Origin of the sequence: Pseudofrankia sp. DC12 (genome assembly GCF_000966285.1) — a bacterium.
GTDB lineage: Bacteria > Actinomycetota > Actinomycetes > Frankiales > Frankiaceae > Pseudofrankia.
In genome coordinates this window covers 5,774,703-6,697,448 of record NZ_KQ031391.1, presented here as the reverse complement: position 1 = coordinate 6,697,448, position 922,746 = coordinate 5,774,703, and the positions used below count along the sequence as shown (strand labels likewise).

General features: G+C 72.5%; 768 protein-coding genes, 5 tRNA genes, 1 other RNA gene, 21 pseudogenes and 1 CRISPR repeat array (2 of these 796 running past the window's edge). Of the genes and pseudogenes, 374 read left to right on the top strand and 421 right to left on the bottom strand.

What is annotated here, in order from left to right:
* The 3 genes in view from FRADC12_RS35250 to FRADC12_RS27070 are tightly spaced (at most 55 nt apart) and all read left to right on the top strand, a layout consistent with a single transcriptional unit that may run on beyond the window.
* Positions 1 to 393, top strand: the 3' portion of a protein-coding gene (locus tag FRADC12_RS35250; protein ID WP_502685292.1) for an ATP-binding cassette domain-containing protein. It extends 246 nt beyond the left edge of the window; the window shows 393 of its 639 coding nt (coding positions 247-639); its start codon lies off the left edge, out of view; its stop codon occupies positions 391 to 393.
* On the top strand, positions 387 to 797 hold the full coding sequence (locus FRADC12_RS35245) for a hypothetical protein (protein WP_502685291.1): 411 nt from the start codon (positions 387 to 389) through the stop codon (positions 795 to 797). Before FRADC12_RS35250 ends, FRADC12_RS35245 begins: the two co-directional genes overlap by 7 nt.
* Positions 798 to 852: 55 nt before the next feature.
* A complete protein-coding gene (locus FRADC12_RS27070; protein ID WP_232304077.1) occupies positions 853 to 1,164 on the top strand; it encodes an ABC transporter permease in 312 nt (103 codons plus the stop codon).
* Between the two features lie 37 nt (positions 1,165 to 1,201).
* Here FRADC12_RS27070 and FRADC12_RS30660 read toward each other — a convergent pair whose 3' ends face one another.
* Positions 1,202 to 1,909: a tyrosine-type recombinase/integrase gene (locus tag FRADC12_RS30660; protein WP_198153059.1), complete on the bottom strand. Its 708-nt coding sequence runs from the start codon at positions 1,907 to 1,909 to the stop codon at positions 1,202 to 1,204.
* Between the two features lie 390 nt (positions 1,910 to 2,299).
* On the opposite strand from FRADC12_RS30660, the gene FRADC12_RS27060 reads away from it, so the two are divergent.
* Entirely contained in the window at positions 2,300 to 5,368 is a 3,069-nt protein-coding gene (locus tag FRADC12_RS27060) for a Tn3 family transposase (protein ID WP_045878733.1), read from the top strand.
* 308 nt (positions 5,369 to 5,676) lie between these two features.
* Here the strand turns inward: FRADC12_RS27060 and FRADC12_RS27055 are convergent, their stop codons facing one another.
* Positions 5,677 to 6,090, bottom strand: a complete 414-nt coding sequence (locus FRADC12_RS27055; RefSeq protein WP_157489074.1) for a hypothetical protein — start codon at positions 6,088 to 6,090, stop codon at positions 5,677 to 5,679.
* A gap of 125 nt (positions 6,091 to 6,215) precedes the next feature.
* Here FRADC12_RS27055 and FRADC12_RS27050 point away from each other — a divergent pair, with 125 nt between their 5' ends.
* From FRADC12_RS27050 to FRADC12_RS27040, 3 genes are all read left to right on the top strand, one after another.
* A complete protein-coding gene (locus FRADC12_RS27050) occupies positions 6,216 to 6,800 on the top strand; it encodes a hypothetical protein (RefSeq protein ID WP_157489073.1) in 585 nt (194 codons plus the stop codon).
* Positions 6,801 to 6,941: 141 nt separating this feature from the next.
* Positions 6,942 to 8,258: an IS701 family transposase gene (locus FRADC12_RS27045; protein WP_045878730.1), complete on the top strand. Its 1,317-nt coding sequence runs from the start codon at positions 6,942 to 6,944 to the stop codon at positions 8,256 to 8,258.
* A gap of 194 nt (positions 8,259 to 8,452) precedes the next feature.
* A complete protein-coding gene (locus tag FRADC12_RS27040) occupies positions 8,453 to 9,028 on the top strand; it encodes a hypothetical protein (RefSeq protein ID WP_045878729.1) in 576 nt (191 codons plus the stop codon).
* A gap of 351 nt (positions 9,029 to 9,379) precedes the next feature.
* On the opposite strand, the gene FRADC12_RS31845 is transcribed toward FRADC12_RS27040, so the two are convergent.
* Positions 9,380 to 10,171 carry a hypothetical protein gene (locus FRADC12_RS31845; RefSeq protein ID WP_157489070.1) on the bottom strand — a complete coding sequence of 264 codons (792 nt, stop codon included), beginning with the start codon at positions 10,169 to 10,171 and terminating at the stop codon, positions 9,380 to 9,382.
* A gap of 437 nt (positions 10,172 to 10,608) precedes the next feature.
* Between FRADC12_RS31845 and FRADC12_RS27035 the strand changes: the two genes are divergently transcribed.
* Entirely contained in the window at positions 10,609 to 11,496 is an 888-nt protein-coding gene (locus tag FRADC12_RS27035; protein WP_232304076.1) for a tyrosine-type recombinase/integrase, read from the top strand.
* A gap of 216 nt (positions 11,497 to 11,712) precedes the next feature.
* Here FRADC12_RS27035 and FRADC12_RS27030 read toward each other — a convergent pair whose 3' ends face one another.
* From FRADC12_RS27030 to FRADC12_RS27020, 3 genes are read right to left on the bottom strand one after another with little or no spacing between them, the layout of a single operon-like run.
* Positions 11,713 to 13,362 carry a hypothetical protein gene (locus tag FRADC12_RS27030; protein ID WP_045878727.1) on the bottom strand — a complete coding sequence of 550 codons (1,650 nt, stop codon included), beginning with the start codon at positions 13,360 to 13,362 and terminating at the stop codon, positions 11,713 to 11,715.
* Complete coding sequence (locus tag FRADC12_RS27025) at positions 13,362 to 14,798, bottom strand: hypothetical protein (RefSeq protein ID WP_045878726.1); 1,437 nt, start codon at positions 14,796 to 14,798, stop codon at positions 13,362 to 13,364. Before FRADC12_RS27025 ends, FRADC12_RS27030 begins: the two co-directional genes overlap by 1 nt.
* Before the next feature lie 12 nt (positions 14,799 to 14,810).
* Entirely contained in the window at positions 14,811 to 17,942 is a 3,132-nt protein-coding gene (locus FRADC12_RS27020; protein ID WP_045878725.1) for a hypothetical protein, read from the bottom strand.
* A gap of 647 nt (positions 17,943 to 18,589) precedes the next feature.
* On the opposite strand from FRADC12_RS27020, the gene FRADC12_RS27015 reads away from it, so the two are divergent.
* Entirely contained in the window at positions 18,590 to 19,144 is a 555-nt protein-coding gene (locus tag FRADC12_RS27015) for a hypothetical protein (RefSeq protein ID WP_157489069.1), read from the top strand.
* Between the two features lie 4 nt (positions 19,145 to 19,148).
* On the opposite strand, the gene FRADC12_RS27010 is transcribed toward FRADC12_RS27015, so the two are convergent.
* The 10 genes from FRADC12_RS27010 to FRADC12_RS26965 all read right to left on the bottom strand — a co-directional run bounded on the left by FRADC12_RS27010 (position 19,149) and on the right by FRADC12_RS26965 (position 35,276).
* Positions 19,149 to 19,934, bottom strand: a complete 786-nt coding sequence (locus FRADC12_RS27010) for a hypothetical protein (RefSeq protein WP_045878723.1) — start codon at positions 19,932 to 19,934, stop codon at positions 19,149 to 19,151.
* Between the two features lie 417 nt (positions 19,935 to 20,351).
* Positions 20,352 to 23,378 carry a Tn3 family transposase gene (locus FRADC12_RS27005; protein ID WP_045878722.1) on the bottom strand — a complete coding sequence of 1,009 codons (3,027 nt, stop codon included), beginning with the start codon at positions 23,376 to 23,378 and terminating at the stop codon, positions 20,352 to 20,354.
* A 132-nt stretch (positions 23,379 to 23,510) separates the two neighbouring features.
* On the bottom strand, positions 23,511 to 26,402 hold the full coding sequence (locus FRADC12_RS27000; protein ID WP_052711211.1) for a DEAD/DEAH box helicase: 2,892 nt from the start codon (positions 26,400 to 26,402) through the stop codon (positions 23,511 to 23,513).
* 256 nt (positions 26,403 to 26,658) lie between these two features.
* The gene (gene tatC, locus FRADC12_RS26995) at positions 26,659 to 27,681 is read right to left on the bottom strand and encodes a twin-arginine translocase subunit TatC (RefSeq protein WP_045878721.1); all 1,023 of its coding nucleotides are present in this window, start codon (positions 27,679 to 27,681) and stop codon (positions 26,659 to 26,661) included.
* Between the two features lie 261 nt (positions 27,682 to 27,942).
* Entirely contained in the window at positions 27,943 to 28,194 is a 252-nt protein-coding gene (gene tatA, locus FRADC12_RS26990) for a Sec-independent protein translocase subunit TatA (protein WP_045878720.1), read from the bottom strand.
* 180 nt (positions 28,195 to 28,374) lie between these two features.
* Positions 28,375 to 28,590 (bottom strand): hypothetical protein, encoded by a 216-nt coding sequence (locus FRADC12_RS26985; RefSeq protein ID WP_045878719.1) that lies wholly within the window; start codon positions 28,588 to 28,590, stop codon positions 28,375 to 28,377.
* Between the two features lie 6 nt (positions 28,591 to 28,596).
* The gene (locus tag FRADC12_RS34625) at positions 28,597 to 30,732 is read right to left on the bottom strand and encodes a helix-turn-helix transcriptional regulator (RefSeq protein WP_349305917.1); all 2,136 of its coding nucleotides are present in this window, start codon (positions 30,730 to 30,732) and stop codon (positions 28,597 to 28,599) included.
* A gap of 542 nt (positions 30,733 to 31,274) precedes the next feature.
* Positions 31,275 to 31,934 (bottom strand): FKBP-type peptidyl-prolyl cis-trans isomerase, encoded by a 660-nt coding sequence (locus tag FRADC12_RS26975; RefSeq protein WP_052711210.1) that lies wholly within the window; start codon positions 31,932 to 31,934, stop codon positions 31,275 to 31,277.
* 547 nt (positions 31,935 to 32,481) lie between these two features.
* Entirely contained in the window at positions 32,482 to 33,840 is a 1,359-nt protein-coding gene (gene pafA, locus FRADC12_RS26970; RefSeq protein ID WP_045878717.1) for a Pup--protein ligase, read from the bottom strand.
* Positions 33,841 to 33,956: 116 nt separating this feature from the next.
* Positions 33,957 to 35,276 (bottom strand): hypothetical protein, encoded by a 1,320-nt coding sequence (locus tag FRADC12_RS26965; RefSeq protein WP_045878716.1) that lies wholly within the window; start codon positions 35,274 to 35,276, stop codon positions 33,957 to 33,959.
* 259 nt (positions 35,277 to 35,535) lie between these two features.
* Between FRADC12_RS26965 and FRADC12_RS26960 the strand changes: the two genes are divergently transcribed.
* A complete protein-coding gene (locus tag FRADC12_RS26960) occupies positions 35,536 to 36,270 on the top strand; it encodes a dienelactone hydrolase family protein (RefSeq protein WP_052711209.1) in 735 nt (244 codons plus the stop codon).
* Positions 36,271 to 36,438: 168 nt separating this feature from the next.
* Here the strand turns inward: FRADC12_RS26960 and prcA are convergent, their stop codons facing one another.
* The 6 genes from prcA to arc form a co-directional block, all read right to left on the bottom strand.
* On the bottom strand, positions 36,439 to 37,179 hold the full coding sequence (gene prcA / locus FRADC12_RS26955; RefSeq protein ID WP_045878714.1) for a proteasome subunit alpha: 741 nt from the start codon (positions 37,177 to 37,179) through the stop codon (positions 36,439 to 36,441).
* 1 nt (position 37,180) lies between these two features.
* Positions 37,181 to 38,005, bottom strand: coding sequence for a proteasome subunit beta (gene prcB, locus FRADC12_RS26950; RefSeq protein WP_198153058.1), 825 nt, complete (start codon positions 38,003 to 38,005; stop codon positions 37,181 to 37,183).
* A complete protein-coding gene (locus FRADC12_RS26945; RefSeq protein ID WP_045878712.1) occupies positions 37,957 to 38,925 on the bottom strand; it encodes an endonuclease VII domain-containing protein in 969 nt (322 codons plus the stop codon). Before FRADC12_RS26945 ends, prcB begins: the two co-directional genes overlap by 49 nt.
* 93 nt (positions 38,926 to 39,018) lie before the next feature.
* Positions 39,019 to 39,234, bottom strand: coding sequence for a ubiquitin-like protein Pup (locus tag FRADC12_RS26940; RefSeq protein WP_045878711.1), 216 nt, complete (start codon positions 39,232 to 39,234; stop codon positions 39,019 to 39,021).
* Between the two features lie 580 nt (positions 39,235 to 39,814).
* Positions 39,815 to 41,332, bottom strand: coding sequence for a depupylase/deamidase Dop (gene dop, locus FRADC12_RS26935; RefSeq protein WP_349305915.1), 1,518 nt, complete (start codon positions 41,330 to 41,332; stop codon positions 39,815 to 39,817).
* A gap of 156 nt (positions 41,333 to 41,488) precedes the next feature.
* Positions 41,489 to 43,294, bottom strand: a complete 1,806-nt coding sequence (gene arc / locus FRADC12_RS26930; RefSeq protein ID WP_045878709.1) for a proteasome ATPase — start codon at positions 43,292 to 43,294, stop codon at positions 41,489 to 41,491.
* A 120-nt stretch (positions 43,295 to 43,414) separates the two neighbouring features.
* On the opposite strand from arc, the gene FRADC12_RS33960 reads away from it, so the two are divergent.
* Positions 43,415 to 43,735: a ferredoxin gene (locus FRADC12_RS33960; RefSeq protein WP_045878708.1), complete on the top strand. Its 321-nt coding sequence runs from the start codon at positions 43,415 to 43,417 to the stop codon at positions 43,733 to 43,735.
* Between the two features lie 96 nt (positions 43,736 to 43,831).
* Here the strand turns inward: FRADC12_RS33960 and FRADC12_RS26920 are convergent, their stop codons facing one another.
* Positions 43,832 to 44,914 carry a tRNA (adenine-N1)-methyltransferase gene (locus FRADC12_RS26920; RefSeq protein WP_084011218.1) on the bottom strand — a complete coding sequence of 361 codons (1,083 nt, stop codon included), beginning with the start codon at positions 44,912 to 44,914 and terminating at the stop codon, positions 43,832 to 43,834.
* Between the two features lie 223 nt (positions 44,915 to 45,137).
* Positions 45,138 to 46,295, bottom strand: a complete 1,158-nt coding sequence (locus tag FRADC12_RS26915; RefSeq protein WP_045878707.1) for a site-2 protease family protein — start codon at positions 46,293 to 46,295, stop codon at positions 45,138 to 45,140.
* A gap of 113 nt (positions 46,296 to 46,408) precedes the next feature.
* Here FRADC12_RS26915 and FRADC12_RS26910 point away from each other — a divergent pair, with 113 nt between their 5' ends.
* From FRADC12_RS26910 to FRADC12_RS26900, 3 genes are all read left to right on the top strand, one after another.
* The gene (locus FRADC12_RS26910; RefSeq protein ID WP_232304074.1) at positions 46,409 to 47,521 is read left to right on the top strand and encodes a RecB family exonuclease; all 1,113 of its coding nucleotides are present in this window, start codon (positions 46,409 to 46,411) and stop codon (positions 47,519 to 47,521) included.
* 523 nt (positions 47,522 to 48,044) lie between these two features.
* Positions 48,045 to 49,775 carry an ATP-binding cassette domain-containing protein gene (locus FRADC12_RS33635; protein ID WP_232304073.1) on the top strand — a complete coding sequence of 577 codons (1,731 nt, stop codon included), beginning with the start codon at positions 48,045 to 48,047 and terminating at the stop codon, positions 49,773 to 49,775.
* Between the two features lie 3 nt (positions 49,776 to 49,778).
* A complete protein-coding gene (locus tag FRADC12_RS26900) occupies positions 49,779 to 52,328 on the top strand; it encodes an ABC transporter permease (RefSeq protein ID WP_045878706.1) in 2,550 nt (849 codons plus the stop codon).
* A 328-nt stretch (positions 52,329 to 52,656) separates the two neighbouring features.
* On the opposite strand, the gene FRADC12_RS26895 is transcribed toward FRADC12_RS26900, so the two are convergent.
* Positions 52,657 to 53,508, bottom strand: a complete 852-nt coding sequence (locus FRADC12_RS26895) for a PAC2 family protein (protein WP_045878705.1) — start codon at positions 53,506 to 53,508, stop codon at positions 52,657 to 52,659.
* A 366-nt stretch (positions 53,509 to 53,874) separates the two neighbouring features.
* Between FRADC12_RS26895 and FRADC12_RS26890 the strand changes: the two genes are divergently transcribed.
* Entirely contained in the window at positions 53,875 to 54,672 is a 798-nt protein-coding gene (locus FRADC12_RS26890) for an HAD family hydrolase (RefSeq protein WP_084011216.1), read from the top strand.
* A gap of 170 nt (positions 54,673 to 54,842) precedes the next feature.
* On the opposite strand, the gene FRADC12_RS26885 is transcribed toward FRADC12_RS26890, so the two are convergent.
* Together FRADC12_RS26885 and mshC are read right to left on the bottom strand one after the other, a co-directional pair.
* A complete protein-coding gene (locus FRADC12_RS26885; protein WP_045878704.1) occupies positions 54,843 to 55,835 on the bottom strand; it encodes a hypothetical protein in 993 nt (330 codons plus the stop codon).
* Positions 55,836 to 55,837: 2 nt separating this feature from the next.
* Positions 55,838 to 57,118: a cysteine--1-D-myo-inosityl 2-amino-2-deoxy-alpha-D-glucopyranoside ligase gene (gene mshC, locus FRADC12_RS26880; protein WP_045880300.1), complete on the bottom strand. Its 1,281-nt coding sequence runs from the start codon at positions 57,116 to 57,118 to the stop codon at positions 55,838 to 55,840.
* A 210-nt stretch (positions 57,119 to 57,328) separates the two neighbouring features.
* On the opposite strand from mshC, the gene FRADC12_RS26875 reads away from it, so the two are divergent.
* The 4 genes from FRADC12_RS26875 (at position 57,329) to FRADC12_RS26860 (ending at position 63,412) form a co-directional block, all read left to right on the top strand.
* Complete coding sequence (locus tag FRADC12_RS26875; protein ID WP_045878703.1) at positions 57,329 to 58,081, top strand: MSMEG_4193 family putative phosphomutase; 753 nt, start codon at positions 57,329 to 57,331, stop codon at positions 58,079 to 58,081.
* 167 nt (positions 58,082 to 58,248) lie between these two features.
* Complete coding sequence (locus tag FRADC12_RS26870) at positions 58,249 to 59,109, top strand: SCO1664 family protein (protein ID WP_502685290.1); 861 nt, start codon at positions 58,249 to 58,251, stop codon at positions 59,107 to 59,109.
* A gap of 104 nt (positions 59,110 to 59,213) precedes the next feature.
* Entirely contained in the window at positions 59,214 to 61,376 is a 2,163-nt protein-coding gene (locus tag FRADC12_RS26865; protein WP_045878702.1) for an AAA family ATPase, read from the top strand.
* A gap of 92 nt (positions 61,377 to 61,468) precedes the next feature.
* Positions 61,469 to 63,412: a glycosyltransferase family 39 protein gene (locus FRADC12_RS26860; protein ID WP_232304072.1), complete on the top strand. Its 1,944-nt coding sequence runs from the start codon at positions 61,469 to 61,471 to the stop codon at positions 63,410 to 63,412.
* A 258-nt stretch (positions 63,413 to 63,670) separates the two neighbouring features.
* Here FRADC12_RS26860 and FRADC12_RS26855 read toward each other — a convergent pair whose 3' ends face one another.
* Complete coding sequence (locus FRADC12_RS26855) at positions 63,671 to 65,290, bottom strand: glycosyltransferase (protein WP_232304071.1); 1,620 nt, start codon at positions 65,288 to 65,290, stop codon at positions 63,671 to 63,673.
* A 600-nt stretch (positions 65,291 to 65,890) separates the two neighbouring features.
* On the opposite strand from FRADC12_RS26855, the gene FRADC12_RS26850 reads away from it, so the two are divergent.
* From FRADC12_RS26850 to FRADC12_RS26840, 3 genes are all read left to right on the top strand, one after another.
* Positions 65,891 to 67,714, top strand: a complete 1,824-nt coding sequence (locus FRADC12_RS26850; RefSeq protein ID WP_045880298.1) for a glycosyltransferase family 39 protein — start codon at positions 65,891 to 65,893, stop codon at positions 67,712 to 67,714.
* Positions 67,714 to 68,964, top strand: coding sequence for a putative hexosyltransferase (locus FRADC12_RS26845; RefSeq protein ID WP_045878699.1), 1,251 nt, complete (start codon positions 67,714 to 67,716; stop codon positions 68,962 to 68,964). The genes FRADC12_RS26850 and FRADC12_RS26845 overlap by 1 nt, the downstream gene beginning before the upstream one ends.
* A 315-nt stretch (positions 68,965 to 69,279) precedes the next feature.
* Positions 69,280 to 69,474: a DUF5703 family protein gene (locus FRADC12_RS26840; RefSeq protein WP_084011429.1), complete on the top strand. Its 195-nt coding sequence runs from the start codon at positions 69,280 to 69,282 to the stop codon at positions 69,472 to 69,474.
* An 84-nt stretch (positions 69,475 to 69,558) separates the two neighbouring features.
* On the opposite strand, the gene FRADC12_RS26835 is transcribed toward FRADC12_RS26840, so the two are convergent.
* Entirely contained in the window at positions 69,559 to 69,852 is a 294-nt protein-coding gene (locus tag FRADC12_RS26835) for a helix-turn-helix domain-containing protein (protein WP_045878697.1), read from the bottom strand.
* A gap of 306 nt (positions 69,853 to 70,158) precedes the next feature.
* On the opposite strand from FRADC12_RS26835, the gene FRADC12_RS26830 reads away from it, so the two are divergent.
* Both FRADC12_RS26830 and FRADC12_RS33630 read left to right on the top strand, forming a co-directional pair.
* Positions 70,159 to 70,599 carry a CBS domain-containing protein gene (locus FRADC12_RS26830; RefSeq protein ID WP_045878696.1) on the top strand — a complete coding sequence of 147 codons (441 nt, stop codon included), beginning with the start codon at positions 70,159 to 70,161 and terminating at the stop codon, positions 70,597 to 70,599.
* Positions 70,600 to 70,815: 216 nt separating this feature from the next.
* Positions 70,816 to 71,766: a phosphoribosyltransferase family protein gene (locus FRADC12_RS33630; protein WP_232304070.1), complete on the top strand. Its 951-nt coding sequence runs from the start codon at positions 70,816 to 70,818 to the stop codon at positions 71,764 to 71,766.
* A 34-nt stretch (positions 71,767 to 71,800) separates the two neighbouring features.
* Here FRADC12_RS33630 and FRADC12_RS26820 read toward each other — a convergent pair whose 3' ends face one another.
* On the bottom strand, positions 71,801 to 72,760 hold the full coding sequence (locus FRADC12_RS26820) for a zinc-binding dehydrogenase (protein WP_045878695.1): 960 nt from the start codon (positions 72,758 to 72,760) through the stop codon (positions 71,801 to 71,803).
* A gap of 177 nt (positions 72,761 to 72,937) precedes the next feature.
* Here FRADC12_RS26820 and FRADC12_RS26815 point away from each other — a divergent pair, with 177 nt between their 5' ends.
* The 5 genes from FRADC12_RS26815 (at position 72,938) to FRADC12_RS26795 (ending at position 79,716) form a co-directional block, all read left to right on the top strand.
* Positions 72,938 to 73,318, top strand: coding sequence for a TfoX/Sxy family protein (locus tag FRADC12_RS26815; protein WP_045878694.1), 381 nt, complete (start codon positions 72,938 to 72,940; stop codon positions 73,316 to 73,318).
* A gap of 277 nt (positions 73,319 to 73,595) precedes the next feature.
* Entirely contained in the window at positions 73,596 to 74,858 is a 1,263-nt protein-coding gene (locus FRADC12_RS26810) for a septum formation family protein (RefSeq protein WP_045878693.1), read from the top strand.
* Between the two features lie 78 nt (positions 74,859 to 74,936).
* Complete coding sequence (locus FRADC12_RS26805; protein ID WP_084011215.1) at positions 74,937 to 75,941, top strand: septum formation family protein; 1,005 nt, start codon at positions 74,937 to 74,939, stop codon at positions 75,939 to 75,941.
* Positions 75,942 to 76,094: 153 nt separating this feature from the next.
* Complete coding sequence (locus tag FRADC12_RS26800) at positions 76,095 to 77,567, top strand: amidase (protein ID WP_045878692.1); 1,473 nt, start codon at positions 76,095 to 76,097, stop codon at positions 77,565 to 77,567.
* Positions 77,568 to 77,919: 352 nt separating this feature from the next.
* Positions 77,920 to 79,716 carry an ABC transporter ATP-binding protein gene (locus FRADC12_RS26795; RefSeq protein ID WP_045878691.1) on the top strand — a complete coding sequence of 599 codons (1,797 nt, stop codon included), beginning with the start codon at positions 77,920 to 77,922 and terminating at the stop codon, positions 79,714 to 79,716.
* Between the two features lie 114 nt (positions 79,717 to 79,830).
* On the opposite strand, the gene FRADC12_RS26790 is transcribed toward FRADC12_RS26795, so the two are convergent.
* Together FRADC12_RS26790 and FRADC12_RS26785 are read right to left on the bottom strand one after the other, a co-directional pair.
* A complete protein-coding gene (locus FRADC12_RS26790) occupies positions 79,831 to 80,640 on the bottom strand; it encodes an MBL fold metallo-hydrolase (protein WP_084011214.1) in 810 nt (269 codons plus the stop codon).
* Positions 80,640 to 81,725 carry an S-(hydroxymethyl)mycothiol dehydrogenase gene (locus tag FRADC12_RS26785; RefSeq protein WP_045878690.1) on the bottom strand — a complete coding sequence of 362 codons (1,086 nt, stop codon included), beginning with the start codon at positions 81,723 to 81,725 and terminating at the stop codon, positions 80,640 to 80,642. Before FRADC12_RS26785 ends, FRADC12_RS26790 begins: the two co-directional genes overlap by 1 nt.
* 384 nt (positions 81,726 to 82,109) lie before the next feature.
* On the opposite strand from FRADC12_RS26785, the gene FRADC12_RS35240 reads away from it, so the two are divergent.
* On the top strand, positions 82,110 to 82,271 hold the full coding sequence (locus FRADC12_RS35240; protein ID WP_232304219.1) for a hypothetical protein: 162 nt from the start codon (positions 82,110 to 82,112) through the stop codon (positions 82,269 to 82,271).
* Positions 82,268 to 82,342: pseudogene (locus tag FRADC12_RS35235) on the top strand (TauD/TfdA family dioxygenase); the annotation flags it as partial. The gene FRADC12_RS35240 and the pseudogene FRADC12_RS35235, both read left to right, overlap by 4 nt.
* A gap of 130 nt (positions 82,343 to 82,472) precedes the next feature.
* Here the strand turns inward: FRADC12_RS35235 and FRADC12_RS26780 are convergent.
* Positions 82,473 to 83,261 carry a YqjF family protein gene (locus FRADC12_RS26780; protein ID WP_084011428.1) on the bottom strand — a complete coding sequence of 263 codons (789 nt, stop codon included), beginning with the start codon at positions 83,259 to 83,261 and terminating at the stop codon, positions 82,473 to 82,475.
* 57 nt (positions 83,262 to 83,318) lie between these two features.
* On the opposite strand from FRADC12_RS26780, the gene FRADC12_RS35230 reads away from it, so the two are divergent.
* The 6 genes from FRADC12_RS35230 (at position 83,319) to FRADC12_RS26750 (ending at position 89,928) form a co-directional block, all read left to right on the top strand.
* Positions 83,319 to 84,092 carry an ATP-binding cassette domain-containing protein gene (locus tag FRADC12_RS35230; protein WP_045878689.1) on the top strand — a complete coding sequence of 258 codons (774 nt, stop codon included), beginning with the start codon at positions 83,319 to 83,321 and terminating at the stop codon, positions 84,090 to 84,092.
* A gap of 892 nt (positions 84,093 to 84,984) precedes the next feature.
* Positions 84,985 to 86,235, top strand: coding sequence for a hypothetical protein (locus FRADC12_RS28870; protein WP_157489067.1), 1,251 nt, complete (start codon positions 84,985 to 84,987; stop codon positions 86,233 to 86,235).
* A 249-nt stretch (positions 86,236 to 86,484) separates the two neighbouring features.
* Entirely contained in the window at positions 86,485 to 86,973 is a 489-nt protein-coding gene (locus FRADC12_RS26765; RefSeq protein WP_232304069.1) for a hypothetical protein, read from the top strand.
* A 119-nt stretch (positions 86,974 to 87,092) separates the two neighbouring features.
* Positions 87,093 to 87,569: an ATP-binding cassette domain-containing protein gene (locus tag FRADC12_RS35225; protein ID WP_084011427.1), complete on the top strand. Its 477-nt coding sequence runs from the start codon at positions 87,093 to 87,095 to the stop codon at positions 87,567 to 87,569.
* A gap of 68 nt (positions 87,570 to 87,637) precedes the next feature.
* Positions 87,638 to 88,882 carry an IS110 family RNA-guided transposase gene (locus tag FRADC12_RS26755; RefSeq protein ID WP_052711206.1) on the top strand — a complete coding sequence of 415 codons (1,245 nt, stop codon included), beginning with the start codon at positions 87,638 to 87,640 and terminating at the stop codon, positions 88,880 to 88,882.
* A 242-nt stretch (positions 88,883 to 89,124) separates the two neighbouring features.
* Entirely contained in the window at positions 89,125 to 89,928 is an 804-nt protein-coding gene (locus FRADC12_RS26750; RefSeq protein WP_232304068.1) for an ABC transporter ATP-binding protein, read from the top strand.
* A gap of 32 nt (positions 89,929 to 89,960) precedes the next feature.
* On the opposite strand, the gene FRADC12_RS26745 is transcribed toward FRADC12_RS26750, so the two are convergent.
* Positions 89,961 to 91,760, bottom strand: a complete 1,800-nt coding sequence (locus FRADC12_RS26745; RefSeq protein ID WP_045878686.1) for a CehA/McbA family metallohydrolase — start codon at positions 91,758 to 91,760, stop codon at positions 89,961 to 89,963.
* A 636-nt stretch (positions 91,761 to 92,396) separates the two neighbouring features.
* On the opposite strand from FRADC12_RS26745, the gene FRADC12_RS28865 reads away from it, so the two are divergent.
* From FRADC12_RS28865 to FRADC12_RS26730, 3 genes are read left to right on the top strand one after another with little or no spacing between them, the layout of a single operon-like run.
* A complete protein-coding gene (locus FRADC12_RS28865) occupies positions 92,397 to 94,352 on the top strand; it encodes an MGDG synthase family glycosyltransferase (protein WP_052711205.1) in 1,956 nt (651 codons plus the stop codon).
* Positions 94,349 to 95,146, top strand: a complete 798-nt coding sequence (locus FRADC12_RS26735; RefSeq protein WP_232304067.1) for a polysaccharide deacetylase family protein — start codon at positions 94,349 to 94,351, stop codon at positions 95,144 to 95,146. The genes FRADC12_RS28865 and FRADC12_RS26735 overlap by 4 nt, the downstream gene beginning before the upstream one ends.
* On the top strand, positions 95,143 to 96,102 hold the full coding sequence (locus FRADC12_RS26730) for a DMT family transporter (RefSeq protein ID WP_052711204.1): 960 nt from the start codon (positions 95,143 to 95,145) through the stop codon (positions 96,100 to 96,102). The genes FRADC12_RS26735 and FRADC12_RS26730 overlap by 4 nt, the downstream gene beginning before the upstream one ends.
* Here FRADC12_RS26730 and FRADC12_RS33605 read toward each other — a convergent pair.
* From FRADC12_RS33605 to FRADC12_RS26710, 6 genes and pseudogenes are all read right to left on the bottom strand, one after another.
* A pseudogene (locus FRADC12_RS33605) lies at positions 96,037 to 96,391 on the bottom strand (thiolase C-terminal domain-containing protein); the annotation flags it as partial. The gene FRADC12_RS26730 and the pseudogene FRADC12_RS33605 sit on opposite strands and share 66 nt — an antisense overlap.
* Before the next feature lie 273 nt (positions 96,392 to 96,664).
* Entirely contained in the window at positions 96,665 to 97,570 is a 906-nt protein-coding gene (locus FRADC12_RS26725; protein WP_232304066.1) for an alpha/beta hydrolase fold domain-containing protein, read from the bottom strand.
* A gap of 25 nt (positions 97,571 to 97,595) precedes the next feature.
* Positions 97,596 to 97,742, bottom strand: a complete 147-nt coding sequence (locus tag FRADC12_RS30625; protein WP_013424930.1) for a DUF1059 domain-containing protein — start codon at positions 97,740 to 97,742, stop codon at positions 97,596 to 97,598.
* 178 nt (positions 97,743 to 97,920) lie between these two features.
* Positions 97,921 to 98,415, bottom strand: coding sequence for a GNAT family N-acetyltransferase (locus FRADC12_RS34615; protein ID WP_349305913.1), 495 nt, complete (start codon positions 98,413 to 98,415; stop codon positions 97,921 to 97,923).
* A 580-nt stretch (positions 98,416 to 98,995) separates the two neighbouring features.
* Positions 98,996 to 99,979, bottom strand: coding sequence for a PaaI family thioesterase (locus tag FRADC12_RS26715; protein WP_045880287.1), 984 nt, complete (start codon positions 99,977 to 99,979; stop codon positions 98,996 to 98,998).
* A 208-nt stretch (positions 99,980 to 100,187) separates the two neighbouring features.
* Positions 100,188 to 101,165 (bottom strand): DUF5995 family protein, encoded by a 978-nt coding sequence (locus tag FRADC12_RS26710; RefSeq protein WP_232304065.1) that lies wholly within the window; start codon positions 101,163 to 101,165, stop codon positions 100,188 to 100,190.
* Positions 101,166 to 101,706: 541 nt separating this feature from the next.
* Here FRADC12_RS26710 and FRADC12_RS26705 point away from each other — a divergent pair.
* The 4 genes from FRADC12_RS26705 to FRADC12_RS26690 all read left to right on the top strand — a co-directional run bounded on the left by FRADC12_RS26705 (position 101,707) and on the right by FRADC12_RS26690 (position 107,676).
* Positions 101,707 to 104,040: a PAS domain S-box protein gene (locus FRADC12_RS26705; protein WP_232304203.1), complete on the top strand. Its 2,334-nt coding sequence runs from the start codon at positions 101,707 to 101,709 to the stop codon at positions 104,038 to 104,040.
* A 122-nt stretch (positions 104,041 to 104,162) separates the two neighbouring features.
* Positions 104,163 to 105,173, top strand: coding sequence for an alpha/beta hydrolase (locus FRADC12_RS26700; protein WP_045880284.1), 1,011 nt, complete (start codon positions 104,163 to 104,165; stop codon positions 105,171 to 105,173).
* Positions 105,174 to 105,491: 318 nt separating this feature from the next.
* Positions 105,492 to 106,121, top strand: a complete 630-nt coding sequence (locus FRADC12_RS26695) for a PadR family transcriptional regulator (protein ID WP_045878684.1) — start codon at positions 105,492 to 105,494, stop codon at positions 106,119 to 106,121.
* A 292-nt stretch (positions 106,122 to 106,413) separates the two neighbouring features.
* Positions 106,414 to 107,676 (top strand): FAD-dependent monooxygenase, encoded by a 1,263-nt coding sequence (locus FRADC12_RS26690; protein WP_045878683.1) that lies wholly within the window; start codon positions 106,414 to 106,416, stop codon positions 107,674 to 107,676.
* A 78-nt stretch (positions 107,677 to 107,754) separates the two neighbouring features.
* Here the strand turns inward: FRADC12_RS26690 and FRADC12_RS26685 are convergent, their stop codons facing one another.
* A complete protein-coding gene (locus tag FRADC12_RS26685; RefSeq protein ID WP_045880283.1) occupies positions 107,755 to 108,852 on the bottom strand; it encodes a MarR family winged helix-turn-helix transcriptional regulator in 1,098 nt (365 codons plus the stop codon).
* 370 nt (positions 108,853 to 109,222) lie between these two features.
* Between FRADC12_RS26685 and FRADC12_RS26680 the strand changes: the two genes are divergently transcribed.
* Together FRADC12_RS26680 and FRADC12_RS26675 are read left to right on the top strand one after the other, a co-directional pair.
* On the top strand, positions 109,223 to 110,179 hold the full coding sequence (locus FRADC12_RS26680) for a daunorubicin resistance protein DrrA family ABC transporter ATP-binding protein (RefSeq protein WP_045878682.1): 957 nt from the start codon (positions 109,223 to 109,225) through the stop codon (positions 110,177 to 110,179).
* Between the two features lie 227 nt (positions 110,180 to 110,406).
* Positions 110,407 to 111,171, top strand: a complete 765-nt coding sequence (locus FRADC12_RS26675) for an ABC transporter permease (RefSeq protein ID WP_045878681.1) — start codon at positions 110,407 to 110,409, stop codon at positions 111,169 to 111,171.
* 33 nt (positions 111,172 to 111,204) lie between these two features.
* On the opposite strand, the gene FRADC12_RS26670 is transcribed toward FRADC12_RS26675, so the two are convergent.
* Positions 111,205 to 112,608, bottom strand: coding sequence for an FAD-binding oxidoreductase (locus tag FRADC12_RS26670; protein WP_157489064.1), 1,404 nt, complete (start codon positions 112,606 to 112,608; stop codon positions 111,205 to 111,207).
* An 811-nt stretch (positions 112,609 to 113,419) separates the two neighbouring features.
* On the opposite strand from FRADC12_RS26670, the gene FRADC12_RS26665 reads away from it, so the two are divergent.
* Positions 113,420 to 114,517 (top strand): aromatic ring-hydroxylating oxygenase subunit alpha, encoded by a 1,098-nt coding sequence (locus FRADC12_RS26665; RefSeq protein ID WP_232304064.1) that lies wholly within the window; start codon positions 113,420 to 113,422, stop codon positions 114,515 to 114,517.
* A gap of 145 nt (positions 114,518 to 114,662) precedes the next feature.
* Here the strand turns inward: FRADC12_RS26665 and FRADC12_RS26660 are convergent, their stop codons facing one another.
* Both FRADC12_RS26660 and FRADC12_RS26655 read right to left on the bottom strand, forming a co-directional pair.
* Positions 114,663 to 116,360: a thiamine pyrophosphate-dependent enzyme gene (locus tag FRADC12_RS26660; protein ID WP_045878680.1), complete on the bottom strand. Its 1,698-nt coding sequence runs from the start codon at positions 116,358 to 116,360 to the stop codon at positions 114,663 to 114,665.
* Positions 116,361 to 116,450: 90 nt separating this feature from the next.
* On the bottom strand, positions 116,451 to 116,768 hold the full coding sequence (locus FRADC12_RS26655; RefSeq protein WP_198153057.1) for a PASTA domain-containing protein: 318 nt from the start codon (positions 116,766 to 116,768) through the stop codon (positions 116,451 to 116,453).
* Between the two features lie 445 nt (positions 116,769 to 117,213).
* Here FRADC12_RS26655 and FRADC12_RS26650 point away from each other — a divergent pair, with 445 nt between their 5' ends.
* The 6 genes from FRADC12_RS26650 (at position 117,214) to FRADC12_RS26625 (ending at position 126,742) form a co-directional block, all read left to right on the top strand.
* Positions 117,214 to 118,782 (top strand): APC family permease, encoded by a 1,569-nt coding sequence (locus FRADC12_RS26650; RefSeq protein ID WP_232304063.1) that lies wholly within the window; start codon positions 117,214 to 117,216, stop codon positions 118,780 to 118,782.
* A gap of 46 nt (positions 118,783 to 118,828) precedes the next feature.
* Positions 118,829 to 119,701, top strand: coding sequence for an urea amidolyase associated protein UAAP1 (locus FRADC12_RS26645; protein WP_045878677.1), 873 nt, complete (start codon positions 118,829 to 118,831; stop codon positions 119,699 to 119,701).
* Positions 119,702 to 119,703: 2 nt separating this feature from the next.
* Positions 119,704 to 120,471, top strand: a complete 768-nt coding sequence (locus FRADC12_RS26640) for an urea amidolyase associated protein UAAP2 (RefSeq protein ID WP_232304062.1) — start codon at positions 119,704 to 119,706, stop codon at positions 120,469 to 120,471.
* Positions 120,468 to 124,145, top strand: coding sequence for an ATP-binding protein (locus FRADC12_RS26635; protein WP_045878676.1), 3,678 nt, complete (start codon positions 120,468 to 120,470; stop codon positions 124,143 to 124,145). The genes FRADC12_RS26640 and FRADC12_RS26635 overlap by 4 nt, the downstream gene beginning before the upstream one ends.
* Before the next feature lie 135 nt (positions 124,146 to 124,280).
* Complete coding sequence (locus tag FRADC12_RS26630; RefSeq protein ID WP_232304061.1) at positions 124,281 to 126,035, top strand: allophanate hydrolase; 1,755 nt, start codon at positions 124,281 to 124,283, stop codon at positions 126,033 to 126,035.
* A 17-nt stretch (positions 126,036 to 126,052) separates the two neighbouring features.
* Positions 126,053 to 126,742: a TetR/AcrR family transcriptional regulator gene (locus FRADC12_RS26625; RefSeq protein ID WP_232304060.1), complete on the top strand. Its 690-nt coding sequence runs from the start codon at positions 126,053 to 126,055 to the stop codon at positions 126,740 to 126,742.
* A 155-nt stretch (positions 126,743 to 126,897) separates the two neighbouring features.
* Here FRADC12_RS26625 and ltrA (FRADC12_RS26620) read toward each other — a convergent pair whose 3' ends face one another.
* Positions 126,898 to 128,166 (bottom strand): group II intron reverse transcriptase/maturase, encoded by a 1,269-nt coding sequence (gene ltrA, locus FRADC12_RS26620; protein ID WP_232303511.1) that lies wholly within the window; start codon positions 128,164 to 128,166, stop codon positions 126,898 to 126,900.
* A gap of 917 nt (positions 128,167 to 129,083) precedes the next feature.
* Positions 129,084 to 130,367 carry a benzoate/H(+) symporter BenE family transporter gene (locus tag FRADC12_RS26615; RefSeq protein ID WP_045878673.1) on the bottom strand — a complete coding sequence of 428 codons (1,284 nt, stop codon included), beginning with the start codon at positions 130,365 to 130,367 and terminating at the stop codon, positions 129,084 to 129,086.
* A 55-nt stretch (positions 130,368 to 130,422) separates the two neighbouring features.
* Between FRADC12_RS26615 and FRADC12_RS26610 the strand changes: the two genes are divergently transcribed.
* On the top strand, positions 130,423 to 130,959 hold the full coding sequence (locus FRADC12_RS26610) for a helix-turn-helix domain-containing protein (RefSeq protein ID WP_045880279.1): 537 nt from the start codon (positions 130,423 to 130,425) through the stop codon (positions 130,957 to 130,959).
* A gap of 110 nt (positions 130,960 to 131,069) precedes the next feature.
* The gene (locus tag FRADC12_RS26605; protein ID WP_045878672.1) at positions 131,070 to 131,594 is read left to right on the top strand and encodes a DUF3291 domain-containing protein; all 525 of its coding nucleotides are present in this window, start codon (positions 131,070 to 131,072) and stop codon (positions 131,592 to 131,594) included.
* A gap of 46 nt (positions 131,595 to 131,640) precedes the next feature.
* On the opposite strand, the gene FRADC12_RS26600 is transcribed toward FRADC12_RS26605, so the two are convergent.
* The 3 genes from FRADC12_RS26600 to FRADC12_RS26590 all read right to left on the bottom strand — a co-directional run bounded on the left by FRADC12_RS26600 (position 131,641) and on the right by FRADC12_RS26590 (position 135,170).
* A complete protein-coding gene (locus FRADC12_RS26600; protein WP_157489062.1) occupies positions 131,641 to 132,852 on the bottom strand; it encodes an acyl-CoA dehydrogenase family protein in 1,212 nt (403 codons plus the stop codon).
* On the bottom strand, positions 132,849 to 133,883 hold the full coding sequence (locus FRADC12_RS26595; protein ID WP_045878670.1) for a phosphotransferase family protein: 1,035 nt from the start codon (positions 133,881 to 133,883) through the stop codon (positions 132,849 to 132,851). Before FRADC12_RS26595 ends, FRADC12_RS26600 begins: the two co-directional genes overlap by 4 nt.
* Positions 133,884 to 134,189: 306 nt before the next feature.
* Positions 134,190 to 135,170, bottom strand: coding sequence for an LLM class flavin-dependent oxidoreductase (locus FRADC12_RS26590; RefSeq protein WP_045878669.1), 981 nt, complete (start codon positions 135,168 to 135,170; stop codon positions 134,190 to 134,192).
* Between the two features lie 187 nt (positions 135,171 to 135,357).
* On the opposite strand from FRADC12_RS26590, the gene FRADC12_RS26585 reads away from it, so the two are divergent.
* The 5 genes from FRADC12_RS26585 (at position 135,358) to FRADC12_RS26560 (ending at position 139,514) form a co-directional block, all read left to right on the top strand.
* Positions 135,358 to 135,786, top strand: coding sequence for an EthD domain-containing protein (locus FRADC12_RS26585; protein ID WP_198153056.1), 429 nt, complete (start codon positions 135,358 to 135,360; stop codon positions 135,784 to 135,786).
* A gap of 22 nt (positions 135,787 to 135,808) precedes the next feature.
* Complete coding sequence (locus FRADC12_RS26580; protein WP_045878667.1) at positions 135,809 to 136,171, top strand: hypothetical protein; 363 nt, start codon at positions 135,809 to 135,811, stop codon at positions 136,169 to 136,171.
* 52 nt (positions 136,172 to 136,223) lie between these two features.
* Positions 136,224 to 137,561, top strand: a complete 1,338-nt coding sequence (locus tag FRADC12_RS26575; RefSeq protein WP_052711202.1) for an MFS transporter — start codon at positions 136,224 to 136,226, stop codon at positions 137,559 to 137,561.
* A 209-nt stretch (positions 137,562 to 137,770) separates the two neighbouring features.
* On the top strand, positions 137,771 to 138,793 hold the full coding sequence (locus tag FRADC12_RS26565) for a GlxA family transcriptional regulator (protein ID WP_045878665.1): 1,023 nt from the start codon (positions 137,771 to 137,773) through the stop codon (positions 138,791 to 138,793).
* Positions 138,794 to 138,869: 76 nt separating this feature from the next.
* Positions 138,870 to 139,514: a DJ-1/PfpI family protein gene (locus tag FRADC12_RS26560; protein ID WP_045878664.1), complete on the top strand. Its 645-nt coding sequence runs from the start codon at positions 138,870 to 138,872 to the stop codon at positions 139,512 to 139,514.
* A gap of 9 nt (positions 139,515 to 139,523) precedes the next feature.
* Here the strand turns inward: FRADC12_RS26560 and FRADC12_RS26555 are convergent, their stop codons facing one another.
* Positions 139,524 to 141,158, bottom strand: a complete 1,635-nt coding sequence (locus tag FRADC12_RS26555) for a GGDEF domain-containing protein (protein WP_045878663.1) — start codon at positions 141,156 to 141,158, stop codon at positions 139,524 to 139,526.
* 145 nt (positions 141,159 to 141,303) lie between these two features.
* Between FRADC12_RS26555 and FRADC12_RS26550 the strand changes: the two genes are divergently transcribed.
* Both FRADC12_RS26550 and FRADC12_RS26545 read left to right on the top strand, forming a co-directional pair.
* On the top strand, positions 141,304 to 141,942 hold the full coding sequence (locus FRADC12_RS26550) for a pyridoxamine 5'-phosphate oxidase family protein (RefSeq protein ID WP_045878662.1): 639 nt from the start codon (positions 141,304 to 141,306) through the stop codon (positions 141,940 to 141,942).
* Between the two features lie 179 nt (positions 141,943 to 142,121).
* A complete protein-coding gene (locus tag FRADC12_RS26545; protein WP_045878661.1) occupies positions 142,122 to 142,736 on the top strand; it encodes a hypothetical protein in 615 nt (204 codons plus the stop codon).
* A gap of 159 nt (positions 142,737 to 142,895) precedes the next feature.
* Here FRADC12_RS26545 and FRADC12_RS26540 read toward each other — a convergent pair whose 3' ends face one another.
* From FRADC12_RS26540 to FRADC12_RS26530, 3 genes are all read right to left on the bottom strand, one after another.
* The gene (locus tag FRADC12_RS26540; RefSeq protein WP_045878660.1) at positions 142,896 to 143,663 is read right to left on the bottom strand and encodes a Clp protease N-terminal domain-containing protein; all 768 of its coding nucleotides are present in this window, start codon (positions 143,661 to 143,663) and stop codon (positions 142,896 to 142,898) included.
* 170 nt (positions 143,664 to 143,833) lie between these two features.
* Positions 143,834 to 145,555 (bottom strand): MFS transporter, encoded by a 1,722-nt coding sequence (locus FRADC12_RS26535; protein WP_045878659.1) that lies wholly within the window; start codon positions 145,553 to 145,555, stop codon positions 143,834 to 143,836.
* A 253-nt stretch (positions 145,556 to 145,808) separates the two neighbouring features.
* The gene (locus tag FRADC12_RS26530; protein ID WP_157489061.1) at positions 145,809 to 146,792 is read right to left on the bottom strand and encodes an LLM class F420-dependent oxidoreductase; all 984 of its coding nucleotides are present in this window, start codon (positions 146,790 to 146,792) and stop codon (positions 145,809 to 145,811) included.
* A 793-nt stretch (positions 146,793 to 147,585) separates the two neighbouring features.
* On the opposite strand from FRADC12_RS26530, the gene FRADC12_RS26525 reads away from it, so the two are divergent.
* On the top strand, positions 147,586 to 149,055 hold the full coding sequence (locus FRADC12_RS26525; protein ID WP_045878657.1) for an aldehyde dehydrogenase: 1,470 nt from the start codon (positions 147,586 to 147,588) through the stop codon (positions 149,053 to 149,055).
* 584 nt (positions 149,056 to 149,639) lie between these two features.
* Here FRADC12_RS26525 and FRADC12_RS26520 read toward each other — a convergent pair.
* From FRADC12_RS26520 to FRADC12_RS26490, 7 genes are all read right to left on the bottom strand, one after another.
* Positions 149,640 to 151,196 (bottom strand): hydrogenase large subunit, encoded by a 1,557-nt coding sequence (locus FRADC12_RS26520; protein ID WP_084011209.1) that lies wholly within the window; start codon positions 151,194 to 151,196, stop codon positions 149,640 to 149,642.
* Between the two features lie 93 nt (positions 151,197 to 151,289).
* A complete protein-coding gene (locus FRADC12_RS26515) occupies positions 151,290 to 152,807 on the bottom strand; it encodes a proton-conducting transporter transmembrane domain-containing protein (protein WP_198153055.1) in 1,518 nt (505 codons plus the stop codon).
* Positions 152,804 to 153,583: a hypothetical protein gene (locus tag FRADC12_RS26510; RefSeq protein WP_045878656.1), complete on the bottom strand. Its 780-nt coding sequence runs from the start codon at positions 153,581 to 153,583 to the stop codon at positions 152,804 to 152,806. Before FRADC12_RS26510 ends, FRADC12_RS26515 begins: the two co-directional genes overlap by 4 nt.
* A 12-nt stretch (positions 153,584 to 153,595) precedes the next feature.
* On the bottom strand, positions 153,596 to 154,558 hold the full coding sequence (locus FRADC12_RS26505) for a respiratory chain complex I subunit 1 family protein (protein WP_045878655.1): 963 nt from the start codon (positions 154,556 to 154,558) through the stop codon (positions 153,596 to 153,598).
* Positions 154,555 to 156,564, bottom strand: a complete 2,010-nt coding sequence (locus FRADC12_RS26500) for a proton-conducting transporter transmembrane domain-containing protein (RefSeq protein ID WP_198153054.1) — start codon at positions 156,562 to 156,564, stop codon at positions 154,555 to 154,557. Before FRADC12_RS26500 ends, FRADC12_RS26505 begins: the two co-directional genes overlap by 4 nt.
* Complete coding sequence (locus FRADC12_RS26495) at positions 156,561 to 157,037, bottom strand: NADH-quinone oxidoreductase subunit B family protein (protein ID WP_045878654.1); 477 nt, start codon at positions 157,035 to 157,037, stop codon at positions 156,561 to 156,563. Before FRADC12_RS26495 ends, FRADC12_RS26500 begins: the two co-directional genes overlap by 4 nt.
* 70 nt (positions 157,038 to 157,107) lie before the next feature.
* On the bottom strand, positions 157,108 to 157,440 hold the full coding sequence (locus tag FRADC12_RS26490; RefSeq protein WP_045878653.1) for an ArsR/SmtB family transcription factor: 333 nt from the start codon (positions 157,438 to 157,440) through the stop codon (positions 157,108 to 157,110).
* Positions 157,441 to 157,581: 141 nt separating this feature from the next.
* Between FRADC12_RS26490 and FRADC12_RS26485 the strand changes: the two genes are divergently transcribed.
* Positions 157,582 to 159,396: a phosphoenolpyruvate carboxykinase (GTP) gene (locus FRADC12_RS26485; protein ID WP_045878652.1), complete on the top strand. Its 1,815-nt coding sequence runs from the start codon at positions 157,582 to 157,584 to the stop codon at positions 159,394 to 159,396.
* Between the two features lie 313 nt (positions 159,397 to 159,709).
* Here FRADC12_RS26485 and FRADC12_RS26480 read toward each other — a convergent pair whose 3' ends face one another.
* Entirely contained in the window at positions 159,710 to 161,050 is a 1,341-nt protein-coding gene (locus tag FRADC12_RS26480; protein WP_045878651.1) for a PucR family transcriptional regulator, read from the bottom strand.
* A 282-nt stretch (positions 161,051 to 161,332) separates the two neighbouring features.
* Between FRADC12_RS26480 and FRADC12_RS26475 the strand changes: the two genes are divergently transcribed.
* From FRADC12_RS26475 to FRADC12_RS26465, 3 genes and pseudogenes are all read left to right on the top strand, one after another.
* Positions 161,333 to 162,400: a TerC family protein gene (locus tag FRADC12_RS26475; RefSeq protein WP_045878650.1), complete on the top strand. Its 1,068-nt coding sequence runs from the start codon at positions 161,333 to 161,335 to the stop codon at positions 162,398 to 162,400.
* Positions 162,401 to 162,654: 254 nt separating this feature from the next.
* Positions 162,655 to 163,071, top strand: coding sequence for an organic hydroperoxide resistance protein (locus tag FRADC12_RS26470; RefSeq protein ID WP_045878649.1), 417 nt, complete (start codon positions 162,655 to 162,657; stop codon positions 163,069 to 163,071).
* Between the two features lie 287 nt (positions 163,072 to 163,358).
* Positions 163,359 to 163,808 (top strand): annotated as a pseudogene (locus tag FRADC12_RS26465) (cytochrome P450); the annotation flags it as partial.
* A 78-nt stretch (positions 163,809 to 163,886) separates the two neighbouring features.
* Here FRADC12_RS26465 and FRADC12_RS26460 read toward each other — a convergent pair.
* From FRADC12_RS26460 to FRADC12_RS26440, 5 genes are all read right to left on the bottom strand, one after another.
* Positions 163,887 to 165,005 (bottom strand): phosphotransferase, encoded by a 1,119-nt coding sequence (locus FRADC12_RS26460; RefSeq protein WP_349305912.1) that lies wholly within the window; start codon positions 165,003 to 165,005, stop codon positions 163,887 to 163,889.
* A 67-nt stretch (positions 165,006 to 165,072) separates the two neighbouring features.
* Complete coding sequence (locus tag FRADC12_RS26455; RefSeq protein WP_045878647.1) at positions 165,073 to 166,158, bottom strand: TIGR03857 family LLM class F420-dependent oxidoreductase; 1,086 nt, start codon at positions 166,156 to 166,158, stop codon at positions 165,073 to 165,075.
* A gap of 16 nt (positions 166,159 to 166,174) precedes the next feature.
* Positions 166,175 to 166,873 (bottom strand): hotdog fold domain-containing protein, encoded by a 699-nt coding sequence (locus FRADC12_RS26450; RefSeq protein WP_045878646.1) that lies wholly within the window; start codon positions 166,871 to 166,873, stop codon positions 166,175 to 166,177.
* Positions 166,874 to 167,069: 196 nt separating this feature from the next.
* Complete coding sequence (locus FRADC12_RS26445; protein ID WP_045878645.1) at positions 167,070 to 167,831, bottom strand: SDR family oxidoreductase; 762 nt, start codon at positions 167,829 to 167,831, stop codon at positions 167,070 to 167,072.
* 230 nt (positions 167,832 to 168,061) lie between these two features.
* The gene (locus tag FRADC12_RS26440) at positions 168,062 to 168,919 is read right to left on the bottom strand and encodes a PaaI family thioesterase (RefSeq protein ID WP_052711201.1); all 858 of its coding nucleotides are present in this window, start codon (positions 168,917 to 168,919) and stop codon (positions 168,062 to 168,064) included.
* A 153-nt stretch (positions 168,920 to 169,072) separates the two neighbouring features.
* Here FRADC12_RS26440 and FRADC12_RS26435 point away from each other — a divergent pair, with 153 nt between their 5' ends.
* On the top strand, positions 169,073 to 169,708 hold the full coding sequence (locus FRADC12_RS26435) for a superoxide dismutase family protein (protein WP_045878644.1): 636 nt from the start codon (positions 169,073 to 169,075) through the stop codon (positions 169,706 to 169,708).
* A 124-nt stretch (positions 169,709 to 169,832) separates the two neighbouring features.
* Positions 169,833 to 170,555, top strand: a complete 723-nt coding sequence (locus FRADC12_RS26430) for an HAD family hydrolase (protein ID WP_045878643.1) — start codon at positions 169,833 to 169,835, stop codon at positions 170,553 to 170,555.
* Between the two features lie 55 nt (positions 170,556 to 170,610).
* On the opposite strand, the gene FRADC12_RS26425 is transcribed toward FRADC12_RS26430, so the two are convergent.
* Positions 170,611 to 171,156 (bottom strand): dihydrofolate reductase family protein, encoded by a 546-nt coding sequence (locus FRADC12_RS26425; protein ID WP_045878642.1) that lies wholly within the window; start codon positions 171,154 to 171,156, stop codon positions 170,611 to 170,613.
* Positions 171,157 to 171,479: 323 nt separating this feature from the next.
* On the opposite strand from FRADC12_RS26425, the gene FRADC12_RS26420 reads away from it, so the two are divergent.
* Positions 171,480 to 172,682, top strand: a complete 1,203-nt coding sequence (locus FRADC12_RS26420; protein ID WP_045878641.1) for an amidohydrolase family protein — start codon at positions 171,480 to 171,482, stop codon at positions 172,680 to 172,682.
* A 507-nt stretch (positions 172,683 to 173,189) separates the two neighbouring features.
* Positions 173,190 to 174,440, top strand: coding sequence for an ABC transporter substrate-binding protein (locus FRADC12_RS26415; protein ID WP_045880272.1), 1,251 nt, complete (start codon positions 173,190 to 173,192; stop codon positions 174,438 to 174,440).
* A gap of 48 nt (positions 174,441 to 174,488) precedes the next feature.
* Here FRADC12_RS26415 and FRADC12_RS26410 read toward each other — a convergent pair whose 3' ends face one another.
* The gene (locus FRADC12_RS26410; protein WP_045878640.1) at positions 174,489 to 174,965 is read right to left on the bottom strand and encodes a MarR family winged helix-turn-helix transcriptional regulator; all 477 of its coding nucleotides are present in this window, start codon (positions 174,963 to 174,965) and stop codon (positions 174,489 to 174,491) included.
* A 146-nt stretch (positions 174,966 to 175,111) separates the two neighbouring features.
* On the opposite strand from FRADC12_RS26410, the gene FRADC12_RS35220 reads away from it, so the two are divergent.
* Positions 175,112 to 175,444, top strand: coding sequence for a hypothetical protein (locus FRADC12_RS35220; RefSeq protein ID WP_045878639.1), 333 nt, complete (start codon positions 175,112 to 175,114; stop codon positions 175,442 to 175,444).
* A 63-nt stretch (positions 175,445 to 175,507) separates the two neighbouring features.
* Here the strand turns inward: FRADC12_RS35220 and FRADC12_RS26400 are convergent, their stop codons facing one another.
* The 3 genes from FRADC12_RS26400 to FRADC12_RS26390 form a co-directional block, all read right to left on the bottom strand.
* Positions 175,508 to 176,740, bottom strand: a complete 1,233-nt coding sequence (locus tag FRADC12_RS26400; RefSeq protein ID WP_045878638.1) for a type III polyketide synthase — start codon at positions 176,738 to 176,740, stop codon at positions 175,508 to 175,510.
* A gap of 688 nt (positions 176,741 to 177,428) precedes the next feature.
* Positions 177,429 to 178,718 carry an LmeA family phospholipid-binding protein gene (locus FRADC12_RS26395; protein ID WP_045878637.1) on the bottom strand — a complete coding sequence of 430 codons (1,290 nt, stop codon included), beginning with the start codon at positions 178,716 to 178,718 and terminating at the stop codon, positions 177,429 to 177,431.
* A gap of 804 nt (positions 178,719 to 179,522) precedes the next feature.
* Positions 179,523 to 179,972 (bottom strand): peroxiredoxin, encoded by a 450-nt coding sequence (locus FRADC12_RS26390; RefSeq protein ID WP_084011208.1) that lies wholly within the window; start codon positions 179,970 to 179,972, stop codon positions 179,523 to 179,525.
* 142 nt (positions 179,973 to 180,114) lie between these two features.
* Here FRADC12_RS26390 and FRADC12_RS26385 point away from each other — a divergent pair, with 142 nt between their 5' ends.
* Complete coding sequence (locus FRADC12_RS26385; RefSeq protein WP_232304059.1) at positions 180,115 to 181,038, top strand: VWA domain-containing protein; 924 nt, start codon at positions 180,115 to 180,117, stop codon at positions 181,036 to 181,038.
* A gap of 407 nt (positions 181,039 to 181,445) precedes the next feature.
* Here FRADC12_RS26385 and FRADC12_RS26380 read toward each other — a convergent pair whose 3' ends face one another.
* Positions 181,446 to 181,667, bottom strand: coding sequence for a hypothetical protein (locus tag FRADC12_RS26380; protein ID WP_041259508.1), 222 nt, complete (start codon positions 181,665 to 181,667; stop codon positions 181,446 to 181,448).
* Positions 181,668 to 182,095: 428 nt separating this feature from the next.
* On the opposite strand from FRADC12_RS26380, the gene FRADC12_RS26375 reads away from it, so the two are divergent.
* From FRADC12_RS26375 to FRADC12_RS26365, 3 genes are read left to right on the top strand one after another with little or no spacing between them, the layout of a single operon-like run.
* Positions 182,096 to 182,911: a class I SAM-dependent methyltransferase gene (locus FRADC12_RS26375; RefSeq protein ID WP_084011206.1), complete on the top strand. Its 816-nt coding sequence runs from the start codon at positions 182,096 to 182,098 to the stop codon at positions 182,909 to 182,911.
* A 16-nt stretch (positions 182,912 to 182,927) separates the two neighbouring features.
* Positions 182,928 to 184,160 carry an acyl-CoA dehydrogenase family protein gene (locus FRADC12_RS26370; protein WP_045878636.1) on the top strand — a complete coding sequence of 411 codons (1,233 nt, stop codon included), beginning with the start codon at positions 182,928 to 182,930 and terminating at the stop codon, positions 184,158 to 184,160.
* Positions 184,154 to 185,254, top strand: a complete 1,101-nt coding sequence (locus FRADC12_RS26365) for a type III polyketide synthase (protein WP_232304058.1) — start codon at positions 184,154 to 184,156, stop codon at positions 185,252 to 185,254. Before FRADC12_RS26370 ends, FRADC12_RS26365 begins: the two co-directional genes overlap by 7 nt.
* Before the next feature lie 25 nt (positions 185,255 to 185,279).
* Here FRADC12_RS26365 and FRADC12_RS26360 read toward each other — a convergent pair whose 3' ends face one another.
* From FRADC12_RS26360 to FRADC12_RS26350, 3 genes are read right to left on the bottom strand one after another with little or no spacing between them, the layout of a single operon-like run.
* Entirely contained in the window at positions 185,280 to 187,580 is a 2,301-nt protein-coding gene (locus FRADC12_RS26360) for an FtsX-like permease family protein (RefSeq protein ID WP_045878635.1), read from the bottom strand.
* Positions 187,577 to 188,263 carry an ABC transporter ATP-binding protein gene (locus FRADC12_RS26355; RefSeq protein WP_045878634.1) on the bottom strand — a complete coding sequence of 229 codons (687 nt, stop codon included), beginning with the start codon at positions 188,261 to 188,263 and terminating at the stop codon, positions 187,577 to 187,579. The genes FRADC12_RS26360 and FRADC12_RS26355 overlap by 4 nt, the downstream gene beginning before the upstream one ends.
* Complete coding sequence (locus FRADC12_RS26350; protein WP_045878633.1) at positions 188,260 to 188,784, bottom strand: PadR family transcriptional regulator; 525 nt, start codon at positions 188,782 to 188,784, stop codon at positions 188,260 to 188,262. Before FRADC12_RS26350 ends, FRADC12_RS26355 begins: the two co-directional genes overlap by 4 nt.
* A 245-nt stretch (positions 188,785 to 189,029) precedes the next feature.
* Here FRADC12_RS26350 and FRADC12_RS26345 point away from each other — a divergent pair, with 245 nt between their 5' ends.
* Entirely contained in the window at positions 189,030 to 189,830 is an 801-nt protein-coding gene (locus FRADC12_RS26345; protein ID WP_045878632.1) for a hypothetical protein, read from the top strand.
* 29 nt (positions 189,831 to 189,859) lie between these two features.
* On the opposite strand, the pseudogene FRADC12_RS26340 reads toward FRADC12_RS26345, so the two are convergent.
* Positions 189,860 to 190,219, bottom strand: a pseudogene (locus FRADC12_RS26340) (cytochrome c biogenesis protein DipZ); the annotation flags it as partial.
* 600 nt (positions 190,220 to 190,819) lie between these two features.
* Between FRADC12_RS26340 and FRADC12_RS26335 the strand changes: the two are divergent.
* Together FRADC12_RS26335 and FRADC12_RS26330 are read left to right on the top strand one after the other, a co-directional pair.
* Positions 190,820 to 191,113 (top strand): DUF1540 domain-containing protein, encoded by a 294-nt coding sequence (locus FRADC12_RS26335; RefSeq protein WP_045878630.1) that lies wholly within the window; start codon positions 190,820 to 190,822, stop codon positions 191,111 to 191,113.
* 444 nt (positions 191,114 to 191,557) lie between these two features.
* Positions 191,558 to 192,022 (top strand): hypothetical protein, encoded by a 465-nt coding sequence (locus FRADC12_RS26330; RefSeq protein ID WP_045878629.1) that lies wholly within the window; start codon positions 191,558 to 191,560, stop codon positions 192,020 to 192,022.
* A 77-nt stretch (positions 192,023 to 192,099) separates the two neighbouring features.
* On the opposite strand, the gene FRADC12_RS26325 is transcribed toward FRADC12_RS26330, so the two are convergent.
* Complete coding sequence (locus FRADC12_RS26325; protein ID WP_045878628.1) at positions 192,100 to 192,780, bottom strand: maltokinase N-terminal cap-like domain-containing protein; 681 nt, start codon at positions 192,778 to 192,780, stop codon at positions 192,100 to 192,102.
* 95 nt (positions 192,781 to 192,875) lie between these two features.
* Complete coding sequence (locus tag FRADC12_RS26320; RefSeq protein ID WP_045878627.1) at positions 192,876 to 193,775, bottom strand: SDR family oxidoreductase; 900 nt, start codon at positions 193,773 to 193,775, stop codon at positions 192,876 to 192,878.
* Between the two features lie 84 nt (positions 193,776 to 193,859).
* On the opposite strand from FRADC12_RS26320, the gene FRADC12_RS26315 reads away from it, so the two are divergent.
* Positions 193,860 to 194,417: a TetR family transcriptional regulator gene (locus tag FRADC12_RS26315; RefSeq protein WP_045878626.1), complete on the top strand. Its 558-nt coding sequence runs from the start codon at positions 193,860 to 193,862 to the stop codon at positions 194,415 to 194,417.
* Positions 194,418 to 194,552: 135 nt separating this feature from the next.
* On the opposite strand, the gene FRADC12_RS26310 is transcribed toward FRADC12_RS26315, so the two are convergent.
* The 5 genes from FRADC12_RS26310 to FRADC12_RS26290 all read right to left on the bottom strand — a co-directional run bounded on the left by FRADC12_RS26310 (position 194,553) and on the right by FRADC12_RS26290 (position 202,483).
* Entirely contained in the window at positions 194,553 to 197,021 is a 2,469-nt protein-coding gene (locus FRADC12_RS26310) for an FtsX-like permease family protein (RefSeq protein WP_045878625.1), read from the bottom strand.
* Positions 197,018 to 197,788, bottom strand: coding sequence for an ABC transporter ATP-binding protein (locus tag FRADC12_RS26305; RefSeq protein WP_198153052.1), 771 nt, complete (start codon positions 197,786 to 197,788; stop codon positions 197,018 to 197,020). Before FRADC12_RS26305 ends, FRADC12_RS26310 begins: the two co-directional genes overlap by 4 nt.
* Positions 197,785 to 198,363, bottom strand: coding sequence for a PadR family transcriptional regulator (locus FRADC12_RS26300; protein WP_045878623.1), 579 nt, complete (start codon positions 198,361 to 198,363; stop codon positions 197,785 to 197,787). The genes FRADC12_RS26305 and FRADC12_RS26300 overlap by 4 nt, the downstream gene beginning before the upstream one ends.
* 84 nt (positions 198,364 to 198,447) lie before the next feature.
* Entirely contained in the window at positions 198,448 to 199,299 is an 852-nt protein-coding gene (locus tag FRADC12_RS26295; RefSeq protein WP_045878622.1) for an SWIM zinc finger family protein, read from the bottom strand.
* Positions 199,292 to 202,483: a DEAD/DEAH box helicase gene (locus FRADC12_RS26290; RefSeq protein WP_045880267.1), complete on the bottom strand. Its 3,192-nt coding sequence runs from the start codon at positions 202,481 to 202,483 to the stop codon at positions 199,292 to 199,294. Before FRADC12_RS26290 ends, FRADC12_RS26295 begins: the two co-directional genes overlap by 8 nt.
* Before the next feature lie 177 nt (positions 202,484 to 202,660).
* On the opposite strand from FRADC12_RS26290, the gene FRADC12_RS26285 reads away from it, so the two are divergent.
* The 5 genes and pseudogenes from FRADC12_RS26285 to FRADC12_RS26270 all read left to right on the top strand — a co-directional run bounded on the left by FRADC12_RS26285 (position 202,661) and on the right by FRADC12_RS26270 (position 207,098).
* Positions 202,661 to 203,191 carry a pyridoxamine 5'-phosphate oxidase family protein gene (locus FRADC12_RS26285; protein WP_045878621.1) on the top strand — a complete coding sequence of 177 codons (531 nt, stop codon included), beginning with the start codon at positions 202,661 to 202,663 and terminating at the stop codon, positions 203,189 to 203,191.
* A gap of 444 nt (positions 203,192 to 203,635) precedes the next feature.
* Complete coding sequence (locus tag FRADC12_RS28860; protein WP_052711200.1) at positions 203,636 to 204,289, top strand: alpha/beta fold hydrolase; 654 nt, start codon at positions 203,636 to 203,638, stop codon at positions 204,287 to 204,289.
* A gap of 459 nt (positions 204,290 to 204,748) precedes the next feature.
* Positions 204,749 to 205,228 (top strand): annotated as a pseudogene (locus FRADC12_RS31835) (thiolase C-terminal domain-containing protein); the annotation flags it as partial.
* A gap of 49 nt (positions 205,229 to 205,277) precedes the next feature.
* Positions 205,278 to 206,093 (top strand): SDR family NAD(P)-dependent oxidoreductase, encoded by an 816-nt coding sequence (locus FRADC12_RS26275; RefSeq protein WP_045878620.1) that lies wholly within the window; start codon positions 205,278 to 205,280, stop codon positions 206,091 to 206,093.
* 153 nt (positions 206,094 to 206,246) lie between these two features.
* Complete coding sequence (locus FRADC12_RS26270) at positions 206,247 to 207,098, top strand: mycofactocin-coupled SDR family oxidoreductase (RefSeq protein WP_045878619.1); 852 nt, start codon at positions 206,247 to 206,249, stop codon at positions 207,096 to 207,098.
* A 72-nt stretch (positions 207,099 to 207,170) separates the two neighbouring features.
* Here FRADC12_RS26270 and FRADC12_RS26265 read toward each other — a convergent pair whose 3' ends face one another.
* Positions 207,171 to 207,689, bottom strand: a complete 519-nt coding sequence (locus FRADC12_RS26265; RefSeq protein WP_045878618.1) for a cupin domain-containing protein — start codon at positions 207,687 to 207,689, stop codon at positions 207,171 to 207,173.
* A gap of 208 nt (positions 207,690 to 207,897) precedes the next feature.
* Here FRADC12_RS26265 and FRADC12_RS26260 point away from each other — a divergent pair, with 208 nt between their 5' ends.
* From FRADC12_RS26260 to FRADC12_RS26230, 6 genes are all read left to right on the top strand, one after another.
* Positions 207,898 to 208,692 (top strand): SDR family oxidoreductase, encoded by a 795-nt coding sequence (locus FRADC12_RS26260; RefSeq protein ID WP_084011204.1) that lies wholly within the window; start codon positions 207,898 to 207,900, stop codon positions 208,690 to 208,692.
* A gap of 680 nt (positions 208,693 to 209,372) precedes the next feature.
* A complete protein-coding gene (gene gatA, locus FRADC12_RS26255; protein ID WP_045878617.1) occupies positions 209,373 to 210,803 on the top strand; it encodes an Asp-tRNA(Asn)/Glu-tRNA(Gln) amidotransferase subunit GatA in 1,431 nt (476 codons plus the stop codon).
* Positions 210,804 to 210,826: 23 nt separating this feature from the next.
* Positions 210,827 to 211,834: an asparaginase gene (locus FRADC12_RS26250; RefSeq protein ID WP_045878616.1), complete on the top strand. Its 1,008-nt coding sequence runs from the start codon at positions 210,827 to 210,829 to the stop codon at positions 211,832 to 211,834.
* Between the two features lie 175 nt (positions 211,835 to 212,009).
* Positions 212,010 to 212,261: a hypothetical protein gene (locus FRADC12_RS26245; protein WP_232304057.1), complete on the top strand. Its 252-nt coding sequence runs from the start codon at positions 212,010 to 212,012 to the stop codon at positions 212,259 to 212,261.
* Between the two features lie 792 nt (positions 212,262 to 213,053).
* Positions 213,054 to 213,254, top strand: a complete 201-nt coding sequence (locus FRADC12_RS34100) for a hypothetical protein (RefSeq protein WP_045878614.1) — start codon at positions 213,054 to 213,056, stop codon at positions 213,252 to 213,254.
* Between the two features lie 46 nt (positions 213,255 to 213,300).
* Positions 213,301 to 213,915 carry a nucleoside deaminase gene (locus tag FRADC12_RS26230; protein ID WP_045878613.1) on the top strand — a complete coding sequence of 205 codons (615 nt, stop codon included), beginning with the start codon at positions 213,301 to 213,303 and terminating at the stop codon, positions 213,913 to 213,915.
* Between the two features lie 62 nt (positions 213,916 to 213,977).
* Here FRADC12_RS26230 and FRADC12_RS26225 read toward each other — a convergent pair whose 3' ends face one another.
* From FRADC12_RS26225 to FRADC12_RS26195, 7 genes are all read right to left on the bottom strand, one after another.
* Positions 213,978 to 214,538, bottom strand: a complete 561-nt coding sequence (locus FRADC12_RS26225) for a hypothetical protein (RefSeq protein ID WP_157489060.1) — start codon at positions 214,536 to 214,538, stop codon at positions 213,978 to 213,980.
* Positions 214,539 to 214,636: 98 nt separating this feature from the next.
* The gene (locus tag FRADC12_RS26220) at positions 214,637 to 215,491 is read right to left on the bottom strand and encodes a glycosyltransferase (RefSeq protein ID WP_045878611.1); all 855 of its coding nucleotides are present in this window, start codon (positions 215,489 to 215,491) and stop codon (positions 214,637 to 214,639) included.
* A 135-nt stretch (positions 215,492 to 215,626) separates the two neighbouring features.
* The gene (locus tag FRADC12_RS26215; protein ID WP_045878610.1) at positions 215,627 to 216,502 is read right to left on the bottom strand and encodes a CbtA family protein; all 876 of its coding nucleotides are present in this window, start codon (positions 216,500 to 216,502) and stop codon (positions 215,627 to 215,629) included.
* Positions 216,503 to 216,517: 15 nt separating this feature from the next.
* Positions 216,518 to 216,736 (bottom strand): CbtB domain-containing protein, encoded by a 219-nt coding sequence (locus FRADC12_RS26210; protein WP_084011423.1) that lies wholly within the window; start codon positions 216,734 to 216,736, stop codon positions 216,518 to 216,520.
* A gap of 272 nt (positions 216,737 to 217,008) precedes the next feature.
* Positions 217,009 to 217,608, bottom strand: a complete 600-nt coding sequence (locus tag FRADC12_RS26205; RefSeq protein ID WP_045878608.1) for a hypothetical protein — start codon at positions 217,606 to 217,608, stop codon at positions 217,009 to 217,011.
* A 109-nt stretch (positions 217,609 to 217,717) separates the two neighbouring features.
* Entirely contained in the window at positions 217,718 to 219,094 is a 1,377-nt protein-coding gene (locus FRADC12_RS26200; RefSeq protein ID WP_045878607.1) for an NADP-dependent succinic semialdehyde dehydrogenase, read from the bottom strand.
* 312 nt (positions 219,095 to 219,406) lie between these two features.
* On the bottom strand, positions 219,407 to 220,354 hold the full coding sequence (locus FRADC12_RS26195) for an expansin EXLX1 family cellulose-binding protein (RefSeq protein WP_045878606.1): 948 nt from the start codon (positions 220,352 to 220,354) through the stop codon (positions 219,407 to 219,409).
* 484 nt (positions 220,355 to 220,838) lie between these two features.
* Here FRADC12_RS26195 and FRADC12_RS33600 point away from each other — a divergent pair, with 484 nt between their 5' ends.
* From FRADC12_RS33600 to FRADC12_RS26180, 4 genes are read left to right on the top strand one after another with little or no spacing between them, the layout of a single operon-like run.
* Positions 220,839 to 221,348, top strand: coding sequence for an ABC transporter substrate-binding protein (locus FRADC12_RS33600; protein WP_052711199.1), 510 nt, complete (start codon positions 220,839 to 220,841; stop codon positions 221,346 to 221,348).
* Positions 221,345 to 221,665, top strand: coding sequence for a type 1 periplasmic-binding domain-containing protein (locus FRADC12_RS33595; RefSeq protein ID WP_052711198.1), 321 nt, complete (start codon positions 221,345 to 221,347; stop codon positions 221,663 to 221,665). The genes FRADC12_RS33600 and FRADC12_RS33595 overlap by 4 nt, the downstream gene beginning before the upstream one ends.
* Positions 221,666 to 221,725: 60 nt before the next feature.
* Positions 221,726 to 222,727, top strand: a complete 1,002-nt coding sequence (locus FRADC12_RS26185) for a patatin-like phospholipase family protein (protein WP_045878605.1) — start codon at positions 221,726 to 221,728, stop codon at positions 222,725 to 222,727.
* Entirely contained in the window at positions 222,724 to 223,752 is a 1,029-nt protein-coding gene (locus FRADC12_RS26180) for a 1-acyl-sn-glycerol-3-phosphate acyltransferase (RefSeq protein WP_045878604.1), read from the top strand. The genes FRADC12_RS26185 and FRADC12_RS26180 overlap by 4 nt, the downstream gene beginning before the upstream one ends.
* 12 nt (positions 223,753 to 223,764) lie before the next feature.
* Here FRADC12_RS26180 and FRADC12_RS26175 read toward each other — a convergent pair whose 3' ends face one another.
* The gene (locus FRADC12_RS26175; RefSeq protein WP_045878603.1) at positions 223,765 to 224,172 is read right to left on the bottom strand and encodes a VOC family protein; all 408 of its coding nucleotides are present in this window, start codon (positions 224,170 to 224,172) and stop codon (positions 223,765 to 223,767) included.
* A 97-nt stretch (positions 224,173 to 224,269) separates the two neighbouring features.
* On the opposite strand from FRADC12_RS26175, the gene FRADC12_RS26170 reads away from it, so the two are divergent.
* The 3 genes from FRADC12_RS26170 (at position 224,270) to FRADC12_RS26160 (ending at position 228,212) form a co-directional block, all read left to right on the top strand.
* Positions 224,270 to 224,623, top strand: a complete 354-nt coding sequence (locus tag FRADC12_RS26170; protein ID WP_045878602.1) for a hypothetical protein — start codon at positions 224,270 to 224,272, stop codon at positions 224,621 to 224,623.
* Positions 224,624 to 225,015: 392 nt separating this feature from the next.
* Positions 225,016 to 227,790, top strand: a complete 2,775-nt coding sequence (locus FRADC12_RS26165; RefSeq protein WP_045880263.1) for a SpoIIE family protein phosphatase — start codon at positions 225,016 to 225,018, stop codon at positions 227,788 to 227,790.
* 95 nt (positions 227,791 to 227,885) lie between these two features.
* A complete protein-coding gene (locus tag FRADC12_RS26160; RefSeq protein WP_045878601.1) occupies positions 227,886 to 228,212 on the top strand; it encodes a hypothetical protein in 327 nt (108 codons plus the stop codon).
* A 226-nt stretch (positions 228,213 to 228,438) separates the two neighbouring features.
* Here FRADC12_RS26160 and FRADC12_RS26155 read toward each other — a convergent pair whose 3' ends face one another.
* Both FRADC12_RS26155 and FRADC12_RS26150 read right to left on the bottom strand, forming a co-directional pair.
* The gene (locus FRADC12_RS26155) at positions 228,439 to 230,097 is read right to left on the bottom strand and encodes a permease family protein (protein ID WP_045878600.1); all 1,659 of its coding nucleotides are present in this window, start codon (positions 230,095 to 230,097) and stop codon (positions 228,439 to 228,441) included.
* Positions 230,098 to 230,309: 212 nt separating this feature from the next.
* Positions 230,310 to 231,011 carry a cysteine hydrolase family protein gene (locus tag FRADC12_RS26150; protein WP_045878599.1) on the bottom strand — a complete coding sequence of 234 codons (702 nt, stop codon included), beginning with the start codon at positions 231,009 to 231,011 and terminating at the stop codon, positions 230,310 to 230,312.
* 625 nt (positions 231,012 to 231,636) lie between these two features.
* Here FRADC12_RS26150 and FRADC12_RS28845 point away from each other — a divergent pair.
* The 3 genes from FRADC12_RS28845 (at position 231,637) to FRADC12_RS28835 (ending at position 233,356) form a co-directional block, all read left to right on the top strand.
* Positions 231,637 to 232,113: a GyrI-like domain-containing protein gene (locus FRADC12_RS28845; protein ID WP_084011201.1), complete on the top strand. Its 477-nt coding sequence runs from the start codon at positions 231,637 to 231,639 to the stop codon at positions 232,111 to 232,113.
* Between the two features lie 627 nt (positions 232,114 to 232,740).
* Positions 232,741 to 232,986 carry a nitronate monooxygenase gene (locus FRADC12_RS28840; RefSeq protein ID WP_052711196.1) on the top strand — a complete coding sequence of 82 codons (246 nt, stop codon included), beginning with the start codon at positions 232,741 to 232,743 and terminating at the stop codon, positions 232,984 to 232,986.
* Between the two features lie 37 nt (positions 232,987 to 233,023).
* Positions 233,024 to 233,356, top strand: a complete 333-nt coding sequence (locus FRADC12_RS28835) for a hypothetical protein (protein ID WP_052711195.1) — start codon at positions 233,024 to 233,026, stop codon at positions 233,354 to 233,356.
* Between the two features lie 82 nt (positions 233,357 to 233,438).
* Here the strand turns inward: FRADC12_RS28835 and FRADC12_RS26135 are convergent, their stop codons facing one another.
* Positions 233,439 to 234,347 (bottom strand): alpha/beta hydrolase, encoded by a 909-nt coding sequence (locus tag FRADC12_RS26135; RefSeq protein WP_052711194.1) that lies wholly within the window; start codon positions 234,345 to 234,347, stop codon positions 233,439 to 233,441.
* Positions 234,348 to 234,464: 117 nt separating this feature from the next.
* Positions 234,465 to 235,211 (bottom strand): class I SAM-dependent methyltransferase, encoded by a 747-nt coding sequence (locus tag FRADC12_RS26130; protein WP_157489059.1) that lies wholly within the window; start codon positions 235,209 to 235,211, stop codon positions 234,465 to 234,467.
* A gap of 204 nt (positions 235,212 to 235,415) precedes the next feature.
* Here FRADC12_RS26130 and FRADC12_RS26125 point away from each other — a divergent pair, with 204 nt between their 5' ends.
* From FRADC12_RS26125 to FRADC12_RS26110, 4 genes are all read left to right on the top strand, one after another.
* The gene (locus FRADC12_RS26125; protein WP_045875091.1) at positions 235,416 to 236,414 is read left to right on the top strand and encodes an IS30 family transposase; all 999 of its coding nucleotides are present in this window, start codon (positions 235,416 to 235,418) and stop codon (positions 236,412 to 236,414) included.
* Positions 236,415 to 236,633: 219 nt separating this feature from the next.
* Positions 236,634 to 237,989: a tetratricopeptide repeat protein gene (locus FRADC12_RS26120; protein ID WP_045878596.1), complete on the top strand. Its 1,356-nt coding sequence runs from the start codon at positions 236,634 to 236,636 to the stop codon at positions 237,987 to 237,989.
* Between the two features lie 74 nt (positions 237,990 to 238,063).
* Entirely contained in the window at positions 238,064 to 238,636 is a 573-nt protein-coding gene (locus FRADC12_RS26115) for a hypothetical protein (RefSeq protein ID WP_045878595.1), read from the top strand.
* Positions 238,637 to 238,798: 162 nt separating this feature from the next.
* Positions 238,799 to 238,883: transfer RNA gene (locus FRADC12_RS26110), tRNA-Leu, on the top strand.
* Here FRADC12_RS26110 and FRADC12_RS30595 read toward each other — a convergent pair.
* Positions 238,865 to 240,424 (bottom strand): recombinase family protein, encoded by a 1,560-nt coding sequence (locus FRADC12_RS30595; protein ID WP_084011422.1) that lies wholly within the window; start codon positions 240,422 to 240,424, stop codon positions 238,865 to 238,867. The two genes, FRADC12_RS26110 and FRADC12_RS30595, sit on opposite strands and share 19 nt — an antisense overlap.
* A 382-nt stretch (positions 240,425 to 240,806) precedes the next feature.
* On the opposite strand from FRADC12_RS30595, the gene FRADC12_RS26095 reads away from it, so the two are divergent.
* The 8 genes from FRADC12_RS26095 to FRADC12_RS26060 all read left to right on the top strand — a co-directional run bounded on the left by FRADC12_RS26095 (position 240,807) and on the right by FRADC12_RS26060 (position 250,446).
* A complete protein-coding gene (locus tag FRADC12_RS26095; RefSeq protein WP_045878592.1) occupies positions 240,807 to 241,682 on the top strand; it encodes an RNA polymerase sigma factor in 876 nt (291 codons plus the stop codon).
* Positions 241,682 to 243,709, top strand: a complete 2,028-nt coding sequence (locus tag FRADC12_RS26090; protein WP_084011200.1) for a type IV secretory system conjugative DNA transfer family protein — start codon at positions 241,682 to 241,684, stop codon at positions 243,707 to 243,709. The genes FRADC12_RS26095 and FRADC12_RS26090 overlap by 1 nt, the downstream gene beginning before the upstream one ends.
* A complete protein-coding gene (locus FRADC12_RS26085) occupies positions 243,706 to 245,565 on the top strand; it encodes a hypothetical protein (RefSeq protein ID WP_045878591.1) in 1,860 nt (619 codons plus the stop codon). The genes FRADC12_RS26090 and FRADC12_RS26085 overlap by 4 nt, the downstream gene beginning before the upstream one ends.
* Positions 245,566 to 245,644: 79 nt before the next feature.
* Positions 245,645 to 246,802 (top strand): hypothetical protein, encoded by a 1,158-nt coding sequence (locus tag FRADC12_RS26080; RefSeq protein WP_157489057.1) that lies wholly within the window; start codon positions 245,645 to 245,647, stop codon positions 246,800 to 246,802.
* A gap of 95 nt (positions 246,803 to 246,897) precedes the next feature.
* Complete coding sequence (locus tag FRADC12_RS26075; RefSeq protein ID WP_157489056.1) at positions 246,898 to 247,656, top strand: hypothetical protein; 759 nt, start codon at positions 246,898 to 246,900, stop codon at positions 247,654 to 247,656.
* A complete protein-coding gene (locus tag FRADC12_RS26070) occupies positions 247,631 to 247,870 on the top strand; it encodes a hypothetical protein (RefSeq protein WP_045878589.1) in 240 nt (79 codons plus the stop codon). Before FRADC12_RS26075 ends, FRADC12_RS26070 begins: the two co-directional genes overlap by 26 nt.
* A gap of 8 nt (positions 247,871 to 247,878) precedes the next feature.
* Complete coding sequence (locus FRADC12_RS28830; protein WP_052711192.1) at positions 247,879 to 249,654, top strand: hypothetical protein; 1,776 nt, start codon at positions 247,879 to 247,881, stop codon at positions 249,652 to 249,654.
* Between the two features lie 144 nt (positions 249,655 to 249,798).
* Entirely contained in the window at positions 249,799 to 250,446 is a 648-nt protein-coding gene (locus FRADC12_RS26060; protein ID WP_045878588.1) for a hypothetical protein, read from the top strand.
* Between the two features lies 1 nt (position 250,447).
* Here the strand turns inward: FRADC12_RS26060 and FRADC12_RS26055 are convergent, their stop codons facing one another.
* The 7 genes from FRADC12_RS26055 to FRADC12_RS26030 form a co-directional block, all read right to left on the bottom strand.
* Complete coding sequence (locus FRADC12_RS26055) at positions 250,448 to 251,620, bottom strand: ISAs1 family transposase (protein WP_045878587.1); 1,173 nt, start codon at positions 251,618 to 251,620, stop codon at positions 250,448 to 250,450.
* 386 nt (positions 251,621 to 252,006) lie between these two features.
* Positions 252,007 to 253,689, bottom strand: a complete 1,683-nt coding sequence (locus tag FRADC12_RS26050) for a hypothetical protein (RefSeq protein WP_045878586.1) — start codon at positions 253,687 to 253,689, stop codon at positions 252,007 to 252,009.
* Positions 253,682 to 254,149 carry a hypothetical protein gene (locus tag FRADC12_RS26045; RefSeq protein ID WP_045878585.1) on the bottom strand — a complete coding sequence of 156 codons (468 nt, stop codon included), beginning with the start codon at positions 254,147 to 254,149 and terminating at the stop codon, positions 253,682 to 253,684. Before FRADC12_RS26045 ends, FRADC12_RS26050 begins: the two co-directional genes overlap by 8 nt.
* A gap of 242 nt (positions 254,150 to 254,391) precedes the next feature.
* A complete protein-coding gene (locus tag FRADC12_RS26040) occupies positions 254,392 to 256,086 on the bottom strand; it encodes a hypothetical protein (protein WP_045878584.1) in 1,695 nt (564 codons plus the stop codon).
* A complete protein-coding gene (locus FRADC12_RS26035; protein WP_157489055.1) occupies positions 256,086 to 256,391 on the bottom strand; it encodes a hypothetical protein in 306 nt (101 codons plus the stop codon). Before FRADC12_RS26035 ends, FRADC12_RS26040 begins: the two co-directional genes overlap by 1 nt.
* Positions 256,392 to 256,914: 523 nt before the next feature.
* A CRISPR array of direct repeats spans positions 256,915 to 258,040; the repeat unit is 28 nt; unit sequence GTCGTCCCCGCCCGCGCGGGGATCTTCC.
* A 45-nt stretch (positions 258,041 to 258,085) separates the two neighbouring features.
* Entirely contained in the window at positions 258,086 to 258,529 is a 444-nt protein-coding gene (locus tag FRADC12_RS31825; RefSeq protein WP_198153049.1) for a hypothetical protein, read from the bottom strand.
* A 22-nt stretch (positions 258,530 to 258,551) separates the two neighbouring features.
* On the bottom strand, positions 258,552 to 268,190 hold the full coding sequence (locus tag FRADC12_RS26030) for a DNRLRE domain-containing protein (RefSeq protein WP_198153048.1): 9,639 nt from the start codon (positions 268,188 to 268,190) through the stop codon (positions 258,552 to 258,554).
* 279 nt (positions 268,191 to 268,469) lie between these two features.
* On the opposite strand from FRADC12_RS26030, the gene FRADC12_RS31820 reads away from it, so the two are divergent.
* A complete protein-coding gene (locus tag FRADC12_RS31820) occupies positions 268,470 to 269,105 on the top strand; it encodes a chymotrypsin family serine protease (protein ID WP_157489053.1) in 636 nt (211 codons plus the stop codon).
* A gap of 1,095 nt (positions 269,106 to 270,200) precedes the next feature.
* On the opposite strand, the gene FRADC12_RS32575 is transcribed toward FRADC12_RS31820, so the two are convergent.
* Positions 270,201 to 270,404 carry a hypothetical protein gene (locus FRADC12_RS32575; RefSeq protein WP_198153183.1) on the bottom strand — a complete coding sequence of 68 codons (204 nt, stop codon included), beginning with the start codon at positions 270,402 to 270,404 and terminating at the stop codon, positions 270,201 to 270,203.
* Here FRADC12_RS32575 and FRADC12_RS26025 point away from each other — a divergent pair.
* Positions 270,376 to 271,443 (top strand): integrase core domain-containing protein, encoded by a 1,068-nt coding sequence (locus FRADC12_RS26025; protein WP_045878582.1) that lies wholly within the window; start codon positions 270,376 to 270,378, stop codon positions 271,441 to 271,443. The two genes, FRADC12_RS32575 and FRADC12_RS26025, sit on opposite strands and share 29 nt — an antisense overlap.
* 356 nt (positions 271,444 to 271,799) lie before the next feature.
* Here the strand turns inward: FRADC12_RS26025 and FRADC12_RS28820 are convergent, their stop codons facing one another.
* Positions 271,800 to 272,192, bottom strand: a complete 393-nt coding sequence (locus tag FRADC12_RS28820; protein WP_052711190.1) for a hypothetical protein — start codon at positions 272,190 to 272,192, stop codon at positions 271,800 to 271,802.
* 1,083 nt (positions 272,193 to 273,275) lie between these two features.
* Positions 273,276 to 274,592 (bottom strand): IS701 family transposase, encoded by a 1,317-nt coding sequence (locus tag FRADC12_RS26015; protein ID WP_045877864.1) that lies wholly within the window; start codon positions 274,590 to 274,592, stop codon positions 273,276 to 273,278.
* A gap of 365 nt (positions 274,593 to 274,957) precedes the next feature.
* On the opposite strand from FRADC12_RS26015, the gene FRADC12_RS33590 reads away from it, so the two are divergent.
* The 4 genes from FRADC12_RS33590 to FRADC12_RS33955 all read left to right on the top strand — a co-directional run bounded on the left by FRADC12_RS33590 (position 274,958) and on the right by FRADC12_RS33955 (position 277,575).
* Positions 274,958 to 275,899 (top strand): helix-turn-helix domain-containing protein, encoded by a 942-nt coding sequence (locus tag FRADC12_RS33590; RefSeq protein ID WP_084011199.1) that lies wholly within the window; start codon positions 274,958 to 274,960, stop codon positions 275,897 to 275,899.
* Positions 275,900 to 275,920: 21 nt separating this feature from the next.
* Positions 275,921 to 276,340, top strand: coding sequence for a hypothetical protein (locus FRADC12_RS26005; protein ID WP_045878580.1), 420 nt, complete (start codon positions 275,921 to 275,923; stop codon positions 276,338 to 276,340).
* 1 nt (position 276,341) lies between these two features.
* On the top strand, positions 276,342 to 276,929 hold the full coding sequence (locus FRADC12_RS26000; RefSeq protein WP_045878579.1) for a DUF6036 family nucleotidyltransferase: 588 nt from the start codon (positions 276,342 to 276,344) through the stop codon (positions 276,927 to 276,929).
* A 514-nt stretch (positions 276,930 to 277,443) separates the two neighbouring features.
* The gene (locus tag FRADC12_RS33955) at positions 277,444 to 277,575 is read left to right on the top strand and encodes a hypothetical protein (protein WP_255355228.1); all 132 of its coding nucleotides are present in this window, start codon (positions 277,444 to 277,446) and stop codon (positions 277,573 to 277,575) included.
* A gap of 3 nt (positions 277,576 to 277,578) precedes the next feature.
* Here the strand turns inward: FRADC12_RS33955 and FRADC12_RS35215 are convergent, their stop codons facing one another.
* From FRADC12_RS35215 to FRADC12_RS25950, 11 genes are all read right to left on the bottom strand, one after another.
* Positions 277,579 to 278,040: an integrase core domain-containing protein gene (locus FRADC12_RS35215; RefSeq protein ID WP_052711189.1), complete on the bottom strand. Its 462-nt coding sequence runs from the start codon at positions 278,038 to 278,040 to the stop codon at positions 277,579 to 277,581.
* Entirely contained in the window at positions 278,031 to 278,279 is a 249-nt protein-coding gene (locus FRADC12_RS31810; RefSeq protein WP_052711188.1) for a hypothetical protein, read from the bottom strand. Before FRADC12_RS31810 ends, FRADC12_RS35215 begins: the two co-directional genes overlap by 10 nt.
* 158 nt (positions 278,280 to 278,437) lie before the next feature.
* On the bottom strand, positions 278,438 to 279,907 hold the full coding sequence (locus tag FRADC12_RS25990) for an IS110 family RNA-guided transposase (RefSeq protein WP_045878578.1): 1,470 nt from the start codon (positions 279,905 to 279,907) through the stop codon (positions 278,438 to 278,440).
* Between the two features lie 169 nt (positions 279,908 to 280,076).
* On the bottom strand, positions 280,077 to 280,583 hold the full coding sequence (locus tag FRADC12_RS25985) for a class I SAM-dependent methyltransferase (protein WP_084011197.1): 507 nt from the start codon (positions 280,581 to 280,583) through the stop codon (positions 280,077 to 280,079).
* Positions 280,584 to 280,906: 323 nt separating this feature from the next.
* A complete protein-coding gene (locus tag FRADC12_RS25980) occupies positions 280,907 to 281,206 on the bottom strand; it encodes a hypothetical protein (RefSeq protein ID WP_045878577.1) in 300 nt (99 codons plus the stop codon).
* The gene (gene lanL / locus FRADC12_RS25975; RefSeq protein ID WP_084011196.1) at positions 281,203 to 283,959 is read right to left on the bottom strand and encodes a class IV lanthionine synthetase LanL; all 2,757 of its coding nucleotides are present in this window, start codon (positions 283,957 to 283,959) and stop codon (positions 281,203 to 281,205) included. Before lanL ends, FRADC12_RS25980 begins: the two co-directional genes overlap by 4 nt.
* A gap of 67 nt (positions 283,960 to 284,026) precedes the next feature.
* Positions 284,027 to 284,743 carry an IclR family transcriptional regulator gene (locus FRADC12_RS25970; RefSeq protein ID WP_084011195.1) on the bottom strand — a complete coding sequence of 239 codons (717 nt, stop codon included), beginning with the start codon at positions 284,741 to 284,743 and terminating at the stop codon, positions 284,027 to 284,029.
* A gap of 471 nt (positions 284,744 to 285,214) precedes the next feature.
* On the bottom strand, positions 285,215 to 286,159 hold the full coding sequence (locus FRADC12_RS25965; RefSeq protein ID WP_084011194.1) for an aldo/keto reductase: 945 nt from the start codon (positions 286,157 to 286,159) through the stop codon (positions 285,215 to 285,217).
* A gap of 16 nt (positions 286,160 to 286,175) precedes the next feature.
* A complete protein-coding gene (locus FRADC12_RS25960; RefSeq protein WP_084011193.1) occupies positions 286,176 to 288,083 on the bottom strand; it encodes a RiPP maturation radical SAM C-methyltransferase in 1,908 nt (635 codons plus the stop codon).
* Positions 288,083 to 289,282, bottom strand: coding sequence for an aKG-HExxH-type peptide beta-hydroxylase (locus FRADC12_RS25955; protein WP_045878574.1), 1,200 nt, complete (start codon positions 289,280 to 289,282; stop codon positions 288,083 to 288,085). Before FRADC12_RS25955 ends, FRADC12_RS25960 begins: the two co-directional genes overlap by 1 nt.
* An 81-nt stretch (positions 289,283 to 289,363) precedes the next feature.
* Complete coding sequence (locus FRADC12_RS25950) at positions 289,364 to 290,362, bottom strand: IS30 family transposase (RefSeq protein WP_045875474.1); 999 nt, start codon at positions 290,360 to 290,362, stop codon at positions 289,364 to 289,366.
* 365 nt (positions 290,363 to 290,727) lie between these two features.
* Between FRADC12_RS25950 and FRADC12_RS25945 the strand changes: the two genes are divergently transcribed.
* A complete protein-coding gene (locus FRADC12_RS25945) occupies positions 290,728 to 292,044 on the top strand; it encodes an IS701 family transposase (protein ID WP_045877864.1) in 1,317 nt (438 codons plus the stop codon).
* Positions 292,045 to 293,487: 1,443 nt separating this feature from the next.
* On the opposite strand, the gene FRADC12_RS30590 is transcribed toward FRADC12_RS25945, so the two are convergent.
* Genes FRADC12_RS30590 through FRADC12_RS25940 form a run of 3 tightly spaced genes read right to left on the bottom strand, consistent with a single transcriptional unit; the run spans position 293,488 to position 295,351 of the window.
* A complete protein-coding gene (locus FRADC12_RS30590) occupies positions 293,488 to 293,973 on the bottom strand; it encodes an SMI1/KNR4 family protein (RefSeq protein ID WP_084011050.1) in 486 nt (161 codons plus the stop codon).
* On the bottom strand, positions 293,973 to 294,164 hold the full coding sequence (locus tag FRADC12_RS34595; RefSeq protein WP_084011383.1) for an HNH endonuclease: 192 nt from the start codon (positions 294,162 to 294,164) through the stop codon (positions 293,973 to 293,975). Before FRADC12_RS34595 ends, FRADC12_RS30590 begins: the two co-directional genes overlap by 1 nt.
* Before the next feature lie 8 nt (positions 294,165 to 294,172).
* The gene (locus FRADC12_RS25940; protein WP_045878573.1) at positions 294,173 to 295,351 is read right to left on the bottom strand and encodes an ISAs1 family transposase; all 1,179 of its coding nucleotides are present in this window, start codon (positions 295,349 to 295,351) and stop codon (positions 294,173 to 294,175) included.
* A 375-nt stretch (positions 295,352 to 295,726) separates the two neighbouring features.
* Between FRADC12_RS25940 and FRADC12_RS32560 the strand changes: the two genes are divergently transcribed.
* Positions 295,727 to 296,122, top strand: a complete 396-nt coding sequence (locus FRADC12_RS32560; protein WP_052711186.1) for a hypothetical protein — start codon at positions 295,727 to 295,729, stop codon at positions 296,120 to 296,122.
* A gap of 147 nt (positions 296,123 to 296,269) precedes the next feature.
* Here the strand turns inward: FRADC12_RS32560 and FRADC12_RS25930 are convergent, their stop codons facing one another.
* The 3 genes and pseudogenes from FRADC12_RS25930 to FRADC12_RS33580 all read right to left on the bottom strand — a co-directional run bounded on the left by FRADC12_RS25930 (position 296,270) and on the right by FRADC12_RS33580 (position 298,264).
* Positions 296,270 to 297,802 (bottom strand): ATP-binding protein, encoded by a 1,533-nt coding sequence (locus FRADC12_RS25930; protein WP_232304056.1) that lies wholly within the window; start codon positions 297,800 to 297,802, stop codon positions 296,270 to 296,272.
* A gap of 114 nt (positions 297,803 to 297,916) precedes the next feature.
* A pseudogene (locus FRADC12_RS35210) lies at positions 297,917 to 298,072 on the bottom strand (hypothetical protein); the annotation flags it as partial.
* A 12-nt stretch (positions 298,073 to 298,084) separates the two neighbouring features.
* Positions 298,085 to 298,264 carry a hypothetical protein gene (locus tag FRADC12_RS33580; protein ID WP_232304055.1) on the bottom strand — a complete coding sequence of 60 codons (180 nt, stop codon included), beginning with the start codon at positions 298,262 to 298,264 and terminating at the stop codon, positions 298,085 to 298,087.
* A gap of 422 nt (positions 298,265 to 298,686) precedes the next feature.
* Here FRADC12_RS33580 and FRADC12_RS25925 point away from each other — a divergent pair, with 422 nt between their 5' ends.
* A complete protein-coding gene (locus tag FRADC12_RS25925; RefSeq protein ID WP_157489049.1) occupies positions 298,687 to 300,417 on the top strand; it encodes a hypothetical protein in 1,731 nt (576 codons plus the stop codon).
* Here FRADC12_RS25925 and FRADC12_RS25920 read toward each other — a convergent pair.
* The 6 genes from FRADC12_RS25920 to FRADC12_RS25900 form a co-directional block, all read right to left on the bottom strand.
* Complete coding sequence (locus FRADC12_RS25920; protein ID WP_157489048.1) at positions 300,380 to 300,745, bottom strand: hypothetical protein; 366 nt, start codon at positions 300,743 to 300,745, stop codon at positions 300,380 to 300,382. The two genes, FRADC12_RS25925 and FRADC12_RS25920, sit on opposite strands and share 38 nt — an antisense overlap.
* 591 nt (positions 300,746 to 301,336) lie before the next feature.
* The gene (locus FRADC12_RS30570; protein ID WP_084011421.1) at positions 301,337 to 302,098 is read right to left on the bottom strand and encodes an endonuclease V; all 762 of its coding nucleotides are present in this window, start codon (positions 302,096 to 302,098) and stop codon (positions 301,337 to 301,339) included.
* The gene (locus FRADC12_RS31805; protein ID WP_157489047.1) at positions 302,043 to 302,456 is read right to left on the bottom strand and encodes a toxin-antitoxin system YwqK family antitoxin; all 414 of its coding nucleotides are present in this window, start codon (positions 302,454 to 302,456) and stop codon (positions 302,043 to 302,045) included. The genes FRADC12_RS30570 and FRADC12_RS31805 overlap by 56 nt, the downstream gene beginning before the upstream one ends.
* A complete protein-coding gene (locus FRADC12_RS35205; RefSeq protein WP_502685324.1) occupies positions 302,453 to 304,087 on the bottom strand; it encodes an RHS repeat-associated core domain-containing protein in 1,635 nt (544 codons plus the stop codon). The genes FRADC12_RS31805 and FRADC12_RS35205 overlap by 4 nt, the downstream gene beginning before the upstream one ends.
* 477 nt (positions 304,088 to 304,564) lie before the next feature.
* Positions 304,565 to 304,891 (bottom strand): integrase core domain-containing protein, encoded by a 327-nt coding sequence (locus FRADC12_RS25905; protein WP_157489045.1) that lies wholly within the window; start codon positions 304,889 to 304,891, stop codon positions 304,565 to 304,567.
* Positions 304,892 to 305,018: 127 nt separating this feature from the next.
* Positions 305,019 to 305,852 (bottom strand): HARBI1 family protein, encoded by an 834-nt coding sequence (locus FRADC12_RS25900; RefSeq protein ID WP_045875985.1) that lies wholly within the window; start codon positions 305,850 to 305,852, stop codon positions 305,019 to 305,021.
* 303 nt (positions 305,853 to 306,155) lie between these two features.
* Here FRADC12_RS25900 and FRADC12_RS25895 point away from each other — a divergent pair.
* Positions 306,156 to 306,941: pseudogene (locus tag FRADC12_RS25895) on the top strand (IS66 family transposase); the annotation flags it as partial.
* Positions 306,942 to 307,108: 167 nt separating this feature from the next.
* Here FRADC12_RS25895 and FRADC12_RS31800 read toward each other — a convergent pair.
* From FRADC12_RS31800 to FRADC12_RS25885, 4 genes are all read right to left on the bottom strand, one after another.
* Positions 307,109 to 307,483: a hypothetical protein gene (locus FRADC12_RS31800; RefSeq protein ID WP_157489044.1), complete on the bottom strand. Its 375-nt coding sequence runs from the start codon at positions 307,481 to 307,483 to the stop codon at positions 307,109 to 307,111.
* Positions 307,484 to 307,566: 83 nt separating this feature from the next.
* Positions 307,567 to 308,568 carry a polymorphic toxin-type HINT domain-containing protein gene (locus FRADC12_RS25890; protein WP_045878568.1) on the bottom strand — a complete coding sequence of 334 codons (1,002 nt, stop codon included), beginning with the start codon at positions 308,566 to 308,568 and terminating at the stop codon, positions 307,567 to 307,569.
* A gap of 854 nt (positions 308,569 to 309,422) precedes the next feature.
* Positions 309,423 to 309,923, bottom strand: a complete 501-nt coding sequence (locus FRADC12_RS34590; RefSeq protein ID WP_084011192.1) for a hypothetical protein — start codon at positions 309,921 to 309,923, stop codon at positions 309,423 to 309,425.
* Positions 309,847 to 314,778, bottom strand: a complete 4,932-nt coding sequence (locus FRADC12_RS25885; protein WP_052711183.1) for a polymorphic toxin-type HINT domain-containing protein — start codon at positions 314,776 to 314,778, stop codon at positions 309,847 to 309,849. Before FRADC12_RS25885 ends, FRADC12_RS34590 begins: the two co-directional genes overlap by 77 nt.
* A gap of 568 nt (positions 314,779 to 315,346) precedes the next feature.
* Between FRADC12_RS25885 and FRADC12_RS25880 the strand changes: the two genes are divergently transcribed.
* Together FRADC12_RS25880 and FRADC12_RS25875 are read left to right on the top strand one after the other, a co-directional pair.
* Positions 315,347 to 316,795 carry a cytochrome ubiquinol oxidase subunit I gene (locus FRADC12_RS25880; protein ID WP_084011191.1) on the top strand — a complete coding sequence of 483 codons (1,449 nt, stop codon included), beginning with the start codon at positions 315,347 to 315,349 and terminating at the stop codon, positions 316,793 to 316,795.
* A pseudogene (locus tag FRADC12_RS25875) lies at positions 316,792 to 317,775 on the top strand (cytochrome d ubiquinol oxidase subunit II); the annotation flags it as partial. The gene FRADC12_RS25880 and the pseudogene FRADC12_RS25875, both read left to right, overlap by 4 nt.
* Before the next feature lie 335 nt (positions 317,776 to 318,110).
* On the opposite strand, the gene FRADC12_RS34095 reads toward FRADC12_RS25875, so the two are convergent.
* Together FRADC12_RS34095 and FRADC12_RS25865 are read right to left on the bottom strand one after the other, a co-directional pair.
* Entirely contained in the window at positions 318,111 to 318,686 is a 576-nt protein-coding gene (locus FRADC12_RS34095) for a YdeI/OmpD-associated family protein (protein ID WP_045878567.1), read from the bottom strand.
* 59 nt (positions 318,687 to 318,745) lie between these two features.
* Positions 318,746 to 319,351: an HAD family hydrolase gene (locus FRADC12_RS25865; RefSeq protein ID WP_198153045.1), complete on the bottom strand. Its 606-nt coding sequence runs from the start codon at positions 319,349 to 319,351 to the stop codon at positions 318,746 to 318,748.
* Positions 319,352 to 319,727: 376 nt separating this feature from the next.
* Here FRADC12_RS25865 and FRADC12_RS25860 point away from each other — a divergent pair, with 376 nt between their 5' ends.
* From FRADC12_RS25860 to FRADC12_RS30555, 4 genes and pseudogenes are all read left to right on the top strand, one after another.
* Positions 319,728 to 320,255: an Hsp20/alpha crystallin family protein gene (locus tag FRADC12_RS25860; protein WP_232304054.1), complete on the top strand. Its 528-nt coding sequence runs from the start codon at positions 319,728 to 319,730 to the stop codon at positions 320,253 to 320,255.
* A gap of 49 nt (positions 320,256 to 320,304) precedes the next feature.
* Positions 320,305 to 320,577 (top strand): annotated as a pseudogene (locus FRADC12_RS35200) (CBS domain-containing protein); the annotation flags it as partial.
* A gap of 63 nt (positions 320,578 to 320,640) precedes the next feature.
* Positions 320,641 to 321,123: a DUF1918 domain-containing protein gene (locus tag FRADC12_RS35195; RefSeq protein WP_502685323.1), complete on the top strand. Its 483-nt coding sequence runs from the start codon at positions 320,641 to 320,643 to the stop codon at positions 321,121 to 321,123.
* Positions 321,124 to 321,211: 88 nt separating this feature from the next.
* The gene (locus FRADC12_RS30555; protein WP_198153044.1) at positions 321,212 to 321,538 is read left to right on the top strand and encodes a PEP/pyruvate-binding domain-containing protein; all 327 of its coding nucleotides are present in this window, start codon (positions 321,212 to 321,214) and stop codon (positions 321,536 to 321,538) included.
* A gap of 131 nt (positions 321,539 to 321,669) precedes the next feature.
* Here FRADC12_RS30555 and FRADC12_RS31790 read toward each other — a convergent pair whose 3' ends face one another.
* Complete coding sequence (locus FRADC12_RS31790) at positions 321,670 to 321,834, bottom strand: hypothetical protein (protein WP_157489042.1); 165 nt, start codon at positions 321,832 to 321,834, stop codon at positions 321,670 to 321,672.
* 389 nt (positions 321,835 to 322,223) lie between these two features.
* On the opposite strand from FRADC12_RS31790, the gene FRADC12_RS33950 reads away from it, so the two are divergent.
* From FRADC12_RS33950 to FRADC12_RS25835, 3 genes are all read left to right on the top strand, one after another.
* A complete protein-coding gene (locus FRADC12_RS33950) occupies positions 322,224 to 322,601 on the top strand; it encodes a helicase associated domain-containing protein (RefSeq protein ID WP_349305909.1) in 378 nt (125 codons plus the stop codon).
* Complete coding sequence (locus FRADC12_RS25840) at positions 322,598 to 325,006, top strand: phosphoketolase family protein (protein ID WP_045880246.1); 2,409 nt, start codon at positions 322,598 to 322,600, stop codon at positions 325,004 to 325,006. The genes FRADC12_RS33950 and FRADC12_RS25840 overlap by 4 nt, the downstream gene beginning before the upstream one ends.
* A 170-nt stretch (positions 325,007 to 325,176) precedes the next feature.
* Complete coding sequence (locus FRADC12_RS25835) at positions 325,177 to 325,371, top strand: DUF2188 domain-containing protein (RefSeq protein WP_045878562.1); 195 nt, start codon at positions 325,177 to 325,179, stop codon at positions 325,369 to 325,371.
* Positions 325,372 to 325,666: 295 nt separating this feature from the next.
* On the opposite strand, the gene FRADC12_RS25830 is transcribed toward FRADC12_RS25835, so the two are convergent.
* Complete coding sequence (locus FRADC12_RS25830) at positions 325,667 to 326,641, bottom strand: universal stress protein (protein ID WP_045878561.1); 975 nt, start codon at positions 326,639 to 326,641, stop codon at positions 325,667 to 325,669.
* A 408-nt stretch (positions 326,642 to 327,049) separates the two neighbouring features.
* Here FRADC12_RS25830 and FRADC12_RS25825 point away from each other — a divergent pair, with 408 nt between their 5' ends.
* The 3 genes from FRADC12_RS25825 to FRADC12_RS25815 all read left to right on the top strand — a co-directional run bounded on the left by FRADC12_RS25825 (position 327,050) and on the right by FRADC12_RS25815 (position 330,492).
* A complete protein-coding gene (locus FRADC12_RS25825; protein ID WP_052711182.1) occupies positions 327,050 to 327,718 on the top strand; it encodes a CBS domain-containing protein in 669 nt (222 codons plus the stop codon).
* Positions 327,719 to 327,800: 82 nt separating this feature from the next.
* Positions 327,801 to 329,045, top strand: a complete 1,245-nt coding sequence (locus FRADC12_RS25820; protein WP_045880244.1) for an EAL domain-containing protein — start codon at positions 327,801 to 327,803, stop codon at positions 329,043 to 329,045.
* 70 nt (positions 329,046 to 329,115) lie between these two features.
* On the top strand, positions 329,116 to 330,492 hold the full coding sequence (locus FRADC12_RS25815; protein ID WP_198153043.1) for a PP2C family protein-serine/threonine phosphatase: 1,377 nt from the start codon (positions 329,116 to 329,118) through the stop codon (positions 330,490 to 330,492).
* 70 nt (positions 330,493 to 330,562) lie between these two features.
* Here the strand turns inward: FRADC12_RS25815 and FRADC12_RS32555 are convergent, their stop codons facing one another.
* Positions 330,563 to 330,808: a cation transporting ATPase C-terminal domain-containing protein gene (locus tag FRADC12_RS32555; RefSeq protein ID WP_045878559.1), complete on the bottom strand. Its 246-nt coding sequence runs from the start codon at positions 330,806 to 330,808 to the stop codon at positions 330,563 to 330,565.
* A gap of 675 nt (positions 330,809 to 331,483) precedes the next feature.
* On the opposite strand from FRADC12_RS32555, the gene FRADC12_RS25800 reads away from it, so the two are divergent.
* Together FRADC12_RS25800 and FRADC12_RS25795 are read left to right on the top strand one after the other, a co-directional pair.
* Positions 331,484 to 332,521, top strand: a complete 1,038-nt coding sequence (locus tag FRADC12_RS25800) for an Acg family FMN-binding oxidoreductase (protein ID WP_045878557.1) — start codon at positions 331,484 to 331,486, stop codon at positions 332,519 to 332,521.
* A 743-nt stretch (positions 332,522 to 333,264) separates the two neighbouring features.
* On the top strand, positions 333,265 to 334,143 hold the full coding sequence (locus FRADC12_RS25795) for a universal stress protein (protein ID WP_045878556.1): 879 nt from the start codon (positions 333,265 to 333,267) through the stop codon (positions 334,141 to 334,143).
* Positions 334,144 to 334,240: 97 nt separating this feature from the next.
* On the opposite strand, the gene FRADC12_RS31785 is transcribed toward FRADC12_RS25795, so the two are convergent.
* From FRADC12_RS31785 to FRADC12_RS25765, 5 genes are all read right to left on the bottom strand, one after another.
* Positions 334,241 to 334,570 carry a hypothetical protein gene (locus FRADC12_RS31785; protein ID WP_157489038.1) on the bottom strand — a complete coding sequence of 110 codons (330 nt, stop codon included), beginning with the start codon at positions 334,568 to 334,570 and terminating at the stop codon, positions 334,241 to 334,243.
* A 440-nt stretch (positions 334,571 to 335,010) separates the two neighbouring features.
* Positions 335,011 to 338,889: a thiol reductant ABC exporter subunit CydD gene (gene cydD, locus FRADC12_RS25780; RefSeq protein WP_052711180.1), complete on the bottom strand. Its 3,879-nt coding sequence runs from the start codon at positions 338,887 to 338,889 to the stop codon at positions 335,011 to 335,013.
* A complete protein-coding gene (gene cydB, locus FRADC12_RS25775; RefSeq protein ID WP_232304052.1) occupies positions 338,886 to 340,124 on the bottom strand; it encodes a cytochrome d ubiquinol oxidase subunit II in 1,239 nt (412 codons plus the stop codon). The genes cydD and cydB overlap by 4 nt, the downstream gene beginning before the upstream one ends.
* 31 nt (positions 340,125 to 340,155) lie before the next feature.
* A complete protein-coding gene (locus tag FRADC12_RS25770) occupies positions 340,156 to 341,709 on the bottom strand; it encodes a cytochrome ubiquinol oxidase subunit I (protein ID WP_045878554.1) in 1,554 nt (517 codons plus the stop codon).
* A 344-nt stretch (positions 341,710 to 342,053) separates the two neighbouring features.
* Positions 342,054 to 342,392 (bottom strand): 2-oxoacid:acceptor oxidoreductase family protein, encoded by a 339-nt coding sequence (locus tag FRADC12_RS25765; protein WP_052711179.1) that lies wholly within the window; start codon positions 342,390 to 342,392, stop codon positions 342,054 to 342,056.
* 251 nt (positions 342,393 to 342,643) lie between these two features.
* On the opposite strand from FRADC12_RS25765, the gene FRADC12_RS25760 reads away from it, so the two are divergent.
* The 3 genes from FRADC12_RS25760 (at position 342,644) to FRADC12_RS25750 (ending at position 344,670) form a co-directional block, all read left to right on the top strand.
* The gene (locus tag FRADC12_RS25760; RefSeq protein ID WP_052711178.1) at positions 342,644 to 343,051 is read left to right on the top strand and encodes a RidA family protein; all 408 of its coding nucleotides are present in this window, start codon (positions 342,644 to 342,646) and stop codon (positions 343,049 to 343,051) included.
* Positions 343,052 to 343,186: 135 nt separating this feature from the next.
* On the top strand, positions 343,187 to 343,630 hold the full coding sequence (locus FRADC12_RS25755) for a VOC family protein (RefSeq protein ID WP_045878553.1): 444 nt from the start codon (positions 343,187 to 343,189) through the stop codon (positions 343,628 to 343,630).
* Between the two features lie 311 nt (positions 343,631 to 343,941).
* Positions 343,942 to 344,670 (top strand): carbonic anhydrase, encoded by a 729-nt coding sequence (locus tag FRADC12_RS25750; protein ID WP_283215134.1) that lies wholly within the window; start codon positions 343,942 to 343,944, stop codon positions 344,668 to 344,670.
* Between the two features lie 61 nt (positions 344,671 to 344,731).
* Here the strand turns inward: FRADC12_RS25750 and FRADC12_RS25745 are convergent, their stop codons facing one another.
* Positions 344,732 to 345,103 carry an ABC transporter ATP-binding protein/permease gene (locus tag FRADC12_RS25745; RefSeq protein ID WP_045878552.1) on the bottom strand — a complete coding sequence of 124 codons (372 nt, stop codon included), beginning with the start codon at positions 345,101 to 345,103 and terminating at the stop codon, positions 344,732 to 344,734.
* 113 nt (positions 345,104 to 345,216) lie between these two features.
* Positions 345,217 to 346,446 carry an aminoglycoside phosphotransferase family protein gene (locus FRADC12_RS25740; protein WP_232304050.1) on the bottom strand — a complete coding sequence of 410 codons (1,230 nt, stop codon included), beginning with the start codon at positions 346,444 to 346,446 and terminating at the stop codon, positions 345,217 to 345,219.
* 561 nt (positions 346,447 to 347,007) lie between these two features.
* On the opposite strand from FRADC12_RS25740, the gene FRADC12_RS25735 reads away from it, so the two are divergent.
* On the top strand, positions 347,008 to 348,573 hold the full coding sequence (locus FRADC12_RS25735; RefSeq protein ID WP_232304049.1) for a N,N-dimethylformamidase beta subunit family domain-containing protein: 1,566 nt from the start codon (positions 347,008 to 347,010) through the stop codon (positions 348,571 to 348,573).
* Positions 348,574 to 348,649: 76 nt separating this feature from the next.
* Here the strand turns inward: FRADC12_RS25735 and FRADC12_RS28800 are convergent, their stop codons facing one another.
* From FRADC12_RS28800 to FRADC12_RS25720, 3 genes are all read right to left on the bottom strand, one after another.
* A complete protein-coding gene (locus FRADC12_RS28800; protein WP_052711176.1) occupies positions 348,650 to 349,789 on the bottom strand; it encodes an alpha/beta hydrolase in 1,140 nt (379 codons plus the stop codon).
* 237 nt (positions 349,790 to 350,026) lie between these two features.
* The gene (locus FRADC12_RS25725) at positions 350,027 to 350,344 is read right to left on the bottom strand and encodes a hypothetical protein (RefSeq protein ID WP_052711175.1); all 318 of its coding nucleotides are present in this window, start codon (positions 350,342 to 350,344) and stop codon (positions 350,027 to 350,029) included.
* Positions 350,345 to 350,438: 94 nt separating this feature from the next.
* Positions 350,439 to 351,017 carry an ATP-binding protein gene (locus tag FRADC12_RS25720; protein WP_052711174.1) on the bottom strand — a complete coding sequence of 193 codons (579 nt, stop codon included), beginning with the start codon at positions 351,015 to 351,017 and terminating at the stop codon, positions 350,439 to 350,441.
* A 168-nt stretch (positions 351,018 to 351,185) separates the two neighbouring features.
* Here FRADC12_RS25720 and FRADC12_RS25715 point away from each other — a divergent pair, with 168 nt between their 5' ends.
* Both FRADC12_RS25715 and FRADC12_RS30540 read left to right on the top strand, forming a co-directional pair.
* Complete coding sequence (locus FRADC12_RS25715) at positions 351,186 to 352,046, top strand: helix-turn-helix domain-containing protein (protein ID WP_045878551.1); 861 nt, start codon at positions 351,186 to 351,188, stop codon at positions 352,044 to 352,046.
* 37 nt (positions 352,047 to 352,083) lie between these two features.
* Positions 352,084 to 352,281 (top strand): DUF397 domain-containing protein, encoded by a 198-nt coding sequence (locus FRADC12_RS30540; protein ID WP_084011184.1) that lies wholly within the window; start codon positions 352,084 to 352,086, stop codon positions 352,279 to 352,281.
* Between the two features lie 85 nt (positions 352,282 to 352,366).
* Here the strand turns inward: FRADC12_RS30540 and FRADC12_RS25710 are convergent, their stop codons facing one another.
* From FRADC12_RS25710 to kdpF, 4 genes are read right to left on the bottom strand one after another with little or no spacing between them, the layout of a single operon-like run.
* Positions 352,367 to 353,263 (bottom strand): potassium-transporting ATPase subunit C, encoded by an 897-nt coding sequence (locus FRADC12_RS25710; protein WP_045877279.1) that lies wholly within the window; start codon positions 353,261 to 353,263, stop codon positions 352,367 to 352,369.
* A gap of 1 nt (position 353,264) precedes the next feature.
* Positions 353,265 to 355,421: a potassium-transporting ATPase subunit KdpB gene (gene kdpB, locus FRADC12_RS25705; protein ID WP_045877278.1), complete on the bottom strand. Its 2,157-nt coding sequence runs from the start codon at positions 355,419 to 355,421 to the stop codon at positions 353,265 to 353,267.
* The gene (kdpA, locus tag FRADC12_RS25700; RefSeq protein ID WP_045877277.1) at positions 355,421 to 357,082 is read right to left on the bottom strand and encodes a potassium-transporting ATPase subunit KdpA; all 1,662 of its coding nucleotides are present in this window, start codon (positions 357,080 to 357,082) and stop codon (positions 355,421 to 355,423) included. Before kdpA ends, kdpB begins: the two co-directional genes overlap by 1 nt.
* On the bottom strand, positions 357,083 to 357,172 hold the full coding sequence (gene kdpF, locus FRADC12_RS30535; protein ID WP_084010854.1) for a K(+)-transporting ATPase subunit F: 90 nt from the start codon (positions 357,170 to 357,172) through the stop codon (positions 357,083 to 357,085).
* A gap of 455 nt (positions 357,173 to 357,627) precedes the next feature.
* Here kdpF and FRADC12_RS25695 point away from each other — a divergent pair, with 455 nt between their 5' ends.
* The 3 genes from FRADC12_RS25695 (at position 357,628) to FRADC12_RS25685 (ending at position 358,816) form a co-directional block, all read left to right on the top strand.
* Positions 357,628 to 357,915, top strand: coding sequence for a DUF1330 domain-containing protein (locus FRADC12_RS25695; protein ID WP_045878550.1), 288 nt, complete (start codon positions 357,628 to 357,630; stop codon positions 357,913 to 357,915).
* Positions 357,916 to 358,005: 90 nt separating this feature from the next.
* Positions 358,006 to 358,320, top strand: coding sequence for an ArsR/SmtB family transcription factor (locus tag FRADC12_RS25690; RefSeq protein WP_198153042.1), 315 nt, complete (start codon positions 358,006 to 358,008; stop codon positions 358,318 to 358,320).
* Complete coding sequence (locus FRADC12_RS25685) at positions 358,310 to 358,816, top strand: SRPBCC family protein (RefSeq protein WP_045878548.1); 507 nt, start codon at positions 358,310 to 358,312, stop codon at positions 358,814 to 358,816. The genes FRADC12_RS25690 and FRADC12_RS25685 overlap by 11 nt, the downstream gene beginning before the upstream one ends.
* A 69-nt stretch (positions 358,817 to 358,885) precedes the next feature.
* Here the strand turns inward: FRADC12_RS25685 and FRADC12_RS25680 are convergent, their stop codons facing one another.
* The 4 genes from FRADC12_RS25680 to FRADC12_RS25665 all read right to left on the bottom strand — a co-directional run bounded on the left by FRADC12_RS25680 (position 358,886) and on the right by FRADC12_RS25665 (position 361,547).
* Positions 358,886 to 359,608 (bottom strand): NUDIX hydrolase, encoded by a 723-nt coding sequence (locus FRADC12_RS25680; protein ID WP_045878547.1) that lies wholly within the window; start codon positions 359,606 to 359,608, stop codon positions 358,886 to 358,888.
* Between the two features lie 40 nt (positions 359,609 to 359,648).
* Positions 359,649 to 359,936: a hypothetical protein gene (locus FRADC12_RS33565; protein ID WP_045878546.1), complete on the bottom strand. Its 288-nt coding sequence runs from the start codon at positions 359,934 to 359,936 to the stop codon at positions 359,649 to 359,651.
* Between the two features lie 445 nt (positions 359,937 to 360,381).
* Positions 360,382 to 360,741: a rhodanese-like domain-containing protein gene (locus FRADC12_RS25670; protein WP_045880233.1), complete on the bottom strand. Its 360-nt coding sequence runs from the start codon at positions 360,739 to 360,741 to the stop codon at positions 360,382 to 360,384.
* Positions 360,742 to 360,839: 98 nt separating this feature from the next.
* The gene (locus tag FRADC12_RS25665) at positions 360,840 to 361,547 is read right to left on the bottom strand and encodes a cysteine dioxygenase (RefSeq protein ID WP_052711315.1); all 708 of its coding nucleotides are present in this window, start codon (positions 361,545 to 361,547) and stop codon (positions 360,840 to 360,842) included.
* A 665-nt stretch (positions 361,548 to 362,212) separates the two neighbouring features.
* Here FRADC12_RS25665 and FRADC12_RS25660 point away from each other — a divergent pair.
* From FRADC12_RS25660 to FRADC12_RS32545, 4 genes are all read left to right on the top strand, one after another.
* Positions 362,213 to 363,373, top strand: coding sequence for a sulfotransferase family protein (locus FRADC12_RS25660; protein ID WP_045878545.1), 1,161 nt, complete (start codon positions 362,213 to 362,215; stop codon positions 363,371 to 363,373).
* Between the two features lie 128 nt (positions 363,374 to 363,501).
* A complete protein-coding gene (locus tag FRADC12_RS25655) occupies positions 363,502 to 364,530 on the top strand; it encodes a DUF7064 domain-containing protein (RefSeq protein ID WP_232304200.1) in 1,029 nt (342 codons plus the stop codon).
* 126 nt (positions 364,531 to 364,656) lie between these two features.
* A complete protein-coding gene (locus FRADC12_RS32550) occupies positions 364,657 to 365,115 on the top strand; it encodes an alkaline phosphatase family protein (RefSeq protein WP_045878544.1) in 459 nt (152 codons plus the stop codon).
* Positions 365,116 to 365,282: 167 nt separating this feature from the next.
* Complete coding sequence (locus FRADC12_RS32545) at positions 365,283 to 365,747, top strand: phospholipase domain-containing protein (RefSeq protein WP_045878543.1); 465 nt, start codon at positions 365,283 to 365,285, stop codon at positions 365,745 to 365,747.
* Between the two features lie 85 nt (positions 365,748 to 365,832).
* Here FRADC12_RS32545 and FRADC12_RS25640 read toward each other — a convergent pair whose 3' ends face one another.
* The 4 genes from FRADC12_RS25640 to FRADC12_RS25625 form a co-directional block, all read right to left on the bottom strand.
* The gene (locus FRADC12_RS25640) at positions 365,833 to 366,162 is read right to left on the bottom strand and encodes a transglycosylase family protein (RefSeq protein ID WP_045878542.1); all 330 of its coding nucleotides are present in this window, start codon (positions 366,160 to 366,162) and stop codon (positions 365,833 to 365,835) included.
* Between the two features lie 216 nt (positions 366,163 to 366,378).
* Positions 366,379 to 366,861, bottom strand: a complete 483-nt coding sequence (locus FRADC12_RS25635; protein WP_045878541.1) for a transglycosylase SLT domain-containing protein — start codon at positions 366,859 to 366,861, stop codon at positions 366,379 to 366,381.
* Positions 366,862 to 367,738: 877 nt separating this feature from the next.
* Positions 367,739 to 368,212, bottom strand: coding sequence for a transglycosylase SLT domain-containing protein (locus FRADC12_RS25630; RefSeq protein ID WP_232304048.1), 474 nt, complete (start codon positions 368,210 to 368,212; stop codon positions 367,739 to 367,741).
* Between the two features lie 409 nt (positions 368,213 to 368,621).
* On the bottom strand, positions 368,622 to 369,593 hold the full coding sequence (locus FRADC12_RS25625; protein ID WP_084011183.1) for a helix-turn-helix transcriptional regulator: 972 nt from the start codon (positions 369,591 to 369,593) through the stop codon (positions 368,622 to 368,624).
* 17 nt (positions 369,594 to 369,610) lie between these two features.
* Here FRADC12_RS25625 and FRADC12_RS28795 point away from each other — a divergent pair, with 17 nt between their 5' ends.
* Together FRADC12_RS28795 and FRADC12_RS25615 are read left to right on the top strand one after the other, a co-directional pair.
* Positions 369,611 to 370,276 (top strand): transposase, encoded by a 666-nt coding sequence (locus FRADC12_RS28795; RefSeq protein ID WP_084011182.1) that lies wholly within the window; start codon positions 369,611 to 369,613, stop codon positions 370,274 to 370,276.
* 423 nt (positions 370,277 to 370,699) lie between these two features.
* Positions 370,700 to 372,250: an MFS transporter gene (locus tag FRADC12_RS25615; protein WP_045878539.1), complete on the top strand. Its 1,551-nt coding sequence runs from the start codon at positions 370,700 to 370,702 to the stop codon at positions 372,248 to 372,250.
* 271 nt (positions 372,251 to 372,521) lie between these two features.
* Here the strand turns inward: FRADC12_RS25615 and FRADC12_RS35190 are convergent.
* From FRADC12_RS35190 to FRADC12_RS25595, 5 genes and pseudogenes are all read right to left on the bottom strand, one after another.
* Positions 372,522 to 372,842 (bottom strand): annotated as a pseudogene (locus FRADC12_RS35190) (6-phosphogluconolactonase); the annotation flags it as partial.
* Between the two features lie 119 nt (positions 372,843 to 372,961).
* Complete coding sequence (locus tag FRADC12_RS35185) at positions 372,962 to 373,141, bottom strand: hypothetical protein (RefSeq protein ID WP_232304047.1); 180 nt, start codon at positions 373,139 to 373,141, stop codon at positions 372,962 to 372,964.
* The gene (locus FRADC12_RS25605; protein ID WP_045878538.1) at positions 373,141 to 374,277 is read right to left on the bottom strand and encodes an N-acetylglucosamine-6-phosphate deacetylase; all 1,137 of its coding nucleotides are present in this window, start codon (positions 374,275 to 374,277) and stop codon (positions 373,141 to 373,143) included. The genes FRADC12_RS35185 and FRADC12_RS25605 overlap by 1 nt, the downstream gene beginning before the upstream one ends.
* A 13-nt stretch (positions 374,278 to 374,290) precedes the next feature.
* On the bottom strand, positions 374,291 to 375,208 hold the full coding sequence (locus FRADC12_RS25600) for an ROK family protein (RefSeq protein WP_232304046.1): 918 nt from the start codon (positions 375,206 to 375,208) through the stop codon (positions 374,291 to 374,293).
* Positions 375,209 to 375,225: 17 nt separating this feature from the next.
* Positions 375,226 to 375,579, bottom strand: coding sequence for a hypothetical protein (locus FRADC12_RS25595; RefSeq protein ID WP_198153040.1), 354 nt, complete (start codon positions 375,577 to 375,579; stop codon positions 375,226 to 375,228).
* Positions 375,580 to 375,877: 298 nt separating this feature from the next.
* Between FRADC12_RS25595 and FRADC12_RS28790 the strand changes: the two genes are divergently transcribed.
* Positions 375,878 to 376,777: a hypothetical protein gene (locus FRADC12_RS28790; protein WP_052711171.1), complete on the top strand. Its 900-nt coding sequence runs from the start codon at positions 375,878 to 375,880 to the stop codon at positions 376,775 to 376,777.
* A 120-nt stretch (positions 376,778 to 376,897) separates the two neighbouring features.
* Positions 376,898 to 379,780, top strand: a complete 2,883-nt coding sequence (locus tag FRADC12_RS25585; RefSeq protein ID WP_045878535.1) for an FAD-binding and (Fe-S)-binding domain-containing protein — start codon at positions 376,898 to 376,900, stop codon at positions 379,778 to 379,780.
* A 576-nt stretch (positions 379,781 to 380,356) separates the two neighbouring features.
* Here the strand turns inward: FRADC12_RS25585 and FRADC12_RS25575 are convergent.
* Positions 380,357 to 381,310 (bottom strand): 2OG-Fe(II) oxygenase family protein, encoded by a 954-nt coding sequence (locus FRADC12_RS25575; protein ID WP_045878533.1) that lies wholly within the window; start codon positions 381,308 to 381,310, stop codon positions 380,357 to 380,359.
* A 527-nt stretch (positions 381,311 to 381,837) separates the two neighbouring features.
* Between FRADC12_RS25575 and FRADC12_RS33945 the strand changes: the two genes are divergently transcribed.
* On the top strand, positions 381,838 to 381,960 hold the full coding sequence (locus FRADC12_RS33945) for a hypothetical protein (protein WP_255355227.1): 123 nt from the start codon (positions 381,838 to 381,840) through the stop codon (positions 381,958 to 381,960).
* Positions 381,961 to 382,177: 217 nt separating this feature from the next.
* Positions 382,178 to 382,342 carry a hypothetical protein gene (locus tag FRADC12_RS25565; RefSeq protein WP_232304045.1) on the top strand — a complete coding sequence of 55 codons (165 nt, stop codon included), beginning with the start codon at positions 382,178 to 382,180 and terminating at the stop codon, positions 382,340 to 382,342.
* Here the strand turns inward: FRADC12_RS25565 and FRADC12_RS25560 are convergent, their stop codons facing one another.
* Complete coding sequence (locus tag FRADC12_RS25560) at positions 382,343 to 382,891, bottom strand: P-loop NTPase family protein (RefSeq protein WP_232304044.1); 549 nt, start codon at positions 382,889 to 382,891, stop codon at positions 382,343 to 382,345.
* A gap of 280 nt (positions 382,892 to 383,171) precedes the next feature.
* Positions 383,172 to 386,882: a methionine synthase gene (gene metH, locus FRADC12_RS25555; protein WP_198153039.1), complete on the bottom strand. Its 3,711-nt coding sequence runs from the start codon at positions 386,880 to 386,882 to the stop codon at positions 383,172 to 383,174.
* A gap of 451 nt (positions 386,883 to 387,333) precedes the next feature.
* Here metH and FRADC12_RS25550 point away from each other — a divergent pair, with 451 nt between their 5' ends.
* Complete coding sequence (locus tag FRADC12_RS25550) at positions 387,334 to 388,386, top strand: phosphatase PAP2 family protein (protein WP_052711170.1); 1,053 nt, start codon at positions 387,334 to 387,336, stop codon at positions 388,384 to 388,386.
* A gap of 286 nt (positions 388,387 to 388,672) precedes the next feature.
* Here the strand turns inward: FRADC12_RS25550 and FRADC12_RS34575 are convergent.
* Positions 388,673 to 390,037: pseudogene (locus FRADC12_RS34575) on the bottom strand (AAA family ATPase); the annotation flags it as partial.
* A gap of 326 nt (positions 390,038 to 390,363) precedes the next feature.
* Here FRADC12_RS34575 and FRADC12_RS25540 point away from each other — a divergent pair.
* Both FRADC12_RS25540 and FRADC12_RS33540 read left to right on the top strand, forming a co-directional pair.
* Positions 390,364 to 391,191 (top strand): alpha-ketoglutarate-dependent dioxygenase AlkB, encoded by an 828-nt coding sequence (locus FRADC12_RS25540; protein WP_045878531.1) that lies wholly within the window; start codon positions 390,364 to 390,366, stop codon positions 391,189 to 391,191.
* A gap of 436 nt (positions 391,192 to 391,627) precedes the next feature.
* Positions 391,628 to 391,792 (top strand): hypothetical protein, encoded by a 165-nt coding sequence (locus tag FRADC12_RS33540; RefSeq protein ID WP_232304199.1) that lies wholly within the window; start codon positions 391,628 to 391,630, stop codon positions 391,790 to 391,792.
* Positions 391,793 to 391,854: 62 nt separating this feature from the next.
* Here the strand turns inward: FRADC12_RS33540 and FRADC12_RS25535 are convergent, their stop codons facing one another.
* The 6 genes from FRADC12_RS25535 to FRADC12_RS25515 form a co-directional block, all read right to left on the bottom strand.
* The gene (locus FRADC12_RS25535; RefSeq protein ID WP_157489036.1) at positions 391,855 to 392,856 is read right to left on the bottom strand and encodes a recombinase family protein; all 1,002 of its coding nucleotides are present in this window, start codon (positions 392,854 to 392,856) and stop codon (positions 391,855 to 391,857) included.
* Positions 392,856 to 393,359, bottom strand: a complete 504-nt coding sequence (locus tag FRADC12_RS25530) for a hypothetical protein (RefSeq protein ID WP_045878529.1) — start codon at positions 393,357 to 393,359, stop codon at positions 392,856 to 392,858. Before FRADC12_RS25530 ends, FRADC12_RS25535 begins: the two co-directional genes overlap by 1 nt.
* A 469-nt stretch (positions 393,360 to 393,828) precedes the next feature.
* Positions 393,829 to 394,584: an ABC transporter permease gene (locus tag FRADC12_RS25525; protein WP_232304043.1), complete on the bottom strand. Its 756-nt coding sequence runs from the start codon at positions 394,582 to 394,584 to the stop codon at positions 393,829 to 393,831.
* The gene (locus FRADC12_RS33535) at positions 394,581 to 394,913 is read right to left on the bottom strand and encodes a hypothetical protein (protein ID WP_052711166.1); all 333 of its coding nucleotides are present in this window, start codon (positions 394,911 to 394,913) and stop codon (positions 394,581 to 394,583) included. The genes FRADC12_RS25525 and FRADC12_RS33535 overlap by 4 nt, the downstream gene beginning before the upstream one ends.
* A gap of 259 nt (positions 394,914 to 395,172) precedes the next feature.
* A complete protein-coding gene (locus tag FRADC12_RS28775; protein WP_052711165.1) occupies positions 395,173 to 397,632 on the bottom strand; it encodes a protein kinase domain-containing protein in 2,460 nt (819 codons plus the stop codon).
* 636 nt (positions 397,633 to 398,268) lie between these two features.
* Entirely contained in the window at positions 398,269 to 399,933 is a 1,665-nt protein-coding gene (locus FRADC12_RS25515; protein ID WP_045878528.1) for an NYN domain-containing protein, read from the bottom strand.
* A gap of 674 nt (positions 399,934 to 400,607) precedes the next feature.
* Here FRADC12_RS25515 and FRADC12_RS25510 point away from each other — a divergent pair.
* Entirely contained in the window at positions 400,608 to 400,916 is a 309-nt protein-coding gene (locus tag FRADC12_RS25510) for a hypothetical protein (RefSeq protein WP_045878527.1), read from the top strand.
* 104 nt (positions 400,917 to 401,020) lie between these two features.
* Here the strand turns inward: FRADC12_RS25510 and FRADC12_RS25505 are convergent, their stop codons facing one another.
* The 5 genes from FRADC12_RS25505 to FRADC12_RS25485 all read right to left on the bottom strand — a co-directional run bounded on the left by FRADC12_RS25505 (position 401,021) and on the right by FRADC12_RS25485 (position 406,923).
* Positions 401,021 to 402,427 (bottom strand): AAA domain-containing protein, encoded by a 1,407-nt coding sequence (locus FRADC12_RS25505; RefSeq protein WP_232304042.1) that lies wholly within the window; start codon positions 402,425 to 402,427, stop codon positions 401,021 to 401,023.
* A 144-nt stretch (positions 402,428 to 402,571) separates the two neighbouring features.
* Positions 402,572 to 404,203, bottom strand: coding sequence for a serine/threonine-protein kinase (locus FRADC12_RS25500; protein WP_045878526.1), 1,632 nt, complete (start codon positions 404,201 to 404,203; stop codon positions 402,572 to 402,574).
* Positions 404,200 to 405,654, bottom strand: a complete 1,455-nt coding sequence (locus tag FRADC12_RS25495) for a hypothetical protein (protein ID WP_232304041.1) — start codon at positions 405,652 to 405,654, stop codon at positions 404,200 to 404,202. The genes FRADC12_RS25500 and FRADC12_RS25495 overlap by 4 nt, the downstream gene beginning before the upstream one ends.
* Complete coding sequence (locus tag FRADC12_RS30510; protein ID WP_232304040.1) at positions 405,648 to 406,103, bottom strand: MFS transporter; 456 nt, start codon at positions 406,101 to 406,103, stop codon at positions 405,648 to 405,650. Before FRADC12_RS30510 ends, FRADC12_RS25495 begins: the two co-directional genes overlap by 7 nt.
* A gap of 142 nt (positions 406,104 to 406,245) precedes the next feature.
* Positions 406,246 to 406,923, bottom strand: a complete 678-nt coding sequence (locus FRADC12_RS25485; protein ID WP_045878523.1) for a uracil-DNA glycosylase — start codon at positions 406,921 to 406,923, stop codon at positions 406,246 to 406,248.
* A 205-nt stretch (positions 406,924 to 407,128) separates the two neighbouring features.
* On the opposite strand from FRADC12_RS25485, the gene FRADC12_RS33530 reads away from it, so the two are divergent.
* Both FRADC12_RS33530 and FRADC12_RS33525 read left to right on the top strand, forming a co-directional pair.
* On the top strand, positions 407,129 to 407,485 hold the full coding sequence (locus FRADC12_RS33530; protein ID WP_052711164.1) for a type 1 periplasmic-binding domain-containing protein: 357 nt from the start codon (positions 407,129 to 407,131) through the stop codon (positions 407,483 to 407,485).
* Positions 407,486 to 407,522: 37 nt separating this feature from the next.
* Complete coding sequence (locus FRADC12_RS33525; RefSeq protein WP_052711163.1) at positions 407,523 to 407,855, top strand: hypothetical protein; 333 nt, start codon at positions 407,523 to 407,525, stop codon at positions 407,853 to 407,855.
* A 76-nt stretch (positions 407,856 to 407,931) separates the two neighbouring features.
* Here the strand turns inward: FRADC12_RS33525 and FRADC12_RS28760 are convergent, their stop codons facing one another.
* Positions 407,932 to 408,693 (bottom strand): DUF4232 domain-containing protein, encoded by a 762-nt coding sequence (locus tag FRADC12_RS28760; RefSeq protein WP_084011181.1) that lies wholly within the window; start codon positions 408,691 to 408,693, stop codon positions 407,932 to 407,934.
* A gap of 223 nt (positions 408,694 to 408,916) precedes the next feature.
* On the opposite strand from FRADC12_RS28760, the gene FRADC12_RS25470 reads away from it, so the two are divergent.
* Together FRADC12_RS25470 and FRADC12_RS25465 are read left to right on the top strand one after the other, a co-directional pair.
* Positions 408,917 to 410,584, top strand: a complete 1,668-nt coding sequence (locus FRADC12_RS25470) for an ABC-F family ATP-binding cassette domain-containing protein (protein WP_045878522.1) — start codon at positions 408,917 to 408,919, stop codon at positions 410,582 to 410,584.
* A 394-nt stretch (positions 410,585 to 410,978) separates the two neighbouring features.
* Complete coding sequence (locus FRADC12_RS25465; protein WP_045878521.1) at positions 410,979 to 411,872, top strand: hypothetical protein; 894 nt, start codon at positions 410,979 to 410,981, stop codon at positions 411,870 to 411,872.
* 155 nt (positions 411,873 to 412,027) lie between these two features.
* Here the strand turns inward: FRADC12_RS25465 and FRADC12_RS25460 are convergent, their stop codons facing one another.
* A complete protein-coding gene (locus tag FRADC12_RS25460) occupies positions 412,028 to 412,621 on the bottom strand; it encodes a MarR family winged helix-turn-helix transcriptional regulator (RefSeq protein ID WP_045878520.1) in 594 nt (197 codons plus the stop codon).
* Between the two features lie 155 nt (positions 412,622 to 412,776).
* Between FRADC12_RS25460 and FRADC12_RS25455 the strand changes: the two genes are divergently transcribed.
* The 3 genes from FRADC12_RS25455 to FRADC12_RS28755 all read left to right on the top strand — a co-directional run bounded on the left by FRADC12_RS25455 (position 412,777) and on the right by FRADC12_RS28755 (position 416,641).
* On the top strand, positions 412,777 to 413,412 hold the full coding sequence (locus FRADC12_RS25455; RefSeq protein WP_045878519.1) for an FMN-dependent NADH-azoreductase: 636 nt from the start codon (positions 412,777 to 412,779) through the stop codon (positions 413,410 to 413,412).
* 406 nt (positions 413,413 to 413,818) lie between these two features.
* Positions 413,819 to 414,454, top strand: coding sequence for a response regulator (locus FRADC12_RS25450; RefSeq protein ID WP_045878518.1), 636 nt, complete (start codon positions 413,819 to 413,821; stop codon positions 414,452 to 414,454).
* Positions 414,455 to 414,568: 114 nt separating this feature from the next.
* Entirely contained in the window at positions 414,569 to 416,641 is a 2,073-nt protein-coding gene (locus FRADC12_RS28755; protein ID WP_052711161.1) for a serine/threonine-protein kinase, read from the top strand.
* 506 nt (positions 416,642 to 417,147) lie between these two features.
* On the opposite strand, the gene FRADC12_RS25440 is transcribed toward FRADC12_RS28755, so the two are convergent.
* Both FRADC12_RS25440 and FRADC12_RS25435 read right to left on the bottom strand, forming a co-directional pair.
* Positions 417,148 to 417,789, bottom strand: coding sequence for a 3-oxoacid CoA-transferase subunit B (locus FRADC12_RS25440; protein ID WP_045878517.1), 642 nt, complete (start codon positions 417,787 to 417,789; stop codon positions 417,148 to 417,150).
* On the bottom strand, positions 417,786 to 418,532 hold the full coding sequence (locus FRADC12_RS25435; RefSeq protein ID WP_045878516.1) for a CoA transferase subunit A: 747 nt from the start codon (positions 418,530 to 418,532) through the stop codon (positions 417,786 to 417,788). The genes FRADC12_RS25440 and FRADC12_RS25435 overlap by 4 nt, the downstream gene beginning before the upstream one ends.
* 530 nt (positions 418,533 to 419,062) lie before the next feature.
* Here FRADC12_RS25435 and FRADC12_RS25430 point away from each other — a divergent pair.
* The 4 genes from FRADC12_RS25430 (at position 419,063) to FRADC12_RS25415 (ending at position 421,308) form a co-directional block, all read left to right on the top strand.
* On the top strand, positions 419,063 to 419,461 hold the full coding sequence (locus FRADC12_RS25430) for an ArsR/SmtB family transcription factor (protein ID WP_045880220.1): 399 nt from the start codon (positions 419,063 to 419,065) through the stop codon (positions 419,459 to 419,461).
* Positions 419,461 to 419,943, top strand: a complete 483-nt coding sequence (locus FRADC12_RS25425) for an SRPBCC family protein (RefSeq protein ID WP_045878515.1) — start codon at positions 419,461 to 419,463, stop codon at positions 419,941 to 419,943. Before FRADC12_RS25430 ends, FRADC12_RS25425 begins: the two co-directional genes overlap by 1 nt.
* A 1-nt stretch (position 419,944) precedes the next feature.
* Complete coding sequence (locus tag FRADC12_RS25420) at positions 419,945 to 420,604, top strand: TIGR03086 family metal-binding protein (RefSeq protein WP_084011180.1); 660 nt, start codon at positions 419,945 to 419,947, stop codon at positions 420,602 to 420,604.
* A 74-nt stretch (positions 420,605 to 420,678) separates the two neighbouring features.
* Positions 420,679 to 421,308: a LysE family translocator gene (locus tag FRADC12_RS25415; protein ID WP_045878514.1), complete on the top strand. Its 630-nt coding sequence runs from the start codon at positions 420,679 to 420,681 to the stop codon at positions 421,306 to 421,308.
* Here the strand turns inward: FRADC12_RS25415 and FRADC12_RS25410 are convergent.
* On the bottom strand, positions 421,256 to 422,263 hold the full coding sequence (locus tag FRADC12_RS25410) for a hypothetical protein (RefSeq protein WP_045878513.1): 1,008 nt from the start codon (positions 422,261 to 422,263) through the stop codon (positions 421,256 to 421,258). The two genes, FRADC12_RS25415 and FRADC12_RS25410, sit on opposite strands and share 53 nt — an antisense overlap.
* Before the next feature lie 261 nt (positions 422,264 to 422,524).
* On the opposite strand from FRADC12_RS25410, the gene FRADC12_RS25405 reads away from it, so the two are divergent.
* Positions 422,525 to 423,040 (top strand): GNAT family N-acetyltransferase, encoded by a 516-nt coding sequence (locus tag FRADC12_RS25405; RefSeq protein ID WP_045878512.1) that lies wholly within the window; start codon positions 422,525 to 422,527, stop codon positions 423,038 to 423,040.
* Positions 423,041 to 423,058: 18 nt separating this feature from the next.
* Here FRADC12_RS25405 and FRADC12_RS31775 read toward each other — a convergent pair whose 3' ends face one another.
* From FRADC12_RS31775 to FRADC12_RS25395, 3 genes are read right to left on the bottom strand one after another with little or no spacing between them, the layout of a single operon-like run.
* The gene (locus tag FRADC12_RS31775; RefSeq protein ID WP_198153038.1) at positions 423,059 to 423,457 is read right to left on the bottom strand and encodes a hypothetical protein; all 399 of its coding nucleotides are present in this window, start codon (positions 423,455 to 423,457) and stop codon (positions 423,059 to 423,061) included.
* Between the two features lie 59 nt (positions 423,458 to 423,516).
* A complete protein-coding gene (locus tag FRADC12_RS31770) occupies positions 423,517 to 423,891 on the bottom strand; it encodes a hypothetical protein (protein ID WP_157489034.1) in 375 nt (124 codons plus the stop codon).
* 14 nt (positions 423,892 to 423,905) lie between these two features.
* Positions 423,906 to 424,268: a hypothetical protein gene (locus FRADC12_RS25395; RefSeq protein ID WP_157489033.1), complete on the bottom strand. Its 363-nt coding sequence runs from the start codon at positions 424,266 to 424,268 to the stop codon at positions 423,906 to 423,908.
* A 348-nt stretch (positions 424,269 to 424,616) separates the two neighbouring features.
* On the opposite strand from FRADC12_RS25395, the gene FRADC12_RS25390 reads away from it, so the two are divergent.
* Both FRADC12_RS25390 and FRADC12_RS25385 read left to right on the top strand, forming a co-directional pair.
* The gene (locus FRADC12_RS25390; protein WP_045878509.1) at positions 424,617 to 425,657 is read left to right on the top strand and encodes an LLM class F420-dependent oxidoreductase; all 1,041 of its coding nucleotides are present in this window, start codon (positions 424,617 to 424,619) and stop codon (positions 425,655 to 425,657) included.
* A 239-nt stretch (positions 425,658 to 425,896) separates the two neighbouring features.
* Positions 425,897 to 426,346 carry a nitroreductase/quinone reductase family protein gene (locus FRADC12_RS25385; protein ID WP_052711160.1) on the top strand — a complete coding sequence of 150 codons (450 nt, stop codon included), beginning with the start codon at positions 425,897 to 425,899 and terminating at the stop codon, positions 426,344 to 426,346.
* Between the two features lie 349 nt (positions 426,347 to 426,695).
* Here FRADC12_RS25385 and ltrA (FRADC12_RS25380) read toward each other — a convergent pair whose 3' ends face one another.
* Positions 426,696 to 427,964 carry a group II intron reverse transcriptase/maturase gene (gene ltrA / locus FRADC12_RS25380; protein ID WP_232303511.1) on the bottom strand — a complete coding sequence of 423 codons (1,269 nt, stop codon included), beginning with the start codon at positions 427,962 to 427,964 and terminating at the stop codon, positions 426,696 to 426,698.
* A 750-nt stretch (positions 427,965 to 428,714) separates the two neighbouring features.
* On the opposite strand from ltrA (FRADC12_RS25380), the gene FRADC12_RS25375 reads away from it, so the two are divergent.
* From FRADC12_RS25375 to FRADC12_RS25365, 3 genes are read left to right on the top strand one after another with little or no spacing between them, the layout of a single operon-like run.
* Complete coding sequence (locus FRADC12_RS25375) at positions 428,715 to 429,773, top strand: isopenicillin N synthase family dioxygenase (RefSeq protein ID WP_045878508.1); 1,059 nt, start codon at positions 428,715 to 428,717, stop codon at positions 429,771 to 429,773.
* Positions 429,766 to 430,641: a 2-oxoglutarate and iron-dependent oxygenase domain-containing protein gene (locus FRADC12_RS34090; RefSeq protein ID WP_045878507.1), complete on the top strand. Its 876-nt coding sequence runs from the start codon at positions 429,766 to 429,768 to the stop codon at positions 430,639 to 430,641. Before FRADC12_RS25375 ends, FRADC12_RS34090 begins: the two co-directional genes overlap by 8 nt.
* Positions 430,635 to 431,156: a hypothetical protein gene (locus FRADC12_RS25365; protein ID WP_045880217.1), complete on the top strand. Its 522-nt coding sequence runs from the start codon at positions 430,635 to 430,637 to the stop codon at positions 431,154 to 431,156. The genes FRADC12_RS34090 and FRADC12_RS25365 overlap by 7 nt, the downstream gene beginning before the upstream one ends.
* 230 nt (positions 431,157 to 431,386) lie before the next feature.
* On the opposite strand, the gene FRADC12_RS25360 is transcribed toward FRADC12_RS25365, so the two are convergent.
* Together FRADC12_RS25360 and FRADC12_RS25355 are read right to left on the bottom strand one after the other, a co-directional pair.
* Positions 431,387 to 431,686, bottom strand: a complete 300-nt coding sequence (locus FRADC12_RS25360; protein WP_084011420.1) for a DUF1876 domain-containing protein — start codon at positions 431,684 to 431,686, stop codon at positions 431,387 to 431,389.
* A gap of 107 nt (positions 431,687 to 431,793) precedes the next feature.
* Positions 431,794 to 432,957 carry a sigma-70 family RNA polymerase sigma factor gene (locus FRADC12_RS25355; RefSeq protein ID WP_198153037.1) on the bottom strand — a complete coding sequence of 388 codons (1,164 nt, stop codon included), beginning with the start codon at positions 432,955 to 432,957 and terminating at the stop codon, positions 431,794 to 431,796.
* A gap of 124 nt (positions 432,958 to 433,081) precedes the next feature.
* Between FRADC12_RS25355 and FRADC12_RS28750 the strand changes: the two genes are divergently transcribed.
* The 5 genes from FRADC12_RS28750 (at position 433,082) to FRADC12_RS25330 (ending at position 438,401) form a co-directional block, all read left to right on the top strand.
* On the top strand, positions 433,082 to 433,987 hold the full coding sequence (locus FRADC12_RS28750; protein WP_232304038.1) for a Rieske 2Fe-2S domain-containing protein: 906 nt from the start codon (positions 433,082 to 433,084) through the stop codon (positions 433,985 to 433,987).
* Positions 433,984 to 434,196, top strand: a complete 213-nt coding sequence (locus FRADC12_RS33515; protein WP_045878506.1) for a hypothetical protein — start codon at positions 433,984 to 433,986, stop codon at positions 434,194 to 434,196. Before FRADC12_RS28750 ends, FRADC12_RS33515 begins: the two co-directional genes overlap by 4 nt.
* A 108-nt stretch (positions 434,197 to 434,304) precedes the next feature.
* On the top strand, positions 434,305 to 435,363 hold the full coding sequence (locus tag FRADC12_RS25340) for a cation diffusion facilitator family transporter (protein WP_045878505.1): 1,059 nt from the start codon (positions 434,305 to 434,307) through the stop codon (positions 435,361 to 435,363).
* A gap of 45 nt (positions 435,364 to 435,408) precedes the next feature.
* Positions 435,409 to 437,211, top strand: a complete 1,803-nt coding sequence (locus tag FRADC12_RS25335; RefSeq protein WP_045878504.1) for a transposase — start codon at positions 435,409 to 435,411, stop codon at positions 437,209 to 437,211.
* Positions 437,212 to 437,234: 23 nt separating this feature from the next.
* The gene (locus tag FRADC12_RS25330; protein WP_045878503.1) at positions 437,235 to 438,401 is read left to right on the top strand and encodes a Fic family protein; all 1,167 of its coding nucleotides are present in this window, start codon (positions 437,235 to 437,237) and stop codon (positions 438,399 to 438,401) included.
* 218 nt (positions 438,402 to 438,619) lie between these two features.
* Here the strand turns inward: FRADC12_RS25330 and FRADC12_RS25325 are convergent, their stop codons facing one another.
* Entirely contained in the window at positions 438,620 to 439,936 is a 1,317-nt protein-coding gene (locus FRADC12_RS25325) for an IS701 family transposase (RefSeq protein ID WP_045877864.1), read from the bottom strand.
* Between the two features lie 385 nt (positions 439,937 to 440,321).
* Here FRADC12_RS25325 and FRADC12_RS25320 point away from each other — a divergent pair, with 385 nt between their 5' ends.
* The 5 genes and pseudogenes from FRADC12_RS25320 (at position 440,322) to FRADC12_RS25305 (ending at position 445,227) form a co-directional block, all read left to right on the top strand.
* Positions 440,322 to 441,557: a tyrosine-type recombinase/integrase gene (locus tag FRADC12_RS25320; RefSeq protein ID WP_052711159.1), complete on the top strand. Its 1,236-nt coding sequence runs from the start codon at positions 440,322 to 440,324 to the stop codon at positions 441,555 to 441,557.
* A gap of 132 nt (positions 441,558 to 441,689) precedes the next feature.
* On the top strand, positions 441,690 to 442,436 hold the full coding sequence (locus FRADC12_RS25315) for a site-specific integrase (RefSeq protein ID WP_232304037.1): 747 nt from the start codon (positions 441,690 to 441,692) through the stop codon (positions 442,434 to 442,436).
* A gap of 45 nt (positions 442,437 to 442,481) precedes the next feature.
* Positions 442,482 to 442,781: pseudogene (locus FRADC12_RS33510) on the top strand (tyrosine-type recombinase/integrase); the annotation flags it as partial.
* Complete coding sequence (locus FRADC12_RS25310) at positions 442,778 to 443,158, top strand: helix-turn-helix domain-containing protein (RefSeq protein WP_232304035.1); 381 nt, start codon at positions 442,778 to 442,780, stop codon at positions 443,156 to 443,158. The pseudogene FRADC12_RS33510 and the gene FRADC12_RS25310, both read left to right, overlap by 4 nt.
* Complete coding sequence (locus FRADC12_RS25305) at positions 443,155 to 445,227, top strand: site-specific integrase (RefSeq protein WP_045878502.1); 2,073 nt, start codon at positions 443,155 to 443,157, stop codon at positions 445,225 to 445,227. The genes FRADC12_RS25310 and FRADC12_RS25305 overlap by 4 nt, the downstream gene beginning before the upstream one ends.
* Positions 445,228 to 445,513: 286 nt before the next feature.
* Here the strand turns inward: FRADC12_RS25305 and rnpB are convergent.
* The 6 genes from rnpB to FRADC12_RS25280 form a co-directional block, all read right to left on the bottom strand.
* Positions 445,514 to 445,934, bottom strand: an RNA gene (rnpB, locus tag FRADC12_RS28885) — RNase P RNA component class A.
* Between the two features lie 148 nt (positions 445,935 to 446,082).
* Positions 446,083 to 447,015 carry a hypothetical protein gene (locus tag FRADC12_RS25300; protein WP_052711158.1) on the bottom strand — a complete coding sequence of 311 codons (933 nt, stop codon included), beginning with the start codon at positions 447,013 to 447,015 and terminating at the stop codon, positions 446,083 to 446,085.
* 581 nt (positions 447,016 to 447,596) lie between these two features.
* Positions 447,597 to 448,994, bottom strand: coding sequence for a dihydrolipoamide acetyltransferase family protein (locus FRADC12_RS25295; protein ID WP_045878501.1), 1,398 nt, complete (start codon positions 448,992 to 448,994; stop codon positions 447,597 to 447,599).
* Between the two features lie 154 nt (positions 448,995 to 449,148).
* Entirely contained in the window at positions 449,149 to 450,288 is a 1,140-nt protein-coding gene (locus FRADC12_RS25290; protein ID WP_232304034.1) for an alpha-ketoacid dehydrogenase subunit beta, read from the bottom strand.
* Positions 450,285 to 451,607 (bottom strand): thiamine pyrophosphate-dependent enzyme, encoded by a 1,323-nt coding sequence (locus tag FRADC12_RS25285; RefSeq protein WP_045878500.1) that lies wholly within the window; start codon positions 451,605 to 451,607, stop codon positions 450,285 to 450,287. Before FRADC12_RS25285 ends, FRADC12_RS25290 begins: the two co-directional genes overlap by 4 nt.
* Before the next feature lie 905 nt (positions 451,608 to 452,512).
* On the bottom strand, positions 452,513 to 452,782 hold the full coding sequence (locus FRADC12_RS25280; RefSeq protein ID WP_045878499.1) for a hypothetical protein: 270 nt from the start codon (positions 452,780 to 452,782) through the stop codon (positions 452,513 to 452,515).
* A gap of 716 nt (positions 452,783 to 453,498) precedes the next feature.
* Here FRADC12_RS25280 and FRADC12_RS25270 point away from each other — a divergent pair.
* Positions 453,499 to 454,488 carry a hypothetical protein gene (locus tag FRADC12_RS25270; protein ID WP_198153036.1) on the top strand — a complete coding sequence of 330 codons (990 nt, stop codon included), beginning with the start codon at positions 453,499 to 453,501 and terminating at the stop codon, positions 454,486 to 454,488.
* Positions 454,489 to 454,516: 28 nt separating this feature from the next.
* On the opposite strand, the gene FRADC12_RS25265 is transcribed toward FRADC12_RS25270, so the two are convergent.
* From FRADC12_RS25265 to FRADC12_RS25245, 5 genes are all read right to left on the bottom strand, one after another.
* A complete protein-coding gene (locus tag FRADC12_RS25265) occupies positions 454,517 to 455,392 on the bottom strand; it encodes a fumarylacetoacetate hydrolase family protein (RefSeq protein ID WP_045878496.1) in 876 nt (291 codons plus the stop codon).
* Between the two features lie 71 nt (positions 455,393 to 455,463).
* Complete coding sequence (locus FRADC12_RS25260) at positions 455,464 to 456,000, bottom strand: hypothetical protein (RefSeq protein ID WP_084011177.1); 537 nt, start codon at positions 455,998 to 456,000, stop codon at positions 455,464 to 455,466.
* A 104-nt stretch (positions 456,001 to 456,104) separates the two neighbouring features.
* The gene (locus FRADC12_RS25255; RefSeq protein ID WP_045878495.1) at positions 456,105 to 456,458 is read right to left on the bottom strand and encodes a hypothetical protein; all 354 of its coding nucleotides are present in this window, start codon (positions 456,456 to 456,458) and stop codon (positions 456,105 to 456,107) included.
* 180 nt (positions 456,459 to 456,638) lie between these two features.
* Positions 456,639 to 457,214 carry a GNAT family N-acetyltransferase gene (locus tag FRADC12_RS25250; protein WP_232304033.1) on the bottom strand — a complete coding sequence of 192 codons (576 nt, stop codon included), beginning with the start codon at positions 457,212 to 457,214 and terminating at the stop codon, positions 456,639 to 456,641.
* 41 nt (positions 457,215 to 457,255) lie between these two features.
* On the bottom strand, positions 457,256 to 458,257 hold the full coding sequence (locus tag FRADC12_RS25245) for a Sir2 family NAD-dependent protein deacetylase (RefSeq protein ID WP_084011176.1): 1,002 nt from the start codon (positions 458,255 to 458,257) through the stop codon (positions 457,256 to 457,258).
* A 261-nt stretch (positions 458,258 to 458,518) separates the two neighbouring features.
* Between FRADC12_RS25245 and FRADC12_RS25240 the strand changes: the two genes are divergently transcribed.
* Positions 458,519 to 461,278, top strand: coding sequence for a cation-translocating P-type ATPase (locus tag FRADC12_RS25240; RefSeq protein WP_045878493.1), 2,760 nt, complete (start codon positions 458,519 to 458,521; stop codon positions 461,276 to 461,278).
* Positions 461,279 to 461,575: 297 nt separating this feature from the next.
* Here FRADC12_RS25240 and FRADC12_RS25235 read toward each other — a convergent pair whose 3' ends face one another.
* Both FRADC12_RS25235 and FRADC12_RS25230 read right to left on the bottom strand, forming a co-directional pair.
* On the bottom strand, positions 461,576 to 462,172 hold the full coding sequence (locus FRADC12_RS25235; protein WP_052711157.1) for an AAA family ATPase: 597 nt from the start codon (positions 462,170 to 462,172) through the stop codon (positions 461,576 to 461,578).
* Between the two features lie 215 nt (positions 462,173 to 462,387).
* Entirely contained in the window at positions 462,388 to 462,975 is a 588-nt protein-coding gene (locus FRADC12_RS25230; RefSeq protein WP_052711156.1) for an AAA family ATPase, read from the bottom strand.
* A gap of 322 nt (positions 462,976 to 463,297) precedes the next feature.
* Between FRADC12_RS25230 and FRADC12_RS25225 the strand changes: the two genes are divergently transcribed.
* The 14 genes and pseudogenes from FRADC12_RS25225 (at position 463,298) to FRADC12_RS25165 (ending at position 474,999) form a co-directional block, all read left to right on the top strand.
* Positions 463,298 to 463,510 (top strand): hypothetical protein, encoded by a 213-nt coding sequence (locus FRADC12_RS25225; protein WP_052711155.1) that lies wholly within the window; start codon positions 463,298 to 463,300, stop codon positions 463,508 to 463,510.
* Between the two features lie 277 nt (positions 463,511 to 463,787).
* The gene (locus FRADC12_RS25220; RefSeq protein WP_232304197.1) at positions 463,788 to 464,873 is read left to right on the top strand and encodes an NADH-quinone oxidoreductase subunit B family protein; all 1,086 of its coding nucleotides are present in this window, start codon (positions 463,788 to 463,790) and stop codon (positions 464,871 to 464,873) included.
* Positions 464,870 to 466,659: pseudogene (locus FRADC12_RS25215) on the top strand (nickel-dependent hydrogenase large subunit). The gene FRADC12_RS25220 and the pseudogene FRADC12_RS25215 overlap by 4 nt, the downstream one beginning before the upstream one ends.
* 29 nt (positions 466,660 to 466,688) lie before the next feature.
* Positions 466,689 to 467,111: a NifU-related iron-sulfur-binding protein gene (locus FRADC12_RS28745; RefSeq protein ID WP_157489032.1), complete on the top strand. Its 423-nt coding sequence runs from the start codon at positions 466,689 to 466,691 to the stop codon at positions 467,109 to 467,111.
* Positions 467,108 to 467,923, top strand: coding sequence for a DUF5947 family protein (locus FRADC12_RS25205; protein ID WP_157489031.1), 816 nt, complete (start codon positions 467,108 to 467,110; stop codon positions 467,921 to 467,923). Before FRADC12_RS28745 ends, FRADC12_RS25205 begins: the two co-directional genes overlap by 4 nt.
* Position 467,924: 1 nt before the next feature.
* Positions 467,925 to 468,620: a DUF6084 family protein gene (locus tag FRADC12_RS25200; RefSeq protein WP_045878491.1), complete on the top strand. Its 696-nt coding sequence runs from the start codon at positions 467,925 to 467,927 to the stop codon at positions 468,618 to 468,620.
* A complete protein-coding gene (locus FRADC12_RS25195; RefSeq protein WP_045878490.1) occupies positions 468,617 to 470,200 on the top strand; it encodes a hypothetical protein in 1,584 nt (527 codons plus the stop codon). The genes FRADC12_RS25200 and FRADC12_RS25195 overlap by 4 nt, the downstream gene beginning before the upstream one ends.
* The gene (locus FRADC12_RS25190) at positions 470,197 to 470,868 is read left to right on the top strand and encodes a hydrogenase maturation protease (RefSeq protein ID WP_052711153.1); all 672 of its coding nucleotides are present in this window, start codon (positions 470,197 to 470,199) and stop codon (positions 470,866 to 470,868) included. Before FRADC12_RS25195 ends, FRADC12_RS25190 begins: the two co-directional genes overlap by 4 nt.
* On the top strand, positions 470,868 to 470,972 hold the full coding sequence (locus tag FRADC12_RS35180; RefSeq protein ID WP_502685289.1) for a DUF6893 family small protein: 105 nt from the start codon (positions 470,868 to 470,870) through the stop codon (positions 470,970 to 470,972). Before FRADC12_RS25190 ends, FRADC12_RS35180 begins: the two co-directional genes overlap by 1 nt.
* Before the next feature lie 14 nt (positions 470,973 to 470,986).
* Positions 470,987 to 471,259, top strand: a complete 273-nt coding sequence (locus FRADC12_RS25185; protein WP_045878489.1) for a HypC/HybG/HupF family hydrogenase formation chaperone — start codon at positions 470,987 to 470,989, stop codon at positions 471,257 to 471,259.
* Between the two features lie 69 nt (positions 471,260 to 471,328).
* Positions 471,329 to 472,471: a hydrogenase formation protein HypD gene (gene hypD, locus FRADC12_RS25180; RefSeq protein ID WP_045878488.1), complete on the top strand. Its 1,143-nt coding sequence runs from the start codon at positions 471,329 to 471,331 to the stop codon at positions 472,469 to 472,471.
* Positions 472,468 to 473,694 carry a HypE family hydrogenase expression/formation protein gene (locus tag FRADC12_RS25175; RefSeq protein WP_045878487.1) on the top strand — a complete coding sequence of 409 codons (1,227 nt, stop codon included), beginning with the start codon at positions 472,468 to 472,470 and terminating at the stop codon, positions 473,692 to 473,694. Before hypD ends, FRADC12_RS25175 begins: the two co-directional genes overlap by 4 nt.
* Before the next feature lie 125 nt (positions 473,695 to 473,819).
* Complete coding sequence (locus tag FRADC12_RS25170) at positions 473,820 to 474,218, top strand: hydrogenase maturation nickel metallochaperone HypA/HybF (protein ID WP_045878486.1); 399 nt, start codon at positions 473,820 to 473,822, stop codon at positions 474,216 to 474,218.
* A 220-nt stretch (positions 474,219 to 474,438) separates the two neighbouring features.
* Positions 474,439 to 474,999 carry a dihydrofolate reductase family protein gene (locus FRADC12_RS25165; protein ID WP_045878485.1) on the top strand — a complete coding sequence of 187 codons (561 nt, stop codon included), beginning with the start codon at positions 474,439 to 474,441 and terminating at the stop codon, positions 474,997 to 474,999.
* Positions 475,000 to 475,718: 719 nt separating this feature from the next.
* Here FRADC12_RS25165 and hypF read toward each other — a convergent pair.
* Together hypF and FRADC12_RS33500 are read right to left on the bottom strand one after the other, a co-directional pair.
* Entirely contained in the window at positions 475,719 to 478,067 is a 2,349-nt protein-coding gene (gene hypF, locus FRADC12_RS25160; RefSeq protein WP_232304196.1) for a carbamoyltransferase HypF, read from the bottom strand.
* Positions 478,060 to 478,212 (bottom strand): hypothetical protein, encoded by a 153-nt coding sequence (locus FRADC12_RS33500; protein WP_232304030.1) that lies wholly within the window; start codon positions 478,210 to 478,212, stop codon positions 478,060 to 478,062. Before FRADC12_RS33500 ends, hypF begins: the two co-directional genes overlap by 8 nt.
* Before the next feature lie 308 nt (positions 478,213 to 478,520).
* On the opposite strand from FRADC12_RS33500, the gene FRADC12_RS25155 reads away from it, so the two are divergent.
* Together FRADC12_RS25155 and FRADC12_RS25150 are read left to right on the top strand one after the other, a co-directional pair.
* Positions 478,521 to 479,297 carry a pirin family protein gene (locus tag FRADC12_RS25155; protein WP_045878484.1) on the top strand — a complete coding sequence of 259 codons (777 nt, stop codon included), beginning with the start codon at positions 478,521 to 478,523 and terminating at the stop codon, positions 479,295 to 479,297.
* A gap of 117 nt (positions 479,298 to 479,414) precedes the next feature.
* Positions 479,415 to 480,083 (top strand): TetR/AcrR family transcriptional regulator, encoded by a 669-nt coding sequence (locus FRADC12_RS25150; protein WP_045878483.1) that lies wholly within the window; start codon positions 479,415 to 479,417, stop codon positions 480,081 to 480,083.
* A gap of 44 nt (positions 480,084 to 480,127) precedes the next feature.
* On the opposite strand, the gene FRADC12_RS25145 is transcribed toward FRADC12_RS25150, so the two are convergent.
* Positions 480,128 to 481,099, bottom strand: a complete 972-nt coding sequence (locus FRADC12_RS25145) for a WYL domain-containing protein (protein ID WP_045880201.1) — start codon at positions 481,097 to 481,099, stop codon at positions 480,128 to 480,130.
* 368 nt (positions 481,100 to 481,467) lie between these two features.
* Here FRADC12_RS25145 and FRADC12_RS25140 point away from each other — a divergent pair, with 368 nt between their 5' ends.
* Entirely contained in the window at positions 481,468 to 482,664 is a 1,197-nt protein-coding gene (locus tag FRADC12_RS25140) for a serine/threonine-protein kinase (RefSeq protein ID WP_045878482.1), read from the top strand.
* Positions 482,665 to 483,018: 354 nt separating this feature from the next.
* Here the strand turns inward: FRADC12_RS25140 and FRADC12_RS25135 are convergent, their stop codons facing one another.
* Entirely contained in the window at positions 483,019 to 483,915 is an 897-nt protein-coding gene (locus tag FRADC12_RS25135) for an undecaprenyl-diphosphate phosphatase (RefSeq protein ID WP_045878481.1), read from the bottom strand.
* A 484-nt stretch (positions 483,916 to 484,399) separates the two neighbouring features.
* Between FRADC12_RS25135 and FRADC12_RS25130 the strand changes: the two genes are divergently transcribed.
* Positions 484,400 to 484,990: a MarR family winged helix-turn-helix transcriptional regulator gene (locus FRADC12_RS25130; RefSeq protein WP_052711151.1), complete on the top strand. Its 591-nt coding sequence runs from the start codon at positions 484,400 to 484,402 to the stop codon at positions 484,988 to 484,990.
* A 14-nt stretch (positions 484,991 to 485,004) separates the two neighbouring features.
* Here FRADC12_RS25130 and FRADC12_RS25125 read toward each other — a convergent pair whose 3' ends face one another.
* A complete protein-coding gene (locus FRADC12_RS25125) occupies positions 485,005 to 485,241 on the bottom strand; it encodes a hotdog family protein (RefSeq protein ID WP_045878480.1) in 237 nt (78 codons plus the stop codon).
* Positions 485,242 to 485,723: 482 nt separating this feature from the next.
* Between FRADC12_RS25125 and FRADC12_RS25120 the strand changes: the two genes are divergently transcribed.
* On the top strand, positions 485,724 to 486,659 hold the full coding sequence (locus FRADC12_RS25120; RefSeq protein ID WP_045878479.1) for a hypothetical protein: 936 nt from the start codon (positions 485,724 to 485,726) through the stop codon (positions 486,657 to 486,659).
* A gap of 51 nt (positions 486,660 to 486,710) precedes the next feature.
* Here the strand turns inward: FRADC12_RS25120 and FRADC12_RS25115 are convergent, their stop codons facing one another.
* Positions 486,711 to 487,505: a DUF732 domain-containing protein gene (locus FRADC12_RS25115; RefSeq protein ID WP_045878478.1), complete on the bottom strand. Its 795-nt coding sequence runs from the start codon at positions 487,503 to 487,505 to the stop codon at positions 486,711 to 486,713.
* Between the two features lie 324 nt (positions 487,506 to 487,829).
* Here FRADC12_RS25115 and FRADC12_RS25110 point away from each other — a divergent pair, with 324 nt between their 5' ends.
* The 4 genes from FRADC12_RS25110 (at position 487,830) to FRADC12_RS31765 (ending at position 493,391) form a co-directional block, all read left to right on the top strand.
* On the top strand, positions 487,830 to 489,008 hold the full coding sequence (locus FRADC12_RS25110) for a Kelch repeat-containing protein (protein ID WP_045878477.1): 1,179 nt from the start codon (positions 487,830 to 487,832) through the stop codon (positions 489,006 to 489,008).
* Between the two features lie 425 nt (positions 489,009 to 489,433).
* Positions 489,434 to 490,369: a TetR/AcrR family transcriptional regulator gene (locus tag FRADC12_RS25105; protein WP_084011175.1), complete on the top strand. Its 936-nt coding sequence runs from the start codon at positions 489,434 to 489,436 to the stop codon at positions 490,367 to 490,369.
* 258 nt (positions 490,370 to 490,627) lie between these two features.
* Positions 490,628 to 492,970: a squalene--hopene cyclase gene (shc, locus tag FRADC12_RS25100; RefSeq protein WP_232304029.1), complete on the top strand. Its 2,343-nt coding sequence runs from the start codon at positions 490,628 to 490,630 to the stop codon at positions 492,968 to 492,970.
* Between the two features lie 265 nt (positions 492,971 to 493,235).
* Positions 493,236 to 493,391 (top strand): hypothetical protein, encoded by a 156-nt coding sequence (locus FRADC12_RS31765; RefSeq protein WP_157489028.1) that lies wholly within the window; start codon positions 493,236 to 493,238, stop codon positions 493,389 to 493,391.
* A gap of 78 nt (positions 493,392 to 493,469) precedes the next feature.
* On the opposite strand, the gene FRADC12_RS25090 is transcribed toward FRADC12_RS31765, so the two are convergent.
* Together FRADC12_RS25090 and FRADC12_RS28740 are read right to left on the bottom strand one after the other, a co-directional pair.
* Positions 493,470 to 494,297, bottom strand: coding sequence for an alpha/beta fold hydrolase (locus FRADC12_RS25090; RefSeq protein ID WP_232304028.1), 828 nt, complete (start codon positions 494,295 to 494,297; stop codon positions 493,470 to 493,472).
* A gap of 259 nt (positions 494,298 to 494,556) precedes the next feature.
* Entirely contained in the window at positions 494,557 to 495,594 is a 1,038-nt protein-coding gene (locus FRADC12_RS28740) for a general stress protein (RefSeq protein ID WP_052711150.1), read from the bottom strand.
* Between the two features lie 459 nt (positions 495,595 to 496,053).
* On the opposite strand from FRADC12_RS28740, the gene FRADC12_RS25080 reads away from it, so the two are divergent.
* The gene (locus FRADC12_RS25080; protein WP_157489027.1) at positions 496,054 to 497,163 is read left to right on the top strand and encodes an ADP-ribosylglycohydrolase family protein; all 1,110 of its coding nucleotides are present in this window, start codon (positions 496,054 to 496,056) and stop codon (positions 497,161 to 497,163) included.
* Between the two features lie 61 nt (positions 497,164 to 497,224).
* On the opposite strand, the gene FRADC12_RS25075 is transcribed toward FRADC12_RS25080, so the two are convergent.
* Positions 497,225 to 497,383 carry a hypothetical protein gene (locus tag FRADC12_RS25075; protein ID WP_198153035.1) on the bottom strand — a complete coding sequence of 53 codons (159 nt, stop codon included), beginning with the start codon at positions 497,381 to 497,383 and terminating at the stop codon, positions 497,225 to 497,227.
* A 349-nt stretch (positions 497,384 to 497,732) separates the two neighbouring features.
* Between FRADC12_RS25075 and FRADC12_RS25070 the strand changes: the two genes are divergently transcribed.
* Positions 497,733 to 498,389: a Clp protease N-terminal domain-containing protein gene (locus FRADC12_RS25070; RefSeq protein WP_045878473.1), complete on the top strand. Its 657-nt coding sequence runs from the start codon at positions 497,733 to 497,735 to the stop codon at positions 498,387 to 498,389.
* A gap of 716 nt (positions 498,390 to 499,105) precedes the next feature.
* Positions 499,106 to 500,506 carry a hypothetical protein gene (locus tag FRADC12_RS25065; RefSeq protein WP_045878472.1) on the top strand — a complete coding sequence of 467 codons (1,401 nt, stop codon included), beginning with the start codon at positions 499,106 to 499,108 and terminating at the stop codon, positions 500,504 to 500,506.
* A 255-nt stretch (positions 500,507 to 500,761) separates the two neighbouring features.
* On the opposite strand, the gene FRADC12_RS25060 is transcribed toward FRADC12_RS25065, so the two are convergent.
* Positions 500,762 to 501,919 carry an MGH1-like glycoside hydrolase domain-containing protein gene (locus FRADC12_RS25060; protein WP_045878471.1) on the bottom strand — a complete coding sequence of 386 codons (1,158 nt, stop codon included), beginning with the start codon at positions 501,917 to 501,919 and terminating at the stop codon, positions 500,762 to 500,764.
* A 138-nt stretch (positions 501,920 to 502,057) separates the two neighbouring features.
* On the opposite strand from FRADC12_RS25060, the gene FRADC12_RS25055 reads away from it, so the two are divergent.
* Entirely contained in the window at positions 502,058 to 502,900 is an 843-nt protein-coding gene (locus tag FRADC12_RS25055; RefSeq protein ID WP_045880195.1) for a TIGR03620 family F420-dependent LLM class oxidoreductase, read from the top strand.
* A 23-nt stretch (positions 502,901 to 502,923) separates the two neighbouring features.
* On the opposite strand, the gene FRADC12_RS25050 is transcribed toward FRADC12_RS25055, so the two are convergent.
* Positions 502,924 to 503,661, bottom strand: coding sequence for an ABC transporter permease (locus tag FRADC12_RS25050; RefSeq protein WP_045878470.1), 738 nt, complete (start codon positions 503,659 to 503,661; stop codon positions 502,924 to 502,926).
* Positions 503,662 to 503,806: 145 nt separating this feature from the next.
* Positions 503,807 to 504,262 (bottom strand): tellurite resistance TerB family protein, encoded by a 456-nt coding sequence (locus FRADC12_RS25045; protein ID WP_045878469.1) that lies wholly within the window; start codon positions 504,260 to 504,262, stop codon positions 503,807 to 503,809.
* A gap of 491 nt (positions 504,263 to 504,753) precedes the next feature.
* Here FRADC12_RS25045 and FRADC12_RS25040 point away from each other — a divergent pair, with 491 nt between their 5' ends.
* Both FRADC12_RS25040 and FRADC12_RS25035 read left to right on the top strand, forming a co-directional pair.
* Positions 504,754 to 505,941, top strand: a complete 1,188-nt coding sequence (locus tag FRADC12_RS25040) for an amidohydrolase family protein (protein WP_045878468.1) — start codon at positions 504,754 to 504,756, stop codon at positions 505,939 to 505,941.
* Positions 505,942 to 506,061: 120 nt separating this feature from the next.
* Positions 506,062 to 506,373 (top strand): antibiotic biosynthesis monooxygenase family protein, encoded by a 312-nt coding sequence (locus FRADC12_RS25035; protein ID WP_045878467.1) that lies wholly within the window; start codon positions 506,062 to 506,064, stop codon positions 506,371 to 506,373.
* A 13-nt stretch (positions 506,374 to 506,386) separates the two neighbouring features.
* On the opposite strand, the gene FRADC12_RS35175 is transcribed toward FRADC12_RS25035, so the two are convergent.
* The gene (locus tag FRADC12_RS35175) at positions 506,387 to 506,521 is read right to left on the bottom strand and encodes a hypothetical protein (RefSeq protein WP_255355261.1); all 135 of its coding nucleotides are present in this window, start codon (positions 506,519 to 506,521) and stop codon (positions 506,387 to 506,389) included.
* 953 nt (positions 506,522 to 507,474) lie between these two features.
* Between FRADC12_RS35175 and FRADC12_RS25025 the strand changes: the two genes are divergently transcribed.
* Positions 507,475 to 507,966, top strand: a complete 492-nt coding sequence (locus tag FRADC12_RS25025; RefSeq protein ID WP_045878466.1) for a DUF1003 domain-containing protein — start codon at positions 507,475 to 507,477, stop codon at positions 507,964 to 507,966.
* 419 nt (positions 507,967 to 508,385) lie between these two features.
* Positions 508,386 to 508,946, top strand: coding sequence for a cysteine hydrolase family protein (locus FRADC12_RS25020; RefSeq protein ID WP_045878465.1), 561 nt, complete (start codon positions 508,386 to 508,388; stop codon positions 508,944 to 508,946).
* A 202-nt stretch (positions 508,947 to 509,148) separates the two neighbouring features.
* Here the strand turns inward: FRADC12_RS25020 and FRADC12_RS31760 are convergent, their stop codons facing one another.
* Complete coding sequence (locus FRADC12_RS31760; RefSeq protein WP_157489026.1) at positions 509,149 to 509,298, bottom strand: hypothetical protein; 150 nt, start codon at positions 509,296 to 509,298, stop codon at positions 509,149 to 509,151.
* A 64-nt stretch (positions 509,299 to 509,362) separates the two neighbouring features.
* Between FRADC12_RS31760 and FRADC12_RS25010 the strand changes: the two genes are divergently transcribed.
* Positions 509,363 to 510,235 (top strand): SDR family NAD(P)-dependent oxidoreductase, encoded by an 873-nt coding sequence (locus FRADC12_RS25010; RefSeq protein WP_045878463.1) that lies wholly within the window; start codon positions 509,363 to 509,365, stop codon positions 510,233 to 510,235.
* On the opposite strand, the gene FRADC12_RS25005 is transcribed toward FRADC12_RS25010, so the two are convergent.
* The gene (locus FRADC12_RS25005) at positions 510,232 to 510,624 is read right to left on the bottom strand and encodes a hypothetical protein (protein WP_045878462.1); all 393 of its coding nucleotides are present in this window, start codon (positions 510,622 to 510,624) and stop codon (positions 510,232 to 510,234) included. The two genes, FRADC12_RS25010 and FRADC12_RS25005, sit on opposite strands and share 4 nt — an antisense overlap.
* Complete coding sequence (locus FRADC12_RS25000; RefSeq protein ID WP_045878461.1) at positions 510,621 to 510,836, bottom strand: hypothetical protein; 216 nt, start codon at positions 510,834 to 510,836, stop codon at positions 510,621 to 510,623. Before FRADC12_RS25000 ends, FRADC12_RS25005 begins: the two co-directional genes overlap by 4 nt.
* On the opposite strand from FRADC12_RS25000, the pseudogene FRADC12_RS35170 reads away from it, so the two are divergent.
* A pseudogene (locus tag FRADC12_RS35170) lies at positions 510,829 to 511,113 on the top strand (hypothetical protein); the annotation flags it as partial. The gene FRADC12_RS25000 and the pseudogene FRADC12_RS35170 overlap by 8 nt on opposite strands.
* On the opposite strand, the gene FRADC12_RS35165 reads toward FRADC12_RS35170, so the two are convergent.
* Positions 511,025 to 511,666 carry an FAD-dependent oxidoreductase gene (locus tag FRADC12_RS35165; RefSeq protein ID WP_502685322.1) on the bottom strand — a complete coding sequence of 214 codons (642 nt, stop codon included), beginning with the start codon at positions 511,664 to 511,666 and terminating at the stop codon, positions 511,025 to 511,027. The pseudogene FRADC12_RS35170 and the gene FRADC12_RS35165 overlap by 89 nt on opposite strands.
* 541 nt (positions 511,667 to 512,207) lie before the next feature.
* Between FRADC12_RS35165 and FRADC12_RS24990 the strand changes: the two genes are divergently transcribed.
* Positions 512,208 to 512,741 (top strand): PaaI family thioesterase, encoded by a 534-nt coding sequence (locus FRADC12_RS24990; protein ID WP_045878460.1) that lies wholly within the window; start codon positions 512,208 to 512,210, stop codon positions 512,739 to 512,741.
* Between the two features lie 142 nt (positions 512,742 to 512,883).
* Here the strand turns inward: FRADC12_RS24990 and FRADC12_RS24985 are convergent, their stop codons facing one another.
* The 18 genes from FRADC12_RS24985 to FRADC12_RS24905 all read right to left on the bottom strand — a co-directional run bounded on the left by FRADC12_RS24985 (position 512,884) and on the right by FRADC12_RS24905 (position 531,682).
* Entirely contained in the window at positions 512,884 to 513,771 is an 888-nt protein-coding gene (locus tag FRADC12_RS24985) for an SDR family NAD(P)-dependent oxidoreductase (protein WP_052711148.1), read from the bottom strand.
* 4 nt (positions 513,772 to 513,775) lie between these two features.
* The gene (locus FRADC12_RS24980) at positions 513,776 to 514,672 is read right to left on the bottom strand and encodes an acyl-ACP desaturase (protein ID WP_045878459.1); all 897 of its coding nucleotides are present in this window, start codon (positions 514,670 to 514,672) and stop codon (positions 513,776 to 513,778) included.
* A 93-nt stretch (positions 514,673 to 514,765) separates the two neighbouring features.
* On the bottom strand, positions 514,766 to 515,674 hold the full coding sequence (locus FRADC12_RS24975; RefSeq protein ID WP_045878458.1) for an SAM-dependent methyltransferase: 909 nt from the start codon (positions 515,672 to 515,674) through the stop codon (positions 514,766 to 514,768).
* The gene (locus tag FRADC12_RS24970; protein WP_045878457.1) at positions 515,671 to 515,934 is read right to left on the bottom strand and encodes an acyl carrier protein; all 264 of its coding nucleotides are present in this window, start codon (positions 515,932 to 515,934) and stop codon (positions 515,671 to 515,673) included. The genes FRADC12_RS24975 and FRADC12_RS24970 overlap by 4 nt, the downstream gene beginning before the upstream one ends.
* Positions 515,918 to 516,607, bottom strand: coding sequence for a PaaI family thioesterase (locus FRADC12_RS24965; protein WP_045878456.1), 690 nt, complete (start codon positions 516,605 to 516,607; stop codon positions 515,918 to 515,920). The genes FRADC12_RS24970 and FRADC12_RS24965 overlap by 17 nt, the downstream gene beginning before the upstream one ends.
* Positions 516,604 to 517,392 carry a ferritin-like domain-containing protein gene (locus FRADC12_RS24960; RefSeq protein ID WP_045878455.1) on the bottom strand — a complete coding sequence of 263 codons (789 nt, stop codon included), beginning with the start codon at positions 517,390 to 517,392 and terminating at the stop codon, positions 516,604 to 516,606. The genes FRADC12_RS24965 and FRADC12_RS24960 overlap by 4 nt, the downstream gene beginning before the upstream one ends.
* A gap of 102 nt (positions 517,393 to 517,494) precedes the next feature.
* Positions 517,495 to 519,183 (bottom strand): AMP-binding protein, encoded by a 1,689-nt coding sequence (locus tag FRADC12_RS24955; RefSeq protein WP_045878454.1) that lies wholly within the window; start codon positions 519,181 to 519,183, stop codon positions 517,495 to 517,497.
* Positions 519,184 to 520,437, bottom strand: a complete 1,254-nt coding sequence (locus FRADC12_RS24950) for a cytochrome P450 (protein ID WP_045878453.1) — start codon at positions 520,435 to 520,437, stop codon at positions 519,184 to 519,186. It abuts the gene before it with no gap.
* Positions 520,438 to 520,474: 37 nt separating this feature from the next.
* Complete coding sequence (locus tag FRADC12_RS24945; protein WP_084011173.1) at positions 520,475 to 521,746, bottom strand: cytochrome P450; 1,272 nt, start codon at positions 521,744 to 521,746, stop codon at positions 520,475 to 520,477.
* A 586-nt stretch (positions 521,747 to 522,332) separates the two neighbouring features.
* The gene (locus tag FRADC12_RS24940; RefSeq protein ID WP_084011172.1) at positions 522,333 to 523,703 is read right to left on the bottom strand and encodes an ABC transporter ATP-binding protein; all 1,371 of its coding nucleotides are present in this window, start codon (positions 523,701 to 523,703) and stop codon (positions 522,333 to 522,335) included.
* Positions 523,700 to 524,605: a carbohydrate ABC transporter permease gene (locus FRADC12_RS24935; RefSeq protein ID WP_232304026.1), complete on the bottom strand. Its 906-nt coding sequence runs from the start codon at positions 524,603 to 524,605 to the stop codon at positions 523,700 to 523,702. The genes FRADC12_RS24940 and FRADC12_RS24935 overlap by 4 nt, the downstream gene beginning before the upstream one ends.
* A gap of 4 nt (positions 524,606 to 524,609) precedes the next feature.
* A complete protein-coding gene (locus tag FRADC12_RS24930) occupies positions 524,610 to 525,548 on the bottom strand; it encodes a carbohydrate ABC transporter permease (RefSeq protein WP_052711147.1) in 939 nt (312 codons plus the stop codon).
* 4 nt (positions 525,549 to 525,552) lie between these two features.
* Complete coding sequence (locus FRADC12_RS24925; protein WP_045878451.1) at positions 525,553 to 526,929, bottom strand: ABC transporter substrate-binding protein; 1,377 nt, start codon at positions 526,927 to 526,929, stop codon at positions 525,553 to 525,555.
* A complete protein-coding gene (locus FRADC12_RS24920) occupies positions 526,929 to 527,765 on the bottom strand; it encodes an MBL fold metallo-hydrolase (RefSeq protein WP_045878450.1) in 837 nt (278 codons plus the stop codon). The genes FRADC12_RS24925 and FRADC12_RS24920 overlap by 1 nt, the downstream gene beginning before the upstream one ends.
* A gap of 295 nt (positions 527,766 to 528,060) precedes the next feature.
* Positions 528,061 to 529,065, bottom strand: coding sequence for a LysR family transcriptional regulator (locus tag FRADC12_RS24915; RefSeq protein WP_084011171.1), 1,005 nt, complete (start codon positions 529,063 to 529,065; stop codon positions 528,061 to 528,063).
* A gap of 110 nt (positions 529,066 to 529,175) precedes the next feature.
* Positions 529,176 to 530,081: an MFS transporter gene (locus tag FRADC12_RS28735; protein ID WP_157489025.1), complete on the bottom strand. Its 906-nt coding sequence runs from the start codon at positions 530,079 to 530,081 to the stop codon at positions 529,176 to 529,178.
* Complete coding sequence (locus tag FRADC12_RS28730) at positions 530,078 to 530,638, bottom strand: MFS transporter (RefSeq protein ID WP_052711145.1); 561 nt, start codon at positions 530,636 to 530,638, stop codon at positions 530,078 to 530,080. Before FRADC12_RS28730 ends, FRADC12_RS28735 begins: the two co-directional genes overlap by 4 nt.
* A gap of 222 nt (positions 530,639 to 530,860) precedes the next feature.
* A complete protein-coding gene (locus tag FRADC12_RS24905; RefSeq protein WP_232304025.1) occupies positions 530,861 to 531,682 on the bottom strand; it encodes an amidohydrolase family protein in 822 nt (273 codons plus the stop codon).
* A gap of 266 nt (positions 531,683 to 531,948) precedes the next feature.
* Here FRADC12_RS24905 and FRADC12_RS31750 point away from each other — a divergent pair, with 266 nt between their 5' ends.
* A complete protein-coding gene (locus tag FRADC12_RS31750) occupies positions 531,949 to 532,155 on the top strand; it encodes a hypothetical protein (RefSeq protein WP_045878448.1) in 207 nt (68 codons plus the stop codon).
* Positions 532,156 to 532,301: 146 nt separating this feature from the next.
* Here the strand turns inward: FRADC12_RS31750 and FRADC12_RS35160 are convergent, their stop codons facing one another.
* Positions 532,302 to 532,520: a hypothetical protein gene (locus tag FRADC12_RS35160; protein WP_232304024.1), complete on the bottom strand. Its 219-nt coding sequence runs from the start codon at positions 532,518 to 532,520 to the stop codon at positions 532,302 to 532,304.
* Complete coding sequence (locus FRADC12_RS35155) at positions 532,510 to 532,989, bottom strand: LLM class flavin-dependent oxidoreductase (protein WP_232304023.1); 480 nt, start codon at positions 532,987 to 532,989, stop codon at positions 532,510 to 532,512. The genes FRADC12_RS35160 and FRADC12_RS35155 overlap by 11 nt, the downstream gene beginning before the upstream one ends.
* Positions 532,990 to 533,138: 149 nt before the next feature.
* Here FRADC12_RS35155 and FRADC12_RS30470 point away from each other — a divergent pair, with 149 nt between their 5' ends.
* On the top strand, positions 533,139 to 533,642 hold the full coding sequence (locus FRADC12_RS30470; protein ID WP_502685287.1) for a VOC family protein: 504 nt from the start codon (positions 533,139 to 533,141) through the stop codon (positions 533,640 to 533,642).
* A 162-nt stretch (positions 533,643 to 533,804) separates the two neighbouring features.
* Here the strand turns inward: FRADC12_RS30470 and FRADC12_RS24885 are convergent, their stop codons facing one another.
* The 7 genes from FRADC12_RS24885 to FRADC12_RS24855 all read right to left on the bottom strand — a co-directional run bounded on the left by FRADC12_RS24885 (position 533,805) and on the right by FRADC12_RS24855 (position 540,051).
* Positions 533,805 to 534,563: a class I SAM-dependent methyltransferase gene (locus FRADC12_RS24885; RefSeq protein ID WP_045878446.1), complete on the bottom strand. Its 759-nt coding sequence runs from the start codon at positions 534,561 to 534,563 to the stop codon at positions 533,805 to 533,807.
* Between the two features lie 134 nt (positions 534,564 to 534,697).
* Positions 534,698 to 536,137, bottom strand: a complete 1,440-nt coding sequence (locus tag FRADC12_RS24880; protein ID WP_502685286.1) for an HNH endonuclease signature motif containing protein — start codon at positions 536,135 to 536,137, stop codon at positions 534,698 to 534,700.
* Between the two features lie 839 nt (positions 536,138 to 536,976).
* Complete coding sequence (locus FRADC12_RS24875) at positions 536,977 to 537,342, bottom strand: helix-turn-helix domain-containing protein (RefSeq protein WP_232304021.1); 366 nt, start codon at positions 537,340 to 537,342, stop codon at positions 536,977 to 536,979.
* Between the two features lie 79 nt (positions 537,343 to 537,421).
* The gene (locus FRADC12_RS24870) at positions 537,422 to 538,135 is read right to left on the bottom strand and encodes a M24 family metallopeptidase (RefSeq protein WP_045878445.1); all 714 of its coding nucleotides are present in this window, start codon (positions 538,133 to 538,135) and stop codon (positions 537,422 to 537,424) included.
* Between the two features lie 54 nt (positions 538,136 to 538,189).
* Positions 538,190 to 539,146 carry an NAD(+)/NADH kinase gene (locus FRADC12_RS24865; protein ID WP_232304020.1) on the bottom strand — a complete coding sequence of 319 codons (957 nt, stop codon included), beginning with the start codon at positions 539,144 to 539,146 and terminating at the stop codon, positions 538,190 to 538,192.
* 50 nt (positions 539,147 to 539,196) lie between these two features.
* Positions 539,197 to 539,772, bottom strand: a complete 576-nt coding sequence (locus FRADC12_RS24860; protein WP_045878443.1) for a DUF302 domain-containing protein — start codon at positions 539,770 to 539,772, stop codon at positions 539,197 to 539,199.
* Between the two features lie 54 nt (positions 539,773 to 539,826).
* Positions 539,827 to 540,051: a hypothetical protein gene (locus FRADC12_RS24855; protein ID WP_198153033.1), complete on the bottom strand. Its 225-nt coding sequence runs from the start codon at positions 540,049 to 540,051 to the stop codon at positions 539,827 to 539,829.
* Positions 540,052 to 540,329: 278 nt separating this feature from the next.
* On the opposite strand from FRADC12_RS24855, the gene FRADC12_RS24850 reads away from it, so the two are divergent.
* The 3 genes from FRADC12_RS24850 (at position 540,330) to FRADC12_RS24840 (ending at position 544,309) form a co-directional block, all read left to right on the top strand.
* Positions 540,330 to 540,683 carry a helix-turn-helix domain-containing protein gene (locus FRADC12_RS24850; RefSeq protein WP_045878441.1) on the top strand — a complete coding sequence of 118 codons (354 nt, stop codon included), beginning with the start codon at positions 540,330 to 540,332 and terminating at the stop codon, positions 540,681 to 540,683.
* A gap of 69 nt (positions 540,684 to 540,752) precedes the next feature.
* Complete coding sequence (locus FRADC12_RS24845) at positions 540,753 to 543,341, top strand: alpha/beta fold hydrolase (protein WP_045878440.1); 2,589 nt, start codon at positions 540,753 to 540,755, stop codon at positions 543,339 to 543,341.
* Complete coding sequence (locus FRADC12_RS24840) at positions 543,338 to 544,309, top strand: ABC transporter permease (protein ID WP_084011168.1); 972 nt, start codon at positions 543,338 to 543,340, stop codon at positions 544,307 to 544,309. The genes FRADC12_RS24845 and FRADC12_RS24840 overlap by 4 nt, the downstream gene beginning before the upstream one ends.
* A 10-nt stretch (positions 544,310 to 544,319) precedes the next feature.
* Here the strand turns inward: FRADC12_RS24840 and FRADC12_RS24835 are convergent, their stop codons facing one another.
* A complete protein-coding gene (locus FRADC12_RS24835; RefSeq protein WP_157489023.1) occupies positions 544,320 to 544,598 on the bottom strand; it encodes a hypothetical protein in 279 nt (92 codons plus the stop codon).
* Here FRADC12_RS24835 and FRADC12_RS35150 point away from each other — a divergent pair.
* From FRADC12_RS35150 to FRADC12_RS24820, 3 genes are all read left to right on the top strand, one after another.
* Complete coding sequence (locus FRADC12_RS35150; RefSeq protein WP_232304019.1) at positions 544,579 to 545,112, top strand: hypothetical protein; 534 nt, start codon at positions 544,579 to 544,581, stop codon at positions 545,110 to 545,112. The two genes, FRADC12_RS24835 and FRADC12_RS35150, sit on opposite strands and share 20 nt — an antisense overlap.
* A 5-nt stretch (positions 545,113 to 545,117) precedes the next feature.
* Positions 545,118 to 545,345 (top strand): hypothetical protein, encoded by a 228-nt coding sequence (locus FRADC12_RS24825; protein ID WP_232304018.1) that lies wholly within the window; start codon positions 545,118 to 545,120, stop codon positions 545,343 to 545,345.
* Between the two features lie 97 nt (positions 545,346 to 545,442).
* On the top strand, positions 545,443 to 546,114 hold the full coding sequence (locus FRADC12_RS24820; RefSeq protein WP_045878439.1) for a DUF6629 family protein: 672 nt from the start codon (positions 545,443 to 545,445) through the stop codon (positions 546,112 to 546,114).
* A gap of 7 nt (positions 546,115 to 546,121) precedes the next feature.
* Here FRADC12_RS24820 and FRADC12_RS24815 read toward each other — a convergent pair whose 3' ends face one another.
* The 3 genes from FRADC12_RS24815 to rhaI are packed head-to-tail and all read right to left on the bottom strand — an operon-like array spanning position 546,122 to position 550,877.
* On the bottom strand, positions 546,122 to 547,615 hold the full coding sequence (locus FRADC12_RS24815) for a rhamnulokinase (RefSeq protein ID WP_045878438.1): 1,494 nt from the start codon (positions 547,613 to 547,615) through the stop codon (positions 546,122 to 546,124).
* A gap of 47 nt (positions 547,616 to 547,662) precedes the next feature.
* A complete protein-coding gene (locus FRADC12_RS24810) occupies positions 547,663 to 549,714 on the bottom strand; it encodes a bifunctional rhamnulose-1-phosphate aldolase/short-chain dehydrogenase (RefSeq protein WP_045880182.1) in 2,052 nt (683 codons plus the stop codon).
* Positions 549,711 to 550,877: an L-rhamnose isomerase gene (rhaI, locus tag FRADC12_RS24805; RefSeq protein ID WP_045878437.1), complete on the bottom strand. Its 1,167-nt coding sequence runs from the start codon at positions 550,875 to 550,877 to the stop codon at positions 549,711 to 549,713. The genes FRADC12_RS24810 and rhaI overlap by 4 nt, the downstream gene beginning before the upstream one ends.
* Before the next feature lie 491 nt (positions 550,878 to 551,368).
* On the opposite strand from rhaI, the gene FRADC12_RS24800 reads away from it, so the two are divergent.
* From FRADC12_RS24800 to FRADC12_RS24785, 4 genes are read left to right on the top strand one after another with little or no spacing between them, the layout of a single operon-like run.
* Positions 551,369 to 552,379, top strand: a complete 1,011-nt coding sequence (locus tag FRADC12_RS24800) for a LacI family DNA-binding transcriptional regulator (protein WP_045878436.1) — start codon at positions 551,369 to 551,371, stop codon at positions 552,377 to 552,379.
* A gap of 45 nt (positions 552,380 to 552,424) precedes the next feature.
* Positions 552,425 to 553,198 (top strand): (Fe-S)-binding protein, encoded by a 774-nt coding sequence (locus FRADC12_RS24795; protein ID WP_045878435.1) that lies wholly within the window; start codon positions 552,425 to 552,427, stop codon positions 553,196 to 553,198.
* On the top strand, positions 553,195 to 554,652 hold the full coding sequence (locus FRADC12_RS24790; protein WP_045878434.1) for a lactate utilization protein B: 1,458 nt from the start codon (positions 553,195 to 553,197) through the stop codon (positions 554,650 to 554,652). The genes FRADC12_RS24795 and FRADC12_RS24790 overlap by 4 nt, the downstream gene beginning before the upstream one ends.
* Complete coding sequence (locus FRADC12_RS24785) at positions 554,649 to 555,302, top strand: LutC/YkgG family protein (RefSeq protein ID WP_045878433.1); 654 nt, start codon at positions 554,649 to 554,651, stop codon at positions 555,300 to 555,302. The genes FRADC12_RS24790 and FRADC12_RS24785 overlap by 4 nt, the downstream gene beginning before the upstream one ends.
* Positions 555,303 to 555,505: 203 nt before the next feature.
* Here the strand turns inward: FRADC12_RS24785 and FRADC12_RS24780 are convergent, their stop codons facing one another.
* Positions 555,506 to 555,850: an FtsX-like permease family protein gene (locus FRADC12_RS24780; RefSeq protein ID WP_045878432.1), complete on the bottom strand. Its 345-nt coding sequence runs from the start codon at positions 555,848 to 555,850 to the stop codon at positions 555,506 to 555,508.
* A gap of 442 nt (positions 555,851 to 556,292) precedes the next feature.
* Here FRADC12_RS24780 and FRADC12_RS24770 point away from each other — a divergent pair, with 442 nt between their 5' ends.
* Entirely contained in the window at positions 556,293 to 557,360 is a 1,068-nt protein-coding gene (locus tag FRADC12_RS24770) for a YeiH family protein (RefSeq protein ID WP_045878430.1), read from the top strand.
* A 14-nt stretch (positions 557,361 to 557,374) separates the two neighbouring features.
* Positions 557,375 to 558,298 carry a LysR family transcriptional regulator gene (locus FRADC12_RS24765; RefSeq protein ID WP_045878429.1) on the top strand — a complete coding sequence of 308 codons (924 nt, stop codon included), beginning with the start codon at positions 557,375 to 557,377 and terminating at the stop codon, positions 558,296 to 558,298.
* 127 nt (positions 558,299 to 558,425) lie between these two features.
* Here the strand turns inward: FRADC12_RS24765 and FRADC12_RS34085 are convergent, their stop codons facing one another.
* From FRADC12_RS34085 to FRADC12_RS24745, 4 genes are all read right to left on the bottom strand, one after another.
* Complete coding sequence (locus FRADC12_RS34085) at positions 558,426 to 559,001, bottom strand: YdeI/OmpD-associated family protein (protein ID WP_198153032.1); 576 nt, start codon at positions 558,999 to 559,001, stop codon at positions 558,426 to 558,428.
* 288 nt (positions 559,002 to 559,289) lie between these two features.
* Positions 559,290 to 560,042, bottom strand: a complete 753-nt coding sequence (locus tag FRADC12_RS24755; protein ID WP_045878428.1) for a helix-turn-helix domain-containing protein — start codon at positions 560,040 to 560,042, stop codon at positions 559,290 to 559,292.
* Between the two features lie 48 nt (positions 560,043 to 560,090).
* Positions 560,091 to 560,393 (bottom strand): putative quinol monooxygenase, encoded by a 303-nt coding sequence (locus tag FRADC12_RS24750; RefSeq protein WP_045878427.1) that lies wholly within the window; start codon positions 560,391 to 560,393, stop codon positions 560,091 to 560,093.
* A 127-nt stretch (positions 560,394 to 560,520) separates the two neighbouring features.
* Positions 560,521 to 562,044, bottom strand: a complete 1,524-nt coding sequence (locus tag FRADC12_RS24745; RefSeq protein WP_157489021.1) for a hypothetical protein — start codon at positions 562,042 to 562,044, stop codon at positions 560,521 to 560,523.
* Between the two features lie 319 nt (positions 562,045 to 562,363).
* On the opposite strand from FRADC12_RS24745, the gene FRADC12_RS24740 reads away from it, so the two are divergent.
* The gene (locus tag FRADC12_RS24740) at positions 562,364 to 564,334 is read left to right on the top strand and encodes an FUSC family protein (RefSeq protein ID WP_045878425.1); all 1,971 of its coding nucleotides are present in this window, start codon (positions 562,364 to 562,366) and stop codon (positions 564,332 to 564,334) included.
* 3 nt (positions 564,335 to 564,337) lie between these two features.
* Here the strand turns inward: FRADC12_RS24740 and FRADC12_RS30460 are convergent, their stop codons facing one another.
* Entirely contained in the window at positions 564,338 to 564,499 is a 162-nt protein-coding gene (locus FRADC12_RS30460) for an SDR family oxidoreductase (RefSeq protein ID WP_502685285.1), read from the bottom strand.
* Between the two features lie 145 nt (positions 564,500 to 564,644).
* On the opposite strand from FRADC12_RS30460, the gene FRADC12_RS24735 reads away from it, so the two are divergent.
* From FRADC12_RS24735 to FRADC12_RS24720, 4 genes are all read left to right on the top strand, one after another.
* Entirely contained in the window at positions 564,645 to 566,138 is a 1,494-nt protein-coding gene (locus tag FRADC12_RS24735) for a class I adenylate-forming enzyme family protein (protein WP_045878424.1), read from the top strand.
* A 219-nt stretch (positions 566,139 to 566,357) separates the two neighbouring features.
* The gene (locus FRADC12_RS24730; protein WP_198153031.1) at positions 566,358 to 567,608 is read left to right on the top strand and encodes an AAA family ATPase; all 1,251 of its coding nucleotides are present in this window, start codon (positions 566,358 to 566,360) and stop codon (positions 567,606 to 567,608) included.
* Entirely contained in the window at positions 567,605 to 568,213 is a 609-nt protein-coding gene (locus FRADC12_RS24725; protein WP_045878422.1) for a DUF4276 family protein, read from the top strand. Before FRADC12_RS24730 ends, FRADC12_RS24725 begins: the two co-directional genes overlap by 4 nt.
* A 107-nt stretch (positions 568,214 to 568,320) precedes the next feature.
* Positions 568,321 to 569,409 (top strand): phosphotransferase, encoded by a 1,089-nt coding sequence (locus FRADC12_RS24720; RefSeq protein ID WP_052711143.1) that lies wholly within the window; start codon positions 568,321 to 568,323, stop codon positions 569,407 to 569,409.
* 252 nt (positions 569,410 to 569,661) lie between these two features.
* Here FRADC12_RS24720 and FRADC12_RS30455 read toward each other — a convergent pair.
* Positions 569,662 to 569,988 (bottom strand): annotated as a pseudogene (locus tag FRADC12_RS30455) (CoA transferase); the annotation flags it as partial.
* Between the two features lie 404 nt (positions 569,989 to 570,392).
* On the opposite strand from FRADC12_RS30455, the gene FRADC12_RS28725 reads away from it, so the two are divergent.
* Entirely contained in the window at positions 570,393 to 572,432 is a 2,040-nt protein-coding gene (locus FRADC12_RS28725; protein WP_052711142.1) for a protein kinase domain-containing protein, read from the top strand.
* Between the two features lie 71 nt (positions 572,433 to 572,503).
* Here FRADC12_RS28725 and chrA (FRADC12_RS24705) read toward each other — a convergent pair whose 3' ends face one another.
* From chrA (FRADC12_RS24705) to FRADC12_RS24695, 3 genes are read right to left on the bottom strand one after another with little or no spacing between them, the layout of a single operon-like run.
* Positions 572,504 to 573,985, bottom strand: coding sequence for a chromate efflux transporter (chrA, locus tag FRADC12_RS24705; protein ID WP_198153030.1), 1,482 nt, complete (start codon positions 573,983 to 573,985; stop codon positions 572,504 to 572,506).
* Positions 573,986 to 574,008: 23 nt separating this feature from the next.
* Positions 574,009 to 574,440, bottom strand: a complete 432-nt coding sequence (locus FRADC12_RS24700; protein ID WP_045878420.1) for a chromate resistance protein ChrB domain-containing protein — start codon at positions 574,438 to 574,440, stop codon at positions 574,009 to 574,011.
* Positions 574,437 to 574,970: a Chromate resistance protein ChrB gene (locus tag FRADC12_RS24695; protein WP_045878419.1), complete on the bottom strand. Its 534-nt coding sequence runs from the start codon at positions 574,968 to 574,970 to the stop codon at positions 574,437 to 574,439. Before FRADC12_RS24695 ends, FRADC12_RS24700 begins: the two co-directional genes overlap by 4 nt.
* Before the next feature lie 369 nt (positions 574,971 to 575,339).
* Here FRADC12_RS24695 and FRADC12_RS24690 point away from each other — a divergent pair, with 369 nt between their 5' ends.
* Positions 575,340 to 576,623 (top strand): PP2C family protein-serine/threonine phosphatase, encoded by a 1,284-nt coding sequence (locus FRADC12_RS24690; RefSeq protein WP_084011165.1) that lies wholly within the window; start codon positions 575,340 to 575,342, stop codon positions 576,621 to 576,623.
* A gap of 1,249 nt (positions 576,624 to 577,872) precedes the next feature.
* Here FRADC12_RS24690 and FRADC12_RS24685 read toward each other — a convergent pair.
* From FRADC12_RS24685 to FRADC12_RS24665, 6 genes are all read right to left on the bottom strand, one after another.
* Positions 577,873 to 578,307 carry a hypothetical protein gene (locus tag FRADC12_RS24685; protein ID WP_157489019.1) on the bottom strand — a complete coding sequence of 145 codons (435 nt, stop codon included), beginning with the start codon at positions 578,305 to 578,307 and terminating at the stop codon, positions 577,873 to 577,875.
* 315 nt (positions 578,308 to 578,622) lie between these two features.
* Positions 578,623 to 579,909 (bottom strand): IS4 family transposase, encoded by a 1,287-nt coding sequence (locus FRADC12_RS24680; RefSeq protein ID WP_045878417.1) that lies wholly within the window; start codon positions 579,907 to 579,909, stop codon positions 578,623 to 578,625.
* A 942-nt stretch (positions 579,910 to 580,851) separates the two neighbouring features.
* Entirely contained in the window at positions 580,852 to 581,283 is a 432-nt protein-coding gene (locus FRADC12_RS24675; RefSeq protein ID WP_084011164.1) for a DUF4304 domain-containing protein, read from the bottom strand.
* A 28-nt stretch (positions 581,284 to 581,311) separates the two neighbouring features.
* Positions 581,312 to 581,605 (bottom strand): hypothetical protein, encoded by a 294-nt coding sequence (locus FRADC12_RS24670; protein ID WP_045878415.1) that lies wholly within the window; start codon positions 581,603 to 581,605, stop codon positions 581,312 to 581,314.
* 514 nt (positions 581,606 to 582,119) lie between these two features.
* A complete protein-coding gene (locus FRADC12_RS31735; protein ID WP_157489016.1) occupies positions 582,120 to 582,419 on the bottom strand; it encodes a hypothetical protein in 300 nt (99 codons plus the stop codon).
* Complete coding sequence (locus tag FRADC12_RS24665; RefSeq protein ID WP_232304016.1) at positions 582,416 to 589,216, bottom strand: DNRLRE domain-containing protein; 6,801 nt, start codon at positions 589,214 to 589,216, stop codon at positions 582,416 to 582,418. The genes FRADC12_RS31735 and FRADC12_RS24665 overlap by 4 nt, the downstream gene beginning before the upstream one ends.
* A gap of 629 nt (positions 589,217 to 589,845) precedes the next feature.
* On the opposite strand from FRADC12_RS24665, the gene FRADC12_RS30450 reads away from it, so the two are divergent.
* From FRADC12_RS30450 to FRADC12_RS24645, 4 genes are all read left to right on the top strand, one after another.
* Positions 589,846 to 590,304 carry a transposase gene (locus FRADC12_RS30450; RefSeq protein ID WP_084011162.1) on the top strand — a complete coding sequence of 153 codons (459 nt, stop codon included), beginning with the start codon at positions 589,846 to 589,848 and terminating at the stop codon, positions 590,302 to 590,304.
* A gap of 64 nt (positions 590,305 to 590,368) precedes the next feature.
* The gene (locus FRADC12_RS28720) at positions 590,369 to 591,814 is read left to right on the top strand and encodes a lytic transglycosylase domain-containing protein (RefSeq protein WP_232304015.1); all 1,446 of its coding nucleotides are present in this window, start codon (positions 590,369 to 590,371) and stop codon (positions 591,812 to 591,814) included.
* Between the two features lie 14 nt (positions 591,815 to 591,828).
* Positions 591,829 to 592,953: a hypothetical protein gene (locus tag FRADC12_RS24650; protein ID WP_157489015.1), complete on the top strand. Its 1,125-nt coding sequence runs from the start codon at positions 591,829 to 591,831 to the stop codon at positions 592,951 to 592,953.
* 332 nt (positions 592,954 to 593,285) lie between these two features.
* On the top strand, positions 593,286 to 594,878 hold the full coding sequence (locus FRADC12_RS24645) for an APC family permease (protein WP_045878413.1): 1,593 nt from the start codon (positions 593,286 to 593,288) through the stop codon (positions 594,876 to 594,878).
* A gap of 273 nt (positions 594,879 to 595,151) precedes the next feature.
* Here FRADC12_RS24645 and FRADC12_RS24640 read toward each other — a convergent pair whose 3' ends face one another.
* Both FRADC12_RS24640 and FRADC12_RS24635 read right to left on the bottom strand, forming a co-directional pair.
* Positions 595,152 to 596,834 carry a CocE/NonD family hydrolase gene (locus tag FRADC12_RS24640; RefSeq protein ID WP_045878412.1) on the bottom strand — a complete coding sequence of 561 codons (1,683 nt, stop codon included), beginning with the start codon at positions 596,832 to 596,834 and terminating at the stop codon, positions 595,152 to 595,154.
* A gap of 300 nt (positions 596,835 to 597,134) precedes the next feature.
* Positions 597,135 to 597,518, bottom strand: a complete 384-nt coding sequence (locus FRADC12_RS24635; protein ID WP_045878411.1) for an SHOCT domain-containing protein — start codon at positions 597,516 to 597,518, stop codon at positions 597,135 to 597,137.
* Positions 597,519 to 597,756: 238 nt separating this feature from the next.
* Between FRADC12_RS24635 and FRADC12_RS24630 the strand changes: the two genes are divergently transcribed.
* Entirely contained in the window at positions 597,757 to 599,910 is a 2,154-nt protein-coding gene (locus FRADC12_RS24630; protein ID WP_198153028.1) for an FUSC family protein, read from the top strand.
* A gap of 6 nt (positions 599,911 to 599,916) precedes the next feature.
* Here the strand turns inward: FRADC12_RS24630 and FRADC12_RS24625 are convergent, their stop codons facing one another.
* The 4 genes from FRADC12_RS24625 to FRADC12_RS24610 all read right to left on the bottom strand — a co-directional run bounded on the left by FRADC12_RS24625 (position 599,917) and on the right by FRADC12_RS24610 (position 602,884).
* The gene (locus FRADC12_RS24625) at positions 599,917 to 601,011 is read right to left on the bottom strand and encodes an AI-2E family transporter (protein WP_045878409.1); all 1,095 of its coding nucleotides are present in this window, start codon (positions 601,009 to 601,011) and stop codon (positions 599,917 to 599,919) included.
* A gap of 43 nt (positions 601,012 to 601,054) precedes the next feature.
* Positions 601,055 to 601,252 (bottom strand): hypothetical protein, encoded by a 198-nt coding sequence (locus FRADC12_RS24620; RefSeq protein WP_045878408.1) that lies wholly within the window; start codon positions 601,250 to 601,252, stop codon positions 601,055 to 601,057.
* Between the two features lie 172 nt (positions 601,253 to 601,424).
* Positions 601,425 to 601,676, bottom strand: coding sequence for a serine/threonine protein kinase (locus tag FRADC12_RS24615; protein ID WP_232304014.1), 252 nt, complete (start codon positions 601,674 to 601,676; stop codon positions 601,425 to 601,427).
* Positions 601,677 to 602,224: 548 nt separating this feature from the next.
* Positions 602,225 to 602,884, bottom strand: coding sequence for a DJ-1/PfpI family protein (locus FRADC12_RS24610; protein ID WP_084011160.1), 660 nt, complete (start codon positions 602,882 to 602,884; stop codon positions 602,225 to 602,227).
* Positions 602,885 to 602,923: 39 nt separating this feature from the next.
* Between FRADC12_RS24610 and FRADC12_RS33470 the strand changes: the two genes are divergently transcribed.
* From FRADC12_RS33470 to chrA (FRADC12_RS24570), 9 genes are all read left to right on the top strand, one after another.
* Positions 602,924 to 603,292: a hypothetical protein gene (locus FRADC12_RS33470; protein ID WP_084011159.1), complete on the top strand. Its 369-nt coding sequence runs from the start codon at positions 602,924 to 602,926 to the stop codon at positions 603,290 to 603,292.
* Complete coding sequence (locus tag FRADC12_RS24605; RefSeq protein WP_045878407.1) at positions 603,289 to 604,245, top strand: ABC transporter ATP-binding protein; 957 nt, start codon at positions 603,289 to 603,291, stop codon at positions 604,243 to 604,245. The genes FRADC12_RS33470 and FRADC12_RS24605 overlap by 4 nt, the downstream gene beginning before the upstream one ends.
* The gene (locus FRADC12_RS24600) at positions 604,242 to 605,033 is read left to right on the top strand and encodes an ABC transporter permease (protein ID WP_045878406.1); all 792 of its coding nucleotides are present in this window, start codon (positions 604,242 to 604,244) and stop codon (positions 605,031 to 605,033) included. Before FRADC12_RS24605 ends, FRADC12_RS24600 begins: the two co-directional genes overlap by 4 nt.
* Before the next feature lie 12 nt (positions 605,034 to 605,045).
* A complete protein-coding gene (locus FRADC12_RS24595) occupies positions 605,046 to 605,831 on the top strand; it encodes a MerR family transcriptional regulator (protein ID WP_045878405.1) in 786 nt (261 codons plus the stop codon).
* Between the two features lie 354 nt (positions 605,832 to 606,185).
* Complete coding sequence (locus FRADC12_RS24590; RefSeq protein ID WP_045878404.1) at positions 606,186 to 607,025, top strand: SAM-dependent methyltransferase; 840 nt, start codon at positions 606,186 to 606,188, stop codon at positions 607,023 to 607,025.
* 72 nt (positions 607,026 to 607,097) lie between these two features.
* Positions 607,098 to 608,114, top strand: coding sequence for an alpha/beta fold hydrolase (locus FRADC12_RS24585; RefSeq protein WP_045878403.1), 1,017 nt, complete (start codon positions 607,098 to 607,100; stop codon positions 608,112 to 608,114).
* Between the two features lie 203 nt (positions 608,115 to 608,317).
* Positions 608,318 to 609,370 (top strand): LLM class flavin-dependent oxidoreductase, encoded by a 1,053-nt coding sequence (locus FRADC12_RS24580; RefSeq protein WP_045878402.1) that lies wholly within the window; start codon positions 608,318 to 608,320, stop codon positions 609,368 to 609,370.
* Positions 609,370 to 609,984, top strand: a complete 615-nt coding sequence (locus tag FRADC12_RS24575) for a class I SAM-dependent methyltransferase (protein WP_045878401.1) — start codon at positions 609,370 to 609,372, stop codon at positions 609,982 to 609,984. The genes FRADC12_RS24580 and FRADC12_RS24575 overlap by 1 nt, the downstream gene beginning before the upstream one ends.
* Before the next feature lie 114 nt (positions 609,985 to 610,098).
* Positions 610,099 to 611,280 (top strand): chromate efflux transporter, encoded by a 1,182-nt coding sequence (gene chrA / locus FRADC12_RS24570; RefSeq protein WP_045878400.1) that lies wholly within the window; start codon positions 610,099 to 610,101, stop codon positions 611,278 to 611,280.
* A gap of 296 nt (positions 611,281 to 611,576) precedes the next feature.
* On the opposite strand, the gene thiC is transcribed toward chrA (FRADC12_RS24570), so the two are convergent.
* Positions 611,577 to 613,406: a phosphomethylpyrimidine synthase ThiC gene (thiC, locus tag FRADC12_RS24565; protein WP_045878399.1), complete on the bottom strand. Its 1,830-nt coding sequence runs from the start codon at positions 613,404 to 613,406 to the stop codon at positions 611,577 to 611,579.
* 471 nt (positions 613,407 to 613,877) lie between these two features.
* On the opposite strand from thiC, the gene FRADC12_RS24560 reads away from it, so the two are divergent.
* The 3 genes from FRADC12_RS24560 (at position 613,878) to FRADC12_RS31725 (ending at position 617,550) form a co-directional block, all read left to right on the top strand.
* Positions 613,878 to 616,409 (top strand): hypothetical protein, encoded by a 2,532-nt coding sequence (locus tag FRADC12_RS24560; protein ID WP_232304012.1) that lies wholly within the window; start codon positions 613,878 to 613,880, stop codon positions 616,407 to 616,409.
* A gap of 30 nt (positions 616,410 to 616,439) precedes the next feature.
* Positions 616,440 to 617,264, top strand: a complete 825-nt coding sequence (locus FRADC12_RS24555) for a hypothetical protein (RefSeq protein WP_045878398.1) — start codon at positions 616,440 to 616,442, stop codon at positions 617,262 to 617,264.
* Between the two features lie 118 nt (positions 617,265 to 617,382).
* Entirely contained in the window at positions 617,383 to 617,550 is a 168-nt protein-coding gene (locus FRADC12_RS31725; protein WP_157489014.1) for a hypothetical protein, read from the top strand.
* A gap of 7 nt (positions 617,551 to 617,557) precedes the next feature.
* On the opposite strand, the gene FRADC12_RS24545 is transcribed toward FRADC12_RS31725, so the two are convergent.
* A complete protein-coding gene (locus tag FRADC12_RS24545; RefSeq protein ID WP_045878397.1) occupies positions 617,558 to 619,129 on the bottom strand; it encodes an MFS transporter in 1,572 nt (523 codons plus the stop codon).
* A gap of 140 nt (positions 619,130 to 619,269) precedes the next feature.
* Here FRADC12_RS24545 and FRADC12_RS24540 point away from each other — a divergent pair, with 140 nt between their 5' ends.
* The 4 genes and pseudogenes from FRADC12_RS24540 (at position 619,270) to araB (ending at position 623,298) form a co-directional block, all read left to right on the top strand.
* A complete protein-coding gene (locus FRADC12_RS24540; protein ID WP_045878396.1) occupies positions 619,270 to 619,857 on the top strand; it encodes a TetR/AcrR family transcriptional regulator in 588 nt (195 codons plus the stop codon).
* A gap of 292 nt (positions 619,858 to 620,149) precedes the next feature.
* Positions 620,150 to 621,013, top strand: a complete 864-nt coding sequence (locus FRADC12_RS24535) for a LacI family DNA-binding transcriptional regulator (protein ID WP_232304011.1) — start codon at positions 620,150 to 620,152, stop codon at positions 621,011 to 621,013.
* Positions 620,988 to 621,765, top strand: a pseudogene (locus tag FRADC12_RS35145) (L-arabinose isomerase family protein). Before FRADC12_RS24535 ends, FRADC12_RS35145 begins: the two are co-directional and overlap by 26 nt.
* A gap of 33 nt (positions 621,766 to 621,798) precedes the next feature.
* Positions 621,799 to 623,298, top strand: a complete 1,500-nt coding sequence (araB, locus tag FRADC12_RS24525) for a ribulokinase (RefSeq protein WP_255355258.1) — start codon at positions 621,799 to 621,801, stop codon at positions 623,296 to 623,298.
* A 1-nt stretch (position 623,299) separates the two neighbouring features.
* Here the strand turns inward: araB and FRADC12_RS24520 are convergent, their stop codons facing one another.
* Together FRADC12_RS24520 and FRADC12_RS24515 are read right to left on the bottom strand one after the other, a co-directional pair.
* Positions 623,300 to 623,764 (bottom strand): peroxiredoxin, encoded by a 465-nt coding sequence (locus tag FRADC12_RS24520; RefSeq protein WP_052711139.1) that lies wholly within the window; start codon positions 623,762 to 623,764, stop codon positions 623,300 to 623,302.
* 101 nt (positions 623,765 to 623,865) lie between these two features.
* Positions 623,866 to 624,696, bottom strand: a complete 831-nt coding sequence (locus FRADC12_RS24515) for a helix-turn-helix domain-containing protein (protein ID WP_045878395.1) — start codon at positions 624,694 to 624,696, stop codon at positions 623,866 to 623,868.
* 77 nt (positions 624,697 to 624,773) lie between these two features.
* Between FRADC12_RS24515 and FRADC12_RS24510 the strand changes: the two genes are divergently transcribed.
* Positions 624,774 to 625,508 carry a dienelactone hydrolase family protein gene (locus FRADC12_RS24510; protein WP_045878394.1) on the top strand — a complete coding sequence of 245 codons (735 nt, stop codon included), beginning with the start codon at positions 624,774 to 624,776 and terminating at the stop codon, positions 625,506 to 625,508.
* Positions 625,509 to 625,523: 15 nt separating this feature from the next.
* Here the strand turns inward: FRADC12_RS24510 and FRADC12_RS24505 are convergent, their stop codons facing one another.
* Positions 625,524 to 626,273 (bottom strand): hypothetical protein, encoded by a 750-nt coding sequence (locus tag FRADC12_RS24505; RefSeq protein WP_045878393.1) that lies wholly within the window; start codon positions 626,271 to 626,273, stop codon positions 625,524 to 625,526.
* 375 nt (positions 626,274 to 626,648) lie between these two features.
* Between FRADC12_RS24505 and FRADC12_RS24500 the strand changes: the two genes are divergently transcribed.
* The gene (locus FRADC12_RS24500; RefSeq protein WP_045878392.1) at positions 626,649 to 627,278 is read left to right on the top strand and encodes a prolyl oligopeptidase family protein; all 630 of its coding nucleotides are present in this window, start codon (positions 626,649 to 626,651) and stop codon (positions 627,276 to 627,278) included.
* Between the two features lie 514 nt (positions 627,279 to 627,792).
* Here the strand turns inward: FRADC12_RS24500 and FRADC12_RS24495 are convergent.
* A complete protein-coding gene (locus FRADC12_RS24495; protein ID WP_045878391.1) occupies positions 627,793 to 628,017 on the bottom strand; it encodes a hypothetical protein in 225 nt (74 codons plus the stop codon).
* Between the two features lie 226 nt (positions 628,018 to 628,243).
* On the opposite strand from FRADC12_RS24495, the gene FRADC12_RS24490 reads away from it, so the two are divergent.
* The 3 genes from FRADC12_RS24490 (at position 628,244) to FRADC12_RS24480 (ending at position 631,593) form a co-directional block, all read left to right on the top strand.
* Positions 628,244 to 629,161, top strand: a complete 918-nt coding sequence (locus FRADC12_RS24490; RefSeq protein WP_198153027.1) for an amidohydrolase family protein — start codon at positions 628,244 to 628,246, stop codon at positions 629,159 to 629,161.
* Between the two features lie 78 nt (positions 629,162 to 629,239).
* Positions 629,240 to 630,367 carry an acyl-CoA dehydrogenase family protein gene (locus FRADC12_RS24485; RefSeq protein WP_045878390.1) on the top strand — a complete coding sequence of 376 codons (1,128 nt, stop codon included), beginning with the start codon at positions 629,240 to 629,242 and terminating at the stop codon, positions 630,365 to 630,367.
* A 32-nt stretch (positions 630,368 to 630,399) separates the two neighbouring features.
* Positions 630,400 to 631,593: an acyl-CoA dehydrogenase family protein gene (locus FRADC12_RS24480; RefSeq protein WP_045878389.1), complete on the top strand. Its 1,194-nt coding sequence runs from the start codon at positions 630,400 to 630,402 to the stop codon at positions 631,591 to 631,593.
* A 172-nt stretch (positions 631,594 to 631,765) separates the two neighbouring features.
* Here FRADC12_RS24480 and FRADC12_RS24475 read toward each other — a convergent pair whose 3' ends face one another.
* The 5 genes from FRADC12_RS24475 to FRADC12_RS24460 form a co-directional block, all read right to left on the bottom strand.
* Complete coding sequence (locus FRADC12_RS24475; RefSeq protein WP_045880166.1) at positions 631,766 to 632,950, bottom strand: amidohydrolase family protein; 1,185 nt, start codon at positions 632,948 to 632,950, stop codon at positions 631,766 to 631,768.
* A gap of 258 nt (positions 632,951 to 633,208) precedes the next feature.
* On the bottom strand, positions 633,209 to 634,219 hold the full coding sequence (locus FRADC12_RS24470; protein ID WP_157489013.1) for an LLM class F420-dependent oxidoreductase: 1,011 nt from the start codon (positions 634,217 to 634,219) through the stop codon (positions 633,209 to 633,211).
* Positions 634,220 to 634,238: 19 nt separating this feature from the next.
* Positions 634,239 to 634,610, bottom strand: a complete 372-nt coding sequence (locus FRADC12_RS24465) for a nuclear transport factor 2 family protein (protein ID WP_255355257.1) — start codon at positions 634,608 to 634,610, stop codon at positions 634,239 to 634,241.
* Positions 634,611 to 634,630: 20 nt separating this feature from the next.
* Positions 634,631 to 634,798 (bottom strand): nuclear transport factor 2 family protein, encoded by a 168-nt coding sequence (locus FRADC12_RS35140; protein ID WP_255355226.1) that lies wholly within the window; start codon positions 634,796 to 634,798, stop codon positions 634,631 to 634,633.
* A 37-nt stretch (positions 634,799 to 634,835) separates the two neighbouring features.
* On the bottom strand, positions 634,836 to 636,062 hold the full coding sequence (locus FRADC12_RS24460) for a cytochrome P450 (RefSeq protein ID WP_045878388.1): 1,227 nt from the start codon (positions 636,060 to 636,062) through the stop codon (positions 634,836 to 634,838).
* 644 nt (positions 636,063 to 636,706) lie between these two features.
* Here FRADC12_RS24460 and FRADC12_RS24450 point away from each other — a divergent pair.
* The 3 genes and pseudogenes from FRADC12_RS24450 (at position 636,707) to FRADC12_RS24440 (ending at position 639,978) form a co-directional block, all read left to right on the top strand.
* Complete coding sequence (locus FRADC12_RS24450; protein WP_045878386.1) at positions 636,707 to 638,275, top strand: acyl-CoA synthetase; 1,569 nt, start codon at positions 636,707 to 636,709, stop codon at positions 638,273 to 638,275.
* 79 nt (positions 638,276 to 638,354) lie between these two features.
* Positions 638,355 to 639,000, top strand: a pseudogene (locus FRADC12_RS24445) (TetR/AcrR family transcriptional regulator).
* Positions 639,001 to 639,042: 42 nt separating this feature from the next.
* Positions 639,043 to 639,978, top strand: a complete 936-nt coding sequence (locus tag FRADC12_RS24440; protein ID WP_052711137.1) for an enoyl-CoA hydratase-related protein — start codon at positions 639,043 to 639,045, stop codon at positions 639,976 to 639,978.
* Positions 639,979 to 640,071: 93 nt separating this feature from the next.
* Here FRADC12_RS24440 and FRADC12_RS24435 read toward each other — a convergent pair whose 3' ends face one another.
* The gene (locus tag FRADC12_RS24435; protein ID WP_045878385.1) at positions 640,072 to 641,319 is read right to left on the bottom strand and encodes an ABC transporter substrate-binding protein; all 1,248 of its coding nucleotides are present in this window, start codon (positions 641,317 to 641,319) and stop codon (positions 640,072 to 640,074) included.
* Positions 641,320 to 641,999: 680 nt separating this feature from the next.
* Complete coding sequence (locus FRADC12_RS24430) at positions 642,000 to 643,574, bottom strand: DHA2 family efflux MFS transporter permease subunit (RefSeq protein ID WP_045878384.1); 1,575 nt, start codon at positions 643,572 to 643,574, stop codon at positions 642,000 to 642,002.
* Positions 643,575 to 643,820: 246 nt separating this feature from the next.
* On the opposite strand from FRADC12_RS24430, the gene FRADC12_RS24425 reads away from it, so the two are divergent.
* Both FRADC12_RS24425 and FRADC12_RS24420 read left to right on the top strand, forming a co-directional pair.
* Positions 643,821 to 644,393, top strand: coding sequence for a MarR family winged helix-turn-helix transcriptional regulator (locus FRADC12_RS24425; RefSeq protein ID WP_084011155.1), 573 nt, complete (start codon positions 643,821 to 643,823; stop codon positions 644,391 to 644,393).
* A 97-nt stretch (positions 644,394 to 644,490) separates the two neighbouring features.
* The gene (locus tag FRADC12_RS24420; protein WP_045878383.1) at positions 644,491 to 644,760 is read left to right on the top strand and encodes a hypothetical protein; all 270 of its coding nucleotides are present in this window, start codon (positions 644,491 to 644,493) and stop codon (positions 644,758 to 644,760) included.
* Between the two features lie 85 nt (positions 644,761 to 644,845).
* Here FRADC12_RS24420 and FRADC12_RS24415 read toward each other — a convergent pair whose 3' ends face one another.
* On the bottom strand, positions 644,846 to 645,652 hold the full coding sequence (locus tag FRADC12_RS24415; RefSeq protein WP_232304009.1) for an NUDIX hydrolase: 807 nt from the start codon (positions 645,650 to 645,652) through the stop codon (positions 644,846 to 644,848).
* 229 nt (positions 645,653 to 645,881) lie between these two features.
* On the opposite strand from FRADC12_RS24415, the gene FRADC12_RS24410 reads away from it, so the two are divergent.
* The 3 genes from FRADC12_RS24410 (at position 645,882) to FRADC12_RS24400 (ending at position 648,369) form a co-directional block, all read left to right on the top strand.
* Entirely contained in the window at positions 645,882 to 646,640 is a 759-nt protein-coding gene (locus FRADC12_RS24410; RefSeq protein WP_045878382.1) for a class I SAM-dependent methyltransferase, read from the top strand.
* 39 nt (positions 646,641 to 646,679) lie between these two features.
* Positions 646,680 to 647,216 (top strand): flavoprotein, encoded by a 537-nt coding sequence (locus tag FRADC12_RS24405; RefSeq protein ID WP_052711136.1) that lies wholly within the window; start codon positions 646,680 to 646,682, stop codon positions 647,214 to 647,216.
* Positions 647,217 to 647,364: 148 nt separating this feature from the next.
* Positions 647,365 to 648,369: an aldo/keto reductase gene (locus tag FRADC12_RS24400; RefSeq protein WP_045878380.1), complete on the top strand. Its 1,005-nt coding sequence runs from the start codon at positions 647,365 to 647,367 to the stop codon at positions 648,367 to 648,369.
* 45 nt (positions 648,370 to 648,414) lie between these two features.
* On the opposite strand, the gene FRADC12_RS24395 is transcribed toward FRADC12_RS24400, so the two are convergent.
* The 4 genes from FRADC12_RS24395 to FRADC12_RS24380 form a co-directional block, all read right to left on the bottom strand.
* Positions 648,415 to 648,951: a YbaK/EbsC family protein gene (locus tag FRADC12_RS24395; RefSeq protein WP_045878379.1), complete on the bottom strand. Its 537-nt coding sequence runs from the start codon at positions 648,949 to 648,951 to the stop codon at positions 648,415 to 648,417.
* Between the two features lie 54 nt (positions 648,952 to 649,005).
* Entirely contained in the window at positions 649,006 to 649,584 is a 579-nt protein-coding gene (locus FRADC12_RS24390; RefSeq protein ID WP_084011154.1) for a DUF421 domain-containing protein, read from the bottom strand.
* A 134-nt stretch (positions 649,585 to 649,718) separates the two neighbouring features.
* Entirely contained in the window at positions 649,719 to 649,907 is a 189-nt protein-coding gene (locus FRADC12_RS24385) for a ferredoxin (protein WP_045880161.1), read from the bottom strand.
* Positions 649,908 to 649,923: 16 nt separating this feature from the next.
* Positions 649,924 to 650,328, bottom strand: a complete 405-nt coding sequence (locus FRADC12_RS24380) for a cytochrome P450 (RefSeq protein WP_052711135.1) — start codon at positions 650,326 to 650,328, stop codon at positions 649,924 to 649,926.
* A gap of 33 nt (positions 650,329 to 650,361) precedes the next feature.
* On the opposite strand from FRADC12_RS24380, the gene FRADC12_RS35135 reads away from it, so the two are divergent.
* Both FRADC12_RS35135 and FRADC12_RS35130 read left to right on the top strand, forming a co-directional pair.
* Complete coding sequence (locus FRADC12_RS35135; protein ID WP_255355225.1) at positions 650,362 to 650,790, top strand: enoyl-CoA hydratase-related protein; 429 nt, start codon at positions 650,362 to 650,364, stop codon at positions 650,788 to 650,790.
* Positions 650,772 to 651,140, top strand: coding sequence for an enoyl-CoA hydratase-related protein (locus tag FRADC12_RS35130; RefSeq protein WP_255355224.1), 369 nt, complete (start codon positions 650,772 to 650,774; stop codon positions 651,138 to 651,140). The genes FRADC12_RS35135 and FRADC12_RS35130 overlap by 19 nt, the downstream gene beginning before the upstream one ends.
* A gap of 28 nt (positions 651,141 to 651,168) precedes the next feature.
* On the opposite strand, the gene FRADC12_RS24370 is transcribed toward FRADC12_RS35130, so the two are convergent.
* The 5 genes from FRADC12_RS24370 to FRADC12_RS24350 form a co-directional block, all read right to left on the bottom strand.
* Entirely contained in the window at positions 651,169 to 652,050 is an 882-nt protein-coding gene (locus FRADC12_RS24370) for a polysaccharide deacetylase family protein (protein ID WP_084011152.1), read from the bottom strand.
* A 133-nt stretch (positions 652,051 to 652,183) separates the two neighbouring features.
* Positions 652,184 to 653,149 (bottom strand): isopenicillin N synthase family dioxygenase, encoded by a 966-nt coding sequence (locus FRADC12_RS24365; RefSeq protein WP_045878377.1) that lies wholly within the window; start codon positions 653,147 to 653,149, stop codon positions 652,184 to 652,186.
* 621 nt (positions 653,150 to 653,770) lie between these two features.
* Positions 653,771 to 654,031, bottom strand: a complete 261-nt coding sequence (locus FRADC12_RS24360) for a hypothetical protein (RefSeq protein ID WP_232304008.1) — start codon at positions 654,029 to 654,031, stop codon at positions 653,771 to 653,773.
* A gap of 572 nt (positions 654,032 to 654,603) precedes the next feature.
* Positions 654,604 to 655,695 (bottom strand): P1 family peptidase, encoded by a 1,092-nt coding sequence (locus FRADC12_RS24355; RefSeq protein WP_052711134.1) that lies wholly within the window; start codon positions 655,693 to 655,695, stop codon positions 654,604 to 654,606.
* Between the two features lie 126 nt (positions 655,696 to 655,821).
* Positions 655,822 to 656,058, bottom strand: a complete 237-nt coding sequence (locus FRADC12_RS24350; protein WP_232304007.1) for a regulator — start codon at positions 656,056 to 656,058, stop codon at positions 655,822 to 655,824.
* Between the two features lie 166 nt (positions 656,059 to 656,224).
* Between FRADC12_RS24350 and FRADC12_RS24345 the strand changes: the two are divergent.
* Positions 656,225 to 656,922 (top strand): annotated as a pseudogene (locus tag FRADC12_RS24345) (thiolase family protein); the annotation flags it as partial.
* 75 nt (positions 656,923 to 656,997) lie between these two features.
* Here the strand turns inward: FRADC12_RS24345 and FRADC12_RS24340 are convergent.
* Positions 656,998 to 657,690 carry a DUF1918 domain-containing protein gene (locus FRADC12_RS24340; RefSeq protein WP_045878375.1) on the bottom strand — a complete coding sequence of 231 codons (693 nt, stop codon included), beginning with the start codon at positions 657,688 to 657,690 and terminating at the stop codon, positions 656,998 to 657,000.
* 455 nt (positions 657,691 to 658,145) lie between these two features.
* Between FRADC12_RS24340 and FRADC12_RS24335 the strand changes: the two genes are divergently transcribed.
* Positions 658,146 to 658,592, top strand: coding sequence for an SsgA family sporulation/cell division regulator (locus FRADC12_RS24335; RefSeq protein ID WP_052711133.1), 447 nt, complete (start codon positions 658,146 to 658,148; stop codon positions 658,590 to 658,592).
* A gap of 712 nt (positions 658,593 to 659,304) precedes the next feature.
* Positions 659,305 to 659,970, top strand: a complete 666-nt coding sequence (locus FRADC12_RS24330; protein WP_045878374.1) for an SAM-dependent methyltransferase — start codon at positions 659,305 to 659,307, stop codon at positions 659,968 to 659,970.
* Between the two features lie 66 nt (positions 659,971 to 660,036).
* Here the strand turns inward: FRADC12_RS24330 and FRADC12_RS24325 are convergent, their stop codons facing one another.
* The gene (locus FRADC12_RS24325) at positions 660,037 to 660,807 is read right to left on the bottom strand and encodes an SDR family NAD(P)-dependent oxidoreductase (protein WP_045878373.1); all 771 of its coding nucleotides are present in this window, start codon (positions 660,805 to 660,807) and stop codon (positions 660,037 to 660,039) included.
* A 128-nt stretch (positions 660,808 to 660,935) separates the two neighbouring features.
* Entirely contained in the window at positions 660,936 to 661,856 is a 921-nt protein-coding gene (locus tag FRADC12_RS24320) for an SDR family NAD(P)-dependent oxidoreductase (protein WP_045878372.1), read from the bottom strand.
* Between the two features lie 602 nt (positions 661,857 to 662,458).
* Here FRADC12_RS24320 and FRADC12_RS24315 point away from each other — a divergent pair.
* From FRADC12_RS24315 to FRADC12_RS24280, 8 genes are all read left to right on the top strand, one after another.
* Entirely contained in the window at positions 662,459 to 663,514 is a 1,056-nt protein-coding gene (locus tag FRADC12_RS24315) for a type III polyketide synthase (RefSeq protein WP_283215132.1), read from the top strand.
* Complete coding sequence (locus FRADC12_RS24310; RefSeq protein ID WP_045878370.1) at positions 663,514 to 664,725, top strand: cytochrome P450; 1,212 nt, start codon at positions 663,514 to 663,516, stop codon at positions 664,723 to 664,725. Before FRADC12_RS24315 ends, FRADC12_RS24310 begins: the two co-directional genes overlap by 1 nt.
* Positions 664,726 to 665,184: 459 nt before the next feature.
* A complete protein-coding gene (locus FRADC12_RS24300) occupies positions 665,185 to 665,868 on the top strand; it encodes an SLATT domain-containing protein (protein ID WP_157489012.1) in 684 nt (227 codons plus the stop codon).
* Positions 665,869 to 666,090: 222 nt separating this feature from the next.
* Positions 666,091 to 666,900 (top strand): ABC transporter substrate-binding protein, encoded by an 810-nt coding sequence (locus FRADC12_RS24295; RefSeq protein ID WP_232304006.1) that lies wholly within the window; start codon positions 666,091 to 666,093, stop codon positions 666,898 to 666,900.
* 4 nt (positions 666,901 to 666,904) lie between these two features.
* Positions 666,905 to 667,132, top strand: coding sequence for a hypothetical protein (locus tag FRADC12_RS33455; protein WP_052711131.1), 228 nt, complete (start codon positions 666,905 to 666,907; stop codon positions 667,130 to 667,132).
* A gap of 139 nt (positions 667,133 to 667,271) precedes the next feature.
* A complete protein-coding gene (locus FRADC12_RS32535) occupies positions 667,272 to 667,712 on the top strand; it encodes a M48 family metalloprotease (RefSeq protein ID WP_198153026.1) in 441 nt (146 codons plus the stop codon).
* A 74-nt stretch (positions 667,713 to 667,786) separates the two neighbouring features.
* Complete coding sequence (locus FRADC12_RS24285; protein ID WP_045878366.1) at positions 667,787 to 668,155, top strand: YciI family protein; 369 nt, start codon at positions 667,787 to 667,789, stop codon at positions 668,153 to 668,155.
* Positions 668,156 to 668,158: 3 nt separating this feature from the next.
* The gene (locus FRADC12_RS24280) at positions 668,159 to 669,451 is read left to right on the top strand and encodes an RNA polymerase sigma factor (RefSeq protein ID WP_045878365.1); all 1,293 of its coding nucleotides are present in this window, start codon (positions 668,159 to 668,161) and stop codon (positions 669,449 to 669,451) included.
* On the opposite strand, the gene FRADC12_RS24275 is transcribed toward FRADC12_RS24280, so the two are convergent.
* Together FRADC12_RS24275 and FRADC12_RS24270 are read right to left on the bottom strand one after the other, a co-directional pair.
* The gene (locus tag FRADC12_RS24275; RefSeq protein WP_157489011.1) at positions 669,448 to 671,445 is read right to left on the bottom strand and encodes a hypothetical protein; all 1,998 of its coding nucleotides are present in this window, start codon (positions 671,443 to 671,445) and stop codon (positions 669,448 to 669,450) included. The genes FRADC12_RS24280 and FRADC12_RS24275 overlap by 4 nt on opposite strands.
* A 168-nt stretch (positions 671,446 to 671,613) precedes the next feature.
* Positions 671,614 to 672,366, bottom strand: a complete 753-nt coding sequence (locus FRADC12_RS24270; protein ID WP_045878363.1) for an FkbM family methyltransferase — start codon at positions 672,364 to 672,366, stop codon at positions 671,614 to 671,616.
* A gap of 212 nt (positions 672,367 to 672,578) precedes the next feature.
* Here FRADC12_RS24270 and FRADC12_RS24265 point away from each other — a divergent pair, with 212 nt between their 5' ends.
* A complete protein-coding gene (locus FRADC12_RS24265) occupies positions 672,579 to 673,469 on the top strand; it encodes a LysR family transcriptional regulator (RefSeq protein WP_052711129.1) in 891 nt (296 codons plus the stop codon).
* Positions 673,470 to 673,525: 56 nt separating this feature from the next.
* Here the strand turns inward: FRADC12_RS24265 and FRADC12_RS32530 are convergent, their stop codons facing one another.
* The 3 genes from FRADC12_RS32530 to FRADC12_RS24255 form a co-directional block, all read right to left on the bottom strand.
* The gene (locus FRADC12_RS32530; protein ID WP_198153025.1) at positions 673,526 to 673,696 is read right to left on the bottom strand and encodes a hypothetical protein; all 171 of its coding nucleotides are present in this window, start codon (positions 673,694 to 673,696) and stop codon (positions 673,526 to 673,528) included.
* A gap of 252 nt (positions 673,697 to 673,948) precedes the next feature.
* Complete coding sequence (locus FRADC12_RS24260; RefSeq protein WP_045878361.1) at positions 673,949 to 674,335, bottom strand: VOC family protein; 387 nt, start codon at positions 674,333 to 674,335, stop codon at positions 673,949 to 673,951.
* 148 nt (positions 674,336 to 674,483) lie between these two features.
* Positions 674,484 to 675,884 (bottom strand): aspartate aminotransferase family protein, encoded by a 1,401-nt coding sequence (locus FRADC12_RS24255; protein WP_045878360.1) that lies wholly within the window; start codon positions 675,882 to 675,884, stop codon positions 674,484 to 674,486.
* 398 nt (positions 675,885 to 676,282) lie between these two features.
* Here FRADC12_RS24255 and ald point away from each other — a divergent pair, with 398 nt between their 5' ends.
* The 6 genes from ald (at position 676,283) to FRADC12_RS24225 (ending at position 683,619) form a co-directional block, all read left to right on the top strand.
* Complete coding sequence (gene ald / locus FRADC12_RS24250) at positions 676,283 to 677,422, top strand: alanine dehydrogenase (RefSeq protein WP_045878359.1); 1,140 nt, start codon at positions 676,283 to 676,285, stop codon at positions 677,420 to 677,422.
* Positions 677,423 to 677,515: 93 nt separating this feature from the next.
* The gene (locus tag FRADC12_RS24245; RefSeq protein ID WP_045878358.1) at positions 677,516 to 677,863 is read left to right on the top strand and encodes a hypothetical protein; all 348 of its coding nucleotides are present in this window, start codon (positions 677,516 to 677,518) and stop codon (positions 677,861 to 677,863) included.
* Positions 677,864 to 678,443: 580 nt separating this feature from the next.
* Positions 678,444 to 678,680, top strand: coding sequence for a cholesterol oxidase substrate-binding domain-containing protein (locus FRADC12_RS33450; protein WP_045878357.1), 237 nt, complete (start codon positions 678,444 to 678,446; stop codon positions 678,678 to 678,680).
* 156 nt (positions 678,681 to 678,836) lie between these two features.
* Positions 678,837 to 680,096 carry a DUF445 domain-containing protein gene (locus FRADC12_RS24235; RefSeq protein WP_045878356.1) on the top strand — a complete coding sequence of 420 codons (1,260 nt, stop codon included), beginning with the start codon at positions 678,837 to 678,839 and terminating at the stop codon, positions 680,094 to 680,096.
* A gap of 110 nt (positions 680,097 to 680,206) precedes the next feature.
* Positions 680,207 to 681,631, top strand: coding sequence for a glycosyltransferase 87 family protein (locus tag FRADC12_RS24230; RefSeq protein WP_052711128.1), 1,425 nt, complete (start codon positions 680,207 to 680,209; stop codon positions 681,629 to 681,631).
* A 686-nt stretch (positions 681,632 to 682,317) separates the two neighbouring features.
* Positions 682,318 to 683,619: a DEAD/DEAH box helicase gene (locus FRADC12_RS24225; protein WP_045878355.1), complete on the top strand. Its 1,302-nt coding sequence runs from the start codon at positions 682,318 to 682,320 to the stop codon at positions 683,617 to 683,619.
* 181 nt (positions 683,620 to 683,800) lie between these two features.
* Here FRADC12_RS24225 and dnaE read toward each other — a convergent pair whose 3' ends face one another.
* Both dnaE and FRADC12_RS24215 read right to left on the bottom strand, forming a co-directional pair.
* Positions 683,801 to 687,337, bottom strand: coding sequence for a DNA polymerase III subunit alpha (gene dnaE, locus FRADC12_RS24220; RefSeq protein ID WP_045878354.1), 3,537 nt, complete (start codon positions 687,335 to 687,337; stop codon positions 683,801 to 683,803).
* A 384-nt stretch (positions 687,338 to 687,721) separates the two neighbouring features.
* The gene (locus tag FRADC12_RS24215) at positions 687,722 to 688,711 is read right to left on the bottom strand and encodes an alpha/beta fold hydrolase (RefSeq protein ID WP_045878353.1); all 990 of its coding nucleotides are present in this window, start codon (positions 688,709 to 688,711) and stop codon (positions 687,722 to 687,724) included.
* Positions 688,712 to 688,932: 221 nt separating this feature from the next.
* Between FRADC12_RS24215 and FRADC12_RS32520 the strand changes: the two genes are divergently transcribed.
* The 4 genes from FRADC12_RS32520 to ypfJ all read left to right on the top strand — a co-directional run bounded on the left by FRADC12_RS32520 (position 688,933) and on the right by ypfJ (position 690,738).
* Positions 688,933 to 689,106, top strand: a complete 174-nt coding sequence (locus tag FRADC12_RS32520; protein WP_013423598.1) for a hypothetical protein — start codon at positions 688,933 to 688,935, stop codon at positions 689,104 to 689,106.
* 215 nt (positions 689,107 to 689,321) lie between these two features.
* The gene (locus FRADC12_RS24210) at positions 689,322 to 689,507 is read left to right on the top strand and encodes a hypothetical protein (RefSeq protein ID WP_045878352.1); all 186 of its coding nucleotides are present in this window, start codon (positions 689,322 to 689,324) and stop codon (positions 689,505 to 689,507) included.
* The gene (locus FRADC12_RS24205) at positions 689,504 to 689,722 is read left to right on the top strand and encodes a hypothetical protein (RefSeq protein ID WP_045878351.1); all 219 of its coding nucleotides are present in this window, start codon (positions 689,504 to 689,506) and stop codon (positions 689,720 to 689,722) included. The genes FRADC12_RS24210 and FRADC12_RS24205 overlap by 4 nt, the downstream gene beginning before the upstream one ends.
* A gap of 122 nt (positions 689,723 to 689,844) precedes the next feature.
* Positions 689,845 to 690,738 carry a KPN_02809 family neutral zinc metallopeptidase gene (gene ypfJ / locus FRADC12_RS24200; protein WP_045878350.1) on the top strand — a complete coding sequence of 298 codons (894 nt, stop codon included), beginning with the start codon at positions 689,845 to 689,847 and terminating at the stop codon, positions 690,736 to 690,738.
* A gap of 79 nt (positions 690,739 to 690,817) precedes the next feature.
* On the opposite strand, the gene ftsH is transcribed toward ypfJ, so the two are convergent.
* Positions 690,818 to 692,788 carry an ATP-dependent zinc metalloprotease FtsH gene (ftsH, locus tag FRADC12_RS24195; RefSeq protein WP_045878349.1) on the bottom strand — a complete coding sequence of 657 codons (1,971 nt, stop codon included), beginning with the start codon at positions 692,786 to 692,788 and terminating at the stop codon, positions 690,818 to 690,820.
* Between the two features lie 227 nt (positions 692,789 to 693,015).
* Here ftsH and FRADC12_RS24190 point away from each other — a divergent pair, with 227 nt between their 5' ends.
* The gene (locus FRADC12_RS24190; RefSeq protein ID WP_045880154.1) at positions 693,016 to 693,483 is read left to right on the top strand and encodes a Dps family protein; all 468 of its coding nucleotides are present in this window, start codon (positions 693,016 to 693,018) and stop codon (positions 693,481 to 693,483) included.
* Between the two features lie 91 nt (positions 693,484 to 693,574).
* Here FRADC12_RS24190 and FRADC12_RS24185 read toward each other — a convergent pair whose 3' ends face one another.
* The 4 genes from FRADC12_RS24185 to FRADC12_RS24170 form a co-directional block, all read right to left on the bottom strand.
* Positions 693,575 to 695,134, bottom strand: a complete 1,560-nt coding sequence (locus FRADC12_RS24185) for an aldehyde dehydrogenase family protein (protein ID WP_045878348.1) — start codon at positions 695,132 to 695,134, stop codon at positions 693,575 to 693,577.
* Positions 695,131 to 696,666: an L-lysine 6-transaminase gene (gene lat / locus FRADC12_RS24180; protein ID WP_232304005.1), complete on the bottom strand. Its 1,536-nt coding sequence runs from the start codon at positions 696,664 to 696,666 to the stop codon at positions 695,131 to 695,133. Before lat ends, FRADC12_RS24185 begins: the two co-directional genes overlap by 4 nt.
* Positions 696,667 to 696,899: 233 nt before the next feature.
* The gene (locus tag FRADC12_RS32515) at positions 696,900 to 698,789 is read right to left on the bottom strand and encodes a serine/threonine-protein kinase (RefSeq protein WP_052711127.1); all 1,890 of its coding nucleotides are present in this window, start codon (positions 698,787 to 698,789) and stop codon (positions 696,900 to 696,902) included.
* Between the two features lie 172 nt (positions 698,790 to 698,961).
* Positions 698,962 to 700,722, bottom strand: coding sequence for a protein kinase domain-containing protein (locus tag FRADC12_RS24170; protein ID WP_045878346.1), 1,761 nt, complete (start codon positions 700,720 to 700,722; stop codon positions 698,962 to 698,964).
* A 541-nt stretch (positions 700,723 to 701,263) separates the two neighbouring features.
* Between FRADC12_RS24170 and FRADC12_RS33445 the strand changes: the two genes are divergently transcribed.
* The 6 genes from FRADC12_RS33445 (at position 701,264) to FRADC12_RS24140 (ending at position 713,952) form a co-directional block, all read left to right on the top strand.
* Positions 701,264 to 705,607 (top strand): helicase HerA domain-containing protein, encoded by a 4,344-nt coding sequence (locus tag FRADC12_RS33445; protein ID WP_052711126.1) that lies wholly within the window; start codon positions 701,264 to 701,266, stop codon positions 705,605 to 705,607.
* Between the two features lie 287 nt (positions 705,608 to 705,894).
* Positions 705,895 to 707,061, top strand: a complete 1,167-nt coding sequence (locus FRADC12_RS24160; protein WP_045878345.1) for a DUF559 domain-containing protein — start codon at positions 705,895 to 705,897, stop codon at positions 707,059 to 707,061.
* A gap of 22 nt (positions 707,062 to 707,083) precedes the next feature.
* Positions 707,084 to 707,740, top strand: a complete 657-nt coding sequence (locus FRADC12_RS24155) for a hypothetical protein (protein WP_045878344.1) — start codon at positions 707,084 to 707,086, stop codon at positions 707,738 to 707,740.
* A complete protein-coding gene (locus FRADC12_RS24150; RefSeq protein ID WP_045878343.1) occupies positions 707,740 to 710,949 on the top strand; it encodes a helicase HerA domain-containing protein in 3,210 nt (1,069 codons plus the stop codon). Before FRADC12_RS24155 ends, FRADC12_RS24150 begins: the two co-directional genes overlap by 1 nt.
* A gap of 158 nt (positions 710,950 to 711,107) precedes the next feature.
* The gene (locus FRADC12_RS24145; protein ID WP_045878342.1) at positions 711,108 to 712,655 is read left to right on the top strand and encodes an MFS transporter; all 1,548 of its coding nucleotides are present in this window, start codon (positions 711,108 to 711,110) and stop codon (positions 712,653 to 712,655) included.
* Positions 712,656 to 712,713: 58 nt separating this feature from the next.
* Positions 712,714 to 713,952: a CoA transferase gene (locus FRADC12_RS24140; protein ID WP_045878341.1), complete on the top strand. Its 1,239-nt coding sequence runs from the start codon at positions 712,714 to 712,716 to the stop codon at positions 713,950 to 713,952.
* An 85-nt stretch (positions 713,953 to 714,037) separates the two neighbouring features.
* Here the strand turns inward: FRADC12_RS24140 and FRADC12_RS24135 are convergent, their stop codons facing one another.
* Complete coding sequence (locus tag FRADC12_RS24135; protein WP_045878340.1) at positions 714,038 to 714,592, bottom strand: GNAT family N-acetyltransferase; 555 nt, start codon at positions 714,590 to 714,592, stop codon at positions 714,038 to 714,040.
* A 49-nt stretch (positions 714,593 to 714,641) separates the two neighbouring features.
* Between FRADC12_RS24135 and FRADC12_RS24130 the strand changes: the two genes are divergently transcribed.
* The 5 genes from FRADC12_RS24130 to FRADC12_RS35120 all read left to right on the top strand — a co-directional run bounded on the left by FRADC12_RS24130 (position 714,642) and on the right by FRADC12_RS35120 (position 718,566).
* Complete coding sequence (locus FRADC12_RS24130; RefSeq protein WP_045878339.1) at positions 714,642 to 715,286, top strand: helix-turn-helix domain-containing protein; 645 nt, start codon at positions 714,642 to 714,644, stop codon at positions 715,284 to 715,286.
* Between the two features lie 49 nt (positions 715,287 to 715,335).
* Positions 715,336 to 716,232 (top strand): SCO6745 family protein, encoded by an 897-nt coding sequence (locus tag FRADC12_RS24125; protein ID WP_045878338.1) that lies wholly within the window; start codon positions 715,336 to 715,338, stop codon positions 716,230 to 716,232.
* A gap of 35 nt (positions 716,233 to 716,267) precedes the next feature.
* Positions 716,268 to 717,203: an NAD(P)-dependent oxidoreductase gene (locus tag FRADC12_RS24120; RefSeq protein ID WP_045880151.1), complete on the top strand. Its 936-nt coding sequence runs from the start codon at positions 716,268 to 716,270 to the stop codon at positions 717,201 to 717,203.
* A 243-nt stretch (positions 717,204 to 717,446) separates the two neighbouring features.
* Positions 717,447 to 717,713: a group II intron maturase-specific domain-containing protein gene (locus tag FRADC12_RS35125; protein ID WP_084011416.1), complete on the top strand. Its 267-nt coding sequence runs from the start codon at positions 717,447 to 717,449 to the stop codon at positions 717,711 to 717,713.
* Between the two features lie 142 nt (positions 717,714 to 717,855).
* Positions 717,856 to 718,566, top strand: coding sequence for an IS30 family transposase (locus FRADC12_RS35120; protein WP_157489009.1), 711 nt, complete (start codon positions 717,856 to 717,858; stop codon positions 718,564 to 718,566).
* Between the two features lie 108 nt (positions 718,567 to 718,674).
* Here FRADC12_RS35120 and FRADC12_RS24105 read toward each other — a convergent pair whose 3' ends face one another.
* The 7 genes and pseudogenes from FRADC12_RS24105 to FRADC12_RS24080 all read right to left on the bottom strand — a co-directional run bounded on the left by FRADC12_RS24105 (position 718,675) and on the right by FRADC12_RS24080 (position 721,945).
* On the bottom strand, positions 718,675 to 719,076 hold the full coding sequence (locus tag FRADC12_RS24105) for a type II toxin-antitoxin system VapC family toxin (protein WP_045878335.1): 402 nt from the start codon (positions 719,074 to 719,076) through the stop codon (positions 718,675 to 718,677).
* On the bottom strand, positions 719,073 to 719,318 hold the full coding sequence (locus FRADC12_RS24100; protein ID WP_045878334.1) for a hypothetical protein: 246 nt from the start codon (positions 719,316 to 719,318) through the stop codon (positions 719,073 to 719,075). Before FRADC12_RS24100 ends, FRADC12_RS24105 begins: the two co-directional genes overlap by 4 nt.
* A 266-nt stretch (positions 719,319 to 719,584) precedes the next feature.
* Positions 719,585 to 719,869, bottom strand: coding sequence for a flavodoxin (locus FRADC12_RS24095; RefSeq protein WP_349305903.1), 285 nt, complete (start codon positions 719,867 to 719,869; stop codon positions 719,585 to 719,587).
* Positions 719,866 to 720,102 (bottom strand): annotated as a pseudogene (locus FRADC12_RS24090) (flavodoxin); the annotation flags it as partial. The pseudogene FRADC12_RS24090 and the gene FRADC12_RS24095, both read right to left, overlap by 4 nt.
* 28 nt (positions 720,103 to 720,130) lie before the next feature.
* Positions 720,131 to 720,262, bottom strand: a pseudogene (locus FRADC12_RS34520) (winged helix-turn-helix transcriptional regulator); the annotation flags it as partial.
* Positions 720,263 to 720,354: 92 nt separating this feature from the next.
* Positions 720,355 to 721,350 (bottom strand): Rpn family recombination-promoting nuclease/putative transposase, encoded by a 996-nt coding sequence (locus tag FRADC12_RS24085; protein ID WP_157489008.1) that lies wholly within the window; start codon positions 721,348 to 721,350, stop codon positions 720,355 to 720,357.
* A gap of 280 nt (positions 721,351 to 721,630) precedes the next feature.
* Complete coding sequence (locus FRADC12_RS24080) at positions 721,631 to 721,945, bottom strand: hypothetical protein (RefSeq protein ID WP_157489007.1); 315 nt, start codon at positions 721,943 to 721,945, stop codon at positions 721,631 to 721,633.
* Between the two features lies 1 nt (position 721,946).
* Between FRADC12_RS24080 and FRADC12_RS24075 the strand changes: the two genes are divergently transcribed.
* The 4 genes from FRADC12_RS24075 (at position 721,947) to FRADC12_RS24065 (ending at position 723,554) form a co-directional block, all read left to right on the top strand.
* On the top strand, positions 721,947 to 722,237 hold the full coding sequence (locus tag FRADC12_RS24075; RefSeq protein ID WP_232304003.1) for an MTH938/NDUFAF3 family protein: 291 nt from the start codon (positions 721,947 to 721,949) through the stop codon (positions 722,235 to 722,237).
* Positions 722,238 to 722,493: 256 nt separating this feature from the next.
* Complete coding sequence (locus FRADC12_RS31695) at positions 722,494 to 722,652, top strand: hypothetical protein (protein WP_157489006.1); 159 nt, start codon at positions 722,494 to 722,496, stop codon at positions 722,650 to 722,652.
* An 82-nt stretch (positions 722,653 to 722,734) separates the two neighbouring features.
* The gene (locus tag FRADC12_RS24070) at positions 722,735 to 723,124 is read left to right on the top strand and encodes a DUF433 domain-containing protein (protein WP_157489005.1); all 390 of its coding nucleotides are present in this window, start codon (positions 722,735 to 722,737) and stop codon (positions 723,122 to 723,124) included.
* Positions 723,099 to 723,554 (top strand): PIN-like domain-containing protein, encoded by a 456-nt coding sequence (locus FRADC12_RS24065; protein WP_045880146.1) that lies wholly within the window; start codon positions 723,099 to 723,101, stop codon positions 723,552 to 723,554. Before FRADC12_RS24070 ends, FRADC12_RS24065 begins: the two co-directional genes overlap by 26 nt.
* Before the next feature lie 74 nt (positions 723,555 to 723,628).
* Here FRADC12_RS24065 and FRADC12_RS24060 read toward each other — a convergent pair whose 3' ends face one another.
* From FRADC12_RS24060 to FRADC12_RS24035, 6 genes are all read right to left on the bottom strand, one after another.
* Positions 723,629 to 724,093: a flavodoxin family protein gene (locus tag FRADC12_RS24060; protein WP_045878331.1), complete on the bottom strand. Its 465-nt coding sequence runs from the start codon at positions 724,091 to 724,093 to the stop codon at positions 723,629 to 723,631.
* A 223-nt stretch (positions 724,094 to 724,316) separates the two neighbouring features.
* A complete protein-coding gene (locus FRADC12_RS24055) occupies positions 724,317 to 724,787 on the bottom strand; it encodes a calcium-binding protein (RefSeq protein ID WP_045878330.1) in 471 nt (156 codons plus the stop codon).
* A 185-nt stretch (positions 724,788 to 724,972) separates the two neighbouring features.
* Complete coding sequence (locus FRADC12_RS24050) at positions 724,973 to 726,043, bottom strand: phosphatidylethanolamine N-methyltransferase family domain-containing protein (protein WP_045878329.1); 1,071 nt, start codon at positions 726,041 to 726,043, stop codon at positions 724,973 to 724,975.
* The gene (locus FRADC12_RS24045; RefSeq protein ID WP_045878328.1) at positions 726,040 to 726,834 is read right to left on the bottom strand and encodes an SDR family NAD(P)-dependent oxidoreductase; all 795 of its coding nucleotides are present in this window, start codon (positions 726,832 to 726,834) and stop codon (positions 726,040 to 726,042) included. Before FRADC12_RS24045 ends, FRADC12_RS24050 begins: the two co-directional genes overlap by 4 nt.
* A 454-nt stretch (positions 726,835 to 727,288) precedes the next feature.
* Positions 727,289 to 729,688: an ABC transporter permease gene (locus tag FRADC12_RS24040; protein WP_045878327.1), complete on the bottom strand. Its 2,400-nt coding sequence runs from the start codon at positions 729,686 to 729,688 to the stop codon at positions 727,289 to 727,291.
* Positions 729,685 to 730,362, bottom strand: coding sequence for an ABC transporter ATP-binding protein (locus FRADC12_RS24035; RefSeq protein WP_045878326.1), 678 nt, complete (start codon positions 730,360 to 730,362; stop codon positions 729,685 to 729,687). Before FRADC12_RS24035 ends, FRADC12_RS24040 begins: the two co-directional genes overlap by 4 nt.
* Before the next feature lie 217 nt (positions 730,363 to 730,579).
* Here FRADC12_RS24035 and FRADC12_RS24030 point away from each other — a divergent pair, with 217 nt between their 5' ends.
* A complete protein-coding gene (locus tag FRADC12_RS24030; protein WP_232304002.1) occupies positions 730,580 to 732,028 on the top strand; it encodes a sensor histidine kinase in 1,449 nt (482 codons plus the stop codon).
* Positions 732,025 to 732,717, top strand: coding sequence for a response regulator (locus tag FRADC12_RS24025; RefSeq protein WP_084011146.1), 693 nt, complete (start codon positions 732,025 to 732,027; stop codon positions 732,715 to 732,717). The genes FRADC12_RS24030 and FRADC12_RS24025 overlap by 4 nt, the downstream gene beginning before the upstream one ends.
* 18 nt (positions 732,718 to 732,735) lie before the next feature.
* Here the strand turns inward: FRADC12_RS24025 and FRADC12_RS24020 are convergent, their stop codons facing one another.
* From FRADC12_RS24020 to ileS, 9 genes are all read right to left on the bottom strand, one after another.
* Complete coding sequence (locus tag FRADC12_RS24020) at positions 732,736 to 733,062, bottom strand: DMT family transporter (RefSeq protein ID WP_045878325.1); 327 nt, start codon at positions 733,060 to 733,062, stop codon at positions 732,736 to 732,738.
* Between the two features lie 105 nt (positions 733,063 to 733,167).
* The gene (locus FRADC12_RS24015) at positions 733,168 to 734,292 is read right to left on the bottom strand and encodes an AIM24 family protein (protein ID WP_045878324.1); all 1,125 of its coding nucleotides are present in this window, start codon (positions 734,290 to 734,292) and stop codon (positions 733,168 to 733,170) included.
* 126 nt (positions 734,293 to 734,418) lie between these two features.
* Complete coding sequence (locus FRADC12_RS24010) at positions 734,419 to 735,111, bottom strand: AIM24 family protein (RefSeq protein WP_045878323.1); 693 nt, start codon at positions 735,109 to 735,111, stop codon at positions 734,419 to 734,421.
* A 12-nt stretch (positions 735,112 to 735,123) separates the two neighbouring features.
* Positions 735,124 to 736,545, bottom strand: a complete 1,422-nt coding sequence (locus FRADC12_RS24005; RefSeq protein WP_045878322.1) for a TerD family protein — start codon at positions 736,543 to 736,545, stop codon at positions 735,124 to 735,126.
* Positions 736,546 to 736,876: 331 nt separating this feature from the next.
* Positions 736,877 to 737,710: a hypothetical protein gene (locus FRADC12_RS24000; RefSeq protein WP_045880143.1), complete on the bottom strand. Its 834-nt coding sequence runs from the start codon at positions 737,708 to 737,710 to the stop codon at positions 736,877 to 736,879.
* Entirely contained in the window at positions 737,707 to 738,585 is an 879-nt protein-coding gene (locus tag FRADC12_RS23995) for an ABC transporter permease (RefSeq protein WP_045878321.1), read from the bottom strand. The genes FRADC12_RS24000 and FRADC12_RS23995 overlap by 4 nt, the downstream gene beginning before the upstream one ends.
* A 37-nt stretch (positions 738,586 to 738,622) precedes the next feature.
* The gene (locus FRADC12_RS23990; RefSeq protein WP_045878320.1) at positions 738,623 to 739,576 is read right to left on the bottom strand and encodes an ABC transporter ATP-binding protein; all 954 of its coding nucleotides are present in this window, start codon (positions 739,574 to 739,576) and stop codon (positions 738,623 to 738,625) included.
* Positions 739,577 to 739,783: 207 nt separating this feature from the next.
* The gene (locus FRADC12_RS23985; RefSeq protein ID WP_045878319.1) at positions 739,784 to 740,428 is read right to left on the bottom strand and encodes a DUF6308 family protein; all 645 of its coding nucleotides are present in this window, start codon (positions 740,426 to 740,428) and stop codon (positions 739,784 to 739,786) included.
* Positions 740,429 to 741,250: 822 nt separating this feature from the next.
* On the bottom strand, positions 741,251 to 744,511 hold the full coding sequence (gene ileS, locus FRADC12_RS23975) for an isoleucine--tRNA ligase (RefSeq protein WP_045878318.1): 3,261 nt from the start codon (positions 744,509 to 744,511) through the stop codon (positions 741,251 to 741,253).
* A gap of 1,040 nt (positions 744,512 to 745,551) precedes the next feature.
* On the opposite strand from ileS, the gene lspA reads away from it, so the two are divergent.
* Genes lspA through FRADC12_RS23955 form a run of 3 tightly spaced genes read left to right on the top strand, consistent with a single transcriptional unit; the run spans position 745,552 to position 748,369 of the window.
* Positions 745,552 to 746,337: a signal peptidase II gene (lspA, locus tag FRADC12_RS23965; protein WP_232304001.1), complete on the top strand. Its 786-nt coding sequence runs from the start codon at positions 745,552 to 745,554 to the stop codon at positions 746,335 to 746,337.
* Complete coding sequence (locus FRADC12_RS23960) at positions 746,334 to 747,311, top strand: RluA family pseudouridine synthase (protein WP_045878315.1); 978 nt, start codon at positions 746,334 to 746,336, stop codon at positions 747,309 to 747,311. The genes lspA and FRADC12_RS23960 overlap by 4 nt, the downstream gene beginning before the upstream one ends.
* Positions 747,308 to 748,369 carry a hypothetical protein gene (locus FRADC12_RS23955; protein WP_052711121.1) on the top strand — a complete coding sequence of 354 codons (1,062 nt, stop codon included), beginning with the start codon at positions 747,308 to 747,310 and terminating at the stop codon, positions 748,367 to 748,369. Before FRADC12_RS23960 ends, FRADC12_RS23955 begins: the two co-directional genes overlap by 4 nt.
* A gap of 213 nt (positions 748,370 to 748,582) precedes the next feature.
* Here FRADC12_RS23955 and FRADC12_RS32500 read toward each other — a convergent pair whose 3' ends face one another.
* The 7 genes from FRADC12_RS32500 to ftsZ all read right to left on the bottom strand — a co-directional run bounded on the left by FRADC12_RS32500 (position 748,583) and on the right by ftsZ (position 753,890).
* Positions 748,583 to 748,759, bottom strand: coding sequence for a hypothetical protein (locus FRADC12_RS32500; RefSeq protein WP_198153024.1), 177 nt, complete (start codon positions 748,757 to 748,759; stop codon positions 748,583 to 748,585).
* 151 nt (positions 748,760 to 748,910) lie between these two features.
* The gene (locus FRADC12_RS23950) at positions 748,911 to 749,849 is read right to left on the bottom strand and encodes a DivIVA domain-containing protein (RefSeq protein ID WP_045878314.1); all 939 of its coding nucleotides are present in this window, start codon (positions 749,847 to 749,849) and stop codon (positions 748,911 to 748,913) included.
* Positions 749,850 to 749,942: 93 nt separating this feature from the next.
* On the bottom strand, positions 749,943 to 750,218 hold the full coding sequence (locus FRADC12_RS23945) for a YggT family protein (protein ID WP_502685321.1): 276 nt from the start codon (positions 750,216 to 750,218) through the stop codon (positions 749,943 to 749,945).
* Between the two features lie 61 nt (positions 750,219 to 750,279).
* Entirely contained in the window at positions 750,280 to 750,819 is a 540-nt protein-coding gene (locus tag FRADC12_RS23940) for a cell division protein SepF (protein WP_045878312.1), read from the bottom strand.
* A 9-nt stretch (positions 750,820 to 750,828) separates the two neighbouring features.
* Positions 750,829 to 751,665 (bottom strand): YggS family pyridoxal phosphate enzyme, encoded by an 837-nt coding sequence (locus FRADC12_RS23935; RefSeq protein ID WP_045878311.1) that lies wholly within the window; start codon positions 751,663 to 751,665, stop codon positions 750,829 to 750,831.
* Positions 751,666 to 751,769: 104 nt separating this feature from the next.
* Positions 751,770 to 752,510 carry a peptidoglycan editing factor PgeF gene (gene pgeF / locus FRADC12_RS23930; RefSeq protein ID WP_045878310.1) on the bottom strand — a complete coding sequence of 247 codons (741 nt, stop codon included), beginning with the start codon at positions 752,508 to 752,510 and terminating at the stop codon, positions 751,770 to 751,772.
* A 3-nt stretch (positions 752,511 to 752,513) separates the two neighbouring features.
* On the bottom strand, positions 752,514 to 753,890 hold the full coding sequence (gene ftsZ, locus FRADC12_RS23925; protein WP_045878309.1) for a cell division protein FtsZ: 1,377 nt from the start codon (positions 753,888 to 753,890) through the stop codon (positions 752,514 to 752,516).
* 431 nt (positions 753,891 to 754,321) lie between these two features.
* On the opposite strand from ftsZ, the gene FRADC12_RS23920 reads away from it, so the two are divergent.
* On the top strand, positions 754,322 to 755,983 hold the full coding sequence (locus FRADC12_RS23920) for a UDP-N-acetylmuramate--L-alanine ligase (protein ID WP_232304000.1): 1,662 nt from the start codon (positions 754,322 to 754,324) through the stop codon (positions 755,981 to 755,983).
* Positions 755,984 to 756,119: 136 nt separating this feature from the next.
* Here FRADC12_RS23920 and murG read toward each other — a convergent pair whose 3' ends face one another.
* From murG to mraZ, 10 genes and pseudogenes are all read right to left on the bottom strand, one after another.
* Positions 756,120 to 757,250, bottom strand: coding sequence for an undecaprenyldiphospho-muramoylpentapeptide beta-N-acetylglucosaminyltransferase (gene murG, locus FRADC12_RS23915; protein ID WP_045878307.1), 1,131 nt, complete (start codon positions 757,248 to 757,250; stop codon positions 756,120 to 756,122).
* Between the two features lie 74 nt (positions 757,251 to 757,324).
* Positions 757,325 to 759,541 carry a putative lipid II flippase FtsW gene (gene ftsW / locus FRADC12_RS34510; protein WP_349305901.1) on the bottom strand — a complete coding sequence of 739 codons (2,217 nt, stop codon included), beginning with the start codon at positions 759,539 to 759,541 and terminating at the stop codon, positions 757,325 to 757,327.
* A 7-nt stretch (positions 759,542 to 759,548) separates the two neighbouring features.
* Entirely contained in the window at positions 759,549 to 761,042 is a 1,494-nt protein-coding gene (murD, locus tag FRADC12_RS23905; protein WP_052711120.1) for a UDP-N-acetylmuramoyl-L-alanine--D-glutamate ligase, read from the bottom strand.
* Complete coding sequence (gene mraY / locus FRADC12_RS23900) at positions 761,039 to 762,112, bottom strand: phospho-N-acetylmuramoyl-pentapeptide-transferase (protein ID WP_045878306.1); 1,074 nt, start codon at positions 762,110 to 762,112, stop codon at positions 761,039 to 761,041. Before mraY ends, murD begins: the two co-directional genes overlap by 4 nt.
* Positions 762,113 to 762,203: 91 nt before the next feature.
* Positions 762,204 to 763,685, bottom strand: coding sequence for a UDP-N-acetylmuramoyl-tripeptide--D-alanyl-D-alanine ligase (locus FRADC12_RS23895; RefSeq protein ID WP_045878305.1), 1,482 nt, complete (start codon positions 763,683 to 763,685; stop codon positions 762,204 to 762,206).
* Positions 763,682 to 765,250, bottom strand: a complete 1,569-nt coding sequence (locus FRADC12_RS23890; RefSeq protein WP_045878304.1) for a UDP-N-acetylmuramoyl-L-alanyl-D-glutamate--2,6-diaminopimelate ligase — start codon at positions 765,248 to 765,250, stop codon at positions 763,682 to 763,684. The genes FRADC12_RS23895 and FRADC12_RS23890 overlap by 4 nt, the downstream gene beginning before the upstream one ends.
* A gap of 245 nt (positions 765,251 to 765,495) precedes the next feature.
* A complete protein-coding gene (locus FRADC12_RS23885) occupies positions 765,496 to 767,595 on the bottom strand; it encodes a peptidoglycan D,D-transpeptidase FtsI family protein (RefSeq protein ID WP_045878303.1) in 2,100 nt (699 codons plus the stop codon).
* Positions 767,592 to 768,419: a cell division protein FtsL gene (gene ftsL, locus FRADC12_RS28695; RefSeq protein WP_052711119.1), complete on the bottom strand. Its 828-nt coding sequence runs from the start codon at positions 768,417 to 768,419 to the stop codon at positions 767,592 to 767,594. The genes FRADC12_RS23885 and ftsL overlap by 4 nt, the downstream gene beginning before the upstream one ends.
* 311 nt (positions 768,420 to 768,730) lie before the next feature.
* A pseudogene (rsmH, locus tag FRADC12_RS23875) lies at positions 768,731 to 769,672 on the bottom strand (16S rRNA (cytosine(1402)-N(4))-methyltransferase RsmH); the annotation flags it as partial.
* Between the two features lie 404 nt (positions 769,673 to 770,076).
* Positions 770,077 to 770,508 carry a division/cell wall cluster transcriptional repressor MraZ gene (gene mraZ / locus FRADC12_RS23870; RefSeq protein ID WP_045878302.1) on the bottom strand — a complete coding sequence of 144 codons (432 nt, stop codon included), beginning with the start codon at positions 770,506 to 770,508 and terminating at the stop codon, positions 770,077 to 770,079.
* A 632-nt stretch (positions 770,509 to 771,140) separates the two neighbouring features.
* Here mraZ and FRADC12_RS23865 point away from each other — a divergent pair.
* The 4 genes from FRADC12_RS23865 to FRADC12_RS23850 all read left to right on the top strand — a co-directional run bounded on the left by FRADC12_RS23865 (position 771,141) and on the right by FRADC12_RS23850 (position 777,741).
* Positions 771,141 to 772,175 carry an AAA family ATPase gene (locus tag FRADC12_RS23865; RefSeq protein WP_045878301.1) on the top strand — a complete coding sequence of 345 codons (1,035 nt, stop codon included), beginning with the start codon at positions 771,141 to 771,143 and terminating at the stop codon, positions 772,173 to 772,175.
* Positions 772,176 to 772,185: 10 nt separating this feature from the next.
* Entirely contained in the window at positions 772,186 to 773,526 is a 1,341-nt protein-coding gene (locus tag FRADC12_RS23860; protein ID WP_045878300.1) for a DUF58 domain-containing protein, read from the top strand.
* Complete coding sequence (locus tag FRADC12_RS23855) at positions 773,523 to 777,023, top strand: transglutaminase TgpA family protein (RefSeq protein ID WP_045878299.1); 3,501 nt, start codon at positions 773,523 to 773,525, stop codon at positions 777,021 to 777,023. Before FRADC12_RS23860 ends, FRADC12_RS23855 begins: the two co-directional genes overlap by 4 nt.
* A 325-nt stretch (positions 777,024 to 777,348) precedes the next feature.
* Positions 777,349 to 777,741, top strand: a complete 393-nt coding sequence (locus FRADC12_RS23850; protein ID WP_045878298.1) for an SCO2097 family morphological protein — start codon at positions 777,349 to 777,351, stop codon at positions 777,739 to 777,741.
* Between the two features lie 82 nt (positions 777,742 to 777,823).
* On the opposite strand, the gene dinB is transcribed toward FRADC12_RS23850, so the two are convergent.
* The 6 genes from dinB to FRADC12_RS23815 all read right to left on the bottom strand — a co-directional run bounded on the left by dinB (position 777,824) and on the right by FRADC12_RS23815 (position 787,601).
* Positions 777,824 to 779,008 (bottom strand): DNA polymerase IV, encoded by a 1,185-nt coding sequence (gene dinB, locus FRADC12_RS23845; protein WP_045880136.1) that lies wholly within the window; start codon positions 779,006 to 779,008, stop codon positions 777,824 to 777,826.
* Positions 779,009 to 779,052: 44 nt separating this feature from the next.
* Positions 779,053 to 779,922, bottom strand: coding sequence for a methyltransferase domain-containing protein (locus FRADC12_RS23840; RefSeq protein WP_084011144.1), 870 nt, complete (start codon positions 779,920 to 779,922; stop codon positions 779,053 to 779,055).
* A 372-nt stretch (positions 779,923 to 780,294) separates the two neighbouring features.
* Positions 780,295 to 784,170: an error-prone DNA polymerase gene (locus FRADC12_RS23830; RefSeq protein ID WP_045878296.1), complete on the bottom strand. Its 3,876-nt coding sequence runs from the start codon at positions 784,168 to 784,170 to the stop codon at positions 780,295 to 780,297.
* A 277-nt stretch (positions 784,171 to 784,447) separates the two neighbouring features.
* Positions 784,448 to 786,046, bottom strand: a complete 1,599-nt coding sequence (locus FRADC12_RS23825) for a DNA polymerase Y family protein (protein ID WP_045878295.1) — start codon at positions 786,044 to 786,046, stop codon at positions 784,448 to 784,450.
* Between the two features lie 2 nt (positions 786,047 to 786,048).
* Positions 786,049 to 787,002 carry a DnaE2-dependent mutagenesis accessory factor ImuA' gene (gene imuA', locus FRADC12_RS23820; protein ID WP_084011143.1) on the bottom strand — a complete coding sequence of 318 codons (954 nt, stop codon included), beginning with the start codon at positions 787,000 to 787,002 and terminating at the stop codon, positions 786,049 to 786,051.
* 2 nt (positions 787,003 to 787,004) lie between these two features.
* Complete coding sequence (locus FRADC12_RS23815; RefSeq protein WP_502685283.1) at positions 787,005 to 787,601, bottom strand: SAV_6107 family HEPN domain-containing protein; 597 nt, start codon at positions 787,599 to 787,601, stop codon at positions 787,005 to 787,007.
* Positions 787,602 to 787,753: 152 nt separating this feature from the next.
* Here FRADC12_RS23815 and FRADC12_RS32495 point away from each other — a divergent pair, with 152 nt between their 5' ends.
* The 5 genes from FRADC12_RS32495 to FRADC12_RS33435 all read left to right on the top strand — a co-directional run bounded on the left by FRADC12_RS32495 (position 787,754) and on the right by FRADC12_RS33435 (position 793,570).
* Positions 787,754 to 788,833 carry a hypothetical protein gene (locus FRADC12_RS32495; RefSeq protein ID WP_052711118.1) on the top strand — a complete coding sequence of 360 codons (1,080 nt, stop codon included), beginning with the start codon at positions 787,754 to 787,756 and terminating at the stop codon, positions 788,831 to 788,833.
* A 106-nt stretch (positions 788,834 to 788,939) separates the two neighbouring features.
* Complete coding sequence (locus FRADC12_RS23805) at positions 788,940 to 789,563, top strand: GNAT family N-acetyltransferase (protein WP_045878294.1); 624 nt, start codon at positions 788,940 to 788,942, stop codon at positions 789,561 to 789,563.
* 11 nt (positions 789,564 to 789,574) lie between these two features.
* On the top strand, positions 789,575 to 790,729 hold the full coding sequence (locus FRADC12_RS23800; RefSeq protein ID WP_045878293.1) for a carotenoid biosynthesis protein: 1,155 nt from the start codon (positions 789,575 to 789,577) through the stop codon (positions 790,727 to 790,729).
* A 41-nt stretch (positions 790,730 to 790,770) separates the two neighbouring features.
* The gene (locus FRADC12_RS23795) at positions 790,771 to 791,880 is read left to right on the top strand and encodes a glycosyltransferase family 2 protein (protein WP_045880131.1); all 1,110 of its coding nucleotides are present in this window, start codon (positions 790,771 to 790,773) and stop codon (positions 791,878 to 791,880) included.
* Positions 791,881 to 791,929: 49 nt separating this feature from the next.
* Positions 791,930 to 793,570 carry a phytoene desaturase family protein gene (locus tag FRADC12_RS33435; RefSeq protein ID WP_045878292.1) on the top strand — a complete coding sequence of 547 codons (1,641 nt, stop codon included), beginning with the start codon at positions 791,930 to 791,932 and terminating at the stop codon, positions 793,568 to 793,570.
* Between the two features lie 21 nt (positions 793,571 to 793,591).
* Here the strand turns inward: FRADC12_RS33435 and FRADC12_RS23785 are convergent, their stop codons facing one another.
* Positions 793,592 to 794,275 carry a CDP-alcohol phosphatidyltransferase family protein gene (locus FRADC12_RS23785; RefSeq protein ID WP_052711117.1) on the bottom strand — a complete coding sequence of 228 codons (684 nt, stop codon included), beginning with the start codon at positions 794,273 to 794,275 and terminating at the stop codon, positions 793,592 to 793,594.
* Between the two features lie 26 nt (positions 794,276 to 794,301).
* On the opposite strand from FRADC12_RS23785, the gene FRADC12_RS23780 reads away from it, so the two are divergent.
* Positions 794,302 to 794,550, top strand: a complete 249-nt coding sequence (locus tag FRADC12_RS23780; protein WP_198153022.1) for a hypothetical protein — start codon at positions 794,302 to 794,304, stop codon at positions 794,548 to 794,550.
* Positions 794,551 to 794,690: 140 nt separating this feature from the next.
* Here FRADC12_RS23780 and metF read toward each other — a convergent pair whose 3' ends face one another.
* Together metF and FRADC12_RS23770 are read right to left on the bottom strand one after the other, a co-directional pair.
* Positions 794,691 to 795,623 (bottom strand): methylenetetrahydrofolate reductase [NAD(P)H], encoded by a 933-nt coding sequence (gene metF, locus FRADC12_RS23775; RefSeq protein WP_045878291.1) that lies wholly within the window; start codon positions 795,621 to 795,623, stop codon positions 794,691 to 794,693.
* A gap of 29 nt (positions 795,624 to 795,652) precedes the next feature.
* Positions 795,653 to 796,357 carry a hypothetical protein gene (locus FRADC12_RS23770; protein ID WP_045878290.1) on the bottom strand — a complete coding sequence of 235 codons (705 nt, stop codon included), beginning with the start codon at positions 796,355 to 796,357 and terminating at the stop codon, positions 795,653 to 795,655.
* A gap of 110 nt (positions 796,358 to 796,467) precedes the next feature.
* Here FRADC12_RS23770 and crtI point away from each other — a divergent pair, with 110 nt between their 5' ends.
* The 7 genes from crtI to FRADC12_RS23735 all read left to right on the top strand — a co-directional run bounded on the left by crtI (position 796,468) and on the right by FRADC12_RS23735 (position 805,248).
* Complete coding sequence (gene crtI / locus FRADC12_RS23765) at positions 796,468 to 798,036, top strand: phytoene desaturase family protein (RefSeq protein ID WP_045878289.1); 1,569 nt, start codon at positions 796,468 to 796,470, stop codon at positions 798,034 to 798,036.
* 91 nt (positions 798,037 to 798,127) lie between these two features.
* A complete protein-coding gene (locus tag FRADC12_RS23760) occupies positions 798,128 to 799,225 on the top strand; it encodes an AAA family ATPase (RefSeq protein WP_045878288.1) in 1,098 nt (365 codons plus the stop codon).
* On the top strand, positions 799,222 to 800,358 hold the full coding sequence (locus tag FRADC12_RS23755) for a DUF58 domain-containing protein (RefSeq protein ID WP_232303998.1): 1,137 nt from the start codon (positions 799,222 to 799,224) through the stop codon (positions 800,356 to 800,358). Before FRADC12_RS23760 ends, FRADC12_RS23755 begins: the two co-directional genes overlap by 4 nt.
* Positions 800,355 to 801,314: a VWA domain-containing protein gene (locus FRADC12_RS23750; protein WP_045878287.1), complete on the top strand. Its 960-nt coding sequence runs from the start codon at positions 800,355 to 800,357 to the stop codon at positions 801,312 to 801,314. The genes FRADC12_RS23755 and FRADC12_RS23750 overlap by 4 nt, the downstream gene beginning before the upstream one ends.
* Positions 801,315 to 801,367: 53 nt before the next feature.
* Positions 801,368 to 802,486 carry a phytoene/squalene synthase family protein gene (locus tag FRADC12_RS23745; RefSeq protein ID WP_084011142.1) on the top strand — a complete coding sequence of 373 codons (1,119 nt, stop codon included), beginning with the start codon at positions 801,368 to 801,370 and terminating at the stop codon, positions 802,484 to 802,486.
* Between the two features lie 290 nt (positions 802,487 to 802,776).
* Positions 802,777 to 804,039, top strand: a complete 1,263-nt coding sequence (gene serS, locus FRADC12_RS23740) for a serine--tRNA ligase (protein ID WP_045878286.1) — start codon at positions 802,777 to 802,779, stop codon at positions 804,037 to 804,039.
* 255 nt (positions 804,040 to 804,294) lie between these two features.
* The gene (locus tag FRADC12_RS23735; protein WP_045880126.1) at positions 804,295 to 805,248 is read left to right on the top strand and encodes a peptidylprolyl isomerase; all 954 of its coding nucleotides are present in this window, start codon (positions 804,295 to 804,297) and stop codon (positions 805,246 to 805,248) included.
* A gap of 108 nt (positions 805,249 to 805,356) precedes the next feature.
* On the opposite strand, the gene FRADC12_RS23730 is transcribed toward FRADC12_RS23735, so the two are convergent.
* Positions 805,357 to 807,171 (bottom strand): DEAD/DEAH box helicase, encoded by a 1,815-nt coding sequence (locus FRADC12_RS23730; protein ID WP_502685282.1) that lies wholly within the window; start codon positions 807,169 to 807,171, stop codon positions 805,357 to 805,359.
* Positions 807,172 to 807,718: 547 nt separating this feature from the next.
* Here FRADC12_RS23730 and FRADC12_RS23725 point away from each other — a divergent pair.
* Positions 807,719 to 809,362 (top strand): helix-turn-helix transcriptional regulator, encoded by a 1,644-nt coding sequence (locus tag FRADC12_RS23725; protein ID WP_045880124.1) that lies wholly within the window; start codon positions 807,719 to 807,721, stop codon positions 809,360 to 809,362.
* A 285-nt stretch (positions 809,363 to 809,647) separates the two neighbouring features.
* Here FRADC12_RS23725 and FRADC12_RS23720 read toward each other — a convergent pair whose 3' ends face one another.
* The 16 genes from FRADC12_RS23720 to pgsA all read right to left on the bottom strand — a co-directional run bounded on the left by FRADC12_RS23720 (position 809,648) and on the right by pgsA (position 829,009).
* Positions 809,648 to 812,347 (bottom strand): RelA/SpoT family protein, encoded by a 2,700-nt coding sequence (locus FRADC12_RS23720; protein ID WP_045878285.1) that lies wholly within the window; start codon positions 812,345 to 812,347, stop codon positions 809,648 to 809,650.
* An 88-nt stretch (positions 812,348 to 812,435) separates the two neighbouring features.
* Entirely contained in the window at positions 812,436 to 815,129 is a 2,694-nt protein-coding gene (locus FRADC12_RS23715; RefSeq protein ID WP_045878284.1) for a RelA/SpoT family protein, read from the bottom strand.
* A 297-nt stretch (positions 815,130 to 815,426) separates the two neighbouring features.
* Positions 815,427 to 815,987, bottom strand: coding sequence for an adenine phosphoribosyltransferase (locus tag FRADC12_RS23705; RefSeq protein ID WP_045878282.1), 561 nt, complete (start codon positions 815,985 to 815,987; stop codon positions 815,427 to 815,429).
* A 9-nt stretch (positions 815,988 to 815,996) separates the two neighbouring features.
* On the bottom strand, positions 815,997 to 817,211 hold the full coding sequence (secF, locus tag FRADC12_RS23700; RefSeq protein WP_045878281.1) for a protein translocase subunit SecF: 1,215 nt from the start codon (positions 817,209 to 817,211) through the stop codon (positions 815,997 to 815,999).
* Between the two features lie 3 nt (positions 817,212 to 817,214).
* Positions 817,215 to 819,110 carry a protein translocase subunit SecD gene (gene secD / locus FRADC12_RS23695; RefSeq protein WP_198153021.1) on the bottom strand — a complete coding sequence of 632 codons (1,896 nt, stop codon included), beginning with the start codon at positions 819,108 to 819,110 and terminating at the stop codon, positions 817,215 to 817,217.
* Positions 819,111 to 819,313: 203 nt separating this feature from the next.
* The gene (yajC, locus tag FRADC12_RS23690; RefSeq protein ID WP_045878280.1) at positions 819,314 to 819,787 is read right to left on the bottom strand and encodes a preprotein translocase subunit YajC; all 474 of its coding nucleotides are present in this window, start codon (positions 819,785 to 819,787) and stop codon (positions 819,314 to 819,316) included.
* Positions 819,788 to 820,101: 314 nt separating this feature from the next.
* Positions 820,102 to 821,190, bottom strand: coding sequence for a Holliday junction branch migration DNA helicase RuvB (gene ruvB / locus FRADC12_RS23685; RefSeq protein WP_045878279.1), 1,089 nt, complete (start codon positions 821,188 to 821,190; stop codon positions 820,102 to 820,104).
* Between the two features lie 42 nt (positions 821,191 to 821,232).
* On the bottom strand, positions 821,233 to 821,850 hold the full coding sequence (ruvA, locus tag FRADC12_RS23680; RefSeq protein ID WP_045878278.1) for a Holliday junction branch migration protein RuvA: 618 nt from the start codon (positions 821,848 to 821,850) through the stop codon (positions 821,233 to 821,235).
* Positions 821,847 to 822,371 carry a crossover junction endodeoxyribonuclease RuvC gene (gene ruvC, locus FRADC12_RS23675; protein WP_045878277.1) on the bottom strand — a complete coding sequence of 175 codons (525 nt, stop codon included), beginning with the start codon at positions 822,369 to 822,371 and terminating at the stop codon, positions 821,847 to 821,849. Before ruvC ends, ruvA begins: the two co-directional genes overlap by 4 nt.
* Positions 822,372 to 822,621: 250 nt before the next feature.
* Complete coding sequence (locus FRADC12_RS23670) at positions 822,622 to 823,377, bottom strand: YebC/PmpR family DNA-binding transcriptional regulator (protein ID WP_045878276.1); 756 nt, start codon at positions 823,375 to 823,377, stop codon at positions 822,622 to 822,624.
* 193 nt (positions 823,378 to 823,570) lie between these two features.
* Positions 823,571 to 824,173 (bottom strand): pyridoxal 5'-phosphate synthase glutaminase subunit PdxT, encoded by a 603-nt coding sequence (gene pdxT, locus FRADC12_RS23665; RefSeq protein WP_045878275.1) that lies wholly within the window; start codon positions 824,171 to 824,173, stop codon positions 823,571 to 823,573.
* Positions 824,174 to 824,219: 46 nt separating this feature from the next.
* Positions 824,220 to 825,179 (bottom strand): pyridoxal 5'-phosphate synthase lyase subunit PdxS, encoded by a 960-nt coding sequence (pdxS, locus tag FRADC12_RS23660; RefSeq protein ID WP_045878274.1) that lies wholly within the window; start codon positions 825,177 to 825,179, stop codon positions 824,220 to 824,222.
* A 242-nt stretch (positions 825,180 to 825,421) separates the two neighbouring features.
* Positions 825,422 to 826,045: a hypothetical protein gene (locus FRADC12_RS23655; RefSeq protein WP_045878273.1), complete on the bottom strand. Its 624-nt coding sequence runs from the start codon at positions 826,043 to 826,045 to the stop codon at positions 825,422 to 825,424.
* Positions 826,046 to 826,226: 181 nt separating this feature from the next.
* Positions 826,227 to 827,369: a glycosyltransferase family 4 protein gene (locus tag FRADC12_RS23650; protein ID WP_045878272.1), complete on the bottom strand. Its 1,143-nt coding sequence runs from the start codon at positions 827,367 to 827,369 to the stop codon at positions 826,227 to 826,229.
* Positions 827,366 to 828,262 (bottom strand): phosphatidylinositol mannoside acyltransferase, encoded by an 897-nt coding sequence (locus FRADC12_RS23645; protein ID WP_045878271.1) that lies wholly within the window; start codon positions 828,260 to 828,262, stop codon positions 827,366 to 827,368. The genes FRADC12_RS23650 and FRADC12_RS23645 overlap by 4 nt, the downstream gene beginning before the upstream one ends.
* A gap of 21 nt (positions 828,263 to 828,283) precedes the next feature.
* Positions 828,284 to 829,009, bottom strand: a complete 726-nt coding sequence (gene pgsA, locus FRADC12_RS23640) for a phosphatidylinositol phosphate synthase (protein ID WP_045878270.1) — start codon at positions 829,007 to 829,009, stop codon at positions 828,284 to 828,286.
* Positions 829,010 to 829,374: 365 nt separating this feature from the next.
* Between pgsA and FRADC12_RS23635 the strand changes: the two genes are divergently transcribed.
* Positions 829,375 to 831,489 carry an elongation factor G-like protein EF-G2 gene (locus FRADC12_RS23635; protein ID WP_045878269.1) on the top strand — a complete coding sequence of 705 codons (2,115 nt, stop codon included), beginning with the start codon at positions 829,375 to 829,377 and terminating at the stop codon, positions 831,487 to 831,489.
* Positions 831,490 to 831,537: 48 nt separating this feature from the next.
* On the opposite strand, the gene FRADC12_RS23630 is transcribed toward FRADC12_RS23635, so the two are convergent.
* Together FRADC12_RS23630 and FRADC12_RS23625 are read right to left on the bottom strand one after the other, a co-directional pair.
* Positions 831,538 to 832,050, bottom strand: a complete 513-nt coding sequence (locus FRADC12_RS23630; RefSeq protein ID WP_084011413.1) for an HIT family protein — start codon at positions 832,048 to 832,050, stop codon at positions 831,538 to 831,540.
* Positions 832,051 to 832,953: 903 nt separating this feature from the next.
* Positions 832,954 to 833,025 (bottom strand) — tRNA-Val (locus FRADC12_RS23625).
* 530 nt (positions 833,026 to 833,555) lie between these two features.
* On the opposite strand from FRADC12_RS23625, the gene FRADC12_RS23620 reads away from it, so the two are divergent.
* Positions 833,556 to 833,987: an SsgA family sporulation/cell division regulator gene (locus FRADC12_RS23620; RefSeq protein ID WP_007520135.1), complete on the top strand. Its 432-nt coding sequence runs from the start codon at positions 833,556 to 833,558 to the stop codon at positions 833,985 to 833,987.
* 134 nt (positions 833,988 to 834,121) lie between these two features.
* Here FRADC12_RS23620 and FRADC12_RS23615 read toward each other — a convergent pair whose 3' ends face one another.
* From FRADC12_RS23615 to FRADC12_RS23590, 6 genes are all read right to left on the bottom strand, one after another.
* Positions 834,122 to 834,859, bottom strand: a complete 738-nt coding sequence (locus FRADC12_RS23615) for a GNAT family N-acetyltransferase (RefSeq protein WP_045880122.1) — start codon at positions 834,857 to 834,859, stop codon at positions 834,122 to 834,124.
* Positions 834,860 to 835,356: 497 nt separating this feature from the next.
* Positions 835,357 to 835,428 (bottom strand) — tRNA-Val (locus FRADC12_RS23610).
* 41 nt (positions 835,429 to 835,469) lie between these two features.
* A tRNA-Cys gene (locus FRADC12_RS23605) sits at positions 835,470 to 835,541 on the bottom strand.
* Between the two features lie 46 nt (positions 835,542 to 835,587).
* A tRNA-Gly gene (locus FRADC12_RS23600) sits at positions 835,588 to 835,660 on the bottom strand.
* 522 nt (positions 835,661 to 836,182) lie between these two features.
* Complete coding sequence (locus FRADC12_RS23595; RefSeq protein WP_045878267.1) at positions 836,183 to 837,082, bottom strand: N-acetylmuramoyl-L-alanine amidase; 900 nt, start codon at positions 837,080 to 837,082, stop codon at positions 836,183 to 836,185.
* Between the two features lie 51 nt (positions 837,083 to 837,133).
* Positions 837,134 to 837,943: a DUF3097 domain-containing protein gene (locus FRADC12_RS23590; protein ID WP_045878266.1), complete on the bottom strand. Its 810-nt coding sequence runs from the start codon at positions 837,941 to 837,943 to the stop codon at positions 837,134 to 837,136.
* 187 nt (positions 837,944 to 838,130) lie between these two features.
* On the opposite strand from FRADC12_RS23590, the gene FRADC12_RS23585 reads away from it, so the two are divergent.
* Complete coding sequence (locus FRADC12_RS23585) at positions 838,131 to 838,754, top strand: isochorismatase family protein (RefSeq protein ID WP_045878265.1); 624 nt, start codon at positions 838,131 to 838,133, stop codon at positions 838,752 to 838,754.
* Between the two features lie 267 nt (positions 838,755 to 839,021).
* Here FRADC12_RS23585 and FRADC12_RS23580 read toward each other — a convergent pair whose 3' ends face one another.
* Both FRADC12_RS23580 and FRADC12_RS23575 read right to left on the bottom strand, forming a co-directional pair.
* Positions 839,022 to 839,315 carry a DUF4193 domain-containing protein gene (locus FRADC12_RS23580; RefSeq protein ID WP_013423471.1) on the bottom strand — a complete coding sequence of 98 codons (294 nt, stop codon included), beginning with the start codon at positions 839,313 to 839,315 and terminating at the stop codon, positions 839,022 to 839,024.
* A gap of 959 nt (positions 839,316 to 840,274) precedes the next feature.
* Positions 840,275 to 840,805, bottom strand: coding sequence for a DUF3145 domain-containing protein (locus FRADC12_RS23575; protein ID WP_045880121.1), 531 nt, complete (start codon positions 840,803 to 840,805; stop codon positions 840,275 to 840,277).
* 352 nt (positions 840,806 to 841,157) lie between these two features.
* Between FRADC12_RS23575 and glgX the strand changes: the two genes are divergently transcribed.
* From glgX to treZ, 3 genes are all read left to right on the top strand, one after another.
* On the top strand, positions 841,158 to 843,341 hold the full coding sequence (gene glgX, locus FRADC12_RS23570) for a glycogen debranching protein GlgX (RefSeq protein ID WP_045878264.1): 2,184 nt from the start codon (positions 841,158 to 841,160) through the stop codon (positions 843,339 to 843,341).
* Between the two features lie 35 nt (positions 843,342 to 843,376).
* Positions 843,377 to 845,923 (top strand): malto-oligosyltrehalose synthase, encoded by a 2,547-nt coding sequence (treY, locus tag FRADC12_RS23565; protein WP_045880120.1) that lies wholly within the window; start codon positions 843,377 to 843,379, stop codon positions 845,921 to 845,923.
* A gap of 456 nt (positions 845,924 to 846,379) precedes the next feature.
* Positions 846,380 to 848,230: a malto-oligosyltrehalose trehalohydrolase gene (gene treZ, locus FRADC12_RS23560; RefSeq protein ID WP_045878263.1), complete on the top strand. Its 1,851-nt coding sequence runs from the start codon at positions 846,380 to 846,382 to the stop codon at positions 848,228 to 848,230.
* Positions 848,231 to 848,591: 361 nt separating this feature from the next.
* Here the strand turns inward: treZ and FRADC12_RS23555 are convergent, their stop codons facing one another.
* From FRADC12_RS23555 to FRADC12_RS23545, 3 genes are all read right to left on the bottom strand, one after another.
* A complete protein-coding gene (locus FRADC12_RS23555; protein WP_045878262.1) occupies positions 848,592 to 849,107 on the bottom strand; it encodes a DUF2231 domain-containing protein in 516 nt (171 codons plus the stop codon).
* A gap of 216 nt (positions 849,108 to 849,323) precedes the next feature.
* Complete coding sequence (locus FRADC12_RS23550) at positions 849,324 to 850,301, bottom strand: SPFH domain-containing protein (protein WP_045878261.1); 978 nt, start codon at positions 850,299 to 850,301, stop codon at positions 849,324 to 849,326.
* Positions 850,298 to 850,765, bottom strand: coding sequence for an NfeD family protein (locus FRADC12_RS23545; protein WP_045878260.1), 468 nt, complete (start codon positions 850,763 to 850,765; stop codon positions 850,298 to 850,300). The genes FRADC12_RS23550 and FRADC12_RS23545 overlap by 4 nt, the downstream gene beginning before the upstream one ends.
* A gap of 230 nt (positions 850,766 to 850,995) precedes the next feature.
* Between FRADC12_RS23545 and FRADC12_RS23540 the strand changes: the two genes are divergently transcribed.
* The 5 genes from FRADC12_RS23540 to FRADC12_RS23520 all read left to right on the top strand — a co-directional run bounded on the left by FRADC12_RS23540 (position 850,996) and on the right by FRADC12_RS23520 (position 856,631).
* Positions 850,996 to 851,865 carry a prephenate dehydratase gene (locus FRADC12_RS23540; protein WP_045880119.1) on the top strand — a complete coding sequence of 290 codons (870 nt, stop codon included), beginning with the start codon at positions 850,996 to 850,998 and terminating at the stop codon, positions 851,863 to 851,865.
* A 77-nt stretch (positions 851,866 to 851,942) separates the two neighbouring features.
* On the top strand, positions 851,943 to 852,695 hold the full coding sequence (locus FRADC12_RS23535; protein WP_045878259.1) for a pyrimidine reductase family protein: 753 nt from the start codon (positions 851,943 to 851,945) through the stop codon (positions 852,693 to 852,695).
* A gap of 125 nt (positions 852,696 to 852,820) precedes the next feature.
* Positions 852,821 to 853,207 carry a hypothetical protein gene (locus FRADC12_RS23530; RefSeq protein WP_045878258.1) on the top strand — a complete coding sequence of 129 codons (387 nt, stop codon included), beginning with the start codon at positions 852,821 to 852,823 and terminating at the stop codon, positions 853,205 to 853,207.
* Between the two features lie 4 nt (positions 853,208 to 853,211).
* Positions 853,212 to 855,518, top strand: a complete 2,307-nt coding sequence (locus FRADC12_RS23525) for a hypothetical protein (protein WP_157489003.1) — start codon at positions 853,212 to 853,214, stop codon at positions 855,516 to 855,518.
* Between the two features lie 30 nt (positions 855,519 to 855,548).
* Positions 855,549 to 856,631 (top strand): ATP-dependent DNA ligase, encoded by a 1,083-nt coding sequence (locus tag FRADC12_RS23520; protein WP_045878256.1) that lies wholly within the window; start codon positions 855,549 to 855,551, stop codon positions 856,629 to 856,631.
* 51 nt (positions 856,632 to 856,682) lie between these two features.
* Here FRADC12_RS23520 and FRADC12_RS23515 read toward each other — a convergent pair whose 3' ends face one another.
* Complete coding sequence (locus FRADC12_RS23515; RefSeq protein WP_157489002.1) at positions 856,683 to 857,846, bottom strand: bifunctional sulfate adenylyltransferase/adenylylsulfate kinase; 1,164 nt, start codon at positions 857,844 to 857,846, stop codon at positions 856,683 to 856,685.
* 263 nt (positions 857,847 to 858,109) lie between these two features.
* Here FRADC12_RS23515 and FRADC12_RS23510 point away from each other — a divergent pair, with 263 nt between their 5' ends.
* Complete coding sequence (locus tag FRADC12_RS23510) at positions 858,110 to 858,883, top strand: 3'(2'),5'-bisphosphate nucleotidase CysQ (protein WP_045878255.1); 774 nt, start codon at positions 858,110 to 858,112, stop codon at positions 858,881 to 858,883.
* A 90-nt stretch (positions 858,884 to 858,973) separates the two neighbouring features.
* Here the strand turns inward: FRADC12_RS23510 and FRADC12_RS23505 are convergent, their stop codons facing one another.
* Positions 858,974 to 859,612 (bottom strand): TetR/AcrR family transcriptional regulator, encoded by a 639-nt coding sequence (locus tag FRADC12_RS23505; RefSeq protein WP_045878254.1) that lies wholly within the window; start codon positions 859,610 to 859,612, stop codon positions 858,974 to 858,976.
* 106 nt (positions 859,613 to 859,718) lie between these two features.
* On the opposite strand from FRADC12_RS23505, the gene FRADC12_RS23500 reads away from it, so the two are divergent.
* Both FRADC12_RS23500 and FRADC12_RS23495 read left to right on the top strand, forming a co-directional pair.
* Entirely contained in the window at positions 859,719 to 860,021 is a 303-nt protein-coding gene (locus FRADC12_RS23500; protein ID WP_045878253.1) for a hypothetical protein, read from the top strand.
* Positions 860,022 to 860,092: 71 nt separating this feature from the next.
* The gene (locus tag FRADC12_RS23495) at positions 860,093 to 861,646 is read left to right on the top strand and encodes an ATP-binding protein (protein WP_052711114.1); all 1,554 of its coding nucleotides are present in this window, start codon (positions 860,093 to 860,095) and stop codon (positions 861,644 to 861,646) included.
* Here FRADC12_RS23495 and FRADC12_RS23490 read toward each other — a convergent pair.
* From FRADC12_RS23490 to hemE, 4 genes are all read right to left on the bottom strand, one after another.
* Positions 861,643 to 863,196: a sugar transferase gene (locus FRADC12_RS23490; protein WP_198153020.1), complete on the bottom strand. Its 1,554-nt coding sequence runs from the start codon at positions 863,194 to 863,196 to the stop codon at positions 861,643 to 861,645. The two genes, FRADC12_RS23495 and FRADC12_RS23490, sit on opposite strands and share 4 nt — an antisense overlap.
* A 995-nt stretch (positions 863,197 to 864,191) precedes the next feature.
* Complete coding sequence (gene hemQ / locus FRADC12_RS23480; RefSeq protein ID WP_045878251.1) at positions 864,192 to 864,929, bottom strand: hydrogen peroxide-dependent heme synthase; 738 nt, start codon at positions 864,927 to 864,929, stop codon at positions 864,192 to 864,194.
* A gap of 73 nt (positions 864,930 to 865,002) precedes the next feature.
* Positions 865,003 to 866,436: a protoporphyrinogen oxidase gene (hemG, locus tag FRADC12_RS23475; protein ID WP_045878250.1), complete on the bottom strand. Its 1,434-nt coding sequence runs from the start codon at positions 866,434 to 866,436 to the stop codon at positions 865,003 to 865,005.
* A gap of 91 nt (positions 866,437 to 866,527) precedes the next feature.
* Positions 866,528 to 867,829 carry a uroporphyrinogen decarboxylase gene (hemE, locus tag FRADC12_RS23470; protein ID WP_502685320.1) on the bottom strand — a complete coding sequence of 434 codons (1,302 nt, stop codon included), beginning with the start codon at positions 867,827 to 867,829 and terminating at the stop codon, positions 866,528 to 866,530.
* Between the two features lie 1,067 nt (positions 867,830 to 868,896).
* Here hemE and FRADC12_RS23460 point away from each other — a divergent pair.
* The 6 genes from FRADC12_RS23460 to FRADC12_RS23435 all read left to right on the top strand — a co-directional run bounded on the left by FRADC12_RS23460 (position 868,897) and on the right by FRADC12_RS23435 (position 879,052).
* Positions 868,897 to 869,595 carry a DUF3000 domain-containing protein gene (locus FRADC12_RS23460; protein WP_232303995.1) on the top strand — a complete coding sequence of 233 codons (699 nt, stop codon included), beginning with the start codon at positions 868,897 to 868,899 and terminating at the stop codon, positions 869,593 to 869,595.
* Positions 869,596 to 869,890: 295 nt separating this feature from the next.
* On the top strand, positions 869,891 to 871,291 hold the full coding sequence (locus tag FRADC12_RS23455) for a ribonuclease D (protein WP_084011139.1): 1,401 nt from the start codon (positions 869,891 to 869,893) through the stop codon (positions 871,289 to 871,291).
* 205 nt (positions 871,292 to 871,496) lie between these two features.
* Complete coding sequence (locus FRADC12_RS23450; RefSeq protein WP_198153019.1) at positions 871,497 to 872,489, top strand: S1C family serine protease; 993 nt, start codon at positions 871,497 to 871,499, stop codon at positions 872,487 to 872,489.
* Between the two features lie 546 nt (positions 872,490 to 873,035).
* Positions 873,036 to 874,238, top strand: coding sequence for a thiolase family protein (locus tag FRADC12_RS23445; protein ID WP_045878247.1), 1,203 nt, complete (start codon positions 873,036 to 873,038; stop codon positions 874,236 to 874,238).
* A gap of 188 nt (positions 874,239 to 874,426) precedes the next feature.
* Positions 874,427 to 876,589 (top strand): 3-hydroxyacyl-CoA dehydrogenase NAD-binding domain-containing protein, encoded by a 2,163-nt coding sequence (locus tag FRADC12_RS23440; RefSeq protein WP_045878246.1) that lies wholly within the window; start codon positions 874,427 to 874,429, stop codon positions 876,587 to 876,589.
* A 363-nt stretch (positions 876,590 to 876,952) separates the two neighbouring features.
* Positions 876,953 to 879,052 (top strand): phosphatidylglycerol lysyltransferase domain-containing protein, encoded by a 2,100-nt coding sequence (locus tag FRADC12_RS23435; RefSeq protein ID WP_084011411.1) that lies wholly within the window; start codon positions 876,953 to 876,955, stop codon positions 879,050 to 879,052.
* A gap of 26 nt (positions 879,053 to 879,078) precedes the next feature.
* Here FRADC12_RS23435 and FRADC12_RS23430 read toward each other — a convergent pair whose 3' ends face one another.
* The 4 genes from FRADC12_RS23430 to FRADC12_RS23415 all read right to left on the bottom strand — a co-directional run bounded on the left by FRADC12_RS23430 (position 879,079) and on the right by FRADC12_RS23415 (position 886,286).
* Entirely contained in the window at positions 879,079 to 880,230 is a 1,152-nt protein-coding gene (locus tag FRADC12_RS23430; protein WP_502685281.1) for a lysylphosphatidylglycerol synthase transmembrane domain-containing protein, read from the bottom strand.
* Between the two features lie 95 nt (positions 880,231 to 880,325).
* Positions 880,326 to 882,314 carry a 1-deoxy-D-xylulose-5-phosphate synthase gene (dxs, locus tag FRADC12_RS23425; protein ID WP_045880111.1) on the bottom strand — a complete coding sequence of 663 codons (1,989 nt, stop codon included), beginning with the start codon at positions 882,312 to 882,314 and terminating at the stop codon, positions 880,326 to 880,328.
* Positions 882,315 to 882,587: 273 nt separating this feature from the next.
* Entirely contained in the window at positions 882,588 to 884,114 is a 1,527-nt protein-coding gene (locus tag FRADC12_RS23420; RefSeq protein WP_084011138.1) for a TRAM domain-containing protein, read from the bottom strand.
* Between the two features lie 6 nt (positions 884,115 to 884,120).
* Positions 884,121 to 886,286 carry an amino acid permease gene (locus tag FRADC12_RS23415; protein WP_045878245.1) on the bottom strand — a complete coding sequence of 722 codons (2,166 nt, stop codon included), beginning with the start codon at positions 886,284 to 886,286 and terminating at the stop codon, positions 884,121 to 884,123.
* 155 nt (positions 886,287 to 886,441) lie between these two features.
* Here FRADC12_RS23415 and FRADC12_RS23410 point away from each other — a divergent pair, with 155 nt between their 5' ends.
* Entirely contained in the window at positions 886,442 to 887,107 is a 666-nt protein-coding gene (locus FRADC12_RS23410; RefSeq protein ID WP_045878244.1) for a potassium channel family protein, read from the top strand.
* 76 nt (positions 887,108 to 887,183) lie between these two features.
* The gene (locus FRADC12_RS23405; RefSeq protein ID WP_045878243.1) at positions 887,184 to 887,885 is read left to right on the top strand and encodes a potassium channel family protein; all 702 of its coding nucleotides are present in this window, start codon (positions 887,184 to 887,186) and stop codon (positions 887,883 to 887,885) included.
* A gap of 37 nt (positions 887,886 to 887,922) precedes the next feature.
* Here the strand turns inward: FRADC12_RS23405 and FRADC12_RS23400 are convergent, their stop codons facing one another.
* From FRADC12_RS23400 to FRADC12_RS23390, 3 genes are all read right to left on the bottom strand, one after another.
* Complete coding sequence (locus FRADC12_RS23400; protein ID WP_349305950.1) at positions 887,923 to 888,513, bottom strand: DUF3159 domain-containing protein; 591 nt, start codon at positions 888,511 to 888,513, stop codon at positions 887,923 to 887,925.
* Between the two features lie 369 nt (positions 888,514 to 888,882).
* Entirely contained in the window at positions 888,883 to 889,263 is a 381-nt protein-coding gene (locus FRADC12_RS23395) for an OB-fold nucleic acid binding domain-containing protein (protein WP_045880109.1), read from the bottom strand.
* A gap of 241 nt (positions 889,264 to 889,504) precedes the next feature.
* Positions 889,505 to 889,807: a DUF4235 domain-containing protein gene (locus tag FRADC12_RS23390; RefSeq protein ID WP_045878241.1), complete on the bottom strand. Its 303-nt coding sequence runs from the start codon at positions 889,805 to 889,807 to the stop codon at positions 889,505 to 889,507.
* A 312-nt stretch (positions 889,808 to 890,119) separates the two neighbouring features.
* Here FRADC12_RS23390 and dut point away from each other — a divergent pair, with 312 nt between their 5' ends.
* A complete protein-coding gene (gene dut, locus FRADC12_RS23385) occupies positions 890,120 to 890,641 on the top strand; it encodes a dUTP diphosphatase (RefSeq protein WP_045878240.1) in 522 nt (173 codons plus the stop codon).
* Positions 890,642 to 890,798: 157 nt separating this feature from the next.
* A complete protein-coding gene (locus tag FRADC12_RS23380) occupies positions 890,799 to 891,527 on the top strand; it encodes a DUF3710 domain-containing protein (protein WP_045878239.1) in 729 nt (242 codons plus the stop codon).
* Positions 891,528 to 891,702: 175 nt separating this feature from the next.
* Here FRADC12_RS23380 and FRADC12_RS23375 read toward each other — a convergent pair whose 3' ends face one another.
* From FRADC12_RS23375 to FRADC12_RS23325, 11 genes are all read right to left on the bottom strand, one after another.
* The gene (locus FRADC12_RS23375; protein ID WP_045878238.1) at positions 891,703 to 892,224 is read right to left on the bottom strand and encodes a gamma carbonic anhydrase family protein; all 522 of its coding nucleotides are present in this window, start codon (positions 892,222 to 892,224) and stop codon (positions 891,703 to 891,705) included.
* Positions 892,225 to 892,569: 345 nt separating this feature from the next.
* Positions 892,570 to 895,245, bottom strand: a complete 2,676-nt coding sequence (valS, locus tag FRADC12_RS23370) for a valine--tRNA ligase (protein ID WP_045878237.1) — start codon at positions 895,243 to 895,245, stop codon at positions 892,570 to 892,572.
* 310 nt (positions 895,246 to 895,555) lie between these two features.
* A complete protein-coding gene (locus FRADC12_RS23365; RefSeq protein ID WP_045878236.1) occupies positions 895,556 to 896,362 on the bottom strand; it encodes an inositol monophosphatase family protein in 807 nt (268 codons plus the stop codon).
* Positions 896,363 to 896,528: 166 nt separating this feature from the next.
* A complete protein-coding gene (locus tag FRADC12_RS23360; protein ID WP_045878235.1) occupies positions 896,529 to 896,906 on the bottom strand; it encodes a type II toxin-antitoxin system death-on-curing family toxin in 378 nt (125 codons plus the stop codon).
* A 15-nt stretch (positions 896,907 to 896,921) separates the two neighbouring features.
* The gene (locus FRADC12_RS23355) at positions 896,922 to 897,119 is read right to left on the bottom strand and encodes a ribbon-helix-helix protein, CopG family (RefSeq protein ID WP_045880108.1); all 198 of its coding nucleotides are present in this window, start codon (positions 897,117 to 897,119) and stop codon (positions 896,922 to 896,924) included.
* Positions 897,120 to 897,299: 180 nt separating this feature from the next.
* Entirely contained in the window at positions 897,300 to 900,092 is a 2,793-nt protein-coding gene (locus tag FRADC12_RS23350; RefSeq protein ID WP_045878234.1) for an aconitate hydratase, read from the bottom strand.
* Positions 900,093 to 900,394: 302 nt separating this feature from the next.
* Positions 900,395 to 901,225 (bottom strand): glycosyltransferase family protein, encoded by an 831-nt coding sequence (locus FRADC12_RS23345; protein ID WP_232303994.1) that lies wholly within the window; start codon positions 901,223 to 901,225, stop codon positions 900,395 to 900,397.
* 59 nt (positions 901,226 to 901,284) lie between these two features.
* Positions 901,285 to 902,613, bottom strand: a complete 1,329-nt coding sequence (locus tag FRADC12_RS23340; protein WP_045878232.1) for a nucleotide sugar dehydrogenase — start codon at positions 902,611 to 902,613, stop codon at positions 901,285 to 901,287.
* 54 nt (positions 902,614 to 902,667) lie between these two features.
* Complete coding sequence (locus FRADC12_RS23335) at positions 902,668 to 903,666, bottom strand: NAD-dependent epimerase/dehydratase family protein (protein WP_045878231.1); 999 nt, start codon at positions 903,664 to 903,666, stop codon at positions 902,668 to 902,670.
* A 20-nt stretch (positions 903,667 to 903,686) separates the two neighbouring features.
* Positions 903,687 to 904,958 (bottom strand): DegT/DnrJ/EryC1/StrS family aminotransferase, encoded by a 1,272-nt coding sequence (locus FRADC12_RS23330; RefSeq protein WP_084011137.1) that lies wholly within the window; start codon positions 904,956 to 904,958, stop codon positions 903,687 to 903,689.
* A complete protein-coding gene (locus tag FRADC12_RS23325; protein ID WP_084011136.1) occupies positions 904,955 to 905,797 on the bottom strand; it encodes a sugar transferase in 843 nt (280 codons plus the stop codon). The genes FRADC12_RS23330 and FRADC12_RS23325 overlap by 4 nt, the downstream gene beginning before the upstream one ends.
* A gap of 985 nt (positions 905,798 to 906,782) precedes the next feature.
* On the opposite strand from FRADC12_RS23325, the gene FRADC12_RS23320 reads away from it, so the two are divergent.
* A complete protein-coding gene (locus FRADC12_RS23320; protein ID WP_052711112.1) occupies positions 906,783 to 907,676 on the top strand; it encodes an ISAs1 family transposase in 894 nt (297 codons plus the stop codon).
* Positions 907,677 to 907,862: 186 nt separating this feature from the next.
* On the opposite strand, the gene FRADC12_RS31685 is transcribed toward FRADC12_RS23320, so the two are convergent.
* A complete protein-coding gene (locus FRADC12_RS31685) occupies positions 907,863 to 908,021 on the bottom strand; it encodes an IS1634 family transposase N-terminal domain-related protein (protein WP_157489000.1) in 159 nt (52 codons plus the stop codon).
* Between the two features lie 341 nt (positions 908,022 to 908,362).
* Between FRADC12_RS31685 and FRADC12_RS30375 the strand changes: the two genes are divergently transcribed.
* Positions 908,363 to 909,243 (top strand): IS5 family transposase gene (locus tag FRADC12_RS30375; protein WP_198153017.1). Its coding sequence is split into 2 segments (ribosomal slippage): positions 908,363 to 908,710 and positions 908,713 to 909,243, totalling 879 coding nucleotides; the frame shifts between segments, so codons are not numbered across the junction.
* Between the two features lie 544 nt (positions 909,244 to 909,787).
* On the opposite strand, the gene FRADC12_RS31680 is transcribed toward FRADC12_RS30375, so the two are convergent.
* Entirely contained in the window at positions 909,788 to 911,086 is a 1,299-nt protein-coding gene (locus tag FRADC12_RS31680) for a hypothetical protein (RefSeq protein WP_157488999.1), read from the bottom strand.
* Positions 911,087 to 911,281: 195 nt separating this feature from the next.
* A complete protein-coding gene (locus FRADC12_RS23305; RefSeq protein WP_157488998.1) occupies positions 911,282 to 912,748 on the bottom strand; it encodes a lipopolysaccharide biosynthesis protein in 1,467 nt (488 codons plus the stop codon).
* A 166-nt stretch (positions 912,749 to 912,914) separates the two neighbouring features.
* On the opposite strand from FRADC12_RS23305, the gene FRADC12_RS30370 reads away from it, so the two are divergent.
* The 3 genes from FRADC12_RS30370 to FRADC12_RS23290 all read left to right on the top strand — a co-directional run bounded on the left by FRADC12_RS30370 (position 912,915) and on the right by FRADC12_RS23290 (position 916,490).
* The gene (locus FRADC12_RS30370; RefSeq protein WP_084011135.1) at positions 912,915 to 913,616 is read left to right on the top strand and encodes a methyltransferase domain-containing protein; all 702 of its coding nucleotides are present in this window, start codon (positions 912,915 to 912,917) and stop codon (positions 913,614 to 913,616) included.
* 568 nt (positions 913,617 to 914,184) lie between these two features.
* A complete protein-coding gene (locus FRADC12_RS23295) occupies positions 914,185 to 915,003 on the top strand; it encodes a glycosyltransferase family 4 protein (RefSeq protein ID WP_232303993.1) in 819 nt (272 codons plus the stop codon).
* Positions 915,004 to 915,308: 305 nt separating this feature from the next.
* Positions 915,309 to 916,490: a glycosyltransferase family 4 protein gene (locus FRADC12_RS23290; protein WP_052711111.1), complete on the top strand. Its 1,182-nt coding sequence runs from the start codon at positions 915,309 to 915,311 to the stop codon at positions 916,488 to 916,490.
* A gap of 56 nt (positions 916,491 to 916,546) precedes the next feature.
* Here the strand turns inward: FRADC12_RS23290 and FRADC12_RS23285 are convergent, their stop codons facing one another.
* A complete protein-coding gene (locus FRADC12_RS23285; RefSeq protein WP_045878226.1) occupies positions 916,547 to 917,206 on the bottom strand; it encodes a NeuD/PglB/VioB family sugar acetyltransferase in 660 nt (219 codons plus the stop codon).
* Between the two features lie 265 nt (positions 917,207 to 917,471).
* Between FRADC12_RS23285 and FRADC12_RS23280 the strand changes: the two genes are divergently transcribed.
* The 3 genes from FRADC12_RS23280 to FRADC12_RS23265 form a co-directional block, all read left to right on the top strand.
* The gene (locus FRADC12_RS23280) at positions 917,472 to 918,605 is read left to right on the top strand and encodes an MraY family glycosyltransferase (RefSeq protein ID WP_045878225.1); all 1,134 of its coding nucleotides are present in this window, start codon (positions 917,472 to 917,474) and stop codon (positions 918,603 to 918,605) included.
* Positions 918,606 to 918,751: 146 nt separating this feature from the next.
* On the top strand, positions 918,752 to 920,842 hold the full coding sequence (locus tag FRADC12_RS30365; protein WP_157488996.1) for an FkbM family methyltransferase: 2,091 nt from the start codon (positions 918,752 to 918,754) through the stop codon (positions 920,840 to 920,842).
* Between the two features lie 52 nt (positions 920,843 to 920,894).
* Positions 920,895 to 922,746 carry the 5' portion of a heparinase II/III family protein gene (locus tag FRADC12_RS23265; RefSeq protein WP_045878223.1) on the top strand. 185 nt of this gene lie beyond the right edge of the window, so the window shows 1,852 of its 2,037 coding nt (coding positions 1-1,852); the start codon lies at positions 920,895 to 920,897; the stop codon falls past the right edge of the window.

The window sequence follows — 922,746 nt, the reverse complement described above, 5'->3', positions numbered from 1 at the left end:
GTCGCGGGCCGCGACGTGCGTCGCGAGGCCCGCCGGGTCCGCGAGGTCATCTCGCTGACGGGCCAGCACGCCGCCGTCGACGAGCTGCTCACCGGGGTGGAGAACCTGCGGCTGGCCGCGCGGCTGGCCGCGCGGCTGTTCCGCCTGCCTCGGGCCGACGCCCGCCGCCGGGTCGACGCGCTGGTCGAGGCGTTCGGCCTCGCCGGCTTCGGCGGGCGGCTGGTGCGGACCTGCTCCGGCGGGCAGCGCCGCCGCCTGGACCTGGCCGTGGGCCTGGTCGCCGACCCGCGGTCATCTTCCTCGACGAGCCGACGACCGGGCTCGACCCGCGCAGCCGCCAGGGCGTCTGGGACGTCGTCACCCAGCTCGCCGACGGCGGGGCGACGGTGCTGACCACCCAGTACCTCGACGAGGCCGACGAGCTCGCGGACCGGATCTCGGTGCTGGACGGCGGCCGGATCGTCGCCGAGGGCAGCGCCGCCGACCTGAAGTCCAGCCTCGGTACCGAACGCGCCGAGCCGACCTTCCCCGACGACGACACCTACGCCCGGGCCCTCGCTTGCCTGCACAGTCTGCTGCCCGCCGGCCCTGCCCACGGACCCACGGCGGTCGCCGGGCTCGACGTGGACCGGCCCGCCCGCCGCGTCGGTGTCCCGACCGACGGCAGCGCCAACGCGCTGCGCCGGCTGCTCACCGGCCTCGCCGACGCCGGAGTCGAGGCCGCCCGCGTCGAGCTGCGCACCCCGGCCCTCGACGACGTCTTCCTCACCCTCACCAGCGGAAAGGACCTGTCATGACGACCGCGGCCCCCTCCCCGCCGCCATCGGCGTCCTGGCGTTCTACGTGGTGGCGATGACCTGGCTGTCGGTCACGCACGGCCTGCTCGCCGGCGGGCCCGAGGCGGCGAACGGCATGACGTTCCTTATCCTGTTCCTGCCGTACGTGAGCAGCGGGTTCGTGCCGACGAGCACGATGCCCGGCCCGTTGCGGGCGTTCGCCGACCACCAGCCGCTCACCCCGGTCATCAACACCGTCCGCGGCCTGCTCGTGCGCGGCCACGCCGCCCACGGCACGGCGGCCGTCGCGCTCGTCTGGTGCACCGGCATCCTGGTGGCCAGCTACGCCGCCGCCACGGCGCTGTTCCGCCGCCGCACGGCCCGCTAGGGGGGCCGCCGAGATACGGCAGAAAGGGGCAACGGGCTCAGCGGCGGCGGGCTGCTGGATCGCGGCCGGCCTGCCAGCGGGCCAGGGCCTCCGGTGACACCCGGGCGTAGCGGGCCAGCGAGGCGACCGAGGTGTGCCCGGAGTAGGACAGCAGCGTCGAGGTGTTCGCGCCGTCCTCGGCGGCGTGCGTGAGCGCCGAGTGGCGCAGCTGGTGCAGCGTCGCCCCGCCGGCCGCCGCGGTGAACAGCTCCGCCGCGCGGCGGTAGGACAGCCGGGCCCGGCCGCTGATCGGGTCGAGGTCGGCCGGCGGGAGCGCGAGGCGGGCGCGCCGGACCGGCCCGGCCGGCCGTCCCTTGAGCAGCCGTGGCAGCAGGCAGACGGTGCCGGTCCGCCAGACGATGATGTCGACGGCGTTGCCCTTGCGGCGGACCTTGGCGCACCGGTTGCGCAGGTCGAGCTCGTCGACATCGAGGGCCAGGACCTCGGAGGCGCGGGCGGTCTCGTACAACATCCGCCACAGCACTCGCTCCCGCAGACCGATGTCCTCCCGGCCGAGCAGTTCCTCGACGGTCGCGCGCGACAGCGCCCGGGTCCGGTCGGGTGCGCGACCGCGGCGGCGGATCGCCCGGGTCGGGTCGCCGACGATCCAGCCCTGGTCGCGCCAGTAGCCCGCCGCCGAGCGCAGCGCGTCCAGGTTGCGGTTGAACGTCGCTGGCGCCGCCGGCCCCCACCGCTCGACAACCACCCCGCCACCGCGCTCGCCGTGGCCGGCTCGTCGAGCACCGCGACAAGCACCTCCGATCCGAGGTGCTCGCGAAGCTGGCGCAATGTCGACGCGTAGACCCGCCGGGTCCCCGCCGTCTCCGGATGATCCAACGTGGCCAGGAACGCCGCGACCGCCTCGGCGACGGTCGGCGCCGCCGAACTCCGCGCCTCCGCCCGCACCACGCCCATGGCAGCCCCCTCCGCCTCTATCGCAGAAAAGCACCAAGAGTCGCCCCGATCCGGGGGACGGCCGGAATACGCCAGAAACCTGCCGCCGCCAGTGACCGCCGGTCAGAGGCCGCGCGCCGGGTGATCGTTGCCGGTGGCTAAGGTGCCGACGTCTCGGTCCTGATCGTGCTGGGGTGTCGGGTTGGCGTCGATTGATCGGACCGCGTATCCGCGGTTCAAGCGGGTGGTGTCGGCGCGGGAGCTAGCGGAGGCGTTCACGCCCGCCGCGGACGAGGTCGGGTGGGCTCGGTCGAAGACCGCTACCGAGCAGCACTTCCTGGCGCTGGTGGTGCTGCTGAAGTGCTACCAGCGGCTGGGGTACTTCCCGAAGCTGGCCGACGTGCCGGCGGCGGTGGTCGACTACGTGCGCAGCAAGCTGGAGCTGGCCGAGGCCGTGGAGGCCGTGCACGAGTCGGACCGGACGCTGTGGCGGCACCGGGACTTCGTGCGCACGCGGATGGGCGTGAAGTACACGCCGGCCAAGGTGCGGGCGGTGGCCGAGGCAGCGATCCGCAAGGCGGTGCAGTCCAAGGACAACCCGGCAGATCTGATCAACGTGGCGTTGGACGAGCTGGTGCGGCAGAGCTGCGAGCTGCCCGGCTACACGACGCTGGACGCGATGTCCGCCTTGATCCGCACCGAGGTCAACGGCGGCACGTTCACCGCGGTGGCGGCCCGGCCGGACCGGATGCAGCGGGCACGGTTGGAGCGGCTGCTGTGGGTCGACCCGGCGACCCGGCGCAGCGAGTTGGACCGGTTGAAGGACTCGGCGCAGGCGGCAACGCTGGGCAAGCTCAAGGACCGCCTGGTGTATCTGGCCAGGTTGGACGCGCTGGGGCCGACTGGAGAGTGGCTGGAGGGCATCCCGCCGGGCAAGATCGCACACTTCGCCGGCGAGGCGCGGGTGACCGACGCCGCGGACATGCGCAAGGTGCTCAACGAGGACAAGCGACTGACGCTGCTGATCAGCCTCGTGCACGAGTGCCGCACGGCGGCGCGGGACGAGGTGGTGACCATGTTCTGCAAGCGCATGGCCGCCCTGCACAAAAAGGGCCGGGAGCGGCTGGAGGAGATCCAGGCGGCCAACCGCGCGGAGGCCGAGCGGCTGATCGGCGTGATCGGCGAGGTGTTGGCCGCGGCCCGCGAGGCCACCACGCCCGCCGACCCCGCCACCGGGGAGGTGCCCGGCGCTGGGGTCGAGGAACGGGCGGGCCGGCTGGTGCTCAAGGCGCTGGAGGACGCCGGCGGGATCGACGAGCTGGCCACCGCGGCCGAGGCGGTGTCGGCGTATCACGGCAACAACTACCTGCCGCTGTTGGAGCGGTTCTACCGCTCGCACCGGCCGGTGCTGTTCACCCTGGTCGACGCAATCGAGCTGGAGGCGACCAGCGCGGACGGATCGGTGTTGGACGCGGTGGAGTTCATCCGCGCCAACCGGGACCGGCGCAGCGACTGGATACCGGAGACGACCACAGTCGAGGAGGACGGCCAGTCCACCACGGTCAGCGTGAAGGTGGACGCTTTCGCCAGCGATGCGTGGAAGAAGGTGCTTCGGGAGCGGCAGCGGCCGGGGATGCTGGCTCGTCGGCACCTGGAGGTCTGCGTGTTCTCCTACCTGGCCGCTGAGCTGCGGTCCGGGGACGTCGCGGTGGTGGGCTCGGACTCCTACGCCAACCTGCACGCCCAGCTCATGACCTGGGACGAGTGCCGGCCGCTGGCCGCGGACTTCTGCGCCCAGGCCGGTATCCCGGCTGAGGCGGCCGAGCTGGTGGCGTACTACCGGGACGAGCTGGTGCGCACCGCGTCGCAGGTCGACGCCGGGTATCCGGCGAACACCGATCTGGTGCTGGACGGTGACAGGCCGGTGCTCAAGCGCCGCAAGGGGGCCGACCGGCGGCCCTCGGCGATCGTCTTGGAGACGGCGATTCACCAGCGACTCCCGGAACGCAGCCTGCTGGACATCCTCACCCGTACGGCCTATCTGACCGGCTGGCACCGGCACTTCGGGCCGGCGTCGGGGTCGGACCCGAAGATCCGCGACACCCTGGGCCGTTACGTCACCACGACCTATGCGTACGGCACCAACCTCGGCGCCGCCGAGGTCGCCCGGCACACGCGCGGGAAGGTGTCCGCGCACGAGATCTACACCGCCGGCAACAAGCACTCCGACCCCGGCAAGGTGTACCGGGGCTCCACAGATGTGATCAACGAGTTCGCCAAGCTGGACGTGGCCGGGATCTGGGGCGACGGCCAGGTGGTCGCGGTCGACGGGTCGCAGGTGGACACCTGGGAGAACAACCTGCTGGCCGAGTCGCACATCCGCTACGGCGGCTACGGCGGGATCGCGATGCGGCACGTGGCCGACTCCTACATCGCGCTGTTCTCCCACTTCATCCCGTGCGGGGTGTGGGAGGCGATCTACATCATCGAGGGCCTGCTGCGCAACGAGTCCGACGTTCAACCGGACACCGTCCACGCCGACACCCAGGGCCAGTCGCTGCCGGTGTTCGGCCTGTCCGCTTTGTTGGGGTTCGAGCTGCTGCCACGCATCCGCAACTGGCACGACCTGATCTTCTACCGGCCCGACGGTCGGACCCGCTACCAGCACATCGACACGCTGTTCGGCGACAACGCCATCGACTGGGACCTGATCGCCAAGCACTGGACCGACCTGCTGCGCACCGCGATCTCCATCCGCGAGGGCCGGGTGTCCTCGGTGACCCTGCTGCGCCGGCTCGGGAACCACTCGCGCAAGAACCGCCTGTACCGGGCGTTCCGGGAGCTGGGCCGGGTGATCCGCACGATCACCTTGCTGCGCTACCTGTCCGAGCCGGAGTTACGGGAGCAGATCACCGCGATCACCAACAAGGCCGAGGCGTTCCACGGCTACTCGGACTGGCTGATGGTCGGCGGGAAACTGATCGGCCACAACGACCCCGAACACCAGGAACTGGTGGTCAAGTTCAACGAGCTGATGGCCAACTGCGCGATCTACTCCACAGCGCTCGACATCACCGACGCCGCGAACGCCCTGGCCGCCGAGGGCCACCCGGTCGACCACGACGACCTGGCCACCATCACCCCCTACATCACCCACACCATCCGCCGCCTCGGAGACCTGGTGCTCGACCTCGACCCGCCCGACACGGTGCCGACCACCCGGCTGGACCTCGAACCTCGCGCCCTGTTCCCGAGCGGACCGGCCGCCTGACGGGGACTCTGACCAGCCGTCTCGGAAACCAGGGTTCTGCGACCGCCGGTCGACGGGCTTCCAGTAGGAGCGGAAACAGTGAACCGAGGTTGGTGTCACATTCGTTGACAGCCCTGGTGTCGGCTGGTCGGGCTGGCCGGGTGAGTTCTGAGCTCAGCCCTGCCTGATAAGCAGGTCAATCGGCCGTCGGGTGGTGTAGGTGTGGGGCGACCGGACTCGTCCCGGTTCCGCGGGTGCCGCGGCGACGTCTGTGGACGTCGCCGCGGCACCCGTTCCCGGGACGACGCGATCTAGGAGGGCTGGCGAGGTCAGTCCTGCCCCAGAGTCACGGACCACTCGGCGCGAGCTTTCACCTTCACCCGCTTCACGAACCATTGGATGAACCGGCCCCATGCCCGCCGCGCGAACGCGGCCACCTCCATCACCACTAGGGCGCTCGCAGCCATGATCGCCGAGGTGAGCGCGGCCTCCAGCGTTACGTGCCAGGGCTGGAGCTGCTCGACCCGCATCGCCCAATGCACGATCACGATCACGATCGTCTTCGTGCCGAACGGCCGGATCTTCTCCGGAGACAAGGGGGCGCCGACGGCATACGGCGGCCACATCCAAGGGGGGAGATCGACATCCTCGTTACTCTCTGTGTGTCCCGATACTGACGCCGCGATCCGCTCGCGCAACTTGCCGGGCCAATCGTTCAGGCCTGCTCTATCGAGCCACACCACTCGGGCATCCGGCGATCTTCTCGGCGACTCCCGGTCCGCGCCGGTAACCGGGGACCCCGGGGCCTAGACTGCCCTCCAGTCGGCCGGATGTTTCCGGACGATTCCGGACGACGACGAGGTGCACCGTGAGCAACTCCAGCCAGGAAGCAGGCGAGGACCCGGTGGCCAAGCTGGCCTCGCGACTTCGCGAACTCCAAGTCCATGCAGGCAAGCCATCGGTAGCCCGACTGGTGGTATTGACCGGCAAGCAGGGCCCGAAGTGGGGGATGCCGCGATCGACCATCCAGGACAAGCTCGCGGGCACGACCGCTCCGACAAATAGGCAGGTCCTAGCGCTGGTCAGGGCATGCGTCGCCTACGCGGTCGAAGAGGAAATCGCCCTCTCAACTGAGGACACGAACGAGGAGGAGTGGTTGAGGGCATGGGCTGAGATGCAGAAGGCACGCCAGACCCCGCGGCGGCAGCTTTACGGCGCCGCCCGGGCCGCCGCCGCGCTTTCCGCAGATGGCGGTACCAGCCGCGAGCCAGAGGCGGCACCCCAGCCAGTCCCTGCGGACGATGAGGCAGCCAGGCAGGCAGGCCACCTGATCCATGCACTTGCCAATTTCCACTCGAACCCGGAAGGGGTCTATTACATCGGCCAGACTCTGCTCGAGTTTCGCACTTTTCATGATCGGTTTTGTGGGTCGTCAAGGAGGTTGATGATTTGACTGGTTCAGTGTGGGCATGTTCGCCGGCTGTTTCCGCGCGTGGCTTCACGCGGAGTGTTGATGAGGGGAAGGTCCAGCTCACGGGGCTGGTGGCGGGAGCATCGGCGTTTCCACACCAACACTCCGAAGAGTGGGTCGCCGATGCTCCCGCACGTCACGATACCGCCGTCGTTCGCCGTCCTGCTGGAGTACTTCCGGCCGTGTTTCACCGCGCCGAGCTTCGCCACGTTCCGGATGCTGGCGACCGGGCTGGTCGCCGCGCCCGGGCGGCGCACCGTCGTCGGGATGCTCGTCGGCGCCGGCCGCCATCGGGACACCCCGCACCACCGGGCCCACTACTTCTTCGCGAAGGCCGCCTGGACGCTCGACGAGGTCGGCGACACGCTGGCCCGTCTCGTCGTCGGTCTGCTCACCGGCCCCGGGCCGATAACCGTCGTCGTCGATGACACCCTTTTCCACCGCGCCGGGCGGAAGGTCTTCGCCGCGGGCTGGTTCCACGACGGCGCCGCGAAGGGCGAGACGCCGGTCGGCTTCGGCAACAACTGGGTCATCGTCGGTGTCGTCCTGCGCGGCACGGTCTTCGCGCGGCCGATCTGCCTGCCGGTCTACGCGTGCCTGGTTGTCAAGGGCACCATGTCCGGCTCCCGGCTGTGGCTCGCCGCCCGCGCCGCGGCCCGGCTCGCCCGCCTGTTCCCGGACCGCCAGGTCCACGTCGTGGCGGACTCCGCCTACGCCGGCGGCGAGCTGAAGTCCCTGCCACGCAACGTGACCTGGACGACTCGACCGCGTGCCGACGCCGCCCTGTTCGCGCCGGCCCCGCCGCGCACCGGCCGCCGAGGCCGCCCCCGCGTCAAGGGCGACCGGCTCGCCACGATCACCCAGCTCGCCGCCACCGCCGACTTCCGCCCGACCACCGTCACCCGCTACGGCCGCGTCCACACCGTCGACGTCGCGGTGACCGTCTGCCTGTGGTACTCGGTGTTCGGCCCCCGCCTCGTCCAGCTCGTGCTCGTCCGCGAACCCGGCCGCCCGCTGCTCGCCCTGATCAGCACGGACCTGTTCAGCCGCCCCGCCACGATCGCCGAGCGGTACGCCGCCCGCTGGGCGGTCGAGGTCGCGATCGCCGACGCCAAGCAGCTCTTCGGCGTCGGACAGACCCACACCCGCACCGCGCAGGCCGTGCGGCACGCGGTCCCGTTCGCCCTGCTCGCCCAGACCCTCACCCTGACCTGGTACCTCACCGCCGGCCACCACGACTCCGACGTCGCCGACGCCACCGCCCGCGCACCCTGGTACACGACCAAGACGACCGTCTCGACCGCCGACGCCCTCGGCAAGCTACGCCGCGTCCTGATCACCGCGCGTTTTCGCCCAGCTGACCCCGTCACGCCCACCGCCGCGGAAATCCACACCCTCCACCTGGCCTGGGACACCACCGAGCACGGCCTCGCGGCCTGAACCCGCCCCACCAGCCACCCAGACCGGCCCCTGACCGGCCCACAGCCCCCGGAACAGCCCAAAACAGGCACCGACCCGAGGCGACAAACCACCCCAAACACCCGCACCACACAAACAGCTCACCACGATCGAATAGAAACCTCATCACGCGAAGACAAACCAACATTCCCGATCAAGAAGAACGCGAAAGTCGAGTGGTGGCCTGCGAAGTATTCCTTGACGACCACGGCATCGCGGACTCGCAGGCCAGGGCGCTGATCGATGCGATCAGCGGCGAACTTGACAACGATGAGCGCCGAAGCGAGGGCATGTTCGATGCAGTGATATCTGATCGCAAGGTACGGCAATTGATACAGAGGTTACGCGATGCCCGCCGTAGCATCGGAAGCACGGATTCACAGATGACAAACCGTTTGGGCTGGGACACCGCGGATGATCCCTCCCACTCTGCTCAGCAGCGCGAAGAACACCAGGCAGACCCATCGATGATCAACCAGCAGACCAAGGCTTGGTTGAGAGAACTCGACCCCGACTCGGCTTTGGACCGGCTACACAGCGTGGATAGCGACCTAGGCAGCCAGTGGCTGACCGTCATGTCTCCTCACATGGCAGGTGCTGTCTTGGCCATGTCCGGCTCGGGATGGGCAGCTGCTCGACTCGCTAAGATGCCAGCCAGTGTCGCAGAGGGCATACTCAACGCGATGAATCGGCATGAGGCGGATGAGGTGCGCGCCGAACTGAGGTCAAAGAACACTACGGAACGCCCGTAGTGGCATCGATGGCGGCGTGGTGCCGCGTGCGGCGGTAGGCTTTGTCGCCCAGGTCAAGGTGTGCCCTGCCAGGCGAGGGGGGTCCGTGAGGGAACTCCCAACAACTCGCGGCCAGATGCGCGCTTCATCGGTCCGGAGGGACGCCGCGATGGCGTCAGCAGACTGCGGTGAGGTGTCGGCAGACGTCGTCTTTGGTGGTAGCCGCCGGGCGCGCCAGCGCGCCCGGCGTTGGTCCAGAACTGGGGGGTCAGAGTCGTGGAAGTGGCCGCTAATTGGGCGTGGGGAGAGGTGGTTCGGCGCTCGCAGCGCGGCGACTCGGCGGAGGCTAGGCCACAGCACATACCGGAAGAATCAGTGTGAAGCGCAGTGGTTAACGCAGTGTCCCACACAATTCGATGAGCCGTGGCCGCGGCAGTGGTTAGTGCAATGAGAGCCCGAACAGTGATTATTGCAGTGGCTCTTGCAATGACCCTTACAGTGCATTGAGCAGTGACTTATACATTTCCCTTTTGCGTGTACACCCGGCTTGCCGCACAGCTCGGGAGGAGTGAATTCCCAGAACGTTTCCGTAAGTTCTTCGGCAATGCTGTCGGCGTCTACTGGACGTACCACGAGTTCGCGCCGTTCGAGATCGGTCGTCTCGACAAGGATCTCGTTATCCCTCAGGGTAAGCTGACGATGGACCTTTAGTCCCACACCGAAGAGATCGCCGACACCCAGTCGCGCGGATTGTTCGGCGAACTCGAAGAGAAATTCCCCGCTTTCGTCGATGCTGAAATCGTCGCTCCACTGCTCCGCAGGAAGGAACTCCAACGGGTAAAAATTCCAAGATCCCTCTCCGATGGCGACCGGGCGCCAAAGGTACGGGGCGAGATCCGGACGGTAGCGCTCGGGACGAGTTACGGCGCTGTTGTCGGAGACGCGCCGAACCAGCACCTCTCCGTCATCAATGTTGAAATGTTTATGCAAGAGATTGGCGCCTAGCACCCCAAATAGCTCGTGCCGGACGAAGATGTCACCGAGAGGGCATAGCTTTTCTCGACTTCGATTTAGTCCGCGCTTTGCTACATAGAATTCATTTAGCCGGTCAAACACATTTGGGTCATAGGGCGCCGCCGAGGCGACACCCTCTACGACTGGCATATTTCGTATCCTTTGGGTGTCATGCGGGTGCTCATGTCGACTTGGGGCACTGATTCTCGCGCCCCTGGTGGCGTCAGGGCGAGCGCCACCAGGGGATGTCCTGCTTCCAGGGCGGGCGGTCAGGTCCGCCCCGCCGGACGGGACTCACACTGATGTGAGGACACAGTTCGCTGAGCTCGCGCCCCACTCGAGACGCCTATCCGTTCCCCCTCGTCACAGGATCATCTGGCATCCGGCGTCGTCATGCCGGTACTTCTTAAGCCTTCACTAGGGAGCTATCGCGGAGAGGAACAGATTTTCTGCGGTAACAGCCTCGGCGACCTGCGCGGACGCGAGGGCTGGACGGGGCCGACTCCTGGTGCTTTTCTGCGATAGAGGCGGAGGGGGCTGCCATGGGTGCGGTGCGGGCGTTGGCGCGGCGTTCGGAGGCGCCGACTGTGACCGAGGCGGTCGCCGCCTTCCTGTCCACGTTGGACCATCCGGAGACGGCGGGGACTCGGCGGGTCTACGCATCGACGTTGCGCCAGCTTCGCGAGCACCTCGGATCGGAGGTGCTTGTCGCGGTGCTCGACGAGCCGGCCGCGGCGAGCACGCTGGCCGGCTGGTTTGCCGGGCGGTGGGGGCCGGCGGCGCCGGCGACGTTCAACCGCAACCTGGACGCGCTGCGCTCGGCGGCGGGCTACTGGCGCGACCAGGGCTGGATCGTCGGCGACCCGACCCGGGCGATCCGCCGCCGCGGCCGCGCGCCCGATCGGACCCGGGCGCTGTCGCGGGCGGTCGTCGAGGAGCTGCTCGGCCGGGGCGACATCGGGCTGCGGGAGCGGGTGCTGTGGCGGATGTTGTACGAGACCGCCGCCCGCGCCTCCGAGGTCCTGGCCCTCGACGTCGACGAGCTCGACCTGCGTAACCGGTGCGCCAAGGTCCGCCGCAAGGGCAACGCCGTCGACGTCATCGTCTGGCGGACCGGCTCTGCACGGCTGCTGCCGCGGCTGTTGAAGGGGCGGACGGCGGGGCCGGTGTTCGTCACCGACCGGCGCGCTCGCCTCGCGCTCCCGCCGGCCGACCTCGACCCGGGCAGCGGCCGTGCCCGGCTGTCTTACCGCCGGGCGGCCGAGCTGTTCACCGCGGCGACGGGCGGAGCGACGCTGCACCAGCTGCGCCACTCGGCGCTCACCCACGCCGCCGAGGACGGCGCGAACACCTCGACCTTGCTTTCCTACTCCGGGCACACCTCGGTCGCCTCTCTGGCGCGCTACGCCCGGGTGTCCCCGGAGGCGCTGGCCCGTTGGCAGGCCGGCCGGGATCCTGCGGCCCGACGCCGCTGAGCCCGTTGCCCCTTTCTGCCTACCAGTGCAGTCCCCCAAGGACGGCGGCTGGCCAGCATCTCAACGGCACCGCGGCAGGTTTCTGGCGTATTCCGGTCCCACCCCCATCCAGCCCTCGCGTCCGCGCAGGTCGCCGAGGCCGTTACCGCGGAAAACCCGCTGCTTGCTGCGGTTAAACTTTGGCGCTTTCGTTGATCGCGGAGTCGCCCTGAGACGTCAGCCCGGCGGGATCTTGCCTGCGGCCTCAAGGAAGAAGCGCACGAAGGCGCGCAGGTCCGCCGGGTCGACGCCCATCGGCAGGAACTGGATCTCCCGGTCGGAGATCGCCTCCGCGAGCCTTGCCGGATCCGTCGTCGCGGCAGCCCTCGCGGAGCCGGCGGCCTTGGCCCCACCCTTGAGGAACGTCTGCTCGTCCGCGACCCCAAGCGTCGTCGTCACGATCGTCGAACGGCGCGGGATAATGCCCTTCTCGATGTCGTAGACCTTGCCGTCCACGAGCAGCTTCCCCAGCTGTACACGCAGCTCGTCGGAGTCCAGCTGCGCGAGCACGTCCAGGGAGGCGGCGTCGCCCGCCTTGAACTGGCCTGTGAACGACAGGGCGACCTTGCCGCGGGCCTCGTCGACCAGCATGATCGCGTCGTCGTAGAACTGGTGGAACCCCTTGCCGTCCGCGCGCAGCGCGCGGACGGGTGTGCGGGCGACGAAGACCCGCCACCCCCTGCCAGCCGCGCTGTCCGCGAACTCTGCGGCGCGCCGCAGCTCGGCCTCGAAGGTCCGCCGGTACGCGCCCTTAACGCCGACGATCTCCCCGAGCCTGCCGACGACCGAGTTGATGCGTCCGCCGGCCGCGTCCGCCAGCGCCTCCTCGGTCAGGCCGACGCCGGTCATCGGCCGCAGGCGGGCGGCCGCTGTGCCGAGCTTCTCGAGATCCTCCGGCGTCAGCCAGGAGTGCAGCCGGGCGTACACCGGCAGCAGTGGGTGGCCCGCCGGGAGGTCGTCCAACGCGGTCCAGAACGCGTGCGCGGCGGCCTTGCCCTCGGCCGACGTTGCCTGCCGCTCGAACGAGCGGGCGACTGTGGCGACCGCTCTCCGGCACCGGTCGGCGGCCTTCCAGTCGAGGTCCGCGGCCCCGCGGTGCTTGCTGATCGCGTCCCGCAGGGCCAGGGCCGTCTGCTGGATGACGGACGTCTCCTCATGCAGGCAGGCCTGCTGGAACGTGCGGAGCGCGTGCGCTACCTCGCCGGAGGAGGCCGCCAGGTCGTCCAGCAGGTCGAACGCGGTCTTGCGCCCCGCGCCGCCAGCAGCCGCCCGCGCCACCACCGCCGGCTTCACCGCCTTCGCGGGCTTCACCGTCTTTGTTCCGAACTTCGGCGCCGTCTTGCCCCGTCTGGCCGCCACGCGGGATATCGGGTAGTCCTCGTCGAGCTGCTCACGCACGGCGGCCAGCAGGTTCTTCTTCGACGTCGCCGCCGGCACGTCCCCGACCGTGTCACGCAGCAGCCGCGCGGCGCGGGCGTACTGCTCGTCCGTCATCGCGGCGAGCGCCGTCTCGACATCACGACGCGCGGCCCGCACGGCCGCGCGCTTCGGGTCGACGGACGGCAGGGCGTGCGCGATCCGGGCGCGCAGGTCGAGGAACACCAGCGCGGCGTTGAACTCCGGATAGGCGTGGGTCAGCGCGGACGCCGGCTGCACGCCGATGAGCACGACGGCGCGGCTGCTCGTGGGCCCGATCCGCCCGAGGACCCCCTCGACGAACCGCTTCGTCAGGCCGGCCTCGCCCTCGGCCGTCGCGCCTTTTGCCGCGACGGCCTTGAACGTCGATGTGCTCCGCTTGGCGGACCCGCCCGCCGGCTTGAACCCCATCAGGGCACCAGCCCCGCGGCAAGCGGGGCGAGGACACTCACCGACGTCGCGATCTTCCCCGCTGGCAGGGCGCCGGCGACCTCGCCCGCGCACTGCAGGGCGAGCCGCAGCACCGACGGCGCCACACCCAGCGAGTCCGCCGGGTTCAGCGCGCAGAGGTAGGCCGCCCGGTCGCGCAGGAACTGCACGACCGCCTCGGCGATGCCCTTGACCGCCAGGAGCACGTCGGCGACCACGGCGAGCGGCGGGGCGACCAGGTGCAGCGCCAGCATCGCGCCCATGGTCCCGACGCACTCGCCAAACGTCGATGCCAGGCTCGGGTCGACGGCCGCGTAGACGTCCTGCACCGCCTGAGAGACCAGGCTCGGTCCCGGGCCGGCCAGGTCGGCGGCGGCGTCGGCCATGATCTGGGGGAAGCCCCAGGGCCCGAACGCCGGATCGAACAGGCTCGCCAGGCCACCCTTCAGGCCACGTTGCCGCAGCCGCTCGGCCGCCCCCGCGGACGGCCCGTCCGGATGGCGGACGTCCCAGCTCGCGATGACCAGGGCGTCGACCCCCGGCCGCATGGCGCGCTGCGCGTTCCACGTCGTCGCGAACGCGGCCGTGAGCGCGGCCAGCAGTTCGTCGTCTGTCGGCGGGTCCTTGCGGCCCGGTTTCAGGCTCTCCGGCAGCTCGAGGCGGAACAGCACCGGATGCCGCGCCGCCAGCTGTCCCCGCAGCGCGGCGAGCTTGACGGCCTTTGCGGCCGCAGCGCGCGCGCTGGCCAGCCCGCTGATGGCCAGGATCGCCAGGCTGGCGGTCGCCGCGAGCGCCGTCGCCAGCGCCGCCTCCGCGTCCTCGCCGGCCGCTGTCCGCTCCGCGGTGGTGAGTTCGTGTGCCTTGGCGCGGAGGTCGGCCACCGGGTCGGTGTCCGGGTTCGCCTTACCAGTGCCGGGCCGCAGCCGCGTGGTGCTCGGGAACTCCAGCGTGTCACCGGCAAACACAGCGTCGTCGAAGCCGGTCAGGTACCGGCCGGCCTCCCGCCGGATCTGCTCGGCGGACCGATCAAGGCGCTGCTTCGCGAGGTGGCGGCCCACCTGCTCGGCCTGCGCGAGCTGGTCCGCCACCAGCGGGGACAGACGGCCTGCCGCCGCCCGCCACGCCTCGAGCGCCGACCGCGACTGTTCCAGCGCTGCCGTCGTCGACACCGCGGCCCGCGCGAGCGCAGCCGCGTCCGGTGGCTCGTCCATGCGCGCCCGGAGTTTATTGATCCTGGTCAGCGCCGGCCCGTAGCGGTCGTCGATGTCCCCCCGCAGCGTCTCCTCCTTCTCCGCGACCAAGGGCCAGCCGCCGAGCAGGTGCGTGGCGCGCAGGACCATGTCCATTGCCGCCGGGTCGTCCACCGGGAGCGTCAGCAGCTGGTCGCCGGGCAGGGTGATCGTGACTGCCTTCGCCATGCCGCGGTCCCGTCAGGACTCGGGTGCGCCGGCCTGGCCGACGGTAACGTGCAGATGCGGCACCGTGTCCGGGTCTGGGTCGGACGTGTCGTTGTTCTGCAGCAGCCTCGCCCGGCGGTCGGCCTCCAGCTCGGCGATGCGTGCCCTGGCTACCGCCTCGCGGCTCGCCGCCTCGCGCAGGGCCTCGACGTGCTCCTCGCAGCCGGAGCACTCGCCGAGCCAGGACTCCACGCTGACCCCGGGGGTTGGCAGGATCACTTGGTCGGTGGCTATTTTCTCGCCGGCCGCCGACGCGTCGGTGGCGGCCTTCTCAAGCTCGTTGGCGAGGTTTGTGATGACCTTCATCAGTGTCGTCTCGGCCAGCGGTGACAGCGGGATCGCGAGGTTCGGGCCGTCGGAGGCGACCACATGCGGCTCGAACATGCCGACGCGCAGTTGCGGCGCGGCGTCCATCAGCCGCTGCAGCTGCTCGCTCGGCGGCAGCGCCTGGAAGAGCACATACCGGTAGTAGTCACGGTGCTGGTTCAAGTGCGCGCGCAGCGCCTCGGAGCGTTCCATCGCGGCGCCGACCATCTCCGCGCCGAACTTCATCTCCAGGCGGTCGGCGAGCGTCGTAGCGGCCTGTTCCTGGTTCGCCTGGGCCGCGACGGCCGCGGCGGCCTGCACGCCGGCGCCCTCAAACTCCTTGCTCTCCCACGCCTGGAACGCGGTGCGCAGCTGCGCCAGCCCACCCGGGATGCCTCCGTCGTCCGGGTCGTACAGGCCGGCGCCCTTGGCCTTCGGATACCAGAACAGGCCCCAGTCCGCGGGGGCATACCTCGGCATGCTCTTGATGCGGCCGGACAGGCCGGCGTCCTCCTTCTCCTGGTCGCCCAGGGTGCCCAGCGCGTCGAGCGCCGGGACGCTGCCCGCCGGCGGGACGGCGGCCAGCAACGCCCTCGCGAGGTCGGGGCTCGGGGCCTGTGTCGAGATCCGGTCCAGCTCGGCGATGAGCCCGTTGCCGAACTTCGTCGCCACCAACCGGCGCCACAGCCACCGCTGCGCCCCCGCGACCTCGGACGCGAGCGGCGTCCGATGGGCGGCGATCGAGGTGAGCGCCGGGCCCACATCCGCGCCGACGAACAACGCCGCGCGGCGCCTGAGCTCGCCGACGATGGCGATCAGCGGCGCGAGCTGCGGGTTGGCCTGCTTCTGCGGCTCATTCGCGGGCGGAACGGTCCGCTCCCGGTCCAGGTCCTTCTCCTGCTTGGACAGCACGCTCAGGCGGCGCAGCTCCTGCTCCGCCCGGGCGTAGGCCTCCAGGAACCGGCACGCCTCGAAGCCATCGGCGAGCGCGGGGTCGAGCAGGTAGGCACGCAGGGTCGCCTCGTTCACCCGCACCGTGAGGCTGTCGAAGTCGCGGATCGTCACCGGGTTCGCGACCAGCACGACGATCCGGACGCCGGCCTTGAGGAACCGGACGTCCACGTCGTAGTGCGCCAGCACCTCGTGGAAGTTCATCGTCAGCGTGTGGCACTCGTTCGGGTTGCGCAGGTGCCGCACGACCTGCGTCCGCGACTCCGTCTCGACACTCTCGGTGATGGTCGTGATCCGGCGGGACCGGACGCGGGTGGAGGCGCGGGTCGTCGACTCCCGGACGTGCTGGGTGGACGTGCGGCAGACGTTCGCGAGGCTCTGCGTGTTCGACACCTGGCCGCCGGCCTCCACGTGGATCGAGGCGATTCCCGGCGAGTACGACGCGTCCAGTGAGCCGTGGGCCTGCGCGTTGAACTCGTTGCTGCTCGTAACCTCATGGAACACGTCCTCCGTGTCCCGCGTCGTCGAGGTGAAGTCGAAGGTCTGCTCCACCTCGGTCTCCGCCGACTGCTGCAGCGCCTTCGAGCGCCGCTCCCAGCTGGACACGGTGATCGTGGTCTCCTCGCCCGGCGCGAGGGCGAGGGTGGACAGCAGGTTGCCCCGGCTGAAGCCCTTGAGCGTCCACGTCTGCTGCCAGGGCAGCAGTACCGCGACCGGGAGCCCCTCGTCCGCCAGGTGGATCGCGCCATCCTCGTTCTTCTCCCGGGTCCCGGGCCCGGCCGAGCCGCCGCCAGACGAACCGCCGCTTTGGCCGAACGGGTAGTCGTGCAGCTCACGCCACAGGTCCCGGAGCGTGTACGTGACGTCGAAGGGCGGTGGACCCAGCGGTCCCGGCCGAGGAGTCGCCTTGCCCAGCATCAGATAGCCCGACGGCAGCTCGGCGCCACGGTTGGGGTGAACGAGGCTGATCTCGCGCCCGCCGGCGAACGCGGTGATCTCGTTGCCCAGCCGCAGCTCGCGGACCTGGCCGGCGTCCAGGCTGACCACGACGGAGCCGCCTGTCCGGGCCGGGATGACCGGGTAGGCGAGGAACTCAGCCAGGTCGTCGATGACGAGCCGGTCCGCCGCGGGCCCTCCCTCCAGGGACTGCCCAGGCGCCTCGACGCGGAGCAGGCCGGCGGGACGCCCCTCGACTGTCGCCGCGGCGGTCAGCCGGCCGGTGGTCAGTAACGACCGCACCCCGCGCTCGTCCAACTCGACCAGGCCCTCCCCTGTGGAGATGGCCCGGCCGCTGAGCCAGCTGTCCAGGTCGCCGTCGCTCATCACGACCGTGGTGACCTTCGGCTTGAGACGCAGCACGCTCGCGTTGCCGTCACGCCCCCGCCCGACGGCCAAGACGGAGCCGCCCTCGCGAAGCCGGTTGGCCGCGGTGAGGCCGAGCTCCACGTCCCACACCCGCCCGTCGGCCGTCACCGTCTTGGAGGCGAACAGACCGTCGAGGTCAGTCACCTGGACCGACACCGCAGGCTTCCCGCCGATCGCCTGGTCGAGGTCGACGTCGGCGTCGATGAGATGCAGGCCGAGGGCAGCGACGCCGCCGTCACCTCTGACGGGCAGAGCGTGCTCGGTCGCGACCGTCCCGGCATTGCCGTCGGCGGGTCTTTCGACGATGTCTCCGTCGGACGTGAGCACGATCGGCGTCGTCCGCCGTCTCCCGTCGATGACCCGCTCGTCATAGAGACGGATGAACTGGCCGAACCGGAAGTCGCGGATCACGCCCCACGCGGGCAGTTTCTGCTGGCAGTCCGGCGACTCCAGCACAGGCTCGACCGACTCGTTGGCGCCCATCGCCCCCCATTTCCGACAGCGACGGCGGGACGCCACCCGCACGCACGTGCGGGGCGGGTGTCTTCGCCATCTGCCACGAAGGCGCACACATAGAGACTTTCGGTGATCTTTTCGCGGGCGACGAAGTCTGTCAATCATCGACCGTGGAGTACGCGGCACGGCGGCGCGCACCCGGGCGACCCCCACGGGTCCTCCCGGTGCCAGCGCACCCGACGGCCAGATGCGTCGACGAGGTGAAGTCGATGTGTAAAGTCGGCCCGGTCCAGCGTCGGGCCGAGCGCCCTGACCACCCCGGCCTCCTACCGGGTCGACGTTCCGCGTGGGTGAACACTGAAGTTCCCGAGCAGGAGCGCCGCATTCCGCCAGGTGGCGCAGGAATTGGCTGGCCCGCTCCGAGGCGGTAGCCCCGCGGTCGAAGATCTTAGGTGCGGGTCAGCTGGCGGGCGGTCCGGCACGTCGCGGTGAGGCTGCCCGACGACGAGGCACCGTGAGCGCGGACGGGTCCTCCGACCTGTCCGCGCGAGAACGACCCCCCCCGTTTCGCAATCTCCTACGCAGAGCCACCGCGAACGCCACACTAGGTCGCGACGGGTTCGCAACTGCGTGGGGGGCGTCGAATGCGAGGCGGGCGCTACCGATGGGTACTGTTGCTGTCGGCGATGATAATGATGCTCGCAGGGGTGGGGCTCGGGGCGTGCGGCGCCGACTCGGACAGTGGCGCCGATCTGGGAGCCAGAGAGGACCTGGGCGGCGGGGCTGACCTTCCCGAGTCCTTCCCGACGATATCCCCATCACCGGACGCCCAGGCCGCTGGCTACCTGCGTGCGCACCTTCCGGACAGCGTCCAATGCTCGGATAAGGCGCACCTGGACGGCGAGCATGCGTCGATATCATGTCGCGCGTCAACGAACCCGAATATCACGGTCACGTACACGCTGTACAAATTCCTGGATGACCTCAGTTGGTCCTTCCATGTCATAGCGGGCGATGAGCCGTGCTGGCCAGACGAGACGCAGACAAACACCGAACAGGCCTACACCGTCAACGGTGAGTACGTTGGCGAGGCCGGCTGCACCAAGGAGCCGGGGCGGACGATCATTTACTGGACCGATGAGAACCTACTTATCCTCGCTAGCGCTGAGAGCAACGGCGAGTATGGCGAGCTCTGGGATTTCTGGCAGGACGCCGGTCCTGTAGCGTAGCCGGTCATCCCAGGCCGATCTTGATACCGATGTCGCCTGTGTCGGTGACTATGAACACCTGGTCCTCGCCACGGCGCCAACCATCCGGAACGAGGAAGTAGCGTCCCCCGGAGCGTATGAGAAGGCGCAGGCCAGAGTACGAGTAGTGGTAGGCCGCCTCTTGCCTCGGATCCTCCTGGACCGTGACGCCAGGCCCGTCGAGGTCCAGCCGGGTCGCGCTTCCGACCGTGACAGCAGGAAGGTGCTGCAGATTCCGGGCCAGATCGCGGCCGGCTTCCAACCCGACCATCTGGGAGTATCCCGCGATTGTCCAGAACGATGTCAGCGTGAGAACGGCGACCACCAGGAGGCGCAATGCGCCACGTGGCTTCCCGTCGTCGGCCGCAGGCGACCGCCGTTCCCGGAGCCAGATCCCGTAGGCAAGCAGTATCGACCCGCACAGTGCGAGCAGCGGAACCATCGGCCAGTTGGTTCGGTAGTGGTACCAGTCGAAGAATCCGAGCGCGGCGGCGGCGAGCGCCAGCCCGCCAGCCACGACCACGCCAATCCAGACCGCGGGGTGAGACTGCCGGTCCCGGATCTGCCACCGATGCAGGGAGATGGCGGCGAACGCGACCGCGAGCGCCGTCAGCAGCGGTCGAAACGTCGCATTGGCACTGCGAAGGACGTAATCACGGAACGACAGGTCGAGCAGGTCCTGGCCGATCCCGAAGTAGCCGAAGGTAGTCGACGATCGGGACCAGCCGAAGTAGAAGAGGATCGCGCCGAACACCGTGCTGAGGGCGGCCAAGGTCGCGGCTGTCTCAACAGCCTCGGAAATCGAGCGTGGCTCCCGGGCCGGATCGCGACCCGACCCGGCCGCATCCGCGCCTCCGTCGCCGTCCGGGCCAGCCCCGTCCGAGGGAGCGCCCTCTGAAACGCCGTCGTCCGGGTTGGCGTCAGCGGGGCCGTGCGGAGCTCCGGGGGGGTCAGGCTCGGGTTCCGGACTCTCGTCTGGCACGCTCATGTACCCCCCGTGGCCACGCGGCGGAAAGCATCCGCGTCATGTCTGGATAGCGCGATTCCTCCGCCCTGTCCACATCCGCGACACCGCGGCCTCGCGCATCGCAGCGGCCGGCGTGACCGACCGGGCCCTCCGTTCCCAGCGCCCGCGCCTCGGCGGGTCATCGTCAGGATGGCTAATCCGGTGTTCCGTTCACGCCGTCGTTCAGCCGGCCAGGGTGATGTCGAGCCGGGTGACGGTCTGCTCGGGTGGGGTGGTGTCGAGCACCCATTCGCCGAAGCGGCGGACGTTCTCGCGGATGTAGGGGCTGATGGTGGCCAGGTCGTCGGGGTCGACCACCTGGCCGTCGGCGACGAGCTGGTTGACGGCCTCGGTGATGTCGAGGGCGTTGTGGTAGATCACGCAGTTCGCGACGAGCTCGTTGAACTTGATGATCTTTTCGTGGTGGTCGGGGTCGTTGTGGCCGAGGAGGTCCCCGCCGAACATCAGCCAGTCGGCGAAGCCGTGGAAGGCCTCGACCTTGTTCGTCATCGCGGTGATGCTCTCTCGCAGCGCGGGCTCGGACAGGTAGCGCAGCAGGACCAGGGTGCGTACGGCGCGGCCGAGTTCGCGGAACGCCCGGTAGAGCCGGTTCTTACGGGAGTCGTGGCCCAGGCGGCGCAGCAGGGTGACCGAGGACAGCGCGCCTTCCCGGATGGAGATCGCGGTGCGGATCAGGTCCGGCCAGTGGGCCTCGATGAGCGTCCAGTCGATGCTCTGCTCGGCGAACAGCGCGTCGATGTGGGAGTAGCGCGCCGCCGGTTCGGGCCGGTAGAAGATCAGGTCCTTCCAGTTGCGGATCCGCGGCAGCAGCTCGATGCCCAGCAAGGTGGCCAGGCCGAACACCGGCAACGACTGGCCTTGCGTGTCCGCGTGCACCACATCCGGCGCGACCTCGGAGGGGTTCGTGAGCAGCCCGTCGATGATGTAGACGGCCTCCCACACCCCGCACGGGATGAACCGGCTGAACAGCGCGATGTAGGTGTCGGAGATGTGCCGGAACGCGATCCCGCCGTATCCGCCGTAGCGGACTGAGGTCTCGGCGAGCAGGTTGTTCTCCCAGGTGTCGATCTGGGAGCCGTCCGTGCCGGCGGTGCGCCCGTCGCCGTAGGCGCGGGACAGGTCCAGCTGGATGTAGGCGTTGGTCACATCCGCCGAGGACAGGTCGAGCTTGCCCGCGGTGACGTGCTTGTTCGCCGCAGTCGACAGCTCGTGCGCGGAGACCTGTCCGCGCATGTGCCGGGCGACCTGCGCCGGCCCCAGGTTCGCCCCGTAAGTGAACGTCATCAGCGCGTACCGGGCCAGCGGGTCGGTGAGCTTCGGGTCCGAGCCGGACGCCGGGCCGAAGTGGCGGTGCCAGCCGAGCAGGTGCGCGGTGCGGGTCAGGATGTCCAGCAACGCCCGCTGCGGCAGCCGCGCGTGGATCTCCTCCTCCAGCGCACGGGCCGAGGGGCGGCGATCGCGGCCGCGCCGGGCCTTGAGCATCGGCACGCCGCTGGCCGCGTCAATGACCAGGTCGGCATTCGCCGGATAGCCCGCGTCCACCGCCCCGGCTACCCGGGCGAGCTCCCCGCGCATCCAGGCGACGAACTCGCCGGCGGTGGCGGGGATCCCGGCCTGGGCGCAGTAGCCGGCGACCAGCGGCTCGCAGTCCGCCCAGGACAGCAGCTGGACGTGCAGGTTCGCGTACGAGTCCGACCCGGCCACCGCGATGTCCCCCGACCGCAGCTCCGCGGCGAGGTAGGTGAACACGCACACCTCGAAGTGCCGCCGGGCCAGCCGACCGGGATACCGCCGGTCGCGCAGGACCTTCTGCCACATCTCCCCGGCGAACGACAGATCCACCACCACCCCGTCGGCATGATCGGGAATGAACTCGCCCCGGGCATGCCGATGGGCCTTGAGGAAGGCGACCGCGTCGGCGACCGTCCGGTCGGTGCTCGTCGGCTCGAGCACCACGGCGTCGAGCAGGGTAAACAGCGCCGGCCGGTGCGAGCGGTAGAACCGCTCGACCAGCGGGGCGTAGTTGTTGCCGTGATGCGCCGAGACCGCCTCATGCGCCCCGGACAGCGCGGCCACCCCACCGGCCTCCGCCAACGTTTTGAGCACCAGCCGGCCGGCGCGTTCGGACACGTCTCCGATCGGATCGGCCGCCTCCGCCGCCTGCTCGTTCTCGGAGGCGCCCAGCGCGTCACGGACGACCGCCAGGACGTCCCCGAACACCCCCAGCAGCCGCTCGGAGTCCGCCCGGCCCTGCTCGCGTAGCGCCTCCAGATGGTCCCGGGCCTTCTTGTGCAGCGCGGAGATCCGCTTGCAGAACATCTCCACCGCGTCATCCCGGGCGCAGATCCGCGCGGTGTGCAGCAGGCAGATCAGCAACGCCAGCCGCTTGTCCTCTCCGGCATCACGCATCTCCGCCGCGTCCAGCACATCCGCCTCCCCGGCGAAGTGGCTGATCTTCGCCGGGGTCACCCCGGTCAGCCACTCCTGCGTCGGACCGAGGCTGTCCAGCCAGCCCAGATGCTCCAGCCACTTCCGCAGCTTGCTGATCGTCGCCCGGCCCGGTGGCTGTTTGATCCGGTCGAAGGCGCTGCGCCGCGCAACCGGATCCACCACCAGCAAACCCAGCAACCGCCCTCGGGCAGCCGCGTCGAGCCGGGCGACCACCATCGCGAACAGTGCGTTGTTCACCTCGGCGCGGATCGTCCCGGCCATCTGGTCCAACGTCGTGTAGCCAGGCAGTTCGCAGCGCGCCTTCACCAGCTGTTCCAACGCCGCGTTGATCAGATCGGCCGGGTTGTCCTTGCCCTGGGCCGCCTCCCGCAACGCCGCCTCGGCGATCTCGCGGACCTTTGCCGGCTCGTAGACCACTCCCAGCCGGTCCCGGACCAGGCCGCGGTGCCGCTTCGCGGTGCGCGGCGCATCATGCTCGGCGGCCACCGACTCGTCCAGCTCCAGCTGGCCGCGCACATACCCGACGACATCCGCCGGGACGGCGGCCAGGCTCGGGAAGTAGCCCAGCCGCTGGTAGCACTTCAACAACACCAGCAACGCGAGGCGATGCCGGTCGGTCGCGGTCCGCTCGACCGCCCACCCGACCTCGGCCGAGGTCACCGTGAACGCGTCGTGCAACTCCCGCGACGAGATCGTCCGCTTGAACCGCGGATACGCCGTCCGCTCGATCGATGCCACCGGCCCACCCCGTACCGCACCCCGACAGTGATCGGCAGGCTACCGAGCAACCCGCTGCCGCCCCGCTACCGGCTACAGCCGCCCGTTGCCCCTTTCTGCCGTATCTCGGCGGCCCCCCCGCTAGGCCCGCGCTCAGTCCATCGAGTAGGCGACGACGCCGCGGCGGACCGCGTCCATCGCCTCGCGGGCGGTGCCGCGCAGCCGCGAGCCCGGGGCGGCGACCTCGGCGAGCTGGTCGAGCAGGTCCAGCAGCTGGCGCATCCACCGGACGAAGTCACCGGCGGTGAGCTCGGTGGCGTCCTCGCCGAGGATCCGCTCCAGCGACCGACCGTTCGCCCATCCGTACGCGGCGGTGACGAAGCCGAGCTCCGGTGGCCGCACGAAGCCGAGCCCGTGGCGGTCCTCCAGGGCCGACAGGGTCAGGTAGGCGCGCTGGGCCGCCGTCAGCGCCGTGCGCAGCGCCTCGTCGCCGGGCAGCGCCGGCGGCGCCGAGTCGTCGCCGCGCGGCTCGAACACCAGCGCGGAGACGGCCGCGGCCAGCGCCGGCGGGCCGAGCGGCTCCCAGACCTCCTCGTCGACGCACACCGCGACGAGGAGGTCCTGCTCGGTGTAGATGCGGGCCAGCCGGCGGCCCTTCGCGGTGACCGCGTCGCCGTCGAGGTAGTCCAGCTCGGTGAGCACCCCGCGGACCCGGTCGAACGTGCGGGCCACGGTGTTCGTCCGGCTCTCGACCTTGCGGGTCAGCTGCTCGGTCTCCCGGCGCAGCCGGGCCACCCGCTCAGCCTTGCGCAGATGCTCCTCGCGGCGCGGGCAGTCGTGCACCGGGTGGGCACGCAACGAGCGGCGCAGCCGGGCGAGCTCCACGTCGTCGGCCGCGGCCGACCGGGCCCGGTCGCGTCTGCCTGGCTCGGCGCGCAGCTCCGCCGCGTGCAGGGCCGACGCCAGGTCACGCCGGGAGCGGGCGTCGCGGGGGTTGAACGTCCGCGGCACCCGGACCCGGCCGAGCGGCTCCACCGCGACCGGGAAGTCGATCAGCGACAGCCGCTTGACCTGATGGTCCGCGGTCAGCACCACGGGGCGCGGCTCGTCGCGGCCCCGCGGGTCGAGGTCCACGTCGAGCACCACGGCCAGGCCCATCCGCCGCCCGGCCGGGACCCGCACGACGTCGCCGGTGCGCAGCCGGGCCAGCGACGCCGCCGCCTCGGAGCGGGTCTGGGCCGCGCCCTCGCGGGACAGCCGCTTCTCCCGGTCCCGGATCTGGCGGCGCAGCTGGTCGTACTCGAGCGCCGAGCCGCGGTCACACTCGGCCTCGGCGGTCAGCTCGTCGAGCGCCGTCTGGTTGCGCCGCACCTGCCGGGCGAGCCCCACGACGTTGCGGTCCGCCTGGAACTGGGCGAACGACGACTCCAGGACCGTGCGGGCCCGCTCGCCGCCGAGCCGGCCGACCAGGTTGACGGCCATGTTGTAGGACGGCCGGAACGACGACCGCAGCGGGTAGGTCCGGGCCGACGCGAGGCCGGCGACGGCCAGCGGGTCCAGGCCCGGCTGCCAGATGACGACCGCGTGGCCCTCGATGTCGATGCCGCGCCGGCCCGCGCGCCCGGTCAGCTGGGTGTACTCGCCTGGGGTGATGTCGGCCCGCTCGACGCCGTTGAACTTCGACAGCCGCTCCAGCACGACGGTGCGGGCCGGCATGTTGATCCCGAGCGCGAGCGTCTCCGTGGCGAACACGGCCCGGACCAGGCCGCGGACGAACAGCTCCTCGACGACCTCCTTGAACGCGGGCAGCATCCCGGCGTGGTGCGCGGCGATGCCCCGCTCAAGCCCGTCGAGCCACTCCCAGTAGCCCAGCACCCGCAGGTCGGCGTCGGGCAGCTCGGCGGTCCTGGCCCGCACGTGCGCGCGGATCTCCAGGGCCTGCTGCGACGTCGTCAGCCGCAGCCCAGCGGCGACGCAGGCCGCGACCGCCGCGTCGCAGCCGGCCCGGCTGAACACGAAGGTGATCGCGGGGAGCAGGCCCTCACGGTCGAGGCGTTCGATGACCTGCGGCCGGCTCGGCACCCACATCCGCCGGGGCCGGCCACCGGGCCGCCCGCCCGGCCGGCGCGGGCCCGACCAGTCACCGCCGGAGCTCTCCAGCCGGGCGAGGCGGACCAGCTCCGGGTTGACCGGGCGGCCGCCGGCGGACGCCGGGCCGGCCGGCTGCGCCACGCCGTCCTCGACGAACAGGTCGTAGAGCGTCCGGTCGGCCAGGACGTGCTGCCACAGCGGCACCGGACGGTCCTCGGAGACGATCACCCGGGTGTGGCCGCGGACCGTGACCAGCCACTGGGCGAACTCCTCGGCGTTGCTCACCGTCGCCGAGAGCGACACCACCTGCACGTGGGCCGGCAGGTGGATGATCACTTCTTCCCAGACGGCGCCGCGCTGCCGGTCGGCCAGGTAGTGCACCTCGTCCATGACGACGTAGGCGAGGCCGTCGAGGCGACGGCTGTGCTCCGGGGTGGCGTAGAGCATGTTGCGCAGCACCTCGGTGGTCATCACAACCACCGGGGCGTCACCGTTGCGGGACGTGTCGCCGGTCAGCAGGCCGACGTTCGCCGCGCCGTGGGCGGCGACCAGGTCGGCGTACTTCTGGTTCGAAAGCGCCTTGATCGGCGTCGTGTAGAAGCAGCGCCGCCCGGCCCGCAGCGCGAGGAACGCGGCGAACTCCCCGACGATCGTCTTGCCGGCCCCGGTCGGCGCCGCGACCAGCACGCTCGCGCCGCCCGCGAGCGCCTCGCACGCCCCGACCTGGAACGGGTCCATCCCGAAGCCGTACCGGCCGGCGAACGCACCGAGTGCCTCGGCCAAGCCCTCGACGACCAGGCCGGCCGGGCCCTCGTCCTCCTCGGCCTCGGCGAGCCCGGCGAGGCCGTCGGCGCCGTCGCCGGCCCCGCCCGCCGCTGCGAGCGTGTTCGAGAAGGCGAACTCGTCGGGATCGCTCAGCTCGTCCGCGGCCGGGTCACGGTCGGGCGCCGTCATCTGTCAACCTCGTTCGTAGGCCGCGGGCCGGACGGAGCCCGGCGTCAGGGGATGCTGCGAGCCGAGCCGAGCCGGGCCGGCTCGCCGTCCGTCGCCAGGCCACCGGCGGCCCGCCGCGCCGGCGGCCGCCGTCAGGGGTCCCGCCGGGGCTGGCTTGCCCGGACAGTCACACGTTCAGGTTACGGCGCTGGTCCGACAGGCCGCCGGGCTCACCGCGCCGCCCCCACCGAGCCCGCGGCGCCGGGCGGCCACCCGCTCAGGTGATGTCCGCGGACGACCCGCCCGCATCGTCGCCGGGCTGTGCCTGGGCCATCGCGGCGAGCTTGGCGCGGGCCTTGCGGCCGGCCCGGTCATCCTGCTGGGCGCGGGCCGCGAGCGCCGCCCGGCGGGCCGTCTCGCCGGAGTCGTCGAAGTCCAGCGGTGAGGCCTCGTCGTCGGCGAGCTCCGCGTAGGCGGACCCGTCACCGCGGTTCTTCTTGCGCCGGTCGTTCAGCCAGCCGACGAAAAGCGCCACCTCGTACAGGACGATCATCGGCAGGCCGAGGGCGAGCATCGTGAACGGGTCCTGGCTGGGCGTTACGATCGCCGCGAACAGGAACGTCAGGAAGATCTCCGAGCGCCGCCACGCCCGCAGCTTCGCCGTCGGGACGACCCCGGCGAGGTTGAGCAGACAGACCAGCAGCGGTATCTCGAACGACGCGCCGAAGATCAGCACCATCGCGATGACGTAGCTGAGGTACTTGTTCGCGTCCAGAACGGAGACGATCCCGTCACCGCTGAAGCCGAGCAGCAGGTTCAGCCCGGTCCGCAGGGTGATGTAGGCGAAGCAGGCGCCGACCGCGAAGAGCCCCAGCGACAGCGCGACGAACGTCAGCGACCAGCGGCGCTCGTGCCGGTGCAGGCCCGGCGTGATGAACGACCACAGCTGGTAGAGCCAGACCGGCGACGACGCGATCGCGCCGGCGATCGCGGAGATCTTCAGCCGGATCATGAACGGGTCCAGAATGCCGAACACGTACAGCTGGCAGGTCTGGCCCTGGAAGCTCGCGCGTTTGTGCGCCGGCAGCGAGCAGTACGGGTGCATCAGGAAGTTCAGGATGTGCTGCTCGAAGAAGAAGCACACGACCGTCGCGAGGACAAACGCGATGAGTGCCTTCGCGACCCGGTTACGCAGCTCCCGCAGATGCTCGGTGAGCGGCATCCTGCTGTCTTCCACCGTGCGGGTGCGCCGGTGGTTGACGTTGTCGGCGACCCGCCGCGGCGTGGGAATGCGTGGCACGGGGCTAAGGCTCCTGCTCAAGTCGTTACGGCTGATCGTGCGGGAAAGGCGCTTGCGCGCCTCCGGACGATCAGCCGGGTCGGGCGCTGAGCGCCCTGCCCGGCGATGTATCGGACACGGCGCAGAAGGACTGGGCTGGCCCCGTCCAGAGTCGGGAGCTCGGCTGGGTCGCGTCACCCGGCTCGGTTACGTTCACGAATCCGGCGCTCGACCTGGCTGGGGTGCGTTCGGTCGCTCGACCTGGCTGGGGTGCGTGCGGGGCTAGAGGGTCTTCTCGGTGGTCGCGGAGGCGACGCCGTTGGCGGTCTGGGCCGGGGGCGCGGGGGCGATCGCCGGGGGGGCCGCGGCGGGAGCCAGGGACGCCTCGTCGTCGCGCAGGCCCTTGGTCTCGGACTTGAGGATCCGCAGCGAGCGTCCGACGGAACGGGCCGCCTCCGGCAGCTTCTTCGACCCGAACAGCACCAGCACGACGACCGCGATGATGATCAGCTCTGGCGTACCCAGGTTCGGCATGGAAGACGTCCTCCGGTGGTCGATGACCGGTACCACGACCGGTACGAGCCTGATGCTACGTCGCGAGCATAGGTCGGAACAGACGTCCGCCATGTATCCCGCAGATGACGTAAGCACGCGCCATCGGATCCCACCAGGCGAATTCACCGCCGGGCACCGGCACCCAGCCGGGCGATCAGCTCAGTCCGCGCGGTCGGAGAGGCGCGCCATGACCTCGGCGGAGTCGAGGCGTGCCGACAGCGCGGCCGTCTGGGCGGACAGGCCGGAGACCCGCTCGGAAAGCTCCTTCGCGGTCGCCCGCACGGTGCGGGCCTTGCGCCACAGCCCGGCCGCCAGCGCCGCGAACAGCACCAGCGTCACGATGATCACGGCCGCGTCGACCAGTCCCCAGTGCATGGCAGCTCACCCTACCGGCGGGACCGCGGCGTCGTAGCCAGCCAGTGCCTTGCCCGCCGCGGCGTGGATGTCGGTGACCAGCGTCGCCGGGCCGACCACCCGGGCGTCGCCGCCGAGGCCCAGCAGCAGCCGGCGCAGCCACGCCGTCCCCGCCGCGTACAGCGTCACCCGCAGCCCACCGCCGGGCAGCTCCTCGGCGGTCTCGACCGGGTAGTGGTCGGCGGCCCAGCGGGCGGACGCGGTGAGATCGACGATCGCGAGCAGGTCACCGGGACCGGGGGTGAACACCCCGGAGCTGACGTCGCGGACCGCCGCGCTCGGCGGTGGTGCCGCCGCCACGGCGAGCACGGTGACCCCCGCGGCGCCGCCGACGATCGAGTCGAGCCGGAACATCCGCGTCGCCTCGGCCCGGTGGCACCAGCCTTCCAAATACCAGTGGCCGTCCAGCGACAGCAGCCGCATCGGGTCGACGTCGCGTTCGGTGAGCTCGTCGCGCGACCAGACCAGGTAGCGCAGATGGACCCGCCGCCGCTCCCGCAGGGCCCGCTGCAACACGGTCAGGACCTCGTTCGGCGGGTCGAGCTGCACGCCCACGCGGTCCGCCGGGCGGCTGCCGATCGCCCGCTCGATCCGGGTCACCGCCTGCTCCAGCGCCTCCCGGCCGGCGAGACCCGGCAGGTCGGCGAGCGCCCGCGCGGCGACGACCAGCGCCGTCGCCTCGTCCACGGTCAGCCGCAGCGGCCGGTCGAGGGTCTGCGGGTCGACGACGGTGATCTGCCCGCCCTCGTAGCTGATGTCGATCAGGTCGCCGGGAGCACCGCCGGGCAGGCCACACAGGAACAGCAGCTCCAGGTCGTCACGCAGCTGCCGAGGGGTGATCCCGAACGCGGCGGCCGCCGCGTCGACGGACACCCCCGGCCGGGTGCGCAGCCAGGGGACCAGGGCCAGCAACCGGGACAGCCGGTCGTCGGACGGCGAGTCCTGGCGGGCCCGGTCCGGCCCGGTCCCGTCCGCGCGGCGGCGCCCAGCGCCGGCGACCGCAGCGGCCTGCTCCAGCGGGGCGTCGGCGGGCAGGCCGCCTACCGCCGCGTCACCCGCGGCGGGACCGTCTCTGGCGACGGCGGCGAGCCGGCGGACGACCTCCGCGCGCAGGTCGGGCGGGTCGAGCACGACGACGTCGGCGCCGTAGCCGGCGACCCAGCGGGCCATCCGCTCCGCGTCGACGAACCCGATCCGCAGCACGTCCATGTCGGAGCCGGCCCCGGGCGCGCCGCCACCCGCGGCCGAACCGCCGGACGAGGTCCCGCCGCCGGCGTCAGCCGGGACAGGCCGGCCCCGGCGGCGCAGCGCGTGGCCCGCGCCGACCCGGACCGCCAGCGTCGCCGTGCGCGCCCGCTCCGGGCTCGACGACGTCGACATCGTGACCATCGAGCGCAGATCCACACCGGCGGGCACCGTCACGGCGCCCGCCGGGCCGACGGGCCGCACCGGCCCGGCGACCCGCGACAGCCGGAACACCCGCGGCGCGCCCCGGCGGCGGTCATGCCCGGCGAGATACCAGCGGCCCCGCCACGACAGCACACCCCACGGCTCGACGAACCGCTCCGCCGCCTCCGGCTCACCTGGCTTGCGGTACGGGAAACGGATCGCGCGGCGTTCCTGCAGCGCAGCCAGGCACGGCTCGAACGCGGGCTCGGCCGCGTCGACCCGGGGCTCCAGCCCGTCCAGGCCGAACAGTTCGGCCGGCCCGGGCCCGGCGGTCGTCCCGTCGCCCGCTGCACGGGTCCCCAGGCCCGGGCTGGTGGCGACGCCGCCCGCGGCGAGCTTGCGCAACGCACTCGCCGCCGGCGCCGCGAGCGACGCCGCCGACCACAACCGGGCCGCCAGCGCCAGCGCGGCCGCCTCGTCCGGGCTCAGCCGGATCTCCGGCAGCGCGTAGTCGTCGCGGCGGATGCGATAGCCGACCTCGTCGCCGTACCCGTCCTGGCCGGTCTCGAGCGGGATGCCCAGGTCACGCAGGTACTGCTTGTCGCGTTCGAACATCCGCCGGAATGCCTCGTGGGCGTCGTCGTCGTGCCCCGGCTCGTAGCCGTCGACCATGTCCCCGATCTCGGACACGGTGAGGAAGCGCGATGTCGCCATCAGGCACATCGTCAGATTGAGCAGCCGCTCCAGCCGTCGCCGGGACACACCCAGTGAGGGTATCTGTTAGGCGGCAGAAGGGCGCTGGCGCGCCCGCTGCCGCCTAACTGGGCCGGGCCTGGCGGCCCGGCCCGCACGCTGGACCGAGGTCGACGCGGATACCGGGGGCCAGCCCCGGTCCAGGGTCAGGACCGTGGCTGGGTTCCGTACGCCGCCCAACCGGCCCGGGCCTGGCGGCCCGGCCCGCACGCTGGACCGAGGCGCAGGGAGAGACAGGGCATCAGCGCCGGTCCAGGGTCAGGGGCGTGGCCGCGATCCGCTGACGCCCCTGTGGGGCGGTCAACGTCCGCATTCGGCGCCACCCAGAAGGGCCAGCCCCAGGGGGCCGGCCCGACGCTGGATCGAGGGGGGCGCGGATAACCGGGGTAAGTGCCGATCCACGGTCAGGAGCCTGGCGGAGGGTGCCGCACACCGGCTGTGGACTGACGACAAACGGCGCCTACGCGCCAGCTGAGGCCCAACCAGCAATGGGGTCTGGCGGGTTAGCCGTTTGCCGCGCCGGTGGCGGTCGCGCCGGTGGTGGGGGCGTTCGTCGCGGCGGTGACGTCGAGCAGGTCGACGACGAAGACGATCGTGTCGTCGGCCTTGATCGCGCCCTGGCCGCCCCGCGGGCCGTAGCCCAGCGCCGGCGGGATGACGATCAGTCGGCGGCCGCCGACCCGCATGCCCGTGACCGCGTCGCTGACGCTGCCCGCGATGCCCTGGGCGAACCCGGGGATCACCTGGTCGAGGGGGAACGTCGCCGGCTCGCCGCTGTCCCAGGACGCGTCGAACTGCTTGCCGTCGTTCCAGAGCACCCCGACGTAGTTGACCGTCACGGTGGCCGACGAGGCCGCCGGGGCGCCCGTGCCGGCCACCAGGTCCTTCACGACGAGCTTCGTCGGCGGCAGGCCCTTGCCCGCGCCCACGGCCGGCTTGACGGTCAGGATCGTCGGGTTGCCCACCACTGGCAGCACGGTCGCCGGCACGACGGCCACCGTCGGGGCCGGTACCGGCGCTGCGGCCGTGCCGTCAGGAGCGGTGGTCGAACTGCATCCCGCGACCGCCGCGACGGCCAGCACCGCGGTCGCCGCCGACGCGGCGACGGCCGTCCGCGTGCGCGCGCCACCTCCGCCGGAGCGCACGGACGCGGGCGAGAACACGGGGCGAAGACTCCTGGGCACGGGCGTCCTTCACGGGGAGATCGGCGGGGGGAACGGCTGTGGTCCCTACCGGGTCGGCGAATGGATCCGGCAGGTCCGGGGCGCTGTGACGATCAGCACGCATCCTCGCAGAACGAGCCGCCACCGAGACCACCGGCGGCACCGCCCTCGGCCACCCTCGGACAACTCTTCCCCGCCTCCCCCACAAGCCCGCACCCGCCCACCCGGGCCCCCGCGCCAGCCGGCCGCCACCTGGTCGCCGTGGTGGCCCGCTGGCGGTCGTGATCCCATCCCGTTGATGACCATCGGAGGGCCGGAACAACGATCAGGCCGCCGCCAGCACACCGGAAGACGGCCACTCGGCGCCCGTCAGACGTGGGCGCGGAGCGCACCCGAGACCCGTACACCTGCCGCGGCTACAATCCCTACCCTCGACCGCGGTCAACCACCGTCATCCGCACCTGTCCGGATCCAGCGTTGGACGGGCGCTCCGCGCCCGTCCAACGCTGTCCGAGGAGGGCGCTCCACGCCCTTTCCCCGGACCTCGTCACATGGAAGCGATCAGCTTGTCGACGCGGTCGTCGACGGAGCGGAACGGGTCCTTGCACAGCACGGTGCGCTGCGCCTGGTCGTTGAGCTTCAGATGCACCCAGTCGACAGTGAAGTCGCGGCGCTTCTCCTGCGCCCGCTTGATGAACTCGCCGCGCAGCCGGGCCCGCGTCGTCTGCGGCGGCTTCGACTTCGCCTCGAAGATGTCCAGGTCACGGGTCACCCGCTCGACCAGGCCGGCCTTCTCCATCCGGTAGTAAAGGCCCCGGTCGCGGTGGATGTCGTGGTACTTCAGGTCCAGCTCGGCGATCCGCGGCGACGCGAGCGACTCGTTGTGCCGGGCCCGGAACCGCTCGATGAGGACGTACTTCGTCACCCAGTCGATCTCGCGGGCGACCAGCTCCAGGTCCTCGGTCTCGATCGCCAGCAGGGTCCGGCCCCACAGGTCGAGCACCCGCTTCGTGACCGCGTCACCGCCCCGGCGGTCGACGAACTCGACGGCCTTCGAGTAGTACTCCCGCTGGATGTCCAGCGCCGAGACCTCCCGGCCGTTCGCGAGGCGGATCTTGCGCTGGCAGGTCATGTCGTGGGAGACCTCGCGGATCGCCCGGATCGGGTTCTCCAGCGTCATGTCCCGCAGCACGACCCCGGCCTCGATCATCCGCAGCACCAGGTCCGTGGAGCCGAGCTTGAGCAGCATCGTCGTCTCGGACATGTTCGAGTCGCCCACGATGACGTGCAGCCGGCGGAACCGCTCGGCGTCCGCGTGCGGCTCGTCGCGGGTGTTGATGATCGGCCGGGACCTGGTCGTCGCGCTCGACACGGACTCCCAGATGTGCTCGGCCCGCTGCGAGATGCAGTACACCGCCCCGCGCGGGGTCTGCAGGACCTTTCCCGCGCCGCACAGGATCTGGCGGCTGACCAGGAACGGCACCAGCACGTCGGCCAGCCGGGAGAACTCGCCGTGCCGGCCGACGAGGTAGTTCTCGTGGCAGCCGTAGCTGTTCCCGGCCGAGTCGGTGTTGTTCTTGAACAGGTGGATGTCGCCGGCGATGCCCTCCTCGCGCAGCCGCCGCTCGGCCTCCACCAGCAGGCCTTCGAGGATGCGCTCGCCGGCCTTGTCGTGGGTGACCAGGTCGGGCACCGAGTCGCATTCCGGGGTGGCGTACTCGGGATGGCTGCCCACGTCGAGGTAGAGACGGGCCCCGTTCTTCAGGAACACGTTGGAGCTGCGGCCCCACGACACGACGCGGCGGAACAGGTACCGCGCCACCTCGTCCGGGCTCAGCCGCCGCTGGCCGCGGAACACGCAGGTGACGCCGTACTCGTTCTCGAGCCCGAAGATGCGGCGATCCACTCCTTGACCCTATGCGCGTCGGCGCTCTCACGCGGCCGGACGCACGCGCCGCCCCGGGTAATTCGCCGCCGGCAGCCCATCGGGGTCACCGACGGCCAGAAGCAGGGCCAATCCGGTTACACCCGGCGACCATCCGGCTGGAACCGGGCCGGAGCCTCCGTCCCTGTCGGCAGTCCAGGGGTGGAGCCGGGGGCTGGCGGGAACGCGGGCTCGACCGGGAGCGGGATACCCGGGAAGCCGGCCGAGGTGGTCGGCGCGTCGCTCGGGGCAACCTCCCGGCGGCCGGCCCGCGACCACGGGCGCCCCTGCCAGCCCCGGGTGTCACCGACCATGATCAGCGCCACGCCGAGCGCCGCCCACACGGTCAGCACCGCGGCCGCGTCCCCGCCGCCGGAGCCGCGGAAGTAGGCCGCCGCCCGCAGCAGCGTCACCCCGGCCCCCGGCGGGGCGAGCTGGCCGAGGGTGCCCCACGGCGGCGGCATCAGCTCGGGCGCCGACGACCACGCCGACAACGCCGCCGCCACCACGAAGAACACGAACCCGCCGGTCAGGCCGGCCGTTCCGGCCCGGGCCCCCAGACCCAGCACCGTGCCCGCGACCGCCACCCCCAGCAGGGTCAGCACCCCCATCGCCGCCCAGTAGGACCCGGGCAAGACGACCAGGACGTAGCGCAGCGCCGCCGCGCCGGCCGCGCCGGCGGTCAGCGCCAGCCCGGCGAGCCCCGCCAGCCGCGTGCCCCGGCGCACCGTGGTCCGGGACAGCAGCACGCCGCCCACCGCCACCACCAGGACCAGCGGCAGGTACCCCGCCGACAGCCCGCCCCCCACGTGGTCGGCGGTCGCGTTGGGCACCACGTCGACCACCGGGATGTCCGCCGTCGGCATCACCTGCGCGATGCCGCGCTGCATCGCCTCCGACACCGCCGGGCTCGCCGCCGACGCCACGTGCAGCGACAGCCCGCTCGGCCCGATCACGAACGCCGCGTAGGCCTCACGGGCCCGCAGCGCCCGGTCGGCCGCGTCACCGTCAGCGACCACCCGGACCCGCAAGGTGCCCGGTTCTGTCGTCGTCAGCTGCTCGGCCAGCGCCCGCGCCGGGCCGGCCGGTCCCGCCGCCAGCACCGGCAGGCCGTACGGCCGCAGGCTGGTCACGGTCCACCCGTACAGGCAGGTCAGCACCCCCACCAGCAGTGCCACCCCCACGACGACCACCAGCAGCCGGCGGGTCTCCCCCGACGGCCCGCGCCACCCGCCGGTGATCACGTCCGCGTTCTCCGCCTTTCCGCGGGCCGCCACCGGCGCGGACCGCGGACCGGTGATCCGGATCCGCGGGCCCGTGCCCCGGCCGACCGCACGATGGCGCGCCCCGCCGCTCCCTGACGCCGACGCGTCCCCGTCCTCGCCGCCGTCGGAGACACGCCGCTCGCTCGTCAGCACCGGTGCTCCCGCTCCGCGGTGCGCGACCGCCGCACCCAGGCGCCCGCCGCCACCACTATCCGTGACCGTCCGGGCCGATCCTGTGGCAGCCGGCCGGCGGCTGCACGCCTCGCTCGGCGTGTCGTCGACAACCCGCGGCGCAGTCCCGGCAGAGGCCCGGATAGCGAGCGAGCCGCGCGTAGGACGCCGACGCGGGCCTTCGCCGGGCAGCCCGGACGACCGGCGACACCGCGACGGCGGGACGGCGAGGATGGGGGGCATGTCCCGAGCCCCCACCCCAGCCGTCGACATCACCGCGGCGGACGGCACGCCGCTCATGGTCTGCCCACCCGCCGGCGAGCGCCACGGCGGCGTCATCGTGATCCAGGACGCCCGCGGGGTCACCCCGTACCTGCGCTCGGTATGCGAGCGGCTGGCCGCCGAGGGCTGGCTCGCCGTCGCGCCGCAGCTCTACCACCGGCAGGGCTTCGCCGAGACCTCGCGGGACGGCGGCTGGGCGAGCGCGGCGACCGACATGCTCAGCCTCGACGGCATCGAGATCGGTGCCGACGTCGACTCCGCGCGCGGCTACCTCGCGACCAGCGGCGTCGAGGCGGCCAACACCGCGATCATCGGCTTCTGCATGGGCGGCACGGTCGCGCTCGCCAGCGCCGCGCGCGCCTCACTCGCCGCGGCCGTGTCGTTCTACGGGGGCGCCGTCAGCACGCCGTACTGGACGGGCATCGCGCCCCTCGTCGAGCTGGCACCCGGGCTGCGGGGTCCGTGGCTCGGGCTCTACGGCGAGCGGGACGCGCTGATCACCCCAGCCGAGATCAGCGCCCTGCGCGCCGCGGCTGCCACCTCCGCCGGCCCGACCGAGCTGATCTCCTACCCCGACGCCGGCCACGCCTTCCACAGTGACGACCGGCCGGCCGTCTACCGCCCCAAGGCCGCCGCCGACGCCTGGTCTCGCGCCCTCACGTTCCTCCGCGAGCACGCCGCCGCCAAATCTTGATCAACTCGACCGATCCGGATCGTCAACACCGTAGACAACAGCCCTAGGCCGGGCCGGCCGTGGGTTGACGCCGCGTTCGGTCCTCCGGCGGTAGACCTGCGACCGCCGGAGGACCGAACGCGGCGATCACCGTGCCCACCGGGTGGGCACGGTGATCACCGGGGAACGCTACGAGCTCGCCGCCGTCTCGGACAGCAGGCCTTCCAGCTGCGCGCCGGTCACACGCTTGAACAACCGGCGCGGCCGGGTCCGGTCCAGAACCGCCACCTCCAGGTTCCCCGCCGACAGCACCCGCTCACCGTTCGCCGCCGCCGCACCCGGAGCGCCGGGCGGCGTACCCGCACCCAACGCCCGCACCGCCACCCGCAACGCCTGAGCCAGCGGCTCCCCCGCCGTGTGGTGCTCCCGCAGCGACGTGTTCACCTGCTCGGACTGGCCGCCGATCGCGACGAAACCCCGCTCGTCCGCGATCGAGCCGTCGTAGGTCAGCCGGTAGATCTGGTCCGACTCCGGGGTCTGCCCGACCTCGGCGACCACGATCTCCACCTCGTACGGCTTGATCGAATCGGTGAAGATCGCTCCGAGGGTCTGCGCGTAGGCGTTCGCCAGCGCCCGCCCCGTCACGTCCCGCCGGGCGTAGGTGTAGCCCTTCATGTCCGTCAGCCGGATGCCCGCCGTGCGCAGGTTCTCGAACTCGTTGTACTTCCCGACCGCGGCGAACGCGATCCGGTCGTACACCTCGCTGATCTTGTGCAGCGTCGCGGACGGGTTCTCGGCCACGAACAGGATGCCGTCCGTATAGGTCACGATCACGACGCTGCGGCCCCGCGCGATGCCCTTGCGGGCGTACTCCGATTTGTCCCGGACCCACTGCTCCGGACTTGCGTAGCCGCCGAACGGCATGGTCACGTCAGCCTCCTGGGTTCGTCAGACGGTCGGCGACAAGGGCGTCCACCACGGCCCCCACCTCGTCGTCCGAATACCGCCGGAACCCGTCGGCGGTGACGGCCGCGACGACCGGGAAGATCCGGCGAGCCATGTCCGGGCCACCGGTCGCCGAGTCGTCATCGGCCGCATCGTAGAGCGCGTCCAGGCTGATCCGGACGGCGCGTTCCTCGGACTGGTCCGCCCGCCAGGTCTTCTTCAACGCGCTGTTGGCGAAAAGCGAGCCCGAGCCGATCGCGTGGAAGCCGTGCTCCTCCGACCGGGCCGCCGCGATGTCGTACGAGAAGATCCGCCCTACGCCCCGGTCGGTGTCGTAGCCGGCGAACAACGGGACGACCGCCAGGCCCTGCAGCGCCATCGGCAGGTTGCCCTTGACCATGAAGCCGAGCCGGTTCGCCTTCGCGTCCAGCGAGAGGGTGTCACCCTCGATCTTCTCGTAGTGCTCCAGCTCGACCTGGAACAGCTTGATCAGGTCGGCACCGACGCCCGCGGTGCCGGCATAGCCCACCGCCGAGTACTCGTCGGCGTGGTGGACCTTCTCCACGTCCCTGGTCGCGATCAGGTTGCCCTGCGTCGCCCGGCGGTCACCGGCCATGATCACGCCGCCGGGGAAGGTCACCGCCACGATCGTGGTCCCGTGCGCCACCTCGATCGCTGGGCCGGGCAGCTGCTCGCGGTTACCCGGCAGCAGCTCCGGCGCCGCGGCCGACAGGAACTCGGTGAACGACGACGTTCCCGGCCTCATGAACACAGACGGTAGACGTCCGGCCACGCTAGATGGATCTGGCACGCATCCCCCTTCAGGTCCCTCAACGTCAGGTAGGTCATTGCGCTGTACAGCCGGCCCAGGTCGTCCCCGAAGTTCCCGAGCCCGGTGTTGCAGCCGAAGCACAAGATGCCACGAACCTCGCCAGTCCAGTGGTCATGGTCGACGTGTTCGGCCGGATCGGTCCGGCAGATCACACACCGCCCGCGCTGCGCCGCCACCATCGCGGCAAGCTCCTGCTCGGTCAGGCCGTACTTGTTCTCGACGTGACGCAGGGCGGCAGGGCTTCGGCTCGTGACCGACTGCCCCAGATCGCCATCCGGCGGCGCGGTCATCCGGATCGCCATCACCTCGGGCGCCCGGAGCCAGCCGACCAGGTAACACATCGCGTCATGGATGCGGCCCACGTCGTCCTTCAGGTTGCCAAGGCCGACGTTGCAGGTGAAGCAGAGGACCCCGCGGACCTCACCGGTCGCGTGGTCATGGTCCACGTGTGCAGCGGGCTTCTCTTTGCAGATCGCGCAGCGACCGCCCTGCTCTTCGAGCATGGCGTCGACCTGCTCGGCAGTCAGCCCGTAGCGCGTCAGGAATCGGAGGTTCCGCACTGTGCCGTACAACCGCTCGGCACTCGCGACTGTCCTGATGCTGTTGCACGGCCTGCAGTACGTGTGAAGACCGTCCGAAGCCCGGCTCTTCGCGGCGAACTCTGCCACCGGCTTGCGCTCGCCGCAGTCAGGACACGTCCGATGCCCGTCGGACTCCAACGGACGGGTCCGCCGGTTGTCTCGCAGGTCACCTCCCCTCCGTCTCCGGTAGCGCTCGCGGCCGCGGCGGCGGTAGCACTCGATGCAGTAGTTGTGGCGCCCGTCCACCATCTGCGGGTGCGGGTGGAACTGGTCCAGCGGCTTCGCGACGCCGCAGTCCCGGCAGGTCTTCTCGGTCATGGGGACTGTCTACACCGACACCCCTGGCACTCGCGACGACCAGCCTTACCTCGCCGTTTGACGAAACGCCTTCACCTCTAGCACGATAAAAGGTTACTCTCCGCCCTTTTGTATATAGCCCTTGACGAACTCCTCGGCGTTTTCCTCGAGAACGTCGTCGATCTCGTCGAGAAGTGAGTCGACGTCCTCGGAGAGCTTCTCGTGGCGCTCCTTGAGGTCGGAGCTGCTGCTCTCCTCGACCTCGGCCTCGTCGGTCTCGTTGTCGCGGCGGCTGCCGTGGGTCTGGCCACCGCTGTCCCTGCTTGGCATGTGCCCTCCTGTCGTCGCGGGCGGCGTCGCTGGACCCCGCCCGGCCAGGCAACCGCCACGCCGGGTGCGGGCCGAGAAGCCGTGGAACACGGCCCCTCTGGCCTGCGCCTCAGGACGCTGCCTTTGATCACACTATCCCGGCCCACCGACGGCTTCCGGCAGTTCGGGAGAGCATTACTCCACCACGACTCCATCACGAACGCCCGGCCACGTCGCCCCGTCCGCCCTCAGCGGAACGCGGATCACCAGGCCTATGCCCCCACGTCCGGCACACAGCCGCTTGGGTCTCGGGCTGAGCGCCTCCGGCCGGCTGAGCCGGTTTCGGACCTTCTTCGTCCTAGGTCGCACTCTGGTCGGCGGCGCGGTCCACCGTCCGGGCGGACACCTGGATCCGCAGCACGCGAGCACTCCTCGCATCGCGACCGGCCGCCGCACCCAAACCTTCCAACGCAACCAGAAGCCCGGCCACAAACGCGACCGACCCCCGGAAATCCACGCCCACCCGATACAGCGCAGGGAGGGCGCTCAGCGCCCGAGGCTGGTGGCCAGAGGCGCGGAGCGCCGTCTCTGGCCACCAGCCCTATTTGCCAGACAGGGCGTCGACGAGCTCGGCGGCGGTGCGGCACCGGTCGAGCAGGGTGCCGACGTGGCTCTTGGTGCCGCGCAGTGGTTCGAGGGTCGGGACGCGCTGCAGGGAGTCGCGGCCGATGTCGAAGATGACCGAGTCCCAGCTCGCGGCGGCGACCTGCTGCGGGTACTGGGCGAGGCAGCGGCCGCGGAAGTAGGCCCGGGTGTCCTCGGGTGGCTCGGTCATCGCCCGGGTGACGTCGTCCTCGGTGACGAGCCGCTCCATCCGGCCGCGGGCGACGAGCCGGTTGTAGAGCCCCTTGTCGGGACGGACGTCGTGGTACTGCAGGTCGACGAGCTGCAGCCGCGGGTCATTCCAGGGCAGGTTGTCCCGGGTGCGGTAGCCCTCGGCGATGGAGAGCTTGGCGACCCAGTCGAGCTCGCGGGCGAGGCTCATCGGGTCCTGCTCGAGCCGGGTGAGGACGGACTCCCAGCGGGCGAGGATATCGGTGGTCTGGGCGTCGGCGTCGGCGCCGAACCTGTCCTCGACGTACTTGCGGGCCTGCTCCAGGTACTCCATCTGCAGCTGGACGGCCGTCATCTTGCGCCCGTCACGCAGGGTGACCTGGTGGCGAAGCGTCGGGTCGTGCGAGACGGCGCGCAGTGAGGCCACGGGCATGTCGACCGACAGGTCGACGGTGAACCAGCTGTCCTCGATCATCGACAGGACCAGCGCGGTGGTGCCGACCTTCAGGTAGGTGGCGATCTCGCTCATGTTGGCGTCGCCGATGATGACGTGCAGCCGGCGGTACTTCTCGGGGTCGGCGTGCGGCTCGTCGCGGGTGTTGATGATCGGCCGCTTGAGCGTGGTCTCCAGGCCGACCTCGACCTCGAAGAAGTCGGCGCGCTGGGAGATCTGGTAGCCGGCGGTGCGCCCGTCGACGCCGACGCCGACGCGGCCGGCACCGCAGTAGACCTGGCGGGTCACGAAGAACGGGGTGAGGTGGCGGACGATCTCCCCGAAGGGGGTCGAGCGGGCCATCAGGTAGTTCTCGTGGCAGCCGTACGAGACGCCCTTGTTGTCGGTGTTGTTCTTGTACAGGTTCACCGGATGGGTGCCGGGGACCTGCAGGGCGCGCCGCGCGGCCTCGGCCATGACCCGCTCGCCGGACTTGTCCCACAGCACGACGTCGCGCGGGTTGGTGACCTCGGGGGCCGAGTACTCGGGGTGCGCGTGGTCGACGTAGAACCGGGCGCCGTTGGTCAGGATGACGTTCGCGAGGCCCAGGTCGTCCTCGTTCGCGGGGGCGCCGGGGTCGACGATGGGTTCCCGGGGCGTCTCGAAGCCACGGGCGTCGCGCAGCGGCGACTCCTCCTCGAAGTCCCATCTGGCCCGGCTGCCGCCGCTGGCCGTGCGGTTGGCGTAGGAGTTCACCACCAGCGACGAGGCCAGCATCTGGTTGGTGTTGGGCTGGCCAGGCACCGAGACCCCGTACTCGGTCTCGACTCCCATGATCCGGCGAACGCTCACTCCCTCAGCGTAGGCGGTCGGCGCCCTGTTGGTCGGCCGGACGGGTGCTCATTTTCTGGTTCGCTCCGTCCGGCGCCGCGTCCGGACGGAGCGAACCAGAAATACAGCGAAGCCGGCCTCCTCGGAGGGAGACCGGCTTCGTGGTGTGCTGACCGGTTACAGGTACTGGCCGGTGTTCGCAATGGTGTCGATGGAGCGGCCGGCCTCGGTGCCCTTGGTGCCGGTGACGAGCGTGCGGATGTAGACGATCCGTTCGCCCTTCTTGCCGGAGATGCGGGCCCAGTCGTCCGGGTTGGTCGTGTTCGGGAGGTCCTCGTTCTCCTTGAACTCGTCCATGCAGGCCTGCATGAGATGTTGCATCCGGATGCCCTTGGCGCCGCCCTCGATGAACTCCTTGACGGCCATCTTCTTGGCCCGCGCCACGATGTTCTCGATCATGGCGCCGGAGTTGAAGTCCTTGAAGTACAGGACTTCCTTGTCACCGTTGGCGTAGGTGACCTCGAGGAAGCGGTTGTCCTCGCTCTCCGAGTACATCCGCTCGACGGTCCGCTGGATCATCGCCTGGACGGTGGCCTCGCGGTTCCCGCCGTTCTCGGTGAGGTCGTCCGGGTGCAGCGGGAGCTCGGCGAGGACGTACTTGGCAAAGATGTCCTTCGCCGCCTCGGCATCGGGCCGCTCGACCTTGATCTTCACGTCGAGCCTGCCGGGTCGCAGGATCGCCGGGTCGATCATGTCCTCGCGGTTCGAGGCGCCGATGACGATGACGTTCTCCAGGAGCTCCACGCCGTCGATCTCCGCGAGCAGCTGCGGGACGATCGTGTTCTCGACGTCGGAGGACACGCCCGAGCCGCGGGTGCGGAAGATCGAGTCCATCTCGTCGAAGAACACGATGACTGGCATGCCCTCGGACGCCTTCTCGCGCGCCCGCTGGAAGACCAGCCGGATCTGCCGCTCGGTCTCGCCGACGTACTTGTTGAGCAGCTCGGGGCCCTTGATGTTGAGGAAGAACGCCCGGCCGGTGCCGCCGCCCTGCAACGCCTCGACCTTCTTGGCGAGCGAGTTGGCGACTGCCTTGGCGATGAGCGTCTTGCCGCAGCCGGGCGGGCCGTAGAGCAGCACGCCCTTCGGGGGCTTGAGCTGGTGCTCGACGAAGAGGTCCTTGTGCAGGAACGGCAGCTCGACGGCGTCTCTGATCATTTCGATCTGGCCCTTGAGACCGCCGATCTGCTCGTACCCGATGTCGGGCACCTCTTCGAGGACGAGCTCCTCGACCTCGGACTTGGGGATCCGCTCGAACGCGTAGCCGGACCGCGGCTCGATGAGCAGCGAGTCGCCTGCGCGCACCGGACCGTCGAGCAGCGGCTGGGCCAGCATGACCACGCGCTCCTCGTCGGTGTGCCCGATGACGAGGGCCCGGTCGCCGCTCTCGAGAACCTCCTTGAGCAGCACGATCTCGCCGTGCCGCTCGTAGGCGCGTATCTCGACGACGTTGAGGGCCTCGTTGAGCATGACCTCCTGGCCTGGCCGCAGCCCGTCGACCTCGACGTTCGGCGACACGGTCACCCGGAGCTTCCGGCCCTGGGTGAACACGTCGACCGTGCCGTCGTCGTACGGGTGCAGGAAGATCCCGTACCCGCTCGGCGGCTGGGCCAGCCGGTCGACCTCCTCCTTGAGCGTGACGATCTGGTCACGCGCCTCGCGGAGGGTGGCTACCAGCTTCTCGTTGTGCGCCGAGGCGCTCGCCAGGTCGGACTGGAGCTCAGCCAGCCGCTCCTCGAGCACCCGAGCCTGTCGGGGCGACTCGGACAGCCGCCGTCGCAACATGGCCACTTCCTCCTCGAGGAAGGCGACCTGCGTCGTGAGTTCGTGGACTTCTTTCTGGTACGCCGACGTTCGCGCCGTTTCGGCGTCACCAGGACCCGTGCTCCCATCGGAGCCAGAGCCCGAACGGGGACCGGACACCGCGCCTCCACCTCCCCCGTGCTGACCGGGACGCACCCAACACTACCGTTGTGACCGCTGCTTTCAGGCAAGGTCCGCAAGGACGGCCGGGCTTGGCCGTAAACAGCGGGTTACGGTGCCATGGTGACAGACGATCGGAGCGGCGTGGCAACTCCTGCGAACTCCAGTGTTTCGAGTGGACTTCGGGTCCGGGTCGACCAGGCGGCCTGCACCGGCGACGGTCTGTGTGTGACGCGGGCGCCATCTGTGTTCGAGCACGACATCGACGGCCTGGCCTACGTGAAGACGGACTCCGGCGAGCTGCTGACGCAGCCGGGCGCCCGGGTCGTCGTGCCGCTGCCGCTGCTCGACGCGGTGATCGACGCCGCCGACGAGTGCCCGGGCGACTGCATCTACGTGGAGCGCCCGGATGGCACCCTGGAGGCCGGCCCCGGGTCGTGACCCGCCAGCCGACCGGCCCCAGCCCGGCGCCGTCCGTCCCGGGCCAGTTGCCCGGGGCAGGGGGCGTCCGCCTGTCGGGGTGGCCGGCATGAGTCTCTACTCTGCCGTGGCAGGTGTTCCGCCGCCATCCGACGGCCCGGGGCCCGGCTGGTCGACAGCGGGGGCCGGGGCGGCATCGGCGACGGCGACCGCCGCCGGGTCAGGCGCGGGACCATCAACCGCGGAGACGTCGGCGGTCGGCGTGTCGGCGCCGGCCTCGCCGTGGGCGCCCTTGGCGGGGCGCCGGCGCCGGGGAGGCGCGGTGACGCCGTCGGCGAGCCGGCGGGCGGTGACGAGGAACCCGGTGTGGCCGACCATCCGGTGCTCGGGCCGGACCGCCAGGCCGTCGAGGTGCCAGTCGCGCAGCATCGTCTCGAAGGCGTGTGGCTCGGCGAACGCGCCGTGCTCGCGCAGCGCCTCACAGGTCCGCGACAGCTGGGTCGCGGTGGCGACGTAGGCGCACAGCACGCCGCCGGGGACCAGCGCCGCCGCCGCCGTGGGCAGCACCTCCCACGGGGCGAGCATGTCGAGCACGACCCGGTCCATGTCGGTCTCGGCCGCCTCGGCGAGGTCGCCGACGTGCAGCCTGTGCGCGGGATGCGGGGCGCCGAAGAACGCCTCGATGTTGCGCTGGGCGACAGCGGCGAAGTCGGCCCGGCGTTCGTAGGAGACCAGCAGGCCGCGCTCGCCGACGGCGCGCAGCAGCGAGCAGGCGAGCGCCCCGGAGCCGACACCGGCCTCCAGTACGCGGGCGCCGGGGAAGACGTCGGCGTAGCCGACGATCATCGCCGCGTCCTTGGGGTAGACGACGGCGGCGCCGCGCGGCATCGCCAGGACGAAGTCGGCGAGCAGCGGGCGCAGCGCGAGGTACGGCGTCTTCCCGGTGGAGGTGACGACGATGCCCTCGGGCTGGCCGATGAGCTCGTCGTGGGCGAGCGCGCCGCGGTGGGTGTGGAACTGCTTGCCAGGCTCCAGCAGGACGGTGTGCTTGCGGCCCTTGGGGTCGGTGAGCTGCACGCGGTCCCCCTTGGCGAACGGCCCCCGCCGCCGCGCCGCCTCCCCCGTCGCGGGCGGGGTGGCGAACGCGGCCTCCGCCTCCGGGTGCTCGTCGAGGGCGCGGTCGGTCTCGTCGGGGGTCACGCTTTCCGGGGTCCTTCCAGGCAGGTGGGAGTCCCGGTGGCCGCCGGCCGGTGCGGGACAAGGGCGAACGGTCGCGACAGTTCGGGCGTCCGCCGTCCCGGCAGGTTACCGGCTCGCGACGCCCCGGCGTCGCCGCGGGCCGGCCCGCGGGCGAGCCGCGGCGGGACGTCGAGGCGGGGCCCGACAGTCCTCGGCCTGGCGCCGCGGCCGGCGGGCGGCGCTGCTACTTGCGGGCCATCCGCGCCGCGGCGTTGCGGTTGAGGCGCGCGACGAGGTCGACCAGGACGAGCACCCCGACGGGACGGCCGTCCTGGACGACGAGGTACTCGGGAGCCTGGTGGCGCCGGACGTGGTCGAGCAGCTCCTCGCCGGCCAGGTCGGCGTCGAGGATCATCGTGGGTTCGATGGTCCGGCTGACGTCGGCGATCCCGACCCAGGGCCGGCGGTGCTCGGGCAGCGCGTCGACGGATGCCCCATTCATGATCATCCGTGGGCTGCCGCTGGCGTCGACGACCGCGATGGCGGTCGCGCCGGCCTGCTGGGCGGCCCGCAGCGCCTCGGCGAGCGGTACCGAGCTCTCCGCCGGCAGCGTCTTGCGGATCAGCCGGCCGGCCCGCAGCTCCGGCAGCTTCTCCCGCAGGTCGGCCGCGCGCAGCGACTGGTAGGCGCCGAAGCCGACGAACCCGGCCAGCGCCAGCATGTAGAGGTTGCTGAAGCTGTTGGCCGGCCGCAAGACCGTGTAGGCGACGATCGCGGCGGCGACGACGAAGCCACCGTAGGCGCCGGCCCGCAGCCCGCGCAGGCGGTTGCGGGTCAGCCCCCAGACGGCGGCGGCGAGCACCCCGCCACCGTCCAGCGGCAGGCCGGGCGCGAGATTGAGCACGAACAGGGCGAGGTTCAGCCAGCCGAGGTCCCACAGCACGGCGCCGAGCGAGGTGTGCGTCGAGACGCCCTGCAGGACGGCGAAGCACAGCCCACCGAGCAGCCCGTTGACGAGCGGCCCCGAGAAGGAGACGACGAACTGCCGGCTCGCGGTCTGCGGCTCCTTCTCGTGCTCGGTGAAACCGGCGAAGCCGTGCACGGTGACCGCGCGGACCCGCAGCCCGAACCGCTCGGCCGTCACCGCGTGCCCGATCTCGTGCAGGACGATCGAGCCGATGTACCCGACCGCGGTGATCACCGCGAGCAGCAGGATGTGGGAGTCGCTGGCCTCGGGCAGCCGGCTTCGCTGCCAGTTCTGGGCCAGCGAGGCAATCAGGACGCCGAAGACGAGGGCGAGCGGCGAGAGGTAGATCGGGACGCCGCGGACCCGCCCGATGCGCAGCCCCGGCGGACGAGCCGCCGGTGTGTTCGGGCCCGATGGGTCCGACTGGTCAACCATGACCTCGATGCTACGGACAGTTTCGAATGCGGTCCCATCGCTCCGGCGGATCCTTAGCATCCGCTCAGGCCCCGGGGCACCGATTGTCGTACCCGGCCCCTAGGGTCCGTGTCATGACGACCACAGCCACTGGCCTCGCAGTTGAGGCCAGCACGGCCGTTGAGGCCAGCACGGCCGTTGAGGCCAGCACCGCGCCTGAGGCCGGCGCCGGGTCCGGGGCCAGCACCGCCGTCGAGGCCAGCGCGGGCCCGGGGTCGCCGGCCGAGGCCCGGCCGCGGTCCGGTGAAACCGGCCACGGAACCTCGCCCGCGGGCGAGGTTCCCGGCGGTGGCGCCTCCGCCGTCGTGGGTGACGCGGCGGCGGGCCAGCGGTACGTCGGGTCGCTGTCGCCGTCCCGGGCGGCCGACTTCGTCAGCTGCCCGCTGAAGTACCGGTTCCGGGTGGTGGACCGGCTGCCGGAGCCGCCGAGCCCGGCCGCGGCCCGGGGGACGATGGTGCACGCGGTGCTGGAGCGGCTGTTCGACCTGCCGCCGGCCAGCCGGACGCCGGCGGCCGCGGCGGAGCTGCTCCCGGCGGCCTGGGCGGGCCTGCTGGCCCGCGAGCCCGAGCTGGCCGGGATGTTCGCCGACGGCGAAGCGCTGCAGGAGTGGCTGGCCTCAGCCCGGGAGCTGCTGGCCGGCTACTTCGCGTTGGAGGACCCGCGCCGGCTGGCGCCGGCGGCCCGGGAGCTCTACGTCGAGCATGTGCTCGCCTCGGGGCTGCGGCTGCGGGGCTATGTCGACCGGCTGGACGAGGCGACGACGCCGGACGGCCTGGCGCTGCGGGTCGTCGACTACAAGACGGGGCGCTCCCCCGGTCCGGCGTTCGAGGGGACCGCGCTGTTCCAGATGCGCTTCTACGCGCTGCTGCTGTGGCGGATCCGGGGCGTCGTACCACGCGAGCTGCGGCTGTACTACCTCGGGGACCGGACCTGGCTGCGGGTCACTCCCGACGAGTCGGACCTGCTGGCGACCGAGCGGCGGGTCCAGGCGCTGTGGGCCGCGATCGACCGGGCGCACCGCACCGGAGACTGGCGGGCGACCCCGAGCAAGCTGTGCGGCTGGTGCGACCACCAGTCGCGCTGCCCGGCGTTCGGCGGCACGCCGCCGCCGCTGCCGACCCCGGCGGGGGCGGCCGGCCCGCTCATCGACGACGCCGACCCGGCCGTCTGCGAGGCCGCCGGCTGACGGCAGGGCGACGAGGATTCGCACAGCGCCTGGCGAGTTGCTCCTTTGGTTCGGTCAGGCACGATACGTAGGTGTCGCACGCCCTTGACCTGGTGGTCAGAACTGTCCGGTGATCGGCAGTGACCCACGGCTACCACGGTGCTGTCAGTTTCGCAGCCGTCACTGGCGTTGCGCCGGTCCGTGCTGGATCATGCGGATTGCCGCGTACCGGGTCCGCGCGCCCGGGGCACGAGGATGCCGCGGCCCGGCCAGAGCCGTGGGGCCGCGTCCCGGCCGGAGGGCGGCCCGCGGACCGGCGGGCGCCGGCCGCCGCGGCGCTGACCGGCCAGGCGGGTGCGGGGCTTTCGGCGGAATCGGGCACGATGCGTAGATATGGCAACGTCCCGTCGCACCGGCGCAGGCCGCCCACGGTGACCGTCCGGGTGGCGGGGGGCGGCATCCGCGGCATCCGCATGCCAACCAAATGGGAGAGCAGCGCGTCCGACAGCCTGGCGGTTCTCGAGTCGGTGGGAAGGGAAGGCCCATGAGCCCCATGCGCGGACAAGCCGCCGACGACCGGGGCGACCCCCGCTCGGGTATGTCCGGCCTCGCCGCGCGGGCCGAGCGGGTCACCAAGGTGTACGGCGCCGGGGACACCGAGGTCGCGGCGCTGCGCGGCATCGACCTGGACTTCCCGCGGGGGCGGTTCACCGCGATCATGGGCCCGTCCGGGTCGGGCAAGTCGACGCTGATGCACTGCCTGGCCGGGCTGGACACCATCTCCGGCGGCCGGGTGCTCATCGGTGACGTGGACCTCTCGCGGCTGTCCGACCGGCAGCTCACCCAGCTGCGCCGCGACCGGATCGGCTTCATCTTCCAGCAGTACAACCTGCTGCCGACGCTGACCGCCGCGGAGAACATCACGCTGCCGCTGGACATCGCCGGGCGGCGGGCGGACAAGAAGTGGATGAAGGTCGTCGTCGACGCGGTCGGCCTCGCGCCGCGGCTGAACCACCGGCCGACGGAGCTGTCGGGCGGCCAGCAGCAGCGGGTCGCCTGCGCCCGGGCGCTGATCACCCGGCCGGACATCATCTTCGGCGACGAGCCGACCGGCAACCTGGACAGCACGTCGGGCGCCGAGGTGCTGTCGTTCCTGCAGGACTCGGTCCGCGAGCTCGGCCAGACGGTTGTCATGGTCACCCACGACGCGAAGGCCGCCTCCTACGCCGACGAGGTGATCTTCCTGGCGGACGGGCGGATCGTCGACACGATGCTGCGCCCGACGGCGGACGCGGTGCTCGACCGGATGAAGAACCTGGACCGGCCGGCCGGTGGCCGCGGCGCCAGGCGGCCCACCTCACCGCCGCCGCGGGGCTCCGAGCGTGACCAGGGCCGGGACCGCGCCGGCTGGGACGACGAGGACGGCGCCCGGCGCCGGGTGCCGACCGGGCCGGGCGGGCGGCGCGCGACCGGCCCGGGCGCGGCTCGGGTACCGACGGGCGGCCAGCCCGCGCGCCGGCGCCCCACGGGCGGCGAGCCGGCCGGTGGCCGGGGCGCCTACCGACCCGACGGCGACCTCGCCGCCGGTGGCCGGGGCACGCCGGCCCGGCGCGACACCGGCGGCACGCGCGGCCAGCGTCCGGCGCCGGGCCGCGGGTTCCCGGCGGACGAGACCAGCGAGCTCCCGCCGGGCCGCCGCGACACCGGCGGCTACCCGCCGCGGCGCGAAACCGGCGGGGCGGAACCGCGCCGGGGCGCCACCGGCGGCGCGGCGGCCCGGCGCGGTACCACGGGCGGTACGGCGGCGCGGCGCGCCCAGCCCACGGCCACGCCGGTCGCTCCCTACCCTTCGGCCCAGGACACCGGTGAGTACCCGGCCGGCGCCGACGGCTACCCGCCCGCGCGCGACGACGCCGGCGGCCGGCGCGGCGGCTACCCACGCGGCGCCGACGGCTACGGCCCGGCCGGCGACGGCCGCTACGCCGACGACGGCTACGGCCCCGAAGGCGGGTACGCCGAGGGCGGCTACGCCGACGAGCCCGCCGCTGGGGGCTACCCGACCGGTGGCTACGGCGGCGAGCCGGACCGGTACGGCCCGGCGGTCGAGGTCACCGGTGGCTACGACCACCCGAACGGCTACCACCAGCCCGGCGGCTACGACACCCCGAACGGCCGGGGCGGCCCGCGGCGGGGCCGCGAGGACGCCGGGTGGCGCGACGACGAGCCCGACGGCGACTATGAGGCCGGCGGCTACCCGACCGGCCGCTGGAGGTAGGCGATGCTGCGCGCCACGCTGCGCAGCCTGTTCGCGCGCAAGCTGCGGCTGCTGCTGTCCGCGCTGGCCGTCGTGCTGGGCGTCAGCTTCGTCGCCGGCACGCTGGTCCTCACGGACACTCTCAACGCCACGTTCAACTCGTCGTTCGCCGACCAGACCAAGAACGTCGCCGTCGCCGTCCGCGGGGTCAACCACGTCGCGACCGGCGACACGGCGGAACGGGCGCTGCTACCGGCGTCGTTGGAGACCGATCTGAAGACGAAGGTCGCTGGCGTCGCCGACGCCGTCGGCCAGGTCAGGGGGCCCGCCAGGCTGGTCGGCCCGAGCGGTGACGTGATCAAGAACGGCACGGCGTCCGCGGACGGGATCAACTGGACCGGTGACCGGCCGACCTCGGTGGAGCGGATCGCCACCGGCCGGGCGCCGAAGGCGACCGACGAGATCGCCGTCGACAAGGGCACCGCCGACCGGGAGCGGCTGCGGATCGGCGACCACCTCCTGGTGCTGGCGACGGCGGGGAAGCTGAACCCGAACGAGCGGTTCACTCTGGTCGGCACCTTTCGCATCGGTGGGCAGGACAGCCCTGCCGGCGCGATGGTCACTGCGTTCTGGACGCCCGACGCGCAGCGGCTGATGACGCTGCCGAACACGTTCACCGCGATCTACCTCGCGGCGAAGCCGGGGGTGACCGAGCAGGAGCTGGCCGCACAGGTCACGGCTTCGGGGGCGCTGCCGAAGGGCTACGAGGCGGTCACCGGCACGCAGCTCGCTTCGGAGCACGCCGACACGGTGAAGCAGGGGCTGTCGTTCCTGTCGACCATGTTGCTGATCTTCGCGGGGATCTCACTGTTCGTCGGCGCGTTCATCATCTTCAACACCTTCACGATGCTGGTCGCCCAGCGGGTCCGGGAGCTGGCGCTGCTGCGGGCGCTCGGCGCGAGCCGCCGCCAGGTGCGGGTGTCGGTGCAGGTCGAGGCCGCGTTGGTGGGGGTCGTCGGCTCGACGATCGGCCTGGTCGCCGGGGTGTCGCTCGCGCACCTGCTGCACGCGGCGATGGCGGCGTTCGGCATCCTGCTGCCGCCGGGCGGGACGGTGTTCCGGGCCCGCACGGCGGTCGTCGCCTACGCCGTCGGGGTGCTGGTCACGTCGGCGGCGGCCGTCGTCCCGGCGTACAAGGCGGCGACAGTGCCGCCGATCGCGGCGCTGCGGGACACGTACACGATCCCGGCCCGGTCGCTGCGCACCCGGGCCGCCGCGGGGACGGCGGGCGCCGCGCTGGGCGCGGCCATGGTCGTCTACGGCCTGTCAAGGTCGGGCGGGGCCGGTCTGGTCGGCGCCGGCGCGGCGGCGATCTTCCTGGGGGTCGCGGCGCTCTCGCCGGTGCTGGCCCGGCCGGCGACCCGGCTGATCGGGGCGGCGCTGCCGGGGCTGTTCGGGGTGCCCGGCCGGATCGGCCTGCAGAACGCGATGCGCAACCCGCGCCGCACCTCGGCGACCGCGTCCGCGCTGATGATCGGCCTGGCACTGGTCAGCGCCTTCGCGATCTTCGGCCAGTCGATCAAGGAATCGGTGCACGACACCGTCTCGGGCAGCCTGCGGGCCGACTACTTCATCACTTCCACAGACCCCAACGGTTTCAGTGACTCGGTCGCCCAGACGGTCGCCGGCGTGAACGGGGTCGCGAAGAGCGGGGTCGTGCCGATCCACGGCGGCCAGGTCTCGATCGAGGGGCTCAAAGGCCAGGCGGACGTACTGGCCGCGGACCCGGTGGCCGTCACGTCGGTGTTCGCGCTGAAGACGACCGCCGGGCAGGTCACCGTCGGCGAGGGACAGATCGCGATGGACGCCACCGAGGCGAGCAGCCTGCATCTGAGCGTCGGCCAGCCAGTGCACGTCACGTTCGGGACGACGGGAGCGACGACGCTGACCCTCGCGGGCACCTTCACCGGCAGCACGCTGGTGAAGTACCTGGTGTCGACCACGGAGTGGGCCAAGCACACCTCGAACACCGCGGACTCGATGGTGCTCGTCAAACGGATGCCCGGAGCCGACCCGGCGGCGGTCTTCGCGGCACTGCAGAAGGTGGTCAAGCCGTTCCACCTGACACTGACCGACCAGAGCGGGTTCGTCGCCGAGCAGGAGAAGACCGTCGACCAGCTCATCGGCCTGGTCTACGTGCTGCTGGCCCTGGCCGTGGTGATCGCGCTGTTCGGCATCGTGAACACGCTGGCCCTCTCGGTGATCGAGCGGACCAGGGAGATCGGGCTGCTGCGCGCGGTCGGGCTGCGCCGCGGCCAGATGTGGCTGGTCATCGTGCTGGAGTCGGTGGTGATCGCGCTGTTCGGGGCGACGCTCGGCGTCGGCGTCGGCAGCTTCCTCGGCTGGGCCCTCGTCTCCGCGCTGAAGAGCCAGGGCATCACGACGTTCGCCTACCCGGTGACGACAATCGTCGGCGTCCTGATCCTCGGCGGCGTCCTGGGCGTCATCGCCGCGCTCGCTCCCGCTCTGCGGGCCGCCCGGATGAACGTCCTACGCGCCATCTCCACCGCTTGAGGCCGTCGGCCGGAACGGGCGCGAAGCGCCCGCCGACCGACGGCCGGCCGGGCGCTGAGCGCCCGCCAAACGCCTGATGCCCGTCAGCCGGGAAACCCGAGGGGCCGCGCTGTCCGGGGGCCGGCACCTTGGCCGGGTGGCGGAGCATCGGCGACCGGTTCCGGCTACGCGAGACGCGAGACGCGAGACGCGACCAAGCTACCGGCCCTGGATCGGGCCGGCCCAAATCCTTCACGCCGGCCCCGCTACAGCGTGAGCGAGGGCGCCCAGCGCCCGAAGCAGGCAAGTCGGCCGCAGGGCGCTCAGCGCCCGGTTCCGGCCGACTGCCTTAGCTGCCGGCGGAGCCTCGGCGGCGCAGGTAGCGCTCGAACTCGCGGGCGATCGCGTCGCCGGAGGCCTCGGGCAGCGCGGTCTCCGGCTCGCGGGACTCCAGCGAGCGGACGTACTCGGCAACCTCGCTGTCGCCGGCGGCCAGCTCGTCGACCTGCCGCTCCCACTGGCGGGCGCGCTCGGGCAGGTCCCCGAGCGGGATCTCCAGGTCGAGCAGGTCCTCGACCCGGCGCAGCAACGCGAGCGTCGCCTTCGGGCACGGCGGGTTCGCCACGTAGTGCGGGACGGCCGCCCAGAAGGACACGCTCGCGAGCTCCGCGCGGGCGCAGGCGTCCGAGAACACGCCGACGATGCCAGTTGGGCCTTCGTACCGGGACGCCTCCAGGCCGAGGCGGGCCGCGGTCGCCGGGTCGCCGGCGGTGCCGCTGATCGGCACCGGCCGGGTGTGCGGCGAGTCCGCCAGCAGCGCCCCGAGGGTGACGACCATGTCGGCACCGAGCGCGTGCACCGCCTCGATCAGCTCGTCGGTGAAGCCGCGCCACCGCATGTTCGGCTCCAGGCCGCGGATGAGCACCAGGTCGGTGTCCGACTTCGGCGGGCGGGCGACCGACAGCCGCGTCGTCGGCCACGAGATCTTCCGGGCCACGCCCTCGACGCCACTCACCGTCGGGCGGTTGACCTGGAAGTCGTAGTAGTCGTCCGGGTCGATGGCGCCGATCACCCGGGCGCCGTAGATCGTCTCCAGATGCTCCACCGCCGCGGAGCTTGCGTCGGCCGCGTCGTTCCACCCCTCAAAGGCGGCGACCACGACCGGCGACCGGAGCTGCCCGACCCCGGAGAACTCGATCACCTACCACCTCCCGCCGCCGGCCGGCGGCTCTCGTGACAGAGCCACCGTACGTCTTCCCGGCTGTTCTGCCCGAGGAGAGGCCAGTATCCCCCGGGATCGGACGAATGCGCCCACTGGCGGGCGTTTCTGGCCCGGGCGCGTCGCAGCCGAGCGGGCGCCCCGGTCAAGTCTGCCGCGCCGGCTCCGGTCACGCCGCGCTGACAGACCGGTATGGCTGGCTCGTCCTGGACACGCGCCCGAAAGGCCCGATATGTCCACTCTTCAAGCCGCGGTCCGCGGGCCCGCGCCGGGGTGAGGCCGGTCATAGGGCGGCGGCAGGTGCCGTCGATAGGCTCGCGGGGTGCGCCTCACCCTGGTCGACGCCCTGTGACCGCTGCCGGGACGGCGGCCCGCCCGGCCGCCGTGCTGCTGGACATGGACGGCCTGCTGGTCGACACCGAGCACCTGTGGACGATCTCCGAGGTGGAGCTGGCCGCGCAATATGGCCGGGAGTTCACGCCGCGGATGAAGCAGGCGATGGTCGGCCACGGCGTCGACACCGCGGTGCCGATGATGCTGTCGATGCTGGGCGTCGACGCGGACCCCGCCGAGGCGGCCCGGTTCCTGCTGGAGCGCACCGTCGAGCTGTTCCGCACCCCCGGCCTGGTCGAGCGCCGGCCCGGGGCGCCCGAGCTGCTGGCCCGGCTGTCGGCGGCGGGCCTGGCGACCGCGCTGGTGTCGTCGTCGTTCCGGTCGCTGATGGACCCGGTGCTCGACAACCTCGGCCGGGAGTTCTTCACCGTCACCGTGGCCGGCGACGAGGTCGCCCGGCGCAAGCCGTACCCGGACCCGTACCTGGTCGCCACCGCCGCGCTCGACGTCGACCCGGTCCGCTGCGTGGTGCTGGAGGACAGCACGACGGGGGCGCTCGCCGGCCTGCGGGCCGGCTGCGTGACGGTCCTGGTGCCGTCGATGCCGGACCTGCCGACCCTCGCCGAGGTCGCCGCCAGCACAGAGGCCGCGCTCGGTACGGGGACGGTCCCGGCCGGATCCGCGCCGGAGGCCCGGCTGGGGCCCGGGTCCGCCGACACCGCCGAGCTCGCCGGGCGCCTGCTGCGCACCGAGACGCTGCACGACGTGACGCTGGACTTCCTCGCCGCACTGGTGCCCGCCGCCGCGAGCTAGAGGCGTCATAGCCAGGGCCTGTTCTTCGCCTTGGCCCGTTCACACCGTCCGGCGGTTGCGAGACGGCTGCGAAGACGGCCCAGGAGCGCCGAAACAGCGAGGTGGCTCGGCGAAGCCGGGGCGGTCGGACGGGAGCCGACCTGGCCGGCGCCAGCTGGCGGTGGCGACGGCTAAGGGGCGGGCTCGACGTCGGCGACGATCTCGACGTCGATGATCTCCTGGTCCGCCTCGCGCGACGGGCCTGCCGGTGGGCTGACCGGCGGCGCCTCGACCGGGTACAGCTCACCGTCCAGGACATCGGCGCCGGCCGGGAACGCGCCGTGTGGCGCGCGCCGCCGGCCGCCGGCTCCGGGCTGAGGGCTGCCGCCCGCCGCGGCGGCTCGTGTGGCCCCGGCGGCGGCCGGACGGGAGGGCGCGTCTTGAGGCGGCGGGGCGGCGGGCTCGGGACCGGCGGCCGCCTGCCGGTGGGCGTACGAACCGGTGGTGGCACGCGACCCGGCGGCCCGCGGGTCCGCGACGCGCGGGTCCGCGACGCGCGGGTCCGCGGGTCGCGCATCCGCAGCTCGCGGGTCGGCCCCGGTGCTGGCCAGCTGGGCGACTGTGCGCTCGAAGTCGCCGGAGCCGACCATGCCGCGCAGCCGCAGCAGCGCGCCGAGCAGCTCACCCTGCTGGCGGCGCACCGCCTCCAGCGACGCCGTCGCCTCGGCGATCTTCGCCTCGAGGTCCTCGTGCCGCTCCTCGGCCAGCCGGCGGGCCTCGGCGGCGGCCTCGGCGAGCAGCTTGTCGGCCTGCTTGCGGGCCTCCTGGACGATCGGGTGCGTCGCGCCGGCGTCGCGGACCGCGTCGTAGAGGGTCTGCTCGGCGGCCAGCCGGGCGCCCCCGACGATCTCGTCGCCCATCTGCTGGGCGATCGCGAGCATCCGGCCGATCCGGACTCCGGCCTGCGCCGGGTCGGTCAGCACGTCGGCGGAGCGCCGGTCCCGCTCGTGGCGCAGCGCCGCCTCCGCCGCGGCGACCCGCGCGGTCAGGTCCGCGCAGTAGCGCCACAGCGCCTTGACGTACCCGTCGACCTGCGCGGGGTCGTAGCCGCGCGCGACCAGGTCGAATTCGGCGCGCGGCGCGGCCGGCCCGTCCCCGGGCGGGTCGCGGTGACCCTGCGCCATCGTCAGCTCCCGTTCGTGTCTACTTTTCCAAGGTCTACACCGAGCAGCGCGTCGACGAGCAGCCGGGTCATTCCTGGCGCGGCCGTGTCGGCGTCGTCGGCGCCGTCAAGTGCCGTGGTGGCCCAGCGGTCGACGGCGGCGAGCGCCGTCGGCGTGTCCAGGTCGGTGGCCACCGCGGCCCGCACGTCGGCGAGCAGCCTGCCCGCGTCCGGGCCGGCTGGCCGGGCGACGGCGGCGCGCCAGCGGCCCAGCCGGGACTCGGCGGCGGCCAGCTCGGCCGGCGTCCACTCCCAGTCGTCCCGGTGGGAATGGGCCAGCAGCGCCAGCCGGATCGCCGCCGGCGCGACGCCTCGGCCGCGCAGCCGGGAGACGAACTCCAGGTTGCCGCGCGACTTCGACATCTTGTGCCCGTCGAGGCCGACCATGCCGGTATGGACGTACCGGCGGGCGAAAGGGTTGTGGCCGGTGGCGACCTCGGCGTGCGCCGAGGAGCACTCGTGGTGCGGGAACACCAGGTCCCCGCCGCCGCCCTGGACGTCGATGACGTCGCCCAGGTAGCGCCGGGCGATCGCCGCGCACTCGATGTGCCAGCCGGGCCGGCCCGGGCCGAACGGCGACGGCCAGCTGGGCTCACCGGGCCGCTCGGCCCGCCACAGCAGCGGGTCGAGCGGGTCCTTCTTGCCGCGCCGGTCCGGGTCACCGCCGCGCTCGGCGGACAGCGCCCGCATCGCGGCCGCGTCCAGGCCCGAGACGTAGCCGAACCGGGGAGCGGCGGCCACGGAGAAGTAGACGTCGCCGTCGAGGGCGTAGGTCGCGCCGGCCGAGACGAGCTCGGCGGCCATCTCGACGATCAGCGGGATGGCCTCGACGACGCCGACGTAGTGGTCTGGTGGCAGCACCCGCAGCGCGGCCATGTCGGCGCGGAACAGGTCGGTCTCCCGCTCGGCGACGTCGGTCCAGTCGAGGCCGTCGCGGGCGGCCCGCTCCAGCAGCGGGTCGTCGACGTCGGTGACGTTCTCGACGAACCGGACCCGGTAGCCTGCGTCGCGCAGCGCCCGGTTCAGCAGGTCGTAGGTGACGTAGGTGAACGCGTGGCCCAGGTGGGTCGCGTCGTACGGGGTGATGCCGCACACGTACAGCGACACCGACGGCCCGGCGGGGCCCTCCGCGGCGGGCAGCTCCGGCCCGACCGGCTCCAGCCGGCCCGCCGAGGTGTCGAACAGGCGCGGCCGCTGACCCCGTCCGGGGAGGGTCGGAAGGGGACAGGCTGGCCAGGACCGCATGTCAGCCAGCGTAACCGGGGCCGGGAGCTGGCCGGGGCACTCCGGGCAGGCCGCGATCAAGCCGGCGCGCCGGCGGATTTCGGCCCGGGCCGAGGCCGTGTGCCTGGCCGGGCCGAGGGGCACCGCGCGACCGCCCCGGCCGGCGGGGCCGGTCGGTACGGTGAGGTCCCCGGACGGCCCGCGGCCGGGGGCGGACTCGGGAGGCACGCGGTGACGACAGTGCTGCTGGTACGGCATGGGCTCACCGCGCTGACGGGCAAGCTGCTGCTCGGCTGGACCCCCGGGGTCGGGCTGGACGAGCGCGGCCTGGCACAGGCCAGGGCGGTCGCCGGCCGGCTGGCGAAGGTGCCGCTGGACGCCGTCGTGTCCAGCCCGCTGGACCGCTGCGCGCAGACCGCCGCCGAGATCGCCGCCGTGGGCCCGGGCGGGGCGGCGCGCCCCGCCGTCGAGCTGGACGACCGGATCGGCGAGTGCCACTACGGCGACTGGACCGGCCAGGAGCTGGCGGTGCTGGCGAAGGACCCGCTGTGGAAGGTCGTCCAGGCCCATCCGAGCGCGGTGACGTTCCCCGGCCCGCGGGGCGAGGCGCTGCGCGACACCCAGGCCCGCGGGGTCGCCGCCGTCCGCGACTGGAACGCCCGGCTCGGGCCGGACGCCACCTGGCTGCTGTGCTCGCACGGCGACGTCATCCGGGCGATCGTCACCGACGCGCTCGGCATGCACCTGGACATGTACCACCGGGTCAACGTCGACCCCTGCTCGCTGACGGTGATCCGCTACACCGAGACCCGGCCGTTCGTGCTGCGGGTCAACGACCTCGGTGGCACCGTCGACGACCTGCTCCCGAAGCCCAAGGAGGCGGTCGCGCCGGAGGCCGCGGACGAGGCGAGCACCGGGGCGGCTGACGGCGCGGCGAGCGACTCGGTCGTCGGTGGCGGCGCGGGTGTCTTCAGCCCGGCCTGACGCCGTGACCCGCGGCGGCGCCCTCGCCCCGGGCAGCCGATGCGGGGACGGTCTTCCCGTTCGGCCCGATGCCGCCGGGGCGGTCCCGACGGCCGGGCCGGCGGGCGCGCGGAGTGCGTCTCGTCACAGCTGTGAAGATCCCCAGGCAAGGGCGGGAAACTAGGCCGGTGGACCCAGCAGTGAGTGGCCCCGCCTCCGCGGCCCGCGGTGGCGGCGCCGGCCGCGCTCCTGACGAGACCGCCTCGGACCCGGTCCTGCCGGTAGCGCGAGGCGGATCGGCCGGCCGGTCCTGCCTCGAGCCGAGCGACGCCGGCGGCCTGGACGCGGCCGGCGCTCTCGCCCTGCTGGCGACCGGGGAGATCTCGGTCGAGGGCCGCCTGGTCGAGGCGAGCAACGCCACCCTGTTCTGCGCGATCAGCGGCGGCGGCGTCGAGGCCCGCTGCGTGTACAAGCCGGTGCGCGGCGAGCGGCCGCTGTGGGACTTCCCCGACGGGACGCTCGCCGCCCGGGAGGTCGCCGCCTACGCGCTGTCCGAGCAGCTCCGCGCCGGCCTGGTCCCCCCGACGGTGCTGCGCGACGGGCCGTTCGGCACCGGCATGGCCCAGCTGTGGATCGACGTCGACGAGACGGTCGACGTCGTGCGGATGGTGCAGAGCGGTGACCGGCGGCTGCGCCGGATCGCGCTGTTCGACGCGGTCATCAACAACGCCGACCGCAAGGGCTGCCACCTGCTGCCAGCCCCATCCGGCCGGGTCTACGCGATCGACCATGGGGTGAGCTTCCACGGCGAGGACAAGCTGCGGACCGTGCTGTGGAACTGGCGGGGCAAGCGGTTCGACGGGGCCGAGCGGGCGCTGCTCGACGAGCTGGCGGCCGCGCTGGCCGGCCCGTTCGGCGAGCGGCTCGACGACCTGCTCACCCGCGCCGAGGTCGCTGCCCTGACCGCCCGGATCGACCGGCTGCGCGCCGACGGCCGTTTCCCGCAGCCGTCCGACGACTGGCCGCCGATTCCCTGGCCCCCGTTCTAGCCGTCCCGTCACGCGGTCACCCGGCCCCGCTGGTCCGCACGGGCGGGCCCGGACGCGGTCGTGGCGCGGATCGGCGCACAGTGCCGCTGGTTACGCTTCGGGCTATGCCGGAGGCGTCCTCACCTGTCCCAGACCCGCTGTTCGCCGCGTTCTGCGCGGCGGGGCTGTGGCCGGGGCTCGGGCGGACCAGCGCCGAGCGGCTGCCGGCGGCGGGGATTCACTCCCCCGCCGAGGTGGACCTCGCCCGGCTGTCCGCCGTCGAGGGCATGACGGGGCCGCGGGCGCGCCGGCTGCTGGACTCCTTCCGCGCGTCGACGGGCCGCTACGAGGTCGCCGGCCTGCTCGCCGCGGCCAGCCTGCCGGTGCGGCTGGCCCGGGGGGTCAGCGACGAGCTCGGCACCGCGGCGGCCGACGAGCTGCGCGCCGACCCGTGGGCGCTGCTCGCCGGCGGCGAGGCGGACCTCACGCACGCGGACCGGCTGGCCCGTTCGATGGGCCTGGGCCGCGACGACCCGCGGCGCGGGCCCGGGGTGCTGGTCCACCTGCTGACCCAGGCCGCGTCGCGCGCCGGGGACACGGCTGGTCCGGTCGAGGCGCTGCTGACCGGCGCCGCCCGCGAGGGGGTGCCCGACCCCGGGGCGGCGCTGGAGAGCGCGGTCGACGACGGACGGCTGCTGCCCGTCGGCGACCGGGTCGGGCTGGAGCGCTACGCGATGGCCGAGCAGGCGGTCGCCGACGGCGTGGAGCGGCTGCTGGCCACCGCCGAGCCGATGCGCCCCGGCGAGCCACGGCGCCGCCGAGCCAGGTCCGCCGGGGTGGCCGCGCTGGCGCCCGACGACGCGGCGGCCGACGACGACGAGGGCCACCAGACCGCCGAGCTCGACTTCGGCCTCGGCGACGACCCGCGGGACGAGTTCCCCGACGCCGACGAGAGCGTCGACGACGGCCCGGCGGCGCTGGTCGACCCACCGCCCGCGGCGGGCACCGACGCCGGGGTGGACGCCGCCCTCGCGGGGCTCGACGAGGTGCAGCTGGCGGCGGCGCGGCTCGCGCTGGAGTCCGGGGTCAGCGTGCTGACCGGCGGGCCCGGGACCGGGAAGAGCCGCACCGTCGCGGCCGTCGTCCGGCTCGCCCAGGCGGCCGGTGCCGAGGTCGCGCTGGCCGCGCCCACCGGCCGCGCGGCCAAGCGGCTGGAGGAGCTGTGCGACGCCCCGGCGAGCACGCTGCACCGGCTGCTGGGCGCCCAGGGCAGGGGCGGCGGGTTCGCCCGCGGCGAGCACCACCGGCTCGACGCCGAGCTGGTCGTCGTCGACGAGGCGTCGATGGTCGACGCGGAGCTCGCCGCGGCGCTGATCGAGGCGCTCGCCGACGGCACCCACCTGCTGGTCGTCGGGGACCCGGCGCAGCTGCCGAGCATCGGGCCCGGCCAGCTGCTCGCCGACCTGATCGAGTCCGGCGTCGTGCCGGTCACCGAGCTCGGCCGGCTCTACCGGCAGTCGGCCGGCGGGGCGATCGCGCAGCTCGCGACGGCGGTCCGCGGCGGTGAGCTGCCCCCGCCGGCCGGCGGCTCCGACCGCGAGGTGGTGGTCGTCGCCGCCCGGTCCGCCGGGGAGGCCGCGCACCGGGTCGTGCAGCTGGTCACCGACTCCATTCCCCGGGTGCTGGGGATCGTGCCCGCCGACGTGCAGGTCGTCACCCCGGTGCACGCCGGCCCGGCGGGCACGGTGGCGCTCAACGCCGCCCTGAAGGACCGGCTCAACCCGGGCCCGGGAGCGGTCAGCGGGTTCGACGTCGGCGACCGGGTCGTGGCGACCGCGAACCATCTCGACGTCGGGTTCGCCAACGGGGAGATCGGGGTCGTCACGAAGCTGGCGGACCGCGGCGGTTTGCTCGTGACGTTCCCGGGAGGGACGCTGGAGGTGCCGGTGACCGCGCTCGGGGACCTGCGCCACGGCTGGGCCGTCACGGTGCACCGGGCGCAGGGCAGCGAGTGGCCGGCGGTCATCGCCGTTTTCCCACCGGAGGCCGGCCGGATGCTCAACCGGCCGCTGGTCTACACCGCGATCACCCGCGCCCGCGGCCACCTTTCGGTCGTGTGCGTGAACGGCCCCGCGCTGCGCCAGGCGGTGCGCTCCGCCGGGGGCCGCCGGCGGGTGACGTTGCTCGCGCCCCTGCTGGCCGGCGCCGAGCTCGGCGAGCCCGACGACGTCGACGACGAGCTGGACGCGCCGCCGGCCGCCCGGCGCGAGACCGAGCCCGTCGGGTGAGCGGCGACGCGGAGGCCGCGTCCCGGCCAACCGGACGCGGGCAGGGATGGCGGGAACGCTGGGGCCGGCGCGGCCTGGGTAGCGTGCCTGGGGTGACCATCGACCCTTCCACCACCCCGGCCCTGTTCCCGTCGGGTGACGAGCCGGCCGCCGACCCGGACGCGAAGCGCGCGGCGACGGCCACCGTGCCCCGCCAGGCGGCCCCCGTCGACCCGGACCCGGCCACCGCGCCGGCGCCGGTCGCGACGACGCCCGGCGGCCTCGACACCGGCGGCCTCGCCCGCCTCGAGCCGCTGGGGGCCGGCCCAGCCACCGCCGGCCCGGCCGCCGCCCGGCCGGCCACCGGGGATCTGGACCACGAGACGGGTGACGCGACTGGGCCCGGACGCGCGGCCGCTCACGGCGGCCGCAGGTGGCCGCCGGCGGTCCCCCGCGCGCTGACGCCGGTGGAGCGGCTCGTCCGGCGGGCCGCGGCCAGCCCGCTGGCCGCGCGGGCCTGGCGGCGCGCGCCGGTCGTGCTCGTCGCCGCCGTGGTCGTCGTGGGCGGGGTGCTGCGGTTCGCGACCCCGAGCCACCTGTGGCTCGACGAGGCGCTGACCGTCGAGATCGCCCGGCGGCCCGTCGGCGGCCTGCTCGCCGCGTTGCGCCACGACGGGTCACCACCGCTGTATTACCTGCTGCTGCACGTCTGGATCAAGATCTTCGGTGACGGCGACGTCGCGGTGCGGGCGCTGTCCGGGGTGCTGTCGCTGGCGACGCTGCCGCTCGCCTGGGCGGCGGGCGTGCGCGCGGGCGCGCTGGCGACCGCGCACGGCAACGGCGACGCCGGGACGCCGCGGCGGGTCGCCCGGGCCACGCTGCTGCTGTTCGCCAGCTCCCCGTACGCGATCCGGTACGGCAGCGAGACCCGGATGTACTCGATGGTCGTGCTGCTGGCGCTGGCGTTCGGGCTGGCGGTGGTGCGGGCGCTGGAGCAGTCGTCCGTGCGCCGGCTCGCCCTGGTGGCGCTGGCGACCACGGCGCTCGTCTACACCCACTACTGGACGTTCCTGCTGGTCTTCACCGTCGCCGCGTTCCTGCTGCTGCAGTCGAGGCGCCGCGCGGTCTACCGGCGCCCGACGCTGCGGGCGTTCGCCGCGATGGCCGCCTCCGCGGTGCTGTTCGCGCCGTGGATGCCGTCGTTCCTGTTCCAGATGCTGCACACCGGCACCCCGTGGGCGCCGCGGGTGCAGGCCCAGGTGCTGCTGGACACGGTGTTCGACTGGGCCGGGCCGCAGTCGACGGGGGCGCTGCTCGGGCTGATCCTGCTCGGCGGGGCGCTGCTGGGCCTGACCGCGCGGCCCAACGGCCGGGAGCTGGCGGTCAAGATCTCCGGGCGGATGCCGGGCCGTTACCTCGCGGCCGTCTGGCTGGTGCCGCTGACGCTGGCCTGGTTCGTGAACATGTTCGGCGGCAGCGCCTACACCGAGCGCTACACCGGCATCTCACTGCCGGCCTGCCTGATGCTGGCCGCGCTCGGCCTGTCGTTGCTGACGTCGCGGCGCTGGCGCAGCGGGGTGCTGGTCGTGGCGTCGCTGTCGGGGCTGATCGGCGGGTTCCAGCTGTCCCGGGTGGAGCGGACGCAGGCCGGCGAGATCGCCGCGGCGATCGCCGCCCAGGCCCGGCCGGGTGACGTCGTCGCGTTCTGCCCGGACCAGCTCGGGCCGGCCGTCTACCGGGCGCTGAACCGGCTCGGCGAGGACGACCTGCGGGAGTACTCCTACGCCGACTCGACCGGCCCGGCGCTGGTCGACTGGGTCGACTACGCCGCCCGGATGCAGCGCGCCAACGGCGCCGACTTCGCCCGCCAGATGAACACCGTCGCCGGCCCCGACCACGCGATCTTCCTGGTGAAGGCCGACGGCTACCGGTTCCTGGAGCAGTCCTGCAGCCTGATCTCCGAGCAGCTCGGCGTCGTCCGCGACGGCAGCCCCGTGGTGAGCAAGCTGCCCCTCTTCGAGGGCGCCGGCCTGGAACGCTTCTCCACCCTGCGTTGACCCCGAGGGCTGGTTGGCCCGAACGGGCGCTGAGCGCCCGCGGGCCAACCAGCCGGTTCGGGCGCTGAGCGCCCTCACCAACCTGGATCTGGGGCGATGGCGACCTACGAGGCAACACCCATCCAGCGTCAGGACCTCTGGCCACCACCCACCGCACCCAGATCGGCAGGCACCCGGGCAGCCGTGGTGGTCACCAAGTGCGCCGTGACCGCCACCATGATGTACGAGTGAGCGGCTCCCGCGCTGCGGGGGCTGCGCCTACGCCGTGGTTGCCGGGTCGCCCGTGGCCTGGTGCGGGAGTGGGCTGGGGATCGCGGCCGGGTCGGGCGCCGGGCGCAGCGTCGTCGCGACGGCGAGGACGAGCAGGGCCATCGGCAGCGTGTAGTGGTTGAAGAACGACTGCTTGTTCAGCTCGACCATCGTCAGCAGCACCAGCGCGCCGCCGGCCGCGAAGCCGGTGGCGTCGCCGCGGGCCCGCCAGGCCAGCAGATAGGCGGCCGCGAGGGCCACGGCGGTCACCCCGAAGCCGACGTGGACGCCGAAGTGGGCGGCCCAGCCCGGCACCGACAGCGAGTGGTCGAGCACCGGGTAGTCGAGGTTCGCGCGGACGGCGTCGTGGAAGAACGCGCGTGGGTCGTCGAGCACCCACGGCGCGACGATCGCGCCGCCCAGGGCACAGGCGGCGGCCGCCCGACGTGGCCCGAACGCCGGCCACGCCGCGGCCACCGGGACGAGCAGGGCGACGTGCTGCTTGGTCGCCAGCGCGACCGCGAACGCGACGACAGGGACGGCTCCCCGGCCGGCGCAGGCCGCCCACACCATCACCGCGAGGCAGCCGACCAGCAGCGGCTCCGTCCACGACTGCTCCAGCGCGTAGCAGTACGACGGGAAGACCAGCACGAGCAGCGGCAACACCGGCATCCAGGGCGCCGCCGCGGCTCGGGGCGCGAGCGCCCGGACCGCGCAGACGGCGACGACCAGCGCCGCCAGCAGGCCGTAGCGGACGTCACCGAACAGCAGCCGGAACGGCGCCAGGAGGATCGAGGTGGCCGGGAGGTACGGGTAGACGTCGGTCAGCCCGCCGTGCAGGTCACCGGGCCGGCCGGTGGCCCACACCTGGTGGTACATGTTCACGCCGTCGCCGAGGCCGGCGGAGGACTCCTGCAGCAGGTGGAAGACGTCGATCTGTGGGTCGGGAGCGGCGAGCACCGTCGCGACCCCGGCGCCGGTCGCCAGCAGCAGCACGGCGAGGAATGCCCGTCGGCCGCGCAGCGCCGCCGACACGCACGCCGCCGCCCGGCTGGCCGGGCGGCTGGGGCCGGCCAGCGCCGCGAGCACCCCGGCGGCCGCGAGCAGGCCGGCCGTGATCTGCAGCCACTTGGCGACGCCGACGAAGGCGCCCGAGCCGTAGTAGTGCGGATGGCGCAGCGGCGGGCCGAGGCCGATCAGCAGGGCCAGCGCGACCCAGGTGACCCGCCACGACAGCCATCGTGTCGGGCGGCCGATGCGCCGGGCGGCCAGCCGCACCGGCCGGCCGAGAAAGCTCGCCGCCGAGCCGTTGCCGGCGAGCATCGCCACGGTGACCGCGACGAGGGCCCAGCCGGCGAGAACCGCGGCCATCGCGTAGCCGCCGTACCGGCCGTCCTTCGCCGCGATCCCGACCGACAGCGCGGACCAGCCGGCCAGCAGCCCGGCGACCCGCGCGGCCACCGTCCCGGACGGCTCCGCGGCCGGTGGCGCCGCCGCGGCCGCGGCCGGCTGCGCCGCCAGCGTCCCCGGCTCCGTCGCCAGTCGCGCCCCTGGCACGGCCGGATCGGCCCCGAGGATGGCGGCCGCACCGAGGGTGACGACGCGCGCATCGGGGACAGGAGTGGCCATGACGGCACCATGCCAGACCCGGGCGGAACCGGCCGCGACCGGGCGTCCCGCCACACCGCCGCCGCATCCGGCCCCCGGTCTGGCTGCCGCCCGTGGCGTCGACGGACCCACCTGACGCTACGGGCCGATCACGACTGGTACGGAAGGGCTGCGCGCCGGCCCGGCGAGGCAGGGGCCGGCCGTGTCGGGTTGGCGACGCATGCGAGACTGGGCGCGCACACCGGCCTTCGACCGGTCGCGCCAACGCGCCCTGCCCTCGGAACCGACGGCGTAGGACGTGGCGGCGCTTCGGGGGGACGCGGGCCGCTGTGGGACGCCGTCGGCACCAGCGAACTGGCGGGACCAGTGACTCGGCAGGACCAGCGGCGCGGCCCGACGGGTGACGCCACCAGCGGCACCCGGACCGCCGGCCAGGCCGGTGGTGCGGCCGGCAGTACCGGCGCCACCCGCGCCAACGGTGGGATCGAGCACTCCGGTGCCGCCGGGCGGCCGCCGGAGGTGGCCGCGGCAAGCATCGCCGCGGCGGCCACGGCCGGTGGCGGCGAGCAGGAGCGTCGGGTGGCGCACGCCCCCGACGGACAGGGACGGAGAGGACAGACCGTGACGGACGTCGCGGTCCGGCCGGCGGAGCGCATCCCCGAGCCGGTCGACACGCCGGACAGGCGCCCCACCCGGGCGGACCGGATCTTCCAGGCCGTGATGCTCGTCATCCTGGCCGCCGCCGTGCTCGTGCGGTTCTCCGCCGGCCAGGACCTGTGGCTCGACGAGGCGCAGAGCGTCGCGATCGCGAAGCTGCCGCTGACCGGCCACGGGCCGACGATGTTCACCGGCCTGCGCGAGGACGGCTCCCCGCCGCTCTACTACCTGTTCCTGCATTTCTGGGTCGGCGCGTTCGGCACCGGCAACGTGGCGGTGCGGACGCTGTCCGCGCTGTTCAACCTGGCCGCCGCCGGGCCGCTCTACCTGCTCGGCCGCCGCCTCGTCGGGACCAGGGCGGCGCAGGTCTCGGTCGTGCTGTACATCACCTCGCCGTTCGCGCTGCGGTTCGCGACCGAGACCCGGATGTACAGCCTGATCGTGCTGCTGACCACGCTGGGCGGCCTGGCCGTCGAGCGGGCGCTGCGCAGGCCGTCGGTGCTCTCCGCCGTGTACGTCTCCCTGTGCGCCGGCGGCCTGGCGCTGACCCACTACTGGTGCCTGTACCTGCTGCTCACGGTCGGCGGCTGGCTGGTCCTGCTGTGGTGGCGCCCGCCGTTCCTGTTCCGCGCCGACCGGGCCAACGCGGCGCGCGCCGCCGCGGGCGGGCCGGGCGTCGACGAGGCGACCGCGGACGCCGTCGCCGACGCGCTGGAGCTCACCGGGCTGCCCACCGACCCGAACCTCCTCGTCGCCGTCGGCCCGCCCGACGCGGGGGCCCGCGCCGCGCGGCACTCGGCGCTCGCCGGCGCCGCCCGCGACGCCGCCGCCGGCCGCCGGCCGCGGTTCCCGGCCGGCGGCCGCCGTGGCGCGTTCACCGCGCTCGCCGGCATCGTCGGCGGCGCGATCGTCTTCTCGCCGTGGCTCGGGGAGTTCCGCTTCCAGTCGAAGCACACCGGCACCCCGTGGGGCGAGCCCGCGAGCTACGCGGCGATCTCGCACGCCTACGGGCAGTGGGCCGGCGGCCCGTCGACGGTCGGGCGGATCCTGCTGCTGTTCGTCACCTGCCTGGTGGCGCTCGGCATCGCGGGGCGCGGGCTCGGCGGGCGGTTCGTGCTGTTCGACCTGAAGGGCTCCGAGCCGGCCCGGACACTGTTCTTCCTCTCGACGGGCACCCTGTTCGTCGCCGTCACCGCTGGGCAGGTCGTCGGCAACGCCTGGGCCGACCGGTACACCGCGACGGCGTTCGTCCCGTTCCTGCTGGTGATCGGCCTGGGCGCGACGGTCGTGCGCAGCGAGCGGTTCTTCCGGGTCACCGTGGTGATCTGCGCGCTGGCCGGCGTCCTCGGCGGCTTCAGCGACGTCAGGATGCAACGCACCCAGGCGAGCGAGGCCGCGGCACACCTGCGGCTCGACGCCAGGCCGGGCGACGTGCTGCTCGTCTGCCCCGACCAGCTCGGCCCAGGCCTGGCCCGCACCATCCCGGCCGGGCTGAAGGCCCACCTGATCCCGACATGGGCACCGCCGGACCGGGTCAACTGGGTCGACTACGCGCAGCGCAACAAGGCCGCCGACCCCATCGCCCTCGCGAAGCGGGCCGTCGCCGAGGCGGGCCCGAACCACCAGATCTTCCTGGCCGACTCGGGCAGCTACCGGACGTACGAGACGCTGTGCCTGAGCATCCAGGAGGAGCTGCGCAGCCTGCGGCCGAAGGCGAACCTGGAGATGGAGCAGGGCGAGCCGGCGAAGGTCTACGAGAACTACCAGCTCGTGCGGTACCAGCCGTAATGCCGCAGCTGCGGACGGGGCAGCCGGGGGCACACCGGGCGGCCCGCCGAGCCGTCGACGACACCGACACCGCGGTCGGCGCGCCGGACGGCCCGCCGGACGGCGCTGGCGGGCTGCGGCGCCAGGACCTGAGCGGTCCCGGGCCGGACGGTGGGTTCGCGGCCCGCTGGTACCTGCGGGAAGCGGCCGCGGCGTGGGTCGGCGGGCGGATCGTCGTCGCCGCCGCGCTCGGGCTGGTGCACTTCCTGGTCGGCTCGGTCGCCGACAACCACGGCGTGCTCAAGCACACCGGCCTGCTCGGCTGGGACGCCGGCTGGTACCAGGAGATCGCGACCCACGGCTACGGCGGCGCAGGTGAGGAGAGCCGCCGGTTCTTCCCCCTGCTGCCCATGGTCGTGCGGGCGCTGGGGGCCATCGTGGGACACCAGGGCGTGCTCCTGCTGCTGCTGGTGAACGCGCTGGCATTCGTGTTCACCGTGCTGCTCGCGCGCCTCGCCGGCCAGGAGGGCTTCGACGACGCGGCGGTCCGCCGGGTGATCTGGCTGTCCGCGCTGGCGCCGCCCGCGTTCGTCCTCGTGATGGGCTACGCCGAGGCGCTCGCGCTGACGCTCTCCGTCGGGGCCTTCCTCGCCGCCCGTAGCGGGCGGTTCGGGCTCGCCGCCGTCGCCGGCCTGCTGAGCGGTCTGTGCCGGCCGCTCGGCCTGCTGCTGGTGGCGCCGATGGCGATCGAGGCCGCGCGCGGCGCCCGTGGAACCGGGCCGCGCGGCTGGCTCGCCCGGCTGGCCGCCGTCGTCGCCCCCGCGGCCGGCGCGGGGATCTACCTGGCCTGGTCGGCCGCCACCTACCATGACGGGCTCGCACCGCTGACCATGCAACGCGACGCGGCCCGCCACGGCGCGACCGGCAACCCGGTGTCCGTCGTCTGGCACGCTGCCACCGGCGCGCTGCACGGCAACGTCGGCACGTCCCTGCACGTGCCGTGGCTGCTGCTGGCGATCGCCGGCCTGGTGGTGATGGCCCGGCGGCTGCCGGCCAGCTACACGGCGTGGTGCGGGCTGATCCTGCTGACCGTGCTGACCGGCTCGAACCTGGACTCCACCGAGCGTTACCTGCTCGGCGCGTTCCCGTTCCTGTTCGTCGCGGCTCTCGTCACCGGCCAGCGGACCGTCTGGCCGCTCGTCCTGACCGCGTCGACCGCGACGATGACCGTCTACGCGACCCTCGCCTTCACGCTGTCGTACGTCCCGTAACGAGCGAGTAGGCCGGCCGGGCGCGCCGGCCCGGGGCCCGCGCGGCGTCGTCGCGGCGCGGCCGGCGCCGGGCGCGGCTCGCGGTGCGACAGGCCGTGACCGGGCCGCCAGGCTGGACCGACACCGCGCCGTGGGACGCGTCACCGGACCGTCAAGTGCACCCGAAACGCATCCCGGTGGGCTACCTGGCCGTTACCGTGTCGACACCGGCTACCCCGCCGGTCGGTTTTCAGGCCCCGCGGCCCCGCGGCCCGGTGGGTGGCCGGCAAGGACGCGGCCTCGCCTGGAGGCGTCCTTTCTCCACGGAGGATGCGGATGGATCTGGAGTACCAGCGGCTGTACCTGCCGGCGGGCACGGACCGCCGGACCGCGCAGCAGGTCCTGGCCATGCACGCCGAGTTCGGCGACTGGGAGCTGGAGTGGCTGCGCCTGTTCCCCGACGGCTCCCGGCGGGTCGTCCTGCGCCGCCGCCGGCGCCCGGGCAGCCTGCCCGGCTACCTGCCGACCTAGCGTCACCAGCCTGGCGCCCGCGGGCGGCGAGCCGCCGGCCCCGGCTGGCTGACTGCCCCGCGGCCGGCAGGCTCGCGGGCGCGGTCAGGCCGAGATGCGCGTCGCCACGTAGTCCAGGGCGTCGGCCACATCGCCGGCATGGCCGCAGGCCGCGGCGATGTCGTCCAGGGAGATGCCGAGGACGGCGCCGAGGGCGGCGACCGTGAAGAACGCCGGCGTCGGGATCCGACCCGACTCGATCTTGCGAATCGTCTCGGCCGACACGCCAGCGAGCTCGGCGACGCGCACCATGCTGCGCTCGCCTCTCGCGGCCCGCAGCAGAGCCCCGAGCCGCTCCCCACGCGCTCGTTCGTGGCTGGTCAGCGGTGTCCGCACCATGCTGCACATCTTAGTACTGTGATAGTTATCCCGCATCGCGCGACGGTCCCGTTGACACGCCTGTTGCATGAGGTCGACGACGCGTCCTGGAGCAGGCAACCAGGGCCGGCCTGAACCGCGCGCGGCTTGTAGGCCGGCAGACGGGTACGTCCCACAGCGGCCTGCCGGCACCCGGCGGTGGCGCGCAGATCGCGGCCCGCCCGCATCCGTCACCGCCCGCCAACGAACACCGCTCCGGCCGCCGCCAGTCACTGCCCGTGCCCCCGGCTGTCAGCGAGCGGCTGGACCGCCGATTCGAGGAGCGCCATGACCACCGCACGCGACATCATGCACCGGGACGCCACCTGCATCGGATCCACGCAGACGCTGCTCGACGCCGCCCGCAAGATGCGGGAGCTCGGCGTCGGCGCGCTGCCGATCTGCGGCGAGGACGACCGGCTGCAGGGCATCATCACCGACCGCGACATCGTCATCCGCTGCCTGGCCACCGGGGGCGACCCGGCGACGACGCCGGCGAGCGCCCTCGCCCAGGGCACCCCGTTCTACGTCGATGCCGACGCGAACCTCGACCAGGTCCTGACGCGCATGAGCGAGAAGCGGGTCAAGAGGGTGCCAGTGATCGAGAACCACCGACTCGTCGGCATGATCAGTGAGGCCGACCTCGCCTCCTGCGGCCAGCTGTCCGAGTCGCAGCTCGGCCAGCTCGTCGAGGCCGTCAAGTCCGGCCCCGCCGACCACACCCCCTGACCGACGCGGCGGGGCTCGACGCGAGGGCCGCCCGTTCCCCGGGCGACCCTCGCGATCCCCGCGAATGCCCGGCCCGGTCCGTGGGCGTGCCCGGACGGCGCCGGCCGGGGACGGGACCGGCGGCCGTCCGGGCACGCCGACGGCATTGTGGGGGCGTGGGAGGCGCTGTCCGGGGCCACCGCGGCGAAATCTCGGCGAGGTAGGGTCCGGGCCGTCATGGCCGATCTCCTGCTGCACTCCGCCGCCGCCGTCGTGACCATGGACGACGACCCCGCCGCGACCGGCCAGGGGCCGATCGCCGGCGGCTGGGTCGCCGTGCGCGACGGGCGGATCGCGGCCGTCGGCGGACCGGGCGACCCGCGGCCCGACGCGGACGAGGCCGTCGACCTCACCGGGCACGTCGTGCTGCCGGGACTGGTCAGCGCGCACCAGCACTCGATGGACTACCTCTTGCGCGCCTGCACGACCCAGCCGGCCGACTTCCCCGGCTGGCTGGCCGCGCCCGGGCAACCCCGGCTGGGGGGAACCGACGATAGTGGCGAGGGAGCAGCCGAGATGGCGGACGAGCGGGCCACCTACCGGGCGACAGTCGGCTCACAGGAGATCGACCTGCCGCTCACCCCGATCTCCGACGACCTGACGGTCGCGCTGCTGATGACGATCGACGTCGGCCTCACGTTCATCCGCCAGGCGGGCGCCGACCTCGCGGCGCTGCTGGCACCGAGCCGGCCCGAGGTCGTCGTCTCCGCTGCCACGCTGGGCATCCCGGTCGCGATCGAGGTCAGCCGGGCCCTCGGCTTGGACGACTACGTGATCCTGCAGAAGACCCCGAAGGCGCACCTCGCCGACGCCCTCACCGAACCGCTCCAGTCGATCACGACCGGGGTGCCACAGCGGCTGCTGCTGGACCGGGCCCGGGTGCCGGCCGTCGCCGGGCGGCGGGTCGCGCTGGTCGACGACGTCATCGCGACGGGCGGCTCGATCGCGGCGTCGCTGCGCCTGTTGCGCGCCGTCGGCGCCGACGTCGTCACGATCGGCGCCCTGCTCGTCGAGGGGTCCGGCTGGGGCCCGGCCCTCGGCGACGACGCGGCGCTGGTCACCGCCCTCGGGCGCATCCCGGTCTTTCGCCCGACGTCCGGCGGCGCGCTGGCCGAGCACTGGGACTAGCGCTCCAGCCCCGGCCCGGTGCTCTCTGTGGCGGTCAGCGCCGGACGACGAGCAGGGTCTTGCCGACCGTGGCGCGGGCGGCTATCGCCGCGTGGGCCGCGGCCGCCTCGTCGAGCCCGAACCGCTGCCCGATCAGGGGACGCAGGCTACCCGCGGCGGCCGCCGCCAGGGCGGCCCGCAGGTATCGGCGGTTGTCGGCCAGGCTCGGTCGCTGCCGGACGACGGTGACACCGCGCGTGGCCGCCTCCTCGTCGGTCACCGCCGCCCAGCTGCCGCTGGTCAGCCCGTAGGACAGCAGCCGGCCGCCGGGGGCGAGCAGGCCGAAGGCGGCCCGCCCGATCGTCCCGCCGACGCCGTCGAGGGCGACATCGACGGCGCCCATGGCGTCGCGCACCTGGTCAGGCCAGTCGTCGCGCAGGTAGTCGACGGCGACCTGGGAACCGAGGTCCGCGGCCAGCGCGGTCTTCGCGGCACCGCCGGCAGCGGCGACGACCGTCGCGCCGGCCGCCCGGGCGAGCTGGACCAGCATCGAGCCGACACCCCCCGCCGCGCCGTCGACCAGCACCCGCTCGCCTGGCGCCACCTTCGTCGCCGCCAGCAGCCAGGTGGCGGTGCGGCCGTCGGCGAGCACCGCGGTCGCCGCGTCCACGCCGAGGCCGTCGGGCACCTCGGCGAGGCTGTCGACGTCGACCGCCACCCGCTCGGCGTAGCCGCCGGAGCCGCCGAGGCTGGCGACGACCGGACGGCCCAGCAGCCGCCGGTCCACGCCCGTGCCTGCCTCGGCCACGACTCCGCCGACCCCGTTGCCCGGGACAAGCGGCACAGCGACCTGGAACGGGCCGGGGGCACCCGAGCGGATCAGCGTGTCGAGGAAGGTCACGTTCGCCACCGCCACGTCGACGACGACCTGGCCAGGCCCGGCCACCGGGTCTGGCGCTGTCCCGGCGACGAGCACCTCAGGGCCGCCGAACTCCCTCAGCCACACCGCGCGCATGCGTCTCCTCCACGTCCGGGTACTCACACCGGTTCCAGTCGACAACCTCAAGCTCGGATGAGGTCAACCGGCCGGGCCGGAAAGTTGTCGGTGGCCGCGGCGACAATGTCGGCGGCGGGGTCCTGACGGCCTGGCGGTGCCGGCCCGGCGACGGCTCGCGGCGAGGGAGGTCTGGCGATGGCGTTCGACGCGGAGCTGGCGGAGCGGGTCCGGGACGTGCTGGGGCCGCGGGCCGGGCTGACCGAGAAGCGCATGTTCAGCGGGCTGGCGTTCCTGCTGGACGGGAACATCGTCTGCGCCGTGATGTCCAGAGGCCTGATGCTGCGCGTCGGCCCGGACGCCTACCCAACCGCGATCATCCAGGATGGTGTCGGCCCGTTCGAGATGCGAGGCCGGACGATGACCGGCTGGGTGCTCGTCGACCCGGCGGCGGTCGGGGACACCGACGCGCTGATCGACTGGCTCGACCAGGGCGTCCGGTTCGCCGGCAGCCTCCCGCCCGGCGGCACGGCGAAGAAGAAGGCGAGCCGGCGGGCGGCCCCGGGGGCCGCCTCGTAGCGCGCCGGCGGCGGCCCCGCGGCGGCCGGCCAGGAAGCAGGCATACAGCCCTTCCGCGACATAAGGCAGTAATATGCACGCCACAATTCCTGAGCGCCGCGACGTCCGGCGGGCCGGGTGGTCGCGCGCTGACGCGCGGCCGCGGCCCCGCCGGGACAAAGCGCGGCGCTGCCGTCGCGACAGACAGGTGGACCGAGAAACACATGGCGGACGAGGTTTACCGCGAGCTCAGGCGTGCCGCGGCGCGGCTGTCGGCAGCGACGAATCTGGGGCGCCCGTGACAGGCGACGTGGCCGAGGACCCCGACGCCGCAGGCGAACCGGGACCGCGCGGCGGCCGGCGCGCCAGGAAGGGCCATGACGACGACCCGTTCGCGGACCTCGTGCTGGACGAGTCGTTCGTCAAGGGCGCGTCCGTGTACGAGGCGCCGGCCCGCACTCGGGCGGCCGTCCGGCGCTACCCGTCCGCGGCGCCCGCCTCACCCCGCACCCGCCGGCGAGCCCGGCGGGCGACTGCCACGGCGCCCGCCTCGTCTCCCCGCGACTGGAGCCCGGCCGAGGAGCCACCCGCCAGACGGCGCGGCCGGCTCCTGGTCGGTGTCGGCACCGTCCTGGTCCTCGCCCTCGGCACGGCCTACCTCGTCTTCGGCGGCGTTCTTCGCCACCCCGCGACCAGGAAGCCCGAACCGACGGCAGCGGCCGCGACGGCGCTGGCCGCCAGTCCGACCTCGGACCCAGGCGGCTCGCCCGGCCTGGCCGCTCGCGACTACCGGCGCGGGCACTGCTACCGCTGGGACGACGCGGCCACCTACACCGAGGTCGACGAGGTCACCTGCGACAGCGCGCACCTGTTCGAGTCGGCGGCCGATGACACCGTCAGCCTCGCCGCCGAGCTCCCTCTCGGCGCCGGGTACCCGGCCGAGGACCAGTGGACGGACATCGTGACGCGGCGCTGTCGACAGACCGTCGAACAGTTCCTCGGCTACCCGCTGGACCCGCACGGCCGGTTCTACCTGGGATCGATCCGCCCCACCGACGAGGGCTGGCAGACCGGAGACCGGAAACTGGTCTGCGGTCTCAACGGCTACTCGCCCGGCGTCCCGGCGCCGGCAGGCCAGCTGGACCTGTTCTCCGGGAAGGCCGAGGGCGCCGACCAGTCCTGGGTCTACCCGGCCGGCACCTGCCTGTCCTCCGCTGACGGCACCGGCCAGGACACCGAGGCGGTCTCCTGCGCCGCGCCGCACCAGTACGTCGCGATCGGGAACGTGCACCTGTCCGACCCCCCGGGCGCGGCGCCGCCGGCCGACGCCTCCTTCACCCGCCAGGCCGAGCAGCGGTGCGCGGCTGTCGCGCGCGGCGCGCTCGGAGGGTCGTTCCGCGAGACGCCGACCGTGCGGCTCGGCTGGTACACCATCGCCCCGGAGAGCTGGCGGGCGGGAACCCGCGGTTTCACCTGCACCGTCCGCTACACAGACGGGTCCGATAAGCTACGGAACGTGACAGGCGACCAACTTCACCCCGCACAGGACGTCCTCGCCTGACCAATCTGACGAGACTGGGACCGGCGGCCGCGCCGTGGCCGCTCCCCCGTTCACCGCCGAGCAGAGGTTGAGGAGCAGTTGACGGACTGGAAGCCCTGGCGACGGTCGTTCTGGCGGGGGCGGGACGCGGTCGGCCTGGATGTTGTGCTCGTACTGGCCACGATCACGGTGGGCTGCCTGGCGTTCGGCCTGACCGGGCGGCACGGCGCGCCCGCCGCCGACGGCGCGGCCACCGCGGCGGCGCCCGACCCGCCCGCAGCCGGCAACGTCTCCCTGGGCCACCTGGACTACCAACGCGGCCACTGCTACCGCTGGGCCCAGAGTGCCGTCCTCGACACCACGGCCCTGGACGTGCCGTGCGCCGAGCCGCACCTGTTCGAGGCGGTGTCGGCTGCCACGCTCGACCCCGGGCTGTACCCAGCGGGCGGCGCCTACCCGACGGAGACCGGCTGGGCGGCGATCACCGCCGGGGTCTGCGGGCCAGCGGCGGCGGCGTTCCTGGGCTACCCGCTGGACCCGGACGGGCTCTTCGCGACCGGCGCGGTCCGGCCGTCGACGAACCGCTGGGACGAGGGTGACCGCACCCTGGTCTGCGGGCTGCGCGAGCGCCCGCTGGTCGCCGACCCACCGGCGGGCGAGCTGCCGGCCTTCACCGGGATGGTCGAGGGCGCGGACCAGTCGCTGGTCTACCCGGCCGGCTCCTGCCTGGCCGAGACCGGCACGCGGGTGCGCGGCACGGTGCCCTGCGACGCCCCGCACGAGGCCATCGCCGTCGGCGCGATCACGCTGCCCGCGAAGCCCGGCGAGGTGGCCCCCGACGACGGCCAGTTCGAGCAGCTCGCCGAACCGCGCTGCATGGCCATCGCCAAGGGCTACCTCGGACAGGACTTCCACGACTCGCCGACGGCGCAGACCGGCTGGGACCGGATCTCGACGGCCAGCTGGCGCGCGGGCTCCCGGTCGTTCACCTGCACCGTCGAGTTCCGCACCCAGACCGGTGCGCCCCGCGCGGTCACCGGCGCTCCGGTCGGCCCGGCGAACCCGGCCGCCGCGCCCATGCTCACCGGCACTCTGGCGGAATAGACCGCGGGCCGGCGCGCGCCCGCGTCGCGCGGGTGGCACGATCACGGCGTCCGGCGCGCCAGCCCGTACGGCGGGGCGGGCCGGCCGCGGCCGACCGGCCGGCGCCGGTCCGGGCCGCTCGGTGGCACGCACGGTTCTCAGGGTGGAGGGGCGATGGAGTTCGCGCGGTACCGGTCGCTGGACGCGACGGCGATGGCCGAGCTGGTGGCCGGCGGCGAGGTGAAGCCGGCCGAGCTGCTCGCGGCGGCCCGCGACCGCGCCGCCGCCGTCAACCCGAAGCTCAACGCGATCATCCGACCGATGGACGATCTCGCCGACGCGCGCCTCGACGACGAGCTGACCGGCCCGTTCGCCGGCGTGCCCTTCCTGCTCAAGGACCTCGGCCAGGACTACGCCGGCGTGCCGACCTCCGCCGGCTGCCGGGCCCTGAAGGACCACATCCCGACCGAGCACGAGACGGTCGTCGAACGCTGGCTCGACGCCGGACTGGTCATCTTCGGCAAGACCAACACCCCCGAGTTCGGCTCCAAGGGCATCACCGAGCCCGAGCTGTGGGGACCGGCCCGCAACCCGTGGAACCTGGCGCACACGCCCGGCGGGTCATCCGGCGGGTCCGCGGCCGCGGTCGCCGCGGGGATCGTGCCGGTAGCGGGCGCGAACGACGGCGGCGGGTCGATCCGCATCCCGGCCGCGTGCTGTGGCCTGTTCGGCCTGAAAGCCGGCCGTGGCGTGGTGCCGCACGGCCCCGCCGAGGGTGACGGCAACGGGATGTCGACGCACGGCGTCGTCTCCCGCTCGGTCCGCGACACGGCCGCGATGCTCGACGTGCTGGCCGGCGCCGACCCGTACGCCCCGTATCTTCCGGCCACCCTGCCGCCCGGCGGCTACCTCGCCGAGGTGGGCCGGGAGCCGGGCCGGCTGCGGATCGGGGTGCGCGCGACGTCCGCGCTCAACCCGGCACCGTCCCCCGAGGCCGCCGCCGCGCTCGACGACGCGGCCGCGCTGCTGCGCGAGCTTGGCCACGACGTCGAGCCCGTCGAGCAGGTCGTCGACGAGAAGGCCCTGGCGACGGACTTCCTGACCGCCTGGTACGTGAAGACCGCGCAGCTGGTCGCCCAGGCGCGCGCCGACGGCGGAGACGGCTTCGAGACCGACACACTGATCATCGCGGAGCTCGGCCGGACCACCGATGCCCTGGCCCTGGAGCTGGCCCGGTCCCGCTGGCACGGCTACACCCGGGCCCTGGTGGACTTCCACCGCCGCTACGACCTGCTGCTCACCCCGACGCTCGCCCGCGAGCCGCTGAAGGTCGCCGAGGTCACGACGTCGGCGCTGGAGACGGCCGCCGGCATGACGCTGGTCCGGCTGCGGGCCGGCAAGCTGCTGCGCCGGCTCGGGGTGATCGAGAAGGCGGTGCTCGCGAACCTGAGCTGGGTGCCGTTCACCCAGCTGGCGAACCTGACCGGGCGGCCCGCGATGAGCGTCCCGCTGTACTGGACCACAAACGGCCTGCCCCTCGGCGTCCAGTTCGTCGCCCCCCTCGGCGGTGAGGGAACCCTGCTGCGTGTCGCCGCTCAGCTGGAGACCGCCCGGCCCTGGTTCGACCGGGTACCTGACCTGGTCTGACCGTCCCGGCAAGATCATGAGGCGGCGCGTCGCGGCCCGTCAACAGCGTGGACAACAGCGTTAGAACGCAAAAATGAGGTGCGACGGACGCCGGGGCCGGGCGATCCTTGTTCTCATGCACACCGAGACCGAAAGAGCTGGGTCGCGCGGGCCCTGGCGAAAACGAGCCAGGGCCCGCGGCCGCCAGGCGCGCGCACGGCGCCCGGTAACGGCGGACGGCCTTGCCGGCGCTCTCGCGTCCACGTCCGGTCCGCGGTCAGCCGAGAATGTCCGCCCACCCGACCAGACGGCCGGGGACGGGAAGCCCGCGCAGCCCGGCGGGCACGCGGGCCTTCGTTCCTATCTGCGTTTCATGTGGACCTTCCGCCGGTCGGTGCTGGCCGTCGTCACCGTCTTCGTCGTCGCGGACATCGCGCTCGCGGTCATTCCCCTTTTCATCGGCCGTTTCGTCGCGGCGCTCGCGAGCACCCCGCACGGCCACGTGCTCGCCTACACCGTCGCGCTGATCGCCTGCAGCGTCTGCCACGACCTGTTCTGGCGGACCGCCGAGCTGATGTACATGAAGTGGCTCAACCCGCGCGGCTACGACTACCAGAACCTGCTGTTCCGCCGGGTGATCGACCAGGAGTACCCGTACTTCGCCGGCCGGGCCACCGGCAAGGTGAGCGGCTACGCGCGCACGCTCGGCCAGGAGTTCCGGGACTTCCTGGACAACGTGTGCTTCAACTACGTGGAACTGGCCGTCAAGCTGCCGTCCATCGTGCTGATCATGTTCACGGTGAACCTGCCGACCGGTCTGCTGTTCAGCGCCGCGATCGTGGTCATGCTGGTGGCCGGGCGCCGGACCGCGGCCCGTTCGGCTCGCGAGGAGAAGCGCTCGACCGACGTCAACGCGGAGATGGAAAGCTACATCATCGACGTCGTCGCGAACTTCGTCAGCGTGAAGTCGTTCCGGCGGGAGAACGCCGAGCACGGGCTGGTCGTCGAACGCCGCCAGGACGTGGTCCGCGCGTCGAACCGGTCGATGTTCTGGGCCATCATGTTCTGGGGCTCGATGAGCCTCGTGGTGCGTTACCTGGTCTGGCCGGGCGCGCTCCTGCTGAACCTCTACCTCTACCTGCACCACGAGCTGACGATCGGCCAGCTGACCACTTTTCTGTCGGCACTGCTCATCTTCTCTGACTTCATCTGGGGCGCGATCTGGGAGACCTCCCAGCTCAACCTGCGGCTGGCCCGGGTGGAGGAGGCCTACACCTACCTGTTCGGGCCTCGCGACGTCCTCGACGACGACGCGTTCCCCAACCCGGACGCTCCGGGCCCGGACGAGATTCCCGCCCAGGCCACCGCGGACGTCCCCCGCCCACCGGTCGCTACCGGCGCGGGCGACGGGAACGGCGCGCGCCCGCTGGGCCGGCTGGAGCTGCGGGACGTCACGTTCGCCTACCCGGACAACCCCGCCATCCGGGTGCTGGACGGGGTGACGCTGACGATCGAGCCACGCGAGAAGGTCGGCATCGTCGGGCGGTCGGGCTGCGGCAAGACGACGCTGCTCAAGCTGCTGCTCGGCTACTACCGGCTGCCGCTCGGCATGGTCGCGCTGGACGGCCGGACGATTCCGAACCGGCGGCTGGCCGCGGCGATCTCCTACGTGCCGCAGGACATCTCGCTGTTCCACCGGTCGATCCGGGACAACATCACCTACGGTGCGCCCGGGGAGCTCCAGGATGCCGACGTGCACGAGGCGGCCCGCCGGGCGCACGCGCACGAGTTCATCGTCCGCGCGGCAGAGGGCTACGACACGCTGGTCGGCGAGCGGGGGATCAAGCTGTCGACCGGCCAGCGCCAGCGGATCGCGATCGCCCGCGCGCTGCTCGACCAGAAGCCGCTGCTGGTGCTGGACGAGGCGACCAGCGCCCTGGACAGCGAGAGCGAAGGGCTCGTCCAGCACGCCCTGGAAGGCCTGTGGGCGGACCGGACCGTCATCGCCGTCGCGCACCGCCTGTCGACGCTGCTGCGGATGGACCGCATCGTCGTCGTCGACAACGGCCGCATCGTCGAGCAGGGCAGCCATCAGCAGCTGCTCGATGCCAGGGGCGACTACCACCGTCTCTGGCAGCAGCAGTCCGGCGAGATGCTCGTCAGCGACTGAGCGGGCCTGCCCCCGGCCCCGGCCATGCACCGAGGGACTGCGGTGTCCCCATGGCCGGGGCGGCGGGGGCGGCCTCGGCCGGCGGGCATCCCGGGGCGGGCGCTCGCACCGCCGTCAGTGGCCGCGGTCGAGCCAGCTCTGGCGGGCCGGAGCCTCGGCGGCGATGGTCGTCGCGCGGCCGTGGCCCGTGCGGACGGTCGTGCTGGCGGGCAGGCACAGCAGCTGGCTGGTGATCGAGTCGATGATGGTCGGGAAGTCGGAGAACGACCGGCCGGTCGCGCCGGGCCCGCCCTGGAACAGGGTGTCGCCGGTGAACACCGTGTTCAGGCCCGGCGCGTAGAAGGACACGCTTCCCCAGGTGTGCCCGGGTGTGTGCAGGGTGGTCAAGGTGACCGCGTCGGGGCCGGTGCCGACGGTGAACTCCTGGCCGGCCGCGATGTCCAGGTCGGGGGCACGCCCCGGGTGGGTGCGGTCCCACAGCTCGCGGTCGGCGGGGTGCAGCCAGATCCTCGCGCCCGTCGCGGCGGCGAGCGCGAGGGCGGCGTCGACGTGGTCGTCGTGGGCGTGGGTGCACAGGATCGCCGCGAGGTGGCGGTCACCGACCGCGGCGACGATCGCCTTCGCGTCGTGCGGGGCGTCGAGGACGACGCACTCCTCGTCGTCACCGATCAGGTAGACGTTGTTGTCCACGTTCCACCGGCCGCCGTCGAGGGAGAACACCCCTGAGGTGATCAGGTGGTCGATCCGGACCCGGCCGCCCTGCCGCGTCCCGTCCGAGCCGAGCGCCCAGGCGACGGTGCGCGCGGAGTCCCCCGCGCCGGGCGTGGCCTGGTCCGCGCCGGCCGCGGGACGATCGGCATCATGGCTCCCGCCGGCCGAGACGGCGGCGGACCCGTCGGCTCCGTTCGCTCCGGTGGCGCACATCAGAGCATCACGACCGAACGCAGGACGTCGCCTCGCTTCATCGCGTCGAAGGCTGCCTCGACGTCGGTGAGGGCGATCTTCTCGGAGACGAACCTGTCCAGGGGCAGCCGGCCCTGCAGGTAGAGGTCGATGAGCATCGGGAAGTCGCGGCCGGGCAGGCAGTCTCCGTACCAGGAGGACTTCAGCCGGCCGCCGCGGCCGAACACGTCGAGCAGCGGGAGCTCCAGCTTCATGTCCGGCGTCGGGACCCCCACGAGGACGACCGTGCCGGCGAGGTCGCGGCCGTAGAAGGCCTGCTTCCAGGTCTCCGGCCGGCCGACCGCGTCGATGACGACGTCGGCGCCGAAACCGCCGGTCAGCTCCTGGATGGCGGCCACCGGATCGGCGCTGCGCGAGTTGACCGTGTGGGTCGCGCCCAGGGTCGACGCGAGCGCCAGCTTCCGGTCGTCGACGTCCACCGCGATGATCTTCGCGGCGCCGGCGAGCCGCGCGCCGGCGATCGCCGCGCCGCCGACGCCGCCGCAGCCGATCACCGCCACGCTGTCGCCCCGCCCGACCTCACCGGTGTTCATCGCCGCGCCGAGGCCGGCCATCACCCCGCAGCCGAGCAGGCCGGCGACCTCCGGCGGCGCGGCTGGGTCGACCTTGGTGCACTGGCCGGCGGCGACGAGGGTCGTCTCCAGGAACGCGCCGATCCCGAGCGCCGGCGACAGCGCGGTGCCGTCCTCGAGGGTCATCTTCTGGGTGGCGTTCGCGGTGTCGAAGCAGTACCAGGGCCGGCCCCGCCGGCAGGCGCGGCACTGGCCGCACACGGCGCGCCAGTTCAGCACCACGTAGTCACCGGGCCCGACGTTCGTGACGCCAGGGCCGACCGCGCTGACGACGCCGGCGGCCTCGTGGCCGAGCAGGAACGGGTAGTCCTCGGAGATCCCGCCCTCGCGGTAGTGGAAGTCGGTGTGGCAGACCCCGCAGGCCCTGACGTCGACGGTCACCTCGCCCGGGCCGGGATCCGGCACGACGACCGTGCGCAGCTCGACCGGCGCGCCCTTCCGCATCGACACGACGCCCTTGACCTGACGGCTCACCGCTGGACCTCCGCTCGCCTGGGCCGGTGATGGCGCTCACCCGGTCCTTGGTCATCGTCACGTGCTCGCCACGGTGAAGCAACGTCCACGTGTCATGCCGCGCGAACTCGGGTCGCGCACCCGGCACCGTCGGCGAGATCGGGAACGCCTAGGCTTGCCGAGGAGGAGCGGCAGGCGCGCCCGCCGGCGACCCGGAGCGGACCGTGACCGACACGTCGAGCGCGACGCCTCGCTCCGAGGGCCGCCCGCGCGCCGGCCGCCCGCCCACCGCCGCGGCCCCGGACGACGCGACGGCGGCCGGGCAGCGGTCGCGGGAGGCGCGCGAGCGGCTGCTGCTGACCGCGGAACGGCTCTACGCCGAGCAGGACGATCGACATCCGCCCGATGTCCGGGCACATGGGGGCCGAGATCTTCGGGGTCGACCTGGCCGAGCCGCTCGGCCCGGGGGAACACGCAGTGTTCGTGAGCCCCACCTTCACGACCCGGATCGTCGAGCTGACCACACCGAGAGCGCCGAGGTCCTCGGCCTGCTCTACCAGCACATGACCAGCCTGGAGCACACCTGCCGGTTCCGCTGGCAGCCCGGGAGCGTCGCCTTCTGGGACAACCGGGCGACCGCCCACCTGGTGCCCACCGACCACGGGAAGGCCGGCCTCGACCGGGTGATGCACCGCATCACCGTCACCGGCGACGTTCCGGTCGGCGTCGACGGCGCCAGGTCCGGACCCGAGCTCCCTGACCTGACGCTCAGCTTTCGGGCCGGCCGATGCGGACGTCGACGCCCGGCGAGCAATGGACCAGCGGGTCACCCACCGGTGCCGGCAGGCCGGCGGCGGTCAGCAGGGTGTCGTCGAGGTCGAGCAGCTCGGCGCGGCGCAGCGGCCACGGGGGGTGCCAGGCCCGAGCCGTCCGCGGGGCACCCGAGCGGACCGGGCTGAACAGCCGGAACCGCGCGGTGAGGAAATGGTCGCGGGCGTCCAGCGCGCCCGGGGCGATTCGCTCCCCCGGCCGGACCGTCACCCGGCTCGTCGCGCCCGCGCGGCTGGCCGCCCCACCCGGGCCGGGCCAGCGACGGCGGCAGGTGTACGTCGTCGTGCCCGCCGCCGCGTCCTCGTCGGTGCGGCCCTCGTCGAGGCGCATCGCGGACCAGAAGTACGGCAGCCGGTAGGTCGTCCTGGCCGTGACGACCGCGCTGAGCCGGGCCGCGTCCAGCGAGAAGAACCAGATCCCCGGCCGGCCCTGCTCGTCGCGCACGTAGGTCCGGACGTTGGTCTCGGGGAAGTACGACGCCCACGGCACGCCGACGCCGGCCCGCCCGGTGGTCACCCGCATGAAGAACGGCACCAGGCTCACCCACGCCGCCCCGGCGTGGGCCTCGGCCGCGAGGCCCGCCGGCAGCAGTGCCTGGACGGCGTCCGGCTCGTAGGCCCAGTGCAGGAACGTCAGCCGCTCCCAGCGCTGGCGCATCACAGGCCGCTCGACCGTGAACGGGCACTCGCCAGGGCCGGCCCCCGGTGGCACGCTCTCGACCGTCATGCAGACATCCTGCGCCGTCGCGGCGGACCCGCCCACTCCGGCACCGCCACGGCCGCGGTGCTCTTCGTCGCGCCGGACGCGACCGTCGCCGTGTCGGCCAGCACGCAGGGCTCGGCGCTGGCGGCCCGCTACCCGCTGACGATCTACGGCCACCACCTGGCACTGCTGCTCACGGTCGTGCTGCCGATCGGTTTCGTCAGCTGGCTGCCGGCGCTGCACGTGTTCGGCCGCCCCGACCCACTCGGCCTGCCCACCGCACTGCGCTTCGCCTCCCCGGCGGTAGGCCGTGGCGACGACCGCCCTGGCGGCGCTCGCCTGGCGGGCTGGGGCCCGCCGTTACAGGAGCACGGGGAGCTGAGCCGCCGCATGACGCCTGATGGGAACCGACCGGTCGTCATCGAGGTCGAGGGCGCGACGAAGACCTTCGTCCAGCGACGGCGGGCGGCGCGGCGGCGGCTGCGGCGCGAGCGGCTCGACCTCCACGCGGTCCACGACGTGTCGTTCACCGTCCAGGCCGGGGAGATGGTCGGCTACCTCGGGCCGAACGGCGCCGGGAAGAGCACCACGATCAAGATGTTGATCGGGATCCTGACGCCCACGGCGGGACGGTTACGGGTCGCGGGGCTCGACCCCGCTCGGCAGCGGCTCGCGCTGGCCCGGCGGATCGGCGTCGTGTTCGGGCAGACCACCCCGCGCCACTCCGCGAGTTCATCGGTGAGCTGGCGGCGGTCGTCGCGCCAGGTGCAGGCTCGCGGATCGTCCTCCATCGCCTCGAAGTCGTCGGCGAACACCAGGGGTGCACAGCCAGCAACCTGGAAGCGCGCCGGGTAGACGGTAGCGGCGTCCAAGGCTCGGAGCTGGGCCGGGAGGACGTATGAGTACGGCATAACGCCCAGCCTCGCGGCGGCGGCGAGCAACCCGAAACAGCTACGATCAACCCAACGGCCGTGCGCCAACACCCTCGCGCCGGAAGCCATGACCTAAATCACAGATGTTGCTGCGCGTTACGATCGGGGCGTCTAGCTAGGGAGTCGTACGCCAGCCCGGCTACCTGGGCCTTCTGGACCGCGTTTCACTTGTCCGCGGATTGACGGCCCGCCTGGAGGCCTCCACGTTGTCACTCAGTGTACGGCTCCCACGGACGAATTTTTACAAACCTGTCGCACCTGGTGTGACCTGTTGCTAACGTCGGGCGCTGGTCGGAGTGGACGCCAAGCTCATATCCACAGCGCTTCTGGCGCTGGCATCCCGCTGTCTCGGACCTGTGTTTACCCTGCCCAAGGCCGCGCGTTCCCCAATCTCAGGGAAGCGCGGCCGTCGTATGACACGGAGACATAATGCAGCTATCTGGTAGACGTCTTTCGCGCGCAGCCGGCGCGGCGGGCCTGACCCAGGGCCGCGGCAAGATAACAGTCCGGATTGATCAAACTACACTTCCAGTCTGGTCGGGCCTGGAGAAGTGCTTAGAGTTGATCAGGAAACCCAGCAACCACAGGCGGTTCACGTCGCTGCCGGTCTATCCGTGCCGGCCGAATCCGACTACCTTGAGTAGTCATGCGCTGCCGAGAGCGATCTCGCCGCAGCCCTGGGCCTGACCGCACTTATTCTGGCGGCCGCGGGTCTGACGCCGACAGCGGCGCAGGCGAACCCCAGCGATACACTCGGCCCGACCCCCGCAGAGGTACTGTCCGCCATCGATGCGGCGGTCCCGCAGATCTCCCATGTGGGTTCCGTCAACGTCACACCGCCCGCGCCGCCCGCCGGCCCTGAATTCCCAAACATCAACCTTCCCGAGACCGGGACCCCTTCCATCACGGTTCCACCCATCGTGATTCCTCCGATCGTGATTCCTCCGATCGTTGTGCCCACCGTATCGCTGATGACCTCGAATATTCTGGGCGCACACGTTCAGGCACCACTGGACCCGGACCAGATGGTGGTCCTGTCCCCTAGCGATGCCACCACCTCGCCGTTCCACGCCACGGCGAGGGACATCGAGGTCGATGACCCGGCAGCGGTCCTTGCGGTGCCCACCGTGGATGAACCCATGACCGAATACCCAGCGATTCCCCCGGATCCGCCGACCGCGGCGGAACTCAACCCCTCGCGGCCCTCGGTCGCGAGCCGCACGATCGGTGTCACCATCCCGAACAGCGCGAACGCTAGCAATGGGATCGTGGCGGAGCCGGGGCTGACCGTGTATCCGTCAACGGATGACTCGACCACGCAGGCGGTACAGACCGCCGCAGACGGCGCGGTCCGGTTCCTCAGCGTCCTCGACGGCCCGAACGCCCCAACCGAATTTCCGTACGAACTGGCTCTTGACAGCGGGTCCATCATCGACCCGAAGGATGACGGCAGCCTGGTGGTACTCGCCCCGCCCGCCAGTGACGGGACCCGATCGCCCATCGCGCGCATCGCCGCGCCATGGGCCTATGACTCGCAGCAGCACGCAATGCCGGCCTGGTACACCGTGAATGGTCACACCGTCGTGCTGCACGTGACACATGCCGGCGCAGCATATCCTGTGGTCGCCGACCCGGAGATGTTCTTCTACCATTACTTCTCGCCGGCCAGCCCTTATGCGGAGGGCGGGAGCTTGACCAGCTCCATTGGACGGTTCACCTCACAGGTCGACTACCGGAACATGTCCCGGCTCGTCTTCCAGTGGGGATTTCAGCTCTCCTACAGCCAGCGTAATGTGTGCAGTTACCACAAGGCATCCGAGGTTGCCCATGCGGCAGTCTTCAACCGGTTGACCCGCTACCTGGACAGCCATCCGAACCAAAGCTGCGACTATACTTTTCATTCGCATATGTCCAAGTACACCTATGCGGACGACAAGGTCTTTCCCACGACGCACTACCTACGCGGCGGCATCGGTATGCCGCTGGACCTGGTAGTGATCGTCCAGTTCCAGATCGGACCACGCACCATCCGCCAAGTACAGGTCTACGGGGACTACATTCTCTAGACCCGGCCAGGCCTAGTCTGGGACATGGCCGCTGGTTGGTCCTCGATAGTTCACCCGAGCCCGCGAGGATCAGCCGGTGGCCAGCCAGGAGGGGGACCCAACGACGTGCCCGAGCCGCCTGACGACCGATGGAGACCAGAGTCGATAATGGCAGACGATCAGTATGGCGCTCCCTCCGTGGCACGGGCTTCCTGGGTAGACCTTCCTGCGGGGAGCCCGCTGGCGCATGCTGGTCCGACGGCATCCGCCATGGTCGGGCATCCCGCCCGGCGCCGCATCGAGAGCCTGGTGGCGGCGACACTTGCCGAGCTGGGTCCCGTCTCCCGGTGGATCACGGTCACGGTCGACGGTGCGGACAGTGCCGAGCTGGACCGGGTGCGGGTGTGGCTGGCGGAGGGCAGGCTCACCGCGGCGGAGGCGGGTCGGCGGCTGGGACCCCGGATAGAGGAACAGGATCTCCCGGGCTGGGTCAGCGGCTGGTTGGTCTCGGCACGCGGGCGGAACGGTGACACGACCACCTTGGCGTACCCGGCGATGGACCCAGCCGAGATTGCCGTCGGTCTCGCCAGCTGGCTGCAGGATGCGCTCGCCGACAGCGGTGTCTCGGAGCCGTCCCCGCCATGCCCGGGGCATCCGCATCCCATGGTCCCGACGGTGCACGAGGCGGCGCCTTGGTGGTCCTGCCCGGCCGGAAACCTCGTCCGTCCCTGGCAGACGCATCCAATCACCGTGACCTGAGGCCTGCCGCCGCTTCGGGTGAACAGGGCTACGGCCGGCGCGCGCTACCAGATGGCCACGTAATCACGCGACTACAGCCGCATACCAACTGTGCAGAGGCCACCTGGGAGCATGTGGCCATGATTGAGGTTGAGGGGGTTACAAAGTCCTTCGTCCTCCGCAAACGGACGGGCAGGCTCCGGCGGGAGCGTGTCGACATGCAGGCCGTTCGCGATCTCTCGTTTAAGATCGCACCCGGCGAGATCGTCGGCTACCTCGGCCCCAACGGGGCGGGGAAGTCCACAACGATCAAGATGCTGGTGGGGATCCTGGTTCCCACGGCGGGGCACATCCGTGTACTCGATCTTGATCCCTCACGTCAGAGTCTCCCGGGCCCTTCGGGGCGGCCGCGCAAGCGCGAAAATGTGTGGCTGGCCCGTCTGGGTGGCTGGCTGGGACCTGGCGTGGTGTGGCGGGCATGGTCCGGGATGATGCTGTTTGAGCTGTCCGTCGACGCCGATGCCTCCTTGCCGCCTTGTGAGGGCGTGTCAGAGTCTGGCGCTGGGAGCCTGCCTGTCGGGCTGTGCACTGCGCTGCGAGCGCGCGTTACAGATTGAGTTTTCTGCCCTGGCTCCCCGGGTGGCTTGCCGTGTCCCGACGTGTGGGGAGAGGCGGTCGGTCCGTTGTGGCCACCGAGGTGACGGAGGAGGCGGGTCCGTTCGTGGAGCGGGTCGCCGCGTTGGATATCGGCAAGAAGGGGCTGGTCGCGTGCCTGCGGGTGCCGGCCGACGGCGGGGGTCGCCGGCGGCGCCAGGAGGTGACCGACTGGTCCACGATGACCGCCGACCTGGTCAACCTCGCCGATCATCTGGTCTGCCAGGGCATTGAGCTGGTCGTGATGGAGGCCACCGGGGATTACTGGCGCTCGCCGTACTACGTGCTGGAGGCCGCGGGGCTGCGCTGCTGGCTGGTCAACGCCCGCCAGGTCAAGCACCTCCCGGGGCGGCCCAAGACCGATAAGATCGACTCGGTGTGGCTGTGCAAGGTCGCCGAGAAGGGGATGTGCCAGCCGAGCTTCGTGCCCGGCAGGGAGCAGCGGCAGCTGCGGCTGATCTCCCGTTACCGGATCGCGGCGGTGCGGGAACGGTCCCGGGAGATGCAGCGGGCGGAGAAGCTGCTCGAGGACGCCGGGATCAAGGTGTCGGCCGTGGTCAGTGAGCTGTTCGGGGTGTCGGGCCGGGCGATGCTACGGGCGCTCGTCGTGGGGGAACGGGAACCCGCGGTACTCGCGGACCTGGCCCGCGGCACGCTGCGGAACAGGAGGGCCGACCTGGTCCGGGCGTTCCAGGGCAGTTTCCAGGACGCCCACGCCCTGGTCCTGGGGATGATCATCGACCGGGTCGAGCGGCTCGACGCCGACATCGCCGCCCTCGACGCCTCCATCGCCGAGGCCGTCGCGGCCCTGGCGGACAGCCCGCCAGCCCCGGACAGCCCGCCAGCCCCGGACAGCCCGGGCCCCACCGGCGGCGGGGCACTCCCGGACGCGGACGCCCCGCCGCCGGACGGCGGCGGGGCGCGGCTCAGCGCTGCGGAACGGCTCGCTGAGATCCCCGGGATCAGCCTGGAGACCGCGCACACGCTCATCGCCGAGATCGGGACGAACGTCGAGGCGTTCCCGACCCCGGGCCACCTCGCGTCCTGGGCCGGGCTGGTCCCGAAGGCCAACCAGTCCGCGGGCCGGTCCGGACCAGCCCATACCGCGAAGGGCAACCGCTACGTGGCCGGGTCCTGGGGCAGGCCGTGTTCGCGCTGTCGAGGACCCGGACGTTCCACGGCGACCGCTACCGGCGGATCCGCGCGAACCGCGGCCCCCAGAAGGCGATCGTCGCGGTCTCCCGCTCGCTCACGACCACGATCTGGCACCTCCTGAACGACCCCGACGCCCGCTACAACGAACTCGGCGCCGACTACCACGCGAACCGCCAGGACACCGCGAAGCAGGCCGCCACCGCCCAGCGCCGCCTGGAACGCCTCGGCTTCGAGGTCACCCTCACCCAGCCGGCAGCCACCGCCTGACCCGTCACGCTCACTGACCACCACGCACGACCCAGCGGCCAAGAGCCGCCGCGGTCACTTTGGCGCGCCCACCGTTACGTCCATTTTCGTTACAGGATGCGACTGGCACAGCGTCTGGGGGTGGTGTTCGGCCAGCGGTCCACGCTGTGGTGGGACCTGCCGCTGCGGGACAGCTTCGAGCTGGTCCGCCACCTCTACCGGGTCCCGGCCGACCGGTACCGCGCCAACCTCGACCGGTTCGTCGACCTGCTGGACCTCGGCCCGTTCCTGGGCACGCCGGTGCGGCAGCTCTCGCTCGGGCAGCGGATGCGCGGCGACCTGACGGCGGCGTTCCTGCACGATCCCGCCATCGTCTACCTCGACGAGCCGACGATCGGGCTCGACGTCGCCTCGAAGGCGGCCGTGCGTTCCTTCCTCACCGAGACGAACCTCGAGCACGGGACGACCGTCATGCTCACGACGCACGACACCGCCGACATCGAACAACTGTGCCGGAGGGTGCTCGTGATCGACCACGGCCGGCTCGGCTTCGACGGCGACCTCGCGGCCCTGCGCGACCGCCTCGGCGGCGACCGCACCCTGATCGTCGACCTCCCCGGCCCCGTGCCCCCGGTCTCCGTCACCACGCCGGGCGCCCGGGTGGTCCGCGTTGACGGCCCCCGCCAGTGGCTGTCGTTCCCGGCCACCGCGAGCGCCGCCCCGCTCATCGCCGAGCTCGCCGCCCGCTACCCGGTCGTCGACCTCTCGATCCGCGAGCCCGCCATCGAGGACGTCATCACCCGCCTCTACACCAACGGCCCGGTCCCCTCGGCGCGACAGCCGGCGGACCAGATTCCCGAGCGCCTGGTCCACGAGACACCGGGCGACAACGCGTCGCCGACCGGTTCGGGCCCGCCTTAGCCTTCCAACACCTCGTCGATGCTCGTCGAGGGTCAGGCAGCGGCCACTCGGCGGGGGCCGGGCCGGGAGGACGGTGGGGCCGTCATCGGTCGGTAGCCGGTCGGGGGGTTGCCGACGGTGAGGAAGATCGGGTTGGTGAGGGCTTCCATGTCGCCCTCGGCGGCCAGGGGGCGGTCGGCGTAGGTGTGGCCGTTGCCGCGGACCTCGACGCGCACGAAGCCGCCGGACGGCGGAATGGGGACCGTCGCCTCGAGGGTCTGGTCGTCGGCGGTCAGCTGGGTCGTCGAGAGCGTCCCGGCCTGGGTCAGGATGATCGCCCGCATCCCGCCGCCGCGGCGGATCCGGACCTTGACGCCGACCGGGTCCCCGGCCGCGCCGTAGACGTCGCCGCCGACGACCGCGGCCTGGCCGGGCCGGGTCGCCGTCAGGTAGCACTCGGCGCCGTCCGGCCGGCGGGTGACGAACGCCCGCCCGGCGCGCAGCGCGCCGATCACCGCCCTGGTCGACAGCGCCTCGGCGTAGACGACGGTGGTCGGGGTGCCGGCCCGGAAGCCGAGCGTGGCACCGCTGACGACGCCGTGCAGGTCGCTGCCGCCGTTGGCCCACACCCGCCAGCCCTTGCGCAGCATGGCGTCCCAGGCCTGGACGGACTGCTCGTCGTCGGGGCCGTACGAGCCGGTCCACAGCTCGTACCCGGCCGTGCGGCCGGACTGGCGGCCCATCTCGGCGCCGAACTGCCATTTCAGGCCCGGGAACGACGGGTGGGCGGCGGCGACGTAGGCGCCCATCTCGTGCGCGGCGGCGATGAACCGGTCGATGCGGGCGCCGTTCTCGGGCAGCGCCTGGCCGTCGGGGCTCTGCCGGAAGTCCAGCCAGGAGCCGACGTCGATGCCGGACACGGTGGCGTGGCCGAAGAACCAGTTCGTCATCTCCTCCCCCGGTATCAGCAGCATGTCGGAGCCGGCGTCGCGGGCGAGGAAGAGGTTCTGCGAGACAACGTTGTGGTCGGTCATCGCCGCGAAGTCGAGGCCGAGCTGCCGGCAGGTCCTGGCCCAGGCCGCCGGGGTCAGCGCCGTGCGCTGATGCCAGGCGTCGGAGGACTCCGGGGTGTGGCAGTGCAGGTCACCGCGGTACCAGCCGGGCCGGTCGAGCACCGTGCCGACCGTCGCGCCGGGGGTGAACGCCCGCGCCGGTGCCGGGCCGCCGGACAGGGTGACCGTCACGGTGATCTGGCTCGGGGCGGTCAGGCCGAAGACGGGCACGATGACCGTCCAGCGGCCCGGTTCGACCGGCCCCGGCAGGAAGCTCTGCGAGGCGCTGTCCGCGGCGACGTAGAACGCGGAGCGCTCCTCGCCGTAGATGCCGCGGAAGCCGGGCGAGCCGTACGCCGGGCCGCGGTGGTCGAACAGCCCGACACCGAGCTTGGCGGACGGGTCGGCCTTCGCCAGTGACACCTCGACCCGGTTGACGCCGGGGCCGACGTCGAAGGGCAGGTAGACGTAGTCGCCCGCCTGGGTGATCGTGCGCTTGAGCTGGAGCGTCCGCGACGGCGGGAAGCTGGTGACGGTGGCGCGGGGCGCCCCGGGGCCCCCGGCGCTGGCGCCGTCCGAGCAGGCCGCCAGCGCCGCCGCGCCGCCCGCGAGCAGCACCCCGCCGCCGAGCCCGGCGAGGGTGAGGACCCGCCGCCGGCTGGGTGCGCCGGCGGGCTCGGGCGGCGCCGTGCTGGTGGCCGGGCTGGCGGTAGGCGCCACAGTGCCCGGCACCGCGGCGGGGACGGCCGCGTCGGGGGACGGCGCGTCGGGGTAGCGGTCGGCGAGGTACCGGTGGTCCACGCTCTGGCCCGCGTCCGGTCGGAGGTCTCGGCAGGGTTCGCCGTTGCCGTGATGCCCGCACATGGCGGCAGTGTGCGCCACGCCACGACCCGCGGCCCGGCCGGGGCGGGGTGTTCGCCGGCTCGTGGCCCGCCGTCCGCCTCGGTCTCGCCGGGCGGCGGCTGGCGGGCGCCGACGTCCGGCGAGGTCTGCGAAGGCGGGCCGCTCGCGCGCCGCGCGGGAAACGACGTGGTGGCCAGGCCGCCACCCGTTCGCCACTCGCCGGTAGACCGGCCGTCGCCGACCGGCGCGACAATGTCCTTTCTTCGACACGGTAGTGGAATCCACTGCTACACACCGGTGGAAACAACGGCCGGTATCGCCGGGCCGCCGGGACTGGATGGCCAAGCTCCCGCGACGTCAGCCTTCCGTACCCGCAGGCACGGGACGTACCGGCTGGTACGCAGGCCGGGCCCGGTGACCGAATGACCACAAGCCGATCCGTCAGCCCGGCTTTGTCGCCTGTTTGACATTCAGCCCTACTTCCGGTCGCCACGGCGCCGCTTCCACGCTTAAAGTGCGACATCAGCTCATTGCGCATTGGCCAGCTCCGTGGAGGTTCGCTGTGAGATGGGTCGCGCCACGAGCGGCCAAGCCGTGAAGAACAGGTATTTCCGGCGCTCGGCGCGGCGCCGGGCGCCCGAGCCGCCGCCGCCCCGGCTCGCCACGGCGGCCGGCACCCGACGAGACCGCCCGCCCGGCCCGGCGACCAGCCTCGGTCGGCCCGGCGGCGACAGCCGGGCGCAGGCCTCGCCCAAGGCCGACGGGATCGCGCCCGGCGGGCGGGTCGTGGTCATCACCGGCAGCGTCGGCGCCGGCCACGACGGCGCCGCCCGGGAATGGGCCCGGCTGCTGCGCGCCCGCGGCTACGAGGTCGAGGTCCACGACTTCCTGGACATCCTCGGCCACCTGCTCGGCAGCGGGATGCGCACCGCGTACGAGACGATGCTGTTCCGCGCGCCCTGGGTGTACAGCGCGATCTTCTGGGTCGCGGCGGTGCCCCGCGGGGTCTCGCTGCTGAGCCGGACGGTGCTCGCGCCGTTCCGTCCCCGGCTGCTGGCCCTGCTGCCGGCCGACACCGTGGCGGTTCTGGCGACCTACCCGCTGGCTGGGCAGCTCGTCGGCAGGCTGCGCCGCAAGCGCCTGCTGCCCGTGCCGGCGTTCACCTTCCTGACCGACTTCTCGGTGCACCGGCTGCTGGTCGCGCCCGGCATCGACGGGCACTACGTGCTGCACGAGGTCAGCGCCGACCAGGCCCACGGGCTCGGCGCCGCCGGGGTCGTGGTGACCGGCCCGGTCGTCGGCCCGCGGTTCGGGCCGGCCACGGCGGCCGGCCGGGCCGAGGCCAGGGCGGCCTTCGGGCTGCCCGCGGGCGGCCGGCTCGCGCTGCTGGTGGCCGGGTCCTGGGGTGTCGGCGACGTGGAACGCACGGCGGCGGAGATCGTCGCGACCGGCGCCGCCGTCCCGGTGATCGTCTGCGGCCGGAACGAGGCGCTGCGTGCCCGGCTGGCCGCGTCGGGGCTCGGCCACCCCCTCGGGTGGGTGTCCGACATGCCGGGGCTGATGCGCGCCGTCGACGTGCTGGTCGAGAACGCCGGCGGGCTGACCTCGCTGGAGGCGATGGCGAGCGGCCTGCCGGTCGCCAGCTACCGGCCGATCCCGGGCCACGGCAGGGCGAACGCGGCCGCCCTGCACGCCGCCGGCGTCTCGACCTGGATCCGCCGGCCGGCCGAGCTGGGCCCCGCGCTCGCCGGGCTCGTCGACGGGCCGCGAGGACGCCGGCAGCGGGCCGCGGGGCTCGCGCTGTTCCAGGACGACCCGTCCGACGTGCTCGAGCGCGCGATCGACGACGACGCCGCACAGCGGCCGGCCTCACTCGCCCGGGCCAGGGCGGCGCGGGCCCAGGCGCGGCGCCGGTGGCCACGGCGAGCGGCGTTCGCCGCCGCGACGGCAGGTTTCCTCGGCTGGAACGCCACCTTCGGCACGTCGATCGCGGTGGCGCACGGCCTGGACTCGGCCCGCCCGGCCCGCCAGGAGGCGATCTACATCGTCGTGCACCCCGACGAGCACACCGACCTCACCCCGGCGACACTGGCACTGCTGCGCGAGGCGCACGCCGCCGTCGCGATCGACGCCGGGCTCGTCCGCCGCGACCCGGGCCTCGCCCGGGTGGTCGCGACGTCCGGGCTGCAGGTGGTGAACGCCGGCGGCGGCCGGCCGTACCGGACCGGGCTCGTCGACGGCCGCGCGGCCATCGGGCACACCGCGTTCGCGATCCACCGGCTCGGCGGGGCCCGGCCGGTCTCCTTCCTGAGCGGCGGCGACCTGGACGCCGTCGACCTGGCGACCGTGTCGTACCTGGACGAGACAATCGTCGTGCCCAACGCGCGCGTCCAGGGCGGGGCGCCGATACCGCCGCTGGGCCGAGGAGGAGTCGTGCTCGTCGAATGCGCCGCCACGCCGGACTGCGGCCTGCCGGTCACGCTGGCCCAGCGCGACGGTCTGATCGTCGGCCAGAAGCTGCGCGCCGCGACCCTGGCCAGGCACACGTGAGCCGCCAGCCCGGCTCCGCCGCGGTGATCGCCACCCGGGCCAGGGGCCGCCGGGCGGCGGCCGGCGGGATCGCCGCCGCCGCGGCGGCCGCGGTCGCGGCCGGCTACGCGGGCCCGGCGGTGACGTCCTGGCCGCTGCTGCGGGCCCGGCTGCTGCCTGGGCTCGCCGGCATCGGCAAGGCCGACCACGTGGCGCTGACGTTCGACGACGGGCCGGACCTGGCGTCGACCCCGGCCTTCATCGCGGCGCTCGCGGCGACGGGGACGAAGGCGACGTTCTTCCTGCTCGGTTCGATGCTCATGCACGCCCCCGAGGCCGGCCGCGAGCTGGTCGACGCCGGCCATGAGGTCGCGGTGCACGGCTGGGAGCACCGGTACACGACGTTCCGGACCCCGGCCGCGCTCTACGACGACATCGCCCGCGCCCGCGACCTGATCGGCGACGTGACCGGGCGGCAGCCGGTGTTCTTCCGCCCGCCGTACGGCGTGCTGAGCGCCGGCTCTCTGGCGGCCGCGCGGCGCCTCGGGCTTCGGCCCGTGCTGTGGACGGCCTGGGGCCGGGACTGGGAGGCGCGCGCGACGCCGGAGTCGGTGCTGGCGACGATCCGCAAGGACCTGGCCGGCGGCGGCACGGTGCTGCTGCACGACTCCGACTGCACGTCGGCGCCGCTGTCGTGGCACGCGGCGCTGGGAGCCGTGCCGATGCTGCTCGCGCAGTGCGCGGATCAGGGGCTGCGGGTCGGGCCGCTCGCCGAGCACTTCGCGCTGCCGGGCGCTGTCACGGGCCGCGGGTGAGCTGGCCGGCGATCGCGCTGGCACTGCTGGCGGCGGCCACCTTCGGCGCCACCTCGGCGCTGCAGCACCACGCCGCCAGCCAGGAGGCGCGGTACGGCGCGCTGGACCCACGGCTGGTGATCCGGCTGGCCCGTCGGCCGCTCTGGCTGGCCGGCGTGATCTGCGACGGCGGTGCCGTAGCGGCCCAGACGGCCGCGCTCGCGCTCGGCCCGCTGTCGCTGGTCGAGCCGCTGCTGACAGGCGGGCTGTTCCTGGCAGTCCCGTTCGAGGCGGCGCTGGACCGGCACCGCCCCCATCCACGCGACCTCGCGGCGGCGGCGTTCGCGACCGTCGGGCTCGTCGGGTTCCTGCTGGCGGCGAACCCGCGCGGCGGAGCGTTCACGCCGTCCGCGCGGACGTGGCTGCCGCCGGCCCTGATCGTCGGCGTGCTCGCCGCCGCGGCGCTGGCGGCGGCCCGCGGGGCGTCCCCGACGCGGCGGGCGACCTGCCTGGGCCTGGCCAACGGCCTGATCTTCGGGATGACGGCCGGGCTGCTCAAGGCCTGTACGGACCTGCTGGCGAGCGACCCGTGGCGGCTGCTGTCCAGCTGGCCGCTCTACGCGCTGGCCCTGCTCGGCGCGGCCGGGTTCGTCCTGAGCCAGGCGTCGTTCCAGGACACGCTGACCGCACCGCTGATCGCGATGACGCTCACCGAGCCGGTCGTCGGCCTGGCACTGGGGGTCATGGTCTTCCACGAGCACCTCGCCGCCACCGGCCCCCGCGCCGTCGGGCTGGTCCTGGCCGGCGTCTTCATGGCCGTCGGCACCTGGCTCGCGGTCACCTCCCCGGCCCGCGCCGCCGGGCCCGGGCCGGCACTCCTGGAGCGCCGGCCCGGGCGGCAGGAGCCCAGGTCAGGCGGCGGCGCGCTCGAGGATGTGGACGCCGCAGGCGTTCCCGAGGCCGATCACGTGGGCTAGGCCCATCTTGGCGTTCGGCAGCTGGCGGGCCGCCGGCCTCGCCGCGCAGATGGGTCGCGATCTCCCAGACGTTGGCGATCCCGGTGGCCGCGATCGGGTGGCCCTTCGACTCCAGGCGGCCGGAGACGTTGACGGGCGCCCTGCCATCGCAGTTCGCCGAGCACATCGGCCGGGTGTTCGGGTAGGCGATCATGACATCGTTCATGATCTGGTCGAGAGTGAACCGCTTCTGGTAGGACGCCAGCGGGTTCAGCGTCGAGTGCGTGTGGTTCTTCTCGGAGATCCGGCTCCGGGCTCTGGACGAGCGCGGACCCGGGGAGCTCGGCACGGTCAGCGGGACGGGTGGAGGCCGGCCCGACGAAGATGGCCTCGCCGAAAGCCACCCGGCGGTCGGCCCAACCGGGCCTTGGCAGGGAAACCTGGTTCTAAACCCGGCGTGTCACCCCGCCCGGCCTGAAGGCAACCGTTCGAGCACCGCACCCGATCATCACCTATAAGTTCATATCTCGAACCCAGGTGGCGATACAAGCGGCCCACCTGGGAGGTCCGCCGCCGTGGCGGCTCAGCGGTCGGCGCGGCAGGCAGCGACGAGGGCCGTGCGCGCGGCGGCGGCCTCGGGGATGGGCGCCAGCGGGTAGCAGTGCGGGAGGCCGGGCGCCTCGTGGTAGTCGACCGCCACGCCAGCCTCGGCGGCGCCGGCGGCGAGGCGCCGGCTGTCGGTCAGCAGGACGTCGTGGGTGCCGCACAGCACGGTCAGCGGGGCCAGACCGGCGAGCGAGCCGTTCAGCGGGCTGACGAGCGGGTCGGCCACGTCAAGCGCCCCGGCGTAGTGGCGGCCCGCCTCGGCGAGGCCGTCCAGTCGCAGCATGTGGTCCCGCCGGGCGATCACCGGCTGGTCCGGGTGGGTCATCGTCACGTCAAGCCACGGGGAGACCAGCACCAGCCGGTCCGGCTGGCGGTGGCCGCGCTCGCGGGCCACCTGCGCGGACGCGAGCGCCAGCCCGCCGCCGGCCGAGTCGCCCATCACGACCAGCCGGCCGCCCGCCGCCCGTGTCTCGCCCAGCAGCTCGTCGAGAAGATCTGCCGTGCTCGGGACGACGTCCGCGGCGCTGCTGTGCCCCGCCAGCGGGTACAGCGGCAGGACCACCCGCGCCGGGACGTCCCGGGCCAGCCGCGCCACCAGCAGCCAGTGCCACAGCACCGGCTCGGCGATGTAACCGCCGCCGTGCAGGTACAGCACGGTGACCGAGCCCGGTCCCGCCGGGCCGACGCTCGGCCCGGCAGGTGGGGTCAGCTGGTGGACCGGCCAGCCGGCGTGAGCCGTGACGGTGTGCCGAGCGAACCGGCCCAGCCACCGCGGCGCCCGGACCACCGCCGGGCTCGCCGCCTGCGCCGCCACCCGGGCCCGGACGTCTCGCGCCGTCCAGGACCGGCCCCGCAGCACCGGGAGGGCGACCGTGTCTAGCATCCTCGCCCGCAGGCTCGGCATTGGCCTAGAACGCGATGAAGAGGATCTCGTCGCGGCCGTAGTCGAGGTCGGGGTGCTTCTCGCGCAGGTGCGCCTGCGTCTTCTCGACGAGCTCGTCCTCGTCCTTGCCGACGACTCGGGTCCCGCACGGGCAGTCGAGGGTCGTCTTCATCGCGCCTCCTGTGCCAGCTGTGGCCGGCCGCGGCCCGGGGGCCGCGGGGTGGGCCGTGTCCTCTCGGCCAGACGCGGGCGTTATTCCCACCGGTCAGATCGTTACTGGCAGGTGCCCGCCGCCAGCCGAAGCCGGTCAGGGGCCCCGCCGCCCGGTTGCCGCGCCTGTCACGGTCATCCTAGTGCGGGGCGATGTCGCCTGGCAGCAATCGTTTGCGGTAGAAAACCCGCTTGAGACCGTCTTCGCCGCGACGCCCGGTCTCGACGTAGCCGCGCGCGGTGTAGATCCGCTGGTTCTCGGTCATCGAGACGTGGGTGAACAGGCAGACCGACGTGGCGCCGAGGGCCACGGCTCGCCGTTCGGCCAGGTCCAGCAGCAGCCGGCCGAGGCCGCGGCCCTGCTCGGCCGGGTCGACGGCGATGTTCTCCAGCAGCAGCTCGCCGTCGCCCGGGACCAGCACGACGAAGGCCCGCACCGCGCCGCCGGCCCCAGGGAACGTGTCCGGGCGCCCGACGACGTCGAGGTCGTAGATCCTGCCGCCGGACTCACGCAGCCGCAGCCGCTCGCGGGCCAGATCCAGACAGTTGCGCAGGGCCTCGGCCGGAGTCGAGCCGGAGACCAGCGGAACCAGGTCGAGGACGGAGAGCGGGACAGGGGCGTCGGGAGTGGGCACGATGGCGCCACCTTTCACGGTGTCACGGGCAGCGGCCGGTGGGGCGCCGGCGAACCAGGCCGATGCTCACCGACAGCGGCTGGCCGCCAGGTGCCCGAAGTCGAGGGAACGCCGACGCGTCAGCCACGAGTACGACCGCATGTCACCGACTCTGCGGAGCCAGCCTTGTCCAGTCAATCAGTGAACAAAGGGACTGGCGCACAACTCCGCTCATTCAGCCCGCGGGCCGGGCCGCACCTTCCGCCGGGGAAACGGCCGACGGCGCGGCGCGCTCCTGGCCGCCGGCCGGGCCCGATGGCTGGTCCCAGCCCTGCCCCGGGCTCGGCCGGATGTCGCACAGACGACCGCGCGGGCCCGGAACACGGCCGGCCGGCCGGCCGTTGGGCGAAGTGCGAGCTGCCCGGCCCCCTGTCCCGGGCCGGTCCCGGGGCCTCCCTCCCGGAGAAAGATCCCCGGCCCGCTGCCGCGACTCCCCCACCGTGGCGGCGGGCCGGGCTCCCCGGACCGGACGCTCGCCGGTCTCGTCAGCTGGCCGGATACCCGTCGGCGGGGCCGACCGGGTCGCGCGGCAGGCGGGGGCTCAGCGTCCCTGGTCCGGCCGGGCCGCGCGGGTGATCGTCGCCACCGTGTACGGCTTGCCGGCGGGCCCGTGGGACGTGACCCGGTAGACGGACAGGGCGCGGCCGCGGTGGACCACGGTCGCCGTGAAGATCACCGGGGCGGTCAGCACCGCCGGGCGCAGCAGGTTCATCCGCACCGACGTCGCGTAGTCCGGCGCCGGCGCCGGCGTCAGCGCACCGGCGAGCCCAGCCGCGGCGAGATCCGAGCAGGCCAGCAGCAGCCCACCGTGCATCGTGCCGCTCCCGTTGCCGAAGGCCTCGACCGGCGGCACCACCAGCCTGGCCACCGACGCATGGAGCACGGCGACGGCGGCCCCCGCCGGGCCGTTGGGCCGGGCGGGGAGCGGCGGGGCCCCGGCGCTCGGCCGGGGCGTCGGGATCGGGAAGACCGCGTGCTGGCGAGCGATCTCGGCGTCGGCCGTCAGGTCCGGGTCGAAGCTCAGCGACCCCGCCAGGTCGGCGACACCGAGGACCTCCAGCAGGTCGCGGTGGTCGGCGGGCATCACCCGGGGCGGCGGGTCCTGCTCGAGGGCGGCGGCGGCGGCGTGCATGCCCTCGGCCGGGACAAACCGGCTGCGCCCGGTGCCGATGGCCACCAGCTGCCCGTCGCCGGCGCGGATCTCGGCCCGGGACACCCCGTCGGCGGGGCCGACGCCGGCTACCCGAGAGGTGGCCAGCAGCTCAGGACCGGACCACGGCGGCGGGACGACGATGTCGAGCGCCAGTTCGGTGGTGACCGAGTGGGTGCCGGGCGGGCGGTGGTTGTGCACCTCGACGCCGACCGCGTCGTCGATGATCACCCCGAGCGACCCGGCGGTCGGCACGCCGTCCAGCCCGTTCATCCAGGGACCGACGAGCATCGACACCCGCAGGCCGTCGCCCCGGATCGTGGGGCCCACCCGCATCCTGGTCTCCGGGGACTCCCTGGCCGCCGCGCGCGCCACGCCGTGCCTCCCACGCCCACCCCGGCCCGCGCCGACCGCCCGGGACTCCCGGTCGATCATGCCCCGAGTTTCGGCCGACCGGCCGGGCTTGTGCCCAACGACTCACCTGACCAGCCCGGACCTCCCCACAGCTGGCCTGGGCCGACGGGTGACCGCGGTGGCTCGCCCGGGCCGGCCGGCCGGGCATGACCCGCCCGGCCGGGACGGCTCAGCCGTGGTGGGCGGCGCAGTAGCGGTCGCGGGACGCGGCGAGCCCGGTGTTCAGCAGCGGCGGGTAGCCGAACGCCGTCTGGACGCCGCGGGCCAGGACCACCGACTCGGTCTCGATGCTCGCCTCGACGCCGGACCGCTCGGCCGGGGTGTGGGCGGCGACGAGGCGCTGCGCGTTGAGCCAGGCGTTCTCCCGCCAGCCGACGATGATGGCCATGAAGGCGTCATAGGTGATGCCGTAAGGGCTCTTCAGGTCGTTGACCGTCGGGTCGAACCGGGCCGCCTCCTCGTCGAGCAGGGACGTGACGATCATGTTCAGAAAGACGTTGACCTTCTCGTGGTCGGCATGCCGGCTGGTGCCGTCCGGGGCCACGAGGCCAAGCCCCGCGAGGATGTAGGGCAGGTCCCGGTTGATGTGGGCGTTCATCCCCAGCAGGATGTCGCCGAGGCCCGACATCGTCCTGTCCCGCGCCGCGCCGAAGGCGATCTGCCAGGCCCGCGGCACGGCCGTGGTGGCGCCGGAATTCCAGTTGTCGTACGCGTCGAAGAAGTAGGCGGCGAAGAACGCGTCCTCGACGTTGACGAAAGGCGCGTCCTGGAAGAAGCCCGGCTGCGCCGCCACCGTCTGGTACTCCTGGGTGGTCCGCAGGTAGGCGAGCGCGAACGGCGCCAGGTGGTCGCAGCTCGCCGCCCGCGCGTCGAGGATCGCGCTCATCCGGCCGATGGTGACCGGCACGCAGTCGTAGCTGCCCGCGAGGCATTCGTCTACCTGTTCGGGGGTGTACCACGGGGACAGGGACGGCTGGTAGGCCGCCAGCCCGGTGAGCGGCACCGGGCCGTCCGCGCGGGCCGGCGAGGCGGTCAGCGTCACCGCCACGGTGACGCCGAGAACGAAGGCCACCGACGTGGCGGCGGGCCGTCGCGCCGGCGCCCGGTGCCTGCCCACGCCGCGTATTTGCCTGACCGAATCCCCCATTGCGCCACCCTATGACCCCACCGGGCCGATTCACGCCCGCCGCGGAGGAGGACAACGCGAGGCCACGTCCGCCCAGGTCGGCCGGCTTTCCGCGATCGGGAGACGCCTCCCCTTCCCCGCGGACCGGCTCTCGAAATACCTCGGCCGTTCCGCCGGCGTGACGGCCGAGGATCCGCGTGGCGAACCTGGACGGTGCCGGGAACGCTTCCCGTCACCCGTACCAGCACACCGAGAATGGCGCCGCCGCGGAATTGTCCGCGTTACCCATGACCAGATGGCAGGTTTTCGGTGCGGCATATCGCGTGACCTGCGCGCCCAGCCTGGCGGCACCCGGGACAAGCCTTCCCAGAGGCGGCCCCAAGGTGCGAACCGGGTATGCGCGGGCACGGATCCGTCCAGCGTCGTGACGACCCACACGGCAAGCGCGTACGGTGGCGAAACGGTATCGAGCCGCGCACCGTTCTGCGCAGGCGTTTCAGGCGGGCCCGTGCGCGGCCTCGCCGGCGCCGGTCGGTGCCAGGGGAGGCGGGACGGCGTGGGCATGACGGACGCGGTGCCACCCGGTTCCGCGGGAGCGGACGGAGTCGGCGCCCACCGGGGCGGCGGGGCGGACGCGGACGGCCACCCTCCCGCGCACGACGCCGCCGAGCCGGGCCACCCGCCGAACTCCGGTCCCGACCAGGACGGCACCGGTCCCATCGCCACCAACGGGTTCGGCGCCTGGCGCGCCGCCTTCGCCGAACGCACCGACGGCCCGGCTGGGTCGGGCGGCGAACCGGCCGCGCTGGCCTCGCCCGGCCAGGCCCCGCTCGGCTACACCCCGCCCGCGGCCAGTTCGCCCGTGGCCGCCGTCCCAGCAGCCACCCCGCCGCCCGGCTACGCCCCGCCTGCACGCGGCGCCGTGAGCAACGCCCAGGCCGGCCAGCTCGTCGGCGGCCAGCTCACCCGGCCACCGCGGCCGCGCCAGAACGACGCCGGGCCGGCCCGGATCAGTCCCCCCGGCGCCGGGGCGGCTCTGAGCCCGCTGGACGACGACGCCACGCGGTGGGACCAGCCACCGGTGGCGGCGCCGCCGGCCACGGCCGGGCCGCCCGCCGCATCGACCTCGCTGGCGACGGCGTCCCTGAGCCCGGTGCGGCTCGCGCCGCCCGCCTCGCGGTCGCCGGCCAGCAGCGCGGACGCGCCCGCCAGCCCGGCCGCCCCCGCGGAGCCGATGTCCATCGGGCTCGCGGCGCTGGACCTGCTCGACACCCTGGCCGAGGTCGTCTTCCGCACCGACGCCGAGGGCCGCTGGACGTACCTGAACCCGGCCTGGACCCGGTTGACCGGGTTCGACACCGAGACCAGCCTCGGGAACCGGTTCATCGACTACGTCCACCCCGAGGAGCTCGAGCACACCATCGCCCTGTTCATGGCGGTTGTCGTCGGGGGCGCGGACCACTGCCACCACGAGACCCGCTACCGCACCGCGGACGGCTACCGGCGGGTCCAGATCCGGGCCAAGGTGCTGCGCGACGACGCCGGCGAGGTCGTCGGCAACATCGGCACGATCATCGACGTGACCGAGTCCCGGTTCGGCGCCGAGATGGCCACCGAGCAGGGCGCGCTGCTGGAGCTGATCCCGACCGGCGGCAGGATCGACGACCTCCCGGCCGGGGTCGTCATCTACGACCCCGACGACACGGTGCGCCGCGCCTCCCGGGTGGTCGACCGGCTCGCCGGCACCCGCACCCAGGTCGGCGACGCGCTGAACACGCTCACGGGGCACGTCCGGCCCTCGGTCCCGAACGGCCCGGCGCTCGACGGCCCGTGGGGCCTGGTCGCCACCGCCCGGCGCACCCAGACGGCCCAGATCGGCGACTTCGACGTGCTGACCGGCGCGGCCCCGGCCGTCGTCGCCGAGGACGGCCCCGCCCTCGAGGCCGACCAGGGACGCGCCGCACTCGGGCCGCGGCGCTCGCTGCGCGCCACCGTCATACCGATCGAGGAGAACGGCGAGACCCAGGTCGCCGTCATGCTCTCCGACGTCACCGACCTGCGCCGCGCCGAGCGCCAGCAGGCGGCGCTCGCCTACCTCGGCCAGCGGGCGCTGACCACCCTCGACGTGCCGGCGCTGCTGCGCGAGGCCGTCGAGCTGGTCGCCACCACTCTCGGGGTCGAGCGCTGCGACCTGATCGAGTGCGTCGAGATGGCGTCGGCCCGCGGCCCGGCCCGCCGGCTGACGTCCGACACCGCGGGCGGCGTGGTGGTCGCCCGCCCCGGCCCGGACGGCGGCGACGCCGAGGAGGGCAAGGGAAGCGGCGGCGTGTACGCGCACGTGCGGACCTGCTACGGCCGCCACGGCGGCGCCTGGGCCGCGGGCGCGGTCTCGGCGGCGCCCGGCTCCTTCATCTGGCAGGTGCTGTCGTCCTGCCAGCCGCTGGTCATCGACGACCTGCCGGGCCGCTCGGACCTCAAGCTGGAGGGCTGGCTGCAGGGCGACGGGGCGGTCGCGACCGTGGGCGCGCCGATCGGCGTCGGCAGCCGGGCCTTCGGCGTCCTGACCGCGCACAGCCACACCCACCGCCGGTTCACCCGCGACGAGGCGCACTTCGTCCAGTCGGTCGCCAATGTCGTCGCCGCTGCCGTGGAGCTCGCCCAGATGCAGGAGGACCGGGCCCGCCTCGCCGTCTTCGAGGACCGCGACCGGATCGCGTGCGAGCTGCACGACCTTGTCATCCAACGGCTGTTCTCCGTCGGCCTGCGGCTGCAGTCGCTGGTCCGCCAGGTCCCCGAGCCGGGCGCGGTCCGGATGTCGACCGCGATCTCCGACCTCGACCAGACCATCGACGAGGTCCGCCGCACCATCTTCGACCTCCGCCCGCCGCACGCGTAGCCGTCCGGGTGGCCCGGCCCGAGCCGGGCCGTACGGCGGTCAGCCGAGCCGAACGGACGCCCGGAACCAGGTGGTCGAGCATCGGATGTCCGTTGTGGTGCCAGCGGGGCCGGACGAGGATGATGCGCGCTGTGACATTCTGGACGAGCCAGGAGCTGCGTGAGTCATCGCGACGATTCGGGCGGGCGACGCCCGGACGCGGCCATCGACCTGCGGCTGTCGGGCTGATCGCGGCGCTCGTCGCGCTCGCCGTCGCTGGCTGCCAGCCCACGACGCTGGTCGGATTCAACGGCTCACGGGTGGCGCTGTACGAGGACCGGGACGTGGCGTATGCGTCGGTTTCGCCCGCGCAGCGGCTGGACCTCTACCGGCCGCTACACCCGGACGGCAAGCTGCCGGTCGTCGTCCTCATCCACGGCGGCGGCTTCACCGGCGGCGACAAGTCGGACCTCGACGACACGGCGGCGTCGCTCGTCGCGCACGGATATGCCGTCGCCAACGTGAACTACCGACTCGCGCCCGAGGGAGTCTTCCCGGCGCCCGTCGTCGACGTCAAGGCGGCGATCCGCTGGCTGCGCGCCAACGCTGCGGGCTACGACCTCGACCCGGCCAGGTTCGGCGCGCTCGGCGAGTCCGCCGGCGCCTACCTCGCCGAGATGGTCGGTACCTGGGGCCACGTGGCGTCGCCCGACGACGCGGCATTGGGGAACATCAACGTCCCGAGCACGGTCAGGGCCGTCGTCGACCTTTTCGGCCCGGTCGACTTCACGGCGATCGATGGTCAGCTGCGAGCGGACGGATGCCCGGCCAGCGCCCTGACCCACGACAGCCCGAGCGGCTACGAGTCGAGGCTGCTGGGCCACCAGATCACCACCGTTCCCGGTCTCGTGTGGCTGGCCAACCCGCTGACCTATGTCGGTTCCGGTCAGGTGCCTCCGCCGTTCGACATCGAGCACGGCCAGGCCGACTGCACGGTCCCGTATCAGCAGTCCGAGGAGCTCGCGAACGGGCTGCGCGCCGCCGGCGGCCAGGTCGACCTGACTGTCGTGCCGGGCGCTGGGCACGGCGCGAGCTACCCGCGGGGTGGCCGATTCCCGGCCATCGTCGCCTTCCTCGACAGGTACGTACGCTGACCGACCCGGCCCAAGGCCTCCACCGGCCCGGCTGTTCCGTCTCGTAGCCCAAGATCAATACTGGCCGTGCGGAATGTCCTGTCGGGGAGTCGCACCGAATCTGGTCTGCGAGCTTCGCTGGCGACAACCCGTCAGCCAGGTCGCCATGACGTAACCATGCGCGCCGAGACGGGACACAGGCCGCGGCCCCCGCTTCCGCCGGGACCCAAAATGGTTGACAACGATTAGTCAGGCCTGGATAGTTGCTACTGACGGATCGTGGCGCGGTCGCCGACAAGGCAGGATGGGAGGTGACAAGGGTGTCGGAGGGAGAACCGGTTGGCCGCGCGGCGCAAGGTCGGCAACCTGCTGGGGCTGGCGGTCCTGGCCTACCTGAGCCGCGCCCCGATGCACCCGTACGAGCTCAGCCGGACCCTGCGCGACCACGGCGACGACCGCAGCATCAAGTTCAACCACGGCTCGCTGTACATGGTCGTCCAGCAGCTGGCCAAGGCCGGCTTCATCACCGAGCTGGCGACGACGCGCGAGGGCCAGCGCCCGGAGCGGACCGTCTACGCCATCACGCCCGCCGGTCGCGACGAGCTGCACGACTGGCTGCGGGAGCTGGTCGCCCGGCCGGAGCACGAGTACCCGAGCTTCGTCTCCGCGCTGTCGCTGGTCGGCGCGCTGCACCCGGACGACGTCGTCGAGCAGCTGCGCGCGCGGCTGACCGGCCTGGCCGCGGGGCGGGCCGAGGTCCAGAAGATGATCGACGACTCGCTCGCCGAAGGGGTTCCCGAGCTCTTCCTGATCGAGGAGGAGTTCCGGGTCGCCCAGCTCGACACCGAGGCCGCCTTCGTCGAGCGCCTGATCACCCGGATCACCGACCCGGACGTCGGCTGGGGCCCGGCCTGGGCCGCGTTCCATGCGGCCCTCGCGGCGGAGACGCCGGCCCAGCCGAACGCCTGAGACCATCCCCGGCGTGAGGCCGCTCCGCCGCGCCGTTTGCGACCGCGCGGGCCTGACGCCCAGCTCCGCCTGACGGCCACCCGAGCGCGGCAGCCTTTGCCTGCCGCCGGCCCGGCGTAGTCGACGCCGGCCGGCCCGCTCGGCCGACCGCCATCAACCCCTTCGGGCACGGCGACTCCCCTGGCCGTGCCCTGCCCGGCCCGAGGCCCGGGCGACGACGCCACCGTCACGAGGCGGTCCGCCGGCCTGCCCAATCTGCGTGCTCTCCCCTGCTGTGAAAGGCGGATTCACCATGTCCACAATCAGGAGCGCCATCGTCGTCGGCGGCGGGATCGCCGGGCCGGTGGCCGCGGTCGCCCTCGGCCAGGCCGGCATCGCGGCCACCGTCTACGAGGCGTACGACACGACCGCCGACGGTGTCGGCGGCACCCTGAGCATCGCGCCCAACGGCCTCGACGCCCTGGCCGCGGTCGGCCTGGGCGGGATCGTCGAGGCGATCGGCACCCCCATCACCTCGATGGTGATGCGCAACGGCGCGGGCCGCCGGCTGGCCACGCTCGGCGCGCCCGCTGGGCTCGCCGAGCAGCGGCTGCTGTGGCGTCCCGACCTCTACCGCGCGCTGCGCGACGCCACCGCCAGCCGGGGCGTCACCGTCGAGTACGGCAAGCGCCTCGTCGCCGTCGATCAGCACCCGGACGGGGTCACGGCCCTGTTCGCCGACGGCACCTCGGCCACCGCCGACGTCCTCGTCGGCGCGGACGGAATCCGGTCCCAGGTCCGGGCCCTGCTCGACCCGGCGGCGCCCGCGCCGCGCTACGTCGGCCTGCTCGGCTTCGGCGCACGGCTCGGCCCCGGGCCGGTCGACGCCAGCCGGATCGGGCCGACCGGGTCCGAGATGCACTTCGTCTTCGGCCGGCGCGCCTTCTTCGGCTACGTGCTGGACGCGGACGGCTCGGGCGGCTGGTTCGCCAACCTGCCGCGGGCGCAGTCCCTGGCGGCGGCCGAGGCCAGGGCCACCGAGCCGGCCGCCTGGCTGGAGCTGCTGCGCGAGACGTTCGCCGGTGACCGGCTACGGATGGACGACCTGATCGCCCGGACCGACCCGGCGGACCTGATCTGCGTCGGTGGCATGGAGGACCTGCCCAAGGTGGCGACCTGGCACCGCGGCCGGGTCGTCCTCGTCGGCGACTCCGCCCACGCCACGTCGCCCAGCTCCGGGCAGGGCGCGTCGCTCGCCCTCGAGAGCGCCGTCCAGCTGGCCCGCTGCCTGCGCGACCTGCCGTACCAGGAGGCGTTCGCCAGCTACGAGAACCTGCGGCGCGACCGCGTCGAGAAGATCATCAAGATGGGTGAGCGCACGAACAGCGACAAGGCGGCGGGGCCGGTGGCCCGGGTACTGCGCGACCTGATGATGCCGGTCGCGATGCGGCTCATGAACCCCGAGTCGTTCTCCTGGCCGATGCGCCACCACATCGACTGGGACGCCCCGGTCACCGGTGTCGGCCCTGGCGGCGACGCGCTGGTGACCGCCGGGTCACCGGCCCGAGCCCGCTGACGCGGGCCCTCGCGGCCTTCGCAGGCGGTGCGGCCGGTCCGCCGGGCGCGGCCAGCTCGGGCGCCGGCGTGGGCGTCGCTACGCCAGCGCGGCGACCTCGAGGCGGCTCACGCCGCCGGTGATCGCGAGCTCATAGCCGGTCGTGCCCTGGCCCATGGTGTAGGTCCAGCTCCCGAACGGGCCCTGGCGCTGGCCGTCGACGACGACGTCGCTCGCGCCGCCCCGGATGCGCAGGTTGACGGGCACATCGGCGGGCCGTTCGAGGCGCAGCGCCTTGGCGCCGCCGGTCAGCGAGATCCGGGCGCCGCGGCCGGGCGCGCCCAGGCGCAGCCGCAGGTCGTTCGCTCCCCCGGTCAGCGAGAACGACCGGGGGGCCACGCCCTGGAGCTCGACGACCAGCTGCTGCGCGCCGCCACGGACGTCGATGGCCCAGGCGACGAGCGGGCTGAGGGTGAGCGTCGAGGCTCCCGAGCCGGCCCGCCACAGCGACCTGTTCCGGCGGCCGAACTGGACCCGCACCTCGGTCTCGTCCGGGCGCACGATGACCTCGCTGGTCGGGGCCGCGCCGGCGAAGTCGCCCTGGTAGAGGCTGTCGGCGGGGAAGTCGGGGCCGCCGGAGACGATCTGGAGCTGCTTGAGACCGCCGGCGAGGTGCAGCCGGGCCTGGGTGGCCGAGCCCAGTGGCGCTCCCAGCGTCACCGGCGTGGCCGAGGCGGCGGGGTCGTCGCGCAGGCTGGCGGTCTGGTCGCGCAGCATCCCGGTGGTCGCGACGAGGAAGCGGGCGATGGTCGCCTGCTCGGCGGGGCTGAACTTCGCCTGGATGGCGGACGCGGCCTCGGTCATCGGCCCGAACATGACGTCGAGCGCGGCGAGCCGCTCGGCGACCGCCGTAACCACGACCCGGCGCCGGTCGCCCGGGTCGGGCAGCCGGGTGACGTAGCCGCGCCGCTCCAGGCCGTCCAGCACCCGGGTGATGGCGCCCGTCGTCAGCTGGGTCGCCAGGGCGAGCTGCCCGGCGACCCGTGGGTTGGAGCGCACGATCGCCAGCACCGCGAGCTCGGTCGACGTGAGCCGCGCCCGCAGCCCGGCCGCGGACTGGAAGAGCTGCGCGGCCGACACCAACTCCTGCAGCAGTGCCTCCAGGTCGATGTCGGCCTCCCTCGACTGGCGCTCCATCACCGCCACCTCCCTGTCGGACCGGGTGCCGCCGCCGTCCGGTCCCGGGCCGGTCGGACCGCCGTGTCCCGAGGCGGTCCGGGCAGGCAGCGCGGGCCCGGCGAAACCGGGCCTTGACACCGCGACCAACGGTATCTCACTATCGCATTGCCTTACTCACTCAGACAAGTTTCATGCAGGAAATCGGCGGAGCGACCGCCGGACCTCCTCGGCGCGACCACCACCACACACCGCGCCGGCCATCCTCGCCCGTCAGCCACCACAGGCCCCCGGCGCCCGTCGTCGCCCTCGGAGAACTGTCGGTGCTGGCCGTCACGATGTCACCGAGACTGGGACGCGGCTGTCCCACCGAATCCGAAACGGACGCCACATGATCACAACCCAGGCGCTGCGCCGGGAATACCGCCGGTCCCGGCGCGCCGACCCGGTCGTCGCCGTCGACGGCATCGACCTGGTCGTCGACCGTGGCGAGGTCTTCGGACTGCTCGGCCCGAACGGCGCCGGCAAGTCGACGACGATGCGGATGCTGACCACCCTGCTCCCGCCCACCGCGGGCACGGCGCTCGTCGCCGGCCATGACGTGGTGAAGGAGCGGGCGGCGGTGCGCCGCCGGATCGGCTTCGTCGCGCAGGGCGGCGGCACCGACTCGGCCGAGACCGCCCGCGCGGAGCTGGTCATGCAGGGCCGGGTGTTCGGCATGTCCAAGACGGACGCGCTCACCCGGGCCGACGACCTGCTCGCCCGGTTCAGCCTCACCGACGCGGCCGACCGGCGCCTGGGCACCTGGTCGGGGGGCATGCGCCGCCGCCTGGACATCGCGGTCGGCCTGGTCAACTCCCCCGAGCTGCTCCTGCTCGACGAGCCGACGACCGGTCTGGACCCGGCGAGCCGGGCCGAGGTGTGGGCCGAGCTGCGCGCCGTCCGCGACGCCGGCACCACGATCCTGCTCACGACCCACTACCTGGAGGAGGCCGACGAGCTCTGCGACCGGGTCGCGATCATCCACAAGGGCAAGGTCGCGCGGACCGGGCCGCCGGAGGACCTGAAGAGCCAGGTCGCCGGGGACGGCATCGTCGTGACGCTGCCCACCGGCGGCCCCGAGGCGGTCGGCCCGACCGTCCGCGAGCAGCCCTGGTGCCGTGACGTCGACGTCGTCGACGACAAGACGATGCGGGTGTACGTCGAGGACGGCTCCCGCGCCGTCACCGACCTGCTGCGCCTGCTGGACGGCCTGTCGACCCCGGTGCTCACGCTCACGCTGACCCGGCCGAGCCTCGACGACGTCTTCCTCACCGCCACCGGCCACCCGCTCGCCACCGCCGTCTGACCCGCTCGGTCCGTCGCGTGCCCGGCCCGCGCCCGACGGCGCCCAGGCTCCGTGCCACCCGGGCCCGCGGCCGCCGGAGTGCCGGCATCGAGCCGAGGCCTGCGGTCCGCGCGGCGCTGGTCCCGCGCCGGACGGGCTCGCCAGGCGGCCGCCTGCGCGCCGTTGCCCGGCCCGATCAGCCGTCCCGATCTGCCCACGTTCGCTCGACTCCTCGACTGGGAGCCTCCATGCGCTTCTTCTCCGACGTCCGGCTCACCTACGCCCGCGCCGTGCGCGCGGTGCTGCGGGAGCCGAGCTGGATCATCATCGGGCTCGCGCAGCCGCTGTTCTACCTCTACCTGTTCGGCCCGCTGCTGAAGAACGGCGGCGTCACCCGCGGCCTGCCCGCGGGCACCAGCAGCTGGGACGTTTTCGTGCCGGGCCTGCTGGTCCAGCTCGTCCTGTTCAACTGCGCGTTCAACGGGTTCGCGCTGCTGTCCGAGATGCGGGCCGGCGTGCTGGAACGGCTGTCGGTGACGCCGATCAGCCGGCTCGCGCTGCTGCTCGGCCGGGCACTGCGGGACGCGACGCTGGTGGTCATCCAGGGCGCGATCCTCGTCGGCCTCGCCGCCCCGCTCGGTCTGCACCTGCACGCGGGCCTGGTCGTCGCCGCCCTGGTGCTGATGGCGCTGGGCGTCGGCCTGTCCTGCCTGGGCTACGGGCTCGCGCTGGTGCTGCGCAGCGAGGACGCGCTGGCTCCCGTGATCCAGGGCTTCTCGCTGCCGCTGCTGCTGCTGTCCGGGATCTTCCTGCCGCTGTCGTTCGCCCCGGCCTGGCTGAACGACACCGCCGACGCCAACCCGCTGCGCCACACGACCGACGCCGTCCGGGCCCTGATGCTCGGCCACGGCCGGTCCTGGATCGGGATCGTCGTCACCTGCGCCTTCGCCGTGCTCCTGGTGGCCTGGGGTACCCGTCGGTTCCACAGCACCGAGGACCTGCGCATCACCTGATCTGGCCGCGGGCGGCCGGCCGGCCGGCCTGGTTCAGCCAAGGCCGCCTCGGGCTGGCTCTGCTCGGCCCCGCGGCAGGGCCGCGCCCGGGTTGAGGATGTGCAGGGGGTCGAGGGCGTTCTTGATGCGCCAGCTCAGGTCCAGGACGTCGGGGCCGAGCTGGTCCGCGAGCCAGGGGAGCTTGAGGCGCCCGACGCCGTGTTCGCCGGTGATCGTGCCGCCGAGGCTGATCGCGAGGGCCATGACCTCGCCGAACGCCAGGTCGGCGCGCCGGGCCAGCTCCGCGTCGGCCGGGTCGAAGACGATCAGCGGGTGGGTGTTGCCGTCGCCCGCGTGCGCGACGATGGCGATGGTGACGTCGTGGGCGGCCGCGATCGCCTCGACGCCGGCGACCAGCTCCGGGAGCCGGGGCAGCGCGACACCGACATCCTCGAGCAGGAGGGTGCCGAGCGGCTCCAGCGCCGTGATCACGCTGCGCCGGGCGACGACGAACGCCTCGCCCTCGTCCGGGTCGTCGGTCGCGAGGACCTCCGTCGATCCGGCCTTCTCGCAGGCCTCGACCATGATCCTCAGCTCGTCGGCGCCCGACTGGTGCTGGGCGTCCGTACGGGCGACGATCAGCGCGGCGGCGGTGCGGTCCAGGCCCATCCGGAACATGTCCTCGACGGCGTTGATCGAGGTCCGGTCCATCAGCTCCAGCATCGCGGGCCGCATCTGGGCGGTGATCGCGAGGATCGCGGCCGTCGCCGCGGCCATCGTGGGGAAGGTCGCGACCAGGGTGCAGGTCGCGGGCTGCGCGGGAAGCAGCCGCAGGGTCGCCTCGGTGACGATCCCGAGGGTGCCCTCGCTGCCGACGAACAGCTTGGTCAGCGACAGGCCCGCGACGTCCTTCAGCCGGGCGCCACCGAGCCGGACCGCCGTCCCGTCGGCCAGGACGACCTCCAGGCCCAGGACGTAGTCGGAGGTCACCCCGTACTTCACGCAGCACAGGCCGCCGGCGTTCGTCGCCACGTTGCCGCCGATCGAGCAGATCTCGAAGGACGACGGGTCCGGCGGGTACCACAGCCCGTGCGCCGCCGCCGCGGACTTGACCTCGGCGTTCAGCGCCCCCGGCTGGGCGGTCGCGACCCTGGTCACCGGGTCGACCTCGACGGCCCGCATCCGCTCGGTGGACAGCACGATCCCGCCGTCGACGGCGGTCGCCCCGCCGGACAGGCCCGTGCCGGCGCCGCGCGGAACCACGGGCACCCGGTGGCGCGCGGCCCAGCGGACCGCGGTCTGGACCTGCTCGGCCGACTCGGCCCGCACCGCCGCGACCGGTGTCCCGACGTTCGGGCCGGTGGCCCGGTCGCGCCGGTACTTCTCCAGCAGCTCCGGCTCGGTCACGACGACCCCCGCCGGCAGCGCCTCGACCAGTTCCGCCAGCACCTCGTCCACGCCCCCTCCACCCGCACGCCCCGCCGCATCCGGCCCGGCGACCACGGTAGGCCGTCCGTAAGGACCGGCGGCCCGGAACCAGCAGGCCACCGCGAGAGGCACCACGGGCACCGAGGGCCCGTGGGTGCTACCGGCCAGTAGGGCAGGCCGACAAAAACCGCCGAAGCGATCGACTTTTGGCGTCGGATCGGCCATCATAGGACGCAATGCCGGCTGTCCGGCGCGGCTCCCCCCGTACCGCGCCGGACAGCCGGTTTTTCGTTGCCCGCGGGCCGTCAGCAGATCACGGCCGGCCGCACCGAGTCCCGAGCGTCCATGACAGTGCGGCGCACGTCACGGCCGGTGTCCGGGCTTTCCCCGGGGATGGTCCCGCCCCCGGGCGTCGACGCCGCTTCGCCTGCAAGGGCTGAAGGTTCCCGGCGCCGGGGCCATCGGACCTGCCGGACAAGGCCCACAGGTGTCGGCGAGCAGACCCCAATGGGGCCAAGAGGGGCTTCTGGCAGCACGTTAAGGTAGGCGTAGGGGGGCAAAGAGGCCGCCGCGTACGCCACTGTCACAAGCGCGCCAATGCCACAAGCGCGACCTGTCGCACCTGCGCCCTGCCACAGCGCGCCGAGAGGACAAACGCGCCACGGGCACAAGCGCACTGACACCGGGTACAGGCCAGTCGACGCCCAGTCAGGCACGCCGACGGCGTCGGCGGCCGAGTCCGCTCGCTTGCTGACAGAACGCCAGCACCGCCGCGCCAGGGAGGCCTCCGATCGACCGCAACGAGCTCATCGACATCACGCGGCGAGCGCTCAAGATCTCGATGGACAAGACGACCGACATGATGCCCAGCGAGCGCATCGTGCCGGCGACCATCTACACCAGCCAGGATCTGTTCGAGCGCGAGCGCGAGTACGTCCGCCGTGCCCCTCAGCTTGTCGGCTACCGCTCCGAGCTGCCCGAGCCCGGCAGCTACACCACCAAGCAGGTGATGGACGTCGCGGTGCTGCTGACCCGCGACGACGACGGCGCTGTCCGCGCCTTCCAGAACGTCTGCGCGCACCGGCAGGCCAAGGTCGCCGAGGGCTGTGGCGTCGCCGAGCGGTTCACCTGCCCGTACCACGCCTGGAGCTACAACAAGGTGGGCGCGCTGGTCAGCGCCCCGGGCCGCGACGGCTTCCCGACCGCCATGAAGGGCGCCGGGCTCACCGAGCTGCCCGCCGCCGAGCACGCCGGCTTCCTCTGGGTCGGCCTCGACCCGGACGGCGGGCCGTTGGACATCGAGTCCCACCTTGGCGACCTCGGCCCGGAGCTCGCCTCCTGGGGCATCGGCGACTGGAACTCGGTCGGCGAGAAGGTGCTCGACGCGCCCGCCAACTGGAAGCTCGCGCTCGACACGTTCGGCGAGAACTACCACTTCGCCTCGGTACACCAGAACACGTTCGCGCTGCTGGCCCGCAGCAACTGCGCGCTGTTTGACACCTACGGCCCGCACCACCGGCTGATCTTCCCGCTGCAGAACATCACCGAGCTCGCGGACAAGCCGGAGAGCGAGTGGGAGCCGCTGCACAACTTCGTGGTGATCTACGCGATCTTCCCGAACATCGTGATGTCGGTGACGTTCATCAACGGTGAGATCTTCCGCGTGTACCCGGGCGAGAAGGCCGGCCACTCGATCACCGTCCACCAGAACGCGACGACGCTCGACGTCTCGGACGAGGCCGGCCGCAAGGGCGCGGACGACATCTTCGAGTACGCGCACTCGAGCGTCCGTGACGAGGACTACCCCCTGGCCGCCAAGGTCCAGGCCAACATGGAGTCCGGCGTGCGGCCCAACGTCACGTTCGGCCGCAACGAGCCGGGCCTGCACCACCGGCACGCCTGCATGGATGAGGCCGTCGCGCCCGTCGCCGCCGGCTGAGCACCCGGCTGTCACTCCCGGCCCCTGGCCGGCCCGGCCGGCCAGGGGCCGGCGTACACTCGGACGACCCCGGCAGCGGGGCGGCGGCCGGCTCATGATCGCCCGCGGTGCGTCGAGCCCGCCGTCTCCGGCCTGGACACGGCGCTCACCGGTCGACGGCGGGAGTGAGGTAGGTCCACGGGGTCACCGCCGGGTCCAGCGGCATCGGGACGTGGATGACGGTCGGGCGGCCGGTGGACAGTGCCGTGGCGAGGACCGCGCCCAGGTCGCCCGGGCTCTCGGCACGGGCCCCGTCGGCGCCGAACGCCCGGGCCAGCGCGACGAAGTCCGGGTTGCGCAGCACAGAGCCGGCCTCCCGGCCGAACAGCCGGTCCTGGTCGGCCTTCACGTTGCCGTAGGCGCCGTTGTCGAACACGACCGTGACGACGCCCAGGCCGTACTGGACGGCGGTGGCGAGCTCCGCCGCGCCGAACAGGAAGCCGCCGTCACCGGTCACCGACACCACCGGCCGATCCCGGTGCGCCGCCTTCACCCCCAGCGCGGTCGGGAAGCCGAAGCCGAGCGTGCCCTGGTGCCCGGCCGTGACGAAGTGGCGCGGCGCGTACACCGGGAACGCGAACAGCGACGCGAAGCCGACCTGGGAGATCTCCTCGACGAAGTAGCCGTCCTCGGGCAGCGCCGCCCGGATCGCCGCCAGGTAGTCGGCGTGCGGGCGCAGCCGGCTCGCCACGTCGGCCTGGAACCGGCTCTTGACCGCCGCGAACTCGGCCGCGCGGGAGGGCCGCAGCTCGACCATCGTGGCCTCGGGGCCGTCCCGATCCCCCACGGGCCGGCCGCGCGCGTCCCGGCCTGACGAGGACCGGTCCCGCAGCAGCCCGACGAGGGCGGCCGCGGCGTCGCGGGCGTCGGCGGTGACGGCCACCGCCGGGTCGCGCCACACGTGCTGGCGCGGGTCGATGTCGATGCTCACCAGCCGCGGGCCGGGGCTGCGCACCGGCCACCGGAACCAGGTCAGCTCGCCGCGGGTGCCGAGCATCAGCAGGACGTCGGTGCCAGCCCAGTGGGCGAACCCGGCGGCGCCGGTGAACGCGTACGGGTCGTCGTCGCGCAGCACCCCGCGGTCGCCGCGCTGCGCCACCACCGGAGCCCCCAGCAGCGCGGCGAGCGCGCGGACCTCCGCGCCAGCGTGCCGGGCCCCACTTCCGATCATGATCATCGGGTTGCGGGCCGCGGCCAGCAGGTCCGCGGCGGCCCGCACGGCCGCCTCGTCGACGGGCGGCGGCGGGTCCGGCGGCTGGACCCGCGGCGCGGGAACCTCAGCGGCCGCGCCGAGGACGTCCCACGGCGCCGCGAGCACCACCGGGCCGGGCCGCCCCGAGGCCGCCCGGGCGAACGCCTCGGCGAGCAGGCCGGGAGCCTGGGCCGGGTGGCGGATCGTCTCGGCCCATTTCACGAACGAGCGCAGGGTCGCCAGCTGGTCGGGCATCTCGTGCAGGTGGCCCATGCCCCTGCCTGCGTACGCGGTCGGCACGTCCGAGGTCAGGCACACGACCGGGGTCCCGGTACCGGCAGCGGTCAGCAGGCCCGCGGCGGCGTTCAGGACGCCCGGGCCCGGCACGACCGTACAGACCCCGGGCCGCCCGCTGGACTGGGCGTAGCCGAGGGCCATGTACGCGCAGGCCTGCTCGTGGCGGGCCCCGACCAGCGTGATCTCGGCGGACCGCTCGCCCAGCGCGTCGAACAGCGCGTAGGTCTGGACCCCCGGCAGCCCGAACACCGTGTCGACGCCGTGGGCGAGCAGCCCGTCGACGAGCGCCTGCCCGGTCGTCCGCCGCCCGCCCATGGGGTCACCGTAACCGTCAGGTCGCCGCAAGCGCCCGGCCGACCGCTCGGCAGGCATGGCCCCCGGGCCGGGGGCACGGGGCCGGGCCCGTCAGTCGGCCGCCGCGGCGACGGCGTCGCCGGTGCCGGGATCGAGGCGCAGCTCGCGGGCCGGCGGGGCCGCCGGGAACGGTCGGCGGGGCTCGCGGACGCCGGCGGACCCGCCACCGCGCACGACCCACAGGCGCACCGTCGCCCCCGCGTCGACACGGGCGCCGGCCTCGGGCGCCTGGCTGGAGACGACGGCGCCCGGCTCCGGCGTGATCGCGACCAGCGGCGCCCCGGGACCGTCGCCGAGGCCGACCGCGACGCCGACGAACCCGGCCTCCGCGAGCCTGCGGCGGGCCTCGTCGATCGGCAGGCTGACCACGTTCGGCACCATCGAGGTCCGGTACCGCCGGCCTCGGTCTTTCCGACACCTGTGATCATGGTGTTCGTCACCGTGCTCATCGTCGAGGGCATCGCGACCTGGCTGCGGCGGGTCTTCCGCTGACGGCTCGCGCGGCCGGGCCGTCGTGCCCGGCCGCGCCGCGTGACCACACCCGATCCACCCGGCGGCCCGCCCCAGCCGCCGGGCAGCGCCGTCGCCCGGGCTGCCGCCGCCAGGCCGGCGGGCCCGGGCGTTCGCGCGTCACCGGCTGTGAGGCCGGGAACCGCCGATGCGCCGACCACCGCCGATGCGCCGGGAATTTACGTGCGCGCAGGTCTGGCGACTGGAAATTAACGCCGGCGATCCGGGAATGCGACACATCCGCCCCATGATCCTTCCAATACCTGTCAACCGACAGGTATCCTCGATCATGGGAGGTGACGTGGTGAGCACATCGGAGGTCGTCGCACCGGGCGACATCATCGGCCAGCTCGGCTACAAGCAGGAGCTGCACCGCGGCGTCGGGACCTTCGCGTCCTTCGCCGCCGGGTTCTCCTTCGTCTCGATCCTCACCACCGTCGTCCAGCTGTTCGGGCTGGGCTTCGGCATCGGCGGGGCGTCGTTCTTCTGGACCTGGCCGATGGTCTTCGTCGGCCAGCTGCTCGTCGCGCTGTGCTTCTCCGAGCTCGCGGCCCGCTGGCCGATCTCGGGCGCCATCTTCCAGTGGTCGAGCCGCCTCGGCGGCACGACGGCCGGCTGGTTCATCGGCTGGACGATGATCATCGGCCAGGTCCTGACTGTGGCCGCGGCGGCGATCGCCCTGCAGGCGGCGCTGCCGGAGATCTGGTCCGGCTTCCAGATCGTCGGCGGCTCGCACGCCGACCCGACGCTGGTCTCGACGACCGGCGCGCAGAACGCCGTCCTGCTCGGCTGCCTGCTGCTCGTGATCACCACCGTCGTCAACATCCTGGGCATCCGGGAGACGGCACGGGCCTCCAGCATCGGCGTGATCTGCGAGATCATCGGCGTCGCCGTGCTCGTCATCGCACTGTTCTGCCTGCCCAAGCGCGGGCCGGAGATCGTCATCCACAACACCGGCTGGCCGGGCGGCGGGCACTATCTGCCGGCGTTCCTCGCCTCGTCGCTGATGGCCGCGTACGTCATGGTCGGCTTCGACTCGGCCGGCGAGCTCTCCGAGGAGACCCTCAGCCCGCGCAAGACCACCCCGAAGACGATCCTGCGGGCGCTGACCACCTCCGGCATCGGCGGGGCGCTGCTGATCATCTCCGCACTGATGGCGGCGGCCAGCGTCGACGACGGCAAGCTTGCCTCCGGTGGCCTCGCGTACGTGCTGACCGACCGGCTGGGCAGTGTGCTCGGCCGGCTGCTGCTGTGCTTCATCGCCGTGGCGGTGTTCGCCTGCACGCTGGCCTGCCAGACCTCCGGGGCCCGGATGATGTACTCCATGGCCAGGGAGGGCGCGCTGCCGTTCCACAAGTACCTCGGCAAGGTCTCGCCCCGCACCGGCACGCCGATCATCACCTCGATCGTCGTCGGCGTGCTCGCCGCCGCCGCGCTGCTGGTCAACATCAACCAGTCGGCCATCTTCCTGGCCCTGTCCAGCCTCTGCATCGGCATGCTCTACCTGGCCTACCTGGGCGTGACCCTACCGCTACTGATCGTGCGCATCAGGCACCGCAAGACGGACGGCTTCCCTGGTGGCGTCGACGAGGACGGCAAGCCGCTGTTCTCGATGGGCCGCTGGGGCATCCCGCTGAACGCGATCGCGGTGCTCTACCAGGCCGGGATGGCGGTCAACCTGATCTGGCCGCGCGCGGAGATCTACGACCTCGGCGGCAAGGGCTGGTGGCTGCGCTGGAGCGCGCTGCTGTTCATCGGCATCGTGCTGGCCATCGGCGCGGCCTACTTCGCCGCCCGCCGCCTGCACACCAAGATCAACCTTCCGCACGTGCCACACACCGCCGCCCCCGAGGCCCTGCCAGAGGCCGCCTGAACCAGCGCCTGACCGCGCGGGGGACGCGAGGAGGAAGGAAACACCCATGACGATGGCCGGCGAGACCCGCGGCGCGCCGCCGCGAGACGAGCACCTGACCGACAGCGTCCGCAACGCCCGGGCCGATGCCCGGGCGCAGGGCGGGCAGACGAGCGCGTGGATGCCGTACCTACCGGCGTCGACCAGCCCGTTCTGCCCAGCAGAAGTCGATCCGGCCACGTTGGTCTGGGCGGAGACGGTCGCGCCCGGCGGCTACACCCACAAGGTGCTCGCCGCCGGCTGCCGGCTGCGGTTCGACGACCCGACCGGAGACGCCTGCGCCCACCTGGTCGTCTACAACGCGGCCGAGCCGGTCGAGCGGCTCAACGTCGCCGACACCCAGAAGATCCCCTGGCAGGCCTACCTGGGGACCGGCCACCCGCTGCTGTCCGGCGACGGCCGGGTGCTGGCCACGATCGTCGCCGACAGCTCGGGGCGCCACGACGCGTTCTGCGGCACCAGCACCGACGCCTTCAACACGCACAAGTACGGCGACGCCCGGCCGGAGGGCCCCACGCCCTCCGGCCGGGGACTGCTGGTGAAGGCGGCGGCGAAGCACGGCCTGGCCCGCCGCGACCTGCCGCCGAGCGTGTCGTTCTTCCAGGGGGTCCGGGTCGAGGGCGACGGCGCACTGGTCTGGCAGGGGCCGGCTGGCGCCGGGACGCACGTCGAGCTGGTCGCCGAGCTGCCGCTGCTGGTCCTCGTCGCGAACGTCGCCCACCCGCTGGACCCGCGCGCCGACTATGTCGTCGGCCCGCTGCGGGTGCACGCCTGGCGCGGCGCGCCGACCGGCCCGGACGACCCGCGGTTCGCCGCGACGCCCGAGCTGAACCGGGCCTACCTGAACACCGTCGACTACCGGGAAGCGCGAGGGCTGTGATGATGCCGAGCTCGGAGGTCCAGGCCCAGGCCCAGGTCCAGGCCCAGGTCCAGGTCCTGGCCTGTCCGACCGTCGCCGGCGGCTCGGTCGGCTCGACCGTCCCCGTCGGCGCGGCCTACGCGCCCGGGTCGGTCCTCGACTGGTCCGAGAGCCTCGTGCCCGGCGCCGTCGTCCTCGACGAGCGCGTCGCGCCCAACGCGCCCTGGTCCGGCGTCGTGCGGACCGGCCAGGTGCTGACGATCGTCGACGTGGGCGGCAACCAGTCGGCCGACTGCCTGCTCTACAGCGCCGCCGGCCCCGAGGAGCGCTACAGCGTCCCGGACACCCTGGCCTGGCAGCAGAACGCCTACGTCCGGACCGGCACCGTGCTGCGCAGCAACGAGGGCCGGCCGATGGCGACCGTCGTCGCCAACGAGATCGACCGGCAGGACACGATCGGCGGAGCGTGTTCCAAGGAGTCGAACACGCTGCGCTACGGCCATCACGTGATGTTCCACCATGGCTGCCGGGAGAACTTCCTCGCCGAGGCGTCCCGGCACGGCCTCGGGGTGCGTGACCTGGTCTCCAACCTGAACTGGTTCATGAACGTGCCCGTCGAGGCGGACGGGGCGCTCGGCATCGTCGACGGCCTGTCGGCGCCGGGCCGCCGCGTCGCGTTCCGCGCCGAGATGGACGTCCTGGTCGTGGTCTCCAACTGCCCGCAGATGAACAACCCGTGCAACGACTTCAACCCGACCCCGCTGCGCATGATCGTCGTGGCGCCGGCGTGAGCGCGGAACCGGCGACCGTCCTGGTCGCGAACCGGGGGGAGATCGCGCGGCGGGTGATCCGGACGGCGCGGCGGATGGGGCTGGGCACGGTGGCGGTGTTCTCGGACGCCGACCGGGCCGCGCCACATGTCCGCGAGGCCGACCACGCCGTGCGGCTGGGCCCGGCGCCTGCCCGGGAGTCCTACCTGCGCGCCGACGCCGTCCTCGACGCGGCGCTGCGCCACGGCGCCAGGATCATCCACCCTGGCTACGGCTTCCTCTCGGAGAACGCGGCGTTCGCCCGTGCCGTCGAGGCGGCGGGGCTGCGGTTCGCCGGGCCGACCGCCGACCAGATCGTCGCGTTCGGCGAGAAGCACACGGCGAAGGCGCTGGCGAAGGCCGCCGGGGTCCCGCTGCTCGCCGGCACTGAGCTGCTCGCCAGCGCCGCCGAGGCGGTCGCCGCGGCCGAGACGACCGGGCTGCCGGTGATGGTGAAGGCCACCGGCGGCGGGGGTGGCATCGGCATGCGGGCCTGCTTCACCGTCGGCGAGGTCCGGGAGGCGTTCGCCGCCGTCGAGGCGCTGGCGGCGCAGAACTTCGGCTCGGCCGGGGTTTTCCTGGAGCGGCTGGTCCGCCCGGCTCGTCACGTCGAGGTCCAGGTGTTCGGCGACGGCACGGGCCGGGTCGCGGTGCTGTCGGACCGGGACTGCTCGCTGCAGCGGCGCAACCAGAAGGTCATCGAGGAGGCGCCGGCGCCGGCGCTGCCCGGCCACGTCCGCGAGCTGCTGCACCGCTCGTCGCGCGACCTGCTCGCCTCGGTGGGCTACCGCGGAGCGGGCACCGTCGAGTTCGTCTACGACCCGGTGCGCGAGGAGGCCTCGTTCCTGGAGGTCAACACCCGCCTACAGGTCGAGCACCCGGTCACCGAGGCGGTCCTCGGCGTAGACCTCGTCGAGCTGATGCTCACCCTGGCCAGGGATGGGCGGGTCGACGACACGGTGTTCACCCGGCCCTGGGCGCCGGTCGGCCACGCCGTCGAGGCCCGCGTCTACGCCGAGGACCCGGGGAAGGACGCGCTGCCGTCCGCCGGGCTGGTCACCCGAGCCTTCTTCCCCGGCCAGGAAGCCGCGGAGATCCCGGGGGTCCGGGTCGACGGCTTCGTCGAGACGGGGCTGGAGGTCTCCCCGTTCTACGACCCGCTGCTCGCCAAGGTGATCGCGGTCCAGCCGACCCGGGACGCGGCGCTCGACCTGCTCGGCGCGGCGCTGGACGCCAGCGGGGTTGACGGCATCGTCACCAACCTCGGCCTGCTGCGCGCGCTGACCGACTCCCCCGAGCTGCGCGCGTCGACGCACGCGACGACGACGCTGACCGAGCTGTCCGACCCGGCTCCCCGGATCGACGTGCTCGCGACCGGCCCGCTGACCACGGTCCAGGACCTGCCCGGCCGGCTCGGCTACTGGCACGTCGGGGTACCGCCAAGCGGCCCGTTCGACCCGGTGTCGTTCGCTGAGGCGAACCTCGCCGTCGGCAACCCGCCCGGGGCACCCGGGCTGGAGGTCACCGCCGGCGGGCTGCGCCTGCGGTTCTCGACCGCGTCGACGGTGTGTGTCACAGGCGCGCCCGTGCCACTCACCCTCATCGGCCCGCACTCGGCCACCGGCGACACAGGCCCGCACTCGGCCACCGGCGACACAGGCCCGCACTCGGCCGCCGGGAGCACAGGCATGGACGTGCCGCTGTGGGAGCCGGTCGCGGTGCCGGCGGGCGGGACGCTCGTACTCGGCGCGGCGACCGGGCCCGGGCTGCGCGGCTATCTGGCCGTGCACGGCGGGCTCGACGTGCCCGAGTACCTGGGCAGCGCCTCCACGTTCACCCTCGGCGGGTTCGGCGGCCACGCCGGGCGGGCGCTGCTCGCCGGCGACGTGCTGCGCCCCGGTGCGGCCGAACCGGCCGGTACCCCCGGTCCGACCCCGCCCGACCGGCGTCCGGCGCTGGCCTCACGCTGGGAGATCGGCGTCACCGAGGGACCGCACGCGGCACCGGAGTTCTTCACCCGGGCCGATATCGATGCCCTCTACGCGACCGACTACGAGGTGCACCACAACTCGGCCCGCACCGGCATCCGGCTGATCGGCCCGAAACCGGCCTGGGCGAGGGCCGACGGCGGTGAGGCGGGCCTGCACCCGTCGAACATCCACGACACCGCGTACGCCGTCGGCGCGCTCGACTTCACCGGCGACACGCCGATCATCCTCGGCCCGGACGGGCCGTCGCTGGGTGGCTTCGTCTGCCCCGCCGTGGTCGCGTCCGGCGAGCTGTGGAAGCTCGGCCAGCTGCGCCCCGGCGACACGGTCCGCTTCGTCGCCGTCCGGGAGACCGCGGCCGCGGCGCTGGACGAGCGGCGGGCGTCGCTCACGGTCGCGAGCGACGGCGGGGACGGCGACGACGGCGTGCTCGGCCGCCTCGAGGCCACCGGCACCAGGCCGAGCGTGACCTACCGGCGCGACGGCGACGACAACGTGCTCGTCGAGTACGGCCCGATGACGCTGGACGTCGGGCTGCGGATGCGGGTCCACGCGCTGCGCGAGACGCTGGCCGCACACGCGCCGGCCGGGATCGTCGACGTCACGCCCGGCATCCGGTCGCTGCAGATCCACACCGACGCGTCGGTGCTGCGGGCCCGCGACCTGACCGCGCTGCTGCGCGAGCTGGAGGACGAGGTGCCGGCGACCGAGGCGCTCGTCGTCCCGTCCCGGCGGGTCCGGCTGCCGCTGTCCTGGGACGACCCGGCGACCAGGCTCGCGATCGAGCGGTACATGGCGGGGGTGCGCGCCGACGCGCCCTGGTGCCCGTGGAACATCGAGTTCATCCGGCGGATCAACGGGCTGGGCTCGGTCGACGACGTGTACCGGACCGTGTTCGACGCCCGCTACCTGGTGCTCGGCCTCGGCGATGTATACCTCGGCGCGCCGGTCGCGACCCCGCTGGATCCGCGCCACCGGCTGGTGACGACGAAGTACAACCCGGCGCGTACCTGGACGGCGGAGAACTCGGTCGGCATCGGCGGCGCCTACCTGTGCATCTACGGGATGGAAGGACCGGGCGGATACCAGTTCGTCGGCCGTACCGTGCAGGTGTGGAACCGTTTCCGCCGCCGCGGGATGTTCGCCGAGCACCCGTGGGCGCTGCGCTTCTTCGACCGGATCGAGTGGTACCCGGTGAGCGCGGACGAGCTGCTGGAGCTACGGGCCGAGACCGACGCGGGCCGGGGCGCGTGCGACACCGAGGACGGCACCTTCTCCATCGCCGAGTACAACGCGTTCCTGGCCGCGAACGCGGGCTCGATCGCCGCGTTCCGCGCCACCCAGGCGGCGGCGTTCGAGGCGGAGAAGGAACGCTGGCGGGCCGCCGGCGAGTTCGACCGGCGGGACGAGCCTGTGGTCGCGGCCGGTGCTGACGTCGAGCTGCCTGCGGGCGTGGTCGCGGTCACGGCGCCGTTCACGGCGACCGTCTGGCAGCTGGCCGCCGAGCCGGGCACCCTCGTCGCGGCCGACGAGCCGGTGCTGTCCCTGGAGGCGATGAAGATGGAGACGAAGGTGACCGCGCCGGTGGGCGGAACGCTGTTGGAGATCTACGTCCGCCCGGGTGAGCAGGTCGCCCCCGGCCAGGTCCTCGCGGCGGTCCGCCCGTGAGCCGGGCCTTCCCGGTCGGCTCCGCCGATCGGCCAGGAACCCCGGGAGTGAGCTCGCGGAGTGGACGTCCGAGGGACGAGGATGGCCACGAGCAGGGGTCCCCGTTCGGCGCGGATGCGACGAACGGGGGGGGCGATGAGTGAAGCGACGGAGCGAACCCGAGACGCCGTGAGCGGGTCGACAGCTGGGCCGGTCGCGGGCGGGCCGGGCGTCGGTGGGCCGGGCGTGAAGCCGGTGGAGCGGGTCGAGGCGGCGTTCGCGCGGCTCGCCAAGGTCGACCGGCCGGAGGTGTGGATCAGCCTGCGGGACCGGGACGACGTCCTCGCGGAGGCGGCGGGTATCGACCCGGCGCTGCCCCTCGCCGGGGTCGTGGTGGCGGTCAAGGACAACATCGACGTCGCCGGGCTGCCGACGACCGCGGCGGCCGCGTCCTACTCCTATGAGCCGGCCGCCGACGCGACCTCCGTCGCCCGGCTGCGGGCCGCCGGCGCCATCATGATCGGCAAGACCAACCTGGACCAGTTCGCCACCGGCCTCGTCGGCACCCGCTCCCCCTACGGGGCGGTGCGCAACGCCTGGGACCCGGCCCGGATCTCCGGCGGGTCGTCGTCCGGGTCCGCGGTCGCCGTGGCGCTCGGGATCGTCGACGTGGCGCTCGGTACCGACACGGCCGGCTCGGGCCGGGTACCGGCCGCGCTCAACGGCCTCGTCGGGGTGAAGCCGACGAAGGGCCTCGTCCCGGTGACCGGGGTCGTGCCGGCCTGCTACAGCCTGGACTGCGTCACCGTCTTCGCCCGCGACCTGTCGCTGGCGCGGGCCGTCGCCGAGGTCATGGAGGGGCCGGACCCGGCCGACCCGTGGTCGCGCACCGGCCCGCCGGCCCCGCCCGCACCGGCCCGGCCGCGGGTGGCCGTGCCGACACCCGAGCATCTCGACGGGCTCGCCCCCGGCTGGGGTGAGGCGTTCGCCGCCGCGGTGGCCCGGTTCGCGGCGACCGGCGTCGAGATCATCGAGGTCGACATCGCCCGCCTGCTGGACGCGGCCACGCTGCTCTACGGCGGCGCGTTCGTCGCGGAACGCTACGCCGCCGTCGGCGCCCATCTGGAGGCGCATCCCGAGCTGGTCGGCACCGACCTGGACCCGACCGTCGCCGCGATCATCCTGGGCGGGAAGGCGCGGACCGCCGCCGACTGGGCCGCCGACAGCGCCCGGCTCGCGGCGCTCGGCGCGGCCGGCCGGGCCGCGCTCGACGGCTGCGCCGCGCTGCTCACCCCGACGACGACCTGGCACCCGACTTTCGCACAGGTCGCTGCCGACCCGGTCGGCGCGAACTCCCGGATGGGCCGGTTCACCAACTTCGCGAACCTGCTCGACTACGCGTCGGTCGCGGTCCCGGCCGGGTTCGTCGACGGGCTGCCCTTCGGGGTGATGCTCACCGGGCCGGCCTTCTCCGACCGGACGCTCGCCGGCCTCGCCGAACGGTTCGCGAACCCGGGCCTGGAGCTGTTCGTCGTCGGCGCGCACCTGACCGGGCAGCCGCTCAACGCCCAGCTGGTCGCCGCCGGCGGCACCCTGGTCGGCCCGGTCCGCACCGCGGCCGCCTACCGGCTGCACGCCCTGGAGACTGTGCCCGCGAAGCCCGGCCTCGTGCGGGTCACGCCGGGTGCCGAGGGCGCGAGCGTCGAGGGCGAGCTGTGGCGGCTGCCGGCCGCCGGGCTCGGGACCTTCCTCGCGGCCGTGCCCGGGCCGATGGTGCTCGGTAAGGTCGGCCTGGCCGACGGTCGTGAGGTCACCGGGTTCCTGGTCGAGCCGTTCGCCGTCGCGAGCGCGCCGGACATCAGCGCGCACGGCGGCTGGCGGGCCTACCTCGCAGCGACGGCGGCCGGCTGATGGGCGCGGCGGCGAGGGTGACGGGACAGACGACGACGGCGGCGCGGGCCGGACGGCCGCGGCACCGGCCGCAGTCGGCGAGCGCCGTCCCGGCCCGGGCCCAGATTCTCGACGCGGCGGCGGCGCTGTTCACCGAGCACGGGTTCGCCGCGACGAGCACCCGGATGATCGCCGACAAGGTCGGCATTCGCCAGGCGTCGCTGTACTACCACTTCGCCACCAAGGACGAGCTGCTCGTCGAGCTGCTCTCCACCTCGGTGCGGCCCAGCCTGGACGTGGTCGAGCGGATCGGCACGCTTGCCAGCCAGGTGAGCGCCGCCGCGGCGCTGTACGCGGTCGCGGTCGCCGACGTGCGGACGCTGGTGACGGCCCCGCACAACATCGGCACGCTCTACCTGCTCCCCGAGGCGCAGGGCGACGTGTTCGCCCCGTTCCGCGCGGAACGCCAGGAGCTGCAGGACGCCTACGGCCGGCTCGGCACGGCGGCCGCCACGGCGGCGGTAGCCGCAACGCTCTCCCCGGCCCAGCTCGGCGAACTGCTGATCCAGCTCGTCGAGGTCGTCATCCAGATCCGTCGCACCCGCGAGCCCACCGGCGCCGACGGCACCGCGATCGCGGCGTCCTGCCTGCGCCTGTGCGGCCTGGACGCGCTCACCGTCGACGCCGCCGCGACCGAGGCCCGCACCCTGCTGGCCAGCCTGGGCTGACCGCGCCCACCGCCGAGGCCAGCCGTCGTCCTGACCGCCGTCTACGGCCTCCCATGGTTGCGAAACGGCCGCGCGTACGACCCTCAGAGGGCGCCGGGTAGCCGGCGGGAGTCTCACCCGCCGGCCCCCACAGATCCGGACGTGAGCCTCTCGACTCATCCGGCTCGTGCTGTCCTACCGACCGCCAGCGGTTGCTGCCAGTGCGCGAACAGTCCCGGGTCGCGGCGACGTACCTCCGCGAGGAACCGTAGCGACCGGCGCCACCGCCGTCGGAACCGCCTGTATTTGCGTTGCAGCCATCGCGCCAGGTAGGCGTCGATCAGGCGGAGGGTCGGAGCCAACCGAGACGGTGTAAACGCACCGTAGTAGTTGATCCAACCCCTGATCAGCGGATTGATTCTCGCTGCCAGGTCCTGGAGAGTCCCGGCCGTGCGCCGATGCAACCTCCACCGGCGTATCTGGCGGCGTAGCCGTTTGGCATTCCTGTCGCTGATCGCGGGAGTGAAACCGACGAACAGTGCCCCGTCCCGGCGGCGAACCGTCCGGGCATGGAACGTGTACCCAAGGAAGTCGAAGCCCGTCGGCCCGTCCCAGGGTTTCCTCCGTCCGTCGTCCGCGCAGTAAACGACCTGGGTCTTGGACTCGTTCAGTTCCAAGCCACATTCCGCCAGCCGGCCGCGTATATCCGCCAGCACCCTGCGAGCCTGCTGCTCGCTGGTGCAGTGCACGACCACATCGTCACTGAACCGCTCGAACAGGACACCCGGAAATTCCCGGATCATCCAGGTGTCGAACGCATAGTGAAGATAGATGTTAGCCAGCAATGGTGACACAGGCGACCCCTGCGGGCATCCCCGTGTCCGTTCTTCCCGGGTCCCGTCCGCTCGGACCAGGGGAGCCCTCAGCCAGCGCTCCACATACAGCCCGACCCATCGGGTATCCCAGTCGAGGTGCCGGTGCACCGCCGCCATCAGCTTATCCCACGGCACGCTGTCGAAGAACGCCCGAATATCCAGGTCGATGACCCAGTCGTTCTTCCAGCACCGCGTACGTGCGGCCGCGACCGCGTCCAGCGGCGAGCGCCCTGGCCGGTACCCGTAGGAGTCCCGATGGAACATCGGCTCCACTCGCGGGTCCAGGACCAGCACGGCCACCGTCTGCGCGACCCGATCCGCCACGGTCGGCACCGCCAACACGCGCGAGCCACCCTCCGGCTTCGGTATCACCACCTCACGCAACGGCGACGGGAAGTAGGTACCCGACGACATCCGATTCCACGTCTTGTACAGGTTGTCTTTAAGCCTGCTCTCGAACGTGGCGATCGACGTCCCGTCGACTCCCGCCGCACCCTTGTTGGCCCGGACTCTCCCAAAAGCCTCCACGAACAGCCGCTTGTCAATGTCAAACGGTTTCGGCTGTGACACGCCGACCGGCTCCTCCCGCATCCAACGGTTGACCGACACATTGTCACCGGACAGCCCGCCCCCTTCGCTCCACCCCCATTACAGGAGTCTCCGCGCTACTACGAGGCGGTCCGCCCCTTCCGTTTCCACCTTCGGTACTCTGTCCTCACGGATTCCGCCGCTTGGAGTTCTCCCTCACCCACGCCATACTCGACGCGAGACGTGGCATACGGAAAGTTCCCACGTTCCACACGGAAGCCCGGACCGGGCTCGCGCCACCTGCATGCCGGACGCCGTCTGGGCAGTAGACGGGTAACCCCCAGACTCATCCCGAAGCCGTTTCACTGCCCCGGTTCTGACGCCATCCACATCTTTTCGACACTTCAACGGTGGTTCGCTCGCGCTCGCCTTCCCGGCCCACACCTGACACGATCACCGCCGCGCCTTTTCCGTCACGCTCACGACCCCAGCTGTTCGGCTGACGCCGCTGACGGCGGTTTGTGACCACCACCCGCATGGCGATCACGGAGGGCCAACCTCCATCTCCCGTGCAGCACCCCTCCAAAAGATCACCGTCTACCTCAGATCGGCGTCTCCCTTCGAGTTCGTGGCGCAACAAGACGGCGATCAAGTCTGGCGAAGCCAGCCAGGCAGGCCGGACGGGGCCAACCTCGGGGCCGGAACCAGCCCGTAACCTCGTGGCCCGCACGCGTCGGTCGCCAGGCCAGTTTCCACACCCGAACGCGGATCTTCGACGGCCCCCTGGCCGAAGGAATCGGCAAGATCACCAATCACGTATGGATATTTGGTATCTATCGGGCGGAGGGCGACCGATTCGATACCAGGGCCGCGATCATCGCGCTCGTGAGCGCCACTGACCGCCGATGATCGCCAGCCGGGTGTGAAATTCGGTTGTTCGATGATCCACGGGAGGCGGTTCAGGCCTCGCCCTCAACGGCGGCGCGCCGGGCGGGCCGCTCCTCGGGACTCTCGGTCGCCTCAGCCTCCGGCGCGGTTCGCGGCGACGGAGTCATCGGACTCGGCTGGGCCTGGCCCGACCCGGCGGGCAGCGAGCCGCGCAGGACGGTCCGCACGGCCAGGCCCGCGGCCAGCGCCCAGAAGGCGGCGCCGACGCTCAGCAGCGTCACCCCGCTGCCGGCCACGACGAAGGTCACGACGGCCGGTACCCGGTCGGCCGGTTCGGCCAGGGCGCCGGTCAGCGACGAGGCGAGGGTGGCGAGCAGCGCGAGGCCGGCGAACGCGGCGGTGACGCCCGCGGGTGCCGCGGCCACGACGGTGACCAGCACGGTGGAGCACGCGGCGAGGACCAGGCCGGTGGCGCCGGTGGCCTGCGCGACCAGCCAGCGCCGCCTCGGGTCCGGGTGCGCGTCGGGGCTTGCGGCCATCGCCGCCGTGATCGCCGCCAGGTTGATCGCGTGACCGCCGGCGCAGGCCCCGGCGACGGTGCCGACGCCGGTCACCGTCATCGCCTCCCGCCACGGCGCGGCATACCCGTAGGACGACAGCACCGCGACGCCGGGCACGTTCTGCGATGCCATGGTCACGACGAACAGGGGGATCGCCAGCGACAGCACCGACGCCCAGGTCCAGGTCGGGGCCGTCAGCTCGGCCCGGGGCAGCAGCGGGCCGTGCAGGCCGCCGTGCAGGCCGAGCCAGACGCCGATGGCGGCCACCGTCACGACGAACGCCCCGGGGACGGCCCAGCGCGGCGCGAACCGCAACAGCAGCAGCCAGGCGACGACCACCGGCGCGACGAGCGCCGGCTGCGCCGCCAGGCCGTGCACCGGGGCGAGGCACAGCTCCAGCAGCACCCCGGCGAGCATCGCCTGGGCAATCGGCGTCGGGATCGCGGCGATGAGATCGCCGAGCCGGGGCCAGGCCGCGGTGAGCAGGATGAGCCCGCCGACCAGGAGGAAGGCACCGACCGCGGCGGGCCAGCCGCCGTGGACCGCGCCGGTCGAGGCGAGCAGCGCTGCACCCGGCGTCGACCAGGCGAGCACCACCGGGATCCGGTGGCGGCGCGAAAGCCAGATCGTGCCGAGCGACTGTGTGACCGTGACGGCGAGCAGCCCGGAGGCCGCCTGGCCGGTGGTCGCGCCGACACCACGAAGGCCGGTCAGCACCACCACCGAGGCGCCCAGGAACCCCACGAGTGCCGTGACGACGCCGGCGCTGATCGTGTGCGACAGGCGCTGTTCCATTTACAGAACCCTACCTGACCGTTCTACCGACAGAACGCTGGCTAGGGTGTCGTTCGTGGACTCCGAGGTCGCGGCCGCGGTCGGCGCGCGGCTGCGGGCGACGAGGCAGGCTCGCGACCTGTCGGTCGGCGCTCTCGCGAGCCGGGCCGGCGTCGGCAAGGGGTCGCTCTCGGAGATCGAGAATGGCGTGCGCAACCCCACCCTGGGGACGCTGTACGCGCTGGCCGGGGCGCTCGGGGTGCCGCTCGCGACGCTGCTCGCGGACCGTCCTGGCGTCGAGGTCGCCTCGGAGGGCATCGGCGCTCGGCTGCTGGACGCGACGCGGCACGCCGACGGCACCACCGTCGAGGTGTACCTGCTCCACCTGGACCCGGGTGCCCGCCACCGCTCCCCCGCCCACGGCGCCGGCGTCATCGAGCACCTGCTGGTCACGCACGGCCACGCGCTCGCCGGGCTCCCCGGCCAGGAGAGCGCCGTCGGCCCCGGCGAGACCGCCGTCTGGGAGAGCAGCGCCGAGCACGGCTACACGGTCCTCGGCGACGCTGCCGTCGAGGCCGTCCTGACCATCCGCTCCCCGGCCCGCGACGCCTGAAGGACCGCGGCTCACGGCTCGCCAGCCGTCGCCGCGCCCACGTCCCCAGCCCCGTTCAGGCCCACCGGAAAGCGGTCGACGGCGGCGCTGACGCGTCTATCGTCCCTTCCATGGACAGCGAGGCGGACCGCTGGGAACTCGCGCAGGTCAACATCGCCAGGCTGCTGGAGCCCTTGGAGAGCCCGCGGCTCGCGGGATTCGTCGCAGCCCTCGATCCCGTCAACGCGTTGGCCGACGCCGCGCCGGGATTCCGGTGGCGGCTGCAGGACGACAGCGGCGACGCCACCACGATCCAGGCGTTCGGCTGGGACGCCGGGGCGAGCGCCGGGGTCATCGTGAACCTCACCGTCTGGGCCTCGGTCGAGGCGCTCGCCGCCTTCGCGTTCTCCGGGCACCACCGCGAGGTGATGCGCCGTCGACGGGAGTGGTTCGAGCCGATGGCCGAGGCGTACCTGGCCCTGTGGTGGGTCCCGGCCGGCCACCGGCCGACCACCGCGGAGGCGGAGGAACGCGTCCAGCACCTGCGCGCGCACGGCCCGACGCCGCGGGCCTTCACGCTGCGCGAACAGTTCCCGCCGCCCGGGCGGCCGGACGCCGCTCCCGCGGTCAGCGAGGATTGGAGATGCCCGGCCTGACCCCGATCAGACCGGGCAGCGATCATGGCCGCGGCGGCGGCGAGCGTCAGCCCGTGTAGGGGCGTTCGGCGCGCAGTTCGCGCCGCGCGATGGTGCGGCGGTGGACGGCGTCGGGGCCGTCGACGATGCGCAGCGCGCGGGCCCAGGCGTAGAAGCCGGCCAGCGGGGTGTCGTCGCTGACGCCGGCGGCGCCGAAGACCTCGATGGCCCGGTCGATCACCGCGGTGGCGACGGCGGGCGCGGCGACCTTGATGCCAGCGATCTCGGTGGCGGCGCCGCGGGCGCCGTGGTGGTCGATCAGCCAGGCGGTCTTCAGGACGTAGAGGCGGGCCTGGTCGATCTCGATGCGGGACCGGGCGATCAGCTCCTGGACGACCCCCTGGTCGGCGAGCGTCGACCCGAACGCGGTCCTGCTCTTGGCCCGCTCGACCATCAGCGCCAGCGCCCGCTCGGACATGCCGATCGCGCGCATCGCGTGGTGGATGCGCCCCGGGCCCAGCCGGGCCTGGGAGACCGCGAAACCCTCGCCCTCGCCGGACAGCAGGTTCGCCGCGGGCACCCGGACGTCCTCGAACAGCAGCTCGGAGTGGCCGTGCTGGTCCTGGTAGCCGAACACCGGCAGATGCCGCACGATCGTCAGGCCCGGGGTGTCGCGCGGGACGAGGATCATCGACTGCTGGCGGTGCGGGGCCGCCTCCGGGTTCGTCCGGCCCATCACGATGAAGATCTCGCAGCGCTCGTCGGCGACGCCGGTGATCCACCATTTGCGGCCGTTGATGACGTAGTCGTCGCCGTCGCGGACGATCGAGGTCTGGATGTTCGTCGCGTCCGAGGAGGCCACGGCCGGCTCGGTCATCGCGAACGCGGACCGGATGCGGCCGTCCTTCAGCGGCTCCAGCCAGCGCAGCTTCTGCTCGGCCGTGCCGAACAGCTCGAACGTCTCCATGTTGCCGGTGTCCGGGGCCTGGCAGTTGATCGCCTCCGGGGCGATGACCGGCGACCAGCCGGTGATCTCCGCCACCGACGCGTACTCGACGTTCGAGAGCCCGGACCAGGACTTCATGAAGAGGTTCCACAGGCCGCGCTTCTGCGCCGAGGCCTTGAGCTCCTCCATGACCGGCGGGTAGGCGTGCTCGCCGTGCTCGCGCAGGTAGCTGTTCCACACCGGCTCGGCGGGGAACACCTCCTCGCGCATGAAGTCCCACATCCGTGCACAGGTGTCCGCGGCCTGCGCCGACAGTCCGAAGTCCACGCTCATCCCTTCCAGTGGTCGAGGCCCTCGGCGGCGAGCCGCTCGGCCTCGCCGGACAGGTCACCGAAATCCTGCCCGGCCATCACCCCGGCGGCCGCCCGCGCGTAGACGCCCTGCACGATCGCGGCGAACTTGAAGTGCGCGTAGGCCACGTAAGCGGCCAGGTCGGCGAGGTCCGCGTTGCTGCGCAGCGCGTACCGCTCGGTGATATGAGCCCGGCCCGGGAAACCGTTCTGCGCCGTCACGGCGGGAATCAGCAGGGGGGACTTCTCGCCTGCCTCGGTCCAGTAGAACAGCAGCGTTCCGAGGTCGGCGAGCGGATCGCCGAGCGTCGAGAGCTCCCAGTCGAGCACCGCGCCCACCCGGCTCGGGTCGACCGGGTCCATGAGCACGTTGTCGAGCCGGTAGTCGCCGTGCACGATCGACGGCCGCGCCGGCTCGGCGAACGGGTACGCCGCGAGCCGGCGGCCCAGCTCGTCCATCGCCGGCGCGGGCCTGGTCCTGGCCGCCTCGAACTGGCGGGACCAGGTGCGGACCTGGCGGCCCATGAAGCCGGTCGGGCGGCCGTAGCCGCCGAGACCGATCGCGTACGCGTCGACGGCGTGCAGGTCGGCCAGCGTGTCGATCAGCGCGTCGGTCAGCGCGGTCCGGCCGGCTGCGTCCTCGGCGTACCCGTCCGGCAGGACGTCCCGGATCGCGTAGCCGTCGATCTTCGCCATGACGTAGAACGGCACGCCCAGCGGGCCCGTCTCGTCGCTGGAGTAGAGGACCCTGGCCACCGGGACGTCCGTCTCGGCGAGCGCCGCCTGTACCCGGGCCTCCCGGCCCATGTCGTGGGCGCCACGCAGGAGGTGCCCGGACGGCGGCCGGCGCAGCACGACCGACCCCGCGGCACAGGCCAGCTCGAAGGTCAGGTTCGACTTCCCGCCCGAGATCAGCCGGACCTCCGGAGCCCGCCACGCCTCGTCGCTGAGGATGTCGGCCAGCACCGGGCCGACCAGGTCGGGCCGCGTCAGGTCGTCGAACTCGCCCACCATCCACCTCACTACCGCACACTGGGCCGGACTACCGCATGTTGGGCTGGCCCCACCATCCACCGCAGGCCATGCAACCGGCCACCGCGGCCATGCAACCGGCTCGGTCAGCAGGATCGTGCCGGCTTCCGCCGCAATCAGCCAGCGATGTGCCGAGAGGCCAGCGTCTCACAGGAGACCGACCCATCATCGGGGCCGGACGGGGTAGGAAATCCCGCGTGGCAGGCGAGTCCGCCCCGCCGGCACCGGGTCTCGTCATGCCCACCGTTACCGAGTAGCTCTACCAGCCAGACCTGCTCTCGTCGCAGATCAGCTCTGGGCCGCGGCGGCGAAGGCGGCCAGCTCACGCGAGACGTCGGGCCCGGTCGGGTTGTAGATCACTTCCTGGAAGCCGGCGGACGCCAGGTGCCCAAGGTCGCGGGCGATACGCGCGGGGCCGCCGACCATGGTCCGGGTGTCGATGTGGTCGAGCAGGAGATGGTCGCGGTCGGTCAGGTGCGTGACGTGGCCCTCGAAGGTCACCAGGTGACGTTCTCCCTCGGGGGCCGCCGCCTCGAGGGCCTCGCGCCCGGCCCGGCCGCCGGGCAGCGCGTCGACGCGCTCGGCCCCGCCGTGGGCGTAGGCGCTGTGCCAGTCGACGACCTGCCACGGCCCGATCGCCTCGCGGGCCCGGGCCGAGCCCGGCTCCTCCCCCGGGTCGAGCACCGTCCCCGAGATGATCGTCGCGGTCGGCAGCGTCGGGTGCGGCGCGCCGATGATGCCGTCCGCCAGCTTCTCGGCCAGCGCGACGCCGCGCGGACCGAAGACGCTCAGCCACAGCGCGACGGCGATGGGCCGCGGGGCGGCCAGGTCGGGGCCGTGCAGCATGCGCACCGGCTTGCCGTCGACGACGGCCGTGTCACCGGCGAGCAGCTGACGCAGCGCCGTGAGGTACGCGGCGAGCGCGTCGATCGTCATCGGCCGTTGCCCGATCGTGAGCCGCGCGGTGTAGCCCGTGCCGAAGGCGGCCCGGAACCGGCCCGCCGAGATCCGGGCGACGGTCGTGATCCCGCTCGCCATCGCCATCACCGAGCGCTGCTGCGGGATCAGCACCGACGTCGCGAGGCCGATCCGGCTGGTCCGCGTCGCGGCGAGCGCGAGGTGGACGAACGGGTCCTCGTACAGCGCCGCCGAGTCGAAGACCCAGACCCGGGCGTAGCCGAGCTCCTCGGCGAGCACGGCGAGGCCGGCGAAGTCCGCCCCGGGGGCCAGGCCACAGGACAGTTCGAGCCCGCCGGACACGTCGCTCATGGCTGGGCTGCTCCCTACCGGCGGACGGGTGTAGCGGACGGGTCGTGGCGCCGGCCGGGACCGCGACTGCCTGGACCGCCGGTCCGGCCCGGCGGTCACGGTACGGACCGGCCGTCGGACCAGCAAGATATCCACGCCCGCAGGCGGCCAGGCCTCGGGCGGCCCGACCGCCTGGAGGCGGTTCGTCGTGATCAAAGTCGTGGTGCTGCTCAAGCGCAAGCAGGGGCTGACCCTGGCCGAGTTCATCGGCCACTACGAGACGGTCCGCGTCCCGCTCGCGACGAGGCTCTCGCTGATCATGTGGCAGCGAGATGGCAGGTTGTCGCCGCGTCCCGCCCGCGACGAGGCTCTCGACCCGGGCGCTGCGCTACGAGCGCCACTTCCTGCACCCGGTCCCGGACATGGTCGAGCCGGCCCGTCCGTGGAGCCGGAGTACGACGTCGTGACCGAGATCTGGTACGACGACCTGGCCGCCTTCGACGCCGACCAGCGGGACGCCCGCGCCCGCCCGGAGCGGGTCGCCGCCGTGATCGCCGACGAGAAGGTCCTGTTCGACCGGGCGAAGACCCGGCTCGCCCTCGCCGAGGACCGCGTCTCCGACCTCACCACGGGCTGATCCGGTTGGCTACGCTCGTCGTGTGATCGAGATCGGGAGCCGCCGGCGCAGCCAGCCCGCTCCCCCGCACGTCATCTTCGAGGCGCTGACCGAGCCCGACCGCGACCCGTGGCGGCCCTGGCTGATCCTGCTGGCCGACGAACAGCCCCCGCGCGTCGTCGCCTCGTCCTGGCCGCGCGAGCTGACCTGGTCGTCGCTGTGGCCGAAACGCCCCGACGCGACGATCCACTTCGACCTGCCACGCCGAACCACCGACGGCGGAACGGACCTGTGCTGGACCCTGTGGGCCGACGAGCCGCTCCCGGACGCCAGCACGATCGGCCACCTGCGCAAACGCCTGAACCAGCTGATCAACGCCAACCTGCGCTACTCCTTCGGCCACTAACATCACAGGTCAGGCCCCGGCCCGGGGGGACGGCCGTAGGCTGGTGCCAGTCATGGCGTGGGAGGCGTATCGCCGGGTGCTCGCCCGGCCAGGAGCCGGCCGGGTACTGGCGGTCGGCGCGCTGGTCCGGGTGGCGACGACGTCGATCTGGATCGTGCTGACGCTGCGGGTCGTACTACCGGGCCGCTCCGGCGGGCTCGGGCTGGGCTACACCGAGGCCGGGCTGGTGGCCGGGCTTGTCGCGGTCGGGACGGCCATCGGGTCGCCGTTCGTCGGCCGCGGCGTCGACAGGTTCGGCGCGCGGGCGGTCCTGCTGACGACGGCCGGCTTTCAGGCGGTCTTCTGGACTGTCGCCATCGTGCTGCCGTTCGCGGCGCTCGCGCCCTGTGCGTTCGCCGCCGGCCTGGTGTGCCTGCCGATCGTCCCGGTCGGCAGGCAGGCGCTCGCGGCGCTCGTCCCCGCGGCCGAGCGGCAGGCCGCCTTCGCGATGGACATGATGTCGTTCGACGTCGCGTATGCGCTCGGGCCGCTGCTCGGGGTCACGGTCGCGACCCAGGCAGGCTGCCGAGTCGCGCTCGGCCTCGTGGCTGTCCTGCTGGCGGCGGGTGGGGCCGTGCTCGGCGCCGTCGTCGGGCCGGCGCTGCCGCCCGCCCGGTTCCGGACCGCCGCCCTCGACGGCATCGAGACACCGGCCGGACCCGAGGCCGCCGACGAGGTCACCGACGGCCCCGGCGGCGTGACCGTCGGCAGCAGGCGGCGGGCGACCGGCTGGCTGCGTGCGAGACCGGTCGCGATGCTGCTGGTCGGGGCCGGGTCGACAGCGACCCTGGCCGGCACCGACGTGACGATGACGGCCAGCATGCGGTCGTTCGGCGTGCTGCCGCTGCTCGGCGTCGTCGCCTTCCTGTGGACGGTCGGCTCGATCACCGGTGGGCTCGTCTACGGCGCACTGCAGCGGCCCGTGCCTCCCGTGCTCCTGCTGGCGGGCCTGGCCGTACTCACCGTGCCGGTCGCGTTCGCGCCGTCCTGGGGCTGGTTGGCGGTGCTGCTCGTCGTCGCCGGCCTGTTCTGCGCGCCGGTGCTGTCCGCGGCCGCGGACCGGCTGATCCAGGTCACCCCGCAGGACGTCCGCGGCACCGTCCTCGGCGCCCATGCCTCCGCGCTCTCGGTCGGCAACTTCCTCGGCGCGGACGTCGCCGGCCTCGTCATCGACCGCGCCGGTCCGGCCCGGGGCTACCTGGCGGTCAGCATCGTCGGCGCCGCCCTCGCCGTGGCCGCCGTCGCCACCGACCCCCCGGCCCTGCTCACCGGCCGACGCGGCGGACCGCGTGCCGGCCTCCCCGTCCAGCCTCAGCCCGCGGAACTCGATCTCCCAGTCAACCGGGCGTGACCGCCACGGAACCTTCGTGGGTCGCCGTTCTGGCGGTCACCCGGTTGGTCTTCCGCCTTCCGCGCCCGCTGGAGGGCAGGAGACCGACCAGGCACCAGTCGTGGCGCGCGGCTCGGATGGCGACGGCCGTCGGCCGGTGGCGGGAAAGGTGGTGGGTGTGTCCGGTCCCGCCGTTGTGCCGACCGGCGCCCGGCGGCGAGCATGGAGTCATGACGACGACGCCCGGACCAGCCGCCCCGGTGGCCGACCAGCCGCGCTCGGTCGTGATCGTCATGCTGAACGACGTGCAGAGCCTGGACGTGGCCGGGCCGCTGGAGGTGCTCACCGCCGCCAGTCGGGCCGCGCGGCCCCACCCGGGGTACCGGGTGCTGACGGCGAGCCTCGACGGCCGGCCGGTCCGGTCGTCGTCGGGACTGGTCCTCACCCCGCACGCGGACCTGCGGGCGCTGCCCGGCCTGGACCGTGCCCGGCCGGGCACGGCGGCGCTGGACCTGCTGCTGGTCGCCGGCGGCAACGGCGCCCGGTCGGCGGACGCGGACCTGGTCGCCTGGGTGCGCAAGCTCGCGCCGCGGGCCCAGCGGGTCGCCTCGGTGTGCACCGGGGCGTTCGTGCTGGCCGAGGCGGGCCTGCTCGCTGGCCGGGCCGCGACCACCCACTGGGCCCACTGCGCCGAGTTCTCCCGGCGTTTCCCCGAGGTGCCGCTGCGCCCTGACGCGATCTTCGTCCGGGACGGGAACGTGCTGACATCCGGGGGCGTCACCGCGGGCGTCGACCTGACGCTCGCGCTCGTCGCGGAGGACCTCGGGCGGGACGTCGCGCTGACTGTCGCGCGCCACCTGCTGGTCGACCTGCGCCGGCCGGGTGGGCAGGCGCCGTTCGGGACCGGGCCGCCGCCCCGCCGCCAGCCGGCGGCGCACGCCGGGCCGCTGGCCGAGCTGCGTCAGTGGATCGACGACCACCCGGCCGCGGACCTGTCGGTGGCCGCGCTCGCGAGGCGGGTGAGCCTGTCCGAACGGCAGCTCACCCGGGCCTTCCAGACCGAGGCGGGCGCGCCGCCCGGCCGGTACGTCGACGAGGCCCGGCTGCGGGCGGCCTGCCGGCTGTTGGAGGAGACGTCCGACGGCGTCGAGAGCGTCGCGCGGCGCTGTGGGTACGGCTCCGCGGAGGCGATGCGCCGTGCCTTCGCTCGTTCGGTCGGCATTCCGCCGTCCGAGTACCGCCGCCGGTTCTGACCGGCTTTCCCGCTGGGCGCACCGCCCGGCTCATCCTGTCGCGCCGTCCTGTCGACGGCTGCTGGGAAGGACCACCATGCAGATCGCCATCCTGCTCTTCGAGGGGATCACCCCGCTCGACGCGGTCGGGCCGTACGAGGTGCTGCGCAGCCTGCCCGGCGCCGAGGTCGTCTTCGCCGGCCACCGGGTCGGCCCGATCCGCTCCGAGGGCGGCCGGCTGGGGCTGATCGTCGACGCGGAGCTCGCCGACGTCCCGCGGCCCGACGTCGTGCTGGTGCCCGGCGGGCCGGGGCAGGTCGCGCTGATGGACGACGAGCCGGTGCACGCCTGGCTGCGGGCCATCGACGCGACCAGCGTGTGGACGACGTCGGTGTGCACCGGGTCGCTGGTGCTGGCCGCCGCCGGGCTGCTCGCCGGGCGGCGGGCGACCTCCTACTGGCTGGCGCTCGACCAGCTCGGTGCCCTCGGCGCGGTCCCGACGGCCGGCCGGGTCGTCGTGGACGGCAAGTACATGACCGCCGCCGGGGTCTCCGCCGGCATCGACATGGCGCTCACCCTCGCCGCCCGGCTCGCCGGGGACACCGTCGCCCAGGCGCTCCAGCTCGGCGTCGAGTACGACCCGCACCCGCCGTTCGACGCGGGATCGCCGCGCACCGCGCCGCCCGAGGTCGTCGCGGCGCTGCGCGCCCGGAGCCGTTCCATCCTGTCGGGAACGGCCTGACCGGGTGGTTCAGACCTGGTCGGCCAGGTCGGGGCGGTAGACGACGAGCCTGCCGGCTCGCTCCCGTTTCGCCGCGTACATCGCGAGATCCGCCTGATGGAGAAGGGTGTCGGGATCCGGCGGACGGACGGCACTGTCGAGGGTGACCAGCCCGAGGCTGGCCCGTGGCACGTACGTCCGCCCGGCTAACTGGCAGGGCGCCTGCACCTCGGTCGCGAGACGCTCGGCGACCTGGCGCGGGCTGTCACCGCCGCTGCTGTCGAGGATGACGCCGAACTCGTCGCCGCCGAGACGGGCGACGGTGTCGGCGGCGCGGGTCGCGCCCCGCAGCCGCGCGGCGCTGATCCTCAGCAGCTCGTCGCCGGCGGCATGCCCGAACGCGTCGTTGACCCTCTTGAAGTGGTCGAGGTCCACGAACAGGACCGAGAGGGGGCTGTCCTGACCGGCCGGGACCCCGTCGCGGGCGCGCTCGGCGCAGGTGCCGACCGCGCGTTGCAGCCGCCTGGTGAACAGCGCCCGGTTCGCGAGGCCGGTCAGCGGATCGTGAAACGCCTGGTAGTGCAGCTGGCTCTCGCGTTCCCGGAGCGCGACGAGCAGCTGGGTGTTCTCCGAGATCGTGATCATCTGGCGGGCCAGGGCCAGCACCAGCAAGGACACCATGCCGTAGGCCTCGGCCCGGTCGAGCGACGCGCCCGTCGCGAGCTTGCCGAGAATCAGCAGACCGGCAGCGCAGAGCACCGCGTAGGGCAGCGCGGCGTGCACCCACATCGCGCGCGGGCGCGGCGGTGCCAGGCTGTCGAGGTCGACCGGGGCTGGCGTGGGCACCAGCGCGGCGAGGGCTACCAGCAGCAGGGACACGGTGAACGGGATGAGGCTCCAGGACGGGAGGTCCTCATGGCCGTAGGCGACCCGGTAGACGAACAAGCTGTTCGTCAGCGCATCGAGCAGTAGGCCCGAGCCCAGCAGGGCCAACGTCGCCGGTGACCGTGGCCGGCGGAAGCTCGCGATCAGGAGGACCGCCGCCGCGAGGGTCAGCGTGGCCACCTCCTGCAGCAGGATGGAACCGAACTCCACCTGGTTCGCCAGCCGCCCGCGCAGGACCTGGCCGATCCCGGCCCGCCATTCGAGCAGCACGAGCGAGCCGACGATCAGTAAGCAGTCCAGCACGATGACCGCATGCCAGCGGCGTGGGCCTCGCCCACGCCTGCTATCCCCTGGATAGGTGGGAAGGGACAGCAGTCCCGCCAGGCCCAGACCGTAGGAGACGATTAGGGACACGAAGAGCGACGGGGTTCGGGTGACGAAAGTGCCGCCGGCCAACAGCGTCATCAGGGTGATGACGTTGGCGCCGGCCAGACCGGCCGCCAGTACAGCGATGAACACCCGCCATCGGCGGTCGCCTGCGCCCGCGCGCCGCGCGCTCCACAGGCAGGCCACCACGGCGGCGATCTCGGCGGCGAGCGTCGCGAACATCGCGGCGAACAGCCCGGCCCGCGGGCTCAGCAGCTGCGTGCTGGCGACCGAGAGCCCGACAACCAGGACGCAGGCCAGCACCGCGCGAGAGAACAGCCGCGGCGGAGGCTCCGAACGAGCCAGCCGCAGCCAGCCTGGCGCAATGTCCCCGAACACGCGCAGCCTAGCCATCACCCCTCCCAGGCCAGCGTACCGTAGCCGTGTGGAGCCGGAACGTAACCCACACCGGCATGCCCCGCCGACGAGGCCCCACGCGTCATCATGCGGACCGCGAGATCGGTTGACGGCGCCGGGGGTGCCGGCAAGGCTGGCCGGCATGCCCAGGACCGAAGCGACCCGGCTGCCCGACCTGATGTCCCGTGACCGCGCCGAGCTCGACGCTCTGCTCGCGTCGGCCGTGCTGGGACATGTCGGGCTGGTCGACGAGGACGGGCACCCGGTGGTGATCCCGACCGCGGTGGTGCGCTGGGAGGACCGGCTGGTCATCCACGGGTCGACCGGGTCGCGGTGGATGCGCCGGATCGGCCTCGGCGCGCCCGTGTCGGTGTCGGTCGCCGCGATCGACGGGGTGATCGTGGCGCGGTCCGCGTTCGAGTCCGCGGTGATCTACCGTAGCGCCGTGTTCTTCGGGCGGTTCACCCCGTTGGAGGGCGCCCAGAAGGAGCGGGCGCTGGACGTCGTGACCGACCGGCTGCTGGCCGGGCGGGTCGCGGAGCTGCGCCGCCCGACTGCCCGGGAGCTCGCCGCGACCTCCCTGCTGGCGATGCCGATCGTCGACTGGTCGCTGCGCATCCTCGACGAGTTCGCCGCGGACCCGGCCGACGACGTCGCCGGCCCCGCCTGGGCCGGCCAGCTCCGGTTCGGGCCCCCGGCGGCGACGGTCGTCCCGGCGCCGGACCTGCGACCGGGAGTCCCGGTGCCGGCGTCGGTCACCTCGGTCACCGGGTTGCGCTGAGGGACCAGGGATCAGAGCGCGGCGGCCCACGCGTCGGTCGTAGTGACCTCCGCCTGGCGCGGGAGCACCTTCTCGGCCGGAGCCCCGGCGGCTGGGGAAGGGCGCCTTCAGGGCGTGGCGGACGGCGGCGTAGGGTGCGGGATCCGGGCTCTGATGTTCCTGTGCGAGTGGGGTGACGCGTGGCCATCCGTCCGGGTCGCCGGCTGCGGCCGCCGCCGGCCTTCCCCGCCGCCTACCAGTCGCGCCGGCGCCGCCCGTCCTGGTGGTCTCCCGTCGCGGCGTGGGCGGGCACGCACAGGGTCCTGACCGGCGTCGGTCTGACCGGGCTCGTCTGTATCGCCGTGGCCCTGGTCGCCGGCGGGTTCCTCGGCCATTCGTCGACGCCGTCCGCGCCGTCCGCGGCGGTCAGCGTGGCTCCCGCGGCCACGGGACCGTCGACTGACACCACCATCCTGGCGCCGATCGAGACGCCTCTCGATCTCGCCGCCACGGCGGCGGCCCCGGCGCCGACGACCACGACCAGCCGGCCGCGCGCCTCGACCGCCCCGCCGCGAGTCGTTCCGACCGCCGCGTCGCCGCGGCGCACCGCCGCTCCGGTCACCACCTCGCCCGTCCCGGCGACGACGAAGGCCACGCCGCCCACGCAGACCACGACTTCCCCAGCTGCCGTCTTCGTCCACGCGGGCGACGACTGCTCACAGGTCGGCGCCGTCGGCGTCTCGGAGCTCGGCACGCGCCTGGTCTGCGGTACCACGGTCACCAGCCCGACCCGCCCGCGCTGGCACAGCGACTGACCCAGGGCCCGGCCGGCCCGCCGGAGCCCAGATCGGGACGCGCCGGGCGCCTCTCGCGCTGGCACGGCGACTGGAGGCGAGCCCGAGCCGGATCGGGACGCGCTGGCGCCGCCCAGCGGTGATGCCGCGACGGGCGGCTGGCCGCCGGCCGCGCCGTCGTCACGCCTTGCCGGCGGCCTCCGTCGCGGCCTTGCCGATCGCGGCCAGGGTGGCGGTGGTGTAGGCGTCGACCATCTCCTTGGTGAGCCCGAGCCCGGTCAGCACCGCGGAGCCGTTCTCGAGGCTCTCCTGCTCCAGCAGCGCCAGCAGGATGTGCTCGGTGCCGATGTAGTTGTGGCCCAGTCGCAGCGCCTCGCGGAAGGTCAGCGTCAGGGCCTTCTTCGCGCGGGCGTCGAACGGGAGGAGCGCGGTCGCCGGCCGCGCGGCGGTCGCGGCCGGCAGCGCGGCCGCGGCGGCGGCGCGGACCGCGTCGAGTGTCAGTCCGGCCGCGACGATCGCCTTCGCCGCGAGCGCGTCCGGGTCGACGAGCAGGCCGAGGACCAGGTGCTCGGAGGTGATCTGGGCCCCGCCGGCGGCCGTCGCCGCGTTCTGCGCGGCCATCACGCAGTTGCGGGCGCGCGGGGTGTACCGGTTGAAGCCCTGGTTGGGGTCGAGGTCGCCGGGCTCGCCCGGGTCCTTGGGCACGAAGCGCTTCTGCGCCGCCTGCTTGCTGACGCCCATGCTGTGGCCGATGTCGGTCCAGGAGGCGCCGGAACGACGGGCCTGGTCGACGAAGTGGCCGATCAGGTGGTCGGCGACGTCGCCCAGGTGGTCGGCGGCGAGGACCGCGTCGGCGAGCTGGTCGAGCGGGTCTGGATGCACCTGCTTGATGGCGTCGATCAGGTCGTCGAGCCGCACCGGTGCCGTCATACGAGTGGGTTGCGTCATGCGTCAACCTTAGGTTGACGGCCACGGATCGTCAACCTGAAGTTGACGACTTGGGTGTCGTAAAGGACGGCCAGGGCGTACGGGATGGCCGGCCATAGCGGGTCGGCCATCGCGCTGGCTCAGCCTTCCGGCGATGGCCGGCCGCCTCGGGCCGGCCATCGCGCGGGGGCTCAGCCTTCCTGCGGGGTCAGCGCCGCCAGCTCCTGCTGCACGCGCTCCTCGTGCTCGGCCAGGTCCTCGCGCGCCTTGCGGGGGCTCCAGCGACCGGCCATCAGGAAGATGAACGGCAGGAAGATGATCTGGCCGGCGAAGCAGAGCCACCACCAGGTCCGCCACTGGTTCGGCGAGTCGTGCTGGGCCTTGAGCACCTTGGGCCCGTTCTCCTGGATGTAGGCGAGGTCGGCCTTCGGCACGGCCTTCAGCGCGAGCAGCCGCCTGATCGCCTCGTTGAGGTCGACGCCGGCGCCCTTCTGCACCTCGCCGGCCGCTTTCAGCCCGGCCGCGGTGTCGTTGGGGTTCTTGGTCAGCGCGGCCGACGTCGCCGGGTCGATGAGCTGGGCGGTGGCGATCTGCTGCGGGTACCGGGCCAGGATCGTCTGGACGGCGGGCCCCTTGTCGACCAGGACCGAGGTCGCGGTCTGCGTCACCGCGAGAATGGTCAGGACGACGGCGACGACCGTGCGCAGCACGCCGCCCCAGACCGCGAGGCCGGTCGCGGTGGCGGCCGGGTTGTGCCGCTCGACGGTCTCGGTGAACGACGCCATCCAGGTGGCGTAGCCGATCCCGCCGCCGGCCGAGATGATGACGAAGATGAGCGCGAACGTGTAGTAGCCGGTCGAGGCGTCATGCGCCTTGATCGCGAACAGCGCGATGCCGACAGCGGCGATCACTCCACCGAACACCATGAAGGGCTTGCGGACCTTCAGCCAGTCCGACACGATCCCCGCGATGATCAGCGCCAGCGCGTTCGTGATCCAGTACCAGTTGGCCAGGCTGTTCGCCCGGTTCAGCGAGTACCCGAAGTTCGTCGCGAAGTAGGTGACCATGAAGCCGACGGCCGTGTAGTAGAAGATCAGCGCCAGGCTGATCGCCAGCGCCGAGCCGATCACGTCTAGCTTCAGCATCTGGCGCCAGCTGCCTCGCAACGCCTGCTCCGGGTCGATACCGCGGGCCTTGGCCTCGACCAGCACCCGGTCGCGCATCGTGACCATGAGCTGGTCGCGCAGCCGGGGCGAGAGCTCCCGCAGCCCGATGAACGCGAGCACTCCGACGGCCAGCGCCGCGTAGCCGGAGTAGCGGATCTGCTGTTCCCAGTGGTTGCCGTGGAAGGTGTGGCTGGAGACCTCGGTGACGACGAGACTGCCGACCACGGGCCCGAGCGTCCAGAACCCCATCGCGGAGGCCCGGCCGAGCTGCGGAGAGTAGTCCCGGACCAGGGCCGGCGTCGCGACGAGGATGACGCCTTCCACCGCGCTGAGCGCCGCGAACAGGATCAGGTAGACGAGTTTGGTATTCGCGTTGGGCAGGCCGACGACCATCAGCGCGCCGGTCAGCAGGACGCCGTAGGCGACCAGGTTGGCCCGGCCCCAGCGGTCGGCGAGCCCGGCCGCGAGTGACGCGAGGGCGCCGGTCACGCCGCCGGCGACCGAGATGTACACGAAGTACGTGAACGACATGTCGTAGCGGTTGATGATCGACGTGGCGACCGCGCCCTGGATGTACAGCTCGTAGTACAGGACGATCGCCGTGAGGACCACGATCGCCAGGTAGAACGCGCGGGGCCCGGCGGCGGGATAGTGCGCGAGCTGCCGGCCCCAGAGGCCGCCCTTGACCCTGGGTAAGCCGTCGTCGGCGGACGGCTGGTCACTCCTGACCGAGGTGTCGCTGGACACTGGTGCTCCCTCTTATCGCGCGCGACGGCGGCGTCGCCAGTCCTGCGCAGGCCGGCTCGGGTCTTGCAGCTCGCGAATGTGACGAAGCGTACATTCATGCGCCGCTGGCAGGATCTACAATGCGCCGGCACCAGTCAAGTGATCGACGACTATTGCCGCTTCTTGCCGGTCCGGCGCGCCGGCGGCCCTCCGGGGGCGTCAAAAGCGACAAAAGCCGCACAAGCGCCTGGCCGGGACGCGCGAGGCAGCAAGGTCAGCGCGGGGCGAGGTCGCGGCAGGCCTGCATGGGGTCGCCGCCGTCGGCCCGCAGAACGTAGATCACGGGCACGGCCACGCCGTGCGCGACGTACCGGGCGAGGTGCTCGCGGCACGCCTCCGGCGGGCCGTGCACGATCAGCTCGTCGACGACGTGGTCCGGGATCGCGGCCAGCGCCCCGGCGCGGTCACCGGCGGCCCACAGCTTCCACATCGGCTCCAGCGCGTCACGACCGAGATCCTGGTGGAACGCCTTGTAGACGCCGACGTTCAGGTAGGCGGCGATCGCGCGGCGCCCGATCCGGCGGGCGACCTCGGCGTCCGCGGTGGGGACGACCATGAGCCGCGCGACGATCTCGCGCTGCGCCGCCGGGGTGTGCCCGGCCGGGGTGAGCACCGCCGGGGCGACCTGGGCGACGTCGGGCGCGGACAGCCAGTTGAGGATCGCGCCGTCCGCCTCCGCGCCGGCGAGCGCGAGCATCTTTCCGCGCAGCCCCGCGACGAGCAGCTTCGGCGGCGGGTCGGGGACGATGGCCGACCGGAAGCCGCGCACCGCGAACGTGTCGAACTGCTCGTCGACCCGCTCCCCGGCCAGCGCCTGGCGCAGGAACCGCAGGAGGTCCCTGGTCCGGGTCAGCGGCCGGGTGAAGGGGACGGCGTTCCAGCGTTCCACGATGACGTCGGAGGAGGACCCGAGCCCGAGCGAGAACCGTCCGGGGGCGGTCGCCGCCAGGGTCGCCGCGGTCTGGGCGAGCAGGGCCGGGCCGCGGGTGAACACCGGGGCGATCGCGATGCCGAGGTGCACCTGCGTGGTGACGGCGGCAGCGACCGCGAGCGGGGTGAACCCGTCCGCGTAGGTGCCCTCGCCCGACCACAGGTCGGTGTAGCCGAGGCCTTCCAGCTCCCGAGCGACCTCCGCCTGCCGGTGCAGCGGTATCCCTTCGACGGGAATCGTGATGCCCCAGCGGGTACTACCGGTCACGGGACCTCCGACCTTCCGGGAAGGGCCGACCACCAAGCCAGGCAGCCGCATTAAAGCAGCCGGCCGCGCGGGCGGTCAGATCTGGCCAGACGCGCGAAGCCGCGCTCCCGATCAGGCTTCCGGCGTCGCCGCCGCGGCGGCCGGCGAGGCGCGGGCGCGCAGCGGTGCCCGATCAGGAGTGCCGCGGCCACGGCGGCGAGAGCCCGGATGGCTGTCGTCACGGCGTTCTCGACTGCGAGACCTGGGCGTTCGTCCAGTGCGAGCTGGCGACGTCGCCCACGGAGATCGCGGCGATGACCGTCCCGCTGACGGCGGCTCCGATGGCGATGCTGACCTCCTGCGCGGCTCGGACGCGCGGCAGCGGACGCCGACGTCGTCCTCGACTACCTGTGGGGCCGGCCCACCGAGGCGGCGATGCCCGCGCTGCTGACCGCCCGCGCCGGCCGCTCCAGGCCGCTGGCCTGGGTCCAGACCGGCTCGGTGGCCGGGCCGGACATCACGCTGCCCTCCTACCTGCCGCCTCGGTCCCCGGCAGACGACATCGGTTGTCGGAACCCGCCCAGCACATCGCACTCGCGATGCGAACGTTGCTTTGTCCTGTACGTCGTGACACGCTGCCTCCAGGTTCGTCACGCGGTCGGAGCGGGCAGTGAGGCACGGCCACATGTGGGCCGCGCCCACCCGGGCCGGTCGTCGGCAGTGGCGAACGTGGCTCGGAGAGATCCGGAGCCGGATTCTCGCGGCGTAGTCCGACGCCGTCGTGTCGACCTCCCTCCCCGGCGGAGCTGTAGCCATGTCCTTAGTGCCACCGCGGACCTCGCCCGCAATCGTGAAGGACCGCCTGTTCGTCGGCGGAGAATGGGTCGCGCCGGCGGGAACCGGCACGATCGACGTGATCTCGCCGCACACGGAACAGCTCCTCGCGACCGTCCCCGAGGCGAACGGCGCCGACATCGACAGGGCCGTCGCCGCCGCCCGCGCGGCCTTCGACGACGGCCCGTGGCCGCGGGCCTCCCCGGCCGAGCGCGCGGTGGTGATCCGGGCGATCAGCACCGCGATCCAGGCGCGCGCCCAGGAGTTCGCCGACACGGTCACCGCCGAGATGGGCGCGCCGTCGACGTTCGCCCTGTTCGGCAACACCCTCGCCGCGGCCATGGTCCTCGACGGCTACGCCAGCATCCTCGACACGTTCCCGTTCGAGGAGGAGCGCCCGGGCCTGCTCGCGCCGGTCACGATCGTCAAGGCGCCGGTCGGCGTCTGCGCCGGCATCGTCCCGTGGAACGTGCCGCTCTTCCTGATCGCGATGAAGATCGGCGCGAGCCTCGCCTCCGGCTCGACGATGGTCATCAAGTCGGCGCCGGAGACCCCGCTGACCGGCTACCTGCTCGCCGAGGTTCTCGACTCCGTCGGGCTGCCGCCCGGCGTCATCAACGTCATCACCGCTGGCCGCGAGAACAGCGAGCTGCTGGTCCGCCACCCGGGGGTCGACAAGGTCTCCTTCACGGGCAGCACCGCGGTCGGCCGCCGGATCGGCGGGATCTGCGGCGAGCAGCTCAAGCGCTGCACCCTGGAGCTCGGCGGCAAGTCGGCGGCCATCATCCTCGACGACGCCGACGTGACGACCACGCTGCCCGCGCTGCTTCCGGCCGTCTTCATGAACACCGGCCAGGTCTGCGCCGCCCAGACCCGGGTCCTGGCCCCGCGCTCCCGCTACACCGAGATCGTCGACGGCCTGGCGGATCTCGTCGCCGGGACCAAGGTCGGCGACCCCGCGGACCCGGAGACCGTCGTCGGCCCGCTCGTCGCGGAACGCCAGCGCACCCGGGTCGAGGGCTACATCCACGCCGGCCTCGACGAGGGGGCCAAGCTGATCCGCGGCGGCGGGCGGCCCGCGCTCGACCGCGGCTGGTACGTCGAGCCGACCCTGTTCGCCGACGTCGACAACGGCATGCGGATCGCCCAGGAGGAGATCTTCGGCCCGGTCCTGTCGGTCATTCCCTACGACACCGACGACGACGCGGTCCGGATCGCGAACGACTCGGACTACGGCCTGTCCGGCTCGGTGTGGACCGGCGACCTCGACCGCGGGGCGGCCGTCGGCAGGCGGGTCCGCACCGGCCTCATCGCGATCAACTCGGGCACGGTCGTCGAGCTGAAGAACCCGTTCGGCGGGTTCAAGCAGTCCGGCATCGGCCGGGAGATGGGCGCGGAGGGCATCGCCGCCTACCTGGAGACGCAGACCCTGGTACACCCGCGGGGCTAGCCCGCCCCCGCGCAGCTAGCCGGCCCGCAGGGCCAGCGCGCTCGGGACGACCCGTCATCGAAGGCCGTCCCGAGCGAGCCCGCCTCGGCGCGAGCTGGGTCGACCGGCCCCCGAGCCGGCCGGTCCGGGCTTCGCCACGCCGTGGCCGGCCCCGCCTCGGGCCTCGGCCGCACCTGGCGGCCAGAACCGGCAAGATCGCGAACCCCGTATGCCCTAGATGGTGCGGGCTGGGTGCACCGGATTCGATACCAAGAAGGCGATCATCACGCCCGCGAGCGCCGTCGGCCGCCGAAGATCTCCGGTTGGGTATGAAAATCGGCGCCGCGACGCCGCGCCACCCTGTTCTCCAGTCGAGTACAGGAGCCGTCGGCCTCGGCCAGGGCCCGGAGGCCCGAGATTTGGAAGGCTATTCCTGGACCGGCATGCTGGGGCCTCGTCTGTGCGTGTGTAGATGATCGTCGAATCGGTCACGAATGCTCCGCTCACGTCTCGTTCTTCTCGGTGTCAAGGTCAGTCCCTGCCCGTCCCGCTCTGTTGCTGGAGACAGCCCGAGGGGAAAGCAGCGTCGCGGCGCCGCGGGTGTTTCATAGGTCGTTGCCGGCGTAGGAGAGGTTGAAGCTTTTGTTGGCGAGGGGGAAGTCGGGGACTATCGTGCCGGCTAGGGCGACGGGCAGCGCGGGCCAGTTGAAGAAGGACGGGTCGACGACTTTCACTCGGGTTAGCGTGTCGTTGTCGTCGAGTTCGACGCGGTGGGTGATGGTGCCCCGCCAGCCCTCGACGATGCCGACTCCCGAGGCCGGCCCGGTGTGTCGGGGCGGGGGTGGCCAGGTGCCGGTCGGCCCTGGTGTGAGGGTGTCGGCGAGGTGGGTGAGCAGGGCGAGGGAGGCGTCGATTTCGTCCGCGCGGATGAGGAAGCGAGCCAGGACGTCGCCGCCGGAGTGGGTGGGGACGCGTAGGTGCCCGCGCAGGTCGTAGTGGGGGTGGGCGAGGCGAGCGTCCTCCGGGAGGCCGCTGGCGCGGGCGACGTAGCCGAGGGCGCCGAGGTCCCGGGCCGCGTTGGTGGGAAGGACCGCGGTGCCGGTGAACCGGTCCCGTACGACGCTGTGGCCGAGCGCGAGGGCGACGATCTCCTGCGCGTCCCGGGCGGCCGCCTGAAGCTCTCCGGGCTCCGGGATGGCTTGCAGCCGGGTGCCGCCGAGGTGGACCCCACCGCGCAGGAGCCGGTGGCCGGTGACGCGCGCGTTGAGGCGTAGCAGGCGTTCACGCAGCCGCCCCGCGTGGGCGTGCAGGACGCTGTGGCCGACGTCGTTGCACAGGGCGCCGAGGTCGGCGACGTGGTTGTGCAGGCGTTCCAGTTCCAGCAGGAACGCTCGTCCACGCTGGGCGTCCGGGGAGACGGCGAGGCCTTGGGCGTCTTCGACGGCGAGGCAGTAGGCCAGCGCGTGGCCCACCGCGGTGTCGCCACTGATGCGCTCGGCGAGCGGCAGCTTGGCGGCGGGCGGGTGGCCTTCGAAGAGCTTCTCGACTCCTCGGTGCAGGAACCAGAGGCGGGCTTTGAGTTTCAGGATGGTTTCGCCGACGACGGAGAAGCGGAAGTGGCCGGGTTCGATCAGCCCGGCGTGGACGGGACCGACGGGGATTTCGTACACGCCGGGGCCCTCGACGGTGAGGAAGGGGTAGGGGCCTTCGGGGTCGCCGAACGGGGGCGGCTCGCCGGCGTCGGCGCGCATCGGGTACCAGTGGTGCGGCCAGTGGGGATGGCGAACCAGACGGCGGGGCAACGGATGACCGGTGGGCTCGATCCCGTAGAGATCGTGCATCTCACGTTCGAACCGGCCTGCCGGGAACGACAGCTCGGCCAGGCTGGGAACGGCCGGGGCGTCCGGGTCGAGGCGGAGGTGGAGTTCTATCCGGGAGTCGGGTGGTCCGGCCACCAGCAGGTAGACGACGCGGATGGCGCAGGGGCGGGCGGTGCCACCGAGGGTGGCGGGGGTGTCGTGGTGGGCGGCGACGAGGGCGAGCCGGTAGCCGTCTGCGAGAAGGCTTTCCGTCCGGGTGCGCAGTTCGGTGGCGGAGACGTCGACGGCGGTGCGGCCGGCGGGCCGTGGAAGCGCTGCGGGGGGCGGGCTGGGGACGGTCACGGGTCTCTCGCTCGGGTGTGCGGGCGGATGGTGCGCGGTCCGGTGTCGCGCGGGCGGTGGCCGGCGCGGTCTGGTGCTGGCTGCTGGCTCGGGTCACCGTGGCGCCAGCAGGCTGCCGGCCGTCGTCAGGAGGTGGTCGAGCGGCCCGGCGGTGAGGCCGAGCGCGACGCAGGCCACGACGCCGGCGACCAGCGGCGCCGCGGCGGTGGGCCGTAGCCGCAGTTGCGGCCCGTCTGGTGCGGCCGGTCCGACCAGGAGGTCGATGCCGTGGCGGGTCAGCGCGACGAACGCGACCAGCACGGCGATCAGGGCGGCGGCGAGCGGCCCGGCGAGGTGCGCGTTCGCGGTGCCACGGGCGATGCCCATCTCGGAGGCGAACAGGGCGAACGGGGGCAGGCCGAGCAGGGCGGCGAGGCCGACCGCGAAGACCGTGCCGAGCAGCGGGCCGCGGGCCAGGACGCCGCGGGCGTCGGCGATGGCGGTGGAGTCGTGGGCGAGCTGCAGGTGCCCGGCGGACAGGAACAGCACCGCCTTGCCCAGGCCGTGCGCGAGCACGTGCAGCAGCAGCGCGGCGATCGCGAGGTCGGTGCCGGCCGCGGCGGCGAGGGCGAGCAGGCCCATGTGCTCCTGCGAGGAGTAGGCGAGCATCCGCTTGTAGTCGCGCTGCCCGACGAGCAGCAGCGCGGCGACCAGCAGGGTCGCCAGGCCCAGCGTGAGCAGTCCGGCGCGCAGGAACCCGGGGCCGAGCGCCCCGTCGGAGATGACTTTGACGCGGAGCAGGGTGGTGAGGGCGACGGAGAGCAGGACTCCGCTCATCAGCGCCGACACGGGGGCCGGGGCCTGCGAGTGGGCGTCGGCGAGCCAGGTGTGGAAGGGCGCCAGGCCGGCTTTCGCGCCGTAGCCGAGCAGCAGCAGGGCGATGGCGAGACGGGTGACGTCCGGGTCGAGACGGGGGGCGGCCGCGGCGAGTGCGTCGAAGTCCAGGCCGCCCCCGCCCGTGGCACCAGCGTGGACGCTGGCGAAGTACAGGACGACCGTGCCGAGGAACGCCAGAGCGATCCCGACCGAACAGATGATCACATATTTCCAGGTGGCTTCCAGCGAGGCGCGGGTCCGGCGGTGTCCGACGAGGAAGGCGGTCGCGACGGTCGTGCCTTCGATCGCGACCCAGACCACGCCGAGGTTGTTCGCCAGCACGGCCAGGGCCATCGTCGCGAGGAAGAGGTTGACGAGGACGCCGTAGGCGCGGGCGCGGGCGGGGGTGGTGTGTCCGCGGGCGCGTTCGGTGTCGAGGTAGGAGATGCTGCCCCAGGTGGCGAGCGTCGCGACGGCGCCGATGACGATCGTCATGACGGCGCTCAGGGCGTCGGCTCGCAGCAGCCGCCCGCCCGCGAACGCATGCCCGTCGGCGACGGTGGCGGCCAGGACTCCGCCGCTGACCAGCGTGGCGGCGGCGGCGGCGACGCTGGCGTACCCGGTCGCGCGGCGCCAGCCGGCGACGCCGACGACCGCGGCGCCGGCCAGTGGTGCCAGCAGCGGTGCGACCATGGCCGCGGTCACCCACGGGGTGGCCGTCACCGCGGTGGACACGGTGGTCGCGGTGGTGGTCATTCGTGCAGCTCCTGGAGCTCGGCGAGGTCGGTGCCGCCGAATTTCGTCCGCATGCGACCGGTCAGGGCGGCCACGACCAGGACGGCGAGGAGCAGGTCCAGTGACGCGCCGAGCTCGACGACGAGCGGGACCCCGGAGGTGAGCAGGAACGCCAATGCGGCGATCCCGTTGTCCAGTGTCAGGAAACCGATCACCTGGGACACGGCGCGGCGGCGGGTCGTCAGGACGAGCAGTCCGATGAGGGTGACGGCCAGGGCGGCGGGTGCGGCATGAGTGGCGGGGCTGGGATCAAGCCTGACGAGCGGACGGCTGACGGCGTAGGCCAGCACCGTCAGCGCGGCGGTCAGCAGCAGCGAGACGGTGGTGCTGACCAGCGGGGCGGCCTCGCGGGTCTCCTCCGGGCCGCCCGGGGTGTGCAGGTCGGGAGGCGTGGTGCTGCCGGTGCCCCGCAGGTGGCCGAGGTCCGGGCCGCGGCCGATGTACCGGCCACCGTCCGTCCAGTCGGCGGCCGGGCGGGCGGCCGAGGGGACGAGCCGCGAGACCAGCCGGGGCAGCACGCCGGCGCGTAGCACGAGGACGGCGAGCGCTACGGCGACCAGGTGCCCCTCGTGGCGGTACAGCCCGCTGACGAACGGGATCGCGGCCAGTGCCGTGCCCTGGACGCTGAGCAGGTGTACCGAGGGGCCGAGCTGGCGGCGCCAGACCGCTCCGATCGCGCACAGCAGCTGCAGGCCGGCGGCCAGGTACAGCAGGTCGGTGTAGGCCACTGTCGTCATCCGCGCTCCCGGTCAGCCCGTCGGGGTGGCGAGGAAGTAGGAGGCGGTCACCGCGAGGAGCCCCAGCAGGAACGACCCGGCCAGCAGCTCCGGCACTCGGAACAGCCGTAGCTTGGCGAGAAAGACCTCCGCGCCGGCGAGCGCCACGGCGAGCAGCAGGACTTTGCCCGCGACCGCGACGAGGCCCACCAGCAGGCCCACGATTCCGCTCCCGGCGCCCGCGATCCCCCACGGGACGGCCAGGTTCGCCAGCAGTGACAGCAGCACGGTCAGGCGTATCGCCGTCGCCCACTCGATCAGCGCGAGCCGCGGTCCGGTGTACTCCAGGATCATCGCCTCGTGGACCATCGTCAGCTCGAGGTGGGTGGCGGGGTTGTCGACCGGCAGCCGGCCGGTCTCGGCGACGACGACGACGGCCAGCGCGGCGAGCGCGAGCACGGCCGCGGGTGACGCGACCCGGCCGGGGTCATCGACCGTAGCAGCGACGATCTTGCCGAGGTTCGACGAGTGCGCCGGCACGGACAGAGCGAAGCCGGCGACGAGAACAGTCGGTTCGACGAGTGCGGCGATGGTGGCCTCACGGCTCGCGCCCATCCCGCCGAACGCCGTGCCCGTGTCGATCCCGGCCAACGCCAGCGCGACCGTGCCTGCCAGGAGCAGCCCGACCACGGCGAAAAGGTCGGCTGCCGGGTCCAGCGGGGAGGCGGTGGTGACCGCCGGCACGATGGCCGCGATCAGCAGGCTGGTTCCGGCCAGCACGAGTGGGGCCGCGGCGAACACGACCGTGGTGCCGGCCGGATCGAGGCGCTGCTTGCCGAGCTGCTTGCGCAGGTCGCGCCACGGCTGTGCCCAGCCGGCCCCCGCCCGGCCCTCGAGACGCGCGCGGACCTGGCGCATGGTGCCGACGACCAGCGGCGCGCCGGCCGCGGCCGCTGCCACCTGCAGCGCCAGGCCGGCCGCGCCGGCGGCGCTCACCGGGCCACCACCAGGGCGACGATCAGGCCGGCCGCGCCGTAGGCGAGGTAGACATGGATGCTGCCCCTGTGGGCGCGCCGCGCGATCCGGGCGGCCGCGGCGACCATCCGGATCACAGGCGTGTACAGCGAGGTCTCGAGGGCGTCCCGCAGCCGCGACCGGTAGGCGACCTTCGCCACCAGGTAGGGCGCCTGGCGGTAGGGGGTGACCGCCAGCTCGATGTCCGGGCGCAGCACACCGTCGAAGACCCGTTGCAACGGCTCGGCGAAGGACGTCGCGGTGTACTGCATCCGCGTGTTGAGGGCACCGCCGCCGCAGGCCCACAGCTCGGCTGCCCGCGGCGGCGGGCGGCGGCGGGCACGCCACCGGGTCGCGCAGAAGGCCACCAGCATCCCGGCGGCGACGCCGAAGGCGAGCCACGCCGGGGACATCGACCCGCCGGCCCCGGGCAGCCGCAACAGGACCCCCAACTGCGGGCGCGGGGTACCCCGGCCGCCCGGCAGCTCGAGCAGGACCCGCGACACCGTGGGGGCCAGGACGGCGGGTGCCACCGCCAGCACGCCGCAGGCCACTGCCGCGAGGCCCATGCCGGCGGCCATCGGCCGGCCGACCTCACGCGCGCCCGCCGCTTCGGCGCTGCGGGGCCGGGCGAGGAAGCCCACCCCGAACGCCTTCACCATGGCCGCGACCCCCAGCCCGGTGGTCAACGCGACGACGCCGACTGTGAGTGGCATGACGAGCGCGACCGTCGTGCCGCCGGCGGGCAGGGCATGGACGAGGCTTTGCAGCAGCAGCCATTCGCCGACGAAGCCGCAGCCCAGTGGCAGCCCGGACGCGCCGAGCGCCGCGACGCCGAACGCGGCCGTGGTGCTCGGCATCCGTGGGGCGAGGCCGCCGAGGGCGTCGAGGTCACGCCGGCCGGTCGCGGTGGTGACCGCGCCGGCCGCGAGGAAGCCCAGCGCCTTGAACGCCGCGTGGCCCACCACATGCACGAGTGCCGCCGTCATGGCCACCGCGGCGACCCTCGTGCCGCCCGAGGCCGTGAGCACCATCGCGGTCCCGAGCGCCACGCAGATCAGGCCCATGTTCTCGCTGGTGCTGTAAGCCAGCAGCCGCTTGAGGTCGGTCGCGACGCACGCCTGGAGCACGCCGAACACCGCCGTGACCGCCCCTGCGGCCAGCAGCACCAGCCCCCACCAGCGCGGGCCTGAGCCGAGAAGGGCCACATCTACGCGCAGGATGCCGTAGATGCCGAGGTTGACCATCGCTGCGCTCATCAGGGCCGACACCGGTCCGGGCGCCTCCGGGTGCGCGCGAGGCAGCCACGCGTGCAGCGGCACCAGGCCCGCTTTCGAGCCGAAACCGGTGACCGTCAGAAGGAACACCGCCGTCCTGGTGGTCGGGGAAAGGCCGGCCGCGCCGGCGCGAAGTTCTGGGAATCCCTGCGCGCCGGCGGCCGCGGCGAACACGGCGAGGCCGATCAGGACGGCGACGAACCCCAGGTGGGTCATGGCCGCGTACCACAGACCGGCGTCTCGCACCTCGCGGCGGCGCGCCTCGGTGAGCACCAGCAGCAGGCTGCTCAGCGCCATCAGTTCCCACAGGAGCAGGAACGTCGTGACCGAGTCGGCCAGCGGGACGCCGAGCATGCACCCCAGGAACAACGGCAGCACCGACAGCGGCGTGCGGCCCAGGTGGCCGTGCGCGGCGTACCCGACGGTGTAGATCCCGACGGCGACTCCCACCGCGCCGGTCACCACCATGAACAGCCCACCGGTCGCGTCCGCGGCCAGCCGCAGCCCGGCCAGCGGCACCAGCCAACCGACGCTCACCGGCGCGAGCCCACCGCCGATCGCCGCCACGCCGTAGACCACCCCGGCCCCGCCGACGACGCCGATCCCAGCGCCGGCGACCGTGGGCAGCGCCCGGGACGGCACGGTGAGGACCGCCAGGCACGCCAGCACGGTCGCCGCGGCGAGGACCGCGGCGAGAACGGCGGCACTCACCGGCCGCTGACCTGGCGAAGCACCTGGATGATCTCCGCCGGGGCCGGTGGGCAGCCGGGCACCTCGGCGTCCACGGCGACGACGTCGCTGACCGGCCCCAGCACCCCGTACCCGCCGGCGAACTCCCCGCAGTTACGCGCGCAGTCGCCCACGGCGATCACCACGCGTGGCTGCGGGGTGGCTTCCACCGTGTCCCGCAGCGCCTGCGCCATGTTGTGGGTGACGACTCCCGTCACCAGCAGCCCGTCGGCATGGCGTGGGCTGGCCACCAGCCGTGTGCCGTACCGTTCGCCGTCATACACCGGCGAGAAGCACCCGCCGAGCTCGATCTCACAGCCGTTGCACGAGCCGGCGTCAACGTGCCGCAACTGCAGGGACCCACGCAGCAGTGCCGGTGCAGCCGCTGCCCCGGGCGGCGGCGGGGCGGGCTCGGCGATGCGGCCCACGCGTCGGATTGCGGCGAACAGTCCCATGGTCCTCTCGAGATGATTCGTCGTTCCAGGCAGTCGTCGCGAACGGTGGACCCGCGTCGTGTGATCATGGTCACGGCTCCGTGGCGAGCAGGTCGCGAAGCAGTTCCGCCTGCTCGTTGAGTACGCCGGTCAGGATCGAGCGGGCGACCGCCAGCAAGGAGACGATCTCCGGGGACGCGACGGCGTAGTAGACCGTGGTGCCCTGCTTGCGGGTGGTCACCAGGCCGGCACGGCGCAGCACACCGAGCTGCTGAGAAAGGTGCGAGGTCTCCAGCCCTATCTCGGCCACGAGCTCGCCCACCGACCATTCGCGCTCGCTGAGCAGTTCCAACGCCCGGATGCGCGCCGGGTGGCCCAGGGTCCGGAAGAACTCCGCCTTCAGCTGGTACAGCGGCGTCGTCACACGTCCTCCCTCGCCGCGTGGCCAGCCGTCGACCAGGGTGGGCGCCGACAGTTGGCGATCTTCATGTTTGACTACCTGACGAGTTCTTCAGATAGAAGGAATATAGTTCGACTTACCAACAGTCTGTCAAAGGGGTGGGAGATGCCTGCCACAATCCCGGGCCTGCAGCCGGCACCGACGCGGCATGCGGCGCTGTCACGGTGGGTCACCGCGATTGCCGACCTCACCCGTCCCGACCAGGTCCACTGGTGCGACGGCAGCGACGCGGAGTACGACCGGCTCTGCGCCGAACTGGTCGACAAGGGCACCTTCATCCGTCTCGCCGAGAACAAGCGGCCTGGCAGCTACTACGCCGCGAGCGATCCCGGCGACGTCGCCCGGGTCGAGGACCGCACCTTCATCTGCTCGAAGAGCCCGGACGACGCCGGCCCGACGAACAACTGGACCGACCCCGACGAGATGCGCGCCACCCTGCAGGGGGCGTTCGCGGGCTGCATGCGCGGCCGCACCATGTACGTCGTCCCGTTCTGCATGGGACCGCTGGGCTCACCGATCTCCGCGCTCGGAGTCGAGATCACCGACTCGGCCTACGTCGCCGTCTCGATGCGCGTGATGACCAGAATGGGTTCGGCCGCTCTCGACCAGCTCGGCGAAGACGGCTTCTTCGTCCCCGCGGTACACAGCGTCGGCGCGCCGCTGCACCCCGGGCAGCCCGACGTCACCTGGCCCTGCAACCCCACCAAGTACATCGTGCACTTCCCGGAGACCCGGGAGATCTGGAGCTACGGCTCCGGCTACGGCGGCAACGCCCTCCTGGGCAAGAAGTGCTACGCGCTGCGGATCGCTTCGGTGATGGCCCGCGACTCCGGCTGGCTCGCCGAGCACATGCTGATCCTCAAACTCACCGGGCCGCGGGGCAACGCCCATTACCTCGCGGCCGGCTTCCCGAGCGCGTGCGGCAAGACCAACCTCGCCATGCTCGTCCCGACCATCCCAGGCTGGAGGGTCGAGACCATCGGTGACGACATCGCCTGGATGCGGTTCGGCGAGGACGGGCGGCTCTACGCCGTCAATCCCGAAGCCGGCTTCTTCGGCGTCGCACCCGGCACCGGCCCCGCGACCAACCCCAACGCCATCGACACGATCCACCGCAACACGATCTTCACCAACACCGCCCGCACCGACGACGGCGACGTCTGGTGGGAGGGACTGACCGAGCAGGCCCCCGCGCACCTCACCGACTGGCGGGGGCAGGACTGGACGCCCCAGTCCACGGGCCCGGCGGCGCATCCCAATGCCCGGTTCACCGTCCCCGCCAGCCAGTGCCCGACAATCGCCGCGGAATGGGCGGACCCGGCCGGCGTACCGATCTCGGCCATCCTGTTCGGCGGCCGTCGCGCCACTGCCGTGCCGCTGGTCGTCGAGTCGACCTCCTGGCAGCATGGCGTCTTCCTCGGCGCCACCGTCTCCTCAGAGACCACAGCCGCCGCCACCGGCGCCCTCGGCGAACTACGCCGGGACCCGTTCGCCATGCTCCCGTTCTGCGGTTACAACATCGGCGACTACCTCACCCACTGGCTCACCCTCGCCACCCACCCCGGTGCACACCTCCCGCCTGTCTACTACGTCAACTGGTTCCGCCGGCACCCCGACACCGGCGCCTACCTCTGGCCCGGCTACGGCGAGAACAGCCGCGTCCTCGCCTGGATCGCCGGACGGCTCGAGGGCACCGCCCACGGGCGCCGCACACAGCTCGGCGTTATCCCCACACCCGACGCACTCAACACCGACGGCCTGGACATCGCCGCCGACGACCTCGACCTGCTCCTGTCCGTCGACCACACCGCCTGGGAACGCGAGACCGTCCTGATCAGCCGCTACTTCAACAGCCTCGGAACCCGCCTCCCCGACGCCCTGTGGATCGAACTCGCGACACTCGCAGACCGGCTGCGGTGACCTCGCAGGCTCGGTCGCGGACCGCCGCACCGGCACCACCGCGGGGCGGCGGCAACCTTCAGGGCCGCGCCGGGGCGGCCTAGCCCTGTCTTCCGCGCATGGGGTTTCGATGCCCCGACGTGCCATTTTTGATCATGAAGTGGGGCTCGCACCGACAACCCGCACCCGCTGTGATCGAACAAGTTGAATCCTGTCAGATTTCACCCTCCGGACACCCGGCTGCCGGACGGTGGGCCGACAGGAGATCACTCGTCCTGGCCATAGGGTGCACGTGCGGAGAACGGGCCTAGCCCGGCAGGGTGCCCCGCCGGTGTCAGGGGGCCGGCGGGTCCCAGTCCAGCAGGCGGGCGCCGAGCACCGCTGTCTGCAGCACGTAGCGGTCCGTCGGCGCGGTCGGGTCGTGCCCGGTGAGCTGGTGTACGCGCGCCAGCCGGTAGGTGAGCGCCCGTGCCGACAGGTGCAGCCGGCGCGCGGCCGCGAGCGCGACGGCGCCCGCCGCGAAGTAGGCGTCCAGCGTGTCCAGCAGCGGGCCCGCACCGCCGCGCGCGGTCCGCAGCGGGCCCAGCACGCTGTCCACCAGCTCGACCAGGGCCTCCCGGTCGCGCAGCAGCACCCGGAAGATCAGCAGGTCGTCGGCGTGGGTCGGCTGGCGCACGAGGCCGAGGCGGCCGGCCAGCTCGACCACCGACGACGCTTCGGCGAAGCCGATCCGCGTGCCGGTCACGCCCGTGCGCGGGCGGCTGACCCCGACCCGCCACGGCGGTGAGCCGGCGGCCGCCGACAGCGCCGCGGTCAGCGCCCCGAGCGCCCGGGGCGCCCCGCTGGCGGCGGCGGACGCGTTCCGCAACGGGGTGAAGAACGACGAGCCGCCCCCGCCTGGTCCCGGCTGGCTGGCACCGGCGGCGGGCGGTCCGGCGCCCGGCGAGTCCGGCCGGCTCGGATCCGCCGGCGTGCTGTCGGCGATCTCCTGCGGCACCACGCAGACGAGCAGGCCGTCCTTGACCGCGACGAGCGGCTCCGTGGCGCAGGTCGAACGCAGCGCCGCGTCCACCGCGCGGCTGGTCCCGCGGCCGTCGACGAACCGGCGCTCGCCGGCGGCGACGAGCACGACGTGCGGCGCCTCCAGGTGCAGCCCGAAGGCGGCCGACCGTTCGAGCACCAGGCCCGGGTCGGTCGACGTCCCGGTCAGCAGGTCGTCGATCAGCTCGCGGCGCAGTGCCTCCTCGGCCCTGGCTCGCGCGGCCCGGGCCGCCTCGTAGCCCTCGCACACGGCGGCGACCGCGTCGTCGCTCGCCCGCAGGACGGCGGCAGCCGCCGCCCGCGTCCGGTCGGCCTCGTTGCGGGTGCCCGCGGCGCGCACGGCCGGCAGCGACGGCCAGGCCCGCCAGGTCGCGGACAGGTAGAGGTCGACGAGCGCCCGCAGCGACGCCCCCGACTCGGCCGCCGCCTGGCCGAGCCCGTGGAAGCGGGCCAGCTCCGCCGCAGCGAGCCGGCGGCCGGTCTCGGCGGCCGACGCGAGCGTCGGCAGGTAGTCGCCGAGCAGGCTGGCCGGCAGCCGGGCGTCCTGGGCGGCCAGCACCGCCGCGCGGGGCAGCCTGGTCAGGCTCGTTCCCGGCAGCGCCGCCGAGCCGTCGAGCTCGTCCTCGACCGGCACCCGTCACCCTCCGTCCCGCTTGATCACCACCGCGAACGGCTCCGGATACCGCCGCCTCCTGCCGAGTGTCGGCAATCGAATCCTAGGCAACGTCGCGCACATCGCACTGTTCCTGCCGTGGGTCTGCAAGGCCGCGGCCCGTTGAATGGGATGTAGGCCAAGCCGGCCCGCCGGGACACCGAACCACTCGCCCCGGCCAGCACCGGGCCAAGGCCCGCGGCGGCCGACCTGTCGTCCGCCGCCGATCCCACCGCCTACCCGGACTCACCTGGAGGAACGGTCATGCACGTCCCCATCTGGGCCTGGGCAGCCTTCGTCGCCGCCCTAGTCGCCCTGCTGGCCCTCGATCTGCTCGCGCACCGGCGAGCCCACGTGATCAAGTTCCGCGAGGCGGCGCTGTGGAGTGCGCTGTGGGTGAGCCTCGGTCTCGGCTTCGCCCTGGTCATCTGGGCCTGGCAGGGGCCGGCGGCGGCCGGGCAGTACACCGCGGCCTGGCTGCTGGAGAAGAGCCTCTCGGTCGACAACCTGTTCGTCTTCGCCCTGATCTTCGGCTACTTCAAGGTGCCCCGGCAGTACCAGCATCGGGTGCTGTTCTACGGCGTGCTGGGCGCGCTGGTCCTGCGGTTCGCCTTCATCGCCGGCGGCATGGCGCTGCTGAACGCCTTCCACGTCGTGATCTACCTGTTCGGCGCGTTCCTGGTCTACACGGCGATCAAGATGGTGCGCGGGTCCGGCGAGGTCGACATGGACCCGGGCCAGAGCAGGGCGGTCCGGCTGCTGCGCCGTGTCATCCCCGTGACGGACCAGTACGAGGGCCAGCGGTTCCTGCTGCGTCGGCGCGGCGTCCTCGTCGCGACGCCGCTGCTCGCGGTCCTGGTCGCGGTCGAGACGGCCGACGTGCTGTTCGCCTTCGACTCAGTGCCGGCCGCGCTGGGCGTGACCGACCAGACGTTCCTCGTGTACACGGCGAACGCGCTGGCCATCCTCGGGCTTCGGTCGCTGTTCTTCCTGCTGTCCGGGGCGCTCGACCGGTTCCACCACCTGGGCACCGGGCTCGCCGTCATCCTCGCGTTCATCGGCGCGAAGATGCTGCTCACGGACGTCGTGCACATCCCGATCGCCGTCTCGCTCGGCGTGATCGGGGTCGTGCTCACCGCGTCGGTCATCTGGTCGCTGCTGACGCCGGCACCGGAGCAGCCGGCCGAGCCGGGATCGCCTGCCGAGGCTGGCGCCACTGCCGCCGCGCTCGCGGGCGCGACCGGGCCGGCGCTCGACGGGGACCTCGACGGCTCCGCCGAGGGCGAACCGCGACCGGTCGGTCAGGGCGCGGGGGACCTCGCCAGGAGATAGCCCCGATCCGTGGGCCGAGTGGTCGGCGCAGCCCGCCGGCCGCCCGGCCCACGGCTGTCCCGTCGCGCCGGCGCCCTCGCGACCCTGATCGCGGTTTCGGCGCGTCAGCGGCTGTGGACGGAACCTCAGCACGACCATCAGGACCCAGACGGCGATCTACGGGCCGAATCCATCCTTGCGTTCGATAACTAGTGTGCAATATGATTGCGCCCGATCGATCGAAACGCGATCGACGCCCGGCGATCGGAGGAACAATGGAAGCGATCTACACTGCCACGGCCACCGCCTCGGGTGACGGCCGCAACGGCCACACCGAGAGCGACGACGGCGTGCTCTCGGTCGACGTCCGGATTCCGAAAGAGATGGGCGGCACCGGTGGGGCCACCAACCCGGAGCAGCTGTTCGCCGCGGGCTACGCCGCCTGCTTCCACTCCGCGCTCAAGCTCGTCGGCGGGTCGGAGAAGGCCGACCTGGAAGGCTCGCAGGTGTCGGTCAGCGTGTCCATCGGCGCCCGGCCCGACGGCGGCTTCGGCCTGGCCGTCGAGATCGACGTGCACGCCCCCCGCCTCGGCCGCGAGACCACTACCGCGCTGGTACAGAAGGCGCACGAGGTCTGCCCCTACTCGAACGCCACCCGGGGCAACGTCGAGGTCGCCCTCACCGTCGTCTGACCGCGCGACGCTCGCCTCCGATGGAGCCGGTGGCGACTGACGGCGTCGCGCGCGCGGCGGCCGCCGCCGGCTAGGAGATCTTGAAGCCGGTGTAGCCGGCGGCGGCGATCTCGTCGCAGCGCCGGCGGAACGACGGCAGGTCTCGGCCTGTCCCGGCAACAGCTCGCTCCAGGTCCACTCCTGCTCGAGATCGGCCGAGAAGCTGTACGAGTACTCGATGCTCTCGATGTCGCAGCGTGCCCCGGGGTACCGGTTGAACAGCCACGTCTCCCGGCCCGGTCCGCCGCCTCCACGCCCTGCTGACCCGCCCCGACGAGCAGCGCCGCCTCGCGGCCGACCCCGCCCTGATCACCACGGCGGTCGACGAGATGATCCGCTGGGTGTCGCCGGTGAAGCACTTCATGCGGACCGCGACCAGGGACACCGAGGTCCACGGCGTCCCGATCGCCGCCGGCCAGGCGGTCCTGCTCTCCTACCCGTCGGCGAACCGCGACGAGGACGTCTTCGAGCGCCCGGACACCTTCGACGTCGGGCGGACCCCGAACAAGCACGTCGGGTTCGGCTTCGGCGCGCACTACTGCCTCGGCACCCACCTGGCCCGCCTGGAGGGCCGCGCCCTCTACGCCGAGCTGATCCCCCGGCTGCGCTCCGTCGAGCTGGCCGGCGAGCCCGAGTACATGCGAACCCTGTTCGTCGGCGGCCCCAAGTGCCTCCCGATCCGCTACACGCTGGCCTGACCGTTCGACTTCTCGACCTGAGGAACCGTGACCACCAAGGTCCGTCCGTCGCCTTGGTCCCGGCGCACGCGGCGACGGTCAGGACGACAGCAGGTCCAGGGTGCCGAGGTCGCGGATCGCCGCGCAGGCGTTGGTGGCCATCGACAGGAACATGCGGTCGGAGGTCTCGGTCGGGGCGCTGGCGCTGTACATGCAGCCGAGCACGGTGATGAGCGGTCCCTGGGGCATGCCGAGCCGGTAGTCCAGGAAGCAGTCGTCGAGCGAGTAGTCCGCGACGCCGAAGCCGACCAGGGTCTCGTGGTAGGCCGCGACCAGCGCCTTCTGGTCGGTCCGGCGCAGCTCGGTCGGCAGGGCGGTCGAGAGGAAGTAGGCCAGGTCGCGGCCGGGGAAACCGACCTCGAGTGACTGCCAGTCGACAGCCGTGACGTCGCCGCCGCCGGCGAACAGGAGGTTGTCGAGCCGGTAGTCGCCGTGGATCAGGGAATGGCGCCCGGCGATCCGCCGGCCCCAGCCGGACATCGCGTCGGCGGTCCGGGTCAGCGTGTCGGCGTCCTCGGGCGGGAGCACCGCCCGGAACCGCTCGACGAAGTCGGCGGCCGCCCTGACGAGCAGCCGCCCGAAGCCGATCAGGGCCCGTTCGTCGCCGCGGCGCAGCCACTGGTGGCCGTCACCGGTGAGGGTCTCGTCGTTCCAGAACGACGCGTGCAGGCCGGCGAGGTTGCGGACCGCGGTGGCGGCCTGCTCGGCGGTGCACCCGGCGACCTGGCTGCCGGGTAAGGCGGGGTGGGCGTCCTCCAGCACCAGGGTGAACCGGCGGGCGTCCGCGGTGATGTCGGCGCTCCAGCAGCGCGGGACCCGGATCCGCGCCGCCGGGGCGAACAGGCGGTAGAAGTTGACCTCGGTGCGGTAGCCGAGGCCGATCAGGTCCCTGATCTCGGTGGGCCCGGTCGCCATCTTCAGCACCACGGTCCGCGGCGCGTCAGGCCCGGCATCCGGGACGTCCAGGACGAACCGGTAGCTGGCGCCGAGCTGGCCGGTGCCGATCGGCTCGTACGACAGCCCGGCCACGTCGAGGTCGGTACCGCCGGCGCGCAGCACGCTGGTCATCCACGCCGGGGTGACGTCGGCGGGATCGTCGAGGACCCACTCGCCGGGAGCGACCTCGTCCAGGTCCGGGTTCGGCAGGTTGCCGCTCATCATGCGTCCCTCACCTGAGTGCTCGGCGACGAGGCGTTCGTCGACCGGGTGTTCGTTGACGGTCTGGTCACGACATCCGGCCGGGGTTCGCGGGCAGGGCCGAGACCGCCGCGGGCCGGACCTTCCGGTAGGCCTCGACGACCGGGACCAGCTCGTCCGGCGACACTCCGTGCAGGACGACGCCGGTCGCGCCGAGGCCGAACTGGCGGACCACCGCGTCGGCGCACTGCTCGGGCGTGCCGGTGGCGCTGGCCGCCAGCCACTCGTCGGGCAGGAGCGTCGCGAGATGCTCCAGCTCCTTCTCGTCGGCCTTCGCGTCGAACGCGCCGCGGAACCCCTTGACGAGCTCGTCCTCGCGGAACCGGGCGAGAACCGCCGGGTCCCAGTCGTTCACCCGGACCAGCATGTCCCCGTACCCGATCAGGTACGTGGCGAGGCGCCCGACGGTCTTGCGCAGCACGTGCTCCTGGGCGACGTGGTCGCCGATCGTGGCCAGCACCGACCAGATCCGGATGCTGTCGGGGTCGCGGCCGGCCGCCTCGGCGCCCCGGCGGACCGCCGCGATCGAGTCGGTCAGCGCCTTGCCCGAGAAGAAGGTGTGCAGCACGACGCCGTCCAGGCAGCGCCCGGCGAGTTCCAGGGTCTTCGGGCCGAGTGCCGCCATCATCAGCGGGATGTCCTCGTCGAAGTCCGCGTCCTGCTGCAGGTAGGGGTACTTGCCGGCCGGGCCGTCGTGGCCGAGGACCATCTCGCCGTGCCAGAGGCGGCGCATCAGGCCGGCGAAGTCCTCGATCTGGGCGGCGGTCACCGGCGGGAGCCCGACGGCCTTCCAGAACAGGTCGAAGCCCCGGCCGAGCCCGAGCGCGAAGCGGCCGCCGGTGAGCCGGTGCATGGTCGTCGCGAAGGTCGCGGTGACGATCGGGTGGCGGGTGTGGTGGTTCGTGGCCGCCGTCGCGACGCCCAGCCGCTCGGTGAGGGCACCCGCCGCGCCGCACAGGGCCGCGGCCTCCTTGGTCGAGAACCGCTCGGAGACGAAGACGGTCCCGAGACCGAGGTCCTCGCCCGCCCGCACCTCCGTGACCAGGTCGCGGGGCGTGGCGGAATGGCCTGCCAGGGTATAGAAGCCCAGCTCGGTCAGCTGATCGGTGGACATAACGCTCCCGGGTAGCTCACGTGGGAATCCCGTCGGAACATGCGCCGGCCGCGCCGGGCTGGGCCCGGCGCGGCGACACGGGCGGCAGCTTGGCCCGGTCGCCCTGGACCGCGTCCATGCGCGCCTCGCACAGGCGGACGTCACCGGCCAGCAGCTCGCCGGTCGAGTGGATCCGGCCGGCCTCGAGCGACCGGGTCAGCATGAAGCGCAGGTCGGTCAGCACCGGGGCGGGGCGGCGGTAGCGCAGCTGGAGGCCGGCCGTCCTGCCGGCCACGCCGGCGTCGCAGTTGTGGTGCTGGATGGCCGCGTCGAAGAACAGGGCCAGGAAGCCGCCATGAACCAGGCCCGGCGGGCCCTCGTAGGCGACGGGGAAGTTGACGGTGCCGGTCGCCCGGTCGCCGTCGACGGCGATCTCGTACTCCGGGAACGCGGGGTTGAACGCGCCGATGTGGCGCGAGTGGTCGAGGTAGAGCCGTCCGTCGCCGGCCGCGGCGGCCCCGACGCGGGGCTCCGGGTCCGCCGGGGCGAGCGGCGCGAGCTGCCGCTCGGCCTCGTCGAGGGCGGCGGCGAGCGCGTCCAGCCGTGGGTCGGGGTGCTCGATCGAGAGCACGAGCCCGGTTACGCGACGTAACCGGGCGGCGAGCTCGACCGTCTGCGGCAGGGGCTCGACGCCGAACGTCCAGCGGTCGGCGCCCGGCGCCGGGAGGCCGGTCACGTCGGTACTCCCGGCGCCGGGCTCGACCGCCGGGCGCCGCGCGGGCTCCTGGGACGGCCGAGGCCACCGCCGGGCGGGCTGGCGGCCCCGCCTGGGTTCCCGGCCGGGTCCGGAGTGGTCTCCATCGCGGCCATGCTACCCATGGACCATCTAAACCTCTAGATGTATAAGCCCGCCGCGGCGCCCATGGGGTCGACTACTTCGGCGCGAAGCGCTGGCCGCCGTCGAGCCGGATCGTGGAGCCGTTGAGCATCGGGTTCTCGATGATGCCGACGGCCAGGCGGGCGTACTCCTCGGGCCGGCCCATCCGCTTCGGGAACGCGGCGTCCTTCGTCAGGACCTTCTCGAACTCCTCCGGGATTCCGGCGGTCAGGCCGGTGTGGAACAGGCTGGGCGCGATGGCGTTCACCCGGATGCCGAGCGAGCCGAGGTCGCGGGCCATCGTCAGGCACATCGCGGCGACACCGCCCTTGGCCGCCGTGTAGGCGATCTGCCCGATCTGGCCCTCGAAGGCCGCGATCGACGCGGTGTTGATGATCACCCCGCGCTCGCCGTCTTCGTTCGGCTGCTGCTTGCTCATCTGCCAGGCGGCGAGCCGGGCCACGTTGAAGGTGCCCGTGAGGTTCAGGTCGATGACCTTCTGGAACTCCTTCAGGGGCAGCGGCCCCTCCTTGCTGATCGTCCGGATCGACCGGGAGCCGCCCGCGGTGTTGACCACCGCGTCGATCCCCCCCAGCGCGCCGACCGCCGCGTCCAGGACGCCTTCCACGCCCTCGAAGTCCGTGACGTCGCAGACGTGGAAACTGCCGCCGAGGTCATCGGCGACGGCCTGTCCGGCGCTGGTTGGCAGGTCCAGGATCGCGACCTTGCCCCCTCGCGCGACGACCAGTTCCGCCGTCGCCTTGGCCATGCCCGAGGCACCGCCAACGATGACCGCCCGCAGGCCCTTGAGCTCCACGCGTCGTTCCTCCCTGTTCGGGTCCGGCAGGCACGAGCGCGGGGTATCCGACCGCTGGTGGCTGACCTGCCGGGACAACTGGATCTTTCTGCCGGCCGGGCGCCGTCCTACGTCCCGGCGCCCGCCACCTCTTGGTGCAACGGATAAAGTATGCGTTTCCGCCCGCCCGCGCCCGGGCCGCGTCGTCCGCCGGTCCGCGCGGCCGGAAGCCCGACGTCGGGCGGGGTCGGTCAGGCGGGATCGGTCAGGCGCACGGTGGCGACCGTGCTCAGCTTGCCTGCGCCGACGTCGGTGATGTGCACGACGGAGAACCGGCCGTCGCCCACGGCCACCGCCCGCGCCGGGCCGGTCGAGATCGGCCGCAGGTACCGGACGTTCATCGCCTCCACCACGACCGGGCCGGCCGCCAGCGAGGACGCCGCCTCCTCCGCGGCGAGGGCGACGAGGCCGCCCTGGATCGCGCCCGTGGCGTTCAGCCCGTCGGGACGGCGCGGCACCTCGACGATGCCAGGCGCGACGGTCCGGCCGCCGATCCGGTCGGCGAGCGGCCGGGCCAGCAGCGCAGGGTTGCCCCAGGCCCTCGGGAAGCCGTCGGGAAACACGTCGCGCGGGTTCGGCGACGCGATGAAGGAGATGAGCGCGACCGCCAGCGGCGCGCCCGAGGCCTCGTCGTGGAACCGCGTCTCGCTGACGACCACCGTCCGGCCGACCTTCAGCAGCCGCGCGACGACGCCGATCCGGACGCCGCTGCGCGCCTGGGCGTACAGCTGGATCTCCAGGTCGAGCGTGAGCGGGATCCGCGGACTGAGCGCCTCGCCCACGACGGTGCCTGCGATGACGTCCGCCCAGGTCGCCAGCACGGAGGTACGCAGCGTCGACGCCCCCGGAACGCACAGGTGCGGCGTCACCTGCGCGTGCCCGTGCAACGCGCCCTCGCCGTCGGTCAGGCGCAGACCGAGCTCGGTGACGATGTGACTGGCCGGCGGGGCCTGATCGTGGCCGGCTGCCCGCGCGGCCGGGACCTCGCCGTTCCCACTCCCGGCGGGTTCCGGCGCAGGATGCGCCCCGGACCGTGCTGCGACGCTCATGAGGCCAATCCTCGCACAAAGGGTTAGATATTTTCGCGCCACGTCGGGCGTCCGGGCGCGACGGGCCGCTACCGCGCTCCCGTTCAGTATTCATCACGCGACGCGCACAGGTTCATACTTTACGTTTACCTTCGACTGACACACAGTCACTTCATGCGCTACAGCAGACTGTCTGCCGCCACTGCCGGCATGATCGTTGCCCTCGTCCCGCTCGCCCTCGCCGGCTGCGGCTCCACCACCGACCCGTCGGCCGCCGCGGCGACGCCCACGGCCACGGCCTCGACGACCTCCTCGCCGTCGCCGCCGCCCGTCCTCGTCCCGCCGACGGTCGTACTCACCCGGTTCGCCCGGTACAGCCCGGACGCCAAGGCCATCACCTACGACACGGCGCGCGTGCCGGTCGACGCGGATGTCGCCGTCGTGTCGGCGCAGGCCGCCGGCCACACGCTGACCGTGCTCGCGGTGCGCGGGCTGCCGCCGAACCAACGGTTCGGCGCGCACGTGCACTCGAACGCCTGCGGCCAGAGCGCCGAGGACGCCGGCTCGCACTACCAGCACCTGGTCGACCCGAAGCAGCCATCAGTGGACCCGGCCTACGCCAACCCGCAGAACGAGATCTGGCTCGACTTCACCACCGACGCGAGCGGGTCCGCGCACTCCGAGTCCACCGTCAACTGGGTCTTCGACAACCGCCCGCACAAGTCGATCGTCATCCACGAGACGTCCACTGAAACCGCGCCCGGCCACGCGGGCAAGGCCGGTGCCCGGCTCGCCTGCGTGGATCTCTGAGCGGGCCGCCAAGCTGTACGTCACCCCCTGATCGCCGAAGGCCGGCGGCCCGACCCCGGGCCGCCGGCCTACCGGCCTTCGCCGCTGAGCTGATCTGCCGCGCACCGGCTGTCAGAATCACCTGGTGCTGCGCGGGGTGCTCTTCGATCTTGACGACGCGCTGGTGGATCAGCGAACGGCGGCCGACGCCGCCGTCCTCGGGTGGGCCGCCGGGCACGGCGTCACCGACCCGCAGGTCAGCGAGCGATGGGCGAGCGTCTCCGAGACGCACTTCGCGCGCTACCAGCAGCGGGAGATCACCTTCACCGAGCAGCGCCGCGCCCAGGTACGCGAGTTCCTCGCGCTCACCGTGACCGACGACGAGGCGGACGCCCTCTTCGCCGGCTACCTGTCCCGCTACCGGGCCGGCTGGGCGACGTTCGACGACGCCGTCCCGGCCCTGCGCCGGGCCCGCGCGGCGGGCCTGAGGGTCGCGGTGTTCACCAACGGGGACGAGGAGCACCAGCGGCTCAAGCTGCACCAGGTCGGCCTGGCCGAGGAGATCGACCTCCTGGTCGCCTCGTCGATGCTCCCGGCCGGGAAGCCGGACCCACGCGCCTTCGCCGGCGCCCTCGCGATCGTCGGCCTCGCGGCCGGGGAGGTCCTCATGGTTGGCGACTCGCTGCCCAAGGACGTCCGGGGCGCCCTCGACGTGGGCATCAGCGCGGTCCTGCTCGACCGTTACGACGCCCATCCGGACGTCGAGGTCCCCCGCATCCACGGCCTGCACGAGCTCTCGCTCGCCGGTCGGCCCGAGGCCCCGGCGGGCGCGGGCGGGCGGCGACGGGCCGGGCCGCCGCGGCGCTGAGCCGACCGTGCCTTCCGGCGATCCGTCAGAACGCCGGCCCACGGCCCTGGCCCGTTCAGGGCCGTGGGCCGACGACGTCGTAGCGGGCGCAGGCGAAGGCCCGGTTGCGCGCGACCTCGACGAGGCGAAGGTCGAGCCGGCGCGGCAGCAGCGGGCGACCGGCGCCGAGTGTGACCGGGGCGATCGACACGACGACGGCGTCCAGGAGGCCCGCGTCGGCGAACTGGCCGGCGAGGTCGCCGCCACCGACGACCCAGACGTCCTTGCCCCCGGCCGCCGCCGTCGCCTCGGCGTGGACCGGCCGGGCGCCGCCGCGGGCGAAGCGGATGTCGGCGCCGTCGACCGCCTTGAGGTCGCGGCTGGTCATCACCCAGGTCGGCTGCCGGTAGTCCCAGGTCCCGCCGGTGGAGATGTGGTTGTCGAGCAGCCACTGGTAGGTCGACGAGCCCATGACCAGGGCGCCGACCTCGCCGACGAACTCGTCGTGGTTCATCGGGCCGGCGGGGTCGACGTCCTGGGTGAGCAGCCAGTCGAGCGAGTGATGCTCGTCGGCGATGAAGCCGTCCAGGGTCGTCGCCGTGTAGTAGGTCGTGCGGCTCATCGGTTGGCTGCTCCTGTCGTCTCGCCGGGCTTGCCCGGCCCGGTCCCCGCGGCGGCTCGCGGCCGGCTCGCCTTGCGCCAGTCTGTCCGGCGGGGCTGTCCCGCCACCTGGCCGATCTTGCTCGGCACGTCGGGACCGTGACGGCGGCGACCGTTCGCGGGCGGCGCGGTGAGCCGCCCCGGCCTCGACGGGAGGTCCGGCGCGGCGGTCCTCGACCCGGCGACCTCGCCAATACATCTAGATGTCTTGGCGCCGTTGCAGTAAAACGTGTCCCAGGGGACCGCTGCGCCGCTCGGGCCAGCCGTCCGGTATGGAGGCCCCCGATGGTCCACGACGAGGGTACGAGCGCGGCGTCGCGACCGGTCGACGCCGACAACCACTACTACGAGCCGCTCGACGCCTTCACCCGCCATCTCGACCGGAAGCTGCGCCACCGCGCGGTTCGGGTCGTCCAGGACGGGTCGCATGCCGAGATGGTCATCGCGGGCAAGGTCAACAACTTCATCCCGAACCCGACGTTCGACCCGGTCATCGTCCCGGGCTGCCTCGACCTGCAGTTCCGCGGCCAGATCCCGCCCGGCGTCGACCCGCGCAGCCTGACGAAGGTCGAGCCCATCTCGCCCGCCTACCGGGACCGCGACGTCCGGATCATGACGATGGACGCGCAGGGCCTCGACGCGGTGCTGCTGTTCCCGACGCTGGGCTGCGGCGTCGAGCAGGCGCTGGTGCGCGACGTGCCGGCGACGATGGCGAGCCTCACCGCGTTCAACCGCTGGCTGGAGGACGACTGGGGCTACGCCTACCAGGGGCGGATCTTCGCCGCGCCGATGATCTCGCTGGCCGACCCGGCCGGCGCCGTCGAGGAGGTCGACCGGGTGCTCGCGCTCGGAGCCCGGATCGTGCACGTCCGGCCGGCGCCGGTGCCGACCGGAGGCGACCACGGCCGCTCCCTGGGCGACCGGGCCCACGACCCGGTCTGGGCCCGGCTCGCCGAGGCGGACATCCCGGTGGCGTTCCACCTGGGTGACAGCGGCTACAACGGCACGGTCGGCGCCGCCTGGGGCGGGCCTGAGGACTTCGCGCCGTTCCGGGCGCCGGACCCGCTCGGCAGCGTCCTCATCGCCGACCGGGCGATCCACGACACCATGGCGAGCCTCATCGTCGGCGGCGTGTTCACCCGCCACCCGGCGCTGCGGGTGGCGAGCGTCGAGAACGGCTCCGACTGGGTCTACCCCCTGGTCAAGAGCGTGCGGAAGCTGGCGAACCGGGCGCCGCGCCTGGTGCCCGAGGACCCGCTGGACACGCTGCGCCAGCACGTCTGGGTGACGCCTTACTACGAGGAGGACCTGCGCAAGCTGGCCGACACGATCGGGGTGGAGCGGGTCCTGTTCGGCTCCGACTGGCCGCACGGCGAGGGCCTCGCCGAGCCGGCGGCGTTCGTCGACGAGCTGGGCGCCTTCAGCCCGGACGAGGTGCACCGGATCATGCGCGCGAACTGCGCCGAGCTCATCGGTCTGCCCAGCTGACGCGCCCGCGGCGTCCGCCACGTACTCGGTGGACACAGCGAGCGGCCTCGTGGTTAAGTGTCGAACGTCACTGAATGTGATGTCGGTCTCGTGGCGGGGGGCCATCCGGATCGCTGGGCCACACCGTCGAAGGCCGCCACCAGAACCGCAGCGCCGGGGCTGTTCCCGGGTCCGCTGCTCACGGCCCGGGGGGCAGGCCGGGCTCGACCTGACTGACGAGATCCCGATACCGAGCGTCACAACGATGGTGGCGCTCCCCCCGGACGGGCACGGCCGTCTCCTCGACGGCCAGGCCCCGGAATACTCAAAACCCGCCTTGGACGGGCGGAAGCTAAGGAGCCGTACTGGAACAACAAATGCATGCGCGGGGCTATCTTCGCAGGTCGTAGGCCCGCAGAAGGCTCACGATGCACAAGTTACTTCATTTCGGATCCCAACCCCTTCTTCGCCCGACACACGCGCAGATTCCTTGTCGTCATGCCGACCACCACGAAGAAGGGGAAACCGATGATCCGCAAACGACGGACCATGTTAGGCGTCTTCGCGACCGCGTCGGCGATGCTCTTAGCCGCCGGCTGCGGCTCGTCGAAGTCCGACGGCGGCAGCGCCACCGCCTCCGGCAAGGCGAACAAGACCATCACGGTCGGTGTGCTCACCGACGTCACCGGACCGGCGTCCTCCGGCAACAAGACATTCGTCGACGGGGTGGAGGCGGGCGTCGTCTACGCGGCCCGCAACGGCTACACCATCAAGACCGTGGTCGCCGACACGGCGACCAACCCGACGACCGCCCTGACCGCGGCCCAGAAACTCGTCACCCAGGACCACGTCTCGGTCGTGTTCGGCCAGTCCGCCATCTTCTTCACCGCGTCGAACTACCTGACGGCGCACAACGTCCCCGTGATCGGCATGAGCGAGGACGGCCCGGAGTGGATCACCGCGAAGAACATGTTCTCGGTCGCCGGACCGCTGCAGCAGACCAAGGTCGCGGAGACCACCGGGAAGCTGTTCAAGCTGCTCGGTGTCACCAACGTCGCCGCGCTCGGGTACGGGATCTCGCCGGTATCGGCCGAGAGCGCCGCCTCCGGCGCGGCGTCGGCGGAGGTGGCGGGTCTCAAGGTCAGCTACCTGAACGCCAAGTTCCCCTTCGGCAGCACCGACGTCGGGCCTGAGGTCCTGGCCATGAAGGCGGCCGGGATCGACGGCCTGTACCCGACGGTCGACCCGAACACCGCGTTCGCGCTGGTCACTGGCCTGCGCAACCAGGGGGTCGACCTCAAGGCGGCGCTGCTGCCCACCGGGTATGGCGGCGACCTGCTCCAGGCCGGCCAGGGCGCGCTGAACCAGGCCCAGGGTGTGTACTTCACGCTCGGTTACGAGCCGATCGAGATGCAGACCGCCGCGACCAAGCAGCTGCAGGCCGACTTCAAGAGCGCCGGCATCACCGAGGCGCCGACGTACGCCGCCTACAACGGCTATGTCTCCACCGGCCTGCTGGTCCGCGCGCTCAAGGCCAACGGCGGCAACACGGCCGCGGCCTCGATCATCGGTTCCCTGTCGAACATCCACGACTGGGACGCGATGGGTCTGTTCGGTAGCCACAAGGCCGACATCAACGACCGCGTGAACATCGTCGGCGGTGCGGACAACTGCATCTGGGTGACCAAGCTCGAGGGCAACGAGTTCACCCTCGTCAAGGGCGCGACCCCCATCTGCGGTGCTCTCGTCCCCGGCAAGACGGTCGCTGCGGCCTCCTGACCCTGTAGGCCCGTCCCGCCAGCCAGCCTGGCCGGCGGGACGGGCCCGTCACCCGCCCTCTGACGGCCCGTCCGACGGGCGCGGCCAGGGCCGTCCGCCGCGCCGCTCGATCCCGGCGTTGAACCGCTTGAGGAACGCCGCGAAGGCGGCCACCTCCTCGGCGGTCCAGTCCTCGACCACCTGATCGATGCCGGCAACGATCTCGGCTCGCTGCCGGTCCAGCCGGCGGGCTCCCTCGGCCGTGATCCGGAACTTGCGCGCCATCCCGCCGTCCGGGTCCGCGATCCGCTCGGCCAGGCCCTCGCGGCGCATCGCCGCGGTCTGGCGATGCAGGGTCGAGACGTCGAGGCCGAAGGCCTCGCTGAGCTGCCCGAGCGACATCGGGCCCTGCATCCGGATCCGGCTGAGCAGGATGTAGGCGCTGCGCTCCAGCCCGCCGGCTCGCTGCTCGCCGCGCGCGGACAGATGCGCGTACCGGCCGAGCAGCATGCCCTCGTATTCGATCAGGTGCGTGGGCTTGCCCATCTCGTTCCTCCCCGCGCCGCCTCGCCGCGCCGCCAGGAACCCGTTTCTACGGCACCGCGGGCGCCCGGCCGACTTTGCATCATACAAATATCTTGTATTGTGCAAACTCGTCGACGGCGGCCCGCCGTGGGAGGAACGAGGTACCCGTGAGCAGCTCCGCACCGACCGCTCGCCCGGGGCTGGTCGTGGCCGTGCTGGCCGCGGGCAGCATCGTGGCCACCCTGATGCAGACCCTGGTCGTGCCGCTCATCGGTGAGCTGCCGCGGCTGCTGCACACCAGCGCCGGCAACGCGTCCTGGGTCGTGACCGCGACGTTGCTCGCCGGATCCGCCGCCATCGCGGCGATCGGGCGCCTGGTCGAGGCCTCCCGATCGCCAGCCCGGCCCGGCCCGGCCCGGCCAACCGTCACCGCGGGCAATTTGACCAGCAAGATTCACCAAAGGGCGAGAGCGGCGATCAAGGCGACCGGCAGATGTTGACGGTCGCGGTATCACCACGACGACCGCCGCCAGGCGAGTGCGCCCCGCCGTGGCGGCCGGAGCTCAGAACCGGACCAGTGCGGCCTCTGTCGTCAGGCCCGGGCCGAAGGCCAGCAGAATCGCGTGGTCACCCGGCGCTGGGCGCTCGCCGGCGGCGCCGCTCATCAGCCGGCGCAGCGCCAGCAGCACCGTGACCGACGAACAGTTGCCGTAGTCGCGCAGCGTCTCCCGCGACGGCCGCAGCTGCGCGTCGGAGAGCCCGAACGCGTCACCCACCGCGTCGATGATCCGCGGGCCGCCCGGATGCAGCACCCAGTGCCGGACGTCCTCGACGCCCACCCCGGTCCCGGCGAGCAGGCGGTCGACGAAGCCGGGCGTGCCGGCCCGCAGCAGCGACGGGATGGCCGGTGAGAGCCGAAGCCGGAAGCCGTCCTCGTGGATCCGGATCGACATGTGCTCGGACGTGCCGGGCGTGACCTCGGTCCGGGTCGCCAGCACCTGGGCGCCGACCGCCACCGCGGTGTCGCCCGCGAGCGCGGCGTCGCCGGCAATCCCGGTGTCACCGGCTGGCCAGGTGTCAGCAGCAGCCTCGGCATCGGCCGCGAGCCTGGTGTCGCTCGTGAGCCTGGTGCCGGCCGGGCCTGGTCCCGCCAGGGCGGGAGCGGCTGGCAGGCTCGGGCCGCCCGGAACGGTGCCGAGCAGGACGCTCGCGCAGGCGTCGCCGAACAGACCGTGCACGACGGCCTGTTCGCGGGTCGCCTCGCCGCGAAGGTGCGCCGACGTGACCTCGACGCAGGTCAGCAGCACGAGCTCGTCGGGCCGGGCCGCGAGCGCGTCGGCGCCCGCCCGCAGGCCGACCAGCGCCGCGTAGCAGCCCATGTGGCCGACGAACACCCGCCGGACATCCGGGCGAAGGCCGAGCTCGGCGACGAGCTGGGAGTCCGGGCCGGGGCAGGCATACCCGGTGGAGCTGACCATGATGAACGTGCCGACCCTCGACCGGTCCTGGCCGGTGAGAACCGCTGGCAGCGTGCGCCGGCCCAGGTCGAGGGCACACCGTTCCCAGGCGTCGACCCGCGGGCCGACCGGCGGGAAGCCGTCCTGGAACGCGGTCCGCGGGTCCCAGTTCAGGTGCCTGCGCCCGACGGTGTTCGCCTCGACGAACAACCGGCGCGCATGCGGGACGTCGGCGAAGACCGGGGCGTAGAACTCGTCCCAGATGTCGGTCTGGGCAAGAGGCGCACCGGGTGCGGCGGCGCTAACCGCAAGCAGCGCGGGAAACATTTCGGCGGGCATCTCGTCTCCGGGTGGACGTGACCTGACGGTTGCCGTGGTGGAAGTCCGGGAAACAGGCGAGTCGGCGACGCCGGCTCCACAGCGTCGCAGGTCCCGCAGCCCGAATGGCGCCGGGCGGCGGCTCATTCATCCGCCACGGGTCGCGGCGGAAAAGAGAAGGAGAATCTCCGGGAAATGAGCTGGATCACCGCGGCCGGCGCGATGCGTAAAGACGCTGCCGGGCGCCGGCGGCGGCGTGACGAAATTACCCCCTGTTTTCCCAGGCCAAATCGTAGGACGCACGGCGAGCACGTCGCGGGCGTTCCGAGCACCTGGGGTCATCAATGTGACCCAGCTCTCAGGCCGGTCTCGCTCGCGTCCGATCGGGCGCCCACCAGGCCACATGCCAGGATGACGGGCATGCGCGGCAATACGGCACCGGCTCATGGCCTACGACCCGGCGGCCTGGTCGGGCTTCGCGGTGGCGCTGGCGGGAGCCCCCGCCGCGATGCCCGAGTGCCACTGGTCAAGATCCAGCGCCGATCCGCCGGGCCACCGAGGGACCGGCGCGCCGCCGAACGGCCGGAGCGCCGACGGCTCGTGGCCAGAAACAGATCCGGCTACGACCACCGCGGGGCTGACGCGGCGATCATGGAGACTCCGGGACCGGGCGGAGAGGGCGCTGCCCGGCGACGCGGTCCGACGGCGGCTATCCCGCGGGCGGGCACTGGATCGGCGCGGCCTGCTTGGGCAGCACGACGGTCGCGGCGGTCGCGGACAGGGACAGCCCGGTCGCGTCGGTCGACGCGCTGGTGACGGTCAGGCGGAACGGCAGGTTGCCGACGGGGAGCGGGATCGACGGGACCAGCTCCCCCAGGCCGCCCAGTGGGATATCGAGGTTGAGCGCCCCCCGCAGCGTGATCTCGGAGGGAACCAGGGTCACCTGGTTGTTCCGGACCTCGAAGGTGGTGACGCCACCGACCTCCTGGGCTCCGACCAGCGGCAGGTCCGCGATGGCGGTGATCTCGACGCGCCGGCCGTTGTCCAGCGGGTTGACCTTGACCTCGCCCGGCTGACCGGCCAGGTACGTGTTCAGGTCGTCGTAGCGGACCCGCATCGTCGCCTGGATGTTGTCGACCCGCACGTCGCCGACACTGTTGGTCAGGATCTGGTGGAGCGGTACATGGACGCCCTTCAGGGTCGCCTGGACCGACGCGATCCGCGGCCCGGGCGTCGGGAGGTCCTTGACCGTCACGCCAATGCTCTTGTACTTCCCGAAGAGGATCTGGGTGAGGAACGGGAAGCCGCCGATGCTGACGTCCTGCACCGTCGGCGGCGTCGAGCCGCAGGCCAGGCCCTGGGTGACGCCCGTCCGCAGCTGCTTGGCCATCTCGCTCTCGGCCACCGTCACCGCGACGCGGTCGACCACCACGAACAGCAGGACCAGCACCACCGCGACTGCCGTGAGGATCGTGACCAGCCGCGAGGGCCGGCGGCGCCACGGCGGCGGCTCCGGGGCGGAGCTCCCGCCGTACTCGCCGGGCGGCGGCTCCCCGCCGTAGCCCGGTCCTGATCCCGCGCCGAGGTGGCCGCCGTACCCGGCGGTCGGAAAACCAGCCTCGTCGCCGTCGTACGGCCGGGTCGGCCGGACCGGCCCGCCCGTCTTGTGGCCGTCGTACGGCCGGGTCGGCCGGACCGGCCCGCCCGCTTTGTGGCCGTCGTACGGCCGGGTCGGCCGGACCGGCCCGCCTGGCTCGCTGGACGATCGGGCGGCGGTCGGTCGTACCGCGTATCCCGGGCGGTACGGGCTCGCATCCGGGGCCGGTCCAGCCGAGCCCGACGATGGTGCGGATTCCGGGTGGGACGGCGCCGACCGGCGCGGGATGACCGGGCTCCCCGACTCGTCAGCCGGGCGCCGCCAGCCCCAGGACACATCGGGCGGCGGGCCGTCGGTGGCGTCCGGCTGGGGCTGCCAGTCCTCGCCGCGCTCCTGGTTCACCGGATCGTCTCCCGCTCTCGCCGCCGCCCGGAGCCATGGCGTCCTGCGGCGGCATCACGACGGCCGGAATCTCCGGCGCACCGCGCCGTCGGCCCTGCCGCGGCCGCCAATCATGGCGTTCACCCGGCTGGCCCGGCCGGCGCACAGCGACCACTCTCGCACCCTGCGTCGGGCGCCCGGCGGCGCACTCGGCACTACGCCCGAAAGAGAAGCGATGTCACCGGCCGCGGCCGAAACCTGGCCGCTCCTCCGGCATTGCCGACGAAGTTCGCAGCGGTGCCACACCCGGTTCCGGAACGATGTCCCAGGCGCCCTCCCTGATCTTCGCGACGGGCCGCGGTCAGACGGTGGCGACCTCCTGGAGGGCGTCCGCGACGGCCCGGGGCTCGGTGATCATGCTCGAAGCACCGCCACAGGTGCGGGGTGAGCCGCCATGATCCCGCCTCCTCGCGGTCGGCACGCCGGTCGGCCGGGAACCGGAGGAGTCATCCGGAAACGGGACCAGACGCAAGTAACGCGGTTACCGAAGTAACCGCGTTACTGCAGAGGAGCCAAGAGAACCTCCACGGCGCCGGCGCGGATCGCGCCGTGCCATGCCGTGCCACGTGAGTAGGGAGCTTCCGGACCAGGGCGCGGGAGGCGTGCTCGGCGGACGAGATGTCGTCGGCGCGCGGCCGCTCACCGGCCAGGCGGTGGGCGTCGGGCCCTCCGGCGGCCGTCGGCGGTGTTCGTCCACGACCGTCAGAGGGCCCTACCTCGCCGCCCTGGGCTCGCGGGAGCGCGGCGGCCATCCCCCAGAGCGAGTCAGGCGCCGAGGGCGGCCAGGGCCTTGTCGGCGTGGGTGTTCATGTTCAGCTCGCTGTTGATGACCTCGACGATGACGCGGTCCTTGCCGATCACGAAGGTGGCGCGCTTGACGCGCAGCAGGTCGAGGGACCGCTTCACGCCGAACTCCTTCGACACGGTCCCATCGGCGTCCGACAGCAGCGGGTAGTCGAAGGAGTGCTTCTCGGAGAACTCCTTCTGCTTCGCGACCGTGTCGGTGCTGATGCCGACCCGCTGGGCTCCGACCTTCGCGAACTCGGCCGCGAGGTCGCGGAAATGGCAGCTCTCCGCGGTGCAGCCCTTCGTCATCGCGGCGGGGTAGAAGAACAGCACGACCGGCCCGTCCGCCAGCAGCATGGACAGCTTGCGGGGGGTGTTGCTCTCGTCCGGCAGCTCGAAATCCGGAGCGGTGTCGCCGACGCGCAGCATCGTTTGCGTTCCTCTCACTGAGGCCGGGCCTCGGGCGGGGCCTGGCGCCCATGGCCGCCCTGGATGGCAGCCATTTTGCACAATTGTCTCTTGCACAATAGTCCGGCCGGTCATGGCCGGTCATGGCCGGTCATGGCCGGTCATGGCTCCTGGGCCGGCGCCCGCGGCGGGCGTGCCCGTCACCCGCGCCGCCGGCACGGTGATCGTCGCCGTGGACGTCTCGAACAGCATGGCCGCGACGGACGTGCCGCCCAACCGGATCACCGCCGCCGAGAAGGCCGCGACGGCCTTCATCAAGGCGCAGCCGGCGGGCTCCCGGATCGGGCTGGTCACCTTCTCCGGCATCGCGGGGCTGCTCGTCCCGCCCACCACCGACACCACGAAGCTGCTGGACGCGCTGCAGAACCTGACGACGTCGCGCGGCACCGCGATCGGCCAGGGCATCCTCACCTCGATCGACGCCATCGCGGACGCCGACCCGTCCGTCGCGCCGACCGGCGCGACCGTCAGTGGGAACGGCACCGGCCCGTACGCGGCCGACGTGATCGTCGTGCTCACCGACGGCGCCAACACCCAGGGCGTGGACCCGCAGACCGCCGCGAAGCAGGCGGCCGCCCGCCGCCTGCGCGTCTACACGACCGGGTTCGGCACGACGACGCCGGCGCCCATGGTCTGTGGCAGCTCGCAGGCTGGCAACGGGGCCTTCGGCGGGTTTGGCGGATTCGGCGGCGGGGGCGGGGGCGGGGGCGGGGGCGGCCGGCTCGGCGACCGCAGGCTGCTGGTCATCGGCGAGCAGGCCCTACGCCAGGTCGCGGCCACCACCGGCGGCGCGTACTACCGGGCGCAGAACGCGGGCCAGCTCCAGGACGCGCTCGGCACCCTGCCGCGCAACATCACCGTGACCCACAAGCACAAGGACATCGCCGCCTGGTTCGCCGGCATCGGCGCGGCGGTCGGTCTCTCGCTGTGGTGGAACCGGGTCCGGCGCCTGCCGGCCGCGGCGGGGTCTCCCCCACCGCTGGCCGAGGGCCAGGCCAGCACCCGACAGATCCCGGCGGGCCGATGACCTCGCGGCGACGCCGGTCGAAGCCGGCCCTGCCTACGCCCGCCGGGGCCGAGGGCGACGACGGGCGGGGGCCGGCCTGGACTGGCTGGCCGCAGCGGGCCGGCGGACGCGCGCGGGCTCGGCCTGCTCACCCCCGACCTCGGCGCCCTCGGGGTCAGCCGGCCCGAAGTCGGGGGCCTGGAAGAGGTCTACCGACGGACGCGGCGCCTCCCGCCTGGGCGAGGAGCGCGCCGGTTCCGACGCGGAGAACAGTGGGTTCGGCGGTGTGGCGATGGGATAGCTCGCTTCTGGGGTGGGATGTCGTCAGGGCCGACGGCGCGGCGCACCGGCGGCGGAGCCAGGCTCCGCCGCGGACCCGCCACCGCGGGCGCCGAGTCCCGGGCCCGGCGGGCCCGGTGCTCGTGCCGTCAGAGATGGGACATCTTGCTGAACGGGCTCGGGATCCGTTCCTGCTGGGACCCGAAATCGACCAGCACGGCGATGTCCTGCTCGACCCCGATGACCTGGCCGAGACCGTACGTGTCGTGGATGACGCGGTCACCGATGGCGAAGCGATCGCACGGCGGAATGACCGGATCCTTGAAGGGGCTGGTGGGCAGACGGCGCTTGGGTACCGCTGACTTGGTCATTGGCTCCAGTATGCGCCTAGCGGGCCTGCCGCCGCGCCGGTAGCCGGCGAAGTGCGGCCGATCGGGGGCCGCTCACCGGAGTTTCCGCTCCCGTGTCGGCCTTTCTGGGGAAGGTCACCCGATGCGGTCGCCGCCGGCGTCCACGGGCACCGGCGGGGCGTGGCCGGGCCGGTCAGCGTGGTCGGCGCGAAGCTCGGCCCGAACGGTCTTAGTAAGCGTTCACTTGTCACCCCTCGCTCCGCAGGCCACCGTCGGGCAGGTCCGGCGGCGTCGGGGCGAGGAGCGGGATGAGCGAGCGGCGAGGAAGGGTCTGCATGGCGGGCGGGTCCGCCTCGCTTTCAGCCCGGTTTCCCCGAACAGGCGCGGGGCGCCGAACAGGTGGGCGATACTGAAGATCGTCAGAGTTTGCCACTTCCTCCGGGGGCTGGGTGAACGGGTCGACAGGCCGGTCGGGCTCGACGTCTCACGCACCCCTCACCGGCCTGCCGCCGGCCCGCGCCGAGCCTGCCCCGGCCGAGCCGAAGGGACGGCGGCCGCCCCGGCGGCGCCGTAACGACCCCGCGCAGTACGACGACCTCGCCGACCAGTGGTGGCCCACGCATGGCCGGTTCGCCGCGCTGCACTGGCTGGCCGAGGCACGCGCGCGGCTCATCCCGCCGCCGCCGCGCCCCGGAACACCGCTGCTCGACCTGGCCTGCGGTGGCGGGCTGCTCGCGCCGGTACTCACCGGGGAGCTCGCGGGCTGGCGGCACGTCGGCGTCGATCTCTCCTCGTCGGCGCTGCGCCAGGCCGGCGAGCACGGCGTGGCGACGGTGCTGGCCGACGTGACCCGGCTGCCGTTCCGCGACGGCGAGTTCCCGTGCGTCGTCGCCGGGGAGATGTTCGAGCACCTGGAGGATCTCGACGCGGCCTGCGCGGCGATCGCGCGCGTCCTGGCCCCGGGTGGAACCCTGGTGATCGACACCCTCGCGGATACGGTCTTCTGCCGGGTCGGCCTGGTGCGCATAGCCGAGCGCCTGCCCGGGGGGCCGCCGCCGCGCCTGCACGACCCCCGGCTGCTGGTCTCGCCCGAGCGCCTGGGCGCGGCGCTGGAACAGTCCGGGATCGCGATGAGGGTCGTCGGCGGCCTGCGTCCTTCTGTCCGTGACTACGCCCGCTGGCTGGCGCGGCGCGCCGACTCGGTCCGGATGGTCCCCATCCGCTCGACGGCGGGCGTCTACCAGGCGATCGGGACCAGGTCGTGACGAGAGGCGGCCGGCGATGAGCGTCGAGCTGGGCGGGCGGGTCGACGGCGGGCGGCTCGCCCGGGAGGTCGCCCCGGCGCTGGCGGCGCGGGCCGGCGAGGCGGACCGCCTCGGGGAGCTGCCGGCCGGCGACCTCGACGACCTGCGCACGGCCGGCCTGTTCGGCCTGCTCGTGCCCAGCCGGCTGGGCGGCCTGGGCGGCGCCTTCTCCGACTGGGCCGACGCCGCGCGGGTCCTCGCCGAGGGCAGCGGCTCGACGGCCCTCGCGCTGAACATGCACTGCTCCGTCGTGGGCGCGCTGGCCGGGACCCCGGACGAGCTGGCCCGGGCGATGGGCGCGCCGGAGTCGTACTTCGCCGCCCGGGACCGGGTGCTGGCCCAGGCCGCCGCCGGGTCGTTCATCGCCGTCGCGATGAGCGAGCGGGGCGCGGGCTCCCGGCTGTCCGCGCTGCGGACCTCCTACCGCCGCGAAGGCGACGGCTACCGGATCACCGGCCTGAAGTCGTTCTGCTCGGGCGCCTCGCACGCCGACCTCTACTTCGTCGCCGCCCGGGCCGACGACGACGGCTCCGACGGCTCCGACAGCCAGCCAGCCGGGAAGGTCAGCCATTTCCTCGTCCCCGCCGGGCCGGGGATGACCGTCGAGCCCAACTGGGACACCCTCGGCATGCGGGGCACCGGCAGCCATGACCTGCGGCTGGACGCCTGGGTCCCGGCGGACACGCTGATCGGCGGGCTGGAGGGGCTGAGCCTGCTGATCGCGCAGATCATGCCGCAGTGGCTGGTGGCCTCGTACGCGGCCGTCTACGCCGGTGTCGGCCGGGCCACGTTCAACGCGGGCGTCGAGCATGCCCGCGGCCGGACCGCGCCGGGACTACCGGAGGGCCTCGTCGCTCTGCCCGCGGTCCGGGCCCGGTTCGGCCGGGCGGACGTCGCGCTCGCCGCGCTCGACCTGGTCGTCGACGAGTGCGCCAGGCGGGTCGACGCCGATCCCGGGTCCCTGGCGACGAACGCCTGGGTATGGCGGGCGAAGCTGCTGGCCGGGCAGACCGCGCAGGACGTCGCCGCCTCCGTCGTCGAGGCCTGCGGGACGGCGGTGACCCGGCGCGGCCATCCACTGGAACGCCTCTACCGGGACGCGAGATGCGGGTCGCTGCAGCCCGCCACCTCCGACGTGTGCGCCGACTGGCTGGGGCTCGCGGCGCTCGGCGGCGACCCGGACGCGGACGCCGACGTGCCCCGGTGGTGACAGCGCGGCCCCCGGGCGCCGGACGGCCGGCGGCGGCGGGCGGCGGGACCGCGGCCGTCATCACCGGGATCGGGACGGCGTTCCCCGGGCTGCTCGACCAGCAGCACCTGTGGGACGAGTACTTCGACCGGCGGTGCGGCGGCGACCGGGTGGCCCGCCGGATCTTCCTGGGATGCGGGGTCCGGACCCGGCACGCCGTGGTGGACCCACGCCATGAGGACGTCAGCGGCTGGTCGACGGCCGCGCGGATGCGCCGCTACGTCCGGGACGCCCAGCCCCTCGGCCTGCGCGCGGCCAGCGCCGCGCTCGCGGACGCCGGCGTGAGCGCCGCCGACATCGGGCTGTTCGTCGTCGTGTCATGCACCGGCTACAGCACACCCGGCCTGGACATCCAGCTCGCCCGCCAGCTCGGCATGTCCGAGCGGGTCCGGCGGCTGGCGATCGGCCACATGGGCTGCTACGCGGCGATCCCCGGGATGGGGACGGCCGCCGACTTCGTCCGGGCCCGCCGGCTGCCCGCGCTGGTGCTGTGCGTGGAGCTCACCTCCCTGCACGTCCAGCCGGTGCCCGACGGCGCCGGGCGGGACCTCGAGCAGGTCGTCGCGCACGCACTGTTCGGCGACGCCGCCGCCGCGGTCGTCCTCGTGCCCGACGCCACGGACGGCCTGGAGGTCCTCGACACCACGGCCGTGACCGCCCCGGCCAGCGAGCAGCTGATGACCTGGCAGGTCACCGACCACGGGTTCCGGATGGGGCTGTCCTCGAAGGTCCCCGAGGTGCTGGCGTCCCACGTCGAGGCGGCGACGACGGCGCTGCTGGACCCGTTCGCGCTCACGCTCGCCGACGTGAAGGGCTGGGCGGTGCATCCCGGCGGCCCGCGCATCGTCGACGTCGTCGAGGAACGGCTAGGGCTGGACCGTGCCCGGACCGACCCGAGCCGCCAGATCCTCGGCTCGCGGGGCAACTGTTCCTCGGCGACCGTGCTGCTCGTCCTCGAACGGCTGCGCGACGTGCTCGACGTCGGAGCCGCGGCGGTCGGGATGGCGTTCGGTCCGGGGCTGACGCTGTGCCTGGCCCTCCTGCGGCGCCGATAGCCGCGCGACGAGCCGCGGCGGTGCGTCAGCCGCTGCGGGCGGACTCGGGACCGGTGACGCGGGCGAGCAGCGGCAGGGTCGCCGCGATGATCCCGAGCGACAGGGCGATGCCCGCGACGACGAGCGCGTAGTACGAGACGCCCGGCGGGACGAGGCGGTAGCCGAGCTGCGACCTCAGGAACATCGCCGACGCGGCGAAGCCTGTGCCGGTCGCGAGCAGGGCCGCGGCGAGCAGCGGCAGCACGCTCTCCATGCCGACCACCCGCCGCAGCACCGCCAGCGGCGCCCCGGTGAGGCGCAGCATCGCGAACGGACGGCGCCGGTCCGACAGGCCGGCGACGACACTCACCGCGAGGCTGCAGCCGGCGATCGGCAACGTCGTCGCCAGCACCACGTTCGCCAGCTGCCGCCAGCCGGCCAGCGTCTTCTGCTGGTCGGAGGCCCAGTCGTCGACCATGCGGGCCTGCTCGTTGGGGTACGCGGCGGTCAGCAGCGTCCGGGTCCGCTCCATGGCCGCCGTGGAGCCGTCCGTGGTGGCATACAGCATCTGCACGGGCAGGCTGGCGATCGCGGTGGCGCTGGTCGGCGCCGTGGGCCACACCTCGTCCGGGCTCGACACGAGGTTCACGAAGGCGTCCAGCGGGACGGCCGCCACGCTCGCCCCCGCCGAGCAGTGGCCGACCAGCGCGATCCGGGCCAGGTCCGAGCACGCCACCAGGCCATCGGCTCTCCGGGGAACCTCCGCGGGCAGCGGGCTGCCCACGGCCACCCGGGTCGATGGGCCAGAGCGGCCGGTCAGCGGACCAGAACGGACCTCCGGCAACTCCGTCCCAATCCTGTCAGGATCGGCGTGGACGACCGCGAGGCCGTCGACTCCTGGGACCGCGCGGATCCGGGCGACGAGCCGGTCGGGCGCGGCGTCGGTCAGGGGCGGGCCGAACAGCGCACCGTCCTGGACCACGGTCCTGGTCGCCGGGTCGCCACCCAGCGTGCCGCGATCGGCGTTGATCGTGCCGATGATGCTGACCGTCGCCGTGGTCACGAACAGGGCGAGGACCAGGCCGCTGATCGAGCGGAAGCCGGCCTTCGGATCGTCGGCGAGCCTGCGGGCCGCGATCAGCGTCGCCGGCCGGCGAGCGCGGCGGGCACCCCCCCGCGCGGCGGCCATCGTCAGCCACGGCCCGGCGACCACCAGCCCCAGCATCACCAGCAGGAAGCCGGTCAGATACGCCGCCGCCTGGCCGTTCGTGGTCTCCGGCCGCCGGTCGACGAAGAAGGCCAGCTCACCGAGCCCGCCGGCGAGAACAAGAAGCCGCCAGGACCGGGGCGGACGCGGCGTCACCCGACGGGTCACGCCGAGCGGAGAGACGGTCACCCGTCGCAGCGCGGCCCAGGCCGCGAGCGCGGCCGCCGCCGGCACTCCTAGCACGACCGCGAGCGCCTGGACCGGAGTAAGGGTCAGGTCCGTCGCGAAGAACCGGTCGCCGGTGAACGGAACCGTCGCCACCAGCGGGCGCAGTACGTAGAACAGACCGAAGCCGACGGCCAGGCCGGCGCCGGCGGCCACCGTGGACTCGACCGTCGAGATGACCGCGACCTGGCGCGGGGTGGCGCCGACCAGGCGCATCGCGGCGTAACGCTGCTCGCGGGTGGCGGCGGACAGCCGCGTCGCGGTGCCGATGAACATCAGCACCGGGAAGACCAGCGCGGCGGCCACCACCGAGAAGATGAGCGTCAGGGCCTCGCCACGCAGACCGGACGCCGGGCAGTCGTCGCTGCAGACCGCCGGGAAGGCCTGGGCAATCGAGGTGACTGCCCGCGCGTCGGGCCCGGCCTTCACCTCGGCCTGGGGGCGGCCCAGCACGGCGACCAGCGCGTCCGGGGAGGCCAGCGCCTCGTCGCCGATCAGGCCGGCGAGGCGCCCGGGGAGCCGGTCGCCGAGCTGGTCGGCGGGGGTCGCCCGCAACAGCCGGGCCAACGCGGGCGAGGCGTAGTACTGGCCGGCGGCGGGCAGCCCGGCCAGGCCCGGCGGGATGGGAGAGGTCGGTCCGGTGGCGGCGACGTCCACCTCGACGATCGACCTGCCTTCGTAGTAGTCGGTATGCGCCCGCCACAGCAGGGGGTCAGCCACGGCCGTCTCGGTCCGGCTGGCGGTGCCGCTGTCGAGCCAGACCTGGCGGTTGTTCTGGTGCCCGACGGCGTTGCTGGCGGCGAGGGTGGAAAGCAGCAGCCCGACGCCGACGGCGACGGCCGCAGCGATCATGACCAGGCGCGCGACCGCGGCCCGCCCGCCGCTGACCGCGAGGCGCAGCGCGAAGGCGATCACAAGCTGACCCGTTCGACCGTGAGCGGGCTGGTCCGGCCGTCCCGGACGATCACCTGGCGGTCGGCGTAGGCGGCGACCCGCGGCTCGTGGGTCACCAGGATGACGGTGCTGCCCTCGGCCCGGGCCGCGTCGACCAGCAGGTCCATGACCTGTTCGCCGGTCAGCGAGTCCAGCGCGCCGGTCGGCTCGTCGGCGAACAGCACGCTCGGCCGGGTCACCAGGCCGCGGGCCAGCGCGACGCGCTGCGCCTCGCCGCCCGAGAGCTCCCCGGAGCGGCGCCGGTGCAGGCCGTCGAGGCCCAGCCGGCCGAACCACGGCCTAGCCTCGGCGAGGGCCGCCGCCCGCCGGCGCCCGCCGAGCAGCAGCGGGAGGGCGACGTTCTCCTCGGCGGTCAGCTCCGGGACGAGCTGGCCGAACTGGAAGACGAACCCGAACGCGTCGCGGCGCAGCGTGCTGCGACGCTGCTCGTCGAGGGTGTCGATCCGCTGGCCGTCGAGCCACACCTCGCCGGCGTCGGGAACGAGGATGCCGCCCAGGCAGTGCAGCAGCGTGGACTTGCCGGAGCCGCTCGGCCCCATGATCGCCACGACGTCGCCGGCGTCGACGGTGAGGCTCGCGCCGCGCAGCGCCGGCGTCCCGCCGAAGGCCAGTTCGAGGTCCCGGGCCTCGACCAGGGCGGTCACGCGCGCACCTTCGCGGCGAGCTGGTCCAGGCGGGCCGTCGTCGCCTCGATCCAGTGCAGGTCCGCCTCCAGGTGGAACAGCCCGTGGTCGGCGAGCAGGACGTCGACGATCTCGCCAGTCCGGCGCAGGTCGGTCAGCTCGCGCATGCGCCGCAGGTGGGCCAGGCGCTGCGTGTCGAGGTAGCCGTGCGCGTCCCGGCCGAGCATCAGGGCCAGCACGACCTTGGTGAACAGCACCGACTGCAGGTTGGCCTCGGGCGTCACCGCCTCGGTGAGCCAGGCCTCGAACTCCGTCGCGCCCGTCTCGGTGATGACGTAGCGCCTGCGTTCGGGTCCGTCGCCGGGCTCGGCTTCGCCGGCGAGGATCTTGCCGTCGCGGGCCAGCCGGCCGAGCGTCGAGTACACCTGGCCGTATGGCAGGGGCTTGCCGCGGCCGAAGAAGGAATCGTAGTCCCGCTTGAGGTCGTAGCCGTGGCTCGGCTCGCGCTCCAACAGGCCCAGCAGCGTCAGGGGAACACTCACAACGGTCACTATACCTCGCGTATATACACTGGGTGTAGGTCTTTGGTGAGTACTCGCTCGGAGTCCCGCCGGGTCGGGTGTGCTCACGCTGCGACGCCCCTGTCGGCTGCCCGACGCCATCCCGCCCGGCCGCGGCCACGAATCACCGGTGACGGCGGGCTTGCCGAGGCGTTGCTCTGGCGCGTCGGCGCCGCCCCCACCCGAGAGACGCGTGCCCGCACGCGACTGACGAAGGCGGCCGACGAATGGCATTCGATGTTGACAGCTTCGCCCGCACCGCCGCACCCGTGCGGACCGACGACCTGGACGACCTGGCGGCGCAGTTCGCCCGCCGCCCGCTGTCCGAGGGCGGCCTGCGCTGCCTGCGCTACATGCACGACGTCGAGAGCTACACGGTCTGCTACCTGCGCGACCTGCTCCTGACGCCTTCGCACCGTGACCCGCGGATCACCACCTTCCTGACGGTCTGGAACTACGAGGAGCACTCCCACGGCGTCGCGCTGGCCTCGGTACTGGCCGCGCACGGCGAGCCGCACGGCGACGAGCGCAACGCCGCGGTCCGCGAGCGGCAGGGCCGTCTCGAGGGCGTGAAGGCGATGCTGACCGCGGCCGCGGCGGCGCTGGTCGGCGAGGACTTCGTCGCCGTACACATGAGCGTGGGCGCGGTGAACGAGTGGACCACCCGGTCGGGGTACGCCCGGCTGATCGAGCGGGAGCAGCACCCGGCGCTGACGGCGCTGCTGACCCGGATCATGGCGCAGGAGAGCCGGCACATCGCCTTCTACGCGAGCGAGGCCCGGACGAGGCTCGCCGCGAGCAGGCGGGCCCGCCTGGTCACCCGGTGGGCGCTGCGGCGGCGGTGGTCACCGGTGGGGTCCGGGGTCATGCCCGCCGAGGAGACCGCGTTCGTGCTCGGGCACCTGCTGGCCGGCGAGTCCGGGCGCCGTGAGGCGGAGCGGATCGACGCGCAGATCGACCGGCTGCCGGGCCAGGCCGGGCTCGGCCTGCTGACCGGCACGGCCCGGCGCTACGCGGCAGCCAGCTAGCCAACGGTGCCCGCCGGCCGAAGGTGCCGTTAGCCGATGGTGAACGAGTAGGCGGTCAGGCCCGGCGACAGGGTGACGGTCAGGGTGTCGCGCCGCGGCGACGGGCGGTCGGCCAGCGTGTAGGTGTTGGGCGCGCCGGAGACCTGGTAGGTGGTGGTCTTCCCGTCCAGGGTCGCGGTGATCGTCCCGGTGCCGCCGACGTCCAGGTAGGCCGCCCCGGCGAAGAAGCTCAGCTCGATGCCGGCGTGCTCGCCGGCGGTGAGGGCCTCCTCCCCGACGGTCCAGGTGCCCGCGAGCGCGAACGTGTCGTCGGGGAGCGCCTGCGGGTAGGTGAAGGTCCGGCTGCCGGAGCCGAGCGGTTCCTGGATGCCGTTGGTCACCCGCTGCGAGCCGAGGTAGGTCCTGCTCGGCCTGGGATGCCTGGCCGGTCCGGGCGCCGCCGGCGAGGAAGACCACCGGGAGGACCGGCAGGACGCAGGGCGAGATGCCGGTGATGATCCCGCCGACGACCCCGATGAGCACGAGCGTGATCAGCGCAGACCTCCCACCCGCCAGCCGGCCCGCGAACGCCGCCGCCGGCCCCTTGTCGCCACGATCGTAGGTCTCGACCCTGAGTGTCCCGTTGCGGCGGAATCTTTCGATTCAAGGATTCCTGGGCAGGCCGTGACAGCCGTGTACGCGGGCCGGGGCGCCGGTTCCGACGGCCGGCGACCACGCTCAGGATCGGCGTTCTCGATGTCCTCTCGGGCACGCGGGCCGAGGTGCACGGCAATTCTCGGCGCATAAGGATAGCCTTACCTCAGCGACGGCCGGCGGATTTCGCCCGGCTGCCCGTTCGCCATCTGCCGAAATATCTCGGCTATCCGGCGGCATTCGAGGTTCCCAGCAAAAAGCCCTCGCCTTGACGGCGGCGCCGGCAGCTTCTAGGAAATGCTGGCGGGACGGACCCGCGAGGCTCCAGGAACGCGACGCCGACCGAGGGAGAACCCATGCAGCTACCGATGATCACGAAGTGCGTCGTCGACGCGTGCGCCTACAACCGCGAGAAGGCCTGCCATGCCCCCGCGATCACGGTGGGCGACACCGGCGCCATGGTGGCGCACTGCGACACCTTCCACGTGGCCCCGATGAAGGGCGGAATTCCGGGCGAGACCGGCCGGGTCGGCGCCTGTAAGGTCTCCGACTGTTCGCACAACGAGAATCTGACCTGTCACGCGCAGGGAATCACGGTCGGATTCCAGATGAACGGCGTCGACTGCCTCACCTACCAGGCCCGCCGCTAGGAACTCGCCAGGATCGACGGGTGCGCCGCCGGCCGGACGTGGCGGCGAGCCCAGCTTCGGCGCGGCCCGCGAGACCCGCCCGAGCCCACGGGCGACGGCGGTCGCGGGTCGCGCCCCGCGGGCGGACGGGCGCTTACGCCGGGAGGCCGCCGGGAGAGCCACGGAAGCGGCCGATCGGGCGTCGCGGTGGATTTACGGAAAGGCCGCCCGATCGGCCCGGAAACCCCGCAAAAGCCCGCGACCCGCCGTCTCCGCCTTTTCTCGGCCGGTCCTCGGTCGTCTCGTGACGATTCCGGACACCGCCGGACCGGGCGGTGAGCCGCGGCTGGCGTCTCAGGCCAGGGCGCCATAGTTTTCCCGGAAGAGGCCGGCTTAAAGCCGTGGACTGATGATATTCTCCTGGTCCGGTGGGCAGGGCTGGCGACGCAAAGTCCGGGTGAGAGCATGTCCAATCAGGAGAACTGGGCCGACGTTGTCATCAGTCAGCTCATGTACCCCGCGCTCGAAGTCCTCGTCAACACGGTGCTCCTCGGGCTCTCTACGTACTACGTAGTGCACGCGTTCAACGACAACGTCTCGCTCGGCGCCCGGACGGCCGCCGTGACGCTGATCCCGCTCCTCGTCGTGACGTACCTGGTAAAGAACCTGCGCCAGCCGCTGGCCCGGGCCGCCTCGGCGGGCTCCCCACGGGTGACGTTCGGGCTGACGAGCGTCTTGGGCTTCTCCGCGTTCCTGGTGCTGCGGCAGTCCACCTCGCTGGCGCTCGACGGGTTCGTGCTGAGCGCCGTCTTCTCACTGCTGATCGGGGTACGGGCGAGCCTCCAGGAGGACCGCCGGATCTCCTACCTGTTCGGTGCCGCGCTCGGTGGCCTCGTCGCGGTCGCGGCCTTCGGCCTACCGGGCGGGTAGCCACTCCCCCAGGCCAGGCCCTGGGGTTCGCCGGCGTAGCCCAGGGTCCGTCGCGCGACGGACGAGGCCTAATGGGGCTAGCCGGCCGCCGCCTGGGTGGCGGTGACGAGAAGCCCGGTCGACTCGGTCCCGTCGGGCTGCTGCCAGGAAGCCTGCACGTAGCCACCTCGTTCGTCCACACCCGCCTGGCGGGCCGGAAGTGCCCGGGCGACCCGCAGGACCAGGTCCGCCGCGTCGCCGCCGGCGCCCGCCGCCGAGATCCGCAGCCTCGTCCCGTCGGGCCCGTTGCTGGCCAGGGCGCAGGCGGACACGGCGACCTCCGTGCCGGGCAGGACCGGCTGGCTGCGCACCGCCGGGTCCGGCGTGTCGGAGAGGCTCTGCGCCTGCGGTACGGCCTGGCCCTGCAGCAGGGCGACGAGCTGGGTGGCGAAGACCCAGTCGTGCGTCGCGTCGTACACGTACCTGGTCCCGAGCACCCCGTGCTCAGTGGTCCCGATGAGGCCGGCTTCCGAGCCCGGCCGCGCGGACCCGCGGTAGGTCATCGGCACGTGGTAGGTCACCGGCCGCCCGCCGGCCACGTCCGTGGCGATCATGAACTCGATGCCGACCTCGCCGGCGGGGTCGTCGAGGCGGAACCCGCCGGCCTTGGTGAGCGCCGGAGCCTGGCCGGCGTCGAGATACCACGGCTGGCTGGGCAGCCACGCCGCCAGCAGCTCCAGCTTGGACGGAACCAACGTGGTGTGGTGAATCGTCGCCATGCTCTGATTGTCGCCTCCACCTCCGGCCCGCCGCGCCACCGGCCGCGGCCCTGCCACGAGGTTCGCCTCAGGGCGGGGCTCGCCGGCCGGGCTCGCTAGTCCGGCAGCGCGTAGGCGCCGGCGGCGATGTCCTCGAAGAGCGTCGGGCCGGTGGGTGTCCAGCCGAGCAGCTCCCGGGTGCGGTCGTTCGACGCGGCGACGTCCCGGCCGAAGAAGATGCCGATCCAGCCGAAGTGCGCGTCGGCGTCCGCCGGGGCTACCGGCCCGGTCGGCAGGCCCAGGTAGTCGCCGAGGGCGGCGGCGATGTCGCGGGAGGGCAGGCCGCTCTCGGCCACCGCGTGCACCCGGGAACCCGCCGGCGCCTTCTCCAGCGCGAGGCGGACCAGGCTCGCCGCGTCGCTGCGGTGCACCGCGGCCCAGCGGGTCGAGCCGTCGCCGACGTAGCCGGCGACGCCGCGCTCCTTGGCGATCCGCGCGAGTACCGAGGTGAAGCCGTGGTCACCCATGCCATGCACAGTCGGCGAGAAACGCAGCGCCACCGGGCGGACCCCGCGGTCGGCGGCCTCGAGGGCGAGGTTCTCGCTGCCGCCGCGCAGCGAGTCGACGCCACGGAACGGGGACGGGTCGTCCTCGGTCATCAGCCGCCCGGTGATACCGGAGGCCAGGCCGGAGGCGAGCAGGAACGGCCGGTCGCTGCCGGCGAGCGCGTCGAGCATCCGCGCGACGGCGGCGTGCTCGGTGCGCCCGGCGCCGGCGTAGTCGGAGAAGTCGTGGTTGAACGCGAGGTGGATGACGCCGTCGGAGGCCGCGGCCGCCTCGGCGAGGCCGTCGGGGTCGTCGAGGCTGCCGCGGTGGACGGTCGCGCCCTTGGCCTCCAGCGCGCCGGCCGCCGCGTCGGAGCGGGCGAGGCCGACGACCTTGTAGCCGTGGGCGAGAAGCTCGTGGGTCACGGCCGAGCCGATCCAGCCGGAGGCACCGGTGACGAAGACACGCATGGCTGGCTCCTTCGAAGATATGTCAGTTACTGACATCGACACTAGCACCGCATGTCAGAAGCTGTCATCACTACACTCGGTGGAGTGGGACGCTGGGAGCCGGACGCGCGCGGGCGGATGATGCGCGCCGCCGTCGAGCTCTTCGGCGAGCGCGGCTTCGAGCAGACCACCGCCGGCGACATCGCCGAGCGCGCCGGCGTCACCGAGCGCACCTTCTTCCGGCACTTCGCGGACAAGCGCGAGGTGCTCTTCGACGGCGCGAAGACCCTGGAGCGGACCGCGTGTGAGGCGATCCTGGCCGCGCCCGCCGACCTCTCGCCCCTCGATGCGGCCCTGGCCGGGATCGTGGCGGGTGGCGGCCTGCTGGGCGAGATCCGCGAGCACTCGGTTCGCCGCTCGCGCATCATCGCGGCCAACCCGAGCCTGCAGGAACGTGAGCTGCTCAAGCTGGCGGCGATGACCGACACGACGGCCGAGGCGCTGCGGGCCCGCGGCATCGGCGAGCCGGCCGCCAGCCTCGCCGCCCACAGCGCGATGACGGTCTTCCACATCGCGTTCGCCCGCTGGGTCTCGGCGGACGAACCGCCCAGCTTCGCCGTCTGCGTCGCCGACGCCGCCGCGGCGCTGCGCGCCCTGCTCTGACCCACGAGCGGTCCGGCGGCCAGCGACTTACGTGAGCACCTTTCTGTTGATGCCCGATCGCCCTGATCGATCCGAACGCGTCGCGAGCCGGCAGCCCGTCGGCCTTCAATAGATCACGCTGACATGCCCGAACCGTCAGTCGGCGAGCCTGCGCGCGATCACGGGCGGTTCCTTCCCGGCGAGCAGCCAGCCGGCGGCGGCCGCGACCAGCGGGATGCCGACGAGCAGGACCAGCGGGTACACCGGCGGCACCCGCCCGAAGACCGCGAGGTCATGCCGGTACACCGCCACCAGGCCGAGACCGGCACCGGCCGTGCCGAGGACCCCGCCAAGCAGCGCGAGCCCTCCGGCAGTGGCCGCGGTGAGCGTGCGCCTGATGCCGGCGCCGGCCCCGGTCGCCGTCAGGGTGCGCAGGTCGGCGGCGCCCTCGCCGCGGATCAGGCCGACGGTCATGGCCAGGACCGCGAGCGCGAGCAGCAGGCCGCCGGCCGTGGCGCCGGCCCGGACCGTCCGCACGCCCGGATGACCGTAGCGGAACTCGACGGTCAGTCCGGCCGCGGCGGCGATCCGCCGGGCGTCGGCCCGCTGCGCGTCGGTCAGCGGCTGCGCCGACTCGAGCAGCCAGCCGGCGCGGACCGGGGTGAGATGGCGGCGGGTGAGTGCGCCGGCCGTCAGCAGCGTGTCGGGCAGCGACGTGAAGCGGGGACCGCTGACGTGGGTGATGGGCGGCCGCCGCGCGTCGCGCCCGTCGTCGAAGATGACCAGAGGCCCGGTCCTGGCGGTGACCACGTCGGTGGCCGGCGGGATCTTCACGCCGTCGGCGCCCACGAGCCGCAGCAGGTCAGGCGTGGCGACGTACGCCGGGATCCCTTCGTACTCATTGCTGCCGCGTGGTAGGTCGACCTCCACGGCGCGCCGGACGGGCTCGTTGCCCTGCAGGCCCAGCTCCGGGCGGGCCGCCGGGTCGTAGGCCAGGTCCAGCGGGATCACGGCCGGATGCGGGAGCACCGCGGCGAGTTCGTCGACCTGCGCGGCCAGGCCCCGTAGCTGGGCGTCGGTCCGGATCGGCACCAGGCCGGGCGGGTCGCCGGGCCGCGCGATCCCGACGAGCAGCTGGTGATCGCCCAGATTTCCGCCCGTCGGGCTGCCCTGGATACCGGTCGTCACGACGATGACGGTGGCGGCGATGCCCAGCGCGAGACTGATCGCGGCCAGCGCGGCCCCGGACCGGGCCTGGTGGCGGCCCAGGTCGCGCAGCGCCAGCCGGACGGCAACCGGAGCCCGCCCACCCGCCGCGGCGAGCAGCCTGATCGCCGGCGGGCCCGCGAACAGCATCGCGAGCGCCATCGCCACCGTGCCGGCGACGATCAGGGCCGGGTGCTTCTTCTCGCCGGCCGCCAGCAGTCCCAGCCCGACGGCGAGGAAGAAGACGCTGACCAGCGCCGGGCGGTGCGACGGCCTGGGCGCGGGCGGACGGTCGGACAGCGCGAGCGTGACCGGCAGGCGCGACACCGCGCGGGCCGGCCACCAGGCCGCGGCCGTCGCCATCAGCACCGCGAGCAGCCCGACGCCGGCGACCAGCGGCCAGGGGATGTTCAGCCGGTCGACCCGGTGCCCGGCCGCCGGTTCCAGCCAGGCGGCCATCGCCGGCCAAAGCGCCAGCCCGAGGGCGGCGCCGGCTCCGGCCGCCAGCCCGCCGACCAGCAGGCCGGTGACGGCCATCATCAGCCGGACGTGGCGCGCGGTGGCGCCGATCGCCGCGAGCATCCCGAGCTGGCGCAGCCTGCGGTGGGCGAGCACGGCGAACCCCGCGGCCGCCACGAACGCGACGAGCAGGAGCAGGATCGTCGCGCCGCCGAGGACGAGGGTCGTGATCACCAGGTGGTCGGTGTTCGGCCCCTGCCCCATCACCTGGCCCACGGTCGTCAGGTGGAGGGCTTCGAGGCCAGGTCCGCTGTTCCTGGCGAACACCGACACGGTCTGCGGCGGGGCGGCGGCCGCGGGCGCGACCAGGACGAAGTCGTCCGTCAGGTCGCTCGGGTCCTCGGCGATGCCGACGATCGTCCGCGCGTGGCCGTCGAGCGCGACGGTGCCGCCGAGCCGCAGCCCGAGCAGCTTCGCCACCCCGGTGGTGACGGCCGCCTCGTTCGGCCCGGACGGGTACCGGCCGCGGTGGATGGCGAGCAACTGCCCGGTGAAGGTGCCGTGCGGCGTCTGCTCGCGGTAGTCGACCGCCTTGGCCAGGCCCGCGACGCTGTACCCGGAGTGGCCGATCACATCGATCGTTCCGAACGCGTGGCGCAGGGTGGCGACGTCGGCCGCCATGTCCGCCGCGCGGCCGTTCTGCCCATTGAGCACGTACACGGCCCCAGCCGTGCCGAGCTTGGGATCGGCCTGCCGCGGCACGTTGTACAGCGTGGTCCCGCCGCAGACCGCCACGGCCACCGTCATCAGCAGCAGGAGGGTCACCAGCACCTGGGAGCGCCACTCGCGACGCAGCATCCGCCAGGCCCACCGAGCCATCGCCCGCCGGGCCGGGAGCCCGCCTTCGGCCCGGGTGCGCGGCTGCCCGGCCGCCGGGCGGGGCGGCGCCTGCACGCTCATCGCGGCGCCTCCGCCCGCAGCAGCGACTCGGGGCCGGCCGCCGGGCCGGCCTGGTCCACGGCGACGCCGTCGCGCACGAACACCACGCGGTCGGCCCAGGCGGCGAGCTGGGCGTCGTGGGTCGCCAGCACGGCGGCCGCGCCGTCCTTGCAGGCGTTGCGCAGCAGCCGCATGACGTTCTCGCCCGCCTGGGTGTCCAGCGAGCCGCTCGGCTCGTCGGCCAGCAGCAGCCGGCGCTCGCCGACCAGCGCGCGGGCGATGGCGACCCGCTGGCGCTGCCCGCCGGACAGCTCGTCGGGGAAGCTGCCCGCCCGGTCCGCCAGGCCGAGCGTGTCGAGCGCGCGGCGCGCCACCTCGGCCGCCCGCCTGGCCTTCAGGCCATCCAGCTCCAGCGGCAGCGAGATGTTCTCGGCGGCGGTGAGCCCTGGCAGCAGGTTGAAGTCCTGGAAGACGTAGCCGACGTGGCGTCGTCGCATCCGGGCGCGGTCGGCCGCCGACATGCCCGCCAGCGAGGTGCCCTCGACCAGGACGTCGCCGCTGGTCGGCTGCTCCAGACTGCCCGCGATGGTCAGCAGCGTGGACTTGCCGGAGCCGCTCGGGCCCATGATCGCGACCATCTCGCCAGCCCGGACCGACAGGTCGACGCCTGCCAGCGCGCGTACCTCGGTCGGTCCCGAGCCGTACACCTTGGTCACGGCGCGCAGCTCCAGGACGGGGGCGGCCGGGACGGCATCCGCCGGGACGGCATCCATCGAGGTCGAGGTCACCGGGCCGCCCTCGCGGTGCGCCGAGCCGGGGCAGGGGCCGGCGCCGCGGCGGACGCCACGGGTGGGCGGTGCCGCAGCCGGCCCTCCGCCGCGTCCAGCCAACGGACGACCGCCTCCAGCCGGAAGATCTCGGCGTCCGCGACCAGCAGCAGCCCGAGGTCGTCGGCGGCGGCGTCCTCTTTCAGCCGGGTGTAGCGGCTCATCGTCTCGATCAGGTGGCGCCGGTGGCTCTGGAGGATCCCGGCCACGTCGACCTCCGGCAGCCGCGCGGCGACCAGCACCTTGATGACCAGCTCGTCGCGGGGCGGCGCGTCGGCGCCGGGCGGCGTCGTAAGCCAGCGGGCCAGCTCGGCGCCGCCCTCCGGCGTGATCCGGAACGTCTTCTGCGGCCCCGGCTCATCGCCGTCGTCCGATGCCACCAGCCCGTCGCGTTCGAGCCTGGCCACGGTCGTGTAGACCTGCCCGACGTTGAGCGGCCAGACCTCGCCGGTGCGCGCCTCGAACTCCTGGCGCAGCTGGAGGCCGTACTTCGGGCCCTCGCTCAGGAGAGCCAGCAGGGCATGTCGCACGCTCACGGGAAAGTCCTCTCGGAGAATACTCGGTATCATACCCGGTATACACCAAGCTTGACGAGACCCCCGCGCGTCAACGCGTCAAACTCATTCCTCGACGGCACCGTCTGGACGGGGCGCGCTCCCCCGGCGGCCCGCGAAGACCCGGTAGGCGGGGCGCAGCTCCTCCCGCAGGTCGCCGAGCGGTTCCACCACCAGCGGCCCGCACAGGTCCAGCAGGATGTCGGGGCGGGCCGGCCCGTGATCCTCGGACCGGACGCCCGAGCCGCCGGCGGAGACCGGGGCGGACCAGAACGCGGACGGGGAGCTGGGCAGCGGTTCCCCGGTCTCGTCCGTCGTCCCACCGCCCGGCTGGCCGGCCGCGACCTGAGGCCATCCCCCGGACCAAACGTAAGGTTGGGCGCCACCAGAGCTGGACGCCGAGGCCGGCCGCAGGCGCCGGATGCCGGTAAGGAGGGCGTCGCGTTCACGGCCGCGCAGCGCGAGGAGCGCGAACGCGTCGAGGTCCATCGACTCGCCGAGCCGGTGGCAGGCCGCCACGAGGTGCGCGCACGGCCGCTGCCAGTCGGCGCAGGTGCAGTCCATCGCCAGGTCGTCGGCCCGGGTCGGGAGCAGCGAGAGCCCGAGCAGCGCGAACGCGTCCTCGATGTCGGGGGGCATCGAGCCGGCCAGCAGCGCGGCGGCGTACCGGGCCTGCGACGCGAGCGCCCGCTCGATCCGCCCCCAGTCGGTGTCACCGAACGTCCGGACCGCGAGGCGGGTCTTGTGCAGGTCCTCTCTCTGGTCGCGGACCATCGCGACGACGAGGTTGCCGGACCGCCGCACGCTGAGCACCGCCTCGGTGCGGGCCAGGGCACGGCCGGCGCGCAGCGGCTCGGGCGGGCTCATGCCCTCGATCAGCGCGAGGAACCGGGACGACCACCAGGACCGGTCAGCCATCGACGGCCTCCGGGGCGAGCGCGACGAGGTCGCGCAGCTCGTCGGTGTTCAGCGACGCGAGCCAGCTCTCCCCGCCGCCGACGACGGTCCGGGCGAGCGCCGCCTTGTCCACCAGGATCCGGTCGATCCGCTCCTCCAGCGTGCCCATGCACAGCAGGGTCCGGACCCACACGTCACGGCGCTGCCCGATCCGGTGCGCGCGGTCGGTCGCCTGCGCCTCGACCGCCGGGTTCCACCAGCGGTCGACGTGGACGACGTGGTTCGCCGCGGTCAGGTTGACGCCGGTGCCGCCGGCCTTGAGTGACAGCAGGAACACCCCAGGGCCGGCTTCGGTCTGAAACCTCTCGACGAGCACGTCCCGCTCGGCCGCGCGCAGGCCGCCGTGCAGGAACGACACCTCCACCCCCAGCCGGGTCGACAGGTAGGGCGCGAGCATGGCACCGAAACGGGCGAACTGGGTGAAGCAGAGCGCCCGATCGCCGCTGGCGACGACCTGTGCGAGCAGATCCTCCAGCCGGGCGAGCTTGCCGGAGCGCCCGGACAGCGCCGAGCCGTCCCCGAGCAGGTGCGCCGGGTGGTTGCAGACCTGCTTGAGCCTCGTCATCGCCGCGAGCACCACGCCGTTGCGCCGGACCGGGGACGAGGCGTCCCGCAGCCGTTCCATCATGTCGTCGACGACGGCCCGGTACAGCGACGCCTGCTCGGCCGTCAGCGTGCAGAGCTGGCGCAGCTCCACCTTCGCCGGCAGGTCCCGCAGCACCGCCGGGTCGGTCTTCACCCGGCGCAGCACGACCGGGCGGATCCGTGCGCGCAGCCGGGCGGTCGCGTCGGGGTCGCCGTACCGTTCGATCGGCACCGCGTAGCGGGCGTGGAACAAGCTGGCCGAGCCGAGCAGGCTCGGGTTGACCGCCCGCATGATCGACCAGAGGTCGCCGAGCCGGTTCTCCACCGGGGTGCCGGTCAGCGCTATCCGGTGGCGCGCGGACAGCCGGCGAACGGCCCGGGCCTGCGCGGTCGCGGCGTTCTTGATCTGCTGCGCCTCGTCGAGGACGAGCCGGTCCCAGCCGACCGGGCGGAACTCCTCGATGTCGCGGGCGAGCTGCGTGTAGGTCGTGAGGACGAGGTCATGGCGGCTGGCGGCCTCGGCCAGCGGTCTACCGCCGCCGCCCGCGTGATGGGTGTGGACCGTGAGGCCGGGCGCGACCTGTTCGGCCTCGCGCCGCCAGTTGCCGAGCACGGAGGTCGGGCAGATGACGAGGGTGGGCTCCCGCCGGGCGCCGGCTCGGGAGAGCAGCTCCAGCGCCAGGACCTGGATGGTCTTGCCCAGGCCCATGTCGTCGGCGAGGACCGCGCCGACGCCGAGCCGGTCGAGCAGAGCGAGCCAGGCCAGGCCGTGCTCCTGATAGGGCCGCAGCCGCACGCCCAGGCCGGCGGGCAGCCCGACCGGGGTCAGGCCGGCACGGGCCTGACCGGCGTCGGCCGGGCAGAGCTCGCCGGCGGCGCCCGCGAGCAGGGCGCCCAGCCAGCCGTCCGCGACCACCTCGACCTCACCGTCGGAAGCCTCGCCGGCACTGGGAAAGAGACCTGTTTGGGCGAGGACGTCGCGAACGGTCAGCTGGCCGCCGGCGGACTGACGGGCCAGGTCGACGCTGGCCAGCTGACCGGGGCTCACCCGCGTCCAGCGGCCCCTGACCTTGACCAGCTCCGCCTCGGCCGCCGCGAGGCTGTCAAGCTCGGCGTCGGTGAGCTCGACGTCGCCCAGGCTGACGGCCCAGCGGAAGTCCACGATCCGGTCGAGGTCCGTCGTGACGTCCCGCAGGACCGGCGCCACCGGGTGCACCGCGCGAACGGTGAGCCGGGACGCCGGGCGGGCCGGCCGCGTCCACCACGACGGTACGAGCACCCCGAAGCCCTCCTGTCCGAGGGCGCCGGTGAGGCGCAGGAACTCCCGCGCCTGGTCGAGGTCCAGGTCCAGGCCGGTCGGCCTGGCCTCGCGCAGGGCCCGGCCCAGCCCGGGCCAGACGGCGACCGCCCGCCCCAGCCCGGCGAGCAGCGACTCCTCGGCGTCGGTGGCCCAGCTCGTCGGCCCGGCCGGGCGGCGGGCCCAGACCTCGCCGGCCAGCACCTGGACGCCGGGGTCCGCGACCGCCTGGAGCAGGAAGTCGACCCGCCAGGCGTCGACATCGCCGGGGGCCGTCCGCGACAGCGCTCCCGGTTCGCCCAGCCGGAAGCACACCCGCGTCGGCCAGGGCCGCGCCCCGCCCGCCCGCCACGCCGCGACCTTGGCGGCGAGCTCGCCGATCGGGGCGCCGGCGGCGGTGAGCCGCGGGTCACCGTCGAGGGCGCGCAGCCAGCCGGCCGTCGCGCCCACCAGCCCCGACCGCCGCGGGCCGCGGGCCTTCGGGGCAGGCGTCTTCGGGGCAGAGGTCTTCGGGGCAGAGGTCTTCGGGTTCTGGTCGTTCGGCAGGCGGGCGGCCCGCCGCAGCCGATCACGGGCGTGGGCGTCCACGAGAGCGTCGAGTGCCGCGCTCAGCGCGCGGGCCGGGTTCGTCCCGGCGGCGTCCCCGTCCGGGGCGGCCCGGAACGACGGCGGCATCGCGGCACCCAGCTCATCGAACCGTTCGGCGTCCGGCCCGGTGCGGACGGGCAGCCAGCAGGCGAGCGGCTCGGCGCCGTCGCCGGCGACCGCGGGCAGGACCCGGCCTCGGTCGACCAGGTCCGCCGCGAACCCGTCGACGGCCAGCAGGAACAGCGCGGACGCCCCGAGCCGGACCGCCTCGCCAGAGCCGAACGTGAGCGGAAGGCTCGGCCGGACCGCGTCCACCAGCCAGCGCCGCAGGACCGGGCTGCGCCCGGCTGCCTCGGGACCGGCCGGCGCCGGCCCGGCTTCGGCCAGGGCGGCCGCCAACTCCGGTGACGCGGCTGGTCCCGTGGCCGTCGTCGGCAGCAGGAGGGCGCACCGCGCCGCCCCGGCCGCGCTGCCACGGGCCCCGGTGCGCCTGGTTGCCGGCCCGCCGCCAGCCCCGGCTGGCGGCCCGGTCACGAGCGGCGCGAGGTCCGAGCCCGCGGCCGCGAAGGGATGCCTGCCGTCGTCGGCCGGGAACGCCTCGCCGCGCCGACGCGTGTCCTCGGCCCACAGCCAGACCCCGTCGGCAGCCGTGCCGACGGCGTGCACGACCAGCATCGATACCCCCAGGGGCGGGCCGCCCCGGCCTCGGACCTCGCCAGGGCGCTCGCCCCAGAGCTTACGGACGGCCTCCGACACCACACCGGATCCGGCCAGAGCGGCCAACCGCGCACAGACTCGGGCTCACGCGCCGCCAGTCGATGAGTCCGGGCGCCCGGAGCGGTCGCAGCGGTCATGGAAACCACCAATCTCGCCACCCTGTACGACTCACCGGTGCTCGACTGGGCGGGGATAGAGGCCCGGCTCGGGCGGGGCCTGCCGCAGGCACCCCACGCCGGCGGCCCGGACCGTCACACCTGCTGGCTCGCCACGATCAACCCGGACGGTAGCCCGCACGTCACCGGCATCGGCGCGCTGTGGACCGGCGGCACCTTCTGGTTCGAGACCGGGCGGGGCACCCGTAAGGGACGCAACCTCGCCCGTGACCCGCGCTGCACGCTCAGCGTCGCCGCCCACGAGTTCGACCTGACCGTCGAGGGCACGGCGGACCTGGTCACCGATGCGGAAACGGTCGCCGAGCTCGCGGCGCTCTGGGCCGGCCAGGGGTGGCCGGCCAGGGTCGACGACACCGGCCTCGCGCTCACCGCCGAGTTCAGCGCACCGTCGGCGGGGCCGCCGCCCTGGCACGTGTACCGCCTGACGGTCCGCGCCGCGACAGCCCTGGCCACCGTCGACCCCGGTGGCGCGACCAGGTGGCGCTTCTAGCGGGAGCCGGGACCCAGACCGGCGCGGTTCATCGCATCCGCCAGAGCTGCACCGTGCTGTCGTCTCCGCCGGCGGCGAGGGTATGGCCGTCGGCCGTGAACGCCACCATCAATGAGCCGCTGTCCTACCAGCCGAGCATCATCCACCGGGGCCTGCGCACGCTGCCCGTCGAGCTGACGGCCACCGCTGCCTGACACCTCGGAGCCGGCGGTTGTCGTCGCGCCCGACGGACGGACCGACCGGTCGAGGTCCCAGCGGGTCGCGTGTGGGTGGGGCTTCCGGCCAGAATCGGAGCATCGCTGACGGTCAGCGCGCACCCGCGCCCGCGAGGAGCTGCTCATCACCAGCACCGGCGTCCCCGAAGCAGACGGCGTTCCTGACGCAGCCGGCTCCGCCGCGCCCGAGGACGGTCTCGGCCGAGGCCACAACGGGCGGCCACCGCTCGTGGTCCTCGTGCACGGCGCCCGCGACCAGGGATCGAGCTTCGACCGCGTCATCGCGCTCCTGGACGACCTGGAAGTCATCTCCTACGACCGCCGCGGCTGGGGGGACGAGCCGGACTGGGACGGCGTCCCCGCCGGCGTCGACGGTCACACCGACGACCTGCTCACCCTGGTCGGGGAACGATCCGTGACGGTCATCGGGCACAGCTGGGGCGGCCACGTGGCCGTGGCCGCGGCCATCCGGCGGCCCGACCTCGTCGGGTCCGTCGGCCTCTGGGAGACGGCGTTGCAGTGGGAGCCGTGGTGGCCGGCGGACCATCGGCAGCTCATCAGCAACGCCGTAGCCCGGCTGAAGGAGAAACCACCGGGCACGCCGCGGCAGAACCGCGAGCGTCTGCTGTTCATAGCGGAGGCGATGGAGATGTTCTCCGCGCCCTATGACCTGGCCCGGCTGAAGGCCCGGTGCGTCGTCGGCTACGGCGACGCGCCTTCCCCCATCTTCGAACCCGGCGTGCGCGCCTTCGCCGAGCTCATGGACGCCGAGCGGTTCGAGCTGCCCGGCGCCACCCACATGGCGCATCGCGAGAACCCGGGCGACTTCGCCCGGTTCGTGCGGCGCGCGGTCACGCTGAGCCGGCCAGGCGCACCCGCCTGACCGGCCCAGCGTGCCCGGCTCGGCCTGACGGGCTCAGCTCGTCCAGCAGGTGACGACGGCGTCGCGCAGCTCGTAGCTCATCAGGCCGTCGCACCACGTCATGTCCGGGACGCGGGCGAGGCGGACGTCGGTCAGGCGACGTCATCCAGTTGTTCGCGCTGCTGCTACTGCGCGACCGCCAGAAACGGAGAAGGCCATCGTCGGCGGGCGCAGCGCCACAACCCGCCTGGCGCCGCCGCCGTGATACATCTACATATAACAGCCCCCCGGCGGGCGCATACATCGATCGGTCCGCGACCGCCGCCACCAGGCGCGGCCCCGCGCCAAGAACCGGTCCGGGGGCGGCGACGCCCTCGCCCGCCGACCTCCGAGGAGCGAACACCGTGCGGCTTCTTCCGAAGCTGACACCGACGAACACCTCGTTCTGGACGTCCGGTCGTCGTGTCCGCCGCCTAGACCGCCGGCGACCGGCCCAGGCCGGCGATCCGGGTCGAGGCGGTCGGCACCCAGATCCTCGAGCGGGTCTCCTGGGACCAGGGCACCCTCACCCACGAGCCGCAGGTCCTCGGCCAGGCCGCGCACCTGTGGAGCAGGACCAGCCTGCGCCCGGCCGACGTCGACGTCGCGCTGCTCTACGACGGCTTCACCTTCAACGCCGTCTCGTGGCTGGAGGCGCTCGGCTTCTGCGGGCTCGGCGAGGCGCAGGACTGGATCGACAAGGGCCGCCGGATCGCGCTCGACGGCGAGCTGCCGGTCAACCCGCACGGCGGCCAGCTCTCCGAGGGGCGCACGCACGGCTTCGGGTTCCTCTACGAGGCGGTGGCCCGGCTGCGCCAGGAGGCGGGCGACCGCCAGGTCGCGGGCGCCCGCACCGCCGTCGTGACCACCGGCGGTGGCACCCCGTCCGGCGTCCTGCTGCTCCAGCACGACCCCGGCTGACCACACGCTCGGGCGCACCCCAGGCCCACCCCGGATCGGGAGAACGACGATGAACGAATCGGCACCGGCGCCGGTAGCCGTGGTCACCGGCGCGGCGAAGGGCATCGGCCGGGCCGTCACGCGGCGGTTCGTCGCCGACGGCGGGCGGGTCGCCGCGGGCGACATCGACGAGGCCGGCCTCGCCGCGCTCGCCGACGAGCTCGGACCGGACGCACTCGCCACCGCCCGCTGCGACGTGACCGTCGAGGCCGACGTCGCGTCGCTCGTCGAGCTGGCCGCGGCGCGGTTCGGCCGGCTGGACACCGCGGTCGCCAACGCCGGCGGCGGGTCGCTCAGCGAGATCGCCGACCACGGCTTCGACGAGTGGCGCCGCGTCGTCGACCTCTGCCTGCACGGCGTGTTCCTGACCGTCAAGCACGCCGGCCGGGCGCTGCGCGACGCCGGGCACGGTGGCTCGATCATCGCGCTGGCCAGCCTCAACGCGATCCAGGCCGGCCGCGGCATGGGGGCGTACTGCGCGTCGAAGGCCGGCGTGGTCGCGCTGACCGAGGTCGCCGCGCTGGAGCTCGGCCGGCACGGCATCCGGGTGAACGCGCTCGCGCCGGGGCTCGTGCGCACGGCCCAGACCGGCGGGGTGTGGGCGCTGCCGGGCGTCCTCGACGAGTTCGTCGAGAACACGCCGCTGGGGCGGTTCGCCGAACCGGAGGAGATCGCCGAGCTGGTCGCGTTCCTCGCCTCCGACCGGGCGTCGTTCATCTCCGGCGCGCTGTACAGCATCGACGGAGGCGCGCGGACGAGACGCTACCCCGACATGGTCGCCGGGGTCGAGCGGCTGCTCGCCGGCGACACGCCCGTCGCTGGCTGAGCATCGCCGCCGCGGCGGCCCGGTTGGCGCGGTCCCGCCAGTTGGCAGGGCGCCCGCTTCTAGCGCGCCAGCTCACTGATCTCTATATGTTTCAGATGGCCCTTGCGCCGTCCGGGCGCGTGGCGCACGGCGCGAAAACCGAAGGGGTTCCCCATGGGCAAGCTTGAGGGCAAGGTCGCCTTCATCACCGGGGCCGCGCGCGGCCAGGGCCGCAGCCATGCCATCCGGCTGGCGAGCGAGGGCGCGGACATCATCGCGATCGACCTCTGCGAGCAGATCGAGAGCGTCCCCTACCCGCTCGGCACCCCTGAGGACCTGGCCCAGACGGTCAAGGAGGTCGAGGCGCTCGGCCGCGGCATCGTCGCCGCCAAGGCCGACGTCCGCGAACGCTCCCAGTTGCGCGCCGCCGTCGACGAGGGCATCGCGCGGTTCGGCCGCCTCGACATCGTCCTCGGCAACGCCGGCGTCTGCCCCTGGGACGACTTCTCGCTCGCCAGCGGCTTCGTCGACTGCACCGACGTCGACCTGATCGGCATCATGAACACCGTCGCCGTCAGCCTGCCGCACCTCACCGCCGGCGCCTCGATCATCCTGACCGGCTCCACCGCCGGGATGATGAAGGGCACGACGGAGGCCATGGGCAACACCGGCGGGGTCGGCTACTCCTGGGCGAAGCAGACCGTGGCGCGCTACACCGAGGTCCTGGCGCTGCAGCTCGCGCCGCACAGCGTGCGGCTCAACGCGATCCACCCGACCAACGTCAACACCAACCTGCTGCAGAACGACCGGATCTACAAGACGTTCCGGCCCGACCTGGAGAACCCGACCCGCGCGGACGCCGAGCTGGCGTTCCCGGTGCTGCAGTCGATGCCGATCCCGTACATCGAGCCGAACGACGTCAGCTCGCTGGTGCTGTTCCTCGCCTCGGACGACGCCAGGTACATCACCGGCCTCAACCTGCGCCTCGACGCCGGCGGCATGCTCAAGGGCGAGCCGGCCTTCTGACGGTTCGCTGGCCGCCGCCGGCCCTGGGGCCGGCGGCGGCCGCGCTCGGTACCGCAGAACGGCCGCGCCGGGTCAGGCCCTGGGCTGGGCGGCCCAGTCGTCACGGTTGGCTCGCACCGCGTCCACGACCCGGCCCCAGCCGGCGAGGCTCTCGGTGATCCGCATGTCGAACGGGCTGGTCGTGCGGAACTCCAGCACCTCCACTCCGTCGGGGCCGGCCGTGTAGGTGTACGGGCGGTCGGCCGGCTGGAAGAAGCCGTCGCCCTCGCCCAGCACGGTGTTGCCCATCCGCAGCTCGCCGCGGGCCACGTAGTAAAGGCAGTCGGCGCTGTGGGAGTGCCGCGGCAGCACGTAGCCCGGGCTGAACCGGGACCACACCAGGCTGGTGCCCCCGGACTCCGGGTCGCCGAACAGCACCCGCACGACCTGGCCGCCGCCCATCGCCCATTCGAGGAACTGCTCGGGCGCCTCCGGGGTCAGGACCGGCATCGACATCATCCCGGTCTCGTGCAGCAGCGGCGCCTCGGCGAGCCGGAAGGCCTCGCGCCGGGGCGGCGCCTGGGCCGTCCCCTCGGTCGTCGTCTCGGTCATGGCGGTGCCCGCCTCCTTCTGGCTTGGCTGAGCCGACCTTACGACCCGGCCCGACAATTATCTAGATGTATAGGTGAAGAGCTCGTGGGACCCGGGCTTGCGTTGATAGCTCTAGACTTTTTCGCCTAGGCTGCGGACGTGGACAGCACTTGGGCCTCGGCCGGCCGAGAAGGCTCCTCGCTTCGGCGCCGCCAGGCCGGAGGCTGAGGTGGACCTCGGCATCCGGGACAGCGGTTTCGTCGTCGTCGGTGGGACCGCGGGCATGGGCCTGGCCACCGCGCAGGTTCTCGTCGCCGACGGAGCGCGGGTGGTGCTCGTCGGCCGGGACGCCGACCGGGCCAAGGCCGCCGCCGAGCGCGTCGGCGAGCGGCGGGCGACGGCGGTGACCGGTGACGTCAGCCGCCCCGGTGAGGCGGAACGGATCCTGGCCGCGGCGGTCGAGATTCTCGGCAGGCTCTCCGGGATCGCCGTGACCACCGGAACCTCGACGGCGGGGCACCGCAGCCTGGAGACGGCCTCGGACGACAGCTGGGCGGAGGCTGTCGACGACGTGCTGATGGGCACCGTGCGCACCGTCCGCGCGGCCGTCCCGCACCTGGTCGCGGCCGGCGGCGGGACGGTGGTGACGACGGGGGCTTACGGCATGCGCGCCTACCACCCGGACCGGCTGCCGTACGTCACGCTCAAGAGCGGTGTCGCCGCGTTCACCAAGACCATCGCCCGGGCGTACGGCGGCGCGGGGGTCCGGGCGAACTGCGTCTGCCCCGGCGCGATCGAGACGGGCTCGCTCGCGGCCCTGCGCCAGGCGCTCGCGCGGGAACGCGGCGTGGCGCCCGAGGGCCTGCTGGAGCAGGTGATGGTCGACGAGTGGCACATGGACGTCGCCCTGCGCCGCCCGGGCACGCCCGCCGAGGTCGGCGAGCTGTTCGCCTTCCTGCTGTCACCCCGCGCCGGGTACCTCACCGGCGCCGTCATCAACATCGACGGCGGCACCCAGTTCTGACTGGCGGCGACCTCTCCGTCGACGCCGGCCGATCCGCGACCGCAACGCCGCCGAGACCGGGCAGCGATGTGCGGGGTGTTCGCTCATTACGCGGCTCTGTGGGCAGCCGGCGGTTCGTCACCGCCTCCACACGGCCATCGGAGGACAGTCCCTGCCATGAGGGCCGCCTTACACGAAACCGCGGACGGCGAGCACCCCGACCGGGTGACGCGACACGACGGGCCCGGCCATCTGGTGGTCTCCGAACATCCGGTCCTTCGCCGGTTCTGGTACGCGGCCTGCCTCGCGCACAACGTCCGCGACGAGCCGGTGGCCGGATCCGGCGGCTGTGGACCGATCTGGTCACCGGCCGGTGGCTGCCGTCCTGGTAGTCAGCGCTGGCCCGCCTCGACTGCCGGCGCCGCGCACGTCCGACATCGGCCGCCGTCGTGTTCCGGATTACCTCGTCACGGTCCGACCGGATATGGAATCGGTGGCGCCACCGTCCGACCGGGCCGGACACACGGTCGATGCATGACAGATCGTTACGAGACCACCGTCGGAGCACCCGGGCGGCGCCGCGGGGACGACACGCTGTCGCCAGACCTCAACGCCACGAGTACCTCGGCCCGTCCAGGCACACCCCGGACCAGCCCTAATCCAAGCGCAGGCGGGCGCTCCACCTGCGCTACTCTTGCCGTATGACCCGACCGCCGTCAGCTACCGGCCTGAGATTTCAACTGAGCTCGCGCGCCGTGTCCAGCCGCGATCTCGTCCAGGAATCGCTGACGAAAATAGACAGGCTCGAAGCTCGCATCGGTGCATTCATCAGCCGCGCGGACCCCGAGGATCTGCTGAGTACGGCGAGTCACATTGACGACCTGCGCGCGAAGGGCGAGGAGGTACACCCGCTCGCCGGCATTCCCGTCGCCGTCAAGGACAACATCGCGGTGCGGGGCATGGAGATGACCTGCGGCTCCCGCATCCTCGAGGGATATCGGCCTCCCTATGACGCGACGGCGGTCGGGCGTCTGCGTGATGCCGGTCTCATCATTGTCGGCAAGACCAACATGGACGAGTTCGGGTTCGGGTCCAGCACCGAGAACTCGGCGTTCCACACCACGAGGAACCCGGCGAACCTGGACATGGTGCCGGGCGGCTCCAGCGGCGGTTCCGCCGCCGCCGTCGCGGCCGGCATCGTGCCGTGGGCGCTCGGCACGGACACCGGCGGGTCGATTCGCCAGCCGGCCGCGCTCTGCGGGGTCGCCGGTTTCCGGCCCACGTTCGGCTCCGTGTCGCGCTACGGGCTCGTCTCGTATGCCTCGTCCATGGACCAGATCGGCCCCCTCGCGAAGAGCGTGGATGACGCTGCCGCGCTGCTGTCGGTCATCGCGGGGCCCGACCCGAGAGACTCGACCTGCTTTCCCCACCACCTGGGCCAGGTCGACCAGATACCGGGGACGCTGCGGGTCGGCGTACCGCAGGAGTACCTGAGCGACGCCTGCCAGCCGGCGGTGACGAAGGCGATCGCCGACGTCTCGGAACACCTTTCCGCGCTGGGCTGGAAAGTCACTCCCGTCTCGCTCCCGCTGACCGAGTACGCCCTCTCGATCTACTACATCATCGCCTCGGTCGAGGCCGCCAGCAACCTGGCCCGGTATGACGGGGTGAAGTACGGCTACAGCCTCCCGGACACGGACACCTGGGAGGAGATGCTCATCGGCACCCGCACGAAGGGCTTCGGCGACGAGGCCAAGCGCCGTATCATCCTCGGCACGTTCGCCTCCTCCGCCGGGTACCAGGACCAGTACTACGCCCGCGCCTGCAACGCCCGCGAACTGCTGAGCGCGGAATTCCGGCGGGCCTTCGAGAACGTCGACCTGCTGCTCACGCCCATCTCGCCGACGACCGCCTGGCGGCTAGGCGAGAAGACGACGGATCCCATCCAGATGTACCTCTCGGATGTGTTCAGTATTCCGGCCGCGCTGGCCGGGATACCGGCCTCCGTGATTCCCGTGGGAGCCGATGCCGAAGGCCTTCCGGTCGGTGTCCAGCTCTGCGGCCCGCCAGGCGCCGACAGCCTCGTCCTCGCCGCGTCGAGAGTGGTCGAGTCACTCACGGTCGCCGAGTAGCCGGCCGTAGTTCGGAGGGACGCGTGGCGAGGAGCGAGAGCGTCGGCCCGCTGCTGGTCGAGGTGACCCGCGGGCCAGTCGCCGAGAACAGGTACACGGCCCATGTCGTCGCCGTGTGCGACCAGAAGCTGGTCGCGTCCGCGGGAGATCCCGGCCTGGTCAACCCGATGCGGTCGACCGCCAAGCCGTTCATCGCCAGCGTCATCGCCGAGCACACCGGCGACGCGCTGAGCCAGGAGGAGCTGGCGCTGGTCTCCAGCTCACATAACGGCGAGAAGTACCACACGCGTCTTCTGCAGGCCATCCTGGGACGCCAGGGGCTCGACAAGGCCTGGCTGTGCTTCGGCAGCCACGCTGCCATCGAACCATCCGTCGAGTTCGAGCCACCCCTTCAGGGACCGCTCGTCGCGGGCCTGCAGAACAACTGCTCGGGCAAGCATGTCGGCCTCATGATCCTGGCGAAGGCGATGGGCCAGGATCCCGCCTCCTACGCCGATCCCACCGGTCCGGCCCTCGCCCTGGTGCGGACCAGGATGGAGAGCCTCGCCGGCTCGGTCCACTCGCCGGTCCTGGAAATGACTGACGGCTGCGGGGTGCCGACTTTCGGCCTGACTCTCGAGAACATGGCCCGGCTGTACTCACTGCTCGTCGGCTCCGCGACGCCGCCGTGGCTGCGGCTGGTTCAGGAATCCATGCTGCGGTATCCCTACGCGATCGCCGGCGAGGGCAGGATCGCGACGGCGATCCTGCGGACCGGCATCGTCGCGAAGGACGGCTTCGACGGCCTGTTCGCGCTTGCCTTCGAGCGGGCCGGTTCTCCCTGTGCGGTCATCGTCAAGGTGGATTCTGGCTCGGACCTTGTCGCGCGGGAAATCGCCGCCCGGATAGTCGAGATGCTGGTCGGTAAGAGCTTCGAACCAACGGACTACAACCGCTCCCGCGTGGTGAGAAACCAGCTCGGCACCCAGGTGGGCGAGATGACTCTCGACGACGGGGTACTGGAGCAGATCGTCTCGGCGCTCCCGGGCTGAGTAACCAGCTCAGTGTGGGCCGCCGCCGGCGATCGCCGACGGCCGAGCGGATCCTGACGGCCCCCGCACCGCCGCCCGGAAACACGCGGACGGTCACGGCGTTTCGTCAGCCAGCAGGGGGCCGGGCCGCCACTCCGCTGACGCCGGGCGGTGTCATCCCGCGTGGTCGAGCCGGGTGGCGCGGTCGTGGGCCTCGCGGGCGTCGAGCAGCTGGCTGCTGCTGCCAGCAGGCGGCGCGTCACGGTTCTTCGACAGGTACGCACAGGCGGACGAGGCGGCGGTACGACGGGCGCGCGGGCTGGCCGCGATGAAGAGCCTGTTCCTGATGCTGATGGGCCAGAACGGGGACCGCGGTCTGCCCGGCGGCAAGCCGAACTGGGGGCCCGCAGGCCGGTCGGCACTTGATCGTGCCTTGAAGGGCCTTTGACGTCGGCATAGATCGACTGGTGCCACCTCGTCCTCGGCTCCCTCGCCGGGAGCAACCGCATGTCCTCCGTCTACCCCGCGACGGTCAAGCCCTCATCGTGGCCCTCTGCGTCACCGGCTCGTTCGTCGTCGCCCTCGTGGCCGGCATCCTCGCCCACACCGACGGCGCCTCCCTGCCCGCCGCGGTGAAAGGCGGCGGAACCGCGTTCGCCCGCGCGATGAGGCTGGCCGTCGTCGTGGAGCGCTGTAGCCGCGCGGGCGGCACGCCGTCGCTGGCGACCGATGGATACCTGCGGCCCTCCGGGTACGGCGGTAGGCGGCTCAATGGACGCCGGGACGGTGCGGCCGACCGCCGGAGCGAGCGACATGGGGTTTTTCGATGGATGCCACCGGTACGTAACGTCGACGGCAGAGAGTCGGGGAGCCCCATGGTCGGACAGCCCCGCAGTCGCGGAGCCGCACGGTCGGTGGGCCCCGGATCGGGACGGAGGTGTGCCGGATGACGCAGGACCGCAGTGTCGACATGCGCCGCCACGTTCACCGGCACGCCTGGACGCGCGGACGGATCGCGCACGGCGCCTGACGGACGAGCGCCGTCGGCCCCAGCAGGCCCCGGCCCTCGGGCCGATCGGGTGCCGACTCGCGCCGACCCTGGTGCCACAGCTGGCACCCCCGCCGATCCTTCCGTCCCGCGCCCCTGCCGCGCGGCCCAGCTCCCTGCGAGGCAATCCCGTGACCGACCTCCTCACCGCGCCCGACGCGACGCTGATGCTGCGGCCCCGCCGGGGTCTGTGTGGCGATTCCGGCGCATCCGCAGGCGGAGATCCCCGCCCGGATGGCGTTGACGACCTTTCCCGCCGTAGAGCGGGCGCAGCGGCCCGAGAACCTGCCGCTCGACCCGCGCATCGAGGTCAACATCCCGGCCGACCGCAGCTCGGTCGCCTACCGGCGCGGCCTGCGCACGCTGGGCCTGAGCCACTTCTTCACCGCCTGACACCGCTCCACCCCCTGACACCGTGAACACCGAGGGAGGGCCCCGCGTGGACCCCAACACCAGCAGCGCCAACGGTCCCGTCACCGCGCTCGGCATCACACTGCCCGCCTGGGTGGACGAGGAGGTCAGCGCCGCCGGCGGCGTGCTGCCCGACGTCGAGGACCGGATGCGCCTCGTACACCGGCTCGCGGACCGCAACCACCGGGAGGGCCACGGCGGCCCGTTCGCCGCCGTCGTCGCGAGCCCCGACACCGGCGAGATCCACGCCGCCGGGGTCAACCTCGTCCTCGCCACCGGCCTGTCGTCGATGCACGCCGAGGTCGTCGCCCTGTCCTTCGCCCAGGCCCGTCTCGGGCGCTGGGACCTCAGCGCCGCCGGCACCCCCGTCGAGCTCGTCGTCAACTGGCGGCCCTGCGTCATGTGCTACGGGGCGACCATGTGGTCCGGCGTCCAACTGCTCACGATCGCCGGCGCCGGTGACGAGATCGAGACGCTGACCGGCTTCGACGAGGGCCCGATGCGCGACGACTGGGCCGACCAGTTCGCCCACCGCGGCATCACCGTGCGGACCGACATCCTGCGCGACGAGGCCCTGAAGGTCTTCGCCGACTACGGCAGCCGTCCGGACGTCGTCGTCTACAACGCCCGGCGCGGCGCCTAGCCGTCGTCCCCGACAAGGTCTGCCCCGCCAGGCCGCGGCCCGAGATCACGGACGGCGGCGGCCTAGGCGGGCAGGTCCTCGCCGAACTTCGTGTCCCAGCCGGCGGCGCGGACGGCGAAGAACGCCTGGCTCTCCCGGACGTGCCAGCGCCCGTCGCCGGCGAGGCCCGGCACGACCCGGCGGACCACGGGCCAGCCGGGATCGTCGACGTCGACGACGATGTCCGCGCAGCGCCCGCCCTGGTCGACGCGGAAGTACCTGCTGCGCAGGCGGACGACCATGTCCCACCCGAGCGAGGGGCCCGCGGCGGGACCGCCCACGATCAACACCGTCTCCGGGCTGGGCACGCCGGCGCCGCGCGATGCTCCCGCAGTGCCGGGGCGTCCCGCCAGCTCGGCGCCGACGAGCCGGTGGCACTCTCGGCCCACCTGGCGCACGCCGGCGGCGAGCCCGTCCGCGAACCTGCCGGCCAGGCCACCGTCGTCGACGCCGTCCATCAGCACCCGGCCCCCGCCGGCGGGCAGCAGGCCGGCGATCGTGCTCAGCACCGTCTCCCACCGCGTGGCCTGCTCGCCCGTCAGCACCGGCCGCCCAGGTACGCCTGCTTCGTCGTCACCCGCCACCAGGCCATGATGGCGCCGCAAGGACCACGACACAGCCGCACCCCAAGCCGCCTGTCGCCCCGGCCAGCCGTGCGGCGCGGGGCGGCAGGCGGGCGGCGTCACCGCTGGACGAGCAGGTCCGCAGGCGGCGGGCCGTAGCGGCCGCGCAGGAAGTCGGCCAGCGCCCGCAGCCGGGCCCGGACGTTCCAGTACGGGCCGCGCCGGGCCGGCAGGACCGCGCCCGTGGCGAGGTCGATCAGCGCGATGCAGAACCGGATGAACACGTGGTAGCGCCCGGAGTGCTCCCGCACGAGCAGCAGCGTGTTCCGCAGCTGCAGGTAGTCGATCACCGCGGCGGTCGAGCCGACGTAGGCGTTCTTCACCATGGCGCCGCGGACGAGCCCGGACTCCCAGCCCGCGTCCCGGGCCCGCAGCGCGAGGTCGGCCTCCTCGCAGTAGGCGAAGTAGCGCTCGTCGAAGATCCCGACCTCGTCGAGGCAGGCCCGTCGCGCGAACATCAGCGTGCCGTGCGGATGGCCGGCCTTCTCCCATCCGGAGTCGACGCTCGCGGGCACGAGGATCCCGCCGAAGTAGGGGTCGACGACGGGCGTCGTCCCGTCGCCGACGTCGGCGCAGGCCAGGCCCGCCCGTGGCTGCCCGGCGAGCACGCGCAGCATGTGGCTCAGGCAGGTGGGCTCGGGCAGCGCGTCGTGCGGCGCGAGCACCACCCATTCCCCGGCGTCCTGGTCGGCGAGGAACTTGCGGTAGCCGACGTTGGCGGCCGGCCCGAAACCGTGGTTCCCGCCGGTCAGCACGACGGCGACGTCGGCTGCCTCGACCGGCGGCATGACGGTGGATCCGTTGTCGACGATCGTGATCGCGACAGGAAGGTCCTGCGCGCGGAACGCGTCGATCGTGTCGACGAGGCGCTCCGGCTGGTTGCGGTGAACGATGACGACCGAGAGAGGCTGCACGAACCAAGTGCTACAGCAAAGGGTGGTCCGCGCGGAAACAGGGGGCGGTCCGCGCGGCGACGCGAGCCCGGCAGGCCGCGGTGAGGCGGCCCGCCGGGCCCGGCCGGGATGGCTGGGTGGGTGGGTGGGTGACGGTCAGGCCGCCGGGGACGGCGACGCGACGGCTGCCGCCGGACGAGCCGCCGCGGGGGCCTTCGCCTTCGCGGCGGCCCGCTCGGCCAGCGCGCCGAACGCGAGGCCGATCGTCGCCCACATAATCATCTGGGCGATCACCGAGTAGAGCCGGAACTTGAACAGCACATCCGCGGGGAACCCCGGATAGACGATCTTGCCGTCCGGTCCGAGCAGCGGCTGCGGGGTCTCGGTCGCGTGCTTGCCGTACTGGGCCTCGTTCAGCGGGAAATGCCCCAGCGCCGGCAGCAACGCCATCGCCACCGAGATCACCACGACAAACCCGAACGCCGCGAGAAGGCTCGCGTTCCAGGCCCCGAAACGCCCGGCGAGCCGGTAGCCAGCGACCACGGCGAGGATAAGCGCGACAATCGAGATGCCAACCATCGCCAGATAGACCGCACTGCGGTCGCCGATCGTCTCGGAGTGGCCGATCGCGGGCGGGTTGGCCGGGTACTTCACGAACGGCACCAGGTAGACGCCGACGAAACCAGCCGCCGCGACGAGAGCCGCGAGCACCCGTGGCCGAAGCCCCGGGAAACGGCGCGACAGCATCAGGTAGGCCACGACGAACAGGCCACCCATCGCCAGCCCGAACAGGACCATCCCGGTGGCGATACCGAAGTTGCGCTGGACCGACCGGCTGAAGATCTCCGCGTCCCCGGCGCTGACCGGCAGGCCGGCCGCCTTGTCCAGCGCGGCCTGGGCCTCGTCACGGCCCGACTCGTAGTCGATCGCGCTCTGGATGAACGGCTCGGCGAAGATCCGCGCGAACACGAATGCCAGCAGCCCGCCGAAGGCGCCGACAACGAGCGCACGATAGATGAAACGTGATTCCATCGTGGCTCCCGCCGCTCAGTGGCAGGGGAAGCCGAGGAAGTGCCGCGAGTCGTGGACGAACTCGTGGATGTGGCTGTCCTGACCAAACAGCGACGTCGCGCCCTGGTCGACGCCGATGAAGTAGTAGAGCAGCAGCGAGAGAATCAGGACTCCCCCAAGCCACAGCGCTCGCGCCGTGATCGGTGAGGAAATCGACTGGCCATACGCCTCGGTGCCGGGCGCAGCAGTACTCACGGTAGCCCCCTTCGGGATCACGCGTCCCTGAACAATCGGACTCGGCCGGCAGGTGGGTCTGACTCCCGAGCGGCCACCCCGACGGGCGGGGAAAGCTCGGTCACAGTGGCGCGACCGCGCCGGACTCACACCGGCTTCCACCTACAGATCGCGTTCGCAGTGTGCGGGGGTTACCAGAAACTGTCAACGTTCTGCCGATCAGCTCACATCACCGGCGACCGGCCCCGGCCTGCGCGAGGCCCGGCGGGCGGGCGTCGGACCGCCTCCCGGTGTCAGGCGGGAGGCGGACCGGCGAGCTCCGCCGCCACCGCGTATGGCAGGTGGCGTGGCCAGACCAGCAGGCCGCGCGCCAGCGACCGGACACCCGGCCGCCACGGCGTCAGCTGGTCCACGCAGTACCGCCAGGCGCTCACCTCGTCGCCGGCGAACGGGCTGGCGCCCAGGCCGGCCCGGAAGCGCCGGGCGTCGCCGCCGTCGTCCCGCCACGACGCCAGGAAGGACCGGACGTCGGCGTCGGACGACAGCAGCGTCCAGCGCCGCAGCCCCTCCCCGACCCGTCCGCCGGCGGCGATCACGAACGCGTCCGGGCCGCCACCGGTGATCGAGTGCACCCGCCCGTAGCTTCGCGCGCCGGCCCGGATCGAGGCCGAGCTGAACCGGGCGGCGACGGCGAGCACCGCGACCGCGTGCCCCGCCTCGTGCCAGGCCGTGGTCACCGCCTCGGCCCGGGCGGGGGCGTACGTCCCGGCGAGCCCGCCCTCGTAGCGCTGCCGGATCCAGGTGTCGTGGACCAGCGACTCGTCGTCGTAGCGCACCAGCCGCGCCAGCTCGTCCCGGACGGCTTCCAGGGTCCGGCGCTCCCCGGGGGTCACCCCGCAGCCATGATGTCCCGCGCCGCGGCCGCGTCCTCGACAACCAGCATCCGCATGACGACACGATAGAGCCGCGGCCAGGAGGCCCGACCGCGAGCCGGCGGTCGGCTCAGCCCACCCAGACGGTCTTCTGGTTGCAGAACTCCCGGATGCCGACGGCGCCCAGCTCACGCCCGTAGCCGGAGCGGCGGACCCCGCCGAACGGGAGCTCCGGGTACGAGGTCGTCATGCCGTTGATGAAGACCGCGCCGGCGACCAGCTCGTTCGCGAACCGCTCCTGCTCGGCCGGGTCCGTCGTCCAGGCGTTCGAGCTGAGCCCGAACGAGGTGGCGTTGGCGATCTCCAGGGCCGTGTCGAGGTCCGGCGCCCGGTAGAGGGCCGCGAGCGGCCCGAACGTCTCCTCCAGGTAGAGCCGCATGGCGGGAGTGACCTCGGCGACGACCGTCGGGGGGAAGAACCAGCCCGGCCCAGCGGGCGCCTTGCCGCCGCACAGCACGGAGGCGCCCTTGGCGACGGCGTCGTCGAGCAGCTCCTCCAGGTCGACCCGGCCCTGCTCGGTCGCGACCGGGCCGACGTCGACACCGTCGGTCATGGGATCGCCAACCGTCAGCGCGGCCATCTTCTCGGTGAACAGCCGGGCGAACTCGTCGTAGACGGCGTCGTGGACGATGAACCGCTTCGCGGCGATGCAGGACTGGCCGTTGTTCTGGCAGCGGGCCGTCACGGCGACCGTCGCCGCCCGCTCCAGGTCGGCCGACGGCATGACCACGAACGGGTCGCTGCCGCCGAGCTCCAGCACGGTCTTCTTGATCTCGTCGCCGCAGATCGCGGCGACCGACTGGCCGGCCGGCTCGCTGCCGGTCACCGCCGCGCCGGCCACCCGCGGGTCGCGCAGCACGGACTCCACCTGGCCGGCGCCGATCAGCAGTGTCTGGAAGGCGCCGCGGGGGAAGCCGGCCCGCAGGAAGAGGTCCTCCAGGTAGAGCGCGCACTGCGGGACGTTGGAGGCGTGCTTGAGCAGGCCGACGTTGCCGGCCATCAGCGCGGGCGCGGCGAACCGGGTGACCTGCCAGAGCGGGAAGTTCCACGGCATCACGGCGAGCACCGGGCCGATCGGCTGGTAGCGCGCGTACGCCCGGCTCGCGCCGACGACGGACGGGTCGTCCAGCGGCTCGTCCGCGAGGAAGGCCTCCGCGTGCTCGGCGTAGAAGCGCATCGCCTTGGCGCACTTGGCAGCCTCGGCCGCGGCGGAGGCGACCGTCTTGCCCATCTCGGCCGTCATCGTGACAGCGATGTCACCCCGCCCGGCGTCGAGCAGGTCGGCCGCCGCGCGCATCAGGGCGGCGCGTCCGGCGAACGTCGTGCGCCGGTAGCTGGCGAACGTTGCGGCCGCCAGCGCCAGCCTGCTGTCGATCTCGTCGGCGTCCAGCGCGTCGAAGGTCTTCAGGACGGCGCCGGTCGCTGGGTTGATGCTCTGGATCGCCATGCCACTCTCTCCTTGAAGGCCTAGATGCGCCGTCCAGTACCCGGGGTCGTCGTGACAAAGCCGGGTTGGAGCCGATCTTGCGAGGAAAGCCGGAGTCGAGCCGATCCTTCCCCCCGGCGGACCGTAGCATCCGGAGCGAACGCTCGCTACAAACTCGTGGCCGCCCCGGCCCGCTCCCAGCCTTCTAGTAGGCTCTTCCGTTCCGGCTCCGGCACCTCGAGTGATGAGCACCTGCTCATTTGTCGAGCGGAACGGGTCGCGGGCAAGCCCCAGCCCGGACGCGGCCGGGCGGTGCCGGGCGGTGCCGGGCGCTCAGTGGCGGGTGAACTGGGTGTTGGTCGTCTGCACCGCGCCGGGCGTCAGGTTGACCGTGGCGACGATCTGCTGGCCGTACAGGTCGGTGACCCGCACGGTGAACGGGCCGGCCCCGAAGCCCTCGGACTCGAAGTAGTTGTACATCTGGCGCTCCACCGCGACCCACTGGCCGCCGCGCTGGATCTCCAGGGACACGACCGGGTTGCGGTGGTTACGGACCTGGAGCGACACCCACCACTGGGAGGACTCCTTCTTGACCTGGAACTCGAGCGGGCCGATGTCGGCCGGGCTCACCAGCCGCCAGGTGACCTTGTCGAGCCCGCCCTGGGCGCCGCCCGCGATCCGGTCGAACGCCTGCTGGCTGAGGTCGAGAGCGCCGGCGGGGCACTCGGGGCACCGGTCGACGACCTTCACGACGGTGCTCCCGCCCGGCCCCGTCACCTCAAGGTAGGCGCCACAGGAACGGGCGTTGTCGTAGTCCACCTCGTTCATCGCGACCACCTGCATGGCGGAGTCGCTCGACCCGAGCAGGCAGTTGCCGTCGCCGCTGCCGGCGTCGTGCTCCGTCGCCCGGCCGGAGTAGACGGCGCCGGGCCGAATCCGGCCGGCGGCCACCGGCACGCGAGGCGGGGCCGGGGCGCTGCTGGTACTGGCCGGGACCGCCGTGGAGGGGCCCGGCGACCCGGACGGCACCGGTGGCGTCGTGCTCGCCGGAACGGTTGGGGTCGCGGACGGGCTGGCCGACGGAGTGAGGGTGGCGGCCAGCGCGTCCACGACCGCGAACCGGGTCGGGAAGGCTGCCGCGGCCATGCTCGGGGCGGGCTCGGGCGTTCCGGTGCTCGTCACGGAACCGCAGCCCACGAGCGCGAGGACGGCGACCGCGAGCGTGGCCACAACGGGCGCGGCCCGGTGTTTCGCGGCGCGGAAAGGCCAGCTCAGGGACACCAGAGCACCCTCCTGGCCGGAACAACGCGGTCCTACCACTCGCCAGCAGACGCTAGCTCGTGACGATCGCCGGCCGGCCGGCAGGGCGCGAGCCTTGCAATTCATGGCGAAACGTTGTGCGCCGATGGACCGGCCGGTGGCCGGGACGCGGCCGCCGGCGGTGCCGGGGCCTCGCTCCGGGCGCCGCTCGCGCGATACCATCCGGGCACTCGCGGAGCGCGACCAAGTGGCGGGGCACACGGTCGACGTGCATGATCTGGAGAACCTCCAGCGCGGCACCCGATCTCGGGGGCGGGTCGCCGGGGCTCCCATCGACGACGGCGACGCGGATCCGAGTCGCGAACCTCGGCCGGACCTTCCCTCTGGAGGCGGCACATGGGGGTCTCTGGTGGTCCAGCCCGACGGACGACCGCCGTGATCGCGGCGATGGTGGTCGGCTTACCCGGCGCGCTGGCCGGCTGCGGGCTGGCTCGCGAAGGACGGTGTGCCGGTCACCGGCACCGCCACCAGCGCGGCCTGGAGCGACTACCCCAACCTCTTTCACTCCGGCAGCCTGTTCGACAAGGTCGGGACCACCGTGTTCGGGGACTTCGTGAGGGCGCAGGACGGCAGGCGGGCCCTGATCGTCGTCGACCCGAACGTGCCGACGTCCAGCAGCCTCGCGGGGCAGCTGGTCCCGAGCCTGGCGAGCCGGGGAATCGAGCTCGCGGGCGAGGTGACCTTCACCGAAGGGGCCACCAGCGCGGCCCTGGTCGCTGACCAGCTGAAGAAGTCCGGCGCCAACACCCTGATCGGGGCGGCCCAGCCCGGCCCCTTCATCGACATTTACGCGCAGACGAAAGCCCTCCGCGTCAAGCTGAACGTGGCTCTGAACTCCAGCGGGACCAGCCCCAGCCTGGTCGCCCAGCGCGGCGCCGACATGGCCGGGAGGACGATCATGTCGCCGGTCGCCGCGCACGGCTCCCCGGCGCGGGCCGCTACCAGAAGGCGATGAGCATCTACGCCCCCGTGGTGGAGGACCCGTCGGACGAGCTCGCCATCGGCGGCTACGTGGGCGCTGACGAGATGATCGAGGGGCTGCGCCTCGCCGGGCCCTGCCCGACCCGCCAGTCCTTCATCGACAGCCTGCGGAAGGTGACCGCCTACTCGGCCGCCGGCCTGGTCTCCCCGGTCGACCTCGCCGAGCCGAAGCAGCCGATGCTGTGCCAGAACTTCCGCGACGTCGACCCCGCCGGCCACAGCCTCGTCCCCGTGCCGCCGCCCGCCGCGCTCGCCCACGACGGCTACTGGTGCGGCGTCGCGCTCGTGTGAGGCCACGCCCGGCCGCCACGCCCGGGTTCGCCGCGGGCACGTAGGGGGTAGCAGCGTCCCGTGACGATCGTTTCACCCACCTCCCGGGCCGGCCCGGTCGCGTTCGTGATCGGCGGCGGCGGTGTGCTCGGTGCCGCCGAGGTCGGCATGCTGGGCGCGTTGCTGGAGGCCGGCTGCCGGCCCGACCTGATCGTCGGGACGTCGGTCGGGGCCATCAACGGCGCGGCGGTCGCCGCCGACCCCACGCCCACCGCGATCGGGCGGCTGACCGAGCTGTGGTCGGACCTGGGCAGCTCCGACGTGTTCGCGGGCGGCCCGGCGAAACGCCTCGCGACGGTGGTGCAGCACGGCTACCTGCACTCGAACGCGCCGCTGCGCCACCTGTTGCAGGAGCATCTGGCCGCCACGTTCGAGGAGCTGCCGGTGCGCTTCGGGTGCGTGGCGGCCAGCATCGAGCGCGCGGCGGCGCGCTGGTTCGGCGCGGGGCAGCCGGACGAGGCGGTGCCGCTGGTCGACGCGGTCCTGGCCTCCTGCGCCGTGCCAGCCCTGCTCCCGCCGGTGAAGATCGGCGACGAGCACTACGTGGACGGGGGTCTCGTCGAGAGCACCCCCGTCGGGCGGGCCGTGGCCCTCGGCGCGCGGACGGTCTACGTGCTGCACGTCGGGCGGATCGAGCGGCCGCTGCGGCCGGGACGCTGGCCGTGGGAGGCGGGGCTGGTCGCGTTCGAGATCGCCCGGCGCCGCGGGTTCACCGACGCGGTGGCGGCCCTGCCGGCGGGGGTGACGGTGCACGTCCTGCCGGTCGGCGACGGGAACGCGGCACCGCTGCTGGGCCTGCGCTACCGGTCCGCCGCCGGCGTGCGCCGCAGGATCGAGCGGGCGCACGAGGCCACCGCCGGGTACCTCGAACGGGTCACCAGCGGGGCCCCGACCGACCCGCCCCGCGGGACCGAACCGGCCGGCCCGGAGGGTGGCGTCGCCGCGGCCCGCGGGGCGCACGGGAACGCCGGCGACGCGACCGCCAGACCCGCCGGGTCGGGCCGGCGGGGCGGCGCCAGGTGAGGGTGCCGCCCCGCCTCGTCCGTCGGCTCGTCATCGACCCGGCGTTCATCCCCATCGCGGTCGCGGGCGCCGGTCTCGGCGTCGTCGTGACGCTGCTGGGGCTGGTCGGCGCGCCGGTCGACCGGCGGCTGCGGCTGAGCAGGGTCGCGGCGCTCGCCGCGGCCTACCTGCTCGCCGAGGCCGCTGTGATCGTCGCCGGGTTCGGGCTGTGGCTGGCCCGGCCGCTCCTGCGGCCGCGGTGGGACCAGGCCCATCTCGCGCTGTTGCGGGCCATGCTCGGGATGCTGCGATCGGCGGCCGGGCGGCTGCTGCGGTTCCGGGTCGCCGTCCATGAGCCGCCCGCGGGGACGGTCCCCTGCGGCGGCGGGCCGGTGCTCGTGGCCAGCCGGCACGCCGGCGCCGGCGACTCGTTCGCGCTCGTCGACCTCGTGCTCAACCGGTACCGGCGGGCCCCCCGGGTGGTCGGGCTGGCGAGCCTGCAGCTCGACCCGGGGATCGACATCCTGCTCGGCCGGCTCGGGGCCTGCTTCGTGCGCACGGACGGCGCCGACCCGACGGCGATCGCCCGGGTGCACGCGCTCGCGGCCGGGCTGACCGGCGCGGACGCCCTGGTCATCTTCCCGGAGGGGGCGAAATTCACCGCCCGGCGCCGCCGCCGCGTCATCGTCGGCCTGCGCCGCCGCGGGCACACCGCGCGGGCACGGGTCGCCGAGGACCTCGCGCACGTGCTCCCGCCGCGGCCGGCCGGGGTGCTCGCCGTGCTTGACGCGCGGACCGTCGCGGGGACGGCTGTGGTTGCCCACACCGGCCTGGACGAGCTCGTCACCCCGGGCCAGATCTGGCGGGCGCTGCCACTGGCCGACCCGATGCAGGTCCGTTGGTGGTGGTTCCCCTCCCCCGAGCTGCCCGCGCCCGGAACGGACCGCGCGGACTGGCTGACCATGCAGTGGGCGGTCGTCGACGCCTGGATCGACGCGCAGGGCCCCGGCGCGGCCGATCCGGACGAGCCCGCCTACCAGGCCTGAGGAACGGTCCGGTCAGCCGGCGTGGCAGCAGACCTCCAGCTCCATCCCGTCCGGGTCACGGAAGAACAGCGACCACTCCGACCCGAGCCGCTGGATCTCCCCGATGTCCGCGCCCAGCTCGCGCAGCCGGTCGCGGGTGGCCTCCAGACTCGCCAGCGAGTCGACGGCCAGGCCGAAATGGTCGATCGGGCCGCGGCCTCCCTGGCGGCGCCGGTCCCCGACGATGTCCTCGGCCGACACCTCGAAGACGTTGAGAGCGGAGCCCCCGCCGAGGTCGATGATCACCATCCGAGGGTGGTCCTCGCGCGCGGCCATCTCGAACGTCGTCTCGGCGCCGAACGCGTCGATATAGAACTTCACGAGCCTGTCGAGGTCGGCGGTCATGGTGGCGATGTGGTTGAGCCCAGTGGTGAACGGCACCTGTGCCTCGATTCGGTCTGCGTGCCAAATCCTGATGTTGTGACGGTAAGACCTCCAGCCGCCTTGAGGTCAATCCCCGGATCGGCGCGGGCCGGCGTTGCCGGATCCGGCCCGGCGCCGCCTGGCCGCGAACCTGACGGCCAGCACCAGAGCGGCACCCGCCGCGAGCAGCGCCGGCACGAGCCCGGCGACGGCCGAGGCCACCGGCTCGGACCGGGCCCGCTCGCCGGCGTCGGCACCGGCCACGCTGGTTGGCCGGGCCGGCCCGGTCCCCGCGGCAGAGCCGGCCGCATCACCGCGCCGGCGGCAGCGTGTCACCTACCAGGAGAACGGGCCGATCGTCTACCCGGACGGTGCGCCTGACGTCGAGACCTACGACGAGGTCCCGGCGAACCGCGCCACGCGGTTCCGCCGCCGGGTGACCACCACCAACTACCGCCCGAGGCCCTGAGCCGGCTGCACCAGGCTCCAGGCTCCGACGGCCCCGGGCCGCGACCCGGGCCGGCGGGTTGGCGCCGGCGGCCGACACCGACCATCGGCACGGCAGGGAGCGCTGGTGCGGCCGCCGCCCACCGCCGGCAGCGGTAGGGCGACGGCCGGCGGCGTGTCCTGTGCGCATCGTGACCGGCCTGCTCAGCCGCTGCGAGGCGGTCCGACCGGCCCCCGCCGAGGGCCGGTACGCGCCGCCGCCGATCGAGCTCAACCCCGGTGAATCGGTGTACGGTCGGATTCCACGTGATCGACGGACCCGCCAGCGCACCAACCCAGGGGATGGACTGTGACCGCCCGAGCGAACAGGTTCCGCGGCGGACCTCCGACGGGGGCGAGCGAGGCCTAGCGACCGTGGAGAGCTCGGCCGCCGCGGACGGGGAGATCCTCGTCGATGTCTGCATCGACGAGGACAGCGACACGCGAGCCGTGTCACGCTCGCGACGGCTGGTCTCGGCGACACTGTCCGGTGCCGAGCCACGGTTACGCGCCCTGCAGACCGACGTGGCCCTCGTCGCCGGCGAGCTGCTGACCAACGCCCTGCTGCACGGCGCGGCCCCGGTCACAATGCGGCTGCTGACCAGCCGCGCCGGGCTTCGGCTGGAGGTCGCGGACGCGAGCCCGGTCGCGCCACTGCGCGGCCGCGCCGGCTCCGAATCCCTCACCGGGCGCGGAATCCTGATCCTGGACGCGGTGGCGACGCGCTGGGGAACCACGGCCGACGGCGGCGGGAAGGTGATCTGGGTCGAGTTCGCCGCCGCCGCGGGCGCCGCCGCGCCCGTTCGCCGTCTTCGGGCGGACGCCGCGGCGGCGCCCGGCCTGACGCCGGTCGACCAGACGACCGGTCCGGCCGACGGCGATCCCGACGCGGCCGGCCCGGCGCAGGCGGGGCCCGATGCCAGCCCGGAGCAGCGCTTCCTGGTCCGGCTCGGGGACGTCCCGACCGACCTGCTGCTGGCCGCGAAGGGCCACGTCGACAACCTCGTCCGCGAGTTCACCCTGGCCTCCCGCGGCGCGACTAGCGGTGAGACCGCGGCCGTCCCGCCGCGACTGACCCAGCTGATCTTCGTGGTCGCCACCACGTTCGTCGAGCCGCGCCAGGCGATCCGCCGCCAGGCGCTGACCGCGGCCGCGTCAGGTCGGCCGCGCACCTCCCTGGAACTGGTGCTGCCCGTCGCGGCGGCGGACGCGGCCGAGGAGTACCTGGAGGCGATCGACCGGGCGGACGAGTACGCCAGGGCCGCCCGGCTGCTGACTGTGGAGACCCCGCCGACGCACCGCGCGTTCCGCCACTGGTACATCTCCTCGCTGGTCACCCAGCTGCGCGCCGCCGGCAGCGGGGAGCCGCCGCCGGCGCCACCCACCTTCGAGGAGTTCCTGCTCGGCGCCCTGACGGAGGCGTCCGCCGCCCGGCGCGCCGCGGAGCGCGGCTCCAGCCTGCAGGTGGTCACCGCGGCCCTCGCGTCGACGACCCGCCCGGAGCAGGTCGCCGAGGTGGTCCTGACCGAGGGGGTCGCCGCGCTCGGCGCGAGCGGCGGCAGCCTGCTGGTACCGCATGGCCCCGACCTGTTCGCCGTGCCGGGCGCCGTCGGTTACCCACGCGAGCTGGTCGCCCAGCTGCAGGCCGAGCGGCGCGACGCGGCGCTGCCGGCCGCCGAGGCGATCCGCGCGGGCGAGGCGGTCTGGCTGGAGTCCGTCCACGAGACGCAGGAGCGCTATCCGCAGCTACGCGAGCTGGAGCCGGGCACCGTGTCGCTGTGCGCGCTGCCGATGTCGGCCGGCGGCGAGGTGCTCGGCGCTCTGCGGTTCTCGTTCGACTACCCGCACCTGTTCGGCCCGCAGGACCGCGTCTTCGCCGAGACGCTCGCCGCGCAGTGCGCGCTGGCGCTGGAGCGGGCCAGGCTGTTCGCGGCCGAGCGGGAAGCCCGGGCGCGGATGAGCTTTCTCGCGACGGCGACCAAGCGGCTGACCGCCCGGCTCGACGAGGGCGAGACGCTGCGCCAGCTGGTCCGGCTCGTCGTCCCCGACCTCGCCGACTACGCGGCCGTCTACCTGGAGGAGCCGGACACCCAGCCTTGGCTGGCGGCCGAGACCGGCACCGGCGCCGGGGACGGCGGGCCACGGCCGCTGGATCCGGGGCAGGCTCCGGCGATGCGCCTCGCGGCGCGGCGCGGCACGGCCGTCACCGTGGGGGGAGTCGCCGCGGCCGCGTCCGGCCGCCCCGCCGAGCCCAGTACCGATCTCGGCGCCGCCTCGCCGCAGGCGCCGGGGGTGCTGGCCGTTCCGCTGCGGATCGGCGGCGCGACCGTCGCCGTACTCGGGCTGCGCCGGTCGGCGGGGTTCCCCGCCGACGACGTGAGCCTGGCCGGGGACGTCGCCGACCGGGCCGCCGTGGCGCTCGTGCACGCCCGGCAGTACCGGCAGGAGCGCCGGACCGCGCTGACGCTGCAGCGCATCCTGCTGCCCCAGCGGCTGCCGCTGGTCGACGGCGTGGAGTTCGCCTGGCGCTACCTTCCCGCCGGCGCCGACTCGCTCGTCGGAGGCGACTGGTACGACGTGCTGCCCCTGGAGGACGGCACGATCGCGCTGGTGATCGGAGACGTGATGGGACGCGGCATCCAGGCGGCCGCGACGATGGGCCAGCTGCGCGCGTTCGCCCGGGCGAACGCGACAGCCGGGCTGCCGGCCGAGACGGTCCTGCTCCAGCTGGACGCCGCGGTAGGCCGGCTCGAACAGGAGCAGATCACCACCGTGGCGATGGCGGTCCTGGACCCGGCGGCCCGCGAGCTTCGGGTCGCCTCCGCCGGCCATCTGCCTCCGCTGGTGCTGCCGCCGCACGGCGAGCCGCGTTTCGTGACGGTCGAGCCGGGGCCACCGCTGGGCGCCGGCGCCGCCGGGACGACGTACTCCGAGACAGTGGTGCCGTTCGACCCGGGCAGCAGCCTGCTGCTGTACACCGACGGCCTGGTCGAGGACCGGGACCGCTCGGCCGACGAGGGAATGGCCCTGCTGCGGACCGCCGCCGCCGGAGCGGCCGGGCCCGAGGACCTGTGCGAGCGGGCGGTGGCCGCCCTCACCCGAGGCAGCCACGACGACACCGCCCTGCTCGCCGTCTCCCTCACGGCCTAGCTTTCGGCCGGCCTCAACAGGCCCACACCGCGCCGCCCGCGCCGGCCGCCGCCCGGAGCCGGTGATGTCCAACCCTTGGGGAGGCGGACGAGCCGGTGGCCGTCACGCCCGCGGGCGACGAACCTCTGGTCGTCCCGCCGGTGGAGGAGCCCGTCGACAGGGACGACCAGGTGGCCACGCCGGCCGCATCCGACACCGGCGTCCACGGCGTGGACCCGATCGAGGCGGATCCGATCGAGGCGACGGCCTCGGCCCCGCTCGACTCGCCGTCCGGCACGGAGTACGCCCCCGGCGGGAGCCACGTGGACGAGCCGGCCGCTGACGACCTCATCGCCGATCCCCCGGGCGGCACAACAGACGCCGGAGCGACCGCTCGCCCCCTGATCGGCGGCCAGTCCCAACCGAATCGAAGCTGCGTGTAATTAGCCAGCAGGATCTCTGGTGGCTGCGAAACAGCCCTAGCTACGACCATCCGGTGGGTCGAAAAAGCGATCATGAGGGCGCGGGGACCGGGCCAACCTTGTCGGCGGCGGCTCTGGCGCCCCACGCCGAACGGCCGGCGGGGCGCGCCGGGTCATGTGCGCGCCTCGCCGGCCTGATCGCGGGACGGCCCGGTGCCCCCCGGCACCGGGCCGCGCGTCAGCCCGGTCAGCCCGTGGCTGCGGCCGGGACCTCCGCCGCGGGGGCCTCCTCGCCGTCCTTGTCCTTCTTCTTGACCTGCTGGGGCACCCCGTGGATGCGCTCCAGCTCGATCTCGTCGGCGTCCGGCACCCGCGGCGCCGGCTTCGTCAGCGCGAAGGCGACGCAGACGGCGGCCAGGATCAGGTAGCCCAGCGCCACCTGGCCGTTGGCGTCCCACTCGACCTTGGGTCCGTGGATCAGGCCGATGAACGACAGCACCGAGCCGATCGCCGAGAAGATCGCCGCCGAGACGAACCGTTTGTCGATGATGAAGGCGACGATCGAGCCCAGGACCAGGCCGGCGAGGATCGCCCCCTCACCAAAGATCATCAGGCCCTTGTAGACGACTCCCGCCTGGTTGATCTTGTCGTAGCCGACCTGGCTCGCGCTCGTGCCTGCGGCGGACAGCACGTTGTCCATCAGGCCGGTCGCCCACGAGGCGATGTTGGGCAAGAGGGCCGCGACCACCGCCGCCGCGTGCGCCCGGGGCGAGACCTGGAAGGCCTGGGCACCGATCAGCAGGCCGATGTAGAGCAGGATCGGCACGATCGCGGGCAGCGGCAGGATCGAGCCGAGCAGGCTGAACAGGCTGAAGAAGCACAGGAGCGCGATCACCAGTCCGGTCGCCAGCGAGTAGCCGGTGCGGCCGCCGGCGCCCTTCCAGCCCGGGTGGCCGATGTAGACGGCCGGCGGGAATGGCGAGCCCAGGCAGGAGCCGATCACGGCGCCGAAGCCGTCGGCCAGCAGGATCGCACGCAGGTTGTAGCTGTCACCCGCGGAGGCGGCGCTCTCCACGTTGGTCATGCCCTCGGTGAAGTTGTAGACGCCGAGCGGGATGGCAGTGGCCAGCAGCGGCGAGAGGTCCTTCAGGCCGTGGAAGAGCATGTCGAACCGGAAGTCGGGCAGGGCCAGCGCGATGTCCTTGGCCGCCGAGGTCACCTCCGGCGGGTGCATGTAGCCACCGGCCCAGCCGATCGCCGTGCCCAGCAGCAGCGCGACCGCGCCGATCGGCAGGTTGAAGGGCAGCTTGATGTCGGTCATCAGGCCGACGATGAGCAGGGCGAAGACCGGCAGCGAGATCCAGGCCGCCTCCCACATCTGCCCGGCCGGCCGCATCGAGATGAACGCGACCGAGATACCCGCCAGGGTGCCCAGCATCGCTGCGCGGGGCGCGTACCGGCGGATCGTGGGGCCGACGAACGCGCCGAGCATGACGATCACGCCGATGATGAAGGCCCACGCCATGCCCGCTTCCCAGGCCTTGAACGGGTCCTTCGTCTTCAGATAGATCGGCAGCATGATGACGAACGTGACGATGAACATGTGCGGCACGCTGGGGCCGTACGGCATCGCCGTGACGTCGGTCCGGCCCGTCTTCGCCGCGAGCCGGCGGCCCAGATAGGTGTAGTACACGTTCCCGATGATCAGCGCGATGCCCAGCGCCGGCAGAATCGTGCCGAGCACGTCGCCCTTCGGAATCCCGACGACACCGATACAGAGGCCGGTCAGGACGAGGACGTTGACCAGGACGTTGATACCGAGCCCGAAGAACGCGTTGAGGTCCCCCCGGACCCACAGCGGCGGACCGGCGGCCGCTGTGCCGCCCGTCCCTGGAAACTTCACCATGACAGACTCCTCAATGACTGAGCCTTTTCCATTTGTGCGTCTCGTGATCCAGGTCGGTCCTGCTCGCCAACGGCAATGGAAAAGGTTCACTGTGGGCACGGCCGCGGCGCGGCTGCCCCGGTGCTGGTCGCGGACGCGGCCCGGTCGTCCCGGCGCGCGGCGGCCGAATTCCCGCGTCGCCGGACGGCGACGGCCCGGCGGCGCGGTGGTTGCTACTGAGCGGCCGAGGCCGCCGAAAGCGGCGCGAGCGCCTCGATGAGCGCGGCCGACGGGGCGACCCACCCGAAGATCCCGCCCTGGGCCGCGATCATCTCGAGCGCGACCCGCTGGAACTCGGGGAAGTAGCTGCCGACGCAGTCGGAAAGCACCAGGCACTCGTAGCCGCGGTCATTGGCCTCGCGGACCGTGGTGTGCACGCACACCTCGGTCGTGACGCCGGTGACGATGAGGCTCCTGATGCCCTTCTCCGTCAGGATGTCGCCGAACGAGGTCGCGTAGAAGGCGCCCTTGCCGGGCTTGTCGACGACGAACTCCCCTTCGATCGGCGCGAGCTCGTCGATGATGTCCTGGCCGTACTCGCCGCGAATGAGAATTCGCCCCTTAGGGCCTACGTCGCCGATTTTCAGCGTCGCGTTCCCCCGGTTCAGCTTCGCCGGGGGAAGATCCGAGAGATCCGGCAGGTGGCCTTCCCGGGTGTGGATGACGGTAAGACCGGCCGCGCGGGCGGCGGCGAAGACCGCCTTCAGCGGCTCGATGGTGCTCCGCAGCTGGGACACGTCGTTGCCGAGGCTCTCACCGAAACCGCCCGGCTCCATGAAGTCGCGCTGCATGTCGATGACGACGAGGGCGGTCGTCGCTGGGTCAAAGGTGAAGTCGTATGGGCGGGCCGGAACCGTGAGTGGTGCGCTCGTCATGCCTGGGTCCTGTCGTCGGCGGAGACGGGGACGGTATGCGGAGACCTGGGAAGCCCAAACCGGGCCGGGACCGCGGTCGGCTCACGTCACGGATCGCCGGGCGGGGACAGGGATCGGCGTCGGGGCAGGAGTGAGCCGGCTCGGATAGCCGGACTCGAAAGCCTTGCGGTGCGATTCGGTTGGGACCTCGGGCTGGATGCCGCTGCCTTGCGAAGACTCTGGGGCCGTCCGGTTTCGGGCCGCGTGTCGCTGTGTAACGGACCAGTAAATGACGTATACAGGCTCGGATCCGGCACCGTATACAGTTGCCTTCAACGCGGCCCGCGCATCCTTGTGTAGTGGTCCAACTACCCGCTGTGGCGACGATTCGTCAGAGGCCGGCTGTTACCGGTACCGACTCCTGGGCTGCCCGCGGCCCGACGACAGCGGAGGCCGTCGGCGCGAGCAACGGGCCGGACCTCGGCCCAGGCGGCCGCGCGCCGGACCGGCACTCGACGGAGGGGCTTCCCGATGGTCACGACCGTGGTCCAGCACGTGCTGAACCGGCTGAGGGATCTCGGGATCCGTCCGTGTTCGGGGTCCCCGGCGGCAATGCCTTCCCCGTCGACGCTGGCAGAGTTGGTCCATGACTTACGTGGTCGAGGTCGAGAGCGTCGCGCCGAAGGTGCTCGCCGCGGTCCGCCGCCAGGTCCGCCCCGGCGAGGTTCCGACGGCCTTCCGGACCGCGCTGGACGGGGTCTGGGCGTTCCTGCGCGGCCAGCCAGGCCTGCGCGACGACGGCCACAACGTCTTCGTGTACCACCACACCGCCGACGGCCCCGACACCGGCCTTGACGTCGACTTCGGCGTCGAGGTGACCCGTCTCTTCCCGCCGCAGGGCCTGGTCGAGTGCGTCGAGACCCCGACGGGCCGCGCCGCCCGGGCCGTCCATCGCGGCGGGTACAGCGGCCTGCCGGAGGCGCACGCGGCCATCCACGCCTGGTGCCGCCAGCACGCCGAAACCGTCGGCGCGTGGAGCATGGAGGTCTACGGCGACTGGGACGAGGACGAGGCCAAGATCGAGACCACGGTCCTCTACGCGCTGACCGCCAGGACGGAATGATCACCTGTCAGCAGGCATCACGGGCCGGGTTCAGCGCCGCGGCGCGGTCGGCCGTCGTGTTTGGCTCGCGGCGGTGGCGATCGTGATCGACAGAACGCGCTGGTCATGCTCCACTGGCGGTTGCAGCGGGGCACCTGGCGGGGTGTGGAGCACCAGCCCGGCTGGATCGTCGCCCAGCTGGCTGCGCTGTTGGCGACTCCTCCCGCGACCTTCTAAGCAGGTACGTCTTTGACCGCAGGACGCCCGCCGGTCCCCCGGCCTAGTGACCAGACTGCGTCCGGCTCGCCGTCGCCGTTCCGGCCGATCCGAGGCGCCGACCTGCCTGCGCAGACGCCGATCATCCGGCCGCCTGGGCAAGGTGCTACCCCCTGACCGAGAACTGCGCAGGGAAAAAGTGGACAAATTGGGGTACGCAGCGCCGTTTTGCCTGTGCAACGAGTGATCAAGGTGCCCTGGTGGGGCGCGAGGCCGCCCTGATCACTAGCTGCGCAGGGGAACTTGGGCCCGGCGGGGGGCGACCGACATGGGCGGAGGCCGGCTGCGGGCAGAGCCGTGGCCTCCGGAGGGTCCTGGCGTGGCCGGGCCGCCAGCCCATCCCAGTCTGACGGCCGTGGCACAGTCGCCGGTATGCAGCTGCCAGACGTGCCGACCCGGATTGTGTGCGCCCCGATGGCCGGTGGGCCCTCAACCCCCGGGCTCGCGGTCGCGGTGGGCGCGGCCGGCGGGCTCGGGACACTCGCGGCCGGGTACCTGAACGCCGACCGGTTCGCCGCCGACCTCACGCGCATGCGTGCGCTGACCGACCGGCCGTTCGCGGTGAACCTGTTCGTCGGCGGACCGCCGGCCCCGCGGACCCAGGCCGTCGCGGCTTGATCCGAGAGCGCCTGCGGCCCTCGCGGCCGAGCTCGGCGTGGCGCCCGGCAAGCCCTGTCCCATTGCAGCCGGGGACGACGACTTCGCGGCGAAGCTCGATGTGCTGGTCGACGTCCGGCCGGCGCTGGTCAGCTTCGCGTTCGGGCTGCCGCCGAGCGAGGCCGTCGCCCGCTGCCACGACGCCGGCATACCGGTCGCCCTCACCGTCACCGACGTCCGGCCGGCGCTGGCCGCCGCCGCGCGCGCGGCGACGTGCGCGCCGCCAGGCCAGGCGGCGACGCTCAATCGCGGGCCTCCTCCAACTCAGCTCCAGCGGCGATCTTTGCCTGGGGCATCACACCACACCGGCGCTGGCCCTCACGGCGGGTAGAGGTGTGCCGTCACGGTCGCAGCCCTGGCTGGGGCACGACCGCCATCCCGACCTGCCAGAACGCCGTGGGGCTCGGTGCGCGTTACCTCGGGGTCGGCCGGTTGGCCGGCGCGGCGAGCGCGCGGGCGACGAAGGCGAGCTGGGCTGGCAGGGCCGCGCGCCAGAACGTGGGATCGTGCCCACCTGGGCCGAAGGCGCGTTCGCCGGCCGCCAGCTCGTCGGCGGACTGGCGGGAGACCGTGTAGAACGGATCGCCGCGCCCGCAGTCGATCCGGTACGCCACGCCCGCCGCCGGTGGCTCCCCCAGGACCTGGTGGGCGCCGAAGTCAGCGGCCGAGTCGAACGCGCCGGGGGCGCTCGCGCCGTAGGTTCGCCACATCGCCGGGCTGCTCGCCGCCACGGCGACGACGAGGTCCGGGTGACGCTCGGAGAGCAGCAGGGCGCCGTAGCCGCCCATCGACCAGCCGAACGCCGCCACCCGGCTGGTCCGCAGCCCCTGTGCCGCGAGGCGCGGCAGGACCTCGGCCAGGATCATCCGCTCCGGGTCGTCGCCGGCCACGCGCCGGTGCCAGTACGTCTCGCCACCGTCTACGGCGACGGCGACGAACGGAGCCGCTCCCGACCGCACCGCGTCGGCCACCGCCGAGTCCAGGCCCAGGAGGGCGGCCCCGCGCCGCGCGTCGTCGCCCCGGCCATGCAGGACCAGGCACACCGGCAGGCCTTCGACGGAGCCCACCACCGGCGACACGACCACCAGCGAGACGTTCTGGCCACGCGCGGCGCTGCGGAAACCGGCCTGGGTGACGACCGCAGGCCCGGCCGGTATCACCGTCACGCCGCTGGCCGAGGGCGACGCCGCAGGCCGTCCCGTCGGACTCGCCGGCCCGGCGCTCGGCGCGGCGGCGGTTTCCGCCGTCGCGCCGCTGGAGCCGCGCATCCACCAGGCGCCGCCGATCGCGCCGGCCGCGGCGGTCGGGACCGCCAGCAGCATTGTTCGTCTACTCGGCCGCACACCCCCGATCATCGCATTCCGGGTTCCGCGCCCCACGTGCGTGCGGGGGCGTCGGGCGTGCCGCACCCGCCGACGCGCGCCGGGCCGGAGCTGCGATCAGCGGGCTAGGTGCAGGAACAGGTTGACCGCGGTCTCCTCCTGGTCGTCGCGGGCCGTCACACCGTCGCCGGCGATCTCGGTGGCCAGCCGGAGCAAGTCGTCCGGGGTCCGGTGGTTCAGGTACCAGTCGCCGAAGATCTCCATGTACGGACGGGTCGGGTTGTCCGTCGAGAAGTTGCCGATGACGAGCTCCCCGCCCGGACGCACGTACTCGAAGAAGCGCTGGGCGATGCGCACGAACGCCCTGTCGTCGAAGTAGTCGAACTGGCCGGCGGCCCAGATCAGTTCGTAGGGGCTGGACGGCGCGGGCACGAACCTGAAGACGTTGGCGGTGTGAAAGGTGATCCGGTCGCTGAACTCGGCGTTCAGCGCGGCGGCGTAGGCGACCGAGTCCGCGTCGATGTCGACGCATTCGAGCTCGACCCGCGCCGTCGGGTTACGGGCGAGCCACTCGTACATGCCCCGGCCAGGGCCGATCCCTAGTTTGAGCACCCGGAAGGGCCTCTGGTTATGGCGGTCGAGGATGCGGTGGAAGTAGCTCTTCCGGTTGCGCACCGCGATCGGGGCGGGCTGGGCGTGGAAGTACTCGTCCCAGCGGGCCAGGTGCTCGTCGGGCGAGGCCTGGACCTGGTAGATCATGTCGATGATCCGGAAGTCGCCCGCATACCTCCGCGGCTTGCGCAGCGCGTAACCCTGAAGAGTCTTCTCGGTAAAAGGTTCGACATGGCGGTCCAGTACCGCCATGATGTCTTCCTTCGAAATCTCGCCGGCGCCAAGCTTCTTGTGCAGCTTCGCGGCCTTTTCACCAAGTGCGTCATACTCCGCGCCGGTCGGGCCGCCCTGCGCCACCAACTGGGCAACGGCGCGCTCAAACGCCTGGCGGCATCAAACGGTCGTAGCGACGCCCCGATAGGATGATCGCGATGGTGTCGAGGGGCTGGATGGTGGATGGGCGTACGGGAGCGGTTGACGGTGGAGGACCGCGAGGTCATCTCGCGGGAGTTGAGTCAGGAGCGTTCGGCTCGGTATATCGCCGCTGTGCTCGGTCGTCATCATTCGGGGATCTCCCGGGAGATCGAGCGTAACGGCGGTGCCGCGGCGTATCGGGCGGTGGATGCGCAGGCACGGTGTGATCTGATGTGCGCCCGCCCGAAGGAACGGAAACTCGTCGCGTCGAAGGAGCTGCACGACGCGGTGAACACCGGCCTGGTCGAGAAGTGGTCGCCGAAGCAGATCAGCGAGAGACTGCGCACGGACTTTCCCGACGACGAGAGCATGCGCGTGAGCCACGAAACAATCTACGAGTGCCTCTACCTCCAGGCGCGCGGCGAGCTGCGGACGGAACTGAAGATCGCGCTGCGTAAGGGCCGGGCCAGGCGGGTCAACCGGTCGCGCAGCACCCTGACCAGGGGCGGGATCGTCGGCATGGTCAACATCAGCGAGCGGCCGAAGGAGGCCGAGGACCGCGCCGTCCCCGGTTTCTGGGAGGGCGACCTGATCATCGGGAAGGGCAACAAGTCGCAGATCGCCACGCTGGTCGAGCGCACGACCCGGTTCGTGATGTTGGTGCGAATACCGTACGACCGTAACGCCGACAAGGTCGCCTACCTGCTGGGCAAGAAGATGGAGACCCTGCCCGAGTTCATGCGGAACTCGGTGACCTGGGACCAGGGAAAGGAGATGGCCCGGCACGCCGATTTCACCGTCCGCACCGGTATTCCCGTGTATTTCTGCGACCCGCACTCACCGTGGCAGCGCGGCTCGAACGAGAACACCAACGGGTTGCTGCGCCAGTACTTCCCGAAGGGCACCGACCTGTCCTTGCACACGCAGGAAGAACTTGATATGGTGGCCACGCAGCTGAATGGGCGGCCACGGCAGACGCTCAAATGGGCGACGCCGCTCGAGGTCTTTACCGAGCTGCTGGAAAGTCATGTGTCGCCATGACCGCTTGATTCCGCCCCTCAATTACCATTGAATCCCCCTTCGGCGTGATGTAGAGGGGACCTGGCATCCTGTCGCTGTCGCTCATATCACGCTGAGTCACCACCTTTTCTGACCGATTCCGCGGACGTGGGCCGCTGATGTCGTCCGTGTTCTGCGGGCTCGCGCTGGCCGGACCGCGCGGCCGGGGCCCGCCGCCAGCCCGCCCGGGATAATCGCGTCATGAGCGAGATCCACGCGGACCGTTGGGGGGTCCCGGTCCGGGCGTTTGACGGCGGCGCCGTCGGGCTATTGGACCAGGCGATCGAAGATCTTGTCGCGCTTGCCGGGGATCCGGTCGGCGGGGCCGAGGCCGCGATCGCCGCGGACGGCGAGCTCGCGCTCGCGCGGATCTTCCGCGCCTACCTGTCGCTCTACGCCACGACCGCTGACGGCGCCGCCGAGGCCGGCCAGCTTCTCGAACCGCTCGGGCCGGCCGACGCAAAGCTGGCCGAGGGCCCGAGGTCCGAGCGCGAGGCCCACCACCTGGCCGCCGCCCGGGCGTGGGCGGACGGCGACTGGCATGCGGCCACCCGCGCGCTGGACCGCGCGCTGCTCGCCAACCCCCGGGACCTGCTGGCGTTGAAGATCGCCCAGGACCTCTCGTTCTTCCTCGGTGACCGCCGGGAGCTGCGCGACGTCGTGGCGCGGGTGCTTCCCGCCTGGCCGCCAACCGACCCGGCCTGGGGCTTCGTCCAGGGCATGTACGCCTTCGGCCTCGAGGAGAACGGGGACTACCGAGGCGCCGAGGACGCCGCCCGCCAGGCCCTCGCCCGACATCCCCGGGACGTGTGGGCGGTGCACGCGCTGGCCCACGTGTTCGAGATGGAGGGCCGCCTCACGCCTGGCGTGTCGTTCCTGACCTCGTCGGCCCCCGACTGGCGGGACAGCTACTTCGCGGTCCACAACTGGTGGCACCTCGGGCTCTACCTGCTGGAGCTGGGCCGGACCGACGACGCGCTCGCGCTGTATGACGAGCGGGTCCGCGCGGCCAGGTCGACCGAGTGGCTGGACGTCGTCGACGCGGCCGCCCTGCTGTGGCGGCTCGACCTCTACGGGACGGACGTGACGGCCCGCGCGGCTGCGCTCGCCGCAGACATCCGCGACCTGGTCAGCACACCGACGTACATCTTCAACGACTGGCACGCCGTCATGGCCTTCGGACTGGCGGGCGACCACGCCCGCGCGGCCCAGGTGGTCGCCGCCAACCAGGACCTGGCCGCCCCGACCAACAGGCGGGCCGCCGAACGTGCCGGACGCGGTCTGCTCACCGCCTTCTCGGCGTTCGCGGCTGGCGAGCCGCATACCGCGGTGGACCTGCTCCTCGGCCTGCGCTCCGAGGCGCACGCGGTCGGTGGGAGCCACGCACAGCGCGACATCATCGACCTGACCCTGATCGCCGCGGCGGCCCGGTCCGGGCAGGCCGGCCTCGCCCGCGCCCTGACCACCGAGCGGGTGGCGCGCAAGCCGCCAGCCGAGCCCTCGGCCCGTGCGCTGCTGGCCGCGAACGGCGGCGACGAGGTCTGGCTCACCTGGTAAAAGACACGTCCGCCGAGGCCACGGCCCGCCTGGCGGGATGACGGCCATCGGCCCCTGCCGGCAGAATCGGCGGAATGCGTCTCGGCATCGCCCATCACTTCGGCTGGGCCGTCGCCGTCACGGCCGCCGCGGATCACACGGTGGTCGACCGCCGGCGGATCGAGCTGATCGAGCCCGGCCTCCCCGCGGCCCCGGTCCACCACGAAGGCGGGCCGCACCTGCTGCACCAGAAGGGCGAGCCGGTCGACGACAGCGCCCTGGCGGCGCTGGTCGCTCAGGTGCAAGCGGCGGTCACGCGCACGGCGTCCGCCGCGCTGGACGAGCTCGCGGGCGCTCTGCCCGAGCCGATCGTGTCGATGTCGGTACGGGCCTGGCCCGCCGAGTTCCCCACGGACATCGCCGTCCAACGTCGGGTGCCCTACGAGAGCCGCGCCGACTCCGTCATGTACTGCCAGGTCCTCGCCAGGCTCGCCGTCGAGCGCGGCTGGGTGGTCCATCAGTACAACGGCACGACTGTCGAGCGCGAAGCGGCCCGCATCCTGGGAGACCAGGCCGAGATGGTGCTCCAAGGTCCGCGCGCGAGCTGGGGGCCACCCTGGTCGAAGGACCATCGGATGGCTCTAGCTGCCACCATCGTGATCGCCTGACCCGACCCGTACGGGGCTCCCCTGCGGCGCCGCCGGGAGCCGCCGGGAGCTGTCCGTAGACGGACGGCTTTTCTTGATCTTCTCATGGTCTGGGGTTGCGACAGAGTACCTGTCGGACCGTGTAGCATCTGGTTCGCACCGGGGCGGCGCCCCGGCTCACCGGTCCGGGTGGCGGAATGGCAGACGCGCTAGCTTGAGGTGCTAGTGCCCTTTAACGGGCGTGGGGGTTCAAGTCCCCCCTCGGACACGATCCATTACCCCATGGTAACTAGAGTCGATCTTCACGGCGGCTCGCACCGTGTTGGTGGCAGGCTGGTAGGCCAGGCGCAGGTTGAGATGGCGGTACAGCTCCGCCTTTTCAGCAGCCTCGGCGGCGGCGAGGGCTGCGGCGATGTCGCCGACCGATTTGATCATGTCGCTGATCTCGTCGCGGGTCAGATGTCTTTCCTCATCCTGGCTGGCCTGACGGAGTTCGCGCTCAGCGGCGATCTTCTCGGCCTGGGCCTGTGCGATCCACGTGGTGACGACCTGGGGGTCGGCTCCAGCGTCCAACGCCGCCCGGTAGCGGGTCAGCTTGGCGTTGCACTCCTCGATCGCGCGTCGCGCGTGTGCGACGCCGGGGTCGTCGCATGCCGGACTGGACAGAGCCGCGACCATGGCATCGAGCGTGCTGGCGAGCTGCGGGGGTGCGAGCGCGCGAGCGAGCCAGCCATCGAGTGCGGGCAGGACAGTGTCCTCGCGCAGGTAGACGTTCGCTGGGTGGCTGACCGTGTTCGCCAGGGCGTACTCCTGGGGGTAGCGACAGCGGTAGTAAGCCACGTCGCGGACCGTGTGCCCTTGCATCTTCCGGTCGCAGACGGCGCAGTAGAGCGCGCCCCTGAGCGCGTAGGGCCGGCGCGTGCGCGGCATCTTCTGGTCGCCGGGGCCGCGTCCCCGGCCGGCGAGGATCTGCTGGGCCTGGGTGAAAACCTCGATCGTGATGATCTCTGGGTGGACGGTCTGGTCCGACCAGACCCAGTCCGCGGCGGGGTTCCAGCGCAGCCTGGTGGTGTGCCCGAGGCTGACGTCCTCGACGTCGAGCAGGACCTCGTCCTTGCGCTGGCGGTTCCAGACCTGCCGGCCGGTATAGCGGGGGTTGGTGAGGATCACGCGTACCGCGCCCTTCGACCAGGCCAGTCCATCGCGGTGGGAGTTGCGGGCCGGATCGTGGGCGGAAGGGCAGGGGATGCCGTCACGGGTTAGGCCTTCGGCGATCGCGAACAGGCCGCTGCCACGGAGGAACTCGGCGAAGATCCGGACGACGACGGGCGCCGCCTGGCCGTCGATCGCGAGACCGTGGAGTTGTCGTCCGTCGGCTGCCTTGGCGGGGTTGGGATGCGGGCCGAGGCTGATCAGCTGGTAGCCGTAGGGCGGGCGGCCGCCGAGGTAGCGTCCCTCGACCTTGGCCTGGGCGGCCATGGCGCTGCGGACTCGGATCTTGATGCGGTTGCGTTCGCCTTTGGACATGCCGCCGAACACCGACATGATCAGGTCGTGGGCTTCGGAGTTCGGGTCGATCGGCCCACCGACCTCGGGGACCCAGAGTTGGGCGTCGTAGTGCACGAACAGAGGGAACACCAGGCCAAACTGGGCGGCATCAAACGGTCGTAGCGACGCCCCGATAGGATGATCGCGATGGTGTCGCGGGCTACGCGCCATCACCGCGTTACACGTCATCTTCCACTGGAATCGACTCGGGATCCGAGCGGCCTCACAGGCCACGCTCGCGCAGGCAGCGAAGGACGCCATCTTCGGCAATGCGTGGCCTGCTGGAACGGGCGGTCCGACCAGCAGGCCTGGCGTACAAACACCTGTGTGACCGAGAACCGCACCGCACGGCGGCGGCCGGGGTCGCGACCGCGCCGGCGCGCCTGCCCGTGACGCCAGCGCCCGGCCCGCAGTAGCACGAATCGGCGTGACCGGCCACGCGAGGGTGTCGACGATGACCTTGGCGAGGCGGTCGCGGGTGCGGTGGCCGCGCGGCGCGGCACTGGCGGATCAAAGCCCGGCCCGCGGCGCTGCCGTGAGGGCCTGCGCGGTGCCATGCGCAGTGATGCGCTGCCCGTGAGGGCCTTCGCGAGGTCGTTCGCGATGGCGTAGGCGAGGGCGCGGGTTCTGACCGTGTCGTGCCATGGATACGCACAGCGGGCCGGTCGCCGGCCTGGAGACGTTCGTGCCGCGTGCCCCGGCGGTGCGGCACTGGCAGGACGAGTGGAAGCGGTGGGCGGCCGGCGCTGAGGCCGCGGCCGGTCTGGCCCGTTGGTCGACGGACCCAATCCTTGGTCCCCACACATCGTCGGTCGGGCCGCTGCTCGCCGCGTCCGGGCGGGACTTGACGGTCCCCGCAGGCGAGGCCGACGCGGTGCTGGCCGAGCTGGTCTCGCGGGCCCGGTCCGGTGATTTCGCGGCCGGCCGGGTGGCACTCGAACGACTGGTGCCGGCATTGACGACGCAGGCGTGGCGGCGCTGCCGGCGCAGCGGGTCCGCGTTCGGGGACGTGTTCGCGGAGCTGGTCGGTGCGGCGTGGATCGTGATCCGCTGCTATTGCGTCAAGCGACGCCCGGCGAAGGTCGCCGTGAACCTGGTCTACGACACGGTCGGGCTGGTGTTCGGCTACGTCCCCGTCGTCGAGCGGCGAACCGTCCTCGCCGGCCTGAACCCGGGTACCGCCAGCTCGGAAACCGACGATGGGGGGCGCGCGGCCGGAGGCGGGTGGCTGCCCGAGTTGGCTGCCGACCGGTCGGCCGCCCAGGAGACGTCGCCGCCCGACGGCGTCGGCCTCACGGGTCCAAGTCCGCTTACCGAGTTGTTCGCCGTGCTTCTCGACGGCCGGGCGGCCGGGATTCCCGCAGAACGCCTGCGGGTGCTCGCGGAGCTGGGCGTCGTCGGACTGTCCCAGCATGAGGCGGCCCAGCGGGCCGGCGTCTCCGAGCGCACGGTGCGGGCGCGCCGCGACGCGGCTGTTGGGGCGCTGCGCACCGCGTTGCTGCCGACGGCGGTGGCGTGATGGCCGGCTCGTCGCAGCCGGGAGCTCCGCTGTCGGCTGAGTCGCTGGTGCTGGCCGGCGCAATCGCAAGCGGGGCAGCGGCGGGCGCGTTGTGGGCGGGCACGCAGCTGGCAGCCTTGCTGTTCGGCGATCACCGTCTTCTTCCCGTCGGGCTGCACGACACGGTGCTGGCACTGCCCGGGATAGTGGCGAGTCCGTCAGATCCGCGGGACGCCTGGCCGCCGGCGGTGGCAGCGCAGCTGCCGGGCCCGGTGGGCTACTGGCTGGCAACCGTGCCGCCGCTCGCGGTCGCGATAGCGGCTGTGGCGGTGCTGCTGGCGGTCGTGAGTCGCCGCGTCGGGGTGGCACGGCGGCGGCGGATGGGCCTGGACCCGGAGGCCCGGTTCGCTCGGCTGGCGGATCTCGCGCCGCTGCTGGTCGCGGGCCCGGCGCAGGGACGTCTGGTTCTCGGCAGGGCCCGCGCGGCGGGTCGCAGCCGGCTCGTCGCGACCGAGGACGCGTCTCAGCCGCTCGATGCGGCCGTGCCCTGGGCGCTGCGCCGGGCGGCACGGCGCCGGCAGTCGGACCGTGGCGCGGTGCTGGCGCTGGGCCCGACCCGCTGCGGGAAGACGGCGACACTCGCGGTCCCCGCGATCCTGGAATGGGCCGGACCGCTGATCGCGGTGTCGGTGAAGACCGATCTGCTGGGCGCGACCGAGGCGCGGCGCCGGTCTGTCGGCGAGGTGCGGGTGTTCGACCCGGCCGACGCTACCGGCCGGAGCTCGGCCGGCTGGTCGCCGCTGACGGTCGCGGGCCGGCTGGCCGGTGCGCGCCGGGCGGCGCGGTCCGTCGCGGCGTCTACCGACTGGAACGCCGGCGGTTCGGGAGACATGTCGTTCTGGGCGTCGGCCGGCGAGGATCTGGTCAGCCTGCTGTTCTGGCTGGCGGCCCAGTCCGGCCTGGGCATGGACAGCGTCGTCACGTGGATCACCACCCAGGACAAGGACACCGTCCTGTCGCTGGCCCGCGCCTACGCCCGCCATCTCACTCCGGACGTCGCGGCCGACGGCGAGCAGGTCCACGACGCGCTGCAGGCTGTCTGGCGTTCCGATGCCCGCCAGCTGTCGTCGCTGTACCTGGTTGCCCGTCAGATGATCCGCCCCTGGCAGGAGCCGGCCGTCCAGCGCAGCGCCGTGACCAACCGGGCCGCGCCGGTCGACCTCGACTGGCTGCTGGGCGTCACGTCGGTAGCTCCCGATCCGGTCCCGGCGCGGGCGAACAGCCTCTATCTGTGCGCGGATCTCGATGATGCCGAGCGGCTCGCGCCGGTACTCGGCGGCCTCGTCGATGAGCTGCTGCGCGACGTCTACGCCCGGGTCGGGCGGACCGGGAAGCCGCTGGACCCGCCGTTGCTCCTTGTGATCGACGAGGCGGGGAACTGGCCGATGCGTTCCCTGCCGGCGCGGATCTCGACGTGCGCCGGGATGGGTGTCGTCCTGCTGCTGCTCTACCAGTCGAAGGCCCAGATCGACGCGGCGTACGGGACGAAGGCCGACATCGTCGTGTCGAACGCGACGACGAAGGTGTTCTTCTCCGGTCTGTCCGACCGGTCGTCGCTCGACTATGCAGGCTCCCTGCTCGGTCAGGAGCACGTCGCGGCGCGCAGCGTCTCCACCGACACCAGCCCGTCGGGCGGCCGCTCGGGCGTGTCGGACGCTCCGACCCGCCTGGAGCTGCTCCCGGCCGCGTTGCTGCGCCAGGTCGCACCGGGTGAGGCGCTGCTGATTCACCGGACCCTGCCGCCGATCCACCTGCGCGGCCGGTACTGGTTCCGCGACCCGCACCTTCGCCGGTTGGCCGCCGGTCCCACCGTCGACGTCGGTCCCAACGCCCATCGGCGCGCGCGCCGGTCTCGCGCCGGTTCGGCTCGGCTCTTCGCGCTTGTTCGACGCGCCCGGCGCGGCGCGTCCGTGCCGCTCGTCGCCGAGCCCAGGACAGGCCGATCAGCCGAACAACCGACCCGTCGAGCCGCGAGCGGTTCGCGGTGATCGCGATGCCGGCCCCGGGGGCCGCCGACGAGCCAGACGAGCCGAGCCGCCAACAGCCACAGGGCACGGCCCGACCAGGCGGCCCGGCCGGCGCCGCGCGAGCCGCGATGGGGCCGCACGAGGCGGGGATGTGGGTGGACGGTGCGTCCTTCCCGGTGTGCGTGCAGGTGCCGGCGGGCTGGTGGCGGCTCTACCGGCAGACCGGCCCGGAGAGCGGTGACCTGTACGTCGCCGAGCTGGTAGCTGGAGCGGTGGGACCGGGATCGGCACGCCAGCCGACGTTCCGCACGAGGCAGCCGTCGGTCTGGCGGCTGGAGGAGGAGCTCGGCTGGTCGGTGCCGCTGTCCTGCCACGTCGCGATCGAGGAGGCACCGCCCTGGGTCGCCGACGGGGTGCAGCCGCTGTCACTGGTCCACCCACCGGGCGACGGCATGCCGACCTTCCTCGGCAGCCCGGGACCGGTGTCGCTGGAACCGCATGCCCACGAGGAACGCTTCTGGCCATGGCGGGCCAGCATTGTCCTGCGTGCCCACCAGCCGCCTGCGACCTACGGCCGGCTCGGCCAGGCCGAGGACCCGAGACGCAGCTGGCCCCACGGATCGACCCGGGTGGAGGTCGTCGCGAACCGGACGCTCGCCGAGGGTGCCGGTCACGAGATCGCCTACCGGATTCGCGACCGCGACCAGGTGGTGTTCACCGGATCGGACGTGCGGCTGCACAACGGCGAGTCACCGACGTCGCCGGTGGCGATCCGCGCAGTCGTCGCCGCGGTCACGAGCAGGCCCGAAAGGTCCCTGTCCACCCGCCAACGTCGTTTCCTGGACGCCGAAGGCGCCGGCCTGACCGCGGCGGCCTGCCCACCGGGCGATCCCTACCCGGCAGGCACGCGGATCGCCGTCGACCACCCTGAGCGCGACTGGTACACGACCGGCACCGTGCGGGGCAGCGCCGTCAGTTCGACCGGCGTCCGGGTCTACCGGTGGCGGCCCGACGTCGCCGACCTGCCCGGCCATCCGTGGCGCGCCGACCCGGACCGGGTACTGGAAACCCCCTGGTACAGGGCGTCGGCGACCCTCGAAGGCGCGGACCGCAACACCGAGTCGCCCTACGGGCAGCTCGTGCTCGCGACCGGCGCGCGCGTCGCCACGGTCGACGACCCGCGGTTCACGGTCGGCACCGTGCTGCGCACGTTCGTCGCGGACGGCCCGCCGCGCTACGAGATCCGTCCCCACGACGCCGCCCTGGCCCCGGTGACCCTCAACGCGACCGATGTGACCCCGCTGGCGGGCACCGCCTGGGCAAGCGTCGATGACCTGCTGCTCGCCCGGGCGCTCGCCGGCCTGGAACTGCGGCCCGACGAGCTGCTGTTCACCGTCGGCGACTGCGCCCTGGTCGTCGACGGGCCCCACGGCCCACACGTCCACGCCCGCTACACGCTGCCCTCCGCCGACGACTCCACGCTGGCCCCCGATCCGCGCCTACCCAGAGCGGTCGCGGCCCCACCCGCCGACGGCTCCGCGGCCGGGTCGCCGGTGGTGCAGCTGCGGCTCGTCGACGGGGTCCGCCACGTGCGGCACCCGACGCTGGGTCACCTCGCCGTCCCCGAGCAGCTGTTCATAGCGGCGCTGCTCGTCCGGCCCGACCGGCTGCTCCCGGTTCTCGACCGCTACCGCTGGCTGCCGGCCGGCCCGTGGCCCCACCTCGTCACCGCCGCGCTCGCCGCCCTACACGCCCCCGCGGACGTCGCTGCCCTCGCCACCGCCAGGCCCGACCATGGCCAACCACCGACCACCGGACCGCCCGCCACCGGGCCACCACCACCGAACGCCGAACCGCCGAACTTGGAGGGCCCGTGACCACTCCGCCGCGCCCCCCTCCGAGCCGGTGGACCCGTCAGCGAGCTCAAGCCCTGGACCGCCCGAGAGCGGCTACGCGGTGCAACCTGCGGATCCGGCGACGAGGGCACCAAGCGGGCCGTCGGGCAGCCCCGCGCTGGTCAGCTTCCGAGTCCGCCCGCCCGGCATCCTGCTCGACGTCCCGATCAGCGCACCACCGGGCGGGCGGATCCTCGTCGCCACCTTCTGGCCGGACCCCTCCGGACCGGCCGGCTGGGCGCGCCGGCTGTGGTCTCCCGGCCCCGATGGCCGGGGTTTCCTCGTCCCCCAGGTCACGGACCTGGGTGACCTGATCGCCGTCACCGCCCTGGCCAACGTCCCCGTCGCCCCATCCGCACCCGACACGGCATCCCGCCGGACCCGCGTCCTCGGACGACTGAACGTCGCAGCCCCGACACCGAGTCCACAGACCCGTGAGGTGTGGCTGGGCACCTGGTACGGCTACCTGCACGCCGTCGAGGCTGACGCCGCGGTCCTGCACGGCCCGTTCCCGTCGCTGAACGCCGCGCACGGCGCCGCCCAACAATCCCTGCTACGCCGCCTCCATCACTCCGGCGGGCCAGTCCCCGGCGGCACGGCCAGGGCGACACCGATTCACCCCGCCGGCCCGCCGGCGACCGTCACCGTGACCCATCACGGCCCGCTCACCACCGTCGGCGACCCGACCCACGGCTGGCTGACCGTCCCCACCGAGGCCCTCACCGCCGCCCTCACCGAACCCAGCGGCCTGCTGCGCGACCTCCTCGAACCGGACACCGGCCCACTGCGACCGGACACCCCGCCGATCACGCTGGCCGCCCTCGCCGCCCACCACTTCCCCGACCTGCTCCCCGACCTCACCCTCGCCCCCGAACCCACGGCCAGCCGCGATCCCCCTGACCTGACCCCGGCTCCAGACGCCCCGATGCCGGAGCCCGCGCCCGAGGACCGAACACCCACGGCGGCCGGACCGACCGCCGCCGCGCGGACTGCAGCCGGATCGCCGTCCGGCCCTGATGGATCTCCCGACACCGGCGCCGAGTCGGACGTCACCGAACAGCCTCCGCTCGCCGCGGAGCCCGTGGACACGGTCGACGTCCCCGACCGTCCGGCGGCTGGAACCATCGGCGGTGCCGATCCCAGCGCCCCGGTCGCCGACGCCGGGGAATCACCCGGCCCGGCTGTACTCCCGGACGCGCCCGACCTGGCCGGTCCCTGACCGGCAGGCCGACGTCACACCCACGGCATGGTTCGCCGGCTCCGGCCGGAGCCGGACCCGAAATGGCAGCCTCTCCGAACGCCCCCAGGACCGCCATGCGCAGCAACCCGCCCAGCCGCCACTCCGCCCGGCCGACACCAAACGACCCCACCTCACCTACGGGCCCGCCCGTACCCGCTTGGAACCTCGCGGCTCTCACCAATCCGAAGATCATCCACATTCCGGAGGACCCCACGGCAGCCCACGACGGGGTGGCCAGGCTCGCCGCGGCCGCGCTGGCGGCCCAGGTCGCCGGCGACCCGGCCGCTCCAGCGCTGGTGGGCCGGCTCGCCACGGCTGGCGTCGTCGCCATCGCCGTCGGCCGGCGCCGCTACGTGTGCCGAGAGACCGTCGCGAGCTGGGTCCTGCTCCCCACCCAGCGCCGCGTCGCCACCCGCGACCTCGCCCAGGCCGCCGCCGACCGCGCACACCGCCTCGCCGCGCTGCGCCTGCGCCTGCGCCTGCCAGGACATCCCGACCGCCCCGAGACAACGGACCCCGACCCGGAACCGGGACCGGCCGGTCGGCGCCGCAGCAGCCCGAGCCACCACGGGCTGGGGCAGCACGCCAAGAGCGCGGGCAAGTCCGGACCGCCCACGTGGGGGGCCTGGCCGGGGACCAATCCCGATCACCGAGGCCCCGACCGATTCGACATCCTTCACCGGCCGACGATCATCCCGACCTGCCCAAGCCAGCGATCCGCTCGACTCCGGGTGACGCCTTCGGCGTCGACCTGTGAACGCCTCCGGACCCGCCGGACCCTGCCGCCCACGTCCCTGAGGACTGACCATGCGCAGCCCGCTCACGCTCGCTGAGATCTACCAGCTCCCGGCCGCGGTCGATCTGATCACCGCCGCGCGCGCGTTCGACCTCGGCTCCTCGGCCGCCTACGCCCTGGCCCGCCGGGGCGAGTTCCCCGTCCCCGTCCACCGCTACGGCCGCGCCTACCGCGTCCACACCGTCGACATCCTGAACGCGCTCCAAACCGCCGAACTCGCCTCGCCCGCAGAGCCACCGACCGACGCGTAGGAGCCGCCATGAGCCAGCCAGACACCCAACCCGGCGCCGAGGACGGTGCCGCCGATCCATCCCCGTCGGCCGGAGGGACTGCCGGGGCCGAGCCGCCATCGGTCGAGGTCCAGGTGCCCGCCGGCCGCTGGCGGATCAGCGCGGTCGTCGACGCCAGCGGCGAGAGGATCTTCGCCGCGGAGCTGACCGCCAACCCCACCGACACCACCCTGGGCCGGCGGCTTCTATGGGCGAAAGCCCGGCCCGATCTCCTGCAGCTCGAGGAGGAACTCGGCTGGGCGATCCCCCACCTGGCGCAGAACGCGCTCGTCCTCTCCGACTTCGCCGGCGACCTTCCCACCTGGTACAACGACCACCCAGGCCCACTGTCCGACGAGGCGATCCGCACACCCAGCTACCGGCCGACCCGGGACAGCGTCGTGCGCGGCGTACCCAGCCCGCGGAACAGCTACGGACGGCTGGTGCACGCCGACAACCCCGTACGCCGCTGGCAGCACCACCCCATCGAGGTCGACCTGTTCGCCGCCGAGTACGAGCAAGGACGCGCCCTCGTCTACCGGGTCAGCGAGACAGTCACCGGCCAGCAACCGAGACTCGTCTTCGCCGGCGGCCTCACCGGCGTGCCCCGTCACCACGACGTGGCGAACGACGACACGGTCCGCCGCAGCCTCGCCGAAGTCCTCACCCGCGCGCTGGACGACGACGAAGACCTGACCCCACGCCAGCAGGACTTCCTCGTCCGCCACCGCAACGTGATCCGGCAAACCATCGTCGACCCGCCCGACCACCCGCTCCCCCGCGGCACCCGAATCCGCGTCCACGCCGACGGCCCAGCCCACGCCGACACCGGCACCATCCTCGCCGTCCTCGACACCGACACCGGCCCGAGCTACCTGTGGCGGCCCGACGCCGCCAACCTGCCCGGCCACCCCTGGCGCGACCACCCGACCTGGACCCTGCCCGCCGCCCCACACCAGGTCCAGACCACTCTCGCCGCTCCCGATGCGCAGGTCGACGGGCCCACCGCGCCGCCCGTCCTGGCGACCGGCGCCGTCGTCGCCGCAGTCGACGACCCCCGCTTCGCCACCGGCACCGTCCTACGCGCCATCGACCGCGACGGCACCGGCATGACCTACGAAATCCAACCCCACGACGCGGCGCTCCCCCCGCTCACGCTCCCCTACGACGACGTCGTGCCGGTGCGCGGCACCGCATGGCCAGACACCGCTGCCCTGCTCAGCGCCCGCGCCACTGCCGACCTGCCACCCCGGCCCGGCGAGATCCTCCTGACGGTCCGCGAGATCGCGATCGCCGTCGACAGCCCGGACGGCACCCAGATCCTCACCGCGCCGTTCACCCGCCGGCCCGCGACTACCGCCCTCGACCCGACCAGCGACATCACCCCGACGCCCGTCCCGACCGGCCTTCTACAACCAGCCGACCCCGACGAACCCGCTCCAGGCGGCGCGCCATCAGCGCTGCGCCAGGTCGGTGACAACGTCCTCGTCGACGACCACGTCCACGGCCGCATCGAGGTCCACGCCGAAACGTTCCACGCCGCTATGCGCCACCCGCGCGACGCCCTGGACGCCCTGCTCGCGCGCCGTCCCTGGCTTCCCGCCCCGGGGCCCGACCAGCCGGTGTTCGTGACTGCCGCCCTCGTCGCCCAACACGCTGCCGCCGAACTGACCAGCCTCGACACACCAGCCCCGCCGCGGACGAACGCGGCCGGCCCGCTGCCTGACCTGCCCGGCGCCGGCCCTGTCTGGGATCGAGGTATCTGACGCCCCGAGCCGCCCCACCGCGACCAGTGTCCGCGCGGCCCGAGGACAGACCCGTGATGACCCATTTCGGGAGGACGGGAAGTCGCCTGTCCGCAGACCGTGATAGACGATCCTGGAGATTCTGCCCGCCCAAGAAGGAATTTCATGGATCTCGCGGAGAAACACCAGGCTCTGGTACATGGCGCGACGCTGGTCGCCGAGTCCGCCGAGGACGCCTACAGCCTGGGCGCCCTTGACCGTTTCCTCAAGCCGTGGATCCGCAGGAGGCTCGACTCGTTGGGAACTCTCTTCGCCAGCTGTGACACGAGCCGTCAGCTGGCCGCAGATACCCGAGCACTCGCCAGGACGGCCGCCAGCTACTCGGATCTGCGGGAGCAGTTGTTCTCCGACCTCCACCACACGCGTCCGGAGCCGCCGTGGCGAACCGTCGCCCGCGAAGCGATGGCGATCCGGGCCCAGTCCCGGGTGCTGATGCAACAGCCGACCTTCATCCTCCAGCGCATCGAAGCCGACGGGGTGAATGTCCCAGGAGCGGCGACCTGGGAATTCATCGTGATCACTCATCCGTCCGATCCGGCGGACGAGGGACAAGCGCACGTGGTTATGGCTTCTGCCGACGATCAGCAGGTCGGAGTTACCGTTCAGGTATCGAAGGAACTCGAGCGCGAACGCGGCTGGTACCAGCAGCTGGAATACGGCTTCTACTCGCTTGGGATCAGGACCCACCTGCTCGCGCTGCGAGATCCGGACCGTCACCTCAGGCCGCCCAGGAGCAGGGCTCCGGCGAGGTAGCTCACCGCTTTGATGCGCTACAGGCTGTGACGAGCAGGCCGAGTGCGGCGTTGCGATCGGCGGCGACGTCCTCCAGGGTTTCCTTGATTTTCCTCCTGCCGTTGAGGCGGAGGATTCCGATGGTCAGGTTCCGGAGGCTCGCGAAAGCGTGATTTGTGTTCCCGGTATAGGTCGGATCGTCGTCCTCGCGCCAGGCAGTGTCGCGAATGTAGTGGACCTCATTTTCGATGCCCCATTGGCCGCGGACGTGAGAGTGGAAGTATGACGCTGTGGCGTGCGTGCCCGTAGCGCTGGTGAGGGCGAGAGCGTATTCGCGGGTGAGGCGCGTTCCGGTAAGGTCGAACTCGTCTCGCCGGATGATGGCCGCCTTGTTGACATGCGGGAACTCGATGCCGTCGGCTTTCGTGGTCCAGGTCTGCCAGTTTTTGATCCGGCCGTGTCCGCGTTCCTGGACCTCGTGGTGGGCTGGTTCCTGGAGAAGTGGAAGGACCCGTTCGAATGTCTGCCTTTTTAGGGTCGGGCGATTCCCCTTCACCGTCATCACGTAGTCCATCCCGTGCTTGACGATGTCCTTTGCGGTGTCGTCCTGCGTATGCGCCGCGTCGAGGGTCACGGTCGGATGGCCTGGTATTTCCGGAAGCTGGTCGAGCAGATTCTCGACCTGGGTGATCTCGTTGGTGTCGTCGGGTACGCGGATCTGTCCGACGACGAGACCCCTGCCGTGGATCAGCGCGGCGAGTAGCTTGACCTGCGTCTTCTCATCTACCCAGGCACCACGCATGACCTTGCCGTCGACCGCGATGGTGACCTGCTCCCCGTTCTCCCAGGTGGTCTGCGCGAACAGCCAGCAACCGATGCGGGCGTCCAGAGCCGCGACGTCAATGACCTGGAGAACCCGGCGGATCGTCTTCTCGCTGGGTACTCGGTACCGCCCGAGGAAGTGGTCGTAAGGCGCTCCCAGCCGGGCCAGCAGGGGCTGGGGGATCCTCGCCGCCCAGCGGCCGATCTCACTGAGGCGCTTCGCGCCCGTCATCGTCGAAACAAGCGAGGTCGACAGGATGTACCGCAGGCTGTAGATCGCTCCCTTCGCCTTGCGCGGGTCGGGAATCTCGCCGAGCATCGCGAGCAGGCTGGAGATGTCGATCTGCTCGCAATCGATAGGCTCGGTGGACATGCCGGGGCCAGACTGGCATGATGGCACGTGGTGGCCTTCTGTCTTGGGGTTTTGTTTGGTGGTACTTACATTTTCCCAGGCGGAAGGCCACTTCTTTCTCAACGGGGAGCCTGCATCCCGTCAATCATTTCCAGATAATCGCGTGCGCCCAGCGACGCTGAATGCCCCGTCGAATCACGGTCAGCGCCAGGACAAGTTGCTATGGCACGAATCCATGACGAGCTGTAGCGATAATCAATCGCCCGTCGGACGCCCAGGAGTGATCACCAAGCCGGCTACTGTCAGCTATCAATTATGACGCTGCGCTACCTCGCCGGAGCCCTGGCCCAGGAGCGAGGGGGATTTCCTCTGACAAGCGTCCTTTGGCAGGCTGCGGGCGCTATCTCCTAAAGACCGAGATCGGCTGGGAGATCCGGGATGCCACCTCGCGGGCCTCCTTCGGGCGCAGGTGTCTGTGCCAAGCCCTCGGCGCGCGGGAACGGCCCGGGCCCGGCCGGGCCGCCGAGCAGGATCGGCGTGTGAAGGCTGGCAAGCGCGGCGAGGGTGGCCCGGGATTCCATTCCGGTCAGTCGCAACCGGTTCGCGTGCGGGCTCAGCATGGCCCACAGGTTCGCGTCGGGGTGGCGCAACGCCCGTTCGAACAGCTCAGTGTCGCAGGCGAGCACGCCGTGGTGCGGGTCCAGAAGCCGCATCTCCCGGCTGCGCCGGGCCGGGTCCAGCGACCGCAGGACCGGGGGCTTGCTGACGGCTGGCGCGAGCAGGTTGATCGCCGGATCGGTCAGCTGGGCGGTCCTGGCGGGCAGCGGTTGTGGTCCCGGCAGGGCGGCGCAGCTTTCGAGCAGCCGCCGTGACAGCCGAAGGGCGTCATCGTAGGCGTCCAGGAGTGCGCAGTCCCGCTCCGTCGGCGGGCCGTAGCGGTGGCCTGGCCTGGGAGCCAGCAGCAGCCCTTCGCTTTGGAGGCGGCTGACCGCGGCATAGCTGGTGGCGGCGAGGTCGGGCAGCACCAATGCGGCACGGCGGGCCGCGACCAGCGCCGTGTCGGGATCGGCGTCGACGGGCGTCGACAACGCGTCGAGATGCCGGCGTATCTCGCCGGCGACCTGGACCGTGTTCAGGCCGTCGAAGCCGAGGAGGCGCCGTAAGCGCAGGAGGTGGCGAATCTCCTCCCAGGTGGCAACGGCCGCGCGGGCGCTGTCGGTGACGCCCCGGTAGGCGGCGGGGGCAGTACGGCGACGACCGACGAACGCCGCGCTGCGACCGGCGACGGTACCGATGGCCGCGGCGAGGTCCGCCATCGCGTAGAGGCCAGCACGCGCAGGCCGGGCAGGTGGCTGGGCGAGGGCGTACGCCGCCAGGCGAAGCCGTTCGAGATTCCGCTCGAACGGGTCACCGCCCGCGGCTGAGTGCAGCCGGGTGATCTCGTCGAGGACGGCGAGATGGTGGTGACTTTCGTCGTGGCGCGCGCCGAGCTGCGCGGCCGTGGCCCGCGCCGGCGTCAGCCGGTCCAGCGCCTGGGCGATGCGCAGCGCCACCGCGGGCCCAGCGCTGTCGGGCAGGGTGGCGGCTCCGACGGGGTCTGCCGCCCGGAGAAGGTGCGCCCGTAGATGGGCCGCGCGCCGGACCGCGGTCGTGATGACAACAGCGACCAGCGCCCCGAGCCGATGCGCTGCCGCGGTGATCACCTCGGGGCGGGCCAGCGCGGCCGCGTCCGGGCTTCGTGGCTCACCGGCCGGGCCGATCTGGATCGCGAGCAGGTCGTGGGCGAGCCCGAGCGTCCGCGCTGGCTCCCGCCAGGCCGAGTCGGGGTGGCACTCGCTGATCGGCAGCAGGTCTGTGGCGGTGAGAACCGCCTGTTCCAGACGTGCGGCGAGTCTTAGCGCCGGGTTGTCGACCGGGCCCGACCGTCCGAGGAAGCGGGCGTGCCGACCAGCCAGCGCGGCCAGCCCGAGCAGCCCGATCGCGTCCCGCAGCGCCTCGTCCGGCCGGATAGGTGGTGGCCGGGCCGCGGCGGTGGCGATCTGCCGCCCGGCCGTGTCCAGCAGCCGGCCGTAGGTGGGCGGCTCAGCCATCGTCGGCGAGGACCCTCAGCGCCGTGCGGATGCGATCCTGCGCCCGCAACACGCCCGCCGGGTCCGGCGCGATCGGCAGGCAGGCGCCCAATGTCTCGAGCGCCGTGACCAGCACCGTGCGTATCTCGGCGCCGTCCAGCGGGCTGTCGTCGGCGCCGGGCAGCGGTGTGGGCTGCGGCAGCCAGGCCAGCTCGGCCCGCCGCAGTTCATCCCCGGCGGCGAGGCACTCCACGCCGGCCCATGTCGCCAGGCCCGCGGAGGCCAACGGCTCGAACAGCGTCCCCGCGGCCGCGACTTCCAGCAGTAGCCACGCGGTCCCCAGCGACGCCTCAGGCCGCGCGGACAGCGCCGCGACGACCCCACGCCACCGGGCCGGGTCCGTCTCGTAGGTCGAACCCGGCGCCGGCCGCGGAGCGGCACTGGCAGAGGGCAGATCTGCGTCCCTGTCATGTCCCGCCACGGAGCCACCTCATCTGCGGTCGATGTCGGCCAGCACACGCCCACTGTCCCGTCTCCCCGGCGGGGTAGACGGACAGCCTGTGGACAACCCTGCATGGCCCGAACCTCGGCACGGCCCTCGTACACGAACCGGGCAGTCCGACCTGGCGCAGGGCCCCGGCGAGGGCCGCCCGCAGGACCCAGACCAGGCACGAGGTCACCCCCGAGGGCCACCACGAGGACACCGCCGGCCGGGCTCGGCCGTCAGAGATCAAGCTCCGGGGCAGAGCCGGCGGCCGGCTCGGCGGGAAGACGCGGTTCGGAAGATCCAGCCGCGCTGCCGGGCAGCGGAGGCGACGACGCGCCAGCCGCGGCGAGCTGATCCGGCGCATGTCTGGCAACCAACGCGGCCAGGACGATCACATGTTCGTCTCCGAACAGCACCAGCCGGCGGGCATGTGGGCGCAGCATCGCGGCCAACTGGCCCCCCGGGTGCCGCATCGCCTGCTCGAACAGGGCGACCTCGCACGTCACCACCCCGTGGCGGGGATCCCGCACACTGATCCGCCCCGACGGGCTGCCGGGATCGAGGACCCGTGGAGGCGGCGGAGTAGCCACGACCAGCGGCGCCGACCGGTCGGCGAGGTAGGCCGCGCGGCCCGCCAGCGGCTGCGGCCCAGGCAGCGCCGCGCACACGGCGACCAGGTCACGCGAGACCCGTTCGGCCCGCTGGTAGGCCCTGACCAGGTCCGCACCGCTGCGAACGACGCGACGCTCTGGCCCGGCCGCCGGGATCAGCCGCAACTGGGACTCGGCGAGCAGCAACTGGCAGGCAGCCTGACTACTCGCGGCGAGCTCCGGCAACACCAGCACCGCACGGCGCGCCGTGCGCAGCGCCGCCCGCCGATCCACACCACCGCTATCCCGCGCCGCCGCGGCTCCGGAGATCTCCACCTGCCGGCGCAGCTGCCCGGCCATCGCCGCCGCAGCCCGGCCGTCCAACCCCAGCGACCGCAGCCAGCCCAGCCGCTGATGCACCGCCAGCCAGGCCGCCGCAACCTGCTCCGCCCGCGCTGCCGCCGCGGCGAACGCGCTGCTGGCCTGGCCGCGGCTACGCATCCGCGCCCAGCCCGCCAGGCCGCCGGTCCATTCCCCGACCGCCACCGCCAGGCCCGCGAACTCGACCAGTGCTGCCTGATGTGCCCGCGCCGGCGGGCGAGCCAGCTCGTGCGCGGCCAGCCGTAGCTGCTCCAACGTGTGATCGAACGGATGGACGGCACGATCCCCATACAGCGGCCGAACATCAGCCAAAACCTGCGGCAGGTCCCCCCGGCGGCACTCCTCGACGATCAGATCCACCACCGCACGCAAACCCGCGACCACATCCAACGCTCGTCCCGTGGCCAACGTGACCGCCGGATCCTCGGACGCGAGCACCTCGGTGGGTCGCCCGTCCGCTGACGGCCGGGCGAGAGCCAACAGGTGCCGACGCAGTGAACCGGCCCGCTCCCCCGCGCTGTCGGCGACCAGCCCGACCAGCGACGCAAGCGGCACCGTCGCCGCGGCGACCGCGCCACGATGCGCGAACGCCGCCGCGTCCGGCCCCCGCGGCTGCCCCTCCGGTCCCAGCTGCGACGCCAGCAGATCATGCCCCAGGCCCAGCAGATCAATCGCCGGCCGCCACGCCCCGCCAGGCTCAACCGGCCCGGACGGCAACCCGCCACGCGCCGCCTCCACCGCCCCCTCGATCTGCCAGGCCAGTTCCAATGCTGGGTTCCCCGGCCCCGCCGCCTGCCCGAGGAACCGCGCATGCCGACCCACCAGCCCGACCAGACCCGCCAACTCCGCCGCATCCCACGCGGCACCGTCACCCGGCACCGGCAGCAGCGCGACAGCCGCCACCGCCGCCGCCCGCCGAGCCTCGGCGACCAGACCGCCATACGTCAGCGGCCGCGCCATCACCCCAGCTCCGCCAACGCTCCCCGCACCGCGACCACAGCCTGCGCGACCGGCACCGGATCCACCGCGACCGTCACCGCGTCACGCAACACAGCTACCGCTGACCGCAACACGACCCGGACATCCTCCCAGCCCAGGGGCCCGCCGCCCTCGACCGCTGATCCCGGGGCTGGGGCCTCGCGGACACCGACGCACTCCAGCTCCCCGATCGCCCGCGTGACCCCCGTCCGCGCCCGCACAGCCCGCGACTCCCCCACCAACGGTGTGGCAAGCAGACCGGCCAGCGCGTGATAGAGCAACGCCAAGCCTGTCTCCAGGGTCGGAGGCGCCCCGGCCATCAACTCCGTCGACACCCCACGCCACCAGGCGACATCCAAAGCGCCGAGAAGATCGACATCAGCCATCGATTCGAACCGCGCCTCGTCCCGATCCATCACCGCACCTCCGTTCGGGCCACCTGCGCGACCTTCAGTCCAACATCACGAGCCCGAAGTACACCAGCCCACGCGAACGGCTGTGGAAAACCCTCAGCAGGTCCGCCCTCGCTGAGGCCATCGCCCGAGCGACACGAGCCCGGACCACCTGCCGCAGGCCGCCATGCCGACAACGAGGACTCATTCGACGGCCCGACCACCGAGCAGGGCGCCTACGATGGCCAACCGAAGGAAGCACCCGCCCACCCGACCAGGCCCTGACGGCTCAGCCTGCACATCGCCGAGCGCCACCAACAACGGAGCCACAGCGCAGTCCGACCGAACGCGCGAGATCCGCGCCGACGGACCGATACGCATTCCCGCCCTCAAGCGATAAACTCGCAGCTCAGCAAGTGTCGTCCCCGCCCGCGCGGGGATCTTCCCTACAGCTCCTCGCCTCAGGGCTCTCTGCTCTAGTCGTCCCCGCCCGCGCGGGGATCTTCCGAGGTCTGCTGACATGCTGTATTCGTTGTGCGAGTCGTCCCCGCCCGCGCGGGGATCTTCCACGTCATTGCGGCCGGGCATGGTGTCACGGGCTGTCGTCCCCGCCCGCGCGGGGATCTTCCGTCGGCGGGTTGCGGTATCCGCTTCCTGGTATTGTCGTCCCCGCCCGCGCGGGGATCTTTCGCCATCAGAGAAGATGGTCGCCGAGACTTCCGCGTCGTCCCCGCCCGCGCGGGGATCTTCCGGGGGCCATGCTCTGACTACTCTTCGCGGTTCCGTCGTCCCCGCCCGCGCGGGGATCTTCCGAGTGAGCTAGCTGCCTTAGTAGGCGCCACAGGGTCGTCCCCGCCCGCGCGGGGATCTTCCTTTCCGGGGGCAAAAGAGATCATGAGTGCGTACGTCGTCCCCGCCCGCGCGGGGATCTTCCTCCAGAACTGTTTTGGACTCTCTCTACGTGGCTGTCGTCCCCGCCCGCGCGGGGATCTTCCGGGCGAACGGGAGTATCTGCTTGGTGAGATCGAGTCGTCCCCGCCCGCGCGGGGATCTTCCCTCAGTCGGCAATGAGTTCAGCCAGTGGGCTCCGTCGTCCCCGCCCGCGCGGGGATCTTCCGAAACCATTCTCCTGGCCCTTGGTCTGGACATGGTCGTCCCCGCCCGCGCGGGGATCTTCCCGGTGAGCTGCCGGGGGGCGTAGACGTGGGCGCGTCGTCCCCGCCCGCGCGGGGATCTTCCCACCGGGACCGCGGTCGCCGACGTCGCGGCCGGGTCGTCCCCGCCCGCGCGGGGATCTTCCGCACTGTCACCGGTCACCGTCGTCGGCGCCTGCGTCGTCCCCGCCCGCGCGGGGATCTTCCCGGAGTCGGCCTGTCGGGTGTGACCGGCCAGCGGTCGTCCCCGCCCGCGCGGGGATCTTCCCTGATCGAGTGAGAGGGCGTCGTGGCTGCCTTCGTCGTCCCCGCCCCCGCGGGAATCTTCCCGTTTTCACAGAGGATGAGTACCACCACGCGGTGTCGTCCCCGCCCGCGCGGGGATCTTCCCCCCGGGCCGGGCGCCGTTGCCGCCCGGCAGGTGTCCGGAAAACCTCACTCCTCGACGCGTACGGCGAACGGCCGCATTTCATCGTCCGCAGGGAATGCGCGCAATCCAACCGAACAGAGAATCGCCACAATCGCATCGCACATACGAGCCGCCACTACACCCATGTGCCTAATGGCGTCGGCGCCAAAGTCCTTGTTGCGAGCACTTTCGGCAATAGAATTCATTAGCATAGCACTCGCGCGCCATTCTATGAATACGCCACCCGACGGGTCATCGCCAGCGTCGACATGCACCTCCGCGCCCGCAAGTTCTAGATTCTGCTCAATGCGGAACGCCGGTATCCCGGCCAGTTGGAGCTCGCTGCAAACTCGATCAGCTATCTGATTTCGCCGCCGAAGGACAGCCTCTGATGCCTCAGTGAAATTCAACTTACCGCCCTTGGACTTTAAACTGGGTGTGGGTGCCACAGGTAACAGGGTACCAACCACACCCAATTCTACCAGGCGTCGGCTAGTAACCGCCTGCAGTCCCAATCATCCTGCGCAACAATTCATTTGAAGCTGTTCTCAGCGTCGCGTCTTCCCCCCACGGGACCGACCAACTGATGGGCACGCCGGGGCGCAATTCTTCGGCCAACGTGGCACCACACGGCCCGCACGGCTGACGTTCGCTGTATAGCTCGGCGATACTCTTGCCACTGAAGCCTCGCGCCTTCAATTGGTTAAGTATGTCTATCTCTGAATGATAACCGTTACCCTTGCTAAATCCGTAGACAAGGTCACCAGTTCTTGGGTCGTTCCAACCTGGCACGCGAGCGGCCGCCACGTTCCGTCCTGGACCGATACCCGCTTCGACTCGCGCTTTGTAAGCCGCACTGCTGAGATCGGTGCTGTTATACGGGATCTCCCCTTCAGGGTCGTCGCCAGCGTCTGAACTAGTCGAGGTCGGTGGATGATCGCCGCCGCCGGCACCGGCGCCGCCGGTTTGGGTGGGTGGGGTGGCGGGGTCGTCGCCGATGCAGTGGGTGAGGCCGGCGTTGTGGCAGTCGTCGGCTGAGGCGGTGTATTGCAGGCCGGCGGTTTGGTCGGTGGCGGGGCCGAGGTTGGCGTCGAGGGGGTTGGAGTAGGTCTGGGGGACGTCGGTGGGTTTGGGGATGGTGCCGTTGTTGCCGACGCCATGCGTCGAGTCTGGGTTGATGTTCAGGGTGCCGTGGATGACGTCGTTCGGGTCAGGGTAGGTCTGCTGGGCTGGATTGGTGGCCGGACTCGGGCCTGCGCCTGGCTGAGTGACAGTGCCAGGCCCTGCGCCAGGCCCCGGGCCGCTGCCAGCACCAGGTCCGGCTCCTGCTCCTGCTCCCGCGCCTGTTCCGGCGCCAGGGTCATCAGGACTCGGGTTAGGATTGTTCGTCGAATTCGGGTTGGGATTCGGCGATGGACTCGGGGTGGAACTCCCGCTACCCGCGAGAGCATGGTACGCGGCGGTTCCGAGTTTGATCTCCTGACTCAAGTTCCATGCGGTTGCATAGCCGACGCCGTAGCCGACGTAGTACGCCCCTTCCACCGCCCCGGAAGCCGCGGCGGTAGCGATATAGCCGACCGCGTAGCCGGCATTATAGGCATTCGCGACGCCCTGGCTCGCGAGACCTACAGCCAGGCTACCGGCGGCGGCAACCGCGCGGACTCCTGGCGCTTTCTCGATAACACTGAGAAAGCTTTGACCGGTGGGGTCGCTGTAAGTGAGTGGGTTGCCGCCCGCGTAGGTGTAGCGGTTGTCGGCGGCAGTGCCGGTCCAGGGCAGCGGGGTGGAGTCGCGGGTGGTGAAGGTGCCGTTGGTGGGGGTGTACCAGCGGGTGTCGGCGTCGAGTTGGCTGGTGGTGGGGTCGGTCCAGCCGCCTTGGTAGCCGATTTCGAGGTGGCTGGTGCCGGTGGTGGTGGGGGTGCCGAAGGGGTCGTAGGTGCGGGTGTCGGTGAGGGTGCCGGTGGTGGTGAACGCGGCGATGGTGTCGCCGTGGGGGTTGGTGAGGGTGGCGAGGCCGGCGCTGCCGGTGTCGGCGCCGATGAGCTTTCCGGTGGGGTCGTAGGCGTAGAGGGTGCCGTCGTGGTAGCTCGGCTCGTTGGACAGGTCCTCGTAGGCGAACGCCTGGCTGCTGTTGCGCCAGGAGACCCGGCCCAGCGCGTCGTACTCGTAGCTGGTCGTCGTCGGCCCGCTGGTCACCGAGGTGAGCTGGTCGAGGGCGTTGAACGTGTCGCTGGTCGTGGCCGACGCGGTGGTGGTGGTGCTGACGGTGCCGCGGGCGGTGTAGGTGTAGCCGGCACTGCCGTCGTTCAGCAGCCGGTTACGGGCGTCGAACGTCGACGTGACCCCACCTGCCGAGACGCGGTTGCCGGCGGCGTCCCAGCCGTAGGCCGTGGTGGTGGCGGCCTGGTCGGTCCAGGAGGTCAGCCGGTTCGCCTGGTCGTAACCGTAGGACTGGCTACCCGCGCCCGCGACGCCGGCAGGGCCGATCGTCGTCGCGGTCAGGTTGTCGTTGGTGTCGTAGGTGTAGGTCTGCGAGCGCAGCGTCCCGGACGGTCCGGTGAGGGTGTCGGAGGTGGTCCGGGCGAGCTGGTCGTAGCCGTAGGTCTCGACGGCGCCGCTACCCGACGAGGTGTAGTCGATCGAGGTCAGCTGGTCGGCGTCGTCATAGCTGTAGGTGCGGGTGCCGGTGGTGCCGGCGCCGGTGACGGTCGCGAGGTTGCCGCGGGAGTCGTAGGTGTACCCGCTGGACAGGGCTGCGTTCCAGCGTGTGGTCATCCGGCCGTCGGCGTCGTATCCGAACGATGCGTCGCCCTCGGTGTGCTGGGAGCCGGTCAGCAGGCCGCGGTCGTCGTAGGAGAACTCCTCATCGGCCGACGGCGTGTGCGTGTTGGTCAGGTTCCCGGCCAGGTCGTAGGCCAGGGTCCGGGACGCCGACGCCACGCCCGTGCCGGAGCCGGCTTCGGCGATCAGCTGGCCGAGGGCGTTGTAGGTGGAGGTACGGGTGACACCGCCGGGCTCGACGACGGTGGTGGGCAGGCCGCCGGTGTCGTAGGAGGTGGTCCAGGTGCGGTCGGTGAGGTTCGGGTAGGCGGTGGTCGACGGCTCGATCGTCTTCTCGGGCAGGCCGAGGCTGTTGAACGTGGTGATCGTGGCGTTGCCGTTGCCGTCGGTCAGCCGGGTGCGGTTCCCGGCGGCGTCGTAGCCCGCCGACGTCGTGAGTGAACTGCCGGCCGCGACGGGAACCGTGATCGAGCGGAGCTGGTCGAGGGCGTCGTAGGCGTCGGTGGTGGTGTTGCCGTTCGGGTCGGTCTGGGAGGTGACGTTGCCCGCCGCGTCGTAGCCGATCGAGAGGCTTCGCAGCGGGCTGTTCGTGTTCGAGAACTGCGCGGCGCCTGTCTGGCGGCCGGCCCGGTCGTAGGCGTAGGTGGTCTTGCGGCCGAGCGGGTCGGTGCTCGAGGCGAGCCGGCCGGCGAGGTCGTAGGTATAGGTGGTGGTCTTACCGGCCTCGTCGTGGGTGGCGGTGAGCTCCCCGGCGCCGTCGTAGTCAGCGGTCGCGGCGGCTCCGGCGCTGACGTTCGTCGGGCGCAGGATCTTGTCGAGGTCGCCGGCGTCGTCGTAGCCGTAGTAGGTGGAGAAGGTGGCACTGGGGGTGCGTTCGGTGCTGGTCGTCGCCCAGAGGCGGTCGAGGTCGTCGTAGGCGTAGAAGATCCAGGCGCCGTTCTGGTCGACGGTGGTGACCAGGTTGCTCGCGTCGTCGTAGATCGCGCGGCTCACACCCGGTGCCGGCAGCCCGTCGACCTGCGGGTCGGTGACGGAGACGACCCGGTCGCGCATGTCGTAGACGGCGGTCGTCGTCTGGCCGCGGGTGTCGACGTGGGTGAGGACGTTGCCGTTGTGGTCGTAGGTGAACGACTCGGACGGGGTCGACGCGGACCCGCCGGGCGGGGTGTACGACGGGTGGCTGACCTGGGTGGGCCGGCCGAGTGCGTCGTAGGTCGTGGTGGTGGTCAGGTTGCGGGCGTCGCGGGTCTGGGTGACCTCGCCGAACGTGTCGTAGCCGACCGTCCCCGTCGGGGTTCCGGCGCTGGCCGCGTTGCCGTTCTCCTCGACCTGCACCGACGGGGCGGTCACCTGGCCGACCGCACCGGCCGGGTTGGTCGTGACGTGTGTCGTGTAGGCCGGGTCGAAGGCGGAGCCCGGGGTGTAGCCGCGCGGGTCGACGAGCGTCGTCGTATAGCCGCGCTGGTCGCGGGTGACCGCGGTGGTGAAGCGGGCGACGCCGTCGCCGAAGACGGTCGTCGAGGTCAGCCGGGAGGCGTTGTCGTAGCCGTACTCGGTGCGTTCGGTCGTCGACGTGCCGGCGGCGCCGGTCTCGATGGCGGTCGGGTCGCCGTTCGCGTCGTAGGACAGCGCCGTGGTGCGGTGGACGCCGGCCGGGTCGAGCGCGGTTCCGGTCGCGTTGCCGGCCTGGTCGTAGCTGGCGGTGGCGGTGGTCAGCCCGCCGCCGGTGACGGTGCTGGTCTCGTTGCCGGCGCCGTCGTAGGAGTGGTCTTCGAGGACGATGGTCCGCGTCGTTGAGGAGAGCGTGCCGGTGGCGAAGTCGGGGTTGTGGTAGCCGGTCCGGGTGACCTGGTGGAGCTTGCCGTCGAGCCAGTAGGTGTAGTTGGTCGTGCGTCCGAGCGCGTCGGTGACGGAGGCGAGCCGGCCGGCGGGGTCGTAGGCCCGCGACTCGAGGACGACGTCGCGGGGTGACGTGCCCGCGACCGGGTCGTCGACGAAGTTCTTCAGTGTTGTCGTCGCGAGCTCGCCCAGCGGGGTGTAGGTGTAGGCCGTGACGGTGCCGTTCGGGTCGGTCGTCGTCGCGAGGTTGCCGTTGGCGTCGTAGGTCTGCGCGCTGGTCGCGGCGGCCGCGGTGCCGGAGGCGGCGGTGGTGGACAGCAGCCGGTCGTCGGCGTCGTAGGTGTAGGTGGTGGTGCGGGCGGTGTCGCCGCCGGTGGCGTCCGAGATGACGGCCTGGGTGCGGTTGCCGTTGGTGTCGTAGGTGTTGGTCGTGACCCGGGTGTGGGTGGTGGCGGTGATCGGGTTGGTCACGCCGGGTTCGGTGACGGTCGCGACCTGGGAGAGCTTGGTGTAGGTGTAGGTCGTCGTCAGCCCGGAGGGGTAGGTGTCCGAGGTTTCCTTGGAGGTGAGCCGGCGGCCGATCTCGTCGGTGGTGTAGTCATGCACCAAACCGGCGGGGTCCTGGTCGTGGCGCAGGTCGCCCTTGGAGTCGTAGCCGTAGGTCGTGACCTTCCCGCGGGCGTCGGTCCTCGAGGCGAGCAGGCCCGCGGGTTCTGTTCCTCCACCGACGGCGGTCTCGGCGCCGGCGGTGTAGGTGGAGCTGTTTGTGGTGCCGCCGGGGAACGCGGCGGTCGGCGGGCTGGTCGTCGAGACCAGATTCCCGAAGGGGTCGTAGCCGTAGGTCGTCTTGTAGGCGTTGTCGTTCGGTGCGGCGGAACGGCCGTCGCGGTGGGCGACGATCAGGTCGTCGCGGGGGTCGCCGGGCGGGCCGTTGTAGTAGTCGTAGTAGTCGGTGACCGGCCAGGTGCCCGAGGCGTCGGAGGACCGCACGACCGTGCGCGCCAGGACGTTGCCGTGCGCGTCGGTCTGGTAGTTGGTGGTGTTGCCGTTCTCGTCGGTGGCCTGGGCGAGGAACCCGTCGTCGTTGTAGGTGAACGTCTTCGTGCCGGTCGGGCCCGTCTTGGACAGCAACTGGCCGTAGACCGAGTAGGTCCAGTCGGTGGTGGTGCCGGCCGGGTCGGTGGTGCGCACGACGATGTTCGGGCTGGTCGCGGTGACCGCGTAGGTGGTGCGATGCCCGAGGCCGTCCTCGCGCCAGGCCACCGTGCCGTCGGAGTTGTAGCCGACCTTGGTGTTCAGGTTGCTCTCGGGCAGCGAGATCTGGGTCAGCTCGCCGGCGGAGTTGTAGCTGTAGCTCGACCCGGTGGCCACGCCCGGTGTGGCGACTCCGGTCAGGCGGCCGGAGGCGTAGCTGTAGGTCCAGGTCAACGCCCCGCCGTTCGCGGCGACTGAGGGTGTGGCGACCTGGGCGATGTGGGTGTTGTCGGTGGTCCAGGTGAAGGTCAGCGCCCGGCCGGACGTGGTGTTCGTCGCCGAGGTAAGCCGGGAGTTCGCGTCGTAGGCGAGGGCGACCCGGTTGCCGGCGGGGTCGGTGGTGGCGAGCAGCTTGCCGTCGGAGCGGAACGTGTAGGAGGTGCCGCCCTTCTCCGTGAGCCCGGTGGCGACAGTGGTGGTGAAGGTGTCGATCCGGCCGGTACCGGCGGCATCGGCGTACGGGCCGGCGCGGCTGGCGAACAGGAGGGCCGGGTCGTGGGCCGAGAGGATCTGGGTGCCGTTGCGCAGCACCGAGATCGACGTGCCGGAGGTGACGATGCTCAGCACGTCAGCGGCGGTGCAGCAGGTGCTGGCCGCGGTCGCGACCACGGTGTCGGTTCCTGCGACGCGTTTGACCAGCTGCCAGCTGTTCGACGCCGGCGCCGCGACCAGACGCCAGTAGTTGTTGGCGTCCGCGACGCGGAACGCGACGCCGACCCCGGCCTGGGCGACGGGTTCGGTGAAGGTGATCGTGCCGTCGGCCGCACCGGCGACCGTGCTCAGGTTGTGCCCAGAACCGGCCGCCGTCGCCAGGTAGGCGCTGTTGCCGTTGATACCCCAGGTGCCGGCTAGGTTGGTGAAGGCCTCGCCGTCGTCGCTGGCCCCGAGGCTGGTGGCGCTGTTCGCGGCGGTGAACGTCGCCCGATGTCCCTCAGGCGTAATGGTCAGGCCGTCGATCCGGCCGGTGCCGGTCGACTGGGCGTACAGGCCGGCCTTCGTCGCGGTCGAGAACGCGCTGTCGGTCGCGGTGCCGACGACGACGCCGTTGCGCAGCATCTGCAGGGTGCTGCCGACCATCCGGACGCCATAGGTGTCCGTCGTCGCGCAGCAGACGCCCGTGACCGTCTTGACGGTGGACTCCAGGCCACCGGAACGTTTCGCCAGGACCAGCGACGTTCCGTTCTCGTAGAGCATCCACATGTTGTCCGCGTCCTGGACCCGGAACGCGACGCCGAGCCGGGACTGCGTCGTCGGCGTCGAGAACTGGATCGTCCCGTCCGCCGGCGCCGGCACGACCGCCACCGACTTGAAAATTCCGGCGGACACGAGGTAGGCGGAGTTGTTCGAGACACCCCAGGTGCCAGCCAGCGCCTGCCAGGTCTCACCGGTATCCGTCGCGCCCAGCGAACTGGTCGAGTTCGCGGCGGTGAACGACGCCACCCGCGGCTTGGAGGCCTGCAACGACGCGTAGTAGCCGTGTTCCGGCTGATAGGTGCCGTCACCGTTACGGCCAAACAGGGTCGTCCGCCCGTCGCCGTTACGGATCTGGATGTTCCCGGGACCGGAGGTCGCGGCGCCGGCGGCCATGTCGTAGGCGCTGGTCCAGCCGGCGCCGAACAGGCCGTCGGTCGTGCTCTTCGAGTTGTAGCTACGCGCCACCGACAACGGCGGACCCACTTCCCGCAGGGATGCGTCGGTGACCTGCGTGGTGAAGTTCTGGGTCAGCGGATTGACTCCGGCGACGGCCGGTGCGTAGGCGTTCGCGCCGTAGTCCGCGCCGGCCGTCACGTTGTAGTTCACCGGTTCCAGGGCCAGTGGCGAGGTCCACAGACTCTGTGAAGTGCCGTCGGATACCTGGACGCGCCAGTAGTAGATCTGGCCCCAGGTCAACGGTGTGGGCGGCGCCCAGATCGGCCATGACGTCCAGCCCGAGGACTGGCAGGTGCCCGAGTTCGCGTCCGTCCCGGTACAGAGCTCGAACTGGTAGGTGAGCGGGTCGTTGTCCGGGTCGAGCGCGAGCACACCCAGCGTCGGCTGCGTCGAGGGCACCTCGGAACCCGAGATCGGCGAGACCCCGACGATGTACGGCGACTGGTTGACCCCGGCGGCGACGTTCACCGGGGTGGCGAGTTCGCCGACGCCCTGGCCGGAGAACCAGGACGTGCCGGTCTGCTCCATGTCCCAGCGGATCGTGTAGTTACCCGACGACAGGCTGGACAGGTCCACCGACGCGTTCACGTCCACGGACTGGCCCGACGCCACCGTCGTTGGGATCGGTGTCTGGACACCTTGGTGGATCAGCTCGAACGTGTTCGACGCGTCATAGATGTGGTACGACAGCGCATAGCCAGCGCCCGACGTCCACGTCGTCTGGCCCGTGTTCTTCACCCGGACCGTGATCTGCCCCGGAGCGGTCGATGTCGGCGGCACGGACCAGGTCGCGCTCCCTGATGGGAACGAATACTCCGCCCCGTACGGCGTCCATTCCAGCTCGAGGCGCGGGCGGTAGTCCGACGTCGGGTCCGCCGGGTTGCACCAGCAGTTGTTCGAGTAGAACGACTTCAGCCACTGAGTGTCGGTGTCCGACGTCGTCAGCCCGAGGCCGAAGTTGGCAGTCGGGTCGTGGGTCCAGGTGTTCACCAGGTTGCTCAGCCGGGTGTCGTAGTCACCGATGAACTCCCACGACCCGCCACACGACGAGCTGCCGTCGTCGGCGAACGACTTGTTGGCGACCTCACCGCCGAGCGTCGCGCCGGGCCAGGTCATGTTCCCGCCGTACCAGGGGATGAGTACCTGTCGCAGACTCACGGGATGGGGCGTGCAGCCGCTGGCGGAGAACCAGTTGAAGATCTTGACATGGGCGTTGGTCACCGTCGCGTTCGTCAGCGACGCGTCGCCGGGGAAGCTCAGATACCCGTGCACGATGTCGTTGGTCGGCGAGTAGTAGCCGGCCTTGATATCCAGCTCCGAGGCGTAGTTCGTCGACGGACTGGCTGACGACACATACGTGTCGTCAGCGCCGGTCAGCAGCGTGGACACGTTCGGGTCCACCTTCACCGGGAACACCCGCTCCGGTGCCGCCAGCCATGCCTTGTCGAGGTCCACCTGCAGCGCCTGCTGGCCGTTCGACACGGTGACCAGGCTGTAGGTCACCCCACGTGAGTAGGCGTAGAAGCCGTCCTTCGTCGTCGGCCGGGAGTCGGCCATCGACCCGTGCGGGATCAGCGCCCGCACCGTGCCGCCCCTGTCCAGCAGCTGGACGTCGCCCTGGTCGTCCAGGCTGGCGGTCAGCCCGGACAAGGTCAGCGGATACACCCACGTCGTCGGCGCCGCCGCCGACTTCAGCACCAGGACTTCCTTCAGCCCGCCGGCGGTCGGCCCCAGCTCGAGGTCAGCCTGGTCCCGCACTCCGGTGAACGTCGCCTTCGACCCATCGACCTTGGCCGCCACCCCGGCCGCCTGCGCGATCCCGAAACCGAAAGACAGGCCGCCACCGAGGTCGATGCTGCCCAGCTCGGCGTCGTCCGCCTTCGGCGCGACCTCCAGGCCGGCCTGCGTCGACCTGGCGTGCAGCCGGCCCTTGTCCCCAGCAACCAGCGACGTGTCGATCCCGACCCAGTCACCCTTGGAGCTCTTGAACCGGTCCGAGCCCATCGTCGCCTCGGACGTGTACGTGCCGTCCGGGTTGTGGAACACCTGCGACGACGCCGTCCGTAGCCCCGGAACCTCGACCCGTCCGGCTTGCGGCTTCATCTCGCCGCTCGCGTCAGGCCTCGTCACCGCCTGGGGCCGAGACGGCCCGAGCTGCGCGCCCCGCGGCGTGGAAGCCGCCCTCGCCGCCTCATCCGCTGAAGGCTTCTGCGGCGTGAACGCAACCTGTTTCAGCGGCGTGATCGTCGCCCCCGTCGATGCCACCGCCCCCGCCACCACGGGGGCCTTGCCCTGCAGCGTCGCCGGGCCTGTCCTCGCCGTGCCCTGCGTCGCGCTCGTCGGGACCAGGCTGGCCTTCCCCGCTGCGCTACCCGACGACGAAGCCGGCAGCTTGCCCGAACCGCGAAACGGGTTCTGATCCGCGATCGGCACAGCCTTCGGTCTGGCCGGCGCGTCCAGCACGACCAGCCCGACGACCACGAGCAGCACCGCCAGCAGCGGCGCCACCCGGCGGACCCGGGCGTCACGCCGCCACTTGCGCCGGCCGAACGAGAGACGGCCAAAGGAGAGGAGGCTACGGGTGGCGGGGCGGTGCCGGCCGGACATCAAGGCTCCCGAACAAGACGTGAGCAGGACAAAGCCGAACGACAAGAGACCAGCCTGGGTAGCCGCACCCGCGCCGGCGACCTGCCCTCAACAACCAGCACAGCGACGACCGCCGATGCCTTCCAGGGCAGCATGAATAGACCAGATGAGGAGGTGGGATAAAACGCTGCGTGGACCGCGCCCTGCTCGGAGCAGTCGAGGGCCTGCGGGCTGATCATGCACCCTTCCCGCGCCAGCTCTCGGCCGTCGGGCGGATGACCGCGCGAGGAGGATAACTCCATGGAATGCACCTCCGGGTTCGGAATGCACAGCGTTAGCACCGGCCACAAATACCTGCTTACAGACGGACACTGCCATCCGGACTACTTCTACAACTATGACTGGGTCGCCAACACCTACGGCTCACTCATGGGTGTAACAGTCACTGGCAGCGATCCCATGGAAACGAGCGCGTCCGGAGCACAAGTTGTCGACGCCCAAGCACTTGACCCTGGATCCGGCGGAAGCTCCTGTATTTCATGGGGAGGCGTCAGCGTCCCACCGTCGCCCTTGGTCCGATACTACATCACGGGCTACAACCAGCCGTCGCAGGGCCTTAGCATTCTGTCCGAAGGTGCACACGGCTACGAGAAGTCAGGAACCGTTTCCGAACTCAATCTCAGCTTCCCAGAGACATACAACGGAAAGACCCTGCACGCGACAAATCTCTTCTCTGTCGCCGGCGGTTCCACGGTGGAGGGCGACAGTGGTGGATCAATGATTCAGCCATCACTCTTCGGCCCCCTCGCGGCCGGCATCGTCTGGGGATCAGCGATAAAGAATGGCCAGACCTATACCATCGGAACAATGATCAACGCTATCCGCTTCATATACCAAGCCGATCCCAACGTGTCGTCAAACGGCACCAACTGCTAACGATGGCGACGCCGTAGATCCATAGTTGCCGAGCGTCGCTCAGCACCGATCACAGGTCGGGCGGGCAATCCCGATCCCGCCCGACCTGTTTCGCATCCATCGACTCTGCCCGCGAGCAGGCTCTCTCGGACGGCGTGGCGCCGACGGTCACCGGGTGCTGCCGACTCTCCCAACTCCATCCGTCGCATCCGCTACTCTCAGAAATACGGCCAGCCGCGGTAGGCACCGGCAAAAGAAGGTGAGTGATTTCGCTCAGAGCAGGATGGATCACCAGCCACCGTTCGGTCTGGCGGGCTCGTCGGCCGCGATAGCACCGGGAATGCATACCTACCCGAAAGGGAGTCAGCATGAAGAGAGCAACGAGATTCGCACTGTCGCTCGCTGCCTTTGCGACAATCGCCGCCTGTTCACAGCCGGATTCAACAATCTCGGCGACGCAATCGTCTCTCACAGGCGGAACGCCAACGCCTCAAGTATCAGATCAGACGACAAGCGCTCGCATTGTGGTATCGACGCCGACGGTGCGCCAGAAATCGACCATCTCGGGCTATATTGAAGTAGAGAACCGGACAGCCGCCACGCTGCGACTCAACAACGGCCAATGCGAGCCTAAATGGAAGGTCGCACTTGAGAACGGCCAGCTGCCTGCTTCCGCGTTCTTTCCAGGCGACTGCCACCTGAACTCCCCACTGGTACTGCCGCAGGGCAAGACCAGGCTCCCATTCACTATCACCGCTACATACGCCGCCTGCACCTCAGACCCACGCTCAGTCCATCCAGACACACCGATGTGTGACAGCGACGGGCAATCACCCGCACTACCAGCCGGGACCTACCGGACCGTATTCCTTGCCCCTTCGGGCGTCACTGGACTAGCCGGAATCCCCGTTTCGGCGACAGCGACCGTGGAGGTTGTCGCCGCGCGATGACTCGTTGTCCGGGCATAGCGCCGGATCGCCATCAGGTCTGATGTCGCGCCCGGCGTCGTTGTCGTCAGGCGGATCCGCGGGTCGCTGATGAAGCGAAGGTCATCCCTGTGAGGTTGGGGACGCTGAGCTGGGCGAACAGCCCCTTCTGGGATCACTGGTCACGGTGTCAACGGCGGTGTTTCTGCTTGTACGCAGGCTTCTCGACGTCGTCGGGCTGGGTAGCCGGCCGGACAAGAAGGATGTCGCTATCGCAGTCCAACGCCTGTACCGTGCCACAACTCGATTTCGGGCCGTTGACCTGCGACTTCGCTGTCAGCGACGGTGGTGCATGATCGTAGCTCATGGTGGTGCGGATGGCGTATTTGGTCACGGTGCGGGTGTTCGGCTGTCTGGTCCTGCTGATGCGCAGCGACGCGGCGAGGACGGCGGAACTGCTGATGCTGCGCCACGAGGTCGCGGTCTTACGCCGTCAGGTCGGGCGGCCCCGGTTCACCTGGCCGGACCGCGCGGTCCTGGCCGCAGTGGCCCGACTGTTGCCCCAGGAGGTCCGATCACACCGCCTGGTGACCCCGGCGACGTTGCTGGCGTGGCATCGCCGCCTGGTCCGCCGACGGTCGACCTACCCGCATCGGATGGGCCGCCCGCCAGTGAACAACGAGCTGCGGGCGCTGGTGATCCGCCTCGCCCGGGACAACCCCACCCGGGGTCATCGCCGCATCCAAGGAGAGCTCTTCGGCCTGGGATATCGGATCGGCGCCGGCACGGTACGTCGGATCCTCGCCGGTACAGGCCTCGGCGGCCCCGCCCCACGTCGCCAGGCCGACACTGCCTGGCGCACCTTCCTACGAGCCCAAGCCAGCGGACTGCTGGCCACCGACTTCTTCCACGTGGACACGATCACTCTGCGCCGGCTGTACGTGCTGTTCGTGATGGAGATCCAGACGCGCCGCGTCCACATTCTCGGCGTGACCGCCCACCCGACCGGAGCCTGGGTCACCCAACAGGCACGCCACCTGCTCATGGACCTCGAGGGACGCCTCGGCACGTTCCGGTTCCTGATCCGCGACCGTGACGCAAGGTATCCCCGGGCCTTCGACGACGTGTTCGTCTCCGAAGGCATCCGGGTCGTGAAGACTCCGCCGCAGACGCCGCGGGCGAACTGCTACGCGGAGCGGTTCATCCGCTGTGTCCGCCAGGAGTGCACCGACCGAATCCTTCTCTACGGCGAACGCCACGCCACCGCCGTGCTCGACGAGTACGCCCGCCACTTCAACGATCATCGTCCCCACCAGGGGCGAGACCAGCGCCCGCCGAACGACGACCCGGCCGCCGTCGCACCCCTCGACGGCCCGATTCGCCGCCGCAAGGTCCTCGGAGGCGTCATCAACGAGTACCACCGCGCTGCCTGATCCAGCAGCGAAACCGCAGGTCACGCCCCCGAATCGAGTTTTGGCACGCTACAGGCTGGTCAGGGCTGGTTCAGGCTGTGAGGGGTGGGGCGTGCAGGGTGTCGAACAGGGCGGTGGCGGTGTCCTGCCAGGGCCAGTCGTTGGGCAGGTGCAGGTCTGGTCGTGGGCGGAGTGGGCGGTGCGGGCGGGGATTGCGACGAGGTGGTGTCGGATGGTCTGGGTGGTCGCGCGGGCGTGGTGGCGGCTGGCGAGCGCGCCGGCGGCGCGGGTGAGGTTGAACGCGAGGCAGGCCAGCACCAGCCAGGCGGCGTTCGCGGTGAACCTGCCCGACGGAAGGTGGGCCAGGGCGCTGGCTTTCAGGTCGGCGATGACCTGTTCGATGATCGCGTGGCCGCGGTGGGTCGCCTCGGCCGCCACGAGTTCAAGGGGCTGTCGGTGAACGCGGCGTAGTACCAGTAGACGGCGAACAACTCACCCTGGCCCTGCGGGACGCAGGCGGGGTTGAGGCGGCGGACCCGGCGGGCCAGCAGCCGGCCGGTGACCTGCTCGGCCTTGCGGCGAGCGGTGAACGCCGTGTAGCGCACCTCGGCGATCTCGGCGTCGGAGACGAACCGCCCTCGTCGTCGTCCCAGACCGCCTGCGGGTAGTGGATCGGGGAGCCAGGCGTTCTCCTCGATCGTGGCGATGGCGGCGCGGATCGCCGGGTTGAGCCGCACGGTGATCGAGAAGTGGGCGCCCGCCCGGCCCATCTACGCGTTCAGCGCACCCTCAACCCCGCCATATCCAGCGGTGGATCGGGGCTGAGTGAGCCTGCCTCCCGGTTGAATCTTGAGCTTGGCCTCTGGGCGCAGGCGCCTCATCTGAGAGGTGACACCCGGCCTCCAGGGAGAATCTCGACCTACCTGCTGCGCCCGCGCACTCCGCCACCAGAAGGGAGACGGTCAACTTGGCTGTCAGCTCCGGTCGCCCGGTCCGCTGTCCGGCGCAACTGGACCAGCGAGTGTCGAACGGCGGGAATCGTCGACGGGCTGGCGACGGGGCCGCCGCACCCATGCCAGGAGTAGGCAGACAGCGCCGACCGGAAGGCCAGCCACGCCCGGGAGCCAGCCATCGGCCGCCATCGCGACGAGACCGTTGAAGATCAAAAGTACCGCTCCCGCCAACCAACCGCGCCACGTATGCCAGTTTGCGATCTTCCATGGGAGGCCAACCACCTCGGAAGTATCCACCTGCAGGTAGGTCGGCATAGCCGGATCGGCTCCGCTACCAGCGGATTATGAGGACCATTCGGCTTAGCGGTGTGCTGAGCTGCAGCGATGCAGGTCGTGCGCGACCGTGGATCGCCGAATACTCCGCTGTATGAAGGGTCAGCCCGCCGCGCCACCACGTGTCCCACATCACAGCGAGGTGTTCCCAAGCCAGCCGGGCACGAGTGATGCGGCCTGTCATCGGTCGTGAAAGTAGGGCCCACGACGTCGACGACTCTCGGCCGCGGCCCAGCGATGCGACCAGATCGGCAGTTAGCGGCGGGCGCCAGCCGCGCGCACACCGAGCGCCTGACCCACGCGCTAAACATGCCTCACCGACCGCCGTCAAAACATAAACCGCACCACCTCAGACAACCACGCCTGGTACCGCTCGACTTTCGCGTTCTTCTTGATCGGGAATGTTGGTTTGTCTTCGCGTGATGAGGTTTCTGTTCGATCGTGGTGAGCTGTTTGTGTGGTGCGGGTGTTTGGGGTGGTTTGTCGCCTCGGGTCGGTGCCTGTTTTGGGCTGTTCCGGGGGCTGTGGGCCGGTCAGGGGCCGGTCTGGGTGGCTGGTGGGGCGGGTTCAGGCCGCGAGGCCGTGCTCGGTGGTGTCCCAGGCCAGGTGGAGGGTGTGGATTTCCGCGGCGGTGGGCGTGACGGGGTCAGCTGGGCGAAAACGCGCGGTGATCAGGACGCGGCGTAGCTTGCCGAGGGCGTCGGCGGTCGAGACGGTCGTCTTGGTCGTGTACCAGGGTGCGCGGGCGGTGGCGTCGGCGACGTCGGAGTCGTGGTGGCCGGCGGTGAGGTACCAGGTCAGGGTGAGGGTCTGGGCGAGCAGGGCGAACGGGACCGCGTGCCGCACGGCCTGCGCGGTGCGGGTGTGGGTCTGTCCGACGCCGAAGAGCTGCTTGGCGTCGGCGATCGCGACCTCGACCGCCCAGCGGGCGGCGTACCGCTCGGCGATCGTGGCGGGGCGGCTGAACAGGTCCGTGCTGATCAGGGCGAGCAGCGGGCGGCCGGGTTCGCGGACGAGCACGAGCTGGACGAGGCGGGGGCCGAACACCGAGTACCACAGGCAGACGGTCACCGCGACGTCGACGGTGTGGACGCGGCCGTAGCGGGTGACGGTGGTCGGGCGGAAGTCGGCGGTGGCGGCGAGCTGGGTGATCGTGGCGAGCCGGTCGCCCTTGACGCGGGGGCGGCCTCGGCGGCCGGTGCGCGGCGGGGCCGGCGCGAACAGGGCGGCGTCGGCACGCGGTCGAGTCGTCCAGGTCACGTTGCGTGGCAGGGACTTCAGCTCGCCGCCGGCGTAGGCGGAGTCCGCCACGACGTGGACCTGGCGGTCCGGGAACAGGCGGGCGAGCCGGGCCGCGGCGCGGGCGGCGAGCCACAGCCGGGAGCCGGACATGGTGCCCTTGACAACCAGGCACGCGTAGACCGGCAGGCAGATCGGCCGCGCGAAGACCGTGCCGCGCAGGACGACACCGACGATGACCCAGTTGTTGCCGAAGCCGACCGGCGTCTCGCCCTTCGCGGCGCCGTCGTGGAACCAGCCCGCGGCGAAGACCTTCCGCCCGGCGCGGTGGAAAAGGGTGTCATCGACGACGACGGTTATCGGCCCGGGGCCGGTGAGCAGACCGACGACGAGACGGGCCAGCGTGTCGCCGACCTCGTCGAGCGTCCAGGCGGCCTTCGCGAAGAAGTAGTGGGCCCGGTGGTGCGGGGTGTCCCGATGGCGGCCGGCGCCGACGAGCATCCCGACGACGGTGCGCCGCCCGGGCGCGGCGACCAGCCCGGTCGCCAGCATCCGGAACGCGGCGAAGCTCGGCGCGGTGAAACACGGCCGGAAGTACTCCAGCAGGACGGCGAACGACGGCGGTATCGTGACGTGCGGGAGCATCGGCGACCCACTCTTCGGAGTGTTGGTGTGGAAACGCCGATGCTCCCGCCACCAGCCCCGTGAGCTGGACCTTCCCCTCATCAACACTCCGCGTGAAGCCACGCGCGGAAACAGCCGGCGAACATGCCCACACTGAACCAGTCAAATCATCAACCTCCTTGACGACCCACAAAACCGATCATGAAAAGTGCGAAACTCGAGAGATAAGGACGGCTCCGTGAACATACAGTTCAGCCGCCGGATGCGCCACCCCCGGTGACTGTCGATGGCTGGACCGTATATTCGACTGATACTCGGCGGCATCAAACGGTCGTAGCGACGCCCCGATAGGATGATCGCGATGGTGTCGAGGGGCTGGATGGTGGATGGGCGTACGGGAGCGGTTGACGGTGGAGGACCGCGAGGTCATCTCGCGGGAGTTGAGTCAGGAGCGTTCGGCTCGGTATATCGCCGCTGTGCTCGGTCGTCATCATTCGGGGATCTCCCGGGAGATCGAGCGTAACGGCGGTGCCGCGGCGTATCGGGCGGTGGATGCGCAGGCACGGTGTGATCTGATGTGCGCCCGCCCGAAGGAACGGAAACTCGTCGCGTCGAAGGAGCTGCACGACGCGGTGAACACCGGCCTGGTCGAGAAGTGGTCGCCGAAGCAGATCAGCGAGAGACTGCGCACGGACTTTCCCGACGACGAGAGCATGCGCTGGCTCGCCCGCGCCTTCACCCCATCACGCCTACCCGCGACCATCGCCGCCCTCACTGCCGCCCAGGACGACGAAGCCACGATCACCCACGACGCCGACCTCGACCGAGCACGACGAACCATCGCCGACTGCGACGCCAAACTGGAGCGCTACCGCCTCGCCCTCGAAGCCGGCACCGACCCCACCCTCGTCGCCCGCTGGACCAGCAAAGCCACCACCGAACGCGCCGCCGCCCTGGCCCGACTCCGAACCACCACCGGCCGCCAGCGCATGACAGAACAAGAGATCACCGACGTCGTCGCCGCCATGGGCGACATCGTGACTGTCCTGGGAGAGGCCGATCCCGCCGACAAGGCGGACATCTACACTCAGCTCGGCCTACAGCTCACCTACGAACCCGGAGCACACCGAGTGATCGCAGAAGCCAAGCCCCCGACGATCATGTACGAACGAAAGCGTCCGAGGGCGGACTTGACCACTACGCCCACGCCCTGCGGCGCCAGCACCGCCTTGCCCTCGGCTGATCGTACCGGTCGCGATCCGCCGCCCAGGCCGCGCAACCATGCAGGCAGGCCGTCCAGGACCGCCGTCAGCGGGCAGACCGCATGATCGACCGAGTAACTTTGGAGCGTGGACCCACTGCGCGCGTTCCGGACCGTGGACGATGCCGCCGCCGTCGCCGCGGACATGATCGCGGCACATTCTCGCCTGCAGGACATCTGGCGCCACGCGATCATCCAGCTGCTCGACGACTACACCAGCCTCGCACGCCACGACGGGCCCGCGTCCGCGCAGGCGATGTGGACCACCCACCCACGCCCGACCGGAGACCGCCGCGTCGACGCGGCCCTCGCCGCTCTGGGCGAGCACCTCGCCCGCCGCGACGGCTGGCCCACCCCAGCCTGGGTCCGCGATCCCAATCTCGAGGCGGTGCCATGGTGGTTCGTCACCGCGCTCCGCGGCCTACACCCCCGGGCCCTGGTCGAATCACCGCTGTCCTTCCGCAAACGCGGCATCTTCATCACCAGCGGCGCACTACAACGAGCCTGACATGACCACCCCAGGCCTCGACCGCGAAGCCATCACCACCCTGCTCCAAGAACTCAACGACGAACTCGGACGACGCGGCGCCAAAGCCGACCTGTTCCTCGTCGGCGGCGCCGCACTCGCCCTCGTCTACGACGCGACCCGCTCCACCCGTGACCTCGACGCCGTCTTCCTACCCACCGACGTCGTACGCGCCGCGGCCACGACCCTCGCCGACCGGCACGCCCTCCCCACCGACTGGCTCAACGACGCCGTCAAAGGCTTCCTGCCCGGCCCGGATCCCACCGCGACCAGATATTTTGAAGCCGACCACCTCACCGTCGACGTCGCCTCCGCCCACTACCTCCTGGCGATGAAACTGTTCGCCTCCCGCGTCGAGGCCGATGCCGAGGACATCGCCTTCCTCTACCGCCAACTCGGCTACACCACCGTCGACGAAGGCCTCGATCTCGTGCAGGCCATGTACAGCGGGCGACCCATCGACGCCAAAGTCCAGTTCCTCCTCGAAGAGATCGTCGCCTCACTCCACGACCAAACCGGCGACACAGACCCCCACCACGGACCAGACGTGACGGCGGGCGGGGCCGGCTGACGCGCCGAACGCAAGGAGACGCTCGGTCTCGACGGGCCGCACGAGGTTTCCCGTCAGGCGCGGCCCTCGTCATCCCGATCTCGGCCGGCGCGGCGTTGCGGGAACGCCTCGAATACAGGCCGGCGTCGCTGGTGCGAATGGTGGTGCTGGCACGGACTCCCGAACCCGCTCTGGCCGCCGCGCGTCGCAGGCGAGACGCCGTCCTCGACGAGTTGGTGGGCGCAACCACCGCGGACGCGGATACCGTTGCCGCGGTTGAGCCGACCTCTTCGTCGTCGTCGATGAAGCCGTTCGAGAGGGGCGGGCGCGCCGTCCTACTGGCTTGCATGGAGCCGATCGACAGCCTCCTGCGCAGATCAGGCCAGTATGGCCCTGCACCTGGTTTCTCACCCCGAGCACGCCACCTACCTAAAATCTGGCTGCCGCACGCCAGTGGTTAGATCACCACCGGCCGCGGAACGCTTTCGGCAGTCCAGAAGCGGCCGACAGCCCTGATCACGAGAGCAGAGTACCTGTGCCGCCGACATTCAGTGAGCCGCAATGGCCGCTGATCATGATCGACATCGCGACCTTCATGAACCAGCAGGATCTGGGGCGGCATCAAACGGTCGTAGCGGAACCTGTCAAGCGATTTGAGACAACATGATGTTCAGGTCGTGGGTTGATCCTCCTGAGTTTCGATCTTGGCTGGGGGTTGGTTGATCCACACCCGGCTCGGGAGTTCTGGGGCCCGGGGTGGCCCGTGGTGGAACCGGTCCGGGTGGATGGCGTAGGCCGCGTCCAGGACGATCTGACGGGCGTCCCGGACGTATTTCCAGGTTCCGTCGTGGACCGATCCGGGTGTGTATAGTCCGATCCCTGAATGACGGTGCTCGGTGTTGTAGTAGTCGAATAACTCGTTGACGAACACCCGGGCGTCGTAGATGCTGGCGAAGTCCCCGGGAAACGCGGGGCAGTACTTCAACGTCTTGAAAGCGGCCTCCGAGTACGGGTTGTCGTTCGACACCTTCGGCCGCGACCGGGACCGTTCGATGTGCAGGTCCGCGAGCAGCGCCGCGACGTTCTTACTCGTCATCGAGGTGCCATTGTCGGAGTGGACGGTCACCGGCATGACCCCTCCGTTCGCGGCGATACAGGGCGGAACGCGGCCACGACGGCGGTGAAGGAGATCTCGTCGGGATCGACGCCGAGGTCGGCCGCGGCGGTGATGGCCTGGTCGACGAGGGCGTTGTAGACGGTGAGCAGGGCCCATACCTCCTGCTGGCCGCGTAGCGGCCGGCCCGGGCCGCGCAGCGTCGACTTGAGCGCTGACTGGAAAACCCAACGTGACGTGGGCAGGCTCGCGCCCACCAGGGCGCTTGGCTGCTGGTGCGTGTGAGGGCGGCGGTTCGGCGTCGGTGCCAGATGGCCCCTTCTGGTCGGCGAGCGGTACGGGCGCGTGCCCGGTGTCCCTTGACTTGACCGGCTGCTGGGTAGCCGTCAGGCGTCCCGGGGAGTCGGTGGTGGGTCTATGCCGCGGCGAGCATCGAGGCGGCCTCCTCGGGGGAGACCCCGAGGGTTTTCATCTGGCGGGCCAGTGCGCGTTTGCGGCGTTCCGGGTCTTGGCGGCGGGTGTGGTGGTCCGCGCCGAGCTCCCGGAACGGAACCTGGTCGTGCACGATCAGCCAGATGATCTCGAGGATGGTGCGGCCGGTCGCGACGAGGGCCTTCAAGGGGCCGCGGCGGGTGCGCAGCCGCCGGTGGCGGGCCCCGAGGAAGGTGTTCGTGCGCCCGGCGGAGGTCGCGACCGTGCCCATGGTGCGGCGCACGTAGCGGTTCCCGCGCCCGGTCCTTCCCATCCGCAGGGACGCCCCGGATTGGATCATGCGGGGGGTCAGCTTCGCCCATGACGCCAGGTGCCCGCCGGTGGCGAACTGGTCCATGTCCCATCCGATCTCCGCGAGGAGCAGCTGCGCGGTGTCCTTGCCGACCCCGGGGATCGCGTCGAGCAGCGCGACGAGATCCGCGACCGTCCGCGGCCGCGGTCGCTTGCCGGCGTCCGGCTCGTCTGTTTCGCCCGTGCCCGCATCGGGTGGGATGATCTCTCCGGTGAGGGTGGAGACCGCCCCGGCCAGGCCGTCCACCACGGTGACCGCACCGGCCTCGGGGGGCGCCGCCGCCTCGGAGGTGTCGGTGGGACAGGCGGGTAGTGGGATCGCCGCGGTCATCTGGTCGACCCGCGTCGAGAGCGTGGCGAGCTGTGCGTCGAGTGCGTCGATCTGCTCCAGGTAGATCTGGAGCATGAAGGCGTGGTGGTCGTCGAACTGGCCGGTCAGCGCCGCGGCCAGCTTGTCCGGGGATGCCTTCAGCCCTGTCCCGAGCGCCGCGAGCCGGCGCGGGTCACGTTCCCCGGCCACCAGCGCGTCGAGGATCCGCCGGCCCGACACCCCGAAGATGTCCGAGATCACCGACGACAGCTTGATGAGCGCCCCTTCGAGCACCTTCTCGCTCCGCTGCTTGGCGCGCGTGCGGTCCGCGACGAGGTCGACCCGCATCCGGGTCACGTCCCGCATCTGGCGGGTCTCCGGCGGCGGCACGAACGAGCGGCGCAGCATGCCGCGCTCGTTCAACCTGGCAAGCCACACAGAGTCGAGTTTGTCCGTTTTGGGCCTGCCTGGGACGTTCTTGACATCCCGGGCGTTGACCAGCCACACGGTCAAACCCCGCGCTTCCAGCACGTAGTGGAAGATTCGCCAATAGTCGGACGTCGACTCGACGACCACCCGCTGGACGCCCTGGCAGACCAGATGGTCGGCCAGCTCCTCGACGGCCGGGACCCGTCGCGACGACGTCGAAGACGCGCGTGGTCCGCTTCCCTTCCTGCGTGTCGTGCGGGACCGCACGCACACCTTCCCGGACGCCTTCGCGACGTCGATCGCCGCGACCCGCTCCACGATCTGCTCGGTGTCGTCCACGACGACCTCAACCGACCCGTCCACCGCACCCCACCCGATCGATGCCTACAGGTAGCGACCGCCCGGGGACCGACACAGATCAACACTCTGACTGGCGTGCTCGAAGCACAGCGGGCGACCCGCAAAGTCAAGTCCCTCGCCAAACTTTGTAACGGCGACGAAGGCCAAGCAACGGACGGCGTTGGACGGGCAGTCAACCCGCACGCTCCCACACCGCCCCAACCTGCCCGGGCTCGCCAGGCGACGGTTTCACGCCCGGGCGGCGTGCCCGCAGGGCCAGGAGAACTTTGTAGTGGGCGTCGCCGGTATGCCGCACGGTGTAGACGAAGGTGCCGCCCGGCCGTAGCATCCGGCGTACCTCCGCGACGATGGTGCGGATCTCCTGGGTGGACAGGGCCATGCTCAGCAGCATGTGCGCGAACACCGCGTCGACGGACCCGTCCACGGCTGGCAGCGGCTCGCGTACGTCATGGACCGCCGTGGTGATCCGCTCCGCCGTGCCCTGGCTACGGGCCGCCTCGCGCAACTGCGCCAGGCCCATCGGACTGAAATCAGTGGCCAGCACGGTGAAACCCGCGCGGGCGAAGTACAACGCGTCGCGGCCGTGGCCGGCGCCCAGCTCCAGCACCTGTCCGGCGCCGGCCGCGCGGAAGACCTGGGCGGCGTGAACGGCTGGCTCGGACGGTTCCGTTCCGTACATGGCGGGATGTTCGCGGTAGGTCCGGCGCAGTCCTCACCCGATGACACCAAGTGGCTGCAGAACACCCTGGACGGGATCAGCCGCCGCTTCGGCGCGCGGTTCGACGTCGGGGCGCCGGGCGTGATTCTGCTCCGCCGACCAGGACCGGACGGCGAGGCGCGACGATGTTGGCGCCGAGGGGTTCGACGACGATGTCCACCTTCTGGCGGCCGGCTTCCTGGCGCAGGTGGTAAAGGCGGGGCCGGCTGGAGCTGACCGGGACCTCCGCGCGCAGCCGCGCGACGACGAAGGTGCCGAGGCTCCGCCCGTCACGTCTGGCTCCTTCACATCACTGGCTCGGGCGAGTCGGTGATGATCGTGAGGTAGCAGGTGCCCGGGCAGTCGCTGGACCAGCAGGTGGTGTCGGTGCAGTGCGACATGTCGTCGTCCTCCGCCGGCGCAGACATGTCGCCGACGCGGGTGCCAAGCAACTCGTCGATCGTCTCCGCGGATATGCCGGCTTCGGCCAGAGCCAACCTCGGGTTCGCCCTAGCCCGTTCGGCGAGCGCGGGGTCCTGTTCCAGTCGCGTTATCAACTGGTACGCCTTGATGCGGTTGACTTCGTCGGATGTGGGGAAACTCATTGTCGGACTCCCTCCTCCTGGCGCTGACGGAATGGGCGGCTGTAACGGAAGACAGCACGGCCCATCCCGTGCGGGCGCTTCTCTGGTTCGGCCAGCCTGAGCAGAACACTGGCGATGCCGGCGTAGCCGACGTTGTAGTCGGGCGAGATGATGTACGGAGATTCCGAAGCCCAGGCCAGGCCGTCACCGAACTCGACAGCAAGGGGCTCCAACAAGCGACCGAACGAGCGTGCCTCGGCCAGGTGGCCAACGTCTAGGTCGTCCTGGTAGGCGTCGAGCAGGAGCTCGATGCTTCCCCCGAGGCCGTGGCACAGTGTCGGGCCAGCCCAACGGCTGCCACGGGCGGTGGCAAGGACGGCGCGGCGAGCGGTCTGGTTCGCGTCCTTGACAATTCCGAGCCTGGCCGCGTGTAGCCAGAATCGGCCGATCCCGGCCGCGCCGTGGCACCAGTAAGGCGCAGCAGAATCCGCGCCGGCGTGGCTGGGCCAGTTCAGGCCACTGCCGTCGTTGAGCGCTGGGATGGCGAGTCGTTCCAGCCAGCGCGCGGCGCCCTCCGCAGTATTGAGAAACTGTGCATCGCTGGTCACTTCGTAGAGGTCGAGTAGTGCGTCGGCGATTCCTGCGGCACCATGGGCGTAGCCAAGATAGGACTTTCCGCTCAGCGCTCCATATCCTGGCGGAATGGTCCAACAGGATTCAGCCATCCCGGCTGTCACCGCGGTAGTCACCAACCTTTCTCCGGCCGTGACCGCAGCACGCAGGTGCTCGACCGACGCTGTCTCGTCCCAGAGTAGGAGGTGGAACCGCAGTCGGCCGGCGGTGCCGTTGAAGAGGTCTGGTGAGTCGTGTGGGAGCGCCGCGATCCAGCGCCCGCGCTCGCACGCAATGTCGATGAGGCGTGGATCGGCCAAAACCTGGCCCGCACGTAACACCGCGGCCGCGGTACCGGCTTCGCCGACGTACAGACCCGGAAACTGCTCTCTGCCGGGCGGCGGGGACAGCGCGAGCCATGCGGCCCCCGCTTCGAGGATCTCTCGATGCCCGGGGTCGCCCAAGTCCGCCACCAGTTCCGCGAGGGCAAGCACTGTTCCGGCCGTTCCCGTGTTGACGTCCCGGGTGGAGACGTCGGCGCTGAGAGGGTGCCGGGAGACCCAGTAGGCCGCGCCAGAGCTTGGATCGCGACGTGCGACCCCGCAGAGCGTGTCACCAACTCGGCGCGCCAGACGGCTATACCTGCTGCGCAGATAGTCTTCGTTCGCCTCTTGGTACGAAGTCTCCTGGCCATAGCCCGGCAGCGACAGTCCTGCTGGGGTGACGTCGAGCGACGTCAGGGCGAGGTCCACCGCGGCGACGGTATGGAAGCGGTGCTCCGGATCGGGTGCCAGGCAACGGCCGATGACGGACGCCATCTCTGGCGAGATCGCGGGATTCAGGACATCCAGAGGCCGGGCCAGTAGCCGGCTGGGGTCCGCGACCAGTGAAGGCTCCACGCCGGTCGACAGATACAGCAGCAGTGCACCCAGCCCGTAGATATCGTCGGAGATCACGGGTGGCTCGCCCGCCCGCTGTTGAGGCGAGACGTATCCCCGCGTGCCCGCGCCAGCCGGGGCCGACGACGTACCCGCTGGGCAGGCACACTCGAAGTCCACAAGACAGAGATCCTCGTTCGAGTCGATCAGGACATTCGTCGACTTCAGATCCCGATAGACGTAACCGGTTGTATGGATCTTCTCAAGCATGGCCGCGAGGCCTCGCCCCCACCGTGCCACCTGCGACATGGGGACCGTGCGGCCTCGACACCTGAGCGCGACGACGTGATCTTGCAGCGACCTCGGCGCAAGGTCGTTCATCACGAGATAGCAGTCGTCACCCTCCTCGACGAGGCCGAGGACACGAGGGAAGCGAACGTCCGGAGCCAACTCGTGTAGGACGTCGCTCTCGTGCCGCAAGAGTGAGCGGGCGTCGCCGCCATCGCGAAGCTCGAGCGTCCCTCCCCGTGCTTGCTTGACGACACAGGGCCTGTTGCATTCGAGATCCACAGCGAAGTACACGCACCCGCGGACCGATCGCCGCAGCAGTCCGGTGAGAAGAAAGCGCTCTCCAAGCAGAAGCGGACGGGACGGCAGATGTTCGTCCACGCCCGTCAGGCGGAACGGATCGGTGGTCCAGTCCGGTGGGGCAAAATATGCACGCCGCAGATCTGGAATGAGATCTCCGTCGGGAGCGCGTAGTGCCCGTACGACCTCGCCCGTCCGCTTCTGAAGGGTCAAACCGCTGAAACCACCGTACCTGTAGTGAACGATGCTTCCGGCGCGGAATACGCGATCAGAAGGGATGGCCGGGCCGCGAAGCCCAGTGGTTGCGGCGTCGAGCGCGACAGCGAGACGCATCGCTTGACCGTCGTCGACGGGGTATACGGTGACAAACTTCCCGACCTGGGCGATACCCAGGGTACCGTCGTTGAGCCGCACGAGCGACTCTGTCGTGGCCGCGACCTTGAACGCCGCCGGACTCGCAAACAAGACCGGCAGCACACGCCTGAGCACTGCTGGAGCGGTAAAAACCGAAGCGGATACATGAAGTTTCCAGCCCTGTTCGGGCAGCACGACAGCTCGGTGCGCCACCGTCAGCCAGCCTTCCGGATTGGCGTCCCCGGGCGCTTGAATCGACCAACAGTTCGGATCGGCCGCGTACTGCTCACATGCCGACCAGAGGTCACTGATGAAGGACGACTGATGGTCACGGGTAGACATGTCGGTTACCTTGGGGCGGATCGTTGGAACACGAGATCGGTAGCTATGAGCGTGCGCGCATTGGCCATTATCCGCCTCCGAGATGTCGTGCCGCGCCGTGGACCGGCAGTTCGATCACGGCTGTCGGCAGGCCGGGCAGGGCGGCGATGTTCCTGCTGATCCGCGTGGCGGTGTGCCGTACCTGCTCGGTCAGGTGGGACCGGTTCGTCGCCGGGGTCGCCATGGCGGCGACGGATGCCACCGCCCGGCCGTCGCACCCTCGGATCGCCGCGGCGACGCAGCACATTCCGCGGACGAACATCTGGTTGTCCAGAGCCACGCCACGGTCGCGAATGTCGGCCCGGACCCGGCGCCACTCGCCGTCCGAGAAGGGCGGCGGCGCGGCGAGGCCGGGCCATTCGGCCAGCAGGACCTGACCGGCTGCGGTCCCAGGCGGTGCGGCGGTGCCGATGCCGAGGTGAGCGCCTGGCTCGGCGGCGACGCTGACGACGCCGACGCCGAGCGCGGGATCTTCCCCGACTACCGCGATCACCGCCATGGCGGACGTCGCGCGGACCAGATCGAGGCACGGCTGGCGGGAGGCGTGCCGCAGCCACGGATACGACGTCTCGGTACCGGCGAGACGCCGCATCGTCGGCCCGAGGCGGTAGTCCGATCGCAGACGCTCGACCGCGCCCATGTCGCCGAGTTGGTCGAGGAGGCGATGGACGGTTGCCTTCGGCAGACCGGTTAATCTCGCAAGGCGAGACAGCCCGACCATTCCCTCGTCGGAGATGGTCTCCAACAGATGGAACGCCCCTTCGATGACGCCCCTGCCCGGCGGGCCTGCCGGATGACCGGGACGGAGTCCGCTCGCCGCGGAAGGCGGACTCTCCTCTGTGGGCGCAGGCACGTTATACCCCCCGAAACGAACGGACCGCTGCCCGCGACTGTACGCCGGTCCGCGTCGGCCCTTCCACCAAACATGACTCCGCCAGCGCCGTCGACGGTACTATCCCGACATATCGACGGCGCGACCTTTCCGGCAGAGAACCGGGCGGCCGTGGGTCGGGTGGCACGGGGGATCTCACCCCCGGGCCGCCCGACCTCTTTTCGGCAGGTGCATTTCGTCGCACGATATTGAAAAGAATCTTAGTAGCTGGACTGTGGCAGACTCACGACCTGCACGGATGGGTCCTCCGGGGTCCAGTAACTAGCATTCCCATCAGTAGCCGTTGCGCTCAGCCATTTCGCTGTCGGCAGCATCCGATGGCGATCAGCGTGCATCGGACTCGAACGTGGCGAAGCCCGGCAGCTCCACGGCCACGAGGTTCTCTCGGGCTTGGTCTGCCGTCTTGATGCCCACGACCGTCGTCGAGATCGTCGGCTCATCAAGCACGAACCGCAAGGCGACCTGCGCCAACGTGGCACCGCCCGACTCCAGGTAGCGCAACGAGTCGGTGAGCGCGACCTGGATGTGCTGCCGGGCCGGCGGCCACTGCCCACGGATGTCGCCCGGACCATACGTGGTCGTCCGAGTGTGCCTCCCCGAGAGGAAACCGCCCGCCAGTGGCTCGCGCGCAATCAAGCCGACGCCACACCGAACTGCGGTACCGAACAAGGGCAAGAAGGAATTTTCCGGGTGTAGGAGCGTGAACAAGTTGTAGGGGACCTGCAACGCAGCCACTGATGGGTAGCTTAAGCAGGCCTGGCCCTCGGCACGCGTATGAACGGAGACACCGTAATGGCGCACCTTCCCACCCGCGACAAGGTCGTCCAGCACATCGAAGACTTCGCCACGCTCAATGACCTCCAGCGAGGGGTTGTGAAGCTGGTAGAGGTCGACCCGATCGCGTCCAAGCCGTCGCAGGCTGGCGTCGATACTCGTCGAAATGTGCTCCCGCGAGAAGTCGACGACCGTGCGGCCCGTGGAGAAGTTGCCGCCGACCTTGGTGGCGATCACCACGTCGTCCAGCCGACTGGCCCGACGCAACGCACGGCCGAGCAGGCGTTCACTGTGCCCGTATCCATAGACGTCCGCCGTGTCGAAGAACGTGCAGCCCAGATCCAATGCCGCATGGATGGCGGAGATCGATGTCTCATCGTCGGTCGGCCCGTAGCTGTTCCCGGAGATGTTGCCACCGATGCCGAATGCCCCGAAGCCCATCTCCGAGACGACGAGATCCGTACGGCCCAGCCGCGTCGTCCTCACCGCGGCCACGCCCTCGCGTCAAAGTTCACCAATTTGGGCTCGCCGGCAGGGCGAGGCTGAGATACCTGTCGCCCTCACTTACCATCAAACGCATCCGGCAGAACTCGTCGAGCGCGGCGCGCACGTCGTCTGCGGCCCAGGCCGGACCGTCCGGCAAGACCTTCCGCAGGTGTTCCACGATCATGCCGGGCGTTCGCATGGTTTCTGTGCAGTACTCGTAGATGAGCGCATTTGTACCCGTGACGCGGTACGTGCCGGGCGGATCCAAACCCCGTTTCTCGTCGATTAGAAGGGTGTCGGTCGTCCGGCGATACGACAAGACGTCGGGTTTTCCCGTCGACCACTTCTCACGCCAGGCGGCGACAAGCTCACGCGTCGAAGCATGCGCCGCCTCCGGCGCGACGTCTTCGATGTCGTACTCGAAGAAATACGCGAGCCGGTCAAGGTCTACATGAGACGGGTACACGTACGCGTAGCTGCTCTCAGGCCGCCTGTTATGCACTGGGAAGGCGGGATCCGCAAAGAGGGGAGAGAAGCGCTCGAGCCAGATCCTTCCCACCGACTCGGGTGGCTCGAGGTGGCTGATCGCCCGCAGAACCTCGAACTCCGCCTTGTAGTCTTCACTCGTCTCGCCTGGGAATCCCCAGATCAGGTTCCAGGCCACACTAATCCCATAGTACCGGCACCACTTCAGACAACGAACATTGTCGAGCATTGTCGAGCCCTTCCGCATGAGCTGGAGGACATTCGTGCTCAGGCTCTCGACACCAGGTTGGACGCTCCGAACCCCACCGTTGTACATCTGGCGGATCTGCTCACGAGTGAGATTGGCCTTCACCTCATAGAAGAACCTGTAGTCCAGATTCGCTCGCTCGATCTCCGCGAAGATGGTGCGGATGTACTTCATCGGCAAAATGTTGTCGACCGCGGTGAAGTCGCTGATGTCATGCGTGCTCGCCAGCTCCGACAATTCGGCGAGCACACGGGAAGGCGACTTGAACCGATAGCCGATGGCCTCTCCGTTGAGGCCGCAGAAGGTGCAATGGTGCTTCTGACCCCACCAGCAGCCCCGCGCGCTCTCGAAGGGCAGGCTCCAGGTCCCGGCGTAGGTGGAAGCGAGGCCGAGTTCAGTGACCCGCGCGAAGTAGGACTGATAGCGAGGCACCGGCAACCGGTCGAGGTCGTGGACCGGAAGCGCCGGACCGGCGTCCTGGATGCCCAGTGAGGTACGGGTAACAACCCCCGTGATCTGCAACGGGCGCTCGCCACGGGACAGCCGGTCCAGCAGTGCGGGGAAGGCGTCGTCCGCTTCGCCCGAGACGACGAAGTCAACGAATGAGAAGGCCCGAACCAGCTCCGAGCCCATCTCGCCTTCGACGTTCGCACCGCCGAACACGACGTCGACGTACGGGTGTCGACTTTTGATGCGGCGCGCCAGCGCCAGGCAAGCGGCATTCTGCTGGAACATCGAGCTGAAGCCGACGACGTTGTACCGACTCCAGTCGACAGAGCGGGCGCAGCGCTCGACGAAGGAGGGCAGCAGCTCATTGCGGAGGTATACGAAGTAGTCCGGGTCCTTGCCGATCTCGGAAGACCACCGGAACTCGTCAGGGAAGTGACTGAGGTATGTCGCCGCAGGTTCGGGGACGTCCTCGCCGAAGGCCGCGCGGCCGAACAGCCACTCGCCCGTCATGTGCCCGCGCATGAGACACAGACGGTCGTAGAGCTCCGGTGAGAGCTGCGCGGCGAGATCCACATTGAAGTGATACGTGTCCGTCTCGAACCCGGCGCGCTCGGCCACCGCGCTGATCAGCCCCATCTGGATGGAAGGCCGGTTCGCCTGAGCGAACGGCATGCAGACCAAGGCGACCCGAAAATCTGTGTTGCGGTCGGCGGGCGCGACAGCGGCGGGTGAGGCCGAAACGGCACTCATTAATGCTCCTCCTGGTGGATCTGTGCATACAGCGGCTCCCACAACGCCCGTCCGAGGGGCGTCAAGGAGGTCGCGCTCTCCAGCGCCGGCTCGATCTGCCGCAGCTGGCGTTCAAGTGTGCCTTCACGGTCACCGAGCTGGTGGTCTGCAGGAAGGTCATCGGGGACCAACCCGCGCTCCCGAGCCGACCTGTAGAACAGGAGTACGTTGCCGAAGGCGTGATACGCAACCAGGATGAAGACGATGGGCCGGTCCTTGTCTCGGAACGGCGAGTAATAGAGGCTTTGGTCGCTCCCGTCGTCGAGCTTGCCCATTCTCGAGATAACATGCAGATACTGATGCGTCGCCTCGTGAACCAACATCTCGGCGAGAAACCACGCGTTTCGCTGGTTTGAGATGCAGATGACTCCCGGGGAGAAGCGTTCGCTTCCGCTGTTCAACGTCCCTTCTCGCGCCCTGAGCGGGACCACGGCTCGGAGGATTGTCTTGACCCACTGTAGGTAGGTGTCCCCCGATCGGGCGATCAGTGTCAAGGCTGCCTCGACGGTCGGAGCCCACCCTTGCCCGCCAATCGCGTCCCTCGGGTCGAAGTCGTAGGCGTCCGCGCTCAGCAGCCTCCTGACGCAGGCGGCCGAGAGCGCTTCGGCACCCAGGATTGCGAGTTCGGCGCCGCCGGCGCTGACCAGAGGAATCTTGGTGACATGAGAATCATCCCAGGCACCTTGGTCACGGTCGTACGAGATCTTGTGCCAAGTGTTGGTCACCTTCAGACGAGCCGTGACCGTCGCGGAGTCAGCGGCGACGCGAATGGACTCTGCGCTCGGCAACAGCCATTGACCGAAGCGGAGCCGCACGGGTCGTTCGAAGCAGGTCTCCCACTCACCGGCCATGCCGCGCTCGTTCAGACGCAGGCCCACCCCGGCCGCATATGTTGAAAGATCGCCAGCGGCCGAGGACAATGACGCGTACAAGTCGCCGAAGGCCACATCCCAGACGGTGTCGAACGCCGTGTCGTTCGACAGCCACTCGGTCAGGAGTTCGGCGACACCAGGTGCCCGGTCATCGAGTTCGTCGCCGCGTAGGTGTATGAACCTTTCCACGACCTGCTTTGTGTGATCGGTTACGACGAACTCCAAGATGGACCGGCCGGAGCTCGACTGTGGGCAGGAGGCACCCCAGCCAAGAGTTTCCTCGATCACGTCGCCGACCCCGGTTGGTTATCCGAAGAAAACTGTGACGGCCAATTGCCACCCCGCATGACCATGGGCGGAATCAAGCGGTCATGGCGACACATGACTTTCCAGCAGCTCGGTAAAGACCTCGAGCGGCGTCGCCCATTTGAGCGTCTGCCGTGGCCGCCCATTCAGCTGCGTGGCCACCATATCAAGTTCTTCCTGCGTGTGCAAGGACAGGTCTGTGCCCTTCGGGAAGTACTGGCGCAGCAACCCGTTGGTGTTCTCGTTCGAGCCGCGCTGCCACGGTGAGTGCGGGTCGCAGAAATACACGGGAATACCGGTGCGGACGGTGAAATCGGCGTGCCGGGCCATCTCCTTTCCCTGGTCCCAGGTCACCGAGTTCCGCATGAACTCGGGCAGGGTCTCCATCTTCTTGCCCAGCAGGTAGGCGACCTTGTCGGCGTTACGGTCGTACGGTATTCGCACCAACATCACGAACCGGGTCGTGCGCTCGACCAGCGTGGCGATCTGCGACTCGTTGCCCTTCCCGATGATCAGGTCGCCCTCCCAGAAACCGGGGACGGCGCGGTCCTCGGCCTCCTTCGGCCGCTCGCTGATGTTGACCATGCCGACGATCCCGCCCCTGGTCAGGGTGCTGCGCGACCGGTTGACCCGCCTGGCCCGGCCCTTACGCAGCGCGATCTTCAGTTCCGTCCGCAGCTCGCCGCGCGCCTGGAGGTAGAGGCACTCGTAGATTGTTTCGTGGCTCACGCGCATGCTCTCGTCGTCGGGAAAGTCCGTGCGCAGTCTCTCGCTGATCTGCTTCGGCGACCACTTCTCGACCAGGCCGGTGTTCACCGCGTCGTGCAGCTCCTTCGACGCGACGAGTTTCCGTTCCTTCGGGCGGGCGCACATCAGATCACACCGTGCCTGCGCATCCACCGCCCGATACGCCGCGGCACCGCCGTTACGCTCGATCTCCCGGGAGATCCCCGAATGATGACGACCGAGCACAGCGGCGATATACCGAGCCGAACGCTCCTGACTCAACTCCCGCGAGATGACCTCGCGGTCCTCCACCGTCAACCGCTCCCGTACGCCCATCCACCATCCAGCCCCTCGACACCATCGCGATCATCCTATCGGGGCGTCGCTACGACCGTTTGATGCCGCCGAGTATCAGTCGAATATACGGTCCAGCCATCGACAGTCACCGGGGGTGGCGCATCCGGCGGCTGAACTGTATGTTCACGGAGCCGTCCTTATCTCTCGAGTTTCGCACTTTTCATGATCGGTTTTGTGGGTCGTCAAGGAGGTTGATGATTTGACTGGTTCAGTGTGGGCATGTTCGCCGGCTGTTTCCGCGCGTGGCTTCACGCGGAGTGTTGATGAGGGGAAGGTCCAGCTCACGGGGCTGGTGGCGGGAGCATCGGCGTTTCCACACCAACACTCCGAAGAGTGGGTCGCCGATGCTCCCGCACGTCACGATACCGCCGTCGTTCGCCGTCCTGCTGGAGTACTTCCGGCCGTGTTTCACCGCGCCGAGCTTCGCCGCGTTCCGGATGCTGGCGACCGGGCTGGTCGCCGCGCCCGGGCGGCGCACCGTCGTCGGGATGCTCGTCGGCGCCGGCCGCCATCGGGACACCCCGCACCACCGGGCCCACTACTTCTTCGCGAAGGCCGCCTGGACGCTCGACGAGGTCGGCGACACGCTGGCCCGTCTCGTCGTCGGTCTGCTCACCGGCCCCGGGCCGATAACCGTCGTCGTCGATGACACCCTTTTCCACCGCGCCGGGCGGAAGGTCTTCGCCGCGGGCTGGTTCCACGACGGCGCCGCGAAGGGCGAGACGCCGGTCGGCTTCGGCAACAACTGGGTCATCGTCGGTGTCGTCCTGCGCGGCACGGTCTTCGCGCGGCCGATCTGCCTGCCGGTCTACGCGTGCCTGGTTGTCAAGGGCACCATGTCCGGCTCCCGGCTGTGGCTCGCCGCCCGCGCCGCGGCCCGGCTCGCCCGCCTGTTCCCGGACCGCCAGGTCCACGTCGTGGCGGACTCCGCCTACGCCGGCGGCGAGCTGAAGTCCCTGCCACGCAACGTGACCTGGACGACTCGACCGCGTGCCGACGCCGCCCTGTTCGCGCCGGCCCCGCCGCGCACCGGCCGCCGAGGCCGCCCCCGCGTCAAGGGCGACCGGCTCGCCACGATCACCCAGCTCGCCGCCACCGCCGACTTCCGCCCGACCACCGTCACCCGCTACGGCCGCGTCCACACCGTCGACGTCGCGGTGACCGTCTGCCTGTGGTACTCGGTGTTCGGCCCCCGCCTCGTCCAGCTCGTGCTCGTCCGCGAACCCGGCCGCCCGCTGCTCGCCCTGATCAGCACGGACCTGTTCAGCCGCCCCGCCACGATCGCCGAGCGGTACGCCGCCCGCTGGGCGGTCGAGGTCGCGATCGCCGACGCCAAGCAGCTCTTCGGCGTCGGACAGACCCACACCCGCACCGCGCAGGCCGTGCGGCACGCGGTCCCGTTCGCCCTGCTCGCCCAGACCCTCACCCTGACCTGGTACCTCACCGCCGGCCACCACGACTCCGACGTCGCCGACGCCACCGCCCGCGCACCCTGGTACACGACCAAGACGACCGTCTCGACCGCCGACGCCCTCGGCAAGCTACGCCGCGTCCTGATCACCGCGCGTTTTCGCCCAGCTGACCCCGTCACGCCCACCGCCGCGGAAATCCACACCCTCCACCTGGCCTGGGACACCACCGAGCACGGCCTCGCGGCCTGAACCCGCCCCACCAGCCACCCAGACCGGCCCCTGACCGGCCCACAGCCCCCGGAACAGCCCAAAACAGGCACCGACCCGAGGCGACAAACCACCCCAAACACCCGCACCACACAAACAGCTCACCACGATCGAATAGAAACCTCATCACGCGAAGACAAACCAACATTCCCGATCAAGAAGAACGCGAAAGTCGAGGGCAGCACAAAGAGGCGATGAAAAGGAATGACGAGGGGCGCCGCGTACAGCTCTGTACACGCACTACATCGGCCCGCAGCGCCACACAGAAAGCGGGCGCCCAGGCTGACGGACTGCCGCTGGGGAGCGGCGAGCGACAGCATGGCACCAAGTCCTCCGAGGCACAACCATTTAGAAGGACGAGATCGCCAAAGGCAGGAGGCTCACAACACAGACAGTCACGTATCCACGCGAGGACGCCGGGCTGGGCTGACGCCTTGGGTCAGGGGCCCCGCCTCGGCCTCAGCCCAGGCCCGTCGGCATTTCTTGATCTCCTACGATGCGCTGACCAGCACATTTGATCCGACCTGAAGATCCACTGTGGGATTCGCGTGCCTATTGGCCGCCAAGCTGGCACCATGGGCGCCCACAGACCTCTCCCACGCGCTTCACCGCTCCAGCAGAAGCCCCGCGCACCGCTCACCTCTTGGAATTCAGATCACGGCCAGCCCGGATCGTTACTAGTAGCTGTGTGTGACAGAAGCGCGGGCATGACTCTCGTCGTTAGAGTCCGATGGAGGTGATCATCCGATGTAGCGCAGCTCCGCTGGAAGGCCCTCCGCGGACAGATCGAACCATTACCCACCGGCCGGTCATGGCCCGCCGCGCGCCGGCCTGCCGGCCTGCTCCCAACCGGTCCTGGGCCTGGGCGCACCTCGAGGCGACGCCTCTCGAGAAACCCCGAAGGAACACCGAACGTGAGCCGGAAGAATCGCCCGACGGCCGGGCCGCCAGCAGCGACGGAACTGACATCCGCCGCGGCGGGCGACCCGCCCGCACGGCCGGCCGACCCTACGGTCGGTATCCGCCCAGACAGCGAACCGGTTCTCGTTCCCACCAGTCCTGACGCCCGGAGCAGCCCCGGCGCGGTCGTCGACCCAGCCGCGGACGCCGACCCAGCCGAGCGCGCCTCGGAGGCACGGAGGCGACCCGGCCGTCACCGCAGGCGACGCCCCCATGCCCGCGCCGTCCGCCTGGCGCAGGTGTTCGGCCTGCCGACCATCGGCCTGCCAGCCGCCATCTTGCTGCTCATCGTCTGCCAGTCACCAACCCCCGACGGCGACACCTCCGCCACCGGCCGGACCACCCCGCCCACCGCGGTCACCAGCTACTCGATGCCGTCGCTCAACCCGGGCGGCCTGCCGGCTGGTTACGGCTCTCCAAGCGGCGTCATCCCGAGCAGGCCGCCTTCGACTGCGTTACGAACCGTCACGGATCGCCTGGCAATGCGCAGAAATCGAGCCTCTCGATAAATTCTTCGAATGATTTCGAGATGCGCTGGGGGGCGCGGTCTTCATCGACGTAGGCCACGCCCGGTACGCCCATCGGGCCACACTCAGAGTAGTCCAACATCACCGCATCATGACCACCCGAGGGCATGGCACAAATTACGACCCCAATATCAGGGTATCCCCACTCTTCAATAAGCACACGGCTCCCGGAGTCGACCGAATCAATCCCTAGCTCTCCGCCGAGTCCAAGAATCGCAGAAATCTCAAAGTGATCCGGGGCCCAGGATGTCTTGAAACTCGTCCGAAAACATCTGCGCTTCGGTATACCGCCATTCCGAAGCCGCAGGGCATCGACGTACACCCGAGGAAGGACAAAACCTACGGCCGACTGAGCTGCTGCGATCAGGTCATCGCAAAGTGGTGGTCCCGTGTAGTAGTCATCGTCCTGGAAGAAATCCTCCATCACGAACCCCCACGCGAGAAGCCCCCAGTGTGACCAGTCCGGCTGTGGACACCGCTCTCGACGAGCTGCATCAGTCCCGGATCCTGATGGTGATGCCAAGGATAGCCTTGCGGTGTCCGCTGCAGACCAGTCTGGTTCGCCAGGGCAAAGTTCTTACCCAGGGCCTCGCGAAGATCGCACTGCGTGTTGATCGGCTACGCTAGGTAGCGAGGTACTGGACGGCTCTATTACGGTCGCGGCCAATCTCCTGCACAGTTTCCTTGATCTTGGTGACGCCGTGGAGGCGTAGTAGGCCGAGCGCGAGATTGCGGAGGATCGCGAGATTGTGCGGGCCGTTTTCTTGGTGGGCTTGGCAGGCATCTTCCCGCCAGGTGGTGTCGCGGACGTAATGGACACGGTTCTCTATGCCCCAGTGCATTCGGACGTGGGTGTGGATAGCGTCCGGAGCGGCGCGCTCACCGCGCAGGCTGGTGACAATGAAGGCGTATTCCTTGCTGAGACGGGCGCCGGTGAGATCGAATTCTTCGCGGCAGATGACGGCTATTGTTCGGGCCCGTGGGAAACGGATGTCATCCACGGGTCGCGTCCAAGTCGTCCAGCGCTTGATACTTCCGCGGGAGCATTCCTCGACCTCATGCCCCGGTGTTTTCTGAATAACCGGCAGGAGGCGATCGAAGATTTGCTGGAAGAGCTTCGGCTGGTTCCCCTTGACAGTGAACACGTAGTCGATTCGTTTTTTCCAGAGTAGGATCGCGGTTTTGACCTGCGTGTGCGCGGCGTCTGCGGTGATGACGGTTCGGCCGCGCTCGTGTTTGATGTTTTTGAGTAGGTTCGCGACCTGGGTGATCTCGTTGGTATCCGCGGGGACCTTGGTCTGGGCGATGACGACCCCCTGGTTGTGAGTCATGGCAGAGAACAGCGTGAACTGCTGGTTCTCCGTGCTCCAAGCGCCGCGCAAGACCTTACCGTCCAGGGCGATCACCAGATCGCCGTTGTGATCGCGGGTCGCTTGTTCGTGCAGCCAGGTGCCGACGACCAGGTCCAGCACATGCGAGTTGACTCCTTTGAGGGTCTCGCGGATGGTGGATTCGCAGGGAACGGTGTAGCAGCCCCGAAAAAGGCCGTAGGGCGCGCCGAGTGCGGCGAGGAGCCCTTGGGAGAGGTCGGCCGCCTCGCTTCCGATCTCGCGGTAACACGTGGCGCCAGCGAGCGTCGCGACGGTCGCCGTGGCAAGCACGAACTCGAGGTCGTAAACCCGGCCCCGGGCGTCGCGGAAATCCTTCACAAGACGCAGCATGGCAAGAAGTCGACCGATTTTTTCTTTGCCGGCGTTGTCAAGGCCGCTCGACAAAGCGGCGCCGGTCTGGCATGATGACACTTGGCGGCCTTCTGTCTCGGGGGATTGTTTGTTCGCACTCTCATTGTCCCGATCAGGAGGCCGTCGTTTCGCAACGGCGGCTCTTGTTTTCGTCAATTCAACGGCCATGGCGACTGGGCGCACAGCGGCGGATTTTCGGGTAGGCATTCGTAGCTGCCGATGGCGTCATTTCCGATAGCTCGGAAGCGCGGGCGGCGAGATTCCGGCCGGAAGGAACTGCACCCGCGAGACCCGTCGAAACCTGGACCGAGAGCTCGATCGTGACGATTACTCAGAGCGATAGTTCGCTACCTGGAGTGATCTTCCCTTGGCCCTGGATCGACCCGGACAGAGTCCGCTACACGCGCACCATGCGCCTCGTTCGTCGACGGGTCGGTGACCCGTCTTCTTCCCCCTGACCACGAGGCGCGGGCCCTCGCCCGCGTCCACGCGGACATCACCCGGCCCGAGAAGCTCAACGAGCGCCGCGAGCGCGGCTACCCCCGGGTCGTGCGCCGCGCCCGCCACAACCACTACAAGGTCAAAAGCCCTGGGCAGCACGGGATCCGCTACGACGCGCCGGCCACGATCAGGCTCGCCAGAACGAGCGGACCCGCGCCGCAGCACCGGGAACGGACCCGGACACGCCACCGACCCGCCACCGCCGGGCCGCGGGTGCGCGCCGACCCGCGTGGCACCGCGCTCCGCGGGCCCCGCCGCCGCACGGGGGCCTCCCAGCCGCCCACTGGCCGAATCTTCAACCGGCGTGCTCAGCAGCGCCACAAATCATGATCGAACTAGCGGAAGTGGCATTGGCTGTACGGCGAGGATATTCCCCAGTCCAAGCGAACCAGCGAGAGACGACGGCTGCTGTCAAAGTGAGCCGCGCGACCGATGGCGAGGCTGGCTGGCCCCCTTGGCTCCTGGCGGTCGGCGGCGTTATCCCTGGAACAGGGTGATCGGCCGGCCGGCTGGGCTGGTCCTGGCGGTGATGGTCGTGCGCTCGTGGATGGGGGGAGCCGTCGGCCGGCGGTCGAAGAGGAGCAGCGCCCCGGTGTCGAGGCCGAGGCGGTCGAGGTAGCCGTCGAGCTGGACCAACGCGGGGTCTGGGGGGTCGGCATCGCCCTCGGCGCGGACCTTCAGCTCGATGGCTTGGCGCTGCACGGCCTGAGCACCGTCGGGACTGCGGTAAGGCCAGGTGACGAGGAGGTCGAGCCGGCCGCGGCCTACGCCGTACTCGCGCAGGACGGTGCCACCACCGTTCACCACCCGCTGGAGGTACGCCTGGAGGACGAGATGAGGAGCGGCCTCGTGGTAGATCTGCTGCGAGACGAGGATGTCGCCGTTGCCCTTCCAGAAGGCGGCGAACTCGGTGAGCAGGCGGGTGAAGTCCATCCGTCCGTCGGGAAGCACATAGGCACGAGGCCGGGGAACGTCGGTCGCATATTCCAGGACACCGTCGGTCAGGGCACGGACGATGACCTCGTTGTAGATCGGGTTGGCCGGGCGGACCGGTGGGTCCTGGGCGAGCAGACCGAGGTCGCGGACGTACTGGATGTCGTCGTTCTTCGGCCGCTGTGCCGGCTGGGTGCCGGTGATCAAAGGTTCGATGATGGCGCGGACCCGGGAGTCGTTGAGCTTGTCAACCAGCGAGTCCAGGTGGGTGGCCCGGGCCTGGATGAGGCGTTCGGCTGCCTTCTCTACGTGGGCGGCGGTGATTGGGGTCGGTGGCGTCACCGCCATCTTGACGGTGATCTCGTTCGCCAGCGCGTTGACCAGCCAGGGCTGGCCGTCGGTCAGGTCGAAGACCTGCTCGACGGCCTCGCCGGTGAACGGCTGTCCGGTGTCAGAGGTGTGCTGACCGTAGAGTTCGCGGATCTCGTCGGGTGTGAAATTCCCGAGCCGCAGCGACTCAACGATGATGTTGAAGGGGCTGGGACCGCCCAGGCGGTTGGGGTTTCCCCCAGAGGCGGTCTTGTAGTCGCGGAGATCGCGCAGGCCGCAGAGGGCGACTGACATCGGGAAGTTCGCTGGCCGTTCGGTGGCGCCGCTGCGCAGCTGGCTGAGCACGCTGATCAGCGTGCGGCCCTCCAGGGCGTCAATTTCGTCAAGGAAGAGCACCACCGGACGTGGGCAAGCCTTCGACCAGGCCGTGAGCCCGCTGCTCAGCACTGCCCCGGCGGGCGCCTCCGGCCAGGCCGGCGGGCGGAGATCGTCAGGCAGGCCGTCGGCAGCCTTGTCTCGAAGAGTCCGGAGGATGGCTTGTTCCGCCGCGGCGACGTCATCGGACCAGGGCCGGCCAGGCTCACAGGAGGTCAGCACCGCCGCGTACCGGCCGCTCGCGGTCAGTTCCTGTGCCAGCGACCGGAGCGTCGTCGTCTTCCCCGTCTGCCGGGGAGCATGCACGACGAAGTAGCCATGCCGCGCCACGAGTCCAGGTACCCCTGGAAGCCGCGCCGCGGCCGGGATCATGAAATGAAGCTCGGGATCGCACGGTCCAGCCGTGTTGAACCAACGAGCCATCCCACACCACCCTCCCCCAGCCACAAGTCGATCAGCGCAACTCTACGCAGCACCACCGACCGCCTACCCTCGGGCGGCACGGCGACCGCGGGTCGGGGCGGAGGGGCGCCAGCCGGTCAGGGCGGCCTCGGTCAGGTTGTGCTGGCCCAGGGTGCCGGCGAGGAAGGCGTCGTAGACCTCGGCGGGGGAACCGTCGTAGCGCGGGTCGACCTCGTTGTGCCACTGGCGGACTCAGGGCATGACCTCGCGCAGGCCGGCGACCAGCGGCGTGAGGCGCGCTCCGTCCCAGCCGTCGTTCTCGTGGCGGTCGACGATCAGGGTGGCCAGCGCCTGGGCCTGCTCGCGGTGGTCGAAGCTCCGGGTCAGGGAACTGGCTTCGACACCCTTCACCTCACCCGGAGATCCGCTCAAACCCCACACTCCGGGCACTCCCAGCACCCAAATCCACCGCTCCGGCGACCTCCCACCCCACGCCCGACCGTCACCCAACATCACCGTTGGCCCAGGCGCGGCCGGGTACCCCACACCTCGCGATCAAGCGCCTTACAACGGCATTGGCAGCCACTGGGCCAGCACCAAGAACGTGCGGCAATCAGTCGCTGATGGCCTGGACAGGGATGAAGGGGCAATGCCGACAACCAGCGCATGATCGTGGTGGTGTGACCGCATGGAGGCCTCGGGATGATGGTCACCGCGAGTGACGATTCTGGGGTGGTTGGGGCGGTGGGCGCGACACGCCCGGCCCTGTTGGAAGGGCCCGAGATGCGGGCTTTGGGGCGGGTCTCCGGGTAGGAGATCAGGTTCCTACGCCTTCTCTGCCCCGGAGCCCGCTGGTGTCTTTCTACTCGTGTGTGTCGGCGGCTGGTCTGTCCGGGTCCCTGGAGGTCGGGTCCGGGCTCGTCGCGGTGCGCGTCGAGGACGTTGTGGCGGGGACGGCGCGGACGGCCGGGCGGCGTGGGGGTGGGCAGGCGCCGGCGGGGCGGCGTTCGCTGTTGACGGTCGCGCCGGGCGCGGGGCCGGTCGGGCAGGGGGATCGGGTCGTGGTCCTGCGCCCGGTGCTCGTGGGGGTCGCCCGGGTCCGGGACGACGGGCGGATCGAGGTCGAGGGGCAGGCCGCGGACTTCGTGCGGCTCGGTCTGCTGGAGGCCGAGATCGACCGGCTTGTCGGCGAGTTCACCCCCGCCGGCACCGAGGAGGCCGCCGAGGACGGGGCCGGGGCTGGTGGACGGGATCCGGGGCGGGTGTTCACGTGGCCGCTGCTCGTGCGGGGGCAGCTCGCGGGGGTGCTGATGCCGGAGGCGTCGTGGGACGACGTACTGGCCGGGCTGTTCGGCCCGCTCGGCGAGGTGGCGTTCACCGGCCGCTGCTCGGTCCCGACCGGGGCCGGGTTCGCGGCGGCGCGCCGGGGCCTGCCAGCCGGGCTCATGCCCGCGCTCGCCGACCGGCTGCTCGCGGCGGTCCGCGCCGAGCTCGCCGCCGAGCAGGCCCCGCTCGACCAGGTCGCGGACGGGCCCGCCGGGGCGGACCTTGCCCGCGAGGACCTGGGCCATGTCGGGGACCGCAACTTCCCCGGGGCGCCGCGGCTGCGCCGCCTCGCCGCGACCGGGTGGCGGCTGCTCGTGCGGCTGCCGTCCGGGCTGACGGTGCGCCGGGTCGGCGACTGGCTGCCCGACGGGTCGTTCCTCGCCGGCCTCGGGGTCGAGGACGTGCTGACCGGCTGGCGGGCCGTGGAGTACGACGTGTTCGCCGACGGGGTCCACACCGGGGAGACCTACGCGATCGCCACGAACGTCACCGATCCTGCCGCGCTGACCGCGACCGAGATCGCGGCGGCCTACCGCAGCCGGTGGGGCGCGACCGAGACCCCGCTGCGTGACGGAAAGTCGCTGCTCACCGGTGCCGGACCCGGGACCGGGCCGATGCTGCGCGCGACCGGCCCGTTCGAGGTCGACCAGGAACTGCCCGCGTGGATCGCCGTGGTCAGCGCGCTGCGCGCCCTCGAACGGACCACCGCGGCCCTGGCCACCCCCGCGGCCCGCGGCCACCGCGCCGGGCTGCCCGTGCTCGTGGCCGAACTGTCGTTCACCGCGACCCGCCACGCCGCCGTGCGTGGTCTGCACGCCGCGACCGCCGGCCTGCCCCCCGAGGTGGTCCAGGCCCGGCTCCGCCACGCCACCGACCTGTGCCGCCAAAAGGTCATGTGCGACCGCCACTTGTTCGACCGCCCCGTGCCACAGGCTCGCCGCGGCCAACTCGCCGCCCGATTGACCCATGCCTCGCAGCGGACGGCGCACGGCGTCAAGAAATCCCGCCAGGACCCGCGCGGGATGCCCCGGCTCCATCTCGCGGGCGAGAAAGCGGGCATGACCGTGGACCACCGCGGCCATCGCCACCAGCCCGGCCGCTTCTTGCCCGAGATACTCGACCGACCACTGCTGCGGATGCCGCGTCGCGACCGCGAACGCCGCCGCATGCTCGGCCCGCTCCATCAGCCAGCCGTCGCTCAGCCCGCGCGCATCCCCTCGCTCAGTCATCGCCCAACGCCGCCAGCGCCTCACGGGTGAAGATCCCCGCACGGGCCACCTGCATCGGATCCGCCGCGGTCGTAAGACCCGTGGCCAGGCGCGCCGCTGCCGCGTCCAATACCGGCCGTACGTCACGAGCCTCGACCCGATCCCCACCCACCGGAAACGACGGCGGCACCCGCAGCCCGTATATCTCCAGCCGGAACACCGCCAGGTCCACATCCGCCAGCGCCGACGCCCCGGCCAGACTGTCGAACGCGGGCCGGTGCAGCAGCCCCGACGCCGCATGCTCCAACAACATCAACGCCGCTTCCAGCACCGGCCCTTCCAGCCGCACCAGCTCCTCAGCCCGCGCATGCCAGCCCATCGACACCTCCCACGTGCGAAGCGATCAAGGGTGCCCAGTGCAACATCACGGCGCTCACCGCACCAGTCCTCTTACGCCACCTGTGGACGACCATGCCGCCTGTGGGCATCGCGCCCGACATCGCGAAAGACCCGGAAGCCTCATCGAGAGCCGGCACCGCATCCGCAGCGACATCGTCATCAGGCTTCCTTGAGCCGCCTCCGCACGACGGCCGACCGCAACCGAATCGACGCAGCCAACAATAAGGCGCACGACGCCGATCAGAAATGACGATCACCGAGCAGCGCCGGCGCTGGAGCCCGGCAATGCCCGGGAACGACGTCACCATCTGGCCGACACCTGACCGGTGCTGTGCCAGGACACCCGCATTCGACTGCCGAGCTCATACCTCCACCAGGACCGAATCCCTCGACGCCGCCGCCACCGGCTGACTATCTCGCACAGGCAGGTACGGCTGTGATCTTCGTCGGAGTCTGTGCACGCATGTTGGCCGAGGGGTCACAGCATTTTCGGAGAGTTCTCGAAGCCCGCCGCCTGGTCGTGGTCGCCATCTGTGGCAGACCTGGCAGGAGATAAGGTAAATGATCGGCGTCAGCCGGATCCAGTCCGGAGCGCGGCTCGAGACAGCGAATCCGCGCGGCGAATTGCTTCCGGCACGCGGAATCTGGGAGACATCTTAAGTGTTATGTCGGATGCCTCGTCCAGGTCGATGCGATGGCCCACCGAGACAAATACGGGTTTTACGCCGGGCTGTGTCCTCAGCACGCGGCCAACTACGTCATCGCCATCGAGGAGCGGCGACCACGAGCCGCGCTCCACGCCAGGCTCGACAAAGCGTGCAGTAAACGAGCTCTTCGCGACCCCGAAAGTCGGGAGACCGGTTATGACTCCGAGGTAGCATGCCAGGCCGAACCTCCTCGGATGCGCAAGACCGTAGCCGTCACATACCAGGACATCGGGCGTGACCAGTATTTTTTCTAGGGCATGCAGCAGCGCAGGAGCCTCACGAAATGCCAGCAGGCCCGGCACATATGGGAACGTTGCCTCTCCCTTGACAATCGCAGTCTCCAAGACGCCGAGCGTCTGAATGTCGATGGTGACTGCGGCAGCAGCCAGCAGATCAGTATCTTTCACATAGGACACGTCGAGACCGGTGACAGTTTTCCGGCTGGCCCCGACGGCGCTGTCCAGATTTACCAGGGAGCGCAAATCCTCCTGAATTTTCTCCGCGTCACCAATGGTCAGCGACGCCTCACCGCGAGCACAGTAGCCATCAGCTGGCGGGGAGATTCGCAAACTATCCGCCGAAGATTTCGCGAAGTCGATCGATCTTGCGACGGCCGTCGCTGTCATCAAGGAGCTGATAACTCTCGACTACGGAGCCGTTTTCATCAATTGTGCGCGACGACACTCGCACCCCGAACTCGTAGTACTCGTCGAGGGCGATGGACCCGTCTTCCCTGTACTCCCGATTGGGGCCGTGTCGCATATTTCTTTTGTAGAATGTCTCGGCTTGGAGATTGCCCGAGGGATACCAGTCGCGGGATGAGCCTTCCTGGCGCCCATCGACGTAGGATATTTCCGACAATCCATGGCCAGGGACATCGTCGTAGCCGACTCCGGTGAACGGCTGCCCGCGGTACGAGTAGACAAGATCCGAATCGTAGTCCAGGTCCGAATCAAGCACTCGGACAGGGCCGCTCTCCGTCACCGCTGAATCTCTCCCGCGCCTGAGGTGAGGGATTCACACGCCGCGCACCTCGGAATCTGATCACCTTGCTCGGCACCTCGGAGCCTTCGGCTGTAGAAGGTGAAGGTGCCGTCGATCTCGGTACTCAAACCAGCATCTTCCCGTCGCCAGAGAAGCTCATTGATGCCGTGAATCTCCCCGTGCACCCCAGAGGGACCACCGTAAAACGATTCCAATCCCTCTCCACTGAGACGACCCACCAAGGTGGGATGCAGATTCGCAACGTCGGTGCCCCAGTTAAGAGAAGTCACCACATCGCCGGTCAATGCGTCAGCCGTTCCCGTCAGGACCGGCCCGCGCTTCCTGATAGAAAGATACCTATCTCCGCCCTTCGTCGTTATCGCGTCGTATTCAGAGTCCACCGTACGGACCAATTTCGAGTCTATCCCACCTGAGTCAACGAGTGCTCCCACTTCCTCGATGCCTCGCGCTCCCCGCGCGGCGAGGATGGCGCCGTCGGCGAACTCACCACCGACCGGGACGAACGCGAGAGCGACCATCGCGACGTTGAGCGCCGTGTCGACGGGGTGGTTCCTCGCGTAGTTGTAGGCGCTGGTCGCGGTGCTGACGATGGTGTGGCTGGCGGAACTGGCCAGGCCGCCGAGGGTGCAGCCGGCCCAGCCGCAGTGCTTCTGGGTCTGCACTGGCGGAGCCGGCCTGCCGGGCTGGCAGGCGGTGGCGAGGCCGGCCTGGCCAGGAGTGGCCGCGCACGGCTGGGTGGCGCTGGCGTAGAGGACCGCGATGGCGCCGGTCGACCACGGGTCGCTCGCCTGGGGCGGGCTGTAGGCCGCGGCGGGACCACTGCTCGGGTTCGTCCCTGGGGCCGGGGCCGCGACGGGCAGGCCGCCGGTCGGCATGACGTTCTGCTGCAGCACGATGAACGAGGTGGGCTGGGAAATGGGCGGGTTCGCGGACGGCCGCGGACTCGCCGCGATCCACTCCGACTGTGGGATCAACAGAATCGCCGCCACGGGCGTCGCCACAGGAGCCGGCGTCGACCGACCGGACACCGCGGCCGCGGTCGCGCTGGAGCCTCCTCGGTTCTGCCTCGACGGGATGTTGTTGACCTGTCCAGGTGAGCAGGCACAGTCCTGCTGTTGTTGCGGCTGGGGCTGAGGCTGGGGCTGGGGCTGGGGCTGCGGCTGCGGGGGGAAGGGCGTGAAGGTGTTCCCGACAAAGACCTGTCGGCTGCAATTGAGCAGGAGAAGTGCGCGCTTAAAGTCTGTACACGGATAATAGTCGGTGTGGTAATGCGGTGTAAGTGTTCCTTCTTCTCCTCGACCACCGCCAGCCGACGCGATCATCCGGCCCGTGGGGTCGTTGTTCGTGACGGGGTTGGCGCCGGCATAGCCGTAGAGGTTGTCGGCGGCATTTCCGGTCCAGGGGAGGGTGGTCGCGTCGCGGCTGGAGAAGGTGCCGGTGCCCGGTGAGTACCAGCGGTTTTCGGCGTCGACCCGGTTGGTGGTGGGGTCGGTCCAGCTGCTCTGGTAGCCGATGCCGATGTGGGTGATGCCGGCCGTGGTCGGGGTGCCGAACGGGTCGTAGTTGCGGCTGTCCGCGAGGGCGGTGGCGGTGGGGGTGGCGGCGGCGATGAGGTCGCCGTGGGCGTTGGTGAGGGTGTCCCAGCCGCCGGCCCAGGAGTTGACAGCGAAAGTGGCGCCGCCCGGGGTGTGGGTGTACCCGTAGGGGCCGTCGGAGACGGGTTGCGCCTCGGCGCCCGCGTAGGACAGGCGAGCTTCCCCCGGTTCCGTGGATGGTGGATCAAGCGATGGTGTGGCTTTGGTTTGGTCTGTCTGTTCCTGTTGGTGGGTGTACCCGGCGCCGCGCGTCTGATCGGGGCAGGTCCCTACCTGCCCTTTTGTCCTGTCCGCGGGGTCGCAGAGGCTCCGGGGTCAGGGCCCGTGGGCGCCGGAGGGGACCCGGTCGCCGTAGGCGATGCGTAGCAGCCTTGACGTTGGAGGGGCGGCCCCGCACGGTGCGCGGCGCTCGCGGCCCGGCTGCCGGTCCGCTGGGGATGAGCGACGGCGAAGCCGTCTCCAGGTGGTTTCTTTTCCCGGCCCCGGGGAGGGTCAGGCGGCCTGGGTGGGAGGTACCGCGGCGGCGGCCTGGGCCTGTTCGTAGGCGACCGGTGCCTGGTTGTCGCAGGCCGTGTGCCGCCTGGTGTGGTTGTACCGGTCGAGGAAGCCGGCGACCGCCCTCCGGGCTTCGCGGCGGGTCGCGAAACGGGTGGTGGCGAGCAGTTCGAACTCCAGCGTGGAGTTGAACGACTCGGCGACGGCGTTGTCCAGCGCGCTGCCGGTCCGGCCCATCGACTGGGTCACGCCCATCCGGTCGCAGGCGTCGGTGAACACCGTCCCGGTGTACTCGCCGCCCTGGTGTGCGACACGAGGTCGCACGAGATGAGTGAACTATCCATAAAGGAGGGTCGGAAATATTGAGTGGATAGTTTCGGGTCAGTGAGCCTTTCCCTGCAACCGACCGTTACCCTGGGTGAGTATCAATAGTGTGATCGTGTGTTGGTCGTCAGGTGGTCCTCTGGTACTCGGTGTGGAGGATGACGAGGGACGCTTTCGCGACCAGCCCGATCTTCCAGGGGTCGATCGTGACGTTGCGGAGCAGGCGGAAGGTGACCTTGAGCAGCGCGTTCGCGCGCTCCCCGACCGCCCGCAGGGCGTAGTGGATGCGGTTGTGCAGTTTCTGTTCGGCGGTCAGCTCCCCGCCCTTCGGCTTCTTGAACGGGACCGCGAACTGCCCCTCCTGGGTTCCGAACGCTTCGTAGCCGCCGTCGCCGAGCACCTGCCCGCCGTCGGCGAACCACTCCTCGAAGACCTCCGGGGCGCCGGAGGCGCGCAGGGCGGTGGTGTCGTGCTCCCGGCCGGGACGGACGTCGGACACCCACAGCGGCCAGCCGTCCTCGGGACCCGAGACGACTTGCACGTTCGCGCCGTGGTTCTTGATTTTTCCTGACCACCACAGGTCCACGCCCTTCGTCGGGCCGGGGACGGTCACCCGGTCGGTCTCGATCACCGTCCCGTCGACGATCACGTGGTCGTAGCCGGCGAACTTCGCGGCGATCAGTGCGTTGCGCAGGTCAGGGGCCTGCCAGGCCAGGACTGCGAGGCCCTCGTGCAGGTAGCGGTAGCCCACCGACTTGCCGATGTTGTTGTCCCGACACAGCCGGATGACCGGGGTTCCGTCACAGAACCAGCGCAGGACGAACACGGCCTGCTCCCATGGAGACAGGGCGCGGGTCCCGCTCCGCGTACCGGTCCGCCTACGTTCCGCAATCAGGAGCGTGGCAAGGCGGACGACCGTGTGATCGCTCAGGGGCAGGACGCTCGTGTATGTGACACTCATGAGGACGCGGGGCTCCGGCGGAAGTGATCTGTGAGAGGACTACTTCCTACCGGTTGCCCCGCGTTTCGTCGTCGGCGACCCAGCCGTCGATCACGACCCGTGATGATTACCTAGCGTGACGGGTCGTTGCAGGGAAAGGCTCACTGCTCAAGGACCCGTCCCCACTCCGACGTGCGTCGCCGGTAACGGCGGGATACGGACAGCGCCTTCCCGAAAATCCGGATCGAACCTACGCCGTGTCTCCATCCTGATCAGCCTCCCCCTCTTAAGTAATACCTCCATCTCCCGAGGGGAAACTCAGAGACCTTCCTCCCGCACGTCCGTGCGTTGATCGCCGCCGCGCCGGTCGCGCACGCCGACGAGACAACCGCCCGCGCCGACGGCACGCTGCGCTACGTCCACGTCGCCGCCACCGACTACCTGACCGCGCTGCACACCGGCGACCGGACCGCCGCCGCGATCGACGCCGGCGGGATCTGGCCCGTGTTCACCGGCGTGCTCATGCGGGACGGCTACAACGGCTACACCCACCTGACGCAGGCGCTGCACGCCTGGTGCGGCGCGCACACCCTGCGCGACCTGCGGTCCATCCACGACGGTGACCCAGCCGGGCAGCTCTGGGCCGACGCGATGGCAACGACCCTGCTCGACGCCCACCACACCGCGTGCGCCGCCCGCGACGCCGGGCACAGCGCGCTGACGCCCGAGGCCGTCGCCCGGGTCCGCAACCACTACCGCGGTGCACTCGCCCGTGGCGAGGCCGACAACCAGGGCGACCGTTCCTCGCTCGCGAAGGACGCCCGCACACTGATCCGCCGGATGCGCCGCGAGGAGGACATGATCCTCCGCTTCGTCGTCGACCTGACCGTGCCCTTCTCGAACAACCAAGCGGAAAGGGAGGTCAGGCCCGTCAAGGTCCAGCAACGGACCTCCGGCGGTTGCTGGCGGACCCTGGCCGGCCTCGTCGACTTCGCCATCGTGCAGTCCTACCTGTCGACCGCCGTCAAGTGGGGCCTGAACGCCCTCGACGTCCTCGAACGACTCTTCACGACCGGCCCCTGGCTACCACCCGCCGCCGAACCCGGCTGACCGCGACCAGCCCACCAACACCACCACCAACACCGTGCGCATCGCGCACGGGGCGCTCCGAGGCGCCCTGACACGGGCAAGCACCACTACACCGTCTACCACCCGAGCTGAACAGCTACGCCTACACCGTCACCGTCGGCCGCGCTTCGTGAACAGCAATGTGTGAATCACGCCAGCCACGAAGCGGCGATCTCACGCTCTTCGCCTCCACCGTCGCCCCCCGGACACAGGCGCTGAAAATCATCGAAGAAATCGAGGGCGGCGCGGCCGACTGCTTCGTACAATTCGCCCCCGGAGGCCACCGCCACTCGATTGATCAATGCCCCGTCAGTAACAGTAAGAAGAAGATTTCCTTTCCAAACCTTCTCCACCTTGAACGTTATGGGCTGATCAGGAAATCCTCTCCTACCGACACCCTTTCGGCGGCACTCATCGAACGCTCGGACGACGAAGGGCCAGAGCCAGTTCACATCATCCCAAAGATCGGTTCCAAGCACCTCCGACCCGTCGATCATCAGGCTGATCGCACCGGGAACGTACATGCAGTCACCGTCGTAGCGCTGGACCTCAGCTATGGGCCGTAGGTCGTCACCGTTCCGCACGTAGCTCTGGACTCGGATTCGGCTCACGGCAACGTCCCAGGGAAGAACTGGCCGATTCGGCCGCGGGATACTCCAAGTACGTAGTCGACCCCGCCGACGGCGCCTTGGATTTGATCTATGCCCGAACCGATCCGCATCAGTTGCGTGCGGTTCTGCCGGGCCACCTCGCCGATCGCAGCCTGAACATCGTCGATCGACATCGACGAGTCGAAGAAGGTCTGGCGCGCCTTCACCGATCCATCCCAGTAGTCCAGATGATGCCGCTCAAGGATGTGTGTCAGCCCCTTCTTGTCTAGTTGGAACTGGGCTTGCCCGAACTGGAAGCGCTGACTACTCCAATTACGCAACTCGGGCAGACATGCATTGTGAACAAGAATACCGACACCGACAGCCGTGCCGTTTGTAGTTCCGCCATCGTCCGTGTGGCTGGGGTATTCACGCCTCAGAGTACCCGCGTTGGTGGTGAGGACGTAGAAGGTGTGGGTGTGGTTGATGGTGAGGTCCCACATGTCGCCGCTGCCGGGGAGGACGGCGGTGGCGATGACGATGACGGTGGCGGTGGTGCCGTCGTCGGTGTGGAGGTGGTCGCCGGGGGTGAGGCGGCCGGCGTCGGTCCAGGTGTGGGTGGTGTCGTCCCAGAACGGGTGGTGGTCGGTGGTGTGGATCAGCGAGGTGACGCCGTCGGCCTGGATGGTGAGGTCGAGGAGGTCGGTGTCGTGGTGGACCATGACGGCGGTCACCGGCTGGGTGCTGGTCTTACCGGTGGTGGGGTCGGTGGCTTGGACGGTGTCACCGACGTGGATCTGGTCGATGGGTTTGGATGTGCCGTCGGCCATCAGGACCAGGGTGCTGGCGGTGAAGCTGTTCAGTCGACAGGATTTCAGCAGCGCACTGCCGGCGCTGTCGGCTTCTTCGGCGCCGCGTGTGAGGGTGAGTGCTTCGTCGGCGCCTTCGGCGAGTCTGGCGCCGAGGATGGCTCCGTCTGCGAGTTCGCCGCCGACCGGGACGAACGCGAGCGCGACCATCGCGACGTCGAGCGCGGCGTCGACGGGGTGGTTCCTCGCGTAGTTGTAGACGCCGGTCGCGGTATTGGCGACGGTGCTGGCGCCGGTGTGGGCCCAGCCGAGAGCATGGCAACCAAAGCCGCAGTGCTTCTGGGGCTGGGCAGGCGGGTCGGGCCTGCCGGGCCGGCAGGCCGCGGCGAGGGCGACCTCACCCGGCGTAGCCGAACACGGCTGCGTGAGGCTGGCATAGAGGACCGAAATAGCGCCGGTCGACCACGGGTCACTCGCCTGGGGCGGACTGTAGGCAGCGGCGGGACCACTGCTCGGGTTGGTCCCGGGGGCCGGGGCCCTCCCTCCCAGACCGACAACTTACTTACATGTCAATCGTAGGCATCACCTAGGCCAATAAAGTCGGGCGCACCCCAAAAAAGGTAGTCACCTCGCGCCGCGTATAGAGCTCTGAGAAGTTCGGCGAACGAATGAGAAATGACAGCGCAGCTACCTGCTACGCCGTGGACCTCTACATCGCTGTCGTAGCACCAACCCAACCTGTCGTCGCCCAGGTCGATACTGATCAACGCCGAACTGTCTCCACTGTCACGTGCGACTATGTACCAGGTCGTCGTGATGTCATCGTTTACCTGATCGCCGATCACCTCGACATTTGTCGGAGCGAGGTGGTCAGGGCTCGAAATTGCCCATGAGTAATTCGAGTCCTGGAAGAGGTTGATACCACCGCAAATAGTGTAAAACTCGCGGAGATCGTCGGGGGTACGGCGCCCAGGGACTACCGGTTGACCGCTCGGCGGTAGTACGATGCATCTTTCATCCCGCGAGATCGCAGCAACGAGTTCGGTAATTTCGCCCAATTCCCATCACCCAAGTCCGTAGAGGTAGCTCGTGTATTGCGAGTAATATGCGAGACGGCTCTCCTGCGAGACACCGGCCGCATCGAACATCCGCTCTGACAGCGAGTATATCTCCTGCGGGCCGATCGAGGTCCAATCAACCTTGCCGCCGACACGCCTACCCGTCTGTTCCTCGAGCCAGTCACGGTACGCTGCCTTTGTCGCAGCATGCTGCGCGGGCGTGAGCGCTACTGTCGTGCTGTCCGCGGGCCGAATTCCGTAGCCGGGAACATTATTCCGCGCCCAGACATCCAGAACACCATGATGGTTTTCAAGGCCGGGCTGCGTTGGCCGATACGGAACGACATCGCCAGGGCCGCAATTGTGGACCAGAATGCCGACGCCGGCATCCGTGGCACCCGCAGTCCCAGCGTCTCCGTGTCCGGGAGATTCACTCTCCAGGATGGCTGAGGTCGTCGAGGTCTCGATGTAGAAGGTGTGGGTGTGGTTGATGGTGAGGTCCCACATGTCGCCGCTGCCGGGGAGGACGGCCGGTGGCGATGACGGTGGCGGTGGTGCCGTCGTCGGTGTGGAGGTGGTCGCCGGGGGTGAGACTGCCGGCGTCGGTCCAGGTGTGGGTGGTGTCGTCCCAGAACGGGTGGTGGTCGGTGGTGTGGATCAGCGAGGTGACGCCGTCGGCCTGGATGGTGAGGTCGAGGAGGTCGGTGTCGTGGTGGACCATGACGGCGGTCACCGGCTGGGTGCTGGTTTTACCGGTGGTGGGGTCGGTGGCTTGGACGGTGTCACCGACGTGGATCTGGTCGATGGGTTTGGATGTGCCGTCGGCCATCAGGACCAGGGTGCTGGCGGTGAAGCTGTTCAGTCGACAGGATTTCAGCAGCGCACTGCCGGCGCTGTCGGCTTCTTCGGCGCCGCGTGTGAGGGTGAGTGCTTCGTCGGCGCCTTCGGCGAGTCTGGCGCCGAGGATGGCTCCGTCTGCGAGTTCGCCGCCGACGGGGACGAACGCGAGGGCGAACATGGCGACGTCGAGCGCGGCGTCGACGGGGTGGTTCCTCGCGTAGTTGTAGGCGCCGGTCGCGGTACTGGTGATGGCGTGGCCCGCGGAGCTGGCCAGACCACCGAGGGTGCAGCCGGCCCAGCCGCAGTGCTTCTGGGACTGGGCGGGCGGGGCGGGCCTGCCGGGCTGGCAGGCCGCGGCGAGGGCGACCTGGCCTGGGGTGGCCGCGCACGGCTGGGTGGCGCTGGCGTAGAGGACCGCGATGGCGCCGGTCGACCACGGGTCGCTCGCCTGGGGCGGGCTGTAGGCCGCGGCGGGACCACTGCTCGGGTTCGTCCCTGGGGCCGGGGCCGCGACGGGCAGGCCGCCGGTCGGCATGACGTTCTGCTGCAGCACGATGAACGAGGTGGGCTGGGAAATGGGCGGGTTCGCGGACGGCCGCGGACTCGCCGCGATCCACTCCGACTGTGGGATCAACAGAATCGCCGCCACGGGCGTCGCCACAGGAGCCGGCGTCGACCGACCGGACACCGCGGCCGCGGTCGCGCTGGAGCCTCCTCGGTTCTGCCTCGACGGGATGTTGTTGACCTGTCCAGGTGAGCAGGCACAGTCCTGCTGTTGTTGCGGCTGGGGCTGAGGCTGGGGCTGGGGCTGGGGCTGCGGCTGCGGGGGGAAGGGCGTGAAGGTGTTCCCGACAAAGACCTGTCGGCTGCAATTGAGCAGGAGAAGTGCGCGCTTAAAGTCTGTACACGGATAATAGTCGGTGTGGTAATGCGGTGTAAGTGTTCCTTCTTCTCCTCGACCACCGCCAGCCGACGCGATCATCCGGCCCGTGGGGTCGTTGTTCGTGACGGGGTTGGCGCCGGCATAGCCGTAGAGGTTGTCGGCGGCATTTCCGGTCCAGGGGAGGGTGGTCGCGTCGCGGCTGGAGAAGGTGCCGGTGCCCGGTGAGTACCAGCGGTTTTCGGCGCCGACCCGGTTGGTGGTGGGGTCGGTCCAGCTGCTCTGGTAGCCGATGCCGATGTGGGTGATGCCGGCCGTGGTGGGGGTGCCGAAGGGGTCGTAGTTGCGGCTGTCCGCGAGGGCGGTGGCGGTGGGGGCTGCGGCGGCGATGAGGTCGCCGTGGGCGTTGGTGAGGGTGTCCCAGCCGCCGGCCCAGGAGTTGACAGCGAAAGTGGCGCCGCCCGGGGTGTGGGTGTACCCGTAGGGGCCGTCGGAGACGGGTTGCGCCTCGGCGCCGGCGTAGGACAGGGCGGTGCCGTTGCGGGTGCCGACGCGGCCGAGCGCGTCGTAGGCGTAGCTCGTCGTGGTGGCGCCGGTGACTTCGGAGGCGAGCTGGTCGAGGGCGTCGTAGTTGGTGGTGGTGGTCGTGGCGCCGGCGGTCCGGGTGGTGAGGGTGCCGCGGGCGGTGTAGGTGTAGCTCGCCGCGCCGTCCGAGGTGAGCCGGTTGCGGGCGTCGAACGTCGCCGTCGTGGAGTTGACCGAGGTGCGGTTGCCGGCGGCGTCCCAGCCGTAGCTGGTGGTGGCGCTGGCGGGGTTGGTCCAGCTGGTGAGCCGGTTCGCCTGGTCGTAGTTGTAGCTCTGCGTTCCGGCGCCCGCCACGGCGGAACCGCTGATGGTCGTCGAGGTCAGGTTGTCGTTGACGTCGTAGCCGTAGGTCTGGGAGCGCAGGGTGCCGGTGGGTTTGGTGAGGGTGTCCGAGGTGGTGCGGCCGAGGTTGTCGTACCCGTACGTGCGGATGGTGCTGTTGGCGTTGCCGCTGGCGTAGGTGACGTTGGTCAGCTGGCCGGCGTCGTCGTAGCCGAGCGCCGCGGTCGTGTTCGTGGCGTTCGTGGTCAGGGCGGTGAGCTCGCCGCGGGCGTCGTAGCCGAAGGTCGAGTTGGCGCCCGCGTCGTTGCGGCTGGTCATGCGGCTGTTGGCGTCGTAGCCGAAGGTCGCGTTGCCCGCCGGGCCGGTGCTGCCGGTGAGCAGGCCCCGGTCGTCGTAGCTGAACGACTCGGTGCCGCTCGGGTGGGAGGCGGAGGTGACCTGGCCGGCCAGGTCATAGCCGAAGCTGCGCGACGCCGCGGTGGCCCCGCCGCCTGAGCCGGAGACGGCGGTGAGGCGCCCGAGCTGGTCGTAGGTGCCGGTCCGGCTGACCCCGCCGGGCTCGGTCTGGGTGGTGGGGTGGCCGGCGGCGTCGTAGCTCGTGGTCCAGGTCCGGTCGGCCAGGTTCGGGTACGCCGCGGTGGTCGGTTCGATGGTCTGCTCGGGCAGTCCGAGGCTGTTGAACGTGCTGATGGTGGCGTTGCCATTGCCGTCGGTCACCCGGGTCCGGTCGCCGGCGGCGTCGTAGCCCGCGCTCGTGTTCAGCGAGGTCGAGGCGGTGGCGGGGACGCTGATGGTCCGGGGCTGGCCGAGCGCGTCGAAGGTGGCGCTGGTGGTGTGGCCGGCCGCGTCGGTCAGCGTGACCGGGTCGCCGGCGGCGTCGTACCCGGCCGAGGTGGAACGAAGCAGCGCGTTCGACGGTGAGTACTGGCCGGTGGTGACCTGCCGCCCGGCGCGGTCGTAGGTGTAGCGGACCTGCCGGCCCAGCGGGTCGGTGACGGTGGCGGGCCGGCCGCCGAGGTCGTAGGTGTAGTGCGTCAGCTTGCCGAGCTCGTCATGGGCGTCGACGACCTCGCCGGCCGCGTCGTAGCTGGCGGTCGCGGCGGCCTGCGTCGGCACGTTCGCCCAGGTGAGGACCTTGTTGACGTTGCCGGCGTCGTCGTGGTCGGTGTACGTCGTGAAGGCCGCCTGCGGGGACCGTTCGGTCTGCGTGGTCGCCCACACCCGGTTCAGGTCGTCGTAGGCGTACCAGGTCCAGGCGCCGTCCTGGTCGACCGTCGTACGCAGGTTGCTCGCGTCGTCGTACAGGTAGCGGGTCACGCCGGCGGCCGATGCGCCGGTGACCTGCGGGTCGGTGACCGAGACGGGCCGGCCGAGCTTGTCGTAGACCGTGGTGGTGACCTGGTTGAGCGGGTCGGTGTCGGTCAGGACGTTGCCGTTGGAGTCGTAGCTCCACTTCTCGGTCGGGGTCACCGCCGCCCCACCGGCCGGCGGGGTGTACGACGGTGCCACCGTCTTGTACGGCCGGCCGAGCGTGTCGTAGCTGGTCGCGGTGACGTTGTTGCGGCCGTCCCGAGCCTGCGTGAGATCGCCGAAGGTGTCATAGCCGACCTCGGCCGACGGCCGGAACGTCGCCGGGGCGGCGCCGTTCTCCTCGACCGCCACCGGCGGCGCGATCGTCTGCGCCAGCTGGCCGGCGGAGTCGGTGACCAGGTTCGTCGTGTACGCCGGGTCGAGCGTCCCACCGGCCCCGTAGCCGCGCGGGTCGGTGACGGCGGTGACGTAACCGCGCTGGTCACGCTGGTAGGAGGTCACAAAGGTGGCCGTGCCGTCGCCGTAGACGGTCTGTGCGGTCAGCCGGGAGGCGTTGTCGTAGCCGAAGTCGGTGCGCTGCGTCGCCGTCGTCCCGGCCGCGCCGGACACCGCTGAGGTGACGTTGGTGGCGGCGTCGTAGGTGTAGTCGGTGGTGCGGGCGAGCCCGTCCGGGTCGACGGTCGTGCGGCTGGTCCGCCCGGCGGCGTCGTAGCTGCCGGTGACCGTCTGCGTCCCGCCGCCACCGACGTCCTTGACCAGGTTGCCGGCGGAGTCGTAGGTCCGGTCGTCCAGCACGATGTCGCGAGCGCCGGGGCCCGACAGCACGCCGTTGACGGTGTCCGGCGGCCGGTAGCCCTTCAGGATGGTCTGTCGGGGCAGGTCGTCGAGCCAGTAGGTGTACTGGGTGACGCGCCCGAGGGTGTCGGTCAGCGACGCCAGCCGCCCGGCCGGGTCGTAGGCCCGGGACTCCAGCAGCAGGTCGCGCGGGGTCGTCCCGGCGACCGGGTCGTCGACGAAGCCCTGCAGCGTCGTCGTCGCGAGCTGGTTGCGGTCGGTGTAGGTGTAGGCGGTGACGGTGCCGTTCGGGTCCTTCGCCGTCGCGACGTTGCCGTTCGCGTCGTAGGTGGTGCCGTACGTCGCCCACGTGTAGCTGCCCGACCCGTCGGTCCGCCACAGCAGCCGGTCGTCGTGGTCGTAGGAGAACGTCGTCGTGCGCGACGGGTCGCCACCAGTGGCGTCGGAGACGACGGTCTGGGTGAGGTTGCCGTTGGCGTCGTAGGTGTTGGTGGTGACCGGAGTGTGGGTGGTGCCGGAGACGAGGTTGGCGGTGCCCGGCTCGGTGACGGTCGCGACCTGCGAGAGCTTCGAGTAGGTGAGCGTCGTGGTCAGGCCGGCCGGGTAGGTGTCGGAGGTCTCCTTGGAGGTGAGCCGGCGGCCGAGCTCGTCGTTGGTGTAGTCGTGCACCAGGCCGGCGGGGTCGACGTCGTGGCGCAGGTCGCCCTTGGCGTCGTAGCCGTAGCTCGTCGTCTTGCGAGCTTCCCCCGGTTCCGTGGATGGTGGATCAAGCGATGGTGTGGCTTTGGTTTGGTCTGTCTGTTCCTGTTGGTGGGTGTACCCGGCGCCGCGCGTCTGATCGGGGCAGGTCCCTACCTGCCCTTTTGTCCTGTCCGCGGGGTCGCAGAGGCTCCGGGGTCAGGGCCCGTGGGCGCCGGAGGGGACCCGGTCGCCGTAGGCGATGCGTAGCAGCCTTGACGTTGGAGGGGCGGCCCCGCACGGTGCGCGGCGCTCGCGGCCCGGCTGCCGGTCCGCTGGGGATGAGCGACGGCGAAGCCGTCTCCAGGCCTGCGTGGGCGCTTGGGCTGTGGGGCGCGGCTGGCCGCACGGCTCACCGTGAGGCGCACGCGGCCTGCTCTCGTTCCCGCCTTGCCGTCTGCTGGGTCACAGCGGGACAGCCCCGCTTGCCGGTACGTGATCTTCTACGTACCGTAGAAGATGTCTTCGACGGAGCGTAGAAGATCTTTTGGAGCGGCTCATGGAGCTGGCGGCGGCACCGGTGATCCTCGCGTCGGCTGATCTGGCCCGTGGGCAGACTGCCTTCAGCCTCGCGTTCCACATCTGCTTCGCCGTGTTCGGCGTCGGTCTGCCATGGCTGCTGCTGTACACCGAGGGGCGCTGGCTGCGGACCGGCGACGAGGTCTGGTACGCGCTCACCCGGAAATGGGCCAGGGCGTTCGCGGTGCTGTTCGCCGTCGGGGCGGTCTCCGGGACGGTGCTGTCCTTCGAGTTCGGGCTGCTTTGGCCGGCTTTCATGGCCCGCTACGGCGGCGCGCTCGGGCTGTCGTTCACCCTGGAGGGTTTCGCGTTCTTCGTCGAGGCGGTCTTCGGCGGGATGTACCTGTACGGCTGGCGGCGGCTCTCGCCGCGGGCGCACTGGCTGACGCTGTGGCCGATCGCGATCGCCGGCACCCTCTCGACGCTGTTCATCATCACGGCCAACGCCTGGATGAACGTGCCACGCGGGCTACGGGAGGTTAACGGGAAGGTGGTCTCGGCCGAGCCGCTCGGGCCGTTCCTCAGCCCGTCCGCGCCGCCGCAGATCGTGCACATGCTGCTGGCGGCCCTGATGTGCACCGGCGGGGTGGTGGCCGGCGTCTACGCGGTCGGCCTGCTGCACGGCCGGCGGGACGCCTACCACCAGGCCGGGCTGCGGGTCGGGCTCGTCACCGTCCTGGCCTGCGCGCCGCTGCAGCTGGTGACCGGCGACTGGGCGGCCCGCGTGGTCGGTGACGCACAGCCGGCGAAGCTCGCGGCGATGGAAGGCCTGTACCGCACCGGGCCGCGAGCACCGCTGACCATCGGCGGGATCTACGACGCGACCACGGGAAAGGTCCGCTACGGCATCGAGATTCCCGACGGACTGTCGCTGCTGGAGGGCTTCCACCGAGACCACGTGATCCGCGGCCTCGACGCCGCGCCCGCCCCCGACCGGCCGAACGCCCTGCTCGTCCACTCGGCGTTCACCCTGATGGTCGGGCTCGGCACGGCGCTGATCGCGCTGTCCGCACTGGTGGCCCTCGTGGCGCTGCGCCGCCGACGCCGCGGCGTCCGCCCGCTGCTACCCACCGGCAGGCTTTGGCTGCTGGGGGCGGCGGCGACCGGCCCGGCATCAGTTCTCGCCATGCTGGCCGGCTGGGAGGTCACCGAAGGCGGACGCCAACCCTGGATCGTCTACGGACGGATGCGGGTCAACGAGGCGGTCACCAGCAATGCCGGCCTCGGCTGGGCGTTCGCCGGCACGCTCACGCTCTACCTCGGCCTGGCCACGGCGCTGGTACTCATCCTGCGCCGGATGGCCACCGGCAGCCCAGCCCAGCCGCCGCCCTCCGCCGGCCCACCAGGCGAAGAGCCGCCGTCGCCGGCCGACGGAGCTCCACAGGTCCCGCTCCCGGTCGTGGCCGCGTCCACCGGGGGTGCGCGGTGAGCTCCGCCGATCTGCTGCTGGGCGTCATGGTCGCCGGGCTGACCGCCTACGCCCTGCTGGCCGGCGCCGACTTCGGTGGCGGCGTCTGGGACCTGCTGGCCCGCAGCCACGAAGCGGGCGACGTGCGGACGTTGGTCGCGGGAGCGCTCGGGCCGGTCTGGGAGGCCAACCACGTCTGGCTGATCTTCGTCATCGTCGCGATGTTCAGCGGTTTCCCACCGGCGTTCGGCGTGGTCGGGTCCACTCTCGAGCTGCCCCTCGCCCTCGCGCTGGTCGGCATCGTGCTGCGCGGGGCCGCCTACGTCTACCGGGCCTACGGCGACGGCGGCGCCGGGCCGGACCACTGGTGGGGACACGTGTTCGCCGCCGCCTCCACCATCACACCCTTCGCGCTCGGCATCAGCGGCGCCGCGCTGGCCACCGGCGACCTTTCCCCCGACGACCCGGCCGCCCCGCTGACCAGCCCTTTCGGGCTGGTAGCCGGGGTGTTCGCCGTCGTCGCGACCGCCTTCCTCGCCGCCGTCTACCTCTGCCGGGACGCGGCCTCCTCACCCGCAGCCGAACATCTGGTCCCCTACTTCCGCCGACGCGCCCTCGGCGGCGCCGTAACAGCCGGCGCACTCGCCACGGTGCTACTGCCACTGCTGTGGCGCGACGCCCCGGTCGTCGCCAGCCGCTTCACCGAACGGGCACTGCCCTTCGTCGCGCTCTCAGCCGCCGGCGGGATCGCCGCGCTCGCCCTCGTATGGCGACGCCGGTTCACCCTGGCCCGGCTCGCGGCCGGACTGGCCGTCGCCGCCGTGCTCTGGGGCTGGGCCGCCGCCCAATACCCCGACCTGGTCGTCGGCCACACCACCGTGACAGATGCCGCAGCCCCAACCGCGAACATCCACGCCCTCCTCCTGGCAATCGGAGGCGGGATAGTCGCCTTGGTACCCGCCCTGCTGACGCTGTTCCGCCTGTTCTCCCACCCAGAACCACCCACGCCGCCACCAGCCCCGAACCACCAACACGCCGCCGAACACCAACAGAAACCCACCCACCACCGGAAGCGCCGACGCCGGCCGAGGGGATGCGGTGCCGTCCCGGAGCTGGCTGAGGACACCGACGAGGCTCTGACCGCTCAGTGCGTCGATCTCGTCGAAGAACAGGACCAGCGGCCGGGGGCAGGCCCGCGCCCAGGCTGAGAGGCCCGCGGCGAGAAGGGTGCCCTCGGACGCCTCCCACGCGGTTCCCCGCGGTGGCCCGCGACCCATCGGCGGGTTGGCGGTGGGTGGAGGATGCCGACCCGTATCAGCTCGCCCACCGGCGCTGGCTAGGGATGGAGTTTCTCGCCGCGGGCCAGCATGGCGACGTACTTCTCGATCCGGCGTGCCCTGGTCTCCGCCTTCTTGACGTTCTGGATGCGGTACAGGACGGCGTAACGGTTCCGTCCGTCCAGCGTCTCGAAGAAGGCCGCGGCGGCAGGGCTGGCCGCCAACGCGGCGGCAAGGTCGTCCGGCACCTGGGCCGTCCTGGCGCCGTCGTAGGCCGCCTGCCACCGGCCGTCCGCCTTTGCCTGCTCGACCTCGGCCAGGCCCGCCGGACGCATCCGGCCCTGGCCCAGGAGGGCCGCCACCCGATCACAGTTGATCTTCGACCATCTGCTGTTCCGCTTGCGCGGGGTGAACCTCTGCAGCCACCACTCGTCGTCGAACGCGCCCTTCTGCCCGTCGATCCAGCCAAAGCAGAGCGCCACGTCGAGGGCCTGGTCATAGTCCAGAGCGACGATGCCCGGCCCCTTCTTCCGAATCTTCAGCCAGATGCCCGCGCAGTCCGCGTGCCGTTCACTCAGCCAGGCCTCGAACGCTCCGGCCGTGTCAAAGGTGGCGATCTCTCGGCTCTCGGACACCTCCGAAAGTCAACCACACGGCCCCGGGACGGCCCGCGCAACGATGCTTCCTGCCAGTCTCAGGGGTGCGTTCGGCGAGGATGGCGTCGAAACCGAGGGCTTCGGCGACTGGTGGCGACCTCGGTGCGGTCTCCGGTGACCATGACGGTCCGGGTGATGCCGGCGTCTCGTAGGCGGCGGATCATGCGCGGCACGTCCGGCCGGAGCGGGTCGTCGAGGAGCAGCGCGCCGGCGGCCTGAGCGTCCACGCCGACGAAGACCGTGATCGACCCATCGCGGGAAGAGCGGCGCCGCACGGCGCGGATCCAGCCTCGCCCCGGCGAGGTACCGCCTGGGCCGCCGCGGCCCAGGTGACCCACCCCGGACGGCGGTACGCCCCCGGCGACGCCAACCCATGCGGCCTTGCCGATGGTGATGTGGTGCCCGTCGACGAGGCCGCGGTTGCCCGCTCCGGTGACCTCCTCGACCTCGCTCGGCATGGTGAGCGCCAGGTTGCGCTCCCGGGCGGCGCGGACGACGGCCGCGGCGAGGACGTGCGGTGAGACCTGGTCCAGCGAGGCGGCCAGCCGGAGCAGTTCGGCGTCGCCCCTGCCGTCCGCCGTGACGATCTCGGTCAGTGCCGGGCGGCCGGCGGTGAGGGTGCCGGTCTTGTCGAACAGGACCACCGAGGCGTCGATGCCACAGGCTGACGGCTCGGCCCTGAATCGGCAGCCCCGCGGCCAACCCACTCGCGTCTCGCGAGCGACGCACCGTCACGCGGGCGAAGCCGGCCAGAGATTGCGTCGAACAAGATCGGCGTCTGTTCAGGCGTTGGTATCCAGAGGTTCTGGGTACGTCTCGCACGTTTTCGATGCCTTCAGCCCGTCGCCGTCCCGCGGCACCTGCCGATCGCATTTTCCCCTTTCGGCTCGCGGCCGCGGCGGCGGCGCCAGGGGAGGATTATGGGCAATGCGGGCGAATCGCGGGGCCGGTCACGAAACGCGCCGCGGTTTACGCGAGGCGGCGCGGGCAAGGCAGAAGAGCAGTTAGTCAGTTTCGCGAGTGGCCGCGACGGCCGTCACACTGATTGAGAGTGAGAAAATGACCTTGCCCGCACGCCTCGGTGACCGTACGTCGAGGCTTTCCCGGTGGGATCCGTTCCGTGAGATGGAGGATGTGTGGACCCAGATGGGCAGTCTCCTCGGGGAGGCCATGAGCAACCGGGAGGGGCTGTCCGCCCGCCTGATTGGCGGCCTGACGGCGCCGGTTGACATCGAGGAGACCAGCGACGCGTTCATCGTCGAACTTGACCTTCCTGGGGTGCGGCGCGACGACGTGTCGATCGATCTGCGCGACTGTGAACTTGTCGTCACCGGTGAGATCAAGGAACGGGAACAGCGGGTGATGCACCGCCGGCACCGCGCCGCGGGTCGTTTCGGGCATCGCATTGTGGTTCCGGGCGAGGTGGACCCGGAGGCGGTGAGCGCGTCCCTCGCTGACGGGGTACTCACCGTCCGGCTGGCCAAGACCGAGCCGAGCCACGCCAGACACATCGAGATCCGTCCGGAGCCGGGCGAAGACCACGGCTGACCCTCGGAAACCGAAGGCATGACTGTCGCGCCAAGAGGTCCCTGACGCGATGAAGGTGTTCGACGCGTGCTCGGCGCGTACTCGGCACGCGTCGAACACAGGTCTTCTGCCGGAGCCGGCGATCTCGGGTCGTCACGTCGCCGGCGGTACATGTCATACGGAGGTGGCAGCGATGGCCCAGATCCGGGACAGGCTCCTGCGCCAGCCGATCACCGTGGGCCGGGCCTCCACTGTCGGCGACGCGGCACGGGAGATGGAACGCCAGGGCGTCGGCGCGCTGCTGGTCGTCGAGGGCGAACACCTGGTCGGCATCGTCACCGACCGCGACCTTGTGCTGCGGGGCCTCGCGCGAAGCGTCCCGCCGGACGCGAGGATCGACGCTCTGATGACCATCGACGTGATCACCCTGCCGGCGACCGCCGATACCGAGCGGGCGTATGAGATTTTCCGTGACCACGCGATCCGCCGGCTGCCGATCGTCGACGGGCGCCGCGTGGTCGGTCTGCTGTCGGTTGACGACCTGTTGGTGCGCTCCGAGCAGGAGATCGCCGAGCTGGTCCACCCGCTCGCCGACGAGATCTTTGCTCCGCATCACGAAGCCCCGCCGCCGGCCGCGATCCGCGAGGAATCGTTTCCAGCGGCCCGCAGCCTGTCGCCCCGCCGCCTGGCGATGCGGGCCCGCGCCGGTGACACGCTGATCATCCATCGCCGTTCCTCCGGGCACCCCGACCGGCTTGGGGAGATCTCTGAGGTGCGCTCGCCCGCCGGCGATCCGCCGTTCACGGTGCGGTGGGATGACGACGGGCGCGTCAGTTTCATCTATCCCGGGCCTGATGCGGAGGTCCGCCACCACGATCGGTCGCGATGAGCCCGCGCTGCCCGTGGGTCGCCTGGTTCAGCGAGCTGTCGCTGCGCGACGTCGCTCAGGCCGGGGGCAAGGGGCGAATCTGGGCGAGTTGACGAGGGCAGGGTTCCCGGTCCCGGCCGGGTTCGTCGTGACGTCCGCGGCCTACCAGCGCGCGCTCGCTGCTAGCGGCCTCGGTACGGAGCCCGCCCGGCGGATGGCGGAGGTCAGCCCTGACGACCCGGCTGCCCTCGGCCGGGCAGCGGCTGCCCTGCGAAGGCTGGTGCGTACCGCGCCGATGCCGGACGACGTAGGCCAGGAGGTGCTGGAGGCCTACCACAGGCTCGTCGGCGGGCCCGGCCGGGCGTTGGAGGTCGCGGTCCGTTCGTCGGCGACCGCGGCGCGGAGGACACCGCGGGTACCTCGTTCGCTGGGATAAACCAGACCTTCACCGACGTCCACGGCGACGAGGGCCTGGTCGAGCGGGTCCGTGAATGCTCGGGCCTCGGCCCGCGCCACCGGTCACCGCGGGCCAGACGGGGCGTCAGAACTGGACCGGAATGAGTCCGGTTACCTGGCGTGGGCCCGTCCTGCGGAGGTCCGGTAACGCTCGGTCTCGGCGGCGACGGCCTGTGCGACGGCGCGGGCGGCGCGGGCGGCGCGGGCGGCGCGGATGACCTGGGGATGGACCTGCGTGGTCTCGGACAGCTGGTATGCCGTGATCGTGTAGATCACGAGGAGTGGTGGCAGGCTCGCGAGTGCCTGGCCGATGCGGATGGCGTGCGCGATGCCCCAGCCCGTGCGGCGAGGTGACGGGTAAGGCGGCAGGCGCCTCGCCGTCGACGACGGCGAGGCGGTGCACTGTTCCGGTAACCGATCGCCTGTCGCAGTCGACCGAGGCCGTCAGGAGGGCCGGCTGGCAGGGGCCGCCGGCGGCCAATCGCTCCGGAACAGGTGCCGTTCGGCCTAGGCGGCTTTCAGCGACCGCCCGGATAGCCTGCGAATGGATCGCCTCGGGCGCTCGACGCTCGATCCGCCGGCCGCTCGGCGGGTAGCCTTGGCTGGTTGAGACAACCGCCACGCCTAGCCCCCGACATCTGAAACGACCGCTTGTCGCGTCTGGAGTGTCTGGAGTGCCCGTGAGGTTTCCCGCGTCAGATCCACCGTCAGGACCCGCCGCCGAGCGCGCAGCGCGCGTACGGGCGACACGCCTGGAACAGGCGGTCGGGCATCTGTCAGCGGCCGACGCCGCTGCCGAGGCCGCCGAGTTCGCCTGCGGACTGGACGCAGTCAGGGAATGGGCCGCTGTGCATAGCGGTGTAGACCTGCCGCACGGCTACGTCGACGAGTCCGGGTTCCCGCTCGCCGTGTGGGTCGCGACCCAGCGTGAGGCGCACCTGGAAGACCGGCTCGCCCCCGATCGCCGGGCAACGCTCGAGAGCATCCCGGGGTGGCGGTGGGCTCCGGGCGCACCGGGCCACAGCAGCAGGCGGCCGGCATGATCGCGGCCACGCAGTCCGACGGCCTCGGCAGGGACCTCGACGACGCGGCCCTGGACCGGTTGATCGACTACTGGGACGCGGCGAACTACCTGACCGTCGCGCAGATCTACCTGCGCGACAACCCGTTGCTGCGCAGGGACCTGCGGGCCGATGACATCAAGCCGCGGCTGCTGGGGCACTGGGGCACGTCGCCGGCGCTCAATCTGATCTACGCGCACCTGAACCGGCTCGTGGTCCGGACCGGCCAGGACGTTCTCTACGTCGCGGGCCCCGGGCACGGTGGCCCGGCCCTGGTGGCGAACACCTACCTGGAGGGCACCTATTCGGAGGTGTATCCGGCGGTGTCGCGCGACGTCGCCGGGCTCACCCGCCTGGTACGCCAGTTCTCCACACCCGGTGGCATCCCCAGCCATGTCAGCGTCCCGACCCCCGGGTCCATCCACGAGGGCGGGGAGCTCGGCTATGCCCTCGTGCACGCCTTCGGCGCCGTGTTCGACCATCCGGACCTGCTGGTCGCCGCGGTCGTCGGTGACGGTGAGGCCGAGACCGGGCCGCTGGAGGGCAGCTGGAAGGGTGTCAACTTCCTGCATCCAGGCCGTGACGGCGCCGTCCTGCCGATCCTGAACCTCAACCAGTACAAGATCGCCAATCCGACGGTGCTCGGGCGGCGGAGCCGTGAACAGGTGACGACGCTGTTCGCCGGCCACGGCTACGAGGTGCTGTGGGTCGAGGGCAGCGACGTGCGGGCGGTGCACCGCGACTTCGCCGCCGCGCTCGCCACCGCCCACGCGAGCATCCGCACCATCCAGCGCGATGCACGGGCCGAAGGCGCGGTGGTGACCGCTCCGCCGCGCTGGCCGATGATCGTGCTTCGCACGCCCAAGGGGTGGACCGGCCCGCGGGAGGTCGACGGGGTCCGGGTTGAGGGCACCTTCCGGGCGCACCAGGTGCCGCTCGCGAACGTGCGGGACAACCCGGCGCATCTCGCCCAGCTCGAAGCCTGGCTACGTTCCTACCGGCCGGAGCGGCTGTTCGACACCGAAGGCAGGTTCGCAGAAGACCTCGCCGCGCTCGCCCCGACCGGCGAGAAGCGTCTCGGCGCGACGACCTACGCCAACGGCGGCCTGCGCACGACGGCCCTCCAGCTTCCCGACTGGCGCAGCCATGCCCTCGATGTCGGGCCAAACCACCGCGGTAACACCTTCCACGAGACGACCCGTCCGCTCGGGGAGCTGCTCGCGGACGTCTACCGGAACAATCCGACGACGTTTCGGGTGTTCAGCCCGGACGAGCTCGCCAGTAACCGCCTCGGGGCGATCCTCGACGTGAGCGACCGCTGCCTGGTGGCCGCCGCGGATCCACTCGACGACCGGGTCTCCCCGGCCGGACGGGTGATGGAGGTCCTCTCGGAGCACCTGTGCGAGGGCTGGCTGGAGAGCTACACCCTCACCGGCCGCCACGGGCTGTTCGCCACCTACGAGGCATTCGCCATGGTGTCCGCGTCGATGCTGGTCCAGCACACGAAATGGCTGCAGGAAGCGTCCAGGCTGCCCTGGCGCGCGCCGGTACCGAGCCTGAACGTCCTGCTCACCAGCACATGCTGGCGCAACGACCACAACGGCTTCTCTCACCAGGGCCCCGGACTGATCGACACCGTGGTACCCCTGTCCCCAGGCGTCGCGCGGATCTGGCTGCCGCCGGACGCGAACACCCTGTTGTCGGTCGCCGACCACTGCCTGCGCAGCCGCGATCACGTCAACCTGATCGTCGCCGACAAGCAGCCGCACCTGCAGTATCTTTCGGCCGACGAGGCGACGGAGCACTGCGCACGGGGCGGCTCGGTCTGGGACTGGGCCGGCACAGAGGCACGGGCCGGCCGCGATCCCGATGTCGTGATCGTGGGAATCGGCGACGTCCCCACCATGGAGGCTCTGGCTGCGGCCGACCTGTTGCGGCGTTTCGTGCCAAGCCTCGCGGTGCGGTTCGTCAACGTCGTCGACCTGATGGCGCTGCTACGGCCCGATCTGCATCCGCACGGGTTCTCGACGCCGATGTTCCGCGCATTGTTCACCGACGAGACCGACGTCGTGGTCGCGTTCCACGGCTACAGCCGCGCCGTCCACCAGCTTCTCCACGGCCGCAAGAACCCACAGCGGTTTCACGTCCGCGGCTTCATGGAGCAGGGCACCACGACGACGCCATTCGACATGGTCGTCAGGAACGGCGTCAGCCGCTACCACCTCGCCCGCCTCGCCGTCGAGTTCGCCCGCACGACCCACCCTGGCACCGACCGGCTCGTGAGCCACTGCGAGAACCAGCTCGCCCGCCACGAGGCGTATGTCGCCGAACATTTCGAGGATCTACCCGAGGTCCAGGACTGGACCTGGCCGGAGGCCACCCTGTGACCCATCGAGCGCGCCGGGCTTCGTCGGGTACAGCCTGTCACCTGTCGAGATCCAGGTCGGCCGGCTCCTCACCCCCGTGCCGATCGGCAGTGGCAGCGCCGGACGTCAAGCCTGTCGATGACAGGCCAAGGCCACTGGGGATGACTTCTCAGCTGACAGAGACTCCTCGTATGGGCTGGTTCTTCCGAGCGATCGAGCTTGCCGACGGCCAGTGGGCCTGCCGTCACGGCCGGCACATCTACGACACTCACTCGGAACTGAGCGACGCCCTCGACCACCTCCGCGACCTCGCGTCCGCGGCCGCGCCGGCCGAGCTGTTCATCCACCGCCTCGACGGCAGCATCGAGCACCGCGGCGCCGTCTAGCAGTCAGACCGCGGCGCCGCCACCTCGACCGCGCCGGTCCGGTAGCTCTTCCGTACGCCGTCGGCGCGCAGCAGCGGCTGCGCGCTCTGCATGCCCGTCCGACCATGGTTCCAGCGAAACATCTCGGCCCCCGCCGCCCCGTCTGGCGACCTGCGGTCCCAGAAGGACCTTCGGACCGTCAGACGCGGGCGCATCCGCGCACGCCATTGGCCGGCTTTGAGAAGGACAGCGGCCGGGGCGTGTCCTTCAAAAGCGCCCCGGCCAGCTGTGACTATGTGTCAGCCGTCTCGGATTCCTAGTCGGCCGTGAGACTGGCGCCGGCCATCGCGGCGTTCGGCGTGTCCACCGGAACCGCGTCGCCGTCAGTGTGGACGACGGCGGTGTCGCAGGCCGCGTACAGGACGCACTGGTGGCTGACGGAACCGAGCATGAGACGGGCGAAGCCACCGAGGCCACGGCTGCCGACGACCAGCAGCTGAGCCTCACGGGCCTCACGGATCAGCGCGCGTACCGCCGAGTCGGGTGACAGGACCGTGTCCACGGGCAGGCCCGCCGCACCGTCGAGACCGAGCGTCACCGCCTGGCTGAGAATGCCCCCGGCCTGACGGAGAATGGCACCCTGCGCGGTGACGAGCGCCTCGGCGTACATCTGGTCCAGGCCGCCCCAGGCATGCACCACCCGCAGCGGGGCACCGCGCAGCGCCGCCTCATGCGCGGCCCACCGCAGGGCGCCCAACGACAGGTCCGACCCGTCGACCCCGACGACGACCGGACGATCGGCACGCTGCGTGGGCGCGGCCGGCTTGCCGTCGCGGCGAGCGACGACGACCGGAATCGCCGAGTGGTGGACGACACCCTGGCTGACCGAGCCGGCGGTCCGCCGGTGCAGGGGGGTGTGTCCGTGCTCGCCGACGACGAGCAGGTCGTAGTTCCTGGCCGCCGCGGTCAGGGCCTGCGTCGGCTTGCCCTGCACGACCAGCCGACGCAGCTCAACCGGCACCGCCGGACCGCCGACCCGCTTGATCGTGCGTTCGAGCATGTCAGCGGCGGCAGCACCGAGCGCGCCCTGTTCGGTCTGCTCCGCGGCGCGCAGCAGACCTGCGGGCAGGCCCTCGCCGGTCCAGGCGAGCAGCGCCGTCACGGTGGACGCCGGGGCACCGTCGTCAGAGCTCGCGGCCCGAAGGGCCGCTTCCGCCAGCGCCCACCGCAGGGCGGCCTCGGAACCGGGAGAGCCGTCGACCCCGACCAGAATTCGTAGCGAGTTGTTCATTTCCCACGCTCCAGGTCCGATACGGCACCCATCCGCCGCCCGCTCGGGCCGACGTCCCGGGTGATCTTCACCGATCGCCTGGCGCCTATCTCCGTGGTGATCGGGTTGATGGGACTGTTCCATCAAGACAACCGGGAGAGCCTCGGCCATCTGGCAGCCGTGGCCAGTCCCTTGGGCCGGGACCCGCGGGCCTGTCGGCCGGCGCCGGACATCCCGGACGGGCCGTCAGGGCTCCTGGCGCCGGCCCGTTCCGCCCGTGCGCCTGAGACATCTCGCCCCACCTACCACGCCGCCGCGGTGGGGAGACTCGAACCACGCTCGCCCTCCCCTCAGCGGCGGAGTGCCACTCGCATCAGCGCGAGAAGGCACGCCGCAGGTGAGTCGGGCCGGATCGGAAGGAACGTCGACATGCGCGTCGATGAGATCATGACGTCCCCGGTGTCGGTCGTGAGGCCGGACATTCCGGTGAAGGAAGTCGCGGCCCTGCTGGTCCGGAGCGGCTTCGGCGCGGTGCCGGTGGAAGCCGCCGACGGAAAGCTGGTCGGGATCATCACCGAAGCGGACCTGGTCGCCATCGAGGCGGCGCCGGACCCCCGTCGCCACCTCCGTCGGGACCTGTCCGACGACGCCCCATCACCGCATACGGCGGCCGACGTGATGACCTCGCCGGTGATCGTGACGAGGACCGGCACCGACATCGCCGACGTCATCAGAATCATGCTGGCCGAGCACCTCACCCGCATGCCGGTGCTCGACGAGGACAACCGGCTCGCCGGACTGGTCAGCAGAAGCGACGCGGTCAGACCACTGATCCGACCGGATGTCGAGATCGAGGCTGACGTCCGCGCCGTCCTGTCGTACTGGTACCCGCCGGAGCGAGTCGAGGTCCGGGTGATCAACGGCGAGGCCAGCATCGCCACTCCGCCTGGTCCGACCCGCCCCCTCGTCGACCACCTCATCCGTGCGATCCCTGGCGTCATCACGGTGAGCCGGACCCCGAACGTCGCCGACGAGCCGCCCTCCCCGCCACGCGGAGATCAGCGGCCTGCGACAGACGTTGAGGATCCAGCGGTGTGAGGACTACTGCCCCTTCGACGGGAGCCTAGGAGCATGCCGTGTGTAGCGGGATGACTACGGGTAAGCCCAACGGGTGGCCGAGGTGGCGCCGCGGCGCCGAACGTCTTGTCTGGGGCCTCGAACGGAGGTTCCGGAACCCTGGGCGGTCCTCGTCCAGTTGCTCGAGGTGCTGAGGCGCCGCCTGCAGATGGATTTCGCCTGGCTCGGGCGGCTGGACGGCGAACTGCTCACCCTTCAGGTCGTCAGCGGCGACGGCATCGACTTTGGGCTGGGAGCGGGCGCCAGCATCCGCCGTGTGGGCTCGCTGTACGCACGGGTCCTGGCTGGGGATCTTCCGTCGCTGCTCCCTGATGTCCGGGCTGATCCGCGCACCCGCGACGTGCCGTCGGTCCGCGAGCTGGGCATCGGGTCGTACGCGGCGACTCCGGTGACGGACCTCGACGGCCAGGTGTACGGCATGCTCGGCTGCCTCGGCCGGCAGCCCGGCCCCTCGCTCCACCAGAGCGATGGCGGGTTCCTCCGGTTGCTCGCTTCGTTCCTTTCGGAGTTCGTGATCGATCTGCGGCGGCTGTGGGATACCCGCAGCGCGGCCTGGCGACAGGTCCGCGACCTGCTCGACCAGGACGGCCCGGAGATGGCCTTCCAGCCAGTCGTCGACCTGGCCACCGGGCGAACCGTGGCGGTCGAAGGACTGTCGCGGTTCCAGGTTGGTCTGCCGGGACCCGAGGATGTTTTCGCGGCTGCGGCTGGCGTGGGCCTGGGCGCCGAGCTGGAGATGGCCGCCATCCGCAACGCTCTGCGGGCGCTTCCCGACATGCCGTCCGGCGTGATCCTCGCGGTGAACGCGTCGCCGAGCACGGTGACGGGCGACCTGATTGACCTGATCGCCGGAACGGGAGCTCCGCACCGTGTCGTGGTCGAGATCACCGAACACGAGTACATCCGCGCCGAGGACGACCTGCTCCTGGCCGTCGAGGTGCTGCGTGGGCACGGAACGCATATCGCGGTGGACGATGTCGGAAGCTGCTACTCGGGGCTGGAGCAGCTTCTGCACCTGCGGCCCGAAGTCATCAAGATGGACTGCTTCATCACGCACGGCATCCATCTCGATCCGGCGCGGCGTGCCGTGGCCGCCGGCCTGACCAAGGTGGCCGCGGAGATCGACGGTCGGGTCGTCGCCGAGGGAATCGAGACCATTGAGGAGTTCGACGCCGTCGTCGCGGCTGGCATCCGCTACGGTCAGGGCTACCTGCTCGGTCGACCGGCCACCGAGATTCGCGGCGCCTGTCTCAGCAGGCCGGTTCCCGCCGGTCATGGCAGAGCGTAGGAGCCCCAAAGCAGGCGGCCCGGGGCGTGTGGCGGAGTCTCGGATCCCGGCTGCGCCTTGGAGGGGCTCTGTGAGCCAGGACAGGGATGACCTGCGCCAGTGGTCAGCACAGGCAGCCCAGGCGAGAAGACACTCGGTCGGGATGGCTGGGCCGACCGACGACCGGGTCGAACAGCTTTCCCGGGCTAACCAGCGGGTTCAGGCGCTGTTGGCTGCGGTGCTGGTCGTCAGCCGGGAACTGGATCTGCCCGTGGTGCTGCGCCAGATCGTCAGTACCGCGATGGAGCTCGTCGGCGCCCGCTACGGCGCCCTGGGCGTGCTGGACGAACGGGGCGAAAGCCTGGCCGAGTTCATCCCGATCGGCCTCAGCGAACCGGAGTACCGCGATCTCGCGGGTGTCGAGCTTCCCCACGGGCGGGGCCTCCTGGGCCGGTTGATTCAGTCGCCCGGGTCGCTGCGCGTAGACGACATTCATGCGCACCCGGATTCGGTGGGGTTTCCGCCGGGTCATCCTCAGATGCGCACGATGCTCGGCGTCGGCATCGGAGTGCGCGGTCGGATCTACGGCAACATCTACCTGTGCGAACGGTCCGACGGGCGACCTTTCGACCAGGACGATGAGGCTGTCGTCATCGCGCTGGCAGGTGCCGCCGGCGTCGCGGTCGAGAACGCCCGCCTGTTCGACCAGGTCCGTGCAAGCGCCGAGCAGTTCCAGCGGCTTCTCCTGCCAAGCCTGCCCGACCTGTCGCCCTTGTCCGTCGCCGCGGTCTACAAGGCCTCGTCCGAGCGGGGCACGCGGACCGGACACGTCGGGGGCGACTGGTACGACGCCCTGCAGCTGCCTGACGGCGCCGTCGGAGCCGTGATCGGTGACGTCGTCGGCCACGACCTCGTCGCCGCGGCGGCCATGGCGCAGACCCGCAACATGCTGCGCGCGCTGCTTTATGACAAGGAGGGGCCGCCCAGCTCTGTGCTGACTCAGCTCGACCGCACCCTCCAAGCCATCGACGACGGTCCCATCGCGACCGTCTGCCTCGCGCGCATCGAGCCGGCGGGCGATGCCTGGCGGATGACCTTCAGCGTCGCCGGTCACGTCCCACCGCTGCTGCTGTCTCCCGACGGCACGAGCCGCTATCTGGACGTCGTCCCCGATGTGCCGCTCGGCGTCGACGTCCGCCTGCCTCGACGCGACCACAGCCTTGTTCTGCCGCCGGGCGCCACCCTCATCCTGTTCACCGATGGCCTGGTCGAGGACCGGTGCCATTCGATCGACCACGGCCTGGAGGCGCTCGCCGCGCTGGCCTCGGCTCACCGCGACCGGCCGCTGCCGATCCTGTGCCAGGCCTTGGCCGACGAACATCCCAGCGATGGTCATGACGATCTGGCTGTCCTCACGATCCGCACCCCAGGCGAAGGTCATGCTCGTGGGCCGAACCGAGCCGCGTGACGCTAGTCGAACCGCTCGAAGACCGCGACCGAGCGGCGGCGGGCGGCCCGCCAGAGCTCGTCAGCGCCCCCTATGAGACGGGCATGGGCAGCAGGATGAGCAGGTTCGTGGGGCTGACGGCGGCAGTCCCCAGCACGGAGTGCAGGAACGGCAGGTAGACGACCGCGATCGCGAACGCGATCTCGAAGGCGATGCCGTAGAGCAGTAGCCGGCTGCTGAAGAGCCCGGCGCCGCGGAGCGCCGCGGCGCCGCACGGGCGACCCGCTCCAGGGTGCGCTCGGTACTCGCGGCCGGACCGGCTCGTTCCGCTGGTCACTGCCCCGTGCCGGACGACCCTGGGGCGGCGGTCCAAACGGCCCCGTCTCCTCAGCGTTCGGTCGGTCGTGCCCCGCCTCCAGACGTCGCACCATGAAGAGGAAACCAGCGGCCATCGGGCGCCGACCTGTTCCGTCGGAGGAGGCACGAGTGGACGCGCACACCGCCCCACGAGATGGCGGCTCCGACGAGCAGAACGGCCGGCGGTCCGACGGGCGCGGGACATTCCAGGCCTCTGCGGAAGACGTGGCCAATCTGCCGGTCCATACCGTGATGACAACCCAGGTGCTGGTCACGACCTCGGAGTGCGCGTCGGCGACGTGCTGCGCGATGTCGCGTCGCTGGCTATGGACCTCGAACGGCTGGGCACCGCGGCCGCCGCGGAGCGCTTCCTCGGGTGGTACCGCGGGTCTCCGAGGACACCTGCCCCCTGTCATTCCAGGATGTCCACGTGGCCCACCACGCTCTCCGGCAGGCGGCGGCCGCCGGGGACCGGCACGGTCACGGCGAACCGGGCGCCGCCGGTGAAGCTCGGCTGCTCGCCAACCTCGCGCTGACCCGTCTGCGCCGGGCACAGGTGTCAGAATCCGCAACTTGAAGGTCCCTGCCGAGGTCGGAGTCCGGTCGAGGCCCGGGCCGGCGAGCTATTTCGGTAATGACGGCGAGGAGACAGACGATGGGCACGGACGGCACGACGATCTCGACCGAGCAGGTGTACGCGGCCGTCGAGGCAGGTGGGCTCGCACCGTCGATCCACAACAGTCAGCCCTGGAGATGGCGGTACCGCGACGAGACCCTGGAGCTGTACGCGGACCTCTCCCGCGCCCTGCCGGTGATCGACCCCGACCACCGGCAGATGGTGATCAGCTGCGGCGCCGCACTGCTGAACGCCTGGCTGTCGCTGCGCGCCGCTGGCCTCGACGTCGAGGTCAGCGACCTTTCCGACGGTCCTGACCTCGCCACCGTGCCGCTCGCGACACTGCGTATCGAAGGCACCCGTCCACCGACGCCCGACGAGAAGCGGCTCGCCGCGGCGCTCACGCTCCGGCACACCGACCGCCGCCCGTTCACCACAGCCCCGCTGCCCGCCGAGCAGGTGCACGAGCTCCGGCGGGCCGCCGAGGCGGAGGGCTGCTGGCTGGCCACCCTGACCAGTGAAGACGCCCGGGTGGAGCTGGCGGTCCTGCTGGCGAGGGCCGACTGGGCCGAACAGCACGACCCGGGATATCAGGCCGAGCTCGCCTCCTGGATCCGCTACGACTCCGAGGCCACCGACGGCATCCCACGCCCCACGGCCCTGTCGAGCGCCGAGCCCCGCGTCGAAGAGTTCCCGACCCGGGACTTCACCGGCGGCACGGGCGGCGAGCCGGCCAGCCCCAGCGAGGCCGAAGAACGAGCCCGGACAGCGCAGGTCGAGCGTCCCGACGTGCTGGTGATCGGCACCGACGCGGACGGTCCCGCGGACCGCCTACGCGCAGGTCGAGCGCTGAGCCGCGTCCTGCTCACCGCCACAGCGGCCGGCCTCGCCACTTCACCGCTCGGCCAGGCGCTCGACATCGAAGCGACCCGTTCCCTCGTCCACTCCCTGACCGGCGGCACCGGCCTGACCCAGATGATCCTGCGGGTGGGATACCCGGACACGTCGGCGCCCGCGTTCACTCCCACCCGGCGCCGTCCCATCGGGGAGGTACTCGAGCACCTCAGCGATAGCTGAACCGGCACCGCTGACAGAAAAGCCCATGGTCGCTGAGGATTGTGGTGAATTCTGCCGGAAGTGACGAGCCGTCGGGTGCGGAGCATTCCTTGCGCGGGGCCTGCGCGACCGCCCCGGTCGAGGGCCGCGTAGAGGCGGGGCGACGCATGGCCATTGGCCGAGCGGAGTTCGCCCCAGTCGGATCAGCGCCGCACATCGCGGCGGCCCCACACGGCGGCCGGAATCCGCTCAACCGCCGAGGACGATCCGCTCCGAGCGCGTCACCGCCCGGCGAGTGCTGGGGGGCGCGGCCAGGGCGCGCTCCGGTCACCGCGAACCGCTCGACGGTCTTGAGGTGCCCGCCGGTGGAGACCACGATCGTCAGGACCGGGTCGGTCGCGCTCGCGAAGGCGACCTCCTCTGTCCACGCGGCACTTGTCCCCCCGGCAGGCAGGCAGCAGGACATCCCCAGTACCCCCGCTGACGAGGGCTGGCGGACCTGGACAACGGCCCGTCGTTTCTCGGGTGACAGGCCCGTACCGGTCGTATCCGCGGGGTCACCAGCGCGGGCCGACACGGGCCGACACTGCGGTAGACGGCCGATGGACGCTGGGCAGGCAGATACCTGGCTGCCCAGCGTCCATCGCCACGTCAGCGCACAGCTCGCACGAAGGTCGTCGATGCCACGCAGAGCGTCGGCGTCAGTTCTGCAAGACCGCTGACCCCGGCGATCGTTTATGGCCCACATCGGCGGAAGGACGACTATGAGCATCGACAGCCGGGAGATTCTCGTGGGAATCGACGGCTCGCCGGGTTCGGAGTCCGCCCTGCGCTGGGCCTATGCGACGGCGCTTCTGGAGAGCCGGCCGGTGACCGCCCTGCTGGGCTGGACGGCTGACGGCGTACCTCGGCCCGTCTACCAGGCGGCCGCCAACGCCGACTACCTCGGGCTCACGAAGGCCGCGGACCTCACCTTGGACCGCGTGATCGCACACGTCCCCATGCCTGACCCGCCGGTAGAGCTGCGCCGGGCCGTCGTCAACGAAGATCCCGTGCAGGCCCTCGCCGACAACGCCAAGACCGCCGCGATGATCGTGGTCGGTCCACGCGGACCGGGCATCGCGCACCGCATCACAGCCGGGTCCGTGGCCCAGCGCCTGCTGCACTGCCAGGCCAGCCCCGTCATCGTCGTCCATGGTCTGGAATCCGATGCCGGCTCAGGCGGCGGGCGGCCGATCGCGGTCGGCGTCGACGGCTCGGCGCCTTCCAACGCCGCCGTGCGCTGGGCGCTCACTCAGGCCACCGAGCGCGAGGTTCCCCTGCACCTGGTGCACGCGTACAGCATTTACGTCACTCCGCCCGGGCCGCCGTTGGTCGACTTCTACCCATCACTTCAGCGGAACGCCGAGCGGCTGCTCGCTGACGTGATGGCGTCGGACATCGGCAACGACACCGGGGTCGAGATCCACCGGATCGCCGTCGACGAGTTCCCCAGCCGCGGGCTGCTGCAGGCCGCCCGGGACGCCCAGCTCCTGGTCGTCGGCTCCCGGGGCCGGGGCGGCTTCACCGAACTCGTCCTGGGCTCGACCGCGCACCAGTGCATGCTGCATGCGCCGCGCCCCGTCGCCGTCCTACGTTCCTAGCCTGACCCGCGCCCTGATGAGTGGGCGGCCGCAGGTGGCGTCGGGGACGCCGTCGCCACCTCACCGGAAGACTCGCCCGGGTGCTCGCCGTACCCTCTCACTCGTCTCGCGGGATCTCGCGCGAGCGCCTCGGGCGAGGCGTGTGGAAAACGCCCTCCGAGACGATGTCTCCACCCTGCTGCTCGAAAGCGCGCAGCGTCTGCGCCTGTCTGGAGTCAGGGCCGGTCTGGTAGGGCCTTTCAACCTGGACGTCATCCGGCTCGTCGGCGGCGTCCTCGGAACTCGCGCGCTCCACAATGAAGTCGTCCGCGAAGTCGCTCGTCGTCATCCCCTTCTCGATCGACCTTGCGACCATTTTCTCGCGCCACTTGTCCCGGTGGTAGTCACGAAGGCCGCTGAGGACGGTGGCGGTGAGGCCCGCAGCCATGGCACGCGGCCTTGACCGCGGCCGCCCCAGGCAGCGGCGAGCGGACCTTGGTATCGAGGACAGCCGCCACCGGCGCGGGCCGGCCGAATCGACACGCGTCAGCCACTCCCGTATTCCGATGCCGTCAGCACAGCCCACGGCACCGGCGGGTCTGGCCGCTGCCGCGAGCTGACGCGCCGCGTCCCGCCGCGTCGCGGGGCGGCTCATGCCGAAGGTAGGCGTGGGCCCGCCGACGGCGAGCAGGTCGACATCGTCGGCCAGGACGCCTGGCGCGGCGTTCACCTCGACCAGCTCGGTCCTCATCCGGTCCGCGAGACCTGCCGCGACCGCCTCGGCGATGGTCCTGGTGTTACCGGACATCGACGCGGACTGGCTGTCGCGGCGGCGCCGGCGCCTGTGGGGAACCTTATCGGTGACGCCAGACATCGGGTATCACCTCTTCAGCGGGCAGGAATGCTCCCGACCTCCAGAACTCCCCCGTCGTTGTGCCCGCTCCAATGCCGGCCGTCCTCGCCGGTCAGCCATCCTTCCTGGCACCGCGATGCCGTTCGCTCCTCCGGGTCGAGCACCGTGGTCCGGGACGGTTCAGGCCGTCGGGATGGTCCAGTGCTCAAGGAGGTGAGCCGGCCGCCCGCCAGGCGGTAGACGGCGTCCATGCGGTCGAGGCCGGTCGCCCGATGGGTGATGATCACGATCGTGCGGTTGGCTGGCAGGCCGAGAAGGACATCGAGGATGTGACGTTCGGTAGCGGCGTCGAGGTGTGCTGTCGGCTCGTCGATGACTAGGACCCGCGCGTCCGCGAGCAGGACCCGGGCGAGGAGAAGACGTTGACGCTGGCCGCCCGACATCCGCGCGCCGTCGACGCCGACGCGGCTGTCCAGGCCGAGTGGCAAGGTCGTCAGCCACTCGGTGAGGCCGACCTGGCCGAGAACGGCGACGAGGGCGGTCTCGGGCGCGTTTGGCCTGGCCAGCCGAAGGTTCTCCCGGATGGTGGCGTCGAACAGATGGGCGTCCTGCGTCAGCGCGGCGACCGCCCCCCTCAGCTGCTGCTCGGGCAGGTCACGGACATCGACCCAACCGGCCGCGTTGCCGAACTCGATCTGGCCGGCCGACGGCTCGGCCAGCCGTAGAAGCAGGGACGCGAGCGTGCTCTTGCCGGAGCCGCTCGCGCCCGTGAGCGCCACGCGCCCGCCGGCTGGGATTCGAAGGTCCACGGCTTCGAGGACCTTCGCCGCCGGAGTGCCGCGGTATCCGGCGCGGACCCCGGTCAGTCGGACGCCGAGCGGTCCGTCGGGGAGACCAGCGGCGACGCAGGCGCGGTCGAGGGGCGCGGCCGGGTCCGCGCGGGGCGTCGGTGGGTCCGGCGGCTGCGCGACGAGAGCGTCCGTGGCGGCGTGACTGTCCAGGTCAGGGCCGAGGACGTCGAGTACGCGGATGGCGGCGTCGCGGGCGTCACCGACGGCGGTGAATGCGTCCCGGAGGCCGCTGGTCAGCTCGAAGATCACGGGGGTGAGCAGTGCCAGGACGGCGAGCAGCTCCCAGTGCAACGCACCTGCGTGGACCGCGCCGATGCCCGCCGCCGTGACCGCGGCGGTACACAGGCCGGCGGTCAGTGCCTGCGCGGGCCCCGCCCAGGCGGCCGAGCGGCGCCGGGCTGTCGCCGCTCGGACCAGGTCGAGGTCGAACCGGCGCAGGGCATCGAGGCTGCCGGCGGCGACGTCGAACGCGACCGCCTCGTCGAGCCGTTCGACCAGCGCCACCACCGCCGCATCCCGGTCGCCGCGCCCGCGGTTGACCGCGCGCCTGGCCGTGCGGGCCGTGGCCGCGCCCAGGGCCGCGGCGAGCCCCGCGAGGGTCAGCCCGGCCGCGATCAACGCTGCCGTGGCGGGCGTCGCCAGCACGGCGAGGACACCCGTCACGCCGACCGCGGCAAGAGCGGCGACGGCGAGCGGGGCGATGGCGCGGGGCAGGGCCTCGGCAAGTCCGTCGACGTCGACCGTGACGCGCCGGAGCAGATCACCGCGGTGCCGCGCGGCCAACGCCGCCGGGGAGAGCGTCGTCAGATGGCCGAACACCGCGGCCCGCAGTCCGGCCAGGCCGCGCAGGGCCGCGTCATGGGTGAGCAGCCGCTCGCCGTAGCGCAGCGCCGGCCGGGCCAGTCCGAAAGCCCGGACGGCCACAGTCGCCACCATGAGCGTGAGCACCGGGGGATGCGCCGATGCCCGGCTGATCAGCCAGGCCGCCGTCGCGGTGAGCCCGGACCCGGCCAGGGTGGCTCCGGCTCCCGCCGCGACGCCGAGCCCCAGCCGGACCCAGCCCTGCCCCGACAACAGCCCGGCGAGCGGGCTGTCGCGAGTGATGGCACGTCCGGGCCTACGAGGGCCGGCGCGGCCCGGCCGGCCGGAGACGACGCGCGGGCCCGAGGCCGGCGCGGCGGGAAGCTGGACCGTCTTGCCGGAGGGCCCTCCGGGGCGCGACGCGTCGGGTACGGGCCGGGGGCCGTCGGCGAGCACCCCAGTCACGGCTTCGTGGTGAGGTCGCGGGTGATCGGGCTCGAGGCTGTCCGCATCTCCGGCGGCCGGGCGACGACCGGGTTCGTCGGCGACGACGCGCCCCTCCCGCAACGTGATGACACGGTCCGCCATTTCGGTGAGAGCGGCGGAGTGGGCGACGACGAGGACGGTCGCGCGCCCGCGCATCCCGGCGACGGCCCTCGCGACGTGCGCCTCGGTGGCGGGATCCACGCTCTCGCTCGGCTCGTCCAGGAGCACCAGCGGAGCCTGCCTGGCGAGCGTCCGGGCGAGCGCGGTCCGGCGCAGTTCCCCGGCGGACAACGCGCGGCCGTCCTCGCCGAGGGGCTTGCCCGGCTCCGGCGCGCCCGCCGCGGCCATCGCCGCCGCGACCACGGCCACGGCCCCGGCCTCGCCGGGCGCGGAGGCCGACCTGCCCCGCGGCAGGCCCAGAGCGACCTCGTCGGCGACGGTCGCCACCCGACCGGCCCGCAGCAGCTCGGTTGCTCCGGCCGCGAGCGCGTGTGGGCGTTGGGGAAGCCAGGTGACCCGGTCCCGCCAGACGGACGGCGCCATCGTCGAGACGTCGACACCGTCGACGAGCACACGCCCGGCGGACGGCCGCACCGCTGCGCGCAGCACGTCCAGCACGCTGCTCTTGCCGGCTCCGCTCGGCCCGACCAGCGCGGTGATCTCCCCCGGCCGCAGCGTCAGTGACAGCGCGCGCAGCGTCGGCTCGGCCGCCGTCGCCCGGTGCAGGCCGATGTCGACCAACCGCACCTCGACGGGGCCGGCGGCTTGCACCGGTGCTGGATCCGTCGACGGAGCCGCTTGCGGCACCGACGGCACCGACGGCGCCGCGTCGATGAGGTCCAGCGCCTCCCGGGTCGCGGTAAGCCCCGCCATCGTCGCGTGGAACTGCGCGCCGACCTGGCGCAGCGGCGCGTGGACCTCGGGCGCGAGCATGACGACGAGCAGCGCGGCCGAGAAGCCGACCGATCCGTCGACGAGCCGTAGCCCCACCGAGACGGCGACCAGCGCCACCGACAGCGTCGCCAACAGCTCCATCACCAGCGACGACGCGAAGGCCATCCGCAGCGAGGCCATGGTTTCGACCCGATAGGCCGCGCTGACCCGGCGAATGGTCTCGACCTGCGCCCGCGCGCGGCCGAAGACCCGCAGCGTCACCAGTCCACCGGCAACGTCGAGGAAGTGCTGCGACAACCGGGTGAGCACGGCCAGCCGCTGTTCGGCGCGCTTCCGGGTCGCCAGGCCCACCAGCACCATGAAGACCGGGACGAGCGGCAGCGTCAGCCCCAGGATCACGGCGCTCGTCAGATCCGTCCAGGCCAGAACGGCCAGAATGACGGGCGGCACGACGGCCACCGTCATCAGCGCGGGCAGGAACCGGGTCAGGTAGGTCTCGGCCCCGTCGAGGCCCGCGCCCATCACCGGCGCGAGGCGCCCAGCACCAGGAACCGGCTGCGCGTGGGCCGCCCTGGCCACTGTCGCCTCGAGGGCGCGGGCCCGCAGATCGGCGATCACGCGCGGGGCGGTCCGCTCGCCGTCGCGGGCGATGAGCCAGCCGACGCCGGCCCGCGCCGCGACCGCGCCGACGAACGCCCCGAGCGTTCCCGCCAGCGCGCCCGGCCCGAGACGGCCGCTGCTTCCGCGCACGACCGCGTCGACGAGGAACGTCGCCTGCACGAGCAACAGCGAGGTCGACACGGCCGTGAGCACGACCAGTCGGCCGAGGTATCCGCGCAGCCGTGGTACGGCGCGCAGCAGGCGCGGGTCGACCGGTTTCACGACGTGGGTCCCGGCTTCCGCTGGACCGGAGCGGCCGGATCGGCCAGTTGCGCGGGCGCGGCAAGCGCTGGCTGGTCGACGGCCGGCGCCGCGTCGGCCGTCGGGGCCGGCGGCACGGCCGTCGATCCGGCCCGGCCGGCCGTCACGCCCGCGCCAGGGTGGCCGCCGCGTGGGCCGCCCGTGGCCGTGAGGGCCGCCGGGCCATCCGCGCCGTAAAGCCGGCGACGGAACACCCAGTACGACCAGGCCTGGTAGGCCAGCACCACCGGAGTGGCGATCAGGGCGACCACCGTCATCACCTTCAGGGTGTAAGGCGAGGAGGCCGCCTCGTGGATCGTCAGTCCTGGGCCGCCGCCGAGCCGCGGCAGCACCTCCGGTGCGATCGCCACGAACCAGGTCGCGACCAGGCCGGCGAGCGTCCCCGCTGTGGCGGCGAACGCCCAGCCGTCCCGCTCGGCCCGGTGGGCCGCCAGCGCGGCGAGCAGCGCGACGACCACCACCGCGGCTATGGCATCGACCGCGGCGCCGCCACGCAACACGACGGTCCAGACGAGGAAGGCCAACAGGGCCGCGGCGGCCGGCGCGAAGAGGGCGTCGCCCGCGGCTCGTGCCCGGCCGCGTACCCGGCCCGAGGTCTTCAGGGCAAGGAAGACCGCGCCGTGCAGCAGGCACAACAGCAGCACGGTGACGCCGCCGAGCAGGCCGTACGGGTTCAGCAGGTCAAGCAGGCTGGACGTCACCTCGTGGTCGGATGTCATCTTCACGCCGCGCACGATGTTCGCGAACGCCACGCCGAACAGCAGCGGCGCCAATGCCCCGCCAAGCACGATTCCGCGGTCGCACCAGGCTCGGCCGGCGGCGGTCGCCGCCTTCCCCCGGTACTCCAGCGCGATCCCGCGCACGATCAGCAAGGCCAGTACGAGGAACAACGCGAGGTAGAAGCCGCTGAACAAGCTGGCGTACCACTCGGGGAACGCGGCGAACATGGCACCGCCCGCGGTGAGCAGCCAGACCTCGTTACCATCCCAGACGGGGCCGATGGCGCCGAGCACCGCGCGGCGGTCACGTTCCACCGCCTCGGACGCGGTCTGTTCGGGCACGTGCGCCGGGTCGGCCGTACGCCCCGCACGGCCGAGGACACCGAGCAGGGCGGCGACACCGAAGTCGAAGCCCTCAAGGACGAAGAAGCCCGTCCACAGGATCGCGACGAGCACGAACCAGAAGTTGGCAAGCACCGCACATCTCCTCTGCCAGTCGTCGGCGGGCTCAGTACGCCAGAGCGGGGAGCCGGTCAAGGTCGTCGTCCGCGCCGCCGGGACCGGCACCGCCGCCGCCAGAGGCTGGTCCGCCGCGCCCCGGCAGCTCGGGGATGTCCTCGCGGCCGTGACGTAGGAAGAGCCGCAGCGCGATGACCGCCAGTACTCCGTACAAGAGGGTGAAACCGATGAGTGTCACGAGCACGGCGGCGGTCGACACACCGGGCGAGACACCGTCCGCCGTGCGCAGGACCCCGAACACCAGCCAGGGCTGCCGGCCCATCTCGGTGAAGATCCAGCCAGCCGAGTTCGCGAGGTAGGGCAGGGCCGCGCCCCACACGACCGCGAGCAGGAACAGGCCTGACACACGGGAGCCTGCCCTGGCTGGCGGTATGGCGACGGGCTCGTCGCTCGGTGTGCGCGGGGGCTGGGCCCCGGTCGGCTCCGTCATGAGCGCGGCCGGGTCTGTGACCGGCTCGTCGAGCGGGGTCCTGCCCGTGCGGCGCAGCCAGGAGCCGAACGCCAGTGCGAACAGCAACGACAGCCCGCCGAAGCCCATCATCAGCCTGAAGGTCCAGTAGGTGACGCCCATGACCGGCGTGTAGTCGCCAGGGCCGTACTTCTCCTGCTCGGCGGCGGCGACGTCCTGGACGCCGCGCACCTGCCCGCTCGGCGAGTTGGTCGCCAGGAACGACAGGAGGCCCGGAATCCTGATGTCGACCTTGTTGCGGCCCCGGTTCACGTCGCCGTAGGCGAACAGGGAGAACGGCGCGTTGGTCTCGGTCGTCCAGAGGGCCTCGGCGGAAGCCATCTTCATCGGCTGTTGCCTGGTCATCACCTGCGCCTGCAGGTGACCGAAGCCCATGGTGGCCAGCGACGCGGCGATGGTGATGCCGACGCCGAGCTTCGCGGCCCTGCGGTGCAGGTCGATCTGGTGGCCGCGACGCAGATGCCAGGCAGACAGGGCCATCAGCACCGCGCCCGCGGTGACCAGCGACCCCGCCAGGACGTGCGGGAAGGTGACCAGCTGAGTGGTGTTCGTCAGCACCTTCCAGATGGAGGTCAGCTGCGCGCGCCCGGTTCTCGGGTCGATCCGGTAGCCGACGGGGTGCTGCATCCACGAGTTCGCCGCGAGGATGAAGTAGGCGCTGATCACCGTGCCGGCCGATGCCAGCCAGATCGTCGCGAGATGCACTCGGCGTGATAGCCGGTCCCAGCCGAAGATCCAGAGACCGAGGAACGTCGACTCGAGGAAGAAGGCGACCAGCGCCTCCATCGCGAGCGGCGCCCCGAAGACGTCCCCGACGAACCGCGAGTAGTCAGACCAGTTCATCCCGAACTGGAACTCCTGCACGATGCCCGTGACGACGCCCATCGCGAAGTTGATGAGCATCAGCTTTCCCCAGAACCGGGTCAGCCGCAGCCAGTCCGGATTCAGCGTCCGTACCCACGCCGTCTGCATCGACGCGACGGTCAGCGACAGGCCGATGGTCAACGGCACGAACAGAAAGTGGTAGACGGTCGTGATACCGAACTGCCAGCGCGCGATCGTCTCGCCGCTCATCCGCCACCTCCGAATTCGTGCCCAACGGGGCCGCCGAACGCAAGACTGCCGGTGAGAGCACCGTCAGGGACCGGTCCGTTTGGCCCCTGACGACGCACCGAAGGTCGCGCCAGCGGCGCCCGATGGGCACCGCACCGGTGCCTGGAGGCTGCAGACGTCGCCCTTGAATGACGGCGGTTCGGCCTGAGCCTGCGATCAAGACACCGGCAGCCGTACGACCGAGCCATGGTCGCGCGGACGGCCCTGGCCATTTCGGCGGCCGTCGGCCGCCGTATCAGTCCCGCATGAACAAAGCCCGGCGGTCGATGTGCGACCACCGGGCCGAAGGGCTCTCTCGCCGGCTTCTACCGATGCGCGAGGTCCTGCTGGCGGTTGAGGCTATGGCAGACGAAGGCGTGCGTCGCACGGGCGGCCTCGACGTTGCCTCGGGCGAGCTGGCCCGGCAACGACTCCAGAATCGCGGTCTCAACGCCGGCGAGGGAGACGACTCGGGTCAGCGCCGCGAACGCGCCGAGTAGAGCCGTGTTCGGCAGCGGCTGCCCAAGGGTTCGTTGGGCGATTTCACTGGCGGGGACCGTCAGCATACGCACCGCCGGTAGGCCGTGCCGCACGGCGAGGTGTCCCAGCCCCAGTTCGTCGGCCTCGCGGGAAGAGTTGACGAGGACATACCCGTCCGCCCGCATACCCCGCATCAAGAAAGAACACTGACCAGAACCCGACTGTTCGGATCCGTTCGCGAGTCCGGCTACGGGCCACCGCCGAGGCCGCCGAGGAGTGCGGTGAGCACGTGCGCGCCGGCCTGTCAGCGCCGCCGGGCGACGCCGAGGAAACGGTGCCGGACGACCAGGACCACCAGTCAGCCGAAGTGGACAGTGCGGCCGGACGCCGTGGCACCGCCGACAAGCAGCTTCGCAGCGGGCGTTAGGGTCTAGGCATGTCCGACGCCGTCGCCCGCCGAACGATCAACCCCGACGGCATGGCCCCGCCGGCGGCCCGCTATGCCCACGCGGTCCTGGTCGAGAACGCCAACCGGTGGCTGCACACCTCCGGGGCCGTGCCGGTGGCGCCGGACGGTTCGGTACCGGACGGGGTGCCGGCCCAGGCCAGCCAGGTGTGGATCAACATCGGCACGCTACTGGCCGAGGCCGACATGACGGTCGAGGACATCGTCAGCATCACCACCTACCTCGTCGCGACCGCGGGGACGCCCGCGTTGGCGCAGGCCATGGCGGCACGCGACGAATTCCTCGGCGGCCGCCGGGTGGCCAGCACGCTGGTGACCGTCCCGGCTCTCGCCCAGCCGTCCTGGCTGCTCGAAATCGCGGTCGTCGCCGCGTCGTAAGCGGTCACGCCTCGCGCGAGGACGCTGCCAGCTCTACCGATGGGTTCCGCCGGCCCGCCTGGTCTACCAGGCCGGACCTGTCGCGCTACCGACCTGGGGAGACCTGCCGTGACCGTCCCCGCACATGCTGGCCGCATGCTGTTCGTGAGCATCCCCGTAGCGGACCTCCAGCGCAGCAAGGAATTCTTCGCGAAGCTCGGGTTCGGCTTCCACCCTGGATTCACCGACGAGACCGCGGCCTGCATGCTGATCGGCGAACAGGCCAGCGTCATGCTGGTCAGCCACCAGAAGTTCGCGGAGCTGGCGAAACTCCCGATGGCCGATCCCGCCACGCACACGCTCGCGCTCTACTGCTTCAGTGTCTCCTCCCGCGAGGAGGTCAACACGGTGGCCGAGGCCGCGCTGGCCGCGGGCGGCGTCGAGGCAGATGGCCTCGAGGACTACGGCTTCATGTGCTCGCGCAGCTTCTACGACCTCGACGGCCAAGGCTGGCAGGTCATGTGGATGGATCCGGCGGCGGCGCAGCAGTGCCCCGAGGAGTTCGCGACCTCGATGCAGGACGCCGACGCCCCGGCCTGACTGCGCGGGGTTGAACTGGGCCCGCCAAGCATGCAGGACGGTGACGGTGACGGCGACGGCGACGGCGACGGTCGAGCTCCTGACGTTCACCGTGCCCGGCTGACGGCCCTCCCCCAGCGGCGCGCTGGGGCCTTCTGGCGCCCGCGTTCGGCGTCGCGTTCCGTGACGCCACGCCCGACGCGTACCGCGAACGCGGTAGCCGGGAATGACCACGGTGGGTGGACGGCCTCGACCAGGCGACGAGGGACAGTGGCTGTCAGGTTTCCCGTGCCTGCCGGAGCCGGCCCGCTTCACCCAGTCACGTGGCTTTCGTGCGGTCGAACGTGACCTTCTCCATCCTCGGAGTGAAGCGGCTGGCGCGCTACTGCTGGTCAGGTACGTTGCTGCGCATGCCCGACCTCGCTCCCGCCTCGCCCGCCGACGCGTACGCGGCTCTGTTGGAGGGCAACGACCGCTTCGTGCATGGGGACCGGCTTCACCCGAACCAGGACGCCGATCGTCGCTCCGCCGTGGCACCGAGGCAGCATCCGTTCGCGGTGTTGTTCGGATGCTCCGACTCCCGCCTCGCCGCAGAGATCATCTTCGACCGCGGGCTGGGAGACCTGTTCGTGGTGCGTACCGCGGGCCACGTCGCGGGGCCGGAGGTGCTCGGCAGCATCGAGTACGGCGTCGGTGTGCTGCAGGCGCCGCTGGTCGTCGTCCTCGGCCACGACTCGTGTGGCGCCGTCACCGCGGCCTCGGAGGCCGACCGCGACGGCGTCGCGCCGGCCGGCTACATCGGGGACGTGGTGGAACGGGTCATGCCGAGCATCCTGGAGGCCCGCGCCGCCGGCGCGACCGACATCGACGAGTTCGTCCGCACGCACATCCAGCGGACGGTCGAGGGCCTGATGGGACGGTCGGTGCTGTTGGCGACCGAGGTCGCGGCGGGGCGGTGCGCCGTCGTCGGACTGTCCTACCGCCTCGCGGACGGGACGGTCGGTGTCGTGGCCAGCCACGGCCCGCTGCGCACCGAGGCAGGCCGCTGGCCTCGGTCATGATGACCAGGCGCCTGCCGTAACCCCCCGATCGGCACGCCGACGCCCGCCGGTGCCGCGGCGGTCAGGCAACCGCCTGTTCGCGGCAGTAGGAACGGTAGGTCGGCGACGAGCCGAGCAGTGCGGAATGGGTACCGATGTCGCAGACTCGTGACTCCCGTCCCGGGTAGGCGAACCAGACCCCTTCGAAGGCGACGCCACCCCGGGTGACGGCCAGGGCGGGTGCCTGGGGTCGGTCAGCCACCGCGGGGCGTTCCTGGAGTAGTTCGGCTGTGCGTTCACTGGCGGCCGTTCCGGCGAGGACGTCCGGCAGGCTGGTCATGACCTGCGTGAGCGCGGTCGATCCGCGCATCCAGAACCCCCAGATGGCGACCACGTCACCGATCTCCAGCGTTCCGGTCGCGGTCCGCCAGGCACCGACGAACAGGAGCAGCAACGGCGCGACGAGCGAGAGGTGAAAGCCGAGCGGATCGGCGTACCGGGGCCCCGAGTGATCAGGCAGCGTGCGGGAAGCCGCGGTGATACCCAGCAGCGCGGAGGACAGCAGGGTCAGACCGCCGCCTCGGCGGACGCCTGCAGGGCGTCGCGCAGCGCCGCGGTGGTGTCGCCGAAGTGATACGGATACTCGCTGGGCTCGATCCCGTCGAGGAAGCCCTGGTAGCTCACGGCGTGACCGAGGTGGCCCAGAGGGGCGGCGAGGGCCAGCGCCCGGGCCGGGTCGCTGCCCGGGCGGCTCTCCCGCCAGGCCGCCACCCAGGTGTCCGCCGCCAGCGTCCACAGGTCGTCCGGCAGGCACTCCCGGGGCCAGACACCGTCCTCGGTGGGATGCCCGCGGCCGGACTCGCTGAAGTCGAGGATCACGCCGCGAGTCCTGCCTGACCGCCAGTTGCCGCTGTGGAAGTCCCCGTGGACGAGCGTCTCCGGCAGTCCGCAGGCATCCAGTGCGGCGGCGAGGTCCGGGAGGCGTGCCACCAGCGCCTGGGCGGCAGCCCGTTCGGCGGGTTCAAGACGCGCGCCCGCCTCGCCAGCCACCAGTCCCGCGACCTCGACCGCAAGAGTGTCCAGCCGCCGGTCGTGGACCACTCCGGAAGGAATAAGCGCCGGCTCGTCGGCCAGGGCGGCCTGGGCCCGGGCGAGCCCTCCTACGGCGGCACGGACGTCGTCGGGCGACGGGTCCCAACAGTCGGTGCCAGGGACGTGGTCAAGCAGCAGCCGCCGGCCCGCCGGGTCGGCGGCGACGACCGCCGGCACCAGCGCCGGGGCGACCTGGCCCACCGCGGCGAGGGCCGCCGCCTCATCCGCGGCGAACGTCGGCAGGGTCTTCAGCCAGACCGGCCCCCGCGCGGTCGGGAACCGGAACAGCCCGGAGAGGTTCCAGGTCTTGATCTGTTCGGCGGGCCCGACCGGTGCCCGGTCCACCGCCCGCAGCACCCGCGCCGCCCAGTCGAGCGCGTCGAGCAGTCCCGCGCGCGTGGCCCAGGCGGCCCGCAGCGGATCCGGCCCGATCCGCGCCTCGAGGTCACCGGGCACGGGCCCGAGCCGGCCACGCCGGGGGCGCTCAAACGCCTCGACGTGGTAGATGACCTGGCCGCCGCGGGGCTCGCCCCGGATCTCGACCGCCCGGAGCACCGCGACGGGAACCCCGAGCTCCGCGCGCAGCCGCGCCACGACGGGCGGCACATCGTGCGCCCAGGAGCCCTGGACTGCGAACGGGCCGACGAGCCCCAGACTCTCCCCGTCGCAGCTGATCACCGCGCTGACTGTCCGGCTACCCGTCACGGCGCCAGTATCGGCATCGAAGATCGGGCCCGACAACGGATTTTCGGCAGGCCAGGCGGTCCGCGCAGGTACGCACGACCCGCCGGGCCTGGCCCACGCTGCCGCGTCGGAGTCAACGGTGGCCACATCCTCGGCGGTCGCGGGCTTCACGTCGGCACCGAGAACGCCGAAGCCGCCAGGCCGGCCCTTTCATGATCGTCGTTTCGGCCCTCTGGTGGCTACGCGAAACAGACCCGGCTACGACCATTCGAAGGTTCAGACGACGATCTGTGACTGTTGGGACCGGGCAAACCTTGCCTGCTGGCCCTCGGCCCGTCACCGACGGACGAGGCGGTCGCCAGAATCATCGACGCGCTGCGCGAGGTCCGGATCAGCGTCGTCATGTGCGACGACCGAAAGGCGCGATCTGCCGCATTGGAGTCAACGTATGCCTGAACGGACCGTCTCCTCGCCGTGTACGCGATGGGTGACCTGCTAGACGCTTGTAGATGAAGATCGATTAGGTGGGGGGTGCCCGCGCCGAGCGGAGCCGTCCGGTGGATGCTGTGAGCTGTGTGGCGGATGAGGATCGACCGAAGCGGCCTCGGTGCGGTGGCCGCGGCGGTGCTGGCCACGGTTCTGGCGGCCTGTGGCGGTGCCGGGTCGAACGGGTCGGCGGCCGGCCGGCCTTCCGGTGCGAGCGTGCCGGGCCAGCGGGCCGCCCCGGCGACCGCGGGTTTCGACGTGGTGACGGAGAACGCCAAGCCGGGGGCCGACTGTGGGCTGGCCCGGCTGGGCCGTAACCACGCGATCGAGGGCTGGCTCGACCGGGCGAGCATCGCCCCCGGTGAGCCGGTCCGGCTGTACGTGTCGACGACGGCACCCTCGTTCAGCGTCTCGGTCTTCCGCACCGGCTGGTACAGCGGCCGGGGCTGCCGGCTCGTCGACGAGGTGACCGGCCTGCCCGGCGTCCGCCAGCCCATGCCTGTCCCGACGACGACGGTGCACACCGTCGCGACGGACTGGACACCGGCCACCACGTTCCAGACGGCCACCTGGCCGCCCGGGGACTACCTGATGCGTCTCGATGACACGCACGGCTGGCAGTGGTACGTGCCGCTGACGGTGCGCGGCCCGACGGCGGCCGGCCGGATCGTGATCCTCAACGCGGTGACGACCTGGCAGGCCTACAACGCCTGGGGCGGCTACAGCCTCTACCACGGCCCGGACGGGCAGTTCGCCGACCGGGCCCGCGTCGTGTCGTTCGACCGGCCCTACGACTTCGGCGACGGCGCCGCCGACTTCACCGGCAACGAGGAGCCGCTGGTCGCGCTCGCCGAGCGGCTCGGCCTGCCACTGGACTACGCGACCGACGTCGACCTGGACGCCGACCCGCAGCTGCTCGACGGAGCCCGCGCGGTGATCTCCCTGGGCCACGACGAGTACTACTCACGGGCGATGCGCGACGCGCTCACCCGGGCCAGGGACCACGGCACGGACCTTGCGTTCCTCGGCGCGAACGCGGTCTACCGGCGCATCCGGCTCTCGCCGTCGCCCTACGGTCCGGAGCGGACGCAGGCCGGCTACAAGGTCGCCACCGAGGACCCGCTCTACAACAAGGACAACGCCCAGATCACCGCGAACTGGCCGGTCCCGCCGCTGGCCAGCCCGGAAAGCGCCCTGACCGGAGGGATGTACCAGTGCAACCCCGTACACGCCGACCTGGTCGTGCGGGACCCGCAGCAGTGGCTGCTCGCCGGCACAGCCGCGACGGCCGGCGAACACATCCCAGGGATGATCGGCTCGGAGTATGACCGATACGACGCGACCGTCCCGACGCCGCACGACATCGAGGTGCTGACCCACTCGCCGGTCACCTGCCGAGGCGCCCAGGACTTCTCCGACGTCACCTACTACACAGCCGCATCCGGTGCGGGGGTATTCGACGCCGGCACCAGCGCATGGGTGTGCACGCTGGGCGACGTCTGCGGAGCCGGCGCGAGCGGGCCGCGGGTCCAGGCGTTCACCAGCCAGGTGACGACCAACCTGCTGCGGGCGTTTGCCGCCGGGCCGGCCGGCCAGGCACACCCGGCCGCGCGGTCCGTACCGACCGACTACGCGCACAAGGTCACCGGACTCGAACGCTGAACGGCGATCCTTCCGGCCGCGCGAACGCCCCTCCCGGTCATGGCCGGTCCGAGCCGCGCCCGTGCCGCCGGGCGGGTCAGCTCAGGTCCGCGGGCGGCGCGACGAGCGGGCCGGGCAGGTACTGGGCGATCCAGTCGATGGCCGGTCCGAAGGCCGCGGAGAACACGCCCCAGTTGTGCCCGCCCGACGCGACCAGCTCGGTCGACGTCGGGAGGGACGGGGCGAAGTGCCGCAGGGTCGCGGCCATCGCGAGCGCCTCGCGCATGGCGTCGGGGTCACCGCCGGACGCCGAGAGGAAGAGCGCGGGAGCGACCGGGGTGCGGTAATGGACCCACCAGATCGGCGAGTCCTCCCGGCTGGCGAACCGCGCCCCCTGGTAGAGGCTTGGCGTTCCCGGGTCCTGGCCGGCGGTGAAGTAGCCCGAGAGGCTGGCCGCCGCCGCGTAGCGCTCGGGGTGGTGCAGCGCGATGTTCACGGCGCAGAAGCCGCCGGTGGAGACACCCAGCGTGGCCCAGGAACGGGACGCGTCGACCCGGAAGGTTCTGATGACGTCGTCGAGAACGTCGACGGACAGGTAGGTCTCCCACTGCTCCCCGTGGACGGCGTTGACGCATTCGGAACTCTGGCCGCCCGCGTAGACCTGCGGGATCACCAGGACCACGGGCGGGACCCGGCCGGCGTCGATCTCGGCTTCCAACCGGGCCTGGATGTTCATGATCCGGGGGAAGGTCTCGGGCGAGCCGGGGTAGCCGTGGAAAACCTCCACCGCGGCGAACCGGCGTTGCAGGTTGCCCGTGAAATAGGCGGCAGGGAGATAGAGCAGCCCGTGGTGGGTCAACCCGCTGCGCGTCCCGGGGTAGAGGACGTCGAGCATGAGCCCATGGCCGTGGCGCCCGTCCCGGCGGCCGAGCGCGGCCCAGTCCGGGGTCAGCACGGCGACCTGGGGGCCGGCCCCCGGATGCGCCGGCACGGCGAGGCTGCGCGCGCTGGCCGGGCGGCCGAGCAAATCCGAGACCGACGAGTAGAAGCCGTACGAACGGTTGACCTCCGCGAGCCCGATGACCGCGCCGAGCATCATGACCAGCAGCAGGCTGGCCGCCCGTCCGGGCAGCGCCCACCGACCGGGCCACCGCGGCCACCCCAGATAGGTGCCCACCGCGCACAGCAGGCCGATGCTGCCGAGCAGCAGCAGGAACGGCCACCCTGTGAGCGTCATCAGACCTCCCTGTCGACGTCGACGACCGTCATTGTCGTCGTCAACGCGAGAGGGCGACCCGCGCGACCAGTCGGCCGCTGGGGCCGCGTGCCCTCACACCACCGGCCGTGACCCGTCTCGCCGTCAGCGGCAGCGATGCCAGACTCTGGTTCCCCGGGTCTCGCCGCGGCCCGGCTCGACTCTCCACCGAACAGGTCGACGCCGCCACCGCCGTCGCCCCGGAGGGGTGAGTCACCCTCAGCAGGGTCCGGCCTGCGCCGATCGGGCGCCCTGTTCCTTGAGCCAGCCGATCAGGTTGGGTCGGCGGGTGCCCAGGTCGTGCGCGGCGCCCAGCGGGGTGTCCTGGGCGTATGCGGGGACCCAGTTCAGCTCCGCTCCCGCGGCGAGAAGCCGTTCGGCGGCCCGTCGCTGGCCTGCGCAGCAGGCGTGCCAGAACGCCTGGGAGAGCTGCTCGGCGGTCGGCTCGGTGGTGTCGAGAAGCTCGTCAAGACGGTCGAGCAGGCCCAGCGCGGCGGCGTTCCAGAGCTTGTCGGCCCGGGCGCCACGGGCGGCCAACGGAAGTCCGACGCCGAGGGAACCCGACGCCGAGGGAGCTGGACGAGTCGGTCTGACGGGTGGGACAGCTTCCTCGTCAGGCCGTCCGGCTGGCTCAGACGAGGTCGAGGCACCGGCGGACCCGCCCCAGCAGCGCGAGATCCGGCAGCCCGGCCGGCCGGTCGGGCTCGGGCGCCGTTCTCGGCCTGGGCAGGCGGATCGGCAGGCCGGCCGGCGCCACGGCCGCCACGAGCGCGATCTCGAACCAGACGACCTTGCCGTGCCCAGGGCCACCGTTGGTGGTGGCCGGATGGTGGCCCCACCGTTCGGCGAGGCCCTCGACGAGCATCAGCCCACGGCCACCCTCGTCGTCGAGGCCAGGGGTGCGCGGCCGCGGCGGGCGCGGGTCGGCGTCTGCGACCTCGATGAGCAGCCGGCCGTGCTCGGCGGTCAGGCCGACCTCCACACAGCCCACCAGCCGGCCGTCGTAGCCTCCGGCGGCCGCGCACGCCTCGATCGCGTTGCCGACCAGCTCCGAGGTCAGCAGCTCGGCCACGTCGGCGGCCTGCGCCAGCCGCCACTCCCCCAGCACGCCGCGCACAAAATGGCGGGCCAGCGGGCTCGCCGCCGGGTCGGCCGGGAACCGGAAGACGGCGACGCAGGGGGTCGGCGAGCCGGTCTGACCCGTCGTCACGGCGCACCGCCCTCCCCTGGCCTGGCGAGACTTACGGCGCGCACCCCGGCACCGCAGCAGCATTGATGTTGTGCCAGGGTGGCGCAGGCCACATCATCCTTCTGCCCGGCAGGAAGATGCAAGCTATGCACCTTCATGTCGGGCGGGCACCAGGGAGGAGACCACACGATGCCACCGCGCCGTCCTGCTCCCACGGTTCGGCTGCGCCGCCTCGCGGCCGAGCTGCGCCGCCTGCGCACCGACGCGGGCCTGACCCGCGAGGAGGTCGCCTCCCGCACCAACATCGACCCGGCCACGCTCTACCGGATCGAGACCGCTCGCGCGCGGCGGCCGCAGAAGCGCACCCTGCTGGCCATCCTGGCCTTCTACGGCGTCGACGAGCAGACCCAGGAGGAGCTGCTGGCCCTGTCCCGGGACGGCGACCGCCAGGGCATGCTGCTGCCATACCACGACGAGCTGCCCGAGGAGTACGCCACCTACATCGGCTTCGAGGGCGAGGCCCGGACGGTCGCGACCTACGAGTCGCTGTTCGTCCCCGGTCTTCTGCAGACCGAGGACTACGCCCGCGCGGTCGTGTCCGGCGTGCTGACCACCGCGAGCGCGGACGAGGTCGAGCAGCGGGTGCGGGCCCGGATCGACCGCCAGGCATTGCTGAGCACCGCGGACCCACCGCGCTTCTGGGCGGTGGTCGACGAGGCCGCGTTGCGCCGGGCTGTCGGCGGCCCGAAGGTGATGAGCGCCCAGCTGGCCCGACTGGCCGAGGCGGCGGCGAGACCGAACATCACGGTGCAGGTCATCGCGTTCACCGCGGGAGCGCACCCTGGCATGCCCGGGTCGTTCATCCTGCTCGACTTTCCCGACCCGGCGGATCCCGCCGTGGTCTACATCGACTCGATGGCGGGCGACCTCTTCCTTGAGGCCGATGCAGAGATCCGTCGATATCGCGCAATCTTCGACAGTCTACGCGCCATCGCGCTCGCCCCGGCCGACAGTCGACAACTGCTGACTGACCTGGCCGATAGGCTGTAGACGGAACAGGTTGGGGGGCACCGGAAGGAAGGACGAAATGACTCATCCGCATCTGGTGTGGCGCAAGAGTAGCCACAGCAGCGGTAATGGCGCCTGTGTCGAGGTAGCCGCCCTCCCGGACGGCGGTCGCGCGGTCCGCGATTCCAAGGATCCCGCCGGCCCAGTCCTGCAATTCACGCCGGCCGAGTGGACGGCGTTTGTGGCTGGTGCACGCGAGGGTGAGTTCGACCGATAGTGGTCCCGGCCGGGCGCCCGTCGACCTTCGTCGGGCCGCCCGGCCGACCTTTCTCACGGTCGTCCTGGACCTGACTCCGTCGCCGCTAGCTGGCGGCCTTGTCGAGGGCCAGGTTCAGGTCGAGGACGTTCACCGTGGGTTCGCCCATGAAGCCCAGTGCGCGGCCGTTGATGTGTTCCTTTACCAGGTGGTGGAGGGTGGTTGGGTCGAGGCCGCGGGCCTTGGCGACTCTGTTTACCTGCAGGTAGGCGTAGGTGGGTGAGATGTCGGGGTCGAGGCCGCTGGCGGAGGCGGTGACGGCGTCGGGTGGGACGGGGTTGTCGGTGCCTTTGCCGGGGCCTTTGATCGGGACGAGGATGCCGGCGGTGTAGTCCGCGCCGAACGTCGCGCACTCGACCTTGACGCCTTGGTAGGTCGCGACGAAGGGCGTCGTCGGGCATTGCTCGTTGATGCTGACGACCCGGGTGATGGTCCCGGTGGTGCCGGCGGTCCGGAACACCGAGAGGACGGCGCCGACGCCGCCCGCGGTGCAGTAGGGGCGGCGTCCGTTGACGCCTTCGAGGTCGCCGACGGCTTTGCTGCGGGCGCAGACCTGGGTCAGCAGGCTCTGCTTGGACTCGTCGGTGTCCTTGGTGGCGGGGTCGTCGAGGGTGTCGACCATGCTCTCGGGGCCGAGGTTGGACGCGGATGTCGAGGTGGGGTCGTAGCCGGCGCCGGCCGCCGACGGGCGGGGCTGGAAGTACTTGGCGATCGGGTTGCCGTCGGAGTCGGTGAACAGCTGTCCGAGCTTGGACGAGCCGACCACCTGGCCGGCGGTGTTGGTGACGAGCGAGCCGTTGGCCTTGTCGCGCAGGCCGGGGAGCTGCGCGATCCCGGTGATGGCCAGCGGGTAGGCGATGCCGGTCAGGACGGTCAGGACGGTCAGGACGCGCAGTGCGGCGAGGTGCTGTCGGACGAACGAGGGCAGTCGGCTTGCGGCCATGTCACCGCGCTCCTGGGATGAACTGGATGACGAGGTCGATGAGTTTGATCCCGATGAAGGGGATGACCAGGCCGCCGAGGCCGTAGCGGTAGAGGTTGCGGCTGAGCATCTTCGACGCGCTGGATGGGGTGTAGCGCACGCCGCGCAGCGCCAGCGGGATCAGCGCGATGATGATCAGGGCGTTGAAGATGACGGCGGACAGGATCGCCGACTGCGGGCTGTGCAGCCGCATGATGTTGAGCGTGTCCAGGCCCGGGTAGATCGCGGCGAACATCGCCGGGATGATCGCGAAGTACTTCGCGACGTCGTTCGCGATCGAGAACGTCGTCAGTGCCCCGCGGGTGATGAGCAGCTGCTTGCCGATCTCGACGATCTCGATGAGCTTCGTCGGGTTCGAGTCGAGGTCGACCATGTTCCCGGCCTCCTTCGCGGCCGACGTGCCGGTGTTCATCGCGACCCCGACGTCGGCCTGGGCGAGCGCGGGGGCGTCGTTGGTGCCGTCGCCGGTCATCGCGACGAGCTTCCCGCCGGCCTGCTCCCGTTTGATCAGGGCCATCTTGTCCTCGGGCGTGGCCTCGGCGAGGAAGTCATCCACGCCGGCCTCGTCCGCGATGGCCTTCGCGGTCAACGGGTTGTCCCCGGTGATCATCACGGTGCGGATGCCCATCCGGCGCATCTCCTCGAACCGCTCCCGCATGCCCTGCTTGACGACGTCCTTGAGCTGGACGACGCCCAGCACGCGGGCGGTCCCGCTGGTGGCTTCGGCGACGAGCAGCGGGGTGCCACCCGCGGCGGAGATGCCGTCGACGATCTCCCCGGTCTGCGCCGGCACGATGCCGCCCTGCTCGCGGACCCAGGTGATCACGGCGGCGGCGGCGCCCTTGCGGACCTGACGGGCCGGGCCGGTGCCGTCGGCGGCGGCGTCGAGGTCGACGCCGGACATCCGGGTCTGCGCGGTGAACGGGACGAACGTCGCGTGCAGCAGCTCGCCCGGGCTGCGTTCGCGCAGGCCGTAGGCCGTCTTCGCGTGCACCACGATCGAGCGCCCCTCCGGCGTCTCGTCAGCGAGCGAGGACAGCTGCGCGGCACCGGCGAGGTCAGCCTCGGACGTGTCGCCGACCGGGAGGAACTCGCGTGCCTCCCGGTTCCCGATCGTGATCGTGCCGGTCTTGTCCAGCAGCAGCGTGTTCACGTCACCCGCGGCCTCGACCGCCCGCCCGGACATGGCCAGCACGTTGCGCTGCACCAGCCGGTCCATCCCCGCGATCCCGATCGCCGAGAGCAACGCTCCGATCGTCGTCGGGATCAGACACACGACCAGGGAGACCAGCACGATCCCCGTCACGCCGGCGCCGCCCAGCGCGCTGGTGTCGGGGACGCCCGGCAGCTGCGCCTTCGAGAAGATCGCCAACGGCTGCAACGTCGCGACGGCCAGCAGAAAGACCACCGTGAGGGCAGCCAGGAGAATGTTCAGCGCGATCTCGTTCGGCGTCTTCTGCCGGTTCGCACCCTCGACCAGAGCGATCATCCGGTCGATGAAGCTCTCCCCCGGCTTCTGCGTGATCCGCACGACGATCCGGTCCGACAGCACCCGCGTCCCCCCGGTCACCGCGCTACGGTCACCACCCGACTCCCGGATCACCGGAGCCGACTCGCCCGTGATCGCCGACTCGTCGACACTCGCGATCCCCTCGATGACGTCACCGTCACCGGGGATGAACTGACCGGCCTCGACCACGACGACGTCACCCAGGCGCAGCCGCGGCGCCGGGACCTCCTCGACCCGGCCGTCCTCAAGGCGCCGCAGGGCGAGGGTGTCGGTCTTCGTGCGGCGCAGCGCGTCCGCCTGCGCCTTCCCGCGGCCCTCGGCGACAGCCTCGGCCAGGTTCGCGAACAGCACCGTCAGCCACAGCCAGACCACGATCAGCCAGCTGAACGCCGAACTGTGCAGGGCGGCGAGGACGGTCGTGTAGACCGCGCCGACCTCGACGATGAACATCACCGGGTTACGCCACAGCGTCCGCGGGTCCAGCTTGCGCAACGCCCCGGGCAGCGCCTTCCACAGCATCACCGGGTCGAGCAGGCCCCCCTGAACCCGCCGGGGCGCCGACGGCGGGTTCGGCGCGGTGGGCGTACCCACCACCGTGGTCGTGGACATCAATGCAGTCCCTCCGCGAGGGGCCCGAGCGCAAGCGCCGGGAAATAGGTGAGAGCAACGACAATCAACGTGACAGCGACCAGCATCCCCACGAACTGCGGCCGGGCCGTCGGCAGCGTCCCCGCGTTCTCGGGCACCGGCTGCTGCGCGGCGAACGAACCCGCGAGCGCCAGGACAAGAATCATCGGCAGGAACCGGCCGAACGCCATCGCGAGGCCGAGCGCCGTGTTGTACCAGTCGGTATTCACCGTGATGCCCGCGAACGCCGACCCGTTGTTGTTACCAGCCGACGTGAACGCATAGAGCACCTCCGACAGGCCATGCGCACCGGAGTTCAGCATCCCGGCCCGTTCACCGGGCAAAGCCATCGCCACACCCGTCCCGACCAGCACGATGAACGGGGTCGTGAGCAGATACAACGACGCGATCTTGATCTCCCGGCTACCTATCTTCTTACCGAGGTACTCCGGCGTCCGCCCGATCATCAGCCCAGCGACGAACACCGTGATCACCGCGAGTACCAGCATGCCGTAGAGACCCGAACCAGTACCACCCGGCGCGACCTCCCCGAGCATCATGTTGAACAGCAGCGTCGCGCCGCCCAGGCTCGTATAGGAATCATGGAACGAGTCGACCGCACCCGTCGACGTCAACGTCGTCCCAGTCGCGAAGACCGCCGAGTCCGGCACACCGAACCGGGTCTCCGTACCCTCCGCTGCCGACCCGGCCGCCGTCGGGACCGTGCCATGGTGGATCGCCTGGAAACCCTCGTTGATCCCGAGGCTGCCCAACGCGAGGACCGCCATCACGGCCACGATCGCGAGGCCCTGCCGGGTGTTGCCGACCATCTTGCCGAACGCGCGCGGCAACGAGAAGCCGATCGCCAGCAGCAGGTAGATCTCGATCCAGTTCGTCCACGAGCTAGGATTCTCGAACGGATGCGCCGAGTTGACGTTGTAGAACCCACCGCCGTTGGTCCCGAACTCCTTGATGGCTTCCTGGCTGGCCACCGGCCCGCCGGTGATCGCCTGTGAGCCGCCCGCCAACGTCCCAACAGTCCGGGTGCCGTGCAGGTTCTGGACCGCACCACCCGCGACCAGCACGACCGCCATGACCGCACAGACAGGCAGGAGGATCCGCACCACCGTACGGACCAGGTCCACCCAGAAGTTGCCCAACTGGTCGGTCTTCTTCCGAGAAAAACCACGGACCAGCGCGATCGCCACCGCAATGCCCACCGCAGCCGACGCGAAGTTCTGCACCGCCAGGCCAGCCATCTGAACCGTGTGGCCCATCATCGACTCGCCCGAGTACGCCTGCCAGTTCGTGTTCGTGACGAAACTGACCGCCGTGTTCCACGCCAGCGCCGGCGGGACCCCCCTGAAACCCAACGCCAGCCACAGATGGCCCTGCACCCGCTGGAACAGGTACAGGAACAACACCGACACGACCGAGAACGCCAGCACACTGCGGGCATACGCCCCCCAGCGCTGCTCGGAGTCCGGATCCACCCCAACCACCCGGTAGATCCCACGCTCGACACGCAGGTGCCTGCCGCTGCTATACACCCACGCCATATAGTCGCCGAACGGCCGGTAGGTAAGCACAAGCGCCACCACCAGAACCGCAACGAAAAGAACACCCGCAGCGCCGGTACCCATCTAGAAACGCTCCGGGAACAACAGGGCGATAAACAGGAAAACAGCCAGACCGACAGCGAGAACAAGGCCGACAACGTTCTCCGCGCTCACAGCCTCTCCACCGCCCTGACAACCAGACCGAGTACCGCGAACACCGCGACGGTGAGCAGCACAAAAACCAGGTCACGCACCTCTGACGCCTGCCTTCCTACCGGCCATTACGTTGACCGTCGCGCCCTGCGCGCGGCAACGGCCAGTATCGGCGTGATTGTCCGGCGCTGGCCGCGATGTTGACGCCCTGTTGACGCCGAGCCCGCGAAATTAGACGCGCCGCTCACGGAACACCCGCACCAGCACATTTCCCGGCTGGACAGGAAGTCTCTTTGGCCACAGCTGCAGCCTCCCGGGCGCCCGCGCCGCCCACCACCCGAACCCCCGGCCAGGGCGACCCGGCCAGGGCGTAAGCCAACAGATCGGAAGATCCGCCGTCACGATCGCCAACTTCGGCCGCGGTCGCCCGGCCCTGAAGCCCCACCCGCCACCCGGCCATCGGGCACGATGGCGTCATGTCTGCCTACTGGATCAGCCTCTACAAGGAGATCGTCGACGAGGACAAGCTCGCGGCGTACGCCGCGCTGGCCGGCCCGGCCCTGCGTGCCGCCGGCGGAACCTTCCTCGCCCGTGCCCTTCCCGAGCTGACCTACGAAGCCGGGGAGAAGACCCGCACCGTGCTCATCAGCTTCGATTCGGTCGAGGCCGCCCAGGCCGCGCATGACAGCGCCGCCTACCAGGCGGCCCTCGCCGCTCTCGACGGCGGCGCGGTCCGCGACCTGCGCATCGTGCCCGGCCTGTAACCCGTCGTCGTATCCGGCGACGTCCAGCCGGGCCGGCGTCCGACATACCCGGCCTTGCGCGAAGCTTTGGTAAGTAATAACTTACGGTTCGTGGCGACTTACCAATCAGCGTTCGCGGCGCTCGCGGACCCGACCAGGCGCGCGGTGTTCGAGCGGCTCGCGGACCGCCCGAGCTCGGTCGGGGACCTGGCCCGGGAGCTGCCGGTGAGCCGTCCCGCGGTCTCCCAGCACCTCAAGGTACTCAAGGACGCCGGCCTGGTCATCGACCAGGCGGCCGGGACCCGGCGCATCTACCGCACCAGCCCCGACGGGGTGGCGATGCTGCGGGACTACCTCGACCGGTTCTGGCGTCGGTCGCTCGACACGTTCAAGTCCGTAGCCGAGGAGTCGTTCCATGAACGTTGACACCACCGCCACGTCGGTCAGCCACACCGTCGACGTCGCCGCGCCGGTCGAGCATGTCTTCGACGTGTTCACCGCGCGGATGGACAGCTGGTGGGACCCGACCCACCACCTGCTGGCCGGCACCGTCGACATGATGGTCGAGCCGTTCGTCGGCGGCACCATCACCGACGTGGCGGCCGACGGTTCCCGCTGCACCTGGGGCCGGGTCCTCGCGTTCCAGCCGCCCGGGCGCGGTGACGGCGAGCCGGGCGCGGGGCACTTCGCGTTCAGCTGGGACATCAGCCTGCGCTGGGAGATCGAGACCGACCACGCCCGGTGCAGCGAGGTGCACGTCAGCTTCGCGCCGACCTCGCGGGCGTCGACCCGCGTCGTCCTGGAGCATCGCCATCTGGACCGCCACGGCGACGGCTGGGAGTCGATGCGCGCCGCGGTGGGCGGGCCGAACGGCTGGGACCTCGGCCTGACCCGGCTCGCCGAGGTCTGCGCGGCGGGCTGAGCCGACCCTGGCCGGGCCGACCGATCGAGGCGGGCCGAGCCGTTTCTCGCGGGCGTCCCGGCTCGGCGGTCAGGTGGAGCGCTCGTACCGCCAGCCGGTGTCCAGCATCCACAGCCGGTGGCGGGCGTCGTCGCGGGCGTCCGCCGCCGGGTCGCCGTACTGCGCGTCGCCGTGCCAGATGGCGACCAGCCCGCCCGGCGTCCGGCCGATCTGGGTCTCGAACAGCTCGGGCGCCGCGTCCCGCGCCGCGGCGAGGGCGGAGGCGACGCCTGGGTGCAGCGCGAGCGTCCACAACATCACCCAGGTCGGCGGGAGCAGCTCGACCTCGCCCTGGTCGCGAGCCGCCAGGGCGTCGGCCGGGCGCATCCAGCGGTGGTCGGTGATCTCGCCGCCGTCCACGACGACGTCCTGGTCAGGCGCCGGGCCCAGCAGGATCCACGTCAGGAACCGGCGCGCGGCCGCCGCGGGCGGGCACCAGCACGCCAGCGGCATCAGCTGGGCGCCGGCGATCGTCAGCCCCGCCTCCTCGGCCGTCTCGCGCACGGCGGCCCGGCGGGCGGCGGCCAGCTCCGCCGACGCGTCGAGACCGGCGTCGACGGGCCCGTCGAGGTCGCCGGCGTCGACCCGGCCGCCCGGGAAGACCCACGCGCCGGGCGCGAAGGACGCCGTGGCGCTGCGCCGCAGCAGCAGCACCTCCAGCCCGGCGGGACGGTCACGCAGCAGGGCGGCGCTGGCGGCGGGCACGACGGTGGCGGGTGAGGTCACCCGGCTGATCGTAGGGCGCTCGGTCACGAGTGGCCGCCTTCCGGATCCGGGCGGCGGGCGGCGCCGGTCACGCGAGGCCCGCGGGGACGGTCCCGATGACCGCCGCCCTGGTGAGCTCGGCGAGGCGGTTCTCGTCGAGCCCGAGCTCCTGGCCGAGGATCTCGTCGTTGTGCCGGTTCGGCAGGCCACGCAGCGACAGCGAGCCGGACTCGGCCTGGATAGTCAGCTCGCTGTTCGGGCGGCCGGCGCCGGCCCACGGCCCGCGCAGCCCCCACGGGGCGATGACGACGACGGCCGCGTCGCCGAACCCGGCGAGGAACGCCTCGTCGGGAGCGTCCGGCAGCTCCAGTAGCACGCACGCTGTCTGCGCCGAGCGCGGCGACGTCGGTCAGACCGCCGGGCTGCTCGGCCTTCCCGACATGCAGGTAGGTCGCCAGCGCGGAGCCCGCCGCCGGTGACGCCACCCGGTCACCGACCCGGGTGACCCGGGCGCCGGCGCCACGCAGCATCCGTCCCGCGTAGCCACCGGCCAGCGAACGGGACCATTCCGCGACGCGGATGCCGGCCAGCGGGAGGGCCTGCGGCGTCAACGGATCGGTGTCGTCGGCCCGCGCAGTCATGTCAGCTCACCGCCATCAGGTCACGGGAACGGCCAGCCGGCTACTCCGGCACCCGATGACTCACCAGGTGGCGATGCTCAGCCTTCTTACCTGATACGCCAGCCGTTTGTCCGGGCGCCAGGCGAACGCGGCGGTCAACGGGCCGGCGAACCTGCGGCGCCGCCGGTCCGAACCGGCCGGTCAGGAGGTCGTCGGCAGGCCGGCGGCCGCCCAGGCGTGGTAGCCGCCGACGATGTCGGTGGCGCGGTGCAGCCCGAGCTCCTGCAGCGCGGCGGCGGCGAGACTCGACGTGTAGCCCTCCGAGCACAGGATCAGCACCCGCAGGTCGTCGCCGGTCGCGACCGGCAGGCGCGCGTCGCTGGTCGGGTCGAGCCGCCATTCGAGCACGTTGCGCTCGATGACGAGAGCCCCGGGAACCTCGCCCTCGGCGGCCCGCTGCGCGGCGGGGCGGATGTCCACCAGCAGCGCGCCGTCGGCGATCTCCGTCGCCGCCTCCACGGGACCGACCCGGCTCAGCCGGGCGCGGGCCCTGGCCAGCATCCCGTCGATCCGGCTCCCGCAGCCTGTGCCATGCCCGCCACCGGGCTCGGGGCTGACGCCCTGGTCGGCGGCCGTGCCCGGCGCCGCATCGGCGGTGCTCACCGGGCGGCCGCCACCGTCGCGGCGCGCTGCCGGGCGAAGGGCGCGACCCGCGCGGTCAGCTGGGAGGCGGCCGGGACGGCGACGGAGCCGTCCGGGGAGGCGTAGCGCAACGGGACCTCCGGTGGCGAGTAGGCATGCACGGTCGTGGCGGCGGCCTGGGTCCGGTTGATGACCCGGTGGACGTGGTCGGCGCCGAACGCGACGACCCGGCCCTTGTCGTACCGGCGGGTGCCACGCGGCTCCCAGGATCCCCCGTGCGGGGCGTGGATGTCCTCCTCCACGGCGCCGTCGGCGACCGCGAGCGCGCCGAGCGCGCCGCCGTGGTCGTGCACCGCGGTGTGCTGGCCGGGGAACCAGCCGATCAGCCACACCTCGACGACGCCGGTCAGCAGCAGCCTGGTGTACCACCGCTTGTCGGGGTCGTGGCGCACGACCGGTCGCCACAGCCGCTCGGCCGCGGCGAGCCGTCCCGCCAGCTCGACCAGGGTCGCGGTGTCGAGCGGCTCGCCCTCGTCGCGCAGCACGTCGGCCGCGAGTGTCCCACCCGCGAGCAGCCCGGCCAGCCCGGCGGCCCCCGTCGCCGTCCCCGCGCATGTCTCGGCCGCGCCGCCTGGCGCCTGGGCCGGAAGATCCTCGCCGAACTGGCCGGAGCGGATGGGATGGGCCGGGGTGAGGCCCAGCAGCGCGGGGTGGACGAGAGGCACGTCTGGCTCCAGGCGGTACGGGCGCGCGCGGCGCGGGTCAGGTGCTTGCGGTGCCGCCGGTCCCTGGCGGGAGCCGGCGGGCCGGAGGCCGACCGAGACAGGAGCGCCGGCCCGGCAGCGAATCATCTCCTTCTCGACCGGGAAGGTCGAGAAGACGGGCCAAACGAACCTGGAGAGTAAATGATCAAAAAAGGTGGCGAGCCGCCAGGATTACGGCCACACGGTCAGCTCTCAGCCCGAAAGCGAGGCGAGGTCCCGGCGCGGCAGCGGCCCGGCGGCCGCGAGAAGCGGCCGGTTACCGGCAACAGGCGCCGCTGGCCAGCCGACCGTGGTCCGTCACGCGGTCGCTGTGCAGCAGCAAGAGGACGCCTGCCATGTGACGATACTAGCGCGCCCACGGGCCGACCTGCCGCAGGCCGACGGTCGCCGAGTTGCACTTGACACGGCTCACATATTCGCGGGAGTCTGCTGCCACCAATTTTCGCGGGAGTCTGCTCCTACGATGCCGGCGCGCCTGGCCTGGCCTGGCCTGCTCCCGCGTCCGCTCCCACACCCGCCGCGGCCGTCGCCTCTCCCGTGTCGTCACGCCCGCCGCCGGGGCCTGTTCGCACCATGCCCGCCGCCGGTCCAGCGCGGGCCGGACACCAGCCATCCGGGAGACCTGCATGGAAGACGTCGACGGCCTGCTCGCCGTGGCCAGCGCCGAGACCGGCCTGACCGAGTTCGGGGAGGGCACGTTCCACGAAGGCCTCGACCTGCTGGTCGACTCCCTGCTCAAGGAGGCGAGGCTCAGCGCCGTCGGGGACTTCGCCCTGCGCGACATCATCGTCCGGCTGCTGAAGAACCGTCTCCAGATCGAGGACTGGTACCACCGCTACCCCGAGATCGACGACGAGGTCATCCTCCGCCCGCTGATCGGGCTCGGGCTGCCCCGCACGGGTTCCACCGCACTGGCGGCGCTGCTCGGTGAGGACCCGCGGGCCCGGTCGCTCGTGCAGTGGCAGGCCGAGGAGCCGTGCCCCCCGCCGTCGACGGTGCCCGCCCCGGACCCACGGATCGCCCGCGCGCAGGCCAAGGCGGTGCTGATACGCCAGCTCTCGCCGAAGCTGACCTCGATGCAGCCGTCCTCGCCCACCGGGCCGTTCGAGGACCACGACCTGATGGGCCTCGACTTCAAGTCGCAGATCTTCCAGGCCTTCGCGCAGATCCCGTCGTACTCGGCGTGGCTGCTCGACGCCGACCTGACCTCCACCTACCGCTACGAGCACCGGGTACTCAAGCTGCTGCAGTGGGGCCAGGAACGCCAGCCGTGGCGGCTGAAGTGCCCGACCCACCTGATCTACCTCGGCCACCTCGACCAGGCGTTCCCGGACGCGCGCTTCGTGATGACGCACCGGGACCCGACCGAGGTCCTCGTCTCCGTCGCCGACGTGTACGCCACCGCCGCCGCGATGTTCAGCGAGGAGGTCGACCCGCGCTACCTCGCGGCCCTCAACGTCGAGCAGTGGGCCGTCGGCATGCGGCGCGCACTGGAGTTCCGCGACGCGGGCAACGAGGACCGTTTCTTCGACCTGGACTTCCGCGCGATGCGCCGCGACCCGGTCGGTGAGGTCCGCCGCCTCTATGCCTGGCTCGACGAGCCCGTCACCCCGGTGTTCGAGACCGGCATGCGGCGCTGGTGGCACGAGAACGCTGAGAACCGGGAGGAGACCGTCCATCCGGACCCGGCCGCCTTCGGCCTGGATCTGGACGCCGTCCGGCCGCTGTTCGCCGACTACGTGACGCGGTCGGCGGAATGGACCGCGCCGGAGCGGTCAGGCCACTGACCACCGTGGCGGGCCGCCGACCGCGTCGTGGCCACGACGTCGTCGGCCCGGCCGCCGAATTGCTTCCGCACCCGACCGGGCTCGCGTCACCCGCGCACCCGCCGACGAAAGGCGACCGCACCGTGGCCATGGACCTCACCGGCGGCCTCGACGAGGAATGGGAGTTCGTCTTCCCCCGGCAGCCCGACAACCCGGAGGCCCGCGAGTCGGTCAACGCCTGGATCTGGGACGACAGCGGCGCGTTCGGCATCCCCCGCATCGGCGTCGAGGCCGTCGCCGACCAGTGGGACACCCACGACGTCCAGGTCAACCTCGGGTTCGCCGACGGACGCGTCTACAACGTGTTCGGCCCCGGGCCGGTGCGCGACCCGGCCGGCCCGGACGGCCGGGCCCGCGTCCTGGGCGCCGGGCCGCTGTCGTTCGAGCTGGTCGAGCCCTACCGCCACCTGCGCCTGCGGCTCGACGGCACCGCGCTCGCGACCACCTCGGACGCCCAGATCAACGGCTGGACGCCCTGGAGCGGCGGCGAGCAGGTGCCCATCCGTGCCGAGATCGACCTCTACCCGGCCGCGCCGCCCTGGGAGAACGGCTCCACCAGCGAGGACGCGCGCCACATCCTGGCGACCCAGGAGGAAGGCGACCTGATCGGCTACCCCTGGCGGTTCGAGCAGCTGTGCCGGGCCAGCGGAACCGTCACCATCGGCGACGAGACCCACCGGCTGCACGGCGGCGCCGACCGGATCCGCCGGCAGGGAATCCGGCGGCTGGCCAAGTTCTGGGGCCACGTCTGGCAGGCGGCGCTGTTCCCCAGCGGCCGGGGGTTCGGCTTCCAGGTCTATCCGCCGCGCGCGGATGGCAAGCCCACCTACAACGAGGGCTACGTGGTCGACGGCGGCGAGCTCATCCCCGCCCGCGTGGTGCGCGCACCCTGGCTGCGGACCCTGCAGGCCAGTGGCCAGGACGTGACGGTCGTGCTGGAGACGGCGAAGGGCACGATCGAGATCGGCGCCGAGACGGTGCTCTCGACGTTCATGGTGATGCCCCCGGAGGTCGGCGGCGGGATGCAGCTCCAGCAGGGCCTGGCCCGCTACACCTGGGACGGCGAGTCGGCCATCGGCATGATCGAACGCTCCAGCACCCCGGACCAGATGTCCTAGCCGACGGCGCGTGACCTACGGCGACGGCGGCGTTGACGGTCGGTTGGGCGGCGCGGAGCGTAACGGTACCGGGAGTTCACCGGTATCTGGTTGCGCGCCCGCCCCGCCGGCCGACGAAATGGGTACATGAGCCAACGGAAGTCCGACCGCCACGGTCCCGAGGCCACCGGTGACTCCGCCTCAGGCTGCCCCGGCTCCCCCGGCGAGGCGCCGGCCCGCCGTGGTGTCTCCCGTCGCCACATCCTGATCGCGGGGGCCGCCACCGCGGTCGCCGGGGGCGTCGGGGGCGTCGCCGGGGGCGTCGGCGCGAGCCTCGCGAGCGGCGGCTCGACGCCCGCGAGCGCGACGAGCGACACGGCCCTCACGGGGACGATCGAGGACGTCAAGCACGTGGTGATCCTCATGCGGGAGAACCGCTCGTTCGACCACTACCTCGGCACGCTGCCCGGCGTGCGCGGCTTCGGGGACAAGCGGGTTCTCGAGTACCCCGGTGGCGGCGACGTCTTCCACCAGCCGGACCCGGCCAGGCCCGACGGCGGCGTCCTGCTGCCGTTCCGGATGGACAGCTCGCCGTACAACGCGTAGAACGCCTGCGACCTGGACCACTCCTGGGAAGGCGGTCACAAGGCGCTGGCCGGCGGGGCGTGGAACGGCCGGGTCGGGGCGAAGGCCAAGCACACCATGGGCTACTTCACCCGGGACGACATCCCTACCGGCACGCCCTGGCCATCGTCGCGTCCGGTGACGTCACGGTGACGCTGTCCAACAAGGGCTCCGTCGGGGTGAGCCACCTCGTCTACCCGAACAGGGTGCTGCCGTTCGCCGCGACGCCGTACACCCTGGCCGCGGGCGGGCAGGCGACGCACACCTGGCCCGGCGGGACGACGCCGGACCGGACCTACGACCTCAGCGTCTACGGCCCGGACCGGTTCCTGCGCCGGTTCGCCGGCGACGCGACCGGGACCTCGCCGGTGGTGAGCGCCGCCCTGGTGCTCGGCAGGACCCTCGGGCTGAAGCTGACGCTCGGCAACCCGTCGCGGGGGCCGGTCACGTTCACCCTGGCCGCCAACGACTTCGTGACGAAGACGCAGACGGTCACGGTCGGCGCCGGCGCCTCGTCGTCGGTCACCTGGCCGGTCGACCAGTGGGGCTACTACGACCTCGTCGTCTCCGCGCTGGGCGGCTTCCGCTACCGGTTCGCCTGCCGCGTCGGCTAGCCGGTCCGGCCACTTGGCCGGCCCAACGGAAAAGGGCGAGGCCCCGCACCGTGACGATGTGGGGCCTCGCTCGGCTTTGCGGCTGTCAGATCCTGTGGCCCCAGCAGCCCTTCGAGGCGTACCACGGGCTGGTGCCCTGCTGGGCGTAAAGCTTGTAGGCCTTGGCCCACTGCTCGGACACCGACGCGTTCTGCGGGAGGCCCCTGCCGCCGAGGCCGTGCCAGGTCGAGGGCAGGAACTGGAACAGCCCACCGGCACCGATCGAGTTCACCGCGTGGGGGTTGCCCCCGGACTCACACGGCACGACGGCCGAGAGGAAATGCGCCGCCGACGGACGGGCCGAGGCGGAGGCGGGCTGGGTGGCGACCAGACCGGTCCCGACCACCGCCGCGGCCAGCACCGGAGTGGCGACCATCGCACGGGCACGGGTGGAGAGGCCACGAAGCAAGACAGGAGTCCTTTCGGAAGGCACCAGGATCAGGTGTCCCAGGCGCTTTGGAAGATCGGCTGCGGGAGGCCGCGGGTCCACCGGCGGGCCGGGAGGCCCGGCCGCCGGTGGAGCGCGGACCGCTCAGAAAGCTCGCTGGAGGTCAGCGGGGAACGCGGCTGGGGAACCGCCGCGGGTGCGGAACTAGGCGCGGGAGGCGGCGGCACCTCGGCCGAGGTACGCCTTGTAGGCGCCGTTGGTGTAGGTCGACCAGGCGGTCGGGCCCTGGCGCGTGCATACGCGCTTGGCGGCCCAGGCGTTCGTCGAGACGTCGTACAGGTTGCGGCCGCCGACGAGGTCGCTGTTGGCCCAGAGGTTGACCTGCCACAGGCCACGCGAGTCCTCGATACCCGTGGCGTGCGCGTGGGTGTTGCCGCGGGACTCGGCCAGCGCGATGGCCACCCAGGTGCCGGCGGAAACCCCGCGGCAGCCGGCCAGGCCGGACCGCTTGGCGGCCTGCGCGATGGCGGTGTCGGAGACGGTGCTGGTCGCACCGTGACTGCCGGGCGCGGCGCTCGCCGGAGCGGCAGCCGCCAGGACGCCACCGGTGGTGACGACCGCACCCGCTGCCGCGAGGGCGGCGATACGGCTGCGCAGGCTGCTCGTGCGGTTGCGTCGGTACGACAAAGAAATGCTTTCTCGCGACACCTACGGATTCCCACGCCAGTGAAAGGCGCGTGTGGGCAAGGCCCGCTGGGCCTGGACCACGAACAGGGATTTGGCTTCCCCGGGGAGCTCGCTGGGCTCCACCCGTTTCTGCCCTCGCGTCATGGGAGACGGATGCACCGGGGCCTTGGGCAGAACTCGGCGTCGGCCCGGTGTGTGCGCCCGGCCCGTGTTTTCGTTTCTCACGGCCGGACGAGAACAAACTTAGCCCGGATCAAGAACCGAAGGCAAGCACTCTGGGTAACCAAACACGTGCCGGACTACTGACTTTTCGTGGCTCCCGGTGGCCCACAGTCATTACCGCCGACCTCACGTGACCGCCGTCACGGGCATGCTCGGTCGGTTAGCGCTTCTCGGTGACAGGCCAGCCACAATGCGTCGGCCATTCGGGGGTTCCCGGCCGCCGAGCATTCCTCGTCGGAGTGGCTGCGGGGCCGGCGAAGCGGGGGCATGGGGCGGTCCGGACGGGCAGGTGCCCTGGCCGACGGCCACCCGCCGTCGCGGACTCGGCCCGGCGCCGCTCACACCCCGTGAGCCACGCCCGCCCGAGCGGGGCCACAGCCCCAGCGGCCCGTCCAGCGGCCCGTCCACTCCTACGCGGTGGCTGGAGACCCGCCAGAAACACGACCACGACGTAGGACCAGCCGTTCGGCCCAGAAGCCACGCCCACCCAACCGGGCCCCACCCCCACGTAGGCCCAGCGGCTCGCCTCCTTGCCCCGAGACGTGACAGGGCCTCCCCGAACCGAGGTTCGGGGAGGCCCTGGTATTCAGCCCGCGGACGCCGCTGGTCGCTCGGGGTTCGCGGGGGTCAAGCCCTGCTTGTCACGACCCGCGGGTCAGACTCGTGCCGCGGCCGCGCGGCCGCGGGCCAGGAAGTGCTTGTAGGCGCCGTTGGTGTAAGTCGACCAGGCGGTCGGGCCCTGGCGGGCGCACACTCGCCTGGCCGCCCACGCGTTGTTGGAGACGTCGTACAGGTTGCGGCCGCCGACGAGGTCGCTGTTGGCCCACAGGTTGACCTGCCACAGGCCACGCGAGTCCTCGATACCGGTCGCGTGGGCATGGGTGTTGCCTCGGGACTCCGCCAGTGCGATGGCCACCCAGGTGCTGGCCGGAACGCCGCGACAGCCGGCCAGACCGGCCCGCTTGGCCGCCTGGGCGATCGTGGTGTCGGAGACGATGCTGCCGGAGGCGGCGCTAGCCGGAGACGCGGCTGCCAGCACTCCACCCGTGGTGACGACCGCACCGGCCGCCGCGACGGCCGCGATACGGGTGCGCAGGCCGCTGCTCTTACGGTTGCGTCGGATCGACAAGGAGGATTCTTTCCACGCGACACCTACGGACATCGCGCCCCATTTCGCCGAATCTCGGCCACCCTGGGGCGCGGTGAGCACGGTGCTCACAGCGGGGAACAGGACTGCTTCCCGGGAAACCCACCGTATTGGCGGGTTCCGCCCGTTCTGCCCTCGCGTCCCAGTGAGGAGACGACAGTGCACCGGGACCGCGGGCAGAAACTGGTGACGCCCCGGTGCGGGGGTCCGGTGGCGCTTGCGTGAAAACCACGCCTTGGCCGGACGAGCACCAACCTAAACAGGTAATCGGCGCACGGCAAAGCGCACCCGCGTTCTCGGTCGCCGACCGTCCGTGGCAATCCCTGAGACCCAGGAAAAGCGTCGGGCGCACTGTGACGGGCGCCATTGGGCGCCCGTTGTGGCCCGGCTTCTAGCCTGCTGCCAGCGTGGCCCGCCCGCCGCGTTCCGCCACGTCCTCCCCGCGGACGGCGACCAGCCGGGGCCATCCGTGCAGCCGCACGATCCGCTCACGGCTGATCTTGTCGACAGGGTTGTAGACGACGAGCCGGACGCCCGGGAGATCGGCCATGTCGAGGTTGGTCGTCCGCAGCGCGACCTCGCCGACCTCCGGGAGCCGGAACCGCTTGTCGCACGGCCCGGGCGGCGCGACGTCGTGGGTCGCCCACAGCCGCGCGAACAGCGGGCTGGCCGCGCAGAGCCGGTCGACGAACTCCCGCCACTCCGGGTCGCCCAGATGCTGGGTGTACCGGTAGCGGAAGACGGCGACGGCGCGGTGCGCCTGCTCGTCCAGGTTCACCAGCAACTCGCGGCCGCGCGGCGTCACGAACATGAACCAGAAGGAGTTCCGCAGGGGCGTCGGGGAGCTCACCAGCTCCGGGAACATCGCCGCGTAGGTGTGGTTCCAGCCGAGCACGTCGGACCGGTGGTTGACCAGAGCCGCCGGCAGTGGCTCGAGGCCGTCGAGGATGGACCGCAGGTCGTCCGGCGTCGACTCACGTTCGACGACGGCGACCGCCGGCTGCGTCACCTCGGCCAGCCGGTAGAGGTGCTCCCGCTCGGCCTCGTCCAGCCGCAACGTCCGCGCGACCGCCCCGAGCACCTGGGCGCTCGCGTTGATCGGCCGGCCCTGCTCCAGCCAGGTGTACCAGGTGACCCCGACCCCGGCGAGCTGGGCGACCTCCTCGCGCCGCAGCCCCGGGGTGCGCCGGCGCGCGCCACCCGGCATGCCGACGTCCTGCGGGGTGATCCGCTCGCGCCGGCTGCGCAGGAACGACGCCAGCTCGGCCCGCCGCTCCCCGCCCGGAGTCCGGCGCGGTGGCGGGCCCGCGGGTCGTTGTACTCCCTGTTCCGCCCCGCCCAGGTCCGGCTCGATGGTCGTCACACGTTCCAGGCTGCCCGATGACCGACCCCGTAGCCAGGTGCTCTCGCTACCAGTGTGAGGAGACACCCGATCCTGGGACCTTGCGAGACTCCCGATCATGCCGTTACCGGCAGGCACCGCCGTGGCACGTCCAGGATCGAACGTGCACCCCACACCCCGACGCCCTCGTCCGGCGGCTACGCGCGAAGATCCCCGGCACCGTGGCCTTCGACACGAAACCCGAACTGGCGATCACGATGGTCAAACGCCTGGTCAGCGCCAGCCTGCAGGTCAGATGGGTGGCGTTCGACGAGGTCTACGGCCGCAGCGAGGCCCTCCGCAAGGTGATCGCGAAGCTCGGCCTCGCCTACGTCACGATCATCCCCTGCGACCAGCAGATCACCCTGCCGTCCGGCGCGACCGTCGAAGCCAAGGACGCGCTCGCGCTCGCAGACGGAGCCGCCACCTGGGCGAGCGGGCCGGGCGGGCCGGGCGGGGGGTGCCGACCATCCCCGCGCAGCGGGCCCCGCAGCCCCAGGAGAGCGGCGCTGACCTTTGCATTCACCTCTTCGCCTCGCTCAGCGATGCCCTCGTCCCGCACCTCGGCGGCCAGCGCTGCCCGGCCGACCTCGGCCCGATCAGGCTGTCCATGGCCGAGGACCAGCGGCTCGAGGACCTCGAGGAGCGCTACACGACGGGACTGATCACCTGGGACATGCTCATGTTCGGGCTCCGCTGGTCACAACGGCGCCGATGTCACCAGCCGTGGCCCGACGGCACCACCGCCGCCGCCACCTCACGGCCATCGCCTCGACCACCTAGCCGCCAGCGGCCAGAAGGGGGGTCACGCCATGTAACCACGGCCGGCACCAGACCTGACGCTCTGCGGTAGCGCGATGACTCATCAGAAAACCGCGACTGTAATACCCACCTGCTGATCGCACTCTGAGTACGACGCCCGACGGGCCATGGACACGGTCCTCGGCACAATCCCATCAAAAGGTCCAGGGAGGGCCCACGTCTTGGGACTGCGAGACCCGGTGCCGCGGCAACTTCCCCTGGTACTGCCAGTACTAGCATGAGCAGGCTCTCGTTACCGGTACTGGGCAGGCCGCAGGCTGGCAACCATGACACAAGCGATCGAGACGGCCGGAGGGCGACCCGGCACCCACCCGCCGGGCCCTGACCACGCGGACACCACGCCGGCGAGCGTCGCCGCCATCCCCACCCAACCCGGGGCGCCGGGGCGGCTTCCCACGCCACCGGCGCCGGCCACCGTCCCCTCCGGCGCCACCGCTCCGGCCGCCCGCGGGGGCCGGCTGGCCCTGGCCCTGCTGCTGCTCGGCCAGTTCATGGCCATCCTCGACGTCAGCATCGTCAACGTGGCGCTGCCGACGCTGCGCACCGACCTGCACACGTCCGACTCCGGCCTGCAGCTCGTCGTGGCCGGCTACATCCTCTCGTACGCCGTGCTGCTGATCACCGGGGCGCGGCTCGGCGGGATCCTGGGCCACCGCCTGACGTTCCTCTCTGGCCTCGCGGTCTTCACCGCCGCATCGCTGGCCTGTGGCCTCGCGCCCGGGTCCGGCTCACTGATCGCGTTCCGCTTCGTCCAGGGTGCCGGGGCGGCGCTGATGACCCCGCAGGTGATGAGCCTGATCCAGCGGACCTTCACCGGCGCGGCGCGAGCGCGGGCGCTCGGCCTGTTCACCGCCGTCGTCGCGGGCGGGGTCGTCGTCGGGCAGGCGGCGGGCGGGCTGCTGGTCAGCGCCGACATCGCCGGCTCCGGCTGGCGGCCGGTGTTCCTGCTGAACGTGCCGATCGGCGTCGCGTTGCTGATCGCCGGGCCGCGTTCGCTGCCGGCCGACCACGGCGACCGTGGGGTGCGGCTGGACCTGCCGGGGCTGCTGGTCATGAGCCCTGCGGTGCTGCTGGTGGTGCTGCCGCTGATCCTCGGCCACGACGAGGGCTGGCCGGCGTGGTGCGTCGTGTCCATCGTCGCCGGGCTCGCGCTGTTCGGCTGCTTCATCGCGGTCGAGCGCCGGATCGCCGCCCGCGGGCGGCGGCCGCTGATCTCCGGGCAGGTGCTGCGCGTCCCGGGCCTGCTGCCCGCGATCGGGGTGCTCATCCTCGCGCCGGCGACCTGGAGCGCGTTCCTGTTCACCACCACGCTGCACCTGCAGGGTGACCTGGCGATGACGCCGTTGCGCTCGGGGCTCGCGTTCGTGCCGTGCATCGCCGCGTTCGCGCTGGTCAGCCTGACCTGGCAGCGGCTTCCGGCCGCCTGGCACCGGTGGCTCGTACCGGCCGGGCTCACGCTGGCGACCGTGTCCTACCTGGGCATCGGGCCGCTCGCCGGCGGTGGCGCCCGCTACGAGGTGGTCACCGGGCTGATCGGGCTCGGTCTGGGCGTCATGCCGATCATCATGACGGTCGCGCTGGAGCACGTCCCGTTCGAGGTCGCGCCGGACGCCAGCGGCCTGCTCCTCACCGTGATGCAGCTCGGCCAGGTCATCGGCGTCGCGACGATCGGCACCCTGTTCCTGACGGTCGCCGCGAACCACCACTCGACCCGGCACGCCGAGTACCCGACCGGCTGGGCGCTCGCCGCCGCGACCGCGCTCGCCGCGGCCACGGCGGTGGTCCTGGCCCGCCGCCGGGTGGCGATTGCCGAGTAGACCGGGACTCGCCCGACACGTCAGCCGCCCCTTCCGCGCCGTCGCCAGTGCGCCGCCATCCCGGCGCCCGGCGACCCAGCGGAAGGGGCGGCCATGCGCAGTAGCAGGGACGATCCCACCACCGCGACCTGACGGATGTTGATGGATCCTGGCGGACATGACAGATGCGGGCGAAGCGCTGCCAGGCCGCGGCCCGCAGCGGCCGAGACTGCAGTTGCAGCACCGACGCCGGGCAGGACGCCGAGACCGGTCCTTCCACCGCCGCGGCGACCGCCTCGGCCTTGCCGGCGCCGGTCGCGACCAGCAGCAGGTGACGGGCCCGCAGGATGGTGCCCAGCCCCTGGGTCAGCACGTGGCGCGGCACTTTCTCCAGCGAGCCGAAGAAACGCGCGTTGTCGGCCCGGGTCTGCGCGGTGAGCGTCTTGAGCCGCGTGAGGCTGGACAGCGACGATCCCGGCTCGTTGAACGCGAGATGGCCGTCCGACCCGATCCCGAGCAGCTGGACGTCGACACCGCCAGCTTCGACGATCAGCGCCTCGTACCGCTCCCCCGCCGTGGCCAGCCGATCCTCATCCGGATCCGGCCCGTGCACGCGATCGGGGTCAATGCCGAGGCCGTCGGTCAGCTCCCGCGCGATCGTGACCAGCTAGCTCTGCTCATGGGCCGGGAGGCAGGCCGACGTATTCGTCGAGGTTGAAACACCGCACCTCGTCATAGGACGGGCCCGCGCCGGCCCGGTGGCGGCGGATCAGCTCCTGGTAGGTCGGCAGCGGGGTCGAGCCCGGTGGCCAGCCCGAGCACCGCGGCCGGCGTACGGCGGGCTTGGGCCTCGACGACATCGGCCGCGAGCGCCGCGACCTGCTCGGCCGTGGTGAGGGGCACGACCTCCATCAGTACCGTCCGTTCCTGTCGTAGACGACGTTCCCGCCCACGATGGTGGCGACCACGTCGAGTTCCCGGTCGAGAACCGTCACATCACCGCGTGCGCCAGGCCCGAGCGACCCTCGGGCCGGGTCGCCGACGAGCGCGGCCGGGGTCGAGGTGGCGCACGCGACGGCCTCGCCCAGCGCGCAGCCGGTCGTCGCCACGAGTGTGCGCAGGCACTGCGGCAGCGACGCGGCCGAGCCGGCCAGCGTCCCGGCCGGCTGGCGCACGGTGCCGGCAGAGACGATCACGTCCTGGTCGCCGAGCCTGGCCGGGCCGTCGGGCAGGCCGAGCGCGGCGGTGGTGTCGCTGACCGCGAGGAACCGGTCCGGGCGCAGCGCGCGCCAGGCGAGGCGCAGCGTGAGCGGGTCGAGGTGATGCCCGTCCGCGATCACCCCGGCGGCCAGCCACGACCCGCCGAGCGCGGCGCCGATCGGTCCGGGCTCGCGGGCGCGCAGCGGTGGCATCGCGTTCCCGAGATGGGTGACGAGCCTGGCCCCGGCGTCGACCGCCGCCGCGACCTGCGCCGCCGTCGCCTCGGTGTGGCCGACCGACACCAGCACGCCGCGGGCGGCCAGGTCGCGGATCGCCTCCAGCGCGCCGGGCAGTTCCGGGGCGAGGGTCGCCAGGAGGACGCCGTCGTCCCGGGACCAGCCGTCGATCACGGCCGGTGACGGTGGCACCAGCCAGCGCTCGGGATGCGCGCCCTTGCGCCCTGCGGCGATCATCGGCCCTTCGTAGTGGAGCCCGAGCGGGACGGCGCCCGCCCAGCCGGGGGGCGGGCCCGCCCGGAACGCCGCCAGGGCCCGGGCCCGCGCCTCCGGCGCCGAACTGATCACGGTCGGCGCGAACGCGGTCACCCCGAACCGGGCCAGCGCGGCCGCGACGTCCCACAGCCGGTCCGGCCGGTCGGTCAGGTCGTCGCCGGATGCGCCGTTGACCTGCAGGTCGATGAGGCCGGGCAGCACGTAGCAGCCGGTGGCGTCGTAGGACGCCACGCCGCCAGGTGGTGGACCGGCCGCCACCCGGCCGTCGACGATCGTGACCTCGACCGGCCTGCCGGTGGCAGCGACACCCCCGGCGACCCGCAGGTCACCGCTCACGACGCCGACCCGGTCATCCGGCGTCCCCGATCAGGGCCGCGCCCAGCGCGCCGACCGGAACTCCCTGGGGTACCAGCGCCAGCCGGCTCGCCAGGACCAGCGACGACAGGAACGGCGAGGTCGCGGCCTGCGCGCGCAGGGCCGCGACCACCCCGTCCAGCAGCGGAGCGCCCAGGTTGGCGACACCGCCGCCGAGGATGATCGTGCGCGGGTCAACGGTCAGGCCGAGCATCCGGATCGCGTCGGCGACCCCGTCGACGAACCGGTCCCGGGCCGCGACCGCGGCCGGGTCGCCCGCCGCCGCGGCCGCGAACAGCGCCTGGGCGGGCGGCACGTCCGACGCCGGCCACGCCGCCGACGCGGCCGAGCCGGACGCGATCAGCTCCAGGCAGCCCTTCTGCCCGCAGGAGCAAAGCTCGCCGGCCGGGTCGACCGGCACGTGCCCGATCTCGCCGGCGGCGCCGTGCGCCCCCCGCCGCAGCACGCCGTCGAGCACGAAGCCGGCCGCGAGCCCGGTGCCGAGACTCACGTAGGCGAGGTCGTCGGCGCCGCTGAGCACGTGCGCGCCCCAGGTCGCGGCGTTGAGGTCGTTCTCCAGCGTCACGTCGGCCGCGCCAGCCCCGGAGCGGCGCAGCGCGCCGGCCCGCACGCCGATGCGCTCGGCCAGCGGGAACCAGTCGCCACCGAGGCCGAGGTTCACCGCGTGCTGCACGGCACCCCGGCCGCGGTCGACGATGCCCGGCACCCCGACGCCGACGGTCGTCGGCAGCGGTCCCTCGATCTGCTCGGCGAGCCGTTCGAGCACGGTTCCCGCGGAGGCCAGCACCCCGTCGGGCCCGGCGACCGTGCGCTCCCGCGCCTGGGCCAGCACGGTCCCGTCGCCGGCGACGACGACCCCAAGGATCTTCGTCGCCCCAATGTCGAGGCCCACTCGAGCCCCACCCACGCTCACGCGACCCCCAGCTCGCCGGACAGGACCAGCACCGCGGCGCCGGCGAGGACGACGTCGTCGCCCAGCGTGGAGGTACGTACCACGAAGTCCGCCGTGCTGACGGCCATCGTCCGCTCGCGCCAGCTGAGGCTGGGGGCATCCAGTACGACACCGCGGGCGTCGACGACGCCGGGGGTGCCGACGCCGACGCCGAGCAGCGGCCGGTCCGTCGCCGCCCGCAGTTCCTCGGCCAGGCGCACCGCGAGCCGGACCGCGTCCGTGCCGGCCCGGCCCTCCCGGGGCAGCTCGACCCGCGTCTTGACCACGCCGAACAGGTCCTGGACCGCGCCGATCATGCGGCCGGCAGGCACGCGCCGGACGATCCGTAGTGAAGTGTGATTTCCGCGCACAGACCCGGCGCGGCGGGTGCCGCGTACACCGGCATCTCGGGCGTCACACCCGGCCCGCTGGCCGTCCGGCGGCAGCGTTTGTCACAGTAGGCGGGACCTCTCACAGGTTCCGCTGGTATCACCGTTGTGTCGCGACGAGGACGCCAGTCCTGTGTCGCGTCCCCCGCCTGACCTGCCGTTCGACAACCGCCATTCGACTCGGTGCCCGCCGGCGCCACCGTCCCGTGCCCGCCGGCCCGCCACCGGAAAGGCCCGCCCGATGGCCAGCAACCGCCCGCGTCCCGCCTCCACCACCGCCGAGCAGCCCGGCGGGGGGAACCGGCGGGACAGCGCCACGCCGTCCGGCGGGAGCAAGTCCCAGCCGAGCCCGGCCTCGCCACGCGGCTCGGGCGGGCCGTCCGGCGGCCAGCAGAACGCCCGGACCAACGCGGCCCGCAAGAAGGCCGCGGCGCTGCGGGCCGAGCAGGCCAGGCGGGACAAGCGGCGCCAGATCTTCGGGTGGTCGGCCGGGATCGGCTCGATCGTCGTGCTCGCCGTCGTCGTGATCGTCCTGGTCGTCACCGTCGGCAGTGACAAGCCGTCGGCGACCAACAGCAGCTCCGACGTGGCGACGAGCACGCTGACCGGCCCGCAGGGCCCGGAGGGGATCGTGCTCGAACAGGGCACGGTCCTCGCACCCGTCACCGCGGCGGCCAACGGTGAGACCGTCGACGGCGTCAAGTGCGAGGCTCAGGAGCAGGTCGTCTACCACATCCACGCGCACCTGACGATCTACGTCAACGGGACGATGCGACCGGTGCCTGCGGGTATCGGCATCGTCGAGCCGCAGAACTCGTCGGCCGCCGGCCAGCCCGAGATGGACTCGGCCACCGAGTGCTACTACTGGCTGCACACGCACGCCCAGGACGGCGTCATCCACATCGAGGCCCCGAACAGCGCGACCTACACCCTCGGGAACTTCTTCGGCATCTGGCGCCAGACGCTGAGCGCCGCCCAGGTCGGCTCGGCCTCCGGCAAGGTCACCGCCTACGTCAACGGCAAGCCGTTCACCGGCGACCCGGCGACGATCCCGCTGACCAGCCGCGCCGACATCCAGCTCGACGTGGGCACCGCCACCCCGGCGCCACAGAAGGTCGACTGGTCGATCTCCCAGCTCTGACGCACCCCCACGCCCGGCCCGCCTCGGCCCCGCCGAGGCCGGCCGGCGCGCACCGCCGCCTCGCGGCGGTTCGCCGGACGCGGGCGTGAGCAATCCGCGGGCCTGCGACAGGATGGACGGATGGGCAAGGATCAGCAGGGGTTGGTCGAGGCACTGACCCGGGCCGGCGTCACCGAGGTGGACGACTCGGCCCGGCGGCGGGCCGAGTACTCCTCCGACGCGTCGAACTACCGCGTGGTACCGGCCGCGGTCGCCTACCCGCGCGACGCCGACGAGGTGGCCGCGGCGCTCGCCGCGGCCCGGCAGGTCGGCGCGCCGGTCACGGCCAGGGGCGCCGGGACCTCGATCGCGGGCAACGCGGTCGGGCCGGGACTGGTGCTGGACTTCTCCCGGCACCTGAACAAGGTGCTGTCCCTGGACCCGGAGGCGCGGACCGCGCTCGTCCAGCCCGGGGTGGTCCTCGACGCCGTGACGGCCGCCGGGGCCGCGCATGGCCTACGGTTCGGGCCCGACCCGTCGACGCACAGCCGGGCGACGATCGGCGGCGCGATCGGCAACAACGCCTGCGGGTCCCGCGCGCTGCGCTACGGGCGGACCGCGGACAACGTCGTCGACCTGGACCTGCTCACCGCGTCGGGCGAGCGGCTCACCGCCCGGCGGTTCGGCCGGGACGGGCTGGCCGCGGCCGGCCCGCTGGGCAAGGCCCTCGACCAGGTCGTCCACGCGAACCTGGGCCTGATCCGCACCGAGTTCGGCCGCTTCACCCGTCAGGTGTCCGGCTACTCGCTGGAGCACCTGCTGCCGGAGAACGGCGCCGACCTGGCCCGGTTCCTGGTCGGCACCGAGGGAACGCTCGGCGTGGTCGTGGCGGCGACGGTCGGGCTGGTCGAGGAACCGGCCGCGGTGGCCCTGGCGGTACTCGGCTACGAGGACATGCCGACGGCGGCCGACGCCGTCGCGGCGGTGCGCCCGCATGCGCCGGTGGCGCTGGAGGGGATGGACGCCCGGATGGCCGAGGTGCTGCGCGAGCGGCGCGGGGTGTCGGCCGTCCCGGAGCTGCCGCGCGGCGGGGGCTGGCTGTTCGTCGAGACCGCCGGAGCCACCGAGGCAGCGGCCGTCGCCGCCGCCTGGCGGCTGGTGGCCGACGCCGGCTCCCTGGACGCGGCGGTCGTCACCGGGGCGACCGCGCGGGCACTATGGCGGATCCGGGAGGACGGCGCGGGGCTCGGCACCCGCACACCGTCGGGTGACCCCGCCTGGCCCGGTTGGGAGGACGCCGCGGTGCCGCCGGAGCGGCTCGGCGCCTACCTGCGCGAGTTCAAGGCGCTGTTGGCCACGCACCGGCTGGACGGGCTGATCTACGGGCATTTCGGCGACGGCTGCGTGCACGTGCGGATCGATTTCCCGCTCACCTACGGGCGCGGTGGCGGGCCGTTCCGGGAGTTCATGCTCGCCGCCGCCGACCTGGTCGCCGCGCACGGCGGCTCGATGTCGGGCGAGCACGGCGACGGCCGGGCCCGCAGCGAGCTGCTCAGCCGCATGTACTCGCCCGACGCCGTGGCCGCCTTCGGCGCCGTCAAGCAGATCTTCGACCCGGACAACGTGCTGAACCCCGGGATTCTCGTGGACCCGGCCCCCGTCGACGCCGACCTGCGCGTCCCGGCGGCGCGGCCGCTGCGTGACGGCCTCGCCTACGCCTACCCGCACGACCAGGGCGACCTTTCCATCGCGGTCCACCGCTGCGTCGGGGTCGGGCGCTGCCGCTCGGACAACACCGGGGCCGGCGGCGTGATGTGCCCGTCGTTCCTGGCCACCCGCGACGAGAAGGACTCGACGCGGGGCCGGGCCCGGGTCCTGCAGGAGCTCGCGAACGGCAGCCTCGTCGCGGGCTACCGGTCGAAGGAGCTGGCCGAGTCGCTGGACCTGTGCCTGTCGTGCCGGGGCTGCGCCTCCGACTGCCCCACCGGCATCGACATGGCGACCTACAAGTCCGAGGTGCTGCACCAGAAGTACCGCCGCCGCCTGCGGCCCGCCGCGCACTACAGCCTCGGCTGGCTGCCCCGGCTGGCCCGGGTCGCCTCGCAGGCGCCCAGGCTCGCGAACGCCGCGCTGCGCGCCCCGGGAGCCGCCCGGCTGGCCAAGGCCGCCGGCGGCGTCGACTCCCGCCGCGAGCTCCCGGTCTTCGCCCCGCGAACCTTCCGCCAGTGGTTCGCGAACCGGGGCCAGGCACGGCCGGACGGCGTGGACCGGGTGCCGGCGTCGGCCGCCGGCGGATCCGTTCGCCCGGTCCTGCTGTGGGTCGACACGTTCACCAACCACTTCACGCCCGAGGTCGGCCAGGCGGCGGTCCGGGTGCTGGAGGCCGCCGGGTACGAGGTCAGCGTGGTCGACCAGGCGGTGTGCTGCGGGCTGACCTGGATCAGCACCGGCCAGCTCGACGCCGCGAAGCGCCAGCTGGGCCGCAGCCTCGACGCCCTGGAACCCGCGCTGGCCGCCGGAACCCCGATCGTCGGCCTGGAGCCGTCCTGCACGGCCGTCCTGCGCCGCGACGTCACCGAGCTGCTACCGGACGACCCGCGCTCCGCCCAGGCGGCGGCCGCGACCAGGACCCTCGCCGAGCTGCTCACCGCGACGCCGGGCTGGTCGCCGCCGCGGCTGGACGGCGTCCGCGCGGTCGCCCAGCCGCACTGCCACCACCACGCCGTCCTCGGCTGGGAGAAGGACGCCGCGCTGCTGGCGGCGGCCGGCGCCCAGGTCACCCGGGTCGGCGGCTGCTGCGGCCTGGCCGGCAACTTCGGCGCGGAGAAGGGCCACTACGACGTCTCGGTCGCCGTCGCCGACACCGCCCTGCTACCGGCGGTCCGGGCCGCCGGCCCGAACCCCACCGTGCTCGCCGACGGCTTCTCCTGCCGCACCCAGCTGACCCAGCTCGCCGCCACCCCGTCCCACCACCTGGCCCAGCTCCTCGACGAGGCCACCCCCGACGCCGCGCCGCCCGGCTAGCCGAGTCGCGGCGGGTACAGTCGCGGCTTGAATTTTGTAGATGGAATCTACAAAATTGGGAGTTCCCTACATGGCGGCGTCTCCGGGGTTCGTCCCGACAGCAGCCGGTCCCACGCGGTCTGCAGGGCGCCGTCGAACACGTCGTCCTGCTCGGCGAGCCACGGCAGCTCGTCCAGGACGACGACAGCGGGCCGGTCCGGCAGGGCAGCCGCTAGGGAGCGCAGCGCATCAGGCCAGCCGCCGGCGGCCTGGACGGGGACGAGCTCGCGGGCGTGATCGGTCGGGCACCCTTCCCTGGCCGGCCGTCGAGGCCGTCGGAGGCTGGTGGAACCGCCAGTTCGACCCGGAGCTCGACCTGGTCGGGGCAGACCGTGGTCCGGGCGCCCGCGAGCTGCACGTCATCGGCTCGATCAAATGGCTCGGCACCCCGTTCGACCGGCGCGATCTGGCCGTACTCCACCGCGGCGCCGGCACCGCCGACCTCGCCCCGGACGACCTCGCCGTCGTCTGGCGCCCGGCCGGCATCCTCGCCGCGTGGACAGTCGCGGGCTGACCGTGCCGACCACGACGAGCGTCTCAATCCGGGCGGGTGTACGCGGCGCGTTGGCGGGCGAGGACGTGGTCGCGGGCGGCGACGCCAGCATCGTCGCCCGCTGCGCCGGTGCCGGCCGCGGCGGGGGCGACCCAGGTGTCGAGGTCCGGGTGATGGAAGAAGACGACCGAGTAGCGGTCGGTCTGCGGGACGCCGGGGGTGCGGGGCGGGTTGACGACGCGGTGGAGGTTCTTCGGGATCTGGCCCCGCGTCCACAGGTGCAGCAGGTCACCGGCCTGGAGCAGGACCGCTCCCGGCGGGAACTGGACCGCCGCCCAGGCGCCGCCGGGGCCGACCGCGGCCTCCAGGCCGGCGCGGCCGTCGGCCCACAGCAGGGTCAGGCCGCCGATGTCGGCATGGGCACGCTGCCGGGTCTGGCCCGGGCCCGGCTCGTCGGGCTGGGCGAGGTAGTGGTTGACGCACAGGTTCGAGTGCTGCCGGGCGGTCCAGGACGGCAGGTCCGCCGCCGGCAGGCCCAGCGCGCCGGCGATCGTCTCGACCAGCCGGTTCGTCAGTGCCCGCGCCGACCGGTAGTAGGCGGTCCAGGCCGCTGTCAGCCGAGCCGGCCTGTCGGGCCACAGGGAGAACTCCGCGGCCCAGTCGGCGTCGGAGGAGAAATCGGCCGGATCCGGCAGCGCCAGCTCGTAGCGCTCCAACAGCAGCGCGTCCGCGCCACCCTCGTAGAGCGGCTGCCAACCGGCCCACTCCCCCGTGCCCGGCCAGCGCACCCGGGCTTTCTGCGCCGGGTCCAGCGCGAAGAACTCTTGGGAGGCGGCGAGCACCGCGGCCAGGTCTGCGTCGAAGGACCCCCTGGCGGAGAACTCGTCGAGGCCGGTGAGGAACACACACGAGTGCGCGCGCAGCGCCTCGACCAGCGCGGCGGCGGACGTCGCGGGAAGGTCGAGTTCGGGCACCCGGGCCACGGGAACAGCAGCCATCACGTCTCCAGGTCGGTGGGTGACACCGGGCCGCCGTTCCGACGCTGGAGGTAGATACCCGGAACGCCACCGACGCTAGCCGCAGCCCGACCGGCCGGTCAACCGGCGCCCATCCCGCACCGGGGAGGGCCACCGAGCGGGCTGTCCCCTGCACGCGGCTCTCGCCTCCGCGGCGGCGAAGGGGGTCGGCAGCCGGGATAGCGTGGCCAGATCGGCGCAGGTGGCCCCGTTTCGGGTGATGGCGCGCATGACTGCCACGCAGGAGAAATCTTCGAAATCAGCGTTGTGCTGACGGTTCTGTTGCTGTTGGAGGTTCTTCCCTCGGCCGGGGCCGGGCTCGGCCGGTTCGAGGTCGGGAAGACGCGGTTGGACGGGCTCACCCGGCTGGGGCTGGCGGACGGGCGTCACCTGTGGGTCGTTCCCGTCCTTGGCGTGGTCCACCTGGTCGGCGACGCGGCGGTCCTTCTCGGAATCTGGCTGGCGGTCGCCGGCAGCGCGGGCGCGGCGCTGGAGGCAGCCGTGTTCGGGTGGGTGCTGTCCCGGTGCTGTCCCGGCAGCTTCGCGCCGGCGACCGCGGTCGCGCCCTGTTCGCCTACACACTTTTCACGACGATGGCACTGGCCGTTCTCGTGGTCGACGCGCTGCGCTGAAACGGGGCACGTGAGACGCCTTCTACGTCGTTCCGAGAACGCGGTACCTGTTCAGGCGCGTCTGCCAAAGGCACACTCGAAGGTGCCGCCGGACGCTGGACGACGTCGGGGCGGCTGGCGAGGCCGGCTGGCGAGGAGTGACGCCATGGCGCTCGGCAGCGCGAAACCAGCCTTCCGCTGCGAGAGTTGTGATCAGCGGAAGAGCGGCAGGAGCACGTTGTCCGTCACCAGCCGGCGGCTGTGCGCCGGCTGCTCGGACCAGCTCGCCGCGACGGCGGCGGCCATGATGGTCAATTCCGAGAATCCGGTCGGCCAGGCCATCGCCACGACCGGCTGGCTTGCCGCGCTGCGCGCGCACCGACGGGCCCGCCAGGGCGACTGATCACGACGACGCCGGCCCGGCCGGCGCCGGCCTCTCCTCGGTCGCGGCAAGCAGCGGGCCGTCGCGCCAGCGGGCGACGGCGGCGCGGCTGGGGAGGCGGACGACCGCCAGCTCCGGGCGCCGCTCACGCAGCGAGGCGATACGCAGCGCCGTCTTGTGGTGGGTTCGCCAGGCCCAGCGGACAATGTGGTCGGGGTCGGTGAAGAATGCGCTCAGCGGGGGCTCATAGTTGCCGTTCCAGAGTTCCACTCTCCGCAGCCTGCGGCGCAGCGTTCGGCCGATGACCTGGCGCATGACGGTGCTGCGTGGAAGGTCCAGCCACAGCACGAGATCGGCGCGGTCGGCGAGCAGCCCGCGCACCGAGCTGTACTGCCACTCGGTCGCCCAGCTCGGCTGGCTGGTGAACGCCTCCACGTCGTCGACGAAGCTTTCCCGCGGCACCCAGTTCGGGCCGTGAAACAGGCCGTCGATGTCGACGTGCGGAATGTCGAGGACCTCGCCGACCCGGCGCGCGAGCGTCGTCTTGCCCGAGCCCGACGTGCCAGCCACGACTACCCGTCGGGGCAGGCACGGCAACGGATCCTCGGCATCCAGCAACGGCACCGATCGACGGTACCGCCGGGCCGGCGGCCACACGGCGAACCGCGAACGGCGAACCGCGAACCGCGAACCGCGAACGGCGAACCGCGAGCGGCGAACCGCGAGCGGCGAACGGCGCCGCACAGATCGCTCTTTTGGCCCTCCAGTGGTTGCTGACCAGGCCGGTTGGCAACCACCCCAGGGCCAAGGCAGCGATCATGCGACCAGCGGCGGGACTGGTGCGGCCTACCTACTCCGGGTCGTAGGCCAGGTTGGGGCGCAGCCAACGCTCTGCCTCGGTGACCGGCTTCCCCTGCCGGGCGGCGTAGTCCTCGACCTGCTCCCGGGAGATACGCCCGACGGTGAAGTACCGCGCCTCGGGGTTGGCGAAGATCAGCCCGCTGACGGCCGCCGCCGGGATCATCGCGAACGAGCTGGTCAGCTGCATGCCCAGGGCCTCGGCGCCGAGAAGGTCGAACAGCGCCTGCTTCTCGGTGTGGTCAGGGCAGGCCGGGTAGCCGAGGGCCGGCCGGATCCCGCGGAACCGCTCGGCGTGCAGGTCGGCGATGTCCGGGGCGGCGTCGGGCTCGAACCAGGTGCGGCGGGCCTCGAGGTGGATGTACTCAGCGAACGCCTCCGCCAGCCGGTCGGCCAGCGACTTGATCATGATCGACCGGTAGTCGTCCTGCTCGGCCTCGAACTGGGCTGCCAACGCCTCGGCACCCTGGATGCAGACGGCGAACGCCCCCAGGTGGTCGCCGCCGCCGGCAGGGGCGACGTAGTCGGCGAGGCAGCGGTTGGCCCGCCCTGCGGGCTTCTCCGTCTGCTGGCGCAGCATCGGGAACCGAACCTCGCCGTCCGACGGCGCGACGACCAGGTCGTCACCGTCGGCGTGGGCCGGCCAGACTCCGTGCACGCCGCGCGCGGTCAGGGACCCGTCGGCGATGACGCGGTCGAGCAGGGCCGTGGCGTCGTCGAACAGCTCCCGGGCGACCGGCTCGTCGAGGATCGCCGGGTAGTTGCCCTTCAGCTCCCAGGCGAGGAAGAAGAACCGCCAGTCGATGAACTCGCGCAGCTCGGCGATCGACGGGGTCACCGTCCGCAGGCCGGTGAACGAGGGCGTCGGCAGGTTCTCGAAGCTGACCTGCTCCCGGTTGGCCCGGGCGGCCGCGAGCGAGAGCAGCGGCCGGGCCTGCCGGTTCTCGTGCTGCTCGCGCAGCGTCGCCTGCTCCGCACGGTTACGCACGTCCAACGCGGCGGCGCGGTCGGCGTCGAGCAGGTCGGAGACGACGCCGACCACCCGGGACGCATCGAGCACATGGACGGTGGTGCCCTCGTAGGCGGGCGCGATCCGCACCGCGGTGTGCTGCCGGGAGGTGGTCGCGCCGCCGATGAGAAGCGGCAGCTTCAGGCCTCGCCGGTCCATCTCGGCGGCGACGGAGACCATCTCGTCGAGCGACGGCGTGATCAGTCCCGACAGGCCGACCGCGTCGGCTCCCTCGGCCACGGCCGTGTCGAGGATCTTCGCCGTGGGCACCATGACGCCCAGGTCGATGACCTCGTAGTTGTTGCAGCCCAGGACGACGCCGACGATGTTCTTGCCGATGTCGTGGACGTCGCCCTTGACGGTCGCGAGGACCACCTTGCCGGCGCCGCGGCCCGGCGCGATCCGGCCCTCGGCCAGCGCCTGGGCCTTCTCGGCCTCCATGTACGGCTCGAGGTAGGCGACGGAACGCTTCATCACCCGGGCGGACTTGACCACCTGCGGCAGGAACATCTTCCCCGCGCCGAACAGGTCGCCGACGATCTTCATCCCGTCCATCAGCGGGCCCTCGATGACGTCGAGCGGCCGGGCCGACTTCGCGCGGGCCTCCTCGGTGTCCTCCTCGATGAAGTCGACGATCCCGCGGACGAGCGCGTGCGAGAGCCGTTCCTCGACCGTGCCCGCGCGCCAGGACAGGTCGGCGCCCTTGCGCGGGCCGGTGGCGCCGCCGCCGGAGGCGCGCAGTTCCTCGGCGTACGTGACCAGCCGGTCGGTGGCGTCCTCACGGCGGTCGAACAGCACGTCCTCGACGAGCTCCAGCAGGTCAGCCGGGATGTCCGAGTAGACCGCGAGCTGGCCGGCGTTGACGATGCCCATGTCGAGCCCGGCGGTCACCGCGTAGTACAGGAACGCCGAGTGCATCGCCTCGCGCACCACGTCGTTGCCCCGGAAGGAGAACGACAGGTTCGAGATGCCACCAGAGAGGTGCACCCCGGGGCAGCGCTCCTTGATCAGCGGAAGGGCGTCGATGAAGGCCTTCGCGTAGCCGTTGTGCTCGGCGATGCCGGTCGCGACGGCCAGCACGTTCGGGTCGAAGATGATGTCCTCGGCCGGGAAGCCGATCTTCTGGGTCAGCAGGTCGTAGGCGCGGCCGCAGATCGCGACCTTGCGCTCGGTCGTGTCGGCCTGGCCCTGCTCGTCGAAGGCCATGACGACGACACCCGCGCCATACGAGCGGATCAGCCGGGCGTGGTCGAGGAACGGCTCCTCGCCCTCCTTGAGGCTGATCGAGTTGACGACGCCCTTGCCCTGCACGCAGCGCAGCCCGGCTTCCAGGACGCTCCACTTGGAGCTGTCGATCATGATCGGGATGCGGGCGACCTCGGGCTCGGTCGCAATCAGGTTGAGGAACGTCGTCATGGCCTGCTCGCCGTCGAGCAGATCGGCGTCCATGTTGACGTCGAGCAGGTTCGCCCCGCCGCGCACCTGCTCCAGCGCGACGTCGACGGCGGCCTGGTAGTCGTCGGCCTCGATCAGCCGGCGGAACCGGGCCGAGCCGGTGACGTTGGTCCGCTCACCGATCATGACGAAGCCGGTGGAGGGCGCGATCTCGAACGGTTCCAGGCCGGAGAACCGGGTCCGGGCCGGCCGGTCCGGCAGGCCTCGCGGCGGCACGTCCTTGACCGCCTTCGCGACCGCCGCGATGTGTGCCGGGGTGGTGCCGCAGCAGCCGCCGACGATGTTCACGATCCCGGAGGCCGCGAACTCGCCCAGCAGCTGGCCCGCCTCGGCGGGCGTCTGGTCGTAGCCGCCGAACGCGTTCGGCAGGCCGGCGTTCGGGTAGCTGGCGACGTGCGTGCCAGCGAGGGCCGCGAGCTCGGCGACATACGGCCGCATCTCGGCGGCGCCCAGCGAGCAGTTCAGCCCGACGACCAGCGGGTCGGCGTGCGCGATCGACGCCCAGAAGGCCTCGACCGTCTGGCCGGACAGCGTCCGGCCGGACATGTCGACGATCGTCACCGAGATCCACAGTGGCAGCTCGGGGGCGGCCTCCTTCGCGGCGGCGATCGCGGCCTTCGCGTTCAGGGTGTCGAAGATGGTCTCGATGAGCAGCAGGTCGACACCGCCGTCGGCGAGCGCGGAGATCTGCTCGGCGTAGGACGCCTTGACCTCGTCGAACGTGACGGCACGGTAGGCGGGCTCGTCGACGCGCGGCGACAGCGACAGCGTGACGTTCAGCGGGCCGATCGACCCGGCGACGAAGCGCGTGGTGCCCGTCTCGGCCGCGACCTCGTCGGCGACCTTCCTGGCGAGCGCCGCCCCGGCGAGGTTCATCTCCCGGACCAGCGGCTGCAACGCGTAGTCGCCCTGGCCGATGCTCGTCGCCGTGAACGTGTTGGTGGTGATGACGTCCGCGCCGGCGACCAGGTACTGGTGATGGACGTCGCGGATGACGTCCGGCCGGGTCAGGTTGAGCAGGTCCGGGTCGCCGGTCACGTCACGCGGGTGGTCCTCGGAGACGACCCCGCCGACGCGGTAGTCGGCGGGGGTCAGCCCGACGGACTGCAGCATGGTGCCGTAGGCGCCGTCGACGACCACGACCCGCTGGGCCAGCAGGTCCTTGAGCTCCTGGATCCGGCGCGCTCGCGCGGCGACGTCGTGTCCCGCTGTCAGGCTCTGGTTCACGCCGGTGCCCATCGAGACCTCCCGCAGACTGTGTGGGAGGCGCCCTTCGGGATGTGGAACCAGCCGAGCGTGGCGGGCCCCGGCTTCATGGCTCGCACCAGCAGCCGGCCCGTCGCAGCGCCTCTCGGCCTGCGTCCGACCTTACCGCCTGGCAGCGCGGCCCCTCCAGCGACATCCGCGCCATCGCGCCGCGGCTCCACGCACGGGAACCAGGCCCCGCTCGTCACCTCGGCCCGACAGCCAGGCCGGACGCGCTGGCGGCCTCCGGGCGGACGGCTCGCCTGTCGCGCAGACCACAGCGGGAAGGGGGGCCTAGCCCCATGGGCGACGGGGGTCACATGGCCTTTGCTGGGACTAAATCGGCCGATGGCCGGTCTTTAGCTTTGTCAAGTCCTCTGCCATGCCCACCTCGCCGTCGGGCGGGCCGCCTCGGCCCGCCGCCGCAGTCCTGAGGAGGTCCCCAGTGGTCATCGCGACGAACGACGTCGCCGGTTCGGCGCAGCCCCCGCCCCGTCCCGAGGGCTCCCGGGCCGGCGGCAGTCCGCCGGCGGAACGCGAGCCCGGTGAGAAAGCGGGCGACCAGCAGGACCCGAAAGCCAAGGCGGCGACCGGACGGCCGGTCGCGGCGGAACGGCTGCCGCGCTGGTGGGTCGAGCTTCTCGCCATCGCCTCGCTGTACGGGCTTTACACCGGCATCCGGGGCATCAAGAGCGACGATCTCGGCACGGCCGACCAGACGGCCCGGCGACTGCTGCACTTCGAGCAGGTCTGGCACCTGAACCCGGAGCACCCGCTCAACAACCTGCTCCTGCACGTGACGGCGCTCGCGGTACCGGCCTGCTACTTCTACGCGACGCTGCACTACATCCTCACGCCTGCCGTGCTGGCCTGGATGTACCGCCGGAACCCGGCGCACTACCGGCGGGCGCGCAGCACGATCCTGCTGACGACGATCCTCGGCCTCGTCGGCTTCTGGCTGCTGCCGACGACACCACCGCGGCTGCTGGCCGGCGCGGGGTTCCACGACACGATGGCCCAGGTCAGCGACTGGGGCTGGTGGGGCGAGGACGCGAGCGCGCCGCGCGGCCTCGGCGGCCTGACCAACCAGTACGCGGCGATGCCGTCGCTGCACTGCGCGTGGGCGCTCTGGTGCGGCTTCCTGATCGCCCGGCTCGCCCGCCGGCCAGTGGTCCGGGTGCTGGGAGTCTGCTACCCGCTTCTCACGACGCTGGTCGTCATGTCGACGGGCAACCACTACTTCCTCGACGCCGTCGGCGGCATCATCGACCTGACGCTCGCCGCAGGGATCGTGCTGCTGGTCGGCCGGGTCGTACCGCGGCGCCCGTCTCGCGCGCCCGGCGCCGGCACGGGGACACCGGCGCAGACCACCCCGCAGCTGCCCGCGCAGGGGCTGGCGGCGGTAGCCGGGCGGCCGGCGGGCCGCATTCCGGTCGGCGGTCACCGGCTGGCCTGGAACACCCGGCCGGCGCCTGCTCCCGGGCCCGCGCCTGGCTGAACTGCTCGGGCCGAGCGGCTCCAGTCGGGCGGCCCAGCCCGCCCGGCGCCGCGTGGTCCAGACCGCCCGGCCGATCTACCCGAAGGGAAGGCATCTCGATGTCCGACGAAGCCCAGCTCCGTTCTCGCGGCGCTCAGCCGCTCACATGACCTCCTGAGCGCCGCGACGGCGGGGCTCGACGGCGCCGCGCTGCGCGGGCCGTCGTACGCATCCGAGTGGACGATCGCGCAGGTACTCCAAACATCAACAACTGCTGGCCCAGACAGAGCTGCGGCTGCGGCTGGCCAACCGCGCCCTGTTCGAGCAGTCGGGTCGCCTCGGCGCAGACCAGCGCGTGGGTGAGCACGCCGCGCTCGCGCAGCCGGGCCTCGAACGCCTCGACGGCGGCCCAGACCCGAGCCCGCTGCGGCGCGGTCAGCGGCTTCCCCCGGCCGGCCCTGGACGCGGCCTGGTAGCCGGCGAGGCCGGTGATCCCGTTGCCGAGGATCACCTGGCGCCACTCGTCGGCGACGAACCGGTCCCCGAACGGCAGTCCGTGGCCGTCGATCACCTCCTTCCAGAGGTCGCGCTCGTCGTCGCCCTGGATGAGGGGCGGCGGGGCGCCGTGAACGGACCGCCAGACCTGGTTGGCGACCTGGTCCACGGTCGCGGACCGCGACCCGGTCCCGGATCTGCGCCGAGCTCTCCAGCAGCGCGAGGTTGGTCTGCAGCGTCGCGGTCAGCGTCCCGGTGAAGGTCGTCAGCAGGACCGGGCCCTCACCCGCGGCGGCCAGGTGGCGGGCCCGGTGGAGCGCGACGACGGTCTTGCCGGTGCCCGGGCCGCCGGTGACCCGCGCCGGACCTCGGTAGCGGGCGTGGCGACCTTGAACTGGACCGGGTGCAGGTAGACCCGCCACAGGTCGAACGGGTGGTTGAGCACTTCGAGAAGCTCCACCGGGCCCGAGACCAGCACCACCCGGTCCTGGCTGCGTTCCACGGCGGCCGCCACGTCCTCCGGGTCGAACGCGCCGGCGGCACCGGCGGGGCTCACCGGCTCGTCCAACCCGCTGACGGTCGGTACGGCCGCGGCGATCTCCTGCCAGACGTCGTCCGGCGACAGGCCGGCGGCGAGCCCGTAGAGCACGGTCCACTGGCTTTCCGGGAGGAAGGCCTGCGCGGTCTCGAGCTGGGCGACGTCCGTCACGGCGCGGGCGAAGGCGAGAGTCTGCTCGTCCACGCCGAGCCGTCGCAGCGTCGTGGCGGCGACGTCGGCGAACAGCGGGCGCGTCCCACCGCCCCCGCGCCGGGCCGAGCGGTCCAACTCCGGCAGCGTCGTGTCGAGGGCGACGCTGTCGCGGATCTCGATGCGGCCGGTGGCCGAGTTCACCGACACCCTGCGCCGCTGGGCCCACGCATAGGCCTCTTCGTGCGGCAGCACTTTCAACAAGGTGTAGTGGTCACCGCGGTCCGGCGCGACGACTCCGCGCCAGAACTGGTCGATCCTGATAGTGCGCAGCCGATCGTCCCGAGCATTGCTGATCTTCTCCAGATGCAGGCCGGCGTGGGTGGCCTGCTGGAACTTCGCGAACGTGTCGGAGATCTTTTGTTGAACGGGCTTGTCGAGTCGCGCGAAGTCCAACAGGAAGTCCTTGTCGATGCCCAGCCGAGCCACCGCGCGTCCCCTTTGGTCTCGTCATCGGCAAGTCCACGCCCCGGGGCGGCTCAGCCTGCGGGCAGGACCTCATGACGGCCATCGCACGCCGATCCGGGCGGGTTCCCTGAGACCGACGAGCGGAAACCTCGTTTCCCCACCGGACGTGCCATCTCAGTCAACGTCGCTGTCTGATCACGCGATTCGGCACGCAGTTCCCCGGCTCTCCGGTCCGTGCCGGTCCACCGTGGTCCGCGCCGCTTGGCGGCCGGTGACCCGCCCGGACCCGTCCTCGGCCTGGATGTCACGGGCGCGCCGATCGAACACATGTTTGATATCCTGGGCGGGTGGCTGGCACCCCGTTCCAGGCGTCGCTGCTCGACGCCGCGACGTCGGTGGAGATCGGTCCCGTCGCGGCCGGGCTGACCAGGCACCCCCTCGCCGGCGGCGTCTGGGTCGACATCCGGCGGCGCTGGGTGACGGGAGCGGACGCGCTGTTCGAGCGCCTGCGTGCCGAGGTTCCGTGGCGGGCCGAACGGCGGCCGATGTATGACCGGACGGTCGACGTCCCGCGGCTGCTGTCCTTCTACGCGGCGGACGAGCCGCTGCCCGACGAGGCGCTCGACGAGGCCAGGGCGGCGCTCGACGAGCACTACGCCGCCGAGCTCGGCGAACCGTTCGCCACCGTCGGGCTGGCCTTCTACCGCGACGGCCGCGACAGCGTCGCCTGGCACGGCGACCGCCTCGGCCGCGGCTCCACCCACGACACCATGGTCGCGATCCTCGTGCTCGGCGCCCCGAGACCGCTGCTCCTGCGCCCACGGCCAGGCAGCCCCGCGTCCCGGACGAGCATCCGTCCCGCCGCCGCCGGCGGCCCACCGGCCATCCCTGGCCTGCCCGACGCCAGCGCCTCGGCCGACAGTCCGTCCGGCATCGGTCTTTCAGCCGGCAACGCGTCCGCCAGCGGCCCGTCGAGCATCGGTGCCCCTTCGGCCGCCGGCAGCCCGTCCACCGCCGGAGGCGCGGCGGCCACGATCCGGTTCGAGCTGGGCCACGGTGACCTGCTCGTGATGGGTGGCTCCTGTCAACGGACCTGGGAGCACGCCGTCCCCAAGACCGCCCGCCCCGTCGGCCCTCGCATCAGCATCCAGTTCCGCCCCTACAACGTCCGTTAGGGCTTGACGCCACTCCACCCAAAGATCCAACGCGGTCCGCTCCTACACCGTGGCGCAAGATCCCCCAGTCCAACAACCAGGCTGTATGACTAGCAACCGCCCACGCAAATCAGCACCGTCCACTCCTACGCCGTGGCGCAAAACCGGCCTGCCCGGCGACCACGCCCGTCGGTCTGGGACCACCCGCGCAGGTCCAGCGCGTTCCAGTCCTACGCCATGGCGCAAAATCCGCCAGCCCAACAACCACGCTGTAGGACTCACATCGGCCCAGAGAGAGCACCAGGTCCGGTGACCAGGAACGAGCGGCGACCGCCGCCCAGGCGGTGTCCGCGCGGCGCTCGACCGCTGCGCGCTACCCGCGCGACCCGGGCCTCGCGGCGATGCTGGCCGCAGCAGCCGCAAGACGGTCGAGCACCCGTCGCTCGGGCCCCTCACCCTGGACCGCGATACCCTGCACGTGCCCGACGTCGACCGGTCGGTCGTCGTCTACTCGGCGCCGCCCGGCACCCACGAGGCCGAGTCCCTCGCGCTGCTGCGGGTGCTCGGTACGCAGGACCTCGCCGCCGAGGAGCCGCCCGTGTCGGGCTCCCCCCAGGCCTGATTCCCGGCGGCGGCGCGCGGAGGGCAGCCAGCCGAACCAGCGCCAGGGCCGGTCCCGGTCCGTCATGACGCGTCCGCGAGGCTGGCGAGCGCGGCCTCGGCGCAGGCGCGGTGGACGTCGGCGAGGCCGCGCTGGTCGGCGAAGCTAGCCGCGTGGTTGCGGTTGTCCGGAATGGCCAGCCGTCCGGATCGTACGTAGACCATGCCGGGTCGCAGCAGATAGTTGGCCGTCAGGACCGACCCGCCCTGAGCCAGGGCGAACTCGACGACCCGCAGCAGGTTGTCGTGCCGCCGGGAGATCCGGGACAGGCTGGGCACGGCAAGCACCTCGTCGCGCCCAGCCGCGAGGTCAGCCAGGCGGTCGACGAGCCCGGCGCCCAGACGCGGATCGAGTCCTGAACCCGCCAGCGGACCCGGACCGGGTCGCCCACCGGCGGTGCCGGGCTCCCGCGGTCCGGCCGAGGCGGGCTTGCCCGGCATCGCCGCGCCCGGGCGAGGAGAGATCTCGCCCGGCCCGGGCAGCCGCGGCGAGGGCAGCGGGCCGGGCCGGTAGTCGACCTTGTACGCGGCGCTTCCGCCGCCCCGGACGAGAGTCTGGAACAGCGCCGCGAAGGCGCCCCACGCGCGCGGGTAGCGGCCGGGCAGCCCGGCGAACTCGCCCGCGAGCCAGCCCGGCTCCCGCGCCCGCGGCTGCATGACGAGAAACGCGTGCAGCAGCTCGGTCATCACCTTGGTGATCGAGCGGACGTCCGCGTCGCCGAGGCGGCCGAGCGCGTGCTCCCGCTCCACCAGGCTGTTGCGCACGACGACGACCACCGCGGACCGGACCGACAGCGGCGCCTCCGCCGGACGGTGGTGGATCGCCTCCTCGACGAACGGGGTGATCAGCACGTCCCGCGCCGAGGGGCCGCAGCGGGCGAAGGCCCGGCCACGGGCGGCGATGTCCGCGCCGATCTCGCGGGCGCAGACCGGGTCGCAGCCGGTGGCCGCGGCCAACGCCCGTGGGACGAGCTCGCGGCAGGCGTGATCCCACCAGGCATCCCGGTCGGTCTGCTGGTCGGTCATCACCCGGCTCCCGGTGCGGCGAACACGCCTTCGAGGTGGTCGTCGTCGGCCGGGCAGGGGTGCAGCGCGAGGTAAAGGCTCAGCGGCCAGGTCATCGCCCTGGTCAGCGCGACGACGTCGGTGCTCGTGACCCGGCCGAGGCCGCGCTCCCGGTCGAGCGGGCCGTCGCGGACGACGGCCAGCACCGCGGCCCGCAGCCACAGCCGCGCCGCGGCGGGCTCCTGGCCCGCCGCCTCGTCGAGCAGTGGCGCCACCAGCCGGTCGCGGGCCGCGATGCCACACGAGGCGAAATGCCGGCCGCGGGCCTCGATGTCCCGACCGACCTGCTGGGCTGTCTCCCACGGCGTCCCGGCCGTGGCGAGCAGCGCGGGCACGATCGCGTTACACAGCCAGCCCCACAGCTCGATCGGGTCGTGGCGCTGGGCCGGCGCGCCCGCGCCGCGGGCCTCGCCAGGCGGCGGCCGCAGGGGAAGCCCCCAGACGACCTGCTCCAGGTTGACCATGGTTCACGCTCCCGTGTCGGGTCAGTACGGCCGGCGTGCGAGGTCATGGTCGCCGCCGACCCTGGGCCTGTCGACCGGGGTCGCCGTTCGGAGCCTCCGTTTCAGGCGGCGCAACGGGTTCCGGGGAACCACACGAGCGCCGGACGACGCACCGGCCGACCGGCGCGCGAGGGCGATCCGGCGGACGGACACCGCCCGCGACGGGCCCCGGCCAACTCCCGCGCGAGGCCGGGCGGCGACGCGTGTCCTCCGGGTAGCCCGTCGCGGCCGGGACGGCCGCACGCCGAAAAGCGGTCGGACCTGGCTGCTAGGTTGCCGGGAATGTCGCCTACGCAAGGCATCGCGGGAGCAGCCCGTCGGCGAACGATCTGGGGAGAAGCAGTCCGGCGAGAAGCGGTCTGGCGGTGAACAGCCCGGCCGCGAGTGTGCCGAGACCGACGACCCCGCCGATCAGGCCCTGGAACAACGACTAGGTGCCGACCTGGCCGACGATGCGCCCGTTGCTCCAGCCGATCGCCTTCAGCGTGCCGAAGTCACGGGTGGGCCGGGTGACGCCGGAGATGGTGAACAGGATCGCGAGCACGAACGCGGCGACGAGCACGCCGACCGACAGCCAGGTGCCGAGGTTCTTCACCAGCGACGACGCGCTCGACAGCGAGCCGGAGATGCCACTAGCCAGGTCGGGCTGGGTGTCGACGGTCGCGCTCGGCAGCGCCTTCCTGATCGCGGCCGCGGCACTGTCGACCGAGCTGGAGGACGTCGCCTTCACATAGACGTTGGTGACCTCACCGGACAGCACTGCCAGGTTCTGGGCGACGCCGAGCGGGATGTAGACGTCCGACAGCGAGGTGCCCGAGGTGGTCACGTCGAGCAGTCCGACGATCTTCATCGCGGTGCCCTTGACCGTGACGGTGTCACCGACGGCGAGCTTGTTGGTGTCGGCGTAGCTCTTGGACAGCATCGCGACATCGGTCCTGATGTCCTGCGCGGTGAAGCCGCGCCCGCTGCTGACCGCGGCGCCGGAGAGGGGGCCGAGCGCGGCCGCGCCGGGCTGGACGCCCTCGACGGTGGTGCTGGCGATGTTGAAGTTGCCCCCGCCGAAGCCGCTGTTGCCGCTGACCTGGCCGCCGCGCTGGGCCCGGAACTGCCCCCGCAGGTCCTGCAGGCTCTGGCCGGCGAGCTGGCCGCTGAACGTGGAATTGCGCAGCATGAGAGTCGCCGTCACGTCGGCCACGCCGGCCGTCCCGCGGATGGTGGTGACGCCGTGGCCTTGATGGCCGCCGAACCCGGCGCGACCCGCAGGTTGCCCGAGGAGACGTTCGTGGTGGAGCTCTGGGAGGTGCTGCCGGGAGCCTGGCCGGCGAACTGGAACTGCTGGTCGCTGCCCTGGCCGGGCAGGTCGGCCTGGGTCACCGTGATGTCGGTGCCGACCCCATAGATCGCGCCGAGCACGTTGGACTGCGCGTTGCGCACCCCGGAGGACGCCGCCGTGACGGCGAGGATGAGTGCGACGGCCAGGGCGAGCCCCACCGCCACGATCACAGTCTGCCGCATGCGCCCTCTCAGCTCGCGGCGACATACGTCAACAGCATGGGTCTCCCTGAGAGGTATGAGGTCCGGGGGCGCCCCGCGGAGAACGGAGCGGACCGGACATTAGGGAGACCGGCTGTGTGATGGCTTAAATGTTGTTAGCCGCCGTTAAGGCGGAAGTTGACGGCGCGTTGGGCGAGCACCTGGACCACCTGGGAAATTCTTCCGGGATGCCGGCCGGCGACGTCACATTCTACACGGTTATTGACATTGCCGCGCCAATTCATTCGGCAATGGTGACGGACTCGATCCGGGCCTCGCTGGCGGGTGGCCCCTCGCTCCCGCCGCCCTCGATGCCCGCGCCGACGAGGCGGTCGAGGACGTCCAGGCCGGCCGTGATCCGGCCGATGACCGTGTAGTGCGCGGCGACCGCGGCGAGGCCCGCCGGGGTCGGCTCGTCGTAGCTGATCAGGAACTGGGCGCCGTTCGCGTCCGGCCGGCTGGTCGTGGCCATCGCGAGCGTGCCGGGGCCGAAGCCGGTGGCCGCGGTGCGCTCGGCGGCGTAGGCGAACCCGGGCGAGCCCGCGCCGCTGCCCGTCGGGTCACCGCACTGCAGGACCGAGACGGCCGCCTCGGGGGCGATCGTCTCCCTCGGGCAGAAGCTGCCGTCGTAGTAGCCGGCGGTCGCGAGATGGTGCAGAGCGTAGACCGCGCACGGAGCCACGGCGGCGTCGAGCTCGGCGGACAGCGTCCCGTAGTTGGTGCGCACGATCATCGTCGAGGCCCCGGTCGGCACCCGGGCCGCGGCCGGCGGCAGGCCCGGGGCGGGGCCGGTGGCCGCGGTCGTCCAGTAGTGGCAGGGGCCGGCCACCGTCGTCGCGGCGGCCGCCGGCGCACTCGCGCCCTTCCCTCCGGTGCCAGCCGCGGTGCTCGGCACGGCGGCGTGCCCGGAGGCCGGCGGCGTGACGCTCGCCGGGCCCGTCCCGGGCCGGCCCGACGAGTCCGCGCCGTGGGTCACGACGCGGAAGATCAGGAGTGAGCTGGCGACGAGGATGGCGACGAGCAGCAGGGCGCCGACGGTCAGGCTCGCGGTCGCGAGGGCGCGGTGGCGCGCAAGCCAGCCACCCGGGGCCGGCGCCGATGGCGGGCGGGCGATGGTGTGTGGCCCGGTGTGGCCCGGCGGGACGGGGCCGCGCGCGGGCTGGGTCGGCTGGCCGACGGGTGGACCGATCGGGCCCCGCGGCCCTGCTGGGGGCCCCGCGACGGTCGAGCCGACCGGGGCGGCCGGCCCCGCGACGCCGCCCCCGGCCATGCCACCGGGTGCCACGACGGCTCCCGGCGGTAGGGAGGTCATCGGTGGCCTGGAGACCACCGCTGGCATGGGGGGTCCAGCTGGCATGGAAGGCACGGCCGGCGCGGATGGGGCGGCTACCGGGTGCCGCAGGACGGGCGGCATCGGCGGAGCTGGGCGGCCCAGGACCGGCAGCGACCCGACCGGCGGGCCGGCCGGCGGCGGCCACGGACCAGGGGCCAGCCCACCCGGCCCGACGGGTGGCAGCGGCGGCCGGGAGGCCGGATCCGCACCGGCTGGCCCCGACGGAATCGCCATCGGCGCCGGATGCGACGCCGGCGGCCCCGGAACGGCCCCGGGGCGCCGGGAGGGAGCTCCCGGGGCGCCAGAAGTCGGCGGCGCTGCCGTCGGCCGCGGCGGAAGGTAGGCCCGGATCGGCCAGAGCCGGTCAAGGGCACGGGTGACGCCGCGGGCCAGCTCGCCGTCCGACCGTTCACTGTCCGCCCCGCTGCGGTCCGGCCCGCCGATGCCTTCGTCCTGGGCCCTGGCCGCCCGCGCGGGGACGCCGCCCTCCCCGGGGGGTGCGGCGAAACCCGCCTCGGCGGCCGGGCTGGCACCGCCGACGCCGACGACGTCCGCGGCCCACTGCGTGCCCAGGACGAGCCGCAACAGGCGGCGCACCAGCTCGGCGGCATCAGGCCGGGCCGCCGCGTCCTTGCGTAGCGCCTCGTCGACCAGCCCGGCGAGGTCCTCGGGAATTCCGGCCAGGTTGGGCGGGTCGTGGCGGACCCGGAAGAGCACCGCGTCCGTCGGGCCGGCGCCGAACGGGGTCCGCGCGGTCGCCGCATAGGCCACGGTGCAGCCCCATGCGAAGACGTCCGCCGGCGGGCCGACGACTTCCAGGCCGTTGAGCTGCTCGGGACTCATGTAGCCGGGGGTGCCGACCGGAGTGCCGACCCTGGTGAGCACGGTGACATCCGTGGCGTCCGCGATCCCGAAGTCGACGACCTTCGGGCCCCCCTGGGTAAGCAGGACGTTGCCCGGCTTGAGGTCGCGGTGCACGACGCCGGCGCGGTGCACCGCCAGCAGCGCCTCCGCCAGGCCGAGAGCCAGGGTCCGCAGCGACGGGCCCACGATCGGCCCGTTGCGCAGGATCCAGTCGGCGAGAGTCGGTCCGGCCAGGAACTCGGTCGCGAGGTAGGGCGGGTACCAGTCGGGGTCGGCCGCGTAGACGCGGGCGGTGCACACGCCTCGGACCCGGCGCATGAGCTCGATCTCGCGCCGGAACCGGGCCCGGAACTCGGCCGAGTCGGCGAGCTCCGCGCGGATCACCTTGACCGCGACCGGGGTCGGCCCGAGCAGCCCGTAGTAGACGATGCCCATTCCGCCGGCACCGATCCGCGCAGTCAGCGTCGTGGGCCCGAGCCGCACCGGCAACGCGATGTCCTGCACGCCGACCGCTCTCCGATGCTGTCTGGGCCCGCCGATATCAAGGCCCGCCGCTGTCCCGTCTCGCCCGGCGCGTCGCCGCTCCGCCGCGTTCGGACCCGCTATGCCCCGTTCCGCCGCCACACTACCGTCGGCGCGCCGGCACGGCCCGCGGGCGGCCTGGTCTCCGATGGGCCGGAGTGAATCCCTGAACGGCCGGTCACCCAGCGCGGAACCAGCGCCGCGGCGGCTGTCGCCCGTCCATGGCGGCGCGGGCCCCGGCACGTTACCGCCGGCGCGACCGCCGACAGCCGGGATGTCAAACAGGCGATATCGCCTCGGCGACTGCCGGAAACAGACAACGACTATCGTCGCGCGCCACCCGGGCCGTATCACCGGCGGCGGACGCTCGGCTGGTGCGGTGACGCTCAGCCTGCCCCCGAGGTGTATCCGGCGGGCGGGGCGGCCCGAACCGGCTGGTCGAGGGCCTGGCCAGGCTTGGGCTCATGACCAGCGCCCGTGGCGAGTACGCCCCGCCCCCGCCTAAGCCGTACGCGGGCGTTCTCGCGCCGTTCAGCCTTATAGACGGCTGCTGACACCGGTCGGGCCACGTTCGGGCATCACCGGGACAAACATCGGCCGGGCCGAGGCGCGGGGTCGTTACGCACCGGTCTGGCTGACCAGGCCGGGGGCCGCGGTCACCACGACGTCGACGGCGAGGGCCGGATTTCCGGTGATCCAGGCGTGCAGGTGGATCACCTCGTCTCTTGACAGTTCCATCCGGGCGTTCTGGCAGAGCAGGACCGCGTTGTTGGCGAACGAGCAGGCAAGCGCGTCGGCGTCGTCACCGGGCTGCGGCGGCCGGCCGGCGTAGAGCAGGCCGTTGAGGACGAAGTTCACCGCGCCGCGGCCGATGTGCTCGCCGCGTTTGAGGCAGCGGTCGCGGACCGCCCGCGAGGTGCCGGTCCGGTTGAAGCCATGCGCCGTGACCTCGGCGGCGAGCTCCTCGAACAGGGCGCGGAACTCGTGCGAGCTCAGCCGGGGAATGTCGGTGACCTGGGAGATCCGCGCGATCAGCTCGGCGTGCGGGGCGGCCGCGTCTCCCTGGCCGGCGCCACCGGGCTGGCTGCCGGGCGGCAGCGTGTGGCGGCGCGGGTCGTACAGGTATTCGGGGGCGGCGGAGACCGCGATTCGCGGGAGGTCCACGAGCGCGAGCAGCTTCTTGAACGAGCCGGTTCCGGCCCAGCCATCGGTGGCCTCCGGGCCGAGTTGGGCCCGGACGAGCTGAGCCGCCGAGGCGAGCGTGATCGGCCGTTCCGAGACGGTGACCAGTTCGCGGACCTGCTCCGCGATGGCCTGGCGGAGATAGCTGTCCTGCGTGCTCGGCGGCGCCGAGGGGGACGGTGGTGCGACCGCCATCCCTGGTCCGGTCGCGGGGGCTACCGAGGTCCCGGGGCCTATCACACTGCCCGGTGCGACCGCGGACCCGGGGACGGTCGGAGTCCCGGGTGTCACCGAGGCCGCGCGGCGCGGCGGTGCACCGTCCGCCGTCGCCGGGTCGTCCGATAAGGACCGCGTAGTCAGCTCCGCGAGGCGCCCGGGCCGGTTGCCGGCCGCCTCCGCAGGCAGGTCGCCGTCGGCCACTGCGACGGCGCCGGCGGCATCCGAGTCGTCAGGCGGCAGGTCCACGCCCGCCGATCCACCGGCCTGGCCCGGGGCTGTGGCGATTCCGAGGTGGGCCCCGCTTCCGGGCTGCGGTGCCACCCGCGGTTCGAGGGTCAGCGCGTCGTCGATGAAGGCGTCCTCGCCGACGACGTGGTCGCACGCCGCGCGAAACGCCCGCGCCGATGGACCGCTGGTGATGATGACCGTTCGGCGGTCGTGGGCGCGTAGCCGCAGCATCACCGGCGTGTAGTCCGCGTCCGCCGACAGGAGGATGACCTCGTCGAACCGGGTCGGATGGCCAAGGATGTCAAGGACGTCAATGACGATGTGAATATCGGCCGAGTTCTTTCCCGCGGCGGTCAACGGCGGGCAGTCGACCACGTGGAAGCCCGCGCGGGTGAAATAGGCGCGATACCGCGCGGAGCTCACCGGGTTGAGATAGCAGTACCGGATTAGCAGGTCGCGTCGGAAGTCGGTGGCGCCAAGTGCCGGATAGGCGAGCGTCTCCAGCCAGCTGAGCCAGCATTGAGGGTTGACCGCGAACCTGTTCGCGGCGGCGGCGTCGAGCCGTTGCAGACCCATGTGGATGTTCTCGAAGTCGACGAAGAGCGCACTACGGACCCGTAATGCGCTCTGCTGACCCCCGCCCGACGCGCTCATGGCGGCTATCGTGCCGGATCGAACGTCCCGGACCAAGCACTATGGCCCCCGAACACAGGCCTAACGGTCCCCTAGACACTCATCGTCATGACTCGGACACATGCGCGCCGTGTCGGCGCTCCCGATCCACCACCCGCCCGCTCTATGTGACCCGTCTAACACGGCTCCAGACCGTCACGTTTCGTCGCCCCTCACGCGGCCCAGCCCGCGGTCCTTCCTCCACCACCAGCGGCCGCACCTGCGATCACGCCGGTGGGCGGACGTCGACCGCCCACGCGGCAGGCGCGCTCGAGGTCCAACCGCCTCGGCTCAGCCGAGGACTCCTCAGTCGACGCGACGCCGTTTACACCCCGGTTGCCGGGTTCGGCCATCCGGGCTATGGTTCGCCGCGGCGCCAGAATCGACCGGAGGTCGTAATCCCAGGCGAGCTGGTGAAGCCATTCTGACGTCACGCCGGCCGAGCACGCGACGGCGTCGTTTCGGGAATCGTGAATCAGCTCCCTAAATGCATCCGTACCCCCGCCCGCGACAGCATCCCGCCAAATGAAACAGTTAAGTCCCACCGCGAGGCCACAGGCTGGGACGTCGCGATGCCGCCGTCCCGAAGGCCAGGTGTTCGGCCGGCCTTGAGTATCACGCGATCAGAAGACGACGACGTTCTCCCGGGAGGCGAGATGTCCAACGGCCGTGCTGACGACCGTCGTGGCGTCGGGTTGCTGTGGCTGGTCGCCGCGGTCGGCACCGGCGCGGCGATCTGGGCCGCGTGCACCGACTTCGGCGCCCAGTCCTACCGCACCTGCACCGCGGAGTCCCCGTCCGTGTCGCCCCTGTCCGTCGCGCCTGGCACCGCCGGACCGGGGATCGCTGCGCCCGGGGCGAGCATCGCCGCGGCCGTGGTGGTCCTGGTCAGGGCGGCGCCTCGGGCGGCGCCTGGGCCAACGAGGTCGTCCGCGGCGCGCGGTGTGCTCGCATGCTCCGCCTGACGGGAGGCCTGGCACGGGCACGGCCCGCGCGATTCCCCTGTCGGCGCCCGCGGGCCTGGTCCGGTGGGTCGCGCGGGCGCTGGTGGGCACGGCGGCCGGCGGCGTCACGCCTGGACGGCGTGGCGTTCCAGATGGGCGAGGACGGTCTGGTTGGCGGCCCAGCCGTCCGGGAAGCGGACCGGCTCGTCCAGGTGGACCGCCCCACTGGACGGATGCGCGTCAAGGAGGTCGCGGATGCCCGCGCGGGCGACGACGACGCAGGCCTGCCGGTGACGAGAGGCCAGCACGCACAGCCGGCCGGCCTCCAGGTGGAACGCGGTGGCGTCGCGGCGGCCGGACAGCGGGTGCAGCACGACGGTGACGTCGTACTCCCGGCCCTGCAGGCGGTTGGCTGTGTCGACGACGACAGCCTCGCCGAGGTCGGCGCCGAGCGCGGACCGGATCGCCGCGGCCTGGTCCCGGTGGGCCGCGCCGATCGCGACACGGCCAGCGGTGACCGGGTGCTCGCCGCCCGCACCGTCATGGGAGGCCGCGACCGGGCCGCGGTCGAGCAGCCGACGGGCGACCTCGGCGACCGCGCGGACGGCCTCGGCGTCGGTGCGAACGGTGCCGCGGGCGGGCAGCTCCAGCAGCCCCCAGCCGGTCTGCGCGGCCACATCCAGCACGTCGTCGACCACGCCGGCGGCCGGCGCGCCGACCGGCCGCGGCCCGGTCAGCCGGGTGGCGGCGCCAGTGAAGGTGAGGCGGCGGTCGCCGGGGCCGTTGCCGGTCCGGAACCCGGCGAACGGGTAGAAGGCGTCGGCCACCACTCGTTCGGCGCTGCGCGGAAGCCGCCACGAGACCGGCAGGTGGTGCACGGGCAGGTCAGGGTTACTGCGCAGCAGCACGGCGACGGCACTCTGCATCGGGTCCCAGGTCAGCCCGCGCCAGCGGTCGTTCTCGACGGTCGAGAACGGGTCGAGCTGACCTGGGTCGCCGACGAACAGCGCCCGCTCGAAGCGGGTGGCGATCGCGAGGAGGGCGTCCGAGCGCATCTGGTAGGCCTCGTCGACGATCGCGAACCGCCAGGCGGCGTCCTTCACGTAGGCCCACTTGGCGGCGGTGGCGACGGTGACACGCGGGTCGCCGAGGGACTTCAGGTCGGTGCCCACCGTGACGTTCGGGAGCCCGTCGATCCGCGGCGGCGGCGCGTAGCCGGCGCGGCCGAGGCGGCCGACCCGCAGGTCCGGTGCCTGGTCGAGCAGTGTGCGGGCGAGTTTCTCGACCAGGTCGTCGACCTGCTCGTTCGTCTGGGCGACGATCATCAGTGGCTCGTCGGCGAGGGCGAACTCGGTCGCCGCCCGCACGACCAGCGTCGACTTCCCGGCCCCCGGCGGGGAGTCGACCACCACCCCGCGGTGTCGGCCCGACCGGAAGTCGGCCAGGATCTGGTCGGTCACCCGGTCGGCTGCCACCTTCGGGTCCTCGTCCTCGCCGGCTTCCGACGCCATCACCCGCGCACCGCCTGCCACCTGCGCCGCTACCCCTTCCTCACCAGGACCGTACGATCGCCGACCATTCCGGCGCCCTCGCCCGTTCACGCGCCGGGCGGCCATCGGCCGATGCCCGTCCCGGCGAACGTTCGGACGGACCGGGTGGCGGGGCCGGCCGGCGGATCACTCCCAGCGTTCCCGCACGTCATCCTCGGTCGGCTCGTAAGGGCCCGGCGGGCCGCCGTGGGTCCACGGGGTGTCCTCCGGCGCAGGCAGCCCGGCCGAGAACATTCCATCGGACAGGAGGCTGGTGTAGCTGAGGACTTCGCCCTCGACCGGGACCGAGCCCGGCGGTGGAACCTTGGAGCGTCCCATCCCTCCGCTGAGCTCCAGCGTCACGAGCAGTCCGTCCGCCGCGGGGCGCAGGTCGACGATCTCACCGAGCTGACCGCGCCGCGCCGGCGACTCGACCTTCGCGCCCACCGCCAGGCGCACCGGATCGACCGTCAGCACCTCGGCGAGCGGCCGGGTGACCAGGGTGCCGCGGCTGTTGGCGATCCGGCGGTCGCGGTCGACACCGACGACCCGCCCGACGAACGCCTCGCCGGTCACCCGCTGGTTCGCCAGCACCAGCGGGTCGTCGAAGGCCTGGTCCGCCTCGTAGGCGGCGAGCTCGCGTTCGAGCACGGCCAGCCGCCGGGCGGCGGCCACGGCTCCGTCGCGCCGCGCCTGCGGCAGCCCGCCGTCCTCGGCGCTCAGGTAGGCGAAGTAGGAGCTGAACCTGGCCCGGTCCTGCTCCCAGCGGCGTCCGACGGACGCGCCGGCGGGCAGCGCGCGCAGCAGGTCGACGGCCCGCCACATCAGCTGCCACGTCGGTTCGAGGTGCCCGCGCAACGCCTCCGCGACCGCTGCCTCGGCCACGACGACGCGTGCGTCCCCGGTCCCGCCGCCAGCCGCCTCCTGGGCCACGGCCTCGTCGTACGCGCGGATCGCGGGGGCGAGCACCCGGTTGTCGAAGCCAGGGTCCGTCGTCGGCCCGGCCGGCGGCCACCTGGCCGGGTCCTCGGCCAGCCGCGCGGCTTCGGCTCCGGACAGTCCGGGCGGCGGGTCGATCCAGGCCATCAGCGCCGCCAGGTTGGCGTCTTCCAGGGCGCTCTGGCCGGTCGCCCAGTGTTTGGCGAGCGCCTCCGTCATCGCCATCAGCGCGGACGACCCGGGATGCTCGGCGCGTTGGGCCAGGAACGTCAGCCAGCGGCCGAGCAGCGGCACCCCGGCGGGGACGGCGTACTCTCCCACCGTCGAGCGGAACCGCGTCGAACGGCCGAACAGCCGCACGAAGTCGGCCCCGGCCACGTTCGGCACGAGAAGCTGGGGTGCGTCGAGGAACCTTGTCACCTCGGCGAGCTCACCCACGGCGGCAGCGGCGGCGGCCTGGCCGCCGTCGTCCGGAGGACCGGCACCAGCGCCGGGCTCGATCGCCGCGGCCGGTGGTGTTCTCGCCGCCTTCGGCGGCTTCACCGGCTCGGAGCCGGCGCCGGCGCACCGCGCCACCTCGGCCAGCAGAACGGCCGCGAGCTCGTCCGCGAACCGGAACCGGCGGGACCGGTCTCGAGGCTGCGGAACGACGAGCAGCACCGGCCGGTCGACCGCCGTGCCGACCATCGCGGCCAACGGCGCGTTCGCCTCACCAGCCATCGTCAACGGCACCAGGACCAGCGGCGCGTCGGCCAGGTGCAGATGGCGCACCGACGCCACCGGCTGGGCGACGCCAACCGCCGCGGCGCGCGCCCGCGCGTACGCCCCGATCGCGCTCATCCGTCGTCCCGGGCGGCCCCGGCTCTGTCCTGCGCCCCGTTGGCCGGCTGGCCCGGCGCGTCGCTCGCGGCGAGCCGCGTGGCCGCCGGCCGTGCGCCGCCCCGCGCCGAAGAACCGCCCGCCGCCAGTTCGTCCGCCGGGGGATGTCGGGACTCCCCGTCCTGCGCCGGCTGGCGTTGCGGCGGTGCCGGCAGGCCGGCGAGCACCTCGGCGTAGACGCGGGCCGTGGTGCGCAGCATCGCCGCGGCCTCGGCCTGGTCGTCGTCCGGCGCACGGGTGCCATGTGCGAGCGCGAGCGCGTCGGCGACCGTCTCGACCCCGCCCAGCTCCTCCCGGACACCGACGCCGAGGGTGGCCGTGCGCCCCGTCGACTCGTGCCGGCAGAAGAAGGCCAGCTCACACGTCGACAGGCAGCCGGGCGCGTACCGGGCCGCGATCTGTCCCAGCGCCCTGGTCAGCGTCGAGGCGTCGAGCCGCGGCGCCCCGCTGGCGTCGACGGCCAGATCGAGGCGCAGGTCGTCCGGAAGGGCGTCCAGCAGCGAGTCGATCCGAGTCAGCCGCGCCAGCTGGTGCTCCAGGATCAGCAGCTGCCGGCGGATGTCGACCTTCGTCACCACCGGAGTGTTGGAGAAGTCCTTCGGGCAGACGAGCACCACCTCGTGCGCGACGGCCTCGTGCGCGACCGCCTCGTGCGCGACCGCCTCGTGCGCGACCGCCTCGTGCGCGACGGCCTGGGCCCGGCCCAGCAGCCTCCGCAGCGCGAGCACGTAGACCGCGGCCTGGATCGCGGCTGCGGCGACCTTCTCCCCGTCCGCCTGGCCATCGATCACCGGAAAGGACTTGATCTCGACGATGTGGAACACCCCGCCGGGCTGGGCCACGACCAGGTCCGGCTCCAGCGACACCTCCTGGCCGGCGACGTCGAGACGCAGCAGCGGATGGTCGAACACGGCACCGCCGGAGACCGGACCGGAGGCCGCGTCCCCGGCGGCCTGGGTCAGCGCCGCGACCGACGCCGCGTGCCGCGCGTCGAGGCCTCCCTCGCCGAGAGCGCCGCCGCCGGCCACCACGTCACTCGACGCGCCGAGATCACGATAGGTGGCTGAACTTAGGTCAAGGCCAAGCTGGTCGCGCAGCAGCCGGAGAAGCTCGGCGGCACCGTCGGCCTTGACCTGCTTCTCGAACACGTTGCCGCGCACGATCGCGAACGGGGACTGCCCGAATCCGGCCGGGTAGCCGACCCGGTCGGCGAGCCCGTCCTTGTCGACCCCCGCCGCGTCCAGCACCGCTCGCCGACCACAACCGGGGTTGCTCGTCAGCGCCGCGATCGTCCGTGCGTTGTGCCGGCGCGGGACCGCCGAGCCCCGGATCCGCTCCAGCCTCGCCTCCGTCTTGCCTTCGTGCCGCACAACCCGCCCTTCACCCGCCAGCGCCGACCTGCCCGTCAGCACCGATCCTTACGGACAGCGCCCGCCATTGCGCGACCGGCCCGCCGACGAGGCGAAGCCGGACGCCGCCGGCCGAGGCCCGACAGCGGCCCCGGCCAGGCGACGAGCAACGCCGCCGCGACGAGGGACCCGATCGCCCACCGGTCCCGGACGCCCTGCTCGCCGAGCCGGGTCGCGCCGTAGACGAGCGCGAGCAGGCCGGACGCGACGAGCGCGGCGCCGGGCAGGTCGAGGCGGGTCCGGTCGCGGGGCGAGGTGTCGGTGAGGACGAACGGCGCGACCGCGACGGCGGCGGCGGGGGCGATCGGCACGTTGACGAGGAAAGCCCAGCGCCAGCTCATCAGGTCGGTGAGGACGCCACCGAGCACCGCCCCGCTGGTGAACCCGGTCGACATCATCACGCTGTTGAGCCCGAGCGCGCGCTCCGGATGGAGCCCTACCACGCCGAGCACGGAACGCCGTCCGCCGACGCCCTCGTCCTGCTCGCCCGCGGCCGAATCCGGCCCTGCTCCCCGGCGGCTGAACCCGGCCCTGCTCCCCGGCGGCTGAACCCAGCCGCGGACCGGCACAGCAGTCAGATGGCGGGTCTCGCCGCTAGGGCAGCCGCCAGTCGACCGGCTGGGCGCCCTGGCTCAGCAGGAGGTCGTTCGCCCGGCTGAACGGGCGGGAGCCGAAGAAGCCCCGATCGGCTGAGCGGGGTGACGGGTGGGCCGACTCGATCGTCGGGATGTCCGCCAGGAACGGGCGCAGGCCACGCGCGTCCGCGCCCCAGAGGATCGCCACCAGCGGCTTGCCGCGCCCGGCGAGGGCCCGGATCGCCTGCTCGGTGATCTCCTCCCACCCCTTGCCGCGGTGCGAGCCGGGCTGGCGGGGCGCCGTCGTCAGCGCCCTGTTCAGCAGCAGCACGCCCTGGTGGGTCCAGGCCGAGAGATCGCCGTTCGCCGGCTCGGGCACCCCGACGTCTGCGCGCAGCTCCTGGAAGATGTTGACGAGGCTGCCCGGCAGCCGGCGCACCTCGGGCGCGACCGCGAAGCTGAAACCGATGGCCATGCCCGGCGTCGGGTACGGGTCCTGCCCGACGATCAGCACCCGCACCTCGTCGAAGGGCCGCTGGAAGGCCCGCAGCACGTTCGGCCCAGCCGGAAGGTACGTCCGCCCGGCCGCGATCTCCGCGCGCAGGAACTCTCCCATCGCGGCGACCCGCGCGGCGACGGGCTCCAGGGCCGCGGCCCACCCGGGTTCGACCAGTTCCGGCAACGGTCGCGGTGACATGGCTGATCACCCTACCGCTCCTGGCGGAGCGCCCCGCCAGGCCAGATGTCCGACGCAGCGGTCCTGGCCCCGGCCACAGGGCGCGACCGTCGCGTCGGGCCGCGCTGACGAGCCGCTCCGCGGATCCGGATTCCCACGCCGAACGGCCACGTTCGACCAGCCCAACGACGTTCACCTTGGCCGACCCGACCTCTCGGTCATCGACATGCCGATCCAGGTCGCCAAGGACAAGGGCCTCAAGAAGGTCACCGCGGCCGTCATCGACGTGCCGGCCGCGCTGCACTCCGCGCAGGACGTCGCGCCGGGGCTCTTCAGGGCGGCCGGCATCGGCTACGAGCTGTCCCGGGTGGCGCCGGGGACCGCCGACATGACGCCGCAGATGCAGCAGGTCGTCCGCAACGGCTCGGACGGCGTGTTGATCATCGGCAACGACTCGTTCTGCAGCAGCGCGATGAACGGCCTGCGCTCCGTCGGGTTCACCGGCACGATCAGCGACATCTCGCAGTGCGTCACCGACGCGACCCGCAAGGCGGTTGCGGGCTCCGTGCTCAAGGGCATGTGATCGCCGCCCAGGCGCCGGTGGGCCGGACAGCCCGTCGATGCGGCTTTACCAGAAGGTCGTTGACACCTACGGCAGCGACATCGACACCAGCAACCAGGACGCCATGATCATGATCAGCATCACCGTCGGTTTCCAGGCGTCGCTGGCAGGCATCACCGGCGACATCAACCCGCAGACCATCACGGCGACCGTCAAGTCGATGAAGGAGACGGAGCTGCCCGGCGGCGATGGGATCAAGTTCCGCTGCAACGGCAAGGCCGACCCGGCGAACGCCGCGGTGTGCCTGCGCGGCGGGCTGACGACGACGCTGAACGACAAGGGCCAGCCGGCCGCCTACCAGGTCCTCGGCAACGCCGCGATCCCGAGCTGATCCGCCGCGCCGGGCGGGAGCGACCCATCGGCCCCGCCCGGCGCCCAGGCCGTGCGCCGGTTCGCGTGTTCGGGGGTCAGACCGCGCCGACGGTGGTGACCTTTAGCTCGTGGACGGCCGGAGCGGCGCAGGCCAGCAGGCCTCCGGTGCCGTTGAGCGAAACCAGCAGCGCGACGGTGTTGTCGGGCGGGTAGACGCGCATGGTGGCCGCCTTGGTCATGGTGTCGGGCGTCAGGCAGCCCGGCAGCACCCCGGGCTGGGTGATCAGTACGGTGAAGACGAGCAGGCCACCCGGCGCGAGCGCGATCCGCCCGCCACTCGCGCCGGCGGCGCCCGGCGGCTGGCCGGCCGGCTCCCGGTCGGCGGGAGCGCCGAGCTGGTTGCCCGCCGCGTCCAGCAGCGAGGCACCGGGGTAGCCCTCCACGGCACAGCGCGTCGAGCCGGTGTTAGTCAACGCCATCTCGTAGTACTCAGTCCCGGCCGCGCCCTCGGCGCTCTGGACCTTCGCCGCGAGAGAGGACGACGGGCAGGTCCGGACCGCGGGGGCGCCGGTCGCCGTGGCCGCGCCGGTCGTCGGCGCGACGGTGCCGCTCGTCGCGCTCGCGCCCGCCGACGGCGGCTGCGTCGTGGCGCCGGTCGAGCCCGAGGCGACGTCGGATCCCGAGCAGGCGGCGACCGTCAACGCCAGCAGCGCGCCCACCACCGGCCCGCCAGCGGCCCGCACAGCACGGCGCCCGGCCCACACCCGGCGGCCGGCCCGCGGCACGGGACATCCGATGCTCGCCCGTCCGGCGGCCTCGCGGCCCACGGCCTGCTGACATCCGCTCTTCGTGTCCATCGCGGCTCCATCCCTGCTAGTTGTCCATGATGGTGCGCCGCCGTATGTGTTGCGCGCTTCGGTCGACGACTGCACGACACCCGGTCTTGGGCAGGCGACAAGGTGACCCGCCAGTCAGCGGCCCCGCGGCCGACGGCGCGACCGCCCGGCCCCGGCACACGGCCTCCGGCAGCCGTCCGGTCCAGATCACCGGACGGGCCGCCGCGGCGAGCAGAATGGGATCGTGTCCGCCACCCTCGTCGCCTCCGGCCTTTCCGTCGTCCGCGGGGGGCAGGTGGTGCTCGACGGAGTCGACCTCACCGTCGCGCCGGGCGACCGCGTCGGCGTCGTCGGCCCCAACGGGGTCGGCAAGTCGACGCTGCTGCGCGCGCTGGCCGGCCAGGCCGTGCCCGACGCCGGCCGGGTCGAGCTCTCGCCGCCGTCGGCCAACGTCGGCCTGCTGCCGCAGGAGCCGGACCGCCGCCCCGGCGAGACGCTGCGCGCGTTCCTGGAGCGGCGCACCGGCGTCGCCGCGGCGCAGGCGGCGCTCGACGACGCCACCGAGGCCCTCACCGAGGGCCGGCCCGGCGCCGACGACGCCTACGCGGCGGCGCTCGAACGCTGGCTGGCGATCGGCGGCGCCGACCTGGACGTGCGGGCGGAACAGGTCTGCGCCGAGCTGGGCCTGCCCGCGGACGCGCTGGACGCGCCGACGACCGCGCTGTCCGGCGGCCAGGCCGCCCGCGGGTCGCTCGCCGCGGTACTGCTGTCTCGCTTCGACATCACGCTGCTCGACGAGCCGACGAACGACCTGGACTTCGACGGCCTCGAACGGCTGGAACGGTTTGTGACCGGGATCTCCGGCGCGCTGGTCGTCGTCAGCCACGACCGGGCCTTCCTCGACCGAGTGATCGACAGCGTCGCCGAGATCGACCAGCACCGCCGCGACGTCACCCACTACGCGGGCGGCTGGGAGGCCTACCTCGAGGCGCGGGAGCTCGACCGCCGGCACGCCCGCGAACGCTACGAGGACTACGCGGACACCCGGTCCAGCCTGGTCTCCCAGGTGCAGCGCCAGCGCGAGCAGTCGGTGCGCGGCGCGATCCGGGCCAAGCGCAAGGTCCCGGACAACGACCGGTCGGTGCGCAGCTACAAGATCGAGGCCGCGACGAAGAGCGCGTCCCGGGTGCGCAGCCTGGAGACCAGGCTGAACCGGCTGGAGGAGGTCGACGAGCCGCGCAAGGAGTGGCAGCTGCGGATGACGATCGCCGCCGCCCCCCGGTCCGGCGACGTCGTCGCCACCCTGGCCAGGGCCGTCGTCGAGTACCCGGCCGACCCGGCTGACGAGGCGGGCGGCTTCCGGCTCGGGCCGGTCGACCTGACCGTGTCCTGGGCGGACCGCGTCGTCATCACCGGGCCGAACGGCGGTGGGAAGTCGACGCTGCTCGCCGCGCTGCTCGGCCGGGTGCCGCTGGCCGCCGGGACGGCGACGCTCGGCTCGGGTGTGCGGGTCGGCGAGGTCGACCAGGCGCGGGACCGGTTCCGCGGCGAGGAGACGACGCTCGCGGCCGCCGAGGCGGCCACCGGCTGGGTGATGGCCGAGGTGCGCACCCTGTTCGCCAAGTTCGGCCTGGGTGCCGACCAGATGACCCGGCCGGCCGGCGCGCTGTCCCCTGGCGAGCGGACCCGGGCGGGGCTCGCTCTGCTGCAGGCCGTCGGGGTGAACTGCCTTGTGCTCGACGAGCCGACGAACCATCTCGACCTGCCGGCGATCGAGCAGCTGGAGTCCGCGCTCGAGACCTACCCGGGTACGCTGCTGCTGGTCAGCCACGACCGCCGGATGCTCGACGCCGTCCGCGTCACCCGCCGCCTGCACGTCGAGGCCGGCGAGGTCACCGAGTCGACCCTGTAGGCCCGCGCCCGCTGGGCAGACACCCGCAGAAACGGCTGATCCCCGCCGGGCGCCAGGAGCCGGCGGGGATCATGAGTGTGAGCGTTTCGAACCACCGAGGCAGCGGCTCAGACCATCCCCCCCGTAGAAGGTCTGAGTCGCTGGCCCCGGCGGCTCTCCCTGAGTGGACACCCCCCAGCGCCCACGACCACGAGGCGGGTTCCCCGCGCCCCGTTGTCGGGGCTAAGCCTTGCGTAGTCCGGAAGGCCGAGCCAGCTCACGGCCGCGTCCTTTCGGCGACGTGCTCCCACTCCCGTCCTCGGATATGCGAGGATGTGGCGTCATCGGCCGCCGAGACGTTGTTAGGCTGTGCCTCGTTGTGATATTGCCGCGCCCTCGCCCAAGGAGAGCGGTCGTGACGGAAGCGCCCGACGAGGACCTGTCCCCCGTCCTGTCCGGACTCATGCGTGCCGCCCGGCGCAAGACCGACGCCGGACGCAAGCTGCTCGCCAACGACGAGCTGACCCGTGAGTACCTGGAGGCGGGGCGGCGGCTGATCGACGCCCAGCTCGGCCCGGCCGAGGGGGCCGACCCCGAGGATCGGCCCCTGTTCCGCTGGCTGTCCCAGCGCGCGGTGATCGACGAGGTCACCAGGAGCGGTGAGCGGCTGCACGGCTCCGAGGGCACGTTCCGCGACCGCTGGCCCTACCAGCCGGACTTCATCCGGGACGTGCTGTCCTACAGCCTGCGCGGGGCGCACTGGAAGGAGATCGCCGACCGCACCGCGGAGGCCCGCGACCGCCTCGCCGACGCCGAGGACGTCGTGCGCGCCGTCCATGACGCCGCCTATCAGGACCTGATCGTCAGCCAGAACAGCCCGGCGATGCGGACGTGGCTGATCGGCGCGGCGATGGCGGCCCGGGACGAGATCGCGCGCTCGACGGTGCAGGAGATGTACCGGATCAGCACCCAGGCCTGGCAGGACTCCTACGAGAAGGCCGCCGCGGCTCGCGGCCTGAAGCCCAGGGCCGGCCTGACCATCAAGGACCTCAACTTCATCATGACGGCCGTCACCGAGGGCATGCAGGTGCGGCTGATGGTCGAGGACGACGGCCGGGTCTTCGACCACGAGCGGGGCACCTCGCTGCTGGGCACAGCGGCGCTGGCCCTGCTCGTCGCCTGTTTCGACCACCTCGACGACGGGCTGAGCCTGGAGGACCTCGTCCGCCTCGCGGTCAGCCCCGCGTCCGACGGACCGGAGCAGGCCGCCGAGACCGCCCGGCCCGAGGCGGCCACAGACCAGGCCTGAGTTCACGGGGGTGGACAACTCGCGGCACCCCCGTGGACTCAGGCCAGCCGCCCTGACGACGGTCGGGCGGCGAAACCGCGCCGGCCATCGAGGAACGGCATCGTCGTTGCGCGAAACGGCCCGTGAACGCGGGCCGGCGACCGTGAGATCCAGAGTCAGGCGAGCGGAGCGTGCTTGTCCAGCTCGCCGGTGGCGCGCTGGCAGGCTGACTCGGTCTGGGTGGGATCGATGGAGACCAGGTGCGCGACGACACGGCGAGCCATCTCGGCGAAAGCGCCCCGCTCGTCCTCGCCCAGCGGGGCCAGGACGTGCTCGTCGACGAGGCGCAGCCGGGCCTGGGCCTCGTCGTAGGCGGTTCGGCCACGGTCGGTGCCGACGATCATGCGGGCCCGCCGGTCGGCCGGGTCGGGCCGGCGCTCGACGAGGCCGGCGTCCTCCATCTGGTCGATGAGGTGAACCATGACCGTCCGGTCGATCCCGAACCGGCGGGCGACCTCGATCTGGTTGGGCGCCCGGCCGCAGAGCGAGGCGCCCAGCACATACAGCCCGCGCAGGCCGCCCGGCACCGCGTCGACCGCCGCCGACGCGGCGGCCAGGTAGCCGTGCTGGATCTGGCCGACGAGCCACCCCAGATCCTTGGCCATGTCGTCCGTGAGCAGGGCGTCGACCTCGATGGAGGGGCAGGCGGGCTCGGGGGCGCACGGGTCACTTAGGGCCGGCTCGGCCCCGGCTCCTGTTAGCTGCGCCATCGCACGAGGGTACCCCGGAATGACTTCCGTTCGTCAGTGTTTACGATGAGCGGCGCAGCAACTAATCTCTCTAATAGACGATCTGTTCGATAACCGACCTTGGGCCAGCCGCACAGCGGCGAGCGCCCAGAGCCTCCCCCACGAGGAGAGTCACCATGGCCCACCTGCTGCACATCGAGTCGAGCTTCGCCGGCGACAACTCCGTCTCCCGCACGGTGGCACGGGAGTACGTCGCCGAGTGGCAGGCACGCAGCCCAGATGGCACCGTTACCTACCGTGACCTCGCGTCGCAGCCGCCGGCCCACCTGGACTGGACCGCCGTCTCCGCCGGGATGACCCCCGAGGACCAGCGGACCTCGGAGCAGGCCGACGCCGTCAAGGCCCGCGGGACCTACATCGGCGAGGTCGCCGCCGCGGACGAGGTGCTCTTCACCGCCCCGATGTACAACTTCTCGATTCCCTCGACGCTCAAGTCCTGGATCGACCAGCTCATGGTCCCGGGCCTGACCATCGCCGACGCGACGAACCCGGGCCTGCTCGGCGGCAAGAAGGTCACGATCGTGACCTCGCAGGGCGGGTCCTACGGGCCGGGCACCCCGAAGGACGGCTGGGACCACGTGACGCCGTACCTGACCCACGTCGTCGAGGCGCTGGGCGCCGAGGACGTCGAGTTCGTCAACGTCCACATGACCCTCTCGACCATCAACCCGGCGCTGGCCGAGTTCCAGCCCCTGTTCCACAGCTCGCGGGCGGCCGCCACCGACGCCGTCAAGGCCCGCGTCCGCGCCTGAGCGGCGACGCCGAGCGCGCCTTGTCCGGCGCGCACGAACGCGCCCGTCGGCGCTCGTCCGCCAGCCCGGTCCACCCGGGCCGGCGGACCGTGCCGGCGGGCGCGTCCGTTTCCCGGCTACTTCGGCGGCCGACCGGAAGGTCAGGCACCGGCCCAGGCCAGGCCACCAGCCGATGGTGCGGTCGCGGCCATGACCTCTCGACCTGCGGCCGATGAGGCGCCCCTCCCCATCGGCCCGTCGGAACGAGGGGCCGGACGGGCCGCCCAGGGCGGTCATTTTGGCCCGTAGGGTGGGCCCATCGACCGGGCCGATCGTCCCGTCCCGGAGCCCGTCGTGGCTGGTCCGAACGGCAGGAGCAGGCCCGAGGAGCCGCTCTGAGCTGGATGAACCGGGTATCGTATGGATCATGAGTGATGTGCGGGTGTTCCTGCTGGATGACCACGAGATCGTGCGTCGTGGCATCCGCGAGATGCTCGAGGACACCGGCGACATCCAGGTGGTCGGCGAGGCGTCGACAGCCGCCGAGGCGCTGCGGCGGCTGCCGGCCGCCGCGCCGAACGTCGCCGTGCTCGACGCTCGGCTGGAGGACGGCAGCGGCATCGACGTCTGCCGGGACATCCGCTCCGCGCATCCGGAGATCGGCTGCCTGATCCTGACGTCGTATGACGACGACGACGCGCTGTTCTCCGCGATCATGGCCGGCGCGGCCGGCTACCTGCTCAAGCAGATCAAGGGCACCGACCTGATCGGCGCGATCCGCACGATCGCCGCGGGCCGCTCGCTGCTCGACCCGGCCGTCACCCAGCGCGTCCTCACCCGGCTGCGGGAGGGCCCGGCGCAGGACCCGAAGCTCGCCGCGCTCGGCACCCGCGAGCGGGAGATCCTGCACCTGGTCGCCGAGGGCCTGACGAACCGGCAGATCGCCAGCCGGATCCACCTGTCCGAGAAGACGGTCAAGAACTACGTCTCCTCGATCCTGGTCAAGCTGGAGCTGACCAGCCGGACCCAGGCCGCGGTGTTCGCCGCCCGGGTCGAGAAGTAGCCTCCCGCCTCCGAGCCGGGCCCGTCACCCGGCGGCGGCCCCGGACGACCGGTTCTCCTGGCCCCGATCGGGCCATGCGAGGATCGCGGGGTTGACACAAGGGGAGCGGAACCGATGGACGGCGGTTGGACGGGCACGGGCATCGGCGGCGTGACCGCCGAGGACCGTTTCACGCTCGGCGACCTGCGCATCGGTGAGGTGCTCGGCCGCGGCGCGACCGGCGAGGTCCGCCGCGCGGTCGGCCCGAACGGCGAGCTGGTCGCCGTGAAGCTGCTGCGCCAGGAGCTGGCCGACGACGCGCAGGTGGTCGCCCGGCTGCTGCGGGAATGCTCGGTCGTCGCCCGGCTCGCCGACCGTCACGTCATCCGGATCCGGCACCTCATCGCCCAGGACGACCGCGTCGGAATCGTCATGGACTACCTTCCGGACGGTGACCTGCGCCGCCTGCTGCGCCGCCGCGGCACCCTCACCCCGACCGACGCGGCCCGGCTCACCAGCCAGGTGCTGATCGCGCTGCGCCGGGCGCACGAGGCCGGCGTCGTGCACCGCGACGTCAAGCCGGAGAATGTGCTGCTCGACGGCGACGACGCGGTTCTCACCGACTTCGGCATCGCCCGCCAGCTGGAAGGCCCGTCGCTGACAACCGGCACCGGAGTTCTGGGAACGCCGTCGTACCTGGCCCCCGAGCTGGCCAGCGCCCAGCCGACCACCCCTGCCGTCGACATCTACTCCGCCGGGTGCCTGTTCTACGAGCTGCTCGCGGGCCAGCCGCCGTTCGTCGGCGGCCCTGCGATCGCCGTGCTGCTCCGCCACGTCAATGAGACCCCCGCGCGGCCCGCGGACCTGCCCGACCAGCTCTGGGACCTGCTCGCCGCGATGCTCGCCAAGCTGCCCGGGGACCGTCCCACCGCGACCCAGGCCATCGCGACGCTGGCGGCGCTGGAACCGACGTTGTCCGGCCTGCCCGCGCTGCCGCGGCTGGGCGTCCCGGACCCGTCGGCGTCGGGCACCCGGACCCACGAGTCCGTGCCCACGTGGAGCCTGTCGCCGGGCTGGGACCGCAACCTGACCACCCAGGTGCCCGGCGGGCTCGACGACGGCGCGCAGCCCACCGTGCTCAACCGGTTCCTCGCCGACGACGCTGTGGCCGAGACCAGGACCGACCTGCCGGCCACCCGCGACCGCCTCGCGCCGGACACCCGGGACTGGAGGCAGTCCCGGGTGTCCGGCTCAGGACCGTGGGCGGACGCTGTTTCGACCTCGTGGGCAGGTTCCGCGGCACCGCCGAACCGGGCGCTGCCGCCGGGCGGGCCGGGCCGCCGCCGGTCGGGCCCGTCGCGGCGCGGGCTCATGCTGCTGGTCGCCGTCGCCGTGGTCCTGGTGCTCGTCGGCACGGGTATCGCGGCCGCGCTGCGGTCGGCGGCGGGCCACGGCGACGGCGACGGCGCGAGCGACACCGGGGCCGACTACGCGCCGACGCTCGGGCTCACTCCCGAGGTGTCAGCGAGCGCGCCCGCCGACGCGTCGACCGGCGGCGGGCCTCGTCCGTCCGCCTCGGCGAGCCCCACGTCGCCGCCCACGCAGTCGCCGACCGTCACCGGCTCGCCGTCCGCCGGCGCCCCGGCGCAGCCCGGCGTGCGGGCGACGGCTCAGTCCGGGGCCGTGTCGCTGACGATCACGCAGCCCGACGGCGGGTCCGTCACCAGCTACCAGATCGCCGCCACCGGCCTGGCGACCAGGACCGTCCCCGCCGGGCGGACCACCGTCGCCGTCAAGGTTCCCGACTGTTCCAGCCGTTCGTTCACGGTGACCGCCGTAGGCCCCGACGGATCGACCCCATCGGCGCCCGTCGACGCCGTCGGCTGCGTCGCTCCGGGTCCGGTGCGTAACGTGGTCCAGACCATCTCCGGGGCCGGAAGCCGCCGGCTGACCTGGGACCCGCCCACCGACCTCGGCGGCGACAGCCAGGTCGACTACCGGATCGCCGTGACGGGGAACGGGGCGGGCACGTCGGTCACCACCAGCACCTCGCCGGCCTTCGTCCTGACCTGCACCACCGCCGACGGAGCCGACTGCCCGCCCGGAGTGACCGTCTACATCGAGGCCCGCAACACGATCGGCGCCGGCCCCAAGGCCCGCGTCCCCATCGAGGCCGCCAGCTCCTCCCCCACCCCTACCGCTGGCTGAGCAGCAGCCCGGCGCCGGGCAGCCTGCAGTGCCGTGCGCGTCGCTCCGGCCGATCGCCAGCTCCGTAGGGTGCTGCTCCGGCTGAACCAATGCGCCCGGCGCCGGTCGAGCGCCCAGCTCCGCCGCCGGCGGGCCTCAGTTCTCGCCCCGACACCCGCCCACCGCGGAGCCCGCGCCGACACCCGACCAACCCGCCGGAGGGTCCTGAACCAGCCCACCACCAACCAATTCCCTGCCCAGACGCCGATCTCCAGCCGTTCCCAGCCGCCAGGCCGGCCCTGATCGCGAACTGCGCAGGAACAAAAGGTGCGATTCGGGCGCAGGACGATTGTTTCCCCTACCCAGTTCGCGATCACCGCACGAAGCGACTCGGGAACGCCGCCGATGATCGCCGGCTGGGTAGGGGAATCGGCGTAGACGAGGTGGCAGGTTCGACGAGCTCGGGCGGGGTGCGCCAGATCACGGGCGGGACCTCGCGGGCCGCTTCGACGCCTCCCCGAGAATCTTCAGTCCAGCGCGACCGTCAGTTCGGGGCCGGTGGCCTTGCGGACCTCGTCGACGGTGATGCCGGGGGAAAGTTCGCGTAGGACGAAGCCGGCGCCGGGGACGACGTCGAGCACGGCCAGGTCGGTGATGACGCGGTGGACGCAGGACTTGCCGGTCAGCGGCAAAGTGCAGGTGTCGACCAGCTTGTGGCTGCCGTCCTTGGCAGTGTGCTCCATCATCACGATGACCTTGCGGGCGCCGTGGACGAGGTCCATCGCGCCGCCCATGCCCTTGACCATCTTGCCGGGGATCATCCAGTTGGCCAGGTCACCGGTCGCGGAGACCTGCATCGCGCCGAGGACGGCGACGTCAACGTGCCCGCCGCGGATCATCGAGAACGACGCCGACGAGTCGAAGAACGACGCGCCGGGCAGGACCGTGACGGTCTCCTTGCCGGCGTTGATCAGGTCCGGGTCGACCTTGTCCTCGGTCGGGTAGGGGCCGACGCCGAGCACACCGTTCTCCGAGTGCAGGACGACGTGCACGCCCTCGGGCAGGTAGTTCGGCACGAGGGTCGGCAGGCCGATCCCGAGGTTGATGTACTGGCCGTCCTGGAGCTCCTGGGCGACCCGGGCTGCCAGCTCCGTGCGCGAGAGAGTCACGCCGACACCGTCCTCTTCTCGATGCGCTTCACGACGTCCGGCGCGTGCACGACCCGCTGGACGAAGATCCCCGGGGTGTGGATCTCCGCGGGATCGAGCTCGCCAGGCTCGACGAGCTCCTCGACCTCGGCAATGGTGATCTTCCCCGCGGCGGCGCACAGCGGGTTGAAGTTCGCCGCGCTCTCCCGGTAGACGAGATTGCCGTGCCGGTCGCCCTTCCAGGCATGCACCAGGGCGAAGTCCGTGACGATGGCCCGCTCCAGCACGTAGTCGACGCCGTCGAAGGCCCGGGTCTCCTTCGGCTCGGAGGCGAGCGCGACACCGCCCTTGCCGTCGTAACGCAGCGGCAGGCCGCCCTCAGCGATCTGGGTGCCGACACCAGCGGGCGTGTAGAACGCGGGGATGCCGGCGCCACCAGCCCGCAGCCGCTCGGCGAGCGTCCCCTGCGGGACGAGCTCGACCTCCAGCTCACCGGCGAGGAACTGCCGCTCGAACTCCTTGTTCTCCCCGACGTACGAGCCGGTCGTCCGCGCGATCTTGCCGGCTCGCAGCAGCACGCCCAGGCCCCAGCCGTCGACGCCGCAGTTGTTCGACACCGTCCTCAGCCCGGTCACCCCGGCCTCGTGCAGCGCGTCGATCAGCTCACTCGGGATGCCGCACAGGCCGAAGCCGCCGACCGCGAGCGACGCCCCGTCGCCGATGTCCGCCACCGCGTCGGCCGCGGTCGCCACCACCTTGTCCACCGCTCACCCGCCTCCCACCTCGTCCCACCAACCGCGTCAGGTTAATGGCGACTAACCAGTACGTCCAGCGTGTCCGGTACGGCCGCCCCCAAGACTGCCACGTCCCCTCTCGTCAACGGAGAGACCCACTCTCAAACCGGCAGCCCGGCCCCCGCGAGGCCAGCCCCACTTCCACCGCAGCCTCCCCGTCCCGCCGTCCCGGCCGAACCGGGCGCCGACTTGCCTACGCAGACGCCGATCATTCGGCTGGCTGGGCAAGCGGCTACACCTTGATCGAGAATTGCGCAGGCAAAAAGCCGACAAATGGGGGTATTGAGCGCCGTCTTGCCTGCGCAACGAGCGATCAAGGCGTCCCGGTGGGGCCCGAGACCGCCTTGATCACTGGCTGCGCAGGGGAACCTTGGCCAGTCGGGAGGTGCTGGGTGTGGGGGTGAGGTCGGGCTGGCTGCGCGAGCAACCTCAACCAGACGGTTGACATCGGCGCCGGATTGCCGGAACGTCTTCTCAACCGAGTGGTTGAGGAGGTGGCGGTGGACCAGCTTTCCCGGGTGTTCGCGGCGCTGGCCGACCCGACCCGGCGGGATCTGGTCGCCCGGCTCACCGACGGTGACGCGACGGTCGGCGAGCTGGCGGCGCCCTACGAGGTGTCGGTACAGGCGGTCTCCAAGCATCTGAAGGTGCTGGAGCAGGCCGGGCTCGTCAGCCGGGCGGGGGCGACGCACCGCAGCCCGGTGCACCTGGAGGCCCAGGTCTTCGACCTGGCGACCGCGTGGCTGGAGCGCTACCGGCGCGAGGCCGAGCGGCGCTACCAGCGCCTGGACGCCGTCCTCGCCGCCCTGACCGAGGCCACCGGGGACCAGACCGCCGCACCAAGCACCATCACCAAGCCCAGCCACGATGACGGACCACTGAACAGGGAGACAGCCTGATGGCCACCACCAAGACGGTCACGGTCGAAGCGGACCCGAACGTGCCGCTCATCCGGATGACCCGCGACTTCCACGCGACACCCGCGCAGCTCGTGCGCGCTCATACGGACCCCGCTCTGTTCACCCAGTGGGTCGGCCCGGACGGCTTCGAGACCACGATCGACTACTGGGACGCGCGCACCGGCGGAAGCTGGCGTTACGTCGGCGCCCGGGTCGGCGTCGAGCACGCCTTCCACGGGTCGTTCCACGAGGTCGGCCCCGCGCGCCTGATCCAGACCTTCACCTACGAGGGTGCGCCGAACCAGGTGGCGCTCGAGACGATGTGGTTCGAGGACCTCGGCGACGGCCGCACCCGCCTGCACGCCCAGTCGCTGGTCGACAGTTTCGAGAGCCGTGACGCGTTCCTGAACAGCGGCATGGAGACCGGGGTCGAACAGGGCTACCTCAAGCTGGACGCCCTCCTGCGCGCCATGGACGCCTGACATGACGGAAGGACGATCCACCGCACCGGACCAGCGCGAGGACGCGAACCGGACCGGTCAGCCACAGGACGCCAGCGGCTCGCTCGCGGCGCTGGCGGACCGGCCGGCCGAACGCCACCGCGCGGTCGCGGCGGGCTTCACCGAGCGTGTTCTCGGCACCAAGAACTGGGACGCTCCGACGCCGGTTCCGCAGTGGACGGCGCGGGACGTCGTACGCCACCTGTGCGAGTGGTTCCCCAGCTTCCTGGCAGCTGGGACCGGCATCGAGCTGGCCCACGGCCCCTCGGTCGACGAGGACCCGGTCGCCGCCTGGCAGGTGCACGCCGACGCGGTCCAGGCATTGCTGGACGATCCGGCGACCGCGGCCCGGAAGCTGCGTCATCCGATGGTCGGCGAGCACCCGCTCGCCCCCGCGGTCGACCAGTTCTACACGGTCGACATCTTCATGCACACCTGGGATCTCGCCCGCGCTACCGGCCAGGACGACAGCCTCGACCCCGACCTGTGCGCGGCGCTGTTGGCCGGGATGGAACCGATCGAGGGCCTGCTCCGGGACTCCGGTCAGTACGGCCCGCGTGTCGAGGTCCCGGCCGGTTCCGACGCGCAGACCCGCCTCGTCGCCTTCATCGGCCGCGATCCGTCGTTCGCGCCCCAGGCGTGAGCGTGACCGGGCACCGCGCCGCGAGGCCCTGAAATCCGGTAGTTCCGTGCGTCAGGGCCTCGTACGCTTTTCCGGTGCTCGTCGACGTCGCCGCGTTCACCGTCGCCTCGGTGCTCATCGTGCTGCTGCCGGGGCCGGACACGCTCATCGTGGTGCGCAACCTGATGACGGGCGGGCGCCGGGCCGCGGTACGGGCGTCGCTCGGTGTGATGACCGGGCTGGTCGTGTGGGTCGTCGCGGCGGCGCTGGGTCTCTCGGCCCTGCTCACCGCGAGCCATGACGCCTACCTCGGGCTGCGGGTCGCGGGCGCGCTCTACCTGGGCTGGATGGGTTTCGTGACCCTGCGCGCCCGTCCCCACAAAGGCCAGGCCGGCGACAGCGAGCCCGCGCGCGGACGGCGTGGCGGCCTGGTGGGGACCGGGTTCACATCCGGGCTGCTGACGGACCTGCTGAACCCGAAGGTCGGCGTCTTCTTCATGACGTTCCTGCCGGGGTTCATCCCCGCCCACGCCCCGGTCGCGGCGACCTCGCTGCTGCTCGGCGGGATCTTCGTCGTGCTGACGGCCGGCTACTACGTCGCGCTGCTGGCCCTGTCCGGGCCGGTGACGCGCTGGCTGTCCGACGGGCCGGTCCGCCGCTGGGTCGACCGTGTCACCGGGCTCGTGCTGATCGGCTTCGGTCTCCGCCTCGCCGTCGAGCCCTGAGCCGCTCGTAGCTGACGCGCTCGTCGCTCTGCTCGGCGTGGACAGAGGCAACCGGTCTCGCGCGGTGGCACGTGCTTACCCGGTGGACCTGACGACGGTGGTGATGGTGCTGTCGGGGGCGATCCGGCGCACCTGCTCGTTCCCGCCGTCCACGACGTAGACCGCGCCGCTTCTCGTCGCCGACGATCGGTGTGACGCTGCCGTCCGGGTCGATCCGGTAGACGGTGGACCGGTTGAAGGAGTACCCGGAGACGTAGAGAACGCCGTCCCGGCTCACCGACACGTGCTCGGGCTGGATCCCGTCCAGCGAAAGCATCGCGCCTGAGTAGGCGGGGCCGGGGCCCCCGGTGGGCACCGGAGCGTAGGCCCGGGTGGGACTGGGCGAGGGCGGGGCCGGCGTTGTCGTCCGCGCCGGGGATGGCAGCGCGGCGGACACGTCACCCGAGCTGCCCCCGTCGGCGCGCAGGCTGACGCCGAGGACCACCGCGGCGGCCACGAGCACGAGGACCACACCGACGGCCAGCCCGACCAGCCACGGACAACGAGCCGGCGCGCCGCCTCGATCAGGCGCCTCGGTCCCCACCGGCCGGCCCGGCACCGCCGTCTGGCCGAGTCCAGGCGCGGGCACCGACCACGGTTGCCCCGGGGTTGCCGGCGCGGCGGGGGGCAGGGCGGCGGGCACGCTCTCCGGGACGGCCCAGGCCACGGTGGCAGGTGGCGGCAGCGCGGCAGTTTGGCCTTCGGGCACCGGCCACGGGTGCTCGCCCGGTGGCGCGCCGGCCGGGGCGTCACCGAAGGACGGCGCCGGCACCTCGCCGGCCGCGATGGCATCGCGGGAGGCGGGCAGGTCGGCGGAAACCGCGGCGGTCGGCGACGGGTCGGGCCGGCCGCCGCCGGGCTCCACCGTCCCCGCGGCCGGAGGTGTCTCGTCGGTCGGTGTCGCGCCAGCCGTCATGCCGTCCTGTCCTCGCCCGCAGCCGAAACGGTCAGCCACTGCCAAGTGGGACGTGACCTCGAACGTCGGGAGCTCAGAGGGTCGGCAGGAGGCCACGACACCTGGGCGATGCCGCTCACTGGCCCGGCGACGGCGAGTGGCTCAGCCGCACGGTTCGCCGCCGGGTGCCCCTCCGGCGCACGTCGGCGGCGTCCGCCAGGACTGCGGGGCGGACTCGGTGACCATCGGCTGTGGCCTGGCGATCGCCAATATGCTCGCCCGGTGACGACGGTTCAGCGCACGACCGACCTTCTGACGCCGCGGCTGTGCCTGCACCCGCTTACGGTCGAGGAGAGCAGGCGCATCGTCGACGAGACTCCCAATGACCGGGACCGGTGGGCCGACGGTTTTCCGCGGGATGACGACCGCGACGGCGTCCGCGGCTTTCTGCACCCCGCCTCATCGGGCGTCGACCCGGCGCCGTTTGGCAACTACCGAGTCGACCTGGATTCCGTCGCGGTCGGGACCATCGGGTTCTTCGGGCCGCCCGACGACGACGGCCAGGTCATGCTCGGATATGGGCTCGTGCCCGCCGCGCGGGGGCGTGGGTACGCGACCGAGGCCGTCGGCCGCCTCGTGGAACTCTGCCAGTCCCATCAGGGCGTTCGCGCCATGCTCGCCGACACGGAAACGGACAACCTCGCCTCACAACGAGTGCTGACCAAGAACGGCTTCGATTTCGTCCGCGAGGCTGACGGCCTGCGCTACTACCGCCGCGACGTCCACACTCTCTCGTGACGGCCCGGCGAGAGCGGACTATGCCGCCGCAAGGTTGACCTTGGTGACGTAGCCGGCGCAGGAAGCAGCACCGCAGTCGTCGCACGGCACCGGCAGCGTCCCGGTCACGGAGATGAAGGCGAGGCCAGGCCGCACAGCCGCAGGATGCGGGACCTGGGTGACGTAGGTGCCGCCCGGCCGGCTGGGGACCGCTCCGAGATCGACGTCCGCCTTGCCGACCTGGCGCAGGACGAGCCGGTGCGTGCCGCCCGGGGCCGTCGCCCGGGCGCACGGATGGCTCAGGCTCGCGACTGTGAGCACGTTACCGACCTTGACCGACCTCGGTGCCACGACGGGATGATCCGCCTCGCACCCGCTCCCCCCGACCTTCGCGCACCCGGCCAGGCCCGCGATACCCGCCAGCAGCACGAGCCCCATCGCCGCGGGTCCTCTTGCCGCAGCCCAGCGCACCTCAGTCATTCTCGAAAGACGGCTCATCAGAGAGAGGCCGATTTCCTCGTCGCCGTTCCACAGCGTCGCGACCATACCGTCGGGAACATCTCGGGCGATGACCTCGCGGATGGCGGCCAAGGCCGCCGGGAAATCGTCGCGTACCACAAGTACAGCGTCAGTTCGTGCCGCCCATCGGGATAAGGCCCACCAGAACCGGCCAGGCCGGAGGTCGGTACCTCGGCGGGCACGAGGTCCTTCAGGTGGATTCTGATCCAGATGCCCGGTTTCTGCAGCAACCCCCAGTCGGCGGCGACCAGTCGGAGTTTCAGGTCCCATCTGCGCAGATGGCGCATCGGGCTCGCGCCGAACCAGCGCTCGATGATCGATCCCTGCGTCGCGGCACTGAGGACCTCAAGCACCCAGGCGGTCTCCGCTAGCTCCGTAGGTGCCTCCAACGCGCGAAGGACCACACCGTTGCGAGCGCGGCGGCCCGGCAGACCAGCTCCAGCTCCTCCCACCGGAGCGTGTCCGGCATGGGATGCGCCTCATCCAGATACCCGATCGTGTCGCCCGTGACCAACCCCGGCCCGTAGATGGCCAGCGACTGGAGCCGGGCGCCCAGCAGAATGTCCGTACCGATCCAGTAGTCACCGCCGACGCCGACGGCGACGGCGACGGCGACGGCGACGGCGACGGCGACGGCGAAGCTCAGCTCCTGGCCGACCTTCTCGTCCAGCACCTCGGCCCAGAACAGGTCCTCACGCATCCGGGCGGTCAACGACTCGGGCAGCGGCACGGCCCGCACCCTACCGATCTCCAGGTTCGGGTGGGGCAGTGTCGAAGTCGACAGTACCTTATTCCCGGCCGACCCCACATACCGCCGCCGGGACGCCCCGGATTCCTCTCCGGCAGGTCGAGCTCATACCTGGTGGCCGCCAGGTCGGGCGGTTTCCCGACCATGGCGCATGACTCGGTCTGGCTCTGAGACCGCAAGTCAGTTCCGCGCAGGTCAGTCAGATGACGCATGCGGGCCGATCATCTCGCGTGGTGGGGGGTGATCAGCCTAGGCTGACGCTTCGTATCGCTGTGCCGCCGCCGTCCGCGGCAGAGCATGGCGCCGAGCTGGGCAGGGAGGCGCGGCCAGGTGCGGATCGGGATGCAGCTGTCGTACGGCGGTGGGTTCGCCGAGGCGGTCGAGGAGCTCGCGGACTATGAGAAGGCCGGGCTGGACATCGTCTTCGTGGCCGAGGCGTACTCGTTCGACGCCGTCAGCCAGCTCGGCTTCCTGGCCGCCCGGACCGCGCGGATCGAGCTCGCCGCCGGCATCCTGCCGATCTACACCCGGACCCCGACGCTGACCGCGATGACGGCCGCCGGCCTGGACTACGTCTCCGGCGGCCGGTTCACCCTCGGGCTCGGCGCGTCCGGGCCGCAGGTGATCGAAGGGTTCCACGGCGTCCCCTACGACGCGCCGCTGGGCCGGACCCGGGAGATCATCGACATCTGTCGGGCGGTCTGGCGCCGGGACCGGCTCGAGTATCAGGGCAAGCACTACACGCTGCCGCTGCCGCCCGAGCAGGGCACCGGGCTGGGCAAGCCGCTGAAGCTCATCAACCACCCCGTCCGGGCCCACATCCCGATCTTCATCGCCGCGATCGGGCCGAAGAACGTCGAGCTGGCCGCCGAGAAGGCGGAGGGCTGGCAGCCGTTCTTCTTCCACCCGGGCCGGGCCGCCGACGTCTGGGGCGCGTCGCTCGCGGCCGGGAGGGCGAAGCGCGACCCGGAGCTCGGCGAGCTCGACGTCGTCGTGCAGGCGCCGCTGGCGATCGGCGACGGCGCCGAGAGCTGGCTGGACCTGATGCGCCCGATGTTCGCGCTCTATGTCGGCGGCATGGGCGCCAAGGGCAAGAACTTCTACAACAGCCTCGCCCAGCGCTATGGCTATGAGAAGGAAGCAGCTCTCATCCAGGACCTATACCTCGATGGGAAGAAGAAGGAAGCCGAAGCCGCCGTCCCCGCCGACCTGCTGCGGGCCACCGCGCTCGTCGGCTCCGAGGGGCAGGTCCGCGAGAAGCTCGCCGAGTATGCCGAGGCGGGCGCGACGACGCTCAACGTCACCCCGCTCGCCCCAAACCACCGCGCCCGCGTCGCGCTGGTCGAGCAGATCCGCGGCTGGATCAGCTAAGCGCGCTGCCCGCACGGCTGTCGTGGCTCTGCTGGCACTTGATCGCCGTTTTCGCCCTGAGGTGGTTGCGATCCGGCCGGTCGGACGACCATTTCAGGGCCGAGACGGCGATCATGGGGGATCTACGAGGGCGGGCGGCGAGGCCGGTGTCGCGTGCGCGCCACGCCGCGTCGGGCCACGCCTTGATCCACCGCGGGTAGCCTGGCAACGGTCCGAGCGACGAGAGCCAGGAGCGCGCGATGACGATGCCCAGTGACATGCGGGCGTTCAACCGCGAGGTCGTCGAACAGTTCAGGGCGTCCGGCGGCCAGCTCACCGAGGGAATGCTCAAGGGCTCGCGACTGGTCCTGCTGACCACCGTCGGCGCCAGGACCGGCGCCGAACGGACCACGCCGCTGGCGTTCTTCGAGGACGGGCCGGGCCGGATCGTGCTCTGGGCGGCCAACAACGCCGCGCCGACGCACCCCGACTGGTACCTCAACCTGGCCGCGAACCCCGTCGTGACCGTGGAGCTGCCCGGCGCGAACGGCGCCGTCGACCGCTACACCGCCGTGGCCTCGACCGCTGAAGGCGCCGAGCGGGAGCGGCTGCTGACGGCCCTCGCCGCCTTCAACCAGCGGATGCGTGACATGCAGAGCCAGGTCGAGCGCGAGATCCCCCTCGTCGTCATCGAAGGCGCGTCCCGCTGACCCTGGGCGCAGCCCGACCGCAGGTTCCGGCCGGCCGGCCAGCGCCGAACAGCACCACCTGCGCGCCCATGATCGCCGTTTTGGCCCTCGGGTGGATCCTGCTGGCCAATTACACGCAGCTACGACTCGGCCGGGACTGGCCGCCGATCAGGGGGCGAGCAATCGTTCCGGCGTCCGTTATGTGGCGTATGTCTGGGCGCCTCTTCTAGATCACCCGAGGCTCTCCCGAATCAGCCAGCAGGGTCCGGGTGGCTGTGAAAACGCGCTTCCACAACCACCCGAGGGCGCCGGGTAGCCGGCGGGAGTCTCACCCGCCGGCCCCCACAGATCCGGACGTGAGCCTCTCGACTCATCCGGCTCGTGCTGTCCTACCGACCGCCAGCGGTTGCTGCCAGTGCGCGAACAGTCCCGGGTCGCGGCGACGTACCTCCGCGAGGAACCGTAGCGACCGGCGCCACCGCCGTCGGAACCGCCTGTATTTGCGTTGCAGCCATCGCGCCAGGTAGGCGTCGATCAGGCGGAGGGTCGGAGCCAACCGAGACGGTGTAAACGCACCGTAGTAGTTGATCCAACCCCTGATCAGCGGATTGATTCTCGCTGCCAGGTCCTGGAGAGTCCCGGCCGTGCGCCGATGCAACCTCCACCGGCGTATCTGGCGGCGTAGCCGTTTGGCATTCCTGTCGCTGATCGCGGGAGTGAAACCGACGAACAGTGCCCCGTCCCGGCGGCGAACCGTCCGGGCATGGAACGTGTACCCAAGGAAGTCGAAGCCCGTCGGCCCGTCCCAGGGTTTCCTCCGTCCGTCGTCCGCGCAGTAAACGACCTGGGTCTTGGACTCGTTCAGTTCCAAGCCACATTCCGCCAGCCGGCCGCGTATATCCGCCAGCACCCTGCGAGCCTGCTGCTCGCTGGTGCAGTGCACGACCACATCGTCACTGAACCGCTCGAACAGGACACCCGGAAATTCCCGGATCATCCAGGTGTCGAACGCATAGTGAAGATAGATGTTAGCCAGCAATGGTGACACAGGCGACCCCTGCGGGCATCCCCGTGTCCGTTCTTCCCGGGTCCCGTCCGCTCGGACCAGGGGAGCCCTCAGCCAGCGCTCCACATACAGCCCGACCCATCGGGTATCCCAGTCGAGGTGCCGGTGCACCGCCGCCATCAGCTTATCCCACGGCACGCTGTCGAAGAACGCCCGAATATCCAGGTCGATGACCCAGTCGTTCTTCCAGCACCGCGTACGTGCGGCCGCGACCGCGTCCAGCGGCGAGCGCCCTGGCCGGTACCCGTAGGAGTCCCGATGGAACATCGGCTCCACTCGCGGGTCCAGGACCAGCACGGCCACCGTCTGCGCGACCCGATCCGCCACGGTCGGCACCGCCAACACGCGCGAGCCACCCTCCGGCTTCGGTATCACCACCTCACGCAACGGCGACGGGAAGTAGGTACCCGACGACATCCGATTCCACGTCTTGTACAGGTTGTCTTTAAGCCTGCTCTCGAACGTGGCGATCGACGTCCCGTCGACTCCCGCCGCACCCTTGTTGGCCCGGACTCTCCCAAAAGCCTCCACGAACAGCCGCTTGTCAATGTCAAACGGTTTCGGCTGTGACACGCCGACCGGCTCCTCCCGCATCCAACGGTTGACCGACACATTGTCACCGGACAGCCCGCCCCCTTCGCTCCACCCCCATTACAGGAGTCTCCGCGCTACTACGAGGCGGTCCGCCCCTTCCGTTTCCACCTTCGGTACTCTGTCCTCACGGATTCCGCCGCTTGGAGTTCTCCCTCACCCACGCCATACTCGACGCGAGACGTGGCATACGGAAAGTTCCCACGTTCCACACGGAAGCCCGGACCGGGCTCGCGCCACCTGCATGCCGGACGCCGTCTGGGCAGTAGACGGGTAACCCCCAGACTCATCCCGAAGCCGTTTCACTGCCCCGGTTCTGACGCCATCCACATCTTTTCGACACTTCAACGGTGGTTCGCTCGCGCTCGCCTTCCCGGCCCACACCTGACACGATCACCGCCGCGCCTTTTCCGTCACGCTCACGACCCCAGCTGTTCGGCTGACGCCGCTGACGGCGGTTTGTGACCACCACCCGCATGGCGATCACGGAGGGCCAACCTCCATCTCCCGTGCAGCACCCCTCCAAAAGATCACCGTCTACCTCAGATCGGCGTCTCCCTTCGAGTTCGTGGCGCAACAAGACGGCGATCACTGGCATGAAGGTGGTGGTAGGAGACCGGGCAGCTCGGACGAACCGGCGGCCGGGCAGCCGTGTCGCCGGGCGGCCATTGAGCCACCACCGAACACCGCGCGACCGCGTCGCCGCGCACGACCACTGCGAAGGAGCGAGCAATGGACGACAGCAGCCTCCCGGCTCCATCGGCGATCTTCATCGAGGACCGGTCGACGGACGGCGACGCGAGTGCCGGCGTCGCGACGGTCACCATCGTCGATGTCGCCGCCGCGATGGGCGCGGGCGCCGGTGCCGCCGACAAGGCCGCCGTCGCCGAGCGGCTCGTCGACTCGTTCCGGCACACCGGCTTCGCCGTCATCACCGGCCACGGCGTGGACGTCGGGCTGTTCGACCGGTTCTGCGCCGAGTCGGCCGCGTTCTTCGCGCTGCCGCTCGCGGAGAAGATGGAGGTCGGCTTCCCCGCGCCCGAGGTGATCCGCGGCTACGAGCCGGTGCCCGACGACTCCGGGCCGGTCCGGGCCCCGAACATGATGGAATCACTGCTGATCAACCAGCTGGAGCCGGTCGGCGACTATCCCGAGGGCAGCGCCCAGGCGCGGCTGTGGCGGTGGCCGAACCTGTGGCCGAGCCGGCCCGCGTCGCTGCGCGGCGTCTGGGAGGACTACTACCGGACGATGACCGCGCTCGGTGACCGGCTGCTGGAGCTGGTCGCGCTCGGCGTCGGCCTGCCGACGGACTGGTTCGCCGACAAGTTCGACCGGCACTTCAACAACCTCGCGGCCAACCACTACCCGCCACGGGCCGGCGGGCTGGCCGGCAGCCCGATGCTGCGCAACCGGCCGCACACCGACCACGGCGCGCTGACGCTGCTGTACCGGCCAGGCGAGCCCGGCGGGCTGGAGGTCTTCGCCGAGGGCCGCTGGTGGCAGGTGCCGTTCGTCCCCGGCTCACTGGTGATCAACATCGGCGACATGCTGGAACGCTGGACCGGCGGCCTGCTGCCGGCCACGCCGCACCGGGTCGTCAACTCGGCCGACGGCGCCGCGACGGGCCGCTCCTCGGTCGCCTACTTCCAGCAGCCCAACCCCGACGCGCTGGTCGCGCCCGCGCTCCCCGTCGTCGCGGGCCGGCCCGACTACAGCCCGGTGATCGCCGGCGAGCACATCTCCCGCAAGGAGCTGGGCTACCACACGGTCTCGGCGGCCCTCGATGCCTGACACCGGGCGGCCTGCCGAGCGGTCCTCGGTCGCCCGGTCGTCGGTTCACGACGCCCCACTCGACCTGAGCGGCTGGTGGTCCGGCGACGCGGACGCCCGGCGGGCCATCGCCGACGCCGTCGACCGGTCCTGCCACCAGACCGGCTTCCTGCTGCTGGAGGGCCACGGCGTCCCGGACCCGGTCATGGCCGCACTGGTCGCCCACTGCGACGAGTTCTTCGCACTGCCCGAGGCGGAGAAGCTCGCGGCGGGTGCTGCCGAGGGAGCCACCGACTTCGGCGTGCTCACCCTGCTGTGGACCGACGGCGTGCCCGGCCTCCAGATCCGCCTGGGCCACCGCCGGGAACCCGGCCCGTTTCGCCGCCATCCACGCCGGCGACTGGCTCGCCGCCCGCGCCCGCCGCCAGCTCGCGAGCTCCGCCGCCGGCACCGTCTGAGCTGGCCCAACCCGGTCCGTGTCGCCCGGGGCCTGGTCGGCCCGGGGCCGCCGCCAGACGGAGACATGACCGGGGCTCTCGTGGGTGAACGGACGTCTCGTCCAGTCCTCCCAGCGGGCATACGGGCGCTGGCCGGCGAGCTGGGCCATCAGGTCGAGCTCCGCCGGCCAGACGTGACGAAAGGGAACCGTGCGGAACCGGCCGCGCCTGGCGGCGACCTCGGCGTAGCTCGAGCTCAGGAACTGGGTCGAGGTGTCATACACGTCGTACGCCCACTGGCGATCAGCCACGTTTCGGCACCGCCGGCCGGCTCCGAAGGTGGCCGCTCTTGGCGTAGCGTCGCGGTGTGCATCGGGTTTCCTCGACCGTGGTGTGTGTCGTCGGGCCGGACCCGGCCGGCTCGCCGGACCAGGTGGCGCGGTCTGTGCTGACGTCGCTCACCGGCGCGGCCAACGTGACGCTCGTGCTGGCGGACGACACGTTGACGGCCAGCGCGCGGGCGGTCGCCGCGTGGCGGGAGTGCCGTAGCGCCGCGACGCCGTATGTCGTCCATGACGCCGACCCGCTCGCCGAGGTCGCGACCGCATGGACGGCCCGTTACGACGAGGCGGGCGCCGTCGGCGACCTGGAGGTCGCAGTGACGGCGGCCGTGGCCCGGTTCCGCCGAGGCGAGGTCGACCTGCCCGACAGCCTGGTGCTGCTCGACCCGGACGGCTGGCCCGCGACCCGCCGGCACTGGTACCTGGGTGTCCTCGCGGCGGCCGCGCCGGCGCGGGTCGTCCCGATCCGGGCCGACGCCCGTGAGCTGCGCCGGGCGCTGCAGAGCCTGCCGACCGGCCGGTGGTGGCCGCAACCGCCGGAACGCCTGCTCGACGGCATCGACCGCGTCGTCCCCGACAAGGTCGGCCTGCCGACCGCCGGCGAGCCGGCATCGCTGCGCGTCTGAGTAACCCGGGGTGGGACTGGCCAGACCGTGCGGTCCAGGTCTGTCGGGTCGCGCCAACCAGTGCCGGCTCCGACCAGGTTGGCCTCATCCGACCGGCTCGCTTCGCCAAGCTTGATCGCCGTTTCGGCCCTCCCAGGGTCGTACTCACAGCCACTTCGCATCCATCGGAGGGCGTAAACGGCAATCAAGCCAGCTCGCCGACCTTCGCGATGCGGCACCGGCCAGCGTGGCTACGGCAGGACGTAGGCCCGCTCGCCGGTGCGGGACTCGATCGTGCGCGCGGCCGTGTCGAGCAGCTGGTGGGCCAGGTCCGAGAGTGCCCGGGACACCGCCACCTCGTCGCCGATCGCCGGGACGTCGGCGTCGTTCGGGTGGCAGCGGGCCAGGCCCTGGGCCCGCAGCTCGCTACCCGGCGTCCCCGCCGAGCCGAGGCCCAGCTGGCTGGTCCCGGTTCCGTGCAGATGTGCCTCAGCCCTGGTCCGACCGTCCTCCTCGGTCAGCGTCACGGCTACGTTCCATGTCTTCGTCATCGTCATCGGGCTCACCGCCATCAGTCAGGTTCTCGCTCGTCCAGAGCGTTCCCGCTGGGCGCCGCGTCGACCGCCCGGAACTGCCGAACGGACGGCCGGACAGCGGATCAGGCTGACAGATAAGGGGGCAGGCCGAACAGCGGGAAAAGCCGGTCGGTGTCCAGGAAGTGGTGCAGGCCGGCGATCTTCCCGTCCGCCACGTCGAGAACGATCAGTGACCATGGGACGTGGCCGCCGTCCAACGCCTCGGCCGGCAGCGGGCGGACCTCGGTGCCGGTGACGGCGGCGCGCACCGCTGCCTCGCCCGGTGCCGCCCGGTGGTACTGCCCGAACGCCGGGCTGCCGTTGGCCAGCGTCGGGACCAGCCGGGAGTCGCGGCAGATCGCGCCGTGCCCCAGCATGAAGCCGACGATGTCCTGCGGGCCGCGCATCCACGTCTCCAGCGGCGGCATGGTCAGCGTCGCGTCGTCGCGCAGCAGGGCGGTCAGGGCGGCCATGTCGTAGCTCTCGAACGCGCTCACGTACCGGGCCAGCAGGTCGCGCTGCTCATCGTCGGCCGGACGCAGTGGGTCACTGGCGGTGACGTCGCTGGCCGCGAGCGTCGCTCGGGCCCGCTGCAGGGCGCTGTTGACTGACGCGACGGTCGTGTCGAGCAGCTGCGCGGTCTCCGCGGCCGGCCAGCCGAGCACCTCGCGCAGGATCAGCACCGCGCGCTGGCGCGGCGCGAGCCGCTGCAGCGCCACGACGAGCGCGAGCCGAACCGACTCGCGGACGATTGCCTGGTCCGCCGGATCGACCGGCCCGCTGGCGACGGCGCCACCGGAAAGCCCGGCCGCGTCCGGCGCCGGAAGCACCCAGGCCGCCTCCGGCAGCGGGGCCGGGAGGGCGTCCGACGGAGCGGACGGACCAGTGAGGTCGACGGGCCTGGCCCGGCGGGCCCGCCCGGCCAGCGCGTCGGTGCAGACGTTGGTGGCGATCCGGTAGAGCCAGGTGCGCAGCGACGACCGGCCCTCGAACCGGTCCAGCGCGCGCCACGCGCGGATCATCGTGTCCTGCACGGCGTCCTCGGCCTCGAACGGCGAGCCGAGCATCCGGTAGCAGTACCCGGTGAGCTCGCCGCGGTACCCGGCCAGGCGTTCCTCGAGCTCCGCCCGGGTCAGCTGCTCCGGCGCCGGGTGGTCGGACGACAGCTCGCCGGATGGCGGCGGGTCGGCTGACGGCTGGCCGGAGGAGATGTGGCCGGAGGAGAGCGCGGGCGAGCCCTGGTTCATACCGCGATGATGCAACGCGGGTCCGACAGTTCTGGGCCGCACCCCAGCGCGGACCGGGCGACCGCTCGACGGCGTTCGCTGGCTCGCAATACGGCCGCAATCCGGCAAACCTACGGTCCAGGGTGTGACCGTCGTCGATCCCGCCCTGCCGACCACGCCGAACGACGGCCTCGCGGAGGCTGAGCCCGCCGCGCCGCCCGCCAGCCCAGGCCAAGATCGCATAGGCCGCGGCGGGCTTGTCAACACCGTGGTCAACGTGCTTGGGGACGTCCGGGAGCGGGCGGACCCGGCCACGGAGGCGGCGCTCGACGCGGGCTTCCTCGCGGCGGCCGCCCGTTACTGGCATCCGGTCGCGCGGTCCGCCGATGTCACCGCGGTGCCGGCGCACGCCGAGCTGTGCGAGGTCCCCCTGGTGCTGTGGCGGCGTCCGTCCGGCGAGGTGGCCGCGCTGGTCGACCGCTGCCCGCACCGCGGCGTGCCGCTGTCAGGAGGGGCCGTCGACGCGGACGGACGGCTGCAGTGCCCCTACCACGCGTGGGCGTTCGACGGCACGGGCCGCTGCGTCGACATCCCCCAGCAGCCGGGCCAGAGCATCCCCGACGTCATCGCCGCGCGGCCGGTCCGGGTCGAGGAGGCGGCCGGGCTGGCCTGGGCCTGCCTCGTCGACGAGACCCTCCAGGCCAGGCCACGGCCACGGTTCCCGCAGATCGAGGACCTCGGCTGGCCCAGCTACGTCGGCACGGTCCAGGACTGGGCCGGCCAGGCGGCCCGCCAGGTCGAGAACTTCTGCGACACCGGGCATTTCTCGGTGCTGCACATCGACACGTTCGGCAACGGTGACACGCTCGGCGTCGATCCCTACGCGATGCGGCGTACCGAGTGGACGGTCGAGGCGGACTACCGGTACCCGAGCGTGAACCCGGTCGCCGGGCCGGGGCCGGACGGCCGCCGGCCCCCAATGGTCCTGGCTGCGCGCTGTTCTCAGCCAGCGCACCGATCTCGGCGACGGCGCTGCGGCTTTACTGGATGAGCGCGTTCGACCCCGCCGTGCACGGCGACAGCCCAGTCGACGGCGTCGGCCTGCAGGCCGTCGAGGACCTGATCTGGGCTCCCGACCAGAAGATCGTCGAGTCACAGCGCCCCACCCTGGTCTTCGCCGCGACGGAGGTGCACCGGGCGTTCGACGCCCTCGGCGTCGCCTACCGCAAGGCCCTGCGCGAACTCGGCTTCGCCGGCTGACCGTCGCCCGGGTGGCGGGGCAGTGGCCGGAACGACATCTCCGCAGGTGCGAGGTGGTAGCAGCTGCCACCACACCGCATTGATCGTTTCAGGCTATCGTCGCGAGACATGGACAGCGGCCACGAGCACGAGCCCCCCACCCGTGCCCACAGCCATGTTCACGGCGGGCACACGCACGAGGACCGGCACGGCCGTCACACGAGTGGACGGTGGGCGCGGCTCCGCCACCGACTCTCGGAGCTGGCCGGGGGGCACAGCCACGACAGCGCCGACCAGATCGACGACGCGTTGGAAGCCGACACCGCCGGGCGGCGCACCCTGCTGATCAGCCTGGCCGGTCTCGGCCTGACCGCGACCCTGCAAGCCGTCGTGGTCGTGCTGTCCGGTTCCGTGGCGCTGTTCGGGGACACCCTGCACAACATCGCCGACGCGCTCACCGCGGTCCCCCTACTCCTCGCCTTCACCCTCGCCCGCCGCCCGCCCACCAGCCGGTTCACCTACGGATATGGCCGCGCGGAGGACCTCGCCGGTCTCGCCGTCCTTGCGATGATCAGCCTTTCGAGTGTGCTCGCCGCCTGGAGCGCGATCGACCGCCTCCTCCACCCCCGGCACATCGATCATCTCGCCCTCGTCGCCGCGGCCGGGCTCGTCGGCTTCGTCGGCAATGAGATCGTCGCTCGCTACCGCATCCGTGTCGGCCACCAGATCGGCTCCGCCGCCCTCGTCGCCGACGGTCTGCACGCCCGCACCGACGGCTTTACCAGCCTCGCGGTCCTCCTCGGCGCCGCTGGCGTCGCCCTGGGCTGGCGCTGGGCTGACCCCGTCGTCGGCCTGGCCATCACCATGGGCATTCTCGGGGTCCTACGCTCCGCCGCCCGCGTAGTCGGCGCCCGACTCATGGACGCCGTCGACCCCGACGTTGTCGCCGAAGCCACCAGGACCCTGCTGCACACCGACGGCATCGAAACCGTCCGCGAACTGCGACTGCGCTGGATCGGCCACACCCTGCGCGCCGAAGCCGACGTCACCGTCGACGCGAACCTGACGCTGAGCGCCGCCCACGACGTCGCCCACGCCGCCGAAGCCCACCTGCTACGCCACATCCGACGCCTGTCCGCCGCGACCATCCACACCAGCCCCGCCCACCACCACGCCGCCGCGCGGTAGTGCGGCCTTGACCTGGTGACCGCGCGGACGTAGGTCGCGCGGATCGTGGCCGAGTCCCGGCCGCTGGCCCGCGACGACGCCGCGCTGTTGCGGGAGTTCGGCGTGGACGTGGCCGTCACCGTGGGCCGGGATCTCGACGGCGCGGTCCGGCTGACCGCGTCCTCGACGGTCGGGCTGGTCCGCGTGGACGACGTCGAGCTCGTCGTCCGGCCGAAGGTCGGCGTCGGCCGGCTGTCGTCCGTCTCCGCGAGATCGACGTCGTCCTTGCGCCAGCCCTCCTGTGGCGGGTCGGTCCAGGACGCGGCGCTGGTCCTGGCCCGCGGTGTGGTCGTGCGGGCCCTGGTGCTGGGGTCCTGGTCGGCGGGCATGGGCTGGGACGACGTGCTCGAGGACCTGTTCACGCCGGTCGCGGATGTGCCGTTCACCCGTTGCTCGCGGACGCCTGGCGGGTCGGCGTTCTGCCGGGCCCGGCGACGGGTGCCCGGTGAGGTGGTCGCCGCGGTCTGCGAGGCGGTGCTCGCGGTGCTGCGCGCGGAGCTCGTCGACCCGGCCGACCCGCAGGCGCTGCGCGCGGGCGTGTTCCGGGTCGCCGGTGTCGACGGGTCGCTGTTCCGGCTGCCCGACACCGAGGCGAACCGGGCCCTCTTCGGGGCGGGCAGCGACCCGGCGCCGTTCCCGCACGTGCGTCTCCTGCTCGACGTCGACGCCGGGACGAAGACCCCGCTCGGCTACGTCCACGGGCCGGCCTCGGGCGCGAAGGACGCCTCCGAGCAGGCCCTGCTCGACGAACTGGTCGCCGGCGCCCCGGCGCTGCGCCACCGCGACCTGCTGCACGTCGCGGACCGCAACTACCCCGGCGCCACCCGGCTGGCCCGCCTGGCCGACGCCGGGATGAACCTGGCGGTGCGGCTGCGGGCCGGGATCACCGTCACGGTCGACGAGTGGCTCCCGGACGGCTCGTTCCTCGGCGACGTCGGCAGCGACGACATCCTGCCCGGCTGGCGGCAGGCCGAGTGGGACGTGCTCGCCGACGGCGCCCACACCGGCGAGACGTTCGCGGCCACCACCAGCCTCACCAACCCGCGGGCGCTGCCCGCGCCCGCGCTCGCCGCCGGCTACCGCGCCCGCTGGGGCGCGACCGAGACCCCGATCCGCGAGATCAAGGCCACCCTGCGCGGCTCCGGGGGTGCCGGGCCGATGCTGCGCGCGACAGACCCGTTCGAGGTCGACCAGGAGATCCCCGCCCTCATCCTCGGCACGGCCCTGCTGCGCGCGGTCCAGCGCACCACGGCCGGCCAGGCCGCTCCCGCCCGCAAGGGCGCCCGCGCAGGCCAGCCGGTCCTCGTGCGGGAGCTGTCCTACACGGCCACCGTGCGCGCGGTGACCCGCCACCTCACCGCCGCCGCCCCCGGCCTGCCCGACGAGATCACCGCCAGTCGCCTCGGTGCCCTGCACGCCGCGCTCGGCCGGCGCCGCGAGACCCCGCGGCGCGGCCGCTCCCGCGAGCGACGCTCGAAAAGCCCGTCCGAGTTCCCCCACCCGGCCCGGACATCACCACCCGCCAGAACATCGTCTACGAGACCCGGATCTGTGGGCAGCTCCCACCGCCGGCTGCCGAGAACCCACCAGCCACACCGCCCATGGACACCGAAAGCGATCAGGCTCCGCGGCTCGTCAAGGTCGTCCGCGACACCTCGACCCACGGGCCGCTCCCACCGCCCGCCCGACGTTCGCCTGCCGCCCGAGGGGCCCCGCGACAGGCCAGAGCCGGCCGCAGGCTCGGGCTGCGGCCGACCCGCGTCCGAGATCTGCCGTCCGGACCGGCTCCTGAGACGATTGACGTGGTGACTGCGTCAGTATATCATCTACGCATGCTCTACCCGACTCCGCCTCTCACGCCCCCCGATGAGCGAGTACTCGACGAGATCGACGCCATGCGGCAGGCGCTGAGGCACCAAATCCAGACCGCGCCATCGAAATGGACTGCTGGGCTCCGGAAGTTCCTGACCGCTGATGCGGTCGCGGCCTCGAACTCCATCGAGGGATTCAAGGTGGCCACGATCGATGTCGAGGATTTGATGGATGGAGAGCGGGATGTCGAGGTCTCGGACGAAAACCGTGAAGAGACCCTCGCCTACGAGCGGATGATGACCTACATCCAAACGCTCCACGACGCCCAGGACTTCAGCTACAGCAAGGGTCTATTCAACGCTCTGCATTGGATGTTGCAGGGCCATCGTCACACCACGCGCAAACCGGCCGGACAATGGCGCCGGGGTCCCGTCTACGTCACGGACGCCCGCGACCCCAGCATCGCGGCCTACACCGCCCCGGAAGCCCAGGACGTCCCAACCCTGATGGAGGAACTCGTCGACTGGCTCTGCACCGCGAACGACACCCACCTGCTTGTACGGGCAGCAATGGCCCACCTACACCTTGTGTCCATTCACCCCTGGGTCGACGGGAATGGCCGTATGTCTCGGTCGCTGCAGACACTCATGATTGCCCGCGAAGGTGTCCTCGCCCCGGAGTTCTCATCCATCGAGGCGTGGCTAGGCCGCCCCGGCAACACCTGGGAGTACTACCGCGAACTAGCCGACCGCGGCCCACAGTACGTCCCCGGCCAGGACGTCTCCAGCTGGATCCGATTCAACCTCACGGCCTACCACCAGCAGGCCCAGACGGTTCAAGGACGACTCGACCGCTCCGGGCAGGTTTGGCGGGCACTCGCAGAGTTCGCCGACGACGCCAGACTGGACGAGCGGGTGGTCACCGCCCTCCATGACGTGGCCATGGCCGGACGCGTCCGCCGCTCCCGCTACGAGCACGCCGAGGGTCTGAGCCTGCAGCAGGCGCAACGCGACCTCCGTGACCTCACCACCGCTCAAGTCCTGGTACCGGTCGGCAGGACCCGGGCCCGCTTCTACACGGCGGGCTCTCGCTTCCCTCAGCTCGTACTCGACATCGCACGCACCCCGATGACCCCGAGGAATCCATATACACAGAGGGCGGAATCAAGCGGTCATGGCGACACATGACTTTCCAGCAGCTCGGTAAAGACCTCGACTTTCGCGTTCTTCTTGATCGGGAATGTTGGTTTGTCTTCGCGTGATGAGGTTTCTGTTCGATCGTGGTGAGCTGTTTGTGTGGTGCGGGTGTTTGGGGTGGTTTGTCGCCTCGGGTCGGTGCCTGTTTTGGGCTGTTCCGGGGGCTGTGGGCCGGTCAGGGGCCGGTCTGGGTGGCTGGTGGGGCGGGTTCAGGCCGCGAGGCCGTGCTCGGTGGTGTCCCAGGCCAGGTGGAGGGTGTGGATTTCCGCGGCGGTGGGCGTGACGGGGTCAGCTGGGCGAAAACGCGCGGTGATCAGGACGCGGCGTAGCTTGCCGAGGGCGTCGGCGGTCGAGACGGTCGTCTTGGTCGTGTACCAGGGTGCGCGGGCGGTGGCGTCGGCGACGTCGGAGTCGTGGTGGCCGGCGGTGAGGTACCAGGTCAGGGTGAGGGTCTGGGCGAGCAGGGCGAACGGGACCGCGTGCCGCACGGCCTGCGCGGTGCGGGTGTGGGTCTGTCCGACGCCGAAGAGCTGCTTGGCGTCGGCGATCGCGACCTCGACCGCCCAGCGGGCGGCGTACCGCTCGGCGATCGTGGCGGGGCGGCTGAACAGGTCCGTGCTGATCAGGGCGAGCAGCGGGCGGCCGGGTTCGCGGACGAGCACGAGCTGGACGAGGCGGGGGCCGAACACCGAGTACCACAGGCAGACGGTCACCGCGACGTCGACGGTGTGGACGCGGCCGTAGCGGGTGACGGTGGTCGGGCGGAAGTCGGCGGTGGCGGCGAGCTGGGTGATCGTGGCGAGCCGGTCGCCCTTGACGCGGGGGCGGCCTCGGCGGCCGGTGCGCGGCGGGGCCGGCGCGAACAGGGCGGCGTCGGCACGCGGTCGAGTCGTCCAGGTCACGTTGCGTGGCAGGGACTTCAGCTCGCCGCCGGCGTAGGCGGAGTCCGCCACGACGTGGACCTGGCGGTCCGGGAACAGGCGGGCGAGCCGGGCCGCGGCGCGGGCGGCGAGCCACAGCCGGGAGCCGGACATGGTGCCCTTGACAACCAGGCACGCGTAGACCGGCAGGCAGATCGGCCGCGCGAAGACCGTGCCGCGCAGGACGACACCGACGATGACCCAGTTGTTGCCGAAGCCGACCGGCGTCTCGCCCTTCGCGGCGCCGTCGTGGAACCAGCCCGCGGCGAAGACCTTCCGCCCGGCGCGGTGGAAAAGGGTGTCATCGACGACGACGGTTATCGGCCCGGGGCCGGTGAGCAGACCGACGACGAGACGGGCCAGCGTGTCGCCGACCTCGTCGAGCGTCCAGGCGGCCTTCGCGAAGAAGTAGTGGGCCCGGTGGTGCGGGGTGTCCCGATGGCGGCCGGCGCCGACGAGCATCCCGACGACGGTGCGCCGCCCGGGCGCGGCGACCAGCCCGGTCGCCAGCATCCGGAACGCGGCGAAGCTCGGCGCGGTGAAACACGGCCGGAAGTACTCCAGCAGGACGGCGAACGACGGCGGTATCGTGACGTGCGGGAGCATCGGCGACCCACTCTTCGGAGTGTTGGTGTGGAAACGCCGATGCTCCCGCCACCAGCCCCGTGAGCTGGACCTTCCCCTCATCAACACTCCGCGTGAAGCCACGCGCGGAAACAGCCGGCGAACATGCCCACACTGAACCAGTCAAATCATCAACCTCCTTGACGACCCACAAAACCGATCATGAAAAGTGCGAAACTCGAGTACTGAGCATGGCGAGATATACCCGATTTGCTATTTCTGCAGAACCCGGTAAAGATCGGGCCTGAGACCCGGACGGCGCAACCGAGCTCGACCAGCACCACGGTTCCGCCGCGTCTTGCGCCGCCCTACTACGCTTCGCGCACCATTCGAGAGGTAGACGGAATCACCAGCAGGAGCGCACACCATGGCCCGTGTAAAGGACCGCTGGTACAACTCGAAGAAGGGACCCGACGGGCTACGAGCCAAGTCCACCCGCTACGGCGCAGGCGACCGATGGCAAGTCGAGTATGTCGATGACCAGGGCCAGACCAAATATCCGACTTTCCGCACCAGGGCTGCCGCCGAGCAGTTCGCCTCCGCCGTGGACACCGACCTTGTCCGCGGGCAGTACATCGACCCCGATAAGGGCCTGCAGCCGTTTGGAGACTACGTCAGGGACGACTGGCGGCCCGGGCAGGTCCAACACGCTCCGAGCACCGTCGAAACGCTCACGTCGGATCTGAAGAACCACATCCTTCCTGCCTTTGGCGGCAGGCCAATCGGAAAGATCCAGCGCCGCGACGTGGTCGCCTGGGTGGCCGCACGGTCGAAGGTCCTCGCGCCGCGCACTCTCCACCGGGTGTACGGATACCTCGCCACGATTCTCAAGGCAGCAGTCGCTGACGGCCTGATCAAGCAGACACCGTGCGTGAACATCAATCTGCCGCCGATCACGCGGACCAGGATCGAACCGCTCCCGGCCTTGGCCGTCGAGGCGCTCATCGACGCCGCGCCAGAGCGTTGGCGGTGCGCCTTCGTCGTCGCTGCCGGCATGGGTATGCGCGAAGGTGAGATTCTCGGTCTGACACAGGACCGCGTGGACGTCCGCTTGCCCCGTCGCCGCATCCGGGTCGACCGGCAAGCACAGACCCCGAACAGGGGCTCGTGCTACCTCCGCCCGGTCAAGCGAGAGGCCTCGGAGCGGTCGATCCCCTTGCCGAATGTCGTCGCCCAGTCCATCAGTGGGCACATCAAACTGTTCCCGCCCCCGCCCGTCGAAGTCGACATCTACACCGAGCGGTCCGCAGGCGCGCCGGCCAGGCGAGCAAAGGTCCGGCTGCTGTACCCGGGGCAGGACGGGACGATCATGCGCCGCAACCGGTTCATCGACTCCGTCTGGAAGCCCACCGTCAAGGCCGCCGAGAAGGCACTGCACGCCCGGGCGGCCGACGCGCGGGCGACGGGGCACGTCCTCGACGCCGAAGCCGCAGAAGCGGCGGCCGACCGACTCACGGGCAAGGTCGACTTCCACGAGCTGCGCCACTTCTACGCCAGCATGCTGAAAATAGGCAGAGTTGCATCTGATGCAACATTCGGCAGTTTCTGTGATCGCTGCGCGGCAGGTGTTCCGGTGGCTGCGGGACTTCTCGCTGGTGTCTAAATGGGTGATCGTCATGGCTTGTGACGTGCCGATATGACATGTCGGATGCATTTGGCGACGCACTGTTGCATCTGGTTTGGTTGCGTCTGATGCCGCGTTGAGGCGGCTGGTGCAACGGCCGGGGGGCGTCTGATGGTGAGGTCCGTGGGAAGCGCGGCGCTGGTGCTCGTCGACGGCGCGACGCCGCCGCGAGCCGAGCCGGTGCTGTTCGACGCGATGCTGGAGGGCTGGCGTCGTCAGCAGGTCTCCCGCCGGCTCGGCGCGTCGATCATCGACAACCGGGAACGGGTGGTGCGCCGGTTCCAGGCCGCGAGCGGCGGCTGGCCGTGGTCGTGGAGCCCGGCGCAGCTGGAGACGTGGATCGCCGCGGGTGGCTGGGCGCACTCGACGGTGCGCTCGTATCAGGGCGCGGTCGCGCTCTTCCTCGGCTATGCCTGCGACCCGCGGTATGGCTGGGTCGCCGAGTGCGAGCAGCGGGTCGGTGACCGGCCGATCCAGATCTGCCACGAGGACAACACGGCGACGCACGTCGCCGACCATGAGGGCCGTCCGGACCGGCGGCCGCTGACCCGGGGTGAGCTGCAGGCGTTCTTCGACGCGGCTGATGACCGTGTCGAGCGGCTGGCGGCGGGCCGGCGGAAGGGCTGGCTGACGGCGTTCCGCGACGCGGCCCTGTTCAAGGTGATCTATGGGTGGGGGTTGCGTCGCAGCGAGGCGGCGAAGCTCGAGGTCGCCGACCTCGCGCCGAACCCGGCCGCGCCGGAGCTCGGCCGGCTGGGGGTCGTGCATGTCCGGTTCGGGAAGGCGATGCGTGGCAGCCCGCCGCGCCGCCGCGCGGTCGCGACCGTGATGCCGTGGGCGGCCGACGCGCTCGACTAGTACCTCGGGGAGGTCCGGCCTCGCTTTCCGGATCCGCGGCAGCCGGCGGTGTGGTTGACGGAGCGGGGCCAGCGGATCTCGGCGCGGTCCGTGGACGACCGGTTCGCGCTGCATCGTGCGGCGGCGGGGCTGCCAGCCGAGCTGTCGGTCCACTGCCTGCGCCACTCCTACGTGTCGCATCTGATCGAGGACGGGGTGGATCCGTTGTTCGTCCAGCAGCAGGTCGGCCATTCCTGGGCATCGACGACCGCGACCTACACGACGATCGGCACGGACGCGAAGAACCGGATGCTGACCGCGGCACTCGCGGTGGTCCTGCGGGCGGCGGACGAGGAGGAGCGGTGAGCGTGCCGGTCGGGTACCACTGGCACCTGCGCCGGCTGATGGCCGAGCGCGGGCTGTTCGCGACGACCGAGCTGGTGCCGCTGCTGGCGCAGCGGGGAGTGCGACTGTCGCGCGAACAGGTCTACCGGCTCGTCACCGGCATCCCGGAACGGCTCTCGCTGGCCACGCTCGCCGCGTTGTGCGACATCCTCGGCGCCACGCCCGGCGACCTCGTCGAGCCCTACCGCAAGCCCTCCTCCGCTCGGCCGGCGTCTCGGCTGTCGGCCCGGCGCGCGGCCGGGCCGGTCGCGCTCGCGCCGGACCCGGCGCCACCCGAAGTGGCCGCCCCGGCACCGCTACCGCGGCCGCGACGGGCCCGGATCGCCCCGCGCCCGTGACCGGGACGCGGTCGCCGGGCGAGGAGACGGCTGCCCGCCGTCGGCTCGTCGTCGACGCGGTCGCGGCGGCTGACCCGTCGCTGCCCGTCGACGTCGTGACCGGCATCGTCGAGGCCGTCAACGGCGCGGCGCTGCGTGTGCTGGCCGCGGCGCTCGCCGCGGACCCGACGGCGCTGGCGGTCGGCGCGCCGACGGCGGTCGGACGGCTGGTCACCGCGCTGATCGCGGCCGGCTCGACGCTGCCCACACCCGCCTGCGCCCTCTGCGGCCGCGTCGGGGCTGAGCTGATCCGCGACGAGAACGGGGCGGGGCTCTGCCCGCGCTGCCGGCATCGCCAGCTCGCCACCGCGTGCGCCCGCTGCGGGATCGTCAAACCGGTCGGCGGCCGCGACGCCCACGGACAGCCGGTCTGCGCGCGCTGCTCGGACAGGTCACAGCGCCGCTGCGGCGTCTGCGGCGCCCTCCGGCGGATCGGACGGCGCGCGCACGACGGTCAGCCCGACGTCTGCGTGAACTGCTACCGGCTCCCGGAAGCGGTCTGCGCTGTCTGCGGGCGGCGGCGTCCCTGCGCGTTCGCCGACACGGACACACCGATCTGCAAGACCTGCGCGCCGCGGCGCACCGCTCCGTGCGCGCGGTGCGGCCAGGACCGCCCGCCCGCGGCGCGCTGGCCCGAGGGGCCGGTCTGCGACCCCTGCTACACCGCGGCGCTGCGCCACCGCGGTCTCTGCGCGTCCTGCGGGACCACCCGCCGGCTCGTGCACCCACCCGGCCCCGACGCCACCACCTGCGCCGACTGCGCCGGCCTGCCCGCCAGCCACACCTGCGCCGACTGCGGCATCGAGGACAAGCTGTTCACCGCCGGGCGCTGCGCGCCCTGCGCCCTGCGCCACCGGTCCGCCGCGCTGCTCGCCGCCGGCGCCGATCAGGTGCCTGCCGCGCTGACCGGGGTCCACCAGGCGATCTGCGCGGCGGCGAACCCCTACAGCGCGCTGAACTGGCTGCGCACCGGCGCGGCCGCTGGACTGCTCGCCGACCTCGCCGCCGGCCGGCTGGCAACGACCCACGACGCGCTCGACGCCCACCCGCGGCGCGCCGCGGCCGACTACCTGCGCGCCCTGCTCGTCGCCCACCAGCTGCTCCCGGCCCGCGACGACGCGCTCGCGCGCGCCGAGCAGCGACTCACCGCCCGACTCGCCGCCGTCGACCCACCGGAACACCGCCGGATCCTGACCGCCTACGCCACCTGGCGGGTTCTGCGCCGGCTACGCCGCCGCGCTGAGCATCGCCGCAGCCCACGCACCTGGACCCGCTACGCCGAGACCCGGGTGCACGTCGCGATTCGCTTCCTGGGCTGGCTACACGACCGCGGCACCGCGCTGGCCGATCTCGACCAGTCCACCCTCGATCTCTGGCTGACCACCACCGGTCCCGCCGCCGCTAACATCCGTGACTTCCTCAACTGGGCTACCGACCGTGATCACACCCCGGCACTGACCGTCCCGACCAGCCGGCGACGGACCGGCCCGGCGACCAGCGAGAACGAACGCATCGCGCTTCTCGCCCGGCTCCTGCACGACGACACCCTCGAGCTCACCGACCGCGTCGCCGGGGCCCTGCTGCTGCTCTACGGCCAGCAACTCTCCCGCATCACCGCGCTGACCACGGCGCAGATCACCCAGTCCGGCGACACAGTGCACGTCCAGTTCGGCACCGACCGCGTCGCACTACCCGACCCCCTCGACGACCACGTGCTCCGGCTACGCGCCGAAGGCCGCCCCTACACCGGCCTCGGAGCAGCCACGACCGGCTGGCTGTTCCCCGGCCTGCTCGCCGGCCAGCCGATGACCCCCAGCCATCTCGGCGCCCGCCTGCGCAAACTCGGCGTCCACGCCACAGCCGGCCGCCGCGCGGCCCTGACTCACCTCGCCAGCGAACTGCCCGCCGCCGTCCTCGCGGATCTCATCTCGCTGCACCCAGTCACCGCAGCCCGCTGGACGAGCGACACCGGCGGGACCTGGAACCGCTACGCCGCCGCGCTCGTCCAGGACCGCAATCACCAACCCTGACGAATAGCGTCCCGCCCGGTTGCCCCAGCCGAGCTACTCCGCACGTTCGGAAGATTGCCGCCTACCGGTTACGCCGGCGAGAGCGTCAAGGTCGTCCAGGCCCGCCTCGGCCACAAGAGCGCCGTCGAGACCCTGGACACGTACGGTCACCTCTGGCCGGACAACGACGAAGGCACCCGAACCGCCGTCGACCGCATCCTCGGAACCATGATCGAACCCAGAACAGGCCCAAAACAGGCCACGAGCTTGATCACGGAGGAGACGTGCCTGTGCCACAGGCGTTTGGGGGACGAGTCGGCCTGTAAGCCGGATTCTGTGCCCGGCGGCCTCGCGGCCACCAGCGGCGGTCATCTCTCTAGGGCCGCCGTTGCCGACGGCCTCGTGCGGTCTACCCGCGGACTCGGGCGGGCAGCCCTCGATCGCCCGCGCGGCGCCCGGCCTCATGGCCGGGCGCCTTTTGACCTTGCTCCGGGTGGGGTTTACCGAGCCGCCCGGGTCACCCCGGGCGCTGGTGCGCTCTTACCGCACCGTTTCACCCTTACCGGCGCGGCGCCTCGCGGCGCCGGTACCGGCGGTCTGATCTCTGTGGCACTTTCCCGCGGGTCACCCCGGGTGGGTGTTACCCACCACCCTGCCCTGCGGAGTCCGGACTTTCCTCGGCGGGTACCGGCTCGCGCCGGCCCCGACGCGACCGCCCGGCCGACTCGTCCACTCCGATCATACGACCGTCGCCCGTACCGCCCGCACCAGGACCAGGCCCTGGTCAGGGCGTAGCGTCCGCGCCTGGGGTAGCGGGCCCGGGTGAGGTCGGTCGCGGTGCTCCCGCCTCAGCGCGGATCAGCGGGGAACCGGCGCCTAGTGGGAGGGCGGGACGACGGCGGCCGAGATGTCGGCCTCACGCTCGACGAGCTCGTGGCCGTAGACCGTCGCGGCCTCGACCCGCAGGATCAGGCAGAACGACGGCTTGTTCGAGAACTCCAGGTCGAGCTCCTCGGCCCGGCTGCGCAGGTAGTAGGCCGCCGCGAGGTTCGCGGTCGCGGTCTGGCCGGCGAGGATGAACAGCGGCCGGCGGTTGGGTCCGGCGGCGACCCGGGCCAGCAGCGCGAACTCGTGCTCGCCGGGGCGGCCGGCGAACTCCCGGTTCCCCTTGTCGGCGCCGTCGCCCTTCTCGCCGCGCAGCCGCCGGCCCTCCCGCCCGCCGGGCAGGCTGACCGCGATCACCCGGCTCTCCCGGGGCGGCCGGGGCGGGATGATCGACTGTGCGCCGTCCGCGGCGCCCGTCCCGTCGCTGTCGGCAGCGGCGGCGGACGAGGAGGACGCGACGGCCGCGGCGCCCACGGAGGCGAGCGCGTTCGTGTTGAGGGCGGCCGACGGCGGCGCGGGCGGCGACGGTGGGGAGAAGGTCACGCCGGGCAGGTACCTGGACAGGTGCGCGGCCATCCGGGGGTTGCACCGCGGGTCGCCCAGGCAGAACTCGGTGCGCCGCCCGATGCTGTCCTGCACCGCGCCACCGGGCGTCACCCGTGGCCGGGCGTCCGAGCCGTAGATGATCGAGGCGAGCTCGGCGACCGCGAGCACGTCGTCGCGGGCGATCGTCCCGGACGGGGCGAGTGAGGCCACGGCGATGAGGATCTCGTCGTCGGCGGCCAGGCCGAACAGGGTCGACTGCCGCGGTCGCGCCATGGGGCCGCCGGCGGGGCGCTCCCACAGCCGGATGGCCAGCGCGCCGAGAGCACCCGCCGACAGCGAGATCGCTACGGTGAGCAGGATGTCCGGCAACACGCTCACTGGGTGGTCCTCCGTCTGTTCGGATGTCGTGTCCGCGCGCGGCGCGCCAGGCCTGGCCACCCGGGGCGCCGGGAGGCACGGATCGAGACGGCGCACCGTGGGCGCCGCCGCGCACCGGGCCCGACGACCCAGCCCGTTCCGGGCCAGCCGGTCCGGCCAAGGTCCTGGCCGGGTGGCCCCGCCCGGTCCGGCGAGGTGAGCCGGCCGGGTTCCGGCCCGGTTGGCGCGGCAAGGGCATAGCTCGCCGCCGGGACGACCCGGGAGGAGCCGCCCGGGGAAATCCTAGGGGGGGCCAATCCGGGCAGATCCATCGGGTTCACCATGGCAGCCCACTACCAGCCCACCTGGGCATGACTGGCCCCACCACCGCGCGCACCGCGGCCGCCTCCCGGACTCCCCACCCGGCACCGGACCGACGTCTCAGCCCAGCAAGCGCCCGGTCTGCGCCCGCGCCGCCGCCAGGTCCGACGCCGTGACGCGCCGGGACGTTGTCCGCCGGTGGCCCTGACGTGCGATCCATCCCCACTTCGGGCAGGCGGGCCGAGTCGACGGCGGCTCCCCCACGGCGAGCTGGGCAGCACTCAGCCGTGCAGCAGCAGGCTGACCGGGTCGGCGAGCACGGCGGCGACCTCGCCGAGAAACCGCGACGCCGCCTCGCCGTGCAGGATCCGGTGGTCGAACGAGACGGAGACGGTCATCACCCTGCGGGCCTGGACCTCTCCCTGCCAGACGGCGGCCGCGTCACGGATCGCGCCGAGCACGACCAGCGCGGCCTCACCCTCCCGGACCAGCCCGGCGGCCGAGTCGACCCCGAAGACGCCGACGTTCGACACGGTGATCGTCGAGCCGCGCATCCGCGCCGGCGGGGTGCGCCCGGCGCGCGCGGCCTCGACCAGGCCGGCCAGCTCGCGAGCCAGGGCGGGCAGGCCCAGCCGGTCGGCGTCCGGGATCACCGGGACGACGAGGCCGCGCTCGCTGGCCACCGCCACGCCGAGGTTGACCGCGGGGAACACCTCGATCTCGCTGGAACCGTCGGCGGCCGTCAGCCAGCGGGCGTTCGCCAGCGGGTGGCGAGCCACCGCGGCGACGACGGCGCGGCAGATGAACGCCAGCGACGTGATCCTGACCGGCCGCTCGCCGCTCGTGCCCCCACCAGCCTCCAGGTCGGCCCGCCACCGGGCGAGCAGCTCCAGCAGGCCGGTGACGTCGACGGTCCGATGGACGGTGGCCTGCGGCACCTCGAACGCGCTGCGCTCCATCGCGGAGGCCATCTGCCGCGCGACGCCACGCACCGGGATGCGCTCCCCAGCCTGGACCGCAGGCACCGCCGCCCGCGCCAGGCCGGCGGCCGGCGTCGGGGCGGGCGCGGCGGCCGCGGTGACGTCGGCCCGGGCGATCGTGCCGTTCGGGCCTGTCGGGCGGACAGCCCCCAGGTCGACACCGAGGTCACGGGCAAGCCTGCGCACCGGTGGGGCGGCGAGCACCTTGGCCACCGGCCGGCCGTTCGGCGACGGAGCCGGCGGCGCCGTGGGCCGCTGGGAGGCGACCGGCGCCGGGGCCGCCGCACCAGGTCCCGGCGCCGCGGCCAGGAGCTTCGCGGGTGCGGGCCGGCGCGGCCGGCGCCGGGGCACCTCGCCGGCCGCCGGCTCGACCGGCGCCCGACCGACGACGAGAGCCGGCGGCGCCTCGCCGGTCCCGGCGGCGGGCACGAAGGTCCCGGCGGCGACAGAACCAGCGGCCTCGGCCGCGACGGTCAGCAGCGCCGCCCCGACCGGGACGAGCTCCCCCTCGGCGCAGTGCAGGGCGTGCACCACTCCGGCGAAGGGCGACGGGATCTCGACGGCCGCCTTCGCGGTCTCGACCTCCACGAGTGGCTGGTTGAGCGCGACCGGGTCGCCGGGGCCGACCAGCCACTGGACGATCTCGGCCTCGGCGAGGCCCTCGCCCAGGTCGGGCAGCAGGAAGTCCCGCCGCGTCACGGCATCGTCCCGGCGGGGGCCAGCGGTCCGGGCCCGCCCTCGGCACGGCGGCGGGCACCCGCCGCCGAGGACGACGCGCCGGGCCGGCGGGCCGGCGGGCGCTGGAGCTGGTGGTGCATCAGGCCCCTTTCGGGTGGCGCCGTGGGTGGCGCGGTCAGTAGGAGAAGGTCCGGTCGACGGCGTCGAGGATCCGGTCCAGGTCGGGCAGGTAGTCCTTCTCCAGGCGGGCCGGCGGGTACGGGGTGTGGTAGCCGCCGACCCGGCCGACCGGCGCCTCCAGGTGGTAGAAGCACTCCTCGGTGAGCCGGGCGGCGATCTCCGCGCCGAGCCCGCCGGTCAGCGGTGCCTCCTGGACGACGACGGCGCGGCCGGTCCGGCGCACCGAGGCGGTCAGCGCCGGCCAGTCGACGGGCGCCAGCGAGCGCAGGTCGAGGACCTCGACGGCGCGGCCGTCCGTCGCGGCGGCGGTCGCCGCGTCCAGGCAGGTGCGTACCGTCGGCCCGTAGGCGATCACCGTGACGTCGGTGCCGGCGCGCGCGACCCGGGCCCGGTCCATCGCCAGCGGCGGGTCCTCGGCCGGGGCCACCGGGCCGCGTTCCCAGTAGCGCCGCTTCGGCTCGAAGAAGATGACCGGGTCGTCGCAGGCGACCGCTTCGCGCAGCAGCTGGTAGCCGTCGGCGGCCGTCGAGGGCGTCAGTAGCCGAAGCCCGGGGGTGTGCGCGAAGTACGCCTCCGGGGACTCGCTGTGGTGCTCGACGGCGCCGATCCCGCCGCCGTAGGGGATGCGGATGGTCACCGGCATCCGCACGTGGCCGCCGGAGCGCTGGTGCAGGCGGGCGAGCTGGGTGACGATCTGGTCGAAGGCCGGGTAGACGAAACCGTCGAACTGGATCTCGCAGACCGGCCGGTAGCCGCGCATCGCCAGGCCGATCGCCGCGCCGACGATGCCGGCCTCGCCGAGCGGGGTGTCGACCACCCGGTGCTCGCCGAAGGCGTCCTGGAGGCCGTCGGTGATCCGGAACACGCCACCGAGCCGGCCGACGTCCTCGCCGAGCAGGACGACGCGGTCGTCGGCCGCCATCGCGTCCCGCAGGGCCGCGCCGAGCGCCCTGGCCAGCGGCAGGGTGCGCGGCGCCTCGGCCTCGGCCGGCGCCGCCTGGCGTCTGTCCGGGGCCCAGGTCCGGGTCACGGAATCGGTGTGGCCGCCCGGGGACGGCACGACGGGCCGGCGCGGCGCGGGCGCCGTCGGACCGGCGGCCGGGAGGTCAGAAGAGGGCAACGTCCGCGTGCTCATGCCTGAAAGGACTCCTGGTAGGCCCGGAAGCTGGCCCGCTCGGCGCGGGCCTCATCGGTCTCGGTGACGAGGACGTCGTCGAAGAACGCGTCCGGCCGTGGCTCCGGCAGCGCGAGGACCGCCTCCCGCAGCCGGGCCGCCGCCTGCTCGGCCTCGGCCCGCCGGGCGGCGAACCAGGCCTCGTCGTGATCGGGCGCGAGCCGGCGGGCGACCCGGTCGATCGGGTCGAGCGCCCGCCACACGGCCTCCTGCTCGGCCGGGCGGTAGCGGGCCGGATCGTCGGACGTGGTGTGCGGGCCCATCCGGTAGGTGTAGGCCTCAATGAGGGCCGGGCCCTCGCCGCGGCGGGCCCGGTCCAGCGCCCACGAGGTGACGCTGTGCACGGCGACCACGTCGTTGCCGTCCACCCGCACGCCGGGGAAGCCGAAGCCACTCGCCCGGTCGGCGAGCGGCACCCGCGACTGCCGGGACGCCGGCGTCGAGATCGCCCACTGGTTGTTGGTGCAGAAGAAGACCACGGGCGCGGCGAAGCTGGCCGCCCAGACGAATGCCTCGTTGGCGTCGCCCTGGCTCATCGCGCCGTCCCCTAGATACACGAGCACCGCCGAGCCGGGGCCATCGTCCGTGTTCGTAGGACGTCCGACGGTCGGCTGTTCACGGGTTTTCGTAGGACGTCCGACCATTTCACCAGGACTCCCTACGACCTCTCTTTCGCCGTCGATTGTCGGATGTCCTAGAAGTTCTTCTCGGCCACCATTCACGGAGCCGTCCCCCAAGATTCTCGGACGTCCGACAATCGAATTTCCTTCGGCCGCCGGGCCGGCTGGCGCGGCACCCGGTTGGGCACGCTGCGCATCAAGCTGAACACCGAGGGCATAACCAACGGCATGCAGCGTCTGGGTGGCGAGCACCAGGGCGTAGTTCGCCAGGTTGTGGTCAGCCGGGTTCCAGCCGCCATGCGTGATGCCCCGCAGCAGCCGGAACACCTCCACCGCGGGCAGTCCGCGCTCCCAGGCCACGGCGTGCTCGCGGTAGCTGGGGAAGATGAAATCGCTGGTCAGGGCGGCACGCACCGAGCCGACCTGGGCCGCCTCCTGGCCACGCAACGGGATCCACAGCGCCAGCTCGCCCTGTCGCTGCAGGGCGGTCGCCTCGTCGTCGAGGTGGCGGGCGCGCAGCATCGCGCCGTAGCAGCTCCGGAGGTCCTCGACGCTGAGCAACGACCTGAAACGGGGATGTTCCCGCATCACCCCGTCAGGCCCCAGCAGCCGTACCCCGCACTCGTCCTCAGACAGATCTCCAGCGCCCACGCGGCGCATTCTCCCTCCGATTCGGCCGGGCCGGACAGGCTCACCATAGGCCTCCGAGCCACCTTATTTCGCTTCCTTTCGACAATCGATATCCGGCCGGCTCCGCAAGGCCAGACCACCACGGTGTGAATCTGGCTGGATGCGGTACGTTATTCCCCAGAGGAGACGAAGAGTGGGACGCTCCCGCGACGCGTGTACGGCCACGCTGAGGCCGCCAGCCGGCCGCTCGGGCGTCGCCACCGTCGGCCCGACGCTTCCCGCCACCACAAACCTGACGGCCGCCGCCTGGCACCGCGGCGAGGCTTGCCCCGTCGGCGCGCGCCCGCGGTCCGACTCCGCGCGGCCGTGCCGAGCCGAGCCTGCGGGGCAGCGGTCAGCACTCCAACGTCACCCACGCGGCCCGATCGCCGGGGCCACGGACCAGTCCGAAGCGTCCGTGCCCCGCCGCGGCCGCGCGGCGCGACCCTGTCGGCGGCGTCGCGTGACGCAGGGCCCCGCCGAGCCGGCGATGGCCCACTGTGGGGGCGCGCGGATGCCAACCGGCAGAAACGCCGGGGGGCCAATATCGACGAAACCGTCGCCGCGGCCAGTCTTGAAGGCGGAATCGCGGGCGGAGCCCAGGCCCGACCGGTGCTCACGGCGCGCGGTGCGGTCGCCGGCGGCTATCGCAGAAATTCACTGCCCGGCCGAGGGGGGCGATTTCGCGACCTGCCGGCGCGGTTCTTCTTGCCGGGCGCAGGAATGCGCGTTCGCGCGCGTTCGCGCGCGTTCGCGGGTTGGCCGCGGACGCCGCCTGGCACGTAGAAGGGCGGCGCACCCTGAAATGGTGCGCCGCCCCGGCCGTTGGGGTGGCCCAGACCGTCCGGGTTCGGCCCGTTCTCTCGACGGGCCGAACCCCTCAGGTCACGTGGTGACTACCAGTTCCAACCGTCCTTGCGGTCCTTACCGCCCCAGTTGTTCCAGCCGTCCTTGCCGTCCTTGCCCCAGCCGTCCTTGCGGTCCTTGCCCCAGCCGTCCTTGCCCCAGCCGTCCCTGCCCTTGTCACCCCAGTTCCAGCCGCTGTCCTTGCCCTTGTCGCCCCAGTCGCAGGCCTGCGCGGCTGCCGCCGGGCCGATGCCAACCGCAACGGCGATAGCTCCGGTGACGGCGACAGCGGCGACCCGGCGGCCCATCGACTTCTTCATTCGATCCCCCTCGTCCGCTCGACGCCCGCCGGTCCGTGGGCTTCCCCCAAGACCTTCGGCCGTCCGTACGGAATACGACTTCGGAAATGACTGCGGGACGCAGCCTAACCTCCGCGGTGGCGAAGAGAAAAATGGATCAGGGAGCGTCCGGGCATTCGCGCGCGAAAGAGCCCGTAGCCACCTTCCGAACACTCCGGTAAAACGGTGGACATGCCGATGGTGGAACAGGCCGACATGTCCCTTCATCGATGACAGTCAAGATTTCCGGCCACCTCGGCCGGCCGCCGGTGGCCAGGTTCCTGGTTTCAGCGTTCCGGATGCTTGACAAGCGTTCTTGGGAACAAGTGCCCGCCTTTTTGGGCCGGTCGCCCAAGGGCCGCTGGAAACATCCGGCCGCGCTGTCCTCCCCCGCCGGGCGCAACCGAATCGCAGATGATCATTTACCTCGCGCCCGAATCGTCAACGGCGTGGACAACAGCGACGGGCGGCCTCTCCGTCGACCAGGCAGTCCCCGGCACGCGCCGCGGCGGCCCGCGGCACCAGCGCACTCCTGCGCCCGCGGCGGGCTGCACCGGTCGACCCCAGCCACCCGAGCGGGGTGAGCACCGAGCCCCCGGTTGACGCTCCCCCACAGCCAGCCGTTCGATGCGGCTGCTTACCTTCCGCGACTACACGGCTACGGCCACGCGGAGTCAGGAGCCTGGAGAGGGGAACCGATGCGCGCGCCGACGCCCATCCGTGGAAGACGGGCCGGCTCGCGGCCGGCGACCGGGAGCCGCGCCGTCGGCGTCGGCCTGGCGACCGGCCTCGGGCTGGGCCTCGGACTGGGCCTCGGACTGGCGACGGCGCTCGCGCCGGCCATGGCCGCCGGCGTCCCGGTCAGCCTCGACGCCACGGCGGCGAGCCCGGCGCCCGGCGCAGCGGTGACGCTCATCGGCGAGCTCGGGCCGCAGAACGGCTCCGGTGCCGCCGGCTCGGCCCGTGCCGTGCTGCGCGGCACCCAGCTGGCCATCACGGTCACCCCCCGCGGCCTGGCTCCCGGCCTCCCCCACCCGGCCCACCTGCACATCGGCGGGCGCTTCTCCTGCCCGCCGGCCGGCCTCACCGGCCGGGGAGCCGGCGGCCACCTGCGCACCACCGACGCGCTGCCCTACCACGGGCCGGCGGCCGTGTCCCTGACGACCTCCGGCGACACCAGCGCGGCCAGCGAGCTCGCGCTCGACCGGTTCCCCATCGGTGATGCCCGCTACCAGCGCACGGTCACCGTCAGCCGGCGCGTCGCGGACGAGCTGCGTGCCGGCCAGGGCGTGCTCGAGCTGCACGGCGTCGACTACAACCACGACGGCCGGTACGACGGCGCCGCCCGCAGCGACCTCGACCCGGCGCTGCCCGAGCAGGCGACCGACCCGGCCGCCTGCGTCCGGCTGACCCCGGTACCGCGGGGCGCGGTCGATGCCGGCGCCGGTGGAACCGCGCTCGGCGCCGGGAGGTCCGGGGCCGCCGTGGACGCCCCGCGGGACGCGGTCGAGACCCGGCCGGCCGGCGCCGGCCTGGACCCGTCGACCAGACCGGCCGAGGGCACTGGCGCGACCGGTTGGATCGGTTCCGACGTCGGGGTCGCCGCCTTCATCGGCGGCCTCGCGATGCTCGGCCTGATCGCGGCAGCCGACCAGCGCCGCCTGCTCGCCGAGCGGCACCGCCGGTGACCGGCCGAGGCACCCGGGACCGGGCCGGTCAGCCGCGACCGGCGGCGTCCACGATCGGCGTGGCAACGCTGCCGACCCGGTCGATCTCGACTCGGACCCAGTCACCGGGCACCAGGTAACGCGGCGGCTTGCGGCTGTACCCGACCCCGGCCGGCGTGCCGGTCACCAGCAGGTCGCCGGGGTGCAGCGTGAGCGTCCTGCTCAGGTAGGCCAGGACCTGGCCGACAGTGAAGATCATGTCGCTGGTGTCGCCGTCCTGGACGAGCTCCTCGACGGTCGAGCCGTCGTCGGCGCGGGTCCGGATCGTGGTCCGGACCCGCAGGCCGTCCGCCGGGTCGCCGACCTCGTCGGCGGTGACGACCGGGCCGAGCGGGCCCGAGTAGTCCGCGTTCTTGCCGACGGTCCACAGCGGCGACCGCCCCTGGGCGCGCCGGGCCGACAGGTCGTTGAACGCGGCGTACCCGAAGACCCCGGCCAGCGCCGCAGCCTCGTCGACGTCCGCGAGGTCGGCGCCGACGACTACCCCGAGCTCGCCTTCCCAGTCGAGCCCGCGCTCACCCGCCGGCACCGGCGCCGGGGCGCCGTCCACGGTCAGCGACACCGTCCAGCGGCCGAACAGGTTCGGGTACCTAGGTGGCTCGATGCCGGTCTCGGCGGCGTGCGCCCGGTAGTTCAGCCCGACGCACAGCACCCGGGCGGCCGGCGGGATCGGTGGGGCCAGCGTGAGCGCGTCCACGGGCCGGGCACCGGCCTGGTCACCGAGCGCCTGCTCGGCGCGGGCCCGCCACGTCGGCAGGTCTGCGTAGAAGTCCTCGACCGGGCCGAGCGGCACTACGGCGGCGGTCCCGTCAGCCAGCGGGCCGACGATCGTCCGGTTGCCGTCCCTGAACCCCACGATCCGCATAGCGACCTCTCAGTGCGCGCCCGCTCGGCCCTGGCCGATGCAGGAGCCTATGCGGGCTGGCGTGACGGGACCTACGCCGCCGAGCCGCCTGGCCGCGTCACGCGGCTGGCCGACCGGCGCAGCCACCACAGGCCCAGCACCGGCAGGACCAGCGGCAGGAAGAAGTAGCCCTCGCCGTAGCCGGACCAGACGGCCGCGTCCGGGAACAGGCCGCGGTCGACGACGCTGAGCGTGCCGACGGTGAGCACCCCGGTGAGCTCCGCCGCGCAGGCGCCCGTCGCGACCCGGCGCCCGAGCGCCGACGGCCGGCTGAGCCCGGCCGTCGCCAGGATGTAGATCACGCCCGCGAGCGCCGAGAGCAGGTAGGCGACCGGCGCCTCGTGGAACTTCGTGATGATCTGGACGACGGCCCGCGACGTGGCGGCGACCGCGAACACCGCGTACACCGCGATCAGCGTGCGCCCCGGACCCCGGACCCTCGCGGTACCGGCGCCGGCCGCGTCGCCGCGTGCCGCCTCGGCCACCGCTGGTCGGCTCTCGGCGCCCGCGTCAGGCGGCCCGCCCGTGGCTGCCGTCCCGGCCTCGGCCGGCGCCGTCTCGGTCGTCATCGCGGTCGTCCTCCCCGCCGGTCGGGCGGCCCGCTCGCTCGCGGCCCGCTCGTCGTCACATCCAGCCGGTCCAGCGGGCGCGGCCGTGCCCGCGTCGCCGGGCGTCACGACCAGGTCTGGTGCAGGCGCTGCACCAGCACCGCGGCGACCAGCGCCGCGACCCCCAGCACGGACGTCCCGGACCGGGACCGTTCACCGAGCGCCCACCAGGTGCCGACCGGCAGCGCCATGGTCGACGCGACCAGGTACATCGTGAAGGTCAGCGGCTCGGCCGCGTGCTCACCCCGCGCGACCAGCACGATCGCGCCGACCACCTGCGCGAGCAGCAGCGCCTCCGCGACGGCGACCCCGTAGAGCACCCGCCGCCCGATCGGCCGGTTGCGCCAGGCGAGGAAGAACACCCAGACGGCGAGCAGCAGCGTCGCCACCGCCACCGCGATCGCAAGGATCCTGACCATGCCGCCCCTGCCCTACTACATCCCGTAGAATCAGATCTTAGCCCGTCCGCGCCGGGTCCAGTCAGCACGTCCGCGCGCGGGCGGCGCCGAGGTGAGTCATCCTTCGTGGCCGCGCGTCCCGGCCCTCGCCCAACCACCGGGTATGACTCGCCGCGCCCCTGGCGGCGTGCGCCCCGCGGGCTACAGCGGCTTGGACAGGACGGTGAAGGCGAGGCCGGGGCGCCTGGGCAGGCCGAAGCGCTCGTCGCCGTACGGGAAGGGCTTCATCACGCCGGTCGGCGCGTAGCCGCGGCGGACGTACCAGGCGATCAGGTCGGCGCGCTGGGCGATGACCTGCAGCTCCATCCGGTCGGCGCCGAACACCTCCCGGGCGTACCGCTCCGCCTCGGCGAGCACGGCCGAGCCCAGGCCGGCGGCCTGCAGGGTGGGGACCACGGCGAACATGCCGAAGTAGCCGGCCGTCCCGTGGTGCTCCAGCTGGCAGCAGGCGAGAATCCGGCCCGCCGGCTCGGCGTGGGCGGCCGTTGCGTCGATGCCGGTCGCCGCGGCGACGAGCACCAGGCCGCCGACGCCGGTCACGATCGCGGCGATGCCCTCGGGGTCGGTGCGCTGGCCGTCCAGCAGGTCCGCCTCGGTCGTCCAGCCGGCCCGGCTCGGCTCGCCGCGGTAGGCCGACGTCACCAGTGCCAGCACCTCGGGCACGTCGTCGAGGGTCGCGGCCCGGAAGGTGACGTCCGCCCGCTCCTGGGTGCCCACGGCCCCATCCTGGCAGAGTGCCATCCAGCCGGTCCGGACCGTCAGCCCGGCGGCGTGAGCCCGGCGGCCAGCGGCGGCAGGATCTCGCCGAGCGGCGCGTCGACCAGGAGGCCGGCGCGCGCGTCGGCGCGGGTCGGGCCCTGGTTGACGATGGCGACCGGGATGCCGAGCTGCCCGGCCCGCAGGACGAACCGGTAACCCGACATCACCGTCAGCGACGATCCGAGGACGAGCAGCAGGCGGGAGGCCTCGACGACGGCCATCGCCGCGTCGACCCGGCCGCGGGGCACGGTCGCGCCGAAGAAGACGACGTCGGGCTCCAGGCGGCCGCCGCAGTGCCGGCAGCCGACCATGACGAACCGGTCGATCTGGGCCTCGGCCAGCGTGGCGTCGCCGTCCGGGTTGACCCGCCCGCCCGTCGCGGGCCCGGGCTCGGCGGCCGAGGCCGGGTCGGGCTCCTCGGCACCGGAGACACCGGCGTCGACGACGTCCGCGCGGAAGCCCGGGTTCGCCGCCGCCAGCCGGTCGGCCAGCTCGGCGCGGGCGCTGACGTCGCCGCAGTCCTGGCACAGGACACGGGCGAGGCTGCCGTGCAGCTCGACGACGTCGCGGGCGCCGCCGGCCTGGTGCAGGCCGTCGACGTTCTGGGTCACGATCCCGGTGAGCAGGCCGGCCCGTTCGAGCGCGGCGACGGCGCGGTGCCCGGCGTTGGGCGCGGCGACGGCGATGTGCCGCCAGCCGGCGTGGCTGCGGGCCCAGTAGCGGCGGCGGGACGATGCGTCGCCGGTGAACTGCTGGTAGGTCATCGGGGTGTGGTTGCGCCGCGGCGCACCGCTCGGGCCCCGGTAGTCCGGGATGCCCGACTCGGTCGAGATCCCGGCGCCGGTCAGCACGGCGACCCGGCCGGCGGCGACGGCCGCGCGCAGCGCCGCGACCCCGGCGGCCGGGTCGCTGACGACCGGCACGGCCGGCGGCCGTGACAGGGGCGCCGAGCGCCCGAACGGCTTGACGCGGTAGGCGAGCGTCGGCGCCTCGGGGTGCATGCACCCATCGTGCTCGCCAGCCGGCCCGGTCGAGGCGGCGAGACGGGCTCGCGGGGTGATCCGGCGCCCAGCCGACAGGCACACGTTGCCAACTGGTCAAACTGCTCGCATACGGTTGGTGACGTCGGCACCGACGCCGTCGCGAGGACGGGTTCCCGGACCGCCCCGGGAAAATGCCCCAGACCGGCCGGCGGGCGCGCGGACGGGTCACGGACCGTCGCCCGCTGCGCCCAGCCAGAGCCTGAGCCCTGAGGGGGACACATGGAGCAGCGGGTCGACCCCGGCCCGTCCACCGGCCCGGCCGCCGCCGACGGCCCCGAGCGCCCCGCCCCGCAGCCCGGCGACGGCGGGAGCCTCGGTGCGGTCGGCGGCCCCGGCTGGCCCGCCGACCCCGCGCGCGGCCTCACGGCGGCCGAGGTGGCGAGCCGGGTGGCGGCCGGCCAGGTCAACGACGTTCCGACGCGGACGAGCCGGACCGTCCGGGAGATCCTCGCGGCGAACGTGTTCACCCGGATCAACCTGATCATCGGGGTGCTGTTCGCGCTGATCTGCGTGGTCGGGCCGATCCAGGACGGCCTGTTCGGCGCGGTGATCCTGGCGAACTCGGTGATCGGCATCATCCAGGAGCTGCGGGCCAAGCAGACGCTGGACCGGCTCGCCGTCATCGGCGAGGCTGAGCCGACCGTCCGCCGGGACGGGGTCGCCGTGGCGGTGCACCCGGGCGAGATCGTGCTGCACGACGTCATCGAGACCGGCCCCGGCGAGAAGATCGTCGTCGACGGGACGGTGACCGAGGCCGACGGGCTGGAGGTCGACGAGTCGCTGCTGACCGGCGAGGCCGACCCGGTGCTCAAACGGCCCGGCGACGAGGTCATGTCCGGCAGCTTCGTCGTCGCCGGCTCCGGCGCCTTCGTCGCGACGAAGGTCGGCTCCGACGCCTACGCCGCCCGGCTCGCCGCCGAGGCGAGCCGGTTCACCCTGGTGAACTCGGAGCTGCGCAACGGCGTCAACCGGATCCTGCGGATCGTCACCTATCTGATCATCCCGGCCGGGATCGCGCTGGTGATCAGCCAGCTCGTCGTCGACCAGAACGACCTGCCGGAGGCGATCCGGCGGATGGTGGCCGGGCTGGTCAGCATGGTGCCCGAAGGGCTGGTGCTGCTGACCTCGCTGGCCTTCGCCGCCGGGGTGGTGCGCCTCGGCGCGCGCAACTGCCTGGTCCAGGAGCTGCCGGCGATCGAGGGCCTGGCCCGGGTCAGCGTCGTCTGCCTGGACAAGACCGGCACGCTGACCGAGCCGGCGATGGACGTCCTGGAGGTCCGCGCCCTCGGCCCCGCGGCCGGCGGCGACACGGAGGCCGACACGAGCGGCGCGACCGACGAGAGCACGGCGGCCGCCGAAACCACGGCAACCTACACGAGCACAGCGGCCGACACGAGCACAGCGGCCGACACGAGCACGGCGGCCGATGTGAGCACGGTGATCGGAGACGGCCCGGTCGCGCCGGACGGCCGGGTGGCCGCGGTGCTCGGGGCGCTCGGCGCGGCCGACCGGCGCCCGAATGCCAGCCTGCAGGCGATCATCGATGCGTACCCGGCGCCGGACGGCTGGCGGCCGGTCGACGCCGCGCCGTTCTCCTCGGCCCGCAAGTGGTCCGGGGCTGCCTTCGTCGAACCGGATGGCACCGAGTCGACGTGGCTGCTGGGCGCGGCGGACGTGCTGCTCGCCGCCGGCCACCCGGCGCTCACGACAGCCGACGCCTACGGCGAGCGCGGCCTGCGCGTCCTGCTGCTCGCCCGCTCGGACCGCCCGCTCGCGGACGCGCTCGCCGCCAGCGCCGGCGGCACCGGCACGGCGAGCGCCGCCGCAACGGACTGCGGCGGCAACGGCGCCACGGGCACCGCGAGCGGAGCCGGTGCCGGTTCCCGGGCCGGCGGCCTGGCCGGCGCGGTCGAGCCAGTGGCGCTCGTCGTGATCGCGCAGCGGCTGCGGGCCGACGCGTCCGACACGCTGCGCTACTTCGCCGACCAGCGCATCGCCACCAAGGTCATCTCCGGCGACAACGCGGTGTCGGTCGGCGCGGTCGCCCGCGAGCTGGGCCTGCCCGGCGCCGAGGACCCGGTCGACGCGCGGTCCCTGCCGACCGACCAGGCCGGGCTCGGCGCCCAGCTGGGGGCGCACACGATCTTCGGAAGAGTGACCCCGCACCAGAAGCGGGAGATCGTCGGGGCGCTGCAGGCCCGCGGCAAGACGGTCGCGATGACCGGCGACGGCGTCAACGACGTGCTCGCCCTCAAGGACGCCGACATCGGCGTCGCGATGGGCTCCGGCAGCCCCGCGACCCGGGCCGTCGCCCAGATCGTCCTGCTGGACAACAGCTTCGCCGCGCTGCCGTCGGTCGTCGCCGAGGGCCGGCGGGTGATCGGCAACATCGAGCGCGTCGCGAACATCTTCCTGACGAAGACGGTCTACTCGGTGCTGCTGGCGATCGTCGTGGTCGCCGCCCAGGTGCCGTACCCGTTCCTGCCGCGGCACCTGACTCTGATCAGCTCGCTGACCATCGGCATCCCGTCGTTCTTCCTGGCGCTCGCGCCCAGCCACGACCGGGCCCGGCCCGGGTTCGTCGGCCGGGTGCTGCGCTTCGCGGTCCCGGCCGGCGCGCTCGCCGGGACGGCAACCGTGCTCGTCTACTTCCTGGCCCGCAACGTCTTCTACGACCACGAGCTGCGCGCCGAGACGTCGCTCGCGACGCTCACGCTGTTCGGCGTCTCACTGTGGGCGCTGGCAATGATCGCGCGGCCGTACACGTGGTGGAGGGTCCTGCTGGTCGCCGCGATGGCGGGCCTGTTCGCCCTCGTCCTGGCCGTCCCGTTCCTGCAGACGTTCTTCGAGCTCTCGCTGGTCGGGACGAGCGGCCCGCTGACCGCCCTCGGCGTCTCGGCCGCGGCCGCGGTGCTGATGGAGATCAGCTGGAGGCTGGTCCGCCCGCCGAACGGCACCCCGCATCCCGACGAGGCATAGCCGAGACCGGGCCGGCACCGGATGACAGGCGCTCGGCCGCCGATCTTGGCGCTATGGACCGAGCCGGTAGGAACGCGAGGTCTATCGGTAGCCGCGCGATTGGACAGCGCCTACCATGCGTGTTTCCCAGGTGGCGTAGGCGGGAACGGCCCTCAGCCTCTCGAGATCGATGATGTTGGCGAGTGCGTCGAGAAAGTCGGAAGCCTCCCGGCGACGACGACGCGGCCCGCTGGTGCGTACGAGAGGTCGGAGGGCCGCATCGGTCCAGCTACTTGTATTCTCTTCAGTATGTCTGGACTATCTGGCGTCCTCGGCCGCGGACATGACCACAGGGGAGTGCGAGGCGACTACAAGCTGGATGAGTGGCGCGCGAGACGCCGTTACGGAGAGCTGCTCGGTGATGAGGCCACGCAGGTGTCTGATCAGGTCTCGTAGGCGCGCAGGGTGTACCCCGTTCTCAGGCTCCTCGAAGCAGATCACTCCGCGAAAGCGCGGATCGTAAAGGGCGGCAAGGAGCGCCATGACCCGCAGCGTGCCATCCGAGGCGACCGCTGCCGGGTACGCCGAGTCGGCCCTTGAGTCAAACCAGATCTCCCACTGTCTGCTGGGGTTCTGGCGAACGTCGAACCCTCGCACTCCCGGGATGAGGTGCGCGAGATCGGCGGTGATATCGGCGAGAGTGCTGCCAGACCCATCCGACAGAGACGTCTCCCGGTCGATGCGGTGCAGAACGTATGCTAGGTTTGCTCCGTTCGGAGCGAGTTGCTCCGACTCGAGCGCGGAGCTGGGAATGCGGAGCTCGAGCGGGTCGAGCTGGAGAAATCGCCATGACCGCATCTCCTGCCGAATGGCGTAGAGGTGCTTGAACTCCGCGGTGACAATCGTGGACAGCACCGTCTGCTCCGCAGCCGCCGCCGGTCTCGGGCGACCCTGGACGCCGTCGTCAGGGCTGCGGCGAGATCGCTCTCGGTAGCGTATGGCAACCCAAGGTAGTCGGATTCGGTCGGCACGGATAGGCCGGCAGCGACGTGAACCGCCTGTGGTTACCGGGTTTCCGGATCAACTCAAAGTACTTCTCCAGGCCCGACCAGACTGGAAGCGTAGTTTGATCAATCCGGACTGTTATCTTGCCGCAGCCCTGCGCCGTCGTTGTGTACCTGGAACACCTGTCTTCCGGCGGCGCCGACCTTGCTGTCCAGCAACGCGTTGCGGCGGCCGTAACGAAGGTGACCGTCGCGGAAGGTCGGAGTGAGCCAGCTCCCGATGTGACTGCCCGCGCCGTCACTGCTCTTTCCAATCGGCTCGGCCCGCTCGCCTGCGACATACAGACGTTCACTGCCGTCATCATCGTTTCTGCGCTCGATGACGACGGTATATCGGAAACGCGTGTGCGTTAGGTTCGCGCTCGCACCCCAGGGATCGATCACCTCGGGATCGACGAGCACCTCGACAGCGAGTGCGATTCGGCGCGAGATACTGCCGTCGGCATTCCGCCTGAAAAGGTCTATGGGATCGCCTCGTACACTCGCGAATGCAGTCCTCAGGTCACCCTCAGCGAGCTTTCCCAGAAGTCGGACAGCATCAAAAAGATTCGACTTCCCCGAGGCGTTCTGCCCAACGGTCACGAGAAACGGCGTCAGATCGAGCGAGAAGTCCTGGAACGTTTTGAAGCCGTCTATTTCGATCCTGGCCAGCATGCGCGCTCCGACCTGTCAGGTACGCCTCCGAGCGGCAGCGGCCACCGGCCGGCACCGGGGCGCAGGACTTGACCTTGCGCTCCTCCGCCCCTCCACCACGCCTCCAGGTCCGTCGCCGATCGACTGCTCCCCACTTCCTCGATCATCCTATGAGCCGATCGGGCACCCGCCGGCACCGCGATGCCGCTGGTTGACGGACCTGCCACCGGCGCGCCCTGGCGGGGTGGATGAAGACGCTCAAGGCAGCGGTGGCGAGATGGCCCGCAGCTACCTACCGTTACTACACATGACGTATCGAAACCGACCAGTCACGGATCACTGTGTGACCTGCTCCGACGAGGGGCTGGTGGGCGAGGTGCTCCGGATGGCCGCCGACCGGGCCGTGATCCGGCTGGAATCCGGCTGTGCCACAGGCACTGGCGAGCTGGCCGTCGGGATCGCGCTTGTGGCGGCCCAGCCTGGGGACTGGGTTCTAGTACACGCGGGTGAGGCTCTCGCCGTCCTCCCCGGGCCACCGGCCGGCTCCTGGCCCTAGATCACACCTCGACCAGGCTGGCGCGGCCGCCGCCCGAGGCGCGTCGAGGCGGAGCCGGCGACCCGCACGCGGCAGGTGGGGGTGAGCAGGCGTGTCGACACCGACCTTGGACCCGACGACCGGCCCGCCGTCGGGAGCGGCGACGGCGCCGCCGACGGGCAACGGCGAGCAACTGGGCAAGCTGGGCACCGGCGCGGGAGCGCCCGCGCGGGAGCGGCCAGCCGAGCAGGTAGCGCCCGCGCGCGCCCCGAGCTGGGAGAACCAGGACCCGGTCCACCTGCTGTGGATCAATGCGGGGCTCAGCTGCGACGGCGACTCGGTGGCGCTGACGGCGGCGACCCAGCCGAGCATCGAGGAGATCGCGCTGGGCGCGCTGCCCGGCCTGCCGAAGGTGGCCGTGCACTGGCCACTGATCGACTTCGACTCCGGGCCCGAGCAGGGCGCGGACGCGTTCCTGGAGTGGTTCCGCAAGGCCGACCGGGGCGAGCTGGACCCGTTCGTGCTCGTCGTCGAGGGCTCGATCCCGAACGAGGAGATCAACGGCGACGGCTACTGGACCGGGTTCGGCGCCGATCAGGCCACCGGCCAGCCGATCACGGTCAACTCCTGGCTCGACCGGCTCGCGCCCAAGGCGCTGGCAGTGCTCGCCGTCGGGACCTGTGCGACCTACGGGGGCATCCACGCGATGGCCGGCAACCCGACCGGCGCCATGGGTGTGCCCGACTACCTCGGCTGGGACTGGAAGTCGTCGGCGGGCATCCCGGTCGTGTGCGTGCCGGGCTGCCCGATCCAGCCGGACAACCTGTCCGAGACGATCGTCTACCTGCTCTACCAGGCCTCCGGGCAGGCGCCCATGATCCCGCTGGACGACCAGCTGCGGCCGCGCTGGCTGTTCGGCGCGACCGTCCACGACGGCTGCGACCGGGCCGGGTTCTACGAGGAGGGCCGGTTCGCCGCCGCGTACGGCGAGCCCGAGTGCCTGGTCAAGCTCGGCTGCTGGGGGCCGGTGGTGAAGTGCAACGTCCCCAAGCGCGGCTGGATGAACGGGGTGGGCGGCTGCCCGAACGTCGGCGGGATCTGCATCGCCTGCACGATGCCCGGGTTCCCGGACAGGTTCATGCCGTTCATGGACACCCCGCCGGGCGCGAAGGTCTCCAGTGGGCTGAGCACGGTCTACGGGAAGGTCATCCTGAACCTTCGCAAGATCACCATGCATACCGCGGACCGCGAGCCGAAGTGGCGCCGGCCCGGTGACGAGCTGCTGACCGGCTACCGCTCCCCCGCCGACGAGGCCGGTGCCGCGGGCCCAGCCGGCACAGCCGCCGGCACGCCCGCCGGCCGCGTCAGGGAGGGCGCGCGATGACCACGACAGCGATGCGCCCGCAGACCGGCGCCGAACAGAGCAACCTCATCGAGATGAGCTTCGACCCGATCACCCGGATCGTCGGCAGCCTCGGCATCTACACGAAGATCGACTGGGCGGCCAAGCGGGTGGCGGAATGCCACAGCACGTCGTCGATCTTCCGCGGCTACAGCATCTTCATGAAGGGCAAGGACCCGCGCGACGCGCATTTCATCACGTCCCGGATCTGCGGCATCTGCGGCGACAACCACGCCACCTGCTCCTGCTACTGCCAGAACATGGCGTACGGGGTGCGGCCGCCCGCGCTCGGCGAGTGGATCGTGAACCTCGGCGAGGCCGCCGAGTACATGTTCGACCACAACATCTACCAGGAGAACCTGGTCGGAGTGGACTACTGCGAGAAGATGGTCGCCGAGACGAACCCCGGTGTCCTGGCGCTCGCGAACGCCACCGAGTGCCCGCACGCGGACGAGCACGGTTTCCGCACGATCGGCGACATCATGCGCGGCCTCAACCCGATCTCCGGGGAGTTCTACCGGGAGGCGCTGGCGCAGAGCCGGTCCACCCGGGAGATGTTCTGCCTGATGGAGGGCCGGCACGTCCACCCGTCGACCCTGTATCCCGGCGGGGTCGGGACGGTCGCGTCGGTGCAGCTGTTCACCGACTACCTGTCCCGGCTGATGCGCTACATCGAGTTCCTCAAGCGGGTCGTGCCGATGCACGACGACCTCTTCGACTTCGTCTACCAGGCGATGCCGGGCTACGAGGAGGTCGGCCGCCGCCGGGTGCTGCTCGGCTGCTGGGGCTCGTTCAACGACCCGGCGCACTGCGACTTCAGCTACGAGAACATGGCCGACTGGGGCCGGCGCATGTTCGTCACCCCAGGCGTCATCGTCGACGGGAAGCTGCTCACCAACAACCTGGTCGAAATCAATCTCGGCATCCGCATCCTGCTCGGCAGCTCGTTCTACGAGGACTGGGAAGACCAGCCGATGTTCGTCACCGAGGACGCGCTGGGAAACCCGGTGGACCGCCGGCACCCGTGGAACCAGCACACCATTCCGCGGCCGGAGAAGAGGGACTTCGACAGGCGCTACTCCTGGGTGATGTCGCCGCGCTGGTTCGACGGCACGGACCACCTGCCGCTCGACACCGGGGGCGGCCCGATCGCCCGGCTGTGGAGCACGGCGCTCTCGGGCCTCGTCGACCTCGACCACCTCAAGGCGACCGGCCACAGTGTGCTGATCAACCTGCCGCGCACGGCGACGAGGCCGGAGCGGACGTTCGAGTGGACGATCCCGCGCTGGAGCAACGCGCTGGAGCGCAACCGGGCCAGGACCTACTTCCAGGCCTACGCGCGGCCGCGGCCCTGACGTTCGCCAAGCGGGCGCTCGCCGAGGTGCGCGCCGGCAACACGAAGACCTGGGAGCCGTTCGAGGTTCCCACCGACGCGGCCAGCTGCGGCTTCACCGAGGCCGTCCGCGGCGTGCTGTCGCACCACATGGTCATCCGCGACGGGAAGATCGCGAACTACCACCCGTACCCGCCGACGCCGTGGAACGGCAGCGTCCGCGACGTCTACGGCACCGCCGGGCCCTACGAGGACGCCGTGATGGGTACGCCGATCTTCGAGGAGAACCCGCCCGAGCGGTTCAAGGGCATCGACATCATGCGGGCGGTCCGCAGCTTCGACCCGTGCCTGCCGTGCGGCGTCCACATGTACACCGGCGCCGGCCGCACCGTCGAGGTCACCCACTCCCCGCACGCGTTCACCCCGGCCGGGTGAGCCGCGCCAGGCCCGAGGAGGTGTCGCCGATGGCGTTCGACCTGGCCGCCGGTCCCGCGCGGGCCGGCGCCGAGGATCCAGGCGACGAGTCCGGCGCGCGGACCGCCGCGAGGCTCGACGCGTTGCTGGCCGACGTGGACGCCAGTGCCGACCCGCGGCTGCGCGCGCTCGCCCACGAGCTGGTCCGGACGCTGATGCTCTTCTACGGCGCCGGGCTCGACCGGGTGGCGGCACTGGTGCCCCCGGCGACGCTGCGCCGCCTGGCCGACGACGACCTCGTCGGCGGCCTGCTCGCCCTGCACGACCTGCACCCTGACGGAATCACACCGGAGGCCCAGGGCCACGCCTCGACCGGGCCGCCGCAACCGGACGGGCGACGGGTGCTGCCGCTGACGGTGGTGCCGGCCCGCCCTCGGGTCGCCGCCGTCGCGCCCTCGGGAGCCGGACCGTGACCGGCCAGACCGGCCAGACCGGCCAGACCGGCCAGACCGGCCAGACCGGCCAGACCGGCCACCGCGGGCAGCCCGACCGCTGGCTGCCGTCGCTGCGGCGCGCGCTGCTCGGACCGGCCGACGGCGCTGGACAGCCCGGCGCCCGGTGCGAGTTCTGCGGCGAGCCGCTCGGGCCCGAGCCGGGCCGAACCGCCGCGCCGGGCGGGCACGGGCACGTCGTCGACGTCGTCGACCGGTCGATCCGGTGCGCCTGCCAGGCCTGCCGGCTGCTGTTCACGCGCGCCGGCGCGGGCGGCGGGCGGCTGCGCGCGGTCGGGGACCGCCGGGCCCACGACCCGCGGTTCCCGCTGGGCGGTCCGCGCTGGGCCGCGCTGGAGATCCCGGTCGAGCTCGCGTTCCTCGTCGACGACTCCCACGCCGGGCGCCTCGCGCTGTTCTACCCGAGCCCGGCCGGCGCGACCGAGTCGACCCTGGCGCCGGACCGAATCCGGGCGATCTGGCGGGCCGCGCTCGCCGGCGCGCCCCGGCTGCCCACCCCCGAGGCCGACGTCGAGGCCGTGCTGCTGTACCGACCCGCGGACGGGCCCGCGGACACGTGCGAGGCGTTCCTCCTGCCGGTGGACGCCTGCTACGGCCTGGTCGGGCGGGTCCGACGCGCCTGGAGCGGGTTCGCCGGCGGGCCGGCGGCCGCGGCCGAGATCGCCGGCTTCCTGGCCGAGGCCCGCCCCGCGAGCCGCGCCGGCGCGGCCAGCCGGACCGGCGGGGCTGACGGCGCGGCCCGGGCCGGCCGGGTGCCGCAGGAGGTGAGCTGACGTGCCCGAGTTCGCGTTCGACTGCCTGGACATCCAGCCGGAGCCCTACGCGGCGAGCCCCACGCTCGCGGCGCGGCTGCGGGTCGCCGAGACGACCGGGTTCTCGGTCCAGGCGATCGCGTTGCGCTGCCAGATCCGGATCGAGCCGGCGACCCGCGGCTACCGCGACGACGAGCGGGAGCTGCTGTGCTACCTGTTCGGCGACCCGGCCCGCTGGGGCCGCACGATGCGGGCGTTCCCGTTCGCGACCGTGTCGGCGCTCGTCGGGTCCTTCGTCGGCTCCACCGAGGTCCGGCTGCGCATCCCGGTCAGCTACGACCTGGAGGTCGCGGCCGGCAAGTACTTCCACGCGCTGCGGACCGGGGTGATCCCGCTGTCGCTGCTGTTCAGCGGCACCGTGTTCGGCGCGACGCTGGACGGGATGCGGGTCGAGCCGGTGCCCTGGCACCTGGAGGCGGCCTACCGGCTGCCGGTCGCTGTCTGGCAGCGGCTGATGGACGCCTACTTCCCGGGTGAGGCCTGGGTCCGGCTGCGCCGCGAGACCGTCGACGCGGTCGCCCGCTACAAGATCACGCATGCGATCCCCACCTGGGACGACGCGATCGACGCGCTGCTCACCGCCGCCGGCGCCGCCCCGGCCTCCGCGGCGGAGCCCGGCCCGGTCCGGTCCGAGAGCCGCCGGGAGGTCACCTCATGACCGCGCCCACCGGTTTCGACGCCGCCCGCGAGGTCGCGGACGCGGTGCTGTACGAGGGCTACCTGCTGTACCCGTATCGCTCGGGTGCCCTGAAGAACCAGGTCCGCTGGCAGTTCGGCGTCCTCGTGCCCCCGGCCGTCGCGGCCGCCGGCGGCGAGCACGCCTCCTGCCGCACCGAGTGCCTGGTCGAGCACCTGCCGAGCGCGGGAACCGGGCTCGCCCGCCACGCCGAGGCGGGCTCGCCGCACTGGGCGACCGAGCTGGGCACGGTGCAGGTGCGGACCCGCTTCCTGCACGCCGTCGAGCGGACGGTGTGGGCCCGCCAGGGCGCCACGTTCGCCCCCGCCGACGTGGTCGCGACCGCGCGCGGCGACCTGCGCGCCGGTCAGGAGGCGGCCCCGCGGGAGGAGGACACCCTCGTTCCGCTCGCCGGCCTGCTCGGCCGCTCCCCCGCCGAGCCCGGCTCTCCCGCGCGGCCGGCGGACTGGATCGTCCCGCTGGCCGCACCGGCCGGCCGCGGCGTCGAACCGGCCGACGCCCGCACCGACCCCGCCGGCCCACGGGTCTTCACGTCGCCGGCGGCCGGTCAGGAGCCGACGGGACGGGTGGTGCGCGCGTGGCACCGGCTCGACGCCGAGCTACGCCTGTCCGCCCGGTGGCTGCCCGGGCCCTACCGGGTCGCCCGGGTGACCGCCGAGCTGCGCAACGTCTCGTCCTGGTCGCCCCCGGCGGACTCTGCTCGGCAGCGGCCGCAGGACCGCGTAGCGGCCCGGGACGCCGCGCTGGGCCGGTCGCTGATCGCCGCGCACCTGATCCTGTCCGCGCCGGGCTGGCGGTTCCTGTCGCTGACCGAGCCGCCCGAGTGGGCCGCCACCTATGCGGCGGACTGCCGCAACGAGCGGTCCTGGCCCGTCCTCGTCGGCGGCGGCACGGGCTGCGCCGACACGGTGCTGGCCGCGCCGGTCATCCTGCCGGACAACCCGCGGGTCGCTCAGGAGAGCGTCGGGCCGTTCTACGACGCCACCGAGATCGACGAGATGCTGACGCTGCGGACGCAGGCCCTGACCGACGAGGAGAAGGCCCTGGCCCGGTCGACCGACCCGCGCGCCGCCGAGCTGCTCGACCGCGCCGACCACCTGACGCCCGAGCTGCTCGAACGCCTGCACGGCGCGGTCCGCGACGTCCACGCTTCAGGGCCTGCGGCACGGGAGACACAGCCGCCGCGGGAGCCGGCCGCCGACGCCGGCCCGGCCACCGGGTTGCCGCCCTGGGATCCGCGGACCGACGACCTCGCAGCCGCCGTCGACGAACCGGTCCTGATCGACGGGGCCGCGGTCTCGGCGGGCAGCAAGGTGCGCCTGGCCCCGGCCGCCACGTCGGCCGACGCGCAGGACATGTTCCTGGCCGGCCGGTGCGCCACGGTCGCCGCCGTGCTGCGCGACCTGGACGGCGCGACGCACGTCGCCGTCACCCTCGACGACGACCCGGCGGCCGGCCTCGCTGCCGCCGTCGGCCGCTACCGCTACTTCGCCCCGGGTGAGATCGTCCCGCTCGGTCCCCCCGGCGGGGCCCGGCCATGACGCGGACGCTGGTCGCCGGTGTGGGCAACGTGCTGCTCGGGGACGATGGCTTCGGGGTCGCGGTGGCCCGCCGGCTCGCCGCCGGGCCGGCGTTGCCCCCCGGGGTGACCGTGGCGGACTACGGGATCGCCGGGACACATCTCGCGTTCGACGCGGCCGACAGCTGCGACGAGCTGCTGCTGATCGACGCGGTGCCGCCCTGGCCAGTCGGTCCCGCCACCGGCGCCGACCCGTCGGCCGCCGCCGGGCCGGCCACCGCCGGCACCGGGCTAGCCCAGCCCGGGGAGCTACGGCTGCTGGAGCTGCCCGCTCCAGCGGCGGCGGCCTGGACCGCCGCCCCGGGCGGCGGCCCCGCGGCGAGCCCAGCCGGGCCGGGCCGGGCCGGAACGCCCGGCGACGGGCACGCCATGACGCCCGACGCCGTGCTGCGGCTGCTGGCGCTGCTCGGCGGCGGGCCCGAGCGGGTGCTGCTGGTGGGCTGCGTGCCGGCCCGGGTCGAGGAGGGGCTCGGCCTCAGCCCGCCGGTCGTCGCCGCCGTCGCGCCGGCCGCCCGCCTCGTGCGCGCGGTCCTCGCCGGCGAGGCCGGACAGGACCGCGAGACCGGCGAGGCCGGACACCGAGCGCAGCCGCCGCCAGGGCGGCCCCCGCAGGGAAGGAGCCAGATGTGATGCGCAAGCTGCTGGTCGCGGGCCTGATGGCCGCCGGCGCGACCGTCGCGGCCAAGGCCGTGTACCCGGACCTGCACCGCTACCTCGAGATGCGCCGGCTCTGACGGGAGGTTCGCTCATGTGTCTCGGGATTCCCGGGGAGGTCGTCAGCCTCTCGGCCGACCGGCCGGACCTCGCGACCGTCGCGGTCAGCGGGGTCCGGCGGGCGGTCAACATCGGCCTGCTCACCGACGACGCGCCACACCCCGGCGACTGGGTCCTGATCCATGTCGGGTTCGCGCTCTCGAAGATCGACGAACGGGAGGCGGCGGCCGCGATGGAGTTTCTCGAGGGCATCGGGCGCGCCTACGACGACGAGCTCGACGCCCTGCGCGCCTCGTCGATCGCCTAGACGACCAGGCGTCGGCTGCCCGCCGCGGGCCGGCGGACTGCCAGGACGACCAGGAAGGGGGACCGGGCCGTGCGGTTCGTGGACGAGTACCGGGACGCCGGCGCGGCGCGGGCACTGGCGGGCGAGATCGCCGGCTGCGTCGCGCCCGGCCGGCAGTACCGGCTGATGGAGGTGTGCGGCGGTCACACGCACACGATCTACAAGCACGGCCTGGAGGACTACCTGCCGGAGACGGTGACGCTGGTGCACGGCCCGGGCTGCCCGGTGTGCGTGATCCCGATGGGCCGCGTCGACGACGCCATGCACATCGCCCGGCAGCCGGACGTGATCATGACGACGTTCGGTGACCTGATGCGGGTCCCCGGCAGCCACGGCTCGTTCCTTGATGCCAACGCCGAGGGCACCGACATCCGGATGGTCTACTCGCCGCTGGACTCGCTGCGGATCGCGAAGGCGAACCCGGACCACCAGGTCGTCTTCATGGCGATCGGCTTCGAGACGACCGCTCCGTCGACCGCTCTGACGGTCAAGCGGGCCGCCGCCGAGGGGATTGAGAACTTCTCGGTGTTCTGCAACCACGTCCTGGTCAACCCGGCGATCCGGGCGATCCTCGACGACCCGGACCAGCGCCTCGACGGGTTCGTCGGCCCCGGCCACGTCTCCTGCGTGATCGGTTGCGAGCCGTACCGGTTCGTCGCCGAGCAGTACCACCGGCCGATCGTCGTGTCGGGCTTCGAGCCGCTGGACATCCTGCGCTCGATCCACCTGCTGCTGCGCCAGCTGGCCGACGGGCGGTGCGAGGTGGAGAACCAGTACACCAGGGTCGTCGCCTGGGACGGCAACCCGCGGGCCATCGCCGCGATCGACGAGGTGATGACCGTCCGCCCGACGTTCGAGTGGCGCGGTCTCGGCACGATACCGGCCTCGGCCATGCGGGTGCGCGACGAGTACGCCGCGTTCGACGCGGAGCGCCGTTTCGAGGTGCCGGGGATCCGGGTCGCCGACCCGGAGGCCTGCCAGTGCGGCGAGGTCCTCAAGGGCGTGATCAAGCCCTGGGAGTGCAAGGTCTTCGGCACGGCGTGCACCCCGGAGACGCCGATCGGGACCTGCATGGTCTCCGCGGAGGGCGCCTGCGCCGCCTACTACAACTTCGGCCGCTTCACCCGCGACCGCGTCCGCACGGCCGCCGGCCTGGAGGTGACCAGGGCATGACGCAGCTCGACGAGGCGACCCGCGAGCGCCGCGTGCTGGACCGGGTCGAGACGGCCCGTCGGCGGCGCCCGAAGCTGCGCGACGAGCACATCACGATGGCGCACGGCGCCGGCGGGAAGGCGACGGCCGCGCTCGTCGACGCGGTGTTCCTGGAGGCGTTCCGCAACCCGGCACTGGAGGCGCTCGACGACGGCGCCCGGGTCGACGCCGGCAGTGCGCGGCTCGTCGTGACCACCGACTCCTACGTCGTGACGCCGCTGTTCTTCCCCGGCGGCTGCATCGGCGACCTGGCCGTCAACGGCACCGTCAACGACCTCGCCGTCTGCGGCGCGAAGCCGCTGTACCTGACCTGCGGGTTCGTGCTGGAGGAAGGCCTGCCGACGGCCGACCTGCGCCGGATCGTCGAGGCGATGGCCGCCGCCGCCCGCGTGGCCGGCGTCACCCTGGTCACCGGCGACACGAAGGTCGTCCCACGCGGGCGGGCCGACGGCTGCTACGTCAACACGACCGGGATCGGCCTGCTCGAAGCGGGTGGCGGCCTGTTCGGCGACGAGCTGCCGATGGACGGCGTGGTCGTCGCGGACGACCCGGTCGGCCCGTGGCCCGTCGGGTACACCCCGCCCGGGGACCACCCGGACGAGGCGAACCGCGTCGACGGCCTCGGGATGGTGCGCGCCCGTCCCGGCGACGTCGTGCTCGTCTCCGGCCCGGTCGGCGACCACGGGGTAACGATCATGCTCGCCCGCGGCGAGCTGGATCTGGAGGCGGACCTGCGCTCGGACACCGCGCCGCTCGCCGGCCTGGTCGAACAGCTGCTCGCCGCGACGTCCGGCAGCGCGCAGGGCGGCGGCGTGCGGGCGATGCGGGACGCGACCCGAGGCGGCGTCGCGACCGTGCTCAACGAGCTGGCGATGGCGGCCGGGGTCGGCGTCGTCGTCGACGAGGACGCCGTCCCGGTCCGCGAGGCCGTCCGCGGTGCCGCCGAGCTGCTCGGGATCGACCCGCTCTACGTCGCCTGCGAGGGCCGCCTCGTCGCGGTCGTCGCCCCCGAGGCAGCCGACGCGGCGCTCGCAGCGCTGCGGGCCGACCCGCTCGGCGCCGGCGCCGCCGTGATCGGCCGCGTCGTCGACGACCCGCCCGGCCTGGTCCTGCTCAACACGGCCTTCGGCGGCACCCGCATCGTCGGCATGCTCGTCGGCGACCCACTCCCCCGCATCTGCTGACCTGTGAAGATCCCTGCCGGTGCCGCCTCAGGCAAGGTCCGTCCCGTTCCACCACGTGGGGCCTGGACGGGGGCCGACGCCGCAGGAACGCGACGGCTGGCGCCCGCGACGAGGAGGAACCACACATGCACGAGCTGGGTGTGACGACAGCGATCATCGACCAGATCAGCGACCGGCTAGCCACCATGGCGTCACCGGGAGCGAAGGTCGCGGCCGTGCGCCTGGAGATCGGCAGGCTGTCCGGATATACGGCCGAGTCGGTGCGGTCCTGCTTTGAGCTCACCGCCACCGGGACGCCGCTGGAGGGCGCCCGCCTGGACGTCGCCGAGCCGCCTGGGCGCGGCACCTGCCAGACCTGCGGCCAGGCCGTCGACCTCCCCGATCCACTGGCGACCTGCCCCGGCTGCGGGGGCACCGACCTGACCGTCCAGGACGGCCAGCAGCTGCGGGTACTGGCGGTCGAGCTCGCCGCCGACGCTGAGGCCGGCCACCCGAACGCGACCGGCTCCGCGCCGACGGGCTGACCGCTCGTGCCGGTTCCCGGCGGACTCTCAACCCGCGGTTTGGGGCGCCCCAGCCAGGCCCCGGCCCACCGGCCGGCGCAGCCGAGCGAGATCCCTGATGTCTTCCGCCGTGGGAGGATCTGCTCGTACCGGCGGCCTGGTCACCTGGAGGTAATGACGGTGTCGGACCCATGACCACCGCTGGTTGGGCTCTGACCCGCGACGCTGGCTGGAGGTACGTATGGCCAAGCTGATCTACTCGACGATGTGCTCGCCGGACGGCTACGTCGAGGATGAAAAGGGCACGTTCGACTGGGCTGCTCCGGATCCCGAGGTACACGCGTTCGTCAACGATCTTGAACGACCGGTCGGGACCTATCTGTACGGCCGCCGGATGTACGAGACGATGGTCTACTGGGAGACCGGCGGCGACGATGCCGATCAGCCCGCCGAGGTCAGGGACTTCGCGCAGCTCTGGCGGGCGGCCGAGAAAGTCGTCTACTCACGTACTCTTGAGGCGGTCTCCAGCGCAGCCACCCGGATCGAGCGCGAGTTCGACCCTGAGGCGATCCGGCGGCTCAAGGAGAATTCAGAACGAGACGTCACCGTCGGCGGCGCCGAACTCGCGGGCAAGGCGCTTGCCGCGGGCCTGGTCGACGAGTGCCATCTGTTCCTCGCTCCGATCCTGGTCGGTGGCGGCAGGCGAGCGCTACCCGACGGCGTGCAGATACCGCTCCGGCTGCTCGACGAACGCCGTTTCGCCAGCGGTTTCGTGCACCTCCACTACTCCATCAGCCGATAGAAGGCCACCACCTCCGCGCCCTGTCGTCGTTTCGGCAGATCCCGCTGACGGGTGCGCTGACGCCGGTGAACCCGCCGCCGCTGCTCCCGCGCGGACGTGCGCGCGGTCGACGGCGGCCGAAGACCGCAGGGTCTGATATCAGCTGGCCGGGCTGGTGAGCGGGCACGGGTGTGATCGCGGTGTACAGGTTAGGGGCGGAAGAGTGGGCGGGGCGTCGGGCGCCCCAGTCGGCACGCATGGCTACTTCTCCGGTTCACCGTAGGGAGAGGGGCAGAAGAGCACCCCGAAAGCCGGCTCGCGCGAGTGCCGCGCCGGAACGTTCGGGATCGGGGCGAGGGGCGGTGCCGTCGTGTCGCTGACCCGGGAGCGGGGCGCGTCGCCGTGCCGTTGGGCGCCCGCCGGTAGCGCCGGAAATCGAAGGCGCCGAGGCGGTCGGAGCGATCGGGAGGGTGATAAGGGGCGCAGATGAAGGTGTGGGCGCAGAAAGAGCCGCAGGGACAGCCGCGAGAGCATGCGGGGAGAGCTTCACGCCCGAAACACCGGTCCTCCTCGCCGATGGCACCTCGAAACCCATTGGCAAGATCCGGATTGGTGATCAGGTATGGGCCGCCGATCCCACCACCGGACAGGCCAACGCCCGCACCGTCACCCCGCCGGCCGTGCGCGGGGTGGGCCCACTGTGGCCGTACCTCGGGCCCCTGTCTCGGCGTCACGAGGTCTCAGTGCCGGCCGCGAGCCGCGGCGATGGCTGCCTGGCCGAGGCTGATGCCGCCGTCGTTGGTGGGGACGCGGGACTGGGTCAGGACGGTCAGGCCGGCGGCGGTGAGGCCGGCGCCGACCTCGGTGAGCAGGCGCTGGTTGGCGAAGACACCGCCGGACAGGGCGACCGTGCGGACGCCGGCCTGCTCGGCCAGGCGTTCGCAGAGGGTCACGGCCGTCCGGGCGAGGGTCGTGTGGAACCGGGCCGCGACGACGGCCCGGTCGGTACCGGCGCGCAGGTCGGCTACGACCGCGCCGACGAGCTCGACGCCACGGATCCGCCACGGCGCCGCCTCCGTCCGCTCGTAGCCGGCTTCGCCCGGCCGACATCCCGCCCTGGAGCGCGATTCGCGGGACACCCGCGGAGCCGGCTCGATGATTGCCGGAAGCGGGTGGGTTCCCCGCTCGGCCGGGTCGGCGAGCTGTTCGAGCTCAATCGCGGCCTGGCCTTCGTAGCTGACCGTGTCGCGCACGTCGAGGATCGCGGCGACGGCGTCGAACAGCCGGCCGGCGCTGCTCGTCGACGGCGCTGCGACCCCCCGGTCGGCCAGCGCGACGACCGAGCTCCACTGCCCGGCGTTCCGCTCGCGGACCGCCAGCCCGGCCGGGTCCGCGCGCGCGCCGGCCGCGCTTAGGTAGGCGGCGGCCATCCGCCAGGGAGCGCGGATCGCCGCGGCGCCGCCGGGCATCGGGACGGGCTCCAGGTGGGCGAGTCGGGCGAAGCCGGTCAGGTCGGCGAGCAGGACCTCGCCGCCCCACAGGGTGCCGTCGGTACCGTACCCGAGGCCGTCGAAAGCCAGGCCGAGCACGGGGCCGGGATGCCGGTTGTCCGCGAGGCAGGACGCTATGTGCGCGTGATGATGCTGTACTCCGACCAGGGTTGAGCCACTGTCCGCGGCGCGGTCCAGCGCGTACTTCGTCGACAGGTACTCGGGATGCAGGTCATGGGCGATGAGCTCGGGCTGGACGTCGAGGAGCCGCTCGAAATGGGCGATGCCGGCGGTGAAGGCGCGGAAGGTCTCGTAGTTCTCCAAATCGCCGATGTGCTGGGAGACGAACGCATACCGGCCCCGCGTCAGGCAGAACGTGCTCTTCAGCTCCGCCCCGCAGGCGAGGACCGGCCGCGGCGTCTCCCACGCCATCCCGAGTGGCTCCGGGGCATACCCCCGGGCCCGGCGCACCACCTGCTCCTTCTCGCCAGATGGCCGCTCCCCCGATGGCCGCCCGCTCGGCCAGGCCGGGACGGCGTGGACGACCGAGTCGTCGGCGCGGATGTGGATGCGCCGGTCGTGGACGAGAAAGAAGTCCGCGATCCCGCCGAGGCGCTCGAAGGCCTCGTCGTCGCGGTACACGATCGGCTCGTCGGAGACGTTCCCGCTGGTCAGCACCAGCGGACCGCCGAACGCGGCGAGCAGCAGGTGGTGCGCCGGCGTGTACGGCGTCATCACCCCGAGCTGGCGCGTCCCCGGCGCGACCGACGGGGCGACCCCGCCCGCGCCGGGCCGCGCGTCGAGCAGCACGATCGGCCGGCGCCGCCCGGTGAGCAGGCGCTCGGCCAGCGGACCGGTGGCGCACAGCTCCCGGGCCGCGGCCAGGTCCGCGACCATCACCGCGAACGGCTTGTCCGCGCGCCGCTTACGGCCCCGCAGCGTCGCCGCGGCGGTCTCGGCCCGCGCGTCCACGGCCAGGTGGTAGCCGCCCAGGCCCTTCATCGCCAGCACCGCGCCCGTCCGCAGCAGGTCCGCGGCCCGCTCGACCGGATCGCCACCGACCGGCCGGCCGGCCCGGTCGAGCAGGCGCAGCCGCGGCCCGCAGGCGGGGCAGCAGACCGGCTGAGCGTGGAACCGGCGGTCGTCAGGGTCGTGGTACTCGGCGGCGCAGGCGGGGCACATCACAAACCCGGCCATCGTCGTCGCCGGCCGGTCGTACGGGACGTCGCGGATGATCGTGAACCGCGGGCCGCAGTTCGTGCAGTTGATGAACGGGTAGCGGTAGCGGCGGTCGGCCGGGTCGGCGAGCTCGGCGAGGCAGTTCGGGCAGGGGGCGCAGTCCGCCGACACCAGGGTGGTCCGCGCGCCCGTCGCCTCGCTGGCGGCGATCCGGAACCCGCCGGCCGGCAGCGGGCCGGTCACCTGGTCGCCGGTGGGCCGGCGGTGGACCACGATCTCCTCGACGACGGCGAGCGGCGGCGCCTCGTCGCGCAGCGCGGTCAGGAACGCATTGAGGGCCGCCGGGGCTCCCGCCGCCTCGATGTGCACGCCGGTCGGGCCGTTGGCGACCTCGCCGACGAGGTTCTGGCGGCTAGCCAGCGCGTAGACGAAAGGGACGGAAGCCGACCCCCTGCACGATCCCGTCGACGTCCACCGAGACCCGCACGACAGCCGCCGCGTCGTCCGCCGCCGCGCGGCGCGTGGTGGAGCCGCTCACGATGTCCGGCCCGGTCTGGCTCGCCATGGCCACAGTGTTCCCAGCCGACGCGGTTCCCAGCCGACCCCGTTCCCAGCTCCGCTTTCCGGGCCGACGCGGTTCCCGGCCGGGCCCCGTTCCCAGCCGACCGATCGTGTGACCGGAGGCCGCCGGAGATCAACACACCAGGGCGCGCTCGGCGGCCTTGGCGATGCGACGGGGGACTACAAGATCTGCGCCAGGCCCCGGGGAATGACCTCGGGCTCCTGTTGTTAGATAGTTGCGTCAGCAACTACACGACGGAAACATGAACACCGGACCACGAAGACCGGACCAGAGAGGACGGACAGCCCACCATGGCTGCTGCGACCACGAGCCGCGCGGCGGGCGTCGAGATCCGGCGCGCGGACGACCGGTTCGCGACCCGGACCGGCTGGCTCGACTCCAAGCACTCGTTCTCGTTCGGGCACCACTACGAGCCGGCGAACACCCACCACGGCCTGCTGCTGGTCAACAACGACGACATCGTCGCGCCGGGCACCGGCTTCGAGACACACCCGCACCGCGACATGGAGATCGTCACCTGGGTGATGGCGGGCGCGCTCGTCCACCAGGACTCGATCGGCACCTCGGGGGTGATCTACCCCGGCCTGGCCCAGCGGATGAGCGCCGGCACCGGAATCCTGCACTCGGAGAAGAACGACGCCTGGCGGCTGACCGGCGCGGACGAGCACACCGAGCCGGTGCACTTCGTCCAGATGTGGGTCCTCCCGGACACGGCCGGCGTCGAGCCCGGCTACGAGCAGCTGGAGATCGACGGCGAGCTGCTCGCGGGCGGGCTGGTGACGGTCGCCTCCGGCCTGGAGCGGGACGCCGACCAGGCCGCGATCCGCATCTCCAACAAGCACGCCGCCCTGCACGCCGCCCGCCTGGAGCCAGGCCGGACCGTGACCCTGCCCGACGCGCCGTTCCTGCACCTGTTCGTACCGAAGGGCGCGGTGGCCCTGGAGGGCGAGGGCACCCTGGCCCACGGCGACGCCGCCCGCTTCACCGCCACCGGCGGCCACACCGTCACCGCGACCGAGGCGAGCGAGATCCTCGTCTGGGAGATGCACGCCACCGTGCGCGCCTGATCCTCGGCCGGCCCCGCGGCACCTGGCCGGCGGCCGCGGGGCGCGCCGGACGCGTCCTGTGAGGCGGGCGGCCCAACGGACGGTGTCAGCCCAGGGCCGGCCGTTACGATCAGCGATGTGACGGAGCAGACGGCCACGGCGCGCCGGCCGCTGCGGCGGGACGCCGAACGCAACCGCCGGCGGATTCTCGAGGGCGCCGCCGAGGCGTTCGCCGAGCTGGGCCTCGACGTCACGACCGACGAGATCGCCCGGCGGTCCGGGGTGGGCATCGGCACGTTCTACCGGCGGTTCCCGACCAAGGAGCTGCTCATCGAGGCCCTGTTCGAGGACCGGATCGGCAACCTCGTCGAGCTCGCCGAGGAGTGCCTGCGCGACGAGGACCCGTGGACCGGGCTGGTGTCCTTCCTCGACCAGGCCACTGCCCGCCAGGTCGCCGACCGGGGCCTCAAGGAACTGGTCTTCTCGACGGCGCACGGCCGGGCCCGGATCGCCGCCGACCGGGACCGGATCGGGCCGCTGTTCTACGCGCTCGTCGAGCGGGCCCAGCTGGCCGGCCAGCTGCGGCCCGACATCGCCGGCACCGACATCGGGCTGGTCCAGCTGATGCTGACAGCCGTCGCGGACTTCACCCGCGAGGTGGCCCCCGAGTCCTGGCGCCGTTTCCTGGGGATCATGCTCGACGGCCTGCGCACCAGCCGCGACGCCCCCAGCCCGCTGCCGACCTCGGCGCTGGAACCAGCCCAGGTCACCCAGGTCATGGCCTGCTACCGCCCGCACAGCCGCTGATCACCGGGCCGCGCCTGGCTGGCCCGGGTTGGCACCACACCGGCTCAGCCGGCCGCCGCGCCCGTGGGCACGGACCGGGAGGCCGCGGCGAACAGCCGGCCGACCGCGCGGACGTGCTCGGCGAACACCGCTGGCCCCACCACCGTGAACGGCGCACCCACCTGGGTCAGTATCAGCACCGGCCAGGCCAGGTCATCGGCGGTCATCCGCAGCCGGCAGCGGCCCGGCTCCGCGTCGCCGGCCGGCTCGGCCGTGCCCCAGCGGCCGATCACCCGGGCGACCGCCTCCACCGGCGCGTTGACGAGCACCTCGACCTGATGGTGGGTCCGGGACGGCCCGGACCGCACGGCCGCGCGCACGAAGGCCGCGGCGTCGCCGCCCGGCAGCTCCCGCGGCCGAAACCGCGGCCCGGTCGCCGGCGGCCCGGCGATCCGGTCCAGCCGGAACGTCCGCCAGTCGTCCCGGTCGACGTCGAAACCGACGAGATACCAGCGCCCGCCCAGCGACACCAGCCGGTGCGGCTCGACCCGGCGGCGGCTGGCGGTGCCCTCCCGGTCGGTGTAGCCGAACCTCACCTGCTCGTCCGCCCGGGCCGCGAGCGCCAGCGCCGTCAGCAGCGCCGCGTCCACGCGCGGGCCGGCGGCCGCCACCGGCACCGTGTAGGCGCCCAGCGCGTCGGCCCGGTGCCGCAGCCGCAGCGGGATCACCTGGATGACCTTCGCCAGCGCCCGCACGGCGGCCTCCTCGATCCCGGCCACCGAGCCGGTGACGGCCGCACGCAGCCCGACCATGATCGCCACTGCCTCGTCGTCGTCCAGCAGCAGTGGCGGCACCGCGGCACCGGCCTTCAGCTGGTAGCCGCCGGCCACGCCCCGGCTGGCCCGCACCGGGTAGCCCAGCTCACGCAGCCGCTCGACGTCCCGGCGCAGCGTTCGCGCGCTCACCGCCAGCCGCTCGGCGAGCTCGGCCCCCGGCCAGTACCGATGCGTCTGCAGCAGCGCCAGCAGCCGGAGCATCCGCGTGCTCGGCGACGCGCCCGGCACCCCGGCCCGGCCGTCCGGCTCGTCGAACGCGTCCGGCCCGCCGGGCGAATCCGGCCCGCCGGGCCGGCCTGGCTCGTTGGGTACCGCGGGCTCGTCGGGCACGGCTGTCTCCTCGAGGCGGGGCGGTCCTGGTCCGGCACGCGCTCCAACATGCCGTCAAATGTGGCCAGTATCCGGCCGCAATAGGTGATGGTCTACCGGCGCAGGAGTGGGACCGTGGCAGGGCCAGGGGTAAGCGGGCCTACGTCGGCGACGGCCAGGGAGATAGCCTTCCGGGAAGGAAGATCCGTGCAAGGAGCCGGCGCGCGAGGCGACGCCTGGCGTCACGTCGCTGGGACGGGGTGGTCGCGCTGCCGGACGTGATGCCGATCGGTCCGGGTGACCCGCGCCGGATCGGCCCGTACCGGGTGCTGGGGCTGCTCGGAAAAGGCGGAATGAGCTCGGTCTACCTCGCCCGGCGGATCGCCGAGAACGTCGACCCGGAGGCCACGAACCGCCCCGGGCGCGCCCAGGCCGGACCGCTGGTCGCGCTCAAGGTGATCGACGAGGACCTCGCCCAGGTGCCGGCCTTCCGGGAGCGGTTCCGGCGCGAGGCACGGGCGGCCCGGCGGGTGGCCCGTTTCTGCACCGCAGAGGTTCTCGACGTCGACGTCGAGGCGCCCCGCCCGTACCTGGTGACCGAGTTCATCGACGGCCCGACGCTCGGCGCCGCGGTCGAGCAGAGCGGCCCACTGGCGCCGGCCGAGCTGGAACGGCTCGCGGTCTCGGTCGCCTCGGCGCTGACGGCGATCCACGCGGCCGGTGTCGTCCACCGCGACCTGAAGCCCGGCAACATCATGCTGTCCCGGTCCGGCTGGCGGGTGATCGACTTCGGGATCTGCCGCCCGCTCGAGGACGCCACCAACATCACCGTCGGCCGGCTCGGCACGCCGGTCTTCATGGCCCCCGAGCAGGCCCGCGACCTGCCGGCCTCGACCGCCACCGACGTGCACGCCTGGGGCGCGATCGTGGTCTTCGCCGCGACCGGCCGCCCCCCGTTCGGCGAGCCGCCCCTGCTGGAGCTGCTGCGGCGGGTCCTGCACGACCCGCCCGACCTCGCCGGCCTGCCCGCCGCGCTGCGCCCCGTCGTCGTCCGCGCCCTCGCGAAGGACCCCGCCGGCCGCCCGGCCGCCCGCGAGCTGCTGCTGGGCCTGATGGACGTGACCGTCGAGGCCGACGCGCCCGCGCCCGCCGAGGTGGACGGCGAGGCCACGCAGCGGCTCCCTACCGGCACCGCGGCCCTCCGCCCGCTCGCACCGCCCAGCGCGCACCGACGGCCGTCGCCACCGCCGCCCTTGGCCCAACATCCTGCAACCCCACCGGCACCGCAGGCATCGTGGGTGGTTCCGCAGAAACCGGCTCCCGTGGCGCCGGCTCGTGGATCCGCGGCCCCGAAGCCCGCCGACCCACGGTCCGCCGTGGCCCGCCTGGCCGACCTGGCGGACCGGGCCCGCCCCTGGGTCCGCAAGCTCCCCGACCTGCGCCGCCACCGCTCCTGACACCAGGCCGGACCCGGCCCCAGCGCGGCACCTCGACTGGGCGTCCTGCAGCGCCAGACCGGTCAGGGCCGCCGCAACGCCTTGATCGTCGTTTTCGCCCGCTGAGGGATCCTGCTGGCCAATTACACGCAGCTACGACTCGGCCGGGACTGGCCGCCGATCAGGGGGCGAGCGGTCGTTCCGGCGTCCCTTATATGGCGTATGTCTGGGCACCTCTTCTAGATCACCCGAGGCTTTCCCGAATTAGCCAGCAGGGTCCTGAGGGTTATGGAACGGACCCGCCTACGACCATCGGAGGGTCGAATCCGCGATCATGGGGACCGGAACGGCGGACGTCCTGCTCGGAGGCGACGGCTAGCCGGCCGCGGGCGGGGGTGTGGCGGTCGTCGTCTCAGCGGCGCGGGCGTCGAGGTGGCCGCTGACGATCAGGGCCAGCAGCAGGATGCCCAGCGCGACCCGGTAGATGACGAACGGCGCGAAGCTCCTGGTGGAGATGTAACGCAGGAACCAGGCGATCGCCGAGTAGCCGACGACGAACGCGATCGCGGTCGCGAGCACGGTCGGTCCCCACGCGACGTTGCTTCCCGGGACGTCCTTGAGCTCGAACAGGCCGGAGGCGAGCACGGCCGGGATCGCGAGCAGGAACGAGTACCGCGCCGCGGCCTCACGGGTGTAGCCGAGGAACAGCCCACCACTGACGGTCGCGCCGGAGCGGGAAACTCCCGGTACCAGAGCCAGCGACTGGCACAGGCCGTAGATCAGCCCGTCGCGGACGGTCAGGTCCTCGACCGTCTTGCGCCGGCGCGGGAACGCATGCCGGCCGCGCCGGCCGGCCTGCGAGGAGTACAGGTCGGCGGCGCCGAGGATCAGGCCGAGCACGATCAGCGTCATCGCGATGAGCCGAAGGTCCCGGAACGGCCCTTCGATGGTGTTCTTGAGGGTGACCCCGAGCAGGCAGACGGGGATCGAGCCGATGATGATGAGCCAGCCCATCCGGGCGTCCAGCGTCTCGCGCATCTTCGGGTCCCGCAGCGACCGGGCCCAGGCCGACACGATCCGGGCGATGTCCTTGCGGAAGTAGAGCAGGACCGCGGTCTCCGTGCCGATCTGGCTCACGGCGGTGAACGCCGCGCCGGGGTCGTCCCAGCCGGCGAGCGCGGCCGCGATCCGCAGGTGCGCGCTGGAGGAGACGGGAAGAAACTCGGTCAGCCCCTGGACCAGGCCGAGGGCACCGCCCTGGAACCAGTTCACGCGGCGCCAGCCCGGCTGACGGAGGGGGCCACCGGGGCATCGGCGGCGGCGCTGGCGAGGCTGCGCGGGCCTGCTGGCGCGTGGGTAGCGTCGCCCGAGCGCGTTCCGTACCTGGTCACGGCGCCTGACAGTAGTCGACGCCGTCGCGGTGCCGGCAAGCAGCCCATCAGCGTCCATCAGCCGGCGGCGGTGGCGAATCGGCAGAACAACGACGAACCGGGATCAGTCCCCCCAGATACGGAAGCCAGTCCGCTTTCAGACTAACTCTTGCCCGAGAGCGTTCTCACGCGGTGCGGCTGGTGCGCGAAGCCCCCGGCCACCGGTACGTTCGGGAAACCGCAGGCGAATGCGGAGGAAACTCCGATAGAACAGGCTGTGTGATGTGCGGACACCACAGGGAACCTCTCCCGGGCGAGCGGTCCACCTCCCGGCCCGTCGCCACCATCAGAGCCATCGGCCGCAGCAGGCCGGGCGGGCCGGCGAGATGACCGCGCCGGCCCCGACGGCGCCGGCCCCGACGGCGCCGGGCACCCGCCGTCAGGTGACCGGCGCGGCCGCCTTCCCGGAACGGCTCGCAAACGACCTGGCCACTGTCGTCTCCACCCGCGGCGGACGCACCGAGCAGCTCGCCGACGAGGTCGTCGACGCCGCCCGGCTGCTGTGGCAGGCCGTCGGCGCCCAGCAGCCGGCGGCCACCCCGGCGGCGTTCGCGAAGCTGCGCCCGCGCCACGTCCAGGTGCTGCGGCTGCTGGCCGGCCAGCCGGGGATCTCGGTGCGGGTCGCCGCCGAGGCCCTCTCGATGCGCCCACACAACCTCTCGACCCTGCTCACGGACCTGGTCGGCGCCGGCCTCGTCGAGCGGCGCGGTGACCCCCGCGACCGCCGGATCGCCCGGCTCTTCCTCTCCAACGAGGCCCGCAGGGAGGTCGAGGGCGTCGAGCGCGGCCTGCACGACGCCGTCGTCCACGTCCTCGGCCGGCTCACCGACGTCGACCAGGGCCGGATCCGCGCCGCCCTGCCAGCCTTGCACCGCCTCGTCACCGGCCTCACCGAGAGTTCCGCGCCCACCGCCTGACCACGGGCCCTCGGTCAGGGGAACACGGCGATGAACCGCCAGTCGAGCACGTCGCGGGCCTGGCCACCCGGCGTCTCGGCGTCGGCGCGCACCAGCGTGCGCAGCCGCGTGCGGCCGCCGCCCGCCGCCAGCGGCGACAGCTCCTCGACCACGATCTCGCCGCGCAGCGTGTCGCCCTCGTGGACGGGGCCGGTGTGATCGCAGCCCGCCCACCCGGCGACGGTGACCAGCGACGGCGGGGCCCGGGTCACCTGGGGCGAACGCGAGGCCGATGGTGTGCCCGCCGTAGACGAGACGCCGCCCGCCCGCCGCGGCCCGCGGTCATGCCGCCCGTCCCGGCGCGCCGGCCCCGAGGCCAGGCATGGGAGTGGGCACGGGGCTCGCGGGACGGTTCGGGCGGCGAGCGGGGGCGGGCACGTGGGCTCCTTCGCGCGGGACAGGTCGAGGCCGCCGCGCGTCCGGGACGCCTGGCCCGGCGGACCGGCCACCTCTACCTGGAACAGCTACCTCCACGAATGTATGTGCCCCGGCCGGCGGCCCGTCCCCGTCCGAGGGCGCCCGTGCGCACCGGCGCCGACCGGCCGTGCGGCCCGTCACCAATGGTCGTCGGGACCGGCCGCGAGCCGGATCAGCGCCGCACCGCGCTGACGGCGGTGCACCTTCGTGTTGGCAGGCTGTTACGGCCGGGTACCACCCGTCGCGCGCCCGGGAGGTCAGGTTCATCCTGTGACGCGTGGACGACGACATTCGCGAACTCGTCAAGGCCCCGCCGGCCTATTTGTTCGGATGGCCCGTCCCACTTCTCGACGAGATCGGTGATCTGCAGCGCGCGGCCTACGACGGCCGCATCGACCTCGACACCTGGCGTCGCCGCGACCGCGAGCTGCGTGCCGCCCTGCCGCCGGTCGCCAGCGTCGGCCTCGTCCAGGCGATGCACCGCCGGGTGACGGAGGCCTGGCGGGAGGCCCGGCGCGGCTCGACCGACAGCGCCGACGCCGAGACGCTGCTGACGCTGATGGGGCGGCTGCGCTACCTCACCGAGACCGCGCCGACGGACGCCGCCCTGTTCCACGAGCTGCTCGGGGTGACCCGCCAGCTGCGCGAGTACAGCCAGCACGACAACCTCAACCGCTCGTTCTCGCGCCGGGCCGACCTGATCCGCGGCTGGCTGGCCCGGTCGCCCGACTACGACCTGACCAGCGGGCTGACCTGGGCCACGGTCGGCCGCTACCGCTGGGTGAGCACGTCACTGGGCGCGGTCCCGACCTACGTCGACGAGGCCCGCCGGCTCGCGCTGCTCGACCCGGCCAATGCCGCGGACACCGCCGCGAGCAGCGGCATCCGCGGCCACGACGGCGTCCCGCCCAAGATCGCCGCGGCCGAGACCCGGCAGGCGATGCTCTACTCGTCGTTCGCCGTGCTGCTGGACGCGACCTGGCAGCGCGAGGGCTTCGACGAGCTGGGCGACGGGATAGCGGCGCTGTGGAACCGCGCGTCGACCCGGCGGCTGCTGGTAGAGCTCACGTCGGCCGGCTGGCCGCGGGTGTTCGCGACGTTCGACCCCGGTCACGCGCCGGTCGCCACCGGGCCGAGTGGCCGGCGCGGCCCGGTGGGGACGCCGATCTTCCAGGCGACGTCGCTGGACCTCTCGACGTCACCGCTGGACTGACGGCCGCTCGTCCCGAGACCCGCCCCCGCCCACGCGGCGCCGGGTCTCCGGTCAGGCCGGCTGGCCGGTGCTTCCGCCGGACCCCGGGCCGCCGATCGGGCCGGTGCCGCCGCCGCTGGAGCCAGAACCGCCGCCGCCGATGGTGCCGGCGAGCCCGCTGGGCCAGCCGTGCTGCCCGCACAGCGTCTCACGGTCGGCGATGCCCTGCGGGGTGCTGATGTCGCTGGTCATGGCCAGCCAGGCGGCGCGGAAGTCGTCGGGCGACGCCCGCTTGGCGCTCGCGCCCGCGGCGAACACGGCGTAGGCGAGGTCGATGTCGCCGACCCGCTTCCCGCCGTTGGACAGCTCCTGGGCATAGTCGAGCCAGAAGCAGGCGCCCTGGCCGTTGGCGTCCAGGGTCTGGTCAAGCGGGGCGTTGCCGTCGAAGGCCAGCTCGCCGGTGTGCCGGGGGCAGTAGTTGGGCACGGCGGCGCGGACGAGCTTCGTCGCGTCGACGACGGTGAGCTTCTCGTCCGCCACCAGCGCGGACGTGGTCGCGGCCCCGCGCAGCGTCATTCCCGAGTCGAGCTCCAGGCAGGCCCAGGTCGCCTGCTGGATCTTCCAGTCGTCGTCGGCACGCAGCCCGGGCAGGGTCGCGGCCAGCTGCCGCAGGAAGGCCCGGTCGCCCGGCGGTAACGACGGGCTCGCGCTCGGCGCCGCGCTCGCCGGGCCGGTCGGCGCGGCGGTCGCGGTCGGTGCCGGCGGCAGGTCGTTCTCGATGTTCGGGCCGCAGCCGGCGACGACCAGCGCGAGTGACCCGGTGAGCACTCCCGCGGCGGCCCGCGCCGCCAGCCTCCAAGGCAGCATGGCCGCGCCTCCACAGCACTGCGGGCGGCGCGGAGACCGAGGCGCGAGAACCGAGGCCGCGCCCGCACCGCCCACGAACGAATGGGATATCGCCATCATCGCCCAGGTTCGCCCGGCCGGCGCCAGCGGTGTCGCCTGCCGGACGGGCAGACTGATCATCTGCGCCGCCAGCGGCCGGCCAACATAGTGGACAACACCGAGGGAGCCGGGCGGCCCCACGAGCCAGGCGCCAGGCGAGCCCCCGGGCACCCGCCGTCACGCCGCCACGCCGGGCGGTCTCATGGTCGACTCGTCACACCCGTCACGCTGAGTGAGTATGCCGACGTGAACAGACGCAATGGATCATCGCCCCGCCGGCCCCGACGCGGGCCGGCGGCCCTTGCGACGTCCGCCGCCGCCAGCTGCCTGCTGACGGCCGCGCTGGTGACCGGCTGCTCCAGCGACCAGTCGCCCGCGTCGGCGCAGGCGCTCCTGACGACCGGCCCGACCGTCCCGACGACAACGCTGCCGACCGGGAGCGCCACCGCGTCACCGGGATCGACCGCGTCCGGCACCGAGGGCAGCGGCTCGCCCAGCGCGACCGGCAGCGCGACCGGGACCGGGAGCGCGAGCCCGGGTGCCGTCGGCAAGAACCTGACCGCCGTCGCCGCGCCGTACAAGCTGCCGAGCGGCGTCACCGGCGCCACGGCGGTCGCCGACAACGGCAAGGTGCTCGCCCTGGGCGGTCAGGACTCGGGCGGCAAGGCCACCGACCAGGTCACCTCGATCGACCCGATCGCCAAGACGGCCACCTCGGCCGGCACCCTGCACACCCCGGTCGCGAACGCCGCGAGCTCGGTCGTCAACGGCACCGCGACCGTCTACGGCGGCAACACCAAGGGCTCCGACGACGCCAGCGGCGTGACCGACACCATCCAGACCTACTCGGGCGGGACCAGCCAGGACGTCGGCAAGCTCCCGGCGCCGCGGGAGAACCTCGGCGCCACCACGGCCAACGGCAAGACCTACCTGGCCGGCGGCGACGACGGCAAGTCGGCGCAGGGCGACATCTGGTCCACCGACGACGGCAAGACCTTCCAGACCGTCGGCAAGCTCGACAAGCCGGTCCGCAACCCGGCCGTCGCCACGACCGGCACCGGCAACGACGAGAAGGTCACCGTGTTCGGCGGTGAGGCCTCGGACGGCCCGTCGGACGCCATCCAGCAGTTCGACCCGGCCACGGGCAAGACCCGGACGGTCGGCAAGCTGCCGGCGGACCTGACGGACGCCTCGGCGTTCACCCTCGGCGGCACCACCTATCTCGCCGGCGGGCAGTCCGGCGGCCAGGCACAGCCGAAGATCTACAAGTTCGACCCGGCCACCAACACCGTCAGCGACGCCGGCAGCCTGCCGGAGGGCGTGGAGAACGGAGCCGCGGCGGCGACGGGCAACAACGCCTACCTGGTGGGCGGCGAGGTCTCGAAGAAGGTCTCGGACGGCGTCACCGAACTCACACCGCAGTAGGCGGCGACGACTGTCGGCCCCCTTCCGCGCCGGGCGTGGAAGGGGGCCGAGCCCTGCGCGGCAAGCACATGCCTGATCGGCACACCCGTGCCCCGGGGCCGCCGGGCATCCGTCGGCTCCCGGGCGGCGCCGCGACGGCCAACCGGCAGCCTCCGCGAGAGCCACCGTCATTCAGCCACAGCGGACCGATGGAAGCCGAAGGCGCACGCTTAGCCACACAAGCGGCCTTCGCTCGGCCACGCGATCACTTCTGGCGACCCGTCGTAGCCTCATCCCGTTCGCGGCGTTACCACTAAACGCGACCCGATTCGCCCGGCCCACCAGGACTGTCAAAAAAGTGGCAGCTAGTGCCATCTGCCATTCCTTGTCATACGATCTCCTCGGATCGCGCGGACGGCCCGACCGTCCGCCTCCGGGGAGGGACCATGACGACCGGCACAGCCAAGGGAACGGCCGCGCGCCGCCTGCTGGCCGGCCTGAGCGCCACCGCGGCCGTCGGTGCGCCGGTGCTTCGGCCACTCGGCCGCCACGGCGGCCCGGAGCGCCCCACGCTCGCGGCCGGCCCCGGTCTCGACGCCCCCCACGGCGACGCCGCCCACGGCGGCGACCCCATCGACGAGGCCGACGCCGCCGCGGGCGGCCTGCGGGAGCGCAAGAAGCTGCGCACCCGCCAGACGATCGTCGAGACGGCGCACGCGCTGTTCACCGAGCACGGCTACGACGCGACCACGATCGAGGCGATCGCCGCGGGCGCCGACGTGTCGGTGCGGACCTTCTTCCGGTACTTCGCCACCAAGGAGGAGGTCGCGCTCGCCCCGCTCGACGAGGTCGGCGAGCTGGCCCTGGCCGCGCTCGGCCGCCGGCCGGGCGGCGAGCCGCCGCTCGCGGCGCTGCGCGCCGCCACGCTGGATGCCTGGGTCGCGATGGCCCCGAGGCCGGCGGCGTTCCGCGGCTATGTCGAGCACCTGCTCAGTGCCGAGGCGGCCCCCGCGGTCAGCGCCGCGATGCTGGCGCGGATGATGCGCCTCGGCGACCGGCTCGCCACCGCCATCCGGCCCCGGTTCCCGGCTCCGGGCGGCCCGACGCCCGGTGGCGTCGACCTGCGCCCGCAGCTGACCGCCGCGGCCTTCCTCGCCGCCGTGCAGGTCGGCATCCGGGCCTGGTTCGCCCGCGGCGACCACGATCTCGACGAGATGCTCGCGATTGTCGAGTACTGCGTCGACCAGCTTGTCCCCGCCGACAGCCCGCCAGGCGTAGCCGCGCCGCCTCCGAACCCGACACCGGCCCGCACGGCCGGACCCCCGCCGGTGGCGCCGTACTCCGGCCAGCCAACCGGTCCACCTTCTCCCGCTGACGACTGAGTCGCCCGGCCGGGCCAAGCAACCGTCACAAGGCCCACGCCGCCTGACCGGCCCGCGACCGTGACCACGCTCGCGATCTCGGCTCCAGAGGGGCGTCCAGACGCCGCGGCGCCGTCCCCGTCGCGGCGTGGACAGCCCGGCTGGTCCCCAGCCCCGACCCGGCCCGCGGTAGCCGCCGGCCGTTGCCCGACCGTCATTTCGTGCTATGTCACCTCATCGCCGTTCGCAACGCCGCGCACGCGGAGAAAGGGCATTCCCGTGACCACCACTGACGAGACGGCACTCGCCGCCGGGTCCCCGAAAGCGGCCTTCGCCCCGGCGCCCCGCGGCGCTGCCGACGACCTCGTCTCGCGCACGGCCGCGGTCGAGGTGCCGACGAGCCCGGCGCCGACGACGGCCCCGGCCGCTGACAGCCCGCTCGCGCGGGCGGCCGCCCACCTGAGGTCGTTGCAGGACGAGGCCGGCTGGTGGAAGGGCGACCTCGAGACCAACACGACGATGGACTCCGAGGACCTGATGCTGCGCCACTGGCTCGGCATCTGGAACCCCGAGCAGGCCGAGCGCACCGCCCGCTTCATCCGGTCCAAGCAGTACGCCGACGGGTCCTGGCCGATCTACCACGCCGGCCCCGGCGACCTGAACGCCACCGTCGAGTCGTACGTGGCGCTGCGGATGGTCGGTGACAGCCCGCAGGACCCGCACATGCGCGCGGCCGCCGCCTGGGCCCGAGCCCGCGGCGGCGTGCCCGCGACCCGGATCTTCACCAGGATCTGGCTGGCGCTGTTCGGCTGGTGGCGCTGGGAGGACCTTCCCGTGCTGCCGCCCGAACTGATCTTCGTGCCGGCCCGGATGCCGCTGTCGATCTACAAGTTCGCCTCCTGGGGCCGCCAGACGATCGTGGCGATCATGGTGCTCATGGCACACCGCCCGGCCGGGACGCCACCGTTCCCGATCGCCGAGCTGTTCCCGCCGCCGGCCGCCAAGAAGAGGAAGGCGAAGGACAAGCCTGGCCGCCCCGGCGCGCCGACCGCGTGGCGGGACGCCTCCGTCGACGACCTGTTCACCGAGCCGGCCCCCGGCAGCGACACCCTGCGGCAGCCGGCCGCGCTCGCCATCGGGCCCGCCAGGCCGGCCGAGGGCAGGGCGAAGGGGGGCCGGCGCGGGAAGGGCCAGCCCTCGGTGCCCGACGTCATGGGCCGGGCCAAGGACGGCGGCGGACCGGGCCTGCCGCTGCCCGCGCGCCTGATCGCCCGGGCGGGGTTCCGGACCCGCCGTGCGCTGCGGCAGGCCGCCCTGGACCACGTCAGCTGGGCCCTGCTGTTCGGCGGGATCGACCGGTTCCTGCACGTCTACCACCGGCACCCGATCAAGCCGGTGCGTGCCCTCGCGCTGGGCCTGGCGGAGCGCTGGATCGTCGTGCGCCAGGAGGCGGACGGCTGCTTCGGCGGGATCCAGCCGCCGACCGTCTACTCGATCATGGCGCTGCGGGTGCTCGGCTACCCGGTCGACCACCCGGTCATGACGGCCGCGCTGCGCTCCCTCGACGAGTACAGCGTCACCCTGCCGGACGGCGGCCGGATGCAGGAGGCCTGCCAGTCGCCGGTCTGGGACACCTGTCTGGCGACGATCGCGCTGGCCGACGCCGGGGTCTCCCGCGACGACCCGAGCCTGGTCAGGGCGGCGGACTGGATGCTCGGCCAGGAGGTCCGCGACCGGCGCGGCGACTGGTCGGTGCCGATCCCGGACGTGCCGACCGGCGGCTGGGCGTTCGAGTTCGAGAACGACACCTATCCGGACGTCGACGACTCCGCCGAGGTGATGCTGGCGCTCATGCGGGTCGCCCACCCGCGCCCGGAGAAGGTGCTGGCGGCCACCTACCGCGGCCTGCAGTGGGTCTTCGGCATGCAGTGCGCCGACGGCGGCTGGGGCGCGTTCGACGTGGACAACGCCGGTGAGCTCGTCTACAAGATCCCGTTCGCGGACTTCGGGATGCTCACCGACCCGCCGTCGGCGGACGTCACCGCGCACGTCGTCGAGCTGCTCGGCGAGCTGGGCCTGGGCGACGACCCGCGCACGAAGCGGGGCGTCGAGTGGCTGCTGCACGCGCAGGAGGCCGACGGCTCGTGGTACGGCCGGTGGGGGGTCAACCACCTGTACGGCACGGGCGGGGTGGTCCCAGCGCTGCGGGCGGCCGGCCTGCCCGCGTCGCACCCGGCGATCCAGCGGGCGGCGGACTGGCTGGTCGCCAAGCAGAACGCGGACGGCGGCTGGGGCGAGTCCTGCTACTCCTACGACGACATGTCGACCGCCGGGGTGGGCGTCTCCACCGCCTCGCAGACCGCCTGGGCGCTGCTCGCGCTCATCGCGGCCGACCGGGTCGGCGCCGGCGCGAAGGGGGAGGCCGCGGCGCGCGGCGTCGCCTGGCTCGCCGAGACCCAGACCGCCGAGGGCAGCTGGGACGAGGACTACTTCACCGGAACCGGCTTCGCCGGCTACTTCTACATCAACTACCACCTGTACCGGCTGGTCTGGCCGGTCATGGCGCTCGGCCGCTACGAGGCGGCCCTGGCCGGCGAGGGCAGCAGGCCGGCGGGCCACTGACCCCGCGGGGGTACCCGTCGGGGAGGCGTCCCCAGGACGGTGCGACCCGCCAGGCCGGGTGGCGGAGAGCAGCAGGCTGACCTTCGCGGTGAGCAGCGACGGCGTGTACGGCTTCTCCAGATAGGCGCCGTCGGGCCCGGCGGGCCGGTTCGGGCTGACCAGGCCCCGCGGGTAGGCGCAGACGTACAGGACCGGCAGGTCGGGGCGGGTGGCGCGCAGCCAGTCGGCAAGCTGCCGCCCGTTCATCCGCGGCATGATCACGTCGGTGACCAGCAGGTCGAGCGCGCCGGCCGAGGCCGCGGCGCCGAGCGCGCTACGCCCGTCGGCCGCGGTGGTACCGCTGCTCAACGGCCGCCACGTGCTGGGCGCCGGGCCACGCCCCGCCTCCCCCGCGCCAGCGGACGCCATCGCTCGAACGTGAAATTATCTGGAGATATATGCGCCGGGCGTCGGCCGGGGCCAGGCCACCGACACGCCCTGACGGCCGCTCCCCGCCTGGTCAGGCCACCGCGGTGCGAGCCCAGTTCACGATCGTCTCGGCCATGGTCCTGGTGTGGGTCCAGGCGAAGGTGGGCCCGTCCAGGTAGGCGCCGGCCGGCAGCCGGCGCGCGATCCGCCGCGCCGCCGTGTCCGAGTGCAGCCGGTCGCCGGAGACGCCGACCACCAGGCTCGGGCAGGTCACCGCCGACAGCGAGTCCAGGTCGAGGCCCGGGTAGTTCCGCCAGGTGAACAGCGACCGTCGCAGCTTCGCCATGTCGGCGCTGCCCAGGACCTTGTAGAAGCCGCCGAGCGACTCACCGGCGCGGCGCTGGTGCGCGCGCCGCGCCGCCGGCAGCATCAGCAGGCGGAAGACCTCCAGCCGCCGGGCCGGCCACAGCCGCAGCAGCTGGACGGCGGCCGGGACTGGCAGGTGGATGTGCGGCTGCACCAGCACGACCCAGGCCGGCGGCGGGTCGAGCTCGGCGAAGGCATGCAGGACCAGGACCGCGCTGGCCGACGCGGCGACGATGCCGTAACGGCCGGCGGGCACCGACTGACGGACGAAGTCACGCAGGTCCGCCGCCATGTCCGCGACCGTGAGCCGGTCGCCGTGCCGCAGCCGCGACGACGCCTTCTCCCTCGTCTCGAAGTACCAGACCGGGTTGGTCGCGGCCAGCGCCGGGATCACGTGCCGCCAGCTGTACGGTGTCGACGACCAGCCGGGCACGAACACCACCGGATCGCCGTCGGCGCCGTCCGCGCCGCGGAAGTGCGCCGCCCGCAGCAGCGCGTCGGCCCGGCGCAGCGCCCGGACCTCGTGGCACCACGGCAGCATCTCGTCGGGCATGTCCAGTAGGCGCCACTGGTGCTCGAGGTCGGGCCGCCCCCAGGGCAGCTCCTGGCGATGGCGCTCCCAGGGGTCCGACGCCGACCCCGCCGTCCTCGCCTGCTCCGTCCCGCGCGTGCGAGCCCTCCGGCGGCCCGGCGCGCGAACATGTGTAGGTATGCCCACGGAACAACTACCTACGGCAGCAGCATGAACGTCGCCCGGGCAACGCCGCAGCGGCGAAGAAAACAGGCGACCAACGCCCGTGGACGCACCCCCGTCAGGACCGGCGGCTCGCCCCCGCCCGCCCGGGCTCGTTCGGGTCGCCGACCCGCAGCCCACCGGAGACGGCCGCGTCCTGGCGGACCGCGCCCGTCACCGGGAAGCCGCCCAGGGCGAGCGTGCTTCTGGCCCGTTCGGCGACCTCCGTGTCGACGAGCAGGTCGTAGCTGTCGGCCCGGTAGGTCTGGCTGTGCGTCACCCGGCTCGGATGCCCGCCGCCGTAGAAGGCGCGCGCCAGCAGGCCGCCGGCCAGGCCCAGAACACCGCCGAACAGCAGACCCCACAGTGCCAGCGAGAACGCCGCCCGCAGTGGGCTGGCCCAGTCGAGCAGGCCCAGCAGCCAGCCGAGCAGCGCCCCGGCCAACGCCCAGCCACCTACGGTGCGCAGCGTCGAGTCCCGCCACGACATCCGTCCGATCGACTCGACGCTCGTCAGACCGCGGCCGACGATCGCGGTCCGCTCGACCGGGAAGCGCTGGTCAGCCAGGTGGTCGACGGCCCGGGCGGCCTGGCCGTGGGTCTCGTAGGAGGCCACCACCTGCTGCGGCGGGAACCGCCAGGCCAGCTCGCGCCCGCTCGCCGGGACGCCGCCGGACCGGGCGACCGGCCGTTCTGCCGCTGACAGGTCACCCGGCCCGCCGGGCTCCCGGCCGCGCGCCGGCTCCCGGCCGTCGGCGAGCTCCCGGTCGCCCGCAGACCTGCCGGCCCACTCGGTCGGCCCGGCGGAGCGAACCGGCGCCGCCGGGTCGCGGAATCCCTCGGCCGGCCCGGCGGTGCGGACCGGTTCCGCGCGCCGGCCCGGGCGCGCCGGGCGGCCCGCGGGCTCGTCGAGCGTGCCGTGGCTCGCCGGGCCCCGGTCCGGCGACTCGTCCACGTCGCCCGGCCGGAACACCGGACCGCTCGCGTGTTCCCGGCCGTTCCCCCAGCCGGTGCCGCCCGCCCCCCGAGGCCCCGCCCGCCAGCCGCCGCTGGAGTCCCCAGCCCGGCCGGTCGTACGCCGGTCCGTCGGAAGGCCCAGGATCTCACGCCATCCCATCTGGCCACCGCCTCTGCGTCGGGCCATCCTCCGTGGCCGCCTGCTGGGCGCCTCACCGGCTCCGATGCCCGCCCGAGCCCGGAAGTGAGGCCACCAGGTTGAGGTCCCCCCGGCGACCTGCACCAACCGGCATCCGGGCCGGGCGCCCGCGCCCGCGGCCCGCCGGCAGCTGTCCTCCGACTCATCCCGGGTGGCCGCGCGGGGCCAGAACCGTGACCAATGGGGATGACTCCCCCTGGCGGCCCTGGCGGACCGGCGGGTTCTCTCGCGACGCGCGGTGTGGTCTCGCTGGCGACGTATGACGGGATTGGTGGGCGTGCTGCCTAGGCTTGGATCACGCGGCGGGACGGCCCACCCGCGCGGCGCCACCGCTCATGGCACCGAGGTCTGCCCACGACGGGCCGCCTGAGCACCGGGTGGGCGTCGGGAACGGCCGGGCCGGGCGTGGAGGGATACGCGGTGTTGTCTTACCGGGACAGGGTGCGGGGCTGCCTGCTGGGTGGCGCGCTGGGGGACGCGCTGGGCGCCGGGATCGAGTTCCTCCCGCTGGAGGAGATCCGCGCCCGGTTCGGGGCGGCCGGGGTCACCGGGATGACCGGCGGGTACGGGACGACCGCGCCGATCACCGACGACACCCAGATGACGCTGTTCACCACCGAGGGCCTGATCCGCGCGTCGGTCCGCGGCCGCTCCCGCGGGATCTGCCATCCACCGACCGTGCTGTGGCAGGCCTACCAGCGCTGGCTGGTCACGCAGCGGCTGACCGGGCCGCCGGCGGAGGTCAGCGGCTGGCTCGCCGCGCAGCCGGTGCTCTACGCCCGGCGCGCCCCCGGCAACGCCTGCCTCTCCGGCCTGGCCCAGCCGAAGATGGGGACGCTGGAGCATCCGGCGAACCCGGACAGCAAGGGCTGCGGAACGGTGATGCGCTCCGCGCCGTTCGGCCTGCTGCGCCGCGACCCGGAGGACTCGTGGGCGCTGGCCGTCGAGTGCGCGGTGCTGACCCACGGGCAACCGTCCGGCTACCTCGCGGCCGGCGCCCTCGCGTGGATCATCGCGGTGGTGCTCGACGGCAGCTCGGTGCTGGACGCCGCGCGCTCGGCCCTGACCCACGCCGAGGACGAGCCGGCGGGCGGCGAGGTCGCGGCGGCACTGCGGCGCGCCCTCGGCGCCGCCGCCGAGATCACCGCCGGAGCCACGGGAAGGGGCCTCGACGCCGTGACCGTCGCCGGGCAGGTCGAGGCGCTCGGCGCGGGCTGGGTCGCCGAGGAGGCCCTCGCGATCGCCGTGTTCTGTGCGGTCGTCGGCGCCGACGACCCGGCGGGCGCGCTGCTGGCCGCCGTCAACCATTCCGGCGACAGTGACTCCACCGGCTCCATCTGCGGCAACCTCGTCGGCGCCGCGGCCGGCATCGACGCGCTCCCGGAGGACTGGCTCGCCGAGCTGGAGGGCGCCGGGGTGGTCCGGGACATCGCCGACGACCTGGTCCGCGAGATCACCGGCAGCGCCGACGTCGCCGACCGCTGGGGTGGTGTCACCCCGGCATGGGCGGAGCGCTATCCCGGGGCGTAGCAGGCCCTCGCGGGTCCCTGCGCGGGCGTGACGGCCCCAGACACTGATCCGTCCGTGTCTGCTACTCCCCCGTCGGGCGCAGCTGCGTGCGTCGCTCGGCGAGCCGGCCGGCGACCTCCCCGGTGCCCGCGCCGGTGAGCAGGGCCAGGTAGCGGGCGGACTCGACGGTCAGGTAGCCGCCCAGGGTCAGCTGCTCGCCTTCGAGCAGGCTCTGCTTCATGACGCGCAGCGCCTCGGGACGGCGGCTGGCGAGACCCTCGACCAGGGCAGCACGCCCACACCCGCTCCGTTCCGCAGGCCCCACCCGCGCCGCGGGCCGGCGATCACCGTGTGGATGTCCGCGACCACCTGCCTGTCAGACCGGCCGGCCGCCGGGCAGCCGATAGGCGCCGCGAGGGCAGGCAGGCGGCCACCGCGCGCCGGACAAGGACCACGGTGTAGTACTCGACTGCCGCAATCGGCCCAGGTTTCGGCCAGATTGCGAGCGCGAACGTCCACAGTTTTGGACAATGGAGAGACAACTGAACCGGCCGCCATCGGGCGTCGGACACCGCACCGGGAGCGCACCGATGCATGACCACCTCAATGACCCTGCCCGACGTCTGCTCGTGCTCGCCCAGCAGGAGGCACTCGACCTCGGCCACGACGAGATCGCCACCGAGCATCTGCTGCTGGGCGCGCTGGACCGGCGCGTCGGGTCCGGCGCCGCTGCCCTCGCCTCACTGGGCGTCACGCGCGACAAGGTCCACGCCGAGATCATCCGGATCGTCGGCCACGGTCACCGCCACGGGACGCCACGCCTGCGGGGCCGGGTCGCCCGGAACCGCACCCGCGCCTTCAGCTTGCGGGCCCAGTGGATCCTGGAGCGCGCCCGGCGGGAGGCCGCAGCGATCGACCACACCAGCGTCGGCTCGGAGCACATCCTGCTCGCGCTGCTGCGCGAGGACGGCGGCCATGCCTTCCGGGTGCTCGAACGGCTGCGCGTCAACCGCGACGAGGCCCACCGACGGGTGCTGGTCGCGCTCGACGTGCTGCCCTACCCGGGCCCGACCCTGCTGGACGCGATCGCGGGGAACCTCGAGAGCCGGATCGAACAGGTGCGCGCGGCCAAGGACGACGCCCTCGACCGCCGCGACTTCGGCCTGGCCGTCGACTTCCGCCAGATCGAGCGCACTCTTGTCGCCCAGCGCACGCATTCCGCTGAGACGGCGTCGAGAACGGCCTGACGTAACAGGCGGACACCACGGAAGACATCCCGCGAAAGGCCCGGAGTTCCCCGTGCCATGACTGCCCGGCTGAAACAGCCGCGGCACCCGGTACCGGTGGGGTGGTGAGCCCGAATATGGGCCCACCACCCCACCACCCACCGGCCGTCAGGCGACGAGGGTCACGGTGAGAACCTGGCCGCCCAGCGGGCGGTACAGCAGGAAGTTCGTCGGCCGGTAGGTCCGCTGGCCCGCGACATCGCACCGGACCTGCGCGGTCGCGGAGCTGGGCAGGCTAAGGCCGCCGGACGGGGCCGCCCCGCGGGGCGGCCCCGTCCGCGTCCTGGCCGCGTCCTGGCCGCGTCCCGCCGGGGCGTCTACGCGCCGGGGCTGACCTCCTGGCAAGCCGGCGCCGTGCCGCCGACGGCTCGCCGACAAGCTCGACGGAGCCTCTCCGTCTGCACGAGCCGGTCGCCGGACAGGGGCTCGCCGCGGTGTTCGGGGCGCCCGGCCGGGCCGCCTCGTGGGGCCACCGGCGGCGCGCGCCGCCGGGAGTGGACGCATGCTCGCAACATTCACGGACGAGAGCGTCGTTCTACATCGCGGACGCCAGGCTCCGGCTGGACCCCACACCCCCGGATGCCCGCTAAATCCGGGCAATCCCGGTGATTCGGCAACCAATCCGGGCCGCCGAACGACTTCCCATGGGGTGGGACCAGACAGGATGGAGCTGAGACGTGACCTTGAAACGGACTGCCTGCAACCTGGCGCTGCTGGCGGTCGCCGTGGCCGCCCTCGCCGGCTGCACACCCGGCAGCCTCCCCGGCGGAGGCGGCGCGGGCCCGGTGAGCTCTCCGACCAGCTCGCCGCCGGTCCAGGCGTCCGCCTCGCCGTCGACCCAGCCGACCACCTCGTCGCCGGCTGCCACCGCGGCGGTGACCTCGACGCCGTCGCACCCAGCGACCTCGTCCGCACCGGCGTCCGGTGACTGCGGGCGGACGGCGGGCACAGCACCGACGACGAGGATCACCGACGTCAGTCTGGGGTCCCAGGTGGTCAGCTTCGGGCCGCAGGGCGACACCGACCCGTTGCCGGCCGCGATCGCCGCGGCGCCGGGCGGGGGGTCGTGGCTGGCCTGGCTGGGCCCGGACTCCCAGGTCCATCTCGGCAGGCTCGACTGCGGTGACCAGCTGGTCGGTACTCCCACGGCCGTGGCCGGGGTCGACCTGCAGGACATCAAGGCCGACCCGCAGGGTGTGGTGGTCCTGCTGACCCGTCCGGGCCCGCAGGGCAGCGGCAGGCTGTGCGGTGGGACCTCCAGCCCGGCCAAGAGCATGTGGATGGTCCGCTTCGACAACTCCGGCCGGCAGGTGTGGGAGCAGCAGGTCACCAACCTGAGCAGCAGCCTCGGCGGATACGACCCCGGGGCACTGTTCGTCTGGTGGTACAACCACCACGGCACCCTGGCCTACGACGGAACCAGCTACGCCGCCTATTTCGAGGCTGCGATCACGGTCGCCAACGGCAGCTGCGTCGACATCCACGAGGGTGACCGGATGCAGGTCGTCAACGCCAGCACCGGCGCCCTGGTCTCCGGGCACGACAGCTTCGGCTGGGGGTGCAGCCACGCCTGGGACTCCCACATCACCTGGGACCCGCGGACCGGCCACTTCGCCATGGTCTGCACCACGGACAACAACTGCCGCATCGCCCGCCCCAGCACCGGCCAGACCGTGGCGCCCGGGGTCTGTGACGGGACCCTGTTCGGCGGCAACATCGTGCTCGCCGGCACCCAGGGCTACTGGACCGCGTGGAGCAACGGCAACCAGACCCGCCTGGAGCACTTCTCCACCGGCGCGTCCGACCATACGGTCGTCACCGCCGACAAGACCGAGCACTCGCACCTGGTCGCCTACGGCCCGGCCAGGATGCTGCTGACCTGGCGGTCCGGGTCCTCCACCGCGGCCCAGGTGTACGACTCCACCGGCGGCGCGGCTGTGGGCAGCCAGTTCACCATCGCCATACCGGACCACACCTACGTCGAAGCCAAGGACTACCCCGACGGCAGCGTCGCCTTCCCCGCTGTCGGCAGCACCGGCTCGTCTGTCCGGATCGTGCGGGTCATGCCGCTGCGCTGACCCCAGCCCGAGGGACGGGACGGGCGCGGCCAGGCCGCGCCCGTCCCGCAGCCCCAGACCGCGCGAAGCCGGGACCTTCGGGCGCCCCGCGCGACATCTCGGCGGCAGGCGCCGGTTCAGGCCCGCGCGGCGGCCCTGTCGTCGGCCGCGGCGTCCCGTTGTGCACGCCGGGCCGGAAGCCGCTGCTCGGCGTCAGCGAACAGTCATGGCACGGCCGTCGAACCTCGAGAGCGCTTGAGGTCAACGGGTTCCCGGTCAGCTGGCGGCCACCGGGGCGGCCTGGGCCGGCACCGGCGGGTAGGTGGCGGCGAGGGCCGCCCAGCCCTGCGGCCGGGCCCCGAGGCCCGCGCCAGTCTCCGGGTTCCAGTACTCGGCGAAGCCGGAGGCGACGGCCGCGCGGCGGCTCACGTCGGCGATCGCCTCGGCGAGCGGCGCGGCCTCCCAGCGGCGGGCCGCCTGGTACAGCATGTAGTTCAGCTGAGGCCAGGCTGGCCCGCGCCAGTACTGCTCCGGGGAGTAGCGGGGGTGGCCCGCCGGCACGAAGCGCAGGCCGAACGGGGCCGCGTAGCCGGCCGGGTCCGCGGCCAGCGCCAGCGCCGCCCCGGCCTTCCCCGGGTCCGCGGTGACCAGCAGCGGCGTCAGCCCGTCGAGCGTCGGGAGCACCGCGCTCGGGCCGCCACCGACGATCGGCTTGTCCACCCAGTGACGCTGGTCCGCGTCCCACAGCACGTCGTCGATCGCGGTGGCCAGCTCGCCGGAGCGCCGCCGCCAGGCCGGGTCCCCGGTCAGGGCGGCGAGCTCTGCCGCGGCGTGCGCGGCGAACGCATTGAAGGCTGCCGGGGCGACGACGAAGTCCCGCGACCAGCGCGCCGCGCCCTGCGCGTCGAACTCGGCGGAGTCGACCAGCTGGTGGTCGACGATGGTGAACGCGAGACGCGACCAGGTCGACCGCCCGACCCAGTCGTCGAACCTGGGCGAGTCATCGGACCCGGACTCCCACGGGTGGACGATGTAGAGCAGCCCGTCGGCGGCCATCCGCTGGGTCCACAGATGGTCCAGAGCCCGTTCGATGCGCTCCAGCGTGCCGGCGGCGACCGGCAGCCCGCGGTCGACCAGCACGCGCGCCGCATGGGCGTAGATCGGCGGCTGGGTGAACGAGGACCGGTCCGCCAGCGGCCCCCGGCCCTCGGACGGCGACGCGTAGCGCATGTGCGGCACGAAGCCGTTCGGCAGCTGCGCGTCCAGGCACGACGCCAGCTCGGCAGAGGCCCGCCGGTCGCCGAGCGCCGCCCAGGAGATGGCATGGAAGCAGGAGTCCCAGAGCCACAGGTGGGGGTAGACCTCCGGGTTCGGCACGCAGTACCCGTCCCGCCAGCACGCCGCCAGAACCGCCGCCGCCCCGTCCGCAATCATCGCTCCAGGCTAGTCCGTCCGGCTGGCCAGACCCTGGCCACCGGACGAACACCAGCCCGGAGAAGGAAGCCAGGGTGTCATGAACACCCTCCGAGGCCGCCGGGAACAGCGCGGCGGCGGGGCCTGTTGGCGATGGTCATGACCATTGCGGGAGCGATCGGTATCGCGGGCCTGGGCCTTGACGCGGCGGCCGAGCCGGCCGCGGAGATCGACGCGGCCGCCAGGCTCGCGGAGCTCGGGTACCAGACGCTCTGGCTGCCCGGCGGCCAGGGCAACAACCTGGGCCAGGTGGCCAGGGTCGTCCGTGGCACCGCCGAGCTGCGGGTGGCCACCGGCATCATCCCCGTCGAGCGGGTGCCGGCGGCCGAGGTCGCCGCGGCCTACGCGGCACTCGCGGCGGACCATCCCGGCCGGTTCGTCGTCGGCCTGGGCGGCGCGCATGGGCCGAAGCCATTGCCGACGCTCAACGCCTACCTGGACACGCTGGACGGCGTGGCACCGGTGGTGCCCGCGTCCGAGCGGATCCTCGCCGCGCTCGGCCCGCGGATGCTCGAGCTGGCCCGCGACCGCGCGGGCGGCGCCTACCCGTACCTGGTGACCCCGCAATACGTGGCCGACGCCCGGGCGGTGCTCGGCGCCGGGCCGACGCTCGCGCTGCTGGTGCAGGTCATTCCCGCGGCGGACCCGGGTACGGCCCGGGAGGCCGCGCGCGCCTCGACCAGCTTCTTCACGACCATTCCCGGCTACCGCCGCAACTTCCTGCGGATGGGCTTCACCGAGGCGGACCTCTCCGGGCCGAGTGACGCCTTCGTCGACGCCGTCACCGTCTGGGGGGACCTGGAGTCGATCGTGGCGCGGATCGCCGAGTTCCAGACGGCCGGCGCCGACCACGTGGTGCTTGGCCTGCGCCTGCCCCCCGGCGCCGGGCCGGGCGAGGAGGCCGAGTGGCGGGCCCGCCTGGCGGAGGCGCTGGCGCGCTAGCCGGCAGCCCCGCCGGGGCCCGGCTACTCGAGGACGGGGAGCTGGGCGGGCGCGCCGAGCAGCCAGACCAGCACGACCGCCGCATAGGTCTCCGCGGCCAGCAGCGCGATGAGGACCACGAGCTGGAAACGGGCGGCGTCCAGCGGGCTGGCTCCCCCGAGCAGCGCGCCGACAAACGCCCCCGGCAGCGTGACCAGGCCGACGGTCCGGGTCTGGTCCAGCGCCGGCAGGAGCGCCTCGCTGGCCGCGGTACGGGCGATGTCCGCGACCGCCTGGCGCGGGGTCGCGCCCAGTGCGAGCCAGGCCTCGACCTCGTCGCGGCGCCGGTGCAGGCCGTCCAGGAGCCGACGGCCGGCGAGCGTGCACGCGGTCATCGTCCCGCCGAGCACGATCCCGCCGAGCGCGACGAGGTAGCGGGGCGAGCGCGGCAGCGCCGGGACGGCGAACAGGACACCGAGGGTGAGGGCCGCCGCGGACAGGCTCGCGATGACCACGGCGCGGCCCGCGCCGGGCAGCCCGGTCAGCCGTTTCGCCGCGGTGCGGGTCGCCACGGCCGCCATCACGGCGAGGACCGCGAAGCTGGCCGCCGGTGCGGCGAACACCGACCGGATGACCAGGCCGACGGCGGCGAGCTGCACGACCGCGCGCAGGGCGGCCGTCAGCACTGCCGCCCGCAGCCGCAGCCGGCCGTAGCCCTGGGCGCCGATGGCGAGAACCAGCAGCAGCCCGAGGCTCACGGCGAGGCGTATGCCGGTGCTCACCGGGACCCCTCACCCAGGTACGCCGCCGGCCGGGCGCGCCGCGGCCACGGCCCGGCTGGCCGGGACCGGCCGTCGACGGTCCCGGCCCGAGCCATGTCCACGCCCCGCATCCCGGGTGGCCGTAACTCGCCGGAATCCTGCTCGGCTACAGGTCGAACTCGTCCGGGCTGATGCCGACGGCGAAGCAGGCCTCCCGGACGACGGCCTGCTCCGTCTTGTCAAAGCTGCCGTCGGCGCCGCCGATGATGATGCCGATCTGGATGACGGCGCGCGCCTCCGCCGGCTTCTTCTTGGTCTTGCCGATCTCCTGGAGGACGGAGACCTTCCCGAACGCGAAGTCCTGCTGCAGCTTGGCCAGGTAGTCGTTGAACCGGCGCTGCAGGTCGTCGGCCGGGAAGTTCGCCAGGACGTCGTTGGCGGCGATCAGCCCCGCGACGCGCTGCCGTTCGGCTGGGTCGACGGTGCCGTCGGCCGCGGCGACGAGCGCACAGATCGCCATGCTGGCGTCGCGGAAGGCGCCGCTCTTCAGCTCGTTCTTCTTCGCCGTGAGCTGGCCTTGCATGGTCTGCGTCGACGTGCGCAGACGGTCCCAGATCGGCATGGTGCTTCTCTTCCTGTATCGAGGTCGCTCCACGGCCCTGGCCGCGGATCTCCAGTCACCTGACGCTGTGAGTTCCAACGCCCCACGCCCGCCGAAGGTTCTCCCGGCGCGCCCGGCCAGCATTGTCGACCAGCCGGCCGCGGTGGTCGCCCGCGCCGCCCACATCGTGACGCGCCAGGCGCCTCCGCGTCGCCTCGCGCACCGCCACGGCCGGGGAGAGGCCGCGCCTCTGGAAACCCGCGTCCCCGGACCGCCGCGGCGCGGGTCCGCCACGAGTGGCGTGACCGCGCCATCGTGCGGCGAACAGGCGGCAGGACCTGCGAAGGGTCGATACGGTCCGCCCGACCCGGTCGCCGCCGTGTCGCTGATGGCCAAACATCCGCCTGCCCCCTGGCGCCCTGCCCGCCACAGCCCGGCTCGTCCGAACACGGGGCAACGACGCAGCGCTCTGCACGTGAACGCCCGTGATCGGCCCTCGCAGAGGAGTATTTGTGCGCGACGAGAACGCCATAGACGAAAGCCAGCCGTTCGAGGTGCTGGATTCTCCGGCTCCCCACCGGCGCTCCCTGCTCTGGGGTGCCGCCGCGCTGGGCGCGGCGACCCTGGCGCCTTCGGTGGCGCAGACGGCCAGCGCCGCCGCGCCCAGCGCTGCCGCAGCCCCTGGTTCCGCCGAGAGCCCCAGCGCCGCCGCGCCCAGCCCGGCGCCCGCCGCCAACGCGAACGCGAACGGCCGCATCGACGTGCACCACCACGCCATTCCGCCGGCCGCGCACCAGTGGATGGTCGACCACGGGCTGCTTCCCCCGGCGGGCGGGCCGCCGTGGGCGAACTGGACCGTCGAAAGCTCCCTTCAGATCATGGACGAGACCGGTGTGGCCGCCGCGGTCCTGTCCGGGCCGGCCCCCTCGGAGTTCCTGACCAGCCTGACTCCGGCGCAGATCGCGGAGAGCACCCGGGTCGGCAACGACGCTCTCGGCGAGGTGATCCGCGACCATCCGGCCCGCTTCGGGTTCTTCGCCGCGGCGCCGCTGGCGAACGTCGACGTGGCCCTCAACGAGATCGGGTACGCGCTCGACACGTTGCACGCCGACGGCGTCGTCCTGAGCATGCACGCGGCGGGCCAGTATCTCGGGGACCCGGCGTTCGACCCCATTCTCGCCGAGCTGGACCGACGGCACGCGGTGGCGTTCACCCATCCGTACAACCTGCCCGGCTGCTCCGGCGCGCCCGTCGCCGATTTCCTCGCCGACTTCCTGGCGGACACCACGCGCGCGGCCGTGAAGATGCTGCTGGCCGGGGTTTTCGACCGCTATCCCAACATCTCCTTCATCCTTCCGCACGGCGGCGGATTCTTCCCGCTGCTGGCCAGCCGGCTGCAGCTCGGCTCCTACCTGGGGGCCGGGGTCAGCCAGGCCGTGGCCGCCCGCAGTATCAGGCGGTGCTGGTACGACTCGGCGGCGCCGATCTCGCCGGGCGCCACCCCGTCGCTGCTCGCCACCGTCGGCGCCGAGAAGCTGCTGTTCGGCTCGGACTTCCCGGCCTCGACGGCGGACGGAGCGCGGCTCAACGCCCGGGCGATCGACACCGACCCGGCGCTCAGCCCGGGCATCCGCCGCCAGATCAACCGCGAGAACGCCCGGCGGCTGCTGCCCGCCCTGGCCCAGCGCATCGGCGGCTGAGACGGCCAGCGGTGGCGCGCCGGCGTCCTCGACGCGCCACCGCCCGGTCCCACCCCCGACGGTCGCGCGCCGCCCGGTGGGCCGCCCGCCGACACCCGGGTAAGCAATACGCTGGACAGCGTGACCGTCGTGAAGATCAATGCCATCGAGGTTCCCGAGGGCGCCGGCCCCGAGCTGGAGAAGCGGTTCGCCAACCGGCTGCACGCGGTGGATGGGCAGCCCGGCTTCGTCTCCTTCGAGCTGCTCCGGCCGATCAAGGGTGACAACCGGTACTTCGTGGTGACGCACTGGGACAGCGAGGAGTCGTTCCAGGCCTGGCTCACCGGGCCGGCGATGGAGGCGCACGCCGGGGAGCGGGCCCGCCCGGTGTCGTCCGGCTCGTCGCTGCTGGAGTTCGAGGTCGTGCAGCGCTCGGTGGCGGGCGGCTCCTGACACCGCGACCAACTCAGCCGGCGGGCGTCAACGCCCGCAGGTAGGCGTCGAGCCGCCGGGCGAGCAGGCCGGGCTGGCTGAGCGGCAGCAGGTGGCCGCCCGGCAGCTCGTCGACCTCGACGCCGGGCCCGAGCCGGTCGCGCACCACCCGGCGCTGGAACAACGGCGGGAAGAACCGGTCGTCGCTGCCCTGCAGGAAACCGGGTCGGCACGTCGGGCCAGCTCGCCAGCGGCCACGGCTGCGCGCACATCGCTGCGGACGGCCCGGCCGGCGGCGGACCGGCCATCGCCTCGTTGGTGACCTCGTCCGGGACGTCGTGGAAGAACTCGTCCCGCAGGTCGATCTCGTCGCCCCCGGTCGCCACCCGGCCCGCCTGGGCGGCGGGCCGCGGCCCGTGCCTCGCCGTGGCCGACGGCGCCCCACCACGCGTCCACCGGCTCACCGGGGCTCGGCACCATCGCGTTGAGCAGGACGAGCAGGTCCACCGGGACCCGCTCGCAGACCAGCGGCGCGAGGAAGCCACCGAGCGACAGCCCGACGACCGCCACCCGGCCCGGGCCGGGCGGCGGAGCCGAGGCGCGCAACGCGGCGACGGCGGCGTCGGCGTAGTCCTCCAGCCGAGCCTCCGGGCCGGCTGGATAGCTGACGGGCACGGCGTCGTGGCCGAGCGCCCGCAGCCGCGGCGCCAGGAGGTGCCAGGTCCAGGCCTGTCCGTCAGCGCCTGGGATCAGAACAAAGCTCGTGGTCATCTCGGCGGATCCTTCCACCTCCCCGGCCAGGCCGGCCGCCCGCGCAGGTCCCGAGGCAACGTCGCGTCCCGGAGCCCGCCGTCGTCGTCCGGCCGACGCCACGTCTCCGGTGTTATGGGGGCCACCGGGGCAGACCGCCCCAGGGTGGGCGAGTCATCGCTCTCCCGACAGCAACCCGGGCACGTTGGTGCATGAAACGAGCACAGTGTCGGCGGCACCCGGGCGATGGCCGCCGGCGGCGGCGCTCAGCCCGGTGGTCCGGACAGGCTCCGGGCTCATCCTGGAGGTGGTCGGCGGGACGGTCCGCTGCCGGATTCATGCGCCGTTCGGCCGCTTTGGGAGCATGAAGCTGTGACGACCTCTCCAGAGCACCCGGGCACGGACCGCGATTCCGCACCGAGCACCGTCAGGCACCACCCGCCCAAGTTCCACAACGAGCGGGCGCTGATCGCGTTGGGCCGCAGTGGCCAGGAACGGCTGTCCGACGTCATCACCGAGTTCGCCGGCTCGATGACGTTCGTGTATGTCCACGTCGCCTGGTTCGTCGGCTGGATTCTGATGAACGAGGGGTGCTTCGGCCGCCGCCTGGTGTTCGACCGGTTCCCCTACGGGTTGCTTACGATGGTGGTGAGCCTGGAGGCGATCTTCCTGTCCACCTTCGTCCTGATCTCCCAGAACCGGGACGCGAGCCGGCAGAACGTGCGGGCCGACCTCGACTACCAGACGAACGTCCAGTCGGCGGTGTGGACGGAGCACATCGGCCGCCAGCTCGGCCTCGACCCGGCCGAGATAGACGCGAAGGTGGCGCAGATCCTCGCCCGGACCGACGCGTCGACCTCATGAGACGCGAGGCGCTGGCGGCGTTCGCCGCGGCGGAGGCCCAGAAGCTCGGCCTCACGGGGGCCGCCGTCGTCGAGCTGGACGCGCCAGTCCGCCCGCCAGTGCGCGGCGCTTTTCCTTCGGGCTGGGCGACAGGCCTTAGAGCTGGTAAACACATTGACCACGGCAAGACTTATTCAATTGCCATTACCTGGCGCGGGCAGTCCCTGAAGGAGCTGGGCCGGCCCAGCTGATATCAGAACTGGTTCTGGCCGGTCTTGGCGTGCGAAAACTGGCCGCTGCGGGGGCCGGTGACATTGCCGGTCACGCAGCATTCTTGCCAGGAAAGCCCCGCGGAAGCCCACACCGAGGCGCACAATCTGGTAGGCTTCAAGCCAGCGGTGTACCGACTGCTGGAATTCTCCTAGAAAGGAAAGCCTGCCTTGTCTACCGCCCTGCTGGTCATGGATCTCCAAAATGGCGTGGTGAACGGGTTTACCGACGATCACGGTGCCGTTCTACTCGGCCGTGTGGCTAAGGCTGCGGCCGCCGCCAGAGACCACCAGATCTCTGTCATCTACGTGCGGCTCGCCTTCCGCAACGGCACCCCCGACATCAGTGCACAGAACCGTGCCTTCTCGGCCCTGATCGGCCGCGGCGGGTTCGGAGACGACGACCCCGCGACCCAGATCTGCGACGCGGTGGCGCCGGTAGAGGGCGACGTGGTGGTGGTGAAAAAGCGGGTGAGCGCGTTCACTGGGAGTGACCTGGACGTCGTCCTGCGGTCCATGGGGGTCACGCACGTCGTTCTCGCCGGTATCCTGACCAGTGGGGTCGTGCTGTTCACGCTCACGGACGCCGCGGACATGGACTATACGATAACTGTTCTTTCGGACGGGTGTTCCGACAGGGAGAACGAGGTTCATCGCGTACTGTGCGAAAAGGTCTTTCCGGCACGGGCTGAAGTCGTGAGCGTTGACGAGTGGATCGCTTCGCTCACCTGACCCAGCTGGCCGTGACACGTCTCCCGAGTTCCGCTGGTGCGCGGAGTTCGCCCGGATCGGCGTTCGGAGACCAGGGTGAGTAGCCGGGCGAGCCAGCAGAGCAGGACATGGGCGCGGTGCGGTGTTCGAGACGGTGGAACAGCGGCGGCGGGCGGCCGCCTCGGGGTTGTGGCAGAGGATGATCCGGGTGCCGCCGGCGTCGTCAAGACGGATCGCCTTGGCGCAGGGTGTCGCGGGCGTGTTGGTAGCGGCCCTGGCGGGACAGGACCTGGTTGACGAGCGGGTTGTCGTCGCGCATCCGCGTCCCGGCGAGGTGGCGGCGGAACTCGGGGCCTGGTGCCGTTCTTGACACGCGGTCTCCCAGAATGGGATTGTGATAACCAAGCAGGTAGGCTTCGACGGCACGGGGAAGATGAATGCTTCGATTCGATGGGAAAGTCGCCATAGTCACCGGTGGGGGCCGCGGGATCGGTCGGGCACATGCGTTGCTGCTGGCGGAGCGCGGTGCCGCCGTCGTCGTGAATGATATCGGATCTGACCTCGAGGGCCATGAGAGCGATTCAGGGCCGGCGAACGACGTCGTAGCGGAGATCACTTCTTCGGGAGGACGGGCGGTCGCCAGCGTCGAGGATGTCTCCCTGGGATCGGTAGCGATCGTAGCTACTGCCATTGACGCGTTCGGCCACTTGGACATTGTCGTCAACAACGCGGGAATCAATGGGCGCCTCCCTTTCGAGAAGAACTCTTTTGAATACTTTCAGCAGCATATGGCGATCCATTTCTACGGGACCCTCGGGTTGATCCAGGCGGCCTGGCCGTACCTGATCGAGTCCGGGAAAGGCCGGATTGTCAACACGATCTCGGGTACCATCCTTGGCATTGCCAATCGCACGGCCTACAGCGCGGCCAAAGGGGCGATCTGGGGTTTCACCAACTGCTTGGCTGTCGACGGTGAGCCGTACGGTGTGAAGGCGAACTGCATCGGGCCGGCCGCAGGCACGCGCATGTCCTTGGCCCCCGACCAGGACATTCCGTCGGTTCTGGCCAACTATGGCGAGCAGATGCCTTCGGAGCTGGTGGCCCCGGTGGTGGCCTACCTGGCTCACGAGGACTGCGAGATCACCGGGATGACGCTTTCGGCTGGCGGGGGGAAGGTCTCACGGTTGGCAGCGGGACATACCGCCGGGTTCGCGGACACCGCCCTGACACCGGAGACGGTCCGCGACCGGTTGGCCGAGGTGCTCGACCCAAAGACGTTCCAGATAGAGGAGCGAGTCTCGGTGGCCTAGGTAGCCGGAATGAAATAGCCTGCGCGGTTCACCTGGGTTGCCGGCCCGTCCCGGTGACCGGCGGCACGGGCAGCCACCCGGACCGCTGACGGGACTGTCTCGCGCCGGAGCCGGGGCGCACGGCGCCGGCCGGCACTGGTGGCGGACATAGCGACGGGCGGCCGGCACACCCTGAGGTGCGCCGGCCGCCCGTCGTGCGGTGGATATCGCGATATCGCGGCGGCCGCGGCTGGGTGCTGCCCGCGGGCCGCGCCGTCCAGTCCAGCCACGACCTGCGCGGCCGCGGCGTCGCGCAGGTGCGCCTCGGTCTCGGCCAGCAGGCGGCGCACCTCGGCCGCGGGGCCCTTCGACCGGGCGAGCAGCTCGTCCAGGTACTCGTCGATGGTCATCCGGCCACCCCCAGGACGGCGTTCATGCTGGCGGAAAAGCGCCGCCACTCGGTGAAACGACCGGGCCCGGAGTATTCCGCCGACGACCCGAAGAAGATGAAGCCCTGAATGCGGTAGCCGACCAGCAGCGCCGCGAGGCCGTGGCCGGCTTCGTGTAACACCTGGCTGCCGAGATACACGGCGAGCAGAATCGCCGTGGACACCATGAACATCTGGGCTCCCTGCTCCGCTGAGGCACGCCGGCCCGCCGCGAGGCCACGCCGCGCGCCGGCCGACGACAGGCCGCGCAAGCATGCCCCACCGCGCCCATGGCCTTCTCGGGGCTGGCTGGCCGAGACCTGGCGGGTCAGCTCGACCGGGCGAGGAGGCGCGATGACCGACGGTGTCGAGGCCGCGGACCTCACCGGCAGGGCCTGGGCAGACGCGGTCCGGGAGTTCGAGCGCCACCGCGCCCGGCCGCTGGCCGTCGCCTGCCGGGTGCTCGGGCGGACCGGCGACGCCGAGGACGTCGTACAGGACGCCTGGCTGCGCTGGGCAGCCTGCTCTGGCAGCTCCCGTGCAGCGTCCCCCACGGCTGGCGCACGGCCGCGGCGTCACCGATCGCGTAGATCGCTGGGACCGAGGTCGACCGCAGCGCGTGGTCAACGACGACCCGGCCCAGGCCGTCCACCTCGAGGCCGGCCTCGGCGGCCAGCGCGGGGGCGCGGGGGCGCGGGGGCGCGGAAGCCCTGGTCCACACGACGGCGCCCGCGGCCACCGGCTCCAGGTCGCCGTCGACCTCGACCGCGCCGGGCAGCACCTTCGTCACGTCCACGCCGGCGTGGACGTCGACCCCGAGCCGGTCCAGCGCTCGGTGCAGGTACGCCCGGGCGCGGGCCCAACATGAGGCCCCGGCTCGTACCAGGTCCGGGATGCGCAGGTCGGCGAGCCGCTGGCCGGTGACCAGCTGGTGCAGCCGCAGCCGTCCGACGAACCGGTCCGACGGGTTCAGCAGGGTCACCTGCCGTGGCGCCGGGTCCGCCGGGGCACGGACCGCCGTCATCAGGCCGGTGTAGCCGCCGCCGAGCACCAGGATGCGGGTCCCGCCTCCGCCGGCGGCCGGGTTCTTCTGAAGTGCCATGAAGTTCTCCTCGATGGGGTGGCACCCCTCGTGGGCGCCGCGCACCCCGAGGACGAGACGGGTCCCCCGGGTCCGTGAACCGACCAGGCAATGACCCGCGTCACATCCGGCAGAGAGCCGCTCCTGGACCTGGCGACCAGCCAACCGCCCCTGATCCGCACAACGACGAATCTCCTATCGACCGATTGCCAGAACGGCGCCGGGAAACACGCCCAGCCATTGCGGTGCAACGCCTATTCGGGTATTTGCGCATCGCCGGAAAGGCCAGACATCTTGTCTCGCCGGCACCTCGCAGCAAGTACCCGTTCGGCGGCTGTTCTCCGCCGTCTTCGCCGCCGCCATCTTTCTTGAATCTCCGACCGAAAGGCCGATATTCTTGCGGGGAACTGGCGCATCGTCTCCGGGCAGGCCGGGTTTCCGGCGCGCGGGCAGAGGCGACCACTGTCGGCAGAGGGGTGTGCGCGTGGACCAGGACGGCATCGCGGCGAAGAACGGCGTCCCGGCTGTCGTCCGTCAGCGCGGCGGTTCCAACGACAGCGGCCGGGGCGAAACCCAGCCGACGCCGGAGGTGGCCCAGCGGATCACCGACCTGCGGGCGCTGCTGGACCAGGGCCTGGCCGACCAGATGGGCGTCGGCCACTCGCTCGGCATCCATCTGAAGGACCTGGAGGTCGGGCTTTCCGTCTGGACCCTGCAGCCCTCGCCCGCGGCCGCGAACGCCATGTTCATCGTGCACGGCGGGGTCATCGCCACCCTGATGGACACCGCGATGGGCAGCGCCGTCTACACCAGGCTCCCGGCCGACACCTTCTACACAACGTTGGAACTGAAGGTGAACTTCGTCCGCCCGGTCGGCCTGACCGCGGACATCCTGACGTGCGAGGCCCGGCCCGTCCACGTCGGGCGCCGCACGGCGACCGCTGAGGCCGCCGTCACCGCCGCCGACGGAAAGCTCGTCGCCCACGGCAGCTGTACCTGCCTGCTCACCGCCGGGTGACCACCTGGCCGGGAGCATCGCCCGGCGAGTCCTACCGTGTGGCCGCGAACCTGCCGATCCGGCAACCACGACGCAGGGCTTAGGCCCGCGCCCCGGTCCGGGCCGGCCGCGGATGGCGAACCGGCCCGGACCGGGGGCGGGATCAGGCTGGCAGGGTCGAGAAGGCCTGGGCCAGCAGGTGTCGCTCGGTCACGGCGACCGAGATCGGCCGGCCGGCCGCGATGCCGCCGTCGACGCCGATGTCCTGGCCGGTGACGAACGAGGAGGCGTCGGACGCGAGCCACAGCGCCGCCGCGGCCACGTCCTCGACCCGGCCGGCCCGCCGCAGCGACTGGTGGCTCGCCAGCGCCTCGGCGAACAGGGGCTCCAGCGCGGCGGCCGTCCGGTCGGCCCGGTCGGCGTCGAAGCCGGCGTTCTTGGCGAAGATGCCGGTCGGGATCGGGCCGGGCGAGATGCTGTTGACCCGGATCCCGCGCAGGCCCAGCTCGACCGCGGCGGAGCGGGTCAGCTGGTGCACCCCGGCCTTGGCCGTCGAGTAGCTGACGTCCGACCAGCCGGCCCGGTGCCCGCCGATGCTGGACATGTTGATGATGCTGCCGCCCCCGCGCGGGATCATGACCCGGGCCGCGTACTTGATCCCGAGGAACATCCCGCCCGCGTGGACGGCCAGGGTGTCGAGGAACGCGGCCAGATCGGCCTCGGGCAGCGGCAGCGGCTTCGCCACCCCCACGCCCGCGTTGTTGACCAGGACGTCGAGGCCACCGAACTCGTCGACCGCCGTGGCGACCAGCGCCTCGACGTCGGCCTCGACGCGGACGTCGGCGGCCGTGAACCGGGCCCGCGGGCCGAGCTCGGCGGCGAGTGCCTCGCCCGCGTCCTTGCGCCGCCCCCCGATGACGACGCTGGCGCCCTCGGCGACGAACGTCGCCGCCGTCGCAGCCCCGATGCCACTGGTGGCACCGGTGATCACGGCGACCTTGTCTTTGAGCACATCCGGCTGCCCGTCCAGCACACCCATCTGCTCCCCCATCCGGCTAGGCCTGGCTGGCCATGGGCGTGCGGCACGCCGCGACGAAGCGGGTCAACTCGTCGACCCGGTCGGTGCGGGCGTCGACCACGCGGTTCACCACCCGGATGAGGTGCTCGTAGGCATCCGTGTGGTCGTAGTGCGCCGCGTCGGCAATCTTCAGAGCCCACCGCCAGTAGCCGCGCAGCGTGTCGGCCAGCGGCATCCGGAAGCCGGCGATCACCTCCCGGATCGGGTCGACCACCTGGTCGCCGTATCGGCGCAAAGTGCGCTCCACCATGTCCGCGAAGAAGGTGAAGTGCCGGGCCTCGTCGCGGCTCAGCCGGTTGAGTACCTCCACCAGCACGGGGTCGCCGACGACGGCGCGCAGTTGCTGGTAGTAGATCTGGGTCGCCTTCTCCTGAACGAGCCCGTAGGCGAACAGCGAGACGCCGTGCTCAAGCGGCGAGGTGAAGGGCTTGCGCCCCTCGACGGCGAGCTCGGCGCGCAGCTTCGCCGGCTCGGACAGGCCGGACGCCACCTGGTAGGCGAACAGCGCCCGGGCGTGGGTGTCCTCCTCCTCGGCCCAGCGGACCGTGAAGTGGTACAGCTCGCGGTTGTGCGTGAACTCCTCGACGTCGACCGACTCGTCGAGCGGGAACCGTCGGGCGTAGAGGCCGAAGTAGCCCGGCAGGTGGTCCTCGATGTAGGTGATGAACTGGACCGCCGAGCGCTGGCCCTCGGTGAGCTTGCCAGCGTCGGCCTCCGCCCAGGGGAAGGCCGACTCGACGTCCCAGCGCCGCTCGATCGGCGACGAGCGCATGAAGGTCCCGACGGCGTCGGCGACGTCGGCGGGGGGCAGCAGCGGCCCGGCGGCCTGGCCCACCGGCTCCGCTGCAACCCTGAGGTTGCTGTCCAAACTCATGTCCGTCCTCCCGGAGCGGCGGTGGGCCTGGCCTGTCGACGGCCCGCGGGTGCGGTGGCGCCTCGGCCGCAGGCCCCGGTGAGCGGCCTGGGCCTACCGGGACCGCTGGCAGACGAGCGCGTAGTGCTTGGTCGTGTAGCCCCAGCCGGCGTTGGCGACCTCCAGGTAGCGGCGCAGCGTCGCCGACATCCCCGGTGAGATCTCCTCGATGGCGTCGGCGTTGGCGTCGACGTTGCGGATCCACTCGTCGATCGTGAGGCGGTAGTCGTCGGTCAGATCGTCCACGCTGACGATGGAGAACCCGGCGTCCTCGGCCGCGCGGACCAGGTCCGAGAGCGGGCGCATGTCGCCCCAGCCGAAGATCGAGTTGCGGACGAACTCGAGCCCGACCGTACGGTCGAACGTCTCGCGGGTGGCCGCGTTGCGGAAGCAGCTCTCCGAGACGTAGTAGTGGCCGCCCTTGCGCAGCATCGAGCGGGCCCGGCGCATCACGTGCACGAGGTCGGGCATGTGCACAATCGAGCCGAGCATCGTCACCGCGTCGAACGGGCCGCCGGGCAGGTCGGCCTGCTCGAAGTGGCCCTGGACGGTCTGGACCCGGTCCGCGACATCCAGCTCCTTGGCCCGCCCCGCGATATGGGCGTGCTGGTTGCCCGCCGGGCTGATCCCGACAACCCGCGCCTTGTAGTGCTCGGCCATGAACAGGATCAGCGAGCCCCAGCCGCAGCCCACGTCGAGCAGGCGGCCGCCCTGGCGCAGGCCGAGGCGGTCGGCCACGAAGTGCAGCTTCTCCACCTGGGCCCCGGCCAGCGTCAGGCCCGGCTTGCGGTAGTAGCCGGAGGAGTACTTGCGCATCGGGTCGAGGAACAGCCCGAAGATCCGCGGGTCGAGGTCGTAGTGCTGGTTGGTCTGCGCGGTCTCGGCGACAGCGTCTGTCCCGGCAGCATGGTCTGTCCCGGCAGCATGGTCTGTCCCGGCAGCCAGGCCGGTCACGGCGGTCATACGGCGGCCGATTCCGCGAGCGCGCTGCGCAGGACCTCGGCGACCTCGCGGACCGTCGAGGCGCCGAAGACCTCCTCGTCCTCCAGCTCGACGTCGTGAGCGCGCTCGATGCGGGCGATGACCCGCAGCACCTTGACCGAGTCGGCGCCCTCGACCGCACGCAGGTCGGCGTCCGGCGAGACGGCTTCGGCGGCGATGCCGAGCTCCTCCGCCACGATCCCGGTGATCTCGGTGATGAGCTCGTCAGTCGACACTGACATGGGGTTCCTCCGCGAGAGCGCTGGTGCTGGCTGGCTGGGTGCTGGTCGGCTGACTGGTGGTGGCGGTGGCCGCGACGGCGGCCGACAGCGCCTGGCGCAGGCGGTCGGCCTCCGGCGCGTCCAGCGAGATGCGGCCGCGGGCCTCGTCGAGCGAGACGGTCTGGTAGCTGGCCGTGGCGGTGGCGACGAGGTCGCCGCCCTCCTCACGGATCTCCGCCTCGGTGTGCAGGAGCGGGCCCCTGCCGTCCCGGACCCCTCTGCCGTCCCGGACCCCTCTGCCGTCCCGGACCCCCTTGCCGTCCCGGACCGTCGCGACGCACTCGTAGCCGCCGCCGACGGTCACCGGCAGGACGTAGCGCACCCGCATGCCCGTGGTGAAGGGGATCTGGCCGGTCCGCAGGACGATCAGGTTGCCCATGATCTCGTCGGCGATCACGCCGAGCAGCCCGCCGTGGACCACACCGGGGTAGGACTCGTGCGCCCGCCCCAGCCGGAACACGGTCCGCAGGCCGTCGCCGTGGTGGGTGAACCGCAGCTGGACCCCGCTCGGGTTGTGCGGCGAGCAGCCGAAGCACCGGTAGTCCGGCAGGACGTACCAGGGCAGCTCGATATGGCCCGGCGCGGCATGCTCGTGGCCGGTGTGCTCGTGGGTGACCTGGTCCTCGACCGTCATGCGGCGAGGGCTTCCGCGAGCCGACGGCGGACCCGGGCGTTGGAGCTGACGTCCATCCCTGTCAGCGACGCGAACACGCGGCGGACGTTGTCCTGCAGCTTCTCCAGCTCGCCGGTGGTGGCGACCTGCCCCAGGAACATCTCGAACGCGGTGTCGATCGTCTCGTGGTCGCGCAGGGCGACGAGCTCGCTCTTGAACACCCCGACCGGGTGCTTGATCCGCTGCTCGCCGGTGTAGACGTGCAGCGTCTCCAGCACCGACGGGAGCTCCTCCGGGTGCGCCTGGAGCCGCCTGCGCGCGAAGTGCAGGAACTCCCGGGCGTGCCCGGCCTCGTCGAGGCTGGCGCTGCTCATGACGGCGCGCAGCACCGGCTCCTGGACCCAGGCCGCGACCGCGCGGTAGATGTGGTTCACGGTCAGCTCGGAGATGATGTTCGTCGCCAGCGTGGCGCACGGGGTGGTGCCGGGGTCGTACGGCGCGCGCATCGCCTCGACGGCCGCCGGCTTGACCTCGGCGCCCACCGCGTTCAGCCAGGCCCGGAACGCGAAGTGGTGCTGGAGCTCCTCGTAGCCCCAGATCGCGACGAAGGCCGAGAAGTCGTAGTCGTCGAACTCGTTGAGGAACCCGTGCTGCGCGGCGATCGAGTTCGCCTCGCCCATGACGGCGCTCTTGGCCATCGTGACGTACTCGGGCCGGACGAGGTCCTTGCGCACCTCGTGCCACGGGACGTCAGCCAGGCGCCAGTGCTTGCGTTCGTAGTGGTGGAAGACGTCGAAGCTGTGCATCTGGGGATCTCCTGTCGAGCGGGCCGGCGGCTGGCTGGGGATACGGGCGGGTGCTTCGAGGGCGGTCAGGCGGCCAGCGTCGCCCAGGCGTCCGGGCTGGGGTCAGGCGTTCAGGCGGGCCGCCTCCCGGGTCAGCTCCCGGGCGGCGAGCCGCTGGAACTTCCCGCTGGAGGTGCGGGGCAGGTCATCGGGGCCGACAAGGTGCACGGCGACGTCCTGGAGGCCCAGCGCGCCCGACACGGCGGCCCGCAGCTCGGCGGCAAGCCGGGCCCGGCCGGCCGGGTCCGCCAGCGCGCTCTCCCCCACGACCGTGATCTGCTCGGTGCCGTCGGTGGCGGTGTCGGCGAACGCGACGCAGCGCCGGCGGTGCAGGCCGGGGACGTCCCGGATCACGCTCTCGGCGTCCTCCGGATAGAAGTTCACCCCGCGCACGATGATCATTTCCTTGCGCCGGCCGGTCACGTACAGCTCGCCCGCGTGCTGGAAGCCGAGGTCGCCGGTGCCGAGCCAGCCGTCCGCGTCGGGCTCGGGCGCGGACGGCGCTCCGGGCGCGGTGAGGTAGCCGGCGGTGACGGGGTCGCCGGCGATCTCGACCTCGCCGATCTCGCGGTCCGCGACCGGCCCGCCGTGCGCGCCGACCACCCTGACCCGGACCCCGCGGACCGGCCCGCCGAGCGCGGGCAGCCCACGGGCCCGCTGGTCGTCCGGGGCCACGAAAACCGCCCGGCCGTCCGCGGCCAGCCGGTCGCGGTCGACCCACAGCGCCGTCGGGGACCGCCCCAGCGGCGGGAAGGTGACCGCGAGCGTCGCCTCGGCCATCCCGTAGACCGGCAGCATCGCCGACGGCGCGAAACCGGCCGGCGCGAAGTGCTCCAGGAAGCGCTCGAGGCCGGCCATCGGGATCGGCTCGGCGCCGTTGAGGGCGACCCGCCAGCGGCGCAGGTCCAGCCGGGGCACCTCGTCGCGGGGCACGGCCTCGACCAGCGACTCGTACCCGAAGCTCGGCGCCGGTGAGATCGTCCCGCCGCAGGCGGCGAACTCGCGCAGCCAGCGGGCCGGGTCCTTCACGAACGCCCCGGGGTTCCAGACAGTCATCGGGATCCCGGCGAACATGCCGGCCAGGGTGCCGAACAGGCCCATGTCGTGGAACATCGGCAGCCACAGCGCCCCGTGGTCCTCGCCCGGCCGGATGTCGATGCCCTCGGCGATCGCGGCGGCCCCGGCGAGGACGTTGCGGTGGGTCAGCCGCACCCCCTTGGGCGCGGCCGTGCTGCCCGAGGTGAACTGGACGACCGCGAGCTCGTCCGGCCCGGCCTCGGGCAGCCGCGACGGGCCGCCGGCGCCGCTGCCCTCGGCGGTGAGGCTGCCCAGCGGGATCAGCTCCACCCCGGCCAGCACGCCCGCCAGCCGGCTGGCCACCCCGCCGAGCTTTTCGCCGACGAGGATCCGGCGGATGCCGGCGGCCGCGACGATCCCGGACAGCCGGCCGGCATAGCCGGACAGGTCCCGAGCCGAGGTCGGCAGCGGCAGCGGGCAGGCCGCGGCGCCCACCCCCACGGCGGCGAACAGCGCGACGAGGAAGTCCGGGCTGTTGCGGCTGAGCACCCCGACCCGCTCGCCGCCCTCGGCCCCACGCCCGGCCAGCGCGCCGGCCGCGGCCCGGGAGACCGTGGCCAGCTCGCCGACGGTGAGGTCCCGGCCGACGGAGGGAAACGACAGCGGGCAGGCGGAGCCGGCGGCGGCGGCCGCCGCCAGGCCGTCGGTGAGGTTGCCGACGCTACCGGCGAGCATCTATGTGCTCCTGTCTGCGGTGATGTTCACCAGAAGGGACCGCAGACCCCGCAGGGCCGCGTTGGGCCGGTACTCGACGTCCTCGGTCGCGAGCCGCAGGTCGCCGCCGCGCCGCAGCAGGGTGCCGATCGCGGCCTCGGCCTGGATTCGGGCGAGCGGCGCGCCGAGGCAGTAGTGCAGCCCGAGCGCGAAGCCGAGGTGGCGGCGCGCGGGCGGCGACGCCGCGTACCGGGTGATGTCGAACCGGTCCGGGTCCGCGAACGCTGCGGGGTCGCGGTGCCCGGAGGCGCTGAGCACCACAACGCCGTCACCCCGGCTGAACCGCCGCTCGCCGACGGTGGTGTCGGCCAGCGCCACCCTGGTGACGAACTGGGACGGCGGGTCGTAGCGGAGCATCTCGTCGACCGCGGCGGGCATGAGCTCGGGCCGCTCCTGCAGCAGGGCCAGCTGGTCGGGGTGGCGCAGCAGCGCCAGCACCCCGTTCGTGACCAGGTTGGCGGTGGTGTCCAGGCCAGCCGCGAGCAGCAGCGCGACAAGCTCGACGATCTCCAGCTCGGTCAGGACCTCCAGGTCGGGCTGGATCGCGGCCAGCCGGCTGACCAGGTCGTCGCGTGGCGCTACCCGCCGGACGGTGACCAGCTCGAACAGGTACCGGCCGAGTTCCCGGGCGGCGGCCGTGCGGACCACGATGTCCGTCGGCGAGAGCAGGTAGTCGGGGTCCGTGCCCCGGGCGATCGCCTGAACCCAGCCGAGGAACGACGGTGCGTCGGCGGCCGGGACGCCGAGCAGGCGGCACATGACGGCCACCGACAGCGGCCTGGCCAGGTCGGCGACGACGTCGAGGCCCCCGTCTGCCACCGCCGTGTCGACGAGACGGTCGGCCACCAGCCGGACGAACGGCGTCTCGGCCAGGCTCGCCCGGGGCGTGAACGCCCGGCTGACCAGGGCGCGCAGCCGGGTGTGGCCGGGCGGGTCCATCCCGAGGAACGAGCCGCCGGGCACCTCGCCGGGAGCGACGCCGGGGCGGAACGGGTTGAGCCCGTCGGCGTAGCCCCGGCCCCATTCGGCGCCCTGCAGGACGGCGGCGCAGCCCGCGTAGGTGGTCGCCACCGTCACCCGGGCCGCGCCGAGGCGGACCGGGCAGAACGGCGCCGTCTCCCGCAGCACCCGGTACCGGGGATAGGGGTCGGCCCGGTGTCCGAGGTCGAAGGCGTCGAACTCGACCTCGTTCGCGACCACGGCAGGGTTCACCATCAGGCCTTCACTCCGATCTCGTTGTCGCGGTCGGTGATCAGGCCTCGAAACGGACCGGCAGTTCCGCGATACCCCGGACGACGATGTTCGGCCGATACGGCGGCGGGTCGGCCAGCAGCGTCATGACCGGGGCCCGGCGGGCGAGCTCCCGCAACATGCACTCCATTTCGAGCCGGACCAGCGGCGCGCCGATGCAGTAGTGATGGCCGACACCGAAACCGAGATGACGGGGCACGGCCGTCGACTGCGCGTAACGGGTGAGGTCGAGCTTGTCCGGGTTGGGGAACGCGCGCGGGTCACGGTTGGCGGCGGCGAGCAGGATGAGCACGCCGGTGCCCTCCTTGAAGCTGTGCCCGGAGATCTCCACGTCCTTGACCGCCTTGCGGGTGGTCGCGTGCGAGGGCCCGTCGTAACGCATCAGCTCGTCGACCGCGGGCAGCGCCAGGCCGGGGTTGTCGCGCAGCACCTCGAACTGGTCGGGGTTGCGGGTCAGCGAGAGCACGCCGTTGGCCAGCAGGTTCACCGTGGTCTCGTGGCCGGCGATCAGGAGCACGGTGAGGGTGGCGATCATCTCGCCGGTGGTCAGCCGGTCGCCGCCGGCCTCGACCTGGGCCAGCGCCGTGATGAGGTCGTCCTTCGGGCGGGCGCGGCGCTCGGCGACCATCTTCTCGAAGTAGTCGCGGAAGTTCTGCGCTCCGTCGGCCCGGGCCTTCAGCTCGTCCGCGGTCAGCAGGGTGTCGGGGTCCAGGCCGCGGGCGACGCCGGCCGAGTTGGCCCGCACGAACGGGAGGTCCTCCGGGGGCACCCCGATCAGCTCGGCGATCATCGCCAGCGGCAGCGGGTAGGCGAGATCCTCGACGACGTCGATCTCGCCCTTGCTGATCGCGTTGTCCACGACCTCGGCGGCGACCTGTTCGACCCGGTGGCGCAGCGTCTCGAGGCCGCGGGCCGTGAAGGCCTTGCTGACCAGGCGGCGCAGCCGGGTGTGGTCCGGCGGCTCCATCCAGAGGAACGACGCGGGCAGGTCCGAGCCGTCGCTGTCCGGGTGCAGGAACTCGGGCTCCGCGGCGTGGCTCCACGCGTGGTCCTGCAGCACCGCGTCGGCCTCGGCGTAACGGGTCACGATCTGGAGGCTGAACGGGCCGGGCACGAAGGGCCCCGTCTCGCGGAGCACGTCGTAGGCTGGGTACGGGTCGTGCCGGGCCTCGGGGAGGAACGAGGCCAGGATCGCCTCCTCGACGGAGAGCGAGCCGGAGAGCGAGCCGGTGGCGGCGGGCGTCGCCATCGTCTGCGTGGTCGTGGGCTCCACGTGCGCTTCCTCTCGTGGGGATCAGCCGGTGGCGCGGCTCCGGCTGATCACAGGCGTTCATGCGCGGGCCGCTCGTCATCCATTTCGCGAGCGCATTGTTCTGGGACGGTTCACACCTTGGCGCGGACGGCTTTCCGGCCGATTTGACAAAGGGCCGGCTCACGCTGGTCGGCAGGGGGGAACGGGGTCGGCGGCGGCGGAATTCCGCCGGAGTTCGACTGGCCACGAGGCGGTTTCCCAGGTGGCGCGGCGCCGTCCGAGGAGCGGAGTGCTGTTCGATGTTCGCCGATATTCGGGTACTGGCCGATATCCGCGGGCCTGAGTCGAGTTTCTGTCGCCACCAGGTTCGCAGTCAAGGCCGATGGATCGATACAATCGATCTATCGCCGCGCAAGTACCGTCCGGACACCGCCGGGTAAAAGTAACGATGAGGTAAAAAGAGGCGCGCGGGCTCAAGCGCACACTGACTGTCGACGGCGACCGGCCCGGGCGACCAGACATTTCCGCACACGCAACCAGCTGGTCGAATACTGGCGCGTTTCTGTTCGCGGCCCGGACGCCCCGGCGGGGGCGCCCGGTGCCGTCCTCACTGGGCCGTGACGTCCCCGGCGGTCCCCTCGTCGACGCGGCGCCCGCTGTCCGGGTCGAACAGGTGCACCCGCTCGGCCGCGACCCGGACCCGCATCGCGTCCCCGACCGCCGGCACCCGGTCACGGCCCGGGATGCTCACGGCCCACGGGGTGTCCTCACCAGGGCTGACGCAGGTCACGACGGTGCCGTCGCCGGTGAACTCGACGACGTCCGCGACGCCGCACAGCACGACCCCTGGGCCGTCGGGCGTCAGCGCCGTGTTCCCGTCGAGGCCGCCGGCCGGGCCGGCCCCGGGGGCGTCCACCGGCTCGACGAGGCCATCGGCCGGCCGCCACCCCAGCAGCACCGGCCCCGCCGAACGCGCGGGCAGCCGGGCGGCCATCCCCAGACCGGCCAGTGTCCGCCCGTCGTCGCTCGGTGTCACCGTGTGCAGGTTCATCGGGGGGCTGCCCAGGAACGTCGCCACGAAGGTGTCCGCCGGATAGCGGTAGACCTCCTCGGGCGGCCCGGTCTGGACCACCCGGCCGCGGTTCATGACGACCAGGTTCGTACCCATCGATAGGGCCTCGAGCTGGTCGTGGGTGACCAGCACGACCGTGTTGGCGAGCTCGCGGTGCAGCCGGACCAGCTCGGCCCGGGCCCGCTGGCGCAGCTGGGCGTCCAGGCTTGACAGCGGCTCGTCGAGGAGCAGGACCGCCGGGCGGCGCACGATCGCCCGGGCGAGCCCGACCCGCTGGCGCTCCCCGCCGGAGAGCTGGCGGGGCAGCCGGCGGCGCAGGTCCGCGAGGCCCAGGCGCGCGCAGGCCTCGGCGACCCGGCTCTCGATCTCGTCGCGGCTCGGGCCGTGGCGCCGGTCATGCCGGGCGGCGAGCCGCAGGCCGAACGAGATGTTGCGCTCGACCGTCATCTGCGGGTAGAGCGCGAAGTCCTGGAAGACCATCGCCACCCCGCGCTCGCCGGCCGGCAGCCCGGTCACGTCGGCGCCGTCGATGAGCACCCGGCCTGCCTCGGCCGTCTCCAGGCCGGCGATGATCCGCAGGCCGGTCGACTTCCCGCAGCCGGACGGGCCGACCACGACCGTGAACGAGCCGGCCGGGACGCCGAGGTGCGGCACGTCGAGGGCCGCCTGGCCGCCGTAGCGCTTCACGACCCCGGAAAGGGTGATCCCCTCCGGCGCGCGGCTGGAGGTCGCGGCGCGCGGCGCCGGCACCTGACCGTCGGCCACGCCCGTCCCGGCGGGGCCCGGAGTCCTGCCGGTCTCAAGAGACTCTGTGGTCACTGCGGTCTCGGCGGTCACTGCGGTCTCGGCGGTCTCGGCGGTCTCGGCGGTCTCGGCGGTCTCGGCGGTCTCGGCGGTGTACGTCATCTCAGTCCGCTATGCATGAAGGCGTCGGCGACGCGGCGGGAGGCGAGGAAGTAGACGGCGACGATCGGCAGCGTCGCCAGCATCGAGCCCGCCAGCAGCGGCCCATACTCGGGGCCCTCCTGGGTCAGGAAGATCGCCAGGCCGGGCTGGATAGTGGCGTGGTCGACATCCGGGGCGGCCAGGCTCGGCCACAGGTACTCGTTCCAGGCGCTGATGAACAGCAGGATCGAGACGGCCCCGAGCGCCGGGCGCAGCATCGGCAGCGCCACCAGCCGCAGCACCTCCCCCGGCCGGGCGCCGTCGAGAACGGCCGCGCCCAGCACCATCGGCGAGATCGCCCGGATGTGGTCGCGCAGCAGGATCACCGCGAGGCCGGTCCCGGCCAGCTGCGGCAGGATCAGCCCGGGGAAGGTGTTGCGCCAGCCCAGGTGCGAGACCATCAGGAACAGCGGGATGACCAGCGACTGGGTCGGGACCAGCAGGGTCACCGCGATGAGCGCGGTCAGCACCCGGTGGGCCCGCGGTGGGAACCGGACCAGCGCGTACCCGGCGGGCACCGCGACCAGCAGCTGCAGCAGCGTGACCCCGGCCGCCATCACCGTCGTGTTGAGCAGCAGGCGCCAGACCGGGAAGGCCTGGGTCGCCACCCGGTAGTTGTCGACGGTCGGGGGCAGCGGGAGCGGGTTCTGGTCGAAGATCCCGCCCGGCGTCTTGAACGACGCCAGCAGCGCCCACACCACGGGCAGCACCATGACGGCCACCGCGACCAGCAGGAACCCGTGATGGACGATCGCCCGGACGGCCGGGCGGACCCGCCGGGCCGCCGTCGAGCGCGCCGGAACGGCGCCCGCACGCGGCGGGGCTGGCGTCAGCCGCTGCTCCGTGCCTCCGGTGGCAGTCACAGCGCTAGCCGATGGCATGCTGCCTCCGTCTGGTGACCAGCGCCCCGAGCCCGAGCACCACCGCGAGCCCGCCGGTGATGACGACGGCGGCGGCCGAGGCGGTGCCCGCGTCGAAGAACGTGAACGCGTACGTGAACAGCCGGTAGTAGAGGTTGTCGGTCGCCCCGTCCGGGCCGCCCTGGGTCAGCACCGCGACGTTTGCGAAGATCCACGGCCAGACCACGACGAACGACAGCATCGCGAGCAGCACGACCGTGCGCCGCAGGTGGGGCAGCACGAGATGCCGGGTGATCTCCCACTCGGTCGCCCCGTCGAGCCTGGCCGCCTCGACCACCGAGCGGTCCAGGTTCGCCAGCGCCGCGCCGAACAGCAGCACGTTGAGCGCGACGATCTTCACGGCGGTGATCAGCACGATGACGGAGAGCGCGCTGGACGGGTCGCCGAGCCAGTTGCGCGGGCCGAAGCCGAACCAGCCCCCGATGACGTTGACCAGCCCGGACAGCGGGTCGAGCAGGAACTGCCAGGTGATGGCCGTGGCCACCGGCGCCACCACCACCGGCAGGAACAGCAGCGTCCGGTGGATCTTGCTGACCCGGCCGGGCCGCTTCCACAGCGCGATCGCCAGCGCCATCGGCACGACCGTGGCGAACGGCAGCATCTCCAGCGCGTAGGCCAGCGTGTTCCAGCCGGCCTGGTGGAACTTGGGCTCGTGCGCCAGCCGGGCGTAGTTGGCCGTCCCGAGCCAGGACGGGTGGGGGGCGGTCAGGTTCCAGCTCATGAAGCTCAGTACCCCGGTGAACACCAGCGGCCCGTACACCCAGACGAGCAGCGCGATGATCAACGGGGTCAGGTAGAGCCACGGGCGGGGCCGGTCGCGCAGCCGGACGACCGGGGGGGCGTGGACGGCGCCACGCTCCCCCGCCGTCAGAGACGGAGAGCTCATCCGATCACTTCTGGCCGAGGACGCCACGCACCTGGGTCGCCACCGACGACAGCGTCGACGCCGGGTTCGCCCCGCGCAGCACGATCGGCTCGACCGCGTCGTCCTGCAGCGCGACGACCGCCTGGCTCGCGTTCTTGCCTGCGAACGACTTGTACGGGCTGACGTTGTCGAGCTGCGCCAGGGCCGGGGCCAGCAGCTTGTTGGACGCGAAGAACGACTGGAGGTACTTGGGGTCGGTCGCGAGCTCCGGCCGCAGCGGCAGGTACCCGATCTTCGAGGTGATGATCGTGAAACCCTCGGCGGAGGTCAGGAACTTGATGAACGTCCACGCGGCCGCCTGGTGGGTCTTGTCCTTGGCCAGGACGGCGAGGCCGGCGCCGGAGTAGGTCGGGGCCGCCGGCTTGCTCCCGAAGCTCGGGAAGCCCGTCGTGCGCAGCTCGAACTTCCCGGTCGAGGCCTTCAGCAGGCTGGCCGCGACGGCGGTGCTGCCGACCAGCATGCCGAGCTTGCCCGCGGAGAAGGCCGCGACGGCGCTCGTCGCCGTGATCGCCGGCTGTGCGCCCGAGGTGGTCAGGTCCTGCATGGCGCCCAGGGCGCTCACCGCGGCGGGCGAGTCGAAGGCCGGCATCCCGTCAGAGCCGATCTCCTGGCCGCCGTTGCTGGCGATCACGGACTGGGTCAGGTAGTCCGACTTGCCCGAGTCGACGACGGCGAAGTACGCGCCCTCGGCGCCGGCCTTGCTCTTGATGGCGAGCGCGTCGGTCTTGAGCTCGTCGACGGTCGTCGGCGGCTTGTCCGGGTCGAGGCCGGCCTTCTTGAACAGGTCGGCATTGTAGAAGATGACCGGGATCGAGATCGTGTAGGGAACCGCCTTCACCTTGCCGCCCACGGACACCGCGGACAGCAGGTGCTGGGAGAACCCGGCCATCGAGGTGTCCCAGTCGGCCTTGGTCGGGATGTCCTGGACCGGGACGATCGGCAGCAGCTGGTAGGCGGCCGCCATCTTGCTCCAGCCGATCTGGGCCACGTCCGGCGGCGTGCCGGCGGCCGTGTCGGTCTGCAGGTGGGTCAGCACGTCGGCCACCGCGACGCCCTGGGGCTTGATGGTGATGTTCGGGTGGGCCTTCTCGAACGCGTCGATCAGGGCCTGGGTGCCCTGGCCGCCGATGTCCGGCGTCCCGTAGTTGTAGGACAGGAAGCTGATCGTGACCTTCGGGTCGGCCGTGGCCGCCCCGGCCGCGCCGGTCGTGGCCGCGGCGTTCGTCGAACCGGTGGTCGAACCGCCACAGGCGGCCAGGGCGGTCAGCGTGGTCGCGGCGACCAGGGCGACGGCCGCGGTCCGTGCTCGCCGGACCCGGCGAGTCAGGCGCTCTCGGTGCATCAACGGGTCCCTCCCGCGGGACGAATATCGAAGGTTCGGCCGGGGGCGGCGAGGTGCACCGGGCCCCCGTAGGAGCGCTCGGCGTCGGCCTTGCGCGCCGTCAGCCAGGTCTCATCGGCGGTGATGAAGTGGGTCAGGACCAGCTGGGCCACGTCGGCCGCGGCGGCCACCTCACCCACCTCGGTGGCGCAGAGGTGGCCGTGGTTGGTGGTGTCGGGCTCTTCGAGGGTCGCCTCGGCCAGGAACAGGTCGACGTCCTGGGCGAGCGGGACGAGATCGGGTGTCGCGGCCGTGTCCCCGGTGAAGGCGAACGATCCCTCCGGACTCTCGATACGCGTCCCGCAGTTCGGCAGCGAATGGTTCAGCTTGTGCATGATGATCTTGCAGTCGCCGACAATGAACGCGTCCGCCGGCTCGTACTCGTGGACCTCGAACGCGACGTCGAACGACCGGTCGAGCATCGGGAACGACGGGACGGGGAAAGCGGAGGCGAGAATTTCCAGCCTCGCCTTGCCCCCCTTCGGGACGTATAGCGGAACTGGCGGCCACTCCATCCGGGCGGCATCCCGCAGGGTCGGGAAACGCTCGGGGTCACGGAGGCGTCCGGAAAGCAGCGTCTTGCCGAGGGTCAGCAGGTCGTAGCAGTGGTCCGCGTGAAGGTGACTGATTACTATGGCGTCAAGATCACTCGGATGCGCGATGGAGCTGAACGCCGTGGCCGCGCCGGGGCCGCAGTCGAGCAGAAGGCGAGCCGACCCCGTCGAGACCATGTAGCTAGAGCTGGCCTGGCCGTCCGCAGGCATTCCCTGACGACAGCCCAAAACGGTTAACCGCATACTGTTCACATTTCTCTAGGTCCGGTGCCAGCCGACCTCGGCCGGTCGACTCCGGGGGAAATGCTCTCAGCGCGGGTACGGGTCTACAATCTCGATTTCGTGATGGGACGATCGCACATTCGATTTCGAGTTGTTCACCTTTCGGTCGTCGGGGCGTCATGCGTGGGTCGAGCCACGCTGTCCCGGTGGTGCTAAAGCGTCACCGGCACGGGTTTCCAGGGGCGCCCGGCCGGGCGCGCCAGACCGCCGCGGGCCGCCAGGAGCTGGCGAGCACGCGGGCCGGGTGGTGCTGGCGTTACTCCTCGGGGTCCCCGAGCCGGGGGTCCCCGAGCCGGGGGTCCCCGAGCCGGGAGCCGCCCTCGGTGGCCTGGGCGGGAATGCGGACGGCCCGCTCCCCCGGCTGCGACGGGAACGGCGCCGCGGCCTCCAGGCTGGCCAGGAAGGCGCCGACGGCCGGCTGGGAGTCCGGGCGCCAGACGGCCCGGACGCCGACCCGGGGAACCGGGTCGACGATCCGCACCGCGACCAGGTCCTCGGTCGGCCGCCGCGGCCGGGCGTCCGAGATGAAGGCGAGTGCCTGCAGCGCCTCCACCATCACCGCCGTCGAACCGGCGTCCTCGACCTCGGCCGCGACTGTCAGCGGGATCCCGCAGCGGTCGGCGGCGGCGAACACCGCGTCGTACATGGCCGGGCTGCGTTCCCGGCGCGGCAGCACGATGGGCTGCTCGGCGAGCTCACAGAAGGTGATCTCCTCCCGCCCGGCCCACGGATGGTGGCGCGTCACCATCCCGGAAAGGGAGGCGGTCGACACCCGCCGGGTCAGCAGCGGCTTGGGAGGAATGCTGGAGTAGATGAGCGCGACGTCGATCCTGCCTTCGGACACGGCCGAGAGCTGGGGGCCGCTCAGGCCTTCCCACAGCGTGGTCGACAGTCCCGGGTAATCCCTGGCGAGCCGGCGCAGGGTCGGGCGCAGGACCTGCTGCCCGGCGGCGAAGTTGAAGCCGATCGTGATCTTCCCGACCCGGCCGGAGGCGGCTTCACGGGCCGTCTCCACGGCCCGCTGGGCGTGTTCGAGTACCTGCTCGGCCTCGGCCCGAAAAGCGTGGCCAGCCGGGGTCAGCCGTACGTCGTGCGAGGTCCGGGCGAACAGCTCCACGCCGAGTTGGCGTTCGAGACGCTGCAGCTGCTGACTCAGCGTCGGTTGGCCGATGAACAGCTTGGCGGCGGCCCGGCCAAAATGTCGCTCGTCCGCGACCGCGAGGAAATACACCAGGTGTCTGAGTTCCAGCTTGGTCTCCATCACACCTCCCGCCCCGACTGTAGGCAGGCCGGTGCAACCGCAGATGAAGCGGACATGGAGAGAAGCTGGCTTCCTGACGCGACGGCCGTGCCCACCCAGCGGCATCCGTCTCACAACCAGCGGCGCCAGCCACCCCACGCCGGTGTATTCGGCAGTAGTTGGACCAACGCGGCCAGCGCCAGGCTCAGTGCCGCGAGCAGGAGCAGGGCGACACCAAACGCGGCCGCGACCGAACCGTCGGAATGCCGGGTCTCGAAGAACACCGCGCCGATCACCGCGACGCCGATGGAGTTCCCCACCTGCTGCGCGGACACGAGCACGCCGGACCCGGCACCGGCGACCGCCGGCCGGACCCCGAGCAGCTCCCTGGAGACCAGCGGGCCGGTCACGAGCCCCTGCCCCGCACCCTCGGCCGCCATCGGCAACACGACCCAGAGGATGTCGCCGCCGGTCCCGTGCTCGCGCACGACCACCCAGAGCGCCAGCAGGCCCAGGACGCGCAGCCCGGCGCCGAGCGCGAGCACCTGGCGTCCGAGGCTGGCGAGCACCCGGCCGGCGAGCAGGGAGGTGACCAGGAACCCGCCGCTGAGCGCGCTGAACACCAGCCCGGCGCGCAGCGGGCTCAGATGCCGGCCGTCCTGCAGGTACAGCGCCAGGACGAAGAACCAGGACGCGACGGACGCGTTGAACACGACGACGTTTACCAGGCCGACGACGAAAGCCCGCCCGGCGAACAGCGCCAGCGGCAGGATCGGGCTCCCGCCGCGCGCCGCGATCCGCCGCTGCGCCGGAACCAGGACCGCGAAGAGCGCCGCCGCGGCCGCCTGGCAGCCCCACGACCACCAGGGCCAGCCTTCGCCGGGCCCCTCGACGAGCGGCAGCACGAGGGCGACGAGCGCGGCGGTGACCAGCCCGGCGCCGACCAGGTCCAGCCGAGGCGACGGGCCGGTCGCCCGGCCGGCCGGCACGTGCCGGCGGGTGAGGGCCAGCGCGGCGAGGCCGACCGGCACGTTCACGAGGAAGCAGCCCGCCACCCGAGACCGGCCACGTCGGCGGCGATCAGGCCGCCCCCGATGATCTGGCCGGCGACCGCCGCGCCGCAGAGGGTCGGCGCGTAGAACATGTGGGCGCGAGCCCGGGCGGCGCCCTGGTAGGTCAGGCTGACGATCGCCGAGACCCGCGGTACCAGCGCCGCCGCGGCCAGGCCCTGCCCGGCGCGCGCCGCGATCAGGGCCGCCGTGCCGCCGGCGACCCCGCACAGGACCGACATCTCCGTGAACGCGGCGAGCCCGCAGGCGGACACCCGCCGCCGCCCGAAGCAGTCACCGAGCCGGCCCCCGGTGATCATCGCCGCCGCGAAGGCCAGGTTGTAGCCGGTGACCAGCCACTCAAGGCTGGTCGGCGCGGCGTGAAAATCCCGCTCGACCGCGGGTATGGCCGCGTTCACGATGAAGATGTCGAGCACGACCATTCCACTGCCGGACAGCACGACAGGCAGGAACAGACGCCCGGCCACCGGACCAGGTACGGGCGCGGTGCGCAGGCCCTGAATCTCGGACGTCGTCGCCGACATCCCTCCATGATGGGGTCCTTTTACCGGCCGGACGAGACCAGCACCGGATCGATCGCGAACCGACAGGCGTAGGGCGGCCCGACCTGACTCGGAACCAAACCTCAGGTGAACGCCGAACAATATCCGCGCGTAATTTCCGTAATACCCGCCGGCCGCCGCGCGAGCGCCAGAACCATAGCCTGAAGGCGGCCACGCGGGATTCGTGACGACGGGCCGGAACGCTCACAGTGAGAAGACGCGCCGGGCGTTGCCGGCCAGGAACAGCTCGCGGGCCTGGTCGTCGAGCGCGAGGTCCGCCAGGTGCTCCAGCGCCCGGGCGGGCGTGATCATCGGATAGTTCGAGCCGAAGAGCACCTTGTGGCGACCCCGACCGCGCAGGTAGTCCACCAGCTCCGCCGGGTAGCGGCGGGTCGTGTAGGCGCTGGTGTCGATATACACCCCGGTGTGCTTGTCGGCGACGGCGATCATCTCCGTCGTCCACGGGTAGCCGATGTGCCCGCACACGATGGTCAGCTCGGGGAAGTCGAGGGCGACCTGGTCGATGTACGGGATGGGCCGGCCGGTCTCGGACGGGCGCAGCGGGCCGGTGTGGCCGACCTGGGTGCAGAAGGGGATGCCGAGGTCGACGCAGGCCGTGTACAGCGGGTAGTACAGCCGGTCGGTCGGCGGGAGCTGCCACAGCCAGGGCACGACGCGCAGCGCCACGAAGCCCAGCTCCCGCACCGCGCGGCGCAGCTCCCGCACGGCCTGGACCGGCCGGGTGAGGTCCACCCCGGCCACCCCGCGCAGCCGCCCGCCGGACTCGGCGACGAACCCGGCCACCTCGTCGTTGCTGATCAGCGGCCCCTGCGGCCCGTACCAGGCGGCGGCGAGCCCGATCTCCACCTCGGCCGCCCGCAGCGCGGCGAGCGTCGCCTCGACCGGCGGCTCCGCGGTCAGCAGCTCACGACCGGTCCATCTGCGCAGCGACGCGAACATCTCATGGTTGGCGTGGCGCAACGTCGGATGCTGCAGCCACGCGTCGATGACCGGCACAGCCGTCACCCTTTCTCCCCGACCGCTCGGCAGCCCAGACGGCGGTCATCAGCGCCATTCTGACGGAATTACCCTAAGATATCCGTGCCGCGAGAGGGCGGGGACGTGTCCACCGCGCCGGAAGTTGTCTTCGACGCTTTTCACCCCAGGCATCGCTCGAATCCCTGTCCCCGGTACGCGGCCGCCCGCGAATTCGCCGCACTGTACCCGATCAGGCCGGGTATTCTCATGGCGACCCGTTACGGGGAGCGCTCCGCGGTCTTCACTGAGGCACTGTGGGCCGGGGAAAGGGCGTCGTCGCCCTGCCCGCAATCCCGACCAGATCGCGCTGTGGCGCGCGCCTCGGCCGCCTCGAGACCCAGTTGGCCCTCGACGCGCTGCCGCGCCGCTCCCCCGCGCTGGCGCTCACCGGCGAGCCCGCCTGGCGCGACACGGTCGCCATCCGCGGCCTGGAAACGCTTCCGGTCCGCCTGCGCGCCTGACGTCCTTCCACGGTGTCGGACGCCCTTCCACGGCGTCGGATCATGGCTTCCAGGGAGACCGTGAGCGTGCCCGAAACTGTGGTCGAGCCAGCCGTCGCCGCGCCCGGTCCGCTTCGAGCGGCCGGGCGTCCCCGTCGCCCAGGGGGTCAGGGCAGCGGGCCGGCCTCGATCCGGCGGAGCGCGGCGGCGTACTCGTCCGGCGCCGGCCCTTCCATCCACCACGTCGCGCCGGCCGCGGCGATCGACTCGACCGTGTCGCGCGCCGCCGCCGGTGCGTCCGCCTCGGTCCGGTCCGTGATGACCACGTCGAACGGCTCGTCGCTGGCACGCTGCTCCCGGACGGCCGCCACGATCTCAGTGACCACGTCCGGCGTCGGCTTCCAGGACCCGTCGTCGGCGCTGACCACCATCGGCACCACGCCGTCCCACCCGGGCCGCCCGGCGCGCCGGCCAGTTGCAGCCGATCCAGACCGGCGGCCGGGGCCGCTGCGCCGGGGTCGGCTGGAACGTCACGTCCAGGGCGGTGACCTGCTCGCCGCGGAAGTCGACCCGTTGCCCCGACCACAGCCCGGCGAGCACATCCAGGCCCTCGTCCAGCCGGCGCGCGACGACCTTCGGCTCCACCGGCTCGCCCCAGGTGCCGAACTCGGCCGCGAGCGTGAACCCCAGCCCCGCGCCGAACACCAGCCGCCCGCCCGAGAGCCGGTCCAGCGACGTGGTCTGACGCGCCAGGGTGCCGGGCCTGCGCCGGGCCATGGCGGTGACCAGCGGGCCGAACCTGATGCGCTCGGTCGCCAGGGCCACCGTCGTCAGCACGACCCAGGGGTCGGCCACCTGGTGCGTCCCTACGGGAAGACCACGTGGTCCCAGACGAAGAAGCCGTCCCACCCGGCTGCCTCGGCTCGCCAGGCCAGTTCGGCGACCCGGCGCGGATCGGCGAACTCGTCGAGATTGGGCACAGAGATCCCGTAACGCACGCGGGGATGTTACCGATGCCCGCCGCACCGGCGGGCACCGTCCGCGCCGCCGGTGGGCCTCGCCGGCGCGACGTCCGATTCGTTCAAGCCGGACCGGGTGCGGTGAGCTTTTGGTCTACGCATGCCTACGTTCTCACTGACCGGAATCGTGGTGTCCGACATGGCGCGGGGCCTGGCCTTCTACCGCCGGCTCGGCCTGGAGATCCCGGCGGTGGCCGACGCGGAGCCGCACGTCGAGGTGACGACTCCCAACGGACGCCTCGCCTTCGACACCGACGCGACGATCCGCTCGTTCGACCCCGGCTGGCGCGCGGGCACCGGCACCCCCGGCTCGCCCTCGCGTTCGCCTGTGCGGACCCGGCCGAGGTCGACAAGGTCTACGCCGAGTTCACCGACGCCGGCTACACCGGGGAACGCCCGCCGTGGGACGCCTTCTGGGGCCAGCGCTACGCCACGGTCGCCGACCCCGACGGCAACCACGTCGACCTGCATGCGCTGGCCGACGCCTGAGCTGACCGGCGCAGCCGAGGTTGTCGCCGGTGCCGAGGTCGAGGTCGCGCCGCCCGTCGAGATCACCGCGGACGCTGGCCCAGGTCTCCTGCGCCGCCCGGAGTCCAACGGAATTCAGGAATCGTCGGCCGGCGGCCAGACCCCATGCGCGCGTCTTCGCGATCAGGCGCGGCGGGCAAGGATGTTGAGGCGCACGAACATGACACGCAGCTCGCCGAGCCGGTCGGCCACGGTTTCGGCGATCTCGCGCTGCTCGCCCGCCGGCCGCTCTGCGACGTATGGCGCGAGCACGCCGTCGAGCAGATACTCGACCGCCGCCGCACGGTCGTCGAAGTCGACCGGCTCGGGCGCCAGCCACGCCCACACGTCGCGGAAGCCAGCGTCGCGCAGCCAGCCGAGCGTCTCTTCCCCGCCTGCATAACGGTTCAGGCGTCGCCAGTCGATCCCGAGATCGTCCACGATCGCGCGGACCCCGGCGACGCTGCCGTCTCCGCCGCACTGCGCGACCAGCGTGCCACCGGGGCGCAGCACGGCCGCCAGACGCCGGTACATCGAGGCGTGGTCTCGGATCCAGTGGAAGGTCCCGGTGGAGAACACCGCGTCGAACGGCCGCCCGTCGTTCACGGCGAGCAGCGCGTCGTCCTCCAAGTCGAGCGGGACGACCCGTGCACGATCGCCGTAACGCGCCAGCCGCTCATGTGCCCGCTCGCGCATGCTCGGCGAGGCCTCGCCGGTGATCACCCTCGCGTCCGGGAAGCGGTCAAGTACCGACTCGGTCACGCGGCCGGACCCACAGCCGGCGTCGAGGATGACAGCCGGCCCGGCGCAGGCGTCGGGCGGCAGCCGGCGCACGACATCTTCGCCCCAGGTCTGCTGCGGCACCGCGACCACGTCATACGACCGGGCATCCCACGCGCTCACCGCAAAGCCCCTCCTTCGCCGGCAACAATGAGGCTACACGGCGAGCCGCCTGGCCTGCCGTCTTGGATGTTGTCCCAAAAGGCTGGGCGGGCTCGTTTGCGACGGTCATACGCCTTGCTCTGCGGGACGGGCAGTCAGAATGGGCATCGAATGTCCGAGGAACCCCGCTGGTTAGGGATGATGGACGGGGTTCGCCGAGGATCGGCACGGCCGGTCGTGCGCGTGGCGACCAGAGTGTTCACTTCTTCCTCGTTTGCGATCGTGTCCGTGGTGTAGGCACGGCCGGTCGGGGAGGTCCAGACAAACACGCCGGGCCGCGGTTGGTCTAATTGCCAATTTGCTCGGTGTTTGGCGCGGTGGTGGTGCCTACATAGAAGGCCCAGGTTGTCGAGGGCGGTGTGGCCGCCGTGGGCGTGGTCGATGGTGTGGTCGATGTCGGTGTGGGTGGCGGGCATGCCGCAGCCGGGGAAGAGGCAGCGGGTTTGTTGGTGGCGGATGAGGCGGGCGAGTGCTGGGGTGGGGACTCGGCGGTGGCCGAGGTCGAGGACGGTGCCGGTGGTGGGGTCGGTGAGGACGCGGCGCCAGTGGGCGTCGGCGGCGAGTGCGCGGCCGACGTGGGCGGGGATGGGGCCGTAGCCGGCGAGTTCGGCCGGGTTGTCGTCGAGTCCGGCCAGGGTTCCGACAGGGGCGATGACCTGGAGTTCGACGCTGACGTGTTCGCGGCGGTTGCCGAGGAGCAGTGCGGTGAGGACGTCGGCGCGGCGGGCGTCGATCGGCCGGGTGTCGCCGGCCACGGGGGCGTCGGACCTGGCGATCTGGTGGATCCGGTCGTAGATCGCCTGGGCGTCTTCGGCCGGGAGAACGGCTGTGAGCAGGGCCATGCCGTCTTCGAGAGGTTGAAGGCTGATGCTGCGTTGGGTGTGGGCGTGGCGGCGGCGTTTCGCGGCGGCCTGTGGGTCGAGCCGGGAGACGAGTCGGTGGATCTTGCGGCGCCATTGGGGTGGGGAGGCCAGCCGGCTGCCGGCGAGCATGGCGGCCTCGATGGTGGCGCGCTGCGCGGTGGTGAGGCAGCGGGTGAGTTGGTGCAGCGCGGTGAGGCGGGTGTGGTCGAGCATCCCGGCGGTCAGGTCGGCAAGGGCGGCGGGGAGTTCGTGGGCGATCTCCCAGGCGGTGGTGAGCCGGCTGGACATCGTGCGTGGGGACTGGCCCAGTTCGGCGGCGAGTTCGTCGGCGGCGAACGGCGAGTACGGGTCACCCGGCTCGCCGTCTCCCCCGGCCGGGTTGGCGGGGCGCTGGCGAGCGAGGTGCATCTGGGTGTGGATCGTCAGGCCTTCCAACCGGGCGGTCAGCCGCGCCAACCTGGCCGCCAGCGTCAACGTCGCCGACGCGTCACACGAGGCCAGCCCGGCCAGCACCTCGTCGAACACCCCGTCGACCAACCCCAGCCGGCCGAGCAGATCACCGACCCGGTCGCCATCGACCGCCAGAACGCCCTCGGGGGACGGGACACCAGCGAGTCCATCGTCGCCCGGCGGGCCGATGGCCCCCTGATGGACAGGTGACTGGTGGAACACGGGTGTACCCGGGAGGCGATTCGGAGGAGAGGCCGAAAAGGCTCTCGACGAAGGCAACGGCGACGACGGGGCCTGTGAAACGCGAGGCTGTGGCAGTTCGGACGACGACAACAGGAGCGACGACGCTGAACGCGGCGACGACGGAGGCGGTGAAAATAGGCTCGATGACATTGCGAGCGACGGATCAGGGCCGTCCAACGTATCGAACATGCGTCCAACCTAGCGGTTTCCCGCTCAGCCGCAAACCGTCGGAGCGGGACCTGTGGACAACTCCCAGACTGAAGCTGATCTCTCCGCCATATATTCACCGTGGCAGTGGAGGTGATGGCGGGTGGCAGCATGAACGGGTTGGCTTGAGCGGAGTCAAGATCATTTCTGCGCTTCTGGTCGCGAACGCCCCTGCGACCTGCGACATCCTCTCGATTTCCTAGATGCACGTCATTATTCGGCGGCTCCCTGAGTATTTGAGTATAGGGCTGGTTTCAATGCATCTGGACCTGCGGGGCAATGCTCCCCCTGAGCGGCGGCCATCGACGAAGCGACGGCCGACTTGAGAAACCCCGCTCGACTGGTTCCTGGGCCGCCGAAGCAGCCCCACGAATGCTCATCTGGCACGACGTCAAGCGAACCGGACTGCCGATGGCGGCGGGAACGTCGACGGCCAACCATTGAAGACCACGTCCGCCGTCTGGGGACCGTCAGGCTGTTCGACGGGCGGGGCTGCGGTCCGAGCGGCATACCGCCGAGAACGCAAGGCTCAAAGGCAAGGCGCACACGGTCCGCGAAACCAGCGGCCGACGTCAGCAAAGCGCCCTGGTCCGCGTAGCCGGCGGCCGCCGTCAGCCTGCCGCCACGGGTGGTGCCGCCGCTGCGACCAACTCGCCGAGCGGCGCGCCGCCGAGGGCTCGCGCCTCGCGGGCGAGGTGGGCCTGGTCGGCGTAGCCGGCGGCGGCCACGGTGGCGAACGGTGCACCGGTGGGGGCGAGGGATACCGCGCGGCGGAAGCGGACGATCCGGGCGAGGGTCTTCGGCCCGTAGCCGACGGCGAGCTGGCAGCGGCGCAGGAGCTGGCGCTCGCTGAGCGCCGCGGTCCTGGCGACCTGGGCCACCGGCGCCCCGGCCTGGATGCCGGCGAGCGCGGAGGGTGTCAACAGGTCGGTCAGACCGTCCCGTCGGCCGCGGCGGACGATCTCGGCCTCGAACACGGCCGCCGGCGAGTCGGCCTACCGTCCAGCGCCGCAAGTTCCGGACCCCGCCGACCGCCGACCGCGGGAAGCAGACCGGTCAGCCGGGCGAGACGCCGTCGCCGAGGTCGAGGAGCTGCTCGTGGAATCCGCCGATCTGGCGGTCCCGGTCGACGAGGTGGACCTCAAGGATCCAGTGACAAGGGCGTCCGGCCTGGTCGGTGCGGCGCATGGGCTTGTCGGAGCCGGGGGTGACGTACAGCTCGACCTTGTTCCCGGGGATCCGGTCGTGCGGGAACTGCCCGATCAGATGGCCGCCGATCGGGCCGCCGAACTCCCAGCCGGCCTGTTCGGCGAGCCAGCCGAGGTGGGCGAACAGCTGTTCGCCCGTCACGTCGGGATGGGTCTGGAAGTACTCCCGGCCGGCCGCCCAGACCTCGGGCAACGCCGCACACAGGCGCCACTTGGCCGGGTCGTCACCCAGGACGTAGGTCCGGCCGAAATCGGCCTCCCAGTCCTCGAAGATCGGCCCGAAGTCGCAGAACACGATGTCGTCGGCGCCGATCGCGCGTTTCGGCGGGTTCTCGGCGTAGGGCAGCAGGGTGTTGGGCCCGGCCCGCACGATCCGCTTGTGCCAGTGCCGGCTCACGCCGAACAGCTCCGCGGCCAGGTCACGGATCGCGTCGCTCGCCTGTTCCTCGGTCACGCCGGGCGCGAGGAGGCCGCGCCGCTCGACGGCGGCGAAAAGCTCGACCGCCTTGGCCTCGGCGTCCAGCAGCCGCGCGGCCCGCGCGTCCTCGGTCAGGTCGGTCACTCTCGAAAAGTAGCAACAGCGGGCCGACCAGGCCCGAAAGCGGACAACGACTGGTCAGACTCCCGCCGGCCCGGAGCGAGTCATACCCGGTGGCGACGAGTGGCCAGAGCTTCCCAGCGATCGGGTATGACCAGCCGAGTCGGTGGGCTGGCCGCCGCGGGCGCCGGCCGGCGCGGGTTCGACCTCGGCGGAGCCCACCAGCCGCAGCTTGCGCCGCGCACGTTCGTAGAACGTCATCCGACCCAGCCGCACGACGTGGGCGGCGCCGGGCCGGGAGCGCAGGCTGATGGTGGCACCGGGCTCGACATAGCCGCAGACCCGGCCGTCGACCTCGACCGCGAGCCGGCCGCTCGCCGGCAGGACCTCCAGTGCCAGGTCGTCCCGCACCGACAGCACGAGGCCACGGTTGAACGCCGAGTGCGGGGCCGCCGGAGTGACGAGCAGCGCCTCGACCGACGGGCTCACGATCGGCCCGCCGGCGGAGAAGCTGTACGCGGTCGACCCGGTCGGGGTCGCGACGACGACCGCGTCGGCGGCGTAGCTGACGAACGGCCGGCCGTCGACCCGCAGGCAGACCGCGGCGCTGCCGCCGTGGCCGGGCACCCGCACGACGGCGACGTCGTTGAACGCGCTGACGGTCCGGCCGCACAGCTCGGCGTCGACGGCCAGACGGGGCTCGGTCGTGTACTCCCGCTGGTCGATCGCGCGCAGCGCGGCGGGAAGGTCGGGCACGTCGACCTCGGGCAGGAAGCCCAGCTTGCCGAGGTTGACGCCGAGCACGGGCGCCGAGCCGCCGTCGGCCAGCCGCATCGCCCGCAGCATGGTGCCGTCGCCGCCGAGGCTCACGATCAGGTCGCTGCGAACGCCCAGCTCCGCCGCGGCCACCGGCAGGGCGGCGCACCGCAGCCGGCTGATCTCCTCGTCGACGCCCAGCACCTGGGCGCCGATGCCGGCGGCCCAGTCGAGGATGGCACCCACGGCCTCGGCCGAGTCGCGACGCGGGTGCAACACGATTCCGACCGTGACCGGCGAGGCCGGCGTCGGGAGACTCACTGGTCGGGTCACGCCGGGCGGTCATCGGCGGTGAGCTCGCTCGGCGCCGGGACGCCGATCGCCTCGAGCAGCTGGGCCACCTTCCGGTCCAGCTCGAGGCCGACCGAGGCGATCCGCGGATCGCCGAAGCTCCCGAGCTGGGCGCCGGGCCGGTCGATCCCGACGCAACCCGCGCCGTCGGGCCGGGTGTGGATCGTGACGCGCAGCGGCGCGTACAGCATGACCGCCGGGTCGTGGCGATACATGCGCGCGGCGATGGTCTGGTTGCCCATCAGGTACTCGGTGCACCGCCAAGGGACGCCCAGCGGGCTCATCATCGCCGTCACGTCGGCCTGCCAGAACCGCATGAAGCCATGCGGTGCGTTCTCGTCGGCGGCCGCGAGTACATCGTCCCAGCCGCCGCCACTGTCCACGAGAGCCTGGAACCGGGCCTGTTCGAGGACCGGGACGGCGGCCTCGAACCCCGCCACGAACTCGTCGTAGCCGCCGGTGGCAACGATCGTGAGCCGGCGGGCCTCGTAGGCCACGATCGTCGCCTCACTCAGGCTGCCCTGACCTAGGACTCCGTGTGCTCCTGTGCCCATCTGCGCCTCCGTCGTCCTGGGCCGGGCGGCCGGGACTACCGGCCCGTCAGGGCCTCAGCCGCGCGGCACCCGCAGGAGCCCGCGGGCGGCGGGAGCCATCCCGACGGCGAGCGGAACGCTGAACAGCGCGCCGACCGGGCCCTCGGGACCGGCGAAACCCAGCAGCGCGCCCACCCCGACCAGAGCGGCCTGCCACCAGGACAGCGCCCGGGAGCGCCACAGCGAGCCGCCCATCAGAACCATTCCCAGCAGGACGAGCAGGTAAAGGAGGAACACCACGACGGTCGCCGCGCCGGGCCGGTAGGCGGGGCACCGCAACCGGCTCGGGCTGCCCGAACGCCTCACGGTCCGGGAGCGGGAGGCGCTGCGGCTGTGATGGCCGAGGGACGCTCGAAGCTCGCCATCTCCCGGCAACTCTTCCTCGACCCTGCTGGCTGATTCGGGAGAGCCTCGGGTGATCTAGAAGGCGCCCAGACATACGCCACATAACGGACGCCGGAACGATTGCTCGCCCCCTGATCGGCGGCCAGTCCCGGCCGAGTCGTAGCTGCGTGTAATTGGCCAGCAGGATCTTCCTCGGCGCCAAAACGGTCGAGACCCACGTCGGCAACATCTTCGCCAAGCTCGACATCGCGATGGCACCGGACGACAACCGCCGGGTCTCCGCGGTGCTCGCCCACCTGCTGGACCACCATCTGCACCGCCTCTTCGGCGGTGCCGACGGCTGGCAACCCGGCTCGCGGGTGGCCGTTCGCAGCCGCCGGGAGGCGGGCGAATCGGCCTCTCCGGAAGGCTGCTCGCCTACGCGACGGACGGACGGTCGTGCCGGCCCGTTACGGTCGACACAGCCAGTTCCGTCCGGACTACCAGGCGCCCGACGCCTGCCGCGCACGATCGCGCGAAGGGAGTGACCCCTCGGTGGCACGTGAGGGCTCGATCGGTGTCCGCGGCGAGGCCGCGCCGCGGCCGGGCCAGCCGCGGTGAGGGCCTTCTTCAGGGGCCGGCGCCGGCTGCTCGCCGGGTCGGCAGCGGTGGTACTCGTCCTCGTCGCCGCCCTGGTCGGCGTGGCCGCGTCCAGCTCGGACGCGCCGATCCGGACCCGGTCCCAGTTCGTCGCCGGGACCGCGGAGAATGGCGCGCGGGTGATGCTGGACACGACCCTCTACCTGCCGCGGACCACACCGGCGCCCGCGATCCTGCTCGCCCAGGGGTTCGGCGGGTCGAAGACCGACCTCGACGCCGAGGCCCACGCGCTGGCGACACACGGGTACGTCGTCCTCGCCTACACCGCGCGGGGCTTCGGCCGGTCGGGCGGGCTGGTCCACCTGGACGCGCCGGCCTACGAGGTCGCCGACGCGAGCAAGCTGATCAGCTACCTGGCAACGCTGCCGCAGGTCCGCAAGGACGGCCCCGGCGACCCGCGGCTGGGGGTCGCCGGCGCGTCCTACGGCGGCGCGCTCGCGCTGCTGGCCGCCGGCCAGGACAAGCGTGTCGATGCTGTCGCCGCCGACATCACCTGGAACGACCTGTCGCAGGCGCTGTTCCCGAACGCCGGCGCCACCGAGCCCGGCGTCTTCAAGAAGCAGTGGGCCGGGGTGCTGTTCAGCTCCGCGGCGGGCCAGCAGACCGGCGCGTGCGGCCGGTTCGCGCCGGACCTGTGCGCCGCCTACCAGCACGCGGCCACCACCGGGCAGACCGACGGCGCGATGCTGTCGCTGCTGCGCGCGTCCAGCCCCGCGGCCGTGCTCGACCGGATCACCGCTCCGACGGTGCTGATCCAGGGCGAGCAGGACTCGCTGTTCCCGCTCGGCCAGGCGGACGCGAACGCCCGCGGCCTCGCCGCCCACGGCACGACGGTCAAGGAGATCTGGCGCAGCGGCGGCCACGACGGGTCGACGTCGGCCAAGGAGCTGGCCGGGTACGTCGAGGACTGGTTCGGCCCGGTCCTGCTCGGCCACGGGCGGCTCGACACGTCGTTCGAGGCCGCCGTGCCCGGCAGCGGCATCTCGTCCGACACCGGGCAGACCGTCGCGCAGAATCTGCGCGCCGGCGACGCCACGAGGAGCCGGCGGACCAGCCACCTCACCGTCGCGGGCCCGCCCCAGACCGTCTACGCGCCGGCCGGCGGAAGCCCGGCGGCCGTCACGGCCGTCCCCGGCCTGGGTGCCCTGCTCGCCAACGTGAACGCGCTCGGGGGCGCGGCGACGCCGCTGTCCGGGCCGGCGGGCCTCGCCACGATTCCCGGGCAGGTGGCGGCCTTCGCGTCCGCGCCGCTGCCCGCGCCACTGCTCGTGGCCGGATCGTCGACGATCACCATCCAGGTGGCCCCGCGCGGCGCGGCGGACGCGACGCTGTTCGCCTCGCTCGCCGACCTGGCCCCGGACGGGGCGCTGCACCTGCCGAACGGCCTGGTCGCGCCGATCCGGCTCACCGGGCTGCGGCCCGGCGTCGCGCGGACCGTCACCGTCACCCTGCCCGCCGTCGTCACGCAGGTCCCCGCCGGCCACCGCGTCGTCGTCGCCGTCGGGACCACCGACTCGGCCTACCAGCTGCCGACGGATCCCCGCGGCTACACAATCGCCCTGGATGGCGCGTCGCTTCGGGGTGACCTGAGCGTCGCCGGAATCGACGGGCGGATCGCCGAGGCCGGTCTGCCGTGGAGCTGGCTGGTCGTCGGCCTCGCCGCGATGGCGCTGCTGCTGGCTGGTCTCCTGGTGTCGGGCGTCCGGCGCCGGGCCCGGCGGGCCGTGATGGGCGGGCTCGCCACGGTCCCGGTCGTGATCGAGGGTTTGGTCAAGGAGTACGGCGACGGGTTCCGCGCGGTCGACGGGGTGAGCTTCCGGGTCGAGAGCGGCCAGGTCGTCGGGCTGCTCGGGCCGAACGGGGCCGGGAAGACCACCGCGCTGCGCGTGCTGATGGGGCTGATCAGGCCGACGGCGGGCACCGTCCACGTGTTCGGGGAGCTGGTCGAGGCCGGGGCGCCGGTCCTCTCCAAGGTCGGCACGTTCATCGAGGGCCCGGGGCTGCTGCCGCACCTGTCAGGCCGGGACAATCTGCGTCTGTTCTGGGCCGCGACCGGCCGGCCGGCGCAGGACGCCCAGTTCGACACCGCGCTGGAGATAGCCGGGCTCGGCACGTCGGTCGAGCGGCGGGTCAGGACCTACAGCCAGGGCATGCGGCAACGGCTGGCGATCGCGCAGGCCATGCTGGGCCTGCCCGAGCTGCTCGTCCTAGACGAGCCGACCAACGGGCTGGACCCGCCGCAGATCGCCGAGATGCGCGAGGTCCTGCGCCGCTACGCCGCGACGGGGCGCACCGTGGTGATCTCCAGCCACCTGCTCGCCGAGGTCGAGCAGACGTGCACCCACGTCGTCGTCATGCACAAGGGGAAGCTGGTCGCGGCCGGTTCGGTGGCGGAGATCGTCGGCGCGGGGGCGCCGCAGCTCGCCGTCGCCGACGCGGAGAAGGCGCGGCAGATCCTCGCCACCGCCGGGGTCACCGCGCAGGTGATGCCGGCGCAGCGCTCGCTGGAGGAAGTGTTCCTCAGGATGGTCGGGGCGGACCAATGACACTTCCACCCACGAACGCACCCACGGACGCACCCACGGACCCGTTCGACGGCGTGCGGCCCCCGCCCACCCAGCGCGGCGCCCACGACCGGCTGATGGACGCCGCCGAGGCCCACGACAACGGTTTCCGGCCCGGGCGCACGCTGCGGGCCCGGGTCGAGTTCGTCCGCCAGCTGCGCCGCCGGCGGATCCACCTGGTCGGGCTGGTCCTGCTGCTGCTGCCGCTGGCCATCGCGCTGGCCTTCCAGGTGAGCTCGCCGGACTCGTCGGCACAGTCGAACGACGGCAGCTTCTCCGGGCAGCTGCTCGCGGCCCTGGCGACGAAGGGGGCGACCAACTTCGCGCTGTTCACCGAGTTCGCCTCGGCGTCGTTCCTGCTCGTCGTGCTGGTCGCGCTGTTCTGCGGCGACACGGTGGCCAGCGAGGCGAGCTGGTCGTCGCTGCGGTACCTGCTCGCGATCCCGGTCCCCCGGCCTCGGCTGCTGCGGCAGAAGCTGATCGTCGCCCTGTCGCTGAGCCTTGGCGCGAACGTCCTGCTGCCCGGCTGGGCGCTCGTGGTCGGTGGGCTGTTCTTCGGCTGGGCGCCCGCGCAGTCGCCCCTGGGCGGCACCTTCACGGCCGGGGAGGGGCTGACACGGCTGCTAATCGTGGTCGGCTACGCGAGCCTGCAGTCGCTGCTGGTCGCGGCGCTGGCGTTCCTGCTCGGCGTGGTCACCGACGCCCCGCTGGGCGCTGTCGGCGGCGCCACCATGGTCGTCGTCCTGTCGAACATCCTCGACTCGATCACCGCGCTGGACCCGTACCGCCGGTTCCTGCCGACCCACTTCCAGTACGCCTGGCTCGACGCCCTCGGGCCCGGCATCCAGTGGGACAACATGATGCGCGGCGCCGGCGTCGTCCTGGCCTACTCGGCGGCGTTCTTCGCCCTGGCCTGGTGGCGCTTCCAGCGCAAGGACATCGTCAGCTAGCGCGAGCCGGCTAGCCGGCCGCGAGCCAGGCGCCGACCTGGCCCATCACGTCGGTCTCGTAGTCGCCGCCGACCATCCGGCCGAGGCCGGCGACGGAGACCTCGCGCAGGACGGCCCGCCAGGCCTGGTCGGCGGCGATCACCGTGCGGGTGATCGCGCCCGGCGCCGCGCAGGCCTCCGGCGGCGCGGCCAACGGCCCGCGCTGCCTGATCTCCGTGCAGACGAACGTCGGCGCGGGGCCCTCGACCGCCTCGACGACGTCGAGAACCTTGATCTCCTGGGCCCTCATCGGAGCACGGGTCGCGCGGAACCTCACGGCGGCGGGCCACGATGTCGCCGCGCACTCGCGCTCGACCGGGGTCGACCTCCTGACCGGCGCGGGGCTCGACGACGCGGTCCACGGCGCCGACGTCCTCGTGGACGTGACCAACTCGCCGGCCTTCGACGAGGCGTCGGTGGACTTCTTCCGCGCCTCGGTCACCCACCTGCTGGCCGCCGCGGCGAAAGCCGGGGCCAGCCAGGTCGTCGAAGTAGCCGACCCGGATGCCGTCGGCGTAGGTGAGCTCGCAGGCCAGCTCGTAGCCGAGGCCAAGGTAGAAGGCCCGCCTGCCGTCGTAGTCGAGGTTGGCCGTGCAGAGCTGGTGGAAGCCGGCCCGGCCGGTGAGGGCCTGCTCGCGGAAGATGCTGGCGCGACCGCAGCACTGGGTGATCAGCTCGATCTGCACCGGCCCGGCCTGGGCGACCGCGACCCGTCTGGAGCGCGCAGCTCGCCGCCAGGGCCGAGGGGATCGGAAGCTCGCTGACCAGCGTGCTCGGGATCTTCGCGAAGGACGAGGTGCTGGAGATCCTGGCGGTCCCGCGCGACGAGGGGTGGATCAACGCCTGCTGCGTCAGCTTCGGCTACCCGACGGGACGCTGGGGCGTCGCCGGGCGGCGCCCGGTGCACGAGGTGGCCGCGCGCAACCGCTGGGACGGCCCGCTGGGCTTCGATGTGCGCTCCCCGCTCTGGCCGCCGGCCGCGGGCCCCGCGGCCTGACCGGAGCGACCGCGATCACGCCGGAACGAGCCCAGCCCCACCGGCAGTGGCGCTAGGTTCGTAATGAGGCGTGCGCGGGTGGGTCGGGGGAGCTGGGATGTGTTTCTCGCCGGAGGCCGACGTCGTCAGCGCCGTCGTGATCGGGGCTGTGGGTGTCGACACCGTCCGACATGTCCGGACCGGCGCGCAGTGGCCGCTGGCCGTCCTGCCGCTCCTGCTCGCCGGGCACACGTTCGTCGAGGCGTTCGTCTGGTGGGGGCTGCGCGGCGATGTCAGCCACGGAGCCCTGACCGTCGCGACCGCGAGCTACGCGGCTGTCGCCTTCGTCGTCCTGCCCGTGTACGTGCCCGTCACCGTGCTGGCGCTCGAACACTCGCCGGCCCACCGGCTGGCCGAGGTCGTCACGCTCGCCGCCGGTGTGCTGTGCGCGGCCGGCCTGGTGGCGGCCCTCGTCGCCAGGCCCGTCACCGCGACCCCGGACGGCCACCACATCGTCTATCACGTGCACATGTACGCCGGGCCCGTGATCATCGTGCTGTACCTGGTCAGCACCTGCGGCGCGCTGGTCGTCTCCGGCCGGTCGTTCCTGCGCTGGTACGGCGTCGTCAACATGGCGGCGGTCGGGCTGCTGGCGTGGATCGCGACCGACGCCGTCACCTCGCTGTGGTGCGCCTGGGCCGCGGTCACCAGCATCGCCGTGGCCTGGCACCTGCGCTCCGGCGGCGCGGGCGGCCAGCGGGTCGGCCGCCCCGCGCTCGCCGGCCGGTAGGGCGCGCTCAGGTCGCCGTCGGGACGGCGGGGCTCCAGGCCGGCGCCGCGGCCGTCGGGCAGGCCTGATCGGCCCGTTCCCAGGCGCGGGACGGGCTCGGTGTGTACCGCGCCGGCGCGACGGCGCGGGCGATCGTCGCCCGGCTGGCGGCGAGCGAGTCCTCGACCGCACCGAGCGCGCGGGCCTGCGTCATGACCGTGCCCCAGGAGGCGGCCTCGGTCGGGCCGGCCAGGACCGGCAGCTCGCAGGCGTCCGCGACGAGCTGGCAGAACAGGGTGTTCGCGACTCCCCCGCCGACGAGGTGCAGGACCCGGACCGGCCGGCCCGAGAGGGTGGCCGCGTCGCGCACCGCCCGGCGGACCGCGAGGGCCAGGCTGTCCAGCACGCACCGCGCGACCTCCGCGTGGGTCTCCAGCGCGAGGCCGCTGGTCCGGGCCGCGGCCGCCCGGACCCGGCGCGGCATGTCGCCGGGCGCGAGGAACACCGGGTCCTGGACGTCGATCACCGCCCGCGGCCCGGGGACGGCCGCCGCCGCCGCGACCAGGCCGGGCAGGTCGACGTCGTCACCGGCCTCCCGCCAGTGCCGGACGCACTCCTGCAGCAGCCAGAACCCGGTGACGTTGCGCAGGAAGCGGGTGGTCGCGTCGACGCCGAGCTCATTGGTGAAGTTCGCCGCGCGGCTCGCCGAGGTGATCACAGGCCTCGGCAGCTCGACCCCGACCAGCGCCCAGGTCCCGGTGCAGACGAAGGCGAAGTCGTCGCCGCCCGCCGGGATGCCCGCGACGGCCGCCGCCGTGTCGTGGGACGGGGCGAGCACAACCTGCGGGCGCTGGGCCAGGCCCAGGTCGTCGCGCGCCGCGCCGAGCGGTGTCCCCGGTGCGGCCAGCGGCGGGAACAGGCCCACCGGCGCGTCCAGCCGCCTGGCCAGGTCCGCCGACCAGGAGGCCGTGCGCGGGTCGAGGAGCTGCGTCGTGGACGCGTTGGTCAGCTCGGTCCGCAGCTGGCCGGTCAGCCAGTACGTGATCAGGTCCGGGATCAGCAGGGCATGGCGGGCCACGGCGCCCTGCGCGGTGCCGCGGCGGGCGAGCAGCTGGAACAGGGTGTTGAACGGCTGCAGCTGAGTGCCGGTGGCCGCGTAGAGCTCGTCCGGGCCGAGCGTGTCGAGCACGGCCGTAACGGCCGCCCCGGTGCCGGGGTCGCGGTAGCTGACCGGGTTGCCGAGCAGGTCGCCGTCCGCGTCGAGCAGGCCGTAGTCGACGGCCCAGCTGTCCACGCCGACGCTGTCGAGGCCGCCAGTCAGGCTGATTCCCCGGCGTAGGCCCTCGATCGCGCCGCCGAACAGCGCGAGGACGTCCCAGCGCAGCCGGCCGCCGGCCCGGACCGGCGTGTTCGGGAAGCGGTGCACCTCCTGGAGGTCGACGCCGGCCGGGCCGATCCGGGCGACGGCGACCCGGCCGCTGGACGCGCCCAGGTCGACCGCCGCGACGGACGTCTGCTTCATCGCGCCGTCTCTTTCATCGCACGGCCTTCGTCATCGCGTGCCCGCTGTCATCGCAGGAAGGCCGCGGCCACGCCCGAGTCGACCGGGAGGTGGACGCCCGTCGTGCGGGTCAGGTCGCCGCCGACCAGGGCGAAGACCGCCGCGGCGACGTGCTCGGGCAGCACCTCGCGGCCCAGCAGCGTGCGCTTCGCGTAGAAGGCGCCGAGGTCGGACTCCTCGACGCCGTACACGGCCGCCCGCTTCGCGCCCCAGCCGCCCGCGAAGATGCCCGACCCGCGGACCACGCCGTCGGGGTTGATCCCGTTGACGCGGATCCCGTGTCTGCCGAGCTCCGCGGCGAGCAGCCGCACCTGGTGGGCCTGGTCGGCCTTCGCCGAGCCGTAGGCGACGTTGTCCGGGCCGGCGAAGACGCTGTTCTTGCTGGCGATGTAGACGAGGTCACCGCCCAGGCCCTGCTCGACCATCAGCCTGGCGGCCTCGCGGGCGACGAGGAAGCTGCCCTTGGCCATGACGTCGTGCTGCAGGTCCCAGTCGCGTTCGGACGTCTCCAGCAGCGGCTTCGAGATCGACAGGCCGGCGTTGTTGACGACGAGGTCGACGCCGCCGAAGGCGAGCGCGGCCTCGACGAACGCAGCCGCGACCGCGCCGGGCACGGAGACGTCCGCGCTGACCCCGATGGCCCGGTCGGGGCCGCCGAGCTCGGTGGCGACGGCGGCCGCCTTCTCCTGGTCCAGGTCGGCGACGACGACGCAGGCGCCCTCGTCCGCGAGCCGCAGCGCGATCGCGCGCCCGATACCGCTAGCGGCACCGGTGACCAGCGCGACCCGGGTCGCCAGCGGCTTCGGCGCCGGCATCCGGCGCAGCTTGGCCTCCTCCAGCGCCCAGTACTCGATGCGGAACTTCTCCGCCTCGTCGATCGGGGCGTACGTCGAGACGGCCTCGGCGCCGCGCATCACGTTGATGGCGTTGACGTAGAACTCGCCGGCGACCCTGGCGGTCTGCTTGTCGCGGCCGAAGCTGAACATGCCGACGCCGGGGACCAGGACGATCGCCGGGTCGGCGCCGCGCATCGCCGGCGAGTCCGGGTTCGCGTGACGCTCGTAGTAGGCCCGGTAGTCCTCCCGGTAGGCGGCGTGCAGCTCGCGCAGCCGGGCGGTGACCTCGTCCAGCGGCGCGGCCGGGGGCAGGTCCAGGACCAGCGGTCGGACCTTGGTGCGCAGGAAGTGGTCGGGGCACGACGTCCCCAGCGCGGCGAGGCGCGGGTGCTCGGCCCCGGCGAGGAAGTCCAGGACGACGGGCGCGTCGGTGAAGTGGCCGACCTGCGGGTTGTCCGTCGAGGCCAGGCCGCGCACCAGCGGGGCGAGCGCGGCGGCGCGGGCCCGGCGCTCGTCCGGGGCCAGCGGCGCGAAGGCCGCGAGGGCCGGGCCGAACGGCTCGGCCTTCCCGCGTTCGGCCAGGAACGCCTCGGCGGTACGGATGATCTCCAGCGAGTGCGCCTCGCAGCTTTCGCTGGTGTCGCCCCAGGCGGTGATGCCGTGGCCGCCCAGGATGCAGCCGATCGCCTGCGGGTTGGCCTCCTTCACCGCCGCGATGTCCAGCCCAAGCTGGAAGCCGGGCCGGCGCCACGGCACCCAGACGACGCGGTTGCCGAAGCACTCCTTGGTCAGCGCCTCGCCGTCGGCCGCGGTCGCCAGCGCGATCCCGGAGTCGGGGTGCAGGTGGTCGACGTGGCTGGCCTCGACCAGGCCGTGCATGGCGGTGTCGATCGACGGCGCGGCGCCGCCGAGGCCGTGGCGGCAGAAGTCGAACGCGGCGACCATCTCGTCCTCGTGCTCGACGCCCCGGTAGACGCCGGGCAGGGCGCGCAGCCGGTCCAGGCGCAGGACGGCCAGGCCCGCCTCGGTGAGGGTGCCGAGGTCCCCGCCGGAGCCCTTGACCCACAGCACGTCGATCGGCTGGTCGGTCACCGGGTCGGTCAGGGCGCCCTTGGCCGACGTGTTGCCGCCGGCGTAGTTGGTGTTGCGGGGGTCCCAGCCGAGCCGGTGGGACCGAGCGACGAGCTCGGCGGGCGTCTCGGCGGCTGGCGTCTCGGCGTTCATGCGCCCCACCCGGCCTGCTGCCCGCCGGTCCGGTCGGCGACGATCCGCTCGGCGTAGCCGGAGCGGGCGTAGGCGCCCATCGGATCGGGATCGAGCCCCTGGGATCGCCGCAGGTCGGCGAGCAGCGGCCGGACGTCGGTGTTGTAGGCGTCCATCAGGACGGCGTTCGCGCCGAGGATGTCACCGGCGCGCTGCGCGGCGGCGAGCGCGTCGACGTCGACGAGCAGGGCCTTCGCCGTCGCCTCCTGGACGTTCATCACCGAGCGGATCTGCCCGGGGATCTTGGGCTCGATGTTGTGGCACTGGTCGAGCATGAAGGTGATCTCCGAGCTTTCGGCCAGGCCGCCGGCGGCGGCCACCTCGAACAGGATGCGGAACAGCTGGAACGGGTCGGCCGCGCCGACGATGAGGTCGTCGTCGGCGTAGAACCGGGAGTTGAAGTCGAACGCGCCGAGCTTCCCGGCCCGCTGCAGGACCGCGACGATGAACTCGATGTTGGTGCCCGGCGCGTGGTGGCCGGTGTCGACGCAGACCTTGGCCCGCTCGCCGAGGGTGAGGCAGTGCGCGTAGGCGGTGCCCCAGTCCGGCACGTCCATCGTGTAGAAGGCCGGCTCGAACAGCTTGTACTCCAGGATCAGCCGCTGCTCGGCGCCGAGCCGGGCGTAGACGGCGGCGAGCGCCTCGGCGAGCCGGTCCTGGCGGGCCCGGATGTCGTCCTGGCCGGGGTAGTTGGTGCCGTCGGAGAACCAGAGCTTCAGGTCCCGCGAACCGGTCTGGTCCATGACGTCGACGCAGGCGAGCAGGTGGTCGAGGGCCTTGCGGCGCACCCGGGGGTCCGGGTTGGTGACGCTGCCGAGCTTGTAGTCGTCGTCCTGGAAGACGTTCGCGTTGATGGTCCCGAGCCGGATGCCCGCGTCGGCGGCGGCGTGGCCGAGCTTGGCCCAGTCGTCGACGGAGTCCCACGGGATGTGCAGGGCGACGCTCGGCGCGACGCCGGTGAAGGCGTGCACCTGGCCGGCGTCGGCGACCTTCTCGAACGGGTCGCGCGGGACGCCCGGCTGGGCGAAGACCTTGAACCTCGTCCCCGAGTTGCCGAAGGCCCAGGACGGCAGCTCGATCCGCTGCTGCGCCAGGGCCGTCGTGACGGCCTTTCGATCGACCATTGCGGACCTGCTCTCCAGACTTGAAGTGACGTGTGACGCGCGGAGGCCGTGGCCAGGGGGCTCAGCCCGGCCCGGCCTCCACGGCGTCGATCCCGAGCAGGTCCGCGGCCGCCCGCAGCCGTGCGCCGGGACGGCCGGCGCACTGCGCCCAGTGGTGCGAGATACCGGTGCGCTCCAGGTGTCCGTCCGCCCCCCGGTTCCCGGCCGGAGCCGGCCCGGGAGCTGGTGCTGCCGGTCTGGAGCAGTGGGTCGGACGCGCCTCAATGAAACCTTTCACGTTCGGAGTGCCCAGAAGCTAACCGGACGGCCGCAACAGGGTCAAGGGGCAAGTTGCCGGATCGTTACGGCACGACGGTCAAGGCACCACAACCGGGTTCTTGACCCGCTGGCCCAGCTCGGTGGCGTAACGTCGCCGTCGATCAGACGCCTCGACGGGCTCGCAACCGGACGTCAGCGTTGATACGGTTCAATCGGTTCGCGGAGGGAGGGACATGGCCGACTCAGTCAGCGTCGTCGATGTCGCCCGCCGCGCCGGGGTGTCCGTCGGCACCGTCTCGAACGTCCTCAACCGCCCGGACCGGGTGTCCCCGCCGACGCGCGGACGGGTGCTCGCCGCCATCGAGGAACTCGGGTTCGTCCGCAACGAGGCGGCCCGCCAGCTGCGGGCCGGCCGCGGCCGGACCATCGGGCTGATCGTGCTGGACGTACGCAACCCATTCTTCACCGACCTCGCCGCGGGCGTCGAGGCAGCCGCGGCGGACGAGGGCCTGTCCGTCGTCCTGTGCGACAGCGGCGACGACCCGCGCCGCGAGGAACGCTACCTGAGCCTGCTGCAGGAGCAGCGCGCGTACGGGATCCTGATCACGCCGGTGTCGCAGGACCACAGCCGCATCGGGGAGATCCGTCAGCATGGCACGCCGGTCGTGCTCGTCGACCGCGCTGCCAGCGGACGGCAGTGCTCGGTCTCGGTCAACGACCCGGTCGGCGGGGAGCTCGCGGCCGCGCACCTGCTGGCGCTGGGGCATCGCCGGATCGCCTTCATCGGCGGCCCGCTCACGACCCGCCAGGTCGCCGACCGGCTCGCCGGGGCGCGCCACGCCGTCGCGGCGGCCGGCCTGGGCGAGGAGACGCTGACGCTGGTCGAGACGTCCGCGCTCAACGTGGCGGCCGGGCGGCAGGCCGGCGAGCGGGTCGCCGAGATGGCGGCGCCCGGCCGGCCGACCGCGGTCTTCTGCGCCAACGACCTGATCGCCCTGGGTGTGCTGCAGGAGATGACCCGGCGGCGGCTGAAGATCCCCGAGGACCTCGCCATCGTCGGCTACGACAACATCGACTTCGCCGCGGCCGCCGCGGTCCCGCTGACCTCGGTGGCGCAGCCGCGGGCGCAGCTGGGCCAGGCGGCGGCCGAGCTGCTGATCGACGAGGTCGCCCATCGCACCCACCGGCACCGCCAGGTCGTCTTCGAACCGGACCTGGTCGTGCGAGAGTCCACCCAGCCCTGACCCGGCCCGGGCGTTCGATCATTGCCGCACGACGCGGGAGGCCCCATGCGGATAGCACTGTTCGTGAGCTGCCTGGTCGACGGCCTGTACCCGCAGGTCGGCCAGGCCACCGTGCGCCTGCTGCGCCGGCTCGGCCAGGACGTCGAGGTGCCGGAGTCGCAGACCTGCTGCGGGCAGATGCACGTCAACACCGGCTACCCTCGCGAGGCGCTGCCGCTGGTGCGCAACCACGTCGACACGTTCGCCGGGTACGACGCGGTCGTGGTGCCGAGCGGCTCGTGCACCGGCGCGGTCCGCCACCAGCACGCGGACGTCGCCCGCCGGTTCGGCGACGAGGCGCTCGCCGAGCGGGCCGAACAGGTCGCGGCGCACACCTACGAGCTGTCCGAGCTGCTCGTCGACGTGCTCGGGGTCACCGACGTCGGCGCGTCGTTCCCGCACCGCGTCACCTACCACCCGACCTGCCACTCGCTGCGCCTGCTCGGTGTCGGCGACCGGCCGCTGCGGCTGCTGCGGGCCGTGCGCGGCCTCGACCTGGTGGAGCTGCCCGCGGCCGAGCAGTGCTGCGGCTTCGGCGGGACGTTCGCGCTGAAGAACCCGGACGTCTCCACGGCCATGCTCGCCGACAAGATGGCCGGCATCCTGGCGACCCGGGCCGAGGTGGCGACGGCCGGCGACGCGTCCTGCCTGATGCACATCGGCGGCGGGCTGTCCCGGCTGCGCAGCGGCGTGCGGACGCTGCATCTCGCCGAGATCCTGGCCTCGACCGAACAGGACGCGCCGGCGCCGGCGGCCACCACGACGGGGGCGCACCGATGACCTTCCTCGGGCTGCCGACCGCACCGGCCGGCGTCGGGCACCTGACCGGAGCCCAGACCTTCCCGGCCGCGGCGCGGACGGCCGTCGCGGACACCCAGCTGCGGCGCAACCTCGGCAACGCCACGTCGACGATCCGGGCCAAGCGGGCGTCGGTCGTCGCCGAGCTGCCCGACTGGGCCGAGCTGCGCGCCGCCGGTGCCGCGATCAAGGACGACGTGCTCGCCCACCTCGACCGCTACCTGCTCCAGCTGGAGGAGCGGGTCACCGCGGCGGGCGGGCAGGTGCACTGGGCCCGCGACGCCGTCGAGGCGAACCGCATCGTCACCGACCTGGTCCTGGCGACCGGGGTGGACGAGGTCGTGAAGGTCAAGTCGATGGCGACGCAGGAGATCGGCCTGAACGAGGCGCTGGCCGCGGCCGGCGTCGCCGCGATCGAGACCGACCTCGCCGAGCTGATCGTCCAGCTCAGCGACGACCGGCCCAGCCACATCCTGGTGCCCGCAATCCACCGCAACCGGGCCGAGATCCGGGAGATCTTCCTGTGCGACATGCCGGGCGTCGACAGGGACCTGACCGACGACCCGGCCGCTCTGGCCGCGGCGGCCCGCACGCACCTGCGGCGCAAGCTGCTCACGGCGAGCGTTGCCGTCAGCGGCGCGAACTTCGCCGTCGCCGAGACCGGGACGCTCGCGGTCGTCGAGTCCGAGGGCAACGGCCGGATGTGCCTGACCGTCCCGCGCACCCTCATCACGGTCATGGGCGTCGAGAAGGTCGTGCCGACCTGGCGTGACCTGGAGGTCTTCCTGCAGCTGCTGCCCCGATCGTCGACCGGCGAGCGGATGAACCCGTACACGTCGATGTGGACCGGGGCGACCGAGGGGCAGCGGTTCCATCTGGTGCTGCTCGACAACGGCCGGACCGCGACACTGGCCGACCCGCGCGGCCGGGCGGCGCTGCGCTGCATCCGCTGCTCGGCGTGCCTGAACGTCTGCCCGGTCTACGAGCGGTCCGGCGGCCACGCCTACGGGTCGGTCTACCCGGGGCCGATCGGCGCGGTGCTCTCGCCGCAGCTCACCGGGATGGACGGCGGCGGGATCAACGCGAGCCTGCCCTACGCGTCGACGCTGTGCGGCGCGTGCCTCGACGCGTGCCCGGTCGCGATCGACATCCCGTCGATGCTGGTCCACCTGCGCTCCCGCGCCGTCGACGCCAAACGGGCCGCGCACCGGCTCCCGTCGGCGGAGCGCGCGGTCATGACCGCCGCCGCCTGGACGATGAGCGACCCGGCCCGCTGGACGCGGGCGCTGCGCGCCGGCCGGCTCGGCCGGCTGCTGCGCGGGCGGCGGGCGCTGCCGCCCCCGCTGTCGGCCTGGGCCGGTGCCCGCGACGTCCCTGTCCCTCCAGCGGAGACGTTCCGCGACTGGTGGGCCCGCGAAGGGAACACGACCCCATGAGCGCGGCCCGAGACGAGGTGCTGGCCCGCATCCGGTCCGCGCTGGCCCAGGACGGGCGCGCCGGGCCGGGAACGGGTCCGGTTCCGCGCGGCTACCGGCAGGGCCGGGCCGGTGCGCTCGGCGACCTCGACCTGTTCGCGCGCCGCGTCCTCGACTACCGCGCGGCCGTGGCCTTCGTGGCGCCCGGCGAGGTCCCGGAACGGATCGCCGCGCGGCTGGCGGAGAACCGCATCCGCCAGCTGGTCGCGCCGGCTGGCATCCCGGCCGGCTGGGTCGCCGGGCTCACCGTGCCGGTGCTCGGCGACGACCCGCCGCTGTCGGTCGACGACCTGGACGCCGCGGACGGCACCCTGACCACCTGCGCCGTCGCGATCGCCGAGACCGGCACGATCGTCCTGGACGCCGGGCCCGGCCAGGGGCGGCGCGCGCTCACCCTGATCCCGGACTACCACCTGGTCGTCGTGCGGGCCGACCAGGTGGTGGCGACGGTTCCGGACGCCGTGGCCCTGCTCGCCGAGGCGGGGCCGGCCCGGCCCCTCACCTGGATCAGTGGGCCCAGCGCCACCAGCGACATCGAGCTTCGCCGGGTCGAAGGGGTCCACGGTCCGCGCACGCTCGACGTACTCGTCGTGCGCGCGGCCGCCGCGTAGCCGAACGGGCTCGGATCCCGGCCGAGTACTTCGAGCTGGAGTGGGCTGACCTGGATCGGCTCCGGCGTGACGCCGATGACGGTGAGCTCGCCGTCGTGGCGCAGGCCGTCGGTGGTGGCCGCGAGCAGCCGGATCGCCTGCGACCCCACGCCACCGGTGTAACAGACGACAACTCGCAGGCCCATGTCGCTCCTCTCGCCGCGTCACGTGCCGGTGAGCCCGCTCGTCGCGCCGACGACGGCGAGGGAACCCAGCGCGACGGCGGCGATCAGCGGCCACGGCACGCTCAGGACGGTGAGCCCGATCATGTCGCGGACGGCGGTCACGAGGCTGAGGACCGTCGCGCCGGCGGTCAGGCCGCCGAGGAACAGGCCGATCCCGACGATGGCCGCCGCCTCCCACAGCACCGTCCGCACCACCTGGCCGCGGGTCAGGCCGGACACCCGCGCCGTCGCGAACTCCTCGCGCCGGTCGGCGGCCGCGGCGACCACCGTGTAGACCATCGCGACCACCGCGTAGACCATGGCGAGCCCCAGCAGCGCCACCATGATCTCGACGTTGGCCCGCTGCTGGTCGGCCGCGTCGCGGCGGATCCGCCCGGCCGCGGTGTCGACCGCCCCGCCGGTGCCGAGGCCGGCGCCGCGCAGCCGGTCCGCGACGGCGGGACGGGTCGGCGCCGGGCGTCACCCGGAGGGTGTAGCGCCTCGGGTCCGTGGGCTCGGCGCCCAGGCCGGCGGGCAGCAGGAACTCCGGGCCGGCGAGCGTGGCCGGCAGCCGGGCCACGACACGCAGGCTCCTGGTCTGGCCGGCGAACCGGGTCCGCAGCACAGTGCCGACCCGCCAGTGCGACCCCAGCAAGGCGACCGTGTCGCCGCGAAGGCCCGCGAGGCCGCCAGTTGGCTCGAGATCTCTCGATCATAGGGATTGCCTATGACCATCCCCGGCAGCCGGCCGCTACCGGGGGTTCGGTGACCGGCCGAGGCTGGGTTCATGACCACCGTCCCCGTCCAGGCAGGCCGGATCGCGCGGCTCACCCCCACTGTGTCCGCCGCCTTCGCCGGGTCGGCCGGGCTGGCGTTCGCCACCGGGGCCGGGCTCGCCGCGACCGCCGTCGGCGCGGCCTGCCCGGTGATCGGCGCACCGGTCGTCGCGGTGGTGGGGGGCGCCCTGCTCAGCCCGGTCGCGCGGCGCTGGCGGGGCGTGCTGCGACCGGGCCTCGACACCGCCCGGGTCCGGCTGCTGCGGGCATCCGTCGTGCTGCTGGGCACCCAGCTCTCCCTGCGCGAGGTGGCCGACGCCGGGGTGGCCTCGCTGCCGGTCATGCTGGCCACTCTCGCCGCCTGCCTGGCCGGCGCGGCGCTGTTCGGCCGATGGCTGCGGGTGGGCCGCGACCTGCGCGTCCTCATCGGGGTCGGCACCGCCATCTGCGGCGCGTCGGCGATCGCGGCGACGAGCCCGACGATCAGGGCCAAGGACGCCGACGTCACCTACGCCGTCTCGACGATCTTCCTGTTCAACGTGGCCGCGGTGCTGGTCTTCCCGCCGCTCGGGCACGCGCTCGGCCTGAGCCCGGGCGGGTTCGGCCTGTTCGCCGGGACGGCGGTCAACGACCTGTCCTCGGTGGTGGCCGCGGCCGGTGCCTACGGGCCGGCCGCCGTCCAGCAGGCGGTCGTGGTCAAGCTCGTCCGCACACTCATGATCATCCCCGTCGTGCTGGCGCTGGGCGCGCTCGTCCGCGGCCGCGCGGCCGGGCCGGACCCGGCCGCCGAGCCGCGCCGCCAGCTGGCCGCGGCGCGCCGGGCCGTCCGGCTGGTCCCCGGTTTCCTCGTCGCGTTCGTGCTGGTGGCGGCGGCCAACTCGGCCGGGCTGCTCCCCGCCGCCAGCCACGAGCTCTCGCGGCGGTGCGCGATGATCCTGATCGCCGTCGCCCTCGCGGCGATCGGTCTCGGCACGGACGTCGCGGCGCTGCGGCGCACCGGCCCGCGGCCGCTGCTGCTCGGCCTGCTGCTGTCGGTGACCGTGAGCGCGACCAGCCTCGCCGTCGCCGGGGTGGTGTGACACGCTGTCGGACGATGCCGCTGCCGAGCTGGGCCACCGACCTGGCGACGCTCGACCTTCTGCTGTCCGTCGCCGAGACCGGCAGCGTCGGCGCCGCCGCCCGGGCGCACGGCATCAGCCAGCCCAGCGCGAGCGAGCGGCTGGCCCGGCTGGAAAGGCTGCTCGGCGTGCCGCTGCTGGTCCGGACCCGGCGCGGCAGCACGCTGACCCCGACCGGTGAGGCCGTCGTCGCCTGGGTCCACCCGGTCGTCGACGCGGCCCAGGCGCTGGCCGACGGGGTGCTCTCGCTGCGGGCCGACCAGCGGGCCCGGCTGCGGCTCACGGCCAGCCTGACGGTGGCCGAGTACCTGCTGCCACGGTGGCTGCTGGTGCTGCGGCGCGGTCACGCCGATCTTGAGATCTCAGCCAGCGTCGCCAACAGCGCGGACGTCTGCGCGGCGGTCCGGACCGGCCGGGCCGATCTCGGTTTCGTCGAGTCGCCCGACGTTCCGGCCGACCTCGGCCGGCGGGTCGTCGGCACGGACGGCCTCGCGCTCGTCGTCGCCGCCCGCTACCCCCTGGCCGCGCGGGCCGAACGTGGCCTGCGCGCCAGCGACCTCGTCGAGGTACCCCTGCTGCTGCGCGAATCCGGCTCCGGCACCCGCGAGACGTTCCTGCGCGCGCTGGCCGGCGCGCTCGGTCGCACCCCGTCTATCCCCCGCGCGACCAGCCTGGGCTCGACGGCGACGATCCTGGCCACGGTCCGAGCGGGCGGCGGCGTGGGCGTCGTCAGCGCCCGGGCGGCGGCGGCCGGCCTGGCCACCGGCGAGCTGGTTCGCCTCCGGGTCGCCGAGCTGGCCCTGGTCCGGCCGCTGCACGCGGTCTGGTCCGGCCGCGCGCCGACTCCCCTGGCAGCCGAGCTGATCGACCTCGCGATCAGGCTACCGACCTCGGACTAGGGAGCGCCTGAGTCGGTCGAGGCGGGCCATAACCCATTGCCGTGATCATCTGTGGCCGTGAGGCTGACCGTCAGGTACCAGGAGTTCCTCGACGACATCGAACGCCCGAAGGCGATCCCTCCCCAGGTCATTGATGGAGCTTCTCGCCGCGCGCCAGCATGGCGACGTACTTCTCGATCCGGCGTGCCCTGGTCTCCGCCTTCTTGACGTTCTGGATGCGGTACAGGACGGCGTAACGGTTCCGTCCGTCCAGCGTCTCGAAGAAGGCCGCGGCGGCAGGGCTGGCCGCCAACGCGGCGGCAAGGTCGTCCGGCACCTGGGCCGTCCTGGCGCCGTCGTAGGCCGCCTGCCACCGGCCGTCCGCCTTGGCCTGCTCGACCTCGGCCAGGCCCGCCGGACGCATCCGGCCCTGGCCCAGGAGGGCCGCCACCCGATCACAGTTGATCTTCGACCATCTGCTGTTCCGCTTGCGCGGGGTGAACCTCTGCAGCCACCACTCGTCGTCGAACGCGCCCTTCTGCCCGTCGATCCAGCCAAAGCAGAGCGCCACGTCGAGGGCCTGGTCATAGTCCAGAGCGACGATGCCCGGCCCCTTCTTCCGAATCTTCAGCCAGATGCCCGCGCAGTCCGCGTGCCGTTCACTCAGCCAGGCCTCGAACGCTCCGGCCGTGTCAAAGGTGACGATCTCTCGGCTATCGGCCACCTCTGAAAGCCAACCACACAGCCCCAGGGAAGCCGGCCCAACGACGGGTAACCCTGGAAGCATGGGTAGCCCGCGCGCGCGCCTTGCCGCCGGTTCCGCCCACTCCCTTCGCTCCCGCGAGGCCTCGACACCCGAGCTGGCATCCTGGTCGTTCCCAGTCGGGCTGACATCCAGGTCACATCGGTCGTAGCCGGGCAGATCGGCGCCCGGATCCGTCCGCAGAGGCCTGCGGGGTCAGGCCCTACGCCCCCCGGCTCCGGCCGGGCGCCCCAGCGGCGTACGCGTGGCTCAGGGCCGGAAGCTGGCCCGATATTCCGTGGGAGTACGCCCGGTGAGGTCCCGGAACGCGGCGTTGAAGGCCGACAGCGAGACATAGCCTGCCGCGTACGCGATCGTGGTTACCGGTGTGTCGCCCGCGGCGAGCTGCTCGATAGCGCGTAGTACCCGCATGCGGCGCAGGACCGCCTGCCAGGTCATGCCCGTCTCCGCCTCGAACCGCCGAGCCAGCGACCGCGGGGTCAGGCCTACCTCGGCTGCCACATCCTCGAAGCGGACCTCCTCACCGAGCCGCTGTTCGGTCAGCCGCAACGCTTGGCGCAGCTCGGGTGATCGCCCCGCCGGGACGACGACCGGACTCGGCTGTTCGGCCAGCCGCCAGGTCACCGCGGCGAGGGCGGCGAACAACGCCTCGCCGTAGGCCGGGAGGGGATCCTCGCTCTCGCCCCACGCACCGCATTCGGCCACCAGTGCCCGCGCCAACGGGCTGAGGTCGAACACCGTCAGCGGCGCCGGCGGAGCCGGTGCGAACGCGGTGTCGAACAGCACCGACGCGGTGGTGACCGGCGCCGGGATGCTCACCCGGATCGGCCGCTTCGCCTCGATCAACGCGGCGCGGGCCGGCGGCAACAGCCACGCCCGGCCCGCGGCCTCCAGCCGGAGGGAACCAGCGGAGGCGCAGAGCAGGTAGTGACGGTCGACGCAGAGCTCCCGCTCCGGCCCTGGCGCGAACGTCCGGACGAAGCTGAACGCCTTTCGGGTCATCGAGGGGCTCGCACCGTCCGATCGTAGGAACCAGGCCCGCCGCGCCGGTCAGGCGACCGTCTCCAGCAGCTCGGCCTCGAACCGTCGGCTCACCGGCGCCTCGGTCATCATCGGCCGAAGCACCGCGCCAGAACGGGCGAACGCGTCCGAACCCAGGTAGCCGACGAACGACGCCTGGTCGTCCCACTCGTGCACGACGGTGATCCGACGGTCGTCGTCGCGCGCGGCATAGACCCGGAAGGCGACATTGCCCGGCATGGCGCGGATCTCCGCCCGCTCCGCGTCGAGCTGGGCGAGCGCCGCCGGCCGGTCGGCCGCGGCCGTACTGAAGTCAAGGATGGCGATGAGCACTGGAGGCCTCCTGGGTCAGGGCGGTGACCGCCACGGGGGTGATGCACCAATCCTCAGACCCCTCCGACCCAGCGGCCACGCTCAGCCGGACACGTTCACGCTCTCATCGGACAGGCCCGCCAGGCGGCTACGTCGTGAGGATCGCGATGACGAGGAGCTCGACCACGGCGACGATCAGCAGTACCCAGGCCAGATCAGCGCCCCGCGCCCCGGGGCCGTCGACTGGCGCCGCGAGGTCCTCCTTGTCGGGCACAACGCGGTCGGCGACACGCTCGGCGGCCTGCGCGGCAGCCTGCTCGGCGACTTCGGCTCGCCGCACCGCCGCGTCGTGATCCGCCTGGAGGCGGCGGATCCGCTCGTCGGCCGCCGCGAGCCGCGCCGCGCTCTCCCCACGGGCCCGCAGGGCCGAGAGCCGCTCGGGCTCCCGGCCGGCGCGGTCCTCCCGGAGCCGGGCGCTCTCCGCCTCCAGCTGAGCCATCTGCGACTCGGGCCGGGGCGCGCTCAGCAACGTGGTGCACCAGTCGGCGATGCTCCGCGTGCTGGTCGGGTCGATCGGGTGGAGCCGGCCCAGCCTCTCGGTGAACGGGTGGCCATCGGATGTGTCGGCCGGCGACGGCCCGGTCGAGCTCGGATCGGGCTGGGTGGTGGCGGCCAGCTCGGCGAGATACTTCGCCGCGAGCAGCTCCCCCGCCCGGGCGAAGACCGCCGGATCCGGGCTCCACCCGTCACCGAGCCGGACGACGAGCGGATCGCGGCCGACCGGGCGGACCGAGGGCGCGGCGCAGAACACGAACCGGGGCACCGGGCGCGCCGGGGCGCCCGGCAGCGGCCAGTCCAGCGCGGCGACGAACGTCGGCTCGCCCGCGACGGGCCGCAGCGCCGGATGGCGCAGGAGGCCGAACAGGCACCATCCCAGGGCCTCACGGTCGGCCTCGGCGTCGGTCTCGACGCCGGGGGCAGCCCACAGCCGCCGGTCCCGGTCCCCCGCCGACCCGTATCGCAGCGCGGCGGCGACCAGCCGCGCCAGCATCGTCTGGTCGACGGCACCGCCGCGCCGCGCGAGCCGCCACGCGGGCAGCGCGAGCTCGTCGAGCGCCTTGACCGTGATCGGCTCCTTACGGTCGCGGCCGTCCGGATCGTCGGGGATTCTCGCCAGGGTCTCGAACGCGGCGGCGAAGGAGGCCTCCGGCCGCTCACCGCCCTGACCGCGCGCACCTGCCAGCGGCTGGTCCCCGCCCGACCCAGGGCCGGCACTTTTCAGAACGGCACCGTGCGAACTGCCCGGCGACAGGCGCAGCGCCAGCTCGGCGGTGAGATCCTCGGCGTTCCCGACCAGCAGGTACCCCCGCGCGTCCAGCCGCGGGTCGCCGCCGATCTGGCCGCGGACGGCGACAAGAGCCAGGCCCTCGTCGACGAGCCGGCACACGCTCGCCTCGGCGCCGCTGCCCACCGGGCTGGCGTACGCGCCGAACCACCGGTCGCAGTCCGCCAGCGAGGGCCCGCTCAGCGACGACCCCACCGGCCCGAACCCCAGCACGTCTGGCTGGCCAGCCGCTCTGGCCCAGACCGGTCCGTAGGCGATGTAGTGGACGAGACCCGGGGTCCCCAGTCGATGGACGCCCGGAGTAGCGGCCCCGGTGGACGCCGGCATTCCGGGCTACCCGCGAGGGTCGAGCGCGAGGATGCGGGCCAGCCGCCGAGAGACCGGTGGCCGCTCGGCCGGCCAGTCCCGGGAGGCGGTTTTCACGCGGCTCGCGGCCGCCTTGTCTCGGCGCATTCGTCGCGTCCTACCCAACGGCGTAGAAGGGCCAGCAAACGCCACTATCAGGCGTCCCTATTCAACCGGACCGGTAATGGGCCAGTCCATAGGCGTTCCACGGGCGCGTCGGGTCGTGGCGGGCCGGCGGGCTCAGCGGATCGGCCTGACTGGGGAATGCTGGCCCGGTGGTCCCGCCTCTCGCCGCCGTCTCATGACGAGCGCGCCGCGCCGTCCCCCGGTTCCCGCGCCCGTCGGCCCGAGCCGGTTCGCCGCGGCGTTCGGCGTGGCCCGGCCGCGGGGGCGGCTGCGGATGGCGGTCGTCAGCGCGGTCGCCTTCGCGGTCCCGCTGACGGTGGGCGAGCTGGCCGGACGGCCGCAGGACGGGCTGCTCGCGACGTTCGGCGCGTTCACCGCGGCCTACTTCCCCGACGCGGCGCTGGAGTTCCGGGCGCGGGCGCTGCCGCTGATCGGGGCCGGTCTGGCCGGGGCCGCCGCGACCGGCGTCGCGGTGGCGGGAGCGAGCTGGACGATCGCGGTGGGCATCTCGGCGCTGGCGGCCGTCGCGACGCTGCTCGTGCGCGCGTTCGACGTGCCCCCGCCCGGCGCGTACCCGTTCGTCATCAGCTGTGCCGTCGCCACCCAGCTCCCGGAGGAGATCGAGCGGGTCGGGGAGCGGGTGGCGCTCACACTGGCCGGCGCCGCGTTCGCCTGGCTGCTGGTGATGGCCGCGTCGTTCCCGGACCGGCACGCGCCGGCGCGGCGGGCGGCCGTGGCGGCGCTGACCGGCCTCGCCGACCTGCTGGACGCGATCGGCACGCCCGCCTATGACACCGCTCGGCACGACGCCGCGCAGGCGGTGCGGCACCTCAGGATGGTGCTGCGGGAAAGCCCTGGGCAGGCCCGGAGCAGGCAGGCGCTGTCGGTGGTGGCGTTCGGGGCGCAGCGGGTGTTCGACGCGGCCGTCGGTCTGGTGACGGTCAGCCGCGAGCCCGTGCCGCCCGCCCTCCCGGAGGCGCTGCGGGAGCTCGCCGCCGGGATCCAGGTCGGGGCGGACCGCACACTCGCCGACCTGGCCCGTTCCGATCCCCCGGACGCGCCCGAGGTGGTCGTACAGGCACGGGAAGCGCTGCTGCTGGCCGTCGCGGGACTGACCGATCCCGGTTCCGACGAGCCGCGGGGTGCCCCGCTGCCCGCTATCCGGGCGGAGTGGGGCCGGCGGCTCGACCGGGACTCGCTGGCCTGGCCGCTGGCGGCCCGGGCCGGCCTGGCCGGGCTCGTCGCGGCGGCGCTGGCCATCGCGGCCGGGGTGGAGCATCCCTACTGGGCCCCGGCCGCCGCCGCGACGGTGGTGCAGGGAACGACCGTCCGGTCCGCCGGCCGGCGGTCACTGCAGCGGGCCGCCGGGACCGCCCTCGGGGCGCTGGTCGCGCTGGGCATCCTCAGCGTGCGGCTGCCGGCCTGGTGGCTCATCGCCATGGTCGTCGTGCTGGAGGGCGGCGCCCAGATGCTGATGGCGGCGAACTACGGGCTGGCGACCGTCCTCGTCACCCCGCTCGCCCTGATCCTGGTCGAGTTCGCCCGGCCGGGCACGCCGACGTCGGACCTGGTCGCGCCGCGGCTGCTGGACACGCTGCTGGGCTGTGTCGTCGGCCTGGCCGTCGTCGTGTCGGCGTGGCCGCACGCCGCCGAACGCAGGCTGCCGCGGGCCCTCGCGGACTCCCTGCGCGCGACCGGTGACCTGCTTGTCCTGCGGCTGGCCGCGGACGGGGTGGGCCCAGGTCCCGAGGCGGGGGCCGCGGCGGCCCGTGAACGGCTGGAGATGGCGCTCGTCCGGATGACCGCGCTGCATGCCGACGCCGAGGACGAGCAGCTGCGCGAGCCGCGGACGGCGGACCTGGTGTGGCCCGCGGTCGTCGCGGCCCGCCGGCTCGGGTACCTGGTGCTGGCCGGCCCGGCTGGCCTGCGCGGGCCGGCGCCGGCCGGGCCGGACCGGGTCGGTGCCGCGTTCCAGGCCGGCGCGGAGACGGTGACAGGCGGCCCGCGGCCAACCGAGGACCTGGTCGGCGTGCTGCCCGCCTTCGCGCCGTTGCGCACCGAGTTCGCCGCGTTCGTCGACGCGGTGCGGGCCGCCCAGGCGGCGGGAGCGCTGCCGCCGTCCGGCCGGCGGTCCCGGCGTGCCTGAGGCTCAGGCGGTGGGCCGGCCCGTCTTCTCGGCGCCCATCCCCGAGTAGCCGATGGAGTAGCCGCCGTCCACCGGCATCAACAGGCCCGTGGTGTAGGAGGCCTCGTCGCTCGCCGGGAACAGCGCGGCCGCGGCGACCTCGTCCGACAGCCCCCAGCGGTCCATCGGGATCCCCGGCAGGCCGCGTCCGTGGCGATCCCGGCCGGCGCCGAGGCGAGGGCGCGCCCTCATGGGCCGCCTGCCGGATTCCGGGCCCGAACCCGCGAGAAGGTGTTGTGTGGACATCGGGAGGGCTTGGGAGGGCCTAGACATGGGGAACACCAGCGTCGCGACGGTGCTGGACGCCGCGCTCGCCGCAAGCCCGGACGCCCCCGCGCTCGAGGCCGCCTCGGGCGTCTGGAGCTACGCCGAGCTCGACGAGCAGGCGCGCCGCGCGGCCGGCGCGCTGTGGTCGCTGGGGGTGCGCCCCGGTGACCGGGTGGCCGCCTGCCTGCCCAACGACCTGGACATCGTCGCCGCCTTCCACGGCGCGCAGCGGATCGGGGCCGTCTGGGCTGGCATCGGCGAGGCGCTCGCTGCCGGCGAGCAGCAGGAGCTGTTCGATCTGTGCGCCCCGACGGTCGTGTTGGCCGGGCCGCGCTGCCAGCTGACCGTGCCGGGCCGCGTCGACGCCGACCAGTGGGCCGCGCTGCTCGCCCGCGCCGAGACCGCGCCGCGGATGGCGACCGACGTCGACGCACCGGCCGGTATCGCGTTCACCAGCGGCACGTCCGGACGCCCCAAGGCCGTCGTCCACAGCCAGCGGAACCTGCTCCTGCCAGGCGCCGTTATCGTCGCCACCCGCGGCTGGGGCCCCGGCCTGCGCAAGGGCGACAGCTTCCCGCTGACGATCCTGAACCTGATGATCCTCTCGACCCTGCTCACCGCGCAGGCCGGCGGCTGCGCCGTCGTGATGAACCGGCGCGACGTCGACGGCATCGCCGAGTGGATCTCCACGCGGCGGGTGACGGTCTGGAACGGCGCCCCGGCGCAGCTGCACGACCTGGCCGGCCGCCCCCATCTCGACCTCGGCTCGCTGGCCGAGGCGTGGAGCGGCGGCGGCGACACGTCCGACGCGCTGCGCCAGGCCTTCGCGGCCGCGCACGGCCTGGTCCCCCGCGCGACCTACGGCCTCACCGAGGCGCCGACGGTGGTGTCGATCGACCCGCCGGGTGACGAGTGGCGCCCGGGCAGCAGCGGGCGCGTGCTGCCCCAGTACGACGTGGCGGCCTACGACGACGCGGGCCGGCGCCTGCCGGCCGGCGAGACCGGGGAGCTGCGCCTGAGCGGGGCTGCCCGAGGTGTCTGGACCGGAGCGTGGCGGCCACTGCTCGGCTACTGGGACGACGGAGCCGTGCGTGCACCCGAACTCGGGCCGGTCCCGACCGGCGACGTCGGCGCCGTCGACGCCGACGGGTGGCTGCGGGTACTGGACCGCAAGAAGCTGGTGATCATCCGTGGCGGGGCGAACGTCTACCCGCTGGAGGTGGAGCGGGTCATCGGCGGGCACCCGGGAGTCGCCCGGGTCGCCGTCTGCGGCGTACCCGACGAGCGGCTCGGCCAGCGGGTGGCCGCCGTGGTCGAGCGCGCCGGGCCACGGCTCGACGTCGCCGAGCTCGACGCGCTGTGCCGGCGCGGCCTCGCGGGCTACAAGGTGCCGGAGTTCTGGTCCGTCGTCGACACCCTCCCGGTCAACGCGATGGGAAAGGTCTCCCGCGTAGGCCTCACCGACCTCGTAGACCAACACCGGCTGCCCAGCCCCTGACCGCCGAGTCGGCCCCGGCCAAGTGATCGCCGTTTTGGCCCTCAGCTGGTTGCGCGGAGGCCCGGTTCGCGACCAGTCGAGGGCCAAACTCGCGATCATGTTCGGGTCGGAGGCGGTCACGGGTCTCAAACCTGCGAGGCCCGTCTGCTCGCACTGTCGCCGCCGCCTGGGTCCGTCACGATCTCGGGCCGTAGGGTGAGCACCGAGGAGGTGGGGTGCGTGGACAGCGGTGCTCAGCCGGTGCCATTCCTGCGTCGGGTTCACATCCGGGGTTTCCGTTCGGTCCGGGACGCCGAGGTCACGTTCGGCCCACTCACGGTGCTCCTCGGGTTGAACGGCGCAGGCAAGAGCAACCTGCTGGACGGGGTCCGGTTCGTCCGGGACGCGCTGGCCAGCACGCCAGGCCACGCCGTCGTCGACCGCCAAGGCCCCGCCGTAGTGCTCCACCGGGGCGAATCCCCGGCCGGCCCCCGACGGCTGAGCCTCGAGCTCGATCTCGATGTGCGGGCGCCACGGACGCCGGGCGAGCCTGAGCCCGAGGGCTTGTCGGCCTCCTACGCCTTCCAGCTACGTCTGGACGAGGGCGCCGCGACCGGGACCGTCATCGAGCACGAACGGTGCACGGTCACCAGCACAGAGACTGGCGTATCCACTGGCTATCAGGTGCACGACGGCCGGGTCGTCGAGGGCCCAGACCACCTCATGGGCCCGATCACCGATGCCACCACGCTGTTCCTGCCCGCCGCCGCCCGGTGGCCGCCGTTCGCCCCCGTCCACACCGCGCTGCGCGGGATGGCCTTCCAGACGCTCGACACCGCGGCGATGCGGCCAGCACGCCTGCTCCTGCGCAGCGGACAACCGGTCCTCGATCCAGCGGGTGAGCGGATCGCCGAGGTCCTCGACCGGCTCACCAGCCGTTACCCGCTGGCAAAACGACGCGTCGACGACTACCTCGGCGCGATATTGCCCGGCGCCCTCGGGATCGATGCCCTCACGGTCGACGACTACCAGACCCTGCGGCTGCGTATGGCCGACCCCGACGCCGAGCACGGCATGCGATCCTTCTCCGCCGCCGCGATGTCGGACGGAACGCTCGCGGCCGCAGGGCTACTCACGGCGCTCTTCCAACCAGCCACCTGGACCGGAGCCGTGCCCCTCGTCGCCGTCGAGGACCCTGAGCTGGGTCTGCACGCCGCCGCAATCGGCGCGCTGTTCGACGCGCTCATCGAAGCCAGTGATCACGTGCAGGTCATCGTCGCCACGCAGAGCGCCGACCTCCTCGACCGCGAGGATTTCCCCCTCGACGCCACCCGCATCGTCACCGCCGACAAAGGCGCAACCATCGTGACCATGGTTGACGACACCATCCGCCAGGTCGTCCACCGCCGCCTGGCCTCACTAGGTGAGCTGCAACGCTCCAACCAGCTCACGCCTTGGCCCGACGGGACTGACCCCGGCCGGACTCCATGACCACAGCAGGCCCGGAGATCGCTACCGTCGTCGAGGGCGAAGGCGAAGTCGCCGCCCTTCCCATTCTGCTACGCCGGCTCGCCCACCACCTTGGGCATTGGACGGCGCGGTTCCCGAAACCCCACCGCCACCATCGCGGCAAACTTCTCAGCCCCGGCGGCCTTGAACGCGTCATAGACCAGGTCACGCTTCTCAACCCGTTTGCGACCGGCATCCTTGTACTCCTCGACGCCGACGACGACTGTCCCGCCGCTCTCGCTCCCAGCCTCCTCACCCGCGCCCGACAAGCACGCCCCGACCGACGCGTCGCTGTCGTGCTCCCGAACCGCGAGTTCGAGGCCTGGTTCCTCGCGGCCGCCCCGTCACTCGCCGGAGTCCGGGGTCTACCAGCCGATCTCAAGGCCCACCCCGACCCGGAGAGCCCTCGCGACTGCAAAGGCTGGCTGACCCACCAACGCACCGACGGCCACAGCTATCGCCCGACCGTCGACCAGTCGGCGCTCGCGAGCGAGTTCGACCTCGAGACGGCCCGCCAGCATGCCCCGTCCTTCGACAAGTTCTGCCGAGACGTCGAGAGCCTCCTCACTGGTTCTGAGCGGCTCTAGGACCAGCCCGGCCATGATCGGTTATGTCCTCCTAGGCACTCCCCCGGCCGGGACGTTCTCCGGACGGGTCGCGCACCCGCCGCCGCCAGCTCGGGCATGATGCTCGGGTGCTGACGGTGCCTCGTTCCTGGTCGGAGCTGACCCCGGACTGGATGACGGCGGCGCTCGCCGATGCCTGTCCCGGCGCCCTTGTCGAGGCCGTCGAGCTCGACGACGTGGCCGACGGGACGAACAGCCGGGCCCGGCTGACGCTGCGTTACGCGGCGGGCGCCGGGCCGGAGCGGGTGTTCGTCAAGCGGGAGGGCCGGCTGCTCAACCGGCTGGCGCTGACCGCCCTGGGAGCGCGGGAGGCCGAGCCCCGGCTGGTGGCCTCGGGGCTGGAGCTGCCGCTCGAACATCCCGCCTTCTACGCGGCCGCGGTAGACCGACGCAGGTTGGCGGCGGTGACGGTGATGGAGGACGTGACCCTGCGCGACGCGCGGGCCAACGAGGCGACCCGGGCGCTGGGAGTGGACGGCGTGCGCACCGGGCTGCTCGGCCTGGCCCGGATGCACGCCGCCTATTGGGGAAAGCCGCTGCCGCGCGAGCTCGCGTTCGTGCGTCCCTGGCGGCTGGGCCGGGTCTGGGCGCCGGTGTCGTGGGCAAGCCTCGCCCGGGCGCTGCGGATCCTGCGGTCGGGCGGGCATAACGGGCTGGTTCCCGCCGGTGTTGACGCCGGCGTCGTCGAGCGTGGTTTCCGTGGCTGGGCCACGATCGCGGCAGAGCACCCGCGCACGCTGCTGCACGGCGACCCACACCTGGCGAACACCTACACCCTGCCGTCGGGCGTCACAGGCTTCTACGACTGGCAACTGGTCCGGACAGGCAACTGGTCCCACGATGTCGGCTACTTCCTGGTCTCCAGCCTCAGCACCGCCGACCGGCGCGACCACGAGCGGGACCTGCTCGCCGACTACCTGACGGAGCTCGCCGGCCAGGGCGGGCCGGCCCCGAACCTCGCGCAGGCCTGGGAGCTCTACCGCCAGACGCCGGTGTTCGGCCTCGGTACCTGGCTGCACACCCTCTCCGGCGGTGGCTTCCAGCCGCTCGACGTGTGCCTGGCCGTCATCGAGCGCTTCGCCACCGCACACGCCGACCACACCCGCACCTGGGCACCACCGCCCCGCCGCAACGCGGTCCAGCCGGTGCCCCGCTGACGACCGAATACGACAGGTCCACCCCGACCGGAACGCCGAACCAGTAGTCCAGAGCATCACCTGTGGAGGGCGGGCCGCCGGTCTGGCGGTCGCCCTCCGAGGTTTCACGCCTCCGTGGGTCAGGAGGTGACGGACCTCCCGGCGAGGGTGGCGCCGCAGATCGGGGTGGCGCCGCCGACCGGGTGGAACGTGCTGCCCCGGAACTGGGTGACCCAGATGCAGTTGTCGACGCCGTTCACGATGTTCTCGCGGTCGGGGGAAACGCCCGCGCAGCGTCGCGGCGTCGAGGCCGAGCCGGGTCAGCGCGCCAGGCCGGAAGTTGGTCAGGAAGACGTCCGCGGTCGCGAGCAGCTCGTTGAGCACCGCGCGGCCCGGCTCGGCGCGCAGGTCGAGGGCGATGGACCGCTTGCCGCGGTTGGCGAGCGCGATCGACAGGTTGACGCCGCCGCTGTCCGTGCCGATGCCCTGGGTGGCCAGGCCGCGGTAGGGCTCGCCTTCCAGGCGCTCGATCCGGATGACGTCCGCGCCCCAGTCCGCCAGCAGCGCACCGGCGACGGGCACGAACACCCACTGTGCCAACTCGACGACGCGGTCTCCCGAGCTGGATCGGCCGCTCGTCCGAAAGCGGCGCTGTTCGCGCTGCCCCGCCGGCCGGTGCTTTCCCGTCGACGGCCAGGGCGCCCGCGCGCCTCGACGGCACCGAGGCCACGCGACGCCTGTGACCACGAAGCCTGTGACACCCTCAAGGTCAACCCGGCGATCACGACGGACCTGCTGACCAGGATCGGCACCGCCGTGGCCGACTGGGACTCCCTGGCTCTCGTGCTCGCCGACCCGGACTGACCACAACGCCGGCGGCCCCGACCGTCGCGCCGCTGGGCATGGCTGTCCTGGCGGCGACGCCGTAGGTGGGGAGAGTTACCAAGCGCGGCATACTGGGACCAGAAGGGATTATCGCGGCTCCGTGAGACGGAGGGCTCGTCATGGCGGACGTCGCGGGGGTGGAGCCGCTCCAGGGCGGCGACCCGAAACAGGTCGGCCCCTACCAGCTGTCCGGTCGCCTCGGCGTCGGCGGGATGGGCAGCGTCTATCTCGGCCACACTGCCGAGGGCCGCCCCGTGGCGATCAAGGTCATTCGCCGGGAGTTCGCCGAGGACGCTGATTTCCGTCGCCGTTTCCTGCGCGAGGTCCGGGCCGCCCGGCGGGTCGCCAGGTTCTGCACCGCCGAGGTGCTCGACGTCGACGTCGAGGGCCCGGAGCCCTACCTGGTCACCGAGTACGTCGAGGGTCCGACGCTGGGCGCGCGGGTGCGACAGGACGGGCCGCTGCCGCCGGCCGAGCTCGAACGCCTGGCGGTGGCGGTCGCGAACGCGCTGACGGCCATCCACGCCGCGCACGTGGTCCACCGCGACCTCAAGCCCGGCAACATCCTGCTGTCTGCGTCCGGGGCCCGGGTCATCGACTTCGGGATCGCCCACGCGCTGGAGTCCACGACCCTGCACACCCGCGGCGGGATCGTCGGGACTCCCGCGTACATGGCGCCGGAACAGGCGCTGGGCCTCGACCTGACCCCGGCCGCCGACGTGTACGCGTGGGGTGGGGTGGTGCTCTACGCCGCGAGCGGCCGTTCCCCGTTCGGCGAGGCCGCCACACCGGTGCTGCTGCACCGCCTGGTCCACGACGAGCCGGACTTCAGCTGCCTGGAGGGCGGTCTGCTGGCGTTGGTGCGCCACGCCATGAGCAAGGACCCGGCCGCCCGGCCGAGCGCCCACGAGCTGCTCCTGACGCTCGCGGCTGGCTCGGACGTCGACATCAGTGCCTCTCAGCCAGTCGCGGCCGCCACCCTCGCGACCGGCGCCGCGACCGCGGCCGCGGCTCCCGCCGCGCCGACCGGGCCGACCCCGTGGACCACGGCTCCCTCCGGGCCAGGGCACGGTGACACCGGCCAGCCCGGCGCCGGTTACCCGCCGACCCTGGCCCCTCCCTGGCCTGTCGCGGACCGCCCGCGCCCGCGGCACCGGACGTTGCTCGCCGGTGTGGCCGTCGCGGTGGTCCTCCTGCTGGTCGGCGTGTTCGTCACGCTCTACCTGCTCAGTTCGCACGGCGACGGCGGGCCAGCGGACCTGGCGAGCCAGAAGAGCTCCGCGCCGGCCACGGCCGGCCCGACCGGCAAGCCGGAGCCCGGCGGCCACGCGGGCGCCGGATCGAGCGCGACCGGGACGGCCGGGGCGGCGGCCACCCTGCCGGCGCAGCCACGATCCTGGCTGGTCTTCAAGCGCTTCGCGGGCGACAGCTCGATCAACGACAGCCCGATCGTCGTCGTCTCCCCCGACGGCACCGAACGGCAGCTCGGCACCGGCGACGCGCCGTCCGTGGCCGCGGACGGGCGCGTCGCCTACGCGGGCGTCGGCGGTCAGATCGTCACCGTCCGGCCCGACGGCACCGAGCCGCGCCAGCTCGCGACCAGCGGCGACAGCTCGGCCGAGTACCCGGCCTGGTCCCCGGACGGCACCCAGATCGCCTACTTCCGCAACACCGGCGGGCTCTACCTGATGCAGGCGGACGGCACCGGCGCGCGGCGCGTCGCCGGCGTGCACGGGCTGGAGACCGCCTGGTCGCCCGACGGGCGCGAGATCGTGTTCCGCGACCCGGACTCGCAGACCCTGAAGATCGTCTCGACGGCCGACGGTTCGGTACGTGCCCTCACCGGCGCTCCGCACGCCGGCGCGATCCCGGTCGAGCCGTCCTGGTCCCCGGACGGGAAGACGATCGTGTTCGGGTCGAACGACGGTGGGGTCTACGCGATCGCGCCGGACGGCACCGGGCTCCACCAGGTGGCCGGCGCGGGCTCCTGGCATCCGACCTGGTCCCCCGACGGCCGGGTGGTCTTCGTCCGGGACACGTCCGCGCGCACCTTCTTCTCGGCCACCGGGCGGGCCGAGTCCATGAAGCTGGACGGCTCCGGCGTCACGTCGGTCGGCTCGGTGATCGCCAGCGGTCCCGTCCAGTGGGCTCGCGGCTGACGGTCAGAAGCCGCGCGGCGCGCCGTGACCACCCTTTCTTGCGCGGCTACCAGGCCCTCCCGGTGTCGCGGTCAGGTTCCGGGCAGGTGGGTGAGGCCGGCCATGAGGCCGAGGGTGGCGCTGGTCCCGAGGACGCGAAGCACCGGCCAGCGCGACCTGAAGATCAAGAACGCCGCGACACCGGTGATCAGGACTGGTACGAGCCGGAGGGTGCCGGGGTCGGGAAGCTGGAGGTGAAGGGGTCCGGTGGTCAGGGTGTGGGTGGTGGCGAACAGGGTGTGCAGGGCGAAGTAGAGGCCGAGGTTGGCGATGACGCCGACGACGGCGGCGGTGATGGCGGTGAGGGCCGCGGACAGGGCGTGGTTTCCGCGGAGACGCTCGACGTGGGGCGCGCCGAGCAGGACCAGCAGGAAGCAGGGTACGAACGTCACCCAGGTCGTCAGGAGCGAGGCGACGACGCCGGCGAGCCAGGGGTTGAGGGCGCCTGGGTGGTGGTAGGCGCCGAGGAACGCGACGAACTGGACGACCATGATCAGCGGTCCGGGTGTGGACTCGGCGAGCGCGAGGCCGTGGACCATGTCGGGGGCGGAGAGCCAGGCGTAGTGCTCGACGGCGCGTTGGGCGACGTAGGAGAGCACGGCGTAGGCGCCGCCGAAGGTGACGACGGCGGTGCCGGAGAAGAACAGGCCCTGCTGGGTGTAGACGCTCCCGGTGCCGGTGGTCGCCGCGACAAGGGCGATGGGCAGGAACCAGGCCGTCAGGCCGATGGCGAGGACGGCCGCGGTGCGGCGGGCGCTGGGCGGGTCGTGGTGCAGCCCCTGGTCGGGGATCAGCGGCGGTGGCCCGTCCGTGGTGCCGCCGTGCCGTTCGCCGCCGCCTTTCAGCATCGCCGGCCGCGAGCGGTGCACGACCCAGCCGGTGACCGCAGCGAGGGCGATGACCAGGGGGAACGGCAGACCGAGGACGGCCAGGGCGGCGAACGCGCCGACCGCGAACCCGACGAGCAGCGGCCCGGTGAGCGCGCGGCGGCCGACCCGCCAGACGGCCTGGGCGACGATGGCGACGACCGCCGGTGCGAGGCCGGCGAACAGTCCGGTGACGACGGTGGTGTCGCCGAGGCCGACGTAGAGCGCGGACAGGCCCAGCAGGGCGGCCACGCCGGGCAGGACGAACAAGCTTCCGGCGACGAGGCCGCCGCGTAGGCCGTTGAGTAGCCAGCCGATGTAGATCGCCAGTTGTTGGGCTTCGGGGCCGGGAAGCAGCATGCAGTAGTTCAGAGCGTGCAGGAAGCGTCGCTGCCCGATCCAGCGGCGTTCGTCGACGAGGTGTCGCTGCATGACCGCGATCTGGCCCGCCGGCCCGCCGAACGTCTGCAACGAGATCAGAAACCAGGTCCGGGTCGCCTGGCGAAACGGAACCACCTCACCCGACGCCGCGCCTTCGCCGTCCTGGGCGGTCGGCGAGGCGTCGACGACGGCAGCCGTTTCGCTGGGTGCGGCCGGATCGATCGCCGGAGCCACGATGGCTTCTGGCTGCGGATCAGTCGTGGTCACGGGCGGGCTCCCGGCATCGGCGGTCATGCGGGTGGGCCGTCCGCGAGCAGGGCGCGACGGTGGTAGGCGTACAGCCCGTCGAACAGCGGTCCGGTCAACGCGAGCACGTCGGCATCGGTGTGGATCATCGACAGGCCGCGGAGTGCCACGTCCAGACCGGCGGCTTCCGGCGCGTCGAAACGTTCGTCGTCGACGTCGGCCTCGTGCACGATCTCGGCGAGCTTCCACAGCACCGGGTCGGCCAGGTCGTAGCGGCGCAGGATCGTCTCGAACGTGCAGTCGCCGCCGTGATGGCCCAGCTCGGCGCCGCGCAGGTCGAACGGGGTGGCCTCCGACGGCACCGCCGCCAGATCGTCGACGAACACGAAGTCAGCGTCGGGGTCGACGTGGCGGCGGATCAGCCAGGCGCTCGCGGCCCGGTCGATGTGGACCCCCGCACGGGTCGCCCACCTCACGGCTGGACCTGGGGGGCGTCGGTCGCTGCCGTTTCGGGCACGGCGAGCGCCCCGATGGCCGCCTTGGCCAGATCCCGCTGTGGGGGTGGAAAGAAGTCGCGGCGGGTGATCTGACGTAGCTCGCCGCGTAGCCGGCGAAGCGCCCGCGTCCGCTCCGCCTCAGTCTCCGTCGCGGCGGCGGCGGCCTGGTCGAGCAGCGCCTGGTACTCCGCCGCGCGGGCAGTGCGCATCCCCTCGGCGATCTCCCGCTCCTGCGTGCGAGTGGTCGGCTGCGCGAGCCAGACGGTCGCCGCGCCGCCCGCCTCACCGACCTCGTCGGCGATCCAGCCGATCTGCTCGCGCGTCCGCGCGTCCGCCGGCAGCCCCACCAGACCGTCGCCGAGGCGGGCCACCCCGAGCCGTTCCAGCTTCCGCCACACCGCGATCCTCGGCCGCGACGGCTCCCGCGGCACCCGGTACGCCAGCAGCACCCACGTCCCCGGCTGCGCCTCAGCGCCGCCCGGCCCGGAAGCCGGTGCATCTTCAGTCATTGGGCGATGTAACCACGGTTACATGAACGGGCGGTGGCGAGGAACGGGCGCATCGGAACGGTCGCATCCTGCTCCCGTTCACCCTCTGGAGAACGGCCCGGCGCCGCTGACCCCAGGTCGCCCGTAACGCTCAAGGCCGCGCGTCAACCCGTCCGGACCGCGTGCTCAGGCGACGCGCCTGGCCGGCGTGGCGGTTGGCTGGCGGCGGGCGTGGTGTCTGCCGTCGAGATTTGCGGGGATAGCCATCGGTGGCAGCCAGCCTCGGGGGGTCGGCCCGTCCGCTCAGCGGCCGCCTTGTCAGGGGGAGAGCGTGTGAGCGATCAGTGCCCGTCGTCCGCAGGCCCCGGGTCAGGGACAGGGTCAGACCCGATGGTCTCCACAGGCCGCCAGCCGCCGCGCCCGCCGGCCGCCGGCGAGCCGCCAGGCACCAGGCGGTGGGCCGCGCGGATCGCGCCCCTGGTCGTGCTCGCGGTGGTCATCGCCGTCGATCTGACCGCGCGGCGCAACTGGACGCTCCTTGAGCTGCTCGTCCTGTGCCCACTGTCCGCGGCGACCCTTGTCCGGCCGCGGCTCACCATCGTCTACGCGGTCCTGGCGGTGCTGAGCGCGATCCTGCTGGGCCTCGACGAAGATCTGTACAGCCCCGAGAGCCGGGGGCTGTTGGCGCAGTTCCTGCGCGTCGCCGGCGTCGCACTCGGCGGCGTCATCGCGGTCCTGGTCAGCGTCTACCACGCCCGCCGTGAGCGGAAACTACGGACCGTCACCCGGGTGGCGCAGGTCGCGCAGCTCGCCATTCTCGCGCCCGTCGCCCCGGTCGTCGACGGTGTACGACTCGCCGGACACTACGAGAGCGCCGCGCAGGAAGCGACCGTCGGCGGTGACCTCTACGAGGCGACCGAGAGCCCCTGGGGCCTGCGCCTGATCATCGGCGACGTACGCGGCAAGGGACTCGACGCGGTCCATCTCGCGAGCCGGGTACTCGGCGGCTTCCGGATGGCCGCCGCTCGCGCCGAGCGTCTCAGCGACATCGTCGCCGACCTCGACACCGAGGTCGCGAAGGCCAGCGGCCTCGACGACTTCGTCACCGCGGCCGTCGTGCAGATCAAGGGTCACCGACTGACAGTGGCGAACGCCGGACACCCAGACCCGATCCTGCTGGAGGAGGACAGCGCCCGGCCCCTCGCACCCGCGCTGCGACAGCCGCCCCTCGGCCTCGGCGCCGACGGCACCAACACAATCGTCGTCTCGGCACGACCCGGCAGCCGCCTCCTCCTCTACACCGACGGCCTCGCCGAGGCACGCGACCCGGGCACCGGCGAGTTCATCCCCCTCCTGCCCTGCGCGCACGCCGCGTTCGCCCACCGGGCACTGGACGCCGGCCTCGACGCGCTCGTACACCAGCTCCGAGACTGGACCAAGAACACCCTCAGCGACGACGTCGCGCTCCTCGCCGCCGAAATCCCAGGACCAGACCCACCCGACGCCCGCCCGGCTGACCACCTCGTGCGACAGCCCTCCTCGAACCAGGGCAGCAGCACAGGTCGGGGAGCCCAGCTCGACCGTCGTGGCGCAGCGCACGCCGCCGTCGATGGCACCGCACATCCGCCGGGCGTTCTTGGCGGTCATCAGCGCGGCCGGGTACGTGACCAATGAATCACGGGAATCATGAAGGAACGGATGGCTCCCACGACCTCAGTCGCGACAGACTCGACATCGCTTTGACCTCCGATCTTCCACCAGATGTCGGTGGAGCCTCCGGCAAGGTGGCCGATTCTAGTCTGGATTCCGTCGACCGTGGGGTAGAAGATGCTCGGTCCGGGCTGCTCGGGCAGGTCGGGATCGCGACGTCGGGCGGAGCCCCAGGAATCGCGACCAAAAATTGTCAGGTTCGCCGTAAAACGCACTTCCGCAGGAGGCGCCAGCCTGCTTCGCTGAAAGAACGAAGCACATGATGAGACACGGATCTCATCCGGAACGCCTGACCGGATCCCACAAATCCAAGAGCGCGGAGAAGGGGCCATCCGGTTCCGCAGCAGCGCCTTGAAGACATCGAGCGCCACGGCGGCCTAGCAGTACAGCTCGGGAATCTGTGGGTCCCAGGATGCGAGCCCTGAGCGAACCGCCGCCTGTTTGATCTCCCAAAGAATCTTGCGCCGACGGCCAAGCTTTAGATTCACGATTATGTAACGATCGAGGGGGGTCGATTGCGCGTCATCGGGCGACGTTGCCGGCTCAATCGAGACTATCAGGCTCGGCCAAGTCTCCTGCAGGCGGGCACGGAAGGCAGGAATCCTGGGATCCGGAGCGACCACGTCCACCTTTCCAGCTCTGAGAGAGGACTCAACGACGTCCGGCATACCGGTCTCAGAATCTCTCTTCCAGAACACGAGAGCGTAGTCAGGAGCCACCGCCATTGACATTCGTCCTCCCGCAGGGCGTCAGCGAGCGCGCATCGATCACCCTACCAGCAATAAAATAGGTACCCAACAGGGCGACCGCGATCAGGTCCGAAACCGACGGAACGATCAGAGCGAGAAGAAAGACTTCGGCTGGTCAGGAGGTTCGTTCGCGCCCTCGTGGATCCACCCACTCCGCGCCATCTACGTCAGGATTGAGACCTCTCGCATGGCGACCAAGATCCTCTTCCCGGTGCCAGAATCCAAGCACCGGGCCCGCCGCGATCGGGCCCGGTTCGCGGGCGCGGACCATGAGCGTGAGCTCGGTCTATCACTACTACCACCGTCGGCGCAATGAGCGCTCGAGGCCCGGGGAGAAAAAGCTTACGGACAACTGTCGTGCCACCGGCACTTCCCGCCGCCCACGGCGTTGTACCAGATCCATCTCATTCTACCCTCGAGGGCTACTCCGCGCCGCGCCAGACCTCTCCGAGTCGGCCGCAAAACTAACCAGCTGGGCGAATGACATAAAACGGCGCACCCAACAGGAGGACGACAATCAGGTCCGACGCCGACGGCACGAGCAGAAGCGAGAAGAAGAACTTCGGTAGGCGACCCTCCAACCTATGCGCACGCTGTCGAAGAATGATGACTCCCATGAAGACCATTGACCCGCAGAACAGCGCGAAGCCGATATTCCCTATCGGTGCCGCCGCGTGACTGCCCAGCGCCGCGACCGACAGCAGATAGACGCCGACGACGACGATCAGGACCGAGACTCCGACGAGTGGCCAGGCTGGGTCGAGCGCAACATTGAGCGCCTCGATGTCGCCGACTCCTCCCACCCCCCGCCGCTCACGTTCGATGGCGGTCAGGAGTTTCGGCCCATCGGACAGCTTGGGTGCGGTCCTCGCGGCAACCGAGCACTGGAGTCGCACCATGAAGTCCGCTCGCGTCCTCGATGATCCGCCCACTGGGCGCCACCTCCGTCAGAGTTCAGCCCGCGCACAGGGTGACGACCACGACGACCTGGCTGGCGTCAAGATCCTAGTACAAGTAGTGGTGTGGGTCCCGGCGATATGCTGCCCCCTCGTAGATCAATGCCAGGTACTTAAGCGACTCGGACAATGTGGATCTCGGGCGGGCCGGGGTAGCTGATATTGGTTTGGGTCGGCTTTTTAGCGGGATAGCCGTGGACATGAGTCCGTTTCACGGCTCGTGGGCAGAGGCGATGGCGGCGGGGCCGGTTCGGCCGGTCACATATCTCTGTGATCGTGGAGCCGAGGGCCTCCGTCAGGCGCTGAGGGGGAAAAACCCGCCTGCCGGGTGACCTGGCGGCGGATGACGCGGAGCGAGCGTATGAACGAGAGCCGGTCGGGGTCGATATCTGCCTGTTCGGCGGCCTCAGACATGAGTTGGCGGACGGCGTAGTGGGTGAGGAGAAGCGCCCATATCTCCTGTTTGACGAGATCGGGTGATCGGGAGCGTAGTACTGCGCCGCGGCCGCGTTGATGGGTTTTGAGCTCGTCGAGACTCGACTCGAACTCCCAGCGTTGGCCGTATGCCTCCGCGAGTTCGACCGAGGTCGCGACGTCCGGATCGAGAATAGTGGTGATCAGGCAAAACAACTCGTGGCTGCCGTCACGGTTGCTGATCTCATATTCGACAACGCGTACGGTGGGACCTGACAGCTCGTCGAGTACGGTCTGCCCGCGATGTTTCTGGACGGCCCTTCGCGTACGGACCTTCGGGTCGCTCAGGAAGGACAGGTAGGAGCCGTCCGGTAGCGGCGTGACGACAGGAAGGTGGGGTCCCGCTGGCATACGCCACAGCAGGTCCGCGCCGGTCTCGGCGGCGTCCGCCCACAGCTGGAAAGCGTAGAAACCTCTGTCGGCTATAACCAGCATCCCTGGCTCGAAAGCCACCAGCAGTTTCTGCGCGAGCTTACGCTCGTTGGTGTTCCACGGACCGATCTCCGCCGCGTTGATCGCATGAGTTCCGCACTCACCGAGCCCGACCAGATGGGCCTGCGGGAACGGCGCCGGGTTCTTGGCTCCGCCGGACCTGCCGAATTCCTCGTCGTTGTCGGGCGTGTCCGGTACATCCAAGACGAAGCCGTCGATCGCCATGAGCCTGCGAGTACCAAGCCAGGCGCCGGGGACGCCGGGCCGCGCGCACGGCACGGCCACCCGCTCGAACAACTCCCGCAGCGGCTCGGGGCCGAGCCGGGTACGGGCACGCGTGATCGCGCTCGTCGTCGGGACTCGCCATTCCTTGGACCACGAACCCAGCGCGCGCAGGCCGTCCACAAGCGTCCGCATCACTTCCTCGTAGCTATCCCCGAAGAAAAGACACAGGGCCATCACGTAATAGACCACCACTCGCGCTGGCAACAGCCGTACTCGCTGCTCACGCTTTCCCGTATCGACGAGCACCTCATCCACAAGGTCCCGGTCCACCAACCGCGTCAACACGCCGATGCCTATATGGTCGGTCAAGCGCCCGCCACCCGATGGCGCATCCGGTACGTCCGTCACGCGCAAATTCTACCGGTAAAGATATCTCGACCGGCATCGACACTCGGTCACGCCGAGAAAATATTCACGCGAGAATCAGGCATCAAGATCACGAGATCGATGTCGATCTTGCTCGTTGCTGCTTAAGTACCTGGCATTGCCCTTCGCTCCACCCCCATTACAGGAGTCTCCGCGCTACTACGAGGCGGTCCGCCCCTTCCGTTTCCACCTTCGGTACTCTGTCCTCACGGATTCCGCCGCTTGGAGTTCTCCCTCACCCACGCCATACTCGACGCGAGACGTGGCATACGGAAAGTTCCCACGTTCCACACGGAAGCCCGGACCGGGCTCGCGCCACCTGCATGCCGGACGCCGTCTGGGCAGTAGACGGGTAACCCCCAGACTCATCCCGAAGCCGTTTCACTGCCCCGGTTCTGACGCCATCCACATCTTTTCGACACTTCAACGGTGGTTCGCTCGCGCTCGCCTTCCCGGCCCACACCTGACACGATCACCGCCGCGCCTTTTCCGTCACGCTCACGACCCCAGCTGTTCGGCTGACGCCGCTGACGGCGGTTTGTGACCACCACCCGCATGGCGATCACGGAGGGCCAACCTCCATCTCCCGTGCAGCACCCCTCCAAAAGATCACCGTCTACCTCAGATCGGCGTCTCCCTTCGAGTTCGTGGCGCAACGAAACGGCGATCATAGGATGCGGAACGCGAGCGGGCGGCCGAGGTCGTCAGCGCCGCCACCGACGGGTCGGTGTCAGCCGTGGGGGTCAACGCCTGGTTACAGTTCTCCGCCGCGTGCGCATGCGGTCCACAGCCTTGTCCTGGATGTTCAGCACCGCGACGGCGGAAGGTAAGAGTCCGCGCCCGCCATCATCGCTACCGATCACGCCGACCAGAAAGGCAAGAAGGTCCAGCCCAACGCGGTCAGCCGACCTCCGAAAACCTACAAGATCATCAATGGATGTCGTCGGGCGCCTTCTTATCCGCGATGGCCGACTGGATCACGGGAATCATGAAAGAGCGGATTGCTCGGACGACCTCGGCCGCGACCGACTCCGCATCGCCGAGTTCCCCGATCTTCCACCAGATATCAGTGGATCCGCCGGCGAGGTGGCCGATCCTGGTCTGGATTCCGTCGACCGTTGGGTAGAAGATGGTCGGTTCAGGCTGCTCGGGAAGGACCGGATCGCGGTCTCGCGCGGAGTTCCAGGTATCGCGGTCGAAGATCGCGAGATTCGCCGTGAAATGAACCTCGCCGGGAGGCGCCAGCCTGCTTCGCTGAAACGAGAGGATCACATGGTGGGACGTGGACTTAAGTCGGAAGACCTGGCCGGATCCCGAGAGTCCGACAGCGCGGAGTTCGGGCGCTACGCGGTCCCGCAGCATCACCAAAGAAGTCGAGTGCCACGGCGGCCTAGCTGTAAAGCTCGGGGATCTGCGGATCCCACGACGCCAGCCCGGACCCAACCGCGGCCTCCTTGATCTCCCAGAGAATCTTGCGCCGCCGGCCAAGCTTCAGGTTCAGGATGATGTAGCGATCGAGAGGGATCGGCGCGGCGAGGCCATCAGAATCACCCTCCGGCTCGATCGACACTATTACACCGGGCCAGGTCTCCCGGAGGCGGGCCCGGAATGCCGTGATCCGGGGATCCGAGGCAACCACGTCAAACTTCCCAGCCCTGAGGGAGGATTCGACTGCCTTCGGCATACCGATCTCGGAATTCCTCCTCCAGAAGACAAGAGAGTAGTCAGGTTGTCGCCGGCACTGACATTCATCCTCCCGCAGAGGACGCAAAAGAACGAGTGCCTGCACCATACCAGACGGCGACACCATGAACCCGGCCTCTCGTCAAGCCGTCTTCACCTCGGCCACTGGCGCCGCCGCGCCCGCCCGAGGCAAAGCCGCTGGGCGAGGTGCCGGTCGAGCAGGTACCGGTGCCACTGCCCCCCGCGTCGGGGTGACCGACGAGCGGGCGTAACTGAGTGATGCTTCACAAAATCTGCTTTGGGCGAGCGACCTCACGATCATTCGTAAGATATACGTAGGCGGCGTCGGCCTCAATGTCGAACGTTACCTCGACATCCATACCGCCCCAGCCGCCCTTCAACTCAATCCCGCTAATTCCAGCCAGTAGATACTACTCTACCGTTGTTATTAACGACAGCCCACACCTTCTTGCCTTTGTATTTCCACGTTCCAGGTTCAATCATTCAACCGGAGGCTACTCCGGACCAACGTCACCTTTATGCAGTTCGCTTATCGGGAACAACTCGGCAGCGACCAGATCGCCATCTTTCAGGCTCGCTAGGTATTCATTGAAGTCAACCCCAGCACGCCGCGCTCCGACAATATATTCAAGGGCTTCACCCTTCAACACCCATACCGCGTACTCGTGCCAGCTGAATCCAAGGTACGTGCGAAGCGGCCCGGACACACCGCCGCTGTCATGCCACTCCGCCACCCATTCCGAGATTTCTTCAACCTCGGCGTCACCAGAGATTACGCTGTCGACGAAACTCACAGGTCCCCCTGCTTCAAGATACGACCCGGCACTGGTTCCTTGTAGATCTTGCCCGTGACCGGATCCTCGCTTCCAATGTGTCTGAACTTATCATCATAGACCTCAATGTCACCATGAGTGTAGTCCCACTGGTAGTACCTCCTGTTCCGCCCGTTTCCGCTCATCCTGGTTTTACCCTTGTAGTTCTTATATGATTTCCAAACTTTCGACTCCGCAGGATTGAGCTTCTGCGGACGCGACGACCCCCCCTTGGTCTTTTTCGCGTAGTAGACATACTTCCCGACGCGATATCCCACGTAAGCCGTGCCACCGATGATGATCAAACCGGTTATAACCCAGCCTACGGGAGTCCAATCGATTGCGGCAAGCGACGGAAGAAGTGCGAGGAACGCGAAGCTGCCGACAAGATCATATTGGTTATACGGGTCCTGGTTCGCGTAGTCGTAGGGGTTGGCGGAGCCGCCCGGGAGGGGGTCGGTCTGGAGAAAGCGGCCGAGGTCGGGGTCGTAGAGGCGGACGCCCATGAGGGTGAGGCCGGACAGGGTGTTGCGGGAGCGCTGTTTGCCGCCGAGCCAGCCGTAGGTGGGGTAGGCCGCGGAGGTGAAGTACGGCAGACCGAACTCGGTGTTGTCTGAATAGCTGGCCAGTGATGTCGCGCTGGTCGAGTCCGCCACCGTGGCGACGATGTCGCCGTGCAGGTTGGCCAGTTGCAGGGTGACCGTGCCGCCGCTGTCCTGGCTGGCGGCCAGGCTGCCGTCGATACCGACGATGTTGCGGGTCCAGGCAGTCCCGGTCCCGATCCAGGCAGGATCGTCCCCGGACGCGGACGTGTAATGGTTGATCGACGTCGAGCTGCCGTCAGTCCACGACCGGATCCGCCGGGCCGGGTCGAGCGCATACGTACGGGTCGTGGAACCTACCGTCTCGGACGCGACCACGTCGTTGACGTAGTAGCCAATCGTCGCCGACGTGCCATTTGGCGGATAGGGGTCCGTGGTCGTCCGGCCGAACACGTCGTAGGTGTAGCCACTGTTGGTGAGGCGGTCGGCCTGGTCGTAACCGAAGCCGAAACCGGTGGGCGAGGTACTGGTCGAGCAGGTGCCAGTGTCACTGCCCCCTGCGTCGGGGTAACTCGTCAGCGAGGTCCGGTTGGACTCGGCGTCGTAGGCATAGACACGGGTGTTACACAGGGCGGTCCCGCTGCCGAAGCTGGCGGTATCCGCCACCGAGGTCAGCCGGCCGGCGAGGTCATAGCCAAGCGTTCTGCCGCCCTGCGGGGTGCTGTCGAGCCGAACCTGGCCGTAAATCGAGTTGGCCTGCGCGAACGTCAACCACGGAGTCGTCCCCATGGCATAGGTCAGTGCGTTGGCGTCGCCGGAGTTGTCGTACCGGGTCTTGGCGACCAGGCCGCTCGGATATGTCTGCGACGTCATCTTGCCGTCGCCGTTGTAGGTCGCGGAGAAGACAGAGGGGGCGGAGCCGGCGCCGACGTTGAGGGAGGTGACCAGGCCGCGGTGTTCGCCCGCGCCGCCGTCATAGGTGTAGGTAGAGGTGCCCTTCCCGTCAGATGACGTCGCGACCCGGCCGTCGATGTCGTAAGTGGTCGAGGCGGAGCTGCCGTCGGCGTCGGTCTGCGACGTGACCCGGCCCCACGAGTCGTAACCAGTCGTCAACGTGATTCCGCTGGCAGTGGTGGTGCTTGGCAGGCCGGTCGCGGGGTCGAAGCCAAAGGTGGTGGTCGGCAGAGCGGTGCCACCGTTGGCCGCGGGGCTCGCGGCGATCGCCTCGGACGTCTTCCGGCCGGCGCTGTCGTAGGTGTCGGTCGTCGTCCGGGTGGTCGTCGCGCCGGAGACGGTGAGACTGTCGATAGATGTCAGGGCCTCGGCGAGGTCGTTGTAGGTGTTGGTGGTGACGGGCAGCGGGTTGCCGCTGCTGGGCTGGGCGGCGGGGCCGGTGGTGCAGACCAGGCCGGTCCAGGAGGCGTTGACGCAGCCGCCCGTCCCTGTGGCGGTGTAGTACGTGGTCAGCGTGGTGTAGGCGTCGGTGCCGGTGCTGTTCGCCTTGGGCTGGCGGCTCTCGACGACATTGCCGGCGGCGTTGTAGTAGCTCGTCCTGACGATGTCGGGCGTGCTACCGCCGCCCATCCACGTCGTCACGGTCGTGGGCTTGCGCAGGGTCCAGCCAGACGTCGACGGGTCAGCCCCGGTCTTGGCCTCATACCCGTTCACGGTCTTGCGGGGATCGACGTCAGTTCCGGAGAGCGTGCGGGCCGTCGTCGTAATCGTGGTGGCCAGGCGGTAGGGGTCGGGGGCGGACGGGGCGCCCTGGTCGTAGTCGGTGTGCACGTGCTGCCGGGCCGAGTACCGGCCGCCGCTGTTGTCGATGATCGGGTGGGTCGGGCCGTAGGTGTCGGTGACGAGGACGCCGTCCGACGAGTAGACGGTCTGGTCGTCCAGCAGCTGCGAGCGGGCGGCCGAGGTCGTCAGCGCCGCCACCGACGGGTCGGTGTCAGCGGTCGGGGTCAGCGCCTGGTTGCGGTTCTCCGCGGACAGCGAGCGGACGACGTTGCCGTTGCCGTCGTGCTCCGTCGTGCTGATCTGCCAGGCGTTGTTGCCATAGCTCGCCGCGTTGACCGCTCGGCCGTCCGTGTCCAGGTAGGTCAGGGACGCGTAGGGCCAGTCCGTGGCGGTGGGCGGCGAGGCGGGCACGTGGTCGGCCGCGAACACGCCCGCGCCATAGATCGGCAGGTCGGTCTGGGCCCAGTTCGCGGCCTGGCCGGAGGACAGGTCGATGGGCGCGCCGGTGCCGGTGACGGGGATGTCGTAGGCGACGGTCTGGGTCGCGGTCGCCCCGGCCGGGGTCGGCCGGGCGGCGGTCAGCAGCCTGCCGCTTCCGTCGTAGGTCATGGTCCAGGTCGCCTGGCCGGGCGGTGTGACCGTCGTCAGGCGGTTCAGGCTGTCGTAGCCGTAGGTGGTCGCGAGCCCGGTCCGGGGATCCTTGGCGGAACGCAGCAGGCCGTTCGAGTCGTAGGCGTACTGGGCGACCGTGACCGCCGGGTTGCCGTTGAGCGACATCGCTATCGCGGTCAGCCGGCCGACGTAGTCGCCCCAGGTCGCCTGGGTGGTGCCGGTCGCGGTCGTCGAGGACGCGTAGGTCAGCGTCAGTGCGCGGCACCCGGCGACCAGAGTGATGCACGTGATGCCGGCCGGGACCGGCGCGAGGATACGCGTGGTCCGGCCGGCGGAGTCCGTGGTGAAGGACGAGGTGGTACCCGAACCGGGCTCGACCACGCTGGCGACCGGCCAGGTCGTGGCGCCGTTGACGGTCACCGCCTGGTAGACCGTCTGGGTGCCGTCGTCGTCGGTCGCGGTGAACTGGGTCGCCGAGTTCTTGACCAGCTTCGACCCGTCCGTCCCGGAGTCACCGACACCGGTGTAGGCGTACGGGTAGGCGCCGGTGCCGGACCGGAGGTAGACGTCCTGGACCCCGGTCTCGTCGGTCAGGGTCACGTAGCCCTGGGAGTCGGTGAAGTCGGCCAGGGACTCGTCGGCGCGGCCGGCGTCCGGGCCCGGCATGGACGCCGTCCAGCCGGGGCCGAACACCCCGGTCGCGGCGGGTGTCGTCGCGGCGACGGCGGGCCGGACCTCGAACATGACCCACGAGTTCGTCGCCGTCGTCGGCGCCGTGGTGGAGATCGTCATCGTCTGGCCGAACGCCGTTGACGGGGCAGTCCGGTACAGGGCCGCCCCGGTCGCGTCGGACTGCGAGTAGCTACCGGCCAGCGTGACGCCGGTGCCAGGTGTCGGGGTGCCCGCGGCGTTCCAGTCGGCCACGGCCGCGAACGCCATCGACCCGGCCGTCGTCGACGTGACGGACTGGTTGAGCACGCCCTCCGCCGTCGTCGCGGGACCGATGTTCGTCGCGGCGATCGGGTTGATCAGGTTGGCGCCGGTCAGCACGATGACCTTGAGGAACTTCGTGCACACGTTGTTCGACGCGTGCAGCGTCACCGTGCGCGCCGAGGACCCGGTCGTCTTCGCCCACCAGGCGACGGCCTCGTCCTTGGTCGCGCTCGCGCCGGAGCTGCCGATCTGGGTCCAGGTCAGGCCACCGGAGTCCGAGAGCGACGGCCCGTTGCTCGCGCCCGAGGCGTTGGACGCGGTGTCACCGAACGCGAGCAGCAGCGCGTTCGCCGGCGCGGTGAACGACGCCGTCACCGCGTTGCCGGCCGCGGTGCAGCCGTTGCCGGCCCAGCCGACCGCCGCCGGCGACGACGGGTCGACAACCAGTCCACCGGCACTCGACAGTGTCGTGTCCGTACGGCCGACGGTCAGGCTGCCGGTGTAGGTGGGCATGGACACGTCGGTGGCGGAGACCGCGAAGTCACCGGTCAGCAGCGCCACCGTCCCGGGGCCGACCGGTGCGGTCGCGTCCGCGTCGGCGAACGCGCGGCGGGAGTACTGCACCGTGCGGGCCGGGGTGCACGACACCGTCGAGGACGAGTCCGTGAAGCAGGCGCGGATCTGGTCCGCGCCGTCCGGGACCGAGTAGTTCGCCATCGTGGTGCCGAGGTCCCACGTCAGCTTGTCGAACAGGGCCGAGCCGTTGCGGGCCACCGGCCAGGCCGTGGGGTGCGTCGAGGTCCCCGCGATGACGACGTCGGAGGTCGGGATGTCCACCCAGGTGGTCGACGTGTTGGAGCCCCAGTGGTACTGGTAGCGCACCGACACCTGGCTCGACGGTGCCTGGCCCTCGAGCGTGGTGTACCGCTGGATCCGCGCGCCTTCGTCCGGCTGCGCTAGCGCGCCGGTGCCCACGCCGAAGCTGTACGAGACGACCGACGACAGGTTGCCCGACGTGTCCTTGGTACGCACGTAGAACTTGTGCAGACCGGGTGTCGGCCCGAGGGTGGCCGTGGTGGTCGAGGTCGTCTCGGTGGACGGCGACGGCTGGTCCAGGCCATACAGGAACGACTTGGTGTCGCCGCCGGGTGAGGTCCAGGTGAAGGTGCCGGACGTCGCCGAGCCCCAGCCGCCGGACGGCCAGACCGTCGAGCTGACGGCCGACGGCGCGGCCGGGGCGGTCGTGTCGACGGCGAACGGGATCCACGTCGACCAGGCCTTCGAGTAGTCCGTCCCGTCGAACCCGCGGGCCCGCCACTCATACGACCCGCCGTTCGCGAGCAGGCCCGATGGCACGGTCCACGCGCCGGTGCTGTTCGCCGCGATGTTGGAGACGGATCCGTTCGCGATGTCGGTGGTGGCGTTCGCGTTCCAGACCTCGAAGTCGACCCGGACCGCCGTGCCGTCGGGGTCGTACGACCCGCCGTAGAGCGTGGGCGTCGTCGTGTTCGTCAGCACCGGGGACGGGCTGACGGCGCACGGCGCCAGACAGGGCGCCGTCGACCGGCCCGAGACCGTCGCCGGGTAGGAGTTGTAGGTGACGGAGATGTGCGGCGCGAGAATCGTGTCGCCCGAGTAGAACCACTTGAACTGGTTGGTGTCCGACTCGTTCGACGCCCGCATCGTCAGCGCCTCCGGCGAGGCGAAGCCGTTGCTCGACCACGCCGAAACCAGCCCGGTGATGTCGATGTTCGTCCCGCCCGAGCCGGTGCACGAGCCGCCGTTGTTGAACGTCCCCGAGCCCCAGACGACGCCGTCGGCGGTCGGCTGGCTGTTCCAGGTCGTGCCGGGGCCCATCAGGCCGGAGCCCTCGACGACCATCGGCTCGACCGTGCACGTCTGCGAGCCGCCCTGCCACAGGTTCAGCACCGCCGACGTGACGTGCTTGCCCTTGATCGCCGAGTCGTCGAAACGCAGGAACGAGCGGTTCACCGAGTTGCCGTTGAGGTTGCCCAGGCGCAGCTGCGAATACGTGTCGTAGTTCGTCGTCGGGTTGGCGCTGTTCACGTCGGTGTCGAGGTTGTCCGCGAGCGTCGCCGCTGGGTCGATCGTCACCGGGTACTGCCGCGCCTTGTCCGTCAGCCACGTCTTGTCGGGCTTCAGCGTCAGCGTCGGCGCGTCCGCCTTGGCGGTGTCCAGGGTCGCGTCCACCGTCCTCGTCGCCGTCGGCTGCCTGCTCGTCGGGTCGACGTGCGCGTCCCACATCAGCGGCGCCGGCGACCGGGCCGTCACCTTCCCGCCCGCGGACAGCTGCGTCTCCCCACCCGGGGTCCGTGACGCCGTGACCCCGTGCAGCCGCATCGGCACCCGCAACGCGGCCTGGGCGGCGGCGGGCGTGTAGGCGACGATCTGCAGGTCGTAACCGGTCGCGGTCACCGTCACGACCAGGTCAGTGTCCGCGGCGACGCCCTTGTACGTGGCGGTGTTGTCCTTCAGCACCGGCGCCGGCAACGCCGACGCCCAGCCGAAGGCGACGGTCCGGTCTCCGTCGATGAGCGTCGCGACGTCACCGGCGGACTGGCTGCCCGCCGACAGGACGATGCCCGCCTTGGTCACCTTCGGCGTCACCTTGCCGTCGGCGACCACCAGGGTCGTGTCGACGTCCGCCCAGCCGTCCCCAGCTCGCACGCGCCGGATGCCCGAGTAGGAGTCGACGGTCATCGTCCCGTCGGGGTTCACGTACGCCGTCGTCGACTCGGTCCGCAGGCCGGTCACCTCGATGCGGCGTTTCTGCGCTCGCGCCGTCAGCTGCGCCGAGACCAGGTCCGGCCGCTCCGCCGGCCCCTGGTCGGCGGCCGGCGGCGTGACCGCCCGCGCCGGGGACCGCAGCGCCGGTACGGACGCGACCGCCGTCGACACCAGAGCGGTCGCCAGCAGCACCACCAGAACGCGCACGGACCACACCCGACGCACCAACAGGGTCGCCAACACACCGACTCCGATCCCGAAACCAGCAAGAAGGGCACAGGACAAAGCCAGCACGGAAACCAGACGCGAACTCCGGTGACCGCGATGGGACCACCGAAAATGAAGGACCAATAGGAGTCAGCGCAAGGACGAGCCCCACCAAATGATCAACTAGCTCGCCACGGAAAGTAGAAGCCGAACGATGGCCAGCAACCCAACCACCACCAACCCCGGACCAAACACGCAGGTCTCCGACGGCCCGTGCGCCATTAGAACCGGCACTCTGTCGCGACGTGAGGCCTTCCTGCGGTCACTATCCGTACATAATATGATCCACGTCACACAATTTCTGTTAACGTGGCCGTCACATAGCCCCCCGGCGGCACGCGCCCGAGTTATCTACTACCGAGTAGATAGACGTCATCCGTGACGAAGCATCTAGCGCGGAGCAGAGAAGGTGTGGTACTGCTGTCGCCCGCGAACAAATTTCCTAACCACCGACATCGCCAGCGGTAGGAAGCCGCCGGCAGGCGACCCAGCAGAAACGGGGTCAAGCGGGGGGGCGGTACCAGCAACGAAAGTGAGAGCGCGACAGCTACTCTCTTGGAGACCCAACAATGAGTCCCTCGATCCGCCACCCGCCGTCATTTCGGGCCGCTGCCGTCGCGCGCGTCCTCCGTATACGCGCCAGTCATACCTCCGAATCAGCCGCCGTCCGGGCCGTCGCGGCCGGGCTGGGGATCAACGCCGAGACGCTTCGAGGGTGGGTCCGCCAGGCCGAGATCGACAGCGGCCGCAGGGAGGGCGTCACCACCTCGGCGCGGCAGGAAATCTTCCGGCTGCGCGTCGAGCTCGCGAACGCCCGCCGCGCGCTCGAGAAGGCCACCGGGGCCACGACCCAGCTCGCCGCTGCGCAGCCTCAGACAGCGACGCCACCGGCAGCCGCGCCCGACCGGCCACACGTGACGACGGTGACCGTCGATCCGTTCAGTACCGGTCGTGGCCGGCCGCCGCGCCGCTCAGACGGCCCGCTTCGGCAGGACGGAACCCAGGGTGCCGACGGCGCGTACAGCTGAACCACCCACCGCCGACCGGATGTCCGACGACGACACCCACCCGGCCTCAAGGACGCGGGAGGACGTGTCATCCACTCGTGGGCGCGGCGGGGGCCGGCATCGCCGGCCGCCGTCGCGCGCGGGCCGCCTGGCCAGGACCCTCGGCCCGCCGACCGTCAGCCTGCCGCTAGTCCTGCTCATGCTGATCTTCTGCCAGTCGCCGCCCTCCTGGCACGACACCACCGCGAGCAGCCAGGCAGCCACCTCGCGATCGACCGGCTACCCCATGCCGTCCGCTCTCGCCGTCTCCCCCGGCAGCTCCAGCGACGTTTCGGGTGACCGTGTGCCGATCGGCGCACTCGCCACCGCGGCAGCCGCGAGCCCGAGTCCCGCCAGCACGGTGGGCAGTCTGGTCGGCCTGGCCGGCGGCGAACGGCGGATCCCGCTGCCCGTCCTGACCGCCTACCAGCAGGCCGCCGCCACCCTCGCCGGCGAGCAGCCGGCCTGCCACCTGCGCTGGCAACTACTCGCAGGCATCGGCAAGGTCGAGTCCGGCAACGCCAGCGGACGCCAGATCAGCGCCGACGGCACCGTCACCCCCACGATCCTCGGCCCGCGGCTCACCGGCCACGGCGGCTTCGCCCGCATCACCGACACCGACCACGGCACCCTCGACCACGACACCACCTACGACCGCGCCGTCGGCCCCCTCCAGTTCCTCCCCTCCACCTGGGCTTCCGCCGGCCGCGACGGCAACGCCGACCACCGCCGGGACCCCAACAACATCCACGACGCCGCCCTCACCGCCGGCGGCTACCTGTGCGCCCACCACCGCGACCTCGCCAACCCCGCCCAGCTCACCGCCGCGATCCGCGCCTACAACCCCTCCGACGCCTACATCCGCGCCGTCCTCGCCTGGACCACCGGCTACACCACCAGCACGCCCACACCCGTGGCCGTCACGACGAGCGCCGGCGCCACCAGCCCGGCCGGCCGCGGACCGGCCAGCGACCCCTACCCGGTCTTCGCCCTCACCCCCGTACAGACCACCCCCGCCACCCCGTCCAACTCCCCCGCCGCGGCCGACTGCGCCCCCATCACGATCACGACCAGTAGCCTCACCGCCGTCATCACCACAGGCACCCTCGACTTGACGGGCCTCTACACCACCGCCAGCACCAACCCCAACCCCAACGGAACGATCAGCGTCCACACCATCGCCCGCGACCCCACCGGTCAGACCCTCGCCACCACCGACCGGCCGTTGCCCCTCAGACCCGGCGACCTCCCTGCCGTGCTCACCCAGCTGCCCCTCGACCGCCTCACCGACCCCGGCCACACCGCGTCCGTCACCATCGTCCTCACCGTCGCCCCGCCGGGCTGCCCCGGCCGAACCCTCACCTCCCTCACCATCACCAACATCACCCGGCCCGCCAGCACCCTCAGCCCAACCAGCCCAACCGCGACGACCAGCCCCACCGCGATCATGAGCGCGCGCCCCACCCCCCGCCCCACCGACCCGACCCGGTAAGGAGCCCACTCCCGGTGAGTCGGCACCGCAGCTCCCCTCCCCCACCCTCCGCGCCCGGCAGGGCCGCTCGCGCGGCAGGCCTGGCAACCACCAAGCAGCTACCCGCCATCCCGGCACCGACCACGCCCAGGCACCGGCCCGCGGCGGCCACCGCCACGCCGAAACCCGCCGGACCCCGCAAGGGCGCTCACCGCAGGCGCCAAGCCACCAGCAGCCGGGGCCTGGGACCGGTCCAGCTGCTCGCGGTCCCCTTGATCGGCCTGCTCCTGCTCCTCGGCGACGAACAGCACCCGCCGTCGGGCAACGGGACCAGCACGCTCACCACACCGAGCAGCAGCCGGCCCGCGACAGCCGCCAGCTACCCGACGCCATCGCCGTTCCCCCAGACCGACACCACCCTGGCCGCCGCCCCGTCCGCCTTGGACACCACAACCCCCAGCGACTCACCCGCACCCACCCCGACCATCAGCTATCCGACCGGCGCCCCGCCCATCCCGGCAGCCACCGCGGCACCCGGCCCGACAGCGACCCAACACCCAGCACTTCCCGCCCCAGCCAGCTCCCCGCCGCTCGTCCTCGTCCCCCTCGCCGCGGCGACCAGCACCAGCCGGACACCCACCCCGGCAGTCACGACCCCGCCCAGCGTCACGATCACCGCCAGCGCCCTCCCCGGCGAGGGGACCGCCAGCCCCAGCCCCGTAGCCAGCCTGACCATGACACCGATCCCGATCATCACCCTGACGCCCGACACCACCTGCGACGCGATCACCCTCGCACCGGCCAGCCTCGCCGCCACGGTCGACCAGACCGGCGGCCACCCGACCCTCACCCTCACCGGCAGCTACGCCGCGCCCGCGAGCGCCGCGACTGACCGGACCACCATCCACACCGAGGTCGGTGTCACCCCACCCGACGACACCCCACCGCGACCGACCGACACCACCGTCACGACCCAGCCCGCCGACGCCCCGGCCGTCCTCGCCACCATCGACCTCGACCAACTCCCGACACCGACCACGACCACGACCACCCTCACGCTGACTCTCACGACCACCCCGACCGGCTGCGCACCCGTCACCCTCGCCACCGTCGTGATCATCGACGTCGCCATCCGTCCTCGGGCTCCGGCAGGAACGTGACCAGCACCAGCGAGCGCAGCGGGACGAAGCACAGGACGGTGAAGGCCGCGGCGATGCCGTGGGCGTCCGCGACGGCGCCCCAGACCGGGGCGCACAGGCCGCCGGCACTGACCGCCAGCCCGAGCGTGACGCCGGAAGCGGTGCCCGGCCGTCCCCCCGGCCCGCGCCCGAGGACCTGACGGCCCGAATGCGATGTGGATCAGGCACGGCCCGCAGACGCGGCGACCCGATGCCTGGAAACCATCGTTACCTTCTGGTTTCGCCATGGATTCTGTGGTCCAAGGGGGGTAAATTCTGCGGTTCTCAGCCATATCCGGCCGGAGGTATCGCCCATGTCCGCAGTCGCACCGACGGTCACCGTCCGCACACCGCCCGAGAAAGGGCTGAAGACCGGCGCTCTCGGGCTCGCGTCCTCCGTGGTGATCGGCGTCGCCTCGACGGCGCCGGCCTACAGCCTCGCCGCCACCCTCGGGCTGGTCGTGTCGTTCGTGGGCATCCACACGCCCATCGTCGTCATCCTGGCGTTCGTCCCGATCCTGTTCACCTCGATCGGCTACGCCGAGCTCAACCGCGTCGACCCGGACTGCGGCACGACGTTCACCTGGGCCGGGCGTGCGTTCGGGCCGAGCGCAGGCTGGTGGGGCGGCTGGGCGATCATCGCGGCCGACGTGCTGGTCATGGCGAGCCTGGCCCAGGTCGCCGGCCAGTACCTGTTCCTGCTGTTCAACGCGGACGGGATCGGCTCCGACCCGGCCAGCTCCTGGGTGCTCCTGGTCGGCATCCTGTGGATCATCCTGATGAGCTACATCTGCTATCGCGGCATCGAGATCTCGGCCAACATCCAGAAGGCGCTGCTCGCGGTCGAGGTCGTCGTGCTGCTCGTCTTCTCGATCGTCGCCCTGGTCAAGGTCGGCGCCGGGACCGCGCCGGTCGGGTCGCTCGGCGTGAGCTGGTCCTGGTTCAACCCGTTCGGCGGCGACTTCGCGAGCTTCTTCAACGGCATCACGCTGATGCTGTTCATCTACTGGGGCTGGGACTCCGCCGTCGCCGTCAACGAGGAGACCGAGAACCCGACCGAGACGCCGGGGCGCGCGGCCATCCTGTCGACGGTGCTGCTGCTGGTCACGTACATCCTCGTGACGATGGCGGCCCAGTCGTTCGCCGGCGTCGGCGACAGCGGGATCGGCCTCGCCAACCCGGACCACTCCGGCGACGTCCTGTCGATCCTCGGCAAGGCTGTCTTCGGCGGGTCGGGCTTCGGCTCGGTCCTGTCCCACCTGCTGATCCTCATGGTGCTGACGTCGGCCGCGGCCTGCACGCAGACGACGATCCTGCCGACCGCCCGCACCACCCTGTCGATGGCCGTCCACAAGGCGATCCCGGCCTCGTTCGCCCGCATGCACCCGAAGTACCTGACGCCGACCGTGTCGACGGTGGTCATGGGCACGATCTCGGTGGTGCTGTACGTCGCGATGAACTACATGTCGTCGGGCCAGGTGATCAGCGACGCGGTCACGGCGATCGGCCTGTTCATCGCGATCTACTACGGGCTGACCGGCTTCACCTGCACCTGGGCGTTCCGCAGGACGCTGCTGCACAGCATGCGGTCGTTCTGGCTGCGGGGCGTGCTGCCGACGCTTGGCGGCCTGATCCTGTGGTTCGCCGGCGCGTGGACGGTCTGGAGCGGCTGGGACGTGGCGACCGATGACAGCTACACCACCTGGCTGATGCCGTTCGCCCCGCACTGGCGGATCGGCGGGGTCTTCCTGGTCGCGTTCGCCTCGGTCCTCGTCGGGCTGGTGGCGTTCGTCATCTGGCGGATCGTCAAGCCGTCGTACTTCACCGGCGAGACGCTGCGGCAGGACCTCGCGGTCACCGAGACCGGCGAGATCGTGCACATCGACCCCGGGACCGCCGGTGCCTGACCCCGGGAGGCCGCCCTTTCGCCGGGAGCCGTCCGTCGGTCCGGCCCTGGACGCTGGCGCCTGAAACCGAGTTCTTCAGCCATGGATCCTCTCCCGGCTGGCGGGTCTCACTGCGGACCATGAGCGCCGTGGACGGTCGCCTAGCTCGCCGCCTTCAAGCGGGTCCGGGGGATCAGCCCCAGCGAGCACCGGGCCTGGGCCGCCGGCACCGAGCAGCCGGCCACCACGACCAGGCCCTGACAGCGTCGGCCCGCCTAGCGCGTGCCCGCGGGGTCAGCTCGCCGCCGTGGGCAGGACGGGCAGGACGACCGACGAGGGATGCGCGGCATCGTGGTGGATGTGCTGGGTCGCGGTGAGCATCGTCGTCGCCGACGCGAGCGGCTCGCCGGTGCCGAGGTTGCGGGCGTAGCGCGGGTGCGCCCCGCAGGAGACCTGCACGCGGATGCGATGCCCGGTCTGGAAGTGGTGGGCCGCCGGCCACAGCTGGAGGCTGGCCGCCCGGACGGTCCCGGGTGGCGCCTGCGGGTCGGGCGCGAGCCGGACCAGCCGGTCGCAGACGTTGGTCGAGACGCCCGCCGGGGACACGTCGCACAGCCGGACGAAGACGTCGAAGGTCTCCCGGTCCGAGCTGGCCTCGATCGACGCGGTCACGGTGCCCGCGAACTGCACGGGGGCGGCCAGCGGCGGGCCGGTGTAGGTCAGGACGTCGGCGCGGGCCTCAAGCGCCGCGTTGTCCTGGGCGCCGGCATCGCGGCCCAGCCGGGGGCCGCCGAGCGACGGGGTCGGGTCGGCCGGGTCGTAGCGGATGACGTCCGGCTCGCCGCCGGCCGCCGGCTCGTCTGTCGAGAGGTTCCCGCCCGGCTGCAGGTGGTAGGTCGTCGGGACGATGCCGGGCGGCGGCCAGTGCGGATACTCCCGCCACCCGCCGCCCTCGCCGGTGACGTAGGCCCGGACGATCGGGTCCGGCGCTGGTCCGATGCCGCGGACCTGGGCGTCGAGGAAGGCGAGCGTCTCGGTCATGGTCGGCCCGGCGGCGTCGCGCGAGACGTGGAACCAGGGCCCGACGACGAGCCGGGGCGGGTTGCCCGCGTCGCGCAGGAGCTGGTAGCTCTCGATCTGCCAGGGCAGGAAGATGTCGTACCAGCCGGTCACCATCAGGACCGGCGCGGTGACGTTCGCGAGGGTGGGCCGGTGATCCTGCCGGGTCCAGTACTCGTCGTCCGGGCCGTGGGTCAGCCAGTCCTGGTAGAAGTCCACGTGGCGGCCGAGGACGGCGGTGTCCGACTCGGACAGCGGCAGGGTCGCCATCCCGCGCCGCAGCGCCGGTGAGCCGCCGCGCAGCTGGGCGAGCATCACCCGGGCCATCGCCAGGCCGCCCTGCCGCATGTTCGCCATCATCGACGACCATTCCAGGCTGTTGGCCAGGGAGAACGAGCCGCCGTCGTAGGTGGGCAACGCGAAGTGCGGCATCGTGATCGTCGGGACGATCGCGGCGAGCTGGGCCTCCTTCTCGCCGGCCACCGCCCACTGGGTGTAGCCGAGGTAGCTGGGGCCGATCGTCGCGATCGTCCCGCCGTACCAGGGCTGGCTCCGAATCCACTCCAGCGCCGCCAGCCCGTCGGCCTTCTCGTGCACCTGGGGCACGAACGGCCCGGCCGAGCCGGACGTGCCGCGACAGCTCTGGATGACCACCTGGTAGCCACGCTCGGCGAACAGCAGGCCCTGCCCGGCGCCGAACAGGGCGCCGCGACCGTACGGCGACCGGATGAGCAGGATCGGCGGAGGTGTGCGCTCACCGGTGTCCGAGCTGTCCCCGCTGTCGGCCGGGTAGTAGCGGTCGGCGAGCAGGATCTGCCCGTCCGCGCCTGGGATCTGGAGGCCCTTCTCGGCCTTGGCCCGGCCGCTGGCCGGCGGCAGACCGTACCGGTTGCCGATCATCCGGCTGGCGAGAGACATAGGCGCAAACCCCACAAACACTCATAGCGGCGCTGACCGGACCCACGGACGCCTGGCCCGACGGTGACCACGCCGGCGGGTTGCTCGCGGACCCCAGCTCGAACGTCGGCATCGGCCTCCGGCGCAGCGTAGCGGCACCACCCCAGGCCCGAACGTCGCTGGTTCCGCTGAGCGGAAGAGCCCTCGGCTCCGCGGCAAGGAGCCGACGCGCATTGACGACGGCCAGCCCTACCTCCCGTCGTCAGCCGGAGATCCGCGGCCCGGTCTGTGGTGTGACAGCTGCGCGCGGCGGTCTCCGCCTCAGGCCAGGATTCGCGACTTCTCACGCTCGTACTCGGCCTGGGTGATCTCACCCCGCTTACGGAGGTCGGCAAGCTTCGCCACCTCGTCGGAGACCGCACGAGGCTGCACAGCGGAAGGCCGGAAGCCCTGGTAATGGGCCGCGCGCTGCTTCGTCTCCTCGGCGGACCGCTCGCTCATACCGTCCCCGCGGACGGCCATGTAGCACAGGACTCCCACCAGCGGAAAGATGATCGTCCCGACCACCCAGCCGGCCTTGCCCCAGCCCGAAAGGTCCCGGCTACGGAATATGTCGGCCATCACGACGAAAAGGAGGCCCATCCAGATCGCGAACAGGCAGAACCAGAGCATCGTCAAGAACACACCGAGAAGTGGATAGTTCATCGGCTATTACACCTCCATGCCGCTTCGAGCGGCGCCCAACAGCGTCACTCCCCCGTCATTACCCAGAAGAGGTAAGGCTGACCGAAGCGTGACCACATGGGCCGTTGGCGGGACCGCGCAATGATCCGTGGGCCAAGGCGGCGGTCACCCCCTTGAGCGGCACTTTCCCCGCGACGGGCTAGCGGCGGCGGGCGGCGGGCATAGCGCCCGGGTGGAGCTGGTGCGACGGGGCGCGCCCGTGTCGGGCCGGGTTTCGGTGCGGGGCGCCTTCACGGTGCGCCGGCCGCCACCCGGGCGGGGGCGCCTTTCGCTGGTCAGCGCGCTGGCCACGGGGATTCCGCTGATCCTCGGGGAGGTGACGGGCCAGCTCGCTCTGGGGCTGACCGCCACCTTGGGGGCGGTGACCGCGATCTACTACCCGAGGTCCAGCTGGCGGTACCGGGCGCGGGCGCTGCCGGTCGTCGCGGTCGGTTCCGCCGCCGCGGGCACCATCGGGGCCATGGCCGGGGGCAACCCGTGGCGGACCGCCATCGCGGTCGCCGCCGTGGCGTTCGTCGCCACGGTGCTGTTCGCGGCCCTGCTCGCGCCCCCACCCGGCGCCGTGCCCATCGTGGTCGCCTGCGCCGTCGCCACCCAGCTTCCGCCAGGCATCGCGAACATCGGGACGCGTGCCGCACTCACGCTCGCCGGCGCGGCCTTCGCCTACTTACTCACGATGATCTGCGCCCACGGCGACCAGACCGGGCCAAGCAGGCGCGCAGTGGCCGAGGCCCTGAAAGCGCTCGCCGCCATGTCCGACACCGTCGGAACGAAACAGACCGAGGTCACCCGGCACGACGCCGAGCGGGAGATCCGGCGAGCCGAGGTGATCGTGGCCCGGGACCGCCCTGGCGGCGCGCTCGCCGCCATCGCCGCCCGGCTGCGCCGCGTCTTCACCCGGATCGTCGACTACGCGACCCTGACCGGGCGACGACCGCCGGCCAGCGTGGCCGGGCGGCTGCGGGAGTATGCCGCGGGCGTCGCCAACGGCCGTTACGACCTACGGCGAGGTTCTGGCGGGTGGCGTGGTCCTGGCCGGTGGCGTCGCCGCCCGCCGCAGCCGCCCGCGCGGCCGGACGGCGCCGGTACCGCCGCGCTGGCCACTGCCTGGGCCGGCGCCGCGGGGCGCGCCAACGTCCTGGCCGACCGCACCGAGGCACGGAGCCGCCCTGCGGGGCGGACCCGGACCTCGGCGCCGGCCAAGACCGCCGGGCCGGGGCCCCGCCACGGCCGGGCGGCGGCGCGGCACCGGCAGGACCACACGTCGTGGGCCTGGCACCGGCTCGCCGTGACGGTGGCCGACCTGGCCCGCCCCACCGGGGTACGGCCACTGGCGCCGATCATCGCACCGACCCGCGACCTGCTGGCGGACGGGCTGCGGCCGCGGTCACCGGCATGGCCGTGGGCGACGCGGTGTTGCCTCGCGACGGCCGCCGCGGCGCTGCTCGCGATCGCCGCCGGTGTCGACCGGCCGTACTGGGCCCCGGTCGCCGCCGCCTCGGTCCTGGAGGTGCGGACGGCCCGGGTAGCCGGGCAGCACACCGTGCAGCACCTGCTCGGCACCGCCCTGGGGGCACTCGTCGCCTTCGCGCTGCTGACCGTCCCGCTGCCCCTGTGGTCGCTGATCGTAGGCGTCATGGTCCTGCAGGCCGCGATCGAGCTGCTCAACCCGGCCAACGGCGGGTTCGGGGCGCTGCTGGTGATGCCGCTGACGATGCTCGTCGCCCAGGTCGCTGGTCCGGGCCAGTCGGCCGAGTCGATGCTGACCTCCCGGCTCGTCGACACGCTGCTCGGGCTGGTCGTCGGCCTGGCCGCCTCGCTGGTCCTGTGGCCACGGGTCGCCGGCCACCGGCTGCCGTACGCGCTGGGCGACTGCGTGGGCGCCATCGGCACCCTGCTGGCGAACCTCCTCGCGGAGGCTTCGGGCCCAGGCACTCCCCCGGCCACGCGGGCTACCCAGGGGCCCGACCGCGGCGGACGGGAGCAGCGGCGGGACCGGCGGGACCGGCGGCGCGGAGCGGACCGCCACCACGTCGAGGCGACCCTCGAATGGCTCTCCGAAATGCACGTCGAGGCCGACAACGAGCCAGGAGAGGCAGCACGGGCGACCTGGCCCACAGTGGTCGCCGCCCGCCGGCTCGGCTACCTCGTCCTGCTGGAACCGCCCGGGCTGCGCGATGCCCTGCCCGCCACCGCCGCCACCCCCGAAGGCATCCGGCTCCTGTTCGGCCAGCTCGCCGCTGGCATGCGCGGCGACGACCGGCCGCCGCCACCCGAGCCGGTGGGGCTGCCCCCGTTTCCGCCCCTACGGCGCGAGTTCGCGGCCCTCGTCGACTCCGCCCCCCACCGCTGAGCCGGCCTAGGCTGGCGGAGAGGCACGGGCCGAGCCATCCGCTCCCGCGGCCTCGGCGGCGGTGTCGCCCAGGAGCGGGCGCAGCCACTGGGCCGCGGGATCGGCGTCGATGAGCAGCGCCTTGGCCAGCAGGGTCATCGGAACCGCCAGCAGCGCCCCGAGCGGGCCGAGAACGTATGCCCAGAACACCACCGACAAGAAGGTCAACGTGGCGGACAGCCGCACCACGTTGCCGACGATCTTCGGCTGGATGAACGACTGCACCACCATGTTGACCAAGGAGTAGACGACCACGACCCAGAGCATCCGAATCACGCCGCCCTCGAGCAGGCCGAGCAGCGCCGGCGGGATCAGGCCCACCACGAACCCGATGTTGGGGATGTAGTTGGTGATGAAGGACAAGAGCCCCCACAACAGCGGTAGCGGGATCGCCAGCCACTGCAGCGAAAGCACGTCGAGCGCGGCGACGACCAGCCCGAAGAGCGAGGAGACGGCCAGGTAACGGCGGGTGTTGCGGGCGAAATCCCGCAAGGCCGCCGCCAGGAGCGGCCGTGAGCCGGCGACCACGTCAAGCCTGCGCGCGAAGGACTCTCCGTCGATCGCCAGGAAGAAGACCAGCGTCACGAGGAAAACGAGGCTGGACCCCACCGAGGCCAGCCCGGAGAGAATCTTGCGCAGCACGCCGGCCAGCTTGGACAGGTCGAGCCGGCCGACCGCGGCGCTGGCCTGTTGCGGCTGGACACCGAGGTCCTCCAGCCACCGCGAGCCCTGGTCCAGCAGTTGCTCGAACTGCGGGCGGTAGTCCGGCAGCAATGTGATCAGCCGGGCGGCCGACGCGACCAGGGCGACCAGGAGGCCCGCCAGGATCGCGTAGATCGTCGCCATCACCACGACGACGCCGATCCACCCGGGCACCCCGTGCCGGCGCAGCCACGCCTGCAGGGGGTGCACGGTGACGACGAGGACCAACGCCAGGAACGCCGGGCCGAGCGTGTCCCGGAAGGCCCGGGCTCCGCCCGTCGCGACGGCCACCGAGGCCAGTCCCAGCAGGATCACCAGCGGGCGGGCCAACGATCCTTTCGGGGTACCGGTAGAAGACATCCGCACCGCGTTCCCGGCCTTCCGAGAGCCAGAGAAAGGACTGTTAGTCGCCGGCGAGAAACATCGCGATGCCGCTGGCCAGGAAGTATAGCCCGCTGACCACGGAAACCAGGAGGACGACATCCCATCCGTGGCGGTTCATCCAGGTGTCATAGCCGCCGATGATCTGCCCGGTCCGTCGCGGCGCGAGCAGAACGTGCGGATAGATACCGGCGGCGGCCAGCGGCAGGGCGCCGGTCATCGTCCACTCCTGCGCCGGGGCTCCGGCCCGCGCCGATCTTCAGTGTGGAACGATCTCATCGGAGCGCCGGAGCTCTTTCTCGGAACTGCCCGCACAGATCTGGTGCACGTGACTCACGTCCGGCGTGATGGCGGCGGTCACCGGCGACATCACCGATCGACGCGCTGGCAGGTCAGCCGCAGTGGGACCAGCCACTCGTCCAGGAGACGCTGCCGAGGCTGCCGCCCCACTTCACGCAGATGGCCTTCGCATACGTCTTCACCGGCCCGGCGTAGTACTGGTAGGAGCCCGAATCGGCCACCTTCGAAGATCCGTTCTGCGCCTGCACCGAGGCCGACATGGCCTGAGCCGTGCCCACGCCCGCGCCAGACTTCATCGTCACCACGCAGTTGGTGCTGCCGTTGTACATCAGCACGATCGTCACCGTCGTGGAGCCGCTGGTCAGGGTGTGTCTGTCAACCTGCGAATAGCCGGAACCACACACCTGGGCTGCTGTGTAGGGGTTCTTCTTCGCGGTGCTGGCCGGGGGGGCCGCCGGCGCGGTGGTGTGCGCGGTGGTGGTCCCGGAGCCGGTGGTGGTCGAGCCAGAACCGGTACCCGATGGCCGCGGACGAACTCGTGTCGGACCCGCCGGGGCTGGATCCCGAAGCACCCCCGACGCCGGCGGCGGGTACCGTCCCCGCGCCGCCGGTCCCGGCCTCGCCGGCCACTGGGCCCGTCGCTGCGGGGACCTGACCGGCGGGGCCTGATGCCCCCGTGCCTCGGACGGGGTCGGCGGCAGCGGACCGCGCGCGGGCGTCGGAGTCCTTCGCCACCTCGAACGCGGTCCGCCGGTCCGAGGTTTCGGCAGTGTGGTGCGAGCGGCGCGGTGTATCTCCGCTCGGGCGTGACGTGGTGACGTTCCTCAACAGGCGCGGCAACCGGCTCGGCCTGTCCTTTGTGCCGACGCGGACCGAGGGGCTCCTTCGGCGCTCACCGGTTATCTCCGGAGATCGCGGCGATGACACGTTCGACGGTGTCCCGCTTCTCGCCGATGGGAGCGACATAGTCGATCGCGGCCCGGGCGGCGGGCTCGCCGAGGGTGCGCGCGATGACCCAGGCGGCGAGGTACTGCGAGGCGAGGCAGCCGCCGGCGGTGGCGAGGTTGCCGACGGAGTGGAACGGCTTGTCCAGCACCCTCACTCCGCACGCCTCGACGAACGGGCGGCTGGTCGCGTCCGTGCACGCGGGGGCGCCCGCGAGCAGGCCGAGCCGGGCCAGGACCAGGGCGCCCGAGCACTGCGAGCCGATCAGCTGCCGGCCCGGGTCCAGCGACAGCGACGCGATCAGGCTCTCGTCACGGACGATGTCGCGGGTGCGGACACCGCTGCCGACCAGCACGACGTCGGCCTGCGCGGCGAAGTCCAGCGGGCGCTGACCGGTCACCTCGACGCCGTTCATCGAGGTGACCACCGGAGTAGGCGTGGTGAGATAGGCCGTCAGACCGCCACGGCGGCACCGGTTGATGATCGCGGCGGCGATGAAGCTGTCCAGCTCGTTGAAGCCGTCGAACGTCAGGACGGCGACCGTGAACGCTGGCCGCGCGGAAAGCGATGAGGCACCGTTACCAGTAGCGCTGTTCTCAGCTGTCACGGAAAACGATAACACTGGCTCGGCGGGCGGTGGTGGGCGATGAAGGGGCTGCTGTCGCGGCTGTCGGCGCTGGACGCCGACGCCGAGAGCGCGGTCCGCGTCATCGCCTATTTCGACGCGCTGGTGGCCGCCCGCGCCGACGCCGCCACGCTGGTCCGCGCGGCCGCGACGCTCGCGGAGTGCGGCGCGGGGCTGGAGACGCTGGGCGGCAGCCCGCCTCCACTCACGTACCAGAGAAAGAGGGGGGCACCATTCACGACTGGAACGCCTTCTGCCTCTACGGCAGCCACACCGTCGACATCAACGACCGCGAGAACGTCGTCTCCGGCGCCGACAACTGCCAGCGACGTCCGTGGAAGAGCCGGCTTGACCTTGACCCAGGGTCAAGGTTCCACCATCGCCACATGACCACTAACGACCCCGCGATCGAGGTCGCCGGGCTCACCAAGTCCTACGGCGACCACGCCGTGCTGGACGGCGTCGACCTGACCGTCCCGGCGGGCACCGTCTACGCGCTCCTCGGCCCCAACGGCGCCGGCAAGACGACCATCGTCAACATCCTGGCGACCCTGCTGACCCCCGATGACGGCGAGATCCGCGTCGCCGGCTTCGACGTGCGGCGCGAGCCGGCCGGGGTGCGCGCCGCGATCGGTGTCACCGGGCAGTTCTCGGCGATCGACGAGCTCCTCACCGGAGCTGAGAACCTCCGGCTGATGGCCGACCTGGCGCACCTGGACCGGGCGGCCACGACCACCGCCGTGACCGTGATGCTGGAGCGCTTCGACCTCGTCGACGCGGCCGACCGGCGGGCGCAGGCCTATTCGGGCGGCATGAAGCGGCGGCTGGACCTCGCGATGACGCTCATCGCCCGGCCCCAGCTGATCTTCCTCGACGAGCCGACGACCGGCCTCGACCCGCGCAGCCGGCGCGACCTGTGGGCCATCGTGCGCGAGCAGGTCGCCGACGGCGTGACGGTGCTGCTGACGACGCAGTACCTCGACGAGGCCGACCAGCTGGCCGACCGCATAGGAGTGCTCGACGGCGGCCGGCTGGTCGCCGAGGGCACGGCCGCCCAGCTGAAGCGGCGAGTGCCCGGCGGGCACGTGTCGGTGCAGTTCACCGACGCCGCGGGGCTGGCCGCGGCAGCGGCGACCTACCCGGAGGCGAGGTCCGACATCAGCGCGCTCACCCTGCAGATACCGGGCGACGGCAGCGTCGCCGCGCTGCGCCGCGTCCTTGGCGGCCTCGACGACGACCGCGTCGCCGGCCTGACGGTCGAGTCCGCGGACCTCGACGACGTGTTTCTCGCTCTTACCGGCCACGCGGCGCAGGCGCCCGCCTCCGAGGAGGTCTCCGCGTGAGCACCACCTACACCGTTCGCGACTCGGCGACGATGCTACGGCGCAACCTGCTGCACATCCGCCGCTACCCATCGCTGTCGATCATGCTGATCGCGCAGCCGGTCCTGTTCCTGCTGCTGTTCGTCTACGTGTTCGGCGGGACCCTGGGCGCCGGCCTGCCGGGCCACCAGGGCGGCGGCCGCGGCGACTACCTCGTCTTCATCACGCCCGGCATCCTGATCATGACCGTCGCCAGCGTCGCGCTCGGCACCGCGATCTCGACCGCGACCGACATGACCACCGGGATCATCTCCCGGTTCCGCACCATGAACATCGCCCGGGCGTCGGTGCTCACCGGCCACGTGCTGGGTGCCGTCCTCAAGACCTGTTTCGCCGTGGTGGTCGTGACGGCGTTCGCGTTCCTGCTCGGGTTCCGCTCCGGCGCGAGCCCGCTGGACTGGCTCGGCGCGGTCGGCCTGCTGGTCCTCATCGCGTTCTCCCTCACCTGGCTGACCGTCGGCATGGGCCTGGCCGCGGACAGCGTCGAGACGGCCAGCAACACCCCGCTGTTCCTGGTCATGCTGCCGTTCATCAGCAGCGGCTTCGTGCCGACCGACGCGATGCCGGTCGGCCTGCGCCAGTTCGCGCGGTACCAGCCGTTCACACCGATGATCAACACCCTGCGCGCGCTCGTCACGGGCACCCCGACGGGCTCCGACCTGTGGCTGGCGGTCGGCTGGTGCGCCCTGATCGCGCTGCTGGGCTACCTCTGGTCCCGTCGGCTGTTCCTGCGCGTTCCCGCGAAATAGGAGACGGGCGCGATGCTCACGATCAGCCAGCTGGCGTCGTACGCCGATGTCACCGTGCGCGCGGTGCGGCACTACCACGCCAAGGGCCTCCTGCCGGAGCCGGAGCGCGACCGCTCCGGCTACCGGCGCTACGGCGCCCAGGCCGTCGTCGAGCTGATCAGGATCCGGACGCTCGCCGAGGCCGGCGTTCCGCTCGCCCGGGTCCGCGAGCTGCTGGCCGCGGACGAGGCGCAGTTCGCCGCCGCCGTCGCCGACATCGACCGGCGCCTGCGCGCGGAGATCCGGGAGCGGCAGCGCCACCGCGAGCGGATCGCGCAGCTGGCCGCCGGAGACAGCCTGGCCCTGCCGCCGGACGCGGTGGCCTACCTCGGCCGGCTGCGCGAGCTCGGGCTGCCGCAACTGATGATCGAGGGCGAGCGGGACTCCTGGATCCTGGTCGCCGCCCAGCTCCCGGAGCACATGCCGTTCTACATGACGGCGAAGCAGCAGCAGCTCGACGACCCGGCGACGCTCCAGCTCTACCGCGATCTCGGCGAAGCCATCGCCTGGGAGGCGGACGACCCGCGAGTGGCGGCCCTGTGTGACCGGCTGGTGGCCCTCATCGAGGCCGAGGTCAAGGAAGGGGAGAACCAGGCCGACGGGTCGCCGGACCACGCCGACGTGATGCCCGACGAGCTCGCGGAGCTGCTCGACTCGGTCTTCCTCGACTCGCTGCCGATCGCCCGTCGACTCATGAGGCTGCTCGAGGAACGCGGCTGGCGCGGCTGGACGAAGCTCGAACGGATCCCGTCCGGCTAGAGCCGCCGTCGCTGGTCCCGGTCGTCAGGACGCCGGATCGGGTTGGTCAGTGTTGCGCGATCTCGGCGGTGGCGGCCCAGCTGGCGAGGAGCTTGAGGCCGTCCGCGGCCGGGGAACCGGGATCGCTTCGGTGCCGGGTACACGAGGGGGCGCGGCCGGGGTGTGAAGGAAACTCCATCGCCTCGAAGGTGCGGTCCAGGGGGCCGAATCGCGGGGTGGCGGAGTCCCTTGTGGCCGGTGCGGTGGAAGCGGACGTTATGGGCGGCCCAGCGGATGCGGAACTCGGCGCTACGGGCGGCGCGGCCGGACCGCCGCTCCCGGGATGGTCTACGGTGGCGAGGCCGGCGAGACGGTATGTCCTGGGGAGTGCGCTTGACAACGAACGCCGTGCCTGAGCCTGCCAAGGCCCAGGCGCCCTTCCTCGACACGACCGTGCCGCACTCCGCGCGGGTGTGGAACTACTGGCTGGGCGGCAAGGACAACTACCCCGCCGACCGGGCCGTGGGCGAGCAGGTCCGTGAGGTCTACCCGGAGATCATCGACGTCGCACGCGAGTCCCGGGGCTTCCTCGCCCGCGCGGTGCGCTTCCTCGCCGAAGACGCGGGCATCCGCCAGTTCCTGGATATCGGCACCGGTCTGCCCACAGCGGGCAACACCCACGAGGTGGCCCAGGAAATCGCTCCCGAAGCCCGCGTCGTCTACGTCGACCGGGACCCGTTGGTCCTCGTCCACGCCCGTGCCCTGCTGACCAGTACGCCCCAGGGCGTGACCGCCTATGTCGACGCCGACGTCCGCGACCCCAGGGCGATCCTCGCCGCCGCCGGCGATGTCCTGGACTTCACCCAGCCGGTCGGGCTGATGATGCTCGGCGTCCTGGGGAACGTCGCCGACGTCGACGAGGCGGGCCAGATCGTCAGCAGGCTGGTCGACGCGATCCCGCCGGGCAGCTACGTGGTCATCAACGACGGCACCATCGCCGACGCCGAGGCCGCCCGAGGAGCGATGGAGGCGGCCCGGCGGCGCAAGGATGCCGGTGACCCGTACTACCCGCGCACGCCCGAGCAGATCGCCAGGTACGTCGACGGGCTGGAGCTCGTCGAGCCCGGGGTGGTCTCCACCCCGCTGTGGCGGCCCGAGCCTGGCGTGAGCCCGCGGCCCATCGGCAGCCACGGAGTGGTCGCCCGCAAGAAGTAGGTCACCGCCACGGGCCGTCGCGTGCCGGACGGGCGCCTTTACCGCACGGGTTGGACCTGTCAGCGTGGAGTCGTGCGGGCGCTGATCAGGTACTGCGCGACGCCGGCCGGCCGTGTCGCCTATTCGACAACGGGTTCGGGACCGGCGCTGCTGTGCGACTCGGGCTGGATCACCCATCTGCGCGGGCAGCTGGACCTGTTCTCCTTCGGTGCGTTCGTCGAAGGCCTGGCCCGGCATTTCACCGTGACCCGGTTCGACAAGCCCGGCTGCGGGCTGTCGGACCGGGACGGCGCGGACCTGTCGTTCGACGGGCAGGTGGCCGCGGCGCTGGCGGTCGCCGACGCGGTGGGCGCGGACCGGTTCCGGCTGTTCGGGGCCTCGCAGGGAGGTCAGCTCGCCGTCGCGATCGCGGCGCGGTACCCGGAACGGGCCGAGGCGCTCGCGGTCTACGGGATGTGCGCCGACGGCCGGGAGCTGGCGCCCGCCGACGTCCGAAGGTCGGTCGTGGCGCTGGTGCGGGCGCACTGGGGCATGGGCCTGCAGGCGCTGGCCAGCGCGTTCGTCACCGAACCCACGGCCGACGACCTAGCGGCGTTCACCCGCTTCCAGCGGGAGAGCTCCTCGGCCGCGGTGGCCGCCGAGCTGCTGGAGGTCTACTACGACACGGACATCCGGGACCTGCTCGCGACGGTCCGGGCACCGACCGCCGTCCTGCACCGCGAGGACGACAGGGGCACCAGATTCGACCTGGGACGCGCGGTCGCCGCGGGTATCCCCGGAGCGGTCCTGATCCCGCTGCCAGGCTCCAGCCATCTCTACTACCACGGCGACTGGGAGGCGGTCCTGGCCGCGGTGGCCGGTTTCCTGGGCCAGCCGTCGCGCCGGGGACAACGGCTGACCGACCGCGAGTTCGAGGTGGCCGAGCTGGTCACCGAGGGCCTCACCAACCATGCCATCGCGAGCCGGCTGGCCGTCGCGCCGCGGACGGTCGAGACGCACGTGGAGAACATCCGGCGCAAGCTGCGGGTGAGCTCCCGAGCCCAGATCGCGGCCTGGACCACCGAAGAGCGGCTGCGCCAGCCCTCCTGAGGATCGGTTGAACACCCGAGGCCGGCGGCCGCAGCCCACGGCGGCGCGAGGGGCCGAATGGCGCCGAGTCGGTGGTTCACCCGATGGCCGGCCCGAGGCGTCGGTCCTAGCGTCAGTCCCATGTCAAGCACATCGAGGCAAACGCCTCTCCCGGAGGCTGGCGCACAGCCGTCGCATCCGCTGCTCGGACGGGAGGACGCGTCATGACGGCGCGGCGTGGCGTCGGGCTGACGCCCATGGAGACCCGGCGGGACGTCATCGTCGAGGCCGCGGTGCTGGCCGAACGGCTGGGCTACGAGACCTTCGCGGTACCCGAGGGCTGGGGGCTGGACTCCACCCCCATCGTCACCGAGATCGCGCTGCGCACCACCCGCATCCAGCTCGCGTCGGGGGTCCTGTCGGTCTGGGGGCGTACCCCGGGAACGCTGGCGATGACCGCCGCGACGCTGCACCAGGTCTGCGCGGGGCGGTACGTGCTGGGCCTCGGGACCAGCACCCAGGCGCTGGTCGAGGGCTTTCACGACACCCCGTTCGAGCATCCGGCCGCCAGGCTGCGCGACGTCGTCACCCAGGTCCGCGGGCTGCTCGCCGGCGAGCCGGCGCGGCCGCGCCGCGTCCCGGGCGCGCACCCGCTGCGGCTCGGCCAGGCGCCCACTCCCGAGGTGCCCATCTACCTCGGGGCGCTCGGCCCGCTGACGACCCGGGTAGCGGCCGAGCTCGCCGACGGCTGGATTCCCGCGCTGATGGCCCGGGACCACCTCGCCACCGCGGCGGCGCGGCTCAACCAGCTACGCGAGACCCTCGCTCCCGATCGGGCACCCCTCACCGTCGCGGCCGGGCCCATCACAGTCGCCGACGAGAACCCCGACACCGCGCGGGACATCGCCACCGCCTGCGCCGCCTGGTACCTCACCGCGATGGGTGGCGTCTACGCCCAGTCGGTGTCCGGACAGGGCTACGCCACCGAGGTCAGCGCCATCGTCGCCGCCAACCCGCGGCCGAGCCCGCGGCGCGGGACCGTCCCACCCGCCGCCCGGCCCGTGCTCGACCAGCTCGCCGCCTACGGAACCGGCGACCAGGTCAGCGAGCAGCTCAGCGCGTGGGACGAGGCAGCCGACATCGTCACGATCCTGCTGCCGCCCGGCCTGCCGTGGCCCCTGATCGAGGCAACCCTCGTCGCCGCGGCGCCGCCAGCCCGCCCGGACCCGGTCCTGACGCACACAGGTCCGGCCGGGTCAGCCGCGTTGGAGCGGTGATGGGGTTCTACGACGACCGGGTGCTGCCCCGTCTCACCGATGTCGCCCTCGGCAGGCCGATGGAGGAGGTAAGGGCGCGCGTCACGGCGGGGCTCTCCGGCGAGGTCCTGGAAGTCGGTTTCGGGTCGGGGCGCAACATTCCGCATCTTCCCGCTGGCGTCACGCGGCTGCTCGCGGTCGAGCCCGCCGCCGGCGGACGCGCGCTGGCCGCGCCGCGCATCGCGTCCGCACCCTTCGCGGTCGAGTTCGTCGGCGACGACGGCCAGGCGCTGCCCCTCGCGGACGAGTCGGTCGACCACGTCCTCACGACCTGGACGCTGTGCACGATCCCGGACGTCGCTCAGGCGCTGCGCGAGATCCACCGCGTGCTGCGACCGGGCGGCACCCTGCACTTCACCGAGCACGGCCGCTCGCCCAGACCCGCGGCCGCCCGCTGGCAGGACCGGCTCACCCCCGCCTGGAGCCGGCTGGTCGGCGGCTGCCAGCTCAACCGCCAGATCGACAATCTCATCGAGCAATCTGGACTTACGCTGAAATCCGCCCAGACGTACCCCATGAGCCGGACGGCTCTGATTGGCTTCGCCTACGAGGGCGTCGCGGCGAAACCGGGCTGACAGATCAGAGCGGGGGGCGCGGCAACCACCCAGACGGGTCCGCGGGACCATCAGGTCCGCTCGATCCCGCTGCCGGCCGCCAGCACGGGCAGCATCAGCTGACAGGAGCAGCCCGTGGATGCGGACGCCAACGGGGCCCTGGCTCCCCCCGGCCTCGGAGTCCTGCTGCGCGAGTGGGGCCGGATCGGCTGCCTCGGTTTCGGCGGACCACCGACCCACATCGCGATGTTCCGCGACCTGTGCGTCGAGCGGCGTGCCTGGATCACGCCGCACGAGTTCGAGGACGCGATCGCCGCGTGCAACCTGCTGCCCGGCCCGGCGTCGACCCAGCTGTCGATCTACTGCGCGTGGCGGCTGCGCGGGCGGGCGGGCGCGGTCATCGGCGGCCTCGCGTTCATCCTGCCCGGGCTGGCCGTCGTCCTCGCGCTGTCCGCGCTGTTCCTGGCCGGCTCGCCGCCCCGCTGGGTGCGTGCCGCCGGCGCGGGTGCCGGCTGCGCGGTCGCCGCCGTCGCCGTGCACGCCGCCGCCGGTCTCCTGCCTGCCAGCTGGCAGCGTGCCCAGAAGGTGAGCCGGCTGCGCTGGCCGCTCTACCTCGCCGCTGGCGTCGTCGGCGCCGCCACGCTCGGCCCGTGGCTTGTGCTGCTCCTCATCGGCTGTGGCCTGGTCGAGCTGGCTGTCCGCCGGCCCTGGTCAGGAGCTGGCGGCCGGCGGCCGGCGATGGCGATGGCGCCGGCGCTGGTGGCGGGTGGCGTCGCCAGCGGTGGGCTGCTCGCGGTCGGGTGGGTCGCGCTGAAGGTCGGCCTGCTGTCCTATGGCGGCGGCTTCGTGATCATCCCTCTCATGCAGGCAGACGCGGTGGACCGCTACCACTGGATGAGCGCCGGCCAGTTCCTCACCGCCGTCTCGCTCGGCCAGATCACCCCCGGCCCCGTCGTGCACACCGTCGCCGCCGTGGGCTACGCCGCGGCCGGCGTCGGTGGCGGGCTGCTGGCCGCCGCGGCCGCGTTCACGCCCTCGTTCCTGTTCATCGCCATCGGCGGGCCCCACTTCGACCGGCTACGCGCCAGCCCAGCGGCGCGTAGCTTCCTCGACGGCACCGCCCCCGCGGCCGTCGGCGCGATTCTCGGCTCGGCCATCCCGCTCGCCCGGGCCCTGCACGAACCCTGGCAGTACGCCACCCTCGGCGGCGCCGTGCTGCTGCTCGTCGTGGCGCGACGCGGGGTGGTCCTCACGCTGCTCGCCGCCGCGGCGGTCGGTGTTCTCGTCGTCGCCGCGGGCGGGCCACTGCCGACCTGACCAAGATCCGGCACTGGCTGGACGGCCTGTTCGCGGGCCTGATCGCGCGGCGGTGCCCACAGCCCGCGGTGCCGCCGACACCCGCGACGCTGGCCAGCTCAGCGGCGGTCAGGCCGTGGTCGCCGACCCGTTGGGGGCGGTGACCTCGGCCCCTGGCAGCTTTCTCCCGCGGCCGCGGCTGCCGATGCTCGCGCTCCTGCGCCACACGGACGCCGACCAGCGCGCTCGCGACCGTCGGGCTGTGCGTCACGACGGTGGCCCCGAGCTTTCGGTGCGGCCGCGCGGGCGTGGCCGCCTCAGGTGCTCGGCCGGTCCTCCGCCGCGGTGGGCGAAGAAACCGCTGGCGACCGGCTGTCCGAGGCGGGCAGAACGGGCAGGTAGAGGCGGGAACCGGCGGCGGTGAACTCGGCGGCTTTGGCGCGCAGACCTGCTTCGACTGCGTCGTCGGGGTCGAGGCCTTGCGTCGCCGCCTGGCGGCGGACGTCGTGGCTGATCTTCATCGAGCAGAAGTGGGGGCCGCACATCGAACAAAAGTGGGCGGACTTCGCCGGCGCGGCCGGCAGCGTCTCGTCGTGGAAGGCCTGTGCGGTCTCCGGGTCGAGGGCCAGGTGGAACTGGTCGGTCCAGCGGAAGTCGAAGCGGGCGGCGGACAGGGCGTCGTCCCAGGCCTGCGCGCCAGGATGCCCCTTGGCGAGGTCGGCGGCGTGCGCGGCGATCTTGTAGGCGATGACGCCGGCCTTGACGTCGTCTCGGTCCGGCAGGCCCAGATGCTCCTTGGGGGTGACGTAGCAGAGCATCGCGGTGCCATGCCAGCCGATCAGCGCGGCGCCGATGGCTGAGGTGATGTGGTCGTAGCCAGGCGCGATGTCGGTGGTCAGCGGCCCGAGCGTGTAGAACGGCGCGTCGTGGCACAGCTCGCGCTGGAGGTCGACATTCTCTTTGATCTTGTTGAGGGGGACGTGCCCGGGCCCCTCGATCATGACTTGGACGTCGTGCTCCCAGGCGATCGTCGTCAGCTCGCCGAGGGTCGCCAGCTCGGCGAGCTGGGCGGCGTCGTTCGCGTCGGCGATCGAGCCGGGCCGTAGCCCGTCGCCCAGCGAGAAGGTGACGTCGTACGCGCGCAGGATCTCGCACAGCTCGGCGAAGTGGGCGTAGAGGAAGTTCTCCTCGTGATGCGCGAGGCACCAGGCCGCCAGGATCGACCCGCCACGAGAGACGATCCCCGTGCGTCGGTCCGCCGTCAGCGGGATGTGGCGCAGCAGCACGCCGGCATGGACCGTCATGTAGTCGACGCCCTGCTGGGCCTGCTCGATCACCGTGTCGCGGTACAGCTCCCAGGTCAGGTCCTCCGCACGCCCGCCGGCCTTCTCCAGGGCCTCGTAGATCGGCACGGTCCCGACCGGCACCGGTGAGCTCCGCAGGATCCACTCCCGGGTGAGGTGGATGTCGCGGCCGGTGGAGAGGTCCATGACAGTGTCCGCGCCCCAGCGGGTCGCCCACACCAGCTTCTCCACCTCCTCCTCGACGGAGGAGACGACCACCGAGTTGCCGATGTTGGCGTTGATCTTCACCAGGAAGTCGCGGCCGATCGCCATCGGCTCCGACTCAGGATGGTTGACATTCGCCGGTAGAACCGCCCGGCCGGCGGCGATCTCCGCGCGGACGAAGGCGGGGTCAAGTCCCTCGCGCACGGCGACGAACTCCATCTCCCGGGTGACCACGCCACGGCGTGCGTAGGCCAGCTGGGTGACGGCCCGGCCGGGCAGGGCCCGTCGCGGCGGACTAGTTCCGGCGAGGAGGCCATCCGCGCCCGTCCGGCCGTCATCCTCGGACGGCGCCGGCCCGGCCGGCCGCTGCCCGGCGTCGACCGGCCCCGGGATCCCGGCCGTGTCGCCGCGGGCCTCGATCCACGGGTCGCGCGCGGGGGCGAGGCCACGCCGCACGTCGACGGAGACGTCGGGATCGGTGTAAGGACCTGAGGTGTCGTAGAGAACCACCGAGTCGCCGTTGGACAGCGCCACCTGCCGCATCGGGACCCGGAGCCGCCCGTCGGGTCCGGTCAGGTAGGTCCGCCGGCTTCCCGGAAAGGGAAGGGACACGGGGCTGGGGTGAGCGGAACGCTCCATGAGAACTGCTCCCTACGCCGGCATTACCCGGACAGGTTCATGCGGTCGGCGACCCCGGGCCCAGAAACCCAGCCGCCCTCTCAGCCTCCTGAGGTGGAAGCTCCCGCGTCGGTGCCCGGAGGTGCCCGGGCACGTGCCACAGCCCATCGGCTCCGACCGAGGTCGGCGGCGAATGCGGCCCGTGGCTTACGAGGACGTTACGACAGATCTGACGCCGCCGCGTCCCAAAGCCTGATGCCGACGGCGTTCGATGACGCGTCCCAGGGGGCACTGCTGGGCGCCTCATCGGGCCAGCCGCTCCCGCGGAGTGGGTTTGGTCGATGCCGTGAGCGCATCGGGTCTGGTGCGCCGATACTTTCCAGGACAAGGTCGTGACCGAGACGCGCCCGGCCGGCGCCACCCGCTCGGCGGTTCGCGTGCGCCTGGGCACGCGGTCGGCGACGACCGACCTGGACGAGGCGGCGAATCCACGTGAGCAGTACTTCCGGCGATCCCCAGTGGGCCGGTCAACCAGCCGGCTGGGACTGGGCACCGCCCCCGCAGGGGCCGGCCGGCGGCGCACCGTCGCCGTCCGGCCCGCCGCCGGCGACCGGCCCGACCGCCCCGATGGCGGGTCCCGCCGCGTTCCAGCCGGCCACCGTGCCTCCCGTCACGGGCCCGCCAACGGCCCCGCCGCCGGGCGGAGCGCCGTGGGGCGGTGGCGCGCCGATGCCCGCGCACTACGCGCAGGTACGCGGGCGCATCGTGTTCGACAGCGCGTGGTGCCCCCTGCGGGAGGGCCGGACCAGCGGCTTCTCGATGATGGGAACGCGCCAGCTCCTGCTCACCGACCTCCCGGCGGTCTACGTGCAGGACAGCGGCGGCCTGAGCACCGCGGTGCTCAGCGCGCTGGAGCCGGCCTTCGACCCCGCCGCGACGGTAGAGCTCGTCGAGGGCGGCACCCGGCTCGCTGTCGACGTCGCGTTCCCGGACGGGCGGAGCTACCAGGCGGCGACCGTCACGCCGTTACCGCCGGAGCTCCAGAACGCGCTCACCGGACTGGCGGGCCGGCTGCTGCCGGACGCGCGGACGGCGGCGTTCGTCAGCCCGTGCGCGATGTCCGTCACGCCGCACTACGAGCAGGACACGGCGGCGGACGTCACAGTCAGGACCACCCCGGCTCCCGGCGCGCCGCCGCCCGGCGCCGGCGTGCTCTCCACGGCCAGCGTCAAGGGGGCCGCGGCCTGGGTCGCGGCCGCCGCCCGCGGCACCGCGACCGGCGGCGGCCAGGGGCCGGCGGGCGCTGCGGGCGATCCCGACGGGGAGCTCACCGCCTACGTCGTGGTGAAGGACGGCCGGCTGGAGCTGCGCTCGCGGGGGCGCGCGATCATCGACTGGCCGCTCAACCGCGTCGCTGTCGAGCAGGCGGGTCCCACCAGCGCGACGGTGCGGGGCGGCGCCGTGCTCGACGGACGGTTTCTCACCGGCGTGACGGTGCACCTGGCCGCCCCGCCGGTGCTCGCCGCCTTTGTGGCCATCGCGCGGGCCGAACGACGCGAGGCCGAGTCGGCGGCCATCGGCACGTCCGCGCCGGTCTGGGCGAGCGGGCTGGGCGGCGACGCGGCCCGGGCCCGGGCGGACTGCGTGCTCAGCGACACCGTGCTCGAACTGCAGCCGCGGGAGAGCGCCACGAAGCTGTCCCGGTTCGACCTGTCCGACTCCCGGCTGCGGATGGCCGGTTCGGCGCAGCGGTTCGTCATCTTCGACCCGGAGCACGGCCCCGTCGTCGTCGAAAGCGACTCGGAGGCGTTCGGCGCGCGGGTGGCTGCTCATCCCGGCGTCCGGGGCGCCGCCGAGCGAACGCTCGCCGCCGGCCCCTACCCGGCCGAACTGGCCGACGGAGGGCCGGTAGCCTGCGCGGTCGCGGCCGGCACACTGCGGGTGAAGGGCCCCGGCGTCGACCGGCGGGTGCCGCTGCGGCAGATCCGCTCCGTCGAGGGCGCCTCCGGCGAGACCCGCGCCAGCCTGCGGGTGGCGGACCCGGGCGGGGACGTCACGGTCGTCGGCCAGCTGGAGCTCGTCCGCGCGCTGCACACGGACATCGCCGCCGGCAACTACGCTGCCGAGGACCCGCGCCACCTGCCCGACATGCTGCGAGCGGCCGCGGGCCTGGAGGACGACTACTTCCTCTATACGATCTTCGGGCCGTTCTACGAGCTGCACGCGGCCCTGCTCGGTGACGCGGCCGCGGGCGGCCTGGCCGCGCCGGTGGAGCTGCCGGCCGACGACGAGGGTCGGCTGCGCACCGCCGCGGCCCTGTCGGAGGGGCTCGACGAGCTGCGGCGCCACCTCGACCAGGTCGGCTCGGTCCTGCCCGCCTTCATTCGCCATCGCGACGGGCTGCTGCTGGCCCCGGTCACCGACGGGCGGCCGGAGCCGGAATGGCTGAAGACGCAGGAGGCCCGGCTGCGGACGGCGCTCGCCCCGGCGCAGCGCGCGGCGGCGGAGACCGGGGCGCTGTCGGCCCAGGTGCAGCGTCTGATGGACCTCGACCCGTCCGCGCTGCCGAAGGCCAACTACGCGGGCGCCGCGGTCGCGCTCGGCGCGGCGCTGCTGAACCCGGTGTTCCTCGTCTCCGGCGCGACGCAGGCGTTCAACCAGTACAACCAGCGCGCGCAGCGGTCGGCGCTGATGAGCACGCAGGCGGCGAGCGGCTGGGCGAGCGCCCTCGACCGGTGGAACACGCTGGTCACCACGACGCTGCCGGTACTCGGCTACGTGCTCACCGAGAACCTGTTCGCGCTGCGCTGGGAGACCGCCCGCCAGCTCGCCGAAGAGCTGCGGCGCGCCGCGCCGGCCGCCCGCGGGCCAGCGATGGGTGGCGTGGCCCGTCGGCTCGCCCAGCTTGACGTGATGCGCCGCTACCCGGCGACGACGGGTATCCGGCTCACCCGCGGCGAGATCACGCACCATCTTCGCGTCGCACGCGACTCGGTCAGCACGCCTCGGTTCGTCGACTTCTGATTCCCCTACCGGAGCCGCGCGGGAGCCACGATGTCCATCTTCGCGAGCCAGTTCGACCGCGCTCGGGTCTACACGGGCCTGTACACCGGGCCGCCGGACGACACGACCTGGCGCACGCCGCGCGGCGCCGCCGACGGCGGCGGCTTCCGGGCCGCGACCATGGTTGCCGCGATGGCCGCGGGTGGGCTGGTCGCCGGCCTGGCCGCGACGGCGGCCATCGACGCGTTCTTCGACGGCGACTGGGGCGGGAGCCCCCATCCGGACGGCCATCCTGCTCCCGTGGCGGACGCGGCGGACCACGCCCATGCCGGACCCGACGGAGCGCCGACCCACGAGGCGAGCGGAGCCGCTTCCGCGAGCTCCGGTGGCGCGGACGCCGACGGGCACACCAACGCGTGGGGCACGAGCTGGGGGCAGGGCTGGGAGAACGGCTGGGACGCCGAGTCCAGCCACCGGCTGGCCACCGGGGGGCACGCGCAGGCCGCGGCCGGCGGCACCGCGGCGGACCATCTCCAGGGGGCCTCCGGCCAGGCCGCTCATCAGCTCTTCGCCGAGTCCACCGGGCCCGAGAGCGCCCACGACGGCCCGCACGGGGCAGGGCCGGGCCTGGCCGCGGCCCATACCGACCCGGAGCACCTGCACCTGACGAGTACCGAGAGCCCCGGCGACGACGGCTCCGGCCGCCACGACGGCTCCGGCTACGACGCCTTCGTCCACGACGGCTCGGGCTACGACGGCTCCGGCTACGACGACCACCACGCCGCCGACCAGCACGTGCTCACCGTCCACGAGGACGCCTGGACCCACGAGGCCGGACACGACGGCGGCCTGTCCGGCCACGACGGCGCGTCCTAACGGGTGGGTTGGCAGAACTGTGTCCGCGGGGTGACCCGCTCTACTCGAAGACTGTTCCGGGGCCAGCTGCGCGCGCACAGGCCGACCGATCGGGCAAAATCGCGGGCGGGAGGTCGGAATGCATCCGTTGATCGAGGCGAGGCGCGCAGAGATCGAGCGGCTCTGCCGCAGGCTCGACGTTCGCCGCCTCGACGTGTTCGGCTCCGTCGTCAGTAACGCGTTCGACCTCGACACCAGCGACGGGCCTTCGCGCTGCTCGCTCGCACCAGCCGCGCGGGAAAGGTGATTGCGAACTACGCCTCGGAGCGGTGCCCTGTGTCCGCGGCCCGCTGGCCGCGGGCCGCCGGGACGAGCGGAGCTACCCGGCTCGGCTGTGCGGGCACTTCACCACCCTTGGCGCCCACCGGCTGGGCCGCGTGGGCCCGTCCGGGATGGACGTTGATGAGAAGGCCCGCCGTCAGCGCGGCGAGCGCCAGGATCCCGGCCGCCCACGCGCTGGTGGTCGCGTAGCCGTGCACGGCCGCGTGGATGGTGTCGCCGCCGCGGTGGGACGCCAGGTAGCTCGTCGCCGCCGAGGCCGCGATCGTGTTCAGCAGGGCGGTCCCGATGGAGGCGCCGATCTGCTGCGACGTGGTCGACATGGCCGAGATGATGCCGACGTCATTCGGGTCGGCGTTACTGGTCGCGGTGCTGATGACCGGGACCATCGCGACGCCGAGACCGACGCCGAGCAGGATCTCCGTCGGCAGCACGTGGGTCGCGAACGACGCGTCGGGAGTCAGCCTCGTCAGCAGCGCGACGCCCACCGCCGCGGCCAGGAGACCGGGGACGATGAGCAGCCGGGTCGGGATGTAGGGCATGAGACGGCTGGCGAGCTGGGTCGAGGTGAGCCCGTTGAGCACCATCAGCGGCAGGAAGGCGATCCCGGTCCGCAGCGGCGAGTAGCCGTCGACCGCCTGGAACAGGTACGTGAGCGAGACGAAGGTGCCGAACATGGCCGTCATCGCCAGCAGGATCGTCAGGTACGCCCCGCTGCGGTTGCGGTCGCGCAGGACGCGCAGTGGCAGGAGCGGGTTCGGCCCGCGGCTCTGCCAGACGACGAAGCAGGCCAGCAGGACGACCGCGGCCGCGAGCGGGGTGAGGACGCCGCGCGAGCCCCAGCCGTCGGCCCCGGCCTCGCCAAGCCCGTAGACGAGCGCCACGAGACCGCCGCAGCCGAGCACCACGCCCGCGACGTCGAGCCGCACGCCCGACCGGCCGGCCGACTTCGGGATCACCGTGACGATACCGAAGATCACCAGGGCGGCGATCGGCAGGTTCACGTACAGGCACCAGCGCCAGTCCGCGTACTGGGTCAACAGGCCGCCGAGGATGAGGCCGAGGGCCGATCCGCCGATCGCGATCGTCGCGTAGATCCCGAACGCCCGGGCGCGTTCCCGGGGGTTGGTGAAGGTCGCCGAGAGCAGGGAGAGCACGGACGGGGCGAGCAGCGCGCCGCACAGCCCCTGCAGGCCGCGGGCGGCGATCAGCAGCACGGTGTCGGGTGCGGCACCGCCCAGCGCCGAGGCCAGCGCGAAGCCGACGACGCCGGTCATCAGCGTGCGCCGGGGCCCGAGCATGTCGCTGATCCGGCCACCGAGAAGGAGGAACCCGCCGAACGCCAGCGTGTACGCCGTGATGACCCACTGGCGTTGGGTGTCGGAGAACCCGAGCGCCCGCTGGGCCGACGGCAGGGCGATGATCATGATCGTCGAGTCGAGCACCACCATCAGCTGCGCGCAGGCGATGATGACGAGGACCGACCACTGGGCCTTCGTCGATCTCGCCGGCCGCGTCGTCAGCTCGTGCTCGGCAAGGCTGGTCACCCACGCACCCCTCTACGGCCAGGCGGCTCGACGATGAGGATTGATCCGCCAAGGTGGCAACCTATGCCACCATGGCAGAAGCCGCCAACGTGACGTGACGCAGCAGACGATCGGCTCTGAGCGCCAGACAGGAGTGGGTAATGACCGCCGGCGTAACGGAACGAAACAAGCTCCGGACGCGGCGGGAGATGGCCGAGGCTGCCGGCCGGCTCTTTCTGGAACGCGGCTACGACGCGACGACCGTGCAGGACATCGCCGACGCGGCCGGTGTCTCTCCGCGGACCTTCTTCCGCTATTTCCCGGCCAAGGAGGACGTCGTCACCGCCATCGCCAGCGCCTCGATGGACGACGTCATCGACCATCTTGGTGGGCGCGACGAGAACGAGACGCTGCGGGCGGCGCTGACCTCGGCGCTGCGGGCGGTCCTCGCTCCGATCCGCCGCGATCCCGACCGGGCGCGGGGCTTCCAGTTCCTGCTGCGGGAGACGCCGGCGCTTCGGGGCCGCTGGCTGGAGGAACGGCGCAAGAGCCGCGACCGGCTCGCCGACGCGTTGGCTCCCTGGTTCAGCGCCGACGTCGACCCAATGGCTTACCGTCTGGTCGCCGGCTCGGTGCTGCTGGTGATCGACGAGGTGATGAGCCGGTGGGCCGACAACCCGTCGCTTCCCGATCCGCTCGGCCTGCTCGACGAGGCTCTGGGCGTGCTGGGTGCACCGCTGATTCCCTGATCTCCGCCGGTGCGCGGACCAGTCCGGCTCGGTGGTCCGATGAGTTCGGCGCCGCGTCGAGGTCTGCACGGCAGCGCCGACGACCGGCGCACGCGGCTCAGCGGCCGCGACCCGGCTGGCGCCCTTGCCCCCAGGCTTGCGGCCCACCATCCCGGCGAACTGCCGCTCGGACATTCGCCGGCGATAAAGTGATCGCTAACATGTCAGGGCAAAAGTCGTCCGGGCGGACCCAGGCAGAGGCACCCAGGCAGGCACCGGATCAGACGCCGAGCCAGGCAGGATGGGCGCACGCGTGACCGGCGGTCAGCCGAGCCCGGGCCTCGGCGAGAGCGAGGCGGCGCTGCGGCCAGCCACGCGCCGCGCGCCGGGGATGACCGACGTCGCCCGGCTGGCCGGCGTCTCGCACCAGACGGTCTCCCGGGTGCTGAACGACCACCCGAACGTCAGGGAACAGACCCGGCTGCGGGTGCGCGCGGCGATGGAGCAGCTCGGGTACCGGCCGAACCGGGCCGCCCGGGCGCTGGTCACCGGCCGTTCCCACGTCGTTGGGATCGTCGCCCAGAACACCGCGCTTTACCGGCCGACCGCGGTGCTCGCGGCCATCGAGCGCGCGGTGAGCGCGGACGGGTTCGCCGTGGGCATCGCCAGCGTGCCGGTGCTCGACCGGCCGTCGATCATCGACGCCGTCGCCCGGCTGCTCGACCAGCGCGTGGCCGGGATCGTCGTGATCGCGCCGGTGGTCTCGGCGAACGAGGCGCTGGACGACGTTCCGGACGACGTGGCGATGGTGGTCATCGACGGTGACCCGGCCCGGCCGTCCCGGTTGGTGACCGTCGACCAGCGGCTGGGTGCGCGGCTGGCCACTCGGTGCCTGCTGGCGGCGGGGCACGAGACCGTCTGGCACGTGTCCGGCCCGGCGGACTGGTTCGACAGCGCCGGACGGGTGGAGAGCTGGCGCCAGGAGATGTGGATCCGCGGCCTGGAGGCGCTCGACAAGCCGCTCCTGCACCTGCACACCCAGGCCAACCAGGCGCTGCCCTGGGACAGCCTCGACATGGACTTCATGAACCTCAACCAGGCCGCGCACGGCGACCGGGAGTTCGGCTACATCCAGACCCGTCGCGCCCCAGCTGCGCGCCGGCGGACAGCGACATGAGTCGCTGCGCTACGCCGCCCGGGTCGAGGCCGGGCTGCGCGAGTTCCTCACCGCCGGCGGCTACCGCGCCTTCACCACGAACTTCGAGGACCTCGGCGGGCTGCGCCAGCTACCGGGCCTCGCGGTACAGCGGCTGATGGCGGACGGCTACGGCTTCGGCGGCGAGGGCGACTGGAAGACCGCCCTGCTGCTGCGGGCCGTCAAGGCGATGGGCGCCGGCCTGCCCGGCGGCACCTCGTTCATGGAGGACTACACCTACCACCTGGGCCCAGGGCCGCAGCGCATCCTCGGCGCCCACATGCTGGAGGTCTGCCCGACGATCGCGGCCGGCCGGCCGAGCGTCGAGATCCACCCGTTGAGCATCGGGGGGCGCGGACCCGGTCCGGCTGCGGTTCACCGCGGCGCCCGGGCCCGGCGTCGTGGTGGGGCTCTGCGACCTGGGCGACCGGTTCCGGCTGGTGGCCAACACCATCGAGGTCGTCGAGCCCGACCGCGCGCTGCCGAGGCTTCCGGTCGCCTGCGCGGTGTGGGCCCCGCGGCCGGACCTGCCCACGTCCGCGGAGTGCTGGCTGACCGCCGGCGGGCCGCACCACACCGTCCTGAGCACCGCGGTGGACGTCGACATGCTCGACATGTTCGCCAGCATGACGAGCGTCGAGCTGGCGCTCATCGACGGGGGCACCACCGTCCGCTCCTTCGTCGGGGACCTGCGGCTGAACGACCTGCACTTCAGCCTCGACCGCCGCCGCTAGCCGACGCCCCGCCCATCCCGCGCGAGGAGCGCCATTACCGCCACCACCGAGCCCGCCGCCGGGGACGCCTACGTCGTCGGCGTCGACTTCGGAACCCTGTCCGGCCGCGCCAGCGTGATCCGCGTCCGCGACGGCCACGAGCTGGCGACAGCGGTGCACGCCTACCCCGACGGCGTGCTCGACGCGCAGTTTCCAGGCGGCCGGGCGCTGCCGCCGGACTGGGCGCTGCAGAACCCGCGCGACTGGGTCGCGGTCCTCACGACGGCGGTCCCCGCGGCGGTGCGCGACGCGGGCGTCGACCCCGCCCGGGTCATCGGCGTCGGCACGGACTTCACCGCCTGCACCGTGCTCCCGACGACCGCGGCCGGCACCCCACTGTGCGAGCTGCCCCGTTATGCCGACCGGCCCCATGCCTGGCCGAAGCTGTGGAAGCACCATGCCGCCCAGCCGCACGCGGACCGGGTCAACGCCCTCGCCCACGAACGCGCCGAACCCTGGATCGCCCGCTATGGCGGCAAGATCTCCAGCGAGTGGCAGGTCGCCAAGGCGCTGCAGGTCCTGGAGGAGGACCCTGACGTCTACGCCGCGGCCGAACGCTGGATCGAGGCCGCCGACTGGATCGTCTGGCAGCTCACCGGCGTCGAGACCCGCAACGCCTGCACCGCAGGCTACAAAGGGATCTTCCAGGACGGCGCCTACCCGAGCCGGGACTTCTTCGCCGCCCTCAGCCCCGAATTCGCCGACTACGCGGACACCCGCCTGTCCACCCGCCTGCTCCCGCTCGGCGACCCGGCCGGATGCCTGGCCGCCCGCGCCGCCGGCTGGACCGGCCTGCCGGCCGGCACCGTCGTCGCGGCCGGCAACGTGGACGCCCACGTCAGCGCCCCCGCGGTGGGAGTCACCGAGCCCGGCCACCTGCTTGCCGTGATGGGCACGTCCACCTGCCATGTCATGTCCGCCGACACGCTCGCCGACGTGCCCGGGATGTGCGGCGTCGTCGACGGCGGCATCATCGTCGGCCGCTATGGCTACGAGGCCGGCCAGTCCGGCGTCGGCGACATCTTCGCCTGGTGGGCCGAGCACCACCTGCCCGACTCCTACCGCCACGCCGCGCGGGCCGCCGGGACCTCGGTGCACCAGCACCTCACCGCGCTGACCGCCGACGAGCCGGTCGGTGCCCACGGGCTGCTCGCCCTCGACTGGATGAACGGCAACCGGTCGATCCTCGTCGACCACACCCTCTCCGGAGTGATCGTCGGCCTGACCCCGGCGACCCGGCCCGAGCACGTCTACCGGGCGCTGCTGGAGGCCACCGCCTTCGGCACCCGGCGCATATGTCGAGCACCGCGGCCCGCGCACCACCGCGCGCGACCGTGGCCACCTGGTCGGCGAGCTCTGCCGCGTCGGTCGCCGGGTCGGCGGGCGCGCCGGTGGCGCTTGTGTGCAGCGGGCGCGCCGGCTGGTGTGGCCGGTACGGCCGGTGGCCGGACCGCGGGGACGGGACAGCCACTGCCGGAGCGTCCTCACTCATGACTCATGGCCGGCCCAGCGCCGTGAGCGTGGACAGTACGGAGACCGCGTGTTCCTGGACGCCCGCGACCGCGTACGTCCTGCGGACGACGCCCGCGGGATCGACCAGGCAGGACACCCGAAGCGGAAACGCGGCGTACTGGTCGTCCGGGTCACGCTCGACCCCGAAAAGGCGCCCCACGGCGTGGTCCACATCCGACAGCAGCGGGAACTCGAAGCCCTGCTCCTGTGCCCAGGTCCTGTTCTCCGTGGGAGTGTCGAAAGACAGGCCGACGATGAGGCAGCCGGCCGCCCGGAACTGCTCGGCGCGGTCGCGAAGCTCCTGGCCCTCGATCGTGCAGCCGGGCGACCCGGCCCTGGGATACCACCACAGCAGCACCCAGTGCCCCGCGAACGCCGTCGAGGAGACCGGCTCACCGTCCTGGTCCGGCAGCGTGAAGGCCGGAACGCGGGTACCCGGGTCGAGCATGGAGTGATGCTATGTCGCCGGGCACCGGGCCATCCGTGTCCGGTCTACCGGGCGCGTGAATACGCCGGCTGACCGCACGGTACGCCGATCCAGCCACGCATTCAGTCGGTCAGCCCGCTGGTCCGCGGGGTGTAGGTGACCAGGGTCTGCTGCGGCCGGTCCGCGACCTGGAGCACGACGTGTGAGTACTCCAGCGGGCCGAGGCGTGGATGGCGCAGCAGCTTCACGCCGCTGCCGATCGAGACGACGTCGTGCTCCAGCCACCACCGCCGCACGTGCGCGCTGTCGCGCTGAAGCTCGGCGACGAGGGCGGCGATGTTCGGTTCGTTCAGGTGCGCCGCGGTGGCCAGCCGGAACCGGCCGAGCATGGCGCGTGCCTCCCGTTCCCAGTCGAGGTAGACCCGCCTCGCCTCGCCGCCGCTGAACATCCACCGCACCAGGTTCCGGTCCTCGGGCGGGCGGGATTCCCAGTCGGTGAACAGCTCGCGCGCCGCGGGGTTCGACGCGAGGACATCCCAGCGGCGTCCCTTGACGATGGTCGGATGCGGATCGAGCCGCTGGACGAGGTCCACGACGTCCGCCGAGATCGTCTCGACCGGTGCTTCGGCCCGGCGCCCGGGCGCGCGGGGCGGCTGGGCGCTGGCCGGCCGGCCGTTCGCGAGCACATCGAGGTACTGGCGTTCCGCGGCGTTCAGCCGCAGCGCGCCCGCGAGGGCGTCGAGAACCTGCGCGGAGGGGCGGACCTGGCGGCCCTGTTCGAGGAAGGCGTAGTAGGTGGGCGACAGGTTCGCGAGCTGGGCGACCTCCTCGCGGCGCAGCCCGGGCGTGCGGCGTCGCACTCCCGGCGGCAGGCCCACGGCCGCGGGGCTGAGCCGGGCGCGCCGGGACCGCAGGAGATCACCCAACGTGACCGGGTCTCGGTCGGACTCCATGCGGGAAGCATAGTCACGCCGATGCTGGTAAAGGCGTGCTGTGGTTACGGCCGGGGGCGTTGCCGAGACTGGGCCGCATGGACATTCTTCGGGAGCGAATCGAGATTCCGGTGCCGGACGGCACCGCGATGGCCGGCTATCTCGCTCGGCCCGAGGGCGAGCCGGCGCCGGTCGGGGTGATCGTGGCCCACGAGCTGTTCGGGGTGAATCCGGATATCCGGTCCGTCGTCGACGAGATCGCCGCGGCCGGGCACGTGGTGGTCGCGCCCGAGTTCTACCACCGTGACGCCGAGGCGGGCTGTTTTTTGCCACGGGACGACGACGGGCGGCGCGAGGGTTTCGCCCTGTTGCACCGGCTGACCCGCGCCGACGCGATCGCCGACGTAAAGGCCACCATGACGGCGCTGACCGACCGTTACCTGGTCCGTGACGTCGCCATGGTGGGATTCAGCGCTGGCGGGCATCTTGCCTATCTGGCCGCGGCTACGCTTCCCATCTCCCGCACGGCCGTCCTGTATGGCGGCTGGATCCCGACCACCGAGATCCCGCTCAGCCGTCCCGAGCCCACCCTGGCGCTGACACCGAATATCACCGGCCAGCTGCTCTGTCTTTACGGCGGGAACGACTCGCTCATCGACGCCGACGAGCTGGAGAAGATCTCGACGGCGCTGCGCTCGAATGACGTGCGGCACGAGCTGGTTATCTACCCGGGAGTTGCGCATGCCTTCTTCTGGCCCGGTACGCCCGCCTTCGACGACGCCGCCCGCGACGACGCCATGAAAAGGATCCTCGCGCTGCTCGCTGACCGGTGAGGGCGGGGAATCCGCTCAGCAGGGCCCGAGACCCAGCAGGGTCCAGAACAGGAACAGCACGGTGGCGACGGGGCCGCACCGGGGCGCGGACCGGGGCGGCCCGGCGCTGACCGGGCCCGCGGACGGCCTCGGCCGGGCGGGCGCCGCGCCGCCGCCCGATCCGGTGCCCGCGCCGCCGGGTGCCGCCGCGGCGACCTGTTGGGCGAACGTCGGCGGGGCCGAGATCCCATCCGGGGCCGGGCCGCCGGCCGGCGGGACCGCGTCCACCGGCGCCGCGCTCGTGGCGTCCGCGGCCGGGGCGGTCTCGGCGGCCGAGGCAGCCGCGCTCGCGAAGCTGTCTGGCGGCGCCGTGCTGGCGTCCGTCCTGGCACCGCCGCTGTGGATGGTGGTGACCACGCTGACGACGATCAGCACGAGCACGAGCACCAGGCTCGTCACGACCGCCGAGCGCCACACGAACATGGCCCGCCGGTGCGCCGGGTCATCGTCCTCGTCGCGATGGCGACCGAACCTGGCCGCGGCGGGGATCACCCCGGCGGTGCCGGCCGCCCGCGGCACGAATGCCTCGTCGTGGCCGGCGACCTCGCCCTCCCAGTAGCCCATGACCTCCGGACGGTCGACGTCGTAAAGGTCGCCGTCGAAACGCCCAGTGCTGGGAGCCTCGGCGCGCAGGATGTCGACAGTGTCGGCCTCGCCTCGGCGAGCGCCGCCGTCTGACGCCTCGGTGGCCTCCGCGTCCGGTGACGGATCTTCCCATTGCCCCATGTGACCCCGCCCAGGTGCGGTCGCGAGAACCCATCGCGACGATCTGACCTGCGCGCCGACCACCGACCCGAACGCGCGCGGCGGTCGGGCTGGCCCCTCCCCAGGACCGGCGGCGAATACGAATCAGACAGTAACGACAAGACACCCAACGCGCCACAAAAGCGGATCAGGCTCGCGCAATCATGGGTGATGTGCGAGGGGCCGGCCACGCCGCGCGTCGGTGGAGCCGCCCAACCGCCGCCCTGCCCCCGCGAGACGCTGCGCGGATGGTCACCGATCACAGCGATGCTCGCCCGCGAACCAGCCGTCTCGGCGCCGCGGGCGAGCGTGGCGGGACGGGTCGGATATGGCGGCATATTCAGGCAGACTTGGCGGGTGGCGCAGGACGATCCGCATCGTTGGCTTGAGGACGTGCTCGGACAGGCCGCGCTCGCCTGGGTGCGGGACCGCAACGCGCGGACGTTCGCCGAGCTCACCCCGTCCGCCAGGTTCGCCGAGCTGCGCGACCAGCTGCGCGAGGTGCTCGACGCGGACGGCCGGATTCCCTACCCGGTCACGAGAGGCGAGTACCTCTACAACTTCTGGCGCGACGCAGCCCATCCGCGTGGCCTGTGGCGGCGCACCTCGTTCGGGTCGTACCGCGACGCCGCCCCGGACTGGGAGGTGGTCCTCGACGTCGACGCGCTCGCCGACCGGGAGGGCGAGAACTGGGTGTGGCACGGCGCGCGGGTGTCGCGCCCCGGCAACCGGCTGGCCCTCGTCGAGCTGTCCCGCGGCGGCGCGGACGCCACGGTCGTCCGCGAGTTCGACCTGGTCACGAAGTCCTTCGTGGCGGACGGCTTCGTCCTGGCCGAGGCCAAGAACGCGGCCAGCTGGATCGACGAGGGCCGGGTCTACGTCGGCACCGACTTCGGTCCGAGCTCGCTGACCACTTCCGGCTACCCGTCCGCAGGAACTTCTCGGTGCGGTAGAAGTCGACGTTCCGGTAGAAGAAGTCGCGGGTGAAGCCCTCGGTCGGGTCGTGGCGGGCGCCGACCGAGACATCCTCCGGCCTGCCTTCGAAGACGGTGACGGCGTCGTCGAGCGCGGTGCCGCGTCGCCATTCCCGGACGACCCGCACTCCAGCTTCTCGTTGCGGACCCGGCCGTAGAGCAGCCAGTCGCCACGGAACATCCCGTGCTCGTGGGGCGACTCGGCGATGTACGTACGCGGCCCGCCGGTCGTGCTCGGCATGAAGCGGATGCGCTCCAGGCCTTCCTTCAGGCCGGGGCCGGAGAGCGTCGGCGCCCGGAACAGGCCGGCGGCCAGCACCCGGGCCGTGTCATAGGCCAGGACCGGGATCGCGTTCGGCCACAGCGGCGGCGCCTCGCCGTAACGCGCGACATACCTTGGTGCGCGCGCTCGTCCGGCCGGCCTGACGGCCTGGGACGCCGGCGCAACCAGTCCGGCGGGATCAGCGTGGCGACGTGTTCGAGCTGGTCCTGCGTAGCGTGCGCGTCGCGGCTGCCCCGGAAGCCCTTCACGAACGGGTCGGCGCGAGACCGGTCCAGCACGGCCGGATCCCAGCCGTTGACGCGGCCTCCTTGGTGCTGAACCGCTCCGGGATGAACGCGGCCCCGATGCCGAGCCGCTCGGCCTGGCGCACCTCGCCAGCCGGGTCGCGCGGGGTCGCCCTGTGCCCCGCGAGCGCGTAGAAGCCCAGCTCCGTGAGGAGCTCGCCACCGCCGGTCTGCTGCGTCGTCATCCGCCCACCCTCCCGCACACACCACGGTCACGGGTAAGGTGCACATGTCGATATCGACGTCGACATAGATAGTAAGGACGGGCTATGGTTGGGTCAATCCAGCCAGGACGACCGCCGCCGCTCCTGTCAGGACGCCGCCACCCGCGATGGCCGGCACCGCGGCGCTCCCAGCCCCGCTCTTCGGTGCGCGCTCCGGCTGCGGCACCCCCGGCACGGAAGGTACGAGGTGGTCTCCACGTTCTCGCCCCCCGCCACGACCGGCCAGCCCTGGCCGCCCGGCCTCGGCGTGATCGACACGATGGTCGGGCTCCCCCAGGACCCGGCCGCGCTGTACCGGCAGATCCGGTCCTCCCTGCGTGACCGGCAGTCACGCGACGAGTTCGTGATGCCGGCGTCCTACATGTTCCACGACGTGCCGGCCAGCCACCTCCCGGACGACGAGGACCCGGTCGGGCTCGTCCTCGGCGAGCTGGACCGGCACGGCATCGAGACCGCGCTGATCAGCACGAGCGCGAACACCGAGGCCGCCGAGCGCGCGCTCACCGAGCACCCGGACCGGTTCGTCGGCTCGTGGACCTGCGACCCCAACCAGGGCATGGACGGGATTCGCGCCCTCGTCCGGGCGCACGAGCGGTGGGGCGTGCGAGCCGCCACCGTCTTCCCGCACGGCGGGTCGCCGCAGGTCGCCATCGACGCGCCGCTGATGTACCCGGTCTACGCCAAGTGCGTCGAGCTGGGGATCCCCATCTTCGTGACGGTCGGCATCGCCGGGCCCCGGGTGCCGTCGATGTGCCAGCGCGTCGAGCTGATCGACCAGGTCATGTACGACTTCCCCGAGCTGGTGTTCGTGATGCGCCACGGCGCCGAGCCGTGGACCGACCTGGCCGTGAAGCTCATGCTCAAGTGGCCGAACCTGTACTACTCGACCAGCGCGTTCTCCCCGCGCTACTACCCGGCGGCGATCCTCGACTACGCCAACACCCGGGGCGCGGACCGGATCCTCTACGGGGGCTACTTCCCGATGGGCCTCTCCCTCGACCGGATCATGACGGAGATGCGCCAGGTCCCGCTGAAGGACGACGTGTGGCCGAAGTTCCTGCGGGAGAACGCCGCGCGCGTCCTGGGCCTGGCCGCGACGCCATGAGCGGCGTCGCCACCGCCGGACACCCGGCGCCGCGCCCGCGCGGGCGCAGCGCCCTCGTCACCTCCTGAGGAAGGCCACGTGGACCTCGCTTTCACCCCAGAACAGGTCGAGCTGCGGCGGATGGTACGCGACTTCCTGGACAAGACCTCGCCCGAGACCGAGGTCAGGCGTCTCATGGAGACGGCCGCCGGCTACGACCCGGCCAGCTGGCACCAGCTGGCCGGCGAGATCGGCGTCGCGGGCCTGGCCGTGCCCGAGGAGTACGGCGGCGCCGGGTCTGGCTTCGCCGAGCTCGGGATCGTCCTCGAGGAGGCGGGCCGCTCGCTGCTGTGCGCGCCGCTGCTGTCGACCGTGGTCCTCGCCGCGTCCACACTGCTCGCGCTGGACGACACCCTGGCCTGCGCGGACTACCTTCCCGGGATCGCCGACGGCACGACCGTCGCCACGCTCGCCCTGACGGAGTCGTCCGACCACCCTGACGCGATCGCGGCCAGCGCGGCGCCACACGCGCACGGTTGGACGATCTCCGGCCGCAAGCCGAACGTCCTCGACGGGCAGACGGCGTCGCTGCTGCTCGTCGCCGCCCGCAGCGGCGCCGGCATCAGCCTGTTCGCGGTGGCCGGCGACGCCCCGGGGGTCCGCCGGGTGCCGCGGGCCGGCCTCGACCAGACCCGCCGGCAGGCCGACCTCGTCTTCGAGGCCGCCCCCGCCCGGCTGCTCGGCGCGGAGGGCGGCGCGTGGCCGGCGCTGCGGCAGGTGCTCGACCTCGCCGCCGTCGCCGTCGCCGTCGAGCAGGTCGGCGGGGCGGGGCGGGTGCTCGGCCTGGCCGTCGACTACGCCAAGATCCGCGTTCAGTTCGGCAGGCCGATCGGCTCCTTCCAGGCGATCAAGCACAAGCTCGCCGATCTGCACCTAGCCGTCGAGGCGGCGCGCTCGGCCGCCTACTACGGCGTGTGGGCGGCCGCCGAGAGCCCGCCCGAGCTGCCGGTCGCGGCCAGCCTCGCGAAGGCCAGCGCCGGCGACGCCTACGTCACCGCGGCCACCGAGAACATCCAGGTCCACGGCGGCATCGGGTTCACCTGGGAGCACCCCGCGCACCTGTACCTGAAGCGGGCGCACAGCTCACGCCAGCTGTTCGGCAACCCCGCGCACCACCGCCAGCGCCTCGCCCAGCACCTGCTCGCCGCACACGACTGGCCCGGCTGACGGACCCGCACCAGCGAACGGAGGAGCACCCGATGGCGACCCCAGCCGAGCCGGCAGGCCCCCAGGAAAGCCGCGCGCAGTTCCAGGCCCGGGTCCACGCGTGGTTCGCGGCCAACGCGCCCCGCAAGGGATCCGCGGCGGACTTCTCGGCCGTCCACATCGTCAGCGCGCGGACCCCCGAGCAGTTCCACGCCCACGAGCGGCATGCGATCGCCGTGACACGCGACTGGCAGCGCCGGCTGTTCGACGCGGGCCTGGCGGGACGGTCCTGGCCGGCCGACTGCGGCGGGCACGGCGCACCGGCCTGGCAGGACGACGTCGTCGCCGAGGAACAGGCGAAGTGGGGCGTCTCGACGAAGATGTTCGCGGTCGGCCTCGAAATGGTGCCCGCCGTGCTGTTCGGCCATGGCACCGCCGAGCAGCGGGCCACCTTCCTGCCGCCCATCGCGCGCGGTGAGCACAGCTGGTGCCAGCTGCTGTCCGAGCCCGGCGCCGGGTCCGACCTGGCCAGCGTCCAGACACGGGCGACCCCGGTGGAGGGCGGCTGGTCGGTCACCGGCCAGAAGGTGTGGACGTCGAACGCGGGCTGCAGCGAGTACGCGCTGCTGATCGCCCGCACCGGGCGCAAGGAGGACGGCCGCGCCGGCCTGTCCTGCTTCGCGATCAGGATGACCCAGCCGGGGGTCGAGATCCGCCCGCTGCGCCAGATCTCCGGCGCCTACCACTTCAACGAGGTCTTCCTCGACGACGCATTCATCCCCGAGAGCGGCCTGATCGGCAGGCCGGGCGACGGGTGGGCCGTGCTACGCACCATGCTCGCCAGCGAGCGCGCCGCGATCGGCGGCGGCACCAGCGCCCGGTCGGCCAACGACCTGGTCGGCCTGGCGAAGCGGCTCGGCCGCGCCGACGACCCTGTGGTGCGCGACCTGCTGGCCCAGGCGGCCATCCGGGAGCGGACCCTGGACCTGCTGCGCGCGCGGATCGCGGCCGGGCACCCGGTGGCGGCCGCCGGGCCGACGACGAAGCTGCTCTACTCCGAGCACGCCCGTCTGAGCGCCGACGCGGCGACCACGCTGCTCGGGATGGCCGCGACCGTCGTCGACGACGCCATGTCCGAGCCCTGGATCGAGCGGCTGCTGTTCGCCCCCGGGCTGCGCCTCGGCGGCGGCACCGACGAGATCCAGCGCAACACGATCGCCGAGCGCGGGCTCGGCCTCCCCCGCTGACGCGGCATCAGCGCGCAGACCGGGCCGCGGCCCGGCGCCGGAGGCCGGCCGTGAGATCTCGCCGGCGGACGTGCGCGGGAGGTCCTGGGCCGTCTCCAGGCCCTCCGGCGCCTTCTGGCTCCCGAGGCCGGCTTCGACCAGCGGCCGCCGCACGGCCTCGGGGCCACCTCGGTCAGCCGAGCGTGACGCCCAGGACCTCGAGCGCGTTCTCCCGCGCGATCATGGTGACGTCGGCCTCCGGCAGGCCGTCGAGCGACTCGGTCACGAAGTCCACCGGCGCGCGGGTGCCCTCGGCGTGCGGCCAGTCCGAGCCGAGCAGCAGCCGGTCGGCCCTGACGTCGGCGACGAGCTGGTCGATGTGGTCCTCCCAGAACGGCGTGACCCACACGTGCTCGCCGAAGACCTCGCGCGGGTGGTCGGCGAAGTAGCCCGGGCTGCGGTTCGCGGCGTCGTCGAGCCGGTGCAGCAGGTCCGGGATCCACGACGCGCCGTTCTCGACGCTGGCGAAGCGCAGCGTCGGGAACCGGTCGAAGATCTTGTGGCAGACGGCGGCGGCGTAGAAGTCGGTGACCGCGCGGCCCTTGGTGACGATCCCGCGCAGCGGCGAACGGAAGATCGAGTTCTCCTCGCCGCCCGGCTCCCACATCTGGGCCAGGGCGTCGTACCCGTCGAGGCCGGCGTGCGTCGCGACCGGGATGCCGGCCTCGGCGGCGAGCGCCCAGAACGGGTCGTACACCGGGTCGAACGGCGAGCGGAAGCCCCCGGGCACCGGTACCGGCGCGTTGCGGATGTTCACCGTGACGGCGCCCGCCTCGATCACGCGGCCCAGCTCCGCGGCGGCGGCGGCCGGGTCGAGCAGCGGGATGCACGGGACGGCGAACAGGCGCCCCTCGTAGCGGAAGCCCCAGTCCTCGTCGAGCCACCGGTTGAACGCCTCGAAGACCTTGGCGCAGGCCTCCGGGTCGGTCTTGAGCGCGTCCTCGACGCCGACCCCGAGCGTCGGGAACAGCAGCATGCCCGCGAGCCCCTGCTCGCGCATGACTGCCAGCCGGGCCTTTCGGTCCTGGTACTCGGGCGGCAGCGGCTCCAGCTCGCCGAAGGCATCCTTGATCGTCTGCTGGCGCGGGTTGCCCCGGTACCAGTCGTACAGCGAGCCGGGCTTCGCGACGGGGTTGAACGTGGGGTTCGCGATGTAGCTGTTGATCTTCCCGCCGATCAGGATGCGCCGGCGTCCGTCGACGTCGGCCCACCGGACACCGCGGTTGCCCAGCCTGCGGTCCTGGTAGCGCGTGAACGCATCGACGGCTTCGTAGTAGTGGTTGTCGAAGTCGAAGATCCACGGAGCCGTCTGGTTCATCTTGATCAGCCTCTCGTCCGCCATCGATCACCGGGCCCGCGGCTTGACGCCGGACCGGACAACGCCAGAGTATCGAAGTCGACACCAACGTCGAGTTTCTTTGATGGGCGGCGTCATCATGCCGTCGCGCTCGAGACTCGGCGCGCCGGCCGAGCTGTAGAACTCCATCTTGGTGCTGCGCTGCTCGGACGACATCGGCTTCTCCCAGCTACGAGGAACGCGTCCCGCCCGACCTGCTGTCGACGATCGTGTTGCCGGTCACCACAGGCTCGCTATCGGTTCGGCCATGGCGAGGTCGGCCGGCTCGATGATCATGGTGGTCACCGGGCCGTCGCGCCAGGCGGCGAGCTGGTCGGCGACCCGGGCGAGCGGGCCGACCAGGGCCAGGTCGTCCACGAGCTCGTCCGGCACGGCGGCGCAGGCTCCCGCGCGGTCCCCGCTCAGGTAGAGGTCCTGGATGCGGTTCGCCTCGTCGACGTAGCCGTAGCGGGCGACCAGCGCCGCGTAGAAGTTCTTCGTCTTGGAGCCCATGCCGCCGATGTGCAGCGCGATCCGGGGGCGGACCTGGTCGCGGCAGGCGTCGAGGTCGTCACCCACGCAGGCCAGGACCGTCGGGGCGACCTGGAACCCGTCCGGCGCCTTCGCGAGCGCGTCCCCCCAGGCGTCGCGCCAGCGGGTCGGGCTCCACAGGTAGGGAAGCAGGCCGTCGGCCTCGGCCACGGCCATCGCCACGTTCTTCGGCCCGAGCGCTGCGACCAGGATCGGGGTGTCCGGCGCGCCCGGCAGGGTGGTGCGCAGCGGGCGCCCCTGGCCGGTCGAGCCGGCGCCGGTGTAGGGAATCGAATAGATCGACCCGGCGAACTCCAGCCGCTCGGTCCCAGCCAGGGCCCTGCGCAGCACGGCCAGGTACTCGCGGGTCATCGGCACCGGCGGGTGGTACGGCACGCCATGCCAGCCCTCGACCACCTGCGGGCCGGAGGCACCGAGGCCGAGGATGAACCGCCCCTGGGACAGCTGCTGCAGGGTGAGCGCCGTCATCGCTGTCATGGCGGGCGTGCGGGCCGGCATCTGCGCGATCGCGGTGCCGAGGCGAAGACGGCTCGTCACCGCCGCGATACAGGCCAGCGGGGTGAACGCGTCGCTCCCCCAGGCCTCGCCCGTCCACACCGAGCAGTACCCCGCCTGCTCGGCCCGCCGCGCCACGTCGACGAGGGAAGCCGCATCGCAGCGCGTTCCAGCCAGGCTCAGTCCGAGCGCGATGTCCGACACGCGCGGCACACTAGCCGAATTACAATATCGCAGCGTGCATGACGGGGACGCACGAGGCGCTACCCCGACATGAATGGGGGGATGGAACGGGCGATGGCGGCCGCCGCGCCGCGGCCGGGCCGGCCGCCGGCCGCGGGCTGACCGGCGGCCAGGCCCACGAGGCGCCCCGGGCCTGGTCATCGGGGCGTGGCGGACGGTCGGCAAGGCCGTCCGCCGTGACGAACTGGCACCGGCAGTTGCTGATGCGCCAGCCGTCCGGGGTCCGGACCAGGTCGTCGTGGTAGATCGCGTGGCGCGGCGCCCCGTCGGCCTGGCCGACGAAAAGCAGGTTCCGGGTGGTCCGAGCCCGGTCCGGTCCCAGCATCTCGATGCTGGGACCGCCGAGGTGCATCCCGCCAGGCGCGGCCCGCATCATCGCGCGCAGCGCGTCATGACCGTCGAGGAGCGCCCGTACACCTGGTAGCTCGCGTCGGGGGTGAACAGCCCGACCCAGCCGTCGACGTCGTCCAGGTCGAGCGCGAGGCAGTAACGGGCCACCAGGTCGCTGATCGCGACGTGGTCCGCGGGAGCGGGAAGCAACAGCGCTCCTCCTGCGGTCGTCCTCTTGAAGCTGCGGTCAGGCCATCTTGAAGCGGACCGGGAGGCGCTTCGGGCCGCCGACGAACAACGTCTCCATGTACTCGGGAGTGCCGGCCAGCTCGATCGACCGCAGCCGCGGGACCAGCTCCGCGTAGAGCGCCTGGCCCTCGAGGCGGGCGAGGTGGGTGCCGAGGCAGTAGTGCGCGCCGAACCCGAACGCGACGTGCCTGTTCGGGCTGCGGCCGACGTCGAAGACGTCCGCGTTGTCGAACACGTCCTCGTCACGGTTCGCGGACGGGTACGACAGCAGCACGGATTCCCCCGCCGCGATGGGCACTCCCCGCACGACGGTGTCCTCGGTGGCCGTGCGCATGAACTGCTTCACCGGCGACACCCAGCGGATCATCTCGTCGAACGCGGTCGGGACGAGTGAGAGGTCGCCGGACAGCCGCCGCCACTGGTCCGGGTTCTCCAGCAGGGCGTGCAGGCCGCCGGCCAGCGCCGAGCTCGTGGTGTCGTGGCCCGCCGTCGCGATCAGGACGTAGTAGCCGGCGGCCTCCATCTCGCCGATCGGCTCGCCGTTGATCCTGGCGTTGGCGATCACGGACCCCAGGTCGTCCGTCGGGTTGGCCCGGCGGTCCGCGATGACCGTCTGGAAGTACTGGAAGAAGTCGATCAGCGCGGCCATGTGGGCCTGCTCGTCGCCCTTGCGGGCCATGTCCTCGTCGTCGGCGCCGAAGAGCTCCTGGGTGAGCTTGAGCATCCGGGGGAAGTCCTGCTCGGGCAGCCCGAGCAGGGACATGATCACGTACAGCGGGTAGTGCGAGACGACGTCGACGAAGAAGTCGCACTCGCCGCCCAGGTCGGCCATCTGGTCGACGAACCGCCTGGCCAGCTCCTCGATCCGGGCCCGCAGCCGGCGGACCCCGAGCGGCTTGAACCAGTCCGCGCTGATGTGCCGGTAGACCGGGTGGTCCGGCGCGTCCATCTGGACCAGGGACCGGATCGGGATGTCCTGGCTGGACTCGTCCTTGGGCTTCGGGCCGAGCGCCGTACGCGGGGCGTTGATCCAGAGCGCCGCGTCCCGCGCGATCGTCATGACGTCTTCGTGCTTGGTGATGGCCCAGAACGGGTTGTATTCCGGATGCTCGACCAGGTGTACCGGCGACTCACGGCGCAGCACGGCGGTGGCCGCGTAGAAACGCTCGTTGTCGGCGTAGGCCCGCGGATCGGTGAAGACGGTGGCCGCTGTCTCGCTGTCCATGACCGGGTTCTCCGCATCTCCGCGCTGATCGCGTCCGCCGGACGCAGATATGGTCCTCAAACTCGACGTCGACGTCGATAGTAACAGTGACCAAGCCCGGACGGACCTGGTGTCCCGTGCCGTCGGGCGCTGGCAGCGGCACCAGTCAAGCACACCGCGATTCCACAACCACCTCGCCGCCGCGGGTGGCGACCGTGACCGGGATGACCGCGTCGGCGAACCGGCAACGGCCTGGGCACCGAAGGATTCGCACTACGCGAACACCCATCAGCCAAGACGCTACCGTCGTCGCATCATGAGTAGACCGTCACCGCAGACCGACCGGCTCCTCGACCTGGTGGACCTGCTGTCCAGGCAGCCGGCCGACGGGCCACGCTGGCCGGCCTGGCGCCGCTGACGCATCCGTTCGCATAATGCGACTGTTGCTTCGCTCAATGCGACGTGAAACGCTGCGATTCCGGCTCGCGGCCGGGGACACCCGGGCGGAGATCGGTGGCGTACTCGCCGGTACGTCACTCCCCCGCCGTGGTCACCTCAGCCCCGAGCCGGGCCTTGCACCAGCCGGAGGCTCGGGTCCCGCCCACGCCCGCCGCGGCCACACCGGCGGCCAGTGGCCCGTCCTGACACCTCGTGGAGAGCCTCACGTGTATCCGGGCCTGTACGCCGAGAAGAGCCCCGACAAGCCGGCAGTGGTCCTGCATCCGGCCGGCGCGCGGATCGACTACCGCACACTGGAGGCACGTTCCCGCCAGTTCGCGCGAGTGCTGCGGGAGCGCGGGCTGCGTCCCGGCGACACCGTGGCGATCCTGGCTGAGAACCACGTGGGCTATCTCGAGGTCTACTGGGCGGCCATCCGGTCCGGGCTCTATCTGACCGCCGTCAACTGGCATCTGACCGCCCCTGAGGCCGCCTATCTGCTGAACGACTCGGCAGCCCGCGTCCTCGTGACGACGGCGCGGTTCACCGACCTGGCCCGCGAGGTCGCGGCCCTCAGCCCGACCTGCGCGACGGTCTTCCTCCTCGACGGTGCCGCGGGCGGCTTCGAGTCCTACGGCGACGCGGCTGCCGCGCAGTCGGACGCGCCGTTGCCCGACCAGCCGGCCGGCGAGGTGATGCTGTACTCCTCCGGCACAACCGGGCGACCGAAGGGCATCCGCCGTCCGCTGTCCGGCCTGCAGGTGGACGAGCCGGGCCGGATCAGCGCCGCCCGGATGGGCAAGGCACTCCTCGGGATCGGCGAGGACTCGGTCTACCTGACCCCCGCGCCGCTTTACCACGCGGCCGGCCTGCAGTGGGCGGCCGCCGCCCACGAGCTCGGCGCGACGCTCGTCATCCTGGAGCGCTTCGACGCCGAACAGCTGATGGCGGTGATCGAACGGGAGCGGGTGACCCACGTCCAGGTCGTGCCGACCATGATGGTCCGCCTGCTGAAGCTTACCGCCGACGTGCGGGCCCGCTACGACCTGTCCAGCCTGCGCTCACTGGTGCACGCGGCGGCACCCTGCCCGCCGGCGGTGAAGCGGCAGATGATCAGCTGGCTCGGGCCGATCGTCGACGAGTACTACTCCAGCACCGAAGGCTCCGGCATGACCTTCATCCGTGCCGCCGACTGGCTGGAGCACCCGGGGTCGGTCGGCCGGCCCACCGTGGGCACTCCCCACATCTGCGCCGACGACGGCTCCGAGCTGCCCGTGGGCGAGCCCGGGCTGCTGTACTTCGACCGCGGCGACGCCCTGTTCGAATACCACAACGACCCGGACAAGACCCGCGAGGGCCGTCATCCCGCCCACCCGACGTGGACGACCTCCGGCGACATGGGCTACCTGGACGCGGACGGCTACCTCTACCTGACCGACCGCAAGAGCTTCACCATCATCTCCGGCGGGGTCAACATCTATCCCGCCGAGATCGAGGCGGCGCTCATCTCGCACCCGGCCGTCGCCGACGTCGCCGTGTTCGGCCTCCCGCATGACGAGATGGGCGAGTACGTCCACGCCGTGCTCCAGCCCGCCGACGGCGTCGAGCCGACCCCCGAGCTGGCCGAACAGCTGCTGGCCTTCGCGGGCGAGCAGCTCGCCCGTTTCAAGGTCCCCCGAGCGATCACCTTCCGCGGCGAGCTGCCCCGCATGCCGACCGGCAAGCTCGCCAAGACCGCGCTGCGCCAGGAGTTCCTCGCGGCTCCCGGCGACGCCCTCCTCCCGAGCCAGCGATGAGGGGTGTGACCGGGCCTGGGGCCCGCCGGTGGGGGCACCTGCCGTGGAACAGCGAGCACAGCGAAGGCGGACGGTGATCCTGGTCGACCTGGAGGTGGTCCGCGACGCCCGGGCCGCGCTCTCCCCGGAACGCCAGGCGACCAGGGACCGGCTGCTGGCCGCGGCCCGCCTCGTCTTCGAACGCGACGGCTTCCTCCAGGCCCGCGTCGCCGACATCTGCGACGAGGCCGGCGTCTCCCACGGCTCCTTCTACACCTACTTCGTCTCCAAAGAAGAAATCTTCCGCACCCTCGTCGACTCCATCGAGCTCGACCTGCTCACCGTCGACCCGGCGTCGGAGGACACGCACGACCCCGTCGCCCGGATTCGGGCGGCGAACGAGCACTACCTGCGGACCTACGCCGCCAACGCGGGGATCATGCGGGTGATCCACCAGCTGGCCACGATCGACGTCGAGGTCTGGCGGACCAGGTTCCAGCGCCAGGACGCCTTCGCGCACGCCATCGAGCGGCGGATCCGGGCTCTGCAGGCGGGCCCGCGTGGCCGACCCGGCCATCGAGCCGTACTACGCGGCCCAGGCCCTCGGCGGCATGGCCGCCTACTTCGCCGAGCTGCTCCTCAACTCCCACGACCCGATCGACGCGGACACCGACACCGCGATCGAGGCGCTCACCCGGATCTGGCTCACCGCCCTGGGAATTCGCGACAAGGACGCGCACAGCTAGCGAGAGGGAAGCGAGACAGTGACGTCAGGCGACCAAACCCAGGTGACCAGTACCGGCTACACGCCGGTCGACGGCGACGTCGCGCAGGTGACCGACGGGCCGGTGGCGCTGCACGTCGGGGCCGACGGCGTCGGCGTAGTGATCCTGAACCACCCGGAAAGGCGCAACGGCTGGAACCCGGAGCTGGAACAGCGCTACTTCGAGGTGCTGGAGCGTGTCGACCGCGACCCCAGAGTCCGGGTGGTTGTCGTGACCGGCGCGGGCACCACCTTCTGCCCGGGAGTCGACAGCGGGCGGCTCGAAGGGATCACGAACGACGGCCTGGACCTGACCGGGCGCCGCTCACCGGTCCGGGCGTGGGCGCTGCGCAAGCCGATGATCGCGGCGGTGAACGGGGCGTGCGCCGGCATGGGCCTGGTGCAGGCGCTGTTGTGCGACGTGCGGTTCGCCGCCCGCGGGGCCCGTTTCACCACCGCCTTCGCCCGGCGCGGGCTGGCCGGCGAGTTCGGCATCACCTGGCTGCTGCCGCGCCTCGTCGGAGCCGGGACGGCGGCCGACCTGCTGCTGTCGTCACGCGTCTTCGACGCGGACGAGGCGCTGACGCTGGGCCTGGTCAACCGGGTCGTCGAGCCGAGCGAGCTGGCGACGGCGGTCCGCGCCTACGCCGCCGACATCGCCGAGAACTGCTCGCCGACGTCGCTCGCGCTGCTGCGCCACCAGCTGCACACCGACCAGCAGGATGACCTCGCCGCGGCGGTGGAACGCTCCTACCGGGCCATGGCGGTGGCCGTCACGGGCCAGGACTTCCGCGAGGGCCTGGCCAGCTTCCTCGCGAAGCGCAAGGCGCAGTTCCCACCGCTGGCCGACGACCTCGACCCGGTGGCGGTCACTGGAGCGGACCTGCCGGAGCTCGACGTCGTCCCGCAGACCGCCCTCAAGCAGGTCTCCACCGGCCACCCAGGCTCGAACGCCCACTGAACGTGGGTCGACCGCCCAGCCCGGAGGCTGGGCGGTCGTCTGGGACCTCGGGAGGTGCGGTGCGGCGCCGGCTCGGCGGGCGCCGCAGCCGGATCAGGACGAGGCGGACACGGTCACGCCGTCGATCACCGAGCCGCAGACCGGCGAGGCGTTCTTGACCGGCGTGAACACCTTGCCCTCGAGCTTCGTGACCCACAGGCAGTTGTCGACGCCGCCGACGCTGCTCTTGCGGTCGTTGATGTCGAGCTTGTGGTCACCGAACAGGCCGAGCGCGGTGAAGTCGTGGATGCTGGACAGCGCCTTGATCAGGCCGGCCGGCGCGGTGGCGCCGCCGGTCGCCTTCAGGGCCTGGACCAGCAGTCCCACGGAGACGTAGCTGCTGTACATGGCGTAGGTCGGCGCGCCGGAGACGCCGCCGGCCTTGAGGTCGGCCGCGAACTGCTTGGTCGCCGCGGTCTGCATCTCGATGGGCTCGAACTGCAGGCCGAAGAACGCGCCCTGCGCGTCGTTGAGCGCCCCCGGGCCGGCCCCGAGAAGGTCGCCGCCGTACCCGGTCGGCAGCAGCGCGGCCTTGATGTCGACGCCCTGGTCACGAAGCGCCGTGATGAGCGCGAAGCTCGTGTTGGGATCGATCTGCAGGGCCAGCCCGTCGACGCCGGCGCTCTTCATCGCCAGCGCGACAGGACCGATGTCGGTCGTGCCGAAGGGAATGGCGGCGTTCACGTAGCCGACCTTGATGCCGGCCTTCTTCGCTGATTCCCCCGCCGCCTTCGCCGTTTCCGCGGACGTCGGCGAGATCGCGTAGCCGAGGGCGCCGAGGCTGGTCACGCCCTGGGCCTTGAAGAACGTGCCCACGGTCGTGGCGACCTTGGTGGTGTTCAGTGCGCCCACCACGGAGAACATGTTCGGAGCAGTGATCCACTCAGGGCCGTCCTGCCCATTACCCAGAACCGGCACGTTGTGCTGGGTAAAGTAGGCGGACGTCGTGAAGGTCAGCGCCGAGAGGGCGATGACCGCGGTCACGTGGTCACGGGTGACCATCTTCTGGGCCGCGGTCAGCGCGGTCGTCGGGTTAGTGGCCGTGTCACCCACGACGTAACGGATGTTGTATCCGTTACGGGCCGCGTACTGGACGCCGGCCTTCATGCCGTCCACGCTCGTCCGGGCCGCGGACGCCGCGGGGCCGGTCTGGTCCGTCAACAGCCCGATGACAATCGACTTGGCCGGGCCTCCCGAGGCTCCCCCGGCCGTTCCACCGGAACTGGAGCCGCATCCCGCGACTGCGGCGAGAACGCTCGCGGCAGCCATCGCGACAAGAGCATTTCTTGACCTCGAACGCATTTCCTGGCCACTCCTGATTGATATTCCGGGAAACTTCAACGGCAAATCCGCGACAACCGTGGCATGTCCGCGTGAACGCCTTTGACAAGAACCTGAGAAATTTGCTCGAGCGAACTGGCCGGTCCCGTGGCGGTGCCCGCCGGCCCGGTGGGGCCGCCCGCGTGACCGGGCCGGGCGCCCACGGTGTTAAGTAGGGGCGTCAGAACTCCAATCTTGCGGCGCGGGACGCCCCGGCCTGAGGACCGGCGCCCGCGGGTGCGCCAGCCCCGAGATCGTGGAACGGACAGGGCCTGACGCGGGGCAATGTATCGCAATGTTGAGGTCGACGTCGACCTCAAGACAGCCCTCGGGGGCGAGGAACAGCGCCTCGGCGATCTCCTGCTCGCTGGCGCCGGCGACACGACGGTCCATGATCTGCCGCTCGGTGAAGGTGAGGCTGGTAGCGCTCGGCGTGGGCGGGACGAGCGGCTCGCCGGCCTTGACCAGCTCGTCGGCGACCTCGCGGTACAGCCCGGCCGCGCCGCACCGCCAGGCAAGGTCGGCGCCCGGGCTGCTGCCGGCCCTGATCGAGGACGACCCAGTCCCGACCAGCTGGCCGCCTCTCCTCCCTCCTGGGAAACACAGCGATCCTCGGCCCGGACGAACGTCCGGGCCGAGGATCGCTGGCAGGTGCGGCCGCGTCAGTCGACCGCGACGGGCTCCCGAGCGGGCGCGGGCGGGGCCGCCGGCGCGGTGACGGCCGCCGGTGTGGAGATGCGGGGCAGGAAGAGGCTCGCGACGAAACCGAGCGCGGACAGGGCGATGACCCACCAGAAGGTGGCGCCGAAGGCCGCGGCGACCTTGTCCGTGACGGGGCCCGAGAGCTTGACCCCGGTCACCGCGAGCGTGCCCTCGCCACCGCCGACACCGGGCAGCCGCCTGGCGATGTTGTGCTGGAGCTCGACGGCGACCAGCGCGGTGGCGACGGAGCCGCCGACGCGCTGCAGGATGTTCAGCGTCGTGGTCGCCCGCGGCACCGCGCTCGGCGCGAGCGTGGCGTAGGCTGCGGCCATCGCCGGCATCATCGCCGCGCCGAAGCCGAGGCCGCGCACGAACAGCACCGCCGCGAGCCAGCCCTCGTTCGTGTGGCCGCCGACCATCGTGAACGGGATGGTGCCGATCAGCGCGAGTGCCATGCCGACCGGCACGACGGCGCCCGGCCCCCGCCTGTCGGCGATCCGGCCCGAGATGGACATGGCGATCATAGCGCCGAGGCCCTGCGGCGCCAGCAGCAGACCGGCGCGCGACGCGCTCAGCCCGCGGTCCACCTGGTAGTAGAGCGGAAGCAGGAACAGCGCGCCGAACAGCATCGCGCCGATCACGAACGTGGCGACGCTGGCCAGACTGAAGTCCTTGTTCCTGAAGAGCTTCATGTCCAGCAACGGGTTCTGGTTCTGCCCGCGCAGCGCGTGCAGGACGAAGGCCACCAGCAGCACCAGGCCGACGATGATGCTGAGCTCGACCTTCAGGCTGCCGAAGCCGCCGCCGTTGCCGGCCTCGGACAGGCCGTAGACCACGCCGGCGAGGCCGGGCGAGATGAGCGCGAGGCCGGCCAGGTCAAGCCGGTTGCTCGACGAGCCGCGGTCGTCGCGCGGCAGCACCCGCCACGACAGGAACAGCGCGAGCGCGCCGATCGGCAGGTTGACGTAGAAGATCCAGCGCCAGCTGAGGTTGTCGACGACGAGGCCGCCGATCACCGGGCCGAGGACCGGGGCGATCAGGGTCGGCACGCCGATGATGCTCATCACCCGGTTGATCCGGGTCGGACCGGCGGACCGGGCCAGCAGCGTCATGCAGATCGGCATGATCATGCCGCCGCCGAGGCCCTGCAGCACCCGGAAGGCGACCAGCACCGGGGCGGACCAGGCGAGGCCGCACAGGGCGCTGCCGACGATGAACATCGTCAGCGAGATGTTCCACATACGCGTGGCGCCGAAGCGCTCGACGGCCCAGCCGGTCAGCGGGATGACGACGGCGAGGGCCAGCAGGTAGCCGGTGGTGACCCAGGAGATCGTCGACAGGGAGGTGTTGAACTCCTTGCCGAGGTCCCGGATCGCGACGGACACGATCGTGGTGTCAAGAATGACCATGATCGCGCCGAGCATCACGGTGCCGCAGAGGCGCAGCAGCGCCGGGTCGAGCTTGCCGTCGTCTAGGACGGGCCCAGGCGCTGTGGCTGTCGCCGGCGGCGAGGCCGCGTCAGGTTGGTCGGACACGAAGTTGCTCCCTGGAATGTGGCCGCCGGTGACGGCGGCACGGGCGGAGGTCGGTCACGGGCGCTCCCGGCGGCTCGGCCTGCTGGCCGGCCCGCCGTGCGCCGCGGCCTCATCCGCTCCGGCGGCCTGGCGGCCTGAGGGGATGACGTCTGCTCGTCGCCCAGCATCCGACCTTCGTTGAGATGTGTCAAATATATCGTCGTCACAACGACACTTTCTCCGGCGCGCACCCGCTACGATCGAGACATGATCGAAGCCGCCGGGCAGACCCCCAGCGAGGGGGCCGACGTGACCGCGCCGGCGGCGGCCACGCGCGCGGGGGCGGGCCCGGCCGTCGCGGATCGGGATGCCTTCGCCAGGGAGGCCTGGCGGGCCATGCTGGCCCTGACGTTCGGGGGCGCGGCGCCCGCCCGGATGCACACCGTCTGCCAGGCTATGGACCTTACGCCGGCCGCCCTGAAGGTCCTGCTCGTGCTGTCCGACGGCCCCCGCCCGATGCGCGAGCTGGTCGAGACGTTCCGGCACGACCCGTCCTACCTGACCAGCGTCGTCGACCTGCTGGAACGCCGCGGTGTCGCCCGCCGCGAGCCGCACCCGACCGACCGGCGGGCTAAGACCGTGGTGGTGACCGGCGAGGGCCGCCAGGTGCTCGCGGAGGCTCAGGAGCTCCTCGCGGTGCCGCCGCCGTCGATGCGGGTGCTGTCGCCGGACGAGCAGCGCCAGCTGCTGGGCCTGCTGATGCGGGTCCTCGAGGCCGAGCCCGCGATCCCCGAGGCGATGCGCCCGCGGATACCCACCGAGCCGCCCGGTTCCGACTGATCGGCTAGGCTGCTGGCGATTTCGGCTGGTGGGGCCGGGTCGCGCCATTCCGGCACGCACGGGACGGCGTGACCCCGTGCGTCGAGACGGAGGACGGATGTCGCCCACGGAGGCCGCGAAACCACTCGACCTCGCTGGAAGCCCGGCGGTCGCGCCGGGCCCGCCGGCGACGGCGGCCGCAGCCCGCAGGTACCGCGAGCCGCGCTTCGTCGTGCTGTGCCTGCTCGGGGTGGCCATGCTCGCCTCCATCGGAGGCTGGATCGCCATGGTGCTGATGAACAAAGAGGTGCCAGACGGCTTCCCGGTCGTGATCGGGACCGTCCTCGGCGGGCTGGTCGGGATAGCGGCGAGCGACCGGCCCACCTGATCGCCCGCGGCGCGGCGCCGGCCGGTACGGCGCTCGGACGCCGGGGCGGACCGGGGGCCATCAGGGCAGCGGCGCCCGGCTCCGCCTACCTGCCGTTCGGCAGCGCGGAGCCGACCGGGCCGAGGATCGTCGCCAGGTCCCGCGCGTCCCGCCGGAAGGCGCCCAGGATCGGGTCGACGTCCCCCCGAGGGTCGTCGAATGAGGCAAGGTCGGCGTCCACGCCGACGAAGGCGATGCGGTCCAGCTCGGGCTCCTGGCCCGCCGCACGCTCGGCGTCCACCAGGGCCGCGTAGCTGTCCCGCAGCACGGCCGCCGGCCGGGGCGGCGCCACGAACAGGGCACCGACGTCGCCCTGCCGGCCGCGGCTGAGCCGCCACAGCCGCAGGCCGGCCGCGGGGGTCTCGGTACCGGTCTCCTCACGCAGCTCGCGGGCGGCCAGCGCCCGCAGGTCGGCGACCTCCAGGGAGTCGCCGACGGCCGCGGGCGGCTCGCCGGTGCCGCTCGGCAGCTGCCAGCGGCCCGGCGAGGACGTCCAGGACGCCATCCGCCCGACCAGCAGCGACCCGTCGTCCGTCGGTTGCAGGACGCTGACGAACAGATGTGGCAGCCAGCGGGCGGAGCCGGGCGTCCGGGGCGGCACGTAGCGGCGGTAGGTCGCCCGCAGCCAGGTGAGCACCAGGGTGCCCGCCTCGTCCGGCGCCCAGCGCAGCCCGCCGGACGCCGCCACCGGGCCGTCGAACAGGGACGGCTTGGCCCGCACGGCTTCGTCCCACGCGTCGTCGACGGCGGCCTGGTCGGCGGCCGACAACGGGGGCGGGTCCGCGGGCTCCAGGCGCAGCCGGGCCGGGGCCAGCAGTTCGATTCCGGTAAACAGTGGAAGCCGGTCGGTCACGACTACCACGCTCCCACATTCCGTACCCGGACGGACCGCGTCGCCGTGGTCGCCGAGCGCGCCCGGACCGCGCTCAGCCGGCTGCCTGGTGCCGCCGCAGGCGGGTGAACAGGCCTGGGGCTCCCCCGCCGGGCCGCCCGCCCGGCCTCCGGCCACCAGGATGTGATCACCGACACCGTCAGCTGCCCCGCGTCCAGGGCTGGGCCGCCGCCCGAGGATCATCGTCGGCATGGCCACCCCTTCCGCCAGACTCGACGGGCTAGCTGACAGCTACGAGCGAACCCGGCCTCGTTACCCGGTCGAGCTTTTCAGCCACGCCGTCAGCCTCCTGCCGGCGGACGCCCGGCCCACCGTCGTCGACGCGGGCGCCGGGACCGGGATCGCGCTCGAGGCGCTGCTGCCGCTGCTCCCGGCCGGGGCCGACGTCCACGCCGTCGACGTCTCGGGCGAGATGGTCGAGCTCGGCCGGGTGAAGTTCCCCGAGGTCAGCTGGACCAAGGGCAACGCCGAGCAGCATCTGGCGACGTTCAGCGGCGTCGACCTCGTCACCGCCGCGCAGAGCTACCAGTGGATGGACCGCCCGGCGTTCCGCGCCGCGGCGGCGGGCGCGCTGCGCCCCGGTGGGATCTGCCTGGTCATCCAGAACAACCGCGACCTGCGCGCGGGCGGCCTGGCCGGTGACTACGAGGACCTCGTAGCGGAGCTGTCGCCGTTCCACAGCCACGGCTTCCGGCCGATCGACGTCGAAGGCGAACTCGCCAGCACGTTCGACGAGGTGACGCACGGCGAGCAGGCCTGGTTGCAGCCGCTCACCATCGACGAGTTCGTCACGATGAGCTCCTCGTCAGCTCAGGCGCAGCGCGCGATCGCGGCGGTCGGCTCGTTGTTCCTGCACCGGGTCCGCGCGCTGGCCGCGCGGCACGAGAAGGACGGCCACGTCCACGTCCCGTACATCACCGAGGCCTTCTACGGGAAGGCCCACGCCTGACAGCGGCCACCGGCCCACGACCTGATCGGAGCTGCCCGCGTGACCAGACCCGAGCTCGGGGTCCTCTACGTCGTCGTGTGTGGTGGGCAGCCCGCGGTCGGGCTCGTGCCGTTCGTCGAGCAGGCGATCGCCGCCGGCTGGGACGTCTGTGTGCTCGCGACCCCGGACGGCACCAAGTTCGTCGACGCCGGCCTGCTCGCGCGGCTGACCGGCCATCCCGTCCGCTCCGAGTACAAGCGGCCGGAGGAGCCCGACGTGCTGCCGCCCGCGGACGCCTTCGCCGTGGTACCGGCGACGTTCAACACGGTGAACAAGCTGGCCGCCGGTATCTCCGACACCCTCGCGCTCGGACTGCTCAACGAGGGGCTCGGTGCCGGGAAGCCGATCCTGTTGGTGCCGGCCGTCAATGGGCCGCTGGCCCGTCACCCGGCGTTTGTCGCCGCCCTGACGACGTTGCGGTCCTGGGGTATCCGGGTCGTCTTCGACCCCGCCGCGACCGGCCTGCCGTTCCCCTGGGAGCGGCTGGCCGAGCAACTGCCGCCGCTGGCCGCCGCGGCGCGGCCTGGCCTGGTCTGACCTGGACCGCGCTCGAAGCTCTGGCGTCGGGGCATCGTCGATGGCAGGGCCACCGGCCCGGCCGCCGCGGCTTCAGCTGGCCGCCGGGTCGACGCGAAGATCGAGATCTACGCGAAGAAGCTCGTTGTCGACGAGGAGAGGACCCCACATGTCACCGAACACGCAGTCGACGCCCGCCCAGGTTCCGCTCGGCGGCCAGGGGCTGGTGGTGTCCGCCCAGGGGCTGGGCTGCATGGGAATGTCGGACTTCTACGGCGGGCGGGACGACGAGGAGTCGCTCGCCACCATCCACCGGGCGCTGGATCTCGGGGTGAACTTCCTGGACACCTCCGACCGGTACGGGCCGCACACGAACGAGCGGCTGGTCGGCGCCGCGATCGCGGGCCGGCGCGACGAGGTCGTGGTCGCGACGAAGTTCGGCATCGTGCACGACCCCGCCGACCCGATGGCGCGGCCGGTCAACGGCCAGCCCGCCTATGTGAAGGCCGCCTGCGACGAGTCGCTGGGCCGGCTGGGGATCGACCACATCGACCTCTACTACCAGCACCGCGTCGACCCGAACGTGCCCATCGAGGAGACCGTGGGCGCGATGGCCGAGCTCGTCGCGGCCGGCAAGGTGCGCTATCTCGGGCTTTCCGAGGCGGCGCCCGCGACGATCCGCCGCGCGCACGCCGTTCACCCGATCACGGCGCTGCAGACCGAGTACTCGATCTGGACCCGCGACCCGGCCGAGAGCGAGATCCTCCCGACGACCCGCGAGCTGGGCATCGGCTTCGTCGCCTACAGCCCGCTGGGCCGGGGCTTCCTGACCGGCACGTTCCGCACCGCCGCGGACTTCGCGGCGGACGACTTCCGGGTGCACCTGCCCCGGTTGCAGGGCGAGAACCTGGAGGCCAACCTCGCCGTCGTCGAGCAGGTCGAGCGGGTCGCCGCGGCACACGAGGCCACGCCCGCGCAGGTCGCACTCGCCTGGGTGCTGGCCCAGGGACCGGACATCGTCCCGATTCCGGGCACCAAGCGCCGCGAGTACCTGGAGGAGAACGTCGCCGCCGCGGCCGTCACGCTCACCGCGGCCGAGATCGCCCTGCTCGCGGAGGCGGGCGCCACCGTCCAGGGCCTGCGGTACGCCAACATGTCGAACGTGAACATCTGATGCGGCTGAGGGCCGCAGCGGGTATCTCGGGTGCTCAGGTGAGCGCTAGGCGGGAATCCCGAGGCCGTCGAGGACCTCGGCGGCCGGCAGGGCCGCGAGGGTCTTGCCGGCGAGGGCGAGCTTCGAGCGGCGCAGGCCGCTGCCGATGATCACCCAGGGCGTCGCGGCCACGGCGGCGTCGACGAGGACCGGCCAGTCTCCCGGCAGGCCGATCGGCGTGATGCCGCCGAACTCCATCGCGGCCGCGCCGACGGCGTCCTCCCGGGCGGCGAACGAGACCTTGCGGGCGTCAAGCCGGCGCCGGACCAGCCCGTTGACGTCCGCACGGGTCGTCGCGAGCACCACACAGGCCGCGTAGGTGACCGTCTGGCCCCGCTTTCCGGCGACGACGACGCAGTTCGCGGACTCGGCCGTGCTGATTCCGTAGGCGGCGCAGAAGGCCGCCGTGTCGGAGAGGTCCGGGTCGATCGGCGCGGCCTCGACCGACTCGGCCAGACCCAGCGACGCGAGCGCCGCGGCGACCGGGCCGGCCAGCAGGTCGGGCCTGGACAGCGCGGGCTCGAAGGCGAGATCCGTGGGCATGCCCCATCTTCGCCCGCGGCGGGGCCGCTCGACCAACGCGGGGTACCCGTGGCGCTACGACGGGGTGAGGCGGGCGAGCGCCCGGCTGATCTCGTCGAGACGGGCGTCGACATGGCCGCGCAGGTCGGCGAGGTCACCGCGGGAGGCGCTCTGGTCGGCGGCGCGCAGCTCGACGACGATCGCGCCGCCCGGGGCGATCGTCGCGGACTCGACCTCCGTGACGTCGTCGGCGCCCTGGACCCGCAACGCCCGCTCCACGTCCCCGCGGCGCAGCCCCTCGCGGCGCAGCGCCCGGTCGTCGAACCGGCCGTCGGCGATCAGGACCGTCGGGGTCCCCTCGAACAGCCGCTCGGCGCGGGCGTTGTCCCGCAGCAGCCGGACCGCCAGCCCGTTGACGACGAACAGCGTCAACGCGCCGATGACCCCGCCCGTCAGGCTGTTGTCGTTGCCGATGATGGCGTTCTGGACGACGTTCGAGACCAGCAGCATGACGACCAGGTCATGGGTGTTCAGCTGCGCCATCTCGCGTTTTCCGAACGCCCGGATGAGCACCGTCATCGCCACGTACACGGCGACCGTCCTGATCACCTTTTCCATGACGGGAATGCCCATCGTGAACAGATCCGAGAGCACAGGCCACCTCCATGCCTCGCGGCCGCGGTGTCGCATCCGCGCAGAGGGCATAACACCACGGCCGCGGCAAACCGCGGTGACCGGCCGGCGCCACGAAATCCCAGCTCAGCCGAGCCAGGGCGGGGCTGGCGCGCTCACTCGAGCGTGATGGCCCCTTCCGGGCAGGCCGACGCCCCTCTGCGGGCCGCCGCCTCGGCGCCCGCGGCGACCGCGTGCTCGCCGGGCAGGGCGCAGCCCAGGTTGTCGAGCGCGAACACCTCGGGGGCGCTGGCTTTGCAGCGCGCATGGCCGGTGCACCTCGCGCCGTCGACGATCGCTCTCATCCGCTCCCCCACCGGGTCACCGCGACCAGCGCAGCCGCAGCGTGTTCAGCGTGAACATCTGGCCGGACGCCTCGACCGGGCTGAACTCCGGGTCAAGCTCGTACTCCGGGATGAGCCGGTGCCATTCCTCGTAGGCGACGCGGAGCTCGGGACGGGCCAGGTGGGAGCCGAGACAGCGGTGCGGCCCGGCGCCGAAGGTCAGGTGAGTGGTCCGGTCCTGGTCGAGGTCGACCTCGGCGGCCCGCGGGTAGGTCGAACCGTCGCGGCCCGCGGCGGGCAGCGAGATCATCAGCGTGTCCCCCCGGAAGACCGGACAGCCGTTGATCTCGGTGTCCTCGGCCGCGTCCCGCATGATGTTGACGATCGGGTACGCCCGCAACAGCTCCTCGACGGCGTGCGGCACGACCGCCGGATCCGCCACGATCCGGCGCCGGTCGTCCGGATGTGTCGCCAGATGCAGGAAGCGGACCGCGTCGCGACCGTGACGCTCAACCGGCCCGAGGCCCGCAACGCGCTGAACAGAGCCCTCCTGCGGGCGTTATGGGACGCGATCCTCGCGGCCGACGCGGATCCCGACATCGACGCCGTGGTCCTGACCGGTGCCGACCCCGCCTTCTCGGCCGGCGCCGACCTCAAGGAGGCCTCCGGCGAGGCCCCGCGGTCCGCCGCCGTCCGACCGGCCGGCGCCGGCCCCGAGCGGGACAGCAACGGCCTGTTCCGCTTCCTGCCCGTCATCGCCAAGCCGGTCATCGGCGCGGTGAACGGGGTGGCGGTCACCGGCGGCCTCGAGACCGCGTTGCAGTGCACCTTCCTGGTGGCCTCCGAGCGGGCCCGGTTCGCCGACACGCACGCGCGGGTCGCATCATGCCGGGCGGCGGGATGACGGTGCTGCTGGCCCAGGCCGTCGGCCTGCGCCGGGCGCTCGAGCTGTCGCTGACCGGCAACTTCCTGACCGCCGACGAGGCGTTCGGCCTCGGCCTGGCCAACCATGTCGTGCCGCACGCGGAGCTGTTGCCGTTCGCGCACCGGCTCGCCACCGACATCGTCAGCGACGACCAGCGCTGCGTGCGCCGGCTGCTCGCCCACTACCGGGCGCTGGCGAACACGGCGACGCTCGACGAGGCGCATCTGCTGGAGGGAATCCTCGCGGAGACCTGGCGGCGGGACCCGGGCGAGCTCGCGTCGCGCCGCCGCGCCGTCACGTCCCGCGGCCGCGCCCAGACCGGTTCCTGACCGCCACAGCCGGCCGTTCGGGGCCGGGCTAGGCGAGCAGGGTGTGGACCGTCACCGGCGTCAGGCCGGCGGCGCGCAGGTTGGCCACGACCCGGGGGAACGCGGCCACCGTGCCCGGGTAGCCGAAGTGCATGCTGACGATCGAACCGGGCCGGGCGCCCGACCGGACCCGGGAGACGACCGCGTCCGCGCCGGGCGAGGTGTAGTCCAGCGGGTCGACGTCGAAGTCGACGACCGTCGGGTAGCCGGCGGCTCCGGCCTGCTCGACGATCAGCGGGGTCGCGGTGCTGGTGCCCGACGGGCGGAAGTAGCGGCCCTGGGCCGGGGCCAGCCGGGACAGCACGTCCCGGCAGCCGACGATCTCCTGCGCCACCTGGGCCGCGGGCAGCCGGGCCAGCGTCGGGTGGGTGAAGGTGTGGTTGTCCAGCTCGTTGCCGGGCCCGAGGATCGCCGGGACGAGGTCGGCGTGCGCGTCGAGCCACTGGCCGACGGCGAAGACCGTGATCGGTACGCCGAGCTGCGTGGCGGTGTCGAGCAGCTGGTGCGCGAGTGACACGTCCTGCCCGGCCTCATGCGGCCCGATGTGGAAGGTCAGCGCCAACTGGTTGCGGTCACGCGGGCCGTTCGTCACCGCCTGCGCGGTGACCGGGGCGAAGGTAAGCGCCGGCTCGGCCGTCGGCGTCGGGCGCGCGCTCGTGGGCGCCGGCGCCGCGGTGGCGGGAGCCGGTGCGGCGGCTGGGCTGTCGCTCGAACAGGCCGCCGCGAGCCCGGCGGTGGCGATCGCCGCGCTGGCCCCGGCCAGCAGCCGGCGGCGCGAGACCTGGGCCCGCCGGACATCCGGCGCGGTGTCCTGGCCGTCGATCGCCGGGTCACCAGCCGTCGGGTCACCAGCCGTCGGGTCACCAGCCACGGCCGCAGCCTACGGCAGCCGACCGTCCGCCCGAGCGTCCGGCCCGGCCGGAAGCTGGACAGCGCCTCGCGGCAGGCCCGGGAGGCCCGGAGGCCCGGAGGCCCGGAGGCCCGGAGGCCCGGGTTCGCGGCCGTCAGGAGACGGTCGCCGCGCTGGCCCGTTCCAGCAGGTAGTTGCGGGCCATGACCGGCGGGTAGGCGGTGCCGGCGACGAGCGGCTCGACCACCGCGTCCAGGTCGGACTCCAGGAAGACGATGAGAGAGATCAGCTCCTCGTCGGGAGCCTCCGCCGGTGGCGGCAGGACGCGATGGCGGGTCGAGCGCCACCGGTCACCGGTCCAGCGGGCCAGCAGGTCGCCGACGTTGACCGTGAGGGCATCCGGCTCGTAGGGGGCGTCCATCCAGTGGCCGTCGCGGGTCTGGACCTGCAGGCCGCCGTAGCCCGGCTGCCGGTCGAGCACTGTGAGGACCCCCCAGTCAGTGTGCGGGGCCACCCGGTACTGGTGGTCGCGCGGTGCCCCGGTCTCGGCGCGCGGGAGGTACCGGTTGATGTTGAGGCTGTGCGGGCCGGCCTGGACCCGGTCGGCGAACCAGGGTTCGGGCAGGCCGAAGGCGACGGCGCAGACCCGCAGCAGGTCGTCGTACAGGGCGCGGACCTCGGCCGTGAACCGCTCGCACATCGCCTTGAGCTCCGGGCATTCGCCCGGCCAGACGTTCGGCGCGAACCAGTGGTCGTCCAGCTCGGGGTCGCCGGTCGCGAAGGTCCGGCCGAAGGTCAGCGACTCCTTGAGGTCCGCCCGGGAGGTGTCGGCGACCTCGCCGTAGTACGCGTTGGCCTCGCCGCCGACCGGAATCCAGCCCCGGCCGCCGACCTGTGTCGTGTAGCGGGCCTTGGCCGCACGCGGCAGCCGGAAGAAGCGCCCGGCGCTCGCCCGGATGTCCGCCCGCAGCTGGGGGCTGATCCCGTGCCCACCGACCAGCAGGAACCCCGACTGGCGCAGCCCCACGTCCAGCTCGCAGGCGAACCGGTAACGCTGGTCACCGGTGCCATCCCGCCACCGGCCGATGTCGAGCAGCGGAAAATCGGGTGTCGTCGTCATTCGGTCCCTCGCCTCCGCGGCCCGCGATCCGGGGCCGGTCATGGTCGGTGCGCCCGGACGGCCCCGAGCTCGGGCGGGCCGTGGCGGCGCGGCCGGGCGCTCGGGACCGGGCGTCACCGGCGGGCAGCGGTGCCGCGCGGTGGTTCCCGTCTCTCCGCCATTACGGCGTACCGAGGTTTCACGGGCCGGCCAGCCGGGTTACGGGACCGTGGAATGTGTGCGCCGCGTGTGTCACGGACCGGCAGGCCTGTCCTGGAGCGGCGCCTGGGCGCCGGAGACATGGTCGCGGGCATCGCCCCGAGGGGCCTCCCGCGGAGCGCCCGGCTGGCGGGCCGGAGCGCGGCAGGCGCGCCGTTCGGCCAGGCGTTACCAGCCGGAACAGGCGGGAAGCAGGCTCCAACGGCCACGGCCCAGCCGGCCGTCACCGCCCGGGCCGAATGGCCTTAATGACGGTGACCCGGGCGGGTTGAACACCACAAACCACGCGGCTGTCGGCTGCCGGACAATTTCCGGCTGTCTGCCGTTCCACCAGCGGGCGTAAACAGCGCGGACACCGGTCGGAAACGACACGCTGAGGCCGTCCCGGTCCGGACGAACCCGCTGGCGGGCAGTTCCGCGAGATCAGGCCGTTCGGCGCGGCGCGGAGGTCGCCGTGGCGGCGGCCCGGTCGACGGCCGCGTTGAGGTCCGCGGTGGCGACGGTCCATCGGCGGTCGCGCGACGTGGCGGCACCGAGGTCCTGCAGGTGCCGGAGCTCCGCGGTCACCTCGGCGGCGGAGAGGCCGAGGTCATAGGCGAGCGAACGAGCCCGAAGCGGGCGATCAGCCTCGGTGAGCGCGGCGTGCAGCCGGACCGCGACCCAGCTGGGCCGGCCGGTCGTCACGGCGACAGGCTGTTGGTGAAGCCGGCGCGACTGGTTTGACCCAGTCGTAGCCTCGGCTACTAACCGAGGCTTCCGGCGGCCAGAAGAGGTGGTACCGCTCACAGCATTCATCAGGTCACCCGTCCAGAATTCGGCTCTCCTCAACAATGCTTGACAACGCGGCGTCAGTCACGGTGAGGTTCATCGCGCAACAGGTAGTAACCAGGCGAATACCGCCATTCCGGCTCATCCTGGATCTCACCGGTACACCGCGTACCGAACCGACTCGCGCGGCGCCCACGTCCGTCGGCCCTGACCAGCGAGGCCCGCGCCCCGACGAGCCTGACCTCGTCGACCCGGGCGGCCCCGGCCATGCCGGCACGGTAACCCGGTCCGCCGCGCCTCGTCCACGCGGCGCGCCCCGTGGGGCCCGAGTTCACGCGGACCCCCTTCGCCCCCGGTTTCACCCGCGCTGACCTGCACGAACGCGATGGTGTCCGGGAATTTCGCCGCCTCGGCGCGGCGGTAGCGCACGCGCCGCCCGGGCTGCTCGTGACTGACTACCCGGGACCTCCGCCAGCCGCGGCTGCCAGCTAGCCGGGGTTGCCGGCCAGCCGGCCGGGCCCGAGCACCAGTTCGCGGTAGCCGGGCAGGCCGGCGAAGCCGGTCGCCTGGAAGACCGCGTCGGCGACGGCGTGCGCGAAGACGTCCGCCGCCGCGGTAAGCAGAGCGTTCAGGTTGCCGGCCGGCCGGGCCCCGGTCGCCAGGGCGAAGACGGTGTCGCCGTCGGCCATGGTGTGTACGGGGCGGATCGCGCGCGCCATGCCGTCCTGGCCGCTGGCGGCGAGCCGGGCGCACTGTGCCTTCGTCAGCACCGCGTCGGTCGCGACGACTCCGATCGTCGTGTTCATCGCCGACGTGGCCGACGTGAGAGCGACCGTGCCGTGGCCGGCGCCGAGACCGGTCGGGAACAGGCTGGGGCGTCGCTCCGAGGCCAGCCAGGCGGCGAGCAGATCCGGGTCGGGGTCGGGGAACACGGATTCAAGATCACCGTAGAGCCGGCCGGTGCGCGGATCGACCGCGGAACCGGCCGAGTTGACCACGGCCAGTGCCGCGACGGTCGTCCCGTCGCCAAGCACCGTCGCCGCGCCGCCGACGCCGCCGGCGAGGCCGCAGCTGCTGGCGCCGGTACCGGCACCGACGGAGCCACGCGCCACCGGCCCGGTGGAGGCGTTGTCGTAGGCGAGCGCACCGAGGTCGGGCCCGGGTGTCGCGCTGGCGGGCGGCAACGCGCCACCGCGGCCAAGGTCGAAGATCACCGCGGCCGGCACGATGGGGACGACCCCGGCGGCCCCGACCGGGAAACCGACGCCCGCCGCGGCGAGGCGGCGCATCACCCCGTCGGCGGCGGCCAGGCCGAAAGCGCTTCCACCGGCCAGCACGATCGCGTGGACCCGTTCGACCATGTTGCGCGGGTCGAGCAGGTCCGTCTCCCGGGTGCCTGGCGCTCCACCGGCGACGTCCACACCGCCGACGGCACCCCCTCGCGGCGCCAGTATCACGGTGACCCCGGTCCGCCAGCCCTCGGTAACCCGGCGCGCATGCCCGACGGAGATGCCACGGACGGCTGTCAGCGACCCGACCAGACTGGCCGCGCCGACGATCGCCGGACCGCCGCCCGTCACCGCCCGCTCCGGGAACCGACTCGCACCGACGCTCGCTGCTGGCCCACATGCTTCACTGCCCGCATGCTGCCGCGCGAGGCGCCGACGCGCGACCCGCTCCCGCCGGCGACGACTGGCCGGCCGGCGTTAGTTGAGGCGGCCGAGGCCGGCGAGCCGGCGCTCGTCGAGCGCGCGCAGCCGGTCGGCGACCCAGGTCAGCAGGTCCGGGTCGTCCAGGTAGGTCACCGGATGACGGGCCGGCGGGACCGGCTTCGCCACCCGCCGTGGCAGCGGCTCCGCGTCTCCCGCACTATCGCCCCTGGTCCGGCGCACCGGCTCCTCCGCCTCACGTTCGCCCGGGCCTGCCTCGGCCTTGGATGACACCTCCGGATGACGTAGACCCGGACATCTCGCCCCCCGCAACCAGGTGACGTCTGACACCTTGCCATCGCAGCTAGCCGGAGACTACCGGAACGCCCAGTTCCGACCCGGCTACACCCCGCCCGATCGGCTCCGCCCGAAGCCGCCTCGCACCGAGGCTCAGACGGCCCTCGGCGCCGGGCTGATCGCGCGCCGCTGGGGCTTCGGCCGCCGGGAGCTCGACGAGTTCTCGGTGCTCGGCCACGAGCGCGGCGCCGCCGCGGTCGACGCCGGAGCCTTCGGCGCGCAGGTCGTCGCCGTGCCGACCGAAGCCGGCCCGTTCACGGTCGACCAGGGCCTGCGCCGCGGCACGACCGCCGACACCTGGGCGCGCTCAAGCCGGTCGCCGGCCCGGACAGCCTGCACCACGCCGGCAGCTCGTCGCAGATCTCCGACGGCGCCGCCGCGCTGCTGATCACGACCTCCGAGAAGGCCCGGGAGCTGGGCCTGACCCGATCGCCCGGTACGTCGCCGGCACGGTCCTCGGCGCCAACCCGATCGAGGTGCTCTCCGGGCCGATCCCGGCCACCGGAGAAGCTGCTGGCGAAGACCGGCCTGTCGATCGACGACGCCGGCGCCTTCGAGGTCAACGAGGCGTTCGCGTCGGTGCCGCTGGCCTGGCTGGCCGAGACCGGCGCAGACCCGAAGCAGGCCAACCCGCTCGGCGGCGCGATCGCGCTCGGCCACCCGCTCGGCGCGTCGGGGGCGATCCTGATGACCCGCCTGATCAACCACCTGCGCGACAACGGCCTGCGCTACGGCCTGCAGACGATGTGCGAGGGCGGCGGCACGGCCAACGCGACGCTCGTGGAACTGCTCGACGCCTGACGGCGGCACCTCGCGCCGGCACCTCGCGGCGACCTCGTCGGCGCCGGCACGGCGGAGCTCAGGTGGCCGCGGCCCTCAGGTGTGGCGGCCCACCCGCGCGAGGTGGCGGATCTCGGCGTCCGGGCCGGGGTAGAAGAACGTGACCCGTGCGTCGTCCGACCAGCGGACCCGGAACGGGGGGTTGCCGAACGGGCCACTGACCTCGACGACCTCGCCGTCCCGGTCCGGCTGGTCCTGGGTGTGGCGGTGGATGACGATCTGGTCGCCGATCCGCGCCTGGCCCGGCCCGGGCTCCGTCCGGGCGGTCCTGGCCTTCCGGTCGGCCGTCGACGCCGGAACCGGGAGGCCGGCCTCGTGGCGCGGGTGGTGGGCCTCATGCGTGACCATCGCGCCGATGCCGCGCAGATCCTCCGGGACAGCCTCGGCGAGCAGGTCGTCGAGCGTGATCAGGCCTACCACCTCCGCACCGGCCATGAGCGGCAGCCGGCGCACCGAGTGAGTCCGAAAGGCCCGAACCACCTCCGCCCGTTCGGCCGTCACCGGCAGGGTGACAACGCCGCTCGTCATCACCGCGTCGACTCGGGCGTCCCGCGGCAGCCCACGCGCGACGGCCCGCAGCACGACGTCGCGGTCGGTCACGATGCCGACGAGCCGCTCCCCGTCCAGGACGAGCAGCGCGCCCGCTCCCGCCCGGTCCATCAGGCGGGCGGCATCCGCCAACGTCGTGGCCGGCGAGACCGTGACCGGCACCTGGTAGGGAATCGTCATCTCGCCCTCCTCAGCTCCAGGCGCGCGCCCGGCGGTTGTCGGGTGGCGCGGCGCCCTCGTAGGCAGCTTTCCCCGCTGGTCGCGGCGGAGACAGCGCCGGGAGCGGGCAGCCAGGCCCGGCCGGGCCTACCGCCGACGCCCGCCGCTTCCAGCGCGGGCCCAACCAACCCGGCGCGCGACGACCACGACGACCGACCAGCTCGGCGACCGGCCGTCGTGCTGGCCTGAAGGTGCCCGCCGGCATCGCGGGCCTCGCGTGGCGCGGGTGCGGCCGGAAATCAACCAGACACGCGGAACCCGGACACATTGTGTCAAGTCGGCCTGGGTGTCACCATTGGCGGTGCGCAGCGGCGACGGGCACTGGCGGGAGAAACGCATTGAGGGTCTGGCCGGTTTCCCGTCGACGCGCGACCATATCGGCATCGTCAACACTCGCCCGGCGAGGGGAGGCCGCAGTGACCCGCGCCGAAGCAATCATCAACGTCCCGTTCGACGCCCGGCTGCTGGACGACGGCGGGAAATTCCCCGCCGAACTGGCCTACCGGTCGACGGATCCGTTCGCGGTCGTCATCCGGTTCGATGTCGGTAACGGCGCCTGGGTCGAATGGGTTTTCGCCCGGGAGTTGCTGGAGGACGGCCTGCGCCGGCCCGCCGGGATCGCAGACGTCCGGGTCGCGCCGATCACGCACGCCGGCGAGACCGTCGTCGAGCTGTCGCTCTCGAGCCCCGGGGGGCACGCGCGGATCGGGCTGCCGCGCTGGGCCGTGCGCGCCTTCCTGCGCCGGGCCGCCGCCGCGGTGCCCTGCGGCGGCGAGTCCCGCCACATCAACTGGGACCAGGAGCTGGCGCCGCTCACCGAGGGCGGCCCGCTCACCGGCGACGGCCCGAGCATCTCCGGCTGACGCGGCGCTCCCGCCCCACCCGCGCGCTGCCACCGGCGGACGGAACAGGCCTGACGGGCCGGACGGTGCACCCGGACCCGGCGCAAGCACGCATTCAGGTCGGGGAGCCCGATTTCGGCACCCAGTGCCGGGAGATGAGGGGCGGACGGAGGGTTGTGTGTCGGCCGGTGAGGCGGGTATAACGACTGTCAGGTGAGAGAAGCCACCATCAAATGGCACGGAGAAGTCGGAGTCGTCGACAAGGCGTCATCCTCGCACCGTGCATCACCTAATGCCGCGAGTGCGGCGTGAGCGTGGACTTCTCTCACCTAGTTTCTCAGCGCCAGCAGCGATTTCCGCTCACCCGGAGAGCCGCGGGCCCCTGCCAGTGCCGGGACGAACGGCGTCTCCGGGGCAGCCTTGTCCGCGTGCGCCAGGTGGTCGCATGGCGCACCTCCCGTAGCGCCTGGGCGACGCTCCGCCGCCGGATGAGCCCCTACCGCCCGATGTCCCGCGGCGGCACCGCGGCACCCGCCACGGCGGCAGGCGAGCCAGCCGCCAGGGCGGCGCTTGCCGAGTTCACCGAATTGTCACGGTTGGCGACAGCTCGCCCGCGCTTCTGGGATAGTCGAGTGCCCGAAGGGCGAACGGCGCTGGCTGGTCGCGACGTCCCGCCGGGTGGGAGGAGCCGGGTCACCCGGCCTGGGACGGGCGGAAGGAAACCAAGATCGCGATGCGAGCATCGGACTGGGATGCGCGGTATGCCGGCAACGAGCTGGTGTGGGGGCTCCCGCCGAACCGGTTCGTCGCCGCGGAGCTCGCCGAGCTACCGGCTGGCCGCGCGCTCGACCTGGCCTGCGGCGAGGGACGCAACGCGATCTGGCTGGCGAGCCGGGGCTGGCAGGCTACCGGCCTGGACTTCTCGGCCGCCGCGATCGAACGCGCGGCCCGGCTCGCGGTCGAGGCTGGAGTCGCGGCCCGCACGAGGTTCCGCGTCGCCGATGTCATCGCCGAGGCGGAGCCGGAAACAGCCGGCAGGTCCGACCTTCCGGCGGTCGGCAGCTTCGATGCCGTGATCGTCGCCTACCTGCAGCTTCCCCCGCTCGCCCGCCGGGTCGCCCTGCGCCGCGCCGCCGGCTGGCTCGCGCCCGGCGGCACCCTGCTCGTCATCGCCCACGACGCACGCAACCTGACCGACGGCGTCGGCGGCCCACGGGACCGCGAGGTCCTCTACTCACCGGAGGACACCGCGGCCGACCTCGCCGACGTGCCGGGACTCGTGATCGAGCGATCGGTCCGTGTCCTGCGCCCGGTGGAGACCCCCGCGGGCGAGGTCAACGCCATCGACACCCTGCTGCGAGCCCACCGCGCCGCGGCGAGCCCACCCACAGGTCCATGACGAGGGACAGGCGGGGCCTGCGCCGGCGCGACCGCACCGGCGGGATCGCCGGCCTGGCGGCGGTCGTCACCCGGCGGTGACGCCACCGTCCGAGGACAGGATGGCGCCGTGGATGTTGCGGCCGTCGTCGCTGGCGACGAAGGCGAAGAGCTTGGCGATGTCGTCCGGCTTGGCCATCCGCCTGGGGACCATGTAGCGGCCGATGAGGTCGTAGTCGACGTCGTCGGGGAATGCCGTCCCGGCCACCAGGGCGGTCTCGGTCCCGCCGGGGGCGATGGCGTTGATACGGATCTTCTTCTTGAGGAACTCCATCGCCAGCGCGCGGGTCAGCTGGACGACCGCGCCCTTGGTCATGCAGTACAGGACGGTGTAGGCGCCGCCCATGAGGCCGGAGTTCGACGCGATGTTCACGATGTTGCCCCTGGTCGCCAGCAGGTGCGGTATCGCGGCCTGGGCGAAGAAGAAGTACGCGTCGGTGTTGATCGCGAACATGAGCCGGTACTCGTCCTCGGACACGTCCGTCACGTGGCCGGTCCGCAGGATGCCGGCGACGTTGCCGAGCACGTCGAGCCGGCCGAACTCGGCCACGGCGTCCTCGATGGCGGCGAAGCAGGCGGCCCGGTCCCGCACGTCGGTGACCCGCCCGACGATCCTGCCGGCGTCGTCGGGCAGCTCCTTGCCGAGCGTCTCCAGCCCCGCGGCGTCGACGTCGCAGGCCAGGACCGAGGCGCCCTCGCCCGCCAGCCGCACTGCGACGGCCCTCCCGATGCCGGACGAGGCTCCGGTGACGAGCGCGACGCGGCCATCGAACCGACGCAGCAGGTTCTCCTGTGTCATCCGGGTGCCTCCTAGGGGCGGATCGGCGATACGGGCACGGTGGGGCGATCAGTCGGCCGGCCGCGAGCCAGCGCCGCCGGCGGGTGGCGGCCCGGACCGGCCCGTTCCGCCGGCCGGGGCGGGCGGTCTCACGGCCTGGCGGCGGGGCGGGCGGCCATCAGGTTGGCCTCGAGCAGGTAGTCGGGATCGGACCGGTCGACCTGGGATCGGGCCCGGGCGAGGATCTTGGCGCTCTGCGCGTCGCTCGGGACCGTGATCCAGAACGTGTCGGCCCGGATGCCCGCCAGGCACAGGTCGGCGACCTCGGACAGCGGCGCGAAGACCACCGGCAGGCCGGCGGCGTCCATCCGCTGCTGGAAGGCGCCGAGGGAGTCTCGGCCTTCCTTCGGCGGTGCGCCCGGGCGGTCGTAGCGGTCGGGCCGGTTCGCGCCCGGCCGCCAGATCCCGGTGTTGAGCAGCCCAGGCGTCACCGTGGAGGGGTAGAGCAGCGAAGCCGAGACCTTCGCGCCCGACTGCCGCAACTGGCCCCACAGGCACTCGGTCACGGTGGTCACGGCCGACTTCGTCGCCGCGTAGACCGCGCTGTTGATCAATGGGGTGAAGCCGCCGTTCCCCGAGGTCGTGTTGACGATGTGGCCCTCGACGTCCTGGGCGATCATGGTCTGGGCGAACGCGCGGATGCCGTTGACGACCCCGAGCACGTTGACGTCGAACGACCAGCGCCAGTCGTTGACGTGGTGCTCCCAGAGCTGGCCCTCCGGCCCCGACCCGATGCCCGCGTTGTTGCACAGGACGTGCACGGCGCCGTAGGTGGCCAGCGTCGCGTCCCGCAGCGCCTCGACCGACTCGAGCGAGGTCACGTCGGTCACCACACCGGTGACCCCGCAGCCCGCCTCGCGCAGCTCGGCCGTCGTGCGCTCGACGAGGTCGGGCACGACGTCGGCGACGACGGCCTTCATCCCCTCGGCACAGAACCGCTCGACGAGGGCCCGGCCGATGCCCTGGCCCGCACCGGTGACCACGGCGACCTTGCCGGCGAAGTCCTGCACAGCGCACCCCTGTCGTCCCGGCCGCGATCGGCGGCACCCACCACCGAGTAGAACGGGTTCTACAAAAGCGCCGAACCCGGCTCAGCGCAAGGGGTGGCCGACCGGCGGAGCCAGGACTCGGCAGTGAGCACGGCCCGGGCGGGAGCGGACCGCCAGGCATCCCGCCATGGCGGGGCCGACCCGGCCGTCAGCCAGGTCCACGGGCCGCCGGGCTCGGCCGGCCAGACAAGGAGCCCGAAACCGGTTCCCATCAACAAAGCTGCGGTATTCACGGTAAAATCGGATAACGCGCGGGCGGGTGTCGCCGGCGACCACCGCAGCGGCCGTATTCCAGAACGGGCAATCTGCGCCCACCGGTCACCCGTATCGGGCGGAACAATCCAGTCACGTCGAGGCGTCTCCCGGTACCACTGTCGGCTATCGTTTCGGCATTGCGAGAACGGGTACGTTGAGCGAGCCAACCAGGCTCACCGGATCAATCCAACCTGGCCGCGCGGGATTCGCGGCAGCCGCCCCGGCTGACGTCAACCCGCGAAGGAGGGGCGCTTCGCATGCCAATCCTCTGCCGCCCTGCCGTCCTGGTCCCGGAAAATACGATCGGAATGGAGGAGACCCTCGAGCTGGCCCGCCGAATGCACGCGGACCACCCTCAGCTCGATCTCGTTCTCCGGCTCATCTCGAACACCGGGGTGGACAAGCGCCACCTGGTCCGCCCGCTTGCCGAGACTCTGCGCCACCCCGGTTTCGAGGCACGTAACGCGGTCTACGCCCAAGAGGCGATGGCGCGGATACCAGGAGTGGTGCGCCCCGCTCTCGCGGCGGCCGGGGACCTCGGGCCCGAGGACATCGACGCCATCATCTTCGTCTCCTGCACAGGCTTCCTGATGCCCTCACTGACGGCCTGGATGATCAACAACCTCGGGTTCCGGAACGATACCCGGCAGATCCCGATCGCGCAGCTCGGCTGTGCAGCGGGTGGCGCGGCCATCAACCGGGCGGCCGACTTCTGCAACGCCTACCCGGGCGCGAACGTCCTCATCGTCGCCTGCGAGTTCTGTTCACTGCTCTACCAGCCGTCGGACCACGACGTCGGCTCGCTCCTGGCCAATGGCCTGTTCGGTGACGCCGTCGCCGCCGCGGTGGTCCGCGGGCGCGGGGGCTACGGCGTGCAGCTCGAACGCAACTGCTCCTACCTCGTGCCGGACACGGAGGACTGGATTTCCTACGCGGTGAAGGAAACGGGCTTCCATTTCCGGCTCGACAAGCGGGTGCCGAAGACGATGGCGATGCTCGCCCCGGCACTGTGCGCTCTCGCGGAAAGCCACGGCTGGGACGCGGGCACGCTCGACTTCTACATCATCCATGCCGGCGGCCCTCGCATTCTGGACGACCTGCGCGACATTCTCGGCCTGGACCCGGCCTTCTTCCGCTACAGCCGGGCGACCCTGACCGAGCACGGCAACATAGCGAGCGCTGTCGTGCTCGACGCCCTGCGCCGCATGTTCGAGGACAACGTGCTCGAACATGGCGCGACCGGCGTGATCGCCGGTTTCGGCCCCGGCATCACGGCCGAAAGCTGCGTCGGGACCTGGTCCGCGCCGATCAGCCAGGCCTCCGACCTGCGCACTCGTCTCACCGCCCGCGAGAGCGCCGCGTGATGACCACCGAGACCCAGCCCCGGGTGCGGCACTGCCCGTTCGGCCACCTGGAGGCGTTGGAGTTCGACCCCCTGCTGCGGCAGCTACGCAAGGAGGAGCCGGTAATCCGGATCAGCATGCCCCACGGCCGGGGCTGGGCCTGGCTGGTGACCCGCTACGACGACGTCCGCACGGTCGTGACGGACCACCGCTTCAGCCGCGCGGCGGGCATCGGCCGGGACCTGCCGCGGATGACGCCCGAGCCGATCGCCCAGGCCGAGGCGGTCAACCTGATGGATCCGCCCGGGCACACCCGGCTGCGGCGCCTGGTCGCGCAGGGGTTCACCGCGCCGCAGACCGAGCGCATGACCCCGAAGATCCGCGCGGTCGTGGCCCGGCTCCTCGACGACATCCGCGCGGCGGGACCTCCGGCCGACTTCGCCCGGCTGTTCGCCGCGCGCCTGCCGCTCACCACGATCTGCGAGATCATGGCCATCCCCGAGGCCGACCAGCAGCGCATCCGGGAGCTGGTGGTCACGCTCATGTCCACCGACGCCGGGCCCGGGCCGACCCGCGAGGCCAAGGCCGCCCTGCGCGCCTACTTCCTGGAGCTCTCGGCACAGCGTCGCGCCCGGCCCGGCGACGACCTGATCAGCACTCTGGCCCTGGCCCGGGACGGAGCCGAGCTGCTGGGTGTCACCGAGCTCGCGGTGATGTCGATGGTCCTCACGATCAGTGGGCACGACACGAGCACCTACCAGCTCAGCAACATCGTCTACACGCTGCTCACCCACCCGGAGCAGCTCGCGTTGCTGCGCGCGCGTCCCAGCCTGCTGGAACCCGCGATCGAGGAGCTGCTGCGCTTCATCCCATTCCGCCACGGCGTCGGCATCGCCCGCATCGCCACCGAGGACCTGGAGCTCGGCGGCGTGACGATCCGCGCCGGTGACGCCGTCCACGTCTCCTACCTGGCGGCCAACCGCGACCCGGACGTGTTCCAGAACCCAGAGGCGCTCGACTTCCAGCGCCACCGGCCGGCGACCCACATGACCTTCGGTCACGGCACCCACTACTGCGCCGGTGCCAGCCTCGCCCGCGCCGAGCTGCGCATCTCCCTCGAGGCCCTGCTCGCCGGCTTCCCGGGACTGCGCCTGGCGGTGCCCCCCGAGGAAGTCCCCTGGCACACCGGCTCCATCTGGCGCTACCCCGAACGCCTTCCCATCGCCTGGTAGCGGTCGTATCCAGACCGTGACGAACAGCGGACGGTGGCGCGCGGCCCAGGTGACGTCGCCCGAGCAAGGGCCGCCTCGTGGCCTCGCCACGCCAAACCCCCTGCCCATTTGGCGATCATCAGCGGCCGACGGCGCTCACAGGTCTGATGATCGCCAACTGGGCAGCAGACCTGTCGCTCCGAGTCCCATTTGCCGCAATTACGCTTGCGCAGTTCGCGATCATGCCGGTTCCAGCAGCCAGGAGAGGCCGGAGATCGCCAGTTGGGTGGGGATTTTGGCGTCATCGACCGGCCTCACGATCCACGGGATACGGCGCAGGACCCGGTAGACCCTCGGGCGGGTCTGGACCTAGCCGTGGCGTCGGCGCGGCACGCCGGGTGACGGCATCCGATCCCGCTTCTGGCCACTATCCGTAACTATAATTGTTCGGAGAGTATCCATCGCGCAGAAGGAGGTCAGATGGTGTTGTGGGGTCCGAGGACGCAGCCGCCGCCACAGGGGCCGCGCTCGCCGCTCGCGCCCGTCGCGGCATTCGCGGGCACGGTCGCGCCGACCGACCGGGCGCCGTGGCTGGCCTGGCGGCCGCGGGCGATCGGAGGGCCGGTCAGCAGCGGGAGCGCGGACCTGCTTCCCGTGGTCTCGTCCAGCGACTGGAAGGACACCGAGGCGGTCCTGGCCGCGCTCTACCGGCGGCTGGAACGCAAGGCCATCGACGCCGCCGACCGGCACCGGCGCCGTGGCCACGACCTTCGGTCGCTCTCGCACCTGCTACGGGTGCTGGCGGTCCTGCTGGCGGCGGTGGGCGTGCTGCTGCCGGTGATCGCGGCCTCTCGGCACGACATCGCGGGAGCGGCCTGGTGCTCGCTGTTCTTCGGCGCCGCGCTGGCGCTGCTGGCCATCGAGCACGTCTGCGGCCTGTCCGCGGCGGCCGCGCGCGGCCACTCGGCAGCGACCCGGGCGCAACGCCGGCTGGAGATCTTCCAGGAGGACTGGACGGCCGCGTGCGTCCCCGGCGCCGCGGACGGGACCATCCCCGACCGGCTCGCGATCCTGCGTTCCTTCACGGCCGACCTGCGCACCCTCGCCGACCGCGGGCCCGCGGACGGCGCGGGCGAGCTGTCGTTCGCCGATCTCACGCTGTAGCGGCAGTCCCCGCCCGCAGACCCCGGCAGGCACCGCATTCGGTCGGGCCGGGCGTGCCACCGCGACGGTGGCACGCCCGGCCCGACAACTCCGAGCCCTCGACTCTAGGATGATTGTATATACTATCCGATCATTCTCGACCGCCCGGGCGAGCGCGGGCCTGGTGGCGCTCGCGAAGCGCGGCGGCCACCTGAACTGTGGGCAGTGGATGAGGAGTCGCGGATGAGCGGGAGCCGGCCGGCATCACCCGAGCAGGAGCAGACCCAGTACGCGCAGCGGCTGTTCCCCGCGCCGGTGGACCACGGGATCGCGCGGCCGGACCGGGCCGTCTCGACGGTCGAGCGGGGCACCGACACCGTCGCGTACAACGACCCGGACGGTCGCTGGTACGAGGGGGGCGGGCGGGTCGGCGAGAAGGCCGTCGAGTCGATCGCCGTCTACCCGCCGACCCGCGGAGTGGCCACCCAGGGTGATCCGTTCGAACCGGTGAAGATCGGCATCCTCGTCGACATGGACCTCGGCCAGCTGCTGTCCGACTGGGTCGACTCGACGATTCTCGCCATCGAGGACGCGCTCAACGAGGGCGTCTACGACCGCCCAGTGAAGGTCATCACAGCGGACGCCCGCGGCCTGCCGCGGGAGAACTACCTGAAGGTCCGCCGGGGCTACCAGAAGCTGGTCGACGACGGGTGCGTCGTCGTGCTCGGCCCGATGATCTCGGACAACTCGCTGAACCTGATGGACACCGTCAACCGGACCGGCGTCGCGTGCCTGGGCTGGACCGGCAGCGTCAAGTTCGCCGGCGACTACTGCTTCACGGTCGCCAACGGCGACATCCCGACCGAGTCGGTGATGGGCGCCAACTGGTGCGCGCAGCAGGGGCACACCAAGGTCGGCTTCTTCTGGGAGAAGGGCTCGTCCGGAGACCACTACTCCGAGTACTTCCGGACGGCCGCGCAGAACGTCGGCGTCGAGATCATCAAGGAGGTCCGCCTCGGGCCGGACCCCAGGGGCTTTCCAGGAGAGCCTTGAGACGATGCGCGCGCAGGGCGCCGAGGCCATCGTCTACATGGGCTACGGCTACTCGACGTTCCATTTCGCCGCCGCGTTCAAGGCGCTGGGCTGGGGCCCGCCGCGGTTCATGGGCACCGCCTTCATGTTCTACTCGAACTCGAACTCGAACGCGTGGGCCGAGGGCCTGGAGGGCTGGCACGGCGTGGCGAGGACGGCGCGAACCAGCTACGAGGCGATTGTCCGCCGGTAGGCTCAGGGCCCGACTAGGCCAGCAGGAGTCTCCGGTAGCCGTGACCGGGCCCCTTCCCACGACCACCCCGGCACCCAAGTGACGATCACGGGTCGGGGATGGCCGCGCCTGCGAGAAGGAGCCGGACCTGCAGGCGCTCGTGAGCGAGGTTGCCGACCGGCTTGGGGTCAGCCGGCCCGTCCTGGTTCACGTCCTCCCGACACCGGAGGCGATGGTCTGCCAGCCGCCCCGGTCGTGGCGGTCACCACGGCGGCGGTCCTGCCACGGGCTCGTCCTCGGCCTGCCGTTGCTGGAGCGGCTGCCCGCCGGGCAACTGGCCGCGCTTGTCACGCACGATCTCGCCGCGGCGGTGGTGCCGGCCGGGCTGAACGGCCATCCGCCGACGCCAGCCCGTATGGCCGCGTTTGCCCACGCTCGTCAGGCGCGGCCGGCCCGCCTCGCTCGTGATGACCACCCCTCCCGGCCGGCGGCCGGTTGGCCGCAGGCGACGTACCAGTCAGCTGGCCGGCTGGGAGACCACCACCGGGCCGGCCACCACCGGCGATCTGTGACCTATGTCACTCATCCCGCCCGGGTGTAGAGAATGGAGGTGCGGCCTCGACCTCGTGGTGTCGGCGCCGGGAGGCGGCGCCAGAGACGGCAGGAGTTCCGACCATGAAGTACCTGGTGACGATCTACGGAAGCGACGAGACCTGGGCGGCGATCCCGCCGGAGGAGTGGCCGGCCGCCATCGCCGCGCAGGAGGCGTTCAACCGCAAGTACTTCGACTCCGGCGAGCTGATCGGCGCCTACGGCTCCGGGACCGAGGCCGACGTGAAGGTCATCCGGGTCCGCGACGGGGTGCCGGCCATCACCGACGGCCCGTACCTGGAGACCAAGGAGTTCATGGGCAGCTTCTACATCCTCGACGTCCCGGACGAGGCACGGGCGGTCGAGATCGCGGCCGACCTCCCGTGGGCCTCGCACGAGGCTGTCGAGCTGGTCCCGCTCCCCCACGAGTCGCCGGCTCCCCAGCGGTCGTAGCCGATGGCCGGCCGCCCCGTCGAGGACCTGCTGCGCGAGCTGGCGCCGCGGGTCCTCGGCGGGCTGCTGCGCCGGTACCCGACCCAGTTCGAGCTGTGCGAGGACGCCGTCCAGGAGGCCCTGCTGGCCGCGGCGACGGGCTGGCCGGCGGACGGCGTCCCGGACAGCCCGCGCAGCTGGCTCGCGGCGGTGGCCGGCCGGCGGGTGATCGACGCGATCAGGGCCGAGTCCGCCCGCCGGCGCCGCGAGGAGGGGCTGGCGCTGGCCACTCCCGCGGGAGAGCTGGTCGCCGCCGCGGCGGACGCCGACCGACCCGCTGACCTGGACGACTCGCTGCGCCTGCTGTTCCTGTGCTGCCACCCGGCGCTGTCGCCACCGAGCCAGGTGGCGCTGACCCTGCGGGCGGTCGGCGGCCTGACGACGGCGCAGGTCGCGACCGCGTTCCTCGTCCCCGAGGCGACGATGGCGCAGCGGATCAGCCGGGCGAAGCAGAGCGTGCGCGCCGCCGGCGCCGAGTTCCGGCTGCCGGCCACCGGCACCGAGTACGACGCCCGGCTGCGCGCCGTCCTGCACGTCCTGTACCTGATCTTCAACGAGGGCTACACCGCGAGCTCCGGCGCCGACCTCACCGCCCCGGCGCTGTCCGACGAGGCGATCCGGCTGACCCGTTGGCTGACCCGGCTGGTGCCCGCCGGGGCGCCAGCCCACTCCGAAGTGCTGGGGCTGCTGGCGCTGATGGTGCTCACGGACGCGCGGCGCCCTGCCCGGGCCGGTGCCGACGGCCGGCTGGTGCCGCTCGCCGAGCAGGACCGGTCCCGCTGGGACCGGGAGCTGATCGCCGAGGGCCTCACGCTGGTGGAGCAGGCCCTGCCGGTCGGCCCGGTCGGCGCCTACCAGGTGCAGGCCGCCATCGCCGCGGTGCACGCCGAGACGGCCGACACGGACGCCACCGACTGGCCGCAGATCCTTGGCCTCTACGACCTGCTGGAGCGGATCGCGCCGAACCCGATGGTCGCGCTGAACCGGGCGGTGGTGCTCAGCCAGGTCCGCGGCGCGGCGGCGGCCCTCGAAGCCGTCGACGAGCTGGCCGGCGGCCAGCTGGCAGCCCACCACCGGCTGCTCGCCGTGCGCGCCCACCTGCGCGAGCAGACCGGCGACCGCGCCGGCGCCGGCGCGGACTTCCGCGCCGCGGCCGAGCGCACGGCGAGCGAGCCCGAGCGCCGTTACCTGCTCGCCAAGGCCGAGGAGCAGTCCGCCGTGCCCGGAGCGGACGACGCCACCCGGGGCGGGCGCTAGGCGCGCTGCAGTATCAACGCGACCGACTCGCCAGGGCGCACGATCACGCGGGCCTGAGCGAGATCGTCGATCGCACCCGTGACCTGGAACCGGATGACGCCGGGGCTGGTCAGCGTGCCGCCGGCGTCGGCGTAGGACGACGGGTCGGGCAGCAGCGCGCAGCCTTTCGGATCCTGGCCGGCGGGCAGCGACGCGTCGAGCGTGAGGTCCACCGACGCGTCGGTGGGGTAGGCCGAGATCGGCCCGTCCCGCGGCGCCCGGACCGTGCCGTGATAGCGGACCGGGCAGGTCCCGGACGTCTCGGTGGCCGTGATCTCCTCCCGGTCACCCGTCACGCCCTGGTCCTCGATCTCCAGGCCGAAGCCTGGCAGCGGCGAGCTCGCGACGCTCTGCCAACGGCCGAGCCAGGGCCAGATCGCCGCCAGCCGGCCGGCCGTCGGGCTGCCCGAGGGCGTCGCCGGCGCCGCGGCGGCGCCGGCGACGGACGCGCCACCCGGGGCCGGCCGGCCGGAGTCCCGCCGGGACTGATCGGTAGCCGACGGCTGGTCGACGGCGCCGAAGATGGTGAGCGCCATCAGTGCCGCGCCGAGCAGGCACAGCACGGCGGCGCCCACCTTGCCGGCCCGCCGCCGGGGCTCAGGCCGCGGGGGCGTCCGGTGCCGGGGGCCGGGCGGGCGCCCCGAACCGGCCGTCCGGGCCGGGCTCGCCGGCGGCCGCGGCACGGCCCGGCGCGGCGGCGTCACGACCGTCCGCGACGGGCCTGGCGTCGCCGTGGGCAGGGCGGCCGGCACCAGCGCGGCGGTACGCGTCCGGGCCTGGTCTTCGCCGGCGCACCACGGACAGGCGTCGAGGCCTGAACGGTAGTGATGGGTCTGCTTCCGCGCGCACGTCACGAGGCCGTCGGCCAGCCCGCGCAGCCCGTCGCGCCATTCGACGGCCGCCGGACGTGGCTGGCGCGCCCCTGCTTCGGGGCCGAAAGCGCGCTCGAACAGGGTCAGCAGCTCATCCGGCAGCACCTCGGCCGGTGCCATGCCGGCTGGCGGGTCGAGGCGGCCGCCGCCGGCCAGCGCGTAGAGCCCGAGCCGGGCCAGGCCCAGCGGTGCGGGCTCGGCGCCCGCGGCCCGCCAGATCCCGGTGTAGGGCCGATGGCCGCCGAGCAGCAGGGCGAAGCAGTGGACCGCGAGCGCGTAGTCGTCGGCGCCGGGGCCCAGCGGCCGGCCGCGTTCGGCGAGCAGCTCCGCCGGCATGAACTCGGGCCGGCCGACCGGCGCCCGGTACACGTGACCGCCCTCCGGGGCGGCGGCGCCCCGCGGCGCCGCCGCTGCCGGCCCCGGGATCTCCCGCTGCCCGGTGACGTCCGGCAGGCCGATGGGGCCCAACGGGTCCGGCACGCTCACCTGCGCCGCGTCGCAGTCGACGAGGGTGATCCCGCCCTGGGCGTTCACCCGGACCAGGCCGTCATGGAAGTCGCCGACAACGTAGCCGCGCTCGTGCAGCACGGCCGTCGCGGCCGCCAGGTTCGCCGCCGCCCGGGCCAGCAGCCGCCAGTCGCGGGCGACCCGCGGCCGGTCGGCCCGGTAGGGCCGCTGGGCAGGCGGACCGACGAGCCAGTCCGGCGGCCGGGCCTCGGGAGCGGTCTGGCGGGGGCGGACGAACAGGGCCCGCAGCTCGACCCCGTCGAGCGGCCCGGGCAGCGTGTAGCCGGCGAGCGCGCCGGTCCGGTCGACGACCAGCTCCCGTGGCCAGGCGAACCGGTAACGGCCGATGACATCCACGGGCGGGTGGGCGATCATCCAGGTCAGCTTCGCGCGCAGGTCCGCGGCCGACCGGAGAAGGAAGGCGGGACTGAACAGCTTCACCGCCGTCCCGGGATGCCCCTTCCGGGCGTAGAGCCGGCCCTGGCCGGCGTCGCCAAGCGGGCGGCCGATATGCACGCGCCCGCCATCAAGGCCGAATAGTTCGGCCAGATCAACCGAGTCCCGCCCGTCGCCCATCGATTCCTCTCAAGCGCGCCGGACCAGCATCCCACAGGCGGGGACCGCCACGACGGGCAAGGGCGGAATGTAAGGACTAGCCCAAAATCGTCCACAGTTGCGGCGATTAAGAGAACGATCAACGACCGAGAGTGAGGTCGAGTCGGGACCGGTCATCCGGCCCAGCGGTCAGGGGCGGAAGGCGTAGTCGTCGTAGCCGGCAGGGAAGATCTTGTAGCCGGCGTTCCGGAGCAGCGCCCGGGCCTTCGCCAGGTCGACGCCCAGGTGGCAGGCCTCGTAGATCAGGTGTCGCGGCGCCCACGAGCTGGCGAAGTCGATCTGCTGGATGATCTCGAAGTCGAAGCCCTCGGTGTCGATCTGCAGGAGATCGATGTGGTCGATCCGGTGCTTGGCCAGCAGCGTCGACAGCCGCATGACCGGGACCTGGATCTCCTCGATCCGCTCCTCGATGTCCGGGATCAGGATCTTGGACTCCAGGACGACCTCGCGGCGCAGCGAGCTGAGCCCGATCACCCAGACCGGGTCGCTCGGCTTCCAGTGGACGGCGTACATCGTCGCCGTCCCCTCCTCGGCGCCGATCGCCGTCCGCTCGCAGCTGATGCCCGGCACGCCCCGGTAGGAGTTGGTCAGCGCGGTGAACAGATGCGGCAGCGGCTCGACGACGACTCCGTGCCAGCCGTGGCCGACGATCACGTCATGGATCGGGTCGCCCATCTCGCCGTCGTTCGCCCCGATCTGGACGACGGACAGCGGTCGGCCGGCCCGGTCGGCGATCCGCTTGACGATCGAGACCGCGTCGATCCCCGGGCCGTTGGCGCCCCCCCAGAGGCTGGCCCACATGTTCAGCGGCATATGCGCGTTCGCCGGCGGGACGCGGCGCACGACGTTGCGCGCGACCCAACGAGGGTTTGCCTTCACCATGGGCGCACCATACGACCGCAACCTCGGGCGGACGCGACCAGGGGCGTGTTACGGCCGAAGCCCCGGCCACAACCGGACGGAACGGCGCCGCGAGCAGCGGTGCGTCGGGCGCGCCTCGTGCCTGGTCACACCCTTCCCGGGACCTGGAGTGCCTGGGACCGCGCAACTTCGACCGCCGCGGCGACGTCTGACGCGGCGTGGAGCCACGCAGGTTGGAGCATTTCCTCGCGGTCGCCGAGGAGGGCGGGTTCACCAGGGCCGCCACGCGGCTGCACATGGTGCAGTCCGGCGTGTCGGCGTCGATCCGCTCGCTGGAACGGGAACTGGGCGTCGACCTGTTCGAGCGCACGACGCAGCACGTCGAGCTGACCGAGGCCGGCCGGGCGCTGATCCCGGAGGCGCGCCGGGTCCTCGGCGCGGTCCGGCAGGCCCGTCAGGTGGTGACGGAGGTACGTGACGGCGCCCGCGGGACACTGGCGATCGGCATCCCGGACGGTCTGACCCCGCGCGCCGTGCTGGCGGCGCTGGCCGCCTTCCGGGCCGAGCACCCACTGGTGCAGGTCCGGCTGACCGCGCCGGGCCCCGGCGGCTGCCGGACGGGACAGCCGGCGCAGGAGGCGAAGCTGCGCGAGGGCGAGCTGGACCTGGCCGTGCTCGCGGCGACTGGCCCGGTTCCGGGCGTGCGGCTGTACACGCTGCGGACCGAGACCCTCGTGCTCGCCTGCGCGGCGGACCACCCGCTGGCCGGCCGGGAGGCGCTGACCCTGCCCGAGACCGGCGAGCTGGGCCTGATCGAGTTCCCGGCCGGCTGGGGGGTGCGGGCCGCCGTGGACCGCGCCTACGCGGCCGCCGGACTACCCCGGCGTCCGCCCGAACTGGAGCTCACCGACCTGGCGACCGTCGTCGATTTCGTCCGCCACCGGCTCGGGGTCGCGTTCGTCCCGGGATCGCTCGCCGACCAGGCGAGCGATCTGCGATACGTGCCTATTGAGCCGCATCCGCCGCGCTATCAGCTGGCGATCGGGATTCCGATCGACCGCCCGTTGTCGACGACGGCCGCGACCTTCCTGGAGCGCTGCCTGCGGCCCAGCCGCGCCGCCTGACGGATTCACCTGACGCGCTGTCACGGACGCGCGCGGCGGCGCCGGCCGAAAACCAGTCACGCCACGCAGCGCGAGAACACCGCGACGACAAAGGCGGCGACGAAGTCCGCAACCAGGCTGTCGCCATTCTCGACAAACAAGATCGTGACAGTCTGCAGCGCGATGAAGATGACGAGGAAGCACACCGTCTCGGCCCGCCGACTGCCGGATCGTCCTGTCTCCACCACTCGGCCGCCCATCCTCCCAGTCAGCCAGCGGCGCGCGCATTGTCCGGGCCGCGGCCTGACGGCAGCAGAGTAGGCGGGGCTACTGTAACTGGGCAATCGAGAAAGGAACGGTAAGAACCTTCCTGGTAAGAAAGCCGACAGCCGACCTTCCCGCCGCCCGAGACGGCCGTGCGGCGCGCAGGCTGCCGACCATGGCGAAGTCGCGAGCGCGGCCGGATGACCCCGCGGACCACGTGGAGGGGCTCGGCGGGGTCAGCCGTGCTGCGCGAGCTGGATGAGGTTGCCGCAGGTGTCGTCGAGGACGGCCGTCGTCACCGGGCCCATGACGGTGGGCTCCTGGGTGAAGCGGACTCCGAGGCCGCGCAGGCGCTCGTACTCCCGGTGGACGTCGTCGACGGCGAAGGAGGCCACCGGAATGCCATCGCCGGCGAGGGCCGACCGGTACGGGCCGACCGCGGGATGGGCGTCCGGCTCCAGGAGCAGCTCGACGCCGTCGGGCTGCTCGGGCGAGACGACCGTCAGCCAGCGGTAGTCCCCCAGCGGAACCTCGGTCTTCTTCACGAAGCCGAGCACCTCGGTATAGAAACGCAGCGCCTTGTCCTGGTCGTCGACGAAGACGCTGGTCAGGTGGATCCGCATCGGCGCGCTCCCGTCGAGAAGGCGCCCTCCATCGCCGCCCGGACCGGCCAAGGCCTCCGGCCGGCCCCGGCGCGGTGGAAGCACGCACTGTCGTGGCCGCCCGAGCACCAGCCCGGACGGCCACAACCTACGCCAGCGGTCCGACAGGTCAGATCTTCGTCCAGGCCTCCGTCAGGACCGAGCGCAGGATCGACTCCATCTCGTCGAAGTGCGACTGGTCGCAGATCAGCGGCGGCGAGAGCTGGATGACCGGGTCGCCCCGGTCATCGGCCCGGCAGTAGAGGCCCGCCTCGTAGAGGGCGCCGGACATGAACCCGCGCAGCAGCCGTTCCGACTCCGCGTCGGTGAAGCTCTCCTTGGTGGACTTGTCCTTCACCAGCTCGATGCCGTAGAAGAAGCCGTCGCCACGGACGTCGCCGACGATCGGCAGGTCGGTCAGCTTCTCCAGCGTCGCCCGGAAGGTGGGCGTGTTGCGGGCGACGTGGCCGACGAGGTCCTCGCGCTCGAAGATGTCGAGGTTCGCCAGCGCCACCGCCGCCGACACCGGGTGCCCGCCGAAGGTGTAGCCGTGCGCGAAGCTGGTGGAGCCGCGCAGGAACGGCTCGGCGAGCCGGTCGCTGGCGATCATCGCGCCGAGCGGCGAGTAGCCCGAGGTCAGGCCCTTGGCGCAGGTGATGATGTCGGGCTGGTAGTCGTAGCGCTGCGCGCCGAACATCGCACCGAGGCGCCCGAACCCGCAGATCACCTCGTCGGAGACCAGCAGCACGTCGTAGGCGTCGCAGATCTCGCGGACCCGCTGGAAGTACCCGGGCGGTGGCGGGAAGCAGCCGCCGGCGTTCTGCACCGGCTCCAGGAAGACCGCGGCCACGGTGTCCGGGCCCTCGGCCTCGATCGCGACGGCGACCTGGTCGGCGGCCCAGCGGCCGAACGCGACCGGGTCGTCGCCGAACAGCGGCGCGCGGTAGATGTTGGTGTTCGGGACCCGGAAGCCTCCGGGCACCAGCGGCTCGAACATCTCCTTCAGGCTCGGGATGCCGGTGATCGCCAGCGCGCCCTGGGTGGTGCCGTGGTAGGCGATGGACCGGCTGATCACCTTGTGCTTGAGCGGCTTGCCGACCAGCTTGAAGTACTGCTTGGCCAGCTTCCAGGCCGACTCGACGGCCTCGCCGCCGCCGGAGGTGAAGAACACCCGGTTCAGGTCGCCGGGGGCGAGGTTCGCGACCCGCTCGGCGAGCTCGATCGCCGCCGGGTGGGTGTGCGCCCAGAGCGGGAAGAAGGCCAGCTGCTCGGCCTGCCTGCGGGCGGCCTCGGCGAGCTCGGCCCGGCCGTGGCCGACCTGCACGACGAACAGCCCGGCCAGGCCGTCGAGGACCCGGTGTCCGTCGGAGTCCCAGATGTAGGCGCCGTCGCCGCGGACGATGACCGGTGCCTCGCCGGCGGCGAGCGCGGACAGCCTGGTGAAGTGCGGCCACAGGTGCGCGGCGGCCGACCTGTTGAGCGAGTCGGTGGCGGTGCTGAGGTCGGTCGCTGTCTCGTCGAGGGTCGTCACGGCAGTCCTTCCACCGAGCCAGGCGGGGTGTCACGAGTGGCGGGGCGCGCCAGCGCCCGGCCCCGGACCCGGCGCACCGCGTCGGTGCGACCGGGCAGGGCCGTCCGCGATGCACCCCAAAGATCGCACACATCATACGGTTAGCGCGGATGGCAGGCAGGCCCACAAACTTTTCCGCAGCGTATGATCGTCACGACAATGGTTACCGCATTGCCGCCTTATGTCGTTGCGGTATCGGGCAGGACGCCGCCCGGTGAACGGGTGGCCCGCGGCGCGCCGCCGTAACCCAGGCCTCGCCGTGACCCACGCTGGCCGTGGGCGGCGCGCACCCCACCGAGCCGGGCCGCCGGGTGCCGCCGGCGGCCCAGCGGGCCACGACGTCGACGAGGGAGCACTCAGTGAAGATCGCGATCCCCCGCGAGGTGAAGAACCGCGAGTACCGCGTGGCGGTCACCCAGGCGGGCGTGAACGAGCTGACCCGCCACGGTCACGACGTGTTCGTCGAGGAGGGCGCCGGGGCCGGCTCGATGATCCCGGACGCCGAGTACGTCGCGGCCGGCGCGAAGATCGTCGACGGCGCCGACCAGACCTGGGCGGCGGGCGATCTGGTCCTCAAGGTCAAGGAGCCCGTCGAGCAGGAGTACCACCGGCTGCGGCCCGGCCTGGTGCTGTTCACCTACCTGCATCTCGCGGCGTCGCTGCCCTGCACCCGGGCACTGCTGGACGCGAAGGTCACCGCGGTCGGCTACGAGACCGTCGAGCTCGCGGACCGGTCGCTGCCGCTGCTCGCACCCATGTCGGAGGTCGCCGGCCGGCTCGCCCCCCAGGTCGGCGCGGGCGCGCTCATGGCCGCCGCCGGCGGGCGTGGGGTGCTGCTCGGCGGGGTGCCAGGCGTCGACCCGGCGAAGGTGGTCGTGATCGGCGCCGGGGTCGCCGGGCTGAACGCGACCGCGATCGCCGTCGGCATGCAAGCCGACGTCACCCTGCTCGACCTGGATCTCGGTCGGCTGCGCGCCGCCGACGCCCGGTTCGCCGGCCGGGTGCGGACCGTCGCGTCCAACGCCTACGAGCTGGAGCGGGCCGTGCTGGGCGCCGACCTGGTGATCGGCGCCGTGCTCGTCCCCGGAACGCGGGCGCCCAAGCTGGTCAGCAACGCGCTGGTCGCTCGGATGCGGCCCGGCGCCGTGCTCGTCGACATCTCGGTCGACCAGGGCGGCTGCTTCGAGGACACGCACCCGACCACCCACGACGACCCGACCTACCGGGTGCACGACACCGTCTTCTACTGCGTCGCGAACATGCCGGGCGCGGTCCCGCGCACATCGACGCACGCGCTGACGAACGCGACCGTGCCCTACGCGCTGGCGATCGCCGACGGCGGCTGGCGTGGCGCGATGCGCCGCGACCCGGCCCTCGCCCGCGGCCTGAACACCCACGACGGCCAGGTGACCTGCCCGCCGGTCGCGGCGGCGCACGGCCTGGCGAGCCTGAGCCCCGCCGATGTCCTCGGGACCGCGCCGCAGCCACCCGGGGCCTGACCGGCCGGCGGCCGCCAGCACCTCCGGTGGCCCTAAGGCCTTCTCCCCGCCCGACGGGCGGTTCGGCGGACCGGGCCAGGGCACACCGCTGGGGTGAATCGGATCCTTCCTCACCAACGTCGGCCGGAGGGGGCGCGTCGGCCGGTCGGCGGCAGGTTCTCGGGCCTCACCGGCGCGGCCCCGGCCCGCTCCGCGCTGGGGCTGCGGGCAGCGCTCGCCGTGTTCGGGCTGGTGTTCTGCGGTGTCGTCGCCGGCCTGTTCGCGGCGGCCGGCTGGACCGTGCCCGCCATCCTGCTCTGCGTCGCCGGCGCGACCGCCATCGTCGACCTGACCGTCATCGGCCTGCGGGCCCGCCGGCGCCGCCGCCTGCGCCGTCCGGACGCGATGGGCTCCGACCCTCGGCAGCAGGACCGCAACCACAGCGGCAGCTACCTTCCGTAGCCGGCGCCGCGGCCCGGGATGGGTCGTTGCTGACGCCTCGTAAAGACCAGAACCCACCGCCGACGCTGCCGCGTCCCGTCGACCTCCGACAGAGACAGCTCTCGCCTGGGCCTTTACGAACGTCGATCTCGACTGTTGACCATGCTCTCCCAGGCTCATGCCGTCATGGCCGCACTATCTGACGACTCATCAGATTTTTGGCGGGACGCGGCATCGAGGAGAGCGCGATGGGGCGAGAGCAGGACGGCATCGGGGCCGAGCCGAGCGGCGACGGCGCCGACCCGCCGGCGCCACCCAGCTTCCCCGCCGGCATCTCGCTCTACCGCCAGGAGTTCAAGAACTGGTCCGGGGAGATCGACGTCACCGGCGTCTGGACCTGCGCGCCGACCAGTCCGGCGGACGTGGTGACCCTGGCCAACTGGCCAGGGCGACAACTACAGGATCCGGCCGCGCGGCATGGGGCACGGCTGGTCGCCGCTGACGCCCACCGCCGGCTCGTCCGGCGACAACGTCATCCTCGTCGACACCACCCAGCACCTGACCGCCGTCACGATCAGCGGGCCGCGAGGCCGAGGCCTGGGTGTTCTCGAACTACTCCGGCTCCTACGCGGCGGCCCGGCCGGAATGGTCGAAGGGCTGGGGTTACACGAACAGCTCGGCCTGGGCCGATTCGACGATGATCGGAACAACGGTCCCGAACGCGTTACGTGCCGGCCGGGCCCCGGGCGACACCTGGGACACGGCCCTCGCGGCCCTGGACACCCACGACCCGTCCCGGATCTTCTCCAGCCCCCTGCTCGACACCCTGGCGCCCTGACCGGCGCGTCCCTCCCGGCCGACGCGGCCGGGCCGCCCCAGGCTGGCCCGGCCGCGTCGCTGCGTCGCGGAGCCGGGCCGGCTGGCCCGGCTAAACCAGCGGCGAAACCCGTAAGGTGGCCCGCAGCGACCACGTGTCGAGACGACCGGGGGACCAGTGGACCGCGCACCGGACGATCAGGCGCAGGCCGCGCTGCGCTCCGGGCTGCGCCGGATGCGCACCGTCGCCACCTGCCTGTTGGCCGCGGCCGTCGCGATCTACATCGCCACGTCGCTCTGGCACGGGGCGCCCGGCTGGGTCGGGTACGTCCGTTCCGCCGCCGAGGCCGGCACGGTCGGCGCGCTCGCCGACTGGTTCGCCGTCACCGCGCTGTTCCGCCACCCGCTCGGCCTGCCGATCCCGCACACGGCGATCATCCGCAAGCGCAAGGACGACCTGGGCCGCGGCCTGGAGTCGTTCGTCGCCACCCACTTCCTCGCCGAGCCGGTGGTGCGCGGCAAGGTCGCCCAGATCGGGGCCGCCGCCCGGGTCGGCGACTGGCTGCGCCAGCCACCCAACGCCGACCGGGTCAGCACCGAGGTGGCGAGCCGGCTCGCGAGCGCGCTGGAGAAGATGAACGACGCGCTCGTCGTCGAGCTGGTCGAGAAGTCCGTGCTGCCCCGGCTGGTCGACGTGCCGTGGGCACCGGTGCTCGGGGCGCTGCTCGACCGGGCGATGGCCGACGGGCTCCAGCACCGCGCCGCGGATGTCCTGCTCGACCACGCCCAGGAGTGGCTGGTCAAGAACCCCGACGCGGTCCGCGGGCTGGTGCTGGAGCACGCCCCGGCCTGGTCGCCGCGGTGGGTCGACGAGGCCGTCGCGAACAAGATCTACACCGAGGCCGTCCGGCTCGTCGTCGCGCTGCGCGACGACCGGCACCACCGGCTGCGCCGGAACCTCGACGGGTTCCTCGCCGACCTGGCCCGCAAGCTGCGCACCGACGCCTCGATGCGGGAGAAGGTCGAGGAGTTCAAGGCGCAGGCGCTCGCCTCCCCGGCCGCCGCCGACGCGGTCGCCGCGATGTGGTCGACGGCCAAGGGCATCCTGCTCGACCTGAGCACCGACGAGTACTCCGTCCCCCGCCGCGCCGCGAGGACCCGGCTGGCCTCGTTCGGCGAGAAGCTCACGACCGACCCGGAGCTCGCCGCGTCCGTCAACCAGGCGGCGGGCGACCTGGCCGCTCGGGCGGTCAACCGCTACAAGGGCGACATCGCGGCCATCATCGGCGACACGGTGGCCAGCTGGGAGCCGGTCGAGGCGTCGCGGCGCATCGAGCTGCAGGTCGGCCGCGACCTGCAGTTCATCCGGATCAACGGCACCGTCGTGGGGGCGCTCGCCGGCCTGCTGATCCACCTCGTCACCGAGTTCGTCCTGTAGCCGCCCGCCCTCGGGGCCGCCGGACCAGCCCCCTGCCCGCGGCATCGCGGCGCAGCCGTGTCGCGGGGGCACGCTCGGCGGCCGCTCCGGTCGTCTGGGAGCATGGCAGAGTGACGACAGGCCTGGCCTCGGTCATGACGGCCCGGCTGCGCCGACCGGCCCGGCCGGCCGGCTGGCCGGCGTTCGCGCCGGTGCTCATCGGCGGGCTGGTCCTGGTGATCTGGGTCGCCTACGTGCGGCCGCTGGCGCATTTCGACATTGACGTCTTCCTGCGCGCCGGCGCCGCCGTCGAGGCCGGCCGAGACCCCTACCCGTCGCCCGGCAGCCCGGCCGTGTCCTCCGGGTTCGCCTTCGTCTATCCCTACCTGGTCGCGATCCCGTTCGTCCCGCTGGCCTGGCTGCCCCGCGCCGGGGCCGAGGGGCTGTTCATCGGGCTGTCGGTGCTCGCCGTGCTCGCCGGCTGCCGGCTGGCCGGTGCCCGCCGCTGGCAGGCGTACGCGCTGGTGCTCGTCGCCTCCTGCACGATCACCGGCCTCCAGATGGGCACCCTGAACGCGCTGCTGTTCGCCGGGCTCGCCGCGCTGTGGCGGCTACGCGACCGGCCGGTGGCCGCCGGCCTGCTCGCCGCGCTGCTTGTCTACAGCAAGCTGTTCCTCGCGCCGCTGCCACTGTGGCTGCTGCTCACCGGGCGGTGGCGCGCGACGGCGGCCGCTGCCGGCGCTCTGGTGGCGCTGTTCGGCGTCGGCCAGGCGGTCAGCCCGATGGGACTGACCGCCTACTCGGGGATGCTCGACGCGCTCGCGCGGGCGGAGGCGCCCGACGGGCTGAGCCTCACCGGGCTGCTCATGAACGCCGGGCTGGGGCTGGGCGCCGCGACCTGGGCGGCGCGCGCCCTCGCGGCGACGCTGATCGCCGGCTGCTGGCTGGCGGTACGCCGCCGCCGGACGCCACCCGCGTCCGCGGTCCCGGCGCCGGACGCCGGCCAGGACCGGCTGCTGTTCACGGCCACCGTCGCCGCGGCGCTGCTCGCGTCCCCGATCGTGTGGTCCCACTACCTGCTGCTGCTCGCCGTCCCGCTGCTCGTCGTGGAGGGCGGGGAGCGGACCGGGGCGCTGGCGGTCGCGACCGCGGTCAGCTGGCTGCTCGTCACGCCCCATCTGAGCACGCCGCCGGAGATCGCGGTGTCCGCCGTCGTCGTCGCCCTGCTCGTCGCCGCGCCCCTGCGCGACGCGCTGCGCCGCCAGGCCGGGCGGCGCGGACCCGCTCGCGCGCCCGGGACCGGGGCCCTCGGCCTGGCGCGGGATCTCGCGCCCTGGGTGGTCGGTGTGGCGGCGATCACCGCCGCCGGCCTGGAGCTGTGCTGGGCGCTGGCCCGGGCTCACCATGGCCGAGACGCCGTCACCGGCGCCTATCTGGCGACCGTCGCGGTGCTCGCGCTGCTCGCCTGGGGGGCACACCGGACCCTGCGTTCGGGCGTCAGTTCGTTGCCCAGCACACACCGGAGCCCGTCCAGGCCGGCCGGCCAGGTAACGTGAAAGCACTGACGGCCGCTCCCGCCGTCACGCGCCCGGCCAAACCGCGTCACGAGACGCTTCACGGCAGGGCGTGAGAGGTCGGTGCGAGCGGTACCGGCCCCGCATGTCCGCTGGCTTTCGGCCAGCGCCCCGGAAAGCCGCGATGTCTGGCCGGGCGGTGGATGTCCACCTCCCGCACCTCCCGCTGTCGAGTCCGCTCGGCCGTGGGTCCGACACCTGGTTCACCCGTGGACGCTGGCCTGGTCGTGTGCTGCGGGGCGGTGCTGACGGTCCGGGGAAGACCCCCAGGCAATCCCTCGCGAACCCGGCCGTGTGTACCGGCCGCCGGCTCGTGTTCGCGCATGTGCGCGGTGGCCCCGACCTGATCGAGGGCTCCACTGTCTCAACCCAGCAATTCCGCGACACATCCCAGCAACCCAGGCGGCTCGCCCACGGGCGGCCGTCCGGCGCGCCCCGCGCGCGGCAGCGGGCGTCCCCGTTCGGGCGCCGGCCACGGCGGCCGTTCCGGCGGCCCACGCCGCGGCAACAACCTCGGCCGGCGGCCGGCACCGGCCCGTCCGGCGCTACCCACCCGTGAGCCTCGGCCGCCGGTCGAGTCGTTCGAGGCCGCGGGCCTGCCCGCCCGGCTCGTCCGGGCGCTCGCCGAGCGCGGCATCAGCACGCCTTTCCCGGTCCAGGCGGCGACACTGCCCGACGTTCTCGCCGGCGAGAACGTGCTCGGGCGGGCCAAGACGGGCTCCGGCAAGACGCTCGGCTTCGGGCTGCCGATGCTGGCTCGGCTGGCCGGGCGCGGCCCGGCGACGCCGCTGCGCCCGCGCGGGCTGATCCTCGTGCCGACCCGTGAGCTCGCCCAGCAGGTGAGCGACGCGCTCGACCCGCTGTCCCGGTCCGTCGGCCTGTGGCTGCGCCCCGTGTACGGCGGCACGTCGATCTCCCGGCAGATCTCGATGATGCGCCGCGGCGTGCACATCGTCGTCGCCACCCCCGGCCGGCTGCTCGACCTCGTCGAGCGGGGTGCCTGCCAGCTCGACGACGTCGAGGTCACGGTTCTCGACGAGGCCGACTACATGTGCGACCTCGGCTTCCTGCCCGCGGTCCGGTCGATCCTGGACGCGACCTCGCCCGCGGCCCAGCGGCTGATGTTCAGCGCCACGCTGGACCGCGAGGTCGAGGTGCTCGTCCGCGAGTACCTGCCCGAGCCGGTGCTCGTCGCGGTCGACTCGGAGAACAGCCAGGTCACGACGCTGCGCCGGCACGCCCTGGAGGCGTCCGACCGGTACAGCCAGCTGGAGGTCGTCACCGCCCTGACGGGTGGCCAGGGCCGCACGCTGGTGTTCGTGCGGACCCAGCGGGACGCCGACCATGTGGCCGCCGACCTGACGAAGGCCGGTGTGCCGGCCGAGCCGCTGCACGGCGGCCTGCCGCAGGGCGCCCGGACCCGCGCGCTGGCCGGCTTCGCCGACGGCACTCGCCGGGTGCTGGTCGCCACCGATGTGGCGGCCCGCGGCATCCACGTCGACGACGTGCGGCTGGTCGTGCACCTGGGTCCGCCGGAGGACTCGAAGACCTACCAGCACCGTGGCGGGCGGACCGCTCGGGCCGGCGCCGAAGGTGCCGACGTGCTGGTGACGCTGGCGGCGGACCGGGGCAAGGTCCGCGCGATGCTGCGCACCGCCGGCGTCGACACCCAGATCACCCCGGTGGGCCCGAGCGACCCGCTGGTCGCCGAGATCGCCGGTCCGCCGGCGCCTCGGGTCGAGCCCGGCTCGATCCCGGCGCCCCGCCCGGCCGCCGACCGGCAGGGTGGCCGCTTCGGCCAGCCGGCCCGGGAGGGCGGCCGGTATGGCGGCGACCGCGCGGGCTTCGGCAGCCGCGGCGCCAGCGGTGGCCGGACGTCCCGCGATGGCCGGGGCGCGCCGCGCCGCGGCCCGCGCGTGGACCGTCCGCGTCACTCCGACCACCGGGACGGCGGCGCGGCCACGTCCTGACCAGGTCGCGGACGCTCTGACGGCCGCCGGCGCAGCGATGCGCCGGCGGCCGTCGCCGATTCGCCGGCCGGTGACCTGGCGGAGCGGAGATCCCGCCGGAACCCGACCTCCCGGTCATGCCTGGTGGCTGCGGTTCCGGCCAGCTTGCGACCACCGGTACAACTCGGCTCCGGGCCGCTGGTCAGGCCACGGCGGAGGCGCCGAGCAGGGCCTTCAGGTCGCCCATCAGGGCGGGCGTGCGGCGGACCTTGAAGGCGTCGTCCAGGCGCAGCAGCGTCGTGCGGTGCGGGGACTGCAGGTGCAGGTGCACCTCCGTGGTGCCGGGGTGGTCGGCGAGCACCTCGCGTAGCCGGTCGACCGTCGGCGCGTTCACCCGCACCGTCGGCAGAGTGATCACCACGGGCGGGGAGAGCGCCTGCTCGGAGAGGTCCGGCACGGTCAGTTCGGAGGCGACGAGGCGCGGCGCGTCCTCCCGCTTGTCCAGGCGGCCCTTGACGATGACGACCGCGTCCTCGGAGAGCTGGGTCGCGCACGTCTCGTACGTCGCGGGGAAGAACATCACCTCGAGGCCGCCTTCGAGGTCCTCGATGGTCGTCAGCGCCCAGACCTTGCCCTGCTTGGTGACCTTGCGCTGCAAGCTGGAGATGATGCCGCCGATGGTGACGACGGCGCCGTCGGGGTAGTCGGCGAGGTTGGCCACCGTGGTGTCGGCCTTCGCGGCCAGCACGTGCTCGACGCCGGACAGCGGGTGGTCCGAGACGTAGAGGCCGAGCATCTCCCGCTCGTGCGAGAGCAGGACGGCCTTGTCCCATTCCTTCTCGGAGAACTCGCCGACGCCGAGGCCGGGGGTGGCCAGCGGCGAGCCGTCCTCGTCGTCGCCGCCGAACGCGAACAGGTCGAACTGCCCCTCGGCGGTCTTCTTCTTCACCGCCATCACCGCGTCGACGGCCTGCTCGTGCTTCTCGACGAGGCCGCGGCGGGTGTGGCCGAACGAGTCGAACGCGCCTGCCTTGATCAGCGACTCGATGGTCCGCTTGTTGCAGACGACCGCCTCGACCTTGTCGAGGAAGTCGGGGAACGAGGTGTACGCGCTCTTGGCCCTGCGGATGCGGGTGATGGACTCGACGACGTTGGCGCCGACGTTGCGGATCGCGGCGAGGCCGACGCGGATCTCGCTCTCTCCGTGCGCGGTGTAGTCCGCGTCGGAGATGTTCACGTCGGGTGGCAGCACCTTGATGCCCATCCGGCGGCACTCGTTCAGGTAGATCGCGCTCTTGTCCTTGTCGTCGCGCACCGAGGTCAGCAGCGCGGCCATGTACTCGGCCGGGTAGTTGGCCTTCAGGTAGGCGGTCCAGTAGGAGACCAGCCCGTACGCGGCGCTGTGCGCCTTGTTGAACGCATAGTCGGAGAACGGGACGAGGATGTCCCACAGCGTCTTGATCGCCGCGTCGGAGTACCCGTTGGCCTTCATCCCGGCCGAGAACGGGGCGAACTCCTTGTCGAGGATCTCCTTCTTCTTCTTGCCCATCGCCCGGCGCAGCAGGTCCGCCTGACCGAGGCTGTAGCCGCCGACCACCTGCGCGATCGCCATGACCTGCTCCTGATAGACGATCAGGCCGTAGGTCGTGCCGAGGACCTCGTCGAGCGCCGTCCCGAGCTCGGGGTGGATCGGGATGATCTCCTGCTGGCCGTTCTTGCGCAGCGCGTAGTTGGTGTGCGAGTTGGCGCCCATCGGGCCGGGCCGGTAGAGCGCGATGACGGCGGAGATGTCCTCGAAGTTGTCCGGGCGCATCAGCCGCAGCAGGGAGCGCAGCGGGCCGCCGTCGAGCTGGAAGACCCCGAGGGTGTCGCCGCGGGAGAGCAGCTCGTAGGTCGTCTTGTCGTCCAGGCCCAGGCCCAGCAGATCGATCTTGACGCCTCGGTTGGACTCGACGTTGCGCACCGCGTCGTCCATGACGGTGAGGTTGCGCAGCCCGAGGAAGTCCATCTTCAGCAGGCCGAGGTTCTCGCAGGTCGGGTAGTCGAACTGCGTGATGATCACACCGTCGGCGTCGCGGCGCCACACCGGGATGTGGTCGACGATCGGCTCGGCGGACATGATGACGCCGGCCGCGTGCACGCCGGCCTGCCGGATCAGGCCCTCCAGGCCCTTGGCCGTGTCGATCACCTTGCGGACGTCGGCGTCGGACTCGTAGAGCGCCCGGATCTCGCCGGCCTCGCTGAACCGCGGGTGGTTCGGGTCGAAAATGCCGGCCAGCGGGATGTCCTTGCCCATCACCATCGGCGGCATCGCCTTGGTGATCCGGTCACCGACGGCGTACGGGTAGCCGAGCACCCGGGCCGAGTCCTTGATGGCGGCCTTCGCCTTGATGGTGCCGTAGGTGACGATCTGGGCGATCCGGTCCTCGCCCCACTTCTCCGTCACGTACCGGATGACGTCCGCGCGCCTGCGGTCGTCGAAGTCGATGTCGATGTCCGGCATCGACACGCGCTCGGGGTTGAGGAAACGCTCGAAGATCAGGCCGTGCAGCAGCGGGTCGAGGTCGGTGATACCGAGCGCGTAGGCGATGAGCGAGCCGGCGGCGCTGCCACGGCCCGGGCCGACCGCGATGCCGTTGTTCTTCGCCCACATGATGAAGTCCGCGACGACCAGGAAGTACGACGGGAACCCCATCTGCAGGATGACGCCGATCTCGTACTCGACCTGCCTGCGGTGCTTCTCGTCGATGCCGTCCGGGAAACGCCGCTCCATGCCGCGCAGGACCTCGGCGCGGAAGAACGACTCCTCGGTCTCCCCCTCGGGGGCCGGGTACACAGGCATGAGGTTGTGCTTGGGGAACATGCCCGTGGTGTCGACGCGCTCGGCGATGAGCAGCGTGGTGTCGCAGCCCTCCCGCCAGGCGTCGGAATGGTCGATGGCGCGCATCTGCTCGGCGCTCTTGAGGAAGTAGCCCGAGCCCTCGAACTGGAACGTCGGGTTCGCCACCGTCGACGCGGTCTGCACGCACAGCAGCGCGGAGTGCGTCTCCCGCTCGGACTCATAAGTGTAGTGCGAGTCGTTGGTGACGACGAACCGCATGTTCAGCTTGCGGGCGATGTCGATCAGGCCGTCGCGGACCCGGCGCTCGATCTCGATGCCGTGGTCCATGATCTCGCAGAAGTAGTTCTCCGGGCCGAAGATCTCCTGGTAGGTGGCCGCGGCCTTCAGGGCGAGCTCGGGCTGGCCGAGCCGCAGCCGGGTCTGCACCTCGCCGGACGGGCAGCCCGTCGTCGCCATCAGGCCAGCGGAGTGCTCGGAGATGATCTCCCGGTCCATCCGGGGCCACTTGATGTAGTGGCCCTCGATGGAGGCACGCGAGTTCAGCCGGAACAGGTTGTGCAGGCCCTCGGCGTTGCGGGCCCAGATGGTCATGTGGGTGTAGGAGCCGCTACCGGAGACGTCGTCGCTCTTCTGGTGCGGCTCGCCCCAGCGGACCCGCTGCTTGAGCAGCCTCGACTCGGGCGCGATGTAGGCCTCGCACCCGATGATCGGCTTCACGCCGGCCGCGGTCGCCTGCTTGTGGAAGTCGTAGGCCCCGTACATGTAGCCGTGGTCGGTGATCGCCACGGCGGGCATCTGCTGCCGGCTGACCTCGGCGAACATGTCCTTGAGCCGGGCGGCTCCGTCGAGCATCGAGTACTCGGTGTGGACATGCAGGTGCACGAAAGAGTCAGACACGGCAGGCCTTCCCGCACGCCTGGGCGCGCTCGTCGAAACGGCCGGACCCGCACCACGACCGCGGGGCGTCGACCGGGCGGGCCGGACAGGTCAAGCAGGTCAAACAGTTCGAACGGATCCCCCACCCCCATCCCCCTCCCCCCGGCCGCGCGAAGCGCGGTACCGGGGGTTCCGGGAGCCGCCCCCCGGGCGGATATCGCGGACCGCGGAAGCTGCCCGCAGGCAGCGAACAGGATCGACCATCGCGTCCGGATCGGGGTGGATGTCCGCGGTGGCTGCAGCCTAGCCGCAGGGTCCGACAATGCCGCGCCCGACACGAACGCCCGTTCGCCGGGCCGGCGCCGCCGCCGTCAGCGGCGGGTCCGCCGGCGCGCGGCCCGTCCGCTAGGACCGCGGCGCCTGCTGCGCGGGGATGGCCGATGAGCCCGCCTGAACCGCCGCCGCACCCGCCCCTCGCAGCCAGTCGTCCACCAGCGCGATGGTCTGGTCCGGCGCCTCCAGCTGGGCCAGGTGCCCGCAGTCGTCGAGGATCTCGCAGCGCCAGTCCGGCCGGCGGCGAGCGGCGTGGCGCGCCGCCGCGACCGGCACCAGCCGGTCCTGCAGGCCGTGGACAAGCAGGGTCGGCGCGGTCACCGCGGCGACGGCGGCGGCGAGCTCCCGCGGCCGGGCGAGGCGCCCGACGACCGACCGGGTCGCGGCCACCAGTGCCGCATCGCTGTCGACATCCCAGCCCGGTCGCTCGGCCCGTTCCTTCGACAGCGCCACCATGGCGGCGAAGGCGTCCGCGGGCACCCGCCGCACGTCCACCATGGTGCGGACCAGCGCCTGCTCGACGAGCTGTTCGGTCGTGTAGACCTGCCGGCGGCGCGCCAGCACCATCGAACCGACCTTGGGCAGAACCATCCCGCCGAACATGCCGAGGATCGACGCATCCGGTGGCCGCAGCCGGGGAATCGGCAGCGCCGGCGAGATCAGCACCAGCCCGGCGACCGAGCGTGGGTCCGCCGCGGCCTGCAGGAGGCTGATCATCCCGCCCATCGAGTTGCCGACCAGCAGCACCGGGCGCTCCCCCGCCACCGCGCCCAGGAACCCGGCGAGCAGGCGCCGGTTGGACTCCACGTCGGTGCGCCGGCCGGCGGCGACCGTGCGGCCGAACCCGGCCAGATCCAGGGCGAGCACCCGGCCGTGCCGGGCCAGCAGCGGCGCGAAGGCCCACCAGCTGGTGTGCGACGCGCCCAGCCCGTGCACGCAGACGATCAGTGGCCCGTCAGCCGGCCCGCCGAAGTCCGCGTAGAACACCGGCCCGTCGACGTCAGCCCAGCGTTCCGCCACCGGACTACTCGTCGCCCCGTCCACCTGACCGGCGCCGTCCATCGGACCTCCCCACCCGCCCAACCTGCGCACTCCTACCTAGCAAAGTCCTCCGGGACCCAACGGGATTGTGACGCAACTATCTCGCCGGCGGGGCGGTCAGGGGTTGGCCGCGGGCGCCCGCTCGATACCGTTTTGGTGCGGACTACGTGGCCTACGTAGCCCGCATCCCGTTTTTCTCCGAAGCACAACGATTTGTTGAGGCACAAAGGAGGTTCATCCGGATGGAACTGAACGAGGCGGCTGTGCCGACGGCCGGGTTCGCTCTGCCGGTCCAGCGGGACACCGCGGCCGAGCAGGTAGCGGCCGAGACCGCCCCGGTCGAGTCGGACGTGATCGCGATCGGCCCGGTGGCCAACCCGAAGCGCCTGCGCCTGGGCGTTCCCACTTCGGCCTGACGTCGTCAGCCGCGTCCACGGGACGTGCTCGGCCCGCTCTGTCGCCGGAGCGGGCCGTTGTGCTGTGGAGGGCCCTACCGAGCCACTACCGCCACAGCGCAGTAGCAGAAACGGACACGGAGGACCACGGTAGGCCGGGTAGTCATATCCGGGCCAGCATCCTAACTTGTTGGATCATGAGACATCAGGGCGCCGGCGGGCGCCGACAGGGCGACATGCGTTTCGGGCGCGAGGAGAAGCGAGGCGGCGCCACCTACGGGCCGCCGCCCGAGGACGAGCACGCCGACCGCGGTCCGCTGACCTGCGGCGGCTGCGGCGGCACCGGCTACGTCCAACGCGAGCACCGCGGGGCGCAGGCGGTCGACGTGTGCGTCTCCTGCGACGGCCGAGGGCGGGTGTGACCAGCCACCATCCGCGCTGGCCCCGGCTGCTCCGCCTCGCCTGCGCGGACCACCGCCGCCCGGACCCGCCGCCGGGCCGAACCGGCTCGAAGGGCGCCTGGGCGCCGGGGCAGCGCTGCGCCGACTGCCGGGTCGTGTGGGCCGACGGCGACGGCCCGGCCGCTGCCGCCCACCCCGGCCCGGCGCCGCGCCACCCCGCCGAACCACCGGTCTGAGGCCCAGGAGTCCGGCCCGACCAGCGAACTCTTTGTCCCCGTTGACATACTCGGTGCCTGTTCGGGCATGAACGTCCCGCCCGACTCGGGCATCGATCACGGCGGGTACCGAGAGGCGGGCCATGGAGTTCGACGACCAGTCGGTCGACACCTCGCAGCTGGACGACCAGCGCGGCGGCGGGATGGGTTCGGGCGGGCGGATCGCGCTCGGCGGCGGCGGGCTCGGCGTGGTCGGCGTGGTCATCTATCTGCTGGTCGCCCTCCTCGGTGGCGGCACCACGGGGTCCGGCGGCACGACCGGATTGCCGGCCGGCGGAACCGGCGCGGGCGCCTCGGCGGCGGCCGGCCTGGCGGCCCGCTGCAACACGGCCGGGGCACTTGACAAGTACGACGACTGCTTCGTCCTGAAGGTCTTCAACGAGGTCAACCAGACCTGGACGAGCTACTTCTCCGCGCGCGGCCAGGCCTACACCCGCCCGACCCTGGTCTACTTCGAGCAGTCCACCAGCACCGGCTGCGGCCAGGCGTCGTCGGCGGTCGGCCCGTTCTACTGCCCGAACGGCCAGCGGGTCTACATCGACCTCGGCTTCCTGAACGAGCTGCAGCAGCGCTACGGCGCCCAGGGCCGGTTCGCGCAGGCGTACATCGTCGCCCACGAGGTCGGCCACCACATCCAGACCCTCACCGGCACCGAGGCCCGGGTCCGGGACGCGCAGCAGGCGGACCCGTCCCGGGAGAACGCCCTGTCGGTGCAGCTGGAGCTGCAGGCGGACTGCTACGCCGGAGTCTGGTCGGCCCTGGCGAACAAGGACGGCTACGTGACGATCGGCCAGTCCGACGTCGACGAGGCGCTCAACGCCGCGCAGGCCGTCGGCGACGACCGCATCGAGCAGAAGGCCGGCGTGGACGTGAACCCGGAGACCTGGACCCACGGCTCCGCCCAGCAGCGCAAGACCGCGTTCCAGACCGGGTACCAGGGCGGCACCCTGGAGTCCTGCGGCACCGTGCCCCAGTAGGACCGTTCCGCTGTAGCGGTGCCCGGTCCGTCGGGGGCAGCTCCTCCGGTGGCGGCGCTCGCCGTCACCGGAGGAGCCGTCAGGCCTGGCTGGTGGGCTGCGCGGGAACGCCCACCGACGCCGCGGCGCCGTCGGCCTCGACCGCGCCGCCGTCGCCCGACACCAGCCGCAGCACCTCGGTGACGGCGGAGCCGTCGACGGTCTCCTTCTCCAGCAGCAGCGCGGCGAGGCGGTCGAGCGCCTCTCGGTGCGTGCGCAGCAGGTCGATCGCCCGGGCCTCGGCCTCCCGCAGGATGCGCGCGACCTCACCGTCGATGACCCGCTGCGTGCCTTCCGAGTAGGACCGGCTCACGAGCTCCTCGCCGCCGAGGAACTGCTGCTGCCCGGAGCTGTAGCCGACCGGGCCGACCGCGTCGGACAGGCCGAACTCCCGGACCATCCTGGTCGCGAGCTCGGTCGCCCCGGCGAGGTCGCTGGACGCACCCGTCGAGCCGTAGCCGAAGACGACGAGCTCCGCAGCCCGGCCACCGAGCCGGACCGCGAGGCTGTCGACCAGATAGGGCTGCGTGTAGAGGTGGCGTTCGGCCTCCGGGAGCTGCTCGGTGACGCCGAGGGCCATCCCGGCCGGCAGGATCGTCACCTTGGCGACCGGGTCGGCGTGCTCGGAGAGGGCCGCGACCAGCGCGTGCCCGGACTCGTGGAAGGCGACGGAGCGCTTCTCGTCGGGCAGCAGCGCGTTGGACGCCTCCCTGCGGCCCAGCAGGATCCGGTCCCGGGCCGCGCCGAGGTCGGCCGCGCTGATGACGTCCCGGCCCTCCCGGACCGCGTGGATGGCCGCCTCGTTCAGCAGGTTCGCGAGGTCGGCGCCGGAAAAGCCGGGGGTGGCCCGGGCGACGACGTCGAAGTCGACATCCTGGGCGAGCTGCTTGCCCCGGGCGTGCACGGCGAGGATCGCGGCCCGCTCCGCCTGGGTCGGCAGCGGGACGGTGACCTGCCGGTCGAACCGGCCGGCCCGCAGCAGCGCGGCGTCGAGCGTCTCCGGCCGGTTGGTCGCGGCGAGCACGACGACGCCAGTCGTCGAGTCGAAGCCGTCCATCTCGGCGAGCAGCTGGTTGAGGGTCTGCTCACGCTCGTCGTTGGAGCCACCGATGACGGAGCCGCCGCGGCGGCCGCCGATCGAGTCGATCTCGTCGATGAAGACGATCGACGGCGCCCGCTTGCGCGCCTCGGCGAACAGGTCGCGGACCCGGGAGGCGCCGACGCCGACGAACATCTCGACGAAGCTGGAGCCCGTGACGGACAGGAACGGCACCTCGGCCTCGCCGGCGACCGCCCTGGCCAGCAGGGTCTTGCCCGTCCCGGGAGGGCCGACCATCAGGACGCCGCGCGGGCCCTTCGCGCCGGCTCGGGCGTACCGGTCGGGGTTGCGCAGGAAGTCGACGACCTCGCTGATCTCCTGCTTGGCGCCCTCGTAGCCGGCGACGTCGGCGAACCTGGTCTCCGGGCGCTCCGCGTCGGTGATCTTGGCCCGGGACCGGCCGATCGCGCCGAGCGGACCGCCACCGGAGAGCTGGCGCTGCGTCTGGCGGCCCGTCCAGACGAAGAAGCCGACCAGCAGCAGCAGCGGCAGGAAGCTGAGCAGCACCGAGATCCACGAGCCGCCGGTCTGCGTGCCCTTGACCTTGACGCCCTTGGCCTCCAGCCGGGAGGCGAGCGTCGAGTTGTCCAGCACCGTGGGGATCTGGCTGGTGAACGACGTGCCGTCCTTCAGCTTCCCGTCGACCGCGCCCTTGTCGTTGATCGACACCGACGCGACCCTGCCGGCATTGACCCGGCCGAGCAGGTCGGAGTAGTCGATCGCGGTCGTCTTGCCGCCCGCCATGGCAGGCGTGAACAGCAGCAGTGCCGTGATCAGCAGCCCGAACGGCAGCAGCCAGCTGCGCCACATCGGCGGCTTGGGCGGCGCCGGCTTCGGCGCGGGGTCCCGCGGCTGGCCCGACCTGGCCGGCGCCGAGTGGTGCACACCAGGCAGGCGCACCGAAGAGATCACGTCAGACTCCCGTCCTGGCGGCGGCCGCGTCGAGGGAGCTGCTGCGAACCGACATCGGCATAGCGCACGCGCTGGACGCTACAGCCCCTATCACGCCGGCCGGTGACATGTTCCCCACGTCTCACCCGGCACGGGGCGGCGCGCCCAGATCTCGCGGGGTGGTTGGAGCCGGGCGCGTCGGGCACGGAAATACGGACCATCGACCTGGCTCCCCGGAAAGGACGATGATGAGCACCGTACGGAGTCCGCTGTCCGACGAAGCCCGGACCACCACCGGCGAGGCGCTCCAGGCCGCCGTCGTCGAGCTGATCGATCTCAGCCTGCTCGCCAAGCAGCTGCACTGGAACGTCATCGGCCACAGCTTCCGCAGCGTGCACAAGCAGCTCGACGAGGTCGTCGACTTCACCCGCACCTACACCGACACGCTGGCCGAGCGTTCGGTCGCGATCGGCTGCAACCCCGACGGCCAGTCGCACACCGTCACGACCCGCTCGCCCCTGCAGGGCGTGGAGACCGGCTACCTGCCGGACGAGAAGGTCGTGCGCGTGATGACGGACCGCCTCGGCGAGACCAGCCAGCACATGCGGGCGCACATGGCGACGACGGAGCGGGCCGACCCGGTGACCCAGGACATCTTCATCAACCTGATCCAGGAGGTCGAGGAACAGCACTGGATGTTCCAGGCCATGTCCTGATCACGCACGCCGGGCCCGCGGCCCGCTGCAGCGAACGCCGCTGGAGCGGGCCGCGGCCGCGTCCGGAGTTCCAGGTTCAGGGCTCCCGGGTTCATGGCTCCAGGCGGAACGCCAGGTCGGCCTCGGGGACGGCGGTGTCCAGCTGGGCCTTCTGGAGGCGGCCGGAGTAGTCCCAGTTGACCGACTGCCAGCGGGTGACCTGGTCGAGGACCCAGCGGCCGGACTGACGGGAGCCGTTGCCGGAGCGTCCGTTGCCGCCGAACGGCAGGTGGGCCTCGGCGCCCGAGGTCGAGTTGTTCACGCTGACCATGCCCGCCGAGATGCCGCGCCGGAACCGGAACACCGTCGACGGGTCGTTCGTGTAGATCGCGGACGACAGACCGTAGCCGGGGGCGTTGGCCAGCTCGATGGCCGAGTCGAGGTCCCGGTAGGTGGCCAGGCCGACGATCGGGCCGAACGTTTCCTCCAGGAACAATGCGTCGTCCGGGCGGACGCCGTCGACGACGACCGGGTGGTAGTAGAGGCCCTCGGCCGGGTCGCCGACGAAGCCGCGGCGCGGGGCCGCCGCGGTGATCCGGCCGACGGCGGTCGAGCCGAACGTCGTGTGGTGGCCGCGGATCAGCCCGAGGTGGCGCTCGTAGGCGGCGGCGAACTTCGCGTCGAGCATCGGGCCGTAGAGGACCGGTCGGGTCGGGTCGCCGACCGGCGCGTTCTCGACGGCGGCGGCGAACCGGCGGCGGAACCCGGCGTACACGGACTCGTGGACGATCACGGTGCCGAGCGACGTGCAGCGCTGCCCGGCGGTGCCGAACCCGCCGAACAGGGCACCCTCGACGGCCAGGTCGATGTCCGCGTCGGGAGCGACGACCATCGGGTTCTTGCCGCCCAGCTCCAGGCACGGCGTCTGCAGGTGCCGACCGCACAGCGCGCCGATCTCGCGGCCGACCTCGGTCGAGCCGGTGAAGCCGACCTTGTCGACGAGCCCGGCGTCGAGAGCCTGCGCGAGCCCGGCCGCGGTCGCGGCGCCGTCGGCCGGGACCGTCGACAGCACGCCCGGCGGCAGGCCGGCGTTCCAGGCGAGCTCGGTGAGCGCCCGCGCGCAGGCCGCGGCGTACTCGGCCGGCTTCCAGACGACCGTGTTGCCGCACAGCAGCGCCGGCACCAGGTACCAGCTCGGCACCGCGACCGGGAAGTTCCCGGCGGTGATCACCATCATCACGCCGACCGGCTCGCGGAACGTGAACAGCTGCTTGTCCGGCATCTCGGACGGGACGGTCTCGCCGTAGAGCCGGCGGCCCTCGCCGAGGAAGAACCGGCAGGTGTCGATGATCTCCTGCACCTCGCCGCGGGCCTCGGTGAGTGGCTTGCCGATCTCCCGGGTGACCAGCCGGGCGAGCGCGTCGGCGTTCTCCTCGACGAGGCGGCCGAAGTTCCCGATGACGCTGCCCCGGACCGGCGCGGGCACGTCGGCCCAGCCGCGCTGCGCGGCGCGCGCCACCCGCGCCGCCGCCACCAGCACGCCGGCGCCGCCGAGCCGGACCTCGGCGACGACCTCGTCGAGGCGCGCCGGGTTGGTCGACGCGACGGTCGGGCCGTCGGACTCGACACCGTGGATCATGGCTGCCGCCAGCGGCGGGTGTACCAGCGTCATCGTCGCCTCCGGTCTGGTCTGTCAGCGGGTCCGGGCACCGGGTGGCCCACCCGGGTGGTTCGGCCGCGCGCCGCCGCCCCACCCTGAAGGGCGCCCGCGGCGAGGGCGTCGAGCACCCGGCCGATGGCGCCGAGGGCAGCGTCGATCTCGTCGCCGGTGATCGTCAGCGCCGGCCGCAGCCGCACGGTGGCGTCCCCGGCGGGCAGCGCGAGGACATGCTCGTCGACGCGCAGCCGGCGCAGCGCCTCGTCGCGGGTCGAGAGGTCGGGCAGGTCGAACGCGCACAGCAGGCCGAGGCCGCGGGCGTTGGCCATCAGGCGCGGGTGGCGCCCGGCGAGCCGCTCCAGTCCGTCAAGCAGCCGCTCCCCCGCCCGGGCCGCGGCGTCGAAGAGCCGGTCGCGCTCCATGACCTCCAGCATGCGGGTCGAGCGAACCATGTCGACCAGCCCGCCGCCCCAGGTCGAGCTGATCCGGCCGGGCACCCGGAACACGTTGTCCGCCACCTCGTCGATGCGCCCGCCGGCCATCACCCCGCCGACCTGGGCCTTCTTCCCGAACGCGACGACGTCCGGAGCGAGGCCGAGTCGCTGGTAGCACCACGCCGCGCCTGTCCCGCCGACGCCGGTCTGCACCTCGTCGAGGACGAACAGGGCGTCGTTCTCATGCGCGAGCGCTCCCAGGGCGGCCAGGAACTCGGACCGCAGGTGCCGGTCGCCGCCCTCGCACTGGATCGGCTCGGCGAGCACGCAGGCGACGTCGTGCGGATACGCCGCGAAGGCCGCCCTGGCCTGGGCGAGGGCGCGTCGCTCGGCCGCGACCACCGCCGCGAGGCCGGCCTCGGTGACCGGGAACGTCTGGGCTGGGCTGTCGATCCGCGGCCAGTCGAACGTCGGGAAGCGCGCGGTCTTGTTGGGGTCCGTGTTGGTCACCGAGAGGGTGTAGCCGCCGCGGCCGTGGAAGGCGTGCCGCAGGTGCAGGACGCGGGTGCCGAGCTCGGCCGGTCGGCCGTGGGCCTCGTTGTGCCGGCTCTTCCAGTCGAACGCGGCCTTCAGCGCGTTCTCGACCGCCGGCGAGCCGCCCTCGACGAAGAACAGGTGCGGCAGCCGCGGGTCGCCGAGCACCCGGGCGAACGTGGTGACGAACTCCGCGTAGCCGACGGTCGCGATGTCCGGGTTCGCCGGCTTGTTGAGCGCGACGCGGCCGAGCTCGGCGACCACGGCGGGGTCGTCGGCGAGGGCCGGCGGGTTCACCCCCAGCGGCGCGGACGCGAAGAAGCTGTACAGGTCGAGGTAGGCCTCGCCGCTGCGGGCGTCCACGAGCGTCCGGCCGCCGCTGGCCTCCAGGTCCACGACGAGGTCCAAGCCGTCCACCAGGACGTGGCGGCCCAGCACCTCGGGCACGTCGACCGGCGCGACGACGGCCCGGCCCGGCGGGCGCGGACCACCGTCCCCGGCCCCCCGCTCGCGGCCTCGCCGGCCGTCGGGGCCGGTCGACCGGCCCCGACGGCCGGCGTCGGCGCCTGTGTCGGTCACGAAGGCAGGCACGGCCACGGGGCCTCCCGGATCACGAAGATCACAGACTTGGGACGCATATCGGAAATACGTCGCCGCATCCGTCTCTACACAGGAGATCCTTCTTCAGATCACTGGTTTTGACAAATTCTCTACGGTCACTGCCGGCGAACGAGTGCACTCGGAGGTCAGGACGGCGACCGCCGGTGCGCGCGTCGTGTCTCGTCCGCCGGAGACGGCTCTTGTGAGACGCCTCAGGCGGTGGGCGACGCGGCCGAGCCGGAGGACGGCGCCGCCGTGGCCGACGGGGTCGACGGATGGTCGCTCGTCGGTGCGACCGACGGCGTCGTACTCGTCGGCAGCGGCGTGGTGGTGGTGTGCGTCGGCGTCTCGGACGGCGGCGAGGTCGGAGCCTGCGTCGGGGTGGCGGAGGGCTTCGCCGTGGTCTGCCGGCTGGCCGGCGCCGTCGTCGGAGCCGGCGGCGCTACCGCCGCGTCCGTCGTGCCCTGCGCGGGCGTCAACGGGGTCGAGGAGACGGCGTCGCGCGGCTCGCTGGTCGACGTCGAGCTGACCTCGACACCGGAGCCGCCGCCGCCGGAGTGCGCGAGCACCAGCGCCAGGCTGACGGCGCCGGCGACCACCAGCACGATCAGGAGGGCCAGCACGATCCGGACGGCCGGCGACGGGCGTCCCGGCCCGGTGACCTGGACGGGCGGGCGCGGCCCGCCCTGCCAGCCCGCGGCGTCCGCGAAAGCGGTCTCGCCGCCGCGGCCACCAGAGCCGTCACGTCGTCCCTCGGGCTCCGCGCGCAGCGGCGAGCGCAGCATGGTCGGCAGATTCCCGGAGTCGTCGTCCTCCCGACGCGAGCCGACGCCCCGATGACCCTCCTGGCCCGGCTGCAGCGGCGAGCGCAGCATGGTCGGAAGCTCCCCGGATTCGTCGTTGGGGCGCGAGCCGACGCCGGCGCGGCCTTCGCCATACGCGCGTGGGGCCGGCAGGGGGCCGCTGACGGCCGCTGGCGGCGCCGGCTCGCGAGGGCCGCTGGGCGCCCGCGCGGCCGTCGGCGCCGCGGGGAGCGCCTTGGCCGCCGGCAGCGCCTTCGCCACCGCCGAAGCGGGCGCCGCCGGGAGCGCCCGTGCTGGTGGCGGCAGCACGAGGGTGCCGGACGGCACGTCGTCCGGCGTGGCCGGGGCCGGCGCCTCGGCCAGCCCCGTGTCGATGGGTGAGGGCGTGGGCGGCTGGGCGACCCAGGGCAGCAGCGCGGTCTCGACCGCGCGGTCGGACTCCAGCGGCGTCCGGACGTTCTGGTGCAGCAGCGCGCTGACCAGCGCCGCCGCCGTCGGCCGGTCGTCCGGCTCCTTGGCCAGCGTCGCGCGCACCAGGTCGACCAGCTCGGCCGGAACCCCGTCCAGGTCCGGCTCGTCGCGCTGGATCCTGGCGATGATCTCGAAGGCGCCGTCCGCCCGGAACGGGCCATGGCCCGTGGTGGCATAGGAGACGCAGGCGCCCCAGGCGAACACGTCCGCGGCCGGGCCGACCGTCCCGCCGCGCAGCTGCTCCGGCGCCATCCAGACAAAGGTGCCCAGGCGCTGGCCGTCCTGGGTCTTGGCGATCGTGACGTCGGAGTCCGCGCCGCTGTCGACACCGAGCAGCGCGCGGGTGGTCAGCGCGACCCCGAAATCGATGATCTTCGGACCGTCCCAGGCGAGCACGACGTTGGCCGGCTTGAGGTCACGGTGCACGACGCCCTCCGCGTGCATCGCGACGAGCCCGTCAGCCAGGCCGGCGGCAAAGCCGATGACCAGCCGCGCGGCGAGCGGCCCACGGCCCGCGACCGCGTCGAGCAGGGTGGCGCCCTGGATGAACTCGGTGGCCAGCCACGGCGGGTCGGCCTCGGTATCGGCGGCGACCACGGCGGCGACCGAACCGCTGCTGATCATCTGGACGGCGACGGCCTCGCGGCGGAACCGGGCCCGGAAACGCGCGTCGTCGGCGAGCGACGCGGACGGCACCTTGACGGCGACCGCCTGGTCGTCGGTCCCGAAACCGAGGTAGACGGTGCCCATGCCGCCGGAGCCGAGCCGGCCGCCAAGCCGGAACGGCCCGATGGAGCGCGGGTCGTCGTCCGTGAGCGGTGCCAGCACGAGTCCCCCTGCAGCCGTGGCGGCGCCGGATTGGGTGCGAGACCCGTCAACCGGGCCCTACGAGAATGGCACCACCGCTGCCCATCACCTTCCCAGCCATTCGTCAGCCTGGTAAGCACTTCTGGCAACGCCACCATGTCGGCCTGGCGACGGCCACCTTAAGTGCCACCGGTCAGCGTCTGCTGCCGTCGACCTTCGGGTCGGCTGGCGGGATGGCCGCGGGATCCTGCGGTGTGAAGCTCTTGCCGTCCCAGTTGAAACGCACCCGCGCCGTCCCGGTCGGGCAGCAGTCGGGGTCGGCGGCGGCGAAGGTGCCGTACTCGAGGACGGCATACGACTTCGTGGTCGCGACCACTCTGATCTGCCTGCTGGGCTGGCTCGTGTCGGTACCGAGGTAGTCGGTGTCGGTGAACACGAAGGCCTGCTCGAGGCGCGCGTCGCTGCCGTCGGAGTTTCCACCAGCCACGGTCTTGCTGCCGATGACGACGTTCAGCGCGCGTTTGGCGTCGAAGGACGAGAGTTCGGCCGTGTAGCCCAGGGACTTGACCCTGGCGCGGACGTCCTGCGCCGTCAGCCGTCGCGCCGTCGTCGGCCCGGTCGTCGGGGAGAGCTGGCTGGCCGGGCCGGCCGGGCCGCCGGCCGCCGCGGAGCCGGTACCGGCGTCGTTCGGGCTGCCGGTCGACGCGGCATCCGAGCCCGGGCTGCTGTTGTTCATCAGCGTGACAGCCGCCGCGGCGAGGCCACCGCCGAGCAGCAGGACGAACACCACCACGAGCGCCACCATGGCGCCCCGCCGGCCAGGCCGGGAAGCGGGCGGCGGCGTCCGGCCACCGGCCGCGCCGGAGCCAGCCGCCGGGTAGCCCGAGCCGCGGTAGCCGCTGTCGCCGTACCCGCGGGGAGCGCCGTAGGACGGGGGTGGGGTGGCCCGCGCATAGGGCGGCGTCGAGTACTCCTGCCGCGCGTCGGTGCGCGGCACGGCGGACCGGGGCGGCCCGGACGGGGTCCGGCGGCCGGCCGGGGGCTCAGGGGTGGCGGGCGGCAGCTCCCACAACCGGGCCATCGCGGTCTCGTAACGTTCGTCCGAGGCGGCCACGCGCTCGGTCGCGGCCCCCTCCAGGCCGTCGCCCGCTCGGCCGCGCAGGAGCCGGTCGCGCAGCTCGATGGCGGTCGGCCGCCGGGCCGGGTCCTTGTCCAGGGCGGCCCGCACGACCGGCAGCAGCCCCGCCGGCACGCCGGTGAGCTCGGGCGCGGAGCTGAGGATTCGCACACCGACCGCCTCGGGTGTGGGCGCCCGGAACGGCGGGTGGCCCGTCGCCGCGAACGCGACGCACGCGCCCCAGGCGAAGACGTCCGCCGCTGGGCCGGCCCGCTCCCCGCGCAGCTGCTCGGGCGCCATCCAGACGATCGTGCCGATGAGGACGCCGGTGCTGGTGTGCCGGGTGGTGTCCGAGGCGCTGGCCACGCCGAAGTCGATGACCCGAGGCCCGTCCCAGGCGAGCACGATGTTCGCGGGCTTCAGGTCCCGGTGCACCACGCCGACGTCGTGGATCGCGACCAGCGCCTCCGCCAGGCCGGCGGCCAGGCCCGTGAGCAGCCGGTCGTCGAGCTGGCCCCGGTCGGACACCGCCTCGGCCAGGCTCTTGCCCTCGACGTACTCGGTGGCCATCCAGGGGCGGTCGCCGGCGGTGTCGGCATCGAGCACGGCGGCGACAGCGGGGCCGTGCACCCGGCGGGCGGCGGCGACCTCGCGGCGGAACCGGGACCGGAACTGCTCGTCGCGGGCGAGCGCCGGCGCGGGAACCTTCACCGCGACCGCCTTGTCCTCGGGCGAGAAGCCGAGGTAGACGGCGCCCATACCGCCCCGGCCGAGCAGGCTCTGAATCCGGTACGGGCCGATCTGGCGCGGGTCCTTGTCGCCCAGCGGCGTGAGCACGGGTCCTCGTCTCCTCCCCGCAGGCGACGCCGATCGGCGCGTGCTGCGGTGTCTCGGCTGGCGGCCGGGTGCGGGCCGCACGGGGGTACGGGCGTGGGTCCCCGGCGACGCGCCGGCCGACAGGTTCCCAACCGGTCACGCGACGTCGCCATTGTTATCGCACGCCCCGGAACCGCCCGGCTCCCCCTGACGCAAACGCTACGCGATCATGCCTTTTCCGTGTTCGGGGGCCTGACGGGGCTCTTCCGCGGCGCTCAGGTTTCCGCCGTCACGCCTGAGCTTCCGGTCCGATCCGCCCGGCAAGGCGGGCACCCCTCCGGGCGAGCGAAGATCCACGCCCGGTCGGCCGGGCGGAGGGCGCGGCCGGCTCGCTTCGGGCCGTATGCCAACCTAGAACGCCATGGTGGCGTTTCGCGCCCCTTGACCGCCCTGAGCACCGCGTCCCGCCCGTCGAGCCGCTCCCCTGGCTTCACGCGGCCGCCGTCCGCTCGCTCGGCGGGTTGGTCTGGCGCCTGAGGCGGGAGCGGAGAGAGCTGGCGAGATGGCGGGCGCAGGCGAGCGGGACGCGTTCGCGACCCTGAATCTCCGCTGGATCCGCGGCCTCGACGGCGTGTGGGCACCGGCGGAGTGGCACGTCGACGGCCTGCACGCCGACGCGGTCCGCGCGTTGTCCGACGCGGTCCGCGACGCCACCTCCGACCCGAACGACAACCCGCCTGGTCTCGTCATCCAGGGCGAGGCGGGCACCGGCAAGACCCAGCTGCTCGGCTGGGTCCGCGAGCAGGTGCAGGCGGCCGGCGGCTACTTCTTCCTGGTCGGCCCGCTCGGCGGCGGCACGCCGTTCTGGGAGAGCGTCGTGGGCGCGCTCGTCGACGGCCTGGCCCGGCCGGCCGGCGGCACCGGCGAGACCCAGCTGCGGCTGTTCCTGCGCCGGCTGGCCGGCGTCGTCGGCGCCACGCCGGCGATCACCGCCGGGGTCACCGGCGCGGCCCCGCTGGAGCCGGTCCACCTGAAGGACCTCGTCGTCGCGCTCCGCAGCCACGACCGGCGGCTGGGCGGCGACTGCCAGGACACGCTGCGCGCGCTCGTCCTGCTCGGCTCGGACGACCTGGACGACGAGGACGTCGGCCGCGGCTACCTGCAGTCGATGGCGGAGCAGTTCCCCAACCAGCGGGCCGAACGCGGCATGCGCGCGCCAGCCAAACCGACCGCCGAGATCGTCCGCGAGCTGTTCCGGCTGCTGGCGCTGACCGGTCCGGCCGTCATCGCCGTCGACCAGCTCGACACGGCCCTCGCGCCGGCCCAGCCGGCCCGGGCGGGCGGCGCGGCGCAGGCCGCCGACGCCCCGCCGGACCCAGCAGAGCCAGGCACCGACGCGGACTGGGCCAGCCAGCTCGTCCACGAGGTCGCCGACGGGCTGGCCGGCCTGCGTGACCTGACGCCGCGGACGCTGTGCCTGGTCACCTGCCTGCCGGCCACCTGGGACCTCGTCGCCGGCCACGCCATCGGCCCGGTGACCGACCGGTTCCGGGTGCTCGACCCACTGGGGGGTATGGGCAGCGCAGAGCTCGCCGGGCGGCTGGTGGCCCGCCGCTTCGCCCGGCGCTACCAGCTGATCGGGTTCGTGCCGCCGTACCCGACCTGGCCGGTGCACCCGGACGCGCTGCGCGCCGCCGCGGGCGACACCCCCCGTGCGCTGCTGCGCCGCGTCGACACCCACCTGCGCGCCGGCCTGGCCGCCGGATCCTTCACCGAACTGCGCGCGCTCGGCGCGGCCACGGAACCGGGCGCCGGCGGCGAGCCGCGACCGGCGGAGCTCGGGGCGTCCGCGTCGCCCCTCGACGCCGGCCCCAGAGGCGCGGGCACCGTCATCACCCGGGGCGGTCCGGAAGGCCCGGCGGACCGGCGGCTCGTGGTCGGCTTCGCCGAGCTGGATGTCGCCTGGGCCCGGCTACGCGCGGCCGCCCCCGGGCTGGCCGCGCTGACCGAGCACAACGAGGACGTGCTCGTGCCGGACCTGCTCGCCGCCGGCCTGGACGCGTGGATCACCGAGCTGGGGCCCGCGGGTGGCGCCTTCACCCGTGACGCCACGCTCAGTGGCCGGCCGGCTCTGCACGCCCGGCTGCGCCAGCACCTGACCGAGCGCGGGGCCGAGGCGCACTGGTCCTTCCGCGCGGTCCTCACCTCGCGGCCGTGGACGGCACTGAACCGGCTCAACAGTGCCTGCGCGATGGCCGGGCTCGCCAGCGGCATCGGCGCAGGCGACGGTCGCGGCACGCGCCGCCCGGCTGCCTTCCCGTCCAACCGCCGGACGCTGGTGGTGCTGCGCACCGCGGCCTGGGACCAGGCCGTGACCTGGGAACGCACCCCAGGCGGCGACCGGACGGCGACGCGGGCTGACACCGACCCGGCCAGTCGGGCGATGCTGCCCGATGCCGTGGCGGCGTTCGAGCGGGCCGGCGGCGTGACCGAGCTGCTCACCGAGGAGGACGTCCGCACCTTCGCGGCACTGCGCGAGCTGTTGGACGGACGGCATCCGGCGTTGGGAACCTGGCTGCTCGCCCGCCGGCCCGCGAGTGCCTCCCCGCTGCTGGCGGCCACGCTCGGGGCGCTGTTCCAGGAGCTCGCGCCCGAGCCCACGCGGTACCCACCCGTGATCGCCGTGCCCGCCAGCCGTTCACCCTTCGTCGTCACCGCGCCGGCCGCGGCGCACCTGCGTCCGTTGAACGGACATCCGGAGCCGGCGCCGCCGGCGCTCGCGTCCGTCGCGACGGCCACCGTCGAGCCGCCGTCGGTAGCGGCGGCGGGCCCCGCGCCGGCACCACCAGCCGCGGCGATGGTAGCTCCGGCGGCGCCGGCACCGGCGGTGGTCCTCGCGGCGGAGCCGACGACGACCGCGGAGCCGACGACGACCGCGGAGCCGCCGGGCCGGGACCTGGCCACGGCTGAGGATCCGCGCGTAGCCCCGGATGGGACGGACTGGCTGGCGCCGACCGGGGCCGTCGGCCAGGCCGAGCCAGGCCCGGCGCACCCCACGGCCGCGCGTGCGCCTTGGGGGGTAAGCCCCAGAGAGCTGCTCCGACCAGGCATCGCCGCCACACCGGTGCTCGTCCCCGTCCCGGTGGCGGGAGGCGCGAGCGATGCCCCATCCGCTGCGCCGACCTTCGGCGCCCCGGCACCGCCGGTCCCGCCGGCCTCCAGCCCGCCGGCGCCATCCATCGGGTCGGCCCCGGCCGCGCCGAGCACGCCACCGCTCGGCGCGCCGGCGCGGGTGCTCGACCGGACGGTGCCACCGCGCGACGGCACGGCAAAGGCGAACCAGAGGACGCCAGGCGCCCGCGCACCGGTTGGCCCGCCATCGGGTGCTGGACCGGCTGCCCCCGGCACGTCATGGCTGATCCCGGTCCCGCCGCCTGGGACGCCCGCACCGCTCGCCGTTCCCCCAGCGGAGCCGTCGGCGGCGGTGGCGGGCCCGGCGGCGGCTCAGGCCGCCAGCCCAGCACCCGCGGCGGCACCGGTCGAGCCGCGTCCACCGGCCGAACCAGCTCAGGAAGCCTCGGCTTCCAGCGACGCCCGGCCGCCGGCGTGGCCGCTGCGGCCCACGCTGGCCCGGACGGCCGGCCTGGTTCCGGTGACGCCCACGGCCCCGCTGCCGGCCGGCCGGCCATCGACCCCGGCCGAGCCCCTGGCCCAGCCCCCTGCGCCGGTGCCTGCCCTGGACCCCACCGAGGACCCGGCCGCTGCCTTGGCGATGGCGTTCTCCCTCGGCTCCCCCGCGGCCGCGCCCCTCGTGGAACCTGTCCCAGTCGTCTCGACCGGATTCCCCGACCTGACGATCTCCGTCGGTCCCGCCGTCACGGCGCAGGCCAGCCGCCCCGGGCCCCGCTTCGAACTGTCACGCCGTCCAGCCCAGCTCAACGGCCACGGTGAGCGGCCCGTCGAGCTGGCGGCGGGGCCGGTTCCCCGGCCCGGCCCCGCCGAGTCGGTCCCGATCGGCGTGGCCGCCGGTACGCGGTCCCCGGTCCGGCTGCCCCTGGCGAGGCTGCGCCGCCATACGGTGATCTTCGGCGGGTCTGGTGTGGGCAAGACGGTGCTTGTCCGGCGTCTCGTCGAGGAGGCCGCGCTGCGCGGGGTCTCGTCGATCGTGCTGGATCCCACCGGCGATCTGGTCCGCCTCGGCGACGCCTGGCCGTCGCCACCGGCGGGCTGGGCGCCCGGCGACGCGGAGCTGGCCCGCGAGTACCTCGCGAGCACGGACGTCGTGGTGTGGACGCCGGGGCGGCCGGACGGGCGCCCGCTCGACGCCGAGTCCATCGACCCGGGCGAGTTGCTCACCCAGGCGCCCGGCCAGCGGGCGAGGGTGTCGGTCGTGAGCCTGGCCGGGCTGCCGACCGACGAGGCGCGGCAGACGTTCGTCCGCCAGCTCCAGCTCGTCACCACGGCCTGGGCCGGCCAGCTGCCCGCGGCGGACCGGCCACTGGCGGGCCTGGTGGTCATGGACGAGGCGCACCGCCTCGCGCCGGCCGGCCTGCCGACGCCGAGCACCGAGAGCACCCTGCGGCTTGCCGCCGAGGCCGGCGGCCAGGGGCTCGGCCTGATCTTCACCACCCCGTCCCCCCACGCCCTGTCGGACCGGCTCCCGCGGCTGGCCGCCACCCAGTTCTTCGGCCGGCTCAACCCGCCAGCCCAGATCGACACGGCCCGGGTCATGGCGCGGGCGCTGGGCGGCGAGGCACCGGGCATCGGCCGCCTCGGGGTCGGCGAGTTCTACACCGCCGGCGCCGGCCTCCCGTTCCCCTGCGTCACGGCTCCGCTCTGCCTGAGCCACCACCCTGGCTGGCCGCTGCCCGTCGACGAGGTCCTGGCCCGCGCGCGCCGCCCATGAGGGCCCGACGGCCACGGCCGCCGCGCAGGAGAGGCGCTGTGGACCGGTGCGAACCGACCGCTCTGGCCGGAGGTGCCGTGACGCCGGTGATCACCCGAGTTCGCCGGCTCGTCACACAACGTCCAGGTCGGCCCGCGTGCCTCCCAGGCAGGGCGACGCCCCATGTGTCGCATCTATGTGGGAACCTGTGACGCGGCATATCGGGCGGCGGGGGCCGCTGTCGCGTAGAGCGCACGTGGCTCGCCAGGCAGGCTTCACGTGATGTGTCACGGTCGGGGGGTTCGGCGGTGGTTTCGTGGTGGGCGCATGTCCCGCCGGGACGGGTCGCGCGCGTCGTCGACGCGACCGCGGAGGCACTCGACCGCTCCCTCGACCCACTGCCCGTCGAGGCTCCAGCAGCCGTGCGCTACCGGCCTCCCCGCGACCTGACCGCCAGCACGGCGTCGATTGTCACGAGTCTCCTCGCCCAGTTGGACCAGGCCGCGCGCGAGTTGTTCCCCAGCTGGCTCCCCGGCGCCGACGGCCTCGATCTCGTAGCCGCCGGGCGCGACACACCTGACGCCACCGAGCCAGCAACCGGCCGGCTGGACCGGGAGACGGCGGCCCGCGCGTCCGGCGCGACTGTCGCCGCGGCCCGCGCGCTCGCGACGACGATCGCGGCCACCACGGCTGACTTTGGTCCGTTCTTGGCCGACCTCGCCGGCCGCGCGGTTTCTGGAGATCCACCCGCGGCCGCACGGCAGCGGCGCTTCCTGGACGAGTTGCGCGCGGCCGGCCTCGCCCGCGTCATAGCCGCGTCCTACCAGCGGACAACCGCAGCTCTGCTCGTTTTCCCGCCCTCTGGGCCGAGCGAACCGGGGCCACGGCCGGTGGCCTCGCTGATCGCGGCCATGGAGTGGCTGGCCTACCACGGTCGGTTCGCGGTGTGGCTCCCCTGGCCCGACAGCGCCGAGCCGAGCCTCGACAGCCGCCATCCGTCGCTCAACCGTCTCACGAGTATCCACGCCGGCCTCCCCGACGCCGGAGGAACGACCGACCAGGTCGGTGTTCGCCGTCGCGCCGAGGAGCCGATGCTGAGCTACCCGCCGGTCAGCGGCCAGCCGCATCCGGCGAGCGCGGCCGAGGCCCGGCTCGAGCGGGCTCTGGCAACCAGGGTCTGGGCCGGCGGCCGGTCCTGGAACGAGACCTACCGGTCCGGCCCGCTGGCGAGCCCGATTCGGGTCGACCTGCTGTGGCGGGCCGAGCGGTGCGCTGTGGAGATTGACGGACCGGAGCACCACTCGCCGGCGCACTACGAGGCCGACCGCCGCCGCGACGTCGACCTGACCCTGGCTGGCTACGCGGTGCTGCGATTCACCAACAACCAGGTTCTGGTCGACACGGCCGACGTACTCAGCAAGATCGAACGACTGCTTCACCTTCGGCGCCAGGACCAACAGGAACGCCGACGGTGACCAAGAGAAAGGGCGAGACAAGATGACCGACGAGAGGCTGTCGGGAAGCCAGCTCGGCGCGCTGCTGACGTTGATGGCGGTGGACCGGGCGGTCTCCAACCCCGAGCTGAAGGAACGCTTCCGGCTTACTATCGACGGCGCGAACCGGCGGGTACTCAACGAGCTCAAACTGGTCGAGAGCCACAAGTTCGGCCGTGCGTTCGTCCACTCGCTGACCGACGACGGGTGGGCCCGCTGCGGGCAGGAGCTGGCCGCGCCGCTGCCCGAGTCCCGGACGTTCGCCGTCCCGCCTGGCGCGGTGTACGCGCTGCTCGGAGGGCTCTCCAGGTACCTCGGCCGGGCCGGTCTTACCCTGGCCGACGTCTTCGCCGCGCAGCCGGCTCCGACGGAGGGCAGCGCGCCGGCCGTCGCGGAGGATCTCGAGCAGACGATCCGGGTTGCCTATCGCGACCTCGCCCAGCGGCCCGGTGCGTGGGTGCGGTTGTCCGCGCTGCGCCCGCGGCTGGGTGACACCCCCCGTCAGGACGTCGACGAGGTACTGCGGGAGCTCAACCGCGCGCCCGGGTCGGGCGTGACGATCGCTCCGGAGGAGGACCAGAAGACCTTGACGAGTTCGGACCGCGCGGCCGCCGTCCGGATCGGCGGGCAGGACAAGCACCTGCTGCTGATCGAGAACTGATGGGCGCTCGGGAGCAGGATGCCTTCGCGGCGCTGAAGCTGGACTGGGTCCGCACCCCGGAGGACGTGTGGCGGTCGGCACCAGACCACGTCGACGGCATTCACCCGGTAGCCGCCCGTTCGGTCACCGACAACCTGGCCACGGCGACCGCCAGCACCGGTCGACCCAACCCCATGGGCCTCGTGATCCAGGGCCAGGCTGGCACGGGCAAGACCCACCTGCTCGGTTGGGTTCGGGAACGGGTTCATGCCGCCGGCGGCTACTTCTTCCTCGTCGGCCCGCTCGGCGGCACGCCGTTCTGGGAGAGCGTGCTCGCCTCGGTGGTCGACGGGCTGACTCGCGAGATCGACGGCCACGACACTCAGCTGCGGGTTTTTCTGCGCCGCCTGGCCACGCTCATCTCGGCACCGCCCGAGGTGACCGCGGTCGTGACCGGTCAGGCCCCCTACGAGCAGTCGCGGCTGAAGGACCTCGTCGTCGCGCTACGCAGTTTCGACCGCGTCATCGGCCGGGACTGCCAGGACACCCTGCGCGCCCTCGTCCTGTTCGGCTCCGACGACTACGACGCCGAGGATGTCGGCCGCGGCTACCTGCTGTCGATGGAGGAGCAGTTCCTGCACGAGCGGTCCGAACGCGGCATGCGCGCCACGCCGACGCCTGCCCAGCAGATCGTCCGTGAGGTCTCCAGGCTGCTCTCCCTGACGGGACCGACAGTCATCGCGGTGGACCAGATCGACACCGCGATCGCCGAGTCACGTGTGTCCTACGAGGACGGAGAGCCCGGCTCGCGCGAGGCCGGCCCGATCGTCCACCAGGTCGCCGACGGCCTGCTCGGGCTGCGGGACCAGACCACGCGAACGCTCTGTCTGCTGACCTGTCTGCCGTCGACCTGGGACCTGATCGACAAGCAGGCCGTCACCTCCGTACGGGACCGATTCCGCGTGGCGAGCCCGTTGGGCGTCATCGGCACCGCCGAGCTGGCCGAGCAGATCGTCCGGCGCCGGTTCGCCGAGCGGTATCAGGCCATCGACTTCACGCCGAAGTACCCGACGTGGCCGGTCAGCGCCGAGGCGCTACACGGCGCGAGCGACTACACCCCGCGCGCGTTGTTGCAGTGCATCGACCGTCATATCCAGGCATGCCTGGCGACCGGCACGGTGACCGAGCTGAGCAAGCTCGACGCCGAGCACAACGAGCCGCCGGTCGGACCGGGCCTTGTGTCTCCTCCAGTGACGGATGAGCTCGCCGCGTTGGACGCCGCCTTCGAGCATCTGCTGGAGGAGGCAGCTGCCGACACGCTCACAGCGACGACGGAGGACGCCGTGTTTCCTGGGCTGCTCGCCGCCGGGCTGGCCGCCTGGATCATCGAGCTGGGCGAGGCGGGAGCCTCGTTCCGGTACGACCCGAAGCCAAGCGCGAAGCCCTATCTGCACGCTCGGCTGCGCCATGTCCTCGACGAGGACACCGGGGACGAGACCCACTGGTCCTTCCGGGCGGTCCTCGCGACGAATCCTAGGACGGCGCTGACCCGGCTACAGGGCGCCGCCACGGCCGCCGGCATCGGCTCCGGCTCCGGCTCCTCGGGCATGGCGATCCGGCGCCGCTTGGTGCTGCTGCGCGAGGACGAGTGGAGCAAGGGCGCCAAGACTCAGGAAGCCGTAGAGAAGCTTAAGGCTTCCGGCGGGACCACCTGCCTCCTGGCGACCGACGACCTCCGCGTCCTCGCCGCACTGCGCCAACTGCTCGACGAGCACCATCCGGCGGCCGACGTCTGGCTGCGGTCTCGGCGTCCGGCCAGCTCGACCAAGCTGCTCAGCGACACGCTGGGTGACGTGTTCAGCGAGCTGGCCTCGCCGGAGCCGGATCTCGGCTCGCCCCCGCCGGCAACGGACGAGGTTTCCCCGACGGGCCCGGCCACGCCGGCCGGCCAGCGGCCCGCCAGCCTGGCCACGGGAGCCGGACGGGACGGCCTCATTCGCCATGGAACCGCGGTGCCTGTCGGTTCCGCCCCGTCGAAGGCCCCCGTCGAGATCCAGCTGGACGCCCTGCGCAAGCACACCGCGATCTTCGCCGGGTCCGGCTCGGGAAAGACGGTGCTGATTCGCCGGCTGATCGAGGAATGTGCCCTGCGCGGAGTCTCCTCGATCGTGTTGGATCCGAACAACGACCTGGCCCGCCTTGGCGACGCCTGGCCCGAGCGGCCAGCCCGCTGGGCGCCTGGCGACGCGGAGCTGGCAACCGAGTACCTCGCGGGCGCGGACGTCGTCATCTGGACGCCGCGCCGCGACAGCGGCCGGCCGTTGAGTTTTCAGCCGCTGCCCGACTTCGCCGGCCTACTCGGAAACACCGAGGAGCTGGGCCTGGCGATCGACGTAGCCGCCTCGACGCTCGCCGCCCGCGCGGGCGTCGCGGGCGCGACCAGGCGGGCCGTGATCGGTCAGGCAATCCTGCGCCAGGCGTTGCGCCACTTCGCCCGGAGCAACCGGAGCAGCCTCGACGCGTTCATCGAGCTGCTGCGCGAGCTGCCGGATGGGGTCACCGATCTCGACCCGGACGACCGGGCGGGAAAGGAGATGGCACAGACGCTGCGTGCGGCGACCATCAACGATCCGCTGTTCGGGGGAGGCGGAACCGCCGTCGACCCCGGAGAGCTGCTGACTCCGGCCGCCAGCCGGCGGGCTCGGATTTCGGTCATCAACCTTTCCGGGCTGCCGGACGACGCGCAGCGGCAAAGTTTCGTAAGCCAGCTGCAGATAGCACTGTTCGCCTGGGCGAAACGCAACCCGGCGACGGACCGGCCGCTCGGCGGCCTGTTCGTGATGGACGAAGCGCAGACCTTCGCGCCGTCGGGCGGCTCCACACCCTGCACCGCGAGCACGCTCATGCTCGCCTCGCAGGTCCGCAAGTACGGGCTCGGCCTGGTGTTCGCGACGCAGGCGCCGAAGGGCCTCCACAACCGGATTCCAGGCAACGCGGCGACGCAGTTCTTCGGCCGGCTGAACTCGCCGACGCAGATCGACACCGCCAGGGAGATGGCGAAGGTGATGGGTGGCGACGCGCCGGACATCGGCCATCTCGGCGTGGGCGAGTTCTACTCCGTCAGCGAGGGGCTGCCCTTCCAGCGGCTCACCACGCCGCTATGCCTAAGCCATCACCCTGCGAGCCCTCTTGCGCCCGAGGAGGTAGTCGCGCGCGCCAGAAGGTCCTGACCACGCGCTTCTGCGCGGATCGCCCGATCTCGGGACGTACATCCGGAGGACCTCGTGGCGCCGAGCGTGCGGGCGGCTACGGTGGACGGAACGGGCAGAGCTCGTGAACCCACTCGGACGGGCCGCTGGCGCGGTTCCGCGCACGCCTGGAGTCGGACATGACCACAGCCGACATCGGCAGCCCGCGCCGCGGTCTCGCGCTCACCGCGATGATCTTCGCTGTGGCGATGACGTTCATCGACATGACGATCGTCTCGATCGCCGCTCCGCAGGTCCAGAGCGAGCTGAAGCTGTCCGCGACCGGGGTCCAGTGGGCCGTCAACGCCTATCTACTGGCGCTTGCGGCGCTGTTCGCGTTCGGGGGGCGGCTCGCGGACACCCTCGGGCACCGGACGATGGTCCTCATCGGGATCGCCACCTTCGCCGGCGCCTCGGCCATGTGTGGCTTCACGCCATCGGGGAGCCTGGCCGAGGCGTGGATCGTGACGTTCCGAGCCCTGCAGGGCGCCGGCGGAGCCCTGATGTACCCGGCGGCGCTGGCGATCGTCGTCAACAGCTACGAGGTGCGCGAGCGCGGCAAGGCGATGGCGTTGTTCTTCGGGATCGCCGGCGGGCTGACGGCCGTCGGCCCGGCGCTGGGTGGCTTCCTCACCCAGTGGACCTGGCGGGCGATCTTCTGGGTGAACATCCCGATCGCGGTCGTGGCGCTCGTGCTGACGGTGCTCGCGCGACCGGCCTCCGTGCGCACCAGGGCCCGGATGGACTACCGCGGGTTCGCCCTGGTCGCCGCCGGGACGGGTCTGTCGGTGTTCGGCTTCCAGCAGGCGGCCCGCTGGGGCTGGTCGGACCCGTTGACCGGCGGGTGCATCGGGCTCGGCTTCGTCCTGCTGCTGGTCTTCGGCTGGGTCGAGCTGCGCACCCGGTCACCGCTGATCGACCTGAAGATCTTCGCCGACCGGGGCTTTCTCGTCGACAACGTGATCCTCGGCCTGTCGATGGTCGCGTTCGTCCCGATCTTCTTCTTCGCGAGCGAGTACGCCCAGGTCTCGCTCGGCGAGAAACCGGCCAGCTCGGGCCTGCTGCTGCTCTACTTCTTCCTCGGCTTCGCGACCGCGGCGCAGCTGGGCGGGCGGATGCTCGACCGGGGCGGCGCCCGGCGCCCGGTGGTCCTGGGCTGCGCCCTCGCGGCCGCAGGGCTCGCGCTCTGGGGCGAGCGGCTCGACTCGCTGCACCTCGGCGGCCAGATCTGGTGCATCATCCTCACCGGCGCCGGAATGGGCCTGATCATCGGGCAGGCGAACACCGACGCCCTCAACCGGGCACCTGCCACGGCCTACGGCGAGGTCACGGGTATCACCCAGACGGTCCGCAACTACGGCTCCAGCCTGGGGATCGCCGTTCTCGGCACCATCCAGGTGACCCAGCTGCGCTCACACCTGACGAGCTCGCTGGTCGCCCAGGGCGCGCCGCCGGCCGAGGCTCACCGGATCGCCGCCGCGTCGTCCCAGTCCGACCACGCGAGCGGCTCCACGGCAGCGATCCCGCACTTCGTCCAGCTCGACTTCGCGCAGGCGACCCGCGCCGTGTTCTACGTGATGGCCGGTGTCATGGCGCTCGCCTGCGTGATCGCCGCGCTGGCGCTGCCGCGCGCGTCCAGCGCCGAGCGGGCGCTCCCCGCGTTCCCCAAGACCGGGCAACCGGCCTAGCCGGGCGGGCGGCACCTATCCCGAGCCGCGTAGCCGCAACCATGACTAGGCTTTGATCATGTCCGGCTGGCTGTCCGCCACTCTCCCGGCCCGCACGCTCGCGACCACGTCGGTCGAGGCCGTCTGCGCGGCCGCGCGCCGCGCCGGGGCCACCGGTCCGATCGCCACCGCCGCGTCGGATCCCGAGCGCATCGCCGCCGCGTTCGGCAGCGAGCGGCTGTTCCGCGACGGTGGCAGCGGTGCGGACGCGTTCGCGCCGCTGTCCGGCTTCTTCCCGGCCGCGGATGGCTGGCTGCGGACCCACGCGAGCTACCCACACCACCGCGACCGCCTGCTGCGCCTCGTCGGCCTGGCCGCGGACGAGGCAGACCGGGCGACCCTGGCCAGGGCGATCTCGGCGCGGTCGGCCGCCGAGATCGAGAACCTGGCGGTCGAGGCTGGCGCCATCGCGGTCCGGGTCAGGACCGAGGCCGAGTGGCGGGCGTCCGAGCCGGGCATCGCCACGGCCACGGGGTCGCTCGTCCGGTTCACGCACCGCGACGACGGCGCCGCCCTCACACTCGCGGGCGGTGGGCTCCCCCTGGCCGGCATCCGCGTGCTCGATCTGACTCGGGTGCTGGCCGGGCCAGTCTGCGGGCGGACGCTCGCCCTGCTCGGCGCGGACGTGCTGCGCCTCGATCCGCCGATTCCCGCCGAGATCGAGTGGCAGCAGCTGGATACGGGCCAGGGCAAGCGGACCGCGATCCTCGACCTGCGCACCGAGCTGCCCCGGGCGCAGGAGCTCCTGGACGCGGCGGATGTCCTGGTGACCGGCTACCGACCCGGCGCGATCGAGGCCTTCGGGCTGCGACCGCCGCCCGGGCTCATCCGCGCCCGGGTCAACGCCTGGGGCGACACCGGCCCGTGGGCTGGCCGGCGCGGCTTCGACTCCATCGTCCAGGCCGCGTCGGGCATCGCACTGATCGAGAGCGCGGACGGCACGACGCCCGGGGCCTTGCCCGCGCAGGCGCTCGACCACGCCACCGGGTATCTGCTCGCCGCCGCGGTCATCGATGCGCTGGTCGCCCGCGCCGCCGACGGCCGGGGCCTCGACCTCGCCGCCGCCCTCGCGCGCACGGCCTCCTGGCTGCTCGACCGTCCCGGCCGCGAGCCGGGTCATCCGCCGGCCGCGGCGCCGACCGACCGTTGCGCCGTCACGCACGGCACGCGCACGACGGCGCGCCCCGCCATTCCCGGCTTCGACGACTACCCGTTCCCCGCCCACCACTGGGGCACCGACCCGGCCGCCTTCGACTGAGACCGACCCCCGCAGCCACACTGCCGGGCCACCGTTCGTCCGCTCGCCGGGCCAACGCCCCGACGGACCTGCCAGACGGGCGAGGTCAGGTGACCGCGGCCGGCGGCTTGGCGGGGTTCTCGTCCGGGGTCAGGTCCAGCTGCAGCCAGGCGACGTCGTGCCAGGCGCCGTGCTTCCAGCCGATCTTGTACATGACCCCGACGTCGGTGAAGCCGAAGGCGTAGTGCAGGCCGTTGCTGGCGTCGTTGGGCTGGGTGATCCCCGCGATGACGCGGCGGTAGCCACGCTCGGCCAGCCGTGGCAGCAGCGCCTCGTAGAGCGCGCGCCCGGCACCGGTCCGGCGCCTGCCGACCTGGAGGTAGACGCTCGCCTCGCACGACCAGCCATAGGCGGCGCGGGTGTGGTACTCCCGCCCGTAGGCGTACCCGACGACCACCCCGTCGGCCTCGAGGACCAGCCAGGCGTGGCGGAGGTTCGACCGTTCGATCCGGCTCGCCGTGTCCTCGACCGACGGGACCTCGGTCTCGAACGTGATCGCCGTGTCAGTGACGTAGTCCGCGTAGATCGCCGCGCAGGCCTGGGCGTCGGCCGCGGTCGCCGGCCGGATCAGCCAGTTTTCGCTCGGTAGGTCGCTAGGCACGCTCCTATAGTAGACACGCGACCTACCATAGTTTCACTAGGCTGGTGTCGTGAGTGACGAACTCGGCGCCGCGCTGGCGGCCACCGTCAGGGCCGCCCGGGCCGCGCGTGGCCTGACCGTCGCGGGGCTCGCCGACGCGTCCGGAGTCTCCCGGGCGATGATCTCCAAGGTCGAGCGCGCCGAGGCCCAGCCCACGGCGGCGCTGCTGGCCAAGCTCTCGGGCGCGCTCGGACTGACGCTCTCGGAGCTGATCGCGCGGGCCGAGACCGGGCCGTCCCGGCTGACCCGCCGCGACGTGCAGCCGGTGTGGACCGACCCGGACAGCGGCTATACGCGGCGCGCCGTCTCGCCACCGGCGGCCACGGGCCTGGAGCTCGTCGAGGTCGAGCTGCCCGCCGGGGCCACCGTGGCGATGCCGGCCAGCACCTACCGCTTCATCGACCAGCAGATCTGGGTTCTCGCCGGTCGCCTTCGCTTCGTCGAGGGTCAGGACGTCCACGAGTTGAACCCGGGCGACTGTCTCCAGCTGGGCGCACCGGTGGACTGCGTGTACTTCAACCCCACCGACAGCGCCTGCCGCTACCTGGTCGCTCTCTACAAGCTTTCCGCCCCGCGCGGCTTGACCCTGACGCGAGGTCAGGGCGCAGAGTCGGCGGCGTGTCGGGCGAGCGAGCTGCGACCAGCGCGGGGCTGACGGCCGGCCGGGGCTTGACCTCAGCCGGCCGGCGGAATTGGGTTGGGTCATGGCCGAGGTGAATGTGGCTCAGAGAATGTGGCGGCTGTTCGAGCCGGTGCACGCCGTCACGTATTTCGCACCAGCCAGCCTCGCGGCCTGGGAGGACGCCGGGCTGCACGGCTACTGGCGCGGGTACTTCGCCGGGCGGGCCGCGCCGCTGGGGCCGGTCGAGGCCGGGCCGGTGGTCGGGGCGTTCTTCGGCTTCGCGCCCGCCATGGTGGCCCGGGCCCTACCCGACGTCTGGACCCGGATCTCCCCGGAGAAGGCGCTGGCCACCCGGCTCGACGGCGCCCGTGCCGCGCTCGGCCCGCTGGTCGCCCGGACCGACGCCGACGAGCTCACCGAGCTGGCCGCGCTGCTGCGCTCGGCGGCCGATGCGGCGCCTGTCGCCGGACGGGTCCTCGGCGCGGCGAACGCGGCACTCCCCTGGCCCGACGGCCCGGTCGCCAGCCTGTGGCACGCGACCACGATCCTGCGGGAGCACCGCGGCGACGGGCACGTCGCGGCCCTGGTCACCGCCGGTCTCGACGGCCCGGAGAGCCTCGCCTGGCGGGTCAGCCTGGGCGGCACCGACCGCGCCTTCTACCAGCGGATCCGCGGCTGGACCGACGACGAGTGGGACGCGGCGGCCGACCGGCTGCGCGCCCGCGGCTGGCTCGACGCCGCCGGCGCCCCGACCGCGCCGGCACGGCGAGCCGCGCAGGACCTGGAGGAGACGACGGACCGCCTCGCGATCTCCGCCTGGCACGGGCTCGAACCCGCCGAGGTCGAACGCGCCGCGACGCTGCTCGCACCGATCGCCCAGGCCGCCGCCGCGCTGCTGATGTGGCCCAATCCGGTCGGTGTCCCCGACCCGCGGGCCGCTGCCACCGGCGCAGCCAGCGCCGCCGGACGGCCGCGCTGACGGGCACCAGCGCCCGCCTTCAGGAGGAGACCTCGTTGTCCCAGCACCGCGGGCCGCTGGTCGTGACCGTGCCGACCGATGAGCTCCGCGCGGCCCTCGCCTCCGTTCCCGGGACCGAGGTGGTGGTCTGGGACCTGTCCGGCCCGCCGCCTCGGCAGGATCTCGACCTTGTCGTGGTGCCGTACATGGCCGACCCCGCCGTGCTGGCCGCTCTCAAGGACCTGCGGCCGCTGCTCGTGCAGAGCCAGTCCATCGGCTACGAGGGCGTCAGCGCCGTACTTCCCGACGGCCACACGTTCAGCAACGCCGCCGGGGTCCACGAGGCGTCCACCGCCGAGCTGGCGGCCGGGCTGATGATCGCCAGCCAGCGGCGGCTACCGGCACTGCTACGTGCGCAGGCAGAGCACACGTGGGCCCACGCCGAGTCCCTGGCGCTGGCGGACTCGACGGTGATCGTGGTCGGCCAGGGCGGCGTCGGCCGGGCCGTCGTCCGCCGCCTGAAGCCCTTCGAAGTCGACGTCGTCCGGGTGGCGACGAGCCGTCGGACTGACGCCGACGGCGTCGTGCGGGCGATCGACGAGCTACCTGGCCTGCTCCCCGACGCGGACATCGTCGTGCTCGCGCTACCGCTGAACGCGGGCACGGCGGGCCTCGTGGACCGGGAGTTCCTGGCCGCGATGAGGCCTCGCGGCCTGCTGGTGAACGTCGCCCGCGGCGGGGTGGTCGTGACCGCGGACCTGGTCGACGCGGTCCGGGACGGCCAGGTCCGGGCCGCGCTCGACGTCGTCGATCCCGAGCCGCTCCCGCCGGAGCACGCGCTGTGGGGCCTCGACGGCGTCATCCTCACGCCCCACGTCGGTGGGCACAGCGCCGCGATGCGGCCGCGCGTCGTCGCCCTGCTCCGCCGCCAGATCGCCGCCCTGGCAACCGGGGCGCCCGCCCACAACGTCGTCCTCCCGGCCCGGCCGTAGCCGGCCGGTCCTGCGCGACGCTGCCGCGGCCTCAGACGGGCGGGCGGAGTCTTCCCAGGCCCAGGCCGGTGTCGAGGAGCGTCGCCCGGGTCGAGCGATCGCCGCTGCTGACCGCCGCCACGGCGGTCAACACGGGCTGGCGAGGCGGCGGGACCACCCGGTCCGGCTGGGGCCGCGAACTCGACCGGCGGCGGCGCTGGATGGGGCGTTCGACGAGGTAGTACGACGCGGCGGCCAGACCCACTGCGGGGCTGGGCCATCTATTTCAAATACGGCTGTTCGAGCGCGACTTTCGGCTACCTGCGGGCCTACCTATGGAAGCAGGTCATCAGATGGATCGGCCGGAAGCATCGGCGGACTGACTGGAGGCAGCTCCGACGCCGGTACAGCCAAGGAGACGGATGGCCCACCGAGGGAGCGGTGGTGCTGTTCGACCCCGCAACGGTGGGCATACAGCGCTACCGACACCGGGGAAGACGAATTCCGACCCCATGGTCGAGCGGGGCATGAGAAGAAGCGGAACCTACTGTGACTTGTGGAGAGCCCGGTGCGCTTAGCGGTGCACGCCGGGTTCGGGAGGCGGGCCGAGGAAACGGGCTGGTCGCAAGACCGGCGCCGCGCCTCGGTCCGACCTCACTAATAGACACTCTTCCTGCAGGCCGCCGGCACGCTGGGGACCGAACTGAAGCTCGCCCTGCGGTTTGGCCGGGTACGCAGGCGGCCAGCCGGGTCGAAACCCCAGGCGCCGCAGACGATCCCGGACATGGTCAACATCAGCGAACGCCCCGCCGAAGCCGCCGACCGCGCCGTCCCGGGCCACATCGAGGGCGACCTGATCATCGGCAAGGGCGGCAAAAGCCAGATCGCGACCCTCGTCGACCGCCACACGCGCTACACCACGCTCGTCCGGATCCCTTACGACCGGACAGCTCCCCGCGTCGCCCTCGCCCTCAGCCTGAAGATCAAAGAACCGGCCGACGTCGCCCGGTCGCTCACCTGGGACCAGGGGAGGGAGATGTCCGCACTTCAGACCGGTTGCGATCGTCTCGACGCTGCGGACCGCGCCGGTGGTGTCGGAGTTGCCGTGGACGTACAGGGCGTACGGCCGACCGATGGCTGCTTCCAAGCAGGGGTAATAGGCTTGATCGCAAAGGTATGGTCAACAAGAGTACTGGGTCCGCCAGCGGGAATCACCAGAAGACCACCAGACAGACAAGATCAAATTATCCAGGAAACTGGCGCTAGCACGCCCGCGGCACCGAAGGTCACCTTCGCGTCTATCTGGCGGAATGCCGAGAACGCCGGGTCGCCACCGTGTACGCCACCAGCACGACGACGGAAGCCACCGCCACGAGCCGGATGACATTCCAGGTCGTCGCGGCGACCGGCCCCTAATGAGGTTTCGATTCGCACACCCCCCAGGGCAGCGCGAACCGCACCGGTCGTGTCGCTGGGAAGCGGGCCGCTTCCGCTACCGGGTGACGATGACCGTCGCGCGGTGTCCGGCAGCGTTCTTGAGCTTGATGTCGCCTGTGAGCAGTTCGCAGCCGAGTGCTTCGGCGAGCGCGATGTAGGCCGCGTCGTAGGCGCCGAGGTTGTGCCGCAGCTGCCACATCCGGGGGTGGTAGGGCCAGACCGGATGACGGGTGATCCGCAGGCGCGCGTAGTCAGCCAGCATCTGCTCGCCGCGATGGCCAGTGATCTTCTTTCCGGCGGCAAGCCCGCGGACTGTTGACGCGACCTCGACGTCGAGATGGTGCGGGGCATGCAGCGTACGCGGGGCGGACAGGCGCTGCCGGAGCACCTCGTCGCCATTGCGGACGGACAGCACATCAATGACGAGCGAGCAGTCAACCACGTACGTGAGGGTCAACGCCGCCCCTCGTCGCGCGCCGCGAGGATGTCGTCCATGGTGAGCTCCACTGGTTCCCTGTCGCGGGCGATCCGGGCGATGACCTCGGCGTTGGTTTCCGTGGCCGCGTCGGCATCCATCAGGTCCCGCAGGTACCCGGACAGTGACTGGCCTAGCGATCTGGCACGCTCGCGAAGGACCGCGAGCGTCGTCGGATCGACATCGCGCACCTGGATGATGCCCCCGTCGGCGGACTCGCTCATGCGTCGACGCTACCACGCCTTCATGCATGGCGCATGAATTCCTCGACAATCAACCAGACCTGAGCGCTACGGCATCAGACGCGCCGCCGTGCGGGCGCCCAGCTCCCAGCAGGCTTCGCGCGCAGCGGCGTCCACCTCGCCGACGATCGACAGCTCTACAGGGTCGCGCTACTTCTGGTCGCGGGCATGGGCCGAGCGTGGGTATGGACAGTCGCGTTCCGGGATAACGCGGGGAGTCGGTACGCACGGCCATCATGCGCCCGGCCCTACGGCATCAGGCTCGCGGCCGTCGCCGCGCCCAGCTCCCAGCAGGCCTCGCGGTCCTTCGCGTCCGGCGTGCCGAGCACCGTCACGGGCTCCCGCAGGCGCTTCCATCTCAGGCCGGTCTCGACGGTCTCCACGCTGCGGACCGCGCCAGTGGCGTCGGAGCTGCCGTGAACGTAGAGGGCGTACGGCCGACCGATGGTCGCTTCGAGGCAGGGGTAGTAGACGCAGTCGCAAAAGTAGCGCGAATGAGGGTGCATCGGGTCATTACGGAACGTTACGATCATGGCATCAGACTTGCCGCCGTCGTGGCGCCCAACTCCCAAGCTGCCTCTCGACCGGCCGGGTTCAGGTCGCCGACCAAGGTCAGCGGCTCCCGTAGACGTCGCCAGCGCAGGCCGGTTGTGATCGACTCGACGGCCCGCACCGCGCCCGTGGTGTCGCTGCCGCCGTGCACGTACAAGGCATACGGCCTGCCGACGGTGGCTTCCAAGATCGGATAGTAGACGCAATCACAGAACGCGCGGAAAGTCGCGTGTGTCGCACGGTCACGTTACGTCTTCCCTGGACAGCTTCAGCCGTTGCCGCTGGGTCAGCACCTTGGATGTGACGCCCAACGTTCGCTCGAGTTCGACGAAGCGATGGATGCCCTGTTCGTGCAGTGTCCAGAGAATCCGGGTGGTCCAGCGGCTGACTCGACTACCGGTGCGATCGGGGCTCTACGTCCCTCCACCGCAAACAGCGACACGACCGGAACGATCCGTGGTGCCGGTCAGTGGAAGAGCTGGTCGAGCGTGTCGGCGGTCAGGACGCGGGCGGTCCAGGCCTGGAGCTGGTCGGTGGAGGCGTTATGCACGGTGGTGAGCACCGCCTCGGGAAGCGGGCCGAACTTGAGAGTCAGCAACTGGACGAGCGTCTCGACGCGCCCTTCGACGCGGCCCTCGACGCGCCCTTCGACGCGGCCCTCGACGCGCCCTTCGGCGCGGAGCATCTCCGCGATGGTCATGTAGGCCTCCTCCGCCTCGGGACCGACAGCGGCCATCAGGTCATGCAGCTGGTCACGGGTGTCCGCTTCCCCGACCAGCTCAATGTAACGCAGCAGAGCAGCAAACTCCTCCCTGCCATCAGGGCCTTCCAGGACCGCGCGCAGCTCGTCCACCCACCGCCACAGGTCCGAGGCCAGCCGGGGGTTCCCAGGCGCGATCTTGAGAAGGAGCAGGGTGAGCCGTACCGAGTGGGTCAGCGGTCGCTCCCGTAGCGCCCGCTCGTCGACGCGGACCAGGTCGTCGAGGAGGAACTGGAACCGGGGCAGGTACTCCCGCCAGGCGTCGGTGAGGTCCGGGTCCAGGTCGACCAGGTCGAGCACCTGGGCCGGCGCGGTCCACGCCTGCTCGTTGTGGTGCACGACCAGCGGGATCACCGCCGGCAGCCGGGTCGCCTTGGGATGCTCGACCAGGTAACGGTCCCAGACACGTACGACGTAGCGCAGCATCCGGAACGCCATGAGCGGGTCGTTGCTGCTCTGGTGCTCGATGAGGACGTAGATGAACGCCTCACGGCCGTCGAGCGGGGCGGTGAACAGCAGGTCGGTGTGCCGCCACCGCAACGTGGCATCGACCAGGCTGCCCGGGACCAGGGTCAGCCGGTCGAGGTCGAGCCGTGCCATGAGGGCTGGCGGCAGCGTCGCGCGCAGCTGCGACGCCGCGTTCGACGGCGTACCGAGGATCCGGCGGAACACCGCGTCGTGGGGCGCGGACGGACTCGACATGGCGGCACCGTACCGGCGAGCACCGACATCCGGGACGGCGCCGCACGCCAGGACTCGTTTCACACGGCCACAGGGCCGGCGCTCAGCCGGCCATCAGGCTCGCAGCGACAGTAACGCCGAGCTCCAGCACGCCTCGCGCGCGTCCGTATCGAGATCCACTCCATCCGGCATCGGCGAGGCGCCTACCGCCTGTGAGTCCAGGCTTCACCGCATACCGCCAAGTCACCGGGAAGCGGCACGCGCGAGGCGGAAACCCACCACGTCGGACGCGATTGGCCGGCTAGGCGGCCGGGGGCCACACCGGTGCAGCCCCGGCCGTCAGGATCCGCTGCTCACGAATGAGCAGACCCCAGTAGACGGCCCAGGACAGGAAAGCCGCGCCGGCCACGACAAGCGTGGCGAGGCGGACGTGGTCGGCTGCCCTGAGGCCACGGAGATGATGTTGCCACGACCTCGCCGTCACGAGGGTGGCCGTGACGGTGGCGACGGCCAGGAGCTGTAGGGCGAGCCAGGGTAGAGGTCGGCCGGCGAGGACGGGCCCGACTAGGTTCGCCGCCGTGGCCAGCATGAAGAACAGGTACAGAAGGAATCCCACGGTGGCGCTCTACCCGGGTGGCGGGCGGGAATGGGACTGGTCGGAGAACGGCACGCGGCACGAACCCGGGATCCTGCCGGCCGACGTCGAGGAACTACTCGCCCACGGCGCCACCGTCATCGTGCTGTCCCGGGGCATGCACCTGCGGCTGAAGACCGCCCCGGCCACGCTCACGCTGCTGGAAGAGCGGACGGTCACCGTCCACCAGGCCGAGACCACACAAGCCGTAGCCCTCTACAACGAACTCGCCGCCGCGCAGGCCGTCGCCGGACTCTTCCACAGCACATGCTGATCAGCGCGGATGGACGTCCGGGTCGCACAGACACGCATGATCCCAGGAGTTGGGCATGCATCTGTTGATCGCGACGAGGCCGGTGTCTCCTCGCTCCGCCCGCGATGGCTTCGCGACCTCGCTGCCTGGGCTGTTCGCTGGGTGACGTGCGTGCCGGGTCCGTCAAGCGGGTGGCATCGGCGGTTGGCGAAGGGTCCGTGGTCATCTCGGCCGTCCGGTCACGGCGTTCTACCCGGAGCCACTGAACTGGTCCGTCGTGTTCGAGTTCGGCGACACGCAGCCGCTACGGCTGGCGGGCGAGAGCGGCCCGGCCATCGCCGCCTTCTCGGCGTGGCTGCTGCACGGGTCGCGGGGAGTCCAGGAGCATCCAGGCCTCCAGCCGCTGCGTCAGGCCATCGGCACCCCGATGGCGTGACCACGGCCCCGGGCAGCGGGTCAGCGCAGGACATCCGCCATGCGCTCCCCCGCGAGACAGCCGCGGCGGAGGTGCGGCCGCTGTGGCTGACCGCCCTCGTCGCGTTCCCGACCGCGTGCTTCGCCTCCAGGGCGACACACCCGAGGCGCGCGGAGCCCGGGAACTCGTCGTGGTACGCAACGGACAGCGAGTGTTCGGCCAGATCGTCGAGTCCTACCTCCGGCTGGTGGAGTTCGCCACGGACGGCTACCCGCGGCTCATCAGGCTACCTCGGTATGAACCTGGCTCGGTCCTCGTCGATCCGGACCGCGGCTTCGGCCAGCCGATCTTCACCCGTGGCGGAGCCCGCGTCGAGGACGCCCTGGGACGGTTCCACGCTGGTGAGGCGCTCGCCGACGTGGCCGACGAGTTCGGCGTGCCTCTCCCTGACCTCGAAGGTGCCGTCCGTGTCGCAAGCAGACTCGCCGCCTGACCCACCGCGCCACCCTGCAGGACTTCCGCACGTCTTCGTCGACCGCAGCCTCGGCCGTATCGCCGTGCCACGGCTACTCCGGGAGGCCGGTCTACGGCTCACCACGCTCGCCGAGCACTACGGCATCCCGCAGGACGAGGATGTCGAGGACGTCACGTGGATCGAGGACACCGCCCGCCTTGGTTGGGTCGTGTTCATGAAAGACGCACGCATCCGTTACAGACCCGCCGAGCAGGAAGCCGTCCACGCCCACAGCGCCCGCTGTTTCTACGTCACGCGGCAGGATCTGCCGGGCTCGATCATGGCACAGTGGCTGATCGCGAATCTGGCGACGATCACAGCTGCCTGTGCCCGTGAAGGCCCCTTCATCTACGCCGTCCACGCCACGGAGATCCGCAAGATGGAAATCGGCCTGCCCCGTCCTAGCTGACAAGCGCTCGCCGACGTTCGGGGCAATGCCCCTCCCAATTTTCGAACTTGCTGGAACGGGCAGGCACGCGGGCGTCAGCTCTTCATCAGGTTGGCAGCCGCCGTGGCGCCAAGTTCCCAGCACGCCTCGCGTGCCCTGGCGTCTACCTCGCCAACGATCGACAGTGGCTCGCGCAGGCGCTTCCACCTCAGCCCGGTGGTGATGGTGTCGACCCCCCGGATCGCTCCGGTCGTATCGCTGTTGCCATGAACGTAAAGGGCATACGGGCGACCAACCGTTGCTTCCAAGATCGGATAGTATACGCAATCAAAGAAGTGTTTCAACGCCCCGGACATGTAGCCGATGTTGGCCGGCGTCCCGAGTAGATAGCCGTCGGCGGCCAGCACGTCGACCGCGGTGGCCGCCAGGGCCGGGCGGACGACGACCTCCACGCCCTCGATCGCCTCGTCCCTGGCGCCGGCGAGCACCGCCTCCAACATCGCCTGCATGGACGGCGACGGCGTGTGGTGGACGATCAGCAGCGTCGGCATCGCCGCCATGCTATTGGCCCGGCTGCCTGACGCACCGTCTTCACTGGCAGGAACCACGCCGCCCAAGCCCAGCCGAAAGCGGCGTGCCAGGCAGCGGCGCGCCCGAGGCGAGACGGATCGGCGTCAGCGGCCAGCCGCCCCGATGGTCCACCGACCGGCGTCAGCGGACACGACGGTCCCCGCGCCAGGGCACAGGACCGCCGGGCGCGGGGGACGTCACCGTGGCGCCGCGTCAGTTCTGGACGAGTTCGCAGCTCGCGGCGGTCTCGACGTTCTTGCAGATGTCGCTGCCGGCGCCGCCGTCGATGAAGTCGAAGCCCGTGCCGCCGTTGAGCACGTCACCGCCGCTGCCGGAGGTGATCGCGTCGTTGCCGGGGCCACCCATCACCGACAGGGCACGGTTGGGCGCGCCCCCGTTGCCGGTGAGCGTGTCGTCGCCGTCGCCCAGGCAGACCACCACGCCGGACAGGTTGGGGCCGACCTTCACCGTGTCGTTGCCCGCCAGGGCGTCGACGACGGCGTTTTTACTCGTGACGGTCAGGACGTCGTTCCCGCTCGTTCCGCTCAGCGTCACCGGGAGCGCGGCTCCCGTGAACTGGTCGACGCAGGTCCCGGCCGCCAGCGCGGGCGTCGCGACACCACCGACGGCCGCCGAGGCGACGTACGACGGCCACCGCGACTCCACGCAACAGGCGGCGAGCATCTGAACGCAGGGTGATCATGATTTTCTCCTCCTGACGCCGAACTTGGACGTAGAGGTGTGCAAGCATCACGGAGAGTTCGCCAGGGGGGCGAGCTGGATGACAGGGGTCGGCTTCATGACAGGCCCGCCCGCGTCCCGTCCGAGGTCAGAGATGCCCGGCCACCGTGGCTCCCAGCTTCCGACGCCTAGTAGATCCCCGGGACGATCCGCCAGCGCACGCGGGCGCGGTACTCGTCCCAGAGCGGGCCGTACTTGGCGGCGCAGCGGCGGTCGTCGTCGATCTGGCGCGGGACGAGCAGGCCTACGTAGTAGAGGGGATACAGCCAGGGCACGGGGTCGCCGGGCGCACCGAGGGCGAGGGTGATGCCGACGGCCATGAGGATTTCGCCGAGGTAGTTGATGTGGCGGGAGGCGCCCCAGAAACCGCCGCAGAGCAGCGTGCGCTCGCCGTCGCTGACCGTGCGAGGTTCGAGCAGGCCGAAGGCGCGGGCAGCGGGATCGCGCTTGAAGAAGAACTTCTGCATGTTCGCCCCGCGCGCGAGGGTCCAGCCGCCGGCGAAGACGACGCCGGCGAGGACCAGCAGCCAGGTCGGCGCGTGCGGGTCGGGCTCGTCAGCCCGGGCCCAGAGGCCCACACAGTAGAAGTACGGGTAGAAGACCACACAGCCCCAGCCGAGCTTGAAGCCCACCCGCTCGGCGAAGAGGTCGTACGTGTAGAGGTGGACGCGCTCAAAGGTCAGGTAGTCCACGACGAAACAGGTCAACAGCCCGGCCGAGAGCCCGACGGCGGCGCTGAGGTGGCCGGTCGCGCGATCCTGGTGGGCGGCGAACGACAGGACGTTGAGCTCCAGCAGCACCGCGCCCGCCAGGTAGAGCCACATCTTCGTGTCGACCCTGCCGCCGCGCCAGCGCGGGTTCTCGCGGCGGCCGAGGTAGAGGTCGGCGAGCAGCGGCTTGCCGGTCGACGGGGCGGGCAGCACGAGGGCGGCGGTGAACAGCAGCCCGAAGACGCAGGCACCGGCGAGCCCGGCCCAGCGGTGACGCCAGAGCTCGTCGGCCGGCGCGGCGTGCACCGCGACGAGCAGCACCGCGACCCCGACGGCGGCCACGAGGACGACGACGCCGTTGAGCCGGTAGCGCAGCGGCCGGCCGTGATCGTCGCGGACGTAGCCGTCGATCCAGCGGGCGGGCAGGACGACGTGCAGGGCGAGGATGGCGCCGAAGATGATCCACGGCAGGAAGAAGCCGAGGATCACGGTGCGTCGAATCCCTTCACGGCGCGGCCCATGATGGCGGTGGCGGTGGCGCGCGGCAGCAGGCGCCGCATGGCGAACGCGGCGAGCTTGTTCGCGCGGCCCGGGGTCACGAGGGCGGTGCGGCCCAGGCCCGCGAGGGCGGCCTCGACAACCTGGTCGGGATCAAGGGTGCCTGGCGCGTCGCGCCCGACGGTCGCGGCGTAGCCCGGCGTGCGCACGGCGCCGGCCACACAGGCGAGGACGTCGACGCCGACGGGGCGCAGCTCGGCGCGCAGACTCTCGGCCAACGAGGTGGTGAAGGCCTTGCTGGCGGCGTAGGCCGCGAGGCTCGGCCCGCCCTGGTTGCCGGCCAGTGAGGACATCAGGACGAGCGTGCCGCGGTGGCGCTCGACCATCGCGGGGACGAGCTGGTGGATGAGGACCAGAGGACCGCGCACGTTGACGTCGACGACGCGCTGAGCGTCCTGCGGCGAATGGTCCAGCAGGGGGCCGGCGAAGGAGAAGGCCGCGTTGTAGACGGCGGTGCCAATCTCCAGACCACTGCCGGCCGCGGCGAGGTGGTCCGTGAAACCCGGCTCGGCGAGGTCGGCGGCCAGCGTGCGCACCTCGACCTCGTGCGTGGCGGCCAGCCGCCGTGCCGTCTGTTCGAGCGGCTCGGGACGGCGCCCGACAGCCAGGACGTTCAGGCCGCGGCGGGCGAGGGCCTCGGCCCAGGCCGCGCCGAGGCCCTCGGAGGCTCCGGCGACGACAGCCCACGGCCCTTGCGGCGGATGAGTACGCAACGCGGCCATAAGGCCGGACCTTATCCAGAGCATCCGGCCTTGCCCAGAGCGTCCCGCCGGTCGCGGCACCGTTGCCGCGCGTGTAGAGGCGTATGTGCGACGAGGTGTCGCTTCCCAGAATCGGGCCGCCCCCCTGCGGTGCCCCTTCCATTGTCGACGACGACGCGTCGTTCTCGATGACTCCCGCCCGCAGCCATTTCTGGACCAGGCGCAGGATCCGTCGGTCCGCGATCCGGTGCTCAGCGGCTACCGATGAGCTGCGGCTCCTCGGCCGGCCAGTTGGAGATCTCGGGCGCGAGCGCCTTCTGCATGCCTCCCTCCTCCGTGCCGGCCGACGAGCTGTGCGGCCAAGCGTTCGAACATCGGCGGTCCTCAGGGCGTATCCGACTTTTCGTTCAGCGTAGATCGCCGACTCGGACGACGCCCGGGCCTGGTCGCTCCTCGGCCCGGCTGGCCACTCGGTCTACTCGGTGCGCAGGGCGGTGACGGCGCGGGTTCTCGCCGCCCAGACCGCGGGGAGCAGCGCGCCCGCCACCGCGATGACCAGCCCGCCCAGCACCAGCGGCGCCACGACCCCGGGGGCGAACACCGCGACGTCGGCCCTCGGAATCCCCGTGCCCACCGATCGGCCCATCAGCGGGACGACGACGTGGTGCAGCGCGATCCCGGCCGGCACGCCGACGACGCCGGCGGCCAGCCCGATGCCGGCGGCCGAGGCGACCACCATGCCGATGGTCTGGCGCGGCGTCATGCCCAGCGCCCTGAAGACGCCGAGCTCGTGGGCCCGCTCCCTGGTGTCGAGGACGACCGTGTTCAGCACGCCGAGCGCCGCGACGACCGTCAGCGCCAGGGTCAGCATGGCGATCAGCGTCTCCATCGCGGCGATCGCCGAGGATCCGTCGGCGACGTTGGGCTTGACGAACGCCCCGTCCAGCGCCGGCGCCGCAGCCAGGGCGCTGATGTAGCCGGCCACGTTCGTCCCGGGCCGCAGGTCGACGTAGAAGTCCGTCGCCCCAGGCTCGCGGCCCAGGCTGGAAAGGGACGCGCCCTCGGTCAGCAGGTTGATGCCGTCGTAGTTGAGATCCAGCGCCTCGCCGACGATCCGGAGCCGGACGCTGTGACCGGCGTCCAGGACGGTGACGGTGTCCCCGACGTGGGCGCCGACGGCGTGCAGGAAGCGGGTACCGGCGACGGCCTCCCCCGGACGCGTGAACCAGGATCCCGAGATCATCTGGTAGCTGGCCCAGGAGGAGTCGCCCTGGTAGGCGATGACTCTGGTGGCCCCTGTGAGACCGGCGACGCCGACCTCGGTTTCCGAGACGCCGTAGTAGCGACGGGTATCCGGCCGCGCCGCGATCGCGGCGGCGACCGCGGCGGGGGCGGCGGTGGAGGCCCGACCGGCCTGGGGGCCACCAGGGGCCATGGGCTTGGCGCCCGCGTAGCCGCCGGCGTGGACGACGACCGCGCCGACCGCGTCGGGGTTACCCGCCGCCTGGATGTCGCCCAGCGAGATCCCGAGGCCGATGGCGAACGTCACGCCGACGGCGCCGAAACAGACCGCCGCGACCAGCACCAGGGACCGCACGGGGCGGGCGAACGGCTGCGCGAGCCCGAGCGCCAGCGCGCCCGACACCGGCGACCGGCTGGTCAGGCGCCGTGCCAGGCGGCCGCGAGCGGGGCGGGACGCCCGGCCGACGCTGATCGCTTCGACGGTGCGCAGCCGCCCGGCGCGCAGGGCCGGTACCAGGGCCGCGGCGCAGACCACCGCGAGAGCGGCGGCGGCGACGGCGACGTCGACCCAGAGCGGAATCCCGGGCACCGTGCCGTCGAAGGCGTCCGCCTGCTCCCGCAGCACCGGCGCCGCCAGCAGGTTGGCGCAGAAGGCGCCGAGCACGACGCCCACGGCCGCCGGTAGCAGTGCCTGGCCGAGAAAGGCGCGCACGACCTGCGCCGGGGTGAAGCCCAGCGACTTCAGGACGCCGATCCGCCGGATCGAGGCACCGACGGCGCCGCTGACCACGATGCCGATGATGAGCGCCGACATGGCCAGGCCGAGCACACCGAACGCCGCCACGAACGGCACGAAGGCGGCGGAGTTCTCGTTCGCTTTCTGCCGGATGGTGAGGTAGGACTGCGCCCCGGTCATCGCGCCGGCCGGGACCGCCGCGGCGATCGAGGCCCGGTCCGCCGCCACCTCGGCGTCCGTGGCGGCGGCGGCGAACCGGTAGAGCATCTGGTAGCCGGCCGGTGTGCCGCCGGGGGTCAGGGAGGGGAGCTGCGTGGGGGCGACCCACGCGTCGGCCGTGTGGCTCACCGACCGGGCGATGCCGACCACCGTCACCGTCACGCCGCCCCCGGGCCCGGCGAACCGCAGCTGCTGACCCGGTGCGGACCAGCGACCTCCCGCGTCAGACGCCAGCACGATCTGTCCGGGTCCGGCGGCCCACCTCCCCTCGAGGATGGTGACGTCGTCGACCGGCCCGCCGCCCGTGGCCCGGCCGGCGATCGTCAACGGCGGCAGCCCGATTCCCGCGGGGACACCGTCGGTCCCGGCGACCGTGCGCGGACTGGCCGAGACCGTCGGGAACGGCCCAGCCGCGGCGACGACGCCGGGCGCCCACGCGGTGGCCGCGAGCCGCGCGGCGGTGACCTTCGCCCCGTCGAACTGGGCCGTCAGCTGGGCGCCGCGCTGCGCGGCGAAGGCTCGGTCGAAGGGCGCGCTCGACGCCACGAGCAGGCCGGTGGCGAGCACGGACGCGGCGACGGCCAGCAGCACGGTCAGCGTCATGACGATCGTGCGCACCCGGTGCCGGCCGACACCGGCCCGCACCACCGCGGACAGGGCGCCAGGACGGGCGTTCATCGGGCCGCCGCCGGGACGTCGCGAGTGATCGCGCCGTCGACAATCTCGATGGTCCGGCTCGCGCAGGACTCGGCGAGCACGGCGTCGTGCGTGACCAGCAGGATCGTCTGGCCGTCCGCGTGCAGCCCGGCCAACAGCTCGCTGACCTGCGCGCCGGAGGCGGAGTCGAGCGCGCCGGTCGGCTCGTCGGCGAGCAGCAGCGCCGGCCGGTTCATCAGCGCCCGGGCGACCGCGACGCGCTGCCGCTCGCCACCGGACAGTCGGCCCGGGTAGGCGTCGGCGAGACGGTGGATCCCCAGGTAGCCGAGCAGCTCGGCCGCGCGGGCCCGGGCCTTCGCCCGCGGCAGGCCGGCGAGCCGGGCCGGCAGCACGACGTTGTCGACGACGGTCAGGTCGTCGAGCAGGTTGAAGAACTGGAAGACCATGCCGATCCGGGTGCGCCGGTAACGCGCCGATGCGGCCTCGCTCAGGGTGTCGACGCGGACGCCGTCGACGGTCACGCTGCCCGCGCTCGGCCGGTCGAGTCCCGCGATCAGGTTCAGCAGCGTCGACTTGCCGCTGCCGGACGGGCCGACGACGGCCAGCGCCTCGCCGGCGCGCACGGTCAGCGAGAGGTCGGCCAGGGCGGGCGGCCCGCCGTCGTACCGCTTGCTCACCGCGCGAATCTCGATCATCTCTGCGTCCACGGGTCCCCCACGGGGTCGGGTCGGGAAAGGTCGACGCGGACGCTAGGCCGGCGCTCGATCACTGCACGTCGCCCGCGATGGCGAAGTCGGCTACCGCGGCGGGATGACCTGCGACCCGCGTCATCCCAGGGATGTACGCGCGGGATGTACGGGGCCGCCGCGCGAGATGGATGTTTCGGCTCGGCGGCCTTGCCACACTGGTGCGGTGCACGTGCATGCGAGCCAGAACCAGTCGGGAGCCAGCGCCGCGCGCCGCGCCCGCCCCACCGGCGGGCGGCGCGCGCCGTTCCGGTCGTCCTGGCTCGTCGAGGTGCTGCTGCCCGGCCGGCCGGTGAGCACGAAGTCGGTAGCGCACGGCGTGCGCGCCTGGGCGACGAGCCTGCCGCGCGCCACCGGCCCGCGGCCGGAGCTCTCGTCCTGGGCCTGGCTCGCCGACGCGATCCTCGCGCGCGTGCTGGCCGCGGGCTTCGGCATCTACGCGTGGCGGGACCGGACCCACGCGCTCCTGGTCCTGCTCGCTCCGCTGGGCGCCGCGCTGCCACCTGGGGCGAAGCTCGCGGCCCCAGCTCCCGGCGGCGACTCAATGGTCTACGTGCTCACGCAGGCGGGCGGCGGCACCCACTGGGCGCTGGCGTTCGGAGGCGCACTGACCGCGCTGCCGCTCGTGGTCCGCCGCCGATACCCGCTGGCCGCGTTCTGCACGGTGATCGGTCTGAGGGTGGCGCTCCACTCGGTCGTTCGTGGTCCGGAGGCCGCGGGGATCCTCTCGTTGTCCTGCCTGGTCGCCGGCTACAGCGCGGCACGGTACAGCCCCTACCGGACGGGGGCGTTCACCGCCGTGGCCGCCGGCACGATCATGATTGCGCCCTTGACGTTCCGGGGTGTCCTGACGATCAGAGGGGTCTATTTCCCGTTTCTCGTGCTGGTCCCGCTCGGTCTCGCGGCCAACGCGATCCACACCTGGCGCCAGCGCGCGCTCGCTCTGGAGGCGGAGCAGGAGGCGAGGACCCGGCTGGCCGTGGAGCGTGAGCGGTCCCGGATCGCCCGCGAGCTGCACGACGTGGTCACCCACAATGTGAGCGTGATGGTCGTGCAGGCCGGAGCGGCGCGTAAGGTGATCGACCTGGCGCCCGACGCGGCGCGGGAGGCGTTGCTCGCGGTCGAGGCCGGCGGGCGCGCCGCGCTGACGGAGCTGCGGCACGCGATGGGCCTGCTCACGCTGGCCGGCGACGGGCTGGAGGCCCCCGGCGGGGCGGACCTGGCCCCGCAGCCGGGCCTCGACCGGGTGCCGGCGCTGGCCGGCCGCGTCCGCGACACCGGGGTGCCTGTCGAGCTGACCGTGACCGGCGTGCCGCTGACGCTGCCAGCCGGGGTCGACCTGGCCGCCTACCGGGTCGTCCAGGAGGCGCTGACCAACACGGTCAAGCACGCCGCCGGTGCCCAGGTCTCGATCAGCATCGAATACGGGCCGGCCGCCGTGCACGTCGAGGTCACCGACACGGGCGGCGCTCCCACGACGCCGGCCGACTCGGGCAGTGGGCGCGGGCTGATCGGCCTGCGGGAACGGCTCGCCGTCTACGGCGGCACGTTGCAGGCGGGACGGCACCCAGCCGGTGGGTACCAGGTCCGCGCCGTGATCCCGGTGGCGGCGTGACCGAGGCCCCGCGGGTGGTCATCGCGGACGACCAGGCTTTGGTCCGCTCGGGTTTCCGCATGATCCTCGCTGCCGACGGGATCGACGTGGTCGCCGAGGCTGCCGACGGCGGGCAGGCCGTCGACGCGGTCCGGCGCACCCGCCCCGACGTGGTCCTCATGGACATCCGGATGCCCGACGTGGACGGGCTGGAGGCCACCCGGCGCATCCTGTGCGGCCGGGGTCCGGACACGGCCGGCACCCCGCGTGTGATCATCCTGACCACGTTCGACCTTGACCGCTACGTCTACGCCGCGCTGACCGCCGGCGCCAGCGGCTTCCTGCTCAAGGACGTGAGCCCCGAGCACCTGGTCGCCGCGGTCCGCCTCGTCCGCCTCGGTGACGCGCTGCTCGCGCCCACCATCACCCGCCGCCTGGTCGAACGCTTCGCCGCCCAGGACAGCCGCGCCGCCGGGCTGCACCGCGACCTTTCCTCGCTCACCCCCCGCGAGCTCGAGGTGCTCGGGCTCCTCGCCCAGGGGCTGACCAACGCCGAGCTCGCCGCCCGGTTCCAGCTGAGCGAGGCGACCGTGAAGACCCATGTCGCCCGCATCCTGTCCAAGCTCCAGATCCGCGACCGGGCGCAGGCCGTCATCGTCGCCTACGAGACGGGCCTGGTCACCCCGGGCGCCAGCCGCGGCGGCCCGTAACAGCGGCCACGGCGCCTGTCAGCGGCTGGTGCCGCCGAGCTGGAGGCCGATGACGCCCAGGACGATGAGGGCGAGGCCGGCGGCCTTCACCGTGTTCATCTGCTCCTTGAAGGCGAGCACCCCGATCGCGGCGACGATCGCGGTGCCGGCGCCGGACCAGATCGCGTAGGCGACGGCCAGCGAGATCGTCCGCAGCGCCCGGGACAGCAGGTAGAAGCACAGCGGGTAGCAGACGGCGACGAGCACCGTCGGCCACACCCGGGTGAAGCCGTTGGACTGGCGCAGCGCCGTGGTGGCCACGATCTCCAGCGCGATGGCCGACGCGAGCTGGAGCGCGGCAAGCATGGGCCCGACGTTAACCGGCGAGCGCCCCGTCCGGGGCTCCGTTTCGCCCAGATCACGAGGGGCGGCGCACCGTCGCGTCACCCCGCGAGCCGCTCACCGCGCCTACTACAGGAAGCCCCGGCCCATCTGGCCGAACAGGCCACCGAGGCCGGGCTGGCCGCCCTGCGGGTGCCCGGGCTGGCCGCTGCCGTGCGGGTTGCCCTGGCCGCCGAGGCGGTTGCCGGCGAAGCCGCTCTGGCCCATGCCGAACAACTGGGCGGCCGGGCCCCGGCCGGCGAGCGCGTTGTAGGGCGGCATCAGCTCGCTCGGCTGGACGACGACGAAGCCGTCACCGGTGAACTGCATCTGCCAGCCCTCGCCGGTGTTGCCGCGCGGCTTCCAGGCCGAGCTCGACGTCACCGCGGCCTCCATCGAGACCTGCAGGCCGGACGACCAGCCGACGACGGCGTCCGCGTCCGCGAAGTAGTAGTTCTGCGTCGTGACCCGCATGACCAGCGGCGCACCGGTGACGCAGATCGCGAGCTTGCCGCTGCCGGTCAGCTCGATCTGGTAGCCGCCGACCCCGGCGATCCCGACGTGCGACTGGATCTTGACGATCTCCCAGCTGAGGCTGGTGTCGAAGGCAAGCACGTTGCGGCCGTCGATGGTGAAGCCGTCCCGGCCGTCGAGGTCGACGAGGTAGACGTCCTGCGCCTGGTTGGCGAGGAAGACCGTGCCCGCTCCGTGGACCTTCATCAGGTGCAGGGTCTCGCCGTCGCCGAACAGGTGGCTCCACTGCCCGGCCCAGCCCTCCCACTGGCCGTCGAAGTGGACGCCGCCCTTGTAGGCGACCATGGCGCCGGCGCGCGCGTAGAACTCGCGCATGCCCTGGGCGCCGAGGTTCGCCTTGAGCATCTTGCCGTTCTGCAGGGTGAACCGCTCCGCGCTGCTGACCTCGGGGTTGTCGAGCAGCGAGCTGCGGATACCGCCACTCGGGTTGGGCGCCCCCGGGCCCATGCCGGGCGGTGGAGGCGGCATCCCGGGCGGAAACGCGCCGGGGCCACCGGGCGGGAAGCCACCGGGAGCACCGGGCGGCGGCGGGAACCCACCGGGCGCGGGCGGCGGGTAGCCACCGGGGGCCTGCGGGTAGCCGCCCCCGGGCGGCGGCGGGTAGCCGCCAGGCGGTGGCGGGAAGCCCTGGCCGGGCGGCGGGGGGTAGCCGGGACCTGGCGGAGGCGGCGGGTAGCTCATGACGACGTCCTTCCAGCGGCGGCCGGGCGCGGCCGGCGCGGGAGCGCAACGACGGGATCGGTGGCGGGCCTCGACCCACGGGTGGCCGCTGAGATCGGCCGCGGTCTGGCCAGGGGCGACACGGCGTCAGCCCCGCATCGAGAAGTGCGGTCGGGCGTCCTCGCTGGGCTGGACGACGACGAAGCCCTGGCCGGAGAAGCCCAGCTGGAACGCCTCACCCGAGCCGCGGCCGAGCATGCTGCCGATCCCGGCGGTGCGCCGCTTCTCGATGTGCAGGCCCTCGGTGTAGCCGACCAGCGCGTCGGTGTCGACGAACGTCGGCGCCTCGCGGGTGTCCAGCATGATCGGCGTGCCCTTCGAGACCATCGCCACCCAGCCGGGGTTGGGCGTGTTGTTGCGGATGGCCACGTTGAACATGCCCATGCCGGACATCATGCTCACGCCCTTGACGCGCTCGATGCCCCACTGCAGGTGGGCGTCGAAGGCCAGGATGTTCTTGCCGTTGACCGACACGGCCTCGTTCGGCGTGAGCTGCAGGACGATGACGTCCTTGCCGTAGTCGGCCAGGTAGAGCAGCCCCTGCCCCTTGGCCGTCATCAGCGGCACGCCCTCGCCGGTCGCCCAGCTCTTGGCGATGTTGCGGACCTGCGGCGGCTGCGGGTCGAACTCGATGAGGCCCTCGTAGCCGATCATCGAGCCGGACCGGGCGAACAGGTCGAAACCGGGCCACATCACCACCTTGGCGATCTTCGACCCGTGCTTGCTCATCCGGTCCATGACCGGGGTCTGGCCGTAGTGATCGATCAGTTGTCCCTGCACGACCGGCTCCCGTCAGACCTCGTACGGCTGGACGACGATGAAGTGGCCACCGCCCATGGCCTGGAACTGCATGTTGAACGTCTCGCCGCTCTCGGTGTGGTAGATCTGCCGCGAGATCCCGACGTGCGACGAGACACTGACCCGCTGGCCGACGGTCCAGCAGACGAGCGCGTTGATGTCGGCGAAGGTCGGCCCCTGGACGGGCAGGGTGAGCGGGGTGCCCTTCGTCATCACGACGACGGTGCCCGGGCCGGCCATCTCGAAGTGGAAGACGCCGCCGCCCGGGATGCCGGCACTCTCGATCCGCTTGACCTCGCTGCGGATCGTCGCGTCCATGGCCAGCACGTTCTTGGTGTTGACGCAGAGCTGCTGGCCCTGGCCGAGCTCGACGATGTGCAGGTCGGCCGCGTCCTGGGCGAGGAAGACCTCACCCTGGCCCTTGCAGGTCATCAGCTTCAGGCCCTGGCCGGTGAGCTTGTCCTCGAGCATGCCCCGCAGGCCGCGGCTCTTGTAGTCGAACTCGATGTTGCCCTGGTAGGCGACCATCGCGCCGCGCAGCGCCAGCGCGTCCTCGCCGAGCCGGACCTTCACCAGCCGGGGGTTCTGCAGCACCCACCGGCCCGGCGCCTGGTTCTCGGCGTACGGCGTGAGGCTCGCCATCGCGCCCGGCGGGACCGGCTGCGCCATCGACGGCGGCGGTTCCTTGTAGAGGCTGATCACGGCGGCGGCAGGGCCCGTGGCCGCTGGTACGGCGGGCCGCTGGGCCTGTGCCGGCGTCGGAACGGGCGGCGGCGGCGGGGCGAACCCACCTGCGGGCGGCGCGGCGTAGCCGCCACCGGCCGGCGGGGGCAACGGGGGCGGCGGGGCGAATCCGCCCGCGGGCGCGGGCGGAGCCGCGGGGGCCTCGTCCTCGACCTCGCCGCCGTAGGACCGGATCAGCTCGGCGAGCCCGCCCGCGAAGCCCTGCCCGTTGGCGGCGACCCGCCAGACACCCTTGCGGTAGACGTCGCCGATCATGACGGCGCGCTCGGCGGTGAAGTCGGCCCCGCTGAACGGGTAGCGCATGACCTCCTGGCCACCGACGAGGATCCGGAAGTAACCGGAGACGATCTGCCGGGCGCTGCCTGCCCCGTCGATCGCCGCGCAGAACGACAGCTTGTCGACCGAGGACGGCACGGCGCCCAGGTTCACCCGGAACGCGGCGGTGTCGCCCTGCTGGGCGCCAAGCAGCTCGATCGAGCCTTCCGGCGACTTCGGCTGGTTGAAGAAGATGAAGTACCGGTCGTCGGAGAGCCGGTCGTTGCCGTCCAGGCCGAAGCAGGAGATGTCCCAGCTGGTGCCCGGGGCGTTGAGCTGGATGCCGATGACAAGGTCGGTGCCCTGCGTGATCGCGGACAGCTGGCTCTTCTGTCCTCGACCGAACTGCGTGACCACGCTGATCCTCCCCGCCGCGCCCTCGTCTGCCTGGCCGCGATCGGGTCACGGGCCTGAACCCGTTGTCGCAGCCGCCTGATAGTTCGGACGTCCACGCCGGGTCAGGAATCTCGCCGGTTTCCCCACCCGTCGGCATCCGGTCTGAACCGGACTGAGTGGAACCTTACAGTCCGCGTCCAGCGACCCTTCCCTACCTGGGACCACGACGCTGTCGCCCGGCGGACACAGAGCCGGCGGGCCGCGCAGGGCGACCGCACCGGCCGCGAGACAACCTCAGGACGTCCACCTGGGGCACGCGGTCGATTACGGAGCGCAAGCATCCGGCGTTGCCTCAGGCCCCGCTGCCGTCTGAGCGTCCGTCCGGCTCGGCTCGCGGCGGGCTGGCCGGCTGACCGGGGGGCGCGGTGGCGTCGACCGCCGGCGCGACGCCGTTGCTGGACCGCCCGTCGCCAGGCAGCTCGGACGGCGGCAGGACGGCGGGCCGGAACGCCGAGGCCGCGGCGAAAGCCTCGTCCGTGGCGGGCTGCTCGCCGGGCCCGGGGCCTGGCACGTTCGGGCGCCGGACGAGCGCGACCGGCAACCAGAGCGCGAACGCGAGGACCAGCAGCGCCGTCACCGGCAGCACCAGGTACAGGCCGGTCGCGCGGACCTTGACGTCGACGAGGCCGGCGACGTACGCGGGTGCATGCGGGGGCAGCTTGTGCAGCACACTGGGTGAGCGGACAAGATGGCCGATCCAGCCTGCGAGCAGCGACCCGGCGAACCCGCCGCCAGCGAGGCCGACCGGAACCGGCCAGCCGCCGTCAGCGGCCCGCCAGCGGGCGAGCGCACCGGCGACGATGCCGGCGGCCAGGCAGATGAACCCGAACGTCGCGTCGATGTCTGCCTGCGCCGTGAACGCGGTCTCGCTCCCGCTGATCCCCGCGGTCACGTCCAGCCGAGGCGAGACCGCCGCCCACAAGAGCCCGAGCAGGGGGCCGGCCGCCGTCAGACCCAGCAGGAAGGCGAGCCCCGCGCGCAGGTCGCCGCCGGCCAGCTCGAAGGCGGCGAGCCGGGACCGGAGCCGGCCCGGCGCGGCGTGCCGGGGGCCGCTGTCGCCGGTGGACCCGCCGCCTGCGCCCCCACTGGCGTCGGCGGCGGGCGCGGGCTCGTGCCGGCGGCTCACGCCGTGCCGGCCCGGCGCAGCGCCGCGGCGGCGGCGGCCAGGGTGACCACCGCGACCAGCGCGCACACCCCGAGGTCGAGCGCGACCACGCCCCACCGCGCCGAGGGCAGGAAGGTCTCGGTGAGGGCGTCGACGGCGTAGCTGCTCGGCAGCAGGTCGCGCACCAGCCAGCCGACGCCGGGCAGGTGCTTCGACGGGATGATGCCGAGGAACAGCACGACGCTCATACCAAGCTGGCCGGCGATCGTCGCGAGCTCAGGACGCGGCGCGAGCAGCCCGGCGGCGGCGCCGATCCCGGCCAGGCTCGCGCCGGCCAGCAGTGCGACCGGGGCGAGCACCCACAGGCCGCCGAGCGGCAGGTCGAACAGCAGCGCCCCCGTGACGGCGGTGACGACGACGCCGGGAATGGCGAACGTCGCGTAGGAGGCCGCGGTGCCCAGCACCACAGCCGTACCCGGGACGGGCAGCGTCAGGTAGTAGTCCAGCGCGCCGGCCGCCCGCAGCGCGCCGAACCGCTGGGCCAGCAGGTTGAGCGCGACGAACGCGACGACCAGCACCGTGCACCCGGCCACGGCCTGCGCGGCGACCGCGACGTCGGCGATGTCCACCACGCCGCGCAGCAGCAGCAGGATGCCGACGGACTGCAGCGCGGCGACGAACATCAGCGGCATCCGGGCGACCTTGCCGCGGGAAAGCTGGCCGCGGTAGACGGCCACGAACGCGACCGGGAACGACGTCCGGCCCGGCACCGCGGGGACGACGGCCTGGCCGGTGCGGGCTGGGGCGGTGACCGGCGGCGCGACGGCGGCATCGGCGGCGGTGATGCCGCCCGCCGTCGGGGGCGTGCCGTCGGCGGCGACGGGGGCGATGGTCACCGGACCAGCCGCCCAGGTCCGCCAGGGCAGGTCAGGGTCACATCCGCTCCAGGTCACGGGAGGTTCCACCAAGCGACAGGTAGACGTCCTCCAGGGACGGCGTCGCCAGGCTGAAGTCGTCAAGGGCGGCGAACGCCGGGCCGGTGGTCAGCAGGGCGAGCGCCTCGCGGGCCCGCTCCGGTGACATCCGCACGGTCCAGCGGCGCCCGGAGCGGGTCGCGCCCTCGCCGAGCCAGCGCACGGTCGGGTCGGCGGCGGGCGGCTCCTCGCGCCAGGCGAGTTCGAGGCGGACATCCGCGTCGACAAGCGCCTTCAGCCGGCCCGGGGTGTCGCACGCGATCACCCGACCGGCGTCGAGCACCGCCACCCGGTCGAGCACCGTCTCCGCCTCCAGCACGTTGTGGGTGATCAGGACCACCGTCACGCCCGCGTCATCACACCGGCGCCGCAGCGCGGCCCAGACCGCGCGCCGGCTGCGCGCGTCGAGACCGGTCGTCGGCTCGTCGAGCACCAGCACGGGCCGCGACCCGACGAGCGCCGTCGCGACGCACGCCAGCCGGCGCTGGCCGCCGGAGATCCTGCCGAGGGGACGGCCGGCGACGCCGCCGAGGTCCAGCTCGTCGAGCACCGCGTCCCGCTCGGCCCGGGCCGCGGCCTTCGACAGGCCGCGCATCCGCCCGGTGGTCTCCACGGCCGTCGCGACCGGCAGCTCGGCCAGGGCAAGGTCGCTCTGGCCAAGATAGGCGACCAGCCGGGCTGGCAGGTCGGGCCGGGCGACGACGTCGTGCCCGAAGAGCTCGATGCTGCCCTTGTCGGGCCGCAGCAGGCCCATCAGCTGGCGCACCAGCGTCGTCTTACCGGCGCCGTTGGGGCCGAGGATGCCGAACACCTCGCCCGCGGGGACGTCGAGATCGACGTGGTCGTTGGCGAGCACGACCGTGTCCCCGGAACGGTGCCGGCGGGTCAGGCCCCGGACGGCGAAACTACGCACCGGCCCATTCTCCCTTCCGGCGGCGGTCGGCCGGAACCGGGCGCGGAGCGCCCTTCGGCCGCTCCGCCTGGTCGGGCGCTGAGCGCCCTCCCCAACGCGATTCATGGTATGGCGGAGAAATCGTGGGCCGACCGTGGCTGGTGGTCGGTTCGTGGCTGGGTTGTGCTGGTGCGCCTATGCGGTGCGGTCGCCGGGGCGCTGACGGGCTCAGACGGCGCTGCTCATCCACACGACGACGTCGAGCATCCGCAGCGAGCTGACGGCCGGGCCGGCGGTGGGGACCAGCTGGGCCAGCCGTTGGAACTCCTCGGCGTTCTCGCGCAGGTCGTACTGCATCGCGCGGACCAGCAGCTCCATGTACTGCCGCCAGGACCGGCCGTCCTTCGGGGCCGCCGGCACGCAGTTCTCGTGCTGGTAGAAGATTCGCACCTTCGAGTCGAACAGCGGGACGAGCGCCGGCCGCTTGCGGTGCAGGACCTTGGCGATGAGCGAGCCCTTGACGTCACGGTCGGAGACGTCGGGGTCGTCCAACGGGTCGTAGAGGGCGGCGACCAGGTCGAGGGTGACGTCGTCGGCCTCGATCAGCTCGATGCCGGGCGGTAGCTTGTCGAGCGCCCGCTGCAGCAGCGGCATCAACGCGGTCAGGGTGTGCAGCCGGTCGACGTCGACGCCAACGCCGAGCAGGCACGGGGCGAGCAGGTCGCCGGTGCAGAGCAGATCGGGGTCACCGTTCGTGACCAGGCCGTCGTAGTACGGGTAGGCGTACCGCAGCCCGCGCTTGCGCGGCCCCAGGTATTCCTCGAGCAGGCTCTCCGCGTCGAAGACCTCCCGGGTGCCCATCGCCAGCTTCACCGAAAGTTCCTCATTCCTCGCGTCTGGCGCCGCTGCGGGCGCACCGCGGTCTCGGTCTTCCCGGCCGCGCCCGGGGGCGCGGCGAGCCGGGCGCGCGGGCGCGCCGTTGTCCCCCAAACAGTACGGCCGATCGTGGCGCTCTGTGACCACCCGTCGCGATCGTCACTGATCGCCCGGGTACTCGCTGAAGATAATCTCCCGCCCGGACCCGGACCGGAAGCACCGGTTGCCCCACCGCGGACCTGACGCCCGATAGGGGCGGATCCACGCACCTTGACCCGCTCCGGTGTCCGGTCGTCGCGGCCAGCCGCCGGAGCGGGAGCGTGGCGAACGATTTGCTCGAATTGCGCAGGTCAGCTACTGTCGCCTCAGACAGTGTCGTAGCCATCAGAAGTCTCGGCAAGTGCCACAGCAGTTCGCCGGTAGGCGCGGAGTTCGTACGTCAAAGAAGGAGGTTGCCCATGTCCCCGGTAGCCGGGGTCGGCCCGTTCGCTCAGACAGAGACCACGAACGATGCACGCGGTCAACGAGCTGGTCCGCGCCCCCGCCGTCCGGATTGAACCGTTGACGGACGCGGCCGCCAGGCTGACCGGGCGGCTTCTGGCCGTCTCGGGTACGAGCGATGTCGTCGACGGCCACGTAGCGGTCCTGGCCCAGGCTCTGCGCGCGACGGTGGTCACCTCGGACCCTAAGGATCTCCACAGGCTCGATCCGGGACTCGAGTTGATCACACTCTAGGATCCCGACCGGTCTCCTGCCGCCGAGCTGCCAGCTCCTCCGGCGCCCGTTCTAGACCAGGCGCCGGAGGCCTCCAGACGGACGCTATCTGGCCGCCGGTTCCGCCTTGCCCAGGGCGAAGGTGAGGCCCAGTTCGTCGGCGGTGTGGTGGGTTCCGTGGGGTAGATCTCCTTCGACGAAGCTGACCGCGAGGACCTCTTCGGCCACCGCCGCCGCGTGCTCGCGCAGCGCCAGTGCCGTCGGGGCCTTGGACGCCGACCACCAGACGTCGACCCGGTCGGTGATCTCCAGGCCGGAGCTCTTGCGGGCGTCCTGGAGGACTCGGACGACGTCCCGGGCGAGGCCGGCCCGGGCGAGCTCCGGGGTGATCTCCAGGTCGAGCGCGACCGAGAGGCCCGACTCCGAGGTGACGGCCCAGCCCTGGCGCGGCGTCTCGGTCACGATCAGCTCGTCGCCCGACAGCTCGATCGACTCGCCCTCGACCACGACCGTGAGCTTCCCGTCCACGGGCAGGCCCGCGGAGGCCACGGCGCTCGCCACGACCGGCGTCCGCTTGCCGAACCGGCGGCCCAACGCCCGGAAGTTCGGCTTGACCGTGACGTCGACGACGTCCGCCGTCGCGCCTTCGACGGCCGTGACGTTGAGCTCGTCGGCGATCTGGGCCCGCAGCTCGGCGGGCAGCGCCTCGAAGGCGGCCCCGCCGACGACGGCGCGCGGCAACGGCTGGCGGGTACGCACCGCGCTCCCGGCCCGGGCGGCCCGGCCGAGCTCCACCACCCGCCGCACCAGGGTCATCTGCTCGGAGAGCGTCTCGTCGACCCACTCGGCCGGCGGCTCGGGCCAGCCGGCCAGGTGCACCGAGTCCGGCGCGCCCGGGGTGTGCGCGAACAGGCGGGCCCACAGCCAGTCGGTCAGGAACGGCGCGAACGGCGCCATCGCCCGAGTCACACCGTCCAGGCAGCGGTGCAGCGTGTCCAGTGCGTCCGGGTCGCCGCCCCAGAACCGCCGCCGTGACCGACGGACGTACCAGTTCGACAGGTCGTCGACGAACTGGGAGAGGCGTCGACCGGCGCGCAGCGTGTCGAACTTCTCCAGCGCCTCGTCGACCTCCCGGACGGTCGCGGCCAGCTCCGAAAGGGCCCAGCGGTCCAGGACCGGGCGGTCGGCGGGCGCCGTGCCGGGAGCGGCCGCCGGGTCCCAGCGCGCGGCCGACGCGTAGAGGGAGAAGAAGGACGCGGTGTTCCAGTAGGTCAGCAGGACCTTGCGGACGATGTCCTCGATCGCCTCGTGGCCGACCCGGCGGTCCGACCACGGCGAGCCGCCGGCGAGCATCAGCCAGCGGACCGCGTCCGCGCCGTGCTGCTCGAACAGCGCGAAGGGGTCCAGGACGTTGCCGATGTGCTTGGACATCTTGCGCCCGTCGGCGTCCAGCAGCAGGCCGAGGCAGAGCACGGTCTCGTAGCTCGACTGGTCGAAGACCAGCGTGCCGACGGCCATCATCGTGTAGAACCAGCCGCGGGTCTGGTCGATCGCCTCGCAGATGTACTGCGCCGGGTAGTGCCTGGCGAACTCGTCCTGGTTGCGGTGCGGGGCGCCCCACTGGGCGAACGGCATCGCGCCGCTGTCGTACCAGACGTCGATCACCTCGGGCACCCGGCTGGCGGTGCCGCCGCAGCCCTCGCGCTGGCAGGGCAGGGTGACGTCGTCGACGAACGGCCGGTGCGGGTCGAGCGCGGACAGGTCGCGGCCGGCGAGCGTCGACAGCTCGGCCAGCGATCCGACACAGGTCAGGTGCGCCGGGTCGTCCTGGCAGCGCCAGACCGGCAGTGGGGTGCCCCAGTAGCGGTTGCGCGACAGCGCCCAGTCGACGTTGTTGCGCAGCCACTCCCCATAGCGGCCGGTCTTGATCCGCTCCGGGTGCCAGTCGGTCCGCGCGTTCTCGGCGAGGAGCCGGTCACGGATCGCCGTCGTGCGGATGTACCAGCTCGGCAGCGGGTAGTAGATCAGCGGCGTGTGGCAGCGCCAGCAGTGCGGGTAGCTGTGCACATAGCTGGTGCCCCGCCAGAGCAGGCCGCGGGCGTCGAGGTCGGCGGTCAGCGGCGCGTCGGCGTCCTTGAAGAACTGGCCGCCGACCAGCGGGACGTCCGCGAGGAAGTGTCCGTCCGAGCCGATCGGGTTGACGACCGGCAGGCCCACGCCGCGGCAGACCCCGAGGTCCTCGGCACCGAACGCCGGCGCCTGGTGGACCAGGCCCGTGCCGTCGGTGGTGGTGACGTAGTCGGCGAGCAGCACCGAGTGCGGGGCCGCCGGGGCACGGCCGGCGGCGAGCCGGCCGGTGACCCCGTCGGCGCCGGGCTCGAACCGGGCCGCGTCGAGCAGCTCGAACGGCCGCTGGTAGCGGGTGCCGGCGAGCTGGGCGCCGGTCAGCCGGTCGACGACCGTGGCCGCCTCGGCCGCGTCGCCGAGGGCCGTGGCGACGAGCGGCTCGGCGACCACGAGGTGCTCCCCCGCGGCGGTGCGCACGAGGACGTAGGTGACGTCCGGATGGGCGGCGACAGCCGTGTTCGAGACCAGCGTCCACGGGGTCGTCGTCCAGACGAGCAGCCTCGCGTCCCGCTCCGCGGTGAAGAAGCCCTCCGGACCGGTGCCGGGGACGACCGGGAAGCGGACGTAGACCGAGGGGTCGGCGACATCCTTGTAGCCCTGGGAGACCTCGTGGTCCGACAGCGGCGTCTCGTCGCGCGGGCAGTACGGGGTGACCCGGAAGTCCTCGACCAGCAGGCCCTTGTCGAAGATCTGCCGCAGCGACCACCAGACGGACTCGATGTAGGCGGTGTCCATCGTGCGGTAGGCGCCGTCGAGGTCGACCCAGTAGCCCATGCGCTCGGTCATCGCGGAGAAGTCGGCGACGTGGCGCAGCACCGACTCGCGGCAGCGGTCGTTGAACTCGGCGATGCCGTACTTCTCGATGTCCGACTTGCTGGTGAAGCCCAGCTCCTTCTCCACCGCGAGCTCGACCGGAAGGCCGTGGCAGTCCCAGCCGGCCCGGCGCGGGACGTGGTAACCCTTCATCGTCCGGTAGCGCGGGAAGATGTCCTTGAACACCCGCGCCTCGACGTGGTGGGCGCCCGGCTTGCCGTTGGCGGTCGGCGGGCCCTCGAAGAACACCCACAGCGGAGCGTCGGCGGTCGCCGCGAGCGAGCGCTCGAAGACCTGGGTGTCACGCCAGCGGTCGAGCGTCTCCCGCTCGAAGGCTGGCAGGTCGACCGACGCCGGCAGCGGCGCGAACGCCGGCGGGCCGGCGGCGCTGGGCGCGGTGGTGGGCGTTTCCGTGGGGCTGGTCATCGTGGTGGGGTCCCGGTCTCCGTCGACATGGCTGTGCCGCCGGAGGGACGACGCCCTCGCGCTCCGCCGAGCCCATGCCCGGCAGCGCGGGGACCCCGCGGTACCACCCTCCTTGCGCGCCTGCCGGCCTGCGGCCGCGAGCGCACCCCTCGTTCCGCCGCGACTGCCGGATCTAATGACGCCCGGGTACGAGCGCGTTCTCCCGACGACTCAGGGGTGATCTTCACGACGCGCTAGCCGCCGGGCTTCCACCGACCCCGGCTCGCTTCAGGCCGCGCCCGCCGCTACTCGTCCCGTCGACGTCTTGCCGCTGGCTGTTTCCCAGCGTAGCGGAGCGACGCAACCCGGCTTACCCGGCGGCTCCCAGCCGGCGCAGGGCAGGCAGTCTTGCCATGATCGTCGCCGGTCAGGCTCTGGGTTACGCCATCGCCTCAGGCTGGCACCGCTCCGCCCCCGACATCCCACCGCTAAATGGCCGGCCTCGGTTCGCACGTCCGTTCCCTCGACGTCTCCACACAGCGGGGTCGAAGTGGCCGTAATCGCCATGGAGCAACGAACACAAATGGCCCGGGCAAGCGATACCCTATTTGGTCCGCGTGCGGATCAGCAGGACCCCATGGGCACCGGGGTCCCCGGGAGCGCCGTCCGGCGGACAGCTCGGGTTGGGTGAGGATGAGCACGGCTGACTGGGACCGCTTCGAGCGCCGGCTCCGGCGGGCCTGCGCGAAGAGGTCGTTGCGGACGACGTTCACCGTCCAGATGTCAGATGGCTTCAAATTCCAGGTCGGCGCCGACCAGCCTCGGTTCGCCATGGTCAGCCGGTCGGCGGCCGGCGACCAGGCACTGACGTCCATGGACCTGTTCCAGGTCGGCGACGCCTTCAGCGGCGGCGCGGTCGAGGCCGAGGGCGACGTGGTCGCCGCGCCTCCGCTCCCGGCCGGGCGGTGGCGGGCCGACCCGCCGCGCGGACGAAAGCCCAGCCCGTGGGCCATCTGGCGGGCGGCGACGAGTCCGGTCGCCGACGCCCGTAGAGTTGAGGCGTGGGAGAGGCGCCGACCAGTGCGGATGACGTGCGCGAGCCGGGCGACGAGTCCGTCGCGCGCGTGTATCTGGGCTGGGGCAAGGAGCCGGCACTGACGGCTGGGAAGGCCACCGGTGCGCACACCGGTCCGCCCGCGGCGACGCGGGCCGACAGTGCGCCCGGCGGGGTCACCCCGCCCGGCGACGAAGACGGGGAGCTCCGGGGCGGAGGGTCCGCCCCTCCGGCACCCCGACCGATCGCGCGCACACCGGTGCGTGTTCTGCTCGGTACGGCCGTCGGAGTCGTCCTGCTCGACGCCATCACGAAGATCATCGTTGTGGCGACGCTCTCCGGCCACGCGCCAGTGACGCTGATCCCGGGTGTGCTCGAACTGGAGCTCACCCGCAACTCCGGTGCCGCGTTCAGCATCGGAGGCGGCGTCACTGTCCTGTTCAGCCTGATCGCCGTGGCCGTGGTCGTCATCGTCGCGCGCACCGCCCGCCGGCTGGCTTCGGTCGCCTGGGCGGTCGTGCTGGGCGCGATCGTCGGCGGCGCCGTCGGGAACCTCGTCGACCGGCTGGTGCGCGCTCCCGGGCCGTTGCGCGGCCATGTCGTCGACTGGATCTACCTGCACCACTGGCCGATCTTCAACGTGGCCGACTCGTCGATCGTCGTCGCCGCCGTGCTCGCGGTGATCCTCTCCGCGCTCGGTATCGGTCTGGACGGCGGCCGGTACAGCGGAACGGACAAGTCCGGCGCCCAGGTGGGGCCGCCGGCCGAGCAGCCTCCGGCCGGCCGGGGATGACGCCGGTGCCGGCCGAGGCCGGCTCCCCCGTGTCCCGCCGCCCGGGCGAGCTGCGCTCGCTGCCGGTTCCGGACGGCCTGGACGGGCTGCGCCTCGACGCCGCGATCGCGCGGATGTTCGGCCTGTCCCGCACCGCCGCCGCAGCGTTGGTCGACGACGGCCAGGTCAGCGTGGACGGGACCGTGCCCGGCCGCTCCGACCGGGTACGCGGCGGCGCCTGGCTGGACGTCGAGCTGCCGCCCCCGCCACGGCCGGCCGCAGAGGTGACGGCGACTCCCGTCGACGGCCTGAGGATCGTGCACGACGACGACGACCTCGTGGTCGTCGACAAGCCCGTCGGAGTGGCCGCCCACCCGGCGCCCGGCTATACCGGACCGACCGTGATCGGCGCGCTCGCCGCCGCCGGCTACCGGATCGCCACCTCCGGCGCAGCCGAGCGGCAGGGCGTCGTGCACCGCCTCGACGTCGGCACCACCGGGGTCATGGTGGTCGCCAAGAGCGAGTCGGCCTACGCGGCGCTCAAGCGGGCGTTCCGCGAGCGCGAGGTCGACAAGCGCTACCGCGCTGTCGTCCAGGGCCATCCCGACCCGCTGCGCGGCACCGTGGACGCCCCGATCGACCGGCACCCGCGCAAGCCGGGCCTGTTCGCCGTCGTCGCCGACGGCAAGCCGAGCGTCACCCACTACGACCTCGACGAGGCGTTCCGCGCCGCGTCACTGCTCGAGGTCCGGCTGGAGACCGGCCGCACCCACCAGATCCGGGTGCACATGGCCGCGCTGCGCCATCCCTGCGTCGGCGACCTGGCCTACGGGGCCGACCCGGCACTCGCCGAGAAGCTCGGCCTGCGCCGCCAGTGGCTGCACGCCTTCCAACTGTCCTTCGAGCATCCGGCGGACGGCAGGCCGGTCACCTTCACCAGCCCCGACCCGCCTGATCTCGCCGAGGCGCTGGAGCGGCTCCGGGCGATGTCGTGAGCCCGTCGCCGCCCCGTTTCCCTGGGCAGGCGGCCGCCCGCGAGGTTGCGGGCGCGGCCAGGCGGGCGAGCGTCCGGGCGGCGGTCGAGGTGGCCACCGCGGGCGGCGACCGGCTCGCGCGGGCGGCCGACCACGCGGGGCCGCGGCTCGACCAGCTGGACGACACCCTGCTGCCGGCGACCGGCGAGGTGCTGGAGGTCATCGTCGCCGGCGCCGCCACCACCAGCCGAGCTGTGACGACGAGGCTGCTGCGCTTAGCCGTCCGAGTCCGGCTGCTGTCGCCCCCTCGCGTGGCGGACGGCGAGCCGTACGCCACGCCGGGCGCCGGCCCGGGCCTGAACGGGGTCGCACCGGTCGGACGGGCGGTACTGGAGCGGGGCGCTCGGATCGCGGTGCTCGGCCTGGTCGCGATGATCGTGCTGAGCACGGCGGCGGCGCTGCTGCTGCCCGGAGTCAGCGGCCAGCCGGTCGTCAAACCGGTCGTCCCGGCCCCGCGACCGGGCCCCGGGCCGGCGGCCGCGGTACCGCCCGCCTTCACCCCGAGCGTCACCGTCGGCCCGTTCCCGGGCGACTCGACGGCTACCTACATCGGGATCGCGGACCACGAGCTCGCCCAGCAGGCCCAGGCCGCCCCCGAGACCGATCTGCTCGCCCTGGTGGACCTGATCGGGTATCGGTCCCCGCAGGCGCTGCACGCCCTGCTCGGCGAGTACCGGGTGACCCAGGTCTTCTTCACCGTCCCGGGCAGCGGCGCGGTGCACCATGCGGCGGTGCGCGACCCGCTGGCGGATGTCCTGGCCGCGTTCGACGCCCAGGCCGCCGGCGCGGCGGGGCGAGCGGTGCGGGCCGCCGACCCGGCCGCCCGGAAGCGGGACCAGTCCGAGGCAGCCGCGCTGCTCGCCCACTGTGACTGCGTCTTCGCCGCCGTCGTCCGGGCCCCGGCGGCCCGGCTGACCGGGCTGCGGCAGAACCCGGCCATCCGGGTTATCGACGCCGCGCCGCCTGGCACCGTGGAGAGCACGGCCCGCTTCATCCCGGTCGCCCCAGACCAGCAGTAGGCCTGTTCCCGGCGCTGGCGGCGCCACGACGAGCGCCCAGCCGGCGAACCGAAGGCCGGTCCGGCGACGATCAGGCCCGGCGACGGTGGGCGTGGCGGCGATCGGGGGCCTGGCGGCGATGGGGCCGGGTGACGATCCGGGCCGGTGACGATCCGGGCCGGTGCCGAAGGCCGGCTCGACGGCGATCCGGGCCGGTGCCGCGGCCTCCCGGTGTCAGCCGGCCGACCCGCCCGGGCCGCGTCGGGCCCGGCGGGCGGCGCCGAGCGGCAGCATGCCCGCGGCGAAGAGCGTCAGCGCCAAGGACGCGTACACGCAGGCGGACGGCCCGAGGGCGCCAGCTATCCACAGCACGGCCGCGACCGCGAGCAGCCCGCCGCTAAGGATGATCATTGCTCATCCTTTCCCTCAGCCCCACCGCCGTCGGCACGGACCGGGTTCCAGCACGGCGGGGACGGCGCGATCGACGGACCGCCAGCCGGCGCGGGCCCCGCGCCGGCGGCGCCGCCGGGCGCGACGCTCCGCGCCGACAGTGAGCCCTGTCTCAGAAGTCCTGCATGCCGTTGTTGGAGCGCGGGTCGTGGTCCGGGCGGCCGACGCCGTTCTGGACCCCCATCTGCCCAGGACCGGGCTGATAGGCCCCGGCTGGCACACCGACGCCTACACCCGCGGGCTGGGGCTGCTGCTGGCCACCTTGCGAGCCCGGGTTGAGGCCCGGCCGCTGCGGACCACCCGCGCCGACCGCCGGCGGGGTCGGCATGCCGTCGAGGTCGCGCAGCTGCATCTCCAGGTAGGCACGCAGTCTGGTGCGGTATTCACGCTCGAACGCGCGCAGCTGCTCGACCTGGCCCTCGAGCCGGCGCTTGTCGTCTTCCAGGCCACCGAGCTGCTCGGCAACGTGCGCCCGGGCCTCGGCGAGGATGCGGTCCGCGTCCTGGCGAGCCTCGCGACGCGCGCGCTCGGACTCGGCCCGAGCCTCCCGCACCGCCTCGTCGGCGGTCCGCTGGGCGAGCACCAGGGTACGGGCGACCCGCTGCTCGATCTCCGCGTCGATCGCGGCGTTACCCGATGGTGCCTGCTGTGCCGCGGCCGCGCGGGCACCGACGGCAGGGATGACCTGGGTCGCGCCGCCGGGGATGGGAACCGGGGACGTGGACGGGCCGCGAGACGCCGCGGCCGCCGCCTGGGCCTGGGCCTGCTGGGCGGCTGCCTGCGCCTGGGCGGCGGCACGGCGTGCCTCTTCCACCTGGCGGCGCAGCTGCTGGTTCTCCTCGATGAGCTGAGGCGGCACGCCCGGGCCACCACCGCCGGCGCGACGGGCCTCGTCCAGCTGGCGGCGGATGTCGGCGTTCTCGTCCAGCAGCCGGGTCAGCTCGGTCTCGACCTCGTCGAGGAAGGTGTCAACCTCGTCCTCGTTGTAGCCGGTCCGGAACCTCGTCGGGCTGAAGACCTTGTTCTGCACGTCCTGTGGTGTCAGCGCCACGTCGCCTCCTCTTGCGGCATCGCCGCTCCCCGAAGAGAGGGCGGTCTACGGGCAGTCTCCCGCGCCCGTGTCGGCGGTGTGCACACGACCCCGTCACAACCTCGTCGCATAGCTCCGCAACACCACGATCACGATGAACAACAGCAGGAAACCGAGGTCGAAGGACACCGATCCGACGCGCAGCGGCGGGATGAAGCGCCGCAGCAGTCGCAACGGAGGGTCAGTCGCCGTGTACACGACCTCGCAGAGCACCACCCACGGGCCGGTGGGCCGAAAGTTCCGGCTCACCGACTGCAGCAGGTCGATGACCGCCCGCGCAATCAGAAGCAGAAGGTACACCAGCAGCACCCATGAGATGACAGCGCCCAGAGTGCTGATGACTACCTCTCCTTGTTGACGGGACGCCCTTGGCGGGTGAGACGCCAAGCCGTCAGGACTGGTTGTAGAAGCCGCCCTCGGCGATCCGTTGCCTGTCGCTCTCCGTGACCTCCACGTTCGACGGGGTCAGCAGGAAGACCTTGTTGGTCACCCTCTCAATCCGCCCGTGCAAACCGAAGATCAGCCCGGCGGCAAAGTCGATCATCCGCTTGGCCTCGACGTCGTCCATCTCGGTGAGGTTCATGATGACGGGGGTGCCGTCCCGGAACTCCTCACCGATCTGACGTGCGTCATTGTAGCTCCGCGGCTGCAGGGTCGTGATCCGGTAGGGGGAGGGGTCCTCCACAGCAGCTACCCGTCGCATAGGAACCGCTCCAGCGGGACGCAGCGGCTCGACGGATGAGGAACGTCTGGCCATTGGCGGCGGCTCCTCTCGCGCGTCGATTCGCCGCACCGTTCGGTCGAACGGGACGGGCTCACGCACGTCCCTCCGGTCGTCCGGACCGTCGTCCTCGTCGTCGAGGTAGTCGTAGTCTTCATCGTCCTCCTCGGCCAGACCGAGGTAGACCATCGCCCTGCGCCCGAGCCCCATGGCGCGACTCTAAGGGACAGGAAGCCGCTCACCGAACAAAGCGGTCCCGATCCGTAGGTGTGTCGCGCCTTCAGCCACCGCCGCTTCCAGATCCCCCGACATTCCGGCGCTGATGACGCGCGCCTCGGGATGGATTTGGCGCAGCTTCTCGGCGACTTCCCGTAGCCGAGCGAAGGCGGGGCGTGGTGGCTGTCCCAGCGGAGCCACCGCCATCACTCCGGCTAGCCGCAGCCAGCCCGCCGCGGCGACGAGATCAGCCAAACCGGGAACATCCGCGGGGGCCACGCCACCCCGCGCGCCATTGCGGGCACCGTCGGGCCCGCCCGGGGGCATGTCGAGCGACACCTGCAGGCACACGGTGAGCTGTCGGCCAGCCGACGCCGCCGCCCGGGCCAGGCTCACGACGAGCTCGGGCCGGTCCACGCACTCCACCCAGTCGGCCCAACGGGCCACCGCGTTCGCCTTGTTCCGCTGCAACTGCCCCACGTAATGCCAGATCGGCCGTTCGGTCCCTTCGTCACCGACGTGACGGGACTCTCCCCCGCCACTCGCCCCGGCGGGCGGCAGGCCCAGCCGGGCCTGGACCTCGGCGACCTTGGGTGCGGCCTCCTGCTCGCGGTTCTCCGCGAAATCCGTCACCCCGAACCCGTGCAGGGTGACAACGTCGACGGCGGGCCAGGTCTTGCTCACGGCGACGAGGGTCAGCTCGGCCGGGTCCCGGCCGGCAGCCTGGGCCGCGGCGGCGATCCGGTTCTGAACGTCACGCAGGTTGTCCCGCAGCCGGGACAGGTCGGCCCGCGGGCCGCCGCCGGATGTGTCCGCGCCAGGCAGATCGCCACCGTGCATGTCCCTACTGACTGTCCTGGAGCCTTTCCAGTCAAGTCGACCGGCCCACGCGATGAGGCCTCGGCCCCTGACCGCGCCAGGCCCGCGGCCGGCGAGGGCCACGCTCACAGCCAGGCGACGCCGGCGAAGCGGCCGGTGCGGCCGGCGTCGCGGCGGTGCGAGAACAGCGCGGGGTCCTCCATCGTGCAGCGGTCGGAGACTGTGATGTCGGTGACGCCCAGGTCACGCAGCTGGGCGGCGACCCCCGCGCGCAGGTCCAGCGCCGGGGTGCCTGCCCGGGTGGCGGTCGCCGTGCCCGGCACAAGGGCTTCGACCTCGTCCCGCATCGCGGCTGGCACCTCGTAGCAGCGGCCGCACACCGACGGACCGACCTCGACGTGCAGCCGCTCCGGCGCGGTGCCGAGGCCGGCCAGCGCGGCCACCGTCGCGGGCACCACGCCCGCGGCGAGACCGGCCCGGCCGGCGTGCGCGACGCCGACCGCGCCAGGCCCGGTGAAGACCACCGGCACACAGTCCGCTACCAGCACCGTCAGCGCGAGGCCGGGAACGTCGGTGACCAGACCGTCCTCCCCGCGCGAGCCGGCATCCCGCGCGGCGACCCGTTCGGCCGCGGAGCCGAGGGCGCCGTCCCGAAACCAGTCCGCCCGGGTCCGCTCGCTCAGTCTGACCACCTCGGCCCCGTGGACCTGGCGCATGTAACACGCCGGTGCCCCGGTGATCTCGGCGAGGACGCTCCGGTTGGCCGCCACCGCGGCGGGGTCGTCGCCGACGTGGGCGCCGAGGTTCAACGCGGCATACGGGCCCGCGGACACGCCGCCGGAGCGGTCGGTGAACAGGAAGGGCACGGCTTACTTGAGGAAGTCCGGGACGTCCAGCTCGTCCTCGTCGTCCGCGATCGGCCGGACCGGCCGGCGCTGCGGCGGGTAGCTCGGCCGCGCGCCGGACCGCTGGTCGGGGCCGGACCCGTAGCCGCCGTCGGCGCCGTAACCACCGGCAGCGGACCCGTGGCTGTCGCCGTGCTGGGCGACGTAGCGGTGCGGGGGCTCGTCCATCTCCGGGCGCGGGTCCAGCGGCTCGGGGACGTACTGGGCCGGCGCGGGTGCCGGGGCGGCCGGCGGCGGGCCCAGCGGCGGAGCGTAGCTCGGCGCCGGCTGGGACATGGGTGGCGTCACGACCGGCGGGATCGCGGGCAGCACACCGGGAGGCGCGGTCGTGGCGGCGACCGGCGGCGGGACCGGGCGCGAGCGCTGCTGCGCGACGCCCTTGGCCCGCCGGTCGGGCACCGTGTCGAAGCCGGCGGCGATGACGGTCACCCGTACCTCGTCGCCGAGGGCGTCGTCGATCACCGCACCGAAGATGATGTTCGCCTCCGGGTGGGCCGCGTCGGCGACCAGCTCGGCAGCGGCGTTGATCTCGAACAGCCCAAGGTCGGAGCCGCCGGAGATGTTGAGCAGCACGCCCTGGGCGCCGTCCATGCTGGCCTCGAGCAGCGGCGAGGCGATCGCCTGCTCGGCCGCGACGGTGGCCCGGTCGTCACCGCGGGCCCGGCCGATGCCCATCAGGGCCGAGCCGGCGTGCGACATGACGGTCTTGACGTCCGCGAAGTCGAGGTTGATCAGACCCGGGGTCGTGATCAGGTCGGTGATGCCCTGGACACCGGAGAGCAGGACCTGGTCGGCGCTGCGGAACGCGTCGAGGACGCTGATGTCGCGGTCGGTCATCGCCAGCAGGCGGTCGTTCGGGATGACGATGAGGGTGTCGACCTCGTTGCGCAGCGTGTCGATGCCCGTGTCGGCCTGGTTCGCCCGGCGGCGGCCCTCGAACGTGAAGGGGCGGGTGACCACACCGATCGTCAGGGCGCCGAGCGAGCGGGCCACGTTGGCCACCACCGGCGCGCCACCGGTGCCGGTGCCACCGCCCTCGCCGGCCGTGACGAACACCATGTCGGCGCCCTTGAGGACTTCCTCGATCTCCTCGCGGTGGTCCTCGGCGGCCTGCCGGCCGACCTCGGGGTCCGCGCCGGCACCGAGGCCACGGGTGAGCTCGCGGCCGACGTCGAGCTTCACGTCGGCGTCGCTCATCAGCAGCGCCTGCGCGTCGGTGTTGATCGCGATGAACTCGACGCCTTTGAGACCGACCTCGATCATGCGGTTCACAGCGTTGACGCCACCACCGCCAATGCCGACAACCTTGATGACCGCTAGGTAGTTCTGCGGGGCAGCCATTGCGGGGTCGGTCCTCCAGCGGCGTCGGTGGGGCGGACAACACCCGCCCGCGCCAGCATGTCCGTCCTTTACGGCGCCGCCGGAGCGAGTCGGGAGAAGTAGCCGCCGAGCCTCAACCTTCACCGTCCACTAGACGGTTAGAGTTATGTCAACTTGCGACTGTGGTTGGACAGTAGGCAAGGCGTCCGCATGGGTCAAGGAACCGCCCGGCGCGTCAACCCCTGGAATTCTCCGTCCTCTTCGTCACACTGCCGAGTGTTCCTTCCTGGCACGTCACCGTCGCCCCTGAAAAGGCCGCCGGCCGTGGCGACACGCGGGCGGGCCCAGGCCCGCGCGCCGGTTGGCCGGCGACCGCCCAGAAGGCGGCCCGGCCATCCCGCCCGGCCGTGCCACCGCGTGGGCGTGGGCCCCGGTGGTGTTCACTCACTCCCGTGAGCGCAGGAACCAACGAGCAGGCACCCAGGGGCGCGGGCAGCGCGCGCGTGCATTTCCTCGGCATCGGCGGCTCCGGGCTCGCCCCGCTGGCCCGGATCGCGCTGGCCCGCGGCGCGAGCGTCTCGGGCAGCGACCAGGACCCGTCCGACCGGGTCGAGGCGCTGCGGGCGCTGGGCGCCCGGGTGCGCACCGGCGCGGCGCCCGATCCGGCCGCCCTGGCCGCCGAGCTGGCCGGAGTGGACGTCGTCGTCGCCTCCAGCGCGCTGCCCGACGACCATCTGGAGATCCTCGCCGCCCGGGCGGCCGGCCTGCCCGTGCGCCGGCGGTCGGACTGGCTCCCGGAGCTGACGGCCGGCTACCGGCTGGTCGCCGTCGCCGGCTCGCACGGCAAGACCACCACCTCCGCGATGCTCACCGTCGTGCTGCGCGCCGCCGGCGCCGACCCGACCGCCGTGATCGGCGGCGAGGTCCCCCAGCTCGGCGGGGGCGCGGTCGTCGGCCGCGGCGAGGTCTTCGTGCTGGAGGCCGACGAGTACGGCGGTGCGTTCCGCGGGCTCGACCCGGCGGTCACGATCCTGACGAACGTCGAGTGGGAGCACCCGGACCTCTTCCCCGACGAGGCGGCCGTGCGGGCGGTCTTCGCCGCGTTCGCCGCCCGGGTGCGCCCCGGCGGCACGCTGGTCGCCTGCGGCGACGACCCGGGCGTCGTGGCCGTCCTGGGCACGCTCGCCACCGGCCCTGGGGGCGGGCCACGGGTCGCGCGCTACGGCTTCGGGGACGGCCTCGGCTGGCGCGCGGCGGACGTCACCACCGCCCAGCCTGGCGGCTCCAGGCCGGCCCCTGCCACCGTCGGCGTGGACACCGGCCAGGCCGCCGAGCGGCCGTCGGTGTCCCAGGCCGGCTCCGCCCGGCCCGACGCCGGCGTGGACACCGGCCACGCCGGCAGTCTGCTCGCGATGCGCCAGGCCGGCTCCCCCCCGGCACTGTCCACCACGGGCGTGGACAGCGTCCAGGTCGCAAGGCCACCGGTGGTGACCCAGGCCACCGTGCTGCGCGACGGGGAGCCGGTGGGAACGCTGCGCCTCGCGCTGCCGGGGCGGCACGCCGTCCTGAACGCGCTCGCGGTGCTCGCCGCTGCCAGCGAGCTGGGGGTGCCGGTCGAGACGACACTCGCCGCGCTCGCCGGCTACACCGGCGCCGCCCGGCGGTTCCAGCGGATCGGCGCGCGGGCGCTGCCCGGCCCGGGGTGGGTCGAGATCGTCGACGACTACGCCCACCACCCGACGGAGATCCGCGCCACCCTGGCCGCGGCCCGCCAGCACGCGGCCGGCCGCGAGGTCTGGGCGGTGCTCCAGCCACACACCTACAGCCGGCTGGCCGCGCTCCTGGACGACTTCGCCGTCGCGTTCGGCGACGCCGACCGGCTCTACGTCACCGACATCTACGCGGCGCGGGAACGCGACGACCTCGGGATGCACGCCAGCGACCTGGCCAAGCGGGTCCGGGTGCCGGCGGAGACGAGCTACGTCAGCTGGGCCGAGCTGACGGACCGGCTCGCCGCCGATCTGCCGGGCCACGACGTCCTGCTGCTCACCCTGGGTGCAGGCACGATCACCGAACTCGGTCCCCACCTGCTCTCAACCGAGATCAACAGCTAGCCCTCAAGGACCGCGGGCCGGCTCATGCCCGGTGGTCGCGCGATCCCCAGCCTCCTTGACCACCACGTATGACTCGAGCTCGGTCACCGGACCCACCCCATGGGCCAGACCAGCTCGACGGGCCGGCTCGGCTCGGTCAGTGGGCCGCGTGGCGGCCGCCTGAACGGCGGCGGGAGGCCTCGGCCTCGTGGATCATCGATACGATCATCTGGGTCGCCTGCGGACGCCCGGTGCCGGCCATGGCCGCCCGCATCTTCGCCAGCCGCTCCGGCGAGGTGAGCACCGGCACGACGTTGCTCATGATCCAGTCGGCCGTCAGGTCCGCGTCGTCGACGATCAGCCCGCCGCCGGCCTCCACCGTCGGCAGCGCGTTGCGCCGCTGCTCACCGTTGCCGATCGGCAGTGGGACGTAGGCCGCGGGCAGGCCGATGGCCGCGAGCTCGGCGCAGGTCATCGCGCCGGAGCGGCACAGCACCATGTCCGCCGCGGCGTAGGCCGAAGGAATGTGGTCGAGGTAGGGCACCAGCACGTACGGCGCCGGCAGACCGGTGGGCAGCACCGCCGTCACCTCGCCGATGTTGCGGGGGCCGGCGGCGTGCAGAACCTGGATCCCGGACCTGGCCAGCGCGCGGGCGGCCGAGGTCATCGCCGTGTTGACCGACCTGGCGCCCTGCGAGCCGCCGACGACCAGCAGGGTGGGGCGCTGGTAGTCCAGGCCGTAACGGCCCCTGGCGGTGCGCTGCGCGCCCGCGGAGCGGTCCAGGGTGAGGATCTCCGGGCGCAGCGGGATGCCGGTCAGGCGGGCGCCCCGCAGCGGCGTTCCGGGATACGACGTGGCGACGTAGGGCGTGAACCGGGCGCCGAGGCGGTTGGCCACCCCGGGCAGCGGGTTCGCCTCGTGCACCACGATCGGGATGCCACGGCGGCGGGCCGCGAGATAGGCCGGTACCGAGACGTAGCCACCGAAGCCGACGACGACGTCGGCCCGAGTCTCGGCCAGCACGTGGGCGGCGGTGCTCACCGCGCCGGCGAGCCGGCCGGGGACGGTCAGCAGCTGGACGCTGGGGCGCCGCGGCAGCGGCACCTTCTCCACGGTGGCGAGCTCGTACCCGCGCGCCGGCACCAGCCGGGACTCCAGCCCGGCCTTCGTGCCGAGCAGGGTCAGGCGCAGGCGCGGGTCCGTGGCACGCAGCGCGTCCGCGACCGCCAGAGCGGGTTCGACATGGCCGGCCGTACCGCCGCCGGCGAGCAGCACACTCTTCAGCATCGCTCCAGACGATGGCACACCCGCAGGCCGCTGCGAGCGACTGGGCGTCATCGCCGGTCATCCTGGCGGACGACTCAGCCGGCGGTGGGGGGCCCGTCGGGGGCCGGCTCGCCATCGCCACGGGCTCCGCGTCGGTACGGCCCCGGTTCTGGTCGCCGACGGTCCCCCGTCGCGTTCCTCGCGCTCTCGGCGCCCACGCCGTCCCTGCCGGCCGCACCGGCGCTGCCGGTGGCGCTCGGCCTGCCCGGCGCACTGCTCCTGCCTGGGGCGTTGCCCTTGCCCGGGGCACTGGGCTTGCCCGGGGCACTGGGCTTGCCCGGGGCACTGGGCTTGCCCGGGGCACTGGGCTTGCCGGTCACGCTGGGCTTGCCCGCTGTGGCGGCCGAGCCGGTCGCATCCGCCCGTCCCGGCTTCGCGCGGCCACTTCTCGGCGTCACGCTCTGGTCAGGGTCACGCCGTCCTGATCCGCTCCGGGCCGGGCGGCCGGGCCGGGCCCGCCTACCGGCGTCGGCCCGGGCCGTACGGCCGCCAGCGGGCGTCTCGGCGGCGGCACGGCCCCGGCCACCCGGGCCGCGCCGCCGCCGCCTGCGCGCCTCGCGGCGCCGCTGGGAACGTTCGGCCAACAGCCGGGCCGCCGCCGGCTCTGACCGCGCGAACGCGAGCAGCATCCCGATCGAGAACATGGTCAGGACCAGCGACGACCCGCCGAACGACACCAGCGGCAGTGGGATACCTGTGATCGGCAGCAGGCCGACGACCGCGCCCATGTTCACCACCGCCTGGGTGAGGATCCAGCCGGTCGAGCCGGCGGCGGCCAGCCGGACGAACTGGTTGTCGCTGCGGTGCGCGACCCGCAGCCCGGCGTACCCGAAGACACCGAAGAGGATCACCACGACCAGGCAGCCGAGCAGGCCCAGCTCCTCGCCGATGATCGCGAGGATGAAGTCCGTGTACGACGCGGGCAGCAGGTCGGGCCACTTCTCCTTGGAGGCGCCCAGCCCCTCGCCGAACCAGCCGCCGCCGGCGAGGGCGTAGATCCCCTGGACGGCCTGCCAGCCGGTGGTCCGCGCGTTCTGGAACGGGTCGCGGTAGGACAGCAGCCGTTCCAGGCGGTATGGCTCTATCACCGCGAGGACGGAGCCGACGGCTCCGAGCACGCCGACCAGGCCGGCGTAGACCCGGCCCGGGGTGCCGACCACCCACAGCACGACGAACAGCACCGCGAACACGACGATCGTCGTGCCCATGTCGGGCTGCATCATGATCAGGCCGCCGATCAGCGCCGACACCGGGACGACCGGGACGATCAGGTGCTTCCAGTCCCCGAGCAGCCGGCGTTTGCGGGTCAGCAGGTCGGCCGACCACAGCACCAGCGCGAGCTTGGCCATCTCACTGGGCTGCAGGCTGAGCGAGCCCACTCCCAGCCAGCGCTGCGCTCCGTTCGACGAGACCCCGAGCGGCGAGAGCACCGCCAGCAACAGCAGCAGGGTCAGGCCCATCAGCGGGTACGCGATCCGGCGGAACACGTGGCTCGGCGCCCGGCTCGCCGCCAGCAGCACCGGCAGGCCGATGCCCATCCAGGTGGCCTGCCGGACGAAGACCGTGTAGGAGGAGCCGAACGCGGCGTAGGAACGCACGTTGGAGGCTGACAGGACCATGACCAGGCCGAGCAGCAGGAGCAGCCCCGCCGACGACCCGAGCAGGTAGTACGAGGCGAGCGGGCGTTCGAGCAGGGGCAGCCGGGCGAGGGCCGCGCCGGGGGTGTCGGGGCCCGGAACCGGGCGCAGCACGGCGCGGCGCTGCCCAGCCCGGCCGGACGACAGGAATGCGCCCGCTGAGCGCCGGGCCGCCTCCTGGCTGGCCTGGCGGGCCGCCTTCCCGGCCCGGACCTGCTGGTCCGATGCCGAGCCGGTCGGAACCCTCGGGCGTCGCACCGCCGGTGCCATCGCGTCGCGCAACGTCGCGGGACGGCGGCTCTCGCGCGGGCCTGCCGTGCGGGCCGCCTCCCGAGTCGTTGTCGGCCCGGCGACGTCGCGCCCGGGGACCTTGCCGTCCTCGCGAGGCCCCGTCACCGAGCCGGCGTCGCGGGGGCTGGCGGCCGGGCGTTCTCGCCTGGCCGGTCGGTCGTCGCCGGTCGGGGTGCGCCCGTCATCCGCCCCGGCGCGCGCGGCGCGGCCGGGACGGGCCACCGCCGCTCGGGGGCGGGTCCGCTGCCCGGACGCCGAACCGGAACCGCCGAACCCGGCGCCACCGGATCCAGCGCCCGATCTGGAGCTCGGCGCCTCGCGCACGCTGCCCCTAGCCTCCTCGACTCTGCCCGCCCGGCGGGACCACTCCCGGGGCCGCCCCGGCCTGCCCCAGCCGACCGGCCGCCGCGGCGAAAAGGTCACCGCGCTCGGCGTAGTCCCGGAACATGTCCATCGAGGCAGCGGCGGGTGCGAGCAGGACGGTGTCGCCCGCCCGGGCCAGCCGCGCCGCGGCCTCCACCGCATCGTCCATGCCCGCGGCCCGTTCCATGGGGACATCGGGGGCGTGTCGGGCGAGCGCGGCCGCTATCTCGTCCGCGCAGCGCCCGATCAGGACCACGGCGCGCAACCGGTCGGCGGCCAGCTCGACCAGCTCGTCGAACGCGAGACCCTTGTTCAGGCCACCGGCGATCCACACCACCGAGGGGTAGGCGGCCAGCGAAGCGGCGGCGGCGTGCGGGTTGGTCGCCTTGCTGTCGTCGACGTAGCGGACGCCGTCGACGATGGTGACCTGGGCATTGCGGTGGGCGCCCGGCCGGTAGGCCGCGAGCGCCGAGGCGATGGCGGCCGGGTCGACGCCGTCCGCACGAGCCAGCGCGGCGGCGGCCAGCGCGTTCGCGACCAGATGGCGTCCCGGGCCCGGTGCTCCGGCGGACTGGCCGCCGGAGCGCGGCCCCACCAGCAGTTCGGCGACGGCGACCAGCCGGCCACCGCCGAACGCCCGGTCGACCAGCCAGCCGTCGAGGACGGTCACCTCGGCGGTCGCCGGGTCGAGGCCGAAGGTGACCCGCCGGCCGGGCGCCGTGGCGAGCAGGGCGGTGCCGCCGGGATCGTCGGCGTTACCTACGGCGATTGTTTCCGAGTGCCTCCAGATCCGCGCCTTGTCGGCCGCGTAGCCGTCGGCGCCGCCGTGCCAGTCGAGGTGGTCGGGAGCGACGTTGAGGATCGCGGCCGCGACAGGAGCCGCGGTCTCGGTGTAGTGCAGCTGGAAGCTGGACAGCTCGACGGCAAGTGTGTCGTAAGGGGGCTCGGCCAGGGCGGCGGTGACGACAGGGGTGCCGATGTTGCCGGCCGTGGCGGACCGCCGGCCGGCGGCGGTGAGGATCGCGCCGAGCATCTCCGTCGTCGTGGTCTTGCCGTTGGTGCCGGTGATCGCGAGCCAGCGGGCGGCCGGCCGGATTCGCCAGCCCAGCTCGATCTCCCCCCAGACCGCTACACCGGCGGCGCGCGCGGCGGCGAACAACGGGGTGCCCGGCGGGACCCCGGGTGAGGTGACCACCAGCCGGGCCGCGCCGATGGCCGTGGGCAGCCCGCCGAGCTCCACCACGGCCCCGGCGGTGCGCAGCTCGGCCGCGGCGGCCTGGGCGGGCGCGGCGTCGCCGGCGTCGACGACGGTCACCCGGGCGCCCAGGCGCAGCAGCGCGCGGGCCGCGGCGGCTCCGGACACGCCGATGCCGACGACGGTCACCGGCGTGTCCTTCAGCTCGTCGACGGCCACATCACCGCGAGCCTGGCGGGACACGTCGCCGGCGCTCGGGGCGGTCACAGGTTGCTCCCTCCATGGGAGAGGAACTCCGCGTAGAACAGGCCGAGGCCGAACGCGACCGCGAGGCCGGACACGATCCAGAACCGGATGATGACCGTCGTCTCGGGCCAGTCCGCGAGCTCGAAATGGTGATGGATCGGGGCCATGTTGAAGACCCGGCGCTTCGTCAGCTTGAAGAAGCCGACCTGCACGATGACCGACACCGTCTCGATGACGAACAGGCCGCCGAGCACGAAGAGCAGCAGCTCGGTGCGGCTGCAGATCGCGATGCTGGCGAACGCCCCGCCGAGCGCGAGCGACCCGGTGTCCCCCATGAAGATCTTCGCGGGGCTCGCGTTCCACCACAGGAAGCCGAAACAGGACCCCATCGCGGCCGCGGCGACGAGCGCGACGTCCAGCGGGTCACGGACGAAGTAGCAGCCCGCCTGCGCGTGGTGCGGCTCGCAGAGGTTGCCGAACTGCCAGAAGGAGATCACGCAGTAGGCGCCGAACACCATGGCCGAGGTGCCGGCCGCGAGGCCGTCGAGGCCGTCGGTGAGGTTCACCGCGTTGGACGTCGCCGCGATGATCATCCACGCGAGCAGCGGGAAGCCGATGATCCCGACCGAGAAGTTGGTGTCACGGACGATCGAGATGAACGTCGACCCGGGCAGCAGCCCGGACGCGTTCTTGAACCGCACGGCGAGCAGGCCGAACGCGAGCGCGACGATCGCCTGGCCGGCGAACTTCGTCCGCGCGGTCAGGCCGAGGCTGCGCTGCTTGCGGATCTTGATGTAGTCGTCCAGGAAGCCGACGACGCCGAGACCGGTCATCACCAGCAGGATCAGCAGGCCGGACGCCGTGAACCCGGCACCGGTCGCCAGGTGCGACACGAAGTAGCCGATCAGCGTGGCCACGACGATCGCGGTGCCGCCCATGGTCGGCGTCCCGCGCTTCTTCAGATGGCTGGACGGGCCGTCCTCGCGGATCTCCTGGCCATAGCCCTGCCGACGAAACAGCCGGATGACCCACGGTGTGCCGAGCAGCGACACCAGCAACGCGACCGAGGCCGCGACGAGGACACCTCTCACCCGTGGCCGCCCCGGTCGGCTGGCCCGCTGGCCGCCGGCACCTGCTGTGGCCCGCGGGCCCTGCTAAACACGCTTTCCCACGTCCCCTCGATCACGGCGTCTGTTCCGCCGCCTGTGTGCTTCCGTTTCCGCTCGCGCTCCCGGGGCCGGCCTCACCGGTCGCCGTGAGCGCCGCCGCGACCCGCTCCAGGCCGGCCGCACGGCTGGCCTTCACCAGCACGACGTCGCCGGCGCCGAGTGCCGCTGCGGCGAGCAGTTCGGTCGCCGCGGCGACGTCGGGCACCCAGTCGACCCGGGCACCGGCCTGCGCCGCCGCCCGTTCGAGCGGGCGGGCCGCGGCGCCGATGGCGACCGTCCGGTCGACGCCCAGCCCGGCGGCGAACCGGCCGAGCTCAGCGTGCTCCACCTCGGCCGAGGCGCCGAGCTCACCCATCGGGCCCAGCACCGCCCAGGTCCGCCGCCGCGACCCGCCACCCGCGCCGAGCCCGACCAGGGCGCGCAGCGCGGCCCGCATCGACTCGGGGTTGGCGTTGTAGGCGTCGTTGACGACGACCAGGCCGGACGGCGCGGTCGTCACCTCCATCCGCCAGCGGCTGCGTGGCTGGGCCACGGCCAGCGCGGCGGCGGCGGCCGCGGGTGTCATCCCGACCGCGAGAGCGGCGGCCGCCGCCGCCAGCGCGTTGCTCACCTGGTGCTCGCCGACCAGCGCGAGCGCGACGCGATGACGCTCGGCGCCAGGGCCACCCGGGGACGCGGCGCCGGCAGCCGAGGCTCCGGCAACCAGGTCGAACGAGGCCCGGCCGGCGGCGTCGAGCTCGATCCGCTCGGCCCGCACGTCCGCGCCCGCGTCGAGGCCGAAGGTGACCACGCGGCGCCCGGCGGCGCGTGCGCGCATCGCGGCGACCAGCGGGTCGTCGGCGTTCAGCACGACGACGTCGGTGGCGGCCTCGGCCAGCTCCCCCTTGGCCCGGGCGATGCCGGCCCGCCCGTCGGCGTACTCGCCGACATGCGCGCTGCCGACGTTGATGACGACCCCGACCTGGGGCCGGGCGATCTGGCAGAGCGCGGCGATGTGCCCGATGCCGCGGGCGCCCATCTCCAGCGTCGCGTACTCGGTCTCGGGCTCCAGCCGCAGCAGTGTCAGGGGCAGGCCGATCTCGTTGTTGAAGCTTCCCGGCGGCGCGAGCGTCGGGCCGAGGGCGCCGAGCAGGTCCGCGAGCAGGTCCTTGGTGGTCGTCTTGCCCGACGAGCCGGTGATGGCGAGCACGGTCGCCTTCGTCAGCGTCCGGACGTGCGCGGCGAGGGCCATGAGGGCGGCGGCGGGGTCGGCGACCAGCACCGCGGGGACACCGACCGGGCGAGCGGCGAGCACGGCCCGCGCCCCGCCTGCGACGGCGCCGGCGGCGAAGTCGTGGCCGTCGACCCGGGCGCCCGGCAGCGCGACGAACAGCGCGCCCGGCTCGACCAGCCGGGAGTCGACGACCGCGGCCGTGACGAGGGTCGCGGGGCCGGCGCCGCCGTCCAGCCTGCCGCCGGTGGCCGCGGCCACTTCGGCGAGCGTCAGCGGGATCACCGGCCCGGTCCCCTCGGCCGCCCGGCGGTGGCGATGGCCTCGGCCAGGACGGCCCGGTCGTCGAACGGGGTGACGACGCCGTTCTGCTCCTGGCCGCGTTCGTGGCCCTTGCCCGCGACGACGACGGCGTCGCCGGGGCCGGCCTCGGCCACGGCGGCCGCGATCGCCTCGGCCCGGTCCTGGATGACGGTCACCTTGGCCGGCGAGGTGGCGACGCGGTCGATGCCGGCGGTCATCTGGGCGAGGATCTCCGCCGGGTCCTCGGAGCGCGGGTTGTCGTTGGTCAGGAAGGCCAGGTCTGCCAGCCGCGCCGCCGCGGCACCCATCAGCGGGCGTTTGGCCCGGTCCCGGTCGCCGCCGCAGCCGAGGACGACGATCACGCGGCCGTCGACGAGCGCGCGCACGGAGGTCAGCACGGTCTCGACGGCGTCCGGGGTGTGCGCGTAGTCGACCAGCGCCAGGTAGGGCTGGCCGGCCTCGACCCGCTCCATCCGCCCGGGGACGCCGGCCAGCGTGCCGATGCCGGCGGCCGCGGCGTCCGGCGCGATGCCGGCGGCCACCAGCAGGGCGAGCGAGCCGAGGGCGTTGACGACGTTGAACCGGCCCGGCAGCCGGACCCGCATCGGCACAGCGAGGCCGCGCGGGCCGCGGGCGGTGAACGAGCTGCCCTGTCCGTCGAGGGTCAGGTCGTCGGCCCACCAGTCGGCGGGCAGCTCAGGGGCGTAGGTGACCGACCCGGGAACGCGGGCGGCCAGCTCCGGGCCCCAGGCACCGGTGCCCGCCTCGATCCCGATCACCGACGCGGCGGTCCGGTCGGGTTCGAACAGGCGGGCCTTGGCCTCGAAGTAGTCCCGCATGGTCGGGTGGTAGTCGAGATGGTCCTGGCTGAGGTTGGTGAACAGAGCGCCGGCGAACCGGAGGCCGCCGACGCGATGCTGGGCCAGCGCGTGGCTGGAGACCTCCATCGTGGCCGCGGTGACGCCGCGTTCCACCATCACGGCGAACAGCGCCTGCAGGTCGCTCGACTCCGGGGTGGTGCGGACCGAGTCGAGCCGCTCGTCCAGGACGCGGGTCTCGACGGTGCCGAGCAGGCCGGTGCGGTGGCCGGCGGCCCGCAGGCCCGCGTCGACCAGGAAGGCCGACGTCGTCTTGCCGTTCGTCCCGGTGACGCCGAGCAGCGTGAGGCGCCGCGACGGCTGGCCGTAGAGCCAGTCCGCGACCTGGGCGACGTCGCGGCGCGGGTCGGCGGTCGCGACGACCGGCAGGTCGACCGTCCCGGCCAGCGCGGCGGCACCCTCGGGGTCGGTCAGCACGGCGCTCGCGCCGCTCGCGACCGCGGCGGCGGCGTAGTCGGCGCCGTGGGCATGCGCGCCGGGCAGCGCCGCGTAGAGGTCGCCGGGCCGCACCGCGCGGGAGTCGTGCGTGACGCCGTGCAGCACGGCCTCGGGCGCCGGCGCGTCGGCCGGGACGATGGTCGGGACACTCCCGAGGTCGGCGAGCAGGCCGCACAGCTCGGTGAGCGTGCGGGCCGGCCGGTGGGCCGGGCGCAGTGCCGGAGGGGTCACGCCGTCGACCTTAGTAGGGCACCCGTCACGGACTCACGCCTGCTCACGGTGTCGTCCGTGGCCATGCGGTCTCCTTGGATTTCCCACAACTGTCAGTCCTGCCCCCACAACAGCGGGAGCCAGCCGGGCGATCCGCGGCCATTTCACCCCGCCGCGCCGGGTGACCGGACCGTCTCCGCCGGTACACGGGCAGGCCGGCGCCGCGCGGTCACCGCAACGGGTGGCCCGGCGCCGACGACCGCCGGTCACCCGGCCGCCGGTGGCGCGCGGGTGGTGCCCGGCTGGGCCGCCGGTGTGCTCACCGCGCCCGTTGTCGTGGCGGTCTGGCCGCCGCCGGCTGGCGTCGCCGTGGCCGGGCTGACCGGCACGTCGCCCGGGCCGAGGATGTCCGGCTGGTCGGCGACGCCGGGCTGAGCCAGCGGCAGCCGCGGCGCCGCGGCACCCGACGGCGGCACGCCCAGCGTGGCGAGGGCGAAGGTCATCACCTTCTGGAAGACCGGCGCCGCCGACGTGCCGCCGAAGTAGGAGGTCTTCGGGTTGTCCAGGACGACGGCGATGACGACCCGCGGGTGGTCGGCCGGGGCGAAACCGATGAAGGACGAGACGTAGCTCAGTCCGTCCTTGCCGTAGTAGCAGCCGCACGACGGGTCGATCCGGTACGCGGTGCCGGTCTTGCCGGCGACCCGGTAGCCCGGGACGGCGGCGGCGGGGCCGGTGCCGTTCGAGGTGGTGACCTGCTCGAGCATGTCGGACAGGGTGCTCGCGGTCCGGGCACTGACCACCCGGACGCCGGGCGCCCGCGGTGTCGGGACCATCGCGCCGGAGCTCGACCCGACCGCGTCGACCAGCCGCGGCGTCATCCGGACCCCGCCATTGGCGATGGTCGCGTAGACGGTGGCCATCTGCAGCGCCGTGGCGCTCATGCCCTGGCCGTACGAAACCGTCGCCGCCTGGGAGGCCGACCAGGTCGACGAGCTCGCGAGCTGGCCGCCGCTCTCGCCCGGGAAGTCGAGCCCGGTCGGCCGGCCGAGGCCGAAGGCACGCATCGTCGCCTCCAGGCCAGCCGAGCCGACCTTCTCCGAGATCAGCACCGCGCCGATGTTGCTGGAGTGGGCGAGCACCCCGGCGGCAGTGAGCTGCAGGGTCCCGTGGGGCTCCGCGTCTCGGATGGTGACCCCGCCACGGCGGATGTCCGCGGGCACGGTGACCGGGGTGGTGTCGGTGATCTCGCCGCGGTCCAGGGCCGCCGCCATCGTGATGATCTTGTTGACGCTGCCCGGCTCGTAGGCGTAGCCGGTGGCACGGTTGCCGAGCGCGGCCGGATTGGCCTGCCCGACGTTGTTCGGGTCGAAGTCGGGTGAGTCGGCCATCGCGAGGATGTCCCCGGTGCCCGGGTTCATGATCACGATCGTGCCGGCGTCCGCCTGGGTCTGCGCGACGCCGGCCGCGATGGCCTGCTGGGCATCCCACTGGATGTCCCGGTCGAGGGTCAGGCGCAGGTCCTTGCCCTCGACCGGGGCCTTCTCGCTGCTGGGCGCGGACGGGATCTCCCGGCCGGCCGGGTCCGTCTGCAGCCGGCGGGTGCCGTCCTGGCCGCGCAGCACGCTGTCGTAGGCCAGCTCGATGCCGCCGTTGCCCTGCAGCAGGTCCTTGGCGCCGAACCTGGTGTACCCGACGACGTTCGAGGCGACGGTCCCGTTCGGGTAGATCCGGCGGCGTTCCGGGAGGACCCCGACGCCCTTGAGCTCCAGCGCCTCGACCCGGTTGCCGACATCCGGGGCCAGCCCGCGCGCGATGTAGACGAACCGGCTGCGGTTGGCCAGCTTCTGCTCGATCGTCGCCGCCGGGAGGCCGACCAGCGGGCTGAGCTTCGCGGCGGTGGCCGGCCGGTTGTCCACCAGGGTCGGGTCCGCGTAGATGGCCCTCGCGTCGACGTCCTCGGCGAGCGTCGCGCCGTCCCGGTCGGTGATCTCACCCCGGACCGCCGGCAGGTTGACGACCTGGGTGCGCTGCCGCTCGCCCTGGCGGGCGTAGTTCGCCGCGGAGAACCCCTGGAGCTGGGTGAGCCGGGCCCCGAGCGCGAACAGCAGCAGCGTCATGACGACGACGCCGATCCGCAGCCGGCGCCGGGAGCTGGCCAGCGCCCGGCCGGTGCGCCGGCGCGGCGGCCGGCCACCGGGCCGGCGGGGCGGGCCGCCCCGCGCGACGGTTCGGGCTGGGTCCCGCCGGGCCCGGTCGCCGCGGGTCGGGCGGCCGGCCCGCGCCGAGCCCGTTCGCGAGCCCTCCGTCACCACCCGCAGCCGCGAGGGCGCGCGGCGGTCCGGTGGGAGGAGCGTCGAGCTCACCGGCCAGACGTCCCCGTGCCCGTGGCTGCCGGCGCGGCCGGCGCCCCGCTGGCCTGGCCGGCTCCGGGCTGGCTCTGGCCGGCCGCCGCCGGGACGCCGCCGGCCCCCTGGGTGGCGGGCGCCGCCGGCTGGGCCGGGGCTGGCGCGGGCACCACGTAGAAGATGACGCCCCCGGCCGCGTCCCCGCCGCCGCCGGTGACGACCCGGGCCCCTGGTGGCAGCGTCGCGCCGGGCGGCAGGTACTCGGGCAGCCCGCCCGGGACCATGCCGAACGCGGCCGCGCGGCTGGCGAGCGCGCCCGGTGCGGACAGCTGGTCGGCCCGGACGGCCAGCGCCTGTTCCTGGTCGGCCAGCGCCGCGGACCGGGCCTGCAGGCTGTGCGCGTGGAAGGCATCCTCCGACAGTGCTGTGTTCAGCAGCAGCAGGCACAGCAGCCCGCTGGCCATGAGCACCAGCAACAGGATCACGAACGGCGCGCGCGGGGCGCGCTGGGCGCGGGCAGCCTTGGCCCTCGCCCGGGCCAGGGCGGTCGGCCCCGTCAGCGGCGCCGGGCTGGCCGGCCGGGGGGCTCTGGCCGGTGGCCGGCTCGGCCGCGGCTCGGGCCGGGACGGCGGGGTGACGGGCTCGGCGGCCGGCGCGGCGGAGCGCGCGGCCGACGCACGCGCGGCGGGACGACCGGCCAGCTCGGCGGGCGCGGCGGTCCGGCGCGGCCGCGGCCGGCGAGCAGGAGCCGGCGCCGGGAGGGCCACCGGGTCCAGCTGCGGCGCCAGTGCGGTCGCGCCGGCTGACAGCGGCCGGTGCTCGTCGCTCGCGGGAGCTGTCATGATCGTCCTCCTCTGGCACGTCCTGGGTGCCCTGAGGGCCGCTGTTGGCCTGGGTGATGCGCGGCCCGGTCCTGGCCTGGGTGATGCGCGGCCCGGTCCTGGCCTGGGTGATGCGCGGCCCGGTCCTGGCCTGAGATCCCCGCGGCGGGCCGCCTTGCGGCCGAGCGCTGGCCGGACTTCCCAGGAGCCGAGTACCGGCCGGGCTTCCCGCCGCCGGCGGGCGGGCCGCCGCCACGGGCGGGGCGGGAGCCGGCGTCTCCCGCTGCCGCCTGCGGGCGCAGGGCGGCGTGGGCGGACGCGGGCGCCGCGCCCGGGCGGACCCGTTCGGCGGCGCGCAGCCGCGCCGAGGCCGCCCGCGGGTTGGCCGTCGTCTCGGCCTCGGTCGGCGGCTCGGACCCGCGGGTCAGCAGCCGGAAGGTCGGCTCGGCGTCGGCCGGCACGACCGGCATGTCCGGCGGCACGCGCGTGGTCGTCACGTCGGCGAGCGCCCTTTTCACCAGCCGGTCCTCGAGCGAGTGGTAGGCCAGCACGGCGATCCGCCCGCCGACCGCGATCCGGTCGAGCGCGGCGGGCAGCGCCCGTTCCAGCACCTCCAGCTCCGCGTTCACCTCGATGCGCAGCGCCTGGAAGGTGCGCTTCGCCGGGTTGCCACCGGTCCGCCGGGCGGCCGCCGGGATCGCGGCGCGCACCAGGTCGGCGAGCCGGGACGACGTCGTGAACGCCTCCCTGGCCCGCTCGGCGACGACCGCGGCCGCGATCCGCCGGGCGAAGGGCTCCTCGCCGTAGCGGCGCAGCACCCGGGCCAGCGTGGCCTCGTCATAGGTGTTGAGCACGTCGGCCGCGGTCCGCCCGGTGGTGGGGTCCATCCGCATGTCCAGCGGTGCGTCCCTGGAGTAGGCGAAGCCACGGTCGTCGAGGTCCAGCTGCAGCGACGAGACGCCGAGGTCGAACAGCACCGCCTGGACGGCCGGGATGCCGAGCCGGTCGAGGACGGCGGGAATCTCGTCGTAGACGGCGTGCGCGAACTCGACCCGGCCGACCGCGAAGGCGAGCCGTCCGCGGCTGGCGGCGAGCGCCTGCGGATCCCGGTCCAGGCCTACGAGCCTGAGCTCGGGCAGCGCCCGCAGCATGGCCTCGGCGTGGCCGCCGAGGCCGAGAGTGGCGTCGACCGCGACGGCACCCGGCTGGGTCAGCGCCGGGGTGAGCAGCGCGCGCACCCGGTCCAGCAGGACCGGGATGTGGCTGGCCTGCACCAGTCGCCGCCCTTCTCGACAGTCGCGTGCGGCTGGACACGTCCGCCGGACGCCGCTGGCGGCCTGCCCGGTGGCAGGCGCCCGGTGGGCCACGACCGGCCCGTCCGTGCGGCACCGGGCCGGCTGCGGCCCGCGCCCAGGTCCCGCCCCGCCGGGCCGCCGGACGCCGGGGAAGTGGCATCCGGTGGCGGGCGGGGGGAACTCGGCACGCGCGGCCCGTGGTGGGCCGGAAGGCCACCGGGGACGGTGGCCGCTGCCTGACCGTGGGCCCGTTGGCCGGCTAGGCCCGCCACGGGTCCTGGCGGCGGGCGATGGGGAGCGCTGGGGGATGCCTGGCGCGCTCCAGGTGGCATCACGATCCAGGGCCATGGGTGTCGTGCCGGCCGGACGCGTCCCGCCGGGCGCTAGATGACGCCGGGCAGCACCTCCTCGGACAGCTCCGCGAAGCTCTCCTCCTGCTCGGTCAGATAGGCCGCCCAGCGCCCGGTATCCCAGATCTCGACCCGGGTGTTCGCGCCGTTGACGATGCAGTCCCTGGTCAGCCCCGCGTACTCGCGCAGCGCCGGCGGGATCGTGATGCGGCCCTGCTTGTCGGGAACGTCATCGTTGGCCGACGAGAAGAAGACTCGGCTGTAGTCGCGCAGCGACTTCGCCGTTACCGGCGCGGTGCGCAGCGACTCGCTGATTCTGGAGAACTCGGCCATCGGAAACACGTAAAGGCAGCGTTCTTGTCCTTTGGTAATCACGAGTCCTCCTTCCAGCTCCTCGCGGAACTTCGCGGGCAGCGTGAGCCGGCCCTTGTCATCCAGGCGTGGCGAGTGGCTACCGAGAAACACCGGCGCCCCTCCTCGCCTACCAGGGCGGAGTCACGGGCCGGCCCCGTCCGGTCGGTCCGAGACCTCGAAGATCCGGACCCCGCCGAGATCCCGAGTGCGCACGGGTGCCGCAAACAGGCCACCAGCCGATCGCCGTTCCCCCACTGCGCGCCACTGTACCCCACTGCCCCCCACCTAGCACCCCCACGACACCCCGACGAGCCACCCCCCTCCCCACCGCGTTTCCGGGCGGCGGGCCCTTTCCCGAGGGCCCGCGCGAACAGGGGCTCGGCCGGCCAGTCCTGGCCTGGCCGAGGACAGCCAACGACCGCTCAGCCCCTGGCCACGCCCTCGCTCCCGCCGTGGCTCGCACCGCTTCCCGGTAGGCCGCCAGGTCTCCACGGAGGCAGCAGCAGCCCGGGTTTACGGCACACGGCGGCATTACCAGCACGTCTAATAGGTGGGCGGCGCGGACCACCATCGGCCACGCCAGGCACTACGGCGCACCACGCGACCCCGATACGGCGCGGAAATCCCGCGTCCTGGTGGGCTTCCTCGCCCTGGGACAACGAGATCGGCTGGTGAGATGTCACACTCGGGCGAGGACAGCTCCCATCGGGGGCCGCATCCGCTGATCCCGGAGGGGGGCCCACGTGGCGACGGAGCCCGGAATACTGCACTGGCGTGACCCCGCCGGCGATGTCGGCCAGCTGACCGATGTCGCCGATCGAATCCTGCGATCCGTGGGAGCCGTCATCGACGGCAAGCCGGAGGCGATCAGGACCGCGCTGGCCGTGCTGCTGACCGAGGGCCACCTGCTCATCGAGGACGTGCCCGGTGTCGGCAAGACGATGCTGGCGAAGGCGCTGGCCCGGTCGATCGACGCCCGGGTGCGCCGTATCCAGTTCACCCCTGATCTGCTGCCCGGTGACGTCACCGGCGTGAGCGTCTACAACCAGGGCACCCGCGACTTCGAGTTCCGGCCAGGCCCGGTCTTCGCGAACATCGTCGTCGGCGACGAGATCAACCGCGCCGAGCCGAAGGCGCAGTCCGCCCTGCTGGAGTGCATGGAGGAGCACCAGGTCACCGTCGACGGCATCACCTACCGGCTGGAGTCGCCGTTCATGGTGATCGCGACCCAGAACCCGGTGGAGATGGAGGGCACCCGCCCGCTCCCCGAGGCGCAGCGCGACCGGTTCACCGCTCGCATCTCGATGGGATACCCGTCGCCGGCGGCCGAGTTCGCGATGCTCGAGAGCCACGGCACCGCCGACCCGCTGGACGACGTCGTCCCGGTCACGTCCGCCTCCGAGATCGTGAAGATGATCTCGCTCGTCCGGACGGTGCACGTCTCCGACGAGGTCCGGCAGTACATCGTCGAACTGGTCGGCGCCACCCGCCGCCACCCCGAGGTCTCGCTGGGCGCGTCACCCCGGGCGGCGCTGCACCTGATCCGCACCGCTCGCGCCGCGGCGGCCCTCGACCGGCGCAACTTCGTGCTGCCGGACGACGTGCAGGCGCTGCTGGTACCCGTGATCGCCCACCGGCTGCTGCTGCAGCCCGAGGTGGCACTGTCCGGCGAGCCGGTCATCGACATCACCGCCCGGCTGCTGACCGACATCATCGCCCGCACCCCGATTCCCCGACCCGGCTCGGCCCCCCGGCCACAGCAGCGTCGCGGCCGCTGACGGCCCAGCGGTGCGCGACCTCGCCGCCGCCCTGCGCGGCCTGACCACCCGGGGACGGTCCTTCCTGGCCGCCGGCGGCGCCTGTGCCGTCTCGGCCATCGTGCTGGGCGAGCAGGACCTGCTCCGGGTGGCGCTGCTGCTGATGCTGCTGCCAGTGTCCGCCGCGCTGTTCGTCTCCAGGACCCGCTACCGGCTGGCCTGCACCCGCCGGATCGAGCCGCCCCGGGTCACCGCGGGCCAGGCCGCCCAGGTGCGGGTCCGGCTGGACAACATGTCGCGGCTGCCGTCGTCGGTGCTGCTCGTGGAGGACAACCTGCCGGACGGTCTCGCCGCGCCGGCCCGGTTCGTGGTGGACCGGATCGAGCCGGGCGGGACCCGCGACCTGTCCTACGAGATCCGCGCCGGGCTGCGCGGGCGCTACCAGCTCGGCCCGATGTCGATCCGGCTCGCCGACCCGTTCGGCTTCTGCGAGCTGACCCGGGCCTTCCGCAGCCGCGACGACCTGGTGGTGACGCCGGCGATCGAACAGCTGCCAGGTGCCCGGTCGCTGCCGCAGGCCGCCGCGTCGGTACTGCGCCGGTCGGCGCTGAAGGGCGACGACGAGGCGACGACGCGGCCCTACCGGTCCGGCGACGACCTGCGCCGGGTGCACTGGCGGACCACCGCGAAGACCGGCGAGCTGATGGTGCGCAGGGAGGACACCCCGCGCCTCGGTGGCGCGACCCTGCTGCTCGACGACCATCTCGGCTCCTGGGGCCACCACGTGGGGCCGGCGTCGCCGTTCGAGTGGGCGGTCAGCGCCGTCGGCTCGATCGGCACGCACCTGGCCCGCAGCGGTTACGGGGTCCGCCTCGTCACCCACCGCGGGCTCGCGGCCGCGGTCCCGGCCCGCAACCCAGGGCCGCTGCTGGACGAGCTCGCCGTCATCACCCAGGTGACGGAGGCAGACCCGCGCCCGGCGTACGCCGCCGTGGCCGGTGGCGACGGCGGCATGCTCGTCATGGTCCTCGGCCGGACCTCGCCGGAGGTGGCGCGCCGGCTCGGCGCGATGCGCCCGCGCAACGCGCCCGCCATCGCGGTGCTCGTCGACCTGGGCCGCTGGGGCGCCGAGCCCAGGGCCAGCGCCGACCTGGCCGGCTGCGAGCTGGCCCTCTCCCGGGCCGGCTGGCGGGTCCTGATCTCGGGGCTCGGCAGCCGGATCGCCGACGACTGGCCCCGGCTGTCCGGCCCGGCCGCCCGGTTCGCCCGCGTGCCCGCGCCTGGTGCCGTGGCCTCCTCCCCCACCGGGCACCCCGACGCCGCGCCGCCGTTGGGCGCCGCCGAGGCACCCGGTCTGGGGCTGCCCCGATGACCCGGCCGGTGACCGTCCGCGGGCCCGCGCCGGGCCGATCCGCGGGCCGGCGGGCCGCCCCGGTGGCCCGGCGCGGCGCGTCCCGCGGCCAGGCCGTCCCGACGCTGGTCGGAGCACTCGCGTCGTTGCTGTGCGCGAGCTCGCTGCGCCCGCTGTTCGACGGGTTCTTCTGGTGGTTCGGGCCGGTGTTGCTCGCGGTGCTCGCGGTCGTCGGGCTCGCGGCGCTCGGCCGCGCCCTGGGTCTCGGCCCGTCGGCCACCGTCGTGCTCAGCCTGGCCGGCCTGCTGCTGACGTTGACCGTGCTGTGCGCCCGGTCCGAGGCCTGGCTCGGCTTCGTGCCGACGCGTGCCAGCTTCACCCACCTGTTGGACCTGATGTCCAGCGGCCGCGCGGACATGTCCCGGCTGGCCGCGCCGGTGCCGAGCCGGCCCGGGCTGGTCGTGCTGACGGTGCTCGGCGCCGCGTTCGTCGCGCTGGTCGTCGACCTGCTGGTGGCCGCCGGCCGCCCGACCCTCGCCGGCCTGCCGCTGCTAGGCCTGTTCGCGGTCCCGGCGGCGGTGCTGCCGCACGGCGTCGGCGCCGGGCCGTTCACGCTCGGCGTGCTCGGTTTCCTCGCCCTGCTGCTGTTGGACGGCCGGACGGTCGTGGACCGCTGGGGCCGGCTGGTGACGACCCGCGGTGAGGGCAGGACTCAGCTGTGGCTAGGCGGTCTCGCGGGCCGGGTCGCCCTCGGCGCGCTGGTGCTCGCGGTGCTGGCACCGCTGGCGCTTCCCTCGCTGGACAGCCACGGGCTGATGCACCGCAACAACGGGCCCACCGGCAACACAGGCCCGATCGGCACCAGGACCACGGTGCAGTGGCCGATGGTGACGCTGCAGGACCGGCTGCACGTCAACCAGCAGCAGCCGCTGCTGACGGTTCGGTCCAGTGGGGGGACCGGATCGGTCCAGCTGCGGACGGTGGCGCTCGAGGACTACGACGCCGTCCGGCAGTCGTTCAACCTGCGGGAGCTGAGCGGCAACCCCAAGGCCCCGGTGTCCAGCCGTGGGCTGCCCGGCCCGCCGGACGGTGTGGACACACGCTCGGTGACCGCGACCATCTCGATCGAACCGGGCTACAGCGAGGACTTCCTGCCGGCCCCGTGGATCCCGGCCTCGGTGCGTGGCCTGAGCTCGGACTGGCTGCTCGACAAGGCCAGCCAGACGATCTTCAACCCGAAGGGCTCGGCCGCGGGCTCCACCTACACCGTCTCGGCGGCCGAGCCGGTGCCGAGCCGCCAGGAGCAGACGGCCAAGGGCCCGGTGCCGGCCGACATCGACTACGACACGAAGCTGCCCGCGAGCCTCGACCCGCAGGTCCGGCAGCTGGCGCTGTCGATCACCAGCGGCAGGACGAGCGACTTCGACAAGGTCCGCGCGATCCAGGACTACTTCCGCGGCGGGTCCTTCCACTACGACCTCAACGGCGCGCCGACCGGCCAGGACGCGCTCCACCAGTTCCTGTTCGTCACCAAGACCGGGTACTGCGAGCAGTTCGCCTCCGCGATGACGCTGCTCGTGCGCGCGCTCGGGATTCCCGCGCGGGTGGCCGTCGGCTTCATCGGCGGCGAGCGCCAGTCCGACGGCAGCGTCCTGATCCGCGGCGGGGACGCACACGCGTGGCCGGAGGTCTGGCTGCCCGGCACCGGATGGCTCGCGTTCGAGCCGACGCCGCGTACCGACGGCGTGACCGTCCCGTCCTACGCCGGCGGTGACGACCAGCCGGTCACGCCGCCGGCCGACGCGGGCAGCCAGACCCAGCAGCCGACGCCCGACGCGACCGGGAGCCAGCCGGCCAGCACCGACCCGGGTGGGTCCCAGACGGACCAGGGCAGCTCCGCGCAGTCCTCCGGGCACTCGCTGGGCGACCTCGCCCAGGCGTTGCAGGGTGGCGATCTGTCCCAACCACGACTGAGCGTGCGCACGTCGGACCCCGAGGCGTTCCGGAACGTCTTCCTGCGCGAGACGGCGTTGGACGACTTCAACGGCACGAACGGCTTCACCGAGCAGGCGCTGCCCGCGTCCGGCGACCGCCCGCTGGACCACGGCCTGCCCGGCCCACCCGCCGGCGTCGCGACCACGAAGCTGACCGCCACGGTCTCCGTGCACCCCGGCTTCCACGAGTCCGAGCTGCCGGTACCCGCGGTGGCGACGTCGGTGAACGGCCTCGCGGGCTCCTGGCAGGTCCACCAGTCGACCGGCACCATCTACGCGGGTCCGGGAACAACGGCTGCCGGCGCGGTCTACACGGTGCAGGCGCAGGTCCCGAACCCCACCCCGGCCCAGCTCGCCAAGGCCGGGCCGGCCCCTGCCGCGCTGCGGGCCGACCTGGCTCTGCCGGCCGACCTCGACCCGCGCCTCCGCCAACAGGCCGAGACGGTCACCGCGCAGGCGACCACGACGTACGCGAAGGCCGAAGCGCTGCTGCGCTACCTCACCGCCGCGCCGTTCAGCTATGACGTGAACGCCCCGGTGGGCACGGTCAGCGACCTGCTGTTCAGCACCCACACCGGCTTCTGCAACCACTACGCGACGGCGATGGCTGTCCTGGCCAGAACGCTGAAGATCCCGGCCCGCGTCGCGGAGGGCTACGCCTACACCCCCGATGTTCCGCAGCCGGACGGGTCGTTGCTGTACAAGACGGGCAACTGGCACGCGTGGACCGAGGTCTGGCTGCCCGGCGCCGGCTGGGTGTCCTTCAACCCGACCCCGGTGGGCAACCTCAACCTCGGCACGAACACCTGGAAGCCGGACCCCGGGCAGAAGCAGCTCGAGACCGGCGACCAGACCGGTGCGGCGGGATCGGCCGGGTTTGGTCACGGCGTGCTCCGCGTCCTGCCATGGGTGCTGATCGGGCTGGCCGGGCTGGCCCTGCTCGCGACGCCGGCGATCGCCCGGGTCGTCCTGCGCCGCCGCCGGCTGGGCGGCGACCCGCCACGCCGAGGGGCCGGTCCCACGGCGTCGCCGGCCGCCAGCGCCGCGGAGGCCAGCGCGCGGGTGCGGGCCGGCTGGACGGAGCTTCTCGACGTGGCGACGGACCTCGGCATCCCGCTGCGGCTCAGCGACTCGCCCCGGATGGTGACCGCCAGGCTGGACCGCTACCTGTCGGCCGGACCGGAGGCGAACGAGGACCGGGTCGTGGCAGCGCGAGCGGCGCTCACCCGGCTGGCGTGGGCCGAAGAACGGGTCCGTTACGCCCCGCCCGGCACCTCGGTCGGGGAGGCCGCGGACACCGTGGCGGCGGACGTGACGACCGCCGTCGGCGCGCTGCTGTCCGTCGCCCCGCGCAGCCGCCGGCTTGTCGCCCAGATGGCGCCACCGTCCATGCTGCGCCGGGCGACCCGGTCCGGGGCGTACGGCGCGGCCGAGCGGGCCTGGCGACGCCGGCCGGTCCGGTCCGCTCCCCCGGCGCAGGCCGAACCCGAGCCAGGGCCGAGTGAGCCCGTGGCGCAGGCGTAGACAGTCCGGCCGCTCCGTCCATGGGCGATCGCGTCACGCCGACTGGAGACGACCGCCCGCGCCCGCCCGAATGGCACCGATGTGCCCGGGTCGGGCGCGGGCCCGGGCTGAAGCCCGCACCGCCGGACCATTGCCAGTGCGTGACAATGGACCCGCGGGTAGGTGCCTCAGGTAAAGGGCTGGTACCGAGGATGGCCGTTGTCCCCCACGCCCGCGCGCCGATGCCTATCGTTGGTTAGGTTCGTCCTACCGGGTCGACGTGGCAGGCTTGATGTGCCGCGACCTGGTCGGGTTGAGGGACCGGGGTCGAGGGAGGAGTGCGTAGATGCCGCTCTCGGAGAACGAGCAGCGCATGCTCGAGCAGATCGAGCGCGCTCTCGTCGAGGACGACCCCAAGTTCGCGAGCACGGTCCGATCCACGAACCCGCGCACCTACCTGGTTCGGCGAATCCGCCGCAACGCGGTGCTTTTCGTCCTCGGCCTCGCCGTGCTCGTGGTGGGCGTCGTCCTCAGCCAGTTGCCCACGCTGACCGTCATCCTGGGCATCCTCGGCTTCGCGATCATGCTGACCGCCGCGTTGCGCGGCGCGGCCGACCTGCGCCGGATGAGCGGGCGCAACGCCGACCCCCGCCGTGGCGGGTCCGCCGCGCGCCGACGCACCCGCGCCACCTTCATGGAGCGGGTCGAGGAGCGCTGGCGCCGTCGCTGGGAAGGCTGACCGAACCCGTCATCCAGGCCGACCACCGCGGGCGAGCCCGCGTCGACGCTCTTCTGCCAGGGCCGGTCGGCGGCGGCTTGCCTCAGGTCGGTCCCGGTCGCCTGGGCTGACGCGGCAGCAGGCTGGCGGGACCGATCGAGCCGACACCGAAACGACGGCCCGCCGCGTCGGTGGCCCGGTCGAGCTGGGACCAGCCGACCGGCCGCTCGTCGAACGCGAGCTGATGGCCCGCACCGCCCGCGTCCGCCAGGTTCGCCGCGCGGACTCCGACCAGCCGGACGGCCTTGCCAGCCAGGCCCGCCTCGTGGAACAGCTCGAGCGCGCCTCGGTAGATCTCCTGGCTGACGTCGGTCGGCTCCCGCAGCGTGCGCGCCCGGGTGAGCGTGGTGAAGTCGGCCAGCCGGATCTTGACGCCGACGGTCCGCGCCACCCGGCCGCGGTCACGCAGGCGCCGCGCCACCTGGCCGGACAGGCGCAGCAGCTCCCGGGCCAGCGCGCTCTCGTCGGCGCTGTCGACCGGGAGGGTGTGCTCGGCGCTGATGCTGACCTCGGTCGACCCCGGGTCCACACCGCGCTCGTCGCGGCCGTGCGCGAGGGCGTTCAGGTGCGCGCCGGCAGCCTGGCCGAGCGCCCGTTGCAGCGTGGGAAGCGGGCAGTCTGCGATGTCGCCGATGGTGCGCAGCCCGAGCCGGTCGAGCGCCGCCTCGGTGGCCCGCCCGACGCCCCACAGGGCCGACGTCGGCAGCGGGTGCAGGAAGGTGAGCACCGCGTCCGCCGGGACCACCAGCAGGCCGTCCGGTTTGGACCGGGTTGAGGCGATCTTGGCGACGAACATCGTCGGGGCTACTCCGACCGAGCAGGTCAGGCCCTCCTCGGCGAGTACCCGGGCACGGATCAGCCGAGCTACCTCGACGGGTGTGCCGAACAGCCGCCTGGACCCGGCCACGTCCAGGAAGGCCTCGTCCACCGAGAGCGGGGCTACCAGCGGGGTGACCTCCCGCAGGATCGCCATCACCCGGTTCGAGACCTCCTGGTAACGGTGCCGCTCAGGTGGCAGCACCACTGCCGGTGGGCACAGCCGGCGCGCGCGGGCGAGCGGCATCGCGCTGTGTACGCCGAAGGCGCGTGCCTCATAGGTCGCGGACAGCACGACGCCGCGCGTCCCACCGCCGATGATCACGGGCCGGCCGCGCAGCTCCGGGCGTTCCAGCAGGGTCACCGAGGCGAAGAACGCGTCCATGTCGACGTGCAGGATCGGGCCGCTCATCGACCTGTCGACGCCCGTCCCGGCCGGGCCGGCCGAGGCGCCGGTCACGGTGCGGCCGGCGGGCGGCGGGCGAGGACGTGCAGCTGCGCGGCGAGGTCCCGGTAGGGCGGACGGGTGGCGACGGCGGCCTCCAGCTCGGCGAGCCGCTCGGCCCAGCCGGCCGCGGGCTCCCGCTCGTCCCCGCCACCGGCCGGCGGCGTCGCGAGATCGGTGAGAACCCGGACACCGTGCACGGCGACGACCTCGGCGCCCGCCGCCCGGACGAGACCGACGATCTCGTCGGTGTCGAAGCGATGGGTCTCGCCGGCCAGGCGCGCGACGTGCGCCGGCGGGTACGAGCCAGCCAGTGCCTGGGCTGCCTCGTCGAACCGGCCGGCGAGCGCGCGAGCCAGCACGGTGCCGGCCCGGCCCGGGACGAGCAGGCTCAGCCAGCCGCCGGGCCGCAGCACCCGCAGCGCCGCGGCGAGGGCCCGTTCCGGGTCGTCGACCCGGTCGAGCACCGCGTGGCACAGCAGCAGGTCGGCGCCGCCGGCCGTGACGAGGCCGGGGCCGACCACGGCACCCAGCTCGGTCAGGTCACCCTGGCGGCCGGTGACGCGCGCCGCCACCCCGGCGTCGGCGGCGCGGCGGGCCAGCGCGGCCAGCGAGTCCTGGCTCGGGTCGACGACCATGACCCGGTGCCCCCGCTCGGCGAGTGGCACGGCGAACCCGCCGCTGCCACCGCCGGCGTCGACCACGGTCAGCCTGGTCCCGGCCGGGCCGGCCGCGAGCACATCCGTGAGCGCCCGCCACACGGCGGCGTGCCGCGGGTCGGCCCGCTCCGCCGCCCGGTACTCGTCCCCGGGCCGGGCCGACGGGCTCGCCAAGCCGTCCGCCGACGGGCCCGTCGACGGCGCCGCGGCCGGGATCGTCATCGGGCCGGCAGCGAGAACCCGATGACCACGCCGACGACGAGGCCTCCCACCGACACGCCGGCGACCGTCACCATCCATCGAGACATCGGCTATCCCTACGTTCGGTAACCAAGGTGATCGTGAAGATAACCGATGGTAGTCGAATGAGGGTGGTCCGGCGACGGTGGGCCGCCGACGACCGAAGGAGGCCGGCTCTCGGCCCACTGGCGCCTGAGGGTGGTCCGGCGACGGTGGGCCGCCGACGACCGAAGGAGGCCGGCTCTCGGCCCACTGGCGCCCGGGCCGCCGACGGGCCGGACGGCCCAGACCCCGCCTGCGAGCCGGCTTCCGGCACCGGAGCCACGCGCCACGCGGGCACCCCGGTACGCGGCCTCACCGGAAGTCCCGAGAGCGGCGGGCCACGGCGAGCGGGAGGCGCTCGAGCCGTTCGGCGATCACGTTCACCACGCCGTCGGCCTTCTCCAGCCGACCACGGATGATCAGCGCGGGCGCGGAGGTGGCGACCACGCGGTGGCGTACCCAGACCCCACGGGAGCAGATCACGTTCACCAGGCCAGTCTCGTCCTCCAGGTTGAGGAAGGTGGTCCCACCGGCGGTCGCCGGGCGCTGCCGGTGGGTGACGACGCCGGCGACGACCACCCGCCGGTCGCCCGGCAGCTCCGCCAGCCGGGTGGCGACCACCACGCCGAGCGCGTCCAGCCGGTCACGGACGAACTCGGTCGGGTAGCGGCTCGGGGTGATCCCGGTCGCCCACAGGTCGGCGACGATCTCCTCAGCACCGGACATGCCGGGCAGGTGCGCCGCGACCGCCGACGGGTCCCCGCCCAGCGTCGTCCCCTCCAGCCGGTCTGGTCTCGCCTGGGCAGCGGCGCCGGCCGCCCACAACGCCTCCCGGCGGGCCAGGCCGAAACAGCCGAACGCCCCCGCGGTGGCCAGCGCCTCCAGCTGGGCCGCGGTCAGGCCGGTCCGGCGCACCAGGTCCGCCATGTCCCGGTACGGGCCGCCAGCGCCGCGCGCGGCCACGATCCGCTCCGCGTTCGCCGCGCCGATCAGGCGGACCCCCGCCAGGCCCAGCCGGACGGCCGGATGCCGTGGACCCGCCAGACCGCCGGCCGCCCCGCCCAGCTCCGCCGGCCCGGCCGCGGCCCCGGCGCCGATCCGGGCGGGAGCCGGGGCGTCCCCGACCTGCTCCCCGTCCCACACCGGCTCGGCCAGCCCGGCGGGCCGCCCCCCGTCCGCCAGGATCGCGCCGGCGCCGGAGGCGTTCAGGTCGGGGCCATGCACGGTGACGCCGTGCCGGCGGGCGTCGGCGACCAGGCTCTGCGGGGAGTAGAAGCCCATAGGCTGGGCGTTGACCAGCGCCGCGCAGAACGCCGCCGGATAGTACAGCTTGATCCAGGCGCTGGCGTAGACGAGGAACGCGAAGCTGACCGAGTGGCTCTCCGGGAAGCCGAAGTTCGCGAACGCGGCGAGCTTCGTGTACAGCTCGTCGGCCGCCACGCCGGTGATCCCGTTGGTGGCCATGCCCTGGTAGAACCGCTCGCGCAGCCGGTCGATCCGTTCGGTCGCCCGCTTGGCGCCCATCGCGCGGCGCAGCTGGTCCGCCTCGGCCGCGGTGAACCCGGCGACGTCGATCGCCATCTGCATGAGCTGCTCCTGGAAGAGCGGTATGCCAAGGGTCTTCTTCAGCGAGCGCTCCAGCAGCGGATGCGGGTAGGCGACCTCCTCGAGGTCGTTGCGGCGCCGGATGTACGGATGTACCGAGCCGCCCTGGATCGGGCCGGGCCGGATCAACGCCACCTCGACGACCAGGTCGTAGAACCGGCGTGGCTTCAGCCGGGGCAGGGTCGCCATCTGGGCCCGGCTCTCCACCTGGAAGACGCCGATCGAGTCCGCGGCACAGAGCATGTCGTAGACGGCCGGGTCCTCCGGTGGGATCTCCCCCAGGTCCAGGTGACGGCCGTGATGGTCCCGGATCAGGGCGAACGCGAGGTGCAGGGCGCCCAGCATCCCGAGGCCGAGCAGGTCGAACTTGACCAGCCCGGCGACGGCGCAGTCGTCCTTGTCCCACTGGATGACGGTCCGGCCCGGCATCCGGGCCCACTCCACCGGCACCACCTCGGCCACCGGCCGGTCGCAGATCACCATCCCGCCCGAGTGGATGCCCAGATGGCGCGGGAACCCGAGCAGCTGCCCGGCGAGCCCGACCACCTCGGCGGGGACTGCTGTGTTTTCTTGGTTCGCTCCGTCCGGGCGCGGCCTTGCGGCACCGGCCTCGCCTGGCGGCTCGGCCGGTACCCCCGGGCCGCGTCCTCCGGAGCGAACGGTGCGCTCCGGCGACAGCCCCTGCGGCCCTCGGACTTCGCTCCGCTCGTCCAAGGGCCTCCGGGGCTGCGCGCCTCCGCGCCGTGGGGGCACGTTCCGGCCACCCGCGACCGCTGGTGCGGGGGCGGATGACGCCGGGATGCCGGGCGGGGCGGTGGCGGATGACGCCGGGTTGGGCGGGGCGGTGGCGGGTAGCGGGGACCAGCGGTCGAGGCTGGAGGACCAGGCGTCCTGCTGGCCGGGGGAGAAACCGAGCGCGCGGGCGACGTCGCGCACCGCCGAGCGGGACCGGTAGCTGATGACGTTGGCCACCTGGGCGGCGCGGTCCCGGCCGTAGCGGCCGTAGACGTACTGGATGACCTCCTCACGGCGGCCGGACTCGATGTCCAGGTCGATGTCGGGTGGCCCGTCCCGCTCCGGGGCGAGGAACCGCTCGAACAGCAGGCCGAAGGAGACCGCGTCGACGCCGGTGATGCCCAGCGCGTAGCAGACCGCCGAGTTCGCCGCCGAGCCGCGGCCCTGGCAGAGGACGTCCTCCCGGCGGCAGAACTCGACGATGTCGTGGACGATCAGGAAGTAGCCGGGGAAGCCGAGGGACTCGATCAGGGTGAGCTCGTGGGCGAGCTGGTCGTAGGCCCCGCCGACCCGTTCCCGTTCCGGCGGCCCGTACCGGCGGGCCGCGCCCTGCATGGTCAGCAGCCGCAGCCAGCTGGCCTCGGTGTGCCCGGGTGGCACCGGGAAGTCCGGCAGCTTCGGGGCGACGAGCCGCAGGTCGAAGGCGTGTGTGACCCCGATCCGCGCCGCTGCCGCCACCGCGCCCGGATACCGGGCGAACCGATCGGTCATCTCGACGCCGGAACGCAGGTGCGCGGCGCCGGCCGGCGGCAGGTGGCCGTCCATCTCGTCGAGCGACCGGCGGGCCCGGATCGAGGCCATCACCGCGGCGAGCCGGCCGGCCGACGGCGTCGCATAGTGGACATTGTTCGTGGCGACACAGGTCAGCCCGGCCTCCTGGGCGAGGCCGTACAAAGCGTCGTTGCGGTCCGAGTCGAGCGGGTGCGCGTGGTCCCACAGCTCGATGGCGACGTTGTCCCGGCCGAACCGGCCGACCAGCCCGTCGAGGGCGACACGGGCGGCGTCGAGGCCGCCGGCGGCCAGCGCGGCGGGCACCAGCCCCTTGCGGCAGCCGGTGAGGATCTGCCAGTGCCCGTCGCCGGCCGCGGCGGCAAGCACGTCCAGGCTGGTCAGCGGGCGGCCTTTCTCCCCGCCGGCCAGGTGCGCGTCGGACACCGCCCGGGACAGCCGGCGGTACCCCGCCGGAGTCCGGGCCAGCACGAGCAGGTGGTCGCCGGCCGGGTCGGGCACCCCCGGGCGCGCGGCCGGCACAGCACCGTCCGGCCCCGGCCGACGCTGGCCCAGGCCTGGCCCCGAGCGGGACTGGCCCTGTCCTGGACCCAGGTGATGCTGGCCCGATCCTGGACCCAGGTGATGCCGACTCGTGCCTGGCCTCGGCGCGGGCTGGCCCGGACCCGCGGAGGACAGGGAGACCTCCACCCCGTAGAGCGTCGGCAGGCCTACCTCACCGGCGGCCTCCGCGAACCGGACCACCCCGTACATGCCGTCATGGTCGGTGAGCGCCAGCGCCGACAGCCCGAGCCGGGCGGCCTCCTCGACCAGCTCCTCCGGCTGGCTGGCCCCGTCGAGGAAGCTGAACGCCGAGTGGCAGTGCAGCTCGGCGTAGGGTGCCGCCGCCGGACCCGGCCCAGCCGCCGCGCCGGCTCGGCCCGCTCCCTGAACGCGGGCCGCGGTCGCGGCGGCGACCAGCTCGGGCGCCGGCTGGTAGGGCTCCCGGTGCCGCGACCACGCGGGCGCGTCCCCGCCGTCCCCTTCCAGCCCGCCCGGCTGGGGTGGGCGCCCGGACATCCGCCGCTCCAGCTCCGCCCACGAAACCGCCGGATTCCACCAGCTCACCGCGCTATCCCCCAGACGCCGGGCCGCCCCGGCAGGCATCGCCGCGCGCTGGCACGGCGTACTTGGTCACCACTCCCGGGCCGGTCGTCGCACCAACCGGCCCAGCCCACCGCATCGAGCCCGGCTCGACGGGCGGGAATCCGGAGTCACCCGGGCAAGCATCCGAACGCGGCCCGCCGGGAAACCGCCCGAGGGACGGCGACCACGGCGGGACAGGCGCGCGCTCGCCTCAGCCGTAGGACGCCTCCCACCACCATCGACCGCCCTCGACGAACAGCAGGCGGGCGTCGCCGTCCTCGGTGGTCAGCTGGAAGCGGGCGCGGCGGCGCCCGGACGGCTCCCACCAGCGTTCGTCGGCCGGCCAGGGACCAGCCCAGCCGGTCACCCGGACCGGCGGGCGGCCGTCGACGGCCAGCCAGGCCGGCGCCCCGGTGGCCACCGTCCGGCCGCTGACTATCACCGGCTCGCCGGCGGCGTCGAGCAGCTGGGCGCGGCGCGGCTCGGCGAGCACGGTGGCCGGCGCGGGCGCGGGCAGCCGCCCGGGCCATGGGGCGCCCGCCCGGTCCGCCTCGGTGGCGTCGCGCGGCCCGCGGGGCTCGCCCCACGGCACCAGCCGGACCGCCGTGGCGGGGTCACGCCCACCGCGCACCTCCGCGGTCAGGACCGCGTCCGGTCCGAGCAGGCCCTGGACCCGGTCGAGGGCCCGGCGCACCCGGCCGTCGGCCGCGCCCGGCTCACCCCACAGCCCCAGCTGGCGGCCGTCGGCGGCCAGCAGGTCCTCCGGAACCACCCTGATCCACGTCACGCCCGCAGTCGGCCCGTGCCCGCCCCCAGACGCCCCGGGCCCGTGGCCGGTCCCGGGCGGGGCGGCCCGGCTGGCCTCCGACGCCAGGGCCGCGGCGGACAGCCAGCCATCGAGCTGCCAGCGGATCCGGTCGGTGATCGCGGCGGCGGTCAGCGGGCCGTCGTGCCGCCAGACCCGGCGCAGCCGTTCCCCGTTCTCGGTCTCGGCCTCGATCGCGACCCGGGCGCAGGCCAGCCCCGCGGCCAGCAGCTTCGCGTGGCAGTCCTCGGCGAGCCGGCGGGCGGTGAAGACGACCGCCTCCACGGTGTCGGCCGGGGGGTCGAGCTCGGTGGCGACGGTGAGGTCCGGGGGGACCATCCGGGGCTCCGGCAGCCGCTCGTCGTCGCCCTGGGCCAGCCGGTGGACGAGTGCCCCGTCCGGGCCGAACCGGTCGACCACCTGGGCCGCGGGCAGCGCGGCGAACGCGCCCAGGGTCGGCAGCCCCAGCCGGCGCAGCAGCCCGGCGAGCTCGGGCCGGTCGACCAGCTCCACCGGCAGCCCGGCGAGGAAGCAGGCACTCGCCCCGGCCGGCACCGTCTCCCCGAGCCGGCCGGCCAGCCCCGCGGCGAACGGCCCGTCGGCGATCCCGATCCGGCAGTCGCCCGCGACGGCGGCCACCGCGCCGCGGATCTGGGCGACCACCAGGGCCTCCGCGCCGAAGTAACGGGCCGCGCCGCGGACCGGCACCAGGCAGTCGCCCGGCCGGGTCACCTCGACGCCGGGCACGACCGTCTCGACGGCGGCCACCACCGGCTCGAACGCCCGGGCGTCCCGGTCGGGGTCGGCCGCCAGCAGCCGCAGCTCCGGGCAGCGCCCCTGGGCGTCGCGGCGGCGCAGCCCGGGCAGCACCCCGGCGGCCCGGGCGGCCGCGGTCACGGTGACCACCCGGTTCGCCTCGACCACGGCGGCGGGCACCTCGGGCCCGGTCCCGGCGGCCAGCGTCGGCCAGTCCGGGCAGTGCACAGCCAGCATCCGCACGGGCATGACTACGCGGCCCCCTCGACGACGCGCAGCCCTCGGGCCACGCTGGCTCCCGGCTCGGCGCCCACGCGCGGCCCGGCGGCACCATCCAGCCCGGCGACCGTCAGCCCGGCGACCGCGGCATCCGCTTCCAGGTCCTGACCGATGACGTTCTCCCGTCCGGTGGCGGGGCTCAGGCCGGCGGCATCGTCGAGCTCGATGACGGGGTCGTGCCCGGCGACGGTGAGCCAGCCATGGCGGGTACGACTGGCCGCGCCCCGGCCGGACACCTGGACCAGCAGCCGGGCACCACGCAGGTGCCCATGGCCCTGGCCGAGGCCGTGGAAGGACCGTTCCGCCGCAGTCAGGCGCAGCTCCGCGCCCTCCCAGCCGGCACCGACCGGGAGCAGCAGGCAGCCCCGCTCACGAGCACGGGCCGCGAGCCGCCGGGCCGAGCCGGCCGTCCGCTCCCCCGCCGGCGGACGGACCGCCACCACATCCAGGGCATCGATCAGGGCCGCGGTGACCACGGGCCAGCGCGGGCCCGGCTCGGGTACCAGAACCAAACGGTCCAGCGCGATCCCGGCCTCGGCCGCGGCGAGCAGGCCCAGCGCCGGGTAGCCGACCACCGCGCACCACGCTCCGGCCCGGGACGGCTCGGCGAGCACGGCGAGCAGCAGCGCTGCCGACCCCTCGACGGCCACCGTCGTCCCCCGCGCCAGCGCCCTCCGGGGCAGCAGCCCGGCCAGCGCCGCCGGCACCGGCAGCAGCCGGCCATGATCACCGAGACCAGGCGGGCCGGCCGGGCCGTCATGGGCGATCTCCCGCAGCTCCCGCAGGTCCCGCAGGTCCCGCAGCGCGGCCAGCACCGGCTCCGGACGGCCGGTGGGCCGCCTTGCCGGGTGGGCGTCACGGGACTGCACGTCACGGGACTGCACATCACGGGACTGCGGGAAGTCGCGCGCGCGGACCGGGTGCACGGCTAGTCCGTCCCGGAACGCGCCACCGGCGCCGCCCCGATGAGCGTCGGCTGAGACGGCAGGCCCAGGACCTCCTCGACCACGCCGAGGAAGATCTCCACCTGCCGGACGAGGTCGTCGGCCTCGCGGGTGGACACGACGGACAGCCCGGTCTCGGCCGCGGCCCGCCGGGGCGCGCCCGCGGCGAAGAAGTCGGCCCACTCGCCGAGCTCCGGGGTGACCTGGGCCAGCAGACGCCAGGCACTCACCGGCCGGCCGCGCCGGCCCGGCCGAGGCCTGGCCCGGGCCGCCAGCACCGCCGCGGCCACCCGCAGCGCGGCGAGGTGCGCGAGCGCGTACCGCTCCCCCGCCGGGTGGGCGAACGCCGCCTCGGCCAGCCCGTGCCGGGCCGCCGCGAGCAGGTCGTCCCGGGAGCGCCGCGGCATCCCGGCCGCCGGGACCTCGGCCCGCTGGTCGACCGACGCGACCTGTCGTACCCCGTTGGCAGACTGCGGGGGCCGCGGCCGGACGGGATGCAGGGCGGGTTGCGGGCACACGGGTGGGCGCCCGGCCTGCTGTGGCACGGACGACTGCTGGTGCCGTGTTGGCTGGCTGGTCATCTCCACCCTCCCGGTGTCCACCCGCCGGCTGGTCGCCGGTTGTAGTCGCCGGCCCGCCCGGCACTTGTTCTAACGACGCCGCATTCGAACGACGCTGATTCGAACACAGGTTCGAACAAGCACGACGGTAGCCCGGCCGAGAGGAGGCGTCAATGTCGCTGGAGGAGGCGTCGCCAGGAGGTGCGCACGGCCGGCCGACGCGCGCCGCCGGGCGGCCGACGGTGACCGTCGACCTGTGGCGGGTACCGACCCGGCGGATCGGCGGGGCGCTCGGCCGGATGGCCCTGGACCGGGCTCGGCTGCGCCGCGTGGACGGACTCACGTTCGCCAGGCTGGTCGGCACCGGCACCCCCGGCGCCTTCGCGCCCCGGGACGCCGAGCCACGCCGCTGGGGACTGGTCGCGGTCTGGGACAGCCCGGCCGCCGCCCGGGCGTTCGAAGACTCCCCTGTCGCCCGTTCCTGGGCGCGGATCGCCGACGAGCACTTTCACGTCGGGCTACGCCCGCACGCCTGGCGCGGCCGCTGGTCGGGCCGTGAGCCCTTCGGCCCGTCGCCAGCGGAAAACCCCGCGGCGGCGAGCCCGGCGGCCTCGGGCCGACCCGCCGTCCATGATCGCGACTTCGACCCTCGGGTGGTCGCAGCCGCGGCCGCTTCGCAACCGCCGGAGGGCGCAGACGGCGATCACGTAGACGGGCCGACCTTGGCAGCCCCGGCCCTGGCAGGCAGCGAGTCCGCGGACGGAGAGACGGCCGGCACAGCGCCCCCGCCCCGGGGAGCGGTGGCGCCGGGGCTGGTGGCGGTGCTGACCAGGGCCCGGCTCGCACCCCGGCATGCGGTCGCGTTCTGGCGGGCCGCGCCCCCGGTCGCCGCCGACCTCGCCGCGCTGGCCGGCGCCCCCACAAACGCGGGCACCCCAGCGGCCGGCGTCCCCGGCGAGGCTGGCCCCACCGCTCTTCCCCGCACGCCCCACGGCCTGGCGGGGCCGACGCTCGCGATCGGGATCGGGGAGGCGCCGATCGGGCTGCAGGGCACGTTCAGCGTCTGGCCGAGCCTCGCCGCCGTCCGCGCGTTCGCCTACCAGCGGCCCGCGCATGCCGCCGTCGTCCGCCGCACCGGCGAGGTCGGTTGGTACGCCGAGGAGTTGTTCGCCCGGTTCGCGGTCCTCGCCGGCCATGGCACCGTCGACGGCCGGGATCCGCTGCGTCCCGACGGCTCCAGGACGGCGCGATGACACACCGTGTCCCCTATGGGAGAGTTGCTCGGTCGCCGGGCACGCGGCGAGAGTGCCGGGTTATCGTCGACCTCCCGACCGCCGTCCACTCACTGCGAGGCAGGCCTTGGCGAGTGCCGACATCAGGCTGGTGCGCTGGACGCCCGCCCGGATGCGTGCCCGCCTCGGTGAGGTGATCGCCGTCTACAAGGCGGCGTTCCTGGACGTCCACGAGATGGATCCGGTCCGCGCCGCCCGTGACCGGATGACGCACGCCCGCCGGCACACCGAGCGGCGCGACCTGCGCGCGGTCGCCGCGCTGACCTCCGACGACACCCTGGTCGGCGTCACCTACGCGATGCCCGGCCGGCAGGGGCAGTGGTGGCACGACGTGGTGGCCACCGCGCTGTCGCCCGCCGCCTCGGTGCACTGGCTGGAGGACTGCCTCGAGATCGTCGAGCTGCACGTCCTGCCGGAGTACCAGGGCCAGGGCATCGGCCGGGGCCTGCTGCGCGAACTGCTGCGCGACGTGCCCTACCGCACCGCCGCGCTGTCCGCGCTGGAGCTGCCGGACAGCCGGGCCCGCCGGCTCTATGCCAGCGAGGGGTTCGTCCCGTTGCTGTCGAACTTCCATTTTCCGGGCAGCTACACCGCCTACGCCGTGCTCGGCAAGGAGCTGCCGCCACCCGGACCACGGCACCGCCGCGGCGCGATGGCCGCCCGGTTCGGCCGGCCCGCCCGAGCGCTGTAGACCTCCGAGACGTGCGTCTCGGCCCGGGCCCGTTCGGTGGTCCTCCAGCTGGCTCGCCCGGTGGTGGCCGCGCGGACCACGTCGATGACAGGAAGGTCGATGACAGGAAGAAGGCCAGCGGCGCCCAGGCCACGGACGGCCGGCGCCCGAGCGTCAACCACACGGGCGTACCGAAGGGGCGAGCTACCGCGACGAGCTCCCGCCCCCGGCGCAGCACAGCCGGGGGCCGCCCGGGCGGGCCGGTAGCGGGCGCGCTGCCCTGGCTCGCGGCCGCGGCGGTCGTCGCCGTGCAGATCCCGTACCCACTGCTCGCGGCGGGCGGGTCCGGCCGGGCCTGGCTGACGGCCGCCCAGGTGCTCGCGTTCTTCACCGCCTCGGCGAGCCACGCCGCGCGCCGACGCGGCTGGGGTTTCACCGCGCGCTACCTCACCCTCGCGGTCGCGTTGGGGCTTCTCGTCGAGGCGGCCGGGCTGCGCACCGGCTGGCCGTTCGGGCGCTATGCCTACACCGACGGGCTCGGGCCCGAGATCGTCGGCGTGCCCGTGATCATCCCGTTGGCCTGGTCGATGATGGCCTACCCCGCCCTGCTGTTCGGCCGTCACGCGGCCACGGCGGTCTCGGGGACGGGCGTGGCGGTCAGGGCGGTAACCGCGCTTGTGGGCGGGATGCTGCTGGCCGGCTGGGACCTGTTCCTCGACCCGAGGATGATCGCCGAGGGCTTCTGGGCCTGGGCTCCCAACGACGGCCCCGCCGTCAACGGCATCCCGCTGACCAACACGGCCGGCTGGCTGGTCGTCGGCGCCCTCCTCGTCGCCGTGGTGGACCGCGTCCCGGGCCCTACCCGCGGCCGCGGGACCGCGGGTGGGGCCATCGACGTCGAGCACGCGGGCGCCGCGGGCCCGCCAGCGGCCGGCTGGCCCGCGGGCGACGGAGTACCGCTGCTTCTCGTCTGCTGGACGTATGGGTCCTGGCTGCTGGCCTGTGTCGCGTTCTTCGGGCAGCCCCTGGTGGCCCTGACCGGCGGGGTCGGCATGGGGCTGCCGCTCCTGCTCGCCGCCGTGGGCGGGTCGCGACGGTGGCGGACCCGGGCCCGGGCGGCCGCACCCGCCAGGCCGCAGGCCCGTCAAGAACTCCCGGACGCGACCAGCCCGGACCCACCGCGGTGACCAAGGCGCCGAGGACCGCCGCGTCGAGGAAGGCCCGGCTGGTGGCTACGGCTGCCCGCGGCGCGGTCTGGTCCGGCTCGGCCGGGGCGGCGCTGGTCGCGGTACACGCGACCGTCAACGCCCGGTTGTGGCTGCGGCCGCCACCGTCACGGCCGGTCACCGAACGGGTGAGCGTGCTGCTGCCGGCCCGCGACGAGGCCGAGCGGATCGGTCCCTGCCTCATGGCCGTGCTCGCCTCGACCGACGTCCCGAACCTCGAGGTCCTCGTCCACGACGACGCCTCCCACGACGCGACCGGCGCGATCGCGCAGGAACTCGCCGTCGCGGACCCCCGGGTCGTCCTCCAGCGCGGGGACGGGCCGCCGGCGGGCTGGCTCGGCAAGCCGCACGCCTGCGCCCAGGCCGCCGCGGCGGCCACCGGTGACGTGCTGGTGTTCGTCGACGCGGACGTGACGCTCGAACCGGACGCGCTGGCCCGCACGGTCGCGCTGCTGCGCGACACCGGGCTCGACCTGGTCTGCCCCTACCCGCGTCAGGAGGCGGTCAGCGCCCTGGAACGGCTGGTCCAGCCGCTGCTGCAGTGGTCGTTCCTGGCACTGCTCCCGCTGCGGGCGGCCGAACGCTCCCACCGTGGCTCGCTGTCGGCCGCGAACGGCCAGCTGCTGTGCGTCGACGCCACCGCCTACCGGCGGGCCGGTGGGCATGCCTCGGTACGCGCCGAGGTGCTGGAGGACATCGCGCTGCTGCGGGCGGTCAAGCTGGCCGGCGGGCGGGGCGTCGTCGCCGACGGGACCGACCTCGCCGTCACCCGGATGTACCGCGGGGCCGGCGAGCTGCGTGACGGGTACGCCAAGTCGCTGTGGGCGGCGGGTGGCGGCCACCCGACGGCCAGCGCCGCCCAGCTGGGTCTGCTCGGCTGGCTGTTCGTGCTGCCGGCGCTGGCCGCACTGCGCGGCTCACGGGCCGGCCTGGCCGGCTATCTGGCCGGGGTCGCGGGCCGGCTGGTCGCCGCCGGCGCCTCCGGTGGGCGCAGCTGGCCGGACGCCGCCGCTCACCCGCTGTCCGTCGGCGCGCTGGCCTGGCTGACCGGGCTGTCCTGGTGGCGGCACCGGCGTGGCACGCTGCGCTGGAAGGGCCGCCCGGTCCGATGAGGTTTCCGTCGCGGCGGTACGTGTCGCCGCGGCTCGCTAGAGTCGCCGGGTGGCGAGGATCGTGGTGGTGGGCGCGGGTGTCGGTGGGCTCGCCGCGGCTGCTCGGCTCGCGGCCGCCGGACATGTGGTCACGGTGTGCGAGCAGGCACCCCAGCTCGGCGGCAAGCTCGGCTGGTACTCGCGGGACGGGTTCTCGTTCGACACCGGGCCGTCGCTGCTGACCATGCCCGAGGTCTTCGAGGAGCTGTTCACCGCGACCGGCGCCGTGCTGGCCGACAGCGTCCCGCTGCGCCGCCTCGACCCAATCGCCACCTACCGGTTCGCCGACGGCTCCGGTTTCGCCGCCCGGGCCGGCGACGATGACCTGCGCGCCGAGCTCGACGACACGCTCCACCCGGGCGCGGGTGCCGAGTGGGCCCGCTTCGACGCACATGCCGCGAAGGTCTGGGAGATCACCCGGGACACGTTTCTGTCCCGCCCGATGTCGGCCGGCCGGCTGCTGCGGCTGGCCGGTGCCCACCCCGGCGGCATCGGCGCGGTGGCCGCCGGCCGGACGCTGCGGGGCGTGGCGGCGCGGTATCTCGGCGATGACCGGCTGCGGATGGTCGTCGAGCGGTACGCGACCTACACCGGCTCCGACCCACGCCGCGCGCCGGCCGCGCTCGCCGTGATCGCGCACATCGAGCGGCGGTACGGCGGCTGGTACGTGCCCGGCGGCCTCCACCAGCTCGGCGCGGCGATCGCGGCGCGAGCACGCGAGCGCAAGGCCGAGATCCGGCTCGACACCCCGGTCATGACGATCTCCCGCACCTCCGGTGGCCGGGTCGACGGCGTGATCCTCGCCGACGGCGGCCGGCTGCCGGCCGACGTCGTGGTCGCCAACGCGGACGCGGCGACGGTGTACGGCGGCCTGCTCGCCGGCTCGGCGGCGGGCCGCCCCGGCCGCTGGCTGACCCCCCGGCCGACCCCGTCCCTGTCCGGCTTCGCCCTCCTCCTAGCCCTCGGCCCCGCCACACCCCCCACGACCGCCACGACCGCCACGACCGCCACGACCGCCACGACCGCGAACCAGCATGAACCCCAGGACTCAGGCCCGGCCCCGAATCAGGCAGGTCGGGCGCTGGGGCGCCCGACCTGTGAAGCGACAGGCGGACGCGCAGGCGTCCTTCCTGCCGCTCACCACACGGTGCTTTTCCCGGCCAACTATGACGCCGAGTTCGACGCGGTCTTCCGCGGCCGGCTGCCAACCGACCCGACCGTCTACGTATCCGCGCCCACCGACCCGACGCTCGCCCCACCCGGCTGCGCGGCCTGGTTCGTTCTGGTGAACGCGCCACCGCACGACCCAGGGCCGGGCCGGGCCGGCGTCGACTGGGACCGCCCGGGCCTCGCCGCCTCCTACGCGGCCCGGGTCCTGGACCTGATGGCCGCGCGCGGCCTTGAGGTCCGCGACCGGCTGCGCTGGTACGAGACGGTCACCCCGGCCGACCTGGAGCGGCGCACCGGCGCGCCGGGGGGCTCGATCTACGGCTCGTCGTCCAACGGCGTCCGGGCGGCGTTCCTACGCCCGCCGAACCGGACGGCGGTGCCTGGGCTGTTCCTCGTCGGCGGATCCAGCCACCCCGGCGGTGGTCTGCCGCTGGTCACCCTGTCCGCCAGGATCGTCGCCGACCTCGTCGGCCCGGCCTGATCCCCGCCCCGGCGGCCGGCCTCACCGTCCCCGCAGGACCCGCCGCAGCACGACGGCGAGCTGGCCGAGGCCGACCGCGGCGACCGCGAGGACGGCCGTCGTCGCCACGGCCGCCGCCGGCTCCCGCAGCGCCGGGAACACCCCCGCCGCGAGCAGCCCGGCGACGACGACGATCACCCGGGTCGGCCGCTCCCCCACCGTGACGACACCGATCTCGCCGAAGCCGGCGTTGCCGGCCCGAGCCCTGGTGTACTCCAGCAGGAACGAGCCGGCTCCGGCCGCGACGGCCAGCGGTCCAGGCGCCCCCAGCAGCCACAGCGCGACCAGGTAAAGGACGTCGGCAACCCGGTCGGCCACCGAGTCGAGCACGAAGCCGGTGGGGCTGACCCGGTCCCGCAGGATCGCGACCGCGCCGTCGAGGCTGTCCAGCACGGCGCTGGCGAGCACGATCGCCGCGGCGACCAGCGGCCAGCGCCCGCCGGCGGCGGCCGGCGCCAGCGCGAGCGCCGGCAGGCCCGCCGCGACGACCGTCACCGCCGCCGGCGCCACTCCCAGGGCCGCGAGCGGCCGGGCGAGCAGACAGGTCAGGCCCAGCCAGCAGCGGACGAGCACACCGCCGGTCGCGGGGTCGTACCCACCATGGGTGACGGACCACGCACGCAGGTAGTCGTCCCGTCCCGGCAGGGGGGTACGCCTACGCCGCACCGTCGCCTCCCCGTAGAGTCCCCCGCGTGAGCGAGCAGATTTCGGGCGTCGTCGACAGCATGGACGACCTTGACCCGGCCGAGTTCTTCAGCACCCGCCGTGACCAGGTGATGCTGGCTGTCAAGATCACGCCCGTCTTCGGCTCGCTCGACCTGGGCCTGGTCATGGCCGTCGTCGACGCCGCCAACGATGCCGGCTTCGCCCTGGTCCGCGAGCAGCCACTGCGCGACGAATGGCTACTGTGCGTGTTCGACGCCTACGAGGACCAGGATTAGGAGGCGGAGGTGGGCGAACCCTGCTCGCTGACCTTGAGCCAGCTTCCCGCGGTCGCCCCCTAGATACCGCCCCGGAGGACACAGCCCCCGGCTGTCCGCTGGCGCGGCCAGCCAGGCACCCCCGGGTCCCGGGCCCCCGTCTAGGAGGGCTGGGCGCGACTGGTGCGCACGGCCTGGCAGATCTCGCGCGTCGCGCTGGAGCGGTTGAGCGTGATGAAGTGCAGCCCCGGCGCTCCGCCGGCGAGCAGCCGCTCGGACAGGTCGGTGGCGACCTCGATGCCGATCTCCCGGACCGCCTTGGGGTCGTCGGCGACGGCCCGCAGCCGCGAGACGAGGGCGGCAGGCAGGTCCGCGCCGGAGAGCAGCGCCATCCGCTCGATCTGCGCCACGTTGGTCACCGGCATGATGCCCGGGATGATCGGCGCCTCGCAGCCACGGGCGCGCACCCGCTCGACCAGCCGGAAGTAGTCGTCGGCACCGAAGAAGAACTGGGTGATCGCGTAGTCCGCGCCCGCGTCGAACTTGCGCGCCAGGAAGTCCGCGTCGCTGTCGAAGTCCGGCGAGCGGGGGTGCTTGTCCGGGAACGCGGCGACGCCGACGCAGAAGTCACCGAGCGACTTCACCAGCTCGACGAGCTCGCTGGAGTAGCGCAGCCCCTCCGGGTGGGCGGCCCATTCCCCCTGCGGGTTGCCCGGTGGGTCCCCGCGCAGCGCCATCACGTTGTGCACCCCACCGCCGGCATAGCTGCCGATCACCTGGCGCAGCTCGGCGACGGAGTGGTTGACGGCGGTCAGGTGCCCGATCGGGGTCAGCGTCGTCTCCGACGCGATTCGCTCGGTGACCCGGATCGTGCCGTCCCGGGTCGAGCCGCCCGCGCCGTAGGTGACCGAGACGAAGGACGGGTGCAGCGCCTCGATCTCGCGCAGCGCCTGCCAGAGGGCCCGCTCGCCGTCCTCGGTCTTCGGCGGGAAGAACTCGAACGAGTAGGAGATCTCGCCCGCGGCCAGGAAGTCCTTCACTGACCTGGTTCGCGCCCGCTCGGGTGTGGCCGGCGCGCTTCCTACCGCTGTCATACGGCGAGGGTAGCCGGAACAGGTAGCCGTCAGATGGGCAGGGCGCCCCCGGCGACGGCACCGGCGATTCGGACTCGGCCGCCGTCGCTGCGCACCAGGACGGCATGCGGGGCCGCCGGGTCGGTGGGCACGTCGACGTCGGGAATGTTCGACGGGTCGGCGGACTCCACCTCGACGGCGTACCGGCCGTCCGGCAGCACGACGGTGACCGTGCCCGGCCCGCCGGCGATCGCCAGCCGCTCCGGCGCCCCGGTGAAGTGCAGGTTGACGTCGCCGGTCTCGCTGCGCGCGGTGACGTGCCGGCCGGACAGCTCCCGGCCGGCGATCGTCGCGGTCTCGGTGAGCAGCTCCAGGTCGCCGGCCGACCCCCAAAGGCTGACCTCGCCGGCGCGCAGCTCCACCCGGGCCGGCGTGGCGGGCGGTAGCCGCAGCCGCAGCCGGGCCTCGCTGGTCTCGCCGTCCAGGCGCAGCGTGCCGCCGGCCATGACCAGCCGGGGCACCGTCCGCCCGACCCGGCGACGTACCGTCAGGTCGACACGCGTGTCGGTCCGTTCGTCCTCGCCGATCTCGACCCGGCCGTCCGCCAGTCGCACCTCGATCGCGCGGACACCCTCGACGGTGCGCACGGCGGTCAGCGGCGGGCGCAGCAGCAGCCACATCCCGCCCAGCGCGGCGGCCAGCAGGACGAGGCAGACGGCCACCGCGAACACGTCGGAGACGGTGACATGGGACACGGCGGCTACTCCAGGCAGGACGGACCGGGCGGACGCACGCACCGTACCCGGCGCCGCGCCGCCGGGCGCATACCTGGCCCCGGCGGGGGCTGGACGGGGAAGGATCCGATGTGCGGACGGTGACGGGGCCGACGGACCACGTGGTGGTCGTCGGCGCCGGGCTGGGTGGCCTGGCGGCCGCGCTCCGGCTGGCCGGGGCCGGCCGGCGGGTGACCGTGCTGGAACGCGCCGACGGGCCGGGCGGGCGGGCCGGGGTGTGGCGGGCCGGCGGCTACCAGTTCGACACCGGACCGACGGTGCTCACCATGCCGGACCTGCTCGCGGACGCGTTCGCCGCGGCCAACGAGGACCTCGCCGACTGGGTCACGCTGCGCCCGCTCGACCCGATGTACCGGGCCCGGTTCGCCGACGGCTCGGCGCTGGACGTGCGCGCCGACCCGGAGGCGACCGCCGCCGGCATCGCGGCGCTCTGCGGCCCGGCCGAGGCCGCGGGCTACCGGCGGTTCGTCGACACGGTGACGACGATCTACCGCGCCGAGCTGCACGACTTCATCGACGCCCAGCTCGACTCGCCACTGGGCCTGCTGCGCCCGTCGCTCGCCCGGCTGGCGGCCCTCGGCGCCTTCCGCCGGCTCGACCGACTGGTGGGGAGCCACCTGCGCGACCCGCGCACCCGGCGGCTCTTCTCGTTCCAGGCGATGTACGCCGGCCTCGCCCCGCACCAGGCGCTGGGCGTCTACGCGGTGATCTCCTACATGGACTCGGTCGCCGGCGTGTTCCACGCCGAGGGCGGCCTGCACGCGGTGCCGGTCGCGATGGCCGCCGCCGCGGCCAAGCACGGGGCGACGTTCCGCTACGGCACCGCGGTGACCGAGGTCGAGGTGCGCGGCGGCCGGGCGGTGGCGGTGCGCACCGCCACCGGTGAGCGGATCGCCGCCGACGTCGTGGTGCTCAACCCGGACCTGCCGACCGCCTACCGGGAGTTGCTGCCGCCCGCGGTGACACCGCGCCGGGTGGCCCGGCTGCGTTACTCGCCGTCGTGTTTCCTCCTGCTGGCCGGCGCGGGCGCGCACGCGCACCCGGACGCGGACCGGCTGGACGCGGCGCACCACACGATCCATTTCGGCACGGCCTGGCGACGCACGTTCAGTGAGATCATCGACCGTGGTGAGCTGATGAGCGACCCGTCATTCCTGGTCAGTGTCCCGTCGATGACGCAGGCGGCGCTCGCGCCCGCCGGGGGGCATGCTTTTCATGTCCTGTTCCCCACGCCCAATGCGGTCGCCGGGGCCGAACTCGACTGGTCCGTCATTGGCCCGCGCTATCGCGACGAGGTGGTCGCGACCCTGGAACGCCACGGCTACAGGGATTTCGGGGCCACGGTCGCGGTCGAGTCGACGACGACGCCGGCGGACTGGCTGGCCCGCGGCCTCGCGGCCGGCGCGCCGTTCGCGGCGGCGCACACCTTCCGGCAGACCGGCCCATTTCGGCCAGGCAACCTGGTGCCAGGCCTGGAAAATGTGGTGTTCACCGGCAGTGGCACCCGTCCAGGCGTAGGGGTGCCGATGGTGCTCATATCGGGGCGACTCGCCGCGGAACGGGTGGTCGGCCCGGCCGACGGCCGACGCTGCGTGCCCGGCCCGGGCGGCAGTGTCCGTAACCGCCTCAGGAAACCGTAACCGCCTTAAGGAACCGTAAACAAACCGGACGACCGTGGCCGAGCCTCGGTTTTCCGCGCCGGTCTCCCCGCGAGGCTGGGAGAATGCGGCCATGGAAGAAGGGCCGGAGGTGCTCGCGGCACCGGACACGACCAGCGACGCCGCGTTGCTCGAACGCGCACTGTTCGAGGTGAAGAAGGTCATCGTCGGCCAGGACCACATGGTCGAACGGATGCTGGTCGCGTTGCTGGCGCGCGGCCACTGCCTGCTGGAAGGCGTGCCGGGCGTGGCCAAGACGCTCGCCGTGCAGACGCTGGCGGACGTCGTGGGCGGCAGCTTCGTGCGCATCCAGTTCACCAACGACCTGGTGCCCTCCGACATCGTCGGCACCCGGGTGTACCGGGCCAGCCGGGAGACGTTCGACATCGAGCTCGGGCCGATCTTCGCGAACTTCGTGCTCGCGGACGAGATCAACCGCGCGCCGGCGAAGGTCCAGTCGGCGCTGCTGGAGGTCATGTCCGAGAAGCAGGTCTCGCTCGGCGGGGTGACCCATCGGCTGCCGGTGCCGTTCCTGGTGCTGGCCACGCAGAACCCGATCGAGTCCGAGGGCGTCTACCCGCTGCCGGAGGCGCAGCGCGACCGCTTCCTGATGAAGGTCAACGTCCCGTACCCGACGGCCGGCGAGGAGCTGGAGATCGTCCGGCGGATGGGGGTCCGGCCACCCCACGCCGACCGGGTGCTCGACCCGCTGACGCTGGTGCGGCTGCAGGAACGGGCGGACGAGGTCTTCGTCCACCATGCGATCATCGAGTACGCCGTCCGGCTGGTGCTGGCCAGCCGCGACCCGGCCGAGCACGGCCTGCCCGACCTGGCCGGTCTGCTCACCTACGGGGCGTCGCCGCGGGCTTCGCTCGGTCTGGTCGCCGCCGCGCGGGCGCTGGCGCTGCTGCGCGGCCGCGACTACACGGTGCCCGACGACGTGCGCGCGGTCGCCCTCGACGTGCTCCCGCACCGGCTCGTGCTTTCCTACGACGCGCTCGCCGACGGGCTGTCCAACGACGAGATCGCCGCCCGCGTGGTCGCCGGGGTGCCGGCGCCGCAGGTGGCGCCCCGGCAGGGCAACGGGGCCTTCCCGATCGGCCCCCGGGGCCGCTGGGCGCCGAATGTCAGGTCCGGCTTCCCCGAGTACGACGAGGAACGGCCGGCATGAGCCCGGGGCCGGGGGCTGACAGGGCCGGCCAGACCCACGGGGCCGGCCAGCACGTGCGGGCCACCGACCCGGTCGTCGAGCGGACCCTCCGCCACCTGGAGCTGACCGTGCTGCGCCGGCTCGACGGGCTGCTGCTCGGCGACTATCTCGGCCTGCTGCCCGGCCAGGGCAGCGAGAAGGCGGAGAGCCGCGAGTACCAGTTCGGCGACGACGTGCGCCGGATGGACTGGGCGGTCACCGCCCGCACCACGGTCCCCCACGTGCATGACCTCATCGCCGACCGGGAGCTGGAGACCTGGGCGCTGGTGGACCTGACCAGCAGCCAGCGTTTCGGCAGCGCCCGGTGCGAGAAGCGGGACCTCGCGATCGCGGCGACCGGGGCGGTCGGGTTCCTGACCGCGCGGACCGGCAACCGGATGGGCGCGGTCGCGCTCACCGACGCCGGCACCCGGATGATCCCGGCGCGCCCGGGACGGGCCGGCCTGCGGGCCCTGCTGCGCAGCCTGCTGACGATCGGGACCGCGGCCGAGCCGCCGCCGCGCACGGGGGGCCGGTCGGCCCCACCGGCCACGGCTGGAACCGATCTGGCGAAGGCGATCGAGTCGCTGCGCCGGCCGCCCCGTCGGCGCGGCCTGGTGGTCGTGGTGTCCGACTTCCTGTCGGTCGACCTGCGGTGGGAACGTCCGCTGCGGGCACTGGCCGGCCGGCACGACGTGCTCGCGATCGAGGTCATCGACCCGCTGGAGCTGTCGTTGCCGAACGTCGGCCCGCTGGCGGTCGTCGACCCGGAGACCGGCGCCCTGTTCGACCTGCCGACCCACTCGCGCCGCTTCCGGGCCCGCTACGAGCAGGCCGCGGCGCGCCACCGCGACGAGGTCGCCGCGGCGCTGCGCGGCGCCGGCGCCGCACACCTGCGGCTGCGGACCGACAGCGACTGGCTGATCGAGATCGCCCGGTACGCTGCGGCGAACCGCCGCGGGAAGGTGGCGCTGCGCTCCGCCGGATCTCGCGGCGTCCCCGGCCGGCCGCCGGCCGGGAAGCCGCCCAGGCCCCACCCCGCGCCGACGGCACCGCCGCACCCCGGGTCGCGCGCCAGGCCCGGGACGAACGCGACCCGAGGCGGGCCGTCATGACCTTCCTGTCCACACACTGGCTGTGGCTGCTGCTGGCCGTCGCGGCGCTGCTCGCCGCGCACATCGTCACCTCGCTGCGCCGGGCGCGGTACGCGGCCCGGCTGGCCTCCGCGTCGATGTTGTCCTCGGTGCTGCCGATCCGGCCCCGGTGGTGGCGCCGGCACGTGCCGGCCGCGCTGCTGCTGCTGTCGCTGACCGGTATGGTGCTCGCGCTTGCCCGCCCGGCCAGGACCGAGCTGGTCCCGCGGGAGCGGGCCACGATCGTGCTGGCGATCGACGTGTCGAACTCGATGGCGGCCACCGACATCTCCCCCAGCCGGCTGGCCGCGGCCAAGCAGGGCGCGCAGGCGTTCGTCGACCAGCTCCCACCGAAGATCAACCTCGGGCTGGTCTCGTTCTCCGGCACCGCCGCGGTGCTGGTCCCGCCGACCACCGACCGGGACGCGGTCAAGGCCGGTATCAACGGCCTGCAGCTGGGCCCGGCGACCGCGATCGGCGAGGGGATCTACGCCGGCCTGACGGCGATCAACACGGTCAGCAGCCAGTTCGTGAACAGCGGACAGGCGGTGCCGCCGGCCGCGATCGTGCTGCTCTCCGACGGCGAGACCACCCGCGGCCGGCCGAACAGCCAGGCCGCACAGGCCGCCAAGGACGCGCACATCCCGGTCAGCACGATCGCCTACGGCACTCCCAACGGCACGCTCGACGTCGGCGGCCAGCTGATCCCGGTCCCGGTGAACGAACCGGCGCTCAGCCAGATCGCCGAGCAGACCGGTGGCTCCCATCACCGGGCGACCTCGGGGGACGAGCTGACCTCGATCTACAAGGGCCTCGGCAGCTCGATCGGCTACCGCAAGGAGTTCCGCGAGATCACCGACCAGTTCGTCGCGACCAGCCTCGGGCTCGGGCTCGCCGCGGCCGCGCTCTCGCTGGCGTTCTCCCGACGGCTCCCCTGAACGGCACGGATCGGCCGTCCTGGCGTAAACCGGCCGTCGTACTCTCAAGCGCTGTGACCACAGCTGCCCGGGGTGGCGAGGCCGAGCTGGCCGCGATCGCCGCCGACCCGGAGCTACGCCGCTCCTACGCGGCGGCGCGGCGCCTCAACGCCGAGCACGGCCGCACGTACTACCTGGCCACGCTGCTGCTGCCGGCGTGGAAACGGCCGTATGTGCACGCGCTCTACGGGTTCGCCCGGTACGCGGACGACATCGTCGACAGCCTCGACTCACAGCTGCCGGCCCCCGAGCGGGCCGCGTGGCTGGCCGACTGGGGCGGCCGGCTGGTCGACGCGCTGCGCCGGGGCGGCCCGGCGGGAGGGACCGGCGCGGGCGACGGCCCCGAGCCCGACGGTGGCCACGAAGCACTGACCCCGCCGCTGTACGTGTCCGACGTGTCGGTGCTGCCGGCCGTGCTCCACACCATTCGCCGCTGGGACATCCCGCTGGGGCACTTCGAGGCCTTCCTGGCGTCGATGGCGATGGACCTGGCCGTCACCGGCTATGACACCTTCGATGACCTGATGACCTACGTGTACGGCTCGGGCACCGTCATCGGCCTGCAGATGCTGCCGGTCCTGGAGCCAAGCTCGGCCGCGGCGGCGCCCTACGCCGGGGACCTCGGCACCGCCTTCCAGCTGATCAACTTCCTGCGCGACGTCGGCGAGGATCTGCGCCGCGGCCGGGTCTACCTGCCGCGGGAGTCGATGGAGCTCTTCGGTGTCACCCGGGAACGGCTGGCGACCGGGGTGGTCGACGGCGCGGTACGCCGGCTGCTGCGCCACGAGGTCGGCCGGGCCAAGGAGATCCTGCGGGCCGCCGCGCCGGGGGTTCGGCTGCTGCACCCGACGTCACGGGACTGCGTGCGGACCGCGGCGCGCCTCTACGGCGGCATCCTCGACGAGATCGAGAAAGCCGACTATCAGGTGCTGGACCGCCGCGTCGCGGTCGGCACACCGCGCCGGCTGGCCGTCGCCGCTGGCGCCCTGCTGCGCATCCAGGCGGCGGCCGGCCGGGACCGGGCGCTGAGCGCCCTTCGGCCGCCCGCCTGGGTGGGGCGCTGGGCACCCTCCCCAACCTGGAGCGGGGACACCGCTGAAGTGCCGAGGCGGACGCACGTCTCTGGTCGATGACTGGGTTGCGCTGCGTTGGGTCTGTCGGCCGTCGGCGGTGACCGGCACGAGTGCCCTGAGGCGATCCGCCAGACCGTTCAGCTGGACGCCGGTTCTGGCCGGCGTCGCGGCGGCCGGCGGGGGCCGGCCTGCTGGTAGCGTGACCGTCGACCGCCCAATAGCGAACGGTCGACGGCCGCCACGCCGGTGACGACCCGCCTCAGGCCAGCGCGCGCCCGTCTCCGACGAGAGCAGGCCTGCCTCAGGGCAGGGCCGGCCGGACAGACTCCAATCAGGAACGACGGGACTCCATGCTCGACAAGCGCTTCATCCGGGACAACCCGGACGTGGTGAAGCAGGCGGTGCGCGTCAAGGGGCTCGATCTCGACGTCGACGAGCTGCTCAAGCTCGACCAGGAAAACCGCGAGCTGCAGTTCGCGAAGGACCAGGCGCTGTCCCGCCGCAAGTCGTCCGCCAAGGAGTTCGCCAAGGCCGACGCGGCGCGCAAGGAAGAGCTGCGCGCCCAGAGCGCCGACACCGACGCCGAGCTCAAGAGGCTGGCCGAGCAGCAGGCCGCCACGAACGAGCGGCTGACCGAGCTGATGCTCGCGACGCCGACCATCCCGTGGGAGGGCGCGCCGGTCGGGCCGGACGAGTCGGCCAACACGGTGGTGCGCACCTGGGGCACCCCGCCGACGTTCGACTTCGAGACGCTCGACCACGTCGACCTGGCCGAGAAGCGTGGCTGGGCCGAGTTCGCCCGGGCCCGCCGCGTCGCCGGCGAGCGCGCCTACGCGCTGTGCGGCGACCTGGTCCTGCTGGAGCGGGCGCTGCACTCCTACGCCCTCGACGTGCTGCGCGGCCGGGACTTCCAGCTGATGTCGGTGCCGGTCCTGGTCAAGGAGGCACCGCTGGTCGGCACCGGCATGCTGCCCAAGGGCCGCGCCGAGATCTACGAGATCCCGGCCGACGACGCGTACCTCGCCGGCACCGCCGAGGTGGCGCTGGTCGGCCTGCACTCGGGCGAGATCCTCGACGCCGCGCGGCTGCCGATCCGCTACGCGGGGATCTCCACCTGCTTCCGCCGCGAGATCGGCAGCGCGAGCCGCGACGTGCGCGGGCTGCTGCGCGTCCACCAGTTCGAGAAGGTCGAGCAGTTCGTGGTGTGCGCGGACGACCTGGCCGAGTCGGACCGCTGGCACGCCGAGCTGCTGGCCACCGCCGAAGGGATCCTCCAGGCGCTGGGCCTGGCCTACGAGGTCGTCGAGTGCTCCACCGGCGACATGGGCGTCGGCAAGTACCGGATGAACGACATCAACACCTGGTTCCCGTCGCTCGGGATGTACCGGGAGACGCACAGCTGCTCGTCGCTGAAGGACTGGCAGGCCCGGCGGGCCAACCTGCGCTACCGGACCCCGGACGGCCAGATTCACTTCGCCTACACGCTGAACAACACCGCTGTCGCGACCCCGCGGCTGCTCGCCGCGGTGCTGGAGAACTTCCAGCGGGCCGACGCCACACTGGCCGTGCCAGAGGTGCTGCGCCCTTACCTCGGCGGGCGCGACAGTCTCTGAATCCGTCGGATCCGCCACCGGGTAGGTTCGGGGCGCGAGCGCCGGACCGGGCGAACGCGGCGGCCATCCGGGGAGCGGCAGCGCGGCGAGCGGTCCGGGCGTGAGCGGGACCCAGCGCCTCCACAGGTTTCGCTAAGCCGACTCCAAGGCAACACCCAGCCGCGCTCACAAAGCTGGGCCCGGCGTCGGCGGGCCTTTGGGAGATCGCGGGCGAGCACGGTCTGTTGATGCGTGGAGGGCAGGGAGGCCCGGTCGGTGAGCAATTCGAAGACGCGGCGGCGGCGCGAGATCGAGATGGCACGCGCGCAGCGCCAGGCGGAGCGCCGCCACGCGATCCGCCGCCGCCGGCAGCGCCTCCTCGCGATCACCGCGGCGATCGTGGCGGTCGTCGTCGCGGGCACCGTCGTGGCCATCGTGCTGACCGTGGGCGGCGGCGGCAGCACCACCGCGAGCGCCAGCGCGACCCCGAGCGCGAGCGCGACCCCGAGCGCGAGCGCGACCCCCGCGGTGACGACCAAGGTCGGCGACTGCGTCTACACGAAGGACACCTCGGGCACCGTGGCCAAGAACGCCGCCATGCCGCCGTCCGCGCCGACGGTTTCCACCAAGCCGGCGACGATGACCATCAACACCAACTACGGCACGATGGTCGCCACCCTCGACCCGGCCAAGGCCCCGTGCACCGTGCACGCGCTCTATCAGCTGGCGCAGTCGAAGTACTTCGACAACACGACCTGCCATCGGGAGACCTACGGGCCCGAGGCCGGCATCTTCGTCCTGCAGTGCGGCGACCCGACCGCTTCGGGCCAGGGCACGCCCGGCTTCAAGTACAAGAACGAGAACACCTCGGGTGTGAACTACAACCGCGGCGTGCTCGCGATGGCGAACGCGGGGGCTGACACGAACGGCAGCCAGTTCTTCATCAACTACGCCAGCCCGAGCGAGCAGGGCGCACAGGCCCTGGCCGGCGGCTACACCGTCTTCGGACAGATCACCAAGGGCCTCGACGTGCTCGACAAGATCACCGGGCCGGGTGTGGTCGAGGGCGGCGATGACGGCGCGCCGGTCAGCAAGCCACAGATCACGTCGATCACGATCGACCAGGAGCAGCCGCCGGCAGCCACGGCGACCGCGACCTCGTCCGCGGCCAGCACGCCGGCGACGACCGCGTCCGCGACGGCCAAGGCAACCGCCAGCCCGACCGGCTGACCGGCTGACCGGCTGACCGGCTGACCATGCCAGTGGGGCTGGTCCGCGCCTTCCAGCGCGGACCAGCCCCATGGCGTTTCCCAGGCCCGAGAGCGGCGGGAGCGACCGCTAGGAGTTCCACTTGCGGAGCGTGTCGATCCGGGCCTGCAGCTGGGCGGCGGTGGCCTGTCCGCTCGGCGGCCCGCCGCAGGCCCGGCGGAGCTCGGCGTGAATCATGCCGTGCGGGCGGCCGGTGCGGTGGTTGTTCGCCGCGACCAGCCGGTTGAGCTCGCGGCGCAGGTCGCCGATCACCTCGTGGACCGGACGGCCTTCCTCGACCGGCTGCGGGCCGGCCTGGGCGGGCACCGGACCGGCGGCCTCGGCCTGCCGCGCGGCCTTCGCCTTGCGACCGCGCTCGGCGGCGAGCTGGGACGCCTGGCGTTGGCGCAGCAGCGTCGCGACCTGGTCGGGCTCCAGCAGGCCCGGCAGCCCGAGGAAGTCCTCCTCCTCCGCGGAGCCCGCGGCGGCCGGCGCGCCGAACTCGCCGCCGTCGAAGATGACCCGGTCCAGCTCCGCGCTCGATTCGAGGGCGGTGAAGGGCGAGTCCGGCTTGTCCGCGGTGTCGCGGCGCCGGTTGGCCTCGCGCAGCGCGTCGTCGTCGAACCCCTCCGGCTCGCGCAGCGGCTTGTCCAGCGCGTGGTCGCGCTGCACCTCCATCTGGCCGGCGAGGTCCAGCAGCACCGGGACACTGGGCAGGAACACCGACGCCGTCTCGGCCCGGCCGCGGCCACGGACGAACCGGCCGACGGCCTGGGCGAAGAACAGCGGCGTCGCGACCGACGTGGCGTAGACGCCGACCGCGAGCCGCGGCACGTCCACGCCCTCCGAGACCATCCGGACGGCGACCATCCACCGGGCGTCGGAGCGCCGGAACGCCTCGATCCGGTCGGACGCGGTCGGGTCGTCCGACAGCACAACCGTCGGCTCGGTATTGCTGATCCGGCGCAGCAGCGCCGCGTAGGCGCGGGCGTTGGCATGGTCGCTGGCGATCACCAGACCGCCCGCGTCCGGCATGCCGCCCCGGCGCACCTGGGACAGCCTGGTGTCCGCGGCGGCGAGGACGGCCGGCATCCAGTTGCCCTTCGGGTCCAGCGCGGTGCGCCAGGCGTGGGCCGTCTGCTCGGTCGTCAGCGGCTCGCCGAGCCGGGCCGTCAGCTCCGCCCCCGCGCTGGTCCGCCAGCTCATCTCGCCGGAGTACGCCAGGAAGATCACCGGGCGGACGACGCCGTCCCGCAGCGCCTCGGCGTAGCCGTAGGACGAGTCGGAGACGCTGCGGGTCACCCCGTCGGCACCGGGGAGATAGGTGACGAACGGGATCGGGTTGACGTCCGAGCGGAAGGGCGTACCGGTGAGGGCGAGCCGGCGGGTGGCCGGGCCGAAGGCCTCCCGGACCGCCTCGCCCCACGACAGGGCGTCGCCCGCGTGGTGCACCTCGTCGAGGATGACGAGTGTGCGGCGGGCCTTGGTGCGGGCCAGGTGCAGCGCGGGGTGCGCGGCGACCTGGGCGTAGGTGAGCGCCACGCCGGTGTAGTCGCGTGACGTCGCGCCAGCCGAGTTCCGGAAGTTCGGGTCGAGCGAGATGCCGAGGCCGGTCGCAGCGTCCGCCCACTGCCGCTTGAGGTGCTCGGTCGGCGCGACCACCGAGACCGCCGTCACAATGCCCGCGGCCAACAGTTCAGCGGCCACAGTCAGAGCGAAGGTCGTCTTTCCGGCGCCCGGCGTCGCGACCGCGAGGAAATCGCGGCCGCCGGCTCCCGAGGCGGCGCGGTAACGGTCGAGCGCCGCTCGCTGCCAGGCCCGCAGCGGGCGGGCGGCGGGGCTTGGGGCAGGAACCAGCGGGGCGCCGAGCTGGTGCGGGCGAAGTTGTTGGGGGCTGACGCTCACGGTTGCTGACTCTATGAGGCAGCACCGACAACCGGCCCCGTTGGCCCATCCGCCCGGCCGCGCGCCGCCGGGCGATCCGCCGCCCCGCACCACCCACCCGCTCCTTCGTTAGGCCAATGCAGACACATGTGACGCACAACAATTCCGAACCCGTGATCGCGATGTGCGGCTTCCCGGGCACCGGTGAGCGGTCATGCCAGATCCGCACGGTAGGGGGCACGGCCGTTGTGGCGACCAGTTGCACGTCCCGATGCACCTGCGGTTACCTGCCGCCACCCTCAGAGCACGTTACGAGTTTTGGGCGACCGCACGAGCTGCCACCTTCCGTTCCGACAGACCCAGCTCTGCACGGACGGTGAACAAGCGCGTTGGGGGACCGCCCATAACCGTCACAGCGACCGGCTACCCTGATCCCTGTCACCCTTCGCCGCCAGCCTGGGTCGGGCCGGAGTCAGCACGGATTCCGATGCCCGTCACCGCGGCCGGCGCTGAATACACGGACGCGTTCAGCGGAAAGCGGCGGAGCAGCGCTGACTGGAGGTTGGCCATGCCGACATCGCTCGGGGCGGCGGCGCGCGCGGGCGCGATCCGTCCGGCGACGGCGTCACCGCGCCGCGGCCTGGCCGGCGCCACCGGCGACCACGGCCGTTCCACCACCCACTCCCGCGGCGTCGGCGGCAGTGGCGCTGGTCACACCCCACCTCCGGCCAGGCCCCCGGCCGACGTGGACCTCGCCCCCGGCTCCGGCCCGTGCCGGACGCCGAACGGCCGGCTGCGGCTGTGCCGGGAGGAGAAGGGGTGGTCACAGGAACGCCTCGCCGTCGAGCTGCGCCGCTTCGCGGTACTGCATGAGGGCCGCGAGGCCGGCGTCACCGGAAACATGATCTGCAAGTGGGAGAAGGGCGACAAGAAGCCAAGCCTGCGTTACCAGCGGCTCCTGCGCGCGCTTTTCCACCGCTCGTCCGCCGAACTCGGTTTCATCGAGGACGACCCGATGACGGGAATGGCGGCGATCGGAATTCCGAGCGCTTTCCCGTCCATTCTCGATGGCGTGGAATCCTTGGCCGGAAATCTTCTCTCCGGCGCTCCTGGAAATTTGGTCGACGCCATTGCGCCTCGCGTCCTGGGCACGGACGAGGCGACGGAACTGCGCGGTATTCCGGCTGAGGGGCGCGAGTTCCTGCGCGTGGTGGCGGCTGGTGGCGGCGCCGTGCCGGTCGCCGCGGTGGTCACGACTGCCGCCGGCGCGAGCGACGAGCCGCCGTGGGACCGGCTGTCCGCCGCGCTGCGCCAGCGCAGCCCGGCCACTCCGGAGCTGGCCCACCAGCTCTCCCAGCACACCGCCGGCCTCTTCGGCCTGGAGGAACGGGTACCCGCGCGCACCCTGATGGGCCGGGTCACCCGCCACCTCGCCACGCTCGCCCAACTGCTCGAGTCGACGACCCGCACGCCGGCCCGCCGCCAGCTCGCCAGCACCGCGGGCGAGACGGCGGCGCTGGCCGGCTGGCTCGCGTTCGACCTGGGCGACAACGCCTCGGCTCTGGCCTACTACCGGGTGGCCATCGAGGCGGCCCGGGAGGCCGACGACCCCGCCCTGTGGGCCTGTGTGCTCGGCTACGAGAGCTACCAGCCGGGCGGCGTCGGCCGGCACGACCAGGCCTGCGCGCTGCTGGCCGAGGCGCAGCGCCGGCTCGGCGCGAGCGCGAGCCCGCTCACCAGGGCCTGGCTGGCCGCCCGGGAGGCCGAGGAGCAGGCCGCGCGCGGCGACGGCCGGGCCGCCATGGCCGCGCTGGACCGAGCTCAGGAGTCGTTCGACAAGGCGGAGCCGAGCGACCGGGTCTGGACCGGGTTCTTCGACCGCGGCCGGCTCGACGGCCTGCGGGTGACCACGTTCACGCGGCTGCGCCGGCCGACCGCGGCCTACGCCGCCGCGACCGAGGCGCTGCGGGCCGCCGGCCCGGCGGCGACCAAGAAGCGCTCGCTGCTGCTCGGCGACATCGCCGACGTGCACCTGGCCCGGCGCGACATCGACGCCGCCTGCCGGTTCGCCGCCGACGCGCTGGCCGTCGTCGCGCAGACGGACTTCTCGCTCGGCTTCGCCCGGGTGCAGCGGGTTCGTGAACGGCTGGTGCCGTGGCAGTCCTCGCAGCCGGTGCGCGACCTCGACGAGCAGCTGCGCGTACTCGCCTGAGTTCCGCCCGAACCGCCCCGCCGCGCGAATCATCGCGCGGCTCGTCAGCTCGCCCACAGGCGGCTTGGCCTGATGTTCGCCCGGTCTGCGCCCGGCCGGTAGCCGGAATCCCGTTTCCGGTACCGGGAATTCAGACCTCTCAGACAATGCGCGCCCGCTCCGGGCGGGCTCCGCGCGCCGCGCCGATCCGCATTTCGCCCGTGCATATGCAATTGCGCCGAGCCGCGCGGGGGAGCCGTCGCTTCCAGACAATGCCCGGTCCGTCAACCGCGCGCCGGACCAGGACTACGAGGCCGTCTGACAGGCTCGATAACAGTCGTAGACGCCGCCGACCCCGCGGACGGCGGCCAGCACCTCGTCGAGCTGGCGCGGCCCGGTCACCTCGACGGTGAAACGGGCGTGCGCGACCCGGTCCTCGGAGGTCGAGGTCGACGCGGCGCGCAGGCCGGCGGCGGTGTCCGAGAGCACCTCGGTGATATCGGCGAGCAGGCCGTACCGGTCGAACGCCTCGACGGCGATCTCCGCCGGGAAGGAGTGCGCGAGCGGCACGTCCCAGTGCAGGACCCCGACCGGCTCCCGTACCGGCCCCGCCGTCCCGCCCGGCCGGGCGTTCGCGCACTCCTGGCGATGCAGCGTCACCGCCGGATGGTGGGCGCCGTGGTGGGTCACGAAGCCGATGAGCTCGTCGCCGGGCAGCGGAAGACAGCAGCGGGCGATCCGTACCGGGGCATCCGGGCGCCCGTCCAGCGACGCCACACCGGCCCATGCCGGTGTCGGTCGGCGGCCCACCTCCGAGGCCGGGGCCGGCCTTGACCGGCGCCCACCGGCGCCCGGCGCCGGTGGCCTCGTGGTCTCGGCTCCCAGCTGGGCCGTCGCCGCCCCGCCGGCGACGGCCGGACCGGCTTCCGCGGCCAGCCGCGCGGCCGTCGTCGCGGGGGCCGCGTGGCTCGTACCCGCCGCGCCGAGCTCGGCCAGTTGGGCCCGGACATCGACCGACGGCGTCCCGGCGGCCAGGCACGACGTGGCTGTCCTACGGCCGTCCGCGACCGCCCTACCGTCCCTGGGAGGCCCGGAGGCCGGCGCTGCCGGGTCGGCGGACAGGCTGACCACGGGTTCGCCTCCGGCGGCACCCGAGGCCCCGAGGCTGACCGTGGAGGCCGTCGGGGCGGCATCGGTCGCGGCCAGCTCGCGTGTGCCGGCGCGTTCCGCTGGGGCGGCGCCATCCGGCTGGCCGCTCGTGTCGGCGGACGCCTCCGGTGCCGTGGTATTCACCTCCGCGGCCGCCGCGGTCTCGGCCGAGCGCCGCGCGGGCGCCGCGCCCTCCGACAGGGCGGCCTCCGGCGCGGGGCTGGGCCGGGTGCCGGTGGCCGGCTCGACCGGCTCGCGCCGGCCGCGGGCGAGGCGGCGGCGAATCCGTACCCGGGCCCGCGCCGTCTTCACGAACGACAGCCAGTCCTCCGACGGCCCGGCGTGCGGCAGGTTCGAGGTGAGGATCTCGACCACGTCACCGTTGCGCAGGCGCGTGTGCAACGGCACCAGACGGCCGTTGACCCGGGCTCCGATCGCCCGGTGGCCGACGTCGGTGTGCACCGCGTAGGCCACGTCGACCGGCGACGACCGGGCCGGCAGCGCGATCGCCTTGCCCTTCGGGGTGAACGCCAGCACCTCGTCGGAGTCCAGGTCGCTCGACAGCGACTCCAGGAACTCGCCGGGGTCCTTCGCGTCGCCCTCCCAGTCCAGCAGGCTGTGCAGCCACGACAGCCCCTCCAGCCGGGCACCGTCCGCGCCCTCGCCAACCGGGCGGGCGACGATGCCGGTCTCGGCCAGCAGGTGCATCTGCGGGGTGCGGATCTGGATGTCGACGGCGTGCCCGGTGCTGTCGGTGACCGTGGTGTGCAGCGACTGGTACATGTTGAACTTCGGAGTCGCGACGAAGTCGCGCAGCCGGCCGGGTACCGGGCGCCACAGGCCGTGGATCACGCCGAGGGCGGCGTAGCAGTCCCGGACGTCCTCGACGAGGACCAGCACCCGGACGACGTCGTAGTAGTCCCGCGGCGGCCGGCCGCGGTCCTGGGCCCGCTTGTAGATCGAGAACAGGTGGCTGAGCCGGACCGACACCGTACCGTCGATCTTCGCCTCGGCGAGGCCGACGCGCAGCCGGGCGACGACGGCCGCGAGCTGGCCGCTCTCCCGCTCGGCGGCGGTCAGGTCGTCGACGAGCTCCTGGGTCCGGCGGTACTGGTCCGGGTCGAGGACGGCGAACGCCCGGTCCTCCAGCTCACGCTTGATCACGCTGACCCCGAGGCGGTGCGCGAGCGGCGCGAGGATCTCCAGCGTGACCTGGGAGATCTTGGCCTGCTTCGGCGGCGACATGAACTCGAGGGTGCGCATGTTGTGCAGCCGGTCGGCGATCTTGATGACCAGCACCCGGTAGTCCTTGGCCAGCGCCACGATCAGCTTGCGCAGCGTCTCGGCCTCGGCGGCGTCACCGAAACGCATCTTGTCCAGCTTGGTGACGCCGTCGACCAGGTTCGCGACCTCGGTGCCGAACTCGTCGGCCAGCCCGTCGAGCGTCGCCCCGGTGTCCTCGACGGTGTCGTGCAGCAGGCTCGCCATCAGCGTCGTGGTGTCGACGCCGAGCTCGGCGAGGATCTCGGCGACGCCCAGCGGATGGACGATGTACGGGTCTCCGCTGCGGCGCATCTGGCCGTGGTGGTACCGCTCGGCGGCCTGGTAGGCCTGGATGACCACGCCGATCTCGGCCTTCGGGTGGAAGTCGCGGTGCGCCTCGACGATGCCGCGCAGCTCCGGCGGGATCTGGCCGCCGCGGGACGAGGCGACCCGCCGGGCGAGATGGGCGAGCCGGTGGCTGGCCGTCCGGGCGGCGCCGAGCGGACGGGCCTCGTCACCGACGGCCTGCTGGGCCGCGACGTCCGGCGAGAGACTGCCACCGGCTGGCAGTGCTGCCCGCGCCCCAGCGTCCATCGCGCCCCTGCCCTCCGTTTATCCCTAAAAGCCGAAGGAGGCGCGACTCGGCTGTAGTTTCATCGCACCTCCCTCGGTCATGGCCCGCCTAGCCCTGTATGCCAGACGTGACACGGAAACAGTCATAGACACCGTCGATCCGCCGGACCGCGGCCAGAACCTGGCCGAGGTGCTTGGCGTCCCCCATCTCGAAGGTGAACCGGCTGATCGCCACCTGCTCGCGGTTCGTCGTCACCGACGCGGACAGGATGTTGACGTGATGATCGGACAGCACCCGGGTCACGTCCGACAGCAGCTTCGCCCGGTCCATCGCCTCGACCTGGATCACCACCAGGAATACCGAGCCGGACGACGGGGCCCATTCGACGTCGACGAAGCGGTCGGCCACCGGCGAGCTGACGTCGCCGACGTTGGCGCAGTCCGCGCGGTGCACCGACACGCCCCGGCCCCTCGTCACCAGGCCGGCGATCTCGTCGCCCGGCATCGGCGTACAGCACCTGGCCAGCTTCACCCAGATGTCGGCGGTTCCGGAGACCAGCACGCCCGGGTCGCCGGTGGAGCGGCGCAGCGGGCGGATCGGCAGGACGACGTCGGCGACGTCCTCCTCGGTCGCCTCCGGGCTGCCCATCGCGGTCAGCAGCCGGTTCACCACGGCCTGCGCGCTGAGGTTGTTCTCCCCCACCCCGGCGTACAGCGCGCTGACGTCGGTGTAGCCGAGCTCCTTGGCCAGCGTCAGCAGGCCCTCACCGGTCATCAGCCTGGTCAGCGGCAGGCCGTGGCGGCGCAGGGTGCGCGCGATGGCGTCCCGGCCGGCGACGACGGCGTCCTCGCGGCGCTCCCGCGCGTGCCACTGGCGGATCTTCGAGCGGGCCCGGGACGACCGGACGAAGGTCAGCCAGTCCTCGCTGGGACCGGCGGACTGCGCCCGCGACGTGAAGATCTCCACGGTGTCGCCGTTGTCGAGCGCGGTGTCCAGGGCGACGAGCCGCCCGTTGATCCGCGCGCCGACGCACTGGTTGCCGACGTCGGTGTGGACCGCGTAGGCGAAGTCGACCGGGGTCGAGCCGGCGGGCAGCGGGATGACGTCGCCCTTCGGGGTGAACACGAAGACCTCGTCGGCCGGCGCCTCGAAGCGCAGGCTGTCGAGGAACTCGCCCGGGTCGGCGGACTCGCGCTGCCAGTCGAGGATCTGGCGCAGCCAGCTGGCCAGGTCCGGGTCGGCGGCGCGGCGGCGGCCGGCGGTGCGGCCGTCCTCCTTGTACTTCCAGTGGGCGGCGATGCCGTACTCGGCCCGGTTGTGCATCCCGTGCGTGCGGATCTGCAGCTCGACCGGCTTGCCCTCCGGGCCGATCACGGTCGTGTGCAGCGACTGGTACATGTTGTACTTGGGCATCGCGATGTAATCCTTGAACCGGCCCGGGATCGGCTTCCAGTTCGCGTGGACGGTGCCCAGCGCCGCGTAGCAGTCCCGGACCGAGTCGACCAGCACCCTGATGCCGACCAGGTCGTAGATGTCGTCGAAGGACCGGCCGCGCACGACCATCTTCTGGTAGATCGAGTAGTAGTGCTTGGGCCGGCCGGACACGACCGACTCGATCCCGGCCGCCGCCAGGTAGCCCTGCACGTGCGCGGTGACGTCGTCGAGGTAGACGTCCCTGCTGGGCGCCCGGTCGGCGACGAGCCGGACGATCTCGTCGTAGCGCTTCGGGTAGAGCGCGGCGAACGAGAGATCCTCCAGCTCCCACTTCAGTGAGTTCATCCCGAGCCGGTGCGCCAGCGGCGCGTACACCTCGAGGGTCTGGCGGGCCTTGCGCTCCTGCCGGTGCTCGGGCAGGAAGCGCAGTGTGCGCATGTTGTGCAGCCGGTCGGCGAGCTTGACGACGAGCGCGCGCGGGTCGCGGGCCATCGCGATCACCATGCGGCGGATCATCTCCGCCTGGGCCATCTCGCCGGCGTTGACCTTCTGCAACCGGCTGACCGCGTCGACGATGAGCGCGACCTGGTCGCCGAACTGCTCGCTGATCTGCTCGACGGTGAGCGTCGTCTGCTCGAGGGTGTCGTGCAGCAGCGCGGCGCACAGGGTGGGGATGTCCATGCCCAGGTCGGCGAGGATGCCGGCGACGGCGATCGGATGCGTGATGTAGGGGTGGCCGGAGGCCCGGACCTGGCCGGCGTGCGCGGCGTCGGCGACCTGGAAGGCCAGCTGGACGGGGCCGGTGTCAGCCTTCGGGTGGTTGGCGACCAGGCCGCGGATCACCGGGTCGAGCGCCGACGGCGGGGTGGCGCGGTGCGCCGAGAGCCGGGAGAGCCGGGCCCGCAGCCGCCGCGGCACCGGCGGCGACTCGTGGCCCAGGCGGGGTGGCACCGGGGAGCCGTCCTCGGGAAGCTCCCCCGGCCCGGCCAGCCGGCCCGCGGCGAGCACCCCGCCGCCCGCGAGCAGCCCGCCGCCGATGGCGACCACCGAGGGCCCGGCCGCACCGTTGCCGGAGCTGGGTGACTCGGGGCTCGGCCCGCCGTCCGCCAGGGCACCTGGAGTGGCTCCACCCGGGCCGCCGTTCAACGGCGTGACCAGTGTCTTCCCGCCGTTCGCCGGGGCGCCTGTGGCGGGCTCGGGGGCGTGCTCCTGCTCGGCTGCCTCGGCGGGTCGCGCGGCGGCGGACCCGTCCGCCACGGCGCCGGCGCCGGTCCCGGGCGGCACACGGCGTCGCTCCGGCGCCGGGCCCTTGGCGGGCCCGGACGCCGGGAGCGTGGCGCCGGTGGTCACCGGGACTGCGTCGGGCACGGGTTGCTCCTGCCGGAAAGTCTGACTTCGAGACTAACGCTGGGTTAGCCGCCGTCCTTCCGCAACCCGGGCCGTCACGACGTGATCCCGATGGCAGACCGGCCTGCCCACTCAAACGTGCCCACGCCGCGGACGGTTGCCGCCTGCCGGGGGGTCCGGAACAGTCGGGCTGGTCGCGCGGGAACGCTCGCCGCCACCCAGCCGTCCGCGAGCGGCTCGGCCCGGTCCGCCTCCAGGAGGTCGCTCCCCAGCGTCACAGGCCACCGAGACGCATCAGCGGGAGTCGGCGAGCAACGGTCAGACCGTCAGAAGGGCGGTCACGTCCAGTGACGGGATCCGCTCCCGGCCGGCCAGGAACGTGAGCTCCATCAGCACGGCGAGACCGAGTACCTCGGCGCCGCCGTGGCAGATCAGGTTCGCGGCCGCGGCGGCGGTACCCCCGGTGGCCAGCACATCATCGACGATGAGCACCCGTTCACCAGGGCCGACCGCGTCGTGGTGGATCTCCAGCGTTGCGGTGCCGTACTCCAGCGCGTAGGACTCGGCGACGGTGCGTCCGGGCAGCTTGCCCTGCTTGCGGATCGGCACGATCCCGGCGCCGACCCGGTCCGCGACCGGCGCAGCCAGCAGGAAGCCGCGGGCTTCGATCCCGGCGATGACGGTCGCGCCGACCCGCCGGGCGGTCTCGGCGAGCGCCCCGATGACGGCTCCGAACGCGGCCGGGGTGGCCAGCAGCGGGGTGATGTCCTTGAACACGACCCCGGGCTGCGGGAAGTCGTGGACGTCGCGCACATGTGTGCGCAGCGCCTCGGTGGCCGCGGCCAGCGCCGCGTCCTGCGGGGTGTCGATGCTCGTCATGGCGCCTTCTTACCGCCGCTTCCTGCCGCCGGAGCGACCGCGTCCGCCATCTCGGCGCGCCGCAGCGGGTCCGCGCCCCGCCGCCGGCTGCCCGGGGCGGGCTCCGGGCCGGCGGGGCGTCGCCCCGGCCGGCGCCGGCGTCCGGTCGTCTCCCACATCCGGACCGTCGGCGGCGTAGGCGACGGCGTAGGGCGCGGAGCGCCCGGCCGGCGCCGATCCCGACCCGGCCTTGGCCGTCTCGGCGGCGGCGGACCGGGCGGCATTCGTCCGCGCCCGGGTAACCCGCGCGTCGAGGGCCTTGACCGCCTGCTCGTTGCGCTTCAGGTCCACCAGCAGCGGCGCCGCGAAGAAGATCGACGAGTAGGTGCCGGAGGCGATGCCGACGAACTGGGCCAGGGCGAGGTCCTTCAGCGTGCCGGCGCCCAGCAGCCCGGCGCCGACGAACAGCAGGGACGCGACCGGGATCAGGGCGATGAACGACGTGTTCAGCGACCGGACCAGGGTCTCGTTGAGCGAGTCGTTCGTGGCCTCGGCGTACGTCCGCTTGCTGGAGGTCGCCATGCCGGCCGTGTTCTCGCGTATCCGGTCGAACACGACGACGGTGTCGTACAGCGAGAAACCGAGGATCGCGAGAACCGCGATGACCGTGTCCGGGGTGACCTCGAACCCGATCAGCGAATAGACGCCGAGCGTGACCACGAGGTCATGGATCAACGCCGCCATCGCGGCGGCCGCCATCTTCCACTCGAACCGGACCGACAGGTAGATCATCACCAGGACCAGGAAGATCACAAGTCCTTCGATGGCCTTGCTGGTGATGGTCGAGCCCCACGAGGCGCCGACCGTCGAGATGTCGATCTCGGTGGACTTCGCCCCGAAGTCCTTCTCGATCGCGGTCGCGACCTTCGTCGTCTGGGCGTCGGTGAGGACCGGGGTCTGCACGCGCAGCTGCTTGCTGGTCTGCAGCTCCTGGATGACCGCGTCGTCCGCGTTGACGCCCGCCTCGTGCAGCGCGCCGCGAGCGTCCTCGATCGAGTGGCCCTTCGACGGGAACTGGAAGACCGCGCCACCGGAGAAGTCGATGCCCAGCGAGAAGCCACGCACGATCATGCTGATGATGCAGATCACGAGCAGCGTGCCCGAGATGATGTACCAGACCCGGCGTCGGCCGATGAAGTCGAAGGAGTGTTGGCCGCGCAGGAACCGGGTGATCGCCGAAGACATCTCTCAGGACTCCCGCTTCTGTCCGGATGACCCGCCGACCCGCGCGGTCGCGGTGCCAGGTGGCGAGCCGGGCCCGTCGGCCGGCGCTGCCCGCCGAGCGAGCCGGGGGCGCGCCGCGGCCAGCGGCCCGCCCCGGTTCGACGGGTTCAGCCCCGACCACCGCGGCGACGTGAACAGCCGCAGCCGGACCAGGAGCGTCACGAGCGGCCGGGTGAAGATGAACACGAGCACCACGTCAGACAGGGTCGACAGGCCGAGGGTGAACGCGAAGCCGCGAACGGAGCCGATGGACACGATGTAGAGGACCGCCGCGGCGAGGAACGAGACCGTGTCCGCGGACAGGATGGTGCGCCGGGCCGCTGGCCAGGCCCGCTCGACCGCGTGGCCGATCGTTCGGCCCTCACGCACCTCGTCCTTGATTCGTTCGAAGTAGACGACGAACGAGTCGGCGGTGACACCGACGGACAGGATGAGGCCGGCGATGCCGGCGAGCGTCAGGGTGAAGCCGATAGCCGAGCCGAGCAGGCAGACCGTCGCGTAGACCAGCAGCCCGCTGACCACGAGCGACGCGATCACGACCACGCCCAGCAGCCGGTAGTAGAAGAACGAGTACAGGATGACCAGCCCGAGGCCGATGGCGAGCGCGAGCATGCCGCCGCGCAGCTCGCTGTGGCCGAGCGTCGGGGAGATGGACTCCGCCTGCGACTTCTCGAACGCCAGCGGGAGGGCACCGTACTTCAGGACGTTCGCCAGGTCGTTGGCCGACGACTGCGTGAAGTTGCCCGAGATGCTCGCGTCGCCGGGGATGCGCTCGTTGGTGACCGGGGCCGACTGCACGATGCCGTCGAGGACGATCGCCACCGGCTTGTTGATCGTTTCCTCGGTCAGCTTGGTGAACTTCTTCTGGCCGGAGCCGGTGAAGCTGACGGAGACGACCCACTGGCCGGTGGAGACGTTCGAGGTGCCGCCGGTGGTCTGCAGCTGTGCCTGGGCGGTCTTGACGTCCGTTCCGACGACGGACGCGGGCATCAGCAGATACTTGGTGGTGTTGTCCTTCGAGCAGGCCGCGGTCCAGTCACCGGGGGCGTCCGTGGTGCGCACCTTCTCCGGGCAGACCAGCGCATCGTACTTCTTCTGCACGTCGGCGGGTGGCGTCGCCGCGCTCGCCGAGGGGCTGGCGGTCGCCGCCGGAGTGGGCGAGGCGGTCGCGGCCACGGCGGCGCTCGCCGAGGCAGCCGGCGTAGGCGTCGCGGACGGCGCCTTGGTCGCCGCCGGGGTCGCCGCGCCGGCGGCCAGCAGGGCCGAACCGACCGCGTCGGCCCGCGCTGTCGAGGTAGCCCCGGCCGTCGGAGTCGCGGCGCCGCCCGCCGTGGGCTTGGGGCTGGCCGGCGTGGTCGCGCCGGCCGCGGTCGGCGTCGCGCTCGCCGGTGCGAGCGTGCTGCCCGCCGACGGCGACGCGGACGGCGCCACCGGGGCAGTGGCCGTCGGGGACGGGGCGACCGCGGTGCCGGCGCCGGACGTGTAGACCGTGCGGAAGCGCAGCTCGGCGGTCTGGCCTACCAGGTTCACGACGTCGGAGCGGCCACGGCCGGGTACCGAGATCTCGATCTGGTTGCCGTTGCGCTTCACCTCGGACTCGGCGACACCGAGGCCGTCGACCCGCTGCCGGATGATGTCGACCGCCTTGTCGACCGCGCCGCTGTTGACCTTCTGGCCGGCCTGCGTGGCGCGCGGCGTGAGGATGACGCTCGTGCCGCCCTGCAGGTCCAGGCCGAGCCGAGGCGTCAACGTCCCGGTGAGAGCCATGACCGCGTAGAGCACCGCGAGCACACCGGCGAGGAACCCCAGCCGGAGCCATGACGAGCGGGTCTCCCGCGCTCGCGTCGACCGTCGTGCCAACGGATTTCCCTTCTGCCCACCGGATCGGATGATCCCGACCGGAGCCAAACTATCCGACGGGCGCAGGCCTTGGGACGTTCCATCGCCCCGCGAGGACCCGACGAGTCGTTCTGTCTACCAGGCGCTGGGGAGCCGATTCCGACTCGCCACCGACGGCCAGGCCCGCTTCACGCACGAAGAGGCTGCCCGCGCCGGTGCCGCGCCTACAGGTCCTTCTTCGGGGGCTTACTGGCCTCCGGCGCTTCCGGAGTCACAGCCTGCTCGTCGGCCGGCGTCTCGGCGGCTGGCGCGTCGTCCGCCGGGGATTCGGCGTCCTTCTCGAACGACACGGCGGTGTCCTCCTCCGGGACACCAGCGGTGTCCGGGGAGCTGATGACCCGGCCGACCGCGCCACGGTTGAACCGGCAGACCACGTCCGGCGCGATCTCCAGCAGGATGTCCTCGCCGTCGGTCTCGACGATCGTCCCGTAGAGGCCACTGCGCGTCATGACGAGCGTGCCGGGGCCGAGCTTCGACTGCTCGCTCTGAGCCGCGCGCTGCCGCCGACGCTGCATCGTGAAGAAGTAGACCCCGACCAGGACGATCAGGAGCGGGAGCAGCCAGCTCCCGAAGCCGCCACTCGACTTGCTGGCGGCCTCGTCATTGGCCGCGATCGCCGCGGCCGCGAATAGGTGCACGTCCTGTTCCTCCTCGGTGTCGCGGCCGATCGTACGTATCAGGCCACGGGACTCGACGGGAGGGCACCAAGACGCGCCGGTTTCGCCACCGGGTCGGCCCCGTTTCCGCCGTGGCGACTCGTCCTCGGCCAGCGGGATGCCATCATTACGGTCACAGCGAGTGCTCTGATCACGAGCGCACGACGGTCTGTGCTCATAGCGTGTGCCTGAATGCGCTGCGTGTCAGGCCCGCACAACGATCTGTGGATGAGCGGTGTCCGTCCACAGGGACTTCCGCCGGACCCACGACCCCGTCCGGTCCCAGGCGCCGCCCGTCAGGTCTCCGGCCGGGCGTCCGCCCGGAATCCCGGTTCCGAGAACAGAGCCGCCTGAGCCGGTGGCACCTGCGCCCGGCCGAGCTCCTGGTCCGGAGGGTCGAAGCCGAGGTGGGTGAAGGCCGCCGGCGTGGCCATCCGCCCACGCGCGGTCCGCACCAGCAGACCGGCCCGCAGGAGGAACGGCTCCGCGACGTCCTCGACGGTCTCCGGCTCCTCGCCGACCGACACGGCCAGCGTGGTGAGCCCGACCGGCCCGCCACCGAACCGCTTCACCAGGGCGGTGAGCACCGCGCGGTCGAGCCGGTCGAGACCGAGCGAGTCGACGTCGTAGACCCGCAGCGCCGCCTGGGCGACGTCGAGGGTGACCACGCCGTCGGCGCGCACCTCGGCATAGTCGCGAACCCGGCGCAGCAGCCGGTTGGCGATGCGGGGGGTGCCGCGGGAGCGCCCTGCGACCTCGGTGGCACCCGCTGGCGTGAGCTCCACCCCCAGCAGCCGGGCCGAGCGGGCGAGCACCGCGACCAGCTCGTCCGGGTCGTAGAAGTCCAGGTGCGCGGTGAAGCCGAACCGGTCCCGCATCGGCCCGGTCAGCAGGCCGGCCCGGGTGGTCGCCCCGACCAGCGTGAACGGCGCGACGGCGAGCGGGATCGCGGTCGCGCCGGGCCCCTTGCCGAGCACCACGTCGACGCGGAAGTCCTCCATCGCCGAGTAGAGAAGCTCCTCGGCCGGCCGGGCGATCCGGTGGATCTCGTCGATGAAGAGCACCTCGCCGGGGGCGAGCGCGGTGAGGATCGCGACCAGGTCCCCCGCCCGCTCGATCGCCGGGCCGCTGGTCAGCCGCAACGGCACCGCCAGCTCCTGCGCGATGATCATCGCGAGGCTGGTCTTGCCGAGCCCAGGAGGCCCGGACAGCAGCACGTGGTCCGGCGGTCGCCCTCGCCCGCGCGCCCCGGCCAGCATGATCGAAAGCTGCTCCCGGGCCTTGCGCTGACCGACGAACTCCGCCAGTGTCCGCGGGCGCAGCCCCGCCTCGAAGGCACGCTCCTCGGCGTCGGCGGCCGCCGCGACCAGCCCGTCCTCACCCATCCGTGCCACCCGTCAGCTCGTTGTCCCGGTCCGTGGTCCCGGCTACCGGGGCCGCAGCACGGCGAGCGCGGCGCGCAGCAGGGCCGACACGTCGTCGGTGTCGGTGCCGTCGCCGGCGAGCACCGCCGCCACGGCGTCCTCGGCCTCCCGGGTCGAGTATCCGAGACCGCCCAGCGCGTCGGTGACCTGCTCGGGGGCAGTGCGCGGCGAGGGCAGGACCCGGCCCCCGGCGGCCGGGCGCGCGGGCCCGCCGCCGACGGGCGGGCCGAGCTTGTCCTTGAGGTCGAGCACGATGCGCTGAGCGCCCTTGCGGCCGACGCCCGGCACCCTGGTCAGCGCCGCCAGGTCCTCGTCCGCCACGGCCCGGCGCACCTCGTCCGGGGCGAGCACGCCCAGTACCGCCTGGGCGAGCTTGGGGCCCACGCCGGCCGCGCCCTGCAGGGTCTCGTAGACGTCACGCTCGTCCGCGTCGGCGAAGCCGTAGAGGGTCAGCTCGGTCTCCCTGACGACCAGCGCGGTCGCGAGCCGGGCCGGCTCGCCGACGGCGAGACCGGCCAGCGTCGCCGGGGTGCACTGGACCAGCAGCCCCACCCCGCCGACCTCGACGACGGCCGCCGTCGGCGACACCGACAGCACCGTCCCCGCAACCGACGCGATCATGCCTGCGCTCCCCCGCCGGCCACCGCGGCGCGTACCCGGGCGAGGGCTGGGCCACGCCAGATGTGGCACAGCGCGAGAGCGAGCGCGTCCGCGGCGTCGGCCGGTCGTGGCGGGGTGTCCAGGTCGAGCAGCCTGGAGATCATGAAGGTCACCTGGGCCTTCTCCGCACGGCCGCTGCCGGTGACGGCGGCCTTGACCTCGCTGGGGGTGTAGAGCGCGACCGGCAGGCCGCGGCGCGCCGCGAGCACGATCGCGACGGCCCCGACCTGGGCGGTGCCCATCACCGTGCGCACGTTCGCCTGGCTGAACACCCGCTCGACGGCGACCGCCTGGGGCTGGTGCCGGTCGAGCCACGCCTCGATCTCCACCGAGATGTCCCGCAGCCGGATGGCGACGTCGTCGGCCGCCGGGGTGCGCGCGACCCCGACCTCGACGAGCGTCGCCCGCCGCCCGGCACCCCCACCGTCGACCACCCCGAGCCCACATCTCGTCAGCCCGGGATCGACACCTAGTACCCGCATGACCCCTCAGCCTCCCGGACCAGTCGAGCGCACTCCGACATCGGGGTCCGGAACCCGGGATCCCCGGCTGGCCGCGCTGGCGGGCAGTCGGGGGAGGTGCCCCCCGGGCAGACATCGCGGCCCTCGGGAAGCTGACCAGGGCAGCGAACGGGGCACACCAGCTCGGACCGCATGACCGCCCATCTCCGCCAACACGAACGCCTGTTCGGAGTGTAGGAGGGGGGCGCATCAGGACATCCGCGACACGCGGCTAACCGGCCACCAGCTCCATGATCTCGTCCGAGATGTCGGCGTTGAACCAGACGGACTGGACGTCGTCCAGGTCCTCCAGCGCGTCGACGAGCTTGAGCACCTTGCGGGCCGGCTCGGCCCCCAGCGGCACGCTGACGCTCGGCAGCCACGAGATGTCGGCCGAGTCGATCACCAGGCCGGCGTCGGTCGCCGCGACCCGGACCGCGTGCAGGTCGGTCGCCTCGGAGATGACCTCGAACGCCTCGCCGAGGTCGTTGACCTCGTCGGCGCCGGCGTCGAGCACGGCCAGCAGCACGTCGTCCTCGGTCAGGTCCTTGGTCTTGGTGACCAGCAGGACGCCCTTGCGGTTGAACAGGTAGGCGACCGAGCCCGGGTCGGCGACCGTGCCGCCGTTACGGGTGATCGCTACCCGGACGTCCGAGGCGGCCCGGTTGCGGTTGTCGGTCAGGCACTCGACCATCACCGCGACCCCGTTCGGGCCGTAGGCCTCGTAGGTGATCGACTCGTAGTTGACGGCGTCGCCGAGCTCACCGGAGCCGCGCTTGACGGCGCGGTCGATGTTCTCATTCGGCACCGACTGCGACTTCGCCTTCGCGATCGCGTCCGCGAGCGTCGGGTTGCCCGCGGGGTCGCCGCCGCCGGTCTTCGCCGCGACCTCGATCGTCTTGATCAGTTTGGCGAACAGCTTGCCCCGACGGGCGTCCTTGACCGCCTTCTGGTGCTTCGTGGTCGCCCACTTGGAGTGACCGCTCATGCCCTGCCCCTCTACTTCGTGGCCCGGCCCGTACGCGGCGCGGGAGACTTCATGATCGCACCCCTTGGTCGAGCGAAGCTCGACACCGGAGTCCCCGCCTGGCCGCGCTGGCGGACAGTCGGGGGAGGTGCCCCCCGGAGCAGACATCTGGCGACGGCCCACCGGGAAGCTGCCCGAAGGGCAGCGAACACGGCTAGCCGGCCGCCGACTCCTGAACCATCTCGACGAACAGCTCGTGCATCCGGGTGTCCCCGGTCAGCTCGGGGTGGAACGAGGTGGCCAGCAGGTGCCCCTGCCGCACGGCCACCGGATGCTCTCCGACCCGGGCCAGGACCGTCACCGCGTCGCCGGCCTTCTCCACCCACGGAGCGCGGATGAACACGGCGTGCACGGGCGGGCCGTCGACCCCGGCGACGTCGAGGTCGGCCTCGAACGAGTCGACCTGACGCCCGAAGGCGTTGCGCCGCACGACCACGTCGAGCCCACCGATCAGCGGCTGGTCGGGCCGGCCGTCCAGCACGTCCCGCGCGAGCAGGATCATGCCAGCGCACGAACCGTACACCGGAAGACCATCCGTGACGGCATCCCGGAGCGGCTCGAGCAGCTCGAAGATCTTCAGCAGCCGGCCGATGGTGGTCGACTCACCACCCGGCAGCACCAGGCCGTCGACGGCGGCCAGCTCGGCCGGCCGCCGTACCTCCACGGCCTCGGCGCCCACCGCGGCCAGCGCCCGGGAGTGCTCCCGCACGTCACCCTGCAACGCGAGCACCCCAACCCGGGGATGCCACGAGGTCATGTACCCACCCCCGAGCGGTGCGCGCGGCGTGCCGTCACGCCCGCCGTCACCAGCCGCGGTCCGCGAACCGGGCGGCGTTCGGGGTCTCGAAGACGTTGATGCCGACCATCGCCTCGCCGAGGCCCCGGGAGACCTTGGCGATGACGCCCGGGTCGTTGTACATCGTCGTGGCCTCGACGATCGCCCGCGCCCGCTTCGCCGGGTCGCCGGACTTGAAGATGCCGGAGCCGACGAAGACACCGTCCGCGCCGAGCTGCATCATCAGTGCCGCGTCGGCCGGGGTGGCGATGCCGCCGGCCGTGAAGAGCACGACGGGCAGCGTCCCGAGCGCGGCGACCTCGGCCACCAGGTCATACGGGGCGCGCAGCTCCTTCGCCGCCGAGTAGAGCTCGTCGGCCGGCAGCGTGGACAGCCGGGCGATCTCGCCTCGGATGGTGCGCATGTGCACGACGGCGTTGGAGACCTCGCCGGTGCCCGCCTCACCCTTCGAGCGGATCATCGCCGCGCCCTCGGAGATCCGCCGGAGCGCCTCGCCCAGGTTGGTGGCACCACAGACGAAGGGGACCGTGAAGCCCCACTTGTCGATGTGGTGGTGCGGGTCGGCCGGGGTGAGCACCTCGGACTCGTCGACGTAGTCCACGCCGAGCGCCTGCAGCACCTGGGCCTCGACGAAGTGGCCGATCCGGGCCTTGGCCATGACCGGGATGGAGACCGCCTCGATGATCCCCTGGATCATGTCCGGGTCGCTCATCCGGGAGACGCCGCCCTGGGCCCGGATGTCGGCCGGGACGCGCTCCAGCGCCATCACGGCGACAGCGCCGGCATCCTCGGCGATCTTGGCCTGATCCGGGGTGACGACGTCCATGATGACGCCGCCCTTGAGCATCTCGGCCATGCCCCGCTTCACCCGCGCGGTGCCGGCCTCTCGCGCCGGCCCGGGTCGCCCGCCGGGCACTGCCCCGGTGGCTCCGGTGGGCGTTCCAGCGGGCGTGACTCCGGCAGACATAGCGGTCCGTCTCTCTCACATCGACAACGGCGGGCAGTCTCGTCAGCGATCAGTTAGTGCTGAGCCTTCAGGTGCTGAGCCTTCAGGTGCTGTGGCTCAACTGCTGTGACTCTCAACTGGTGTGACTTCGGTGGTGGCACTTGCCCCTGTTCCACCATGGTACGGCCGGCCGGACCCGCCTTCTCCCCAAGAAGCCCAGCAGGTACCACTCCAGGTAACCGATGAGTAGCGCTATCGCGGTCCTACGGGGCTGCCTCGGGCAGGGTGTCGGGCACATCGCCGCGGGCCGTCGCGGCGTCGGCCGCCAGGCGCCGGAGCGGGACGCCCTCGGCGGCCGGCGCACCCGGCGTCTCGACCCAGACAGGCAGCGCGTCGTCGATCTCGAAGTAGGCCGGCAGCGGCCGGCGGCCCCCCAGCCGCAGCACCCGCACCAGCCGTCGGCCACGCAGCGCGCGCAGGTCCCGGACCGCGTCGTTGTGCAACTGCCGGGCGAGCGCCACCCGAGCGGCCGCCGAGTCGACGGCGTGCAGCAGATCCGGGGCGCCCTGCCCGCTGGAGGCCACCTCAGGCGCCCGCAGCGCCCGGCTGAGCTGGTTCTCCGTGTCCTCGACCACCGTGTCCAGCGGCGCCCCGGCACGCGGCGCGAGATGCCCAGCCGCCGCCTGCTCGGCCACCGCCGCCAGTGGCGCGAGGCCACGGCTCTCGGCCAGCGCGGCGGCGGCCGTCGCCCTGGCCACCAGTTGGGTGAGCAGCCCGGCTCGCGCCGCATCCACCCGCACTCCCAGCCGGTCGAGGCGGCGGGCCAGCCAGGTGAGGTAGGTCGCGACCGCCACGACCGCGGCGACCACGACCACGACGAGAGTCATCCTCGGCAGCGTAATGAACGCCTGGTCGATCCGACCGCGCCGCCCCCAAAAGCGTCGCGCGATCGACACGCCATCCGGCCCGGTGTCGAAGCCGGCCCCGGAGCAGCCCAGACCACCGGCCTCCAGGTCATGGATCGGCAGCCGTTGAGGCGACGCTCAGCGCCCGGTCCGGACGATCGCCTCAAACGTCGGGAGGGGAGGAGACGAGGGACACAGGGCCGGCGCCCTCGCTGACCATCCGGTAGAGGTCGACGATCGACTCGGCGATCACCGGCCAGTCGTAGCCGGCGACGACGGCCCGGCCGCGCGCGGCGATCGTGGCCCGGGCGGCGGCGTCAAGCAGCAGCTCGGCTAGGCCGTCGGCGAGCTGGGCCGGCTCGCCGACGCCGAACAGCCGGCCGGCCCGGCCGTCGTCGAGCACCCGGCGGAACGCGTCGAGGTCGCTGGCCATCACCGGGATACCAGAGGCCATCGCCTCCAGCAGCACGATGCCGAAACTCTCCTGGCCGGTGTTCGGCGCACAGTAGACGTCGCCGGAGGCGAAGACCCTGGCCTTCTCCTCGTTCGGCACCAGGCCGACCAGCTCGACCCGGTCCCGCAGCGCCGGGTCCAGCCGGGAGCGGACCGCCGCGACGTCGCCGGGCCCGGCGACCAGCAGCCGGACGTCGGGGACCCGGCGGGCCAGCTCCGGCAGCGCCGCGAGCAGCACGTCCAGGCCCTTACGGGGCTCGTCGATCCGCCCCAGGAAGCAGACCGTGTGCCGGGGCGGCTCGTAGCCAGGCATCGGCCTGGCCCCGGCGAAGGCGGCGACCCGCACCCCGTTCGGGATCAGCACCGCCGAAGTGCCCAGATGCTCGACGATGGTGCGCCGGGCGGCCTCGGAGACCGCGATCCGGGCCCGCAGCTTCTCCAGCGACGGCTGCAGCGCGCCCTGGGCCGCCGTGAGGATCTTCGACCGAGGGTTGGCCGTGTGGAAGGTCGCGACGATCGGGCCGTCGGCGAGCATGCAGGCGAGCAGCCCGACACTCGGCGCGGTGGGCTCGTGCACGTGCAGCACGTCGAACGCGTTCTCGCGCAGCCAGCGGCGCACCCGGGTCGCGGAGACCGGGCCCATCAGCACCCTGGAGACCGAGCCGTTGTACGGCACTGGCAGCGCCCGGCCAGCGTCGACGGCGTAGCCAGGCAGCGTGTCGGAGTCATCGGCCGGGGTTATGACCGAGACGTCGTGACCGGCCGCGATCAACGTCTCGGCCAGGTCGCGGACGTGGACCTGCACGCCACCTGGGACATCCCAGGTGTAGGGGCAGGCGAGGCCGATCCTCACCGGGTCGGGCCCACCTCGACCCGGTCCTCGGCCGGTGCCGGCGGGTCGGGCCAGATGCGCTGCAGCATATGCCAGTCGACCGGATGCGACGCGATCGAGTCGGCGAACGCGTCCGCCATCTCCTGGGTCATCGTGGCGACGTCGGTGTGCTCGACAGGTGGGTAGATCTGGCCCCCCCAGCCCTTGCCGTCGAACCACAGCGCGGTCGGCACCAGAGCGGCCCCGGTTCGCAGCGCGAGGGCGGCGGGCCCGGCGGCCATCCGCGCCCGCGCGCCGAAGAAGTCCACCGGCACGCCGCTGGCCGACAGGTCCCGGTCGGCCAGCAGGCACAGGCAGCCGCCGGCGAGCAGCCGCTCGGCGAGCAGCGCGGACGGCGGCTCGGCGCCACCGGTCAGCGGGATGACCTCCATACCGAGCGACTCGCGGAAGGCCACGAACCGGTCGAACAGCGACTCGGGCTTCAGCCGCTCCGCGACGGTGGTGAACGGGATTCCGGTGGCGACCAGCCAGGCGCCGGCCAGCTCCCAGCTCCCCATGTGCGGCAGCGCGAGGATCAGGCCCTTGCCGGCGGCGTACGCGTCACGCAGGTGGAACTCGTCGTTGAGGAAGAACTGGTCACTGACGTAGCGCTCCCGCGGCATGTCCTGGAGCCGGAACACCTCCAGCCAGTAGCGGGCGTAGGACCGCATCGCGGCGCGGGTGAGCGCGTCGAGGTCGGTTCCCTCGGGCACCACCCTGGCCAGGTTCGCCCGCAGCCGCCGGACGCCCTTGCCGCCGCGGCGGGTGGCCCAGTCCGCGGCGGCGTCAAAGCAGCGGGCGGCCAGCCGCTCGGGCAGCACGCGCACGACCCGCCAGCCGAGGGCATAGCTCAGATCGGTGGTCCTGCTGGACATCGGGCTGCCGGATCGGCGCGCTCAGCCGGCCGCGGCCGCGCTGACCGGCCCGGCCATGGCGGTCGGGCCGTCGACGCCGCCGACGGTCGGTTCGGCGGCGGCCGGCACGGGCGCCGTGGCCGCCGCCACCGCGCCGGCGCCGCCGGAGCTCTGGAACTGCCGGTAGACATGCCAGATCCGCTGGCAGACCGTGATCACTGTCAGCGCGGCCAGCAGCCACAGCGCGATCGGCAGCAGGTACGGCACGCCCAGGCCATAGAGCCCGGCGGCGACCAGCAGGATCAGCAGCCGCTCGCCCCGCTCGGCGATCCCGACGTTGCAGTCGAAGCCGAGGCTCTCGGCGCGCGCCTTGACGTACGAGGTGACGGCCGCGGCGACCAGGCTGATCAGCGTCGCGCCGGCCAGCGGCAGCGAATGGCCGTCGCCCGCGTACCAGAGGACCAGCGAGCCGAAGACCGCGCCGTCGCCGAGCCGGTCGGAGGTGGAGTCGAGGAAGGCACCCCACTTCGACGAGATGCCGCGCGCCCGCGCGATCACCCCGTCGATCAGGTCCGAGAAGACGAACACGGTGATCACGACGGTGCCGACGAAGAACTGGCCGCGGGTGAAGAACGCGAGCGCGCCGCCGACCACGCCGATGGTGCCGATGATCGTCACCAGGTCCGGCGAGAGCGACGTCCGCGCGGCCCAGCGGCTTACCGGCGCCAGCAGCCGGTTGATCTGCGGCCGCGCCTTGCTAGCGAGCATGTCCGTCCCGTCGTGTCCGGCGCGGGGTGTTCGCGCGGGTTCACCCTACCCAGCGGCACCGCCCGCGCCGCCCGCCACACCCGGGCCGCCGGACGGGTCGCGAGCCCCAGATGGACGGCATGCCACACAGGAGGAACCGATGAGGTCTTGTGCGTTACATCACAGGGGCGCACGCTGGGCGGCGACGTCGCAACCGTCCGAGCGAGGGAGGCCGCCCGACTCCCAGCGATCCGCCGGGCGCGGATCGCCAGGGGCGCACGCAACCGAACGCGCTTCTCCAGTGCGCCCGTCGCGGCCTCTGTCCACTGACGCGCCAGTTCGCTGACGCGCCGGCGGCGTTCGGCACGACCGAACGGAGGCCGGAGATGCCGTTTACCGCGGCTGATGTCCGCAACGTCGTCCTCGTGGGCCATACCGGCGCGGGCAAGACCGCGCTGGCCGAGGACCTGCTGGCCGTGGCCGGTGCCGGTGGCGCCGGCTCGGCCCAGCAGGGCCGCCACGGGGATGCCGAACACCGATCGACCCGCGGGACCAGCCTGACGTTGTCCGCGCTGCGCCACCGCGACATGACGATCAACCTGCTGGACACGCCGGGCTACCCGGACTTCGTCGGCGAGCTGCGCGCCGGCCTGCGGGCCGCCGACGCCGCCCTGTTCGTCGTGAGCGCGGTCGACGGGGTCGATGGCGCGACGAAGGCACTGTGGGCCGAGTGCGCGGCGGTCGACATGCCCCGCGCGGTCGTCGTGACCCGGCTCGACCACCCGCGGGCCGACTTCGCCGCCGCCGTCACCGCCTGCCAGGAGGCGTTCGGCGCCGGCGTGCTCCCCGTCTACCTGCCGGACGGGTCCTCCCGGCCCGGGGCCGGTAGCCGCCTGTTCGGGCTGCTCACCGGCCACGTCGTCGAGTACGCCGGCAAGGACCGGCGCGACCTGGCCGACCGTGCGGAGCTCGACGGCGCCGCCCAGGACGCCCGAGGCGCCCTCATTGAGGGCATCATCGCCGAGAGCGAGGACGAGACCCTGCTCGACCGCTACCTCGGCGGCGAGGATCTCGACCCGGGAACGCTGCTGGACGACGCCGAGACCGCGATCGCCCGCGGCCATTTCCACCCGGTGCTGCCGTTCGCCCGGGCCGCCGGCGGCGCCGGCCTGCCGGTCGGCTCGGTCGAGCTGCTCGACCTGATGGTCGACGCGTTCCCTTCCCCGGCCGAGCACCCGCTGCCGCCGCTGACCCGGTGCGACGGCTCGGGCTGCCCGGGGATGGCGGCGGACCCGGACGGCCCGCTGCTCGCCGAGGTCGTCCGCACGACGACCGACCCGTACGTCGGCCGGATGTCCCTGGTCCGGGTCTTCTCCGGGACGCTGCGCCCGGACGCGACCGTGCGCGTCAGCGGCCACGGCCGGGCCGCCGCCGGCCATCCCGACCACGACGTCGATGAGAAGATCGGCGCGCTGCAGGCGCCGGACGGCACGGCGCTGCACGCGGTCGACGCCTGCGCCGCGGGCGGGATCTGCGTGGTGACCAAGCTCGGCACGGCCGAGACCGGCGACACCATCTCGGACCGGGACGACCCCCGGCTGCTGGCCCCCTGGATGATGCCGGAGCCGCTGCTGCCGGTCGCGATCACGGCCAGGACGAAGTCCGACGAGGACAAGCTGCCGACGGCGTTGGCACGACTGGCCGCCGAGGACCCGACGGTGACAGTCCGCACGGACCCGGAGACCGCCCAACTGCTGCTGTGGTGCATGGGTGAGGCGCACGCCGACGTCCTGATCGAGCGGCTCGCCAGCCGGTACGGCGTCGACGTGGACCGGCAGGAGCCCCGGATCGCGCTGCGGGAGACGGTGCGCGGCCCGGCTCACGGCCTGGGCCGGCTCGTGAAGCAGTCCGGCGGGCACGGTCAGTACGCCATCTGCCAGATCGAGGTGGAGCCGCTGCCCTCTGGGGCCGGCTTCGAGTTCGTCGACGAGGTCGTCGGCGGCGCGGTTCCACGGGCGTTCATCCCCTCAGTCCAGAAGGGGCTGGCCGCGCAGATGGCCAGGGGCGTGGCCACCGGCCACCCGATGGTGGACATCCGGGTCCGGCTCGTCGACGGGAAGGCGCACAGCGTGGACTCGTCCGACCTGGCCTTCCAGGTGGCCGGCGGGCTCGCGCTGCGCGACGCGGCCGCGAAGGCCGGCGTGGCGCTGCTCGAGCCGCTGCTGGACGTGTCCGTCCTCGTGCCCGACGAGCACGTCGGCGCCGTGATGGGCGACCTGTCCAGCCGGCGTGGCCGGGTCATCGGTATGGAGCCGTTGGGCGCGGGCGACGTGGGACGCACGGTGGTCCGGGCGGAGGTCCCCGAGCTGGAGATGCTCCGGTACGCGGTCGAACTGCGCGCGCTCACCCAGGGCACGGGCACCTTCACCCGCCATCTCAGCCGCCACGAGCCGATGCCCGAACACCTGGCCGCGACCATCATCAAGGATCGGGCCGGCTGAGTCGCCGGCGGCTGGGGCGGGCACTGACGGCCCGTCCCAGCCGTCGTCTCAGCTGTCGCTTGCGATCTTCTGCCAGGCCTCGGCGATGAGGGTGCGGGTGTCGGGAAGGAGTGCGGGCAGGACCCGGGTGCCGCCGACGACCGGCATGAAGTTCGTGTCCCCGCCCCAGCGCGGCACGACGTGCTGGTGGACGTGCCCGGCGATCCCCGCGCCGGCGATGGTGCCGAGGTTCATCCCGGTGTTGAAGCCGTGCGCGCCGCTGGCCAGCCGCAGCGCGCGCAGCGCCTTCTGCATGAAGAAGGCCATCTCGACGGCCTCGTCCGGGGTGAGGTCGGCGTAGTCGGCCACGTGCCGGTACGGGACGACCATCAGATGACCGGCGTTGTACGGATAAAGGTTCAGCACGGCGTAGACGTCGGTGCCGCGGGCGACGACCAGGCCGTCCTCGTCGCTCAGGCCCGGGATCTCGCAGAACGGGCAGGCGCTCTCGTCGGTGCGGCCCTCGCCCTTGATGTAGGCCATCCGGTGCGGGGTGTACAGCCGCTGGAACGCGTCCCGCATGCCGACGCCGGCCTGCTCGTCGAGGGGAACCTTCGCTCCGCCTGGAGCCAGCTGGTGTGGGTCTCCGGGGACCCCCGCGGGCGTGGTGGTGTCGGTCACCGGCCGTCCAGCTTGCTGCGCAAGAACCTCTACCTCATGTCCGTTCCACGGCACCCCCGCCGACGGCCCTGACGTCACATGACAGTCCGTGAAATCAGCTAAGAGCCCGTCCAACGCCGCGCCGACGGCGCCCCGGGGAACCGTGCCCCCGACCGTACCAGCACCCCCAGCCCCGAACGCCGCCCAATCCACCCCCCGACCACCCCCCTTGATCAGTCCTCCGCCCCCACCCCCGGACCACCTGACGCCCCCGTCGCCAGCCACACCGGGTGACTCCAACCCGCGCCACGCCGCCACCCAGGGTGACCCACCCACCCCGTACCCCCCGCCCCCGGACACTCCCCCCACCGATCAGTGGCCCGCAGTCCCCCCACCCACGAGACTCCAAACGACGCCCCACCCACCCGGCGCCCACACGACCCCGCCCCGGACCAGCAAGGGAGCCCCCAGGACCCAGCCGCCTCCACCCCACCGCCCAAGCCCCAAACCCCACGACCGGCCAGCCACCACAGCGGCGAGCAGGACCCCGTAACCCAAAGTGACGTGAGCCGAAGGCGAACGAACAGGGTGTCGGAGCGAAGCCCCCCACCCACGACGTCCGGAGATCCCCCTGAACACAGCCACCACAGGGGAGCCGCCAAAGGCGGCAAACCCAACCACAAGGCGAAGCGAGCCAAAGGCGAACGAACGGGGGTGTCGGGGGCGAAGCCCCTGACCCGGGGGTTCCAGGGGGTCGCCCCCCTGGGCAGACATCGCGGTCCCCCGCGAGCCGCCAAAGGCGGCGAACAGGAGGATCCGACTCGGTGGGCGTACGTGGTTTCGAACCACGGGCCTCTGCCGTGTGAAGGCAGCGCTCTACCCCTGAGCTATACGCCCGAGCCGCAGGCACTTCGACCGGCTGGGCGGGACCAGAGAGCAGGTCCGGCCGGCGCGTGTCGATCGTGCTGCGGGCTCAGCTTACACAACCTGACGGGAGGTGCGGAACGCCGTGTCGGTGGCGTCTCGTTCGACGACCAGGCCGGCGTCGGGAGCATGTCCGGCCGATGTCTCTGCGATGTCCGGCCGCTGGTGGTCCCATGGGCGTTGGACGGTTCTCGCCGGGGTTGAGGTCCGCTGCGCGGGGAACGATGTCTGCGCACGGCCACGGCAGTGAGGCCCGTGTCTGGGGGCTACCGATGGATCATGATTCGGTCTGTCGTCATCTCTCAGGACGCGGTCTGACACCGGGGCCAGGCCGGTTCGGGGGCCTCACGAAGGTGGGCACCGCTCCCCGGCCGGGCAAGTCGCCCGAACGGCCGTAACGGATGTTGTCTTGGCATAATCTTGTTTCCTACGAGCCTCAGAGAGGGAACCATCTCGTTACACGGGTGCTCGCCCGCACCACCGCACCGCTGAGAGGCCGCCCGATGACTATTCGTCACGATTCGATCACCGCAGAACTCGCCCTCCGGCTCGTCGTACCCGGAGGGGCCCCGGTCCCCGTCGCCGCGACGGTCCGGTACGAGCCCGATGACCCATACGCGGTCAGCATCGGGTTCCGCACCGGAGCGGACGAGGTCGTCGAGTGGACCTTCGCCCGCCAGCTCCTGAGTGACGGTGTGCGCCGCCCGGCGGGCGACGGCGACGTCCAGGTCTGGCCGGCCGCGCAGTCAGGCGGACGGATCGTCTGCCTGTCGCTGTCCAGCCCGTCTGGGCACGCGCTGTTCGAGATGCCGCGTTCCGAGGTACTCGCCTTCCTGCGGCGTACCTACGCGGCGGTCCCGCTCGGAAGCGAGAGCGACGTGATCGACCTCGACGCCGAGCTGGCCCTGCTTATCTGGGGCGGCCCCGACCGGTGATGCGCCCGGGTCGGGCGGTACAGCCCGACCCGCGGAGAATCCGGTGCGGGCACCGTCCGGCGAACGACAAAATCGCCAGGCCCGCCCGGTGGGAAACCACCGGGCGGGCTTTTCTCATGGTGAAGCTCCGGCTCTCAGCCGGAGACCCGGGCCGCCCGGTGCGCGCACGCCGCGCGGAGCTCGGCGAGGGTCCGGCGCTGGCGGCCCGACTCGTCGAAGTTCTCGTCAGCCAGCCAGGCCTCGAACCCCAGCCGGACCAGAGGCCATTCCCGGTCGGTGATCGAGAACCAGGTGGTGTCCCGGTTACGCCCCTTCACGACCAGGGCGTTACGCCAGGTGCCCTCCTCGACGAAACCCAGCCGGGCCGCGGCCGCCCGGGAGGGCTGGTTCAGGCTGTCGCACTTCCATTCGTACCGGCGGTAGCCCAGCTCGTCGAAGGCATACCTCATGAGCAGGTACTGCACCTCGGTCGCGGCGCGGGTTCGCTGCAGGGACGGCGCGTAGAGAATCCAGCCGACCTCGATGGAACCGATGCTCGGTTGGCTGCGCAACAGCGCGACCCGGCCCTGAAACGCGTCGCTGGCCCGGTCCACGATCGCGAAGGCACAGGTGTCCGGCCGTCCGGTCATGGCGTCGATCGCGCGCCCCGCGGTCGCGGCGTCGGCGGGCGCGTCCTCAGCCTGGTAGGTCCACAGGTCAGGGTGCGCACCCAGTCGGTCCACCACGTGCCGCGCGTGTTCCGCGGCGGACAACGGGCCCAGCCGGACCCAACGGCCGACAAGGTCGCGCGCCCGTGGCGCCCGGGCACCGAACCAGTCGACCGGCTCTCCGACCGGCTGCCCCAGATCATTCAGTCGAGCCACACGTCCCATCATCGCTGACGCCACACGCCGCCCTCATCGCGCTCCCCCGCCACGGCAAATACCCCACCCGTCCCACCCCGCCAGGACGTGACACCCACGACAAAACGCCACCACCATCAAAACCCGGAGACAAAGCGACCGACCGCACGACACCCACCGCGCTGAAATCCACTCACACGAAAGACGCCCAGGATCCGCGAAGGCGGAACCTGGTCACCGCTCCCAACGAGTGAACGCCATCAGACGTACCCCGGAGCCAGAAACAACGACCAAGGCAAGAGCCGCCAGAAACCAGTGACCCAACCCTGCGCCCAGAGACCAGGACGCTCCAAATGAAAAAGGGCCGCCCGCGCGAAGCGCGGCGGCCCTGGGGGCGTCGGGGACGAAGCCCTGACTGACCCGGGGATTCCAGGGGGTCGCCACCCCTGGGCGGACATCACGGCCGAAATGAAGTCGCGCCAAGGCAACGGGCACGCCAAGGCGACGAGCATAGGAATCCCGGCTCGTGGGCGATACTGGGATTGAACCAGTGACCTCTACCGTGTCAAGGTAGCGCTCTCCCACTGAGCTAATCGCCCTCAACTGTGCACCGTGGGAATGCTGCACGTGGGTAAGTGCGAGGCGGAGGCGGGAATCGAACCCGCGTACAGGGCTTTGCAGGCCCTTGCCTAAGCCACTCGGCCACTCCGCCGGGGGGAGGCCGCGATTGGCTGGACCTCTTGACCTCGCTACTTCCGAGCGGACGACGGGATTCGAACCCGCGACCCTCACCTTGGCAAGGTGATGCTCTACCAGCTGAGCCACGTCCGCATGTGTGCGCCCACTCTACAGGACTCGCGTCCCGCCTCCCGCGGTCGGGTGTTGCTCGGCCGCGATCCGTGGCGCCTTCGTTCTTCGCCTTTGGCAGCGTACCAGAAGGCTTCCGGCCCGCTTGGCCCCGGTTTGCCGCGTTCCCCGGTTGTCGTGCTCCCGGTTGTCGTGCTCGGCTGCTCCGTTGCCGTTCGCCGTGGCGACAAGTAGCACTCTAGCGGACCGTGAGCCCGACCGTCGAACAGCGCGCGAGCGTCGTCCAGATGTTGCGCGACGGTCAACGCGATGGGTCACTCGTGGGTCGCGAGGTGGGGCACGAGTGACCCGCACCAGCCCTGACCTGCGCGGACTCTGGCGCCGCCGAGAGCGTGGACGTGATCATCTCCGCGTTCCGCGGGACGCGGAGATCACGATCACACCGGCTGACTGGGGCCGCGCGAGTCACGCACTGACGCCGCCCGGCGCGGACCGGCCGACGTGAACGGTCCGACGCGGGCGCGAACCGGCGCCAACGGGCCCGGCTCAGCCGGCCGGGGCCGCGAGGTAGCGCAGGATGCCGGCGACGATGCCCTCGGCCGCGCGCTGGCGCCAGCCGGGGTCGGAGACCCGGGCGGCGTCGACGGCGTTTCGCATGTTGGCGCACTCGATGAAGACCTTCGGCACAGTCGAGAGGTTCAGACCGCCGAGGTCGGACCGGTCGACGATGCCCTGCTGGTTGGCGACGTAGTTGGCCGGCTGCTCGCCGGTCGCCGCCTCGTAGGCGTCCCGCAGCCCGGTCGCGAGCCGCGCCGAGGAAGTCAGAATCCTTTCGTTCACACCGTCGGGCGCCCGGTCCGGCGCGATGACGTGGAACCCGGAGCCTGCGGCCGGGCCGCCGTCGGCGTGGATGGAGACCGAGACGTCCGCGTGGGCGGCCGCGCCCGCCCTGGCCCGGGCGTCGACGCAGGGCCCGATGCCGGTGTCGTCGTCGCGGGTGAGCACCACGGTCACTCCCCTGGCGCGCAGCAGCTGCGCCGCCCGGTTCGCGACGTCGAAGGTGAAGGCGTGTTCCGGGTAGCCGGCATCCGTCTGGGCCCCGACGGTGTCGCACTCCTTCAAGAAGCCGCCGGCGTCGACCTTCCGGTTGATCTCGGCCGGCGCCGCGCCGTTGCCGCCGTCGTGGCCGGGGTCGAGGACGACGACCCGGCCCCGGGCGTCCACCAAAGGCAAGGGCGGCGGCGGTGGCAGCGATCCGACGGCCACGCCCGGGGTCGGCGTGGCCCGGCCGGCGCCGGCCGTCACCCCGGCACCTCCCGAGGCCCGGCCGACCAGCAGCCAGGCGACGGTGGCGGCGAGCAGGACGACTGCCACGCCAGCGGCGAGCACCACCCGGGGGACCCCACGGACAACCGCGAGGGCCGACCTGCGCCGGGCCGACGTCATCCGTCGCTCCGCGGCTCGCGCGCACGCCAGGGCATGGGCACGCTCACCCGCTCATCCGGTAACAAAGTCGATGAGCTCCTCAACGGCCCGCAGCAGGCCTACCTCAAGGTCGCTGTAGCTGTCCACGCTGGCGAGGACCCGGCGCCACATCTCGACGGGCTCCCGCACTCCGAGTGCGCGGCACACGCCTTCCTTCCACGGCTGGCCGCGCGGCACCTCGGGCCAGGCGCGGATGCCGACCGCGGCCGGCTTCACCGCCTGCCAGATGTCGATGTACGGGTGGCCCGTGACCAGCACGTGCTCGCCCGTGACGGACGCCGCGATCCGGCTCTCCTTTGAGCCGGGGACCAGATGGTCGACGAGCACCCCGAGCCGCCGGCCCGGGCCCGGCCGGAAGCCGGCCACGATGGCGGGCAGCTCGTCGACGCCGTCCAGCGGCTCGACGACGACTCCCTCGACCCGCAGGTCGTCACCCCAGACCCGCTCGACGAGGGCCGCGTCGTGCAGCCCCTCGACGTAGATGCGGCTGGCCCGGGCGACCCTGGCCGGCGCTCGCGGCACCGCGACCGAGCCGGACGCGGTCCGCGTCGGGCCGGCGAACCTGCCCCGGCGCGGCCGGACCAGCGTCACCCGGCTGCCCTCGAGCAGGAACGCGCCCTCCTCCAGCGGGAAGAGCCGCCGCATGCCGAACCGGTCCTCCAGCGTGACGCCGTCGGCGTCGACGCCGACGACGGCGCCGCAGAAGCCGCTCACCGGGTCCTCGACGACGAGGTCCGGCTCGACCTCGACGGTGGGAACCGGTGCGGGCGCCTTCTTCGCGGACGGCGCCAGAACATCCCGGCCATAGTCGCGGCTGCGCATACAGGACAGCCTAAGATTCGGTCATCAATGCCGGGGACGCGGCCACGGGCGGACACGCGCGCCGGGTGCCGACCCGGACAGGCCGCCCCGTCGCCGGACGGCGGGCCGCGCGGAACCACCCGGCTGGACCGGGAGTCCCGCCGCCACGCAGGTGCCCGGCCCACGACCCGGAAGCGAGGTCTCGCCGATGGCGACAGCCCAACCGGTGGAGGCCGGCTACGGGCCTGGGGTGGCACTGCTCGTGATCGACCTGCAGAACGACTTCGCGACGCCCGGCGGCAGCCTCTACGTGCGTGGCGGCGAGGAGATCGTCGACGCGGTGAACGCGCAGGCCGCGGTCGCCGTCGGCGCCGGTTCGCCGGTGTTCTGGACGCAGGACTGGCATCCCGAGGTCACGCCGCATTTCGTCACCGCCGGCGGGATCTGGCCGCCGCACTGCGTCGCGGGGACACCCGGGGCCGACTTCCACCCTGACGCCAGGGTGACCGGCGAGGTGATCCGCAAGGGCGTGGACGGAGCCGACGGGTACTCGGGGTTCTCGACCCGGGACCCGCGGTCGGGCCTGCGCAGCTCGACCGTCCTCGGCGACCGGCTGGCGGCGGCGGAGGTCCGCACGGTGGTCGTGATCGGCCTCGCGGGTGACTACTGCGTCAAGGAGACAGCGCTGGACGGCCGGCGCCTCGGCCTTGACGTCGTCGTCCCGCTGGCACTGACCCGGTTCGTGAACCTCCGGCCGGGTGACGATGCCGCCGCGGTGGCCGAGCTGCGCGCCGCCGGCGTCCTGGTCGAGCCGGGCCCGCCGGCGGGCTGACGACGACGGCAAAAAGCCCACCTGTCTCGCCGCCCGTGGGCGGCGATGAAGGTGGGCTGTCGGGGGCTCGCGGCAGCGGCGCCGCGGACCCGGGATCAGCTGCCCCCTGTCACCCTCGACACCGTGTCCTTAGCCCGACAGGCACGGTCAAGAGGGTCGACAGGGACGCAATCGCCAGGATCACCGCCGACCTGCCTGCCCGTCCCATCGCTGGGCCGGACCAGGCGGACCGGACGTCGTCCGGCCGATCGGTGGCGAACAGGCTTGTCAGGCGGCGCAGTCGCGGCAGATCATCCGACGCTCGTCGACCAGCTGGCTGCGGTGGTGAACCAGGTAGCAGCTGGTGCAGGTGAACTCGTCGGCCTGGCGCGGCAACACCCGCAGGTTCAGTTCCTCGCCGGACAGGTCAGCTCCGGGCAGGTCGAGCTCGGTCTCGAACGGGTCGACTTCATCACCGAGGTCGGCCGCCGCATCCGCCCGCCGCGCCTTGAGGGCCTCCAGGCTCTGCTCAGGAGCGTCCTCGAGATCTGCGGTACGGGGGGTGTCGTAGTCGGTGGCCACTTCTTTTCTCCCAGATGGTCGGGGTTCCTCCGGAATCGGCGAAGCCGATTGCGTAGGTCGCGCTCCTCGTGCCCAACCCTCAACGCACGACTGCCGGCCTATGTGCCCACCTCAGCCCCGGTACTCCCCTGTGGCGTTCGCCACACGAACGGATCGGGTGGCTGCGCAGTGTGTCCAGCTCACCCCGAACAATCGGGGCAGATGGCTCAGGAGTGCCAGAGCGTCGTGGGCGGGACGGGCTGTCCCAGGTGCCGTTCTGCCCAGTTCCTCCCTTCAGATACCCACCGGGCGAGAAATGGCTGCCGATCCGCGGGCGCTGTCCGGCGGGCTCCGCCGGGGCCCGAACCGGGCCGCCAGCGGTGATCGCCGCGCAAACGAGCACACAAGACAAAGCAGAACTGACATCTCCGCATTCCGCACAGCTGTGGCGATCACGTACGCGCGCGGGTCACCACTGGGACGCCGACCGCTCACTGTGTGTGGTTTCGACGGCCAGCTCGGTTCCGCACGCCGTCGTGCAAGATCCGGGGGAGAGTACTACGCCAGCGCCCCGCCCTCGCGAGACCTGCCGACGAGACACCACCAGGACACACCGTGCCGGGGCCGCCACACGGCCCGGCCAGCCACCAGCAGTCACGTAACGCCCAACCGACATCCGTGCTCTCGGCCATGATCGGTCAGTCACCGCTCGCGCGGAACCCGAGATGCCGACGGGACCAGACGCCAGCCCACGCCGTCGGCATCAATCCGACAGGCGCCAGCGGTCTCGAACCGCTCGACCGGCGCCCAAGCCCGGCGCCCCGATCGGTCAGTCATCGCTGGGACTGGACCCGAGATGCCGAGGGCAAGAGGCACGAGCCCACGTCGTCGACATCCGCCCAGCCAGAGGCTGGGAGGGCGCTCAGCGCCCGACGGCGGATCGGCCAGAGGCGCGAAGCGCCGTCCCTGGCCGATCCGCCTCAACCGGTGCGGCGCAGCCAGGTGACCGGCGCGCCGTGCGAGCCGCGGCGCAGCGGCTCGAGCGCGTCGTCCCAGTCCGTGCCGAGCAGGCGGTGCAGGCCGCGAGAGAGAGTGTCCCGGCCCTCGCCGCGCTCCAGCAGTGCCCGCAGGGCTGCCTCGCCGATGACGACGTCACCGTTGGCCGCGATGCCGGCCCGGTGCAGGCCGAGTTCGGGTGTGTACGAGTAGCGCTCGGCGTCGCAGCCGGGCGACGGGCCCTCGACCACCTCGAAGGTGACGTGGCCGAGCCGGCGCAGCCGGGTCGCCAGGCGTCCGGCCGTGGCGGGAGAACCGCGCCATTCCAGCCCGGCATACAACGAGCCGGGCCGGGCCGGCTGCTGCGACCAGGTCAGTGACACCGTCGCCGAGAGCGCGCCGGACACCGCGAACTCCAGGTGCGGGCACAGCGCGGGCGGGCACGCGAGCACCGACAACATGCCCGGCACCAGGTTCGACGCCGAGCCGGATGACAGCCCATGGGCTGACGACATGACCACGGGGAACCCTCCGTCGACGAGAACGCCTTCCCCTTGCGGCTCGCCGCCGTCGGATCTATGCCGGGTACACCTGGATCGTGTCACGACCGGGCCGGCGGGACCACCCCCAGGCACCACCCAAACGAGCTATCTCAGCGCTAAACGACGCCGCCGTCCAGCACGGATGTAGCACACGTCACCTGACGATGAACGGACGGTGTCTCCCCGCAGCCGCCGGAACCTTGGGAGTCGCCCCCGCTGAGCGGGTTTGTCCGGGCCCGACCTGGTCATCCGCGGACCAGATCCGCCGGGGCGCGCCGCCGAGTCGGCCGCGACTGGAAACAGCTCTTCCGTAGGCTTCGCTGCTATGGCACAGGTCTGGCCCGGCCACCCTTATCCCCTCGGCGCCACCTATGACGGGTCCGGCACCAATTTCGCGATCTTCTCGGAGGTGGCCGGCAGGGTCGAGCTGTGCCTGTTCGATGCCAACCTCCACGCGGGCGACGGTGACCCGGTCGACGTCGAGCGGCGGGTCGAGCTGCACGAGAAGGACGCCTTCGTCTGGCACTGCTACCTGCCCGGCGTCGGGCCGGGCCAGCGCTACGGGTACCGGGTGCACGGCCCGCACGACCCCGGCCGTGGCCTGCGGTGCAACCCGCACAAGCTGCTGCTCGACCCGTACGCCAAGGCGGTCGACGGCGAGATCGACTGGGACCAGGCCTGCTTCGGCTACACGTTCGGCGAGCCCGACAGCCTGAACACCGTCGACTCGGCGCCGCACATGATGAAGTCCGTGGTGATCAGCCCGTTCTTCGACTGGAACGGCGACCGGCCGCCGCGCACGCCGTACGACGAGACGGTCATCTACGAGGCGCACGTCCGCGGCCTGACGATGCGCCATCCTGGCCTGCCGGCCGAGTACCGCGGCACCTACGCCGGCGTCGCGCACCCGCTCATGATCGAGCACTACCAGAAGCTGGGCGTCACCGCCGTCGAGCTGATGCCCGTTCACCAGTTCGTGCACGACGAGCACCTGGTCCGCCGTGGGCTGCGCAACTACTGGGGCTACAACTCGATCGCGTTCCTCGCCCCGCACAACGCCTACTCCTCGGCCGGCGGTCTCGGCATGCAGGTGCAGGAGTTCAAGGGCATGGTGAAGGACCTGCACAACGCCGGGATCGAGGTGATCCTCGACGTCGTCTACAACCACACCGCCGAGGGCAACCACATGGGCCCGATGCTGTGCTTCCGCGGCATCGACAACGCGGCCTACTACCGGTTGGTGGAGGACGACAACCAGTACTACATGGACTACACCGGCACCGGTAACACGTTGCACGTCCGCCACCCGCACGTGCTGCAGCTGATCATGGACTCGCTGCGGTACTGGGTGCTCGAGATGCACGTCGACGGCTTCCGGTTCGACCTCGCCGCCACGCTCGCCCGTGAGTTCTATGACGTCGACCGGCTGTCGAGCTTCTTCGACCTCGTCCAGCAGGACCCGGTCGTCTCCCAGGTCAAGCTCATCGCCGAGCCCTGGGACGTCGGCGAGGGCGGCTACCAGGTCGGCAACTTCCCGCCGCTGTGGACCGAGTGGAACGGCAAGTACCGCGACACGGTCCGGGACTTCTGGCGCGGCCAGGACCACGGGATCGCCGAGTTCGCCTCCCGCCTGACCGGCTCCAGCGACCTCTACCAGTTCACCGGCCGCCGGCCGTCCGCCTCGATCAACTTCGTGACCGCGCATGACGGCTTCACGCTGGCCGACCTGGTTTCATACAACGGCAAGCACAACGACGCGAACGGTGAGGAGAACCGGGACGGCTCGGACGACAACCGTTCGTGGAACTGCGGCGTCGAAGGGCCCACCGAAGATCCCGGCGTACGCGCCCTGCGTGCCGCCCAGAGCCGTAACCTGCTCACGACGCTGTTCCTGTCCCAGGGGGTGCCCATGCTCGTCGCCGGTGACGAGATGGCACGCACCCAGGACGGCAACAACAATGCGTACTGCCAGGACAACGAGACGTCCTGGCTGGACTGGTCAGACCTTTCCGAGCACGCCGGTCTGGTCCGTTTCACCGAGGAGGTCTCCCGGCTGCGCCGCGAGCACCCGGTGTTCCGCCGCCGCCGTTTCTTCCACGGCGCGCCCATCCGGGGCACCGGGGACGCCGGCGACGGCACCGCACTGAAGGACATCGTCTGGCTGCGCCCGGACGGCACCGAGATGTCCGACCAGGACTGGGAGTCCGGGACGGCCCGCATGCTCGCCGTGTTCCTCAACGGCGCCGGCATCCCCGACCCCGACGCCCGTGGCGAGGCGGTCGTCGACGACTCGTTCCTGATGTTCTTCAACGCGCACAGCGAGACCGTCGTCTTCCAGGTACCGCCGGCCGAGTTCGGCGACAGCTGGGAGACCGTCGTCGACTCGCGTGGGTCGACGACGGCCCAGGACGGCGACGCCGCCGCGCGGGCGACGGCCGGGCAGCTCAAGGCCGGCGCCCCGGTCCAGCTCGACGCCCGCTCGACGGTTGTGCTGCGCCGTGTCTCGTGAGCCCGCCGACCGATCCGCCGAGTAGGAACATGCCGATGAACGACGGCCCGATCCAGGACGAGCGCACCCGGGTCGTGCCGACCTCGGCCTACCGGCTGCAACTGCACCTCGAGTTCAACTTCACCGACGCAGCGGTGATCGTCCCCTATCTCGCGGCACTCGGCGTCTCCCACCTGTATCTGTCCCCGGTGCTGGAGGCCGCGCCCGGTTCGACCCACGGGTACGACGTCGTCGAGCACGGCCGGATCAGCCCCGAGCTGGGCGGCGCCGGCGGGCTGCGCCGGCTGACCGCCGCCTGCCGGCGGGCCGGCCTCGGCCTGGTCGTCGACGTGGTGCCCAACCACATGGCGATCCCGACGCCGCAGACCGCCAACCCGGTCTGGTGGTCGGTGCTGCGCGAGGGCCCGGACTCGCCGTACGCCCACTGGTTCGACATCGACTGGGCCGCCCCGGACAACCCGGGCAAGGTCCTGATGCCGCTGCTCGGCAACCCGCTGCACGACTGCCTGGAGGCGGACGAGATCCAGCTGGTCAAGTCGGCGGACGCCGACGGCACCGACCCACTCGGCGCCTTCGACAACCTGGGCCACGACCCGCTCCGCGGCCCGGCCGAGGCCGACGACTGGGTGATCACGTACTACGACCACGTGCTCCCGGTGGCCCCCGGCACCGCCGACCCGGACGACCTCGCCGGCACCCTCGACGCCCAGTACTACCGGCTGTGCTGGTGGCGCACCGCCGGCACCGAGCTGAACTACCGCCGGTTCTTCGACATCACCACCCTCCCGGCGCTGTGCCAGGAGGACCCGGACGTCTTCGCCGCGACCCACCGGCTGCTCATCGACCTGGTCCGCGGCGGCACCGTCGAGGGCCTGCGCATCGACCACCCGGACGGCCTGGCCGACCCGGAGGAGTACCTGCGCCGCCTGTCCGACGCCACCGGCGGCGTGTGGACCGTGGTCGAGAAGGTGCTGGAGGGCGACGAGGCGCTGCCCGAGGCGTGGGCCTGCGACGGCACCACCGGGTACGAGTCGCTGAACCGGGTCACCCGGCTGTTCCTCGACCCGGTCGCGGCCCGCCCGCTGGCCGCGCTCTACGCCGAGGTCTCCGGCGAGGCCCCCGACTGGGCCCACACCGCGCACCTGGCCAAACTGGACGTCCTGGACAACGTGCTGCGCCCCGAGCTGGACCGGCTCACCACGCTGGCGCTCACCGAGGCGCGCCGGGAGCGCGCCGACCTGACCAGGACCGGCCTGCGCGAGGCGCTGCGCGAGGTGCTCGCCGGCTTCGGCGTCTACCGCGCCTACGTCCGCCCGGACGGCACCCCGTCGCTGGAGGCCCGCTCGCACGCCGTGCGCGCCTGCGAGGTCGCCCGCCGCCGGCTGCCCCGGCGCTCCACCGAGATCGACCTGATCGAGGACCTGGCGCTGGGCGGCCCGGCGGAGTTCGTCACCCGCTTCCAGCAGACCACCGGCCCGGTGATGGCCAAGGGCGTCGAGGACACCGCGTTCTACCGGTTCGGCCAGCTGCTCGCGCTCAACGAGGTCGGCGGCGACCCGGGCGCGTACCCGGCCTTCCCGCCCGGCCACCCGCGCAGCGCCGTGCACGAGTTCCACGAGGCCAACGTGACGACGGCCCGCACCTGGCCGCTGACGATGACCACGCTGTCCACCCACGACACGAAGCGCTCGGAGGACGTCCGGGCACGCCTCGCGGTCCTCTCGGAGGACCCGCGCGGCTGGGCCGACGTGGTCCGCCAGCTCGGCCGGCTCGGCTACCGGCACACCGACGCCGAGCGGGGCTGGCCCGACCCGGTCACCGTCTACCACCTGGTCCAGACGCTCGCCGGTGCCTGGCCGATCTCGGCCGACCGGGCCCGCCAGTACATGATCAAGGCGGTCCGCGAGGCGAAGATCCACACGTCCTGGACGGATCAGGACTCCGCCTACGAGAACGCGCTCACGACCTACATCGACGCGGCCCTCGAGGATCCCGACTTCGTCGGCGCACTGGAGAACTACGTCTCCACGATCGTCGAGCTCGGCCGGCAGAACTCGCTGGCAGCCCGGCTGGTGCAGCTGACCGCCCCGGGCATCCCCGACGTCTACCAGGGCCAGGAGCTCTGGGACCACTCGCTGGCCGACCCGGACAACCGCCGGCCGGTGAACTTCGGTGAGCGCACCAAGCTGCTCGGCGAGCTCGGCACCGACCCGATCCCCCGCCGTCCGCCGGCGCTGGACGACACGGGCGCGGCGAAGCTGCTGGTAGTGTCCCGAGCGCTGCGGGTCCGCCGGGAGCACCCGGAGTGGTTCGGCCCCGGCGCCTCCTACCGGCCGCTGTGGGCGTCCGGCTCGGCCGCCGAGCACCTGGTCGCGTTCACCCGGGCCGAGTCGGTGGTGACGGTCGTGCCGCGCCTCGTCCTCGGGCTGCGCCGCGGCGGCGGCTGGCGCGACACGACGCTGACGCTGCCCGACGGCCGTTGGCTCGACGTCCTCACCGGCCGCCGTCATGACGGCGGCACGGCCTACGTGCTGCGCCTGCTGCGTGACTTCCCGGTGACGATGCTGATCCGGGTGTCTTGACATTGGTTCGCGGCGTCCGGGCGCGGCCCTCCGGCCCCAACCTCCGCTTCGCTCCGGTTGGGACCTCCGGTCCGCGTCCTCCGCCGCGAACGGGCTTCGCTCCGTCCGGTGGGCCAGTCAGGCGCTCGCTTCGCTCGCGCCTGCTGGCCCACCGGACTACGCGAAGCCTTTGGGCACAGCCTGATCGAGGTTCGCCTCGCTTCGCTCGCGACCTACTGGCCCACCGGAGTACGCGAAGCCTTCGCGTACAGGCTGATCGGGGGGCGCTTCGCTTCGCTCGCGGCTGCTGGCCCGCCGGGCTACGTGGAGCCTGGGGGCGGCGGGTCACGTGGGGGCGTTCGGGTGGCTTTGGGTCTGCGCGGCTTGGGGTGGTACGGGGTTCTTGCTGGCTGGGGGTGGCGCGGGTCGGGCGACCCGGCGCGAGTAGCTGGGGGCTTTGACGGTAAGACAGACTCGATGAGCATCTTTCGGGTGTGGGCGCCCCTTGCGAAGTCGGTTGCCGTCGTCACCCGCGACCCGGGGGGTCCCGATGGTCAGGACGAGCTGACCGAGCTGACCGAGCTGGTCGGGGCGCCGGACGGGTGGTGGTCGGGCGAGGTGGCCGCGGCCGGGCATGGGACCGACTACGCGTTCCGGCTCGACGATGCCGGTGAGGAACTGCCCGACCCGCGGTCGTCCTGGCAGCCGTACGGGGTGCACGGCCGGTCCCGGGTCGTCGACCACGGCCGGTTCGGGTGGACCGACCACGGCTGGCGCGGGGTGTCGCTCGCCGGCGGGGTGCTCTATGAGCTGCACGTCGGCACATTCACCCCGGAGGGGACGTTCGACGCCGCGATCGACCGGCTCGACCACCTGGTCCGCCTCGGGGTCGACGCCGTGGAGCTGCTGCCGGTCAACGCCTTCCCGGGCCGGCACGGCTGGGGTTACGACGGGGTGGGCCTCTACGCGACCCATGACCCGTACGGCGGCCCGGAGGGGCTGAAGCGGTTCGTCGACGCCGCCCACGCCCACGGGATCGGCGTCGTCCTGGACGTCGTCTACAACCACCTCGGCCCGGACGGGAACTACCTGGGCCGGTTCGGGCCGTACTTCACCGACCGGTACACCACGCCCTGGGGATCGGCGGTCAACCTCGACGACGCCGGCTCCGACGAGGTGCGGGCGTTCATCGTCGAGAACGCGCTGATGTGGCTGCGCGACTACCACTGCGACGGCCTGCGGGTCGACGCGGTGCACGCGCTGCGCGACAGCCGGGCGACCCACGTCCTGGAGGAGCTGACGACCAGCGTCCACCGGCTGGGGGCGCACCAGCGCCGGCCGTTGTTCCTGGTCGCGGAGTCCGACCTCAACGACCCCCGGATGATCAGCCCGGCCCAGGCGGGCGGGCTCGGGATGGACGGCCAGTGGGCCGACGACGTCCACCACGCCCTGTGGGCCGCGCTGTCCGGCGATCGGCAGGGCTACTACGTCGACTTCGGGTCGCTCGGGACGCTGGCGAAGGCCTTCACCAGCGGGTTCGTGCACGACGGCACGTATTCGGCCTTCCGGGGGCACACCCACGGCCGGCCGGTGCCGCCGTCTGTCCCGGCGTTCCGGCTGGTGACGTTCCTCCAGGACCACGACCAGGTCGGCAACCGCGCGGTCGGCGACCGGGCCCCGGCGACGCTGTCCGACGGGCTGCTGCGGATCGGCGCGGCGCTGCTGCTGACCGGCCCGTTCACCCCGATGCTCTTCATGGGCGAGGAGTGGGGGGCCACAACCCCCTGGGCGTACTTCACCGACCATGTGGCGGACTGGCTCGCGGAGGCGGTACGCACCGGCCGGCGGGCCGAGTTCGCCGCCCACGGCTGGGGGCCCGAGAACGTGCCCGACCCACAGGCCGAGGAGACGTTCGCCAGCTCGAAGCTGGACTGGTCCCAGCCGGCGGCCGAGCCACACCAGGGCCTGCTCGGCTGGTACCAGCGGCTGATCGCACTACGGCACACGGTGGCGGAGCTGACCGACCCGGACTGGGCCTCGGTGCGCTGCGCCTACGACGAGGACGCCAGCTGGTTCGTGCTGTACCGGGGCGCCGCGGCGGACGCGGTCGCCGTGGTGTGCAACCTCGGCCCCGACCGGCAGTCCATCCCGGTCGGGTGGCCCAGCAGCGGTGGCCCCGGCCAGGCGGTGGACCACACCGCCAGCCGGCCAGCCGGGGTGACTCTGGACCCGCTGGCGGTCTCACGGCCCGGGTTCGGCGCCCGGCCGGGCAGCGTCGAGGTGGACGGCGAGTCGGTGGTGATCGGCCGATTGCGCACGCATGCCTAGGCGGCCGAGGCCCGGCCGCCCCGACGGGCGGGCCTACCGGTGTCGTTCGTGCTCGGCTCGGTTGAGGATGTAGTACAGCAGCCCGAGCAGACCCAGCGCCAGGAACAGGACGACCACAAGCAGGATCACGTACGTTGCCATGGGCCTATCGTCGCCGCCCGGTCTGCTGACGGGAAATCCGGCATCGGATTCGGTGCGTCGCCGAATGATCGACGGTAACGGTCACGCCACCCGCCAGGACGCCGCACCAGGTAGGACACGATCTGTTTCCCGCCAGCCCAAGGCCAGCCGGTGGCGTGATCGCACGCAAATCGCGATCACGGACCCAGGTGGAGCGCGACCAACCCTGCTGGGGGCAGCACTAGCTGCTGCCGACTCCCTGCCAGACGGCCTCTGCCCCCGCGTGCCCGATCCGGACGACCTCGACGATCACGATGACGGCAAGCACTACGACGATCAGGGACACGACCGCCGTCAGCAGCCGTGGCAAGGTCCGGACCGACGAGCCGGAGCCTGCCTGAACCGTGCCCGGCATGGACCACGCCGTGGGCCGCCAGCCGTGCACGAACAGCAGGAGCAGCGCGGCCACGAAAAGCCCGGCCACCCAGGGCAGGAGATCCTCGCCGAGCGCAGCGTGCCGGGCGATCAGCGGGTTGTCCACCCCGAGCTTGTCGCGCAGCTTCTCACCGGTCGAGGTGGTGATCGGGACGAGAATCAGCGCGCCGGCGCAGGCGAGCGCCGGCAGCGGCCCGAGCGCGCGGCGCACCCGGGGCCAGAGCGCGGTCAGCGCGAGCAGCAACGCCGCCAGCGGCACCAGCACGACCGTGGCGTGCACGATCAGGGCGTGGGCGGGCAACCCGGAAATCGTTGCGGGCACGACAGCCTCCTGGCACGGGGACGTTCAGATCATCTCTGGCCCTGACCCGGCTGCCTGAAAATGTCCTGAGAACCGTCAGTAAGCAGATAGTAAGGCTGGCGGGTGGACCGGGCGCTCCGCGCCCGGTCCACCCGCCAGCCGGGTCGGGCGTGGAACGCCCTCCCCAACCTGGATCCGGGCAGGGTCAGGTGCTCAGGCTCTGCCTGCTCGTCCGGCTCAAGCGGTCGTGCCGCCGCCGTTCTGGGTGGGGGCGATGGGCTTGGTCAGCTTCGGGCGGCGCAGCGTCTCGTTCGGGTCGGCCTGGGAGCCGTCTCCCCCGCCGCCGATCAGGCTGGCCAGGTCGCCGATTCCGCTGCCCAGCGCGCCGCTGAGCTCACTGGGAATGATCCACACCTTGCTCGCCTGGCCGTTGGCAATCTTGGGCAGGGTCTGCAGGTACTGGTAGGCGAGCAGCTTCGGGTCGGCGTCGCCGGCGTGGATCGCCGAGAAGACGGTGTCGATAGCCTTCGCCTCGCCCTCGGCCTGCAGGATCTGCGCCTGCCGGTCTCCCTCGGCCTTGAGGATCGCCGCCTGCTTCTCGCCCTCGGCCTTGAGGATCTCGCTCTGCCGGAAGCCCTCGGCCGTCAGGATCGCCGCCCGGCGGTCCCGCTCGGCGCGCATCTGCTTCTCCATCGCCTCCTGCACCGAGCGCGGCGGTTCGATGGCCTTGATCTCGACCCGGTTCACCCGGATCCCCCACTTGCCGGTCGCCTCGTCGAGCACGCCACGCAACGCAGTGTTGATCTGGTCCCGGGAGGTGAGCGCCCCCTCCAGGTGCAGGCCGCCGATCACGTTGCGCAGGGTCGTGACGGTCAGCTGCTCGATCGCCTGGATGAAGTTGGCGATCTCGTAGGTCGCCGCCCGCGGGTCGGTCACCTGGAAATAAAGGACGGTGTCGATGCCAACGACCAGGTTGTCCTCGGTGATCACCGGTTGGGGCGGGAAGGCCACCACCTGCTCGCGCAGGTCGATCCGCTCCCGGACCCGGTCCACGAACGGCAGGACGATGGCGAGACCCGGCACCAGCGTGCGGTGGTAACGGCCGAGCCGCTCCACGACCACCGCGCGGGCCTGCGGGACGACCTTCACCGACCGCATCACGAAGACCAGGGCTACGAACGCGAGCACCGCCACCACGATCAGTCCACCGGTCATGGCAACTCCCTCCGTGGGACGTCCAGTCCCGGGACTTCTTCCTGGTGGACGATCGCGGTCGCGCCGTCGATCCGCAGCACCCGAACCTCGCTGCCCGTAGCGATCACAATGCCGTCCGGGTAGGCGCGCGCCGACCAGATCTCGCCCTTGATCTTCACGCGGCCGTCGTACCGGTCCACCTGTTCGAGGACGACACCCTCGGCGCCGACGAGCGCCTGCGCGCCGGTGGCGAGCAGCGGCGCGGTGTTGAGGTGGCGAGCGGCGATGGGCCGCAGGCCGAAGGTGAGTCCGCCCGCCGCGAGGACGAAGGCGAGCAGTTCCCAGACGAGGCCCCCACCGACCAGCGCCACGATGCCGGCGACCGCCGCCGCCAGGGCGAACATGAGCAGGTACAAGCCACCCGTGAGCAGCTCCGCGATGGTGAGCCCTCCGGCGACGATGAACCAGACTAGGTCGGCCGGCACACCTCCATCGTAGGCCTGATCACCCGTCTTTCGGAGCGGTCATATCGGCTACCGGACAACTCCCCCGAAACAGCGCCGCCGCGGCTCCCGCCGGCCAGCCGGGGTATCGCCGCGGCCGGCACCGGTAACGTGGGCGGCGCCCGTTCCGAGCGCCCCCGAACCGACGCGCCCCCGAACCGACGCGACCCCGAACCGACGCGACAAGGAACCGTGACCACATCGTGCCCGTGCTGACTTCCCGGCAGCGCATCGCCTACCAGGGCGAGCCGGGGGCAAACTCCCACCTGGCCTGCCGCGACGTCTACCCGGACTTCGACGCGGTGCCGTTCCAGACGTTCGAGGAGTGCTTCGCCGCGATCGACGACGGCACGGTGCAGCTGGCGATGATCCCGGTGGAGAACTCCACCGCCGGCCGCGTCGCCGACATCCACCACCTGCTGCCGGGCGCGAAGGCCCACATCATCGGCGAGTACTTCCTGCCGGTACACCACCAGCTCATGGCGCTGCCGGGAACGACGCTGGCCGGCCTCAAGACGGTGCACAGCCATCCGCAGGCGCTGGCCCAGTGCCGCGAGGCGCTGCGGGCGCTCGGGCTGCGGGCGGTGCCCGACGCGGACACCGCCGGGGCGGCGCGTGAGCTCGCCCAGTCCGGCGACCCGTCCCGGGCCGCGATCGCCTCCCGGGTGGCCGCCGAGGTGTACGGGCTGACGATCCTGCGCGAGGACCTTGAGGACGAGCAGCACAACACCACCCGCTTCCTCATCTTCTCGGCGGAGGACCTGCGGGCGGCGGCCGGCGTGCACGAACTCGTGACGACATTCATCTTCAAGGTGAAGAACCGCCCGTCGGCGCTTTACAAGGCACTCGGCGGGTTCGCCACCAACGGCGTCAACATGACGAAGCTGGAAAGCTTCATGGTGGGCGGCGCGTTCGTCGCCACCCAGTTCCTGGCCGACATCGAAGGCAGCCCGGAGGAGCCGGCGGTCGCGCGGGCGTTCGAGGAGCTTGCCTTCTTCGCCGACTACCGGATTCTCGGGGTCTACCGGGCCAGCCGTTACCGCGAGCGGATCGCCGGCCGGACACGGTCAGCGGCCGGCTGAACCCGGCGGCGGTTGGCTTTCCGGGCGGCTCGCCCCACCAGGCCTGCGGGGCGAGCCGCTCGCATAGGGTCGGGGCGGTGCGCCGACTTCTGCCCGCGCCGGGCCAAGACGACCTGATCCAGGAAGATCTCGACGCGGCGTACGCCCTGCCCGTCCCACCGGCGGGCACGACCCACGTTCGGGCGAACTTCGTGGCGGCTGCCGACGGCGCGGCCGAGGTCGGCGGTCGCTCGGAGGCGCTCGGCGGGCCCGGCGACCGGCAGATCTTCCGTACCCTGCGTTGGCTGGCCGACGTCGTGCTCGTCGGGGCCGGCACGGCCCGTGCGGAGAACTACGGACCGGCCGTCGTCCCGCCAGCGCGGCAGGAGGCGCGGATCGCCACGGGCCTGGCGCCTGTTCCGCCGATCGCGGTGGTCTCCGGGTCGCTGGCGATCGACCCGGGCGCCCGCCTGTTCAGCGCGGCGGTCCGGCCGGTGCTGCTGACCGCGGCGAGCGCCCCCGCCGACCGCGCCGCGGCGCTGCGCGAGGTCGCGGACGTCGTCGTCTGCGGCGAGGAGAACGTCGAGCTTGGGCAGGTGCTCGGCGCGCTGGCCGAACGCGGCCTGCAGCGGGTGCTCACCGAGGGCGGGCCGACACTGCACGCCCAGCTGGCCGGCGCCGGTCTGCTCGACGAGCTGTGCCTGACGGTCGCGCCGATGCTCGCCGGGCCGAGGCATCTCGGCATCGTGGCCGGCGACGCCTGGCCGATGGCCCAGCCCATGGAGCTCGCGCACCTGCTGGAGGACGACGGCTCGCTCTTCCTGCGCTACCACGTTCCGAACAAGGGATAGCAGCCGGCTACGGCCAGCTATATCCACAGGTCAACCGCTATCCACAGGACGGCGCAGGCGCCTTCCTGGCCGGCGGCGAGCTGGCTAACGTGCCGGCTGGCTCCCGACGGAGAGGGCGGTGGATCATGACAGGCCAGATGGCGGTGGGGCGGACGGCAGCGGGGCCGGCCTCGGGCCCAAGCGGCGTCACGGCACCAGCCGGGCTGGTCGTCAACGCGCGCCGCGGCGCACTGCTGACCGCCGCGGCCATCCTCGACCGCGGCGCGGCCGAGATCGCGACAGCCTTCAGCGGGCTCACGGCGACGCTGGACGCCGGCGCGTGGGCGGGCCGGGCGGCCGACAGCTGGGCCGGTGAGCTCGCCCGCACGGGGACCACCATCGGGAGGGCGCTCGCGGAGACGGCGCTGGACTGCGCCGCCGCGGCGGCCTCCCAGCCGGAATGGGTCACGCTGGACGACCCTCGAGCCATCCGGCCGCACGCCGCGTTCGGCTTCCTGCGCGACGGGCGTTGAGGCGATGCCCGGCCCCAGTGAACGAGTCGTCCTCGACCCAGCCCTGGCGCGTGTGCTGGCGCAGCGGCTGCGGGACCTACGTGACCTGCTGGGTCGATGGGCGCGGACCGTGGTGTCGCTGCTCGGACCACTCGGCTGGCCGGCGAATCCCGCCGCGGCGCTCAGCGCGGGCTCGGGCTGGGCCGACGCATCGGCCACGACGCTCACCCGCCGCATCGCGCTGGTCCAGGCCGCCGACTCGAGCCTCGGCGCGCCGGCCGCCAGCGGGACCCGCGCTCAGCTCGGCAGCGGAGGGCGGCTCGCGGTAACGCTGCGGCCCGACCCGTTCGGCGGTGACAGCCGCGCGGCGCGGGCGGCCGGTGCCCGGCTCGGGCTGGCGCTCGCGGGCGCCGCGCTCGCGCCAGTACCGGACCTGGCGTCGCTGTCCGACGTCGCCGCCCAACTGCGTCCGTCCGCGAGTGACCCGGACTTCGCCGCTGGAGTCCTCGACGCCGTCGGACCAGCGCGGCTGGCCGTCGTGCTGCACCTGGCCGAGCACGTCGGCGCGAGCGGGTTCGTGGTCACCGAGACGGTCCACGGCTACCGAGTCGGTCCCGCGCGCGGGGGCGACCGTACCCGCGCCGATGCCCCAGGCCGGTGGTTTCCCACCGCCCTGGCCAGCGACCTGACAGCCACGCTCGGGGCCGCACTGGCGGCGTTCAGCCAGTCCGGGCGGCTCACCGCGGCCTGGCTGAGCCGGCTCAACACCCACGACGTACCTGGCCAGGCCGAGACGGCGCTGCTCGGTCCGCTGCTCGCGCACGGTCGGTTCGCCCCAGCCACGCTGCGCCTGCTCGGCGACGCCCTCTTCGCGACGACAGACGTCACCGGCGGCCGCTACCGCACCCACGACGGGCCGCTCACTGGTCCCGGCGCACGCGTCGGCAGCCACCCGCCGGTCGTGCGGGATGTCGGACTACTGGGCTCTGATCCAGCGGGGCGGCACCGGGCCGCGTACGCGGCCGCTCTGCTGCGGGCCATCGCGGACGAGCCGACACTCGCCGCGCGGTTCGCCGCCGACCACGTGGAGGCGATGATCTCCGGCGCACGCCTGTCGGCCCTGCCTGCGCCGATCAGGCCGGGCGTCCCGGCCCAGGTGCCCCTTGCCTGGGAGTACCTGGTCGGCCGGGCCGGCGGAGTCGATGCCCGCCGGGCCGACCCGGCCGGCGCCGCGACCTTCGTCGCCCGCCTGGGCTTCACGATCTACCGATACCAGGTGACCCACAGCGACCCCAGACAGCGGCGGGACACCTCCTGGCCGCTCCCGACCGGCCTGCGGGCCGCCATCGGCGACCTGCTGCACGTCTGGCGCTCGGAGCTCTACGGGTCGGCCGTGGCACTGCTGCCCGCCGGTGACGCGCTGCGGGACCCCTCAGGCCGAGGCCTGGTCGTGGCCTGGCCGGCCATGGCCGGCGGGCGCGCGACTGGCGGCGGCGCGGGCGGGCCCTGGTCGACGCACCTGGCCGGGCCTGCGGCGGGGGCCCGGATTCCAGCCGAGCTGTGGGCGGCGCTGCTCGGGGAGGCTCTGGCCGCGGGCGGCCCGCGGGCGGCAGCTCTGGGCTCGGACGCACTGCGGCAGGCGGGCGACCTCGAACAGTCCGGATGGGCTGCGACCCGGGGCTACCGCGGCGACGGCCAGATCGCCTATCCGGCCAGCCCGCGCGCGCTCGTCCACCTTCAGCAGGCCGCCACGGTGTCGTTCTTCCTCACGGCGCTGGCCCGCACCGCCGCCAATCTGACGCTGCGCGCCGAACTGGCGGCCGAGGACGAGGCGGACCGGACGGCCCTGGCGGTCGACCAGCTCGCCGCCATCGCCAAGGCCATCAAGGTCGACGACCTGGTCGGCACCCTCTATGGCGTCACCGTCGGAGTGACGGTCGCTGCCGCCGTCGACGCGGTAAGACCGGACGGGCGGCCCGGAGCCGACGCGCTCGCGACGATCGCCGGGGTGGCAGCCGCGGCGACCGTCCTGCCCGGCTGGCAGGAGGCCTACCGGGCGTCGGCGACAGCCGTCTGGCTGAGACGCGGCGACGACCCGATCCTGCCGGTCGAGGTGACCGATGCGGCCGGCGTCCGCCGGACCTTCACCGGGGATCCGGGCGTCGACGGCTTCATCACCGGCCCGGCGGATGACTTCCTCGACGCCGACGGCCGGCCGCTGGCGCCGGAGCGGATGTCCCCGGCCCGGCGATCGGCCTACCTGCGCTGGCTCGCCAGCCCCGCGATCGTCGCGAACAACGACGCCCTCCCGGCGCTCCCCCAGCCGCGATGACATTCGCCGAGGACAAGTGACAATGAGCCGATGAACCTGCCCGTGATGCCGCCCGTCGCGCCGATGCTGGCGAAGTCGGTCCAGACCATCCCGCCCGGTGCGTCCTACGAGCCCAAGTGGGATGGGTTCAGGTGCATCTGTTTCCGTGACGGCGACGAGGTCGAGTTCGGCAGTCGCAACGAGAAGCCGATGACCCGCTACTTCCCCGAGCTGGTCAGGGCGGTGAAGGCCGAGCTGCCCGAGAGGTGCGTACTCGACGGCGAGATCGTCATCGCCACCGGCGCCGGCCTGGACTTCGAGGCACTGCAGCAGCGCATCCACCCCGCGGTCTCCCGGGTGACCCTGCTGGCGGAGCAGACACCGGCGTCGTTCATCGTGTTCGACCTGCTCGCCCTCGGCGACGAGGACCACACCGGACGTCCGTTCACCGAGCGGCGCGCCGCTCTCGAAACGGCACTCGCCGACGTGAAGGCCCCGATCCACCTCACCCCGGCCACCACGGACCTTGAGGTCGCCGGCCGCTGGCTCGTCGAGCTCGAGGGCGCACACCTCGACGGCGTGATCGCCAAGCCGCTGGCGGGCATGTACCAGCCCGACAAGCGCGTCATGTTCAAGATCAAGCACGTCCGCACGGCCGACTGCGTGCTCGCCGGTTTCCGCTGGCACAAGTCCTCCACCGAGGCGCGGCGGCTCGTCGGCTCGCTGCTGCTCGGTCTCTACAACGACGACCACCAGCTGCAGCACGTCGGAGCCGTCGGCGCGTTCACGGCCAAGCGCCGCGCCGAGCTCGTCGACGAGCTCAGTCCGCTGGTGCTGCGCGACGGCGACGGCCACCCGTGGCAGGACTGGGCCACCGCCGAGGCGCACCAGGCCCAGCGCCTCCCGGGCAACGTCAATCGCTGGAACGCGACCAAGGACCAGTCCTTCGTCCCGCTACGCCCGCAGCGGGTGCTGGAGGTCAAGTACGAGCACATGGAGGGCACCCGCTTCCGGCACCTCGCCCACTTCGTCAGGTGGCGCGACGACCGCACCCCTGAGTCCTGCACCTACGAGCAGCTCGACCAGCCCCTCACTTCCGCCCTCGACGGCCTAGTACCCGGACTCGGCGCCTGACCAAGCCGCTCCTCGCCAGACTCGTGGGCCCGCTCGTCCGACGGCCCGACGTCAGCCGAGCAGCCAGCCCTCGGCGTGGGCGCGGGCGAGCTCGGCGGCCACCCCGGGCGGGGTGAGCTCGGCGGGGATCGGCCTGCCCGCGGTGAGCAGCGCGGCCAGCTCGCCGCGCCCTGGGGCACCGAGCGCCGGGCCGGTGAGGCTGCCGCCCAGACCGTAGAACTCGGCCAGATGGGCCCGCAGCGCGCTCAGCTCGGCGGCCCGGGCCGCAGTGCCGGTGTCGTCACCGGTCGCGGCCCCGCGCGGGGAGGTCGCTGACAGCCCCGGCTCCCGAGGCGCCGCCAGCTCGGGGCTCGGCACCACCGGGACCAGGACCAGCAGCGCGTGTGCCGGTTGGCCCGAGCCGACCCGAGTCGGTGTGCGCGTGGGTGGCGCCACCGGCGCGCCGGTGGCCTCGGCCGCGAGGGGGGCGGCCGCCAGGGTCGCCTCGGTCGGGCGGACTGGCTCGTCGAGCGCGTCGAGGGCCGCGAGCAGTGCGCGCACCCGTAGCTGGTAACGCCGGTCCGCCGGGTCGGCCCCGCCGACGGGAGCGAGCACGACGCAGTACTTGCCCTGCCGGGTGAGGGCACGGATCCGGGCGATGTCCGCCGTGTGCAGGAGGCCGTCGGCCCAGACCGCCCAGGGTGCCGACCGGCCGGGGCGCAGCCAGCCAAGCTCGGCGAGGGCCGCGCGCAGCTCGATGGGGCCCAGCCGCAGCGACGGGTAGTCGGGGTGGCTCGGCAGCCGGAGCCCGGCGACCGTGCCCACCAGCCGGGCCCGGCCGCTGGGCTCCGGCTGCCGGTCAGGCTCCACCCGGCTCGCCGTCCGCGCCAGCGCCGCCGTGCGCTCCTTGTCGGCGTCCACCGGGCCACCACGGCGGCGTACGCCCGCGACTCGGAGCGCCGCGACGAGCTCACCCGTTGGCTCGCGCAATGCCAACGCGTCGCCCGCGCCAAGACCCGCCGCCTCCCGCGCCGGCACTACCAGGGACGGCAGCCGCAAGCCGTCGCGCAGGGTGTCCTCCGGGTAGCTCGGCGCCGGCCCGAACGCGCCGAGCAGCAACAGCTCCAGATCGGCGAGCTGCGCGCGGGTCAGCCGGGCCGACGGCCAGCCGGCCGAGGCGGCTGCCAGCTCGGCGGCGCGGTCCTCGTCGACGAGCACGGGGCAACGGATGGGCACCTTCGGACCGTAACCGTCCCGCAACCGGACGGCCCGTCCGACGACGATGGCTCGCCGTGCCGACCAGCTCCCCATGCCGACCAGCCTGCCGTCCTGATCAGCTATGCCGGGCCGTCGTCAGCCGGCCGGACGTCGCGGCCCGCCGCCGCCCACTGCCCAGCGCCGGATTCCCCGCATGCGGCAGGATGGCCCCGACCGCGCAGTCCAGCCGGGCCGCGCCATTCTCGCGATTCGCGGCAGACCTCTGCCATAGACTCAGGACGGTGAGCATCGACACCACGACCGCCAAGCCGTCCGACGCCGAGCTCGCGAGCCACCTGGCCGAAGAGGCCGGACGACGGCTCCTGGAGATCCGGGCCAAGCTGGGCTTCGCGGACGGGCCAGCGCTCAAGGACGCGGGCGACGCGGGGTCCCAGCGGTTGCTCGCCGCGGCGCTAGCCCAGCACCGCCCGAAGGACGCCGTCCTGTCCGAGGAGGCCGTCGACGACCCGGTCCGCCTAGGGGCCGACCGGGTGTGGATCGTCGACCCACTCGACGGCACCCGCGAGTTCGCCGAGGAGGGCCGCACCGACTGGGCGGTCCACGTCGCGCTCTGGCAGGCCGGCGCGCTGGTCGCCGGGGCGGTCGCGCTGCCGGCCGTCGGGGTGACGCTGTCGAGCGCGACGATCACCCCGCCGCCAGCCGGGCCGGCCGGGCCGGTACGGCTGGTCGCGAGCCGCACCAGGGCACCCAGGCTCGTCACCGACGTGACCGCGGAGATCGGCGGAGTCGTCATACCGATGGGCTCCGCCGGCGCCAAGGCCTCCGCGGTGATCCGTGGCGAGGCCGACGTCTACCTGCATGCCGGCGGCCAGTACGAATGGGACTCGGCGGCCCCGGTCGCGGTCGCCCTCGCCGCGGGCCTGCACGCGACCCGGATCGACGGTTCCCCGCTGCGGTACAACCAGCCTGACCCGCTGCTGCCCGACCTGGTGATCTGCCGGCCCGAGCTGGCCGAGACGGTGCTGGGAGCGATCCGGAAGTCGTCCGCCGGCTGACCCGCGACGGGGCGCGCGGCTCGGTCCTACCAGGGCCGGGCCGACGCCGCACCTGCCGGCGCGCACCCGGCTGGGCCGGGCCGTCGCGCCCTACCGGGGCGGGTGGGCGTGCGCGCGCAGGAACGTGTCCACGCCCGCCGAGACGGCGGCCCGGATGAGGGCGTCCGGAACAGCCGCGGTGCCGTGCTCGGTGAGCGCCGGGATCTCGGCGCCGATCAGCGCGAGGAACTGGTGGGCGGCCAGCGCCGGGTCGGGGACCACCAGGTGGCCGGCGTTGCCGAGCATCGCCAGCCGACCCGCGAGCGCCTCCATGATCGGAGCCTCCGCCTTGGCGCGGACCAGCCGGTAGACCTCGGGGTCTCGGGCCGTCTCCGCCGCGATCATGCGGGCGAGGAACAGCGAGCACGGGCTGCGCTGGCACTCGACGAGCCGGCGGCCCAGCTCCCGCAGGCTGTCACGCCAACCGGCCGCCGACAGGTCGAGCCGCTGGATCACGTCGAGGGCGTCGGCGTTCAGCTCGACGGCCGAGTCGGCGACCGACGCGCGGAACAGCTGCTCCTTGCCGCCGAAGTAGCTGTAGATCGTCGGCTTGGAGACGCCGGCGGCCAAGGCTATCGCGTCGACGCTCGCCCGCTCGTACCCCTCGTCGCCGAAGATCGGCGCCGCCGCGTCGAGGATGACGCGTCGTTTGTCCGGGCGAGCCACTCGCTTCGCGTCCACAACCGCCATTCACCCAGCTCGCTGATGCTCGCGGCCCGGCTGGCTCACCAGGACCGGGTCGGCCGGGTCCTGGGACAATCTCGATGATCATCAACGTCGCGCCGGCCCTGGCCCGGTGGTCGGCGGCCTGCTGCTCGCGAGCGGCCACTGGCAGTGGATCGGCGCGACGGCGGCGCCAACGTTCGCCAGCGTGTTCCGGCTGCTGACGCCGGTCGAGCAGCCGCAGGGGACCACGGCCGTGTTCATGTCGGTCCAGCTCTCGGCCTCGCTCGGCATCACACTGCTGGGCCTGCTTCAGGCGAGGGCCGGCGCACACCGGCTGACCTGGCTGTTCGGACTGCTGGCCGCCGCGGCCGTCGCGATGCTCGTCCTCAGCCGCGGCCTGCCAGGCCGCCCAGCCGACCGTGCGCAGGCCTGAACCACGGGTCAACGGGCGCCAAGCTGCCCAGAACGTCGCCAAGCTTCGCCAAGTAGAGCTAAGCTCTCGCTATGCTGACCGCCGAACTCGCCGAGCTCGTCCGCACGCTGCGCGACTCGCGGACGGATCTCGCGCGGGTGGAGGCCAAGCGCGCTACTCGTGAGCTGCCGAAGTCGACACGGGAGACGCTGTCAGCGTTTGCCAACTCACCGGGCGGCGGCGTGATCCTGCTGGGACTTGATGAGAGTCAGGGTTTCGCCTCGACCGGCGTGACCGACCCGAAGAAGGTCCGAGACTCCTTGGCCGATCTCGCGCGCGACCAGATGGCGCCGCCGCTGGCGCCACTGATCGAAATCATGGAGTTCGAGGGAGTCCAGCTCGTCGTAGCGGAGGTCGCTGAGCTGGATCGGAGCGCCAAGCCCTGCTACTACCGCGGCGCCGGTATGGCGAACGGCTCCTACGTCCGGGTAGGCGATGGTGACTACCGGCTCGGTCCAGCCGAGGTCCACGCTCTTGTCGCGGCCCGCGGCCAGCCGGTTGACGACACCGTCCCTGTCCAGTCCGCCACACCGGACGACCTGATGCCGGAGATCGTCGGGCCCTACCTTCAGCGCTTGCGTCTGCAGCGCCCGTTCGCTTTCCGAGATCTCGGCGATCGTGAGCTTCTGCTGGCCACCCGGGTCCTGGTGCCTGGCGACACCGGTCCGGTGCCCTCGCTGGCCGGCCTGCTCTGCTTCGGCCGGTTCCCGCAGCACTTCTTCCCGCAGGTCGAGGTCACGTTCGTCGAGTACCCGACTGTCGACGGCGCCGAGATCGCGACCGGCATGCGTTTTCTCGAGAATCGGGCGTTCGATGGCCCAGTTCCGATCCAAGTTCGCGAGACCCTCGTCCAGCTTGCCCGCGCGATCCGCCGCGGCACGGTCATCGCGCCGGGCGGCGGCGCGTCAACCGTGTACGAGTACCCGCTGGAAGCACTGCGGGAGGCGGTCGTGAACGCGGTTGTCCACCGTGACCTCGGCCAGTACTCACTTGGCACGCAGGTCCAGGTCGAGGTCTACCCGGACCGGATAACTGTGCGCAACCCCGGGGGCCTCTTCGGTGCTGTCCGCGTGAGCTCGCTCGGCGATCCCGGCCTGTCGTCGGCGCGCAATGCCCTTCTGCTCAAGCTCCTGGAGGACGTCGAGGTGCCGGGCGAAGGCAGAACGGTCTGCGAGAACCGCGCCTCCGGCATTCGCACCATGGTCCGGGCGATGTCGGCAGCCGGCCTGCCCGCACCTCGGTTCGCCGACCACATTTCCTGGTTCGAGGTGACCCTCAGCGGGCCTCCCCCGCGGCGCGCCGACCTCGCGGCGGCCGCCAGAGGCAACGCGACGCTCACGAACGCGGCCGCCGCATCGATATCCCGCACGACGGTTCCGGCCGAGCGAGACTGGTTCGTCCTTGAGTCGATTCGTTCGGCCGGGCGGCCGCTTTCCCGCCGGGAAATCGAGAGCATGACCGGGCTCACCAGCGCCCGGGTCAAGGCGGCGCTGACGGCTCTGATCGACCAGAGGCTGGTCACCGCCATCGGCGCGACACGATCACCAACGCGACGTTACGAGACAGCCGCCGCCCAGGTGGACTAGTAGGCGCCTTCGCGGCGCAGGACGGCGAAGACGGTGCGCCAGAGGATGACGAAGTCCATGGCCAGGGTCCAGTTCTCGACGTAGCGCAGGTCGAGGCGGACCGACTCGTCCCAGTTGAGGTCGGAGCGCCCGCTGATCTGCCACAGGCCGGTCAGGCCGGGCTTGACCATCAGCCGGCGGTGCACGTCGTCCTCGTACTGGGCGACCTCGCGGGGCAGCGGCGGGCGCGGCCCGACCAGCGACATCGAGCCGTTCAGCACGTTGAACAGCTGTGGCACCTCGTCGAGCGACCACTTGCGCAGGAACTTCCCGACCCGGGTGACGCGAGGGTCGTCGCGCATCTTGAACAGCAGCCCCTGGCCCTCGTTGCTGGTCTGCAGACCGGCGAGGCGGGCCTCGGCGTCGACGTACATCGAGCGGAACTTGTACATCTTGAACGTCTCGCCGCCGCGGCCGACCCGGACCTGCTTGAAGATCGCCGGACCTCGGCTGGTGAGCCGGACCGCGAGCGCCAGTGCGATCAGCAGCGGGGAGAACAGCAGGACGACGGTGAGCGCCACCGCGCGGTCGAACAGGATTTTCATGACCCGCCGGGAGCCGGTCAGCTCGGGCTCGCGGATGTGCAGCAGCGGCAGGCCGGCGACGGGACGGATCGAGATCCGCGGCCCGACGACGTCCGTCAGCGCCGAGGAAACCAGCACGTCGACGTCGGAACCCTCCAGGTTCCACAGGACTCGCTGCAGCGTCTCGCCATCCATCTGCGGGGAGATCGCGACGGTGGTGGCGCGGGTCGCCCGGATCGAGGTGTGCAGGGTCTCGGAGGTGCCGACGATCGGCACGCCGAGCAGGTCGAAGCCGCTGCGTTCGGGGCGGTCGTGGCTGTGCCGGCCGGGCAGGCGGTCCAGCACGACGCCGACGACCGACCAGCCCGCGGTCGGGTCCCGCTGGGCGAGCCGGACCAGGGTCGCGGCCGACTCGCCGGCACCGACGACCAGTACCCGGTGCATGCACCGGCCCTGTCTGCGCAGCCGGTGCAGGATGCCCCGGCCACCGATCCGGCCGACCATCGACAGCAGGATCGCGACCGGGAAGACGATGAGCACGTAGGCGCGGGCGACCTCGGCCTTGGTCGCGTAGGAGACGGTGGCGACGACCCGGACAGCGGCGTTGATCACCCGGCGGAACTCCTCGGACCCGCCGCCGAGGAACCGCGGCTCGTAGGCCCGGTTCAGCGCCATCGAGACGACCCAGACCACCGGAAGCAGCACCAGCGCCAGCAGGTACCACTCCGACGTGTCCCGGGCCGCGTCGAAGTGCCGGGTCCCGAACGGGCCGAACCTGATCACGTAGGCGACGCCCGCGGCGAGCACGCAGGCCGCGGCGTCGAAGGCGATCAGGACCCTGACGTAACGGCGCTCCCAGCGCAGCTGAGCCCGGTAGAGATCGTTTTCGACCTCGATGGCGCGGCTCGCCGGCCGCTCTGGTGTCTCCCGAGCCCGACGCGACGCGGCTCGGCCTGGAGCCTCGCGGCCGGGCACCGTCGCCGTCACTGCGCTCCGTCCCCGAGCCGGCCGCGTACCTGCAGCGTCCGCAAGGTCCCCTCCGCGGTGGATACGCCACCCGCTCCCCCGCGCGCCCGGTGCCTCGCGCGGAACACGCCCAGAACGGGCAGTCCCAGCGGCACGCCGTCGCGGACCGCGCCCCCGCTCCCGCCACGACCGATGCCGTGCCGGTTCCCCTGCGGGATGGCCGCACCCACGGCCACGGGCGCAAACTTACCCGCACCCGGCGATTGCACGACCAGCGCCCCTGCGCGACAGTTCCGACAGGCAGCCCGCGCCAGACCTTCCCCACAAACCCGCACTACCGCCGCACAACCGCTGGAAACACCACCGCGATTGCACCGGTTTCACCCCACGCACCTCACCGCCGAGGCCGACCCGAACAAACACATGCCGTGTCGCTCTCTCATCAATGAGTTACACGACGCCACCAAACTGCTACTGTCCGCCAAAGCCCAGGGGCCAACGCCCCGGGCCGCGGGCCGGTCGGCGCCCGCCCGACGGGTGGGGGCGCCTGCGCGGACGCCGACCGCACCCGGCACGCGGCCGGAACCGGGCGCGGAGCGCCCTTCGGCCGCGTCACCTGTCGGGCGCCAAGCGCCCTCCCAACGTGATTCGTGGTGCGGCGCGAAGACCGGGGCGAGCGCGTACCGGCGTCGGGATCTCGGCCGAGTTGGGTGGGTCCCTGGCGCTGGTCTCTCAGGGTCCGCCCGCGGGCCGGCCGGCCCCTACGGAGCGCCCGCGGGCCGCGCTGCCTGTCGGGCGCCAAGGGCCCTCCGAACGTGATTCTTGGTACGGCGCGAACAGCGGGGCGCGCGCATACCGGTGTCGGGATCATGGCCGAGTTGGGTGCGTTGGCGATCCGTCGGCTGGCACTTCACAGGAGTGCTGATCGCCGTTTGCGCCCTCGCGTGGTCGTCATCGGGGCCGGAAGACAGCCACCAGCGGGTCGAAACCGCGATCAACAGCGGCCGTCCCCGGGCTTAGGGCAGGGCGGCGACGATGTCCGCGATGGGCTTGCGGGCGCCTGTGTAGAACGGGGTCTCCAGGCGGGTGTGCCGGCGGGCGGAGCTGGAGCGCAGGTGACGGATGCAGTCGACGATGCGGTGCAGCTCGTCGGCCTCGAAGGCAAGCAGCCACTCGTAGTCGCCGAGGCCGAAGGCGGAGACCGTGTTGGCCCGGACGTCCTCGTACTCGCGGCCCATAATCCCGTGTTCGGCGAGCATGCCACGCCGCTCGTAGTCGGGCAGCAGGTACCACTCGAGCGAGCGGTTGAACGGGTAGACGCAGACGTACCCGCGCGGGTCCTCGCGCCGGACGTAGGCCGGGATGTGGCTGCGGTTGAACTCCGCGGGCCGGTGCAGGCCGACGGCCGACCAGACCGGCTCCAGGTGAGCGCCCAGGGCGGTCTGCCGGAAGCGCTGGTAGGTCTCCTGCAGCAGATCCGGGTCGGGGCTGGTCCACCAGACCATCAGGTCGGCGTCGGCACGGTAGCCGGAAATCTCGTAGATGCCGCGGGTGTAGACGTCCTTGGCGAGGGCACCGTCGAGCAGCGCGTCGACCTCGGCGGCGACGGCGGACCTGTCGGCGGGCAGCGGCCGGCGGGCCGCGAACACCGACCAGCTGGTGTAGAGCAGCTCCGCGTTGAGGTCACGGGCGGACCGCTCGACGGCTGAAGGATCGCCGGCGGGGCGTTCGGTGGCGGGCTGGGACTCGGACATGCGTCTATTCTTCCTCGCTGGACGGGCGGGTCACGGATGCCATTGGTCGCTGTCTGACCAGGGCCAGACCGGGTCAGACCGGACCGGCGGCGCCGACGGTGTCGGTCGCGCTGAGCACGGCGGCGGCTGCCGCCTCCCCCGAGCGGATGCAGGCCGGGATGCCGACACCGTCATAGCCGGCACCGGCCAGCGCGAGGCCAGGCGGCAACGCGCGGCGCACCGAGGCGACCCGCTCCAGGTGGCCGGGAAGGTACTGCGGCAGCGCGCTACCCCAGCGGCTGACCCGGCTCGCGACCGGGCGGGCGGTGATCCCGGCCGCGTGCGCGAGCTCGGCGGCGACGACGCCGGTCAGCTCGGTGTCGGACCGGCGCAGGTCCTCGTCGGCGCCGGCCCGCCCGACACTGGCGCGCACCACCCGCAGCGGACTGCCGGCGGACACGTGCGGCCACTTCGACGACAGGTACGTCACGGCCTTGATGGTGGCCCGTTCCCGCGCCGGCACCAGGAAGCCGCTGCTGCCCGCGGGCAGGTCGACGTCCCGGAAGACCAGCGTGACCAGGCCGATCGACGCGTACGGCACGCCCGCCAGCGGCGCGGCCGCGTGCGGGGCGATCGGGTTGAGCAGGTCCCGCGCGGCTCCCGCCGGCACGGCGAGGATCACCGCGTCGGCGTCCAGCGACCCGCTGCCGCGCGGCCCGGTGACCACCTCACCCGGCTCACCGGCGGCGCCCTTCTCGTCGAAGTCGACACGCCAGCCGCCGTCGACGCGGGTGAGCTGGCGCACGAGCACGCCGGTGCGCACGGCCGCCCCGGAGGCCTCGGCGACCCTGGCGGCGAACCCGCCCAGCCCGCCGCGCACGGTCGCGAACACCGGAGCTGGCGGCGTCGACGCGACCGGGGCGGTCCGCGCCCGCACCCGGTGGGCCCCGAGCAGCAGCGAGCGGTCCTCGGTCAGGATCGGCACCAGCTGCGGGACGGTGGCCCGCAGCGACAGCGCGTCGGCCCGGCCGGCGTAGACGCCGCCGAGCAGCGGGTCGACCAGCCGGTCGACGATCTGGCGGCCGACCCGGGCGCCGACGAAGTCACCGACGGTCGGGTCCTCGGGCAGCGCGGCCCGTGGCAGCACCAGGTCGGCGGCGGCGCGCAGCAGGCCGAGCGGGGACAGCACCCGGGAGCGCACCAGGCCGAGCGCGTCGGTCGGCACGCCCAGCAGCGTGTTCGGCGGGATCGGCCGCAGCCGGCCTTTGATCCACAGGGCGGCCGACGTGGTCGCCGGGTGGACCAGGTCGTGCCCGAGGCCGACCTGCCGGGCCAGCCGCTGGCCCTCCGGGACGCGGGCGAGGAACGACTCGGCGCCCTCCTCGACCGGGAGCCCCTCGATCGGGGTGGTACGCAGCTTGCCGCCGACCCGGTCGGCGGCCTCCAGCACGGTCACCTCGGCCTTGCCGGCCAGCGCGTGCGCCGCGGCGAGGCCCGCGATGCCGCCACCGACGATCACCACTCGCACGCCGCGTCGCCCTTTCGCGCCGGCCCGGTGCGGGCCGGTCTTGTTGCGCTCGGCCTAGCGGCCATGCGCGCCGGATTCAGGCGCCCCGGATTCAGGCGCCATGAACGAGGTCCACGATGTGGGCGAGCACGCCCGGGTCCGTCTCGGGAAGCACGCCGTGGCCGAGGTTGAAGATGTGGCCCTCGGCCTTCGACCCGCGCAGCAGCACGTCGCGGACCTTCTCGGCCAGCACGTCCGGCGGGGCGAACACTGCGGTCGGGTCGAGGTTGCCCTGCAGTGCCCGGCCCGGCCCGACCCGGCGCGCGGCCTCGTCGAGCCCGAGCCGCCAGTCGACGCCGACGACGTCCGCGCCGGCCTCCCCCATCGCGGTGAGCAGCTCACCGGTGTTCACGCCGAAGTGGATGCGCGGCACCCCTGCGCCCTCGAACGCGGCCAGCACCTTGGCCGAGTGCGGGGCGACGTAGCGGCGGTAGTCGCCCTCGTCGAGCGCACCGGCCCAGGAGTCGAACAGCTGCAGGGCGTCGATACCGGCGCCGACCTGGACCCGCAGGAAGCCGATCGTCACGTCCGCGAGCCGGTCGAGCAGGCTGTGCCAGAGGCCCGGAGCGGTGTACATGAGCCGCTTGGTCTTGGCGTGGGTCTTGCTCGGGCCGCCCTCGACGAGGTAGCTGGCCAGCGTGAACGGCGCGCCGGCGAAGCCGATCAGCGGAGTGTCGCCGAGCTCGGCGAGCAGCAGCCGCACCGCGTCGTGGATGTACGGGATGTCGTCGGGCTCGACCGGCCGCAGTGCCTCCAGGCCGGCGGAGTCCCTGATCGGCTCGGCGACCACTGGGCCCACGCCGGCGACGATGTCCACGCCTACGCCGATCGCCACCAGCGGCACGACGATGTCCGAGAAGAAGATCGCCGCGTCGGTGCCGAAGCGGCGGACTGGCTGCAGGGTGATCTCGGTGACCAGCGCGGCGTCCTGGCAGGACTCCAGCATCGGGACGCCGGCGCGCAGCGCCCGGTACTCGGGCAGCGCCCGGCCGGCCTGCCGCATGAACCACACTGGCGCGACGTCGGTCGGCTCGCCGCGGGCGGCACGCAGCAGCGGCGCGCGCTCGGCCAGCCCAGGCCGGCGCGGCCCGACGCCCGCGGCGGAGGTGCCGCGGGCGGGCGCGGCCTGCTGGCGCGGCGCGTCCCCGGCCGTGGCCGCACGCACGATCGAGGCCTCCTGACCGAGACCGGCGCGCGAGGTCCCCGTCGTCACGGCCGGCTCGGTCCGGGAGGTGTGGCTCGGCCGGCCGTTCCGCTCGCCCGGTTCCGGGGCTCCGGCTGGATCGACGGCAGCGTCCCGGCCGGACCGGCGAAGCCGATCCGGGAGGTCGGCGATCCTGGAGGTTCGGCTCACGCCCATGCTCCGATCGTGACACGCGCCGCCGTCGGGCGCCGAACCGCTTCCTGTCCGGAGTCGGTACCGGCACATGACGAGTCGGCGGCTGGCCCGGGCCAGGGACCACGGCAGCTATTTCTACGTTCCGTAGAAATTACTCCCCGGATGACCTCGTCGCAGCGGCCGTGGTCTCACGACCGCCCGAAACACCCCCGCGCCGACGCCGGGGGCCCGCCAGCTCCCACTGGCTCAGCTGGCGGCCGTGCCCGGCGCACCACCAGCGCGTCCGGCCCGCTACCGGACGGCCAAAGGGGCCCGAAGCCCGGCCAGGCCCGCGAAGCGGGTGCCGACACGCCGGGGGGAATGCGTGGAGATGAGCCATCGTCGTGGCACCGTCTGTGCCGTCCGAAAGGGCCCCAGAGGGCATGCGTTGTCCGAGCTGGCCTCGCTTGTGCGTGGCTCGGGCGGCTTCGCGGGAGCCGTACGTACTGTCCGGGGACCTGCCCCAGCCCCCGATGTCGAGGAGGTGCGGTCATGCTCCCCGGAGGCGAGCTTGATCAGCTCGTTCGCATGTTCTGCCCCCAGTGCGCGGACGAGCGGCCGTTCGAGCGGCCGGAGTGCCTCGACGGGCACGGAGCGGACTGCCCCGAACGGGCCTGCGTGGAGTGCGGCGCCGCCGTCCTGGCCGGTCCCCTCACCCAGCCCGAAGGCGCTTCTGCGGCCGGCCCGGACCGGCGCGGCCGGCGGGTGGTCCGCCCAGCCACGGATCTCGGTGTACCGGCCCAGCCAGTTCCGGCGCACGCGGCCCAGGCCCAGCTGGCACCCGCTCAGCGAACACAGAGCGATCCAGCGCAGAGCCAGCCGGTGCAGACCGTGCCGCCGCAGCCTGAGACGCGCCGCAGAGTCGGCGCCGGGCGTACCCCGCGGTCCCTGGCGTGAGCCTGCACCCGGCCCCGGAGCCGTTCGATCAGGGATCCGGCGGGCCACACCGGGCCGGCGGGCACTGGGCGTACCCAGCGGGGCCGAAGCAGCACGCTCCGGCGTCCGGTCAGCGTGATCTGCGGCCACGTCCTAACGTGGCCGCCATGGGCGCCCCGCTGTCACCCGGCTCCGGGGCCGCCACCGGGGCCAGTGCCGCGCTCGCCGGCGCCGTCCCGACGCTGGCAGGTCCGGTCGTCTTCGGCACCGCCACGGCGGCACTGCGGCACGGGCTCACCACCGTCCGCCCGGAGGTGACGGTGCGGGAGACCACCGCGCCGGCCCGGGTGGCGCCGCATGCGTTCGCGCTGGCCGCCAGCCTCACCGCAGACGAGGACGACGCCGCCTCCGGGCGGTTCGTGCTGTTGTTCGACGAGGCGGGGCACGCCGCCTGGGAGGGCAGCGCCCGGCTCGTCTGCTACGCGCGGGCCACCGTCGAGCCGGAGGTCGCCGCCGACCCGATGCTGCCCGAGGTGGCGTGGTCGTGGCTGGTCGAGGCGTTGGCCGCGCACGGCGCCGGCGTGCGCGCGCTGGGCGGCACGGTGACCACGACGACCTCGCGGCGGTTCGGCGTGCTGGCTCCGGACGGCGACAGCTTCGACGTGGAGGTGCGCTGCTCCTGGTCGCCCGACTGGGCCGAGACCGCCCAGGCGGCGCGGCGGCCCGGCGGCGATGACCATGGCCGGCCGTGGACGGCGGTGGACACGACGGCGCACCTGCATGCCTTCGCCGACCTGCTCGCGGCGATGGCCGGGCTTCCGCCGCGGCTCGCCGGCGTCGTGCCGTTGCCGGGTCGCCGCTTCTAGCGAGCACTGCGCCGCGGCCAACTCGCAACTCCGCACGGAGGCTGCGCTCCCCGCCGTTCCAGGCCAGCGGGTCGGCGGGGAAGGGCCGGGACCCGCGCGGCGAACAGCGCGAGCCGCGCACATATGGGCCGGACGTCGGTCACTCAGCCCGGTAGCCTCGCTACGAAGCGTATAAACGGTACGATTGATCCGCCGAGCGACCTGCCAACAGCGGCTTTCACACGTACCATCGCCGATCGTGACGTCGACGGTTCCGAACTCAACACAGCAGTTCAGCGGGGGTGTCAGACCAGACGTGACCGACGCGGCAGAGCCGGTGTCGCCCGCCGTCACCCCCCTCCTGGAACCGGTCGAGGGCACGCCACCTGTCATCTCCGACGCCCGGGCGCTCGCCGACGTCGCGGTACGGCTCGCTGCCGGTGAGGGGCCGGTCGCGTTCGACGCCGAGCGGGCCTCCGGCTACCGGTACAGCCAGCGCGCCTACCTGGTCCAGGTCCGCCGCCGCGGCTCCGGGACGGCGCTCATCGACCCCATCGCGCTGCCCGACCTGAGCGTCATCCAGGAGAAGGTCGGCGGCATCGAGTGGGTGCTGCACGCCGCGAGCCAGGATCTGCCCTGTCTCGCCGAGCTGGGACTGCGCCCGGCCACCCTGTTCGACACCGAGCTCGCCGGCCGGCTGCTCGGCTACGAGCGGGTCGGGCTCGGGATGATGGTCGAGCGGGTGCTCGGCTTCGGCCTGGAGAAGGGCCACTCGGCGGCCGACTGGTCGACCCGCCCGCTGCCCGAGCCCTGGCTGCGGTACGCGGCGCTCGACGTCGAGCTGCTGGTCGAGCTGCGTGACGCACTGGCCATCGAGCTCGCCCAGACGGGCAAGCTCGGGTTCGCGCACCAGGAGTTCGCGGCGATCGTCGCCGCCCCGCCGCGCGAGCCGCGGGCCGAGCCCTGGCGGCGCACCAGCGGCATCCACCGGGCCCGCAGCCGCCGGCAGCTCGCCTCGGTCCGCGCGATGTGGACCGCCCGGGACAAGATCGCGCGGACCCGGGACATCGCGCCCGGCCGGGTGCTCCCGGACAGCGCGATCATCGACGCGGTGCTGAACGCGCCGGCCGACGCGACCGAGCTGGTCAAGCTGCCGGTGTTCTCCGGGCCCAGGCTGCGCCGCAGCGCGGCCGTGTGGATGGCCGCGCTGGCGGAGGCTGCGGCGCTGCCGGACAGCGACCTCCCACCGGCGACCGCGTCGACCGGCGGCGACGGGCTGCCGCCGCCGAACCGGTGGGCCGAGCGCGACCCGATCGCGGCGGCACGGCTGGCCCGGGTCCGGGCGAGCGTGAACGCGATCGCCACCGCGCACCACATGCCGGTCGAGAACCTGGTCGAGCCGGCGCTCACCCGCCGGGTCGCCTGGTCGCCGCCCGGCGAGCCGGCCGAGGCGAGCGTCGCCGACGCACTGCGCGCTGGCGGCGCCCGCGCCTGGCAGGTCGCCCTGACCGCGACCGCGATCGCCGGCGCCCTGCCCGAGCGCCCGGCCACCGGGCAGTCCGCAACCGGGCAGTCCGCAACCGGGCAGTCCGCAACCGAGCGGGCCGTCGCCGCACCGGCCACCGCCGAGCGCGCTGCCACCGAGCCGGGACCGAGCTCGGCGGAGCCGGACCCAGCGGGACCCGCGCCATCCCGGCCGGCGGTCGACGCCCCCTGAGGTCCCGCGACGCTCTCTGACGACGCCGTGGCTGGCTGGCCGCGGCGCCGTCAGGAGACGCCAGGGGCGTCATGGTGAGCCGAGGCCCGATCACCATCGGCCACCACCGGCCGCACCGCGCCGCCCGGCCTGCCCAGCCCGCTACCGGATGTCCGCCATCGGCGAACCTGGGCACGTTCCGTGGTCATCGTCGGTTGCTGGCGACATGAGCGACGAGGCCCGGCCACAGCCATCCGACGACACCCGTGACGATCCCCCAGACGGCGACCAGCACGACGACCCGTCCGAGCCCCTGGACGCCTACTCGGCCGCGGTGGTGCACGTCGCCCGCACCGTGCTGCCCAGCGTCGCCAGCCTGCGGGTACGGGGCCGGCGCGGAGCGGGGGCGGGCAGCGCGAGCGTGCTGACGCCGGACGGCTTCCTGCTCACCAGCGCGCACGTCGTGGAAGGCGCCGAGGTGGCCGAGGCGACCTTCGCCGACGGCGCGGAGGTGACCGCTGACGTGATCGGCCGCGACCCGCTGTCGGACCTGGCGGTGCTGCGGGCCCGGGGCGACGTGCCGCCGGCAGTACCGCTGGGTGACGCCAGCAGGCTGCGGGTCGGGCAGCTGGTCGTCGCGCTGGGCAACCCACTGGGCCTGGCCGGCAGCGTCACCGCCGGCATCGTCTCGGCGCTGGGCCGCTCGCTGCCGACGAAGGCCGGCCGCGTCGTCGACGAGGTGATCCAGACGGACGCCGCGCTCAACCCGGGCAACAGCGGCGGGGTGCTCGCGGACAGCCGCGGCCGGATGGTCGGCGTGAACACCGCCGTCGCCGGCGTCGGCCTCGGACTCGCCGTCCCGATCAACGAGACCACCCGCGGGCTGATCGCCACGCTGGTCCGGCACGGCCGGGTCCGGCGGGCCTGGCTCGGGATCGCCGGCGGCCAGTCACCGCTGCCGCCGCCGCTGGCCGCGAAGGCCGGCCGCCGGACCGGGCTGCGGGTCGCCCAGGTCGTCGAGGGCAGCCCCGCGGAGAGCGCCGGCCTGCGCCGCGGCGACATCGTGCTGACGGTCGACGGCCAGCAGATCGACACCAGCACCGCCATCCAGCGCCTCATGGTCGAGCACGCGATCGGGCGCCGGCTGGAGATCACCGTCTGGCGCAACGGCGCCCTCGTGGACGTCGTCGCCGTCCCCCGCGAGCTCACCGACGCCTGAGCCCGGCCGGCGCTGCGCGGCCGGGCGGGTGACCTCCAGGTCCACCGACCGACAGTCAGCGGCCTGACAATCCTGGTTCGAGGCCCTCCTCCCGTCCCTACAACGCCCGCAGGGATCGTGACCACCCCGCCCGATGAAGCAGCGGGACGCCTCGGAGGGCGCGATCACGCGGTTCAAGACCAACGGCTACCGGGTCAGCTCCGTCAACGGCCACGACGAGCCGGGTGGTCACGGTGGCCCTGACCAGGGGCGGCCGGGCCCAGAGCCTCGCTTACAACGTCGGCTACAAGGTCGGCAAGGTCGGCAAGGCCTACTGCCTGCTGTCGACCTGATCTCCCTCGTCGGTGCCCGGCCGGGCGGCCGGGCACCGACGGCGGCTGGGCACCGATGCGCACCCGGCATGGAAACGACGTAGCGGACGTTACCTACTCATCGGTAACTCTGTCGTAGGCTGGCGGTGTGGCCGCCGACCGGTGGCCCGGCCCGAAGCTGGGCCGGGCGCCGCGGTAGCGCGCCGACCAGCCGTTCCTCGCCGGGGAGGACCCTGTGTTCAAGGCATCCCGCGGTGCCGTCCGCGACGTCGTTTTCGTCGACGGGGTACGCACGCCGTTCGGCAAGGCCAAGGGGGTGTACGCCGAGACCCGGGCCGATGACCTGGTCGTCCGGGTCATCCGCGAGCTGCTGCGGCGCAACCCGTCGCTGCCGCCTGAGCGGGTCGACGACGTCGCCATCGCCGCCACCACCCAGATCGGCGACCAGGGCCTGACCATCGGCCGGGTCGCCGGAATCCTGTCCGGGCTGCCCGAGTCGGTGCCCGGCTACGCGATCGACCGGATGTGCGCCGGCGCGGTCACCGCCGTCACCACCACCGCGTCCGCGATCGGCGTCGGCGCGTACGACGTGGCCATCGCCGGCGGCGTCGAGCACATGGGCCGCCATCCGATGGGCGAGGGCGTCGACCCGAACCCCCGGTTCGTGTCCGAGAAGCTGGTCGACCCGTCCGCGCTGGTCATGGGCATGACCGCCGAGAACGTGCACGACCGCTACCCGGCGATCACCAAGGCCCGTGCCGACGCCTACGCCGTCCGCTCCCAGGAGAAGGTCGCGAAGGCCTACGCGGACGGCCGGATCCAGCCCGACCTCGTCCCCGTCGCCGCGCGGCACGCCGAGTCCGGCTGGGAGTACGTGACGGTCGACGAGCCACCGCGGCCCGGCACGACCGTCGAGGGCCTGGCCGGGCTGAAGACGCCGTTCCGCCCGCACGGCAAGGTCACCGCCGGCAACTCCGCCGGGATCAACGACGGCGCCACCGGCTGCATCCTGGCGGCTGGCGAGGTGGCCGACGAGCTGGGCCTCGCCAAGAAGATGACGCTGGTCGGCTTCGGTTTCGCCGGGGTGGCACCCGAGGTGATGGGCGTCGGCCCGATCCCGTCGACCGAGAAGGCGCTCGCCCGAACCGGCCTGAGCATCGACGACATCGGCCTGTTCGAGCTCAACGAGGCGTTCGCCGTGCAGGTGCTCGCGTTCCTCGACCACTTCGGGATCGACGACGACGACCCGCGGGTCAACCCCTTCGGCGGCGCGATCGCTCTGGGCCACCCGCTGGCCAGCTCCGGGGTGCGGCTGATGACCCAGCTCGCCCGGGAGTTCGAGGAGCACCCGGAGGTCCGCTACGGCATGACCGCGATGTGCGTCGGCTTCGGCATGGGCGCCACCACGATCTGGGAGAACCCCCACCATGCGGAGTAACAGCCTCCGGCCGCGCGAGGCTTCGCCATCGTCGCGCCGGGGTTCCTGTCGGATCGGCGACAGGGTTCCTGCCGGATCGACGGAGTCGATCTGGGAGGTCGGCGATCCGACAGGTCCGCTCCAGCCCGGGGCGCGTAAGCCCGGATCTTCCCATCTCTGACGGCCTGACCACGTAGAGGAGCCACCGCATGGGCGCGAACGTCGCGCTGGACTTCCCGGACGAGGTCGTCACGCACGCCTACGTCCGCTACGCACAGCTTCCCGGGGTCGACGGCCCGGTTGCGCTGATCACCCTGGACAACGGGCACGACCACACCCGCCCGAACACCTTCGGCCCGGCCGGGCTGCGCGAGCTGCTCGCCGCGGTCGACGAGATCGAGGCGCACACCCCGGCGGTCGCGGCCGTCGCGGTGGCCGGCAAGCCGTTCATCTTCTGCGTCGGCGCGGACCTGTCGTTCCGGTCGTCGATCACCGACCCGGACGCGATCCGACCGGCGATCGAGGCCTTGGGCGAGCTCGGCCACGCGGCACTGCGCCGGGTCGGTGAGGGCCGGCTGAACGGCCGCAAGGTGCCGACGTTCGCGCTGGTGAACGGCGCGGCGATGGGCGGCGGCCTGGAGCTCGCGCTGCATTGCGACTACCGGGCCTTCTCCGCCGGCATCCCGGTGCTCGCACTGCCGGAGGTGTTCCTCGGCCTGGTACCAGGCTGGGGCGGCACCCAGCTGCTCCCGAACCTGGTCGGCGCCGAGAAGGCCGTCCGGGTCGCGATCGAGAACCCGCTGAACACCAACCGGACCCTCAAGGGCCCGCAGGCCGCGAAGCTGGGCCTCGCCGACGTCCTGCTGGAGCCGGCCGACTTCCTGGAGGAGGCGCTCGGCTGGGTAGGCCGGGTGCTGCGCGGTGAGCTTGACCCGGCGGCCAGCAGGCCCGCGGTCGAGCGGGGCGCCGCCTGGGCGGACGCGCTGGCCCGCGGCCGGGCACTCGCCGACGCGAAGCTGCACGGCGCCGCCCCGGCAGCCTACCGGGCACTCGACCTGATGGCCCTCGCCGAGACGGCCGACCGCGACACGGGCTACGCCGCCGAGACGGCGGCGCTGGCTGACCTGTCGGTCTCCGACGAGCTCGCCGCCAGCCTCTACGCCTTCGACCTGACCCAGAAGCGGGCCCGCAAGCCCGTCGGCGGGCCCGACTCGAAGCTCGCCCGGCCAGTGGCCAAGGTCGGCGTCGTCGGCGCCGGTCTGATGGCCAGCCAGCTCGCGCTGCTGTTCGCCCAGCGGCTGGAGGTACCGGTGGTGCTCACCGACCTCGACAGGGCTCGCCTGGACAAGGGCGTCACCTACGTCCACGGCGAGATCGACAACCTGCTGCTGCGCGGCCGGGTCTCCCCCGACAAGGCCAACCGCCTGAAGGCGCTGGTCACCGGGTCGCTGACCAAGGACGCGTTCTCCGACGCCGACCTCGTCATCGAGGCCGTCTTCGAGGACCTGAAGGTCAAGCAGACGGTGCTCGCCGAGCTGGAGGCGGTGGTGCGCCCGGACGCCCTGCTGCTGACGAACACCTCGGCGCTGTCGGTGACCGAGATGGCCGCCGGCCTGGCCCATCCGGAACGGGTCGCCGGGCTGCACTTCTTCAACCCGGTGGCCGTGCTGCCGCTGGTCGAGGTGGTCCGGGCCGCGCGCACGGACGACGCCTCCGTCGCGACGACGCTGGCGGTCGCGAGGAAGCTCGGCAAGAACGCGGTGCTGGTGAAGGACGCCCCGGCGTTCGTCGTGAACCGGCTGCTGACCCGCTTCCTCGGCGAGGTCCTCGGCGCGATCGAGGCGGGCACGCCCGTGGCGGAGGCCGACGCCGCACTGGACTCGCTCGGCCTGCCGATGTCGCCGCTGACGCTGCTGGCCCTGGTGGGCCCGGCGGTGGCGCTGCACGTGGCCGAGACGCTGCACGAGGCCTGGCCGGACCGGTTCCGCTCCCCCGCCGGGCTCGCCCGGGTCGTCGCCGCCGGCAAGACCAGCATCTACACCACCGGCCCCGACGGCACCCCGGTCGTCGACGAGGAGGCCGCGGCGCTCGCCCGCGCGGGCACCGGCGACGGTGCCGGCGCGGGGTCGGCCGTCGCCCCGAGCAGCGCCGAGGTGCGCGAGAACGCGCTGGCGGCGCTCGCCCGGGAGATCCGGCTGCTGCTCGACCAGGGAGTCGTCGCCGAGGCTCCCGACGTCGATCTCTGCATGATCCTCGGCGCCGGCTGGCCGTTCCACCTGGGCGGCATCACCCCGTACCTGGACCGCACCGGGATCAGCGACCGGGTGACCGGCGCCCGCTTCTCCCCTCCGGGCGTCGCCACCGTCGGCTGACTCCTGGTGGCTGTCGGGGCCCCGGCTGGATCTTCGGCCGGGGCCTCTGCCGTCCCACAGACGGCGCGGCCAGCAGCGACGCGAGCCGGTCCCGACGACGTTCCGAGGCCAGCCGGGCGGGGTGTCGTCAAGCAGCCCCCCCCCCGGGGCTGCACCCGCCGGGGCACGACGGGTCGTGACGCAGCCGGGCGGCTACCGCGAGACACGCCCAAGACGGCGGGCCGCCATCCTGTCATGAGCGCGCGACACTCGGCAATCAGATCGCACGCCACGCCGCCATCCACGCACAATCAGTCACTTCGCGCGCGGGCCAGTGGCCGGGCGGTGGAGTCCGACATCGCGGGACCGGGCCAGAATGGGTTCATGACCGACCAGACGACGTCGTCTCGACGGGCCTCCGCGGTACACACCGTGGCGCGGGTCGACAGTTCCTCGGGCCGCAGCCCGCGCGGCGGCCCGGTCGGTGGCGCGCCCGCGAACGGTGCCGCGCCGGCCGGCGCGGGCGACCGCGAGGCGCGGTCCGAAGGGGGTAGACGTCACATTCGCGGATGGCTGGCTGAGCGGCTCCCTGGCGGCCCCCGCGGCGGCGTCAAAGGCTCCGGCAAGACGCCGCCCGAGGGCTGGCGGCGCGGCGCGACGCCGCGGATCGCCGCGCTGCTCGCCTACGCGATCGGTCTGCTCGACATCGTGTCCGCCGTCACCCCGCCGGGCCACGGCCGGGTGGTCGAGCTGCGCAGCGTCCTGCCCGGCTACATCCCGGAGCACGCCCGGACGCTGACGGTCCTCGTCGGCGTCCTGCTGATCCTGCTCGCGCACGGGCTGGCCCGCCGCAAACGGCGCGCCTGGCAGCTCGTGCTCGCGCTGACCGCGGCCAGCACCGTGCTGCATGTGCTCAAGGGCCTCGACTACGACGACGCGACCGGCTCGGCGATCTTCGGCCTGTGGCTGGTGTACCGCTACCGCGACTTCCACGCCGAGCCCGACCCGTCCAGCCGGTGGCGCGCATTGGGCGCGCTGACCGCGCTGTTCACGATGTCCCTGCTCACCGGGATCGCGATGCTGCGGATCGGCTGGGCCCGCCATCTGATCGGCCACTACCCGCTGTCCGAGCAGCTTGAGCACGTTGTGCTCGGGCTCGTCGGCGCGCACGGCCCGGTGAGCATCCCGTCGCCGCGGGCCGACCGGGTGGTCAGCCGCACGCTCGCCGGGATGGGGCTGCTGACGGCGGCGGTGCCGACCTGGATGGCGCTGCGCCCGGCGCACCCGTTCCCGCGGCACAACACCGACGACGAGGCCGGGCTGATCGCGCTGCTGGCCCGGCACGGAGCGGACGACTCGCTCGGCTGGTTCGCCCTGCGCCGGGACAAGGCGGTGATCTGGTCGCCGTCTGGGAAGTCCGCGATCGCCTACCGGGTCCTGTCCGGGGTGATGCTCGCCAGCGGTGACCCGATCGGCGACCGGGAGGCGTGGCCCGGCGCGATCGCCGAGTTCCTACGTGTCGCCGCCAGCCACGCCTGGGTCCCGGCCGTGATCGGCTGCTCGGCCCATGGCGGCACCGCCTGGACGAGGGCCGGCCTGACCGCGCTGGAGCTCGGCGACGAGGCCGTGCTGTCGGTCGAGGAGTTCAGCCTGGAGGGCCGGCCGATGCGCGGCGTCCGCCAGGCGGTGGCCCGGGTCGAACGGGCCGGCTACACCGCGGCCGCCCGGCGGCTGAAGGACGTGCCCGCCGCCGAGCGGGCCGCGCTGCGCCGGATGGCCCGGACCTGGCGTGGCTCGGAGCCGGAACGGGGCTTCTCGATGGCCCTCGGCCGTTTCTCCGAGGACTCCGCCGACCCGGAAGCGCCGGACCAGGTCGCCCCCTGGGCCGCGGAATGCGTCCTGGTCACCGCCTCCAGCCGGGCCGAGCCGGCGGATACCACCGAGGCTGGACCAGCCGCCGGAGCCAGCCCGGACCAGGCGACGGCCCCGGGCCCCGCCACGACCTCGGCTAAGACCATGACCGAGCCTGGCGCCGGCGAGCCTCGCGGGATGCTGCTGTTCGTGCCGTGGGGCCGCGACGGGATGTCACTCGACCTGATGCTGCGCGACCCGCAGGCCGACAACGGCGTGACGGAGCTGCTCATCGTCGCCGCCGTCCGGTCCGGCAAGGAGCTGGGCATCCGGCGGATCTCGCTGAACTTCGCCGCGTTCCGCCAGTTGCTGGAGCACGGCGGCCGGCTCGGCGCCGGCCCGGTCGCGCGCGGCACCAAGTGGCTGCTGGTGTTCATGTCGCGCTGGTTCCAGATCGAGAGCCTCTACCGGTTCAACTCCCGGTTCCGGCCGGCCTGGGAGCCTCGTTACGTCTGCTTTCCGACCAACCGCGACCTGCCCAGGGTGGCCGTCGCGATGGCGGAGGCCGAGGCCTTCCTCACCAAGCCCTGGCGCCGTTCCAAGGGCCCACAGCAGGCGCCGGACGACGAGTAGGGCAGAGGCTCGCGGGTCCGGGGCCGTCAGCGACGGCCGGCGAGCCGATGCCGGGCAGCCAGCGCCGCGGGAGGCTCCGGCTGTTCGGCGCCGTCCGGCAGCGGCCCCTGGGCCGCGCCCCGGGGCCGCAGTGCGACCCCGACACCGGCCCAGACAAGGTCGGCGACGGTCGCCAGCAGGCGGGCCACGACCGCGAGCACCCCGGCCGCCTCGTGGGTCAGCGCCGGAGCCAGCGCCAGGAGCAGCACACCCTCCCGGACGCCCGCCCCGGCGGGCACCACCAGGACGAGGAAACCCGCCGTCCACGCCAGCGCGTACGCGCCGACGGACAGCGCCAGCAGCCGGGGGCCGCCGACGGCGGGCGCCAGGTCGCGGGCCAGCAGGAAGGCGGCCACGCCGTAGCAGCCGAAGCTGACCAGCAGCCAGCCGGCTCCGGCGAGCACCGCCCGCGTCGTCAGCGGGCCGGTCAGCGGTGGACGACGCAGCAGCCGGAACGCGACGCCGAGCAGCCGACCGAGCACCGGCGGCGTGAGGACCACCATGAACACGGGCACGGCGGCGAACGCCCACCAGTAGTGCGTGAAGGCGGCCCGGGACGCGAACGGCAGCGTCATCGCGGCGGCCAGGCCACCACAGGGAACGGCGAGGGCCAGCACGATGAGGCTCGCCGCGCCCGAGCGCGGCCGGGACACCCCGTAGCCGCGGGAAAGCTCCATCTGCGCGAGCACCGGCCACACGCTGCCGGGGATGTACTTGCCGACCTGCCCGACGAAGAAGATCCTGGTCGCGGCCCGCACCGGCAGGCGGGCGCCCAGCCCGGCGAGCACGGCCCGCCAGGACAGCACGGTCAGCCCGACGGCGAGAACGGTCGCCACCGCCGAGCCGACCACGCCCCCGATACTCAGCCGCCCGATCGACGTCGACACGTCGTGCCAGCCGCGGACCAGCGCCACGACCAGCAGGACGCCGGCCACGAGCAGCGCGCCGCGGACCAGCCAGGCCCGCACACCACCCCGGGCGGGCCGCCCTGAGCCGTCGGCCGGCACGGCCTCGCCCGACCGCACGGCCTCGCCCGACCGCACGGCCTCGCCCGACCGCACGGCCTCGCCCGACCGCACGGCCTCGCCCGACCGCACGGTCGGATCGGTCTGCGCCGGCGGGGTCGGGTTGGAGTCCACCGGGCAAGCCTAGAAGCCGGTCCGGCCGCGCAGCCCAGGCGGGTGACCCGAGCGGCGCGGCCGGGATCGTCCGGTCGTGCTTTTCCTACGCGGCCCTACTCCGAGGCGCCCCGCTGCCGCGGCGAGGACTTCGCGGCCCTCACGGCGTTCAGCTCGGTGGCCGGCGTCGGGACGTCCGCGCCGTCGGTGAGCGCGGGCTGGCGCCGGGCCACCGCCTCGACGACCTTACGGGCCAGGTCCTGCGGGGCGAGGCCGACCTCGGCGAGCACCTCGTCGCGCTTGCCGTGATCGAGGAAGCGCTGGGCGATACCGAAGTCTCGCAGCGGGACGTCCACGTCGGCGTCACGCAGCGCCTGCGCGATCGCCGCTCCGACCCCGCCGACGCGGCCGTTGTCCTCGACCGTGACGACCAGGTCGTGGTCGCGGGCGAGCTCGACGATCTCGCCCGGCACCGGCTTGACCCAGCGCGGGTCGACGACGGTGATCCCGATGCCCTGGCTGGCCACCCGGCGGGCGACCTCCAGGCAGGTGGTGCCCATCGCGCCGATCGAGACGAGCAGCACCTCACGGTGGCGGGCGACCGCCGGCTCGCGGAACAGCACGTCGACCGGGCCCACCGTGTCGATCGCCGGGATCTCCGCGCACACGGAGCCCTTCGGGAAGCGCACGACGTTGGGCCGCTCGGTCTCCGCGACCGCCTCGCGCAGCAGGGCGCGCAGCGTCGGCTCGTCGCGCGGCGCGGCGATCGCCAGGCCGGGGACTATCTGCATGATCGACATGTCCCACATGCCGTTATGCGACGCCCCGTCCTCGCCGGTGACACCGGCCCGGTCCAGGACGAACGTGACCGCCTGGCGGTGCAGGGCGACGTCCATGAGGACCTGGTCGAACGCCCGGTTGAGGAACGTCGCGTAGATGCAGACGACCGGCTTGAGGCCGCCCATCGCGAGGCCCGCTGCCGAGGTGGTGGCGTGCTGCTCGGCGATGCCGACGTCGAAGACCCGATCCGGGTACGCCTTGGCGAAGGCGTGCAGGCCGACGGGCTGGAGCATCGCGGCGGTCATCGTGACCACGTCCGGCCGCTCGGCGCCGATCCGGACGATCTCCTCGGAGAAGACGCCCGTCCAGGACTGGCCCTTCTTCGCGGCGGTCGGCGCCGGCTTGCCGGTCTTCGGATCGATGATGCCGACGGCGTGGAACTGGTCTGCCTCGTCCTGCTCGGCGGCGGGGTAGCCGAAGCCCTTGCGGGTCACGGCGTGGACGATGACCGGGCGGTGGTAGTCCTTCGCCCGGCGCAGCGCCTGCTCCATCGCCGCGGGGTCGTGACCGTCGACCGGGCCGACGTACTTCAGGCCGAGGTCCTCGAACATGCCCTGCGGCTGGACGACGTCCTTGATGCCGCGCTTGATGCCGTGCAGCGCGTCGAACAGCGGAGCCCCGACCAGAGGGGTGCGGCCGAGGACCTGCTTGACGACGTCGAGCACCTGCTCGTACTCGGGCGCCAGCCGCAGCGCCGCCAGGTGGTCGGCGAGGCCGCCGATCGTCGGCGCGTAGGAGCGGCCGTTGTCGTTAACGATGATCACGACGCGGCGGTCGCCGGCGGCGATGTTGTTGATCGCCTCCCAGCACATCCCGCCGGTCAGGGCGCCGTCGCCGACGACGGCCACGACGTGCCGGTCCTCGCCGCGCAGGGCGTAGGCGCGGGAGAGCCCGTCGGCGTACGAGAGCGCGGTCGAGGCGTGCGAGTTCTCGATGATGTCGTGCTCGGACTCGCTCTGGCTCGGGTAGCCGGACATGCCGCCGCGCTGGCGCAGCTTGTCGAACGCACCGGCGCGTCCAGTCAGCAGCTTGTGCACATAGGCCTGATGACCGGTATCCCAGAGGATGCGGTCAAAAGGCGAGTCGAATACCCGATGAATTGCCAACGTCAGCTCGACCGCGCCCAAATTAGGGCCGAGGTGGCCGCCTGTGCGCGCAACCGCGTGGATCAGGAAATCACGGATCTCCGCGGCCAGAGCGGGCAGCTCCTCGGGGTCGAGGCGTTTGACGTCCTGTGGGCTGTTGATCGTCGACAACAACGTCACGGCGTGCACTCCCTCCCCCGACTGGGGTTTGGTCCCGGGGTCCGGGAAAGCCTAGCCTGACCAGATGACGGCCATGGGACCGGCACCCGACATGTGAGATCGCCACACTCGCGGGTCAATTCACACCCCTGGCGGTAGAATCCACACCCCGCCGCGGCAACATTTCGTCGGCGCGCCGGCACTCATCCGAACCTACCGCCGTTCGGCCACCACGCCATGTCGGTCAAGCGACTACCCCGTGGAGCCGTCTGGCCACCGCGGCGCGCGCCGCGGTCAGGTCGCCGGTTCGAGCCGGGCGACGCACTCGACGTGCGCCGTCATCGGGAAGAGGTCGAACGCGCGCACCCCGCTGACCCGGTAGCCGCAGGACACCGCCACGGCGAGGTCGCGGCCGAGCGCGACCGGGTCGCAGGCCACATAGGCCACCGCGCGCGGCCGCAACGCCAGCAACGCCGTCAGCACGTCCACCCCGGCACCCGCGCGCGGCGGGTCGAGCACCGCGACGTCGATCGCGCGGCCACCGTCGAGGCCAACCTGTCCCGCCCGGTCGCCTGGACCGGTCCGGTCGCCCAGCCCCTTCCCGCGGACCGGACCGGACCGGCCAGTTCCGCGCGCCGGGCCGGCGCGGCCCGCGAGACCCAGAGCGCCCTGGACGGTCTTGGCCGTCACCCGCACCGGCCGGACCGAGACCCAGGGCAGGTCGGCCATGCTCCGCGCCGCCGAGGCGACGGCGGCGGCGTCGGACTCCAGCGCGATCACCTGGCCGTCCGGGCCGACGGCCTCGGCCAGGAAGGCGGCGAACAGCCCGGCGCCGGAGTAGAGATCCAGGGCGCGCTCGCCCGGCCGGGGCGCCAGGGCGTCCAGCACCGCGTCGACGAGGGTTCCCCCGGCCGCGGGGTGCACCTGCCAGAAGGCCCCGGCGTCGACCTGGAACTCCCGGCCACGCACCCGTTCGACCAGTTCCTGGCCGGCGGCCCCGTCGGGCGCCGCCTGCGGGCTCGCCGTCGGTCCGCGGCCGGTGGGCCGGGCGAGCGCGTGCCCCGAGCTGATGCTCACGGCGACCTCGACGGCCTCGGCGTCCTCGAACCGCCGCCCGGCCACGGCCGCCATGGCGAGTGGGTGCGCGATCCGGCAGTCGGGCGTGGCCAGGACCTCGTGGGAGCGGTGCGCCCGCAGGCCGACCTCGCCCGTCGCCGTGACGGCGAACCGCATCCGGGTGCGCCAGCCGAGCCCGTCGCCCAGGCCGGGTCCGGGCAGCGGCTCGACGGCGATGGCGAGCCCGGTTTCGTCCGACTGGTCCTTCTCGGCCTCGCCGGCGACGTGCGCGGCGAGGCCGCCCTGACGGCGCAGCGCCTCCGCGACGACCTGGGCCTTCAGCTGGCGCTGCACGGCCAGGGTGGCGTGCTGCCAGTCGCAGCCGCCGCAGCCGCCCAGGCTGGCCGGCCCGCCCGCGCCGTCCGGGCGGCGTGGCCCGGCGTGCGGGCACGGCGGCACGACGCGGTCGGGCGACGCGTCGAGGATCTCGACGGCGTCTGCGCGCCAGTACCGGTCATGGGAACGGTCCGTGACCCGGGCTCGCACCCGCTCGCCCGGCAGCGCGTGGCGGACGAACACCACCCGGCCATCGGTACGCGCCACACAGGACCCGCCGTGGGCCACCCGGCCAACCTCGAGCTCGACCAGCGCCTCGGCAGGCTCGGCCGGGGACGCCGCGCCGGCGACCGCGGACCGCGAGCCGGTGACAGCGGACGCCGTCCCGGCCGCGGCGGCGTCACCACGGTCGGCTGGGTCGTCGGGCACAGCCGGCTAGTCCTTCGGCTCGTCGCCCTGGCCGGAGCCAGCGGCCGGCGGGGTGGCCGAGACGGCGGGCGGGGCGGCGGTGGGCGGACCGACCGCGGGCCCGACCGGCAGGCCGCCCTCGGCGGACCTGGACCCGGACGCGACCGCACCTGGCCCGGACGGCAGGCCGACACCGACGGCCACCGAGCTGCGCGGGCCGGCCCAGCCGCCGCGGACCGCGCCGGCGCCCTCGCGCTCCGGCCGGTCACCGGCCCGGTTCGACGACTCCAGCTGCCAGGGCACGCTCGTCACCATCACACCGGGCTGGAAGAGCAGCCTGGCCTTCAGCCGCAACGCGCTCTGGTTGTGCAGCAGGTGCTCCCACCAGTGCCCGACGACGTACTCGGGCAGGAAGACGGCGACGACGTCGCGCGGGCTCTCCCGGCGGATCTGGGCGACGTACTTGAGCACCGGGCCGCTGATCTCCCGGTAGGGCGAAGCCAGCGTGACGAGGTCGATGCTGATGCCGCGTTCGTGCCACTCGTCGCGCAGCCGCTCGGCGTCGGCCGCGTCGACCGCGGCGGTCAGCGCGACCAGGCTGAACGGCCGGGTCGCCTTGGCGTACGCGAGGGCGCGCAGGGCCGGCTTGTGGATCCTGCTGACCAGGACGACGGCGTGCACCCGGGACGGCAGCAGCGGGGCGCCCGGCTCGGCGCGCAGCTCCGCGGCGACCCGGTCGTAGTGCCGGCGGATGAACTTCATCAGCATGAAGATCAGCGGCATCGCGATGACGACGATGAAGGCGCCGTGCACGAACTTGGTCGCCAGCACCAGGATCAGCACCAGGCCGGTCATGCAGCCGCCGAAGAAGTTGATCGTCTGGCGGCGGCGGATGACCCGCCGGCCCGCCGGGCTCGCCGCCTCGCCCTCCTGGGACCGCAGGATCCGCTGCCAGTGGCGGACCATGCCGGTCTGGCTGAGGGTGAACGAGACGAACACGCCGACGATGTAGAGCTGGATCAGCCGGGTCGTCTCCGCCTTGAACACGACGACCAGCAGGGTGGCGAAGCCGGCGAGCAGCAGGATGCCGTTGGAGTACGCGAGCCGGTCGCCGCGGGTGTGCAGCTGGCGGGGCAGGTAGCCGTCGCGGGCGAGGATCGAGCCGAGCACCGGGAAGCCGTTGAACGCGGTGTTCGCGGCCAGCACGAGGATCAGCGCGGTCACCGTGGCGATGTAGACGAACCCGATCGAGCCGTGGCCGAAGACGCTCGCCGCGACCTGGGCGATCACGGTCGGCTGGTCGCCGTGCGCGCCGATGAGCCTGCTCGGGTCCGCCGCGACACGCACGTGGCTGGCCATGGCAAGCAGGGTGACGCCGCCGAACATCAATGCCGCGATGACGCCCATCAGGAGCAGCGTGGTGGCCGCGTTCTTGCTCTTGGGCTTCCGGAATGCCGGCACGCCGTTGCTGATCGCCTCGACCCCGGTGAGCGCCGTACAGCCGGAGGAAAACGCTCGCAGCGCGAGGAAGGCAAGTGCTACACCTGAGTAGTGACCAGATGCGGCGACGTGGTACGAGGCGCTCTCGGCCCGTGGCGTGTGGCCGACGAGAATCTTCACCACACCAATGACGATCATTACGAAGACGCCGAGGATGAAGCCGTAGGTCGGGATCGAGAATGCCGTCCCCGACTCACGCACCCCGCGCAGGTTCATCATGGTCAACAAAACGATCAGCACGACCGCGATCAGCACCCGGTGCGGCGCGAGGCTCGTGACCGCCGAGGTCAGGTTCGCGACGCCGGCGGAGACCGACACCGCGACCGTCAGCACGTAGTCGACCAGCAGGGCACTGGCGACCGTGAGGCCGGCCGAGTCGCCCAGGTTGGTCGTCGCCACCTCGTAGTCGCCGCCGCCGCTCGGGTAGGCGTGCACGTTCTGCCGGTAGCTCGCGACGACCGTCAGCATCAGGAGGACGACGACGAGCGCGATCCACGGCGTGAAGTGGTAGAAGGCGAGACCGCCGAGAGACAGGACGAGCAGGATCTCCTCGGTCGCGTAGGACACCGAGGAGAGCGCGTCACTGGCGAAGACGGGTAGCGCGACCCGCTTCGGCAGCAACGTCTCGCCCAACTGGCTGTTGTCGAGGGGGCGGCCGACGAAACCGCGCTTCAGCCAGTCCGTGAGCGCCACGCGCAGATGGTATCGACGCCCTCGCGGCCACCCATCAGCATGTGAGCTGCGCCATAGCCCAACGGGTGCGCAGAGCGTGTGATTTCCGATCTCGCACGGTTACGGCCCCGCTTGCCGTCGACCGGCGGACCCCGACGCGGTTACGCTCTCGCCCCATGCACGTCGTGATCCTCGGCTGCGGCCGGGTCGGCTCGGCGCTCGCGCTCCAGGTGGAGAAGCACGGGCACAGCGTCGCCGTCATCGACCAGGACCCCCAGGCCTTCCACCGGCTGCCGCCGTCGTTCACCGGCGTCAAGGTGACCGGTGTCGGCTTCGACCGTGACACCCTGGTCGAGGCCGGGATCGAGCGGGCCGACGCCTTCGCCTCGGTGTCGAGCGGGGACAACTCCAACATCATCTCAGCCCGGGTCGCCCGGGAGATGTTCGGCGTCCAGCGGGTGGTCGCCCGGATCTACGACCCACGCCGGGCCGAGGTGTACGAGCGCCTCGGCATCCCGACCGTCGCCACCGTGCGCTGGACGCGGGACCAGATCCTCACCCGGCTGCTGCCCGACGCCGTCACCCCGGAGTGGGCCCACCAGTCCGGCCAGGTCGTGATGACCCAGGTCAGCCCGAGCAAGGGGTGGATCGGCCGGCCGGTGAAGGAGATCGAGCAGGAGGCCGGGGTTCGGGTCGCCTGCGTGACCAGGTACGGCGACGGCCTCGTGCCGGAGGCTCGCACGATGGTGCAGGACGGCGACATCCTGCACATCGTGGCCGCCCGCAAGCGGGCCGCCGAGGCCGACGCGATCGTGCGCGCCGACCCGAAGCCCGGCGCGTAGTGGTGGCCAGGCTGGTGGTGGCCGTGGTCTCGGCGCCGCCGATCGTTGTTCGCGGCGGCAGAGGGGACGTGCTCCGTTGACTCGTCAGTTGGTGACCATCGCCGGCGCGGGCAAGGTCGGCCGGTCGATCGCGGCCGAGCTGCTCGAGAACGGCACCGACGTGCTGCTGATCGAGCGCGACGCCGCCAAGATCAGGCCGACGGCGCTGCCGAAGGCCCGCTGGCTGCAGGCCGACGCGTGCGAGCTGTCCTCGCTGGAGTCCGCCGGCCTGGGCGACTGCGCGGTGATGGTCGCGGCGACCGGTGACGACAAGGTCAACCTGGTCGTGTCGCTGCTGGCCAAGACCGAGTTCGGGGTGCCGCGGGTGGTCGCCCGGGTGAACCATCCCAAGAACGAGTGGCTGTTCACCGAGAGCTGGGGCGTCGACGTCGCGGTGTCCGCGCCGCGGATGCTGACCGCGCTCGTCGAGGAGGCGGTCAGCGTCGGCGACCTGGTCCGGCTGATGAAGTTCCGCCAGTCGGACGCGTCGTTGGTCGAGCTGACCCTGCCGACGGACTCGCCGGTGGCCGGTCAGGCGATCGGGTCGGTGACGCTGCCGCAGGACTGCGCCCTGGTCATGATCCTGCGCGGTGGGCAGGCCGTCGTCCCGTCGCCGGACAGCACGTTCGAGCCCGGCGACGAGGTGCTCGCGATCGCGGTCACCAGCGAGGCGGAGGTGGCGCTCGGCGCGCTGCTCGGCGCCTCGTCCGCGGCCGTCCGCACGGGAGACGGGCTGTAGCGGCTCGCCGCCCGGTCAGGAGACCGCGAAAGCCCCGCTACTCGTCGGCGGCGTCCACCCGGACCGGCTGACCGGCCTGGGCAGGCTCGTCCGCCGGGACGTCCCCGGGCGGGGCGAACTGGGCCGCCGGGGCCATCCTGCGCACGATCGCGAGCGTCGCCAGCACCCCGAGACCAAACAGCGGCAGGCCGAGCGCCAGGTTCGCGGCCTCCAGCCAGCCCGTCTCCCCGGCCCAGTACAGGATGCCCTGAATGCCGAAGCGCAGGACGTAGACGATGATCCAGACGCAGGTCGCCCAGTTCGCGGCGCGCATCGTGTCGCGGTGGTCACGCCAGTTCGTGTAGCGCCGGTCGAAACCGGCCATCACGTAGCCGGCCAGCGGCCGGCGCAGCACCAGCGAGACGACCCCGACGACGATCGCGGCCGCGTTCTTCAGGATGCTCGGCAGGAAGTAGCCCTTGGTCGACTTCGTCCGCGACGCGACGAAGCCCGCCACCGCGACGGCGAACAGCCCGGACACCGCCTGCTGCTTGGGCTCGCCGCGGACCAGCCGCATGACGAAGAGCGCCACCGCGACCACCGCCGCGGCGATGATCCCGGACAGCAGCCCGGCGGCGCTGTTGACCAGGACGAACGCGATCGTCGGCAGTGTGCTGTCAACGATGCCTCGCGGGCCGCCGATCGCCTCGGACAGCGAGACCGAGAGCTCGGCCCGCTTGTCGTCGCCGGCTGGTGGCGGATCGGGCCACCCGCCGGACGGGTCAGCGCCGGACGGCCCGGAACCGGGCTCGGCGGCGCGGATCTCGGGCTCTTCGGTCCCCCGCGGGGCAGAGGCTGGCGTCAGGCTGATGGAACCACTCTCCCGGGCAGACGACGGCTGTCGCCAGTATGCCCGCAGCGGGCGTGCACGGGGTCGTCCGCCGCCGGTTCACCGGCCGCCGCCGGCGCCCTGACCGGGCACACCACAACCAACCGGGCGACCGGGCGGACCGCCGCGTCAGTGGCTCGGCGCTGGCAGCAGTTCGTAGCGCGGGTTGAAGATGGTCGTACGCCGGTCGTCGCGGTTGACCCGGCCGGAGGCCTTCAGCGAGCGGCCGGCGTCGAGCCCCGGGATCTGGCGGCGGCCGAGGAAGACCAGGGTGACGCAGCCGCTGCCGTCGTAGACCTCGACCTCCAGGTTGGGCGCCCCGGACTGGTTGCGTACCGTGACCGAACGAATCGTGCCGGCCACGCAAGCCTCGTCGTGGTCCCGGCAGCCGCCGATCGGCACCGCACCCTCGGCGGCGGCCGCTCGCTGCAGATCCTCTGCCTGCAGCTCGTCGTCATCAGCCGCGAGCCGGTGCAGCACCCTGCCCCACCAGCCTGTCCGCTCAGCCACGGCTCCTCCGATCTGACCCGCCAGCACGGGATCGGGCCTCTCGCCGAGTCCGCGACATCGGTCTGAAACACCCGCGTAGAGAAGTCTGCCCCGTCGAGGGGGGGTCGGGCCGTGTGTTTTGCGACCCTGATCTCGGTCCGTCCAGGAACACCACGCAGCGCGGTCAGGCGAGCGGCGAACGTGTCCTCCCGCCGACCGCGTGTGGCCAGCGCGGCGACTCGGCTCCGCGCCAGATCTGATGTCAGTCGAGGGACTCGGCCGCCGCCTCCATTCCCGGCGGCAGCGCGCCGGTCGCGCGGACCCAGCCGGTGGCCGCGAGCCGCTCGGCGGCGAGCCGGCCCACAGTGACCGCTATGGCGGTGACGAGGGCCCAGACCATCGCCTCGCGCCAGGTCGTGTCCGGGTGTGCCGGGTCCAGCCGCGGCTCGCCACGACGGATCTTCCGATAGGCGAGGTCGACACTCCTGCTCGCCGCGGCGCCTCCCGCGGCGGTTGCCGCCCCTCCGACGATCTTCCAGCCGACCTTGGAAACCGGTCCAGGCAACGCACACCCCTCTGTCCGCAGTGTCTGTCATCCGCTGTGCCCGTTCGCGGCGATCTCACCCGTCCGACCGCCGCGACGACGGCCACGCCGTCGCGTTACCTTCCCAGCCGGTCTCGCCTATACGATCATGGCCGACCGGCGATCGCCAGCTGGTCCTCACCAGCCGGCCATCGTGAGCTGATCATCGTGAGCTGATCATCGTGAGCTGATCACTGTCAGCTGACCATCCCCAACTGGTCACGCCCAACTGGTCACGGTCCGCACCACCAGTATCGTCCCAGCCGCCGACCTCGCCGTCTCCCAGGAGCCGCCATGACCGCCCTCGACCCCTCCCCCGCCCCGGCGGCCGAGCCGGCCGACGGCGCCGGGCGGCCGACGGTCGAGGTGCTGGTCCGCCGGCTCGACCCCGGGCTGCCACTGCCGGCCTACGCGCAGCCCCTGGACGCGGGAGCCGACCTCCTGACCGCCACCGACGTGACGCTCGCCCCCGGCGAGCGCGCGATCGTCGGCACCGGCGTGAGCATCGCGCTCCCGGCTGGGTATGCGGCCTTCGTGCACCCCCGCAGCGGGCTGGCCGCGCGGCATGGGCTCTCCGTGGTCAATGCACCCGGTACCGTCGATGCCGGCTACCGTGGAGAGATCAAAGTGATCCTCATCAACACGGATCGGACCGAGCCGATCCGATTGTCGCGAGGCGACCGGATCGCCCAGCTCGTCGTGCAGCGGGTGGAGCACGCCGCCTTCCGCGAGGTCGACGAGCTGCCGGCGTCGTCACGCGGCGCCGGAGGATTCGGGTCGACCGGAGGATTCGCGTCGGGTCGCCCTGGCCGTTGATCCGCGGGCCGCTTACCAGCGGCCCCGGCGGGCGCACGGGCGAGGTCCGTGGCCCTCCCGAGGACACCGGAGCAGCTCGGTGGGGATCGGCTCCAAGGTGGCTCACTGACCCGGGCTGACCGGCTCGGCTACCCAGGCAGGCAGGAAAGGAAAGGCCATGGCATTCGGGCGCCGCCGCAGGCAGGAGGCCGACGAGGCCGCGTTCCACGACGACGAGCTGGAGTCCGAGGAGCACTTCACCGGCGAGCCGGAGGGCCCCTACGACGTCGCCAAGGCACCGCGCGACGACGTGCAGCGCCTCGACGTCGGCGCCCTGCGGGTGCCGGCGCTGGAAGGCGTCCAGATCCAGTTCCAGGTCGAGGAGGCCACCGGCCGGCCGATGAGCGTCGTCATCGCCGACGGCCAGAGCGCCATGGAGCTCGCCGTGTTCGCCGCGCCGAAGACCCGAGGCCTCTGGGAGGACGTCCGCGCCGAGATCGTCGAGCAGCTGGAGTCCAGCGGCGGCGCGCCGCGGACGGTGGACGGCCGCTACGGCCGCGAGCTGGAGCTCGCGCTGCCGACCCCGGTGCCCGGGCAGCTCGTGCCGGGCCGGATGATCGGCGTCGACGGGCCGCGCTGGTTCGTGCGGGCCGTGATGACCGGGCCAGGCGCGATGGACCCGCGCGAGGCACCGCTGCTGGAGGAGACACTGCGCCGGCTGGTCGTCGTGCGCGGCGACGAGGCGATGCCCGTGCGCGACCCACTGCCGCTGAAGCTGCCCAAGGAGGTCACCGACCACGTCGAGGGCGGCGAGGCTTCCGACGACCCGCAGGGCACCGGCACCGACTCGACGTCCGGCCGTCCCCAGATGCCGGTTCCCGGCGCCCGGATCGCCGAGCTGCGCTGACCGCGCCGCACCGGCCCCGCCGCCCGAGCCGCACTGGCCGTAAAGGTCCGACGCCTCGCGGGGGCCAGTGTGACGCGCCGAGGTGCCTCGGCGAGCCGCCTCAGTCCCACACCGTGGCGCGAAATCAGACCGCTTCGGCGCCACGGCGTGGGAGCCGGCCCCGCCGGGGCGTAGATCAGGCGTCGAGGCGGCGCATCTCCGCGCGGAAGAGCTTGCCGTTCTCGACGTAGTGCTCGGCGGCCAGGGCGATGCCCGCCGCGTTCGCCGCGCCCTCCCGGATCTTCGCCGGGACGCCGAGTGCCATCGCGCCGGGCGGCACGACGCCGTTGTTGCTGACGACCGCCCCGGCGCCGACGATGGCACCGGTGCCGACCTTGGCGTTGTGCAGCACGATCGAGCCCGAGCCGATCAGTGCCCCGTCGTCCACCGTGCAGCCCTCCAGGTGGGCGAGGTGGCCGACCACGCAGTCATCGCCGACGGTGGTCGGGTGCAGGGCGGTGGTGTGCACGACGGTGCCGTCCTGGATCGACGTCCGGGCGCCGATGATGATCAGCCCGGTGTCCCCGCGCAGGACCGCCCGCGGCCAGATCGACGACTCGGGGCCAATCGTCACCGACCCGATCACAGTGGCGTCCGGATGCACGTACGCCGACGGGTCGATGTCGGGAACCCGGTCCCCGAGCGCGTAGATAGCCAAGGCTGCTGCCTCCCAGACCTGCCCGGACCGCGGGCCGCGGCACTGCCGCTCGCCGGCGGCCCGGCGGCGCGATTGCTGACGGTGAACTGCCGGGACCTGGCGTCCCCGGTCATCTTCCCGCGAACGGTGGGCCCGATGCCGCTCTCGCTGCGCGGTTCCCGACCGCGACGCCGGTCACAGCGACGGGCTGCGCCGCCGAGGTGACGCGGTGTGTGCACCACGCCGGCCCTCAGCCGCGCCCGTCGACACCCATGATCACTGGCTTTGGCCGCCGCGGGCCCCGAGTCCGGGACCCGCGACGGGCGTCAGGCTCCGGTCATCCGCCAGTCGAGGGACGGCCGGCGGTCAGACCGCGGCGGGCTTGGGCGCCAGGTCGACGGCGACGGCGAGCTCGCCGGAGCCCGCGACCAGCGACAGGTCGGCGATGCTGCCGGCGTTGCACAGGTCGGCGGCGACCGGCCCCAGCAGAGCCAGCACGTCGGGCTCGGCGGTGACCCGGCTCGACGCGACCTCGGCCTTCATCGACACCTTCGCCTCGGACTTGGCCCGCCGCACCGCGGACAGGACCACGCCGACGACCTCAAGCTGGCGCGCGGGTGCCGACTCGGCCAGCTTGCGCAGCTCCGGAGCCAGCGGCCAGCGGGCACGATGCACCGAGCCGGCCTGCCACCAGGACCAGACCTCCTCGGTGACGAACGGCAGGAACGGCGCGAACAGCCGCAGCAGGGTCGAGAGCGCCACCGCGAGCGTCGCCTGAGCGGACGCCGCCCCGGTCTCCCCCGCCCCGCCGTAGGCCCGGCCCTTCACCAGCTCGACATAGTCGTCACAGAACGTCCAGAAGAACGACTCGGTGATCTCGAGCGCGCGGGCGTAGTCGTAGCCGTCGAAGGCCGCCGTCGCCTGGTCGACCACGTCGGCCAGCGTCGCCAGCAGTGCCCGGTCGAGCGGCTCGGTCACCGCGGCCCCCGTCGCCTCGGCGGACGCGTCCCCGCGGGCGTGGCCGGCGAACACGGCGCCGGCCCCGGCCGCACCGCCGGCGGCCAGGTCCGCGCCGGCGGCGATGCCGAGCGCGAACCGGCTGGCATTGAGGATCTTGATGGCCAGCCGCCGGCCGATCTTCATCTGGCCGACGTCGAACGCCGTGTCGGTACCCGGCCGGCCTGATGCCGCCCAGTACCGGACCGCGTCGGAGCCATGCTCCTCGAGCAGCCCCATCGGCGTGACGACGTTGCCCTTGGACTTCGACATCTTCTTGCGGTCCGGGTCGAGGATCCACCCGGAGATCGCCGCGTCCGACCACGGCAGGCAGTCGTGCTCCTCGTGGCTGCGCACCACGGTCGAGAACAGCCAGGTACGGATGATCTCGTGCGCCTGCGGGCGCAGGTCCATCGGGAAGACCTTGGCGAACAGGTCCGGGTCGTCGATCCAGCCGGCGGCGATCTGCGGGGTCAGTGACGACGTCGCCCAGGTGTCCATGACATCCGGGTCGCCCTCGAACCCGCCGGGCACCCCGCGCTGCTCGGCCGTGTAGCCGGGCGGTATGTCGGTCGACGGGTCGACCGGGAGCGTCGCCTCGGCCGCCACGATCGGTGCGTCGTACCGCGGCTCGCCGTCGGCGTCGAGCGGGTACCAGAGCGGGAAGGGCACTCCGAAGAACCGCTGCCGGGAGACCAGCCAGTCGCCGTTGAGGCCGTCGACCCAGTTCTCGTAGCGGACCCGCATGTGCGCCGGGTGCCAGTTGAGCTGGCCGCCGCGCGCACGCAGGGCGGCCCGCAGCTCCTCGTCGCGGCCACCGTTGCGGATGTACCACTGCCGCGTGGAGACGATCTCCAGCGGCCGGTCGCCCTTCTCGTAGAACTTCACCGGGTGGCTGATCGGCCGCGGCTCGCCCTTGAGGGCGCCGGACTCGGTGAGCAGCTCGACGGTCCGGGTGCGCGCGGCGTTGACCGCCTTGCCGGCGAGCTCGGCGTAGGCGGCCTTGCCCGCGTCACTGTCGATGGCCGCCGGCGGGTCGGCGAGCAGCCGGCCATCACGACCGATCACCGCGCGGGCGGGCAGGTTCAGCTCACGCCACCAGATGACGTCGGTGAGGTCACCGAAGGTACAGATCATCGCGATGCCGGAGCCCTTCTCCGGGTCCGCGAGCCGGTGCGCGACGACGGGCACCTCGACACCGAACAGCGGCGTCCGCACCGTCTTGCCGAACAGCGCCTGGTAGCGGGCGTCCTCCGGGTGCGCGACCAGGGCGACGCAGGCCGCCAGCAGCTCCGGGCGGGTCGTCTCGATGGCCACTTCACCGTCACCGGACGACTTCGCGAAGCCGAGCGTGTGGTACGCGCCGGGCCGCTCGCGGTCCTCCAGCTCCGCCTGCGCGACCGCGGTCCGGAACGTCACGTCCCACAGCGTCGGCGCCTCCGACAGGTAGGCGTTGCCGCGGGCGAGGTTACGCAGGAACGCCCGCTGGGCGACGGCGCGCGAGCGCGCGTCGATCGTCGCGTAGGTGTGCGTCCAGTCGACGGACAGGCCGAGCCGGCGCCAGAGGTCCTCGAACCCCTTCTCGTCCTCGATCGTCAGCTTCTCGCACAGCTCGACGAAGTTGCGCCGGCTGATCGGGATCTGGTCCTTGCCCGGCTTCGCCGGCGGCGTGAACTCGGGGTCGTAGCCGACCGACGGGTCGCATCGCACCCCGTAGTAGTTCTGCACCCGCCGCTCGGTCGGCAGGCCGTTGTCGTCGAACCCCATCGGGTAGAAGACCTCACGGCCGCGCATCCGCTGATAGCGGGCGATCAGGTCGGTATGCGTGTACGAGAAGACGTGGCCGACGTGCAGCGAGCCGGACACGGTCGGCGGCGGCGTGTCGATCGAGTAGACCCGCTCGCGGTCGGCCGTGCGGTCGAACCGGTACGTCTGCTCATCCCGCCATACCGCCGACCAGCGCCCCTCGACCCCGTCGAGAGTCGGCTTCGCTGGAATCGTCCGGGCCGCCGGCTGCGTCGCCGCGCCCTCGTCTGTTGACACCACCCTTAAATCCTACGGGTGATCGCAAACTGCTAATCCAACGGTGCACGGCGTGGCGGTCGCCGGCCGCCAACGCCTCCCCAAGCCGATCGGCCGATTCTGGCGGTGTCTGACCGCGCCACGGCGACCCGAAACCCACCCGGCCCTGACCAGGCCAGCGCCTACGGCACCGCCTGCCAGCCCGTTGATCGCCGCCTCGGCCCCTGCGTGGTTGTGACCAGGGCGTTTCTGCGACCGCTTGAGGGCCCAAAGGGTGATCACGGGCACGAAGGTGCTGCTGGACGGCCGAGCACCCAAGATTGGGGAGGCGGCCCTAGTCACGGTCGGCGCGGGGCTCCTCCGCGAGCAGGGACGCGAGCGCGGTGAAGATCGCCCGCGGGGCGGCGATGTAGAGGGCCTCGCTGCCGGGTGCTCCGTCGAGGCCGCCTGTGACGGCACCGGCCTCGGCGGCGATCAGGCCACCGGCGGCGTGGTCCCAGGGCTTCAGGCCACGCTCGTAGTAGCCGTCCAGGGTGCCGGCGGCGACGGCACACAGGTCCAGCGACGCGGCGCCCATCCGGCGGATGTCCCGGACCTTCGGGATCACCCTCGTCAGCACGTTGATCTGGGCGGTACGGCGCTCGACGGTGTAGCCGAACCCGGTGGCGATCAGGGCCATGGCGAGGCTGTCGACCGCCGAGACGTGCAGGGGCCTGCCGTCGATGGCCGCGCCACCCCCGCGTAGTGCCGTATAGGTCCGGCCGAGCGCCGGCGCGTAGACGACCCCCGCGACGACCTCGCCATCGACCTCGGCGGCCAGGGACACGGCCCAGTTCGGCAGGTTGTAGAGGAAGTTGACCGTCCCGTCAATCGGGTCAACGATCCAGCGCACCCCGGACGTCCCGGTCGCGTCGGCCCCCTCCTCCCCGAGGATCCCGTCGTCCGGCCGGGCCTCCAGCAAGCGCCTGGCCACCAGCTCCTCGGACGCCCGGTCGAGCGCGGTGACGACGTCTGTCGGCGACGACTTGGTCGACTCGGCCGCCACTGTCCCGGCGCGCCCGCGCAGTGCCAGCTGCCCCGCCTCAGTCGCGACGTCCACCGCCAGCCCGAGCAGTTCCTCAGCCCCCGGCCGATCAGCCATCTCGCCACTCCTCGCCTCGGGTGACGCGGGCATCGGACGCCGGGAAGGCGCGTGCAAAGGTCCTCACGCCGTCATCCTGCCAACCCGGCCTCAATCGCCGCCGGTGGCGGCTCACTGGGCTGCTGTGAGCCCGCCCACGACTGGGGCTGGTCCCGCTCCAGTCACGTCACCGTGGTTCGGTGCCACCGGCAAGGACCGCCGCGATCTCTTCAACCGTGTCCAGCTTCCCCTCAGCGATGCTGATCACCAGGTCGTATGCCTCGTCGTTCGTCAGGGACAGACGGCGACCGTTGAAGCCGTAGAAGGCCATGGCGGCGGCAAGCGCCAAACGCTTGTTCCCATCCACCAAGGCGTGGTCACGGGCCAGGGAATGCACCAGAGCGGCGGCCTTGAGGTCGAGCGATGGGTGGGCGTCCCGCCCAGGCACGGTAGAACGCGGGCGCGCAAGCGCAGAGGCCAGCAGGCCGTGGTCGCGGACGAGGGGCCTGGCGCCGAGCATGCGCCCAGCGACGTGGAGCAGCTCAGGAAGGGTCAGGTAGAGCATCGCGGTCCGACCGGTTCATTCGCCGAGCCGGCGCAACGCCTCTGAATAACGCGGCAGTTCGTCGTCGAGCACCTGGTCGAGTAGCTCTGCGCGACCGTGCGCCTCTGTGTACTCCCGGATCGCCTGACGTGCAATCTCCTGCATCGAACGCTGCTCTACCTCGGAGCGGCGCCGCAGCGCCTCTGTCTCCTCATCGGTAAGTCTCAGCGTCATAGCCACTCCCACACGGTATCGCCGCTGATACCAGCCGGCCGTCGATCTAGGTCTCTCATCGAAGGGTGTCCGATCCATCAGTGCCTGACCCATCAGCCCATGGTACGGAAACCCACGCACGGCCAGGGGCCCGGGAGTAGCCCCGGGCCCCTGGTAGAGCAGTCACGCGTGGCTGGATCGTCAGATCAACGAGCGCAGGACGTAGGGGAGGATGCCGCCGTGGCGGTAGTAGTCCGCCTCGCCGGGGGTGTCGATGCGCACGACGGCGTCGAAGAACTTGTCCCCGGCCTGGACGGTCAGCGTCGTGGTCTTCTCGCTGATCTCGGACAGGCCGGTGACCGAGAAGACCTCCTCGCCGGTGAGGCCCAGGGACGCGACCGAGTCGCCGGGGGCGAACTGCAGCGGCAGCACGCCCATGCCGATCAGGTTCGAGCGGTGGATGCGCTCGTACGACTCGGCGATGACGAGCCGGACGCCGAGCAGCGCGGTGCCCTTGGCGGCCCAGTCGCGGGACGAGCCGGAGCCGTACTCCTTGCCGGCCAGCACGACCAGCGGCACGCTCTCGGCGGCGTACTTCTGGGCGGCGTCGTAGATCGCCATCTGCTCGCCGTCCGGCAGGTGGCGGGTGACGCCGCCCTCGGTGCCGGGGGCGAGCCGGTTGCGCAGCCGGATGTTGGCGAACGTGCCGCGGATCATGACCTCGTGGTTGCCGCGCCGCGAGCCGTAGGAGTTGAAGTCGCCGGCGCCGACGCCGTGCTCGGTCAGGTAGCGGCCGGCGGGAGAGTCCTTCTTGATGTTGCCGGCGGGCGAGATGTGGTCGGTGGTGACCGAGTCGCCGAGGACAGCGAGCACCCGGGCGCCGACGATGTCGGTGCGCGGGGCCGGGGTCTTCGCCATGCCCTCGAAGTACGGAGGGTGCCGGACGTAGGTCGAGTCGGGCGCCCAGTCGAAGGTCTGCGAGACCTCACCTCCAGGGCCGGCCGACCCTACCGGAAGCGACTGCCAGCGCTCGTCGCCGGACAGGTCGGCGTAGTCGCGCTCGAACATGTCCGAGGTGATCGCCTCGGCGACGACCGCCGCGACCTCCGCCTCGGTCGGCCAGATGTCGCGCAGGTAGACCGGGCTGCCGTCCGGCGCGTGGCCCAGCGGGTCCTTCACCAGGTCGACGTCCATCGTGCCGGCCAGCGCGTAGGCGACGACCAGCGGCGGGGACGCCAGGTAGTTCATCTTGATGTCCGGGTTGATCCGGCCCTCGAAGTTCCGGTTGCCGGACAGGACCGAGACGACGGCCAGGTCACCCTCGTTGATCCCGGCGGAGATCTCCTCCTGCAACGGGCCGGAGTTGCCGATGCAGGTGGTGCAGCCGTAGCCGACCAGGTTGAAGCCGACCTTCTCCAGGTACGGCACGAGCCCGGCGCGGTTGTAGTAGTCCATGACGACCTTGGACCCGGGCGCGAGCGTGGTCTTGACCCACGGCTTGCGGCTCAGGCCCTTCTCGACGGCGTTGCGGGCGAGCAGCGCGGCGCCGATCATGACCTGCGGGTTCGAGGTGTTGGTGCACGAGGTGATCGCGGCGATCGCGACCGCGCCGTGGTCGATCGAGAACGACGTGCCGTCGGCCAGCGTCACCGCGGTCGGGTTCGACGGGCGGCCCGCCAGGTCGCCGGCGATCCCGTTCGACGAGGCCGGGACGTCGGACGGCTTGTCACTGATCGCGGTCGGCGAGTCGGAGGCCGGGAACGACTCGTCGTCGGCCTCGTCCGCGCCGCCCGCGGCGAGCGGGACGGCCTTGGCGTAGTCGGCCAGCGCGGTCCGGAACTTCGGCTTCGCCGAGGCGAGCGGAACCCGGTCCTGCGGCCGCTTCGGGCCGGCGAGCGACGGCTCGACGGTCGAGAGGTCGAGCTCCAACGTGGTGGTGTAGCCCGCCTCGCGGGACGGGTCGTGCCAGAGGCCCTGCTCTTTGGCGTACGCCTCGACCAGCGAGATCAGCTCGGCCGGGCGGCCCGACAGCTTCAGGTAGTTCAGCGTCTCCTGGTCGACCGGGAAGATCGCGCAGGTGGAGCCGTACTCGGGGCTCATGTTGCCGATCGTGGCCCGGTTGGCCAGCGGGACGGACGTGACGCCCTCGCCGTAGAACTCGACGAACCGGCCGACGACGCCGTGCTTGCGCAGCTGCTCGGTGATGACCAGCACCATGTCGGTGGCCGTCGTGCCGGCGGGCAGCTCACCGGTCAGCTTGAAGCCGACGACGGTCGGGATGAGCATGCTGACCGGCTGGCCGAGCATCGCGGCCTCGGCCTCGATGCCGCCGACGCCCCAGCCCAGCACACCCAGGCCGTTGATCATGGTCGTGTGGCTGTCGGTGCCGACCAGGGTGTCCGGGTAGGCCAGCGTGCCCTCGGCGGTCTGCTTGGTGAAGACCACGCGGGCCAGGTACTCCAGGTTGACCTGGTGGACGATGCCCGTGTTCGGCGGGACGACCGTGAAGTTGTCGAACGCGGCCTGGCCCCAGCGCAGGAACTGGTAGCGCTCCCTGTTCCGGCTGAACTCCAGCGTGGCGTTCAGGTCGAACGCGTCCGGGCGCCCGAAGTGGTCGGCGATGATCGAGTGGTCGATCACCATCTCGGCCGGCGCCAGCGGGTTGATCTTCGCGGGGTCGCCGCCGAGGGCGACCATCGCCTCGCGCATCGCGGCGAGGTCGACGACGCAGGGCACCCCGGTGAAGTCCTGCATGATCACCCGAGCCGGGGTGAACTGGATCTCCTGGCTGGGCTCGGCCTTCGGGTCCCAGTTCGCCAGCGCCCTGACGTGGTCGGCGGTGATGTTCGCGCCGTCCTCGGTGCGCAGCAGGTTCTCCAGCAACACCTTCAGGCTGTAGGGAAGGCGGTCAGCACCGGGCACCGCGTCCAGCCGTCGGATGGTGTAGGCGCGCTCCCCTACTACCAGCTCGCCGAGGCTCCCGAAGCTGTCCATGCTCGTCGTCTCCTTCTGTCACACCCAACGCGCCGCGTTCCGTCGACTCGGCGCACCCGCCCGGCCTGGTTAGCCCAGCGGAGGGCACGGTCAAACACGGGTCGGTCGGTCGGTCGCCGCCCCGCCCCAATCCTGGCACTCCCAACCCGGCCGCCCACACCTCGGCGGACGCGGTGACGGTCGCATCGCCAGCGAGTTACTTAGCTTTGCTAACTATAGCGCTGATGAGAGGCCGTGTCGGCCCAGGCGTCGCGGAACCCCAGGGCTATCAGAAAGCTCACAGATCTGGAGGAGGGCGCCGGTCAGCCGCGCGGTGGCTGGCTGGCCGGGCCCCCGGCGGCGGCGGCGCCCAGCGCGGGGCGGTCCTGGCAGAAGGACGAGCGGCGCAGGCGCCGCAGCGCGGTCCAGCGCTCGTCCGGCGTCGGCGGGACGGGCAGTGGGCCGGCGGCGGCCCGCGCCCAGGCCTCGGCCGGTGCCTTCGGCGCCATCAGCGTGACCTCGGGCAGCTCGGCGGCCAGGGCGCGCATCCCGGGCAGATCCGGAGCGAGCACGGGCGTGCCGGCGGCGCACCCGGCCAGCGCGACGGCGACGAGGGCCCCGTCGTCAAGCGCGTGGCCCGCCCCCGCCACGTCACGGCGTGGCCGCGCCACGAGGCCGGCCGGGACGGGAACGACCAGCAGCGCGGCCTCGACGAGCAGCCGCGCGATCTCGTGCGGCGCGCGCGCACCGAGAAGGTCGAGGGCGCCGACCACTCCCTCGTCGGTGGCCCGCTCCAGCAGTCGGCCGCGCTGCGCCTGCGGCAGCGGGCCGACGAGGCGCAGCCGGGCCGGCTGGCCAGCGTGGCGCAGGCCGGCGAGCAGGTCGACCGCACTGGCCCGGCCGTGCTCGTCGTCGGCCGCGCCCAGGTGCAGCACGGTCCAGGCCGCCTCCTGCGCGCCGGTCCGGCCGGGACGGCCACGCGCGGCGATCGCCACCCCGAACAGGGCGAGATCGATGGGCGGCGCGACACCTGGGTGCGAAGGCCGCGCGGCCGCCTGAACGGGCGGCTCCGCGGCCGGCACGCCACCGGGAGCCCCGGGCGCCGACGGGCGCGGGACGGCCGAGGCCCGCGCGGCGTCGGGGGACGCCGCCATAGCGGAAGCATCAGCGGGCGGGGGGACCGAGGCGGCATCCGGCCGGCGGTCGGCGGGTTTCAGAGCGACTCCACCCGCGCGGCCGCCGGGACGATCAGGCTCTCCGCGTCCGGGGCGCGGCGCTGGGCCGGGACGACCGGGGCCGGCGGCAGCCAGCGTCGGGTGTCGAGTACCACGCGGGCGAACCGGGTGACCAGGCCGCGCGGGAACAGGTCGTGGTCGACGAGGACGACGACGAGGTCGGCGGCGGCGAGCTCCGCCTCGTCCAGCTCGACGAGCCGGACCGGGGCGCGGACCTGCGCCGGGTCGACGTGCGGGTCGGTGGCCCGGACGTCCGCGCCGAGCCCCGCGAGCAGCGTGGCGACCCGCACCGCCGGCGACTCCCTGGCATCGCCACTGTTCTTCTTGTACGACAGGCCGAGCAGCAAGATCCGGCTGCCACGCACCGGCCGGCCGCGGTCGTTGAGCATCAGGCCCACCCGGGCGACGACATGGTCGGGCATGTGGTCGTTGATGTCGTTGGCGAGCTCCACGAACCGGAACGGGCGTCCGACGCTGCGCTCGACCCGCCAGGACAGGTAGGACGGGTCGATCGGCAGGCAGTGCCCGCCGACGCCCGGGCCGGGGGTGAACCGCATGAACCCGTATGGCTTGGTGGCGGCGGCGTCGATCGCCTCCCAGACGTCGACGCCGAGCTGGCCCGCGACCATGGCCAGCTCGTTGACCAGCGCGATGTTGACGTGCCGGAAGGTGTTCTCCAGCAGCTTGGTGAGCTCGCCGGTCCGGGTGGAGCTGACCGGGACGGTCTGGGTGACGATCGTGTCGTAGAAGGCGCGCACCGCGGCGAGCGACGCCTCGTCGACCCCGCAGACGACCTTCGGGGTGTTTCCCAGGTTCCAGGTTCGGTTGCCAGGGTCGATGCGCTCCGGCGAGTAGCCAAGCCGGAAGTCCCGGCCGGCGACCAGGCCGGAGCCCGCCTCCAGCAGCGGGCCGAACAGTTCCTCGGTGGTGCCGGGGTAGGTGGTGGACTCGAGCACCACCGTCACTCCCGGCCGCACCAGCGGGGCGAGGCGGCGGCCAGCCTCGCCGACATGCAGCACGTCAGGGACACCGTCACGCAGCGGGGTCGGCACGGTGACCACGGCGACGTCGAATCCAGCCGCCGGGCCGTAATCGGCAACCGGCTCATAACGACCGGTGGCCAACGCCGCCCGCAGGTCCCCATCGGTGACGTCGTCGATGTAGGACTCGCCGACGGCCAGCCGCTTCACCCGGTACTCGTCGACGTCGACGCCGACGACGTGCCAGCCCGCCGCGACCGACCGCATGGTCAGCGGCAGGCCCACGTAGCCCTGCCCGACGACGACGAGCTTCCCGAGATCACTCATGCACTCAACGTTATCAGTCAAATACTTAACGTGACAGCGTCCGAGCCGCGCTGGTCACCCGACCGGGGCTTGCGCAGGCACCAGCGACGCCCCCGTGGATCCGACCATGGCGGACGGCGCGCAGGAGGCCGCCCGGTGGACGTGCCAGGCGACGGTCTCGGCCAGCGCGCCTCGCAGGTCGTGCGGTTCCGCTCCCGGGAACAGCTGGTTCAGGATCTCTGTGCCAGCTTGGGAGTCACGCACGTCACCAGGCCGCGCCGCGACATGGGCGATGTCCGGCGACCGGCCGAGGATCTCGCCCAGCAGGCCGACGATCGCCAGCAGGCTGGTGCGCGACCCGAAGGCGAGGTTCACCGGCCCGTCATGGACGATCCGGCGGATGGCCGCCTCGCAGAGCCGGTCGGCCACGGATCCGACGAAGGTGAAGTCCCGAGTCTGTCTTCCGTCTCCGTGGACCTGCAGCGGCGTGCCCGCGATGGCGGCCTGGATGAACCGGGGGATGACCGCCGCGTAGGCGCTGTCCGCCCGCTGCCGCGGCCCGAACACGTTGAACAGCCGGACGGCGAGCGCGGGCACGGCGAACGAGCGGGCGTAGGCCAGGGTGTAGCTCTCGGCGGCGAGCTTGCTCGCGGCGTAGGGACTGACCGGCCGCGGCGCCATGTCCTCGGTCTTGGGCAGCGCGCTCTGCGCGCCGTACACGGACGACGACGAAGCCATGACGACGTGCGCCCCACACGCACGGGCCGCCTCGAGTACGTGCACCGTGCCAGTCACATTGACTTCGTGGGAGGCCAGTGGGTCGGCCAGCGAGCGGGGCACCGAGGGCAACGCGGCGAGGTGGACGACGCTACTCGCGCCGGCTACGACGGCGGCTACGGCAGACCAGTCCAAGAGGCTGCCCTCGACCAGGTCGACACCGGTGCCGGCCACGTTGGCCGCGCTGCCGGTGCTGAGGTCGTCGAAGGCCACGACCTCGGCGACACCCCGTCGGACGAGTCCCTCGCACACGTGCGAACCGATGAAACCGGCGCCGCCGGTGACGACGACTTTCATAGTTGGCTCCTCATGGCTGGCTAGCACGTGCTCGCTTCAGACAGGACGCTGACGATGAGGTCCGCGCAGTGGTGCATGTCCTCGGGTTCGAGGGTCGGGTGGACGAGAAAGGCCAGCGACGTGCGGGCCAGCGCCGCGGCGACCGGCAGTTCCCGTGCTGGCCGCCAGGCGGCCGGGAAGGCCGCTTCCCGGTAGATCTCGCCGCAGGATCCGACGCTGCACGGCACGCCTGCGGCGACAAGGGAGGCGAGTACGCGGTCCCGATCCCATCCGTCCCGCAGTTGTTCCGGCCGGACGAACGCGTACCAGCGGTAGTAGGCGTGCTCGGCCCATGGCGGCGGTGCGGTCGCGCGCAGGGCCGGCAGCCCGGCGAGCCGTTCGGCGAGGATCGCCGCGTTCCGGCGGCGTGCCACGAGGTCGGCCGGCAGCCGCGGCAGAGCGGCGCGGCCTACCGCGGCGGCGAGTTCGTGCATCCGGGCATTCGTGCCGAAGGAGTCGTGCAGCCAGCGGAACCCAACACCGCTGGGAGCCGTGCGGGTCTTGCTCCAGCTCTTGCCATGGTCCTTGTAGGACCACGCCTCTCGGTGAAGAGCCGCGTCGTTTGTTGTGATCATCCCCCCCTCGCCCGCCGTGGTGAGGATCTTGTCCTGGCAGAAGGACCAGGCCGCCACGTCGCCCCAGGAACCGACGGGGCGTCCGTGCAGGCGCGCGCCGTGGGCCTGCGCGCAGTCTTCGATGACGGCAAGCCTGTGCCGACGCGCGAGCTCCAGCAGGCTCGGCATCTCGACGGGCCACCCGGCGAGGTGCACCGCGACGATGGCCCTGGTACGAGAGGTGAGTCCGGCCGCGACCGTCCGGGCGGTGAGGTTCTGAGAGTCGGGATCCACATCGACCACGACCGGGCGCGCACCGAGCGCGACGACGGCACTCGCGGACGCGAAGAAGGTCCGGCTTGGCACTATCACCTCGTCACCCGGCCCGATACCGAGGACCCGCAGCCCGATCTCCAACGCCACCGTCCCGTTGGCCACGGCCACACCATGTTGACATCCGACAGCCGCCGCGAACTCCTGCTCGAACCGGCGTCCGTGGGTACCCGTCCAATAGTTCACCGCGCCGCTGTTGAGCGCCTCGACCGCGGCGGCGACCTCCTCGGGGCCGAAGACAGGCCAGGAGGGCGCCGCCGCGGCTGGCCTCCCGGCCTCGCGCACGTCGCCGCCGCGCGGGAGGGGGAGAGCGGCGGCCGGCGGCACAGTAACACTACGGGCCGCCGCGGGCCCGGACTCGGTCATTCCGAGCTCCCCGACAGCACCAGCCGCGGCCGCTCCTGCCGGCTGGCGGCGTCGGCGTATGCGGGGCTCGCCGGGGCGGGACTCAGCCCGTCCTCACTTTCGCGCTGACGTGGGACGAAGTGCGACGGCGCGATGTCGCCCCGGTCGATCTCCGGGCGGCGCCGCGGGAGACCCCAGCCGGCTCGTCTGCTCCGGTGCCCGGAGAGGTCCGCCGACGGCGCGCAGCGGCAATCCCCGTCACCGTCTCCGCAGCTCCCGAAGTCCTGGGTCACGCCGCCGGCGCCGTACGTGCCGGCACCGGCCAGCGCCGCCACCAGCGCCCGGGCCATGATCCTCAGATCGAGCCAGAGGCTCCAGTTCTCGATGTACCACAGGTCCAGCTCGATGCGGCGCGCCCAGCAGATCCGGTTACGGCCGTTGACCTGGGCCCAGCCGGCGAGGCCCGGTCGTACCGCGAGCCGGCGCCGCTGGCGGTGGGAGTATTGCTCTACCTGGCTTCGGACCGTCGGCCGTGGTCCGACGAGGCTCATCTGCCCGGCCAGCACGTTGACCAACTGTGGCAACTCGTCAACGCTGGTCCGGCGGAGCACCCGCCCAACCCGGGTCGTTCTCGCATCGTCGTGCGCAGCAACCAGGCCCAGCCCCAGGCGCTCAGCCCCGACGGTCATCGTCCGTAGCTTGAGCATCGTGAACGGCTCACCGCCAGCACCGACCCGCTCATGGCGGAACAGCATCGGCCCGCCGTCGTCCACCTTGATGGCGACGGCGGCGGCCGCCAGTACCGGCGCTGTCAAGGCCAGGCCCGCGAGGGCCCCGGCGACATCGGCCGCCCGTTTCATGCCGGCGAGATGTACCTGTTCAACGGACCACGCCTCGCTGACAGGCGGCCGCGCGGACGGGTCTGTCAGCGCGGCCGCACGAGGGATCGACCGCTGCCGAGAGTTCACTAGCGTCGCAGTGCCCATGCCCAGAATCTACTTCAGGTAAGATCATCACTACACTAAGTAGCCGCCGGGTGATTGCCGTGTCGCGCATTCGATCAAGAATGATTCGCGCCAAACGCGACGGAGCCCGACCGATCGCATATGGAAGCCTGCGGCCATTCCTGGCCGCACCGGGTATACGAACCAGGAGAACAGAGGTCGCACACGCCACTAGCGATTACCCTCTGTGAATCAATCTCCTACCTTCCGCCAGCTCTGTACGCAGTGGCGAGGGACCGGCGGCCAGGCACCGTCACCCGAGTTCCGCAGTTGGTGGTCACACGAATCTGCTGATCACGGCTTTGACCTGGGGAAACACGTGTAGGGCCGGGAGCAGGGCTCCGGCGTGCTCGCGATTTGACCGGTTGATCCCCTCGGTCTGGTGATCAGGGCTTCGGTGCGTGGGGGACACGGCTGGGGCACGTGTCGGTGGCAAAGGAAGAGGCACGCCGCTTGTAGATCACGGAGATGTCTGACGTCTTCGTGGTCTGGGGTGCGGCGTGCCTGTGGTGGCATTGTCCCGCGCCGCGGCCGGCATGGTGGGAGCCGGTGGCGTGTTGCGGGAGGAAATCTGGGAGCGGCTGGCGAAGGTGCCGGACCCGCGCTCGGCGCGGGGGCGGGTCTACCCGCTGCCGTGTCTGCTGGCGGTGCTGCCGTGTCTGCTGGCGGTGCTGCCGTGTCTGCTGGCGGTGCTGCCGTGTCTGCTGGCGGTGCTGCCGTGCGCGCTGACCGCCGCGGGCCATGACGCCGTGTGCGCTGTGGGGCAGTGGGCCGCGCGGGCGGGCCCGGCGGAGCTGGGCCGGCTGCGGTTGCCGTTCGACCCGTTCACCGGGCGTATCTCGTGCCGGACGAGACGACGCTACGACGGCTGCTGGCCCGCCTGGACCGGGACGCGCTGGCCGCCGCGCTGCTCGGTGACGAGCCACTACCCGCGAACCTTGAGAAGAAGGAGGGGCCGGGGCCGGCGGTGGCGGTGGACGGGAAGACAAGCCGCGGTGCCCGACGGCCCGACGGCACCCGGGTGCACCTGCTCGGGGCCGCGACCCACGAGGGCGGGCTGCTCGTCGGCCAGGTCGAGGTCGATCAGAAAAGCAACGAGACCAGCGCCTTCCAGCCGCTGCTGGCCGGACTCGACCTGGCCGGGGTGACGGTCACGTTCGACGCGATGCATACCGTGCGAGCCAACCTCGACTGGCTCGTCACCGAGAAGAACGCCCACTACGTCGCGGTCGTGAAGCGCAACCAGCCGACCCTGTACGCCCAGCTCGCCGGGCTGCCCTGGGCCGACATCCCGGTCGCCGACACCTGTCGCGACCACGGACACGGCCGCGACGAGACCCGCGTCCTGAAGGCAGCCACCGCCGGGTTCCTGGCCTTCCCGCACGCCACCCAGGCGGTCCGGATCACCCGCTGGCGCCGCCCGAAGGGAAAGAAACCCAGCCGCGAAACCGTCTACGCGATCACAGACCAACCCGCCCGGACCGCCAGCCCCGCGGCCCTCGCCGCCCACGCCCGCCGGCACTGGACCATCGAGAACAAGGTCCACTACGTCCGGGACGTCAGCTTCGGCGAAGACGCCTCCACCCTGCGCACCGCCAACAGCCCAGCGAACCTCGCCACGATCCGCTCCGCAGTGATCAACAGGCTGCGGCGGACCGGCTACCGCTTCATCCCACACGGCCGCCGCGATCACACCACCCCGACCGCCGCACTCGATCTCCACGGCTTCCCCTGACAACACCGGTCAGAACGCGATCACGCCGGAGCCCTGGGGCCGGGAGAGGGCGTGTGTCCACGCCCTGGCCGGCCCTGGCAGGGCTGCTGCGGGGTGATCAGCTGGGGTCGAAGGCGGTGACCCGGGCGGGTGGTGCGATGGAGACGTCCTGGTAGATGGCCTTCTGGGTCGGGCTGAGGGCGGTCGTCACCGGCGCAGCCCGCCGACGTCGACCGCCTCGACCCGGCCCAGGTTCATCAGCACCTGGGGCTTGACCGCCCCATCGACGCGGTGGTTGTGGGCCAGCGCGACGTAGCGCACGACCGACCCGTCGGCGTTCCGCCGCTGCGTGAACCGCAGGTACATGCCCACACCAAACCACACAGACCCAGGTGGAGCAACCACGATCAGACCAGTCGTGTTACCACACTTTCGGCACCGCGAGCCCGAATTTCCGTGGTCGACAAGCCCGCTACCTGCGACTTCACGTCAGCGATCTTCACTGTGTGCCCACGAACTGCGGAACCGGGGCGTCACGCGGCCCCGGACCGAACCGGCCGGACCGCCGCAGCCGCACCACTCGACAGCCAGGTCTACGCACGGGCGGGCCGGCCAGATCACTCCAGGGCCCTAGGGCCTGTTTGGTAAGTGCGGGTGCTGGCCGGCTGTGGATCGGGCGGTGGGATCCGGCTCGGATGATCTGTTGTGTGTCTCGGGGTGATCTCACGAACGCGCAGTGGGCTGTGTTGGAGCCGTTGCTGCCGAACGTGAAGAAGAAGCCGGGTAGGCCACCGACGTGGACCCGGCGGCAGTTGATCGACGGGATTCGGTGGCGGACGCGGACCGGGACGCCGTGGCGTGATGTCCCGGACCGTTATGGCCACTGGCGCACCGTGTACGGGTTGTTCCGGGACTGGCAGCGCGACGGCACGTGGAAGAAGATCCTCACCGAGCTCCAGGCCCGGGCCGACGCCGAGGGGCTGATTACCTGGGATGTGTCGGTGGACTCGACCGTGGCCCGCGCTCATCAGCACGCCGCGGGCGCGTCGAAAAAGGGGATCTCCAACGGGAGTCCCCGGGTGGCGTAGAGACCGAACCGGCTGATCATGGGCTGGGGCGGTCTCGTGGTGGGTTCACTACGAAGATCCACCTGGCGGTGGAGCAGGGTCAGCGTCCGCTCTCACTGCTGATCACCGGAGGGCAGCGCGGGGACAGCCCGCAGTTCGCCGCCGTCCTCGCTGCGATCCGGGTGCCGCGGGTCGGTGCCGGCCGGCCGCGCACGACGCCAGACCGCGTGCTCGCGGATAAGGCCTACAGCTCCAAGGCGAACCGGGCCCACCTGCGTCGCCGTGGGATCCGGTGCACGATCCCGGAGAAGGTCGACCAGGCCGCCCACCGCCGCAACCGCGGGCCGCGTGGCGGGCGGCCACCGACGTTCGACAAGCAGGCCTACAAGCAGCGCCACGCCGTCGAGTGCGGGATCAACCGCCTCAAACAGCACCGCGCGGTCGCCACCCGCTATGAAAAACTCGCCGTCCGCTACGAGGCAACGGTCACCATCGCAGCGATCAACGAATGGCTACGCTGACCGACTTCCCAAACAGGCCCTAGACGGTCTTTGGACAGCGGACTCGACGAGTCACGCAGTCGCGCGACCGTAGGTGCTCGATCCGTGCCAGCCGTTCCCCGAGCCGCGCGTTCGCAGCCCTCGGCTCGACGGTCTGGCGTGCCTGCAGCGAGACTGGCGTCACAGCACATGCTGCGCGTCGCGCCGCGGACCGTCCGGATCCCGCGAACCAATCACATCGGCTGCCGGCGCCGCAGCGCCAATCACACTTGGCAACGCAGCCGGCTACTCGGCCCCGAGCCCTCACGGACCGCATCCATCAGCCCGACATCACCACCCACCGCGAGGGACCTGAATGATCACCCGGGCCGGTGACGCGCACTGTCGAGGAGGTCGGCCCTTCGCCTGGACCCAACCCGCGACCGCGCAGCGGACTCGGACGCGACTGCTCCTCTCGCTCGCGTATGAACACGGGCGAACCAGACCGGGCCCAGCGGGGCCGCGTCTCCACGCAGGACAGGTGCGCTGTCGCCCGGCCACTCGGTCGTCCGTCTCCACGCGGATTTTAGGTCACGCCCGCCCGACGGAGCCCTACCGCTGGTCGCCGAGACTGGTGTTCCAGGTAACCGCGCCGCCTTGTCGCCCCGGCCTGACCCCGTGCTCGCGTAAAGCCGACCGCCGCGAGCGGGATCACCAGCACCACCAGCTGGGCCCGCATCCGAATAACTATTCCTATATTCGCCAGAGTACCGGCCATTATGATTGTCATCGTCATTGCCATGACGAGAAACAGCCACCGTGGCCGGCCAATGTGACGCCACCCCGCAACGGCCATTCCGCAGGTGATCCACCATGCCAGAGCATCGGCGTCCGCGAAAACAGGGGTCGATGGAAACTGCCAAGGGAACGGTCCGAACAGGACCATGGCAAGCGCCGTAGGCAGCTGCGAAAGAATCCCACCATAACTTGAACTTGGGTCCACTTCGCCTCCGAAACCCGTCCTGGCCGTCGTCCGCAATTCGTTGTGCCTGTTAACAATCGAGGACGGATCGAGTTGGGAGAAGACATTGAGATCGCCGAACCTCGGCGCCAGAAACACAACGAGAGCAGCACAGACAAGCATCATTCCAATACCACGTAGGCGCGTCGAGCCTCGGACAAGTCGATCGCTGCCCAGCACGACCAACGAAAAGATGAAAGCAGCCAGAACAAAAACTGCGATTGTCGCGCGAGTCGGCACGAATAGGCTTCCCGCCAGAAGAACGGCTACACAACGACGTCTCGTGAGCCCCCCGATAATGATTCGGACACCGACATTCAATAGTGCCGCAATACAGAGCCAGGCGGCTGGCTCCCGGATCAGTTGGGTCCCCCAGATCAGCATCGCCGGGTGGAGGAGTACCAGGCGAGATGCCACAGTCGCCGCCCGATGCCCGGCCAACTTAGCTGTGGCATCGCCCACCAGAAGAATTACCCAGGAGAACATCAATGAATTAATTGCGAGGCCCGCTAGTGGGGCATGACCAAACAGCAAGTAGAGCACCGCAAGGATATAGATAAATAGTTCTTTTCCGCTCGGGACCGTCGGTTGCGATGCCGATGCTCCCGACCACCAGTTGGCAACCTCGGACGCAATCCTGTCGTATGTGACCGCGTCGGGACTGACCAGCCTGGAGGGGCCGATCCACAATATCCATGATATGACCATATATATTACGTAGCCCGCTGCCGCAGCTTGCAAGACTCCCCGGCAGGTCGAGGTCGGGGGCACAGCGGCCAACATCACGGCGCCGAAACCAACCACCAGCGCGGTACCGCATGCCTGAACGAATATATTGAACATAAACCCCACCTCATCGATCAACCACTGGCTGCGTTCGAGAGATCGGGCCGCCGATACATTGGCAGCCGGACGGACCATTATTCGCATTCAGTACAAGCCGGTCTCGGAAAGGCTCCCAAGGTGGCTTGGCCCGTCCGCGTCGCGTGGCGAGAGAACGGCAAACAGACCCCCGCGCATCTGAGACTCTCCGCGCCCTGCCCAAACGGCAGAAGTCGATCAGCGCAACACCTCACGTCCGTCGTCTCCCGGCAGCGAGTACGCCGCCCGCGGGGTGCCGATGCCAGCCCCCGCCGCCGCCGAGTTTCTGCTCACCGGAATCCCCACTGCCTCGGGCAGACTCGGCCGACCGTCCACCGGCCCAGGTGCCGCGCAACCGGCGGTGTGTCTATCGACGCCACGAACCAACAGCGCGCAGCAACACAATTGTATGCTATACAGGATGGTTGATCCGAGGGCTGCGCCAAGTGCTTGCCACAGCAACACCAGGGGTACGTAGGCAAGGCTCATAGCGGCAAAAACTCCGCCCGCCAGAACGAGCCTTCTCCGTTCATCACCGGCAGTCATCGACGACAGCTCGATCCGTGCGACGCCGGAGGCGACAGCACCGGGAAGAAGAAGCAGGACAAGCGGGACCGACGGCTTGTAGGCCGGAAGCACCCACGGCAGGATCGAGATTGCCGTGACGGCGGTAGGAACCGCGAGGACGATCGCGACCCGAAGGTACTTCCGAATGAGGGACCTTCTTAGGGCGCGACGCGTCTCGGCAGAAAACGCCTTTGCTCCCTCCGCTGCCGCAGCGAGCGCGAAGGCCTCGGCGAGCCGCAGGACGACCTCCGCCAAGAATACCGCTACGGAATAGTAGCCGACTTCGGCCCCAGTACCGAAAATTCCTAGGACAAATAGGTCGGCTCGAAGCAGCAGTTGTTGTCCGGCGAACCCAACATGAGCAGATAGAGCCGATTTCAGCAGATCGATTCGCCAGCCACGTCGGAACAGACGCCAGGAGATCCAGGGCGACAGTCTGCGAGCGGCGAGCGGGATCGGAAGGAACTGCGCGAACAGCCACACGGCGACGACCGGGGACGATCTTCGCCACAGGGCCGCCGCGCTGACAGCGACGACGAGATAGACAACCGACTGCAGCGTCGTGATGTCACGGAAGGCCCGGCTTTCGCCGATGGCCTGTAGGCTTCGGATCAGATACCAAGCGACGATGCTCAATGCCGCGCCGACGCAGACCATCAGGGCTGAGGCCGGATTAAGCTGGCCGACTCGGAAACGCGGCACGAGAAGCACAGCTACCACCGCGCCAGCAACCAGGGACAGGGCCAGCAGCACTGAAACCGCCAAACCGGACTGGAGCGACTCGGTATCACCTTTCCGATGCCCGTGCACCGCACCGACGTACACGCTTGCCTGTACCAGAATTCCGAGCAGACTTGCACTTGACATCACAAAGGTCAATGTGCCACGGCCGGCCGGTCCCAGGATTCCAGCCGTACAGAGCGTGACGATGACCCCGGTCGCAACCGGAACCGCTTGAGAAACCACCAGATCCAGGATTCCCGTGATGCGAGCATCCGTCCGTTCGGTGCGACTCGGGATTCGAAGCCTGACCTGACGCAGGCATGAGACCAGGCCAATCATACCAATCCGCCGGAAAGTGTTGACATCGAACGACACGCCGACGATGCAGGGCGACCGCTCATGCGCTCACAGTAGCGTAATAGTGGCTACGACCGAAGGGTGCCCGACCGCGTTTCGTCACTCCGGACTCATGGCGAGCGTCGAGGTCGATGGGCACAGCGACGATCACAACACACAAGGAAGAATGTGAGGTTGACCAAAAATGTGCACGGAAGGTTGTGTCGAGTTTGTTCGACGATGGAGTAACGAAGCTGACTTGTCTCACAAGCGGATCCTCGAGGTCGGATCATACGATGTGAACGGTTCCGTCCGGGGCATCATTGCGACCCGTTCTCCTAGCGAGTACATCGGTGTGGATATCAGCCCTGGCCCCGGCGTCGACGTCATATGCGACGTTAGCGGTCTGGCGGACCGCTTCGGCGAATCCTCGTTCGATGTGGTAATTACGACCGAAATGCTCGAGCACGTCCGAGACTGGCGCGGCGCGGTGACGAATCTCAAAAGGGTGATGCGTCCAGGAGCAGAACTCCTCCTGACAACCCGGTCCCGCGGGTTCCAGTTTCACGGATATCCCGCCGACTACTGGAGATTTGATCTTGGTGACATGTCGACGATCTTTAGCGATCTCTCAATTCTGGAGCTCGAGTCGGATCGGCCCGAGTCGCCTGGGGTGATGGTCAGGGCAAAACGCGGGACAGAATTCAGCCTGGCTGACCTCGACAAGTACGCCGTGTACTCGGTCATCAGGCGGAAGAAAGTACTCCATGCGACCGCTCGCGACGTCTTCATATCCAGGTGTATAGCGTCCGCTCGGGACACGGCACGACACCGGCTTCCACCGAGCGTGGTCGGCGCCGTACGTTCGAGGCGCCGGGAGCGTTTTGCTTTTCGCTCCGCAGACTAGTGATCTCGGGACGCCACAGGTTTCATGGTCGCCGCCAAGAACACCGGGCTCCGCCGGCCCTCGTCGACCTTGCGGAGCGAGGATTACCTGATCGGGCGAGGTGCCGGCAGGTCCATCTTCCGGTGGATATGACACGACTCGGAAGTGCGGCCGTGGCCGAGCAGAACCGTTTCGCCGGTTCCGATCCGCTTCTGGCCACGGTAGGCGTCGTCCTAGTCATCCGGCCGTTCGCCGATGCCTATCACAGTGTAGGTATCTTGACACAGAGGGGGTCGGGTTGACCGAGGCGTTTAGAGCCCCAGTGCTGACCGCGGTCACTCCGTACGGGCCCGATGGGGCGAGCTCACGGGTTCGGGTGTATGACTGGATGAGGTGGCTGGGGGTCACCGCGAACGTCTACGACTACCTCGGTGCCGCGAATGCGAGCCCGGGCACGTTGCTTCGGAACGCAGCGAAGGTCCGTCAGGCGGAGGGCCACGTCAGGAAGCTCGCTAGTAGGCGGATCCCGAGGCTTCTCCTGCACCGTGAGGCGAGCCCGCTGAGCCGAGGCGGGTTGGAACGGCGACTGATGACGGCCGCCGAACTCGCTGTGTACGACTTTGACGATGCCCTTCAGTGGGACGATGGGGGCGGCCTCCATCGCAGGGTCGCGCCCAAACCACCCAAGTGCCACGCCGCCGTCCGGTCAGCTGACCGAGTTATCGCCGGGAACGACACGCTGGCGGACTGGGCAACCGGACTCTGCCCGGACGTCGTCGTCATTCCAAGTTGCGTCGACCCGGCTAAGTATCAACGCAAGACGTCCTATTCCCTCGCGGACCCGCCCCTTCTCATCTGGGTCGGCAGCCCGAGCACCGAACGGTACCTTCGGCTCATCTCGACGCCGCTTCTGGACTTCCACCGCCGCTCGGGCGCTCGCCTGCGCCTGGTCAGCGGTGCTGACGCCTCCCTGGGGCCGCTCGACGTGATGATCGATCGAGTGCAGTGGCGTAGAGACAGGGTCGGAGGGCTGCTGGCGGGTGCGGACATCGCCATTGCTCCGCTGGCGGATGGCCCTTACGAGCGCGGCAAGTGCGCGTACAAGATCATTGAGTACGCCGCCACCGGACTTCCGGTGATCGGCTCTCCGGTTGGCGCGAACGAACTGGCGCTCAAACGGTTCGGTGGGTATGGGCCATCGGTCCACGACGACTGGTCTGACGCGCTTGACAGCCTTGTGTCCATGTCCGCGAACGCCAGGCGAAAAATGGGAGAAGCGGCACGGCGAGCGGTCGAGGAGCATTACTCCTTCTCGTCCTGGTCAATCGCCTGGACAGATGCCGTCGGCCTCGGTGACTTCAGGGCGCGCGGCCCAGATCAGATGGGCATCGAAGATCGCCTATTCTGACCCACCTGACGCCGGCCCCGGTCGACAATCTCTCGCGGACTGGTCCGTACGGGCGGGAGCCATGACCTCGATCTCCTCTTCGCGGCGCGGCATGGCCGGCTCACGCGGCCGGTGGCCGCGAAGGCACGACACAGACGCGCCGAAATGTCCCTTTGGGAAGGTGGCCGCGGCGGTGGGGCATCGGCCGGCACACCGATCTGATTGCGTGGTCTTCTATGGCATTGTCGAAAACCGTTCCCGGAGTGATGGGAACTGCTTCCCGTGACGCTGGCGCGCCGCCCACCGGTCGGCCCAGGCTGGTCTTTGTGACCACGGTGCCGCTCAGCGCGGACGTCCTGCTGCGCGGCCAGCTCGGGGAGTTCCGGCGACGGGGCTATGAAGTAACCGTGGTCTCTTCTCCCGGCAGCCTTCTCGAGGTGGTTTCTCGGCGAGAGGGTGTGGCCACAGCGGCCGTCGAGATGCGCCGTGAGATCTCCCCCTCGGCGGACGTCCGCGCGCTGCTGGGCCTTTGTAGGCTGTTCCGCGAGATCCGGCCGACGATCACTAGCGTGGGAACCCCGAAAGCCGGCCTCCTCGGCGGTCTTGCCGCTCTGCTGACCGGCGTTCCGTGCCGGATTTATGTGCTGCACGGCTTGCGCCTGGAGGCCGTCTCGGGACCGCGAAGATCGGTCCTCTGGGCCGCCGAGTGGATCGCATGCAGATGCGCGCAGACCGTCGTCTGCGTCGGGCCGAGCCTTTTGCGTCGAGCCGAGTCGCTACAACTTCTCCGAAAGGGCAAGTCAATTGTCCTCCACAAAGGGACGTTGAATGGTGTCGACTACGACCGATTCGCCGAGACCGAGGACCGGATCGGCGCCGGCCGGGAACTGCGCGCGCAGCTCGGGATTCCACAGAATTCTTCTGTCGTCGGGTTCGTCGGGCGGATTGCCCAGGACAAGGGAATCCTCGACCTGATTGCCGCGTACCGGCTGCTGCAACCGAGCTTCCCCGATCTCTACCTGCTACTGGTCGGCGCGGAGGATCCGGCGGATCCGCTGCCAATAGAGTTCGAATCGCTCGTCTCCGGGCTCCCTCGTGTCGTCGGGACGGGATGGCTGGAGGACCCGACGCCGGCGTATCATGCGATGAACATCCTTGCCCTGCCCACCTATCGTGAGGGAATTCCCGGCGTCGCTCTTCAGGCTGCTGCTGCGGGTCGCCCCGTCGTGACGACCTCGGTGACCGGTGCCGTCGACGCTGTGGTCGACGGGGTCACCGGAGTCATCGTCCCCCCGCGCGATCCGTTGGCTCTTGCGGAGGCGCTCGGCCAGCTGTTGTCCGACCCCGGGCGCAGCCGGAGGATGGGGGAGCTCGGGCGGGAGCGAGTACAGCGCGATTTCAGGCCCGAGGACATGTGGAACGACCTCGATTCCCTGTTCCAGCAGCTTCTTCAGCGGGGGACTAGTAGGGTCAAGACCCTGCGGAGCCGTACATCCGTGAATGGCTGAGCTCGCCGGCCCGTCCCCATCCGGGCGGCGACGACGCGTTCGCTCGCCGCGACCTCTCACGGCACGCCGCTGGCGTTCCGCGCCGACGGGCGAGGCCGTGCGGGCACCCCGACCGCCACGACATCGGCGGGAAGGTCCCGGACCACGACCGCACCGGCTCCGACGATCGTCCCGGCTCCGACCGCGCACCCCTGAATCACGACCGCCCCGGTCCCGATGGTCGACCCCTCCCCCGCGGTCACGGCGCCGCTGAGGCGCGCACCGGGAGCGAGCGTGACGTAGTCGCCGAGCCTGCAGTCATGCGCGACCGTCGCCGCGATGTTGAGATGGACGTGGCGGCCGGTGCGCACGTTGGTCGTGATGCTGGCGAGCCCGCACACCACGGTGCCAGGCCCCAGCGTGACCCGGCGGCCGACCACGGCGGACGGATGGACCAACGTCGCCGGTACTCGTCCCCACTCGGTGGCCGCGAGATCGATCACCCGCCGCGCGTCAGGAGAACCGATTCCCAGCACGTACTGGGCGTCCAGCTCGGCGAGCAGGCGTACCGGCCCCAAGTGGCGAACCCCGCAGGCGGCGAGCACTTCGAGATCCGGCGTGCCGTCATCGAGCACGCCCAGAAGATCAAACTGCGGCCGAACCGCGTTCACCGCCTCGACGACGTCGAGCAGCTCCCGTCCGTGCCCGCCCCCACCCACGACAACCAGCGCCTTCACCTCAGCGTCGCCCCCTCTCTCCGGCGTCGCCACAACGTCCGTGCGAAGTAGTCTCGCCAACCGCAGCGCAGTCACCATGCGCGACGAGCCGACAGGCTGGCACGGCCACGAGAGCACCCGGGCGGCGCCCGTCGCGCTACCTTCACGCGAGCAGACACTTTCCATAACCTCACACGGCCTGGCGTCCAGACAGGACTACATTGTGTGACGACCAGCGGCCCGAGCGCGGTGCCATCCCGTCCAGCTTCCCCGCACGGAGGAACACATGGTCGGTGCCGGATTCGCGGCCTGCGTCATCACCCTGGCCGCGATGCCCGTCGTCAGCGCCTACCTGCGCCGGCTGTCGGTGCTCGACGTCGCCGACGAGCGCACCCCGCACCCGACGCCGCGGGGTAGCGGCGCCGCGGTGGTGCTGGGCCTCTTCGCCGGCGTGATGTTCACGGTGCTCACCAGCGGGCGTGCCAACGCGCCCGATCTGCTGCCGATGACGCTGGCGATCACCTTGTTCGGCCTGCTGGGGCTGGCCCAGGACGTGGCCGGCAACATCGGCGGGATGACGCCACCGCGGCGCCTCGCGGTGCAGGTGATGGCCGCGTTCGCGGTGACCGCGATGACCATCGTCAGCGTGACGCTGACGGGCGGGCGGCCGGGCGCCGGACTGCTCGTCGCCGCCATCCTGGTCGGGCCGGTCTGGCTGACCGGTCTCGTGAACGCCTTCAAGTTCATGGACGGCGTGAACGGCATCTCGGCCGCGCAGGCAATCGTCGCGGGCGCCGGATACGCGCTGGTCGGGACGCTGCACCACAACCCCCCGCTGGTCACCGGCGGCGCTGTGCTTGCGGGCGCGGCGGTCGGGTTCGCGCCGTTCAACGTGCCGAGGGCACTGGTGTTCCTCGGCGATGCTGGTAGCTGTGCACTCGGCGCGGCGATCGCGGCGCTGGCGCTGCAGGCGGCGCTGTCCGGCGTCGGCGTCGAGGCAGTGCTGGCACCTGTGGTCCTCTACCTGGCGGACACAGCGACCACGCTCGGCCGCCGAGCACGGGCCGGCGAGCGCTGGTACCGGCCGCAGGGCGGCCACGCCTACCAGCGGCTGGTCGCGGCCGGCTGGTCACACACCGCGACCGCCGGCTACACGGGTCTGCTCGCCGCGCTGTGCGCCATGCTTGGGCTCGTCACCGCCGCGCGGGCGGCCGCCCCGGTCCGGGCATGCGCGGACCTCGGCGTGTGCGTTCTGGTCGCGAGGTATCTGGGCGCTCCTGGCCGGGTCGCCGCCCGCCGGGCCGCGGCGACCGTCTCGATCGGGGATGCCGCCAGGACGCAAGTGTCCGTCCCGGTCCAGCGCGGTACGGCCGACACGCCTGCGGAGCAGAAGCTTCCCGCCTCGGTCCAGCCTGAATAAGGTCCATCACTGATGGCAACGCGTCAGCTACATCCCGACATCGGAATCCGTGGTAACGATGCGGCTACCCGGCAGTGACGCGTTCCCGGGGCAGCGATGCGATCAAGAAGCCTGAGGCACGCTCCTGACCGGAGGTCAGCCGCGCGATGAGCGAGCCACGTGACATCCCGGGGCCGACGACACCACGACGCGGCCTGCCCGTGAGCCCACCGAGCAGCACGCTGCCTGCGCCGGCCCGTGCGATGCTCCCGCCTGCCGCCAGTCCGGCGGCTCCCTCGCGCGAGGGACGGCCCGAGCCGCCCGTCGGATCGGCCGGCACGGCCGGCGACCTCGCGCGGGTGACCGCGGTCGTCGTGCACTGGGGGCCGGTCGAGCCGACGGCCAGGCTGGTGGAACGGCTGGTGACGATGCGCCGGCTCACCGCCGTCGTCGTCGTCGCGAACGATGCCACCGGTCGCCCACCCGGGCTGCCGCCCGGTGCCGACTGGCTCGTGCCGGACACAAACCTGGGCTTCGCCGGCGGCTTCCACCACGGCGCGGACACCCGCCCCGACAGCGACGCATACCTGCTGCTGAACAACGACGTCCGGCTGCCGGAGGCCACCCTCGACGGATGCCTGGAGCTGCTCGCCACCGACGGCGTCGGGATCGTCGGGCCGACGCTGCTGAACGCCGACGGCATCCACCCGGGCCCGGCCCGGCTGACGGCGCTGTTCGCGGCCCCGCTGCGCCGCCGCGCCGCCCGCGCCGGGCAGCCGGCCGAGGTCGCGTTCGTCCGGGGCGCGATCCTGCTGATCCGGGCCGAGTGCCATCGGCGGGTCCCCATGGACACCCGGTTCTTCCTCGGCTACGAGGAGGCCGACCTCGCGTGGCGGGCCAGAGCCGCCGGCTGGCGGGTGATGGTCAGCCAGCATCAGGCCTGGCACACCGGTGGCGGCACGATTCCCGGCAACACCTTCGCCTACTTCACCGCGCGCAACCGGATCTGGTTCGCGCGGGTGCACGGTGGACGGCGGCGTGGCGCCGCCGTCGCCCTCTGGCTGGCCCTGGTGACGGTGCCCCGGTCCGCCGGCTCCGACCTGCTGCGCGCTCGCGGTGTGGCGCGCTGTCGGTACGCCTGGCACGGCCTGCTCGACGGGCTCGGGCCGCTGCCGCCGGTCGGCCGGCCCTTCGCGGACGAGCCGCGCCCGCAGCGCTGGGAGCGGCCCACCCTTCCCAACCGGGCCACCCGTCCCGCACCCGAGACGGCTCCCCGCCGGGGCGGGCTGGCCCAGACGGGCGACCCGACCGTCCCCCGGTCCCCGGAGGCCGAGGCCACGCGCGCCGCGGCACGGGCCGACAACGCCGCGGCGACGTACGCCCGCACGGCGGAGCTCGTCACCGAGCTGCGCCGGATCAAGGCCGTCGCCGGTCCCGCCGCGGCCGTCTGGTTCGCGGCGGCGGTGGCGGCGCACGCCCCGACCGTGACGCGGACCCGCCGCCTCGACGCGGCAGACCGAGCCATGGCCGGCCGGGACTGGACGTTCCGGCCGCAGCCGGGGGTACACGTCCGACTGCCCGGGGCGGCCTTCGGCGATGCCCGGCAGCTGTACTGCCGGCGCGCCTACGCCGCCCGCCCCGGCTTCGCCCCGGCCAGCGGCGAGAGCGTCGTCGACCTCGGCGCGAACCAGGGCCTGTTCAGCGTCCTCGCCGCCGCCGCAGGGGCGAGCCGGGTGGTCGCGGTCGAGGCACAGCCTCGGCTCGGCGCCCTGCTCACCTCCCTCGCCCGCGCCAACGGCGTGGCCGGCCGGATCGAGCTGGTGCACGCGCGGGTCGGGGCGGGTGGCGACGCGGTCCTCGCCGGCGCCACAGGCCGGGGCATCGGCCGGCCCGGCCCGGTGCCCGAGCTGACCGTCACCGAGCTGCTCGACCGGCACGACCTGCCGCATGTCGACCTCCTGAGGATCGACCTCGACGGCTCGGAGTTCGCGCTGTTCGACCAGCCGGGCTGGCTGGACCGCGTCGGCCGGATCGTCATGCGGCTTCATCCCGAGCAGGGCGACCCGGCCCGGCTGCAACGGGTGCTCGCCGAGCACGGCTTCGGCTCGGTCCTGCTCGACGACGAACTCGCGCCGACGCCCACCCTGCTGCGCGCGCCGTCGGGTCACCTGTACGCCCACCGCCACCTGACCGCGCCCCGCCCGCGCGCCGAGCGCCGGCCGTCGGCGGCCGTCGACACGTCCGGCGGCGCGGCGTGACCCGCGAGCGCCGCACGCGGCGCGCGCCGGCACCGCGGACTCCGGCGACGCGGTGATCCCGCCGCCGTGGCAGGGCCGCCACGAGTGGATCGCGCGCGGCTCGCGTCCCGGGCAGCTAGTCGCGCGGGCCCGGCTGCGCGGGCAGCGCGCGGCGCTGGCCCACGTCCCCGGCCTGTTCACGGTGCTCACCGGCGCCGAGCGGGCGCTGGGAGCGGACGGCTGGCCGGCGGGCTTCGTCCCACTCGCCGGCCGCTGCCGGCCGCTGTGGGCCGACCCCGCCCGGCTCGCCGCGGGCCAGCTCACCCTGCTCGGCCACACCAGGACGCTGCACCCCGCCGGCCCGGAAGGCGCCCCGGACACGGACTGGGCCCAGCCGGACGCCGCGGCGCGCTGGCACGACCACCTGCATGGCTGGGAGTGGGCCTGGGCGCTGACGACCGACGGGTACCGGGACCTGTTCGGCGGGCTGTACCTGTCCTGGCGGGCGGCCTGCGTGCCCGCGCCGAGGGCGGTGACCGTGCCGGCGGCGCGCGCGGCGGCCTGGTCCGCGTCCGTCGCCTCGGTGCGGGCGTGGTCGCTGTGTGCCCTGCACCGGCCGCTGGCCGCCGGGACGACGGCCGACGGGCCGCTTGCCCTCGACCTCGCCCGCCACCGCGCGTTCCTGCGGGTCCACCTTGAGGTGGACGTCGCCGGGCGGCACCTGGTCAGGAACCTCAAGGCGCTGGTCGGCCTCGCGGTCGCCGCCGGGGACGGCCCGGACGCGGACCGCTGGGCGCAGGCGCTGCGCCGGGCGGCGCACCGTCAGGTGGGGCCCGACGGCGGCCACGCCGAGCGGGCACCCGCCGCCCACTGCCAGGTGCTCGCGGACCTGATCGACGTGACCGGCCTACTCGCCGCGGCGGGCCGGCCGGTTCCGCCCGACCTAACCGACGCGGTCACCCGGATGCGCGGCTGGCTCGCCGCGGTCCGCTCCCCCGACGGGACCGTCTCCCCGCTCGACGACGGGTTCCCCGTCGCCGAGCCCATGGTGGCTCTCCTGCTGGCCGACCCGGCCGAGGCCATTCCCGCCGCGCGCGGTTCGGACGGCCCCGTCCCGGTCGACACCCCGGTGCGCGGTCCCGTCCCGGCCACCACCGGACCCGCCGCCGGCCGGACGCGGTCCCTGGCGCGATCGGCACCCGCGTCGGCCGCGCTCGTTCTCGCGGCAGCGAGCCCGCTGGCGACGCCACCGGGAGTGACGCCGACAAGTGCGGCGAGGGCGCCTGACGCGGCCGAGCCGACGCTGCGAGTGCTCGCCGACAGCGGGCTCGCGGTCGCGACCGCGGGCGTGCTGTGGGTGCTCGCCGACTTCGGGCCGCCGAGCACGGCCCACCCGCCGGCCCACGCCAGCGCGCTCGCGTTCCTGCTCTGGCACGCGGGGCGCCCGCTCCTGGTGGATACCGGGACGTCGACCGACGTGCCAGGCCCGGTCCGTGGCCGGGAGCGCGGCACGGCGGCCCACTCGACCATCGTCGTGGACGGCGCCGACTCGGTCGAGGCCCGCGGCCCGCTGCGGGCCGGCCGGGCGGCCCGGGCGCGGCTGCTCGAAGCGGGCTTCGACGGCGCCGGCGTGCTGCTGGCTGGCGAGCACGCCGGCTTCCACCACCTGCGGGGCCGCCCGGCGCATCGGCGCGACCTGCGGCTGTGGCCGGACCGGGTCGAGATCATCGACACCGTCGAGCCGACGCGTCCCAGCCCGCGGCGCGCCGGGGCCCACGTCATCGACGTGCTGTTCCAGTTCGCCCCCGGCCTCGGGCTCACGGCCGAGCCTCGCCTCGACCGGTCCGGGGCCGGCTCGGTGGCTCGTTTCGTCCGGGCCGACGGGACGATCGTCACGCTGCGTGCGCTGTGCGAACCGGCCGACG

Coding starts and splice junctions, on each gene's coding strand:
- FRADC12_RS27070 (WP_232304077.1), top strand. CDS start 853: ATGACCTGGCTGTCGGTCACGCACGGCCTGCTCGCCGGCGGGCCCGAG.
- FRADC12_RS27045 (WP_045878730.1), top strand. CDS start 6,942: ATGCTCCCGCACGTCACGATACCGCCGTCGTTCGCCGTCCTGCTGGAG.
- FRADC12_RS31845 (WP_157489070.1), bottom strand. CDS start 10,171: ATGCCAGTCGTAGAGGGTGTCGCCTCGGCGGCGCCCTATGACCCAAAT.
- FRADC12_RS27030 (WP_045878727.1), bottom strand. CDS start 13,362: ATGGGGTTCAAGCCGGCGGGCGGGTCCGCCAAGCGGAGCACATCGACG.
- FRADC12_RS27025 (WP_045878726.1), bottom strand. CDS start 14,798: ATGGCGAAGGCAGTCACGATCACCCTGCCCGGCGACCAGCTGCTGACG.
- FRADC12_RS27020 (WP_045878725.1), bottom strand. CDS start 17,942: ATGGGCGCCAACGAGTCGGTCGAGCCTGTGCTGGAGTCGCCGGACTGC.
- FRADC12_RS27000 (WP_052711211.1), bottom strand. CDS start 26,402: ATGACGGCGCCCGACCGTGACCCGGCCGCGGACGAGCTGAGCGATCCC.
- tatA (WP_045878720.1), bottom strand. CDS start 28,194: ATGCCGAACCTGGGTACGCCAGAGCTGATCATCATCGCGGTCGTCGTG.
- FRADC12_RS26985 (WP_045878719.1), bottom strand. CDS start 28,590: ATGCACTGGGGACTGGTCGACGCGGCCGTGATCATCGTGACGCTGGTG.
- FRADC12_RS34625 (WP_349305917.1), bottom strand. CDS start 30,732: ATGGCGACATCGCGCTTCCTCACCGTGTCCGAGATCGGGGACATGGTC.
- FRADC12_RS26960 (WP_052711209.1), top strand. CDS start 35,536: ATGTCCCGAGCCCCCACCCCAGCCGTCGACATCACCGCGGCGGACGGC.
- FRADC12_RS26945 (WP_045878712.1), bottom strand. CDS start 38,925: ATGACCGAGAAGACCTGCCGGGACTGCGGCGTCGCGAAGCCGCTGGAC.
- FRADC12_RS26940 (WP_045878711.1), bottom strand. CDS start 39,234: ATGCCAAGCAGGGACAGCGGTGGCCAGACCCACGGCAGCCGCCGCGAC.
- FRADC12_RS33960 (WP_045878708.1), top strand. CDS start 43,415: ATGGTGACAGACGATCGGAGCGGCGTGGCAACTCCTGCGAACTCCAGT.
- FRADC12_RS26915 (WP_045878707.1), bottom strand. CDS start 46,295: ATGGTTGACCAGTCGGACCCATCGGGCCCGAACACACCGGCGGCTCGT.
- FRADC12_RS26910 (WP_232304074.1), top strand. CDS start 46,409: ATGACGACCACAGCCACTGGCCTCGCAGTTGAGGCCAGCACGGCCGTT.
- FRADC12_RS33635 (WP_232304073.1), top strand. CDS start 48,045: ATGAGCCCCATGCGCGGACAAGCCGCCGACGACCGGGGCGACCCCCGC.
- FRADC12_RS26900 (WP_045878706.1), top strand. CDS start 49,779: ATGCTGCGCGCCACGCTGCGCAGCCTGTTCGCGCGCAAGCTGCGGCTG.
- FRADC12_RS26885 (WP_045878704.1), bottom strand. CDS start 55,835: ATGGCGCAGGGTCACCGCGACCCGCCCGGGGACGGGCCGGCCGCGCCG.
- mshC (WP_045880300.1), bottom strand. CDS start 57,118: ATGCGGTCCTGGCCAGCCTGTCCCCTTCCGACCCTCCCCGGACGGGGT.
- FRADC12_RS26865 (WP_045878702.1), top strand. CDS start 59,214: ATGCCGGAGGCGTCCTCACCTGTCCCAGACCCGCTGTTCGCCGCGTTC.
- FRADC12_RS26855 (WP_232304071.1), bottom strand. CDS start 65,290: ATGGCCACTCCTGTCCCCGATGCGCGCGTCGTCACCCTCGGTGCGGCC.
- FRADC12_RS26845 (WP_045878699.1), top strand. CDS start 67,714: ATGCCGCAGCTGCGGACGGGGCAGCCGGGGGCACACCGGGCGGCCCGC.
- FRADC12_RS26840 (WP_084011429.1), top strand. CDS start 69,280: ATGGATCTGGAGTACCAGCGGCTGTACCTGCCGGCGGGCACGGACCGC.
- FRADC12_RS26835 (WP_045878697.1), bottom strand. CDS start 69,852: ATGGTGCGGACACCGCTGACCAGCCACGAACGAGCGCGTGGGGAGCGG.
- FRADC12_RS26830 (WP_045878696.1), top strand. CDS start 70,159: ATGACCACCGCACGCGACATCATGCACCGGGACGCCACCTGCATCGGA.
- FRADC12_RS33630 (WP_232304070.1), top strand. CDS start 70,816: ATGGCCGATCTCCTGCTGCACTCCGCCGCCGCCGTCGTGACCATGGAC.
- FRADC12_RS26820 (WP_045878695.1), bottom strand. CDS start 72,760: ATGCGCGCGGTGTGGCTGAGGGAGTTCGGCGGCCCTGAGGTGCTCGTC.
- FRADC12_RS26815 (WP_045878694.1), top strand. CDS start 72,938: ATGGCGTTCGACGCGGAGCTGGCGGAGCGGGTCCGGGACGTGCTGGGG.
- FRADC12_RS26800 (WP_045878692.1), top strand. CDS start 76,095: ATGGAGTTCGCGCGGTACCGGTCGCTGGACGCGACGGCGATGGCCGAG.
- FRADC12_RS26795 (WP_045878691.1), top strand. CDS start 77,920: ATGTGGACCTTCCGCCGGTCGGTGCTGGCCGTCGTCACCGTCTTCGTC.
- FRADC12_RS26790 (WP_084011214.1), bottom strand. CDS start 80,640: ATGTGCGCCACCGGAGCGAACGGAGCCGACGGGTCCGCCGCCGTCTCG.
- FRADC12_RS35240 (WP_232304219.1), top strand. CDS start 82,110: ATGTCCGGGCACATGGGGGCCGAGATCTTCGGGGTCGACCTGGCCGAG.
- FRADC12_RS26780 (WP_084011428.1), bottom strand. CDS start 83,261: ATGACGGTCGAGAGCGTGCCACCGGGGGCCGGCCCTGGCGAGTGCCCG.
- FRADC12_RS26765 (WP_232304069.1), top strand. CDS start 86,485: ATGGTCGGGCATCCCGCCCGGCGCCGCATCGAGAGCCTGGTGGCGGCG.
- FRADC12_RS35225 (WP_084011427.1), top strand. CDS start 87,093: ATGATTGAGGTTGAGGGGGTTACAAAGTCCTTCGTCCTCCGCAAACGG.
- FRADC12_RS26750 (WP_232304068.1), top strand. CDS start 89,125: ATGCGACTGGCACAGCGTCTGGGGGTGGTGTTCGGCCAGCGGTCCACG.
- FRADC12_RS26725 (WP_232304066.1), bottom strand. CDS start 97,570: ATGCTAGACACGGTCGCCCTCCCGGTGCTGCGGGGCCGGTCCTGGACG.
- FRADC12_RS30625 (WP_013424930.1), bottom strand. CDS start 97,742: ATGAAGACGACCCTCGACTGCCCGTGCGGGACCCGAGTCGTCGGCAAG.
- FRADC12_RS26710 (WP_232304065.1), bottom strand. CDS start 101,165: ATGGGGGATTCGGTCAGGCAAATACGCGGCGTGGGCAGGCACCGGGCG.
- FRADC12_RS26705 (WP_232304203.1), top strand. CDS start 101,707: ATGACGGACGCGGTGCCACCCGGTTCCGCGGGAGCGGACGGAGTCGGC.
- FRADC12_RS26700 (WP_045880284.1), top strand. CDS start 104,163: ATGCGCGCTGTGACATTCTGGACGAGCCAGGAGCTGCGTGAGTCATCG.
- FRADC12_RS26690 (WP_045878683.1), top strand. CDS start 106,414: ATGTCCACAATCAGGAGCGCCATCGTCGTCGGCGGCGGGATCGCCGGG.
- FRADC12_RS26685 (WP_045880283.1), bottom strand. CDS start 108,852: ATGGAGCGCCAGTCGAGGGAGGCCGACATCGACCTGGAGGCACTGCTG.
- FRADC12_RS26680 (WP_045878682.1), top strand. CDS start 109,223: ATGATCACAACCCAGGCGCTGCGCCGGGAATACCGCCGGTCCCGGCGC.
- FRADC12_RS26675 (WP_045878681.1), top strand. CDS start 110,407: ATGCGCTTCTTCTCCGACGTCCGGCTCACCTACGCCCGCGCCGTGCGC.
- FRADC12_RS26665 (WP_232304064.1), top strand. CDS start 113,420: ATGGACAAGACGACCGACATGATGCCCAGCGAGCGCATCGTGCCGGCG.
- FRADC12_RS26660 (WP_045878680.1), bottom strand. CDS start 116,360: ATGGGCGGGCGGCGGACGACCGGGCAGGCGCTCGTCGACGGGCTGCTC.
- FRADC12_RS26645 (WP_045878677.1), top strand. CDS start 118,829: ATGACGATGGCCGGCGAGACCCGCGGCGCGCCGCCGCGAGACGAGCAC.
- FRADC12_RS26640 (WP_232304062.1), top strand. CDS start 119,704: ATGCCGAGCTCGGAGGTCCAGGCCCAGGCCCAGGTCCAGGCCCAGGTC.
- FRADC12_RS26630 (WP_232304061.1), top strand. CDS start 124,281: ATGAGTGAAGCGACGGAGCGAACCCGAGACGCCGTGAGCGGGTCGACA.
- FRADC12_RS26615 (WP_045878673.1), bottom strand. CDS start 130,367: ATGGAACAGCGCCTGTCGCACACGATCAGCGCCGGCGTCGTCACGGCA.
- FRADC12_RS26605 (WP_045878672.1), top strand. CDS start 131,070: ATGGACAGCGAGGCGGACCGCTGGGAACTCGCGCAGGTCAACATCGCC.
- FRADC12_RS26600 (WP_157489062.1), bottom strand. CDS start 132,852: ATGAGCGTGGACTTCGGACTGTCGGCGCAGGCCGCGGACACCTGTGCA.
- FRADC12_RS26595 (WP_045878670.1), bottom strand. CDS start 133,883: ATGGTGGGCGAGTTCGACGACCTGACGCGGCCCGACCTGGTCGGCCCG.
- FRADC12_RS26590 (WP_045878669.1), bottom strand. CDS start 135,170: ATGAGCGACGTGTCCGGCGGGCTCGAACTGTCCTGTGGCCTGGCCCCC.
- FRADC12_RS26575 (WP_052711202.1), top strand. CDS start 136,224: ATGGCGTGGGAGGCGTATCGCCGGGTGCTCGCCCGGCCAGGAGCCGGC.
- FRADC12_RS26565 (WP_045878665.1), top strand. CDS start 137,771: ATGACGACGACGCCCGGACCAGCCGCCCCGGTGGCCGACCAGCCGCGC.
- FRADC12_RS26560 (WP_045878664.1), top strand. CDS start 138,870: ATGCAGATCGCCATCCTGCTCTTCGAGGGGATCACCCCGCTCGACGCG.
- FRADC12_RS26555 (WP_045878663.1), bottom strand. CDS start 141,158: ATGGCTAGGCTGCGCGTGTTCGGGGACATTGCGCCAGGCTGGCTGCGG.
- FRADC12_RS26550 (WP_045878662.1), top strand. CDS start 141,304: ATGCCCAGGACCGAAGCGACCCGGCTGCCCGACCTGATGTCCCGTGAC.
- FRADC12_RS26540 (WP_045878660.1), bottom strand. CDS start 143,663: ATGACGCAACCCACTCGTATGACGGCACCGGTGCGGCTCGACGACCTG.
- FRADC12_RS26525 (WP_045878657.1), top strand. CDS start 147,586: ATGTCCTTAGTGCCACCGCGGACCTCGCCCGCAATCGTGAAGGACCGC.
- FRADC12_RS26515 (WP_198153055.1), bottom strand. CDS start 152,807: ATGACCACCACCGCGACCACCGTGTCCACCGCGGTGACGGCCACCCCG.
- FRADC12_RS26510 (WP_045878656.1), bottom strand. CDS start 153,583: ATGACGACAGTGGCCTACACCGACCTGCTGTACCTGGCCGCCGGCCTG.
- FRADC12_RS26495 (WP_045878654.1), bottom strand. CDS start 157,037: ATGGGACTGTTCGCCGCAATCCGACGCGTGGGCCGCATCGCCGAGCCC.
- FRADC12_RS26485 (WP_045878652.1), top strand. CDS start 157,582: ATGCCTGCCACAATCCCGGGCCTGCAGCCGGCACCGACGCGGCATGCG.
- FRADC12_RS26475 (WP_045878650.1), top strand. CDS start 161,333: ATGCACGTCCCCATCTGGGCCTGGGCAGCCTTCGTCGCCGCCCTAGTC.
- FRADC12_RS26470 (WP_045878649.1), top strand. CDS start 162,655: ATGGAAGCGATCTACACTGCCACGGCCACCGCCTCGGGTGACGGCCGC.
- FRADC12_RS26460 (WP_349305912.1), bottom strand. CDS start 165,005: ATGAGCGGCAACCTGCCGAACCCGGACCTGGACGAGGTCGCTCCCGGC.
- FRADC12_RS26455 (WP_045878647.1), bottom strand. CDS start 166,158: ATGTCCACCGATCAGCTGACCGAGCTGGGCTTCTATACCCTGGCAGGC.
- FRADC12_RS26440 (WP_052711201.1), bottom strand. CDS start 168,919: ATGAGCGTCGCAGCACGGTCCGGGGCGCATCCTGCGCCGGAACCCGCC.
- FRADC12_RS26435 (WP_045878644.1), top strand. CDS start 169,073: ATGCGCTACAGCAGACTGTCTGCCGCCACTGCCGGCATGATCGTTGCC.
- FRADC12_RS26425 (WP_045878642.1), bottom strand. CDS start 171,156: ATGAGCCGCACGACCTACTACACGGCGACGACCCTGGACGGCTTCATC.
- FRADC12_RS26420 (WP_045878641.1), top strand. CDS start 171,480: ATGGTCCACGACGAGGGTACGAGCGCGGCGTCGCGACCGGTCGACGCC.
- FRADC12_RS26415 (WP_045880272.1), top strand. CDS start 173,190: ATGATCCGCAAACGACGGACCATGTTAGGCGTCTTCGCGACCGCGTCG.
- FRADC12_RS26410 (WP_045878640.1), bottom strand. CDS start 174,965: ATGGGCAAGCCCACGCACCTGATCGAATACGAGGGCATGCTGCTCGGC.
- FRADC12_RS26400 (WP_045878638.1), bottom strand. CDS start 176,740: ATGCCCGCCGAAATGTTTCCCGCGCTGCTTGCGGTTAGCGCCGCCGCA.
- FRADC12_RS26390 (WP_084011208.1), bottom strand. CDS start 179,972: ATGCTGCGCGTCGGCGACACCGCTCCGGATTTCGAGCTGCCGGACGAG.
- FRADC12_RS26385 (WP_232304059.1), top strand. CDS start 180,115: ATGGCTCCTGGGCCGGCGCCCGCGGCGGGCGTGCCCGTCACCCGCGCC.
- FRADC12_RS26380 (WP_041259508.1), bottom strand. CDS start 181,667: ATGACCAAGTCAGCGGTACCCAAGCGCCGTCTGCCCACCAGCCCCTTC.
- FRADC12_RS26370 (WP_045878636.1), top strand. CDS start 182,928: ATGAGCGTCGAGCTGGGCGGGCGGGTCGACGGCGGGCGGCTCGCCCGG.
- FRADC12_RS26345 (WP_045878632.1), top strand. CDS start 189,030: ATGGCATTCGATGTTGACAGCTTCGCCCGCACCGCCGCACCCGTGCGG.
- FRADC12_RS26335 (WP_045878630.1), top strand. CDS start 190,820: ATGCAGCTACCGATGATCACGAAGTGCGTCGTCGACGCGTGCGCCTAC.
- FRADC12_RS26330 (WP_045878629.1), top strand. CDS start 191,558: ATGTCCAATCAGGAGAACTGGGCCGACGTTGTCATCAGTCAGCTCATG.
- FRADC12_RS26325 (WP_045878628.1), bottom strand. CDS start 192,780: ATGGCGACGATTCACCACACCACGTTGGTTCCGTCCAAGCTGGAGCTG.
- FRADC12_RS26320 (WP_045878627.1), bottom strand. CDS start 193,775: ATGCGTGTCTTCGTCACCGGTGCCTCCGGCTGGATCGGCTCGGCCGTG.
- FRADC12_RS26310 (WP_045878625.1), bottom strand. CDS start 197,021: ATGAGCGTGCAGGCGCCGCCCCGCCCGGCGGCCGGGCAGCCGCGCACC.
- FRADC12_RS26295 (WP_045878622.1), bottom strand. CDS start 199,299: ATGGCTGACCGGTCCTGGTGGTCGTCCCGGTTCCTCGCGCTGATCGAG.
- FRADC12_RS26290 (WP_045880267.1), bottom strand. CDS start 202,483: ATGCTGGTCGTGCACGCCGTCGGCACGGCTGCCGACGGGGTCTGGCTG.
- FRADC12_RS26285 (WP_045878621.1), top strand. CDS start 202,661: ATGGAAACCACCAATCTCGCCACCCTGTACGACTCACCGGTGCTCGAC.
- FRADC12_RS26275 (WP_045878620.1), top strand. CDS start 205,278: ATGAACGAATCGGCACCGGCGCCGGTAGCCGTGGTCACCGGCGCGGCG.
- FRADC12_RS26270 (WP_045878619.1), top strand. CDS start 206,247: ATGGGCAAGCTTGAGGGCAAGGTCGCCTTCATCACCGGGGCCGCGCGC.
- FRADC12_RS26265 (WP_045878618.1), bottom strand. CDS start 207,689: ATGACCGAGACGACGACCGAGGGGACGGCCCAGGCGCCGCCCCGGCGC.
- gatA (WP_045878617.1), top strand. CDS start 209,373: ATGACCCGACCGCCGTCAGCTACCGGCCTGAGATTTCAACTGAGCTCG.
- FRADC12_RS26215 (WP_045878610.1), bottom strand. CDS start 216,502: ATGGAATCACGTTTCATCTATCGTGCGCTCGTTGTCGGCGCCTTCGGC.
- FRADC12_RS26200 (WP_045878607.1), bottom strand. CDS start 219,094: ATGGCGATCCAGAGCATCAACCCAGCGACCGGCGCCGTCCTGAAGACC.
- FRADC12_RS33595 (WP_052711198.1), top strand. CDS start 221,345: ATGAGCATCTACGCCCCCGTGGTGGAGGACCCGTCGGACGAGCTCGCC.
- FRADC12_RS26155 (WP_045878600.1), bottom strand. CDS start 230,097: ATGGTGAAGTTTCCAGGGACGGGCGGCACAGCGGCCGCCGGTCCGCCG.
- FRADC12_RS26150 (WP_045878599.1), bottom strand. CDS start 231,011: ATGACGAGCGCACCACTCACGGTTCCGGCCCGCCCATACGACTTCACC.
- FRADC12_RS28845 (WP_084011201.1), top strand. CDS start 231,637: ATGACTTACGTGGTCGAGGTCGAGAGCGTCGCGCCGAAGGTGCTCGCC.
- FRADC12_RS28840 (WP_052711196.1), top strand. CDS start 232,741: ATGCAGCTGCCAGACGTGCCGACCCGGATTGTGTGCGCCCCGATGGCC.
- FRADC12_RS26135 (WP_052711194.1), bottom strand. CDS start 234,347: ATGCTGCTGGCGGTCCCGACCGCCGCGGCCGGCGCGATCGGCGGCGCC.
- FRADC12_RS26130 (WP_157489059.1), bottom strand. CDS start 235,211: ATGGCGGTACTGGACCGCCATGTCGAACCTTTTACCGAGAAGACTCTT.
- FRADC12_RS26125 (WP_045875091.1), top strand. CDS start 235,416: ATGGGCGTACGGGAGCGGTTGACGGTGGAGGACCGCGAGGTCATCTCG.
- FRADC12_RS26120 (WP_045878596.1), top strand. CDS start 236,634: ATGAGCGAGATCCACGCGGACCGTTGGGGGGTCCCGGTCCGGGCGTTT.
- FRADC12_RS26115 (WP_045878595.1), top strand. CDS start 238,064: ATGCGTCTCGGCATCGCCCATCACTTCGGCTGGGCCGTCGCCGTCACG.
- FRADC12_RS30595 (WP_084011422.1), bottom strand. CDS start 240,424: ATGGCGTCCTTCGCTGCCTGCGCGAGCGTGGCCTGTGAGGCCGCTCGG.
- FRADC12_RS26095 (WP_045878592.1), top strand. CDS start 240,807: ATGGATACGCACAGCGGGCCGGTCGCCGGCCTGGAGACGTTCGTGCCG.
- FRADC12_RS26090 (WP_084011200.1), top strand. CDS start 241,682: ATGGCCGGCTCGTCGCAGCCGGGAGCTCCGCTGTCGGCTGAGTCGCTG.
- FRADC12_RS26075 (WP_157489056.1), top strand. CDS start 246,898: ATGCGCAGCAACCCGCCCAGCCGCCACTCCGCCCGGCCGACACCAAAC.
- FRADC12_RS26070 (WP_045878589.1), top strand. CDS start 247,631: ATGCGCAGCCCGCTCACGCTCGCTGAGATCTACCAGCTCCCGGCCGCG.
- FRADC12_RS28830 (WP_052711192.1), top strand. CDS start 247,879: ATGAGCCAGCCAGACACCCAACCCGGCGCCGAGGACGGTGCCGCCGAT.
- FRADC12_RS26060 (WP_045878588.1), top strand. CDS start 249,799: ATGGATCTCGCGGAGAAACACCAGGCTCTGGTACATGGCGCGACGCTG.
- FRADC12_RS26055 (WP_045878587.1), bottom strand. CDS start 251,620: ATGTCCACCGAGCCTATCGATTGCGAGCAGATCGACATCTCCAGCCTG.
- FRADC12_RS26050 (WP_045878586.1), bottom strand. CDS start 253,689: ATGGCTGAGCCGCCCACCTACGGCCGGCTGCTGGACACGGCCGGGCGG.
- FRADC12_RS26040 (WP_045878584.1), bottom strand. CDS start 256,086: ATGGCGCGGCCGCTGACGTATGGCGGTCTGGTCGCCGAGGCTCGGCGG.
- FRADC12_RS26030 (WP_198153048.1), bottom strand. CDS start 268,190: ATGTCCGGCCGGCACCGCCCCGCCACCCGTAGCCTCCTCTCCTTTGGC.
- FRADC12_RS31820 (WP_157489053.1), top strand. CDS start 268,470: ATGGAATGCACCTCCGGGTTCGGAATGCACAGCGTTAGCACCGGCCAC.
- FRADC12_RS26025 (WP_045878582.1), top strand. CDS start 270,376: ATGGTGGTGCGGATGGCGTATTTGGTCACGGTGCGGGTGTTCGGCTGT.
- FRADC12_RS28820 (WP_052711190.1), bottom strand. CDS start 272,192: ATGGGCCGGGCGGGCGCCCACTTCTCGATCACCGTGCGGCTCAACCCG.
- FRADC12_RS26015 (WP_045877864.1), bottom strand. CDS start 274,592: ATGCTCCCGCACGTCACGATACCGCCGTCGTTCGCCGTCCTGCTGGAG.
- FRADC12_RS33590 (WP_084011199.1), top strand. CDS start 274,958: ATGGGCGTACGGGAGCGGTTGACGGTGGAGGACCGCGAGGTCATCTCG.
- FRADC12_RS26000 (WP_045878579.1), top strand. CDS start 276,342: ATGACCACCCCAGGCCTCGACCGCGAAGCCATCACCACCCTGCTCCAA.
- FRADC12_RS35215 (WP_052711189.1), bottom strand. CDS start 278,040: ATGCCGGTGACCGTCCACTCCGACAATGGCACCTCGATGACGAGTAAG.
- FRADC12_RS25985 (WP_084011197.1), bottom strand. CDS start 280,583: ATGTACGGAACGGAACCGTCCGAGCCAGCCGTTCACGCCGCCCAGGTC.
- FRADC12_RS25980 (WP_045878577.1), bottom strand. CDS start 281,206: ATGAGTTTCCCCACATCCGACGAAGTCAACCGCATCAAGGCGTACCAG.
- lanL (WP_084011196.1), bottom strand. CDS start 283,959: ATGTCTACCCGTGACCATCAGTCGTCCTTCATCAGTGACCTCTGGTCG.
- FRADC12_RS25960 (WP_084011193.1), bottom strand. CDS start 288,083: ATGAGTGCCGTTTCGGCCTCACCCGCCGCTGTCGCGCCCGCCGACCGC.
- FRADC12_RS25950 (WP_045875474.1), bottom strand. CDS start 290,362: ATGGGCGTACGGGAGCGGTTGACGGTGGAGGACCGCGAGGTCATCTCG.
- FRADC12_RS25945 (WP_045877864.1), top strand. CDS start 290,728: ATGCTCCCGCACGTCACGATACCGCCGTCGTTCGCCGTCCTGCTGGAG.
- FRADC12_RS30590 (WP_084011050.1), bottom strand. CDS start 293,973: ATGGAGGATTTCTTCCAGGACGATGACTACTACACGGGACCACCACTT.
- FRADC12_RS25930 (WP_232304056.1), bottom strand. CDS start 297,802: ATGATCCCGGCCGCGGCGCGGCTTCCAGGGGTACCTGGACTCGTGGCG.
- FRADC12_RS25920 (WP_157489048.1), bottom strand. CDS start 300,745: ATGGGCTGGCATGCGCGGGCTGAGGAGCTGGTGCGGCTGGAAGGGCCG.
- FRADC12_RS30570 (WP_084011421.1), bottom strand. CDS start 302,098: ATGACAGCGACGGCCGTCGCAAGATCGATCGACTTCGCGAAATCTTCG.
- FRADC12_RS25900 (WP_045875985.1), bottom strand. CDS start 305,852: ATGAGTGTCACATACACGAGCGTCCTGCCCCTGAGCGATCACACGGTC.
- FRADC12_RS31800 (WP_157489044.1), bottom strand. CDS start 307,483: ATGTACGTTCCCGGTGCGATCAGCCTGATGATCGACGGGTCGGAGGTG.
- FRADC12_RS25890 (WP_045878568.1), bottom strand. CDS start 308,568: ATGGTCGCGCTCGCGTTCGTCCCGGTCGGCGGCGAACTCGCAGACGGA.
- FRADC12_RS34590 (WP_084011192.1), bottom strand. CDS start 309,923: ATGTGGGACCTCACCATCAACCACACCCACACCTTCTACATCGAGACC.
- FRADC12_RS25880 (WP_084011191.1), top strand. CDS start 315,347: ATGGAGCTGGCGGCGGCACCGGTGATCCTCGCGTCGGCTGATCTGGCC.
- FRADC12_RS35195 (WP_502685323.1), top strand. CDS start 320,641: ATGACCATCGACGTGATCACCCTGCCGGCGACCGCCGATACCGAGCGG.
- FRADC12_RS25840 (WP_045880246.1), top strand. CDS start 322,598: ATGATCGCGGCCACGCAGTCCGACGGCCTCGGCAGGGACCTCGACGAC.
- FRADC12_RS25835 (WP_045878562.1), top strand. CDS start 325,177: ATGGGCTGGTTCTTCCGAGCGATCGAGCTTGCCGACGGCCAGTGGGCC.
- FRADC12_RS25830 (WP_045878561.1), bottom strand. CDS start 326,641: ATGAACAACTCGCTACGAATTCTGGTCGGGGTCGACGGCTCTCCCGGT.
- FRADC12_RS25825 (WP_052711182.1), top strand. CDS start 327,050: ATGCGCGTCGATGAGATCATGACGTCCCCGGTGTCGGTCGTGAGGCCG.
- FRADC12_RS25800 (WP_045878557.1), top strand. CDS start 331,484: ATGGGCACGGACGGCACGACGATCTCGACCGAGCAGGTGTACGCGGCC.
- FRADC12_RS25795 (WP_045878556.1), top strand. CDS start 333,265: ATGAGCATCGACAGCCGGGAGATTCTCGTGGGAATCGACGGCTCGCCG.
- FRADC12_RS31785 (WP_157489038.1), bottom strand. CDS start 334,570: ATGGCTGCGGGCCTCACCGCCACCGTCCTCAGCGGCCTTCGTGACTAC.
- FRADC12_RS25770 (WP_045878554.1), bottom strand. CDS start 341,709: ATGAGCGGCGAGACGATCGCGCGCTGGCAGTTCGGTATCACGACCGTC.
- FRADC12_RS25765 (WP_052711179.1), bottom strand. CDS start 342,392: ATGCGGGCGGACGGGTATGTCCTCGTCAACTCTTCCCGCGAGGCCGAC.
- FRADC12_RS25760 (WP_052711178.1), top strand. CDS start 342,644: ATGTCCGACGCCGTCGCCCGCCGAACGATCAACCCCGACGGCATGGCC.
- FRADC12_RS25755 (WP_045878553.1), top strand. CDS start 343,187: ATGCTGTTCGTGAGCATCCCCGTAGCGGACCTCCAGCGCAGCAAGGAA.
- FRADC12_RS25735 (WP_232304049.1), top strand. CDS start 347,008: ATGAGGATCGACCGAAGCGGCCTCGGTGCGGTGGCCGCGGCGGTGCTG.
- FRADC12_RS28800 (WP_052711176.1), bottom strand. CDS start 349,789: ATGACGCTCACAGGGTGGCCGTTCCTGCTGCTGCTCGGCAGCATCGGC.
- FRADC12_RS25715 (WP_045878551.1), top strand. CDS start 351,186: ATGCCACCGCGCCGTCCTGCTCCCACGGTTCGGCTGCGCCGCCTCGCG.
- FRADC12_RS30540 (WP_084011184.1), top strand. CDS start 352,084: ATGACTCATCCGCATCTGGTGTGGCGCAAGAGTAGCCACAGCAGCGGT.
- FRADC12_RS25710 (WP_045877279.1), bottom strand. CDS start 353,263: ATGGCCGCAAGCCGACTGCCCTCGTTCGTCCGACAGCACCTCGCCGCA.
- kdpB (WP_045877278.1), bottom strand. CDS start 355,421: ATGTCCACGACCACGGTGGTGGGTACGCCCACCGCGCCGAACCCGCCG.
- kdpA (WP_045877277.1), bottom strand. CDS start 357,082: ATGGGTACCGGCGCTGCGGGTGTTCTTTTCGTTGCGGTTCTGGTGGTG.
- FRADC12_RS25695 (WP_045878550.1), top strand. CDS start 357,628: ATGTCTGCCTACTGGATCAGCCTCTACAAGGAGATCGTCGACGAGGAC.
- FRADC12_RS25685 (WP_045878548.1), top strand. CDS start 358,310: ATGAACGTTGACACCACCGCCACGTCGGTCAGCCACACCGTCGACGTC.
- FRADC12_RS25670 (WP_045880233.1), bottom strand. CDS start 360,741: ATGCTGGCCAGGGCCCGCGCCCGGCTGAGCCGGGTCGGTCCCGTGGAG.
- FRADC12_RS25660 (WP_045878545.1), top strand. CDS start 362,213: ATGGAAGACGTCGACGGCCTGCTCGCCGTGGCCAGCGCCGAGACCGGC.
- FRADC12_RS25655 (WP_232304200.1), top strand. CDS start 363,502: ATGGACCTCACCGGCGGCCTCGACGAGGAATGGGAGTTCGTCTTCCCC.
- FRADC12_RS32550 (WP_045878544.1), top strand. CDS start 364,657: ATGAGCCAACGGAAGTCCGACCGCCACGGTCCCGAGGCCACCGGTGAC.
- FRADC12_RS25640 (WP_045878542.1), bottom strand. CDS start 366,162: ATGGTCGCCACTCCGGTGCTGGCCGCGGCGGTGGTCGGGACCGGTCTG.
- FRADC12_RS28795 (WP_084011182.1), top strand. CDS start 369,611: ATGACCGACCCCGTAGCCAGGTGCTCTCGCTACCAGTGTGAGGAGACA.
- FRADC12_RS25615 (WP_045878539.1), top strand. CDS start 370,700: ATGACACAAGCGATCGAGACGGCCGGAGGGCGACCCGGCACCCACCCG.
- FRADC12_RS35185 (WP_232304047.1), bottom strand. CDS start 373,141: ATGGAGGTCGTGCCCCTCACCACGGCCGAGCAGGTCGCGGCGCTCGCG.
- FRADC12_RS28790 (WP_052711171.1), top strand. CDS start 375,878: ATGGCCAGCAACCGCCCGCGTCCCGCCTCCACCACCGCCGAGCAGCCC.
- FRADC12_RS25585 (WP_045878535.1), top strand. CDS start 376,898: ATGGGCAAGGATCAGCAGGGGTTGGTCGAGGCACTGACCCGGGCCGGC.
- FRADC12_RS25575 (WP_045878533.1), bottom strand. CDS start 381,310: ATGGCTGCTGTTCCCGTGGCCCGGGTGCCCGAACTCGACCTTCCCGCG.
- metH (WP_198153039.1), bottom strand. CDS start 386,882: ATGGGCACCGGCGTGAACCAGAGCCTGACAGCGGGACACGACGTCGCC.
- FRADC12_RS25535 (WP_157489036.1), bottom strand. CDS start 392,856: ATGACCGACCAGCAGACCGACCGGGATGCCTGGTGGGATCACGCCTGC.
- FRADC12_RS25530 (WP_045878529.1), bottom strand. CDS start 393,359: ATGGTCAACCTGGAGCAGGTCGTCTGGGGGCTTCCCCTGCGGCCGCCG.
- FRADC12_RS33535 (WP_052711166.1), bottom strand. CDS start 394,913: ATGCGGCAGACTGTGATCGTGGCGGTGGGGCTCGCCCTGGCCGTCGCA.
- FRADC12_RS25515 (WP_045878528.1), bottom strand. CDS start 399,933: ATGAGCGCGTCGGGCGGGGGTCAGCAGAGCGCATTACGGGTCCGTAGT.
- FRADC12_RS25510 (WP_045878527.1), top strand. CDS start 400,608: ATGTCCAACGGCCGTGCTGACGACCGTCGTGGCGTCGGGTTGCTGTGG.
- FRADC12_RS25500 (WP_045878526.1), bottom strand. CDS start 404,203: ATGAGCGCGATCGGGGCGTACGCGCGGGCGCGCGCCGCGGCGGTTGGC.
- FRADC12_RS25485 (WP_045878523.1), bottom strand. CDS start 406,923: ATGTCACCGCGACCGTTGCCGGAACTGGTCGAACCCGGGTGGGCCGCG.
- FRADC12_RS33530 (WP_052711164.1), top strand. CDS start 407,129: ATGCCGATCCAGGTCGCCAAGGACAAGGGCCTCAAGAAGGTCACCGCG.
- FRADC12_RS33525 (WP_052711163.1), top strand. CDS start 407,523: ATGCGGCTTTACCAGAAGGTCGTTGACACCTACGGCAGCGACATCGAC.
- FRADC12_RS28760 (WP_084011181.1), bottom strand. CDS start 408,693: ATGGACACGAAGAGCGGATGTCAGCAGGCCGTGGGCCGCGAGGCCGCC.
- FRADC12_RS25460 (WP_045878520.1), bottom strand. CDS start 412,621: ATGGCGCAGCTAACAGGAGCCGGGGCCGAGCCGGCCCTAAGTGACCCG.
- FRADC12_RS25455 (WP_045878519.1), top strand. CDS start 412,777: ATGGCCCACCTGCTGCACATCGAGTCGAGCTTCGCCGGCGACAACTCC.
- FRADC12_RS25450 (WP_045878518.1), top strand. CDS start 413,819: ATGAGTGATGTGCGGGTGTTCCTGCTGGATGACCACGAGATCGTGCGT.
- FRADC12_RS28755 (WP_052711161.1), top strand. CDS start 414,569: ATGGACGGCGGTTGGACGGGCACGGGCATCGGCGGCGTGACCGCCGAG.
- FRADC12_RS25425 (WP_045878515.1), top strand. CDS start 419,461: ATGGCCACCACCAAGACGGTCACGGTCGAAGCGGACCCGAACGTGCCG.
- FRADC12_RS25420 (WP_084011180.1), top strand. CDS start 419,945: ATGACGGAAGGACGATCCACCGCACCGGACCAGCGCGAGGACGCGAAC.
- FRADC12_RS25410 (WP_045878513.1), bottom strand. CDS start 422,263: ATGACGGCTGGCGCGACACCGACCGACGAGACACCTCCGGCCGCGGGG.
- FRADC12_RS31775 (WP_198153038.1), bottom strand. CDS start 423,457: ATGGGGCTCGTGCTGCTGGCGGGTATCGCGGGCCTGGCCGGGTGCGCG.
- FRADC12_RS25385 (WP_052711160.1), top strand. CDS start 425,897: ATGACGATGCCCAGTGACATGCGGGCGTTCAACCGCGAGGTCGTCGAA.
- FRADC12_RS25375 (WP_045878508.1), top strand. CDS start 428,715: ATGGACGACAGCAGCCTCCCGGCTCCATCGGCGATCTTCATCGAGGAC.
- FRADC12_RS34090 (WP_045878507.1), top strand. CDS start 429,766: ATGCCTGACACCGGGCGGCCTGCCGAGCGGTCCTCGGTCGCCCGGTCG.
- FRADC12_RS25360 (WP_084011420.1), bottom strand. CDS start 431,686: ATGACGAAGACATGGAACGTAGCCGTGACGCTGACCGAGGAGGACGGT.
- FRADC12_RS25355 (WP_198153037.1), bottom strand. CDS start 432,957: ATGAACCAGGGCTCGCCCGCGCTCTCCTCCGGCCACATCTCCTCCGGC.
- FRADC12_RS33515 (WP_045878506.1), top strand. CDS start 433,984: ATGAGCGCGTTCGACCCCGCCGTGCACGGCGACAGCCCAGTCGACGGC.
- FRADC12_RS25340 (WP_045878505.1), top strand. CDS start 434,305: ATGGACAGCGGCCACGAGCACGAGCCCCCCACCCGTGCCCACAGCCAT.
- FRADC12_RS25330 (WP_045878503.1), top strand. CDS start 437,235: ATGCTCTACCCGACTCCGCCTCTCACGCCCCCCGATGAGCGAGTACTC.
- FRADC12_RS25325 (WP_045877864.1), bottom strand. CDS start 439,936: ATGCTCCCGCACGTCACGATACCGCCGTCGTTCGCCGTCCTGCTGGAG.
- FRADC12_RS25320 (WP_052711159.1), top strand. CDS start 440,322: ATGGCCCGTGTAAAGGACCGCTGGTACAACTCGAAGAAGGGACCCGAC.
- FRADC12_RS25315 (WP_232304037.1), top strand. CDS start 441,690: ATGGTGAGGTCCGTGGGAAGCGCGGCGCTGGTGCTCGTCGACGGCGCG.
- FRADC12_RS25290 (WP_232304034.1), bottom strand. CDS start 450,288: ATGAGCACGCGGACGTTGCCCTCTTCTGACCTCCCGGCCGCCGGTCCG.
- FRADC12_RS25285 (WP_045878500.1), bottom strand. CDS start 451,607: ATGCGCCGCGTGGGCGCTGGAGATCTGTCTGAGGACGAGTGCGGGGTA.
- FRADC12_RS25280 (WP_045878499.1), bottom strand. CDS start 452,782: ATGAAGAAGTCGATGGGCCGCCGGGTCGCCGCTGTCGCCGTCACCGGA.
- FRADC12_RS25270 (WP_198153036.1), top strand. CDS start 453,499: ATGCGCGCGCCGACGCCCATCCGTGGAAGACGGGCCGGCTCGCGGCCG.
- FRADC12_RS25265 (WP_045878496.1), bottom strand. CDS start 455,392: ATGCGGATCGTGGGGTTCAGGGACGGCAACCGGACGATCGTCGGCCCG.
- FRADC12_RS25260 (WP_084011177.1), bottom strand. CDS start 456,000: ATGACGACCGAGACGGCGCCGGCCGAGGCCGGGACGGCAGCCACGGGC.
- FRADC12_RS25255 (WP_045878495.1), bottom strand. CDS start 456,458: ATGGTCAGGATCCTTGCGATCGCGGTGGCGGTGGCGACGCTGCTGCTC.
- FRADC12_RS25245 (WP_084011176.1), bottom strand. CDS start 458,257: ATGCACCCCGAGGCGCCGACGCTCGCCTACCGCGTCAAGCCGTTCGGG.
- FRADC12_RS25240 (WP_045878493.1), top strand. CDS start 458,519: ATGGAGCAGCGGGTCGACCCCGGCCCGTCCACCGGCCCGGCCGCCGCC.
- FRADC12_RS25230 (WP_052711156.1), bottom strand. CDS start 462,975: ATGCTGGCCAGGATCGAAATAGACGGCTTCAAAACGTTCCAGGACTTC.
- FRADC12_RS28745 (WP_157489032.1), top strand. CDS start 466,689: ATGGCGTTCGACCTGGCCGCCGGTCCCGCGCGGGCCGGCGCCGAGGAT.
- FRADC12_RS25195 (WP_045878490.1), top strand. CDS start 468,617: ATGACCGCGCCCACCGGTTTCGACGCCGCCCGCGAGGTCGCGGACGCG.
- FRADC12_RS25190 (WP_052711153.1), top strand. CDS start 470,197: ATGACGCGGACGCTGGTCGCCGGTGTGGGCAACGTGCTGCTCGGGGAC.
- FRADC12_RS35180 (WP_502685289.1), top strand. CDS start 470,868: ATGCGCAAGCTGCTGGTCGCGGGCCTGATGGCCGCCGGCGCGACCGTC.
- FRADC12_RS25185 (WP_045878489.1), top strand. CDS start 470,987: ATGTGTCTCGGGATTCCCGGGGAGGTCGTCAGCCTCTCGGCCGACCGG.
- FRADC12_RS25175 (WP_045878487.1), top strand. CDS start 472,468: ATGACGCAGCTCGACGAGGCGACCCGCGAGCGCCGCGTGCTGGACCGG.
- FRADC12_RS25170 (WP_045878486.1), top strand. CDS start 473,820: ATGCACGAGCTGGGTGTGACGACAGCGATCATCGACCAGATCAGCGAC.
- FRADC12_RS25165 (WP_045878485.1), top strand. CDS start 474,439: ATGGCCAAGCTGATCTACTCGACGATGTGCTCGCCGGACGGCTACGTC.
- FRADC12_RS33500 (WP_232304030.1), bottom strand. CDS start 478,212: ATGGCGAGCCAGACCGGGCCGGACATCGTGAGCGGCTCCACCACGCGC.
- FRADC12_RS25155 (WP_045878484.1), top strand. CDS start 478,521: ATGGCTGCTGCGACCACGAGCCGCGCGGCGGGCGTCGAGATCCGGCGC.
- FRADC12_RS25145 (WP_045880201.1), bottom strand. CDS start 481,099: ATGCTCCGGCTGCTGGCGCTGCTGCAGACGCATCGGTACTGGCCGGGG.
- FRADC12_RS25130 (WP_052711151.1), top strand. CDS start 484,400: ATGACCGCGCCGGCCCCGACGGCGCCGGCCCCGACGGCGCCGGGCACC.
- FRADC12_RS25115 (WP_045878478.1), bottom strand. CDS start 487,505: ATGCTGCCTTGGAGGCTGGCGGCGCGGGCCGCCGCGGGAGTGCTCACC.
- FRADC12_RS25105 (WP_084011175.1), top strand. CDS start 489,434: ATGACGACCGGCACAGCCAAGGGAACGGCCGCGCGCCGCCTGCTGGCC.
- FRADC12_RS25090 (WP_232304028.1), bottom strand. CDS start 494,297: ATGCCCGACGAGATGCTGCCGTGGTGCCACGAGGTCCGGGCGCTGCGC.
- FRADC12_RS28740 (WP_052711150.1), bottom strand. CDS start 495,594: ATGGGATGGCGTGAGATCCTGGGCCTTCCGACGGACCGGCGTACGACC.
- FRADC12_RS25075 (WP_198153035.1), bottom strand. CDS start 497,383: ATGAAGCAGAGCCTGCTCGAAGGCGAGCAGCTGACCCTGGGCGGCTAC.
- FRADC12_RS25070 (WP_045878473.1), top strand. CDS start 497,733: ATGCATGACCACCTCAATGACCCTGCCCGACGTCTGCTCGTGCTCGCC.
- FRADC12_RS25060 (WP_045878471.1), bottom strand. CDS start 501,919: ATGATTGCGGACGGGGCGGCGGCGGTTCTGGCGGCGTGCTGGCGGGAC.
- FRADC12_RS25055 (WP_045880195.1), top strand. CDS start 502,058: ATGACCATTGCGGGAGCGATCGGTATCGCGGGCCTGGGCCTTGACGCG.
- FRADC12_RS25045 (WP_045878469.1), bottom strand. CDS start 504,262: ATGCCGATCTGGGACCGTCTGCGCACGTCGACGCAGACCATGCAAGGC.
- FRADC12_RS25010 (WP_045878463.1), top strand. CDS start 509,363: ATGCTTCGATTCGATGGGAAAGTCGCCATAGTCACCGGTGGGGGCCGC.
- FRADC12_RS25005 (WP_045878462.1), bottom strand. CDS start 510,624: ATGACCATCGACGAGTACCTGGACGAGCTGCTCGCCCGGTCGAAGGGC.
- FRADC12_RS25000 (WP_045878461.1), bottom strand. CDS start 510,836: ATGTTCATGGTGTCCACGGCGATTCTGCTCGCCGTGTATCTCGGCAGC.
- FRADC12_RS35165 (WP_502685322.1), bottom strand. CDS start 511,666: ATGACGGCGGTCCGTGCCCCGGCGGACCCGGCGCCACGGCAGGTGACC.
- FRADC12_RS24985 (WP_052711148.1), bottom strand. CDS start 513,771: ATGGGGGAGCAGATGGGTGTGCTGGACGGGCAGCCGGATGTGCTCAAA.
- FRADC12_RS24980 (WP_045878459.1), bottom strand. CDS start 514,672: ATGAGTTTGGACAGCAACCTCAGGGTTGCAGCGGAGCCGGTGGGCCAG.
- FRADC12_RS24975 (WP_045878458.1), bottom strand. CDS start 515,674: ATGACCGCCGTGACCGGCCTGGCTGCCGGGACAGACCATGCTGCCGGG.
- FRADC12_RS24970 (WP_045878457.1), bottom strand. CDS start 515,934: ATGTCAGTGTCGACTGACGAGCTCATCACCGAGATCACCGGGATCGTG.
- FRADC12_RS24965 (WP_045878456.1), bottom strand. CDS start 516,607: ATGACGGTCGAGGACCAGGTCACCCACGAGCACACCGGCCACGAGCAT.
- FRADC12_RS24960 (WP_045878455.1), bottom strand. CDS start 517,392: ATGCACAGCTTCGACGTCTTCCACCACTACGAACGCAAGCACTGGCGC.
- FRADC12_RS24955 (WP_045878454.1), bottom strand. CDS start 519,183: ATGCTCGCCGGTAGCGTCGGCAACCTCACCGACGGCCTGGCGGCGGCC.
- FRADC12_RS24950 (WP_045878453.1), bottom strand. CDS start 520,437: ATGGTGAACCCTGCCGTGGTCGCGAACGAGGTCGAGTTCGACGCCTTC.
- FRADC12_RS24940 (WP_084011172.1), bottom strand. CDS start 523,703: ATGACGTACACCGCCGAGACCGCCGAGACCGCCGAGACCGCCGAGACC.
- FRADC12_RS24930 (WP_052711147.1), bottom strand. CDS start 525,548: ATGAGCTCTCCGTCTCTGACGGCGGGGGAGCGTGGCGCCGTCCACGCC.
- FRADC12_RS24925 (WP_045878451.1), bottom strand. CDS start 526,929: ATGCACCGAGAGCGCCTGACTCGCCGGGTCCGGCGAGCACGGACCGCG.
- FRADC12_RS24920 (WP_045878450.1), bottom strand. CDS start 527,765: ATGCGGTTAACCGTTTTGGGCTGTCGTCAGGGAATGCCTGCGGACGGC.
- FRADC12_RS24915 (WP_084011171.1), bottom strand. CDS start 529,065: ATGGAGACCAAGCTGGAACTCAGACACCTGGTGTATTTCCTCGCGGTC.
- FRADC12_RS28730 (WP_052711145.1), bottom strand. CDS start 530,638: ATGTCGGCGACGACGTCCGAGATTCAGGGCCTGCGCACCGCGCCCGTA.
- FRADC12_RS30470 (WP_502685287.1), top strand. CDS start 533,139: ATGTTACCGATGCCCGCCGCACCGGCGGGCACCGTCCGCGCCGCCGGT.
- FRADC12_RS24860 (WP_045878443.1), bottom strand. CDS start 539,772: ATGGGCACAGGAGCACACGGAGTCCTAGGTCAGGGCAGCCTGAGTGAG.
- FRADC12_RS24840 (WP_084011168.1), top strand. CDS start 543,338: ATGACACTTCCACCCACGAACGCACCCACGGACGCACCCACGGACCCG.
- FRADC12_RS24835 (WP_157489023.1), bottom strand. CDS start 544,598: ATGAGGGCCCAGGAGATCAAGGTTCTCGACGTCGTCGAGGCGGTCGAG.
- FRADC12_RS24820 (WP_045878439.1), top strand. CDS start 545,443: ATGTGTTTCTCGCCGGAGGCCGACGTCGTCAGCGCCGTCGTGATCGGG.
- FRADC12_RS24815 (WP_045878438.1), bottom strand. CDS start 547,615: ATGAAGCAGACGTCCGTCGCGGCGGTCGACCTGGGCGCGTCCAGCGGC.
- FRADC12_RS24810 (WP_045880182.1), bottom strand. CDS start 549,714: ATGAACGCCGAGACGCCAGCCGCCGAGACGCCCGCCGAGCTCGTCGCT.
- rhaI (WP_045878437.1), bottom strand. CDS start 550,877: ATGGTCGATCGAAAGGCCGTCACGACGGCCCTGGCGCAGCAGCGGATC.
- FRADC12_RS24800 (WP_045878436.1), top strand. CDS start 551,369: ATGGCCGACTCAGTCAGCGTCGTCGATGTCGCCCGCCGCGCCGGGGTG.
- FRADC12_RS24795 (WP_045878435.1), top strand. CDS start 552,425: ATGCGGATAGCACTGTTCGTGAGCTGCCTGGTCGACGGCCTGTACCCG.
- FRADC12_RS24790 (WP_045878434.1), top strand. CDS start 553,195: ATGACCTTCCTCGGGCTGCCGACCGCACCGGCCGGCGTCGGGCACCTG.
- FRADC12_RS24785 (WP_045878433.1), top strand. CDS start 554,649: ATGAGCGCGGCCCGAGACGAGGTGCTGGCCCGCATCCGGTCCGCGCTG.
- FRADC12_RS24780 (WP_045878432.1), bottom strand. CDS start 555,850: ATGGTGGCGCTGCTGGGGCTCGCCATGGTCTACGCGGTGGTCGCGATG.
- FRADC12_RS24770 (WP_045878430.1), top strand. CDS start 556,293: ATGACCACCGTCCCCGTCCAGGCAGGCCGGATCGCGCGGCTCACCCCC.
- FRADC12_RS24765 (WP_045878429.1), top strand. CDS start 557,375: ATGCCGCTGCCGAGCTGGGCCACCGACCTGGCGACGCTCGACCTTCTG.
- FRADC12_RS24755 (WP_045878428.1), bottom strand. CDS start 560,042: ATGACCCGAAAGGCGTTCAGCTTCGTCCGGACGTTCGCGCCAGGGCCG.
- FRADC12_RS24745 (WP_157489021.1), bottom strand. CDS start 562,044: ATGCCGGCGTCCACCGGGGCCGCTACTCCGGGCGTCCATCGACTGGGG.
- FRADC12_RS24740 (WP_045878425.1), top strand. CDS start 562,364: ATGACGAGCGCGCCGCGCCGTCCCCCGGTTCCCGCGCCCGTCGGCCCG.
- FRADC12_RS30460 (WP_502685285.1), bottom strand. CDS start 564,499: ATGGACCGCTGGGGGCTGTCGGACGAGGTCGCCGCGGCCGCGCTGTTC.
- FRADC12_RS24735 (WP_045878424.1), top strand. CDS start 564,645: ATGGGGAACACCAGCGTCGCGACGGTGCTGGACGCCGCGCTCGCCGCA.
- FRADC12_RS24725 (WP_045878422.1), top strand. CDS start 567,605: ATGACCACAGCAGGCCCGGAGATCGCTACCGTCGTCGAGGGCGAAGGC.
- FRADC12_RS28725 (WP_052711142.1), top strand. CDS start 570,393: ATGGCGGACGTCGCGGGGGTGGAGCCGCTCCAGGGCGGCGACCCGAAA.
- FRADC12_RS24695 (WP_045878419.1), bottom strand. CDS start 574,970: ATGACTGAAGATGCACCGGCTTCCGGGCCGGGCGGCGCTGAGGCGCAG.
- FRADC12_RS24690 (WP_084011165.1), top strand. CDS start 575,340: ATGGTCTCCACAGGCCGCCAGCCGCCGCGCCCGCCGGCCGCCGGCGAG.
- FRADC12_RS24685 (WP_157489019.1), bottom strand. CDS start 578,307: ATGGTGCGACTCCAGTGCTCGGTTGCCGCGAGGACCGCACCCAAGCTG.
- FRADC12_RS24675 (WP_084011164.1), bottom strand. CDS start 581,283: ATGCTGCGGGACCGCGTAGCGCCCGAACTCCGCGCTGTCGGACTCTCG.
- FRADC12_RS24670 (WP_045878415.1), bottom strand. CDS start 581,605: ATGCCGAAGGCAGTCGAATCCTCCCTCAGGGCTGGGAAGTTTGACGTG.
- FRADC12_RS30450 (WP_084011162.1), top strand. CDS start 589,846: ATGAGTCCCTCGATCCGCCACCCGCCGTCATTTCGGGCCGCTGCCGTC.
- FRADC12_RS24645 (WP_045878413.1), top strand. CDS start 593,286: ATGTCCGCAGTCGCACCGACGGTCACCGTCCGCACACCGCCCGAGAAA.
- FRADC12_RS24640 (WP_045878412.1), bottom strand. CDS start 596,834: ATGTCTCTCGCCAGCCGGATGATCGGCAACCGGTACGGTCTGCCGCCG.
- FRADC12_RS24635 (WP_045878411.1), bottom strand. CDS start 597,518: ATGAACTATCCACTTCTCGGTGTGTTCTTGACGATGCTCTGGTTCTGC.
- FRADC12_RS24625 (WP_045878409.1), bottom strand. CDS start 601,011: ATGTCTTCTACCGGTACCCCGAAAGGATCGTTGGCCCGCCCGCTGGTG.
- FRADC12_RS24620 (WP_045878408.1), bottom strand. CDS start 601,252: ATGACCGGCGCCCTGCCGCTGGCCGCCGCCGGTATCTATCCGCACGTT.
- FRADC12_RS33470 (WP_084011159.1), top strand. CDS start 602,924: ATGAAGGGGCTGCTGTCGCGGCTGTCGGCGCTGGACGCCGACGCCGAG.
- FRADC12_RS24605 (WP_045878407.1), top strand. CDS start 603,289: ATGACCACTAACGACCCCGCGATCGAGGTCGCCGGGCTCACCAAGTCC.
- FRADC12_RS24595 (WP_045878405.1), top strand. CDS start 605,046: ATGCTCACGATCAGCCAGCTGGCGTCGTACGCCGATGTCACCGTGCGC.
- FRADC12_RS24590 (WP_045878404.1), top strand. CDS start 606,186: ATGTCCTGGGGAGTGCGCTTGACAACGAACGCCGTGCCTGAGCCTGCC.
- FRADC12_RS24580 (WP_045878402.1), top strand. CDS start 608,318: ATGACGGCGCGGCGTGGCGTCGGGCTGACGCCCATGGAGACCCGGCGG.
- FRADC12_RS24575 (WP_045878401.1), top strand. CDS start 609,370: ATGGGGTTCTACGACGACCGGGTGCTGCCCCGTCTCACCGATGTCGCC.
- thiC (WP_045878399.1), bottom strand. CDS start 613,406: ATGGAGCGTTCCGCTCACCCCAGCCCCGTGTCCCTTCCCTTTCCGGGA.
- FRADC12_RS24555 (WP_045878398.1), top strand. CDS start 616,440: ATGTCCATCTTCGCGAGCCAGTTCGACCGCGCTCGGGTCTACACGGGC.
- FRADC12_RS31725 (WP_157489014.1), top strand. CDS start 617,383: ATGCATCCGTTGATCGAGGCGAGGCGCGCAGAGATCGAGCGGCTCTGC.
- FRADC12_RS24540 (WP_045878396.1), top strand. CDS start 619,270: ATGACCGCCGGCGTAACGGAACGAAACAAGCTCCGGACGCGGCGGGAG.
- FRADC12_RS24520 (WP_052711139.1), bottom strand. CDS start 623,764: ATGCTCGACCCGGGTACCCGCGTTCCGGCCTTCACGCTGCCGGACCAG.
- FRADC12_RS24515 (WP_045878395.1), bottom strand. CDS start 624,696: ATGGAGTCCGACCGAGACCCGGTCACGTTGGGTGATCTCCTGCGGTCC.
- FRADC12_RS24510 (WP_045878394.1), top strand. CDS start 624,774: ATGGACATTCTTCGGGAGCGAATCGAGATTCCGGTGCCGGACGGCACC.
- FRADC12_RS24505 (WP_045878393.1), bottom strand. CDS start 626,273: ATGGGGCAATGGGAAGATCCGTCACCGGACGCGGAGGCCACCGAGGCG.
- FRADC12_RS24495 (WP_045878391.1), bottom strand. CDS start 628,017: ATGACGACGCAGCAGACCGGCGGTGGCGAGCTCCTCACGGAGCTGGGC.
- FRADC12_RS24480 (WP_045878389.1), top strand. CDS start 630,400: ATGGCGACCCCAGCCGAGCCGGCAGGCCCCCAGGAAAGCCGCGCGCAG.
- FRADC12_RS24475 (WP_045880166.1), bottom strand. CDS start 632,950: ATGAACCAGACGGCTCCGTGGATCTTCGACTTCGACAACCACTACTAC.
- FRADC12_RS24465 (WP_255355257.1), bottom strand. CDS start 634,610: ATGCACCTCGGCGGTCCCAGCATCGAGATGCTGGGACCGGACCGGGCT.
- FRADC12_RS24460 (WP_045878388.1), bottom strand. CDS start 636,062: ATGGACAGCGAGACAGCGGCCACCGTCTTCACCGATCCGCGGGCCTAC.
- FRADC12_RS24435 (WP_045878385.1), bottom strand. CDS start 641,319: ATGCGTTCGAGGTCAAGAAATGCTCTTGTCGCGATGGCTGCCGCGAGC.
- FRADC12_RS24425 (WP_084011155.1), top strand. CDS start 643,821: ATGATCGAAGCCGCCGGGCAGACCCCCAGCGAGGGGGCCGACGTGACC.
- FRADC12_RS24420 (WP_045878383.1), top strand. CDS start 644,491: ATGTCGCCCACGGAGGCCGCGAAACCACTCGACCTCGCTGGAAGCCCG.
- FRADC12_RS24410 (WP_045878382.1), top strand. CDS start 645,882: ATGGCCACCCCTTCCGCCAGACTCGACGGGCTAGCTGACAGCTACGAG.
- FRADC12_RS24400 (WP_045878380.1), top strand. CDS start 647,365: ATGTCACCGAACACGCAGTCGACGCCCGCCCAGGTTCCGCTCGGCGGC.
- FRADC12_RS24395 (WP_045878379.1), bottom strand. CDS start 648,951: ATGCCCACGGATCTCGCCTTCGAGCCCGCGCTGTCCAGGCCCGACCTG.
- FRADC12_RS24385 (WP_045880161.1), bottom strand. CDS start 649,907: ATGAGAGCGATCGTCGACGGCGCGAGGTGCACCGGCCATGCGCGCTGC.
- FRADC12_RS35135 (WP_255355225.1), top strand. CDS start 650,362: ATGCAGGAAGCGGACCGCGTCGCGACCGTGACGCTCAACCGGCCCGAG.
- FRADC12_RS35130 (WP_255355224.1), top strand. CDS start 650,772: ATGCCGGGCGGCGGGATGACGGTGCTGCTGGCCCAGGCCGTCGGCCTG.
- FRADC12_RS24365 (WP_045878377.1), bottom strand. CDS start 653,149: ATGACGACGACACCCGATTTTCCGCTGCTCGACATCGGCCGGTGGCGG.
- FRADC12_RS24340 (WP_045878375.1), bottom strand. CDS start 657,690: ATGACGATTCCCTACCAGGTGCCGGTCACGGTCTCGCCGGCCACGACG.
- FRADC12_RS24330 (WP_045878374.1), top strand. CDS start 659,305: ATGCGAGCATCGGACTGGGATGCGCGGTATGCCGGCAACGAGCTGGTG.
- FRADC12_RS24325 (WP_045878373.1), bottom strand. CDS start 660,807: ATGACACAGGAGAACCTGCTGCGTCGGTTCGATGGCCGCGTCGCGCTC.
- FRADC12_RS24315 (WP_283215132.1), top strand. CDS start 662,459: ATGGAGGAGACCCTCGAGCTGGCCCGCCGAATGCACGCGGACCACCCT.
- FRADC12_RS24310 (WP_045878370.1), top strand. CDS start 663,514: ATGACCACCGAGACCCAGCCCCGGGTGCGGCACTGCCCGTTCGGCCAC.
- FRADC12_RS24300 (WP_157489012.1), top strand. CDS start 665,185: ATGGTGTTGTGGGGTCCGAGGACGCAGCCGCCGCCACAGGGGCCGCGC.
- FRADC12_RS24295 (WP_232304006.1), top strand. CDS start 666,091: ATGAGCGGGAGCCGGCCGGCATCACCCGAGCAGGAGCAGACCCAGTAC.
- FRADC12_RS33455 (WP_052711131.1), top strand. CDS start 666,905: ATGCGCGCGCAGGGCGCCGAGGCCATCGTCTACATGGGCTACGGCTAC.
- FRADC12_RS24285 (WP_045878366.1), top strand. CDS start 667,787: ATGAAGTACCTGGTGACGATCTACGGAAGCGACGAGACCTGGGCGGCG.
- FRADC12_RS24280 (WP_045878365.1), top strand. CDS start 668,159: ATGGCCGGCCGCCCCGTCGAGGACCTGCTGCGCGAGCTGGCGCCGCGG.
- FRADC12_RS24275 (WP_157489011.1), bottom strand. CDS start 671,445: ATGGGCGACGGGCGGGACTCGGTTGATCTGGCCGAACTATTCGGCCTT.
- FRADC12_RS24270 (WP_045878363.1), bottom strand. CDS start 672,366: ATGGTGAAGGCAAACCCTCGTTGGGTCGCGCGCAACGTCGTGCGCCGC.
- FRADC12_RS24260 (WP_045878361.1), bottom strand. CDS start 674,335: ATGCGGATCCACCTGACCAGCGTCTTCGTCGACGACCAGGACAAGGCG.
- FRADC12_RS24215 (WP_045878353.1), bottom strand. CDS start 688,711: ATGGACGGCGCCGGTCAGGTGGACGGGGCGACGAGTAGTCCGGTGGCG.
- FRADC12_RS32520 (WP_013423598.1), top strand. CDS start 688,933: ATGGAACTGAACGAGGCGGCTGTGCCGACGGCCGGGTTCGCTCTGCCG.
- FRADC12_RS24210 (WP_045878352.1), top strand. CDS start 689,322: ATGCGTTTCGGGCGCGAGGAGAAGCGAGGCGGCGCCACCTACGGGCCG.
- ypfJ (WP_045878350.1), top strand. CDS start 689,845: ATGGAGTTCGACGACCAGTCGGTCGACACCTCGCAGCTGGACGACCAG.
- FRADC12_RS24190 (WP_045880154.1), top strand. CDS start 693,016: ATGAGCACCGTACGGAGTCCGCTGTCCGACGAAGCCCGGACCACCACC.
- FRADC12_RS24185 (WP_045878348.1), bottom strand. CDS start 695,134: ATGACGCTGGTACACCCGCCGCTGGCGGCAGCCATGATCCACGGTGTC.
- FRADC12_RS33445 (WP_052711126.1), top strand. CDS start 701,264: ATGGCGGGCGCAGGCGAGCGGGACGCGTTCGCGACCCTGAATCTCCGC.
- FRADC12_RS24155 (WP_045878344.1), top strand. CDS start 707,084: ATGACCGACGAGAGGCTGTCGGGAAGCCAGCTCGGCGCGCTGCTGACG.
- FRADC12_RS24150 (WP_045878343.1), top strand. CDS start 707,740: ATGGGCGCTCGGGAGCAGGATGCCTTCGCGGCGCTGAAGCTGGACTGG.
- FRADC12_RS24145 (WP_045878342.1), top strand. CDS start 711,108: ATGACCACAGCCGACATCGGCAGCCCGCGCCGCGGTCTCGCGCTCACC.
- FRADC12_RS24140 (WP_045878341.1), top strand. CDS start 712,714: ATGTCCGGCTGGCTGTCCGCCACTCTCCCGGCCCGCACGCTCGCGACC.
- FRADC12_RS24125 (WP_045878338.1), top strand. CDS start 715,336: ATGGCCGAGGTGAATGTGGCTCAGAGAATGTGGCGGCTGTTCGAGCCG.
- FRADC12_RS24100 (WP_045878334.1), bottom strand. CDS start 719,318: ATGAGCGAGTCCGCCGACGGGGGCATCATCCAGGTGCGCGATGTCGAT.
- FRADC12_RS24095 (WP_349305903.1), bottom strand. CDS start 719,869: ATGATCGTAACGTTCCGTAATGACCCGATGCACCCTCATTCGCGCTAC.
- FRADC12_RS24085 (WP_157489008.1), bottom strand. CDS start 721,350: ATGTCGAGTCCGTCCGCGCCCCACGACGCGGTGTTCCGCCGGATCCTC.
- FRADC12_RS24060 (WP_045878331.1), bottom strand. CDS start 724,093: ATGGCGGCGATGCCGACGCTGCTGATCGTCCACCACACGCCGTCGCCG.
- FRADC12_RS24055 (WP_045878330.1), bottom strand. CDS start 724,787: ATGCTCGCCGCCTGTTGCGTGGAGTCGCGGTGGCCGTCGTACGTCGCC.
- FRADC12_RS24045 (WP_045878328.1), bottom strand. CDS start 726,834: ATGGCCGCGTTGCGTACTCATCCGCCGCAAGGGCCGTGGGCTGTCGTC.
- FRADC12_RS24040 (WP_045878327.1), bottom strand. CDS start 729,688: ATGAACGCCCGTCCTGGCGCCCTGTCCGCGGTGGTGCGGGCCGGTGTC.
- FRADC12_RS24035 (WP_045878326.1), bottom strand. CDS start 730,362: ATGATCGAGATTCGCGCGGTGAGCAAGCGGTACGACGGCGGGCCGCCC.
- FRADC12_RS24020 (WP_045878325.1), bottom strand. CDS start 733,062: ATGCTTGCCGCGCTCCAGCTCGCGTCGGCCATCGCGCTGGAGATCGTG.
- FRADC12_RS24015 (WP_045878324.1), bottom strand. CDS start 734,292: ATGAGCTACCCGCCGCCTCCGCCAGGTCCCGGCTACCCCCCGCCGCCC.
- ileS (WP_045878318.1), bottom strand. CDS start 744,511: ATGACCAGCCCCACGGAAACGCCCACCACCGCGCCCAGCGCCGCCGGC.
- FRADC12_RS23960 (WP_045878315.1), top strand. CDS start 746,334: ATGACGCCGGTGCCGGCCGAGGCCGGCTCCCCCGTGTCCCGCCGCCCG.
- FRADC12_RS32500 (WP_198153024.1), bottom strand. CDS start 748,759: ATGATCATCCTTAGCGGCGGGCTGCTCGCGGTCGCGGCCGTGCTGTGG.
- FRADC12_RS23940 (WP_045878312.1), bottom strand. CDS start 750,819: ATGGGGCTCGGGCGCAGGGCGATGGTCTACCTCGGTCTGGCCGAGGAG.
- FRADC12_RS23935 (WP_045878311.1), bottom strand. CDS start 751,665: ATGCACGGTGGCGATCTGCCTGGCGCGGACACATCCGGCGGCGGCCCG.
- ftsZ (WP_045878309.1), bottom strand. CDS start 753,890: ATGGCTGCCCCGCAGAACTACCTAGCGGTCATCAAGGTTGTCGGCATT.
- murG (WP_045878307.1), bottom strand. CDS start 757,250: ATGCTGAAGAGTGTGCTGCTCGCCGGCGGCGGTACGGCCGGCCATGTC.
- ftsL (WP_052711119.1), bottom strand. CDS start 768,419: ATGACAGCTCCCGCGAGCGACGAGCACCGGCCGCTGTCAGCCGGCGCG.
- FRADC12_RS23855 (WP_045878299.1), top strand. CDS start 773,523: ATGACCCGGCCGGTGACCGTCCGCGGGCCCGCGCCGGGCCGATCCGCG.
- FRADC12_RS23850 (WP_045878298.1), top strand. CDS start 777,349: ATGCCGCTCTCGGAGAACGAGCAGCGCATGCTCGAGCAGATCGAGCGC.
- dinB (WP_045880136.1), bottom strand. CDS start 779,008: ATGAGCGGCCCGATCCTGCACGTCGACATGGACGCGTTCTTCGCCTCG.
- FRADC12_RS23840 (WP_084011144.1), bottom strand. CDS start 779,922: ATGACGATCCCGGCCGCGGCGCCGTCGACGGGCCCGTCGGCGGACGGC.
- FRADC12_RS23830 (WP_045878296.1), bottom strand. CDS start 784,170: ATGTCCGGGCGCCCACCCCAGCCGGGCGGGCTGGAAGGGGACGGCGGG.
- FRADC12_RS23825 (WP_045878295.1), bottom strand. CDS start 786,046: ATGCCCGTGCGGATGCTGGCTGTGCACTGCCCGGACTGGCCGACGCTG.
- FRADC12_RS23815 (WP_502685283.1), bottom strand. CDS start 787,601: ATGACCAGCCAGCCAACACGGCACCAGCAGTCGTCCGTGCCACAGCAG.
- FRADC12_RS32495 (WP_052711118.1), top strand. CDS start 787,754: ATGTCGCTGGAGGAGGCGTCGCCAGGAGGTGCGCACGGCCGGCCGACG.
- metF (WP_045878291.1), bottom strand. CDS start 795,623: ATGACAGCGGTAGGAAGCGCGCCGGCCACACCCGAGCGGGCGCGAACC.
- FRADC12_RS23760 (WP_045878288.1), top strand. CDS start 798,128: ATGGAAGAAGGGCCGGAGGTGCTCGCGGCACCGGACACGACCAGCGAC.
- FRADC12_RS23755 (WP_232303998.1), top strand. CDS start 799,222: ATGAGCCCGGGGCCGGGGGCTGACAGGGCCGGCCAGACCCACGGGGCC.
- FRADC12_RS23750 (WP_045878287.1), top strand. CDS start 800,355: ATGACCTTCCTGTCCACACACTGGCTGTGGCTGCTGCTGGCCGTCGCG.
- serS (WP_045878286.1), top strand. CDS start 802,777: ATGCTCGACAAGCGCTTCATCCGGGACAACCCGGACGTGGTGAAGCAG.
- FRADC12_RS23725 (WP_045880124.1), top strand. CDS start 807,719: ATGCCGACATCGCTCGGGGCGGCGGCGCGCGCGGGCGCGATCCGTCCG.
- FRADC12_RS23720 (WP_045878285.1), bottom strand. CDS start 812,347: ATGGACGCTGGGGCGCGGGCAGCACTGCCAGCCGGTGGCAGTCTCTCG.
- FRADC12_RS23705 (WP_045878282.1), bottom strand. CDS start 815,987: ATGACGAGCATCGACACCCCGCAGGACGCGGCGCTGGCCGCGGCCACC.
- secF (WP_045878281.1), bottom strand. CDS start 817,211: ATGTCTTCGGCGATCACCCGGTTCCTGCGCGGCCAACACTCCTTCGAC.
- ruvB (WP_045878279.1), bottom strand. CDS start 821,190: ATGGGTGAGGACGGGCTGGTCGCGGCGGCCGCCGACGCCGAGGAGCGT.
- ruvA (WP_045878278.1), bottom strand. CDS start 821,850: ATGATCGCGTCGGTTGCGGGGACGGTGCTGTCGGTGTCGCCGACGGCG.
- ruvC (WP_045878277.1), bottom strand. CDS start 822,371: ATGCGGGTACTAGGTGTCGATCCCGGGCTGACGAGATGTGGGCTCGGG.
- FRADC12_RS23670 (WP_045878276.1), bottom strand. CDS start 823,377: ATGAGCGGTCACTCCAAGTGGGCGACCACGAAGCACCAGAAGGCGGTC.
- pdxT (WP_045878275.1), bottom strand. CDS start 824,173: ATGACCTCGTGGCATCCCCGGGTTGGGGTGCTCGCGTTGCAGGGTGAC.
- pdxS (WP_045878274.1), bottom strand. CDS start 825,179: ATGTCTGCCGGAGTCACGCCCGCTGGAACGCCCACCGGAGCCACCGGG.
- FRADC12_RS23655 (WP_045878273.1), bottom strand. CDS start 826,045: ATGACTCTCGTCGTGGTCGTGGTCGCCGCGGTCGTGGCGGTCGCGACC.
- FRADC12_RS23645 (WP_045878271.1), bottom strand. CDS start 828,262: ATGTCCAGCAGGACCACCGATCTGAGCTATGCCCTCGGCTGGCGGGTC.
- pgsA (WP_045878270.1), bottom strand. CDS start 829,009: ATGCTCGCTAGCAAGGCGCGGCCGCAGATCAACCGGCTGCTGGCGCCG.
- FRADC12_RS23635 (WP_045878269.1), top strand. CDS start 829,375: ATGCCGTTTACCGCGGCTGATGTCCGCAACGTCGTCCTCGTGGGCCAT.
- FRADC12_RS23630 (WP_084011413.1), bottom strand. CDS start 832,050: ATGCGGGACGCGTTCCAGCGGCTGTACACCCCGCACCGGATGGCCTAC.
- FRADC12_RS23620 (WP_007520135.1), top strand. CDS start 833,556: ATGACTATTCGTCACGATTCGATCACCGCAGAACTCGCCCTCCGGCTC.
- FRADC12_RS23615 (WP_045880122.1), bottom strand. CDS start 834,859: ATGGGACGTGTGGCTCGACTGAATGATCTGGGGCAGCCGGTCGGAGAG.
- FRADC12_RS23595 (WP_045878267.1), bottom strand. CDS start 837,082: ATGACGTCGGCCCGGCGCAGGTCGGCCCTCGCGGTTGTCCGTGGGGTC.
- FRADC12_RS23590 (WP_045878266.1), bottom strand. CDS start 837,943: ATGCGCAGCCGCGACTATGGCCGGGATGTTCTGGCGCCGTCCGCGAAG.
- FRADC12_RS23585 (WP_045878265.1), top strand. CDS start 838,131: ATGGCGACAGCCCAACCGGTGGAGGCCGGCTACGGGCCTGGGGTGGCA.
- FRADC12_RS23575 (WP_045880121.1), bottom strand. CDS start 840,805: ATGTCGTCAGCCCATGGGCTGTCATCCGGCTCGGCGTCGAACCTGGTG.
- glgX (WP_045878264.1), top strand. CDS start 841,158: ATGGCACAGGTCTGGCCCGGCCACCCTTATCCCCTCGGCGCCACCTAT.
- treY (WP_045880120.1), top strand. CDS start 843,377: ATGAACGACGGCCCGATCCAGGACGAGCGCACCCGGGTCGTGCCGACC.
- treZ (WP_045878263.1), top strand. CDS start 846,380: ATGAGCATCTTTCGGGTGTGGGCGCCCCTTGCGAAGTCGGTTGCCGTC.
- FRADC12_RS23550 (WP_045878261.1), bottom strand. CDS start 850,301: ATGACCGGTGGACTGATCGTGGTGGCGGTGCTCGCGTTCGTAGCCCTG.
- FRADC12_RS23530 (WP_045878258.1), top strand. CDS start 852,821: ATGACAGGCCAGATGGCGGTGGGGCGGACGGCAGCGGGGCCGGCCTCG.
- FRADC12_RS23525 (WP_157489003.1), top strand. CDS start 853,212: ATGCCCGGCCCCAGTGAACGAGTCGTCCTCGACCCAGCCCTGGCGCGT.
- FRADC12_RS23520 (WP_045878256.1), top strand. CDS start 855,549: ATGAACCTGCCCGTGATGCCGCCCGTCGCGCCGATGCTGGCGAAGTCG.
- FRADC12_RS23505 (WP_045878254.1), bottom strand. CDS start 859,612: ATGGCGGTTGTGGACGCGAAGCGAGTGGCTCGCCCGGACAAACGACGC.
- FRADC12_RS23495 (WP_052711114.1), top strand. CDS start 860,093: ATGCTGACCGCCGAACTCGCCGAGCTCGTCCGCACGCTGCGCGACTCG.
- hemQ (WP_045878251.1), bottom strand. CDS start 864,929: ATGTCCGAGTCCCAGCCCGCCACCGAACGCCCCGCCGGCGATCCTTCA.
- FRADC12_RS23460 (WP_232303995.1), top strand. CDS start 868,897: ATGGGCGCCCCGCTGTCACCCGGCTCCGGGGCCGCCACCGGGGCCAGT.
- FRADC12_RS23450 (WP_198153019.1), top strand. CDS start 871,497: ATGAGCGACGAGGCCCGGCCACAGCCATCCGACGACACCCGTGACGAT.
- FRADC12_RS23440 (WP_045878246.1), top strand. CDS start 874,427: ATGGGCGCGAACGTCGCGCTGGACTTCCCGGACGAGGTCGTCACGCAC.
- FRADC12_RS23435 (WP_084011411.1), top strand. CDS start 876,953: ATGACCGACCAGACGACGTCGTCTCGACGGGCCTCCGCGGTACACACC.
- FRADC12_RS23410 (WP_045878244.1), top strand. CDS start 886,442: ATGCACGTCGTGATCCTCGGCTGCGGCCGGGTCGGCTCGGCGCTCGCG.
- dut (WP_045878240.1), top strand. CDS start 890,120: ATGACCGCCCTCGACCCCTCCCCCGCCCCGGCGGCCGAGCCGGCCGAC.
- FRADC12_RS23380 (WP_045878239.1), top strand. CDS start 890,799: ATGGCATTCGGGCGCCGCCGCAGGCAGGAGGCCGACGAGGCCGCGTTC.
- FRADC12_RS23365 (WP_045878236.1), bottom strand. CDS start 896,362: ATGGCTGATCGGCCGGGGGCTGAGGAACTGCTCGGGCTGGCGGTGGAC.
- FRADC12_RS23360 (WP_045878235.1), bottom strand. CDS start 896,906: ATGCTCTACCTGACCCTTCCTGAGCTGCTCCACGTCGCTGGGCGCATG.
- FRADC12_RS23355 (WP_045880108.1), bottom strand. CDS start 897,119: ATGACGCTGAGACTTACCGATGAGGAGACAGAGGCGCTGCGGCGCCGC.
- FRADC12_RS23350 (WP_045878234.1), bottom strand. CDS start 900,092: ATGGACAGCTTCGGGAGCCTCGGCGAGCTGGTAGTAGGGGAGCGCGCC.
- FRADC12_RS23345 (WP_232303994.1), bottom strand. CDS start 901,225: ATGGCGGCGTCCCCCGACGCCGCGCGGGCCTCGGCCGTCCCGCGCCCG.
- FRADC12_RS23340 (WP_045878232.1), bottom strand. CDS start 902,613: ATGAGTGATCTCGGGAAGCTCGTCGTCGTCGGGCAGGGCTACGTGGGC.
- FRADC12_RS23335 (WP_045878231.1), bottom strand. CDS start 903,666: ATGAAAGTCGTCGTCACCGGCGGCGCCGGTTTCATCGGTTCGCACGTG.
- FRADC12_RS23330 (WP_084011137.1), bottom strand. CDS start 904,958: ATGACCGAGTCCGGGCCCGCGGCGGCCCGTAGTGTTACTGTGCCGCCG.
- FRADC12_RS23325 (WP_084011136.1), bottom strand. CDS start 905,797: ATGAAACGGGCGGCCGATGTCGCCGGGGCCCTCGCGGGCCTGGCCTTG.
- FRADC12_RS31685 (WP_157489000.1), bottom strand. CDS start 908,021: ATGTACCTGCGGTTCACGCAGCGGCGGAACGCCGACGGGTCGGTCGTG.
- FRADC12_RS30370 (WP_084011135.1), top strand. CDS start 912,915: ATGTGCACGGAAGGTTGTGTCGAGTTTGTTCGACGATGGAGTAACGAA.
- FRADC12_RS23295 (WP_232303993.1), top strand. CDS start 914,185: ATGACGGCCGCCGAACTCGCTGTGTACGACTTTGACGATGCCCTTCAG.
- FRADC12_RS23280 (WP_045878225.1), top strand. CDS start 917,472: ATGGTCGGTGCCGGATTCGCGGCCTGCGTCATCACCCTGGCCGCGATG.
- FRADC12_RS30365 (WP_157488996.1), top strand. CDS start 918,752: ATGAGCGAGCCACGTGACATCCCGGGGCCGACGACACCACGACGCGGC.